812 protein-coding genes, 9 tRNA genes, 2 other RNA genes, 13 pseudogenes, 3 riboswitches and 2 other annotated features (2 of these 841 only partly in view) are annotated in these 922,746 nt (G+C 55.8%); of the genes and pseudogenes, 465 read left to right on the forward strand and 371 right to left on the reverse strand.

Translation table 11 applies throughout. The features are described 5' to 3' along the window. From nuoM to K6L24_RS06825, 3 genes are all read left to right on the forward strand, one after another. Nucleotides 1-171, forward strand: partial view of an NADH-quinone oxidoreductase subunit M gene (nuoM, locus tag K6L24_RS06815; RefSeq protein WP_062742947.1) — the 3' end only. 1,350 nt of this gene lie to the left of the window's left edge; 171 of the gene's 1,521 nt are visible here — the last part of the coding sequence; the start codon falls outside the window, past its left edge; the stop codon is at nucleotides 169-171. 6 nt (nucleotides 172-177) lie between these two features. After that, entirely contained in the window at nucleotides 178-1,635 is a 1,458-nt protein-coding gene (gene nuoN, locus K6L24_RS06820) for an NADH-quinone oxidoreductase subunit NuoN (RefSeq protein ID WP_062742946.1), read from the forward strand. A 73-nt stretch (nucleotides 1,636-1,708) separates the two neighbouring features. Beyond that, nucleotides 1,709-2,170: a GNAT family N-acetyltransferase gene (locus tag K6L24_RS06825; protein WP_222682088.1), complete on the forward strand. Its 462-nt coding sequence runs from the start codon at nucleotides 1,709-1,711 to the stop codon at nucleotides 2,168-2,170. 62 nt (nucleotides 2,171-2,232) lie between these two features. Here K6L24_RS06825 and K6L24_RS06830 read toward each other — a convergent pair whose 3' ends face one another. Beyond that, nucleotides 2,233-3,891, reverse strand: coding sequence for a glucan biosynthesis protein D (locus K6L24_RS06830; protein WP_062742944.1), 1,659 nt, complete (start codon nucleotides 3,889-3,891; stop codon nucleotides 2,233-2,235). Between the two features lie 333 nt (nucleotides 3,892-4,224). On the opposite strand from K6L24_RS06830, the gene elaB reads away from it, so the two are divergent. The 8 genes from elaB (at nucleotide 4,225) to K6L24_RS06870 (ending at nucleotide 12,898) form a co-directional block, all read left to right on the forward strand. After that, nucleotides 4,225-4,536: a stress response protein ElaB gene (gene elaB / locus K6L24_RS06835; protein ID WP_062742943.1), complete on the forward strand. Its 312-nt coding sequence runs from the start codon at nucleotides 4,225-4,227 to the stop codon at nucleotides 4,534-4,536. Nucleotides 4,537-4,672: 136 nt separating this feature from the next. Beyond that, nucleotides 4,673-5,929 (forward strand): isochorismate synthase, encoded by a 1,257-nt coding sequence (locus K6L24_RS06840; protein WP_222682089.1) that lies wholly within the window; start codon nucleotides 4,673-4,675, stop codon nucleotides 5,927-5,929. An 85-nt stretch (nucleotides 5,930-6,014) separates the two neighbouring features. Further along, nucleotides 6,015-7,682 carry a 2-succinyl-5-enolpyruvyl-6-hydroxy-3-cyclohexene-1-carboxylic-acid synthase gene (gene menD / locus K6L24_RS06845; protein ID WP_222682301.1) on the forward strand — a complete coding sequence of 556 codons (1,668 nt, stop codon included), beginning with the start codon at nucleotides 6,015-6,017 and terminating at the stop codon, nucleotides 7,680-7,682. Further along, nucleotides 7,679-8,446: a 2-succinyl-6-hydroxy-2,4-cyclohexadiene-1-carboxylate synthase gene (menH, locus tag K6L24_RS06850; protein ID WP_222682090.1), complete on the forward strand. Its 768-nt coding sequence runs from the start codon at nucleotides 7,679-7,681 to the stop codon at nucleotides 8,444-8,446. The genes menD and menH overlap by 4 nt, the downstream gene beginning before the upstream one ends. A 9-nt stretch (nucleotides 8,447-8,455) precedes the next feature. Continuing rightward, nucleotides 8,456-9,313 carry a 1,4-dihydroxy-2-naphthoyl-CoA synthase gene (gene menB, locus K6L24_RS06855; RefSeq protein ID WP_062742941.1) on the forward strand — a complete coding sequence of 286 codons (858 nt, stop codon included), beginning with the start codon at nucleotides 8,456-8,458 and terminating at the stop codon, nucleotides 9,311-9,313. After that, a complete protein-coding gene (menC, locus tag K6L24_RS06860; protein WP_222682091.1) occupies nucleotides 9,313-10,281 on the forward strand; it encodes an o-succinylbenzoate synthase in 969 nt (322 codons plus the stop codon). The genes menB and menC overlap by 1 nt, the downstream gene beginning before the upstream one ends. Then, nucleotides 10,269-11,627 (forward strand): o-succinylbenzoate--CoA ligase, encoded by a 1,359-nt coding sequence (menE, locus tag K6L24_RS06865; RefSeq protein WP_222682302.1) that lies wholly within the window; start codon nucleotides 10,269-10,271, stop codon nucleotides 11,625-11,627. Before menC ends, menE begins: the two co-directional genes overlap by 13 nt. A gap of 80 nt (nucleotides 11,628-11,707) precedes the next feature. Next, nucleotides 11,708-12,898 carry a nicotinamide mononucleotide deamidase-related protein YfaY gene (locus tag K6L24_RS06870; protein ID WP_137269768.1) on the forward strand — a complete coding sequence of 397 codons (1,191 nt, stop codon included), beginning with the start codon at nucleotides 11,708-11,710 and terminating at the stop codon, nucleotides 12,896-12,898. Between the two features lie 104 nt (nucleotides 12,899-13,002). On the opposite strand, the gene yfaE is transcribed toward K6L24_RS06870, so the two are convergent. From yfaE to ubiG, 4 genes are all read right to left on the reverse strand, one after another. Continuing rightward, a complete protein-coding gene (gene yfaE / locus K6L24_RS06875) occupies nucleotides 13,003-13,257 on the reverse strand; it encodes a class I ribonucleotide reductase maintenance protein YfaE (protein WP_118663702.1) in 255 nt (84 codons plus the stop codon). A gap of 1 nt (nucleotide 13,258) precedes the next feature. After that, complete coding sequence (gene nrdB, locus K6L24_RS06880) at nucleotides 13,259-14,389, reverse strand: class Ia ribonucleoside-diphosphate reductase subunit beta (protein WP_062742936.1); 1,131 nt, start codon at nucleotides 14,387-14,389, stop codon at nucleotides 13,259-13,261. An 82-nt stretch (nucleotides 14,390-14,471) separates the two neighbouring features. Beyond that, complete coding sequence (gene nrdA, locus K6L24_RS06885; RefSeq protein WP_062742935.1) at nucleotides 14,472-16,757, reverse strand: class 1a ribonucleoside-diphosphate reductase subunit alpha; 2,286 nt, start codon at nucleotides 16,755-16,757, stop codon at nucleotides 14,472-14,474. Between the two features lie 483 nt (nucleotides 16,758-17,240). Beyond that, a complete protein-coding gene (gene ubiG, locus K6L24_RS06890; RefSeq protein ID WP_062742934.1) occupies nucleotides 17,241-17,972 on the reverse strand; it encodes a bifunctional 2-polyprenyl-6-hydroxyphenol methylase/3-demethylubiquinol 3-O-methyltransferase UbiG in 732 nt (243 codons plus the stop codon). A gap of 226 nt (nucleotides 17,973-18,198) precedes the next feature. Between ubiG and gyrA the strand changes: the two genes are divergently transcribed. After that, nucleotides 18,199-20,835, forward strand: a complete 2,637-nt coding sequence (gene gyrA / locus K6L24_RS06895) for a DNA topoisomerase (ATP-hydrolyzing) subunit A (protein WP_118663703.1) — start codon at nucleotides 18,199-18,201, stop codon at nucleotides 20,833-20,835. A 62-nt stretch (nucleotides 20,836-20,897) separates the two neighbouring features. Here gyrA and K6L24_RS06900 read toward each other — a convergent pair whose 3' ends face one another. Then, nucleotides 20,898-21,908, reverse strand: a complete 1,011-nt coding sequence (locus K6L24_RS06900) for an alpha/beta hydrolase family protein (RefSeq protein WP_062742932.1) — start codon at nucleotides 21,906-21,908, stop codon at nucleotides 20,898-20,900. A gap of 76 nt (nucleotides 21,909-21,984) precedes the next feature. Between K6L24_RS06900 and K6L24_RS06905 the strand changes: the two genes are divergently transcribed. Then, the gene (locus K6L24_RS06905; RefSeq protein ID WP_222682092.1) at nucleotides 21,985-22,956 is read left to right on the forward strand and encodes a helix-turn-helix domain-containing protein; all 972 of its coding nucleotides are present in this window, start codon (nucleotides 21,985-21,987) and stop codon (nucleotides 22,954-22,956) included. Between the two features lie 105 nt (nucleotides 22,957-23,061). Next, the gene (gene rcsC / locus K6L24_RS06910; RefSeq protein ID WP_062743103.1) at nucleotides 23,062-25,917 is read left to right on the forward strand and encodes a two-component system sensor histidine kinase RcsC; all 2,856 of its coding nucleotides are present in this window, start codon (nucleotides 23,062-23,064) and stop codon (nucleotides 25,915-25,917) included. A gap of 68 nt (nucleotides 25,918-25,985) precedes the next feature. Here the strand turns inward: rcsC and rcsB are convergent, their stop codons facing one another. From rcsB to K6L24_RS06925, 3 genes are read right to left on the reverse strand one after another with little or no spacing between them, the layout of a single operon-like run. Then, nucleotides 25,986-26,633 carry a response regulator transcription factor RcsB gene (gene rcsB, locus K6L24_RS06915; protein WP_062742930.1) on the reverse strand — a complete coding sequence of 216 codons (648 nt, stop codon included), beginning with the start codon at nucleotides 26,631-26,633 and terminating at the stop codon, nucleotides 25,986-25,988. Nucleotide 26,634: 1 nt separating this feature from the next. Beyond that, a complete protein-coding gene (gene rcsD / locus K6L24_RS06920) occupies nucleotides 26,635-29,295 on the reverse strand; it encodes a phosphotransferase RcsD (protein WP_118663705.1) in 2,661 nt (886 codons plus the stop codon). A 15-nt stretch (nucleotides 29,296-29,310) separates the two neighbouring features. Next, nucleotides 29,311-30,465, reverse strand: a complete 1,155-nt coding sequence (locus K6L24_RS06925; protein ID WP_062743102.1) for an MFS transporter — start codon at nucleotides 30,463-30,465, stop codon at nucleotides 29,311-29,313. 797 nt (nucleotides 30,466-31,262) lie between these two features. Here K6L24_RS06925 and K6L24_RS06930 point away from each other — a divergent pair. From K6L24_RS06930 to ompC, 6 genes are all read left to right on the forward strand, one after another. Next, nucleotides 31,263-46,814 (forward strand): Ig-like domain-containing protein, encoded by a 15,552-nt coding sequence (locus tag K6L24_RS06930; RefSeq protein WP_222682093.1) that lies wholly within the window; start codon nucleotides 31,263-31,265, stop codon nucleotides 46,812-46,814. A 312-nt stretch (nucleotides 46,815-47,126) separates the two neighbouring features. Further along, nucleotides 47,127-47,327: a hypothetical protein gene (locus tag K6L24_RS06935; RefSeq protein WP_062742927.1), complete on the forward strand. Its 201-nt coding sequence runs from the start codon at nucleotides 47,127-47,129 to the stop codon at nucleotides 47,325-47,327. Nucleotides 47,328-47,394: 67 nt separating this feature from the next. After that, nucleotides 47,395-48,744, forward strand: coding sequence for a TolC family outer membrane protein (locus tag K6L24_RS06940; RefSeq protein ID WP_084344125.1), 1,350 nt, complete (start codon nucleotides 47,395-47,397; stop codon nucleotides 48,742-48,744). A gap of 38 nt (nucleotides 48,745-48,782) precedes the next feature. Next, entirely contained in the window at nucleotides 48,783-50,939 is a 2,157-nt protein-coding gene (locus K6L24_RS06945; RefSeq protein WP_118663706.1) for a type I secretion system permease/ATPase, read from the forward strand. Further along, nucleotides 50,936-52,105, forward strand: coding sequence for a beta-barrel domain-containing protein (locus K6L24_RS06950; RefSeq protein ID WP_062742925.1), 1,170 nt, complete (start codon nucleotides 50,936-50,938; stop codon nucleotides 52,103-52,105). Before K6L24_RS06945 ends, K6L24_RS06950 begins: the two co-directional genes overlap by 4 nt. 581 nt (nucleotides 52,106-52,686) lie before the next feature. Further along, nucleotides 52,687-53,793 (forward strand): porin OmpC, encoded by a 1,107-nt coding sequence (gene ompC, locus K6L24_RS06955; RefSeq protein ID WP_062742924.1) that lies wholly within the window; start codon nucleotides 52,687-52,689, stop codon nucleotides 53,791-53,793. Between the two features lie 98 nt (nucleotides 53,794-53,891). On the opposite strand, the gene K6L24_RS06960 is transcribed toward ompC, so the two are convergent. Further along, a complete protein-coding gene (locus K6L24_RS06960; RefSeq protein WP_222682094.1) occupies nucleotides 53,892-54,041 on the reverse strand; it encodes a hypothetical protein in 150 nt (49 codons plus the stop codon). Nucleotides 54,042-54,489: 448 nt separating this feature from the next. Between K6L24_RS06960 and apbE the strand changes: the two genes are divergently transcribed. The 3 genes from apbE (at nucleotide 54,490) to K6L24_RS06975 (ending at nucleotide 57,946) form a co-directional block, all read left to right on the forward strand. Next, nucleotides 54,490-55,539: an FAD:protein FMN transferase ApbE gene (gene apbE, locus K6L24_RS06965; RefSeq protein WP_222682095.1), complete on the forward strand. Its 1,050-nt coding sequence runs from the start codon at nucleotides 54,490-54,492 to the stop codon at nucleotides 55,537-55,539. A 17-nt stretch (nucleotides 55,540-55,556) separates the two neighbouring features. Next, nucleotides 55,557-56,198 carry a DNA oxidative demethylase AlkB gene (gene alkB, locus K6L24_RS06970; RefSeq protein ID WP_222682096.1) on the forward strand — a complete coding sequence of 214 codons (642 nt, stop codon included), beginning with the start codon at nucleotides 55,557-55,559 and terminating at the stop codon, nucleotides 56,196-56,198. A 95-nt stretch (nucleotides 56,199-56,293) separates the two neighbouring features. Continuing rightward, on the forward strand, nucleotides 56,294-57,946 hold the full coding sequence (locus K6L24_RS06975; RefSeq protein WP_222682097.1) for a multidrug ABC transporter permease/ATP-binding protein: 1,653 nt from the start codon (nucleotides 56,294-56,296) through the stop codon (nucleotides 57,944-57,946). 135 nt (nucleotides 57,947-58,081) lie between these two features. Here K6L24_RS06975 and K6L24_RS06980 read toward each other — a convergent pair whose 3' ends face one another. The 6 genes and pseudogenes from K6L24_RS06980 to K6L24_RS07005 form a co-directional block, all read right to left on the reverse strand. Beyond that, nucleotides 58,082-58,876 carry an amino acid ABC transporter ATP-binding protein gene (locus tag K6L24_RS06980; protein WP_062742920.1) on the reverse strand — a complete coding sequence of 265 codons (795 nt, stop codon included), beginning with the start codon at nucleotides 58,874-58,876 and terminating at the stop codon, nucleotides 58,082-58,084. Further along, on the reverse strand, nucleotides 58,876-59,778 hold the full coding sequence (locus K6L24_RS06985; RefSeq protein WP_062742919.1) for an amino acid ABC transporter permease: 903 nt from the start codon (nucleotides 59,776-59,778) through the stop codon (nucleotides 58,876-58,878). The genes K6L24_RS06980 and K6L24_RS06985 overlap by 1 nt, the downstream gene beginning before the upstream one ends. Continuing rightward, nucleotides 59,765-60,289, reverse strand: coding sequence for a GNAT family N-acetyltransferase (locus tag K6L24_RS06990; protein ID WP_062742918.1), 525 nt, complete (start codon nucleotides 60,287-60,289; stop codon nucleotides 59,765-59,767). The genes K6L24_RS06985 and K6L24_RS06990 overlap by 14 nt, the downstream gene beginning before the upstream one ends. An 11-nt stretch (nucleotides 60,290-60,300) precedes the next feature. Continuing rightward, a pseudogene (locus K6L24_RS06995) lies at nucleotides 60,301-61,254 on the reverse strand (ABC transporter substrate-binding protein); the annotation flags it as partial. A 44-nt stretch (nucleotides 61,255-61,298) separates the two neighbouring features. Further along, a complete protein-coding gene (locus tag K6L24_RS07000) occupies nucleotides 61,299-62,429 on the reverse strand; it encodes a M20 peptidase aminoacylase family protein (RefSeq protein WP_062742916.1) in 1,131 nt (376 codons plus the stop codon). Nucleotides 62,430-62,440: 11 nt separating this feature from the next. Next, on the reverse strand, nucleotides 62,441-63,439 hold the full coding sequence (locus K6L24_RS07005) for an LLM class flavin-dependent oxidoreductase (protein WP_222682098.1): 999 nt from the start codon (nucleotides 63,437-63,439) through the stop codon (nucleotides 62,441-62,443). Nucleotides 63,440-63,640: 201 nt separating this feature from the next. Here K6L24_RS07005 and K6L24_RS07010 point away from each other — a divergent pair, with 201 nt between their 5' ends. Beyond that, on the forward strand, nucleotides 63,641-63,808 hold the full coding sequence (locus K6L24_RS07010) for a hypothetical protein (protein ID WP_162900955.1): 168 nt from the start codon (nucleotides 63,641-63,643) through the stop codon (nucleotides 63,806-63,808). Here the strand turns inward: K6L24_RS07010 and K6L24_RS07015 are convergent. The 3 genes from K6L24_RS07015 to K6L24_RS07025 all read right to left on the reverse strand — a co-directional run bounded on the left by K6L24_RS07015 (nucleotide 63,805) and on the right by K6L24_RS07025 (nucleotide 65,701). Continuing rightward, nucleotides 63,805-64,539 (reverse strand): 4'-phosphopantetheinyl transferase family protein, encoded by a 735-nt coding sequence (locus tag K6L24_RS07015; protein WP_222682099.1) that lies wholly within the window; start codon nucleotides 64,537-64,539, stop codon nucleotides 63,805-63,807. The genes K6L24_RS07010 and K6L24_RS07015 overlap by 4 nt on opposite strands. A 72-nt stretch (nucleotides 64,540-64,611) precedes the next feature. Then, nucleotides 64,612-64,818, reverse strand: coding sequence for a hypothetical protein (locus K6L24_RS07020; RefSeq protein WP_137269784.1), 207 nt, complete (start codon nucleotides 64,816-64,818; stop codon nucleotides 64,612-64,614). A 196-nt stretch (nucleotides 64,819-65,014) separates the two neighbouring features. Next, nucleotides 65,015-65,701, reverse strand: coding sequence for a B3/B4 domain-containing protein (locus K6L24_RS07025; protein ID WP_222682100.1), 687 nt, complete (start codon nucleotides 65,699-65,701; stop codon nucleotides 65,015-65,017). Between the two features lie 43 nt (nucleotides 65,702-65,744). Between K6L24_RS07025 and K6L24_RS07030 the strand changes: the two genes are divergently transcribed. Together K6L24_RS07030 and K6L24_RS07035 are read left to right on the forward strand one after the other, a co-directional pair. Then, nucleotides 65,745-66,344: a helix-turn-helix domain-containing protein gene (locus tag K6L24_RS07030; protein WP_137269786.1), complete on the forward strand. Its 600-nt coding sequence runs from the start codon at nucleotides 65,745-65,747 to the stop codon at nucleotides 66,342-66,344. 329 nt (nucleotides 66,345-66,673) lie between these two features. Next, on the forward strand, nucleotides 66,674-67,441 hold the full coding sequence (locus tag K6L24_RS07035; RefSeq protein WP_137269787.1) for a hypothetical protein: 768 nt from the start codon (nucleotides 66,674-66,676) through the stop codon (nucleotides 67,439-67,441). A 189-nt stretch (nucleotides 67,442-67,630) separates the two neighbouring features. Here the strand turns inward: K6L24_RS07035 and K6L24_RS07040 are convergent. The 3 genes from K6L24_RS07040 to K6L24_RS07050 all read right to left on the reverse strand — a co-directional run bounded on the left by K6L24_RS07040 (nucleotide 67,631) and on the right by K6L24_RS07050 (nucleotide 69,782). Further along, nucleotides 67,631-67,707: transfer RNA gene (locus K6L24_RS07040), tRNA-Pro, on the reverse strand. A gap of 74 nt (nucleotides 67,708-67,781) precedes the next feature. Beyond that, nucleotides 67,782-69,533, reverse strand: coding sequence for an LPS biosynthesis-modulating metalloenzyme YejM (gene yejM / locus K6L24_RS07045; protein WP_118663714.1), 1,752 nt, complete (start codon nucleotides 69,531-69,533; stop codon nucleotides 67,782-67,784). 21 nt (nucleotides 69,534-69,554) lie between these two features. Beyond that, nucleotides 69,555-69,782, reverse strand: coding sequence for a YejL family protein (locus K6L24_RS07050; RefSeq protein WP_062742909.1), 228 nt, complete (start codon nucleotides 69,780-69,782; stop codon nucleotides 69,555-69,557). Between the two features lie 170 nt (nucleotides 69,783-69,952). Between K6L24_RS07050 and yejK the strand changes: the two genes are divergently transcribed. Next, entirely contained in the window at nucleotides 69,953-70,957 is a 1,005-nt protein-coding gene (yejK, locus tag K6L24_RS07055; RefSeq protein ID WP_062742908.1) for a nucleoid-associated protein YejK, read from the forward strand. A gap of 182 nt (nucleotides 70,958-71,139) precedes the next feature. Here yejK and rplY read toward each other — a convergent pair whose 3' ends face one another. Together rplY and radD are read right to left on the reverse strand one after the other, a co-directional pair. Beyond that, complete coding sequence (gene rplY, locus K6L24_RS07060; RefSeq protein ID WP_062742907.1) at nucleotides 71,140-71,424, reverse strand: 50S ribosomal protein L25; 285 nt, start codon at nucleotides 71,422-71,424, stop codon at nucleotides 71,140-71,142. 170 nt (nucleotides 71,425-71,594) lie between these two features. Next, nucleotides 71,595-73,349, reverse strand: coding sequence for a DNA repair helicase RadD (gene radD / locus K6L24_RS07065; RefSeq protein WP_137269788.1), 1,755 nt, complete (start codon nucleotides 73,347-73,349; stop codon nucleotides 71,595-71,597). Between the two features lie 204 nt (nucleotides 73,350-73,553). On the opposite strand from radD, the gene rsuA reads away from it, so the two are divergent. The 3 genes from rsuA to K6L24_RS07080 all read left to right on the forward strand — a co-directional run bounded on the left by rsuA (nucleotide 73,554) and on the right by K6L24_RS07080 (nucleotide 76,178). Next, nucleotides 73,554-74,258 (forward strand): 16S rRNA pseudouridine(516) synthase RsuA, encoded by a 705-nt coding sequence (rsuA, locus tag K6L24_RS07070; protein WP_062742905.1) that lies wholly within the window; start codon nucleotides 73,554-73,556, stop codon nucleotides 74,256-74,258. 29 nt (nucleotides 74,259-74,287) lie between these two features. Continuing rightward, complete coding sequence (locus K6L24_RS07075; protein WP_222682101.1) at nucleotides 74,288-75,490, forward strand: Bcr/CflA family multidrug efflux MFS transporter; 1,203 nt, start codon at nucleotides 74,288-74,290, stop codon at nucleotides 75,488-75,490. Between the two features lie 340 nt (nucleotides 75,491-75,830). Beyond that, on the forward strand, nucleotides 75,831-76,178 hold the full coding sequence (locus K6L24_RS07080; protein ID WP_084344124.1) for a YejG family protein: 348 nt from the start codon (nucleotides 75,831-75,833) through the stop codon (nucleotides 76,176-76,178). A gap of 11 nt (nucleotides 76,179-76,189) precedes the next feature. Here K6L24_RS07080 and yejF read toward each other — a convergent pair whose 3' ends face one another. From yejF to K6L24_RS07120, 8 genes are all read right to left on the reverse strand, one after another. Then, nucleotides 76,190-77,773 carry a microcin C ABC transporter ATP-binding protein YejF gene (gene yejF, locus K6L24_RS07085; RefSeq protein ID WP_062742902.1) on the reverse strand — a complete coding sequence of 528 codons (1,584 nt, stop codon included), beginning with the start codon at nucleotides 77,771-77,773 and terminating at the stop codon, nucleotides 76,190-76,192. A gap of 1 nt (nucleotide 77,774) precedes the next feature. Further along, nucleotides 77,775-78,800 (reverse strand): microcin C ABC transporter permease, encoded by a 1,026-nt coding sequence (locus tag K6L24_RS07090; protein WP_222682102.1) that lies wholly within the window; start codon nucleotides 78,798-78,800, stop codon nucleotides 77,775-77,777. Beyond that, nucleotides 78,797-79,891, reverse strand: coding sequence for a microcin C ABC transporter permease YejB (locus K6L24_RS07095; RefSeq protein ID WP_062742900.1), 1,095 nt, complete (start codon nucleotides 79,889-79,891; stop codon nucleotides 78,797-78,799). Before K6L24_RS07095 ends, K6L24_RS07090 begins: the two co-directional genes overlap by 4 nt. Before the next feature lie 11 nt (nucleotides 79,892-79,902). Then, the gene (locus K6L24_RS07100; protein WP_062742899.1) at nucleotides 79,903-81,711 is read right to left on the reverse strand and encodes an extracellular solute-binding protein; all 1,809 of its coding nucleotides are present in this window, start codon (nucleotides 81,709-81,711) and stop codon (nucleotides 79,903-79,905) included. Between the two features lie 96 nt (nucleotides 81,712-81,807). After that, nucleotides 81,808-83,394 carry a cyclic di-GMP phosphodiesterase gene (locus K6L24_RS07105; protein ID WP_062742898.1) on the reverse strand — a complete coding sequence of 529 codons (1,587 nt, stop codon included), beginning with the start codon at nucleotides 83,392-83,394 and terminating at the stop codon, nucleotides 81,808-81,810. A gap of 227 nt (nucleotides 83,395-83,621) precedes the next feature. After that, on the reverse strand, nucleotides 83,622-84,194 hold the full coding sequence (gene mepS / locus K6L24_RS07110; RefSeq protein WP_062742897.1) for a bifunctional murein DD-endopeptidase/murein LD-carboxypeptidase: 573 nt from the start codon (nucleotides 84,192-84,194) through the stop codon (nucleotides 83,622-83,624). 508 nt (nucleotides 84,195-84,702) lie between these two features. Further along, nucleotides 84,703-85,410, reverse strand: a complete 708-nt coding sequence (locus K6L24_RS07115) for a phosphatase PAP2 family protein (protein ID WP_222682103.1) — start codon at nucleotides 85,408-85,410, stop codon at nucleotides 84,703-84,705. Between the two features lie 51 nt (nucleotides 85,411-85,461). Next, nucleotides 85,462-86,430, reverse strand: a complete 969-nt coding sequence (locus K6L24_RS07120) for a CobW family GTP-binding protein (RefSeq protein WP_062742895.1) — start codon at nucleotides 86,428-86,430, stop codon at nucleotides 85,462-85,464. Between the two features lie 126 nt (nucleotides 86,431-86,556). Between K6L24_RS07120 and K6L24_RS07125 the strand changes: the two genes are divergently transcribed. Beyond that, on the forward strand, nucleotides 86,557-86,874 hold the full coding sequence (locus tag K6L24_RS07125; RefSeq protein ID WP_062742894.1) for a type 1 fimbrial protein: 318 nt from the start codon (nucleotides 86,557-86,559) through the stop codon (nucleotides 86,872-86,874). Nucleotides 86,875-86,928: 54 nt separating this feature from the next. Here the strand turns inward: K6L24_RS07125 and yeiP are convergent, their stop codons facing one another. Continuing rightward, entirely contained in the window at nucleotides 86,929-87,501 is a 573-nt protein-coding gene (yeiP, locus tag K6L24_RS07130; RefSeq protein ID WP_062742893.1) for an elongation factor P-like protein YeiP, read from the reverse strand. A gap of 203 nt (nucleotides 87,502-87,704) precedes the next feature. Between yeiP and K6L24_RS07135 the strand changes: the two genes are divergently transcribed. After that, nucleotides 87,705-87,959: a YkgJ family cysteine cluster protein gene (locus tag K6L24_RS07135; RefSeq protein WP_062742892.1), complete on the forward strand. Its 255-nt coding sequence runs from the start codon at nucleotides 87,705-87,707 to the stop codon at nucleotides 87,957-87,959. A 1-nt stretch (nucleotide 87,960) separates the two neighbouring features. Here K6L24_RS07135 and K6L24_RS07140 read toward each other — a convergent pair whose 3' ends face one another. Further along, the gene (locus K6L24_RS07140) at nucleotides 87,961-89,166 is read right to left on the reverse strand and encodes a sugar efflux transporter (protein WP_062742891.1); all 1,206 of its coding nucleotides are present in this window, start codon (nucleotides 89,164-89,166) and stop codon (nucleotides 87,961-87,963) included. Nucleotides 89,167-89,540: 374 nt separating this feature from the next. Between K6L24_RS07140 and fruB the strand changes: the two genes are divergently transcribed. Genes fruB through fruA form a run of 3 tightly spaced genes read left to right on the forward strand, consistent with a single transcriptional unit; the run spans nucleotide 89,541 to nucleotide 93,326 of the window. Beyond that, a complete protein-coding gene (gene fruB / locus K6L24_RS07145) occupies nucleotides 89,541-90,674 on the forward strand; it encodes a fused PTS fructose transporter subunit IIA/HPr protein (RefSeq protein ID WP_062742890.1) in 1,134 nt (377 codons plus the stop codon). Beyond that, nucleotides 90,671-91,612 carry a 1-phosphofructokinase gene (gene fruK, locus K6L24_RS07150; protein ID WP_062742889.1) on the forward strand — a complete coding sequence of 314 codons (942 nt, stop codon included), beginning with the start codon at nucleotides 90,671-90,673 and terminating at the stop codon, nucleotides 91,610-91,612. Before fruB ends, fruK begins: the two co-directional genes overlap by 4 nt. Before the next feature lie 16 nt (nucleotides 91,613-91,628). Further along, a complete protein-coding gene (fruA, locus tag K6L24_RS07155; RefSeq protein WP_062742888.1) occupies nucleotides 91,629-93,326 on the forward strand; it encodes a PTS fructose transporter subunit IIBC in 1,698 nt (565 codons plus the stop codon). A 69-nt stretch (nucleotides 93,327-93,395) separates the two neighbouring features. On the opposite strand, the gene nfo is transcribed toward fruA, so the two are convergent. Then, nucleotides 93,396-94,244 carry a deoxyribonuclease IV gene (gene nfo / locus K6L24_RS07160; protein WP_137269796.1) on the reverse strand — a complete coding sequence of 283 codons (849 nt, stop codon included), beginning with the start codon at nucleotides 94,242-94,244 and terminating at the stop codon, nucleotides 93,396-93,398. 65 nt (nucleotides 94,245-94,309) lie between these two features. Beyond that, nucleotides 94,310-95,371: a YeiH family putative sulfate export transporter gene (locus K6L24_RS07165; RefSeq protein ID WP_062742886.1), complete on the reverse strand. Its 1,062-nt coding sequence runs from the start codon at nucleotides 95,369-95,371 to the stop codon at nucleotides 94,310-94,312. A 158-nt stretch (nucleotides 95,372-95,529) separates the two neighbouring features. On the opposite strand from K6L24_RS07165, the gene yieE reads away from it, so the two are divergent. The 4 genes from yieE (at nucleotide 95,530) to K6L24_RS07185 (ending at nucleotide 100,091) form a co-directional block, all read left to right on the forward strand. After that, on the forward strand, nucleotides 95,530-96,396 hold the full coding sequence (gene yieE, locus K6L24_RS07170; RefSeq protein ID WP_062742885.1) for a DNA-binding transcriptional regulator YeiE: 867 nt from the start codon (nucleotides 95,530-95,532) through the stop codon (nucleotides 96,394-96,396). A 224-nt stretch (nucleotides 96,397-96,620) separates the two neighbouring features. Then, complete coding sequence (locus K6L24_RS07175) at nucleotides 96,621-98,087, forward strand: amino acid permease (protein ID WP_062742884.1); 1,467 nt, start codon at nucleotides 96,621-96,623, stop codon at nucleotides 98,085-98,087. 136 nt (nucleotides 98,088-98,223) lie between these two features. Further along, nucleotides 98,224-99,306 (forward strand): FecCD family ABC transporter permease, encoded by a 1,083-nt coding sequence (locus tag K6L24_RS07180; protein ID WP_062742883.1) that lies wholly within the window; start codon nucleotides 98,224-98,226, stop codon nucleotides 99,304-99,306. Next, nucleotides 99,306-100,091 carry an ABC transporter ATP-binding protein gene (locus K6L24_RS07185; RefSeq protein ID WP_161975963.1) on the forward strand — a complete coding sequence of 262 codons (786 nt, stop codon included), beginning with the start codon at nucleotides 99,306-99,308 and terminating at the stop codon, nucleotides 100,089-100,091. Before K6L24_RS07180 ends, K6L24_RS07185 begins: the two co-directional genes overlap by 1 nt. A gap of 76 nt (nucleotides 100,092-100,167) precedes the next feature. On the opposite strand, the gene fghA is transcribed toward K6L24_RS07185, so the two are convergent. The 3 genes from fghA to ptrR all read right to left on the reverse strand — a co-directional run bounded on the left by fghA (nucleotide 100,168) and on the right by ptrR (nucleotide 103,089). Next, a complete protein-coding gene (gene fghA / locus K6L24_RS07190) occupies nucleotides 100,168-101,010 on the reverse strand; it encodes an S-formylglutathione hydrolase (protein WP_222682104.1) in 843 nt (280 codons plus the stop codon). Nucleotides 101,011-101,021: 11 nt separating this feature from the next. Next, a complete protein-coding gene (locus K6L24_RS07195; protein ID WP_062742880.1) occupies nucleotides 101,022-102,149 on the reverse strand; it encodes an S-(hydroxymethyl)glutathione dehydrogenase/class III alcohol dehydrogenase in 1,128 nt (375 codons plus the stop codon). Nucleotides 102,150-102,210: 61 nt separating this feature from the next. After that, nucleotides 102,211-103,089 (reverse strand): putrescine utilization regulator PtrR, encoded by an 879-nt coding sequence (ptrR, locus tag K6L24_RS07200; RefSeq protein WP_062742879.1) that lies wholly within the window; start codon nucleotides 103,087-103,089, stop codon nucleotides 102,211-102,213. Nucleotides 103,090-103,189: 100 nt separating this feature from the next. On the opposite strand from ptrR, the gene K6L24_RS07205 reads away from it, so the two are divergent. The 8 genes from K6L24_RS07205 to K6L24_RS22375 all read left to right on the forward strand — a co-directional run bounded on the left by K6L24_RS07205 (nucleotide 103,190) and on the right by K6L24_RS22375 (nucleotide 113,373). Continuing rightward, nucleotides 103,190-104,323: a YbfB/YjiJ family MFS transporter gene (locus tag K6L24_RS07205; protein WP_062742878.1), complete on the forward strand. Its 1,134-nt coding sequence runs from the start codon at nucleotides 103,190-103,192 to the stop codon at nucleotides 104,321-104,323. A gap of 127 nt (nucleotides 104,324-104,450) precedes the next feature. Beyond that, nucleotides 104,451-105,116, forward strand: coding sequence for a GTP cyclohydrolase I FolE (gene folE, locus K6L24_RS07210; protein WP_062742877.1), 666 nt, complete (start codon nucleotides 104,451-104,453; stop codon nucleotides 105,114-105,116). Nucleotides 105,117-105,233: 117 nt separating this feature from the next. Continuing rightward, on the forward strand, nucleotides 105,234-106,412 hold the full coding sequence (gene yeiB / locus K6L24_RS07215; protein WP_062742876.1) for a DUF418 domain-containing protein YeiB: 1,179 nt from the start codon (nucleotides 105,234-105,236) through the stop codon (nucleotides 106,410-106,412). Nucleotides 106,413-106,547: 135 nt separating this feature from the next. Further along, nucleotides 106,548-107,588: an HTH-type transcriptional regulator GalS gene (gene galS, locus K6L24_RS07220; protein WP_062743100.1), complete on the forward strand. Its 1,041-nt coding sequence runs from the start codon at nucleotides 106,548-106,550 to the stop codon at nucleotides 107,586-107,588. A 319-nt stretch (nucleotides 107,589-107,907) separates the two neighbouring features. Then, complete coding sequence (mglB, locus tag K6L24_RS07225; RefSeq protein WP_062742875.1) at nucleotides 107,908-108,903, forward strand: galactose/glucose ABC transporter substrate-binding protein MglB; 996 nt, start codon at nucleotides 107,908-107,910, stop codon at nucleotides 108,901-108,903. A 91-nt stretch (nucleotides 108,904-108,994) separates the two neighbouring features. Beyond that, on the forward strand, nucleotides 108,995-110,515 hold the full coding sequence (gene mglA, locus K6L24_RS07230) for a galactose/methyl galactoside ABC transporter ATP-binding protein MglA (RefSeq protein WP_062742874.1): 1,521 nt from the start codon (nucleotides 108,995-108,997) through the stop codon (nucleotides 110,513-110,515). 19 nt (nucleotides 110,516-110,534) lie between these two features. Further along, nucleotides 110,535-111,545 (forward strand): galactose/methyl galactoside ABC transporter permease MglC, encoded by a 1,011-nt coding sequence (mglC, locus tag K6L24_RS07235; protein WP_062742873.1) that lies wholly within the window; start codon nucleotides 110,535-110,537, stop codon nucleotides 111,543-111,545. 682 nt (nucleotides 111,546-112,227) lie between these two features. Then, nucleotides 112,228-113,373, forward strand: coding sequence for a colicin-like pore-forming protein (locus tag K6L24_RS22375; protein ID WP_222682105.1), 1,146 nt, complete (start codon nucleotides 112,228-112,230; stop codon nucleotides 113,371-113,373). A 14-nt stretch (nucleotides 113,374-113,387) separates the two neighbouring features. On the opposite strand, the gene cui is transcribed toward K6L24_RS22375, so the two are convergent. The 7 genes and pseudogenes from cui to metG all read right to left on the reverse strand — a co-directional run. Continuing rightward, nucleotides 113,388-113,924, reverse strand: a complete 537-nt coding sequence (cui, locus tag K6L24_RS07245; protein WP_222682106.1) for a colicin immunity protein Cui — start codon at nucleotides 113,922-113,924, stop codon at nucleotides 113,388-113,390. Between the two features lie 472 nt (nucleotides 113,925-114,396). Then, complete coding sequence (gene sanA, locus K6L24_RS07250) at nucleotides 114,397-115,110, reverse strand: outer membrane permeability protein SanA (protein WP_062742872.1); 714 nt, start codon at nucleotides 115,108-115,110, stop codon at nucleotides 114,397-114,399. 144 nt (nucleotides 115,111-115,254) lie between these two features. After that, on the reverse strand, nucleotides 115,255-116,952 hold the full coding sequence (locus tag K6L24_RS07255; protein ID WP_062742871.1) for an NAD-dependent malic enzyme: 1,698 nt from the start codon (nucleotides 116,950-116,952) through the stop codon (nucleotides 115,255-115,257). A 127-nt stretch (nucleotides 116,953-117,079) separates the two neighbouring features. Continuing rightward, nucleotides 117,080-117,970 (reverse strand): cytidine deaminase, encoded by an 891-nt coding sequence (gene cdd / locus K6L24_RS07260; protein WP_062742870.1) that lies wholly within the window; start codon nucleotides 117,968-117,970, stop codon nucleotides 117,080-117,082. A 126-nt stretch (nucleotides 117,971-118,096) separates the two neighbouring features. Further along, nucleotides 118,097-118,789, reverse strand: coding sequence for a CidB/LrgB family autolysis modulator (locus K6L24_RS07265; RefSeq protein ID WP_062742869.1), 693 nt, complete (start codon nucleotides 118,787-118,789; stop codon nucleotides 118,097-118,099). Next, a complete protein-coding gene (locus K6L24_RS07270; protein ID WP_118663725.1) occupies nucleotides 118,782-119,177 on the reverse strand; it encodes a CidA/LrgA family protein in 396 nt (131 codons plus the stop codon). Before K6L24_RS07270 ends, K6L24_RS07265 begins: the two co-directional genes overlap by 8 nt. Before the next feature lie 114 nt (nucleotides 119,178-119,291). Then, nucleotides 119,292-121,331: pseudogene (gene metG, locus K6L24_RS07275) on the reverse strand (methionine--tRNA ligase); the annotation flags it as partial. 168 nt (nucleotides 121,332-121,499) lie between these two features. On the opposite strand from metG, the gene apbC reads away from it, so the two are divergent. Continuing rightward, nucleotides 121,500-122,612, forward strand: a complete 1,113-nt coding sequence (apbC, locus tag K6L24_RS07280) for an iron-sulfur cluster carrier protein ApbC (protein WP_118663727.1) — start codon at nucleotides 121,500-121,502, stop codon at nucleotides 122,610-122,612. 42 nt (nucleotides 122,613-122,654) lie between these two features. Here the strand turns inward: apbC and K6L24_RS07285 are convergent, their stop codons facing one another. The 5 genes from K6L24_RS07285 to K6L24_RS07305 all read right to left on the reverse strand — a co-directional run bounded on the left by K6L24_RS07285 (nucleotide 122,655) and on the right by K6L24_RS07305 (nucleotide 125,783). Then, entirely contained in the window at nucleotides 122,655-122,903 is a 249-nt protein-coding gene (locus K6L24_RS07285; protein ID WP_240343580.1) for a hypothetical protein, read from the reverse strand. Nucleotides 122,904-122,935: 32 nt separating this feature from the next. Continuing rightward, complete coding sequence (locus K6L24_RS07290) at nucleotides 122,936-123,553, reverse strand: trimeric intracellular cation channel family protein (protein ID WP_118663728.1); 618 nt, start codon at nucleotides 123,551-123,553, stop codon at nucleotides 122,936-122,938. Nucleotides 123,554-123,659: 106 nt separating this feature from the next. Continuing rightward, a complete protein-coding gene (locus tag K6L24_RS07295; protein WP_062742864.1) occupies nucleotides 123,660-124,082 on the reverse strand; it encodes a GNAT family N-acetyltransferase in 423 nt (140 codons plus the stop codon). 105 nt (nucleotides 124,083-124,187) lie between these two features. Beyond that, on the reverse strand, nucleotides 124,188-124,784 hold the full coding sequence (gene wrbA, locus K6L24_RS07300) for an NAD(P)H:quinone oxidoreductase (RefSeq protein ID WP_062742863.1): 597 nt from the start codon (nucleotides 124,782-124,784) through the stop codon (nucleotides 124,188-124,190). Nucleotides 124,785-124,898: 114 nt separating this feature from the next. Then, nucleotides 124,899-125,783, reverse strand: a complete 885-nt coding sequence (locus K6L24_RS07305; RefSeq protein WP_222682108.1) for a pirin family protein — start codon at nucleotides 125,781-125,783, stop codon at nucleotides 124,899-124,901. Nucleotides 125,784-125,927: 144 nt separating this feature from the next. On the opposite strand from K6L24_RS07305, the gene K6L24_RS07310 reads away from it, so the two are divergent. After that, nucleotides 125,928-126,854 carry a LysR family transcriptional regulator gene (locus K6L24_RS07310; RefSeq protein ID WP_222682109.1) on the forward strand — a complete coding sequence of 309 codons (927 nt, stop codon included), beginning with the start codon at nucleotides 125,928-125,930 and terminating at the stop codon, nucleotides 126,852-126,854. Here K6L24_RS07310 and K6L24_RS07315 read toward each other — a convergent pair. Together K6L24_RS07315 and K6L24_RS07320 are read right to left on the reverse strand one after the other, a co-directional pair. After that, on the reverse strand, nucleotides 126,851-127,174 hold the full coding sequence (locus tag K6L24_RS07315) for an AzlD domain-containing protein (protein ID WP_062742860.1): 324 nt from the start codon (nucleotides 127,172-127,174) through the stop codon (nucleotides 126,851-126,853). The two genes, K6L24_RS07310 and K6L24_RS07315, sit on opposite strands and share 4 nt — an antisense overlap. Continuing rightward, nucleotides 127,174-127,833, reverse strand: a complete 660-nt coding sequence (locus K6L24_RS07320) for an AzlC family ABC transporter permease (RefSeq protein WP_062743098.1) — start codon at nucleotides 127,831-127,833, stop codon at nucleotides 127,174-127,176. The genes K6L24_RS07315 and K6L24_RS07320 overlap by 1 nt, the downstream gene beginning before the upstream one ends. 105 nt (nucleotides 127,834-127,938) lie before the next feature. On the opposite strand from K6L24_RS07320, the gene K6L24_RS07325 reads away from it, so the two are divergent. Continuing rightward, nucleotides 127,939-128,487 (forward strand): helix-turn-helix domain-containing protein, encoded by a 549-nt coding sequence (locus K6L24_RS07325; protein ID WP_062742859.1) that lies wholly within the window; start codon nucleotides 127,939-127,941, stop codon nucleotides 128,485-128,487. Nucleotides 128,488-128,692: 205 nt separating this feature from the next. Here K6L24_RS07325 and K6L24_RS07330 read toward each other — a convergent pair whose 3' ends face one another. Continuing rightward, nucleotides 128,693-129,571, reverse strand: coding sequence for an aldo/keto reductase family oxidoreductase (locus K6L24_RS07330; RefSeq protein WP_222682110.1), 879 nt, complete (start codon nucleotides 129,569-129,571; stop codon nucleotides 128,693-128,695). A gap of 122 nt (nucleotides 129,572-129,693) precedes the next feature. Here K6L24_RS07330 and K6L24_RS07335 point away from each other — a divergent pair, with 122 nt between their 5' ends. The 5 genes from K6L24_RS07335 to fbaB all read left to right on the forward strand — a co-directional run bounded on the left by K6L24_RS07335 (nucleotide 129,694) and on the right by fbaB (nucleotide 135,438). After that, nucleotides 129,694-130,626: an AraC family transcriptional regulator gene (locus K6L24_RS07335; protein WP_222682111.1), complete on the forward strand. Its 933-nt coding sequence runs from the start codon at nucleotides 129,694-129,696 to the stop codon at nucleotides 130,624-130,626. Between the two features lie 91 nt (nucleotides 130,627-130,717). Further along, nucleotides 130,718-130,814: riboswitch (TPP riboswitch) on the forward strand. 35 nt (nucleotides 130,815-130,849) lie between these two features. Then, complete coding sequence (gene thiM, locus K6L24_RS07340; RefSeq protein WP_222682112.1) at nucleotides 130,850-131,638, forward strand: hydroxyethylthiazole kinase; 789 nt, start codon at nucleotides 130,850-130,852, stop codon at nucleotides 131,636-131,638. Beyond that, the gene (thiD, locus tag K6L24_RS07345; RefSeq protein WP_137269472.1) at nucleotides 131,638-132,438 is read left to right on the forward strand and encodes a bifunctional hydroxymethylpyrimidine kinase/phosphomethylpyrimidine kinase; all 801 of its coding nucleotides are present in this window, start codon (nucleotides 131,638-131,640) and stop codon (nucleotides 132,436-132,438) included. Before thiM ends, thiD begins: the two co-directional genes overlap by 1 nt. Nucleotides 132,439-132,764: 326 nt before the next feature. Continuing rightward, nucleotides 132,765-134,180, forward strand: a complete 1,416-nt coding sequence (locus tag K6L24_RS07350) for a hypothetical protein (protein ID WP_222682113.1) — start codon at nucleotides 132,765-132,767, stop codon at nucleotides 134,178-134,180. A gap of 205 nt (nucleotides 134,181-134,385) precedes the next feature. Then, nucleotides 134,386-135,438 carry a class I fructose-bisphosphate aldolase gene (gene fbaB, locus K6L24_RS07355; RefSeq protein WP_062742853.1) on the forward strand — a complete coding sequence of 351 codons (1,053 nt, stop codon included), beginning with the start codon at nucleotides 134,386-134,388 and terminating at the stop codon, nucleotides 135,436-135,438. A 126-nt stretch (nucleotides 135,439-135,564) separates the two neighbouring features. On the opposite strand, the gene K6L24_RS07360 is transcribed toward fbaB, so the two are convergent. From K6L24_RS07360 to K6L24_RS07420, 13 genes are all read right to left on the reverse strand, one after another. After that, the gene (locus K6L24_RS07360; protein WP_062742852.1) at nucleotides 135,565-136,251 is read right to left on the reverse strand and encodes a GntR family transcriptional regulator; all 687 of its coding nucleotides are present in this window, start codon (nucleotides 136,249-136,251) and stop codon (nucleotides 135,565-135,567) included. Nucleotides 136,252-136,343: 92 nt separating this feature from the next. Continuing rightward, nucleotides 136,344-137,807: a mannitol dehydrogenase family protein gene (locus K6L24_RS07365; RefSeq protein ID WP_222682114.1), complete on the reverse strand. Its 1,464-nt coding sequence runs from the start codon at nucleotides 137,805-137,807 to the stop codon at nucleotides 136,344-136,346. A gap of 48 nt (nucleotides 137,808-137,855) precedes the next feature. Next, nucleotides 137,856-139,139, reverse strand: coding sequence for an MFS transporter (locus K6L24_RS07370; RefSeq protein ID WP_062742850.1), 1,284 nt, complete (start codon nucleotides 139,137-139,139; stop codon nucleotides 137,856-137,858). A gap of 92 nt (nucleotides 139,140-139,231) precedes the next feature. Further along, nucleotides 139,232-140,242 carry a Zn-dependent oxidoreductase gene (locus K6L24_RS07375; protein WP_062742849.1) on the reverse strand — a complete coding sequence of 337 codons (1,011 nt, stop codon included), beginning with the start codon at nucleotides 140,240-140,242 and terminating at the stop codon, nucleotides 139,232-139,234. Between the two features lie 10 nt (nucleotides 140,243-140,252). Beyond that, nucleotides 140,253-141,467, reverse strand: a complete 1,215-nt coding sequence (gene manD / locus K6L24_RS07380) for a D-mannonate dehydratase ManD (RefSeq protein WP_062742848.1) — start codon at nucleotides 141,465-141,467, stop codon at nucleotides 140,253-140,255. Nucleotides 141,468-141,643: 176 nt separating this feature from the next. Next, nucleotides 141,644-142,543 carry a lipid kinase YegS gene (gene yegS / locus K6L24_RS07385; RefSeq protein ID WP_062742847.1) on the reverse strand — a complete coding sequence of 300 codons (900 nt, stop codon included), beginning with the start codon at nucleotides 142,541-142,543 and terminating at the stop codon, nucleotides 141,644-141,646. A gap of 299 nt (nucleotides 142,544-142,842) precedes the next feature. After that, a complete protein-coding gene (trhP, locus tag K6L24_RS07390; RefSeq protein WP_222682115.1) occupies nucleotides 142,843-144,225 on the reverse strand; it encodes a prephenate-dependent tRNA uridine(34) hydroxylase TrhP in 1,383 nt (460 codons plus the stop codon). A gap of 224 nt (nucleotides 144,226-144,449) precedes the next feature. Next, nucleotides 144,450-145,151 (reverse strand): envelope stress response regulator BaeR, encoded by a 702-nt coding sequence (gene baeR / locus K6L24_RS07395; protein ID WP_222682303.1) that lies wholly within the window; start codon nucleotides 145,149-145,151, stop codon nucleotides 144,450-144,452. Between the two features lie 27 nt (nucleotides 145,152-145,178). Beyond that, nucleotides 145,179-146,564 (reverse strand): envelope stress sensor histidine kinase BaeS, encoded by a 1,386-nt coding sequence (gene baeS / locus K6L24_RS07400; RefSeq protein ID WP_062742845.1) that lies wholly within the window; start codon nucleotides 146,562-146,564, stop codon nucleotides 145,179-145,181. Then, nucleotides 146,564-147,970 carry a multidrug transporter subunit MdtD gene (gene mdtD, locus K6L24_RS07405; RefSeq protein ID WP_137269468.1) on the reverse strand — a complete coding sequence of 469 codons (1,407 nt, stop codon included), beginning with the start codon at nucleotides 147,968-147,970 and terminating at the stop codon, nucleotides 146,564-146,566. The genes baeS and mdtD overlap by 1 nt, the downstream gene beginning before the upstream one ends. 4 nt (nucleotides 147,971-147,974) lie before the next feature. Continuing rightward, complete coding sequence (gene mdtC / locus K6L24_RS07410) at nucleotides 147,975-151,049, reverse strand: multidrug efflux RND transporter permease subunit MdtC (RefSeq protein WP_118663738.1); 3,075 nt, start codon at nucleotides 151,047-151,049, stop codon at nucleotides 147,975-147,977. After that, complete coding sequence (locus tag K6L24_RS07415) at nucleotides 151,046-154,162, reverse strand: MdtB/MuxB family multidrug efflux RND transporter permease subunit (RefSeq protein WP_187510074.1); 3,117 nt, start codon at nucleotides 154,160-154,162, stop codon at nucleotides 151,046-151,048. Before K6L24_RS07415 ends, mdtC begins: the two co-directional genes overlap by 4 nt. Then, entirely contained in the window at nucleotides 154,162-155,406 is a 1,245-nt protein-coding gene (locus K6L24_RS07420) for an MdtA/MuxA family multidrug efflux RND transporter periplasmic adaptor subunit (RefSeq protein WP_222682116.1), read from the reverse strand. The genes K6L24_RS07415 and K6L24_RS07420 overlap by 1 nt, the downstream gene beginning before the upstream one ends. Nucleotides 155,407-155,661: 255 nt before the next feature. Here K6L24_RS07420 and K6L24_RS07425 point away from each other — a divergent pair, with 255 nt between their 5' ends. Next, a complete protein-coding gene (locus tag K6L24_RS07425) occupies nucleotides 155,662-156,624 on the forward strand; it encodes an aldo/keto reductase (protein WP_118663740.1) in 963 nt (320 codons plus the stop codon). 217 nt (nucleotides 156,625-156,841) lie between these two features. Beyond that, nucleotides 156,842-158,038, forward strand: a complete 1,197-nt coding sequence (locus K6L24_RS07430; protein WP_222682117.1) for an MFS transporter — start codon at nucleotides 156,842-156,844, stop codon at nucleotides 158,036-158,038. Nucleotides 158,039-158,066: 28 nt separating this feature from the next. On the opposite strand, the gene yegD is transcribed toward K6L24_RS07430, so the two are convergent. Continuing rightward, nucleotides 158,067-159,419, reverse strand: coding sequence for a molecular chaperone (gene yegD, locus K6L24_RS07435; RefSeq protein WP_118663742.1), 1,353 nt, complete (start codon nucleotides 159,417-159,419; stop codon nucleotides 158,067-158,069). Nucleotides 159,420-159,601: 182 nt separating this feature from the next. On the opposite strand from yegD, the gene K6L24_RS07440 reads away from it, so the two are divergent. Further along, a complete protein-coding gene (locus K6L24_RS07440) occupies nucleotides 159,602-161,005 on the forward strand; it encodes a hypothetical protein (RefSeq protein WP_222682118.1) in 1,404 nt (467 codons plus the stop codon). 7 nt (nucleotides 161,006-161,012) lie between these two features. On the opposite strand, the gene K6L24_RS07445 is transcribed toward K6L24_RS07440, so the two are convergent. Further along, a complete protein-coding gene (locus tag K6L24_RS07445) occupies nucleotides 161,013-164,348 on the reverse strand; it encodes a diguanylate cyclase (RefSeq protein WP_187510078.1) in 3,336 nt (1,111 codons plus the stop codon). 154 nt (nucleotides 164,349-164,502) lie between these two features. Continuing rightward, nucleotides 164,503-165,132 (reverse strand): phosphatase PAP2 family protein, encoded by a 630-nt coding sequence (locus K6L24_RS07450; protein ID WP_245006724.1) that lies wholly within the window; start codon nucleotides 165,130-165,132, stop codon nucleotides 164,503-164,505. A gap of 247 nt (nucleotides 165,133-165,379) precedes the next feature. Here K6L24_RS07450 and udk point away from each other — a divergent pair, with 247 nt between their 5' ends. The 3 genes from udk to asmA all read left to right on the forward strand — a co-directional run bounded on the left by udk (nucleotide 165,380) and on the right by asmA (nucleotide 168,536). Further along, entirely contained in the window at nucleotides 165,380-166,021 is a 642-nt protein-coding gene (gene udk / locus K6L24_RS07455; protein WP_062742835.1) for a uridine kinase, read from the forward strand. A 24-nt stretch (nucleotides 166,022-166,045) separates the two neighbouring features. Further along, entirely contained in the window at nucleotides 166,046-166,627 is a 582-nt protein-coding gene (gene dcd / locus K6L24_RS07460) for a dCTP deaminase (RefSeq protein WP_062742834.1), read from the forward strand. Between the two features lie 61 nt (nucleotides 166,628-166,688). After that, the gene (gene asmA, locus K6L24_RS07465; protein ID WP_137269462.1) at nucleotides 166,689-168,536 is read left to right on the forward strand and encodes an outer membrane assembly protein AsmA; all 1,848 of its coding nucleotides are present in this window, start codon (nucleotides 166,689-166,691) and stop codon (nucleotides 168,534-168,536) included. 62 nt (nucleotides 168,537-168,598) lie between these two features. On the opposite strand, the gene K6L24_RS07470 is transcribed toward asmA, so the two are convergent. Beyond that, nucleotides 168,599-170,164 (reverse strand): TerC family protein, encoded by a 1,566-nt coding sequence (locus K6L24_RS07470; protein WP_062742832.1) that lies wholly within the window; start codon nucleotides 170,162-170,164, stop codon nucleotides 168,599-168,601. A gap of 812 nt (nucleotides 170,165-170,976) precedes the next feature. On the opposite strand from K6L24_RS07470, the gene wbaP (K6L24_RS07475) reads away from it, so the two are divergent. The 27 genes from wbaP (K6L24_RS07475) to wzzB all read left to right on the forward strand — a co-directional run bounded on the left by wbaP (K6L24_RS07475) (nucleotide 170,977) and on the right by wzzB (nucleotide 203,835). Next, nucleotides 170,977-172,410, forward strand: coding sequence for an undecaprenyl-phosphate galactose phosphotransferase WbaP (wbaP, locus tag K6L24_RS07475; RefSeq protein ID WP_062742831.1), 1,434 nt, complete (start codon nucleotides 170,977-170,979; stop codon nucleotides 172,408-172,410). Between the two features lie 130 nt (nucleotides 172,411-172,540). Next, entirely contained in the window at nucleotides 172,541-173,674 is a 1,134-nt protein-coding gene (locus K6L24_RS07480; protein ID WP_062742830.1) for a polysaccharide export protein, read from the forward strand. 15 nt (nucleotides 173,675-173,689) lie between these two features. Beyond that, the gene (locus tag K6L24_RS07485) at nucleotides 173,690-174,124 is read left to right on the forward strand and encodes an arsenate reductase/protein-tyrosine-phosphatase family protein (RefSeq protein WP_062742829.1); all 435 of its coding nucleotides are present in this window, start codon (nucleotides 173,690-173,692) and stop codon (nucleotides 174,122-174,124) included. A gap of 12 nt (nucleotides 174,125-174,136) precedes the next feature. After that, entirely contained in the window at nucleotides 174,137-176,317 is a 2,181-nt protein-coding gene (wzc, locus tag K6L24_RS07490; protein ID WP_062742828.1) for a tyrosine-protein kinase Wzc, read from the forward strand. Between the two features lie 90 nt (nucleotides 176,318-176,407). Then, nucleotides 176,408-177,313 carry a glycosyltransferase family 2 protein gene (locus tag K6L24_RS07495; protein ID WP_062742827.1) on the forward strand — a complete coding sequence of 302 codons (906 nt, stop codon included), beginning with the start codon at nucleotides 176,408-176,410 and terminating at the stop codon, nucleotides 177,311-177,313. A 36-nt stretch (nucleotides 177,314-177,349) separates the two neighbouring features. Continuing rightward, entirely contained in the window at nucleotides 177,350-178,474 is a 1,125-nt protein-coding gene (locus tag K6L24_RS07500) for an EpsG family protein (protein ID WP_062742826.1), read from the forward strand. Nucleotides 178,475-178,543: 69 nt separating this feature from the next. Beyond that, entirely contained in the window at nucleotides 178,544-179,296 is a 753-nt protein-coding gene (locus tag K6L24_RS07505; protein ID WP_062743095.1) for a glycosyltransferase family 2 protein, read from the forward strand. 18 nt (nucleotides 179,297-179,314) lie between these two features. Beyond that, nucleotides 179,315-180,349 carry a glycosyltransferase family 4 protein gene (locus K6L24_RS07510; protein ID WP_222682119.1) on the forward strand — a complete coding sequence of 345 codons (1,035 nt, stop codon included), beginning with the start codon at nucleotides 179,315-179,317 and terminating at the stop codon, nucleotides 180,347-180,349. 89 nt (nucleotides 180,350-180,438) lie between these two features. Then, a complete protein-coding gene (locus tag K6L24_RS07515) occupies nucleotides 180,439-182,652 on the forward strand; it encodes a phage tailspike protein (RefSeq protein WP_062742824.1) in 2,214 nt (737 codons plus the stop codon). 197 nt (nucleotides 182,653-182,849) lie between these two features. Next, complete coding sequence (gene wcaK / locus K6L24_RS07520; protein WP_062742823.1) at nucleotides 182,850-184,100, forward strand: colanic acid biosynthesis pyruvyl transferase WcaK; 1,251 nt, start codon at nucleotides 182,850-182,852, stop codon at nucleotides 184,098-184,100. Between the two features lie 4 nt (nucleotides 184,101-184,104). Then, nucleotides 184,105-185,328 carry a glycosyltransferase gene (locus K6L24_RS07525; protein ID WP_222682120.1) on the forward strand — a complete coding sequence of 408 codons (1,224 nt, stop codon included), beginning with the start codon at nucleotides 184,105-184,107 and terminating at the stop codon, nucleotides 185,326-185,328. Next, nucleotides 185,325-186,665 carry a lipopolysaccharide biosynthesis protein gene (locus tag K6L24_RS07530; protein WP_062742821.1) on the forward strand — a complete coding sequence of 447 codons (1,341 nt, stop codon included), beginning with the start codon at nucleotides 185,325-185,327 and terminating at the stop codon, nucleotides 186,663-186,665. Before K6L24_RS07525 ends, K6L24_RS07530 begins: the two co-directional genes overlap by 4 nt. 147 nt (nucleotides 186,666-186,812) lie before the next feature. After that, nucleotides 186,813-187,709, forward strand: a complete 897-nt coding sequence (galF, locus tag K6L24_RS07535) for a UTP--glucose-1-phosphate uridylyltransferase GalF (protein ID WP_062742820.1) — start codon at nucleotides 186,813-186,815, stop codon at nucleotides 187,707-187,709. A 46-nt stretch (nucleotides 187,710-187,755) separates the two neighbouring features. Next, entirely contained in the window at nucleotides 187,756-188,769 is a 1,014-nt protein-coding gene (gene galE, locus K6L24_RS07540) for a UDP-glucose 4-epimerase GalE (RefSeq protein ID WP_062742819.1), read from the forward strand. Nucleotides 188,770-189,219: 450 nt separating this feature from the next. Continuing rightward, on the forward strand, nucleotides 189,220-190,296 hold the full coding sequence (wecA, locus tag K6L24_RS07545) for a UDP-N-acetylglucosamine--undecaprenyl-phosphate N-acetylglucosaminephosphotransferase (protein WP_222682121.1): 1,077 nt from the start codon (nucleotides 189,220-189,222) through the stop codon (nucleotides 190,294-190,296). A 23-nt stretch (nucleotides 190,297-190,319) separates the two neighbouring features. Beyond that, complete coding sequence (gene rfbB, locus K6L24_RS07550; protein ID WP_191927493.1) at nucleotides 190,320-191,405, forward strand: dTDP-glucose 4,6-dehydratase; 1,086 nt, start codon at nucleotides 190,320-190,322, stop codon at nucleotides 191,403-191,405. Further along, the gene (gene rfbA / locus K6L24_RS07555) at nucleotides 191,405-192,271 is read left to right on the forward strand and encodes a glucose-1-phosphate thymidylyltransferase RfbA (protein WP_191927492.1); all 867 of its coding nucleotides are present in this window, start codon (nucleotides 191,405-191,407) and stop codon (nucleotides 192,269-192,271) included. The genes rfbB and rfbA (K6L24_RS07555) overlap by 1 nt, the downstream gene beginning before the upstream one ends. A 4-nt stretch (nucleotides 192,272-192,275) precedes the next feature. Further along, nucleotides 192,276-193,706 (forward strand): lipopolysaccharide biosynthesis protein, encoded by a 1,431-nt coding sequence (locus K6L24_RS07560; RefSeq protein ID WP_191927491.1) that lies wholly within the window; start codon nucleotides 192,276-192,278, stop codon nucleotides 193,704-193,706. Further along, complete coding sequence (locus tag K6L24_RS07565; RefSeq protein WP_274603492.1) at nucleotides 193,703-194,839, forward strand: DegT/DnrJ/EryC1/StrS family aminotransferase; 1,137 nt, start codon at nucleotides 193,703-193,705, stop codon at nucleotides 194,837-194,839. The genes K6L24_RS07560 and K6L24_RS07565 overlap by 4 nt, the downstream gene beginning before the upstream one ends. A 1-nt stretch (nucleotide 194,840) precedes the next feature. Beyond that, complete coding sequence (locus K6L24_RS07570; protein WP_191927490.1) at nucleotides 194,841-195,419, forward strand: acyltransferase; 579 nt, start codon at nucleotides 194,841-194,843, stop codon at nucleotides 195,417-195,419. Next, nucleotides 195,416-196,417 (forward strand): glycosyltransferase family 2 protein, encoded by a 1,002-nt coding sequence (locus tag K6L24_RS07575; protein ID WP_191927489.1) that lies wholly within the window; start codon nucleotides 195,416-195,418, stop codon nucleotides 196,415-196,417. The genes K6L24_RS07570 and K6L24_RS07575 overlap by 4 nt, the downstream gene beginning before the upstream one ends. Before the next feature lie 18 nt (nucleotides 196,418-196,435). Then, on the forward strand, nucleotides 196,436-197,599 hold the full coding sequence (locus tag K6L24_RS07580) for an EpsG family protein (RefSeq protein WP_191927488.1): 1,164 nt from the start codon (nucleotides 196,436-196,438) through the stop codon (nucleotides 197,597-197,599). 3 nt (nucleotides 197,600-197,602) lie between these two features. Next, the gene (locus K6L24_RS07585) at nucleotides 197,603-198,697 is read left to right on the forward strand and encodes a glycosyltransferase family 4 protein (RefSeq protein ID WP_191927487.1); all 1,095 of its coding nucleotides are present in this window, start codon (nucleotides 197,603-197,605) and stop codon (nucleotides 198,695-198,697) included. Between the two features lie 9 nt (nucleotides 198,698-198,706). Continuing rightward, nucleotides 198,707-199,792, forward strand: a complete 1,086-nt coding sequence (locus K6L24_RS07590) for a glycosyltransferase (protein ID WP_191927486.1) — start codon at nucleotides 198,707-198,709, stop codon at nucleotides 199,790-199,792. 7 nt (nucleotides 199,793-199,799) lie between these two features. Next, complete coding sequence (locus K6L24_RS07595; protein WP_222682122.1) at nucleotides 199,800-200,918, forward strand: glycosyltransferase family 4 protein; 1,119 nt, start codon at nucleotides 199,800-199,802, stop codon at nucleotides 200,916-200,918. 348 nt (nucleotides 200,919-201,266) lie between these two features. Further along, the gene (gene gndA, locus K6L24_RS07600) at nucleotides 201,267-202,673 is read left to right on the forward strand and encodes an NADP-dependent phosphogluconate dehydrogenase (RefSeq protein WP_118663760.1); all 1,407 of its coding nucleotides are present in this window, start codon (nucleotides 201,267-201,269) and stop codon (nucleotides 202,671-202,673) included. Between the two features lie 190 nt (nucleotides 202,674-202,863). After that, nucleotides 202,864-203,835 (forward strand): LPS O-antigen chain length determinant protein WzzB, encoded by a 972-nt coding sequence (gene wzzB / locus K6L24_RS07605; RefSeq protein ID WP_245006725.1) that lies wholly within the window; start codon nucleotides 202,864-202,866, stop codon nucleotides 203,833-203,835. Nucleotides 203,836-203,928: 93 nt separating this feature from the next. Here wzzB and hisIE read toward each other — a convergent pair whose 3' ends face one another. The 9 genes from hisIE to hisL all read right to left on the reverse strand — a co-directional run bounded on the left by hisIE (nucleotide 203,929) and on the right by hisL (nucleotide 211,188). Next, complete coding sequence (gene hisIE, locus K6L24_RS07610) at nucleotides 203,929-204,540, reverse strand: bifunctional phosphoribosyl-AMP cyclohydrolase/phosphoribosyl-ATP diphosphatase HisIE (protein ID WP_062742801.1); 612 nt, start codon at nucleotides 204,538-204,540, stop codon at nucleotides 203,929-203,931. Further along, the gene (gene hisF / locus K6L24_RS07615) at nucleotides 204,534-205,310 is read right to left on the reverse strand and encodes an imidazole glycerol phosphate synthase subunit HisF (RefSeq protein ID WP_062742800.1); all 777 of its coding nucleotides are present in this window, start codon (nucleotides 205,308-205,310) and stop codon (nucleotides 204,534-204,536) included. The genes hisIE and hisF overlap by 7 nt, the downstream gene beginning before the upstream one ends. After that, complete coding sequence (gene hisA / locus K6L24_RS07620) at nucleotides 205,292-206,026, reverse strand: 1-(5-phosphoribosyl)-5-[(5-phosphoribosylamino)methylideneamino]imidazole-4-carboxamide isomerase (RefSeq protein ID WP_062742799.1); 735 nt, start codon at nucleotides 206,024-206,026, stop codon at nucleotides 205,292-205,294. Before hisA ends, hisF begins: the two co-directional genes overlap by 19 nt. A 5-nt stretch (nucleotides 206,027-206,031) precedes the next feature. Next, nucleotides 206,032-206,622, reverse strand: coding sequence for an imidazole glycerol phosphate synthase subunit HisH (hisH, locus tag K6L24_RS07625; protein ID WP_187510088.1), 591 nt, complete (start codon nucleotides 206,620-206,622; stop codon nucleotides 206,032-206,034). Continuing rightward, the gene (gene hisB, locus K6L24_RS07630; RefSeq protein WP_062742797.1) at nucleotides 206,622-207,686 is read right to left on the reverse strand and encodes a bifunctional histidinol-phosphatase/imidazoleglycerol-phosphate dehydratase HisB; all 1,065 of its coding nucleotides are present in this window, start codon (nucleotides 207,684-207,686) and stop codon (nucleotides 206,622-206,624) included. Before hisB ends, hisH begins: the two co-directional genes overlap by 1 nt. Then, complete coding sequence (gene hisC, locus K6L24_RS07635; protein ID WP_222682124.1) at nucleotides 207,683-208,774, reverse strand: histidinol-phosphate transaminase; 1,092 nt, start codon at nucleotides 208,772-208,774, stop codon at nucleotides 207,683-207,685. The genes hisB and hisC overlap by 4 nt, the downstream gene beginning before the upstream one ends. Further along, on the reverse strand, nucleotides 208,771-210,081 hold the full coding sequence (gene hisD, locus K6L24_RS07640) for a histidinol dehydrogenase (protein WP_222682125.1): 1,311 nt from the start codon (nucleotides 210,079-210,081) through the stop codon (nucleotides 208,771-208,773). The genes hisC and hisD overlap by 4 nt, the downstream gene beginning before the upstream one ends. Before the next feature lie 4 nt (nucleotides 210,082-210,085). Beyond that, the gene (gene hisG, locus K6L24_RS07645) at nucleotides 210,086-210,985 is read right to left on the reverse strand and encodes an ATP phosphoribosyltransferase (protein WP_062742794.1); all 900 of its coding nucleotides are present in this window, start codon (nucleotides 210,983-210,985) and stop codon (nucleotides 210,086-210,088) included. Between the two features lie 57 nt (nucleotides 210,986-211,042). Beyond that, nucleotides 211,043-211,165: a sequence feature (His leader region), on the reverse strand. Continuing rightward, nucleotides 211,141-211,188 (reverse strand): his operon leader peptide, encoded by a 48-nt coding sequence (gene hisL / locus K6L24_RS07650; protein WP_118665699.1) that lies wholly within the window; start codon nucleotides 211,186-211,188, stop codon nucleotides 211,141-211,143. Its footprint overlaps the feature before it by 25 nt. Nucleotides 211,189-211,366: 178 nt before the next feature. Between hisL and K6L24_RS07655 the strand changes: the two genes are divergently transcribed. Beyond that, entirely contained in the window at nucleotides 211,367-212,194 is an 828-nt protein-coding gene (locus K6L24_RS07655; protein WP_062742793.1) for an SDR family oxidoreductase, read from the forward strand. A gap of 87 nt (nucleotides 212,195-212,281) precedes the next feature. Here the strand turns inward: K6L24_RS07655 and K6L24_RS07660 are convergent, their stop codons facing one another. From K6L24_RS07660 to puuD, 3 genes are read right to left on the reverse strand one after another with little or no spacing between them, the layout of a single operon-like run. Next, nucleotides 212,282-213,559, reverse strand: a complete 1,278-nt coding sequence (locus K6L24_RS07660; RefSeq protein WP_118663765.1) for an NAD(P)/FAD-dependent oxidoreductase — start codon at nucleotides 213,557-213,559, stop codon at nucleotides 212,282-212,284. Between the two features lie 26 nt (nucleotides 213,560-213,585). Continuing rightward, nucleotides 213,586-214,143: an HTH-type transcriptional regulator PuuR gene (puuR, locus tag K6L24_RS07665; RefSeq protein ID WP_062742791.1), complete on the reverse strand. Its 558-nt coding sequence runs from the start codon at nucleotides 214,141-214,143 to the stop codon at nucleotides 213,586-213,588. Further along, nucleotides 214,140-214,904, reverse strand: coding sequence for a gamma-glutamyl-gamma-aminobutyrate hydrolase (gene puuD, locus K6L24_RS07670; RefSeq protein ID WP_222682126.1), 765 nt, complete (start codon nucleotides 214,902-214,904; stop codon nucleotides 214,140-214,142). Before puuD ends, puuR begins: the two co-directional genes overlap by 4 nt. A 219-nt stretch (nucleotides 214,905-215,123) precedes the next feature. On the opposite strand from puuD, the gene K6L24_RS07675 reads away from it, so the two are divergent. Both K6L24_RS07675 and K6L24_RS07680 read left to right on the forward strand, forming a co-directional pair. Beyond that, the gene (locus tag K6L24_RS07675) at nucleotides 215,124-216,542 is read left to right on the forward strand and encodes a glutamine synthetase family protein (protein ID WP_174522403.1); all 1,419 of its coding nucleotides are present in this window, start codon (nucleotides 215,124-215,126) and stop codon (nucleotides 216,540-216,542) included. A 468-nt stretch (nucleotides 216,543-217,010) separates the two neighbouring features. Beyond that, nucleotides 217,011-218,378, forward strand: a complete 1,368-nt coding sequence (locus K6L24_RS07680) for an APC family permease (RefSeq protein WP_222682127.1) — start codon at nucleotides 217,011-217,013, stop codon at nucleotides 218,376-218,378. 62 nt (nucleotides 218,379-218,440) lie between these two features. Here K6L24_RS07680 and sbcB read toward each other — a convergent pair whose 3' ends face one another. Then, a complete protein-coding gene (gene sbcB / locus K6L24_RS07685) occupies nucleotides 218,441-219,868 on the reverse strand; it encodes an exodeoxyribonuclease I (RefSeq protein ID WP_222682128.1) in 1,428 nt (475 codons plus the stop codon). Nucleotides 219,869-220,194: 326 nt separating this feature from the next. On the opposite strand from sbcB, the gene dacD reads away from it, so the two are divergent. The 3 genes from dacD to K6L24_RS07700 all read left to right on the forward strand — a co-directional run bounded on the left by dacD (nucleotide 220,195) and on the right by K6L24_RS07700 (nucleotide 223,113). After that, nucleotides 220,195-221,367 carry a serine-type D-Ala-D-Ala carboxypeptidase DacD gene (gene dacD / locus K6L24_RS07690; RefSeq protein WP_187510095.1) on the forward strand — a complete coding sequence of 391 codons (1,173 nt, stop codon included), beginning with the start codon at nucleotides 220,195-220,197 and terminating at the stop codon, nucleotides 221,365-221,367. Between the two features lie 208 nt (nucleotides 221,368-221,575). Then, entirely contained in the window at nucleotides 221,576-222,634 is a 1,059-nt protein-coding gene (locus K6L24_RS07695; RefSeq protein ID WP_222682129.1) for an FUSC family protein, read from the forward strand. Between the two features lie 161 nt (nucleotides 222,635-222,795). Further along, entirely contained in the window at nucleotides 222,796-223,113 is a 318-nt protein-coding gene (locus K6L24_RS07700) for a DUF496 family protein (protein ID WP_062742786.1), read from the forward strand. 59 nt (nucleotides 223,114-223,172) lie between these two features. Here K6L24_RS07700 and K6L24_RS07705 read toward each other — a convergent pair whose 3' ends face one another. Continuing rightward, the gene (locus tag K6L24_RS07705) at nucleotides 223,173-224,246 is read right to left on the reverse strand and encodes a LacI family DNA-binding transcriptional regulator (protein ID WP_222682130.1); all 1,074 of its coding nucleotides are present in this window, start codon (nucleotides 224,244-224,246) and stop codon (nucleotides 223,173-223,175) included. A gap of 176 nt (nucleotides 224,247-224,422) precedes the next feature. On the opposite strand from K6L24_RS07705, the gene kdoO reads away from it, so the two are divergent. The 4 genes from kdoO to K6L24_RS07725 all read left to right on the forward strand — a co-directional run bounded on the left by kdoO (nucleotide 224,423) and on the right by K6L24_RS07725 (nucleotide 228,325). Then, complete coding sequence (gene kdoO, locus K6L24_RS07710; RefSeq protein ID WP_118663772.1) at nucleotides 224,423-225,319, forward strand: Kdo hydroxylase KdoO; 897 nt, start codon at nucleotides 224,423-224,425, stop codon at nucleotides 225,317-225,319. Between the two features lie 135 nt (nucleotides 225,320-225,454). Further along, nucleotides 225,455-226,885, forward strand: a complete 1,431-nt coding sequence (locus tag K6L24_RS07715) for an EmmdR/YeeO family multidrug/toxin efflux MATE transporter (protein ID WP_118663773.1) — start codon at nucleotides 225,455-225,457, stop codon at nucleotides 226,883-226,885. A gap of 125 nt (nucleotides 226,886-227,010) precedes the next feature. Continuing rightward, nucleotides 227,011-227,799 (forward strand): siderophore-interacting protein, encoded by a 789-nt coding sequence (locus tag K6L24_RS07720; RefSeq protein ID WP_187510098.1) that lies wholly within the window; start codon nucleotides 227,011-227,013, stop codon nucleotides 227,797-227,799. Nucleotide 227,800: 1 nt separating this feature from the next. Continuing rightward, the gene (locus K6L24_RS07725; RefSeq protein ID WP_062742781.1) at nucleotides 227,801-228,325 is read left to right on the forward strand and encodes a PadR family transcriptional regulator; all 525 of its coding nucleotides are present in this window, start codon (nucleotides 227,801-227,803) and stop codon (nucleotides 228,323-228,325) included. Nucleotides 228,326-228,454: 129 nt separating this feature from the next. Here K6L24_RS07725 and K6L24_RS07730 read toward each other — a convergent pair. After that, nucleotides 228,455-229,471: pseudogene (locus tag K6L24_RS07730) on the reverse strand (NADH:flavin oxidoreductase/NADH oxidase); the annotation flags it as partial. Between the two features lie 86 nt (nucleotides 229,472-229,557). Then, nucleotides 229,558-230,460, reverse strand: coding sequence for a LysR family transcriptional regulator (locus K6L24_RS07735; RefSeq protein WP_222682305.1), 903 nt, complete (start codon nucleotides 230,458-230,460; stop codon nucleotides 229,558-229,560). Nucleotides 230,461-230,581: 121 nt separating this feature from the next. On the opposite strand from K6L24_RS07735, the gene K6L24_RS07740 reads away from it, so the two are divergent. The 4 genes from K6L24_RS07740 to licT (K6L24_RS07755) all read left to right on the forward strand — a co-directional run bounded on the left by K6L24_RS07740 (nucleotide 230,582) and on the right by licT (K6L24_RS07755) (nucleotide 235,588). Continuing rightward, complete coding sequence (locus K6L24_RS07740; protein WP_062742778.1) at nucleotides 230,582-231,088, forward strand: SRPBCC family protein; 507 nt, start codon at nucleotides 230,582-230,584, stop codon at nucleotides 231,086-231,088. Nucleotides 231,089-231,378: 290 nt separating this feature from the next. Then, nucleotides 231,379-233,268 (forward strand): beta-glucoside-specific PTS transporter subunit IIABC, encoded by a 1,890-nt coding sequence (locus tag K6L24_RS07745; protein ID WP_191927475.1) that lies wholly within the window; start codon nucleotides 231,379-231,381, stop codon nucleotides 233,266-233,268. Next, the gene (locus K6L24_RS07750; RefSeq protein WP_187510101.1) at nucleotides 233,265-234,677 is read left to right on the forward strand and encodes a glycoside hydrolase family 1 protein; all 1,413 of its coding nucleotides are present in this window, start codon (nucleotides 233,265-233,267) and stop codon (nucleotides 234,675-234,677) included. The genes K6L24_RS07745 and K6L24_RS07750 overlap by 4 nt, the downstream gene beginning before the upstream one ends. Before the next feature lie 53 nt (nucleotides 234,678-234,730). Continuing rightward, nucleotides 234,731-235,588, forward strand: a complete 858-nt coding sequence (licT, locus tag K6L24_RS07755) for a BglG family transcription antiterminator LicT (protein ID WP_062743092.1) — start codon at nucleotides 234,731-234,733, stop codon at nucleotides 235,586-235,588. Nucleotides 235,589-235,599: 11 nt separating this feature from the next. Here the strand turns inward: licT (K6L24_RS07755) and K6L24_RS07760 are convergent, their stop codons facing one another. The 6 genes from K6L24_RS07760 to K6L24_RS07785 all read right to left on the reverse strand — a co-directional run bounded on the left by K6L24_RS07760 (nucleotide 235,600) and on the right by K6L24_RS07785 (nucleotide 242,626). Then, nucleotides 235,600-236,460: a MurR/RpiR family transcriptional regulator gene (locus K6L24_RS07760; protein WP_062742775.1), complete on the reverse strand. Its 861-nt coding sequence runs from the start codon at nucleotides 236,458-236,460 to the stop codon at nucleotides 235,600-235,602. 119 nt (nucleotides 236,461-236,579) lie between these two features. Further along, the gene (locus K6L24_RS07765; protein ID WP_062742774.1) at nucleotides 236,580-237,629 is read right to left on the reverse strand and encodes an ABC transporter permease; all 1,050 of its coding nucleotides are present in this window, start codon (nucleotides 237,627-237,629) and stop codon (nucleotides 236,580-236,582) included. Next, complete coding sequence (locus tag K6L24_RS07770; RefSeq protein WP_062742773.1) at nucleotides 237,626-238,627, reverse strand: ABC transporter permease; 1,002 nt, start codon at nucleotides 238,625-238,627, stop codon at nucleotides 237,626-237,628. Before K6L24_RS07770 ends, K6L24_RS07765 begins: the two co-directional genes overlap by 4 nt. After that, a complete protein-coding gene (locus tag K6L24_RS07775) occupies nucleotides 238,620-240,104 on the reverse strand; it encodes a sugar ABC transporter ATP-binding protein (protein WP_062742772.1) in 1,485 nt (494 codons plus the stop codon). Before K6L24_RS07775 ends, K6L24_RS07770 begins: the two co-directional genes overlap by 8 nt. An 82-nt stretch (nucleotides 240,105-240,186) precedes the next feature. Then, nucleotides 240,187-241,197 (reverse strand): substrate-binding domain-containing protein, encoded by a 1,011-nt coding sequence (locus K6L24_RS07780; RefSeq protein ID WP_222682131.1) that lies wholly within the window; start codon nucleotides 241,195-241,197, stop codon nucleotides 240,187-240,189. 343 nt (nucleotides 241,198-241,540) lie between these two features. Beyond that, nucleotides 241,541-242,626, reverse strand: coding sequence for an aldose 1-epimerase family protein (locus K6L24_RS07785; RefSeq protein ID WP_118663778.1), 1,086 nt, complete (start codon nucleotides 242,624-242,626; stop codon nucleotides 241,541-241,543). Here K6L24_RS07785 and K6L24_RS07790 point away from each other — a divergent pair. The 7 genes from K6L24_RS07790 to K6L24_RS07820 all read left to right on the forward strand — a co-directional run bounded on the left by K6L24_RS07790 (nucleotide 242,620) and on the right by K6L24_RS07820 (nucleotide 249,240). Beyond that, on the forward strand, nucleotides 242,620-242,871 hold the full coding sequence (locus K6L24_RS07790) for a hypothetical protein (RefSeq protein WP_137269417.1): 252 nt from the start codon (nucleotides 242,620-242,622) through the stop codon (nucleotides 242,869-242,871). The two genes, K6L24_RS07785 and K6L24_RS07790, sit on opposite strands and share 7 nt — an antisense overlap. Before the next feature lie 73 nt (nucleotides 242,872-242,944). Further along, entirely contained in the window at nucleotides 242,945-243,925 is a 981-nt protein-coding gene (locus tag K6L24_RS07795) for a sugar phosphate isomerase/epimerase family protein (RefSeq protein WP_062742769.1), read from the forward strand. A 49-nt stretch (nucleotides 243,926-243,974) separates the two neighbouring features. Continuing rightward, nucleotides 243,975-245,015: a sugar ABC transporter substrate-binding protein gene (locus tag K6L24_RS07800; RefSeq protein WP_062742768.1), complete on the forward strand. Its 1,041-nt coding sequence runs from the start codon at nucleotides 243,975-243,977 to the stop codon at nucleotides 245,013-245,015. A gap of 16 nt (nucleotides 245,016-245,031) precedes the next feature. After that, the gene (locus tag K6L24_RS07805) at nucleotides 245,032-246,525 is read left to right on the forward strand and encodes a sugar ABC transporter ATP-binding protein (protein WP_137269416.1); all 1,494 of its coding nucleotides are present in this window, start codon (nucleotides 245,032-245,034) and stop codon (nucleotides 246,523-246,525) included. A 21-nt stretch (nucleotides 246,526-246,546) separates the two neighbouring features. Further along, nucleotides 246,547-247,518, forward strand: a complete 972-nt coding sequence (locus tag K6L24_RS07810; protein WP_062742766.1) for an ABC transporter permease — start codon at nucleotides 246,547-246,549, stop codon at nucleotides 247,516-247,518. Further along, nucleotides 247,518-248,375 carry a MurR/RpiR family transcriptional regulator gene (locus K6L24_RS07815; protein ID WP_062742765.1) on the forward strand — a complete coding sequence of 286 codons (858 nt, stop codon included), beginning with the start codon at nucleotides 247,518-247,520 and terminating at the stop codon, nucleotides 248,373-248,375. The genes K6L24_RS07810 and K6L24_RS07815 overlap by 1 nt, the downstream gene beginning before the upstream one ends. A gap of 1 nt (nucleotide 248,376) precedes the next feature. Next, on the forward strand, nucleotides 248,377-249,240 hold the full coding sequence (locus K6L24_RS07820; protein ID WP_137269414.1) for a ribokinase: 864 nt from the start codon (nucleotides 248,377-248,379) through the stop codon (nucleotides 249,238-249,240). 122 nt (nucleotides 249,241-249,362) lie between these two features. Here K6L24_RS07820 and K6L24_RS07825 read toward each other — a convergent pair whose 3' ends face one another. Then, on the reverse strand, nucleotides 249,363-250,868 hold the full coding sequence (locus K6L24_RS07825; RefSeq protein WP_222682132.1) for a hypothetical protein: 1,506 nt from the start codon (nucleotides 250,866-250,868) through the stop codon (nucleotides 249,363-249,365). Between the two features lie 288 nt (nucleotides 250,869-251,156). Between K6L24_RS07825 and katG the strand changes: the two genes are divergently transcribed. Then, nucleotides 251,157-253,370: a catalase/peroxidase HPI gene (gene katG / locus K6L24_RS07830; RefSeq protein WP_222682133.1), complete on the forward strand. Its 2,214-nt coding sequence runs from the start codon at nucleotides 251,157-251,159 to the stop codon at nucleotides 253,368-253,370. Nucleotides 253,371-253,557: 187 nt separating this feature from the next. On the opposite strand, the gene K6L24_RS07835 is transcribed toward katG, so the two are convergent. After that, complete coding sequence (locus K6L24_RS07835; protein WP_222682134.1) at nucleotides 253,558-253,854, reverse strand: chorismate mutase; 297 nt, start codon at nucleotides 253,852-253,854, stop codon at nucleotides 253,558-253,560. Nucleotides 253,855-254,017: 163 nt separating this feature from the next. Between K6L24_RS07835 and K6L24_RS07840 the strand changes: the two genes are divergently transcribed. Beyond that, the gene (locus K6L24_RS07840) at nucleotides 254,018-254,833 is read left to right on the forward strand and encodes an ankyrin repeat domain-containing protein (protein WP_187510108.1); all 816 of its coding nucleotides are present in this window, start codon (nucleotides 254,018-254,020) and stop codon (nucleotides 254,831-254,833) included. A gap of 146 nt (nucleotides 254,834-254,979) precedes the next feature. Beyond that, complete coding sequence (locus K6L24_RS07845) at nucleotides 254,980-255,519, forward strand: DUF2058 domain-containing protein (protein ID WP_062742759.1); 540 nt, start codon at nucleotides 254,980-254,982, stop codon at nucleotides 255,517-255,519. A gap of 49 nt (nucleotides 255,520-255,568) precedes the next feature. Here K6L24_RS07845 and K6L24_RS07850 read toward each other — a convergent pair whose 3' ends face one another. Continuing rightward, the gene (locus K6L24_RS07850; RefSeq protein WP_137269409.1) at nucleotides 255,569-256,465 is read right to left on the reverse strand and encodes a LysR family transcriptional regulator; all 897 of its coding nucleotides are present in this window, start codon (nucleotides 256,463-256,465) and stop codon (nucleotides 255,569-255,571) included. Nucleotides 256,466-256,572: 107 nt separating this feature from the next. Between K6L24_RS07850 and K6L24_RS07855 the strand changes: the two genes are divergently transcribed. Both K6L24_RS07855 and K6L24_RS07860 read left to right on the forward strand, forming a co-directional pair. Then, nucleotides 256,573-257,424 (forward strand): alpha/beta fold hydrolase, encoded by an 852-nt coding sequence (locus tag K6L24_RS07855; RefSeq protein WP_162900960.1) that lies wholly within the window; start codon nucleotides 256,573-256,575, stop codon nucleotides 257,422-257,424. A 3-nt stretch (nucleotides 257,425-257,427) separates the two neighbouring features. Beyond that, the gene (locus K6L24_RS07860) at nucleotides 257,428-258,030 is read left to right on the forward strand and encodes a glutathione S-transferase (RefSeq protein ID WP_062742756.1); all 603 of its coding nucleotides are present in this window, start codon (nucleotides 257,428-257,430) and stop codon (nucleotides 258,028-258,030) included. Nucleotides 258,031-258,064: 34 nt separating this feature from the next. Here the strand turns inward: K6L24_RS07860 and K6L24_RS07865 are convergent, their stop codons facing one another. Both K6L24_RS07865 and K6L24_RS07870 read right to left on the reverse strand, forming a co-directional pair. After that, complete coding sequence (locus K6L24_RS07865) at nucleotides 258,065-258,763, reverse strand: RluA family pseudouridine synthase (protein WP_222682135.1); 699 nt, start codon at nucleotides 258,761-258,763, stop codon at nucleotides 258,065-258,067. A gap of 97 nt (nucleotides 258,764-258,860) precedes the next feature. Next, nucleotides 258,861-258,936: transfer RNA gene (locus tag K6L24_RS07870), tRNA-Asn, on the reverse strand. 302 nt (nucleotides 258,937-259,238) lie between these two features. On the opposite strand from K6L24_RS07870, the gene K6L24_RS07875 reads away from it, so the two are divergent. Both K6L24_RS07875 and fepB read left to right on the forward strand, forming a co-directional pair. Beyond that, a complete protein-coding gene (locus tag K6L24_RS07875; RefSeq protein WP_062742754.1) occupies nucleotides 259,239-260,360 on the forward strand; it encodes a Gfo/Idh/MocA family protein in 1,122 nt (373 codons plus the stop codon). Between the two features lie 127 nt (nucleotides 260,361-260,487). Next, the gene (fepB, locus tag K6L24_RS07880; protein ID WP_245006726.1) at nucleotides 260,488-261,546 is read left to right on the forward strand and encodes a Fe2+-enterobactin ABC transporter substrate-binding protein; all 1,059 of its coding nucleotides are present in this window, start codon (nucleotides 260,488-260,490) and stop codon (nucleotides 261,544-261,546) included. A 61-nt stretch (nucleotides 261,547-261,607) separates the two neighbouring features. On the opposite strand, the gene entS is transcribed toward fepB, so the two are convergent. Further along, complete coding sequence (entS, locus tag K6L24_RS07885) at nucleotides 261,608-262,879, reverse strand: enterobactin transporter EntS (RefSeq protein ID WP_222682307.1); 1,272 nt, start codon at nucleotides 262,877-262,879, stop codon at nucleotides 261,608-261,610. 170 nt (nucleotides 262,880-263,049) lie between these two features. Between entS and fepD the strand changes: the two genes are divergently transcribed. The 3 genes from fepD (at nucleotide 263,050) to K6L24_RS07900 (ending at nucleotide 265,981) form a co-directional block, all read left to right on the forward strand. Next, entirely contained in the window at nucleotides 263,050-264,075 is a 1,026-nt protein-coding gene (gene fepD, locus K6L24_RS07890; protein WP_245006727.1) for a Fe(3+)-siderophore ABC transporter permease, read from the forward strand. A 62-nt stretch (nucleotides 264,076-264,137) separates the two neighbouring features. After that, a complete protein-coding gene (gene fepG, locus K6L24_RS07895; protein ID WP_062742751.1) occupies nucleotides 264,138-265,172 on the forward strand; it encodes an iron-enterobactin ABC transporter permease in 1,035 nt (344 codons plus the stop codon). Between the two features lie 2 nt (nucleotides 265,173-265,174). Beyond that, nucleotides 265,175-265,981, forward strand: a complete 807-nt coding sequence (locus K6L24_RS07900) for an ABC transporter ATP-binding protein (protein WP_118663791.1) — start codon at nucleotides 265,175-265,177, stop codon at nucleotides 265,979-265,981. A gap of 79 nt (nucleotides 265,982-266,060) precedes the next feature. Here K6L24_RS07900 and K6L24_RS07905 read toward each other — a convergent pair whose 3' ends face one another. The 3 genes from K6L24_RS07905 to fes all read right to left on the reverse strand — a co-directional run bounded on the left by K6L24_RS07905 (nucleotide 266,061) and on the right by fes (nucleotide 276,301). Then, nucleotides 266,061-274,604 carry an amino acid adenylation domain-containing protein gene (locus tag K6L24_RS07905; RefSeq protein WP_222682137.1) on the reverse strand — a complete coding sequence of 2,848 codons (8,544 nt, stop codon included), beginning with the start codon at nucleotides 274,602-274,604 and terminating at the stop codon, nucleotides 266,061-266,063. Nucleotides 274,605-274,737: 133 nt separating this feature from the next. Further along, the gene (locus tag K6L24_RS07910; protein ID WP_062742748.1) at nucleotides 274,738-274,950 is read right to left on the reverse strand and encodes an MbtH family protein; all 213 of its coding nucleotides are present in this window, start codon (nucleotides 274,948-274,950) and stop codon (nucleotides 274,738-274,740) included. Then, on the reverse strand, nucleotides 274,943-276,301 hold the full coding sequence (fes, locus tag K6L24_RS07915) for an enterochelin esterase (RefSeq protein WP_222682138.1): 1,359 nt from the start codon (nucleotides 276,299-276,301) through the stop codon (nucleotides 274,943-274,945). Before fes ends, K6L24_RS07910 begins: the two co-directional genes overlap by 8 nt. Nucleotides 276,302-276,606: 305 nt before the next feature. On the opposite strand from fes, the gene K6L24_RS07920 reads away from it, so the two are divergent. The 8 genes and pseudogenes from K6L24_RS07920 (at nucleotide 276,607) to K6L24_RS07955 (ending at nucleotide 287,153) form a co-directional block, all read left to right on the forward strand. Next, nucleotides 276,607-278,796 (forward strand): TonB-dependent siderophore receptor, encoded by a 2,190-nt coding sequence (locus tag K6L24_RS07920; RefSeq protein WP_062742746.1) that lies wholly within the window; start codon nucleotides 276,607-276,609, stop codon nucleotides 278,794-278,796. Nucleotides 278,797-279,248: 452 nt separating this feature from the next. After that, a complete protein-coding gene (locus tag K6L24_RS07925) occupies nucleotides 279,249-281,426 on the forward strand; it encodes a TonB-dependent siderophore receptor (RefSeq protein WP_425333070.1) in 2,178 nt (725 codons plus the stop codon). A 134-nt stretch (nucleotides 281,427-281,560) separates the two neighbouring features. Beyond that, entirely contained in the window at nucleotides 281,561-282,196 is a 636-nt protein-coding gene (locus tag K6L24_RS07930; RefSeq protein WP_222682139.1) for a DUF998 domain-containing protein, read from the forward strand. A 62-nt stretch (nucleotides 282,197-282,258) separates the two neighbouring features. After that, nucleotides 282,259-284,205: pseudogene (locus tag K6L24_RS07935) on the forward strand (sigma-54-dependent Fis family transcriptional regulator). After that, nucleotides 284,205-284,957 (forward strand): lipoyl protein ligase domain-containing protein, encoded by a 753-nt coding sequence (locus K6L24_RS07940; RefSeq protein ID WP_244634648.1) that lies wholly within the window; start codon nucleotides 284,205-284,207, stop codon nucleotides 284,955-284,957. The pseudogene K6L24_RS07935 and the gene K6L24_RS07940 overlap by 1 nt, the downstream one beginning before the upstream one ends. Before the next feature lie 220 nt (nucleotides 284,958-285,177). Further along, entirely contained in the window at nucleotides 285,178-285,606 is a 429-nt protein-coding gene (locus K6L24_RS07945; protein WP_240043896.1) for a MarR family winged helix-turn-helix transcriptional regulator, read from the forward strand. Nucleotides 285,607-285,637: 31 nt separating this feature from the next. Further along, nucleotides 285,638-286,372: an NADPH-dependent F420 reductase gene (locus K6L24_RS07950; protein WP_222682140.1), complete on the forward strand. Its 735-nt coding sequence runs from the start codon at nucleotides 285,638-285,640 to the stop codon at nucleotides 286,370-286,372. Then, nucleotides 286,332-287,153 (forward strand): NADPH-dependent F420 reductase, encoded by an 822-nt coding sequence (locus K6L24_RS07955; RefSeq protein ID WP_222682141.1) that lies wholly within the window; start codon nucleotides 286,332-286,334, stop codon nucleotides 287,151-287,153. The genes K6L24_RS07950 and K6L24_RS07955 overlap by 41 nt, the downstream gene beginning before the upstream one ends. Before the next feature lie 30 nt (nucleotides 287,154-287,183). Here the strand turns inward: K6L24_RS07955 and K6L24_RS07960 are convergent, their stop codons facing one another. Beyond that, complete coding sequence (locus K6L24_RS07960; RefSeq protein WP_062742742.1) at nucleotides 287,184-288,086, reverse strand: LysR family transcriptional regulator; 903 nt, start codon at nucleotides 288,084-288,086, stop codon at nucleotides 287,184-287,186. A gap of 127 nt (nucleotides 288,087-288,213) precedes the next feature. On the opposite strand from K6L24_RS07960, the gene K6L24_RS07965 reads away from it, so the two are divergent. Then, entirely contained in the window at nucleotides 288,214-288,477 is a 264-nt protein-coding gene (locus tag K6L24_RS07965; protein ID WP_062742741.1) for a DUF2798 domain-containing protein, read from the forward strand. 138 nt (nucleotides 288,478-288,615) lie between these two features. Here the strand turns inward: K6L24_RS07965 and K6L24_RS07970 are convergent, their stop codons facing one another. Then, complete coding sequence (locus K6L24_RS07970) at nucleotides 288,616-289,671, reverse strand: 2,3-butanediol dehydrogenase (protein WP_191932812.1); 1,056 nt, start codon at nucleotides 289,669-289,671, stop codon at nucleotides 288,616-288,618. A gap of 369 nt (nucleotides 289,672-290,040) precedes the next feature. Between K6L24_RS07970 and K6L24_RS07975 the strand changes: the two genes are divergently transcribed. Next, nucleotides 290,041-290,442 (forward strand): VOC family protein, encoded by a 402-nt coding sequence (locus K6L24_RS07975; protein WP_062742739.1) that lies wholly within the window; start codon nucleotides 290,041-290,043, stop codon nucleotides 290,440-290,442. 189 nt (nucleotides 290,443-290,631) lie between these two features. On the opposite strand, the gene K6L24_RS07980 is transcribed toward K6L24_RS07975, so the two are convergent. Together K6L24_RS07980 and K6L24_RS07985 are read right to left on the reverse strand one after the other, a co-directional pair. Beyond that, entirely contained in the window at nucleotides 290,632-292,089 is a 1,458-nt protein-coding gene (locus K6L24_RS07980; protein ID WP_187510121.1) for an AMP nucleosidase, read from the reverse strand. Between the two features lie 79 nt (nucleotides 292,090-292,168). Then, nucleotides 292,169-293,359 carry a LacI family DNA-binding transcriptional regulator gene (locus K6L24_RS07985; protein WP_118663799.1) on the reverse strand — a complete coding sequence of 397 codons (1,191 nt, stop codon included), beginning with the start codon at nucleotides 293,357-293,359 and terminating at the stop codon, nucleotides 292,169-292,171. A gap of 208 nt (nucleotides 293,360-293,567) precedes the next feature. Here K6L24_RS07985 and K6L24_RS07990 point away from each other — a divergent pair, with 208 nt between their 5' ends. The 4 genes from K6L24_RS07990 (at nucleotide 293,568) to K6L24_RS08005 (ending at nucleotide 298,287) form a co-directional block, all read left to right on the forward strand. After that, nucleotides 293,568-294,011 (forward strand): PTS sugar transporter subunit IIA, encoded by a 444-nt coding sequence (locus K6L24_RS07990; RefSeq protein WP_062742736.1) that lies wholly within the window; start codon nucleotides 293,568-293,570, stop codon nucleotides 294,009-294,011. A gap of 18 nt (nucleotides 294,012-294,029) precedes the next feature. Beyond that, nucleotides 294,030-294,317 (forward strand): PTS sugar transporter subunit IIB, encoded by a 288-nt coding sequence (locus K6L24_RS07995; RefSeq protein ID WP_062742735.1) that lies wholly within the window; start codon nucleotides 294,030-294,032, stop codon nucleotides 294,315-294,317. A gap of 13 nt (nucleotides 294,318-294,330) precedes the next feature. Then, nucleotides 294,331-295,590, forward strand: coding sequence for a PTS ascorbate transporter subunit IIC (locus tag K6L24_RS08000; RefSeq protein ID WP_062742734.1), 1,260 nt, complete (start codon nucleotides 294,331-294,333; stop codon nucleotides 295,588-295,590). Nucleotides 295,591-295,923: 333 nt separating this feature from the next. Continuing rightward, the gene (locus K6L24_RS08005) at nucleotides 295,924-298,287 is read left to right on the forward strand and encodes a membrane-bound PQQ-dependent dehydrogenase, glucose/quinate/shikimate family (protein ID WP_222682142.1); all 2,364 of its coding nucleotides are present in this window, start codon (nucleotides 295,924-295,926) and stop codon (nucleotides 298,285-298,287) included. An 85-nt stretch (nucleotides 298,288-298,372) separates the two neighbouring features. On the opposite strand, the gene pyk (K6L24_RS08010) is transcribed toward K6L24_RS08005, so the two are convergent. The 5 genes from pyk (K6L24_RS08010) to K6L24_RS08030 form a co-directional block, all read right to left on the reverse strand. Beyond that, nucleotides 298,373-299,815 (reverse strand): pyruvate kinase, encoded by a 1,443-nt coding sequence (pyk, locus tag K6L24_RS08010; protein ID WP_062742732.1) that lies wholly within the window; start codon nucleotides 299,813-299,815, stop codon nucleotides 298,373-298,375. Nucleotides 299,816-299,887: 72 nt separating this feature from the next. Next, entirely contained in the window at nucleotides 299,888-301,033 is a 1,146-nt protein-coding gene (locus K6L24_RS08015) for a glycerate kinase family protein (RefSeq protein WP_222682143.1), read from the reverse strand. A 198-nt stretch (nucleotides 301,034-301,231) separates the two neighbouring features. Beyond that, a complete protein-coding gene (locus K6L24_RS08020; RefSeq protein WP_222682144.1) occupies nucleotides 301,232-301,933 on the reverse strand; it encodes an ArsR/SmtB family transcription factor in 702 nt (233 codons plus the stop codon). Nucleotides 301,934-301,935: 2 nt separating this feature from the next. Continuing rightward, nucleotides 301,936-302,328, reverse strand: a complete 393-nt coding sequence (locus K6L24_RS08025; RefSeq protein WP_222682145.1) for an amino acid-binding protein — start codon at nucleotides 302,326-302,328, stop codon at nucleotides 301,936-301,938. After that, on the reverse strand, nucleotides 302,321-302,644 hold the full coding sequence (locus K6L24_RS08030; protein ID WP_137269337.1) for an antibiotic biosynthesis monooxygenase family protein: 324 nt from the start codon (nucleotides 302,642-302,644) through the stop codon (nucleotides 302,321-302,323). The genes K6L24_RS08025 and K6L24_RS08030 overlap by 8 nt, the downstream gene beginning before the upstream one ends. Nucleotides 302,645-303,171: 527 nt before the next feature. Here K6L24_RS08030 and K6L24_RS22465 point away from each other — a divergent pair. Next, nucleotides 303,172-303,283: pseudogene (locus K6L24_RS22465) on the forward strand (IS630 family transposase); the annotation flags it as partial. A gap of 173 nt (nucleotides 303,284-303,456) precedes the next feature. After that, on the forward strand, nucleotides 303,457-303,840 hold the full coding sequence (locus K6L24_RS08035; protein ID WP_062742727.1) for a hypothetical protein: 384 nt from the start codon (nucleotides 303,457-303,459) through the stop codon (nucleotides 303,838-303,840). Here the strand turns inward: K6L24_RS08035 and K6L24_RS08040 are convergent. From K6L24_RS08040 to K6L24_RS08065, 6 genes are all read right to left on the reverse strand, one after another. After that, on the reverse strand, nucleotides 303,830-304,210 hold the full coding sequence (locus K6L24_RS08040; protein ID WP_222682146.1) for a DUF6402 family protein: 381 nt from the start codon (nucleotides 304,208-304,210) through the stop codon (nucleotides 303,830-303,832). The two genes, K6L24_RS08035 and K6L24_RS08040, sit on opposite strands and share 11 nt — an antisense overlap. After that, on the reverse strand, nucleotides 304,186-304,815 hold the full coding sequence (locus tag K6L24_RS08045; RefSeq protein ID WP_222682147.1) for a DUF6402 family protein: 630 nt from the start codon (nucleotides 304,813-304,815) through the stop codon (nucleotides 304,186-304,188). Before K6L24_RS08045 ends, K6L24_RS08040 begins: the two co-directional genes overlap by 25 nt. 1,042 nt (nucleotides 304,816-305,857) lie before the next feature. Continuing rightward, nucleotides 305,858-306,646, reverse strand: coding sequence for an inositol monophosphatase family protein (locus K6L24_RS08050; protein WP_222682148.1), 789 nt, complete (start codon nucleotides 306,644-306,646; stop codon nucleotides 305,858-305,860). A gap of 23 nt (nucleotides 306,647-306,669) precedes the next feature. Continuing rightward, a complete protein-coding gene (locus tag K6L24_RS08055; protein ID WP_062742724.1) occupies nucleotides 306,670-307,731 on the reverse strand; it encodes an ABC transporter ATP-binding protein in 1,062 nt (353 codons plus the stop codon). Next, on the reverse strand, nucleotides 307,728-309,959 hold the full coding sequence (locus tag K6L24_RS08060) for an ABC transporter permease (protein ID WP_222682309.1): 2,232 nt from the start codon (nucleotides 309,957-309,959) through the stop codon (nucleotides 307,728-307,730). The genes K6L24_RS08055 and K6L24_RS08060 overlap by 4 nt, the downstream gene beginning before the upstream one ends. A 60-nt stretch (nucleotides 309,960-310,019) precedes the next feature. After that, entirely contained in the window at nucleotides 310,020-311,048 is a 1,029-nt protein-coding gene (locus tag K6L24_RS08065) for an ABC transporter substrate-binding protein (RefSeq protein WP_118663804.1), read from the reverse strand. A 234-nt stretch (nucleotides 311,049-311,282) separates the two neighbouring features. On the opposite strand from K6L24_RS08065, the gene K6L24_RS08070 reads away from it, so the two are divergent. The 10 genes from K6L24_RS08070 to K6L24_RS08115 all read left to right on the forward strand — a co-directional run bounded on the left by K6L24_RS08070 (nucleotide 311,283) and on the right by K6L24_RS08115 (nucleotide 323,288). Next, a complete protein-coding gene (locus K6L24_RS08070) occupies nucleotides 311,283-312,317 on the forward strand; it encodes a LacI family DNA-binding transcriptional regulator (RefSeq protein WP_118663805.1) in 1,035 nt (344 codons plus the stop codon). 459 nt (nucleotides 312,318-312,776) lie between these two features. Continuing rightward, on the forward strand, nucleotides 312,777-313,385 hold the full coding sequence (locus tag K6L24_RS08075) for a TetR/AcrR family transcriptional regulator (protein ID WP_118663806.1): 609 nt from the start codon (nucleotides 312,777-312,779) through the stop codon (nucleotides 313,383-313,385). Between the two features lie 208 nt (nucleotides 313,386-313,593). After that, nucleotides 313,594-313,839: a hypothetical protein gene (locus tag K6L24_RS08080; RefSeq protein WP_062742720.1), complete on the forward strand. Its 246-nt coding sequence runs from the start codon at nucleotides 313,594-313,596 to the stop codon at nucleotides 313,837-313,839. 277 nt (nucleotides 313,840-314,116) lie between these two features. Beyond that, nucleotides 314,117-315,727: an AMP-binding protein gene (locus K6L24_RS08085; protein ID WP_118663807.1), complete on the forward strand. Its 1,611-nt coding sequence runs from the start codon at nucleotides 314,117-314,119 to the stop codon at nucleotides 315,725-315,727. Then, nucleotides 315,724-316,458, forward strand: coding sequence for a thioesterase II family protein (locus K6L24_RS08090; RefSeq protein ID WP_194716103.1), 735 nt, complete (start codon nucleotides 315,724-315,726; stop codon nucleotides 316,456-316,458). The genes K6L24_RS08085 and K6L24_RS08090 overlap by 4 nt, the downstream gene beginning before the upstream one ends. A gap of 46 nt (nucleotides 316,459-316,504) precedes the next feature. Then, nucleotides 316,505-317,533 (forward strand): PLP-dependent cysteine synthase family protein, encoded by a 1,029-nt coding sequence (locus K6L24_RS08095; RefSeq protein ID WP_062742717.1) that lies wholly within the window; start codon nucleotides 316,505-316,507, stop codon nucleotides 317,531-317,533. Nucleotides 317,534-317,608: 75 nt separating this feature from the next. Further along, a complete protein-coding gene (locus K6L24_RS08100) occupies nucleotides 317,609-318,118 on the forward strand; it encodes an allene oxide cyclase barrel-like domain-containing protein (protein WP_222682149.1) in 510 nt (169 codons plus the stop codon). 40 nt (nucleotides 318,119-318,158) lie between these two features. Continuing rightward, the gene (locus tag K6L24_RS08105; protein ID WP_062742715.1) at nucleotides 318,159-319,334 is read left to right on the forward strand and encodes an NAD(P)/FAD-dependent oxidoreductase; all 1,176 of its coding nucleotides are present in this window, start codon (nucleotides 318,159-318,161) and stop codon (nucleotides 319,332-319,334) included. A gap of 14 nt (nucleotides 319,335-319,348) precedes the next feature. Then, nucleotides 319,349-322,240, forward strand: coding sequence for a type I polyketide synthase (locus K6L24_RS08110; RefSeq protein WP_222682150.1), 2,892 nt, complete (start codon nucleotides 319,349-319,351; stop codon nucleotides 322,238-322,240). 13 nt (nucleotides 322,241-322,253) lie between these two features. Continuing rightward, nucleotides 322,254-323,288: a Glu/Leu/Phe/Val dehydrogenase dimerization domain-containing protein gene (locus tag K6L24_RS08115; protein ID WP_222682151.1), complete on the forward strand. Its 1,035-nt coding sequence runs from the start codon at nucleotides 322,254-322,256 to the stop codon at nucleotides 323,286-323,288. A 35-nt stretch (nucleotides 323,289-323,323) separates the two neighbouring features. On the opposite strand, the gene K6L24_RS08120 is transcribed toward K6L24_RS08115, so the two are convergent. Next, nucleotides 323,324-325,567 (reverse strand): TonB-dependent siderophore receptor, encoded by a 2,244-nt coding sequence (locus K6L24_RS08120; protein WP_222682152.1) that lies wholly within the window; start codon nucleotides 325,565-325,567, stop codon nucleotides 323,324-323,326. 201 nt (nucleotides 325,568-325,768) lie between these two features. Between K6L24_RS08120 and K6L24_RS08125 the strand changes: the two genes are divergently transcribed. The 4 genes from K6L24_RS08125 (at nucleotide 325,769) to K6L24_RS08140 (ending at nucleotide 331,002) form a co-directional block, all read left to right on the forward strand. Next, nucleotides 325,769-326,965 (forward strand): ABC transporter substrate-binding protein, encoded by a 1,197-nt coding sequence (locus tag K6L24_RS08125; protein ID WP_191927447.1) that lies wholly within the window; start codon nucleotides 325,769-325,771, stop codon nucleotides 326,963-326,965. Further along, nucleotides 326,965-328,251, forward strand: coding sequence for an LLM class flavin-dependent oxidoreductase (locus K6L24_RS08130; protein ID WP_191927446.1), 1,287 nt, complete (start codon nucleotides 326,965-326,967; stop codon nucleotides 328,249-328,251). Before K6L24_RS08125 ends, K6L24_RS08130 begins: the two co-directional genes overlap by 1 nt. Nucleotides 328,252-328,396: 145 nt before the next feature. Then, complete coding sequence (locus K6L24_RS08135; protein ID WP_222682153.1) at nucleotides 328,397-329,902, forward strand: MFS transporter; 1,506 nt, start codon at nucleotides 328,397-328,399, stop codon at nucleotides 329,900-329,902. Between the two features lie 86 nt (nucleotides 329,903-329,988). After that, nucleotides 329,989-331,002, forward strand: coding sequence for a zinc-dependent alcohol dehydrogenase family protein (locus tag K6L24_RS08140; protein WP_118663812.1), 1,014 nt, complete (start codon nucleotides 329,989-329,991; stop codon nucleotides 331,000-331,002). 77 nt (nucleotides 331,003-331,079) lie between these two features. On the opposite strand, the gene K6L24_RS08145 is transcribed toward K6L24_RS08140, so the two are convergent. After that, on the reverse strand, nucleotides 331,080-331,952 hold the full coding sequence (locus K6L24_RS08145; protein ID WP_062742710.1) for a LysR family transcriptional regulator: 873 nt from the start codon (nucleotides 331,950-331,952) through the stop codon (nucleotides 331,080-331,082). A gap of 100 nt (nucleotides 331,953-332,052) precedes the next feature. On the opposite strand from K6L24_RS08145, the gene K6L24_RS08150 reads away from it, so the two are divergent. Beyond that, a complete protein-coding gene (locus tag K6L24_RS08150) occupies nucleotides 332,053-333,042 on the forward strand; it encodes a nitrilase family protein (protein ID WP_062742709.1) in 990 nt (329 codons plus the stop codon). Nucleotides 333,043-333,135: 93 nt separating this feature from the next. On the opposite strand, the gene K6L24_RS08155 is transcribed toward K6L24_RS08150, so the two are convergent. Beyond that, nucleotides 333,136-334,137 carry an aldo/keto reductase gene (locus tag K6L24_RS08155; protein ID WP_137269326.1) on the reverse strand — a complete coding sequence of 334 codons (1,002 nt, stop codon included), beginning with the start codon at nucleotides 334,135-334,137 and terminating at the stop codon, nucleotides 333,136-333,138. 18 nt (nucleotides 334,138-334,155) lie between these two features. Further along, nucleotides 334,156-335,640 (reverse strand): MocR-like pyridoxine biosynthesis transcription factor PdxR, encoded by a 1,485-nt coding sequence (gene pdxR / locus K6L24_RS08160; RefSeq protein WP_222682154.1) that lies wholly within the window; start codon nucleotides 335,638-335,640, stop codon nucleotides 334,156-334,158. 91 nt (nucleotides 335,641-335,731) lie between these two features. On the opposite strand from pdxR, the gene K6L24_RS08165 reads away from it, so the two are divergent. Continuing rightward, nucleotides 335,732-336,199: a GNAT family N-acetyltransferase gene (locus tag K6L24_RS08165; protein ID WP_222682155.1), complete on the forward strand. Its 468-nt coding sequence runs from the start codon at nucleotides 335,732-335,734 to the stop codon at nucleotides 336,197-336,199. 191 nt (nucleotides 336,200-336,390) lie between these two features. Then, entirely contained in the window at nucleotides 336,391-337,290 is a 900-nt protein-coding gene (gene psrA / locus K6L24_RS08170) for an L-proline-binding transcription factor PsrA (protein WP_062742705.1), read from the forward strand. On the opposite strand, the gene K6L24_RS08175 is transcribed toward psrA, so the two are convergent. From K6L24_RS08175 to K6L24_RS08195, 5 genes are all read right to left on the reverse strand, one after another. Beyond that, on the reverse strand, nucleotides 337,265-338,071 hold the full coding sequence (locus K6L24_RS08175) for a substrate-binding domain-containing protein (protein ID WP_222682156.1): 807 nt from the start codon (nucleotides 338,069-338,071) through the stop codon (nucleotides 337,265-337,267). The genes psrA and K6L24_RS08175 overlap by 26 nt on opposite strands. Before the next feature lie 15 nt (nucleotides 338,072-338,086). Beyond that, nucleotides 338,087-339,382: an MFS transporter gene (gene tcuC, locus K6L24_RS08180; RefSeq protein WP_118663819.1), complete on the reverse strand. Its 1,296-nt coding sequence runs from the start codon at nucleotides 339,380-339,382 to the stop codon at nucleotides 338,087-338,089. Nucleotides 339,383-339,753: 371 nt separating this feature from the next. Continuing rightward, complete coding sequence (locus K6L24_RS08185) at nucleotides 339,754-340,080, reverse strand: hypothetical protein (RefSeq protein WP_222682157.1); 327 nt, start codon at nucleotides 340,078-340,080, stop codon at nucleotides 339,754-339,756. A 239-nt stretch (nucleotides 340,081-340,319) separates the two neighbouring features. Next, nucleotides 340,320-340,865, reverse strand: coding sequence for a hypothetical protein (locus K6L24_RS08190; protein WP_222682158.1), 546 nt, complete (start codon nucleotides 340,863-340,865; stop codon nucleotides 340,320-340,322). Nucleotides 340,866-341,511: 646 nt separating this feature from the next. Then, complete coding sequence (locus K6L24_RS08195) at nucleotides 341,512-342,348, reverse strand: MipA/OmpV family protein (RefSeq protein WP_222682159.1); 837 nt, start codon at nucleotides 342,346-342,348, stop codon at nucleotides 341,512-341,514. A 205-nt stretch (nucleotides 342,349-342,553) separates the two neighbouring features. On the opposite strand from K6L24_RS08195, the gene K6L24_RS08200 reads away from it, so the two are divergent. The 3 genes from K6L24_RS08200 to K6L24_RS08210 are packed head-to-tail and all read left to right on the forward strand — an operon-like array spanning nucleotide 342,554 to nucleotide 345,107. Continuing rightward, entirely contained in the window at nucleotides 342,554-343,231 is a 678-nt protein-coding gene (locus K6L24_RS08200; RefSeq protein ID WP_062742699.1) for a response regulator, read from the forward strand. Then, entirely contained in the window at nucleotides 343,231-344,619 is a 1,389-nt protein-coding gene (locus tag K6L24_RS08205) for a sensor histidine kinase (protein WP_222682160.1), read from the forward strand. The genes K6L24_RS08200 and K6L24_RS08205 overlap by 1 nt, the downstream gene beginning before the upstream one ends. Before the next feature lie 50 nt (nucleotides 344,620-344,669). Next, the gene (locus tag K6L24_RS08210; RefSeq protein WP_222682161.1) at nucleotides 344,670-345,107 is read left to right on the forward strand and encodes a hypothetical protein; all 438 of its coding nucleotides are present in this window, start codon (nucleotides 344,670-344,672) and stop codon (nucleotides 345,105-345,107) included. 105 nt (nucleotides 345,108-345,212) lie between these two features. Here the strand turns inward: K6L24_RS08210 and K6L24_RS22290 are convergent. The 3 genes and pseudogenes from K6L24_RS22290 to K6L24_RS08225 all read right to left on the reverse strand — a co-directional run. Continuing rightward, nucleotides 345,213-345,423: pseudogene (locus K6L24_RS22290) on the reverse strand (integrase); the annotation flags it as partial. A 394-nt stretch (nucleotides 345,424-345,817) separates the two neighbouring features. Next, complete coding sequence (locus K6L24_RS08220; RefSeq protein ID WP_222682162.1) at nucleotides 345,818-347,428, reverse strand: LA2681 family HEPN domain-containing protein; 1,611 nt, start codon at nucleotides 347,426-347,428, stop codon at nucleotides 345,818-345,820. A gap of 12 nt (nucleotides 347,429-347,440) precedes the next feature. Beyond that, nucleotides 347,441-351,511, reverse strand: coding sequence for an NACHT domain-containing protein (locus K6L24_RS08225; protein ID WP_222682163.1), 4,071 nt, complete (start codon nucleotides 351,509-351,511; stop codon nucleotides 347,441-347,443). Between the two features lie 424 nt (nucleotides 351,512-351,935). Between K6L24_RS08225 and K6L24_RS08230 the strand changes: the two genes are divergently transcribed. Together K6L24_RS08230 and K6L24_RS08235 are read left to right on the forward strand one after the other, a co-directional pair. Further along, nucleotides 351,936-352,496 carry a hypothetical protein gene (locus tag K6L24_RS08230; RefSeq protein ID WP_222682164.1) on the forward strand — a complete coding sequence of 187 codons (561 nt, stop codon included), beginning with the start codon at nucleotides 351,936-351,938 and terminating at the stop codon, nucleotides 352,494-352,496. Between the two features lie 39 nt (nucleotides 352,497-352,535). Beyond that, complete coding sequence (locus tag K6L24_RS08235) at nucleotides 352,536-352,826, forward strand: hypothetical protein (RefSeq protein WP_223564350.1); 291 nt, start codon at nucleotides 352,536-352,538, stop codon at nucleotides 352,824-352,826. 220 nt (nucleotides 352,827-353,046) lie between these two features. Here K6L24_RS08235 and K6L24_RS08240 read toward each other — a convergent pair whose 3' ends face one another. Continuing rightward, nucleotides 353,047-354,297, reverse strand: coding sequence for an MFS transporter (locus tag K6L24_RS08240; RefSeq protein ID WP_222682165.1), 1,251 nt, complete (start codon nucleotides 354,295-354,297; stop codon nucleotides 353,047-353,049). Between the two features lie 251 nt (nucleotides 354,298-354,548). On the opposite strand from K6L24_RS08240, the pseudogene K6L24_RS22295 reads away from it, so the two are divergent. Further along, nucleotides 354,549-354,635, forward strand: a pseudogene (locus K6L24_RS22295) (hypothetical protein); the annotation flags it as partial. Between the two features lie 71 nt (nucleotides 354,636-354,706). Here the strand turns inward: K6L24_RS22295 and K6L24_RS08245 are convergent. Beyond that, a tRNA-Asn gene (locus tag K6L24_RS08245) sits at nucleotides 354,707-354,782 on the reverse strand. A 512-nt stretch (nucleotides 354,783-355,294) separates the two neighbouring features. On the opposite strand from K6L24_RS08245, the gene K6L24_RS08250 reads away from it, so the two are divergent. From K6L24_RS08250 to K6L24_RS08365, 24 genes are all read left to right on the forward strand, one after another. Beyond that, nucleotides 355,295-356,218 (forward strand): sugar ABC transporter substrate-binding protein, encoded by a 924-nt coding sequence (locus tag K6L24_RS08250; protein WP_118665712.1) that lies wholly within the window; start codon nucleotides 355,295-355,297, stop codon nucleotides 356,216-356,218. 33 nt (nucleotides 356,219-356,251) lie between these two features. Continuing rightward, nucleotides 356,252-357,736 (forward strand): sugar ABC transporter ATP-binding protein, encoded by a 1,485-nt coding sequence (locus tag K6L24_RS08255; RefSeq protein WP_222682166.1) that lies wholly within the window; start codon nucleotides 356,252-356,254, stop codon nucleotides 357,734-357,736. 19 nt (nucleotides 357,737-357,755) lie between these two features. After that, nucleotides 357,756-358,787 carry an ABC transporter permease gene (locus K6L24_RS08260; RefSeq protein WP_062742693.1) on the forward strand — a complete coding sequence of 344 codons (1,032 nt, stop codon included), beginning with the start codon at nucleotides 357,756-357,758 and terminating at the stop codon, nucleotides 358,785-358,787. Between the two features lie 312 nt (nucleotides 358,788-359,099). After that, entirely contained in the window at nucleotides 359,100-360,017 is a 918-nt protein-coding gene (gene nac / locus K6L24_RS08265) for a nitrogen assimilation transcriptional regulator NAC (protein WP_062743082.1), read from the forward strand. Between the two features lie 150 nt (nucleotides 360,018-360,167). Then, nucleotides 360,168-361,124: an HTH-type transcriptional regulator Cbl gene (gene cbl / locus K6L24_RS08270; protein ID WP_062742692.1), complete on the forward strand. Its 957-nt coding sequence runs from the start codon at nucleotides 360,168-360,170 to the stop codon at nucleotides 361,122-361,124. A 104-nt stretch (nucleotides 361,125-361,228) separates the two neighbouring features. Further along, nucleotides 361,229-362,437 (forward strand): MFS transporter, encoded by a 1,209-nt coding sequence (locus K6L24_RS08275; protein ID WP_222682167.1) that lies wholly within the window; start codon nucleotides 361,229-361,231, stop codon nucleotides 362,435-362,437. 177 nt (nucleotides 362,438-362,614) lie between these two features. After that, nucleotides 362,615-364,072: an NAD-dependent succinate-semialdehyde dehydrogenase gene (locus tag K6L24_RS08280; RefSeq protein ID WP_222682168.1), complete on the forward strand. Its 1,458-nt coding sequence runs from the start codon at nucleotides 362,615-362,617 to the stop codon at nucleotides 364,070-364,072. Between the two features lie 467 nt (nucleotides 364,073-364,539). Then, a complete protein-coding gene (locus tag K6L24_RS08285; RefSeq protein WP_118663831.1) occupies nucleotides 364,540-366,009 on the forward strand; it encodes an aldehyde dehydrogenase family protein in 1,470 nt (489 codons plus the stop codon). A gap of 42 nt (nucleotides 366,010-366,051) precedes the next feature. Beyond that, nucleotides 366,052-366,720: a haloacid dehalogenase type II gene (locus tag K6L24_RS08290; RefSeq protein WP_062742688.1), complete on the forward strand. Its 669-nt coding sequence runs from the start codon at nucleotides 366,052-366,054 to the stop codon at nucleotides 366,718-366,720. Nucleotides 366,721-366,738: 18 nt separating this feature from the next. After that, nucleotides 366,739-368,016, forward strand: a complete 1,278-nt coding sequence (locus tag K6L24_RS08295) for an NAD(P)/FAD-dependent oxidoreductase (protein WP_062742687.1) — start codon at nucleotides 366,739-366,741, stop codon at nucleotides 368,014-368,016. A 139-nt stretch (nucleotides 368,017-368,155) separates the two neighbouring features. Next, on the forward strand, nucleotides 368,156-369,760 hold the full coding sequence (locus K6L24_RS08300; protein ID WP_062743081.1) for an ABC transporter substrate-binding protein: 1,605 nt from the start codon (nucleotides 368,156-368,158) through the stop codon (nucleotides 369,758-369,760). 29 nt (nucleotides 369,761-369,789) lie between these two features. Next, nucleotides 369,790-370,743, forward strand: coding sequence for an ABC transporter permease (locus K6L24_RS08305; protein ID WP_062742686.1), 954 nt, complete (start codon nucleotides 369,790-369,792; stop codon nucleotides 370,741-370,743). Next, entirely contained in the window at nucleotides 370,743-371,597 is an 855-nt protein-coding gene (locus K6L24_RS08310; protein WP_062742685.1) for an ABC transporter permease, read from the forward strand. The genes K6L24_RS08305 and K6L24_RS08310 overlap by 1 nt, the downstream gene beginning before the upstream one ends. Next, the gene (locus K6L24_RS08315; protein ID WP_187510149.1) at nucleotides 371,594-373,258 is read left to right on the forward strand and encodes an ABC transporter ATP-binding protein; all 1,665 of its coding nucleotides are present in this window, start codon (nucleotides 371,594-371,596) and stop codon (nucleotides 373,256-373,258) included. The genes K6L24_RS08310 and K6L24_RS08315 overlap by 4 nt, the downstream gene beginning before the upstream one ends. Nucleotides 373,259-373,354: 96 nt before the next feature. Further along, a complete protein-coding gene (locus tag K6L24_RS08320; protein WP_137269313.1) occupies nucleotides 373,355-374,686 on the forward strand; it encodes an NAD(P)/FAD-dependent oxidoreductase in 1,332 nt (443 codons plus the stop codon). Between the two features lie 9 nt (nucleotides 374,687-374,695). After that, nucleotides 374,696-375,544, forward strand: coding sequence for a GNAT family N-acetyltransferase (locus K6L24_RS08325; RefSeq protein ID WP_187510151.1), 849 nt, complete (start codon nucleotides 374,696-374,698; stop codon nucleotides 375,542-375,544). Next, nucleotides 375,544-376,470, forward strand: coding sequence for a 2-hydroxyacid dehydrogenase (locus tag K6L24_RS08330; RefSeq protein WP_222682169.1), 927 nt, complete (start codon nucleotides 375,544-375,546; stop codon nucleotides 376,468-376,470). Before K6L24_RS08325 ends, K6L24_RS08330 begins: the two co-directional genes overlap by 1 nt. Before the next feature lies 1 nt (nucleotide 376,471). Beyond that, on the forward strand, nucleotides 376,472-377,605 hold the full coding sequence (locus K6L24_RS08335) for a M20 aminoacylase family protein (protein WP_222682170.1): 1,134 nt from the start codon (nucleotides 376,472-376,474) through the stop codon (nucleotides 377,603-377,605). A 138-nt stretch (nucleotides 377,606-377,743) separates the two neighbouring features. Continuing rightward, a complete protein-coding gene (gene gabT / locus K6L24_RS08340) occupies nucleotides 377,744-379,060 on the forward strand; it encodes a 4-aminobutyrate--2-oxoglutarate transaminase (protein WP_062742679.1) in 1,317 nt (438 codons plus the stop codon). Between the two features lie 131 nt (nucleotides 379,061-379,191). Then, complete coding sequence (locus tag K6L24_RS08345; RefSeq protein ID WP_062742678.1) at nucleotides 379,192-379,698, forward strand: Lrp/AsnC family transcriptional regulator; 507 nt, start codon at nucleotides 379,192-379,194, stop codon at nucleotides 379,696-379,698. Between the two features lie 264 nt (nucleotides 379,699-379,962). Further along, complete coding sequence (locus K6L24_RS08350; protein WP_222682171.1) at nucleotides 379,963-380,433, forward strand: GNAT family N-acetyltransferase; 471 nt, start codon at nucleotides 379,963-379,965, stop codon at nucleotides 380,431-380,433. Then, complete coding sequence (locus tag K6L24_RS08355; RefSeq protein WP_222682172.1) at nucleotides 380,430-382,490, forward strand: hydantoinase/oxoprolinase family protein; 2,061 nt, start codon at nucleotides 380,430-380,432, stop codon at nucleotides 382,488-382,490. Before K6L24_RS08350 ends, K6L24_RS08355 begins: the two co-directional genes overlap by 4 nt. After that, on the forward strand, nucleotides 382,480-384,459 hold the full coding sequence (locus tag K6L24_RS08360; RefSeq protein WP_222682173.1) for a hydantoinase B/oxoprolinase family protein: 1,980 nt from the start codon (nucleotides 382,480-382,482) through the stop codon (nucleotides 384,457-384,459). The genes K6L24_RS08355 and K6L24_RS08360 overlap by 11 nt, the downstream gene beginning before the upstream one ends. Before the next feature lie 157 nt (nucleotides 384,460-384,616). Then, entirely contained in the window at nucleotides 384,617-384,808 is a 192-nt protein-coding gene (locus K6L24_RS08365) for a hypothetical protein (protein WP_222682174.1), read from the forward strand. A gap of 334 nt (nucleotides 384,809-385,142) precedes the next feature. Here K6L24_RS08365 and K6L24_RS08370 read toward each other — a convergent pair whose 3' ends face one another. The 3 genes from K6L24_RS08370 to K6L24_RS08380 form a co-directional block, all read right to left on the reverse strand. Next, a complete protein-coding gene (locus tag K6L24_RS08370) occupies nucleotides 385,143-385,802 on the reverse strand; it encodes an O-methyltransferase (RefSeq protein WP_222682175.1) in 660 nt (219 codons plus the stop codon). A gap of 83 nt (nucleotides 385,803-385,885) precedes the next feature. Then, nucleotides 385,886-387,061 (reverse strand): MFS transporter, encoded by a 1,176-nt coding sequence (locus K6L24_RS08375; RefSeq protein ID WP_222682176.1) that lies wholly within the window; start codon nucleotides 387,059-387,061, stop codon nucleotides 385,886-385,888. Between the two features lie 68 nt (nucleotides 387,062-387,129). Further along, the gene (locus tag K6L24_RS08380; RefSeq protein WP_162900961.1) at nucleotides 387,130-387,807 is read right to left on the reverse strand and encodes a LuxR family transcriptional regulator; all 678 of its coding nucleotides are present in this window, start codon (nucleotides 387,805-387,807) and stop codon (nucleotides 387,130-387,132) included. Nucleotides 387,808-387,989: 182 nt separating this feature from the next. Here K6L24_RS08380 and phnF point away from each other — a divergent pair, with 182 nt between their 5' ends. From phnF to K6L24_RS08430, 10 genes are all read left to right on the forward strand, one after another. Further along, nucleotides 387,990-388,709, forward strand: coding sequence for a phosphonate metabolism transcriptional regulator PhnF (phnF, locus tag K6L24_RS08385; protein WP_118663839.1), 720 nt, complete (start codon nucleotides 387,990-387,992; stop codon nucleotides 388,707-388,709). Further along, nucleotides 388,710-389,153: a phosphonate C-P lyase system protein PhnG gene (phnG, locus tag K6L24_RS08390; RefSeq protein ID WP_062742670.1), complete on the forward strand. Its 444-nt coding sequence runs from the start codon at nucleotides 388,710-388,712 to the stop codon at nucleotides 389,151-389,153. Further along, complete coding sequence (phnH, locus tag K6L24_RS08395; protein ID WP_062742669.1) at nucleotides 389,150-389,725, forward strand: phosphonate C-P lyase system protein PhnH; 576 nt, start codon at nucleotides 389,150-389,152, stop codon at nucleotides 389,723-389,725. The genes phnG and phnH overlap by 4 nt, the downstream gene beginning before the upstream one ends. Then, nucleotides 389,725-390,801, forward strand: a complete 1,077-nt coding sequence (locus K6L24_RS08400) for a carbon-phosphorus lyase complex subunit (protein WP_062742668.1) — start codon at nucleotides 389,725-389,727, stop codon at nucleotides 390,799-390,801. Before phnH ends, K6L24_RS08400 begins: the two co-directional genes overlap by 1 nt. Further along, entirely contained in the window at nucleotides 390,794-391,636 is an 843-nt protein-coding gene (locus K6L24_RS08405) for an alpha-D-ribose 1-methylphosphonate 5-phosphate C-P-lyase PhnJ (protein ID WP_062742667.1), read from the forward strand. Before K6L24_RS08400 ends, K6L24_RS08405 begins: the two co-directional genes overlap by 8 nt. Continuing rightward, nucleotides 391,633-392,391, forward strand: a complete 759-nt coding sequence (gene phnK / locus K6L24_RS08410) for a phosphonate C-P lyase system protein PhnK (protein ID WP_187510157.1) — start codon at nucleotides 391,633-391,635, stop codon at nucleotides 392,389-392,391. The genes K6L24_RS08405 and phnK overlap by 4 nt, the downstream gene beginning before the upstream one ends. A 107-nt stretch (nucleotides 392,392-392,498) precedes the next feature. Next, on the forward strand, nucleotides 392,499-393,203 hold the full coding sequence (phnL, locus tag K6L24_RS08415; protein WP_062742665.1) for a phosphonate C-P lyase system protein PhnL: 705 nt from the start codon (nucleotides 392,499-392,501) through the stop codon (nucleotides 393,201-393,203). After that, a complete protein-coding gene (phnM, locus tag K6L24_RS08420; RefSeq protein ID WP_222682177.1) occupies nucleotides 393,200-394,336 on the forward strand; it encodes an alpha-D-ribose 1-methylphosphonate 5-triphosphate diphosphatase in 1,137 nt (378 codons plus the stop codon). Before phnL ends, phnM begins: the two co-directional genes overlap by 4 nt. Next, on the forward strand, nucleotides 394,336-394,875 hold the full coding sequence (phnN, locus tag K6L24_RS08425; RefSeq protein ID WP_191927430.1) for a ribose 1,5-bisphosphokinase: 540 nt from the start codon (nucleotides 394,336-394,338) through the stop codon (nucleotides 394,873-394,875). Before phnM ends, phnN begins: the two co-directional genes overlap by 1 nt. 93 nt (nucleotides 394,876-394,968) lie before the next feature. Beyond that, nucleotides 394,969-395,084: riboswitch (TPP riboswitch) on the forward strand. Between the two features lie 35 nt (nucleotides 395,085-395,119). Continuing rightward, nucleotides 395,120-395,758, forward strand: a complete 639-nt coding sequence (locus K6L24_RS08430) for a TenA family protein (protein WP_062742662.1) — start codon at nucleotides 395,120-395,122, stop codon at nucleotides 395,756-395,758. 175 nt (nucleotides 395,759-395,933) lie between these two features. On the opposite strand, the gene K6L24_RS08435 is transcribed toward K6L24_RS08430, so the two are convergent. Further along, nucleotides 395,934-396,437 (reverse strand): DUF4334 domain-containing protein, encoded by a 504-nt coding sequence (locus K6L24_RS08435; protein ID WP_222682178.1) that lies wholly within the window; start codon nucleotides 396,435-396,437, stop codon nucleotides 395,934-395,936. Between the two features lie 346 nt (nucleotides 396,438-396,783). Beyond that, entirely contained in the window at nucleotides 396,784-397,611 is an 828-nt protein-coding gene (locus tag K6L24_RS08440; RefSeq protein WP_191927428.1) for an oxidoreductase, read from the reverse strand. A gap of 785 nt (nucleotides 397,612-398,396) precedes the next feature. Here K6L24_RS08440 and phnC point away from each other — a divergent pair. The 4 genes from phnC to phnE (K6L24_RS08460) all read left to right on the forward strand — a co-directional run bounded on the left by phnC (nucleotide 398,397) and on the right by phnE (K6L24_RS08460) (nucleotide 402,030). Further along, entirely contained in the window at nucleotides 398,397-399,245 is an 849-nt protein-coding gene (gene phnC / locus K6L24_RS08445; RefSeq protein ID WP_118663845.1) for a phosphonate ABC transporter ATP-binding protein, read from the forward strand. 38 nt (nucleotides 399,246-399,283) lie between these two features. Then, nucleotides 399,284-400,207, forward strand: coding sequence for a phosphonate ABC transporter substrate-binding protein (gene phnD, locus K6L24_RS08450; RefSeq protein WP_062742658.1), 924 nt, complete (start codon nucleotides 399,284-399,286; stop codon nucleotides 400,205-400,207). Between the two features lie 63 nt (nucleotides 400,208-400,270). Further along, the gene (phnE, locus tag K6L24_RS08455) at nucleotides 400,271-401,140 is read left to right on the forward strand and encodes a phosphonate ABC transporter, permease protein PhnE (protein ID WP_062742657.1); all 870 of its coding nucleotides are present in this window, start codon (nucleotides 400,271-400,273) and stop codon (nucleotides 401,138-401,140) included. Further along, nucleotides 401,137-402,030, forward strand: a complete 894-nt coding sequence (gene phnE, locus K6L24_RS08460; RefSeq protein ID WP_062742656.1) for a phosphonate ABC transporter, permease protein PhnE — start codon at nucleotides 401,137-401,139, stop codon at nucleotides 402,028-402,030. The genes phnE (K6L24_RS08455) and phnE (K6L24_RS08460) overlap by 4 nt, the downstream gene beginning before the upstream one ends. A gap of 40 nt (nucleotides 402,031-402,070) precedes the next feature. Here phnE (K6L24_RS08460) and K6L24_RS08465 read toward each other — a convergent pair whose 3' ends face one another. From K6L24_RS08465 to K6L24_RS08475, 3 genes are all read right to left on the reverse strand, one after another. After that, on the reverse strand, nucleotides 402,071-402,709 hold the full coding sequence (locus tag K6L24_RS08465) for a TetR/AcrR family transcriptional regulator (protein ID WP_118663848.1): 639 nt from the start codon (nucleotides 402,707-402,709) through the stop codon (nucleotides 402,071-402,073). A gap of 127 nt (nucleotides 402,710-402,836) precedes the next feature. Beyond that, the gene (locus tag K6L24_RS08470) at nucleotides 402,837-403,601 is read right to left on the reverse strand and encodes a hypothetical protein (protein WP_118663849.1); all 765 of its coding nucleotides are present in this window, start codon (nucleotides 403,599-403,601) and stop codon (nucleotides 402,837-402,839) included. A gap of 75 nt (nucleotides 403,602-403,676) precedes the next feature. Further along, entirely contained in the window at nucleotides 403,677-404,504 is an 828-nt protein-coding gene (locus K6L24_RS08475) for an AraC family transcriptional regulator (protein ID WP_222682179.1), read from the reverse strand. Nucleotides 404,505-404,749: 245 nt separating this feature from the next. On the opposite strand from K6L24_RS08475, the gene melA reads away from it, so the two are divergent. The 7 genes from melA (at nucleotide 404,750) to yajD (ending at nucleotide 413,054) form a co-directional block, all read left to right on the forward strand. Beyond that, nucleotides 404,750-406,054: an alpha-glucosidase/alpha-galactosidase gene (gene melA / locus K6L24_RS08480; protein ID WP_187510168.1), complete on the forward strand. Its 1,305-nt coding sequence runs from the start codon at nucleotides 404,750-404,752 to the stop codon at nucleotides 406,052-406,054. A gap of 65 nt (nucleotides 406,055-406,119) precedes the next feature. After that, a complete protein-coding gene (melB, locus tag K6L24_RS08485) occupies nucleotides 406,120-407,574 on the forward strand; it encodes a melibiose:sodium transporter MelB (protein WP_062742651.1) in 1,455 nt (484 codons plus the stop codon). Nucleotides 407,575-407,874: 300 nt separating this feature from the next. Then, the gene (locus tag K6L24_RS08490) at nucleotides 407,875-409,398 is read left to right on the forward strand and encodes an ABC transporter substrate-binding protein (protein ID WP_191927424.1); all 1,524 of its coding nucleotides are present in this window, start codon (nucleotides 407,875-407,877) and stop codon (nucleotides 409,396-409,398) included. After that, nucleotides 409,395-410,330 (forward strand): ABC transporter permease, encoded by a 936-nt coding sequence (locus tag K6L24_RS08495; RefSeq protein ID WP_062742649.1) that lies wholly within the window; start codon nucleotides 409,395-409,397, stop codon nucleotides 410,328-410,330. Before K6L24_RS08490 ends, K6L24_RS08495 begins: the two co-directional genes overlap by 4 nt. After that, nucleotides 410,330-411,130 (forward strand): ABC transporter permease, encoded by an 801-nt coding sequence (locus K6L24_RS08500; RefSeq protein ID WP_062743078.1) that lies wholly within the window; start codon nucleotides 410,330-410,332, stop codon nucleotides 411,128-411,130. The genes K6L24_RS08495 and K6L24_RS08500 overlap by 1 nt, the downstream gene beginning before the upstream one ends. Beyond that, nucleotides 411,127-412,557, forward strand: coding sequence for an ABC transporter ATP-binding protein (locus tag K6L24_RS08505; protein WP_222682180.1), 1,431 nt, complete (start codon nucleotides 411,127-411,129; stop codon nucleotides 412,555-412,557). Before K6L24_RS08500 ends, K6L24_RS08505 begins: the two co-directional genes overlap by 4 nt. A gap of 149 nt (nucleotides 412,558-412,706) precedes the next feature. Beyond that, nucleotides 412,707-413,054 carry an HNH nuclease YajD gene (gene yajD, locus K6L24_RS08510; protein WP_062742647.1) on the forward strand — a complete coding sequence of 116 codons (348 nt, stop codon included), beginning with the start codon at nucleotides 412,707-412,709 and terminating at the stop codon, nucleotides 413,052-413,054. Between the two features lie 64 nt (nucleotides 413,055-413,118). Here the strand turns inward: yajD and K6L24_RS08515 are convergent, their stop codons facing one another. Then, complete coding sequence (locus K6L24_RS08515; protein ID WP_187510171.1) at nucleotides 413,119-413,604, reverse strand: GNAT family N-acetyltransferase; 486 nt, start codon at nucleotides 413,602-413,604, stop codon at nucleotides 413,119-413,121. A 249-nt stretch (nucleotides 413,605-413,853) separates the two neighbouring features. Between K6L24_RS08515 and K6L24_RS08520 the strand changes: the two genes are divergently transcribed. Next, nucleotides 413,854-414,273 (forward strand): ASCH domain-containing protein, encoded by a 420-nt coding sequence (locus K6L24_RS08520; RefSeq protein WP_118663854.1) that lies wholly within the window; start codon nucleotides 413,854-413,856, stop codon nucleotides 414,271-414,273. A gap of 551 nt (nucleotides 414,274-414,824) precedes the next feature. Here K6L24_RS08520 and K6L24_RS08525 read toward each other — a convergent pair. Further along, nucleotides 414,825-415,034, reverse strand: a complete 210-nt coding sequence (locus tag K6L24_RS08525) for a DUF6434 domain-containing protein (protein ID WP_118665718.1) — start codon at nucleotides 415,032-415,034, stop codon at nucleotides 414,825-414,827. Nucleotides 415,035-415,357: 323 nt separating this feature from the next. On the opposite strand from K6L24_RS08525, the gene K6L24_RS08530 reads away from it, so the two are divergent. Both K6L24_RS08530 and K6L24_RS08535 read left to right on the forward strand, forming a co-directional pair. Further along, nucleotides 415,358-416,335 (forward strand): DUF1852 domain-containing protein, encoded by a 978-nt coding sequence (locus K6L24_RS08530; protein WP_062742643.1) that lies wholly within the window; start codon nucleotides 415,358-415,360, stop codon nucleotides 416,333-416,335. A gap of 27 nt (nucleotides 416,336-416,362) precedes the next feature. Continuing rightward, on the forward strand, nucleotides 416,363-417,394 hold the full coding sequence (locus K6L24_RS08535; RefSeq protein ID WP_222682181.1) for a methionine synthase: 1,032 nt from the start codon (nucleotides 416,363-416,365) through the stop codon (nucleotides 417,392-417,394). Between the two features lie 151 nt (nucleotides 417,395-417,545). On the opposite strand, the gene K6L24_RS08540 is transcribed toward K6L24_RS08535, so the two are convergent. The 6 genes from K6L24_RS08540 to K6L24_RS08565 all read right to left on the reverse strand — a co-directional run bounded on the left by K6L24_RS08540 (nucleotide 417,546) and on the right by K6L24_RS08565 (nucleotide 423,362). Further along, nucleotides 417,546-418,667, reverse strand: a complete 1,122-nt coding sequence (locus K6L24_RS08540) for an ABC transporter substrate-binding protein (protein WP_062743076.1) — start codon at nucleotides 418,665-418,667, stop codon at nucleotides 417,546-417,548. Between the two features lie 117 nt (nucleotides 418,668-418,784). Further along, a complete protein-coding gene (locus tag K6L24_RS08545; protein WP_118663856.1) occupies nucleotides 418,785-419,999 on the reverse strand; it encodes an FAD-dependent oxidoreductase in 1,215 nt (404 codons plus the stop codon). A 220-nt stretch (nucleotides 420,000-420,219) separates the two neighbouring features. Beyond that, entirely contained in the window at nucleotides 420,220-421,155 is a 936-nt protein-coding gene (locus tag K6L24_RS08550; RefSeq protein WP_222682182.1) for an ABC transporter substrate-binding protein, read from the reverse strand. 25 nt (nucleotides 421,156-421,180) lie between these two features. Then, nucleotides 421,181-421,933, reverse strand: coding sequence for an ABC transporter permease (locus K6L24_RS08555; RefSeq protein ID WP_222682183.1), 753 nt, complete (start codon nucleotides 421,931-421,933; stop codon nucleotides 421,181-421,183). Continuing rightward, nucleotides 421,930-422,676 (reverse strand): ABC transporter ATP-binding protein, encoded by a 747-nt coding sequence (locus tag K6L24_RS08560; RefSeq protein WP_222682184.1) that lies wholly within the window; start codon nucleotides 422,674-422,676, stop codon nucleotides 421,930-421,932. Before K6L24_RS08560 ends, K6L24_RS08555 begins: the two co-directional genes overlap by 4 nt. Further along, on the reverse strand, nucleotides 422,673-423,362 hold the full coding sequence (locus K6L24_RS08565; protein WP_222682310.1) for a TenA family protein: 690 nt from the start codon (nucleotides 423,360-423,362) through the stop codon (nucleotides 422,673-422,675). Before K6L24_RS08565 ends, K6L24_RS08560 begins: the two co-directional genes overlap by 4 nt. A 64-nt stretch (nucleotides 423,363-423,426) precedes the next feature. Next, a riboswitch (TPP riboswitch) is annotated at nucleotides 423,427-423,531 on the reverse strand. Between the two features lie 99 nt (nucleotides 423,532-423,630). On the opposite strand from K6L24_RS08565, the gene K6L24_RS08570 reads away from it, so the two are divergent. Continuing rightward, nucleotides 423,631-424,656: an LLM class flavin-dependent oxidoreductase gene (locus K6L24_RS08570; protein WP_062742637.1), complete on the forward strand. Its 1,026-nt coding sequence runs from the start codon at nucleotides 423,631-423,633 to the stop codon at nucleotides 424,654-424,656. A gap of 46 nt (nucleotides 424,657-424,702) precedes the next feature. Here the strand turns inward: K6L24_RS08570 and K6L24_RS08575 are convergent, their stop codons facing one another. From K6L24_RS08575 to K6L24_RS08585, 3 genes are all read right to left on the reverse strand, one after another. Then, a complete protein-coding gene (locus tag K6L24_RS08575) occupies nucleotides 424,703-426,055 on the reverse strand; it encodes a carbohydrate porin (RefSeq protein ID WP_222682185.1) in 1,353 nt (450 codons plus the stop codon). Nucleotides 426,056-426,133: 78 nt separating this feature from the next. Beyond that, nucleotides 426,134-427,561, reverse strand: coding sequence for a glycoside hydrolase family 32 protein (locus tag K6L24_RS08580; protein ID WP_245006728.1), 1,428 nt, complete (start codon nucleotides 427,559-427,561; stop codon nucleotides 426,134-426,136). Then, nucleotides 427,561-428,823 carry an MFS transporter gene (locus K6L24_RS08585; RefSeq protein WP_222682187.1) on the reverse strand — a complete coding sequence of 421 codons (1,263 nt, stop codon included), beginning with the start codon at nucleotides 428,821-428,823 and terminating at the stop codon, nucleotides 427,561-427,563. The genes K6L24_RS08580 and K6L24_RS08585 overlap by 1 nt, the downstream gene beginning before the upstream one ends. Before the next feature lie 263 nt (nucleotides 428,824-429,086). On the opposite strand from K6L24_RS08585, the gene K6L24_RS08590 reads away from it, so the two are divergent. Continuing rightward, entirely contained in the window at nucleotides 429,087-430,097 is a 1,011-nt protein-coding gene (locus K6L24_RS08590; RefSeq protein ID WP_062742633.1) for a LacI family DNA-binding transcriptional regulator, read from the forward strand. Between the two features lie 51 nt (nucleotides 430,098-430,148). Here the strand turns inward: K6L24_RS08590 and K6L24_RS08595 are convergent, their stop codons facing one another. Next, entirely contained in the window at nucleotides 430,149-432,086 is a 1,938-nt protein-coding gene (locus K6L24_RS08595) for a methyl-accepting chemotaxis protein (RefSeq protein ID WP_222682188.1), read from the reverse strand. Between the two features lie 355 nt (nucleotides 432,087-432,441). Further along, on the reverse strand, nucleotides 432,442-433,395 hold the full coding sequence (locus tag K6L24_RS08600; protein WP_222682189.1) for a LacI family DNA-binding transcriptional regulator: 954 nt from the start codon (nucleotides 433,393-433,395) through the stop codon (nucleotides 432,442-432,444). A gap of 295 nt (nucleotides 433,396-433,690) precedes the next feature. Between K6L24_RS08600 and K6L24_RS08605 the strand changes: the two genes are divergently transcribed. The 5 genes from K6L24_RS08605 to K6L24_RS08625 all read left to right on the forward strand — a co-directional run bounded on the left by K6L24_RS08605 (nucleotide 433,691) and on the right by K6L24_RS08625 (nucleotide 438,649). Further along, the gene (locus K6L24_RS08605; RefSeq protein WP_062742630.1) at nucleotides 433,691-434,005 is read left to right on the forward strand and encodes a PTS sugar transporter subunit IIB; all 315 of its coding nucleotides are present in this window, start codon (nucleotides 433,691-433,693) and stop codon (nucleotides 434,003-434,005) included. Between the two features lie 11 nt (nucleotides 434,006-434,016). Further along, on the forward strand, nucleotides 434,017-435,348 hold the full coding sequence (locus K6L24_RS08610) for a PTS sugar transporter subunit IIC (RefSeq protein WP_222682190.1): 1,332 nt from the start codon (nucleotides 434,017-434,019) through the stop codon (nucleotides 435,346-435,348). Nucleotides 435,349-435,368: 20 nt separating this feature from the next. Further along, the gene (locus K6L24_RS08615) at nucleotides 435,369-436,769 is read left to right on the forward strand and encodes a glycoside hydrolase family 1 protein (protein ID WP_187510177.1); all 1,401 of its coding nucleotides are present in this window, start codon (nucleotides 435,369-435,371) and stop codon (nucleotides 436,767-436,769) included. Then, the gene (locus K6L24_RS08620) at nucleotides 436,762-437,064 is read left to right on the forward strand and encodes a PTS lactose/cellobiose transporter subunit IIA (protein WP_062742627.1); all 303 of its coding nucleotides are present in this window, start codon (nucleotides 436,762-436,764) and stop codon (nucleotides 437,062-437,064) included. The genes K6L24_RS08615 and K6L24_RS08620 overlap by 8 nt, the downstream gene beginning before the upstream one ends. A 157-nt stretch (nucleotides 437,065-437,221) precedes the next feature. After that, the gene (locus K6L24_RS08625; RefSeq protein ID WP_062742626.1) at nucleotides 437,222-438,649 is read left to right on the forward strand and encodes a carbohydrate porin; all 1,428 of its coding nucleotides are present in this window, start codon (nucleotides 437,222-437,224) and stop codon (nucleotides 438,647-438,649) included. Nucleotides 438,650-438,847: 198 nt separating this feature from the next. Here the strand turns inward: K6L24_RS08625 and K6L24_RS08630 are convergent, their stop codons facing one another. Further along, nucleotides 438,848-439,969, reverse strand: coding sequence for an ABC transporter ATP-binding protein (locus K6L24_RS08630; protein ID WP_222682191.1), 1,122 nt, complete (start codon nucleotides 439,967-439,969; stop codon nucleotides 438,848-438,850). 328 nt (nucleotides 439,970-440,297) lie between these two features. Here K6L24_RS08630 and K6L24_RS08635 point away from each other — a divergent pair, with 328 nt between their 5' ends. The 6 genes from K6L24_RS08635 to K6L24_RS08660 all read left to right on the forward strand — a co-directional run bounded on the left by K6L24_RS08635 (nucleotide 440,298) and on the right by K6L24_RS08660 (nucleotide 447,406). After that, complete coding sequence (locus K6L24_RS08635) at nucleotides 440,298-441,518, forward strand: extracellular solute-binding protein (protein WP_062742624.1); 1,221 nt, start codon at nucleotides 440,298-440,300, stop codon at nucleotides 441,516-441,518. Nucleotides 441,519-441,559: 41 nt separating this feature from the next. Then, a complete protein-coding gene (locus K6L24_RS08640) occupies nucleotides 441,560-442,867 on the forward strand; it encodes a carbohydrate ABC transporter permease (RefSeq protein WP_062742623.1) in 1,308 nt (435 codons plus the stop codon). 9 nt (nucleotides 442,868-442,876) lie between these two features. Next, nucleotides 442,877-443,728 (forward strand): sugar ABC transporter permease, encoded by an 852-nt coding sequence (locus K6L24_RS08645; protein ID WP_062742622.1) that lies wholly within the window; start codon nucleotides 442,877-442,879, stop codon nucleotides 443,726-443,728. Nucleotides 443,729-443,764: 36 nt separating this feature from the next. Next, nucleotides 443,765-444,925, forward strand: coding sequence for a glycoside hydrolase family 53 protein (locus K6L24_RS08650; RefSeq protein ID WP_392389206.1), 1,161 nt, complete (start codon nucleotides 443,765-443,767; stop codon nucleotides 444,923-444,925). 47 nt (nucleotides 444,926-444,972) lie between these two features. Then, nucleotides 444,973-447,030, forward strand: a complete 2,058-nt coding sequence (locus K6L24_RS08655; RefSeq protein ID WP_222682192.1) for a beta-galactosidase — start codon at nucleotides 444,973-444,975, stop codon at nucleotides 447,028-447,030. Nucleotides 447,031-447,091: 61 nt separating this feature from the next. Beyond that, a complete protein-coding gene (locus K6L24_RS08660) occupies nucleotides 447,092-447,406 on the forward strand; it encodes a PTS sugar transporter subunit IIB (RefSeq protein ID WP_062742620.1) in 315 nt (104 codons plus the stop codon). Between the two features lie 84 nt (nucleotides 447,407-447,490). Here the strand turns inward: K6L24_RS08660 and K6L24_RS08665 are convergent, their stop codons facing one another. Beyond that, nucleotides 447,491-448,750: a maltoporin gene (locus K6L24_RS08665; protein ID WP_062742619.1), complete on the reverse strand. Its 1,260-nt coding sequence runs from the start codon at nucleotides 448,748-448,750 to the stop codon at nucleotides 447,491-447,493. Between the two features lie 265 nt (nucleotides 448,751-449,015). Here K6L24_RS08665 and K6L24_RS08670 point away from each other — a divergent pair, with 265 nt between their 5' ends. Next, on the forward strand, nucleotides 449,016-450,086 hold the full coding sequence (locus tag K6L24_RS08670) for a LacI family DNA-binding transcriptional regulator (RefSeq protein WP_062742618.1): 1,071 nt from the start codon (nucleotides 449,016-449,018) through the stop codon (nucleotides 450,084-450,086). A 164-nt stretch (nucleotides 450,087-450,250) separates the two neighbouring features. Here K6L24_RS08670 and K6L24_RS08675 read toward each other — a convergent pair whose 3' ends face one another. After that, nucleotides 450,251-451,258, reverse strand: coding sequence for a substrate-binding domain-containing protein (locus K6L24_RS08675; protein WP_118663869.1), 1,008 nt, complete (start codon nucleotides 451,256-451,258; stop codon nucleotides 450,251-450,253). Between the two features lie 9 nt (nucleotides 451,259-451,267). Next, nucleotides 451,268-452,875 carry a methyl-accepting chemotaxis protein gene (locus tag K6L24_RS08680; protein WP_118663870.1) on the reverse strand — a complete coding sequence of 536 codons (1,608 nt, stop codon included), beginning with the start codon at nucleotides 452,873-452,875 and terminating at the stop codon, nucleotides 451,268-451,270. 424 nt (nucleotides 452,876-453,299) lie between these two features. On the opposite strand from K6L24_RS08680, the gene K6L24_RS08685 reads away from it, so the two are divergent. Together K6L24_RS08685 and K6L24_RS08690 are read left to right on the forward strand one after the other, a co-directional pair. Continuing rightward, nucleotides 453,300-454,217 (forward strand): GGDEF domain-containing protein, encoded by a 918-nt coding sequence (locus K6L24_RS08685; protein ID WP_222682193.1) that lies wholly within the window; start codon nucleotides 453,300-453,302, stop codon nucleotides 454,215-454,217. Between the two features lie 198 nt (nucleotides 454,218-454,415). After that, on the forward strand, nucleotides 454,416-456,029 hold the full coding sequence (locus K6L24_RS08690) for an FAD-NAD(P)-binding protein (RefSeq protein WP_222682194.1): 1,614 nt from the start codon (nucleotides 454,416-454,418) through the stop codon (nucleotides 456,027-456,029). Between the two features lie 58 nt (nucleotides 456,030-456,087). Here the strand turns inward: K6L24_RS08690 and K6L24_RS08695 are convergent, their stop codons facing one another. Further along, a complete protein-coding gene (locus tag K6L24_RS08695) occupies nucleotides 456,088-456,447 on the reverse strand; it encodes a hypothetical protein (protein WP_222682195.1) in 360 nt (119 codons plus the stop codon). Between the two features lie 604 nt (nucleotides 456,448-457,051). Further along, nucleotides 457,052-457,942, reverse strand: coding sequence for a LysR family transcriptional regulator (locus K6L24_RS08700; RefSeq protein ID WP_118663873.1), 891 nt, complete (start codon nucleotides 457,940-457,942; stop codon nucleotides 457,052-457,054). Nucleotides 457,943-458,189: 247 nt separating this feature from the next. Here K6L24_RS08700 and K6L24_RS08705 point away from each other — a divergent pair, with 247 nt between their 5' ends. Further along, on the forward strand, nucleotides 458,190-459,218 hold the full coding sequence (locus tag K6L24_RS08705; protein WP_187510183.1) for an alpha/beta hydrolase: 1,029 nt from the start codon (nucleotides 458,190-458,192) through the stop codon (nucleotides 459,216-459,218). Nucleotides 459,219-459,267: 49 nt separating this feature from the next. After that, the gene (locus K6L24_RS08710; protein WP_240343585.1) at nucleotides 459,268-459,705 is read left to right on the forward strand and encodes a cyclophilin-like fold protein; all 438 of its coding nucleotides are present in this window, start codon (nucleotides 459,268-459,270) and stop codon (nucleotides 459,703-459,705) included. A gap of 11 nt (nucleotides 459,706-459,716) precedes the next feature. Here the strand turns inward: K6L24_RS08710 and K6L24_RS08715 are convergent, their stop codons facing one another. Beyond that, on the reverse strand, nucleotides 459,717-460,271 hold the full coding sequence (locus tag K6L24_RS08715) for a TetR/AcrR family transcriptional regulator (RefSeq protein ID WP_062742610.1): 555 nt from the start codon (nucleotides 460,269-460,271) through the stop codon (nucleotides 459,717-459,719). A 137-nt stretch (nucleotides 460,272-460,408) separates the two neighbouring features. On the opposite strand from K6L24_RS08715, the gene K6L24_RS08720 reads away from it, so the two are divergent. The 7 genes from K6L24_RS08720 (at nucleotide 460,409) to K6L24_RS08750 (ending at nucleotide 466,749) form a co-directional block, all read left to right on the forward strand. After that, entirely contained in the window at nucleotides 460,409-461,500 is a 1,092-nt protein-coding gene (locus tag K6L24_RS08720; RefSeq protein ID WP_222682196.1) for an alkene reductase, read from the forward strand. Nucleotides 461,501-461,574: 74 nt separating this feature from the next. After that, a complete protein-coding gene (locus K6L24_RS08725) occupies nucleotides 461,575-462,357 on the forward strand; it encodes an SDR family NAD(P)-dependent oxidoreductase (RefSeq protein ID WP_222682197.1) in 783 nt (260 codons plus the stop codon). 131 nt (nucleotides 462,358-462,488) lie between these two features. Beyond that, a complete protein-coding gene (locus K6L24_RS08730) occupies nucleotides 462,489-463,283 on the forward strand; it encodes an alpha/beta fold hydrolase (RefSeq protein WP_062742607.1) in 795 nt (264 codons plus the stop codon). Nucleotides 463,284-463,362: 79 nt separating this feature from the next. Further along, complete coding sequence (locus K6L24_RS08735) at nucleotides 463,363-463,968, forward strand: hypothetical protein (RefSeq protein ID WP_062742606.1); 606 nt, start codon at nucleotides 463,363-463,365, stop codon at nucleotides 463,966-463,968. A gap of 141 nt (nucleotides 463,969-464,109) precedes the next feature. After that, a complete protein-coding gene (locus tag K6L24_RS08740) occupies nucleotides 464,110-464,598 on the forward strand; it encodes an isochorismatase family protein (RefSeq protein WP_062742605.1) in 489 nt (162 codons plus the stop codon). 280 nt (nucleotides 464,599-464,878) lie between these two features. Continuing rightward, nucleotides 464,879-465,658 (forward strand): MBL fold metallo-hydrolase, encoded by a 780-nt coding sequence (locus K6L24_RS08745; RefSeq protein WP_222682198.1) that lies wholly within the window; start codon nucleotides 464,879-464,881, stop codon nucleotides 465,656-465,658. A gap of 116 nt (nucleotides 465,659-465,774) precedes the next feature. Beyond that, nucleotides 465,775-466,749, forward strand: coding sequence for a GlxA family transcriptional regulator (locus K6L24_RS08750; protein ID WP_137269273.1), 975 nt, complete (start codon nucleotides 465,775-465,777; stop codon nucleotides 466,747-466,749). Nucleotides 466,750-466,788: 39 nt separating this feature from the next. Here the strand turns inward: K6L24_RS08750 and K6L24_RS08755 are convergent, their stop codons facing one another. Next, on the reverse strand, nucleotides 466,789-467,730 hold the full coding sequence (locus K6L24_RS08755; RefSeq protein ID WP_062742603.1) for an SDR family oxidoreductase: 942 nt from the start codon (nucleotides 467,728-467,730) through the stop codon (nucleotides 466,789-466,791). Between the two features lie 173 nt (nucleotides 467,731-467,903). On the opposite strand from K6L24_RS08755, the gene K6L24_RS08760 reads away from it, so the two are divergent. The 5 genes from K6L24_RS08760 (at nucleotide 467,904) to K6L24_RS08780 (ending at nucleotide 471,364) form a co-directional block, all read left to right on the forward strand. Beyond that, a complete protein-coding gene (locus K6L24_RS08760) occupies nucleotides 467,904-468,785 on the forward strand; it encodes a LysR family transcriptional regulator (protein WP_062742602.1) in 882 nt (293 codons plus the stop codon). Between the two features lie 55 nt (nucleotides 468,786-468,840). Then, on the forward strand, nucleotides 468,841-469,323 hold the full coding sequence (locus K6L24_RS08765) for a glutathione peroxidase (RefSeq protein ID WP_222682199.1): 483 nt from the start codon (nucleotides 468,841-468,843) through the stop codon (nucleotides 469,321-469,323). A 155-nt stretch (nucleotides 469,324-469,478) separates the two neighbouring features. Continuing rightward, the gene (locus K6L24_RS08770) at nucleotides 469,479-469,937 is read left to right on the forward strand and encodes a MarR family winged helix-turn-helix transcriptional regulator (protein ID WP_062742600.1); all 459 of its coding nucleotides are present in this window, start codon (nucleotides 469,479-469,481) and stop codon (nucleotides 469,935-469,937) included. Continuing rightward, the gene (locus K6L24_RS08775; RefSeq protein ID WP_222682200.1) at nucleotides 469,934-470,407 is read left to right on the forward strand and encodes a hypothetical protein; all 474 of its coding nucleotides are present in this window, start codon (nucleotides 469,934-469,936) and stop codon (nucleotides 470,405-470,407) included. Before K6L24_RS08770 ends, K6L24_RS08775 begins: the two co-directional genes overlap by 4 nt. A gap of 9 nt (nucleotides 470,408-470,416) precedes the next feature. After that, nucleotides 470,417-471,364, forward strand: coding sequence for a quinone oxidoreductase family protein (locus K6L24_RS08780; RefSeq protein WP_222682201.1), 948 nt, complete (start codon nucleotides 470,417-470,419; stop codon nucleotides 471,362-471,364). A 96-nt stretch (nucleotides 471,365-471,460) separates the two neighbouring features. Here K6L24_RS08780 and K6L24_RS08785 read toward each other — a convergent pair whose 3' ends face one another. From K6L24_RS08785 to K6L24_RS08795, 3 genes are read right to left on the reverse strand one after another with little or no spacing between them, the layout of a single operon-like run. Further along, complete coding sequence (locus K6L24_RS08785; RefSeq protein ID WP_062742598.1) at nucleotides 471,461-472,204, reverse strand: SDR family oxidoreductase; 744 nt, start codon at nucleotides 472,202-472,204, stop codon at nucleotides 471,461-471,463. A 58-nt stretch (nucleotides 472,205-472,262) separates the two neighbouring features. Beyond that, a complete protein-coding gene (locus tag K6L24_RS08790; RefSeq protein WP_062742597.1) occupies nucleotides 472,263-473,366 on the reverse strand; it encodes an alkene reductase in 1,104 nt (367 codons plus the stop codon). Between the two features lie 52 nt (nucleotides 473,367-473,418). After that, complete coding sequence (locus K6L24_RS08795; protein ID WP_062742596.1) at nucleotides 473,419-474,000, reverse strand: TetR/AcrR family transcriptional regulator; 582 nt, start codon at nucleotides 473,998-474,000, stop codon at nucleotides 473,419-473,421. A gap of 348 nt (nucleotides 474,001-474,348) precedes the next feature. Here K6L24_RS08795 and K6L24_RS08800 point away from each other — a divergent pair, with 348 nt between their 5' ends. Then, nucleotides 474,349-474,735, forward strand: coding sequence for a nuclear transport factor 2 family protein (locus K6L24_RS08800; protein WP_062742595.1), 387 nt, complete (start codon nucleotides 474,349-474,351; stop codon nucleotides 474,733-474,735). 617 nt (nucleotides 474,736-475,352) lie between these two features. Here K6L24_RS08800 and K6L24_RS08805 read toward each other — a convergent pair. The 6 genes from K6L24_RS08805 to K6L24_RS08830 are packed head-to-tail and all read right to left on the reverse strand — an operon-like array spanning nucleotide 475,353 to nucleotide 480,530. Next, complete coding sequence (locus K6L24_RS08805; protein ID WP_222682202.1) at nucleotides 475,353-476,561, reverse strand: MFS transporter; 1,209 nt, start codon at nucleotides 476,559-476,561, stop codon at nucleotides 475,353-475,355. After that, a complete protein-coding gene (gene purN / locus K6L24_RS08810; protein WP_222682203.1) occupies nucleotides 476,554-477,171 on the reverse strand; it encodes a phosphoribosylglycinamide formyltransferase in 618 nt (205 codons plus the stop codon). Before purN ends, K6L24_RS08805 begins: the two co-directional genes overlap by 8 nt. Further along, nucleotides 477,168-478,454: an amidohydrolase family protein gene (locus K6L24_RS08815; protein WP_118663887.1), complete on the reverse strand. Its 1,287-nt coding sequence runs from the start codon at nucleotides 478,452-478,454 to the stop codon at nucleotides 477,168-477,170. Before K6L24_RS08815 ends, purN begins: the two co-directional genes overlap by 4 nt. Continuing rightward, a complete protein-coding gene (locus K6L24_RS08820) occupies nucleotides 478,432-479,121 on the reverse strand; it encodes an HAD family hydrolase (RefSeq protein ID WP_062742591.1) in 690 nt (229 codons plus the stop codon). Before K6L24_RS08820 ends, K6L24_RS08815 begins: the two co-directional genes overlap by 23 nt. Continuing rightward, on the reverse strand, nucleotides 479,099-479,674 hold the full coding sequence (locus K6L24_RS08825; RefSeq protein WP_118663889.1) for an inosine/xanthosine triphosphatase: 576 nt from the start codon (nucleotides 479,672-479,674) through the stop codon (nucleotides 479,099-479,101). Before K6L24_RS08825 ends, K6L24_RS08820 begins: the two co-directional genes overlap by 23 nt. Beyond that, nucleotides 479,664-480,530, reverse strand: coding sequence for a thymidylate synthase (locus tag K6L24_RS08830; RefSeq protein WP_118663890.1), 867 nt, complete (start codon nucleotides 480,528-480,530; stop codon nucleotides 479,664-479,666). The genes K6L24_RS08825 and K6L24_RS08830 overlap by 11 nt, the downstream gene beginning before the upstream one ends. 636 nt (nucleotides 480,531-481,166) lie before the next feature. Between K6L24_RS08830 and K6L24_RS22470 the strand changes: the two are divergent. Both K6L24_RS22470 and K6L24_RS08840 read left to right on the forward strand, forming a co-directional pair. Next, a pseudogene (locus K6L24_RS22470) lies at nucleotides 481,167-481,274 on the forward strand (helix-turn-helix domain-containing protein); the annotation flags it as partial. 69 nt (nucleotides 481,275-481,343) lie between these two features. Beyond that, nucleotides 481,344-482,015, forward strand: a complete 672-nt coding sequence (locus K6L24_RS08840; protein ID WP_222682204.1) for a substrate binding domain-containing protein — start codon at nucleotides 481,344-481,346, stop codon at nucleotides 482,013-482,015. A gap of 257 nt (nucleotides 482,016-482,272) precedes the next feature. Here K6L24_RS08840 and K6L24_RS08845 read toward each other — a convergent pair. Beyond that, a tRNA-Asn gene (locus tag K6L24_RS08845) sits at nucleotides 482,273-482,348 on the reverse strand. Between the two features lie 362 nt (nucleotides 482,349-482,710). Between K6L24_RS08845 and K6L24_RS08850 the strand changes: the two genes are divergently transcribed. Beyond that, entirely contained in the window at nucleotides 482,711-484,147 is a 1,437-nt protein-coding gene (locus K6L24_RS08850) for a glycoside hydrolase family 1 protein (protein ID WP_187510193.1), read from the forward strand. 46 nt (nucleotides 484,148-484,193) lie between these two features. Here the strand turns inward: K6L24_RS08850 and K6L24_RS08855 are convergent, their stop codons facing one another. From K6L24_RS08855 to K6L24_RS08870, 4 genes are read right to left on the reverse strand one after another with little or no spacing between them, the layout of a single operon-like run. Then, nucleotides 484,194-485,030, reverse strand: a complete 837-nt coding sequence (locus tag K6L24_RS08855; RefSeq protein WP_062742586.1) for a metal ABC transporter permease — start codon at nucleotides 485,028-485,030, stop codon at nucleotides 484,194-484,196. After that, nucleotides 485,027-485,884: an iron/manganese ABC transporter permease subunit SitC gene (sitC, locus tag K6L24_RS08860; RefSeq protein ID WP_062742585.1), complete on the reverse strand. Its 858-nt coding sequence runs from the start codon at nucleotides 485,882-485,884 to the stop codon at nucleotides 485,027-485,029. Before sitC ends, K6L24_RS08855 begins: the two co-directional genes overlap by 4 nt. Further along, complete coding sequence (locus K6L24_RS08865; RefSeq protein WP_187510194.1) at nucleotides 485,884-486,687, reverse strand: manganese/iron ABC transporter ATP-binding protein; 804 nt, start codon at nucleotides 486,685-486,687, stop codon at nucleotides 485,884-485,886. Before K6L24_RS08865 ends, sitC begins: the two co-directional genes overlap by 1 nt. Then, the gene (locus K6L24_RS08870; RefSeq protein WP_118663893.1) at nucleotides 486,684-487,595 is read right to left on the reverse strand and encodes a metal ABC transporter substrate-binding protein; all 912 of its coding nucleotides are present in this window, start codon (nucleotides 487,593-487,595) and stop codon (nucleotides 486,684-486,686) included. The genes K6L24_RS08865 and K6L24_RS08870 overlap by 4 nt, the downstream gene beginning before the upstream one ends. Nucleotides 487,596-487,925: 330 nt before the next feature. On the opposite strand from K6L24_RS08870, the gene K6L24_RS08875 reads away from it, so the two are divergent. Then, nucleotides 487,926-488,408, forward strand: a complete 483-nt coding sequence (locus K6L24_RS08875; protein ID WP_062742582.1) for a cold-shock protein — start codon at nucleotides 487,926-487,928, stop codon at nucleotides 488,406-488,408. 186 nt (nucleotides 488,409-488,594) lie between these two features. Here K6L24_RS08875 and K6L24_RS08880 read toward each other — a convergent pair whose 3' ends face one another. Continuing rightward, nucleotides 488,595-488,993 (reverse strand): MerR family transcriptional regulator, encoded by a 399-nt coding sequence (locus K6L24_RS08880; protein WP_072277385.1) that lies wholly within the window; start codon nucleotides 488,991-488,993, stop codon nucleotides 488,595-488,597. Nucleotides 488,994-489,066: 73 nt separating this feature from the next. On the opposite strand from K6L24_RS08880, the gene K6L24_RS08885 reads away from it, so the two are divergent. Further along, nucleotides 489,067-489,552: a DUF2938 domain-containing protein gene (locus K6L24_RS08885; RefSeq protein WP_118663895.1), complete on the forward strand. Its 486-nt coding sequence runs from the start codon at nucleotides 489,067-489,069 to the stop codon at nucleotides 489,550-489,552. Nucleotides 489,553-489,897: 345 nt separating this feature from the next. Continuing rightward, on the forward strand, nucleotides 489,898-490,560 hold the full coding sequence (locus K6L24_RS08890; RefSeq protein WP_222682205.1) for a dTMP kinase: 663 nt from the start codon (nucleotides 489,898-489,900) through the stop codon (nucleotides 490,558-490,560). Nucleotides 490,561-490,729: 169 nt separating this feature from the next. On the opposite strand, the gene K6L24_RS08895 is transcribed toward K6L24_RS08890, so the two are convergent. The 3 genes from K6L24_RS08895 to K6L24_RS08905 all read right to left on the reverse strand — a co-directional run bounded on the left by K6L24_RS08895 (nucleotide 490,730) and on the right by K6L24_RS08905 (nucleotide 492,566). Continuing rightward, nucleotides 490,730-490,805, reverse strand: a tRNA-Asn gene (locus K6L24_RS08895). A 99-nt stretch (nucleotides 490,806-490,904) separates the two neighbouring features. Further along, a complete protein-coding gene (gene mtfA, locus K6L24_RS08900; protein WP_222682206.1) occupies nucleotides 490,905-491,699 on the reverse strand; it encodes a DgsA anti-repressor MtfA in 795 nt (264 codons plus the stop codon). 210 nt (nucleotides 491,700-491,909) lie between these two features. After that, on the reverse strand, nucleotides 491,910-492,566 hold the full coding sequence (locus tag K6L24_RS08905; protein ID WP_062742571.1) for a hypothetical protein: 657 nt from the start codon (nucleotides 492,564-492,566) through the stop codon (nucleotides 491,910-491,912). A gap of 597 nt (nucleotides 492,567-493,163) precedes the next feature. Here K6L24_RS08905 and K6L24_RS08910 point away from each other — a divergent pair. Next, nucleotides 493,164-493,868: a phosphohydrolase gene (locus tag K6L24_RS08910; RefSeq protein ID WP_062742570.1), complete on the forward strand. Its 705-nt coding sequence runs from the start codon at nucleotides 493,164-493,166 to the stop codon at nucleotides 493,866-493,868. Between the two features lie 73 nt (nucleotides 493,869-493,941). Beyond that, complete coding sequence (locus K6L24_RS08915; RefSeq protein WP_062742569.1) at nucleotides 493,942-494,190, forward strand: hypothetical protein; 249 nt, start codon at nucleotides 493,942-493,944, stop codon at nucleotides 494,188-494,190. 38 nt (nucleotides 494,191-494,228) lie between these two features. Here the strand turns inward: K6L24_RS08915 and K6L24_RS08920 are convergent, their stop codons facing one another. Further along, nucleotides 494,229-494,888 carry an epoxyqueuosine reductase QueH gene (locus tag K6L24_RS08920; RefSeq protein ID WP_118663974.1) on the reverse strand — a complete coding sequence of 220 codons (660 nt, stop codon included), beginning with the start codon at nucleotides 494,886-494,888 and terminating at the stop codon, nucleotides 494,229-494,231. 159 nt (nucleotides 494,889-495,047) lie between these two features. Between K6L24_RS08920 and K6L24_RS08925 the strand changes: the two genes are divergently transcribed. Both K6L24_RS08925 and K6L24_RS08930 read left to right on the forward strand, forming a co-directional pair. Continuing rightward, a complete protein-coding gene (locus tag K6L24_RS08925; protein WP_222682207.1) occupies nucleotides 495,048-496,457 on the forward strand; it encodes a DNA cytosine methyltransferase in 1,410 nt (469 codons plus the stop codon). Nucleotides 496,458-496,529: 72 nt separating this feature from the next. Continuing rightward, complete coding sequence (locus K6L24_RS08930) at nucleotides 496,530-497,000, forward strand: very short patch repair endonuclease (RefSeq protein ID WP_222682208.1); 471 nt, start codon at nucleotides 496,530-496,532, stop codon at nucleotides 496,998-497,000. Nucleotides 497,001-497,038: 38 nt separating this feature from the next. Here K6L24_RS08930 and yedA read toward each other — a convergent pair whose 3' ends face one another. Further along, nucleotides 497,039-497,956, reverse strand: coding sequence for a drug/metabolite exporter YedA (gene yedA / locus K6L24_RS08935; protein ID WP_062742565.1), 918 nt, complete (start codon nucleotides 497,954-497,956; stop codon nucleotides 497,039-497,041). A 163-nt stretch (nucleotides 497,957-498,119) separates the two neighbouring features. Here yedA and K6L24_RS08940 point away from each other — a divergent pair, with 163 nt between their 5' ends. The 4 genes from K6L24_RS08940 (at nucleotide 498,120) to K6L24_RS08950 (ending at nucleotide 499,849) form a co-directional block, all read left to right on the forward strand. After that, nucleotides 498,120-498,395 carry a hypothetical protein gene (locus tag K6L24_RS08940; RefSeq protein WP_062742564.1) on the forward strand — a complete coding sequence of 92 codons (276 nt, stop codon included), beginning with the start codon at nucleotides 498,120-498,122 and terminating at the stop codon, nucleotides 498,393-498,395. An 11-nt stretch (nucleotides 498,396-498,406) separates the two neighbouring features. Then, nucleotides 498,407-499,318 (forward strand): DUF808 domain-containing protein, encoded by a 912-nt coding sequence (locus K6L24_RS08945; RefSeq protein ID WP_137269853.1) that lies wholly within the window; start codon nucleotides 498,407-498,409, stop codon nucleotides 499,316-499,318. Nucleotides 499,319-499,355: 37 nt separating this feature from the next. Then, nucleotides 499,356-499,487 carry a hypothetical protein gene (locus K6L24_RS22385; protein WP_255210125.1) on the forward strand — a complete coding sequence of 44 codons (132 nt, stop codon included), beginning with the start codon at nucleotides 499,356-499,358 and terminating at the stop codon, nucleotides 499,485-499,487. 182 nt (nucleotides 499,488-499,669) lie between these two features. Beyond that, nucleotides 499,670-499,849, forward strand: a complete 180-nt coding sequence (locus K6L24_RS08950) for a YodC family protein (RefSeq protein WP_062742562.1) — start codon at nucleotides 499,670-499,672, stop codon at nucleotides 499,847-499,849. A 56-nt stretch (nucleotides 499,850-499,905) separates the two neighbouring features. Here K6L24_RS08950 and K6L24_RS08955 read toward each other — a convergent pair whose 3' ends face one another. Next, nucleotides 499,906-500,229 (reverse strand): DUF6388 family protein, encoded by a 324-nt coding sequence (locus tag K6L24_RS08955; protein WP_062742561.1) that lies wholly within the window; start codon nucleotides 500,227-500,229, stop codon nucleotides 499,906-499,908. A gap of 156 nt (nucleotides 500,230-500,385) precedes the next feature. Here K6L24_RS08955 and yedD point away from each other — a divergent pair, with 156 nt between their 5' ends. Further along, entirely contained in the window at nucleotides 500,386-500,871 is a 486-nt protein-coding gene (yedD, locus tag K6L24_RS08960; RefSeq protein ID WP_222682209.1) for a lipoprotein YedD, read from the forward strand. A gap of 38 nt (nucleotides 500,872-500,909) precedes the next feature. Here yedD and amyA read toward each other — a convergent pair whose 3' ends face one another. The 4 genes from amyA to fliD form a co-directional block, all read right to left on the reverse strand. Beyond that, on the reverse strand, nucleotides 500,910-502,388 hold the full coding sequence (gene amyA / locus K6L24_RS08965) for an alpha-amylase (RefSeq protein WP_062742559.1): 1,479 nt from the start codon (nucleotides 502,386-502,388) through the stop codon (nucleotides 500,910-500,912). Between the two features lie 139 nt (nucleotides 502,389-502,527). Further along, a complete protein-coding gene (gene fliT / locus K6L24_RS08970) occupies nucleotides 502,528-502,893 on the reverse strand; it encodes a flagella biosynthesis regulatory protein FliT (RefSeq protein ID WP_062742558.1) in 366 nt (121 codons plus the stop codon). A 12-nt stretch (nucleotides 502,894-502,905) separates the two neighbouring features. Further along, the gene (fliS, locus tag K6L24_RS08975) at nucleotides 502,906-503,304 is read right to left on the reverse strand and encodes a flagellar export chaperone FliS (RefSeq protein ID WP_062742557.1); all 399 of its coding nucleotides are present in this window, start codon (nucleotides 503,302-503,304) and stop codon (nucleotides 502,906-502,908) included. Nucleotides 503,305-503,313: 9 nt separating this feature from the next. After that, complete coding sequence (gene fliD, locus K6L24_RS08980) at nucleotides 503,314-504,717, reverse strand: flagellar filament capping protein FliD (protein WP_062742556.1); 1,404 nt, start codon at nucleotides 504,715-504,717, stop codon at nucleotides 503,314-503,316. Between the two features lie 279 nt (nucleotides 504,718-504,996). On the opposite strand from fliD, the gene K6L24_RS08985 reads away from it, so the two are divergent. From K6L24_RS08985 to K6L24_RS09000, 4 genes are all read left to right on the forward strand, one after another. Further along, entirely contained in the window at nucleotides 504,997-506,199 is a 1,203-nt protein-coding gene (locus tag K6L24_RS08985) for a FliC/FljB family flagellin (protein WP_062742555.1), read from the forward strand. Between the two features lie 204 nt (nucleotides 506,200-506,403). Next, the gene (locus K6L24_RS08990; protein WP_222682210.1) at nucleotides 506,404-509,919 is read left to right on the forward strand and encodes a glycosyltransferase; all 3,516 of its coding nucleotides are present in this window, start codon (nucleotides 506,404-506,406) and stop codon (nucleotides 509,917-509,919) included. 3 nt (nucleotides 509,920-509,922) lie between these two features. Continuing rightward, nucleotides 509,923-513,384, forward strand: coding sequence for a glycosyltransferase (locus tag K6L24_RS08995; protein ID WP_222682211.1), 3,462 nt, complete (start codon nucleotides 509,923-509,925; stop codon nucleotides 513,382-513,384). Nucleotides 513,385-513,413: 29 nt separating this feature from the next. Beyond that, entirely contained in the window at nucleotides 513,414-514,541 is a 1,128-nt protein-coding gene (locus K6L24_RS09000; RefSeq protein ID WP_062742552.1) for a DegT/DnrJ/EryC1/StrS family aminotransferase, read from the forward strand. 81 nt (nucleotides 514,542-514,622) lie between these two features. Here K6L24_RS09000 and K6L24_RS09005 read toward each other — a convergent pair whose 3' ends face one another. The 4 genes from K6L24_RS09005 to rfbA (K6L24_RS09020) form a co-directional block, all read right to left on the reverse strand. Beyond that, complete coding sequence (locus tag K6L24_RS09005) at nucleotides 514,623-515,216, reverse strand: acyltransferase (RefSeq protein ID WP_062742551.1); 594 nt, start codon at nucleotides 515,214-515,216, stop codon at nucleotides 514,623-514,625. A gap of 118 nt (nucleotides 515,217-515,334) precedes the next feature. Then, nucleotides 515,335-516,195 (reverse strand): dTDP-4-dehydrorhamnose reductase, encoded by an 861-nt coding sequence (rfbD, locus tag K6L24_RS09010; RefSeq protein WP_137269848.1) that lies wholly within the window; start codon nucleotides 516,193-516,195, stop codon nucleotides 515,335-515,337. Then, complete coding sequence (rfbC, locus tag K6L24_RS09015) at nucleotides 516,183-516,728, reverse strand: dTDP-4-dehydrorhamnose 3,5-epimerase (RefSeq protein WP_062742549.1); 546 nt, start codon at nucleotides 516,726-516,728, stop codon at nucleotides 516,183-516,185. Before rfbC ends, rfbD begins: the two co-directional genes overlap by 13 nt. After that, nucleotides 516,729-517,598, reverse strand: coding sequence for a glucose-1-phosphate thymidylyltransferase RfbA (rfbA, locus tag K6L24_RS09020; RefSeq protein ID WP_137269846.1), 870 nt, complete (start codon nucleotides 517,596-517,598; stop codon nucleotides 516,729-516,731). It abuts the gene before it with no gap. Nucleotides 517,599-517,869: 271 nt separating this feature from the next. Here rfbA (K6L24_RS09020) and K6L24_RS09025 point away from each other — a divergent pair, with 271 nt between their 5' ends. From K6L24_RS09025 to K6L24_RS09050, 6 genes are all read left to right on the forward strand, one after another. Beyond that, nucleotides 517,870-518,838 (forward strand): HNH endonuclease signature motif containing protein, encoded by a 969-nt coding sequence (locus tag K6L24_RS09025; protein ID WP_062742547.1) that lies wholly within the window; start codon nucleotides 517,870-517,872, stop codon nucleotides 518,836-518,838. Nucleotides 518,839-519,005: 167 nt separating this feature from the next. Continuing rightward, on the forward strand, nucleotides 519,006-519,728 hold the full coding sequence (locus K6L24_RS09030; protein WP_062742546.1) for an RNA polymerase sigma factor FliA: 723 nt from the start codon (nucleotides 519,006-519,008) through the stop codon (nucleotides 519,726-519,728). A 43-nt stretch (nucleotides 519,729-519,771) separates the two neighbouring features. Beyond that, nucleotides 519,772-520,275, forward strand: coding sequence for a flagella biosynthesis regulatory protein FliZ (gene fliZ, locus K6L24_RS09035; protein WP_062742545.1), 504 nt, complete (start codon nucleotides 519,772-519,774; stop codon nucleotides 520,273-520,275). 142 nt (nucleotides 520,276-520,417) lie between these two features. Further along, entirely contained in the window at nucleotides 520,418-521,395 is a 978-nt protein-coding gene (locus K6L24_RS09040; RefSeq protein ID WP_222682212.1) for a D-cysteine desulfhydrase, read from the forward strand. Nucleotides 521,396-521,599: 204 nt separating this feature from the next. Then, a complete protein-coding gene (locus K6L24_RS09045) occupies nucleotides 521,600-522,694 on the forward strand; it encodes an acyltransferase family protein (protein WP_118663982.1) in 1,095 nt (364 codons plus the stop codon). Between the two features lie 175 nt (nucleotides 522,695-522,869). Further along, nucleotides 522,870-523,946 carry an acyltransferase family protein gene (locus tag K6L24_RS09050; protein WP_222682213.1) on the forward strand — a complete coding sequence of 359 codons (1,077 nt, stop codon included), beginning with the start codon at nucleotides 522,870-522,872 and terminating at the stop codon, nucleotides 523,944-523,946. On the opposite strand, the gene pcaD is transcribed toward K6L24_RS09050, so the two are convergent. The 5 genes from pcaD to K6L24_RS09075 all read right to left on the reverse strand — a co-directional run bounded on the left by pcaD (nucleotide 523,943) and on the right by K6L24_RS09075 (nucleotide 528,313). After that, nucleotides 523,943-524,719 (reverse strand): 3-oxoadipate enol-lactonase, encoded by a 777-nt coding sequence (gene pcaD / locus K6L24_RS09055; protein WP_118663983.1) that lies wholly within the window; start codon nucleotides 524,717-524,719, stop codon nucleotides 523,943-523,945. The two genes, K6L24_RS09050 and pcaD, sit on opposite strands and share 4 nt — an antisense overlap. A gap of 1 nt (nucleotide 524,720) precedes the next feature. Next, nucleotides 524,721-525,923, reverse strand: coding sequence for a 3-oxoadipyl-CoA thiolase (gene pcaF, locus K6L24_RS09060; RefSeq protein ID WP_062742540.1), 1,203 nt, complete (start codon nucleotides 525,921-525,923; stop codon nucleotides 524,721-524,723). Beyond that, nucleotides 525,920-526,585: a 3-oxoacid CoA-transferase subunit B gene (locus K6L24_RS09065; RefSeq protein WP_222682214.1), complete on the reverse strand. Its 666-nt coding sequence runs from the start codon at nucleotides 526,583-526,585 to the stop codon at nucleotides 525,920-525,922. Before K6L24_RS09065 ends, pcaF begins: the two co-directional genes overlap by 4 nt. A gap of 1 nt (nucleotide 526,586) precedes the next feature. Further along, nucleotides 526,587-527,282, reverse strand: coding sequence for a 3-oxoacid CoA-transferase subunit A (locus K6L24_RS09070; RefSeq protein ID WP_062742539.1), 696 nt, complete (start codon nucleotides 527,280-527,282; stop codon nucleotides 526,587-526,589). 116 nt (nucleotides 527,283-527,398) lie between these two features. Beyond that, nucleotides 527,399-528,313, reverse strand: a complete 915-nt coding sequence (locus tag K6L24_RS09075) for a LysR family transcriptional regulator (protein WP_118663985.1) — start codon at nucleotides 528,311-528,313, stop codon at nucleotides 527,399-527,401. Between the two features lie 111 nt (nucleotides 528,314-528,424). On the opposite strand from K6L24_RS09075, the gene K6L24_RS09080 reads away from it, so the two are divergent. The 3 genes from K6L24_RS09080 (at nucleotide 528,425) to catA (ending at nucleotide 530,868) form a co-directional block, all read left to right on the forward strand. Further along, nucleotides 528,425-529,537, forward strand: a complete 1,113-nt coding sequence (locus K6L24_RS09080) for a muconate/chloromuconate family cycloisomerase (protein WP_193556633.1) — start codon at nucleotides 528,425-528,427, stop codon at nucleotides 529,535-529,537. 15 nt (nucleotides 529,538-529,552) lie between these two features. Further along, nucleotides 529,553-529,843: a muconolactone Delta-isomerase gene (catC, locus tag K6L24_RS09085; RefSeq protein ID WP_062742537.1), complete on the forward strand. Its 291-nt coding sequence runs from the start codon at nucleotides 529,553-529,555 to the stop codon at nucleotides 529,841-529,843. A 104-nt stretch (nucleotides 529,844-529,947) separates the two neighbouring features. Continuing rightward, nucleotides 529,948-530,868: a catechol 1,2-dioxygenase gene (catA, locus tag K6L24_RS09090; RefSeq protein ID WP_137269839.1), complete on the forward strand. Its 921-nt coding sequence runs from the start codon at nucleotides 529,948-529,950 to the stop codon at nucleotides 530,866-530,868. A gap of 90 nt (nucleotides 530,869-530,958) precedes the next feature. On the opposite strand, the gene putA is transcribed toward catA, so the two are convergent. Next, a complete protein-coding gene (gene putA / locus K6L24_RS09095; protein ID WP_222682215.1) occupies nucleotides 530,959-534,906 on the reverse strand; it encodes a trifunctional transcriptional regulator/proline dehydrogenase/L-glutamate gamma-semialdehyde dehydrogenase in 3,948 nt (1,315 codons plus the stop codon). A 440-nt stretch (nucleotides 534,907-535,346) separates the two neighbouring features. Here putA and putP point away from each other — a divergent pair, with 440 nt between their 5' ends. From putP to phoH, 5 genes are all read left to right on the forward strand, one after another. Then, entirely contained in the window at nucleotides 535,347-536,831 is a 1,485-nt protein-coding gene (gene putP, locus K6L24_RS09100) for a sodium/proline symporter PutP (RefSeq protein WP_062742534.1), read from the forward strand. 238 nt (nucleotides 536,832-537,069) lie between these two features. After that, nucleotides 537,070-537,903 (forward strand): iron uptake transporter permease EfeU, encoded by an 834-nt coding sequence (gene efeU / locus K6L24_RS09105; RefSeq protein WP_062742532.1) that lies wholly within the window; start codon nucleotides 537,070-537,072, stop codon nucleotides 537,901-537,903. Between the two features lie 57 nt (nucleotides 537,904-537,960). After that, nucleotides 537,961-539,088: an iron uptake system protein EfeO gene (gene efeO / locus K6L24_RS09110; protein ID WP_118663987.1), complete on the forward strand. Its 1,128-nt coding sequence runs from the start codon at nucleotides 537,961-537,963 to the stop codon at nucleotides 539,086-539,088. Between the two features lie 6 nt (nucleotides 539,089-539,094). Next, a complete protein-coding gene (gene efeB / locus K6L24_RS09115) occupies nucleotides 539,095-540,378 on the forward strand; it encodes an iron uptake transporter deferrochelatase/peroxidase subunit (protein ID WP_222682216.1) in 1,284 nt (427 codons plus the stop codon). A 548-nt stretch (nucleotides 540,379-540,926) separates the two neighbouring features. Next, nucleotides 540,927-541,715, forward strand: a complete 789-nt coding sequence (gene phoH, locus K6L24_RS09120) for a phosphate starvation-inducible protein PhoH (RefSeq protein ID WP_062742529.1) — start codon at nucleotides 540,927-540,929, stop codon at nucleotides 541,713-541,715. Nucleotides 541,716-541,763: 48 nt separating this feature from the next. Here the strand turns inward: phoH and K6L24_RS09125 are convergent, their stop codons facing one another. Beyond that, nucleotides 541,764-542,504 (reverse strand): NADPH-dependent oxidoreductase, encoded by a 741-nt coding sequence (locus tag K6L24_RS09125; protein ID WP_062742528.1) that lies wholly within the window; start codon nucleotides 542,502-542,504, stop codon nucleotides 541,764-541,766. Nucleotides 542,505-543,119: 615 nt separating this feature from the next. Further along, nucleotides 543,120-543,207: transfer RNA gene (locus tag K6L24_RS09130), tRNA-Ser, on the reverse strand. A gap of 248 nt (nucleotides 543,208-543,455) precedes the next feature. Between K6L24_RS09130 and phoA the strand changes: the two genes are divergently transcribed. After that, the gene (gene phoA / locus K6L24_RS09135; protein WP_062749671.1) at nucleotides 543,456-544,859 is read left to right on the forward strand and encodes an alkaline phosphatase; all 1,404 of its coding nucleotides are present in this window, start codon (nucleotides 543,456-543,458) and stop codon (nucleotides 544,857-544,859) included. A 517-nt stretch (nucleotides 544,860-545,376) separates the two neighbouring features. On the opposite strand, the gene K6L24_RS09140 is transcribed toward phoA, so the two are convergent. Next, nucleotides 545,377-545,464 (reverse strand) — tRNA-Ser (locus K6L24_RS09140). Between the two features lie 195 nt (nucleotides 545,465-545,659). On the opposite strand from K6L24_RS09140, the gene K6L24_RS09145 reads away from it, so the two are divergent. From K6L24_RS09145 to K6L24_RS09160, 4 genes are all read left to right on the forward strand, one after another. Then, on the forward strand, nucleotides 545,660-547,165 hold the full coding sequence (locus K6L24_RS09145; protein WP_084344209.1) for a peptide MFS transporter: 1,506 nt from the start codon (nucleotides 545,660-545,662) through the stop codon (nucleotides 547,163-547,165). An 84-nt stretch (nucleotides 547,166-547,249) separates the two neighbouring features. Beyond that, nucleotides 547,250-548,188, forward strand: a complete 939-nt coding sequence (gene ghrA, locus K6L24_RS09150; protein WP_118663990.1) for a glyoxylate/hydroxypyruvate reductase GhrA — start codon at nucleotides 547,250-547,252, stop codon at nucleotides 548,186-548,188. A 17-nt stretch (nucleotides 548,189-548,205) separates the two neighbouring features. Continuing rightward, nucleotides 548,206-548,943: a phosphatase gene (locus K6L24_RS09155; RefSeq protein WP_187509017.1), complete on the forward strand. Its 738-nt coding sequence runs from the start codon at nucleotides 548,206-548,208 to the stop codon at nucleotides 548,941-548,943. A gap of 36 nt (nucleotides 548,944-548,979) precedes the next feature. Continuing rightward, nucleotides 548,980-549,543 (forward strand): TorD/DmsD family molecular chaperone, encoded by a 564-nt coding sequence (locus K6L24_RS09160; RefSeq protein ID WP_062746397.1) that lies wholly within the window; start codon nucleotides 548,980-548,982, stop codon nucleotides 549,541-549,543. A 72-nt stretch (nucleotides 549,544-549,615) separates the two neighbouring features. On the opposite strand, the gene K6L24_RS09165 is transcribed toward K6L24_RS09160, so the two are convergent. Next, the gene (locus K6L24_RS09165) at nucleotides 549,616-550,986 is read right to left on the reverse strand and encodes a CoA transferase (protein WP_118663991.1); all 1,371 of its coding nucleotides are present in this window, start codon (nucleotides 550,984-550,986) and stop codon (nucleotides 549,616-549,618) included. A gap of 21 nt (nucleotides 550,987-551,007) precedes the next feature. After that, a complete protein-coding gene (locus K6L24_RS09170; RefSeq protein ID WP_062746432.1) occupies nucleotides 551,008-551,919 on the reverse strand; it encodes a DMT family transporter in 912 nt (303 codons plus the stop codon). Nucleotides 551,920-552,145: 226 nt separating this feature from the next. On the opposite strand from K6L24_RS09170, the gene K6L24_RS09175 reads away from it, so the two are divergent. From K6L24_RS09175 to K6L24_RS09190, 4 genes are all read left to right on the forward strand, one after another. Continuing rightward, nucleotides 552,146-552,868: a glutamine amidotransferase gene (locus K6L24_RS09175; RefSeq protein WP_062746392.1), complete on the forward strand. Its 723-nt coding sequence runs from the start codon at nucleotides 552,146-552,148 to the stop codon at nucleotides 552,866-552,868. A gap of 206 nt (nucleotides 552,869-553,074) precedes the next feature. Next, nucleotides 553,075-554,595, forward strand: a complete 1,521-nt coding sequence (exaC, locus tag K6L24_RS09180) for an acetaldehyde dehydrogenase ExaC (protein WP_062746389.1) — start codon at nucleotides 553,075-553,077, stop codon at nucleotides 554,593-554,595. A 1,043-nt stretch (nucleotides 554,596-555,638) separates the two neighbouring features. Further along, a complete protein-coding gene (locus tag K6L24_RS09185; protein ID WP_222682217.1) occupies nucleotides 555,639-556,610 on the forward strand; it encodes a glycosyltransferase family 2 protein in 972 nt (323 codons plus the stop codon). Nucleotides 556,611-556,638: 28 nt separating this feature from the next. Further along, entirely contained in the window at nucleotides 556,639-557,937 is a 1,299-nt protein-coding gene (locus tag K6L24_RS09190) for a flippase (protein ID WP_118663994.1), read from the forward strand. Nucleotides 557,938-557,946: 9 nt separating this feature from the next. On the opposite strand, the gene K6L24_RS09195 is transcribed toward K6L24_RS09190, so the two are convergent. Together K6L24_RS09195 and K6L24_RS09200 are read right to left on the reverse strand one after the other, a co-directional pair. Continuing rightward, entirely contained in the window at nucleotides 557,947-559,281 is a 1,335-nt protein-coding gene (locus tag K6L24_RS09195) for a cation:proton antiporter (protein WP_137270068.1), read from the reverse strand. Nucleotides 559,282-559,450: 169 nt separating this feature from the next. Continuing rightward, entirely contained in the window at nucleotides 559,451-560,011 is a 561-nt protein-coding gene (locus tag K6L24_RS09200) for an NADPH-dependent FMN reductase (RefSeq protein WP_062746380.1), read from the reverse strand. Nucleotides 560,012-560,244: 233 nt separating this feature from the next. On the opposite strand from K6L24_RS09200, the gene hemB reads away from it, so the two are divergent. Continuing rightward, nucleotides 560,245-561,225 carry a porphobilinogen synthase gene (gene hemB, locus K6L24_RS09205; RefSeq protein ID WP_062746377.1) on the forward strand — a complete coding sequence of 327 codons (981 nt, stop codon included), beginning with the start codon at nucleotides 560,245-560,247 and terminating at the stop codon, nucleotides 561,223-561,225. An 83-nt stretch (nucleotides 561,226-561,308) separates the two neighbouring features. On the opposite strand, the gene K6L24_RS09210 is transcribed toward hemB, so the two are convergent. Together K6L24_RS09210 and K6L24_RS09215 are read right to left on the reverse strand one after the other, a co-directional pair. Further along, complete coding sequence (locus K6L24_RS09210) at nucleotides 561,309-561,611, reverse strand: EthD family reductase (protein ID WP_118663995.1); 303 nt, start codon at nucleotides 561,609-561,611, stop codon at nucleotides 561,309-561,311. Between the two features lie 76 nt (nucleotides 561,612-561,687). Further along, nucleotides 561,688-562,278 (reverse strand): TetR/AcrR family transcriptional regulator, encoded by a 591-nt coding sequence (locus K6L24_RS09215; RefSeq protein WP_062746372.1) that lies wholly within the window; start codon nucleotides 562,276-562,278, stop codon nucleotides 561,688-561,690. A gap of 96 nt (nucleotides 562,279-562,374) precedes the next feature. Here K6L24_RS09215 and K6L24_RS09220 point away from each other — a divergent pair, with 96 nt between their 5' ends. Continuing rightward, nucleotides 562,375-563,268, forward strand: a complete 894-nt coding sequence (locus tag K6L24_RS09220; protein WP_222682218.1) for an ABC transporter six-transmembrane domain-containing protein — start codon at nucleotides 562,375-562,377, stop codon at nucleotides 563,266-563,268. 4 nt (nucleotides 563,269-563,272) lie between these two features. On the opposite strand, the gene malI is transcribed toward K6L24_RS09220, so the two are convergent. The 3 genes from malI to K6L24_RS09235 all read right to left on the reverse strand — a co-directional run bounded on the left by malI (nucleotide 563,273) and on the right by K6L24_RS09235 (nucleotide 566,783). Further along, nucleotides 563,273-564,289, reverse strand: a complete 1,017-nt coding sequence (gene malI, locus K6L24_RS09225) for a Mal regulon transcriptional regulator MalI (RefSeq protein WP_062746367.1) — start codon at nucleotides 564,287-564,289, stop codon at nucleotides 563,273-563,275. A 59-nt stretch (nucleotides 564,290-564,348) separates the two neighbouring features. Continuing rightward, on the reverse strand, nucleotides 564,349-565,848 hold the full coding sequence (locus tag K6L24_RS09230; RefSeq protein ID WP_191927372.1) for a PTS transporter subunit EIIC: 1,500 nt from the start codon (nucleotides 565,846-565,848) through the stop codon (nucleotides 564,349-564,351). Between the two features lie 203 nt (nucleotides 565,849-566,051). Beyond that, nucleotides 566,052-566,783 (reverse strand): YoaK family protein, encoded by a 732-nt coding sequence (locus K6L24_RS09235; protein ID WP_062746362.1) that lies wholly within the window; start codon nucleotides 566,781-566,783, stop codon nucleotides 566,052-566,054. 368 nt (nucleotides 566,784-567,151) lie between these two features. Here K6L24_RS09235 and K6L24_RS09240 point away from each other — a divergent pair, with 368 nt between their 5' ends. The 20 genes from K6L24_RS09240 to flhE all read left to right on the forward strand — a co-directional run bounded on the left by K6L24_RS09240 (nucleotide 567,152) and on the right by flhE (nucleotide 591,590). Beyond that, nucleotides 567,152-568,375 carry a cyclic di-GMP phosphodiesterase gene (locus K6L24_RS09240; RefSeq protein ID WP_191931124.1) on the forward strand — a complete coding sequence of 408 codons (1,224 nt, stop codon included), beginning with the start codon at nucleotides 567,152-567,154 and terminating at the stop codon, nucleotides 568,373-568,375. A 187-nt stretch (nucleotides 568,376-568,562) separates the two neighbouring features. Next, nucleotides 568,563-569,342, forward strand: coding sequence for a trehalose-phosphatase (gene otsB, locus K6L24_RS09245; RefSeq protein WP_062746358.1), 780 nt, complete (start codon nucleotides 568,563-568,565; stop codon nucleotides 569,340-569,342). 4 nt (nucleotides 569,343-569,346) lie between these two features. Further along, nucleotides 569,347-570,777, forward strand: a complete 1,431-nt coding sequence (gene otsA / locus K6L24_RS09250) for an alpha,alpha-trehalose-phosphate synthase (RefSeq protein ID WP_062746355.1) — start codon at nucleotides 569,347-569,349, stop codon at nucleotides 570,775-570,777. Nucleotides 570,778-571,742: 965 nt separating this feature from the next. Next, nucleotides 571,743-572,096 carry a flagellar transcriptional regulator FlhD gene (gene flhD / locus K6L24_RS09255; RefSeq protein WP_062746350.1) on the forward strand — a complete coding sequence of 118 codons (354 nt, stop codon included), beginning with the start codon at nucleotides 571,743-571,745 and terminating at the stop codon, nucleotides 572,094-572,096. Then, entirely contained in the window at nucleotides 572,096-572,674 is a 579-nt protein-coding gene (gene flhC / locus K6L24_RS09260; protein ID WP_062746347.1) for a flagellar transcriptional regulator FlhC, read from the forward strand. The genes flhD and flhC overlap by 1 nt, the downstream gene beginning before the upstream one ends. Before the next feature lie 129 nt (nucleotides 572,675-572,803). Next, the gene (gene motA, locus K6L24_RS09265) at nucleotides 572,804-573,688 is read left to right on the forward strand and encodes a flagellar motor stator protein MotA (RefSeq protein WP_062746345.1); all 885 of its coding nucleotides are present in this window, start codon (nucleotides 572,804-572,806) and stop codon (nucleotides 573,686-573,688) included. Further along, nucleotides 573,685-574,716, forward strand: a complete 1,032-nt coding sequence (gene motB, locus K6L24_RS09270) for a flagellar motor protein MotB (RefSeq protein WP_062746343.1) — start codon at nucleotides 573,685-573,687, stop codon at nucleotides 574,714-574,716. The genes motA and motB overlap by 4 nt, the downstream gene beginning before the upstream one ends. A 10-nt stretch (nucleotides 574,717-574,726) precedes the next feature. Next, entirely contained in the window at nucleotides 574,727-576,727 is a 2,001-nt protein-coding gene (cheA, locus tag K6L24_RS09275; RefSeq protein ID WP_062746341.1) for a chemotaxis protein CheA, read from the forward strand. Nucleotides 576,728-576,751: 24 nt separating this feature from the next. Beyond that, nucleotides 576,752-577,249: a chemotaxis protein CheW gene (cheW, locus tag K6L24_RS09280; RefSeq protein ID WP_062746338.1), complete on the forward strand. Its 498-nt coding sequence runs from the start codon at nucleotides 576,752-576,754 to the stop codon at nucleotides 577,247-577,249. 369 nt (nucleotides 577,250-577,618) lie between these two features. Continuing rightward, nucleotides 577,619-579,289, forward strand: a complete 1,671-nt coding sequence (locus K6L24_RS09285) for a methyl-accepting chemotaxis protein (protein ID WP_062746336.1) — start codon at nucleotides 577,619-577,621, stop codon at nucleotides 579,287-579,289. A 215-nt stretch (nucleotides 579,290-579,504) separates the two neighbouring features. Beyond that, nucleotides 579,505-581,169 carry a methyl-accepting chemotaxis protein gene (locus K6L24_RS09290; RefSeq protein ID WP_062746334.1) on the forward strand — a complete coding sequence of 555 codons (1,665 nt, stop codon included), beginning with the start codon at nucleotides 579,505-579,507 and terminating at the stop codon, nucleotides 581,167-581,169. Nucleotides 581,170-581,322: 153 nt separating this feature from the next. Further along, complete coding sequence (locus K6L24_RS09295; RefSeq protein ID WP_222682219.1) at nucleotides 581,323-583,002, forward strand: methyl-accepting chemotaxis protein; 1,680 nt, start codon at nucleotides 581,323-581,325, stop codon at nucleotides 583,000-583,002. A 110-nt stretch (nucleotides 583,003-583,112) separates the two neighbouring features. Then, on the forward strand, nucleotides 583,113-584,669 hold the full coding sequence (locus tag K6L24_RS09300; RefSeq protein ID WP_187509023.1) for a methyl-accepting chemotaxis protein: 1,557 nt from the start codon (nucleotides 583,113-583,115) through the stop codon (nucleotides 584,667-584,669). A gap of 81 nt (nucleotides 584,670-584,750) precedes the next feature. Continuing rightward, a complete protein-coding gene (cheR, locus tag K6L24_RS09305) occupies nucleotides 584,751-585,623 on the forward strand; it encodes a protein-glutamate O-methyltransferase CheR (RefSeq protein ID WP_118664003.1) in 873 nt (290 codons plus the stop codon). Further along, entirely contained in the window at nucleotides 585,623-586,672 is a 1,050-nt protein-coding gene (locus K6L24_RS09310) for a protein-glutamate methylesterase/protein-glutamine glutaminase (protein ID WP_062746328.1), read from the forward strand. The genes cheR and K6L24_RS09310 overlap by 1 nt, the downstream gene beginning before the upstream one ends. 36 nt (nucleotides 586,673-586,708) lie before the next feature. Next, entirely contained in the window at nucleotides 586,709-587,098 is a 390-nt protein-coding gene (gene cheY / locus K6L24_RS09315; protein ID WP_062746326.1) for a chemotaxis response regulator CheY, read from the forward strand. A gap of 9 nt (nucleotides 587,099-587,107) precedes the next feature. Continuing rightward, nucleotides 587,108-587,752, forward strand: a complete 645-nt coding sequence (cheZ, locus tag K6L24_RS09320; protein ID WP_062746324.1) for a protein phosphatase CheZ — start codon at nucleotides 587,108-587,110, stop codon at nucleotides 587,750-587,752. Nucleotides 587,753-587,927: 175 nt separating this feature from the next. After that, nucleotides 587,928-589,079 (forward strand): flagellar biosynthesis protein FlhB, encoded by a 1,152-nt coding sequence (flhB, locus tag K6L24_RS09325; protein WP_062746430.1) that lies wholly within the window; start codon nucleotides 587,928-587,930, stop codon nucleotides 589,077-589,079. Further along, nucleotides 589,072-591,162, forward strand: coding sequence for a flagellar biosynthesis protein FlhA (gene flhA, locus K6L24_RS09330; protein ID WP_062746322.1), 2,091 nt, complete (start codon nucleotides 589,072-589,074; stop codon nucleotides 591,160-591,162). Before flhB ends, flhA begins: the two co-directional genes overlap by 8 nt. After that, a complete protein-coding gene (gene flhE, locus K6L24_RS09335; RefSeq protein WP_062746319.1) occupies nucleotides 591,162-591,590 on the forward strand; it encodes a flagellar protein FlhE in 429 nt (142 codons plus the stop codon). Before flhA ends, flhE begins: the two co-directional genes overlap by 1 nt. Before the next feature lie 184 nt (nucleotides 591,591-591,774). On the opposite strand, the gene argS is transcribed toward flhE, so the two are convergent. After that, nucleotides 591,775-593,505 (reverse strand): arginine--tRNA ligase, encoded by a 1,731-nt coding sequence (gene argS, locus K6L24_RS09340; RefSeq protein ID WP_062746316.1) that lies wholly within the window; start codon nucleotides 593,503-593,505, stop codon nucleotides 591,775-591,777. Between the two features lie 657 nt (nucleotides 593,506-594,162). Between argS and K6L24_RS09345 the strand changes: the two genes are divergently transcribed. Continuing rightward, nucleotides 594,163-594,732 carry a VOC family protein gene (locus tag K6L24_RS09345; RefSeq protein WP_392389192.1) on the forward strand — a complete coding sequence of 190 codons (570 nt, stop codon included), beginning with the start codon at nucleotides 594,163-594,165 and terminating at the stop codon, nucleotides 594,730-594,732. Here K6L24_RS09345 and K6L24_RS09350 read toward each other — a convergent pair. Next, entirely contained in the window at nucleotides 594,729-595,874 is a 1,146-nt protein-coding gene (locus K6L24_RS09350; RefSeq protein ID WP_222682220.1) for a MalY/PatB family protein, read from the reverse strand. The genes K6L24_RS09345 and K6L24_RS09350 overlap by 4 nt on opposite strands. A 100-nt stretch (nucleotides 595,875-595,974) precedes the next feature. On the opposite strand from K6L24_RS09350, the gene cutC reads away from it, so the two are divergent. Beyond that, on the forward strand, nucleotides 595,975-596,730 hold the full coding sequence (gene cutC / locus K6L24_RS09355) for a copper homeostasis protein CutC (protein WP_062746427.1): 756 nt from the start codon (nucleotides 595,975-595,977) through the stop codon (nucleotides 596,728-596,730). Nucleotides 596,731-596,948: 218 nt separating this feature from the next. Next, nucleotides 596,949-597,788 carry a hypothetical protein gene (locus K6L24_RS09360; RefSeq protein ID WP_062746308.1) on the forward strand — a complete coding sequence of 280 codons (840 nt, stop codon included), beginning with the start codon at nucleotides 596,949-596,951 and terminating at the stop codon, nucleotides 597,786-597,788. A gap of 42 nt (nucleotides 597,789-597,830) precedes the next feature. Here K6L24_RS09360 and K6L24_RS09365 read toward each other — a convergent pair whose 3' ends face one another. From K6L24_RS09365 to K6L24_RS09390, 6 genes are all read right to left on the reverse strand, one after another. Next, complete coding sequence (locus K6L24_RS09365) at nucleotides 597,831-598,928, reverse strand: glycerol dehydrogenase (RefSeq protein WP_222682221.1); 1,098 nt, start codon at nucleotides 598,926-598,928, stop codon at nucleotides 597,831-597,833. Between the two features lie 179 nt (nucleotides 598,929-599,107). Next, on the reverse strand, nucleotides 599,108-600,076 hold the full coding sequence (cmoB, locus tag K6L24_RS09370) for a tRNA 5-methoxyuridine(34)/uridine 5-oxyacetic acid(34) synthase CmoB (RefSeq protein ID WP_062746425.1): 969 nt from the start codon (nucleotides 600,074-600,076) through the stop codon (nucleotides 599,108-599,110). Next, entirely contained in the window at nucleotides 600,073-600,813 is a 741-nt protein-coding gene (cmoA, locus tag K6L24_RS09375; protein WP_222682222.1) for a carboxy-S-adenosyl-L-methionine synthase CmoA, read from the reverse strand. The genes cmoB and cmoA overlap by 4 nt, the downstream gene beginning before the upstream one ends. Before the next feature lie 84 nt (nucleotides 600,814-600,897). Beyond that, the gene (locus K6L24_RS09380) at nucleotides 600,898-601,293 is read right to left on the reverse strand and encodes an MAPEG family protein (protein WP_062746301.1); all 396 of its coding nucleotides are present in this window, start codon (nucleotides 601,291-601,293) and stop codon (nucleotides 600,898-600,900) included. 76 nt (nucleotides 601,294-601,369) lie between these two features. Further along, nucleotides 601,370-602,194 (reverse strand): DUF72 domain-containing protein, encoded by an 825-nt coding sequence (locus K6L24_RS09385; RefSeq protein WP_062746299.1) that lies wholly within the window; start codon nucleotides 602,192-602,194, stop codon nucleotides 601,370-601,372. A gap of 114 nt (nucleotides 602,195-602,308) precedes the next feature. Continuing rightward, nucleotides 602,309-602,878, reverse strand: coding sequence for a hydrolase (locus K6L24_RS09390; RefSeq protein ID WP_062746423.1), 570 nt, complete (start codon nucleotides 602,876-602,878; stop codon nucleotides 602,309-602,311). Nucleotides 602,879-603,189: 311 nt separating this feature from the next. Here K6L24_RS09390 and aspS point away from each other — a divergent pair, with 311 nt between their 5' ends. The 6 genes from aspS (at nucleotide 603,190) to ruvB (ending at nucleotide 608,549) form a co-directional block, all read left to right on the forward strand. Further along, the gene (gene aspS, locus K6L24_RS09395; RefSeq protein ID WP_118664007.1) at nucleotides 603,190-604,977 is read left to right on the forward strand and encodes an aspartate--tRNA ligase; all 1,788 of its coding nucleotides are present in this window, start codon (nucleotides 603,190-603,192) and stop codon (nucleotides 604,975-604,977) included. Further along, nucleotides 604,977-605,411, forward strand: coding sequence for a dihydroneopterin triphosphate diphosphatase (gene nudB / locus K6L24_RS09400; RefSeq protein ID WP_062746294.1), 435 nt, complete (start codon nucleotides 604,977-604,979; stop codon nucleotides 605,409-605,411). Before aspS ends, nudB begins: the two co-directional genes overlap by 1 nt. Nucleotides 605,412-605,521: 110 nt before the next feature. Further along, the gene (locus K6L24_RS09405; RefSeq protein WP_062746291.1) at nucleotides 605,522-606,265 is read left to right on the forward strand and encodes a YebC/PmpR family DNA-binding transcriptional regulator; all 744 of its coding nucleotides are present in this window, start codon (nucleotides 605,522-605,524) and stop codon (nucleotides 606,263-606,265) included. A gap of 31 nt (nucleotides 606,266-606,296) precedes the next feature. Further along, on the forward strand, nucleotides 606,297-606,818 hold the full coding sequence (gene ruvC / locus K6L24_RS09410) for a crossover junction endodeoxyribonuclease RuvC (RefSeq protein WP_118664008.1): 522 nt from the start codon (nucleotides 606,297-606,299) through the stop codon (nucleotides 606,816-606,818). Between the two features lie 96 nt (nucleotides 606,819-606,914). Beyond that, complete coding sequence (gene ruvA, locus K6L24_RS09415; RefSeq protein WP_137269676.1) at nucleotides 606,915-607,529, forward strand: Holliday junction branch migration protein RuvA; 615 nt, start codon at nucleotides 606,915-606,917, stop codon at nucleotides 607,527-607,529. A gap of 12 nt (nucleotides 607,530-607,541) precedes the next feature. Beyond that, nucleotides 607,542-608,549: a Holliday junction branch migration DNA helicase RuvB gene (gene ruvB, locus K6L24_RS09420; RefSeq protein ID WP_062746282.1), complete on the forward strand. Its 1,008-nt coding sequence runs from the start codon at nucleotides 607,542-607,544 to the stop codon at nucleotides 608,547-608,549. 92 nt (nucleotides 608,550-608,641) lie between these two features. Here the strand turns inward: ruvB and znuB are convergent, their stop codons facing one another. Then, nucleotides 608,642-609,427 (reverse strand): zinc ABC transporter permease subunit ZnuB, encoded by a 786-nt coding sequence (gene znuB / locus K6L24_RS09425; RefSeq protein WP_062746280.1) that lies wholly within the window; start codon nucleotides 609,425-609,427, stop codon nucleotides 608,642-608,644. Continuing rightward, a complete protein-coding gene (gene znuC / locus K6L24_RS09430) occupies nucleotides 609,420-610,178 on the reverse strand; it encodes a zinc ABC transporter ATP-binding protein ZnuC (protein WP_118665750.1) in 759 nt (252 codons plus the stop codon). The genes znuB and znuC overlap by 8 nt, the downstream gene beginning before the upstream one ends. 77 nt (nucleotides 610,179-610,255) lie before the next feature. Between znuC and znuA the strand changes: the two genes are divergently transcribed. From znuA to lpxM, 3 genes are all read left to right on the forward strand, one after another. Then, nucleotides 610,256-611,215, forward strand: coding sequence for a zinc ABC transporter substrate-binding protein ZnuA (gene znuA / locus K6L24_RS09435; RefSeq protein ID WP_222682223.1), 960 nt, complete (start codon nucleotides 610,256-610,258; stop codon nucleotides 611,213-611,215). A 12-nt stretch (nucleotides 611,216-611,227) separates the two neighbouring features. Then, a complete protein-coding gene (gene mepM, locus K6L24_RS09440) occupies nucleotides 611,228-612,553 on the forward strand; it encodes a murein DD-endopeptidase MepM (protein WP_062746277.1) in 1,326 nt (441 codons plus the stop codon). Between the two features lie 135 nt (nucleotides 612,554-612,688). Beyond that, complete coding sequence (gene lpxM / locus K6L24_RS09445) at nucleotides 612,689-613,660, forward strand: lauroyl-Kdo(2)-lipid IV(A) myristoyltransferase (RefSeq protein ID WP_118664010.1); 972 nt, start codon at nucleotides 612,689-612,691, stop codon at nucleotides 613,658-613,660. A gap of 45 nt (nucleotides 613,661-613,705) precedes the next feature. Here lpxM and K6L24_RS09450 read toward each other — a convergent pair whose 3' ends face one another. From K6L24_RS09450 to K6L24_RS09460, 3 genes are all read right to left on the reverse strand, one after another. Then, complete coding sequence (locus tag K6L24_RS09450; RefSeq protein WP_062746273.1) at nucleotides 613,706-614,932, reverse strand: MFS transporter; 1,227 nt, start codon at nucleotides 614,930-614,932, stop codon at nucleotides 613,706-613,708. A 207-nt stretch (nucleotides 614,933-615,139) separates the two neighbouring features. Further along, nucleotides 615,140-616,582, reverse strand: a complete 1,443-nt coding sequence (gene pyk, locus K6L24_RS09455; protein ID WP_062746271.1) for a pyruvate kinase — start codon at nucleotides 616,580-616,582, stop codon at nucleotides 615,140-615,142. Nucleotides 616,583-616,712: 130 nt separating this feature from the next. Continuing rightward, a complete protein-coding gene (locus tag K6L24_RS09460; protein ID WP_222682224.1) occupies nucleotides 616,713-617,585 on the reverse strand; it encodes a MurR/RpiR family transcriptional regulator in 873 nt (290 codons plus the stop codon). Between the two features lie 386 nt (nucleotides 617,586-617,971). Here K6L24_RS09460 and zwf point away from each other — a divergent pair, with 386 nt between their 5' ends. The 3 genes from zwf (at nucleotide 617,972) to K6L24_RS09475 (ending at nucleotide 621,189) form a co-directional block, all read left to right on the forward strand. Then, entirely contained in the window at nucleotides 617,972-619,447 is a 1,476-nt protein-coding gene (gene zwf, locus K6L24_RS09465; RefSeq protein WP_062746267.1) for a glucose-6-phosphate dehydrogenase, read from the forward strand. 224 nt (nucleotides 619,448-619,671) lie between these two features. Continuing rightward, nucleotides 619,672-620,076 (forward strand): hypothetical protein, encoded by a 405-nt coding sequence (locus K6L24_RS09470; protein WP_062746265.1) that lies wholly within the window; start codon nucleotides 619,672-619,674, stop codon nucleotides 620,074-620,076. 471 nt (nucleotides 620,077-620,547) lie between these two features. Beyond that, nucleotides 620,548-621,189 (forward strand): bifunctional 4-hydroxy-2-oxoglutarate aldolase/2-dehydro-3-deoxy-phosphogluconate aldolase, encoded by a 642-nt coding sequence (locus K6L24_RS09475; RefSeq protein ID WP_191927364.1) that lies wholly within the window; start codon nucleotides 620,548-620,550, stop codon nucleotides 621,187-621,189. Between the two features lie 41 nt (nucleotides 621,190-621,230). On the opposite strand, the gene purT is transcribed toward K6L24_RS09475, so the two are convergent. After that, entirely contained in the window at nucleotides 621,231-622,409 is a 1,179-nt protein-coding gene (gene purT / locus K6L24_RS09480) for a formate-dependent phosphoribosylglycinamide formyltransferase (RefSeq protein ID WP_222682225.1), read from the reverse strand. A gap of 139 nt (nucleotides 622,410-622,548) precedes the next feature. On the opposite strand from purT, the gene K6L24_RS09485 reads away from it, so the two are divergent. After that, nucleotides 622,549-622,854, forward strand: coding sequence for a YebG family protein (locus K6L24_RS09485; protein WP_118664018.1), 306 nt, complete (start codon nucleotides 622,549-622,551; stop codon nucleotides 622,852-622,854). 104 nt (nucleotides 622,855-622,958) lie between these two features. Here K6L24_RS09485 and K6L24_RS09490 read toward each other — a convergent pair whose 3' ends face one another. After that, on the reverse strand, nucleotides 622,959-623,780 hold the full coding sequence (locus K6L24_RS09490; RefSeq protein ID WP_118664019.1) for a sugar phosphate isomerase/epimerase family protein: 822 nt from the start codon (nucleotides 623,778-623,780) through the stop codon (nucleotides 622,959-622,961). Between the two features lie 200 nt (nucleotides 623,781-623,980). On the opposite strand from K6L24_RS09490, the gene K6L24_RS09495 reads away from it, so the two are divergent. Together K6L24_RS09495 and K6L24_RS09500 are read left to right on the forward strand one after the other, a co-directional pair. Next, on the forward strand, nucleotides 623,981-624,634 hold the full coding sequence (locus K6L24_RS09495; RefSeq protein ID WP_062746254.1) for a tellurite resistance TerB family protein: 654 nt from the start codon (nucleotides 623,981-623,983) through the stop codon (nucleotides 624,632-624,634). 128 nt (nucleotides 624,635-624,762) lie between these two features. After that, nucleotides 624,763-626,820 (forward strand): S9 family peptidase, encoded by a 2,058-nt coding sequence (locus K6L24_RS09500; protein WP_118664020.1) that lies wholly within the window; start codon nucleotides 624,763-624,765, stop codon nucleotides 626,818-626,820. Here K6L24_RS09500 and exoX read toward each other — a convergent pair. From exoX to K6L24_RS09515, 3 genes are all read right to left on the reverse strand, one after another. Beyond that, the gene (gene exoX, locus K6L24_RS09505; protein ID WP_062746249.1) at nucleotides 626,817-627,482 is read right to left on the reverse strand and encodes an exodeoxyribonuclease X; all 666 of its coding nucleotides are present in this window, start codon (nucleotides 627,480-627,482) and stop codon (nucleotides 626,817-626,819) included. The two genes, K6L24_RS09500 and exoX, sit on opposite strands and share 4 nt — an antisense overlap. Nucleotides 627,483-627,494: 12 nt before the next feature. Further along, a complete protein-coding gene (locus tag K6L24_RS09510) occupies nucleotides 627,495-628,253 on the reverse strand; it encodes a carbon-nitrogen hydrolase family protein (protein WP_062746246.1) in 759 nt (252 codons plus the stop codon). A 67-nt stretch (nucleotides 628,254-628,320) separates the two neighbouring features. Beyond that, nucleotides 628,321-628,551, reverse strand: a complete 231-nt coding sequence (locus tag K6L24_RS09515) for a DNA polymerase III subunit theta (RefSeq protein ID WP_062746245.1) — start codon at nucleotides 628,549-628,551, stop codon at nucleotides 628,321-628,323. A gap of 165 nt (nucleotides 628,552-628,716) precedes the next feature. Here K6L24_RS09515 and copC point away from each other — a divergent pair, with 165 nt between their 5' ends. The 3 genes from copC to K6L24_RS09530 all read left to right on the forward strand — a co-directional run bounded on the left by copC (nucleotide 628,717) and on the right by K6L24_RS09530 (nucleotide 630,363). Next, complete coding sequence (gene copC / locus K6L24_RS09520) at nucleotides 628,717-629,079, forward strand: copper homeostasis periplasmic binding protein CopC (RefSeq protein ID WP_062746242.1); 363 nt, start codon at nucleotides 628,717-628,719, stop codon at nucleotides 629,077-629,079. A gap of 1 nt (nucleotide 629,080) precedes the next feature. Beyond that, a complete protein-coding gene (gene copD, locus K6L24_RS09525; protein ID WP_118664021.1) occupies nucleotides 629,081-629,959 on the forward strand; it encodes a copper homeostasis membrane protein CopD in 879 nt (292 codons plus the stop codon). 65 nt (nucleotides 629,960-630,024) lie between these two features. Continuing rightward, nucleotides 630,025-630,363: a YebY family protein gene (locus K6L24_RS09530; protein WP_118664022.1), complete on the forward strand. Its 339-nt coding sequence runs from the start codon at nucleotides 630,025-630,027 to the stop codon at nucleotides 630,361-630,363. 375 nt (nucleotides 630,364-630,738) lie between these two features. Here K6L24_RS09530 and K6L24_RS09535 read toward each other — a convergent pair whose 3' ends face one another. From K6L24_RS09535 to K6L24_RS09605, 15 genes are all read right to left on the reverse strand, one after another. Further along, entirely contained in the window at nucleotides 630,739-631,764 is a 1,026-nt protein-coding gene (locus K6L24_RS09535; protein WP_222682226.1) for a phage integrase, read from the reverse strand. Between the two features lie 104 nt (nucleotides 631,765-631,868). Further along, nucleotides 631,869-632,087, reverse strand: coding sequence for an ogr/Delta-like zinc finger family protein (locus tag K6L24_RS09540; protein ID WP_187509036.1), 219 nt, complete (start codon nucleotides 632,085-632,087; stop codon nucleotides 631,869-631,871). A gap of 102 nt (nucleotides 632,088-632,189) precedes the next feature. Further along, nucleotides 632,190-633,371: a phage late control D family protein gene (locus K6L24_RS09545; protein ID WP_222682227.1), complete on the reverse strand. Its 1,182-nt coding sequence runs from the start codon at nucleotides 633,369-633,371 to the stop codon at nucleotides 632,190-632,192. Continuing rightward, a complete protein-coding gene (locus K6L24_RS09550) occupies nucleotides 633,368-633,895 on the reverse strand; it encodes a phage tail protein (RefSeq protein WP_222682228.1) in 528 nt (175 codons plus the stop codon). Before K6L24_RS09550 ends, K6L24_RS09545 begins: the two co-directional genes overlap by 4 nt. Before the next feature lie 7 nt (nucleotides 633,896-633,902). Continuing rightward, entirely contained in the window at nucleotides 633,903-636,356 is a 2,454-nt protein-coding gene (locus K6L24_RS09555) for a phage tail tape measure protein (protein WP_222682229.1), read from the reverse strand. Continuing rightward, entirely contained in the window at nucleotides 636,349-636,471 is a 123-nt protein-coding gene (locus tag K6L24_RS09560) for a GpE family phage tail protein (RefSeq protein WP_187509040.1), read from the reverse strand. Before K6L24_RS09560 ends, K6L24_RS09555 begins: the two co-directional genes overlap by 8 nt. Nucleotides 636,472-636,503: 32 nt before the next feature. Beyond that, complete coding sequence (locus tag K6L24_RS09565; protein WP_222682230.1) at nucleotides 636,504-636,782, reverse strand: phage tail assembly protein; 279 nt, start codon at nucleotides 636,780-636,782, stop codon at nucleotides 636,504-636,506. Between the two features lie 56 nt (nucleotides 636,783-636,838). Further along, on the reverse strand, nucleotides 636,839-637,348 hold the full coding sequence (locus tag K6L24_RS09570) for a phage major tail tube protein (protein ID WP_222682231.1): 510 nt from the start codon (nucleotides 637,346-637,348) through the stop codon (nucleotides 636,839-636,841). 12 nt (nucleotides 637,349-637,360) lie between these two features. Continuing rightward, nucleotides 637,361-638,530 (reverse strand): phage tail sheath protein, encoded by a 1,170-nt coding sequence (locus K6L24_RS09575; RefSeq protein WP_222682232.1) that lies wholly within the window; start codon nucleotides 638,528-638,530, stop codon nucleotides 637,361-637,363. Between the two features lie 99 nt (nucleotides 638,531-638,629). Then, nucleotides 638,630-639,055, reverse strand: a complete 426-nt coding sequence (locus K6L24_RS09580; RefSeq protein ID WP_187509044.1) for a tail fiber assembly protein — start codon at nucleotides 639,053-639,055, stop codon at nucleotides 638,630-638,632. Nucleotide 639,056: 1 nt separating this feature from the next. After that, on the reverse strand, nucleotides 639,057-640,949 hold the full coding sequence (locus K6L24_RS22300) for a phage tail-collar fiber domain-containing protein (protein WP_245006730.1): 1,893 nt from the start codon (nucleotides 640,947-640,949) through the stop codon (nucleotides 639,057-639,059). A gap of 2 nt (nucleotides 640,950-640,951) precedes the next feature. Continuing rightward, the gene (locus K6L24_RS09590) at nucleotides 640,952-641,479 is read right to left on the reverse strand and encodes a phage tail protein I (protein WP_222682233.1); all 528 of its coding nucleotides are present in this window, start codon (nucleotides 641,477-641,479) and stop codon (nucleotides 640,952-640,954) included. Further along, nucleotides 641,472-642,380 (reverse strand): baseplate assembly protein, encoded by a 909-nt coding sequence (locus tag K6L24_RS09595; protein ID WP_222682234.1) that lies wholly within the window; start codon nucleotides 642,378-642,380, stop codon nucleotides 641,472-641,474. Before K6L24_RS09595 ends, K6L24_RS09590 begins: the two co-directional genes overlap by 8 nt. Before the next feature lie 4 nt (nucleotides 642,381-642,384). Then, on the reverse strand, nucleotides 642,385-642,735 hold the full coding sequence (locus tag K6L24_RS09600; protein ID WP_222682235.1) for a GPW/gp25 family protein: 351 nt from the start codon (nucleotides 642,733-642,735) through the stop codon (nucleotides 642,385-642,387). After that, nucleotides 642,732-643,367 carry a phage baseplate assembly protein V gene (locus tag K6L24_RS09605; protein WP_222682236.1) on the reverse strand — a complete coding sequence of 212 codons (636 nt, stop codon included), beginning with the start codon at nucleotides 643,365-643,367 and terminating at the stop codon, nucleotides 642,732-642,734. The genes K6L24_RS09600 and K6L24_RS09605 overlap by 4 nt, the downstream gene beginning before the upstream one ends. A 90-nt stretch (nucleotides 643,368-643,457) precedes the next feature. Between K6L24_RS09605 and K6L24_RS09610 the strand changes: the two genes are divergently transcribed. Next, nucleotides 643,458-644,525, forward strand: a complete 1,068-nt coding sequence (locus K6L24_RS09610) for a hypothetical protein (protein WP_222682237.1) — start codon at nucleotides 643,458-643,460, stop codon at nucleotides 644,523-644,525. 11 nt (nucleotides 644,526-644,536) lie between these two features. Here K6L24_RS09610 and K6L24_RS09615 read toward each other — a convergent pair whose 3' ends face one another. From K6L24_RS09615 to K6L24_RS09660, 11 genes and pseudogenes are all read right to left on the reverse strand, one after another. Next, the gene (locus K6L24_RS09615; RefSeq protein WP_222682238.1) at nucleotides 644,537-644,986 is read right to left on the reverse strand and encodes a phage virion morphogenesis protein; all 450 of its coding nucleotides are present in this window, start codon (nucleotides 644,984-644,986) and stop codon (nucleotides 644,537-644,539) included. Further along, a complete protein-coding gene (locus K6L24_RS09620; RefSeq protein ID WP_222682239.1) occupies nucleotides 644,983-645,450 on the reverse strand; it encodes a phage tail protein in 468 nt (155 codons plus the stop codon). The genes K6L24_RS09615 and K6L24_RS09620 overlap by 4 nt, the downstream gene beginning before the upstream one ends. Beyond that, nucleotides 645,383-645,703, reverse strand: coding sequence for an Rz1-like lysis system protein LysC (gene lysC, locus K6L24_RS09625; protein WP_222682240.1), 321 nt, complete (start codon nucleotides 645,701-645,703; stop codon nucleotides 645,383-645,385). Before lysC ends, K6L24_RS09620 begins: the two co-directional genes overlap by 68 nt. After that, nucleotides 645,627-645,974 (reverse strand): annotated as a pseudogene (locus K6L24_RS22305) (Rz-like lysis system protein LysB); the annotation flags it as partial. The pseudogene K6L24_RS22305 and the gene lysC, both read right to left, overlap by 77 nt. After that, complete coding sequence (locus K6L24_RS09630; protein ID WP_222682241.1) at nucleotides 645,971-646,480, reverse strand: lysozyme; 510 nt, start codon at nucleotides 646,478-646,480, stop codon at nucleotides 645,971-645,973. The pseudogene K6L24_RS22305 and the gene K6L24_RS09630, both read right to left, overlap by 4 nt. Next, nucleotides 646,464-646,688: a phage holin family protein gene (locus K6L24_RS09635; protein WP_187509053.1), complete on the reverse strand. Its 225-nt coding sequence runs from the start codon at nucleotides 646,686-646,688 to the stop codon at nucleotides 646,464-646,466. Before K6L24_RS09635 ends, K6L24_RS09630 begins: the two co-directional genes overlap by 17 nt. Before the next feature lie 2 nt (nucleotides 646,689-646,690). After that, nucleotides 646,691-646,897, reverse strand: a complete 207-nt coding sequence (locus K6L24_RS09640) for a tail protein X (RefSeq protein ID WP_222682242.1) — start codon at nucleotides 646,895-646,897, stop codon at nucleotides 646,691-646,693. Continuing rightward, nucleotides 646,897-647,364: a head completion/stabilization protein gene (locus K6L24_RS09645; RefSeq protein WP_222682243.1), complete on the reverse strand. Its 468-nt coding sequence runs from the start codon at nucleotides 647,362-647,364 to the stop codon at nucleotides 646,897-646,899. Before K6L24_RS09645 ends, K6L24_RS09640 begins: the two co-directional genes overlap by 1 nt. 90 nt (nucleotides 647,365-647,454) lie before the next feature. Next, a complete protein-coding gene (locus K6L24_RS09650) occupies nucleotides 647,455-648,123 on the reverse strand; it encodes a phage terminase small subunit (protein ID WP_222682244.1) in 669 nt (222 codons plus the stop codon). A 3-nt stretch (nucleotides 648,124-648,126) separates the two neighbouring features. After that, nucleotides 648,127-649,218 carry a phage major capsid protein, P2 family gene (locus tag K6L24_RS09655; RefSeq protein WP_222682245.1) on the reverse strand — a complete coding sequence of 364 codons (1,092 nt, stop codon included), beginning with the start codon at nucleotides 649,216-649,218 and terminating at the stop codon, nucleotides 648,127-648,129. 59 nt (nucleotides 649,219-649,277) lie between these two features. Further along, nucleotides 649,278-650,120 (reverse strand): GPO family capsid scaffolding protein, encoded by an 843-nt coding sequence (locus K6L24_RS09660; RefSeq protein ID WP_222682246.1) that lies wholly within the window; start codon nucleotides 650,118-650,120, stop codon nucleotides 649,278-649,280. Between the two features lie 146 nt (nucleotides 650,121-650,266). Between K6L24_RS09660 and K6L24_RS09665 the strand changes: the two genes are divergently transcribed. Both K6L24_RS09665 and K6L24_RS09670 read left to right on the forward strand, forming a co-directional pair. After that, the gene (locus K6L24_RS09665; protein WP_222682247.1) at nucleotides 650,267-652,030 is read left to right on the forward strand and encodes a terminase ATPase subunit family protein; all 1,764 of its coding nucleotides are present in this window, start codon (nucleotides 650,267-650,269) and stop codon (nucleotides 652,028-652,030) included. Continuing rightward, nucleotides 652,030-653,073, forward strand: a complete 1,044-nt coding sequence (locus K6L24_RS09670) for a phage portal protein (protein WP_222682248.1) — start codon at nucleotides 652,030-652,032, stop codon at nucleotides 653,071-653,073. The genes K6L24_RS09665 and K6L24_RS09670 overlap by 1 nt, the downstream gene beginning before the upstream one ends. A 71-nt stretch (nucleotides 653,074-653,144) precedes the next feature. Here the strand turns inward: K6L24_RS09670 and K6L24_RS09675 are convergent, their stop codons facing one another. From K6L24_RS09675 to K6L24_RS09700, 6 genes are all read right to left on the reverse strand, one after another. Further along, complete coding sequence (locus K6L24_RS09675) at nucleotides 653,145-653,684, reverse strand: hypothetical protein (protein WP_222682249.1); 540 nt, start codon at nucleotides 653,682-653,684, stop codon at nucleotides 653,145-653,147. 1 nt (nucleotide 653,685) lies between these two features. Next, on the reverse strand, nucleotides 653,686-654,864 hold the full coding sequence (locus K6L24_RS09680) for a hypothetical protein (RefSeq protein WP_222682250.1): 1,179 nt from the start codon (nucleotides 654,862-654,864) through the stop codon (nucleotides 653,686-653,688). A gap of 318 nt (nucleotides 654,865-655,182) precedes the next feature. Then, nucleotides 655,183-655,407: a hypothetical protein gene (locus K6L24_RS09685; RefSeq protein WP_118664025.1), complete on the reverse strand. Its 225-nt coding sequence runs from the start codon at nucleotides 655,405-655,407 to the stop codon at nucleotides 655,183-655,185. Continuing rightward, nucleotides 655,397-655,639 (reverse strand): DinI-like family protein, encoded by a 243-nt coding sequence (locus tag K6L24_RS09690; protein WP_222682251.1) that lies wholly within the window; start codon nucleotides 655,637-655,639, stop codon nucleotides 655,397-655,399. The genes K6L24_RS09685 and K6L24_RS09690 overlap by 11 nt, the downstream gene beginning before the upstream one ends. A 17-nt stretch (nucleotides 655,640-655,656) precedes the next feature. Further along, nucleotides 655,657-655,842: a hypothetical protein gene (locus K6L24_RS09695; RefSeq protein WP_118664027.1), complete on the reverse strand. Its 186-nt coding sequence runs from the start codon at nucleotides 655,840-655,842 to the stop codon at nucleotides 655,657-655,659. 133 nt (nucleotides 655,843-655,975) lie between these two features. Then, a complete protein-coding gene (locus K6L24_RS09700; RefSeq protein ID WP_222682311.1) occupies nucleotides 655,976-658,324 on the reverse strand; it encodes a replication endonuclease in 2,349 nt (782 codons plus the stop codon). 50 nt (nucleotides 658,325-658,374) lie between these two features. Here K6L24_RS09700 and K6L24_RS09705 point away from each other — a divergent pair, with 50 nt between their 5' ends. Further along, nucleotides 658,375-658,965, forward strand: coding sequence for a hypothetical protein (locus K6L24_RS09705; protein WP_162900968.1), 591 nt, complete (start codon nucleotides 658,375-658,377; stop codon nucleotides 658,963-658,965). Between the two features lie 16 nt (nucleotides 658,966-658,981). Here K6L24_RS09705 and K6L24_RS09710 read toward each other — a convergent pair whose 3' ends face one another. From K6L24_RS09710 to K6L24_RS09735, 6 genes are all read right to left on the reverse strand, one after another. Further along, a complete protein-coding gene (locus tag K6L24_RS09710) occupies nucleotides 658,982-659,230 on the reverse strand; it encodes a TraR/DksA family transcriptional regulator (RefSeq protein ID WP_338121344.1) in 249 nt (82 codons plus the stop codon). Beyond that, nucleotides 659,209-659,436, reverse strand: coding sequence for a DUF2732 family protein (locus tag K6L24_RS09715; RefSeq protein WP_118664030.1), 228 nt, complete (start codon nucleotides 659,434-659,436; stop codon nucleotides 659,209-659,211). The genes K6L24_RS09710 and K6L24_RS09715 overlap by 22 nt, the downstream gene beginning before the upstream one ends. A gap of 67 nt (nucleotides 659,437-659,503) precedes the next feature. After that, a complete protein-coding gene (locus K6L24_RS09720) occupies nucleotides 659,504-659,833 on the reverse strand; it encodes a hypothetical protein (protein WP_245006731.1) in 330 nt (109 codons plus the stop codon). Next, nucleotides 659,833-660,018: a phage filamentation protein Fil family protein gene (locus K6L24_RS09725; protein WP_222682252.1), complete on the reverse strand. Its 186-nt coding sequence runs from the start codon at nucleotides 660,016-660,018 to the stop codon at nucleotides 659,833-659,835. The genes K6L24_RS09720 and K6L24_RS09725 overlap by 1 nt, the downstream gene beginning before the upstream one ends. Before the next feature lie 7 nt (nucleotides 660,019-660,025). Beyond that, nucleotides 660,026-660,535: a phage regulatory CII family protein gene (locus tag K6L24_RS09730; protein WP_187509068.1), complete on the reverse strand. Its 510-nt coding sequence runs from the start codon at nucleotides 660,533-660,535 to the stop codon at nucleotides 660,026-660,028. Nucleotides 660,536-660,566: 31 nt separating this feature from the next. Next, complete coding sequence (locus K6L24_RS09735) at nucleotides 660,567-660,968, reverse strand: hypothetical protein (RefSeq protein ID WP_222682253.1); 402 nt, start codon at nucleotides 660,966-660,968, stop codon at nucleotides 660,567-660,569. Nucleotides 660,969-661,082: 114 nt separating this feature from the next. Between K6L24_RS09735 and K6L24_RS09740 the strand changes: the two genes are divergently transcribed. From K6L24_RS09740 to K6L24_RS09765, 6 genes and pseudogenes are all read left to right on the forward strand, one after another. Next, nucleotides 661,083-661,925 carry a phage repressor protein CI gene (locus tag K6L24_RS09740; protein WP_222682254.1) on the forward strand — a complete coding sequence of 281 codons (843 nt, stop codon included), beginning with the start codon at nucleotides 661,083-661,085 and terminating at the stop codon, nucleotides 661,923-661,925. Between the two features lie 70 nt (nucleotides 661,926-661,995). Then, nucleotides 661,996-662,676 (forward strand): DUF6610 family protein, encoded by a 681-nt coding sequence (locus K6L24_RS09745; RefSeq protein ID WP_222682255.1) that lies wholly within the window; start codon nucleotides 661,996-661,998, stop codon nucleotides 662,674-662,676. Next, the gene (locus K6L24_RS09750) at nucleotides 662,673-663,308 is read left to right on the forward strand and encodes a hypothetical protein (RefSeq protein ID WP_222682256.1); all 636 of its coding nucleotides are present in this window, start codon (nucleotides 662,673-662,675) and stop codon (nucleotides 663,306-663,308) included. Before K6L24_RS09745 ends, K6L24_RS09750 begins: the two co-directional genes overlap by 4 nt. Before the next feature lie 424 nt (nucleotides 663,309-663,732). Beyond that, nucleotides 663,733-664,773: a TIGR04086 family membrane protein gene (locus K6L24_RS09755; protein ID WP_222682257.1), complete on the forward strand. Its 1,041-nt coding sequence runs from the start codon at nucleotides 663,733-663,735 to the stop codon at nucleotides 664,771-664,773. A gap of 390 nt (nucleotides 664,774-665,163) precedes the next feature. Then, the gene (locus tag K6L24_RS09760; RefSeq protein ID WP_222682258.1) at nucleotides 665,164-665,448 is read left to right on the forward strand and encodes a hypothetical protein; all 285 of its coding nucleotides are present in this window, start codon (nucleotides 665,164-665,166) and stop codon (nucleotides 665,446-665,448) included. Then, nucleotides 665,426-665,785: pseudogene (locus tag K6L24_RS09765) on the forward strand (bleomycin resistance protein). The gene K6L24_RS09760 and the pseudogene K6L24_RS09765 overlap by 23 nt, the downstream one beginning before the upstream one ends. Nucleotides 665,786-665,843: 58 nt before the next feature. On the opposite strand, the gene K6L24_RS09770 reads toward K6L24_RS09765, so the two are convergent. Together K6L24_RS09770 and K6L24_RS09775 are read right to left on the reverse strand one after the other, a co-directional pair. Beyond that, complete coding sequence (locus K6L24_RS09770; RefSeq protein ID WP_137269686.1) at nucleotides 665,844-667,022, reverse strand: AI-2E family transporter; 1,179 nt, start codon at nucleotides 667,020-667,022, stop codon at nucleotides 665,844-665,846. A gap of 115 nt (nucleotides 667,023-667,137) precedes the next feature. Then, on the reverse strand, nucleotides 667,138-667,926 hold the full coding sequence (locus K6L24_RS09775) for a spermidine synthase (RefSeq protein WP_222682259.1): 789 nt from the start codon (nucleotides 667,924-667,926) through the stop codon (nucleotides 667,138-667,140). A gap of 303 nt (nucleotides 667,927-668,229) precedes the next feature. On the opposite strand from K6L24_RS09775, the gene K6L24_RS09780 reads away from it, so the two are divergent. Next, nucleotides 668,230-668,523, forward strand: a complete 294-nt coding sequence (locus K6L24_RS09780; RefSeq protein ID WP_062746228.1) for a hypothetical protein — start codon at nucleotides 668,230-668,232, stop codon at nucleotides 668,521-668,523. A 285-nt stretch (nucleotides 668,524-668,808) separates the two neighbouring features. Here the strand turns inward: K6L24_RS09780 and rsmF are convergent, their stop codons facing one another. The 3 genes from rsmF to yebS form a co-directional block, all read right to left on the reverse strand. Further along, on the reverse strand, nucleotides 668,809-670,248 hold the full coding sequence (gene rsmF / locus K6L24_RS09785) for a 16S rRNA (cytosine(1407)-C(5))-methyltransferase RsmF (protein WP_072277464.1): 1,440 nt from the start codon (nucleotides 670,246-670,248) through the stop codon (nucleotides 668,809-668,811). 158 nt (nucleotides 670,249-670,406) lie between these two features. After that, nucleotides 670,407-673,040, reverse strand: coding sequence for a PqiB family protein (locus K6L24_RS09790; RefSeq protein ID WP_062746226.1), 2,634 nt, complete (start codon nucleotides 673,038-673,040; stop codon nucleotides 670,407-670,409). After that, nucleotides 673,009-674,253 carry a membrane integrity lipid transport subunit YebS gene (yebS, locus tag K6L24_RS09795; protein WP_062746224.1) on the reverse strand — a complete coding sequence of 415 codons (1,245 nt, stop codon included), beginning with the start codon at nucleotides 674,251-674,253 and terminating at the stop codon, nucleotides 673,009-673,011. The genes K6L24_RS09790 and yebS overlap by 32 nt, the downstream gene beginning before the upstream one ends. Before the next feature lie 222 nt (nucleotides 674,254-674,475). On the opposite strand from yebS, the gene K6L24_RS09800 reads away from it, so the two are divergent. The 4 genes from K6L24_RS09800 to htpX all read left to right on the forward strand — a co-directional run bounded on the left by K6L24_RS09800 (nucleotide 674,476) and on the right by htpX (nucleotide 678,896). Next, nucleotides 674,476-674,976: a GAF domain-containing protein gene (locus K6L24_RS09800; protein WP_062746222.1), complete on the forward strand. Its 501-nt coding sequence runs from the start codon at nucleotides 674,476-674,478 to the stop codon at nucleotides 674,974-674,976. Between the two features lie 96 nt (nucleotides 674,977-675,072). Continuing rightward, nucleotides 675,073-675,765 (forward strand): RNA chaperone ProQ, encoded by a 693-nt coding sequence (proQ, locus tag K6L24_RS09805; RefSeq protein WP_062746221.1) that lies wholly within the window; start codon nucleotides 675,073-675,075, stop codon nucleotides 675,763-675,765. 19 nt (nucleotides 675,766-675,784) lie between these two features. Beyond that, complete coding sequence (gene prc / locus K6L24_RS09810; RefSeq protein WP_222682260.1) at nucleotides 675,785-677,830, forward strand: carboxy terminal-processing peptidase; 2,046 nt, start codon at nucleotides 675,785-675,787, stop codon at nucleotides 677,828-677,830. A gap of 184 nt (nucleotides 677,831-678,014) precedes the next feature. Further along, nucleotides 678,015-678,896, forward strand: a complete 882-nt coding sequence (gene htpX / locus K6L24_RS09815) for a protease HtpX (protein WP_062746218.1) — start codon at nucleotides 678,015-678,017, stop codon at nucleotides 678,894-678,896. Nucleotides 678,897-678,944: 48 nt separating this feature from the next. Here htpX and K6L24_RS09820 read toward each other — a convergent pair whose 3' ends face one another. Continuing rightward, complete coding sequence (locus K6L24_RS09820; protein WP_222682313.1) at nucleotides 678,945-680,318, reverse strand: MFS transporter; 1,374 nt, start codon at nucleotides 680,316-680,318, stop codon at nucleotides 678,945-678,947. Between the two features lie 187 nt (nucleotides 680,319-680,505). Here K6L24_RS09820 and kdgR point away from each other — a divergent pair, with 187 nt between their 5' ends. After that, a complete protein-coding gene (gene kdgR / locus K6L24_RS09825; RefSeq protein ID WP_062746214.1) occupies nucleotides 680,506-681,297 on the forward strand; it encodes a DNA-binding transcriptional regulator KdgR in 792 nt (263 codons plus the stop codon). Between the two features lie 38 nt (nucleotides 681,298-681,335). Here the strand turns inward: kdgR and K6L24_RS09830 are convergent, their stop codons facing one another. Continuing rightward, nucleotides 681,336-681,572 (reverse strand): YobH family protein, encoded by a 237-nt coding sequence (locus K6L24_RS09830; RefSeq protein WP_062746211.1) that lies wholly within the window; start codon nucleotides 681,570-681,572, stop codon nucleotides 681,336-681,338. 226 nt (nucleotides 681,573-681,798) lie between these two features. Here K6L24_RS09830 and K6L24_RS09835 point away from each other — a divergent pair, with 226 nt between their 5' ends. The 5 genes and pseudogenes from K6L24_RS09835 to rlmA all read left to right on the forward strand — a co-directional run bounded on the left by K6L24_RS09835 (nucleotide 681,799) and on the right by rlmA (nucleotide 685,041). Then, nucleotides 681,799-682,074 (forward strand): YebO family protein, encoded by a 276-nt coding sequence (locus tag K6L24_RS09835; RefSeq protein ID WP_062746412.1) that lies wholly within the window; start codon nucleotides 681,799-681,801, stop codon nucleotides 682,072-682,074. Between the two features lie 18 nt (nucleotides 682,075-682,092). Further along, a complete protein-coding gene (locus tag K6L24_RS09840) occupies nucleotides 682,093-683,091 on the forward strand; it encodes an MBL fold metallo-hydrolase (protein ID WP_062746209.1) in 999 nt (332 codons plus the stop codon). A 551-nt stretch (nucleotides 683,092-683,642) separates the two neighbouring features. After that, nucleotides 683,643-683,714 (forward strand): annotated as a pseudogene (locus K6L24_RS09845) (DUF2627 domain-containing protein); the annotation flags it as partial. Nucleotides 683,715-683,799: 85 nt separating this feature from the next. Then, nucleotides 683,800-684,009: a transcription antiterminator/RNA stability regulator CspE gene (gene cspE, locus K6L24_RS09850; RefSeq protein WP_001062678.1), complete on the forward strand. Its 210-nt coding sequence runs from the start codon at nucleotides 683,800-683,802 to the stop codon at nucleotides 684,007-684,009. Between the two features lie 174 nt (nucleotides 684,010-684,183). Next, a complete protein-coding gene (gene rlmA, locus K6L24_RS09855; RefSeq protein WP_062746206.1) occupies nucleotides 684,184-685,041 on the forward strand; it encodes a 23S rRNA (guanine(745)-N(1))-methyltransferase in 858 nt (285 codons plus the stop codon). On the opposite strand, the gene K6L24_RS09860 is transcribed toward rlmA, so the two are convergent. From K6L24_RS09860 to manX, 4 genes are all read right to left on the reverse strand, one after another. Next, nucleotides 685,022-685,480, reverse strand: coding sequence for a DUF986 family protein (locus tag K6L24_RS09860; RefSeq protein ID WP_062746410.1), 459 nt, complete (start codon nucleotides 685,478-685,480; stop codon nucleotides 685,022-685,024). The two genes, rlmA and K6L24_RS09860, sit on opposite strands and share 20 nt — an antisense overlap. Before the next feature lie 64 nt (nucleotides 685,481-685,544). Further along, a complete protein-coding gene (locus K6L24_RS09865; RefSeq protein ID WP_062746204.1) occupies nucleotides 685,545-686,396 on the reverse strand; it encodes a PTS mannose transporter subunit IID in 852 nt (283 codons plus the stop codon). A gap of 15 nt (nucleotides 686,397-686,411) precedes the next feature. Further along, complete coding sequence (locus K6L24_RS09870; RefSeq protein WP_062746202.1) at nucleotides 686,412-687,212, reverse strand: PTS mannose/fructose/sorbose transporter subunit IIC; 801 nt, start codon at nucleotides 687,210-687,212, stop codon at nucleotides 686,412-686,414. Nucleotides 687,213-687,269: 57 nt separating this feature from the next. Next, nucleotides 687,270-688,232, reverse strand: a complete 963-nt coding sequence (gene manX / locus K6L24_RS09875; protein ID WP_062746200.1) for a PTS mannose transporter subunit IIAB — start codon at nucleotides 688,230-688,232, stop codon at nucleotides 687,270-687,272. 516 nt (nucleotides 688,233-688,748) lie between these two features. Here manX and K6L24_RS09880 point away from each other — a divergent pair. After that, entirely contained in the window at nucleotides 688,749-690,311 is a 1,563-nt protein-coding gene (locus K6L24_RS09880; RefSeq protein WP_222682261.1) for a TerC family protein, read from the forward strand. A gap of 68 nt (nucleotides 690,312-690,379) precedes the next feature. Here the strand turns inward: K6L24_RS09880 and K6L24_RS09885 are convergent, their stop codons facing one another. The 4 genes from K6L24_RS09885 to pabB form a co-directional block, all read right to left on the reverse strand. Next, entirely contained in the window at nucleotides 690,380-691,942 is a 1,563-nt protein-coding gene (locus K6L24_RS09885) for an EAL domain-containing protein (protein ID WP_062746196.1), read from the reverse strand. Between the two features lie 241 nt (nucleotides 691,943-692,183). Next, entirely contained in the window at nucleotides 692,184-693,548 is a 1,365-nt protein-coding gene (locus K6L24_RS09890; protein ID WP_062746194.1) for an L-serine ammonia-lyase, read from the reverse strand. A gap of 191 nt (nucleotides 693,549-693,739) precedes the next feature. Then, entirely contained in the window at nucleotides 693,740-694,315 is a 576-nt protein-coding gene (locus K6L24_RS09895; RefSeq protein ID WP_062746408.1) for a CoA pyrophosphatase, read from the reverse strand. Further along, nucleotides 694,305-695,672 (reverse strand): aminodeoxychorismate synthase component 1, encoded by a 1,368-nt coding sequence (pabB, locus tag K6L24_RS09900; RefSeq protein ID WP_222682262.1) that lies wholly within the window; start codon nucleotides 695,670-695,672, stop codon nucleotides 694,305-694,307. Before pabB ends, K6L24_RS09895 begins: the two co-directional genes overlap by 11 nt. A 115-nt stretch (nucleotides 695,673-695,787) precedes the next feature. Between pabB and K6L24_RS09905 the strand changes: the two genes are divergently transcribed. Further along, a complete protein-coding gene (locus tag K6L24_RS09905; protein ID WP_137269691.1) occupies nucleotides 695,788-696,018 on the forward strand; it encodes a YoaH family protein in 231 nt (76 codons plus the stop codon). A gap of 35 nt (nucleotides 696,019-696,053) precedes the next feature. On the opposite strand, the gene K6L24_RS09910 is transcribed toward K6L24_RS09905, so the two are convergent. Continuing rightward, entirely contained in the window at nucleotides 696,054-696,398 is a 345-nt protein-coding gene (locus K6L24_RS09910; protein WP_118664049.1) for a RidA family protein, read from the reverse strand. Between the two features lie 133 nt (nucleotides 696,399-696,531). On the opposite strand from K6L24_RS09910, the gene yoaA reads away from it, so the two are divergent. The 5 genes from yoaA (at nucleotide 696,532) to rnd (ending at nucleotide 702,984) form a co-directional block, all read left to right on the forward strand. Continuing rightward, nucleotides 696,532-698,466 (forward strand): DNA repair helicase YoaA, encoded by a 1,935-nt coding sequence (gene yoaA, locus K6L24_RS09915; protein ID WP_062746184.1) that lies wholly within the window; start codon nucleotides 696,532-696,534, stop codon nucleotides 698,464-698,466. A gap of 33 nt (nucleotides 698,467-698,499) precedes the next feature. Further along, nucleotides 698,500-699,201, forward strand: coding sequence for a tRNA (adenosine(37)-N6)-threonylcarbamoyltransferase complex dimerization subunit type 1 TsaB (gene tsaB, locus K6L24_RS09920; RefSeq protein ID WP_222682263.1), 702 nt, complete (start codon nucleotides 698,500-698,502; stop codon nucleotides 699,199-699,201). Nucleotides 699,202-699,260: 59 nt separating this feature from the next. After that, a complete protein-coding gene (locus K6L24_RS09925; RefSeq protein ID WP_062746179.1) occupies nucleotides 699,261-699,857 on the forward strand; it encodes a Slp family lipoprotein in 597 nt (198 codons plus the stop codon). Between the two features lie 213 nt (nucleotides 699,858-700,070). Next, a complete protein-coding gene (gene fadD, locus K6L24_RS09930; RefSeq protein WP_137269693.1) occupies nucleotides 700,071-701,756 on the forward strand; it encodes a long-chain-fatty-acid--CoA ligase FadD in 1,686 nt (561 codons plus the stop codon). 118 nt (nucleotides 701,757-701,874) lie between these two features. Continuing rightward, nucleotides 701,875-702,984 carry a ribonuclease D gene (gene rnd / locus K6L24_RS09935; protein ID WP_062746406.1) on the forward strand — a complete coding sequence of 370 codons (1,110 nt, stop codon included), beginning with the start codon at nucleotides 701,875-701,877 and terminating at the stop codon, nucleotides 702,982-702,984. A 51-nt stretch (nucleotides 702,985-703,035) separates the two neighbouring features. Here the strand turns inward: rnd and minE are convergent, their stop codons facing one another. From minE to minC, 3 genes are read right to left on the reverse strand one after another with little or no spacing between them, the layout of a single operon-like run. Then, nucleotides 703,036-703,311 (reverse strand): cell division topological specificity factor MinE, encoded by a 276-nt coding sequence (gene minE / locus K6L24_RS09940; RefSeq protein ID WP_062746175.1) that lies wholly within the window; start codon nucleotides 703,309-703,311, stop codon nucleotides 703,036-703,038. Nucleotides 703,312-703,314: 3 nt separating this feature from the next. Continuing rightward, complete coding sequence (gene minD / locus K6L24_RS09945; protein ID WP_062746173.1) at nucleotides 703,315-704,127, reverse strand: septum site-determining protein MinD; 813 nt, start codon at nucleotides 704,125-704,127, stop codon at nucleotides 703,315-703,317. A gap of 42 nt (nucleotides 704,128-704,169) precedes the next feature. After that, nucleotides 704,170-704,862: a septum site-determining protein MinC gene (gene minC / locus K6L24_RS09950; RefSeq protein WP_062746171.1), complete on the reverse strand. Its 693-nt coding sequence runs from the start codon at nucleotides 704,860-704,862 to the stop codon at nucleotides 704,170-704,172. A 156-nt stretch (nucleotides 704,863-705,018) separates the two neighbouring features. Between minC and K6L24_RS09955 the strand changes: the two genes are divergently transcribed. The 4 genes from K6L24_RS09955 to K6L24_RS09970 all read left to right on the forward strand — a co-directional run bounded on the left by K6L24_RS09955 (nucleotide 705,019) and on the right by K6L24_RS09970 (nucleotide 707,681). After that, on the forward strand, nucleotides 705,019-705,294 hold the full coding sequence (locus tag K6L24_RS09955; protein ID WP_062746169.1) for a YcgL domain-containing protein: 276 nt from the start codon (nucleotides 705,019-705,021) through the stop codon (nucleotides 705,292-705,294). A 127-nt stretch (nucleotides 705,295-705,421) separates the two neighbouring features. Beyond that, nucleotides 705,422-706,426 (forward strand): lytic murein transglycosylase, encoded by a 1,005-nt coding sequence (locus tag K6L24_RS09960; RefSeq protein WP_245006736.1) that lies wholly within the window; start codon nucleotides 705,422-705,424, stop codon nucleotides 706,424-706,426. Nucleotides 706,427-706,495: 69 nt separating this feature from the next. Beyond that, nucleotides 706,496-707,155, forward strand: coding sequence for a fumarylacetoacetate hydrolase family protein (locus K6L24_RS09965; protein ID WP_118664053.1), 660 nt, complete (start codon nucleotides 706,496-706,498; stop codon nucleotides 707,153-707,155). 76 nt (nucleotides 707,156-707,231) lie between these two features. Next, nucleotides 707,232-707,681 carry a YcgN family cysteine cluster protein gene (locus tag K6L24_RS09970; RefSeq protein WP_048915888.1) on the forward strand — a complete coding sequence of 150 codons (450 nt, stop codon included), beginning with the start codon at nucleotides 707,232-707,234 and terminating at the stop codon, nucleotides 707,679-707,681. A 104-nt stretch (nucleotides 707,682-707,785) separates the two neighbouring features. Here K6L24_RS09970 and dsbB read toward each other — a convergent pair whose 3' ends face one another. Then, nucleotides 707,786-708,316, reverse strand: coding sequence for a disulfide bond formation protein DsbB (dsbB, locus tag K6L24_RS09975; RefSeq protein ID WP_222682264.1), 531 nt, complete (start codon nucleotides 708,314-708,316; stop codon nucleotides 707,786-707,788). 308 nt (nucleotides 708,317-708,624) lie between these two features. Between dsbB and fadR the strand changes: the two genes are divergently transcribed. Then, the gene (gene fadR / locus K6L24_RS09980; RefSeq protein ID WP_222682314.1) at nucleotides 708,625-709,344 is read left to right on the forward strand and encodes a fatty acid metabolism transcriptional regulator FadR; all 720 of its coding nucleotides are present in this window, start codon (nucleotides 708,625-708,627) and stop codon (nucleotides 709,342-709,344) included. Between the two features lie 89 nt (nucleotides 709,345-709,433). Here the strand turns inward: fadR and K6L24_RS09985 are convergent, their stop codons facing one another. Further along, entirely contained in the window at nucleotides 709,434-710,972 is a 1,539-nt protein-coding gene (locus K6L24_RS09985) for a SpoVR family protein (RefSeq protein ID WP_062746159.1), read from the reverse strand. 510 nt (nucleotides 710,973-711,482) lie between these two features. Between K6L24_RS09985 and K6L24_RS09990 the strand changes: the two genes are divergently transcribed. Beyond that, a complete protein-coding gene (locus K6L24_RS09990; protein ID WP_118664054.1) occupies nucleotides 711,483-712,784 on the forward strand; it encodes a D-amino acid dehydrogenase in 1,302 nt (433 codons plus the stop codon). A gap of 29 nt (nucleotides 712,785-712,813) precedes the next feature. After that, a complete protein-coding gene (dadX, locus tag K6L24_RS09995; RefSeq protein WP_062746154.1) occupies nucleotides 712,814-713,884 on the forward strand; it encodes a catabolic alanine racemase DadX in 1,071 nt (356 codons plus the stop codon). Between the two features lie 2 nt (nucleotides 713,885-713,886). Here dadX and K6L24_RS10000 read toward each other — a convergent pair whose 3' ends face one another. The 5 genes from K6L24_RS10000 to yeaG form a co-directional block, all read right to left on the reverse strand. Continuing rightward, nucleotides 713,887-715,077, reverse strand: coding sequence for a multidrug effflux MFS transporter (locus K6L24_RS10000; RefSeq protein ID WP_062746151.1), 1,191 nt, complete (start codon nucleotides 715,075-715,077; stop codon nucleotides 713,887-713,889). Between the two features lie 158 nt (nucleotides 715,078-715,235). Beyond that, nucleotides 715,236-716,705, reverse strand: coding sequence for an undecaprenyl-phosphate galactose phosphotransferase WbaP (wbaP, locus tag K6L24_RS10005; protein ID WP_062746149.1), 1,470 nt, complete (start codon nucleotides 716,703-716,705; stop codon nucleotides 715,236-715,238). Nucleotides 716,706-717,130: 425 nt separating this feature from the next. Next, a complete protein-coding gene (locus K6L24_RS10010; protein ID WP_062746147.1) occupies nucleotides 717,131-718,858 on the reverse strand; it encodes a potassium/proton antiporter in 1,728 nt (575 codons plus the stop codon). Nucleotides 718,859-719,192: 334 nt separating this feature from the next. Further along, the gene (locus K6L24_RS10015) at nucleotides 719,193-720,473 is read right to left on the reverse strand and encodes a YeaH/YhbH family protein (protein ID WP_062746145.1); all 1,281 of its coding nucleotides are present in this window, start codon (nucleotides 720,471-720,473) and stop codon (nucleotides 719,193-719,195) included. A gap of 70 nt (nucleotides 720,474-720,543) precedes the next feature. After that, on the reverse strand, nucleotides 720,544-722,478 hold the full coding sequence (yeaG, locus tag K6L24_RS10020; RefSeq protein WP_062746143.1) for a protein kinase YeaG: 1,935 nt from the start codon (nucleotides 722,476-722,478) through the stop codon (nucleotides 720,544-720,546). Nucleotides 722,479-722,908: 430 nt separating this feature from the next. Between yeaG and K6L24_RS10025 the strand changes: the two genes are divergently transcribed. Together K6L24_RS10025 and K6L24_RS10030 are read left to right on the forward strand one after the other, a co-directional pair. Next, nucleotides 722,909-723,658, forward strand: coding sequence for a MipA/OmpV family protein (locus K6L24_RS10025; RefSeq protein WP_062746141.1), 750 nt, complete (start codon nucleotides 722,909-722,911; stop codon nucleotides 723,656-723,658). Between the two features lie 83 nt (nucleotides 723,659-723,741). Then, nucleotides 723,742-724,593, forward strand: a complete 852-nt coding sequence (locus K6L24_RS10030; RefSeq protein WP_222682265.1) for an aldo/keto reductase — start codon at nucleotides 723,742-723,744, stop codon at nucleotides 724,591-724,593. A 27-nt stretch (nucleotides 724,594-724,620) separates the two neighbouring features. On the opposite strand, the gene K6L24_RS10035 is transcribed toward K6L24_RS10030, so the two are convergent. Together K6L24_RS10035 and gapA are read right to left on the reverse strand one after the other, a co-directional pair. Beyond that, on the reverse strand, nucleotides 724,621-725,499 hold the full coding sequence (locus K6L24_RS10035) for a D-hexose-6-phosphate mutarotase (protein WP_222682315.1): 879 nt from the start codon (nucleotides 725,497-725,499) through the stop codon (nucleotides 724,621-724,623). A 70-nt stretch (nucleotides 725,500-725,569) separates the two neighbouring features. Then, nucleotides 725,570-726,565 (reverse strand): glyceraldehyde-3-phosphate dehydrogenase, encoded by a 996-nt coding sequence (gapA, locus tag K6L24_RS10040; RefSeq protein WP_062746136.1) that lies wholly within the window; start codon nucleotides 726,563-726,565, stop codon nucleotides 725,570-725,572. 341 nt (nucleotides 726,566-726,906) lie between these two features. Here gapA and msrB point away from each other — a divergent pair, with 341 nt between their 5' ends. Both msrB and K6L24_RS10050 read left to right on the forward strand, forming a co-directional pair. Next, nucleotides 726,907-727,317: a peptide-methionine (R)-S-oxide reductase MsrB gene (gene msrB, locus K6L24_RS10045; protein ID WP_118664058.1), complete on the forward strand. Its 411-nt coding sequence runs from the start codon at nucleotides 726,907-726,909 to the stop codon at nucleotides 727,315-727,317. Nucleotides 727,318-727,325: 8 nt separating this feature from the next. Continuing rightward, nucleotides 727,326-727,604 (forward strand): YeaC family protein, encoded by a 279-nt coding sequence (locus tag K6L24_RS10050; protein ID WP_062746132.1) that lies wholly within the window; start codon nucleotides 727,326-727,328, stop codon nucleotides 727,602-727,604. A gap of 74 nt (nucleotides 727,605-727,678) precedes the next feature. On the opposite strand, the gene pncA is transcribed toward K6L24_RS10050, so the two are convergent. From pncA to sppA, 3 genes are all read right to left on the reverse strand, one after another. Beyond that, nucleotides 727,679-728,293, reverse strand: a complete 615-nt coding sequence (gene pncA, locus K6L24_RS10055) for a bifunctional nicotinamidase/pyrazinamidase (protein ID WP_118664059.1) — start codon at nucleotides 728,291-728,293, stop codon at nucleotides 727,679-727,681. A gap of 2 nt (nucleotides 728,294-728,295) precedes the next feature. Further along, entirely contained in the window at nucleotides 728,296-729,309 is a 1,014-nt protein-coding gene (ansA, locus tag K6L24_RS10060) for an asparaginase (RefSeq protein ID WP_062746127.1), read from the reverse strand. A gap of 102 nt (nucleotides 729,310-729,411) precedes the next feature. After that, the gene (gene sppA, locus K6L24_RS10065) at nucleotides 729,412-731,268 is read right to left on the reverse strand and encodes a signal peptide peptidase SppA (protein WP_062746125.1); all 1,857 of its coding nucleotides are present in this window, start codon (nucleotides 731,266-731,268) and stop codon (nucleotides 729,412-729,414) included. A 193-nt stretch (nucleotides 731,269-731,461) separates the two neighbouring features. Here sppA and K6L24_RS10070 point away from each other — a divergent pair, with 193 nt between their 5' ends. Genes K6L24_RS10070 through K6L24_RS10085 form a run of 4 tightly spaced genes read left to right on the forward strand, consistent with a single transcriptional unit; the run spans nucleotide 731,462 to nucleotide 735,329 of the window. Next, on the forward strand, nucleotides 731,462-732,013 hold the full coding sequence (locus tag K6L24_RS10070; RefSeq protein WP_062746123.1) for an NAD(P)H nitroreductase: 552 nt from the start codon (nucleotides 731,462-731,464) through the stop codon (nucleotides 732,011-732,013). Between the two features lie 11 nt (nucleotides 732,014-732,024). Next, a complete protein-coding gene (gene selD / locus K6L24_RS10075) occupies nucleotides 732,025-733,071 on the forward strand; it encodes a selenide, water dikinase SelD (RefSeq protein ID WP_062746121.1) in 1,047 nt (348 codons plus the stop codon). 18 nt (nucleotides 733,072-733,089) lie between these two features. Continuing rightward, nucleotides 733,090-735,012 carry a DNA topoisomerase III gene (locus tag K6L24_RS10080; RefSeq protein ID WP_222682266.1) on the forward strand — a complete coding sequence of 641 codons (1,923 nt, stop codon included), beginning with the start codon at nucleotides 733,090-733,092 and terminating at the stop codon, nucleotides 735,010-735,012. Beyond that, entirely contained in the window at nucleotides 735,012-735,329 is a 318-nt protein-coding gene (locus tag K6L24_RS10085) for a YnjH family protein (protein ID WP_222682316.1), read from the forward strand. The genes K6L24_RS10080 and K6L24_RS10085 overlap by 1 nt, the downstream gene beginning before the upstream one ends. A gap of 52 nt (nucleotides 735,330-735,381) precedes the next feature. Here K6L24_RS10085 and xthA read toward each other — a convergent pair whose 3' ends face one another. From xthA to K6L24_RS10120, 7 genes are all read right to left on the reverse strand, one after another. Then, nucleotides 735,382-736,194 (reverse strand): exodeoxyribonuclease III, encoded by an 813-nt coding sequence (xthA, locus tag K6L24_RS10090; protein ID WP_062746115.1) that lies wholly within the window; start codon nucleotides 736,192-736,194, stop codon nucleotides 735,382-735,384. Nucleotides 736,195-736,384: 190 nt separating this feature from the next. Continuing rightward, nucleotides 736,385-736,515, reverse strand: a non-coding RNA gene (locus K6L24_RS10095) — RtT sRNA. 38 nt (nucleotides 736,516-736,553) lie between these two features. Continuing rightward, nucleotides 736,554-736,684: non-coding RNA, RtT sRNA (locus K6L24_RS10100), on the reverse strand. A gap of 38 nt (nucleotides 736,685-736,722) precedes the next feature. Next, nucleotides 736,723-736,807 (reverse strand) — tRNA-Tyr (locus K6L24_RS10105). A gap of 78 nt (nucleotides 736,808-736,885) precedes the next feature. Further along, nucleotides 736,886-736,970, reverse strand: a tRNA-Tyr gene (locus tag K6L24_RS10110). A gap of 145 nt (nucleotides 736,971-737,115) precedes the next feature. Beyond that, nucleotides 737,116-737,964 (reverse strand): formyltetrahydrofolate deformylase, encoded by an 849-nt coding sequence (gene purU / locus K6L24_RS10115; RefSeq protein ID WP_062743110.1) that lies wholly within the window; start codon nucleotides 737,962-737,964, stop codon nucleotides 737,116-737,118. Between the two features lie 42 nt (nucleotides 737,965-738,006). Then, nucleotides 738,007-738,465 carry a YchJ family protein gene (locus K6L24_RS10120; RefSeq protein ID WP_062743111.1) on the reverse strand — a complete coding sequence of 153 codons (459 nt, stop codon included), beginning with the start codon at nucleotides 738,463-738,465 and terminating at the stop codon, nucleotides 738,007-738,009. Between the two features lie 106 nt (nucleotides 738,466-738,571). Here K6L24_RS10120 and rssA point away from each other — a divergent pair, with 106 nt between their 5' ends. From rssA to K6L24_RS10145, 5 genes are all read left to right on the forward strand, one after another. Then, nucleotides 738,572-739,480 carry a patatin-like phospholipase RssA gene (gene rssA / locus K6L24_RS10125; RefSeq protein ID WP_062743112.1) on the forward strand — a complete coding sequence of 303 codons (909 nt, stop codon included), beginning with the start codon at nucleotides 738,572-738,574 and terminating at the stop codon, nucleotides 739,478-739,480. A 95-nt stretch (nucleotides 739,481-739,575) separates the two neighbouring features. Continuing rightward, complete coding sequence (gene rssB / locus K6L24_RS10130) at nucleotides 739,576-740,589, forward strand: two-component system response regulator RssB (RefSeq protein ID WP_062743113.1); 1,014 nt, start codon at nucleotides 739,576-739,578, stop codon at nucleotides 740,587-740,589. Nucleotides 740,590-740,784: 195 nt separating this feature from the next. Continuing rightward, the gene (gene galU / locus K6L24_RS10135; RefSeq protein WP_062743114.1) at nucleotides 740,785-741,693 is read left to right on the forward strand and encodes a UTP--glucose-1-phosphate uridylyltransferase GalU; all 909 of its coding nucleotides are present in this window, start codon (nucleotides 740,785-740,787) and stop codon (nucleotides 741,691-741,693) included. A 26-nt stretch (nucleotides 741,694-741,719) separates the two neighbouring features. Beyond that, nucleotides 741,720-743,060 (forward strand): UDP-glucose dehydrogenase family protein, encoded by a 1,341-nt coding sequence (locus tag K6L24_RS10140; protein ID WP_062743115.1) that lies wholly within the window; start codon nucleotides 741,720-741,722, stop codon nucleotides 743,058-743,060. Between the two features lie 14 nt (nucleotides 743,061-743,074). Beyond that, entirely contained in the window at nucleotides 743,075-744,082 is a 1,008-nt protein-coding gene (locus K6L24_RS10145; RefSeq protein ID WP_062743116.1) for an NAD-dependent epimerase, read from the forward strand. Between the two features lie 133 nt (nucleotides 744,083-744,215). On the opposite strand, the gene hns is transcribed toward K6L24_RS10145, so the two are convergent. Further along, nucleotides 744,216-744,623, reverse strand: coding sequence for a histone-like nucleoid-structuring protein H-NS (hns, locus tag K6L24_RS10150; protein ID WP_062743117.1), 408 nt, complete (start codon nucleotides 744,621-744,623; stop codon nucleotides 744,216-744,218). A 362-nt stretch (nucleotides 744,624-744,985) separates the two neighbouring features. Here hns and tdk point away from each other — a divergent pair, with 362 nt between their 5' ends. Further along, on the forward strand, nucleotides 744,986-745,612 hold the full coding sequence (tdk, locus tag K6L24_RS10155) for a thymidine kinase (RefSeq protein ID WP_062743118.1): 627 nt from the start codon (nucleotides 744,986-744,988) through the stop codon (nucleotides 745,610-745,612). Between the two features lie 118 nt (nucleotides 745,613-745,730). Here the strand turns inward: tdk and adhE are convergent, their stop codons facing one another. Continuing rightward, complete coding sequence (gene adhE / locus K6L24_RS10160; RefSeq protein ID WP_062743119.1) at nucleotides 745,731-748,421, reverse strand: bifunctional acetaldehyde-CoA/alcohol dehydrogenase; 2,691 nt, start codon at nucleotides 748,419-748,421, stop codon at nucleotides 745,731-745,733. A gap of 479 nt (nucleotides 748,422-748,900) precedes the next feature. Between adhE and K6L24_RS10165 the strand changes: the two genes are divergently transcribed. The 7 genes from K6L24_RS10165 (at nucleotide 748,901) to K6L24_RS10195 (ending at nucleotide 756,945) form a co-directional block, all read left to right on the forward strand. Further along, nucleotides 748,901-749,548: a YchE family NAAT transporter gene (locus K6L24_RS10165; RefSeq protein WP_062743120.1), complete on the forward strand. Its 648-nt coding sequence runs from the start codon at nucleotides 748,901-748,903 to the stop codon at nucleotides 749,546-749,548. An 812-nt stretch (nucleotides 749,549-750,360) separates the two neighbouring features. Next, a complete protein-coding gene (gene oppA / locus K6L24_RS10170) occupies nucleotides 750,361-751,998 on the forward strand; it encodes an oligopeptide ABC transporter substrate-binding protein OppA (RefSeq protein WP_062743121.1) in 1,638 nt (545 codons plus the stop codon). Between the two features lie 83 nt (nucleotides 751,999-752,081). Next, complete coding sequence (oppB, locus tag K6L24_RS10175) at nucleotides 752,082-753,002, forward strand: oligopeptide ABC transporter permease OppB (protein ID WP_062743122.1); 921 nt, start codon at nucleotides 752,082-752,084, stop codon at nucleotides 753,000-753,002. A 14-nt stretch (nucleotides 753,003-753,016) separates the two neighbouring features. Next, nucleotides 753,017-753,925: an oligopeptide ABC transporter permease OppC gene (gene oppC, locus K6L24_RS10180; protein WP_062743123.1), complete on the forward strand. Its 909-nt coding sequence runs from the start codon at nucleotides 753,017-753,019 to the stop codon at nucleotides 753,923-753,925. A gap of 11 nt (nucleotides 753,926-753,936) precedes the next feature. Beyond that, nucleotides 753,937-754,953, forward strand: coding sequence for an ABC transporter ATP-binding protein (gene oppD, locus K6L24_RS10185; RefSeq protein WP_062743124.1), 1,017 nt, complete (start codon nucleotides 753,937-753,939; stop codon nucleotides 754,951-754,953). Further along, on the forward strand, nucleotides 754,950-755,951 hold the full coding sequence (gene oppF, locus K6L24_RS10190; RefSeq protein WP_062743125.1) for a murein tripeptide/oligopeptide ABC transporter ATP binding protein OppF: 1,002 nt from the start codon (nucleotides 754,950-754,952) through the stop codon (nucleotides 755,949-755,951). Before oppD ends, oppF begins: the two co-directional genes overlap by 4 nt. A 136-nt stretch (nucleotides 755,952-756,087) precedes the next feature. Continuing rightward, entirely contained in the window at nucleotides 756,088-756,945 is an 858-nt protein-coding gene (locus tag K6L24_RS10195; RefSeq protein ID WP_062743126.1) for an ion transporter, read from the forward strand. Between the two features lie 21 nt (nucleotides 756,946-756,966). Here the strand turns inward: K6L24_RS10195 and K6L24_RS10200 are convergent, their stop codons facing one another. Beyond that, a complete protein-coding gene (locus tag K6L24_RS10200; RefSeq protein ID WP_048915935.1) occupies nucleotides 756,967-757,290 on the reverse strand; it encodes an HI1450 family dsDNA-mimic protein in 324 nt (107 codons plus the stop codon). A gap of 45 nt (nucleotides 757,291-757,335) precedes the next feature. Then, nucleotides 757,336-758,796 carry a cardiolipin synthase gene (cls, locus tag K6L24_RS10205; protein WP_062743127.1) on the reverse strand — a complete coding sequence of 487 codons (1,461 nt, stop codon included), beginning with the start codon at nucleotides 758,794-758,796 and terminating at the stop codon, nucleotides 757,336-757,338. Between the two features lie 170 nt (nucleotides 758,797-758,966). Between cls and K6L24_RS10210 the strand changes: the two genes are divergently transcribed. Further along, on the forward strand, nucleotides 758,967-759,140 hold the full coding sequence (locus tag K6L24_RS10210) for a YciY family protein (protein ID WP_137269397.1): 174 nt from the start codon (nucleotides 758,967-758,969) through the stop codon (nucleotides 759,138-759,140). Between the two features lie 44 nt (nucleotides 759,141-759,184). Here the strand turns inward: K6L24_RS10210 and K6L24_RS10215 are convergent, their stop codons facing one another. Continuing rightward, nucleotides 759,185-759,481 carry a YciI family protein gene (locus tag K6L24_RS10215; RefSeq protein ID WP_062743128.1) on the reverse strand — a complete coding sequence of 99 codons (297 nt, stop codon included), beginning with the start codon at nucleotides 759,479-759,481 and terminating at the stop codon, nucleotides 759,185-759,187. Between the two features lie 202 nt (nucleotides 759,482-759,683). Between K6L24_RS10215 and tonB the strand changes: the two genes are divergently transcribed. Beyond that, a complete protein-coding gene (tonB, locus tag K6L24_RS10220) occupies nucleotides 759,684-760,409 on the forward strand; it encodes a TonB system transport protein TonB (RefSeq protein WP_222682267.1) in 726 nt (241 codons plus the stop codon). Nucleotides 760,410-760,513: 104 nt separating this feature from the next. On the opposite strand, the gene yciA is transcribed toward tonB, so the two are convergent. From yciA to K6L24_RS10235, 3 genes are all read right to left on the reverse strand, one after another. Next, nucleotides 760,514-760,939 (reverse strand): acyl-CoA thioester hydrolase YciA, encoded by a 426-nt coding sequence (yciA, locus tag K6L24_RS10225; protein ID WP_062743130.1) that lies wholly within the window; start codon nucleotides 760,937-760,939, stop codon nucleotides 760,514-760,516. Between the two features lie 71 nt (nucleotides 760,940-761,010). Continuing rightward, entirely contained in the window at nucleotides 761,011-761,547 is a 537-nt protein-coding gene (locus K6L24_RS10230; protein ID WP_062743131.1) for a septation protein A, read from the reverse strand. A 75-nt stretch (nucleotides 761,548-761,622) separates the two neighbouring features. Then, nucleotides 761,623-762,360: a YciC family protein gene (locus K6L24_RS10235; protein ID WP_062743132.1), complete on the reverse strand. Its 738-nt coding sequence runs from the start codon at nucleotides 762,358-762,360 to the stop codon at nucleotides 761,623-761,625. A 375-nt stretch (nucleotides 762,361-762,735) separates the two neighbouring features. Here K6L24_RS10235 and ompW point away from each other — a divergent pair, with 375 nt between their 5' ends. Continuing rightward, nucleotides 762,736-763,371: an outer membrane protein OmpW gene (gene ompW, locus K6L24_RS10240; RefSeq protein WP_062743133.1), complete on the forward strand. Its 636-nt coding sequence runs from the start codon at nucleotides 762,736-762,738 to the stop codon at nucleotides 763,369-763,371. A 58-nt stretch (nucleotides 763,372-763,429) separates the two neighbouring features. Here ompW and K6L24_RS10245 read toward each other — a convergent pair whose 3' ends face one another. The 6 genes and pseudogenes from K6L24_RS10245 to K6L24_RS10275 form a co-directional block, all read right to left on the reverse strand. Then, the gene (locus tag K6L24_RS10245; protein ID WP_062743134.1) at nucleotides 763,430-763,744 is read right to left on the reverse strand and encodes a BON domain-containing protein; all 315 of its coding nucleotides are present in this window, start codon (nucleotides 763,742-763,744) and stop codon (nucleotides 763,430-763,432) included. A gap of 151 nt (nucleotides 763,745-763,895) precedes the next feature. Further along, nucleotides 763,896-764,702 (reverse strand): tryptophan synthase subunit alpha, encoded by an 807-nt coding sequence (trpA, locus tag K6L24_RS10250; RefSeq protein WP_062743135.1) that lies wholly within the window; start codon nucleotides 764,700-764,702, stop codon nucleotides 763,896-763,898. Continuing rightward, entirely contained in the window at nucleotides 764,702-765,892 is a 1,191-nt protein-coding gene (gene trpB / locus K6L24_RS10255) for a tryptophan synthase subunit beta (protein ID WP_062743136.1), read from the reverse strand. The genes trpA and trpB overlap by 1 nt, the downstream gene beginning before the upstream one ends. A gap of 14 nt (nucleotides 765,893-765,906) precedes the next feature. After that, nucleotides 765,907-767,268: a bifunctional indole-3-glycerol-phosphate synthase TrpC/phosphoribosylanthranilate isomerase TrpF gene (gene trpCF, locus K6L24_RS10260; RefSeq protein WP_062743137.1), complete on the reverse strand. Its 1,362-nt coding sequence runs from the start codon at nucleotides 767,266-767,268 to the stop codon at nucleotides 765,907-765,909. Between the two features lie 2 nt (nucleotides 767,269-767,270). Continuing rightward, nucleotides 767,271-768,862 (reverse strand): annotated as a pseudogene (gene trpD, locus K6L24_RS22310) (bifunctional anthranilate synthase glutamate amidotransferase component TrpG/anthranilate phosphoribosyltransferase TrpD). Then, nucleotides 768,862-770,424: an anthranilate synthase component 1 gene (locus tag K6L24_RS10275; RefSeq protein ID WP_222682268.1), complete on the reverse strand. Its 1,563-nt coding sequence runs from the start codon at nucleotides 770,422-770,424 to the stop codon at nucleotides 768,862-768,864. The pseudogene trpD and the gene K6L24_RS10275 overlap by 1 nt, the downstream one beginning before the upstream one ends. A gap of 23 nt (nucleotides 770,425-770,447) precedes the next feature. Beyond that, nucleotides 770,448-770,546 (reverse strand) — a sequence feature (Trp leader region). 155 nt (nucleotides 770,547-770,701) lie between these two features. On the opposite strand from K6L24_RS10275, the gene rnm reads away from it, so the two are divergent. Both rnm and K6L24_RS10285 read left to right on the forward strand, forming a co-directional pair. Then, entirely contained in the window at nucleotides 770,702-771,577 is an 876-nt protein-coding gene (gene rnm, locus K6L24_RS10280) for an RNase RNM (RefSeq protein WP_062743418.1), read from the forward strand. A 36-nt stretch (nucleotides 771,578-771,613) separates the two neighbouring features. After that, entirely contained in the window at nucleotides 771,614-772,234 is a 621-nt protein-coding gene (locus tag K6L24_RS10285; protein WP_062743141.1) for an L-threonylcarbamoyladenylate synthase, read from the forward strand. Between the two features lie 56 nt (nucleotides 772,235-772,290). Here K6L24_RS10285 and K6L24_RS10290 read toward each other — a convergent pair whose 3' ends face one another. Beyond that, on the reverse strand, nucleotides 772,291-772,917 hold the full coding sequence (locus K6L24_RS10290) for a S1 family serine peptidase (RefSeq protein WP_062743142.1): 627 nt from the start codon (nucleotides 772,915-772,917) through the stop codon (nucleotides 772,291-772,293). Between the two features lie 853 nt (nucleotides 772,918-773,770). Here K6L24_RS10290 and rluB point away from each other — a divergent pair. Then, nucleotides 773,771-774,664: a 23S rRNA pseudouridine(2605) synthase RluB gene (gene rluB, locus K6L24_RS10295; protein WP_118664066.1), complete on the forward strand. Its 894-nt coding sequence runs from the start codon at nucleotides 773,771-773,773 to the stop codon at nucleotides 774,662-774,664. Between the two features lie 55 nt (nucleotides 774,665-774,719). Here rluB and cobO read toward each other — a convergent pair whose 3' ends face one another. Together cobO and K6L24_RS10305 are read right to left on the reverse strand one after the other, a co-directional pair. After that, a complete protein-coding gene (gene cobO / locus K6L24_RS10300) occupies nucleotides 774,720-775,310 on the reverse strand; it encodes a cob(I)yrinic acid a,c-diamide adenosyltransferase (protein ID WP_062743144.1) in 591 nt (196 codons plus the stop codon). Continuing rightward, on the reverse strand, nucleotides 775,310-776,071 hold the full coding sequence (locus K6L24_RS10305; protein WP_118664067.1) for a YciK family oxidoreductase: 762 nt from the start codon (nucleotides 776,069-776,071) through the stop codon (nucleotides 775,310-775,312). Before K6L24_RS10305 ends, cobO begins: the two co-directional genes overlap by 1 nt. A 223-nt stretch (nucleotides 776,072-776,294) precedes the next feature. On the opposite strand from K6L24_RS10305, the gene sohB reads away from it, so the two are divergent. Next, the gene (gene sohB, locus K6L24_RS10310; RefSeq protein WP_062743146.1) at nucleotides 776,295-777,344 is read left to right on the forward strand and encodes a protease SohB; all 1,050 of its coding nucleotides are present in this window, start codon (nucleotides 776,295-776,297) and stop codon (nucleotides 777,342-777,344) included. A 37-nt stretch (nucleotides 777,345-777,381) separates the two neighbouring features. On the opposite strand, the gene K6L24_RS10315 is transcribed toward sohB, so the two are convergent. From K6L24_RS10315 to K6L24_RS10335, 5 genes are read right to left on the reverse strand one after another with little or no spacing between them, the layout of a single operon-like run. Then, on the reverse strand, nucleotides 777,382-779,394 hold the full coding sequence (locus tag K6L24_RS10315; protein WP_222682269.1) for an SWIM zinc finger family protein: 2,013 nt from the start codon (nucleotides 779,392-779,394) through the stop codon (nucleotides 777,382-777,384). After that, a complete protein-coding gene (locus K6L24_RS10320; protein ID WP_222682270.1) occupies nucleotides 779,391-780,527 on the reverse strand; it encodes a vWA domain-containing protein in 1,137 nt (378 codons plus the stop codon). Before K6L24_RS10320 ends, K6L24_RS10315 begins: the two co-directional genes overlap by 4 nt. Before the next feature lie 10 nt (nucleotides 780,528-780,537). Then, nucleotides 780,538-782,838 (reverse strand): DUF5682 family protein, encoded by a 2,301-nt coding sequence (locus K6L24_RS10325; RefSeq protein WP_118664068.1) that lies wholly within the window; start codon nucleotides 782,836-782,838, stop codon nucleotides 780,538-780,540. Then, nucleotides 782,835-783,914: an ATP-binding protein gene (locus K6L24_RS10330; RefSeq protein ID WP_137269390.1), complete on the reverse strand. Its 1,080-nt coding sequence runs from the start codon at nucleotides 783,912-783,914 to the stop codon at nucleotides 782,835-782,837. Before K6L24_RS10330 ends, K6L24_RS10325 begins: the two co-directional genes overlap by 4 nt. Before the next feature lie 29 nt (nucleotides 783,915-783,943). Beyond that, complete coding sequence (locus K6L24_RS10335) at nucleotides 783,944-787,741, reverse strand: DUF4132 domain-containing protein (RefSeq protein ID WP_222682271.1); 3,798 nt, start codon at nucleotides 787,739-787,741, stop codon at nucleotides 783,944-783,946. A 616-nt stretch (nucleotides 787,742-788,357) separates the two neighbouring features. On the opposite strand from K6L24_RS10335, the gene topA reads away from it, so the two are divergent. The 5 genes from topA (at nucleotide 788,358) to acnA (ending at nucleotide 796,295) form a co-directional block, all read left to right on the forward strand. Then, entirely contained in the window at nucleotides 788,358-790,958 is a 2,601-nt protein-coding gene (topA, locus tag K6L24_RS10340) for a type I DNA topoisomerase (RefSeq protein ID WP_062743152.1), read from the forward strand. Between the two features lie 298 nt (nucleotides 790,959-791,256). After that, nucleotides 791,257-792,231, forward strand: coding sequence for an HTH-type transcriptional regulator CysB (gene cysB / locus K6L24_RS10345; protein WP_062743153.1), 975 nt, complete (start codon nucleotides 791,257-791,259; stop codon nucleotides 792,229-792,231). Nucleotides 792,232-792,732: 501 nt separating this feature from the next. Beyond that, nucleotides 792,733-792,891 (forward strand): YmiA family putative membrane protein, encoded by a 159-nt coding sequence (locus K6L24_RS10350; protein ID WP_072277393.1) that lies wholly within the window; start codon nucleotides 792,733-792,735, stop codon nucleotides 792,889-792,891. Between the two features lie 52 nt (nucleotides 792,892-792,943). Then, complete coding sequence (locus tag K6L24_RS10355; RefSeq protein WP_222682272.1) at nucleotides 792,944-793,060, forward strand: AraC family transcriptional regulator; 117 nt, start codon at nucleotides 792,944-792,946, stop codon at nucleotides 793,058-793,060. A 553-nt stretch (nucleotides 793,061-793,613) separates the two neighbouring features. Then, nucleotides 793,614-796,295, forward strand: coding sequence for an aconitate hydratase AcnA (gene acnA / locus K6L24_RS10360; RefSeq protein WP_118664071.1), 2,682 nt, complete (start codon nucleotides 793,614-793,616; stop codon nucleotides 796,293-796,295). Between the two features lie 80 nt (nucleotides 796,296-796,375). Here acnA and ribA read toward each other — a convergent pair whose 3' ends face one another. Then, complete coding sequence (ribA, locus tag K6L24_RS10365; protein ID WP_062743155.1) at nucleotides 796,376-796,966, reverse strand: GTP cyclohydrolase II; 591 nt, start codon at nucleotides 796,964-796,966, stop codon at nucleotides 796,376-796,378. A gap of 228 nt (nucleotides 796,967-797,194) precedes the next feature. Between ribA and pgpB the strand changes: the two genes are divergently transcribed. The 5 genes from pgpB (at nucleotide 797,195) to yciH (ending at nucleotide 800,867) form a co-directional block, all read left to right on the forward strand. Next, nucleotides 797,195-797,959, forward strand: coding sequence for a phosphatidylglycerophosphatase B (gene pgpB, locus K6L24_RS10370; RefSeq protein WP_062743156.1), 765 nt, complete (start codon nucleotides 797,195-797,197; stop codon nucleotides 797,957-797,959). A gap of 174 nt (nucleotides 797,960-798,133) precedes the next feature. Continuing rightward, nucleotides 798,134-798,442, forward strand: coding sequence for a LapA family protein (locus tag K6L24_RS10375; RefSeq protein WP_062743157.1), 309 nt, complete (start codon nucleotides 798,134-798,136; stop codon nucleotides 798,440-798,442). Between the two features lie 6 nt (nucleotides 798,443-798,448). Next, complete coding sequence (gene lapB, locus K6L24_RS10380) at nucleotides 798,449-799,618, forward strand: lipopolysaccharide assembly protein LapB (RefSeq protein WP_062743158.1); 1,170 nt, start codon at nucleotides 798,449-798,451, stop codon at nucleotides 799,616-799,618. 206 nt (nucleotides 799,619-799,824) lie between these two features. After that, nucleotides 799,825-800,541, forward strand: a complete 717-nt coding sequence (pyrF, locus tag K6L24_RS10385) for an orotidine-5'-phosphate decarboxylase (RefSeq protein ID WP_062743159.1) — start codon at nucleotides 799,825-799,827, stop codon at nucleotides 800,539-800,541. Continuing rightward, nucleotides 800,541-800,867, forward strand: a complete 327-nt coding sequence (yciH, locus tag K6L24_RS10390) for a stress response translation initiation inhibitor YciH (protein ID WP_062743160.1) — start codon at nucleotides 800,541-800,543, stop codon at nucleotides 800,865-800,867. The genes pyrF and yciH overlap by 1 nt, the downstream gene beginning before the upstream one ends. Before the next feature lie 53 nt (nucleotides 800,868-800,920). Here yciH and osmB read toward each other — a convergent pair whose 3' ends face one another. Further along, complete coding sequence (osmB, locus tag K6L24_RS10395; RefSeq protein WP_062743161.1) at nucleotides 800,921-801,139, reverse strand: osmotically-inducible lipoprotein OsmB; 219 nt, start codon at nucleotides 801,137-801,139, stop codon at nucleotides 800,921-800,923. A gap of 404 nt (nucleotides 801,140-801,543) precedes the next feature. Between osmB and araD the strand changes: the two genes are divergently transcribed. Continuing rightward, the gene (araD, locus tag K6L24_RS10400; protein ID WP_062743162.1) at nucleotides 801,544-802,242 is read left to right on the forward strand and encodes an L-ribulose-5-phosphate 4-epimerase; all 699 of its coding nucleotides are present in this window, start codon (nucleotides 801,544-801,546) and stop codon (nucleotides 802,240-802,242) included. A gap of 253 nt (nucleotides 802,243-802,495) precedes the next feature. Then, nucleotides 802,496-803,365, forward strand: coding sequence for a crotonase/enoyl-CoA hydratase family protein (locus K6L24_RS10405; protein WP_062743163.1), 870 nt, complete (start codon nucleotides 802,496-802,498; stop codon nucleotides 803,363-803,365). Between the two features lie 10 nt (nucleotides 803,366-803,375). Here the strand turns inward: K6L24_RS10405 and pdeR are convergent, their stop codons facing one another. The 4 genes from pdeR to K6L24_RS10425 form a co-directional block, all read right to left on the reverse strand. Beyond that, nucleotides 803,376-805,367, reverse strand: a complete 1,992-nt coding sequence (pdeR, locus tag K6L24_RS10410; protein ID WP_222682273.1) for a cyclic di-GMP phosphodiesterase — start codon at nucleotides 805,365-805,367, stop codon at nucleotides 803,376-803,378. Between the two features lie 252 nt (nucleotides 805,368-805,619). Next, nucleotides 805,620-807,686: a carbon starvation CstA family protein gene (locus tag K6L24_RS10415; protein WP_222682274.1), complete on the reverse strand. Its 2,067-nt coding sequence runs from the start codon at nucleotides 807,684-807,686 to the stop codon at nucleotides 805,620-805,622. Nucleotides 807,687-807,868: 182 nt separating this feature from the next. Further along, complete coding sequence (locus tag K6L24_RS10420) at nucleotides 807,869-809,812, reverse strand: exoribonuclease II (protein ID WP_062743166.1); 1,944 nt, start codon at nucleotides 809,810-809,812, stop codon at nucleotides 807,869-807,871. 128 nt (nucleotides 809,813-809,940) lie between these two features. Next, complete coding sequence (locus K6L24_RS10425; RefSeq protein WP_137269382.1) at nucleotides 809,941-812,247, reverse strand: FdhF/YdeP family oxidoreductase; 2,307 nt, start codon at nucleotides 812,245-812,247, stop codon at nucleotides 809,941-809,943. A 242-nt stretch (nucleotides 812,248-812,489) separates the two neighbouring features. Here K6L24_RS10425 and K6L24_RS10430 point away from each other — a divergent pair, with 242 nt between their 5' ends. The 4 genes from K6L24_RS10430 to K6L24_RS10445 all read left to right on the forward strand — a co-directional run bounded on the left by K6L24_RS10430 (nucleotide 812,490) and on the right by K6L24_RS10445 (nucleotide 816,705). Continuing rightward, nucleotides 812,490-814,079 carry a PTS transporter subunit EIIC gene (locus K6L24_RS10430; RefSeq protein WP_062743168.1) on the forward strand — a complete coding sequence of 530 codons (1,590 nt, stop codon included), beginning with the start codon at nucleotides 812,490-812,492 and terminating at the stop codon, nucleotides 814,077-814,079. A gap of 88 nt (nucleotides 814,080-814,167) precedes the next feature. Further along, on the forward strand, nucleotides 814,168-814,890 hold the full coding sequence (locus K6L24_RS10435; protein ID WP_137269381.1) for a YnfC family lipoprotein: 723 nt from the start codon (nucleotides 814,168-814,170) through the stop codon (nucleotides 814,888-814,890). 120 nt (nucleotides 814,891-815,010) lie between these two features. Continuing rightward, the gene (locus K6L24_RS10440) at nucleotides 815,011-815,754 is read left to right on the forward strand and encodes a YnfC family lipoprotein (protein WP_222682275.1); all 744 of its coding nucleotides are present in this window, start codon (nucleotides 815,011-815,013) and stop codon (nucleotides 815,752-815,754) included. A 54-nt stretch (nucleotides 815,755-815,808) separates the two neighbouring features. Beyond that, nucleotides 815,809-816,705, forward strand: a complete 897-nt coding sequence (locus tag K6L24_RS10445; protein ID WP_062743171.1) for a LysR family transcriptional regulator — start codon at nucleotides 815,809-815,811, stop codon at nucleotides 816,703-816,705. Here the strand turns inward: K6L24_RS10445 and K6L24_RS10450 are convergent. From K6L24_RS10450 to pspF, 7 genes are all read right to left on the reverse strand, one after another. Continuing rightward, a complete protein-coding gene (locus K6L24_RS10450) occupies nucleotides 816,683-817,840 on the reverse strand; it encodes a CMD domain-containing protein (protein WP_062743172.1) in 1,158 nt (385 codons plus the stop codon). The genes K6L24_RS10445 and K6L24_RS10450 overlap by 23 nt on opposite strands. A 144-nt stretch (nucleotides 817,841-817,984) precedes the next feature. Beyond that, nucleotides 817,985-818,791, reverse strand: a complete 807-nt coding sequence (gene sapF, locus K6L24_RS10455) for a putrescine export ABC transporter ATP-binding protein SapF (protein ID WP_222682276.1) — start codon at nucleotides 818,789-818,791, stop codon at nucleotides 817,985-817,987. Beyond that, a complete protein-coding gene (gene sapD / locus K6L24_RS10460; RefSeq protein WP_222682277.1) occupies nucleotides 818,788-819,783 on the reverse strand; it encodes a putrescine export ABC transporter ATP-binding protein SapD in 996 nt (331 codons plus the stop codon). Before sapD ends, sapF begins: the two co-directional genes overlap by 4 nt. Continuing rightward, nucleotides 819,783-820,673, reverse strand: coding sequence for a putrescine export ABC transporter permease SapC (sapC, locus tag K6L24_RS10465; RefSeq protein ID WP_062743175.1), 891 nt, complete (start codon nucleotides 820,671-820,673; stop codon nucleotides 819,783-819,785). The genes sapD and sapC overlap by 1 nt, the downstream gene beginning before the upstream one ends. Continuing rightward, nucleotides 820,660-821,625, reverse strand: coding sequence for a putrescine export ABC transporter permease SapB (sapB, locus tag K6L24_RS10470; RefSeq protein ID WP_062743176.1), 966 nt, complete (start codon nucleotides 821,623-821,625; stop codon nucleotides 820,660-820,662). Before sapB ends, sapC begins: the two co-directional genes overlap by 14 nt. Further along, nucleotides 821,622-823,250 carry an ABC transporter substrate-binding protein SapA gene (gene sapA / locus K6L24_RS10475; RefSeq protein WP_222682278.1) on the reverse strand — a complete coding sequence of 543 codons (1,629 nt, stop codon included), beginning with the start codon at nucleotides 823,248-823,250 and terminating at the stop codon, nucleotides 821,622-821,624. The genes sapB and sapA overlap by 4 nt, the downstream gene beginning before the upstream one ends. A 316-nt stretch (nucleotides 823,251-823,566) precedes the next feature. Next, nucleotides 823,567-824,562: a phage shock protein operon transcriptional activator gene (pspF, locus tag K6L24_RS10480; protein ID WP_062743178.1), complete on the reverse strand. Its 996-nt coding sequence runs from the start codon at nucleotides 824,560-824,562 to the stop codon at nucleotides 823,567-823,569. A gap of 185 nt (nucleotides 824,563-824,747) precedes the next feature. On the opposite strand from pspF, the gene pspA reads away from it, so the two are divergent. From pspA to tyrR, 7 genes are all read left to right on the forward strand, one after another. Beyond that, nucleotides 824,748-825,413 (forward strand): phage shock protein PspA, encoded by a 666-nt coding sequence (gene pspA, locus K6L24_RS10485; protein ID WP_062743179.1) that lies wholly within the window; start codon nucleotides 824,748-824,750, stop codon nucleotides 825,411-825,413. A 56-nt stretch (nucleotides 825,414-825,469) separates the two neighbouring features. Then, on the forward strand, nucleotides 825,470-825,697 hold the full coding sequence (pspB, locus tag K6L24_RS10490) for an envelope stress response membrane protein PspB (protein WP_062743180.1): 228 nt from the start codon (nucleotides 825,470-825,472) through the stop codon (nucleotides 825,695-825,697). Continuing rightward, on the forward strand, nucleotides 825,694-826,041 hold the full coding sequence (pspC, locus tag K6L24_RS10495) for an envelope stress response membrane protein PspC (RefSeq protein WP_062743181.1): 348 nt from the start codon (nucleotides 825,694-825,696) through the stop codon (nucleotides 826,039-826,041). The genes pspB and pspC overlap by 4 nt, the downstream gene beginning before the upstream one ends. A 28-nt stretch (nucleotides 826,042-826,069) precedes the next feature. Then, complete coding sequence (gene pspD, locus K6L24_RS10500; RefSeq protein ID WP_062743182.1) at nucleotides 826,070-826,282, forward strand: phage shock protein PspD; 213 nt, start codon at nucleotides 826,070-826,072, stop codon at nucleotides 826,280-826,282. Between the two features lie 70 nt (nucleotides 826,283-826,352). Then, complete coding sequence (locus K6L24_RS10505; protein ID WP_062743419.1) at nucleotides 826,353-827,750, forward strand: YcjX family GTP-binding protein; 1,398 nt, start codon at nucleotides 826,353-826,355, stop codon at nucleotides 827,748-827,750. Continuing rightward, nucleotides 827,747-828,802 (forward strand): YcjF family protein, encoded by a 1,056-nt coding sequence (locus K6L24_RS10510; RefSeq protein WP_062743183.1) that lies wholly within the window; start codon nucleotides 827,747-827,749, stop codon nucleotides 828,800-828,802. Before K6L24_RS10505 ends, K6L24_RS10510 begins: the two co-directional genes overlap by 4 nt. 102 nt (nucleotides 828,803-828,904) lie before the next feature. After that, complete coding sequence (gene tyrR, locus K6L24_RS10515) at nucleotides 828,905-830,470, forward strand: transcriptional regulator TyrR (protein WP_062743184.1); 1,566 nt, start codon at nucleotides 828,905-828,907, stop codon at nucleotides 830,468-830,470. Nucleotides 830,471-830,533: 63 nt separating this feature from the next. Here the strand turns inward: tyrR and tpx are convergent, their stop codons facing one another. Continuing rightward, the gene (tpx, locus tag K6L24_RS10520) at nucleotides 830,534-831,037 is read right to left on the reverse strand and encodes a thiol peroxidase (RefSeq protein ID WP_062743185.1); all 504 of its coding nucleotides are present in this window, start codon (nucleotides 831,035-831,037) and stop codon (nucleotides 830,534-830,536) included. A gap of 119 nt (nucleotides 831,038-831,156) precedes the next feature. On the opposite strand from tpx, the gene ycjG reads away from it, so the two are divergent. Continuing rightward, nucleotides 831,157-832,140, forward strand: a complete 984-nt coding sequence (gene ycjG / locus K6L24_RS10525) for an L-Ala-D/L-Glu epimerase (RefSeq protein WP_062743186.1) — start codon at nucleotides 831,157-831,159, stop codon at nucleotides 832,138-832,140. Here the strand turns inward: ycjG and mpaA are convergent. Next, entirely contained in the window at nucleotides 832,120-832,827 is a 708-nt protein-coding gene (gene mpaA / locus K6L24_RS10530; RefSeq protein ID WP_062743187.1) for a murein tripeptide amidase MpaA, read from the reverse strand. The two genes, ycjG and mpaA, sit on opposite strands and share 21 nt — an antisense overlap. Nucleotides 832,828-832,992: 165 nt before the next feature. Between mpaA and K6L24_RS10535 the strand changes: the two genes are divergently transcribed. From K6L24_RS10535 to licT (K6L24_RS10545), 3 genes are all read left to right on the forward strand, one after another. Beyond that, a complete protein-coding gene (locus K6L24_RS10535; protein ID WP_187509118.1) occupies nucleotides 832,993-834,609 on the forward strand; it encodes a peptide ABC transporter substrate-binding protein in 1,617 nt (538 codons plus the stop codon). An 81-nt stretch (nucleotides 834,610-834,690) separates the two neighbouring features. Beyond that, nucleotides 834,691-835,041 (forward strand): YdgH/BhsA/McbA family protein, encoded by a 351-nt coding sequence (locus tag K6L24_RS10540; RefSeq protein ID WP_240343595.1) that lies wholly within the window; start codon nucleotides 834,691-834,693, stop codon nucleotides 835,039-835,041. A gap of 172 nt (nucleotides 835,042-835,213) precedes the next feature. Next, a complete protein-coding gene (licT, locus tag K6L24_RS10545; RefSeq protein ID WP_137269376.1) occupies nucleotides 835,214-836,077 on the forward strand; it encodes a BglG family transcription antiterminator LicT in 864 nt (287 codons plus the stop codon). Nucleotides 836,078-836,127: 50 nt separating this feature from the next. Here the strand turns inward: licT (K6L24_RS10545) and osmV are convergent, their stop codons facing one another. Genes osmV through K6L24_RS10565 form a run of 4 tightly spaced genes read right to left on the reverse strand, consistent with a single transcriptional unit; the run spans nucleotide 836,128 to nucleotide 839,582 of the window. Beyond that, nucleotides 836,128-837,267 carry an osmoprotectant ABC transporter ATP-binding protein OsmV gene (osmV, locus tag K6L24_RS10550; protein WP_062743191.1) on the reverse strand — a complete coding sequence of 380 codons (1,140 nt, stop codon included), beginning with the start codon at nucleotides 837,265-837,267 and terminating at the stop codon, nucleotides 836,128-836,130. Continuing rightward, nucleotides 837,267-837,914: an osmoprotectant ABC transporter permease OsmW gene (gene osmW, locus K6L24_RS10555; protein ID WP_062743192.1), complete on the reverse strand. Its 648-nt coding sequence runs from the start codon at nucleotides 837,912-837,914 to the stop codon at nucleotides 837,267-837,269. The genes osmV and osmW overlap by 1 nt, the downstream gene beginning before the upstream one ends. Nucleotides 837,915-837,923: 9 nt before the next feature. After that, nucleotides 837,924-838,847, reverse strand: coding sequence for a glycine betaine ABC transporter substrate-binding protein (locus K6L24_RS10560; protein WP_062743193.1), 924 nt, complete (start codon nucleotides 838,845-838,847; stop codon nucleotides 837,924-837,926). Nucleotides 838,848-838,868: 21 nt separating this feature from the next. Continuing rightward, nucleotides 838,869-839,582 carry an ABC transporter permease gene (locus K6L24_RS10565; protein WP_062743194.1) on the reverse strand — a complete coding sequence of 238 codons (714 nt, stop codon included), beginning with the start codon at nucleotides 839,580-839,582 and terminating at the stop codon, nucleotides 838,869-838,871. A gap of 311 nt (nucleotides 839,583-839,893) precedes the next feature. On the opposite strand from K6L24_RS10565, the gene K6L24_RS10570 reads away from it, so the two are divergent. Next, nucleotides 839,894-841,351, forward strand: a complete 1,458-nt coding sequence (locus K6L24_RS10570) for an MDR family MFS transporter (RefSeq protein WP_222681428.1) — start codon at nucleotides 839,894-839,896, stop codon at nucleotides 841,349-841,351. Between the two features lie 51 nt (nucleotides 841,352-841,402). Here the strand turns inward: K6L24_RS10570 and K6L24_RS10575 are convergent, their stop codons facing one another. Both K6L24_RS10575 and K6L24_RS10580 read right to left on the reverse strand, forming a co-directional pair. Continuing rightward, complete coding sequence (locus tag K6L24_RS10575) at nucleotides 841,403-841,699, reverse strand: DUF1161 domain-containing protein (protein ID WP_062743196.1); 297 nt, start codon at nucleotides 841,697-841,699, stop codon at nucleotides 841,403-841,405. A 52-nt stretch (nucleotides 841,700-841,751) separates the two neighbouring features. Then, on the reverse strand, nucleotides 841,752-842,099 hold the full coding sequence (locus K6L24_RS10580; RefSeq protein ID WP_062743420.1) for a DUF1283 family protein: 348 nt from the start codon (nucleotides 842,097-842,099) through the stop codon (nucleotides 841,752-841,754). A 139-nt stretch (nucleotides 842,100-842,238) separates the two neighbouring features. On the opposite strand from K6L24_RS10580, the gene K6L24_RS10585 reads away from it, so the two are divergent. Next, nucleotides 842,239-842,565, forward strand: a complete 327-nt coding sequence (locus tag K6L24_RS10585; protein WP_062743197.1) for a YnfA family protein — start codon at nucleotides 842,239-842,241, stop codon at nucleotides 842,563-842,565. Nucleotides 842,566-842,587: 22 nt separating this feature from the next. On the opposite strand, the gene ydfG is transcribed toward K6L24_RS10585, so the two are convergent. Then, entirely contained in the window at nucleotides 842,588-843,334 is a 747-nt protein-coding gene (ydfG, locus tag K6L24_RS10590) for a bifunctional NADP-dependent 3-hydroxy acid dehydrogenase/3-hydroxypropionate dehydrogenase YdfG (protein WP_062743198.1), read from the reverse strand. Nucleotides 843,335-843,721: 387 nt separating this feature from the next. Here ydfG and guaD point away from each other — a divergent pair, with 387 nt between their 5' ends. The 6 genes from guaD (at nucleotide 843,722) to K6L24_RS10620 (ending at nucleotide 852,727) form a co-directional block, all read left to right on the forward strand. Next, nucleotides 843,722-845,053, forward strand: a complete 1,332-nt coding sequence (gene guaD, locus K6L24_RS10595; RefSeq protein WP_062743199.1) for a guanine deaminase — start codon at nucleotides 843,722-843,724, stop codon at nucleotides 845,051-845,053. Next, entirely contained in the window at nucleotides 845,050-846,495 is a 1,446-nt protein-coding gene (gene xdhA / locus K6L24_RS10600) for a xanthine dehydrogenase small subunit (RefSeq protein ID WP_187509123.1), read from the forward strand. The genes guaD and xdhA overlap by 4 nt, the downstream gene beginning before the upstream one ends. Next, on the forward strand, nucleotides 846,485-848,848 hold the full coding sequence (xdhB, locus tag K6L24_RS10605) for a xanthine dehydrogenase molybdopterin binding subunit (protein ID WP_222681429.1): 2,364 nt from the start codon (nucleotides 846,485-846,487) through the stop codon (nucleotides 848,846-848,848). Before xdhA ends, xdhB begins: the two co-directional genes overlap by 11 nt. Then, the gene (gene xdhC / locus K6L24_RS10610) at nucleotides 848,841-849,614 is read left to right on the forward strand and encodes a xanthine dehydrogenase accessory protein XdhC (RefSeq protein WP_222681430.1); all 774 of its coding nucleotides are present in this window, start codon (nucleotides 848,841-848,843) and stop codon (nucleotides 849,612-849,614) included. Before xdhB ends, xdhC begins: the two co-directional genes overlap by 8 nt. Before the next feature lie 64 nt (nucleotides 849,615-849,678). Further along, nucleotides 849,679-851,823, forward strand: coding sequence for a peptidyl-dipeptidase Dcp (dcp, locus tag K6L24_RS10615; RefSeq protein ID WP_137269368.1), 2,145 nt, complete (start codon nucleotides 849,679-849,681; stop codon nucleotides 851,821-851,823). A gap of 22 nt (nucleotides 851,824-851,845) precedes the next feature. Further along, nucleotides 851,846-852,727: an extended-spectrum class A beta-lactamase ERP-1 gene (locus K6L24_RS10620; protein ID WP_062743204.1), complete on the forward strand. Its 882-nt coding sequence runs from the start codon at nucleotides 851,846-851,848 to the stop codon at nucleotides 852,725-852,727. 38 nt (nucleotides 852,728-852,765) lie between these two features. Here K6L24_RS10620 and K6L24_RS10625 read toward each other — a convergent pair whose 3' ends face one another. After that, complete coding sequence (locus K6L24_RS10625) at nucleotides 852,766-853,719, reverse strand: sulfonate ABC transporter substrate-binding protein (protein WP_137269367.1); 954 nt, start codon at nucleotides 853,717-853,719, stop codon at nucleotides 852,766-852,768. A 151-nt stretch (nucleotides 853,720-853,870) separates the two neighbouring features. After that, nucleotides 853,871-855,310 carry an aldehyde dehydrogenase gene (aldA, locus tag K6L24_RS10630; RefSeq protein WP_062743206.1) on the reverse strand — a complete coding sequence of 480 codons (1,440 nt, stop codon included), beginning with the start codon at nucleotides 855,308-855,310 and terminating at the stop codon, nucleotides 853,871-853,873. Between the two features lie 381 nt (nucleotides 855,311-855,691). Between aldA and rhaT the strand changes: the two genes are divergently transcribed. Next, the gene (gene rhaT, locus K6L24_RS10635) at nucleotides 855,692-856,726 is read left to right on the forward strand and encodes an L-rhamnose/proton symporter RhaT (protein WP_062743207.1); all 1,035 of its coding nucleotides are present in this window, start codon (nucleotides 855,692-855,694) and stop codon (nucleotides 856,724-856,726) included. A gap of 62 nt (nucleotides 856,727-856,788) precedes the next feature. On the opposite strand, the gene rhaR is transcribed toward rhaT, so the two are convergent. Together rhaR and rhaS are read right to left on the reverse strand one after the other, a co-directional pair. Continuing rightward, nucleotides 856,789-857,649, reverse strand: coding sequence for an HTH-type transcriptional activator RhaR (rhaR, locus tag K6L24_RS10640; RefSeq protein ID WP_187509128.1), 861 nt, complete (start codon nucleotides 857,647-857,649; stop codon nucleotides 856,789-856,791). A gap of 11 nt (nucleotides 857,650-857,660) precedes the next feature. Beyond that, on the reverse strand, nucleotides 857,661-858,485 hold the full coding sequence (gene rhaS, locus K6L24_RS10645; RefSeq protein WP_118664091.1) for an HTH-type transcriptional activator RhaS: 825 nt from the start codon (nucleotides 858,483-858,485) through the stop codon (nucleotides 857,661-857,663). A gap of 298 nt (nucleotides 858,486-858,783) precedes the next feature. On the opposite strand from rhaS, the gene rhaB reads away from it, so the two are divergent. Genes rhaB through rhaM form a run of 4 tightly spaced genes read left to right on the forward strand, consistent with a single transcriptional unit; the run spans nucleotide 858,784 to nucleotide 862,665 of the window. Continuing rightward, nucleotides 858,784-860,256 carry a rhamnulokinase gene (gene rhaB / locus K6L24_RS10650; RefSeq protein ID WP_118664092.1) on the forward strand — a complete coding sequence of 491 codons (1,473 nt, stop codon included), beginning with the start codon at nucleotides 858,784-858,786 and terminating at the stop codon, nucleotides 860,254-860,256. Then, a complete protein-coding gene (locus tag K6L24_RS10655; RefSeq protein WP_137269365.1) occupies nucleotides 860,253-861,509 on the forward strand; it encodes an L-rhamnose isomerase in 1,257 nt (418 codons plus the stop codon). The genes rhaB and K6L24_RS10655 overlap by 4 nt, the downstream gene beginning before the upstream one ends. Before the next feature lie 9 nt (nucleotides 861,510-861,518). Then, the gene (gene rhaD / locus K6L24_RS10660; protein ID WP_191928091.1) at nucleotides 861,519-862,361 is read left to right on the forward strand and encodes a rhamnulose-1-phosphate aldolase; all 843 of its coding nucleotides are present in this window, start codon (nucleotides 861,519-861,521) and stop codon (nucleotides 862,359-862,361) included. After that, complete coding sequence (gene rhaM, locus K6L24_RS10665; protein WP_222681431.1) at nucleotides 862,351-862,665, forward strand: L-rhamnose mutarotase; 315 nt, start codon at nucleotides 862,351-862,353, stop codon at nucleotides 862,663-862,665. The genes rhaD and rhaM overlap by 11 nt, the downstream gene beginning before the upstream one ends. Before the next feature lie 48 nt (nucleotides 862,666-862,713). Here the strand turns inward: rhaM and K6L24_RS10670 are convergent, their stop codons facing one another. Beyond that, on the reverse strand, nucleotides 862,714-863,898 hold the full coding sequence (locus tag K6L24_RS10670) for a sugar transporter (RefSeq protein ID WP_222681432.1): 1,185 nt from the start codon (nucleotides 863,896-863,898) through the stop codon (nucleotides 862,714-862,716). Nucleotides 863,899-864,182: 284 nt separating this feature from the next. Between K6L24_RS10670 and glsB the strand changes: the two genes are divergently transcribed. The 12 genes from glsB to K6L24_RS10725 all read left to right on the forward strand — a co-directional run bounded on the left by glsB (nucleotide 864,183) and on the right by K6L24_RS10725 (nucleotide 873,516). Next, the gene (gene glsB / locus K6L24_RS10675) at nucleotides 864,183-865,106 is read left to right on the forward strand and encodes a glutaminase B (protein WP_222681433.1); all 924 of its coding nucleotides are present in this window, start codon (nucleotides 864,183-864,185) and stop codon (nucleotides 865,104-865,106) included. A gap of 146 nt (nucleotides 865,107-865,252) precedes the next feature. Further along, entirely contained in the window at nucleotides 865,253-865,426 is a 174-nt protein-coding gene (locus K6L24_RS10680; RefSeq protein ID WP_157075987.1) for a hypothetical protein, read from the forward strand. Next, nucleotides 865,423-865,545, forward strand: coding sequence for a hypothetical protein (locus K6L24_RS22390; protein WP_255210130.1), 123 nt, complete (start codon nucleotides 865,423-865,425; stop codon nucleotides 865,543-865,545). Before K6L24_RS10680 ends, K6L24_RS22390 begins: the two co-directional genes overlap by 4 nt. Before the next feature lie 107 nt (nucleotides 865,546-865,652). After that, the gene (locus tag K6L24_RS10685) at nucleotides 865,653-866,531 is read left to right on the forward strand and encodes an NAD(P)-dependent oxidoreductase (RefSeq protein ID WP_222681434.1); all 879 of its coding nucleotides are present in this window, start codon (nucleotides 865,653-865,655) and stop codon (nucleotides 866,529-866,531) included. Nucleotides 866,532-866,735: 204 nt separating this feature from the next. Beyond that, nucleotides 866,736-867,191 carry an RrF2 family transcriptional regulator gene (locus K6L24_RS10690; RefSeq protein WP_062743217.1) on the forward strand — a complete coding sequence of 152 codons (456 nt, stop codon included), beginning with the start codon at nucleotides 866,736-866,738 and terminating at the stop codon, nucleotides 867,189-867,191. A 255-nt stretch (nucleotides 867,192-867,446) separates the two neighbouring features. Beyond that, a complete protein-coding gene (locus K6L24_RS10695) occupies nucleotides 867,447-867,791 on the forward strand; it encodes a helix-turn-helix domain-containing protein (RefSeq protein ID WP_062743218.1) in 345 nt (114 codons plus the stop codon). A 331-nt stretch (nucleotides 867,792-868,122) separates the two neighbouring features. Beyond that, entirely contained in the window at nucleotides 868,123-869,151 is a 1,029-nt protein-coding gene (locus tag K6L24_RS10700; protein ID WP_222681435.1) for an isopenicillin N synthase family dioxygenase, read from the forward strand. Nucleotides 869,152-869,164: 13 nt separating this feature from the next. After that, on the forward strand, nucleotides 869,165-869,971 hold the full coding sequence (locus K6L24_RS10705) for a MetQ/NlpA family ABC transporter substrate-binding protein (RefSeq protein WP_222681436.1): 807 nt from the start codon (nucleotides 869,165-869,167) through the stop codon (nucleotides 869,969-869,971). 1 nt (nucleotide 869,972) lies between these two features. Then, entirely contained in the window at nucleotides 869,973-870,764 is a 792-nt protein-coding gene (locus K6L24_RS10710) for a methionine ABC transporter ATP-binding protein (protein WP_072277395.1), read from the forward strand. Between the two features lie 23 nt (nucleotides 870,765-870,787). Then, complete coding sequence (locus tag K6L24_RS10715; protein ID WP_222939969.1) at nucleotides 870,788-871,420, forward strand: methionine ABC transporter permease; 633 nt, start codon at nucleotides 870,788-870,790, stop codon at nucleotides 871,418-871,420. Between the two features lie 75 nt (nucleotides 871,421-871,495). Further along, entirely contained in the window at nucleotides 871,496-872,515 is a 1,020-nt protein-coding gene (locus K6L24_RS10720; RefSeq protein ID WP_062743222.1) for an AI-2E family transporter, read from the forward strand. 44 nt (nucleotides 872,516-872,559) lie between these two features. Beyond that, complete coding sequence (locus K6L24_RS10725) at nucleotides 872,560-873,516, forward strand: AEC family transporter (protein WP_137269360.1); 957 nt, start codon at nucleotides 872,560-872,562, stop codon at nucleotides 873,514-873,516. A 315-nt stretch (nucleotides 873,517-873,831) separates the two neighbouring features. Here the strand turns inward: K6L24_RS10725 and K6L24_RS10730 are convergent, their stop codons facing one another. The 3 genes from K6L24_RS10730 to K6L24_RS10740 all read right to left on the reverse strand — a co-directional run bounded on the left by K6L24_RS10730 (nucleotide 873,832) and on the right by K6L24_RS10740 (nucleotide 876,358). Next, a complete protein-coding gene (locus K6L24_RS10730) occupies nucleotides 873,832-874,128 on the reverse strand; it encodes a hypothetical protein (protein WP_137269359.1) in 297 nt (98 codons plus the stop codon). A 1,432-nt stretch (nucleotides 874,129-875,560) separates the two neighbouring features. Next, a complete protein-coding gene (locus K6L24_RS10735; protein WP_062743224.1) occupies nucleotides 875,561-876,061 on the reverse strand; it encodes a CinA family protein in 501 nt (166 codons plus the stop codon). A gap of 84 nt (nucleotides 876,062-876,145) precedes the next feature. Then, nucleotides 876,146-876,358 carry a DUF2767 family protein gene (locus K6L24_RS10740; protein WP_062743225.1) on the reverse strand — a complete coding sequence of 71 codons (213 nt, stop codon included), beginning with the start codon at nucleotides 876,356-876,358 and terminating at the stop codon, nucleotides 876,146-876,148. 295 nt (nucleotides 876,359-876,653) lie between these two features. Here K6L24_RS10740 and K6L24_RS10745 point away from each other — a divergent pair, with 295 nt between their 5' ends. The 6 genes from K6L24_RS10745 to K6L24_RS10770 all read left to right on the forward strand — a co-directional run bounded on the left by K6L24_RS10745 (nucleotide 876,654) and on the right by K6L24_RS10770 (nucleotide 880,228). Then, on the forward strand, nucleotides 876,654-877,046 hold the full coding sequence (locus K6L24_RS10745; protein WP_222681437.1) for a YgiW/YdeI family stress tolerance OB fold protein: 393 nt from the start codon (nucleotides 876,654-876,656) through the stop codon (nucleotides 877,044-877,046). 61 nt (nucleotides 877,047-877,107) lie between these two features. Next, the gene (locus K6L24_RS10750) at nucleotides 877,108-877,617 is read left to right on the forward strand and encodes a hypothetical protein (RefSeq protein WP_062743227.1); all 510 of its coding nucleotides are present in this window, start codon (nucleotides 877,108-877,110) and stop codon (nucleotides 877,615-877,617) included. A 12-nt stretch (nucleotides 877,618-877,629) separates the two neighbouring features. Then, on the forward strand, nucleotides 877,630-878,076 hold the full coding sequence (locus K6L24_RS10755) for a DUF421 domain-containing protein (RefSeq protein ID WP_222681438.1): 447 nt from the start codon (nucleotides 877,630-877,632) through the stop codon (nucleotides 878,074-878,076). Between the two features lie 395 nt (nucleotides 878,077-878,471). Then, the gene (locus K6L24_RS10760; protein WP_137269357.1) at nucleotides 878,472-879,389 is read left to right on the forward strand and encodes a sugar ABC transporter substrate-binding protein; all 918 of its coding nucleotides are present in this window, start codon (nucleotides 878,472-878,474) and stop codon (nucleotides 879,387-879,389) included. Nucleotides 879,390-879,471: 82 nt separating this feature from the next. Continuing rightward, nucleotides 879,472-879,942, forward strand: a complete 471-nt coding sequence (locus K6L24_RS10765) for a ribonuclease domain-containing protein (protein ID WP_062743230.1) — start codon at nucleotides 879,472-879,474, stop codon at nucleotides 879,940-879,942. A 1-nt stretch (nucleotide 879,943) separates the two neighbouring features. Continuing rightward, complete coding sequence (locus K6L24_RS10770) at nucleotides 879,944-880,228, forward strand: barstar family protein (protein ID WP_062743231.1); 285 nt, start codon at nucleotides 879,944-879,946, stop codon at nucleotides 880,226-880,228. On the opposite strand, the gene K6L24_RS10775 is transcribed toward K6L24_RS10770, so the two are convergent. The 4 genes from K6L24_RS10775 to K6L24_RS10790 form a co-directional block, all read right to left on the reverse strand. Further along, complete coding sequence (locus K6L24_RS10775; protein ID WP_222681439.1) at nucleotides 880,225-882,615, reverse strand: virulence factor SrfC family protein; 2,391 nt, start codon at nucleotides 882,613-882,615, stop codon at nucleotides 880,225-880,227. The genes K6L24_RS10770 and K6L24_RS10775 overlap by 4 nt on opposite strands. Then, nucleotides 882,612-885,596: a virulence factor SrfB gene (locus K6L24_RS10780; protein ID WP_187509136.1), complete on the reverse strand. Its 2,985-nt coding sequence runs from the start codon at nucleotides 885,594-885,596 to the stop codon at nucleotides 882,612-882,614. Before K6L24_RS10780 ends, K6L24_RS10775 begins: the two co-directional genes overlap by 4 nt. Next, a complete protein-coding gene (locus K6L24_RS10785) occupies nucleotides 885,596-887,029 on the reverse strand; it encodes an SrfA family protein (protein WP_118664106.1) in 1,434 nt (477 codons plus the stop codon). Before K6L24_RS10785 ends, K6L24_RS10780 begins: the two co-directional genes overlap by 1 nt. Before the next feature lie 185 nt (nucleotides 887,030-887,214). After that, nucleotides 887,215-887,856 (reverse strand): Vat family streptogramin A O-acetyltransferase, encoded by a 642-nt coding sequence (locus K6L24_RS10790; protein WP_062743235.1) that lies wholly within the window; start codon nucleotides 887,854-887,856, stop codon nucleotides 887,215-887,217. Nucleotides 887,857-887,984: 128 nt separating this feature from the next. Between K6L24_RS10790 and K6L24_RS22420 the strand changes: the two genes are divergently transcribed. Beyond that, nucleotides 887,985-888,785, forward strand: a complete 801-nt coding sequence (locus K6L24_RS22420; RefSeq protein ID WP_118664107.1) for a hypothetical protein — start codon at nucleotides 887,985-887,987, stop codon at nucleotides 888,783-888,785. A gap of 71 nt (nucleotides 888,786-888,856) precedes the next feature. On the opposite strand, the gene mqo is transcribed toward K6L24_RS22420, so the two are convergent. Further along, the gene (mqo, locus tag K6L24_RS10800; RefSeq protein ID WP_222681440.1) at nucleotides 888,857-890,509 is read right to left on the reverse strand and encodes a malate dehydrogenase (quinone); all 1,653 of its coding nucleotides are present in this window, start codon (nucleotides 890,507-890,509) and stop codon (nucleotides 888,857-888,859) included. Nucleotides 890,510-890,892: 383 nt separating this feature from the next. On the opposite strand from mqo, the gene K6L24_RS10805 reads away from it, so the two are divergent. The 5 genes from K6L24_RS10805 (at nucleotide 890,893) to K6L24_RS10825 (ending at nucleotide 893,849) form a co-directional block, all read left to right on the forward strand. Further along, the gene (locus tag K6L24_RS10805; RefSeq protein WP_118664108.1) at nucleotides 890,893-891,477 is read left to right on the forward strand and encodes a cytochrome b; all 585 of its coding nucleotides are present in this window, start codon (nucleotides 890,893-890,895) and stop codon (nucleotides 891,475-891,477) included. Nucleotides 891,478-891,490: 13 nt separating this feature from the next. Further along, a complete protein-coding gene (locus K6L24_RS10810; protein ID WP_062743237.1) occupies nucleotides 891,491-892,021 on the forward strand; it encodes a tetratricopeptide repeat protein in 531 nt (176 codons plus the stop codon). Between the two features lie 26 nt (nucleotides 892,022-892,047). Then, on the forward strand, nucleotides 892,048-892,563 hold the full coding sequence (locus K6L24_RS10815; RefSeq protein ID WP_062743238.1) for a sigma-70 family RNA polymerase sigma factor: 516 nt from the start codon (nucleotides 892,048-892,050) through the stop codon (nucleotides 892,561-892,563). Beyond that, nucleotides 892,560-893,357, forward strand: coding sequence for an anti-sigma factor family protein (locus K6L24_RS10820; RefSeq protein WP_222681441.1), 798 nt, complete (start codon nucleotides 892,560-892,562; stop codon nucleotides 893,355-893,357). The genes K6L24_RS10815 and K6L24_RS10820 overlap by 4 nt, the downstream gene beginning before the upstream one ends. Nucleotides 893,358-893,453: 96 nt before the next feature. After that, nucleotides 893,454-893,849 (forward strand): YybH family protein, encoded by a 396-nt coding sequence (locus K6L24_RS10825; protein ID WP_062743240.1) that lies wholly within the window; start codon nucleotides 893,454-893,456, stop codon nucleotides 893,847-893,849. Here K6L24_RS10825 and K6L24_RS10830 read toward each other — a convergent pair. Continuing rightward, a complete protein-coding gene (locus K6L24_RS10830) occupies nucleotides 893,846-895,633 on the reverse strand; it encodes a sigma-54-dependent Fis family transcriptional regulator (protein WP_222682317.1) in 1,788 nt (595 codons plus the stop codon). The two genes, K6L24_RS10825 and K6L24_RS10830, sit on opposite strands and share 4 nt — an antisense overlap. Nucleotides 895,634-895,915: 282 nt before the next feature. Between K6L24_RS10830 and exaC (K6L24_RS10835) the strand changes: the two genes are divergently transcribed. The 4 genes from exaC (K6L24_RS10835) to K6L24_RS10850 all read left to right on the forward strand — a co-directional run bounded on the left by exaC (K6L24_RS10835) (nucleotide 895,916) and on the right by K6L24_RS10850 (nucleotide 900,281). Then, the gene (gene exaC / locus K6L24_RS10835; RefSeq protein ID WP_062743242.1) at nucleotides 895,916-897,436 is read left to right on the forward strand and encodes an acetaldehyde dehydrogenase ExaC; all 1,521 of its coding nucleotides are present in this window, start codon (nucleotides 895,916-895,918) and stop codon (nucleotides 897,434-897,436) included. Nucleotides 897,437-897,462: 26 nt separating this feature from the next. Next, the gene (gene adhP, locus K6L24_RS10840; protein ID WP_062743243.1) at nucleotides 897,463-898,488 is read left to right on the forward strand and encodes an alcohol dehydrogenase AdhP; all 1,026 of its coding nucleotides are present in this window, start codon (nucleotides 897,463-897,465) and stop codon (nucleotides 898,486-898,488) included. A 121-nt stretch (nucleotides 898,489-898,609) separates the two neighbouring features. Continuing rightward, a complete protein-coding gene (locus tag K6L24_RS10845) occupies nucleotides 898,610-899,371 on the forward strand; it encodes a YdcF family protein (RefSeq protein WP_062743244.1) in 762 nt (253 codons plus the stop codon). Nucleotide 899,372: 1 nt separating this feature from the next. Further along, nucleotides 899,373-900,281: a LysR family transcriptional regulator gene (locus K6L24_RS10850; RefSeq protein ID WP_062743245.1), complete on the forward strand. Its 909-nt coding sequence runs from the start codon at nucleotides 899,373-899,375 to the stop codon at nucleotides 900,279-900,281. Nucleotides 900,282-900,322: 41 nt separating this feature from the next. Here K6L24_RS10850 and K6L24_RS10855 read toward each other — a convergent pair whose 3' ends face one another. After that, nucleotides 900,323-900,496 (reverse strand): YnfU family zinc-binding protein, encoded by a 174-nt coding sequence (locus K6L24_RS10855; RefSeq protein ID WP_218007816.1) that lies wholly within the window; start codon nucleotides 900,494-900,496, stop codon nucleotides 900,323-900,325. A gap of 402 nt (nucleotides 900,497-900,898) precedes the next feature. On the opposite strand from K6L24_RS10855, the gene K6L24_RS10860 reads away from it, so the two are divergent. Then, nucleotides 900,899-901,348 (forward strand): DUF4385 domain-containing protein, encoded by a 450-nt coding sequence (locus tag K6L24_RS10860; RefSeq protein ID WP_062743246.1) that lies wholly within the window; start codon nucleotides 900,899-900,901, stop codon nucleotides 901,346-901,348. 11 nt (nucleotides 901,349-901,359) lie between these two features. Here the strand turns inward: K6L24_RS10860 and K6L24_RS10865 are convergent, their stop codons facing one another. Further along, complete coding sequence (locus K6L24_RS10865; protein ID WP_137269351.1) at nucleotides 901,360-901,779, reverse strand: GNAT family N-acetyltransferase; 420 nt, start codon at nucleotides 901,777-901,779, stop codon at nucleotides 901,360-901,362. Between the two features lie 231 nt (nucleotides 901,780-902,010). Between K6L24_RS10865 and K6L24_RS10870 the strand changes: the two genes are divergently transcribed. Further along, entirely contained in the window at nucleotides 902,011-903,843 is a 1,833-nt protein-coding gene (locus K6L24_RS10870) for a methyl-accepting chemotaxis protein (RefSeq protein ID WP_222681442.1), read from the forward strand. 48 nt (nucleotides 903,844-903,891) lie between these two features. Here the strand turns inward: K6L24_RS10870 and K6L24_RS10875 are convergent, their stop codons facing one another. Both K6L24_RS10875 and K6L24_RS10880 read right to left on the reverse strand, forming a co-directional pair. Next, entirely contained in the window at nucleotides 903,892-905,100 is a 1,209-nt protein-coding gene (locus K6L24_RS10875; protein ID WP_062743249.1) for a diguanylate phosphodiesterase, read from the reverse strand. A 211-nt stretch (nucleotides 905,101-905,311) separates the two neighbouring features. Further along, nucleotides 905,312-906,460: a Gfo/Idh/MocA family protein gene (locus tag K6L24_RS10880; protein WP_222681443.1), complete on the reverse strand. Its 1,149-nt coding sequence runs from the start codon at nucleotides 906,458-906,460 to the stop codon at nucleotides 905,312-905,314. Nucleotides 906,461-906,749: 289 nt separating this feature from the next. Here K6L24_RS10880 and K6L24_RS10885 point away from each other — a divergent pair, with 289 nt between their 5' ends. Together K6L24_RS10885 and K6L24_RS10890 are read left to right on the forward strand one after the other, a co-directional pair. Continuing rightward, nucleotides 906,750-907,640 carry a glucosamine kinase nucleotide-binding domain-containing protein gene (locus tag K6L24_RS10885; protein WP_222681444.1) on the forward strand — a complete coding sequence of 297 codons (891 nt, stop codon included), beginning with the start codon at nucleotides 906,750-906,752 and terminating at the stop codon, nucleotides 907,638-907,640. Further along, entirely contained in the window at nucleotides 907,637-908,758 is a 1,122-nt protein-coding gene (locus K6L24_RS10890; protein WP_062743252.1) for an ROK family transcriptional regulator, read from the forward strand. The genes K6L24_RS10885 and K6L24_RS10890 overlap by 4 nt, the downstream gene beginning before the upstream one ends. A gap of 70 nt (nucleotides 908,759-908,828) precedes the next feature. Here the strand turns inward: K6L24_RS10890 and K6L24_RS10895 are convergent, their stop codons facing one another. Together K6L24_RS10895 and K6L24_RS10900 are read right to left on the reverse strand one after the other, a co-directional pair. Beyond that, complete coding sequence (locus K6L24_RS10895; RefSeq protein ID WP_191928104.1) at nucleotides 908,829-909,920, reverse strand: ABC transporter ATP-binding protein; 1,092 nt, start codon at nucleotides 909,918-909,920, stop codon at nucleotides 908,829-908,831. A 12-nt stretch (nucleotides 909,921-909,932) separates the two neighbouring features. Further along, on the reverse strand, nucleotides 909,933-910,532 hold the full coding sequence (locus K6L24_RS10900) for a GNAT family N-acetyltransferase (protein ID WP_222682318.1): 600 nt from the start codon (nucleotides 910,530-910,532) through the stop codon (nucleotides 909,933-909,935). 530 nt (nucleotides 910,533-911,062) lie between these two features. Here K6L24_RS10900 and K6L24_RS10905 point away from each other — a divergent pair. The 4 genes and pseudogenes from K6L24_RS10905 to K6L24_RS10920 all read left to right on the forward strand — a co-directional run bounded on the left by K6L24_RS10905 (nucleotide 911,063) and on the right by K6L24_RS10920 (nucleotide 913,928). Continuing rightward, complete coding sequence (locus K6L24_RS10905) at nucleotides 911,063-912,406, forward strand: ABC transporter substrate-binding protein (RefSeq protein WP_191928105.1); 1,344 nt, start codon at nucleotides 911,063-911,065, stop codon at nucleotides 912,404-912,406. 61 nt (nucleotides 912,407-912,467) lie between these two features. Beyond that, a pseudogene (locus K6L24_RS10910) lies at nucleotides 912,468-912,752 on the forward strand (sugar ABC transporter permease); the annotation flags it as partial. Nucleotides 912,753-912,899: 147 nt separating this feature from the next. Then, a complete protein-coding gene (locus tag K6L24_RS10915; RefSeq protein WP_062743258.1) occupies nucleotides 912,900-913,436 on the forward strand; it encodes a cytochrome b/b6 domain-containing protein in 537 nt (178 codons plus the stop codon). Between the two features lie 72 nt (nucleotides 913,437-913,508). Further along, a complete protein-coding gene (locus K6L24_RS10920; RefSeq protein WP_118664120.1) occupies nucleotides 913,509-913,928 on the forward strand; it encodes a GFA family protein in 420 nt (139 codons plus the stop codon). Between the two features lie 16 nt (nucleotides 913,929-913,944). Here K6L24_RS10920 and K6L24_RS10925 read toward each other — a convergent pair whose 3' ends face one another. Beyond that, nucleotides 913,945-914,934, reverse strand: a complete 990-nt coding sequence (locus tag K6L24_RS10925) for an aldo/keto reductase (RefSeq protein WP_245006681.1) — start codon at nucleotides 914,932-914,934, stop codon at nucleotides 913,945-913,947. A gap of 158 nt (nucleotides 914,935-915,092) precedes the next feature. On the opposite strand from K6L24_RS10925, the gene K6L24_RS10930 reads away from it, so the two are divergent. Beyond that, nucleotides 915,093-916,028 carry a LysR family transcriptional regulator gene (locus K6L24_RS10930; RefSeq protein WP_187509149.1) on the forward strand — a complete coding sequence of 312 codons (936 nt, stop codon included), beginning with the start codon at nucleotides 915,093-915,095 and terminating at the stop codon, nucleotides 916,026-916,028. Nucleotides 916,029-916,083: 55 nt separating this feature from the next. Beyond that, nucleotides 916,084-916,833: a hypothetical protein gene (locus tag K6L24_RS10935; RefSeq protein WP_062743262.1), complete on the forward strand. Its 750-nt coding sequence runs from the start codon at nucleotides 916,084-916,086 to the stop codon at nucleotides 916,831-916,833. A 22-nt stretch (nucleotides 916,834-916,855) separates the two neighbouring features. On the opposite strand, the gene K6L24_RS10940 is transcribed toward K6L24_RS10935, so the two are convergent. The 3 genes from K6L24_RS10940 to K6L24_RS10950 all read right to left on the reverse strand — a co-directional run bounded on the left by K6L24_RS10940 (nucleotide 916,856) and on the right by K6L24_RS10950 (nucleotide 920,663). After that, complete coding sequence (locus tag K6L24_RS10940) at nucleotides 916,856-917,968, reverse strand: glycosyltransferase family 9 protein (protein ID WP_222681445.1); 1,113 nt, start codon at nucleotides 917,966-917,968, stop codon at nucleotides 916,856-916,858. A gap of 171 nt (nucleotides 917,969-918,139) precedes the next feature. Further along, nucleotides 918,140-919,345: an MFS transporter gene (locus K6L24_RS10945; protein ID WP_118664124.1), complete on the reverse strand. Its 1,206-nt coding sequence runs from the start codon at nucleotides 919,343-919,345 to the stop codon at nucleotides 918,140-918,142. A gap of 202 nt (nucleotides 919,346-919,547) precedes the next feature. Continuing rightward, entirely contained in the window at nucleotides 919,548-920,663 is a 1,116-nt protein-coding gene (locus tag K6L24_RS10950) for a metallophosphoesterase (RefSeq protein ID WP_187509152.1), read from the reverse strand. Between the two features lie 170 nt (nucleotides 920,664-920,833). Between K6L24_RS10950 and K6L24_RS10955 the strand changes: the two genes are divergently transcribed. Then, nucleotides 920,834-921,079, forward strand: coding sequence for a DUF2543 family protein (locus tag K6L24_RS10955; protein WP_222681446.1), 246 nt, complete (start codon nucleotides 920,834-920,836; stop codon nucleotides 921,077-921,079). Nucleotides 921,080-921,190: 111 nt separating this feature from the next. Here the strand turns inward: K6L24_RS10955 and K6L24_RS10960 are convergent, their stop codons facing one another. Beyond that, nucleotides 921,191-921,721, reverse strand: a complete 531-nt coding sequence (locus K6L24_RS10960) for a hypothetical protein (protein ID WP_137268624.1) — start codon at nucleotides 921,719-921,721, stop codon at nucleotides 921,191-921,193. A 169-nt stretch (nucleotides 921,722-921,890) separates the two neighbouring features. Between K6L24_RS10960 and K6L24_RS10965 the strand changes: the two genes are divergently transcribed. Then, the gene (locus K6L24_RS10965; protein ID WP_222681447.1) at nucleotides 921,891-922,319 is read left to right on the forward strand and encodes a hypothetical protein; all 429 of its coding nucleotides are present in this window, start codon (nucleotides 921,891-921,893) and stop codon (nucleotides 922,317-922,319) included. A 148-nt stretch (nucleotides 922,320-922,467) separates the two neighbouring features. On the opposite strand, the gene arsC is transcribed toward K6L24_RS10965, so the two are convergent. Next, a protein-coding gene (gene arsC, locus K6L24_RS10970; RefSeq protein WP_118664128.1) for a glutaredoxin-dependent arsenate reductase crosses the window boundary here: on the reverse strand, nucleotides 922,468-922,746 show its 3' portion. It continues 147 nt past the right edge of the window; only the last 279 of its 426 coding nucleotides appear in the window; its start codon lies off the right edge, out of view — the gene reads right to left on this strand; it ends in the stop codon at nucleotides 922,468-922,470.

Raw genomic sequence — 922,746 nt, forward strand, 5'->3', positions numbered from 1 at the left:
GAAACACCGCTGCGCGGCATGTCTGCGCGTGAGTTCCTGATGATTATGGTGCTGGTGGTACTGCTGGTGTTGCTGGGTGTTTATCCGCAGCCGATTCTGGATACCTCGCACGCTGCGATGAGCAACATTCAGCAGTGGTTTACTGCTTCAATTTCAACTACAAGGCCGTAATTCGCCATGACAATAACTCCTCAACAATTGATCGCGCTTCTGCCGCTGCTGATCGTCGGATTGACGGTGGTAGTTGTGATGCTGTCCATTGCGTGGCGACGCAACCACTTCGTGAATGCGACGCTGGCCGTGGTCGGTCTGAACCTGGCGCTGTTTTCTCTGTACTTTGTCGGCCAGGCAGGGCCAATGGACGTTACCCCGCTGATGCGGGTGGACGGTTATTCAATGCTGTATACCGGGCTGGTGATCCTGGCCAGCCTGGCCACCTGTACCTTCGCCTACCCGTGGCTGGCAACCTATCCGGATAATCGCGAAGAGTTCTATCTGCTGGTGCTGATTGCTGCCCTGGGTGGTGTGGTTCTGGCCAGTGCGAACCATCTTGCTTCGCTGTTTATTGGCATCGAGCTGATCTCACTGCCGCTGTTTGGCCTGGTGGGGTACGCTTTCCAGCAAAAACGCTCGCTGGAAGCCGCCATTAAATACACCATTCTGTCGGCGGCCGCCTCGTCGTTCCTGCTGTTCGGTATGGCGCTGGTCTATGCCGATTCGGGTAGCCTGAGCTTTGCCTCACTGGGCAAAAGTCTGAACGACGGTGTTATCAATGAACCGCTGTTGCTGGCCGGTCTGGGTATGATGATCGTCGGCTTTGGCTTTAAACTGTCGCTGGTGCCATTCCACCTGTGGACGCCGGATGTTTACCAGGGCGCGCCAGCTCCGGTATCGACCTTCCTGGCGACTGCCAGCAAGATCGCCATTTTTGGCGTGCTGATGCGTCTGTTTATGTATGCGCCAATGGCCGACAACGAGGGGGTGCGCATCGTTCTCAGTCTGATTGCGGTCGCCTCGATGTTGTTCGGTAACCTGATGGCCATCTCGCAGAGTAACATTAAGCGTCTGCTGGGTTACTCCTCGATCGCTCACCTGGGCTACCTGCTGGTGGCACTGATCGCCGTGCAGACTCATCAGCTGTCAATGGAAACGGTGGGCGTTTACCTGGCCGGTTATCTGTTCAGCAGCCTGGGTGCTTTCGGTGTGGTCAGCCTGATGTCCAGCCCGTACCGTGGCCCGGATGCGGATTCCATGTACTCTTACCGTGGTCTGTTCTGGCACCGTCCGATCCTCGCGTCAGTCATGACCGTGATGATGCTGTCGCTGGCGGGTATCCCGATGACGCTGGGCTTTATCGGTAAGTTCTATGTGATTGCCGTGGGCGTCAGTGCGCAGCTGTGGTGGCTGACCGGTGCGGTGGTACTGGGCAGTGCCATTGGTCTGTACTACTACCTGCGTATGACCGTCAGCCTGTATCTGTCTCCGCCTGAGTTATCTCAGCGTGACGCGCCGGCCAACTGGGCATTTACCGCCGGTGGAGTGGTAGTGCTGATCTCTGCGATTCTGGTGTTGATACTGGGTATCTTCCCGCAGCCGCTGATTTCGCTGGTGAAACTGGCGCAACCACTGATGTAATCTGATGCATTACAGGTAATAATCGGGCCCACAGTGGCCCGATTTTTTTTGCTTCAGCGGAGGAGCTAAGTTAATGGATATTATCTGGCAGGACCTGCACCACAGCGAACTCACAGCCTCTCAGCTCTACCGGCTGCTGGCATTGCGTAACGCGGTATTTATCGTTGAGCAGCAGTGCCCTTATCTCGATATTGATGGTGCGGATTTGATGGGTGAAAATCGCCATCTGCTGGGGATGCTGAAGGATAAACTGGTGGCGTATCTGCGCATTCTGGGCCCGGACTGCGTCGGTAAGCCGGTGAAGATTGGTCGGGTGATTGTATCCGGCGATATACGCGGACTGAATCTGGGCAGCCGGCTGATGGCGCAGGCGATAAATAGCTGCGAACAGCACTGGCCCGGGCAGCCAATTTTTCTTTCAGCACAGGCGCATTTGCAGGGGTTTTATGGTCGTCAGGGATTTGTGGCGGTCAGTGAAGTGTATCTGGAAGACGGTATTCCGCATATTGATATGCAGCGTACGCAGGGCATGTAATCCTGCGTACGCCACAGGAGGGCGACTTTTCGGTCGCCCCACATCATTTGCTTTACGCGCTCTTAACCGGCGGTCATGACCCGGTCATCCACGTATTTACGCTTATCCGGCGGCGGTGGGACATACTGATACAGCCAGGTTTCACTCAGCGTCTCATCTTTGGTCCGCAGGAACAGACGCATATTCACCGGATCGGTGGCGTCGCTGTCAGGGTACCAGTCGAAGAGAATACGATAACCGTTGATCGGTTCAACGTAGAGGATTTCAACCTGCTTCAGCGTGCCGGAAGAGATGTTAATCACCGGCTCAATACCTTTCGGCGCAGCGGCTTTCAGATCCCCCCCTACAAAATCGACGGCAAAACGGCGAGCCCAGACGTTCGGGTAGTGTTCACCCGGTGCCCAGCCTTCCGGGAAGCCGCCCATACCGGTGCGGGTGGCATTCACGCGTGCCAGCCCGCTGCGTACCGGCGGCAGACCGCTCCAGTAAAGCTTGTAGGAGAAGCTGTGCTCGCTCCCGGCTTTAATGGCGTCGGCTGGCTGCCAGAAGCAGACGATATTATCCAGTGTCTCCCCGGTGGTCGGGATCTCCATCAGGTTAATCGCCCCTTTGCCCCATTTGCCGACCGGCTCCACCCACAGGCTTGGGCGCTTGTTATACCAGCCAATTACATCCTGGTAGCTGTCAAAGTCATGGTTCAGCTGCAACATACCAAAACCGCGCGGATTTTCATCCTGATAGGCATTGAACGTCAGACGCTGGGGGTTGTTCAACGGGCGACAGATCCACTCACCTGAACCGGTCCACATCGCCAGGCGATCGGAGTCGTGGATCTGCGGGTGGATAGTGTCGCACATGCGGCGTTCGTTATTGCCGCAGCTGAACATGGTGGTCATCGGGGAGATACCCAGCTGCTGGATATCCTTGCGCGCGTAAATGTGGTTTTCCACTTCCATCACCACGCGTTTGTCTTCACAGTGAATGGTAAATTTAAACGCGCCGGTGCAGCTTGGCCCATCCAGCAGGGTATAGACCACAAAGGTGGTGTCATCGGCTTTTGGCGTTTCAAACCAGAAGGCGGTGAAGTCCGGGAACTCTTCCTTACCGTTGCTGAAGGTGTCGATCGCCACGCCGCGGGCGGACAGGCCGTACTGGAAGGTCTCATCTACCGCGCGGAAGTAGCTGGCCCCGAGGAAGGAAACGATATCCCGTTTTGCCAGCTCTGGTTTTTTAAACGCGCGAAAACCGGCGAAGCCGAGATCGGTTTTACCTTCCAGCTGTTTGGTGTCAACGTGTGCATCGTTGTAATTGAACAGCTCAGGGCGGAAGTGGATTTCACGGGCCTCACGACTCGCACCATCAACCGAGAACATGCGGATACGGCGTTTAAAGCCCATCCCCACGTGGAAGAACTGAACATCAAGCTGGCGATTATCGATGCCGTTCCACAGCGAGTGGTTAGCATCATACTGGATTTCGTTATAGGCCTGCGGAGTCAGCGTTGCCAGCGTTTCGGGCAACGGTGCCGGAGCGCCACCATAGGCCTGTTTTGCCATATCGGCGGCCATTTTTTTAAGCACATCAAAATCAAATCGCTTGGCGGAACCATCGGCAATCCCGTCTTCAGCCCAGGCAGCCTGGGAGAACAACGTGGATAAACCCGACATCCCACTGAGGGTTGCGAATGCCATTGACGCTTTCATAAACATTCTTCGATTCATGCCGGAAATAATTTCCTCAGGTGAACGGAGTTTGTAGTGACTGTCGTGCGTTTGCACGCATTCGCTCGGCCGGATTGTGTCCGGCTACAGGGAGTTACGACAGCCTGCCAGGGTAATGATTCAGTTCACGCAAAATTTATCAGATAAATCTAAATACCGCAGTGCTTTCGCATGTGAATTAACGTAAATATCGGAATTTACAGCACTGTCCGCACACCGCCCGCAACAGGCCGTTCGCTATTCTCAGTTAATTCCTGGTAGTTTTCGTCAAACAAAGCGGTGGAAACTGTCTATAGTTATCTGACGACGTTTACTCGCCCAAGGAGAATGGAAATGACTACTACGACTGAACCACATGAAACTCGCCTCGATGATGATCTGGCGCTGCTCACTGAAACACTGGAAGAAGTGCTGAAGTCGTCGGGCGATCCGGCCGATCAGAAATACGTAGAGCTGAAAGCCAAAGCAGAAAAATCGCTGCATCAGGTGAAATCCCGCATCAGTAACGCGTCGGATACCTACTACGTTCGTGCCCGTCAGGCAGTGACGCGCGCAGACGACTATGTCCATGATAAACCGTGGCAGGGTATTGGCGTCGGTGCGACCGTCGGCCTGGTGATCGGCCTGCTGCTGGCACGTCGCTAACAGATACGTTTGCTAACAGACGCCTCCTGGCGTCTGTTTCATTGACCTCTCCGCTGTTCCCCCTTGTCCGGATCAATATTTCCTGTTTTCTCTGCCGCTACGATAGACCTCCCTTTGTTTTATCGCTGAGGTCAGCATGCAACTTGCCCGGGCTATAGACCAGCTTATTCACCAGCTCCTGCAGGTCAGGGTCTCTGCACCCGGTCAGCAGCAGCTTTGCGTCCCGTTGTCACCTGATACTGATGCCCTGAACTGGCTGGATGCCCAGACCTGCTGGCCACAGTTTTACTGGCAGGATCGTAGCGGTGAGGCATTTATGGCCGCCTGCGGGGCGCTGGAGGAGTTTGACTCCACCCTGTCTGCGACGCGGCGCCTTGCGTCACTCCCGGCGGGCTGGCGACTGCCGGGAGCAAACCGTTTTGACGGTAGCAGCTTCTTCTTCCTGCCCGCGCTGCTCTGGCAGCAGGATGCTACCGGCCAGCGGTTAATGCTCAATCTGGTCAGTGACGGTTCCCTGCAGCAGGAAGCCCAGCGGATGGCATGCTGGCTCAGGGCCCTGCGTCCGGCCAGCCCTGCGCTGCCGTTACCTCATGCCGTAGCAGTACATCAGTGGCCGGATAAACCCGGCTGGCTGCGGCGGGTCAGCCTGGCCCTGGCGGCGATTACGGCAGGAGAGCTGGATAAAGTCGTGCTGGCGCGTGCCAGCGATGTCACCCTGTCCGGCCCGCTGTCAGCGGCTGCGCTGCTGGCCGCCAGCCGGCGAATTAATCCCCGCTGCTACCACTTTATGCTGGCGACCGGCGCAGGGCAGGCGCTGATCGGGTCGAGCCCTGAGCGGTTGTATGCGCGGCAGGGGAGTCAGCTGGAGAGTGAAGCGCTGGCCGGAACCGCCAGGCTGGAACAGGCGGGGCTGCTGGAGGACAGAAAAAATCAGTGGGAAAACGGCCTGGTGGTCGACGATATTCGCCAGCGCCTGGAGGGCGCTGTCACCGGGCTGGAGGTGATGCCGGCAGAGCTGCTTCCCCTCCGGCACCTGCAGCATTTGCGGCGACGTATCCGCGCCCGGCTGTTGCAGCCTGATGATGCCGACTGTGTGGCGCGTCTGCAGCCGACGGCAGCGGTGGCAGGACTGCCGCGCGCGGAGGCACTGGCCTTTATCCGCCAGCATGAACCTTTCGCACGCGGCTGGTACAGCGGATCGATCGGCTATCTGTCGCAATCACAGAGCGAGTTCTCCGTCGTTCTGCGCTGTGCCCTGGTGGCGGAAAGTCGGGTGCGTCTCTATGCCGGGGCGGGGATCGTCAGCGGCTCCGATCCGGAGCAGGAATGGCACGAGGTCGAGAGTAAAGCCGCGACCCTCGGCGCGTTACTGGCGGTGGGAAAGCGGGGGTAAAGCTGGCCCAAATCAAAAAGACGACGAAAGCGGCTGATTATAATAGCGCGAGGATTTTTGATCGGGAGTGGCTATGCAGCAAGACCTGTCGCACGCAACGTTCAATCGCCGCTGGGCTAACGTACTGCTGGAAACGCTGACGCGCCACGGCGTGCGTCACATCTGCATTGCCCCGGGCTCCCGATCGGCTCCGCTGGCGCTGGCAGCCGCGGCCTGTGAAAACGTGTTATGTCATACGCATTTTGACGAACGGGGCCTGGGTTTTCTGGCCCTGGGGCTGGCAAAAGCCACCGGACAGCCTGTCGCGATGATCGTCACCTCCGGGACGGCCGTGGCGAATCTGCATCCGGCGCTGGTAGAGGCGCAGCTCACCGGTGAAAAGCTGGTGGCCATCAGTGCCGATCGCCCCCCTGAACTGATCCACTGCGGTGCGAATCAGGCGATTGACCAGATCGGCATCTTTGCACCTCACGTTAGCGCATCCCTCAATCTTCCCCGTCCCACGCCTTCCGTTCCGGCGCGCTGGCTGGTATCAGCGGTGGACACCCTGCTGGCACAGCAGCAACACGGCGGCGTGCATATTAACTGCCCGTTTGCAGAACCCCTGTATGGCCCCGACAGCGACGACTTCCACGCGTGGCAGGATGAACTCGGGAGCTGGTGGCACAGCCGGGAGCCCTGGCTACATTACCCGCAACAGCATGCCACTCCCGTCGAAAATGACTGGCCACAGTGGCGGAATAAACGCGGGGTAGTGATTGCCGGACGCATCAGCGCACAGGAGGGCAGTCTGCTGGCCGTGTGGGCCAGTGAGCTGGGCTGGCCACTGCTGGGTGACGTGGTGTCGCAGACCGGGCAGCCTCTGCCCTGTGCCGCCCTGTGGCTGGCGCATCCGGCGGCACGGCAGGCGCTGGCGGGGGCGGAAATCGTGGTGCAGTTTGGCGGCAGTCTGACCGGCAAAAATCTGCTGGATTACCAGAACAGCTGCCGCCCGGATACCTACTGGCTGGTCGATCCCCTGCCAGGTCAGCGCCACCCTGGCAGCGTGCGTGGCCGGCGAATCCAGGCAGAGATGACTGACTGGCTGCAACGCCATCCTGCCGCCGCGCATCGTCCCTGGTGCCCGGAACTGGCCCGGCTGGCCGGACGTACCGTGCAGTACCTGGCACAGCATCTGCAGTCGTTTGGCGAGGCGCAACTGGCCCACCGTCTGAGCGGGCTGCTGCCCGAAAACGGGGCGCTGTTCATCGGCAACAGCCTTTCGGTTCGTCTGGTCGATGCTTTTGCGCAGCTTCCTGCGGGTTATCCGCTCTACTGTAATCGCGGTGCCAGCGGCATTGACGGTCTGCTGGCGACGGCCGCGGGTGTCCAGCGGGGCACGGCACGGCCGCTGCTGATCCTGCTGGGCGATCTGTCCGCGCTGTACGATCTCAACAGTCTGGCGCTGCTGCAACAGGCTTCTGCCCCGGTCGTGGTGATCGTCATCAATAATCAGGGCGGTCAGATCTTTTCCATGCTGCCCACGCCTTCCGCTGAACGGGAACGCTTCTTCACCTTACCCCCCAGGGTCGACTTCTGCCACGCAGCGGCGCTGTTTGGCTTGCAGTTTGCCCGCCCCACCCGTTGGGAGGCGCTCCGGCAGTCGGTCGCGCAGGGCTTTCAGGGCGGCGTGACGCTGATCGAAGTTGTGACCCACGGGGACGAAGGTGCCCAAACCCTGGCGCGCTGTGCCAGTGAGGTAATCCATTTATGATGCTTCATGCACACTGGCAGGGGCACCACCAGAGTACGCGTCCGGTGCTGGTCTGGCTGCACGGCTTTCTCGGCAGCGCGGCGGACTGGCAGCCGGTACAGCGCTATTTCAGCCACTGGCCGCTGCTGAGTGTTGACCTGCCCGGCCACGGTGGATCCCAGGCGCAGACCGTCACGGATTTCGACGATCTGTCACAGCGGCTTAACGCCACGCTGCACTTCCATCAGGTCGATCGCTACTGGCTTATAGGCTACTCGCTGGGCGGCCGGCTGGCGTTGTATCACGCCTGTCGTCATGCCGGAAGCGGCCTGGCGGGGCTGCTGGTGGAGGCGGGGCATTTTGGCCTCAGTAACCCCGTCGAACGCCGCCACCGCCGCGATCACGATCTTAGTTGGGCAGCGCGGTTCCGCCAGCAGCCGCTCGGCCAGGTACTGGATTTGTGGTATCAGCAGCCGGTTTTTGCCGAACTGACGGCTGTCGAGCGACAGCGTCTGGTGGCCCGGCGGCTGAATAATCGTGGCGAAGACCTGGCGGCGATGCTCCAGGCTACCTCACTGTCGGCGCAGCCGGATCTGTTGCCCGAACTGCGGGAGAAAAATTTTCCGTTTCGCTATCTGTGCGGTGAGTGGGATCAGAAATTTTTACAGCTGGCCCGACAGGCGGCGCTTCCCCCAGCGGTCATTCCTGCTGCGGGTCATAACACACACCTGGCGAACCCCCTGGCGTTTGCCCATCAGCTTGCCCGTGTGCTCAACCATAATTAAGGAGCCCTGATGTTGTATCCCGATGAAAAACAGCTTTATGCCCCGGTGCAGTGGCAGGATTGCGGTGCTGACTACGGCGATATTCGCTATCACAAAACTGCCGATGGTATTGCGAAAATCACCCTCAACCGCCCGCAGGTGCGCAATGCTTTTCGCCCGCAGACCATCGTGGAAATCCAGCAGGCACTGGATAACGCCCGGCGGGATCCGGCAGTGGGGGTCATCGTGCTGACCGGAGAAGGCGATCTGGCCTTTTGCTCCGGCGGGGATCAGAAAGTGCGTGGCGATTACGGCGGCTATCAGGATGACGCTGGTGTTCATCATCTGAATGTCCTCGATCTGCAGCGGCAGATCCGCACCTGCCCGAAGCCAGTGGTGGCGATGGTGGCGGGTTACGCCGTGGGCGGCGGGCACGTACTGCACATGATGTGTGACCTGACAATTGCTGCTGATAACGCGCAGTTTGGTCAGACGGGGCCGAAAGTCGGCTCGTTTGACGGCGGCTGGGGGGCGGCCTATATGGCGCGCATCGTCGGTCAGAAAAAGGCGCGCGAGATATGGTTCCTCTGCCGGATGTACGATGCCCGGCAGGCGCTGGATATGGGGCTGGTGAATACGGTGGTTCCGCTGGCTGAACTGGAAAAAGAGACGGTACGCTGGTGCCGCGAGATGCTGCAAAACAGCCCGATGGCGCTGCGCTGTCTGAAGGCGGCCCTCAATGCCGACTGCGACGGGCAGGCCGGGCTGCAGGAGCTGGCCGGTAATGCCACCATGCTGTTCTATATGACCGAAGAGGGGCAGGAAGGGCGCAATGCCTTTAACCAGAAACGGCAGCCTGACTTCAGTCCGTTCCGGCGTAATCCCTGATGCGTCGCGCCGCGCTGTACGAATATCAAATCGCGCTGGAGGCCGGGGTGGTACTGCGCCATCAGCGGTTAAAAGTGCGACAGGGGATGCTGGTGAGGCTGTGGGACGGGCAGGCGGAGGGCTGGGGCGAGATTGCGCCACTGCCGGAGTTCAGTCATGAAACGCCGGAACAGGCACGGGAGCAGGCCACCGGCTGGCTGTCACAGTGGTGTGATGGCGTGGTGCCCGCGGAAAGTCATCTCCCTTCTGTCGCGTTTGGCATCAGCTGTGCGCTGGCCGGGTTGGGCAATACGCTGCCCGTAGAGGGAGAGTACCGTCTGGCGCAGCTGTGCAGCGGTGACCCCGATGCGCTGTTTCAGCGTCTGTGTCAGCAGCCGCAGCCGCTGGCGAAAATGAAGGTGGGCTTGTACGAGGCGGTACGTGACGGGATGCAGGCCAGCCTGCTGCTTGAAGCACTGCCGCAACTGACCCTGCGGCTGGATGCTAACCGCAGCTGGACGCTGGAAAAAGCGCTGAGTTTCGCCCGCCATGTCCCACCCGCGCTGCGTTCACGCATCGCGTTCATCGAGGAGCCGTGCAGGGATCGGCAGCAAAGCCTGGCCTTCGCCGCCGCGACCGGCATTAATATTGCCTGGGACGAAACCCTGCGTGAGGAGCCAGACGCCCTGAGCGCAGCGCCCGGCGTAGTCGCGGTAGTGATCAAACCCATGCTGACCGGCAGCATTGAGAGGGTGCAGCACCAGGTGAGACAGGCGCAGGCGCATGGGCTGACCCCGGTGATCAGCAGTGCGCTGGAGTCCAGCTTTGGACTGACTCTGCTGGCGAGGCTGGCACACTGGCTGACGCCGGGAGTGCTGCCGGGGCTGGACACGCTGCAGCTGATGCAGCAGCAGGTGCTCAGGGCGTGGCCGGGCAGTGCGCTCCCCGTTCAGGGCAGCGAAGCGTTGTCATGTCTCTGGCAGCGATAACCGACTGGCCGTGGCGCGGCTGGCAGCTCCGTTGCCCGGATGCACTGGCCATTGATACCGGCCAGCAGCGTCTGAGCTGGCAGCAGCTGGGGCAGGCCATCAGCGAACAGGCCGCCGGTTTTCGCCAGCAGGGGGTCAATGCGGGAGACCTGGTAACCCTGCGCAGCGGTAACAGTCTTGATGCCCTGCTGGCCTGGCTCGGGCTGCTGACCTCCGGCGCGCGGGTGCTGGGGCTCAACCCCGGGTTGCCTGGCGACCAGCTGGATGCGCTGCTGCCGGGGCTGTCAGCCGATTTTATGCTGAACCTGGCGGAGACTGTGGCAGTGCCGCTTCCGGCGCTGGCGCTGACCCGGGGGAGGGGGGAGAGCAGCCTCCCGTGGCAGCCGGAGCGGATCGCCACGCTGACGCTGACATCCGGCTCCACCGGGCTTCCCAAAGCCGCCGCACACACTTTTGCTGCTCATCTTTACAGCGCGGCAGCGGTAGCCACACTGATGGACGCTCAGAGGCATGACCGCTGGCTGCTGTCCCTGCCACTGTATCACGTCTCCGGTCAGGGGATCCTCTGGCGCTGGCTACGGGTGGGGGCGACCCTGGTGATCCCTGATGCCCAGGGTTTTCATGCCGCCCTGGCACGGAGTACGCTGGCCTCCCTGGTTCCAACCCAACTCTGGCGTCTGCTGCAACAACCTGCACTGCCCGGCAGCCTGCGTGCGGTGCTGCTCGGTGGCGCACAGATCCCGGGGGCGCTGACCCGTAAGGCTGAAGAGGCCGGGCTGCGCTGCTACTGCGGCTATGGTATGACTGAAACTGCCTCGACCGTTTGCGCCCGGCGGGCAGATCACCGTTCCGGCGTCGGGGCGCCTTTACCCGGCTATCAGGTTCGTCTGGTGGAGGGCGAAGTGTGGGTTCGTTCGCCGGCGCTGGCATCGGGGTACTGGTCGGCGGGTGCGCTACGGCCGCTGGCTGACGCTGACGGCTGGTTACACACCGGCGACCGTGGCCGCTGGCTGCAGGGTGAGCTGGTGATTGACGGGCGACGCGATAATCTCTTTTTCTCCGGTGGCGAAGGCGTGCAGCCCGAACAGATCGAAAAAATCGTGCAGGCACATCCAGCGGTCACGCAGGTGTTTATCGTGCCGCAGGCGAGTGCCGAGTACGGTCAGCGGCCGGTGGCGCTGGTCGAAGGCGGGATCGCTCTGGACCACCTTGCAGCCTGGGCTGCCCCGCGGCTCGCCGGCTATCAGCGCCCGGTGGCATGGTATCCGCTGCCGGCGGCAGAGGGGGGATCCCTTAAACGTTCCCGCCAGCAGCTGAAGGCGTGGGTCGCGCAGCAGCAGAAATAACCGGGTGTTGTCGAAAAGGACATTGTGTTTCCCCGAAGGGCTTCCTACAGTGTCATGACATAAGTACACCGGAGAACAACATGATAAGAGTGGAAATGCTCGCGACGGGCGACGAAGTCCTGCACGGACAGATCGTCGACACCAATGCGGCCTGGCTGGCTGGCGTACTGTTTGAACACGGCTTGCCGATGACCAGCCGTCAGACGGTGGGTGACAGCCTGCAGGAGCTGGTCACCGTACTGACTGAACGCAGCAAGGTGGCCGATGTGCTGATCGTCAACGGCGGGCTGGGCCCGACCAGTGATGACTTAAGCGCGCTGGCAGCGGCCACTGCCGCCGGGGTCGGGCTGGAGCTCCACCCTGAGTGGCTGGTGAAAATGGAAGCCTTCTTTGCCAGCCGCGGTAAGGCAATGGCCCCCAGCAACCGCAAGCAGGCGGAGATCCCACAGGGTGCTGAGATGATCGATAATCCGGTGGGGACGGCCTGCGGTTTTGCCATGCAGCTCAACCGTTGCTGGATTTTCTTCACGCCCGGCGTGCCCTCCGAATACAAAGTGATGGTGATGGATCAAATCCTGCCGCGCCTCAAGGCGCGCTTCCAACTGCCGGAGCCGCCGTTATGCCTGCGCATGACGACCTTTGGCCGCGGGGAAAGCGATCTGGCGTCCGATATTGAACCCCTGACGCTGCCGGAAGGTGTGGTGATGGGCTATCGTGCCTCCATGCCGATCATTGAACTGAAGCTGAACGGTCCGGCGTCAAAAAGAGCAGAGATGGAGCTGTTCTGGCAGCAGGTACGTGAAATTGCCGGGGACAGCGTGATCTTCGAAGGGTTTGAAACTCTGCCTGAACAACTGGCGCGTCGCCTGAAGGAACACAAACTGTCGCTGAGCATCAGCGAACAGTTCAGCGCCGGGCTGTTGCAGTGGCAGCTGATCTCTGCGGGGGCCTCGCTGGCCGCGGGTAACGTGTTACCTAATCAGAGTGAGTCGCTGGGGGTGCTGGCGGCGCGCAGTCAGCAGCTGGCCAGGCAGAATCACGCCAGGCTGGCGCTGGTGGTGGGCGGGCTGGAGGACGACCGTCTGGGCTTCGCGCTGCATACCCCGGACGGTACCTTTGCCCAAAAGGTGAAATTTAACGTCAGCCGTCACGGCCTGAAAGCCCGGCAGGATATGGTCGCCATGCTGGCAATGAATATGCTGCGCCGCTGGCTGAACGGGCAGAAAGTCACCACCGGCCATGGCTGGATTGACGTCGTGGAAACGTTATAAGCATTAAAAAGGGCTGCCCCTAAAGAAGGTCAGCCCTGGGGGATGTGTTGCCGTGCGTGGAGGGGGCCTTTTTTTCCGGTCGTGCCGGTGGCGGGCACCGCCGTCTACAACTCGATCTCTATATCCCCGTCGGCCTTGCAGCAGCAGGGCAGAATTTCACCCTGATTGACAAAGGCCAGCGGCGTCGCGCTGTAACTGACTTCTCCCTTCAGCAAACGGGTACGGCATGAGCCGCAGTAGCCTTCACGGCACTGATACTCCACACATACCCGGTGCGACTCCAGCGCGGCCAGCAGGGAAGGGTGCTCATCATCACACTCAAGCTGCATACCGGAGGTACGCAGTGTAATGCTCGCCATCTTACAGCTCGAAGTCGCTGAGGTCGTCGGCATTCACTTCAGAGTCAATCTGACCGACCAGATAAGAGCTGACTTCCACTTCCTGCGGTGCCACCTGAACGTTATCGGACACCAGCCAGGAGTTGATCCACGGAATTGGGTTTGAGCGGGTTTTAAACGGCAGATCCAGGCCGACGGCGTTCATGCGGATGTTGGTGATGTACTCAATGTACTGCCAGAGAATGTCTTTGTTCAGGCCGATCATCGAACCGCCGCTGAACAGATATTCCGCCCACTCTTTCTCCTGCTCGGCTGCCAGCACAAACAGGTCGTAGCACTCCTGGCGACACTCTTTAGCAATCTCCGCCATTTCCGGGTCGTCTTCGCCGCTGCGCAGCAGGTTCAGCATATGCTGCGTGCCGGTCAGGTGCAGCGCTTCATCACGGGCAATCAGCTTGATGATTTTAGCGTTGCCTTCCATCAGTTCACGTTCGGCGAACGCGAAGGAACAGGCAAAGCTGACGTAAAAGCGAATGGCTTCTAGTGCGTTAACGCTCATCAGGCAGATATACAGCTGTTTTTTCAGTGCGCGCAGGCTGACGGTCACGGATTTACCGTTGACCTCGTGCGTGCCTTCGCCCAGCAGATGCCAGTAGCTGGTCATCTCGATCAGATCGTCGTAGTAGCCAGAGATGTCTTTAGCACGTGACAGGATCTGCTCGTTGGTAACAATATCGTCGAATACCAGCGCCGGATCGTTGACGATATTACGAATGATATGGGTGTATGAGCGCGAGTGGATTGTCTCTGAGAACGCCCAGGTTTCAATCCAGGTTTCCAGCTCAGGAATCGAGATCAGCGGCAGCAGCGCGACGTTCGGGCTGCGTCCCTGAATGGAGTCCAGCAGGGTCTGATATTTCAGGTTGCTGATAAAAATGTGCTTCTCGTGATCCGGCAGCGCCTGGTAGTCGATACGATCGCGGGAGACGTCAACTTCCTCCGGACGCCAGAAGAAAGAGAGCTGCTTTTCGATCAGTTTTTCAAAGATATCGTATTTCTGCTGGTCGAAGCGCGCCACGTTCACCGGCTGACCGAAGAACATCGGTTCCAACAGCTGGTTGTTTTTATTCTGCGAAAACGTTGTGTAAGCCATGATTCAATCCAAATGAGTCAGGGCCAGCATGCTGGCCCCGTAGGGAAATCGTAAAAGGGGCGGCGCTGACCGCCCCTGCCGGTTAGATTTTGCAGGCACCGCTTTCGCAGCCGTCATCCTGAATGGAGGGCACCAGGTCTTCCTGCGTATCTTCCGCACCGTCGCGGGTGTTCTGGTAGTACAGCGTTTTCACGCCGAACTTGTAGGCGGTCAGCAGATCTTTCAGCAGCTGCTTCATCGGTACTTTACCGTTGGCGAAGCGCGTCGGGTCGTAGTTGGTGTTCGATGAAATCGCCTGGTCGATAAATTTCTGCATCAGGCCGACCAGCTGCAGATAGCCGTCGTTATTCGGCATATCCCACAGCAGTTCATAGTTATCCTTCAGGCGCTCATACTCTGGCACCACCTGACGCAGGATACCGTCTTTCGACGCTTTAATGCTGATATGGCCGCGCGGCGGTTCAATACCGTTGGTGGCGTTAGAAATCTGCGAAGAGGTTTCTGACGGCATCAGCGCAGACAGGGTGGAGTTACGCAGGCCGTGTTTTTTCACCGACTCGCGCAGCGCATCCCAGTCCAGCAGCAGCGGGGTATTACAGATCGCATCCAGGTCTTTCTTGTAGGTGTCGATCGGCATAATGCCCTGGGAATAGGTGGTTTCGTTAAACCACGGGCAGGCACCCTGCTCAATCGCCAGATCATTAGAGGCTTTCAGCAGCCAGTACTGAATAGCCTCGAAGGTCTGGTGCGTCAGTTCGTTTGCACTGCCGTCGGAGTAACGAACGCCGTTCTTCGCCAGGTAGTAAGCATAGTTAATGACGCCAATACCCAGCGTACGGCGGCCCATCGCGCCACGTTTTGCGGCCGGGATAGGGTAGTCCTGGTAGTCCAGCAGGGCATCCAGCGCACGCACAGCCAGCGTTGCCAGCTCCTGCAGGTCGTCCAGGCTTTCAATCGCCCCCAGGTTAAATGCCGACAGCGTACAAAGGGCAATTTCGCCATTTTCGTCGTTGACGTCCATCATCGGCTTGGTCGGCAGGGCAATTTCCAGGCACAGATTTGACTGGCGCACTGGAGCAATTGCCGGGTCAAACGGGCTGTGGGTGTTGCAGTGGTCAACGTTCTGAATGTAGATACGGCCTGTAGAGGCGCGCTCCTGCATCATCAGTGAGAACAGATCCACGGCTTTAATACGCTGCTTGCGGATGCTGCTGTCCTGTTCATATTTGGTGTACAGACGCTCAAACTCTTCCTGATTCGCGAAGAAGGCATCGTACAGGCCAGGCACGTCAGACGGGCTGAACAGGGTGATATCTTCGCCTTTCAGCAGGCGCTGATACATCAGCTTGTTGATCTGAACGCCGTAGTCCATGTGGCGCACGCGGTTACCTTCCACACCACGGTTGTTTTTCAGTACCAGCAGGCTTTCGACTTCCAGGTGCCACATCGGGTAGAACAACGTTGCGGCACCACCGCGCACGCCGCCCTGAGAGCAGGACTTCACTGCGGTCTGGAAATGTTTGTAGAAGGGAATACAGCCGGTATGGAACGCTTCACCGCCGCGGATCGGGCTGCCCAGCGCGCGGATACGTCCGGCATTGATGCCGATACCGGCACGCTGAGACACATACTTCACGATGGCGCTGGAGGTGGCGTTGATAGAGTCCAGACTGTCACCGCACTCGATCAGCACACAGGAGCTGAACTGGCGGGTAGGGGTGCGTACGCCCGACATAATCGGCGTCGGCAGTGAGATCTTAAAGGTGGAGATCGCATCATAGAAACGCTTCACGTAGTCCAGACGGGTCTCACGCGGGTAGCCAGAGAACAGGCAGGCCGCCACCAGAATGTAGAGGAACTGGGCGCTTTCATAGATATCACCGCTGACGCGGTTCTGCACCAGATACTTGCCTTCCAGCTGCTTGACGGCAGCGTAGGAGAAGTTCATATCGCGCCAGTGGTCGATAAAGCCGTCCATCAGCTCAAACTCTTCCGCGCTGTAGTCTTCCAGCAGGTGATGGTCATATTTACCCATCTCAACCATGCGTTTCACCTGGTCGATCAGTTTCGGTGGCTCAAACTGGCCGTATGCTTTTTTACGCAGGTGGAAGATAGCCAGACGGGCGGCCATGTACTGATAGTCAGGGGCATCGCGGGAGATCAGGTCAGCTGCGGACTTGATGACGGTTTCATGGATATCAGAAGTGCGGATACCTTCGTAGAACTGGATGTGGGATCGCAGCTCAACCTGGGAGACGGAGACGTTTTGCAGTCCTTCGGCAGCCCAGTCGAGAACACGGTGGATTTTATCGAGATCGATACGCTCGGTGCGGCCATCGCGTTTGGTTACAAGCAGACTCTGATTCATGTCGCGTTTTACCTGTCCTTAACAAATAATCCCCACGCTTATACACAGATTTCTCATTGTGAGTAACTCTGTGGATAAACACTATATATAGGGGTTGAGGGAAATCTTGATAACAATATGGTGAGTATTCTAGTAATTTCCGCGTGCTTAACAAGGCTTGATTTTCAGGGAAAACTACGGTTGTGGGGGGCGCATTTTTCCTAAGTCCACGTTTCTCAAGGCCCTGGGTCATTGTCAATGGGTTGAGAAATTTTTTAGAATTTTGATCGAGCGCGGGTTTCTTGTTCAGCCTGAAAATTTCCAGCATTTTGTTGCTGCAAAAGTACACATGATAGCGCGCCTCACAGCCAAACTGGCATGATGGTCACAGCGTACTCTGATCCCAAAGCGAGAGGTAAGACGAAAACGATCTTATCCCTGTCCGGCAATGAAAGGCAAAACCCTGCGGTATGGGCGGAATGTTCTCCGCCCGTAAGTTCGTCTTTACGTGTCGGGCGCGCGATGTGCGTGCACCATATAGTTAACATCGACACCCGGGGCCAGCTTAAAGTGATTGGTCACGGGATTGTAGTGCAGGCCAATGATATGACGTTCACGCAGGGGCGTTTCATCCACCCAGTTCAGCAGTTCCGCCGGGCGAATAAACTTTTTAATATCGTGCGTGCCGCGTGGCACCATACGCAGGACGTATTCCGCACCGATAATCGCCATCAGCCAGGATTTGCTGTTGCGGTTAAGAGTGGAGAAAAAGACTTCCCCCCCCGGCTTCACCAGACGCGCGCAGGCGTGAACCACGGAACGCGGGTCCGGCACGTGCTCCAGCATCTCCATGCAGGTCACCACGTCGTACTGACCGGCGAACTGCTCCGCGTGTTCTTCCACGGTCTGCTGGACGTAATCAATGGTGACACCGCTCTCCAGCGCATGCAGGCGTGCCACTTCCAGCGGTTCCGCCCCCATATCCAGGCCGGTGACGTTTGCGCCTTCGCGTGCCATGCTTTCAGCGAGAATACCGCCGCCGCAGCCGACATCCAGCACCTTTTTGCCAAACAGGCCATCCGCGTGTTGAGCAATCCAGCCAAGGCGCAGCGGATTGATGCGGTGCAGGGGTTTGAACTCCCCTTCCAGGTCCCACCAGCGTGATGCGACGGCTTCGAATTTGGCGATCTCACCGTGGTCAACGTTCTGTGTGCCTGTGTTTTGTTCTGCATTCATTGGGTTAATACTCCAGCCAAAGTTTGACGCAGTATATACCCCTCATCGTTCAAGTTGCATCTTTGTAGGGGGCGCATGTTGACGGGGGGCTGTCAGGGTAGCGGATCCACAAAGAGACAGAATGCAATAAAGCGGCCAAAGCGATGCTTTCCATTCAACACCTGGACGCAATGTGATATACTTTCGCACCTTTGAATCCGGGAATAACAGTAAGGAAAGCGCGTCCATGAGCGACCTCGCCCGCGAAATTACACCGGTCAATATCGAAGAAGAGTTAAAGAACTCCTATCTGGATTACGCAATGTCGGTCATCGTTGGCCGTGCGCTGCCAGATGTCCGTGATGGCTTAAAGCCGGTTCACCGCCGCGTGCTTTACGCTATGAACGTGCTCGGTAATGACTGGAACAAAGCTTATAAAAAATCCGCCCGTGTCGTCGGCGACGTTATCGGTAAATATCACCCTCATGGCGACACCGCCGTGTATGACACCATCGTGCGTATGGCACAGCCGTTCTCGCTGCGTTATATGCTGGTTGATGGCCAGGGTAACTTCGGTTCCGTGGACGGCGACTCCGCTGCGGCAATGCGTTATACCGAAGTCCGTATGTCCAAAATCGCTCACGAATTGTTAGCGGATCTGGAAAAAGACACCGTCGACTTTGTGCCAAACTATGATGGCACTGAGCAGATCCCGGAAGTGATGCCAACGCGGGTACCCAACCTGCTGATTAACGGCTCCTCAGGGATTGCAGTCGGTATGGCGACCAATATTCCACCGCACAACCTGATTGAAGTGATTAACGGCTGTCTGGCGTATATCGAAGACGAGAATATTACCGTTGAAGGCCTGATGGAGCACATCCCTGGCCCGGACTTCCCGACAGCCGCGATCATCAACGGTCGCCGTGGAATCGAAGAAGCCTATCGCACCGGCCGGGGTAAAATTTACATCCGCGCCCGTGGCGAAGTGGAAGTCGACGCAAAAACCGGTCGCGAAACCATTATCGTGCATGAAATCCCTTATCAGGTGAACAAAGCGCGCCTGATTGAGAAGATTGCTGAACTGGTTAAAGAGAAACGTCTTGAAGGCATCAGCGCGCTGCGCGATGAGTCTGATAAAGACGGTATGCGTATCGTGATCGAAGTGAAACGCGATGCGGTAGGCGAAGTGGTGCTGAATAACCTTTATTCGCTGACCCAGCTTCAGACGTCCTTTGGCATCAACATGGTGGCACTGCATCAGGGCCAGCCTAAGATTATGCCGCTGAAGGATATTCTGGAAGCCTTCGTGCGTCACCGTCGTGAAGTGATCACCCGCCGTACCATCTTTGAACTGCGCAAAGCGCGCGATCGTGCCCATATCCTCGAAGCCCTTGCCGTGGCACTGGCCAATATTGACCCGATTATCGAGTTAATCCGCCGTGCAGCATCCCCGTCGGAAGCGAAAGCGGGTCTGATTGCACAGCCATGGGCGCTGGGAAATGTCTCGGCGATGCTGGAACGTGCCGGTGACGATGCTGCCCGCCCTGAGTGGCTGGAAGATGAGTTCGGTATTCGCGATGGCCAGTACTATCTGACCGAGCAGCAGGCTCAGGCGATCCTGGATTTACGCCTGCAGAAACTGACGGGTCTTGAGCATGAAAAACTGCTCGACGAATATAAAGAGCTGCTGGAGCAGATTGCCGAACTGCTGCGTATTCTGGGCAGCTCCGAGCGCCTGATGGAAGTGATCCGCGAAGAGCTGGAGCTGATCCGCGATCAGTTCGGCGACAAGCGTCGCACCGAAATTACCGCCAACAGTGCCGACATCAACATCGAAGACCTGATTAACCAGGAAGATGTTGTTGTGACCCTGTCGCACCAGGGCTACGTCAAGTATCAGCCTCTGACGGATTACGAAGCGCAGCGCCGCGGTGGTAAAGGCAAGTCAGCCGCACGTATCAAAGAAGAAGACTTTATTGACCGCCTGCTGGTGGCCAACACCCATGACACCATTCTCTGCTTCTCAAGCCGGGGCCGTCTGTACTGGATGAAGGTTTATCAGCTGCCGGAAGCCAGCCGTGGTGCGCGTGGACGTCCTATCGTCAACCTGCTGCCGCTGGAAGCCAACGAACGTATTACGGCGATCCTGCCGGTACGCGAGTATGCTGAAGGCTTCAATATCTTTATGGCTACCGCCAGCGGTACCGTGAAGAAAACCGCGCTGAAAGAGTTCAGCCGTCCGCGCAGCGCCGGTATTATTGCCGTCAACCTGCGTGATGATGATGAGCTGATCGGCGTGGCACTGACCAACGGCAGCGATGAAGCGATGCTGTTCTCCGCCGCTGGTAAAGTGGTTCGCTTCGCAGAAAGTGCAGTGCGTGCTATGGGCCGTACGGCTTCCGGCGTGCGCGGTATCAAGCTGGCGGAAGGCGACCGTGTTGTGTCACTGATTGTACCGCGTGATGATGGTGCGATCATGACCGTCACGCAGAACGGCTACGGCAAGCGTACTGCTAACAGCGAGTATCCGACCAAGTCGCGTGCAACCCAGGGCGTCATCTCCATCAAAGTGACTGAGCGTAACGGGCCGGTCATCGGGGCAGTACAGGTTGTTGACAGCGATCAGATCATGATGATCACCGATGCTGGCACGCTGGTACGTACCCGTGTTTCTGAAGTGAGTGTGGTGGGGCGTAACACCCAGGGTGTTATCCTGATCCGTACCGCAGAAGATGAGAACGTGGTTGGCCTGCAGCGCGTGGCTGAACCGGTAGCAGAAGATGAACTGGATGCTATCGATGGCAGCGTTGCGGAAGGGGATGATGATATCGCCCCGGAAGTGGAAAACGACGACGATGCCCCGGAGGCTGATGAGGAGTAATCCTTAGCCCCTGGAGAAAGCCGGTTCACTGCGAACCGGCTTTTTTTTGCCTGCGATTCAGGCTAGCGTGGTACGTTGAGAAAGCCGTTATGCTGCATAAACTGGCTGATGGCCGCCAGCGTCTGCTGATGGATCGCCTCCCTCTGTGCGCGAGGCGTTTCGCAGAGGAAAGCCTCGCCTTCCTCCGCCAGAATCGCCGTTGCTGACGGCTGACATACCGGCAGGAAGTCGAAATGCCCCGCGTCCTGCAGCTTCACCTGCGGCAGCGACAGACCATCGACGCCCAGCGTCAGACTGCCGGTGGCGCGAATATAATACCCGGCGGCTATCGCCAGAACCGGCACGTTGATGGTGCGGAGGCTGTCCGGGATCAGGACGTAGCTCATCGCCGGGTCAAGAGCGACGACAAACCGGAAGCGGCGGTCGCGATAGCTGGCCGCCAGTCGGGTATCATCGGTTTTTTCCAGCCGGACACCGTCACGGTAGTAAAACTGGCAGTCTGGCATCTGCGGCATTGTCTGGCAGTAGTGGTTCAGCCGCTGACGGTTTATACGGCCACCGGCCAGTGCCAGCACGCTGTAACCCCCTTTTGAGTGTCCCACTGCACCGATTTTTTGCCGGTCTATGGCCTGCTGCCAGACCGGACTCGCCAGGTAGTGAGTCAGCAGAGCGGAGAGATCGGCTGTTTGCAGGGTCAGGTCGGTAGCAGGCCGCGAGTCACCCGTGGTGCTGCCGGGATGGCTGGCGGCAATCACCACAATCCCCCGCGCCGCCAGCGGCACGGCCAGCCAGGCGAGGCTGGTATTATTACCGCCGCTACCGTGGCTGAGAATAATCAGTGGAAAACGTCCTGCCGCCAGCGGTGCGTGAGGGATGGCCGTGAAGCCGGAGAAGACGCCGCTTTCTGCCTGCAGCTCCGCCTGCTGCTGAGTGTGGCTGGGGTAGAAGAGACGAACACTGAGGCTGCGCTGAGTGTGGGGATCCACGACGATATCCTGCTGAGTGCCAACGGAAAAGCTCCATACGGGGTAACTGAGAACCAGCAGTATGGCGGAAATAATAGTGCGCATCATATTCACTCCTGAGCTAGAAAAGGCGTATTATCAGAACTTTACAGGCGCGTGGCGTCCTCGATCGCGATAGAGTCCTATGCTGATACCGGTTAATTTTCTGCTCAGTCTGATCTGCATTCTGCTGTTGTTGCAGCGCCGCGATCGCGGGCATCTTTTCCAGCTGCTGCTTGGTCTGTGTCTGGTACACAGCCTGATTGCCGGGCTGGCCGTGCTGCTACCGCAGGAGTTTTTCTGGCGCAGGCTGCAGCCGGTGACCGCTGCGGCTCTGCCTTTGCTGTGTCATCTGGCACTGCTGCAGGCGACAGGGGGGCCGCTGAGGACTGGCTACAGCGCGCTGGTTCTGGCGATGATGGTCGCCTGCGTGCTGTTCTTCCCCCAGGGTATTGACGTTCTGATGACCATAGTCTGGCTGGGCTGTGCCGGCCTGATGTTTTGGCGGCTCCGGCGGGGCAGTGTGGTGCCGGGCAATGACGGTGCGCTGACGTTGCGCGGCTGGCAGGCACTGGCGCTGCTGCTGATCGCCGTGGCGTGGCTGGATGTCATTATTTCAGGCTCTGCGGTCTTTGCCGCCGGAAAGGGAAGCGATGGCTCAAGGTTGGTAGGCAATCTGTTGATGGTGGGCGTGATGTCGCTGCTGCTGCTGCTCGCCCGGCAAAGCTCCCCGCAGGTCACCCCCCGGATCGCCAGACTGGCCAGTCCTGAGGACGGGGCGGTGATGACGCGGATTGAGGCCCTGATGCAGGACGGGCTGTACCGGGAACCCCAGCTGAGCCTGACGCGGCTGGCACGCAAGGCCGGCATCCCGTCGCGGCAGGTGTCGGCGGCGATAAACGCCCTGCATCAGCAGAGCGTGTCACACTACATCAATGGCTGGCGCATTCGTGAAGCGGGCGATCGGCTGAAGGGCAGTGGTGAGACCGTTATTGAGGTAATGGAACACGTCGGTTTTCAGACTAAATCCAACTTTAATCGTGAGTTTCGACGCATCACCGGAAAAACACCGACGCAGTGGCGAAAAGAGGCCTGGGAACAGGCTGAAAATCACTGAAATAGCGTGCGGCGTCGGCGGGGATAACTGGCTTTTTTACCATGCTGACGCTACTGTATCGGCAATCATTTTCTTTTGTCCGTTATGGCTGCCAGTGGGTTACGCTTGAAATATCTTGTCTCTTTCCGAACGACGTTAAAGATCTCCCGCTATCTGTTCCGCGCCCTGGCGCTGATGCTGTGGACGCTGGGCGCACTACTGACGACGTTCTATATTATTAATGTCGTTCACGAAAGAGAATCCCAGGTCCGCCAGGAGTTTAATACCAGCTACGATCAGGCCCAGTGGTACATACGCCATTCCGCAGACGTGGCGCGCGAACTGAAGTTTATTGCTGAAAACCGCCTGAACAACGCCGCTAACGGGGCGGATGCGATGAACGGTTCGTTGTCGATTAAAGCGACGCCGCCTCAGTTCTATCCGCTTTATGCGGATTCAGACTGTAGCGCCATGAGTCATACCTGGAATAACTCCCTGCAACCGCTCAGCTACTTCCTGAATTACTGGAAAGAAAACTTTGCTTCCTCCTATGAGCTGAACCGGGTCTTTTTTATCGGTAATGACAGCACCTGTCTGGCTGATTTTGGCCCCGCCACCGAGCCTGCGGAACGGGAACGCGTGTTGAAGTCTCTGCGCGAGCGCATTCTGAAATATCGCAGCGGGGATGCCGAGGAGCGCAAAAGCAGTCTGTTCTGGGTGTATCCCGGTTCGCAGCCTGGGGTTGGCTATTACTACATGATCACGCCGGTCTATGTGGCAAATAAAGTAGCCGCTTTACTGGGCATAGAGCAGAGCATCCGCATGGATGATCTTATTATGCCGGGCAGTATGCCGGTCACGGCCACGCTGGTGGATGAGAATAACCAGCGGCTGCTCTCTTCGGCCCGCAATGGCCCGGAATTCTCTGCGGATGACCTGCCTGACGAGGCCGGATGGTTCGGCTACGTGTCCGACTATGACCAGTTAATTATGAAGAAGAGTCTGCTGCCGTCATCGCTCAGTATTGTCTACTCTGTGCCGACCAATGTGATGATCGAACGGCTCAAAATTCTGATTATTAATGCCCTGTTGCTGAATCTGGTCAGTGCGATCGTTCTGTTTACCCTGGCCTGGTTGTTTGAACGCAGAATGTTTCTCCCGGCCGAAGATAATGCCCACCGGCTGGAGGAGCATGAGCAGTTTAACCGTAAGATTGTCGCCTCAGCGCCGGTCGGGATCTGCATCCTGCGCACCAGCGACGGAACCAATATTCTCAGTAATGAACTGGCGCACAACTACCTGACGATGCTGACGCAGGAAGATCGGCTGCGCTTAACCGAGATCATCTGCGGGCAGCAGGTTAACTTTGTCGATGTGCTGACCGGCAGTAATACCAACCTGCAAATCAGTTTTGTGCACTCACGCTATCGCAATGAAAATGTAGCGATTTGTGTACTGGTGGACGTCAGCGCGCGCGTGAAAATGGAAGAGTCACTGCAGGAGATGGCTCAGGCCGCCGAGCAGGCCAGTCAGTCCAAGTCGATGTTCCTGGCCACCGTCAGCCACGAGCTGCGCACGCCGTTATACGGGATTATCGGCAATCTTGATCTGCTGCAAACCAAGTCACTGCCGCCAGGCGTTGAGTCGCTGGTAACGGCGATGAACAACTCCTCCAGCCTGCTGCTGAAAATCATCAGTGATATTCTCGACTTCTCCAAAATCGAATCGGAGCAGCTGAAGATTGAACCTGCGGAATTCTCCCCGCGTGAAGTGGTGGCGCATATCACCTCCAACTATCTGGCGATGGTGGTCAAAAAGCGCCTGACGCTGTGGTGCTTTATTGAAAGCGATGTTCCGGCCACCCTTGACGGTGACCCGATGCGCCTGCAGCAGGTTATCTCTAACCTGCTGAATAATGCCATTAAATTTACCCATACCGGCGGCATTAATCTGCATGTCTACGTCAAAGATGGCTACCTGGCCTTCCGCGTGCGGGACACGGGTGTCGGGATCCCGGCGAAGGAGCTGACACGGTTGTTTGATCCGTTCTTCCAGGTCGGCAGCGGCGTGCAGCGTAATTTCCAGGGAACCGGGTTGGGGCTGGCGATTTGCGAAAAGCTGATCAACATGATGGATGGCGACATCGAGGTAGACTCTGAGCCTGGCATGGGCAGCCAGTTTATTATTCGAATTCCGCTCTACAATAGCCGGGTAGTGGTACCCGAGTTGAACAGCAGCCTGAACGAGAAGCAGTGCTGGCTGGCGCTGCGTAACGAACAGCTGGAAAAATTCCTGATGCGGTTACTGGGCAATCACGGCATTCAGGTAAAACATTACGCTGGCCAGGCCGCAGCGGATGATGTGATTATCACCGACTACGATTTACAGCCGGAGCAGGGGGTTCGGGCGACCATCCGGTTTGATAATCGCCATAATGATGCTCCGCAACAAACGGTGTCCGGTCACTGGGTCTGCGCGACCACGACGCCACACGAACTGCCTTCCCTGCTGGCCCGTATCTACCGGGTAGAGACGGGGTTACCGGAAGGTCTGCCTGCGGCTCTCGCAAGAGAGGAACAGCACGCCAGCCACGATGATATTCTTATCCTGGTGGTAGACGATCATCCTATTAACCGTATGCTGCTCTCTGACCAGCTCGGATCGCTGGGCTACCGGGTGAAAACCGCGCGGGATGGCCTTGACGCACTGAATGTTATTGCTCGTAACGAGATTGATATCGTACTGACCGACGTTAATATGCCGAACCTGGATGGCTACGGCCTGACGCGGCGTCTGCGTGAACTGGGGAAAACATTCCCGGTGGTAGGGGTGACGGCAAATGCGTTAGCGGAAGAAAAGCAGCGCTGTCTTGATGCGGGGATGGACAACTGTCTGTCAAAACCGGTGACTATGGATACGTTACAGCAGGCGTTAACGTTATATGCAGAACAGGCGCGGAAAGGCAGAAAAGAGGGGGGCTGACCGGAGAGTAAAATTAAAGATAAGGGCTGACCAGAGAGAGAAGGCCAGCCCCTACGTTCCGCAGGAACTTAATCTTTAACCGGCGACATGCTCACCGATGACAGATAGTTGAGTAGCGCAATATCGTTATCCACGCCCAGCTTCATCATTGCTGATTTCTTCTGGCTACTGATGGTTTTAATACTACGGTTTAGCTTCTTGGCAATTTCAGTCACCAGGAAGCCTTCTGCGAACAGACGCAGAACTTCGCTTTCCTTCGGTGACAGACGTTTATCGCCGTAACCACCCGCGCTGATTTTCTCCAGCAGTTTTGCCACGCTGTCCGGCGTATATTTCTTGCCTTTCTGCAGGGCAGCCAGTGCTTTTGGCAGGTCGGTTGGTGCGCCCTGTTTCAGCACGATCCCTTCAATATCCAGATCCAGCACGGCGCTGAGGATAGCCGGGTTATTGTTCATGGTCAGAACAATGATCGACAGATCCGGGTAATGACGCTTGATGTATTTAATCAGCGTAATACCATCGCCATATTTTTCGCCAGGCATCGACAGGTCGGTGACCAGTACGTTGGCATCAAGCTTGGACAGGCTGTTAATTAAGGCTGTGGAATCTTCGAACTCACCGACAACATTGACCCACTCAATTTGTTCCAGTGACTTACGAATACCGAACAGAACAATAGGATGATCGTCGGCAATAATGACATTCAGGTTATTCATATTATTGGTTACCTTGCTGCAGCAGTTCGTTGACGTAATTGTCAACTTCACTGGTGGTATTTTTAATGTTTGAATCGTCACACTGTTGAATGTGATGTTCTAACGTTTCACAAAGCTGCTTGCCGGGTAGCAAATTTAACATGGCAAACACGCCTTTCAGCCGATGCGCAGTCTGAGCAAGCGCATTAAAGTCCCTGTTTGCGGCCTCATTATACAGTCTCTTTACATCATCGGGTACTGTATCGACGAAAAGCTGAAAGTAGCCACTGGCGAACAGTTGAGCGGTGTCCGGCTGTTCAGCATTTTCGTCGTCCTGCCCGTCCTGGGCCAGCTGTTGTTCAATCAATGTCAGCAGCGCATCCTGCATCGCGCTACTGATGTTGAAGTTTACCCGGTACTGGTGGGGGGAAATCTGGCAGAAGCCCGGTTCATCATCCGTCAGCAGTAATGCCCACGGGGTTAAGTGTTCGGGGTCATCTGTGATCAGCACATCGTGCTCCTGACCGGAGAAGCGCTCATCAGGAGTGATACAGTTGGCCCCCCAGTCTTCCAACTGGTGAACCACGATTTTCCGCACGTCATCCACGGTAATATCAATCAGGACATTAACGTCCTCCAGCAGTTTTTCTTCCTGAAGCAGCTGCGGTTCCAGTGGAACCTGCAGCTGAATATTGTAGCGCGTACCGATATCCGGACTGGCGCTGATCTCCAGGTGCCCCCCCAAGTGTTTACACAGCTGTTTGCACAGGAAGAAGGCCATGCCGGACGCCTGACCGTAGCGATCCTCATGGGTTTCGCCCAGATAAGGGAAGTCGGTGTTCGACATTTCGTCCGCGGTGAGACCGGCTCCGGTATCCACGATCTCTATAATCAGGCGATCCTGACGCTCCTCCTGCGCGCTGACGGTGACACTGACCCGGCCCCAGGTTGTGGTGGTCACGGCATAGTGCAGCAGCGTGGAGAGAATTTTACGGATAGCCCGGCGATCGCCTAAGCGCGTCTCATCGCTGCTGCGCTGATTGGCGATCATGAGCGTCAGCCCTTTGCGACGCATCACCGGCAGGAGCTCGCTGACCAGGTCATCCAGTAGCGATTGCAGATTGAAACTGCCTGCATCCGGTGCCCAGTCGAGGGTTTCCAACTGATTGAGCAGGACAATATCATCGACCAGACGGCTCAGGGCCTGCGAAGCCTCCAGCGAAACTTCGACCTGTTCTGTTGGCTCGGTGTCGGCCAGTGCCTCTAAGCGCGTAATCACGTCGGTCAGCGGGCGCTGCAGGGCATGGCCAAGATTTTGTAACAGCTGCTGACGCGACTGATGGTTTTTATCCAGCACCTGCTGGGCTTTTTGCAGTTTCTTGTTCACCAGCAGCTCACGATCCTGATCGCGCATCATGAACATCTGGGTGTGCGGAGAGATCATGCTGCGGGCATGGCGAATCTCATACACCTCGTTGTTCACCGTAGCCTGTAAAACGCCCTGATGCTGATCGGACATATTGATAATTTTTTGCAGGTTAAGATGTGGCAACAGATGCTCGGCAATTTTATTGCTGATGATGGTTCGGTTATTGGCAAAATCGTACACCAGCAGCCCCACTGGAAGCGTACCGACAATCTCTTCATTGAGAAGCCGCAAGGATTCAAGTTCGGCACTCTGATTTTCGCTCGGACGCAGCGACTGCTGGCGCAGCATCAACAGCCCGGCGAGCGACATCAGCAGCAGAGCCAGGTTTGCCAGCAATGGCCAAAGCAGGTTACGCAGCGTGTCAACGATCAGCCCGGTAACGGGCACCCGGTAGACCAGCTGTAACGGTGTGCTGGCCAGTGAACTGGTGATTTCAATATTGGGATTGACCCAATTGATGCGGGTACTGCCGCCGCTGTCCTGGTTATCGTCCCCTTCAGCGACTGGCGTGGTGTCCTGTTTTAACTGGAAATTCTCCAGTGGCATATTCACCGGAATAATGTCGTTGACCGGCAGGTCAAAGGCGACCACTGTCGCCAGGTGCCCCGGCTGATTAAAGGTGGTACGAACGGTGAAGTAGTGGTCATTCTGCCAGGTAAAACGGCGCAACGGGGAGAAGCTTTCCCGTTCATCCAGCGCATTCGCCTGCTGCAACATCTCTGCCCGGCGAGCCTCAACGATATTACTGATGGCACTCTCTTTATAACGCGATGCCATGTCTTTCAACGGCAGGGTAGAGACCAGTATCAGGCTGTTGTCCTGGCCGTTGAGGAAATACATTGACCAGGTGCTGTTTTCTGCGCCCCACAGCGTATCAAGGTAATTAGACATACGCAGTGTCATGTCCAGCGTGCCGCTGTCATGCGAACCAAAAATCAGTGCTTCGGTTTTCCGCCGGGTTTTTTCCAGATAATACACATCCTGACGCAGGCGGGTTTCCTGCAGACTGTTACTGGCGGTGCCGGTGGCGCTGGCGGCCAGATTTTCATAAATTTGCCAGGTGGCGAAACGATAGGTATCGACACGCTTTTGCATGGCGTGCGTAATATCGGCCATGGCGTAGCGTTTTTCCGTCAGCCAGGCGTTAACTGCGTTGTGGATCATAAATCCTGATGCCAGCAGCAAGACCAGGATAAATAACACAAAAAAGCGCGTAACATTGCCGGAAGTGAGTGGGAATTTATATGGCAACATGCAGTGAAACCCCGGTTAGCGAGTAATCTGTCGGGCGCTGGCCGCGACGACCAGCAGTAGCGCAGCGATACCGCTGAACGCCACGGACAGGCTGGACCATTGTGCGATAAACCCGACCAGGGCAGGGCCAGCCAGAATCCCGGCATAGCCAATGGTGGTCATGGCGGCGATGGCCAGATTCGCTGGCATCACCTGTTGTTTTCCCGCTGCGCTGAACATAATAGGCACCGCATTGGATGCGCCGAAACCCACCAGCAAGAACCCCGTCAGCGTCCAGAAGGCATCCGGCACGGCTACCGCCAGTACTAAGCCGGCTGCGGCGCAGAGTGTTCCGCAGAACAGCGTCGCTGTGCGCCCAAAAATCTGCACAACGCGGTCACCGAACAGACGGCCAATGGTCATGGCGACGGAAAAGACGGCATATCCCAACCCGGCCTGTGATGCCGCCAGGTCGCGGGTATGAGTCAGAAACAGCGCGCCCCAGTCAAGAATAGCGCCTTCGGTTAAAAACAGGATAAAGCACAGCACGCCAAGAAATAGCACCCAACCGCGCGGCATGACAAAAAGCGGCGTGTCGGGCTGATGCAGACGCTGATTGAAAATATGACGCTGGCAGTAAATCCACAGCAGTATCAGCAGGAGATTGATCATCAGTATCGACATCAGCGGTGAGGCACCCAGCGCCAGCGCCACACTGACCAGACCCGCGCCGATAATCCCGCCCGCGCTGAAGAAACCGTGAAAACCCGACATCATGGCTTTACTGGCGCTTTTCTCGACCTCAACGGCCTGAATGTTCATCGCCACGTCGATGAGGCCGATGGCAGCCCCGAAAACCATTAACGTCAGCGCCAGCGCCAGGGGCGTGGCGAGCGTCGCCAGCAAGGGTAAGACGCACAGCAGCAGCAGGCTACCGGCAGCAATGACCCGTTTGCAGCCCACCCGGCCTACCAGCATCCCGGACAGAGGCATGGCTATCAGCGATCCCAGCCCAAGAAAAAGCAGCAGCGTGCCGAGAGAAGCGTCGCTTAGCAGCGCGCGCTCTTTGGCATAAGGAACCAGAGGAGCCCAGGCCGCCATACCGATGCCGGCGATCAAAAATACCGCACGCGTGGCACGCTGGGTAGCCAGCGCGTTCTTCTGTGTGGCAGGGTCTTCCTGAATCGTCATTTTATCCATTTTGCCTGTCGGGTAATCAACCTCATTTTTTACCATATTTAGTGCCAGTTATGAAGCTAAAACCCGGGCGGTGCGGTGACTTTTCACCTCATGATTCAGTTCACTTATGCGGTAAAGGCAACGTTAATAACCTGAAAAAATACGATGGTTAATCAGAATTATCCCTTAAAGCCAAATTTTAAGACAACTCCTGGCTTTTAGCCTGGAGTCGCGAGCTTAAATCAAATTATTGGTGAAAAAGATAAAAATCCATTTTTCACCCTCATCATGCGCTGCGCCCCATGATGTTTTTTTAAGCGGGCGAGCTGTGCGGGTCATCACGATTCAACATGAAATTTTCGCGTCATTAACCCTACGTTATTACCAAGTTATTGATGTTTTTTGGCAAGAAATTACAAAACGTAACGTTAAGTAAAATTTTTTTCTGCGAGTTAAATCAAATCATTAATTCAGAATCCCTTTGTTTATGGGCATTTTCTGACAACGCTTCGGATTTTGTACTAAGCGGTCTTATTAATATTTTTTATCTTATCGATAAATTTTAATCAGATAAAACATTCAGTTTATTAATTATATCTGTGTGAGGTAATAAACAAAAAAAATGCAGTTTAAGCCATTTTTAGTTTTTTTTATCGGGGAGAGGCCCTCTCTGACTGTACATCAGGTGAAAAGTAGCGTCGGTCACGGCGTGAACAAAATTTATTCGGCGCCAGGAAAAGTGAAATTTTTTTTCACTTTCATCGCGTTGAATTTTAATCCTGTTATCTGGTGTACATGAGGTTACTAAAATGGCACAGCTCAATGATGGCCGCGTAAGCATTCTCTCACGCGACGACGGAACACTCCTTTCCCAGGCCAGTGCGGGCTCGTCTAAATCCGTTCTTCTCAGCCAACCCAGCATCGTTAAAATTAATGGCACACGTGACATGGTGGCCGAATTCGAACGCCAGGGTAATGACCTCATTCTGCACATGAAAGATGGCACCACCGTGCGCTATCAGCAGTTCTTCTTCGATGATGTCGATGGTGATCACAGTGAGCTGGTTTTTGATGACGGGGTAAACCCGCCTGAACATGCGTTGTTCCCACTCACCAGTGAGGCGGCCGATGCCCAGACTGCAATGGTTCTTACTCCTCAGTACGAATCACTGGGCAGCATTGAACCCCTGCTGCTGGCGGATACGGGTGCCGGTAACGGCGTCATCACCGCCGCCGGTCTCGGTGCGCTCGGGCTGGTGGGCTTAGGCGCGGCTGCATTAGGGGGTGGCGGAGGTGGTGGTGGCGGTGATGATGGTAACAATGGAGGCGTGACGCCTCCTCCGGCGACCACGCCGACCCTGACCATCACGACCTTTGCCGGAAATAACGTATTAAGCGCCGGCGAAAAAGACAGCAACCAACTGTTGAGTGGTACCACGACCAACGTGCAGGCCGGGCAGATCGTGACCGTCGTGCTGAACGGTGTCACCTACACCGCCACCGTGCAGGCGAACGGCAGCTGGAGCGTGTCTGTGCCGTCCAGCGCTCTGCTGGCGCTGGCGAATGGCACCACCACTATCACGGCCAGCGTCGCCAACAGTGCCGGACAGACAGCCACGGACAGCCAGGCCATCACCGTTGAACCCACCCAGACCGCGAACGAGCCGCAGATTGTGATTGGCACCTTTGCCGGCGATAACGTTCTGAGCGCCGGCGAAAAAGACAGCAGCCAGCCGCTGAGCGGCACCACCACCAACGTGCAGACCGGGCAGATCGTGACCGTTGTGCTGAACGGCGTCACCTACACCGCCACCGTGCAGGCGAACGGCAGCTGGAGCGTGTCTGTGCCGTCCAGCGCCCTGCTGGCACTGGCGAACGGTGCTACGACCATTACCGCCAGCGTCGCCAACAGCGCCGGGCAGACCGCCACCGACAGCCAGACCATCACCGTTGAACCCACCCAGACTCCGAACGAGCCGCAGATCGCCATTAGCGCCTTTGCCGGCAATGACGTGCTCGATGGCGCGGAAAAACTGGTGACGCAGAGCGTGAGCGGTACCACCCTCAACGTTCAGCAGGGGCAGACGGTCACCGTCACCCTGAACGGGAAAACCTACACCACGGTCGTCGGCGCGGATGGCACATGGAGCGTACCGGTGCCTGCTGCCGATCTCGCAGCACTGGCCACCGGGAATGCCTCGCTTTCAGCCAGCGTCAGTAATACCAGCGGCGTCTCCACCAGCGCCAGCCATGATTTCAGCGTGCAGGCCAGTACCACACCTGCCGTCAGCATCATTTCACCGGTCAGTGGTGATGGCTATCTCAATGCTGGCGAAGCTCAGACCACGCTGACCCTGACCGGGACTGCCAGCGGCGTCGCCCCGGGAACCCTGATATCCGTCACGCTTGGCGGACAAAGCTACACCGCGACCACTCAGGCAAACGGCAGCTGGTCGGTGCAGGTTCCTTCTGCCGATCTGCTGCAGCTCCCTCAGGGATCGAATCTGATTGTCGCCACCCTGACCCTGCCAGATGGCAGCACGCTGACCAACAGCACCACCGTCACCGTTGACGTGATCACCACGCTGCCCAGCCCGGTCATTGATCTGCCATTTGGCGATGGCGTCTTAGGCGGTCAGGAAGCGGCCCAGCCGCAGACGATCACCGGGAATACCGGCGTCATCGGGGCGGGGCAGACCGTTTCTGTGGTGTTCAACGGCAACACGTACACCGGTACGGTCAGTAACAACGGCACCTGGAGCGTGACGCTGCCGGCGGGCGCCGTCGCTGGCCAGCTTGATGCCACGCTGCCAATGGTGGTGAACGTCACCGACCCGGCGGGGAATACCGGCAGCACAACCCTGCAGGTCAGGGTGGACAGCACGCCGCCGCTGGTAAGCAATATTCTCTTTGATACCACGCTGAATGCGGCCGACATCAGTCAGCCACTGACGGTGACGGGGATCAGTGCGGGGGGGCAGTCGGTGACGATTACCCTGGAGGGGAAAACCTATACCACTACGGTGAATCCCGACGGCAGCTGGATCGTCAATATTCCCGCCTCGGCATTACAGCAGTTGGGTGAGGGTGGGCATAACCTGGTGGTCACCTCCACCGATCAGTATGGCAACGTCTCGACCGGCATCGGCAATAATCTGAACGTGGATACGCAGCCTCCGGCCGTCACGCTGGACGCCGTTACCGGGGATAACTATGTCTCGGTCAATGAGTCAGGCACCCTGAGCGTCAGCGGGACAGCCGAATCGGGCAGCATTATCCGCGTCTTTATTGGCGATCGCGAACTGAGTCTGACGGCCACTGCAAACGGCAGTAACGCCTGGAGCATCGTGTTGTCAGATGCGGATAAAGCCGCACTGGCCGACGGCAGCTATCCCATCCGAGTAGTGGCGACAGATGCGGCAGGCAATGAGGGAACGGCATTTGGTAATGTCGTTCTGGCCGTTGAGCCTGGCAGCCAGCCTGCGATCAGCGTCAATCCGTTTGCGGGTGATAATATTCTGCAAGACGGGGAGCTGCTGGTCGCTCAGGAGCTGAGTGGTACGGTGCTGAACATTGCCCCGGGGCAGGTCGTCACTGTCGTCTTTAATGGTAAAACCTACGATAATATCGTGGTTCAGCCCGGTGGGATCTGGCATGTCAGCATTCCGGCCAGTGAGTTTACAAACCTGGTGAACGGGGCAACAATTCCTTACAGCGCTTCGGTGACGGATCCCCGCGGCGGCACCATCACTCAGCCAGGTAACGTCAGCGTGGTTCGCGATCCGCTGGTTCCGGCACTGGGTATTGCTCCGGTCAGCGATAATAACTGGATCAATGCGGCGGAAGCGAAACTGCCGGTCACCCTCAGCGGCAGCAGCCAGAATCTGGCTGCGGGCACTGAGTTAACCGTCACCTTTAACAACAAAACCTACAGCGCCACGGTGGATGCCAACGGTAACTGGAGCACGACCATCCCGCCGGCCGATCTGCTGGGCGTGGCCAACGGCACCTATGCCATCGTGGTCACCGACCCGGGGAATACCAGCGTGACCGCCACGTTGAATATCGGTGTTCAGGCCAACTTCCCGGATAATGTCACGGTGAATGCCGCCTTTGGTGGCGACAACGTGCTGAATCTGACCGAGTCGGATACGCCGCAAACCCTCAGCGGCAATACCGGACTGACGCTGCCGGATCAGGTGGTGACCGTCCAGCTTAATGGCAAAACCTATACGGCGACGGTGAATACCGCCACGGGGGCGTGGAGCGTCAGCCTGTCGCCAGAGGATCTGAGCAACCTGCCGCAGGGAGGCAATAATCTGGTGGTGGTGGTGCGCGATGCCGCCGGTAACCAGGTGACCCACACCGCCAGCGTCAGCGTGGACACCGAGAGTCCTGAGCTGTCCGTCGGCCAGGTGGCCGGTGATGGCATCGTCAGCCGCGCGGAGCAGGGCCAGCCGCTGCCTGTTACCGGTACGGCAGAGGCCAACAGCACCATTTCCGTGGTGCTGAACGGCGTGACTTACCAGACCACCGCAAACGGTAACGGCAGCTGGAGCCTGAATATTGCACCTTCAGCACTGCAAACGCTGGCCGACGGCCAGTACGATATCCGCGTGACCGCCCGCGACAGCAGCGGCAACGAAACCACCACGCTGATACCGGTGACCATCGATACAGCCTCCCCGTCTGTGACGGTCGCACCGATATCTGGCGACGGTTATCTCAATGCGTTGGAACATGGCCAGGCACTGGCGATTGACGGCACCACCGAGCCGGGGGCGGGCGTGATCGTTCGCGTGAATAACGTCAACTACACCGCGACGGTGGATCCTCAGGGTAACTGGACGGTCACGCTGCCTGCCAATGTGGTCTCTGGCCTGGCGGACGGCACTTATACCGTCAGCGTGACGGCCACCGATACCATTGGTAACACCGGCAGCAGCAGCCAGCCGCTAACGGTGATTGCCGGCAGTGGTTCCCTGCCGCAGATCGCCGTTGGCGCGTTTGCCGGTGACGATATTCTCGACGGGGCGGAAAAGGGCCTGTCCCAGCTGATGACCGGGACGACCAGCAATGTGCAGGCCGGGCAGGTGGTCACCGTCACGCTGAACGGCAATCAGTACACCGGTCTGGTTCAGGGCGATGGCAGCTGGAGCGTTCTGGTTCCGGCGGCGGCACTGATTAACCTCGCCAACGGCACTGATAATTACACCGTCAGCGTCAACGATGTTGCCGGAAACCCGGCCAGCAGTAACGGCAGCTTTACCGTGGATAACAGCTTCAGCGCCATCGCCATTGGGGTGATCAGCGATGACAATACCCTGAACGCCTCGGAGGCGCTGTTGCCGCTGTCGATCCACGGCTTCAGCCGTTTTGTCACCTTTGGCAGTACGGTGACGGTCTCTTTCCGCGGCAAATCTTACGTGACCACCACCAACAGCGATGGCAGCTGGGCGGTGAATGTCCCGGCAGCCGATTTAGTGGGACTGCTGAACGGCAATCAGCCGGTGACGGCCAGTACCGTGGATGTCAATGGCAACACCATCACCGTGGTACAGACGCTGAACAGCGAGGTCAACCCAGGCTTCCAGCCAGTGATCGATCCGCTGTTTGGTGATGATTCTCTCAACGCGATCGAAGCAAACAGCACACAGACCATCAGCGGTTCTTCGGGCGTTGACGGAGCAGGCCAGACGGTCAAAGTCGTGGTCGGTGGGATTACGTATACTGGCATCGTGGATGCGCAGGGTAACTGGAGCGTATCCCTGCCATCTTCTGCACTACAAAGCCTGCCTCAGGGGGACAACGACCTGTCGGTGACGCTGGGAGACAATGCGGGCAATAGCGTCAAAATCGATACCACGTTTGTGGTGGATACCGTTGCCCCTGAGGTGTCACTGGACGCCGTCGCCACGGATAACCGTATCAACCTGGCTGAACAGAATGAGGTACAGATTATCGGTGGCTCCGGTGACGTGGGCGACCGCATCACCGTGACGCTCAATGGTCAAACCTATCTAACCATGGTGGACGGTACGGGTAACTGGCAGATTGAACTGCCGGTCAGTGCGCTGAAAGCACTGCCTGCCGGCAGCAGCAACCTTCAGGTCACCAGCACCGACGATGCCGGCAACACCAGCACCGTCATTCGCACCGTTGAGGTGGACATAACGCCGCCGCCGGTCAGCGTCAACCCGGTATCGGGGGGGTATATCAATGCCGCCGAAGCGGGGCAGCCACTGACCATCACCGGTACCGGTGAAGCGGGTGACCTGGTCCGGGTTGAGCTCGGTAATATCAGCGTCACCGTTGTGGTCGGCAGCAATGGCCAGTGGTCAGCGCTGATCCCGGGCACAGCGCTGTCCGGTGTGGCCGACGGCAGCTACAGCCTGACGGTCACCGCCACCGATCCGGCAGGGAACACCACCACCACCAGCACCCCGCTGGCGATAGATACCGGCGTACCGTCGATCTTCGTCAACAACGTCACGGCAAATAATGTGCTGGATGGTGCTGAACAGCAGGTCGATCAGCTGATCAGCGGCACGGCTTCCAACGTGGAAGCCGGACAGACGCTGACGCTGGTTCTGACCGGTAACGGGAGCAGCTTCAGCACTACCACGACCATCCAGTCCGGCGGTGCCTGGCAGACCAGCCTGCCTGCCAGCGTGCTGGAAGGGCTGGCGAACGGCACCTATACGCTGACCGCCACCGTGACGGATAAAGCGGGGAATACCGGGACGACGGACAAGGTGTTCAGCGTTAATGATGCGGAGGTGGCCATTGCGGTTAGTCCGATCAGTGAAGATGGCTACCTCAACTTTACCGAATCGCAGGCGGCAGGTGGGCTGGATGTTACGCTTACCACCTCGAACGTGCCGGCAGGCAGCCGGGTCACCTTTGAGCTGAACAACAATACCTATAATGGCGTGCAGCAGCCTGACGGTTCCTGGACTGTCAATATTCCGCGCAGCGATGTGATCCAACTGGTTAATGGCACGCTGACCGGCACCGCGACGGTGCTTGATGCCGATGATGCTGTCCTCGCCACCAGCGAGGCTCCGCTGATCGTTCGCGTCTCCGACCTGCCGCAACCGATCCTGGATACACCGGTCTTTGGTGACGGCACGCTGGACAATGCAGAAGCGGCGGCTTCGCAGATCCTGCAGGGCGTCACCGGGGTGTCCGGTAACGGCCAGACGGTAGAAGTGAACATTGGCGGTACTATTTTTAATGCCATCGTTAACAGCTCCGGCGCGTGGAGCCTGACGTTAACCTCCGCCGATCTTCAGGCGCTGCCTCCGGGCACGCAACTCATCATCGTGACGGCGACGGACGCGGCGGGCAATACCGCATCGACAGCGCCAGCCCCGGTGAATATCGCCACGGTTCTGCCTGAGCTGACGCTGGAAACCATCGCTGCGGACGGCATCATTAACGCCACCGAACAGACCCTGCCGCTGGATATCAACGGCACCACGACGGCGGGGAATACCGTGGTGGTCACGCTGGACGGTAAAACCTATAACGCTGTGGTTGACGCCAACGGGAACTGGACCGCCACCATCCCGGCAGGGGATCTGGCCCTGCTGGATGACGGAGGCTATGACGTCACCGTTACGGTAACCGACCCTGTGGGCAACAAAACGGTCGATACGGCGCTGGTTCAGGTTAACACCGCGGCACCGGCTTATACCCTGGATCCGCTTGCGGGTGACGGCATTATTGACAGCGCCGAAGTCGCGCAGCCGCTGAAAATCAGCGGGACAGGGACAGTGGGCGATACCGTCAGTGTGACCCTGGGCGGAGAGACGCTGACCACAACGGTAGGCAACGACGGCAAGTGGTCGGTCACCGCGCCAATCAGCACCCTCAATAATCTCGATGAGGGAACCAATCCGGTCACCGTCGTGGTCACCAGCCCGGCAGGTAACAGCGTGACGCAAAACGCGACGGTTGAGCTGGATACCACGATCGTCAATCCACTGCTGGTGAACCCGGTGACGGGTGACGATGTGGTCAATGCGCTTGAAGCAGGCGCAGGGATCACCGTGACGGGCAGCGTACCTGAAGGAACCACGACGGTTGTGGTCACCTTTAACAATCAGTCTTACACCGCAACGGTCGGCAGCGATGGTCAGTGGAGTGCCGCTATTCCGGCGGGCGCGTTTACCGGCCTGGCTGATAACGGCTATACCCTGACGGTGGTGGCCACGCCTCAGGGGGGAGACAGTGTGACGGTCAACCGGCCTGTCGTGCTGGATACCACGCCGTCACAGCCAACCATTAACACCCCGTTTGGCGATGGTTACCTTAATCTGGCCGAAGCCAGTGCCGCCGGTGGACAGACCCTGAGCGGGACGACCGGGGCAACCGGAGCCGGGCAGATCGTCACCGTCACGGTTGGCGGGCAGGATTATGCCATCACCGCTGACAGCAACGGTAACTGGACGCTGCCGCTCAGCAGCGCGACGCTACTCAATCTGGGTCAGGGCGAACTGCAAATCGAGGTGAAGGTCACGGACGCCAGTGGCAATGTGGGTACGGTGACGTCCACGGCAGAAGTGGATCGCACCCCGCCAGCGCTGGAACTGAACCCGGTGGCCACCGACAACGTCATTAATGCAACTGAAATTCTGCAGACGGTCACGGTGAGTGGCAGCACCACGCCGGATCAGGCGGGTCAGCAGGTCAGTATTACCTTTAACGGTAATCAGCCTGCTTATCTGGCCACGGTGCAGGAAGACGGCACCTGGCGCTTTGACCTGCCGGGTAACGCCACGCAGAACCTGGCCGACGGCAGTTATGTCGTGACCGCCACGCTGACTGACAAGGCAGGAAACACGTCACAGCCGCTGACGGAAACCGTTGAGGTACGGGCCGCTGCTGGCGACCTGCCGACGATTACCATCGCTACCGTATCGGGTGATGATTATCTTAATGCCAGCGAACTGGGCCAGCCGCTCAATCTGAGTGGCACCACCACCAATGTCGCCAATGGCCAGGTGGTGACGATTACCCTAAACGGACAGACCTATGAGGCCGTGGTACAGAACGGGACGTGGAGTTACGCCGTACCGGCTCAGGCGGTGAGTGATATTGCCGATGGCGCGCAGCAGGTCAGCGTGACAGTGAAAGACCGCTATGACAACGTGGCCGACGACAGTCGTGATTTTACCGTTATTGCACGGGGTGCCGATCTGCCCACCATCACCATCAATCCGGTCACCAGTGATGACATGATTGATTACAACGAGTCGCGTAATCCAGACGGGGTGACGATCACTGGCAGCAGTCAGAATATCCCTGCCGGTGGGACGATTACCGTCACGGTTAATAATACGCCTTACACCGCCACCGTTGACGCGAATGGAAACTGGACGGCAACTATTCCACAGAGCGATGCGCAGGCATTGCCGCAGAACAACAATACCGTCACCGCCACCGGCAATGATGTGGCAGGAAACGTGGCTACAGCCAGTGATAACTTCACGGTTCACACGCAGCCACCGCTACTGGTCGTTGATGCCAATCTGGCGACGGACGGTATTCTCAGCCTGGCAGATGCCCTGACCGGCCTGCTGTTGGGGGGAACCACCGGGCCGAATCTTAACGTTGAGATCACTATTGGTACCAAAGTCTACAGCGTGCTGGCCGATGGCCTGGGTAACTGGAGTACCACCATCCCCAGCGCCGATCTGCTGGCGCTGGCTAACGGTGAACTGGATATCGGTGTCACCGTTAAGGATGCTTACGGCAATACCACCAGCGAGGTTATTGAGGCGACGGTCGATGTTCAGGCTACCGTACTGACGCTGGATACGCCGTTTGCTGACGGCCTGCTGAACGGCGCGGAAGCGACGGTGGCACAGGTGATTAGCGGGACGGTAGCGAACCTTCCGGCTGGCGCCAGCCTGGTGGTCAGCGTCGGTACGCTGACCAATATTCCGGCGGAGCTGGATGGTCAGGGGGGCTGGACGGTGACGCTCCCGGCAGGAGCGCTGGTGGGACAGGACAACGGTACCATCCAGGTCAGCGTCTCCACCGTGGATGCGGTGAACCCGGTCAGCGTCTCGGTCGATGCCGAGCTGGTGCTGACCACGACGCTCGATCCGGTCATTGACCAGCCGTTTGGCGATGGCCTGCTGAACGTGGCCGAAGCGGCGCTGACGCAGACGCTGACCGGTACGACAGGCGCGACGGGCGCAGGACAGACGATTGTGCTGACCATTAACGGGACGCCTTATGACGCCACCGTCGATGCTAACGGGGTCTGGACGGCCACATTAACGCCGCAGCAGTTGCTTGACCTTGGCAACAGTGCCAACCACGAAATTGTGATTGTGGTCCGGGATGCGGCGGGTAACGAGGCAGATGCCTCACTGGAGTTTGGTGCAATTGTCACCGGCCTGCCGACGGTGACCCTCGATGGATTGCCGCTGGCGGGTGACGGCATTCTGACGCTGAATGAAGTGGCTGGTGGCATTACGCTGGGGGGCAGTGTGACTTACAGCGGTGATGTGGCAGGTACCCGGGTGATTGTTAACGTCAACGGTACACCGATTGAAGCCATCATTACCGGCAATACCTGGAGCCTGACGTTGCCCGCAGGCACACTGACCACGCTGCCGGACGGAAACTGGCCGGTGTCCGTCACGGTGACCGATGGTGCCGGTAACGTCGGAGCGCCTGAAACGACCTCGCTCACGGTGGCGATTAACGATGTGCCAGACCCTGTCATTAATACCCCGTTTGTTGACGGCTTACTGAGCCTTGCTGAGGCCACAGCGGGTCAGGTGCTGCGCGGATCGACCGGTATTACCGGTACCGGGCAGAAAGTGACGGTCAGTATTGACGGCGGCACGCCGGTGAATGCGACGGTCAATGCAGACGGAAGCTGGTCACTGAATCTTGACCCGGCGACGCTGACCGGGCTGGCGAATACCACCCATACGATCAGCGTCGTTGCAACGGATAGCTACGGTAACAGTGTACCGGTCAGCGGTAGCTTCGATGCCATACTGAATCTGCCGGATCCGACCATTGTGAACCCGTTTGGCCCGGGCCTCGGCATCAGCGAGGCGGCGGGAGCGGTAATTATCACCGGTACCACCGGTATTCCGGTCGTGGCCGGTCAGGATCAGACCGTCACGCTGAAGGTGGACATCAACGGGGTGGTCTACGACGGCGTGGTGGATGCCAGCGGAACATGGACGGTCACGCTGCCGCAGGGCGCGTTAAGTGGTCTGAGCAATGGGGCACACCAGATTACCGTGACGGTGATTGATGCTGCCGGCAACCCGGCGACGGAAACGCTGGAGTTCAATGCCTATCTGACGCTGCCGCAGCCCACGCTGGCCGTGCCGTTTGATAATGGCTATCTCAATGAAGACACGCTGGCGGGAGCCGTGCTGACGGGTACAACGGGGGCGGTCGGCGCAGGACAGAGTGTCAGCGTCTCCTTTGGCGGTCTGGCGGGGCTGCCTGCCGTGGTGAATGACGACGGCACCTGGTCGCTGACGTTAACCGCCGGTGAGATGGGTGATATTCGTGGGCTGGGAGAAAGTCAGCAGAATGTGGTGATCACCGTCACCGACCCGGGGGGGAACACCAATACCCTGACGGAAGGCTTTATTATCGATACGCTGCCACCGGCGATCACTGCGCTCTCCTTTGCCGGCGACAACATCCTGGATTACGTGGAAAGTCTGAATACGCAGACGCTGACCGGGACATCAGGTGTAAATGACGCGGGTGCCACGGTCACGCTGACCATCGGCACGCGCACCCTGACCGGCGTGGTGGGCGCGGATGGCAAGTGGACAATTAACGTGGGGGCTGAGGCGCTGACCGAGCTGATCGCCGTTAACGGAAACTACAGCGTGGCCATCACCGACGCGGCGGGTAACACCACCACCCTGAACGAAACGGTGACCTTGAATATCAATCCAACCCAGGATGCCTTTATCACCCTGGTGCCGGTTAACGGGGACAATATCGTCAATGCCCTCGACCCGGTCACCACCACGCTGTCCGGTGCACTGAATAACGTGCCTCTGACGGTGTCTGGTGTGATCACCATTACGGTGGGGGGCGTAGAGGTCGCCACCATCCCGGTTGATGCGCTGCGTGCGAACAATAACTTCAGCAGCGAGCCGCTGGCAAACGCGCTGCTTGGAACGGGTTCGCAAACCGTGGTCGTCACCTTTACCCCGGATGGTGGGGCCAGCGTTTCCGCCACCAGCACCCTGCTGATCGATGTCGTGTCGCCGACGGTAGCGATTACGCAGTTTGCCGGGGATAACACCCTGACCGCCGCAGAAGCGGCGGTGTCGCAGACCATCACCGGTACGGCATCGGATATCGGCAGCACGGTTTCCGTTACGCTGGGCAGCAAAACTTACACCGCTGTGGTGCAGGCCGGCGGCACCTGGACGGTGAACGTACCTTCGGCTGACCTGCAGGCGCTGGGCCAGGGGGAAGGCACCATTACGGCCAGCGTGAAAGACGCCGCAGGTAACACAGGCGAGGCAACACGGCTGGTCGTCATTGATACGGTAGCACCGCTGCTGGATGTGGATGCCCTGCTGGGGAATAACGTTCTCAACTCGGTAGAGGCGGTACTGACGCAGACGCTGACCGGGAAAGTGGAAGGGGCCGACGGACAGACAATTTCTGTCTATCTGGGCAACAGCGGCACGCCGCTGGCACAGGGAACCGTCCTGAACGGTGCCTTCAGCCTTGCCCTGACGCCGACGGCGCTGGCCGGTCTGCTGCAGGGTGGTAACCTGCTGACGGTGAGAGTCCAGGACGAAAACGGTAACCAGACCAGCGCTTCGATCACCGTCAACAAGGTGTTCAACAGCCTGCTGGCACTGAACGTGGATACGGTGTTTGGGGAAACCGGCCTGTCCGGTTATCTGGGGGCCGCCGAAGCGGGGCTCGACCAGTTGATCACCGGAACCGCCGTGTCGGCTATCGGCGGCTTAGTGTCACTGACGCTGGGTAACGGTGAGATCGTCACCGCCACGGTTGGCCAGGGCGGTCGCTGGACGCTGGTGGTACCGACCGATGCGTTGGCGGCATTAGGGGACGGGACAGTACCGCTGGACCTGGTACTGACGGATGTGGTGGGTAACGTGGCCACCGCAACGGCATCGGTCACCAACATCATCAATAACCTTCCGGTTGTCGGTACGCTGACCAACCTGTTCGGCACGGATAACCTGATTAACGTGCTGGAAGCTCAGGCCGGGCAGACCATCGGCGGAACGCTGAATGCGGTGGCGGGATCGACCGTAACCGTGACGCTGGGAGCGAAAGCCTACACCACAACCGTTCAGGCGGGGGGCGCATGGAGCGTGAATCTCTCGCCTCTCGATCTGCTGGCGCTGGGCACCGGTAATCTCTCGCTGGGGGTCAAAGTGGTGGATCCGGCGGGGAATACCGCCAGCAATGCTGTCACTGTCGGTGTGTTTAACAAGCAGCCTGAAATCACCCTGAACACCATCTTTGGTGATGGCGTGCTGAATCTTGCTGATATCACCAATTTTGCCAGCCAGCTGATTACCGGTACGGTGAAAAACGTCGCGGCAGGATCCCTCGTGACGGTGAATCTGGGCGGGCTGGTGGATGTTCAGGCCACGGTCGATGCCAGCGGTAAGTTCAGTACCAGCCTGTCGCTGGGACAGCTGCAGCTGCTGACAGGCAATGCGCTGACCGTTTCTGCACAGGTGACGGATATTGCCGGCAACACGGCGACAGCCACAGGCGGGTTGCAGTTAAGCCTGACGCCGCCATCGCTGACCATTAACCAGACACAGCTGTTTGGTGATGGACTGCTGAATGCGGCCGATGCGCTGACCACTCAGCTGATCAGCGGGGTGACGAGCGGAGGGGCCCGCGTGGTGGTCACGGTGGGGAACAGTACCACGCCGCTGGTCGCGGCCACGGCGGACGCGAACGGCGTCTTCAGCCTGGGACTGACGCCGTCCATGCTGGCCAGCCTGGGGGACGGTAGTCTGGCACTGAAGGTCACCGTCACTGATACGGCGGGGAATACCACCACCAGCAATCCACTGAATGCCATTGTCGGCATCCACTCGCTGCCATCAGTGACGATCAATCCGCTGTTTGGTGACGGTATTTTGAGTGTTTCAGAAGCGCTCTCCTCACTGGGGCAACTGCTCAGTGGTCGCGTGAATAACGTGGCGGCGGGTACGCGGGTCGATATCAAGCTTGGCGCTCTCTCGCTGGAAGCGGTAACTGATGCCAGCGGTAACTTCAGCGTACCGCTCAGCTCACTGCAACTGTTGTCACTGGCAACGGGTAACCTGACGGTGTCGGCCACGGTCACTGATGTGGTCGGTAATACGGCGAACAGCAGCCTGGGGGTGACCATTGGGGTGACCACGCAGCCAACGCTCACCGTGAACACGCTGTTCGGTGACGGCATACTGAGCGCATCTGAGCTGGCGGTAGCGCAGACCATCAGCGGGACCACCACCAATGCCGTGGCGGGGTCGACGGTCACCTTCAGCATCAACGGTAAATCCTACAGCACCACCGTCGGCAGCAGCGGCAACTGGAGCGTCAGCGTTCCGAAAGCCGACCTCAGTGCGTTGCCAAACGGCCCGCTGACTGTGAACGCCACGCTGGCCGATCCGTACGGCAACACCGCCACGGGCAGCAGCACCGCGTCGGTCATTGCGCAGACACCGCCATCGATCAGTATCGGTACCCTGTTTGGTGATGGTGGTCTGAATGCGGTAGAAGCCCTGACCGCCCAGACCATATCCGGCACGGCCACCAATGCGGAAGGGTCGACCATCTCGGTGCACGTGGGGGCAGCCACCTTAACGGCTATCGTGGCGGCCAACGGCACCTGGAGCGTGTCGGTACCGTCTTCGACCCTGCTGGCGCTGGCAGATGCCACGCAGTCCATCACGGCGGAACTGACTAACGGCGCGGGCAAGTCGGCCAGCGGATCGGCATCGGTGATTGTTGGCACGCACAGTACGCCTACCGTCACTCTGGGCAGCACCGCTGGCTTCAGCGATGGCTACCTCAACCTGGCGGAATCGGGTACGGCGCAGACCCTTACCGGTACCGCCACCAATGCCGCTGGCGGTACGGTCAGGGTGGTGATTGAAGGCAATGTCTACAGCGCCACCGTCGCCAGCAACGGGAGCTGGAGTGTGACGGTACCGCCTGCCGGGCTGTCCGGCCTGAGCGACGGCGTTCATTCGGCGGCCATTTCGGTTACCGACCGGGCGGGTAACGTTGCCAATACCAGCGCCAGCTTTACCAGCGTCACGCAGAACCTGCCGGTTATCGGGGTCGACCCGGTTGCCAGCCTGTTGAGTGTGCTGTTGACCGGCCTGACGATTTCTGGCGGTACCCTGCGGCTGGCCACCGGAACAACGGTGAATATCACGCTGTCTCAGAGCGGGCAGTCGCAGTCGATGACGGCGACGGTGGGCGCTAACGGTCGCTACAGTGCCAAGTTCGTCGGTGGGCTGCTGAGTTCGCTGAACCTGAGTTCGGTGGTCACCGTCACGGCGGTGGACACCGCAGGTAACCCGGCCTCGACGGTGACCACGCTGCTGCTGGGCTCCCTGATCCCGCTGGCCAGCACCTCGTCAGTCATGATGGCCGCGGCATCTGACGATTCCCTGGCCGTGGTGTCAAACCATACGTCTTCAACAACGACAGAGGAGAGCAGTACGGCCACGACCGTGCATACGGCGGCGAAAGTGGCGTCAACGCTGGTAACTGACAGTGATACCAGCAGTACCGACAGTGCCACTACCAGCGCAGTCGCCAGTACGGCGGCGGTGGCGGACACGGCGGCGCTGGATGACGGCAGCTACACCATCGGCGGGGTGACCATTCTGCTGGCAGACGGTCAGACAGTGCACGGTGAAGCCGTCACCGGTAGTGAAGGCAGCGACACGATCAGTGCGACCACGCTGGACTTCACGCATATCGACGGCGGGGCCGGTATCGATACGCTGGTATTGAACGGCGAGCATATGTCGCTGGATCTCACCGCGCTCGGACTGAAAATCGAGAACGTGGAGATTATTGACCTGGGCCTCTCGGGCAGTAACAGCATCAAGCTGGATCTGAACGAAGCGCTGAACATCACCGATAAACCGACCGATGACCTGTTCATCAAAGGGACACTGGGTGATCAGGTGACGCTGGCCAATACCGAGGGCGGCGTCTGGGCCACCACCGGACAACGCACGGTCGAAGGGCAGACCTTTGACGTTTACCACAACTCGGCGCTGTCATCGGACAACACCCTTGGTGATGTTCTGATCCAGCAGAATCTGCAGGTCCATGTCGTATAAAGAAAAAATAACGCCCGGGCGGGTCGCATTCCCGCTCAGGGTGTCTAAAGTTAAGAAGAAGTGATAGATTGTTAACGAGACAATCCAGCAGCGGCTTCGGCCGCTGTTGTTCGTTGTGTGATTGAAAAAATAAAAGAAAAGCAGTTTTCCATCCTTTTTCCTTGTTATGGATTACGTTGTGATCCGTTGTTCACCGGGTAAAGCTCGGCGCTATTTTTGTGGCGCTGGCTAATGTTTTGCGTGGAAAAATAGCCCTCAGCGGTTATTCCCCGCAGACGTTGACTGATTGACCGGTGCACAAGGGGATACACCATGACTCAGCGTTATCTGGCCTGTTATTGCGGCCTGAACACCATCGTTGCTGGCGTCTGCCGGCAGCGCTACCGCAGCGCATCTGCGCGTGACGGTGCCTTATCCTTCAGAAAATTTCCGCGTCTCCACCTCCTGGCCCCTGAAAAAAGTCCGCATCGGGACATGCTTGCCCGGCTTCATCTATTGAAACAAAACGCGTAATGGTGGGGCAGAAGCGTCGGATGATTTCCGGCTCTGGCCCGGAATTTCAGGATCACAGGTGTCCAAAATGAAAAATAGGGTGATATTACTTTGCGTTACAACCTGCCTGTTCACCTCCGCCTTGCAGGCGGCGAAACAGGAGCCGGTGGCCGAATTTAACTGGCGCGCGGCACCCACGGAAGAACAGATTGGCAGTCTGACGCTGCGGGATGCCATCCTGCGCGCCTTTGCCCGTAATCCCAAAATTTCTGAAGCGGCGGCCCAGATCCGCGTGGGGGAAGCCGATCTGGATGCCGCAAAAAGTGCGTGGTACCCGCAGGTGTCACTGGTGGCGAGTGGCGGGCGTTCTCAGCAGACCGACTCTGCGGGCAGCCTGAATAACAGCGGCTCCGGCGGGATCACCCTCAGCCAGCTGCTGTACGACTTCGGGCGCACCGGGGGGGCTATCGACGAGCAGCATAAACTGTCCGATGCCTATCGCTACGCGCTGTATGACACCATGACCGTTGTGGCACAGGATACGCTACAGGCCTATCTGTCCGTAAAACGCTATCAGGCGCTGGTGGACGCCGCCCGGCTGAACATTGCTTCATTACAGCGGGTCAGGGATATGGCCAGACTGCGGGCCGATGCCGGATTAAGCTCACAGTCTGACGTGTTGCAGGCGCAGACCCGAATCGCCGGCATGAATGCCAGCATGGAGCAGTATCGTGCGCAGGCGCGGTCAGCCCGGGCGCAGCTGACGGTGCTGACGGGGGTGGTCTCCGAAAACCTGCCGGAACTGCCGCAGGCGTTGCTTAACCAGCAGGTCACGCTGGATAAAATTGCGTATGAAAAGAGCGCCGCCGTTCGCAGTGCGCAGGCCAGACAGGAGGCCGCGCTGGAGCGGGTACGCCAGGCCCAGTCGAATCACTGGCCGACCATCAAAGTGCAGGCGGGGCGCACCCGCTATGAGAACGAAAGCCGTTCCTACTGGGACGACGAACTGCAATTACAGGTAGAAGCACCGCTCTATCAGGGCGGGCTGGTCAATGCCAGAACCCGGGCCGCCGAGGGCGACCGCGCCGCCGCAGAAGCCGCCATTCAGCAGTCAAAACTGCAAATTAACCAGAATGCCTCCACCGCCTATGCCGACATGATCGGAGCGCAGCAGCGTAAAGAGGCGGGGGAGGAGCAGCTACGCAGTGCCGACCATACGCGGGATGTGTACGCCGATGAATACAAACTGAATAAGCGCAGCCTTAATGACCTGCTGAGTGTTGAGCAGGACGTCTTTCAGGCTGACAGCAGCCGCCTGACGGCGCTGTACGACGGCTGGGATGCCACGGTTCGCTACGCCGCAGCCGTGGATAATCTGCTGGATATTTTAGGCGTGGACCGGGAAGCAAACAGCGGACAGACGCTGCCCTCCCTGTGATGACGCTGTGCGAATGACAACCCGATAAGGCTGTTTTTATGACGAACAAAACCGCAACAACGGAAAACTGGATCGATGCCATGCTGCGCGTGGCGGCCCGCTTCGGTAAACCGGCGGATGGTAAAACCCTGCGCCAGCAGATGCGCTGGTTCGAGCATCTGACGCCGCAGCAGCAACTGGAGCGTCTGGCAGGGCTGCTGGGTCTGCACCTCACCATGTCCCCGCGTGACAAAATACGCTGGCGGCAGGAGGTAACGCCTGTAGTGCTGATTATGGACAGCGGCAGCGTGGTGGTAATTGAAGCCATCGACGGAGAAGGCAATGCCCGCTACTGGCTCAGCGACGGCGGTGATGTGGTGCGTGAAAGCGAACTGGCGTCACTGCTGGAGCAGAGCCAGCCGGAGGTCGGCATCATCGGGGTTGCTGCTCGCGGTCGAGATGCGCGCATCGATGAGTTTGTTCAGCCCTATAAGAAACACTGGTTCTGGCAAAACTTTAAAGGCATGGGGCACAAGATTGGTGAAATCTCGCTGGCGTCGATTGTCGGTAACGTGCTGGCGCTGGCGGGCATCCTGTTCTCGATGCAGATTTATGACCGGGTGATCCCGGCGCAGTCAGAGGCCACACTTTGGGTGCTGTTCGGCGGCGTGCTGATCGCCGCGGTGGTGGAATACCTGATCCGCCTGATGCGTACCCAGGTCTCGGATATGATGGGAAAACGCATCGACCTGAAAGTCTCCTCCATGCTGTTTGCGCGGGCGATGAATATCCGCAACGAGGCGCGACCGAAATCAACCGGTTCGTTTATCTCCCAGCTGCGTGAAATCGATCAGGTGCGTGAGCTGCTGACCTCCACCACCGTCGGGGCAGCGGCCGATATGCCGTTTGTCATCCTGTTCCTGTTTATTATGGCGTTTATTGGCGGGCCGCTGGTGATCGTGCCGCTGCTGGCGATCCCGCTGATCGTCATCCCCGGCCTGCTGATCCAGATCCCGATGGCAAAGCTGGCGAAAGAAGGCCTGCGTGAAGGGGCGCTGCGTAACGCTATTCTGGTGGAAACCATTGAAGGTATTGAAGATATCAAATCACTGCAGGCCGAACCCTATTTCCAGCGCCAGTGGGAACAGACCCATGAAGTGAGTGCGGCGATTGGGATGAAGCAGCGCCTGTGGGGCGCGCGTCTGACCGGCTGGGCCTCCAGCGTTCAGCAGCTGACCTATGCCAGTATGCTGGTCTTCGGGGTCTATCTGGTGCTTGACGGGCAGATCACCACCGGGACGCTGGTGGCCAGCAGTATGCTCTCTTCGCGCACCATTGCCCCGCTGATGCAGCTGACCATGGTCTTCTCACGCTGGCAGCACGCCAAAAGCGCGATGACCGGGCTGGATGAACTGCTGAAGAAACCACTCGACCAGCCGGAAGAGGGCGAAATGGCCCACTGCCCGACGCTGACCGGGCACTATGACCTGCGTGGCGTGCAGTACAGCTACGATGAGGAAAATGTCAAAAACGTTATTGCTATCAACCAACTGCAAATTAAACCCGGTGAGCGTATCGCGATACTGGGCCGGGTCGGGGCCGGGAAATCCACGCTGCTGAAACTGCTGGCCGGACAGGCGCTGGCCTCTCAGGGAAAAGTGATTGTCGACGGCGTCGACCTGCGGCGCATTGACCCGGTGGATCTGCGGCGTCAGCTTGGCTGGCTGTCGCAGGACTCCCGCCTGTTCTTTGGCACGCTGCGTCAGAACCTGATGCTGGGGAATCCCCATGCCAGCGAGCAGGATATGCTGAATGCGCTGCGTATCAGCGGGGCGCTGGGCCTGGTTCAGCAGGATGCCGCCAGCCTTGACCGCATCATTAATGAGGGCGGGCGCGGTCTGTCCGGCGGGCAGCGGCAGATGGTGATGCTCAGCCGTATGATCCTGCGCCAGCCGCAGGTGGTGCTGATGGATGAACCGACCGCGTCGATGGATGAGCAGCTGGAGGAGCACGTCATCCGCCAGATGCAGGGCTGGCTGAGTGGCCGTACCCTGGTGCTGGTCACGCACCGCCCGGCGCTGCTGAAAATGGTCGACCGCATTATCGTTATGGATAACGGGCGGGTGATCGCTGATGGCCCGAAAGATGACATTCTGAAACGGGCTGCCTCCCAGACCGCCCAGGCGGCGGCCAGTGCGAAAGGAGATGCAGCATGAGCCTTGTACTGATGGATCGCAGCATGAAACAGAATGAGCGGCGCACCTCTGCCATCATCTGGGTTTGTACTGCGGCGCTGGTGCTGTTCTGCATCTGGGCACATTTCGCCATCCTGGATGAGGTGACCGTCGGAACGGGCAAAGTCACGCCGCTCAGCCGTGCGCAGGTGATAGAGAGCCTGGACGGCGGCATCGTCGATGAACTCAACGTGCATGAAGGTAATATTGTGGAAAAGGGTCAGATACTGGCCAAACTTGATCCGACCCGCTTCCAGTCAAACTTTGGTGAAGCGGCGGCACGGGCACGCACGCTGCGGGCATCGGCGGAGCGACTGCGGGCCGAACTGACCGGCGCGCCGTTAAAATTCAGTGCGGAAACCCTGAAAGAACCTGATCTGGTGGCACGTGAAACGCAGCTGTTCCAGTCCCGCCGGCGTAACCTGCAGGAGACGGTCAGTAACCTGGAGCAGTCGAAGAAACTGGTACAGGATGAGCTGCGGATGACGCAGCCGCTGGTGGCTAAAGGGGCGGCAGGGGAGGTGGAAGTGATCCGCCTGCGCCGTCAGGTGGCCGAGCTGCAGGGGAAAATTGATGAAGCGCGCAACGACTATGCCGTGCGGGCGCGCGAAGAGCAGGTCAAAAACAATGCGGATCTGGACGCGCAGCTTCAGGTGATGACCGGGAAAGAGGATCAGCTGACCCGCGCCACGATTTATTCGCCGGTGCGCGGGATTGTGAAGGATATCCAGGTAACGACCGTCGGCGGCGTGCTGCAACCGGGGGGCAAGCTGATGGAGATTGTCCCTCTTGAGGATCAGCTGCTGATTGAAACGCGCATTAACCCGCGTGATATTGCCTATATCCGTCCGGGGCTGGCGGCCACGGTTAAAGTCACCGCTTATGACTCGTCGATTTATGGCGATCTGCGGGGAGAGGTGGAAACCGTCTCCCCCGATACCCTGCAGGATGAGGTTAAACGGGACCAGTACTATTACCGGGTCTACGTGCGCACCGACAGGGCGGAGCTGACCAATAAGGCCGGGCGAAAGTTTCCCATCGTGCCGGGCATGGTGGCCAACGTGGAAATCAAAACCGGTCAGAAATCCGTGATGGACTATCTGATCAAACCGCTGAATAAGGTTAAAGAGTCGATGCGCGAGCGGTAATCCCCTTGCCGGAGAGGGCGTGAAGTCGCACCGTGCTGCGGGGCCGTATTCCCGCAGAGCAGGTTAAACGGGGCGCAATTACGCGGATAATATTCCAGTCTCACAGAGGTCTATTCTGCCGGGCCCGCGCAGGCGGGTGCACCTGAAATTGTCAGAAAAAAAGCAAAAAAATGCCAGGCACAAGGCCTGGCAACAATAATATTAGATGGTACAGCTCATTCGGGGTGAATGAAGATAATAATTCAATAAATGATGATAGCGGGATAATAATAGCCGTTCGCCACGGGAAATTTTTATCATTCAGTGCCTAATATTACAGATTGCTGTAATGCGATGAATAACAAGAATTATCTTATTTCTTGTCTTTAGGTGCGCTATTTTTTATCTGTTTGTGCTGTTGAAAAGTTCCCCGATATTTACATTTAGAGATATGTTTGAATCTCAATGAAACATTTTCGGAAGTTTAGTATCATTTTCTTGATAGATATTTACCCTACCCGCCTTAAGATGACACGAAGTGCTTAAAATGATTGATCGGCACGCAGTGGCAAAATAAATCTTATAATCGAGAGGGTATTAAAATGAAACTTCGCGTTCTTTCCCTGATGGTTCCAGCACTGCTGGTTGCCGGTACAGCAGGTGCAGCAGAAATCTACAACAAAGACGGTAACAAGCTGGATCTTTTCGGTAAAGTTGACGGTCTGCACTACTTCTCTGACGACGCCGGTTCAGATGGCGACCAGTCTTATGTGCGCTTTGGCTTCAAAGGCGAAACCCAGATTTCCGATCAGCTGACCGGTTACGGTCAGTGGGAATATCAGGCCGCGCTGAACAACGCCGAAAGCCAGGGAACCGCTGACAGCTATACCCGCGTGGGTTTCGCCGGTCTGAAATTCGGTGATGCCGGCTCTCTCGATTACGGTCGTAACTACGGCGTGCTGTATGACATCGGCGCATGGACCGACGTCCTGCCTGAGTTCGGTGGGGATACCTACGGTGCGGATAACTTTATGTTCCAGCGTGCCACGGGCGTCGCGACCTACCGTAACAATAACTTCTTTGGCCTGGTGGACGGTCTTAACTTCGCCATCCAGTATCAGGGTAAAAATGACAGCAATGCTGAAGTGGCGGGTAACCGCAGCGCGACTGCCCAGAACGGCGACGGCTATGGTCTTTCTGCGACCTATGAGTTCGCTCCTGGTTTGAGCGCCGGTGCTGCCATGTTCTCTTCCGACCGTACCGATACCCAGAACAGCAACGCGCTACTGGGTAACGGAGATAAAGCCGAGGCTTACTCCGGCGGTCTGAAATATGACGCAAATAACGTCTACCTGGCCGCGATGTACACCCGTTCGTATAACGCCACTCGCTTCGGCAGCACTGACAACCGTGCGGCTTACGGTTTTGCGGATAAAGCCGATAACTGGGAGCTGGTGGCCCAGTACCAGTTCGACTTCGGCCTGCGTCCGTCTCTGGCTTACGTGACCTCGCGCGCGACCGATATTCAGAACTGGGGCACCCAGAATCTGAAACAGTACATCGACGTGGGCGCGACTTACTTCTTTAACAAGAACATGTCGACCTATGTTGATTACCAGATCAACCTGCTGGACGACAACAACTTCACTCAGGCCGCCGGTATCAACACCGACAACGTGGTGGGGTTAGGCCTCGTTTACCAGTTCTGATCCCGCACGGGTTAACACCCGGAACCGATCGCTAAAGCCGGTCAGTTCTGCGGCAGGGGCCGATCGTCTTAGGCGATCGGCCCTTTTTATTGGCCAGTTTACAGGCTCACGTCCGGCTTCTTTCCGCCCGTCTCTTCATTAGTCTGCAGATAACGGCCTTCCAGCCCGATCCCACCCAGCGTAAACAGTGAAAAGCGCAGCAGGCGTTGCCTGGCCTGGTTCTCTTTGACCGCGTGTTTTTGACTCATTTATTATCCCCACAGTGAACGTCCTCTTCACGCTGCAGAAAACGTGCCAGTTCACTTCAACGCTGTTGTCTGGCGGTTCAGGGGGAATAAGGCAGGATAAACGGTGCAATCAGGCGCAGGCTGCACCATATCAGTGCCGGTGATCTCACCCCGGTGGAGCCGGGGGAGGTCACCGAAGCCTTAACGATGACGTGGGCGATGAAGCTGTCGGGTATGGGTGTGCTTGTAATGCTTAAAGCCTGCAAAGATAATCAAAGCAATTGAAACCATGAGAAGCGCGTAATAGATCATTATGGCTCTCCTTATCATAGTGAATGAAGGGCGCCGGAGTGCCCTGGACAGCCCCCATCCTGGTGACCTATGACGGTAAGATCAAGGTGTCGAATCTGAGTTTTCTCTGCGGCAATGTCCGGTTCGGGCCAGTTTTTAATTAAGATTACAGGCGGATATGAAGAGTAATTGGCGGTATTTTTTAGGTTTAATGGTGGTTTGCTTGCTGGCAGGCTGTGACAACGCTAAGCCTTCAGCGGGATCTGAAGGAATGGTGCTGGAAGGGCGAACAATGGGAACATTCTGGAGGGTAAGTCTGGCGGGTGTGGCACCTGAACGTCGGGAAGCGCTGCAAAATGCCATCCAGCAGCAGCTTGACCAGGACGATCGCGAACTCTCCACCTGGAAAAGTGACTCGGTGCTGTCACGTTTTAACCAGTATCGGGGCAGTGCGCCGCAGCCGGTGAGTCATGATATGGCCGATATCGTCACGCTGTCGCTGCGCATTGGCCAGCAGACGGCAGGGGCGATGGACATCACCATCGGGCCGCTGGTCAATTTGTGGGGTTTTGGCCCCGATAAACAGCCGGTAAAAACGCCCACGCAGCAGGAGATTGATGCCGCCCGGGCGCAGACCGGGCTGGCACATTTGCAGGTGATTAACGCTGCCGGGCAGTCCTGGCTGAAGAAAGATCTGCCCGAACTCTACGTTGATCTGTCTACCGTCGGAGAAGGGTTTGCCACCGACCATCTTGCCCGCCTGATGGAGCAGGAGGGGATTAACCAGTATCTGGTCTCTGTGGGCGGTGCCGTGCTGACACGCGGTAAAAATGCCCAGGGCAATGCCTGGCAGGTGGCGATCCAGAAACCCACCGACCAGGAAAATGCGGTGCAGGCGATAGTCGATCTGCAGGGGCACGGCATCAGTACCTCCGGCAGCTATCGCAACTATTATGAACTGGACGGAAAGCGTATTTCGCACGTCATTGATCCAGCCACCGGCCGGCCAATCCAGCACCGGCTGGTGTCTGCTACGGTGATCGCCACTACTGCGCTGGAAGCGGATGGCTGGGATACCGGGCTGATGGTGCTCGGCACGGAAAAAGCCAAAGCGCTGGCGCTGCGTGAAAAGCTGGCGGTCTATCTGATTTTTAAACAGGGTGATCATTTCACCAGCTGGATGTCGCCGCAGTTTGCCGCCTTTATTCAGCTGTCACCCGCACACTGACAGCCTGAGGAGTTCTGATGTTCGATCTGTTTGCTGACGATGCCCCGTGGCAGGAACCGCTCACCGAAGGCGCCGTGATCCTGCGCCGTCGCGCTCGGGAGAGCGCCGGGGAACTGATGGCGCAGGTGCAGGCGATCGCCGCGTGCAATCCTTTTGAACACCGTATTACGCCAGGCGGGCACCGGATGTCGGTCGCCATGACCAACTGCGGCGATCTCGGCTGGTCCACCGATTCCCGCGGGTATCAGTACAGCGCGCAGGATGAGGCCAGCGGCCAGCGCTGGCCAGCCATGCCGCCGGCCTTCCGCGAACTGGCCGTCGCCTGCGCCGCCGAAGCCGGTTTTAGCGCTTTCAACCCGGACGCCTGTCTGATTAATCGCTATGAGCCCGGTGCAAAGCTGACGCTGCATCAGGATAAAGATGAACGCGATCTGCGCCAGCCGATTGTCTCGGTGTCGCTGGGGCTTCCGGCGGTGTTTTTATTTGGCGGGTTCGATCGTGCGGATGCCTGCCAGCGGGTATTGCTGGAGCAGGGCGACGTGGTGGTGTGGGGAGGGCCCTCACGCCTGCGCTACCACGGCATCCTGCCGCTAAAACCGGGTATTCATCCGCTGACCGGCCCTTTTCGTTATAACCTGACTTTCCGCCGCGCACGCTAGCGCGCGGCCTGAATACGCCCGAATGAGAATTGTTATTGATCTCGTCTTGCTTCTCATTAAACTGCAAGCTGCTTTTTACCTGCCGGGACGTTTTCATGGAGTTGCTTCACGTTGTTTATAAGCAGTATCGCTGGCCGTTTATTCTGGTTATTGCCCTCAGTCTTCTCAGCGCTGCACTGGGAATTGGTCTGATTGCGTTTATTAACCGCGAACTGATCGTGACGCTAAACTCTTCGGTGATGGTGTTACCGCAGTTTCTCGGATTGCTGCTGCTGCTGATGGCGGTGACCCTGGGCTCACAGCTGGCGCTGACCCTGCTCGGCCATCATTTTGTCTATCGCCTGCGCGGCGAGTTTATCAAACGGATCCTCGACACCCGGGTGGAACGCATTGAGCAGATTGGTAATGCCCAGCTGCTGGCCAGCCTTACCAGCGACGTGCGTAATATCACCATTGCCTTTGTACGCCTGCCGGAACTGATTCAGGGTATCATTCTGACGCTGGGGTCGGCCGCCTATCTGGCCTGGCTGTCGCCGAAAATGCTGGTCGTCACCTCTGTCTGGGTAGCGGTCACCATTATTGGTGGCTGGCTGCTGGTCGCGCGGGTGTATCAGCACATGGCGGTGCTGCGTGAGACGGAAGACCGTCTCTACCACGACTTTCAGATCATTATCGAGGGACGCAAAGAGCTGGCGCTGAACCGCCAGCGAGCACAGCAGATCTTTGAAAACGTCTACGGTGAAGATGCCCGGACCTATCGCCACCATATTGTGCGGGCCGATACTTACCATCTCAGCGCCGTGAACTGGTCGAATATTATGATGCTGGGGGCCATTGGCCTCGCGTTCTGGCTGGCCAACAGCCTGGGCTGGGCAGATACGGCCGTCGCCGCGACCTATTCCCTGACCCTGCTGTTCCTGCGTACGCCCATGCTGTCGGCAGTGGGTGCACTGCCCACGCTGCTGACGGCGCAGGTGGCATTTAACAAGCTGAATACCTTCAATCTGGCACCTTATGAGGCCGACTTTCCGCAGCTTCCGGTGGCACAAAACTGGCAGACGCTGGAGCTGCGCAACCTGGTGTTCCACTATGGCGACAAGGGTTTTCACGTTGGCCCGGTGAATATGACCCTGAAGCGCGGCGAACTGGTATTCCTGATCGGCGGCAACGGCAGCGGTAAATCCACGCTGGCGATGCTGCTGACCGGGCTGTATCAGCCGGTATCCGGTGAAATCCTGCTGGACGGGCAGAGGGTGGACCCTGAATCAATGGAGAGCTATCGCCGTCTGTTCTCGGCGGTATTCACCGACGTGCATCTGTTTGATCGTCTGATTGACGATCGCGGGCAGGCCGTTGATCCGGCGCTGGTACAAAGCTGGCTGGAACGGCTGAAAATGCAGGATAAGATCAAACTGGAAGGCAATCGGGTACTGAACCTGCAGCTGTCGAAAGGGCAGACCAAGCGCCTGGCGCTGCTGCTGGCGACCGCCGAGCAGCGCGACATTCTGCTGCTCGATGAGTGGGCCGCCGATCAGGATCCGCATTTCCGTCGAATCTTCTACCGCGAGCTGCTGCCGTGGCTGCAGTCACTGGGGAAAACGGTGTTTGCCATCAGTCATGACGATCACTATTTCCTGCACGCTGACCGTCTGCTGGAAATGCGCGACGGCACGCTGACCGAGCTGACGGGCACCGAGCGCGATGCCGCTACCCTCGATGCCGTCAGGCGCACCGAGACGCTGGGCTGATTTCAGATAACGTCCGTGTTGCTGGCCGACCGGGGCAGAGGGGCGGCCACGCCGGCAGTCACTATTGCCCGGCACGGGACGACCCTTTCCCCGGTCGTCCCGTGCTGATGGCGGGAATTGTGGCTCAGGCTGGCCTCACAATACCTTCGCCAGAAAACGCCGCGTCCTTGGATGCTGCGGCTGGTTCAGTACCTGCCAGGCGCTGCCCTGTTCGACGATCTTTCCTTCGACCATAAACACCACGTTATCCGCAACTTCACGGGCAAAACCGATCTCATGGGTCACCACGACCAGCGTCCTCCCGGAGCGAGCCAGCTGCTTAATGGTGTCCAGCACCTCTCCGACCAGCTCCGGATCAAGAGCCGATGTCGGTTCATCAAACAGGATGACCTTCGGATTTAACGCCAGCGCCCGGGCAATCGCCACGCGCTGTTGCTGACCGCCGGAAAGATGGCGCGGCCATGCCCCGGCTTTATGCCGCAGGCCAACGGTGTCGAGCAGCTGTAACGCCCGTTCTTCTGCTGCCGCCCGCGTTAATTGCTTATGGGCCAGCGGCGCTTCGATAATATTTTCCAGCACCGTAAGATGAGGGAACAAATTGAAATTCTGAAACACATAGCCTACCCCGATACGCTGCCGGAGGATCGCCTTCTCCTTCAGCTCATACAGCTTATTTCCTTTGCGCTGGTAACCAATGTAGTCACCATCAATACGGATCAGCCCCTCATCCACCCGCTCGAGATGGTTGATGGCGCGCAGCAGCGTGGACTTCCCTGAACCTGACGGGCCGAGGATCACCGTCACTGAACCCGGGAGCAATTCCAGCGATACCTCGTCCAGCGCCTTAAAACGGCCATAGCTTTTACTGACCCCGGCAATGGAAATATGACCCAGCGTGGCGTCGCTGTGCAGATCGATAGCTTCAGACATTATGAGCTCCTGACGGGGGTGATGGCGGCATGCAGCCGGGTTGATGAGAGACGGCTGACCGGCTCACGGGTCGCACCGCGTGCCAGCCAGCGTTCCACGTAGTATTGCAAAACCGACAGCACGGTAGTGATCAGCAGATACCAGACCGCCGCCACCATCAGCAGCGGGATCACCTGTTGCGTGCGGTTATAAACCATCTGGATGGTGTAAAACAGCTCCGGCATCGCCAGTACGTATACCATCGCGGTCCCTTTGGCGAGGCTGATAATTTCGTTAAAGCCGGTTGGAATAATGGATCGCAGCGCCTGCGGCAGAATAATGCGCAGCGTGCGGCGCGAAGAGGGCAGACCCAGCGCGGCGGCGGCTTCAAACTGCCCCTGATCCACGCCGGTAATGCCGCCACGAATGATTTCGGCAGTATAGGCCGCCTGCACCAGCGTCAGCCCGATCACCGCCGTACTGAACTGCCCCAGGACATCAATGGTTTTGTACTCCACCAGTGTTAACGGGGTAAAGGGAACGCCCAGCGATAAGGTGTCGTAAAGGTAGGAGAAGTTATAGAGAATAATCAGCACCACGATCAGCGGCAGCGAACGGAACAGCCAGATATAGCCGAACGCCAGACCGGAGAGTAACCAGGACGAGGAGAGGCGGGCCAGCGCCAGCCCCACGCCCAGCAGAATACTCAGCAGGCTGGCGATCAGCGTCAGCAGCAGCGTCTGCCCGAGGCCGCTGAGGATGGCGGGTGCAAAGAACCAGTGGGCGAATACCGACCACTCCCAGCGTGGATTAAACGCGATCGACTGGATCACTACGGCCAGAATAAACAGGGCAACGACCGCCCCAACCAGCCGCAGCGGATAGCGGGCAGGCACCACGCGCAGGGTTTCATTCGGTTTCATGGGCGGCTCCTGACTCGGCGTGATGGTGAAGTGCTTTGGTGAAACGCAGGCGGCCATCGTAAGGCGGCAGGCTGTACTCTTCCGGGTCACGCTGCGTGTCGAACTGTGGTTGATAGCCATGTGATAAATAGAGGCGTACCGCTTCCGGCTGACGAAAGCCGGTGGTCAGATAAACCTGTCGGTAACCCGCCAGTCGGGCGCGTCGCTCCAGCTCAACCAGTACTTTCAGCGCCAGTCCCTGACGGCGCAGATCGCTGCGCGTCCAGATGCGCTTTAATTCGGCCGTCTCTACGTCGAAAGCCTTATAAGCCCCCATCGCAATAATGACCCCGTCGCGCTCCAGTACCACAAACATCCCCTGCGGGGGCAGATACCATTCGGTCAGTTCGACTTCGGCATCCCGGGCAAAAAAGTCACCATAGCGGGCGCTGTATTCTCCGAAGAGTCCGTCAATAATTGATGTCAGCTCCGGTGCCTCCGGTGACAGCTGGCGAAATTGTTCATGGCTCATACTGACCTCCGTTAGTCACCCAGCCCCGGCGGGTTGATTTCAGAACGATCGAGGCGCTCAATGCTTTCGCCCCAGCGGTTGAGGACCTTGTCGTACTCGCCGCCTTTGATCACGCCATTCAGCGCAGCGTTAACGGCGGCCACCAGCCCGTTGCCTTTCTTCAGCGTCACCGCGATATGGGCCGCTTTCGGCCAGCCGCCATCCACGGTGCCCACCCGTTTTGTTTTACCGGTCAGTGCGGCTTTCCAGGCACCAATGACGTTCGGCCCGAAATAGGCATCGGCACGACCGGACTGTAATGCCAGCGTCTGGGCCGCATCATCTTTTACATAGTTAGGCGTAAACGGCTTCAGCCCTTTTTTCTGATTCTCTTCATCCCAGGCCAGCAGGATCGCTTCCTGATTAGTGCCGGAACCAACAATAATGCGCAGTCCGGCAATGTCTTCGGCTTTGGTCAGTGAAGTGATTTTGCTGTCCGATTTCACGTAGAAGCCGAGGGAATCTTTACGGTAGGTCGCGAAATCGAATTTTTCTTTGCGCGCTTTGGTGACGGTGACATTGGTGATGGCGGCATCATATTTGCCGGAGCTGACGCCCAGCGGCCAGTCTTCCCAGGAGGTCGGCACCACGTTCAGCTCCAGTCCGAGGCTGTCGGCGACCAGGCGGGCGATATCCACTTCACTGCCCTGCAGGGTTTTGTTGTCATCAGAAAAGAGCGTCAGCGGTGGGGAGTTCAGCGCGGCAACCGCCACGGTAAACTTGCCCGGCACGGCCAGTTTCAGGTCCTTTGGCAGCAGAGCAACGGCCTCGGGATTCACCGGCGCATGCACGGGGGCTGCATTCGCCTCGACGCTGATGCCGGTGCCATTAATGTTGACGGTTTCTGCCTTTGCCGTGGTGCCAAGCCACAGGGAGGCACTGAGCAGGCCCAGTAATACGGATGTTTTTTTCATAGTGACTGACTCTTATTATGATGAAACTGCAGATGAAAAGGGCCGGTTCCTGCCCGTTAAGCGATCTCGTTCAGGGCCGCTTCCGCCAGCTGGCTGAAGTATTCTGCGGCGGGGTACAGCAGGGCTTCATCCGGATTAAAACCTGGATGGTGCAGACCAAATTCACTGTCGCTGCCGATGCTGACGAAGGTGCCCGGCGTGTTATGCAGATAGAAGGCAAAATCTTCGCCCCCCATCTGCAGCTCGGCCTCCTGCACGTCGTAACCCTGGCGGGCAGCCACCTGTTTACTGAACTCAGCCCAGTGCCCGGTATTAATTAATGCAGGCGGGCCAGGATGCCAGTTCAGTTCTGCCCGGCCACCCAACCCCGCGGCAATACCGGCTATCAGCTGACGCAGCCGCTGCGGCAGTTCACTGCGGATGTCATCGTTATGGGTGCGCACCGTGCCTTCCAGCACCACCTGCTGCGGTAAGACGTTCCAGGTGTTGCCGCCTTCAATGCGAGTGACGCTGACCACCACTGATTCCAGCGGGCTGTAACTGCGGCTGACCAGGGTCTGTAAGGCACTGACGATCTGGCTGGCGATCACAATCGCATCCACGCCTTCCTGCGGGCGGGCCGCATGGGCACCTTTGCCGTACACATCGATATCAAAACGGTCGACATTGGCATAAAACGGGCCGCCGCGCGTGGCAAAGGTGCCCACTGGCAGCTCCGGCGCGTTGTGCATACCGAAGATCGCTGCAACATCCTGTAATGCCCCCGCTTTTATCAACGTCCTTGCGCCGCCGAAACGCTCCTCTGCCGGCTGGAACAGCAGGCGTACACGGCCAGGGAGATCTGTTTCGCGCGCTTTCAGCAGTCTGGCCGCCCCCAGTATCACTGAGGTGTGCACATCATGCCCGCAGGCGTGCATCACACCCGCGTGTTGCGAACGGAACGGCACCGGGACGATCTCGTCAATCGGCAGGGCATCAATGTCGGCACGCAGGGCAATCAGGGGGGCGCCCTGGCCGATCTCCGCCACTACGCCGGTGTCCAGTCCGTAGGGCAGTAGCCGGATATCGGCATCTTTCAGCCAGCCGGTGATGCGTTCCGTGGTGGCAAACTCCTCGTTCGACAACTCAGGATACTGATGCAGTTCCCGACGCCAGGCGACGAGCTGTTGTGCAAGAGATGGGCTCATGGTCCGGTTCCTTATGCGGCAACCAGCTGGTGGGTGGCCAGCAGTTGCAGGGATTTCAGGCGTGGAGCACCGGCAGTGATCGGGGTATCAATAATGAATTCTTCCACTCCGAAACGCTGATGCAAAGCGTCCAGCTGGGCGTGAACCTGTGCGGCAGTGCCCTTCAGTACGGCGGATTCACGGGGTTCAATCCGGTGCTGCTTTGCACCTGACTGACGAATAAAGGCTTCGGCCTGGGCGAGATTGCCCACGGTGACGCTTTGGCCGTTATCCACATGCACGCGGAATTGTTGTAAATCAGCTGCCAGCAGATCGGCTTCGGCTTCGTTATCGGCAACAATGGCCTGTACGGCCAGCAGCGGGGATTGTCCTTTGCTGTGCGTGCGGTAAGTGGTCAGGGCGCGGTCCAGTTCCTGCCTGTCGCCATTCAGGTGGGCAGCAAACACAAACTGCCAGTTCAGCTCTGCGGCCAGTTGAGCACTGGCTTCGCTGGCACCCAGCAGAAAGCGGGTCGCCGGGCGGGGTGGCAGCGGCGTCGCCAGCAACGGATCTTCACCTTCAGTGGCAGGGGAAGCCGTCAGCCACTGATCCAGCGCGCGCAGCTGGCTGATAAAGTCGCCTTTTACCTCAGGGTTTATGCCCTGCTGTAAGGCTTTTGTGGAAAGCGGGAGCCCGCCAGGGGCTTTACCGACACCCAGATCGACGCGGCCAGGGGCCAGCGAGGCCAGCAGATTAAAATTCTCCGCGACTTTGTACGGGCTGTAGTGCTGCAACATCACGCCGCCGGAGCCGACACGGATGTGGCGGGTGTGCGCCAGAATCCAGGCGATCAGTATCTCGGGTGACGGGCTGGCCAGCGCCGGCGTATTGTGATGCTCTGCCAGCCAGAATCGGTGGTATCCCAGCGCTTCTGCGCGCTGTGCCAGCGTCAGGGTGCGTGCCAGTGCCGTGGTTGCGGTTTCGCCTTCGGCCAGCGGGCTTTTATCCAGTAAGCTCAGTCGGTAAGCCATAATGCATCCTTGAACGGTATCAGTTGCCGGCAATTATTGAAGCGGTGACCGCCGCTGTAAAACAACAATTCTGGCTAATATCAGTCCTGAAATGGGATAGGGGGCTTATGCCGGGAACTGGCAAAGGCTGTGCAAAATGGGTATTTTGCCAGGCAGAAAGCGTCAGGTTTAATAAAGGTTCACTTGAAAGAGGAACAGACGATGAATGGTCTCTGGCTGCACTTCACACGATTTTTTCAGGCACCCTCGGGGATGGCAACACTGGACAGCTGTCGGGTGATCGAAGCAATGATGCCGATGGGCGAACTGTATGGCGTTCATCTGTACGATCTTCCTCCGCTGCAGCAGCGACCGGACGAATCGCGTTAATTTTCCGTCGACGACGAGGCGGTAACCCAGGTCATTACGCGATCGGCGTGCAGCAGGGCTCTGCCTTCGAAGATGCGCCCGACGGTCATTATCGGGGAAAATGTTTGTGTCAGGCGCAGACGGAGTGATTGCAGATCTGCACTGCAGGCGACGATCTCCGCTGCGTTGAAATCCATAAACTGCTTTATCTGCGGATAGAGCGCCTTGTACAGACTCTCTTTGACAGAGAATGCCACCGTCAGCGCGGTGGCGAAGGGCACCTCAGACTGTGCCAGCCGCTGTTTTTCCCCGACACCGATCAGCATTTTCCATGTCTCGCTGGCCATCTCTTCCGACATGATCGTTTCACAATCGACGCCCGGTATCACATCCTGACGCTGCGTCAGCAAAGCACATATTTGCTGATGGGTGTGAGACAGAGAGCCGTTAATACCCTCTGGCCATAGTGGGGCGCGATCCGGCCCGTTACTCAGGACAAAATCCGTAATACCCCAGTTGGCCAGCGCCTGTTGCAGGCAGTAACGGCTGGCGAGGTATTCCGCACGACGCTTTTTAACCGCCCGCTGCAGGTGAACAGGTATCGGAATATTCAGCCGGTTAAACAGAGATTCACTAAAATGAGCGACGTCATAACGCACGTCCAGCAGGCTGATATCAGGGGCGTCAGGCAGAGGTTGCAGCGAACAGTCAGTAATAAAGGGTGAAGAAGGCGAAATATTCAGTGCAGACATAGCCACTAACCTGTGCAAAAACGATAAATTATTTAAACAGGTTAGTGGCTGGATATCAAAAAACGCCTGGAATTAATGATTCGGTGGGATCGCGAAGCTTTTCAGCGAAACGACAAAATGGTCATGCCCTTTGGAGATTTTGGCACCGCGATCGCACCACTGGCTGGCAAGCCGGAAAAAATCGTCACTGTCGATATCATAAGCCAGCTCCACCTTACTGATACCTGAGTGAAGCAGCTCTTCCGCATCTTTGAAGCTCTTAGCTTTAATCATTGCCATTTGAGTTATCTCTGTCTACACAATGCCATAAAAGTGTAACGACAGCGTATGATATTATTGTGACAGTATTGTTGCAGAGACGGAGATTGAGAGTTTCGCCACGTTTTACGGCGGGGATTTACTACCCGATGACGAATAATCACCTGTAAAAACAGCAGGGAAGCTCTCCGGTGGCGAAACGCTGACGGTAAAACAGTCAGTCAAGGGTGATTAACCGTTGCCCGATTTTTGCTTCGGGCATCATCTGTTGCAGGCCGTCAACCAGTTCATCGCCGGCGCGGTGCAGTGCCTCCAGCGGCATCTCCGGCAGACTTTCCAGAATAAACCACATTTGCCGGGCGCTGGCATCTAACCGCGTGCGAACGCCCTGGCGCCAGTTCCAGCGGCGGCAGGTCACGCCGACGTCATCACACCAGATCACTTCCCCGGCTTCTGCCGTTTCATACACCGGCTCACCGTCTTTTAGGGTGTCAAACTGCTCTGTCCCTTCCGCCACGATCAGTCTGGGCTGGCCGACATAGGCGGCACTGTTTTCCCCGCCCACCGGCAGCGCATATTTAATGCTGATCGCATTATACAGATCCACGACCGGGTCGATGGCGGGTAGGGTGCCGTCTTTCAGAACGCGCTTGCGTAATGCTTCAGCAGAACAGGGCGTCCGTTTCGGTTTAGCACCGAAGGCTTTAAAGACCTCCGACCAGGCGCTGAGGTGAGCCTCAGCCCAGGGGGCATCGACCAGCACGCCCTGACAGGCGGCGGCCAGGGCCTGCTGGCCGATGGCCGCATTCACCAGCGGGGCGGCCTCAACCACAATACTCAGCGCTCTGAAGTGGGGGGCGATGATGGCAATGTCGGGATGGATTGACGGGTGGACGTTATGCATCAGATAATCCTGTAATGACTATTTTATTCCATGGTAATGACTAATGACGGAAAAAGTCAATATATCGACTGATTTGGGTGCTGATGTGAACTCGGTAAGCCACGCGCTGGCCGCCAGAATAAAAGATTTCCGTAAGCAGCAAAAATTCACCCTTGATGAATTATCACGCCGGGCAGGCGTCAGCAAAGGGATGCTGGTTGAAATAGAAAAGGGCACGGCCAATCCCAGTATTGCGATCTTATGCAAAATCTCTGCTGCGATGGGGGTATCGGTGGCGGATATTGTCGATGTCGCGGGTAAACCCGCCGCTCATCTGGTCGGGGAGGCAGACATTCCCGTTCTGTGGCGAGGGGAGCAGGGCGGAACGGCCCGTTTGCTGGCAGGCACCAGTGGGCCAGATATGGTCGAACTCTGGCGCTGGGAGATGGCCCCGGGCGAACGTTTCTCTTCTGCCGGTCATCCGGCGGGTACCTGTGAACTGTTTCATACCGACGAGGGAGTGTTAAGCCTGCAGGTGGATGGCTGCGTGCTGACCGTGCCGAAAGGGTGTTCGGCGGTGGCGAGAACCGATGTGCCACATCATTATGCCAATGAGGGAACAGGCTGGCTGATCTTTACCATGACGGTGGCAGAGCGCCATTAATGCAGTACTAGTGACTTTAATATGGCTTGGCTTTGTTGAGTCAATCGAACTTTTGACTGTCATCAGGATCAGGCCACTCCCTTCCCGATCCTGTAAGAGTGTCACGTGGCAAAACAAACCATGGGCAACGGGGGGTAATATATGACTTGTCACGTCATATCTCAGTGACTCTATAACTTTTGCGTAAAATTTAAAATTTTTTGCAATTTTGATTCCTACCTAAAACAGTTACTTCCCTAAACTCTCCAATATTCGTTGATCTAAATCAATTTCAGTTTGTTTGGTAAGTGTATAAATACGTCAACTTAATTTGCTTTGGAAATTAACAAATGAAAATGAAATTGATTGTAATTCTCATGTCTTCTGCTTGTTCTTTCTCAATTTTTGCTGCCGATATCCATCAGGGAGAACAGGCACTCTCACATGCAAGCCGTATGAGTTCTGCGGCTGAAAGCCGTGTAAATGCCGCCGCTTCTTCATATGGAAGTGGTTCTCCTTCTTCATGGGCTGATGCTTCTGAAAGTGCAGCAAGAGAACAGACTAATGCTAATGCACAAATGAGAGGTGCAATCAGCACACTGGCTAATGCTACAGCAACTCAGCGTGGCCCAATTGCTTCACCGCAGGTACAGCATCCACAGGCCACACCTACAATTAACGCACCTCAAGCAGTACCACATAAAACACCTTCTTACAGCGTGCCTGCTGTGCAGAGGAAACAGCTCACCCCCACTAAGCAGCCTCAGATTACTGGTGCTACTTACCGTTCCTATGTCACCCAATTACAGGTGGCTACAATTAACGTTGCAGCTAGCAGCCTGAAGCCAAACACACCTGTTAATGTCACAGTGAACGGTGTGACTCATACGGTACCTGCTTCTACTCTTGCACCTTCTACCCAGGTATCTGTTCCTCATGTACCGGCTTTCGTTAATGTGACTAACAGTAATACACACGATAAAGCCGCTCAGCATTCTGTACATACCAATGATAATCGTGGCAGTGACAACGCTCACAGTCACGCTTTCGGCGGGCACGGTTACGGTGCTGATAACAGCCGCTCAGAGGGGTTCGGTGGGCATTCACATTTCCACTGATCAAGGTGTTTTCTACGGATAAAAAGGGTTTGATTCGGAGGGGCGGGTAAACAGACAAGGGTTTGGGATCAGTCGCCGGACGGGATATGACGCTGAATGAACCCTGTCACGGTAGTGGCTTGTGCCACGATGCGAACCCGGGTCGGGGAAGAAGTGAAACAGGGATGTTGCTGTGGGGAGAGTAAAAATTGGTCGGCACGGAGAGATTTGAACTCTCGACCCTCGCCACCCCATGACGATGCGCTACCAGGCTGCGCTACGCGCCGACGTTGAGACTATATTACTGAACTTCTTCCTGAATGCAAGATGCTAACGTCTTGACTGCTTTAGATTTATACAGTTAGTCGGCAATAAAGCGTTTTTCATCCGTCAAAACCTGCAACAGCAAGGCCAGCTGAGGTTTGTGGTTTTTCAGCTTCTGCCCCTGCAGATCCCACGCGGCATAGTTTCCGTTGTTATCCAGCACCAGCGTCTCCTGAGGGGTCGTTATCAGCAGTTGATGGTTGGTGCTGCTGGCCACCCAGTTGTGGCGGCGCTGAGCGGCAAACAAATCTTCGCCCTGTGAATAGTCTTGAGCTGGCGTGCTCACGTGCAGCAGGCGTTGCATCAGGGTGGTCATAATATCCTGATGGTCGGTCAGCTTATTGATGGTCTGCGCCGGCGTCTGTGGCCAGTGAACGACCAGGGGCACCTGCAGCATTTCCCGGTTTCCCTGACCCGATTCACCATTCAGCACAACGCCGTGCTGGGCAGTGATCACCACCACGGTATTGGCCAGTAATCCCTTCTGCTCCAGGGTGGTCAGCACGTTCTGGATCTGCTGGTCGACGCCGGCTGCTGCGCGGTTATAACGTCGTGCACTAAACTTCTCCGTCGCATCGCTGCTGTCAGAAGTCGACAGAGACAGGTAGGAAAACCACGGCATATCTTCGCTTTTATGGCCTTCCAGCCAGCGCTGCCACTGACGGGTTGTTTCTGCATTCGACTGGCTTTGCGTCGCCGGTAATGAGAAGTCAGTGAGCAAAGCCTGACGATAAAGCGGCGAGTTAAAGCCGTCGCTGGCAAACAGGCCGAACTGATAACCCTGCTGCCCCAGCGCATTAATCAGCGTGGAAGGGATACGCGACGACAGTACGCCATCCATATAGCTTGGCGAAATACCGTAAAACAGACCAAACAACCCGGTATCTTCATGGGTGCCCGAGCTGAAATGCTGGCTGAAGCGCACGTTACTTTCGGCAAAACGTGTCAGATTAGGCAGCGACTTCGCCATGGAGGCTTCATTCAGCCCATCAACGGTTATCACCAGCAGGTTATTGCGCGTGCCCCTGTCCCGGAAAGTAATATCGTTGAGCGGATAGGCAACGGAAACCGCTTCAGGATTCCCCTGTTGCACCAGCCGGCGCTGATACTCCTGTGCATCCAGCAGGCCGTGTTTTTCCAGAAACCGCCGGGCGGTCATCGGATAGGAGAGAGGCAGGTTAGAGCGCTGCATGGTCACAGGGCGATAGAAATTGGCATCAGCCCAGATGTACATCAGGTGACTGGCAAAAAAGGCGCTGATAAACAGCCCTGCCAGCGGTTTACCAAAGCTGCGGCGGTTCAGACTGCGCAGCTTTTGCCAGCTCCAGGTGGCAAACAACATCTCCACCAGAAAAATGGCCGGCACGCTAATAAACATCAACTGCCAGTCGCGCGCCATCTCACTTTGATCGGGATTCACCACCAGTTCCCAGACTACCGGGTTAAGGTGCAGGTGGAAGCGCGCGAACACGGCGCTGTCGACCAGAATCAATGTCATTCCGGCGGTGGCAATAATCGCCGAGAGAAAACGCAGCAACCGCTGGGACATCACCACAAAGGTGAGCGGGAACACAATCAGCAGGTAGGCGGCAAAGACGATAAAACTGAAATGGCCGATCCAACTGCTAAACGCGTAAATACGGCCGGCCAGCGAGGCTGGCCAGTCGGAGACAAGCAGGTAACGGCTGCCAAGAATGAAGGCAAAAATGATGTTAAACAGGGCGAACCAATGCCCCCAGCTAATCATCTGGGAGACTTTTTCACGGTAGCGCTGCCGATTTGTTACCATATTGGGGTCAGGATCGTCTCATTAATGGGCTTTTTCATCGCGTACCGAAGCCTGCAGGGCCTCGGCAAACGAACGTGCCATCGCTTGGCGCTGTGCCGGTGCCACGCTGGTATTCAGTAAGTTGGTCACCATATTTCCCAAAACCATCAGGGAAAGATCGGTTGGGGTCTGGTTAGTTTCCAGTACCTGGACCATTTCTGCGAGGATCTTCTCCACGCGCTCGTTGCTGTAGCGGGATGATTGTGCCATAACGTCTATTTTATTACTGAGGTTTAAAAAGCGCTATCTTACCGTAAGGACGCGCTTTTTTCTGCTTTTTTATCGCAAAGAAACGCGAATGAACTGTGCATGATTCTGGCAGTTGATCGAAAGGGCGCACAGTGATTGAATACGCGCCTGTGTCTAAAGGAGAGTTTACCATGAGTCTGGATATCGCTCAGATTGCCCTTCACCAGATGATCAAGCGTGACGAACAGACGCTGGAACTGGTTCTGCGTGATTCACTGTTACCGTCCACTGCGACGGTGACGGCAATGATGGAAGAGCTGCATCGGGTTTACAGCGCCAAGAGCAAAGCCTATGGCCTGTTCAATGAAGAGAGCGAGCTGGCCGATGCGCTGCGCAACTGCCGCAAGGGGGAAAATGATTTTCTTGCTTTCAGCCGTGCCGCCAGTGCGCGCCTGCGCGACGAGTTAAGTAAATATCCGTTTGCAGAAGGGGGCGTGGTGCTGTTTGGCCACTATCGCTATCTTGCGGTGGAGTACCTGCTGATTGCCGTACTGAGCAGCCAGAACAGCATGCGTGTTAACGAAGAGCTGGATATCAGCAGCACCCATTATCTGGATATTAACCATGCCGATATTGTGGCACGCATCGATCTGACCGAGTGGGAAACCAACCCGGAGTCAACGCGCTATCTGACCTTCCTGCGCGGACGGGTAGGACGCAAGGTCGCCGACTTCTTTATGGACTTTCTCGGTGCCAGCGTCGGGCTGGATACGAAAGCGCAAAACCGTGGCCTGCTCCAGGCCGTTGATGACTATTGCGCCGAGGCCAGCCTGGATAAAAACGAGCGGCAGAATTATCGTCAGCAGGTGTCGGCCTACTGCAACGAGCAGCTTAAATCCGGTGAGGAGATCGCGCTGCAAGGGGTGTCTGACGAGCTGCCCCCATGGGGAGAGAAAACCTTCCAGGCCTTTACTCAGGAGCAGGGCTATGAACTGGAAGAGAGCTTTCCGGCCGACCGCAGTACACTGCGTCAGTTGACCAAATTTGCCGGTAGCGGTGGCGGGCTGACGATCAATTTTGATGCGATGCTGCTGGGTGAGCGTATCTTCTGGGATCCGGCGACGGATACCCTGACTATCAAAGGCACGCCGCCAAATCTGCGTGACCAGTTACAGCGCCGTACCAGCGGCAAATAACGCTCTCATTTTCCCGGTGGCGAACCTTCTTTTGCCGTTCGCTACCCATGCGACTGGCCAGACGGGGCATCCGGGAAAAAGGGCATTCCCGACAGCGGTGGATGGCAAGTCGGGCTGCCGGATTCAGACGAAAAAAAACGCCGCATTAAGCGGCGTTTTTTTCACATCAAACGGACGGGCGATTAAGCGCGAACGAAGTCGATGTGGTGCAGTTTTGGCTTGAACGGGTGACGCTGTACAGCCTGCACTTTTACTTTAGTTTCTTTGCCATCGACAACCAGAGTCAGAACTTCGTCGTAGAAACCAGGCTTTGCCTGCATGTTCAGTACGGAGTCATGGTCCAGTTCGATAGCAACAGCTGCTTCATTTCCGCCATAGATGATGGCCGGGAATTTGTTAGCTAAACGCAGGCGGCGGCTCGCACCCTTGCCCTGCTCTTTACGAGCTTCAACATTAATAGTGAACATTTTTAAGTCTCTTCAAGTTTTATTCCTGCTACAGGCGACCCAGCAACAGGTGGAGTGTTCAGCTTTTACCCGACAGAGCCAGGCAAAAGCGGGCGGAATTATACCCGGCTTTGCCCGTACAGGCAATGTAATAAGTCGTGGGGCAGGGCGCACCGTACCGGAGGCCCGTTTTAGCGCAGTTCGTTCGCCCGGCGAAAACGGCCTTCATAATCGAATATTTTCTCCCGAATCTGCCAGAAATGGCGCTGCTTACGGGCGACGACAAAATCGGGATGGCGCAGCAGCGGCTGCAGGGCAAGAATATCAGCGGCGTTCTTCCAACCCAGCGGAACGCCGGGGGCGCGTTGATGAGGGCGCAGGAACAGCTGCTCGAAGGCGGTTCGCTGGGCCGGGGTTTTCAGCCGGAAACGTTCGCTGACTTCCGTGGCGTCTTCATCAAAGTAGCGCGCTTTTAGCCATTCTCCCTGCTCATCGCTGCCGCTTTCCAGCACCATCGCGGCGCAGCGCAGCACCAGAGCGTCCTTCAGCTTTAGCGCGGCTTTCAGCATATCATCCGGGTCGACCAGAATGGCATCACACTCCCGGCAGCGCCGTGCGGCAATATCATTTTCAGCGTGACAGTGCGGACAGTTTTTAAAGCGAAAACGGTAGTCACACTGTTCACGCTGCCCGTCATCGTCTTCCAGCACTCCCTGACAGCGACGGCCAAAATGTTCGATAATCGTGCCATCTTCCGTCGCCTTTCCCCAGAAGGTATTGGCAAAGCCACAGCCCGGACAGAAGACCTGTACCGGCTGGTTGTCGCTTTTTCCCTTCGGTGCGCCCACTTCAGGCGTAAAAAGATCGTGAGGGTTACCGGCATAATCGAGGATCAGACAGTCGGTCTTACCCGGGCTCAGGCGCAGCCCCCGCCCGACAATTTGCTGATACAGGCTGACCGATTCGGTCGGACGCAGAATCGCGATCAGATCGACATGCGGGGCATCAAATCCGGTGGTCAGCACGGCAACGTTCACCATGTAGCGCAGTTCGCGGGCTTTAAATGCGGTAATCATGGCATCACGCTCTGCGGCAGGCGTACCGGCGCTGATCAGTGCTTTGCTGCCGGGCAGCAGGCCGAGCACTTCGCGGGCATGTTCGACCGTCGCGGCGAAAATCATTACCCCTTCGCGCTGTTGGGCGAATTCCACAATCTGCTGGATGATATGGGGGGTGATACGCTGTTGCTGCCTGAGCTCTCGATTCAGGTCAGCCTCACTGAACAGGCCATTTTCCTGCGCCTGCAAACGGCTGAAATCGTACTGTACCACCGGCATATCCAGCCGCTCGGGCGGAACCAGGAAGCCGTGCTTAATCATATAGCGCAGCGGCAGCTCATAAATGCAGTCACGGAAGAAAGCGCGTTCGTTGCCTCTGACCATACCGTGGTAATGAAACTGATAAATCCAGCCTTTACCCAGTCGGTAAGGGGTGGCGGTCAGTCCCAGCAGCCGCAGTTGCGGGTTATGCTGACGCAGCTGATTGATGATTTGCTGATACTGGCTGTCCTCCGCATCGCTGATACGATGGCACTCATCGATGATCAGCAGAGAGAACTCTGCGCTAAACTGCGCCAGATTTCGGGCGACGGATTGCACGCTGCCAAAGACCACTTTGGCCTGGCTCTCTTTACGCTGTAAACCAGCGGCAAAGATATCGGCCTCCAGTCCGTAAGCCTGATATTTCGCATGGTTCTGAGCAACCAGCTCTTTGACATGAGCCAGCACCAGAACGCGTCCACGCGCCACGCGCGCCAGCTCTGCAATTACCAGGCTTTTGCCCGCCCCGGTCGGCAGGACGATCGCCGCAGGCTGAGAGGAGTGACGGAAGTAGCTGATGGTGGCATCAACGGCTTCCTGCTGGTAGGGGCGTAAGGTAAACGACATGAAGACCTGTAAAGCAGCAACAAAGGGACATTATGCCATGAAAGCGCCATAAGAATACGATACCCTCTGTGCCTCAGTGGCTTCTGCCGCTATACTTGTGGCTTATCTGTTGACGTCTCCATTCCCGATGAGCGCCCTGCGCCACATCATAAGACGATTTTCGTCCGTTTCCATTCCAAACCAATTACAGGCAGTGCAGAGTTAATGCGACTTGATAAATTTATATCCCAGCAACTGGAAGTCAGCCGTGCCATCGCCGCGCGTGAGCTGCGTGCAAAGAAAGTCACCGTCGACGGTGAAGTGGTACGCGACGGCTCATTTAAACTGAGCCCTGAAAGCGAGGTTGAATATGATGGCAATCCGCTGCAGCAGCAGCTCGGTCCGCGCTATTTTATGCTGAACAAGCCGGTGGGTTATGTCTGCTCAACGGAAGATCCGGATCATCCTACAGTGCTGTTCTTCCTTGAGGAGCCCTCGGCCTACAAGCTTCATGCCGCCGGACGCCTGGATATCGACACCACCGGCCTGGTCCTGATGACCGATGACGGTCAGTGGTCACACCGCATCACCTCCCCGCGCCACCATTGTGAGAAAACCTATCTGGTGACGCTGGAATCGCCGCTCAGTGACGATACCGCGCAGCAATTTGCTGACGGGGTCCAACTGCATAATGAAAAAACACTGACTAAACCCGCGACGCTGGAGGTGATCGACCCGCACCAGGTTCGTCTGACGATCAGTGAAGGGCGCTATCACCAGGTCAAACGGATGTTTGCTGCGGTCGGCAATCACGTTGTCGGACTGCATCGTGAGCGTATCGGTGCCATTCAGCTCGATGCTGATATGGCGCCCGGTGACTACCGGCCGCTGACGGAAGAAGAAATTGCCAGCGTCGGACTGACGCGTTAGTTAAATTGGGTCGATCAAAGGGGCAGTGTGTGGCAAAAGATAAAAACTCGTCCATCGGGTTAGTGGTGATCCTCGGCCTGCTGGCCATGCTGATGCCGCTGTCGATCGATATGTATCTTCCTGCCTTACCGCAGATTGCACGTGAGTTCTCGGTATCGGCGGGCAGCGTACAGATGACGCTGAATGCCTATATCCTTGGCTTTGCGCTGGGCCAGTTAATTTACGGGCCGCTGGCGGACAGTTTTGGCCGCAAGCCGGTGATCGCGGCGGGAACGCTGATCTTTGCCATTGCGGCGGCTGCCTGTGCGCTGGCACAAACCATTGACCAACTGATCACGCTGCGTTTCCTGCACGGCCTGTCGGCCGCTGCGGGCAGTGTGGTGATCAGCGCCCTGATGCGTGACAGCTACTCGAGAGAGGAGTTTTCGCGGATGATGTCCTTTGTCATGCTGGTGACGACCATTGCGCCGCTGCTGGCGCCGATCGTTGGCGGCTGGATGCTGCTGATCTGGAGCTGGCACGCCATTTTCTGGACGATCTCAGCCGCCGCAGTGGTCACCACGCTGCTGGTCGTGACCCAGATAAAAGAGACGCTGCCAAAAGAGAAGCGGCAGCCCTTCAGCCTGCGAACCACGCTGCGCAACTTCCTGTCACTTTTCCGCCATAAACGGGTATTCAGCTATATGCTGGCAAGCGGATTTTCATTCGCCGGGCTGTTTTCATTCCTGAATGTCGGGCCATTTGTCTACATTGAGCTGAACCATATCTCGCCGCAGGATTTTGGCTATTATTTTGCGCTGAACGTGGTCTTCCTGTTCCTGATGACGCTGCTGAACAGCCGCTGCGTACGCCGTTTTGGCCCGCTGGTGATGTTCCGTTTTGGCCTGCTGATCCAGTTCTCAATGGGGGGCTGGCTGGTAGTGGTCAGCGCGCTTAACCTTGGCTTTTTACCGCTGGTGTTTGGCGTGGCGATGTTTATCGGCTGCGTGGCGATGGTCTCCTCCAACGCGATGGCGGTGATACTGGAAGAGTTTCCTCATATGGCCGGAACGGCATCCTCGCTGGCAGGGACGTTACGCTTTGGCGTCGGGGCGCTGGCAGGCGCGCTGTTGTCGACCTTTACTTTCACCAGCGCCTGGCCAATGGTGGGGGCGATCTTTATCTGCGCCACGGTTTCTATCCTGCTGTTTATCTACGCCTCACGCCCACGCCATACCCCGACCGCAGGTTGATTTCGTATCGGGACGATAGCGTATTATCGTCCCGCATCCGACAGTACGACTTGTCCTGCACCGCCCTCTCATGTTGCCTTTTTGTAAAAACCTTCCCTGAAAAAAGTAACAACATCGGTTTAAAAACGATTGTTATCAGATGATGAACGCGGTAAAAGTATCGAATAAATGGGATCTTGCTCCCAAAAAAAGGCCGGAGACGTGTTTTATTTCGTCACCCGGTAACTGTGTTCAGGGTAAATAGTGCCAGTTATTAATAGCTTGAACGGCTGGCAAGAAATGATGATTTACCTTGTGAATTATTTGTGAAAATATTGTTTAAAAATCGCTCTGGGGAACCCTGTTGAATACGCTACAACATTCGGTGGTACATCGTTTGCCGCAACGCTATCGCTGGTGCGCCAGTCCACGTGGGCAGGTGATCGAAGCGCAGGCGCTGAACGGACTACATAATGAAGATGATCTGATCGGGCTTCGGCTGCTGAGTCACGATGGTGCCTGTGCCTGGGAGATCATGCAAAAAATTGAAGCTGCGCTGGCTGAAATTCAACTGGCCTGTACCGTCGTGGAATGGGAAGGGGAACCCTGCCTGTTTGTGCATCGCGACGATGAGTCCGCCACCACCTGCCGCCTGAAAAGCTTCGGGGTGGGGATTGCCGAACCTTTTCTCATTGACCGCCGTGCCTGAACCACTGACGATCAGGCCAGGGCCAGCAGCTGCTGTGTATAACTCTGCTGCGGGGCGCTGAAGACGGCTTCACACCCACCCTGTTCCACCACCTCTCCCTGACGCAGCACCACTACCTGATGGCACAGCGAACGTACCACGCGCAGATCGTGGCTGATAAAAATGTAGGCCAGACGGTGCTGCTGCTGAAGTTTTTTCAGCAGGGCGAGGATCTGCTTCTGCACCGACCGGTCAAGGGAAGAGGTCGGCTCATCAAGAATGATCAGCTGTGGCTGCAGGATCAGCGCGCGGGCAATCGCGATGCGCTGGCGCTGTCCGCCGGAGAACTCTGACGGATAACGCTGACGCGTATCAGGATCCAGACCCACCTCCTGCATGGCGGTGATCACCCGTGCTTCGCGTTCGGCTGCGTTCAGCTCAGGGTGATGTACCTGCAGGCCTTCGGCGATGATCTGTAATACGTTCAGCCGGGGATTCAGGGACGAGTTGGGATCCTGAAATACGACCTGGATCTGACGGCGCACCGGCAGCATTTCCCGGCGATTCCAACGGTGCAGCGGCTGCTGGTTAAACCAGATTTCCCCCTCCGAGTGCAGCAGGCGCAGCAGGGCCAGCCCGGTCGTACTTTTACCGGAGCCTGACTCGCCCACCAGGCCGAGGCTTTCGCCCGGACGCAGGGTAAAACTGAGGGATTTGAGCGCGTGATGATAGCCTACCGTGCGTCTCATCAACCCCTGTTTAATCGGGAACGCAACGGCCAGGTTTTCCACGCGCAATAGCGGCTCTGCGTGTGCATCGGCCGGGTCAGGCTGGCCTTCGGGTTCGGCATTCAATAACTGCTGTGTATAGGCGTGCTGCGGGGTGCTGAACAGCTGGCGTGTGCTGTTGTGTTCAACCGCCTGACCCTGACGCATTACGGTGACGTTATCCGCCAGGCGCTGGACAATATTCAGGTTGTGCGTAATAAACAGCAGCCCCATATTGAGCTCCTGCTTCAGCTCTTTCAGCAGCGTGAGGATTTGCGCCTGTACGGTGACATCCAGCGCGGTGGTGGGTTCATCTGCGATCAGCAGTTCGGGCTGGGTCAGCAGCGCCATCGCAATCATCACGCGCTGGCGTTCACCGCCGGAAAGCTGATGTGGGAAATCGTTCAGGCGGCTGGCTGGCTGACGGATGCCGACGCGGTCAAGACAGGTCAGCATTTCGGCCCGCGCCGCCTCACGGCGCATTCCGCGATGCAGCGACAGCACCTCGTACAGCTGTTTTTCAATGTTATGCAGCGGGTTAAGCGATACCATCGGCTCCTGGAAGATCATCGCGATGCGATTCCCCCGCAGTCCGCGCAGCGTGCGCTCATCGGCACGCAGCACGCTTTGTCCGTCAAAGAGAATATCACCCTGCGGATAGACCACCGGCGGGGTGGGCAGCAGGCGCATGACTGACAGCGCGGTGACGCTTTTCCCTGAGCCGGACTCACCCACCAACGCCAGCGTCTCGCCGGCGTCGACGGAGAGTGACAGCCCGTCAACCACCTGCCGTTCTTCACCGCCCTGGCGAAAAGCGATACTGAGATCCTGAATGGTTAGCAGTGCCATATCAATACACCTTGCTCGGGTCAAAGGCGTCGCGTACCGCTTCACCGATAAAGATTAACAGCGACAGCAGGATCGCCAGTGAGAAAAAGGCGGTGAGGCCAAGCCACGGCGCCTGCAGGTTATTTTTGCCCTGTAACAGCAGTTCGCCCAGCGAAGGCGAGCCCAGCGGCAGGCCAAAACCGAGAAAATCCAGTGAGGTCAGGGTCGTGATCGATCCGCAGAGAATAAAGGGCAGATAAGTGAGAGTCGCCACCATAGCGTTTGGCAGCATATGCCGTGACATGATGCGCCAGTCGCTGACACCCATCGCCTGCGCAGCACGGATATAGTCAAAGTTACGGGTGCGCAGGAACTCTGCGCGCACCACGCCCACCAGTCCCATCCAGCCAAAGAGCACGGTAATGCCCAGCAGCCACCAGAACCCCGGCTGTATCACGCTGGAGAGCAGGATAATCAGAAACAGGGTGGGCATCCCGGACCAGACTTCAATAAAACGCTGCCCCCACAGATCGACCCGGCCACCGAAGTAACCCTGCACGGCACCGGCAAAAATGCCTATCACGCTGGAAGCTACTGTCAGCATCAGCCCAAACAGCAGAGAAATACGCGTGCCATACAGAATGCGTGACAGCACGTCGCCGCCGTTAGCATCCGTTCCTAACCAGTTTTGCGCTGACGGTGGCGAAGGGAAGGGCACCGTGCTGGCAAAATTAATCGTATCATCACCAAAGCGGATCGGGGCCCAGAGTGCCCAGCCACTTTGGTCCAGGCGGGATTTAAGCCACGGGTCCTGGTAGTCGGCCGGGGTCGCCAGCGGGCCACCGAAATCGCTCTCCTGATAATTTACCAGCAGCGGGAAGTAGGTGCGGTCCTGGTAATGCACGATGAGCGGCTTATCATTGGCCAGCAGCTCTGCGCCCAGGCAGAGAATAAACAGCACAGCGAAGATCCACAGTGACCAGTAGCCCCGGCGGTTATGGCGAAAGCGCGCCCAGCGTGCCTGATTAATGGGGTTTAAACGGCTCATGAGCGCCCCTCAAAATCAATGCGCGGATCAACCAGCGTATAGGTAATATCGCTGAGAATATTCAGCAACAGCCCAATCAGCGTAAAAATATACAGCGTGCCGAACATGACCGGGTAGTCACGCTGAATAGTAGCATCGTAGCCCAGTAAGCCCAGGCCGTTGAGGGAGAACATCACTTCGATCAACAGTGAACCGGTGAAGAACATACTGATAAAGGTCGCCGGGAACCCGGCAATGACTAACAGCATGGCATTTCGGAAAACATGGCGGTAGAGGATTTTTTTCTCGTCCAGCCCCTTGGCACGGGCGGTCACTACGTACTGTTTGCGGATCTCATCCATAAAGGAGTTCTTCGTCAGCATGGTGAGGGTGGCGAAGCCGCCGATGACCGTCGCCAGCACCGGCAGGCAGATGTGCCAGAGATAATCGGTCACTTTGCCATACCACGGCAGGGTATCAAACTGTGGGGAAACCAGTCCGCGCAGCGGGAACCAGTCGAAGTAGCTGCCTCCGGCAAAGACCACAATCAATATAATACCGAACAGGAAGGACGGGATGGCATAGCCGATGATGATCAGCGTGCTGCTCCAGATATCAAAGGCGCTGCCGTTGCGTACTGCTTTTTTAATCCCTAGCGGGATCGACACCAGGTAGATAATGAGTGTGCTCCATAACCCGAGCGTCACCGAGACCGGCAGGCTCTCTTTGATCAGCTGGATCACCGAACTGCTGCGGAACAAACTGTCGCCAAAATCAAAGCGCACGTAGTTCCACAGCATGGTGAAATAACGCTCATGCAGCGGTTTGTCAAAGCCGTAACGACGGGTGATTTCTGCGATCACTTCCGGATCAAGGCCGCGTGAACCACGATACTCTCCCTCCCCCGGGGATGCATTGAGGGCGCTGCGGCCGTGGGCCGATCCTTCCCCGGCAGCACCCGGCATGCCGGTGGTCTGGCCGAATTCAATATTGGCAATCGCCTGATCCACCGGGCCGCCCGGCGCAATCTGCACGATAAAAAAATTGATGGTGATAATCGCCCACAGCGTGGGGACGATCAGCAGTAAACGACGAAGTAAATAAGCACCCACAGTCTGACTCCTTAGCGACGTTGCGCCGGCAACTGTGCGGCTTTGTTAACATCGTACCACCAGTTATCGAAACCCTGCGCATAGGTTGGACGCGTCGTTGGCATCGAAAACTTATTCCAGTAGGCATAACGGTCGTTGGCGGTGTACCACATCGGTATCATGTAATAGTTCCACAGCAGGACGCGATCCAGTACCCGACCCAGCGTCAGCAGCGCCGGGGCATCGCCCTGATGCTGGTTAATGCGGGCGATCAGATCGTCAATCAGCGGGCTGCTGACGCCTGGCGTGTTATAGCTGGAATCCATATAGGCGGTCGCCCAGTAAAACTGCAGGCCGGTATCCGGGGTCGGGAAAGCGGAGTAAACGGTTGGCAGCATATCAAAGTCACGCTTGCGCAGGCGTGCCAGATACTGCGAACTGTCCACCTGGCGTACCTTCATGGTGATCCCGACGCGGGAAAGATTATGCTGGAAAGGCAGCACCCACTGGTCATTACCGCCGCTGCGCAGCAGCAGTTCAAACGCAAAAGGCCTGCCGGTTTTGACGTTCACCAGTTGCTGGTTTTTCAGCTCCCAGCCCGCCTGCTTCAGCAGTGACAGTGCCTGGAGTAATTTGGGGCGGTCGTAGCCGGAACCGTCAGAGGTTGGTGGCTGATAGATCTGATCGATCACCTCTGGTGGATACTGCCCCTTCAGCGGACCGAGTATCTCCAGTTCTTTGGCATCCGGGTAGTGACGTGCCGCGTAATCTGTATTCTGGAAATAGCTGTCCACGCGCTTGTAGGCATTATAAAACAGCGCTTTGTTCATCCATTCAAAATCAAACAGCAGCGAGAGGGCTTCCCGTACCCGCCGGTCGGCAAACTGAGGTTTCTGCGTATTAAACGCCAGCCACTGGGTATTGGTTGCTACGGTGTTGGGCACCTCTTCTTTGCGGATATAACCCCGATCGAAGTTAGTGCCGTTGTACTGCGTGGCCCACTTTTTCGCCGCCCCTTCGGTGCGGAAATCAAACGCACCGGCTTTGAATGCCTCAAATGCCACATTATCGTCCAGATAATAGTCGTAGCGGATGGTATCGAAGTTATAGCGGCCTTTATTGACCGGCAGATCTGCCGCCCAGTAGTTTTTTACCCGGGAATAGGTGATCGACTGGCCCACTTTATAGGCGCTGATCCGATAGGGGCCGCTGGATAACGGTGGCGCGGGCAGCGGTTCTCCCAGTTTATGATCCTTCCAGTATTTTTCCGGAAATACCGGAGAGGCGAGCAGAGACAGCATCTTATCGCGGTCGCTTTTCGGCAGATCAAAGCGGACAGTAAAGCGTGACAGGGCTTTTGCCGTCACGCCTTTATAAAACACGCGATACTGCGGTACGCCCTGGGTCATAAACAGGTTGAATGTAAAGGCAGCATCCGCAGCGGTAATGGGTGAACCATCCTGAAAACGCGCCCGCGGATTGATGGTCACTTCCACCCAGCGGTAATCATCGGGATAGCGGGCAAACTCCGCAATCAGTGGATACAGGCTGCCCACTTCATCATCGGAAGAGGTAAACAGGCGGTCATAGAGTGATTCTGTTCCCACCCCTGGGCTGCCGCGCATCGCAAAGCGATTAAAATTATCAAAGGTGCCTATTGCCGACAGTGTCACACTGCCGCCTTTCGGTGCGGCAGGATTGGCATAATCAAAATGGGTAAACCCACCGGCATACTTCGCCACACCAAGCTGGGCGAAGCTGTCACTTTGATTGATTTTCTCAGCCTGGACGCAGGCCGTATACAGGCTGAAGATGACTAAGGCAATACCACGCATAATCATGGTTCAACAGACTCCCACCGGAAACACATTGGTTAATTTCGCCAGCCTGGCAGTAAAACCACGATGACACAATGATATTAAAAGGTTTTCCCCCGTTCAAACCCGTATGTTGCTCAGGGCCGGCGCGTGTTGCTGCCGATAGTAGCCGATAAGCTGTGGGACGGTACAGGGGGGGCTGAACAGGTAGCCCTGCAGGTGCGTCACGCCACGGTTAATTAACCACAATGCCTGCTCTGCGGTTTCGACGCCCTCTGCCACCGTCTTCAGGTTGAGTTTTTTCGCCAGCGCCAGCACGGCATCCAGTACGGGGGTGTTGACCGTTTCCATGCCGATACTCTGCACAAAGCCGCGGTCAATTTTAAGGTAATCAAACTGGAATTTCTCAAGGTAGATTAACGCGCTGTGGCCGGTGCCAAAGTCATCAATGGCGATACGGATATTCTGCTGACGGATCCAGTCAAATATTTTATCAGCGTTATTATCATTGACCATCGCACTTTCTGTGATTTCAAAAACATATTCAAAATGCCCGGTTGGCATCTTGGCTATCCAGTCCAGCACATCCTGGCAGAAACTGGGGTGTGCAAGATGATGAGAGGACAAATTGACGCCCATCCGCGTCCCGACGGGGGCGACTTTGCACAAACGATGGGCATCCTGAGCCACCAGTGTAAACAGATGCCGGGTCAGGGGCACAATCAGATTCTGGCCTTCGGCGTAGCGGATAAATGAATCCGGTGGAATACGCCCTTCCGTCGGGTGTGTCCAGCGTAAAAGCGCCTCCAGACCGTAAGGTTTTCCACTGGCTGTTTCGATGACAGGCTGATATTCCACATGAAACTCCCCGCGCTTAATGCCCAGCATAATCTCTTTGCCCGCTCTCAGCCGCAGCGTAAACATCAGGAAACATCCGCAGGTAATCAGCATTCCCATCAACAGCCCCGACAAAAGAATGAGATGGATATCACGCTGCGGCAGGGCTTCTCCGTAGAGATTCAGCGTCAGGGGATATCCCGGGATCGCGATGGTACGCAAGGCATGCCCAGGCAGTGCGCTGCGTTTGATCACGCGCTCATTCCAGGTGGTCATCGCACTCTCTCCGGCCACTATCGCTATGCCGCTAATTTGCTGATCGCGGGAGGCCAGTAAAAGATAAGGCGTGAGGTTGATATTGAGGGTAGTGAAAACGCCGCTGCCCGGATAAGCAGGATTTTTCAGCCATAAAACGATGGCGGGTTTGCCACGCATCATTGGCGTCCCGGGGATCAGCCGGATATCTGTAGTGTTGCTGACCTCGGTGAGGGGGGATATCTGTTGGACATCCATTTGCATAGGGCCGGTGGCAGATGAGCAAAAAGCACGGCGGTTATTGACTAACAATATCGCCCGCACGTTGGGCGCAAAGGCTGAACGCTGCGTGAGATCGTTGCGCACCTGTTCACAGGAGGAGTGGATATTTGCCTGAAGGGGTTGCAGGGTCGTACGCAGATCCGAGAAGACGCTGGCCACATAACGCTGCGTATAGCTGGCGAGGCGGTCATGCTCTGCAGAGCGGCGGTTCCAGGTCAGCGTCAGCATAATGATGAGAAACAGCAGAAAAAAAATAAAACCGATGGTCGCACTGAGAATTACTATCTTACGCGGCTGAGTCACCTGCCGCCTGACGGGGGTAGATAGTGGCATTCGGTTATTTCTCCCGTATTCGCCGATTTTATTATTGTTGATAACGAGCAAATTTCTTCTGGCGTCAGCCAGTGAGAATATAACGGGGGAGGGGAGTCTGTCTCTATCTTATTGTTGATAATCAATCCCTCAACTGGGCAGGTGAGAGGTGGGGAATAAAAGGCAAAAAAAACGCTGCCATAAGCAGCGTTTTTTATCTCGTGTTCGCAGACTTCAAGGGAATGAGGTCAGCTCTGCGTTCGGCTCAGTACCCGACGAGCGTCGCGATAACGGTTTTTCCAGTAAGATTCATTCAGGTTCGAAATCATCACACCGCTGCTCGTAGAGGCATGAACGAAGTTGTCATTACCGATATAAATACCGACATGACGACCCGTGGAACCTGCACGGAACAACACCAGATCACCGGGGCGCAGTTTCGCGCGCTGGATACTTTTTCCGGTATCTTCCTGCTCGTAGGTTGAGCGCGGAAGATCCATACCAAACTGTTCACGGAATGTGGTCTGGACAAACGCAGAGCAATCGATGCCACGTTTGCTGGTACCGCCAAGGCGGTAACGTACCCCTTTCCAGTCCGCATACTGGTCCATCAGGCGGGATTTAATATCCACATTCTGAACCATCTGTTCGAATTCATCCTGAGACGCTTGAAGTAAAAAACCATTCTGATTTTTAACTGCATGAGTATCAGTTTGTACATTGTGTCCGCTGTTCGAACTACAGGCTGACAACAGTGTCGCGAGCGCGACGGCGGGAAGAACCCGCAAGATATATCTCAGTATAGGTTGAGACTTGACCATTATTTTTGTGATCCCTTGAAGTCCTTAACGACGAAGTCGTTAGCAGAATTGCGAAACGAGACGAGATTAATTAGTGCCGGAGGGTAAGACAATTCGGAAAACGTTAAAATGTGTAATTGAGCACAATTTAAAATGTAACTTACCGAAATACTTTAGCCATTTCGCCTAATCGAAGACGAGGTTACCCCATTACATAGCCCATGGCGAGGGCTTTTAAGCACTTTTTTGTCGGTTTTTGTGATATGAAATCATTAAGTAACGAATTGATTACATTATCGTCAATTATCAGCTGATCCGTTTGTGCTTAAGGCCAACTTTGCTGCGACATGCCGTGGGTCAAGTGAAAATCAGAATAATCTCACTGGACAGGCGTGGGTTTCAGGGGTTTGCGCTGAGGGAAAGGGGGGAGGTGGCAGAACGAATCTCCCTGTTTTGCCGCCAGAAGTCTTCTCTGACGGCAGGGTGACGGTCGCCCTATTCTTTTCCGCGCGTACGGAGAAATACGGGTTTATTTAACCGGTTTGTATTTTCCCGGAAGATTACGATACAGCCAGTTCACCAGATAATCACTGGCGGGTGTCAGTAACCACCAGCTCATACCTACCAGCACAATGGAAAGGGAACCCACCGCAATATCGGTAAACCAGTGTGCCCCAATCATTACGCGCGGCAGGGCAAAGACCAGCACAATTATGACTGCCAGGGCAAAGGCGCGACGGGTGAAATAACGCAGCATAAAGCAGGCGAATATCATCAGCATCATACCGTGATCACCGGGGAAACTGTCCGCGGAAGAGTCCTTAGTCGGAATGCCGGTGAGCTGTGTCACATGATTGACATCCGGGAAGAACTTTGTCGGACTGGCGTGAGATACCGGGATCTGATGACCAAGCTGATTCAGACACACTGCGGTAATTAACATGGTGATGCCAATGGCAAACATGCGGCGACGGCCCTGAGGTGTCTCCTGACGCCAGAAGTGCAGATACAGGGCGCCCATCGCCAGGAGGGATACGGCATCAAACGCGCGGAAGTTGGTGATCGCCACCAGCCACAGCAATGCCTGGTTCGTTACCAGACGCTGGTTGAACCAGTAAAAAATAGTTTTATCCAGCGTGAACCACTGCCCGTGATCCACTGGCAGGTACCAGGAGAAAAACAGCGCCAGGCCGAGAGCATTCAGCAACAGAATAAGCAGCAATCGTTTAATATTCATATCAGAATTAAGGTTTTTTTAAGAAAGTTCGCGCGTAGAGTATGCCTGATATTATAAACGAAGATTCAACAGAGCCGTTTGTAAAATATTCCAGTTTGCCTGCTCATCGTGGATCAGCTCGATCCGGCTGTCAGGCGGTGCTGATGGCCGCGTTTCAATATGAAAATCTGCCCCCTGGCGATTAATGCTCACCAGCCCTTCGGCAATACGCAGTACGCCTTTCACCCGTGACACCGGAGCCTGCCTCGCCCACTCCAGCAGACCAATGGTATCAAAGACGGTATCACTGTCGAAAATCCAGCCGCAGGCGTAGTAGCCCTGACCCTGATTGAGTGCCCGTCGCCAGCGTGCACTGTCGTTCAGCTTCAGGGCTGCCAGGCCATGCTGAGACGGCGAGTGATGGTGCGACGGTGCAGGCAGCACCGCCTGATGGGTCCGTGGCAGGTCAAGCAGCGCCGGATCAATCTGACCGTGAGTGGTGACGATCAGCTGGCGCGACGGCGATGATTGCTGATGCCAGCTCTGCAGGGCTTCCCGGTCAGCCTCTGCCCAGCGGTCCTGCTTATTGGCAATAATAATGTCGGCAGCGGCCAGCTGGTCGCGAAAGTTTTCATTCCGGATGACCCGTTCATCCGCCAGCTGTCGTGGATCCAGCAGGCACAGCGTGGCGCGGAGGTCTATCCAGGGTTGATAAACTGCAGCAGACAGCATATCGAGGATCTGTTTAGGATGCCCGAGCCCGGTAGGTTCAATCAGCAGGCGGTCTGGTTTAGCCTGCTTCAGCAAGGTATTCAGCCCGACCTGCATCGGCAGACCATTTACGCAGCACATGCAGCCGCCAGGGATCTCCTTCAGTACCGCGCCCGTCTCTGCCAGCAGGGCGCCGTCTATGCCAATTTCACCAAACTCGTTGACCAGTATGGCCCACCGTTCGCCTGCAGGTTTAGTCGCCAGCAGATGGCGCAGGGTCGTGGTTTTGCCGCTCCCGAGGAAGCCGGTGATCAGATTGACGCGGGTCATGTGCACTCCTGAGTAAAACTTTAATGATATTTACTGTTCTTCAGCGCTATTTGTTTTCATCACGAGATGGCGCGTTGTTGACTAAGGTAAGGGGGAGTAATAACACAACAGAGTACGAGGTAAAAAATGCACAGCATTCTTGCGGCCGCTGCCGTGATGCTTTTTGCCTCATGGACGAGCAATGCATTGGCAGGGAATAGTCAGGAAGCAGCAAATTCGGGCACTATTCTTTTTACGGGCAGCATTGTTGAATCCCCCTGTCAATCTGAAATCAATCAGAGATCTGTTCAGGTCGCCTGCCTGCGCGATGGGCAGACACAGGCGATAACACTGGCGCTAAACACCCGCGCTTCACAGCCTATGCCTTATAATATCGGCCATAGCCAACTTCAGTGGCTGGATGCTGAACACCGGCTGGGCATACTCACGATGGAGTATCGTTAATTGTTATAATATAACATTAAGGGCGGTCAGCTGACAGCCCCTTTTTGCAAGTTTCTAGTCGGCGCGGCTCATGTAGCGACGCTCAGGGATATGAATGCGGATTTTATCGCCATTACTGAGGTACTCAGGCACCTGAACAATCAGACCTGTCGCCATTTTTGCCGGTTTGGTTCGTGCACTGGCTGAAGCGCCTTTAATGCCCGGCGTTGTTTCAACAATTTCCATATCCACCGTCTGCGGCAGCTCCAGCGCCAGGATCTGGCCATCCATTGTCAGTACCTGAATGCCAGGAATACCGCCTTCCGGCAGGAACAGCAGCTCATCTTCAATCTGCTCCTGCTTGAAGTTATAAGGCGTATAGTCTTCGTCATCCATAAACACATATTCATCCCCGTCAATATAGGAGAAGGTGACCTGACGGCGACTGAGAGAAATGGTGTCGATGATGTCATCGCCTTTAAAGCGCTCTTCCACTTTCATTCCGCTGCGGATATCGGTGAAACGCATTTTATACAGTGTGGAGGCCCCGCGTGCGCTCGGGCTTTGAACATCAATATCTTTCACTAACAGCAGCTTGCCGTTAAAACTCACGGCCATGCCTTTTTTGATTTCGTTAGCTCTTGGCATAAAACAGATCTCGTATGAATAAGGAGGGGAAAATTATCGCGACACGTTACTCGCGCCTGCGTCACCAGGCAAGATGGCCCGGAGAAAATATCTGCCTGGCGGAATGCGCAGCAGACGTTGGCCGCAAGGGCGCCGTCATAAAACAAGCATAGTATTCGTACCGGCAGGCTGCTATTGTCGCGCTTTCCCTTCGGAGGTCAGTCATGGAGTGTCGCGCCGCCTGTGGTGCCTGCTGTACGGCCCCTTCCATTTCATCGCCGATTCCCGGGCATCCGAATGGAAAACCAGCGAATACGCCCTGCGTGCAACTCGACGCGCAGATGCGCTGCAAAATCTTCGGTTCGCCGCTGCGACCCGCAGTCTGTGCAAGTTTACAGCCTGAGGCCGAAATGTGCGGACACAGTCGCGCCCAGTCGCTGGTCTATTTACTGAATCTGGAAGCGCAGACTGCGCCCTGATTCAGGCGGCAGTAGCCGTTTCTGCCACCTCCGGCTCCGGCACCCGTAACAGACAGAGCAGGGACGCCGCCATCATCACCACGGCAAACCAGAAAACGGCATGGAAACTCCATACCTCTGCCACCATCCCGGCCAGCGAACCGCCAACAATCCACCCCATACGGGTTGAGTTGGTGAACAGCGTGGTAGCAGCGCCGGCCTGACCTGGCATCATATCCTGGAAATAGATCATGCCGATGGCCGCCACTACCCCGATAAACATCGCATTCAGACCCTGAAGCAGCAGCATTGCCGTTTGTCCATTGAACAGCAGCGTGCCGCTGTAAAACAGGAATCCGCAGAAAGCCGCGCCGCACATTAACCGCCGCTTACCGCAGCGCCTGGCAAAATAACCGGCCAGCAGCATCACCGGGATCTCCAGTCCGGCGGCTAACCCCATCATCAGGCCCGCCAGTTTTTCCGGCAGATGCAGTTCATTCACCACATACAGCGGCATCGTGATCAGATACAGGCCGTTGCTTGACCACATCAGAGTACAGGCAATAAACAGCATCAGCGTGGCACGTCGGTGACGGCGCGGCGCCTGTAAAGGCTGGCTCAGGATCACCGTGGTTTTACGCATCGAAGGCAGCAGATAACGCACGATAACGGCACAGAGCACAAAGGCGATAGCGGCGCAAAGGTACATGGTGCGAAAGCCGTAGCCCAGCGCGAGGGCAAAGGCCAGCGGTGGGCCGACCATCCACGCCAGCGAGATCTGGGCGCGCATTATCGAGCTGAACATCACATTCTCCCGCCCGGTCTTATCGGAGTGCTCACGCGCCAGCGCAAACATCTGCGATGTGGCGCTACTGCCAAAGCTGGAGAGCAGAACGCCGACGAACAGCAGGATAAAATAGTTGCGGTTCCAGGCAAAAAGCAGAGAGGCCATGGCACCCAGCAGGCAGCAGTAGAGGATCAGCGTTTTACGGTCACCACGGCGATCGGAGTAGCGCGCCAGCAGCTGGCTGACGACGATGCCAATCACGGCGCTGAGGGTGAAGAACAGGCCGACCATAAACGGGCGCACCTGCACTTCCGTACTCAGGAACAGGCTGAGCGTCGGGGTTTGCAGCGCCCCCGCCAGCCCGGAAATAAACGCCACGATGAGAAAGGCCAGTGACTGGCTGTCGGGCAGGGTGCGTGCGGGCGCAGCGGGAAGTGACATGTTTTCATTGGCCTGAAGAAGGAAAAAACGGCGAGATCTTACGCCGTATTGCAAAAAGCGGAAATGCTTTTTCAAAGGGAGACGAAGCAAATCTTAGATTGCGCACTTTTTGCACCCTTTACACCGCACAGCGCCGGTCAGCACCCCGTCAGCTTTTCCTCTTTCCGCCACGCTTTTTTCTGAAAAGAAAGGATGAAATGTGCGGGACGTCAAAAATCTGCTACGCCGTTCACAGTAAAACTTGCAACAAATCTACGAAAGGCACCACACTCATTGAAACGTTTCAGCGTTGTCTCGTCAGCTTGTTAGTCCCGGGATGGCGCTTTTTTTCTCAAATTAGCTGAAACGATTCAAATTCAGCAGCGAGGAGAACCATGTTCCAGTTAGAACTCAATGCCATCAAGCCTGGAGCCCAGGCTGGCGACAAACACGATGCAATTCGTCAGGTGGCCGCCGCGCTCACCGCCGCCGGTAACGTTGGCGAAGGCTATGTCGACGGGATGCTCGCGCGTGAGCAGCAGACCTCCACCTACCTTGGCAATGGCATTGCCATTCCACACGGCACCACCGATACCCGCGATCTGGTGTTAAAAACCGGCGTGCAGGTCTTCCAGTTCCCGCAGGGCATTGCCTGGGGTGAAGATCAGACCGCGTATGTGGTGATCGGCATCGCAGCGAAGTCAGACGAGCATCTGGCGCTGTTGCGTCAGCTGACGCACGTGTTGAGCGATGACAGCGTGGCCGCGCAGTTGCGTACCACCGACTCTGCTGAAACCCTGCGCAGCATCCTGATGGGAGAAAAGCTGGCGGCAGAATTCAAATTTGATACCTCGCTGATCAGCACCGACGTCGCTGCCAGCGACCTGATGACGCTGCAGGCCCTGAACGCCGGACGTCTGCAGCAGGCGGGTGCGGTAGACGCGTCATTTGTCAGCGATGTGATTGCCGGAAAACCCCTGAACCTCGGGCAGGGTATCTGGCTCAGTGACAGCACGAACGGCAACCTTGCCAGCGCGGTGGCCATCAGCCGTGCGGCGGCACCATTCAGTGTTAACGGTGAAACGGCGTCCATGCTGATCACCGTGTCTGTTACCGACGATCAGCCGCTGCACGTGCTGAACTATTTAAGCGATCTGCTGATTAAGCAGAAAGCCGACCGCCTGCTGAGTGCGGATGCAGCCGGTATCCTGGCGCTGCTGACCAGTGAAGTTTCCGAGCAGGCTGATGTCCTGACCGAAGAGTTTACTATCCGCAATGAACATGGCTTACATGCCCGTCCGGGTACGGCGCTGGTCAGCGTGATTAAACAGTTTAACTGTGATGTGACCGTCACCAACCTTGATGGCAGCGGAAAACCGGCAAACGGTCGCAGCCTGATGAAAGTGGTCGCTCTGGGCGTGAAAAAAGGCCATCGTCTGCGCTTCACCGCCAGCGGTGAAGATGCCCGTGCGGCGCTGGATGCCGTTGGAGAAGCGATCGCTGCCGGTCTGGGCGAGGGTGCGTCATGAGCAGACGTGTCGCCACCATTACCCTGAATCCGGCTTACGACCTGGTGGGGTATACCCCGGAAATTGAACACGGCGAAGTTAACCTGGTGAAAACCACCGGGCTGCACGCGGCGGGAAAAGGCATCAACGTTGCCAAGGTACTGAAAGACCTGGGCATTGATGTCACCGTCGGTGGCTTCCTTGGCAAAGAGAACCAGGACGGCTTCCAGCACCTGTTCAGCGAACTGGGCATTGCTAACCGCTTCCAGGTCGTTGAGGGACGTACCCGTATCAACGTTAAACTCACCGAGAAAGACGGCGATGTGACCGATCTTAACTTCTCTGGTTTTGACGTGACCGCGCAGGACTGGGACCGCTTTACCGCCGACTCGCTGACCTGGCTGGGCCAGTTTGATATGGTCTGCGTCAGCGGCAGTCTGCCGGCGGGCGTGGATCCGGATGCCTTCACCGAGTGGATGACGCAGCTGCGTACCCACTGTCCGTGCATTATTTTCGACAGCAGCCGTGAGGCGCTGGTCGCGGGCCTGAAGGCCGCGCCGTGGCTGGTGAAACCTAACCGCCGTGAGCTGGAAATCTGGGCGGGCCGCAAATTACCGACATTACAAGATGTGATTGAAGCAGCACATGCGCTGCGTGAGCAGGGTATCGCTCACGTGGTGATCTCTCTTGGTGCCGAAGGGGCGCTGTGGGTGAATGCTTCAGGCGAATGGATTGCAAAACCACCTGCCTGTGAAGTTGTAAGCACCGTGGGTGCTGGCGATTCGATGGTCGGCGGGCTGATTTACGGCCTGCTGATGCGTGAATCCAGCGAGCACACGCTGCGCCTTGCAACTGCTGTTGCGGCCATGGCCGTCAGCCAGAGCAATGTGGGTGTTACCGATCGTACCCAGTTGGCCGCAATGATGGCGCGTGTCGACCTACAACCTTTCATTAACTAACAGCAGGAGACGCATAATGAAAACGCTGCTGATAATCGATTCCTCTCTTGGGCTGGCAACGGGCTACCTGGCTAAAAATATAACCACTGCGGCTGCGGCAAGCGCAGGACTGACGCTGACCGATAATCCGGCAGAAGCGGATCAGGTTATTGTCGCGGGCAAGAACATTCCGGCTGACAGCAACCTGAACGGCAAGGCCATTTACCTGGCGGATATTGAGCAGTTACTGCGTCAGCCGGCAGAGGTGCTGGCAAAAGCGCAAACGGAGGCCCGTCCTTATCAGGCACCGGCAGCCGCCGCCCAGCCGGCAGTCGCGGCACCGGCAGCCGCAACCGGACCTAAACGCGTTGTGGCCATTACCGCCTGTCCAACCGGCGTGGCGCATACCTTTATGGCTGCTGAGGCCATCGATACCGAAGCGAAAAAACGCGGCTGGTGGGTGAAGGTGGAAACCCGGGGTTCAGTGGGTGCAGGCAATGCCATCACCCCTGAAGAAGTTGCGGCGGCCGATCTGGTGATTGTGGCCGCAGACATTGAAGTCGATCTGGCGAAATTTGCCGGCAAGCCGATGTACCGCACCTCGACCGGACTGGCGCTGAAGAAAACGGCCCAGGAACTGGATAAAGCCGTGGCAGAAGCCCGGGTTTACCAGCCTCAGGGCGGTCAGTCTTCCGCCCCGGATGAGAAAAAAGAGAAAGCAGGCGCTTATCGTCACCTGTTGACCGGCGTGTCTTACATGCTGCCGATGGTGGTGGCCGGTGGTCTGAGTATCGCACTCTCCTTCGCCTTTGGTATTACCGCGTTTAAAGAGCAGGGTACGCTGGCCGCTGCGCTGATGCAGATTGGTGGCAGCAGTGCGTTTGCACTGATGGTACCGGTGCTGGCAGGCTTTATTGCCTTCTCCATTGCCGACCGTCCAGGTCTGACCCCGGGGCTGATTGGCGGGATGCTGGCAACCAGTATCAATGCCGGTTTCCTGGGCGGTATTATCGCTGGTTTTATTGCCGGTTATGCGGCGAAATTCCTCAGTTCTAAGGTTAAACTGCCGACCAGTATGGAGGCGCTGAAGCCGATTCTGATCATTCCGCTGGTGGCGAGCCTGATTACCGGTCTGCTGATGATCTATGTGGTCGGTAAGCCGGTCGCGGGTATCATGTCGGGTCTGACCGCGTGGCTGGCAAACATGGGTACGGCTAACGCGGTGGTGCTGGGCGCGATCCTCGGTGGCATGATGTGTACCGACATGGGTGGCCCGGTGAACAAAGTGGCCTATGCGTTCGGTGTGGGGCTGCTCAGTTCGCAAACCTATGCCCCGATGGCAGCGATTATGGCGGCCGGTATGGTGCCACCGCTGGCAATGGGTCTGGCAACGCTGGTTGCCCGTCGGAAATTTAACAAAGGTCAGCAGGAAGGCGGCAAAGCTGCGCTGGTACTGGGCCTGTGCTTTATCTCCGAAGGGGCTATCCCGTTTGCGGCCCGCGATCCGATGCGTGTTCTGCCTTGCTGCATTATCGGCGGCGCAGTGACCGGTGCGATGTCGATGGCGATTGGTGCCAAACTGATGGCCCCTCACGGCGGTCTGTTTGTTCTGCTGATCCCTGGCGCAATCACCCCAGTCGTGGGTTACCTGGCGGCGATTATTATCGGTACGCTGGTGGCGGGTCTGTCTTACGCGGTGTTGAAACGCCCGGAAGCGGAAGCGCTTAAGGTCTAATCCTGGCAACGGGATAACAAAAAAGGGGCTGACCTTCTTCTCTGGTCAGCCCCTTTTTCATTTCTTCATTCAGGCAAATTGTTGCTCTGACTTCAGCCAGGCAATCTCATCTTTCCAGATATCCGGATTGACCGTCTCCAGAATCATCGGGATACCGTCAAAACGCGCATCCTTCATCAGCCAGCTGAACACGGTTTTACCGATATTGCCCTCACCCAGGCTGTGGTGGCGATCGACCCGGCTGTTAAACTCGCTTTTCGCATCGTTCAGATGCATGCCGCGCAGGTACTGAAAGCCAACAATACGCTCAAATTCAGCGAAGGTGTTCACGCACTCTTCATCGGTACGCAGATCGTAACCACCGGCAAAGGCGTGGCAGGTATCAATGCAAACCCCAACGCGGGATTTATCTTCCACGCCATCGATAATGGCCGCCAGATGTTCAAAGCGGAACCCGAGGTTGCTGCCCTGGCCGGCGGTATTTTCAATTACCGCCGTCACGCCTTCGGTTTTATCCAGCACGATATTGATCGACTCAGCGATGCGCTGCAGACATGCTTCTTCACTGATCTGATGCAGATGGCTGCCAGGGTGGAAGTTAAGCAGTGTCAGCCCCAGCTGCATGCAGCGCGTCACCTCATCATGGAAAGCTTCCCGTGACTTCTCCAGCGCTTCCGAAACCGGATGACCAAGGTTAATCAGATAGCTGTCGTGAGGCAGGATCTGCTCCGGTTTGAAGTGATGTTTTTCACAGGCGGTACGAAAGGCCGAAATCACTTCATCAGTCAGCGGGGCCGCGCGCCACTGGCGCTGGTTTTTGGTAAAGAGCGCGAAGGCCGTGGCTTCCAGCTCTACAGCGCGTAGTACCGCCTGATCCACACCGCCAGCCGCGCTGACGTGGGCACCGATATATTTCATGCCGTTCTCCTGTTGATGATCTGCTCAATGGCAGGCGGATCATCATAACCGGAAACGGACGGAAATCATGCCATCAAATGCGCAACCAGCAGGTTGATCGCACCGCCACCGACAATCAGCCAGATAAACAGAATCAGTCCCAGCAGGATTGGACGCAGGCCCGCGCGCTTCAGCTGGCTGAAATGGGTGGTCAGGCCAAGCGCTGCCATTGCCATCGCCAGTAGGAGGTTATCCAGTTGATTAATCATGTTGACCGCGTGCGCAGGCAGCAGATGCAGGGAATTAAACAGTGCCACGATAATGAACAGCAGGGCAAACCATGGGAACGAAAGGGCGCTTTTCGTCTGCCCGTCTGCCAGCGGCTGGCGGCGTTTTACCCACCAGCCGAGGGTCACCAGAAACGGAGCCAGCATCATTACGCGCAGCATTTTTGCAATGACCGCTGCATTCTCAGCCTCCGGGCTGATGGCATGCCCGGCGGCCACCACCTGGGCAACTTCATGCATGGTTGAACCGGTGTAGACACCATAATTTTCCGCCGTCACCCACGGGAACCAGTGAACAGCCAGCGGGTAGAGCAGGGGATAGAGAAATATTGCCAGGGTACCAAAGATCACCACGGTGGCAATCGCCACGGCTACCTTCGAGGCTTCTGCCTTGAGTACCGGCTCGGTCGCCAGCACGGCGGCAGCACCACAGATACTGCTGCCCGCGCCAATCAGCCAGGCGGTATCACGATCCAGCCCGAATAGTTTGCGACCAAGCCAGCAGGCCAGCATAAACGTTGAGCAGAGCGTCAGGGCATCGATAATGACCCCACTCACTCCCACATCGGCAATCTGCTGAAAAGTTAAACGGAAGCCATAAAGAATAATGCCCAGCCTTAGCAGCTTCTGTTTAGCAAAGATAATGCCCTCATCGCAATACTGATAGATTCGTGGATACAGCGTATTGCCCACTATGATGCCTGCCACGATGGCCAGGGTGAGCGCCCCCAGCCCCAGTGACGCAATCTCAGGGATGCCCCCCGCCCAGATAGCCAGTGCAGCAATCCCTGCGGCCAGCGCGACCCCCGGAATGAAATGCGTAAGCGGATGATGATGTTTATTGAGCACGATGTCAGCCATATCTCTCCCTCCATAAATGACAGGGATATGATGAAAGCAGTTTGCTTAAAAGTGAAATTGATTATATTTTTATAATTAACAACTATAAGTGTTAAGGGAAGGCCGCTGCGTAGCATCATGACGGGCCACATGAAGAATGTTCAGGTTGAGGAAGGATCATGCATATAACGTTGCGACAGCTGGAAGTGTTTACAGAGGTGCTAAAGAGCGGTTCAACCACTCAGGCATCTCAGGTACTGTCGTTATCACAGTCAGCGGTCAGCGCGGCACTGGCCGATCTGGAAGGTCAGCTTGGCGTGCAGTTATTTGACCGGGTAGGCAAGCGTCTGGTGATCAATGAGCACGGGCGACTGCTGTATCCGCGGGCTGTCGGGCTGCTTGAGCAGGCACTGGAAATTGAACAACTGTTCCGTGAGGACAACGGCGCGCTGCGCATCTCTGCCAGCAGCACCATCGGCAATTACCTGCTGCCGGGCATGATTGCCCGCTATCGCCGTGATTACCCGCAGTTGCCGCTGGAACTGAGTGTGGGTAACAGTCAGGATGTCATCACGGCGGTGGCCGACTTTCGCGTCGACATCGGCCTGATTGAAGGTCCCTGCCACAGGGCCGATCTGGTCACCGAGCCCTGGCTGGAAGATGAACTGGTGGTGTTCGCCGCCCCGGGGGCAGAGATCCTCAGCAAACCGGTGTCGTTACAGAGCCTGGCGGGCGCGCCCTGGATCCTGCGTGAGCATGGTTCGGGCACCCGTGAAATCGTCGATTATCTGCTGATCTCACATCTGCCGCAGTTCGATCTGGCGCTGGAACTCGGGAATTCAGAGGCGATTAAAAACGCGGTACGACACGGTATGGGGATCAGCTGTCTGTCCCGCCGAGTGATTGCCGAACAGCTGGAAATGGGCACGCTGGTCGAAGTGGCGATCCCTCTCCCTGCGCTGAAGCGCACACTGTACCGGATTCACCACCGCCAGAAGCACCTCTCTAAGGCGTTAAGTCGCTTCCTCAGTTACTGCACGGAATAAAGAGGCAGGATCGCCAGGCAGGGATAAATCCGGGGCCGCACGGGCGAGCCTTTTTCCGATTGTCCCGGGCGACTGGGGGGCTCCAGCTTCGTCAGCCTGACAACGCTGCGCTAATAATTCCCCGCCAGTTATGAAGCTAACTTATAACGTGGTGTTATCGCTATACGACCCCGGGCAGGTTGCTATAATCGCGCCTTATTTTTTGCAAGGCGCAGCGTTTAAACATGGATCATGACACAAAAACAACACAACCCCCTGGGTTAAGACGGGCTCTGAAAGCACGTCACCTGACGATGATCGCCATAGGCGGATCGATTGGTACCGGCTTATTTGTCGCTTCTGGTGCCACCATTTCACAGGCCGGCCCCGGCGGAGCACTGCTCTCGTACATGCTGATCGGCCTGATGGTGTACTTCCTGATGACCAGCCTCGGTGAACTGGCGGCATTTATGCCTGTTTCAGGCTCATTCTCTACCTACGGCGCGAAATACGTCGAAGAAGGCTTTGGTTTCGCCCTGGGCTGGAACTACTGGTACAACTGGGCGGTGACCATCGCCGTTGACCTGGTGGCGTCCCAGCTGGTGATGACCTGGTGGTTCCCGGATACCCCGGGCTGGATCTGGAGCGCGCTGTTCCTCTGCCTGATCTTCCTGCTCAACTACATCTCGGTAAAAGGCTTTGGTGAGGCAGAATACTGGTTCTCCCTGATCAAAGTCGCGACCGTGATCATCTTTATTATCGTCGGCGTCGCGATGATCGCCGGCATTATGCGCGGTGCAGAAAGTGCGGGCTGGCATAACTGGGAAATCGGCGATGCCCCCTTCTCCGGAGGCTTTGCGGCAATGATTGGCGTGGCGATGATCGTCGGCTTCTCGTTCCAGGGCACCGAACTGATTGGTATTGCGGCCGGTGAGTCCGAAGATCCGGCGAAAAATATTCCGCGTGCGGTGCGTCAGGTATTCTGGCGTATCCTGCTGTTCTATGTGTTTGCCATCCTGGTGATCAGTCTGATCATCCCATATACCGACCCCAGCCTGCTGCGCAACGATGTCAAAGACATCAGCGTCAGCCCGTTCACGCTGGTATTCCAGCATGCCGGTCTGCTGTCGGCGGCGGCAGTGATGAATGCCGTGATCCTGACGGCAGTGCTGTCAGCGGGGAACTCCGGTATGTACGCCTCAACCCGTATGCTTTATACCCTGGCATCGGAAGGGAAAGCGCCGCGCATCTTCGCCAGACTGTCGAAGGGCGGAGTGCCGCGTAACGCGTTGTATGCCACCACGGTAGTGGCCGGGCTGTGCTTCCTGACCTCGATGTTCGGCAATCAGACCGTGTATCTTTGGCTGCTGAATACCTCCGGGATGACCGGCTTTATCGCCTGGCTGGGCATTGCCATCAGCCATTACCGCTTCCGTAAAGGTTATATGGCACAGGGACGCGACCTGGCAGACCTGCCGTACCGTTCAGGTTTCTTCCCGCTGGGGCCGATTTTTGCCTTCGTGCTCTGCCTGATCATCACGCTGGGCCAGAACTATCAGGCATTCCTGTCGGATACCATTGACTGGGGCGGCGTGGCGGCGACCTACATCGGTATTCCGCTGTTCCTGCTCATCTGGTTTGGCTTTAAACTGACGCGTAAAACGCGCTTTGTGAAGTACAGCGAAATGGAGTTCCCGACGTTCGATAAGTAACGTTCAACGGGGTAAAAGAGAGGCGCGTATCCTGCGCCTTTTTTTATGTTACGAAAACAGACTCAAAATATTACTGATAAGTATTATCATTTGCTTTATTTTAAGCGGCATTAATGACAATGAACAGGTATTGAGTATGAGCTTAACCCAGGAACCCGTGCAGCATACGGGTAAGACAGCGCCTGAGGGCGTGATGGGCCGTTATCATCAGCTACTGCGCCATCGTCTGTTGATTATGGCCGTACTGGTGGTAGCGATTATTGCCTCGCTGGTGCTGGACTTTACCCTCGGTCCGTCAGGGCTGTCGTTACCGGTGCTGTGGCAAACCCTGCTGTCGCCGGAGTCGGTGGATGCCGGCACACGGGTCATTGTCTGGGACATCCGGCTACCCTATGCGCTGATGGCGGTGATTGTCGGCCTGGGGCTGGGGCTGGCCGGCGCTGAGATGCAGACCATCCTCAATAACCCCCTTGCCAGTCCGTTTACGCTGGGTGTTTCCTCTGCGGCCGCCTTTGGCGCGGCGCTGGCGATCGTGCTGGGTATCGGTATTCCCGGCATTCCCGACCAGTGGTTTATCTCGGCCAACGCCTTTGTGTTTGCGCTGATTGCCGCTCTGATGCTGGATGCGGTCACGCGCTGGACCCAGGTGTCAACCTCCGGGGTGGTGCTGTTTGGTATCGCGCTGGTCTTCACCTTCAATGCGCTGGTTTCCATGATGCAGTTTATTGCCAGTGAAGATACCCTGCAGGGCCTGGTGTTCTGGACGATGGGCAGCCTGGCGCGCGCCTCGTGGGAAAAACTCGGCGTGCTGTGCGTTGCCCTGCTGGTTCTGGTGCCGTTCTCCATGTTAAGCGCGTGGAAGCTTACCGCGCTGCGTCTGGGCGAAGATCGTGCGGTCAGCTTTGGGATTGACGTGCGTCGTCTGCGTCTGATGACCCTGCTGCGCATCAGCGTGATCTCTGCGCTGGCGGTAGCTTTTGTCGGCCCGATAGGCTTTATCGGCCTGGTTGCACCGCATATTGCGCGAATGATTTTTGGTGAAGATCACCGCTTCTACCTGCCGGCCAGCGCACTGACCGGGGCGCTGGTGCTGTCGATGGCGTCAGTGGTGTCGAAGAATCTGATCCCGGGCGTGATCATTCCCGTCGGCATTGTCACCTCGCTGGTGGGCGTGCCGTTCTTCCTGAGTATTATTCTGCGCCATCGGGGGAGTGTCTGATGCAGGGGCTGAAAATAAGCGGCTTTCATGCCGGGTATCCAAAACGTCAGGTCATCAGCAATCTCAATGTACCGCTGCTGCCGCAGGGAAAAATCACTGTCCTGCTGGGGCCTAATGGCTGCGGGAAGTCGACGCTGCTGCGTTCGATGGCCGGGCTTAACCGTGCCAGCGGCGAGCTGTGGCTGAACGGAGAAGACCTGATGGCGCTGCCGTTCGCCCGGCGCGCGTCACGCGTGGTGTATCTGCCACAGTCGCTGCCTGCGGGGGTGCACCTGCACGTGCTGGAATCGATCATCGTGGCACAGCGGGCCAGCGGCGGGCGCAGCAATGCCAGCAGCGAAGCCGAAGTGATGGCCCTGCTCGAACAGTTGGGTATTGCGCATCTGGCCCTGAGCTATCTTGATCAGCTCTCCGGCGGGCAGAAGCAGCTGGTCGGTCTGGCACAGTCGCTGATCCGCCGCCCGGAGCTGTTACTGCTGGATGAACCGTTAAGCGCCCTGGATCTGAACTATCAGTTCCACGTGATGGATTTAGTACGCCGCGAGACCCGCCTGCGCAACATCGTCACGGTAGTCGTCGTGCATGATATCAATATCGCGCTGCGCCACAGTGAACATGTCCTGATGCTGCAAAACGGGGAGCTGGTTGCTGACGGTCTGCCGGAAGCGGTGATTACGCCGGACAGTCTGGCGCGGGTCTACGGGGTGAAAGGGCGGATTGAGCGCTGTTCGCAGGGCGTACCGCAGGTACTGATTGACGGCCTGGTGGAAGCACCGGCATTTTGATAGAGGAGCGACCGAAACAGAAGGTCGCTCCTGCAGATAGCCGGATGTAAGGGCCGACCTTTTTGGGTCGGCTTTTTTACACCAGCAGGTGCTGCGCGTGGAAGCGCAGATGATCTTCCACAAAGCTGGCGATAAAGAAGTAGCTGTGGTCGTAACCGGGCTGAATACGCACGGTTAACGGGTAATTCAGCTCTGCCGCGAGGGTTTCCAGCCGTTCCGGACGTAACTGATCGGCCAGGAACTGATCGCTGTCACCCTGATCGACCAGCATCGGCAGCACCGCGCCGCCGTTACGCATCAGCCAGCAGCTGTCATACTGCTTCCACGTGCTGACATCCTCTCCCAGATAGGCGCGGAAAGCTTTCTGTCCCCAGGCCACTTCCAGCGGGTTAACGATCGGCGCGAATGCCGAGGCGGAACTGAATTTTCCCGGGTTGCGCAGGGCAATCATCAGTGCCCCGTGGCCGCCCATGGAGTGTCCCATGATTGCCTGACGATCGCTGACGTTGAAATTACCGGCGATCAGCGCGGGCAGTTCGCTGTTGATGTAATCATACATGCGAAAATGGTCTGCCCACGGCGCTTCGGTGGCATTGAGGTAGAATCCGGCTCCCTGACCCAGGTCATAGCTGTCATCGTTTGCCACGTCATCGCCGCGCGGGCTGGTGTCCGGCATCACCAGCACCAGCCCCAGTTCGGCAGCGACGCGCTGCGCACCGGATTTGACGCTGAAATTTTCGTCACTACAGGTCAGGCCTGCCAGGAAGTACACCACCGGAGGGGGCATGCTGCCCTTAGGCCCGGGTAAAAAAATACTGAAGGTCATCGCGCAGTTGAGGCTGGCAGACTGATGGCGATAGCGCTGCTGCCAGCCGCCAAACAGCCGATGTTCTTCAAGCAGTTCCAGAGTTGATGGCATCCTTTCCTCTCTTATTTTTTTGCGAAATGCACCACGGAACGGATCGACTTCCCTTCGTGCATCAGGTCGAACGCCTCGTTAATCTCTTCCAGCGGCATGGTGTGGGTAATAAAGTCATTAAGCTGGAACTCACCGTTCATATAGCGATCGACAATACCCGGCAGCTGTGAGCGGCCTTTTACGCCACCGAAGGCGGAACCCCGCCATACGCGGCCGGTGACCAGCTGGAACGGACGGGTGGCAATCTCTTCACCGGCACCGGCCACGCCAATAATCACGGATTCGCCCCAGCCTTTATGGCAGCATTCCAGCGCGGAACGCATCACGTTCACGTTACCGATGCACTCGAAGGAAAAGTCCACGCCGCCGTCGGTCATCTCCACGATCACATCCTGAATCGGCTTATCATAATCTTTCGGGTTGATCAGGTCGGTCGCGCCCAGCTTACGGGCCAGGTCGTATTTGCTGGTATTGATATCAATCCCGATGATACGGCCCGCTTTCGCCAGTTTTGCCCCAATGATCGCCGACAGCCCAATACCGCCCAGGCCGAAGATCGCCACGGTATCGCCTTCTTTTACTTTCGCCGTATTGGTCACTGCCCCCATGCCGGTGGTAACACCGCAGCCCAGCAGGCAGACTTCTTCCAGCGGCGCTTCTTTGCTGATTTTTGCCAGCGAAATTTCCGGGATCACGGTGTATTCAGAGAACGTTGATGTGCCCATATAGTGGAAAATCGGCTGGCCGTCTTTGAAGAAACGGGTGGTGCCGTCCGGCATCAGGCCTTTTCCCTGGGTAGAACGAATGGCCTGGCACAGGTTTGTTTTGCCGGACAGACAGAATTTACACTGGCCGCATTCCGGGGTGTACAGCGGGATCACATGGTCTCCGACGGCGACGCTGGTGACGCCTTCGCCCACGGCTTCTACTACACCACCGCCTTCATGGCCCAGTACCGCCGGGAACACACCTTCGGGGTCTTTACCTGAAAGGGTATAAGCATCGGTGTGGCAAACGCCGGTGGCCACGATACGGACCAGCACTTCTCCCTTCTGCGGAGGCATCAGGTCCAGCTCTTCAATTTTTAGGGGTTCACCGGCGGCCCAGGCGACGGCGGCACGGGTTTTAATCATCTGCATGTGTTGCTCCTGTCATTTTGAATAGTGTAATAAGCGTAACCAGGCTTGACGAAAACAGCTGTTAATCGCTGGACTTCTCATCAAATTGTTCAATAATCAGGTACTTCAGCGCCTCGACATTCGGTGTGAAGGCATCGCGACGCCACACCAGTCGGGTCTCGGTATCGCGCAGGTCGGGCGGCAGGGGATGCTGACGCACGCGAACATGGCCGGGCATCTGCGCCAGCAGCGCCGCCGGCAGTAAGGCCACTCCGCCCCCGCTGGCGACGCAGGCCAGCATGGCGTGGTAAGACTGGATTTCCATCACGTTACCCGGCTGGACGCCCGCAGCACGGAACCAGTTCTCAAAACGCAGGCGGTAGGAGCAGCCGGGACGAAAGGCAAACAGCGTACAGCCTGCGGCATCGCCTGGCGTCACAATCGGCGGATGCTCCAGGCTGGAGATCAGTATCATCTCTTCCCGAAACGCCACGCAGCTGTTCAGTTCGTCGCCGTTAACCGGGCCATCAGCGAGCGCAGCGGCCAGGGTGCCGATGCGCACTCTTTCCATCAGTTCGGCGGAGGTGCCGGTGCTGAGTGCCAGGTTCACGGCAGGGTAGCGCTGGTGAAACTCCGCCAGCAGAGACGGCAGCCGTGTTGCAGCGGTGCTCTCCATTGAGCCCAGCGCAAAGTTGCCTGCGGGTTTCCCCCCGTGCGCCATATTCATTGCCTCTTCACTCAGCGTAAGAATGCGCTGGGCATAGCAGAGAAAATTATGGCCCATCGGTGACAGCCGCAGACGCTGCTTCTCGCGGATAAACAGATCGGTACCCAGCTCTTCTTCGAGCTGACGCAGGCGCGTTGTGAGGTTTGACGGCACCCGGTGCAGCTGCTCGGCAGCCCGCACCAGCGAACCGCTGTCGGCAACGGCGCAGAACATTTTTAGCTGAGTCAGATCCATTTATTCTCTTATCGTAAGCAACTTAGTTAATATTATTCACTTTTCGTGATTCTAACCATCACGCATGCTGATGGCAACTAAAATGGGGCAGGAGTTAAAAATGGCGGTTCGTGTTGCTTTGTGCGCTTTTCTGACGCTGGTCGTGGCCATGGGAATAGGGCGCTTTGCCTTTACGCCGCAGGTGCCGTTAATGATAGCTGAACATCAGCTGTCGCTGACCAGCGCTGCCGTAGTGGCCGCATTCAACTACCTCGGCTACCTGTGCGGATCCTTTGATGCGATGCGGGCGACGCGGCGGGTGGAGTGGCGTCTGCAGGCGGGCGTCTGGGGGGCGGTGATACTGACGCTGATGTCTGCGTGGGCCTCCGGCCCGTGGCAGCACGGGCTGGTTCGCTTTCTGGTGGGCTGGGCCAGCGGCTGGGCGATGGTGCTGATTGCGGCGTGGAGTAACGAACAGCTGCATCGCTACCAGCGCCCCGGATTGAGTGCCGCGGTGTTTGCCGGCCCGGGTACCGGGATTTTCATCAGCGGGATGCTGGCGGTGGGGCTGCACAGCCATCAGGTCAGCGCCGCCTGGGCCTGGCTCGCCTATGGCGTTCTGGCACTGGTGCTGGTGGTGCTGATAGCGCGAACACTGCCGCGTACCGGTCAGCTGCATCGCCCGGAAACCGCCCCGGAACCGCTGCGTCTGACCCCCGGCCTCCGGCGGCTGGTGTGGAGCTACAGCCTGGCCGGGTTTGGCTATATCCTGCCCGCGACGTTCCTGGCGCAAATGGCGACCACGCGCTTTCCCGGGTTGATTAGCCAGTTTGTCTGGCCGGTGTTTGGCGGGGCAGCGGTGGTGGGCATCGTCATCGGTATCCTGACCCGCCACCTCGGCAGCAGCCACCGTCGTCTGGCGCTGGTGCTGTGGGTGCAGGCGGTCGGGGTATTTGCCTCTGATATGATCCCCGGACTGGGTGGGCTGGCGCTGGGATCGGCACTGGTCGGCGGCGGGTTCCTCTGCGTGGTGCAGCTTTCCCTGCAGTACGCCCGCGAACTGGCCCCGCTGCATACGCGCTATCTGGCCGGATTACTGACCACTGGCTATGCGGTAGGGCAACTGGTGGGGCCGCTGCTGTCGGCGCTGTCCACTCTGCTGACGCACCGGCTGGAACCGGCGCTGTATGTGGCGGGGGCCGCCCTGCTGGTCGCGGGTGCGCTGGTGTGGCGACGTGAGCCTGCGGCCGAGTGACAGGGTTTCAGTGACAAATACGCTGATTCACTGGATCGGACACCAAATGTGTACCAAAATAGCGCCTCAGAAATTCCACCGGGTTGCGTTAACCTGGTCAGTCACACCAGCCGGAGAAGAGAAAAACATGGCGACGTTAAGTCAGGAAGCCACACAGGTTCATGAGGCACTGGTTGCCCGTGGCCTGGAAACCCCGCTGCGCGCACCCGCACGTGAAATGGACGATGACACTCGCAGGCAGCTGATCGCGGGTCATATGACCGAAATTATGCAGCTGCTCAATCTTGATCTGGAAGACGACAGCCTGGCGGAAACGCCGCAGCGTATTGCTAAAATGTATGTGAATGAGGTCTTTTCCGGACTGGATTATGCCAACTTCCCGAAAATCACGCTGATTGAAAATAAAATGAAAGTGGACGAGATGGTCACCGTGCGGGATATCACGCTGACCAGTACCTGCGAACACCATTTTGTGATTATCGACGGCCGGGCGACCGTGGCCTATATTCCGAAAGATAAAGTCATTGGCCTGTCGAAAATTAACCGTATCGTGCAGTTCTTCTCTTCGCGCCCGCAGGTGCAGGAGCGTCTCACTCAACAGATCCTGCTGGCGTTGCAGACCCTGCTCGGCACCAATAACGTCGCGGTTTCCATCGATGCCGTTCACTACTGCGTGAAGGCCCGCGGTATTCGTGATGCGACCAGCGCCACCACCACGACGTCGCTCGGCGGGCTGTTTAAGTCCAGCCAGAATACGCGCCAGGAATTTCTGCGCTCGGTTCGCCATCGTTAACAGGGCCTGACGCGGGCGGGTCCTTCGGGGGCGGCCTGCGCCAGCCTTTATCCCCTGTCGGGGCGGATTCTTTTTCGGTCCGCCTTCTTGCCACAGCGTCGTTGTGGGGAACCTTTTATGTCCCGTATTCTTCCTCTGGATTTTATTCGCGGGCTGGCCATTCTCGGCATTCTGCTGCTGAACATTACCGCCTTTGGTCTGCCGAAAGCGGCCTATCTTAATCCTGCCTGGCAGGGGTTGCCCTCGCTGTCTGATTTCGTTGTATGGGCGGCAATGGATCTCTTCGCTCAGGCAAAATTCCTGACGCTGTTTGCCATTCTTTTTGGCGGCGGGCTGCAACTGCTGCTGCCGCGCGGCAAGCGCTGGATACAGTCACGCCTCTCCTGGCTGGTGATCCTGGGCTTTTTGCACGCGCTGCTGCTCTGGGAGGGGGATATTCTGCTGGCGTACGGCCTGACCGGACTGATTGCCTGGCGCATGATCCGCGACGTGCCCGGCACGCGGCAGCTGTTTAATACCGGCGTGATGCTCTATCTGATTGGCAGTGGGGTGCTGGTGGTGCTGGGCATGGCCTCCGGACACACGCCCAACAACTCGTGGCTGCCGGGAGCCGCCGACGTTCAGTATGAAACGTTCTGGCGCACGCACGGCGGCTGGGAGGCGGTGGCTAATCGTCTGGATATGCTGGGTTCATCGCTGATGGCACTGGCAGCGCAGTATGGCTGGCAGCTGGCCGGACTGATGATGCTGGGGGCGGCATTAATGCGTTCGGGCTGGCTGCGCGGCAGCTGGAGTCTGCAACACTACCGCCGTACCGGGGCACGATTGGTGATCTTCGGGATGCTGATTGAGGCCGCGTCAATTGCGTTACAGTGGTACGTCAAATGGGACTTCCGCTGGGCCGGGTTCTTCCTGCAGGTGCCGCGAGAAATCAGTGCTCCCCTGCAGTCGCTGGGCTATGCCGCGCTCTGCTTTGGCTGGTGGCCACAGCTGCAGCGCTGGCGTCTGACGCTGATGGTCAGTGCCGTCGGCCGAATGGCGCTGAGCAATTATCTGTTACAGACGCTGATCTGCACCACGCTGTTTAACCACTTTGCCTTGTTTAACCACTTCAACCGCCTGCAGTTATTGCTGATCGTGCCGCTGGTGTGGGGCGTTAACCTGTTGTTTTCCCACTACTGGTTACGGACTTTCCGGCAGGGGCCGGTGGAGTGGCTATGGCGGCGTCTGACCGCTGCCGGACTCTCTGCGGAACAGAAACCCCCGGCGGAAGATGATATGCATCACAAAGGTTAAAAAATTGTATGTAACCGTTTTCAAGCCTGTGACGGAATTCACGTAGCATGGGGCTCCCGCCTGACAGAATAGACGCCAGAATGCGTTTGGGTCAGGAAGAGCTATGCAAAAAATATGCTTCTGTGGTGATTGCTTATGATTACCATACGTGATGTCGCCCGTGAAGCGGGTGTTTCGGTTGCCACCGTCTCCCGGGTGCTGAATAACAGTGCGGCGGTCACCGGCGACACCCGTGAAACGGTGCTGAAAACGGTTGCACGCCTTGGTTACCGCCCCAATGCCAATGCTCAGGCACTGGCCACTCAGGTCAGCGATACCATCGGTGTGGTAGTCATGGACGTGTCCGATCCCTTCTTTGGCGCACTGGTGAAAGCGGTAGACACCGTGGCCCAGCGCCTGCAAAAACATGTGTTAATCAATAACTCCTATCATCAGGCTGAAAAAGAGCGTCACGCCATTGAGGTGCTGATACGTCAACGCTGTAATGCCCTGATTGTGCATGCAAAAGCGCTGGGAGATCAAGAGCTTGCCTCGCTGATGCAGCAGGTACCCGGCATGGTGCTGGTCAACCGTATTATCCCCGGTTTCGCCCACCGTTGCGTCTGTCTTGACAACGTGAGCGGGGCGCTGATGGCGATGCGTATGCTGCAGCAGCACGGGCATCAGCGTATCGGCTATCTTGGCTCGGTTCACCCCATCGAAGATAACGACCAGCGGCGCGATGGCTGGTCACAGGCGTTGAGCGAGCAGGGCGTCACCCCCGTGGAGAGCTGGTGTGCGTCAGGCGAGCCGGATCTGCAGGGCGGTGAGGCGGCCATGGTCGAGCTGTTAGGCCGTAACCTGCATCTGACGGCGGTGTTTGCCTATAACGACAGTATGGCTGCAGGCGCGCTGGCCGCGTTGAAAGATAACGGTATTGCCGTGCCACAGCAGCTTTCGGTGGTGGGGTTCGACGATATACCGATCTCGCGTTATACCGACCCGCAGCTGAGCACAGTCCGCTACCCGATTGTTTCTATGGCAAAACTGGCCACCGAACTGGCGCTGAAAGGGGCTGCGGGAGAGCTGGACAGCAGCGCCCGACACTGCTTTATGCCGACCCTGGTGCGGCGGCATTCAGTAGCAACCCGGCAAAATGTGGTGGCCGTCACTAACTCAGGCGAATCTGAGATGTAACCGTTTCCAATCTGTGAGTAAATTCACAGTTAATTAACAACGCCTTCTCTATGATGACAGCGTCCTGCAGGGTTTGAAACATTATGTAACGGCAACCAGACCCCATCTGATGGTGACGTTGCCCCCCTGTGAAACAGTTTTACACACAGCATTCAGGAAGCATTCCGTACAGGGAAGTCGGGCTTAACGTGAGCCATTGTCGGTGAGGCAGATCGTAAAATTAACATTTACGCCTCGCGGTCACCTAACTGATCGCCCCGTACCCGGTCATCTGCCGGTACGCGGCGTTGAGTACTACCCTATAAAAACCGGAGATACCATGAATAAGAAGGTTTTCACTCTCAGCGCCCTGGTTGCCACCATGCTGTTTGGCGCAACTGCTCAGGCAGCAGATACCCGTATCGGCGTCACCATTTATAAATACGACGACAACTTTATGTCGGTTGTGCGCAAGGATATTGAGAAAGAAGCCAAGAACAACCCGGGCGTGCAGTTGCTGATGAATGACTCGCAGAACAGCCAGTCTACTCAGAACGACCAGGTTGATGTACTGGTCGCGAAAGGTGTGAAAGCCCTGGCTATTAATCTGGTTGACCCGGCAGCGGCAGCCGTCGTTATCAGCAAAGCCAAAGCGAACGATATCCCGGTAGTGTTCTTCAACAAAGAGCCAACGGCAAAAGCCCTGGCCAGCTACGACAAAGCTTACTATGTCGGCACCGACTCGAAAGAGTCTGGCGTGAAGCAGGGTGAGCTGATTGAGAAACACTGGAAAGCTAATGCCGCGTGGGATCTGAACAAAGATGGTCAGATTCAGTTCGTGCTGCTGAAAGGCGAGCCAGGACACCCGGATGCAGAAGCCCGTACTAAATACGTGATCGACACGCTGAACAAAGACGGTATCAAAACGCAGCAGCTGCATCTGGATACCGCGATGTGGGACACCGCACAGGCTAAAGATAAGATGGACGCCTGGCTGTCGGGCCCGAATGGTAACAAAATTGAAGTCGTTATCGCCAACAACGATGCGATGGCGATGGGCGCTGTCGAAGCCCTGAAAGCCCACAACAAATCCTCGGTACCGGTATTTGGTGTTGATGCCCTGCCAGAAGCGCTGGCGATGGTGAAATCTGGCGCGATGGCCGGCACCGTGCTGAATGATGCGAAAAATCAGGCCAAAGCCACGCTGGACATGGCGATTAACCTGGCGGCGGGCAAACCTGCCACCGAAGGCACCGACTATAAACTGGACGGTAAAGTTGTCCGTGTTGCCTATGTACCGGTAGATAAAGACAATCTGGCAGACCTGCCTAAATAAGTACAACCTGATACGGGTGCTGACTGTCAGCACCCGTATCAGGTGTTGAGTCAGGGTGACCTGACTCCACACCACTCAGCCGGGTAGAGATATGGGCAGCGATAACGTGCAAACACAGCGCGAATTTTTACTGGAGATGACCGACGTCAGTAAGTCATTCCCCGGGGTTAAAGCGCTCGATAATGTTAATTTAAAAGTTCGTCCACATTCAATTCACGCCCTGATGGGGGAGAATGGTGCTGGAAAATCAACACTCTTAAAGTGCCTTTTTGGCATTTACAGTAAAGATACGGGGAGCATTCTTTTTCAGGGCGAGGAAGTTAATTACAAGAGCTCTAAAGAGGCGCTGGAAAATGGCGTGTCGATGGTGCATCAGGAATTAAACCTGGTTCTGCAACGTACCGTAATGGATAACATGTGGCTTGGTCGTTATCCGAAGAAAGGCTTTTTCGTCGATCAGGAGAAAATGTATCGCGATACCAAAGCGATCTTCGACGAGCTGGATATTGATATTGATCCACGAGATAAAGTGATTTCACTGTCTGTTTCTCAAATGCAGATGATTGAAATTGCCAAAGCGTTTTCTTATAACGCAAAAATCGTGATTATGGATGAGCCGACTTCCTCCCTGACAGAAAAAGAAGTCAACCATCTGTTTACGATTATTCGTAAGCTGAAGGATCGCGGCTGCGGGATTATTTATATTTCGCATAAAATGGAAGAGATTTTCCAGCTGTGTGATGAAATTACTATCCTGCGCGACGGTCAGTGGATTGCCACTCAGCCCCTGGAAGGGCTGGATATGGACAAGATCATTGCCATGATGGTAGGGCGTTCGCTGAACCAGCGCTTCCCGGATAAGAGCAACGTGCCGGGCGAGACGATCCTGGAAGTGCGTAATCTCACCTCCCTGCGTCAGCCTTCTATCCGCGATATTTCCTTCGATCTGCGCAAGGGTGAAATTCTCGGGATTGCAGGCCTGGTCGGTGCCAAGCGTACTGATATTGTGGAAACCTTATTTGGTATTCGCGAAAAGTCAGGGGGCACCATTAAGCTGCACGGCAAGGCGATTAATAACCACAGCGCTAATGAAGCAATAAACCACGGTTTTGCGCTGGTGACGGAAGAGCGTCGTTCCACCGGGATTTATGCCTACCTGGATATTGGTTTCAATTCACTGATTTCCAATATCAGTAAATATAAGAACAGCATTGGCCTGCTGGATAACAGCCGGATGAAGAGTGATACCCAGTGGGTAATTGACTCTATGCGGGTTAAAACGCCGGGACATCATACGTCGATTGGTTCCTTATCCGGCGGTAACCAGCAGAAGGTGATTATCGGTCGCTGGTTATTAACTCAGCCAGAAATATTGATGCTCGACGAACCGACGCGCGGTATTGACGTTGGGGCGAAATTTGAAATCTATCAGTTGATTTCAGAACTGGCGAAGAAGGGTAAGGGCATTATTATTATCTCTTCTGAAATGCCAGAGTTATTGGGCGTTACCGATCGTATTCTGGTAATGAGTAATGGCCTGGTAGCAGGCATTGTCGAAACGAAGACAACCACGCAAAACGAAATATTGCGTTTGGCATCGTTGCACCTTTAATGATGTAAGGGCTGTTACTATGAAAGCAGTGAATAAGAAAAGTGCACTCACCTGGCTGAAAGAGGGTGGGATTTATGTGGTGCTGATGGTATTACTGGCCATCATTATTATCCAGGATCCGACGTTCTTAAGTTTAATGAACCTGAGTAATATCCTGACGCAATCCTCGGTGCGTGTGATTATCGCCCTGGGCGTTGCCGGTCTGATTGTCACCCAGGGAACCGACCTGTCAGCCGGACGTCAGGTTGGTCTGGCTGCGGTGGTCGCCGCGACGCTGTTGCAGGCGATGGATAATGCTAACAAGGTGTTCCCACACCTGGAAACGCTGCCCATTGCGGTGGTTATCGGCATTGTCTGCGCCATCGGTGCGCTGATTGGCTTGATCAACGGTGTGATTATTGCCTACCTGAAGGTGACGCCGTTTATCACCACGCTGGGCACCATGATCATCGTTTACGGCGTTAACTCACTGTATTACGACTTCGTTGGGGCTTCCCCGGTGGCAGGCTTCGATGAGAAGTTTTCTACCTTTGCTCAGGGCTTCCTGCGTCTGGGTGATTTCAAACTGTCGTACATTACTTTTTACGCGATTATCGCCATCTTTGTGGTGTGGATCCTGTGGAATAAAACCCGCTTCGGTAAGAACATTTTTGCCATCGGCGGCAACCCGGAAGCCGCGCGCGTGTCTGGCGTTAACGTGCCGTGGAACCTGATTCTGGTCTATGCCCTGTCCGGCGTGTTCTACGCCTTCGGCGGCATGCTGGAAGCCGGACGCATCGGTTCTGCTACCAACAACCTTGGCTTTATGTATGAGCTGGATGCGATTGCGGCCTGTGTCGTCGGCGGTGTGTCGTTCGCCGGTGGAGTAGGAACGGTGGCAGGCGTGGTGACCGGGGTGATTATCTTCACCGTCATCAACTACGGTCTGACCTATATCGGCGTGAACCCTTACTGGCAGTACATTATCAAGGGCGGCATCATCATCTTCGCCGTGGCGCTGGACTCCCTGAAGTACGCGCGTAAGAAGTAATGTGCGAAAGACGTGGGCGATTCCTGGCGAATTGCCTGCGTTTTTTCACTACTGGCTGCTGGAATATGCCACGGCTTATCGAACTATCCAGACCGCGGACTCGCCGTAAATACATCCCTGTAGGCTCGTGTTTGCGCATCCCTGCGCTCAACGGTCCGCTAACCTGGATAGTCCCGATTGCCTGCAGGCTACTTTATGGCTGCAAGATAAAATAACGCGCCTATAGGGGCAAAGATCGTGTAGGGGCCGGCCGCTTTTTGGGTCGGCCCTTTTTATTTCAGTGACAGGCTCACAATCCATACACCGGATTTAACGATTCTTCCCCCGTAATTAACAGGAACATCAGGGCTTAATGTCGCTTTATTTATTTTAACAATACTAATCAGGATATGTGTTGGGTTTTTAGAGCACTATGGATGCATTACAAAATATTGAGTCCGGAAAATACCCAATAAGTTGGTTAAAAGACATGTTGTTATGGGGGAGCTGAATTTCGCTAATCCGTCCTCACCTGATATCGTCAAATAAACATATGTTCCTTCCTTCCAGATTGACGTTTTTATAATTAATTTGTAGCATGCAAATACTGTATGTCCATACAGTTTCACTGGTGATGAATATTGATTAAAAACGGTGAGCTTTCATTATCGCTATCAAAGCGCAAGGAAATAAGGAACATATCATGGCGGGATTTAATTATGGTGGCCAGGGCGATGGGACGGGATGGAGTTCTGAAAAAGGTAGCGGCCCAGCGCCGGGTGGCGGTGGCAGTGGCAATGGGGGCAGTGGTTCAACAGGAGGTAACAATGGCGCTAATGGCTCATATGGCCCGGCGGTATCTAAAGCCGTGGGGAACTCATTAGCACGATCGCTGGGTCTTAACCCCGGCGATTTCACCGGGTATTATACGGATGAAAGGGGCTATGTTATGGGTATAACCCCGCTTGTCGGTGGTGATGCCTTTGGCGTTAATCTTGGACCAGCACCCACGGATGCCCCTAAAGCGAATGGTATTCCAAATGGTTTTATCCCTAAGGGTAAGAACTTCGGTGGTTTTGTCACTTTTAAAGGCGATCTGTCAGATGCACGTATCGCTGAGCTGAATAAGATTATTCAGCAGAATGCGCACTTTGCTAATATGAACCAGTCCGGAGAACGTATTTCTCATGCGCGCCTTGTCACCCGGCAGGCAAAGGCTGAGATCGAGTTAATCAATAAAGCGCGTAATAACCAGGCGAGCGATGCGTTAACCAAAGCCAGCGAGCTAATCTCTGATATGGGGGAGAAGCTTAGCGCATTCGCAGGCGCTAAGTATAAAACTGTGGCGGATGATATTGCCAACAGCATCAAGAATTTCCAGGGCAAAAATATCCGTGGCTATAACGATGCGATGAATTCGCTCAACAAAGTGTTAAGCAATCCCTCGTTAAAAATCAGCGCCGGGGATAAAGCAGCGCTATCCAACGCAATGGCACAGGTCAATGCCAACGACATGGCCAGTAAGTTGGGTAATCTGTCTAAGGGATTTAAGGTGGCTGGTTTGGCGCAAAAGGTCAGCAGCGCCTTAGAAAAGGGAGCTTATGGCTTTAAAACCGGTGACTGGGGGCCGCTGATGCTGGAGGTGGAGTCATGGGTGGTCAGTGGTTTGGTGGCTTCTCTGGCAGCGCCACTGATTGGCGCTATCTTAACCCTTTTCTTCGCCAGTGCGGGTCTTCCGACCACCGCCATTGTCGCCGGTTCCATACTGGCGGCAGGTATCATCGCCGCCGCCATTGATGGTGCGCTGGTTGATAAACTTAACAATGCTATCATCAGTCCTGCTCATTAAATAATACGCGGGCGCTAACTGCGCCCTTTTAACATTGCGCGTAAAATGCCAATCCATCCTATTAGTGATAATGATCCAACTAAAAATAGCCCGGAAAAAACCAGCATAAAATACAGCATCATAAAAAAGTCGCTGTGAGATATTAATTTTTGGAATTTGAATTCTTTTGTTAATTCATGGTTGCAGTAGGATTGGTAATATGTTATTGACGCAATTAAAGCAAGCATAAAGAGACCGGCAAAAATAGATTTTAAGATATGAGGATTATCTTTTGGGATGGTGTATTTGAATGTTATGATAATGCTAATAAAGGAAAAGAATGGATAAAATTTCAAGTAAATATCCATTACTTTACTCATCAGCGGGTTGTGTGCTGATGTCATTCCTGGCCAGTCACGCGTCAAATCTGCGATAGTGATAAAAATTTTCATATCAGGATTTAACGTTAACAGGATAAAGATAACGATAAACGGGATTAATCCAATAAATAAAATTAAAAAAATATATTTTGAGATTTGCTGTCCGTTTCTGATGCTTTCATCTTGGGTCATATAGCCTCCTGCTAATGGTAATTTCCAGTCTTTTTTTACAGTATACTCACGATCGGTCCTTGTTCAAGGATGATGATGTCGCGATTGACCGCAAGCTACATCATGGCCATTGAATCAAAAAATCCCGTCCTGTTTGCTATAGGTTAATTTTCTAATAAAAAACTTTACGCAGTTCTTTATTTGGAAAGACGATCTGAAAATAAATGAAAGTTGCTGCAACGGGCGACCGAAAAAGAAGGTCAACCCCGGGAAGGGTGCAGAAGATCATGTTGGGGCCGACCGCTTTTTGGGTCGGCCCTTTTTATTGCTTTAAACTCACCGCAACGGTAATGCTGAAGGGCGAACGGGGATATCAGGATAAGCGGACCGTCGAGCACAGGGATGTGCGAGCACGAGCCTACAGGGAAGTATTTACGGCGAGTCCGCGTTACGGATATCCCTGAAAGCCATATACCGACCTGAAGCCACAATTTTATTTCTTCTGCTGGATCTCCAGCAGCTGCTCTGGCGTCACGGCCGGGTAACTCTGTGCATCTTCAGGCACTTCATATCGGGCCGGAATAGGCACCAGCGGGCCGAGAAAACGGGGTTCCCGTTTCATGATATACAGATCGGCCAGCGCACCCAGCCGGGCACCCACCTCACGCATCCGTACGCTCCACATATTTTTGGGCGAAGGCACCGCGTAACACTGGGCCTGGATGCCCATATGCAGAGCAATAAACAGCGCGCGTTCACAGTGGAAGCGTTGGGTGATAATAATGAAATCATTGGTATCAAATACCTTGCGGGTGCGCACTATCGAGTCGAGGGTACGGAACCCGGCATAATCGAGCACGATATCCGACGGGTCGACCCCGGCGGCGATCAGGTCGCGGCGCATAGTCATCGGTTCGTTATAGCTTTGTTGGGCGTTATCGCCAGACAGCAGCAGATAATTGACCTTACCGCTGTTGTAAGCGTTAATCGCACCCTGCATCCGGTAGAGGTAATACTGGTTAATCACACCGGTACGGTAATACTTAGCCGTACCCAGCACTACGCCAACCTGACGGTGGGGCAGCGCCTTCATATCATCGTAAATATAGGGGGCCGTTTTCCAGCTGATCCAGCGGTCAAGCCCAAGCGCGGTCAGAACCACCAGGGTGATGATGATAATCAGACCATAAGTCAGGCGTTTCAACATGCTGAACGGTGCTCGGGTTGCCAGGGAGAAGTGGTTTCAAGGCTACTTGAGCCGGAGGAGTGAAGCAAGTAACAGTGTGTTGAATGGGCTTTTTTCACCCAAAACCTGCCCGACGCCCAGTGATGGGCGCCGGGAGGCCAGCCGTCAGATGGAAGTGCGACGGTAGTTACGATACTGTGGCAGCCAGAAGTTAGCGGCGATGGCTTTAGAGAGCACATCTTCGGACGTGACGACCGCGACGCCAGCCAGCTGGGCCGCCTTACCAACCGCCATGGCGATCAGTTTTGACACGCCCTGAATATCTTTCACTTCAGGCAGTACCGGGCCGGTACCGTCATTGGCCAGTGGTGAGCAGTCTGCCAGCGCACGACTGGCGGCCATCAGCATACTGTCCGTCACGCGGGTTGCGCCGGAGGCAATAACCCCAAGGCCAATGCCCGGGAAGATATAGGAGTTGTTGCACTGGGCAATTGGATAGATTTTGTCTTTCCAGCTGACCGGAGAGAACGGGCTGCCCGTGGCGACCAGTGCATTACCATCGGTCCACGCCATGATGTCCTGTGGGGTCGCTTCCACACGGGAGGTTGGGTTTGACAGCGGCATGATGATCGGGCGCGCACAGTGCTTATGCATTTCACGGACGATCTCTTCGCTGAACAGGCCCGGCTGCCCCGATACGCCGATCATGATGTTTGGCTGCACATTGCGCACCACATCGAGCAGCGAGAGGGAATCACTGCTGCTGTCCCAACCGGCCAGGCTTTCGCTTTTCTGCACCAGTCGGCTCTGGAAATTCAGCAGGTTGGGCAGCTTGTCCGTCAGCAGGCCGAAACGGTCAACCATGAAGACGCGCGCACGGGCTTCTTCGTCGCTCAGGCCTTCTGATTTCATCTGGGCGATGATTTGTTCGGCAATTCCACACCCGGCAGAACCCGCCCCGAGGAAGACCACTTTCTGCTCGCACAGCTTGCTGCCGGCAGCGCGGCTGGCGGCAATCAGCGTACCCAGCGTCACCGCCGCCGTACCCTGAATATCGTCGTTAAAGCAGCAGACTTCATCACGGTAGCGCTCTAGCAGGGGCATCGCATTTTTCTGGGCGAAGTCTTCGAACTGCAGCAGCACGTTAGGCCAGCGGCTCTTGACGGCGTGGATAAAGTCATTGACGAAGCTGTCGTACTCTTCGCCAGTGATACGCGGATGACGCCAGCCCATATACAGCGGGTCATTCAGCAACTGCTGGTTATTGGTGCCCACGTCCAGCACCACCGGCAGGGTGTATGCCGGGCTGATGCCGCCACAGGCGGTGTAAAGAGACAGTTTACCGATGGGGATACCCATACCGCCGATCCCCTGGTCTCCCAGACCGAGGATGCGCTCACCGTCGGTGACCACAATCACCTTCACATTCTGTTTGGTGGCGTTCTGCAGCATGTCTTCAATGTTGGCGCGGTTCGGATAAGAGATAAACAGGCCGCGCGCGCGACGATAAATTTCTGAGAAGTGCTCACAGGCGGCACCCACCGTTGGGGTGTAGATGATCGGCATCATCTCTTCCAGATGATTGTCGAGCAGGCGGTAAAACAGCGTTTCGTTGGTGTCCTGGATGTTGCGCAGGTAAACGTGCTTGTCGTTATTGTTTTTGAAGTCCTGGAACTGACGCCACGCCCGCTCTGCCTGCTCCTCAATGCTCTCGACGGTTTCCGGCAGCAGACCATTCAGGTTGAAGTCGTTACGCTCTTCAATGGAGAACGCGCTGCCTTTATTCAGAAGGGGAAATTCCAGCAAGATGGGCCCAGCATAAGGGATGTATAGCGGTCGTTTACTTTCGTATTCGAGTTCCATGCAATTCATACTCTATTAGGATCGGGATGGTGTGGGGCCAATCCTAAAATAATTCATCTGAAAGTACAGCTTTTGTTAACACGCAATAACAAAAGCTGCGATCTTTCTCGAATTACAACGGCTTTTCTTACGACTTCACCAGGGGGAGGGTGCTGAATTGCGTGCATCCCAGCGCGGCCAGCGTGGCAGCGGTGGCGCTTTGCTGACTCAGTAAGGCATCCGGCGCTTCGGCCAGAACGGCACGCTGAATAGTGCTTAATGGGCGGCCACTAAGATTAAGCAGGTTCAGCGCCCCCTGCAACGGCGGCAGGCTCGGGTTGAAGGCGGCATTTTCTGCATAGCTCCCGGCAAAGAGGGCACCGTCAGTGGTTTGCAGCGCCACACCGCTCCACGCTTTACTGTAGGGCGCGTGGCTACGGCTGGCAGCAGCCACAGCAGCCTGATCGACGGCATCTCCGCTGGCGACAAAGCCGTGGTCAATCTTATCCATCAGCAGGGTGGTGATCGCCAGGTCGCGCGGTCCGAAGGAGTCAGGCAGATAGTGACCTAACGTGGCCGCTGCGCGGCCGGGCAGTTCAATGGTCAGCCCGGTGCCGCTGTTCAGCTCATTCATAAACTGACGGCAGTGGCCGCATGGCGTGTAGTTAACGGTAATACTTTCCAGCGCGCTTTCCCCCCTGAGCCAGGCGTGCGTCACGGCGCTCTGCTCGGCGTGCACGGTCTGCTGCATGGTCGCCCCGGCAAACTCCATGTTGGCACCAAACCACAGCGTGCCACTTTTGCCGCGTGCTATCGCGCCCACTTTAAAGTCGGATAGCGTCGCTACCGCACAGGCGGCCGCCAGCGGTAGCAGGGCGAAGGCCAGTTCGCTGTCGCTGTAATTGCAGTGGTTTTTCAGCGCCTGTGCCTGGCTGGCGGTGATAAATCCGGCAAAATCGTCTGCGGATAAAACCGGCTGCAACGCGCTCTGTAACAGGGTAGGTAGGGTGGCAAATGCCTGCTGATAACGTGGGTGCATAGTGGGGCCTCTTTCGCTGGATGCAGCCCATGGTAGCGGGCCGGCAGCCAGTTATATGTGATCTGTGTCTCTCTATCAATGTAATAAATGAAATTGATCAGCAAAATGCGAGACTTATCGCAAGTTTTAGCCCCAGAGCGCCATCAGCAACGGAAAAATGAACGGTGCCAGCAGTGAGGTAATGATGCCGCACAGCACCAGCGCCAGCGAGCTGAATGCTCCCTCCTGATAGTCGATTTCAGCAGCGCGCGCGGTGCCCAGCGCATGAGAGGCATTACCGATGGCCAGGCCGCGTGCCGATTTACTGCGCACCCGTAACAGGTTGAGCAGCATATGGCCAAACACCGCACCCAGCACGCCCGCCAGCAGCACGCAAATGGCGCTGATGGCCGGAATCCCCCCCAGCGTGCCTGAGACCGCCATGGCAATCGGCGTGGTCACCGACTTGGGCAGCAGGGTGGCGGCAATCTGCGGCGTGGCACCCAGCCACAGCGCAATGGCCGTACCCGACACCATCGCCGTTATGCTGCCAACGAAGCAGACGCTGATAATGGACCGCCAGCGTGAACGGATCTGATGCATCTGCTCGTACAGCGGCAACGCCAGCGCCACCACCGCCGGTTGCAGCAGATCGTTCAGCAGGGCGCTGCCCTGGAAATAGCGGGTGTAGGGCATCTGTAACAGCAGCAGAAGCGGAATGATCACCGCCATGGCAATCAGCAGTGGGTTAACAATCGACATTTTTACCCTGGCCGCCAGTTTACGCGCGCCCAGAAACACCAGTACGGTCAGCGGCAGCGACCACCAGATATCACTCATCCTGTGCTCCTGTACGCCGCTGGTGGCGGTCGTTAAGACGCTGCGACATCAGCCCGATGGTCACCAGTACGATCAGCGTGCTGACGACGCAGGAGATAACAATCGGGCCAAACTGGGCGGTGAGAATATCCATGTCGTTCATCACGCCAACGCTAATCGGCACGAACAGCAGCGCCATATAGCGGATCAGCAGGTGACAACCGGGCTTGACCCAGTGAACCGGCAGCAGCTGCGAGGCCAGGAGAGCAAACAACATCAGCATGCCGAGAATACTGCCGGGGATGGCCACCGGTAGCAGGGCAGAAAGTCCGCGCCCGGCATACAGGCACAGATAGATAATGAGAAAAGCGCGGAGATAGTGCCATAGCGTAACGAGGGCGGTATGCATTCAGTGTCCTGAACAGTAGGGGGCGACCCTTTTACCGGCCGCCCCGTGCAGATGACTGACATCTTAACAACGGGTTGACCGGTACAGAAGGTCAACCCCTACACAGCATGAGGGTTACTTCACTTGCTGGCCCGGCTGGGCGCCGCTGTCAGGGCTGAGCAGGAAGATATCTGTTCCGCCGGGACCGGCTGCCATGACCATACCTTCGGAGAGGCCAAAGCGCATTTTACGCGGAGCCAGGTTGGCGACCATCACCGTCAGGCGGCCCACCAGCACGGCCGGATCCGGATAGGCAGCCCGGATGCCGGAGAAGACATTGCGCTTTTCTCCCCCCAGATCCAGTGAGAGGCGCAGCAGCTTGTCAGATCCTTCAACATATTCTGCGTTCTCAATCAGCGCAATACGCATGTCGACTTTAGCAAAATCGTCAAAGCTGATGGTGTCCTGAATCGGATCGTCCGCCAGCGGGCCGCTGGCCGGGGCTTTCGCCGCCGCCGCATCTTCTTTTGACGCTTCGATCAGTCCGTTCACTTTATCCATCTCAATGCGGCCATACAGGGCTTTGAACGGCGCAATGTTGTGGTTCAGCAACGGCTGCTGGATGCCGTCCCAGGTCAGATCCTGATTGAGGAACGCTTCGGTACGCGCGGTAAGCGAAGGCAGCACCGGCTTCAGCCAGGTCATCAGCACGCGGAACAGGTTGATGCCCATGGAGCAGATCGCCTGCAGGTCGGCATCCCGGCCTTCCTGCTTCGCGACGACCCACGGAGCCTGCTCGTCAACATAGCGGTTGGCGACGTCGGCCAGTGCCATAATTTCACGCACCGCGCGGCTGAACTCACGGCTGGCCCAGGCTTCCCCGATGCTGGCAGACGCATCGGTAAAGGTCTTGTACAGCGCAGGATCGGCCAGTTCAGCGGAGAGCTGTCCGTTGAAACGCTTGGTGATAAAGCCGGCATTGCGCGATGCCAGGTTAACCACTTTGTTGACGATGTCAGCGTTTACGCGCTGCACGAAATCTTCCAGATTCAGGTCGATGTCATCAATGCGCGAGGAGAGCTTCGCCGCGTAGTAGTAGCGCAGGCTGTCGGCATCCAGGTGCTGCAGCCAGGTGCTGGCTTTAATGAACGTGCCGCGCGATTTAGACATTTTCGCGCCGTTCACCGTGACATAACCATGCACAAACAGGTTGGTCGGTTTACGGAAATTGCTGCCTTCCAGCATCGCCGGCCAGAACAGGCTGTGGAAATAAACGATGTCTTTACCAATAAAGTGATAGAGATCGGCATCAGAATCTTTCTGCCAGAAGGCATCAAAGTCGATATCGCCACGCTTGTCGCACAGGTTTTTGAACGAGCCCATGTAGCCGATCGGCGCATCCAGCCAGACGTAGAAATATTTGCCCGGGGCGTCAGGGATCTCAAAGCCGAAGTACGGGGCATCGCGGGAGATATCCCACTGCTGCAGGCCGGATTCGAACCATTCCTGCATTTTGTTTGCCACCTGCTCCTGCAACGCTCCGGAGCGGGTCCAGGCTTGCAGCATGGCGCTGAACTCTGGCAGATCGAAGAAGAAGTGCTCAGAGTCACGCATCACGGGCGTCGCCCCGGATACCACGGACTTAGGATCGATCAGTTCGGTCGGGCTGTAGGTGGCCGAACAGACTTCACAGTTATCACCGTACTGATCCGGCGCCTTACATTTCGGGCAGGTGCCTTTGACAAAACGGTCGGGCAGAAACATGCCTTTTTCCGGATCGTAGAGCTGAGAAATGGTGCGGTTCTTGATAAAACCGTTCTCTTTCAGTCGGGTATAGATCAGTGCAGACAGCTCACGGTTCTCTTCGCTGTGCGTTGAGTGATAATTGTCGTAGCTGATATCAAAACCGGCAAAGTCGGTCTGATGTTCCTGACTCATATCGGCAATCATCTGCTCAGGCGCAATGCCCATCTGCTGGGCTTTCAGCATGATCGGCGTCCCGTGTGCGTCATCGGCACAGATGAAGTAAACCTGGTTGCCGCGCATTCGCTGGTAACGGACCCAAATATCTGCCTGGATATGCTCGAGCATGTGGCCGAGATGAATGGAGCCATTAGCGTACGGCAGTGCGCACGTTACCAAAATTTTTTTCGCGACTTGAGTCATAGTAAGACTTAGCTCATACCTGTTGAAAAAGGGGGTTTAGATGGTAACCGATTGCCTGTCCCTGCGTAAACAAGGGGTTCAACTCCCTGCGGTTTTTTCCCGGGCGATAAGTTACCCCCGAACAGATCTGATATGCTTAAAGGCATAAATACAGAGTCGCCATATCAAGGAACCCAGATGACTTCACAATCCCAGGGGCATCACTCCCCCGAAGCGCTGCGCGCTATCGTGACGGGCGTGCTGACCACGTTTGAACATCCTACGTTGCACCATAACCTCACCGTCCTGAAGGCGCTGCACCACTGTGCGCTGATGGACAATACGCTGCATATTGAACTCAGTATGCCGTTTGTCTGGCAAAGTCCGTTCGAGACACTGAAAGCCACGGTTAGCGCAGATCTGTTGCGCCTGACCGGGGCGGCGGCCATCGCCTGGCGATTAACGCTGAACGTGGCCACGCTTCAGCGCGTGAAAAACCGTCCGGGCGTGAACGGGGTGAAAAACATTATCGCCATCAGCTCCGGCAAGGGCGGGGTGGGGAAATCCACGACGGCGGTGAACCTGGCGCTGGCGCTGGCCGCAGAAGGGGCGAAAGTGGGCCTGCTGGATGCTGACATTTATGGACCGTCAATCCCGGATATGCTGGGGGTTCAGGATCAGCGCCCGACCTCTCCGGACGGCACCCATATGGCCCCCATTATGGCGCACGGCCTGGCGACGAACTCTATTGGCTATCTGGTCACGGAGGATAATGCGATGGTCTGGCGCGGCCCGATGGCCAGCAAGGCGCTGATGCAGTTGCTGAACGAGACGCTGTGGCCGGAGCTGGATTATCTGGTGCTGGATATGCCACCGGGGACCGGCGATATTCAGCTCACGCTGGCGCAGAACGTGCCGGTGACCGGTGCCGTTGTGGTCACTACCCCGCAGGATATTGCGCTGATCGATGCGCGTAAAGGCATCGTGATGTTTGAAAAAGTGAATGTGCCGGTGCTGGGGGTGGTCGAGAACATGAGTATGCATATCTGCAGCCAGTGCGGACACCACGAGCCGATCTTCGGCACGGGAGGGGCGGCAAAACTGGCGGAACAGTACCACACGCACCTGCTGAGTCAGCTGCCGCTGCACATCAGCCTGCGGGAAGATCTGGATAACGGGGAGCCCACCGTTATCCGCCGGCCCGGGAGTGAGTTTACCGGGCTGTATCGCCAGCTGGCGACCCAGGTTGCCGCCCGGCTTTACTGGCAGGGCGAGGTCATCCCGGAGGATATCGCCTTCCGCGCGGTGTAATGCTGGCGGGCCGGCCCGCGACGGGGCCGGCCGTGATTAGCCTCATGTCAACCGGACATGCCTTTGCTGAAAACCATCCACCATCGAATAATCAAAATCAATTTTACCGGCATCAAACAACTGGAGGATCAGGGTAAAGTCATTATCGGGTGTGACGTTACAGCGGTGGTTAAGCAGCGTGTCCAGAATCGTGAACGCCCGATCGCCACGGGCGATGCGGTTCAGGTACTGCAGCATCTCGTAGGCACGGGCGCTGACGCCAGCTTGTTCATGTGGGGATCTGCTTATCATCGGGAAAGGCCATTCTCTGTGCTAAAACGTTATTATAATCCGTTGTGTTTAATCAACGGCAAGCCGATTTTATATTTTAGTGCCATCAGGCGCAGCAACGTGCAGACCGTAATGGCCAGCCAGGCACTCCACATCTGCGGAATAACCCCGGCCGATCCGGTCAGTTCAATGGCTGCCCCCACCAGCGCTGCACTGGCATAAATATCCTTGCTGAAGATGGCCGGGGGCCTGCCGGTTAACAGGTCGCGCAGACAGCCACCCCCCACCGCACTGATGCATCCCAGCAGTATCGCCAGCTCAATACTGTGGGTGTGCTGCCAGGTTTTATTGGCCCCAAACGCGGCAAAAAAGCCCAGCCCCAGCGCATCAAAAAACAGCGTGGCTTTCTCGAAAGAGAGGATCAGGCGCTGGAAGAAGGCGACGCACAGGACGGCCACCAGAATGATGACCAGATAGGCCAGGCTGACCAGCCCCGCCGGGGGCAGGCTGGCAATACATATATCGCGGATAATGCCGCCCCCCACCGCCGTTGTGGCAGCCAGCACAAACACGCCGAAGACATCGAAATCCTCCCGCACCCCGGCCGTGGCACCGCTGAGGGCAAAGGCCAGCGTGCCGGCGAGGTCAACCAGATGAAATACATTCCACATGCCACAGTCCCTGGTGAGCGTGAAAAGGATTTTTCAGCGCACGTCAACGGCTACAGATAGCCCGTCCCGGGCACGCGCGTCGTGAGCAGATAATGCGCGGAAAGCGTTACAGCACGTAGTGCATCAGCAGGTATTCCCCCTGATCGCTGTCACCTTCAGCCACTACGCGCCAGCCGTGCTTTTTGTAAAAACGCTGCGCCTGCACATTTTCCGCCAGGCACTTCAGCGCCCCGGTTGAGGTGAAGCTTTTCTGCACCGCCTGTAGTAAGGCACTGCCGGCACCGCTGCCCTGGCAGGCCGGGTCGATAAACAGACTGTGCAGGAAGTTATCGTTATCCAGTACGGCGGCAAAACCGACACGATGACCGTCTTCCTCGGCAACAAGTACCCGCTCGCCCAGCGTGATCCTGTCGAAATCTTCCAGCTGCCACTGGCTGTCATCCAGCCAGGTCCAGTTTGCCTTACGGGAGGCAAGAAACAGCGTGCGTAAAAACGGCCGGTCGGCTTCGGTAAAGGGACGGATTGTCATCGTTAAACTCCTGCTACAGATACGCCGGGTGGCTATGGCGCAGAGTGTAGCGCAAAAAAAAAGAGATGAAGGCATCATCTCTTTTTTCTCATAGCGTCAGGCCTGTTACTGCATTTTGCGAGCGATCTCCGCTACGTATTTACCCTGATGTCTGGCAATAGCCCGCTCACGTTCGTCCGGCTGACGTGAGCCGTCGCCGCCTGCCAGCGTTGACGCACCGTAGGGTGTTCCCCCACTGACCTGAGAGATATCGAACAGCTCGGGGGTGCTGTAGCCGATAGGGACAATGATCATCCCGTGGTGAGCCAGCGTGGTCCAGGTAGAGGTAATGGTCATCTCCTGACCGCCGCCGGTCCCGGTAGAGGTAAAGACGCTGGCAATTTTGCCGACGAGTGCGCCTTTCGCCCACAGGCCGCCGGTTTGATCAAGGAAGTTACGCATCTGGCCCGACATATTACCAAAGCGGGTCGGTGTGCCAATAATAATGGCATCATAGTCCGCCAGCTCGGCCGGGCTGGCAATGGCGGCTTTCTGATCGGTTTTACCGCCATAGGTTTTGAACGCTTCGCTATCCATCGTTTCAGGCACGCGTTTGACCGTCACTTCTGCACCCTCAACGCTGGCGGCGCCTTCAGCAACGTTTTGGGCCAGCGTTTCAATATGACCGTACATTGAATGATAAAGCACTAAAATCTTTGGCATTTTATTTTCCTTTTCGGGATGAATGGCATTCTCTTTTGGTGTAAAAAAGCGTGTAAAAAGACGACGTAACACAGTCACAGAACAGAACTCCGCTGAGGGCCAGAATAAGCCACGTTATTGATAAACCGGCAGGGAGCCGGACTGAGGCTTGCCCCGCATTTCTTCGCGCAGCCGGTGACCGATCTCTTTAATTTTAGCTTCGCCTGCGCGTAATGCTGCTTCACTGGTGTGAACGGAGTAGTTACCCAGCGAAAGCGGCCAGGGATGATCAACGGCCGAGCCGATGACAAACCGTGTTTCTTCCTCTCCGGCCTGCAGTGTCACGGGCTCTGTGCCGGCGCTGAAAATAACCATCTCACCTTTGGCTACCGCATCAGGCGTATGCAGCGTTCCCTGACTGAGACTCAGCCACAGGCAGGTATGATTTTCGGGAAGGATATAGTGCCAGACGGTGCGGGCGGGAAGCGTCACCAGCAGATAGTTGATCCCCTCGGGGGAACGAACCGGACTTTTGACGCCGTTATATTCGCCAAGGATGACCCGGGCCGGGCCGGTTTGCGGCACCGACGGCGCCTCAAGATACTGGCTGTCGACAGGGCCATTTTCCAGCGCCGGGGGCAGGGCCAGCCAGAGCTGAAACCCTTCCACGCGGGCAGAGTCCCCTGCCGACATCTCTTTACCGTGCCAGACGCCGCCGCCGGCACGCATCCATTCGACGCCGCCGTAGCCAATGGTGCCCTGTCCCGCGTCCGGGTCGTCAAAGCGCAGATCGCCGGCGGTGAGCACGGTGACCGTGGCGATACCGGAGTGAGGGTGCAGGGGCATATGTTCGATCATCGTGCTGTCGCCGCTGAAACGATCGAGAAAAACGAACGGTTTGACGAGAGCGCCATAGTCAGAGGGACTCATCAGGCGAATGATTGGCCCTGTTCCCCGGCCGCTTGTCCGGTAGGCAATCTGGCGTGTCGCGGCATGTTCATCGGCAGATAACGAAGACATCTCACTTCCTCATAATGTGGGGAACACAGGCAACGACGGATCATTCCCGGGCTGCCTGTCACAGTGGAATATCTTAATCCTCCGGACACGGCATGATTAGGGGGTGTAATATCATTGCACTCATCCATTTTTGGACGTAATAACATGCTCGATCTCAATGACGTTGCGATCTTTGTCCATATCGTTGAAACGGGGAGTTTTGCCGGGGCCGCGCGGCGGCTGGGGATGCCAGCGAATACCCTGAGCCGGCGAATCAAACTGCTGGAGGCAAGCCTCTCCGTGCGGTTATTCCATCGCTCAACCCGCAAGCTGACGCTGACCGGAGCAGGGGAGCAGCTGTATGCGCACAGTGCGCAAAAAATCAGTGAACTGAACGCCATCAGCACGCAGCTGGCCGGCGAAAATCAGGCCCCGGCAGGGCGTATAAAAGTGGCGGCACCGGCTGACTTTTTTGATCTGTTTTTAATGGAGTGGGTGGCAGAATTTCTCGCGTTATATCCCGGTGTGCATCTGGATTTTGTCCTCAGCGACACGCATGCGGATATGATTGGCGAGGGGATTGATGTGGCCTTTCGTGGCGGGGAGCTGAAGGATTCCAGCCTGGTGGCGCGCAAAATCAGCACCGGCCGCCGCCTGCTGGCAGCCAGTCAGGTTTACCTCGATGCCGCTGGCATGCCTGACGATATCCTCGCGCTGCAGCATCACACCTGTATTACTCACTGTCATGCTGCCGCGCGCACGGTCTGGCATCTGAGGGGGCCAGAGGGCGAGGTTCAGGTTGACGTTAGCGGACGTTTTTCAGCCAATACCGCACAGGCGCAGCTGAAAGCGGCGCAAAACGGGCTGGGGATCTGTTTTTTACCGGAGTCGCTGTTATATGACAGCATAACGCGTCAGCAGTTGATTGCGGTCCTGCCGGATTACGGGCAGATGAATAACGATCTGTCGATTGTCTACCCCAGCCGTCACCATATCCCGCTGGCCGTGGCGACCTTTGTGGAGCATACCGCTGCACTGTTGAAAAAAACGATCCTGCAAAAACACGGCCAGCCCACCGCCGGCAAAGACTAGGGGATACCGATAAAACGCAGCAGGGCCGTCACCGCTGCCGCCGCAAGGATCACCACAATCAGCGGCATTTTACGCCAGGCCAGTATGACGGCCACCGCGACGCCGGTGACGCGTGCGATCCCGGAAAAATGGGTGCCTTCGTAGAAGGTACTGGCCAGCGCAACCGCAAACAGCAGGGTTGTGGCCGCGTCAGACAGCAGCCTGCGGGCATCCTCCGACAGCGCCATCCTGTTGCCCAGTTGAGCGCCCGCAAAGCGCATCAGCCATGTGCCCAGCGCCAGAACGGCGATACCGCCAATTAACAGAGTGTTATCTGCCATTATTTTTTCCTCGCCAGCAGGCCGATCATAGAGAGCAGTACAGGCAGCCCGGTCGGGGTAAAGGGTACTGCCAGCAGAGAGATTGCCGCCCCGCTGGAGGCGCGCAGCAGCGTCGTGCGTGATTTCAGCGCAGGAATGACCAGCGCCAGTAAGATCGCCGGAAAGACGGCATCCAGACCAATCATCTGCGTATCAGGCAGCAGCCTGCCAACCACGCTGCCCAGCACTGTCCCCAGCGGCCAGACCAGTGCCACGCCCAGGCCACATAGCCAGAAGGCGGCTTTACGCTGCGCGTGTGTGGTCTGCGACAGCCCAAACACCACGCTTTCATCGTTCATGATATGGCAACCCAGAACGGCAGAGAGGCGCGAACCCACGAGGTCGCGCACGGCAATGCCAAAGGGAAAGTGGCGCGCATTGACCAGCAGGCCGGCGACGGCTGCCGCCAGGGGATTACCGCCTCCCGCGACAATAGCAATAAACATAAACTCCGAGGCGCCGGCCAGCACAAACAGGCTGGAGAACAGCGGAACCCAGAGCGGGAAACCATAGGCGGTGGCCAGCGAGCCATACGAAATACCCACCACCCCGACCGCCAGGCAGATCAGATAGATGCCTTTACGTGTGTCCGGGCTGAGTGAAGAAAAATGACGGGTCATCATAAACTTTTACCATAACGAACGAAGTTTCCATTATAATGAACGCAGTGCAGAAAGAGATCAACCCGAACGTAACGTTCGATTTAGCGAACGATAAGGCAAAAAATGACCCAGCCCATTGCAGTAATTGCAGAAAGTTTGATCCGGGAGCGTACGCTGACCGGGCTGTCCCTGGCGGAAGTCGCCAGACGGGCAGGTATTGCAAAATCAACGCTGTCCCAGTTAGAGGCGGGGAACGGTAATCCCAGCATTGAAACGCTCTGGGCGCTGTGCGTGGCGCTGAATATCCCTTTTGCCAGACTGCTGGAGCCTGAGCTGCCTAAAACCCAGGTGATCCGGCGCGGTGAAGGACCGAAAGTCGTCGCCGGGGAAGCGAACTATCAGGCGATCCTGCTGGCCAGCTGCCCGCCGGGTGCGCGGCGTGATATCTACCTGCTGATGGCCCAGCCCGGCGCTGACCGCCTTTCACAGCCGCATCCGCCAGGTTCGGTGGAGCATATTATTGTCACGCAGGGACGGGCGCTGGTGGGGCTGAAGGAGGAAGCTGAAGAACTGGCTCCGGGAGATTACATCTGCTATCCGGCCGATCGCGAGCATATCTTCAGGGCGCTGGAGCCCGACACGCTGGCGCTGCTGGTGGCCGAGCAGGGATAGTGGCCTTTTTATGCAGCGGTAATACTTATTATTTCCATGTCCTGAAACAGCGCGTCCCTCCCGCCTTCTGCGTGTTGAGGGGAAATAACGAATGACAGCGCTACGTCCGCTGTTCACTCGCTACTGAGCGTGAGTCCTGCCTCCTTTGCCTGCCCTCATTGTCTGTCCTGTTCCTGATCAGGCCGCCCCGAAAGAGGGTGAGGCTTTATAATGTATTGCTTCCGGTAATGCCGTTCAGTGCATTCAGGGCGTCATCCGGCAGGTGGAGTGACGCCGCTGCCAGGTTTTCCTGCAGGTGGGCAACGGATGATGTGCCCGGGATCAGCAGGATGTTAGGTGAACGGTGAAGAAGCCAGGCCAGGGCGATCTGCATGGGGGTGGCGTTGAGCTGTTCGGCAACGCGGGTCAGCGTAGCAGACTGAAGCGGATTAAACCCGTTAAGCGGGAAGAACGGCACATAGGCAATCCCTTCCCGGGCCAGCGCATCAATCAGCGCATCATCGGTGCGGTGTGCCAGGTTGTAATGATTCTGAACGCAGACGATTTCGCAGATTGCGCGTCCTTCGGCAATCTGCGCCGGGGTGACGTTGCTCAGACCAATATGCTTAATCAGCCCCTGCTGCTGCAGGGCGGCCAGCGCCGTCAGCGGTGCTTCAATGGAACCTTCCTGTGGCTGGGCGGTATTAAACATGATCCTGAGGTTCACCACATCCAGCTGTGCCAGCCCCAGGTTTCGCAGGTTGTCATGGACGGCATTGACCAGCTCCCCGGGGGACATGGCCGGGATCCAGCCGCCTTTTTTATCTCTCAGCGCCCCAATTTTGGTCACCAGCGTGAGGTCGTCAGGATAGGGCGCGAGTGCCTCGTTGATCAGTTTGTTGGTGATATGCGGGCCGTAAAAATCACTGGTATCAATATGATTGACGCCGGCCGCCACTGCCGCCCTGAGAACCGCCAGCGCGCGGTCAGGATCGTTGGGCGGGCCAAAAACGCCGGGGCCTGCCAGCTGCATTGCGCCATAGCCCAGTCGTTTTACCTGACGCGAACCCAGAGAGAAGAGGCCGGATGTACGGATGTTGTGCATAGTTATTTCCTGAAGGAGAGGTGGGATAACACGGAACAGCGAGGTTTTATCTTAAGCCCGCGCATCACGTCCTATCCATGCTATAAAGTCCGTATTATCTTTTTAATCGTCCAAAATTAATCATGGATCCTCTTTCTGATATTCTCGCGTTACTCAAGCCACAGCAGTATGTTTCCGGCGTCCTCGACGTGGGCGGTGACTGGGCGGTGCGTTTTCCACCTAACGCGGGCATCAAATGTTATTCAATGGTGTCGGGCGGCTGCTGGCTGTCCGTCGAAGGGGAGACTGACCCGGTACGATTGTCGGCGGGGGACTGCTTCCTGCTTCCTACCGGACGTCCCTTTGTTATGGCCAGCGACCTGTCACACCCGGCGACAGACTGGGCGGTGGTGTTTGCCGGCCCGCGCGCCGGCGGGGTGATCCGTCACAACGGCGGGGGAGACTGCCTGATGACCGGCAGCCGCTTCTTCCTGGACGACCCCCACGCCACGATTCTGCTGACCATGCTGCCTGCGGTGATCCATCTGCGGGCGGAAAATGACCAGGCGACCCTGCGCTGGCTGGTTGCGCAGATGATGGCCGAGCTGGATGAACAGCGTCCGGGACATGCCCTGATCGCTGAACATCTGGCGCATATGATACTGATACAGGCGCTGCGGCAGCATATGGAGTCGGGTGGTAAAGGGGACGCCGTGGGCTGGCTGTATGCCCTGGCCGATCACCAGCTGGGTGCGGCGCTGCAGGCCATGCACGCCGATCCGGCTTATCGCTGGACGTTACCATCGCTGGCACAGCGTGCCGGTATGTCCCGCTCGGCCTTTGCGCTGAAGTTTAAAACTAAGGTCGGGTCGTCAACGATGGATTATCTGACCCGCTGGCGCATGCTGCTGGCCGGAGACAAACTGCTGAACACCGACCTGCCCATTTCTGCGCTTGCGCCCTCGCTGGGCTATGAGTCCGAAAGTGCCTTCAGTACCGCCTTTAAACGCACGATGGGCTGTTCGCCGCGTGACTATGTGCGGCGTCATTCCCCGCCGGGGGGCCGATCGCGCTGAAGATACCCTGATGACCGACGGCAGGGCAGCACGGCCCGGGGCTTGCCAATACTCTGCCACTTCCTTATGCTGGCACCGACTGTAAAAAATCATCACTGACTCGGGGTGCCCTTCTGCGTGAAGGCTGAGAAATACCCGTATAACCTGATCTGGATAATGCCAGCGTAGGGAAGTCAGATGCCCGACCGGCATCGCCTTCTTGATCGCCGGTTGGGAGCGAAGAATGATCCAACCTCAAGACCTCAGCCATGCCGATATGGCGCATTCCCTGCGGCTGTATCGTCAGCATTCCCCTCTGACCCACTGTATGACCAATGATGTGGTACAGGCCTTTACGGCTAACGTGCTGCTGGCGCTGGGGGCTTCCCCGGCAATGGTGATCGATCCGCAGGAGGCGGCACAGTTCAGCCCTGTTGCCGATGCCCTGCTGGTGAATGTCGGTACGCTGACCCGCAGCCGCAGCGAAGCGATGCTGGCGGCCATTAATGCCGCCAGGCAGGTCGGGCGTCCCTGGACGTTAGATCCGGTAGCCGTTGGCGCACTGGACTTCCGCACGGCCTTCTGCCAGCAGACGCTGGGACTGAAACCGGCCGCTGTCCGGGGTAACGCTTCCGAAATCATGGCGCTGGCCAGGCAGAGCGTCAGCGGCCGGGGCGTCGACAGCCGGCACGCCTCCACGGCGGCGCTGCAGGCGGCTGTTTCGCTGGCGCAGGAGACAGGCGCGATTGTGGCCGTCACCGGTGAAACCGATTTTATTACCGACGGCCTCCGTACCCTGAGCGTGGGCGGCGGCGACCCGCTGATGACGCGGGTGGTAGGGACCGGCTGTGCGCTGTCGGCGGTCGTGGCCGGCTTTGCCGCACTGCCGGGCGACCGCCTCACACATGTGGCCAGCGCCTGCCGCGTGGTGTCGCTGGCCGGCGAGCGTGCGGCTGCAGCGGTGGACGGGCCAGGCAGTTTCATTCCGGCCTTTCTTGATGCCCTGTACCGGCTGAACCCGGAGGTGCAGTGATGAAAAGGATTAACGCGCTGACAATTGCCGGTACCGACCCCAGCGGTGGGGCAGGGATCCAGGCTGATCTGAAAGCATTCTCCGCGCTGGGTGCGTATGGCACCAGCGTGATCACCGCGCTGGTGGCGCAGAACACCACCGGCGTGCAGTCGATCTGCCGCGTTGAGCCGGCGTTTGTTGCCGCGCAGCTGGATTCCGTTTTGTCGGACGTGCGCATCGATACGATTAAAATTGGCATGCTGTCAGAAAGTGCCATCGTTGAGGTGGTGTCCGGGCGGCTGAAACAGACCCGCGTTCCCTGGGTGGTGCTGGATACGGTGATGCTGGCCAAAAGCGGCGATCCGCTGCTGTCGCCCGAGGCGGTGAGTACGCTACGGGATCGACTGCTGCCGCAGGTTTCACTGATTACACCTAACCTGCCGGAGGCCGCCGCACTGCTGGGATGTGCGCAGGCGCGCAACGAGGAGGAGATGCGCGAGCAGGGACGGGCGCTGCTGGCCCTCGGCTGCCAGGCTGTGCTGATGAAAGGCGGTCATCTCAGCGAGTCGGAAAGCCCGGACTGGCTGTTCACCCGTGAGGGAGAACAGCGCTTTACTGCGCCACGGGTGAACACCCGTAACACGCATGGCACCGGCTGTTCACTCTCGGCGGCGCTGGCCGCGCTGCGCCCGCGCCACGATGACTGGCCCACGACCGTTCAGGCGGCCCGGCACTGGCTGCAGGGCGCACTGGAGCAGGCGGACTCGCTGGAAGTGGGACACGGGCAGGGGCCGGTACATCATTTTCATCAGTGGTGGTAAGCGGTAAAACCCGGGTTCCAGGGGAAGATTTGTTGAAAACAGATCTTTCCCCTTCATCGGTTGGCGAAGGCAGGGCAGTTTTCAGTCCACAGCGGGTATCAGGACCGTGATGACGAGGCCTGCGCGAGGCCTCTTTGGCCGGTCTGGTTTGCTCAGACGTGACCGATGAAAAAACTGATAATTCATCCGAGGGCTTGCTTCCTCTTCGGCTACTAATACCATCGCCAGAGGAAGGGGGAGAAAAGCCCTTTACATTCACCATTCAGCCGCGAGCATTGTGATAGATTTGGCAAACGCATAATCAGTTCTTACCGCAGAGGTGTGCTTTGCATCCTGAATCCGTGTTCCTTAGCCAGTTTAAAGCGATCTCACAGCAACTGATGATCGATCCTCGTGAGAAAATTAATCAACTGGCTCTTCTTTTATCAGAGAATAGTATATTTCTGGATGAAAGTAGCGAAACGATTGATATGATTAACGCCATTTCTCATTCGATTGAGAGTGACTTCACAATAGCTTCTTTACAGGCGATTGAAAAAAGTAACTTCTGTTTCTGGCAAAAGCTATTACTCAATAAGAAGATGGATATTTTCTTTTTCGGTGATGAACGTCATGCTGCTTTCTTTTTTGACATTCTTGATAAAGAAAAGGTCGGCAACCTTTTTTATATCAACGTGACTGCCGGAGGGGAGATGGATACCGAAGCCTTCCTGTCCCCGTTACAAGAAAGCTGTCATCCGGTAATCATTTATGACCATGGGGCTGATGCGGTAAAGAGTCTCCCTGAAACCCAGGGGGTAATGTTGATGGCTGATTTTCAGCAGGTGATGGTATTAAAGGCACTGCCTTTCTCTGTTGAGCATGATCCCTTCATCGCTTTTCTGCAGCATAAACATAATATGATGCTGGCAAAGAAGCCGCCTACGCTCGTGTTGGGGAACTCTTATGGCTATTATGCTTTACCAGCAAACTGTCTGAACAAGGCGGTTAACCTGTCAATGCATAGTCTGGATCTTCGACAAGCACACACCATGATTCAACATTATTCTGAAAGTAAAAAAATCAAATCAATCGTGCTGGCCTGTGGTTATTTCGATCTTTTTTACGAGTTATATAAAACGCGTGAGAAAGAAAACGTGCGCGTGGTACATATCATGAGTCATTATAATCATAAAAATAATATTATCCCTGATAATGATATTTCAACTAAATACCTGCATCATTCTGATGAAAGTCTGCTGGCTCATTTTTTACCCGTGCTGAAGTCCAGCGATCGCCTGACGGAATTTAATTACGCACTGGATGATGCAGTCAGTCTCGCCAGCACCAGTGAGAACCTCGAAAAGCAGATTAATCAGGCATCTTCTATTGCCTGTGAATTGTATGAAACCACGTCTGAAACTCGTGCGGCCTTGCACAGTAAGCTTTATAAATACAAGGAAAGTAAAAATATTAATTCAAGATTGATCGCAGAGATGCGTGATCTGGCGAAAGATAAAGGTATTCGCATTCACTATGTTATTCCTCCTTTTCCAGAAAAGTACGTTGAATCTGTTCAACCCGCGATGATCGCTGAAACCCGGGCTTTCCTGAAAAGTATGGAAACTTATCATTTCAGCTATCATGATTTTAATGAGGATAAAAGCTTTATCCGCACGGATTTTCGTGATGGCGATCACCTTAATTATCATGGGGCGGTTAAATTTGTAAAAGCGCTGAAGAAGAAAGGGCTGGTGTTGTAAACCTCACGACGTTAGCTCAACGATGTCCCGGACAGCTTACCCCGATGCACGCTCATGACACCCGCGCTTTTTTGTGCGGATCGTTCTGAAAAATGGAGTCAGCAATTTGCCTTAGTGCCGGTTTTGGGTTCACCCTGTTGAGGTCAGAAAAACTGACCCGCGGGCCGTGGCAGCATGGCCCCGACACCACTTAACAGGAGTTATCATGACGGACATCGTTCAGTTATTGGGCAAAGAAGCGGATTCTCTTTTGCAACATCGCTGCATGACTATTCCAGCGGACAACCTCTACCTGCCGGGAGCGGATTATGTCGATCGGGTGATGGTCGATAACAATCGTCCCCCGGCCGTACTGCGCAATATGCAAACCCTGTACAACACCGGACGTTTAGCCGGGACAGGTTACCTCTCTATCCTTCCGGTCGATCAGGGTGTTGAGCATTCCGCCGGCGCCTCCTTTGCGGCGAATCCGCTCTACTTCGATCCGAAAAACATCGTCGAACTGGCCATTGAGGCAGGCTGTAACTGTGTTGCGTCGACTTATGGCGTGCTGGCCTCAGTGTCGCGGCGCTACGCACATCGCATTCCTTTTATGGTCAAACTCAACCATAACGAAACCCTCAGCTATCCGACCCAGTATGACCAGACGCTGTATACCAGCGTGGAGCAGGCCTTTAATCTGGGAGCGGTCGCCGTCGGGGCCACCATCTATTTTGGCTCTGAGCAGTCGCGCCGGCAGATCGAAGAGATCTCGGCAGCGTTTGAACGGGCGCATGAACTGGGGATGGTCACGGTGCTGTGGGCCTATCTGCGTAACGATGCCTTTAAAAAAGAGGGCGTGGACTATCATGCCAGTGCGGATTTGACCGGGCAGGCCAACCACCTCGCTGCGACCATTGGTGCGGATATCGTTAAACAAAAGATGGCTGAAAATAATGGCGGCTATCAGGCGCTGAAATTTGGCCATACCGATGCGCGGGTGTACAGCACGCTGACCAGTGAAAATCCGATCGATCTGGTGCGTTACCAGCTGGCGAACTGTTATATGGGCCGTGCGGGGCTAATTAACTCCGGCGGAGCAGCAGCGGGCGAGACCGATACGGCAGAATCAGTGCGGACGGCGGTGATCAATAAACGGGCCGGCGGCATGGGGTTGATCCTCGGGCGCAAGGCGTTTAAAAAATCGATGAAGGACGGGGTGGCGCTGATCAATTCAGTGCAGGATGTCTATCTGGCGAAAAACGTCACTATCGCCTGACGGTAAACAGGGCTGACCAAAAAAGAAGGTCAGCCCGTGCATGATACGGTTAAGCATGCATTGTCGCGGTGAAACGGGAATCCATGTTCTCTCGGGGCGGCCTTTTTCCGGTCGCCCCGCTATCGTTTAAAGCGTTTCAAACCATTCGCTGTTCTGCTCGGCAATCGGGGTAATGGAAAAAATCATCTCCTGCAGATGACGTTGCAGCGCCAGCCCGGCGGCATCGGCATCTTTTGCGCACAGCGCCTGATAAATCTGCTGGTGCTGCTCAATCAGGCTCTCCGGGGGAGAAACCTTACTCAGCGTCAGAAAGCGCACGCGGTCCATCGTCGCCTTGATATTCTCCACGGTCTGCCACGCCAGCTCGCAGTCAATACTCTGCGCAATCAGCCGGTGAAATTCATCGTCCAGCAGCAGGAACGCCTGGCTGTCGTGGCGGTCGGCAGCCAGCCTCTGTAACTGCAGATTATGTTCCAGAGCCGCCAGCCCTTCAGGCGTGGCCTCTGTCGCCGCCCGACGCACCACGGCAGCCTCCACGGCTTCCCGAATAAACCGACCGTCAGCCACCCGCCGGGCAGAAATTTTACGCACAAAGGTGCCACGCTGAGGCAGGATCTGCACCAGGCCCGCCTCTGCCAGCTTGATAAAGGCTTCACGTACCGGCTGGCGGGAAACATCAAAGCGCGTGGAAACCTCTTTCTCGGAAAGAAACGCGCCAGGGGGGATGACACAGGTGACGATATCCTGGCGCAGAAAACGGTAAATCTGCTGGTTGACCGGCTCACTGGCGGTAATGGTATAGACAGTCGACATTCGGCAACTTCCCTTTAGCGGCGGGGTGACAGCCCGCCCGCACGTGGCGTGAAAGCCTTCAGTCTAATCAGGCTGGCGCATCAGCGCCAGAGTTAAACGCGGGCAACCAGTTGATGCACGGTTTGTTTTGCGCCCCGGGTTAACAGCAGCTGGTAATAATGGTTCACCTGGCGCACAAAGGTGTCGTTGCCGGGCAGGTCGTCGCCGAAGATATTCTTTAACCCAAGCAGCGCCGCCACGCGCGGTTCTCCCTCTTCTGTCTCCGCTACGCGCTTCGCCAGCTCGTCACGGAGGGGATCGTTGATGGTAACCGGCTGCCCCTGCTCGTCGCAGCCGCTGACGTAGCGGATCCAGCCTGCCACTCCCAGCGCCAGCAGATCGAAGCGGCTGCCGTGGGCCAGATGCCAGCGAATACTGTCCAGCCAGCGCTGCGGCAACTTCTGGCTGCCGTCATTGGCGATCTGCGCGGTGCGGTGCTTAATGGCGCGGTTGTCGTAGCGGGCGATCAGTGAATCCGCATAGGCCGTCAGATCAACGCCGGTGGCACGCAGAGTGGGGGCCTGCTGATCGAGCATCAGCTGACGCGCTGCGTTTTTAAAGTGCGCATCGGCCATACAGTCGCTGATGTGCTCATAGCCAGCCAGGCTACCCAGATAGGCGAGGAACGAGTGGCTGCCGTTCAGCATGCGCAGCTTCATCTCTTCAAATAGCAGCACGTCGTCCACCAGCTCCGCCCCGGCTTTTTCCCAGGCCGGGCGACCGCTGACAAAGTTATCCTCGATCACCCACTGGAAGAAGGGTTCGCAGGCGACAGCAACCGGATCGTCACAGCCCAGCTTTTCAGTCAGTGCCCGATGAGTCTCACTGGTCATCGCCGGGACAATGCGGTCAACCATGGTTGACGGGAAAGTCACGTGCTGACCGATCCATTCCGCCAGCTCAGGGGCCTGCTGGCGAGCCAGCCCGGTGACCACGTTGCGGGTGACATGGCCGTTTTCCGGCATATTATCGCAGGACATCACGCTGAACGGTGGCAGTCCCCGTTCTCTGCGGCGAAGAATGGCGGCCAGAATAATGCCCGGCAGGGACTGCGGCGCCGCCGGATGGGCCAGATCGTGGCGGATAGCAGGGTGCTGTAGATTTAATTCACCGCTGGCCGGATGGTGGCAGTAGCCTTTCTCCGTCACCGTCATGGAAACAATCGCCACGTCCGGCTGACACAGCGCCTCCAGCACCGCTTCAATACCGTCGCTCTGGCCGTGCAGCGCGTCGGTGACGACCCCGATAACGCGCAGATTGAGCTGGTCATCGGCCATTTCGGCCACGGTGTAGCACAGCTGCTGCTGACGCAGGGCGGTAATAAGCTCCCCGCTGTTCAGGTTGATTTCGCAGTAGCCCCAGTCACTGCCCTGTTCTGCGGCGAGTCGATCGCTGCAGACGGCCTGATGGGCGCGGTGGAAGGCGCCAAAACCAATATGAACCATGCGGGTGCGCAGTGCCTGGCGGTTGTACAGCGGGCGCTGCACGTCGGGGGGCAGTGAATTGGTAGATAACATAACCCATCCTCGGGAAAAAGCGGGCAGGGCGGACCCCACCCGCAATGATCAGACGGACACCGGAGTATCCAGTTTTTTCGGCGGCTTGATCACGAACAGCACCAGGAAGGCCCCCAGCGCGGCGACGACGCCGGCCAGGATAAAGGCACTGTCGAACTTGCCGGTATGCTGAACGATATAGCCGGTCACAATCGGGCCGATAATCCCCGAAAGGCTGCCGACCAGATGGATAAATCCGCTGATGCTGCCGACCCGACTCTTGTGAACCACATCCTGAATAATCGCCCAGTAAATCGCCCCGGTGATATACAGGAAGAAGATAGAGATCGACATCAGACCGACGGCCGAAGTGACTTCTTTTACCGTACCGGCAAAGGCGACACAAACCGCCGCCGCCATTAACGAGACCACCAGCACAATTTTGCGCGACAGCAGCAGCTTACCGGTTATTTTAAAGATTTTATCTGAGATGAATCCACCCAGTGCCAGGCCCACGAAGCCGACAATCCACGGGATCATGGTGGTGATACTCATCGCCTTAATATCCAGCCCGTGCGCCTGTACCAGGTAGGCCGGGAACCAGCTCAGGAAGAAGAACAGAATGTAGTTGTAGCAGAAGAAGGCGAAGGCGGTGACCAGAATAATCGGCTGGCGCAGGTAGTAGCCCAGGCCATGCTGCGACTGTGACAGCTCCTCTTCCGGGCTGAGCTGCTCGTCTTTCAACTGGGCAATCAGGGCGCGTTCACGTTCACTAATTAACTTACTTTTCAGCGGGTTGTCGGCGGCAATAAAGAACCAGATCACCATCCAGACAATACCAATCGAACAGATAATGGCGAACGCCGGACGCCAGCCGAAGGCGAGGGCCAGATAACCAATAATCGGACCGGCTACCGCGCCGCCGAGCGGTGACCCGGCGCTCAACAGCCCCATTGCCGTGGCCGCCTGCTTTTTAGGGAACCAGCCGTTAATGGCTTTGTTCGCCGAGGCGCAGATTGGCCCCTCTGCCATCCCGAACAGCACGCGCAGGATGAGCATCGACCAGAAGCCGGTGGCCAGCGCGGTAAAGCCGCAGAAAATCGACCACATGCCGACGGCAACGCCCAGGGTGATCGTCGGGCCGAATCTGTCGGTGGCGAGTCCGCCGACAAAGTTGAAGATCGCATAGCCAAAGAAGAAGCTGCCGAAGATCAGGCCAAACTCTTCTGCGTTCAGCATCAGGTCTTTTTCGATCATCGGCACGGTCAGGGACAGCGCTACCCGGTCAAGGTAGTTAATCATGTAAACAAGGAACAGAAGCAGGACGATCGTCCAGCGCAGGTTTTTAAACATGGGAGTGACTCCTTCCCCTTATAGCGGGGATTATAGGTAGAGGTATTAGGGTTGACCGCAGGGCAGGGTCATTCCCCTGCGGCGTTCTGGTGTCAGTTAACCTGTAAAATCACTTTGCAGCAGCTGCGCGGATCCTTCTCAAACAGCGTCATTGCCTGTTCAATCTGCGCCAGCGGCAGCGTATGGGTCACCAGCTTTTCTGGCTGAATCAGGCCCTGTTCCATCCAGTCGATCACCTGCGGGAAGCGGTGGCTGTTCAGGCGCGAGGTAAACAGCGACAGCTCTTTACTGGTCAGGCTCTGCTGCGTCACGGTGCAGGGCTCGCTGGAGAAGCCCAGCAGACCGATACGTCCGGCCGGGGAGGCCAGCGCCGCGGCTTCTGACAGAATCGCCGGGTGGCAGGCTGCATCAATAATCAGTGTCGGCTGTACGCCATTAAGCTGTTCAGCCAGCGGCGTGGTGCTGTTGTTCAGCGCCTGGTCCGCTCCGTTGGCCAGCGCCATGGTCAGGCGCTCTTCCAGGCGGTCAGCCACGATCACCGTTTTCACCTTATAGACCCCTTTCAGCACCTGAATGGCCGTCAGACCCATCGGCCCGGCACCATAAATCAGGGCGATATCCTCAGGCTGTGGCCTGAGAAATGCGCTGATATTGGCCGCGATGGTAAATGGCTCCACCAGGCTGGCCAGGCTGTCCGGGATCGCCTCCGGCAGGAGATAGGCATTGGCAGCAGGGGCCAGCGTGTATTCACTGAAACCGCCATCAAGATGAACGCCTATCACCTGCAGGGTGCTACAGACGTTGGGGCGACCCACAGAGCAGGGGTAACAGTGGCCGCAGCTGACGACCGGGTCTACGGCAACGCGCTCACCAACCCGCCGGCTGTCCACGCCGCTGCCCACCGCATCGATCAGGCCAAAAAACTCATGGCCGATCACGCGTGGATAGCGCGCAAAGGGGTTGTGCCCGTGCCAGATATGCACGTCAGATCCGCAGATACTGGCGTATTTCACTTTGATCCTGACTTCGCCGGCCGCCGGCTCAGGCAAAGGACGCTGCTGTAAAAACAGCTCACCCGGACGTTCAATCACCACGCTTTTCATGTTGTGCTCCTCACCAGTTCCACAGGGTGCCGTCTTCCAGACGGGCGACCGGAAGATAAGCCGGTTCATAGGGGTATTTCGCCGCCAGCTTTTCATCGAACTCAATGCCCAGACCGGGTTTATCGCCCGGGTGCATATAGCCATTATCGAAGCGCCAGCTGTTCGGGAACACTTCCAGCATCTGCTCGGAATAGCCCATATATTCCTGCACACCGAAGTTCGGTACCCACAGGTCAAAGTGCAGCGCGGCCGCCATACAGATCGGTGACAGGTCTGACGGACCGTGGGATCCGGTACGTACCTGGTACAGCGAGGCGAAGTCCGCGATGCGGCGCATGCCGGTAATGCCGCCGGCGTGGGTGATGGTGGTGCGGATATAGTCGATGAGCTGTTCTTCGATCAGCTGCTTACAGTCCCAGATGCTGTTAAACACTTCTCCTACCGCAATCGGTGTCACGGTGTGCTGGCGGATCAGGCGGAAACTCTCCTGGTTTTCTGCTGGTGTCGGATCTTCCATCCAGAACAGGCGGTAATCTTCCACGCTTTTCCCGAAGCGGGCGGCTTCAATCGGCGTCAGGCGATGATGCATATCGTGCAGCAGATGCTCGTTAAAGCCGAACTTATCGCGAATGGCGGCAAACAGCGTCGGGGTGAAATCGAGATATTTTTCGGTTGACCACAGCTGCTCTTCCGGACGGGCACCTTTGGTCGCCGGCTCGTAGGCTTCGCCTTTGCCTTTGGCCATCCCGTAGGTGGTTTTCATGCCCGGCACGCCGCACTGCGCGCGAATAGCTTTAAAGCCCAGCTCTTTGTGCTTTGCGTAGTCGTCCATCACTTCGTCAATACTGTGGCCGGTGGTGTGGCAGTAGACCATCACGCCCGTGCGTGAAGCGCCGCCCAGCAGCTGGTAGACCGGCATATTCGCCGCTTTGCCCTTAATGTCCCACAGCGCCTGATCCACGGCGGAAATGGCTGACATGGTGACCGGGCCGCGACGCCAGTAGGCACCTTTGTAGAAGAACTGCCAGATATCTTCAATCTGATGGGCATCGCGCCCGATAAGCTGCGGACAGACATGATCTTTCAGATAAGACGCCACTGGCAGTTCGCGCCCGTTGAGCGTGGCGTCGCCCACGCCGGTCAGGCCCTGATCGGTGGTGATTTTTACCGTGACAAAGTTTCTTCCGGGGCAGGTCACGAATACTTCTGCTTTTACAATTTTCATTCTGAATCGCCTTGTGCGCCAACAATGATGAAAAAATACGCTGATAACGTACTACCATACAAGTTGCATGTGCAGGATTCGCGAGAGGGATCACATTAGTATGGGCAGAGGCGGGACGGGATGAAGACGAATCCTGGCGTTCAATAGCCAGGATTTACGGGGTTGTTATCGAGGGATTACGCCAGCAGTTCACAGGAGGGCGGCAGACGGCACTCCAGTGCAGAGGGCATCACTTCAATACGAAATTCGGTGCCCGTTAACGGTTCGCCGTCAAGGTTGAACGTCATTTCATTGGGTGCCCGGATTGTCAGCCACGGCAGGGAGGCGGTGATCAGATTCGGGTTCTCTTCGTCACTGGTGAGTTTATGCACCAGCGTCTGGAGCAGCTCCTGTGAGGTGGCGATACTGAGTTCCAGCTTGCCGTCATTAATCAGCGCGGTCGGGCAGAGGCGTTGTCCGCCGCCCGCCTGGCGGCCATTGCCGATGCCGATCACCAGCGCATCACCCTGCCAGTGAAAATCCGGGCCTTCCAGCGTGCAGCTGTCGGCTTTCAGCGTATCCATCCTCATCAGGCCGTGGATAAAGTAGGAGACGCCACCCAGTGCTGACTTCAGTTTTTCCGGCGTTTCGGTGGTAATTCGCGTGCCAAAGCCGCCGGTAGCCATATTGATAAAGTAACGGTCGTTATTCACCCGCGCGAGGTCAATGGCGCTGGCTTTACCCTGAATAGCCAGACGCAATGCGTTGTCCATCTCCAGCGGGATGCCCGCGCTGGTGGCAAAATCATTGGCGGTACCGAGTGGCACAATGCCCAGTACCGGCCGACGTTCGGGAGATAACCGCGCCAGAGCAGTCGCCACTTCGTTGATGGTACCGTCACCGCCGGCGGCAATCACCGTTTGCGCCTGCAGTTCAACCGCCTCCCGCACATAGCGCTCGCCGTCACCGTATTCCCAGGTAACGCGGATTTCCAGCGGGAAACCTTCCTCGCGTAGCGCCGCAACAGCTTCACGCAGCGCCTCATTGCCGGCGCTTTTACCATTCAAAATGGCCAGCGTAAGTGAATGTTTTTCCATTTTTAATTCCTGAAAGCCTGTGTGATTTGCATCAAGATATAGCATACCCTGGGTAAGAAGGTGAGCCACGGGTGAAAAAGCGGAAAGTTTTCTGAAAAGCGCCCGGAAGGGAACCGATAAAAAAAGAAATGGCCCGCACGGGGGAGCCGTGAGAGCCAAATGAGGTGATACAGATCATTCATCATTCAGGCAGAAAGTTGAATGGATCATAACGCTATTTGGATTTATTCGTTAGGAGCGCGGGCATCATAGCGAGGAATCCCACACGGTAATGTGATCGCATTCTAAAATCAGTTACATCAAGTAACTTCTTTTGCCCGGACCGCTGCATGAGGATCCCGCGTGGTGGTACCCGGCAGGTTGCGCATCAACAGGGCATACTGCACATCCATCTCTTCCTGCAGGGGGAGCCAGACCAGATGGCCGTTGCCGGGCGCAACGTCAACCGGTTGCGCTTTGCCATTTTCCATCTGCGTCAGGGTAAAGTTGATATTGCCGGAAGGGGACATCAGTTCCAGGCTGTCCCCGACGCTGAATTTGTTCTTCACATCCACCTGCGCCAGCGATCCCCGCCGTTTACCGGTAAACTCGCCCACAAACTGCTGGCGGTCGGAGACCGAGTAGCCGGCATCATAGCTCTGATAACTGTCGTGCGTATGGCGGCGCAGAAAACCTTCGGTATAGCCCCGATGCGCCAGCCCTTCCAGCGTTTCCAGCAGCGCGGGATCGAAAGGCTTGCCGGCGGCGGCATCGTCAATCGCCCGGCGATAGACCTGGGCGGTACGGGCGCAATAGTAAAATGACTTCGTACGCCCTTCGATTTTCAGGGAGTGGATACCCATCTGCGTCAGGCGTTCAACGTGGGCCACGGCCCGCAAATCCTTCGAGTTCATAATGTAGGTGCCGTGCTCATCCTCAAAGGCGGTCATATACTCGCCGGGGCGCATCGCTTCCTCAATCATAAACACTTTGTCCGTCGGCTGTCCTTCACCCAGCGTGGGTTCCACATTCTGCACGGCAATCGGGGCCTGGCGGTGCACAATATTGCCGACCGCGTCCTCTTTGCCTTCCTGCACGTTATATTCCCAGCGGCAGGCGTTAGTACAGGTCCCCTGATTCGGGTCACGCTTATTGATGTAACCGGACAGGAGACAGCGCCCGGAGTAGGCCATGCACAGCGCACCGTGAACAAAAATCTCCAGCTCCATCTCCGGCACCTGCTGGCGTATTTCACCGATCTCTTCCAGCGACAGCTCGCGTGACAGGATCACCCGCGTCAGGCCCATCTGCTGCCAGAATTTCACCGTCGCCCAGTTCACGGCATTGGCCTGCACCGACAGGTGAATATCCATCTGTGGGAAGGCCTCACGCACCAGCATAATCAGCCCGGGGTCGGACATGATCAGCGCATCCGGCTGCATATCCACCACGGGTTTCAGGTCGCGAATAAAGGTTTTCAGTTTGGCGTTATGCGGGGCGATATTGACCACAACATAGAATTTTTTACCGAGCGCATGGGCTTCATTGATGCCCGTCGCCAGATTCTCATGGTTAAATTCATTATTGCGAACGCGCAGGCTGTAACGAGGCTGACCGGCATACACAGCGTCTGCGCCATACGCAAAAGCGTAACGCATATTTTTCAGTGTCCCGGCCGGAGAAAGCAGTTCCGGTTTGTTCATGGTGTCTCAGTCTGATGTCAGGTCAGACCCGTCTTATTTCACGCGGCAACTGCATGGGCGGCACTTGTTCACCCTGGTCACAGCGCTCTCTCTGCTTCCAGGGCGATGAGCCTCATCCGGGAGGCTCATCCTGCGGGCCTGCCGCTCGCCTGCAACGTGAATTAATCAGGGTTAATTCGGTTTTGCGGGGGATTGTAAGGCGGCGGCAGGTTGGGGAAATTGATCTAAATCAAACGACAGATATCTGCTTCCCAGCGATAACCCATGCCGTACACGGCGCGGATAAACGGCTGGTCGGCATCCAGTGATTCCAGTTTGCGGCGCAGGTTTTTTATATGGCTGTCGATGGTTCTGTCGGTGACGACCCGGTAGTCGTCATAGAGATGATTCAGCAACTGCTCGCGAGAGAACACCTTGCCCGGTTCCTGCGCCAGGGTTTTCAGCAGGCGAAACTCTGCCGGAGTCAGGTCAAGGGGCTTCTCATCCCAGCTGGCGTGGAAGCGCTTTTCATCCACTTTAAGCAGGGAGATCTGCTGGGCTTCCTCGGGGGGGCGCTGGCAGCGCTTGAGAATAGTTTTTACCCGGGCAACCACTTCGCGCGGACTGAACGGTTTGCAGATGTAATCGTCCGCGCCGATCTCCAGCCCCAGCAGGCGATCAATCTCTTCAATTTTTGCCGTGACCATCACTACCGGCAGATCGGAAAAGCTGCGCAGCTCACGGCAGACGGAGAGTCCGTCCAGCCCGGGCAGCATCAGATCCAGCAGCACCAGGTCCGGGGAGTGCTGTTTCACCCACGGCAGCACTTCATTACCGCGCAGCAGATGATGCGTGCGGAAGTTCGCCGCCTGCAGATAATCGATCATCAGCTGACCCAGCTTGGGTTCATCTTCAACGATTAAAATCAGTGGAGCGGGCGTATCCATATCCAGAGTCATCGTATACAACCATTGTCAGTGAGTCTTATAGGGTAAGTGTACCGTAATTCTCACGCCTCCTGCATCGGAGTGCTCCGCAACGATAGTACCATCGTGGGCTTCAACGATGTTCTGACAGATAGCCAGACCCAGCCCGGATCCCCCACTGGCGCGATTGCGCGAACCCTCCGCCCGATAAAAGCGCTCAAAAATTTGCTGCCGCTGCTCGTTGCTGACGCCAGGTGCACTGTCATCAAAGTGCAGTATGTTCCCGCTGGCAGTGGGGCGCAGGATAATATGCAGGGTGCCGCCAGGGTCGGTATAACGCAGGCTGTTTTCTAACAGATTAGTAAACAGCTGCATCAGGCGGTCAGGGTCGCCAAACTGCGGGGCCTGATCCGGCAAGGTCAGCGTCAGGGATAAGGGATGCTGTTCGAAACGGTGGCGGAAGTTACCGGAAACCAGCTCCAGCAGCGGGACGAGGTCAGTCTGGCTTTTGCGATAGGCCAGCGCGCCCTCGTCGGACAGGGACAGCTGGTGGACGTCATCAACCAGTTTCGTCAGTGTGGTCACTTCCCCCTGCAGGGAGAGGATCGACTCCGGGGTCAGCTTGCGTACGCCGTCCTGTATCGCTTCCAGCTCACCGCGCAGTATCGCCAGCGGCGTGCGCAGCTCATGAGAAATATCGGCCATAAAGGCGCGGCGCATTTTCTCATTTTTTTCCAGCGTGCTGGCCAGGCGGTTAAAATCCTGTGCAAGCCGGCCAAGTTCGTCACGGCTTGAGGCCTGTACCCGACTGGTAAAGTGCCCGGCCGCCAGGTGATGCGTGCCTTCGACCAGTCGCTTAACCGGAGCCAGCAGCCCGCGGGACAGCAGCCAGGTGACCGCAGCGGCCAGCAGCATGGTCAGGCCAACAATCATCCAGCTGGTACGCTTCTGCTGCTGATCAAAATTAATATCGGCGCTGCGCGTGAGCCGCTCAGACGGTGAGCCAATCACCCAACCGACGACTTTGCCGTTACTGGTGGTGATACTGCGTCGGGATCCCTCCTGCGGGACGGGGGCACGCGGGCCGATCATCACGCGATACTGTTGATCAATAATCCAGAACTGGGTGCGCCAGCCGTGCGGTGGCAGCTGGTTACTGGCATCCGGATTCTGCTCCAGCGAACGCAGGATATTGAACACCAGCTTGTTATTGTTACGCAGGAAATCCCAGTTGCCGTGCTGTTCGTACTGGTCAGCCAGCGCATCCCCCAGCATCATCAGCCGCTGCTCGTTGCCGCGTTTGATGTAGTCAATAAAACCGTGCTCAAAGCTGAGCCGCACCCCCCAGTGCATGGTAATCAGCACCAGCATGCAGGTGGAAAAAATCGCCGCGAACAGCTTGGCGGTGATGCCAATACGTAATTTTGCCAACATTAAGGCTTTCTCCTGCGCGCGGAAAGCGCATTGGGTTGAGTCTCATCGGGGACGCGCCAGAATACGAAGACGGGCAGGGCAATCACCAGCGCCATACACAGCCAGGTATAGATAAAGGCCTCGCTCATCTGCGGGCTGCCGGTCAGCGCCGGGTGGGCGAAGGTACCCAGCAGCAGCCCGGCTACGGTAACGCCGATGCTCATCGACAGCTGCATAACCATCGACAGCAGGCTGTTGCCGCTGCTGGCCAGCTCGTCCGACAGGGTTTTCAGTGTCAGGGTATTCATGGCGGAGAAACGGATAGCATTGACCATTCCCTGCAGGAACAGCACCACTGGCAGCAGAGCAAACCAGCCCATCATCGCCACGGCGGGGAACAGCAGCACCACCAGCGCCAGCGCCAGGGTCGAACCCACCAGCACGTTGCGGTAGCCGAAACGGTTAACGATCTGCACCACAACGCGCTTCATGCCCATATTGCCCAGCACCATCGGGATCATCATCAGTCCGGCATGGAACGGGCTGTAACCCATGCCGATTTGCAGAAAAATAGGGGTCATAAACGGCAGCATCCCGCTGCCGATGCGTCCGGTCAGGCTGCCCACCAGGCCAATGGCGTAAATACGGTTATCGAAAAGCTTCAGGCTGAACAGGGCGCGCTCATTATGCCGGGCGTGCAGCAGATAGAATAACAGGCTGAAGACGCCACAGAGGATCAGCAGACACAGCAGCAGGGGAGACATACCGCTTCCGCGCTGCCCGTCCAGTGCCAGAGTCAGGGTGGCCATGCCGGCGGCCAGCAACAGATAGCCGGTAAAGTCAAAGCGACGGGTTTGCAGGGTAAAATTCGACATCAGGGTCAGGGTGGCGATGGCCCCGACGATCCCGACCGGGATGTTGATCAGGAAAATCCAGTGCCAGCTGGCGTACTCCACCAGCACGCCGCCCAGCGCCGGGCCGAGCAGCGGGCCAATCTGGCCCGGCAGGGTCACAAAGGTCATTGCCGCCATGTATTCTGCCCGCGGCACCAGCTTCATCACCGTTAAGCGGCCCACCGGCACCATCATCGCCCCGCCAATTCCCTGCAATACGCGTGAGAGGATCAACTGGTCCAGCGTGGAGGAGAGTGCACAACAGAGTGATCCGGCGCTGAACAGCACAATGGCGCTGAAAAACACGTTGCGCACCCCGAAGCGGTCTGCCAGCCAGCCGCTGATCGGCAGCATAATGGCGACAGTCAGCACGTAGGAGACGATCACCGAATGCATATTCAGCGGGCTTTGCCCCAGGCTGGCCGCCATTGAGGGCAGGGCCGTATTGACGATGGTGGTGTCCAGCGTCTGCATAAAAAAGCCGAAGGCAACGATCCACAGTTGCCAGCGTACCGAGGCAGGGGAGGCGGTCATGGCATCAGCGTTCCTCTGTGGCGACCGGTAAGCGCGGTTTACGCCGCAGTTTATCCATATACAGATAGACCACCGGGGTGGTGTACAGCGTCAGCAGCTGGCTCATCACCAGACCGCCAACGATGGTGATCCCCAGCGGCTGGCGCAGCTCCGCCCCGTCACCGCTGGTCAGCACCAGCGGCAGTGCGCCAAACAGTGCGGCGAGCGTGGTCATCATAATCGGGCGGAAACGCAGCAGGCTGGCCTGGAATATGGCGTCGCGCGCCGTCATCCCCCCGTTACGCTGGGCATCGAGTGCGAAGTCGACCATCATAATGGCGTTTTTCTTCACGATGCCGATCAGCAGCATAATGCCTATCAGGGCGATCAGGCTGAACGGCGCACTGAACAGCTCCAGCGCCAGCAGCGCGCCTACCCCGGCGGAAGGCAGGGTCGAGAGAATGGTCAGGGGATGAACATAACTTTCATAGAGGATCCCCAGGACGATATACACCGTGGCGATGGCGGCGACGATCAGCCACAGCTGGCTGCTCTGCGTCTGCTCAAACACAGCGGCGGTTCCGGAGAAACTGCCGCGTACGCTGGACGGCACGCCCAGCGACGTGATGCTGCGATCAATGGCGGCCGAGGCCTGCGACAGCGACACCCCTTCCGGCAGGTTAAACGAGACGGTAGAGGCCGCAGACAGGCCCTGATGGTTCACCGACAGCGGTGAGTTCGCCGGCTGCCAGCGGGCAAACGACGACAGCGGAATGGACTTACCCTCGCTGTTGATCACGAACATCTGCTTCAGGGCGCTGATATCCTGGGTGTAGCGTGGGTCCACCTCCATTACCACTTTGTACTGGTTCAGCGGCTGATAGATGGTGGAAATCTGGCGCTGGCCGAAGGCGTTATTCAGCAGATTATTGGCATCGGCAACGTCAATTCCCAGCCGTGACATGGTGGCGCGATCGTAGGTCAGCGCCATCTCCGCCCCCTTATCTTCCTGGTCAGAGTTGACGTCCGCCAGCTCCGGCAGGGCGGCAAAGGCGCGACGGATTTTCGGCTCCCATTCGCGCAGATCGTCAAGACTGTCTGACAGCAGCGTGTACTGATAGCCGGCATTGGATTCACGTCCGCCGACGCGGATGTCCTGTACCGCCATCAGGAACAGGTTCGCGCCTGGTTCTTTCGCCAGTTTACCGCGCAGACGGGCAATCACCTGCTGGGCCGTATCGCTACGCTGGTTCAGCGGTTTGAGCGAGATAAACATCGAGCCGCTGTTAGTGCGCGACCCGCCGGTAAAACCGACCACGCTGTCGACCGCCGGGTCAGCATGGACAATGCGCATAAAGTCTTCCAGCTTACCGCGCATGGACTGGAACGAGATGCTCTGGTCGGCCTGGATAAAGCCCATCAGTCGCCCGGTGTCCTGTTCCGGCATAAAGGTTTTAGGAATGGAAATATAGAGGTAAACGGTCAGACCGATGGTGGCCAGGAACACCAGCAGCGTCCAGCGCGCATGCTCCATCACCCGGTGCAGCGTGCGGCCATATCCCTGCTGAACGGCCAGCAGTACCCGGCCAAACCCGCGAATACGCGGCTGGGTGTGTTTGGGCTTATTGCGCAGCAGCAGCGCGCACATCATGGGCGTGAGAGTAATGGAGATCACCAGCGAAATAGCGATCGCCACCGACAGCGTGACGGCAAACTCCTTGAAGAAACGACCGATGATGCCGCCGAGCATCAGCAGGGGGATAAACACCGCGATCAGCGAGACGCTCATCGAGACGACGGTGAAGCCGACTTCGCGTACCCCCTGCAGTGCGGCCTGCAGCGGCTTCATCCCGGCTTCGACATGACGCGAAATATTTTCCAGTACGACGATGGCATCATCGACCACAAAGCCGGTCGCCACGGTCAGTGCCATCAGCGACAGGTTGTTCAGACTGAAACCACACAGGTACATCGCGGCAAAGGTGCCGATCAGCGACACCGGCACAGCCACTGCCGGGATCAGCGTGGCACGGCCGGAGCGCAGGAAGACGAACACCACCAGGATCACCAGACCGACGGAGATAGCCAGCGACTGTTCCACCTCATGCAGCGAGGCGCGAATGGTCGGTGAGCGATCCTGGGCGACCTCCAGGTGAATCGACGCGGGGATAATGTTGCTCAGTTCAGGCAGCTCACCCCGGATGCGATCAACCGTATCAATGATGTTGGCTTCGGGTGCTTTGCGGATCAGCAGCAGGATCGCCGGGCGGGCGTTGGACATCCCGGCATTCCGCACGTCCTGCACCGAGTCGGTCACGCTCGCCACATCCTGCAGGCGCACCGCCGCGCCATTATGGTAATGCACGATCAGCGGCTGATATTCAGCGGCGGTCTTCAGTTCATCGTTGGTCTTCAGCCACCAGCGCTGGTGGCGATCTTCAATGGCCCCCTGCGGCTTACGCACGTTGGCGCTGGCGATGGCGGTACGTACCGCATCCAGCGACACCCCCTGATTAAACAGGGCCTGCGGATTGAGCGCCACGCGCACCGCCGGCAGTGAGCTGCCGCCGATGCTGACGTCCCCGACGCCCTCAATCTGCGACAGTTTCTGCGCCAGCTGCGTTGAGGCATAGTCATACAGCTGGCCCGGCGAGTAGGTGTCTGATGTCAGCGTCATGATCATAATCGGCGCATCTGACGGGTTTGCTTTACGGTAGGTGGGGCGGCTGGGCATCCCGGTGGGGAGCAGGCTCTGTGCGGCGTTAATGGCCCCCTGTACATCGCGCGCGGCACCGTTAATATCACGCTCAAAATCAAACACGAGGATGATGCGTGTGCTGCCGAGCGAGCTGGTCGAGGTCATTTCGGTGATCCCGGCGACGCGGCCCAGCGCACGCTCCAGCGGTGTCGCCACCGAGGAGGCCATGGTCTCTGGTGAGGCACCCGGCAGCGAGGCACTGACCATGATCACCGGGAAATCGACCTGCGGCAGTGGGGCAACCGGCAGGAGCCGGAAGCCCAGAATACCGGCCAGCAGGATCGCCACGGTCAGCAGTGTGGTGGCGATGGGGCGGTGAATGAACAGGGCGAAGAATTTCACTCGGCCTCCCGCTTCACCAGGCGACGGGTCGCCCGGGACAGACGGTCAAACAGCAGGTAGATCACCGGGGTGGTAAACAGCGTCAGCACCTGGCTGACCACCAGGCCCCCGACCATTGCCGTCCCCAGCGGGCGGCGCAGCTCCGCGCCGACGCCGGTACTGAGCATCAGCGGCAGAGCGCCGAACAGCGCCGCCAGAGTGGTCATCAGGATCGGACGGAAGCGCAGCAGGCACGCCTGGTAAATGGCCTCGTACGGGGTCATCCCTTTTTCGCGCTCGGCCGCCAGGGCAAAATCGATCATCATGATGGCGTTCTTTTTCACGATACCGATCAGCAGAATAATGCCGATGATGGCAATCACATCCAGCTCGCTGCCACTGATCAGCAGCGCCAGCAGAGCACCCACCCCGGCGGTAGGCAGCGTCGACAGGATGGTGACCGGATGAATAAAGCTCTCGTAGAGCACGCCCAGCACGATATACATCGCTACCACGGCGGCGACAATCAGCCACACGGTACTGGACAGCGCAGCCTGGAAGGCGAGCGTGCTGCCCTGGAACTGCGTCATGATCTCCGACGGCATGGCAAGGGATTGTTCCGTCTGGCTGATGGCGTTGACCGCCTGCTCCAGTGAGTATCCCTTATTCACATCAAACGAGAAGGTGGTGGAAGGGAACTGGTCAAGGTGATTAATCGTCAGCGCCGTGTGGCGCTGCTCCACGCGGGCAATCGCACTGAGCGGCACGCTGCCACCGTCCGTACTCTTCAGCCGGATGCTCTGAAGCGCGGCCAGGCCCGGGGTACTGGCCGTGTCATGCTCCAGCACCACCCGGTACTGATTGGCCTGGGTATAAATCGTTGACACCAGACGCTGGCCGAAAGCGTTATACAGGGCATTATCCACATCTGAAAGAGAGATGCCCAGGCGGCTGGCGACATCACGATCGACGCGGATATAGGCTTCCAGCCCCTGATCCTGCCAGTCGCTGCTCACCCCTTTCAGCTCGGGGCGGGTGGCCAGTTTCGCCTGTAATTTGGGGACCCATAGGCTGAGCGACTCCAGTGAACCGGCCTGTAGCGTGAACTGATACTGCGTCCGGCTGGCCTGGGTATCAATCGTCAGGTCCTGCACCGGCTGCAGCCAGAGGGTAATACCGGGCAGGTTGTCGATCTGCGCCTGCAGACGGGCAATGACCGCCGGAATGCGGTCAGCCCGTTCATCCAGCGGTTTAAGGTTAATCTGCAGTCGCCCGCTGTTCAGCGCGGCATTGGTGCCATCCACGCCAACAAAGGAGGTCAGGCTCTGTACCGCCGGATCTTTCATAATGATCGAGGCCACTTCCTGCTGGCGCTGTGCCATATTGCTGTAAGAAACCGACTGCGGGGCCTGTAAGGTTCCCTGAATAATGCCGTTATCCTGTACCGGGAAGAAACCTTTCGGGATCACCAGCCACAGCAGCACCGTCAGCGCCATGGCGCCGATGGCCACGCCCAGCGTCAGCCACGGATGGCGGAGGACTTTTTGCAACATGCGGCCATAGCGGGCAATCACCCGTTCAAACACCGCTTCGCTGGCGCGCGAGAAACGGTTCTGTTTACGCAGTGATTCCGCGCTTAACATGCGTGCGCACATCATCGGCGTCAGCGTGAGCGACACAATCGCGGAGATCAAAATGGCCACCGCCAGCGTGATGGCAAACTCGCGGAACAAACGGCCGACGATGTCACCCATAAACAGCAGCGGGATCAGGACTGCGATCAGCGAGAAGGTGAGGGAAATAATGGTAAAGCCAATCTCTCCCGCCCCTTTCAGCGCGGCAGTCAGCGGCTTTTCGCCTTTTTCGATGTAGCGCGAAATATTTTCAATGACCACGATGGCATCATCGACCACGAAGCCGGTGGCAATGGTCAGCGCCATCAGGGTCAGGTTGTTCACCGAGAAGCCAAAGAAATACATTGCCGCGAAGGTGCCGATTAATGACAGCGGCACAGCGACAGCCGGAATAATCGTGGCCGCCACGTTGCGCAGGAACAGATAAATAATCATCACCACCAGCGCCAGAGCAAGCAGCAGCTCAAACTGCACATCATGGACGGATGCGCGGATATTGGTGGTACGGTCGGTCAGCAGTCTGACGTCCACCGACTTAGGCAGTGAAGCGGTCAGGGCAGGCAGCATCTGGCGAATATTATCGGCGGTGGCAATGATGTTCGCCCCGGGCTGACGCTGAACATTCAGCACAATCGCCTGCTGCCGGTTGGCCCAGGCCCCGAGCCAGCTGTTTTCCGCGCCCTGTTCCACGCTGGCGACATCGCCCAGCCGCACCGGCGCGCCGTTCTGGAACGCGACGATCAGCTGCCGGTAACCCTCGGCGGTTTTAATCTGGTCATTGGCCGACAGGGTGATGGATCGTTCCGGCCCGTCCAGGCTGCCTTTGGCCGAGTTCACGTTGGCGTTGCTGATGGCGGTACGTACGGTTTCGCTGGTGATATTCATCGCCGCCAGCGCCTGAGCATTGAGTTTCACCCTGACAGCCGGACGCTGCCCGCCGGACAGCGTGACCAGGCCCACGCCGGAAACCTGGGAAATTTTTTGCGCCACGCGGGTTTCCACCATATCAGCGACCTGAGTCATCGGCAGGCTGGTGGTGGTGACGGCCAGGGTCATAATGGGCGGATCCGCCGGATTCACCTTGCTGTAAACCGGTGGGTTAGGCAGGTCAGACGGAAGCAGGTTGGTGGCGGCATTGATCGCGGCCTGCACCTCCTGTTCGGCCACGTCCAGCGGCAGCTCCAGCTGGAACTGCAGGGTGACGACCGAAGCGCCGCCAGCGCTTTGCGACGCCATCTGTTTCAGGCCGGACATCTGGCCGAACTGCCGTTCCAGTGGCGCAGTGATCGCCGAGGTGATCACGTCCGGGCTGGCCCCGGGATACAGGGTGACGACCTGAATTGTCGGATAGTCGACTTCCGGCAGGGCAGAGACGGGCAGGGCGCGATAGCCGATAATCCCTGCCAGCAAAATAGCAATCATCAGCAGCGTGGTGGCTACCGGACGCAGAATAAACTGGCGGGATGGCCCGCCGCCGGGCGTTGGGGGCATCACCTGCATCAGTCGCTGGCTCCCCTGGCGGGCTGGGCACTTTTACCCGAGGTCAGCGGTGTGGCCTGTGGGGCAACCACCTCGACTTTCGCCCCTTCTGTCAGGCGATCAATGCCATCGGTGACCACCTTTTCCCCGGCCTCCAGCCCGGCTTTGATCACCACTTTTTCACTGTCCTGGAATTCGATGGTGACGATTTTTTTACTCACCTTATCGTCACTGTTGACCACCCAGACAAAGCTGCCCTCATTGCCCATCTGCAGCGCTGCGGCCGGAATAACAATCGCATCCTGCAGCGTGCTGACTTTCAGTCGGGCGTTGACAAATTGATTCGGGAACAGGCGGTCGTCCTGATTGGTAAAGCGGGCTTTCAGCTTCACCGTACCGGTGGTGGTATCGATCTGATTATCCATACTCAGTAACGTTCCCTGGGTCAGCAGCGTGGTGTTGCCGCGATCCCAGGCTTCGACCGGTACGGGCCCGCTTTTTTGCGCGCTGAGGATCGCAGAGATATCATTTTCCGGCAGGCTGAAAACCAGGTCGATCGGGTGAGTCTGGGTGATCACCACAATGCCGTTGGTGTCGCCACTGGAAATATAGTTGCCGACGTCGACCTGCTTCAGGCCCACGCGACCGTCGATAGGGGCAGTGACCCGGCTGTAGGTGAGGTTGAGCTTCGCACTGGCGACGCTGCCCTCATCGGCTTTCAGCGTGCCCTGGCTTTCACTGACCAGTGAACGCTGGGTATCCAGCTCCTGCTGTGACACCAGACTGGTTTTTGCCAGTTTTTCATAGCGGGCGAGGTCGCGCCGGGCGTTGGCCAGCGTGGCCTGACTTTTCGCCAGTTGCCCTTCGGCCTGCATCAGTGCCACCTGATAAGGACGGGGATCGATCTCTGCCAGCAGCTGTCCGGCTTTCACTTCCTGGCCTTCTGTAAAGTGCAGCGCCATCAGGTCGCCATCGACCCGGCTGCGCAGCGTGACGGTATTGGCCGCCGTGACCGTACCCAGCCCGGAGAGATATTGCGGCACGCTCTGCCGCACCGCTTCAGCCGCCTGTACCGGCGAGGCCATGCCACCCGCTGCCCCTGTCCGTCCCGCGCCGCGAGGGCCTTTGCCCCGCGCCGGTTGCGTCCCCTCTGCGGGCTGTGCCTGCGGGCTGGCACTGTGGCTGTACCACCAGTAACCGCCTCCGGCTATCAGCGCAACGGCTATCACCAGTGGGATCAGGGGGAAACGACGCGGTGTATTCATGTTGTTGGCTCTCAGTGGATCAGGCTCATGCCCAGGCAGGACAAAAAGGTGTCCCGAATTTTGTCAGGATAGCGAATTTCAACCGCTGAAAAATGAAGGAATTAAGGATAACTGTATCCTTTACCACTGTCGCGGCGGCATCGTTTCTTTTTTATCTTTTCTGTTAAATACATTGCCACAAATGGACGAAGCAGGATCCGGGTTCTTTGTTAGACTTACGGGCTGCGTTACTGGCTTCTAATCAGGAGGATCATTATGAGTACTTTAGAACATCGCCAACTGGGCCGCTCCGGTATCCAGGTTCCGGTGCTGACCTTTGGTGGTAATGTGTTCGGCTGGACCATCGATGAACAGACCTCGTTTTCTCTGCTGGATGCGCTGGTGGAGAAGGGGCTTAACTTTATTGATACGGCGGATGTCTACTCTCGCTGGGCACCGGGTAATAAAGGTGGTGAATCAGAAGTCATTATTGGTAACTGGCTGAAAAAAAGCGGTAAACGTGACCAGATAGTGCTGGCGACCAAAGTGGGGATGGATCTCGGAGATGGCAAAACCGGGCTGGCACCTGCCTATATTCGCCAGGCGGTGGACGCCTCGCTGAAACGTCTGCAAACCGACTACATTGATCTGTATCAGGCTCACCGTGATGATGCCGATACGCCGCTGCAGGAGACCCTGGCCGCGTTCGATGCGTTAATCAAAGAAGGTAAGGTGCGTGCTATCGGTGCCTCTAACTATGCTGATGACCGCCTGCGTGAGGCGCTGAAAATCAGTGCTGACAACGGGCTGGCGCGGTATGAAACGCTGCAGCCGGAATATAACCTCTACGATCGTGCCGGTTATGAGAGCGGGCTGGAGCAGGTGGCGGTGGAACACGGCCTCGGCGTCATTAACTACTACTCCCTTGCCAGCGGCTTCCTCAGTGGCAAATACCGCAGTAAAGAGGATGCGGCGAAAAGCGCCCGCGGCCAGGGCGTCGTCGAGAAGTATCTGAACGATCGCGGCCTGAAAATCGTCAATGCGCTGGTGCAGATAGCGGATGCCCGTCATGCCTCGCCTGCGCAGGTGGCACTGGCCTGGCAGATTGCCCGTCCGTCGGTCACCGCGCCGATTGTCAGCGCCACGTCGCTGACGCAGGTCGACGAACTGGCGAAAGCCGCCGTTCTCAAACTGAAAGATGAGGATCTTCGTCTGCTGTCGGAAGTCAGTAGCTACTAAACGTCGCTGAATATTACGCACATCAGGCCCGCCTTCGCGGGCCTTTTTTTCGCCCGGCCGTCACCCCGGGTCTGGCCGATATTTTTTCACCCGGTTTCAATTCGTTACTCTCCTGCCCGGTGACTTATTGCCGTTTTCAGGCATGATAGGCGGAATCTTATATTTAACTTTTCGTGCCATTTTTGGTCTCACTGACCTTTCTGCCAGGGGAAATATCATGTCCCAACGATCGCTTCAGGCGTTGTGCCTGATGAGCTTTTTTCTTGCCGATGTGCGTGATGGTCTTGGGCCTTTTTTAGGCATTTTTCTCACCGACAGGCAGTGGACGCCGGATGATATTGGCCTGGTGATGACCGCCGGCGGCCTGGCCGGTCTGCTGGTCACTATTCCCGCCGGGATGATGATCGATGCCACCACCCGCAAACGTCTGTGGTTGCTGGTCTGCTGTGCCCTGATAACGGCGGCTACGCTGTGGCTGTGGTATCGCCCTGAGCCGGTTGCCGTTACGCTATCGCAGATAGCCACCGGCGTCGCCGCCGCCTTTATCGGCCCGGCGCTGGCGGGTATCACTCTGGGGATTACCGGGGAGGCCGGTTTTAACCGCCAGATGGGACGAAATGAAGCGTTTAATCATGGCGGGAATATGACGGCGGCGGTGCTGGCAGGCGTCGCCAGCTGGTACAGTGGCATTGGGGCCGTTTTTGTGTTGATGACCGGCATGGCGGTGCTGACCTCCGTTGCGGTTCTTGCCATTCGTGAACAGGATATCGATCATGCCGTTGCCCGTGGACTGACCTCTGCGCAGGAGGCCACGTCGGTACCACGCCTGTCGGTACTGGTAAAAAATCCGCTGTTGTTGATTACCGGGCTGACCCTGCTGCTTTTCCATCTTTCCAATGCCGCGCTGCTGCCAATGTTAAGTATGCGCGTCGCCTCGGCAACCGGTCCCGGGGCCATTAACCCCGGGCTGTATGCAGCGGCGACGGTGGTGATTTCGCAGTGCGTGATGATCCCGGTGGCGCTGTTTACCGCCGCGCGCATCGAGCAATATGGCTACCGGCGGCTGATTATGGTGGCGCTGATGGTGCTGCCTTTCCGTGCAGCGATTGCCGCCGGATTTGCCGAGCCACTGGCGATGATCCCGGTACAGATTATGGACGGGCTGGCGGCGGGCATTCTCGGCGTGGCGCTGCCGGGATACGTGGTCAGCGTGCTGAAAGGCACAGGGCATGTTAATGCGGGGCAGAGCATTATTATGTTTATGCAGGGGGCCGGGGCGGCGTTCAGTCCGGCGCTGGCCGGATTTATTGCCACGCGCTACTCGTTCAGCGCGGCGTTCAGCGTGCTGGGCGGGGTGGCCCTGTTGTCGCTGCTCCTCTGGTGGCGGGCGGGACGGGCGCATTCAGCGATCTGACCGGGCAGCCCGGTCAGATCGCGAACGGTTAACGGAACATCACCTGCGCCCAGCGTGCGAGGCCCGCGGTAACGGAGCCGAAGTCATCGCCGCTGGCCAGCGGAATATCCGGCAGCTGCTGCTGTAATGCCGCACGCAGCACCGGCGATTTCGCACTGCCGCCCGTCAGATAAATCACGTCAGGGCGCGTGCCGCTGGTATTTAAGGCCAGGGTGACCTGCTCCTGAATGCGCTCAAGCGGCTGGCTGATGGCCGCTTCCAGTGCGGCAACGCTGATGCCCGTTTCCAGTCCGGCATCGATAAAGTCCAGCGCGGTCTGAACCTCGTCACGCTGCGACAGAATGATCTTGCTCTCTTCGGCGGCGCGCACCAGACGATAGCCCAGCCGCTGCTGCCAGACTTTAAGCAGTCGCTGTACTTTAGCCGGTTCGGCAGCATCGCGGATCAGATCCTGCAACTGTTTGCGTGAGGCGGCGGCATAGAAGTCACTCTGCGCCGGGACATCATTAATCGCGACGGCATTCCACCACGGCAGGGCCGGCAGCCCGGTGCCTTTCACGGTTTCACCGCCCAGCCCCAGCAGTGGCATCAGTTCTTTAAACGCCAGCATGATATCGAGGTCGTTTCCCCCCACGCGACAGCCGCTGTGACCCAGCAGACTGTCGCCGCGATCCGCTTTATCGTGCCACTGCGGCCCCATCAGCAGCATGGAGCAGTCGGTGGTTCCCCCGCCGATATCCACCACCAGCACCCGCGTTTCTTTCGTCAGCGTCGCTTCAAAATCCAGCCCGGCTGCCACGGGTTCAAACTGGAAAACCACCTCCTGGAAACCGGCGCGGCTGGCCGCGCGCGCAAGGATACCTTCCGCCTGCTGGTTGGCGTCATCACCGCCCAGCCCCTGGAAGTTGACGGGACGACCGATCACCGCCTGAGTGACGCGCTCATTCAGGTGGCTTTCCGCCGTCTGGCGGATGTGCAGCATCATGGCGCAGACCAGATCTTCGAAGAAAGCGACCTGCTGTGGTTTCAGCCCGCTGGCCCCGAGGAACGATTTCGGGGATTTCACAAACCACACGTCCTCCGGGTCATCCATATACTGTGCCAGTGACGCGAGGCCGAACTTAACGCTGCCCGGCAGGACGTCGATATCCTCTTCGCGGTTAAACGCCAGCGCACGGCGCAGCAGCGCCTGGTTTTCTGCCTGTGGAGTAGGGACCTGATGATGACGGAACAGCCATTCGCTGACGGCATCACGGGTGGGCGCACACAGCATTGAGGGTAAATAAGGCGAGTCCTGCTCTAACGGCAGCAGCTTAGGGGCACCGTTTTCCATGATGGCAATCGAGCAGTTTGCCGTACCGTAGTCGAAACCGATAAACATCGTTTCCTCCGCTGAGTGGGAAAAAAGGGGGCGACTTTAGCCTGAGTGCGCTGGCGGCGCAAGCGGCAAGAGAAGGTTTACGACGTCGTCTTTTATTTATCGCTCGGCTTTGTATAGAATCGCGTCCACAAAATGGAATAACCGCCCTGCCATCCGGCAGAGGGCAGGGAGTGGATGTGAGCTTGTCTGTATTTTTAATCCTGGTGTCACTGACGATTGCCCCTCTGGTCCTTGGGATCACGGCGCTGGTGCTGGCCCTGCGCTGGCGTCATACCCGCTCCCGCTGGGTGCTGCTGGCGTCGCTGCTACCGCAGTCGCTGATCATTGCGCTGTTACTCTGGCCGGGTGGGCTGAGGGTCGTGGAGTTTGCGCATGAGATACTGCTGTTACTGGTGAGCCTGCTGACCTGGCTTACGCTGCTGATGGCACGCTGGCAGCGACGTGATGCCCCGCCGGTGCGCGCGCTGGTCACCGGATGGCTACTGTTTACCGTCCTGACCGCCGCCTTCTGGTTTAACCCGGGCCATCAGAGCACCATGGCATGGACGCAGCACGAGCGGCAGATGCAACATAACCTGACGTTGCTGGAGCAGGGGGCCATCACGCAGCTGAACCGACTCCCTGATGACAGTGCCCGCGAGCTGTTTTACCGCGCAGCGGCAAAAGTGTATCCCGAACAGACCCTGCGTTATTTTATCCGGCGCGGACTTTCGCCGCTGGATAAGGGGGAAAATGGCTACTCTGTCCTCAGCAATGCGATTGAAAGCCACAATGCGGTCGCCCTGAGGCTGTTTTTCTCGGTGATGACCCCGGCTCAGATCCAGTCCCTGACCTTTGATTACGATCCGCTGCGCGATTTGCGTCACGAGCCGCCTGCGGGCGAGGCGCGGCAGCAGCGTTTTTATGCGACGATGGCCCAACTGCTGGCGGCGCGCCCTGACTGGATAAAGCCCCGTCTCCCGGACGCCCCCTCCTACATGACCACCGCCCTGTTTACAGGTATGGGCAGCACGGCGAATTTCCTGCTGGCGTATGAGCCTTCCCCGCAGGGCCTCTGGCGGCTGATGCTGCTGGCGCTGAATGACGACACCGCAACGCTGATGGCGGCAGTGCGTCAGCAGCCGTTGCTGCTTGAGCAAACGCTGTCCGACGGCAGCGGGCGCGATCTGACACTGATGGCCTGGATGATTAAGTATGCTCCACCTCAGACCCGGGCGGCGTTACTCAACAGCGGGCTGATTGTCTGGGATCATTACCTTGAGCCGGAAAGGCAATTCGGTCAGAAAGGGATGACCAATGCCCTGATTGATGAAGCCCGGGGGAACTGGCGCTACCGCGACGAAACCACCAGCGTGCTCCAGCAGGTGCTGGCCAGCGCCATTGCTCAGGGGGTGACCCTGACGCCGAAGCAGATGCTGGCGGTCTTTCGCTATGAAGATGATCCGCACACCCTGCATATCATGCTGAAAGCCGGGCTGCGCTGTGCGCCGCTGCTGTCGGCCAGCGCGCAACTGCTGACCGACGCGGAGCAGGATGCGAAGGTGCGGGGCTGGATCAGTAAGGCCTGTCAGCGCGAGCCGCAGTAAGGGGAAATTATTTGATGGCGAAGTAGCTGTTCATCAGCATCGATGACAGCGACTGACGGGGCGCGATGGTGTCGCCCCACACCATGTCGATGCCAATGGAGGAGAGGGTGTTAAGGGCCACCGGCAGCTCTACGGGCCCGGCCAGAGTAGCAATACCCAGCCGCCTGGCGTGGCCGTGAATGATCGACACCATCATCTCATCCATCAGGTTGCAGTGGACGTTGGCCACCAGCTCGCTGGCGAGGTAAAGATAGTCAATCTCGTCGGCGGGTAGCTGGTTAAACGCATCCAGATTGCGGCCAAAGTCGCGCAGGACAATCCGGCTGCCGGCGGCGCGAAGGCGGGCAATGTTGCGGTGCAGTGCCTCATCAGGCTGGCTGAGAACATCGGCATTGATGGCAAACCAGAGGGTATTGGCCGGTACGCGGTAGCGTGCAAACTGGTCCAGCGTATCATTAATGAAACGGTCATCGCACAGCCCAAAGCCGGAGACCGGCAGTGTCAGGGTCAGGCCTTTACTGATGGTCCCCTGCGCATAGTTCTGGAAGAACTCCCTGATCAGCTTCCGGTCCAGTTCGACAAAAAGATCGCTGTCCTGCAACCCGGCGCGGAAGCTGGTCTCTTCAATTTCATCTCCCTCTGGCGTAAACAGCTGCATTTCTGCCAGCCAGAAACTAGTGGCATGGATTTTTCCTGGCGGAGAGGCGGCCCAGACCTGCAGACGCATAGGTTGCTGAGCAATAATCTGTTCATTTTGCACGCGGCTCATTTCCGGCTTCAGCCGTTTCAGCAGGTGGCTTTCGTAGACGGACAGTCGGCCGCGCCCGTTATGCTTGGCGTGGTAACAGGCCAAATCGGCCTGTGCCATCAGTTCACTGGCGCTGACACTGTCCGCGCTGACGGGGGTGAGACCGGCGCTGGCGCCGACGTGATGTACCCGGCCTTCCCACAGGAAACCATAATCGTTAACGGCGCTGATAATCCGACCCACTGTCTCGCCAGCCTGCTTCAGCGTACAGTCCGGCAGCAGGACGCCAAACTCATCACCGCCGAGGCGGGCGAGGAAATCGCCCGTTCCCAGATGGCGCTGCATCACGCCAGCAATGTCCCGCAGCAGGGCATCTCCGGCCGCATGGCCCGCGGTATCGTTGACGGATTTAAAGCGATCGAGGTCGAGAAACACCAGCACGTGCTGCTGCTCTGTGCCGGAGAGGGTCAGGCGTTTAAGCTGATGTTCGAAGCTGACGCGATTAGGCAGGCGCGTCAGCATATCATGGGAGGCACTGTAACTAAGTCGTTTCAGCATTTCACGGGATTCGCTGACGTCCTGGATAACCATCACGCTGCCGATGTTTTCACCGGCCAGGGTTTTCAGCGGTGACAGGCTGTAATGGACAGCGAACTGCTCACCGGAGCGGTTATGCAGCACCAGCTCCGCATCGGGCTCTCCCGGGGTTTTCTGCTGTGGCAGGTCGCACAGCAGCAGATTTTTACGCTCCGGCCCCTGGCTGCCCTGGGTCAGGTGCAGGATTTCACTCAGGGGGATACCTGATGCCTGATGCTGGAGCCAGCCACTCATTTTTTCCGCCACCGGGTTCATAAAGATCACCCGCATCTCTTCATCGGTGCTGATCACCGCTTCACCGATGGCATCCAGGGTGATATGCATACGCTCTTTCTCTTCGTAAAGGGCGTTGGTAAGCAGACGCAGGGCGGTAATGTCCTGATTTATACCGAGCATACGCTCGACGTTGCCATTCCGGTCCAGCAAAATATTGCACTGAGCACGGATATGACGCACGCCGGTATCCGTATTAATACGAAATTCAACATCAACCGGTGTGGCATTTTTAGCCGCGTTATCAAACATGCGGATAGCGCCCTCGCGGTCGGCCGGATGCAACCTTTTGACCCAGTCCTGATAGGAGGCCTGTGCATTGGCTGGCATCTGATAGAGCTGAAACATACGCTTATCCCAGCTCATCACCCCGTTTTGTAAGTCCCACTCCCAGACGCCAATCCCGCCGGCTTCATTCGCCAGGGTAATGCGTTCCATCAGCCGCTGGTTCACCTCTTCGGTCTTTTTCAGATCGGAAATATCTTCAATCTGCGCAATAAAATAGAGGGGCTGTTGTTCGCTATCACGCACCAGTGACATGGCCAGCAGGACCCAGAGGATCTGGCCATTTTTGTGGATGTAGCGCTTCTCCAGACTGTAGCTTTTAATCTCGCCTGCCAGCAGAGCCTGCATCTGTTCCAGATCGGCGTCGAGATCGGCGGGGTGGGTCAGCGCCTGGAAATTATGGGTGCTCAGCTCAGCTCTGTTGTAACCCAGTATTTTGCACAGGGACGGATTGACCTGCATCCAGTCGCCGCGAGTCGATACCAGCGCCATACCAATGGCTGAATACTCCATGGCGTGACGAAAGCGCGTTTCGCTTTCAGAGATATGCTTACGCTCCTCGCGAAACGAGTGCATCACCAGCGTCATGATATGGCTGGGGATCAGCGCCAGCAGGAACGGAACCCAGGGCATGGACACCAGCATTCTGGCATTGGTGATGTCGTCAGGGATCAACTGCAGGGCCAGCATCAGCGACATCATTGAGATGGTCGCCAGGTAGATCACAAAGGCTTCAAAACGGGGCAGACGGACCGCGCTGTAAAACAGGATCACAATGACAAAGGTAAATGGCCAGGGGATATAGCGCAGTGAGAACCAGCACAGCGCCAGCGTTACCATCAGGGTGAGCAGGGTTTCAAACAGCACGTTCTGGCGCAGATGACGGCGCAGATAATCCGGCTGCCACAGCAGACAAACCGGGCCCAGTGCCAGCATGCCTATCACCTCAGAGATGGTCCAGGTGGTGAAGAACCGCAGCGTCGAGTGGCCGTTAAAGTGCAGCAGCCAGCTGGCCAGCAGCCCGCCGATCAGCGGCGTCATAACACCGACGGCAACCATCATTTTGCACCAGCTGAACAGTGAGTTCAGCGGTTTGTCACGATCCAGCAGCAGGCGCAGCAGGGCGCCTCCCAGCAGTGCCTGGAGCAGATTGACCAGCGGGAACTTCAGGTTGGCCAGCGAAGGGCCGATGACCATAGCGTTCGCCAGCGATACGCCCAGAACGCAGCCCAGCAGCAGCAGGGGCAGGCGGTGTAGCGGATGACGGAACACCACAATAGTCATCAGCGCCGTGGAAAACCACAGCGGCGAGATCTGACCGCTGACCTTGATCAGCTCAAGGCAGTAAAAAGTGACGACAAAACTTAACAACCCCAGCAACAGGGCGTTAACCCATTGCGAATGCGGGGATGTTACAGATGATACATTTTTTGTCGTCATTACATATCCAGCATGGCGCCGATATAGGCATAATCTTAATATCTTATGCTCTTGCTGGCATAACAAATAAGCACTATTTTCGCCAAAACCAAAAGATCGCGTTATTCGGACGATTGAACCGCGCGCTGTCCGGAAAAAGCCGGCTTAAGCGCCATCACTGGCGCAGTTTAAGTAGCTCCTCGCGGGTCCAGGCATGGTCGATACCCGCAATCTGCACAGACAGCCGCTGCAGGAACTGCTGGGTGGTGGCGATGCGACCGTGGCCGATCAGTAATAACGGCAGCAGCAGGGCGATCGCCAGCTGTAAGGGGGAAAACCCCCGTGGCCGGATATGACGCTGGCTGAACAGAAAGACGCTGCTGAGGGTAAACCCCAGCGTCAGTCCGGCGATCACTTCACTGACGGAGTGATAGTTCAATACCAGCCGGGAAAGGCCCACCATCAGGGGGATGAGATAACCACAGGCCACCGCCACGCCGCGCCAGACGTTCGCCAGGCGGCCACTCAGCAGCCAGAGCATCACCGGCCACAGCGTGGCGGACATAGCGCTGTGGCCACTGAAACCGGTAAAGTTGAAGCGCGCGCTGCCAATACCAAACCCCAGAAAAGCAATTTTAGACAGGCTGACCACGGCCCCGGACGTGCAGAACGCGAGCACCCAGTACCAGGCAGTACGTTTATCATCGCTTTTATAGTGGAGCAATAACGCCATAATGGCAGCGGTAGGGATCAGCAACATGCTGTCACCGAAATAGGTTAAAATATGGACGAGATGCCAGGACACACGCTTTCCTTTTTACTGTTTTTCTGCCGGCCAGTTTATCGATGAAAGTGATTGTCGCCTAACGGGAAAGTCTGAAAAGGTCTCAGGCGCTTTTTTCTGGCATCAGCAGGGCTAACTCCCTATAATTGCGCCCGCTATACCCTTCAAATTCATGCTGCAGGTGTGTTGGCAGCCACTGTCTGCCTGTAGCGCTAAATCTGCCGGGTGTGCTCACCCTTATATTGTCTCAGAATCAGGTCTTTAATATATGACTGACAAGTCACATCAGTGCGTCATCGTAGGTATCGCAGGTGCTTCTGCCTCGGGAAAAAGTCTTATTGCCAGTACGCTGTATCGTGAAGTCCGCGATCGTGTCGGTGATGAAAATATTGGTGTCATCCCCGAGGATGCCTACTATAAAGACCAGAGTCATCTCACCATGGAGGAGCGGGTCAAGACCAACTATGATCATCCCAGCGCCATGGATCATAACCTTCTCTTACAGCATTTACAGATGCTGAAAGCCGGGCAACCGATCGATTTGCCGGTATACAGCTACGTTGAGCACACGCGAACCGCACAGACGCTCTGCCTGAAACCCAAGAAAGTGATTATCCTTGAGGGCATCCTGCTGCTGACCGACGCGCGCCTGCGCCAGGAAATGAACTTCTCTATTTTCGTTGATACCCCCCTGGACATCTGCCTGATGCGGCGCATGAAGCGCGATGTTAATGAGCGCGGGCGTTCAATGGACTCGGTGATGGCACAGTATCAGAAGACGGTGCGGCCGATGTTCCTGCAATTTATCGAACCGTCAAAGCAATACGCCGATATTATCGTGCCGCGCGGCGGGAAAAACCGCATTGCCATTGATATCCTGAAAGCGAAAATTAATCAGTTCTTCGAATAATCGAAGCGCCCGCTGGAGACCCTCATGAGATTATGTGACCGCGATATCGAAGCCTGGCTCGATAACGGCAAACTGGGTATCGATCCCCGCCCACCGGTAGAACGTATTAACGGTGCCACTGTTGATGTGCGCCTTGGCAATCAGTTCCGCACGTTTCGCGGTCACACGGCACCCTTTATTGATCTGAGTGGTCCGAAAGACGAAGTGAGTGCGGCGCTGGATCGCGTGATGAGCGATGAGATTGTGCTGCCGGAAGGGGATGCCTTTTATCTGCACCCTGGCGAGCTGGCACTGGCCGTGACGCTGGAGTCCGTGACGCTGCCGGACGATCTGGTCGGCTGGCTCGACGGACGCTCTTCCCTGGCACGACTCGGGCTGATGGTGCACGTTACCGCACACCGTATCGATCCGGGCTGGCAGGGCCGGATCGTGCTGGAGTTCTATAATTCAGGTAAACTCCCCCTGGCGCTGCGTCCTGGGATGCTGATTGGTGCGCTCAGTTTTGAACCGTTGTCCGGCCCCGCGGCAAGACCTTATAACAGTCGGCAGGACGCGAAGTACAAAGGTCAGCAGGGCGCAGACGCCAGCCGTATTGATAAAGACTAAGCTTAACAGCAACGCGGCCAACGTCTCTGCGGGTTGAAAGAGTGGGGTTTAAGGAGAAGGCATGAAAAGATTTATTACCACCCTTGCCATCTTACTGGTGGTGATGGTGGCTGGCATGACCGCGCTGGTCGTGCTGGTTAATCCTAATGATTTTCGCGCCTATATGGTTCGCCAGGTTGAACAGCACAGTGGCTACCAACTGGCACTGAATGGCGAGCTGCGCTGGCACGTCTGGCCGCAGCTCAGTATTCTTTCCGGCCCGATCACCCTGACGGCGCCGGGTGCCACCCAGCCTGTTGTCAGTGCGCAAAATATGCGGCTGGATGTTAATCTTTTACCGCTGCTTTCACACCAGCTTTCCGTTAAACAAGTGATGCTCAAAGGTGCCGTGGTGCGGCTGATGCCGGACAGTGAGCGCCAGCGACCGTCAGATGCCCCGATAGGCCCTGATGATAACGACGACGCCTCACCGGTCAGTGATATCACCCATGGCTGGAAATTTGATATTGCTCATCTGCGTATTGCCGACAGCTTACTGGTCTGGCAGCAGAGCAACGGCGAACAGCTTAATGTGCGTGATTTTAACCTCTCCCTGGATCAGACGCAGCCGCGCCTGGCGCATCTGGCCCTGAGTAGCCGCATTAACCGTGACCAGCGTGAACTGCAGATCAGTATGGAGAGCGATCTGGATATTACCGATTACCCACGGCGTCTTGATGCCGTGATTAATCAGCTTGATTACCAGATGAAAGGCGCTGATCTTCCTCGTGAAGGGGTAAAAGGCAGCGCTCAAATGAAAGCGACATGGTTGTTGCCGAAACAGCAGTTCAGTCTGGCCGATATTCAGTTCAGCGCTAATGACAGTCAGCTTACCGGTAATCTCTCGGGTTTCATGAGCCCACGTCTTCAGATCAGCGCAGATCTTCACGCTGCCACTCTTAACCTTGATGCTTTACTCGGTCTGAATGAGGTCTCATCCGGGAGCTCCACCGGTGCAGACCAGCGTTCCGGACCTGCGCCGGTGGTGGCGGCCTTGCCCGAGTATGACAATGCCAACTCTCCGCTGAATGCCATAGACGGTAAGGTCGGGCTGAGTGTTGATGCGTTACACTGGCGTGGCGTGCAGATGAAAAATGTTCAGCTGGCGGCAGTGAATAAAGCCGGATTGATGACGATCAATACCTTCAGGGGGAATATCCCTGGCGGCAGTTTCTCGCTTCCCGGCACCATCGATGTGCGCAGCGCACAAACTAAAGTGACCGTGCAACCGGATCTGAAACAGTTCGCCCTCACTCCTCTGTTAAAGAGCCTGGAACTGCCGGATAAAGTGAGCGGTGCGATCTCCCTGACCGGCAACTTTGCGGGAGAAGGTTTGTCCGTTGACGACGTTAAGCGTCACTGGCAGGGTAGGGCCGATCTGACGGTTAAAGATGCGCAGTTTGCCGGCCTGAACCTTCAGGAGCTGGTTCAGCGCGCGGTAGAAAATAATAACAATAATGTGGAAGGAAAGCGGAGCGACGGTCAGGCCAACCTTCAGCAAATTACGGGATCAATGGCCCTGAAAAATGGGGCATTCACTTTCAGTCGTCTGGATGCCCATTCCGGCACGCTCAACTATACCGGTCAGGGGACGATTGATGTGGTTAACCGGGCGCTGGATTTCCGCTTTGGCGTAACCGTGACGGAAGGGTGGATGGGTGACAGTACGTTGATAAAGCGTTTACAGGTGACGCCCGTGCCGCTTCGTATTTACGGGCCGTGGTCGGGTATCAATTACAACCTGACCGTAGACCAGGTACTGCGCGGTCAGTTACGTGACGAAGCGCGAGAACGGCTGAAAAAGTGGATAGATCGTAACCCGGAAAGCGATAAAAATAATGATGCGAAAAAGGTGCTGAAGGATCTGTGATTCACTGTCGGGGCTGACCAGTTTACCGGGTCGGCCCCAACAGTGAGTTGCTCCGGTCAAGATTATCCTTCGTTGTTATTCGGGATAATCTGGACTTTTTGTACCCGGTGGTTTTCAACCTGTAAGGTGCGGAAAAGATAGTCCCCGACCTGCACCTCTTCCCCTTGCTGCGGTACATGCTGCAAATGCTCCATTAACAGTCCCGCCAGTGTATTGTATTCACGCTTCTCATCCAGCGGCAGCGGCAGATGCATAGCCAGGTCATCCAGCGGCATATGGCCGTTGGCCGTCCAGCTGCCGTCAGCATTTTGCTGAATGTCATGGCGGGGGTCGAGCTTTTCCCCCTCATTCGGCAGATTACCGGCAATGGTTTCCATCACGTCACTCAGCGTGACAATCCCCTCGACGGAGCCAAACTCATCCACCACAAAGGCGAAGTGGGTTCGCGCGGTGCGGAACTGTTCAAGCGCAGGGAGCAGTGTCAATTGTTCAGGGAAGACCAGCGGCTGGCGGATGAGCCCGCGAAGGTCAAGGTCATTGCCATGCAGTGCCTGTTTAAGCAGGTCAATCACATGAACGACACCGAGAGGTTCATCGCTGTTCTCGGTGATGATCAGACGGGTATGTTGATTGTGATCGAGCCGGGCCATGATAGTTTCCGGGGATTCTGCCAGATCTATATGCTCTATATCATGCCGGGAGGTCATAATGCTGCTGACGCTGCGCTGACCCATGGCCAGCACGCGTGCAATCATCATGCGTTCCTGCTTGTTAAAGATAGCCTTGCGTCCGCTGCTGTCTGCCACCAGCGAAGAGGTTTCCGTATCCAGTTCCGCCAGCTCATGATGGCCCCGCAGTAGCCTGAGCACGGCTTCTGCCGTTCGCTTACGCAGTGGGGAACGGGCGGAGAGAAAACGGCGGCGGTTAAACTGTGCCAGCTGGTTCAGCGCTTCGATCACCACCGAGAAACCAATCGCCGCGTACAGATAGCCTTTGGGAATGGAATAGCCAAAGCCGTCGGCCACCAGGCTGAAACCGATCATCAGCAGGAAACTGAGACAGAGAATAATGATGGTCGGGTGACCATTCACAAAACGGGTGAGGGGCTTACTGGCCAGCAGCATCAGCAGGATGGCGATAATCACCGCGGCCATCATGACGGCCAGATGGTCAACCATACCGACGGCAGTAATCACTGAATCAAGGGAAAATACCGCATCCAGCACCACAATTTGCGCCACCACCGGCCAGAACCGTGCCCCCCGTTTTTGCGGCCCCTCTTCTTCATCTTTCCCTTCCAGCCGTTCATTCAGTTCCATTGTCGCTTTAAACAACAGAAAAACACCGCCAACCAGCATGAGCAGATCACGGGCGCTGAATGCGTGTCCGCTGAGGTTAAACAGCGGGGTAGTCAGCGACGACAACCACGAAATGGATGCCAGCAGCGCCAGCCGCATCAGTAACGCCAGCAGCAGGCCCGTGACGCGCGCACGGTCGCGCAGTGTGGGAGGGAGCTTCTCCGCCAGGATGGCAATAAATACCAGGTTATCAATACCCAGAACCAGTTCCAGCAGGACTAACGTGACCAGGCCGGCCCAGATTGACGGGTCGGCGATCCATTCGAACATTATTTTCACCTGAAAAGCATAAGTAATGATCAATGATGAGTCGGAATCGACACCATTTCAACCGCTAATCTGGGCATATAGCCTCATGGCTGGCCGCAGGGTAGAGGAAAACATCAGGAGTGACGGATAAATAACCGCAGGTGCCGAAATTCTTAAACTGTTTCTTTTCAGGAATAATCGTATAGGGCCAGATTGATTAAAGAGTAATACTTATCACCGGAATACAGCGACGTAAGATTAATCTTATTTTTAGGCAGGGAATTAATCTTGAATTTACTTTATGAGGAGTATGGGAATGAGCGGTACTGACGCAGCATTAACGTAGTCTTAATCCTAAAAGAAGGTACGGGCGCGGGGAGCCTCTTGTAAACAGGCCAGTTATAACTAGTATAGCAACGTGTTACTGAATGTCTGCGTGGATGTTGAATTTAGCGCAGTGCAGGCGGGTCCAATGTTGATTTATGTGAATGAAGACACATTTCCGCTGAATGAACGCTAAAGCCTGCCGTGTGAGATGGCAGGTAAACAACATGAAACGGCAACATTTTACAGCGCATTGGCAGCTACAAGCCAGGGGCGGTAGCGTGTCCTGACGAGTCTTGAGACTGTTCAGGAAGCGCCGCGGAACAGTAAACGTTCATGTTGATTTTCTTGCCAAAATCTCTAGCCGCTATGCCAGCTACGATGACCTTTTTGTCAGACTCCCTAAATAAGTTTCCTGTGTAATAACTGATGGGTTGACTAAATACTCATCTCACCAGGTCAGAGACCAATAAAACACAGGCTTTCTAAGATAAAATTAAGAGTTAACTATGCGCGATATTGAATTTACCTTTAAAGGGTTGTTAATAAAACTGTCATTAGCTCTCTCAGATCTCATCTGTTTTAATGCAGCACTGGCCGTGGCCATTTTGCTGATTAATAGTTTCCCTGGTGATATTCTGTCAGAAATTCCTTCTGTTGATCTCAAATTGACGATAGCCACACATATTATGCTCTCCATTGTTTGTGTTGGCTGGTTCTGGGTGAGATTACGTCATTATACTTACCGCAAGCCTTTCTGGTTTGAATTAAAAGAAGCATTGAGAACGGTTCTGGTATTTTCCGTCATTGCTTTATCCATTAGCGCATTATCCAAATGGGAACTCTCCCGCTGGATTTGGGCATTAACCTGGCTGCTGGCCATGGTGATGATACCCGTCGGTCGCGCCGTGGTGAAACGGGTGCTTAACCGTAAGAACCTGTGGAAGAAGCAATCCATTATTCTCGGCAGCGGTAAGAATGCGGAAGAAGCCTGGCAGGCGCTGCAGAGCGAAGAAGTCATGGGTTTTGATGTCGTGGCTTTCTTCGACGTTGACGGCAGCCAGCCAGCGCATGAGCTATTTGGTGTGCCGGTCATTAAAGATGAACAGGCACTCTGGGCGCTGGTGAACAGTGAGACACAGTTCATTGTGGCGGTGGAATATGAACAGAGTCAGTCACGCGACCTGTGGCTGAAAAACCTGGCCAAACATAACTGTCGTTCGGTCTCGGTTATTCCTTCATTACGTGGTGTGCCGCTTTACGGTACGGACATGGCCTATATCTTCAGCCATGAAGTGATGATCCTGCGTGTGAATAATAACCTCGCCAAGCGAACGTCACGTTTCCTGAAGCGTACTTTCGATCTCGTGGGTGCCCTGAGCATTATTACCATGCTGCTGCCGGCATTAGCCGCCCTGATCTTTATGGTCTCCCGCGATGGTGGTGCGCCAATTTATGGCCACGAACGCGTTGGCTTAAATGGCCGCAAATTTAAATGTCTGAAGTTCCGCTCAATGGTGGTGAACTCGAAAGAGGTGCTGGAAGAGGTGCTGCGCACCGATCCGGCCGCTCGTGAAGAGTGGGATAAAGACTTTAAGCTGAAAAATGACCCCCGTATTACACGCGTAGGGCATTTTATCCGCAAGACCAGCCTGGATGAATTACCGCAGCTCTGGAACGTGGTTCGCGGTGAGATGAGTCTGGTGGGGCCACGTCCGGTGATTGAAGCCGAACTGGAACGCTATGCGGGTGATGTTGATTATTACTTTATGGCCAAACCCGGCATGACGGGTTTGTGGCAGGTGAGTGGACGTAACGACGTGGATTATGAAACCCGTGTCTACTTCGACTCATGGTACGTCAAGAACTGGTCACTGTGGAACGATATCGCCATCCTGTTCAAAACCGTTGGTGTGGTGCTGAAACGCGATGGGGCTTATTAAAACGGAGCCAGGGGGCTGACAGATAATGACCAACAGATACAGTGCCTGATTTGAGCAATGAGCAATTCTTAGACGCTACACAGCGGCGGTCTCGCCACTATCATTCACATTACTGATAGCGATGAACTAGATGATTACAATCAAAACTAAATTGATTCCCCTGCTGGTTTCAGCAGCGTTCCTTTCCGGTTGTACTATCGAACCGGGTAGCCACCTTTCCACTTCGGGTAAAGATGTTGTCAAACAGCAGGACAGTGATTTTGACATTGATAAATACGTCAATGTCTTCCCGCTGACACCGAGCCTGGTTGAGCGTATGCGGCCAAAACCGGTTGTTGCTCAGGCAAATGACGCTCTGCAGCGTGAACTGCAGTCGTATGAGTACCGCGTTGGCGTGGGCGATGTCCTGACCGTCACCGTCTGGGATCACCCGGAGCTGACGACGCCATCCGGCCAGTACCGTAGCGCCAGTGACACCGGTAACTGGGTTCATTCTGACGGCACTATCTTCTATCCGTATATCGGACGGGTGAAAGTGGCCGGGCGGACGGTACAGGAGATCCGCGACGAGATCGCCCGTCGCCTGGCCCAGTACATTGAAAGCCCGCAGGTTGATGTCAGCATCGCCTCGTTTAAATCACAAAAAACCTACGTAACGGGTGAGGTGACCACCTCCGGCCAGCAGCCGATTACTAACGTGCCGCTGACCATTCTTGATGCCATCAATGCCGCCGGTGGCTTAACCGCGACCGCTGACTGGCGCAACGTGGTGCTGACGCACAACGGACGCGAGCAGCCGATCTCCCTGCAGGCACTGATGCAGAACGGCGACCTGTCGCAAAACCATCTGCTTTACCCGGGTGACATTCTGTATGTACCGCGTAACGACGACCTTAAAGTCTTCGTGATGGGTGAAGTGAAACAGCAGGCCACCCTGAAAATGGATCGCAGCGGCATGACGCTGTCCGAAGCGCTGGGCAATGCACAGGGCATGGATCAGACCGTCGCCGATGCAACGGGCGTGTTCGTTATCCGTCCGACCAAAGGGCCTAACCGCAGCAAGATCGCCAACATCTATCAGCTCAATACGAAAGATGCCGCCGCGATGGTAATGGGAACCGAATTCCAGTTAGAACCGTATGACATTGTTTACGTCACCTCGACGCCTCTGGCACGTTGGAACCGCGTAATTTCGCAGCTCGTTCCGACCATAAGCGGTGTTTACGATGCGACACGTACCGTGCAGACGCTTCATAACTGGTAACCGCCGGGAAACATTATGATTAATTCAATCTTAGTTGTTTGTATCGGAAACATCTGCCGTTCCCCCACCGGGGAACGGCTGCTGAAATCCGCACTCCCTGAGAAGAATATCGCATCCGCGGGACTGGGGGCCATGGTAGGCCAGGCTGCTGACGAGACTGCCAGCAGTGTGGCCGCAGAACGTGGGGTGTCACTGCAGGGGCATGTGGCACAGCAGCTCACTTCTGGCATGTGCCGGGATTACGATTTAATCCTGGTGATGGAAAAAAAACATGTCGACCAGGTCTGCCGCATCAACCCTTCCGTACGAGGCAAAACCATGCTGTTTGGTCACTGGATCAACCAGCAGGAAATTGCCGACCCGTATAAAAAAAGCCGCGATGCCTTTGAGGCCGTGTACGGAATCCTTGAAAACGCTGCCCAGAAATGGGTCAACGCATTAAGCCGATAGTTGGGATGATCCATGAAAATAAAAAGTAAGGCACCGTCAGCGCCGCAAGACGATTCGAACGGGTTCGATCTGGCGCATCTTGTGGGGCAACTTATTGACCATCGCTGGATAATTGTTGCGGTTACCGCACTGTTTATGCTGATGGGTACGCTGTACAGCCTGTTTGCCACACCTATATACAGTGCGGACGCGATGGTGCAGGTTGAGCAGAAGAATGCCAACACCGTACTGAATGACCTGACGCAGATGATGCCGAACGCGCAGCCCGCGTCAGCGACTGAAGTTCAGATTGTGACGTCACGTATGGTGCTGGGTAAAACCGTGACCGACCTCGGTCTGGATGTGCTGGTGCAGCAGGATTACTTCCCGCTTATCGGTAAAGGCCTGTCGCGCATGATGGGCGGAAAGCCGGAGCAGATTGCCGTTTCGCGCCTGAAAGTACCGGCCGTATGGGATAAGCGCCAGTTGACGATCGAAGTCAACGGACCGGACAGCTACACCGTGAGCAAAGACGGTGATGAGCTGTTTAAAGGCAAAGTGGGTCAGTTCGAGCAGCACGGTGATGTCACTATGCTGGTCAGCGACATTAAAGCGGATGAAGGTACCAGCTTCACCGTGACAAAACTGAGCGACCTGCAGGCCATCAAACTGATTTATAACAATCTGACCGTTGCCGATATGGGCAAAGACACCGGCGTGCTGGGCCTGACCTATACCGGGGAAGATCCGGTATTGATCAGCCAGGTGCTGAACCAGATTATCAATAACTATCTGTACCAGAACGTTGAGCGTAAGTCTGAAGAAGCGGAGAAGAGTCTGGCCTTCCTGAAAAATCAGCTGCCGGAAGTGCGCGGTAAACTGGATCAGGCAGAAGACAAATTGAACGTCTTCCGCCGCCAGAATGACTCAGTGGATATGTCGCTGGAAGCGAAGTCGGCCCTCGACTCTTCCGTCAGCATCCAGAGCCAGCTGAACGAACTGACTTTCCGTGAAGCTGAAGTGTCGCAGCTGTTTACCAAAGACCACCCGACCTACCGCGCGCTGCTGGAAAAACGTCAGACGCTGGAAAACGAGCAGAAAAAGCTGAACGGTAAAATCAGTCAGATGCCGCAGACTCAGCAGGAAATTGTGCGTTTAACGCGTGATGTGCAGGCCGGGCAGGAAATCTACATGCAGCTGCTGAACCGTCAGCAGGAGCTGAGTATCAGCAAGGCCAGCACCGTGGGTGATGTCCGCATCATCGATCATGCGGAAACGGCCGGGACACCGGTGGCACCGAAGAAACTGATGCTGATTGTCGCCAGCCTGCTGGCCGGTCTGGTGGTTTCCGTCGGTCTGGTGCTGCTGAAAGCGCTGTTCCATCACGGTATCGACAATCCGGAGCAGCTGGAAGAACTGGGCCTGAGCGTTTATGCCAGCGTTCCGCTCTCCGAGTGGCAGCGTAAGAAAGATGCGGAGGCCCTGGCCAAACGTAATCTGAAAGGGAAAACCGACCCGCATAACAGCCTGCTGGCGTTGGGTAACCCGACAGACCTTTCTATTGAAGCGATCCGCAGCCTGCGTACCAGCCTGCACTTCGCCATGATGGAAGCGAAAAACAACATTCTGATGATCACCGGTGCCAGTCCGGGAATAGGTAAAACCTTTATCTGTTCTAACCTGGCGACGCTGGTGGCGAAAGCCGGTCAGAAAGTGCTGTTTATCGATGGTGATATGCGCCGCGGCTATACGCACGAACTGCTGGGTGCCGAGAGTAAAACGGGCCTGTCCAATATCCTGTCAGGTAAGACGCCGTTCACACCGGATTTAATCCAGCACGGCGACTTCGGTTTTGACTTCATTGCGCGTGGACAGGTGCCACCGAATCCGTCAGAACTGCTGATGCACAGCCGCATGAACGAGCTGCTCGAGTGGGCCAGCAAGAATTATGACCTGGTGCTGATTGATACACCGCCGATTCTGGCCGTCACCGACGCCTCGATTATCGGTAAGCTGGCCGGAACCTCGCTGATGGTGGCACGTTTCGAAACCAACACCCTCAAGGAAGTGGAAATCAGCTACAAGCGCTTTGCCCAGAACGGTATCGATATAAAAGGGGTTATCCTCAACGCCGTCGTCCGTAAGTCAGCCAATGCCTATGGTTACGGCTATGACTACTACGACTACAGCTACAAGCAGGATGCGAAAAGCTAATAACCCTGAGGAACCTTTATACCCCGTGGGTAAAGGTTCCTTTTTTTCTGGTGAATCTCTGTTTGTGACCGTTTATAAAGGTGCCTGGCAATGAAGGATATTTTCTTCTCGATCGTCATTCCTGCATATAATGCATCCGAATCTATCGTGACGACGCTGGACTGCGTGGCAGCCCAGAGTTATCAGCATTTCGAAGTGATCATCATTGATGATAAGTCTGCTGACGCAGAGCAGTTGGCCGCGGTGGTGCAGTCAGAACGATACCGCCATCTCAACATCAACCTGGTGCTGTCGCAGGAGAAGCTGAACGGTTCCGGCGCGCGTAATAAAGGCATTGAGCTGGCGACCGGGGACTATATCAGCTTCCTCGACGCGGACGATGAGTGGCATAAAGATAAGCTGGCAGAAAGCCTGAAGCTGATCCATCAGCTGGAAGGGCAGGGGAAGCAGCGGTTTATTATTTACAGCCAGGTGAACATTATTCAGGACGGTGAATTCCTGAAAGTGCTGCCGTTACAGCAGGTCGGGCGTAACGAAACCGTCGCCGAGTATCTGTTTGGCTGCTACGGCTTTATACAGACCAGCACCATTGTGCTGAAGCGCGAGTACGCGCAGGAAATTCGTTTTGATCAGAAGTATATCCGCCATCAGGATTACGACTTCTGCATTCGCGCCGACAAACTCGGCTATGCGTTCTTTATGATTGATCAGCCGCTGGCTAACTATCACCTGGTGACAAAGTTTGGCTCAAAGCATAAAGGCGAGTCGGTAAAATACTCGTTCTTCTGGCTTGAAAACATGAAGCCGTATCTGACCCGGCGGGATATTCACACCTATAAAGCGTATAAGCTGCCGCTGCGTTACAAGATGGACGGGAAATCCCTCCAGGCCAGCCTGAGCTTTGCCCGCTACTTTTTCTTAACCAATAAAGATAACCGCACCTACTTCCTCAACCGCGTAAAAGACAAATTACGGGCGCGGCTTGGCGGAAAGTAACGTGACCAGAAGAATAATAATTGGGTGGGAAACTCTATGGCAATATATTGGATAGTCAGTTACAGCATACTGATTTTATGCTTCTTTGAACTGGCGACCATCAACCAGGCGAATGAGCCAAAAATGAAGCGCGTGACCACCTACTTCTTCTTTATTGCGGTGGTGGCGTTGATCATGTTTGCGGGTTTCAGGGGCCCGAACTCCGGTATTGATGACTGGCAGTATCTCGGCTTCTTTAATGATTTCTCCCGTCAGACCAGTATCAGTGGTTACGAAACCGTAGCGGATATTTACCGCTATGAGAACCTGTTTATGCTGCTGGCGTGGGTGCTGTCGTGGTTTACCCATGAAAGCTACTTTTTCCTGCTGTTTATCGCGTTTATTGCGGTGTCGACTAACGCCTGGCTTTTTAAAAAGTACTCACCGCTGATCCTGTGTTCGCTGTGTCTTTACTCCGCGCACCTGTTTATCAATAAGGATATGAATCAGATCCGCTTCGGCCTCTCCAGCGCCTTTGCGGTTGCCTGTCTTTGCTCGGCGGCAGGGCGAAAGTATTTCGTGGCGTTGGTCTTCCTGGTGTTAAGTACCCAGTCCCACTCCACGGGTTACGCTGTGCTGATGGTGGCGCCGTTCCTGTTCCTGCGTGAGCGTAAATACTTTGGTATTGCGATGGTGCTGGCGGCGATCCCGCTGGGGCTTATCGGCGGGAAAAAACTGTTCCTCGATTCTCTGGGTATTGTGCCCGTTATCGGTGACCGTGCGATGGGCTATAGCGGGACGGTGTTTGATGCCGCCTCGCCGGTGTTTGGCCTGGCGAACTTAAAAAATATTGCGTTTATCGCTTTCTTTACCGTGGTCTATTTTAACCGGCCAATTAAACCGGAAGACCGGGTCGCCTATATCCTGTTTATCGCCTATTCAGCCGGGGCGGCCGTGCGCATTATCTTCTCCGATTTCTCTATTATCGGAGGGCGCGTCGGTAACCTGTTCCTGCACTGTGAGCCCTTGTTGCTGGCGTTCCTGATGACGCGCATACGAAATCCGCTGCTGAACTTTGGACTGTTGTTTGCCATGACCTCTTATTATCTGGCGTATAACACCATCCTCTCCGTGCAGTCGATTAATGGCTACAGCATTGCACCGTTGTTCCGTCTCTTTTAACGTCCGGGCCGGATTACCGGCCCGGAGGATCACTATCACTTAATGAATGACTCAGATTCAGGGTATCAGATGAATAATCAAATCGGCACGGTAGGGATTATTATCCCGATGTACAATGCGCGCGCGACCATTTTGCGGGCGGTACAGTCGGTGATTGATCAAACCTATACCGACTGGCGGATTTATCTTATTAACGATAAATCTACCGATGACTCACTGGAATTTGTGCAGCAGCACTGTACCGATCCACGTATTACCATCCTCAGCAATGAGGTGAATCGTGGCGCAGCGGAAACGCGCAATGTCGGATTGATCGCAGCGACCGAGCCGTTTATTGCTTTCCTTGACAGCGATGACGAATGGGCTCGCGACAAACTGATGTTGCAGACCGCCCAGCTTAACGCCGGGCATGACCTGGTGATCAGCGATTATCGCTACCAGTCGCGCAGCAAAGCCTATGATGTTCGTTACGGAAAGTCACTGTTGATGAAAGATAATTTCGTTAAAAAGCAGTTCCGTATCTGTTTCTCTTCCGTCTGTTACCGACGCCCGGCGAAGCCCGTGCTGTTTAAGAAAAAAGGGCATGAGGATTTCCTCTTCCTGTACGAACTGTTTGACCAGTATAAGCAGGCGCGGGTGATTGATAAGAATCTGGTGACCTATTATGAAATGGGGAATTCCCTGTCGCGCAATAAAAATAAAGCGGCAAAGTGGCACCTGGACTTACTGAAATACATCTATAAAAATAATCCGCTTAAAGTTTATTACTACTACGTCTGGTACATGGTTAACGGCGTGTTATTTACCCTGAAGCATCGTTAATCTGAGGTGATGAAGACAATGAAAAAAATCGTACTGGTCATCAAGGATGCTTATTCCTATGCCGGAACTGAGAATATCTGCAACTTCATGTCAGAATGCTTTGGTGAGCAGCATGAAGTGACCATCTATTCGCTGGAAGGGTCAGGGAAACCGTTTTATCCTTTCAACCAGGTACAGCAAATTGTCAGCTTCAACGGTGAAAAAAATCCCCTGAAGGCGGCGGTGAACAAGATCCATCAGCAGCAGTTTGATGCGGTGTTTCTGATCAGTATGGGCCGCCTGAGCGTGATGTTTGCGCTCTACAGCATGATGTCGATGAAAAAGAAGCCTGCCCGCGTTTACGCCTGCGAGCACGTGGCGATTAACTCCTTCAGCAAACCGATCAAACTCCTCAAATACCTGGCGCTGCGTTACTACGATCGCGTGATCGTGCTGACCGATAAAGACCATCACGTATTTAACGGCTGGAATATTCCCAGCAAAACCATCCCCAATCCTGTGGTGTACAAAAATCTTCAGCGCACGCAGCGTCACTATCAGGCGCTGGCGGTGGGCCGTCTTGATCACCAGAAAGGGTTCGATCTGCTGCTGGACGTCTGGCAGGGGTTTGTGGCAACCCACCCTGACTGGAAGCTGGTCATTGCCGGCGACGGTGAGCTGAAGGAGGCGCTGGTGGCCCAGGCTGCCCGGCTGAATATCAGCGACAGCGTCAACTTCGTTGGCCGCGTCAGCAATATCAATGATTACTACCGCGACAGCGACATGGCACTGATGACCTCGCGTTACGAAGGGCTGCCGCTGGTGCTGCTGGAAGCCAAGTCATGGTCGTTGCCGGTGGTTGCCTATGACTGTCCGACCGGACCGCAGGAAATCATTAACCATGAGAAAGATGGCTTCCTGGTGGCGATGAACGACAGGGCGCGCTTTATCGACTGTATGAACCAGCTCGCTCATGACGACGCCCTGTTCTATGCCATGAGCGCGGCAACCCAGACCACGTCGCGCAAATTCGACGGCAAAGTGATTAAAGAGAGCTGGCTGTCCCTGCTTTAAGGACAGCACAGGTTCCGCAGTGAGTATCTCTGGACATCTGTTCCATGCCTGCTTTGCAGGCCCAAAAAATTGACCACGGGATAACACCAATGAAAAGAAGAGAATTACTGACGGCGTTCTCGTCGATTCTTGCCGGGCTGTCTGTCAGCTCGTTTTCCAGCGCCGCAGCGAAAAGCGAGCCTTCCCTGGCGCTGAAAGGGATCGGACCCGGCGAACTGCCTAAGGGCGATGTACCGATCCTGACGCCGGAAAATGTCTATACCATGCCGGATCAGTTCTGGAAGAATTTTAACGGTAAGCTCTGGATCGGTAAGGCGGGGGCAGACCCGACTCAGCCAGGCAACCTGATTAACCTCTATCTGCGCGATGCCTCCGGCAAACTGTCGCAGGTACAGCAGCCGGTGGCGCTGAATAAAGGCAGCTTTGAGCAGTTTATTGCCGACAATGCCGCCCTGATCGCTGACCCTTCCCACTCGATGGCGGTCGTGGACGATGCGGGCAACACGCTGTTTAACATCCCGGATGTGACCCGGGGGGCGAATAATTTCAGCCAGCGCCTGGCGCAGCCTGCGGGCTATCAGCTGATTGGTGAAATTGCCTCGGTCGACGATCTGCGGAAAACGCGCCCGCTGTTCAGCGGCGCTAAAATCAAGCTGAAAAGCTGGCATGAAGGGCTGGAAGTGGGCGGCGGCGAATTTGTTGGCACGCTGGAAGCCGCGAAGGACGACGGCGGCGTGACAATCTCCTCCGGAGCGGATTACCACTGGCGTCGCGTGGTGGAAGATTTTAACCGGCTGACCCTGTTTGATTTCGGTGCCATTGCCGACGGTAAAACGGATGCTGCCCCGGCGATAAAAGCCATGTACCAGTGGGCGCAGGACGCCAGCCAGCAGATCTGCCTGCAGTTCCCGGCGGGGACGTTCTTTGTCAGCGGCTGTGATTTTTCCCGCGAGCAGACCCGCTTCTTCCGCGTCTCCGGGGCAATGGTCAACTTTGGCTATTTCCCGGCGACCACCATTGTCTCCGACGGCGAGTCTGACTTTGTCTTTAAGGTTAACACCCGCTGGGTAGAGGTCAGTAACCTGCAGTTTAATGGCCGTACGGATACGCAGGCGAATAAACAGGGCTTCTTCGACAACAAATGTGAAGGCGGCCAGTATTTCCGTGGAGCCTGTCTGCGCTTTGTACGCGTCGGCGGCACGGCGATCAGTCTGATGGATACCCTCGACTGTAAAATTGACCAGTGGTATGCCCTGCGCTGCAGCGGCGATGTCATTAAGTCGGTCTGGTCGAATGCGCCGAAGGGCAAATGGGACCACAGCACCGCCATCGAACTGTCCAACTTTAACGCCCAGTACTGTACCGACGGCAAGGTGCTGAACCTGCAACGCTGCGGGCAGTCGCTGATCCACAACGGCTGGATTGAACATACCGAATTCCCCGGGGATATCTCCAACGGACAGTGGATTATCGATGCCCTGAGCCTGGAAACCTGTAAAAACCCGCTGATTGCGCATAATTCGCGCCTCAACATGCGTCAGACCAATCTGCAGGCCGGAAGCTGGATCGATAACTCGCTGGCGGAAGGCGAGTGGCTGGGCGCCTGGGAGCGGGGATCAACGCGCGTTGAGTCTTACGGTATCGCCGTTGATGGCAGTATGAAATACAACTACCTGACTTCGCGTTTCCGTATTGAAAACAACACGGCGCAACAGAAGTGGGTTGAACTCGGCAACATTTATACGCCGGACGTGGGTGATGCGTGGGAGATCGAAATCTTTGGTCAGTCTTCCTTCAGCAATGGCAGCGGCAGCACCCCGCTGAATAAAGTGGTGGGCGACAAAACAACCGGCGGCAGGGCGGTGATCAGCCTGCAGCGTAAAACGCACAAATTTGAAGCCGCCTGGCATGCCGAAGGTGCCAGTCCGGTGCTGGACGTGATGATTGAAACCCCGCATGACACGGATGTGCGCGTGTTTGTCAAAATCGACGGCTGGGTGGCCTCTGCCGGCGTGCTGATTAAGACCACGGCGAAAGACCGTTTTAAAACCGGTCGCTGCGCCCGTTTCGACAGCAGCATGGCCTTCGGTCAGCCGCCCTCAGGGAAAGACGTCAGCCGCGCCAGCCAGCGTTTCAGTCTGCACAACGGTAAGGCTGGCATCGGGGCGAATGAAGCAGGGGATCTGCTGATGGCCTCTCGACCGCTTACCGCAGACCAGGTGAATACCGATCGCCCGGAAGGGTATGTCTCTGTCGTGCTGAATGGCCGTCAGGTTGCCATCCCTTACTTTTCGCTGAAATAAGCGTCAGCTTGGCGTTAATACCAGGGATTTTCAGAGTTATCAGGCTGTTTTTCCAGGGCAAGGACAGGCAGCCTGTTTTACATGATTAGAGTGAATCGAACGCATTTTGGCATTTTATAAACAATAAGACTTATTAATTAATCACTTATTGGCTAATTAGGCCTGTAAAAAATTACAAAAATTTTTCTGGAGTAGTTATGAAGATTTTATTAGTTGGCAATCATACATGCGGAAATCGCGGGGATGGCGCAATTTTACGCGGAATTATTGATTCGTTAAATCTGGCAAGGAACGATCTCGATATTGATGTGATTAGCCGTTATCCAACCAGTTCTGGTTATCTGCTCCAGCAAGATATTCTGCCTGATGCCCTTTTTCTGGAAACTAAAAAGGGAAAAAATAAGCTGGTCGATAAGATTAAGCGTCGACTGATGCCAAAGATCATGATGGCCCACATTGCCAATCGGGGGATTTTCAAGCTTTTCCCGGTGCCGGATTATCTCCAGGCTTTCAGTGATAACCTGAAGCAATACGATGCGATTATCCAGGTCGGCGGCTCGTTCTTTGTCGATCTGTACGGTCCACTGCAGTTCGAACATTCACTCTGCGCGTTGCTGGCAAAAAAACCGATCCACCTGATTGGCCACAGTGTCGGGCCGTTCCAGAAGCCGCGTTTTAATGAGATTGCGAATTTCGTGTTCGACCGCGTCGACAGTCTGGTGCTACGTGAGAGCGTCAGCCTGGAGATGATGAAGCAGGGCGGTATCACCACCGGGAAAGTGGTAAAAGGTGCTGATACCGCCTTCCTCGTGCGGGCACGTGAGGTGGCGGAGCCGGGGCATAACCTGGTGCACTGGCAGCAGGTGATTGGCCAGCAGAAGACCATCGCGATCACCGTGCGCGAGCTGGCTCCGTTTGATAAGCGTCTGGGCGTGACTCAGCAGCAGTACGAGGCGGCATTTGGTCGCGTGATTAACGCGATGATCGCCCGTGGCTACCAGGTGGTGGCGTTCTCTACCTGTACCGGCATCGACAGCTACAACAAAGATGACCGCATGGTGGCGATGACCCTCAGCGATCACATTGATGAGAAAGATAAATATCATGTGATCATGGACGAGTTTAATGACCTTGAGCTGGGCATTCTGCTGGGCCAGTGTCACCTCACCATTGGCACCCGTCTGCACTCCGCGATCATCTCCATGAACTTTGGTACGCCTGCCGTGGCGATTAACTACGAGCACAAATCTCTCGGCGTGATGAACCAGCTGGGCCTGCCGGATATGGCCAGCGATGTGAAAAGTCTGATGGATGGCAGCATTATCACCCGCGTGAATAATGTGCTGGATAACTACGATGCGGTGAAACAGCAGGTTGACCTCGCTGTGGAACAGGAACGGATTCTGGGTAACCGTATTACCGACGACGTGGTTAAACGCTTAGGGTGAACCCATGAAACTGACATTCTTCACAATGCGATTTCCGGTTTCCTCTGAAACCTTTGTACTGAATCAGGTCACGCATTTTATTGATATTGGCTACGACGTCGAGATTATCTCGGTGTTTCCTGGCGATCTGGTTAACCGTCACGGGGCGTTCGATCACTACAACCTGGCAGAGAAGACTCACTATCTGCTGCCCGAGGAGAAGGTCAGTAATGCCGATAAGCTGAAACAGCGTCTGCAGATTGTCCTGCCAAAGATCCTCAATACGGCCACCTTAAAATCCTTCAACATCGGGCGCTACGGCGCCCAGTCCAGCAAGCTGCTGTTGCCGGCTATTGTTGCCGCTAACAAAAAGCCGTTCGTGGCGGATGTGTTCCTCGTGCACTTCGGCTACGCCGGCGCGCTGGCCAACAAACTGCGCGAGCTGAATGTGCTGCAGGGCAAGCAGGCCACGGTATTCCACGGGGCGGATATCTCCCGCCGTCATATCCTCGACGAGCATAAAGAGGACTATGCGCGCCTGTTTACCCAGACTGAACTGCTGCTGCCGATCAGTCATCTGTGGGAAAACAAGCTGATTGCTATGGGCTGTCCCCCGGAGAAAATTCACGTTACGCGGATGGGCATCGAGCCGGAGAAGTTTAATCTCAAAATCCGTGACGCGCTGCACCAGCCGTTACGCATACTTTCCGTGGCGCGCCTGACCGAAAAGAAAGGGCTGGGGGTGGCGATTGATGCCTGCAAACTGCTTAAAGCCCAGGGCGGCAAGTTTGAATTCACCATCGTCGGCAACGGCGATCTGGAAGCATCGCTGCAGTCAATGATCGAGGCCGCTGACCTGAATGACTGTGTGAAAATGGTCGGGTTCAAGCCGCAGGAAGAGATCAAACGCTATCTGGATGAAGCCGATATCTTCCTCCTGCCTTCCCTGACCGCAGCTGACGGCGATATGGAGGGTATCCCGGTGGCGCTGATGGAAGCGATGGCGGTGGGATTACCGGTCGTCTCCAGCGAGCACAGCGGTATTCCCGAGCTGATTGAGCACAATGTTTCCGGCTGGCTGGCCCCGGAAGGGGATGCGGAGGCGCTGGCGGCGATCCTGCTGAAGCTGTCACGCGGTGAGGCGGATGTGGCGCCCGTGGTTATCGCTGCCCGTCAGCGGGTGGAAACCGAATTTAACCAGCATATTGCCTACCGTGAGCTGGCAGAAATTCTGGAGCAATTAGCGTGAGTAGTTTAAAAAATCAGGCCGTATGGCTGTTTGGCGGTACCTGTTTCGCTGCGGTGTTACAGGTCGTACAGCTGGGGGTGCTGGCACGCAAGCTGGAAACGCATGAACTGGGTATCCTGGCGATTATCAATGCTATCCTCGCGGTGGCAATGGTCCTGCAGGATATGGGCATGAGCAGCTACATCGTGCATCGCCAGAATATTACCCGCAAAGAACAGAGCACCATCTACTGGGTGAACGTTCTGCTCAGTCTGCTGACCGGGCTGCTGCTGATAGCGATTGCCTGGCCGATTGCCCATTTCTATCATATTCCGGAGCTGACCGGGCTGATCATGCTGACCAGCATCAACTTCCTGGTGCTGGGCTCACTTTCGCAGTATCAGGCCCACTTTGTTAAAGCCAAACGTATGGTGCTGCTGGCTAAGATAGAGATGGTCACCAAGTTCCTGGCATTTGCGCTGACGGTTGGGCTGCTTTATTACTCGCCACTGAACGTGTCGGCGGTGATCCTCGGTCTGTTTGCTAATGCCGCCATGCGTATTCTGTGCATGATCTGGTTTGGTGAGAAGTCCTGGCGGCCTACCTTTGAATTTGATAAATCCACCTTTTTCAGCTCGATGAAATATGGCGTTTATCAACTGGGTTCGCAGACCATTAACCAGCTGCGTACTCAGGCTGACTCGCTGATTGTCGGTAAAGTGATGGGGGCCGAGATGCTGGGCGTCTACTCGCTGGCCAAGGAACTGGTGCTGCAGCCGCTGAAGCTGGTGACGCCGGTGATTAACCGCCTGGCGCTGCCGCGCTTTGCCGAGAAACAGCATGAGCCTGCCCAGCTGCAGAAACTGTTTCTGAAGGGCACGTTCATGATTATGCTGTTCAGCAGCCTGATGTATCTGGCTATCGGCATTCTCTCACCCGTCGTGGTACGCCTGCTTTACGGTCCGGCGCATGAGGCGGTGGGGCATCTCATCCCGCTGATGCTGCTGTTCGGTATGCTGCGTCCGATGGGGGGGCTGACAGGGGCGATTTCTCAGGCAAACGGCCGGACCAATGTCGAGTTCTGGTGGAATGTCGTGGCGAGTATCATTGTCGTTATGGTGCTGGCAACCACCTGGATCTGGCCAAATGTCTGGTACGTGGCGCTGACGCTGTCGATTTCACAGGTGCTGATCTCGGCCTTTGCTCATCCGTTCTTCATTAAGCCGGTGATTGGCATTCCGTTTATCCCCTACGCACGTCAGTGGATGTCGGTAGCGCTGGTATTTACCGGCATCATGGCACTGGTCAGTTATTTTAATCTGTTCATCAGGCCGGAATGGTTCACACAATGGCTGTAACCCGGTAATAAATATAAGGTCACCCAGCGGGTGGCCTTTTTTATTGCTGGCCCTGGCAGATAATTTTTCAGATAAAGATTATACTTGTGAATCATCTCTTTATTGCATAATCAGTCAACGTTTTTACTTCATTTATATGGAAACACTATGACCAAGCTTAAAGCAGTTATCCCGGTTGCGGGTCTCGGTATGCATATGCTCCCTGCTACAAAAGCCATTCCTAAAGAGATGTTGCCTGTTGTCGACAAGCCGATGATTCAGTACATCATCGATGAGTGTGTGGCGGCGGGTATCAAGGAAATTGTTCTGGTCACCCATGCCTCCAAGAATGCGGTTGAAAACCATTTTGATACGTCTTACGAGCTGGAAGCCCTGCTTGAAGCGCGTGTAAAACGTCAGCTGCTGAGCGAAGTGCAGTCTATCTGCCCGCCGGGTGTGACGATCATGAACGTTCGTCAGCCGCAGCCGCTGGGCCTGGCCAACTCCCTGCTTTGCGCCCGCCCGATGCTGCACGATCAGGCCTTCGTGGTGGTGCTGCCGGACGTGCTGCTGGACAACGCCAGCGCCGATCCGCTCCGTTACAACCTGGCCGCGATGGTGGCCCGTTTTGAAGAGACCGGACGCAGCCAGGTACTGGCGCACCACATGCCGGATGACGATCTGTCTGAATATTCTGTGATTACTACCCAGGAGCCGCTGGACTTCCCGGGCAAAGTCAGCTCTATTGTTGACTTCGTGGAGAAACCAGAGAACCCACAGACGCTGAACTCCGATCTGGCTGCGGTAGGGCGCTACGTCCTGTCTGCGGACATCTGGGCGGAACTGGAGAATCTGGAACCCGGGGCGTGGGGCCGCTACCAGCTGACCGATGCTATCGCTAACCTGAACAAGAAACAGCCGGTTGATGCGCACCTGCTGAGTGGCGACAGCTTCGACTGCGGGCGTAAACTGGGCTACATGAAAGCCTTCGTCACCTGGGGCCTGCGTAATCATGCTCAGGGCCGTGAGTTCCGCGAAGAAATTCAGAAAATCCTGGCAAAATAAACGTAATCGATGAGGGCCGCGTCCGACGTGGTCTGAAGGAGTCAAGATGGCTATTTTAGTAACGGGTGGGGCAGGTTACATCGGTTCTCATACGGTATTGTCATTACTGCAGCGCGGTGATGACGTGGTGGTACTGGACAACCTGAGTAACGCCTCTCGTGAGTCGATTCGCCGCGTTGAACAGCTGACCGGCAAGACCGCGACCTTCTGTGAAGGCGATATCCTTGACCGGGCCTGTCTGCGCGATATTTTTGCCAGCAACCCCATCACTGCAGTGATCCACTTTGCCGGCCTGAAGGCGGTAGGGGAGTCCACCCGTAAGCCGCTGGAATACTACCAGAACAATGTCACCGGTACGCTGGTGCTGCTGGAAGAGATGCGCAGCGCCGGGGTCAATCAGTTTATCTTCAGCTCTTCGGCTACCGTATACGGTGCTGATGCCCCGGTTCCCTATGTGGAAACCACGCCGATTGGCGGTACCACCAGCCCTTATGGCACGTCTAAGCTGATGGTTGAGCAGATCCTGCGGGATTACGCCAGGGCGAACCCGGAATTTAAAACTATCGCGCTGCGCTACTTTAACCCGGTGGGCGCACACGAGTCGGGTCAGATTGGTGAAGATCCAAACGGCATCCCGAACAACCTGCTGCCCTATATTGCCCAGGTTGCCATCGGCCGTCTTGAAAAGCTCGGCATCTTCGGCGGGGACTATCCGACCAAAGACGGTACCGGTGAGCGTGATTACATTCATGTGATGGACCTGGCGGAAGGCCATCTGAAAGCGCTTGACCACATTGCTTCCGTTGAGGGTTATAAAGCCTACAACTTGGGGGCAGGGGTAGGTTACTCCGTGCTGGAGATGGTCAAGGCGTTTGAGAAAGCGGCCGGCAAAGCCATCCCTTATCAGATCCTGCCGCGCCGTGATGGCGATTTACCGGCCTTCTGGGCGGACGCATCGCTGGCAGACAAAGAGCTGGACTGGCGCGTGTCACGCGGTATTGACGAGATGATGCGTGATACCTGGCACTGGCAGTCTAATAACCCTAATGGGTATCGTTGATCGCCTGATTTTTTAACGTTAATCACAAAACTCCCGCATCAGGGAGTTTTTTGTTTTATCCACTTTAAGTGTTTTAGTTATTTTGATAATGCTCACATATACATAGACTACCGTAAAGGCGTGATTTATCAGCTTCTGCTTAAAAAGCGTGCACTTTTAAAAAGTAATCTGTTTAAGAGCTGTGCAATTGAAATGTTAAGTCAAAATCCTGACAGATTATGCTTGAACCGCCGCGGGTGAAGTATGAGAATTGCGACTGTTTGTGTCAGGACATGTGTGAAACTGTTTCTGGGAATTTTCCTGGTAAAAATGGACAAGTCTCCTAACATAGTCAGACTATGCTTATTGAGGACGACTGCGAATGGAGCGATCTGGCAGCTATAGTCAGGGGCGGTAGCGTGGGGGTCCGTAAAAAACACACACTTATACTTCGTGAGCGCGGGTACAGATATGGAAGATATCGTTCTCCTTTTTGTCGGGGCAATGACGCTGCTGTTTATCGCGCGTAAAGTGGCCCGACGTGTTGGTTTAGTGGATAAACCTAATGCCCGTAAGCATCATCATGGGAATATTCCCCTGGTGGGCGGCGTGTCGGTCTATTTTTCGCTGTGGCTGATCTATGCCCTGCAGCCCGGATGGCTGCCTGAATTCCCTGCTTATATGTGCTGCATCACGCTGCTGCTGATCGTGGGGGTGCTGGACGACCGCTTTGACCTTCCCGTGGTTCCCCGCATGATCCTGCAGGTTGGCGTGGCCGTTATTATGATATGCCAGGGGCTGTATCTGTCCTCACTGGGTAATGTCCTGTTCGGCTATCCGCTGGTAATGGGAACGGCAGGGTATCTGGTCACCATTTTCGCGGTTATTGGTGCTATCAATGCTTATAACATGGTGGATGGCATAGACGGCCTGCTGGGCATGCTGGCCAGTATTACCTTCTGCTTTCTCAGTATTATCTTCTTTATGGGCGATCGCGAAGACCTGGCGATGTGGTGCCTGGCGCTGGTGGTGGCCTGCCTGCCGTATATCCTGCTTAACCTGGGGATCCCGTGGGGGAGAAAGTTTAAGGTCTTTATGGGCGATGCCGGCAGCATGCTGATCGGCTTTACCGTGATCTGGCTTCTGATTATTGCCTCCCAGGGGCAGGACGCCGTGATGCGTCCGGTGACGGCGCTGTGGATCATTGCGCTGCCGCTGATGGACATGATGCGGGTGATGATCTCCCGGCTGCGTCGCGGCTACAGCCCGTTCCGCCCCGACCGTGAGCATTTACACCATATTCTGTGCCGTACCGGGTTTAGCGGGCGCGGCACTCTGGCCATCATGACGGCCGGACAGGTACTGACAGGCATGGCCGGTATCATCCTGGAAGGCTGCCATGTTTCTGATAACTGGCAATTTATGCTGTTTATTTCCACCTTTCTTTTCTTCCTATACGCGGTGAGGTCTGTTGAAAAAGTAAAGCACCCCGCCGAATGCAGGGAAGGCAGTGAAATCAGCGTACAGGTCGGTAATCCCCGCCAGTGATAAATTAAAGAGAGAATTCCAGCGTGAAAATTTTAGTGACCGGCGGTGCCGGATTTATCGGCTCTGCCGTTGTTCGCCATATCATTACTCACACGTCTGACAGCGTCATCAATGTGGATAAATTAACCTATGCGGGCAATCTGGAATCCCTTGCCAGCGTCAGCGATGATCAACGCTATACCTTTGTTCAGGCTGATATCTGCGACGGTGCTGCGCTTAACGCCATCTTCAAGACCCATCAGCCCGACCGGGTGATGCACCTGGCGGCTGAAAGCCATGTTGACCGGTCAATTACTGGCCCCGCTGAGTTTATTGAAACGAATATCGTAGGTACCTATGTGCTGCTTGAGGCAGCACGTAGCTACTGGAATGGTCTGGATGATGAACGCAAGTCAGCCTTCCGTTTCCACCATATTTCTACCGACGAAGTGTATGGTGATCTGCCCCATCCGGATGAAGCTGGTGAGAGCGCTGATGCTCTGCCACTGTTCACCGAGACCACGCCGTATGCGCCAAGCAGCCCTTACTCAGCTTCTAAGGCTTCCAGCGACCATCTGGTTCGGGCCTGGCTACGTACCTATGGATTCCCCACCATAGTGACTAATTGTTCCAATAATTATGGTCCTTACCACTTCCCGGAGAAACTGATCCCACTGGTGATCCTTAACGCGCTGGAAGGCAAAGCATTGCCTGTATACGGCAAGGGTGATCAGATCCGCGACTGGCTCTATGTGGAAGACCACGCTCGTGCGTTATACACCGTGGTGACTGCTGGCAAGGTAGGGGAGACCTATAATATCGGCGGCCATAACGAGAAGCAGAACCTGCAGGTGGTAGAAACTATCTGTGACCTGCTGGATGAAATGGTGCCGAAGTCAGATAGCTACCGCCAGCAGATAAGCTACGTTGCCGACCGTCCTGGTCATGACCGCCGTTATGCCATTGATGCCACGAAAATCAGTACAGAACTCCAATGGCAGCCAGAGGAAACCTTTGAGAGCGGCATTCGTAAAACGGTGCAGTGGTACCTGGACAATGCGCAGTGGTGTAGAAATATTCAAACGGGAAATTACCGTAGAGACAGGTTAGGCTTGGAGAATAAGGCATAATGAAAGGAATTATATTAGCGGGTGGGTCAGGAACACGTCTTTACCCAATCACTATGGGGGTATCAAAACAGTTACTTCCAGTTTATGACAAACCCATGATTTATTATCCTTTATCAGTTTTAATGCTTACTGGTATTAGAGATATATTAGTTATAACAACCCCGGAAGATCAGCCTGGCTTTCAAAGATTATTAGGTAATGGAGAACAGTTCGGTATTAATATTAGTTACGCCGTACAACCATCGCCTGATGGATTAGCTCAAGCGTTCATCATTGGCGAAGAATTTATTGGTGATGAATCTGTATGTCTGGTGCTGGGCGATAACATTTTCTATGGGCATGGTTTTTCTCCTCAATTGAAAAACGCCGCAAAGAATAGCCGACATGGAGCAACTGTTTTCGGCTATCAAGTGAAAGATCCTGAGCGATTTGGTGTTGTAGAGTTCGATCAAAATAAACGTGTTATTTCATTAGAAGAAAAACCGTTAAAGCCAAGAAGCAATTTTGCGGTTACGGGGCTCTATTTCTACGACAATCAGGTGGTTGAATTTGCGAAGCAAGTGAAACCCTCTCATCGTGGAGAGCTTGAAATTACGGCTCTTAACCAAATGTATTTGGATAAAGGTTTGTTGAGTGTTGAGATGCTAGGCAGGGGATTCGCATGGCTGGACACGGGGACGCATGAAAGTCTTCTCCAGGCGGCTCAGTTTGTTGAGACAATTGAGACAAGACAAGGTTATAAAATAGCATGTCTTGAGGAGATTGCATTTAATCAGGGATGGTTAAGCAAAGAGAAGTTACAGTCTCAAGCAAATAACATGGCCAAAAATAGCTATGGCCAATATTTACTGGCTCTGATGAAATAATATCGTGAATGACCTCAAGAAAAAAACAATATCAGGTTTGAAATGGAGTGCTCTGGAACGGTTGTTATCCCAAGGCATACAGTTGGTCATTATGATGGTTTTGGCACGCCTTTTAGGTCCTGCAAGTTTCGGACTGATAGGCATGCTGACGATTTTTCTGGCTCTATCTCAGGTGCTTATAGATAGCGGGTTCAGTTCTGCTCTGATAAGAAAAGAGCAATGTACAGAAAAAGACTTTTCTACAGCATTCTGTTTTAACATATCCCTTGCATTTTTATGCTATACAGCTTTATATTTTTTTGCACCTAAGATTTCTGAATTTTATAACCAGCCTGCGTTGATCGAACTGGCGAGAGTTTTGGGTTTAGTTATCCTTATTAATGGCTTTGGGATTGTGCCCAGAACTATTCTGACCATAAATATGGATTTCAAAAAACAAGCTAAAATATCAATTGTTAGTATTCTTGTTAGTGGAATGATTTCAGTATTTCTTGCATTTCATGAATATGGTGCCTGGGTTCTTGTTATTCAAACTCTTCTTAATGCTCTGATTAATACCTTACTCCTGAATCTCTTTACTCGTTGGAAACCCACCTTTAAACCCTCACGGCAATCATTTAATTACCTCTTTGGTTTTGGGGGAAAGTTACTTATCGCAGGTTTGTTGGACGCATTTTATAATAACCTTTATCAGATAGTAATAGGCAAGAAATTTGATGCCTATCAATTAGGTCATTATACGCAGGCTAATCAGTTGTCGAGCGTACCAGCTATGACCTTAACAAATGTAATTCAGCGAGTTACATATCCCATGTTTAGCCACATCCAAAAAGAAAAAGAAAGAATGGATAGAGCTTATATTTTAACTATGAAAATAGCTGCTCTATTCATTTTTCCGCTCATGGTAGGTTTGGCAATAATAGCGACTCCATTGTTGACTCTGGTTCTTGGTAACGATTGGAAACCCGCTGGAATACTGGTTTCTATTCTCTCAATAGGTTATATGCTCTATCCTATCCATGCTATAAATTTAAATCTTCTCCAGGTAAAAGGACGCTCTGATTTATTTCTTAAATTAGAAGTCATAAAGAAAATATTGGCAACTTTACTACTTGTTATTACTATCCCATACGGTATTAAAGTTATGTGTGCGGGCTTGGTGATGCATTCCTATTTATCATTGCTTATTAATTCATACTATACAGGAAAACTGTCATCACTTAGCGGTATCGCACAGTTGAAAGCAATTCTTCCTGTGTGGATTATAACGATATGTAGTGCCGTGATAGCGTTTGCTACAATGTCAACGCTGACAAAAAATGATATATATCAGGTGGCTGGTATGCTAGTAATCAGTCCAATTCTCTACATTTTGTTTATTTTTCTGTTTCAGAAAGAACTTTTTATGATCGTTCTTAAGATAAAGAAAAAATGAAACTAAAATTAAATGGCATGAACACTATGAAAAAAGATATACCTGTAACTCAGCCTTATCTACCTGATTTAAAAGAGTTTATTCCTTATCTTGAAAAGATTTGGGATAATCGCTGGTTAACTAATAATGGACCATTTCATCAGCAACTTGAAGCCGAGTTATGTGCCTATCTGGGTGTTAAATATATATCGCTGTTTAACAATGCAACGATTGCACTGATAACTGCATTGCAGGCGCTTAAAATCTCTGGTGAGGTGATCACAACACCTTATTCTTTTGTTGCAACCAGTCATTCGATCATTTGGAATGGTTTGAAACCAGTATTTGTAGATATTGAGCCCGATTCATTCAACATTGATCCGAAGAAAATTGAGGCTGCAATAACATCACATACAACAGCCATAATGCCAGTACATTGTTATTCTAATCCTTGCGACGTGGAAGAAATACAACGCATTGCTGATAATCATGGACTTCGAGTGATTTATGATGCTGCGCATGCGTTTAGCATAAACTACAAAGGGGAAAGCATCCTTAATTTTGGTGATATGTCAGTACTTAGCTTCCATGCTACAAAAGTATTTAATACTTTTGAAGGAGGAGCTATTATTTGTCACGATGAGAAAACTAAACTCCGAATTGATCGTTTGAAAAACTTCGGTATTGCAGATGAAACTACAGTGACTGCACCTGGTATTAACGGTAAAATGAGCGAGGTCAACGCTGCATTCGGTCTGGTTCAGTTAAAACACATTGATGCGGCAATCGAGCAGCGTAAGAAGATAAATGCCCGCTACAATGCAGTGTTAATAGATATTCCAGGTATTACTATTCCAAAGAACAACGAATATGCTAATGGTAATTACTCATATTATCCTGTGTTAATAGAAAGGGAATTCCCATTAACGCGTGATGAACTGTATACACTTCTGAAACACGAAGGTATAATTTCGCGTCGTTATTTTTATCCGCTGATAAGTAATATTCCAATGTATAGTGGTTCTGAATCAGCTGGTAAAGAAAACTTACCTGTAGCCAATGCAACATCTGATAAAGTCTTATGCCTTCCTATATTTAATGAAATGACTGATGAAGAATTTGAAAGAATAATCTCTGTTTTTAAGGGGCTATAAAATGGGGCTATTATCTCAGCAACAGTTAAATGAAATGGGTTTCAATACTATCGGGAATAATGTACGTATTTCTGACAAAGCTAGCATTTATGGTGCTGATAAAATAAATATCGGTAACAATGTTAGAATTGATGATTTTTGTGTCCTTTCAGCAGGTTTTGGCGGAATTATAATAGGTGATTTCGTACATATTGCCGTATATAGTTCCATAATAGGTGCCGGTGAAATTTCTATTGATGATTTTTCTAATATTTCATCTCGCGTTTCAATATATTCCAGTAATGATGATTACTCCGGTGCTTTTATGACAAATCCAATGGTTCCAGAAAACTATACCAATGTCACATCCCTTCCTGTTCATCTCGGGAAGCATGTGATTATTGGTTCAGGATCTGTAGTGCTACCGGGCGTTAATATAGAAACAGGTGCTGCGATCGGTGCATTATCCCTGGTGAAAAATAGTTGTTCTTCATTTAATATTTATGCTGGTAATCCTGCAATAAAGATAAAGGAAAGGAAAAGAGATTTGTTAATAATAGAAGGTGAATTAAAGTCAACATTGGGATTGGCTAAGAGATGAAACTAGATTTCTCTGATGGAAATGAATCAAATGTTGTCGTTCCGCGTCCTCTTAAAGTTTCTATATGCTGCATCACTTATAATCAAGAAAAATACCTAGAAGCAGCAATAGAAAGTTTTCTTTCTCAGAAGGCAAATTTTGATATTGAAATTATCATTGGTAATGATGCCAGTACTGATAACACTGCTGACATAATAAGAACGTATCAGGAAAAATATCCTAATACTATAAAAAGTATAATACATAAAGAAAATGTAGGTGCTAACTCTAATATATTGTCTGTTCTATCTGTGGCAAGTGGGGAGTGGATTGCTTTCTGCGAAGGTGATGATTTTTGGATAGATGACTATAAACTTCAAAAGCAGGTAGACGCCATAAGAATTTACAACGATGTTGATTTCTGTGTTCATAAATCATACATAGAGATCAATGGAAATAGGACGGAACACTTTGATTATGGCTCAGAGAGTAAGTTGATATTTCTGGATGATGTTTTATCCATAACAGGGCAGTTTGCTCCTACAAGTTCATATTTTTTTAGATCCACATTAAAAGATAAATTCCCTTCTTGGTTTAATGAGGCACCGGTTGGTGATCTTTTTATGGAAATTTATGGTATGCAGCATTGTGGTCTTTACATGCCCGATATTATGTCTGTGTACCGGGCTGATAGTTCTGGTTCTTGGTCAGAGACAATTAAAAATGATCTTAATAAATTTACTGACAGGCATTTAAAAATAGCGGAACTTTTAATAAAAACTAAAGCTGAAATCCGTGGTTACGATAGCTATTTTGATAAGAAAATTACTGCTGTTTATCTCAATATGGCCACGAGATATATATTTGAAGGTGATAATATTATGTTTAGATGGGCTTTAAAAAAAGCTCAAGATTCAAATTCTGCACCTAGTCTTAAACAAAAATTTTATAATGCGTTCAGGTTTTTTCCTAGAGTTATATTCTATGTCCATTATATTAAATCTATTATTTCGAGATAGCAATTTTAAGGGTGGGTTATGTATTGGTTTTACTCCGCTACCATTATGCTAATATTATCATTAATAGAGAAAGGAGCTTATAAAAAAGTAGTTTATAAGTTATCTCTTTTTGTGTTTTTTATTATAATATCCGGTTCGTATTATAATGGTATTGATTGGATAAACTATGTAAAACATTATGAAGAAATATATAATAATGGCTTCCCTACTGATTATTTTCCTTATGAGCCTGGTTTCGTTTTTTTGATGTATTTTTTTGCAAGCATAATAAAAGTCAGCAATTTTCAAATAATCGTACTTTCAGTATCATTGGCTTTTACATACACCTTGCATCTCTTCATAAAAAAAATCGATTGGGAATTCAATCGAAGTGCACTACTTCTTTTGATACTGCTTTTCCTTCTTCCTCTTTTTAATGATGCAGTTAGACAATTAGCTGCAATGGCGGTTATCTTACCATTTCTGCCCAGAATAAATTCTATTTCCTTGAAAAAGCTAATAGTGATTGTTTTATTAAGTTCGTTATTTCACGCTTCCAGTATTTTACTAATTCCAATATTTTTACTAATTCGATACCCACTAAGTAAGAGAAGAATTATCTACTATGTATTGGCTTCAGTTTGTTTTATTATTCTGTTTGTTTCATTACCTTTTGTTATCTCCATTATAAGTTCTTTTATTCCTGCTATTTTCTATGCGAAATTAACTGGATATGTTTCCAAACTAGATGGTGGATTCAAGTTTGGTTTATTTATGATCATCGACCTGGTTGGTATAATAATTACATTGTTGCTTTCAGAAAAATTTAAAAACGATAAGCAGATGGTTTTATCAACTACAGCTTCATTTATTTTCTTTTTGTTACATCTTCTCTTCTATATGACACCATTCTTACAAAGGTTACTTTACTATATATTTCCTTTAGTTGGTGTATACTCTTTGGTTTCGTTTAGAGTGGGGAGGTTTAGTCATTTAAATAGAATGACATTTCCTATTGTGGCTATAATGTGTCTGGGTGTATTTTATAGAAACGTGACTAATCCCTATTATTCTTATGATTTTGATAAGCCGAAGTTTTTCTATTTTGAATTACTTAATAATGACTATCCAAATTTAAATGATTTGAAATCTGGTAAGTGTTCTGTTATTGATCAGTTTGATCCCACTTTTTGTCCGATATAAATCATGAAAATACTTATTATTACTGATGAATTTTATCCTTATCACTTAGGTGGTGCTGGCGTTGTCGCCCAACAAATTTATGAGGAAAGCCTTTCTCAAGGCTATGAGTGTGATGTTCTATGCTCAAACCCTAAATTCAGGATACTTAGAAAAATATATAATGCAGTGTGGCCTTTTTTTTATCTTAAACTTATATTAAAGACTGCACTTAATCGCTATGATAAAATTATTGTTAATGATTTGAGGTCAGCATATATTCTTTCTTTGCTTGGTTTAAAGCATATCATCCAAAAAAGCGTATATGTAATCCATGGCACTGAAGTAGATATTGTTTTTAATAATTGTTCTAATAAAAACAAGTTTATAAAATTACCACGATATTATTCTTGTTTTTTAAAGCAAGTTCCGAAAGTCGTATTTGTTAGTGATTATGTAAAAAATAGAAATTTAACTGCCCTTAAGAAGGAGGGGATCTTTTTAAATAAATATGTTGTAAAATATGCTGGTCTGAGCAGTGCATTACTTTTAAGCGCAAGAAAAAAAGTTAACTCTTTAGTTAATTATAATTTCAGCGATGAACGTGAATTGATAAGAATAGTATCCTTTTCTCGTATTGAAAAAAGAAAAGGCTATCTTGAAATGCTGAACATATTTAAAGAAATTGATGAAAAAATGAGTTTTGTCAGATGGGACATCTTTGGCGAGGGAAGTTTCAAAGCAGAGCTTGATGAGTTGATTTCTTCATCAGGTTTAAGAAAAATCATTACTCTCCATGAGAAAATTGACAGGAAGATGATTTTTGAAACGATTAACCCTTCATATTATGATGTTTTTTGGCTACTTCCAAATGAACCTGAAGCCTTCGGTTTAACTTACCTTGAAAGTTCAGCTGTAGGCGTACCGGTTATAGGGCCAAATAAATATGGTATCAAAGAAGCAATTAACCAGAATGTTAACGGTTTCTTTTATGACGATGTCAATGCAATGCTAGATTCATTACTATATATAAAGAATAATAAATATAAACTGATGAATAGTAGTGCCGAATGGGCTATTTCATTTAGCTCAAAAGATTTCTTTTCAGAACTAATTAATTAAGGTTTAATCGTGAACATTGTATATGTAATAACTGGCTTAACAATGGGAGGGGCGGAAAAACAAGTGTGCCTCTTGGCTTCGAAAATGTCTGAGCGCGGTCACAATGTTACATTGATTTCTCTGCAAGGTTGTTCTGTTGTATTACCTGAGTCAGGTAATGTAACAGTTATAGAATTGAAAATGAACAAAAAACCACTTTCATTCATCAAATCATATCTAAATTTATGTCGTATATTAAAATCAATCGACCCTGATGTAGTTCACAGTCATCTTTTTCATGCGAATATTATGTGCAGATTATCCCGGGTAGCTGTCAGCTATAAAAAATTGATTAGCTCTGCTCATAGTCGAAATGAAGGAGGGGTAATAAGAATGTTTTTATACCGGCTGACAGATCGTTTCGCTGATTTAACTACTAATGTTAGCCAAGATGCTGTTAATGAAAGTTTAAGAAGAGGTGCTGTTCCTGAAAGTAAAATAAAACTGGTTTTCAATGGTCTTGATCTTCATTCTATTAATGAAAGGAAAACTAGTAACAAAGATTTAAAAGAAGAGTTGAATATCAATCGTGGATGCAAATTATTACTATCTGTGGGACGATTCACAAAAGCCAAAGACTATCCAAACTTACTTAACGCATTCAAAATACTGTATTCTGAAAACAAATTTATCCATATGGCAGTTGCTGGGCACGGGGAACTTTATGAGGACATAAAGCAACTTGCATTGGATCTTGATATTAGTTCAAATGTTCATTTTCTTGGTGTTCGTAATGACATCCCAGCATTGATGAATGCTTCTGATATCTATGTTATGTCATCTGAATGGGAGGGGTTGCCACTCGTTGTTGGAGAAGCGATGGCTTGTGAAAAAATAGTTGTAACCACTAACTGCGGTGGTGTTAAGGAGATACTTGGTGATGAGGAGTTCATTGTCCCTGTCAAATCACCTCAACTCCTTGCAGACGCGATATCACAAGCTATACAGTTGTCTGATGACGAAATTCGCATTAGAACAAATAAAGCAAAGGCAAGGCTCGAAAACTATTTTTCTATCGAAAGTATCGTTAATACTTGGTTAAACTTATACCATTGAGAGTGTTATGAATAATAAAATTGTTGCAATAACTGCCAACACCAGCTGGTATATTTTTAATTTTAGAAAAAATACGATACTCGAACTCATAAATAATCATTATACAGTGGTTGTTTTAGCACCAAGAGATGATTATACAGAGCGCCTGATAGGCTTAGGATGCCATTTCAATGAGGTAAAAATAGACAGAGGAGGCGTAAACCCCCTGAAGGATCTTTCTACACTTTACCAATTTTATAATTTTTATAAAAAAAATAATGTTTCTGTGGTTTTGAATTTTACTCCAAAAAATAATATTTATAGCACAATTGCTGCCTATTTTAACAACCTTAAGGTTGTAAATAATATTGCTGGATTAGGTACTGTTTTCACAAAAAACAATCTTCTAACTAAATTAGTCAAACAACTTTATAAGTATAGTCAGTCTAAAGCCGATTTTATATTTTTCCAAAATAAAGAAGATTGCCATTTATTCACTAATCTAGGTATTGATTCGATTGATTCAGATGTGTTACCTGGGTCAGGTGTTGATCTTTTAAAATTTAAGTATGAAGATATTCCAGATGATGGATTGGTTACTTTTTCTCTTGTTGCTAGATTATTAATTGATAAAGGCATTATCGAATATGCTGAAGCAGCAAAAAAATTGAAATTGATCTATGGTGATAAGGTTTGTTTCCAATTGATTGGTTTTTTAGAAAAAAACAACCCAAGATCAGTCACTAGCGATCAAATCAATGAGTGGGTTAACGCTGGATATATTGATTATCTGGGAAAAACGGATGATATTGCTACTACATTGAAAAATGTTGATTGTGTTGTTCTTCCTTCTTTTTATCGTGAAGGTGTTCCAAAATCTCTTTTAGAAGCAGCAGCTTTGGGTAAGCCGATTGTTACTACAGATAATGTAGGTTGCAGGGATACAGTTGATGATGGCGTAAATGGATATATTTGCATGCCAGGTTCTTCGGATGATTTAGCTCTTAAAATGGAGCTGATAATTAACAAAACTCATCTCGAAAGAGTGGGTATGGGCCGTAAAGGGCGGGACAAAATAGTTAAATTCTATGATGAGAGAATTGTAATTAATAAATATTTGGCTGTTATTGACAGTATTGTAACTTAAGGCGTTAAAGTTCTGTCTAAAAAACTGTTTTTTAATATTGCCATGGTGTTTGTTTTTTCTGCTAGCGTATTAGAAGTTAAGTGTATTCATTTTTTATGTGGTTAAATTATTCTGCTGAATAATGTTGTCGTTATTTATTATGTTATAAATCCTATGTAGTTCAAACAGAATACACATTATCCTTGTGTTCTGTGCTGTTATTCTTGGTGCAATTTAGCATCATTTCGTAAGTAATTTTTTCTCTATCGCATCAATCGCTATCATCTTACTTATTATCTGAGTTAATATTATCTGACGATTATATGGCAGATTTGCACTGCCCATGCTTTCCAAATGACAGGAGTAGGTATGTCCAAGCAACAGATCGGCGTTGTAGGTATGGCTGTGATGGGCCGTAATCTGGCACTCAACATTGAGAGCCGTGGCTACACAGTTTCTATCTTTAACCGCTCGCGTGAAAAAACCGATGAAGTCGTGGCAGAGAACCCGGGCAAGAAACTGGTTCCGCATTACAGCATCGAAGAGTTTGTTGACTCTCTGGAAAAACCTCGTCGTATCCTTCTGATGGTGCAGGCCGGTGAAGCCACCGACAAGACCATCGCCTCGCTGACCCCACACCTCGACAAGGGTGATATCCTTATCGACGGGGGCAACACCTTCTACAAAGACACCATTCGTCGTAATCGCGAACTGTCTGAGCAGGGCTTCAACTTTATCGGCACCGGTGTTTCCGGCGGTGAAGAGGGCGCCCTGAAAGGCCCGTCCATCATGCCTGGCGGTCAGAAAGAAGCTTACGAACTGGTGGCACCAATCTTAACCGAGATCGCGGCTGTCGCCGAAGGCGAAGCCTGTGTGGCCTATATGGGGCCGGACGGTGCGGGTCACTACGTCAAGATGGTGCACAACGGCATCGAATATGGCGATATGCAGCTGATTGCAGAGGCTTATGCCCTGCTGAAAGGCGCGCTGAACCTGAGCAACGATGACCTGGCGAAGACCTTCAGCGAGTGGAACGAAGGCGAGCTGAGCAGCTATCTGATCGACATCACCAAAGATATCTTCACCAAGAAAGATGAAGAGGGTAACTACCTGGTCGATGTGATCCTGGATGAAGCCGCCAACAAAGGCACCGGTAAATGGACCAGCCAGAGCTCGCTGGATCTCGGCGAACCGCTGTCTCTGATCACTGAATCAGTGTTCGCACGCTACCTGTCCTCGCTGAAAACTCAGCGCGTGGCGGCCTCTAAGGTGTTGAGCGGCCCGACCGTGCAGACCGTGAGCGGTGATAAAGCCGAATTTGTTGAGAAAGTGCGTCGTGCACTGTACCTGGGCAAGATTGTTTCTTACGCACAGGGCTTCTCCCAGCTGAAAGCGGCCTCTACCGAAAACAACTGGAACCTGCACTATGGTGAGATTGCTAAGATCTTCCGTGCGGGCTGCATCATCCGCGCCCAGTTCCTGCAGAAAATTACCGATGCCTATGCGGACAACGCTGACATCGCCAACCTGCTGCTGGCACCGTACTTCAAAAACATCGCGGATGAATACCAGCAGGCACTGCGTGACGTGGTGGCTTATGCTGTGCAGAACGGTATCCCGACGCCGACTTTCTCTGCGGCTATCGCTTACTACGACAGCTACCGTTCCGCGGTACTGCCGGCAAACCTGATCCAGGCCCAGCGTGACTACTTCGGTGCGCATACCTACAAGCGTACTGATAAAGACGGCGTGTTCCACACCGAGTGGTTGGACTAAACTGTTCTTCAACCTCCCGCATGGCGGGAGGTTACTTTACCGCATTTTAAGACAATCCCTCTGGCGCTTCGCTCGCTACTCAACTATCTTTACTCGAACTAATATAAAAACTGTGTTTTTAACCTGTTTCTTTTTGAGCCGAGTAATAATGACTCCAAAAAATTCTGTCACATCCCCTTCCAGAGAATCCATGCCAGCCCTTAAAAACGATGACGAACTCGACATGCTTGATGTCATTGCCCAGCTCTGGCGGGGTAAAATTACCATCATTGTTACAGTTGTTCTCTTTGTTATTTTAGCCGGAGTGTATCTGGCATTTGCTAAAGAAACCTGGACTTCAAAGACCATTGTTTCCCAGCCAGCTTCCGGGATGATTGCTAACTACAATGCCTCTCTAAGTGTTCTCTATACGCAAAGCCCGGCAGATAAACCCTCTCTGCCCGACCTGCAGCAGCAGTTTTTTACCCGCTTTACCGCCACGATGAGCGCGCTGGCTCTGGCTCTTCAGAACCAGGAAATTCCACAGGTTTTAAAAGTCGAGCAGGTGAATAAAGGAAGCAACGATCAGTTCAGCATCGCCTTCAGCGCGCACACCGCAAAGGATGCGCAAGCGCAGCTGGCAAAGTATGTTGAGCAGGTGAACGATAAAATCGTCGACAGCTATGCGGCTGACTTAAGGCGTACGGTTGGGGTGAAAACCCGCGAACTGACCAGCTCCCTGGAGGCACAGAAGCAGGTAGCCATTGATAAGCAGCAGCAGCGGCTGAAAGCTATCAGGCAGGCGCTGCTGGTCGCTCAGGCTTCCGATGTGAAAAGTTCCGGGCTCAACCAGGCAGAGTACCTGTCGGATGATACGCTCTATCTGCTGGGTACCAGCGCACTGCAGTCGATGATTCAGAATGAGTCCACCAGACCGCTGGTTTTTGAGCAGTCATATTACGATACCCAGAGTGCATTGCTTGAGGTGACCCACCTTAAAATCGATTTGGCGCATCTGCAGTCGTATCGTTATATCGCTGAACCGGATCTGCCCGTCCGCCGTGACAGTCCAAAAAGGACTCTGGTCATGCTGCTGGCGATTATTCTTGGTGGCATCGCCGGCTCTGCCCTGGTCATCGGGCGGAATGCAATGGCCAGCTACAGCTTGCGGAAAAACAGTTAACTTAAAAGCATCTAACAAAAGGCCGGGATCTCCGGCCTTTTTTATGTATAACGAAAAAGGCCGGTTAAGCGGCCTTTGCTGTTTCTGCTGTCGTTACTTATGACGCTGACGCAGATTCTCAATGACCGCTGACAGGTTCAGATCCTGATCCTGAAGCAGTACCAGCAGATGATAAACCAGATCGGAGGCTTCATTGGTCAGTTCATGGCGGTCGTTGACTGTCGCGGCCAGTGCCACTTCCACGCCTTCTTCACCCACTTTCTGTGCGATGCGCTTGGTGCCGCTGGCATACAGGCTGGCAGTATAGGAACTTTTCGGATCGGCATGCTTGCGCTCTGCCAGCAGCTGTTCCAGCTGGTACAGGAACGTCCAGTCACTGGCGGCCGGGGAGAAGCAGCTGGAGGTTCCCAGGTGGCAGGTAGGCCCGACCGGGTTGACCAGCAGCAGCAACGTATCGTTATCGCAGTCCTGGGTGATGCTGACCACGTTCAGGAAGTGCTCAGAGGTTTCACCTTTGGTCCACAGGCGCTGTTTAGTGCGCGACCAGAAGGTGACTTTGCCGGTTTCCAGCGTTTTGGCCAGCGCTTCCTGATTCATGTAACCATGCATCAGCACTTCGCCAGAGACAGCGTGCTGGACGATAGCAGGCATCATGCCGTCAGTTTTCACCCAGTCGAGCCGGGACAGTTGTTCTTCAGTTAACACGCGCGAATCTCCACACCTTTTTCAATCAGGAACGCCTTCAGCTCCCCGATATTAATAATCTGTTTATGGAACACGGAAGCGGCCAGTGCGCCATCAACATTGGCATCACGGAAGGCTTCATAGAAATGTTCCGGGGTACCGGCACCGCCGGAGGCAATCAGTGGGACGTTGCAGACGGCACGCACCTTCTGCAGCTGGACCAGGTCATAACCGTTGCGCACGCCGTCCTGGTTCATCATGTTCAGCACGATTTCACCTGCACCGCGCTTCTGCACTTCCTGCACCCAGTCGAGGGTTTCCCATGTGGTAACTTTCGTTCGGCTTTCGTCACCGGTGTACTGATTGACGTGATACTTGCCGCTTTCGCTGTCGTACCAGGTATCAATGCCGACCACGATGCACTGCACGCCGAAGCGGTCAGCCAGGCGAGTGATCAGTTCAGGATCGGCCAGTGCCGGGGAGTTAATCGAAATTTTATCTGCGCCGAAAGAGAGCAGCAGGGCGGCATCTTCCACCGACTTAATCCCGCCCGCCACGCAGAAGGGAATATCAATCACCTCTGCCACGCGCGAGATCCAGCTCTTATCGACGACGCGTCCGTCGCTGGAGGCCGTAATATCATAAAAGACCAGTTCGTCCGCGCCTTCCTGCGCATAGCGCTGTGCCAGCGGCACGATATCACCGATGATCTCGTGGTTGCGGAACTGCACGCCTTTCACCACCTGGCCATCACGTACGTCCAGGCAGGGGATTATCCGTTTTGCCAGCATGAAATTGCCTCCGATACGGTAAATTTATCTTCCAGCAGGGCGCGACCGACGATCACACCCTGTGCGCCACAGCCGCGCAGGGCGGCAATGTCCTCCAGTGAGCCGATGCCACCAGAAGACTGGAAAGCAATGGTCGGGTAGCGCGTGGAAACTTCGCGATACAGCTCAACGTTAGACCCGCTCAGCGTGCCGTCACGAGAAATATCGGTACAGAGCACGTGTTTCAGCCCGAAGGGTAAGAACTGGTCAATGACATCTTCCAGTGTAATACCACTGGCTTCCTGCCAGCCGCTGATGGCCACGTCTTTACGGCCGCCGTTAATGCGTACGTCAAGGGCCAGCACAATGGCTTCTGCGCCATACTGCCGGAACCAGGCCTGCACGTCCTCCGGCTGTTTCACCGCTGTGGAGCCGACCACTACGCGCGTAGCGCCGGCATTCAGCAGGGCCTCTACATCCTCTTTCGTGCGGATGCCGCCTCCTACCTGCACCGGTACGCTGACGCCCGCCAGCAGTTTGGTCAGCAGCGGGATCTGACGCGCTGCCGGATTTTTCGCCCCGGTCAGGTCCACCAGGTGCAGCAGCTGCGCACCCTGTGCTTCATAATCCTGTAAGCGCGGCAGCGGGTCGCTGCCGTAGTCACGCTGCTGGCCGTAATCGCCCTGATGCAGACGTACCACGTTGCCATCAATTAAATCTAATGCCGGGATAATCATGCCGGTTACATCTCCAGGAAGTTTTTCAGCAGCTGCGCGCCGGCGGCACCGGAACGTTCCGGGTGGAACTGCACGCCAAAGAAGTTATCTTTCTGCACCGCGGCGGTAAAGGCTTCGCCGTAATGGCACTGGGCAATGGTGTACGCATTCACCGGCATGGCGTAGCCGTGGACAAAGTAGAAATACGCACCGTCATCAATGCCGCGAAACAGGTGATTACCCGCCTGGGCGGTGATCTGGTTCCAGCCCATATGCGGCAGTGGCAGGCCATGGTCGGTCATCCGCTGCACCGGATGCTCAATAATATTCAGCGTGTTAATACCGCCGCTCTCATCGCTGCCGCTTCCCAGTAGCTGCATGCCCAGGCAGATGCCCAGCACCGGTTGGGTACAGGCTTTGATCAGGTCAATCAGGTCGCGTTCGCGCAACTGATCCATTGCGGCCTGGGCCGTGCCCACGCCGGGCAGGAACAGCTTATCCGCGTTGAGTACCACATCGGCTTCTTTGCTGACGACGGGCTCATAGCCCAGTCTCTGCACCGCCCATTTAACGGAGGAGAGGTTGGCACAGCCGGTATCCAGGATCACCACATCCATCACAGCACTCCTTTTGAGCTGGGCAAGGTATTACCCTCTACACGGATCGCCTGACGCAGTGTGCGGCCAAAGGCTTTAAACAGGCTTTCGACACGGTGATGATCGTTTTTGCCTTTAGTCCGCAGGTGCAGGGTACTGGCCATGGTGTAAGAGAGTGAGCGGAAGAAGTGTTCGACCATCTCGGTACTCAGGTCACCGACACGCTGATAGCTGAACTCGGCTTTATATTCGAGGTGCGGGCGGCCGGAGATATCCAGTGCACAGCGTGCCAGACATTCGTCCATCGGCAGGACAAAGCCGAAGCGGCCAATGCCGCGTTTGTCGCCCAGCGCCTTCAGCAGCGCCTCACCCAGCGCAAGGCCGGTGTCCTCGACCGTGTGGTGATCGTCGATATACAGATCGCCTTTCACATCGATGTTCATGCGGAAACCGCCGTGAGTGCAGATCTGGTCAAGCATGTGATCAAAGAAGCCCACGCCGGTATTAATTTTGCTGTCACCTTCACGATCCAGCCACACTTCGACTTTAATCTGTGTCTCTTTGGTGTTGCGCTGTACCAGTGCATAGCGGTCGCGCTTTGTCAGCTGCTGTTCAATAGCGTTCCAGTTAAGATCTTTGCCGTACAGCAGGCCGGTAATGCCCATGTTCTGCGCCAGCTGCACGTCGGTGGCACGGTCGCCAATCACATAGCTGTTGGCGGTATCGATCGCGCCTTCTGCCAGCCAGGCGTCGACCATTTTGGTTTTTGGCTTGCGGCAGTCGCAGTTATCTTCCGGCAGGTGAGGGCAGATCAGCACATCGCTAAAATTGACCCCCTGCGAGCGGAGGATCTGCATCATCAGATTGTGCGGACCGTCGAAGTCACTTTGCGGGAAACTGCGGGTGCCCAGACCATCCTGATTAGTGATCATCACCAGCTGGTAGCCTGCTTTCTGCAGGGACAGCAGGGCCGGGATCACGTCCGGCTCAAAGGCCAGTTTGTCCATACGGTCGACCTGATAATCTTCCGGTGGCTCAGAAATAAGGGTGCCATCGCGATCGATAAAAAGGACTTTCTGACTCATGCTTGCTCCTGAGAAACGGGGGGGCCGGGTAATAATTTTAGTGCAGCAACGGCGCGTTCGCACTCTGTGGGTGTACCGATTGAGATGCGCAGGCATCCGGCCAGACCTGGCTGCTTATTCTGGTCGCGCAGGATAATACCCTGGTTCCAGAGCGTCTTAAACACGCCAGCTGAGTCAGCGAAACGCGCCAGGATATAGTTGGTGTCGCTCTCAAACACCTGTTCAACACAAGGTAAGGTGCGCAGGTCGGCAATCATCCGCTCACGGGTGGCAATCAGCTCGCTGACATGCTGGCGCATCAGGGTAATCCCCTCGTCACTCAGCGCCTGACCCGCAATATCTGCGACCGGTGTAGAGAGCGGATAAGGAGCAATCACCTTCATCAGCAGCGCAATCACGTCCGCATTCGCCAGGGTGAAGCCACAGCGCAGGCCCGCCAGGGCAAAGGCCTTGGACAGCGTACGCAGGATCACCAGGTGTGGGTAATCCTTCAGCCAGCCGGCGAGAGACGCCTGCGGACAGAACTCAATGTAGGCCTCGTCGGCCACGACCAGGGCCTGACCTCGCGTCATTTCCAGCAACTGACGGAGATCGTCCGGGTTAATCAGGTTACCGGTCGGATTGTTCGGGCTGCAGACATACACCAGCTTTACGCCATCCAGCTGCCCGGCAATGGCCGGCAGGTTGAGCTGCCAGCCTTCACCGGCTTCCACCGTGCGGTATTCAATGCCTATGGTTTCGGCGCTGACGCTGTACATACCGTAAGTCGGCGGGCAGAACAGCACGGCATCGCGGCCGGGCTCACAGAAGGCGCGCATCAACAGTTCGATGCCTTCATCGGCCCCACGGCTGACCAGCACCTGCTGTGGCGTCAGGCCGGCGTAGGCGGCATACCGTTCGATCACCCGCTTTGGCTGACATTCCGGATAACGGTTAAGCGTCTGCTGACTGAGCTCAAACGGCACCGCCAGCGGATATTCGTTGGCATTCAGCCAGACGTCACCGTTACCGCCCAGGCGGCGTGCCGACTGATAGGGCGTCAGTGCGCGCACGTTAGCACGCGCCAGGTCTTCTATGCTGTTGCTCATGATGGCTCCCTGTTCAGTGCGGCCACCCGCAGGGTGACGGCGTTTTTGTGGGCGGTCAGCTGTTCGGCCGCCGCCAGGATCTCAATGGTCGCAGCCAGACCCATAAAGCCCTCGCGGGTCAGCTCCTGTACGGTCATCCGCTTCTGGAAATCCGCCAGCCCCAGGCTGGAGCAGGTCGCGGTATAACCGTAGGTCGGCAGCACGTGGTTGGTGCCTGATGCGTAATCCCCGGCAGATTCCGGTGACCAGTCACCGAGAAACACGGAGCCGGCGCTGGTGATGCTGTCCACCAGGTCGCGCGCCTGGCGCGTCTGGATAATCAGGTGCTCCGGCCCGTAGCGGTTGCTGATCTCGACGCACTGCGGCAGATCACGCGTCACGATCAGGCGGCTGCTCTGCAGCGCTTTCGCCGCCGTCGCGGCACGTGGCAGTTCAGCCAGCTGACGCTCAACGGCGTCTGCCACTCTTTCGGCCATCTTCTGTGACGGCGTCAGCAGGATCACCTGTGAGTCAGGGCCATGTTCTGCCTGCGATAGCAGGTCGGAGGCAACAAAGTCCGGCGTGGCACCGTCATCGGCAATCACCAGAACTTCAGAAGGCCCGGCTGGCATATCGATGGCGGCGCCATCCATACGCTGGCTCACCTGGCGTTTTGCTTCTGTGACCCAGGCATTGCCCGGGCCGAAGATTTTATCCACTTTCGGCACGGATTCGGTACCGAAGGCGAGAGCGGCAATAGCCTGGGCACCGCCCACCTGGAAGACTTCCGTCACGCCGCACAGCTGCGCCGCGTACAGAATTTCATCGGCTACCGGCGGCGGGGAGCAGAGCACCACGCGGCCGCAGCCGGCGATACGCGCCGGGGTAGCCAGCATTAATACCGTGGAGAACAGTGGCGCTGATCCCCCCGGAATATAAAGGCCAACGGAGGCAACCGGGCGGGTCACCTGCTGACAGCGCACCCCGGGCTGCGTTTCGACATCCACCGCGGGCAGCTGCTGCGCAAGATGGAAGGTCGTGATGTTGGCGACCGCAACGGCCATCGCCTGTTTGATCTCGTCACCCAGTCGTGCACAGGCATCGGCGATCTGCTGTTCGCTGACGCGCAGCACATCGACCCGGGTTTTGTCGAAGGTCGCACTGTATTCACGCAGTGCGTCATCACCTTCCGTTGATACTCTGTCCAGGATGCCACGGACGGTAGCACTGATGCTGTCAGAGGCTTCCAGCGCCGGACGGCGCAGCAGCGCCTGCTGCTGTTCCGTACTGCAATCCTGCCAGGAAATCGGGGTCATCAGGGTCGCCATCGGGTTACTCCATCATCTTCTCAATCGGCAGTACCAGAATGGAACTGGCACCGAGCGCTTTCAGTTTTTCCATGGTTTCCCAGAACAGCGTTTCGCTGCTCACCATGTGCATGGCCACGCGACTCTTGTCACCGGCCAGCGGCAATACGGTCGGGCGCTCGGCACCGGGCAGCAGGGCGATGATATCGTCCAGACGCTCGCTGGGAGCGTGCAGCATGATGTATTTGGACTCACGCGCCTGGATCACGCCCTGGATGCGGGTCATCAGCTTATCAATCAGCTCCTGCTTGGCCGCCGGCATTTCACCGTCGCGCTGAATAAGGCAGGCTTTTGAACGGTAGATCACTTCCACTTCACGCAGGCCGTTGGCTTCCAGTGTGGCACCGGTGGACACCAGGTCACAGATCGCATCGGCCAGACCGGCACGCGGCGCGACTTCCACCGAACCGTTCAGCAGGCAGGATTTGAAGTTGACGCCCTGCTTATCCAGGTACTTTTTCAGCAGGTGAGGGTATGAGGTGGCGATGCGGGTATTTTGTAAGCACTGTGGGCCGGTATACTCATCGTCTACGTTCATTGCCAGCGACAGGCGGCAGCCGCCAAAATCAAGGCGGCGCAGCGTAAAGTAACGCGGATCGTCACCCTGGGCGCGGCGGGTCAGCAGCTCTTCTTCCAGCACGTTTTCCCCGATAATGCCCAGGTCAACCACACCGTCCATCACCAGACCCGGAATATCGTCATCACGCACCCGCAGAATATCGATGGGCATGTTTTCTGCGAAGGCAATCAGGCGCTGCTGCTGCAGGTTAATTTTGATACCGCAGCGGGCGAGCAATTCGCGTGATTCATCGCTTAAACGGCCAGATTTCTGCATAGCTATGCGTAAACGGGTGTTATCTAACATGGGTTATTATCCTTTTCCTGTCTGATGTTGTATCCGCGTTCTGCTTATCTCAGGGCATAAAAAAAGCCCCCGGAAGGCGATCTTCCGGGGGCTGAGTTTGCGTTCTGCACCACTGGAAGATCCTGATCGTCTTCCAGCACACATCGCCTGAAAGACTAGTCAGGGTGATGGTGATGATGGTGATTGAACTGAACGCGTTTCATAAAATTCTCTTGGATGAATGGATATTCATTTCGTGACAATTAACCTAACGAGATTAGGCGCGTGGCGCAACCCTTTTTTATGAATGTTGAAAAATTCTCTTATCATCTGTGGGTTGTCACCCGGGAAGGGCTGGCGTAGCCTGAGGGAATTACCGTCTGTATAAACAGGAGCTGAGGGATGAAACGAGTCGCAATAGTGGGGCTGGGATGGCTGGGAATGCCGCTGGCCATGTCGCTGACGGCCGCAGGCTGGCAGGTGACGGGGACGAAAACCACCCTTGACGGGGTGAATGCCGCCCGTAACAGCGGTATTGACAGCTACCAGCTGGAGTTGACGCCGGAGCTACACTGCGAGGCCGATGACCTTGACGCGCTTCTTGACGTGGATGCGCTGGTGATCACCCTGCCTGCCAGCCGGACCGCCGCCGGGGGTGAAAATTATCTGCTGGCGGTGCAGCAGCTGGTGGACAGCGCGCTGGCCTATAGCGTGCCACGCATTATTTTCACCAGTTCGACCTCGGTCTACGGCGATGGCCAGGGGCTGACGAAAGAGAGTCATGCGCTGGAGCCGGTCAGCGTGGCTGGGCAGACGCTGAGGACGCTGGAAAGCTGGCTGCATCAGCTGCCGAATACCTCTGTTGATATCCTCCGGCTGTCGGGACTGGTGGGGCCAGGGCGTCATCCCGGTCGTTTCCTGGCAGGGAAGACCGATCTGAACAATGGTTCGCAGGGGGTTAACCTCGTGCATCTGGACGATGTGATAGAGGCGATAACCCTGCTGCTGCAAACGCCCAAAGGCGGTCATATTTATAACCTCAGTGCACCCGCCCATCCGGCGCGTAAAGCATTTTATCCGCAGGTTGCCCGTCAGCTGGGCCTCGAGCCGCCTACCTTTGTTGACGACAGCGACAGCAACACCGGCAAGCTGATTGATGGCAGTAAAATCTGTCGCGAGCTGGGGTTTGAATATCAGTATCCTGACCCGAACCGAATGCCGCTGTCGTAATGAATGACGGCTGACCCAAACAGCAGGTCAGCCGGTACAACGGGGGAGGCCAGCCGCGCCATTGTCCGACCTTTTTTACGATCCCCCTTACACCCCCAACCTGTCTCTTAACGCATACCACGCCGCGCCGATAGCCGTTAACGGCACCCGCAGGCGGCGTCCCCCCGGGAAAGGCAGATGGGGAAGTTTTGCAAAGGCATCAAAGCGTTCCGCATCACCTCGCAGTGCTTCAGCAATCAGTTTGCCTGACAGGTGAGTGCTGGTGACTCCATGCCCGCTGTCCCCCTGCATATAATAGACGCCATTTTCCAGCCGCCCGAACTGCGGCATGCGCGACAGGGTCAGCAGAAAGTTGCCGCTCCAGGCATAGTCAAACTTTATTCCGGCCAGCTGCGGGAAGGTTTTCAGCAGCTTGGGGCGGATCAGGGCATCGATATCCCCCGGGTCGCGCGCGCCGTAGATCACGCCACCGCCGTAAAGCAGTCGGTTATCGGCGGTCAGGCGAAAATAATCCAGCAGATAGTTGCAGTCTTCTACGCAGCGGTGATTGGGCAGCAGTGCCAGGGCCTGGTCAGCTGACAGCGGCTCGGTGGCGACAATCTGCGAGCCACAGGGCAGGCTTTTTTTCGCCAGGCGCGGCTCAAGATGCGGGGCAAGATAGGCATTGCCGGCAAAGATCACAAAGCGTGCGCTGACGCTTCCGCGTTCAGTACGGAGGCGGTGGGGAGAACCATAGTGCACTGCCGTGACTGCGGAGTGTTCATAAATACGCCCGCCGTGACGCCGCACCGCCTCCGCTTCACCCAGCGCCAGATTCAGCGGATGAATATGCCCGCCGCGCTTGTCCAGTAGCCCGCCGACGTAGCGTTCTGATCCCACTTCCCGGCGAATACCGCTCTGGTCAAGCAGCTCAATGTCATGATTACCATAGCGCTGCCACAGCTGATGCTGGGTCGTGAGATGCTGCATCTGACGGTTATTCAGCGCGGCAAATATCCCCCCGGGGCGATAGTCACAGTCAATGGCATAGCGATCGATACGATCGCGGATAATCGCCGCCCCCTCGAACATCATGCTACCCAGCAGGCGCGCTGTTTCTTTACCGTAGCGCTGCTCAATCACATCAACATCGCGGCTGTAAGAATTGACTACCTGACCGCCGTTGCGTCCGCTGGCACCGAAGCCTACGCGCGCGGCCTCCAGCAGGACCACATCGTAACCCGCTTCGGTCAGGAACAACGCGGATGACAGCCCGGTAAATCCGCCGCCAATGATGCAGACATCACACTGAATATCCTCTTCCAGCTGCGGCCAGGGAGCGTGTGCGTTGGCGGTGGCGGCATAGTAGCTGTGAATATGTTCCATGCGCTCTCCTTGATTCCGTAAATAAGTCAGAGTGTGGCCGGAGTATGTGCGCTGATAATGCGGCACGGCCGGGTGGACGAATTGGTAAAACTGTGGGGTTGACCGGTGTCGATGACATAGCTCTGACCGGTATGCAGCCTGTAGTTCTGGCCGCTGAGGGTCAGCACGATCTCGCCTTCCAGCACGGTACCGGTCTCTTCACCCTGATGGCGGATCCGCTCACCGGTGGTCGCCCCCGGCTCATACGTTTCCAGCAGCATCGCCAGCGTGCGCTGTGGATCCCCGTTATGGATCAGGCGCAGTGAGACGCCCTGACTGCCAATCTCAACCAGCTCGTGGGCATCAATGACCACTTTTGGCGCTGCATCGATGACCTTTTCGGCAAAAAACGCCGACAGCGACAGGCCATAGACCTTCAGGAGTTTTTGCAGGGTACTGACGGCCGGACTGACTTTGTCCTGTTCGATGGTGCTGATGGCGCTGTGCGTCAGCCCGGACAGCTCGGCCACGCGCCGCTGCGACAGCCCCATCTGCTGGCGAATTTCTGCCAGTCGCCGTCCGGGGGCGAGAGAGGTTTCGCTCATTGTCGTGCATCCGCTCTGGCCTGCTGACAGGCCGCAATAAAGCCCGCAAACAGCGGGCGGGAGAGGGGCGATGAGTCGCTATGCCATTCCGGATGCCACTGGACGGCGAGGGCAAACGGGTGCTGACGATGGCTGACCGCTTCAATCAGGCCGTCTGCGGCGCGGGCCTCAACGCGCAGGCAGTCACCCAACGTGCGGATACCCTGCTGATGTAATGAGTTGACCCGGAATGTCTCTCCGTCACCGGCCAGCGAAGCCAGCAGGCCACCGGGCGCAAGCCAGACTTCATGGGCCGGGGCATACTGCTGGTCAAGAGGGAGCGCTTCATCCTCGCGGTGTTCCTGCAGGCCCGGCACCTCGTGCAGCTGACGGTGCAGCGTGCCGCCGGTGGCCACCACCAGTTCCTGCAACCCCCGGCAGATCGCCAGCAGCGGCATGCGATGTTCAAGCGCGAAGCGGATCAGGGCAAAGGCGAGGCGGTCGCGCCCGGGGTCAGCCAGCGACTCCACACCACTTTCACCGTAGTGCCGGGGTTCAATGTTGCTTGGACTGCCGGTCAGCAGGATGCCATCCAGAACGGTCATCGCGTTTTCTAATAGATCAGGAGACGACATCAGCCCGTGGGGAAGGGCCAGCGGAACGCCGCCGTGCATCAGGATCGCGTCGAGATATTTGTTATGCACCATCTGCGTGGGATGGCCGCCTTTGTCAATCTGGCACATCACCACGCCAATCAATGGCTTGTCAAAAATAATGCCCATTACTCCCCCTGTCTGGCTGGTCAATATATCAACCACGCAGGCCCCGAAAGGCCGGAAACTGTGCAATATATTTTCAATCTAGCAATCACCTGCTTAATATTCAAACGCAATAAGGCCAGAAATAAAGCGCCCTGTAACATTTGCACACTTTTTCTGTTAGCGCTATGTTAATAGAGTGGCTGTTATTTTGAGCAGTTTTCAACAACCTGAAAGGGTGACGTGATGACCAATATTGTCGAAGTAGAAGACTTCACGCGGCACAGTGAAGAGAAACGAACCAGCGCGTTCCGGAATGAGGTGAAGGCCTATCTGGAACGCTATCCTGACACGCAGTATGCCGATATTCTCCTCAACGATTTAAACGGCGTTTTTCGTGGAAAACGCATCCCCATCGCCAGCCTGAGCAAGCTTGATAAGGGCTGCTACTTCCCCGCCTCGGTTTACGCCATGGACATTCTGGGCAATACCGTAGAAGAAGCCGGACTCGGTCAGGCAATGGGGGAGCCCGACAATATTTGTATGCCGGTTGAAGGCTCGCTCACCCCCTCTGCCGCCGACCCGCAGCATCTTGCACAGGTCCTGCTGACCATGTGCAATCAAGATGGCACTCCCTTTGACGTTGAACCCCGAAATGTCCTCAATCACCTCTGGCAGCGCCTGCGCAACCGGGGACTGTTTCCGGTGGTAGCGGTAGAGCTGGAGTTCTATCTGGTCGATAAGCAGCGCGATGCGGAAGGGGATATTCAGCCGCCGTGTGCGCCGGGCAGCGACGAACGTAATATGCAGAACCAGGTTTACTCGGTCGATAATCTTGATCATTTCTCTGCGGTGCTCAGTGATATTGACGCGCTGGCGCATTTACAGGGGATCCCGGCCGAGGGGGCGCTGGCGGAGGCCTCGCCCGGGCAGTTTGAAATCAACCTGCACCACACGCGCAATGTGCTTAATGCCTGCGACCATGCCGTACAGCTGAAAAGGCTGGTGCGTCAGGTGGCCGAGCAGCACGGCATGAACGCCACCTTTATGGCGAAACCTTATGAAGCCTATGCGGGTAGCGGAATGCATGTGCATATCAGCATGCTGGACGCGGCAGATCATAATGCCTTTGCCGGGGATGACGGCAGTGATTCACCGCTTCTCAGGCGCGCGCTGGCCGGGATGATCGATTTGATGCCCGCCTCCATGGCGCTGCTGGCCCCCAATGTAAATGCTTATCGCCGTTTTCTGCCGGATGCGTTTGTACCGCTGCAGGCCTCATGGGGCCACAATAACCGCACCGTGGCGCTACGCATCCCCTGCGGGGATCGTGACAACCACCGCGTCGAGTACCGGGTGGCCGGAGCGGATGCCAATCCTTATCTGGTGATGGCGGCGATACTGGCCGGCATTCTGCACGGTCTGGATAATCAGCTGCCGTTGCCCCCTGCGGTAAAAGGCAACGGGCATGAAGCGGAGGGGAACCCGCTGCCCATTCGTCAGAGCGATGCGCTGGTAGCCTTTGAGCAAAGCCATGCGATGCAGGCGCTGCTGGGCACGCGTTTTGGTTTTGTCTGGCATCAATGCAAACACCATGAACTGATGCAGTTTGAACGGCTGATTACGGCGACAGAAATTGACTGGATGCTGAAAAATGCCTGAGGTTTCCCCCCTGCGGGCGTGCCTGTCACGCCTGGCTTACTGTTGAGATAACAATTAATTGTAAGTGAAGCTCTCGGGGGGTTGTCTTCGTGCCTTAATCTGGTGCAAAATACGCGCCCTGCAAAACGATACCTGTAAACCGACGCTGATTTACCCGGCGGCGGTATTTTTTTATTCGTCGCTTAAGCAGGAACTTTTTTCGCCTTTAAAGAGGCCGGTCCAGAACCGGATAGATATTCGCTTTTAAATACACTTTGACGTGTCTTATTGAGGAAACAACCATGGGGCTTCACCTTCTTACTCCAGCGTTTGCTGGGATCCGCCAGCGCGATGACTACGGCGCCACAGCAGGTAATACCTTCACGCCTGCCTGTTATTCCCAGAATCCTCTTTTGAAAAGCTATCGCACCCTGCGTAGCTCCCCTGTGGTTCAACCCAGAACGGTTGATGCTATGGGGAGATTGAATCATGTCGCTTGATCACCTGAATCCCGCCGCCCAGCCGCGTGCAAAACTGAAAAAAACGCTGACGTTACTGCCTGTTGTCATGATGGGTCTGGCTTATATGCAGCCAATGACCTTGTTTGATACGTTTGGCATCGTTTCTGGCCTGACGGATGGCCACGTCGCGACCGCATACGCATTCGCGCTGATTGCTATTCTTTTTACCGCACTGAGCTACGGCCAGTTGGTACGTCGTTTCCCTTCTGCGGGTTCGGCTTATACCTATGCGCAGAAAGCGATCAGCCCGCACGTCGGCTTTATGGTCGGCTGGTCTTCGCTGCTTGATTATCTGTTTATGCCGATGATCAATATTTTACTGGCGAAAATTTACTGGGAAGCGCTGGTTCCCGGGGTTCCCTCGTGGATCTTTGTGGTGCTGCTGGTGGGCTTTATGACCCTCTCGAACCTCAAAGGCATTAAAACCGTTGCCAACTTCAACAGCGTGATTGTGGTGCTGCAGGTGGTGGTGATGGTCGCGATCATGGCGATGGTGGTCTGGGGTGTGGCGCACGGTGAAGGCGCAGGCACGCTGGTCAGCAGCAGGCCATTCTGGTCGGAAAACGCCAACGTGGTGCCGATGATCACCGGGGCGACCATACTCTGCTTCTCGTTCCTCGGTTTTGATGGCATCAGCTCGCTGTCCGAAGAGACGAAAGACGCAGAGCGCGTGATCCCAAAAGCGATCTTCCTGACCGCGCTGATCGGGGGCGTCATCTTTATCGTGGTGTCCTACTTCCTGCAGCTGTACTTCCCGGATATCTCGCGCTTTAAGGATCCGGACGCGTCACAGCCGGAAATCATGCTCTACGTGGCGGGCAAGGCCTTCCAGTTCGGCATTCTGATCTTCTCCTGTGTCACGGTGCTGGCTTCCGGTATGGCTGCGCATGCGGGCGTTTCGCGTCTGATGTATGTGATGGGGCGTGACGGGGTCTTCCCGGTCAGCTTCTTCGGCTACGTTCATCCGAAATGGCGTACGCCAGCGCTGAACGTGCTGTTGGTCGGCGTGATCGCGCTGTCCTCCATCACCTTCGATCTGGTGACCGCAACGGCGCTGATTAACTTTGGTGCGCTGGTGGCCTTCACCTTCGTTAACCTGTCGGTGATTTCACAGTTCTGGATCCGTGAGAAGCGCAACAAGACCTTTAAAGACAACATCAAGTTCCTGGTGCTGCCGCTGATGGGGGCGCTGACCGTCGGGGCACTGTGGGTTAACCTGGAAGAGAGCTCAATGATTCTTGGCCTGGTGTGGGGGGCGATTGGCCTGCTGTATCTGGCAGTTGTTACCCGCAGCTTCCGTAACCCGGTGCCGCAGTGCAGTGAAGATCTGATGTAATCCTGCGGGGTCATCAATCTGTTTTAAGGGCGGGCCGCCTGTTGCGGTCCGCCTTTTTCATATCAGGACACCAGTTCCCTTGCATACTCAAACAGCGCCTTCAGCTGGCCGAGCTTCACCTGATCCCCTTCGTACTGATTAAATAGCATTTCCAGCTCCTGGACGTAGCGCTGTACCCGTTCCGGGTTCAGCATCTCGCGGCGATGCTGTAACCAGCGTTTCTGTTCCGCGTCGTCCAGCGTGCCGGGGAAGTTGCGTGCGCGGAAGCGGAACAGCAGCTTCTCAATACGCCCGTCATTAAAGGCTAAATCCAGTGCCGGCAGGTTTTCCGGGGCGGTCTGCCGAATGATATTCATCGCATTCCGGTCGGCGTCGCTGAAGAAACCGTTATAGAGCTGGGCATCTACGTCGTCCGACGGCGTAAAGGGTTCCGCTTCGGCAAACAGGGCCACCACTTTTTCGCGAATTTCCGGATGCTGGCGCACCAGGGCAAGGTTGTCCAGGCAGCGCTGGCGGTCAATGCCGATGCGTTCGGCATCTTCCGGACGCAGCGTATTCGCCGGGGCCACCACCGGGCACTTATTGATATGCACCAGCTTTAACGGCACCGCAGAGGCACCATCCAGCTCGCTGCGCGGGGTATACAGCCGTTCGCGCAGCGCGTCGGCATCCAGCTCAAGCAGGGGGGCCATATCGCCGCCGAGATCGCAGGTAATCAGGGCATTGCGGTTATCCGGGTGCCAGGCCAGTGGCGCTATCCAGCTGGTGTTGCCGCGTGCGGCACCAAACATGCCCGAAATGTGCACCAGTGGCTTCATCTGGGGAATATCCACCAGTGCGCTGATCTTCTGTTTGTTGCGGTGGCTGAACAGGAAGTCATACAGGCGTGGCTGCTTCTCTTTAACCAGCTTCGCCATGGCAATAGTGGCGTAGACGTCCGACATGGCATCATGGGCGTTTTCGTGGGCGACGCCATTGGCTTTGGTCAGATGTTCCAGGCGGAAGCTGGGTAAACCGTCGTCATTTTCCGGCCATTCAATGCCGTCCGGGCGCAGAGCATAGCAGGCCCGCATCACGTCCAGCAGATCCCAGCGGCTGTTGCCGTACTGCCAGCTCCAGGCATAGGGATCGTAAAAATTGCGGTAGAGCAGATTACGGGTGACTTCATCGTCAAAACGCACGTTGTTATAGCCGACCACGCAGGTATTGGGCTCGCTGAACAACTGATGAATACGGCGGGTAAACTCCACTTCACTGACGCCGCGTTCGCGGGCAATCTGCGGAGTAATGCCGGTGATCATCACGGCTTCGGGCTGCGGCAGGTAATCATCCGCAGGCTGACAGTAGAACACCTCCGGCTCACCGATAATATTAAAATCCATATCGGTACGGATACCGGCGAACTGCGCAGGGCGGTCCAGCGACGGGCTTTTACCGAAGGTTTCGTAATCATGGAAAAGGAAGGTCGGTTGGTTCGCTGTGTCTTTCACTGTTTCGCTGTCCACTTCTGTTTGTTAACTGTTGAAAACGCAGTGCCTGATTCCCTGTGTGAACCTTCCCGCATTGACATAGGCTGTCAGTGTAAACCATATCTGAAGATGCACGAAATGGGTCAGCGGCTGACCGCTCTGGTTCCCTGGCATTGCCTCGCGGCAGGACGGAAACATCCCGCAGGCAGGAGAGGGAGAGCCAGAAAAAAAATTTCCGCTAATCCCCTGATTTATTCATATTTTCTTGCAATTTAGTCACGCAAAGACATGGCGGATGCCGTACAACAGGCGCAGTTTTTTATTCTGGATATGTTGAGGATTGATCGTTGAAAAAGCATCAGCTTGTAAGTTTCTGTCTGGCCATGGCGCTGAGTCGTGTCGCCGTTGCTGAAGTCCAGCCCGCCCTGGCATTCCCGCTCACGTCCCCGGCGATTGATGCCGCCTCCTGGGTGCTGATGGATGCGACCACAGGCCAGATCCTGACCTCAGGCAACCCGGATGAACGCCGCAACCCGGCCAGCCTGACGAAGCTGATGACCGGCTATGTTGTGGATCGCGCCATTGATAAAAAGCGCATCACCCGTGACGATATTGTTACCGTTGGTAAGGACGCCTGGGCCGGGGGCAATCCGGTGTTTAAAGGCTCTTCGCTGATGTTCCTTAAGCCGGGTGATAAAGTGTCCGTTCGCGACCTCAGCCGGGGGGTAATTATTGATTCCGGCAATGATGCCTGTGTTGCACTGGCCGATTATGTTGCCGGCAGCCAGGCGAGTTTTGTCACGCTGATGAACCAGTACGTTGAAAAGCTGGGTTTGAGTAATACCCACTTTGAAACCGTACACGGGCTGGATGCGCCCGGACAGTTTACGACGGCTCGTGACCTCGCCATTCTCTCCCGGGCCATTATCAGCGGGGAACCGGATTTTTATCAGATGTACAGTGAAAAGTCGCTCACCTGGAACGGTATCACCCAGCAGAACCGCAACGGGCTGCTGTGGGACAAAACGCTGCACGTCGACGGCCTGAAAACCGGGCATACCGAAAGTGCCGGCTTTAATATCATCGCCTCCAGCGTCGACGGCCAGCGCCGCCTGATTGCGGTGATCATGGGCGGGAAAAGCTCAAAAGGGCGGGAAGAGCAGGCGCGTAAGCTGCTGACCTGGGGCCAGAATAACTTTGATACGGTACAGCTGTTCCACGCCGGCAAAGAGATTGGTCATGAAACCGTGTGGTACGGCAACCCGCACCGTATTTCTCTGGGCAGTGAAAATGACGTTTTCCTGGCGCTGCCACGTGAAGAGGTGCAAAAGGTGAAAGCGAAATATGTCATTGACCGTAAGGATCTGGAAGCGCCAATCAAACTGCATGAGCAGGTGGGCACCATCCAGCTGGTAGAAGGTGACAAAACGCTGGCCAGCTATCCGCTGGTGGCGCTGCAGCCGGTTGAGGAGGCGGGGATCGTGACCCGCATCAGCGACTGGATCAAGCTGAAGCTATGATCCTCGTTGTGATAAAAGTGTGAATGTCATCCGTCAGAAGAAAATGGTTGATTAATGCTATGTTTCCGCAGGGTAAGTTAAGTGTTTTCTGCTGCTTACCCTGATTAAATGAGAGGAAAAACAGCCGTAAAACGACGATTCTCCGTCTGCTCCCGTCCCCCGCTTCAGGTATGATGTCCCGCTCATTCTTCTTCTTTCGGAGCCACCTTTGCGACCGGACAAGCCGCTGACGGCCTTTGAATTCAGCCTGTATCGTAATTATCGCATCGTGCACGGCGTGCGTATCGCGCTGGCTTTCATTCTGACGTTCCTGCTGGTCAGGGTGATGGCGATCCCGGAAGGCAGCTGGCCGCTGATCACCCTGGTGGTGGTGATGGGGCCGATCTCCTCGTGGGGCAATGTTTTCCCCCGCGCGGTGCAGCGTATTGGCGGCACGATCTTTGGTTCTATCTCCGGACTGATTGCGCTCAAACTGGAGCTGATCTCCCTGCCGGTGATGCTGTTATGGTGTGCAGCGGTGATGTTTATCAGTGGTTTTCTGACGCTGGGTAAGCACCCGTATATGGCGCTGCTGATTGGTATCACGCTGGCGGTGATCTGCGGCGGGGTGCCGGGCGATATGACCACCGCACTGTGGCGCGGGGGCGATGTGATCCTCGGGTCGCTGCTGGCGCTGCTGTTTACCAGTATCTATTCACAAAAGGCCTATACCCACTGGCGCATTCAGCTCTCCGACCTGCTGCTGGAAACCGCCCGCGTCTATCATGCCGGATTTTCGCCTAACCTGGTGGAGAAACCGCGCCTGACGCGTCCGCTGCAGCGCCTGCTGAGTAATGTGATCAAAATGCGGGCGCTGATTGAGCCCTCCAGCAAAGAGACGCGCACGCCGCGCTCGGTGTTTGAGGGGATCCAGACCCTGAACCGCAACCTGGTCTGTACGCTCGAGCTTCAGCTGAATGCCTGGTGGGCATCGCGTCAGAGTCATCTGATTATGCTCAATGCCCCGGCGCTGCGCAGAACCCAGCAGATGACGGAAAATACCCTGCGCGCGCTGTCACGTGTCATCGTTGAAGGTGATACGGGTAAAATGGCGGCTAACAGCGAGGAACTGGCAGAGATCACCCGTGAATTGCGCCAGCTGATCGCGGAATCGGACAGCGATGAACTGGTTGAAACGCCCATCCACGGCTATGTCTGGCTGAGCCTGGAAATGGCCAGTCAGTTAGAAAGACTGACCGAGTTGATCCGCCTGACGTTGCGAAAATAGAATGTTCCAGCAACAACTTACTGCGAGCTGACTCGCTTCAGGGTAAGATAGGGGGAATCCGGTTCAGTAAGTTTAAAATTGCCATCGGCAGCGGCCCGCCGTTAAGCTGATAGCCACGATAATGATGCCTGTATGCGCAGGCCCAAATGAAAGGTGTCTTCATGGAAAATGCAAAACAATCATTTCAGGACGTACTGGAGTTCGTGCGTATGTTCCGTCGTAAAAACAAGCTTCAACGTGAAATTACCGACAATGAAAAGAAAATCCGTGATAACCAGAAGCGTGTGCTGCTGCTGGACAACCTCGGCGAATACATCAAGCCAGGCATGAGCGTAGAAGCTATCCAGGAAATCATCGCCAGCATGCGCAGCGATTATGAAGATCGCGTTGATGACTACATCATCAAAAATGCTGACCTGTCGAAAGAGCGTCGTGACCTGTCCAAGAAACTGAAATCTCTGGGCGAGCCGAAAGCGTAACAACGCACGGTCAGAGCAGAGCAGTACGATAAAGCCGGGCTTCAGCAGCCCGGCTTTTTTTATGGCACGTCATTGTCCAGCTGCTGCGCCAGTCGTCGCAGCTCAGTCGCAATCGGATGCGCGAGGCGTTTTGCCGCGCGCGGTGCGGCCGTGCTGGCGCGCACCACCAGATCGGTGGCAAAGGGCGGCAGCGGCGCCTGTCTGCCGGGTTGTTCAAGCTGCCCGGTCAGCCACTGAACGCTTCTTTCACCCAGATGGCGCATATCCTGGCGCACAGTGGTCAGGGGCGGCTGATACCAGGCACTGTCGGCCGTATCATCGTATCCCACCACGGATACCTCCGCAGGGACGGCCACGCCCATCTGATGCAGCGCCTGCATCGCCCCTAATGCCATCTGATCATTTGCCACCAGCAGGCCAGTCGGTAACGCCTGCCCTGTCAGCTGTATCACGGCCAGATAGCCCGACTGCGCGCTCCAGTCACCTTCTAACTGCCGGAATGGCGTCAGATGATGCTCCTCCAGCACCTGACGCCAGACTGCGGTGCGTGCGCGTGCCGCCACGGAATCTGCCGGACCGTTGAGCAGTGCAATACGCTGGTGCCCGAGCTGCAACAGATGCTCCGCGCCCTGGCGCGCACCGGTATGGGCGCTGAAGCTACAGCTGGCCACATTGGCATCGTCAGCGACATCCAGAAACAGACAGGGCAGGGAGGCCGCCATTCGTTCTATCTGCTGCGCCGCCAGGGCATCCAGCGGCACATTGATTAACAGCGCATCCACGCGCTGAGAGAGCAAATCGCTGACCGCCTGCTGTGGGCCACCCTCGTCGGCCATGGCAATCACCAGATGATAGCCCAGCTGGCTGGTTCGCTGCTGGATGGCTGACGCGATCTGCGCCGGGGCCAGCAGCGCCAGATCGCTGGTGGCGAGACCGAGCGTACGGGTGTTTTTCCCGGCCAGCTGCTGCGCCACCCGGTTGGGCACATAATTCAGCGCCTGCATGGCCGCTTCCACCCGTTTGCGGGTCTGTTCTGCAACCTGGTCTGAATGGTTCAGTACCCGGGAAACGGTCTGATAAGACACACCGGCGGCGCTGGCGACATCTTCCAGCGTCACAGAGCGGGATCTCATGGTTAACTCCTGTTTTTAATCGCGCAGTTTAGCAATAAAAGTGATCCGCATTCGGTGCTGTGTAGCGGCACCGATTCTGTCCATCCGGTTGAACTCTGGTTTAATTTTGATTTAACCCCGGGAATATACTGTTCGCTAATCTCACAGGATCTTACCGCAGTCTATAAGGATATAATATGGCAGAACAATCGTTATCCCGGGAGCAGGTCATCTGTACGCTGCCCCTGACCCGCTGGGATGAGTTACTCCCAGATACCCACGCACTGGAGTCGCTGGAGCAGGGTAAAGTCCTGTTTCTACCCCGCCTGACGTTTTCCCTGCTGCCGGAGGAACAGGCGTTACTTACCCCCGCACTGACCGATCCTAAGCGTAAAAACATCAGCTTTAATGCCGAAAAAGGGCAGCTGCGCGGTCTTGCCCGTCCGGAAAATGCGCCTCAGGTCAGCCAGCTGCTGGCACGTTATTATCAGCACTGCCTGCAACTGGTGGATGCGCTTCTGCCCGAATACCGGCATGCGCTGCACTCGCCGGTCAATACGCTGCGCCTGCACCCGGTCACGGCATGGCGGGAAAAGAGCTCATGGCGCAAAGATGACAGCCGCCTGCATGTTGATGCGTTTCCTTCCCGGCCCATTCAGGGGGAGCGCATCCTGCGCATTTTTACCAATATCAATCCCGCAGGTGAGAGCCGCGAGTGGCGCGTCGGTGAGCCGTTCCCGGTGCTGGCGCAGCGCTTTATGCCGCATATGAAAGGCTATTCTCCCCTGAACAGCTGGCTGCAACACCGTCTGGGCATGACCAAATCCTACCGTACGCGCTATGACCATATGATGCTGCGGCTGCATGATGCGATGAAAGCTGACCAGGGCTATCAGGAGCAGGGGCCTCAGGTCGCTCTGACCTTACCTGCCGGCAGCAGTTGGGTCTGTTTTGCTGACCAGACGCCCCATGCCGCCATGCGCGGTCAGTTTATGCTGGAGCAGACGTTTTTACTGCCGCTTACCGGTATGAAACATCCTGAACAGGCCCCCGTCGCGGTGCTGGAAAAACTGTTGCACCGACGGCTGCTGTAAAGGGACCGGGCGGCCCCGGGTCGCCACCTTTTTTTGCCGTATTTTGAAACATAAAAAGACTTTGCATATTGACCGGTCTTTTACCATCATCTGGTTAGCGTAGGCTCATTTCTCCTGTGAAAAACTGGATCAATCTTGCAAAACCTCAGCGTTTCTCTGCAGCAGGCGATAAAGCGTACTGCATGGTATCCGAAAAGACGTTCTTCGCGGGTACTGTTCTGGCGTGAAATAACCCCTCTGGCCGTGCCTATCTTTTTTGAGAATCTTTGCGTCCTGCTGATGGGGGTACTCAGTACCTTCCTGGTAAGCTGGCTGGGCAAAGAAGCGATGGCCGGGGTCGGTCTGGCCGACAGCTTCAACATGGTGGTTATCTCCTTTTTTGCCGCTATCGACCTCGGTACCACGGTAGTCGTGGCGTTCAGCCTCGGTAAACTTAACCGGGAAAGAGCGGTCGCCGCAGCCCGACAGTCGCTGATTATTATGACGGTGTTTGCCGTCCTGCTGGCGCTGACGATTGAGTTTGCAGGCCCACAGATCATCGATCTGATTGCCGGTGAAGCCGAGCCGCAGGTGAAAGCGCTGGCGCTCTCCTATTTGCAAACCACGGCCTGGAGCTACCCGGCTGCCGCCATTGCGCTGATCGGCTGCGGGGCTCTGCGCGGGGCGGGAAATACTAAAATTCCGATGCTGATCAACGGCGGGATGAATATCCTCAACATCATCATCAGTAGCATTCTTATCTACGGTTGTTTCTCATGGCACGGGCTGGGATTTGTCGGCGCGGGGTTAGGGCTGACCATCTCGCGCTATATCGGTGCGGCGGCAGTGATTTACGTGCTGGTGATTGGTTTTGTCCCGGCGCTGAAAATCTCGCTGAAAAGCTATTTCACCCGTCTGAATATGAGCATCCTGCGGGAAGTCCTCGGGATTGGTATTCCGGCCAGTATCGAATCCGTGCTGTTTAACGGCGGCAAGCTGTTAACCCAGATTTTTGTCGCCGGGATGGGCACGGATGTCATTGCCGGTAACTTCATTGCTTTCTCCATCGTGTCGCTGATTAACCTGCCGGGCAATGCGCTCGGTTCGGCCTCCACGATTATTGTCGGCACGCGCCTCGGACGCGGGCAGCTAGGCCAGCCGGAGCGCCAGCTGCGCTATATCTTCTGGATGTCGACCTTCTTTCTCTGCGCGCTGGCGCTGCTGACCGTGCCGTTTGCCGGACTGCTGGCGCAGTTCTACACCCGCGATGAAGAGGTCATCCATGTGGTGAAACTGCTGGTGTGGCTTAATGCCGCCTTTATGCCGCTGTGGGCGGCATCGTGGGTGCTTCCCGCCGGGTTGAAGGGCGCGCGGGATGCGCGCTATACCATGTGGGTATCCCTGCTGAGTATGTGGGGCGGACGGATTGTGGCTGGCTATCTGCTGGGCGTCGTGCTGGGCTTTGGCGTGGTGGGCATCTGGATGGGGATGTTCCTCGACTGGATGATCCGGGGCGCGTGTTTCTACCGCCGGATGAACAGCGGACGCTGGCTGTGGAAATACCGGCCACTCCCTGAAAAGCAATAGCGCACAGATTGCACCCTTTTCCCCCCGGAAACCGGCAGCCCGGGGTTGCTATCAAGATATATCATAGATATATTTTACCCTTAAATGAGAATGATTCCTGATTTCAACAAACACTAAGGGTAAACATGTCCACTGATTCTGTGAAAGCAAGCCGTGCGCCGCAGCGCGTGCGAAATGAGCTGCGTTTCCGCCAGCTGACTGTCACCGGTAAAACCCGGGTGGCCGAAAGCTTCTGGCGCATCGACTTTGGCGGTGAGGATCTGTCGGGCTTCACCTCGCCCGGTTTTGATGACCACATCAAAGTGTTCTTCCCGGACGCCAGCGGCACGCTGAACCTGCCCGAGGTCACGGAGGAAGGCGTGGTGTGGAAGGAGGGACAGCGTCCAATTTCCCGTGACTATACGCCGCTGTTTTTTGACGGGGTGGCGAACACCCTGACGCTGGATTTCTTTATTCATGACGGCGGCGTGGCCAGCGACTGGGCGGCACAGGCACAGCCTGGCGACAGGCTGGCCATTGGCGGGCCGCGCGGTTCGCTGGTGGTGCCGGATGATTATGCGTTCCAGCTGTATGTCTGTGATGAAAGCGGGCTGCCCGCCTTTAAACGCCGCCAGGAAACCGTCAGCGGTCAGCAGCATAAGCTGTTCGCGTGGGTGGATGAAGCCGTCGGTCAGGCTTACCTGGAAAAGCTGAACGGCGTTGATGTCACCTGGATGGGCAGCGGCAATATGCAGCCAGAAAATCTGGCTGCACTGATTGATACCTTCAATACGCTGCCGCTGCCGGCCGGGGATTACTTTATCTGGCTGACGGGTGAGGGTGAGTTTGTCAAAAAACTCAGTGACTACTTTATTGAACAGCGCGGCTGCGATGCGACCTATGTGCGTGCCGTCGCCTACTGGCACGACAAGTAAGATGCGGTCGGGATCCTCCGCCTGCCAGGCAGACAGCACAGCCCGCGTGGGCCGCAGGAAGCGTCGGGAAAAAATAGTGGATGCCAGCGATATCCGGCTGCTGCTGCTGCATTTTCTTCGTCAGCGGCCCGCGCACGGCTACGAGCTGATCAAAGCCATTGAGGAGCTGTCGAAGGGGGAATATACCCCCAGCCCGGGGATTATTTATCCTAACCTGACGCTGCTGGAGGAGATGGAGTGCATTGCCGTCGTCGATCCGCTGGCGGCACGTAAAGCCTACCGTCTGGAAGCGGCGGGACAGGCGCAGCTGGCGCAGCATCAGCCTGCCGTCACGGCGATCGTCCAGCGCCTTTCCACGCTGGCCGTACTGGTCAATAACCGCAGCCTGCCGGATGTGGAGCGCGCTATCCACAATATGAAGACGGCGCTCAACGTGCGCCTGTCGCAGGACGGGCTGTCACAGCAGACGCTGTTTGCCATTATTGATGCGCTGGATGAGGCCGCAAAGAAGATTGAACGTAGCTGAAGCAGATCGGGGCGGTCGGGGATGAACGCCCCGGTCTTCAGTGAACTACTCTTCTAAACGATAGCGTTGCAGCCAGTGCGCATAGGTCACAGGCAGAACCCCGGAAGGCTGCTCAACGTTAAGTTTTTTTGCCATGTAGTACGGATAGTGGGGGTTGGCGAGATGGGCGCGGCCAATCATCACCAGGTCCATCTGCTGTTCCGCAATGACCCGCTCGGCCACCTCTGGCACCTCAATGCCCCACGACGACGCCACGGGCAGATCCGCTTCACGACGCACGCGCGCTGCCACCGGAGCCAGGAAAGCAGACCCCCACGGGATCTCAGTTTCCGCAATCGAGAAACCGACGCTGACGTTAAGCATATCCAGGCCACCCTGCTTCATCAGCCGGGTCAGTTCAATGGATTCTGCCAGCGTCTGCTCGTCACGTCCGTCATATTCAATCACGCCAAAACGTGCCGTCAGCGGCAGGTTTTCCGGCCATACTTCACGGACGGCAGCCAGGGTTTCCAGCAGGAAGCGGCTACGTCCGGCGAAGTCACCGCCGTACTCGTCGGTGCGCTGGTTAGCGTGAACGGAGAAGAAGCTCTGAGCCAGATAACCGTGGGCGAAGTGCAGCTCCAGCCACTCAAACCCGGCATCACGCGCGCGGCGCGCAGCAGCGACAAAATCCCTTTTCACCCGGGCAATATCCTCCAGGGTCATCGCCTTTGGCACCTGCGGCAGATGATGGCCGAACGCCACGGCGGAAGGGGCGAGAGTCTGCCAGCTGCGCGGATCTCCGGCGGCGATATGATCGTCGCCTTCCCACGGACGATTGGCACTGGCTTTACGCCCGGCGTGCCCAATCTGGATACCCGGTACGGCACCTGCGGCTTTAATCGATGCGGCAATCCGGGCCATGCCCTCTGCCTGCTGGTCATTCCACAGTCCGGTACATCCCGGGGTGATACGCCCTTCCGGTGATACTGCGGTCGCTTCCACGATCACCAGAGCGGCACCGCCGCGTGCCATGGCCGGATAGTGAACCTGGTGCCAGTCAGTGGTCAGGCCCTCTTCGGCGCTGTACTGGCACATAGGGGGGACGGCAATGCGGTTACGTAACGTGACATCTTTCAGGGTAAACGGCGTAAACAGTGCGGACATAATCAACCTGTAATATTAATGGGTTAGAGAGACAGTCAATAACATTACGCCACGAAGCACGCGGGCTGATAAGCGTCGCGTGCTAATCACGCCGACAGCGTAGCGAACAGCAGCGCCCGCAGCCAGCGGTGTCCCGCATCGCGGTGGCTGCGCTCATGCCAGGCTAGGGTTTTACTGAATCCGCTAAGGGTGACGGGCGGGACCATCTGCACCAGATCGGGAGCGCTGGCTGCCAGACGCTGCGGCACAACGGCGATCAGGTCACTGCTGCGCAGGATCTCCGGCAATACCAGAAAGCTGCTGACCGCCAGCGTCACCCGGCGCTGCCGGCCGACAGCCGCCAGCGCCTCATCGGTGACGCCACGAAACTGCGTTCCGCTGTGTGAGACCAGCGCATGATCGAGCGCGCAAAAACGATCTAAGGGCAGGGTGCCTGCTGCCGCATCCGGGTGCCCGGAGCGCAGCAGGCAGACGTACTGCTCGTCAAACAGGTGGCGGGCATGCAGCTCCGGCGGCGTGGTGTCCGGAGTGACCAGTGCCAGGTCGGTTTCACCCCGGGCCATCTGCTCTGCCAGCCGCCCGTCGATCACCGGCTGCACGCTGACGCGCACGCCGGGTGCCTGCTGGCGCAGCGCGGCAATAAAGGGGACGACAACGGCACTGAGCGCATAGTCGGTAGCGGCAATGTGCAGTGACATCTGTGCGCTGGCAGGCTGGAAAACCGTCGGCTGCAGCAGCAGGCTGACTTCGCCGAGGATCTGTTTCACCGGCGTAGCCAGTTCCAGCGCACGCAGGGTAGGGGTGATGCCGTGACGGGTACGGGTAAACAGCGGGTCATCAAAACACTCGCGCAGCCGGGTCAGCATCCCGCTGACCGCCGGCTGCGTCAGGGCCAGCCGCTGCGCGGCGCGGGTCACGCTACGTTCATCCAGCAGCGCGTCCAGAGTTTTCAGCAGGTTAAGATCCAGCGTGCGGATATCGGTCATGATGGCAGGCTCACAGATTAAGATATTTGTTTTGATGATATCTTAAATACAAGATGGCGATTGGTTTTATGTCTCAGGCGGGCGCAGCATAGCCTCAACTTCACAACGAAAAGGCATCTTCCTGATGAACAGCATTATCTGGCCACAAGGCTATATTCCCGGTTTTAGCGATAACTTTGCCTCCAATGAAATGATCATCACCGGGGTCAGCGTTGAGGCGCTGTGGGACAAGCTGACCGATACGGCGGCATGGCCGGGTTACTACAGCAATGCCAGTGATATACGTTTCTACGATGGCACTGGCCCACGTCTGACGGATGGCGCACGCTTTCGCTTCACCACCTTTGGTTTCCAGGTTGAGGCCGAAGTAAACGAATTTGAGCCGCCGCTGGCGGGGCGGGCAGGACGCATCGCCTGGCATGGCTGGTGCGGAGACGACAGCGAAAGCCGCCTGGATGTGCATCATGCCTGGCTGATTGAAGCACTGCCGGGCGCCCGCGTCCGCTTGCTGACGCAGGAAACACAGAACGGTAAACCTGCCCGCGATCTGGCGTCTGTACGCCCCAATCCGATGACCAATGGTCATCAGGCGTGGCTGGACGGCATGATTGCAGCAGCCCGCGCGGTCTGAAACGGACCGGACGCGGCTGCGGAAAACCGCAGTCTGATCCTTGCCGGGGGGCCGCCACGCGGTTTATTCACCAAAACATGAGAGCCAGATCCCAATCTGTTATGGGAGTCATTGCCAGTTAACGCCGGAAATGATGATAATCGCGGCGCAACGGTTTGACAGGTTGCGCCCTTTTTTATTGCGGCATGTCACTGGTAAAGCAGGCAAGACCAAAATGAAAATGCACGTCCTCTTTGATGAGGCGCATTTTTATTTTGGTCTTTTTTTTTGGTTTTTTTTGAGGGAATACCGTGGATTACAAACAACTCGGCCATGAGATCCTGGCGCTCACCGGCGGTAAAAATAATATCAGCAGGCTGACGCACTGCGCCACGCGCCTGCGCCTGGAGTTCAGTGACCCCCGTCTCGTACAGAAGGAGAAGATCGAAAAACTCCCCGGCGTGATCGGTGTGGTGGAGAGTGGCGGTCAGTTCCAGATTGTCATCGGCAACCAGGTGCAGCAAACCTATCGAACGCTGCTGGATGCCCTCGGCACGGCAGCCCCGGCGGGCAAACCGGCAGCGGCAAAGGGCGGTATTTTTAGCCAGATCATCAGCGTGATATCCACCACCTTCACGCCCGTTATTCCGGCCATCACCGGGGCCGGGATGATAAAGGCGCTGCTGGCCATTCTCAAACTCAGCGGTGCGATCGAAGCCAGCAGCACTACCTATCAGCTGCTGGACACCATTGCCGATGCGGCCTTTTTCTTCCTGCCGGTGCTGCTGGCCTACGGGGCGGCGATCAAGTTCGCCTGTAACCCCATCCTCGCCATGACCATTGCCGGCGCGCTGCTGCACCCGAATCTGGCCCAGATGCTGGCAAAAGGCGGGGAGATCACCTTTATCGGCATTGACGTTCGCCTGGCTGATTATGCCGGCTCGGTTCTGCCGATCATCTTTACCGTGTGGATCATGTCGTGGGTGGAGCGCTTCGCAGAGCGTGTATCCCCCCCGATGATCACCTTCTTTACCAAGCCGATGATTGTGCTGCTGGTTACGGCACCGCTGGCGCTGGTGGCGATCGGGCCCTTCGGTATTCTTCTCAATGACCTTGTTGCCAGCGGCGCAGCGGCGATCAACGTCAAGGCCAGCTGGCTGATCCCGATGCTGATGGGCGGCCTGCAACCCTTCCTGGTGATCACCGGCACGGCCTGGGCGATGACCCCGATTGCCACCATGCAGTTAACCCGTCAGGGATTTGAAACCATTAACGGCCCGGGCATGCTGGCGTCCAATATCGCTCAGGGCGCTGCCACCCTCTGCGTTGCACTGAAAACGAAAAATAAAGATCTGAAGCAGCTGGCCTCTTCCGCCGGTTTTACCGCGCTGCTGGGCATTACCGAGCCCTCCCTGTACGGTGTGACGCTGAAGCTTAAACGCCCGCTGATTGCCGCGATGATTGGTGGCGGCTGCGCCGGGATTTACGCGGGACTGAGTGGCGTGGTGCGCTATGCCTTTGTCTCGCCGGGACTGGCCGCGCTGCCGGCGTTTATTGGCGAAAACCCGATGAATATCGTTCATGCGCTGGTGACCTGCCTGATAGCGATTGTGGTCACCTTTGCCCTGACCTGGGTGCTGGGTTTTGACGATCCGGTTAACCCTGATGAAGTGGTACACCCGGATGCGGCAGCCACACCGGCTGTTCCGGTGGCCGTGGCTCAGGTAAGCGAAACGCTACTCAGTCCGTTAAGCGGGCGCGTGTTGCCGCTGTCGGCGGTGCCGGATGACGTCTTTTCGAAGGGGCTGCTGGGGCAGGGTATCGCGATCCTCCCGGATCTCGGTGAGCTGCGCTCGCCGGTTAACGGCGTGGTGGTCACCTTCCTGCCGTCGAAACATGCCGTCGGGATCCTGTCAGACAGCGGTGCAGAAGTGCTGATCCATATCGGCATCGACACCGTTAACCTCAATGGCACCCATTTCACCTCCTCACTGCAGGTGGGCGATCGGGTACGCAGCGGCGAGGTACTGGTCACCTTTGACGCTGAGGCCGTGATCGCCGCCGGATATGCGCTGATCACCCCGGTGTTGATCGTCAACAGCGATGACTACTCGTCCGTGCAGGTGCTGGCCGGAGAGACGGCAGCGATGGGGACACCTTTATTAGCCCTGACAACCACAAAACAGGCGGATACCTTATGATTTATCAGCAGTCAGCGCCTTTCCCTGACGGGTTTTTATGGGGGGCATCGACCTCTGCGTATCAGGTCGAGGGCGCGTGGAATGAGGACGGAAAAAGCCCGTCGATCATTGATATGTGCCAGCACCCGCAGGAAACGGCCGACTTTACCGTCGCCAGCGATCATTATCATCACTGCCTGGAGGATGTGCAGCTGTTTGCGGAGCTGGGCCTGAAGGCCTACCGTTTCTCCATTGCCTGGACGCGGATCCTTCCCGACGGCGTTGGCGAGGTCAATCCCGCCGGTCTGGCCTTCTACGATCGTCTGATTGATGAGCTGAACCGCCACGGTATTGAGCCGGTAGCGACCCTCTATCACTTCGACCTGCCCTGGTGCCTGGAGCAGCAGGGCGGCTGGGAAGATCGCGCGACCATCGATGCCTTTGTGGCCTATGCGCGCACGCTGTTCAGCCACTTTGGTGGTAAGGTCAGACACTGGCTGACCATCAACGAACAGAACACGATGATCCTGCATCCTGGCGCTATCGGTCTGCCGCCGGGGGGCGAGCTGCCCTCAGCGGCCTCGCTGTGGCAGCAGAACCATCATATGATGCTGGCCCAGGCACGGGTGATGGCGCTGTGCCATCAGATGCTGCCCGGCAGCAAAATTGGTCCGGCTATCAATACTACCTCAATGTATCAGGCAACCTGCCGCCCTGAGGATGCGATTGCCGCTCACAACTGGGAAACCCTGCGCTGCTGGAGCTTTCTCGATGTGGCGGCACACGGGCGCTATAACTCGCTGGCCTGGCGTTATCTGCAGGATCGCGGCATCGCGCCACAGATGGCCGCAGGCGATGCCGAGATCCTGCTGGCCGGGAAACCGGATTTTCTGGCGATCAATTACTACTCGACGGCGACCATTGCCGCCAGCCGGGGCGATGCATCGGACGTCAGTGCCCGGGCGGGTGATCAGCAAATCATGCTCGGTGAGCCCGGTGTCTATCGCGCAGCCGATAATCCATGGGTGGAGAAAACGCCTTATGGCTGGGTTGTTGACCCGGTGGGGCTGCGCCTGACGCTGCGGAAAACCTGGGAGCGCTATCATTTGCCGATTCTGATCACAGAAAACGGCATGGGCGCGCCGGATGTGCTGGAGGAGGGGGATATCATTGCCGATGATTACCGCATTGATTTCCTGCGTCGGCATATTGAGCAGATGCAGCTGGCAATAGACGATGGCGTGTCGCTGATGGGTTACTGCCCGTGGTCTGCCATTGACGTGGTCAGTACCCATCAGGGGTATGGCAAACGTTACGGGTTTATTTATGTCGATCGTGACGAGCAGGATCTGAAAGCATTACGGCGCATCCGCAAGGCCAGTTTCAGCTGGTATCAGCGGGTGATCGCCAGCAATGGTACGGTCCGTTAAGCACGGGCGCACAGCAAGCCGCACAGGGGCCGGGTGGCAGTACGATGAACAATATGACCGTAGAAAAGGTGCTTAACAACAGCCTGGTGTTATCCCGCAGCGCGCAGCATGGCGAAGTGATTGTCATGGGCAAGGGCATCGGCTTTAACAGCAAGGTGGGGGATACGCTGGACGCAGCGCAGATTGAAAAAATCTTCGTGGTGCAGGGTAGCCAGACCCGCCGCGATTATCTGCGGGTGATAGAAAACGCCCCGGAATCGCTGTTGCCGCTGGTGCAGAACCTCATTGACCGCGCCAGCGTGGCGCTGAACGCCACGCTGAGTGAGCAGCTGTTTTTTACGCTGGTGGATCACATCAGCTTTGCTATCGAACGTTTTGCCAGAGGAATCGCCATCCAGAACCGGCTGCTTTTCGAGGTGAAGCGCTTCTACCCGCGTGAATTCGCGGTGGCGCAGGCGGCGGTGCAGGAGATTAACCGGCAGCTGAAGATCGCGCTGCCGGAAGAAGAAGCCGGCAATATCGCCTTTCACCTGGTTAACGGACAGACCGATGTGCAAAACATGGAAACCACGCTGCAGTCGGTGAAGATGCTGAAGGATATTTTTACCCTGATAAAGTATCACTTTCGTACGGAAATTGATCAGGACTCACTGAACTATCAGCGTTTTGTCACCCATCTGCAGTTTTTTATTCAGCGGTTGATGGAGGGGCGGCAAATGGTCGCCACAGACGACTTTATTTTTACCCAGGTCAAAAGTCAGTATCCCGACCACTTCCGCGCCAGTCAGCTGATTGCCGGGTACGTCCATAACCAGCTGCAGGTGACGCTGACCCATGATGAACTGCTCTATCTGATGATCCATCTGGTGCGGATCGTCGGGCCGGATGACGATGAGCCGGACGCCGGATAAGGCCGGATGGCCTATTTTCTTTTATGGGCGACGGCCATCATGGTGCGGTTGAGCTGTTGCTCGGCGTGGGCATAGTCACTCTGGGCGACGACAACGAACAGGGCATCCAGAATGTTAAGCTGCGCCACGCGTGCGGCGGCATTTTCGCCGGTGAGGGGCGATCCCTGCGCGGTGGAGCAGAGCACGGTATCGGCCAGATTGGCGAGGGGAGAGCCGGAGTAGTTAGTGATGGCAATCACCGGCACGTGGTTCGCCTGGGCCGCCCTGACCGCCTCAAGGATATCTTTGGTCTGACCCGAGTGCGAGATCGCCAGCACCACATCATTTTTTCCCAGCAGTGAGGCCGACATCAGCATCATATGGGGATCGTCCCAGGCGGTGGCGCGCGCGCCAATGCGCAAAAACTTATGTACCGCATCGCGGGCAATCTGCGCTGACCCGCCAAAGCCGTAAAAATCCCGCTGCTGCGCTTTAGCCAGCAGCTCTGCGGCGCGTTCAAACGCTTTCATATCGAGGATCGCCAGCGTCTCCTCCAGCGCCTGGGCGGAGGTGCGGAACACTTTGGTGACAATTTCGGCCGCCGTATCTGTTGGCGAGAGTTCCTGATGCATCTCATTGATGGGCAGCCGGTTATATTCTGCTGCCTTACTGCGCAGCTCGCGGAAACCGCTAAAGCCCAGCTTTTTCGCCGTCTTGACCACCATCGCTTCCGACATCTCACACCGGGCGGCCACCTCTTTCAGGGCCACGCGTTCGTCGAAGTCGTTCGCCAGTACCGCGTTAACCAGCCGGGTCTCCAGGGGGGTCAGCACCGAGACCATCATCCGTAACCGGGGGCCAATCGAACTTGTATCATCGGCAATATTGACCATGAGATGACTTATTCCCTGACTAAGTGATTGTTAATTCATAAAGATATCATGCCATACCGGGAGGGGCTATTGATTTCCCGCACGGCTCCGTTGCCAGCCGTGCGGGAAAAATCAGCGCCTCAGACCGTCCGGGTACGCGTGGCGGTTTTCGCTTTTGACCGCTCTGACATCCACTCTCTCAGCACCAGCCCGCCCGAGGCCAGCAGCAGGATCGCCCCCCACAGGGCCAGGGTGATAAACTGGCTGAGGTCGAGCAGTATCGAGGCCGTAGACATCAGCTGCAGGATCAGCAGCGACAGGATCACGCCGCTCACCCGGCCAAACCCACCCAGCGGATCGACCCCGCCAAGCACGGCGGCAAGGATAGCGACCAGCAGATAGCTCTCCCCGTAGGCGGCATTGGCCGAGTCGAAGCGGGCCATCATGATAATCCCCGCCACTCCGGCCAGCAGAGCCGAAATCAGGTAGACCCACACCAGGCTGCGGCGCGTATTCACGCCGGAGTATTCTGCCGCGCGCTCGTTCGAGCCGATCATGGCGATGGCGCTGCCCAGCGGCGTTTTATTGACAAAAACGCTCAGGGGGAACACCACCGCTGCAAAGATGATCAGCGCCACCGGGATACCGAGCAGTGTTCCGTTGCCGATAAACACGATGGGTGCCGGGAAACCGGAGATCACATTACCGTGGCTGAAGCCAATGGCCAGGCCTTTGGCGGCAGTCATGGTGCCGAGCGTGGCCAGCATCGGCGGTACCCGTAGATAAGCCACCAGCACACCGTTAAGCAGGCCGACCAGCGCGGCCACCAGCAGACCGGCCACCAGCGCACCCACCTGCAACATTCCCCAGCTGACACCGTGGCTGTCCGGCATCAGCGGCATCAGCGCCGTCAGCGTCCAGGCCACGGTCAGGGCACACAGGTTAGCGGTGGCGATAATTGACAGATCGATGCCGCCGGACAGCATCGGGATCATCATTGCCAGCGCAAGGAAACCCAGTTCAGGCAGCTGAAAACCCATCGACTGCAGTCCGGCCACGCCAAACAGTTTGCTGCCTTCCAGCAGACCAAGGCCGGTGATCATCAGCGCCAGCATCACCAGCAGACGCGCATTGGTGGTACCGACGCGCCGCTGGATGCGGTCGGAGAGACGGTTAACGTTATGCTTCATGGCACCACTCCTGCTTCAGCCTGCTTATGACGTTGACGGGTTTCTCTGGCCATCATGATCATGGCAGCAATAATTACCAGCCCGGTGCTGAACAGAGACCAGTACGACGAGACCCCGAGAAGGATCAGCCCGTTTTGTAAGATGGCGATAAGCGCCAGGCCGAGCACAGTGCCGAGCACAGTGCCGGAACCGCCGGTCAGGCTGGCCCCGCCGATCACCACCGCCGCCACCACATCCAGCTCGCGCCCGACCAGGGCCGTGGGGGAGACCGACTGCACCAGCTGCGCCTGTACCAGCGAAGCGATCCCGGCCAGCGCACCCATGTAGCCGTATACCAGCATATTCAGGCGATAGACGTTGAAGCCCACGCGCTGGGCCGCATCGGGGTTGCCGCCCATGGCGTAAATCTGGCGGCCGACATTGCTGCGGTTAAGTAGCAGCCAGGTCAGCAGAAACACCAGGAACAGCGCCATAATCTGGAAGTTAATGGTATAGGGGATGCCCTGGGCGTCGGTATAAAAGACAAATTCAAAGCCGGCGGTAAACCAGTCCGGCAGGGCGAAGATATCCGCGCCACCGGTCACGGTGAGCAGAATGCCAAAGAAGACGTTCAGCGTGGCAATGGTGATAATCAGCGCTGAGGTTCTCAGTGCGTTCACCAGCAGGCCATTAATCAAGCCCAGCACCACGCCGAGGCCGACCGCAATAGCAAACACCCCGACCCAGCCGATGCCAAAATGGTTAGCCACCGTCAGCGCAACAAACTGAGTAATCGAGGCCACGGCGGCAAAGGAGAGATCGATGCCGCCAGTGATGATCACTACCAGCAGACCGGCGGCGAGAATACCGGTGAAGGCCGTGGCACCCAGCACATCCACCAGGTTTTGCAGAGAGGCAAACTCCGGCGTAGAGAAAGCCAGCAACAGCACCATCAGAGTGATGACAATCAGCAGCCGGCACTCATGCGTCGGGATAAAACGCTGGAAAAAATCACGCATTGACCGCCTCCTTCAGCTCGTCTTCAGAGCAGCGCCCTGGGATGTATTCGCCGTTTAAGCGACCGGCACGCATGACCAGCACGCGGTCACTGTGGTAGTAAATTTCCGGAATTTCGTCGGAGATCATGATGATGGCCATACCGCTGGCGGCCAGGCTCCTGATGATGGCGTAAATGCCGTCTTTGGCATGAATGTCGACCCCCACGGTCGGACTGTCGAGGATCAGCAGGCAGGGATTGGTGGCCAGCCATTTGGCCAGCACCACGCGCTGCTGGTTTCCCCCGGACAGCGTTTTCACTTTATTGTCGGGGTTACCGGCTTTAATGGTCAGCGACTCGATGCCGTGACGCACAGTGCTCTCATACCAGTCATCGCGGATCAGGCCGCCTTTACCGACCAGTTGCTCCATCACGGACAGGGTGATATTGGCGCTGATCGACTGTTCCAGCACCAGACCCAGCGCCAGACGATCTTCGGATAAATAGGCGACCCCGCGCCGGATGGCATCGCGGTTTGACCGCAGTCGGGTGACCTCGCCGTTCAGCACAATCTCGCCCTGTTCAGGGCGGGTGAGGCCAAACAGCGACAGCGCCAGCTCCGTGCGTCCTGACCCAAGCAGCCCGGTCAGGCCTAAGATCTCCCCACGCCGCACATCGAAGTGAATATCCTGATATTCGCCGGAGCGCGACAGCCCGCGCACCTCCAGCACCGTTGCCGTTTCAGGACGATCTTTGGCCGCGCACTGATAGCTGAACTCTTTGCCGGTCATCAGGGTCGCCAGCTTGCGGTCCGACATGTCACGGGCATCGTAAGTGCCGAGCATCTTTCCGTCACGCATTACGGTGACCCGGTCGGCAATTTCCAGCACCTCATCCAGACGATGGCTGACAAAAACAATGGTGATCCCGCTGGCCTTCAGCTGCAGGGTCAGTTTCAGCAGCGCGTCCACCTCATAGCGGGTTAAGGAGGAGGTGGGTTCATCCATGATCACCAGGCGCGCGTCGGCGGCCATGGCACGGCAGATCGCGACCAGCTGACGCTGGGCGATCGAGATATCCGCCACCTTATCGTTCAGCGGCAGCGATACGCCGATGCGCTGCATGGCATCGCTGGCCAGCTGCTGTACTTTTTTCCAGTTCACCCGGCGCAGCCCACCCACGTGCAGGCCGATGGCAATATTTTCCGCCACGGTCAGATTGGGAAACAGCGACAGATCCTGATAAATCACCTGCACGCCGAGGCGGGTGCTTTCGACCGGCGTCAGATGGGCGATCGGCTCCCCGGCGATAGTAATTTTGCCACCAGGTTCAGGCTGGTGGACGCCGGACATGATTTTGATCAGCGTGGATTTACCGCAGCCGTTCTGGCCGCACAGGCAGTGAACCTCGCCGGTTCTGAGCTGGAGCTCCACGTCAGACAGCGCATGGACGCCACCAAATATTTTCGAAATTCCATTTAGCTGTAAGAAAACGGACATCACGCGGCCCCTTGCAATAAGTGAGGGTACAGGGAGGCCGTCCCGGCGGGTCGCCGGGACGGTATCAGGCAAATGGAGTGGTTCAGAGGCCCAGTTTGATGAGCCCGGCGATGTTAGATTTGTTGATGGTCAGGATACGATCGACCATGACCACGTTGTTTTCGCTGTCGACGGCCGCTTTCCCCAGGCCGGGGATGGTCATACCGTTTTCAAATTTGGCATTATCCAGTGCCAGACGGGCAACGGAGGTCATGGCCAGACCGGCTTCTTTCGGGTTCCACAGGAAGCCTTCACGGATTACGCCAGACATAATGTAAGCCCGGGCTTGCGAAGGGATGGTGGTGCCGACCAGCGCAATCTTTTTCTCCAGATGGCGTTTTTTCAGCACGTTACCCGCGCCGATAGGCCCGTTAGATCCCATCGACATGATGCCGGTCACTTTCGGATAGGCTTTCAGGATATCCTGGGTGACGCGCTCGGATTCATCAATAAAGTCCGCTCCGGGGAAGCGGTCGGCCGCCAGTCGCATGTCAGGGTAGTGTGCTTTCTGATAGGCAATCGCCGCATCTGCCCACTGATTGTGTCCGGTGGTGGTCAGCGTGCCGACCAGTATCACGTAGTCACCCTTTTCACCCATCTCACGGGCCAGCGCCTTCATCTGCGCTTCCCCGTAGGCCTGCGCGCTCATCAACTCCACGTCCCAGGTTTTGCCCGGCTGATTGGGGCCTTCCTGGGTGATCACCATGATCCCGGCGTCACGCGCACGTTTCACCACCTGCGCCGTGACTTTGGTGTCCAGCGGCACCAGGCCAATCACGTCCACTTTCTTGGCAATCAAATCTTCAATCAGCTTAACCTGCTGCGCGGGGTCGGCGCGGGTTGGCCCGACCATAGAGGTTTTCAGGTTAAACTGCTTACCGCCTTCTTCCAGCCCCTGATTGAGGATGTTAAACCACGGCACGCCGACGGCTTTCACCACGGTGACCATGGTTTTGGTTTCCGCGGCAGCGGCGATAGTTGACCAGCCGAGACCGGCGCTCATCGAGATAAGCACGGATAAACTCATTGCTTTAACAAAAATGCGGCGATTCATGGTGTTACCTCTTCATTATCATAGTTATCTTCGCGCATCGTTCTCTGGCAATACGCCGCAGAGGAGTAGGGTGACAGGCTGGCCTGTCGCCCCGGATCCCGTCGGGACAGTGAACGTGGCTAAACGGTAAAAAAGGGAGAAGGTAAGAAGAGGAAGTCCCGTCTTCAGCACCCCTGGAAAACTGTCTCGTCTTCTCTCAGTGCCTGGAACAAACCGCATTAAATGTCCCGCTGGCAAAATTGACTTTACTCAAAAAAGTTTCAAAGTAAATTTTATTGCGTAACCAAAGTGTCCTTATTTGATTCAGCTCACAACTCGGATTTCCCAGAGTGATAAAAGCGCGCTAGCGCGACGCCTGCACCATTGCTGCTTCCAGAACGGCCTCCTGCGCGTTGAGATAGCCGAGCGTCAGGGTGAAGCTGGCCGACTCTCCCCCCCTGAGCGTGCGGACGTTGCCGCGCTGTTTTTCAGCCTGGTAACCTTCCACTCCACAGGTGGCGGGCATGGCAAAAGCGCACACTTTCTGCCGGTTATTGGCGAGGATCCAGCGCACCAGATGGGAAAACTCTTCCGGGTGGTAACACATTGAAAAGGCGTCACCCTCTGGCCGGCGCAGCATCACATGCACCCGGCCGTCCGGCGCGGTCTTCAGGTTTTTCAGATAGAAAACCAGCTCGGGATCCACGCCGAGGCGGGCGCTGATGGTGCGGGTGACGGAGGGATCTTCCTGCAGCGTTTGCAGGTGGGCCAGGTAGCTGTCGCTGGCCCTGACGAGGGCGGGAACCGAGGTGCGGACCACCATGTCGGCGCTGCTGAAGCCGGTGGGCTGCAGGATTTCCCCCCCTTCAACAAAGGCAAAGTTGGCGTGGCACATGTACATCAGGTCCATGTCATCCGCCGAGAGGTTTTCCACCGCCATGCGCAGCTCAAAGGTGGCCGCCGCCGGGCGCAGCACCACGCGCGGGCGGGCCATATAGTGATCGCCAAAGCCCATCAGGTACTCCCGTTCGCCGGCCAGCGCCATCCACGGCCCGTGCTCATCCTCTCCGGTTTCAATGCTGGCGCTATCCATGGCCGCCAGCGGCATCTCACCGTGCAGTGCGTGACTATCCTGCGGGCCGGGATTGCCATTGCGCAGCAGGCCGGAGTGATACATAAAGCAGCCGTAGGTGCCGACAATGTCCGCTGCGGGCCGGGGTTCTTTGAAGGCACTCTGCATGGTCAGGTCAACGCCATCAAACGTCGCCTGCCAGATCATCTGACCGTACCAGGGCAGGATCACCAGGTGCCCGCGGCGGTTACTCAGACGGACGGCCTCAATGCCGGACGTCGTGCGGTAGATTTCAGCGCGGCAGTCGCCTGACCGCACAATCTCACGCGGTGTGCTGCTGAAAAAGGACTTTTTAAGGGTGATTATGGTGTGTGACATCGCTTTCCCCGCGTGGTTTGAATACGTTAAAATTTACTGATGAGATTGAAACAGTAAATCTTTCCTCCCGGGCGCACAACGGCCAACGCTCCGCTCACGCCTTCCCCGATGTTCAAAATGCGACCTGCAACACAGTTACGCAGATTTTTGCCGTGGCCGGATTTCTGCCGCGCAGATTTCGTGAGGCAGCGCCCAAATTGCTGATGAAAACAGCGGCCGTGGTTGCGGGGAATTTTTGTTGGTGATAGTAATGCACTTGTTCACAAATAAATGTAAAGTTGTAAAGTAATTCACAACTCAACAACCAGGGACACCGATATGTCAGAACTGAAATTTGCTACCCGCCTCAACTCCTTTGCGTCCGGCGCGTGGCGCTACTGGCCAGAGCTGAAAGGCAAGCCTTCCGTGTTGCAGATGATTGAGCGTGCTGCTACGGCGAAAGGCCTGACCCATCTGGATCTGAACTATCCGCAGCACATCACCGATGATGTCAAAACCATGCGTCAGAAAATTGAAGACGTGGGGCTGGCGGTGAACGGCATGCAGATGCGCTGGGATGCACCGGAATTTAAAATCGGCGCGTATACCAACCCGGATGCCAAAATCCGTCGTCAGGCGATCGAACTGACCAAGCGCGGTATTGATGCCGGACGCGAATTTGGTGCCAGCATCATGACGCTGTGGATGGGGCAGGACGGTTTTGATTACTGCTTCCAGGTCGACTACAAAAAAGTCTGGGAAGATGCGGTCAGCGCGGTGCGTGAAGTGGCGGAATATGCCGGGGATATGGACGTCAGTATTGAGTACAAGCCCAACGAACCGCGGGCTTTCGCCATTTTCCCGAACGTCACCACCTGCCTGCTGGCGGTGGAAGAAGCCGGCTGCCCGAATCTGGGTATCACGCTCGACTTTGCCCACGTGCTGTATGCGAATGAGATCCCGGCCTATGCCGCCGCCATGGTGGCCCGCCGTTCACGCCTGCTCGGCCTCGATCTGAACGACGGCTGGGGCAAACGCGATGATGGTCTGATGGCCGCTTCCGTTAACCCGCGCGCTACGCTGGAGTTCCTCTGGCAGATGAAGCGCGACGGTTATAACGGCGCTTACTATTTTGACACCTTCCCGGATGCCAGCGGTCTTGACCCGGTGCGTGAAGCGGAAACCAACATTGCCACCGTTACCCGTTTACTGCGGCTCTGCGACAAGCTGGATAATAACCCGGCCCTGCTGGACGCCATCAGCCGCCAGGATGCCGTTACCTCTCAGCAGATTGTTAACGACATTATGCTGGCACCTTAATACGTCTCTCCCCCGGGTTATAAACCCTATAAAAATAACAGGATAGATTATGAAAAAGCACTTACTCTCTGTACTCACCGCGACACTGTTCTGCTCGACCGTTTATGCAGCGGATCTGCCGCCACTGCAGTCCGATACCGAAGCTGACCGCACCGACTGGACGCAGCTCACTGAAAAATACGGGCCGTTGCCGGCACCGGACAAAAAACTGAAAATCGGTGGCGTATCAAAAACGCTGACCAACGAATACTGGCGCTCGCTGGGTGAAGGCTACAAAGCCGCAGGCGCAAAATACGGCATCACCGTCGAATATCAGGCGGCCGCTAACGAAGACGATCAGCTGGGCCAGCTGTCGATCGCCGAAACCCTGATCTCACAGGGCTTTAACGGCCTGCTGGTCTCCCCGCAGACCGATGCCAACCTGCAACCGGCCTATGAAGAAGCGAAAAGCAAAAACATCCCGGTGGTCAACGTTAACGATGCGGTGATGCCGAATGCGGCCCACTACGTCGGCAACGTGCAGAAAGACAACGGCGTACGGGTGGCCAACTGGTTTATCCAGCACTATCCGAAGGGCGGCAAGGTCGCCGTCATTGAAGGGCAGCCGGGCGTTTACGCCGCCGCACAGCGGACGAAAGGCTTCCGTGAAACCATCACTAAAAACGGTAAGTTCACGCTGGTGGCCAGCGTGCCGGCCAACTGGAGCCGCGAAAATGCCTACAACGCCGCCTCGACCATTCTGCAGCAGCACCCGGATCTGATTGGCTTCTATGCCAACAATGACGGCATGGCGCTGGGCGTGGTAGAAGCCGTGCGCTCACAGGGTAAATCGGCGCAGACTGCCGTCTTCGGCACGGACGGTATTTCCGATGCCTACGCCTCGATCAAACGCGGTGAGCTGACCGGTACCGTTGACAGCTTCCCGGTGCTGACGGGCGAAGTGGCGATGGACGTGATGCTGCGCCTGGTCGCTGGCCAGAAACTGTCGCGCGTCGTCTCCACGCCGCAGGCGTTGATCACCAAAGACAATGCCGATGCCTTCTCGACCAAAGATAATAACAAGCTGCGTCAGCTTTTAGCACAGCAGTAATCACGGCGGAGGGTGTATGGAACAGTTTTGTCTGACGATGCGTGGCATCAGTAAAACCTACGGCAGTGCGGCAGCGTTACAGACGGTGGATTTCTCCGTCAGACCGGGTGAGGTGCATGCCTTAATCGGTGAGAACGGCGCTGGCAAGTCGACGCTACTGAATATTCTCTCCGGCGTGCGCCCCGCCGATGCCGGTGAGATCGCCGTCAACGGCGTGGTGGTGCAGATGAAAAATCCCCTGTCCGCGCGCCAGGCCGGGATTGCGATGATCCATCAGGAGTTGCAGCACGTTCCTGAGCTCTCCGTGGCTCAAAATATGTTTCTTGGCCGGCCACTGACGCGCTTTAAAGGCTGCTTTGTTGACCGTAAGGCACAGCGTAAGCGGGCAATCGCCATCCTGCGGCGTCTTGATCCGAGCATTGACCCGGACGAGCCGATTAAGAATCTGAAAGTGTCGCAGCAGCAGATAGTGGAAATCGCGCGTGCGCTGCTGGATGAGGCCAAAATCATTGCGATGGATGAGCCGACCTCCAGCCTGACGCCGCGCGAGTTCGACCGGCTGGCCGAGCTGATCTCCGATCTGAAGTCGATGAACGTGGCGCTGATCTACGTCTCGCACAAGATGAACGAGATCTTCAAGGTCTGCGACCGCGCCACTATTCTGCGCGATGGCCGACAGGTCGGGGTGGTGAACATCGGCGATGAAACCGAAGAAACCATCGTCACCAAAATGGTCGGACGCAAAATTGAAAAGGTACAGCATCAGTCTTACATCACCGGGAAAGAGGTGCTGCGGGTTGACGGACTGGGGCGCGATAAAGCGGTACAGTCCGCCAGCTTCAGCGTTAACGCGGGTGAAGTGCTGGGCATTGCCGGGCTGGTTGGGGCAGGGCGTACGGAACTGCTGAAGCTGATTGCCGGTATTGATACCTGCACCAGCGGCAGCGTACGGGTGGACGGCGTGGTGGTGAAAACGCTTAACGTCAGCACCGCCATCAAAGCCGGCATTGGCCTGGTGCCGGAGGATCGTAAAAAAGAGGGCATCATCAAACAGCGTGCGGTGAAAATGAATATGGCGCTGCCGTCGATGATGAAATTTACCCGAGCCGGACTGTTACGCCAGCGGCAGCTCGATAAAGTGGCGCTGGAAGTGATGAGCGATCTGAATCTGCGCCCGTTAAATATTGAAAAGCCGATTGGCACGTTAAGCGGCGGTAATCAGCAGAAAGTGATTATCGGCCGCTGGGTGGCAGCGGATAATAAAGTGTTTCTTTTTGATGAGCCAACCCGGGGAATTGATATTGGTGCCAAATCAGAAATTTATAATCTGATAGAGAAATTAGCCCGCCAGGGCAAAGCGATTGTGGTGGTGTCTTCTGAAATGCCGGAAATTATGCGTATTTCAGATCGGGTGCTGGTCATGCGTGAAGGGAAGATCACCAAAGAACTGAGCGGTGAGGCTATCACCGAAGAAAACATCGCCCGTTACGCGATTAACGATCTGGCTTAAGACCGAATAAAGGTAATGATCATGATGACTCAAGAGAAAACTCAGCCAAAAGTGCCGGCTCCGGCGCTGTTTAAATTTAATTTGCGCGACGCAGGAACGCTGATTGGTTTATTAATTATTGTGGTGACATTTTCATTTCTGTCACCGGTATTCTGGACGCTGCCAAACCTGCTGAATATTCTGCAGCAGTCATCCATTAATGCCATTATCGCGCTGGGCATGACATTGGTGATTATTTCCGGCGGTATTGACCTCTCTGTCGGGCCGACGGCGGCATTATCAGCTGTACTGGGTGCCACGCTGATGGTGGCTGGCGTGCCGGTGCCGCTGGCGGTGATGGCGACGCTGGGCGTTGGTGCACTTTGCGGCGTGTTCAGCGGTACGCTGGTGGCCTATGCCGGACTGCAACCCTTTATCGTCACCCTGGGCGGGCTGTCGCTGTTCCGTGCGCTGGCCCTGATTTTTACCAACGGCAACCCTGTTTTCGGCATTCCGATGGCGTTCCGTAACCTGATCAACAGCACGGTGTTTGGCATACCGACGCCGATTATCGTGGTGGTGGTGATTGCCCTGTTCCTGTGGGTGGTGATGAACAAAACTCCGCTGGGCGAATACATTCTCGCCGTCGGGGGCAATGAAGAAGCTGCGCGCGTGGCAGGTGTCCCGGTTAAGCGCACCAAAGTGACGGTGTTTGTCATTTCCGGCGTACTTGCCTCGCTGGCGGCACTGATTCTGATTGCCCGCCTGGGGGCGGCAGAACCCACCATCGGTAACCTCTGGGAGCTGGATGCGATTGCCGCGGCAGCCATCGGCGGTGCCTCGCTGATGGGTGGTAAAGGCAGTATTGTCGGCACGCTGATCGGCGCAGTTATTCTCGGCGCGTTACGTAACGGTCTGACACTTCTGAATATTCAGGCGTTTTATCAATTGCTTGCTACTGGCCTTATAATTATCATAGCGATGTTGATTGACAGAGCGACACGAGGCAAGTAATGAAGCAGGACCCGCGAGCCATAGGCGCTCAAATACGTATGCGATTACCCAGCCTGACCCCTCTGGAAAGAAAGGTGGTTGACTCCGTTACGTCGAAAACGGATTTGTCTGAGCAGACGTCAATTAAAGAAATTGCCCAGATGAATAATGTTTCTGAAGCCATGGTGGTCAAAATTGCCAAAAAGTTAAATTTTTCAGGGTTCAGGGATTTCAGAAGTAGTCTGATTTATTATAACTATTCTGAAGTGGCCGGGATGCATGCGGAAATTGAAGCGGATGACTCGTCGGAGCAATTACTGGCAAAAGTCTTCAGGACGTCAATTCAGGCAATAGAAGAAACACTGACTATTCTTGATGTCTCTGAATTTAACCGGGCAGCGGATATTCTGTTTAAAGCGCGTCACATTGATTTATATGCCGTCGGCGGTTCCGCGACGGTCGCGCGGGATTTATCCCATAAGATGTTAAAGATTGGGATTAAAACCACGGTGTACGATGATGCGCATATTATGCTGATGTCTGCGGCAGTGTTATCGGATGACGATGCAGTGATCGCCATCAGTCATTCCGGCGCGACGCGCGCGGTAAATGACCCGATAAAGCTGGCGGCGCGTAACGGGGCCAAAGTCATTGCAATTACGAACTATGCCGAGTCGCCCATTGCGCGCAGCGCGCATGTGGTGCTCAATTCAACCTCTCAGGGCTCGCATTTGTTGGGGGAAAACGCCGCGTCACGCATTGCCCAGTTGAACATACTGGATGCACTGTTTGTGGCGATTGCGCAGAAGGATCTGAAGACGGCGGAGAAGAACCTGAAGAAAACCCAACAGGCAGTCCAGGATCTCAGAGAATACTAGTATGAGCCACATCTTAGTCATCGGCAGTCTTCATTACGATATTCTGCTGCAGGCCGACCATCGCCCGGAAAAAGGGGAAACGGTGATTGGCAGCGGCTGTGCCTATAAGTTTGGCGGCAAGGGTGGTAATCAGGCCGTGTCGGCGGCGCTGGCCGGTGCCCGGGTGCGCTTTGCCGGTGCCGTAGGCGACGATGTGCAGGGGGCGTTTTTACTCGACGTGCTGCAACAACACGGCGTGGATACCACGCATGTCGCGATCGGCGCGGGTCTCCCCTCCGGGATGAGCGTCGCCATTCAGGATGCGGAAGGCGATTATGGCGCGGTGGTGGTGTCGAATGCCAACAATCACATAACCCTGGCGTCCCTCAGCGATGATGCTCTCTGGCAGCAGGTGAGTATGCTGCTGCTGCAGAATGAGGTGCCGGAGGCGGTAAACCATCATGCCGCCGCCGAAGCGAAAAAGCGCGGCATCCGCGTGTGTCTGAATGCTGCCCCGGCGCGCCCGCTGACCCCGGAAATGCTGGCCGGTGTGGATCTGCTGGTGGTCAATGCGGTGGAGGCCCGCGATCTCAGCCAGATTACCGTGGCCGATTTAAGCGCCGCCTGCCTGGCCGCAGAGAGCCTGGGGCGTGATTTCCCGGCGGTGGTGGTGACGGCGGGGGAACACGGTGTGGCGTTCTGCGAGCAGGGGGCAGACAGCCAGTCGCTGCCTGCCCGCAAAGTGCAGCTGGTCAGCACCCACGGGGCAGGCGACTGCTTTATGGGCATGCTCTGCACCACGTTGCTGAACGGTGAGCCGCTGGCGGTGGCGGTGGATAAAGCCAACCAGGCGGCCGCCGAACACGTATCGCGCCCGTTGCTGTAAAACGGGCTGACCGAAACAGAAAGTCAGCCCCTGCGGGAGATATCTCTGGCTGTATGAGGGATAATGTCCACCTGCCGGGGGCGACCTTTTTTCCGGTCGACCCGTCTACTCGTTCCGGCGGCTTAAAAATCCCGCAACCGATCGAACAGATCCATCATGGCGTGTCTGTCGAACCGTTCAGACGCGTCTTGCCCCAGCTGCTGCTCCATCTGGCACAGCAGCCCGTAAATCACGTCGGCAATCTCTTCCCGCTCAATGGTTTCAATACTACTGCTGCGTCGATCCATCGCGTTGAAGGCCTCTGCCCAGCTGCGTACTAAGGTCTCCGCCGTGGCGTTAACGCTCGCGGCATCGCTGGAACCGTTGATCTCACGCAGGGAGATGCACGCCTGCTTATACAGCGCGGCGGCCTTTTTCGCATGGGCCGGGCTGATATTTTCGCGGCCGTCCCAGTCGCGAAAGGGATTGTTCAGATTTTCTGCCAGCCACTCTGGCTTGCGCGGTTTAGTGATGGACAGATCGACGCCATCCACCTTTTTCCAGCGCTTCTTCACCGACGTCGCCACATCAGCGGGCAGGCTGGTCATCCACAGCATCGCCATGTGGGGCAACGCCTCCGGTGACGGGACATCCTCAGAAGCGAAGCCGAACAGATCGACCGTGGTGAACATCTGCAGCGCAGACAGGCGCGCCAGGCTGTCCATATGGATCAGAACACCCGGTTTACCCCACAGCCTTAATTGCGCCAGCGCCGGGAAGCGGTCAGCAATGGCGGCGATATCGGCCTGAGCCACCTGGGTAAGATGCAGTCCGCGCAGCGCGTCCAGGCCCTGCAGTGAGGGCAGCGTCTGGCCGTGCATCAGCGTCAGATCCCGGCCCTGATGGCGGCTGTGGATCGTCAGATCGGGGGCCGGTGTAGCGCTCAGCGAGAGCAGGTTAAGCCCGTCGTTTACCCTGAGCGAGGTCAGCCCCGTCGGGTCAATAATCAGCCGCTTCAGCGGGCTGCCGCTCAGATCCAGCGCGGTCATACCGGCTGAAGAAGCCCAGTGCAGCTCCATGATAAACGGGTGCTGACGAAGATACGCGGCCAGCCCCTCGCTGCCCTGTGCTGTTTCGACCGTCGTCAGGCAGGGCAGCTGGTCCAGCAGCGCGTAATCCGTCAGGCCTGCCAGATGGGTATCGGTGATCTTTGTCGTATTCTCGGGCAGTACGCCAGCGGGCAGCGTCACCTGACGGTCGCGCGAGGCGGCTTTAAACCGGGCGCGCTTATCCGCATCAATGGCGTTCCAGTGCCGCTGATTATACAGACTGTTGCCGACGTTCCAGCCGCCTGCATAGCTGTTAACTTCTTCATGGACCAGCGGCGGGACATTCCCGACCAGTGTGTAATGGGGCGGTATGCTGGCCGGCAGGAACGAATGATCGTAGCGACCGCGCCAGAAATAGTAATCGCAGACCAGGGGCCGCATGGCCGCCAGCGCTGCCGCATCCGGCAGGGACGCGCCGCACCAGTCGAGATCGAGCACGGCGACCATATTCTTGTCTTTCAGCGCTGTGATCTGACAGGCGACATACTGTTGAAGGAGGGGATGATAAACACAATAAATATCGCCTGGGGTGGGTTTCATACCGGCTCTGAGTTGTTGTTAATGTTGTGAAACTATAGCCAAAAACACCCTCTGCTGATAGCGAAAATCCTGGCTGGCGGAGCCAGACCGTTAACCGATAATCAGATAAAACCTTTCTTATTGTAGGGGGACGCTTTACTCCGGGCGAAAACGCCGTCATTGTCGTTATTCGCAGGGTGATGGCAAAAAACTCACATTCAGAGCTATCGAATACATAGGGTAATACTGGTGTGACCTGGTGAGCTCTGCGTATAAAGTAGCCATGACAATAAATAAGGGAGTGTGAGCATGAGCCATTCATTTGATGAAAAACCCGAAGAAGAAGCGAAGCCGATCGTTGAGGCTGACCGCGAAGCCCCGGCCGGGAAATGCCCTTTCCATGAAGGAAAGAGTAATAAAGCCTCCGGCGGCGGCACAACCAGCCGTGACTGGTGGCCTAATCAGCTTCGGGTCGACCTGCTAAATCAGCATTCCAGCCGCTCTAACCCGCTCGATGAAGGGTTTGACTACCGTAAAGAATTCGCCAAATTAGATTATTCTGCGCTTAAAGCCGATATTAAAGCACTGCTCACTGACTCACAGTCCTGGTGGCCTGCCGACTGGGGCAGCTACATCGGCCTGTTCATCCGCATGGCCTGGCACAGCGCCGGCACCTACCGCTCGGTTGACGGGCGTGGCGGTTCCGGGCGTGGCCAGCAGCGTTTCTCCCCGCTGAACGCCTGGCCAGATAATGTCAGCCTGGATAAGGCGCGCCGCCTGCTGTGGCCGGTGAAGCAAAAATACGGTCAGAAAATTTCCTGGGCCGATCTCTATATTCTGGCGGGTAACGTCGCGCTGGAAAACTCCGGTTTCCGCACCTTTGGCTTCGGTGCCGGGCGTGAAGACGTCTGGGAACCGGATCAGGACGTGAACTGGGGGGATGAAACCACCTGGCTTGAACACCGTCACCCGGAATCTTTAGCGGCTTCCCCGCTCGGTGCTACCGAAATGGGGCTGATTTACGTCAACCCTGAAGGCCCGGAGCACAGCGGCGACCCGGCGTCGGCCGCCCCGGCGATCCGCGCCACCTTCGGTAACATGGGGATGAACGATGAAGAGATCGTCGCCCTGATTGCCGGGGGACACACGCTGGGTAAAACGCACGGTGCCGGCGATGCCAAACACGTCGGTGACGACCCGGAAGCTGCGCCAATTGAAGCGCAGGGCCTCGGCTGGGCCAGCACCCACGGCAGCGGTGTCGGAGCCGATGCCATCACCTCCGGTCTGGAAGTGATCTGGTCGCAGACGCCAACGCAGTGGAGCAACTACTTCTTTGAGAACCTGTTCAAATATGACTGGGTGCAGACGCGCAGCCCGGCGGGTGCCATTCAGTTTGAAGCCGCTAACGCAGCGGATATTATTCCTGATGCGTTCGATAGTGGCAAAAAACACAAACCCACCATGCTGGTAACCGATCTGACGCTGCGTTTCGACCCGGAGTTTGAGAAAATTTCCCGTCGTTTCCACGGCGATCCGCAGGCGTTTAACGAAGCCTTTGCCCGCGCATGGTATAAGCTGACCCACCGCGATATGGGGCCAAAAGCCCGCTATATCGGCCCTGAAGTGCCGAAAGAGGATCTGATCTGGCAGGATCCGCTGCCGGTACCGGTGTATCACCCGACGGTGGCGGATATTGCGCTGCTGAAAGAGAACATTGCTGCTTCCGGTCTGACCGTCAGTGAACTGGTCTCGGTTGCCTGGGCGTCGGCCTCAACCTTCCGTGGCGGTGACAAGCGCGGCGGGGCTAACGGCGCCCGTCTGGCCCTGCTGCCGCAAAGGGAGTGGGAGGTGAACGCCACGGCGGCCCGCGTCCTGCCGGTGCTGGAGGCGATCCAGCAGTCAACGCAGAAAGCCTCGCTGGCCGACATTATCGTGCTGGCGGGTGTGGTCGGTGTGGAACAGGCGGCGAAAGCCGTTGGCGTGACGATCGAAGTGCCGTTCATCCCGGGCCGCGTGGATGCGCGTCAGGAACAGACAGACATTGAGTCGTTTGAACTGTTGAAGCCGAAAGCCGACGGCTTCCGCAACTATCGCGGCGTTCACGGCCGCACGTCGACGGAAAATCTGCTGATCGACAAAGCGCAGCAGCTGACGCTGACCGTACCGGAGTTAACGGTGCTGATCGGCGGCATGCGTGCGCTGGGGGCCAACGCTGACGGCAGTCAGCACGGTATTTTCACCCAACGTGTCGGTGAGCTGAATACTGACTTCTTCGTCAATCTGCTGGATATGCGTACCGAATGGAAGGCGGCCGACGGCAGCGGAGAGCGCTTTGAAGAGCGTGACCGACAGAGCGGCGAGGTGAAGTTCACCGCGACCCGCGCCGATCTGGTGTTTGGCTCCAATGCGGTACTGCGTGCCTCTGCTGAGGTGTACGCCAGCAGCGACGCGAAAGAGAAGTTTGTAAAAGACTTCGTGGCTGCCTGGACGAAGGTCATGAATCTGGACCGTTTCGATATCTGAGCACGCTGACCCTGAAGGCCCGCTGGAGGAAACTCGGGCGGGCTTTTTTTGCGTTGGGCTTTTTGTCTGGCGTGGTGTAAAGCGTTATCTCAGAGAGCGCAGTCGCTGAGGGGAAAACCTGTCAACGATAAGAATCAGCGCTAACTTCCGCTTTTTGCTCTGCGTTTCACCAGATCCCACTTCTCTGTCAGATTTTTTCCTTACTTAACTGCCCGTGTTGCTCAAGCTCATAGTCGATAAACGCGCCGATCATGGTTCGGTAGACTTTTTCGATAATGACGACGGGAAGGCCTTCCTCAAGGGCTGTCTTACACACCTTATCAATAACCTGCTGGACGCGGTCCGGAGCGCGAACAGCCGAGGGGTCTTTTTTAAAAGACGCTGCCGCTTTCACACATTCGGCGCGTTGAGCGATGATGTGAACCAGTTCGCTATCAATCTGGTCAATACGATGTCTGACCTCTTCGATGGTGGTAAAATTCACTGTTGATCTCCATAGCTAGTACATAAGTACATAAGTACATAAGCATACACCAAACTCTGATTTGTTCTATGACTTCATCGCCGTCATGTTCAGACCCCCTTAATCTGCCGATGCCTGTAGAATACCGCCATACTCTCCTGTCTTTTTAACAAGGAACGCCTGTATGAATGCCCGGAATATTTTCGATGCGATAAAGAGGGGGGATGCCGGAGAGGTCAGCGCGTGCATTGCTGCAGGTGCCAATCTTGCGGCAGTGAACGATTGGGGGTTCACCGCGCTTCAGGCGGCGGCGATGGGCACTCACAACCTGACGGCGACTCAGCACACCGCGATGCTGGACATCCTGCGTATGCTTATTGATGCCGGCAGCCCGCTGGAGGCCAGGGGCCCCTCCGGAGGCACGGCGCTTTACTATGCAGCCGAATTCGCCAGTGACGTTGCACATGTCCAAATACTCCTCGACGCGGGGGCTGAGGCGGATATCTGCGATGTGTGTGGTAATCACATCATGACGAACGCTTTCTCTGATGAGGTCATCGCGCTGCTTGCTCATGTGACAGGCAGGTCCGTCCCCGTTAAACAGCCCGACCCGGACCCTGTCAGGATGACCGCCGGGCAGTGGCGAGCCGCTAAAGCGCGCCTTGATACCCTCTTTGCCACCCTTGAGCAGGAAGGACTTATCGCGCTGCAGGATGCGGGTGACACCCAGAGTGACGCCTTTACGTCCTGTAGTGAGCGGTTCCACCAGCGTAATGGTGAAAAAACCGGCATACAGGGGTTCTGTTTCTACACCCGGCAAGATCAAAACCGTGCTAAACGCACAAGCTATCTTTCGCTGGGGTTTTGGGGCGCGCCAGAAGGCGCCGAGGTGGATTTACTGCGCGTTGGCACACTTATCACCGACTGCTGCAACAAGTGCGGCTTTGAGGTGCGCTGGAACGGATCGGCCTCCACGCGACCGGAAGTCAGTCTGTTATGACGGTGTGACGGGCTTTTCAGGCCGTGCTGAGTGCGAGGGGGGCTGTCGGGAGATGTGCCCCTCAAAGCTCAGTCCCCTTCACCTGGCACAGCCCCGGCAATTACAGGTATAATCCCGGCAAATTTACAGCGGATTCAGAAATCACCATGACAAAACTGACCTTACAAGAACAGATGCTGAAAGCAGGGCTCGTCAGCAGCAAAAAGATGGCCAAAGTGCAGAGAACGGTCAAAAAATCCAAAGCGCAGGCCCGTGAGGCCAGAGAAGCGGTGGAAGAGAATAAAAAAGCCCAGATCGAGCGTGATAAGCAGCTGAGCGAACAGCAGAAACAGGCTGCGTTATCCAAAGAGTACAAAGCACAGGTGAAGCAGCTGATCGAAATGAACAGGGTGGATATCTCAAGAGGCGATATCGGCTTTAACTTTACCGATGGCAACCTGATCAAAAAAATATCCGTTGATAAGCTCACCCAGTCCCAGCTGATCAGCGGCCGACTGGCCATTGCGCGTCTGGTGGCCGATAACAGCGGCGAGAGCCAGTACGCCATTATCCCGGCCAGCGTTGCCGACAAAATTGCCCAGCGGGATGCCAGCAGCATTGTCCTGAACAGCGCACTGAGTCAGGAAGAGCAGGACGAAGAAGATCCGTACGCTGACTTTAAGGTGCCGGACGACCTGATGTGGTAAATGGCGCTGGCAGTTAACGGCCGGCGGCTGATAGGGCATTCACGCCGTATCAGCCCGTCACCGTCCTGTTATCGCCCGCTTGCGCCGGATGCTGCAGCTGTTTTCTCAGCATCAGGCAGAAAGCCTCACTGGCCGGATTATGACGGTGTTCATTGACCCGCAGCAGGGCGTCTACCGCCGGCAGCGGCATCCTCTGTTCCAGCTCTGCAACCGGCTGGACGCCGCGATCCGCGCTGGCTTCATTCAGGATGCCGACGCCCAGACCGGCATGGATCGCCGCCAGCATCCCGGCGATGGAAGGGCACGCCAGCATCACCCTGTAAGGCAGGCCAGCCTGGTGCAGCTGTTCCTCCGCCAGGCGGCGGTAAAAACAGTCCGGCCCCCAGCTGATAAGCGGCAGGGGCCGTGCGGATGCATAGCGCCAGGTCGCTGGCGCGCACCAGTACAGCTTCTCACTCCACAGCACGCGGTCTTCCGCTGAACGAACGCCGGTGAAATCCTGATGCAGGATCAGGTCCCGCTCTCCCGCGTCATAACGCTGCCGCAGCACATGGCTTTGTTCCACCTCCAGCTGAATCTCTACCTCCGGATGATGGTGGGTGAAACGTGCAATCGTCGCACATACCGCGGGTAGCGAGATCTGCTCCGTCACCCCAACGTGCAGCCTGCCCCGCAGCGCAGACGGGGAAAAAAAGGCCACGGCGTTGTCGTGTTCATGGAGTATTTTCTCCGCATGCTGCAACAGCACGCTGCCTTTTTCCGTCGGCGCGGCTTTGCCGGCGACCCGCGTCAGCAGCGGGCAGTGCAGCTGATCTTCAAGCCGCCGCAGCTTCCAGCTCACCGCCGACTGGCTCAGGTTGAGGAGCGAGGCGGCTTTGGTCATGCTGCCGGTTTGCACTACGGTTCTGAATACCCTGAGCGCATCCACTGAAAGACGTTTATTCATTTAAGTATGACAAAAGTGAGTTTTCATCGGTAAACAATGTCACTGGTGTCATACCCCGTCAAGCCGTAGCCTGCTGAGACCACGTTAATGTGACTCAGGAGCAGACAATGCCTCGCGAACATTCATTACTGAACCAGCACGTTGTGATTAATGGCTGCCGCATTGCGGCGGGCGTTCACGGTTCCGGTATCCCTCTGGTGCTGGTTCACGGCACCCCAGCCCATACGGTTATCTGGCAGGCGCTTGTGCCACTATGGGTAGACGCCGGTTTTCAGGTACACCTGTATGACCTGCCCGGGTATGGCGCATCCGAGCGCCCATTGCAGGCCGATACCTCAGTGGCGGCGCAGGTCGCGTTCCTGCATGATCTGCTGGATCACTGGCAGCTGGAAAAAACGCATCTTTTTGGTCACGATATCGGCGGGGCGATTGCCCTCCGGCTGGCACTGGACGAACCGCAGCGTCTGCTGACCCTGACGGTTGCCGATGCGCCGTGCTACGACTCGTGGCCGTCGCCCACGTGGCGGGATATGCGGGATCGCTATGCAGAGTATGCGCTGACACCGGCCAGTGAGCATCGCAGCACGATGACGCGTCAGCTGAAGATGGCGGTTTTTAATAAGCCGTTGATGGCCGGTGAGCGGCTGGAACAGTTCCTCGCCCCCCTCTGTGGCACGCTGGGGCAGGCCTCCTTTTATCAGCACCAGGTGGCCCATTATAATGCCTGCTACACGGCAGACTTCGCGGAAAGGCTCCCGCAGCTCCGGCTGCCCGTGCAGATCCTATGGGGTGCAGACGATGAATGGCAGCCCGTCCACTATGCCCGACGCCTGCAGCACGATATTCCCGGTTCCACCCTGCATATTTATCAGCACGCCGGACACTTTTTGATGGAAGATATCCCCCAGCCTGTCGCTGCACAGGTTATAGCGTTCGTTAATCAATCTACCCGGAGGTAAGCCATGGTTTTGATCGGTATGCTGGATTCGCCCTATGTCAGACGCGTTGCCGTCTGTATGAATGTGCTCGGCCTGCAGTACGAACACCGCCCCCTGTCGGTATTTGGTGATTTTGAGGCGTTCGCTAAAATCAATCCGGCGGTCAAAGCCCCGACGCTGATAACGGATGACCAGCAGATCCTGATGGAATCTTCACTGATTATCCGTTATCTGCAGGATCTGTCGCCGCACACCTCTGCGCTGGTGCCTGAATCCGCAGAGGACAGGGTGAGGGATGTGAGCCTGACCGGCCTGGCACTGGCGGCCTGTGAAAAAGCGGTACAGATCGTTTATGAACGGCGTCTGCGGCCGGAGGAAAAACAGCATCAGCCCTGGGTCGACAGGGTGACCCGACAGCTTCATGGCGTATGGCAGGCGCTGGAAGAGCAAGTGCAGGCACACCCCCCCGCGATCCTCACCGTCGGGGGGATCAGTATCGCCGTGGCGTGGCGTTTTACCTGCCTGATGCTGCCGGATGTGGTCAGCCGTGCGGATTACCCCGGGGTGGACAGCTTCAGTCAACAGGCCGAACAGCGACCGGCGTTTCTGGCTGCCCCGGCAAACTGAAACGGCAGGCCCGCCGGATGCTTTCCGGGCAGGATCAGAACGGGCTGGAGTGGCGGGCGGTCACCCGCTCTCCGCTGACGGGGTGAACAAAATCCAGCTCGCTGGCGTGCAGCATCAGCCGCGTGGTCTGCTCCGTTCCCGGCAGCAGAAGGCCGCCGTACAGGTCACATCCCAGGATGGGGTGACCAAGCTGCTGGCAGTGAATACGCAGCTGATGGGTTCGCCCGGTCTCCGGCATCAGCTGCGCCCGCGTTAACGGCAGGAAGAAACCTTCCTGCGGCGCAGGGGACAGGCGCTCAATCACCCGATAGCGCGAGCGGGCGGGTTTGCCGTTAAGCGGGCAAATCGACATCCGGGGAAACAGCGCCGGATCTTTGGCAATCGCCGCGTCTATCACCCCTTCATTGTCCGCCAGATGTCCGCAGAGCAGGGCGCTGTAAACCTTGCTCACGGTGCGCTGGCTGAACTGATGGCAGAGGGCGGCATTCACTGCCTTATTGCGCGCCACGACCATCAGCCCGGAGGTCCCGAAATCCAGACGATGGACCAGAGTACAGCCGGGGAAGATCTTCACCAGACGGTGGTGCACCGAATCGAGATTGTGCGCATTTTTCCCCGACAGGCTCAGCAGGCCGGCAGGCTTATTGATCAGCACCAGATGGTCATCCTGAAAGAGGATCTCAATGTCGTCATGGCAGGGTGGAGCAATAAAGTCATCAATAATGGCAGACATCAGGCGGCCCGGAGCGAGAGTGGGGGCAGGGATCACCCCGGCTGAAAGCGTAAATGAAAAAGCCCGCTTAAGTTTCCTTAAGCGGGCTTCTCGAATTTGGCTCCTCTGACTGGACTCGAACCAGTGACATACGGATTAACAGTCCGCCGTTCTACCGACTGAACTACAGAGGAATTGTTGGAACGGGGCGCATCATATCCAGCGGGGCAGGGGATGTCAAAGCCTGATTTCACGCTTTTGGTTCAACTGCTGAATAAAGCAGCATCTTCCTGACAGCGGTGTGAGTTTCCCCACAATAATGTTGCTTTTGCGGCGTGCCTTGCAGGGTGTGACGGGGCTTGCAGCCGTGTTGCACTGATTTTCGTCAGGGTGATCACGTTTATTTCATTTTGACGTTGATACGCTAAGTTTCGGTATATACATTCCATGCGTGTTGAATGTTTGTTTCATTTTTCTCCCACCCTAAGGACCCACCATGAAAAAAGTCAGAATCGGGCTGATCGGTACCGGTTATATCGGACGCTGCCACGCAATCGCTTATGCTCAGGCCCCGACGGTCTTTAACCTGAAAGGGGAGCTGGTGCGTGAGATGCTGGCAGAGGTCAATCCGGAGCTGGCGAGCGCGCAGGCAGCAACGCTGGGGTTTAACCGGTCGACCGGTGACTGGCGGGAGCTGGTGGCAGATGAGAATATTGATGTGGTCGATATCTGCGCGCCTAACTTCCTGCACAAAGAGATGGCGCTGGAGGCAATCCGGCACGGTAAGCATGTTTATTCTGAAAAACCGCTGGCGCTGGACGCAGCCGATGCTGAAGAAATGGTGCGGGCGGCGGAAAAAGCCGGTGTGAAAACGCTGGTCGGCTTCAACTATATGAAAAACCCGACCAGTCAGCTGGCGAAAGAGATCATTGCCCGGGGGGAAATTGGCGAGGTGGTGCATTTTTACGGCACCCACAACGAGGACTATCTGGCTGACCCGATGACGCCGCTGGACTGGCACTGCCAGAAAGCACTGGCCGGTCTGGGGGCGCTGGGCGACCTGGCGGCGCATATCGTGAATATGGCGCACTATCTGGTGGGCAATATTGATGAAGTCAGCGGCGATATGATGACGGTGATCAAACAGCGTCCGGACCCGAAAAATCGCTCCCTGATGCGCGATGTGGAAAACGAAGACCAGGCCAGTGCACTGCTGCGCTTTGCTAACGGTGCGCACGGGGTGATTGAAACCTCGCGCATTGCCTGCGGCAGCAAAATGGGCCTGACCTACGTGGTGACGGGCACCAAAGGCAGCCTTCGTTATACTCAGGAGCGCATGGCGGAACTGGCGCTGTATAGCCATGACGATCCGGCAGGCCGCCAGGGCTTCAAAACCATCCTCACCGGCCCGGCACACCCTGACTATGCGGCATTCTGCATCTCTGCCGGGCACGGCATCGGCTTTAACGACCAGAAAACCGTTGAAGTCCGCGATCTGATTAACGGTATTGCCGCCGGGGATCGCATGTGGCCTGATTTTGCAGAAGGCCTGCAGGTATCGAAAGTGCTGGAAGCGATAGCGGTTTCAGCCGCGGAGCGGCGCTGGATGAAAGTCTGAGGCGCTGTCAGGCCGGGGGGACCCGGCCTTTTTCATTTCTCTTCCTGCCCGCCCGCACTGCACCCGCGATAAGCCGTTTAATTTGTTCGCCATTAAATGTATGATAATAAGACTCATTTGCAACGTAATGGCCAAGATGAAAAAACCCTTCTCCTTCCCGGTACTGTGCGCAGTACTGGTTGCCGCCGCCCTGATCTTTGTGGTGTCTGTCCGTAGCTGTTCAACACAGCATATCGCCGATCGGCCGGACGCTTCGCAGGCGTCTGCGGTGCCTGCTCCAGCCTCAGCGGAGGCACAGCAAGGCTGGCCGCGCACCCTGCAAACCCCCAAAGGGCCTCTGACCCTGAAGCAGGCCCCTGAGCGTATCGTCTCTACCAGCGTGACCATCACCGGCACCCTGCTGGCCATTCACGCGCCGCTGGTCGGGTCGGGCGGCACCAGCCGTAACAGCACGGTGTCTGACGATCGCGGTTTTTTTAAGCAGTGGAGCGCCGAGGCCGCTCAGATCGGGCTGAAGCCGCTGTATATCACGGAACCCAACGCAGAGGCGATTGCTGCGGCTGCACCGGACCTGATCGTAATTTCCGCTACCGGGGGGGACTCGGCGCTGAAGCTGTACGATCAGCTCTCCGCTATCGCCCCGACGCTGGTGATCGACTACGGTGATAAAAGCTGGCAGCAGCTGGCGGTACAGCTGGGGGAGATCACCGGGCATGAGAAGGACGCCAGTGCGGTGATTGACCGTTTCGAACAGCGGGTGCAGGCGGTCAAACAGTCGATTGCGTTACCGCCGCAGCCGGTCTCGGCGCTGGTTTACTACGAAGACGGCCGCGGCCTGAACCTGTGGACGGAGGCGTCTGCGCAGGGCAAGCTGCTGTCGGCGCTGGGCTTTACGCTGGCGATGCCACCCGCAGACGTACACGGTGGCACCAGCATGGGCAAGCGTAACGATATTATTCAGCTGTCAGGCGAAAATATGGCGGCAGGACTGACCGGGAAAAGTCTGCTGCTGTTTGCCGCAGATGATGCCACGGTAGGCAGGGTACGGGCGAATCCGTTCCTGGAGCATCTTACCGCAGTAAAAAATAACCAGGTGTATGCGATGGGGCCGGATACCTTCCGCCTCGATTACTTCAGTGCCAGCAATATGCTGGACAGTATTGAACGGCACTTTAAAGCCCGCTAAGCGGGCCGTTTGACAGAAGGCCCGCCTGTTTGCCCGGCCGGCCCCTGTCAGATGATGCCGGTTACGAATGGGTTACCGGCTCTGACGCCTCCGACGGGGCAGAGGGCTCTGACGTCAGCGTTGCCCGCCGCAGTGTCCCTACCAGGCCGGCCAGCACCAGCGCGACCCCGGCCGCTGCCGCACCGAACGACAGCACGCTCACCACCGGCGTAAACAGCTTACCTAATACGCCCAGGCCCAGCGCCCCCACGGAATCTCCCGTCACATCCTGAGCGGTACCCAGACTGTTGACGCGCCCCAGCAGGTGGTCAGGCGTATGGTGCTGAATCAGCATATATTGCAGCAGCGAAGCAATGGCATTGCAGTAGCCGTATACCACCAGGGCCAGCAGGGCAGGAATAAAGTGGCTGTAAAGCCCCAGTGAAGCAATCGCCAGGAACGCGCAGGTGGCGCTGACCAGCACCAGAATCCCCGGCCGTCCGTGACGCGGTACCCAGCCGCTGGTAAAGGCACCGATCATCGCCCCCAGCGGGACGGCGGAGTACATCAGCCCAATGGCGGAGGCATCCGCGTGATAGCTGATGGCCAGCGCCGGAAAGAGGATGCGCACCGCGCCAACAATGCTGACCAGCATGCCCAACAGCACCACGGAACCCACCACTTTCTGCCGGCAGACAAACTGAATGCCGCTGGCCAGCGCGCGCAGCGGGTGTTCCGGCTCCTGCGCGTCCGGTTTCATCGTCGGCAGGCGTACCAGGGGGATCAGCGTGGCCAGCGTGCCGACGGCAGCAACGGCAAACGCCCAGCCGACGCCACCGGCGACAATGATCACCCCGCCAATCGCCGGGGAGAGGATCGCCCCGAGGCGCACGGTCACCATACTCAGCGCCCCTGCCGCACCGAGGTTTTCCCGGCCAACCAGCAGCGGGATCACCGCCATCAGTGCCGTCATCCCCAGCGCACCAAAGAAGCCATCCCACGCCGCCAGCACATACAGCGCCCACAGCGACGGTGCGGGAAGAAACGCATTGAGGCTCAGGGCGGCAAAGCCAATACCGCAGGTACCGCGGGCAAACAGGATCAGCTTACGCCGGTCAAGGCGGTCCGCAAGGATACCGCCGAGCATTAAGCCAATAAACATACCGACCCCATCCAGCATCACCGCGACCCCCACCTGCAGGGTGGAGCCGGTCATTGCCTGGATCTGGATCGGCACGCCGACGGCCAGCATGCCCAGCGAGAAGACGGACAGCATGCGGGCACAAAAGATGGCGCGGAAAGGGGCGTTATTTTTCAGCAGACTGAAATCAAGCAGGATGGAGGGCTTAGCCATGAGTGTCCATGTGTGTTGATGGGCCGGTGCCTGGCGACCGGAACGCTGTCCGGTGCGGCGCGTAAGGATGCCGATGTTTTTCTGGCGGTGCGCATGGTAACATATTTGGTTAGTAACGTTAATGATAATAATACTCATATTCATTTGCATGTATGGAGGATCTGTCAGGGATGTCATTGCAGCACGCTTCCCCTCGTACCACTCCACTGCCGGCAGGCATTTCACGCGCCGGGGGTGTCATTATCTGCCTGGGCCTGCTGGCGGCCGTCAGCCTGGCAAGCCTGATGCTGGGGGCCAAATCCATTGCACCAGCGGTGGTGTGGCAGAGCCTGTCCGGTCAGCTGACCAGTGCTGACAGCATCATCATTCTCAATGCCCGCCTGCCGCGCACGCTGGCCGGGATCCTGGTCGGCCTGGCGCTGGGCGGTGCCGGGGCGGTGATCCAGGCGCTGACGCGCAATCCGCTGGCCGACCCCGGCATACTGGGTGTTAATGCCGGAGCCAGCTTTGCCATGGCCGTGGGCATCACCCTGTTTGGCGTCAGCGGTATGGCCGGCTGGCTGGGGTTTGCCTGGGGCGGCGCGCTGATTGCCAGTGTTGCCGTCTGGGCTATTGGTACCCTCAGCGGGGGACGGGTGAATCCGGTCCGCCTGACGCTGGCAGGGGTAGCGCTGAGTGCGGTACTGGGCGGACTGACCTCCTCACTGTCGCTGCTGAATCCGCAAACCTTTGATCAGCTGCGCTTCTGGCAGGCGGGAACCCTGGATATCCGCACAATGGATAATCTGCTTATTGTTGCTCCGGCGATTGTAGCGGGAGCGGTGCTGGCGCTGGCAGTATCGCGTTCGCTGAACAGCCTGAGCATGGGCGAGGACATTGCCGCCGCGCTGGGCACAAGGGTGGTGCTGATCCGCCTGCTGGCGCTGCTGGCGGTGATGCTGCTCTGCGGATCGTCTACCGCGCTGGTGGGGCCGATTGGTTTTGTCGGCCTGATGGTGCCTCATGTGGCGCGCTGGTGGGTGGGGGCCGACCAGCGCTGGATACTGATCTATTCATTTTTAATGGCCCCGGTGCTGCTGCTCACCGCCGATATTGCCGGGCGGTTTATGGCGCAGGGCGAATTACGGGTGTCGATTGTCACCGCCCTGATTGGGGCACCTGTCCTGATCTGGCTGGTCCGTCAGCGCAGGCATTAGGCTTTGTTACCTGCCATTTTGCAGCCTGGTTGAGTTGAACCCGGGCTTTAAGGGAGATCTGCATGCACAGCAGAACGTTAATAATAGGGCGCCCGGACGGCTGGCTGAATCTGCGCCTGTCATCCCGGGTGATGTGGGTTAACCTGACGCTGCTGCTGCTGGCCGTCGCGCTGGCGCTGTTTGCCCTGTGCTACGGCACGCTCAGTATTCGCCCCGGGCAGGTGTGGCAGGCGCTGCAGGGAGAGGGGCCGCGCGGTATTATCACCGTCATCCGGCAGTGGCGTGCGCCACGCGCAATGTTGGCACTGGTGCTGGGGGCCGGCCTCGGCGTCAGCGGCGCAATCTTCCAGTCAGCCATTCGTAACCCGCTGGGCAGTCCGGACGTGGTCGGTTTTAATACCGGCGCTTTTACCGGCGCACTGGTGATGATTATCGCGTTTGGCGGCGGCTATTATCAGATTGCGGCAGGGGCACTGGTCGGCGGCATCGGTGCGGCGGCGCTGGTCTATCTGCTGGCCTGGCGTCAGGGGATTGTGGGTTTCCGCCTGATTATCGTCGGCATTGGCGTCGGCGCGGTGCTTTCCGCGCTGAATACCTGGCTGATTATCAGCGCTTCGCTGGAAAGTGCCATGAGTGCGGCGCTGTGGGGGGCCGGATCGCTGAACGGTATCACCTGGGCGAAAGGTCAGCCTGCGCTGCTGCTGGTGCCGCTGACGATTCTGGTCGCGCTGCTGCTCAGCCGCCGTCTGCAACTGATGGAGATGGGCGATGACAGTGCGCGGGCGCTGGGGATCAGTGCGGAATCCAGCCGCCTCTGGCTGATGCTGTGCGGCATTATCCTCACGGCGATTGCCACCGCCAGCGCCGGGCCCATCGCCTTTATCTCTCTGGCCGCACCGCAGATCGCCAAGCGGCTGACCGGCGCACATGCTGTGCCGCTGTTCTCTGCCGCCACAACCGGGGCGCTGCTGCTGCTGCTGGCAGACGTCGTCGCGCAACATGCTTTTAACGGGATACAGCTGCCGGTGGGGGCCGTCACGGTCAGCATCGGCGGGCTGTATCTCATCGGGTTACTTATCAGGGAGTCACGTCGTTAACCATGGAACTTTCTTCCCCCTCACGCCTTCAGGCCAGCGGAGTGACGCTGGCCTACGACCAGAAGGTGATCGCCCGCGAACTCAGCGTGCAGATCCCCGACCGCCGGTTCACGGTGATCATTGGCCCGAACGCCTGTGGCAAATCAACGTTATTGCGCGCCCTGTGTCGTCTGCTGAAGCCGCGCAGCGGCCAGGTACTGCTTGATGGCGAGGATATTCACCAGATGGGCACCAAAGCGCTGGCGCGCCAGCTGGGTCTGCTGCCACAGCATGCCATTGTGCCGGAGGGGATCAGCGTGGCCGATCTGGTGGCGCGCGGGCGCTATCCACACCAGAGCCTGCTGAAGCAGTGGAGCGAAGCCGATCGTCAGGCGGTGGCCAGCGCGATGCAGGCGACCAACGTCAGTGAACTGGCAGAGCGCAGCGTCGATGAGCTCTCCGGCGGACAGCGTCAGCGCGTATGGGTAGCGATGGTGCTGGCACAGCAAACGCCCCTGCTGTTACTGGACGAGCCGACCACCTGGCTGGATATCGCCCATCAGATCGAACTGCTGGATCTGTTCCGTCAGTTAAATCAGGAACACGGGCATACGCTGGTGGCCGTGCTGCATGATTTGAATCAGGCCTGTCGCTATGCCGACCATCTGGTGGTGATGCAGGAAGGGCAGATCGTGGCCCAGGGCCAGCCGGCAGAGATCGTTGATGCGTCGCTGGTCCGGCAGGTCTTTGGCATGGCGTGCGTGGTGATTGACGATCCGGTATCGCATACGCCGATGATCGTCCCGTGCGGGCGTTATCACCGGCCATAAAAAAAGGCCGACCGTCATAAAAGGTCGACCTTCATACGATGATCCCAGTGGCGGACCGGATTTCCGGGCCGCCTCTGTTTTACGCCAGGTCTTTACAGGCCGCCATCAGCTGCGCCAGCAGGGGCCCCAGTGTGACCAGGGATGCCGGGGACAGGATATCCATATGCTCGCAGTCCAGCTCGTGCACCCGTAACTGCTGCAGGTAAGGTGCCCAGCTTTTCTGCACATCCATCCCGGCGGGCAGCGTCTTTTTCGCCACAAACAGCGTGGCCTGTCCGGCAAAGCGCGGGGTAGAGGCAGTGCTCAGACGCTGGACCGCATCCGCGTAGTTCGCCACGATGGTACTGAACATCGCCGCTTTTTCCGCCTGTAACAGCGCATCGTCACTGTCGGTCGCGGCCATAAACTCCGCTTCCTCACGTTCGACTTCCGCACGGGCCTCCTCTTCTGACGGCCGTGTCCAGTCCTGACCCTCAGGCGGATAGGTATCCAGCAGACCCAGGAAGCTTACCGTCTCCCCCTGCTGCTGCAGGCGGGCCGCTATCCCGTGGGCAAGGGTGCCGCCCAGCGAGTAACCCAGCAGATGGTACGGCCCCTGCGGCTGAATGCTGCGCAGTGTCGCCAGATGGCGATCGCACATTTCATCCACGCTGGCACAGGCGGCAATCACCCCGTCAGGACGCGGCGACTGCAGGCCAACAATCGGGAAGTGACCGCCAAGATGACGCAGCATACCGGAATACTGCCACGCAAAGCCGGATGCCGGATGAATACAGAACAGCACCGGCCCGGTCCCGCTGCGGAAGGGCAGGCTTTCACCGTTGGCACGCGTCCCGGCGTTGATGCCGCGGGCACCCTCATCCAGCAGACGGGCCATGTTCTCCACGCTGCGCGCAGCCATGATCTGCCCGATAGTGAGCGGCGTTGCCAGGCGACGACGCAGTTCGGCAGCCAGGCGCATCGCCAGCAGCGAGTGCCCGCCCAGCGCGAAGAAATCATCATCGGCATACACGGTTTCACGCGCCAGCAGGCGGGCGAAAAGTTCCGCCAGCAGCTGCTCATACTCACCGCGCGGCAGGCGGCCAGCCGACTGCGGGGCCTGCGGGGATGGCAGGGCCTTGCGGTCCAGCTTGCCGTTGGCGCTCAGTGGGAAACGGTCGGTCAGCACGTAGCTGACCGGCAGCATATGCGCCGGCAGGCGCTGCGCCAGCTGCTGGTGCACGACCTGGGTATCCAGTGCCAGCCCCGGTTGGGCAATCAGCCAGGCCACCAGCTGACGGGCATCGGCCCCGACGGCGGCCGCGCTGCCCAGTTCGCGCGCGCCAACTACCGCCTGCGCCACGCCGTCCAGGGCGAGCAGCGCCTGCTCAATTTCGCCCAGCTCAATGCGCTGACCGCGAATTTTAAGCTGATCGTCGCTGCGGCCGAGGTATTCCACGGCTCCGCTGTCCAGCCAGCGGGCGATGTCGCCGGTGCGGTACATGCGCTCACCGTCGGCAAACGGATCGGCGACAAAGCGCTGGGCGGTCAGATCGGCACGGTAAAGATACCCCTCGGCCAGCTGCACACCGCACAGATACAGGTCGCCCGCCACGCCGACGGGCACCGGGCGCAGCAGGGCATCAAGGATGCGCAGTTCAGTGTTCCACACCGGGTAGCCAATCGGCACGCCCGCGCCGCTGCACTGTTTCAGACTTTCACCGCTGGCCGGATGCCAGGTCACATCAACGGCGGCTTCGGTCGGGCCATACAGGTTATGCAGCGGGGCGGCGATCAGGGCTTCATAGCTGGCGGCCAGCTCGCAGGAAAGGGCTTCCCCGCTGCAGAACACGCGGCGCAGGCTGTGACAGCCTTTATCCTCGCCATCGCGGCTTTCCAGCGCCGTCACCCACGCCGCCAGCATCGATGGCACGAAGTGCATCGTGGTCACGCCGTAGTCTTCAATCAGCTGTACCAGCGCCTCCGGGTCGCGATGGGCTTCCGGCGGGGCCATCAGCAGCGGCGATCCGACCATCAGCGGCCAGAAGAACTCCCACACCGAGACGTCAAAACTGCACGGGGTTTTCTGTAACACCACATCGCTGGCGTCCAGCGGGTATTCGTCCTGCATCCACCACAGGCGGTTAACGATAGCCTGCTGGCCCACCACCACGCCTTTCGGTCGCCCGGTGGAGCCGGAGGTGTAGAGGACATAGGCCGGGCGGGTGCTGTCTGCCGGTGGCAGCGGGTGCCGTGGCGGATGCGGTTCCTCTTCCAACTGGTCAAAGGTCAGGATCGGCCCCATCACGGCAAAGCGCGCGGCTAAGGCGCTTTCGCTGATAATCAGACGCGGCCGCGCATCGGCCACCATATAACCCAGACGGTCATCCGGGTAGCCGGTATCCAGCGGCAGCCAGGCAGCGCCGGCCTGCAGAATAGCGGTCAGTGCCAGGCTCAGGCGTACCGAGCGCGGCAGGGCGACGGCAACGATATCCCCGGGTTTTACCCCGGCATCAATCAGGCGGTCAGCCAGCCGCCGCGCCTGCTGCTGCATCTGGCGATAGGTCAGACGATGTTCGCCGTCCAGCAGCGCCAGCGCATCCGGCGTACGGTTCACCTGCTGCTCAATGGCCCCCTGCAGCGTGCCGGGGGCGACCGGGTAAGCGGTGTTATTGATGCTGGTGATCAGCGCCCGTTCATCCGGCGTCTGCAGCTGCCAGCGCGCCAGCGGCAGGTCAGGCTGTGCCACCAGTTGGGCAATCAGCATCAGCAGGCGGTCAGCGAAGCGCTGCGGGTGCGGCACCGCATCGCGATACTCCATCAGCAGGTGCAGACGCTCGCCCGGAAGCACCAGCAGGGTGAGTGGGTAGTGGGTGTAGCCCCGGTTGCTGATGTGGTCGCAGCGCAGGCCGTTGTGCCCCTGCAACAGGTCGGTGTTATCCGGATAGTTCTCCACCACCAGCAGAGTGTCAAACAGCGTGCCGCTGCCGGCCAGTTGCTGGATCTCGCCCAGGCCCAGATCGTCATGCTCAATCAGCTGGATCTGCTGTGCCTGATGATCGGCCAGCTGATCCAGCAGCGGTCGCTGGCTGTCAAAGCGAACCCGCACCGGCAGGGTGTTACTGAACAGCCCAACATGCTGATCCTGGCCGTCAATCTGACCGAAGCGGCCGGACACCGGGGAGCCGAACACCACGTCCTGATGACCGCTTTCAATCGCCAGCTGCATGCCCCAGAGGCCCTGCATAACGCTGTTCAGGGTCAGGCCACGGCGCCGGCACAGCGCCAGCAGGCCGCGTTCCAGCTCAGGCTCCAGCACCAGATCAAGGTCATGCACCGGGCCGGTGTGGGCCTCACTGCCGAACAGCAGCGTCGGGCGTACGTCCTGTAATACCTGCTGCCACCGCTGACGCGAGGCCGCCGCGTCGCGCCCGGCAAGCTGACGGACGATATCCGCGTAGCTGAAGCGGTGCGGCGTCAGCGCCTGCGGGCCGTGCCACAGAGCGGTAAACAGGTCGGCTAAAATCACCGGCGTTGACCAGCCATCCACCACCAGGTGGTGGGCGTTCAGCATCAGGGTAAAGCGGTCGCCTCCGGCGTGCTCCACCAGCAGCGCGTGCAGCATCACCGGCTGGCTGAACAGGTCCCGCGCCAGCTCGCGTTTTTCCAGCGCCAGCAGGGCGTTTGCTTCGTCCTGCGGGGAGAGCACCGGCAGGGTATGGCGGTCGAGCGTCCAGACGGACTGGCCGACCGGCAACACCGGGATCAGCTGCAGCGGCTGAAGTGTCTGCTCGCTGTCAAAACGTGCTGCCAGCTGCGGATGGTGGCGCACCACGGCATCCAGCGCCGCACGCAGGCGGTCCTCCTCCAGCATGCCGCTAAAGGTCAGCCGCGTCAGGGAGTTATAGCTGCCGCTGTTATCGGCGGTGGCCGCATGGAACAGCAGCCCCTTCTGCAGCGGCAGCAACGGCAGCACAGCGGCCAGCGGGCCGTGACGGTCACCCAGCGCCACCAGATCCTGCTGGCTGACGTCGTCCATCGCGACCTCGGCGGCCACTAAGGTATCGCATGCCTGCTGAGGATGGCGGCGGGCAAACCCGGCCAGCGCATCGCAGGCGTCTGCCATGGCCTGATGCAGGGCATCAATATCCTCTTCGCTGAATACGCCGCTGAGCCAGCCCCAGTTGATCGCCAGCTGCGGCATCGCGCCGTTTTCATCCACAAAGATATTCACCTCCAGTCCGTGCAGCTGCGGCATCGCCGGGGACTGATACACGGCAAAGGCGTCGCGGAACTGCCTGCGCGTGCGCTGAGGTGTCCAGAGTTCGTCCCCGGCGCTGAAGCGCCCGAGGTAGTTAAACAGCACTTCCGGTGCGTGCTGCTGCGCCAGCGTCTTAAGCTCTGGCCCACGGACGGCATCGAGGTAGCGCAGCTGACCGTAGCCAATGCCGCGATCCGGTACGGCCCGCAGCACATGCTTGACCGCGCGGATGGCGTCGCGCAGCGTGCCGTTATCGCTATTTCCCAGCGTGATCAGCAGCGGGTATTCGGCGGTCAGCCAGCCGACAGTGCGGGCCAGGTCACGATCGCCTTCCAGCTCAGCGCGGCCATGTGACTCCAGGGTATAGCGCAGCTGGCGGACCTTAAAGCGATCGGCCAGCGCCAGCGACAGGGTGCAAAGCAGTGTCTCCTCCACGCTGGCGCGGAACTGTTGCGGCAGCGTGGAGAGCAGGGCCTGCGTCTGACTGCCGTTCAGCAGCGTGCGCTTCTCTTTCATCTCACCGTGGGTATCCTGTTCGTGCACAGCGCGCTGGCCGAGCAGCGGAACAGGATCCTGCAACATGCTCTGCCAGAAGGGCAGCTCAGACACCCGGTGGGCGGTATCGCGCAACAGCGCCGCTGACCAGTCGTGCAGTGAGGTTTCTTCTGCCGGCAGGGTTACTGGCGTGCCGTTGATGGCCGCTTCGGCCGCTTCGCGCAGATCTTCCAGCAGGACGCGCCACGAGACACCGTCCACGACCAGATGGTGGATCACCAGCACCAGACCGAATGTCTGTCCCTTATGCTGCAGGAGCGTCGCCTGTATCATCACGCCGTTCGCCGGATCAAGGCGGTGCACGGCCGCGTCAAACGCATCCTCAGCGCAGGCTTCCGGTGCATCATTCAGCCTCAGCGTACTGACCCGGGGGGGCGATCCGGCTGGAGGCGTTTCGCCGACCACCAGTTGGCCGTCGCGGGTAAAGGCGGCGAGTGCCGGATGCGCCTGGCTGAGGGTGGTCAGTGCCTGTTCAAGCTGCGCAGGCTGCAGCGCCGACGGCACCTGTAACCAGACGCCATGGGCAAAGCGTTGGTCAATACCGCCGTGTTCGTTAAACCAGTGCAGGATCGGCAGGCCAGCGATCGCCCCCTGCTGTTTCACCTGACTGACCGCCGTGCGGGTCGCCAGTGGCGGCATACTCTGCGCCATGCGCGCCGGGGTGCGCTGGGCAAAAATATCACGCGGGCGCAGCAGATAGCCTGCGCGGCGGGCGGCGGTGCCGAGCCCCATTGCAGATATGCTGTCGCCGCCGAGGGCGAAGAAATCATCGTCAGCGCCGACGCGCTCCATGCCCAGCAGGTCGGCCACCGCTTTGCAGATCAGCGTTTCTTCCGCTCCCTGCGGTTCGCGGCCGGGAGTAAAGGCCATCTGTTGCGGTTCAGGCAGCGCCTGACGGTCAATTTTGCCGTTGACGTTAAGCGGCAGCTCATCCATCACCATCAGAATGGCCGGCACCATATAGTCGGGCAGGGTCACGGCCAGCTTCGCCAGCAGCTTCGCTGAGAGCTGCGCGTCGGCGCGCAGGGCATCGTCAGACACCGAGCAGTAACCGATCAGCCGGTTTGTGGCGCCGACAGGCTGGGCGATCACCACGGCGGTACTGACTTCTTCCAGCGCCACCAGGGCATTTTCCACTTCCCCCAGCTCGATGCGGAACCCCCGCACTTTGATCTGATGATCGACGCGGCCAATAAACGCCAGCTGCCCGTCGCTGCGCCAGCGCATCAGATCGCCGCTGCGGTACATCACCTCGCCCTCAAGGAACGGGTTGGCGACGAAGCGGGCAGCAGTCAGATCCGGACGGCGGAGATAGCCACGCGCAATCCCGGTGCCGGAAATGTAAAGTTCACCGACACAGCCCACCGGGACGGGGCGCAGCCTGCTGTCCAGCAGCCAGACCCGGGTGTTACCCACCGGACGGCCGATCACCGGCTGGTCAGAAACCATCACGCTGGCACCCAGCGTATCGATGGTGTATTCGGACGGGCCGTAGTAGTTATGGATCTCCAGTTCCGGGTGCTGCTGCATCAGCTTCCACAGGGTCGGCGTGGCGGCTTCACCGCCGATCATCACAAACGCCGGACGGTGGCTGTCGGCCTCGAACAGACCGGCATCAATCATCTGCGAGAAGAACGACGGGGTGATATCCAGCAGGTCGACCGGCACCTGTTTCATTTTCTGTAACAGGCCCCACGCATCACGGCGCAGCTCTTCATCAAAAATGTTCAGCTCACAGCCCATCATCATGCAGAACAGCGGCTCCCATGACGAGTCGAAGGAGAACGAGGCGGTGTGGCCGGTGCGCATGCGGCGCGGCTGGCTGCGATGGAAGCGCTCAATGGCCGGGCCGAACAGGTTGGCCTGGTGCGACAGGAAGAGGTTCAGCAGGCCGGCGTGGGTGCTCATTACCCCTTTCGGGCGTCCGGTAGAGCCGGAGGTGTAGATCATATAGGCGAGGTGCTCACCCTGCTGGGCGACGCGGCGTTCGCTGTCGCTGACCGGGGTGGCGGCGCGGGCATCACAGCGGGCGCGCACGTCGGCGTCATCAATACACAGACAGACCCCTTCCGGCATGCGAGCCGCCAGGCTGCTGTGCGTCAACAGCAGCTGTGGCTGCGCATCGTCACACATCAGCGCCAGACGCTCGCGCGGATAGTCGAGATCCAGCGGCATATAGGCGGCCCCGCTGGCCAGTACGCCAAAAATGGCCACCAGCGAATCCACCGAGCGCGGGAGGCCAATCGCCACAACATCATCCGCACCCAGACCGCGGGCCATCAGCTCACGTGCCAGCTGCATTGCCCGGGCAGAAAGCTGTCCGTAGGTCAGGCTGATATCACCGCAGACGACGGCGGTGGCATTGGGCTGTGCTTCCACCTGGCGCTGCAGCATGGCCAGTATCGACACCACACCCTCCGGCGGCGTCACGGCGATCCCCTGCGACCACTCATCAATCTGCTGCTGCTCGTGCCCGGCAACCAGCGCCAGTCTGGCCAGCGGCAGACGCGGTTGCTGCGCCAGCTGTCTTGCCAGACAGACGATCCGTTCGCCGTGCCAGGCCAGCATCTGCGCGTCATATTTATCGGGATTGGCGACCAGCGTGACCTGAAGCTGGCCAAGCTGGAAGCCGATCTCAAACTCCAGATCGTCCACCGGCCCCATCGCCAGGGTGTGGCTGACGGCATCAATACCGTCAAATGCCAGGCTGTCGTGATAAATCTTGAGGTTAATAACCGGGCCATACAGGGGCTGGCCGCTACCGACCAGGCCGAGATCGCGACGCAGCTGCTCTGCTTCATAACGCTGGTGACGGCGCACCTGTTTGATTTCACTCTGCAGGGCCTGGCTGACATCGGCCAGCGTCATGCTGTCATCAATGTCAGGCAGCAGCGGCAGGACGTTGACCACCGGCCCCGTAGCGGCCAGCGCGGCCGAACCGATCCGGCGCATAAACGGGAAGCCGATGCTCAGACGGGATTCACCGCTGATGCGTGCCAGATAGGCAACCAGCAGGGCGCTGGCAATCTCCGCCGGCGCGGATTCCCGCAGGCCTGGCTGCTGGGCCAGGGCCGCCAGCAGGGCGGGCGGCAGGGTGACCTGCTGTTTCAGCGGTGACGTGCGCCCGTGGTGGCTGAAGGTTTCACCCGACAGGGAGATCGCCGTCGGAAAGTCTTTACCGTGCTGCTGCCAGAACAACGCCGCACGCTCACAGGCCGGTGAGTGCTGCCAGGCCTGATATTCGGCAACCACTTCACCAAAGGAGATAAACGGCGAGGGCGACGGCGTCTGGCCCGCGCGCAGGGACTGATAGACTGCCGCCACGCGCCGGGTCAGCGCCTCGAAGCTGAAGCCGTCCAGCATCAGATGGTGATAACGCTGATACCAGAACCAGCGGTCAGCGCTGACGCGGATCATCAGCTGGCGGTACAGCGGACGGTCACCGTCAGCAGGGAGGTCGGCAGCCAGGTCGGCCTGCATCAGATCCTGCGCCGCCTGCGCGGCATCGCTGTGCTGGCTGACATCTACCCATTCAACAGGCTGTACCTGCTCGGGAGTACGCGCATGAGGAAGGCGCTGAACGACACTGCCGTCTTCCGCCAGGCAGAAAACCGCCTGCACGGTATCAGCTTCGGACATCGCCTGGCGGATCGCGGCGTCGAGGCAGGGACGGTCAATGTCGCCGTGCAGCTCACTGTAGTGGGCGACGGCATAGCTGTTTCCTGTCGGGGCGATCTGATCGGCGATCCAGATCCCCGGCTGCGCGGCAACCAGCGGATATTCGGTAAATTCAGCCTGTATTTCAGGCGCGATCTGAGCTTCTGACACGGTGGCAATTCCTGTCGATAGAAAAATGAAAATCCAGTGTGAAAGCGGCGGGGCCGGGGCTGACTGAAACAGCCGGTCAGCCTCTACGCGGTGGAAATATCTCCGGCTGCCCCGCCGGGCAACGACTGCACCATTAACCCGCCGTATTCAACCCGGCCGGGCGCATGTCCTGCCAGTGTTCTTCGATATAGGCGATACAGGCCACACGCGTCGTCGGGCCGGCCACGGTCTGCCAGCCGGCAGGCACATCGGAAAAAGCAGGCCACAGGCTGTACTGCTGGCGCGCATTCAGCAGCACCAGGAAGTCGAGGCTCTCATCATCGAAGGGATTGAGTTGTTCAGTCATGGTTGTTACCTGTTCCTGCCATAAATTGTGGAGAGTTTAAGTCGGCCAGCAGCCAGCGTAAGCCGTCAAGCAGCCCGCCGCGCCAGCACAGGGCATCATGCCCGCCGGAGAAAATACGGAAGTTAATGTCATGTCCGGCCGCCAGCAGCGCCTTGCGCATCTGCTGGTTGACCCAGGCCATATCGCCTTCGCGATCGCCCGCTTCCTGAAAGATTTTTAAGTGGCTGTCAGGCAGGGCCCCGTTGATCGCCTGTTCAGTCAGCCAGCCCATGTCGTGTTCCTGAGCGTCCGCAAAATGAGTTACCAGACGAACGTTGGGCCACCAGAACGATCCGGACTGACTGAGGATGCGGCCAAAGCGTTCAGGCCAGTGCAGCCCGGCATACATCGCGGCCAGCCCGCCATAGCTCTGGCCGGCCACCACCGTGCGGTCGCCCCGTTCGCTGAAGGTCGCGTGACTGCGTGCCAGCGGCAGCAGCTCCTCCTGTACTGCCTGCCAGAACGCGGCATTGCAGGGCAGCTCTTTTTCCCGCCAGTCACCGTTGATCACATCGATAAACAGCCAGCAGGCGGCGGGCAGCTGGCCACTGCCGGTGGCGGCCTGCAGGGCAGAAAACAGCGGCTGTCCCTCTACCCAGTTCTGGCCATCCAGCAGGATCACCAGCGGGCGATCTTCCGCGACCGGGGACGTGCCGGTAGTAAAGAGCCAGATACGGCGCTGGTTGCCGAGCAGGATGCTGTTCCAGGTGAAGGTGTGCAGGCTCTCTGCCTCTGGCTGCAGCGGATGACCGGCATCCAGCGCATGCCACAGCGACTGGTCAGGTGCCGCAGGCATATGGGCTGCGGACAGGGCCTGCCCGCGACTGTTGAAATGGGGAGCGCAGGGGTTAAGCGGGTCAGCGATCGCGTGCGGGAAAAGGGAGATCCACCACGCGCGCTGCTGTTTTCGCCGCGTGTCGTCGTCATCACTGAAGGCCGGAGGAAGCCGGGCGGCCTCTACCGGGATCAGGCTGTAGCTGCCGCGCCAGTGCTCATCAATCTCCGTTGACCAGTGCCAGACATCGGTGCCGGGTAAACGCTGCAAACTCTGTGGCTGCGGGCTGTGGTGATCGGTCACGCAGTTAATATCGATGTAGACCTGACGTGTGGCTGACCGGCTTTCGTCGCCGGCCGGATCGCGCCAGAAAAAGGTCATTCTGACGCATCCTTCATTCGCCGCTTCCACCAGTGGCGTACCGTGCGCGGCGATTTCCTGCCACCAGCGGTCTTCACCGGCATCAACGGCGGCCAGCCACTTTGCAGCGCGGCCTGCGGGCTGACTCTGCGGCCCGGGTCTGTGCCGTGTTGTCACGATAATTATCCTTGTTTTACATTTAATGACTTAAACCGAGAGACTTTAATCGCTCTTACAGTAAATGACGCTAATGCAAATACTATTGAGAATAGTTTGCATTTGCAATAAGATGCGTCGCAACTTTCTAAAGAGCCTGATATTTGTACGTCATTACGGGTTTTCTTAAGAAGGGAAGAGGAACTGACGCCAGGAGTGGCAAAGGGGGTGCTTTCTGACCGCCGCAGCCAATCAGCGCAACTAATGAATTGGCGGGGTTTAACGTTTTTTTTATCGGCAAGTCTGTTCAGACGGGATAACAGAACATGTTTAATAAAATTAAAAAGCAGGCAACACCAGGCATTGCAGCATTCTCTGACAAATACAGCACGCGTTTATTACTGGCATCGGCACTGCTTATGGCCCCTGCCGTGCAGGCCGCCACCGGGGCCGACAGTACGATGACGGTCACGGCGGAAAGCCAGGAAAGTGTCACTGCGCCCAACAAAGGAATTGTGGCGAAAGCGAGCGCGTCCGGCACCAAGACCGCCACGGCACTGCGCAAAACCCCGCAGTCGATCTCCGTGGTGACGCGCGATCAAATGGACGACCAGGATGCACGCTCCGTGGCTGATGCATTGAGCTACACCAGCGGCGTGGTCGCCACCTATCGCGGTAACTCCAACCGTAATGACGAAGTGATCAGCCGCGGGTTTCGCTATGCTCCCAAGCTGCTGGATGGTCTGCACTTCGGTCTCTCTTCAGAAAACGGCGGGGCGGGGCAGCTCGATCCCTGGCTGTTAGAGCGCGTGGAACTGGTTCACGGCCCGGCCTCGGTGTTGTATGGCCAGGTCAGCCCGGGCGGCCTGGTGCTGATGACCAGCAAGCGCCCCACGGCAGAAAGCATTCATGAAGTTCAGCTCAGTACCGGTAACCGCCACTATGGCGAAGCGGCCTTTGATTTTGGTGGCAAGCTGAATGATGACAATACGCTGTTTTACCGCCTGAACGGCATTGGCAGTACCCAGAACGAGTTTGTGAAAAACAGCAAACAGCAGCGTATGGCGATTGCTCCGGCACTGACCTGGCTGCCAAACGAAGACACCAGCTTCACCCTGTTAACCAGCTACCAGGACGATCCGAAAGCGGGGTCACGTAACTTTCTGCCGCGTGCGGGGACGCTGTATCCCACTGCAGCGGGCTATGTTCCTTACGATCTGAACGTCAGCGATTCCGACTTTGCCAAATCGAAGCGCCAGCAGACCTCCATCGGTTACAGCCTGGAGCACAGTTTTAATGAGGCGGTGTCATTTACCCAGAACCTGCGTTACACCCACCGTAACGAAGATTACAAATATCTGGTGTACAACGTCGACGACGGCGACCATACCCTGACGCGTATGGCCCAGCATGAAACGGAGATGACCAACGAGTTCAATGTCGATAACCAGCTGAAAGCCGTGTTCGACACCGGCGAGGTGCAGCATACGGTGCTGACCGGTTTTGATTATCGTTACTCGCATATCAACAGCAAGATGTACCGGGACTACGGCAGCAGCTACCCGATGGACTGGAGGACCCAGAGCCGCGTGGACGTGGATGAAAGTCTGTTAGCGCTGGCGACCAATAACAAAAAGACCCTGAATCAGTACGGCGTGTATCTGCAGGATCAGCTGGAATGGAATAACTGGAACCTGCTGCTGTCCGGTCGTAACGACTGGTCTCAGGTGCGCAATCAGGATCTGACCACCGGCGGATCGGATATCACCTATAACGACAGCGCCTTTACCGGTCGTGCAGGTCTGCTGTACGCCTTCGATAACGGCATCTCCCCTTATGTCAGCTACAGCACTTCGTTTGAGCCGGTGCTGGAACAGGCCGCACCGGGGGCTGACCCACTGAAGCCGACGACCGGGGAACAGACCGAAGTCGGGGTGAAATTCCAGCCGAAAGGCGTCGATGCCATGATGACCGTTTCCTGGTTTGATATTAACCAGAAGAACGTCTCCTCTTACAACCGTCTGACTAACGCCTATGAGCAGATTGGTAAGGTGAATTCTCAGGGGGTGGAAACCGAACTGCATATCCAGCCCACCCCGGAAATTAAGCTGATCGCGGCGTATACCTACACCGACGTGGTGACCAAAAGGTCCACTGACCCGGATGAAGTGGGCCACAGCCCGAACGCCATTCCACGCCATGCAGCGTCGGCCTGGGGCAGCTACAGCTTCCTGAACGGCGCACTGAATGGCCTGACTGTCGGCACCGGGGTTCGCTATGTCGGGAAAGCACCTGGGGATGACATTGGCGAGTACACTGTGCCGCATTACACGCTGTATGACGCGATGGTGAAGTATGATCTGGGCCAGGCCGTTACGGCGCTGAAAGGTACTACGCTGCAGTTTAATGCGCAAAACCTGACGGATAAGCACTACGTTTCATCCTGTGCCGGTCAGTATGCCTGCTTCTATGGGGCAGGGCGGACGTTTGTCGCCTCCGTTAACTACCGCTGGTAATCCCCGCTCAGACCAGCGTTTAGCCTCCTCATTCAGCCATCCCAACGGGGTGGCTTTTTTTTACCTGTCCTCTGTCTGTTGCCCCGCAGTTTTCGCATTCCGGCGCGCGCAAAGATCATCTCTCTTTTGACACGTTAATTTTCTTTATTTTACATGTCGTTGCATTTACCGGTGAGGACGGGGGCGGTGCGAAGGTAAGCAAAGCTAATGCAAATGCTATTGAGAGTGATTTACATTTGCATTACTATGCATCGCAACTTCGCTTAATGCCGCGATAACGCTGTATTTTGTCAGGTTTTTTACCCTGATCGCGGGGTGAGTGCGGGCAGGCATGACTCGCGCCACGCTGGGATTCAGCCCTCGCCAGTCAGAAATATTAATGGATGGGTGGGCTTTACCGGTGCTTTTCGCAGACAAGGCTGTTTCAGACGAGATGACAATTCATGACTAAAATGATGAAAGCCCAGGTACGACCTGGTGTGGCAGTAACCTCCGGCAAGGCCAGTTTGCGCCTGTTAGTGGCTTCAGCGCTGGTGGGCGTACCGGTGTCTCAGGCCGCCACAGAAAATACCCTGACCGTGACGGCAGAAACCCGTGAAAGCGTCACCGGACGTAGCAGCGGGCTGGTGGCAAAGGAGAGTGCGGCAGGCACCAAAACGGCCACGCCGCTGCGCAAAACGCCGCAGTCGATCTCTGTCGTGACGCGCGAACAGATGGATGACCAGGCGGCCGCTTCGGTGTCTGATGCACTGAGCTACACCAGCGGCGTGGTCACTAATTACCGCGGTAACTCCAATCGTAACGACGAAATTATCAGCCGGGGCTTTCGCTATGCGCCGAAACTGCTGGATGGCCTGCACTACGGCCTCTCCAGCTCCAGCGGTGGCGCAGGGCAAATCGACCCGTGGCTGTTAGAGCGCGTGGAGATGGTCCATGGCCCGGCAGGCGTGTTATACGGACAGGTCAGCCCCGGCGGGCTGGTGGTGATGACCAGCAAGCGGCCAACCGCGGAAACCGTGCGTGAAGTGCAGCTCAGTAGCGGTAATCATCATCAGGGGGAAGCTGCCTTTGACTTCGGCGGTCAGCTGGACGACGACAGCACGCTGTACTATCGCCTGAACGGCATCGCCAGCACCCGGCATGAAGACGTCAAAAACAATAAGCAGGAGCGCGTAGCCATTGCCCCTGCCATCACCTGGCTGCCGGATGCCGACACCAGTTTCACCCTGCTCGCCAGCTACCAGAACGATCCGAAAGCCGGTTCGCGCAACTTCCTGCCGATGGCCGGGACGCTGAAAGCGGCCAGCACCGGCTATATTCCGTATGATTTCAATATCAACGACCCGAATTACTACGGCAACCGGCGGGAGCAGGCGTCCGTGGGCTATGAATTTGACCACAGTTTCAATGAGGCCGTGTCGTTCACCCAGAACCTCCGTTACACCCATCGTGATGAAGACTATAAATATATGGTCTACACCACCAGTTCTCCGGTGAACGATCACACTATTGAGCGTCGCCCCCAGCACGAAACGGTGATGACCAACGAAGTGGGGGTGGATAACCACCTGAAAGGGCTGTTTGCGACCGGTGACGTCGGGCATACGCTGCTGGGCGGGCTGGATTATCGCTGGAGCCGTGTTGCCAGCACTCTGTCCCGTCACACCTCCAGCCAGTATCAGCTTGACTGGGCGAACCCGACCCGGGTGGACGTGGACGAGGGTGATATGAGCGTCAGCAGTAATACGCTGAAGCAGCTACACCAGGTGGGCGTTTATCTGCAGGATCAGATGGAGTGGAATCACTGGAACCTGGTGCTCTCCGGCCGGAATGACTGGTCCCAGATCCGCACGGTTAACCGTCTGTCCGCCACCGATGAGAAGCAGAACGACAATAAGCTGACCGGTCGCGCCGGGTTGCTGTATGCCTTTGATAACGGGCTGTCGCCTTACGTCAGTTACAGCACCTCGTTTGAGCCGAACCTCAGCACCGGAGAGCCGGGAAGCGATCCGTTCAAACCGACGACCGGTGAGCAGACCGAGCTGGGGGTGAAGTTCCAGCCTGTGGGCTCGAATACGGTGATGACCGTCTCCGTGTTTGATATTACGCAGAAAAATATCACCTCCGTTAACCCGGTAACCAAGTATAACGAGCAGATTGGTAAGGTTAAATCGAAGGGCCTCGAGGCTGAAATTCATGCGCAGCCGACGCCGGAAGTGAAGCTGATTGCCGCCTACACTTATACGGATGCAGTCACCAAAGAGACGTACAACGCTACGCAGCTGGGGCACAGCCCTGCCAGCATTCCGCGCCATGCGGCCTCAGCATGGGGCAGCTACAGCTTCCAGGATGGCGTGTTAAGCGGTCTGACCGTGGGGACGGGCGTGCGCTACACGGGCGATGCCCCTGCCGACAGTACCGGGACTGACGAGGTGCCGCACTTCACACTGTACGACGCCATGGCAAAGTATGAACTGGGCGAGGCGGTGGCCAGCCTGAAAGGCACCACGGTTCAGCTGAACGTGCAGAACCTGACCGATAAGCACTACGTCGCCTCCTGTAGCGGCAGTGAGGCCTGCTTCTATGGTACCGGTCGCAACATTGTCGCCTCAGTGAATTATCGCTGGTAATGGCCGCGACAGCGCTTACCGCTGTATGACGGCGAGACGCTGCAGTGCAGAATGATTGCCCGTTAACCACCCCGTTGGGGTGGTTTTTTTTGGGCGCTCTGTCAGACTGAGTGCAGCCGAAACAGGAGAAGACTATGTCGTCATTAACGGGCCGTCAGCGTGCTGGCGCACTCTGTTTTGCTGCGGGTGGGCTGCTGTATTTGCTGGCAGAACGCCTCAGCGCGCTGGCCTGGCATTACCCGGCCTATCGTTACAGCCACAACTATATCAGCGACCTGGGGATCCCGGGCTGCGGGCCACAAATCTGTTCTCCGCTGCACGACGTAATGAATGCTGGCTTTGCGGCGGAAGGGCTGCTGTTTATACTGGCCTGCGGGCTGCTGCGCCGGGAGGTCCCTGGTCTGACCGGTGGGGCCGCGCTGCTGGCAGGGGGTCTTCACGGCACCGGCGGAGTGTTAATTGCGCTATTCCACAGCGGCGGCCCGGCAGCAGGCATCACGCTGCATCAGATCGGCGCAGTCATGGCGATTGGCGGCGGTAACCTCTGCCTGATCGCCGTGGGCCTGGCAGGGCGGCGAGTATCCGGTGTTTATGCGTCTTTCAGCCTGATACTGGGGGGCTGTGGCCTGGTCTGTATGCTGGCGATCCCCTGGGTTCCCGTGCCCGTCGGCCTGATTGAGCGGGCCGCTGTCTATCCCATCACCCTGTGGCAGATCGTTACCGGAGTGTCGTTGCTGCTGGCGGGGTCCCGTTATCGTGTCGTTAAATAACGCTGGCAGAGGTATCCCTGCCACCCCACTGCGCCTCCGCGCAGGTTCCTGAGGAGAGTGTCTTGAATCATAGCCAGCGTGAACATATCGCCGCCGTGGCCGCCACCGTCAGCCAGCACGCCTCTTCCCTGGCGCTGCGCCAGCACGATAGAACGATCCTTGACTCGTGGCAGCGCTGTGTCGACCATCACGGGCTGGATCCCAGCCGGATGCAGGCGGCGCGGATCCTGCCGTGGCATGAGCTGCGTGAGCACCGCCAGCAGCTGGAGGAGTTTCGCCATATTGCCCGTCACGGCCTGGAGGCGCTCTACCGGCAGATTGCGCCGGCGGGCTATGTCCTGCTGCTGACGGATGCCACGGGGGTCACGGTCGACTATTACGGTGATGACAGTGCAGAAATCAGCCTGCGTCGCGCCGGGCTGTTTCTGGGCGCACACTGGTCGGAGGCCTGGGCGGGCACCTGTGCGGTCGGCACGGCGCTGGCAACCGGAAAAGCGCTGACCGTCCATCATAATGACCATTTCGATGCCACCCACATCGCGCTCTCCTGTTCGGCGGTGCCGCTGTTCGATCCCCAGGGACAGCTTTACGCCATCCTCGACGTCTCTGCGCTGACCTCGCCGCAGCCAAAAGCCGGTCAGCAGCTGGCGTTGCAGCTCGCCAGGCTCTGTGCGCAGCGGATAGAAAATGCGTGGTTTGAGTACCGGCACCGTCACGACTGGATACTGAAGCTCAGTGCGGAAACGCCGTTTGTGGAGGTCAGCCCGGATTATCTGATTGCCATCGACGCAGGCGGCCGGCTGGTGGGGCACAATCACCGTGCGCAGCGGATGCTGGAACAGGAGCTGGGCCTGACCGCGCCATCCCCCCACAGCCGCAGTGTGCTGCCGGGCATGCCAATCGAACAGCTGTTTCACACCTCGGTTGACCGCCTGCCGGACTGGCTGGCCAGCGCCAGCGGACGTCACGGCCAGCTGCAGCGGATCAACAGCGGGGAGCGACTGTACGTGACGGCGGTACAACCGGCAACGCGGCCTCAGCGGCAGGCTGTTAGCGTCCCTGCGCCGCTACCCGCCCCGCTGGCGTCACTGACCGGGGGCGATCCGGCTTTTCAACAGCAGTTACAGCGTGCGTCACGCCTGCTGAACGCGTCCCTGCACCTGGTGGTACACGGTGAAACCGGCTGTGGCAAAGAGTATTTTGCCCGGGCGTTTCACCAGGCCAGCGCGCGCCGGTCGCAGCCGTTTATTGCGGTGAACTGTGCTGCGATCGCCCCGACGCTGATTGAAAGTGAGCTGTTTGGCCACCTGCCGGGCAGTTTTTCAGGTGCCGGCAGCCGGGGCCGACGCGGGCTGATCCAGGAGGCCGATGGCGGCACGCTGTTCCTCGATGAAATCGGTGATATGCCGCTGGAGATGCAGACGCGTCTGCTGCGCGTGGTGGCCGAACAGGAGGTGCTGCCGGTCGGGGCATCGCGTCCGGTGCCGGTCAATATCCGCATTATCTCCGCATCCCACCACGCGCTTGAGCAGCGGGTTGAGCAGGGGCGTTTCCGTGCCGATCTGTTCTATCGTTTACAGGGGGCGCGGATCTCCCTGCCGGCGCTGCGTCACCGCGACGATCTCGACTGGCTGATTGATAAGCTGCTGGGCAACCGGGCTTCGCTGACGGTCGCAGCCCGCCAGTGTCTGCATCAGCATGAGTGACCGGGCAACCTGCGCGAGCTCAGTAATGCGCTGGAGTATGCGGTTGCCATGAGCGACGGCGGTGAGATAACGGCGCAGGATCTGCCGGAAACCCTGACCGGCCCTGCTGAACCGGCGTCGCTCCTGACGGATATCCCACCGGAGGCCGCGCTTCTGCTGCAGTCCCTGCGGGCCGCACGCTGGAACCACAGCGCGGTCGCGCGTCAGATGGGCATCAGCCGCATGACGCTCTACCGCCGGATGCAGCGCTACGGCATTCAGTCGCCGAATACCGCCCCGGATCGCGGCGCAGAAGGAGAATGATGAAAGCATTTTCTCCTGTTACAGGTGAGGGGCCGTTTTCACTTCCTGAAGGGGGACGGCAGCACTGTGCGGACCCGACTCAGGCTGAGAGTGGGCTGTTTGAGTTAGCCGCCGCCGGTCAGAAAGTCGCCCGCATCTGGTCCGGGCCAAAGTCACTGGTGGTGCCCGCCAGCTACCGGCGTTTTGCGCGGCTGGAGGCGGTGCGTGACGCCTTCGCGGCTGACGGCTGTCCGGTATTTTTACGTAAGTCCGGCGGCGGTCTGGTGCCGCAGGGGCCGGGGATCCTCAACCTCAGCCTGGCGTACCCGACGGCGCTCACGCTCGGCGAAGCCGCCGAAGGGGTGTATCACCATTTGTGTGGTATTTTGCGCGCCGCGCTGGCAGAGACAGGGGTGGCCACCCAGTGGCAGGCGGTGGAAGGATCGTTCTGCGACGGGCGGTTTAACCTTGCCTGCGGGGAGGGCACGGCGGCACGTAAAATTGCCGGCACTGCGCAGTACTGGCAGGCGATACCCGGCCAGTCCTTCGACGGGCCGCGTCGCCATGTAGTGCTGGCGCACGCGGTGCTGCTGGTGGACTGCGATCTGACGGCGGCGCATCGTCTGGCGAATCAGTTTGAAGCGGCACTCGGCAGTGGGCGCTTTTATCAGGCAGCGAAAACCGTCAGCGTGGCGCAGAGGCTGCCAGCGCCGTCTCCGCATCTGCGGGATGACGTCACGGAGGCGATCATCGCACAACTCGCGCAGGGATGACCCGGCTCATCCCGCACGGTCATTATCTGAACGACCGGAGGCCTGAGCGGGCGGGATGCCTGCGACAATAGCCCCCGGTTTACCGCTTTACCTGCCGGACACCGGCTTCTCATACCGCACAAAATACCCATACCTGACCCTTTATCCGGGGAAAAAGCTGCGCTACTCTTTTATCTAGCGCGCTAGATAATCAAGCAACAGATAAAAACCGGAAATGAAGATGCAGACACCACAGCAAATCGGTACCCAACTCTCCTTCGCGTTATACGGCGCGGCGAACCGCATGAACCGGCTGCATAAGCCTTTTCTCGATCCGCTGGGCCTCACGTTCCCTCAGTATCTGGTGATGCTTGAACTGTTTAACGGCACGCCGCGCACGGTGGGGGACATCGGAACCCAGCTCGGTATGGACACTGGCACCATCACGCCCGTTCTCAAACGGCTGGAGGCCGCCGGGCACATCTGCCGCACGCGGGACCGCAGCGATGAACGGCGAGTGCTGATTACCCTGACGGAGGCGGGGAGTGCCCTGCAAACCGAACTGTGGCGCATTACCGACCGCATTAAATCAGCCTGTCAGTTATCAGAGACAGAGCTGGTGGCGCTGCGCGACACCCTGAACAATTTCGCGCATCCTGCTGAAAAATAATATCTTTCCACTCAGACCAAAAGGTGTACTTATGAACATAGGCATTATTGGCGCGGGAAATATTGGCTCAACGCTGGCGCATAAACTCGCCGGGTGTGGTCACACCGTTAAGCTGGCGAATTCGAGAAGCCCGGATACCATCGCGGAACTGGCGCGTCAGCTGGGGGTAACGGCGGTAGAACGTCAGGAGGCCGTTCGCGATGTTGAGGTGATCATTCTCTCTACGCCTTTTGATAAACATGCTGAACTGGCCACCCTGTTGCGTGACGTGCCGCCAGCGGTGATTGTCATTGATACTGCCAACTACTATCCCTTCCGCGATGGCGACATTGAGGCGCTCCGCCAGGGCACCCCTGAGAGTGTTTACGCCAGTGGCCTCCTGCAGCGTCCCGTGGTGAAGGCGTGGAATGCTGTCCTTGCCGCGACGCTGAAGGAAAAAGGCGTGGCTGCCGGTTCTGCAACGCGTATCGCCATCCCGGTAGCTGGCGACAGTCCTGCAGCAAAATCCGTGGTGATGTCGCTGGTCAGTGACACCGGTTTTGATGCCGTTGACGGCGGCACGCTCAGTGAATCGTGGCGGCAGCAGCCCGGTACGCCCGCTTACTGCACGGAACTGGACAGTGACGGGCTGCGTGCGGCGCTTCAGGTGGCCGATAAAGAACGTGCCCCGCTGAACAGAGAGGCGTTGCTGCAGGAATTTATGTCAGCGGGCGACAGGCTCACGCATGAGGCCATTGTTGAACGTAACCGGGCGGTCACGGCCTGAGCATGAGGAACACAATATGAAACACACAGAAAATCTGCGTATCGGCATCCTCGGCACCGGTCACATCGGCAAAACGCTGGCGCGCACACTGGCCTCCGCCGGTCATCGCGTCAGGGTGGCCAATTCCCGCGGGCCAGAAACGATCGCCGCAGAGGTGCTTGCCACGGGCGCGGTTGCCACGGACGCCGCCGCTGCGCTGGCAGAGGTGCAGGTGGTGATCCTGTCGGTGCCGCTGACCCGGCTCAGCGATCTCGTCCCGCTTATTCAACAGTTGCCTGAAGACGTGATTATTGCCGATACCTCGAACTATTACCCGCATCGGGACGGCATCATCAGCGCGATCGTTAACGGGCAGGTTGAAAGCCTGTGGGTTGCCGGGCTGCTGGGGCGACCAATCGTCAAGGCGTGGAACGCAATCGGTTCGGACTCGTTGGTGAAGAAAGGCCTGCCTGGCAAAAGCGCGGCACGGCTGGCCATTCCCGTGGCGGGCGATACCCTGCAGCGCCGCACGGTGATTATGGATCTGGTGAATGACACCGGTTTCGATCCCTTCGATGCAGGAACGCTGGCCGAATCCTGGCGACAGCAGCCCGGTGCGCCCTGCTACTGTACCGATCTCACCCGGGAAGAGATGGGACCCGCACTGGCCTCTGCGGAGATAGCGCGTTTACCGGCCCGACGGGATCTGGCGGTGGCGGCGATTCAGGAGCGGATGGGGGACAACAAAACCAACCCAGATGCGGATTATCTCGTTCGCCTGCACCGGGCACTGTTCATGTAGCGCAGTCCGGCGGCCCGCCAGCGCATCGTCTTACATCTTGTCTTCTAAAAATGTCATAAAGGCCCTGACTTTTGAGTTCAGGGCCGAACGTTCATTGACGCAGGCATAAATATTCATGGGTGAAGACTCGGTGTAACGCCCGTCACGGTTGTCTGCGCTGAATAACGCTGTGAGCTGGCCGTTAGCGATCAGCGGCCGGGCAATAAAACTGGCCAGCCGGGCAATTCCCCCGCCGTTAACGGCTATATTGGCAATAATATCAATATCATCGCTGATGAATTCCGGATTAAGCTTCGCGTTAACAGGCTGGCCGTCGACGGTAAAATGCCAGGGAAGAAAACGCCCGTCTGTCGGATAGCGGAACACCAGACAGGCGTGGCGGCTGAGGTCTTCGGGTGAGCGGGGAAGGCCGGCGCGCGCCAGATAAGCGGGGGCCGCACAAACGATAAACGGCAGCGAGGCGATTTTCCTGGCGATCAGCTGATCGTTCAGCTGTGCCTCGATGCGGATACTGACGTCAACGCCTTCCAGCCGGTGATCGACGTTGCGATCGGTACTGATAAGCTCAATATCAATATCGGGAAAAGAGGCTTTAAATTCGGGCATCAGTGGCGCGATAACGTAGCGGCCAAACGCCGCTGTGGTCGCGATGCAAAGGGGGCCCTGCGGCCGGGACTCCATCGATGCTGCCTGCGAGGCCAGGTCGATATCATGCGGAATATGGCGCACTTTCTCAAAATAACGCTGCCCGCTTTCGGTCAATGTCATGCTGCGGGTGGTGCGCGACAGCAGACGCACGCCCAGATGGGTTTCCAGCCGGGAAAGACTCTGGCTTACCGCCGCCGGGCTCATCCCCCTGGCTCGGGCGGCTGCGGCAATACTGCCGTTTTCCACCACGCGGATAAAATTGCCGATCAGCCCCAATACGTCCATCGATCCCTTCCTCTCTGATTCGTCACGTTTGCTTAATAATGAATAAAGCATAACGGCTCTACCGCCGCCCGGGCCGGCTTGTTAGGTTAGTCGCTGTTTTTCACTCACCCACCAAAGGGACCCGATGATGACCCCTGTTATTGCGAAAAATAGTGCCCGCACCCGCCTGCCAAAACCGGCTTCACCCTATATATTTGCGCTGTATATGGCAACGATTATGGCGTTTTTAATGAGCCTGGTGATCACGCTGGCGGAATCGGGCCTCGGGCCACATTATATGGAAAATGTGATGAATGCTTATAAAGTCGCCATGCCGTCGGCTTTTGTCTGCATCCTTGTTGTACGTCCGATGGTGATGCGGCTGGTAGGGCTGACGGTGCACGGTCACTGAGTCAGCCTGAGCTTCTGTTTGTTTGCGGCACGCTGTGAGCGTCGCGCACGTTAATGGCGCGGTAGATGAATGTCGTTGTGGACGGGGCCGGGCGGGAGAGTGGGGCAATCCCAGCGGGGGATTGCCCTGAGCAGTCAGTTACTGCGGTGGACGGACCAGGATTTTCACCTGGTTTTTCTCTTTCACCAGCGCGTCGAACCCTTCGGTCACCAAATCGTTCAGTTCAATGCGTTTGGTGACCAGCTTGTCGGCCTGGAAATACCCCTGGGTCATCAGCTCCATCACCGCCGGGAAAATATGGCGATAGGCGATGATGCCTTTCACACTGCGTTCGGCCAGTACCACCCTGTTCGGGTGGAACGAGGCTTCGCCCTCCCAGATGGAAACGATGATGGTTTCGCCTTCGTAGCGGGTGGCATCAATACACTGCTTCAGCACCACCGGCACGCCGGTCACTTCGAACGACACGTCAACGCCGCCTTTGCTCAGTTCACGAATGGTGGCTACCGCATCCTGCTTGCCCGGGTCGATGACCACGTTAGCCCCCAGCTCGCGGGCTTTTTCGGCGCGCTGCGGCGACAGCTCGACGACGTAAATCTCCGAGGCACCCGCCGCACGCAGGGCTTCGATCACCAGCAGACCAATCGGGCCGGCACCAAATACCGCCGCTTTATCCCCGGCTTTCAGTTTGCTCATGCGCACGGCATGCAGGGCCACGGCGGCAGGTTCCACCAGCGCGCCCTGTTCGTAAGAGAGGCCGTCCGGCATGCGGTGCACCATATGCTCATCGACCATGGTAAATGACGAGAATCCGCCACCGCCGCCGGACAGACCGTGGAAGCCCAGGTCGCCGCACAGATTGTATTTGCCCTCGCGGCAGGCTTCGCATTCGCGGCACGCAAGGATTGGCTCGACCACCACACGGTCGCCCGCTTTAAATTTACTGACGCCAGCACCAACCTCAACCACTTCGCCCGAGAACTCGTGGCCCATCACGATAGGAGCAATGTCGTGGCTGATTTTGTGCGGCTTGCCGACCGGAACAAAGATCGGGCCGGCGAGGTATTCATGCAGATCGCTGCCGCAGATGCCGGTCCAGGCCACTTTGATTTTCACCTTACCGGCTGAAACCTCAGGCTCTTCGATATCGTCAATGCGGATGTCATGTGCTTTATACCAACGTGCTGCTTTCATCTTCTTTTCCCTTGAGATTGGTCTACAACCTGTCCACTGCCACTGATGGGGCCGGATCAGGAACTCAGGGCTGCATAGTGCGAAAAGCGTGCCAGAAGTGAGGGCTTGGGTAACCTTTTGATTTATTTGAGAAGGGACTGGCGTAGAAGCAGGAAAAGGCGTAAGGGTGTGACAGGTGTAACGGGGTGCGGGTGTAACAGGTGAGAGGCGGGGGAGGGGGAGATTGAGAGTGTTCGGGAAAAGTGCGGGTGTCTTCTTTGTGCCAGGAGCGGAAATTGTCATTTTGGAATCATCAATACTGCTAATAGCTTTCGGTTGTGTTAAAAAATTACTTCAAGTCAGTAGTGTCTGAAATCTTATGGAGCAGAAATGAGAACGCAAAAGCGATGCATGGGGTATGTGGCTATCGTGGTCGACGACTATGACCGTGCAATTGATTACTACACCGACAAGCTGGGCTTTACGCTGGTAGAAGACACGCCCCAACCGGGTAAACGATGGGTCGTTGTGACGCCCAATCCCGAAAGCCACTGTAATCTTCTCCTGGCCCGTGCTTCAAACGAGCGTCAAGAAGGTTTTATCGGCAACCAGTGCGGCGGGCGGGTATTTCTGTTCCTGCAGACTGACGACTTCTGGCGCGACTATAACGCCATGAAGGAAAAGGGTGTTCACTTCTGCCAGGAACCGCGGGAGGAGGAGTACGGGATAGTCGTTGTGTTTGAGGACATCTACGGCAATCGCTGGGATCTTTACCAGAACAAGCAAAATTAAAGCTCTTTTACAGTTGGGGCGTCACGACTTTTCCGGCCCCACTACAATGTCCGCTTTTCGCTCTTACCCGCCATTCATCCCCTAACACCCACACAAAAAAATGCCATCCCTCAACGGGATAGCATCCTGAATTTATCCAAACAGCGCTTACCTCAAAGGCATAAGCGGTTTTACCCTAAATATCGATCATCACCGGAACGGCGGTTCGTTGAACGTCCGCAGCTTGCGTGAATGCAGGCGGTCGCCCTCGGCACGCAGCAGGTCGATGGCGCGGATACCAATCTGCAGGTGCTCGGAGATCGCGCCTTCATAGAAGCGGTTGGCCTGACCCGGCAGCTTGATCTCGCCGTGCAGCGGTTTGTCAGAGACGCAGAGCAGGGTGCCGTAAGGCACGCGGAAGCGGTAGCCCTGGGCAGCAATGGTGGCGCTTTCCATATCGACCGCCACGGCGCGGCTGAGGTTGAAACGCAGCGCGGAAGCGGAATAGCGCAGCTCCCAGTTGCGATCGTCGGTGGTGACGACCGTGCCGGTGCGCAGCCGCTCTTTCACCGCTTCACCCGGCATGCCGCTCACCTGTTTGGTGGCGTCGTACAGCGCGCGCTGCACTTCGGCAATGCTCGGAATAGGGATATCCGGCGGCAGCACGGCGTCCAGAACGTGGTCGTCGCGCAGATAAGCATGTGCCAGTACGTAATCACCAATGGTCTGGCTTTCCCGCAGCCCGCCGCAGTGGCCAATCATCAGCCAGGCGTGCGGGCGCAGCACGGCGAGATGGTCACAGATGGTTTTGGCATTGGACGGACCCACGCCAATATTCACCAGCGTGATCCCCTGGCCGTCTTTGGCGATCAGATGCCAGGCCGGCATCTGGTGCTTTTTCCACGCCAGGTCGGAGATCGTTTGCTCCGGGTGCGGCGTGTCGTGAGTCAGGGTGGTGCCTCCGGCGCAGGAGAGGGCCAGATAAGGAGAGTCCGGATCCGCGATCTGTTGGCAGGCCCAGGAGACAAACTCATCCACATAGCGCGTGTAGTTGGTAAACAGCACGTAGGGCTGGAAATCTTCCACCGGGGTGCCGGTGTAGTGGCGCAGGCGGGCCAGCGAGAAGTCGGTACGCAGCGCGTCGAAGTGGGACAGCGGAAACGTTTCGCCCGGCACCAGCAGCCCGTCGGCGTTCTCATCACCAATCTGCGACAGTTCGGTGGTGGGGAAATGCTGGGCGATGCCTGCGCTCATACTGCGATCCAGCGCCAGCCCGGACCCGTCAATCACATAGGGGAACGGGATCTCCTGCTGCGACGGCAGCACGTCGATCTGCACCTGATATTCACCGGTCAGCATGGTCAGCTGTTCGCTGAGGTAGTGGCGCAGCAGCGCCGGGCGGGTAATGGTGGTGCTGTAGCTTCCGGCGCGGGTAAAGCGGCCGAAGGCACGGGTCAGACGCTGCGAGGGTGCCACGCCATCCCAGGTGACGCGCAGCTGCGGGTAAACAAACAGCCCGGCGGCGCGCCGGGTCGCATCGGGCAGGCTGCCGTCAGCGACAAAAGCGGTGATCGCCTCGCGCAGGGCCTCAACGGCGGCGTTGTAATGGTTTTCCAGGCTATCCAGCGCTTCAGTGACCGTCAGGGATCGCGCTACGGGGTAAGTCATGGTATCTCCTTGAATCGTTTGCACGTTTGTCTCACAGACTACCTGAAGATAACAGCAAAAGGATAGCGCATGAAACCCCTCAGCTGCTGGCCCCGGGTTCCAGGCTGAATCTGACCTGTTCTTCCTGCGGCGACGGGGCATCATCCAGCATCGCCATCAGCTGCTGTCCCACCTGGTGTCCCAGCTTTTCGTAATTGAGGCGCATGGAGGTGAGGGCGGGGAAGGTGTGATCGCAGTTGTCAGAACCATCCAGACACGCCACGGCCAGGTCATAAGGCACCTTCAGCAGCCGGCGCTGGCACTCAGACAGCACGCCGAAGGCGATCTCCTCATGGCTGCAAATAATCGCGTCCAGATCCGGCTGGCTTTGCAACAGCTGACCCAGCGCATAGCGGCCAAACTGCAGGCTTGGCGCATCCGGAACGGTGATCATCAGATCCGCATTCTGATAGTGCATCAGCATCGCTTTGTGCCAGCCATTAAGCTGCTGTTTGTGCAGGCGGTTATCTGTCTGCGCACCGATAAACCCGATACGGCGATAGCCTTTATCCAGCAGATGGGCGGTCAGACGTTCAGCGGCATCGCTGATGGCAATATCGAGGGTGATGTCGGCGGAAAACCGTTCCGCGCCGCAGACGTTTACCGTCACCAGTTCGGCGGATTCAATCAGCTCACAGGTCTTTTTCGACAGCTGCGCGCCAAACAGGACGAGGGCAGAGGGGCGGTTTTGCAGCAGTTTTTCCACCAGCGGCGTTTCGCCATACTGATGATATTCGTGGCAGGCCATAATCAGCTGGAAGGGCTGCTTACTCAGCGTCTGCTGCAGGGCCTGAACAAAGCGGGTGCTGGCGCGGTCGTGCTGAAAAGGGTACAGCACCGCGACGGTGTGCAGCTGCGAGGAGGCCAGACTGCTCGCGGCCTGATTGGGCACATAGCCCAGCTCCCCCACGGCCTGGCGGATTTTCTCAAGCGAGGCCGCAGAGACCTGGCCTGGATCGCGCAGCGCACGGGAGACGGTCATCGGGCCGACGCCGGCATGGCGCGCGACATCCTGTAGGGTCACGCGGTTTACCCCCTGCGCTGACAGCGCGCTGGCTTCCGTATTGGCTTCGTAGCCGAGCACGCTGACGGCCTGTTCTACTTTATTGCGGACTTTTTCAGAAACCAGCTCCGGCGTCCGCATGACGCGCGACACAGTCATGGCCCCGACACCGACATAATCGGCGATATCCTGCAACGTTACCCGGCCACTGCCGCGACGCTTGCGCATCCTGGTTTCTCCTTTACAACCCTGTTTATGGCACCTTCGCAGTGTGCCGATACCGACATCCGGCAACAACTTATTCTCCGGCAGATGATAGGCCGGTCACAATTAATGATAGTTATAACAGTTAGCGTTATCTTTTTAGATGCCCGTCACATTATTCCCTTTGCTCTGGCACTACTCTGCTCCTGCGATTAGAGAGAGGTGACAAACAATGCTTAAAGAATTACTGACAGCCGATGTTGTTCAGATTATCCCTGCCTGTGCTGACTGGCGTCAGGCTGTCTCACTTTCCTGCCAGCCGCTGCGTGATAACGGCACCATTGAAGCCCGCTATGTCGAAGCGATTTACCGCTCACATGAGGCCATTGGTCCATATTACGTGGTTGGCCCCGGCATCGCTATGCCTCATGCGCGTCCGGAAGACGGCGCGAACAAAATGGGCGTCAGCCTGACGGTGATCCGCGAGGGCGTTAACTTCGACTCAGAGGGTAACGACCCGGTGCATCTGCTGATCGTGCTGGCCGCGACCGACAGTAACAGCCATATCGGCATTATTACGGCGCTGGCCCATCTGTTCGATACCCCTGAGGACACCGCGTCGCTGATGGCGGCGACGCAGCCAGAGCAGATTTTATCCATTATTTCACGTTATTAATAATCTCCAGAGGACAATATGAAAATTACCGTGGTATGTGGCAATGGTTTAGGTACCAGCCTGATGATGGAAATGAGTATTAAGAGCATCGTTAAAGAACTGGGCGTGAATGCAGAAGTCGACCATGTTGACCTCGGTTCCGCCAAAGGGACCGCCAGCGACATCTTCGTCGGTACCTCCGACATTGCCGAGCAGCTGGTCGCCCAGCAGGTGGGCGGTAAGATTGTCTCCCTGAAAAACATGGTCGACAAAGTGGCAATGAAAGAGCGTATTTCAGCGGCTCTGACAGAGCTCGGCGCGTTATAACAGGGAGCCAAAAATGGAATTTTTCCGTTTTTTAATGAGTGATGTGTTATCGGAGCCGTCGATTCTGGTCGGCCTGATCGCGCTGATTGGCCTGGTGGCGCAAAAGAAACCGGCGACGGAAGTGATCAAAGGGACGGTGAAAACCGTCATGGGCTTCCTGATCCTCGGTGCCGGTGCGGGCCTGATTGTGTCATCGCTGGGTGACTTTGCGGCTATCTTCCATCATGCTTTTGGCATTCCGGGCGTTGTGCCGAACAACGAAGCGATTGTGGCGGTGGCGCAGAAGAGCTTCGGTACCGAAATGGCAATGATCATGTTCTTCGCCATGGTCATCAACATTGCGATTGCCCGTTTCACCCCGTGGAAATATATCTTCCTGACCGGTCACCACACGCTGTTTATGTCAATGATGGTGGCGGTGATCCTGGCCACGGCAGGTATGAAGGGCGTTCCGCTGATTGCCGTGGGTTCGCTGGTGGTGGGGGTCTCAATGGTCTTCTTCCCGGCGATTGTTCATCCGTACATGAAGAAGGTCACCGGCTCAGACGATGTCGCCTTCGGCCACTTCTCGGCCATTTCTCAGCTGCTTTCCGCCTGGATCGGCAGCAAGTTTGGTAACAAAGAGAAATCGACCGAAGATATGGAAGTGCCGAAAAGCCTGCTGTTCCTGCGTGATACGCCGGTGGCCATCGCCTTTACCATGTTCTTCATCTTTATCTTTACCTGCCTGGTCGCGGGCCCGTCAACGGTCAAGGAGATGAATGCCGGTGGTAAGAACTGGTTTATGTTCTCACTGATGCAGTCCATCACCTTTGCAGCCGGTGTTTATATCGTCCTGCAGGGCGTGCGCATGGTGATTGCAGAAATCGTCCCGGCGTTTAAGGGGATCTCTGACCGGCTGGTGCCGAATGCCAAACCGGCGCTCGACTGCCCGGTGGTGTTCCCGTACGCCCCGAATGCGGTACTGGTGGGCTTCCTCAGCAGCTTTGTGGCCGGTGTACTGGGCATGTTCCTGCTGTATGCGCTGAACATGACGGTGATTATTCCGGGCGTGGTACCACACTTCTTTGTTGGTGCTGCCGCCGGGGTGTTTGGTAATGCTACGGGGGGCCGCCGGGGAGCGATTCTCGGTGCCTTCACCAACGGTCTGCTGATCACCTTTATCCCGGTGTTCCTGCTGCCGGTACTGGGCAGTATTGGCCTGGCGAACACCACCTTCAGTGACTCTGACTTCGGTGCCGTCGGCATCCTGTTAGGCCTGATTGTGCGTTAATCTTCCCGCAAAGCCGGTCATCTGATGACCGGCTTTTTTTCACTCTTCACTGCCGTTCCCGCCTTTCGTACTTTCAAATGCCCGTAAAAGCACATGCATCGGGATCCTACGTTTTCTCTGGCTGAAACGGGGCGCAAGGCGGCCTGGGAAGGGGAGATTTTCTACGCTTTTCGGCAGGGCTCGCAGAAAAATGCCGCCAGAAGCGGAGAAGGGTTACCGATAACATTTCAAATAAAGTTGTGTTTATATCGGAATTTTTTAGTTAAATTAGTGTAAGTACGTTGTAATTATATGTCAGTTAATAATTACGCACTTTAACACTAAGGGATACCAATGCTTAACAAGATAACCGGTATAGTCATCGCAATCGTTGGGATTGCGCTGCTCTATATGGGGACAAAACTGCTGCTGGTCGGCGGAACACCTTTTTATGTGCTGATGGGTCTTGGCCTGTTAGTCACGGCCATCCTGCTGTTGATGAGAAAGAGAATCGCGCTGTCTCTGTACGCTCTTCTGATGTGGGCGGTACTGGCATGGATGATTTATGAAGTCGGTTTCGATAAATGGCAGTGGATCCCCCGAGGCGATATCATCGGGGTCATCGGCCTGTGGCTGGCGCTTCCCTGGGTGGTTCGTCCGCTATACCCCCAGCAGGGACGCCGTTTTCATCCGTTCCTCGGCACTACGGTTATCCTGATCGTGGCGCTGGTGGTGGGAATGATGTTTTACGATCCGCTGCCGCAGGCAGGTACCATCACCACCCAGCGTCAGAGCAGCGATACTGAGGTGGCGGGCAGGGACTGGACGGCCTACGGCGGCACCAGCAATGGTCTGCGTTTCTCCGACCTGAAGCAGATCACCAAAGACAACGTCAGCCAGCTGGACGTCGCCTGGACGTACCATACTGGTGACGTGCGTGACGCGGCCAAAGATGCCACTGAGTACACCTTTGAAGCGACGCCGCTCAAGGTGAACAACACGGTCTATTTCTGTACCCCGCACAATGAGGTTCACGCGCTGAACCCGGAAACGGGCGCGCTGAAGTGGAAATATCAGCCAGCGAAAGAGGCCTCGTACCTGCAGCAGCATCAGACCTGCCGTGGCGTGAGCTATTATGACGGCAGCAGTGTGCAGGCAGAGGCGACGGCAGCCCAGCCTGCGATATGTCGCAAGCGTATCTACAATGCCAGCAACGATGCCCATCTGATCGCCCTGGATGCGGATACCGGCAAGCTGTGTGCCGACTTTGGCGATAACGGCGTGGTGGATCTGCACGCCAATATGGGTAAAGTCCGCCCTCATGCGCTGATGCAGACTGCGGCCCCGCTGGTGGCGGGTAACCTGGTGATTGTGGGCGGCTCAGTGATGGACAACGGCTTCAACAGGGGCAATCCGTCCGGCGTGATCCGCGCGTATGATGCGATAACCGGTAAGCTGGTATGGAACTTCGACCCGGCCAACCCGGAAAATACGCAGCCGATTGCCGCTGGCCAGGACTACCCGCAGGACACGCCTGTGGCCTGGGGAACGCTGAGTGCCGACCTGAAAAATGGCCTGGTGTATGTGCCTTTTGGCAATGCCTCGCCGGATGAAGTCGGTATCGGTCGTGATACTAACAGTAACACCGAGAAATTCCGCGATACGCTGGTGGCGCTGGATCTGCAAACCGGCCGCTTTAAATGGCGCTTCCAGTCATCGAAAAATGATCTGTGGGATCGCGATAATCCGTCGCAGCCTTCGCTGCTGGATATCGACTATCGGGGCCAGAAACAGCCCGTGGTGATCCTGCCGACCAAAACCGGCAACCTGTTTGTGCTGAACCGTCTTACCGGGCAGGCCGTCTATCCGGTTAACCAGGTGGACGTCTCTACGCAGGGTATCAGCGGTGAGCAATACGCCCCGACGCAGCCGGTCTCCGCGCTGAACTTTATCCCGGCACCGCTGACCGAAAAAGCGATGTGGGGGCTGACCCCGTTTGACCAGATGGCCTGCCGCATCGACTTTAAGTCACTGCGTTATGACGGCAATCCGTGGACGCCAGCAACGGAAGCCGGGTCGATTATCTTCCCGGGTAACATTGGCGTGTTCAACTGGGGCTCGGTGGCGGTCGACCCTGAGCGTCAGATCCTCATCGCCTCGCCGGTGCGTCTGGCGTACAAATATAATCTGATCAAACGCACCCCGGCCAATGCGGATCAGCGCCTGTTCACCAAAGACGGTACGCCGTACTGGAATGAGAACTTTGACGGGGATTACGCGATCCACATTCAGCAGCTCTCCTCCAGCCTGGGCATTCCGTGCATTGCACCGCCGTGGGGTCGGATGGTTGGCGTGGATCTGAAAACCGGTAAAACCGAGTGGCTGCGCCGCGTGGGCACCACGAAGAACCTCAACACCAGTTTCCTGCCGGGCCGCTTCCCGATAGGCTTCCCGATGGGGATGGTGGCACACGGTGGACCGTTAACCACAGCGGGTGACGTGGTGTTCCACGGTGCAACGGCAGATAACTTCTTCCGCGCCTACGATGTCAGCACCGGTGAACTGCTGTGGCAGACTGAACTGCCTGCGGGTGGCCAGGCAACGCCAGCCACCTACATGGGCAGTGATAACAAACAGTACGTGGTGATTGCTGCGGGGGGACACGGTTCACTCGGAACCAAAGCGGGTGATGCCGTGGTGGCTTACCGTCTGAAGTAAACGTTGTTTCACGCGGGCTGACCGAAACAGCCGGCCAGCCTGAACCTGAAGGGCCGATCTTATTTTTCGATCGGCCCTTATCTTTTCAGTCAACAAGACAGATGCGGCAGGTATTCGCGCTGCCAACCTGCCCGACGCTGTCACCCTGCGACAGCACGACCAGATCCCCCGAATTCAGATAGCCTGCCTCACGCAGCACGGCAATCGCGTCCTGCGCCGACTGCACCCCTTCGGCATGACCGTTAAATAACACCGGCGTCACGCCACGGTACATCGCGGTAAGATTCAGCGTGGCCTGATGGCGGGAGAGGGCGAAGATCGGTAGAGGCGAGGTGATACGTGACATCATCCTTGCCGTCCGTCCGGATTCGGTCATGGCAATCACCGCTTTAACGCCGGTCAGGTGGTTAGCGGCGTACATGGCGGACATCGCCGTCATCTCTTCGATATTGCTGAACTCAACCTCCAGACGGTGTTTAGAGGTTGTCGTGCCGGGCACCCGTTCTGCCCCCAGGCAGACGTTATGCATGGCGGTTACCGCCTCTACCGGGAAGCTGCCTGCGGCGCTTTCCGCTGAGAGCATAACGGCATCGGTGCCGTCGAGAACGGCGTTCGCCACGTCCATCACCTCTGCGCGGGTGGGCATCGGATTGGTGATCATCGACTCCATCATCTGGGTCGCGGTGATCACCACGCGGTTAAGCTGACGGGAGCGGGCAATCAGGCGTTTCTGCACCGCGACCAGTGCGGCATCGCCAATTTCGACGCCCAGATCGCCGCGCGCCACCATAATCACGTCCGAGGCGAGGATCATATCATCCATGCTTTCCTCGCTGGCGACCACTTCGGCGCGCTCCACTTTCGCCACAATCAGCGCCTTACAGCCCGCTTCCCGCGCCAGCCGACGGGTGAGGCGAAGGTCTTCCCCGCTGCGTGGAAACGACACGGCCAGATAGTCGACGTTCATTCTGGCGGCAGTGAGAATATCGGCTTTGTCCTTTTCGGTCAGGGCATCGGCGGACAGCCCACCGCCCAGCTTATTCACCCCTTTGTTATTGGATAACACTCCGCCGACGGTAATCACGGTGAAAATTTCGCTACCCGCCACGCGCTGCACGCGCAGCTGAATGCGGCCGTCGTCCAGCAGTAAGATATCGCCGGGCACCACGTCGCCCGGCAGGGATTTATAGTCGATGCCGACGCGCTGGTTATCACCCAGCCCTTTTTCCAGCTGTGCATCGAGGATAAACACCTCGCCCACCGTCAGCATCGCCTTACCTTCTTTAAAGGTCGAAACGCGGATCTTCGGCCCCTGAAGATCGCCTAAAATCGCCACCTGACGGCCAAGGCGGTGGGCGACATCGCGGACCTGCTGTGCGCGGGCAATATGGTCATCGGCGGAGCCGTGAGAGAAATTCAGCCTGACGACGTTGGCCCCGGCCTGGATTATTTTCTCGAGGTTATTGTTACGATCGGTCGCGGGGCCTAAGGTGGCAACAATTTTCGTGCGTCTTAATACTTCAGACATGATCACATCCTTGGTTAAATTTCATGTTAGCGCCCCGGCTCGCTGACGGATCAGGCGGCGCGGGGTGTGAAGTCAGCTTGCAGTGGTTTTTTTAATTAAACGGCCAATGTTTTCACAGGTGCGCGCCATATTTTGCTGGCCTTCCTGCATCAGCGAATGAATATCCGCCGCGTGCGGAATAATACCGAAAATCGCATCAATACCTGTGTCATAGAGTGACGCCACATCATCGCCAATACTGCCTGCCACGGCAATCACCGGCACATTATGCTGGCTGGCAATCCGGGCCACGCCGTAAGGCGTTTTGCCAAAACGGGTCTGGCTGTCAATACGGCCCTCACCGGTGAAGCAAAAATCGGCGCCGGCCATTTTGTCGCTCAGGCCACTGTACTCGACAACAATGTCAATTCCTTTACGCAGCGTGCAGGGGGTAAACGCCATCAGTCCGGCCCCCAGGCCGCCAGCGGCACCTGCGCCGGGCAGGGTGGCCACGTCCTTACCCAACTGCTGTGACACAACTGCCGCGTAGTGTGCCAGGTTGCGATCCAGCAGGGCGACCATCTCCGGGGTGGCTCCTTTTTGCGGCCCGAAGACGGCGGATGCGCCTTCGGGGCCGCACAGCGGGCTGGTCACATCGCAGGCCACCTGAATGTCGACACCGGCCAGCCTGCTGTCCAGCGCGGTGATATCAATATGATGCAGCGCGCCCAGCGCGCCGCCTCCCGCTGGCAGCCGGTTGCCCTGGCGATCGAAAAAGCCGACACCCAGCGCCTCCGCCATCCCCGCACCGCCGTCGTTGGTGGCGCTGCCGCCCAGCCCGAGAATGATTTTTTTAATGCCGCGATCGAGGCAGGCCAGGATCAGCTCTCCGGTGCCCCGGCTGGTGGTCAGCAGCGGATTGCGGGTGTGCTGATCCACATAATGAATGCCGCTGGCCGAGGCCATCTCAATCACCGCGGTATCCCCCCGGCCCATGATGCCGAAGCAGGCGGTGACCGGGGTCCCGAGCGGGCCGGTCACCGAAAGCGAAATCAGCTGTCCGCCGGTGGCATCAATCAGCGACTGGGTGGTGCCTTCGCCGCCGTCTGCCATGGGAACGTGAAGATAGCGGGCATCAGGGAAGACGCGTCTGAGTCCGGTTTCCATCGCGATGCAGACCTGCTTTGCGGTCATGCTCTCTTTAAAGGAGTCAGGGGCTAATACAAAGGTCTTTTTCATCCGGGAGCCTTATTTTAATCTGCAAATCGTGGGGAGGATGATGATCAGCGTCATACGTTGCCGGAGGAATGTCAATAAACGCCCCGGTGGCTGCCCGTGGGATCATACGGCAGGATAGGGTCAGGCGGGCGCAGGGAGCCGCAGACGACAGCCCGTTTACCCGGCGTGGAGGGCTGTCAGAACAGAAAAGAGAATAAATTACAGGGAAAGAGAAAAGTGTTTATTCAGCTGTAAGCGGCCTTTTGCCGTCAGCGTCACCACCCGATAGCCAGGTGTTCGCGTCAGCCAGCCCTGTTTTTCGCCGTGCTGAAACAGTGCGGCCCCCACGTAGCCGCCCACGTGAAAGCATCGCTCACTCCAGTCCAGACAGGCGCAGCAGTTTTTACGCCGCGTGGCCGCCTCTGGTGGGATCCCCATGTCCGCCAGTTTCACTCTGCCAGCGGCGGTCAGCGCCTCGCCATCATCGCTCAGCCACTGTTCCCTGAGCATGGCATCATAAATCTGTACTGCCACTTCTCCCGCCAGATGGTCGTAACAGGTCCGGGCAAAACGCATATCAAGTGGGGTACGGTATACCGGGCCGGGGACGCGCCGCCATGAGACACCCATCATGGTTTCAATCAGCTGCGCAATATCACTGCCCGCCAGCCGGTAGTAGCGGTGCCGCCCCTGGGACAGGCAGACGATCAGCTGACTCTGTACCAGTCGCGCCAGGTGGGCGCTGGCGGTGGACGAGGCGACACCGGCCGCCGCGCTTAACTCGGTAGCCGTCCACGCCCGCCCGTCCATTAAGGCACAGAGCATTCTGACCCGGGATGTCTCGGCCAGTGCCGCCGCCACGGCGACCATAGCCGACTCCAGCAGGGGTTCATCATCGGTGACTACCGTCAGTTTCTGCATATTCACTCTGCTGTTACGGCCCAGGGTCGGGTCACGCGTTCGGCGACGGCGGGGTTATCCGTCACCAGGATTAACTGATTAGCATGATCGCTGTACTGCGTACAAACGGAGACTCCGGCCCCGGCCAGCGCGGCGGCGATCTCGCCCAGTTCCCCCGGGCGAAGCTGCGGCAGCTTGCGGATCAGCGGCTGGCAGACATTCTCTACCTGAAATCCCGCCGCCTCAAGCACCTGACGCGCACGTGGGCCTTCTTCCACCAGAAAATGGGCATGGCTGACCTCGCCGGCGCTGAACACACCGCCGCCTTCCAGCCCGATGCCGTTGCGCCCCAGCAGTCCAGCCAGGGCGGCGAGGGTCCCGGGAGTATTGGGTAACAGGATATGGAGATCAAACATGCTGTAGTCCTTGCGTATCAGAGGCGTAGTCGCGCACTACCTGAGCAATGCGGATGCGGTAATAAGAGAAGATCGACTCGCGACCTTCACGCTGTGCGGCCTGGTGGAAAATATTCTGTTTCCAGGCCAGTACGGCGGCTTCATCCCGCCACCAGGACAGTGACAGGATCCGGTCTTCGCAGGCCAGGCTGCGAAAACGTTCGATGGCGATAAACCCGTCAATCTCCTCCAGCAGCGGTTTCAGTTCTGCGGCCAGATGCAGGTAACGTGTTTGCCCGTCAGGGCTTATTTCGGCTTCAAAAAGGACGGCGATCATCAGTACGCTCTCGTAGGAGGGGAGAGGCCACTTTACTACGTTTAAATATGAATACTTCGGTGAGGAACGAAACGTGGATGGAGGGGACGCTGCGTTTTACTGCAAGGGTGTGTTCAGGGAGTAAAATGGAGTTTCAGAGGGAGAAGCGAATCACGGATTATTAACGTTTATCGAGCCTGAGTTCTTGTCTTTTTTCACCAAACAACGATTGCTCTACAAAATGAAAAATCATGGGTCCAAACTTTATCAGCATGTTGATCATGATCTCTCCAGAATATTGATGAAGTTATCAAGAACAGCATCAAATGATTTTTTGTTAGAATTAAAAATGCTCTCATAAATGGTTTAATGGTGTTTTTACTAAAAAGTAGAAAAGGTTCAGGTTTCCTAAATGACTCATTATCCAATAAATTACAGGGAACTCTACCATCAATACTCTTGAGGGGTAAACGACTCTTGATACCATAGATCCTAATCCTAAACATGAGGTGATAACAAAGCCACTTGCTATTTTAAATTTTATTCTGGAAGAAAAAATGGCGTCAATCACTGATGCATAAGAAAAAATTCAGCCTGCAACCCCGTTTTCATGAGAATGAGGTGGATATCGATTGGAATCCAAAAATCGGTGCAGACTGGAAAAAAACTCCGTCAGCAAGACCGGGAATTGATTTTGGAATAAGCTGAACGGTTACTATTAAATAAACCCAAAGCCGTAGTTGGTTTTAATGGGAAGTTACAGCATACATTTTCCAATCTAAATGATATGCTCAACCACTAAGGATATAACAGTTTATACAGGAGGTAATGTTATGTTTTTTGACTCTTTTGTTGCAATTTTTTTTGGCTGCATGTTCGCCATTACGCTAAGTGAAGTAACGCGATTTTTTTTCAGGATAAAACGGTGGGGTCATGCTCAAATGCTCCTGATCTCTCCGTTGCTATTAGCAATGCCAGTCTTGTTCTATGGAGTGATGGATTCCTATGAAGGTACTTTGAGTGGACTAGGGAGTATTACCCCTTTAACAGGCGCTATCTATGGAACAGGAATGTTTCTGATTGGCTGGTTGTTCAGTGCTATTGCAAATATAGGGGACAAGAAAAGATTTTTTTGCTGCCTTTTTCTTTACCTGTCCACCGCAACATATATGGTCTATCACTCGCTGATGGACGTCGCACGACCTGTTATTGGTTAAGGGCGTCTTCCCACGGTAACAGATGAGTTGATTTTATTTTTACCCAATCTACATCGGAGAACACGACAAAATCCCCTCCTAATCCAGTCGTTTCTCTGAAGGCAAGAAAATCTGAATTACGCACATCAGCGACTTTGAGCACATTCTTACTGCTGTATACGTTCATACCATTTATAGCCGCAGCGGCTGACCCGCCTCGCGTGAGGATACTGTCTTTTGTCCAAAAACCCAGACGCTGATCTGAGCCATCATCGTTGTTAAAATCATAAAAATCTTTGACATATACTCCAACATATTCTGATTCAATGTAAACTTTTCCGTCAGAATCACGAAATGCGGTACCTATTACGGCACATTTATTACGGCACATTTCATGTTGTACGTACCAAGTGAGCCGAATACATCGTCAATCGTATCAAACAGTACGTGGGTGACGGCATTATCTCCGACCGCAAGGTAATTGTTTTGATAATATTGCTCCAGTTCTCTTGCTGACATGCCTGGGCGATCAAGAATATTGCGTCTTCCAAAGATGTATGAATTTTGCCCATCCCATCCAAGAAGTTTCAATCTGTCAGCGATCATACGCAAGCCAGCAGGTGAGAAAGCTCGCTTTCGTATCAGTTCTTCAGCTGATTTCTTTGCGTAAGGATATTGCATAAGCCATGACATTTTTATTGTCATGTCATCACAGTGCTCATCCGGTAGATAAAGACCCTTTGGCAATGTCTGCCCACTTTTCCACGCTTCAGGACATTTCCATGCCGGGGACTTAAGCCAGCGTGTCATGAGCGCTGCTGACTTACTCCATCCCATCTTCCTCATAGCTGCCGGAATATCAGTAATCTTCAATGGTTCGATATTAACCTCGGAAGACGAACTCCGGCCGTTGGGTCTGGTTTTTTGCGACTCAATCAAAAAGAATGTATCTTTTTCGAGTGCGTTGTATGGGCCAAGATTGATCCTGACAGTCATATAACACTCCTTATTTTAAGGCTGGGCGAGGGGCTTTGATCGCCAGGTGTATTTTTTTAGATTCAGATAAATTAACCACTGAGGAAGTTCGGCAACTGAACTTGCTTTTTGTCGCTGTGCCAATATCAAGTAGATTCCCGTCACTGTATATAAGATATTCTACGGGGTGGTGGGAGTGATTGTTAATGGTGAAGCGATGGGAATATCCACCGTCAGTCTGTTGGTTTTTTCGAGCCTGCACCCTTAATTGATTTCTTCTTCGAATTTTCGATGCTGCAAAACTTTCAGTGGTTTCTTCTATCCGATAGCTAAATCCAAGCCGATGAATGGCGACAGCGCCACAGGATGTTGAATGTCCCTCAAGTACACGTTGTTTACCCTGGACTCGATAACGGTTCGTTCCTTCAATAAATTTTGACCAGCATTGACATGTAGGGCATCAAAATTTATGACCGACTAATACTGCATTGTGTGATGAATTTTTTTCTCCCCAGGTGTTAGTGGGTTCCCCCTCAGTGAGGATCCCGCCGTGTGTGGTTGTGTCACCCGTCCAGATAGCATAGCGCATCATGTCATAAGCCTCTCGATGGGAGTCTGGTAAGTGATTCCTTATTTTTGATTAGCTTAGTGGTGGGTTTAGATGAAGAGATAATGTCCACTTCTACACTCCTTTGAGTTGTATTCAATTATCACTGGTGCAAGGTGTTTATAATCTTATAAAGGATGGATGGTAAGGTGATGTGGTAATTCCAACGCAAAACAGAGTTATCACTACGGGATGAATGTCATTGAAAGTGGATTTAATAATAATTTTGTTCATGAAGGTCTGCTTTGTGAGGGGAAGTGATTCTGTAAATTATATCGTTACAATGAAGTTAATTTAACATTGTGATATATAAGGCAGTATCAATATAAAGTCCATTTTAAAACTAATGTGATGAATGTCTTATTTTTTATTTCAAACTCTGGGCTTGTTAAATATTAGCGTTATTAGAATAGACAACCGCAGCGCTATCGCGCTGATAGCGCTGCGGGAAAAATATTAAAGCCGGGCAATCCTCATCAGATCGTCTCTGGCTCCCGGTGCCACCGCCAGCACCGGCGCTCCGCGCAGCAGGTGGTCACCCTCGGTGTTGAACGGGTGCGTCCAGCCGCCAGCCTCACTGACCAGGCAGTAACCCGCCAGGCAGTCCCAGGCGTGCATATAAGGTTCGTAATAGCCGACCAGACGCCCGGCAGCGACATACGCCAGCATCATCGCTCCTGACCCGTTACGGAAGAAATTACCGCCGACAGCGATAATCCCGGCGGCAATTTCACCCACCCGCTCCGGGGTGACATAGCTGTTGGCACCAAAACCGGTGACGTGGTTCTGCATGGTACGCGCCGGGTCCACGCGCAGCGGCCTGCCGTTGAGCGTTGCGCCCTGGCCACGGGCAGCGACAAAGCACTCCTGCTGACACGGGGCCATAATCACCCCAATCACCGGCTCACCGCCGGCAATCACCGCAATCGATACGCACCAGTTCGGCATGCCGTTAACAAACGGGCTGGTGCCGTCAATCGGATCCACCACCCAGGTGAAACCCGACTGACCCGCCTTTAAGCCGAACTCTTCACCGAGAAAACCGTCTTCCGGGAAGGCGGCGGCAATCTGTCCGCTGATCAGCTGTTCAACGTCGCGATCGGCAATCGACACCACATCCTGGGCATCGCGTTTTGTTTCAATCACCAGTTGGTCGCGACGGTTAAAAAAGTCCAGCGCTTTAGCGCCAGCCTCGCGTGCCACCCGTTCGGCCAGCGCCAGGCGGCGGGAAATATCGTCACTCATATGCAGTCCTTATTAAAGAGGGTTCACTGGGCAATCAGCGCCAGACCCTGAGGTTTGAAATCCACGGCGACACCGGTGCCCGGTGCCAGCTGGCCTTCCATCTGTACATCGATAATAAACAGTGCGCCCAGCGCGGTCTGAACTTCATATTCAATATGATCCCCCAGCCAGGTGCTGTGGGTGACTTCGCCGTTAAGCGCCCCGGTCGGATCGGTACGCAGCGTAATAAACTGCGGCCGCACCGACAGCTGCGCCGATCCTGGGCGGGCGTGAGCACCGGGAACGCGGTACTCGCGGTTGCCCAGAGCCACTACGGCTTCATTGCCTTCTATCCGGCGAATATCGCAGGGCAGGATATTGGCTTCGCCCATAAAATCAGCGATAAACACCGAGGCGGGCGACTGATACAGCTCCTGCGGCGCACCCTGTTGGGCAATATGCCCCTCTTTCATGACAATTATCTTATCGGAAACCGCCAGTGCCTCTTCCTGATCGTGGGTAACGTACACCGCCGTAAAGCCCAGGCGCTGCTGCAGGTCGCGGATCTCGGTGCGCACGCGGCGGCGCAGGCGTTCATCCAGGTTAGAAAGCGGTTCGTCCAGCAGCAGCACCTGCGGCTCCAGCACCAGCGCACGCGCCACGGCGATACGCTGCTGCTGGCCACCCGACAGCTCCGCCGGTAAGCGCTGGCCCATGCTCTCCAGCCCGACCAGCTTCAGCCCTTCACGGGCGCGATCCTGCGCCTCTTTTTTGGACAGCCCGCCGGACAGCAGGCCGTACATCACGTTATCCAGCGCGTTCATGTGCGGGAAGAGGGCATAAGACTGAAACACCATCGCCACGTCGCGCTCGTTGGCGGGCAGATGGGTGACATCCTTACCGCCAATCAGAATCCGCCCGGAGGTGGGGTGCTCCAGCCCGGCCAGCAGGCGCAGCGTGGTGGTTTTGCCGCAGCCGCTGGGCCCGAGCAGCGTCACCAGCGTGCCCGGCTCCACGGTCATCGACAGGCCGGGCAGGGCGTTAAAATCGGCAAACTGTTTGGTGACATTGTCAAATACCACCGAGCCTGAGCGAATGGTCGTCATACGGCACTCTCCTGATGTAAAGCCGGGGGCGTGGCCACCGGGGCTGCAGCAATGCGGGTGGCGCGGCGCAGGCGGCGTTCACCGACCAGCAGCTGGAAAGTGATAATCACCGCCAGCATCACCACAATAAGAACGGAGGAGTAGGCGATAGCTACGCCGTATTCTCCGTTTTCGACCAGGCCTACGATGTACGAGGTGGCCATGTTGTACTGCGCGCTGACAAGGAAAATCACTGCGCTGATGGAGGTGATCGCGCGGACGAAGGCATACACCAGCGCGGCGCTGATCGCCGGTTTCAGCAGCGGCAGGATCACCTTCCGCAGCGTGCGGAAGCTGCTGGCCCCCAGCGTCAGCGAGGCTTCATCCAGGCTGCGGTCGAGCTGGCTCATCGCGGCAATCCCGCCGCGCACGCCCACCGGCATGTTACGGAAGACAAAGCACGCCACGAGGATCAGCGCGGTTCCGGTGATCTCCAGCGGCGGCAGGTTGTAGGCCATGATGTAGCTGACGCCAATGACCGTGCCGGGAATGGCAAAACTGAGCATCAGCATAAACTCGAAGGTCTGACGTCCGGCAAACTTCTGCCGCACGATCAGCCAGGCAGTCAGCAGGCCAACGATGGCAGTCAGTGGCGCGGCGATCAGGGCAATCTCCATCGTGGTCCAGAACGAGTTCCAGGCCACGCCGGTCCAGACCATTTGCCCTTCGCCCCAGTGGAAGCCAAAGGCCCGGGCGTAGTGCGCCAGCGTCAGGCTGCTGTCCAGGCCCCACGACTGCACAAAGCCGCCAATCAGGATCATGCCGTAGATCACCAGGGTAAACAGGCCCCACGGGATCACCAGCGCATAGACGCCGTAGCGCAGCGCGCGCGGCAGCCCGCAGTGCTGGCCGGAGTCTCCTTTGCCGGTGACGGTGGCAAAGTTTTTACCCGACAGCCACAGGCGCTGGAGAATAAAGGCGCTGAGGGTGAAGCACAGCAGGATCATTGCCAGCACCGCCGCCCGGCTCGGGTCGTTCTGCGCCCCGACCACCGAGAAGAAGATCTCCGTCGACAGTACGCCGTGGCTGCCGCCCAGCACCATTGGATTGCCGAAGTCGGCCATACTCTCGATAAAGCTGATCAGGAACGCATTGGCCAGCCCCGGGGCCATCAGCGGCAGGGACACATAGCGGAAGGTGCGCCAGCGGTTAGCGCGCAGCGTCTGGGAGGCTTCTTCCAGCGACGGGCTGACGCCTTCGACCACGCCAATCAGCACCAGGAAGGCGATGGGCGTAAACGACAGCACCTGGGCTATCCAGATGCCGGTCAGCCCGTACAGCCAGCGACCCGGTTCGATGCCAAACAGCGTTGCCAGCAGCTCGGTGACCACGCCAGCGCGACCGAACAGCAGCATCAGCGCGAGGCCAATAACAAACGGCGGCGTGATAATGGGCAGCACGGTCAGCATGCGCAGCGCTTTTTTAAACGGCAGCGGCGTACGGGTTGCCGCCAGTGCAAAGGCCAGACCGAGCAGCGTTGAGCCTCCGGCGGTCATCAGCGCCAGCCACAGCGTGCGCCAGGCGGTGCCACAGCCGCCGCTGCCGGTCAGGCAGCCGAGGCTCCAGATCGCCGGATCCTGAATACTGGCGATCATCCCGTCCGGTTTAAAGGAACCGTCCACGTCCTGTACTGAGGCGACAAACATGCTCAGTACCGGATACAGCACGAAGGTGGTAACCAGCGCCACCAGCAGCACGATGGCCGCCACCACAAAGGCGTCACCGCGCAGCACGCCGCGCTCTGCCAGCGCAAATGAGAACAGCAGCAAAAAAGTGGTCAGCAGCAGGATTGCCCCGGCACCAAAGGCGGGCTGCCCGTCGCTGAGTGCGCCAAACAGCTGTTCGCTCCACAGCCAGTTCCAGCCGGTATAGCCGATAGCATGGCCTTCAAACAGCAGGAACAGGACGCCAGCGGTGGCGGCCCCCAGGATCAGCACGCTGCGCTTATTGCCGACGGGCAGCAGGCGGCCCAGCCCGGCAGTCAGCAGCATCAGCACGGCGACAGCCAGCCACGGACGCTGGAACAGCGCAATCTGCCACAGGGCCGGTGCGCTGTCGCGATCCATCCAGAGGGTTGTCACCCAGCTAAAATCGAAAAAACCGGCTTCCAGGCTGTACCAGGGCAACAGCAGGATGGCAAATGCGCCCAGCGCTAAAGCCCCGTTCAGGCGGCGGTTTTGAGCATTCATCATGACCTCGATCGTTCATTGCTCTGCCTCCCGCCAGGGCGGGAGGGGGAGGGGGCGGGATTATTGTGCGCTGGCACCGATCTCTTTGTCCCAGCGGCTGAGCAGGGCTTTGCGTTTAGCCGAGTCGCCATAGGTTTTAAAGTCGTAGTCGATCAGTTTGATGTTTTCGAAGCGCGGGGCATATTCAGAGATGGCCGCATTTTTATTCGACGGCAGCTGGAAGGATTTGGCGTCTTTCATATGGGACTGCGCGTCAGCACTCAGCGCCCAGTCGTACCACACTTTGGCGGTCTTCAGGTTTCGCGCGCCTTTCACGATTGACATCGAGCCGATCTCATAGCCGGTGCCTTCACAGGGGGCGACGGCTTTGATCGGGAAGCCATCCACCTGCATAGCGACGGCATCATGCATAAAGACGATGCCGATGGTGGTTTCGCCGCGTGCGGCCGCTTTCACCGGAGCCGAGCCGGATTTCGTGTACTGAGAGATATTGGCGTTGAGTTTTTTCAGATAGTCGAAGGCTTTCTCTTCGCCCATGATCTGCACCAGCGTGGCCAGCGTATTGTAGGCCGTACCGGAGGAGTTCGGATTAGCCATCTGGATTTCCCCTTTCCACGACGGGTCCAGCAGGTCGGCCCAGCATGCCGGGGCTTTGTGTTTTTTCTCTGCGACCAGTTTGGTGTTGTAACCCCAGCCCAGCGCCCCGGCATACACGCCGACGGTACGGTACTGTGCGCTTTCCGCCTGCTTGCGCGCCCAGTCCTGCTGCTGGTCGAGCAGCGGGGACTGATAGGCCTGAGTGAGGCCTTCATCGGCGGCCTGCATATGCGGGTCACCGGTGCCTGCCCACCAGATATCGGTGCGCGGGTTGCGGGCTTCGGTGCGGATACGGGCGTAGGCTTCCCCTGCGGAGAGGCGCACCATACTGACTTTGATATCCGGGTGCTGTTTTTCGAACAGGTTGGTCATCTGTTCACAGACAACCACATCGGCGGAGCAGATCATATTCAGCTTTTCTGCGGCCTGAGCCGGCAGGGCGGTGAGCGCAGAGCCGGCGGCGATGACCGCCATCAGAGTGATGCGATGCATGGTGTTCTCCTTCGGTGTAGGGTCGGCGATACGTTGTCGCCGGTTTTTATGTGCATATGTTTTGCACGTGTGTGCAATTAATTAATGGTTAATAATTACCCTGTCAATCGTGCTGTGATGCAATTCAGTTGCTGCGTCACAAAAATGAAACAATTACACAACATAAATAATTGCACAGCCGTGCAAAGTGCGACAGACTCACATCAGGTCAATTGAGGCGGGCAAAATAACACCATGGAAAAAGCAGTCGTCAGTGCGAAAGACGTTGCCGAGCGGGCGGGGGTATCCCGTTCGGCGGTATCCCGGACGTTCACACCGGGAGCCAGCGTGTCGGCAGCCACGCGTAAAAGGGTGATGCAGGCGGCCGAAGCCCTGGGCTATCACGTTAATCATCTGGCGCGAGGTCTGGTAAGTAACCGCAGTGGTATCGTCTGCCTGATTGTCTCGGATCTGGCGACCCCGTATCGTGCCAGCCTGGTACGGCTGGTCACCCAGCACCTGCAGGAAGCGGGGAAAATTGCCATGCTCATCAATACTGACCGCTCCGATGACAGCGTGTCTCAGGCGTTGCAGCAGGCGATTAACTTCCGCGCAGACGCCTCGTTTGTGCTCTCCGGGATGCCGGAAAGCGCCATCGCACGGCTGTGTCATAAGCACGGGCAGCGTCTGGTACTGATTAACCGTGACGACGTGCTGCCGGGATCACTGAGTATCAATCTTGATAACGGAGAGGCAGCCAGCCGGGTGGTGATGGCCTTTGCCCGGGCGGGCTGCCAGCACGTGGCCTTTGCCAACTCGCTGGCGGGAACGCCCAGCCTGATGGCGCGTGAAAATGGATTTATCCAGGCCGCCGTTGCCGCGGGTATGAAGGTGAGCGTGGAACGTTTCGGTACCACCTCGTACGAGAGCGGGCAGATCCTCGCACATCGTCTGCTGACCCGCCGCGACCGCCCGCAGGCGGTATTCTGCGTCACCGATCTGCTGGCGTGCGGGTTTATGGATGAGGCGCGTCACCGCTTCTCGCTGCGTATTCCCGACGATCTCTGCGTGGCGGGTTACGATGATATTCCCCAGGCGGCCTGGTCCTCCTATCATCTGACCACCTTTACGCAGCCGGTCGAACAGTTTGCCCGCGACTCGGTTGCCTGGCTGGTGAGTGAGGAGCGGCGTGAAGACAGCCAGCCCCCGGCGCTGGAGCAGGAGATGCCGGGTGAAACGCGGATGTATCACGCGGACTTTATCTGGCGTGGGACGATACGCGGCGGGTAACCGGACAACACACGGACATTCCGTGTGGGCATCTCCCGCTCCCCACTCTCCGCGTGCCGCTGTGTTTTACCCCCCGCAGAACGTGCTGCTGACGCCCGCTACCTTCAGTCGTTAACCGGTCTGTAGGTTATTATTCTCCTTTTCTCCCGGGCAATGAAACATCAACTTTAATATTATTTAAGAAAACGAAGATGCACGGTTTTTTATTTTTCTCTTTTTTTCGTGCTTTATTATTCGTGGTTTATTTATTATTTTTTTGACTGTCCTTATGCGGGATGGTTTTTTTATCTGTCGGTGAAATATAAGGTTTTTTATCAAAAGATATTTCCCACTCCAGACAGGTAACGGTGCCGGGAGGCATGAATAGAAAAGGCTTCTGTATTATGAAACAACCCCTCGCCAAGCAGGTCATTATTGTCTACTATCTAACTCAAGTCCTTACCTGATGAAGTTATTAAAATGGAAATAAAGAAAACAGACCCCAAGCCACGCACCAAACCGGCAGAAGTCCGTCTTGATGAACTGATGGATGCCGCACAGCATCTGTTTATCACCAAGGGATTTGAAGCAACGACCATCAGCGAGATCGTACGCGATGCGCAGGTGGCAAAGGGAACCTTCTATCATTACTTTCCGTCGAAAAATGAGATGCTCTCCGCACTGCGCGAGCGGTTTACCCGACACTTTATCGGGCAGATCCAGCAGGCAGTGGACGCCTGTCCAGCCCGGGACAGCATAGCGCGGCTGCGCGCCTGGTGTGATGCCGGTATCACCGCCTATTTTGACGGCATGGCGCTGCATGACGCGTTGTATCACGACCACCATTATCACACGCGTGGCAATCAGGATCGGGATGCGGTGCTGGATCAGATACTGACGATTCTGAATGAGGGCAGCGCCTGTGGGGCATGGCAGCTGGATAATCCACGCCTGACCGCCATTCTGATGTATCACGGCATGCACGGGGCCGTTGATGACGCGGTCGTCAGCGTGGAAAGCGATAAAACCCGTCTGGGCCAGCAGCTGGCAGAGGAGTTTCTGCGCCTGTTGGGCCATCGTCCGTCCTAATCAGTCAAAGGGACGTCACCGCTACGTCTCTTTGCCCCTTCAGTGATTTCCCTCCCTCCTGTTCTGTGCCTTATACCCTTACAAGCATAAGTTTTATTAATTAATTCATTTTACATTGTGCCCCGCTTCCGTCATAAAAAAGGTGTTGACCGACTGGCGGTCAGTGATAATAATAATCACTTTCATTAACCTGTGAGGTGTATTGATTATGGATTTTAACGGTATCTTGGCCCTTCTTACTGACATTGGCATTCCGGAAGAGGTGCTGGGAGATGCTGACGGGAGCTGGCATCTGCGCAGCGATCTGGCGCTTTCCTCGGCAGAAACGGTCGCCTTGCAGGCACAGTTACAGCCGCTGGTGGGGGGGCCGGTTTCGTTGTGGGGTGGTCAGGATTTTACGCTGGATGATCTGGTGGCGCTGGTGAATGGCACGGAAAAAGCGGGGGTGAGCTAACTCCCTGAATCCTGAAGGCCAGGGGGCCGCAGTGCAAGGGGATTCAGGAAAATACATATAAAATTAATATATTTGATTGACTGACGGTCGGTCGTGGTGTTTAGTGTTGTCCATAAAATAATTAATAAAGACCAGTAAGTAAATTTGCCCTTCCATGTGAGTAAGCACAGCAGTGAGATCGACGTTCAGGCACGCCCGGAGAAGGTTGGATTCATGCATGATTGCCGTTGAAAAATATTTCAAAACAATCAATTAGTTCGCACATCATGGAGTTAAAATGGTCAATTTTAGCGGTTCACTGAATCAGCGCCTGCTGGCTGCGCTGAGGGCAAACACACACCGTCCAGCGCTGTTTGAAGACGGCGGCATCATCACCCACGGCGAATTAGCCGATCGCGTTGCCTCCTGCAGCTTCCGCCTGCAGCAGCGCGGGGTGAAAAAGGCCGACCGGGTAGCGATGCAACTGGGCAATACCCATCAGGCCGTGGTGCTGATGCTGGCCACGCTGATGATCGGCGCGATACCTGTTCCCGTTCTTCCCTCATACCGTGAAAAAGAGCTGCGCCACATTCTGCAGATCACCCGGCCAAAAGTCGTGGCCCTGCAGCGCAGCACCCGCCGTTATCATCCGCTCTCCTGCCTGCAAACGTTACAGCAGGAAGGGATCAATGTTGATGTGGTGCTGGTGGGGGACGATAACGACAGCCAGCACGATACGCGTTACCTCAATCTCGGGGAATTTTGTTCGCGACTGACCCCCGTCCCGCCCCAAATCCTGACCCCACTGACGCCTGACGACACCGCGATGATGCTGTTGTCCAGCGGTACCACCGGCCTGCCAAAAGCGATTGCCCGTAAAAACGGCGGTTACAGTCATATGATTGACTGCGGATGTGACGTCTTTGGCCTGACCGAAAGCGCCGTGTATCTGGCCGTCATGCCCGTCTCTCATGGCTTTGTCATTAACTGCCCCGGTCTGCTTGGCACCCTGTCGCGCGGCGGTGCCGTGGCGCTGGCCGATGTGTCGTCTGCGGCACAGGCGCTGGATATTATCGCCCGGTGCGGCGTCACACATACCACCCTCGTGCCTGCGCTGCTGTCGCAGTGGGCGGAGACACAGCGTGAAAACCCGCGCGCGATTGACTCACTCTGGCATGTCCAGGTGGGCGGCGCTCGCGTCAGTCCGGAACTGGCGGCCTCGGCCTCTGCCGCACTGGGGATTACCCTTCAGCAGTGTTATGGCATGAGCGAAGGACTGCTCTGTTTCAACCACATCAGCGACGACGATCGCCTCCGCTTCCATTCTCAGGGGCGTCCGCTGTGTGCAGAGGATGAGGTGCGTATTGTTGACGGGCGGGGCGACGACCTGCCGGTAGGGCAGACCGGCGAACTGATCACCCGTGGGCCCTATACCATCACCGGTTACTACCAGAATCCTCAGGCGGACAGCCTGGCATTTACCGCTGACGGCTTCTACCGGACCGGCGATCTGGCCCATGTCGACCCGCAGGGCAACGTGTTTATTGACGGGCGGGTGAACGATGCCATTAACCGTGGCGGGGAGAAATTTTCCCCCCATGAAATTGAAGAGCTGGCGCTGCAGCACCCGGCGATCCGGCAGGCGGCCTGTGTCGGGATGGCAGATGCCCTGTATGGCGAAGTTCCCTGTCTGTTTGTCACCACGGCGGATGCCACCCTGACGCTGGGTGCGGTGCGACGGTTCTTTGAACAGCAGGGGCTGGCCTCGTTTAAAGCGCCGGAGAAGTTGGTTTTGCTGGAACACATTCCAATGAAGGGGATCGGTAAAATTGACCGGCTGGCCCTGCGGGCGCTGGTGGCTGACAACGATCGTCCCCGCTTACCGGTGACCAGCGGGAGGGCATCATGATACTGACCGCTGTCAGTCATAACCGCACGGTGATGCGCTTCAGTCAGCGGCGCACGGCACCGGTAGCGCAGCAACTGGTGGTGTTTCCTCACGCCGGGGGCGGTGCCGCGTTTTATCAGCCGTGGCGCGAAAGGCTGCCGGCAGAGTGCGACCTGCTGGTGGTGCAGTATCCGGGAAGGGAAGAGCGGCAGGGTGAGGCGCCATGGCAGAGTGCACAACAGGCCGTCACCGCCTGCTGTCACGGCCTCACGGAATTGCTGGGCGTCGCACCGGTGACTTTTTTTGGCCACAGTATGGGGGCCCTGCTGGCGCTGCAGGTAGCGTCGGCACTGTGGGCGTCACGCTTTTCCTGCCGTCGTGTGGTTCTCTCGTCACAGCATCCGCCTGAAGCCTTACTGATGCTGCAGCAGCCAGCGGCACGCCAGGATCTGCTCGCCTCCATCCTCAGCGACAGTGAACAAAGCGGGGTGATGCCGCTGGATACGCTGACGCGTCCGGCAGTGGCGGCGCTCATTTTGCAGGATCTGACCCTGCTCGGACAGCTGGCGGCGCTGCCGGTGGCTGACCTCCCGTTGGCCATCACTGGCGGAGACGACGACCCGCTGGTCGGACGGGCGGCGCGTGAAGGCTGGTCAGCCCTCGTCACCCGGAGTGAGCAGCGCAGCTGGCCGGGCGGTCATTTCTACTTCCGGGAGGATCCGGATGCCTTTCTACACCAGCTTTTGCAGTAAACAGAAGGCTGGCTCACTCAACTGATGGTCAGATAAGGAATATGTGATGAACTTTGAGCTGTTTAATCCCCAACATGCTGCACCCGATACCGATAAGGCCTTTACCTTATTCCCGGTATTGAAAAAGTTTTATGCCTCGCTGGGTAAAACTCCGCTGATCCCCGTACCGGGCCCGCAGGGACAGGCGACGATCCTGGCCAAGTACGAATTTACTAATCCTTTTGGATCAGTCAAAGACCGGACGGCCTTTGGCCTGTTTTGTGATGCCATCAACCAGCATGATTTTTCCCGTGGTGAGCTGAAACTGCTCGATTCATCCGGTGGCAATATGGCCAAAGCGCTGGCGAAGCTGGGCAATATGTGTGGCATCACCGTGCAGGTGGTGATCCCGGACTCCTCCTCTGAACAGTTAATTGCCACCCTGAAAGCCGATAACGCGCTGGTGACGCTGGTGGACAAAAGCCAGTTTTTACTCGGCGTGATTGCCCGCAGCCAGCAGATTGCCCGCGACGATCCCAGCTGGACGCTGCTTTCCCAGCAGCTGAACCTGGTGAATACCGCCGTTCATCAGTATCAGACCGGGGCGGAAATCCTCCATCAGCTGAATGGCACCCGCGCCGACGGCTGGGTTTCGGCCGTGGGGACGGGCGGTACGATAACCGGCGTCTATGCTGCCCTGCGTCGCCACAATCCGGAGATTATCGCCTGGGGAACCACACCCGCTGAATTGCCGTATGGCACGCTGAATGCCCCTAATGGCGACGCTAAATTTGCCGGGGCGGGAGGGCTTGGTTTCGGCTTCCGTCAGCCTTTTATCAGCCAGATGATGCCGAAAAACCTGCCGTTTAATGAGGTCAGCTATCGGGAAGCGCTGGCCGCCATGTACGAGTTCTGGCATCTCACCGGGGTCAAAATTGGCGCCTCCTCTGCCGCCAACTGGAAAACCGCATGGAAGCTGGCCGCGACGCTGGCGAAAGGCCAGCAGGTGATCACGCTGTTTGCCGATGCCGGCAGCGATGTGGAAAGAGAAAAGGGTGAAGTCTGGTTTAAACAGTCGGAAATTGTCGTGGCATAACCGCACTTAATTTATAAAAAGGTCATTAAAATGGAAATAATACAAGGCAATAATAATGTATTGTCAGAGTTGATAATGCTCGCAAACTGGGTTCGTGCAGAGCTGGATAAAGGACTTGCGGTCAGTGATATTGAAAAAACACTGGCGTCAAATAAAGGGTATAAAAATGCCACGGTTATTTCTGTTACAGAAATGGCCAATATTAATTTCAACGCGAAAACGCAAAACGGACCCACCGTCGGCGATGCAAATTCTCATGTCGATCAGTTTATTGATGACCAGGGAAAACCGGCGGGAACCATGACCGGCAGTGGCTGGAAAATTGCCGCCCTGGCCGATGACAGCGTGGTGTCTTACTACCATGAAACGGCAGAGACACCGCAGGGCCGCATCGAAACCTCAGGTATCTGGAATTCCAGCGCCATCTGGGCTTCACAGTGGCAATCGCTGCTGGCCGTGGGGGTCAGCGGGGATGTGATGGGGAAGGTGGGGGTGCGCCAGCTTTATCAGGAAATCCCCAGGGAGAAATACCGGACGCTACTGGTGCTGGTGCCGCTCGACCAGATTAAAACACTGACATCCTGATTTCCTGTTAAATAAGACATCAACCTGATAAGGGGTAGGTATGCGCACGTCTGAAGAGTGGGATGTTATTATTATTGGTGCCGGCCCGATAGGATTATCCAGTGCCTGGAATTACGCCCGAAATAATAAACAACATAACGTTTTGGTGCTGGATAAATATAGCCTGATGACGCAGCTCGCCGGAACCAGCGGCGAAGAGCGCCACTGGCGATTGCAGTATTCTGAAATTGATATTTTCCGCCTGACGCTGGCGGCCGATACATTGTGGCAGGCGCTGGAAAAAGAGGCCGATCGTCGGCTGATACATCGCACCGGCAGCCTGTGGTTCGGCGATGCCGATGTCTGGACCAATGAAGGGCAGATTACGCAGACCATGGCCTCCATGGATGAGATGGGCCTGCCGTATGAACGTCTGGGCATACGCGCTATTGAGCAGCGTTACGGCTTTTCGCATTTTGATGCGAACTACGAAGGCTTTCTGCAGCAGGATGGCGGCGTCATTGATGTCAGGGGGACGCTGTCTACGCTGTATGCGCTGGCCTCGGAACTTAATGTCAGCTTCGGTTTTGGCCAGGACGTGCTGGCGCTGGAACCGGACAGCCGGGGCGTCACGGTGATCGGCGCAAACCAGCGGTTCAGGGCGCGGAAAGTGCTGGTCGCCAGCGGGCCGGGGAGCAAAAAACTGCTGCGCGGTCTGGATATTGACCTGGAGCTGGCCACCTATGAGATGGCCTGCATCAGTATGCTGCGCAGTCAGCGTACCCGGGCGAATGATCCGTTCTGGTTTGCCTTTCAGCAGCCGGTAGAAAGCGACAGCAATCTGTTTTATGGCTTCCCTCCTAATCCCTGGTCGGTGAACGGTTTTGATCGTCTGGGCACCGATTTCGAAGTGGACCCGATCGCCGGGAATCAGGAGCCAGCGTACCGGGCCAACCCACAGCACGTCGCGCGCGCGCTGGAGTTTGCCCGTCGTCATATGCCTTTCCTCGCCCCGGATCGTCAACATTCTTCCTCCAGTTGCCTTGCGGTGTTACCCACTAACCCGCAGCGGCAGTTCTATCTGGACAGCGCCCGTGGGCGCTGCCACGGCGGTGAAAACGTGGTGGTCTCTGCCGGGGGCTGGGCGTTCAAATTTACCCCCCTGATGGGGCAGGTCTGCGCGGATCTGTTAAGTGATCACGCGCCCCGCTGGGATATCAGCGCCTTACGCTTCTGAAACCGGAGGGCAGTATGCAAGAGCAAAACGGCGTGAACCACAAAATAGCGCTGGTGGGAATGGCCTGCCGCTTCCCCGGTGCCGGTGATATCGAAACCTGGTGGCATAACCTGATTAATGGCGTTGAGTCGCTGGTGACAACGGATGAGCGTGCAGCGGACGAACCCGGTTTTGTCGGGGTTGCAGCGCCTCTGGCGCAGGACATTGCCCGCTTTGATGCCGGATTTTTCGGTCTCAGCGCCCGGGAAGCGGCGCTGATGGATCCGCAACATCGTCTGTTTCTGGAGTGTGCCTGGCACGCGCTGGAAAGTGCAGGGATTGTGCCCGGCGCTCTGCCGGAGGCGGCTCTGTTCGCCGGCTGCAGCAGTTCGGCGTATTTAAGAGAAAACGGCAGGGCACAGCGTTTTGCCGCGCTGGCACCGTCGGCCTTTGAACAGCAGATCACCAATGATAACGACTACCTCAGTACGCGTGCGGCATGGCATCTGGGGATCGGTGGCCCGGTAGTGAATGTTCAGGCCGCCTGTGCCACCTCGCTGGTGGCGGTGTGTGAGGCGGTGTACGCCCTGCGCAACAGACGCTGTGACCTGGCGCTGGCCGGTGCCTGTACGTTACGCATCCCGGAGCTGGCGGGCTACGTCAGCCAGCAGGGGATGATCTTTGCGACAGACGGACACTGCCGGCCATTTTCCGCGGATGCCAGCGGCACGGTATTTGGCAGCGGGGTTGGGGTAGTGGTGATGAAACGCCTGGAGGATGCGCTGGCGGCCGGTGATGAGGTGATCGCAGTGATTGACGGCGTGGCAATGAATAATGACGGCGCGGAAAAAGTCAGCTTTACCACCACCAGCCTGGCGGGTCAGCAGCGCCTGTTGCGTCAGGCTCTGCAGGATGCGCACCGGCACCCGGAGACCTTTCGGGCGATGGAAGCGCACGGCACGGGCACGTTGGCCGGAGATCCGATTGAATTCTCCGCGCTCAGTTCCGTGTTTCGCGAGTTTACCGGGCGTGAAAATTTCTGTGCGCTGGGGGCCGTGAAAGCCAATGTTGGTCACCTTGAAACGGCCGCCGGAATGGCCGGACTCATCAAGGCGGCCCTGCAAATCAGGCACGGCTGGCTGACGCCGCAGATCAACTTTACGGCGGCAAATCCGACCTGCGAGCTGGCACACAGTCCGTTTACCGTCCTGCGTGCCGCCGAACGCTGGCCGCAGGATGATACCCGCTGTGCCATAGGTGTCAGTGCCTTTGGCATCGGCGGCAGTAATGCTCACGTGGTGTTAAGCCGGCCGCAAGGGGCAGACGCAGCGCCGGACGTCACTCCGGCGTCTCTGGCCGATCGGGTCATTCCGCTGTCTGCCCGTTCTGAACAGGCCTGGTATCAGCTGGCGAAGCACTACCGGCAGCACGCCGTCGGGACAGATGTGGCGGCCATGGCCTGGAGCGCACAGACCGGCAGGCAGGGAATGCGCTATCGCGGCACGCTGGGGCCGGATGAAGAGGGCCAACTGGTGATCAAAGAGGGGATGGTCGACAGCGGTAAAGGTCGCCTGAGTGTCATTTTCCAGTTCCCTGGTCAGGGCAGCCAGTTTATCGGCATGGCGCGGGAGCTGATGGCCCGCGACAGCCACTTTGCGCGGCTGATGAAGGAGAAAATGGCGCTGCTGCACCGGCGGGAGCAACTGGATATCTCCCCGCTGTTCAGTCCCGGGGGCGACAGCACCATGCTGAATAACACCGCCCTGACGCAGCCGACGCTGGTGGCTGTAGAGATATCGCTGGCCGAACTGCTGATGTATTACGGCGTGGTGCCCGATCGGGTGATGGGCCATAGCGTTGGTGAAATTGCCGCGGCCTGGGCCGCCGGTGCTTTTACCGTCGAACAGGCCCTGGTCTTTGCCGCGCAGCGCGGCAGGCTGATGGCCTCGCTGGAGGGTGGCGCCATGCTGGCCGTTGAGCTGAGTGACAGCGATTGTCAGCCCTGGCTGGGGGGCGGGGTTTCGCTGGCTGCGGTGAACGGTGAAAACAGTTGTGTCCTGTCGGGTAACCGGTCTGCACTGGCTGACTGCGAGCAGCGTCTGCGCAGAGAGGGCATTCGCTGCAAGGCACTCAGTGTGTCTCACGCCTTTCACTCGGCAATGATGGAACCGATCCTCAGCGATCTGCGCCATGTCGTGCCCGCCGTCAGCGCGGCACATCACGGGGTACGGTATTACTCCGCGCTGCAGGCACAGGAGATCAGCGATCTGCGTCAGCTGGATGCGGACTACTGGAGCCGTCACGCCCGTGAGGCGGTGCAATATCACCAGACACTGCAGCAGATACCGGATCGGGGCAGGACGCTGTTTATCGAAGTCGGGCCGGGTTCGACCCTGACCGCGCTGGTGGCCCGCTTACGCCAGCGCAGCGGTAAGACGTCTGCGGTGCGCACGCTGCGCCGCCGCGATGATGCCCTCACCGAGGAGGCGCTGTGGATCCAGGCCCTGCAAAAAATCTGGCGCGCCGGGGTCGCGGTCTGCTGGTCACGCCTGTGGGCCTCTCCGGGCCGGCGTGTAGCCCTGCCGCTTTATCCCTTCGACCCCCAGTTCTGGTGGATGGGCGACCGGGAACTCCCGGCCAGCCAGCAGGCTGATGTTGCCGCCCGCGATCCCCGGGAGCAGGACGCGCTGATGGCGCGTATTCGTCCGTTGTGGCAGGAAGTCACCGGGGCGTTACCGGCATCGGCCTATGAGGATTTTTATGACGCCGGAGGACAGTCTCTGATGGCTTTACGCCTGATGGCCCGGCTGGAACAGGAGTTTGGCGTGGCGATCAGTATGGCTGATTTTTTACACCAGCCGACGCCGTCGGGTATCCGCCAATGTTTGCAAAAATCTGGCGTTGTTGAGCAACATCTCACTCATTAACAGGATGAATATCATGTCTGCATTGAATGCAACACTGAACACGACACAGTATCAGATTGAAACCGTACAGGTTGACAGCGAGACGTCCTTTACGCTGGCTTACTCGCCGCACATCAAACGCCTTCCGGCTAACGGGGGTATCCGCTGGCGGCAGTACAGTTCACGGCAGCAGCAAGAGAGTGAGGCGGTGATGCTGGCGCAGCGTATGTCCCTGAAACACGGACTGTATAATACCGGGTTCAGCGGCGGCAAAATTGTCGTCAACAGCCCGCATCTGCCGGCACAACAGCCGGAGGTGATGGCGGAGATCGGGGCGCTGCTGAACCGTTATAATGGCGCCATGTTTACCGGGTGTGACATCAACACCAGTAATCAGGATATGGACTATCTGCGTCGTTTCACCCCGTGGATACTCAATGCCATGGACAGCCCGCAGATTGATACCTCTGTCGCCACCGGGTACGGCGTCTGGAGCTCCGTTCATAAAATTATCACCCTGCGGCTGTCCGGGGTTGCGCAGCCAGTGGTGGCCATTCACGGTATGGGCAAAGTCGGGGCTGAGGTGGCCAGACAGTCTCTGCTGCACGGGTGCGACGTCGTGGGGTACGACATCAATCCGCAGGCGGTCTTCCCTGAGGGGGTGCGCCGGGTTAACGAAGCGCAGCTGTTCGGTGAGAAAAGTCATGTGCTGTGCATTGCCTCGCTGTCCGGTATTTTAACCAGTGAAAATGTGCCACAGATCAATACCAGCTGGGTGGTCAGCAGCGCCAATTCCCCGTTCAGCAACCCACTGGCAGAAGCGGTGCTGGTTGCACGCGGCATTCATTACCTGCCTGATTATGTCAGCAATGCCGGAGCGGTAATCTGCGACAGCATTGAAATGGCCTTTACCGAGCGTTACAACCAGATGAGCCAGGAGCAGGTGAACGCTTATGTCTGTTCGCTGATTGGGGCCAAAACGGAAGAGTTACTGCGGCGTTCAGCCCTGCTGGACTGCGAGGTAGGCAGACTGCTGCAGCCGGTTAAATCCGCGCTGATGGTGGCCTGAAGCCAGAGGGATGGCCCTGCGCCATCCCTTATTTATTACCAGCGATAATCCACGGTGGCGGTGACCGTTCTGTCCTGACCCACAAAGCAGTACATCGCCGATGTACAGCTGGCAACATAGCGCTTGTTGGTCAGGTTGTTGACGTTAATCGCCAGGGTGGTGCCTTTAAGAGAGGAAGAGAGCTGCCCCAAATCATAACGGCCCGCTACATCTACCAGCGTGGCTACCGGTACTTTGAAGGTGTTCGCCGGGTCGCCGTAGCTGGTGCCGAGGTAGCGCACACCGCTTCCCAGCTGCAGTCCTGACAGCACACCTGAATCAAAGCGATAGTCGAGCCAGGCGGCGGCGCTGTTGGCCGGAACCTGGGTTAACGTTTTACCGCGATTTGTCGCATCCTGGGTTAACTCATTATCCAGCCAGGTATAGCTGGCTATCAGATTGAGATCAGGCACAATTTCCGTTGTGGCCTGCAGATCGATCCCCCGGGTGCGCGCCTTCCCGGCCTGGGTATTAAAGCCCAGATGTTCGGCGTCACTGGTTTTGACATCAGACTGGGTCAGCTGGAACAGGGCGGCACTGAGCAGGGTTTTCGAGCCTTCGGGGTGGAACTTGATCCCCAGTTCGCTCTGCTTCGTTTCCACGGGCCGGAAGGCTTTGCCATCATATCCGCTGCCCAGCAGCGGATCGAAGGAGGTGGCGTAGCTGATATAGGGCGCCAGCCCGCTATCAAACTGATAGCTCAGTCCGGCGCGCCCCGTCCATTTCTCATCCGTCTGGCGGGTTTTTACCGTTACCGGCGAGTAGCTGTTGGTATCATGGTCGGTATCCGACCAGTCATGGCGACCGCTCAGCGTCAGACGCCAGCGGTTCCAGGCAATCTGATCCTGCAGGTAGACGCCGGTACGGGTAAATTGCTGTTTTTCCCGCCACGGCGCGGCCCGGCTGGCGGTGAAATCGGGATGCAGATCCGGCCGGTAGTCAGGGCCGTACGGATCAGTCAGCACCGGGCCCACGCTGTAGAGCGCATTGTTCAGACGCCCAAGCGAAAAGTCGACGCCGGCCAGCAGCGTGTGGCGGGTTGGCCCGGCATCAATATCCCCGCTGATATGATTATCCATTGAAAAGGTGCTGACCGTCGCCGGGGTCAGTTCGTCATACGCTTTCAGCCACGGCTGCGCATTCACCAACTGATAACCATAAATCACCCCGCGCTGAATATCGGAACGAACATTCATATAACGGGCATTGCTGTTAAAGGTCCAGCCGTTATCAAACTGATACTCAAAGAGTGAGCTGACGGTCTGCTGGCGGCGGGTGGAGTCCGCGAAATGCCCGTCGGTATAGTTTTTATGACGGTCAAGGGGGGCATAAGGACTGTTGTTCAGCCCCAGCAGGTCGGCGGGCAGGCTGTTGTAGTTCGCGATATCCGGCTCCCATGAATATGTCGCCATTAAGGTCCAGGTCGCCTTATCCGTGGGCCGCCAGGTCACAGACGGGGCGAGGTAGAGGCGACGGTGGCGGCTGTCTTCGATCTGCCCCCGCGTATCCAGGCCGCTGGCGGTAAACCGGTAAAGCAGGCTGTTATCGTCTGTTACCGGGCCGGTGGAGTCGACGCCAAACTGCTGATGGTGGAAGCTGCCGTAAGACAGACTGATATGGTGCGAGGCGATATCCTGCGGTTTAAGGCTGACCTGATTGACAATGCCCCCGCCGGTTCCCTGGCCGTAAAGGGCCGCTGCCGGTCCGCGCAGGACTTCAATCCGCTCCAGCGACCAGGGATCGATCTGGGGCAGCCAGCTTCCCGGGTTACTGATGATGCGCAGCCCATCCAGATAGTAATCGGCGTCGACACCGCGTATGCGGGTCATGTCGAGATAGTCACCAAAACCGCCATAGCGTTCACTGGTCGCGCCAGCGGTATAACGCAGCGCAGCACTACTGGATGACGGCTGCATTATCTCCATCTGCCTGCGGGTCACCACAGACACGGACTGCGGGATCTCCAGCACCGGGGTGCGGGTCTTCGTCCCGACCCCGGACTCTTCCGCGACATAACCGTTTTCCGGGCCTTCCGTTTTGTCCGGAGCGGCTGCCGTCACCGTCAGCGTTATCGGTTCAGCCGCGCTGTCGCTCTTTTTCCTGTCTGCCGTTCCCTCAGCGGCGGAGGCGGGGGCGGTCAGGTAAAGAGAGAGCATCAGCGACAGGGTTAACCTGTTCAGTACAGACGGCAGCAAGGGCAGGGGTAAAACGCGTACAGCGACAGCGTGATTTATCAGCATAAAGAGTCCTGGAACGAGCGAAATGTGGGGGGCTGTGCGCACATGCTTGCTATTAACGTGATGAAAATAATCACTTTCTATAAAGTTTCTTAACGCCTGTAAATGCGAATGATAATTATAATGAAGGCATATTATACATTGACCGTCAGTCGGTCAATGATATGATGGCTTATCCTATCGCCAGCCGACAGACCTTGCTCTATGCCAGCACCTTTAGTTTCAGCCAGACAAAAAGCAGCCAGCCATTACGGCCCGGACTCGGTAACCCGTCGCTCGCTGCTCTGTGGCTTGCTGGCGGCAGGGGTATTGATCACCACGCAGCCGCTGGCCGCCATGGGCAGGGCAAAAACCCTGACCGATATCGCCGGACGTAGCGTGACCCTGCGCCACCCGGTCAGCCGGATCCTGTTGGGTGACGGTACGCTGGCCTATGCGCTGGCGCTGCTGCGCCCGGAAGATCCCTTCCGTGGCGTGGTCGCCTGGGGAGATAACTTTCGCGCTGCCGATCTCGACGGATACCGGGCTTATCAGCAACGCTTTCCGCAAATCGACCGCATACCGCGTTTTTCCGGTAAAACCGTCGATGCCATTGGCGGAGAACAGGCCATTGCGTTGCAGCCCGATATTGTGGTGCTGAACCTGAGTTCGATGACCGCAGCGACCGCCTCAGGACTGCTGCCCCTGCTGAAGCAGGCGGGTATCCCGGTGCTGTTCGTGGATTTTCGTACCAGAATGTTTGCCAACGCGGTGCGCAGCATGCAAATTCTCGGCGAGCTGTTTGGACGGGAGGCGCGGGCAGCCCGTTTCCTGGACTTTCGCCAGCAGCAGATCGACCGGGTGACCGGCCCGCTGAAGCAGGTCAGGACGCGACCGCTGGTGATGGTTGAACGTGCTGCGGGGCTGTATGACGACTGCTGTCTGACCTACGGTGACGGCAACTTTGGCGAGCTGGTGGCGGTGGCCGGAGGGGAGAATCTGGGGACACGACTGCTGCAGGGAACCTTCGGCACACTCAGTCAGGAAAAGGTCATTACGTCCGATCCCGACATGGTCCTGGTCACCGGGGCGAACTGGTCGCTCTATTCCCCCGGGGGGAACTGGGTCAATCTGGGGCCAGGGGCTGACCCCGCTGAAGGTCGCGCCCGTCTGCAGCGGCTGATGCAGCGGCCTGCCTACCGCACGCTGCGCGCTGTCAGAGAACAACAGGTTTATGCCATCTGGCATCCCTTTTACGACAATCCCTACTATTTTATCGCCCTGCAGCGCGTGGCCAAATGGCTGCATCCCGATCTGTTTTCTTCACTCGACCCCGAAGCGACGTTCCGCGAACTGCACGAGCGTTTTCTCCCTGTCCCGTACCAGCCCGGTTACTGGCTCAGCCTGAAGGAGGCCACCTGATGACCCGCACTTCTCAACTTATCCTGCTGGCAATGCCCAGCATCCATGCCGGCGCATGGCGTTATCCTGGTGCTGTCGCCGATTTTCAGTGCCGCTTTGAGCAGATGAAGTGGTTTGCACAGACCCTGGAGCAGGGACGGTTCGACGGCCTGTTTCTGCCCGATACGCTGGCGTTACGTGCGGTTGGCCCGGCGGCGCTGGCTCGCGGGCACAGCACGGTGACGCTGGATCCGCTGACGCTGCTGCCTGCGTTGGCTGCGGTTACCCGGCACCTCGGGCTGATTGGCACGGCGAGTACCACTTATAACGATCCCTATATGCTGGCACGCCGTCTGGCATCCCTTGACCACATCAGCGCAGGCCGCGCCGGGTGGAATCTGGTGACCTCCAGCAATGCCAGCGAAGCCGGTAATTTCGGCCAGAAAACGCATATGGAGCACAGCCAGCGCTATGCGCGGGCGCGGGAGTTTACGGCGGTGATGAACGGTCTGTGGGACAGCTGGGAGCAGGATGCGTTTTGCCGTGATGCTGACAGCGGCGTATTTCTGCAGGTTGAAAAAATGCACCGGCTCGACCATCACGGGGACTATTTTTCGGTGCAGGGCCCGCTGAATATTGAACGCTCTCCCCAGGGGCGGCCGGTTATCGTGCAGGCCGGGGCGTCAGAAGCCGGCAGGCAGGTTGCGGCCGAAACCGCCGAAGTGATATTTACCTACCAGACTGACCTGGATTCCGCCCGTGAGTTTTATGACGATATGCAGGGCCGGGCGCAGGCTGCCGGCCGCCGTAAACCGCTGAAAATCATTCCTGCTGTCTTTGTGGTTCTCGGCGCGACCGAAGAAGAGGCCCGTCAGAAACGTGCCATGCTGGACAGCCTGGTGGACGAGCAGAGCAGTCTTGCCACTCTCTCGGTGGCGCTCGGGCACGATATATCAGCGTATGATATCCACGGCCCGTTGCCGGAAATCCCCGCCAGTAATGCCAGTAAAAGCGGGCGCGAGCGGGTGGTGCAACTGGCGCGACGGGAAAACCTCACTATTCTGGCGCTGGCACGACGCATTTGCGGTTATCAGGGGCTGGAAATGGTGGGGACGGCCTCCAGCGTGGCAGAGACAATGCAGCAGTGGTCAGAGCAGGGCGCGGCCGACGGTTTTAACGTGATGTTCTCGCATTTCCCGGGTGGGGTCAGCGAATTTGTCAGTCAGGTGATCCCGGCGTTACAGCATCGTGGTCTGCTGCGGAAACACTATACGGCGTCGACGCTGCGGGGGAATCTGGGGTTGTAACCGCGTACGGGGCGGCGGTTTGCCCGCCCCGTAAAGTGGCGCTTCGCTGAAAAAATATCACCGGTATGCTGCGTTGTTTTTCATTGACCGTCGGTCAGTCAATTGCTACGGTTACGATAACCAGCCCATCATATAAGGGATTTTTATGCGTCTCAGCCGTCATCACGCCGCACTCGCTGCGGCTTATCTTGGTACTTTTCTTGCCTCGCTGGATATCAGCATCGTCAACGTTGCCCTGCCGACCATGCAGAGTGCACTGCGAACGGACATTGCCGGATTACAGTGGGTGGTTAATGCCTACGCCGTCTGTCTGTCTGCTTTTATGCTGTCCGCCGGACCGCTTGCGGATCGTTACGGACATAAACGCGCCTGGGTGAGTGGCGTAGTGCTGTTCACCTGCGGGTCATTACTGTGCGGTATCGCCCCTGACCTGGCGGTGCTGCTGACCGGGCGGGCCATTCAGGGGGTATCGGCAGCGTTACTGATTTCCGGGGCCATGCCGATTCTGACCCATGCTTTTCCCGATCCCCGCCAGCGGGCCCATGCTATCGGGGGCTGGTCAGCGTTCAGCGCGCTGGCGCTGATCCTCGGGCCGCTGCTCGGCGGCGTACTGCTGCAGTGGCTGGGCTGGCAGAGTATTTTTCTGGTGAATATCCCACTGTGCCTGGTGGCTGTCGCTGCAGGGCTGTGGGGCATACCGGAGCGTAAATTTCCTGACCATGCGGCGCTGGACACCACCGGACAGCTGTTGGGCATTTTATCACTGGGGGCACTGGCCTGGGGGATGATTGAGGCGGGTAAATACGGCTTTAGCGGCCGCCTTCCCCTGATGATCCTCGCTGTTGCTGCGGTGGGTTTTATCCTGTTTGCGCTGGTGGAGAAACGGACGCCACGACCGTTACTGCCGCTGGCACTGCTGCGCGAGCCAGCGTTTGTCTGCGTCAATCTGGCCTCCTTTATTCTCGGGTTTTCTTATTACAGCTGCCTGTTCTTTTTTTCGATTTTTCTGCAGCAGATTCAGGGCTGGGCCCCGGCGGAAGCCGGGCTGCGTATGCTGCCGCTGTTCGCCGTCACCGGACTGGTCTCGCTGCTGTTTGGCCGAATCAGTGCCCGCCTGCCGATGCGCGGACTGATGGTCGCCGGTTATGGCATCGCCGGCCTGTCGATGGTGGCGATGGCACTGCTGCATGCGCAGTCTGCTTACTGGCTGGTCGGGACGCTGTTCGCGCTGCTGGGGGCCGGTGCCGGACTGGCGGTGCCGGGGATTGGTATGCTGGTGATGGGCATGGCGCCCACTGAACAGGCCGGATCCGTTTCAGCGATGATGAATGCGCTGCGTCAGGCGGGAATGACCATTGGCATTGCCTTACTCGGCACGCTGATGAGTGGACAGGCGATACGCACGCTGACGGCTTCGCTGAACGGCAGCGGCATTGATGATGCGGCACAGATTGCGCATCAGGCTGTCACGCGTCATCTGACCTCCCCGGCGGTGACGGACTTCAGCGCCCGCTATACGACGGCGATGGAAAGCGGGTTTCATCTCGCCATGCTCTGTGCCGGTGCGGCCTGCTTTGTGGCGATGGCGTTACTGTTTCGCCTGCAGCCCGTCACGGAGGGCAGGGCATCAATTTCGCGTGACAGCGCATAGTGCGTATCCGATGAGCGTCAGTGGCGTGTAAGCTGGTACTTTCATTCGCTGGCATCAGCCAGAAACAGATCTATCAGGAGAAGATGATGAAAGCAGTAGTGATTAATACCCCCTTTAATCTCGACAGCGTGACGCTCACCGAACGCAAGGATCCGGGACAGCCGGGCAAAGGAGAGATCAGAGTGGCAATTAAAGCCAGCTCGCTTAATTTCCATGATCTGATGGTGGCCACAGGCGGCATGGCCGTTGACGATGGCCGTATCCTGCTGTCTGACGGTGCCGGTATTGTTGAGGCGATAGGCGAAGGCGTAACCGATTTCCGCGTGGGTGATGCCGTGGTTTCCACCTTCTTCCCGGTATGGGCGGCAGGTAAAGCGACCCCGGCCGTGGGCGGATTTGCCCATACGCCTGGCGATGGCGTCGATGGCCTGGCCTGTGAAAGTGTTGTGCGCGCGGAAAGCGCCTTTACCCACGCACCGGCAGGCTGGTCGCACGTGGAAGCCGCCACCATCACCACCTCCGGCCTGACCGCGTGGCGGGCCTTAGTGGTCAATGGCCGCTTAAAAGCGGGTGAAACCGTACTGGTGCAGGGCACCGGCGGGGTTTCCATTGCCGCGCTGCAGCTGGCCAAAGCGATGGGCGCACGGGTCATTGCCACCTCGTCTTCTGATGAGAAACTGGCGAGAGTGCGCGAACTGGGCGCAGATGACACCATTAACTACCGCACGACGCCAGAGTGGGGCGACAAAGTCCTTGAACTGACCGGCGGCATCGGTGTTGATCACGTGGTTGAAGTGGGCGGCCCCGCCACGCTGAATGAATCCCTGAAAGCGGTGAAGGTTGGCGGCCATATTGCCGTGATCGGCGTGTTGTCCGGCACGGATGCGGCATTGTCCGTCTTCAGCGTGCTGGCTAAACAGGTGCGCATTGAGGGGCTGATTGTCGGCAGCCGCCAGGATCAGATTGACTATGTCAACGCGCTGGCGCTGATGGCGCAGAAACCGATCATCGATCGGGTCTTTACCTACGATCGCTTAAGCGAGGCCTTTGCCCATCTGCAAAGCGGCAAACACCTGGGTAAGGTGTGTGTCAGCTGGTGATGGCATAAATAACAGCCCGCCCGGAGACCCACCGGGCGGGTTTTTTAATGCCTGACAGGCGGAAGCGTCAGCGTGAATTAACGCGCTGAAACCCGCTGCCTTGTCTTCACCCCGGCGATAAAATGATCCCTGAGCCGATCCTCCGTTCTGCCGTCCCATGCGATACCCACCTGCCAGCTTACTGACGCTCCCGTTAACGGCATCATCGCTAACGCCGGAGGGGCGATATGCATCACGCTCTCCGGTAACAGTGCTGCCCCGGTGCCGGCCATCACCAGTGCGACGATGGTATGAATATCCTCAGCCAGCTGAGTGGCAGAGGCCATCAGCCCGTTGTCCTGCATATAGCGATCAATCTGGGTATTCAGACCGCGGCCACGTTCTGTGCGCAGCCGCAGCAGAGGCCACTTTTTTAAACACCCGGCCACGCTGACCGACGAGGCATCCGCCGCGACCAGCACCAGACGGTCAGTAAACAGCGGCAGATAATCCAGCGGTACAGGCGGTGGCACCCGAACAAATCCCACCTGGAGTTCGTTGTTTTGCAGCTGGGCATACTGCTGCGCGGAGGGCAGGTCAGTTAAAGAAACCTCCACGCCGGGGAAACGCTGGCGAAATTCGGCCAGACACTGCGGGGCCAGGTAAAAGCTGGAGAGGCCGAATCCCACCGCCAGAGTGCCCTCATGGCCTTTTGCCACCTGCCCGGCATGGTGCAGGAATGAGCGTGCCTGCCCGAGCACTTTCTGCGCCTCCGGCAGCAGGCGACGACCGCCGGATGTCAGCGCCGTACCGTGCCGGCCGCGTGAAAAAAGAGCGACGTTGAGCTGCGATTCCAGCAGGTTTATCTGTTTGGTTAATGCCGGTTGCGAGATAAACAGGGCCCGCGCGGCTTCGGCATAGTTTCCTTTTTCTGCCAGCATCACAAAGGCGTTCAGCAACCGAAGATTCATCATGACATTCCAGAAAGTTATCAGAATTGAAAATAGTTTGATTATACCGTTATCAGTGAGCCTGCTGTAATGCCTTTCCGATCACTTCTGGAGTTTCATCATGTCAGAGAGAACCGCCCTCAGGGCCGCCACCGTACAGTTTCAGCATCAGGCCGGAAATAAGCAGTACAACCTGCTGATCATGGAGAAGTTTATTCAGCAGGCCGCCCTGCAACAGGTAAAGATTCTGACCTTCCCGGAAATGTGTATCACCGGTTACTGGCATGTGCCACGGCTTTCCGCCAGTGAGGTGTCTGCGCTGGCTGAACCGCTGAACAACAGCCCCTCGCTGGCGCTGATCCGTGCGCTGGCGGTAAAACATCAGATGCTGATCGGTGCCGGGCTGATTGAACGTGCCGATGACGGGCGTCTCTATAACGCCTATGTGGCCTGTATGCCCGATGGTTCAGTGCATACGCATCGCAAGCTTCACGCTTTTGAGCACCCGGCCATCAGCAGCGGCGACAGATTCACTGTGTTTGATACTCCCTGGGGCGTGAAAGTGGGGATCCTCATCTGCTGGGATAATAACCTCGTTGAGAACGTGCGCGCCACGGCGCTGCTCGGTGCCGATATCCTGCTTGCCCCGCACCAGACCGGGGGAACACAGTCGCGCAGTCCCTGTGCCATGAAGCCGATCCCGCTGGCGCTCTGGGCGCAACGGGCGACGCGCAAAGAAGAAATCACGGCGGCATTTAAAGGGGCCAGTGGCCGGGAATGGCTGATGCGCTGGCTACCCGCGCGTGCCCATGACAACGGGCTGTTCGTGTTATTCAGTAACGGCGTGGGCGCAGACCAGGACGAAGTGCGCACCGGCAATGCGATGATCCTGGATCCCTATGGCCGGATAGTGGCAGAAACCTGGGTGGCAGAGGATGCGATGGTCAGTGCCGAACTTGATTTAACCCTGCTGGCGATGAGTACGGGGCGGCGGTGGATCCATGGTCGTCGTCCGGACTTATACCACATCCTGACCGAACCGCAGGGCTATGAGCGCGATGCGATCAGCGCCAGATTCTCAACGGATATCCCCCGCCAGCAGGATCGGTAACGGCCCTGTCGCCGGGCCGGGCCAGCCCTTCATCCCCGGCGAAAGGGGCGGATCATCAGTGCTGCAAGGCCGGCAGGGGATAACCGTCGCCGGTTAACCTGTCGCCGGTGGCCGGTTTTCGGCCATCATCCCGGTGAGGTGATGCGGCTGGTAACAGGCTTCAAGAGAGTGAATCTCCTCCACACTCAGCTTCAGGTCAACTGCCTTAACCGCACCGTCAACGTGGTGTCGGCGGGTGGCGCCGACCACCGGTGACGTCACTCGGGTCAGTAACCAGGCCAGCGACACTTCGGTCATCGACACGCCCCGGCGCGAAGCCAGCTCACTGACACGGTTGATGATCGCCTGGTCCGCCCCGGCGGTGCTGTCGTATTTGCCTTTTGCGTAACTGTCCTCACGGGAACGCCGGGTCTGCGGGTCTGCCACCCGCGACAGCCTGCCGCTGGCCAGGGCGCTGTAAGGCGTCATGGCAATGTTATCTTCCGCGCATAGCCCGGCCAGCTCCCGCTCGTCTTCGCGCATGATCAGGTTGTAGTGGCTCTGCACCGACACAAACGGCGTCAGGGCTTCCTGCCGGGCAAGGGCATTGGCTTTGGCCAGCTGCCAGGCAAAGCAGTTGGAAAGCCCAATCGCACGGACTTTACCGGCGGTCACGGCCTGATGCAGCGTTTGCAGAATCTCGAGGATCGGCGTGTGGTAATCCCACCGGTGGCAGATATAGAGGTCAATATAATCCATGCCCAGGTTCTGCAGGCTCTGCGTCAGCGAGAGGGTAATGGCCTCTTTAGCCGTCACCCCCGCTGCCATTTGCTGCGCGGTACGCGGCAGAAATTTCGTCGCCAGCACCACCTCATCCCGTTTTGCCATATCGCGTAATGCCCTGCCGACATAGCGCTCGCTGGAGCCGTTCTGATAGGCAATGGCGGTATCAAAAAAATTGATGCCGTTTTCCAGCCCGTAGCGGATGATGTCGCGACTTTCCGCTTCGTCCAGCGTCCAGCTGTGTGGCCCGGTGGTCGGGTCGCCAAAGCCCATGCAGCCCATACAGATGCGTGAAACGTTCAGGTCGCTGTTGCCGAGGGGGGTGTACTGCATGCTGCCTCCTTGTGGGGGTTATTTTCTGGCCAGCTGCCGGGCCAGTTTCCTGATCCCGTCAACGATCTCCGCCGGTGTATGTGCGGCAAAGCCGAACAGGATCGCCTGCTTTTCCGGTCGGGTCTGGCAGTAGCGTGCAAGGGGTTGCGCGCCCAAACCCGCCTGACGACAGTGCGCAAGGATAACGGCTTCGTCAAGGTGCTCCGCCAGCCAGCAGACAAGATGAATGCCGGAATCCGCAGGTTCTACGCTGAAAATGTCGGGAAGATATAAGCGGATGGCTTCTGTCATCACCCTCTGGCGTTCATGGCAGGCTTTCCTTACGCGCCTGACGTGGCGGGCATAATGCCCCTCAGCGATAAAGGTGGCGAGAAGGGTTTGATCCAGATAAGCCGTCCGCGTGTCCGCATAGTACTTCGCGATTTTAAAGGGCTCCACCAGGTGTTCAGGCACCACCAGGAAACCCAGATGAAACCCCGGGAACATCATTTTGGAGAAGGTTCCGGCGTAGATCACCCGCTGGTGCTGATCCAGCCCCTGCAGGGCCTGGATTGGCTGGGCGGCATAGCGAAACTCACTGTTGTAATCATCCTCGAAGATCCACGCGTCACGCTCTGCGGCCCACTCCAGCAGCGCCATTCTTCGTGACAGACTCAGGGTTCCGCCCAGCGGAAACTGATGGGAAGGGGAGGTGAAAATCATTTTCGCCCCCGGCCACTGGCGGATGCCGCTGGCGATGTCCATTCCCTGTTTATCGCCGCTCACCGGGCGGATGACCGCCCCCATGGAGGTAAACGCCCCCAGGGCACCGTCGTATCCCGGTTCATCGAGCCAGACTTCATCGCCCTTCTGTAACAGCACCTGCGCGGCCAGATTCATCGCCTGCTGGGTTCCACTGACAATCAGGATCTGTTCCTCTGTGCAGTTCAGGCCCCGCGTGGTGCGGACATAGTCGCAGAGGGCCCGTCTCAACGGTCGGTAGCCCATCACCTCATTGTGGCGGCCGTCCAGCTGGCGATACTGCCGCCAGAGGCGGCCGGACAGCCGCCCCCACAGCGCATAAGGGAATAAGTCCGTGCAGCCGATACCGATATTAAACGTCAGGTTTTGTCCGGAGTGGGGCAGCGTCGCGTCCCACAGCTGCTTCATCACCTGCGTCTGCGGATCCAGCCGGGGGCGACTTTTTTCCCGCGCCGCCTGGGGGGAGGGGGCCACAGCCGCCGTGTGGATCATCTCATCAGGAATGACCGGCGCAACAAAGGTGCCCGCGCCCTGCCGGGTTGTCAGATAGCCCTCATCGCTGAGGCGTTCCAGACCCGACAGCACGGAGTTCCTTGAAATGGCCATCATTTCAGAAAACGTTCTGCTGGAGGGCAGCTTCCGCCCGGCTTTAAGCTCGCCGGTCAGGATCATCTCTTTAATCACCTGATAGAACTGTTCTTTAATTTTCCCTTTTTTAAGCAACAGGCCCGGGAAGCTGGCAACGTTCTTTTCTGGGCGCAAAGTGGATCCATAATATTTCAACAAAGTGTATCTTACAGGATACCACTGGGCGCGTTACTCTTGCATCTTCTTAACGATGAGGGGTAATTAAATGATTGATAAAAATAGAGAAAGTGCAGCGGTGAACGTTATGCCTGTTCAACAGAAGGATTACGCACAGTGGCTGCCGTACTGGCTGAGTTATCAGGCTTTCTACGAAGTTCAGTTATCTGAAGACGCCACGGCGGCTGCCTGGCAGCGTTTTTTTGACGCCGACAGCGCCATTTTTTGTGCCGTTGCCCGGGAGGGGGAAACCGTTATCGGGTTTGCTCACTACCTGTTTCATCCCTCCACCTGGGCGGTCAGCGAGTACTGCTATCTTGAAGACCTGTTTGTTGCGCCCCACTGTCGCGGCAGAGAGACGGGAAAACAGCTGATTGAATATGTTCAGCAACAGGCCCGTGCGCGGCAGTGCGACAGGTTTTACTGGCACACCCAGGAAAAGAACGCCACGGCCCAGCGGCTGTACGACCGGGTGGCAGAGAAACCCGGCGTGATCCAGTACAGAATGCCGCTGTAAGGCGCGGTCTCCGTCGCGGGATTTTTCCTTAAACAGGCCGTGGCGATCAGGACAGGGCAAGGAGCTGCAGGTGCAGGCCATTTCGCGCCGTCTGCCGGGATGGCCTTTACCCGTCGCGGGCTAATCGGTAAGCTCAGGCAGCGTGTCTTTTTGTTTACCCTCTGCCGACGCTGAAAGGATTATCTGTCGCTATGCCCGTCAATTTTGATCTCAACGATCTCTACGCCTTCCGCGCACTGGTTGAATACGGTAATTTTCGCCTTGCAGCCGAGTCCATCTGCCTGTCTCAGTCGGCACTGAGCCGCAGGATTGAGAAGCTGGAGTCTGCGCTGGGCATCCGGCTGTTCGACAGAACCACCCGGCGCGTGACGCTGACGCTCTACGGCCAGACCTTCGCGGCGCGTTCCGATCAGCTGCTGTTCAATGTGGAGTCGCTATTAGGGGATATCACTAAGGTCAGTCAGGAACGCGTCGGGCTGGTTACCGTCGCCACGGTGCCCTCGGCGGCGTACTATTTTATGCCCGATGTGATCCGCCGTTTTCAGGCGCGCTACCCGCAGGTACGCGTCAGGATTATTGACAGCAGCGCAGGGAATGTTATCGAAGCCGTTGCCAGCGGAGAGGCGGACTTCGGCCTCTGTTTTGCGCGCAGTCTGCAACCCAATATCGACTTTCTGCCGCTGGTGGGGGATGTCTACGTGGCGGCCTGCCGGCGCGATGGTCCCATCGCCAGCAGAAAAAGCCTGACGTGGCGGGAATTCTATCAGCAGGATTATGTGGGGCTGGATAAGTCCTCCGGCAACCGTAACCTGCTCGATCAGATGCTGGAACACATCATCCCTGAGCGTCCCAGTATCTGCGAAACCCGCCACGTCACCACCATGCTGGGCATGGTTGAAGCGGGGGTCGGTATTGCTGCCGTCCCGGCGATGTCGATGCCCTCGTCAGAATATTCGCTCCTGACATCCGTACCGCTGACTGACCCGGTGGTCAGGCGGACGGTGGGGCTGATCAGACGCAGCGGACGGATGCAGTCTTACCTTGCTGCCGAACTGGAAAAGTTGATCACCGAACAGTATCACGCGGCGTAACAGGCTGTTCAGCGCTGACCGTGACCATGCCGGTGGCCTGTATAACGTTTTGTGCCGAAGCAGAAGATAAAAAAGCCAGTAGCGCTTTTCCTTCCCGCGGGTGATCTGCTTTCGCGGTGACCGCACCGGCAAAGCGGGTCACGTACTGCAGATCGGCCGGCAGCTTGCCAATAAAGGTGACGCCCGCAACAGGGAGCAGCTCACTGACCTGCTGAAAACCGAGCGTATATTTCCCTCTGGCCACTTCGGACGCTACCGGAATGCGCTCAATCATCTGCGCTTTGTGCTTCATTTCGTCTTCAATACCCAGTTTTTTAAACAGCTGGCCGCTGACATAGCGGCCGCTGGCGCTGTCTGAATACGCCACCGACCTGGCCTGCAACAGGGTATGACGAAGTGCCGCCGCGTTGTTGATATCAGGTTCAGGGTCCCCCTGTCTGACGACCATGCCAACCGGTGAGTCAGCCAGCTCTACGCGGGAACCGGGTTGCAGCCGGTTATCCTGTGCCAGATGAGTCAGCGCGTCACCGACCATGATCACCACGTCGGCCTTTTCCCCCCGCGCCAGCCGCGACGGGATCGCCTGTGGGCTGTTCCCCATCGAGGGGCCGGGAACCAGCCTGATCGTGTCGCCGCTGCTGGCTTCATACTGCGGGGCCAGTTTTTCCAGTGCTGCTTTAAAACCCCCTGAAATCATCACGGTCACTTCTTCGGCCGGTACGCGCGGGCTGACGGAAAACAGCAGCAGCGTAGCCGGGAGTAAACAATAAAATTTTTGCATGATAGCGTCCCTGTTTTAACCTGCGGTTTGCAGTGATAACCCGATGCGGCGGTACAGATAAAGCGTTGCCAGTAAGGCACAGACGGCGGCAAAGCTCATCCAGTAGCCCGGTGAGGCCTTATCGCCGGTGTACTCAATCAGCGCGGTGGAGATGACCGGGGTAAATCCGCCAAACACGGCGGTGGCCAGACTGTAAGCCAGTGAGAAACCGGCCACTCGCACTTCCACCGGCATAATTTCCGTCAGCGCCGGGATCATGGCACCGTTATACAGACCATAAAGGAAGGAGAGCCAGAGCAGCACCGCCAGCATCATCGAAAAACTGGGGGCCTGAGCAAGCAGGTGAAGCGCCGGATAGGCGGTAACCAGGGCCAGCAGCGCCATGGTCACCAGCACCGGTTTGCGGCCAAAGCGGTCTGACAGAGCGCCCCCGACCGGCAGCCAGAGGAAGTTCGATACTGCCACCAGCAGCGTGACCAGCAGGCTGTCCGGGGCGCTGAGCATCAGGACCTTCTTACCGAAGGTGGGGGCATAAACGGTGATCAGATAGAACGCGGTGGTGGTCATGGCGACCATCAGCATACCGGCTATTACCACCTGCCAGTTCGCTAACAGGGTGGTAAACACCTCGCGCATTGCCAGAGGGTTGCGGCGGCGGGTGAACTCTTCGGTCTCTTCCAGCTTACGGCGCAGGATAAAGATAAAGGGCACAATCAGGCAGCCAAACAGGAAAGGCAGACGCCAGCCCCAATCGCGAATGGCACTCTCTTCCATCAGCATATTGAGGCCAAAGCCCATGGCCGCGGCGACCATAATCGCCACCTGCTGACTGCCGGATTGCCAGCTGGTGTAAAAGCCCTTGCGGCCCGGCGTGGCAATTTCCGCCAGGTAGACGGAGACGCCCCCCAGCTCTGCGCCCGCCGAGAAGCCCTGCAGCAGGCGGCCCGCCAGCACCAGCAGCGGTGCCCAGAGCCCAATCGCCTGATAGGAAGGAATGAGCACAATCAGGAAGGTGCCTGCGGCCATAATCGACAGGGTCACAATCAGTCCTTTACGCCTGCCGACTTTATCGATGTAGGCCCCCAGCACGATGGCGCCAATCGGACGCATCAGAAAGCCTGCCCCAAAGACCGCGAAGGTCATCATTAATGAGGCAAACTCACTGCTGGCCGGAAAGAAGGTATGGGCAATGTAGGTGGCATAAAATCCGAACAGGAAAAAATCGAACTGCTCAAGAAAATTGCCAGAGGTCACGCGCAAGATGGCGCTAATTCTTGCCCCGGTGGTCATGGGGGCGTGAGAGGAATGCATGGTTATCTCCAGTTTGTCGTTGACGCTTTTACCGCGCCTGTTGCTGCAGACTGGATCAGAAAAATAGCGTAAATAAGCGCAATAAACTCATCGATTCATGCGTCTGGCGCATCAATGGGTTTTAACCATCATGCCAGACAAGCTTTAACAGGCCATTAACAGGGGGGAAGCTGTTCACCCGGTTCGTTACAGACGAAAACATGGATTACCGGTTTTGTGACGGGGCGCATGCGGGGCAGGTGGGACGAAAGGCTGAGGGGGGGATAAAAGGAGGGACGACGTTTGTGACGCGTCCCTGAAAAAAGTAGCCGCGCCTGGTGTCAGCAGCATGCCGGTGTTAAAACCGTTTCGGCATCTGCCACCGGGCTATTTCAGGCGGGATTTCTGATTTTCTCCAGGCCTTTTTCCAGGCGGGACAGGTTATCAACGGTTCCCCCTTTGTCTAAATAAGTAAACCAGCCCGGGACGACCTTCCTGAACATTTCCACGCCCTCCGGGGTGACTTCAGATTGTTTTAACTCAAACGCTTTATTTAAACTTCCGTCTTCATTGAAAGGATCTTTCGCGAACAGCTCGTTAGCTTTCATGAACGTCAGCAGCGCGGTCAGCGAGCAGGTTATTCGTTCGTGGTACGTCCTGTTTTTATTGCGCGAGTAAAGCATAGGAAGACTGCATAAGGTAAAGTCTGTCTCATTCACGATAGTGCCCTGCCATATCCAGACGGTGTCTGTATCTGAAGTCAACTATGCCCGCGGGCATCCGTATTGTTGCCGGGTATCAACCCCGGCACCGAGTTTAGCATTTCCGTTAATCCATAAACAGGCAGCAAGCGGAAGACAGTCATCGCCGTGGCTTAACGGGGGGGAAGACAACAGAGGCATAAATAAGACGGCCCTTACAGGCAGACTTTCGTGATATCCGATGGGGGAAATGTCTGTTAAAAAATCACGCCGCTATCGCTGGCCGATTTTAATCTTTCGCCGTAAGGGCTTTTATTAAACTCTTTGACTTTTTTATAATTAAATAATTTATCTTTTTCCTTATAGTCATCTACGCTTGAAAAAGCCTGAAACGTATTATCGTTGAGCACTCTGATGTGTAACTGGAGTTCGGGAGAGTCGTAACCATAAAGTTCGACAAACCCAGCAATTTCACTTTGACGTGCAACCATAATCGCTTCTTTACTGACAGATTGATGAGTGTAAAAAATAGCTTTGACCATGATGGAACTACCGGAAATCTGATCGTTTTTACCGAAGTCAGGATTGTCGTAAGCTTCAAAAACCACCCCGCCATTCATTTCAGGTGTTTGACCAAGCCACTTATAACCCTCAATAACTTTAGCGACCGACTTGATCTGACTGGCATACTGAAGGCTGGTTCTGTCTTTATTGAGATCTAAGCGTTCAAAGGTTTCTGCATTCGCAATAAAAGATGAAGTGACCAATATGACAGCGAACCACAATCCGAGGTTTTTTTTCATTTATTGTCTTTACCAGATATAAAGGATAATAGGAATCGATATATCAGCACGGGCTGATATTAAAAGGCCAGTATGCACAATTTTACGCTCTACAGAAAGCAATGAAAGTTAAAAAAGGCTACCGGATACGATAGCGTTATAACGGTGAAAAAAATAAAAATCAAACTTAATTTGATGATGTTAGTAATTAACCACATCTGTTTTTAACACGGGAGTTGAGCCTTCGACATGCCGGTGAAACATGATTCGTCGTTATCCGTTCCCCATTTTTCGCTGTCACCCGTTTCTTTGCTATCGGCCTGCCCGAATCAGAGAACTGGAGGAGGTCAGCACGCTACCTGAGTCGTCAATGACAGGGCAGGCGATCGCCGAACCGGGAAGCGCGTAATTCAGCAGACCGATGTCGGTTACAAGGCCACTTGGATAAGCCTCTGTTAAGATTTTCCTTGTGCTTTACTTTACTCAGAATCATTGGCAGGAGCAGGCAGCCTTTACCGGCCTTCCGGGATTAAAAGGTATGCCGGATGAAAATAGGGGCTGACGCTGAGTTGAGTAGTGCCCCATCATCTGAACTGGGGCGGGGCAGATTTGTATTTATTGACAGTGCATAGCCACAAGCTAACCAGAAGCACGCGCCGAACCACGATCAGAAGCTATATGTCACCTTCAGGCTGCCAGTGGGCGACGTTTTTCGTTGAACAATGGGACTATTTCGCGCATCACCAGCCAACTGCGTAAAACCTGCTGCGGCAATGACGCTCCAGTCTTGATTAAGCTTGTGCGTCCAGTCCATATTCAGTGAATAAGCATAAATTCCAGACCTGGCATCATAGCGGGTAAACCCCGATGCGGCCGACTGTGATGCACTTACCCCGTAGTAGGTCTGCATGTACTTGCTGGTCCCCCAGCTACTGGTCAGCGCCAGCGTCACAGCGTTTTCCGATGACGTATAGAGCGGGCTGATAATGCTGAAATGCAGTGCCTCACCATTGCTTCGCTGAGAAACCGGCACCTCAGCCTGCAATTGCACATTAAGCCAGTCGGTCACCTCGTATCCCAGGCCAGGCAAACCGATAGCTGAGCCCTTAACGTCACCCATACCTCGCAAGTCGTCGCTACCGTAGCTGAGCGAGTCGCTGTCCACGTCACGATCCTTTCTGCCTGCGCGATAACTCAGCGCAGCGCTGTAATCAAACTTGCCGATGTTGTTACCGTAACCGATACCCCGCGTGGAGCTGACAAAAAAACCATTTTCCATAGCGTAATCAATCACCAGGGCCGTCGTGACCCGGCTTTCATCCGAACCAGAATAACGTGGCGCAACATCCACGCCTCCTCCCAGGGTCAACTCGTTGCCCTGGTTCTGTTCTGCAGCCAGTATGGGGGTTGCCAGTAACGCGAGGACCAATCCTGACAGTAATTTTTTCAGGGTATGCCGCGAGAGTGAATAAGGGAACTTATGACTCAGTTCGATGTTTTTCATTAAGGAAGTCCTTGTGGGTTCAACTGACTACGATACAAGCGGTTTTAAACGCCAGAACGCTCAGTCTGAATGCTGACCCTGAAGTTCTCATGAGCCAAAAATGAAGAAACACTGAAGTACGTACCCGTTCTGCAAAGCTGATAGATTTACTGACACCGTTTATTTCTTCAGACGTTCTTCATTCACTGTTGATAAAGTAACTATTGTGAAAATTCTCCTCATCGAAGACGACATCGATCTGGGTAATGGCGTACGTATTGCCCTTACAGACCAGGGATTAGATGTCATATGGGTTCGCCGTAAAGTGGATGCTCTGCATCAACTCGATCTGTGCGTGCCAGAACTTGTATTGCTCGACCTCGGCCTGCCCGATGGTGATGGCATGAGCCTGATGGCGCGTCTGCGTCAGCAGCTCAAGGGGATCCCCGTCATCATCCTGACTGCCCGGGGCACTCTGCAAGATCGCCTGACCGGGCTGGATGCCGGTGCAGATGACTATCTCGTCAAACCTTTTGTTCTCGCTGAGTTATTGGCCAGGGTGAGAGCACTTGTGCGGCGCAGTTACGGTTTTCAGAATGAGGTCATAGAGATTCGAGGACTGTCTCTCCATGTGCCGACTCGTCGCGTGACAGTGCGCGAAGGTCATGTTGATTTAACGGCAAGTGAATACGCGCTGCTTGAAACGTTAATGTTGCGTTCTGACCGTGTTCTGACCCGTCGTTTTCTGGAAGAAAGGATCTTCGGTGCAAAAGAAAATATGAGTAATGCGCTCGATGTCCATATGGGAAATTTGCGTCGCAAAATCGGTGACGGCTATGTGCGAACAGTGAGAGGGGTGGGGTTTGTCATTGACACCGTATCCCTTCAGAAGGGGGCAGGGTGATGCGTAATTTTTGGCGCTATCTGCGAGTTCCAACGCTCGTACGGCGAATGATGATCGCCCAGATGCTCTTACTCACGCTGCTGTGGTGTGTTTTTCTCACCTACATTTTATGGGACAACCTGCGCAGCCCTCCAATGCTATCAGGCAACAAAACCTATGAAACCATTCTGACACTGGTGGATCGTATGGCGGATCGCCCGCACGATCTCACCGCTGTGCTGGAAACGTTCAGCAAGGCATTACGGGAAGGCTATGGCGGAGGTGAAGACCCCAAAATGTCGATCAGCCTAATCGTCCGGAAGAATAAAGAGATCATTTATTCCTCTGCCGGCGCTCCATCAGGAGTGACAAACACCGCTTATGGGATGATTCAGCGTGTGCAGAGTAACGGCCGCACCTGGACTAGCCGTACTCTGAAGTCCGGGAACGCCGACACAGAGGTGACACTGCTCACTCCTGCTGGCGGTTGGAATTTCTTCATATATTTGAACTCGCGCGGATACTACATATTACCGTTGCTGGTCTGCATCCCTTTTCTTCTGTTTCCAGCGTGGCTGTCAATCCGTATTGCAATGCGTCCCTGGAACAAGGTGGCAAATGAAGTTTCCTTACGAACACCCGACGATCTTTCTCCCTTAAAAGCCGTGCCAAAGCACAAGGAGCTTCGCCAGATAGTGGACGCGATTAATATCTTCCTTGCCAGGGTACGAGAAAGCACTGAACGGGAACGGACTTTCATTGCCGATGCCGCTCACGAGTTGCGTACTCCCCTGGCTGCCATGCGAGTCAACGTTGAGGCTTTGCAGTCCGATGTCAGCAACGTCAGGCAACAGGAATTGCTTGCAGGGATTATTCGTAGCAACAGCCGTGCTGCTCGCCTCGTCAATCAGTTGCTGCTGCTGATGCACAGTGAAGCGCGCATTGACACTGTGATGGAGCCTGTGGCGCTGACGACGCTGATACAAGAGCGAATGGCTGAGTTGGCACCGCTGGCTGCAGAGAGCCGTGTTGAGCTTGAATTCTATTCTCATGATGAAGTCTGGATGACAGGTGTCAGGGAACGCCTGATGTCGCTGATCGACAACTTAATTGAAAATGCTGTGAAGTACAGCCCTGAGGGCGGGCGGGTTGAAGTAGAGGTACGATCGTTAGAAAAATCCATTCAATTGCGTATCTCAGATGCGGGGCCCGGGATCCTGGTTGAACTGAGGGAGCGGGTGTTCGACAGATTTTTTCGTGATCCCAATCAGATACAAAGCGGGAGTGGATTGGGGCTTGCCATAGTCAAAGCGGTTGCGCAGCAACATCACAGCAGTGTTTTACTCAGTACGTCTGCAGAAGGTGGGCTGATGGTGATTGTTGATATCCCCAATCACCATTCCGTCTGAAAGATAACGCAATATTAGTCCCAATCATGCTCAGGACATTGACCAGAATAATGGAGCATAAATTGAAATATTTAGCCCTGGCTACACTATTATTTTCTCTGTCACTTAGTGGATGCGCCATAACCGTCAGCGATTTGAAAAACAGCAAATCCTCCTTAGACGGCAGTTTCATTAGCAAGACGGGGTCCTCCGATACTTATCGAACCCTGAGGCACATGGCAAGGCAGTGTCTGGAATATGAGTCATATTCAGGAAACCCGGTCATCGTATTAAGCGAGTTTGACGGTGAGAGTAAAGAAGGTGAGATCACTCAAAAGCTGCTTTCAGAAGGACTGTTGATCAACAACATGCTCATTCAGATAGAAAGTGATGATGGTGATAAAGCTAAGATCAGCCTGTACACAACCAAGAATATCTTGAGTACGGGCATCAGGTCGCCAAAAGTGAGTGATATCAAGCGCTGGGCTGAGGGCGACAGAACGTGCTGACGCGACACTCTCATACAACTCAGCAATACCGTGAAGCCTCCTGGCCTGAAAATTAGCCATTTCCCTGGAACTAAATTTTCCCACGCGCCAATTACTGATTTAAGGTTTAGCAATCACTTCAAGTAAACCTTTTTTCCCGATACCTTTCAGCAGGTCGATAACGTGACGGGTTTTCAGTTCTGTGACTATTTTTTATTACTTTTATGCCACTCCAGCGTCCCTGTTTTCAACATGGTCTCCGCGTGCGTGAGCCACGTGCAGCGGCTCGCTGCTGTGCCGGGTTGATGTTCAGCGCCAGCATTTTACGGATACTTTTTTATGAAAAGCAAAAAGCCCGCTCAGGTTTCCCTGAGCGGGCTTTTCTGAATGTGGCTCCTCTGACTGGGATCGCCTTTGCCAATAACTGGCTAATAAGTAAGCTAAACCTGAATTCCTTTTGTGTCAAGACCACCAGAATGACCACCAATAGTTGCTCGTTACGTAAAACAGGTTTAAAAACTTCGCTTCAAGCGCTGATCGTGCCACGAGGTTCCCTGCAAAAGACGGGTATCCAGAACAAGCATCTAAAAGTCGGCTCGAAGCGAGATGGTGTCCAAAGAGTTCTGACGGTCTGCTCTGTGCAAGGAGCGGAAGTTGGAGTGTCAAAGACTCTCTAATAGTGGATGGGTAGTTTTTGAGGGGTGTTTACATAGCGCTTCGTTTGCTGCCTTTTACTTAGGTTCTGAAGAATACCTTTTCATATGGAGTTTATTGGTAATATAAGGAATATTCTCTTTTTTTTGTTTCTTACCTTCATGTCTAACCATAAAAGCAAATGAAAATATTGCTGAACGGGTTATCTGAATTAGCTGACCGAAATGGTGAATAAACTCATCCTCTTTGATAAAAAGAATATCTTTAATCAATTTATAAGACTGGTAAAGATCTTCTGCTTTATCACTTTTGTGTACCACCAAAAATTTATGTTCTAGACCATTGCGCCACTCTTTATAAAAAGACAATTCGCCACCTTTATTTTTATTCAGGTCAGTAGCAATGCTATACAATGCTAAAAGTCCAGGTGACTTTATATCTTCAAACCGTTGTCTTCTGTTATCAACATCTAACTGCCAGAAGCTTTGAAAATAGATATTTTTCTGTAACCCGCCCTTCTTTGCAGGTGGATAAACTTTGTGAAGTTCACAGATACATACCGCAATCTTATCGAGAATACCAAAGCAGAGACGAAATGCCGTTCTGATCTTCTCAATATCAATGCCTAAGATCTCGTCATTATGTAACTCTAAAAAATGACATTCTTCTTTAATTTCATCCGTATCCTGAGGATAAAGGTATTCAAAATAGAGATGGCGGGCAAGTGAAAACTCCGATTTAAAGCGGTTTAATGCCATCTCCATTGGAATGATAAAATCACCGGTTACACCAGAAGAAGAGATGACAAGATTATCGGTGGCACTCCCCACACAGGGGCAATAAAGACCGTGCTCGGACAGCGTCAGATGATTTATTAGGCAGAATTGCCTGTATGCACCCAATGCGTCAAACTCCTGTTGCGTGAGCATGTCATCATGCTCGTCCGTTTCGCCGTCTGCTGATACACATTTTTCTATTTTATCGTTCGTTTGTGCTATACGCCCAAGATAAAATGATTCCCATTGTGGAGGGATTTTTTTGGAAATAGATGCATTAATATACCCTTTTCGTATCTCCTTTAATTGCTTAATGGAGTATGAAGATGAAACAAGGTTTAGCTCAATGAGCGCAGCAGAACGATTAACCCAGGACTGTGGTATATCTAATCCCTTGCGATTAGTGAGGTCATAATATCTCAGTGCTTCACTGATCCTAAATTGACTTCTTAGTGAATTGGCCAGATTAACTGACAGTTCTGCCTGGAATTCTTCGCTCTCCTGTGAAGAGAGGTTGAAGGCTCGCCAATAGATGTTTTTTAACGAAACGAGTTCTTCTATTGATTGAAAGGTATGATCATGAGGGTTATTGACAGTTATCAAATTAGACAAAGAATTAGCATAATTATAATAAAAATGGCTCTCTCCTTGTACATGTGCTAATGCTTCCTTGTTATCATCCATCAGCTTAAAACCAAGCTCTGCTGCATTTTTGTGGTTGCTCATTTGGCCAATATCAACAAGACCGCCAGCCACATTCCCCAGCACTATAAAATAATTTTCACCCTTGACCGTTATTTTTCTCAGTTTTTCCAGGAATACAACAGATTGCTGGTATGCCAGGTCAAAATCACCACAGTCAACCAGTCGGTGAATATTGAGACTTTCATCTACAAGTTCTTTTGTAATCATGATTCACTTTCCTTACTTAGATGATTTGTGCGTTACAACAGTCGAATTAGCCTCACCTGATACGTCAATTACTATCGCAGACAGGCGGTCTCGCTTAACCATTGGCACAGCTTCATTAAGAATCTCCTCCATTGTCGTGCCGTTTACTGGGGGTGGCGTGTCTTTCGCCGGGCGAGGGATAGCGTTTGGTCGAGAAGCACCAAACCAGAAGACCAGATAGATGCCGTAGCCTGCGGCATCGGGATTGGTAGTATAAAGTTGGTCCAGCTGCTCGTTAAGCGCGCTCCAGACGTCGCGGTGATAATCACGCTTTATCTCAATGGGGATCTTTATTCCTGGAAGTGAGATGATGATATCAGCCCTTTTACCCGAAACCATGTGGCCTTCAGGCTCACAGGTTATTTGTAACGGATGGAGTCGTGCTCTAAGCAGCTCCAGAAAAAAATTCCGACAGCTCTCTTCAGGCTTAGGCACTAAAATTTGACCATTGCCATTCTCATTCCAGAACTGTTTATAAATATCGGTATTTTCAAAAGTAATTCGGTTAGCGATATCCCGCAAATGATCTAACAATAGCGCATAGAGATCCATTACATTAGCTGGGGACTGATTTTTCAGCGTATTCAACGCTTGCTTCCAGTTAGTGTGTTGAAACTGTGATTCCCGATACCGCACCTTCTGGTTGCTTTGAGCGTGCAAGAGATAATCCCGATAACTTGTACATTCTGGTAGTAATAATAAACGTTTAAATACTTCACCAGCATCGTATGAGGAAAAAGAAGATACGTCATCAATCAATCTTTTGATAAAATCAGCATACTCCCAATTGTTTGCTGAGTTAGAGTCGTTACTTGCAACTCGATCTGCATTAGGAAAATGAGTAGCAGAGACAGTGATGATCGCTTCCAATTGTGTTAGTGATAAACGCTGCTCACTACTCCCACGGCCTCTTTTCGCCTTACCAGATAGTTGACGAATAATCGCTATCATTTCCGGCGCGGATTTTGATTCAGATGAAAATAGATCCTGACACTGGTCTGGAGCGAATAAATAAGCATATACCAGCCAGATTTGATAACTTGTCTTATTAAGTTTTGAGGGTTGCGCTATCATCAACTCAGATAGCTGCAACAACTCTGCATGACTTTCAGGATACGCTAACAACCACTCAACCAGGTTTTGTAAATGGAGAACATCATCAGGGTGCTCTTTAGCTAGTCTCATAACTAAAGGGACGGCATATTCGATTCGAATGCAGGTATCATTTAACAGATAGTTAAGTGCACGGATATCTTGCAGCTGATTATTCATGCAGAAATTGATAATGTGGTAATAGGTTTTGATGAAAAATGCTGTTTTGTAAAGTATTACATCCTTTTTCCACGGTAATGAATAATTACTTATAACATTATTGTCTTTAGTGAAAAGTGCTAATATCACATCCAGCGCCAATAGCGTTGTTAACAAATCTTCGTTCCATTGTGTAACATCAGGATTTTTTTTAAATAACTCATCGCTTCCTGCCAGTACCGCATACCACCATTCGTAATACTCCCTCTTCAACAAAGCACAATTCACCTCGTCAATTGTGGGCAGATCTGAACGATTTAAAATCGCTAAAAGACCGGATATCGAATCAGTGACGTTTTCGGCACCTAATATGTCTGCACAGCGCTGCACTGGCGTCAATTTGTCATCAACATCGCTGTATTTAGAATAGTAAATATAGGAAATATGTTTGAGCCACTCCAAATGTTGGCCCGACACAATTTCTTGACGACATAACTCAAAATTGAGTCTATCTTCACAACGAACCTTTTCCTGTTTTTTCTTATTTTCTATTCGGCTGAGGTTCTGCTTTATTCGCCAATCGTCAATTTCGCAGATGATGGAAGTGTCAAACACAGTAAGTAACTGCTCATTTGAATGGCAATACGCAGAAAGTAAATCAAACGTATCTTTGGGGGGCGTGTCACAACGATAAAGAGTTGCAAATGCAAGTCGATAAATACATTCGACTTTTTCTGAATCACTTTGGGCATGGGATAAATAGTGGATAAAACGAGCCAGCAAAAGCTCATCAGGAACAAGATGGAAGGTGCTTGCAGAAAATTCATGTAAGAACAAGTATCGAGTATCATAGCGTGTAAATGAGATAATGGCGGCGTCTATAATATCTTCATATTGCCAGCTACGATTTTTTATCTCTTGAACGATAGATTTCTGCACATTATCATAACTGCGATAGCGGTGATTATGGGAGTAGCTATAGAACACTTTTAGGCACAACCATATCTGAGATGCGCTGTAACCACTCTTCTTGCTTAGTATCTGCAATAATCCAGCTTCCAGAAAATGTACAATCTCAGAGTGATTTTTAGCTGAAGAATACCAGTCATTACTGTGAGCGGTGTGGTACCGATCGAGATGCTCAAAGATAGCGAGCAGATCAGCTGTCGGTACAATATCATTCAGTCGCCATAATGATCCTATCGGTAATCGTTCGTTGGTTATATTTAATGTATCAACCAGCAATTGTGCTATATCCTGCGGTGCAAAGTAATCTTGATAGAGCAACTGAATAATATGGTTACGCAACCGAATGCTATCGTGATTTTTGTCTTTTAATTCCGCAAAAAAGCGTACCGAAGATTTCTGACCTGACACTCCAAAATGGATTAATGCCGTTATTGCTTCCTCTTTTTCCGCATACGAGGAATCCTTCGATTTTGCAATATTAATTAAGTCATCACTCAGTGCGACTATCGGTGTTGTTACCGATAAGGATTCCAAAACGATCATACGCAGAGAAAATGACGAATGAGGATCACGGACTATCTGTCGCAACAGAGTTTCCATTTCTACTGTCACAAAGCCATTCAGATATGAATTGAGACCGTGATTTCTAAACCAGGGATCACGTTCTGAAAGTTTTGACAACGCCACCAGTAAATTTTGTTTTTCCACTGTCGGTAATGAAGCTGCATCGCCATAGGTCAGAACGCCGTAAGGATCAGCTTCAATGAAGACTGGGGCGTATTGTGGTAAAAAGACCGCTAGCCATGCGTGTAAACCTCTCAATTCTGAAGACGGATATCCCTCAAATCCCAGCATACTTCTCAAACGTCCCATGGGTAGCCCTTTGTCAACGATCCCGGCTAACCATTTTGCCGCTAAATACTCAGCAATTGTCCTGTGGCTGTACCCAACAGTCTCAAGCTCATCTTCGGCAGAAAAAACCCGCCTCGATAACGCCGCTCTAATTATTTCATGTGAGTAGAACGAGATGGTTCTGTAACTGGGGTATTCTGGTCGGATATCGTTCGGAAGCAGAGAAACCCCGGAAACATCACTCAATATGCACAACGCGCAAATTGATCCAGCAGGATACTCTAATTCGTCGCAGGTATAACTTCCTGAAGTTAGCCGCGTATGCTCTTGGCTATGTTCAGTTAAAAGGAACTGTGTCGCAGAGTGGAAAAGTTCAGACCTTGTACGGGGCCAATTTCCTTTTTTAACTGCTTCAGCCAGCATTAGCAGATTTTGTGGGTTGTAAAGAAATTCGCTGGCGGCATGTTTTTCTGCTTCAGCCAGAAACGCTTCAGGGTGTTCTACACCATTAGCTTGTAGAATCACAGTCTGCTCTTCTTTTGAGAGCGACTGCAAATGTAAAACAACATAGCCTCCCGTCTGCTCAAAATAGGGTAAAAATGCTGACAAGTCTGATTCGCCTAACCAATCCTGAGAGCGACAAGAAATTCTGACATTTTGTGGAGCTTGGGAAAAAAGCCTACGGACGATGTCATCTACAACATCACTACTGCTACTGGCACTCCTTTTCTCATCTAATGCATCGATGAATAACGTTTTCTGATTATCAATCGGAACGCCACTTAAAAAATGACGTACTGTCAGATATTTTGCCTCTTGTAATGTCGCAAACTGTTTGAAGAGGTGTGTTTTTCCAGCACCAGGATCACCCAGCAGAACAATGTTCGGAAAGTGAGAATAATCACTAAATACCACCGTTTGGGTATCTTTATCCTGTTGAGGATAGATTTGCCTGACTTGCCTGTTTAGCATTCTATAGGCTCCTGAGTATCTATTTTTGTTCTACCAAATTTGCACGGCAGTTTTTACTCCAAATTTACCATAGACTTTCAGCCGATACAGTAAACCATCTAACGCACCATGGTTGCTATGATGTCACGTTTTGGTTTACATGACAGACTCATAGTGAGCAGAACTGGCTGCTTGGACGTCGAGTGGTGATACCATTCAAACATTGATGGAATCCGGGATGACGCTGGCTCCGTTGCATGGGCTGCATGTCGTTCATAGCAGACGACTTGTCCCACTCCGCCAGGTGCCAGGAGCGGAAGTTGCTTACATCGGAATGTACTAATCTGCGGGGGCTGGTCAGTGCAATATGGCAACATACGGTGCTGTCGTGACATTAGCTTGTAAAGTAGTATGAGTTCTTCTCCTGTCACACTTTGGATGCTCAATGACATTACAAGCGACCTATGTTGAACAAAATATGTCCGGTGATGAAACGGAAGTTTTATCAATCATCGACGTCAATCCTTTTGGCACTAATGGAGAAATGGATCGGCGACTGCTAATCAGTAAGGACGCTGAGCCCATTCTGATTTTACAATTGTATGTACGTGTAGATGAGGACGGTTGGCTGATTTCCAGCGCCTTTTCTGAGTTTCTTCTGAATGAATCCCACGTGGCGATCATTTGTGGCGATCACTTATATGTTTTTGACATGGCCACACACTCGTTCAGAAGCCATCGACTAGGTGATTACGTCGCCCATATTTATTCAGTCCCTGACATCCACTCTGACAGGTTACAGGGCCGGATTCTGGTTACCACTTACGCCCATGTTTTTCTGATTGATATACTAGTGGGCATTCTCTGGAAATCGATTCGGTGCGCCATTGATGGCGTGATCATTACATCTATAGAGAATGAGACGGTGCTTGGCCTGGGAGAGTGGGATCCGCCAGGAGGCTGGGAACCCTTTAAGCTCGATCTCAAAACGGGTATCCCGATTTGAAAAAGGGTCTACCCTCACAGTCATTGCTAGGAGGGGATATTGCTAACATTGGAATATCTTAAATTATGGGGAGCAGTTCATGGAAGCAATATTATGAAGCATGAGCTATGGACAAACGAAGGTGGTTTGGATTTGTTTTGTCTTGCTGGTCCACGGGGAGACTCTGCTCGTAAAATGCTGGAGCCGGACTACAGATTAGTGTGGATATGTGACGCAGATTCCCACTTTGAAGCGATGAAAGAATATTACGCGTTCCGTAACTGGGGAGAATATCAAACTGATTTTCCTGCACAGGATAGTAAGACTTACAAAGAATTGGGATGGGAGTAAAAAGCACAACATTTATATAATCGTCGCTCGGTATTCTAATAGCTCCGTGACGTCCGCTCCTCGCTCACAGCGGACCTTCCGATTCGTTAGCTCATCCGCTGTGTGCCAAAAACGGAGATTTAAGCGTTCAGGGAAGACTAATCCCTTAGGAATTTTCCATCGTTTTATCTGGTCGCAAGCAATAATTTACATTTCAGATTTTTTAATTTTTTGAATATTGTCATGAGGAGCTCGTGGCCTTTTTCGAAGTCACCTGAGAGAAATTGTCGAGCTGTCTAATCCCAGGGACCAGGCAGGTTGCTAAAGTTGCTATCACTACTGCTATCGCTGAAACCAGAAGCACATTACTACTACCATAATGAATTGCCAGCGGCCCAGCGACCAGTTCACCTAAGGGAATAGCCACAAACGAACCTACAGCGTCATAGGCGTACACGCGAGCCAATTTTTCCTGAGGAATATGAGTTTGTAGTGAATGAGCCCAGGAGACTCCGAATAGACCGAACGTTACGCCAGCAATAAAAAAAGCTGCAATAAGCCACGTTGCAGAAGCAGGTTGACTAAGCATAAAAATGGGCACTGAGCATAATGCTACTAGCATTACACCAATAAAAAGATCGCGTCGTGGACGCCATCTTAGGGCGAAGAACGAACCTGTCATAAGGCCAACGCTTTGCGCAGCAACCATAATTCCCCAATTAGCTCGCCCAAAAGAAGCATCAGCAATCACAGGGCCAAGTACCATCATTACGCCACTAAATGCTGCATTGATAATGGTGAATTGGACCACAATTGCCCATACCCAAGCTCGGCTTGTGAATTCGTCCCATCCTTCTTTTAAGTCCTGCAGGATATTACCTGATGGTGGGCATGCTTTGATTGATGTAATACGAATTAAGAAATAAAGCGGTGCAGAGGCTGCGAAACCTACCGCATCAATTGCCAGTCCCCAACCGGGTCCGACAGAACTGATTAGGATCCCACCAAGCGAAGTGCCGATAATCGTACCGCCATAAATACCAAGCTGAATTAATGCATTCGCTGCTCGCAAATTCTGCACTGGAACAGTTTGGGGGACCAGCGCTGAGGATGCAGGTAACGCGATGCCAGCTGCTGCTCCATTCAACGTTCCTAGTAATGCCAGACTCATCACAGTTGCTGAACCGTCCAACACTGACCATGCGACAATAGCTTGTGAAACTGCCGCAATAACAGAAGAGGATACCAATACCTGGTTACGAGAGTAGCGGTCCGCTAATACGCCCCCGATCAACAAGAATAAAACGTTAAAGATGGAGCGGGACGCAACAACGAGACCTAAATCAGATACCGAACCGCCAATATCAAGCACTGCGAACGCTAATGCAATCGGTGCAATACCATTGCCCAGAACGGTAAGAAGGCGAGCAGCAAACAGATAACGAAAAGGACTGAAGTGGAAAACGCTAACTTTTTTAGTAAATGTTTTCATTATGAAAATGGCTTCTGGATAAGAGGATTTATTTTAGAACGCCTGTATTTTGCTAATACTTTAGCATGATCTGATTGTTACACTGCATTATGTCGTTTAGGTAAGCAGAGAAATAACTTCCGCTCCTCACTCCTCAAGGACATTGGCCTGCATGTCAGTCCGCCTCGTGCCAAGAGCTGACTTCGCGAACATCACGACACGTTAAGGAAAGATATCTAAAATCACGTAGCCGGGTTTTACGGGATGTTGACAAAACACTGAAGAACGACAAAAGCTATATTTTCAAGGCCGCCAGCGCGGCGTCCAAAGCGCATCGTTATGTGATGGATAAAATCTGAGTCTGTTAGCGATTTATAATCACATAAAGCAAAAAGCCCGCTCAGGTTTCCCTGAGCGGGCTTTTCTAATTTGGCTCCTCTGACTGGACTCGAACCAGTGACATACGGATTAACAGTCCGCCGTTCTACCGACTGAACTACAGAGGAATCGTGTGAACGGGGCGCATGTTAACGGCGTGTCTGCGAAATGTCAAAGCCCGAATTGACCCCTGCGGTGCGTTTGCTGGCAAAAGCAGCAGGATGCGGGTTTTTTATCTTGATTGGACAATCTTCAATCTCTGCGCCAGATCTCACTTTGTTGTCTTTCGCTGGCCGATGTTAGAGGTGTGTCAAATTTTTGTTATTTGCTGATTTTAAAACATGCGTTTCGATGCTTTCATGATGAAAGTTTCAATTGACGTTATTATGAAACAAAAAAACTGCTCTGCGGCAACGCAGGTGGGGATGACAGAAAGAGAAACAGCAGAATGGCATTTAACTTACTGTTTTTAAATTTAAAATAAGCACCCGATACCCAGTAAAAAGAGCGATAGTTTTACCCAAAATAGTTACCTCCTACACTTTAATAACGCCGTGGGTGAGGTGAGGTGAATGTAAAAGAAATTTTTCATTCGCAGGATCCGACACCTTCGCATGCTAATGATAAAAAGGGCCTGGACATGAACGTGAAAAAAACAATTTTAGCGTCACTGTTAGTCTGCATGTTACCCGTTACCAGCTTTGCCAAAGACCTGCAGGTAGGCGTCTCTATGGCACTGTTTGATGACAACTTCTTAACGATTGTCCGTAACTCCATTACTAACGAAATGAAAACGGAAAACGTGAAAGGCCAAATTGAAGACGCCAAAGGTGACGTCGCACAGCAGCTGCAACAGGTTCAGAACTTTATCGGGCAGGGCGTTGACGCCATCATTATCAACCCGGTGGATACCAATGCGGTAAAACCGATTGTTGATCTGACCAGCAAAGCCGGCATCCCGCTGGTGTTTGTTAACCGTAAACCGGCAACCGAACTGACCGGCAAAATGGCCTATGTGGGTTCCGACTCCGAACTGGCGGGTCGCCTGCAGATGGAAGCCCTGGCAAAACGTATGGACTACAAAGGTAACGTTGCCATCCTGCTGGGTGACCTGGCAAACGAAGCTACCCGCGACCGTACTAAAGGTGTTGAAGCGGTAGTGGCGAAGTACCCAGGCCTGAAAGTGGTACAGAAACAGACCGCGAAATTTACCCGTAATGACGCGGTAGACGTGGTGAGCAACTGGATGACCGCCGGCGATGATATCCAGGCCATCGCGTCAAACAACGACGAAATGGCTATCGGTGCCCTGCAGGCGTTGGGGAAAAACGATCAGAAAATCCTGATCGCGGGCGTGGATGGTACACCGGACGCGCTGCAGATGATTAAAAACGGAAAAATGGTCGCTACTGTCTTCCAGGACGCGAAAGGTCAGGGTGCCGGTGCCGTACAGACAGCCGTGAAACTGGCGAAAGGTGAGCAGGTGCAGAAAAACGTCTTTATCCCTTATCAGCTGATTACCAAAGATAACTACACCAACTTCACCAGTAAAAACCTGAAATAACTTTCGCTGAACTCGTAGTACGGAGGGTGTTAAATGACCGCATATGCGCTTGAAGCCGAAGGCATCAGCAAGTTTTTCCCGGGCGTGAAGGCGTTAAGCAACGTCTCATTCCGTATCAAGCCGGGAACGGTGCATGCTCTGATGGGTGAGAATGGCGCAGGTAAATCCACGTTAATGAAGTGCCTCATCGGGATTTATCGTCCCGATGAGGGACAAATTCGCATTAAAGGACAACCTGTGCAGTTTACCGATACGCTGGACGCGCTGCGTTCAGGTATTTCCATGATTCACCAGGAGCTTAATCTGGTACCGCATATGACGGTCGCCGAAAATATCTGGCTGGGTCGCGAGCCGATGAGGCTCGGCTTTGTTGACCACGGTAAATTAAACCGTTTAACCCGGGACCTGCTGACTAAGCTGAATATTCGTCTGCGTCCTGAGCAAATGGTGGGCGATCTCAGCATCGCCTCCCAGCAGATGGTGGAGATCGCCAAGGCGGTTTCCTGGAACTCCGATATCGTGATTATGGATGAACCGACCTCGGCACTGACGGAAACCGAAGTGGCGCATCTGTTCACCATCATTCGCGACCTGCGGTCGCAGGGTAAAGCCATCATCTATATCAGTCACAAAATGGATGAGATCTTTGCCATTACCGATGAAGTCAGCGTGTTCCGTGACGGCACCTGGGTGGCCAGCAACGAAACGGCGAGCTACACCCGCCAGTCGCTGATCACCCAGATGGTGGGGCGTGAACTGACCCAGCTGTTCCCGAAAACGGACAGTAATATCGGTGAAGACGTTCTGACGGTGCGTAACCTGACGCGTAAGGGTGTGTTCCACGACGTGAGCTTTAACGTTCGTCGCGGGGAGATCCTTGGGGTGGCGGGTCTGGTGGGTGCCGGACGCAGTGAGGTGATGGAAAGTCTGTTTGGCATGACCTCCATCGACAGTGGCGAGATCCTGATTGAGGGTGTACCGACCACGATTGACTCACCAGCCAGCGCCATTGAAAAGGGGCTGGCGTTCCTGACCGAAGACCGTAAAAAGTCAGGCCTGTTCCTGGTGCTGTCGGTCATGGAAAACATGAGTATCGTCAAAATGACGGACTACAGCGCCAATGGCGGGTTCGTTAATCATGGCAACATGGCCAAAGACTGTCTGGAACAGATCAAGCGTCTGAATATCAAGACGCCGACCATGGACCAGATCATCAATAACCTTAGCGGCGGTAACCAGCAGAAGGTACTGATTGCCCGCTGGCTGCTGGCCCAACCGAAAATCCTTATCCTTGATGAACCTACCCGTGGTATCGACGTCGGCGCAAAGGCGGAAATCTACCGTCTGATCAGCGAACTGGCGAGCCGTGGCGTCGCCATCATTATGGTCTCCTCAGAACTGCCGGAAATTATCGGTATGAGTGACCGCGTGATGGTCATGCACGGGGGACGTATTACCGGCATCCTCAATAAAGAAGAAGCCGACCAGGAAACCATATTGTCGTTGGCGTCCGAGTAAGGGCGTAAGGTAAACAAACATGAGTGATGTGAAAATGACAACGCAACAGTCCGCTGAAACCCCGTCGTTCTTCAGCAACCTGAAAGGCAAACTGCCTAAAGATACCGGTATTTTCGTGGTCATGGTCGGCATCGCGCTGATTTTTGAAGCCTTCGGCTGGTATGTCCGCGATCAGTCATTCCTGATGAACCCGAACCGCCTGGTGCTGATCGTGCTGCAGGTCGCTATCATCGGTATTATCGCCGTGGGCGTGACCCAAGTGATCATCACCACGGGCATCGACCTGTCATCCGGGTCAGTGATAGCACTGACGGCGGTGGTGGCGGCCAGCCTGGCGCAAACCTCTGAAAGCCTGTCACCGATGTTTCCTTCGCTGGTCGACATGCCTGCCGTGCTGCCCATCGGGGCGGGGATCGGGGTCGGTATTCTGTGCGGTATCGTTAACGGCGTATTGATTACCAAAACCGGCATTCCTCCCTTTATCGCCACGCTGGGGATGATGGTGTCGGCACGCGGTCTGGCACAGTACTACACCCAGGGTAACCCGATCAGCTTCCTCTCCGACGGCTTCACCGCCATCGGGCAGGGCGCAATGCCGGTGATCATCTTCCTGGTGGTGGCGGTGATCTTCCATATCGCACTGAAACACACCCGCTACGGGAAGTACGTTTACGCCATCGGCGGCAACATGGTGTCGGCGAAAGTCTCCGGTATCAACGTTAATAAATACCTGATCATCGTCTATACCATTGCGGGCGGGCTGTCCGGCCTGGCAGGTGTGGTACTGGCAGCGCGCGTCAGCAGCGGTCAGTCAAGCATGGGTCTGGGCTACGAGCTGGATGCGATTGCCGCAGCGGTGATCGGCGGCTCCAGCCTGATGGGTGGCGTCGGGCGCATTACCGGTACGCTGATTGGTGCGGTGATCCTCGGCCTGATTAAAAGCGGCTTCACCTTTGTTGGTGTTGACGCCTACATTCAGGACATCATCAAAGGGATGATTATTGTCGCAGCGGTCTCGATTGATATGTACCGCAACCGCAGCAAGCGTTAATCCCCCTGTCGGGGCTGACCGAAGTACGGGTCAGCCCCCGACAACAAAGCCTGCACACCCTCAACGCATATTCTGCACCATCCCTGTGCAATAGCCGGAAAGGGATCTGACCTGTCAGATATTCCACGCCCTTATTATTCCTGCGTCCGTAATCAGATTCTCTTATTTTACGGCCTGTTAGCCTGCATCCCGCCTGCCTTGTCGCCTTTAGGATAAATCTGGCACGTCCCTTGCAAAACCTGTTCTGTCAGAATGAAAACTTATTATAACGGCCAGCATCGCTGGCACCCGGGGAACCGTGACGGAGGCAACATGAATTTAAGACGACTGAAGTATTTCGTGAAAATCGTCGATATTGGCAGCCTGACGCAGGCGGCAGAAGTGCTGCATATTGCACAGCCGGCTCTCAGCCAGCAGGTGGCGACGCTGGAAAATGAACTTGACCAGCAGCTGCTGATCCGCACCAAACGCGGCGTGACGCCGACCGACGCGGGCAAAATCCTCTATTCCCACGCCCGCACTATCCTTCGGCAGTGCGAGCAGGCCCAGTCGGCGGTCATTAATGCCGGGCAGGCGCTGTCAGGCCAGGTTTCTATCGGGCTGGCACCGGGAACGGCGGCGTCGTCACTGACCATGCCGCTGCTGCAAACCGTGCGTGAGCAGTTTCCCGACGTGCTGGTTTACCTGCATGAGAACAGCGGCGCGCTGTTAAACGAAAAAGTGATGAATGGCCAGCTGGATATGGCGGTGCTGTACGATCGCTCCCCGGCCGCCGGTATCACCAGCATTCCGCTGATGAAAGAAGAACTTTATCTGGTTGGAGCCAGCACCTGCCCGGGTCAGAGCGTCGACCTGACCGACGTCGCCGGGATGAACCTGTTCCTGCCGCGTGACTACAGCGCCGTGCGCAAGCGCGTTGATGAGGCTTTCTCCCTGCGTCGCCTCAGTGCCCGCATTATCGGTGAGATTGAATCCATCGCCACGCTCACCGCCGCGGTATCCAGTGGCATGGGCGCGACAGTACTGCCGGAGTCGGCCGCCCGCGCGCTGGTCAACGCCACCGATGCGTGGATGGCACGTATTACCAGCCCGACGCTGAACCTGCCGCTGTCGCTGAATATTTCTGCCAGAGGCCCGCTGTCACCTTCCGCTCAGGCGGTAAAAAATATTTTGCTGTCACTGCTCAACACCCCCGTAGCGGAAGATCGCGAGCTGATGCTGGTCAGCTAATTTCCCCTCTTGTGCCGGGCGCGCCATCGCGCGCCTCACTTTTATCCCTTATCGCTAAAAAGCATATAAAACCTCTTTTTATTATTTGTTGCTATCAATGTGCATCCTTAACATGAAGGAAACCAACAGATAACAGAGGGAGGAGCGCGCGTGAATTTTCAGCAACTTAAAATCATCAAGGAAGCAGCACGCTGCGAGTTTAATCTTACCGAAGTGGCCAATGCGCTGTTTACCTCCCAGTCCGGCGTCAGCCGCCATATTCGCGATCTGGAAGATGAACTCGGGGTCGAGATCTTTATCCGCCGGGGAAAACGCCTGCTGGGCATGACCGAACCCGGCAAAGCGCTACTGACCATTGCCGAACGCATTCTCGATGAAGCGGGTAAAGTGCGTCGCCTGGCGGACGTCTTTACCAACGAATCCAGCGGCGTGCTGACCATCGCCACCACCCACACTCAGGCGCGTTACAGCCTGCCGAGAGTGATTAAAGCCTTCCGTGCGCTGTATCCCAACGTGCGCCTTGAGCTGAATCAGGGGTCGCCGCAGGAGATTGTTTCCATGCTGGTGGCGGGCGAAGCGGATATCGGCATTGCCAGTGAGCAGGTGGTGAATAACCCGGCGCTGGCCGCTTTCCCGTGGTTCAGCTGGCATCATGCGCTGCTGGTGCCGAAGGGGCACGATCTGGAACAGCAGCAGCCGCTGACGCTGGCGGCCCTCAGCCGCTATCCGCTGATCACCTACCGTCAGGGGATCACCGGGCGGTCGAAGGTCGATCGTGCCTTCCATGCTGCCAGCCTGCAGCCGGATATCGTGCTCAGTGCGCAGGATTCTGACGTGGTGAAAACTTACGTTGAGCTGGGCCTGGGCGTCGGGGTGCTGGCCGATCAGGCCTGCCAGCTGGATGAACATTCCCCGCTGACGCGGCTGGAGGCCCGCCATCTGTTCGAGTCCAATACCGTCTGGCTGGGGCTGAAGCGCGGTCAGCTACAGCGTAATTTTGTCTGGCAGTTCCTTGAGCTCTGCAATGCCAACCTGTCGCTGGAAGAGATTAAACGCCAGGCACTGTCGCTGAACGATGAAGAGCCGGTGATCGACTTCCAGATCTGAGCCTGACATGGCGTCCGGTGCAGCTATATACTGACACGCGTGCGTCTTCCGCCTTATTCGTTAACGGCATAAGCTCCGGGTACCTTTATCCGGGAGCTTAAGCCATGACTTCATCTCTTCCCCGTTCTTCCTCCGGCCCGCTGTGGGCGCTGGCCTTCAGTATGCTGATCTCCTCAATGGGCAGCAGTATTGCCAATGTCGGCCTGCCGACGCTGGCAACGGCGTTTAACGCCTCTTTTTCGCAGATGCAGTGGGTGGTGCTGGCGTATCTGCTGGCCGTCACTGCCTCAGTGCTGGCGATGGGCTGGCTGGGCGACCGGTTCGGACGACAGCGGCTGCTCGGCTATGGCGTGCTGCTGTTCAGTGTGGCATCGCTGGGCTGCGGCCTGGCCACCCACATCGGCTGGCTGATTGCGGCGCGGGTTGTGCAGGGCCTGGGCGGCGCGATGATGATGGCGAATACCCTGGCGCTGGCGATCCAGGTATTGCCTGCCGACCGGACCGGGCGCGCCATGGGGCTGCTGGGCACCGTCTCAGCCATCGGCACGGCGCTGGGCCCCGCGCTGGGCGGCCTGCTGATTGCCGCTGCGGGCTGGCAGGCGCTGTTTCTGATTAACCTGCCGCTTGGGCTGCTGGCCTGGGGGCTGATCCAGCATTCTCTGCCGCCAGCCGTTACCAGCGTAACGGCTGCCCCTCGCGGTTCGCTGCGGGCGTTGCTGCGTCACGGGGGTCTGACGCACGGGCTGCTGATGAGCATGGCGGTAACGATGGTGATGATGACCACTTTCATCGTCGGGCCGTTTTATCTGAGTCACGGGCTGCACCTCACCCCGCGCCACACCGGCCTGGTGATGGCCGTGGGCCCGCTGGTTGCGGCACTGAGCGGTCTGCCCGCCGGGCGGCTGGTGGACGGCCTGGGCGCTCGCTTTACAACCTCAGCCGGATTAGCGGCCGTGGCGGCGGGGTGCCTGCTGCTGACCGTTCTGCCGCCCGCCGCCGCAACGGCGGGTTATATGGCCGGGCTGATGCTGCTGACGGCGGGCTATGCGCTGTTTCAGGCAGCGAATAATACCGCTTTGCTGAAAGGGGCCGATCCGGCGCGGCGCGGTCTGGTCTCGGGGCTGATGAATCTGGCACGTAATCTGGGCTTTATTGCCGGTGCCGCACTGATGGCGGCCGTCTATGCCGCCGGGGTGCGCTACGGGCATTATGCGGCGGATCTGGCATCGTCTCATGGCATGCGGGTGACGTTTGGCCTGGCGGCAGGGATGGTGATGATGGCATTTCTCCTTTCGCGCAGGGTCGGGCGCTGACCGCCGGGGCTCTGTTTTTGCCCCTGGATGCAGCGCAAACCCGTCCTCATCACCCCGACGGCATAAAATTTCGTATCCTGCCGCAATTCACGCGCCGCCGCGCATCGGCCTGAGCGATAACGCAGCATTGCCTGCGCCTCCTCCGCTACAGTGAAATGAATCGATTAAGGAGACGCTATGCTCGCAAAACGTTTACAGGATGCCACTCTGCTGCGCCAGCAGGCCTATTTTAACGGGCAGTGGCAGGAGGCTTTTAACGGTGAAACCCTGCCGGTGATTAACCCCTCTACCGGCGAGGTGCTGTGTACCATTCCCTCGCTCGGTGCGGCAGAAACAGAACAGGCGATTGCCTTTGCCGATGCCGCCCGCCAAAGCTGGGCGAAAATGCCTAACGCCGGGCGCGCGCAGTTGCTGGAAAAGTGGCACCAGCTGATCCAGGACAACGCGGAGGATCTGGCGATTATCATGACTGCCGAGCAGGGCAAACCGCTGGCGGAAGCCCGTGGAGAGGTGCTGTACGGTGCAGGGTTCGTCAAATGGTTTGCGGAAGAAGCCCGGCGCATCTACGGCGATACCATTCCGGCCCCCAGCGACGACCGCCGCATTCTGGTGCTGAAACAGCCGGTGGGCGTGGCGGCGGCGATTACCCCGTGGAACTTCCCGATTGCGATGATCACCCGCAAAGTCGCCCCGGCGCTGGCGGCGGGCTGTCCGATCATTGTTAAACCCTCAGAGCTGACGCCGCTGTCGGCGCTGGCGCTGGTGGAGCTGGCCCGGCGGGCGGGCATCCCGGCGGGCGTACTGCAGGTGGTGACCGGGTTGCCGAAGGCCATCGGGGAAACCCTGACCGCCAGCCGCACGGTGCGCAAAATCTCCTTTACCGGCTCAACGCGTATTGGCCAGCTGCTGATGCAGCAGAGCGCCGACAGCATTAAGCGCCTCAGCCTGGAGCTGGGCGGGAATGCGCCGCTGATTGTCTTTGATGATGCCGACCTGGAGATTGCCATCAGCGGAGTGATGATGAGCAAGTTCCGCAACGCCGGGCAGACCTGCGTCTGCGCCAACCGCATCCTGGTGCAGCGCAACATCTACCCGCGCTTTGCCGAACGCCTGCTGGCGGAAGTGGCAAAGCTGAAGGTTGGCGACGGCTTTACGGAGGGCAGCACCATCGGGCCGCTGATCAACCAGGCGGCGGTGACTAAGGTGAATAGTCATATAGAAGACGCGCTCAGCCACGGCGCGGAGCTGCTGGCGGGCGGTATCAGCAGCGGCAACGGCACCTTTGTTGCGCCAACGGTACTGGGCGGCGTCACCCGCGCGATGCGCATTGCCCACGAAGAGACATTCGGGCCGGTGGCACCGCTGTTTATCTTCGATACCGAAGAGGAAGCCATCGCCATGGCCAATGACACCCCGTTTGGCCTGGGGGCGTATTTCTTCACCGAAAATATCCGTCGTGCGTGGCGGGTGGGCGAGGCGCTGGAGTTTGGCATGGTTGGCTTTAATACCGGGTCGGTTTCGCTGGAAGTGGCGCCTTTCGGTGGGATTAAATTATCCGGCGTCGGGCGGGAAGGTTCGCGCTACGGCATCGAAGAGTATCTGGAATCAAAAGCCTTCCATTTCGGCAGTCTTTAACCTGTCCGTTTTCGTTCCGGCCGCAGGCGCACTGCCTGCATTTATTCACCCGGTCACTGAGTTGAGTTATCTGCGTGTCCGGGGAGCCTTTCCCTTACCGCCATGCGAATTATTTTGAGTAAGAATGACCGTTAATCGTTAAAAAAGGCCCGCGACCTGAAAAGGTGCGGGCCTTTTTTTATCCGTAATACCGACACTTAACGCAAAGTGAATACCGTCACCGCGCTTATTTGGTGCAAGTTTAGTACCGGATTCACCGCTGTGGTGCGTTTATTTTGTGATGAAAATCATCTATTTACTCAGTCGGTTTATCTGTCATAAAACACTCGCCATTACGGCAGAAAATTTTTTTGCACCCGCTTTTACGCATTATTATTTTTTTGCACGGGTGGCATACTTTCTGCATTGCTTAATACAAATGAAATAACTCAGACCAAATAGTTCTGGTCAACATTAAGGGTCCGTACATGCTCAGTTTCGATCCCGATAAAATAGTGTTACCGGCAGGACATTTCATTAATGGTCAGCATCTGACCGGCAATGGAACGGTATTAACCGTTAACCGTCCGTCCGACGGCCAGCGTGCCGCCGACCTGTTTGAAGCGGATGCCGCGCTGGTGGATGATGCCGTGACCCGTGCCGATCTGGCGGTGCGCGACAGCGGCTGGGCATCGTGCCCGCCGCGCCAGCGTGGCGCGGTACTGCATCGCTGGGCCGACCTGATTGCCGCCGACCCCTTACTGGCGCAGCTGGAGTCACTGGGCTCAACCCGACCGATTTACGACGTGGTCAACCACGAGATCCCCTTTACCGCTGAAGCCATCCGCTTCTATGCCGAGTGCGCTGACAAATACAGTGGCGATGTATTACCGACCCGCGATGCCAGCCTGGGAATGCTGGTGCCGGAGCCATATGGCGTGATCGGGGCTATCACGCCGTGGAATTTCCCGCTGTCGATGGCGTCGTGGAAATGTGGCCCGGCGCTGGCAGCCGGTAATGCCGTGGTGCTGAAACCTTCGGAGCTGACGCCGTTTTCTACCGTGCGGATGGCCGAGCTGGCAATCCAGGCCGGCCTGCCCGCCGGGGTACTGAATATTATCCAGGGGAGCGGGGCGGTCACCGGCAGTGCGCTGGTGGCACATCCGCTGGTGCGCAAAGTCTCTTTCACCGGGTCCACCGCCACCGGGGCACGCATTATGAGCGACGCCGCCTTCAACGGCATGAAGCCGGTGACGCTGGAACTGGGCGGTAAAAGCCCGCAGCTGGTGTTTGATGACTGCGGTGATATTGATGACGTCGCCGGGCGGATCCTGCGCGGCTTCACCGCCAACGGCGGCCAGGCCTGCGTCGCCGGCACCCGTCTGATTGTTCAGCGTGGCATTCACGACGCGCTGATGAGCAAACTGATTGAACTGTGCCAGGGGTTCCGTGCTGGCGTGACCTGGGACGAAGCCAGCCGCTATGCGCCGATGATTGACCGCCGGCAGGCGGAAAAAGTGGCCTCGGTGGTCTCCAGCGCCCGTCAGCAGGGGGCAGAAGTGCTGGTCGGCGGCGAGCGCTTTGCGGATACCGGGGAGGGCTACTTCTGGCAGCCGACACTGCTGGCGGTGAGCGGCCATGACAATCCGGCAGTGCAGGAAGAGATCTTCGGCCCGGTGCTCACCGTACAGATTTTTGACGAAGAGGCTGAAGGGCTGGCGCTGGCTTCCCACCCGACCTACGGCCTGTGCGCCGGGGTGCATACCAAAAATATCGACCGCGCCCTGCGCGCGATGCGCGGCATTGCGGCCGGGACGGTGTGGATCAACCGTTACGGGCGCTCCGGCGACTTTATTATCCCCACCGGGGGCTTCCACGGCTCCGGCATCGGCAAAGATCTGGGTCGTCAGGCTTTCGAGGCCTGCCAGCGCTACAAAAGCGTGCTGATCGACTTCTGAACCCCGTTTCATCCTTAAACCGAACTCTGTAGAGGTAGCGCAATGGCTGTGTTTAAACCGAAATACATCACCTTCGACTGTTACGGCACGCTGATCAACTTCGACATGGCCGGTGCTGCTGCCGCCATCTTCGCTGACCGCGTCAGTCCGGCGCAGATGCTGGCGTTCACCAATGACTTTTCAAGCTATCGCCTGGACGAAGTGCTGGGGGCATTCAAGCTTTATCCGCAGGTGGTGGCCAGTGCGCTGTACCGCACCTGTAACAAATGGGGCGTGGAGTGTACGGAGGCCGACTGCGCGGCGGTGATGACCGCCTGCGCCACCTGGGGCCCGCACCCTGATGTGCCTGCCGGCCTGGCGGTGGTGGCCAGAGAATTTCCCCTGGTGCTGCTGACTAACTCGACCGATGAGCTGATCAAAAACCATGTTCCGCGCCTGGGCGCACCGATCCATATGACCATTACGGCGGAAGAGGTGGGGGCCTACAAGCCGCAGATGAAGGGCTTCGAGTACATGCTCAACAAGCTGAACTGTGGCCCGGAGGAGATCCTGCACGTCTCCAGCAGCCTGCGATACGACCTGATGACCGCCTATGACCTGGGCATCAAAAACAAGGTCTACGTTAACCGTGGTCACGGTCCGGGCAACCCGGCCTATGAGTATACCGAGATCAGCGGTATCGGTGGTCTTCCGGGCGTTGTCGGGCTGTAAGCCGCAGAGGAGCAGGGCATGAAACTGGAATCATTCTGGCAGGCAACGGCCCCGGTATTCACCGGGGCAACCCCCGGAGACCTGCCAGCCACCGCAGATGTGGTGGTGATTGGCGGCGGCTTTACCGGCATCTCTGCCGCACTCAGTCTTGCCCGCAGCGGCGTCAACGTGGTGGTGCTGGAAGCGGGTGAGGTCATGAGCCAGGCCTCCGGGCGCAACGGCGGTCACTGTAATACCGGGGTGGCACAGAACTTCGCCGCGATGGTGGAGTCCCAGGGCGTCGAACAGGCTACCCGCTACTACCGGGCCTTTGCCGATGCGGTGGACTACGTGCAGGGCGTGGTCGCCAGCGAGCAGATCGACTGTGATTTCCGCCGCTGCGGCAAGCTGAAACTGGCCAGCAAGGCGTCACATCTGCCGTCGCTGGTGGCGGCATGCGAGATGATGAAACGCCACGTTGACCCGGACGTGGAAATCCTTAGCGCGGATGAAGTGAAACGTGAGATTGACTCGCCGCAGTTCCACGGTGCGCTGTTACAGCATCACGGCGGTCAGATGCACATGGGTAAGTTTGGCGTCGGCCTGGCGGAAGCCGCAGCCCGTGCCGGTGCGGCCATCTATCCGCACCGGGCAGTCACCGGTCTGACGCGGCTTAACGGCTACCGCCACCGGGTCAGCACCGCGAAGGGCGATATCGTCGCCGAAAAAGTGCTGATGGCCACCGGCTGCTCGAATAGCGGCCCGTTTGAGTGGTTCCAGCGGCGCATTATCCCGGTGGGCAGCTTTGTGGTGGTGACGGAACCGCTGGAAGCCGGTCTGCTCAACCGTTTACTGCCGGGTGACCGCACCTATGTCACCTCGCTGAACCTGGGCAACTATCTGCGCACCACCGCCGACCGTCGTCTGGTGTTTGGCGGCCGCGCCCGCTTTGCCATCAGCAACCCGACGTCGGATGCGAAAAGTGGCGAAGTACTGAAGGCGGGGATGCAGGCCATGTTCCCGGCGCTGGGTAACGTTGCCATCGATTACTGCTGGGGGGGACTGGTGGATATGACCGCTGACCGACTGCCCCATGCCGGTGAACAGGACGGGGTGTTTTACTCGCTGGGCTACAGCGGGCACGGCACCCAGATGTCCGTGTGGATGGGCCGGGTGATGGCCGATCTGATAGCAGAAAAAAGTAACGACAACCCGTGGCAGCGCAACAGCTGGCCAGCGGTTCCCGGCTACTTCGGTAAGCCCTGGTTCCTGCCGGTAGCGGGGCTTTACTACAAAGCCAAAGATAAATTTTCCTGATCCCCGCCATTCTTCGGGCCACCGACACGCTGGCTTTCACCACGGGCTGGCAACGGCTCGCGGGGATCCGCTACGTTGCCGTTCTGCGGCGGCCCCAATGATTCAGGGGATCGCTGATTTCAACATCGAGGGTATGCAAATGAGTAAATTTCGCAAAGAATTTAGCCGTGTTAACCCGAATTTGACCCAGGCGATAACGGATGTTGCCATTTCCCGACGCGGCATGATGAAGCTGCTGTCCGCCGGCGCGGTAATGAGCACCGGCCTGATTGGTTTCCCGGAGTTCAGCTTCGCTGCGGAAACGCCGGTCAAGGGGGGCAAACTGCGTGCTGCGGTCGCCAACGCCTCGGCCAGTGATACCCTCGACCCGGCGAAAGGCAGCAACAGTGGCGACTACTGCCGTCAGTTTATGTTCTACAGCGGCCTGATGGAGCTGGATAAAGACCTGAAGGCGCAGCCCGCGCTGGCAGAATCGATGACCAGCAGCGACGGTCTGGTCTGGCAGGTGAAGCTGCGTCCCGGCGTCACCTTCCACGACGGTAAAGCACTGACTGCCGCCGACGTGGTCTACTCCCTCAGCCGCCACAAAGACCCGGCGGTGGCCTCAACGGTCATCACCCTCGCCAGCCAGATGAAAGAGATCAAGGCGGTGAGCCCGGGGGAAGTGCAGATCACGTTAGATCAGCCTAACGTCGACCTGCCGTCGATTCTGGCCACCAGCTCTTTCCTGATCGTGCAGGACGGCACCAAAGACTTCAGTAAAGCGATTGGCACCGGGCCGTTTGTGCTGACCTCATTCCAGCCGGGCGTACGCACCGTCGGCAGCAAAAACAAAAATTACTACAAACCGGGCCTGCCTCACCTTGATGAAGTGGAGCTGATGGGGGTGACGGATCCTGCGGCACGCGTCAACGCCCTGATGTCCGGCGACCTGCATATGGTGTCCACGCTCTCCGCCAATGACGTTAAACGCCTGCGGCAGAACGGCAAATTTACCATCATGGAGAGCAAATCAGGCATGTACAGCGACCTGATTATCCGTACTGACCGTGCGCCGGGTAACCACCCGGACTTCGTGCTGGCAATGAAATATCTGCAGCCGCGCGAGATGATCGTCAAGACCGTGCTGCAGGGCTTCGGGGATATCGGTAACGACACGCCGGTGCCGCCGTGGCATCCGATGTTTAACAAGGATCTGCCGCAGCGTCCGCTGGATCTCGATAAGGCGAAGTTTCACCTGAAGAAGGCCAATATGGTCGGCGCGAAAATAGAAGTGATCACCACGCCGAACATCGAAGGGGCCGTTGAGGGCGGCCAGCTGCTACAGCAGATTGCCCGCTCTGCCGGTCTTAACGTGGCGGTACGCCGCGTGCCGTATGACGGTTACTGGTCGGCCCACTGGATGAAAGATCCCATCGGTTACGGTTCGGTCAACCCGCGTCCGACGCTGGATATGCTGTTCTCCCAGTTCTATTACTCCACCGCATCCTGGAACGAATCGGGATGGAAAAATGCCCAGTTCGACCAGCTGGTCACCGCCGCCCGGGGTGAAAGCGACCAGGCAAAACGCAAGCAGATGTATGGCGACATGCAGAAGCTGGTGTACGACAACTGCGGCACGCTGATCCCGGCCTTTATCAGTACGATGGATGGCTGCAGTAACAAAGTGAAAGGGGTAGAAGCGATGCCATCAGGCATGATGATGGGCTATCGCTTCCACGAGTATGCCTGGCTGACGTCGTAAATTTTTAAACTTTCACCAGGAGAATGGCGATGAACAGGTACCTTTTGACACTGATATTCCGGCGCATCGGGTCGGGCATACTGACGCTGCTGATTGTCTCGGCGCTGGTGTTCTTTATCACCAGTATGCTGCCGGGGGACGCCGCACAGATGATCCTCGGCCAGTCCGCGACGCCGGAAACGGTCGCGGCACTGCGCCAGCAGCTCGGCCTCGATCAGCCGCTGGTGATGCGTTACTTCAGCTGGCTGGCCGGCATGTTTCAGGGCGACTTTGGCACCTCGTTCGCCAGTAATCTTCCGGTGACTCAGCTGGTGGCACAGCGTATACCGGCCACCTTCCAGCTCGCCGTCACTACCACCCTGGTGTCGGTGCCGCTGGCGCTGTTTATTGGCATTACCGCGGCCATGAAGCGCGGATCCTTGCTCGATCGTGCGCTGGTGGTCAGCACCATGGCCGTGGTGGCGGTACCGGAGTTTCTCGTTGCCACCGTGGCGGTGATTATCTTCGCGGTCAAACTGCAGTGGGTGCCGGCGATGTCGCTGGGCTCCACCCATCAGGACTTCCTCGGCTTTCTGCGCACCTTTGCCCTGCCGGTGATGACGCTGTGCTGCGTGGTGGTAGCGCAGATGGCAAGGATGACCCGGGCAGCCATCGTCAATCAGATGGACAGCCCGTATCTGGAAATGACCCTGTTAAAAGGCGTCTCGCCGCTGCGTGCCATGCTGCGCCACGCGTTGCCGAATGCCGTGGGGCCGATTGCCAATGCCATCTCACTCAGCCTCTCGTACCTGTTTGGCGGCGTGATCATTATCGAAAGTATCTTCAGTTACCCGGGGCTGGCCAGCCAGATGGTGGATGCGGTCAGCAACCGCGACCTGCCGGTGGTGCAGCTGTGCGTCATGTTCTTCGCCGTCTGCTATCTGGTGCTGCTGCTGGCCGCTGACATTCTGACTATCGCATTCAATCCTAAGTGGAGGGGCTGATGAATCTGTTGACGCTGCCGTGGCGCTTCTTTCAATCGCTCACCATCAGCGGCCGTATCGGCCTGCTGATCACCCTGTTCTGGATCTTTATGGCGGTGTTTGGCACTGCCCTCGCGCCGCACAACCTGGAGGATATCGGCGGCGGTCCGCTGTTTGGTGACTTCAGCCGCGAGTTCTGGTTCGGCACCGACTACCTCGGGCGCGATATTTTCAGCCGTATCCTGTTCGGCGCACGCTACTCCATCGGTCTGGCGCTCACTGCAGCCGTGCTGGCCAGCCTGGTCGGTACGCTGCTGGCGCTGCTGGCGGCCGTCGCCGGGCGCTGGCTGGAAGAGGTGCTGGGGCGCATCAACGACGCCATGCTGGTGCTGCCGGGCAAAATCCTTGCGCTGATGATCGTCGCGGTGTTTGGCTCGTCGCTGCCGATGCTGATTATTACCGCCGTGTTTACCTACTGGCCGGGGGCGTACCGCATTGCCTATGCCATGGCCTCCAGCCTGCGTTCGATGGATTATGTCCAGGCCTCCCGCCTGCGCGGAGAGAGCCGTCTGTACGTGGCGATCCACGATATTCTGCCGAATATGCTGCACCCGATGCTGACCGACTTCGGTCTGCGCTTTGTCTATATCGTGCTGCTGCTCAGTGGTCTGAGCTTCCTCGGGCTGGGCGTGCAGCCGCCTTATGCCGACTGGGGCACCCTGGTGCGCGAAAACTTACAGGGATTATTTGATGGCTCCCCGGCGGTGCTGATGCCGGCGCTGGCGATTGCCAGTCTGACCATCGGGGCCAACCTGTTTATTGACAGCCTGCAGTCGATGCGTTCCTTAACCGTGGTTGCTAAGGGGGTTGCATGAATATTACGCCACATGCGTCTACGCCGGTGGTCTCCGTCGATGGCCTGCGGGTCACTGCGCAGGCCGATGACGGGCGCGAAATTGCGCTGGTCTCCGACATTCACTTCACCGTGCAGAAGGGGGAAGTGCTGGCCCTGATTGGCGAGTCCGGTTCCGGCAAAACCACCATCGCCCTGGCGCTGATGGGCTATGCCCGCCACGGCTGTCAGATTGCCGGGGGCACCGTCCACCTTGCCGGAACGGACGTCACCTCGCTGACGCCGTCACAGCTGTGTCAGTTCCGCGGCAATAAAGTGGCCTATATCGCCCAGAGTGCCGCGGCCTCTTTCAACCCGGCGATGAAGATCATGGACCAGGTGGTGGAGCCGGTGGTGATCCACGGCGTGATGAACCGCGCCGATGCGGAAACCAAGGCCATTGAGCTGTTCCGCGAGCTGGCGCTGCCCAACCCGGAAACCATCGGTGACCGCTATCCGCACCAGGTGTCCGGCGGCCAGCTCCAGCGTCTGATGACCGCCATGGCGCTGATCAGCGACCCGGAGGTGGTGATCCTCGATGAACCGACCACTGCCCTGGATGTCACCACCCAGGTCGAAGTGCTGAAAGCCTTTCGCCGCGTGGTACGCCAGCGCGGCACCACCGCCATCTACGTCAGCCATGACCTGGCGGTAGTGGCGCAGATGGCGGATAAAATCCTCGTGCTGCTGAAGGGGGCCATTGCGGAATACGGCACCACCGAACAGCTGCTGCGCGCACCGAAAGCGGAGTACAGCCATCTGCTGCTGGAAGCGGCCAGGCAGAAACCGCGACCGAGTCCGTGGCAGGCTCCGGATGACAGCGTGCAGCCGCTGCTGCAGGTGCGCGACCTGTCGGCCGGTTACGGCCCGCTGGACAGTGACGGCCAGCCGAAAATTAAGATCCTGCAGGATATTAACTTCAGCCTGTATCGCGGCCAGGCCATTGGTATTATCGGGGAGTCCGGCTCGGGTAAAACCACGCTGGCCCACGCCATCGCCGGGATGAACAAACCGTGCAGCGGCCATCTTCTGTTTAACGGTCACTACATTGCCGGGGATATGCATCAACGCCCGGAAAACGAACTGCGCCGCATCCAGTATGTGTTCCAGATGGCGGATACCGCCCTGAACCCGGCGCACAGTATTGAAACCATTCTTAAGCGTCCGCTGAAGCTGTTTCACGGTCTGCGCGGTCAGGCGCTGGAGCGGCGCATGCTGCAACTGCTCGATCTGGTGCGCCTGCCGCGCAGCGTGCTGTGGCGTAAGCCCTGGTCGCTGTCCGGGGGGCAGAAGCAGCGCGTCAATCTGGCCCGTGCGCTGGCGGCCGAGCCGGACCTGATCCTCTGTGATGAGGTGACTTCGGCGCTGGATACCGTGGTGGCGGCGGCGGTGCTGGATCTGATCACCGAACTGCGCCGCGAGCTGGGCCTGTCGGTGCTGTTTATCAGCCATGACCTGCATGCGGTGCGTTCGGTGTGTGACGAGATTATTGTGGTGAAAAATGGCCGGATGGTCACCCAGGTCGCGCGCGCCGACTACGACAAGCCTTCCACCGAGCTGTACTATGAGCGGCTGAAACGCGCCGTGCCGGAGCTGCGTCAGGGCTGGCTGGATGAACACGAAGAGAGCGATATCGCCTTGTAAGACGGGGCGACCGGCAGTGCCGCAGTCGCTGATTGATGAAGGGGCGGACGCTTTTTTCCGGTCTGCCCGTCACACTATTTTCAGGTAAGGAACAACATGCCCGCACCCATTCGATATGTACAGGACAGCCCGCATTTTCCGCCTGCGGCCGATGTGGTGGTCATTGGCGCCGGCATTGCCGGGGCCGCTGCTGCCTATGAACTGGCGAAAAAAGGCGTCAGCGTGGTGCTGATTGAAAAGGGCCTGGTCAGCGGCGAACAGTCAAGCCGCAACTGGGGCTGGTGCCGTCAGCAGAATCGCGACGAGCGCGAGCTGCCGTTAATCAAATACGCGCTGCAACGCTGGGGGGAACTGGGGGCGGAAACCGGGGAAGAGCTGGGCTTCCGCCGCAGCGGCCTGGTGTACGCCACCCAGAACCAGGACGACATCAACGCCTGGGAAGCCTGGAATAAGATGGCCAGAGGCTATGACTTCCACAGTGAGATCCTCACGGCGGAGCGGGCCAGGGCGATGACGCCGGGCAGCACCAGCGCATGGCTGGGGGGCGTATCCTCGCCGACTGACGGACACGCCGAGCCTTCACTGGCGGCACCGGGCCTGGCGATTGCCGCCCAGCGGCTGGGCGCGATGGTGTTTCAGCAGTGCGCGGTGCGCGGGCTGGATATTTCCGCCGGCCGCGTCAGCGGCGTGCTCACCGAACGGGGGCTAATCAAAACCAGCAGTGTGATCTGCGCAGGCGGCACCTGGACCTCCATGTTTTGCCGCCGTCACGGTATCGATCTGCCTCTCGGCAACGTCATTGGCACGGCGTTCCGCACCGCGCCCATCGAACAAAAAATTGCTCTGCCGCTGTATACGCCGGGCTTCGCCTGCCGCCCGCAGCTGGACGGCAGTTACACCGTGTCTGTCTCCGGACGGGGCCGCCTGGAACCTGGCCTGCAGGGCCTGCGCTATGCCCGTCAGTTCTGGCCGACTTTTAAGGCGCGGCGTAAAAACCTGAAGATCAACCTCGGCATTGGTCCGTTTATCACCGGGCCGGAAGCATACGCCCACTGGCGTATGGACGGCATCTCACCGTTTGAAAAAGTGCGCATTCTCGACCCGTCGCCGGATATGGCGATGGTGGAGGAGGGGCTGAGTGCCATGCGTAAAGAGTTCCCGTCGATGGAGAAGGTGCGTCTGGAGCAGGCCTGGGGCGGAATGATCGACAGCACCGCCGATGCCGTGCCGGTGATCTCCCCGGTCGGCAAACTGCCCGGCCTGGTGCTGTCCGCTGGTTACAGCGCCCACGGTTTTGGCATTGGCCCCGGAGCCGGGCGGCTGGCCGCTGATCTTGCCACGAAAGATACCCCGATTGTTGATCCGACGCCGTTCCGCTACGAACGGCTGATCGACGGTTCCGGCCTTGATGCGCCGGGAATGATGTAAGGAGCCGAAATGACGATTGAATTTGTTGCGATGAACGAAACCCATCTGGATGCCGCCTTTGCCCTGACGCAGCAGGTGAAATGGCCGCACCGCCGTGCCGACTGGCAGCAGGCGCTGCGGCTGGGCGAAGGCCTGGTGGCCGTGGAGAAGGGCGAGGTGATTGGCACCGCGCTACGCTGGCGCTGGGGGCGTGATTACGCCACCCTCGGGCTGGTGATTGTCAGCGGGGACCAGCAGGGGCGCGGCATTGGCAGAGATCTGATGCAGCAGACGCTGGCGAAGCTGGAGGGGAGCCACGTGCGGCTGCACGCGACGGAGGCGGGTAAACCGCTGTATGAAAAGCTGGGCTTTGTCGCCACCGGCCACGTTGAGCAGCATCAGTGCCGGGAGCTGGCGGCGGTCTCCGCCATTGCCTGTGGGCCGCAGCAACAGCTGCGCAGCGCCAGCGTGCAGGATGCCGCGCTGCTGACCGCGCTGGATCGTCAGGCGCTGGGGCAGCACCGCCCGCTGCTGATCGCCAACCTGCTCGACAGCGCAGAGCGTTTTCTGGTGCTGGAAGAGAACGGTACGGCCGCCGGCTTTGCCTGCCTGCGCCGCTTCGGTCACGGCTATGCGATTGGCCCGGTCATCGCACGCAGCCCGGGAAATGCGAAGCTTCTGGTCAGCCAGCTGTTAAGTGAGGTCAGCGGTCAGTTTGTGCGCATCGACACCGATCGCTCGGCGGGGATGGGGCCGTGGCTCACCGGGCTGGGCCTGGTGGAAGTGGATACCCCGGTCACCATGTACAAAGGCGAGCCGTGGCAGCCTGAAACCGGCGGAATGCAGGCATTCGCCCTGATGAGCCAGGCGCTGGCCTGATGAACATTGTCTATAAGTCTGAGCCCGAACGTGGGAAAAAATGGGCCGCGCTGGTGGCGGAACGGGCACCCGCTACCCGCTTTCATCTGTGGCCGGACACCGGCAATCCGGAAGAGGTCGGGTACCTGGTGGCGTGGATACCGCCAGATGACATTATGCAGCGGTTTCCCAACCTGAAAGTGCTGTTTTCGGTGGGAGCAGGGGCCGATCAGTTTGACTATGCCAGCCTGCCACCGACGCTGCCGGTGGTGCGGATGATCGAACCGGGCCTGACCCGCGGGATGGTGGAATATGTCACCTTTGCCGTGCTGGGCCTGCACCGTGATATGCCGCGCTATCTGCAACAGCAGCGGGAGGGCCTCTGGCAGGCGCACAGCGTACACACCGCTGCCAGCCGCCGCATAGGCGTGATGGGGCTGGGCACGCTGGGCGAAGCAGTGCTACAGCCGCTGGTGGCCCTGGGCTTTGACTGCGCAGGCTGGAGCCGGTCGCCGCGCGACCTGCCGGGCGTACAGTGCTATGCGGGCCGTGACCGCCTGGGCGAGTTCCTTGCCCGCACCGACATTCTGATTTGCCTGCTGCCGCTCACCGCCAGCACCGAAGGGATGCTCAATGCGGATCTGTTCAGCCAGTTACCCCGTGGGGCGGCGCTGGTGCAGGTCGGGCGCGGCGCGCAGCTGGATCATGACGATTTAATCCGCGCCCTCGACAGCCAGCAGCTGCGGGCAGCGGTGGTGGATGTCACGGCACCGGAACCGCTGCCGCCCGGTCATGCCTTCTGGCAGCATCCGGCCGTCTGGCTGACGCCTCATATCGCCAGCCAGACGCAGCCCGAGAGTGCGGTGGAAGCGCTGCTGGACAATATTCGTCGCTTTGAGCGTGGTGAACCGATGATCGGCGTGGTCGATCGTGAAAAAGGATACTGATATGGATCTTGCCGCATTAGTGGCGCTCCGGCGCGATATTCATCAGCACCCCGAACTGGGTTATCAGGAGCACCGCACCAGCGCGCTGGTGGTTGAGTTTCTCACCCGCCTGGGGCTGGAGGTTCATCAGGGCATCGGTAAAACCGGCGTGGTCGGCGTCCTGAAGCGCGGCAGCAGCACGCGCACGGTTGGCCTGCGCGCCGATATGGACGCGTTGCCGATGGCCGATAACGGCAGTCAGCCGTGGAAGAGCCGTCAGCCCGATGTCTGCCACGCCTGCGGGCATGACGGCCACACCGTTATGCTGCTGGGGGCCGCTCAGGCGCTGGCGGCGGAGAGCCATTTTGACGGAACGGTCTGTTTTATCTTCCAGCCGGCGGAGGAGGGGCTGGCCGGGGCGCAGGCGATGATCGACGACGGCCTGTTTACCCGCTTTCCCTGTGACGCGGTCTATGCCATTCATAACTGGCCGCAGCTGCCGCTGGGCACGGTACAGACCCGGCCAGGGCCGATTATGGCCGCTGGCGATGCCTTCAGTATCACCGTGGAGGGCGGCGGCGGCCATGCTGCCCAGCCGCAGCTGACCGCCGATACGCTGCTGGCCACCAGTGAACTGGTGGTGGCGCTGCATACGATTGTCAGCCGCGATCTGGACCCGTGCGATCCCGCCGTACTGACGGTGACGCGCATTAACGGCGGCTTCTCCCATAATATGATCCCGGCGCAGGCGAGCCTGAGCGGGACGGTACGCACGTTTGATGCTGGCGTGCAGGATCGGATTGAACAGCGCATGCGCGAACTGGCGCAGCATGTCACGGCGTCGCACGGGCTGACGGCGCGGGTGACCTACGATCGTTACTATCCGGCGACCATCAACGGTCAGCATGAAGCCCGGGTGGCGCTGAACGCCGCGCGCCGCGCCGGACTGGAGCATGGCCCCGCGCCCAAACCGGCAATGACCTCGGAAGACTTCTCCTTTATGTTGCAGGCCACACCCGGGGCCTATGTCTGGCTGGGGTCGGCGGAAAGTCGTCCGCTGCATCACTCGGAATATGACTTTAACGATGCGCTGATCCCCTACGGCATCCGCTGGTTCTGCGCGGTGGTGCAGGAATCCCTGCCGGTAAAAATTTAATTCAACGTTTGGGACGAATTACGAAAGTTAATGCTGCCGCCGCCCGTCGAACGGCAGCTTTCCCTGACGGCTTATTGCGATACTTGACCCATGCCCGCTCAGGGCAACTATTCATCTTGACGTCAATGAGGCAAATCAATGCACAATTTACTGGCTGAACAGCAGACATTCTCTGATAACGCCCTGTTTCTGGACGCGCGTGCAGAAAATGTTCCCCGTGGCGTAGTCACCGCACACCCGATTGTGATTGCCAAAGGCAAAGGTTCTGAAGTCTGGGATGTGGAAGGGAATCGTTATTTAGATTTTGTCGGCGGCATTGGCGTATTAAACGTGGGCCATAACCATCCTGCCGTGGTGAATGCTGTCACCGCGCAGCTGCAGCGGGTATCCCATGCCTGTTTTCAGGTAGCCGCTTATCCGGGTTATATCGAGCTGGCCCGGCGTCTGAACGCGCTGATTGGTGCCGGTGAAGAATTTAAAAGTGTGTTTTTCACCAGCGGGGCTGAAGCGGTAGAAAATGCGGTGAAAATTGCCCGCGCACACACCGGTCGTCCTGGCATCATCGCTTTTGACGGTGCGTTTCACGGGCGTACCCTATTAGGCGTGACCTTAACCGGAATGAGCCAGCCCTATAAGCAGAACTTTGGGCCGTTCCCGGGGGATATTTACCGCGTCCCGTTCCCTAACGCCTTCCATCACGTGTCCGAACAGGACTGCCTCAACGCGCTGGAGACGCTGTTCGCCGTGCAGATCCTGCCGGAGCGTGTCGCGGCGATCATCATCGAGCCGGTACAGGGTGACGGTGGCTTCCTGGCGGCGTCGCCGGCCTTTATGCAGGCGCTGCGCGAGATCACCCAGCGTCACGGTATTCTGCTGATCTGCGACGAAGTGCAGACCGGCTTTGGCCGTACCGGCAGGATGTTTGGCTTCCAGCACAGCGGCATCGTGCCGGATCTGGTCACCGTGGCAAAAAGCCTCGGCGGCGGCCTGCCGATTTCTGGCGTGGTCGGCAAAGCAGCAATTATGGATGCGCCAGCGCCGGGCGGGCTGGGCGGCACCTATGGCGGTAACGCACTGGGCTGTGCGGCGGCGCTGGCGGTACTCGATCTGTTTGAGCAGGGCGATCTGCTGGCGCGGTCGAATCAGCTCGGCCAGCAGATGAATGCGCGTCTGCATCAGCTGGCAGAAAAATATGCCTGCATTGGGGAAGTGCGTGGCATTGGCTTTATGCAGGCGGTGGAGATAATCGATTTTGAAAGCAAAAAGCCCGATGCCGCGCTGACGCAGAAGATCCTCGACAGCGCCTGCCAGGAAGGACTGTTGCTGATCAAGTGTGGCCTGCACCGCAATACCGTGCGCTTCCTGGCACCGCTGGTGACCAGTGATTCGCAGCTGGAAGAGGCTCTGCATATCTTTGATATCGCCCTGGCACGCGCCACGGGGCGTTTAGGCTGATAATTCTTCCTCATTGATATTATTACATTTATTGATAATTACGCCCGGATAGCACGCGATGTTAAAATACTGGCGTCTCAGTGATTAAGCGTGCTATACCAGTTGGGTGACGTGAACCAATGAGGGGTCTTATGAACGGCTTAATGAAACTGGACCGTATCGACATTAACATTCTGGTTCAGCTCCAGAAAGATGGCCGTATCAGCAATGTGAACCTGGCCGATGCCGTTGGGCTTTCGCCCAGCCCCTGTCTGCAACGCGTCAAGCGCCTGGAAACCGCGGGTTTTATCACCGGTTATGAGGCGCATATCAATCTGACGAAAATCACCGATTCCGTCACGGTGTTCACCGAAGTGACCCTGTCCGGGCATCGCCGCGAAGATTTCCTGAAGTTTGAGAATGCGATCCGCGAAGTGGATGAGCTGATGGAGTGCCATCTGATCACCGGGGGTTATGACTATCTGCTGCGCTTTATTACCCGCAGTATTGAACACTATCAGGAAGTGATTGAAGGGCTGCTCGATGCCAAAGTGGGCATTGATAAGTACTTCAGTTATATCGTGATCAAGTCCCCCATCATGAAAAGCAGTGTGCCGCTGAGGTCGCTGATTACCCGCCACACCCAGGTCGAGTTTTAATCCCATTTCACGCCCGGGCTGGCCCTTTTTTTCGGTCAACCCGTGGCGAGGATTTGTACGATTGTCCGGGTTAACGTCAGGGGCGCGCCGCGCGCCCGCGACAGCACCATGCCTGGCTCGCGGGCTTCCCGCTTCCGGCAGAATATTTTCCCGCCCGCCCGCAATTCCCCACAAAACGCCGTACTGACCCCGAACAACCAAAAAACTGCGCCTGCTAAAGGGCTTACACTCTTTTTATCCGCTAAAAAAGAGCCAGGAGTTCCTATGCTCAAGCCGGTTGTCCCCGTGGTTGCCGAATGGCAGCGCGATGAATATCTGTTAAGCAGCGATACCCACAAACTGGATATCGCGTGGGTGCATGCCCAGCTGTCTGAAAAAAGCTACTGGGCTGCCGGGCAGTCGCTGGCAACCACCGAACGATCTCTCGCCGCATCCATGCCCTTCGGTCTTTATTACCGCCAGCAGCAGGTCGGATTTGGTCGCCTGATCACCGATTACAGCCGCTTTGCTTACCTCAGCGACGTGATGATTGATGATGCCCATCGCGGCAAAGGGCTCGGCCGCTGGTTTGCCGCCACCGTGCTCACCCATCCCGAACTGCACACGATAAAACGCTGGATGCTGGCCACCGACGATGCTCACGACGTCTACCGTCGGGCGGGCTGGCAGCCCCTGGCACAGCCACAGCGATTGATGGAATTTATTCCCACCCCACCAGAGGACAACACCCCATGAGCTACCGCGTTGGCGTCGATATTGGCGGATCGTTCACGGATTTTGCGCTGCTGGACGAGCGTGATAACAGCATCCGTACCCTGAAAGTCCTGTCACGCCCGGACAGCCCCGGCAGCGAGATCACCACCGGGCTGGCGCAGTTTGCGCAGCGCGATGGGATTGATCCTGCCGACATCCATTACTTTACCCACGGCACGACGGTCGGCGTTAATGCAGTGATCCAGCGCAAGGGGGTAAAGCTGGCGCTGTTTGCCACGGAAGGGTTCTGTGATGTGCTGGAACTGGCGCGGCTCAAAATTCCGCATATTCACGATCTGTTTTCACGCCGCCCGGCTCCGCTGATCGCCCGCGACCGCGTTTTCGCCATCAGGGAGCGCAGCGACCGCGACGGCAACGTGCTGCAGGCGGTCGATCGCCAGAGCGTCATTGATGCGGTGGAGGCGGCGCGCGCGGCGGGCTGCGAGGGCATTGTCGTCTCACTTCTGCACAGCTATCGCAACGGCAGCAATGAAGCGCAGGTGCGCGAGATCGTCGCTGAAATCGCCCCTGACCTGCTGACCTCCTGTTCGGCGGAGATCTGGCCGATCATCCGCGAATATGAACGCACCATCACCGCGGTGATCAACGCTTACGTGCAGCCGAAGGTGATCCAGTACCTGGATGCCTTCGAGCAGGCGCTGAAAGCGATGGGGGTACCGGTACCGCCGCGTATCACCAAATCTAACGGCGGGGTGATGGGTCTGGCGCAGGCAAAAGCCGAGTGTGTGCAGATGGTGCTGTCCGGCACGGCGTCCGGGGTGATGGGTGCCAGCTATATCGCTGAAAGCTGCGGTTTTGACCGCCTGCTCAGTCTGGATATCGGCGGCACCAGCGCGGATGTGGCGGTGATCATCGACGGTCGTCCGGAATACGGTAACGGCGAAATTATCGGTGATTTCCCGATCTATATTCCGTCCGTCTCTGTCACCTCGGTGGGACAGGGCGGCGGATCGATTGCCTGGATAGACAGTCTGGGGGTGTTGCAGGTCGGCCCGGACAGCGCCGGATCGCTGCCGGGGCCGGTCTGCTTCCGCCGTGGCGGCACCGAAGCGACCGCCACGGATGCCTTTGCGGCCTGTGGTCTGATCGGGCATGGCGACCTGGGTTACAACGCGGTGCAGGTGGACGTCGCCGGGGCGCGTGCGGCGGTCGGGAAACTGGCTGGCCCGCTGGGGATCAGCATTGAGGAAACGGCCGAAAATATTATCGCGCTGGCGATCTCCAGCATGTACAGCGACACCAGCGGGCTGATCTCGCGCTTTGGTCTGGATCCGCGCGAATTTTACTTCCTGGCGTTCGGCGGTGCCGGGCCCATGATGGGCTGCTTCCTGGCGCGTGAGCTGAAGCTGAAAGGCGTGGTGGTGCCCCCCACGCCAGGCGTGCTTTCGGCGCTGGGTGGCCTGGTGGCCGATATCAAAAATGACTTTATCCGCACGCTCTACTGCGACCTGACCCCGGTGGTCAGCGACCGCCTGCAGCAGAGTGCGCAGCAGCTCAGTGATGAAGCGGAAGGCTGGCTGGCACGGGAATATGGTGCCGATCTGCCGTACGAACTCAGTTTCTCGGCAGATATGCGCTATCGCGGACAGTCGTTTGAAATCGATGTTGTCCTGCAGCGATGCTGGCTGCTCGAAGGGGACCTGCAGGCAATCCGCAGCGCCTTCGATGCTCATCACACCCGTCTGTTTGGCCATCACGATGCGCAGGCACCGGTACAACTTATCAACCTGCGGCTGGTGCTCTCCTCCCCGACGCCAAAACCACGCCTGACCACGCTGCCTGAGGCAGACGGACCGGTTCCGGTGCAGCAACAGGTTGAAGCCTGGATTGACGGGCGCTGGTGGCAGCTGGATGTTGTTGCCCGCAGTGCGCTGCGCGCCGGACACCAGCTGACCGGGCCGGTGATTATTGCCCAGGATGACTGCACCACCTGCGTTCCGCCGCAGATGCAGGTCGATGTTGACCACTACGGCAACCTGATTATTACCCCGCTAACCGGAGCACATCATGGCCATTGATGGACGTAACCTGCAAATTCTCGCCAACTACTGCGCGGCCGCCGCCGATGCCATGGCATTTACGCTGATGCGTACCGCGCACTCCACCTTTGTCAAAGAGACGGAAGATTTTTCCTGTCAGATTGTCAGCCGTGACGGGATGGCCTTTGCGTCGCCGCGCAGCTTTGGTGCGCCCTGGTACAGCGGCATTGATTATGGCCCGGTGCTGGCGCTGATTGATGGCTATAAGGAAGGCGATATCTGCATCACCAACGATTCGTATGCAGGTAACGTGGCCACCCATTCACCGGATATTCATATCTGGAAACCGGTGTTCCACGACGGCGAAATCACCTGTTTTGTGGTGGGGCACATCCATAACACCGACGTGGGGGGAGCGGTACCGGCCTCGCTGTCGCGCTCGCTGACGGAGATCGTGCAGGAAGGCATCCGCATCCCGCCGCTGAAGATCATCAGCGGAGGCGTGCTGAACGAAGAGGTGGCGCGCATTATGCGGCTGAACGTTCGTGCGCCCGATCAGAACTGGGGAGACTTTAATGCCCAGATTGCGTCGGTAAATATTGGCGAACGCAAAGTGCAGGAGATTATCGCCCGCTTTGGTATTGAGGACTTCCTGACCGGGGTTGAGAGGATCCTCGACTACGCCGAGCAGCAGGCGCGCGGCATTATCAGCACCATTCCTGACGGGGAGTATTTCTACGCCGATTACGCGGACGAAGATGGCGAGGGCGGTTATCCCTGCCGTATCGCCGTCATGCTGCGGGTGAAAGGCGACAGCCTGGTGCTGGACTATACCGGCAGCGATCCGCAGCTGATGTCCTCCCTCAATATGCCGACCGGGGGGCGGGAACGTCACCCGCTGGCGCTGGTGGGGGTGACGTACGTCCTGTCGACGCTGGATCGTTCCCTGCTGCTGAACGCCGGGACGCTGCGCCCGACGCGGGCGATTTTGCCGCCGGGCACCATTATGAACTGTGAAGCGCCAGCGGCCGTAGGCATGCGCTCCCTGACCTGTGCCATGTCGCAGATTGCCACCGTAGGCGCGTTTTCCCTGGCCATGCCGGATCGGCTGCCGGCCAACTCCCCGGGGGGGAATTCCATCATCAATATCCGCACCGTTGACGGCCAGAACCGCAGCGTGGTGGCCTCCCTCGGCCCGGTAGGGGGCGGGGCGGGCGGTACGCCGAAACACGACGGCCCGGACGGTTCCGGCGGCCTGTCGGCGTTCCTGAAGAATACGCCAATAGAGATCAACGAAGCGGAGGTCCCGGTGCGGTTCCTGCGCTATGGTCTGGCGACCGACAGCGCAGGTGCCGGGGAGTATCGCGGCGGGCTGGCCACCGAAATGGCGTTTGAGGTGTTTGCCCCCAATACCACCATTACAGCCCGCAACCGCAATCGCTCGGTCTTCTCCTCCGCCGGGGCGGCGGGCGGGCAGGCGGGCAGCACCTCGTGGTTTCGCACCGAACATGCCGATGGCCGCGTGACGGAGCACGGGAACACCGATGTGATCCACTGCGGGCCGGGTGACGTGGTGGCAATCAAAGGCCCGGGTGCCGGCGGCTACGGGCTGGCGAAAAACCGCCGCGCGCAGGCGGTACTGCAGGATGTACAGTGCGGCTTCCTGACGGAGCAGGCGGCTCGTGAGCAGTACGGCGTGGCGCTGCAGTGCGGAGAGATTGACGACGTCGGGACGGCGCGCCTGCGTGCGGCAATGCCGGCGGGGACTGGCGAGCACTTCGACGTAGGGGACGCCCGGCGCACCTTTGAAGCCCTGTGGACACCGGAACGCTATCAGCTGTTAACGGTGTTTCTCGCCCGACAGCCGGTAGTCTGGCGTCATTTTCTCAAGCACCAGGTGTTTGCGGCGGTAAACGCGGGCGAGGGGGCGGACCTGCCGCTGGAAGCGCAGATGTCCGCTCTGTTTAGCGGGCTGAAACAGCGTTTTCCGGCACTGAGCGGGGGATAAGTCCTGCCCCTTGAATTCTGCGATCCATCCCGAAAAACGGGATTTAAGGGCGGCTGCTTTATTATTTTGTGATGATCTTTGTTTTTATTTTCGGTAATATTTTTGGCGTGCTCAGGAGGTTTTTCTTTATTAATGGAATAAGTTATGGAGGTGGGAAATGGATTTCAGTCTTAAAACGTTAATGCATGCGATAATAGGTGGGGGTGGCTGGGGATTGGCACTTTCGGGATTTGTTCTCCTGTTATTTCCGGCTATTACCCTCACGCCTTATGTCATCAACTGTGGTGTGGTGACAGGAGGAACCCTGCTCAGTGCTTTGTACCTGTTCGCCGTCTGGCGCGCAAGTTGATGCGATTCAGTTCGTTCTTCCCACAGGATAGTCAGCAGCTGGTCTATTTCTATTTTTCTGTTTGTACCCTCTATCTGATGATTCACCTTATCTGGGACTGGCGGTCAACGCATACGCCGCCATTTTCATTACACAAGCTGCAATATAAATTACATCAGGTATTTTCTGGCGCCACCTTTGCATCGGGTTTGTTTTTTTTGGTTGTGGCGCTGGACCTGAATAATCCCTTGCGTCACTCTGAGGCGTTTATTTTCCCCCTTATTTGTACTTCCCTGTGTGGCATTATGGTTTCACTGGCCAATATCGCCCCCGGCCCTCACGAGCCAGGGTGAAATTATTTCACCAGCGCCAGCGAGAAGCCGTCCCAGCCTTTTGCCCCCACGGTTTGAATCGCGGTCGCGTCAAGGCGGGGATCGCTGCCCATCATGGTCAGAAAGTCACGTATCCCCTGAATATTCCAGTCGCTGGTATCGCCGTCAGCGACGTGACCATTGCGCACCACGTTATCGCCAATAATCAGCGTACCCGGGCGCGAATAGCGGATCGCCCACTCCAGGTAGGCCGGGTTATTACGTTTATCAGCATCAATAAAGATCATATCAAATGGCGCGGCGTCAGCCAGCGTCGGCAGGGTATCCAGTGCGGCGCCGACGCGCAGGGTGACCTTGTGTTCCAGCCCGGCGCGGCGGATATTCTGTGCGGCGATCTCCGCGTGGCGGGGTTCATATTCCAGGGTGATCACTTTGCCGCCTTCGGGCAGCGCACGCGCCAGCCACAGCGTGCTGTAGCCGCCAAGCGTGCCGATTTCCAGTATGCTTTTCGCCCCGGTCATTTTTGCCAGCAGGTTGAGCAATTTGCCCTGATTCGGAGCCACATCAATGGCCGGTAAGCCCGCGGCCTGATTGTTTTCCAGCGCGGCCAGCAGTGCCTCATCCTGTGGCACCAGCTGTTCTGTCAGATAATTATCGACCTCTGTCCAGCGTTGTTGATTCATGATTTTTCCTTGCTAAGGGGGAGTGGGCTGACCTGAAAAGAAGGTCAGCCCCTGGGGTTAAAGAAGCGGTATCAGCACAGGGTTTACTCTGTACAGGCCTGTGACCGGGTGGTTTTCAGATCCGGGATCAGCGTTAACAGCCCGCACAGCGCCATACCTGCTCCGATCCACAGCGGCGCGCTCAGCCCGAAACCGTACTCAATACCCAGCCCGCCCAGCAGCGACCCGAGCATCAGCCCGAAAGTGATCATCGAGGTGTGCAGCGTGTTCACCAGCTGTCGGTTACCGGCAGCGGCCATCACGCGCGTCACCATCGCCGGATTCATCGTCACGCCAAACAGCCCGACGCCGACAACCGATGCAATGGCGACCGGCGGCAGATGAATAAAGCGGGCAAACAGCGCAAAACAGCAGGCCAGCGCCAGCAGACCCGTGGCGATCGCCGGCAGTGCATAACGCCCGGCAAGCCTTCCCACCACGGCATTGCCCAGTACGGTGGCCATGCCGTATACCAGCAGCAGCACGGTCACTTCGCCGTGGCTGAAACCGGTCTGCGAGCTGAGGATAGGGGTAAAGTAGCTGAAACCGGCGAAGGTCGCGCCAATAATCAGCAGGCTGGTGCTGTAGGCACGCCACAGCGTCGGGTTTTTTAACGCCCGCAGTTCATCAGCCAGATTGATGTCGTCCGGTTTCAGCGTGGCAGGCACGGTTCTGGCGGTCAGCCACAGGGCGAGCAGGGCAATGACCACCACTGACCAGAAGCTGACGCGCCAGCCTGCCAGATTGCCGATAAAACTGGCCAGCGGCAGGCCAAGCACGGTGCCGATCATCAGCCCTCCCAGCACGACGGTGATGGCACCGGAGATCTGCTGTTGCGGTACCAGCCTGACGCCGGTGCTCACCGCGCAGCCGATAAAGGCACCCGCCACCGCCCCGGTCAGGATACGGGCAATCACCAGCGGCAGATAGCTGCCCGCTACCGCTCCCAGCGCCTGGCTGGCAACAAACAGCGCCAGCAGGATCAGCAGGCTGCGGCGCGGCGGATGCTTCAGTAACACCAGCGCGATCAGCGGCCCGCCTATCGCCATCGCCAGCGCGTACAGGGTAATCAGATAACCGGTCATCGGCAGGCTGATATGCAGATCGGCGCTCATGATATTCATCAGTGCGGCAACCTGGAATTCGCTGGTCACCAGCGCAAAAACACCAAACCCCAGCGTATACACGGCTGCGGGGAGACGGACGGAAGACGACGACATAACGTTTCCTGATAATCGATAAGTGAAGAACAAGTGTAGAGGCTGAGGCCGCTGCGTCCAGCTAGCCTTTAGTAGAGGGGGGGCGGCAGAGAGTTGAGCTCCAGCGCGCGCCGGATGGCATGTTTACCGTTGCTGACGCCCAGTTTTCGCGTGGCGTTAGCCATATGAAATTTCACCGTACTGAGCTGAATACCAAGGATGACAGCAATCTCGCCGTAGGTTTTCCCCCGGCTGCTCCACAGCAACACTTCCTGTTCACGCCCCGAAAGCGCCGGATGATGGCTGGAGCAGAGGGCTGTTTTTTCATGCAGGGCCACTAACAGCATCTGCAGGTCAGCCAGCCGGGAAATCACCTCATGGGAAAACGTCAGATTATCGCGGCGGCGGATGACGCTGAGCAGTGACATCTGCTGCTGCGGGTCGTGCACGGTGAAGGTGTAGCCTTTGACCCGCTGGCACCGGTTACCCGCCTCACACAGCCCGGCGTTGGGCCGTGCGCAGTCCTGCCAGTTAAACGGAGAAATGCGCTGCTGTGCCGCCAGCACCACCGGGTCTTTCAGATAACGGCGACGTTCGCTGTAGTCACTCACCCAGTCTGCCGCGTGGCTCGATACGACCAGTGCGTCACCGGGGGCATGCCGGTTCTGACGCAGATAAAGAAAATCAACGTCTCCCAGCGGGGCCAGGCGCTGACGGAGTACGGCTTCTGTCTGTGCAATGATGGTACGTTCGCTGGCGTGCTCCACGCTGACTCTCCGGCAGACAGGGATAAGGCCGTCCATCCTCGCACATTATCAGCGCGTTTTAAAAACCTTCATCTGGCCTTAACCCCACTGTCACACAATCCCTTCAATGTTACTGCCATCAGTCACCGGGAACTTAACGCAAATTTCCCTGCTATCCGGCCTTGTCCCGTGGAGATTTTTTTATGCTCAACTTATCCAGACATCCGACCACTTTGTATCAGGCGATAGCGGCCCAGCTGGAAGACGAGCTGCGCAGCCGCTACCGCAGCGGCGAGTACCTGCCGTCTGAAAAACAGCTGGCGGCGAACTATGCCGTTAACCGCCACACCCTGCGCCGGGCGGTGGATGAGCTGGTGGACAAGGGGCTGGTGCAGCGCCGCCAGGGGGTGGGCATCCTGGTGCTGATGCGGCCCTATAACTATCCCCTGCACGCGCAGGCACGCTTCAGCCAGAACCTGATGGAGCAGGGGAGCCACCCGACCAGTGAACGCCTGCTGGCGGTGCTGCGCCCCTGTAATGCTGAAGTGGCGACGGCGCTGGGCATTCACGAGGGCGATACGGTGATCCATCTGCGCACCCTGCGCCGGGTGAATGGCGTGCCGGTCTGCGTGATTAACCACTATCTGCCGGACCTGAGCTGGTGGCCGCAGCTGCAGCAGTTCAGTCACGGCTCGCTGCATGACTTTATCCGCCTGCATCTCACCGCCGGGCTGACGCGTAAGCAGACGCGGATCACCGCGCGCCGGGCGCAGGCAAAAGAGAGCAGCCTGCTACAGGTTTCCCTGCACGCGCCGCTGCTCTCTGTTCGCACTCTGAACACCTGTACCGACAGCGGCAGCATGGCGGAGTACTCCGTCAGCCTGACGCGTGCCGACATGATTGAACTGACGCTGGAGCATTAAATGGAAGCACATAAGGCACGTCAGCACTGGCTATCGGTGCTGGCCCACAGTCAGCCGCAGCAGCTGCTGGCGCACTGGCCTGCGGATTTACAGCCGGCGTACCAGCTACTGCGCGCGCCGGAAACGGGCCTCACCCGCCTGCAGGCGCGCATGGGCGGCACCGGTCGCCGCTTTATCCTTGGGGATACCACTGTCACGCGCGCCGTGGTTCGCCTTGAAAACGGCGTGTGCGGTTACAGCTATCTTCTCGGGCGGGATAAAGCCCACGCCGAACGCTGTGCGCTGCTCGACGCCCTGTTGCAGGACGACAGCACACAGCACTTACATCAGCAGATCATCGTGCCGCTGGCGGCGCTGCGTGACGAGCAGCGTGCGCTGCGCTCACGGGAAGTTGCCAGCAGCCGGGTCGATTTCTTTACCCTTGTCCGGGGAGACAACGCATGACATTACTGGCCAGTTTTAGCCATCCCGTGGCGGATGCGCAGCGTGCCTTTCGCCGTATTCTGAAAGCAATGAGTGAGCCGGGTGTGATGGTGTCCCTGCCTGCGCTGCCCGCCTGGGGCAACGCCTCCTGTGCGGCTACCGCAGTGATGATGACCCTGGTGGATCGTGAAACCCCGCTGTGGATTGACGCTGCCCTGCGTGACGATGCGCTGTTGAGCAACCTGCGTTTTCATACCGGCGCGCCGGTGACCGACAGCCCGGATGCACCGTTTGCCCTGCTGCACGCCCGATCCGGCATCAGCATCGATCGTTTTTCCCCCGGTGACAATGTGTCACCGGAAAAAAGCAGCACGCTGATTATTGATGTACCGGCCCTCAGCGGCGGCCTGACGCTGCGCCTGCGCGGTCCGGGCCTGCAGGAGCGTCGGGCCATCGCTCCACAGCTCCCCGACAGCGTGCTCCACTACCTGCGCGAACGGCACCACCGTTTCCCGCAGGGTATTGATCTGATCTTTACCTGTGGTGAAAACATGATGGCGCTGCCGCGCAGCACTGATGTGGAGGTCTGCTGATGTATGTCGCCGTGAAAGGGGGCGAGAAGGCCATTGCCGCCGCCCATCAGCTGCAGGAGAGCCTGCGCCGGGGAGACAGCGATCAGCCGGAGCTGTCCTGTACGCAGATTGAACAGCAGCTGGGGCTGGCGGTGGATCGCGTGATGACCGAAGGCGGCATTCATGACCGCGAACTGGCAGCGCTGGCGATCAAACAGGCCGCCGGCGACCTGGTCGAAGCGATTTTTCTCCTGCGCGCCTACCGCACCACGCTGCCGCGTCTGGCTGACAGCCTGCCGCTGGACAGCGGGGCGATGCGCGTCGAGCGCCGTATCTCGGCGGTGTATAAAGATCTGCCCGGCGGACAGCTGCTCGGGCCGACCTTTGACTACACGCACCGCCTGCTGGACTTCACCCTGCTGGCGGAAGGCAAGACCCCGGTGACGCCGCGTGCGGAGCAGCCGCTGGCGGCAGAGTGCCCGCATATGTTTGATCTGATGACACGGGAAGGGCTGGCCCGGCGTGAAGAAGATGACGGCAGTGAGCCGCTGGATATCACCCGCGATGCACCCGCCTACCCGATGCCGCGATCGGCGCGTCTGCAGCAGCTGGTGCGCGGCGATGAAGGCTTTCTGCTGGCGCTGGGGTACTCCACGCAGCGCGGATACGGGCGCACCCATCCCTTTGCCGGGGAGATCCGCACCGGATGGGTCACGGTCGACATTGTCCCGGAAGAGCTGGGCTTTCCGCTGGACATTGGTGAAGTGATGCTGACCGAGTGCGAAATGGTCAACGGCTTTACCACGCCGGAAGAGGATGCGCCGCACTTTACCCGTGGTTACGGGCTGGTGTTTGGCCGTGCGGAACGGAAAGCGATGGCGATGGCGCTGGTGGATCGGGCCCTGCAGACGGAGGAGCACGGTGAACGGATAACCAGCCCGGCGCAGGACGAAGAGTTTGTCCTCTCGCATGCGGATAACGTGGAAGCGGCGGGATTTGTCTCACACCTGAAGCTGCCCCATTACGTGGATTTCCAGGCTGAACTGGAGCTGCTGAAACGCCTGCGGGCGGAATACCAGGAGGCGCACCGTGACTGAACTGAGCGGTTATAACCCCGGCTATCTTGATGAACAGAGTAAACGCACCATCCGTCGCGCCATCCTGAAAGCCGTCGCCATTCCCGGCTATCAGGTACCCTTTGGCGGCCGCGAGATGCCGATGCCCTACGGCTGGGGCACCGGCGGTATTCAGCTGACGGCCAGCGTGATCGGTGAACATGACGTGCTGAAGGTGATCGACCAGGGGGCGGATGACACCACCAATGCGGTCTCTATCCGCCGCTTCTTCCAGCGCGTCAGCGGGGCGGCCACCACCGAGCGGACGGTGGATGCCACGCTGATCCAGACCCGGCACCGCATTCCTGAAACGCCGCTGAGTGAAGACCAGATCCTGATTTACCAGGTGCCGATCCCGGAACCGCTGCGCTTTATTGAGCCGCGGGAAACCGAAACCCGCACCATGCACGCGCTGGAGGAGTACGGCATCATGCAGGTCAAACTGTATGAAGATATTGCCCGCTACGGCCATATCGCCACCACTTATGCCTACCCGGTAAAGGTCAACGACCGTTACGTGATGGACCCGTCGCCGATCCCAAAATTTGATAATCCGAAAATGGACATGATGCCCGCGTTGCAGCTGTTTGGTGCCGGGCGCGAAAAGCGGATTTACGCGCTGCCGCCTTATACCAAAGTGGAAAGTCTCGACTTTGACGACCATCCCTTCACGGTACAGCAGTGGGATCACCCCTGTGCGCTGTGCGGGTCACGCGACAGCTATCTGGATGAAGTGGTGCTCGATGACGCCGGTTCCCGCCTGTTTGTCTGTTCCGACACCGACTACTGCCATCAGCAACAAGAGACACTATCATGAAGCGCGAGTCCCCCCTGCTGGCGGTCAGTCAGTTAACCCATCTTTATGCCCCGGGCAAAGGGTTCAGCGATGTCTCTTTCGAGCTGTATCCCGGCGAGGTGCTGGGCATTGTCGGCGAGTCCGGCTCCGGTAAAACCACGCTGCTGAAGTCGATCTCTGCCCGCCTGGCCCCGCAGCACGGCGAGATTATCTATCAGGGGCAGGCCCTTTATGCCCTTAGCGAAAGCGACCGCCGCCGCCTGCTGCGCACCGAGTGGGGCGTGGTGCATCAGTATCCCATGGACGGCCTGCGGGCGCAGGTGTCTGCCGGGGGCAACATCGGTGAGCGACTGATGGCGGTCGGCCAGCGGCATTACGGGCAGATCCGCGAAACCGCCGGCCAGTGGCTACAGGACGTGGAGATCCCGCTGGCGCGCATTGACGACCTGCCGGGCACCTTCTCCGGCGGTATGCAGCAGCGGCTGCAAATTGCCCGCAATCTGGTGACTCACCCCACACTGGTGTTTATGGATGAGCCCACCGGCGGGCTGGACGTGTCGGTACAGGCACGCCTGCTGGACCTGCTGCGCAGCCTGGTGCGCGACCTGAATCTGGCGGTGGTGATTGTCACCCACGATCTCGGCGTCGCCCGCCTGCTGGCCCACCGGCTGCTGGTAATGAAAGAGGGCAGGGTGGTCGAGAGCGGACTCACCGACCGGGTGCTGGACGACCCGCACCATCCGTACACCCAGCTGCTGGTGTCATCGATTGTCTGAATCCGGTGTTGCTGGCCGACCGGAAAAGCGGGTCGGCCACGACGGAGACGAGGTGACCTTTTTGTGGTCGTCCCGTTGGGGGATTAACCTTTTTGCAGGGAATGAAAATGAATCTGAAACTGCGCGTCGAAAATCTGTCAAAAACTTTTGTGATGCACAATCAGCACGGCGCAGAGCTGCCGGTTCTGCGTAACGCCTCGCTGCAGGTGTCGGCGGGAGAGTGTGTGGTGCTGCACGGTCATTCGGGCAGCGGTAAGTCCACGCTGCTGCGGTCGCTGTATGCCAACTATCTGCCGGACAGCGGGCATATCTGGGTGGCGCATCAGCAGGAGTGGGTCGATCTGGTGACTGCCCCGGCGCGGCAGATCCTCGCTATCCGCCGCGAGACGATCGGCTGGGTCAGCCAGTTCCTGCGGGTGATCCCACGGATTTCCACCCTTGAGGTGGTGATGCAGCCGCTGCTGGAGCGCGGCGTGGCCCGTGATGAGAGCGAGGCGCGGGCAAAATCCCTGCTTTCGCGTCTTAACGTGCCGCCGCGACTGTGGGCGCTGGCACCCTCAACCTTCTCCGGCGGTGAGCAGCAGCGCGTTAATATCGCGCGGGGGTTTATTGCCGACTCACCGATCCTGCTGCTGGATGAGCCAACGGCTTCGCTGGATGCCATTAACAGTGCCGCCGTGGTGGCGCTGATTGAAGAGGCCCGCCAGCGCGGTGCGGCCATTGTGGGCATTTTTCATGATAATGCGGTGCGTGAGCGCATCGCTGACCGTCTGCATGTGATGCAGCCCGCTGCACTGGAGCACGCCGAATGATCATCAATAACGTCAGACTGATTCTGGAAAATGAAGTAGTGGCGGGGTCACTGGCCTGTGAAAACGGCGTGATCCGGGCGTTCTCCGATACGCAGAGCCAACTGCCGGCGGCCATCGACGGCGAAGGCGGCTGGCTGATGCCGGGCATGGTGGAGCTGCATACCGATAATCTGGATAAATTTTTCACCCCGCGGCCGAAGGTGGACTGGCCTGCGCACTCTGCCATGAGCAGCCATGATGCGCTGATTGTCGCCAGCGGTATCACCACGGTGCTGGATGCCATCAGCGTCGGCGACGTGCGCGACGGCGGTCACCGCATGGAGAATCTGAACAAGATGATCGATGCGATCCGCCACAGCCAGAAGCACGGCCTGAACCGCGCAGAACATCGCCTGCACCTGCGCTGTGAGCTGCCGAATGATTCCACGCTGCCGCTGTTTGAACAGCTGATGTGCAATCCGGTGCTGTCGCTGGTGTCGCTGATGGATCACTCTCCGGGCCAGCGTCAGTACGTGTCGCTGGCGGCATGGCGCACCTATTTTGGCGGCAAGTATCAGCTCAGCGATCTCCAGCTTGATGCCTATGAGGCCGATCAGCTGCGGCTGGCCGCCCGCTGGTCAGCCCCGAACCGCGAGGCCATATCCGCCTGGTGCCGTCAGTATCATATTCCACTGGCCAGCCATGATGATGCGACGTATGAGCACGTCGTGGAGTCGAAAGGGGTCGGTAGTGTGATCGCGGAGTTCCCGACCACCGAAGAAGCCGCACGCGCTTCGCGCGAGCTGGGCCTGCAGGTACTGATGGGTGCGCCAAATATTGTGCGTGGCGGCTCGCACTCTGGCAACGTGGCGGCCAGCGCGCTGGCGCAGATCGATCTGCTGGATATCCTCTCCTCTGACTACTATCCGGCCAGCCTGCTGGATGCGGCATTCCGTCTGGCCCGTGATGAAAACAACAGCATGACGCTCCCTCAGGCCGTGGCGCTGGTCACGCGTAATCCTGCCCGCGCCATCGGCCTTGACGATCGCGGCACGATCGGTGAGGGCAAACGTGCCGATCTGGTGCTGGTGCGTCAGCACCGTGAACAGGTGTACGTTTCCCGCGTCTGGGCGCAGGGCAGGCCGGTGTTCTGATGGGGCGGCTGATCTGGCTGATGGGGCCTTCGGGCTCCGGTAAAGACAGCCTGCTGCTGGCCCTGCGCGAGTGCGCACCGGAGCGGGTCATTGTCGCGCATCGCTATATTACCCGCAGTGCCAGCGCCGGGGGGGAGAATCACGTCGCCCTCAGCGAGCAGGAGTTCCGGCGGCGGCGTGCGCATGGCCTGTTTGCTCTCGACTGGCAGGCGCATCAGTACTCCTATGCGCTCGGCATTGAAATCGACCGCTGGCTGGCGGCCGGGCTGGACGTCGTGGTCAACGGTTCACGCCTGCATCTTCAGGCTGCGCGGCAGCGCTACGGTGAACAGCTGCTGGCAGTCTGTTTGCAGGTATCGCCTGAGGTGCTGGCCAGCCGCCTGCGCCAGCGCGGGCGCGAGGATGAGGCCGCCATTGAACAGCGGCTGAAACGTGCAGCGGAACCGGTGGCAGCAGGGTGTATCACGCTGAATAATGACGGGCCGCTGGGCGAGACATTACAGGGTTTTTCGGCATTATTAGCCGAGCACATTGCGTAGGGGCGACGTTTTCGGTCGACCCGCGATCCGGCGCTGGCTCTCACTTTAAGCGTCATCAGCAATATTGACGGCCCCATAATTTCCTGACTTAATTGAGTCTCCAGGGGGAGCCAGGCACAGCTGGCTGAGAAATCGTTAATGCTACAGCACGATGACCCTTAATACCTGATCCGGATCATACCGGCGGAGGGATGGGGCAGCTTACCTGACTTTTGCCGGTAGTCTCTGCTAAAAGGACTACCCAATGACCAGCCGATTTACCGATACCCTCCGTACCCTGAGTCAGTCACAATGGTCACAGGCCGTCACGCATCGTTTTGTCCGGGAGCTGTATGACGGCAGCATTAACCACCAGGTGATGATCAACTACCTGGTGCAGGATTATCGTTTTCTCGACAGTTTTTTGACCTTAGTCGGATCTGCTATTGCCTGCGCCGACACGCCTGCCGCGCGCCTGTGTTTTGGCCGCTGCGCCGGTATGGTGTCATCCGAAGAGAATACCTATTTTCTTCGCGCATTTGCGGCATTGGGCGTCAGTGAGCAGCAGCGCAATGTGCAGTCTGACACGGCACCGACGGTAGGATTCAAAGCGATTATGCTTGAAGCTGCCGCCACCCGTTCCTATGCTGCCATCCTGACGGTTCTGAATGTAGCCGAGTGGTTGTATCTTGACTGGGCGTCACAGGCACCAGAAATGCTGCCTGCCAGTTTCGTTCATGCTGAGTGGATTACCCTGCACAATAACCCTGATTTTTGCGAATTTGTCGCCTTTTTACGCCACGAACTGGATCGCGTCGGGCCTGAACAACGGTCGTTGTGCGAGGATTTTTTCCAGCGTGCAGTCAGGCTGGAACTGGCATTTTTTGATGCAGTGTATCAATAAGATTAAATCTGCTGAAAAGAGAATGTGGCAGGACAGGAGGGAACGATTCTGCTGTTATGGCAGGAAAAATCAGAAAAAACGGGGGTGCTCTTTCCCCCATTCACTACGGTAAGCCACAGACTGAGAAATTATTATGTATCGCTCAGTGCTGTATCAACGGACAGGTTGAATCGTTTTAAGCGTCAATAAATGGGGCGGGCATTTTGTCAATTCTTTCTAAATAGAAGAAATAATAATGGCCATCCTGAACAATGTCTGGTGCTCCTTCGAAGGATTTACCATCCATGATCCCCAATAATGTGTCATCATCCACTTTACGGAAGTGGTCAAAGATTGGTACGCCATCGTAGACCATCGTTGCTGAGATTTTCCCACGAAAGTCAATTTGCCAGAGAGAAGCCTCTCCCTTCATCATTTTATTAGAGTACAGATTGCCTTTGTCATCATAGCAGACCAGGGGCATGGCATCTGAAGCACTACGGAACCATTTCCCGAACCATTTTACTTCATCAAGGGAGCGGGTGGCCCAGTGACCGGTATCAAAGTCTCCTCCGGCCCATATTGATTGAATTTCATCAACACTGACGGGGGGTAATGAGTCAAAAAAATCCAACAATACCTGATCTGAGCTGAATACTCTTTGTGCTTTAAAAGCGTCAAATTTTACTTTTGCGTTCATAATTTAATCCTGTTTGTATTGTAGAGATAGCAACAGATATACCGATGAAAGAACGTAATATGTAATATATATTGTCACATGATATAACAATTAGTGAATTATTAATGTCGGTACAAGCCTATGCCAGGTTTGAGTGCTTATCAGGTGCAGGCGAAAAATAAGTACCCTGTTGGGGACAGTTTTAAGTGCCTTGCATAATCTGCATTAATAAATAAAACTAACAATTCAATATAGTCACTGATCTCCGGAGTAATCACTGCCAGTGATATTCCGAGTGGTCATCGTTAAGTTACCCGCAGTGATAAAAATAATATTATATAAGTGGTTGTGAAACAAAACGCATCATTTAAAAAGCAAGTGAATCAGAAAGTGTCCGCCACAAATCAAGTTCATGCTTTTTTTCCACCAGGACACGATCATATATCTCGGTTGCATCAGCACCCGCGGTGAAACGCAATGGTGGTTGCTGTTCATTAGCTAGTCTGAGTAAAGCTTGCGCCAGCTTCTTAGGGTCGTTAGCCTGTTTGCCGTCAACGGCTCTGGTTGCCCGACGGGTTTCACCAGACGTTGCATCATACGCAGCAATAATATTATCTGTGTAAACGACAGAGTTCTCAGTCAAAAACTCGGTTCGGAAATAACCCGGTTCAACAATGGTTACATGAATCCCCAGTGGCGCAACCTCTTTCGCCAGGCTTTCGGATATGCCCTCAACGGCAAATTTAGTGCCACAATAGCTTGAAACTCCGGCATCACCATAAAAACCTGCCAGTGATGAAAGGTTAAAAATATGGCCACTTTTTCGGGCACGCATCACGGGCAAAACGGCGCGGGTTACGTTTAACAGGCCAAATACATTAGTATCAAACTGACGACGAACTTCCGCATTTGTCGTCTCTTCCAGCGCACCCAGAACGGCAAACCCGGCATTATTAACCACGATATCAATCTGCTTAAAATGGCTGATTGCCGCCTGTACAGTAGCCTGTGCCTGTTGCTCATCAGTTACGTCAAGGCTGAGTGCCAGTAAATGTTCTGATGAACCAAGAGCTCGGGTTACGCTTTCTTTCTGGCGACCAGTGGCAACGACTTTGTCACCCGCAGCCAGGGCGGCTTTGGCAATATCGGCGCCAATTCCGCGTGTTGCTCCGGTGATAAACCAAACTTTGCTCATAGACAGCACCTTTTAACTATTCATGGAATACAGACATAGGGAAATCGTGCAGACAATATATCTATGTCTCTCTGCAATATCGCATGAAAAGCATAAGGTTATATACTGCTGACGATTCGGCTTCAGTCTATTATAATAGGCTTTAAACAGCGTCAGATAGCCTGATTCTGTTTAATTATTGCCTGATAATCCGGGATCTGAATGCCGGATGATTCATGCGTAACGAAAAGTGGAATAAAAGGAGGGTGAAAAAGATGCAGGTCTTTTTTATTGGCCCTTGTAGTCGCAAGGTCAGGCTGTATCAGAACAATGATGAGCTTCTTCCCAGTGGAAACATACGGGAGGTCAAAAACACATTCACTGACATACTGATAAGTTCAAAATCTGAATTAAACCTTTATCGGTAGAACTCGCGCTGCCGCATTCGCTCTGAGTATCCACTACCTGTTCCTCCTGATTTAATGTGGCTTTCGGGGCGCGTGTTTAGTTTGTAGTGACAGTTGCGGAAATAGTGTTACTAAAAGCTTATTTTAACCGGTTTAAGTCGTTCCCATTTTGTTGAGAGTATGGTGATATTTATCTGGAATGCCAGTAGTGAAACTCTTTACTTTCCTTTATTAATGATTAAACCTGACTTCTGCTTTCGCGTGCAGGACGCAACACATCATAGTGAAAGTGATAAGAAGCCTGTCATTTTTCCATCACCCCCCTGTCATTAAAGTTTCACCGTCAGCATAGTTAATAGGGCCACAGCGAATCACGCGCAACCTGACGACGGTAGACATATGGCACAGGCATTATTGAAGATTGCTTCCGAGCAGCAGACGGTGCCGCAGGCTGCTCTGCGCCCGAAAGTGCTGGCGGTAAAGGGATTAGGCAAATCTTACGGCACGCAGAGTCGCGTCCTGCAGGATATTAATTTTGACCTGCATGGCGGGGAACTGGTGGCCGTCATTGGCCGCAGCGGCGCAGGCAAATCGACCCTTTTGCACGTGCTCAATGGCACCATCCCGGCCAGCGAAGGCGAGATCCTCAACTTCCATGAAAATGGGCAGCAGCAGAACATCGTTGAGCTGAATACCCGGCAGATGCGCCAGTGGCGCAGCGAATGCGGCATGATTTTCCAGGACTTCTGCCTGGTACCGCGGCTGGATGTGCTGACCAATGTTCTGCTGGGCCGCCTGAGCCAGACGTCGACCCTGAAATCCTTCTTTAAAATCTTCCCCGACGCAGACCGCGCCCGCGCCATTGGCCTGCTGGAGTGGCTGAATATGCTGCCCCAGGCGTTACAGCGTGCGGAAAATCTCTCCGGCGGGCAGATGCAGCGGGTGGCTATCTGCCGTGCGCTGATGCAGAACCCAAAAATTTTACTGGCCGATGAGCCGGTGGCCTCCCTCGACCCGAAAAACACCCGACGCATTATGGATGTGCTGCGCCAGGTGAGTCACAACGGGATCAGCGTGATGGTCAACCTGCACTCGGTAGAGCTGGTGAAGGAGTACTGCACGCGCGCCATCGGCATTGCTAAGGGCCGTATTGTGTTTGACGGGCACCCCGCGGAGCTGACGGACGATCTGCTGCACGTGCTTTACGGCGACGACATTTCTCAACGTAACGAAGACCTCCAGGCCTGACCGGGCAATACTACTTTTATGGGACACGGAACTCAGCAATGAAAAAAATCATTCTCGCAGCGGTAATCAGTAGTGTTATGGCAGCCAGCGTTAACGCCGCCGATGCACCAAAAGAACTGAACTTAGGTATCCTCGGCGGTCAGAATGCCACGCAGCAGATTGGTGATAACCAGTGCGTGAAAGACTTCTTCGACAAAGAGCTGAACGTGGATACCAAACTGCGTAACTCGTCTGATTACTCAGGCGTGATCCAGGGGTTGATTGGCGGCAAGGTCGATATGGTGCTGAGTATGTCACCCTCGTCTTATGCCTCGGTGTACATTAACGATCCTAAGGCGGTCGACGTGGTCGGCATCGTCGTGGATGACGCGGATAAATCACGCGGCTACCACTCGGTGGTGGTGGTCAAAGCCGACAGCCCGTACAAAACGCTGGCTGACCTGAAAGGCAAATCCTTCGGTATGGCGGATCCGGATTCCACTTCCGGCTTCCTGATCCCCAATGAAAGCTTTAAGAAAGAGTTCGGCGGCACGGTGGACGATAAATATAACGGCCACTTCTCCAGCGTCACCTTCTCCGGCGGCCATGAGCAGGATGTGCTGGGCGTGCTGAACGGCCAGTTTGACGGGGCTGTGACCTGGGCTTCGATGATCGGGGATTACAACACCGGTTACACCAGCGGCGCGTTCACCCGCATGATCCGCGCCGGTAACCCGGACCTGATGAAGAAAATTCGTATTATCTGGCAGTCACCGCTGATCCCGAACGGGCCGATACTGGTCAGCAACAAACTGCCGGCTGATTTCAAGGCGAAGCTGATCACCGCCATCAAAAAGCTGGATACCGAACACCACAGCTGCTTTGTTAAAGCCGTTGGCGGTGCGCAGCATATCGGCCCGGCCACCGTCGCCGACTATCAGGCGATTATTGATATGAAACGTGCGCTGACCAAAGCCCGTTAATCCTCTGCTTATTTCTCCACTGATCAGGGCCGTCGTCTGACGGCCCTTGACGCCGGTATCCGCATGACACATCCCGATTTTGAACGCTATTACCAGCAGGTTCGCGGCAGGCAAAAGCGCGATACGCTGCTGTGGTCACTGACGCTGCTGGTGCTGTATCTCGCCTCCGGCCATCTGGCTGAATTTAATCTGCACACCATCTGGGTGTCGCTGCCGAACTTCTTTGATTATCTGGCTGAAACCGTGCCGGTGCTGCACGTTTCCCAGCTGTTTGCCGACAGTCATACGGAAGGTTCATTTGCCTACTGGGGCTACCGCCTGCATATCCAGCTGCCGCTGATCTGGGAAACGCTGCAGCTGGCGCTGGCCGCCACGCTGGTGTCGGTGATGATTGCCGGCGTGCTGGCCTTTTTTGCTGCCAGCAACACGCAAACGCCGCGGGGCGTCAGTTTCGCCATACGCACCGCCGTGGCTTTTCTGCGCACCATGCCGGAGCTGGCGTGGGCGGTGATGTTTGTGATGGCGTTTGGCATTGGGGTCATCCCCGGTTTCCTGGCGCTGGCGCTGCACACCGTAGGCAGCCTGACCAAGCTGTTTTATGAAGCTATTGAAAGCGCCTCCGACAGGCCGGTGCGCGGGCTGGCATCGTGCGGGGCGTCGTCGCTCCAGCGTATGCGCTTTGCCCTGTGGCCGCAGGTGAAGCCGGTCTTTCTCTCGTATGGTTTTATGCGCTTCGAGGTGAATTTCCGTCAGTCGACCATTCTCGGGCTGGTGGGGGCCGGGGGCATCGGCCAGGAACTGATGACCAACATTAAACTCGACCGCTATGACCAGGTCAGCATGACGCTGATCCTGATTATCCTGGTGGTCTCGCTGCTGGATATGGTTTCCGGCCGGGTGCGTCGACGTGTGGTGGAAGGGAACCGGCTATGATGGGATTGATCGGCAGTGAAAAACTGGCAGGAATGAAACAGCAGCATCAGGCGCTGTTTGCCATTCAGCGGGCTTACCTGCGCCGCACCGGGCTGATTGCCGGGGCGATTGTGCTTTATTACGTGTTTTTCTTTACCCAGTTCGGTATCAGCTGGCAGCAGCTGACGATTGGCCTGGGCCAGCTGGCACACTATTTTATGCGCATGTTTGTCTGGCATGACGTGGCGAACTGGCCGTTTGCGTACTATTTCAGCCAGATTTTTATCACCATTGCGATTGTCTTCGCCGGGACACTCACCGCGACGCTGCTGGCACTGCCGCTCTCGTTCCTGGCGGCGCGTAACGTGATGTCATCACCGCTGCTGCGGCCTGTCGCGCTGGTGGTGCGCCGTCTGCTGGATATCCTGCGCGGCATTGATATGGCGATCTGGGGACTGATTTTCGTCCGTGCGGTCGGCATGGGGCCGCTGGCCGGGGTACTGGCGATTATCATGCAGGACATCGGGCTGCTGGGTAAGCTCTATGCCGAAAGTCACGAGGCGGTGGAGCGTTCACCGGGTCGCGGGCTGAATGCGGTGGGGGCGAACAGCCTGCAAAAACACCGCTACGGTATTTTCACCCAGTCCTTCCCCAGTTTCCTTGCCCTCAGCCTGTATCAGATTGAATCGAACACGCGTTCGGCTGCGGTTCTGGGCTTCGTGGGGGCGGGCGGCATCGGGCTGGTCTATGCTGAAAATATGCGGCTGTGGAACTGGGATGTGGTGATGTTCATCACCCTGATCATGGTGGTGATTGTGATGATGATGGATTATATTTCCGCGAAGCTGCGTAAGCGCTATATCAGCGGGCAGCCGGTGCCGCTGTTTGGCCAGCAAACGAATCCGCCGTAAGCCCGCCCGGTGGCCAAGGCGGGCCCGTCAACGCCATACGTTAACCGGTGGCGCGCAGATAGCGCAGGGTGGCATCAACCACCAGCTTCCGGTTACGCGCCAGGCTCTGCTGCCCGGTTTCACTGCCACCGAACAGCGCATTGAAGGTGTAGTGATTGGCGACGTTATGAAAGCTGATACTGCTGATCAGGCGATGGACGTCGACGGTGGTGATGGCGGCATCAAACTCCCCGCTCTGCTTCCCTCTGATCAGCACGGCATCCAGCACCTCCAGCGCACTTTGGTTGAGCGCTTTAATCGTCTCTGACTGACTGATATAGCGCCCGCGCATCAGGTTTTCACTACAGATCAGCCGCATAAAGTCAGGATGAGTAACGTGATAGTCGAAGCTGGCCTCAGCCAGCCGCGCGATGGCCAGGGTCGGAGACATATCGGCCAGATTCAGTCCGCTCTCATGCTGGCGGATCTCGCGATACACCAGGTGCAGAACCTCGATATACAGCTGTTCTTTATTACTGAAGTGGTAGACCACCATACGTTTAGTGGTCTGTGCCTCTTCAGCGATTTGTTCCATGCGCGCACCCTGCAGGCCGAACGCGGCAAAAGTGGTCAGGGCGCTGGCGAGGATGCGTTTCTTTAATCCTTCCGGATCGTTCTTACGTCTGGCGGGGGCTGGCATAGTGACTGAATACCCGTAATGCTGAGTGAAAACCGTCGCCAGAGTAGCGCCTGAAGCGCAGATTTACAAACAGCGCCGGGCAAAAAAACGCGCCTGTCACTGGCGCGAAAAGGCTTAAAACAGAGGGTTACAGGGTGGCAAACCAGGGATGGGTGCGGTCGGTTACGCTGGCGTGGTGCTGCTTTATGCGTGCTGCCAGCTGGGCTTCTGTTGGCAGCGCCCGGCCGCGCAGTACCGCTTCTGCGGTGGCACCGAAAGTGATAATACCCTGCGTCGCGATGTCAGCGGCTGCCACGTAGCCTACCAGCCCGGTCTGTTCAGCACCGTGTTCTTCCGCCTTCTGGCGACAGCGGATCAGTAACCCTTCCAGCGCCCGGTAAAGTTCACGCGCCTCGCCCAGTACCGGGATTTTCCCACTTGAATCATGCAAAACCTGCTCCAGGCGTTGAAAGACGATGGCGTGATCACCGGTGCTGAACAGGGTTTCTAAGGTCTGCTGCCAGTGTTGCCAGGTACGAACGAACAGGGCGTTCTGCACCAGCACCAGGCTGGCATGCTGCCAGTGAAAATGCTCACTGAGCTGGTTGACGCGCTGCTGGAGCGTACAAAACTCGGCTTCTCCGGACAGGTGGTCAGGGATCACCGGCGTGAGTTCTGCAATAAACCGCGCGATTTCACTGGCGGTTTCAGGGCTTGTCAGCGGCATAATTTTGCGCTGTTGCAGGAGCTTAAGCAGGCTGAGGTCATAAAACGCCGCACTCACACGTTCTCCGGCCAGTAACGCGCGATTAACGGTATGAATCGCCTCCGCAGACGCTGCGCGGGAGCGTTGTTCGAGCAGGGCGGCATGCAGCTGGCCGTAGGCAGGGGATGGGCTGAGTTCAGTATTCATCGTGCGCCTCACGGTAAAGAGGGTCAGGCCAGAGCCTGGCAGTGCCAGAGAGTATGGCAGAATCTCAGCCACTCATCAGGTCATTCGGGCCTTCTCACGCCGCCACTGGGTGGGGGAGCAGTGAAAATGCTGTTGAAAGACTTTGGCAAACTGCATCTGGCTGGTGTAACCCAATGAGTAAGCGATAATTTTTACCGGAAGGCTGTGATCGGACAGTAGGGATGTCGCCACGTCCATACGCAGCAGGAGCAGATACTGTTTTGGTCCGTAGCCAAACTGCTGCTGAAACAGCCGGCTGAGATAGCTGCGGTCAATGTTGCAGTATTCCGCGACCTCGCCAATGCTGACGCTGCGGTGGTAGTGGCGTTCCATAAACTGGACGGCATTATCCAGATGCTTGTTGCCGCTGCCCGCTTCTTCCTTCTGCTCGTGATGGACGTTGGCGATTAAGGCATCGAGGAACAGGCAGGTCAGCCCGGCAATTCTCAGCGAATGCACCGGGTCCTGTGCCACCAGCTGTTGCAGGCACTGCGCGGCGTCGTTAGCAGAAAGCGTATCTTTTGGCCGCCAGATCGGCATATCACGACGTAAACCGCATTTTTCCAGGCTTCTTATGGCAATCAGCCCGTCCAGTTCCAGCCACATATATTCCCAGGGCTGCTGCTTATCCGCCTTATAGGTGGTGATCTCGTGTGGATGGATAAGGAAGGCTTCCCCCTGGCGCACCGGCCAGCGCCGGTCACCCGCGAACAGTGTTCCGCCACCGCTTATCACATAATGAATAAGATAATGCTGGCGTACCGCCGGGCCATAGCTGTGCTGACTGGCACAGACCTCGTGACCATACTGATAAATGTTCAGTCCGAACTGGGCGATGTCGTGGGGGGGAATATCTTTCTGCATCACTTTTTCCTGTTTTTTATCAGATTATTACAGCATTTATTTTCTTTTAGTCTCAGCGCGGCAACATCATTTTGTGATATTGAACGGCAATCAGGACGGCCAGCGGCAGTATTTAGCGAGCCAGATCACAGTTCGATTCCGGCGTCATTTTTCACCATATCAATGTCAAAAAATGACATAGGCAGCAGGCCGCCGGCTGCCTAGAGTGAGGGCAACTTCACTTCACTGGTTAAAAGGGCACAACGATGAAAATTACCTTTCTTGGGGCGGGCAGTACGGTATTTGCGAAAAACGTGCTGGGAGATATTCTGGCCACGCCGGCATTACAGCAGGTTGATATTGCCCTGTATGACATCGATGCCGAACGGCTAAACGACTCGTGGCTGATGCTGAATAACCTCAACGCGAATCTGTGTCAGGGCAAAGCGAAAATTGAAAAGTTTGCCGGCGTTGAGCAGCGCCGCCGTGCGCTGGCGGGGGCCAGCTATGTGATTAATGCCGTTCAGGTCGGCGGTTACGATCCCTGCACCATCACCGATTTTGAGATTGCTAAAAAATATGGCCTGCGCCAGACCATCGCCGACACCCTCGGTATTGGGGGCATCTTCCGTGCGCTGCGCACCATCCCGGTGATGATGGACTTTGCCCGTGATATGGAAGCGGTCTGCCCGGACGCGTGGCTGCTGAACTACACCAACCCGATGGCCTCACTGACCGGCGCCATGCTGCAACATACCGGTATAAAAACCGTCGGCCTGTGTCACAGCGTGCAGGTGTGTGCCGAAACGCTGCTGAAGTCCGTGGATATGCCGACGGACGGAGTGAAGTGGCAGATTGCCGGGATTAACCATATGGCGTGGCTGCTGAATATCACCCGCAATGGGGAAGATATCTACCCGGAGATCAAACGTCGCGCGCTGGCGCTGACCGATAAGCATGACGATATGGTACGGCATGAAATCATGCGCGTGTTTGGCTATTACGTCACCGAGTCCTCAGAGCACAATGCGGAATATATGCCGTACTGGATCAAGCGCAACTACCCTGAGCTGATCGAGCGATTTAATATTCCGCTGGATGAGTATCCGCGCCGCTGTATCGAACAGATTGATCGCTGGCACCAGCAGCGTGACAAGCTGACGCAGAACGAGAACCTGACCCACACCCGCAGCCATGAATATGCTTCGTGGATGATTGAAGCGATGGAGACCGACGTTCCCTACAAAATTGGCGGTAACGTGCTGAATCACGGGCTGATCACCAACCTGCCGACCGAAGCCTGTGTGGAAGTGCCGTGCCTAGTGGACGGGCAGGGCGTGACGCCGTGCTTCGTGGGCGACCTGCCGCCGCAGCTGGCCGCGCTGAACCGCACCAATATCAATACTCAGCTGCTGACCATTGAGGCGGCCGTCACCGGCAGAAAGGATCATATCTATCACGCAGCGCTGCTTGATCCACATACCTCCGCTGAACTGTCGATTGATGACACGGTGAAACTCTGTGATGAGCTGATCGCCGCCCACGGCGACTGGCTCCCGGCTTACCGCTAACGCTCTCTGGCGCAGGGCACCTTTGTGGGGGCCCTGCATGATGACACTGGCAGGGACAGACAACGATGACAGTTTCAGTAAAAACAAAAATCAGCTACGGGCTGGGCGCATTCGGTAAGGATTTTGCCATCGGCATTATCTATATGTATCTGATGTACTACTACACCGACGTGGTGGGTGTATCGGTGAGCATGGTGGCTTCGCTGTTCCTGGTCGCCCGTATTCTGGATGCTTTTTTTGACCCGGTCATGGGCTGGATTGTCGAGCGTACCCAGACGCGCTGGGGCAAGTTTAAGCCCTGGATCCTGATCGGTACGCTGACGAACTCGGTGGTGCTGGTGTCGGTATTCTGTGCCCATCACTTTGAGGGCGGCGCGCTGATTGCCTGGATCTGGGCCACTTATCTGCTGTGGGGCTTTACCTATACCCTGATGGATGTGCCGTTCTGGTCGCTGGTGCCCTGCATTACCCTTGACAAGCGCGAACGTGAAGCGCTGATCCCGTGGCCGCGTTTCTTTGCCAGCCTGGCCGGCTATACCACCGGCGTCATCGGTCTGCCGCTGGTTAACTACCTGGGGGACGGCAATAAAGGGCAGGGATTTATGCTGTTCTCGCTGATCCTCGTGGTGTTCTTCATCCTGTCGGCCCTCATTACCCTGCGCAATATTGAAGAGAAATATTCCTCGTCTGCCGTGCCGAATGCGCCAGAGCACACCACGATTAAAGCGGTGGTCAGTATGATTTTCCGCAACCGTCCGCTTTTTGCCCTGCTGCTGATGGCCCTGGCGTGGAACCTTGCGCACAACGTCATTACGGCGTTTGCCATCTATTACTTCACCTATGTGGTGGGCCGGGCGGAGCTGTTCCCCTGGTACATGATGTACGCCGGGATTGCCAACCTGATTGCCATTCTCTGCTTCCCGAAACTGGTTGCACGCTTCTCCCGCCGGGCGATCTGGATCAGCGCGTCGGTGCTACCGGTGATGAGCTGCCTGCTGCTGCTGGCGGTGGGGATGTACGCACCGCAGAGCGCCACGCTGATCTCCCTGTCCGGGATCCTGGTGAATATTGGCGGCGCGTTCTTCTGGGTAATGCTGGTCATTATGGTCGCGGACACCGTCGACTACGGGGATTATGCGCTGGGCGTGCGCATCGAAAGTATCGCCTTCTCGGTGCAGACGATGGTGGTCAAAGCCGGCGCGGCCTTTGCCGGGCTGCTGATCGGCGTCATGCTGGGGGTGGTGGGCTATGTGCCGGGCGTGCAGCAGTCGGCCAGCACTATCGTGGGAATGCAGGGGATCATGATCGGCGTACCGCTGCTGTTCTTTGTCCTGACGCTGTGGATCTATCTGCGCCACTACAAGCTGGATGGCGAAATCCTGCATGAGATGCAGCGGGCCTTACAGCATAAATACGGCGAAGGTGAGGGGGTGATGACGGCGCAGGTCAGGCCGCTGGAGAGTGACGCTGAGGGCAGATATGCATCTGAGACGTTGAATCCGGGTCACCTCAAACCGTAGTGGACGTGTTTGAGGTAAGCCGGACGTCACGCGGGAGGTCGTCGCGTGCCGAGGCCCGCAGGGAGGCGGGCTTTGCCGATCCGGCGTGCTTAACTGGCCTCAGACCTGAAGCCAGACTGTCAGCGACAAAAAAGACTGACACACCCAGGCGGTATCCCAATGCACACAGAATCCCCGTTAAATACGGGGAACTGTAACCATCGATTGCCAATTGTAATGTTATAAAGTAACAGTTATCATCCGCAGCGCGGGCTTCAGCCTGCGCTGTTCCGTTTCTCTGGATAAAGGATTGATAATCTGATGCACACTTTTTTACGCTCGCCGCTGCTGGCCCTGATGCTGGCAGCCATAGCCGCCCCGGCCAGCGCAGCCCCTGAGCGGGTTGCCGCGCTGGTGGCCCCCTTCGAAATCAAAGGGACTGACCCGACGCTCTCCGGCGATATCTTTCTGAAAATGTCGATTGTTGAAACCCTCGTCAGTGCTGATACCGCCGGGCAACCGCTGCCGGGTCTGGCGACAAGCTGGACAGTGTCTGACGACGGCCTGCTGTGGCGCTTTACGCTACGTCCTGACGTAAAGTTCCATGATGGCAGCGCGCTGACGGCAGAGAGCGTCGTCCATGCGCTGGACGTTTCGCGCAGCAAGCCTGGCCTGCTGGATAAAGCCCCGATTACCGCCATTCGTGCCGAAGAGGGAAAAGTGGTTATTGCCCTCAGCCAGCCGTTTACCCCATTGCTGAGTATGCTGGCGGAAAACCGCGCCCAGATCCTCGCCCCGGCTGCTTACGATGCGAAAAATAAAGTGGTACAGATTGTCGGCAGCGGCCCGTATCGCCTGACCTCACTGCAGGCACCGCAGAAACTGACGGTCACCCGTTTTCACGACTACTGGGGCAAAGCGCCCGCTATTGAGCAGGCCAGCTATATGGCCGTAGGACGTGCGGAAACGCGGGCGCTGCTTGCGGAAAGCGGCAATGCCGATATGGTGCTGAACCTCGATCCTGCCAGCCGCAGCCGCCTGAAAAATAACCGCAACGTGCAGCTGCTGGCCGTCTCCATTCCGCGCAGCGTGCTGCTGAAGGTCAATGCGGGCCATCCGCTGCTGAATGACGTGCGCGTTCGTCAGGCGCTGAGTATGGCGCTGGATCGTGAAGGTATCGCCCGGGCGATCCTGCGTTACCCGGCGGCGGCCAGCCAGCTGTTTCCCCCGTCGGTGGCACAGTGGCATAACACCAGCCTGAAACCACTCACGAGTCAGCCACAGCAGGCGAAGGCGCTGCTGGCAGAACTGGGCTGGACGCCGGGAGCCGGTGGCACGCTGCAGCGTAACGGCAAGCCGTTTTCCCTGACGCTGACCACCTATCCCGATCGCCCGGAGCTGCCGCTGATTGCCGCAGCCATCCAGCAGCAGCTGCGTGAGGTGGGCATAGAGGTTGCGATCAACGCCACTAACTCCGGGGAAATTGCGGCTAAACATCATGACGGCACGCTGGAACTGGCCCTGGTGGCCCGTAACTTCGCGCTGACCCCGGATCCGCTGGGGACGTTGCTGCAGGACTATGCCCCACAGGGCGGGGACTGGGGGGCGATGAACTGGCACAACGCCACTTTTAACCAGACGCTGGCCGATCTGGTACAGGGCCGCGACCCGGCAAAAAGCCAGGCCGAACGCCAGCAGCTGACGCATATTCTGCAAACCGACCTGCCGGTTATTCCGGTGGCCTGGTATCAGCAGACCGCCGCGGTATCCCCACGCCTGAGCGGGGCCACCCTCGATCCGTTCGAACGTACCTTTGGGCTGGAAAAGATGGGGTGGGCTGAATGATACGGATACTGGGCTACCGCCTGCTGCAGGCCGGACTGGTGGCGCTGCTGGTCGGCGGCCTGACGTTTGTCCTGATGCGCTCGCTGCCGGGGGATATGGCTTACCGCATCGCCGCCGGGCGCTACGGCTACGATCGGGTGGATGCTGCCGCCGCCAGTGCGGTTCAGCAGGAGCTGGGGCTGGACCGCCCGGCCTGGCAGGCGCTGGCCGACTGGTTTGTGCAGCTGCTGCACTTCAACCCCGGTAACTCGCTGGTTTCCGGTGCGCCGGTGATGGAAGAGGTGGGTCATCAGCTGGGGCAGACCCTGCTGCTGGCGGCGGTGGCGCTGCTGCTGTCGCTGCTGCTCGGTCCGCCGCTGGGCATCCTCGCCGGACTGTCCCCCGGCGGGCGGCTTGACCGGATGCTGCTGGCCTTGTCCACCACGCTGCGCGCGCTGCCGCACTTTGTGCTTGGTCTGATTCTGGTACTGATTTTCGCCCTCGGCCTGCGCTGGCTGCCTGCGGCCGGGTATGGCGACGTGCAGCACGTGCTGCTGCCGGCGCTGACGCTGGCGCTCGGGCTGGCGGCGGTGTCCAGCCGGGTGGCGCGCAATGCCATGCGCCAGGTCACGGACGCGGCCTGGTATACGTTTGGCCGCACCAAAGGGCTGAATGAACGCACGCTGTTCTGGCGTCACGGACTGCGCAACGTCAGCGTGCCGCTGGTGACCTACCTCAGCGTGCAGTTTATTTACCTGATCGAAGGGGTGATCGTGGTGGAAACCCTGTTTGCCTGGCCGGGCATTGGCCATGCGCTGGTGCACGCCATTTTTGCCCGTGACGTACCGATGATCCAGGGAACAGCCCTGGTGATGGGGCTGATGTTTGTCCTGCTCAATGCCCTGAGTGACGGGCTGTGTTACTGGCTGGATCCGCGAAGGAAGAACGCATGATGATGACGATAGTGCGCCGCAGTTCGCTGGCGCAACGCACCGGTGCGGCGCTGCTGCTGCTGCTGGTGATCTTTGCTTTTGTACTGCCGCTGCTGTGGCCGCAGGATCCGGTGCGCCAGAAGCTGATGCTGGCGCTGCAGTGGCCCAACCTCAGCGCGCCGTTTGGCTATGACCACCTGGGACGTTCGCTGTTTGCCCGCCTGACGGCGGCCATCCGCCTGTCGCTGGGGCTGGCGCTGGTTAGCGTGCTGAGTGCGATGATCCCCGGCATCCTGCTTGGAGTACTCGCCGCCTGGCGGGGAGGCGTGGTTGACCGCGGCGTGTCGCTGCTGGCCGATGCTTTTCTCGCGCTGCCGGGGCTGCTGCTGGTGCTGCTGCTCACCGCGCTGGTGCCGGACTCCGCCGTGATGCTGTATGTCGGTATTTCGCTGCTGCTGTGGGTTGAGTACTTCCGCATCAGCCGCGCCATAGCCCGGCCGGTGCTGAGTTCACCCGCCGTTCAGGCCTCGCGGCTGCTGGGACTCAGTCCGTGGCTGATCTTTCGCCGCCATCTGTGGCCGGAGATGGCCCCGGTGGTGCTGACCGTCGCGGCGTTTGGTGCGGCCAGTGCCGTGATGGCGATCGCCGCGCTCGGCTTTGTCAGCGTTGGCGTACGTCCACCCACCCCGGAGCTGGGGCTGATGATGACCGAACTGCTGCCGTACTACGAAGAGGCGCCTTATGCGCTGTTGCAGCCGGTGGCCGTGGTCTTTTTACTGGTGTTAAGTCTGCTGCTGCTGGCAGGGAGGGAGAAATCATGATCCTGATGGATATTGACCAGGCGACGGTGACCGGCGGCGACCTGCCGGTGCAGCCGATCTCCTTCACCCTACGGGCCGGACAGCCATTTACGCTGCTGGGAGAGACCGGGTCCGGTAAAAGCCTGCTGGCTCAGGCGGTGATCGGCACGCTGCCGCCGGGGCTGGAAGCCGGGGGCACCCTGCACTTTGCTGGCAGGGCGCACCCGCTGGCCAGCCGCCCGGCACGCGCACTCTGGGGCCATACCCTGGGGATCCTGCCGCAGGAACCCTGGCTGGCGCTGGATCCGACTATGCGTGCGGGGGAACAGGTGGCAGAGAGCTACCGTTTTCTGCGCGGCATGAAGAAGGGACCGGCGCGGGAAGCGGCGCGGGACGATCTGGCGGCGCTGGGCGTGGCCGGAGCGGCAGATCGCCTGCCACAGGCGCTGTCCGGCGGGATGGCCCAGCGCGTGGCCTTTGCCGCTGCACGTGCGGGGGGAGCGAACATTATCGTCGCCGATGAGCCAACTAAAGGGCTGGACGTGGCGCGGCGCGATGAGGTGATCGCGCTGCTGTTACAGGAAGTGCAGGCGGGCGGCGGGCTGCTGACCATTACTCATGATATTGAACTGGCGCGGCAGATTGGCGGCGAGGTGGCGGTGATGCTGCGCGGCGAGATTATCGAGCGGGGGAGTGCAGAGCAGGTACTGACGCAACCGCAGCATCCTTACACCCGGGCGCTGCTGGCGGCCGATCCGTCCCGCTGGCCCGCTCACCGGCGGGCGGTGCCCAAGCGGGAGGTGGTGCTGGAAGCCCATAATCTGAGCCTGCATCGCGGCGGACGTCAGCTGTTCAGCAATCAGTCACTGCGTATCCATGCGGGTGAGGTTATCGGTATTACCGGACCCAGCGGCTGCGGCAAGAGCAGCTTTGGCGATATCCTGCTCGGCCTGCTTTCCGCCGACAGCGGGACGGTGGTGCGCGACCGCCAGATAGCGGCAGTGCGCTATCAGAAGATTTTTCAGGATCCGCCTTCTTCCTTTGCTCCGCGCGTGACGCTACGTCAGGCGCTGGGCGACGTGGTGAAACGGCATCAGCTGAATGGCGACCGCATTGCGCCGCTGATGGCGCGTCTGAAGCTGCGGCCACTGCTGCTCGATCGCCATCCCGGTGAGATCTCCGGCGGTGAGCTGCAGCGTTTTGCCCTGCTGCGCGTGCTGTTGCTGGATCCGGTGTTCCTGTTTGCCGATGAGCCGACGTCACGCCTCGATCTGCTGACCCAGCAGCAAACCATTGAACTGCTGGTGGAAGTGGCCGCGGGGCAAAACTGTGCGCTGCTGGTGGTCAGCCATGATGAGGCGCTGATTGACCACATCAGCCACCGGCGTATTCGCTTTGGTGAGGAGCATGCCCATTCCATGCTGAATCAGGAGGCCGCGATCGTATAATATCAGGCAGACACCCCCCACCGCGGGTGCGGGGGGGGGCTGTCACCCCGAAGTTAAAACCGGGTTCTCTTTCATTTTTCCTTCCGTTCATTGTGGGCTATATTGGCAGCCAATCGACAATTATCCCTCTGTGACAGGTAACACCGGCAATGGCTCTGATCCCCAAAAACTACGCGCGGCTGGAAAGCGGCTACCGTGAAAAAGCCCTGAAAATTTATCCGTGGGTCTGCGGACGCTGCGCCCGCGAATTTGTTTATTCCAACCTGCGTGAATTGACGGTTCACCATATCGATCACGATCATACCAATAACCCGGAAGACGGCAGCAACTGGGAGCTGCTGTGCCTGTACTGCCACGATCACGAACACTCCAAGTACACGGAAGCTGACCAGTACGGCACCCGCGTGGTGGCGGGAGAGGACGCGCAGAACGACGTGGCAGCGGCAACCTACAATCCTTTTGCTGACTTACAGTCGCTGCTGAATAAGAAGAAATAGGCTGTCGGTGGAACCGGACCGTGGCAAACGCGACGGGCCGGTTCTTTCAGGCCGGGACAGAGTTTTACAGCGCCCGGGCCAGAATCTCGCCAGGCAGACCGTCGAACTCCCTGAACTCCTGCGACGTGAAATGGTGATTGATGAGTATTTTTCTTGAGGCCAGATTCGCAGGATCGATGATGGCTATCAGGTGGGTTAACGCTGTAGCGTGGTGCGCCCGATCCATCAGCCACGCGGCAACCTGGCTGGCAATGCCTTTGCCCCAGTAATCCGGTAGCAGCATATACCCCAGCTCCGCGGTCCCGGGCGGGTCAGCAAGCGGCAACAGTTTACCCAGTCCGATGAAGTGGCCATCCTGCGCATCTGAAATCCTGAAATGCCCCAGCTCTGCGGATTCCGCATTGTCTTTTAACAGCTGGTCATAATCGCGGCGGGCTTCATCATGGGGGACAGCACGCTCGGTGATCATCGCCATCACCTGTGCATTGCTGACCAGCTTAAAATAGTCAGCAAAGTCCTGTTGACTGAATTTTTCTAAGACAATATTCAACGTTAGCCTCTTGTTTTTACAAAGCGTGAACGACAGGTAAAAGAGTATATCGGGTGAGCAGCGGTGTTTGAAGTCAACCAGGAAAGGGACTGGATAATTGCGCAGCGGCGGTAAACCCAGGGTTTACGCTATGAGCGGGGAGCGGAAGTTCGCAGTGGCGCCAGACAGATATAGATTTGGCTTAAATAGTTCATAGTAATCGGAAAGAGGTTACTTCCTACAAAAAAATGAAATTAACCAAGGCTGACAATGACAAAGCTCGATGAATTAAAAAGCATTTATCCTGGTGCACTTGCATGGCATTTTGGCGACAGCCCTGAACTTGCTGACGAACTCGTTCAACTGGTTTTGAGTGGGATTAAAACAGCAACATGCTGTTCGGCAGCTTCTTTTCAGCGTGAATATGAACGAGGCGAAGCTCCCAGCGTTGGAAGTTACAATATCATTCTGGACGGAACCGGACAGCCTGTTTGCGTGATCCAGACTATCAGGATGCAGGTCATTCGCTTCTGTGAAATGACGAGCGAGCTGGCCAGCAAAGAAGGTGAAGGTGATTTAAGTCTGGAGTATTGGAAGGAAGGGCACAAACGTTATTTTGAACGTGAAGGCACTTATTCTGAGGAAATGGAACTTGTCTTTGAGGAATTTGAGCTTACCGATATTTTGTAAAGGTCCGCAGTGAGCGAATAGCGGACTTCTAAACAAAGCCTGTAGAGCTGCTGTCCTGAAGCGTTTTGGTCATGTGCTTTGCCATTCTGCCAGGTTGGCCGTGATAAATAACCTCTGCATCAGGCACGGCGATGTTTACCCCACAGGAGAAGGTTACAGTGGTGAGTATGAAAAAAAGGATGGTCATCGTGGGGGCCTGAGAAGCAGGTTCAGAGGCGCAGAAGTGGCTTCTGTCACCCAATACTCAACAGGTGAGTGCCCTGTTCTGCAGGATGGGGACCCCGTTCCTGGCTTTACTGATGAGAGCGAGAGCGTCTACGTCGCAGTTATGCACCCAGCTGTTACATGCGCCGCTGCAATCGGCAGGCGGGTTTCTGAAGAATTACGCAGCGGTAAGAACGATGAGATCCCGGAGAGCTACCGTCTCTCTCACTTCACCGTCAGCGGCACCTCACAAACGTTGGCAGAATTCTCAAAATGACAGGTGCCGGAACATCCGCTGATACATACGTCAAAGCGGTACCTGGCTATATCTGCACCCATAATGACTTTCATGCCGGATGTCTGCGCTTCCACTCGGCGACAACCTCCGCCAGGGTTTTGGGAGTATCATTTCGTATCCAGGCCATAAAGTCGCGGTCGAAGCGAAAGCGTTCACCGCACTGTGCGATCATAAAGCGGCGGACGTTTTGCGTATTTTTATAGCCGGCATCCACCAGGGTTTCAGGGGTGAGCGCGGCGCTGTGCCAGTCAGTTTTCATGTTTGCCTGTTCCTGATAACGCGTCATCGTTATGACGTCACCGGCCCTGATCTCTTCCGCGTCCAGCAGAGGCCCCGCTCAGTCAGCGCTTCAGCCATGATGCCAGAACCGCTCCTGCCCATCGATCATGAAGATGACTCATGCAGCGGTGAAATTAAATCACTTTTACTCATTCAGCTACTCTGTCATAAATAAGCCATGCAATAAGCTCTGGCCAGTATGAAGATGACTGAATAAGAAAACCAGAAAAATTAAAGTAAAAAACACTGAAAAAGCAAGAAATACCTTCAGGTTTTTATATCAGAAATCAGGACAAGCTAACGATGAATAATCAATTAAAATTTACGATTAAAAGCCTTACTTTTGACGAAAATTATAATCCCTCTGAAAATACGCGCATTACGACCAACTTTGCTAATTTGGCCAGAGGGGAGAAGCGTCAGGATAATCTGCGCAATGCGCTGAAAATGATCGACGACCGTTTTAATACACTCGCCTGTCAGGATAATCCACAGGGCGATCGTTATTCCGTTGAACTGGAAATTATTTCTGTAGCCATGGATGTTGAAGGGAAAGGTATTCCCTTTCCGGTGATCGAAATACTGAAAAACCATATTGTGGACCATAAAACGGGCGAGCGTATTGAGGGTATCACCGGCAATAATTTCTCCTCTTACGTGCGTGATTATGATTTTAGCGTCGTTCTGTTAGAGCATAACAGGAACAGCACTAAATTCAGTACGCCCGACAATTTCGGTGACCTGCACGGTAACTTATTTAAAAGCTTCGTCAATTCGGAAACCTATAAAAGCCATTTTTCTAAAGCACCGGTGATCTGCCTGAGTGTGTCGAGTAAAAATACTTATCACCGGACTGACTATCGCCATCCGGTACTGGGTGTGGAATATCAGCAAAATGCCCTGTCAATGACTGACCATTACTTCAATAAAATGGGTCTGCAGGCGCGTTATTTTATGCCGTCAGGTAGCGTTGCGCCGCTGGCCTTTTATTTTACCGGCGATTTGACCGGCGACTACACGGATCTGGAGCTGATCGGCACCATCAGCACGATGGAAACGTTCCAGAAGATCTACCGCCCGGAAATTTATAATGCGAATGCGGTGGCCGGGCAGGAATATCAGCCTGACCTGAATCAACAGGATTATGCATTAACGAAAATTGTTTACGATCGCGAAGAACGCAGCCAGCTGGCTATTGAGCAGGGTAAATATACTGAAGAACATTTTATCAAACCTTACCGTGCGCTTCTTGAGCAATGGTCTGCCCATTACGTTCTTTGATTAACCAAAAAATTAAGGTCACCTGTTATGAAAATTTTGTTACCGACATCGACGTCAGGCAGTCTGCCGAAACCCTCCTGGCTTGCACAGCCTGAGACACTCTGGTCACCCTGGAAACTGGAAGGGGACGAGTTGATCGACGGTAAATATGACGCGCTGCGCCTGTGCCTGGAAGATCAGCGTCAGGCGGGTATCGATATCGTCAGTGAAGGCGAACAGACGCGCCAGCATTTTGTGACCACCTTTATTGAGCACCTCAGCGGCGTAGATTTTGCGAAACGTGAAATCGTCAAAATTCGTAATCGCTATGATGCGAGCGTGCCGACCGTGGTCGGTGCCGTCAGCCGCCAGAAGCCGGTGTTCGTGGAAGACGCGAAATTTTTACGCCAGCAAACCAGCAAACCGATCAAGTGGGCACTGCCTGGCCCGATGACCATGATCGACACGCTGTACGACAGCCACTACAAAAGCCGTGAAAAACTGGCCTGGGAATTCGCTAAAATTCTCAATCAGGAAGCCAGAGAATTAGAGGCGGCCGGTGTCGATATTATTCAGTTTGATGAGCCGGCGTTTAATGTGTTCTTTGACGAGGTGAATGACTGGGGTATTGCTGCCCTGGAACGGGCCATTGAAGGGCTTAAGTGTGAAACGGCGGTGCATATCTGCTACGGCTATGGCATCAAAGCCAATACCGACTGGAAAAAAACGCTGGGGTCAGAATGGCGGCAATATGAAGAAATTTTCCCTAAGCTGCAGACGTCTAACATCGATATCGTTTCTCTGGAGTGCCAGAACTCTCGCGTGCCGATGGATCTGATTGAACTGATCCGCGGTAAAAAAGTGATGGTCGGGGCGATTGATGTGGCAACCAATACCATTGAGACCCCGGAGGAAGTCGCGGAGACGCTGCGTAAGGCCCTGCAGTTTGTTGATGCCGACAAGCTTTATCCTTCGACCAACTGCGGAATGACCCCGTTATCCCGTCAGGTTGCCAGAGGTAAGTTGCAGGCGTTAAGCGCCGGCGCAGAGATCGTGCGCCGGGAACTGACGGCGAAATAACGCCATCAGATCGTCGCCATTCTGCATAACGATGTTGTCGCGCAGACGGTCAGCCGCCTCGCAGAGGAGGCACGCGGCTCACTTGGTTATGCAGCAGGGAAAGACCAATCGCGCTGATATTCAGCGCGATTGGTCAGCGATCTGGAAAAGATTATTGCGGGTGATATTCGATATTAATCGGTTCATCCGGCAGCTGGGTGAACGTGCGGATAATATGATGATAGTCCGCGGTAGGGTTGGTCTGGCTGAACTGCTGCGGGTAGAAGTCCTTCGCCAGCATCTCAATGCCAATAATGTTATACGGATGGTTATAGAAGTGGTGGTAAACCGCGGCGACTCTGCCCGCTTTCACCGCCGGGATATCTTTCACACCGGTACGATCGCGCAGATGGTCGAAGCTGGCTTTGATCTCGCTGATATCAGTATTGTAACCCAGAGGGATCACCGGGCTGGCTTTACCGCCGCGCTTCGAGCCGCTCATCACATAGTAGTCCGGGTTCAGGCTGATCACTTTCTCCACTGCGATGGTGCCGCTGGTGCCCGGCAGCAGGTCAGAACCTATATTTTTTGCCCCCGTCGCTTCAATTAACGCGCCCCAGCCGTTATGGCCGTGGGTGAAGCAGCAGGCCCCGCCGCCGCCGATGCCGGCAATCGGCTCAACAAACACCCGCGGTTTTGGCGACACGTCTTTGACCGCAGCCTGAACGGCATTGAGCTTCTGCGTGTAATAATCCGTGTAGGCCTTCGCGCGCGCTTCCTGATCCAGCACCGTGCCCAGCAGAGTGACGCTGGCCGCAGTATTCTTAACCGGGTGCAGTTCATCATCAACAAACAGCACCGGGATCTTCAGCGCACTGAGCTGATCCAGGACGCCGGTCTGTTGCAGGGCGGGTTTGGCGCGCAGCTGGGCGATCATCAGGTCAGGCTTTCTGGCGATGACGGTTTCAAGGTTCACTTCCCCCTGGTCAGAAAAGCCCATGTCGAGGATCTTGTCTGCCTCGGGCCAGCGTTTTTTCAGCATCTCCCAGCTGCCGGTATCCTGCTTTTTCAGCAGGTTATTCCAGGCAACCACCCGCTTAAACGGGTCTTCACGGTCTAGCAATGCCAGGTTCAGAATGTCGCGGCCATCCTGCAGGATCACCCGCTGCGGTGGGTGCTGTATCACCAGCTTCTGCCCGTCCATATCAGTGACGGTCACAGGATAGGTGGTGGCAAATGCCAGGCATGGCATCGCGGCGAGCAGCAGCGCGGGTAAGGTTTTCAACGGGCTCATGGTATCGGTATTCCTGCCAGAAAAGAGATGATAATTATTATCATTTTTATTCATCGGTTGTTAAACGAAAGCTAAACAACCTCTGAACGATAAATGCTGTTGTTGCAAGAGACTGTTTCAGGACCGTGCCCTGAAACGACGCGGCTTCTCGCGGCGAAAGCCCAGACCGATAATCCAGCCAAAGACATACGGCAGAAACGGGAAACGTTTAATGATGCGCGGCAGCGGGCTGCTTTCCCCCTCTTTACGCTTTTTGCCACTCATCTTTATCTGGATAAACTGCGTGGCGCGGGTAGGGAACTGACGCCGCTGCTGCACTTTTTTTAGCAGACGCAGGGGAACGCTGCCGCTGCGCAGGGCGGGCGTGAGAATATTGGCTGCGGCCACCGCATCCTGGATGGCGAGGTTCACCCCGACACCGCCGATAGGCGACATGGCGTGAGCCGCATCCCCGATGCAGAGCACCCCGGGTTTCATCCACGCATCCAGCCGGTCGATACGAATATCCAGCAGTTTGACCGGCTGCCAGTCCGTCAGCTCCGCCATGCGTTCAACCGGGAACGGGGCGACGGCAGCAACCTGCTGTTTAAACGCCTCAATCCCGTTCTCCTTTATCGGTTCGTAATCCCCTTTGGTGATGGAGTAACCGCACTGCCAGTAGCTGCCGCGATCGAGCATGATAAAGTTCTGCTTCGGTCCTTTATGACCGGTGTTCCATTCCGGGTCATCATCACGCTTGTTGAGTGGGAACCACAGCACATCCCGTGGCGAACCGAACGATTGCCCGGTCAGTCCGGCCTGCTGTCGGACCCTGGAGTGCCGCCCGTCGCAGCCCACCACCAGCGCTGCGCGGATCTCGCTGCTGCCGCTGGCATGGGTGGCACGCACGCCGGCGACGCGGTCAGCGTCATGCAGCAGTTCGCTGAAGGCCGTGGCGGGATAGAACGAAAACGTCGGCAGGGCGGCGGCTTTTTCTTTCAGAAAGTTGAGGAAATCCCACTGCGGCATAAACGCCATAAAGCGGCATTTGACCGGCAGGCGGGAAAAATCCGCCAGCGTCACCTCTTCACCGCCAATCTCTGCCTCCAGGCGCGGCGCACGCTGGTGCGGTAGCTGCAGCAGTTCGTCGAGCAGGCCAAGGTGGTGCATGATTTGCAGCGTGGAGGGATGGATGGTGTCGCCGCGGAAGTCGCGCAGAAAGTCGTCGTGTTTTTCAATCACCACCACCTGCACACCGGCGCGGGCCAGCAGGTAGCCGAGCATCAGTCCGGCCGGGCCGCCGCCTGCGATGCAGCAGTCGGTGGTAAGGCGTTCAGGAGGGAAGGGGGACATAGTGACTCCGGGGAGGTGGGTGTGGCTTTTATGATAATAGTTATCATTATCTATGGCGAATTTTTATCGCCGGGGCGGTCGGGCCGATCATTACAGCAGCCCACCCCCGGCAAGCGGATAGTGCTGTTGCAGCAGGGGGCAGCTTAATGTACGGACGCCCGAGACGATGATTTGCACGGGGCGTCCTGAAGCCCTTTTTTCCGGTCGCCCGCAGGGAGGATTAGTGCAGTTCCACCGCGTAGTCTGCAACCGGGGTGATCTTTTTCAGCAGCTTATTGTTAAACAGGAACTGCTCGTAGTCGGTGTAGCGCTTCACGTCGAGCCAGGCCGGATCGCGGGCAAACAGCGGCAGGGTTTTCTGCCAGGCAACGCGGTTCAGCTCCGTGTTCAGTTCCGGGTGCGCTTTAGCAAAGGCCAGCCAGCTCTCCTGCGGGTGTTTCTGCAGATAGTCGTTGCCTTTTTTCAGCGCCGCGAGGAATTTCTTCACCTTCGGTTCGTTCACGCTGTCGCGGTTGGCGACAATCACCAGCTCGTCATAAGCCGGTACGCCGTAATCCTCGACGTTGAGCACCACCGGATCTTTACCCTGTAATCTCAGCTCCTCCGCTTCAATATTGCGGTAACCGCCGATCACCGCATCCACCTGCCCGGCCAGCAGGGCGCTGGTCAGCTGGAAGTTAACGTTAATCATCTTTATCTCTTTCAGACTGAGTTTCTGATGCTTCATCATGGTGCTCAGCGTCACCTGTTCAATACCACTGACCGAATAACCGACGGTCTTGCCTTTCAGCCCTGACGGGGAGGTAATGCGCTTATCCAGGGTGATAACGGTATTCAGCGGCGTATTAATCAGCGTTCCCACGCGGACCAGCGGCAGGCCATCATCGGCGAAGAAATGCAGCTGGGGCTGATAGGTGATGGCAAGGTCCGCCTGTCTGGCGGCCACCATGCGTGGCGGCAGCGACGGATCGGAAGGCGGGATAATCGTCACATCCAGTCCCTCGGCCTTAAAGGCCCCGATCTGCTCTGCCACCATAATCGGCGCATGATCCGGATTAATATACCAGTCGAGCACCAGCGTCAGTTTCTCGCCAGCCATTGACGCACTGCTGCAGACCCCGCTTAACAGCAGTCCGGCGCAGATGTTCTTGATCATTTTATCTTCCTTCCAGAGGTTATCATCATGATTCAGGTGCCCAGTTAATCAGGCGGTGGAGCAGGGTGTCGACGGCCATCCAGAGTAAGACGGTCATCAGCACCAGAATAAACAATGCGGCAAAACACTGGTCCGTCTGCATGCGCGCGTTGGCGTTCAGCATAACGAAGCCCAGCCCTCCGGCGGACCCGACCCATTCCCCGATAATTGCGCCAATCGGTGCCACGGCGGCGGCCATCCGCAGGCCGGAACCGAATGCCGGTAACGCCGCCATCAGGCGGACGTGGCGCAGCTGGGCCCAGCCAGAGGCCCCCATGGTGCGGGCCAGGTCGAGATAGTCCTGATTGACCCGCCTGAGCCCGTCAAACAGGGTCGACGTGACCGGGAAAAAAATCACCAGCACCGCCATCGCCACTTTGGCGCTGATGCCAAAGCCAAACCACAGAACCAGCAGCGGGGCCAGTGCAAATACCGGAATGGCCTGGCTGGTCAGCACCACCGGCATCAGCCAGCGCTGCAGACGGGGGGAGACGATCATCAGGATGGCCAGCAGTGACCCCAGCAACACGCCCAGCACCAGCCCGGCCAGCACTTCCGATGCGGTGATCAGGCTGTGATAAGCGAGAAAGGCGCCCCCCTGCCACAGCGCACTGGCTACCGCGATGGGTGAGGGCAGCAAAAACGCGGGAATGGCACTCAGGGTGAACAGCCACCACAGCAGGATCAGCCCCACAAAAATCATCAGCCCGCGAGCGTGACCTGCCAGGCTGGCCCTCATCCTGCCGCCCTCAGCAACTGTTGTAACAGCGCCCCCTGGCTTTTCAGCAGGTGAGCATCATCCGGCGCGCGCGGCGGCAGACCGCCAATGGTATGAGTGTCGTCGATGGCCGCAGGGTGCCCGAAGAGCACCAGCAGATGGTGGCTCAGGCGGCAGGCTTCCATCGGGTCGTGGGTGATCAGCAGTACGGTGCGGTCCGCCAGCACCTCAGCGGCCAGCGTCTGGATCTTCGCCCGCGTCAGCGTGTCGAGCGCAGAGAAGGGTTCGTCCATCAGCACAACGGGGCGGTTCTCATACAGGGTGCGGGCGATGGCCGCACGCTGGCGCATGCCGCCGGAGAGGGCGGCGGGACGAAGGCCGGCATAGTCGTGCAGTCCGACGCGCGCCAGCAGGTGGTCAGCCCGGTCAGTATCGGCGGGCTCCCGGCGCAGCCGCGCGCCGAGGGTGACGTTGTCGCGGATCGACAGCCACGGATAAAGCAGATCTTTCTGACCCATCCAGGCGATGCGCCCGGCCAGCGGCAGGCCGTCGCTGCCGCAGACCGAACCGGCGTCGGGCGGAAGCAGCCCGGCAATGATCTTCAGCAGGCTGGTTTTGCCGCAGCCGCTGGCCCCCAGCAGCGCGACAAAACGCCCGGCGGGAATATCCACGCTGAGATCGCTGAAGAGCGGGCGCGGGCCGAAGCGCAGCGTCAGATGGCGAACCGCGATGCCCGGCGGTGGCGAAGCGGAATGGGCGGTCATGGGGTCGCTACCGCGTTGAGTCCCATCTGCCAGAAAGCCGACTCCAGGCGGGTAGCGGTGGTAAAAATCTCGGACAGGGCAGGGAAGCGGCTTTCGGCTCCCCGCTGCTGGCCGACCGTTTCCAGCAGTGCAAGGGCGGCACGCACCCCGGTGAGGTAGTCCGGGTCCGCATAGTTGCGGATCCAGGAAGCGTAAGGGCTGCCAGCCAGCACCGTCCTGGGAGAGGCCAGCAGGCCCAGGCCGATTTCGGCATACCCTGCCACACAGGGGAGCAGGGCGGCCAGCAGATCCAGCGCGTCCCCTGAGTGACCGATATCCAGCACGTAGCGGGTGTAATTCATGGTTTCTGCCGCCTCCGGTTCAGCAGCCATCTGTGCCTCGTTCAGCCCCCAGCTCTCGCAGTAGCGGACGTGCAGCGGCAGTTCGCTGACAATGGCATTGAGCGAAGCGGTAGCGGCACGCATCTCCGGCAGCGTGCGCAGCTTGCTGACCAGCAGCGCCCAGGCACGGGCAAAGTGGATCAGAAACAGGTAATCCTGGGTCAGATAGCGGCGAAAGGCGGTTTCGGGCAGCGTACCGCGTGAAAGTTGCTGAATAAACGGATGCGCCACATAGTCCTGCCAGTCGTTCCCCGCCTGCTGGCGTAAACGTCCGTACAGGCCGTGGCTGAAATCGACAGGCTCAATGGTGTTCGACACAGAATCCCCTCATTTAAGTGGCGATCCAGGTGCGCGGAGGTGTGATCAGGCGAGAATAATGCCTACCCGTCCCTTCGCTGGCATGACCCAGATCAGGTTCAAAGGGTTCGGCTTATTACGCCATCTCAGCCCATACAGGACACCCCTCGGAGTGAATTGTTATACGATAATTCATTTTGGATAGCAATCCTTGCCAGGTGGCGAGATAGCGCGTACTTATACTGAATTGATTCGTTTTATCCTGTTGAGAAACCCTATGAAAAGTATTGGATTCCTGTCATTCGGTCACTGGACACCGTCCCCGCAGTCCGGCACCCGTTCAGCCGCTGACGCCCTGTTACAGTCTATCGACCTGGCCGTGGCGGCGGAAGAGCTCGGTGCAGACGGCGCGTATTTTCGCGTCCACCACTTCGCCCGTCAGTTAAGTTCCCCCTTCCCGCTGCTGGCCGCCGTCGGGGCGAAAACCCGGCGCATTGAGATTGGCACCGGGGTGATCGATATGCGCTATGAAAACCCGATGTATATGGCGGAAGACGCCGGTTCCGCTGACCTGATCTCCGGGGGGCGTCTGCAGCTCGGCATCAGCCGTGGCTCGCCGGAGCAGGTGATCGACGGCTGGCGCTATTTCGGCTATCAGCCCGCAGAAGGGGAAAATGAATCGGATATGGCGCGTCATCACACCGAGGTGCTGCTGGATGTGCTGCGCGGCGAAGGCTTTGCCAGACCAAACCCGCAGCCGATGTTCCCCAATCCCCCTGGGATGCTGCGCGTGGAGCCGTTCTCTGAAGGGCTGCGTGACCGTATCTGGTGGGGGGCCGGTTCCAATGCCACGGCGGTGTGGGCGGCAAAGCTGGGCATGAACCTGCAAAGCTCAACGCTGAAAGACGATGAGACGGGTGAACCCTTCCACATTCAGCAGGCGGCTCAGATCCGCGCCTACCGGGATGCCTGGAAAGCCGCCGGACACCTGCGCACGCCACGTGTCTCGGTGAGCCGCAGTATCTTTGCGCTGGTGAATGACAGGGACCGTGCCTACTTTGGCAACAGCGGCAAAGAGGGGGACAAGGTGGGCTATCTTGATGAGAAAACCCGGGCGATTTTTGGCCGCAGCTACGCCGCAGAACCGGACCGGCTGATTGAACAGCTGGCGCAGGATGAAGCGATTGCCGAAGCCGACACGCTGCTGCTCACCGTGCCGAATCAGCTGGGGGTGGATTACTGCGCGCACACCATTGAAGCGATCCTTAAGCATGTGGCGCCAGGGCTGGGATGGCGTAACTAACCGGGGGCTGGGGAACCGCCAGGCCTGCCTGGCGGTGACGTCAGTGTTAAAAGAGGTATTTCGCCCGCACGCGTGCGCCATAACGTGGCTGATGATTTCCCCGATCGTCATCGGCGGCATTCAGCCATGACGCGTAACCGCCAAGATAGACCGTGAAGTTGGGCATATCGAGGATATCGGGAAGCTGCCAGGAGGTATGCAGGGTATGAATGTCGTAGCGCCCCGGCTGGAAGATAGCGCAGTCAGCGGTACACTCCTCACTGACACCGGACGCTGAGAATTCCGCGATATTATTATGGGCGTAGATATAGCCCAGTTCGACACGATGCCAGAGAGCATTAATCCCGGCGCTAAAATCGGTTTCCTCCCGGGCATCCATATAGGCCGTATTCACGTTCACCACGGTGCCATTCTGCGGGTTGTTCTTTAACGTATTCCACGTCATGGTCAGCCCGTAGCCGGTGCGCTCCGACTGATCGCGCCAGCGGCCTTCGCGGTCGGTATAGCCATAGGCGTTATTCACGATATTGCTTTCCATGGCGGCGGCGACGGACCAGATATCGGATCGCCATGCCACAACCGGGCGCACGTACATCACATTTTTCTGGTTTTCCATCGTGCGGCCGTGATAACGCTGATCCACATACAGCGCGCTGCCATCCTCAATCAGGGTGTTCACTTCAACGTACCACTTATCCCAGGTTTGACTCAGCAGCAGGTTACCGCCGCTGTTACTGCGGCCGCGCGCCTCCTTCATCATATAGATATAGCCGTAGCCGTCGCTGTACAGATCGTTAGCGGTATTGCCCGAGTATTCGATAAAGGTGTCCTGATTGAGGGGAAACATATCCCAGGCTTCAAACCGCCCGGTCTTCACCTGCCAGCTGTCTTTCTGACCGAAAAAGAAAGCCGCATCGTCCAGATTCATTTTCCCGCGAATATCGGCCAGCGGCTGAACGTTGAATCCGGCATATTTCCCTGCAGAACCCTGGCGGATCCCCTCCACGCCTAATAATATGCGGCCGTTAATATCCCAGCGTTCTTTACTGCCGGGAGCCCAGCTTTTATTGCTGCTGGTTTTTAACGATGTCAGGCTGCCCGTGCGGCTGGCCGCGTCGGCATTAAATTCCACATCGCCATAAAAACGCAGTTCCGTCGGGGTGTTCAGGCTCACGGCGAGGGGAGGCGTGGTGGCCGCGTGGGGAGTGGTGGCGTTATCCCCCCGGGTGTTCTGTTTTAATTTCACCATTTCCGCTTCTGCCCGGTCGGCGCGTTTTTCTGCATTTTTCAAACGCGCTTCGAGTAATAGAAAACGCTGTTCAACGCTTAAGGTACTTTCAGCAAACAGGGTGACCGGAAAGATCCCGGCGCACAGCATCATCCCGACGGCTATTTTCATCGATAAATTCCTTGCACATTATTTTGTAGGGAGGCAAAAGGCTCACCCGCGGTCACGGGTGAGCCGCAGGGCAGTGCGTCAGGCTAAGTCCCAGGCTCCGCACGCGGTGACGTCCGCGCTGCCGGACCAGGCAAACAGCGACAGCTGACGCTGCCCGGGGAAAATACGGCTGGTCAGGCAGGCTTCGCCATCGTTGACAAACACTTCCACCGAGGAGCGGTCAAAGAAGATGCGCAGGGAGAGCGTATCCCCGGCAGGGAGCGCGACGCTGCGTTCGCCACTCAGACCGCAGAGCGGATAGTGACGTGCCAGCACCAGGCGCTGGGACTGGTTGTCAACATACAGGCGCAGACCGTCTGACAGGCTGATGCCGTACTGTTCCGCATCGCTGGTGGCCCGGTTCCAGCTGACGAGCACCTCACTGGTTTCACAATTTTCCATGACGCACTGCTGCTGGTTTTTCAGCCTCCCGGCAGGCCACGGATGCCAGCTCTGGCGCAGGCATTCCACCTCTCGCGCCGGGGTCATCTGCAGACGATGATCGGCCGTCAGGGTGAGCTCCCGGGGCAGGGTAAGCATGCCGCACCAGCCGTCCTGCTGCTCTGGCATCGCTGATTCCCAGGTGTTCATCCACGCCATCACCATCCGGCGGCCGTCCGGTGTGACAAAGGTCTGCGGGGCATAAAAATCATGGCCGCGATCCAGTTCGGTGAAGTCACCCTCTTGGGTAAAGTCGGTCCCTGGCTGCCAGTGGCCGACAATATAGCCACTCTGGAACAGGTTGCGGTGGTCATAGCCCCGGGCCTGGATGCCCTGGGGAGACATCAGCAGGATCTGTTTGCCTGCCAGAGTGAAGAAGTCCGGGCACTCCCACATAAAGCCGAGGTGCGGCGGGGCCTCAGCCAGTATCCCGGCATCTTCCCAGCGGTGCAGATCGTCAGAGCGGTAAAGCCTGACCTGCCCGGTATGCGCTTCACGGGCACCGACCACCATGTACCAGTGCCGTCCTTCCCGCCACACTTTAGGATCGCGGAAGTGATGCAGCCCGGCAGGGGTGTCCAGCACCTGACCCTGTCGGCTGAAATGGATGCCATCCCGGCTGGTGGCGAGACACTGCACCTGGTAAAGGTTATCGTCACTGGACGGGTCGCCGTGAAATTTATGGCCGGTGTAAACCAGCGCCAGCTCATCCCCGTTGACCACTGCTGAACCAGAAAAACAGCCGTCTTTATCTTCCGGCCCTTCTGGTGCCAGGGCGACGGGCAGGTGCTCCCAGTTGACCATATCAAGGCTGCGGGCGTGACCCCAGTGCATCGGCCCCCACTGCGTGGAGTAGGGATGATGCTGATAAAAGGCGTGATACCAGCCGTCAAACCACACCAGCCCGTTCGGGTCGTTCATCCATCCCGCCTGGGGAGCAAGATGATAGCGGGGATACCAGCGGAGGGTAATCTGGTCGCGCTGGCGGATCAGCGCCTGTTCAGCATCTTCAAGTCGAAATGTCATCACTGTTCACTCTTGAGTGGTGAGAGGGAAGAAGGGGCCGGAGGCGCGCCTTCTGATAAGGATTTCTGATTACGCAGCAGAAAGACGGAGAAAAAGGTGGTGCAGAACACCATCAGCCCCATGATCAGGTAGGACTGAGCAAAGCCATATTTCTCGTAGCTGTAGCCCGCCAGCGGGGACAATACCGTTGCAATCACCGAGCTGGTGCAGGCAAAGCCCACCAGGTACAGGGTTGAGGAGAGGCGTTTGTCAAAATGCAGGCTGTTGTATTTAAAAATGGACACCAGCAGCACCGGCAGTTCCAGCGCGTGCAGCAGTTTGGTGATGGAAATCAGCAGCGGGCCTTCCACCATGCCTGACGCCACCATGCGCAGCGCCATCACCATCCCGGCAAAGATCAGCCCGTTTTTTGCGCCGATACGGTTTACCATCCACGGGGCGCAGAACATGCCGGCGGCTTCCAGAAAGACCTGGAAGGAGTTCAGGTAGCCGAACATGGCATTGCCTTCGCGCAGGGTGGGGAACTGGGAAGCGAAGTAGACCGGGAACTGCTGATCGTACACCCCATAAATACAGGTGCCGACCACGAAGAACACCAGTGCCCAGAAGCGGGGCAGCGTCAGTAAGCGCAGGGCATCTTCCAGGGTCACTTTACTGATGCCGGTTTCCAGCTTTTCCAGGCTGGCGGGGGTGCTGACGTTAAGCCGCGCCAGCAGGATAAAGAACACCACGCCAGAGCAGGAGGCCACCAGGAAGTTAAGTTTCGGGTTGAGATTAAACAGCAGTCCGGCGAAGAAGGTCGCCACCGCCCAGCCCAGCGAGCCCCACATGCGGGCTTTACCAAACTCAAAGGTACTCTGTCGTGCCACGCGCTCGGTATAAGACTCCAGCACGCCGATGCCGCCGTTAAAGGTCATGCCCACAAACAGTCCGCCGAAGATGCTGCCGACTAAGATATTGATTTTCAGCAGGTAGCCGAACAGTAAGAAAGCCGGGCCGGAGAGGATCAACAGGGCGGTCATGTACCACAACAGGTTTTTCCGTAAGCCCAGCCGATCCTGAATAAAGCCGTAGCAGACCTGCGCGCACAGCGCCGACACCGACAGCACAGAGAAAATAATCCCGGTGTCCGAGGCCCGCATCCCCACTTCCTGATGCAGCCAGATGGAAAACAGCGAACTGGAGGAGGACCAGCTTACAAAGAAGAAGAACAGCAGGGCGCTCAACAGCGGATAACTACGAGAATGATGTTTTTTCATCATTATGGTCTCAGTAAGGAAGATGGCGCATGATAACGTTAACATTCTGGGGTTGAGCAGCATATTGGCGGCGATATATGATGTTAATCACAGAGGTTAACGTTAACATTATCAAACTGAGACGGCGATCAACTTTTTTGACGGTGTGAGAGTGGTTTCGGCGGCGGGAGTCAAAATATCGCAGGCTCCTTTTTACTTCATAAAGGGAGTTGTATAGCCTTACGCACAGTCGTGGACGGCGATGGCTTAAATCAGGACAGAAGGTTATGGCGTCATTAAAAGATGTGGCACAGCGTGCAGAAGTTTCCCTGATGACCGTTTCACGGGCACTCAACGCCCCTGAGCGGTTAAAGCCTGAAACGCTGATCCGGGTGCAGGCGGCGATCCGGGAGCTGAATTACGTGCCCGATCTGTCAGCCAAAAAGATCCGTGGCGCACGTGCAACCCCCAGAACCATCGGCGTGCTGGCGCTGGATACCGTGACCACGCCTTTTTCGGTGGAGATCACCCTGTCGATTGAGGAGACGGCGCGGGCGCACGGCTGGAACAGTTTTGTGGTGAATATGTTTTCGGACGACAGCCCGGAAACCATGGTCGATCTGCTGCTTTCCCACCGGCCGGGCGGCATTATTTACACGACAATGGGCCTGCGGCAGGTGCCGGTCCCGGAAAAGCTGCTGACGCTTCCCTGTGTGCTGGCCAACTGCGAAAGCCTGCACCAGCCGGTAGCCAGCTATATTCCGGACGACGAGCAGGGGCAGTATGCCGGGGCAAAAGGGCTCTTCGCCGCCGGGTATCGCCGTCCCCTATGCCTGCATCTGCCGTCGCAGCATCTGGCCACGCGCCGGCGTCGTCAGGGGCTGGATCGTGCCTGCCATGAAGCCGGTATTGACCCGGAGAGTCTGACCCACCGCTATATGACCTATGGCGATGAGCATTACCGCGATATCCCGGCCAGCGTCCTGTCGCAGTTTTCCCGGGGGAAACCCGTTTTTGATTCGGTGATCTGCGGCAATGACCGGGTGGCGTTTATGGTTTATCAGACCCTGTTGGCGCACGGCGTTCGTATTCCCGAAGAGGTGGCCGTGCTGGGGTATGACAATATGGTGGGTATTGGCGATCTGTTCCTGCCGCCGCTGTCGACGGTGCAGCTTCCGCACTATGATATTGGCCGCCTCAGTGCGCTGCATATCATCAACGGTCAGACGCATCAGAACACGGTCCGCGTTCCCAGCCCGTGGCTGGAGAGAGCGTCGATTGCCCGCAGGCCAGCCTGATGGCGATGGCCTGCGCCTGCCCGCCAGACGTTCAGCGGGCAGATACTGGCGTTAAAACGAGGTCCACTCCTCTTCTGCCGCTTTAGCCGGTCGGGACGGCACGGCCAGCGCTGGCGTCTGCGCCGCGCCGCTTACCCACTCACCTTCGTGCACCTGGCCGGCGGAGGTTTTAAAGATAGCGACCATCTCACTGAGTTTTTTCGCCTGCTGTTCCAGCGAAATGGCGGCAGCCGAAGACTCCTGAACCAGCGTGGCGTTCTGCTGGGTGGTGGAGTCCATCTCGGTGACGGCTTTACCGATTTGCTCAATCCCCTGACGCTGCTCACTGGAAGAGCTGGAAATTTCGTCAATGATCTGGCTGACGTGGGTCACCGAACTGACGATATCCTCCATGCTGGCTCCGGCGCGGTTGACCAGCTCCGTCCCGGTACCAATGCGTGCTACGGAATCATTGATCAGCGATTCAATTTCTTTCGCGGCATCCGCGCTGCGCTGCGCCAGCGTTCTGACTTCGCCCGCGACCACGGCAAACCCGCGTCCCTGTTCACCCGCTCTGGCGGCTTCTACCGCCGCGTTTAGCGCCAGAATATTGGTCTGGAAAGCAATGCCGTTGATCACGCTGATAATTTCGGTGATCTTCTTCGAACTGGTCGCAATACCGTTCATGGTACTGACCACTTCACCCACAATCTGACCGCCTTTGCGTGCATCGGCACTGGCGCTGGCAGCCAGTTTGCTGGCCTGCTGGGCATTATCGGCGTTTAACCGTACTGTCGAAGTCAGCTCCTCCATGCTGGAGGCGGTTTGTACCACTGCCGCTGACTGCTGTTCGGTGCGGGAAGCTAAGTCCGTATTTCCGGCGGCAATCTGTGACGAGGCGCTGGCAAGGTGGCTGACGCTTTCACGGATCCCCGAGATCATATCGCGCAACCGCGTATTCATCGCCCCCATGGTTTGCGTCAGTCTGCCAAGCTCATCCGTTGAGGACGCCGTGATCTGTGCCGTCAGGTCGCCTGCGGAAATACGCTGGGCCAGCGCCAGGTTTTCACCAACGGGACGGGTGATCTTACGGGTGATGACCCAGGCCGTCAGCAGTCCGGCAACCACGCCCGCCAGCGACAGGGCGCTGATAATCATAATCGTGCTGACAATCAGCTGATTATTGAAGTCTGCCTGGGCTTTGATCAGCTCCTGGGTCGACCGGTTCAGCGACTCTGCGCCGGTGCCCATGGCGTCGGCAGCTTTCTGCGTGGCGGCGATGGCGGGCAGGAAGGTGTCAACGGCGCTTTTCAGCGCCTGATAGCGTTCCCATGCCGGGGTCAGCACAGCGCGGGTGCTGTCGGAGGCGCTGGTCTGGGCATCACTGTACAGTGACTCCGCGTGGGTATAGGCCTGTTCGAAGCGGGATAAGGCGTCCGGGGTATGCTGGACCACTAAGTTATCTGCCGCTTCACTGAGCAGGGTTAAGGCAAACAGCAGGTCATAGAGTCTGGCACTGACGTCAGCCTCGGGCGCGGTATTCTGAATCTGGCTTCGCAGGTCAGCGATGGTGCGTTTATCGCTGTACTGGTGGACTTTCTGTGACAGCTGATTGCTCTGAACACTTTTCTCATGGAAGGTGGTACGCAGCTGGCTGTAAGTGCGGATCAGGCCACCAAGCTGCTCGAAGTGGGCCTTAGTGTCCCCGCGCCAGTTATACCTGCCGGCCTCGCTGTGCAGTGCCTGCATGGACTGGATGGCTTCACCGTTTTCTTTCATTTTCTGTTCGTCACCGGTGTGCATATAGAGCAGGCGGTTTCTTCTGGCGGTATCCAGCAGATTGCCAATGTCGTTGGTGATCTGGGTTTTTATCGAGTTACGTTCAATGGATTTTAAAGATGAAATACTGTATCCGGATATGCCAATAATGATGGCAATCAACAGAATAAAACCTGAAAACAGTTTTTTTCCTATTGAGTAATTATTGAAATCAAATGCGCGCGTAATCATATTAAATCCCTTATAAACATAATTAATGGTCTTGGAGGTATCTCTTCCCCAGGCGTATTTTTTAAGACATTGCTTCGAAGAACCTATCGGCCTGATGAAAGCGATCATTAATGTTTATTTACAATTTAGCGCTAAATGTTTTTATCCTGCTGAATTTAAACCAATGATTTTAATTGTGATGGATTGATAGCCAGGCCGGGGATAAAGCGAAGCGGCGGACGAGGATGCGCGAAAAGAATAAACAGCCAGGGAGGTGGTTATTCGCCGGCGCAGGGTTGGAAGGTCGCGGGAGGTTTTGGGCGCAGACAGCGAGCCTGCACCCGGGTGTTTTCGCTCAGTTCAGTGCGGCAAACACCTAACGTTTACGGCTATCCGGAATAATCAAATCGCCCCTCAGCACGCAGGCACCGAGCATATCCTGGGTTTTTTGCGTCAGCCAGCTGACGATGCGCGCGGCCATGGCGTCCATTGAATATTCAATGGAGGGAATGGTCGGGATGCCCGGCAAATCCAGCGAGCCCGCCAGGCTGAAGATCATAATATCGCCGGGTACCGCCTTATTAAATGCCTGAAGCTGGCTGATGACCCGCTGCGCCTCCTGCTCGTCTGCCACCAGCAGGGCATTGAAGTTGACGGTAGTGGCATTGTTCAGCAGTACCTGCACCGCCACAGAGGAGGTGGTGGAATCCATAAACACCAGATTACGGTTAAATGGCAAAAAATTGTTCTCCAGCGCCAGCTTATAGCCGAGCAAAACCTGCTCGGCGTGGCCCCGGGTATCCGGGTGGATCAGGGCAATCTGGCGTCGTCCCTGGCTGATCAGATAATTGCAGGCAGTTTCCGCAGCGAAGGCGTGATCAAACTGGATGCTGTTCGGCGTGTCAGCATCGACACAGTCGATCAGGATCACGTGGTCATCGGCAATATCCAGCGGGAAGCGGGCACCGATAATCAGGATGTCGTCACACAGCCCGCAGGACAGTTCATCCAGCGCATTCATCACCCCGGCTTTGCTGTTAGCAAAGCGCAGCAGCAGATGTTTCTGGTGCTGACTGAGCTGTTTTTCCAGCGCGTAGAGGTAGCCGGTGGTCTGATTAATGTTTTCCTGGGCGCAAATCACGCCAATACAGCCGGTGGACTGGGAGAGTAAAGACTGGGCAATGACATTCGGCCGGTAGTTGAGCTCTTCAGCAGCCTGTAACACCGCCAGGCGGCTGGCTTCTTTCACCCCGCGCGACCCGCTCAACACCCGTGATACGGTGGCTTTGGACACCCCAGCCAGACGCGATACATCGTTGATTGTTGACATTTATCTCCCCTGAACGCCGCAATATCAAGCCGGCCAGGCTGGCCGCAATAATGGCGCAAAATTCGCCACCGCCAGTATAGCGTCTTCCTCAAATCATGGAAACCGATTTTCCATATCATCTCAAAAGTGTCCATATGGGCGGTAATTCTGTGATGTGAATCGCGGAAAAATCGCTTTTCAGTAGGGGTTTATGATGAGGTTCACAGTTCTGTTTTCGCTTGATGGAAAACGGTTTCCGTATGGTGTCCAATCGTTTCCACATTTACGTTCCATTACATTTTGAGGTGAAGGATTTATGGTCAGGATTATGCTGTGCTGCTCTGCCGGGATGTCGACCAGTATGCTGGTCAGGAAAATGGTCGAGGCGGCGAAGGAAAGGGAGCTGGAGGTGGATATTGAAGCCTATGGCGTTGCCGAGTTCGATAACCAGTTCCCACACTATCAGGTCGTACTGCTGGGGCCTCAGGTCAAATATATGTTGAAAACCCTGTCAGAAAAGGCGGCCGCGCAGGGCATTCCCGTTCAGCCCATCGATCCGATGGACTACGGCATGCAGCGCGGGGATAAGGTGCTGGACTTCGCGCTGTCTTTGATTAACGCGGTTCACTAAAAGGTGTTCATATGAGTTCGTTATATCAGTCAATGATTGCCGTTATCGAGCAATCGATTACCCCGCTGGCGGGGCGTCTCGGTCAGCAGAAGTATGTCATTGCCATCCGCGACGGCTTTACCGCCGCGCTGCCGTTTATGATCATCGGCTCGTTTATGCTGGTGTTTATCTTTCCGCCGTTCTCGGCGGAGACCACCAACAGCTTTGCCCGCGGCTGGCTGGACTTCTCACTGACTTACCGTGAACAGCTGATGCTGCCGTTTAATCTCAGCATGGGAGTCATGACCTTCTTTATCTCGGTGGGGATTGGTGCCAGCCTCGGGCGCCAGTTTAATCTGGATCCGGTGATGGCCGGCCTGCTGGCCTTTATGGCGTTTCTTCTGGTTGCCGCCCCTTATTCTGACGGACATATTTCGACGCAGTATCTCTCCGGACAGGGGATTTTCACCGCGCTGATCACCGCCATCTACTCCACGCGGGTTTACGCCTGGCTGAAACAGAACAACATCACTATCCGCCTGCCGAAAGAAGTACCGACCGGGGTGGCGCGTTCCTTTGAAATCCTGATCCCGGTGGTGGTGGTGATGGGGACGCTGCATCCGCTGAATCTGTTTATTGAAGCGCAGACCGGCATGATTATGCCGCAGGCAATCATGCATCTGCTGGAACCGCTGGTGTCGGCATCAGATTCCCTGCCGGCTATTCTGCTGTCCGTGCTGCTGTGCCAGATCTTCTGGTTCGCCGGCATTCACGGTGCGCTGATTGTGACCGGGATTATGAACCCGTTCTGGATGGCCAACCTGTCGGCTAACCAGGCGGCACTGGCGGCGGGTTCAGCCTTACCGCACATCTATTTACAGGGCTTCTGGGATCACTACCTGCTGATCGGCGGGGTGGGTTCCACGCTGCCGCTGGCCTTCCTGCTGTTGCGCAGCCGCGTCACCCATCTGCGAACCATCGGCAAAATGGGCGTGGTGCCGAGCTTCTTTAATATCAATGAGCCGATCCTGTTTGGCGCGCCGATCATCATGAACCCGATGCTGTTTCTGCCGTTTATCTGCGTACCGATGGTTAACGCCTGTCTGGCCTATGGCGCAACGAAACTGGGCTGGCTGGCACAGGTGGTATCCCTTACGCCGTGGACCACACCTGCACCGATAGGGGCGTCCTGGGCGGCGAACTGGGCCTTAAGTCCGGTAATAATGTGCCTGATCTGTATGGTGATGTCGGCGCTGATGTACCTGCCGTTCCTGCGTGCCTACGAGCGCTCGTTAATGAAAGCCGAAGAGCAGAAAGTACAAAGTGCTGCCGCGCCCTCAGGCGAAACGGTTCGCACCAACTGATAATCATGGAGAGTAAAACGATGAAATACAGATTTCCCGACAATTTCTGGTGGGGCAGCGCCAGCTCCGCGCTGCAAACCGAAGGGGAGAGCCAGCCGGGAGCCCGTGGCGAAACCACCTGGGATGCCTGGTACGCCAGCCAGCCGGGGCGTTTCCACCAGCAGGTGGGGCCGCAGGATACGTCGACTTTTTACCAGCACTGGCGTGACGACATTGCGTTGCTGAAACAGCTTAACCACAACAGTTACCGTACTTCGCTGAGCTGGTCGCGGCTGATCCCGGACGGTACGGGCGAGGTGAACCCGCAGGCCGTGGCATTCTACAACCACGTGATTGATGAACTGCTGGCGCAGGGGATCCAGCCGTTTATTACCCTGTTCCACTTCGACATGCCGATGGCGATGCAGAGGCTGGGCGGCTGGGAGAATCGTGACGTGGTGGCGGCGTTCAGTCGCTATGCAAAAATCTGCTTTGAGCTGTTTGGTGACCGCGTGCTGCACTGGTTTACCTTCAATGAGCCGATTGTCCCGGTGGAAGGCGGATATCTGTATGACTTCCACTATCCCAACGTGGTGGATTTCAAACGGGCGGCAACGGTGGCCTACCACACGGTGCTGGCCCATGCGCAGGCGGTACGTGCGTTCCGGACAGGATCGTTCCCCGGGGAAATTGGCATAGTGCTCAATCTCACCCCGTCCTATCCGCGCTCCCAGAATCCGGCGGATGTGACAGCAGCACACCACGCCGACCTGTTGTTTAACCGCAGTTTCCTCGACCCGGTGTTGCGCGGCGAATATCCGGTGGATCTGATGACGCTGCTGCAACGTTACGATCAGCTACCGGCCTGCCAGCCGGGGGATCGGGCATTAATCGCGGAGGGCAAAATCGATTTGCTGGGGATTAACTATTACCAGCCGCGTCGCGTGAAGTGCCGTGACAGTGCGGTGAATTTACACTCGCCGTTTATGCCAGAATGGTTATTCGATAATTACGAGATGCCCGGCAGGAAAATGAATCCGTACCGTGGCTGGGAAATATACGAGCCGGGCATATATGACATCCTGACTAATTTACGTCTTAATTATGATAATCCGCGCTGCTTTATTTCTGAGAACGGGATGGGCGTGGAAAATGAGCAGCGCTTCACAGAGAACGGCCAGATTCAGGACGATTACCGTATTGAATTTGTCACCGGACATCTTAAATGGCTGCATAAAGGGATCGCTGAAGGCAGCCACTGCCTGGGCTATCACATGTGGACGTTTATTGATAACTGGTCATGGTGTAACGGTTATAAAAACCGCTACGGCTTTGTGCAACTCGATTTAGCCACGCAGCAGCGCACGGTGAAGAAAAGCGGAGAGTGGTTTGCCCGCACTGCCGCAGATAACGGATTCGGTGAAGGAGACAACAATGATTGATTTAGAAGAGGCGGTGATGGAGATCATCGTCAACGCCGGGCAGTCGCGAAGCCTGTGCTTTGAAGCCCTGCACGCGGCGCGCAGCGGCGATATCACACACGCGAAAGCGTTGCTGACTGAAGCTGATGGTTTCTCACGTCTGGCCCATCAGATGCAGACAAAGCTGATTGAACAGGATGCCGGAGAAGGGCGTCAGCCGATGACCTTAATAATGGTTCATGCACAGGATCATTTAATGACCTCGCTGCTGGCACGCGAATTATCAGAAGAAATTATTCACTTATATCAGCGTTAATAGTGATTCCTCAACCACAGGAGAAACGTGAAATAGCCCAAAATAATTCAATCTGACGATAGCCTGATACCTTACTTTCAAAATAACAGCACTCACGCTGCTTTATCAGCGCGGCCTCGTGCCGGCTGATAAAAGGCAGAGTCATAATGAGAATATTATGAAACTAGTTAATCAATTGCCGGTTACCCTGGCGGTGATGGCCGCCCTTTGCTCTGGAAACGTCGTTGCACAAGAATTTACGCAGGAACAGATAGACGCCATCGTGGCAAAGGCGGTGGATAAAGCCTTAGCCGAACGTCAGGCTAAAATTGACGGGGCCGTTGATAAGGCCCTGGCCGATCGCCAGGCGAAAATCGATAAGGCCGTGGCGAAAAAAGCTGATGTGATCACCGAACCGCAAACCCCGGCGCAGTCACCGGATATGGCGATCCCGTTTGGCGTGCAGTTTACCGGGTATGCCCGCTACGGGGCGCAGTTCCAGGGCGGTGACCAGAAATTTGTCGGGGTGGATGGCTCCTATAACGGCTCCTCCGCCATCGGTCGCCTGGGCAACGAAGGCAACGGCGGCGAGTTCCAGCTTTCAAAAGCGTTTAAGGGGGATAACGGCGCCATCTGGGACGTCAACGTGATGATCGACCACTGGGGCGATGAGGTGAACCTCAAGAAGGCTTACGCGGGCGTCACCAACCTGTTTGACTCGAATCCCAACGCCTACCTGTGGGCCGGGCGCGACTTCCATCAGCGTCCACAGCAGGGGATTAACGACTACTTCTGGATGAACCACGACGGCCAGGGGGCCGGGGTGAAAAACTTCGAACTGGGTGGTGTGAAGTTTGACGTGGCGACGGTGGCTGCCGTTGAGGCCTGTAACCCGGAAATCATGGACGAAGAGGGCAACCCGTCACGCATCAACTGTACCGGCGGATCGGGGACCGGTGATAAAGGCAATTATGCGCTGACCTCGAAAATACACGGCATGAAGGTGGGCCCGCTGGATCTGGAGCTGTATGCCAATTACGGCTTTGACTCTAAGGCTGTCGAAAGCGAGGAGCGGCTGAAGGCCTGGCAGGGCGGTGCGGTACTGAGTCACACCGGCGAAAACGGCGTGAATAAAGTGATCACCCGTTACTCGAATAACGCCGACAACAGCGTGTTCAACAAAACCGATGAGCTGACCACCGTCTACGCCAGCTTTGAAGGTAACTATAAGTTTACCCAACAGGCGCAGGTGGAGTATCTGCTGGCCTTCCACGATTATTCCAATAAAGCGGATAACACCGACGACCGCCGCAACTACGGCGCGATTGTCCGGCCGATGTACTGGTGGAACGACGTGCATTCGACGTGGCTGGAAGCTGGCTATCAGCGGGTGGATTACGACCAGGGCGGCGATAACCACGGCTGGAAGCTGACGCTGTCGCAGAACGTATCGATTGCCATGGGGCCGGAATTCCGTCCGATGCTGCGCTTCTATGTGACTGGCGGCGAGGTGGATAACAAGCGCACCGCACGGATTAACGGCAATGATGACGATACCCAGCTGGATTCGTTCAACGTCGGCGCGATGTGGGAAGCCTGGTTCTGATCAGGATGTAAGACCAGGCCGTTTTTGAGCAGCACGTGATACGGTGGCGCTTCTCCCCCTGGCGTGAACACCGGAGGCAGCGCCTCAGCCTGCGGTAAGCCGGATGTCACGCGCCACGGATGGCGCATGTTGAGGGGCATCAGGGGGCCTCTCCGGCTCTGCCAGGGCTGAGCGCAGACGGTGGTTTGTCTTTCCGCCTCAGGCCGCAGCCTGGTCCTGCGGCAGGGGGATATCCGCGCTGATGCGAAGCCCGTCCCGATCAAACACCATGCACTGGTGAGGATAGAAGGCGGGACGCAGCATTTGGTAGGGCCGGAAATGGACATCGCCCGGCAGCAGCATTTTAAAGCCGTCCTGGCCATATACCTGACCGAACAGATAAGTGTTATTACCCAGCCTTTCCACCACTTCACAGTGGAAGTCGAGATGCAGCGGGGCCTCGCTGTTGACCCGCAGATGTTCCGGACGGATGCCCAGCATCAGCTCCTCTCCTGGCTGCAGTAAGCGTGCCGGGGCGGGCAGCAGCAGCCTGTTGGCCCCTTCATTCACGGTGACGGTCAGCGCCTCTGCGCTACAGTGCTCAACCTGTGCGGGCAGGAAATTCATCTTTGGCGAACCAATAAACCCGGCTACAAAGCGGTTGACCGGGTTGTAATAGAGTTCCATCGGTGAGCCGACCTGTTCCACCTTGCCATAGTTCATCACCACGATTTTATCGGCCAGCGTCATGGCCTCAATCTGATCGTGCGTGACATACACCATGGTGGTTTTCAGCTCCTGGTGCAGTTTCGCGATGTGCAACCGCATATCCACGCGCAGTTCCGCATCCAGATTCGATAGAGGCTCATCAAACATAAACACCCGAGGGTTACGCACGATCGCCCGGCCAATCGCCACACGCTGACGCTGGCCGCCGGAAAGCTCTTTCGGCTTGCGCTCCAGCAGGTGAGAAAGTTGCAGCGTCTTGGACACCATCTCCACCTGATGGCGAATTTTGTCTTTCGGCACGCCGTTGACCTTCAGACCGTAACCCATATTGTCGGCCACCGTCATATGCGGATAGAGCGCGTAGGACTGGAACACCATCGCGACACCCCGGTGGGCGGGGGCCACGTCATTCATTAGCTCATCTCCGATCAGGATCTCGCCGTCACTGACCTCTTCCAGCCCGGCAATCAGCCGCAGCAGGGTCGATTTGCCACAGCCTGAGGGGCCGACAAACACGGTGAATTCACCGTCTTCAATATCCAGTTGAATATTATTGAGCGTTTCTGTTTTGCCAAAACGCTTACACACGTTTCTCAGTCTGATGCTGGACATGCGGATCCTCATCGAAAAGGGGAATGTAGGGAAAGATGTATTACGTATTACAATTTAGTGGTGTGACACGCGAACCCTTGTGGCATCTGGCTTGACTATAAACCCCTGCTGCAGTGCACCCTAGAGTCGATTTTGATTTCTGTAATACCGATCACATATTAGCGAGAACGGAGTGGAGGCCGCGCCTTGTTCCGCGTAGCGTATGACATCAACACGCTGTAACACTTTTCCTTCTGCAAGTCCCATTTATCGGGCGCTGCGCTGTAGCGATAAGAATCACAGCGACATGAAAAACGGATAAATGTTATACCTTCACATGAGGTCAGCAATGAAAGTCAAAACCCGCATCACTCTGCTCCTGTCAGCCCTGGTACTGGGACAGGCTGCCCACGCCGCACAGCAACTGACTGTCTGGGAAGATATTAAGAAGTCGGACGGTATTAAAACGGCCATCGCTGATTTTCAGAAGCAGTTCAACGTCGAGGTCAAGGTGCAGGAAATGCCCTTTGCCCAGCAGATTGAAAAGCTGCGTCTGGATGGCCCGGCCGGTATCGGCCCTGATGTGCTGGTGATCCCGAACGACCAACTGGGCAGCGCAGTGGTGCAGGGCCTGCTGTCACCGATCAGCGTCGATGCGGCGCATCAGGCGGCCTACACCCCGTCAGCAATGGCGGCCTTCATCCAGAATAATGTCGTCTACGGGGTGCCGAAGGCGGTGGAAACGCTGGTGCTGATCTACAACAAAGACCTGTTGCCGGCCCCGCTGAAAACCCTGGATGAATACCGTGAATTTTCTAAAAAGCAGCGCGAAGCGAAGCAGTACGGCCTGCTGGCGAAATTTGACCAGATTTACTACAGCTGGGGAGCCATCGCGCCGATGGGCGGCTACATCTTCGGTAAGGACGGGAAGGGCGGGCTGAACACCCAGGACATCGGGCTGAACACCGCAGGCAGCGTCGACGCCGTCACCTACCTCAAGAGTTTCTTCACTCAGGGCCTGCTGCCGTCCGGCATTCTCGGTGATAACGGCCTGAATGCCATCGACTCGCTGTTTACAGAGAAAAAAGCCGCCGCGGTGATCAACGGCCCGTGGGCGTTCCAGCCTTACCAGTCAGCGGGCATTAATTATGGCGTGGCACCGCTGCCTTTGCTGCCTAACGGTAAACCAATGAGTTCGTTCCTTGGCGTGAAGGGCTATGTGGTTTCCACCTGGAGTCAGGACAAAGCGCTGGCGCAGCAGTTTATCCAGTTTATTAACCAGCCGCAGTACGTCAAAGAACGCTTCCAGAAGACCCAGGAGATCCCGCCGGTGGTCGCGCTGATGAACGATCCGCTGATTAAAAACGATGAAAAAGCCAATGCCGTGGCCGTGCAGGCGGAACGCGCCGTTGCCATGCCGGGTGTGCCTGAGATGCAGGAAGTGTGGGGCCCGGCGAATACCGCGCTGGAACTGAGCGTGACCGGTAAGCAGGAGCCAAAAGTGGCGCTGGATAACGCGGTGAAGCAGATCACCATGCAGATTGAAGCGATGCAGGCCAGCAACCAGTAAGCCGGGCTCACCAAACGGCACGAATGAAGAAGGATAATGCTGTGATGATTTCCCCCAGTGAAAAACTGATGCTCAACAAGCGCACCCGGCAGCACGCGCTGACGGGCGCACTGCTGGCGCTGTTACCGGGTTTCGGCCAGTTTTACCACCGCCAGTGGGCGAAGGGGATCTGTTTTCTGATCCTGCTGACCAGCTTTTACGGTGTGTTTCATAACTTTCTGCAGCAGGGGCTGTGGGGGCTGGCGACGCTGGGGGAACAGGTCCCCCGCGATAACTCCATCTTTCTGCTGGCAGAGGGGATCATCAGCGTACTGATCATCGCCTTCGGCATTACGATTTGGGGGCTGTCGGTGCGCGACGCATGGCTGAACGGCTGTCGTCGCGATGAGGGAAAACCGCTGCACGGCGTGCGCAAACAGTATCAGCTCCTGCTGCGCGAGGGCTTCCCTTACCTGATGATCACCCCGGGGTTTATTCTGCTGGTGTTTGTGGTGGTGTTCCCGATCCTGTTTGGCTTCGCCATCGCCTTTACCAATTACAACCTCTATCACACGCCGCCGGCCAAGCTGGTGGACTGGGTAGGGCTGAAAAACTTCGTCAACATTTTCACCCTGTCTATCTGGCGATCAACCTTCTTCGACGTGCTGCAGTGGACGGTCGTCTGGACGCTGCTGGCCACCACGTTGCAGTGCTCGGTGGGGGTGATGCTGGCGATCCTGGTTAACCAGAAAGACCTGCGTTTTAAACCGCTGATCCGCACTATTTTTATTCTGCCCTGGGCGGTGCCCGGCTTCGTGACCATCCTGGTATTTGCCGGCATGTTTAACGACAGTTTTGGCGTGATTAATAACGCGATCCTCGACTTCTTTGGGATTGCGCCAAAGGCGTGGATGACCGACCCGTTCTGGACCAAAACCGCGCTGATCATGATGCAGACCTGGCTGGGCTTTCCGTTTGTCTTTGCCATGACGACCGGCGTGTTGCAGGCCATCCCGGATGATCTGTATGAAGCCGCAATGATGGACGGTGCCGGCCCATGGACGCGCCTGCGCACCATCACGCTGCCGCTGGTGATGTACGCCATTGCACCGATCATCATCACCCAGTACACCTTCAACTTTAATAATTTCAACATTATCTACCTGTTTAACAACGGCGGGCCGGCAGTGGCGGGATCGAACGCGGGCGGTACCGATATTCTGGTGTCGTGGATCTACAAACTCACCATGTCGTCGTCGCAGTACGCGATTGCCGCCACCATTACGATTCTGCTGTCGATCTTTGTGGTCGGTCTGGCGCTGTGGCAGTTCCGCGCCACCAAATCGTTTAAACAAGATGAGATGGCATAAGGGAGCATCATGGCTAAGTCAGTGAGTATCAAACGCGAAAAGTGGCTGCGCCTGTCGCTTACCTGGCTGGTGGTACTGATGGTGTCGGCCATCATTATCTACCCGCTGGTGTGGACGGTAGGGGCATCGCTGAATGCCGGTAACAGCCTGCTGAGCAGCTCCATCATTCCGGAGAACGCCTCGCTACAGCACTACCGCGACCTGTTCAACGGCACGGTGCCGTACCTGACGTGGTACTGGAATTCGATGAAAATCAGCTTCTTCACCATGGTGCTGACCTTAATCAGCGTCAGCTGCACGGCCTACGCCTTCTCGCGCTTTCGCTTTAAAGGCCGGCAGAACGGTCTGATGCTGTTTCTGCTGTTGCAGATGATCCCGCAGTTTTCAGCACTGATTGCCATCTTTGTGCTGTCGCAGCTGCTGGGATTAATCAACAGCCACCTGGCGCTGGTGCTGATCTACGTCGGCGGCATGATCCCGATGAATACCTACCTGATGAAGGGCTACCTCGACGCCATTCCGAAGGATCTGGATGAGTCTGCGCGCATGGATGGCGCCGGGAATTTCCGCGTCTTTATTGAAATTATCATGCCGCTGTCAAAGCCCATCCTCGCGGTGGTGGCGCTGTTCTCCTTTACCGGGCCGCTGGGGGATTTCATCCTCTCCAGCACCATCCTGCGCAGCCCGGATCAGTTCACGCTGCCTATCGGTTTATACAATCTGGTTTCGCAAAAAATGGGGGCCAGTTACACCACTTACGCGGCGGGGGCCGTGCTGATTGCCGTTCCGGTCGCCATCCTCTACCTGGCGCTGCAGAAATACTTCGTTTCAGGCCTGACTTCAGGAAGTACAAAGGGATAAATCATGACACCAAAAACGCTGTTTCTCGCCCTGGCCATGGTCTGGGCTGTGCCTCTCTTCGCCGCGAATACGCCGGCAATCCCTGCCCTCGGGCCGGTGCCAGCAGACTTTGTTAAGGGCGCGGATATCTCCACACTGCCCGAACTGGAGAAGCTGGGCGTTAAATTTTACAACGCTGACAATCAGTTACAGGATCCGATTGCCATTCTGAAGGCGAACGGTATCAACACGCTTCGCCTGCGGCTGTGGGTGGACCCTTATGATGCCAGCGGTAAAGCGTACGGCGGCGGGACCAACGATCTGCCCACCACGCTGGCGCTGGCGAAGCGCGCAAAAGCGGCAGGTATGCAGATCCTGCTGGACTTCCATTACAGCGATTTCTGGACCGATCCGGGCAAGCAGTTCAAGCCAAAGGCCTGGGAAAAACTCACCTTCCCGCAGCTGGAAACGCGCATTCATGACTATACCCGCGACACCATTGCGCGCTTCAAAGCCGAAGGGGTGCTGCCGGATATCGTGCAGATCGGTAACGAACTGAACGGCGGCATGCTGTGGCCGGAGGGCAAAAGCTGGGGGCAGAACGGCGGCGAATTTGACCGTCTGGCCGGGCTGCTGAAAGCGGCGATTAGCGGCCTGCGGGAAAACCTCAGCGATCCGTCTCAGGTCAAAATCATGCTGCATCTGGCGGAAGGGACGAAAAATGACATGTTCCGCTGGTGGTTCGACGAAATTACCCGCCGTCAGGTGCCGTTCGATGTCATTGGCCTGTCGATGTACACCTACTGGAACGGCCCGATCAGCGCGCTGAAAGCCAATATGGATGATATCAGCCAGCGCTATCAGAAAGACGTGATGGTGGTGGAGGCCGCCTACGGCTACACGCTGAAAAACTGCGACAGCGCGGAGAACAGTTTCCAGGCGAAAGAAGAAAAAGACGGGGGGTATCCGGCTACCGTTGCGGGTCAGGCCGCCTATCTGCACGACCTGATGCAGGCGGTGCTCAGCGTGCCGAATCACCGTGGCAAGGGCGTGGTTTACTGGGAGCCGATGTGGATAGCCGCACCGGGCAATACCTGGGCCACGCCAGAAGGGATGAAGTACATCCACGACGAGTGGAAACAGGGCAACGCCCGTGAGAACCAGGCGCTGTTTGACTGTCAGGGCAAAGTACTGCCGTCAATTCAGGCTTTCCATTAATTTACAGGCCTGAGGGCCGGTGTCGCTGACACCTCTGAGGAACCGTTATGTCTAAATTCCCCCCGCTTTCTGCCGGCGTTAACGCGCTGCTGCACGGTGCGGATTACAATCCCGAACAGTGGGAGAACTCGCCGGGCATTATTGATGACGATGTTGTGATGATGCAGCAGGCACACTGTAATGTCATGTCGGTCGGGATCTTCAGCTGGGCCAAACTTGAGCCGGAAGAAGGCCGCTATGACTTTGGCTGGCTGGATAACGTACTGGAAAAGTTGCACCAGAAGTCGATTCGGGTGTTCCTGGCCACGCCAAGCGGCGCACGCCCGGCGTGGATGTCGCAAAAATACCCTGAGGTGCTGCGCACCGGTCGCGACCGCGTGCCCGCGCTGCACGGTGGGCGACACAATCACTGCATGACCTCGCCAGTGTACCGGCAAAAAGTGCAGGCGATGAACGTGCAGCTGGCCACGCGCTATGCGCATCATCCGGCGGTGATTGGCTGGCATATTTCCAATGAGTACGGCGGCGAGTGCCACTGCGATTTCTGCCAGCAGGCTTTTCGCGGCTGGCTGCAGCGCCGCTATGGCACCCTGGAACAGCTCAATCATGCCTGGTGGAGCGACTTCTGGAGCCACACCTACACCGACTGGTCGCAGATTGTCTCGCCCTCGCCGCAGGGGGAGTCATCGATTCACGGCCTGAACCTTGACTGGCGGCGCTTTATGACCGACCAGGTGACTGACTTCTGTGCGGAAGAGATCAAACCGCTGAAAGCGGCCAACCCGTCGCTGCCTGCGACCACCAACTTTATGGAGTATTTCTACGACTACGACTACTGGAAGCTGTCGCAGCCGCTGGATTTTATCTCCTGGGACAGTTACCCGACGTGGCATAACGAGAAGGATGAAACCACGCTGGCCTGCTACACCGCCATGTATCACGACCTGATGCGCACGCTGAAACAGGGTAAACCGTTTGTCCTGATGGAGTCGACGCCGGGTGCCACTAACTGGCAGCCGACCAGCAAGCTGAAAAAACCGGGAATGCATATCCTGTCGTCACTGCAGGCCGTGGCTCACGGGGCGGATGCCGTGCAGTACTTCCAGTGGCGTAAAAGCCGCGGGTCGGTGGAAAAATTCCACGGTGCGGTGGTGGATCACGTCGGTCACCTGGACACGCGCATCGGCCGGGAGGTGACGGAACTGGGCCGGATGCTGGCGGCGATGACCCCCGTGCAGGGCACCCGTGTGGACGCGAAAGTGGCGATTATTTTTGACTGGGAAAGCCGCTGGGCGATGGACAATGCTCAGGGGCCGCGCAATATCGGCCTGCACTATGAGCGCACGGTGACAGAACATTACCGCACCTTCTGGGAGCAGGGCGTGGCGGTAGACGTGATCAATGCTGACGCGGATCTGAGCGGCTATACGCTGGTCATCGCGCCGATGCTGTATATGGTCCGCGACGGCTTTGCCACCCGGGTAGAGCAGCTTCTGCATCGGGGCGGGCAGTTTGTTGCCAGCTACTGGACGGGCGTGGTGAATGAAAGCGATCTCTGCCATCTCGGTGGGTTCCCGGGGCCACTGCGACCGCTACTGGGGATTTGGTCAGAGGAGATTGACAGTCTGACGGATGAAGAGAGCAATGGCGTACGTGCCCTTGCCGGTAACGAGCTGGGTTTACAGGGCACGTATCAGGCACGTGAGCTTTGTGAGCATATTCACCTGGAAGGGGCGACGGCGCTGGCGGTCTATGAAAGTGATTTTTATGCCGGTAAACCGGCGGTCACCGTCAATCGCGTGGGCGAAGGGCAGGCGTGGTACATCGCTTCGCGTAACGATCGGGCGTTTCACCGTGATTTCTACGGTGCGCTGATCACCCGGCTGGCTCTGCCGCGTGCGCTGGCGGTCGACTTCCCGCCGGGCGTTACCGCGCACCGACGTACCGATGGCGAGCACAGCTTTGTCTTCCTGCAGAACTATACGGCGCAGACACACGCCGTCACGCTGCCTGCGCATATCTCCGACCTGATCGACGGTGCGCCGCTGACCGGCACGCTGAGTATTCCCCCCTGGGGCTGCCGCGTGCTGCGCGCCCCGCTGTAACTGTTCTTTCACTGGCGGGCCACGGGCCCGCTTTTTTTTTGCGACACGTAAGGAGAAGATGATGGTCAGTCTGAAATTATTTAAGCACTACTTCAGCCGGGAGAAGGTGGCGACGGAGGCGACGGCCGAAGACGGCGTGCTGCTGGACCGGCTGATGGTCTGTTTTGGCGGCAGGGACAATATTGTCCAGGTCGATGCCTGCCTGACCCGGCTTCGGGTCACGGTGAAATCCCTGTCTGCGGTGGATAATGAGGGTCTGCAGCAGGCTGGCGCACTCGGCGTGGTGATTCTGGGGCACGAGGTTCATGCGATCTTTGGCACGCAGTCAGACCGCCTGCGCGAGCTGATGGAAGCCCGCTTCTCCCGCCAGCACTGAGCAAAAAAAAGGATAACCGGTGACGGTTATCCCAATAAGCTATCCAGTGCTTATCCAATGATGATGAAGGCGTTTAGTCGGGCATTACCACCAGGCTTCAACCTGCACACCGAAGTTCCAGGTGTTGCTGGCGGTACCGTCCTGGAAGCTGTTTCCCTGTTCGGAGTCGTTCAGGTACGAGGTAAAGATACGCAGCTCCGGGCGTGACATAAATTCCGGGCCGGCGGCAAGACCAAGGGCCAGGGTGTATTTCTGCCCGGCCTGTTTGTAGTCACTGCCGTCTTTATTCTGATCTTTCTGCATGAACGTACCGGCTTCACCGATACCGCGCACATAGTCGGTGAACTGATACTGTGCACGACCGACGAGAGAGAGCAGGGTGCTCTTATCCGTAAACGCGGTGACGTGATCCGCCGCACCCCAGGTGATAACCTGATTCAGCGACAGCCGGTCGGTAATCGGCAGCAGGCCGGTGTTGATGATGCGGTACCCGGTGGCATCACGCGTGTCGTTATACATGTCATACCAGCCGCCGCCCTGGGAGATCATGTTCTGTGCCAGCCCCTTGTTGGCATATTGCAGCACCAGCTTCTGATAGCCGCCCCACATGTCCTGGCTGATCTCGCCGGTCAGCATCACGCCGTTTTCTGCGTCGTACAGCTCGCCGTACTCTTTCTGCTTATTGGTTGGGTTCGGCATGGCGTAATCGATGCCAAACTCCGTCCATGCCCCGCTCCATGGCTTCAGGCCGGCGTAGCGTACGTCCAGATAGTTAATATTGACGTCGTTATCCCCGTCAGCACGGTAGTCAACGTCATTGGCATCACCACGGATCCACGCGACGGAAACCGCCCCCGGACCTAAGGTGTAGTTTTCAATACCAGCACCTGAGCCGGAGATGTTCCAGTATTTGGTATCGATGATATGCAGGTCATGCCGCTGGTAGTAACGCTTACCGCCCCAGATCACCGCGTTTTTATCACCGGGGATCAGCCCTTTGATCTGCAGGTTAAGCTGACGCAGGCCGAATTGCGCATCGTCACCTAACGTGGTTTCATTGTCGTTGGATCCGTCGGAAAACATGCTGACCATCGAGTCGACATAAAAACTGACGTCGTCCTTTTTGTACACTTCACTGCCTAATTCAATCTCACCGTAGGTATCGGCTTCGTTACCCAGACGACCAATTTTATTTTTCTGCCACTCCTCCATGCCGCCGTCACGCGAGACGCCCACGCCGCCGCGCAGATAGCCGTGGAAATCAATATTGTCGATGGCTGCGAAGGCAGGGGAAGTCAGTGTGGCAGCCAGTGCCACCGCGGTCGCCGTTAGTCTTGTGTTCATGTCACCCTCTGTTTATATTTGTCATACGTTCACACGTTGGCGACAGTAAACGCCCGCTGACGAGAGGTGTGCAAATGGAGTGTCGAAATTGTGTGATTTACTGCAAGTATTTAGGCGTAAATTGTAACGATTGGTGAGATTGATCACCAAATATCAGATGTGAACGTCATACTTTTTTGCCATTTTCTGACAGTGTGACCGGGTTAACCTGAGCGTTATTAGCCTTGTGATACAATTTGTCTATCGGTTAACAGGGAAGAGAAACATGAAATCAAAGAGCGCCACTCTGGAGGATGTCGCCCGTCACGCAGGGGTGTCCTACCAAACGGTTTCCAGAGTGCTGAATAAGTCGGCGAATGTCTCGGAAGGGACGCGCAGCAAGGTAACAAAGGCAATAGAGGCGCTGCGCTATGTGCCCAATCGCCTGGCACAGCAGCTGGTCGGAAAACAGAGCACGACACTGGGTCTGGTAACCACTTCCCTGGCGCTTCATGCCCCTTCTCAGGTGGCGGCGGCGATCAAGCGTTATGCCAATGCATCCGGATACCAGGTGTTGATTGCCATGATTGATGAGAACGTCAATCAAAGTTTGCAGGAGTCGATCAATGAACTGAAGTCGCAGCTGGTGGATAAGGTGATTATCAACGTCCCGCTGGATACCGCCTGCGCAGAACGTATCGTGGAGGAGAACCAGGACATCCTCTGTCTGTTTCTTGACGTCGACCCGTACTGCTCGGTATTTAATGTGTCCTTCAATCCGGCGGACGGCACCCGCGCCAGCGTGAAATATCTCTATGAACAGGGGCACCGCGCGTTTGCGCTGCTGGCAGGGCCGGAACAGTCGGTGTCTGCCCGGCTGCGGCTGAAGAGCTGGCTGGACACGCTGGAGAGCTACCGGCTGGAGCCCGTCAGCCTGATCCACGGCAACTGGGATGCTCAGAGTGGTTACAGCGGCATTTTACAGCTGATGCGGGAAAATCCGCACTTCAGCGCGCTGCTGGTGGGCAACGATCAGATGGCACTCGGCGCACTCAGCGCGCTGCATCAGCAGGGCATTGCGGTGCCGGGGCAGGTGTCGGTAGTGGGGTACGATGACACCTACGAAAGCGCCTTTTTCCACCCGGCGCTGACCACGGTGTCGCTGGATCTGGACTTACAGGGAAAAGAGGCCGTGCAGCGTATCCTGCAGGCCAGCGATGACGACCACAGCCGTTCCTCCTCGATCCTGCCTGCCCGTCTGGTGGTGCGTAACTCGACGACAGCAGCCGGACAGCAGCAGCAGGATCTGAAGCAGATTGCCGAACAGCTGCGGTTGATTGCCAGCCGCCTGGGGTAGCGGCAGCGTGAGGAAAGGGGGCATTGGGGCTCTGAGAGTCAGCGGCGACCATCAGGCCGACCGGAACAGAAGGTTGGTCCCTTCAATACAACGGGAGGTCGGGCCCGAAACCCCTGACGGATGGTCGGGCCCTGCCAGTGAAGCGGTGGGGGACTGATACGGAGTTATTTCGCCCCAAAGCAGGCGTTCAGCCCGGCCTGGGTGTCTTTACTGGCCAGACCCGGCATGGGTTTATCCGCGATCAGCGTCACGCCGGTATCCACATAGCCAGAGGTCTTTTTACCGTGACGGGCCCAGGCCACCGCGGCGTCAACGCCCATCGCCGCCATGGTCAGCGGGTACTGCTGCGCGGTGGCGGCAATTTTCCCGGCCCGCACGTTGTTCACCCCGGCACAGCCGCCGTCCACGGAGACGATCATCGCGCTTTTCTCTTTGCCCGCTTCCAGCAGCGCCTTGTAAGCCCCGGCTGCCGCCGGTTCGTTAATGGTATACACCAGGTTGATGTCAGGATGACTTTTCAGACAGCTGGCCATCACTTCATAACCCTGCTGTTCTGCCCCCTGCGAGAACCCGGCACACACCGTTTCGGGCGTCACCGACAGCTCGCTGGAATCCGCCCCTACCGCCGGTAACCCCAGCCCGGTCATAAACCCGTTGTGGCGTCTTGCCCCGACTAAGTGACCGGGAGAGAGATCCAGCATGGCGATTTTCAGCGGCTGACCGGCATATTTCAGCGGCATGGCGGCTTTGGCATACTGGCCGATTAGCTCACCCGCTTTATAGTTGTCGGTAGCAAACAGGGCATCCACCGCCGATATCGGATCGGTCGGGGAGTCCAGCGCGATCACCTGAACCCCTCTGGCACGCACCTCGTCCAGCGCCGGGACAATCGCCTTTGCATCACTCGGCGTAATCAGCAGAGTGGTGGCCCCGGCGGCCACCATTTCCTGGATCGCCAGGATTTGTGCCGGATAATCGCCATCTTCTTTACCCGCTGCCGTCAGTAGTTTGACGCCATGCACCGTCGCCCCCAGCATTGCCCCTTCTTTCATTTTCAGAAAGAACGGGTTGGTATCTGTTTTCGTAATCAGCCCGATGGTAATGGTGTCATTGCTGGCCACTGCCGTGGAGGTCACCACGGCGGCCAGTGTTAAAGCCCAGGAGAGTTTCATCGCAATTCCTTAGCGCAGGGTCGCTGTTGTGTCGCTGAGACGACCGGCACGGGAGATATCGAACGCAGAGATCCCCTCCAGCAGTAAATACGCCTGCTGTTTCAGGCTGGCTGCCGCTGCGGCGCTCTCTTCAACCAGTGCGGCGTTCTGCTGCGTGGCCTCATCCATATTGACCACGGCTTTGTTCACCTGGTCGATGCCGGTATGCTGCTCGCTGGACGCCAGGGTGATCTCCGCCATCAGGCTGTTAACGCCTTTCACCGCGTTCACCACTTCCTGCATGGTGCTGCCGGCTTCGTCAACCAGCTTAGAACCGGTATTGATGCGATCCACCGATTCGTCGATCAGATTTTTAATCTCCCGGGCGGCCGTGGCGCTGCGCTGGGCGAGGATGCGGACTTCGCCCGCGACCACGGCAAACCCGCGACCCTGTTCCCCGGCGCGAGCGGCTTCCACCGCGGCGTTTAGTGCCAGAATGTTGGTCTGGAAGGCAATGCTCTCAATCACGGTGATAATCTGCGTGACTTTGCCGGAGCTACTGGCGATGTCATGCATGGTGGTGACCACGCGCTCGACCACGTTACCGCCGCGCTGCGCGACGTCGGAGGCGTTGGTTGCCATCAGGTTACCCTGATGGGCATTATCGGCGTTGTGTTTAACGGTGGCGGTCAGCTGCTCCATACTGGCGGAGGTCTGCTCCAGCGACGAGGCCTGGGCCTCCGTGCGGCGGCTTAAGTCCTCATTGCCCAGGGTAATTTCACTGGAGGCGGAAACAATACTTTCGGCAGAGTTAGCAACCTGACTGATAAGCTGATGCAGCTTCTCCTGCATCTCACCGATAGCCGCCAGCACGCTGCCGGAGGGCGCCGTACTGGCCCCGTTTACCTGGCTGAGGTCGCCCTGCGCAATGCGCTGCACCACCTGGCCTAATACCGCGGGCTCTTCACCCAGTGCACGGAACAGCGAACGGATGATCATCGCCCCGAGGATCACCGCCAGCGTCAGCGCCAACAGGCTGATGGCAATAAAGATGATCCGGGTCTGCTGGTAAGCCGCCTCAGCGGTATTCAGACTGGCGTCCGCGCGTTCAGTGCTGTATTGCAGATACTGGTTGGCTGAAGTGAGTAACTGGGTTAACTGCGGGCGCAGTTCCCGGTTCATGCGGTCAATGGCTTCTGCCTTCTTTTCCGCCAGCGCCAGCTCAACGATGTTATGAGCAACAGGGCGATATGCCTCTTCGGCACGGGCAATGGCGGCCACAAACTGCCGGTCCTGATCGGTAACGTCAGTATGCCGTGTCACCGCCGCCTGCAGCTGTTTCAGTGCCGTGGCCGTTTTGTCTTCTGCTGCCGCGACCTGTTTTTTACCGGCCTCAATATCTGCGGCTTCGCTGACCAGCACCAGGCCGTAAAGACTCAGCGAGCTGTCTTTTACGCCGCTGAGGATCAGGTTGACGGAGGACTCACGTGCTGCGACCTGTTGTACATGCGTTTTAAAGCGGTCATTGGCGTTACTGAGCGAGTTCATCGAGAGAATGACGACGGCAAGCACAATCACCACTAACACGCCGAAACCCAGGGTCAGTTGGGTCCGGACGGTTGTATTTTTGAATTGCATAAATTGACACCCCTGAAAAATCGACGAAAAGTTAAGCGTTCGGCCTTGATATGAGCAGTAATGAACGTAATTTGTTAAGCTGAATGGATTCAGTCAGCAGCCCTGACTACAGTAGCCAAACAGGGTTCATGGGGATCTCATTCGGGCTGGCGGCATAAACTCATAAAAAGAGCCTGATCGTTTTAACGGCAGGCATGCCACGAACTTGACAGGGTAAAGGGGAAGGGAGGCGCTCTTTTTTAAAAGTGTGACGGATATCTACTTATTAAGCGATGTGACCCGGCAACCCGCCAGTCCTGGCTCACCAGGTGACAGAAAAAATGAAGCTCGCGATCGGCATGACTAATGTGTAATTTAATCCCTGCGTCGGTATTCAATTTCAAATGGTAATGATGGTTATTTTAGTTATTTTTCAGGAGTGAACATGCCATTCGCGAAATATGAAGACGGACTTTTCACCAAAAGCGCTTCACGAAAAACCCTGTTGGTGCCGGTACTGTTATCCGGCGCGCTGAGTATTCTGGTGATCATCATAAACCTGTCTCTTTTCCTGCCCAAGTCAGGTGAAATACACTGGGTTCATCGGCCAGGATGGTTATTTGACGGAATGCAGTTTGCTATCCTGAATTTTATTTTGTACTGCTTCAACCGGCTATCGGTCCAGGCGTATTTACGCCGCTGGATGAATACGGGACTGATTGTCTGGATTATTTCAGCGGCCTTTGATTTGATGGATGAAGTCATTATTCAGCCCGCCTGGGTGGGCTATTATATTGAGGATGTTACCCAACTGAGTGGAATGCTCTGCGTCTCTGTCGGTGTCTATCACATTGTTCATTATATCAACGACCGTTACGCTGACGTCAGCATTGATTCGTTCCGTGACGAGCTGACGCTCTTGCCCAACCGCCGCTATTTTTCCAATGTGCTGCTGGATTTGAGGGCGGTCGATTACTACCTGTTTTTTGTTGATATTGATTATTTCAAAAAGATTAATGACCGCTATGGCCATGACCGGGGGGACGAGGTGCTGCGGCAGTTCGGTGCGATGCTGGGCGAGTTGTACGATGACGAGATCATGGCCGCCAGAATCGGCGGCGAAGAGTTTGCGGTTATCCTGCAGATGGCCTCACAGGACCAGGCGGATGCGCTGGCCCGTCATATTCTAAAGCGTACGCAGGCGCTGGTTATCGACGACGATATCCGCATTACGGTCAGTATCGGGGTGGCAAAGAAAAGAGAGAATGAGCGGCTGGAAAAACTGCTTAAGCGCGTCGATATCGCCCTTTATCAGGCCAAACGGATGGGGCGAAACCGGGTGGAGTGGGCGCCACGCCAGTGAACGGGAGGTGCGCGCTGTCAGGGGGGGCCTTCATTTAAGCGCAGCGGACGGGCGAATCTGCCATTCTTGAGTAAACTTGTTGAAGAGCATGGGCGGACTTTTCCGCCACGTCACCCTTCCGGAACGCGGCGGGGTGAGGCTAATGCATCATCACGTTGATGAAATGGATAAGACAACCCTGACGAGGTAGCGGTATTAATGAAAAAGGTCGCAATAATCGGCGCCGGACCCACGGGGATTTATACGTTATTTTCGCTGTTGAAACAGGCTGTTCCCCTGTCTGTTACGGTGTACGAGCAGGCGGATGAGGCCGGGGTGGGGATGCCTTACAGCGATGAAGAGAACTCGCGAATGATGCTGGCCAATATCGCCAGTATTGAAATCCCCCCGTTGTTTATGACTTACCTTGACTGGTTACGTACGCAGAGCGACAGCGCGCTGACCCGCTACGGTGTTAATCCCGATACGCTGCATGTCAGACAGTTTCTGCCGCGTATTTTGCTCGGTGAGTACTTCCGTGCGCAATTTCTGGCCATTGTGGCCGCTGCCAGCGAGCAGGGCTTTGAGGTGAAGGTGCTGGAACGCTGTCCGGTCACCGATCTGCAGGCGATACCTGAAGGCGTGCAGATCTGGGTCGGGGAGCAAGCCAGCCCGGAACAGTTTGACCTGGCCGTGGTGGCCACCGGCCACGTCTGGCCGGATAACAGTGAGGCGACGCGCACCTTCTTCCCCAGCCCGTGGTCAGGTCTGATGGATGCGGCCATTCCCGCCTGCCACATCGGCATCATGGGTGCGTCGTTAAGCGGTATTGACGCGGCGATGGCGGTGGCGGTTCAGCACGGAGACTTTGCTGAACCGGAGGGGGGCAAGACCACCTTCACGTTGAATAAGGGGAGTGAGGCGCTAAAAATGGTGCTGATGTCCCGGTCGGGCATCCTGCCGGAAGCCGACTTTTACTGCCCCATTCCGTATGAACCTCTGACGGTTGTCACGCCCGACGCGATTAAACAGGCGGTGGCGGCCGGATCGACAGGGCTGCTCGATCGCATTTTCGGGCTGATGGTGGCAGAGATTGAAGCCGCCGATCCGGACTGGAGCCAGGCGATCGCCCTGCGGTCACTGGACGCGGACAGCTTTGCTGACGCCTGGTTTGCCGTGCGGCATCAGCATCATCCTTTCCAGTGGGCGCAGGCCAATCTGGAGGAGGTTGAGCGCAACAAGCGCGACAGACGCACTGTCGCCTGGCGCTATGCCCTCTTACGTCTGCATGAAGCGGTGGAGGAGATTGTGCCGCATCTTGATGAACAGGATGCCAGTCGATTCAGCCAGGGTCTGGCACGAGTGTTTATCGATAACTACGCCGCTATTCCTTCGGAGTCGGTCCGCCGGCTGCTGGCGCTGCGTGAGCGCGGGATCATCAGCATTCGCGCGCTGGGGGAAGACTATCAGCTCAGTGCGACCGGGGATAAAACTGCGATCCTGACCGCAGGAGAAACGGTCACGTTCGACGTGTTTATTGATGCCCGGGGGCAAAAATCCATGAAGACTAAGGATCTGCCGTTTCCCAGGCTGCGCGTCCAGCTTGAGTCCTGTGGTGATGAAATCCCCGAGGTGGGTGACGATTACACGCTGCTCTCGCCAGAGAGTGCCCGTGGCCGTATTGCGTTTGCCGCGTTGCCCTGGTTGATGCACGATCGCCCCTTTGTACAGGGGATTACCGCCAGTGCAGAGATTGGCGAAGCGATTGCCAGAGCGGTGTGCACGCCGTCAACCCGGACGCGTAAACGTTTAATGCCCACAGAGAGTGAGTAGGGGACTGGCGACGGCCGGGGATAGCCACCTCTGCACGTCGTGAGGGCTGAATGCCGGTTCAGGGAGCCCCTCTCCCCGCGGTATTATGATGAACATCATAGTCTACCGGATGCTCCGCTGGACCCTGGCAATCCCTGCCGCCCTCCGGGGGAACCGGCATTTCCACCTTCTCCGCCGGCTCCGCCCGCGGCGTTATCAGATGCGCCGCCATTACCCCCGTTCCCGCCATTACCTCCGTTCCCGCCATTACCTCCGTTCCCGCCATTACCTCCGTTCCCGCCATTACCTCCGTTCCCGCCATTACCTCCGTTCCCGCCATTACCTCCGTTCCCGCCATTACCCCCGTCTCCGCCATTGCCGCCATTACCCCCGTTACCCCCTTGCAAACAGCCGTTGATGGCTGAGCCATCTTGGCCATTCTGCCCATTCTGCCCATTCTGCCCATTTTCCCCATTCTGGCCCTGAAGGCTGTCGCAGCCCGATGGTTGCGAGGTCACAGAGAGGGTTGGCCGTGCTGGAGTCGCTGTCGCTGTCATTACACAGGACAATAAAAGGGTGCTCAACGCCAGTGTGAGTTTTTGATGTGGCATTTTCCGTCCTCTGACAGGTATCGATAAAGTAAGCCCGGTGGCTGACTGTAAAACCGTTGATTCCATTTAAGAGAAGCGCAGTGAAATATCAAAATGGCTTAATGTAAGTGACTGTGAAGGGCGGTAATATTTTATTTTTTCGTAAAAAATGCACCCTGAGGAAAACGTATTAAAACGATAATACGACGTTACGTAATAATACGTTAGCCAGTGAAAAAGGAGTCTGAGAGTCAGTGCCATTGTTACCGGTTGATACGTATTACAGCATGATGACACAGTAAGACGAAAACAGTTTGTCAGGTGCCTGATATCAGGATGCTGGCCCTGGGTAAAAAGATTTCAGCGTATCGTTTGGCTACGCCACCCGGCCATCGTGCGATGACCGGTTTCAGTTTTTAACCTTTGCGCTTTTGCCTTTCGATACGGCAGGCGTTAACGTTGTCCCCTTAAGGCATCGAGCACCAGCGAAAAGGCCGGAGAAGGCTGCTTACGGCTGGGGTAATAGAGGTAATAACCGGGAAAGGGCTGACACCAGGGCTGTAAAATACGTATCAGGCGACCCTCTGCAATATGCGCACCAAACTCTTCCTCCGGTAAGAAAGCAATGCCCAGGCCTGCCAGCGCCGCATCAATAATATGCTCAGAGGTGTTGAAGGTGAGCTGACCGCGCACGCGCACGTTCAAATCGCCGTCCTCCTGATCGAAATCCCAGACATAAAGTCCCCCCGATTTGACCATGCGCTGGTTAATACACTGGTGCTGCGTGAGATCATGCGGGGTTTGCGGTATCGGATAACGGGCAAAATAATCCGGTGAGGCCACGGCCGCCATACGTAGTTCCGGGCCAATCGGCAGGGCGATCATATCTTTATCAATGGTATTACCAAGGCGAACGCCGGCATCAAACCGGTCGGCGACGATATCGCGGAAGCCGTGGTTAGCATCAAACTCGATATGAATATCCGGGTATTCATGCAGCAGTGGCGTCAGTCTGGGAAGCAGCGTCGTGCGCAACACATCAGGCCCGCAGGTAATGCGCACCGTACCCGCCGGCTTATCGCGCAGCTCGGTGAGCATATCCAGTTCAGACTCAATTTCATCAAGGCGGTGCCCGACGGCCTGCAGCAGGCGCTCACCGGCGGCGGTGGGCGAGACGCTGCGGGTGGTACGTGTGAGCAGACGGATTTGCATCCGCGCTTCCAGTGCGGAGATCGCCTGACTGAGTGCCGGCTGAGTAACACCCAGCTTTGCCGCTGCCCGGGTGAAGCTGCCTTCACGCGCTACGGCGGTGAAGTAGAGGAGGTCATTAAGGTTGCGTTTCATCCACCGGAGCCTTTAATTAATAAGCAGGGGTGATAAGCCCATTAAGTATTCATTAGCTAGTTACCCTACACCCGTCGTGTAAAATTTTCAGCAAGAGATGACCTCGCGCGAAGGATACCTTCTCTTCTCACCCTCAACGCCTGTTTTAATGATGTTATTCCGTGGAATAGCGTCCGGCCCCGGCTGGTCTGTCATCGTCTGGCAGGGGACTGACAGGCAAAACATTCCTTACCTGAAGGTACACACGATGAAGCGATTTTTTTTGGCGCTGGGCATGATCCTCAGCTCGGCAGTGGCAACGGCCGCCGATCTGTCCCACGGGGCGGATAACTTTTACACCAGTGATAAGGTCACCCGGCAGAAAGTGACGTTTAAAAATCAGTATCAGATGAATGTGGTCGGTAACCTGTTTGTCCCAAGAGGACAGGGGCAGAATGACAGACGTCCGGCGATTGTAGTCGGGCATCCGATGGGGGCGGTGAAAGAGCAAAGCGCCAGTCTGTACGCACAAAAGCTGGCGGAGCAGGGGTTTGTCACCCTGGCGATTGACCTCTCATTCTGGGGCGAGAGCGACGGTAAACCGGGCCACCTTATTTCACCGGAAATCTATTCCGATGATTTCAGCGCCGCCGTGGACTACCTGAGCACCCGGACCTTTGTTGATCCGGATAACATAGGTGTGCTGGGGATTTGCGGCAGCGGCAGCTTTGTCATCAGCGCGGCAAAAATTGATCCGCGTATGAAGGCGATCGCCACGGTCAGCATGTACGATATGGGCTCGGTATTCCGTCAGGGTCTGAAGCATTCTCAAACTGCAGCACAGCGTCAGGCCGTGATTGCCTCGGCCACAGAACAGCGCTTTGCCGAGTTTACAGGCGGAGAGACGGTCTATATTCCCGGCACGGTGAATAAGCTTGATGAGGCGACGCCTGCCATCCAGCGCGAGTTCTTCGATTTCTACCGCACGGCACGCGGGGGCTTCACGCCGGAGGGACAGCAGGAGGCGCTGACGACAAAACCGATGTTAAGCAGCGTCGGCAAATTTATGAATTTCTATCCGTTTAATGATATTGAGACGATCTCGCCCCGTCCGATGCTGTTTATCACTGGCGATCGCGCCCATTCGAAAGAGTTCAGCGAAGATGCCTGGCAACGCGCCGGCCAGCCGAAAGAGCTGTATATCGTTCCGGGCGCAGGTCATGTGGATTTATACGACCGCACGGATCTGATCCCCTTCGCTAAACTGACCGCGTTCTTTAACGATCATCTGAAATAATCGGGTTGGCCGCATCCTCCCGGATGCGGTCTGCCTCACCGGGGGGGACATGACATATTGGGGACTGTTAATCGGTTACCTGCTGGCAGCCAGTGCGACTGGCGTGCCGGCCAGCGCCACGCCTTACGCGGAAAAAGGAACCACCATGAAAGTGAATATGAAGGTTAATCAACAGGTTTACCGCATTGAACTGAGCGACACACCGGCGGCACGGGCCTTTGCGCAGACGCTGCCGGTGACGCTGAAAATGGACGATCTGAACAGGAATGAAAAATTCGCCGAACTGGCACAGGCGCTGCCAACCCGCGAGGCGCGGGCCGGGACGATCCACGCCGGGGATATTATGCTTTACGGTACGCAGACCCTCGTCGTCTTTTACCAGACCTTCTCCTCAGACTACCGCTATACCCCGCTGGGGAAGATCGTGGCACCCGACGGGCTGGAAGCGGGGCTGGGTGAGGGGACGGCAGAAGTGACCTTTGACTGAGCGCCCCCCGCTCACTCTGGTTCCTGAGCCAGCAGGCGGGCCTGACACACGGCCAGGATCTCATCGGCCAGCGGGGAATCATCCGGGCAGGCGCGGGACAGCACCATGGCCCCGACCAGTTGGGCAAGGGTGGCGATTGTCCCGGCACGCGTGGCGTTTTCCGCCCCATTTTCACCGGTTAACTGCGCCAGCTGATGTTCAAGTCCGGCGGCAAAGCTGGCCTTAATGGGTGCGGACTGGCGGGCCGTATCGCTACTGAGGGCCGACATGACACAGCCTTTCCCCATCCCGTCGCGATGTTGCCGTGACAGGTAGTATTTAACGAAAGTTTCCCGGTCTGATCCCGCCACGCTTTCCGCGGAACGTGAGAAGCCGCAGCGCATGGCTTCCGCCATCAGATCGGCTTTTGACCCAAAGTGTTTGTAAAAACCGCCGTGGGTCAGTCCTGCTGCCGACATCAGCTCTGCCACGCCCACGCCATCGAAGCCCCGCTCCCGGAACAGTTCAGAGGCGGTTTCAACTATGCGTCGCCGGTTTTCGCGAACCTGGTCTTTCGACACCTTCATCGTTTCACATCCTTTCTCAAAAAAGCATCCTGCCATTATACATTGATGATGGTCGTAATCAAAAAGTTTGACATTTTAGATGATGATCATCATCATTGCGTTCAGACCCTCACTCACCCTTTGTCCCGGAGAGCATCATGAGCCACCAACCGATTTTTCAGCCTTATCCTCTTGGGCCTGTCACGCTGACGAACCATATTGTGATGGCACCCTTAACCCGTAACCGCGCCGGTAAGGGCCTGGTACCTTCTGAGCTGGCCGCGACGTATTACGCCCAGCGGGCCACGGCAGGGCTGCTGATCACCGAAGCCACGCAGATTTCGGCCCAGGCGCAGGGCTACCAGGATACCCCCGGTATCTACACGCCAGCGCAGATTGCCGGGTGGCGTAAGGTCACTGACGCGGTTCATGCCGCGGGCGGGCATATCTTCGTGCAGCTCTGGCACGTGGGGCGCATCTCGCACGTTGACTTACAACCAGGGGGCGCGGCACCCGTCGCGCCTTCAGCCCTGCGAGCGGAAACCAAAACCTTTGTTAACAACGGCTTCTATGACGTGTCTGAACCCCGCGCGCTGGAACAGGACGAGATTCAGCAGATCGTGGAAGATTTCCGCACCGCGTCTGCCAGCGCCATGGCCGCCGGGTTTGATGGCGTGGAGATCCACGGGGCCAATGGCTACCTGCTGGAGCAGTTCCTTAAAGACGGGGCCAATCAGCGTACGGATGAGTATGGCGGTTCAGTGGAAACCCGGGCCCGCCTGCTGTTAGAGGTCGCCGCCGCCGTGAGTCAGGAGATCGGTGCCGGACGTACCGGCGTGAGGATTTCACCCGTTTCTCCGGCGAATGCGATTTCCTGCAGCGATCCGCAGCCGCAGTACAACTATCTCGCCGAAAAGCTTGATGCCCTCGGTATCGTTTACCTGCACGTGGTGGAGGGCGCGACGGGTGGGCCACGCGATAACGCTCCCTTTGATTACGCCGCACTTCGCCAGCGTTTTACCCGGACCTTTATTAGTAACAACGGCTATGACCTGGCGCTGGCTGCTGCTCACCTGGCAGAAGGCAAGGCCGACCTGTTCGCCTTCGGACGTCCGTTTATTGCTAACCCGGATCTGGTGGCCAGGCTGAAGTCCGGCGCGCCGCTGGCAGCGCTTAACCCGGCAACCCTGTACGGCGGAGGGGCTGAAGGTTATACCGACTATCCCGCCCTGAACGACGGTGGCCGTTAAGCCCCGATCCTGTTTCGCCGTTCTCCCCTGACCGGGAGCGGCCTTGTTTCCTCCTTTAACCAGAGAATAAAACCATGACACAGTCCTCAGTTCTTATTACCGGCGCATCCACGGGTATCGGTGCGGTTTACGCAGAACGCTTTGCCCGCCGTGGCCATGACCTTGTGCTGGTGGCCCGCGATCAGGCTAAGCTGGAACAGCTTGCCGCGCGCCTGCGCCAGGAAACCGGCGTATCGGTTGACGTACTGCCGGCGGATCTGACCCGGGCGGATGACCTGGCCAGCGTTGAAGCCCGCCTGCGTGACGACGCGCGGATAGGGACGTTGATCAATAACGCCGGCGTTGCCCAGTCAGGTGCATTCAGCGAACAGACGGCGGCGTCTGTTGACTCGCTTATTGCTCTGAATATCACTGCGCTGACGCGACTGTCCGCCGCAGTGACGCCGCGTTTTCTGCAGGCAGGTGAGGGCGCCATCGTTAACATCAGTTCCGTGGTTGGCCTGGCCCCGGAGTTTTTGATGTCAGTATATGGGGCCACCAAGGCGTTTGTTCTGTTCCTGTCCCAGGGGATGAGCCTGGAACTGGCACCGAAAGGGATTTATGTGCAGGCCGTACTGCCTGCCGGAACCTATACTGAGATTTGGGCGCGCGCCGGGATTGATATCAGCAATGCGCCTGCCATGATGGAGGTCGGTGAAATGGTGGATGCCGCGCTGGCGGGCTTTGACCGCCGTGAGCTGGTGACCATCCCCCCGCTGCACAACGCGGCCCGCTGGGACACGCTGGACGGTGCAAGACAGGCCCTGCTCTCCGATATCAAACAGGATGAAGCAGCGGCGCGCTATAAAACGCGATAATCAGGGTAAAACAAGGGGAATGTTGTCGATGAAGGCCTGCACCCGGGCTTTCATAATATTACAAGTAAAGTCTTGTTTTATTGCCATGCGATCGGATAACGTAGAGGTTCTCTGATCAACAGGACGATGACATGCCTCTTTTACATACGGCACAGGGCGATATTGACTATCAGGACAGGGGGGCGGGCGAGGTCACGCTGTTCCTTATGCCGGGCTGGTGCCAGCCGAAAACCGTCTTCGACGCTTTTGCAGGACAGGCGGCTGCTTACTATCGAGTGGTCACTCTCGACTGGCGGGGTCACGGAAAATCATCGACAGACGGTGAGGATTTTGATGGCGCTGCATTAGTATCAGATGCTCTGACACTGATTGAATATCTGGGCCTTACGCAACTGATACCGGTATCCGTTGCCCATGCCAGCTGGGTTGCCGTTGATCTGGCAGAGCGTTTGCCAGAACGTATCCCTGCGGTGGTCTTTCTGGACTGGATTATGAATTCGCCCGAGCCGATGTTTTTTACCTCGATCGATGCGATGCAGCATGAAGATCGCTGGCAGGCCGCCCGCGATGAGCTGTGTCAATGCTGGCTGGCTAACAGCGACTCTCCGACCATGATCCATCATCTGCAAACCGAGATGGCCCAATCCAGCTATCAGCTCTGGCGACTGGCAGGGCAGACCATCACCGGTGTCTATCGTCAGTACGGCTCGCCGCTGCAGCGCCTCGATATGCTCCCTCACCCCCCTCAGACGCTGCATCTCTATTCTCTCGACAGAAATGACGAATACCTGGCTTTGCAGCAGCGGTTCGCGAAGACGCATGATTTTTTTCAGGTTAAACGACTGAAACAGGCCAGAACGCACCTGGCCGTGCTTGAAAGCCCGGAGACGGTACTGACGGAGATCCTGCTCTTCCTTCAGCGCTGATACACCGGCGGTTTAAGTTCGTTAACAATAAATGGTAGGGTGAACTTCGGCACACAGAGATTAACTTTCGGGGAAGGGCATGACCAATATCGCAACCATTAGAGAACTGGCGGGCAAAAGAGGTTACCGGGATAATCCTGTTTATCGTCAGGCGATGATCAACATGCGGTTGGATGCCTTCACCGATGAGGATGTGCAGTATCTGCAGGCGCTTTATCAGGCATCGAAAGACGCGTTCAGCCGCAACCAGATTATATGCGCTTTCGCTTTAACCCCGCCGGATCGGAACCTGAAGACATTTTTGCTGGCCGCTTTCAAAAAGGAGCGCATGGTTGATATGCGCCTCGCCGCCCTGCGCGGCTTCGCCCATTATGCCACGGAGGAGGAGGTGTCGCCGCTGATGGATAAGCTGACAGAGGTCATCAGGAAACTTCCGCAGCAGGCACGTTATCCCTATCAGGAATATGAACTGTTACGGTCGCCCTTTGGGCTGCCTTATCTGGTTGAAAAATATGGCTACCCCTGCTTTACACGGGCCTCTGAGCAACTGCATACCCAGTATCAGGCGCTGCCGGCATTATGCAAAGGCTTCTTCACGCTGGATGCGCAGGGAAGGCATATTGCCCTGCTTCCCCCGGAGGAGACGAAAGCCAGGCTGGCTCAGTTGTTAAGTCAGTCGGTGTGAACGCCAGGCGGGGATGTCTGCCGTTAATGCAGAATGACCCGTTTCCATTGATTATTGGCTTCATGGCACCTTTCTGCGGCGTCAGTGAACGGGTAATGTTAACGCCACGCTGTGACTCTTCCCGAAACCAGGAACCGAAAAATGAAAAATGCCCTGATTGTTATCGATATTCAAAACGATTATTTCCCCGGCGGCGCTTTTCCGCTTGAGGGCGCTGACACCGCCTGTCAGGCTGCGGTGAGCGCGATTGAAAAAGCCCGTGGCGAGGGCTGGCTGATCGTGGCTATCCAGCATATCGCCACTGCGGATGCGCCATTCTTCAAACCAGACAGTGAAGGGGCGAACATCCATCCGTCGATTGTGGCGGCGCTGGGTGATGCGCCTGTGGTGGTAAAGAAAGAGGCAGACAGCTTTTACCAGACCCGCCTTGAGTCGCTGTTACGCGACAGTGGCATCACCGATCTTTATCTTACCGGTATGATGACGCAGCACTGTGTTACGCATACCGCGCTGTCACCGCAGGGGCAGGGGATGAACGTCCATATTATCGCGGCAGGCTGTGCGGCACCTTCGAAAGCGTTAAGCGACCTTGCCCTGTCCGGACTGGCTGTTCGTTGCCGTATTCAGTAATCCACAGCGATCGCGCCCCATCTGAACAGGAGGGCGGTGTTACCCGCTAACACCGCCCTTTTTATTGATTATCCTCCCTCTGCCCCTTTCTTCGTCCCTGTGCGTGGTCACCGCCATTTTCTGCAGGGTGATTGACCCGATTTCATCGACTAATGACCTGTGAGTCTGTCACGTCGCTTCTCCGTCTCATCCTATAGTAGGACCACTGGCCGCTACCCTGTACAGACACCACTGACAGGGCTGATGGGCCGAAAAATCTGACGAATGAAGGGAACAGGTTATGAAACTCACACAAATCCGTAATGCCACGCTGGTGCTGGAGTATGCCGGTAAAAAATTTCTTATTGACCCGATGCTGGCAGAAAAAGAAGCCTGGGAGGGGTTTGTCGGTAATGCCCGCCCGCACCTGCGTAATCCGATGGTGGCGCTGCCGGTACCCGTCGAAGAATTACTGGCGGTGGATGCCGTTATCCTGACGCATACGCATACCGATCACTGGGATGAAGCGGCACAGCAGGCGGTTCCCAAAGATATGCTGATCTACACCCAGGACGAGCACGACGCGGCGCTGGTCCGTTCTCAGGGCTTCGTTAACATCCGCGTTATGCAGGATGAAAATTCATTCGCTGACGGGCTGACTATCTACAAAACGGACGGTCAGCATGGCAGTAACGAGCTCTACGCCGATGCGCGGATGGGGGAATTACTGGGGGATGCCTGTGGGCTGGTGTTCACCCACCACCATGAAAAAACGCTCTATATCGCCGGGGATACCGTCTGGGTGAAGCCTTATGCAAAAAACCTGCAGCGTTTCCAGCCGGAGATTGTGGTGTTAAACATCGGCTATGCCGTTAACGACCTTTACGGCCCGATTATCATGGGCAAAGAGGACACGCTGCGCACGCTGAAAATGCTGCCAACGGCCACGCTCATTGCTTCACATATGGAATCGGTTAACCACTGCCTGTTGACCCGTGCCGAGCTGCGGGAATACACCCTGGAGCACGGCATCGGGGATAAGGTTCTGATCCCCGCTGACGGTGAGACGCTGGTTTTCTGATAAGCTGCATCCCCTGACGGCGGGGAACCGATCAGACCGGTTGCCCCTCCGTTATCCCCGGGCCGGCGTGTGTCAGCGGCCTTTCGGTGGTGATGATTTACAGTGAGGTTAACGTTATGTCTGCACTGACGGTCGCCGTGATGGCCACGGCCGGATTCAGTCCGTTTCACTTTTCCGTCCCCTGTATTATTTTTGGCCAGTCCATGCCGCAGCCGGATCTGTTTCGCGTGGCGATCTGCGCTGAAAAACCGGGTGTGGTCCTGTCTGATATCGGGCTGTCCATCAACGTGGAACAGGGTCTGGCGTTGCTTGACCAGGCGGACATTATTATTATTCCCTACTGGAATAACCCGGACGAAAGGCCCTCGCAGGCATTGCTGGAGGCGTTGAGAAAGGCCTGGCAACGGGGCGCTGAGGTGGTCGGTCTGTGTTTAGGGACCTATGTTCTGGCCTATGCCGGTCTGCTTGATGGTCATCGTGCGGCAACACACTGGGAATTCGAAAAGGACTTTACTGAACGATTTCCTGCCGTCCATCTGGACAGTAATTCGCTGTATACCAGCGATGAACGCCTGATCACTTCCGCCGGGACCGCCGCCGGTATTGACTGCTGCCTGAATATCATTCGCGATCATTACGGCTCGGCGGTGGCTAACCGGGTGGCAAGGAGGATGGTCGTTCCCCCATACCGTGAAGGCGGACAGGCGCAGTTTATTGAGCGCCCGGTGCCGGTGTCGACGCGGGACAGCAAAATCAACGAACTGATTGAGTACCTGCGCCGCAATCTGGATAAGCCGCACGATCTCGACTCTCTGGCCGGATTTGTCAGTATGAGCAGACGCACGCTGACGCGTCATTTTTCCCGCGCCACCGGCACGACGCCGGGAGAATGGCTGAATGCGGAGCGCCTGCAACGGAGCCAGGAATTACTGGAAACCACGAACAGGAGCATTGAAAGTGTCTCGGCGCTGTCGGGTTTTCAGTCTCCCATCTCGTTTCGCCAGAGTTTTAAAGCGAAGTTTAGCGTCAGCCCCAGCGAGTGGCGACGGGCCTTTCGCGGCCCCGAGCCTGTTGACCGTGAAAGCCTGTGACCACATCGCCTCATCACGGCAATGCCTGCCCTCTGCGACTCAGGGAATAAGCTGCTGCTGACGCGCCCATCGCGTAATCGCCTCGCGCGCTGTCGGAGCGGCTCCGAAGAACGCCTCCTGCCTGGATATGTCAGAGACATAGCGCCCCGTTCTGAAGAACAGGAACATCTGGATCAGGTCATACCCGAGTTCGGAAAACAGCCTGACAGGCCGGGCGGCCATCCGAAGCGTCCACCAGGGAATGATCTGCATCTTCAGCGGTTTGTTAATAACATCAGCGATGATAGCGGCCAGCTCCTGCTGGCTCTTCGGGCCATCACGCCAGCCGACATCGATCGTCAGGTTGACGATGTCGCTGCCCGGACAGGTCGCGGCCTTCGCCAGACAGGAGGCAAGATCATCCGTCAGCACGTAGGACCAGCTTGTGGTCTTATCGCCAACCCCCTGGAATTTCCCGGCTTTCACGGCCCTGGCAATATAGTCCGGGCTCTGGTCGAGAAATGAGGGCGCTCGCACAATCACGTATGGCACACCGGACTGTTTGATCAGATCTTCCGCCACTTTCTTGGCGTGGAAATGAGGCACTGCGGATGCAGCTTCGCAGCTCACGATGCTGAGAAAAACCAGTCTGCTGACTTTTGCCCGTGCCGCGGCCTCAATGAGGTTTTTGTTGCCCTGAAAATCGGTATCAAGGCTGCCCTTCATGTAACTGTTTGCCGAGCTGACCACGACGTCAACATCCTGCAATGCCCGGTCCAGCGAAGCCGGATCCATCATATCGCCGCGAACCCATTCGATGTTGGCATCCCCGCCTGCGGGGGGGCCTTTTCGCGACAGGGCAACGACGGCCGCGCTTTTCTCAGCCGCGAGGTGGTGCAGCACCTTTGCACCGAGGAAGCCTGTTGCACCTACGACCAGAATTTTATTTCTCAGCGGGGCGATGGTATCCGCAGCAGCCGCACGTTGAGGCGATTGAACCATTATGTAATATCCTTTGTCGGCCGATTAGAGTGTGGCTTCCCCCATGCACCGGTATGAATCCTGAATTCATTTAGGGATTCCATGGCTTGAAAGCGCCATCTACTATTCATCATTCCGCTTGAGGGATAAATACTCTCTATTTGAAATCACTATTCCATTTATGGAGCAATCACATGGATCCGCTGAATGACATGGCGCTGTTTGTGGAGGTCGCGAGGGCCAGGAGTTTTCGTAAGGCAGCGGAAGCCGTGGGTATGCCTAACTCCACCCTGTCACGGCGTATCAGTGAATTGGAAAAGGCCATTGGTTTGAGACTCCTGCATCGCACCACGCGCAAGCTTGAACTGACCGAGGCGGGACAGCTTTACTATGCGCGAAGCAAACCTATCGTCGACGAGGCCCGGCTGGTGCATGAGCAGCTGGGCGAGATGCTTGAACAGCCGGGCGGGGTTCTGCGGGTTTCGCTGCCTGTCGATTTCGCCACGCTTTATCTCACACCGCTCATCGTTGATTTCGCCGCACAGTATCCCGGCATCAGGTTTGAATTCGACCTGACTCCACGCCGTGTCGACCTGGTGACCGAACCGTACGATGTCGCGATCCGCATGGGCGAACTGACAGACTCGGGGCTGATCGCTCGCCTGATCGGGCGGCACTCGCGCTATCTTTATGCGTCTCCCGGCTATATCAGAGCGTCTGGCGCGCCTGCCACACCGGCGGATCTGGCCGCGCATGAATGCCTCTGCATGACGAAGGTTCCGACCTGGAAAGTGCAGCAAAGAAGTAGCAGGGCAGAGGTGGAGGTGGACGTTCGTGGCAGGTTTACGCTCAACAGCGTCGGGATGATCCGTAATCTCGCCCTGAAACATCAGGGTATTGCACTGCTTCCCGGGAAGATTGTCGCGGAGGATCTGGCTTCCGGCCAACTGATGCGTGTGCTTCCTGAGTGGGAAGGGACAGCCGTCAGCATTTATGCCGTCACCGAAACGCGACTGACGCCTGCCAGGACTCAGCGCTTTATTGAATTCTTGTCTTCCAGACTGATGGAAGCCTGAAAATGGGTGACAGGCTATTCGTTCAACTTAGTAAATCTGCTCTGAGGATCCCGACATGATCACCTTTCATCAATTTGCTGCCACCAGTCTGGATGGTCAGCTTATCTCTCTGGCTGACTATGCTGGCAAGCTGGTTCTGGTGGTGAATACCGCCAGCCATTGTGGTTTCACACCACAATACGCAGGTCTGGAAGCGCTCTACAACAAGTACGCTGCCCAGGGGCTTGTGGTGCTAGGTTTTCCCTGCAACCAGTTTGGTAAGCAGGAACCCGGCGGCACCGACGCAATCGCCCAGACCTGTCATATAAACTATGGGGTGAGCTTTCCGATGTTTGAGAAAGTAGAGGTCAACGGCGCCGCGGCGCACCCGGTGTTTCGTTATCTTAAGAACGCATTGCCCGGCGTGCTGGGTGGACGGATCAAGTGGAACTTCACTAAGTTTCTGATGGGACGTGACGGCAAACCACTCAGGCGATTTGCACCGTTCACCACGCCAGAGAAAATGGAAGCCGTCATTCTTGCTGCACTTGAACGGTAAGTTTTCCTGTAACCAGCACCGTACCCGTATGGTTAACGTCCTGTTGCCACTGCGGGTTCAACGGGCCGATGTCACCTCTCTGCTGCGGATCCTGGATATAATATATTGACAACAAGTTACCGATATGAAAACTTGTTGTCATGGAAGGGGGTTCTATGGCACACACTAAAGCTGACCAACTGACTCAGGTCATTCTCAATGTTTTCCGGCTTAATGGCGTCCTGACGGAGTGGGGTGACAGGTTTGTTCTGCCTGCGGGGCTGACCAGTACCCGCTGGCGGATGCTTGGTGCGGTGGTTCTGGCACAACGGCCCGTCACCGCGCCTCACATTGCATTAACGATGGGGGTAACCCGTCAGGGGGCACAGAAGCAGCTGAATCTGCTGGTTGAGTCCGGCCTGATGAAAACGCAGGCTAATCCCATGCATAAACGATCGCCTCTTTATGCCCTGACGGCGCAAGGCCAGTCGGTTTATGACACCGTTAATGTACGCTGGCAGCATCAGGCAACAGAAATGGCGGCCGGATTCGGCACGGCTGAGTTGGAAACGGCATTCCATGTGCTGAAGAAACTGTCAGACATTCACGAAAAATCTCTGGTGGAGCACAAATGATGAAGCGTCAGATCCATGCTACTGCGTCGGTGCTTGCAGCCTTTTTTCTGGCCACGTTCTGGACTTCGACGCTGGTCACCGAACTGTTCCTGTCGGCCGCTGCGGTGACAGAAGTGAAACAGCTCATCGCCTACGCCCTGATGGTGTTCGTACCTCTGATGGGGATCACTGCGGGAACCGGGTTTTCTATGGGAGGGAAGGGGCGCCATCCGCTTTTGGTTTCCAAACGCCGCCGGATGCCATTCATCGGTATTAACGGGCTGTTGATTCTTGTGCCTTCAGCCCTGTTTTTGGCACTGCGTGCAAAAGCGGGTCTGTTAGACGACGTCTTTTACAGCGTCCAGGCGCTTGAGCTCATCGCTGGCGCAGTAAATCTGACCTTGATCGGATTAAACATACGCGATGGTTTTAAGCTCAGCGGCCTTCGCCACACGGGTCAAACGCTTCCTCAGCGTAAATCGATCACCTAAGGAGTCCCTGTGCGTGCTGCCGTTGTTTCACGTTTTGATGTTCCCCCCTCGTATGGCGACTTTCCTGAACCGGTAGCCGGTGAAGGTGAAAGGGTGCTGCGCGTGCTGGCCGCCCCGCTGAGTCCTGTTGTGAAAAGCCTCGCCGCCGGGAGACACTATTCGGGCACCCGTGACGTAAATTTCGTGCCGGGTATTGACGGTGTGGGGATGAGTCCGGACGGCAAACGGGTCTACTTTCTGTTTCCCAAACCCCCGTTTGGCTCAATGGCCGCGCAGGTCCTGGTGTCGGCTGATTTAACCGTGCCGGTACCGGCGGGTGTCGGTGATGCACGGGCAGCTGCGGTGGTGACGGCGGGGCTTTCCTCCTGGGTCGCACTGACGCAGAGGGCAAAATTTATACGCGGTGAATCGGTACTCATCAATGGTGCTACCGGATCTGCAGGCGGACTGGCCGTGCAGATAGCAGTCTGGCTTGGTGCGGGCAGGATCATCGCCACCGGACGCAACCGGGAGAAGCTGGCACAGTTGCCGCCGGATGTTGAAAAAATCATGCTGGATGATTCTGCAGACGAGGCGCTGAAGCAGGCTTTTTCAGGGCAGGTTAACGTTGTTCTGGATTATCTCTGGGGAGAGCCGGCAAGCCGGATTATCAGACAGGCCACGGCGGATCGCGGTTCACGGCTTGGAGAGCCACGCCTGCGGTTCGTGCAGCTGGGTTCTGTTGCCGGGGAAACCATTAGCGTCTCTGCCGCGTCGCTCCGTAGCTCAGGTCTTGAAATTTTGGGCAGCGGCATCGGCAGTCTTTCCGTTCATGAGCTGATAGCCGGTGCAGGTCAGCTGCTGGCTGCGATCCCGGAAGGGGGCTTTGATACGCCGGTAACAACCTGCGCACTCTCAGATGTCAGTCAGATTTGGAATGAGGATACGGGGGAGGAGAGGGTAGTGCTGATCCCCTGACGTTTCAGGGCAGGAAAGAGCTATGTTTGTTCTGCAAACGAGCCGGTGATAAATCGTTAAAACCCGATGGCAGCCTCTCAGACTGCCATCGCTTTATTACCAGTTCTGTCGGGTGGGTGAAATAATCAGGTCATTGACCGTCACGTTTTGCGGCTGATTTAGCGCATACACCACAGCACTGGCCACATCCTGCGGGCTGATAGCAATTTTAGTCAGTTCCTGAGCGATCTTGCGGCCTTCAGGATCGCTTACCTTATCCGCCCAGCCCGTATTAATGACACCCGGGCTGATGGTGTTCACGCGAATACCTTTATTCACGCCTAAATCTTTGCGCATCGACTCGGTCATCGCATGCACAAAAAACTTGGTCGCGCTGTAAACGCCCGCGCCTGCATCCACCTGATGGCCCGCCACGGACGCCATATTCAGGATTTGTCCGTCTTTTTTCTCCAGCATTCCGGGAAGCACGGCCGCAATGGCGTTCAGATAACCCTTAATGTTGACGTCCACCATTTTATTCCAGTCTTCCCACACTACATCGCTCCAGCTGGAGAAAAGCATCAGGCCGGCATTGTTGATCAGGATATCGACCGAACCGAAGGTCTCAGTGGTGTATTTTGCCAGCGCTTGTGTGTCTTCCAGACGAGTTACGTCGGTCACCAGGCCAACTGCCTCACCGCCTTCTGCTTTGATGCTCTTCACTAACCTGTCGAGGCCGTCCTGATCCAGCGCCGCCGCCACGATATTCACGCCGTGCCGTGCAAGTTCCAGAGCGGTTGCTGCGCCAATGCCCGATGACGCGCCGGTAATAACAGCCGTTTTTTCCTGCAGGTGATTCATTTTATTGTCCTTCTTTATCAGGTACAGGAGGCGGGGGGAACCCCGCCCGTGTGATATATCAGTAATGGCCTTCCGGCCAGTCGGTGTAGCCTTTCGCCCCGCCGCCGTAATACGCCTCTTTCGGCGCAATCGTCAGTCCGGCACCGTAACGCAGACGTTTCACCAGGTCCGGGTTGGAGATAAACAGGCGACCAAAGGCAACGGCATCAATAATCCCGGCGTTCCGGCGGCTGATGGCCATCTCAAGGTCATAGTTGTTGTTGCCGATAAACGGCCCGTCGAACTGCGCGCTTAGCGCATCCATATCCACACCGGCAGGCACGTCGCGGGAAGTGGCCGTCGCCCCCTCAACAAAGTGCAGGTACGCCAGGTTAAACCGGTTCAGTTGCTGAATGAGGTAACCGTACATCGCCATGACGTTGCTGTCCGGCGGGGTATTACCGGCATCCGGGGTCACCGGCGAGAGGCGAATGCCCACTCTGTCATTGCCCCAGATGCCGACGATGGCTTCTGTCACTTCAATCGTGAGGCGGGCCCGGTTTTCAATTGAGCCGCCATAGGCGTCAGTGCGGTGATTGGTGGAGTCACGCAGGAACTGATCGAGCAGATAGCTGTTTGCTGAGTGCACTTCCACGCCATCAAAGCCGGCACGCAGGGCGTTTTCTGCCGCACGTTTGTACTGCGCAATGATGCCGGGGATTTCCTCTGTTTCGAGCGCACGCGGGGTGGAAACCGGCACGAAACCGTTGACGGTATAGGTCTGTCCCTCGGCTTTGATTGCGGAAGGTGCCACCGGGCGTTCTCCGTTGGGCTGCAGCTCAACGCTTGAAAAACGGCCCACGTGCCAGAGCTGGCAGACGATTTTTCCGCCCTCAGCGTGGACGGCGTCAGTGACTTTTTTCCAGCCAGTCACCTGCTCTTCGCTCCAGATCCCCGGGGTAGCCGCATAGCCGCGGCCCTGCGCTGAGATGTTGGTGGCTTCTGAAATAATCAGGCCCGCACCGGCGCGCTGTGCGTAATAGGTGGCATGCAGTTCATCAGGCACGCCGTCCTCACCGTAACGGCTGCGGGTCACCGGGGCCATCACAATGCGGTTAGCCAGCTGAAGCGTCCCCATCGTAACAGGGGAAAATAAATCGGTACGGATACTGTTGTCAGTCATAAACACTCCAAAATAGTTGACCGGTCGTCTAGTAATAAGATAAAAAAAACGGCTACCCGAGCAGCCGCAGAGTGGCGTTCAGCGCTTTGCCAAATGCCTTATCAGGATCATGAATTTTTGCCATCAGGGAGGCGCCCAGCCAGAGTTGATAGAGTTCTTCAGCAAGCTCCCCGGCATCCGCAACCGCCGGAAGAGAGCGGTCTTGCTGACCCTCACGGATACACTGAGCAATTTTCTGCACGATATCCTGTGTCCCTTTTGCCAGCACGTATCGCATGCTGTCGTACTGATCGCAGACTTCTGCGCCCAGCTTGACGACGAGGCATTTACTTTCAGGCAGGTCTGCGCCCTGGGTCGTTTTCCAGAAAGTGAAGTAGCGCAGCAAGCGCTCACGGGCTGGCCCGCTGCCATTTAGCTGAATGTCTACCTCACTCAGATAGTGGCTGAAATAGTGCTCCAGCAGCGCTTCGGCAAACTCTTCTTTAGACTTAAAGTAATAATAAAACGAGCCTTTAGGGATGCCGGCGGCCTGCACAATCTCAGCAATCCCGACGGCGCTGTAACCTTTGTGCGTAATAATTGCCCTTGCTACATCAATAATGTGCTGGCGTATGTCTGTCGTGTGTTTTTTCATAGTCCGGGTACTCTAGTGAAAAACTGACCGGTCGTCTATTTTTTTGAGTGACATTTCGTGCGTTCAGGTTTTGCGCAATGGGGGCCGCCTGATAGTGTCCTGTCGACACGGTCGAAGCTGCGCGGTCTCTCTTCACGTTCTTCAGGATTGCGTGGCATTCGCGATTTTCATGCGCGGGTTCAATGATTGTCTTGACGGATTACATAGTGATCACTATACAATGGTGGCATTACTTAGTGAGTACTACGTAATTAGGCGGGTAATGACGAACCTTTTCTCTTCGTCTTTATCTTCAGGCTGTAGCGGGCATCTGAACGGATACCCGATTTACGATAACGGAGACAAAAAATGAGCGACACAACCTACGTGCAGGACTATAACGCCATCGTGAACGTGCTTAATCAGTACAACGAAGGCGGTAAGCAGGCGAAGAGTGAACTGATGAAGCCCGCTTTCAGCGATAAAGCGACTATTTTCGGTGTTGACGGGGACGGCAATCTCAGCGGAGGCCCGATTCAGGGACTGTTTGACACCATCGACACCGCCTTCCGTCCTTCACCGGAGGCTAAAGCGGCCATTGTACGTGTGGATATCGTAGGTACCGCTGCCAGTGCCCGCATCGACACTGATGACATTTCAGGCTTTCGCTTCACTGACTTTTTCAATCTTCTGAAGGTGAACGGTCGCTGGATCGTGGTCAGTAAGATTTACCATACCCACGTCATGCCCGAATAACGGCCCGGCCCGCGAGCTGATGCAGCGTGCATTTTTTTCATGCTGCAAAAGAGCAAAGAGGGCCCAGTAAAATATCAAATCGGTACCCACTGTCGTTGACCGTCTGTCAGGGCAACGGCTGAGAGCGGGTGACGCGTGTCATTATCCTCACATGAGGGCACAACATCGCGTCATCCTGCCTCTGCGTCTAAGGGAATAAGCTGCTGATGACGCATCCATCGCGTGATTTAGTGTGCGCAAAGCAAACCTGTCGTCGATGAGACCCGGCTGGTGCTGAGTAGCTGGGCGAGATGCCTGAACAGCCGGGCGGGGTGCTGCGGGGTTCACTGTCTGTCGATTTCGCGATCCGCATAGGCGAACTGGCAGACTGATGGAAGCCTGAAATGGGTGACAGGATATTTTAGCCGCCGCACGGTACAGCAATGATCACCCTCAACGAGCAGTCACAGGATTGACCGCAATAACGCTTCCTCTGGTCATTTAACCGTCCAGAAAACAGAATTATATCAAATCAACTTTATGCGTAGATCGCCTTGAGTCAATGCAGTCGAGGCCTTACGCTCGGGTCAATCATCCTGCAGACCCGCGTCATGCTGAACTGAGCAATCCCTCTGTTTTCAGTTAAGAGAGGCCTTTTCACGCATAAGTTTGGGATCGCCGTTGGATATTTGCTTGTAAGCTAATATCGATGAAATAGAAGCTAACAAACAGCATAAAAATGCAAAGATGAAAACGGCGGGATATCCAAATAGCGAAACGATCCCACCCCCTGCCAGACCTGCAACCAATAGTCCTATATCAAAGCAAGACTCATAGGTACTCAGCGCCAGACCAATATTCTCATCTGGCATACTTTTTAATGCCGGAAGGGCAAGCAAAGGATAAATCATTGAAAGACCGAATCCTGTCAGGAACGAGCCCATCATGGCTACGTACGGATGAGACGAAAAAGCAATTAATAGCAATCCGCTGGCTTCAATAGCTATTGAAAATAGTGTTAATTTTAAACCTGAGCTATCCGCTTTCCAACCCAGCGTCAGCCTTGAAACAACATATCCCACGCCAAATAAGGACAAGGCTAAAGCTGCCTGTCCTCCCCAGTTATTCTGATTAAAATACAGGACCAGAAACGTCGTAATAGTGGCATAACCTATATTAGCCAGTGAAAAGCCCGACCCTGCTTTCCATATTCTGTGGATCGCATAGGAAAGTTTCGCTTTGTTTTTTTCTGGATGAATAGCAACAGGTTTAACGATAGCTACCAGCAAAAAACCCAGCGCAGGGAGAGCAGCCATAGCAGTAGCAGAGATGATAATTCCGGAATGATAATATGACCATGTTCCCGCGTAATTACCTAACGCTAAACCCAGGAACATGGCAATTCCCACCCAGGACATAATTTTCCCGGCATGCTCTCGGCCGACGAGTCCAATAGGCCATGTACCACTGCAAGTAAAAATCAAACTCTCGCCAATGCCCATTAACACTCGCGAAAAGATAATGACGGAGTATGCCACTATAGCGGAGTCGATAAAACTGAAAGAAAATAAACAAAAGAGTCCCGCGAGCAAAGTGAGTGACAGTCCCAATACCATACCTTTTTGTGGGCCATGATTGTCAGAATATCTTCCTGCGGCTGCTCGTGAAAATAAGGTGGACAATGATTCAGCGGCGACAACAAGCCCAACATAAAAAGCTGAATAGCCCAGGGATTCGCTAATATACAAAGGTAATGTCGCTAAGGATAACCCAAGCGTTGTTATGGCGATAAAAAGGATGCTCGCAACGCAGCTTGCAGCAAAAATATTATTTTTTATCTTATACATAGATATCCTCCTCATAAATGACCTTATCACCGTCAAGCGTTATTCGCCCTTCAATAAATGCACGAACTGCACGATAGATCATCTTTTTCTCTGCCAGTAAAATAGCTTCTTTCAGCGCGTTTTCAGTCATGCCGTTTGCGATCCTTACGGGTTCCTGATCTATAATAGGCCCTGCATCAACCTCATCATTTATGAAGTGCAATGTTGCCCCTGAAATTTTCACACCTTGGGTAATTGCCCTTAATTGAGCTTTATCCCCAGGGAACGCAGGGAGTATTGACGGATGTGTATTCATTGTTTTATGGCCGAACAGGTGAACAAAGCTGGATGAGAAAATCCGCCTGAACCCGCCTAAGATGACCAAATCAACTTTAATTTCATTTAGATAGGTGGCTATTTTTTTCTCAAAAGAGTCTCTGTCCTCATAGTCCTGATGATTTACTTTTATGACTGAAATCCCGGAAAAAGCAGGGTTTTTGCCGGCTTCAAAATCACGGTTATTGGTCAGAACAAGGCTCAACTGTGCAGGTTCGCAAGCATCGGCAACAGCATCTTGCACTGCTGTTATTAAGGTGCCACGACCTGAAAATAAGAAAGCAACTTTTTTCATACGTTAATCATCTCTCTCATGGCAGAATACTGACTATCATTATCAAGTAATGTTGAATCTAAGAGTTTTTTACCATCGATAATGGTTTTTCCATTAATCATAACCTTGCAGGGTGATTCCTGATTTAACATTTTCAATATTGATACAGGGGTATTTATATATCCTGAATCTATTGATTTCTTATCATAGAATATTAGGTCAGCTTTAAATCCCCTTTCTATCCTACCGGTTTGAGAGAGCCCTAACGAATGTGCGCCACCTTCGGTAAGTGATTTTAAAATATAAGTAGCGCTGACCTTTTTAGCAAAGTTGTTGTCGCCATGATGATAAAGGGACATAAGCGCATCAAAAGTTATATCATTGACTGGATTCACCATTGCGGCATCAGTCCCTAATCCAACCGTCATTGATGAGAGATCTTTCAATGGTAGTGTTCCTGCACCAACAAAACTATTGCTGACGGGGCAATGAATGATATTACAACCACCAAGGAGGAGTAAGTTTTTATCCTTTTCTGATAAATGGCAGCTATGAATAAGCGTCGTGTGATTATCTAATATGTTGAGTTTCGCCAGTCGTTCTATACCACTCATGCCATATACTTTATGATGTGAGATGACTTGATGCTCACCTTCATGCATGTGAACAAAAAATTTAGTATTAAATTGTTTGGCGATATGATGTAATTTTATCAACAGATCATTATCAGCAGATAATTCAGATGCCGTCGCCGGGCAAACAACAATAAGATTTGATTTGTATTTTTCCTCTATCTCAAAAAAATGATGAATAACCTCATCACTACTTTTACTTTCAGGACTTTGACCACTACCTATCCATTGGTTATTCTGACAGTAGTTGACGACGGCACGCACCCCAATTTTTTGAGCAGCCCGGACATCACTCTCAATTCTGCTGGTGAATAAACCAAATGTTGTCACCCCTTTTTGTAAGGCTGACATCATTGACTTCAGCGATGCGACATATTGCCCCTCTGCATCTTCAAGACTGTTATTTTTGTGCACGGAGTCAAGCACAACATCAATCGGTGAACAGTCCAGCATGCCACCATATATCTCTTTACTTGGATGGAGATGGGCATTAATCATTCCAGGTAAAACGATGAAATCACAGGATGGTATGATTATTTCATCATTTTTTTCTGCAATTTCATTATCGAGTTCAGTGATATAACCCGCAGAGACTCGCATATCACCTTTGACTAGACGCATAGAATTGGAATCAAGATAGGTGATGTTTTTAAATAAAATATTTTGATCCATTTTTTAACTCCATCAATTCTTTATATATTACCTGGAATGACGCTTCCCCATCATACTTTAAGGTATTTATTCCCAGTTTCTGACAGGGAAGAACATCATTCATTAAACTATCTCCCACCATGATGGCGTGTTCCGGCTTAAGCTGAAAGTCTTCAAGTATCCTCCCGAAAAAATCAGTGTTCGGCTTACAGTTTGGATGTGCATCACCAAAATAGAATCTATCAAAAAATGGTGATATTTTATTTTTTTCAAGTTTTTTTAGCTGAATTTCTTTCATTCCATTGCTGCAAATGATTAAATGAAAATCAGAATGAAGTTGTTGTAATAGAGAAATCCAGTCATGTGTTAAATGACAATTAGATATGTAATTTTCCCAAAAGATCTCTTTAAAGGCTATCTTATGATGCCTCCTGATTTCAAACCAATCAAATACATAATCAAACCTTTTTTTCATTATATCGGCTATCGCTATCTTGCCGATTTCAAATTGAGACCATAGCGTATGGTTACGCTTCTCGTAGCCATTAAGGAATATGCTAAAATCATATTCCTCATCGATATAATTAAGCTGAACTAATTGTTGCTTTAACGCAGACATCGCTTCCCTGGCCCCGGTGCGGTGATCCAGAAGAGTGTCATCAATGTCAAAAATTATCAGCTTGACCATATTGCTCCCCTCTTTGTACAACAAGAGAACCAAATGCGCATTTCAGTGCAGTCTCAAACTCTTGAACTCGTGTATAAAGACCGCGAGTCAGTACCCCGTTCGTGCCCATCTTTTTCAAATCATCATCACTGTATTGTGGATATAAATCCAGAACCAGGTCTGACAGTTTTACGCTTTTTAAGAGTTTCGAGGTAATATCAGAAGGAAGCATCACTTTCCCGCTGCAGCCATAATGATATTTGTTTGCCGCTGTCTCTTTTATAACGGCCCATCCATAAACAAAAGCACCAAATTTACTTTTATTAACAAGGCCTTCAAGGGCTATGATATAATCAGCATGTATTGAGGATATTTCTTTTTCTAACTTTTCAATGCGGTTATGGCATCCTTTTATTGCTTCATCATCATCTTCAGGTGTTTCACTTATCCCCGATGTGACATTGTAATGATATAGACTGAAATTCGGGAAGAGCTCAGTGCAGACTTTCCTTACAGAAGAAATCTTTGCTTCATTTTCAGAACTGAGTAATATCGTTACACATTTATTGCGCATGCTGATAGATCCATTGAAGAAGATAAGTATTTTTACTTCCGTTTAGAATGTCGGCTAATGTTTCTCGTGCTGACTCAATAGTCGGCATCTCGCTGTGCCTGTCAGACAGGGTGCTTTCAGCCACGATGTTAGCTTTAGATAACGATTTGTCATAAATTTGCGTAAAAGTCGTTTTCATAACCGTATTGCCTAACATGAGGTTTGGAATGCCACTTTCAGTCAAATCTTTCCACATTAATTCATGCAGGAAGGAAAAGAACCCCATGTCATAAGGAAGCCCTGTAATCACATCAGTGCTTCTTGACATAACCTCGCAAAATAGATGATTGTCTTTGATATAAAATTGTATCCCTACCGTACACGGAAAATCTTTAGTCTCAGATTTATGATAATTTTGGTTTATATTGATTATCGCTCTTCTCGAATCATTGTTGTTTATTAATACAGTTTTAACCCAGTTATACTGGTTGCCATAATTTTCAACCGGTTCATAGAAAACGTAATATCCATAATTTGAATTTACATTCCCATCTTCATCAGTGAGCGTCATCCAGAATTTTGATGCTTTTGCCAGTCCTTCCTCAGCCTTTAATTTTCCGCTAAAATAGGCTAGCAACTCTCTGGTGAGATACTTTACTGCCCCATCCCTAAGATGATGTAAGCGATTTCGTGGGTTCTTCAGAACATAGTTTACGCCATATGCCTGAAGTGCGCTCCCAGCCCTGGAAGAGATTTTTTCTCCAGTCGTAAGAATGTGATACACACCATTTTTAACTAACTCATCGACCGAGTTTCCAATAATTGTAGAAAATTCATCGGTCAACGTCATTTTATGTTCTTCAATAAAAGAAGTCATACTATCTCCTTATATGAAAGTTTTAACAAAGAGTCATGGGTATGGTTATGACAATGAATAATGCGCTTAAGAAAAGTTAAGCCCTTTATCTGCATCATCTATATTAACGATTGTTCAATTCTTATTAAAATACTGTATAATCCTTTTCCAACTTTGGTTCTCCCAGGTGAGAATTTCACTGTTGGCACGCTCTTTCACTTGTTGAGAAAATACCCGGCTAACAAACAGAGAAATGGATCATGGGAACCCCTATCTGGAACAGACATGTTTTTATCAATGACCATGTTAAATAATTTAAGATGACAGTATTTATCACTTCAACGTGATGAAACAGGTGCAGTGAATACCTTATTTCCTGTTATGCTCGCAATAATTGCATTAACATAATAATTTTTTATGTTGTTGGAAATTCATTTCTGTGAATATGAATTACATTTTTTGCATATTCAAATCAATACTCCTCTCATTAATCAATTTAAGTTGAAGAATAAATTCAACGTAATGATTTGTAAATCCCTCTTTTGAAACTTATACTAAAGACAAAATGTCTTTAATGCGCGTAAGGTGGTCTATGGAAAGCCTTAAAGGGATGACTGCGTTTGTTGCTGCTGCTGAACTTCTCAGTTATCCCAGTGCGGGACGGTCCTGGGGGTCTCTTCCTCTGCCATTGCCAAAAGCATAGCCAGGCTTGAGAATGAATTAGGGGTCAGACTTTTTCACAGAACAACCCGGAGTATTGGGCTGACAGAAGAAGGGGCGGTCTTTTACGACCGTTGCAAGCATATTCTTGATGATATATACGACGCACAAGCCATGATTTCGTCTACCAGGTCGCGCCCTAAAGGTAGACTTCGTGTAAGCGTACCACAGATTTTCGGCCACAGTCTGCTGATGCCATTGTTGCCTGGCTTCCTTAAAGAGTATCCAGAAATCGAACTTGATATCGATTTCGAGGACCGTGTTATTGATATCATTGGCGAAGGAATAGATGTTGCTGTCAGAAGTGGCGAGCTCAGAGATACACGATTGATTGGTCATCGGCTTGGAGAACAGCATTTTGTTGTTTGTGGTTCTCCTGATTATTTAAAAAAACAGGGCTGCCCGCAAACGCCCAGCGACCTCCTCAGACATAGTTGTATCCATTTTAAATATCCCTCAAATGGTCTTCTTGCCCAATGGTCGTTTTCATCGCCGGATACAAACCTGAATCTCCCCCGTAATCTTATCTTTAACAATACGGATGCTGGACTGCGTGCTGCGATTGATGGCCTGGGTCTTGCTCATTTGCCTGTATATGTATCTGAACCCGCGATTAAAAAAAAGTTACTCCAACCCATACTTACCGAATTCATGGTACCACTTGGTTCATTATCTCTTATCTGGCCATCTAACCGACATCTGTCCCCTAAAGTCCGGGCTTTTGTCGATTTCGTCATTGATGCCGTGCGTTCCAATCCGTCAATTTTAGAGCCAAAATGGCTTTAACACATACCAGGCGCTGTATCTTCGCCACACAGCAGCGGGTGGTCTTTGGGGGTGTTCACAGATACCGGGTGGTCACGCCCTAATCGAACTGAAAGACATCAAATCAGACCACCCATTTTGCCCGATGCAGAGGCAATAAAAATGCATCCGGACGATTATTCAGGCTGGCTCGGTGAATCTGAATTGAATAAAGATTCGCCTGGACGCATGAAAACAAAAAGCCCGCTCAGGTTTCCCTGAGCGGGCTTCTCTAAATATGGCTCCTCTGACTGGACTCGAACCAGTGACATACGGATTAACAGTCCGCCGTTCTACCGACTGAACTACAGAGGAATCGTTTGAACGAGGCGCATAGTAATCATCGCGGCAGGGGGTGTCAACGCGAAATATCATCGCAGGCACTCAACTGTCGATGTTTGCACCAATATGCTGATTTCCTCAACATTTTTTCCGTTTTTACGCGGGTTAACCCTGGCCGGTATTGTGCGGTAAACACCGGAAGGGTGGCATAACCCGCCCAGGCGATGCCGTACTTGTGCAGCCAGTCCCTTTTCTGCAATCGGTTTCATAGTGCTGTTATCCCCGTCATTTTTGCTCTACTATTTCTGCCGTTCGGGCGGCGCAGAGGTCGGGTCATCGCAGGGCGGCCGGGCTGCGGCTCCGCTAACTATCGGTATCATTTAAGGAAAAGTGGCATGAAAGAAAGGTTTCCGCAGGGCTTTATGTGGGGCGGCGCAACGGCGGCCAATCAGGTTGAAGGGGCTTATGATGTGGATGGCAAGGGCCTGTCGATTGTCGATGCCATTCCGGGCGGCAAGCAGCGCCTGAGCATTGTAGCCGCACCGGAGTTTGACTTCACGCTGGATGAAGCCCGCTACACCTATCCCAACCACAAAGGCATCGACCATTATCACCGCTTCCGCGAAGATATTGCCCTGTTTGCCGGGATGGGTTTCAAATGTTATCGCTTTTCCATTGCCTGGACGCGCATCTATCCGAACGGTATCGAGCAGCAGCCGAACGAGGCGGGCCTCAGTCACTATGCTGAAGTCATTGATACCTGTATCGCCCACGGCATTGAACCGGTGATCACCCTTTCCCACTATGAAATGCCGCTGCATCTGGCGACCGCGTTCGGCGGCTGGAAGAACCGTGAGCTGATTGGTCACTTCGAGCGTTTTGCCCGCACGGTGCTGGAACGGTTTGGCCACAAGGTGAAGTACTGGATGACCTTTAACGAGATCAACAGTGCGGCGCATTTCCCGATGATGAGCCAGGGTCTGACGGTAAAAACCGGTGCGCTGGAAGCGCAGGCGAAATTCCAGGGCTGGCATAACCAGTTTGTCGCCAGCGCGCTGGCGGTGAAAATCGCCCATGACACTGACGCGCAGATCCAGATGGGCTGCATGATCCTGTTTGCCACCAACTACGCTTATGACTGCAATCCGCTGAACCAGCTGGCAGCAATGCAGGAAAACCAGTCGTTCAACTACTACTGTGCTGACGTGCAGGCGGGCGGTAAATATCCGTATTATGCCCGCAAGCTGTGGCAGTCGCTCGGCGTCACGCTGGATATTCAGCCGGGCGACCTTGAGCTGATCAAAGCGCACACCGTCGACTACATCGGTTTCAGCTACTACATGTCTTCCACCACCTGTGCCACTGACCCGGATGCGGCGGCAGCCAGCGGCAACCTGCTGGGCGGGGCGCGTAACCCGTTCCTTGAAGCCAGCGACTGGGGCTGGGAGATCGATCCGGTGGGGCTGCGTATCGCGTTAAACCAGCTGTATGACCGCTATGAAAAACCGCTGTTTATTGTGGAAAACGGTCTGGGCGCGGTGGACAAGCCGGATGCCGACTTCACCATTGCCGATGACTACCGCATTAACTACCTGCGTAAGCACATTGATGCGATGGCAGAAGCGATAGACGACGGCGTGGAGCTGATGGGATATACCCCGTGGGGCTGCATCGATCTGGTCAGCATGTCGACCGGGGAGATGAGTAAACGCTACGGCTTTATCTACGTCGATCTGGATGACAGCATCAGCGGCACCGGTAATCGCTACAAGAAGAAATCCTACCACTGGTATCAGAAGGTGATCGCCAGCAACGGTCAGGACATCAGCTAACACAGACAGAAACGGCGTCCATTGCAGACGCCGTTTTTTTTAGTCGTTACGACAGTACCCTGCGCCGATCGCGCCGCACCGAGTAGATAAAGGCGGCGATAAACAGCAGGGCGAACAGCACCACGATCGTCGGGCCGGGCGCACTGTCCAGAAAGAATGACAGGTAAGTACCGCTGAAGCACACCACCACCGACAGCACGACGGCGAAAATCATCACGCTGGAGAAGCGGCGCATCAGCAGCACGGCGATCGCCCCCGGCGCAATCAGTAGCGCAATCGACAGCACAATGCCCACTGCCTTCAGGGTGGCAACGATAGTCAGGGCAATCATACTCAGCAGGCCGTAATGCAGCAGCGTGGTGTTCAGCCCGCTGGCTTTCGCCTGGTGCGGATCGAACGCGTGCAGCACCAGGTCGCGCCACTTGACGCCGATAATCAGCGCAATCAGGCAGGCAATGCCGCCGCTTTGCAGCAGGTCGCTGGTGGAAATACCGAGCATATCGCCAAACAGGATATGGTCGAGGTGAACCTCTGATTTGACCGAGATATAGAGGATCAGCCCGGCGGCAAACATCCCGGAGAAGACGATGCCCATCACCGTATCCTGCTTGATACGGCTGTTCTCTTTCAGGTAGCCGGTGGCCAGCGCGCAGAACAGCCCGGCGCAGAACGCCCCGACAGCAAGGGGGATGCCAATAATCCAGGCGATCACCACGCCGGGAAAGACCGCATGGCTCATTGCATCACCCATCAGCGACCAGCCCTTGATCACCATAAAGCTGGAGAGCAGGGCGCAGGGGATCGCCACAATCACCGAAATGGCCAGCGCAGTGTGCATAAAATCAAACTCAAGCGGGCTTAACAGCAGTTCGGTCATAGTCATATCGCCTCCTGCTGCGGGCTGGCCGCGCGTCGGCGTCGGGCCAGCAGCCCGTGTTTAGGCGCAAAAACAAAGGCGGTGAGGAAGACCAGCGTCTGCGCCACGACGATGATGCCGCCGGTGGCACCGTCCAGGTAGTAACTGACCCACGCGCCGAAGAAGCTGGTGGTGCTGCCAATCAGTACGGCAATCACCAGCAGCCGCTGGAAGCGGTCGGTCAGCAGATAGGCCGTGGCTCCGGGGGTGACCACCAGACAGATCACCAGGAACGCGCCGACGGTCTGCAGGGCCGCAATGGTACAGGCCGCCAGCAGGGTGAAGAACAGCAGCTTGAGGCGCGTCGGATTCAGGCCGACGGAACGCGCATGATTCTCGTCGAAGAAGGTCACCATCAGATCTTTCCACTTCACCAGCAGGATCAGCAGGGAGACGAAGCCGATGACCGCCAGCTGAATAATATCCTCCGGGGCTATTGCCAGGATATTGCCCAGCACGATGGTCTGAATATTCACCGAGGTGGGGTTAAGCGACACCATAAACAGGCCAAGGCCAAAGAAGGAGGAGAAGATCAGCCCGATAATCGCGTCCTCCTTCAGCCGGGTACGCTGGTTGAGAAACAGCATACTGCCCGCGGCCAGCCCGCCGGAAAGAAACGCACCGAGAGCAAAGGGCAGGCCGAGCATATAGGCTCCGGCCACGCCGGGGACAATCGAGTGGGAGAGGGCATCGCCAATCAGCGACCAGCCCTTCAGCATCAGATAGCAGGAGAGAAACGCGCACACGCCGCCCACCAGCGCCGACACCCACATGGCGTTAAGCATGTACTGATAGTGAAAAGGTTCAGCCAGCCACGCCATCAGCCATTCCCCCGCACCACCGACAGCGCCGGCTGGGTGTGACCATCGCCAAACACCACATCGCGCAGCGCACCGCTAAAGGCATTTTCCAGATTTTCCCGGGTGAAGGTGGTGGCGGTCGGCCCGCAGGCCAGCACCGTGCCTTTCACGATCACCGTGTGGTCACAGTATTCGCTGACCGAGGCCAGGTTGTGGGTGGAAACCAGCAGGGTGCGGCCCTCATCGCGCAGTTCGTGCAGCAGGCTGATAATCTGACGTTCAGTGTTGACGTCCACGCCGGTAAAGGGTTCATCCAGCAGGATCACCTGGCCGCGCTGGGCGATGGCGCGCGCAAGGAACACGCGTTTTTTCTGGCCGCCGGAGAGTTCGCCAATCTGCCGCTGGCGAAACTCTGCCATACCGACGCGCTCCAGCGCCTCGGTGACCAGGCGCTTATCCTCTGCGCGGGCGATGCGCAGCATGCCCATATGGCCGTAGCGGCCCATCATCACCACATCTTCCACCAGCACCGGGAAAGACCAGTCAACGTCCTCCGACTGCGGCACATACGACACCATATTCTGTTTCAGTGCGCGGTGTGCGGGCTGGTCCAGCAGGGTAATCGCCCCCTTCGAGAGGGGGACAAACCCCATAATGGCTTTAAACAGTGTCGATTTACCGGAGCCGTTGATCCCCACCAGCGCGGCGATGCTGGCACCGGGCACCTGTAAGGTGGCATCACGCAGGGCGGTGTGCCCGTTGCGGTAGGTGACCGTCAGATCGTTAACCCGAATGCCGTCGGGCGCCGTCTGTGTGTTGTTCATTTTGCCAGCCCCTGCTGAATGCCGTTAACAATGGTATCGCTGGTAACGCGCAGTAAGTCGAGATAGGTCGGTACCGGCCCATCGGCAGCGCTGAGGGAGTCAACGTACAGCACGCCGCCGTAGTGGCTGCCGGTTTCGCGCGCCACCTGGCGGGCGGCCTTATCGGAAACCGTGCTTTCGCTGAACACGGCGGGGATCTTCTCCTGCTTCACTTTATCGATGACTTTACGTACCTGCTGCGGGGTGCCCTGCTGATCGGCGTTGATCGGCCACAGGTAGAGCTCTTTCAGCCCGAAGTCGCGCGTCAGGTAGGAGAACGCGCCCTCGCTGGTAACCAGCCAGCGCTTGTCCGCCGGGATCTGCGCCAGCGCCTGCTGCACCGGCGCCACGGTAGCGTTGATTTTTTCTTTATAGGCGGCCGCATTTTTGCGGTAAGTGTCGGCATTGGCCGGGTCATACTTCACCAGCGCATCGCGGATATTATCCACGTAGATCAGCGCATTTTTCGGTGACATCCAGGCATGGGGATTCGGTTTACCACTGTAGGGGCCGTCGCTGATCCCCATCGGGACAATGCCGTCAGACACCACCACTTCCGGCACCCCGGGAAGATGTTGATAAAAGCGCTGGAACCACAGTTCCAGGTTCAGGCCGTTGGCGAGGATAAGCTGGGCACCCCGGGCGCGTTTGATATCACCCGGTGTGGGCTGATATTCATGGATTTCTGCTCCGGCTTTGGTGATCGACGCGACGTCGGCAGCGTCACCCGCTACGTTTTTCGCCATATCCGCAATCACGGTGAACGTGGTGATCACTTTGAATTTTTCCTGTGCCACTGCCGGTGCCAGCGGCAGCGAGGCGAGCAGAGCAGCACAGATCCATCCTTTTAACCGGAACAGTAAACACATAGAAATCCCCCAGAAAGCGCTTAAAAATAGAACGTAATTAGCAGTTGCTATAAGGTATAGCACAGGCTATATCGCCATGTGAATGTTTTTTGTGTGGGATTACGCAGATTGACAAATGACCGTCTGAGAAATAAAACCGCGGGTATCGCTTGCGATGAGCGGGACAAATGTTATCCCGGCGGCCGACAGTCCCGCGCCCGATGGCGATTATTCCCACGCAGGCGGCAAATTTATCGTCCAGACTTAAACCAAAGGCATAGTCTGCGTCCGCATTGTGCTTTACACTGCGCGCTGCAAAAACTCAGTAGATAAATGACAGAACAGGCGGAAATGGCGATGAACGGAACAATCACAACCTGGTTTAAAGATAAAGGTTTTGGTTTTATCAAAGACGAAAACGGCGATAACCGTTATTTTCATGTGATTAAGGTCGCCAACCCGGATTTGATTAAAAAAGACGCGGCAGTGACATTTGAGCCCACCACCAACTCCCGGGGCTTATCGGCCTTTGAAGTGAAAGTGCTGCCGGAAAGTAACTATATTTATATCGCCGGCGAGCGCCTTAAGCTGACGTCGATCAAGTCTTACCTGGTGTACAGCGAAGAAGTCCCTGCCGATACCCGTATTGATAAAGAAAATACGGTGCTCTCCGTGGGTATTCTGATGAGCAGTATCCGGCCGAAAACGGCCACCGCGCCGGGTGAAATGCGCACGCTGAAAAAGCTGGCGATCACCACCTTCCAGGGGACGACATTAATTTTCTCGGAAGATGAAATTGACGTGGACAGCACGGTAAAAATGCTCAAGATCTGACGGTTGACGCAACACCGGCAGTGAAATAAAAACCCGCTCAGGGAAACCTGAGCGGGTTTTTTACAGGCGCCAATGTGATAACGCCGCAAAAAAACAACGCTGTGCTGTCAGGGTAGCGGAATGATCATCCGGGCGCTGACAGACCGCCCTGTGACAGAAGCGGATTAAGCGTGAAAAAAAGGTGCATTACCTGATGAGCCGTAGTCCTCTGGCCACCAGATTGCTGAACCCTTCACAATGGGCATGATCCTCTGCGGTACAGCGGGCAGCATGCTTCAACCCCCGGCTTAATCGTTGCAATCTGCGGACAGTGGCGTCAATTTCCCTGGCACGACCAGCAAGGCGCTCCCGGTCAATGACAGTTCCACCTTGCGTATTGAACATGCCGGCCATTTCATCCAGGGTAAATCCGGCAGCCTGCCCCAGGGCGATCAGCTGCAGTTTATTCAGCACATTTTTGTGATACTGCCTTCTCAGGCCGTTACGGCCAATGGGATGAATGAGTCCTTTCGTTTCGTAAAACCGTAACGCCGAGGGCAGCACGCCGGAAAGATGAGCCACTTCCCTGATATCTAGTTCTTCCATCATTGACTTCAACCTGACTTTAAGTTGCACACTGGCGACCAGCTTACCATTATCATTAAATAAGGACGAAAAAATGGACAGTGTGACGCTGTTTCAGGCGGTCATAACAGGTATTTGCGCCACTCTGGTGATGGATTGCTGGTCACTGATCCAGAAGCCCATCTTCGGCGTTCCGCCGTTGAATTATGCCCTGGTCGGACGCTGGGTTTTATGGCTGACCAGAGGAAAAATGCGTCATAACACCATCGCTTCCACCTCATCTGTGCATAACGAACTGCTAGTCGGGTGGGGTGTTCATTACCTGACCGGGATCCTGTTTGCCTTTATACCGCTTTTGCTGGACGGGCCGGACTGGTTCCGTGCACCTTCTGTTACCACGGCTATGCTGGCAGGCCTGCTAACACTCATTGCGCCTTTCCTGATCCTGCAGCCCGCCCTGGGTTTTGGCATTGCGGCTTCCCGCACGCCCCGCCCATGGCGGGCCCGACTGCTGAGTGTGATCACCCATCTGGTGTACGGGTCAGGACTGTATATCGCGGCTCTGGTTATAAACTCATAAAGGTAAAGCCGTTGAGCCAGGCGTTCGACGGTCAGTCCCTTTACCGTTCAACGCGGCCTGCCAGCGGCATCCGCTTAAAAGCAGGTGCCATCGGGGAGGCTTTCCGTTTGCTAAGGGGATGCCTTAAACTACGCTGCGCAGGTCACCACCGCTGGACAATGCCCCTGGCTGGCTGTCATTCCGGGTCTTCAGACCGGTGAAAGAAGGGCCATCGGTGTCTGCTTACAATCCACTCCCATTCAGTTCCGGTTAACGATGGGGGATCCGCTATTCATACTGAGGAAGTAAGATGCGTTTGCAAGAAACCCGCCTGACTCAAACCCTCGACCCATCGTCGTTTAAAGAATGAGTCAGCCGCTGTTTGTTTCTCTGGATGGCCCTAAGGGGGCCGGCAAAACCACCCTGCTGGAGGCCATGACAAAAGTGCTGAGGGCTGACAATAAGAAGGTGATCCGACTTTGCGAGAGAAAAAGCGATCCCTTCAGGGCGGAAACCATGGCCCTCGTTAACCGGCTCGCCAGAAACCCCGCTCTGGATGTAGAACGGGAGGTGTGTCAGCGCCTGGCTGACAGCCGTGCCTGGATTTCCCGGCATGTGCTGACGAAACAGCCGGCGGACAGCATTATCCTGATGGATCGCTGGTACCCGTCAGATGCCGCGTTTCGCCGGATGGTTCCCTTTGCCGAAATTTTACAGCTGAACACGGAACGACAGGTGCGAGCGCCTGACCTGCATGTCGGGGTTGTGACTGCGCCTGATATTTCATGGGCCAGGGCCACGTCCCGGCCGCGCGGGCTGAGCAGTACGGTGATGTCTTCCCTGGAAGAGCATGCTGCCTGTACCCGGGCATTTGAGCGGGAAATGGCAAATTACGGCTGGGTATTGTGCCGTAATGAAGGAACGCTCGAAGACGCAACCATGCAGATTATCGCTGAGATCTACAAACTGCCCGGTTGCCCCGCAGGTGCCGTTATCAAGGACAGCGCCTCCGGCCCAGGCCGCCAGTAATCAGGGCAACTCTTTGCGTATGCACGACAGGGCAGGATCGTTCAGCGGGCAGGGGCAGTCAGGCATGCTTGTGTGCGACGACGTCGTTTTTCCGGCAGATGCGGTATGAGAGTAATAATCACAACAGCAAAAAGCCCGCTCAGGTTTCCCTGAGCGGGCTTCTCTAATATGGCTCCTCTGACTGGACTCGAACCAGTGACATACGGATTAACAGTCCGCCGTTCTACCGACTGAACTACAGAGGAATTGTGGAACGAGGCGAATAGTAGCGATACGCCTCCGGCCTGTCAACAGCAAAAAACAGTTTAGCTTTCAACTGACTGCGTTTGAATCAACCCGGCTGATTAGTGAACAATTCCGCCCTCGTTGTGGTGTAACTGCTGGTGCGCCAGCCGCTGATGCGGATCCTGGCGGTAAAACTGGCGAAAACGCGAGTAGAGGGTTGGAAAGCGGGTGAGTAAAAGCTCCGGCGCGCTGAAAAAGTATTCGGACAGAACGGCAAAACATTCGGCCGGTTCGCTGGCGGCATAGGCATCAATGCTGGCGGTATTTTCCCCGACCAGGTCTATCTCATCCTGGATATCGTTCATCGCGGCGCGCAGCTCGCGCTCCCAGCTCACCACATCACGCAGTGCCATGGAAGGAACGCCATTAGCTTCACCGCTGCCGCGCGAGTCCAGCTTATGAGCGACCTCATGGATCACGAGGTTATAACCGGACAGGTCGAACGAATCCTGCACATCCAGCCAGTTGAGCACAATCGGGCCCTGCTGCCAGCTTTGTCCGGCATGGACGGCCTGCTCGCGGTGGACCAGACCGAATTCATCCTGCCACTCATCGTCAACCATAAACGGGGAAGGGTAGATCAGTACCTCATGAAAACCATCCAGCCAGTCATAGCCGAGACTGAGTACGGGCAGGCAGAACAGCAGCGCCAGACGGCAGCTTTTCAGTTCATCCAACTCAAATTCCTGCAACGGAACCAGACGTTTCTGACGTAAAAAGCGGGTAGCAAGCTGACAGAGTGCCTGACGCTCACCTTCATTCAGGCTCGCCAGCAGGGGAATGTCCAGTGCCTGCTGCCAGGGCAGCCCGCTTTCCACGGCGTCATCACCACCTTTCCACGGCCATTTGATCATGCTGTTGTGACTCCCGCCTGAGAAGAAACCAATCCGTAAGCAATCCCTTCATCACTGAAGCTGCCTGCGTCTTTCCCGGACAGGTTGAATTCGGGAGAAGAGAGTGGCTGGAGCGCAGGTGAATGAGGGGAATATTCAATCAGTTATATTGAAGGCTGTCTGTGACAAAACGCAAGCAGCGCTGAAAAAAATCAGCGCTGCTATCGGGCCTTAAAGGCGATCAAATTCGATGACCCAGACCCAGGGATTGACTTCCCAGCTGGTGCCACCGTACTGCAGAGCCCACTGCTTGCGGTAGGCATCTTTTGCGGACACCGCTTCACTGTGCATGGTGAAGAAGTTATTAAGGAAGTGAGAGTCGACCTGCACCCCTTCGGCCATCACATCGTCATCACTGATATCCTGAATACGCTCCACACGAATGGCTGTGATAGTCAGGTCGATACGACTCGCCCAACGCGGCATATGAATGCCTGCCTGCCAGCCGAAATTTTCGTCATTTTCTTCGGTGCTGTAGATGCTGGAATCGGCACGATACTGGCAGTAGTCGATGTTTTTAAACTGCGCGGGGGCCTGCTGATATTGCGCCATTTCGCCGGGGGGCACCACGGGGCCACGCCAGGTTTCACGCACCCAAAGGCGGTCGCCCGGCTGTCCATAGGGGCAGTGGTAGCTCAGGTTTTCCATCCCCAGAACCCGGTTACCTTGTAAATTATTGCTCAAAACATCAATGCCATAACAACCCTCATGATTGTCCTGGCCGGGCCCAAAAAGTTGGGACTTCATGATGCGCCGTGTCTGCTTTTGCTGGCCTGATAGCAGGGCGCGCACCCGTTGATCACTAAATAGAATCGGGCGTTCTTTCATGGTTTAACCTCTAATAAGACTTTCTTAACCAGTTCCTGGTTCATAAGCAAAGTAAAAATACAATACAGATAACTCCTAACATTAGCTCAAAAAAAAGAAATGCATTATTTTTTTCTGTAATCATCAGAGTATCTTATAAAAAAACACCAGGACTGCACGGTTGTTGATGTAATAACGGCCATGTCACCAGGGTTCATTTAGTGTGCACTACAGGTGCGGTGCTAAACGTCATTAATGTGACATTTTACCATATTACAATACGTTAGTGTGATGAAAGCGGCCTGCCCGATTGCACTAAAATCGGTGCCGATCATGGCAGTATTTTCCTTCCGGCGGTGGCACTTTTAACATGCCCTTGGCGCGTTTTGACAATTTATTCTCCTCATTTGCATAACGTTTATTTATCAATATGGTCACAAACCAGGCATCAAAAGAGAAGGAGAAAAGACTGAAAATGGAAAAAATACTGTAACAAGCGCAAGACAGCGGCTATAAGTTTGATGTAGATCGCATTTTTATGCCGAAACGGGAGATCCGTCCCGTCGGCGTGACTCCACTGACTTCTCGACAAGTTCAAACAATATTAAGGAGACGTCTATGACGCTGACCCACTGGCAATCACGTTTTGAACACTGGCTGCATGAGACCTGGCAGAAGGAAGATAAAGCCCACGATGTGGCGCACCTGACGCGCGTCTGGCAATCGGCACAGCGCATCATGGCAGGTACTGATGCCGATGCACTGGTCGTGCTGGCTGGCTGTTACTTCCACGATATTGTTAACCTGCCGAAAAATCACCCCGAGCGCCATCTGGCCTCCGCACAGGCCGCTGATGAAACCCGTCGTGTATTGCGGCAGGTGTTTACGGACTTTCCGCCGGAAAAAATTGAAGCGGTGGCGCATGCTGTCCATGCCCACAGTTTCAGTGCCGGCGTCGCCGCAGAGACGCTTGAAGCAAAAATTGTGCAGGATGCTGACCGGCTCGAATCGCTGGGCGCTATCGGGCTGGCGAGGGTATTTTATGTTTCGGGGGCGCTAGGGCGCTCTCTGTTTGACAGCCTGGACCCGCTGGGGCGCGAGCGGCCGCTGGATGATGCCGAATGGGCACTGGATCACTTCCAGAAAAAACTGCTCAAACTGCCTGAAACGATGCAAACGGCACAGGGGAAAAAGCTGGCTGAATATAATGCCGGTTTCCTGGTGACTTACATGGCAAAACTGTGCGCCGAGCTGAAAGGTGATTTTTGCGCGCTGGATCAGGATGTTCTGGCGGAATTTACCCCGGACGGGGTGAAATATTAAATTTTTGTGACAGTATGGTTAAACCGAACATTACAGGTTACGTTGTTGGGACAATTATCAGGAGAATCAGGCAATGACCGACAAAGTAAGCTTAACCATCAAGATCGATCCCGCTTTAAAAGAAACGATTAAAACGCTCGCTCTGGACAGTCAGCTTTCTTTAAGCGATCTGGTGACCCAGCATCTGGTGAAGAGCTTTTCCGCTCAGGCACCGGATGCGGTAGACAGCACTCATACAGAAGAAGAGACTTCAGAGCAACTCAGTCAGAACGAGCTGAAACAGGTTCGCGCGCTGCTGAAAAAATCGAAAAAGAAAAAGTAACCCTCGCCTCTGTGCGTCTCTCCGTCGGAGAGACGCGTTTATGACGGTTCGTCATCACCGTAATACAGCACGCCCAGCTTGATTAATGGCCGTCCCTGGCTTTTGCGGTGCAGATTGCTGTCCCGCAGGGAATAGACACAACCGCAATACTCCTGCTGATAAAAACGCTCGCGCTTGCTGATCTCGATCATCCGCGATGATCCCCCTTTTTTACGCCAGTTATAGTCCCAGTAGCGAAGACCGGGGTAGGGTTCGGCTGCCCGTGCGCCGCAGTCGTTAATTTGCTGCATGTTTTTCCAGCGTGAGATCCCCAGCGAGCTGGAAATGACCGGAAAACCGTGTTCAAAGGCATAGAGGGCGGTACGCTCGAAGCGCATATCAAAACACATGGTGCAGCGCACGCCGCGTTCGGGCTCCCACTCCATCCCTTTGGCCCGTTCAAACCAGTTGTCAGTGTCGTAGTCGGCGTCCACAAAGGGGATGCCGTGCTGTTCAGCAAAGCGGATGTTCTCTTCTTTTCGCAGCAGATATTCTTTCTGTGGGTGAATATTCGGATTGTAGAAAAAGATGGTGTAATCAATGCCCGATGCCTGTAGTGCTTCCATGACCTCGCCGGAGCAGGGGGCACAGCAGGAGTGCAGCAGCAGCTTTTTGGCGCCATCGGGCAGGGTCAGCAGGTCGCGTTGGGGTGCGCTCATCGGTATTGTCTCCATGTTTAAATCCGTTAACCGCGCAAGTGTAGTCGCCTCTTTTCGCACTGTCACCCGTTGGAGGAGCGTTGCGGGGCTAATTTCCGCCTGGCGCTGGGTCAGTGAAGTGATAGACTGACACCCGTTTATCCCATTTATTGAGTAATTATGAGCGATTTTGACCGCGTGGCCGCCGGGCTGGCAGAGCAGGCACGAGTGCAATCCCAGCATAAAGAAGAGCAGGACCGTCAGCTGTTGCTGCGCGTGCTGGAGATCTATGACCAGAAAACCGTGGCGGCTACCCTGCGTAAGGTCAGCCAGCAGGAGTGGACCCGGGAGTCTGTTAACCGCTGGGTAAAAGGGTACAGTCGTAAAACGCTGAATGAGGCCGAAGTCAGCTTGTTGCGCAAAATGCTTCCAGCGCCGCCGTCGCATCATCCTCACTACGCCTTTCGCTTTATTGACCTGTTTGCCGGCATTGGTGGCATACGCAGCGGTTTTGAAGCGATTGGCGGGCAGTGTGTGTTCACCAGTGAGTGGAACAAACACGCGGTACGTACCTATAAAGCTAACTGGTACTGTGACGAGCACCAGCACCGCTTTAACCAGGACATCCGCGATGTCACGCTGAGCGGCGACGCGCAGGTGAATGAAGAGCAGGCCTATCAGCACATTCGCCAGCAGATACCGGATCACGACGTGCTGCTGGCCGGGTTTCCCTGTCAGCCTTTCTCCCTGGCCGGGGTGTCGAAGAAAAATGCGCTGGGGCGTAAGCATGGATTTGAAGATGAAGCGCAGGGCACGCTGTTCTTTGACGTGGCGCGCATCATCACCGCCAGAAAGCCGGCGATCTTCGTGCTGGAAAATGTGAAGAACCTGAAGAGCCACGACAAGGGCAATACCTTCCGCATCATTATGTCGACCCTGGATGAGCTGGGCTACGACGTGGCGGATGCCGCCGTGACCGGCTCACCGGATCCGAAAATTGTCGACGGCAAACACTTCCTGCCGCAGCACCGTGAGCGCATTGTGCTGGTGGGGTTCCGTCGTGACCTGGCGCTGCCGGCCTTTACACTGAGTGCCTTACCCTCCCTCTATCCGCAGCAGCGCACGCCGCTGAAGGCGTTGCTTGATCCGGTCGTGGACGAGAAATATATCCTGACGCCGACCCTGTGGAAGTATCTCTATCAGTATGCGAAAAAACACCAGGCACGCGGCAACGGATTCGGCTATGGACTGGTGGATCCGACGGTGGAGCAGGGCGTGGTGCGCACGCTGTCGGCCCGGTATTACAAAGACGGTTCGGAGATCCTTATCGATCGCGGCTGGAACAAAGCGCTGGGCGAAGAGGATTTTGACCATGCTGACAATCAGCAGCGTCGCCCGCGCCGGCTGACGCCGCGTGAGTGCGCCCGACTGATGGGGTTCGAGCAGCCGGGGGAACAGCGCTTCCACATTCCCGTCTCGGATACTCAGGCCTACCGGCAGTTCGGCAATTCGGTGGTGGTGCCGGCCTTTGCCGCGGTGGCCCGGCTGCTGCTGCCCTGGATTGAGCAGGCCGTTAAGCAACGCCAGTGAAATGTGGTTCGCCGCTACGACGACAGTGCCGCTTTTAGCTACACTTAAGGTCTTCTTTAAAGGGATATCAAGATGGCCGACGTTCACTCTTCAGACGTGCGTAGCAAGAACATGCGAGCCATTCGCACCCGCGATACGGCAATTGAAAAAAAGCTGGCAGAACTGCTGGCTGAGCTTGGCCTGAGTTACCGGGTGCAGGATAAATCCCTGCCCGGGCGTCCTGACTTTGTGCTGGGTGACTATCAGGCCATCATTTTTGTGCACGGCTGTTTCTGGCACCGGCATCACTGCCATCTGTTTAAGATGCCCGCTACCCGCACGGCATTCTGGCAGGGAAAAATAGACAGCAACGTGGCGCGCGATAAACGCTATATCGAAGAACTGAGCGCCAGCGGCTGGCGGGTTATGCTGGTCTGGGAATGTGCACTGCGGGGTAAGACACGCTTAGAAGAAGAGGCGCTGCGCTCGCGCCTGGAGGAGTGGCTGTGCGCCGCGACGGGCAACGGCGAGATCGATGCCCGGGGGATTCGCTCCCTGTCATAGCGGCGGACAGTCTCTTGCAGTCTGCCCGCCCGTCACCCTTATTTTTCCGTGCAGGGCCTGATAATCGGTTTGGCCGGGAACAGATATTTTCCCAGCGTCACCAGTACCACGGCCAGGATGATAATCCCCAGCGCCAGCCATTCGCGACCGGACAGGCTTTCCCCCGCAAAGGCAATACCCAACAGCACGGCGACCACCGGGTTGACATAGGCGTAGCTGGTCGCAATTGCCGGGGTGACGTTACGGATCAGGAACATATAGGCATTGATGGCAATCACTGAACCAAACAGGCTGAGGTAACCGAGGGAAAAGAAACCGGCCAGCGATGGCTTCTGCACCAGGTGCTCGCCACTTAACTGACTGGCGATCAGCAGCACCACGGCGGCGGCCAGCATCTCGATGGCCCCGGCCATCATCCCGTGCGGCAGGGCAATGCGGGAACCCCACACAGAGCCGAATGCCCAGGTCAGTGAACCGCCCAGAATCATCAGTGCGCCCCAGGGATTACCCGCCAGGTGTCCGCCGCTGTTAAGCAGAATAATCCCTACCAGGCCGACGGCGATCCCCACCCATTCGATCCAGCGGGTGGCAATGCCAAACAGACGACTGAAACACATGGCAAACAGCGGCACCGTAGCAACCATTACGGCTGCCAGTCCGGAAGGCACGTGCTGGTGTTCAGCGACGGTGACCGCGCCGTTCCCCATCGCCAGCAGCAACACGCCGATAATGGCGGCATTACCGGCTTCACGCCACGAGGGCAGCTTATGCCCTTTAAGCAGCAAAAACGTCAGCAGCACGACACCTGCCATTAAAAATCGCAGTCCGGCCAGCATCATCGGTGGCCAGCTTTCGACACCAATGCGGATCACCAGATAGGTGGAACCCCAGATGAAATAAAGTGTAAACAGGGCAGCCAGCAGGGGCAGCAGGGCGGGGGCACGGCGTAACGTCATGTCAGGATCGTCCTTGTTATAGCAAATTATAAAAGTGTTATGTAGGGCTGATTCTGCCACTAATTATCACCCCCGGAAGGATTTTTTTTACAAAATTTGCACTCCCTGGCCATAATTGCTTAGATCAGTGCCCTCTATCAATACAGCCAGCCAGGGGTAAGCCATGGCCAGTGTCAAACTGACGGTAAGACGTTTGTACAAACTCAGCGGCGAACGCATGGTCAATACCCAGGCGACGGCGCGTATTTACGTGGGCGACTGCCTGATAGCGACAGAAGAAATTAGCGGGATGACGGAAAGCCCGGTGAGCAAATATCTGCACCATACGGAAACGGCGGGGCAGAGCGTGCGCGTTGAGTGGGACTGCGATGGCATCGCTGATATGGCGGTGGCAGAAATTGAGCGGTGCCCCTGTTGTCAACATGATGAAATTGAATAAGGAATCTGATTTTGGCCGGAAGCAGTTTACTGACCTTACTGGATGATATTGCCACCCTGCTGGATGACGTCGCAGTGATGGGCAAAGTGGCGGCAAAGAAAACCGCCGGAGTACTGGGGGACGATCTCTCGCTGAATGCCCAGCAGGTCAGCGGAGTGAAAGCGAACCGTGAGCTGCCGGTGGTATGGAGCGTGGCAAAAGGGTCATTTCTTAATAAGCTGATCCTGGTGCCGCTGGCGCTGCTGATCAGCGCCTTTGCCCCCTGGGCGATCACTCCCTTACTGATGGTGGGCGGTGCCTATCTGTGCTACGAGGGCGTAGAGAAGGTGCTGCACAGTCTGCATAAAGACAAAAGTCAGGAGACGCCGGAAGCCCGCGAGCAGCGTCTGCTGAAAGCCGCACAGCAGGACCCGGCAGAATTTGAAAAGAAGAAAGTCAAAGGTGCGGTACGCACTGACTTTATTCTTTCTGCTGAGATCGTGGCGATTACACTCGGCATTGTGTCAGAAGCGCCATTGCTCAACCAGGTGATCATCCTCGCCGGCGTGGCGATTCTGGTCACCGTCGGCGTGTACGGCATTGTGGCGGGGATTGTCAAAATTGACGATCTGGGGATGTGGCTGCAGAAGAAAACCTCGGCGGCCGCGAAAGCCATCGGTGGTGTACTGCTGGTCGCCGCTCCCTGGCTGATGAAGATCCTGACGGTGGTCGGCACGCTGGCGATGTTCCTGGTCGGTGGTGGCATTATCGTGCACGGCCTGCCGTGGCTGCATCATCATATCGAAGGCTTCAGCGCAGGTATGCACGGTCTGCTGGCGATGCTGGTCAGCAACCTGGCCAACCTGATCATCGGCTTCATTGTGGGGTCGATTGTGCTGTGTTCGGTAAATTTGATTGCCAGAATGCGCCAGAAATCAGTATAAAGACGGGCTTAAACGAGTAAACAGGCAGGAGAGAAAGATGAACGACGATATGTTTGAATTCGATATTGATGCGCAGCTTGAGCAGGCAGAAGCTAACGCGCAAAAGAAAGCGGCCGAAGTGCCGGCGGATTTAGGTGATGAAGCCGACTGCGAAGGCTGCAAAATCTAAGCGCAAATTGCGACAGGTTTCACATAAAAAGCGTGTAGTAAAACTACACGCTTTTTTTATATTCAGCGTTTTTAACTGCTTATTTAGATTTAACATATATTTTACCTGTCGTTAACAGCGCAGATTATATTCAGATGCTATAACTGATTAACGATTGATAACCAAAAAGGGAGGTGCTTTATATGAGCTTTACGATCAGTGATGAAGTGCAACATAAGGAAGGTGGCCCCGCAATGATTGTGACCGGGGTGGCCAGTGGCATGGTGGAGTGTCGCTGGTACGATGGCTTTAGCGTGCAGCGGGAGGCGTTCCGCGAAGAGGAACTCTTTTCACTGTCATCCGCTACCCGTCTGGCCGGGTAGTCCGGCCTGTCTTTTGCGGCAGGGCGGAGCGAAATAAGGCGCCGCCCTGCCTGTTCTTACAATTCGTTTTTAATACAGAACGCTTCCCACGTCATGCCCAGCGCCTCTGCCTGCGAACGCAGGTAGGTTTCAATCGCTTCCACCATCACCGCTTTATCCGGCTCTGCCAGCTGAATGGCAAACAGCATCCCGTCGAGTTTTTTCTCACGCACGTAAGCCGCATAGGCCCGGTCTTTCTGCATGGACTGCAGCTGTTCAACGCTCATACCGAGCGTGGCCGCCTGTTCTGCGGTCAGATTTTCAATACCGGCTTTCAGCGTCGGGTGTGCCTCAAGAAACATATCTTTGGCAATGGCGTAATATTCTTCAACGGTTTTCATAGCAATGTGCCCGGGTAAGTGCGTGGAAATATGCAGGCGCTAGTGTACACGGCGGGGTGGAACGGGGAAAGTCAGCGCAACAGGGCGCATCGGGCTTGCGGCGGGGCAGGTAAAAATTATAACGTATCGCCTAATTGAACAATCAGGATGAGAAAAATGAAAAAGTGGATGTTTGCAGCCGCCGCCGCGGTGACGCTGAGTGGCTGTGCGCAGTTAGCCGATTATGCCAGCGCGGTGAAAACGCCACCGCCCGCGACGCTGGTGGGCAACTGGCAGACTTTTGGCCCGCAGAGTGGGCTGGTGAGCGATCAGGCAAAAGCCAGCCTGATTATCACCGCTGAAGGCGATACCCTCGACTGCCGCCAGTGGCAGCGGGTGATCGCCAAACCGGGTAAAGTGACCTTTTTTGACGGAGAGTGGGTGAATGTTAACGAGCAGCTGCGCGTTATGCCGCTGGAGCTGGAAGGCACCGAACTTCACTACGACAAGCTGGTGATGCAGAAAGTCGCCCAGCCTACCGCTGAATGCCAGAAGGCGCTGGACGACAGGGCGAAAGCGCAGGCTGCGGCCCAGCAACCGACAGCCGGGAGTGCCACGCAGCAGCCTGAGCAAAACGTTACGACGCCGCCTGCCCAACCCTGATCGGGTCTGTCGTGGCCGTCCTGGCCACGACAGGGGGATCAGCTGATCACCCAGACACTGACGCTGCCTGCCGCGCAGCGAAACACGGCATTGCCCTGATCATCGGTGTTGACGGGTTCAGCGATCTGCTCCAGCAGATCGTGCCAGCGTTTCCCGGCGTAATTTTCCCCGAGCTCCAGCGTTTTTTCGCCCGCCTCGCCGTTTGACATGATCACCACGCAGCCCGGCAGTTCCTCGGTGCCACTGCGGGCGAAGGCAATGCAGTTGGGATGGTCAAACCACTCTCGCTGTTCACCGTGGGCGTACTGCTGGCGCGCGCGTATCAGGGTTTCCAGCCCGGGAATAACGGGCATATCAATCTGATGTTGCTGTCCGTCCCCCCCTTCATCTTCATAGCTGGCCCCAAACAGGTCGGGATAGAACAGCGCCGGAACGCCGTTTTCCCGCATCAGGATCAGCGCATAGGCCAGCGGTTTAAACCAGGACTCAACCGGGGCTTCCAGCGCCTGTAGCGGCTGCGTATCGTGATTGGCGACAATAGTCACTGCATGCCAGGGGTCGGTGGCGACCAGCGTATCGTTGAAGATCTGACTCAGGTCATAATCGGCACCCTGCTTAGAGGCGGTATGAAAATTCATCTGCAGCGGGGCGTCGAACAGCATGGTCTTGCCCTCGACCTGATGAATATACTGCTGCAGCTTATCCACCTCGTGTGACCAGTACTCCGCCACGATAAACAGCGGCTGCTCTGCCACCTCCTGAACGTGTTCAATCCACTCCTTGTAAAACCAGGCGGGAATATGTTTAACCGCATCCAGGCGGAAACCGCTGCAGTGCACTTCCTCCATGACCCAGCGTGCCCAGTACTTCAGCTCTTCGGTGACCGCACGGTTGCGGAAATCAATATTGGCTCCCATCAGGTAGTCAAAATTGCCCAGCTCGTCATCCACCTGATCGTTCCAGCCTTCACCGGTATAGTCGTTAACGATCTTGAACACGCCGTTCTCATTGGGGTTTTCGATGTGATCGACGCCGCTAAAGCACTTATAGTCCCAGACGAACTTTGAATACTGTCCGGCACGAACGGGGAAGGTAAAGCGCGTCCAGGCTTCGGCCTGGATCACTTCCGGGTCAATTTCATCCCGGTTATCCGGGTTAACACGGTTAATCTGCACCTGCTCTTTCTCATCGGCACCCATCTTGTGGTTGAGAACCACGTCAAGGATCACGCCGAGACCGTGAGATTTTAGTGTGTCGACGGCGGTCAGCAACTGCTCTTTATCGCCGTACTTGGTGGCGCGGGAGCCTTTCTGCCCGAATTCCCCCAGGTCAAACAGGTCATAGCTGTCATAGCCCACGGAATAACCGCCGGATTCCCCTTTATAAATGGGCGGCAGCCAGACGTCGGTAATCCCCATCTCTGCCAGCCTGGGGGCACGTTCTGCCGCTTCCGGCCAGAGTTTGCCGCCTGTGGGGTAATACCAGTGAAAAAACTGTAACAGCGTGGGATTGCGCATTTAGGTGATCCATTTTCGGCAGACGGGAAAATGAAGTATGAGCGAGACGGGGAGAAAAGGGCGGGCCAGCGTGGAAATATTTATTTCACTCTGGCCCACTGGAGAAAACAAGCCGGGACGGGCGGTTTAAAAATCAGGTTTATCCGTTGGCCCCGGTGGGGAACAGCACCACGCCAGCACTCTTGGTGTAGGCATTATTCACTGACTTCTGACGTCCTGCCTGCTGGATCAAACCTGAGATTTCATCCTGGCGCAGCTTGAGCAGCTTTTTCAGTTCTGACTCGTTATCAAGAATATGACGCAGCACGGGACGCAGCTGTTCCTGCGTGTGTGCAGGTACCGGCTGGTGCTGGGTTGTTTTCGCCAGTTTTTCCACGGCGCTGAGGTAGTTCACTTCCATATCAATCAGTTCGTCCCACTGTCCTTCTCCAGCCAGACGCAGCATGGACTGACTATGAGTCAAAATTTCCTGATAAATCGCGAGCAGATGTGGGGCAATGTTCATGTCTACAGAGTCCTAAACCAGAGCGGTTGTGCCAGAAACCTCTTTCCAGGCATCGGCGATATTGCGCAACAGCGCTTCGACTTCTTCAATGGCGTGTACATCATTGTCGATATTAGCGCGCAGCAGGCGATTGACCATATAGCGGTACAATCCCAGCAGATTCTGCGTTAACTCGTCCTCACTGGACTCATCCAGACCCAGCTTCAATCCGTTATCAATAATATTGATCGCTTTAGAGAGTGATGCCCCTTTCATGATCGTATTACCGTCCTGCAAAAAAAGACGGGCGCGAACCAGGGCACTGAGTGCCCCATCGAACAGCAGAGTGATCAGCTGGTCATTGCTGGCACTCATTACTGCACTTTCCACACCCACTTTTGCATAGGCTTTAGTACCGCTTGCGCTATACATGATGGTCCCTTACTTGGTGGTACTGTTAGTTGTCGCAAACTGCTGTGTCAGATAGCTGCTGGTATTGTTCAGTTTGCTGATCATCACGTCGAGCGCGGTAAACTGGGTTTTCAGTCGTGCGATGGTGTCATCGATGCGATCGCTAATCTTGTTGTACTGCGCTGTCAGGTTGTTCAGTGTTTTGCTGACGCCATCTGTCGCCGCCTGAATAACCCCTTTGGTGGATAACCAACTGGTCAGGTTTGAGTCCAGCTTGGTGGTAATCCCGGTGGTTTTACCGTCACCCATAAACATCGCTTTGATCCCTTCCGAATCTTTTGCCAGCGCGGCATCCAGCTTAGTCTGATCGGTGATCAGCTTGCCGTTGGTAGGATCAGTAGTGATACCAATCTGCGAAAGGGTTTTATAAGTGGACGTGCTGGCGGTATTGGTCAGCATGTCTTTCATCTGCGATTGAATGGTACGCAGGGTGCTGTCACCGAGCAGGGCGCCGTTGCTGGTATCCTGTGCAGTAGTACCCGCATCAACGGCGGTATATTTGGTCAGCGCGCTTAAGCTGTCCTGCAGCGTGTTATAGGCAGTCGCCCAGGCTGCAATAATATTAGATGCACTGCTGGTATCTTTAGTGATGGTCAGCGACTGTGTGCCGGTGGTTTCCGCCGTCAGATTCAGCGTAATCCCTTCCAGCGCATCACTGATGGTATTGCTGCTACTTTCGATATCCACGTTGTTGACTTTAAGCATCGCGTTTTGCGCGGCAACGCTCTGGGTCATATTGCTGCTGTTAGTGCCATCGTAATTCAGCATACCTTGCAGCGTGCTGTCGCCCGTCACGCTAATGGTCGCTGCGTTATCCGTACCGGTTTTATCTGAGGTCAGCGACAGACGATAGCTGCCGTCACCGGTTTTGATAATGCTGGCGGTCATACCGGTATCGGCGGCGTTGATCGCATCACGGATGCCGGTCATCGAAGAGTTTGCCGCCGTCACTTTAACGTCAACGGCCTTATCGCTGCCCGCCAGTTTAATCGAAATGGTACTGTCAGACGTGGCCAGCGCAGTAGAGTTGCTGGTCTGAACGCCGGAGGTCAGGGTCTGAGACGAGGCTAACTGGGACACGGCAATCGTATATTTACCCGCGACGGCACCTGTCGTTGTCGTGGCACTGAACGCGGTGCTGGTGCTGCTGGTCTTGGTTGAACTGAACAGATTGGCACTGTTCAGCTTGGTATTGGCTGCCTGAAACGTGGTTAAGGCACTTTTCATGGTGCTGTAGGCGCTGAGTTTGGCGGTATAAGCCGTCTGCTGCTTAGAGATAGGCGTCAGTGCTGCTTTCTCTGCGCTTTCAGTCTGCGCAAGGATAGTGCTTAATTCGAGGCCGGAGCCGATACCTAAGGTAGAGATACTAGCCATGATGTTTCCTTTATTTAATCAGGACGGAGTATGAATACCGAGGTTATCGGCTATTGATGCACAAAGTTTACGATTATTTCTTCAGCGGCAATAAAGCGAATAGCGGCAATAAGGAGGCGTATTTCATCGGGTAGGGTAAAACGAAAAAAAAACGCGGTGAGGCTAAAAAAATTCTAAAGGTTACTGAGGGGCAGACGATAACAACTTTGACGGCGATGAAGCCGGGGGGCAAACAAGCCCAACCACTTAACCCGAAATGATTTAACAGGAATCTTAATCATGGCACAAGTAATCAATACCAACAGCCTCTCGCTGATCACTCAGAACAACATCAACAAAAACCAGTCTGCTCTGTCTACTTCTATTGAGCGCCTGTCTTCTGGCCTGCGTATCAACAGCGCTAAAGACGATGCAGCGGGTCAGGCAATTGCCAACCGCTTCACTTCTAACATCAAGGGCCTGACTCAGGCTGCCCGTAACGCAAACGACGGTATCTCTGTTGCACAGACCACTGAAGGCGCACTGTCAGAAATCAACAACAACTTACAGCGCGTTCGTGAACTGACTGTACAGGCTTCAACCGGTACTAACTCAGATTCTGACCTGTCTTCAATCCAGGACGAAATCAAATCCCGTCTGTCTGAAATCGACCGCGTATCTGGTCAGACTCAGTTCAACGGCGTGAACGTTCTGGCTAAAGACGGTAAAATGTCTATCCAGGTTGGCGCTAACGATGGTGAAACCATCGATATCGACCTGAAAAAAATCGACTCTAAAACTCTGGGTCTGGACAGCTTCAACGTTAACGGTCCTAAAGGGACTCTGACTGCGGCTTCAGGTACTGCTGCTTTCAGCGGTTACTATGGTGCTACCACCAGCGTTTCTGGTGCGACTGTAGCAGAATCTGGCGCAGCAGACGACCTGTCTACTCGTCTGGGTCTGGCATCTGGCGGCGCAGAAGTAGATGGCACTAACGTTTATAAAGACGAAAGCGGCAACCTGTACGCTAAAGTGACCATCAAATCAACTTCAGCTGCTGAAACTAACAACCTGAAAGCGAACGGCTTCGACATCGCCAGCGGCGCAAGCGAAGAGTTCTATGTGGCTGTTGATCCACAGTCTGCTGATACGACCACTGCCGGAACCGCAGCGTTCAAAATTGACACCAAAGCACTGAGCCTGTCTAACCTGACCCAGGGTTCTACCTCTGGTCCACTGGATAAACTGGACAAAGCCATTGCTTCTGTTGATGAATTCCGTTCATCACTGGGTGCGATTCAGAACCGTCTGGGTTCAGCGGTAACTAACCTGAACAACACCACCACTAACCTGTCTGAAGCACAGTCCCGTATTCAGGATGCTGACTACGCGGTTGAAGTTTCTAACCTGTCTAAAGCACAGATCATTCAGCAGGCGGGTAACTCAGTGTTGGCGAAAGCTAACCAGGTTCCACAGCAGGTTCTGTCTCTGCTGCAGGGCTAATTACCCCCGCGATAATCTTGCTCTCAAACCCCGCTTCGGCGGGGTTTTTTCGTTTTTGAGGGTGAAAAGCATTAACGCTCAGATTAGCCCTGTATTCCCTTTCTTTTTTGGCGATTGATTCTTGCGGTGCTGGCTATCATAGCCAGAATCATTTTCCCTGCGTCGACGTTTAATGGACTGCGGGGGCCGGGAGAGCCATTATTCATGACCCAGACAGCACGTGTTAGCATTATTATTCTTGCTCAGTATCCCATCTGGTTTAACGATGCGCTTAGTAGTGCACTAGCCCAGGATTATCCCCACTGTGACATTCTGATCGCTGACTGCAGTGGCGATAAGTTTATCGGAAACATGCTGACAGCCCGGACGGGGAGAGACCGCTTCCCTGTCACGCATACTATTTTTGACCGACATCAGCAGGATATTTGCGACGCGTCTGTCCGGCTCGTGGAGGGGGAATATATTAAATTCCTCAGCCATGCGGAACGATTAGAACCAAATTGTATCAGTCAGTTAGTCGCAGGTTTACAGGCCAGGCCTGAGTGTCGTATTGCTGCATCGAAACGTCAGCGGCTCGATCCGCACGGCAAAATACTGCCCGATGTGCTTAACACGGCCCCGTTGCATAACGCGGACTGCATCATTGATGGCCGTGATTTTCTTCGTTGCCAGACACGCGCTCATCACAGTCTGGCGGGTGAACTTTCTGCATCAATGTTTTATCGCGATGATCTTCTCGCCCTGACTGCCAGTCAGCACCCTCTCTTTGCGATTAATGATCAATCACTGCCGGATTTAGCTGGGTTGGTGGTTTACAGTAAGTTGCTGCCCAAGACTAACCTGCTGTGGTTTGTGCAGCCCTTGCACGGCATACGTTTCTCGATGATGTACAAACAGCCGCATCAGAATGAAAACGATGAAGAAGTTATTAAAGTTATTGAATCGATTAAGGCGCAGCCCTGGTATTCAGATGGCGCTGCCCGCGATAACGTGCGGCTTGCCGAACTCGATCGTCCAGACTGTTTCGAAGCAAAAGACATCCTGAGTACACAACATCAATATGTCGTGCAGACGGCGCTGAAAGCGTGGAACGGTGTGCGCAGCCTGCAGCCCTTCCAGCAAAAAAGATTACAGCAGATGGTCGCCGAGTTTCCATCCTCCGTGAATGTCGCCGTGGTGATCTCTGTCACCGCCGAAAACCGTGAAAAACTGTCCTTAACACTGGATTCACTGGCGCATCAGGGTATTTCGACGTTGAAACTCCATCCACTATTAGTCGGTGAGGTGGATAGCGCTTTCAATGGGTTACCCTGCTATCCGTCAGTAGCGGAAGATCGCATCGCCACCTTTAACAAAATCATTGAACAGCATGATGCTGGCTGGTTTATCTTTGTAGAGGCCGGCACCTGTTTCCAGCCATCGGGTCTGATCGCTCTGTCTACAACCCTCCCGCAGGCCGATGGATTATTAGCGATTTATGCCGATGAGTATTTCTATCTGGGTGACGAACCCTCTGGTATGTTTTTCAGGCCGGATTTCAATCTTGATCTGTTCCTGAGCTCCCCCAAAATGATGGCGCAGCACTGGCTGTTCCGCCGTGAACTTCTGATCGCAGCAGAAGGTTTTGACCCGAACTATCCCCGGGCGGCAGAATTTGATTTGATCGTTAAGTTGATTGAGTCACAGGGGCTGAATGTGGCTGGTCATCTTGCCGAACCCCTGCTGACGGCACCGTTAATCAATCGGGCGATAGTGGAGGATGCGGCCGTCATTGAACGCCATCTTAATAACAGAGGCTATCCTCAGGCGCAGATTGCGTTAGACAATCACTATAATTACCGGCTGCGTTATGAGCATCCTGGACAGCCCAAAGTCTCCATCATCATTCTGGCGAACTGGCATTTACCGTCGCTGATCAGCTGTGTGACCACGCTGCTGGAGAAAACACGTTACCTGAATTATGAGCTGTTAATCGTTGCTGATAGTCAGGGAACGACGGAACGTGACAGCTGGCTGGCGACCATAGCGGGGGTCGACCCCCAGCGTATACGCGTCATGCATCACAGCGGCAGTTATCATCATGCCAGCATGGTCAACCTGGCCGCAGAGAAAGCCACAGGAGAATACCTGATGCTGATGCACTGTGAACTGGCTGTCATTGATGGCGAGTGGCTGGACAACCTGCTGAATCACGGACAGCGTCCCGAGGTCGCTATCGTCGGTGGTAAGCAGTTAACTTCAGAGAATAAAGTGCGTCATGCCGGTTATATCCTCGGGATAAACGGTGCGGCAGGTGATGCTTTCCGGGGGATGGATGACAGTCATCCCAGCCAGCAGGGGCGTCTCCATCTCGATCAGAATTACAGTGCGGTATCGGGCGACTTTATGCTGGTTCGAACGGCGGTATTTTTCGAGCTGGGCGGATTTGACAGTGACAGCCAGCTTTACGATGACGTCGACCTTTGCCTGCGCGCCCGCAACGCGGGGTATATGACCGTATGGACGCCTTACGCACGCATACTTCGCCCGGCGGCCCGCAGCAATCCTTTTCCCGGGGAGACGGTGCACACTTCCAGCAAGCTTAAGCAGCTGGAAGAGGACAAGCTCTTTGCCCGCTGGATGCCGGTGATCGCCAACGATCCGGCATTTAATGCCAATCTGTCGCTAAGAAGTCGCCACTTCGATATTGAAGGTGACAGCCTGTTGAGCTGGCGTCCCGCACCCCGCGAAAATTTACCTGTTTTCCTTGTCCATAATGCGGACATGACGGGCTGCGGTCATTACCGCATGATGAAACCCTTTGAAGCCATGCAGAACGACGGACTGGCAGAGGGTAAAGCCGGCATGACGCTGCTGAATATCAGTGAAATTGGCCGGTTTAAGCCCGATAGCCTGATTATACAGCGCCGCTACTCACCGGCTTTCCATAACTGGATTGAACGGACCGGAAAACTGCACAACGTGTTTAAAGTGTTTGAACTGGATGATTACCTGCTCAACGTGCCGATGAAACACAACAATCGCCAGCATTTTAAGCAGGAAATTACCGGACAACTTCGTAAAAGTCTGACTTTCTTTGACCGTTTCGTGGTTTCAACAGCACCACTGGCCGATGCGATGAGCAACATGCATCCGAATATTCTGGTGGTTAAAAACCGGCTTCCGGCAGACATATGGGCACCGTTGTACAGCCTGCGCAATCAGGGGCGTAAGCCACGCGTCGGCTGGGCTGGTGGTTCCAGCCATCGCGGTGATCTTGAAATGATCGTCGATATTATTAAAGAATTTGCTAACGATGTGGAGTGGGTATTTCTGGGGATGTGCCCGGACAAGCTCAGACCGTATATCCATGAGTATCATCAGGGCGTTGATATCGTTCTCTATCCTGAAAAACTGGCTTCTCTGAATCTTGACCTCGCCCTGGCGCCGGTTGAAGACAATATCTTTAATGCCTGTAAGAGTAACCTGCGTCTGCTGGAATATGGTGTCTGCGGCATCCCGGTGATTTGCAGTAATGTGGCCTGCTATACCGATGATGACCTGCCGGTGACTCGTGTCAGTAACCGTTTTATTGAATGGCGTGATGCGATTCGTATGCATCTGGCTGACCCGGATGCCAGCGCGCGAATGGGCGCAGAGTTGCAAACGGCGGTGCGGCGCGACTGGATGCTAACCGGAGATAACGTAGTCGAGTGGGCTAATGCATGGAGCGCAAACTAAACCATGGATAAAAAAAGCATCACTTCTCCGACGCCATATATCCTGCTGGCACCAGGCTACAAAGAGTCTTCGCTGGGGATCCAGGTGGTGCACCGGCTGTGTCATTTGCTGAATGAAGCTGGCCACGATGCACGACTGATTGAGTGCGAGGTTAACCCGGCATGGAATACGCCCGTTATCTCGTTTGAAGACCACCTGGCCTATTCAGAGGGCGGTGAACCCTTTATCGCCATTTATCCTGAAGTGGTTGAAGGAAATCCCCTGAATGCCCCCGTTGTCGTGCGTTATATGCTTAACCGCGAAGGGGTGATTGAGAAAAATAGCATGGAGGCCAGAGCGGAAGATCTCTACTTCTGGTACCGAAGTGAATTTGCAGGTAAGGCATTCCAGCCTGATTTACTGACCCTGGAAGCCTATGACACCTCTTTATTCTGTGATGATGCCCCCGTCAAAGACCTTGATCTGCTCTATTTGAACCGTGTTCCGGCAGCAAAGATAGATTTCAGTACGTTGCCTGCCGGTATTCGCGTGCTCTCTATGCAAAATCCGCTGACGCTGGCAGAGCTGGCTGCCATACTTAAACGGGGCCGGGTCATGTATTCCTATGAATCCTCAGGCACCTGCTTCCTCGCCAACCTCTGTGGATGCCCGGTTGTGGCCCGCACGCTTCCGGGTTATGAAAAATTTGCTATCACTGACAGTACGTTGACCGACAATGCCGGTGGTATTGCCTGGCACGATAGTCCTGACGAAATTGAGCGTGTACGGCTGACACTGCCAGAGGTGCGACAATGGCTTTATAAGCGTCGCGAAGACGTCGATCGTCAGCTTCAGACCTTCATTTCGGTGACGCAACAGCGTGCGGCAGAAAAACGGCAACATTTGCCGGGTTACTCCACGCAGAACTGGTTAAAACTGCGCGGGATGACGCCAGATCAGCAACGTCAGATGGCGCAACACGTCGCCGGTTTACAGGAGCCGCAATCTCTGTTGATTGTGGTGCGTAACGACAGTCACGACAGCCACGCTGTTGAACTGACGCTGAACAGCCTCGCCACCTGCCGGGAAACTTACCCCTATTTTCGCGTGGTATTGACCCATAACGCTGGCAGTATCAATGTCCTGCCAGACTGGGTAAGTGTCAGCACCAGCCTGTTAAGCCATGCTCAGGAGCAGTGGATGCAGGTGGTCGCTGCCGGTACGCTTTACCTCAGCGACAGCTTCAGCACAGTGGGATTGAGTCTCAATCAGGGCTCTGACTGTTTTGCCATTTACACGGATGAGCTGATACAAGAAGAAAAGGGGGAGTACACCAGCGCGCTGAGACCGGACTTTAATCTCGACCTGATATTAAGTATGCCGTGGCTCTATGCCCGTCGCTGGCTTTTCCGTGTTGATGTCTTGAACACTGTTCCTGTGGAGTTGCCTGTGCATTCCCCGGGTTGGGAATTGGAGGCCATCACGCGTTTAATTGAACAGGAGGGCATTTCCGGTATCGGCCATATCAGTGAACCCCAACTGGTGGTTCCCCGGACGTTATTGCATCCCGAGCCCATTGATATCGCCATCATTCAGCGACACCTCCAGCAACGCGGATATCCGGCAGCCGAGGTCCGTGTTAACGGCAATCATTCCTGGCATCTCTGCTATGGTGAAACACCATCCTGTTTTGTCTCCGTCATCATGCCTGCCAGTCAGGATTTGAAGAACATGCAGGTTGGCATTAACCAGATGTTGTCGAACACGTCTCATGAACACTATGAAATTATTATCGTAAGAGATCGTGCGATGAATTCCGCCGTTAATCAATGGCTCGATACTATTGATGAGGCAAAAATAAACAAGATTCAAATTATTACTGTTGCTGAAACAGCCAATGATGCTGCGCGCTATAACGCCGGAGCAGCAGCGGCGCGTGGTGATTATATTCTGCTGGTCAACCCCTACGTTATTGTCATTGAGAAAGACTGGCTGACGCACCTCCTTAATCATGCACAGCGGCCTGAAATTGGCAGCGTTGGTAGCAAGATTATTTCGCTTAACCGGCACCTGGTTTTATCTGCGGGAGAGATGCTGGGCGGGGAGGATCTTTGTGCGCCAGTCGGCTATGGTGCCGCCGCTAATGAAGGCGGTTATATGGGGCGGCTGCAAAGCGATCAAAATTATACGGTGCTCAATTATTCCAGCCTGATGATAAAAAAAGAAGCCTGGGATAATGTTGCCGGGATGGACGACAGTTTGCCTTCCCTGCAACAACAGAATATTGATTTGTGTCTGAAATTGCGCCATGCCGGCTATATGTCAGTATGGACCCCCCACTCAGTGATCGCCTGTGATGTTTATCATCTCTATCCGCAAACCAAACGGATGACCCTTGAGGAGGAGCAGGGGAGATCCAGGCTCTATGCCAACTGGCTTTCTCAACTGCTTCGCGACCCCTCTTATAACGATAATTTTTCCTCGTTGCGGCGTTTGTTTAAACCAGAGTGTCGTCCTGCCTTCATTCGTCATCCCTTTGCCGATCGTCAGCGGCCTGTTGTGCTGGGGATTGCATTACCCTGTCAGGCCGGTCAACCAGCGACACTGACCGCCATCACAGACAGCCTGACGCGCAGACAATACATCAACGGCCTGGTGACTGAAAATGCACAAGATTATTCGCTTATCCATCGTATCGATGCCGATGCGATTGTCATTGAAGATACGTTAAGCGCCGAAACATACAGCGTGATTAGCCAACTGAGGAAGCGCCATAGCTGCGTCATTTCTCAGATCATTTCACCTTCCTGGATTATTGCACAGGGCCGACATCTGCCCGAGTTCAAGGGTATTGATCGCCTGATTGTGCAAAACCACGCCCAGGCTGAAGCTTTACGCCACTCCGACCGGCCTGTGGCTATCCTGTCACGCGCCCTGATCCCCTTTACCCCTTTGCAAAAAGTGACCCGTCGTGAAGGAGAAAAACTGCGTGTGCTGTGTAATACCTGCGAGCTCAACGATGCTGATATCGAACTGATTCATAATCTGGTGCGTGAACTCGCCAGTGAAGTGACCTGGCAGGTGCTGGGGCCGTTGCCTGCCGGCTGGGAACCCTGGATAGAAGAACACTACCGTTATCCGGGGCACGAATATTATCTGCCTTTTTTAGCCAGCATTGATACCGATCTGGCCATCGTCCCGCGTGCTGATACTAAATTCAATCGCCTTAAAGATAACTTTTGCCTGCTGGAAACGGCTGCCTGCGCTATTCCTGCGCTGGTCAGTGATGTTGGCAGCTTGCAGAGTCATATTCCTGCTATTCGCGTGCGTAACCGTAAGGTTGACTGGCTGGCGGCTATCCGCCTTGCGGCCAGTGAACGCTCAGACTTAGCGAATTTTGCACACAGTGCCCGGCACGCTCTCCAGGATTCGGACTGGCTGACTGGCGAAATTATCAACCAACACCTGCATGCCTGGCTGCCGTAAACAGTGTGAGCTAAATAAGGGTTAAGACAATGAAAGATAATATTTTTGTAACCAGTCCGTTGATGCCTCCCTTAGAGGAGTTTATCCCCTATCTGGAACAAATCTGGGATAACAAGCAACTGACCAACGGCGGTCCATTTCACCAGGCCCTGGAGCAGGCGCTGGCGGAATACCTTGGCGTTGAGCATATTTGCCTGTTTGCTAACGGTACGCTGGCGCTGGTGACGGCACTGCAGGCGCTGCGCGTCACCGGTGAAGTGATTACCACGCCATACTCCTTTGTTGCCACATCGCACTCGCTGTTATGGAACGGTATTAAACCCGTGTTTGTTGATATTGACCCGGTGAGTTGTAACCTGGATCCAGCGAAAATTGAGGCGGCGATCACCCCGCAGACCAGCGCAATAATGCCGGTGCACTGTTATGGTATCCCGTGCGACGTCGATAGCATTCAGCATATTGCTGATAACTACGGTCTTAAGGTGATCTATGACGCTGCGCACTGTTTTGCGGTGAAGCAGGAAGGCGTCAGCATCCTCAATCACGGCGACCTGTCCATACTCAGTTTCCACGCCACAAAAGTGTTTAACACCTTTGAGGGCGGGGCGATTATCTGTCCTGATGCTAAAATTAAACGCCGCATTGATTACCTGAAAAACTTTGGTTTTGCGGATGAAACCACCGTGGTGGCGCCGGGTATTAATGGCAAAATGAATGAGTTTCAGGCCGCGTTTGGCATGTTGCAGCTAAAGCACATTGATGCCGCGCTGGCGGTGCGTAAGACTATTTATGATACCTACCGCCAGGCGCTGGCACATGTGCATGGCCTGACGTTTCTTGAAGCAGAGGAAAATACCCAGTGGAACTATGCCTACTGTCCGGTGTTTATTCATGATGCGCTGTTCCCGATGAGCCGCGATCGGCTGTACCAGGAACTCAAAGATCAGGGGGTATTTGTCCGCCGCTATTTCTATCCGCTCATTTCCGAATTCCCGATGTATAAAGGCTATGCCTCTTCGGCTGCGGAGAATCTGCCTGTCGCCAGCAGGATGGCACAGAGCGTACTTTGTCTGCCCATACACCCCTCTCTTTCTGCTATCGAACAGACGAAGATTATCGATATTATTATGCGGGCAAGTGCTGTCAATGCTGCCTGATATCAGACGGGAGACCGCTATAACGGTGCTCCCGATCACGCCAGCCTGGATCGGGTGAGAGTCCGCAGATAGCTTTACTTTTTACTTTATCGCGCCACGATGTGCCAGGAACCTCTGTTCCACTTCAAGGAGCTTTTTTTTCCTGTCTTTGATTTTTTTTGCCGGCGCACCAAAATACATACCCCATTCAGGAAGGCTTTTGGTCACCAGCGAGAGTGCCCCAACGCTGGCACCTTCACCTATGGTGACCTTCGGCAGGATCACTGTGCCTGAGCCAATGATGACATGACGTCCTAATGTCACTTCGCCTGAACTGACCCCGGTATAGTCTGCATCAACAGTAGGGTTGGTTAAGTAATTTCCTGAGTAATCATCGGTTTTACTGTAAATTTTAACCCCCTGCGAAAGCCCGCTAAAGTCGTGCAGGGTGATACCGGCACCGGCCGAGAGCAGAGAGTAACCACCGATATGTATAAACGAACCCAGGGTTAGAAATCCCTCACCGCTTGCGACGATAGTGGTGTAGCCGTCTATTCTGACATTGTCACCAATAGCGATGTTTTCCAGCCCGACAATGGTGCAATTTTTTGCAATGGATACGTTTTTACCTAACCGTTTAAAACCACATTCTCTCAGTTCATTTTCTGAGTAATAACCCACGTCAAAAGGATTCATAAGTCACCTGCATGCTCAGTGGAAGGTCGGGCTAAAAATCGCAGAGCGAATCAGCCCATGTGTACAGCGATGACGCCCGACACACTTCCAGCGGATAATATTGCTGGAATTCACTCTGTCAGAAGTGGGGGGGATCGACAACCTGGCGCAGGGCACGCTGCCAGTCAGAGCGAACAATTCCCAGATTCTCAATACGCTGGCAGTCCAGCACTGACATCGCCGGGCGCTGCACCGCTGAAGAATACTCTGCCGCGCTGATGGCGTTGACCTGCGGGGTTGTCGCCTCGGGACGGTGGCTTTTCATCAGTGCAAATATGGCTTCTGAAAACTCAAACCAGCTAACCGCGCTGTCTCCGCAGTAGTGATAGATGCCGTGAGCGTCCGGATGCTGCGCCAGTGCGATCAGGCATTCGGCCAGATCGCCTGCATAGGTCGGGCAACCTACCTGATCTGCAATGACGCTCAGGCAGTCATGGCTTTGTGCCAGACGCATCATGGTTTTAACAAAGTTTTGACCATACTCGCTAAAGACCCATGAGGTACGGACGATAATCGCCTGCGGCAACAGCGCCTGAATGTTTTTTTCCCCTTGCCATTTCGTCATCCCATAGACGTTTAACGGGGCGGGAATATCGTCCTCCCGCCAGGGGGTGGTGCGATTGCCATCAAAAACGTAATCTGTCGAAATGTGGAGCAGTCGTGCACCGGACTCAGAGGCAGCTGCAGCCAGGTTGGCGGCACCGGTGGCGTTGACGGCCATCGCCTGTTGGGGATCGGTTTCAGCCTTATCAACTGCGGTCCATGCCGCGCAGTTGATGATCACTGTCGGTTGAAATTCAGTGACCATGGCACTGACCATGCTGGCGCGGGTGATATCAAGCTGTTGTGAGTTGCAGGCGCGAACCACCCACCAGGCCGGCAAACGCTCACTCAGGCAGCGCCCGAGTTGCCCGTCTGCGCCGGTCATCAGAACCCGCATAGTTGAAGTTCTCCCAGGCGTAAGCCCTGCTGATCTTTAGCAGACAGCAGCGGAGTGCTGACGGGCCAGTCGATGGCGATCGTCTCGTCCTTCCACAGCAGGCAGGCTTCGTCATCAGGTTGATAATAATCGGTGCATTTATACTCAAAGTCAGCCACGTCTGACAGAACAACAAAACCATGTGCCAGGCCGGGTGGGATCCAGAGCTGTTGCTTATTCTCTTCAGAGAGGATTAAGGCATCCCACTGACCAAATGTCGGTGACGCAGGGCGGATATCCACCGCAACATCAAACACTTCACCGCGAACGACGCGGACCAGTTTGCCCTGCGGGCGTGTTCGCTGATAATGCAGTCCACGCAGAACATGCCTGCCGGATCGCGAGTAGTTGTCCTGGACAAAATCCAGCTGGATATCCAGCATTTCGCTGTAGCGCTGTTTTTCGAATGTTTCAAGGAAAAACCCGCGGGCGTCGCCAAATATACGAGGTTTGATGATCTTCACATCATGAATCCGGGTATTTAATACCTCCACTTATATCTCCTCGGCCAGTTGACGAAGATAACTGCCGTACTGAGTTTTACCCAGCCATGTTGCCCGTTCCAGCATCTGGTCTGTGCTTATCCAGCCTTTACGCCAGGCTATCTCTTCTAGACACGCCACTTTGAAACCCTGACGTTTTTCGATGGTATGAATAAAGGTAGAGGCTTCCAGTAAACTATCGTGCGTTCCGGTATCCAGCCAGGCAAAGCCACGCCCCAGCACTTCAACATTCAGCAGGCCATCATTGAGGTACATCTGATTCAGCGTGGTTATTTCCAGCTCTCCACGTGAAGAAGGCTGAACCCGTTTTGCCATCTCTACGACATGATGGTCATAGAAATAGAGTCCGGTGACGGCATAGTTCGACCTGGGTTTTAGCGGTTTTTCTTCTATCGACAGTGCCTTGAATTCTTTATCGAACTCCACGACGCCAAAACGTTCCGGATCCATCACCTGATAACCGAAAACCGTCGCTCCCTGCGAACGGGCAGCCACGTCCTCCAGCTTTTTCGCAAAACTTTGTCCGAAGAAGATGTTGTCACCCAGCACCAGCGCACAGCCTTCTCCCGCGAGAAAACTTTCACCAATAGTGAAGGCCTGCGCCAGGCCATCGGGTGTGGGCTGAACGGCATAGGTCAGTGTAATGCCCAGATGGCGGCCATCTTTCAGCAGGCGCTGAAAGGCCTGCAGATCTTCCGGAGTGGTAATCAGGAGAATATCGCGGATCCCTGCCAGCATCAGCACTGACAAGGGATAGTAAACCATGGGTTTGTCGTAGACCGGCAGCAGTTGTTTAGAGACGCCGCAGGTCACAGGATGAAGGCGGGAACCTGTGCCTCCTGCAAGAACAATACCTTTCATAGAGTGTCTTCTTTTTTATCAGAATGTGGGCAGGCGGGCATTCGCCCATCACTTACTGAAATTGTAAAAGGATGGCAGCGGATCAATGGCTGAAATAACGGGAACAAAGAGGGGTATTCAAACCTATAGCGGCAGAAAAAACGCGCCGAAAAAGGAAACAACCTTACAGATCCTTAACATTCTGCCGATAACACGTTATTGCGATTTTTAACTTTTCGCCTGCGTGCAGACACTGTACGGGGTACTTATCGGTCTGCTGGGGTAGGGTGCTATGCGCTTCAATTATGACTTGTTACCTGGGGAACTGCTGCCGTTTGAGGAGATCAACGACCGCTACAGCAAAAAGTATCCCGACGATAAATCGCTAACGACCCGGGGTTTGCTGAGTCCGTCGACGTCCAGCAAAAACTGGACGATACGCGCTATCTTTGCCAGCAAGGACAGCCATATTCCGCTGGAAGACCTGCTGTTTATTACTAACGACAACGAACGGAAAAATTATCTGCAGCGCTTCGAGCACTATCTGCAGCGTCAGGAGAGTTTTCTCTATTTTCGTCGTCCGCTGGAGCCCACGCCCTGGAATACCTGGAAGGTGATGGGCGATAGCAAGGTTCTTGCTATGCTCGATCCGGCCTCGATCATGGCGCAGAGCCTGCTGCAACAGCGTGGATTCACCCTCACAATGCTGCGCAACGACGAGGATGACGAATACTGGCAGCTGTATGACCGGCAGTCTCAGCCGTGCTTTGAGTACTCTCGCCAGCTGCAGTTTATTGTGGTACTGACATCTCCGTTGCTGCCGCCGCCCGCCGGGGTGATCCCGGGCACACAGGTGGGACGTCGGGTCAAGGCCAGGCTGTGGCACCGTGCCAGTCAGCATGAGTTTAGTCATCTGGTCCGCGAGCGCTACGGTGCCTGTGTGATCACCGGAACGCTGCTGACCGACGAGCACGCGTGGCCGTGGGTCGAGGCCTGTCACATCGATGTGCGGGAAAATGAACAGGGCTTCCTGCTGGACAACAGTGCGGACAACGGCCTGTTTCTGCGCAGCGATCTGCAACGTCTGTTCACCAGCCGCCGTATGACTATCGATCCGCTGCACGGGACGGTGCATTTTCGCCGCACGTTGCAGGAAGATCAGACGCTGATACCGTTTTATCAGGAGCTGGAAGGCAAAGTCTGTGCCCTGTGGCAGCAGGTGCCGGAAAACACCCGACAGCGGTTGCTGCGCAAAAACTGAACGCGTTAACGCTGAGGGATCCCCACGCCTGAAAATCAGGTGTCGGGGATCGTTCAGGTCCACAAAAATGAAATAACCCGCCTTTATGACCGCTATTCCCCCAATCAACTTGCCCTACAGAAACAGATAATCGTGCCGATAACTTAATTACTGCAGGGTAGGTCAGAGTGAACGATCTATATACCGCCGATGGCGTGATGGACAAACATTCGCTGTGGCAGCGATACATACCGCTGGTTCGCCATGAGGCACTGCGCTTACAGGTTCGCCTGCCAGCCAGTGTGGAACTGGATGACCTGTTACAGGCCGGTGGGATAGGGCTGCTGAATGCCGTAGAGCGTTACGACGCACTGCAGGGCACAGCATTCACTACCTATGCCGTACAGCGTATTCGGGGAGCCATGCTTGATGAACTTCGAAGCCGTGACTGGGCACCACGCAGCGTGCGCCGCAATGCACGCGAAGTGGCGGGGGCCATGCATCAGGTGGAACAGGCGCTGGGTCGCTCTGCCACCGAGCAGGAAGTGGCTTCGCAGCTGGATGTATCGCTGGAAGAGTACCGGCAGATCCTGCTGGATACGAACAACAGCCAGCTGTTCTCTTACGACGAATATCGTGAAGAACACGGTGACAGCGCAGAGCTGGTGACGGACGGCCATGAAGAAGCCAATCCCCTGCATCAGCTTATGGAAGGGAGTCTGCGTGAGCGAGTCATTGAAGCCATTGAGGCCTTGCCCGATCGCGAAAAAATGGTGCTGACGCTCTATTACCAGGAAGAACTGAACTTAAAAGAGATTGGCGCAGTGCTGGAGGTGGGCGAGTCCCGTGTCAGCCAGCTGCACAGTCAGGCGATAAAACGCCTGCGCGCCCGGTTAACGGGAGCGCGCTGACCAGGTCAGTTTTGCACTCTCAACACCAACCGGGGAATCTCGAATGGGATCCAAAACTAAAATGAGGCCGTTGAGCCGTTATTTGAAAGACTACAAACACAGCCAGAGCAATTGCTCCCACTGCGGAAAAGTATTGGATCGCATGGCACTGGTTTTTCGTGGTCAGATCATTAACAAAGAGGCCATCGCCCGGATGGATCAGCTGATCGACGATCAGGTCTGGTTAAAATTACAGAATGAGCTGACGGCACTGTGCCGTTTTTGTAGCGACATTTATTGCAACACCCATCCGACTTACTTTGACATCATGGCGTTCAAACAGTATCTGTTTGAGCAGACCGAAATGAGCCACAGCACGATTCGCGAATATGTTGTTCGCCTGCGTCGTCTTGACGATATGCTGTCAGCAAGGGGCTTTCCGGCAGAGCGCCTGAGCGGGCCGAGCTGGCACGAATGCCTGGAAAACGATCTGCCCGATGCGGGAAATAATAACTATCGCATAGCGCTGCGCAAATATGATCAATTCCTTGGCTGGCAGCGCAATTAAATAGCCTTCACGTGGACGCGGCAGCTGCACTGGCTGCAGCCCCCATCACCGGGTTATTTCACCGCTTCAATTGGAAGGTGACCATCCGGTCATCTTCTGCAACACTGTAAGGATAACCTGAACGCCTGCTCTGGAGGCCGCGTTGTCCTTATACCATATTGCTAATTTCCCCCGCGTAGAACTGCTGGGTTCGCCCACGCCCTTAGAACACCTGCCGCGTTTGTCCGATTACCTCGGCCGCGATATTTTTATTAAACGTGACGATGTCACGCCCGTCGCCATGGGCGGCAATAAACTGAGGAAGCTGGAGTTTCTGGCGGCCGATGCGCTGCGTGCCGGAGCGGATGTCCTGGTGACGGCGGGTGCCATTCAGTCCAATCACGTGCGTCAGACGGCGGCGGTGGCGGCGAAGCTGGGGCTAAAGTGTGTTGCGCTACTGGAAAACCCGATGAACAGCAGTGCTGAAAACTACCTGAATAACGGTAACCGACTGTTGCTGGAGCTGATGAGCACCGAGGTCGTGATGGTGGAATCGCTCCATGCGCCTGATGAACAGCTGGAGAAGCAGGCCACCCTGCTGGAAGCCCAGGGTTTTCGTCCTTACATCCTTCCGGTGGGGGGATCCAATGCGCTGGGCGCTCTGGGCTACGTTGACTGCGCTCAGGAGATTGCACACCAGTCTGAGGGCGTGGTCGATTTTGCGGCGGTGGTGGTGGCCTCTGGCAGTGCAGGCACACACGCCGGGCTGGCGGTGGGGCTGGAGCATCTGCTGCCGGATACCGAGCTGGTGGGCGTCACCGTTTCGCGTCGGGCAGCCGACCAGTTGCCGAAGGTGGAGCGCATCCGCCAGGCCCTGGCGCAGTCGCTGGAGATGACCAGTACCGCCCCCCTTACCCTGTGGGATGACTACTTTGCCCCGGGATACGGCGTGCCGAATGAAGAGGGCATGGAAGCGGTGAAGCTGCTGGCAAGGCTGGAAGGCATTTTCCTTGATCCGGTCTACACCGGTAAGGCGATGGCCGGGCTGATTGACGGCATCAGTCAGCAGCGTTTCCGCCGAGAGGGACCCATTGTCTTTATTCACACCGGCGGGGCTCCGGCATTGTTTGCCTACTGCTGACAACATGCGCCCTGATACCAGGGCGTTTTTTTAATAAGGATAATCTTAAATAAATACACTACCTGATTGTAATCTGGCGGGAATACTGAAGAGATTTTATACAAAGGGAAATATTAAGAAATCTTTCAGATGATCCTCATAGTGATCCGCCGGGGTAAAGGAGATACTCCCGGGATAATATGATGAAATCAGGTTTGCATTTATATGTCTGTCGCTGGCAAGCAAGAAGTCCTCTGGATTAATACCCTCAAGGGGGGCTGTATATTACTGGTGGTACTGCACCACACTATTATCACCACCTTTATTCCTTCCCTGCCTTATCTGACGGCCGGAATGATACCGGCAGAAATGTGGGTGATCTTTAATAAATATCTTTCGCCGCTACGGATGCCGGCCTTCTTTTTTGTCTCCGGTTTACTGGCGGCCAGTGCCATTAGTAAAAAGAGCTGGAATGAAGTATTTACTAAAAAATTCACTAATATTCTCTATCTGTATATCCTCTGGGGCGTCATCCAGTGGGCCAGTATTTATAATATATCGGCCAATCTGATTGGACAAAAACTCTCGACCTCGGTCAATGCTGCTTATGCCAGTACGCCGCTGGAGTTTGTTAAGCTGCTGACGCTGTCAATGACCAGCCTGTGGTATCTGTACGCGCTGGCAGGCTATTTTATCGCCGCGAAACTGTTCCACCGCCAGAAGACGTTACTGCTGGTGGGGGCGATCCTCCTCAACTACGCTACCCAGTTTCATCTGGTGCCGGGCTGGGGACCAAATGGTGTGGTACAGAACTTCGTCTATTTTGTGCTGGGAGCCTTCTTCAGCCATACGCTGGTGGAGATCAGCCAACTGTCACGCCGCCATCTGGCACTGCTGGCGGCCATGGTGCTGGTTGGGGTTGCGCATCATGCGGCAGGCATGATGAAAAATCCGTTCTACTGCATCGTGGCGATCGTGGCCGGTATTGTGCTCTGCCGGGCGTTAAATAACCGTTTCAATATGGCCTGGCTGAACTGGATTGGCCGCAACACGCTGCAAATTTACGTGCTGCACCGTATCTTTATTGAACTGCTGGGCCTGACCATGCTGACCCTGGCAGTGAAATACAGCCTGTTCGACAGTCAAGCCTTCTCGCTCAGCTGGGCACTGTTGCTGCCGGTAGCCGCGGTGGCGGTGACCACCTGTATTTCGCTGATTGCCTGGAATCTGTTAAATCGCGGGCCCGGCAAAGCGCTGTTTATCTATCCGCGACTGTTACGCAAGCGGCAGCCTGCAGAAAAAGCCGTCAGCAACGGCTGAGAACCAGACCCTTATGGCCGGTAATCTTTATCGGCCTTTTTTATACCCGTCTGGCCCGGCAACGGAACAGGGCGGGTCGGCAGTTTAAGAAGACCAATAAATATAATAAACCGTGAATAACGGAGGCAGACTTTCTCTTTTTTACACACCAGATCATCACAGCAGGAGTCCCGATATGCCATCGACTCAAAAAAAAGATATCGCCTGGGTCAATACCCTGAAAGGCGGATGTATTCTACTCGTTGTTCTCTACCACGTTGTCCTTCCCGGCTATGCGGATGTGGTTCCTCATCTTACCGCAGGGCAGTTACCCGCCCGACTCTGGCTGGCCTTTAATCATTATCTTTCCCCGCTGCGGATGCCGGCATTTTTCTTTGTCTCGGGTCTGCTGGCGGCAAATGCCATTCTCAACCGGCCCTGGAAACAGGTGTTCACCAGCCGAGTCACTAATCTGTTCTACCTCTATTTTCTCTGGGGGGCTATCCAGTGGCTGATGATTAACGGCGTGTCGCAGGGAATGATGGGCGAGCGCCTCTCCGGTAATCTCAATGCCGCCTGGGCGGACTCGCCGTGGCAGTTCCTTAAGCTGATGCTACTGGCGATGAGTGCCTCCTGGTATCTCTATGCTCTGGGCCTGTTTTTCCTGTTTGCCCGGGTGTTCCGTGACCTGAAGCTGCCGCTCCTGCTGGTGGCCGTGGCCCTGAATTACGCCGCGGTGGCGAATATCATCCCTGACTGGGGACCGGAGAGTCTCTCGCAGTATTTTATCTTCTTCCTGCTGGGATCATTTTACAGTGAGATCCTGATCCGCTGGAGTGAATGGCGGCAAGGTAATCTGCTGCCGTGGACGTTGCTGCTGCTGCTGACGGTCGGGCACAGCCTGCTGGGGCTGGAACAGAGCCTGTTTCTCTGCGTGGTGGCGATCCTCGGCTGTATTGCCGCCTGTCGCGGGCTGAACCAGCTGTTTTCCCTGCGCTGGTTAAACTGGGTGGGCAAAAATACGCTACAGATCTACGTGCTGCACCGTATTTTTATCGAGTTTTTTGGTCTGTCAGCGATCCTGTTTGCCGTGGGTCACCAGCTCTTCGCCAGCCCGGCATTTTCCCTGCTGTGGGCGGTGGCATTCCCACCGGTGATGACAGCGCTGTGCGTCGGCTGTTCGGTGGCCGTATGGACGCTGCTTAACCGGGGCTGGGGTCAGTCACTGTTTATTTACCCTAAGCTGCTGCGGATGAAGTTTGACCCCCGCTAGCCCGGTGGATTTGTGCTTCCGCGCAGCAGGAACTCGCTGACGGCCTCGCTGAACGCTGCGGGACAGGCAATGCAGGAGAGGTGAGAGGACGGTAGACTGAGCAGCGAAGCGGCGGGAATATGGCTGGTCAGCCAGCGGGCATCCTCCACCGTGGTGACCGCATCCTGCTCACCGGCTATCACCAGCAGGGGAACCGTCATCCGCCGGACATCGGCACGCAGGTCTGCGGCCGCCAGCACTTCACAGCATGCGGCATAGCCGGCCGGATCGGCATGTGCCAGCTGCATGATCAGTCGGGTGACCTGGGGATGGGCTGCACGCACAAACTCCGGCGTGAACCAGCGCGATGAACAGGTGGCGGCCACCGTGCTGAGACCGTCCCGGCGTATCTGCGTTGCACGGTTTAGCCAGCTTTCCGGTGTGCCAATACGGGCCGCGGTGTTGGCCACCACCATGCGGTGAAAACGCTGCGGATAAAACCGGCTTAACCACAGGCCAGTCATGCCTCCGAGCGAAATACCGCAAAACAGCGCCTGCTCCACCCGCAGCTTATCCAGCAGGTCGATCACATCAAGGCCCAAACGTTCCAGGGTCAGCGACGAGGCGGGCAAAGGTGTTGAACCGTGGCCGCGTGCGTTATAACGCAGCACGTGGAAGTGTCGGGTCAGCGCCGCCATCAGCGGTTGCCACAGGTCAAGAGTGGTGCCTAACGAGTTTGATAGCACCAGCAACGGTGCATCTTCAGGGCCATCCAGCCGGAAATCCATCTTCATCTTATGTCCTCTCGATAATCAGGGCGATACCCTGACCCACGCCAATACACATGGCACAAAGCCCGTATCGGCCGCCGTTTTCCTGCAACGCCCAGGCGGCATTCATCACCAGTCTGGCTCCCGAGGCACCCAGCGGGTGGCCAAGGGCGATGGCACCGCCGTTAGGATTGACATGGCCGGCATCGTCCGGCAGCCCGAGCGCGCGGGTCACGGCCAGGGCCTGGGCGGCAAAGGCTTCATTCAGTTCGAATACGTCAATCTGCCCGAGGCTGAGTCCCGCACGCGCCAGCACCTTGCGCACCGCCTGCACCGGGGCAAAGCCCATGATTGTCGGTTCAATACCGGTGACCGCGCTGGCCACGATGCGGGCCAGCGGTTGCAGGCCGGACTGTCTGAGGCCGGTATCACTGGCCAGCAGCAGTGCACAGGCACCGTCGTTCAGACCCGAGGCATTGCCCGCTGTCACGCTGCCCTGCGGGTTGACCACCGGCGGCAACATGGCCAGTGCCCGCAGGGAGGTGGTGCGGGGGTGTTCATCCCGGGTAACGCAGTGGGGTTCACCTTTCGGTTGCGAGACGCAGACGTTCATTATCTGACGAGTGTAAAAACCACGCTCCCGCGCCGCGGCAGTACGGAGCTGACTACGCAGGGCGAACGCGTCCTGATCTGCCCGACTGATGCTAAAGCGCAGTGCAACGTTCTCTGCCGTCTGCGGCATCGACTCTACGCCGTACAGTGCCTTCATTTGCGGGTTAATCAGCCGCCATCCCATGGTGGTATCTTCCAGCTGCATCTGCCGGCTGAAGGGCTGCCCGGCCTTGGCCATCACATAGGGTGCCCGTGACATACTTTCCACGCCGCCTGCGATCATCAGGTCAGCGTCGCCGGCGCGCAGGGCTCTGGCCGCCGTGGCCACCGCATCCAGACTGGAGCCACACAGGCGGTTCAGGGTGCAGCCGGGGACGGAGGTCGGCAACCCGGCCAGCAGCAGTGCCATGCGGGCGACGTTACGATTATCTTCTCCGGCCTGATTGCTGCATCCCAGCAGCACATCGTCAAGCAGGCCCCAGTCCAGCGCCGGGTAACGTTCCATCAGGCGGGTGATCGGCAGGGCGGCCAGGTTATCGGTACGCACCGTGGCCAGACAACCATTCAGTTTGCCGAACGGGGTCCGGACAGCATCACAGAGCCAGGCGGCGTTCATTGTGCAGCCCCCGGCGACAAATCAAACGTCAGCGCGACCGGCGTCAGCGCCTGTAACTGTTCAGGAGTCATACCACAGTGAATTTCACGAACCACCAGACCCGCAGCGGTGATGTCCATCACCGCCATATCACTGTAAATCCGGCGGATACAGGCGACACCGGTCAGGGGATAGCTGCACTGCTGGACGATTTTACAAACGCCATTTTTGGTCAGATGTTCGGTCATCACAAAGACCTGGCGCGCACCGATAGCCAGATCCATGGCCCCGCCCACCGCCGGGATCGCCTCCGCCTTGCCCGTGCTCCAGTTAGCCAGATCCCCGCTGGCTGACACCTGATAAGCGCCCAGTACGCAGATATCCAGATGCCCCCCGCGGATCATGGCGAACGAATCGGCGTGGTGGAAAAAACATCCGCCGGGAAGCAGCGTGACTGCCTGTTTACCGGCGTTGATCAGCTCGGGATCGTCGTGACCGGAGGCCGGGGACGGGCCCATACCGAGGATGCCATTTTCGCTGTGCAGAAAAATGTCTTTACCGTGTGGAAGAAAATCCGCGATGCGGGTCGGCAGGCCGATGCCCAGATTAACGTATGAACCTTCCGGTATATCCCGGGCGATGCGGGCGGCCAGCCCGTCATGACTGAGTCTGGCAATATCCATATCAGGGGTGTCCTTCAGTGTCAGTGGGCAGTGACCGGGGGGCGGCCACTACACGTTGTACAAAAATGCCGGGGGTGACGACGGCCTCCGGATCCAGCGACCCCAGCGGCACCTGATGGCGGGTTTCCGCGATGGTGCAGTCGGCAGCCATCGCCATAATGGGATTAAAATTACGCGCGGCTTTACTGAAGACCAGGTTTCCCCAGCGGTCAGCGCGCTCGGCGTGGATCAGCGCATAGTCAGCGCGCAGCGGCATTTCAAAGATGTACTGACGTCCGGCAATGTCGCGCACCTCCTTGCCCGCAGCCAGCGCGGTTCCCGCGCCGGTGGGGGTGAAGATGCCACCCAGACCCGCGCCACCCGCCTGAATTCGGGCAACAAGCGTTCCCTGGGGCACCAGTTCCAGATCGATATCGCCCTGGCGATACAGCCCGTCAAACACCCAGGAGTCAGGCTGGCGCGGGAAAGAGCAGACCATTTTTTTCACGCAGCCCGCTTTGAGCAGGGCGGCCAGACCGTGGTCGCCGTTGCCCGCGTTATTACTGATCAGCGTCAGCCCGCGGGGACGACGCCGGACAAGCGCCTCCAGCAGGACACAGGGCTGGCCCGCCGGGCCAAAACCGCCGATCATTATGGTGGCGTTATCAGCAATATCTGCGACGGCAGCATCAGCAGAAAAGCATCTTTTGTCGATCATGTTGACTCCTGTACAGGCAGGTAATGTTGACAGGGGCAAACTTATGAGATGAAAAATTTGCCAGCAAGGGCGAAAAGAGCGATGTGTCGCGAATGGCACGGGTGGCCAGGCGGGTCTTACTCTGCCGCGGGTTTGATATGAGGAATATTTCGCTCGTCATACAGCTGATAAATCAGGGTAAGCAGCAGCCGGATATCATCCGAAGGATCCAGCCGCCGCGTGCTCATCACCACCGGAGAAAACAGATGTGCCTCGCCGAGGGGCCGGTAGATCACCTCATCACGCTGCAGACACTGCAGGCATTCAGGTATCAACGTTATCCCCTCGCCAGCAGCAACCAGCGCGAGGGCAAGCTGAAACCCGCCCACCTCAACAATGTGACGGGGTGTCACCACGCTGGTGGGGCTGGCCTGCCGCTGGGGGCCGGTAAACGCCGGACAGGGGGCCTGGGGGTAGACCAGCAGCGTTTCCGTCTGCAGATCGTGCAGCGTTAACGTCGCCGCGCCGGCCAGCGGGTGGTGGGCTGTCATGGCCACCATCAGGGGTTCCTGGCGCAGGGTACGTTGCTGCAGCCGGACATTGCCGTCACTGAGGCGGCCAAATCCGACGTCAATGATGCCGTCTGTCAGTGCCTGTCCCTGTTCAGCCGGGGTCATCTCCTGCAGACGAATGGCCACCTGCGGCAGGGCGGCACGAAAGCGCCGCAGGATCAGCGGTAACAGGCCGTACAGCGTCGAGGTGACTAACCCCACGCTGAGCGTGCGCCCGGGCTGCCCGATGCGGCGGGTCAGGGTCTTCAGCTCCAGAGCACTGGCCAGCAACTGGACGGCGTGATGATAGAAAAAGCGTCCGGCGCGGGTCAGCGCCAGCGGACGCGATGCCCGGACAAACAGAACCATCCCCAGATCCTCTTCCAGCTGGCGTATCTGGCGGCTTAACGGCGGCTGGCTGATATGCAGGCGCAGAGCCGCCCGGCTGAAGCTTTTCTCTTCCGCAACGGCAACAAAATAGCGTAAGTGGCGCAGTTCCATAGCGATACCTTCCGGGCATAAAGATCAGATGAAATGGGTATTGGACGCCTTTTTACAGGTCGTTATAGGGTCATCTTCATCGCAAACTGAGCGGGCTGTTGGACAAAAAATATGATTATCGACACTGTGGAAACCCTGTTGTTAGACGTTCCTGCCATTCGCCCGCATCGCCTGTCGATGACCACGATGAAGGTGCAGACGCTGGTTCTGGTGCGCATTGCCTGCGAGGACGGTGTTGAAGGCTGGGGGGAGGCAACCACCATCGGCGGACTGAGCTATGGCGAAGAGAGTCCGGAAAGTATCAAAGCCAATATTGACGGCTGGCTCGCCCCGCTGTTGATTGGCCAGGATGCGAGCCGGATCGCCCCCCTGATGGCCCGACTGGCGAAGGCGGTGAAGGGCAATCGCTTTGCCAAATGTGCGCTGGAAACGGCACTGATGGATGCGCAGGCGCGGCGGTTAAATATCCCGCTCAGCGAGTTGCTGGGGGGGCGAATGCACGATGCGCTGCCGGTGGCCTGGACACTGGCCAGCGGCGATACCGGCAAAGATATCGCGGAGGCGCAGAAAATGCTGGATCTGCGACGGCACCGCATCTTTAAGCTCAAAATCGGTCGGCGCAACGTCAGCACCGACGTTGCCCATGTACTGGCCGTCCGGCGGGCGCTGGGAGATCAGGCCTGTCTCCGCGTGGATGTCAATCAGGCCTGGGACGAGCGTGAAGCGGAGCAGGGGATGGCCGCGCTGGAGGCCGGAGGCATTGCCGCCGTCGAACAGCCTGTCCGGGCGGAAAATCATGCCGGACTGGCGCGGCTGTCCCGGCGCTTCAGCATACCGATCATTGCTGATGAGGCCCTGAATGGCCCGCAGACTGCGCTGACCCTCGCCAGCCAGGCGGCGGCGGACGTATTTTCTGTAAAAATCAGCCAGTCCGGTGGGCTCACGGCCGCCCGGCAAGTCGCTGATATCGCCCGCCTGCACGATATTGCCCTGTATGGCGGCACCATGCTGGAGGGGGCTCCGGGGACGGCCGCTTCAGCCCATCTGTTCTCCACCTTCAGCGAAATGAAGTTTGGCACTGAGCTTTTCGGGCCGCTGCTGCTGACCGCGGACATTCTGACTACGCCCCTGGTCTGGCGCGACTTTATGCTGCAGGTTCCCACCGGCCCCGGACTGGGCATTGCTATTGATACCGACAAAGTGGCGGCGCTGCGTCGCCGCTGACAACAGGAGTTTTCTATGCTGTTTCACGTCAGAATGGACGTCTGCCTGCCTCACTCGCTGCCGCAGCAGGACGTTCAATCCCTCAAAGCGGAAGAAAAAAGGCGGGCGCAGGTTTTGCAGGCCAGCGGCAAATGGCGTCATCTGTGGCGCATTGCCGGGCACTATTCCAATATCAGCCTGTTTGATGTGGCGTCCGTGGAGGAGCTGCATCAGTTACTCTCCACGCTGCCGCTGTTTCCCTGGATGCAGATTCAGGTGATGCCGCTGTGTCGTCATCCGTCTTCGGTTCACGAAGACGACCGTTAGAACACCCGCTTACTGTACCCTACAGCCACCTGTCCTGCGGCCGCAGAGCCGTGCCCTGCTTTACCGGCAACAGGGGGCGTTACAACCTGAAAGGGAGTTGCACTATGGACAAGCACGAAATCGATAGTCTGGTTCAGCATTTTATTGTCAAAACGGCCAGAGGAGAGGTCAATCCCCGCGTGCAGCAGGTGACGGTCCGTCTGCTCACCGACCTGTTCACGGCCATAGAGGATCTGGATCTGCAGCCTGGTGAAGTGTGGAAAGGGCTGGAGTATCTGGCCGACTGCGGTATGGCGCACGAGATGGGGCTGCTGGCCGCCGGACTGGGACTGGAGCGTTTTATCGATATCCGGTCGGATGAGGCAGAAGTCCGGGCCGGGTTGCAGGGGGGAACGCCGCGTACCATCGAAGGCCCGCTGTATGTTTCCGGCGCACCGGTTTACCACGGCTTTGCACGTCTGGACGACGGTACGGAGGAGGAGGAGGGCGAGGTGCTGTTTATGCAGGGCACCGTGCGTGATGAAGCGGGAAATCCGCTGCCGCGGGCCAGCGTTGAGGTCTGGCATGCCAATACCCTGGGTAACTACTCCTTTTTTGATAAGAGCCAGCCGGCATTCAACCTGCGGCGCACCATCATGACCGACGATCGGGGCCGCTATCAGCTGCGCACTATCATGCCATCCGGGTACGGCTGTCCGCCTGACGGCCCCACCCAGCAGCTGTTAAACCTGCTGGGGCGTCACGGCCGTCGTCCCGCCCATATTCATTTTTTTATCCGGGCTCAGGGCTGCCGGATGCTGACCACCCAGATCAATATTGATGGCGATGAGTATCTGTGGGATGACTTTGCCTTTGCCAGCCGTGACGGGCTGGTGCCTGAGGTGCATAAAATCACGGCGGACACGGCGCTGGCCGCAAAAAAACTGCCCCGGCCATACTCATCAATCGATTTCGACTTCACCCTTTATCTGGAACGCGACAGCATGCCAGGAACGGAGGTCGACCGCCAGCGGGCACATGCCTGAGGGCAAAAAAAAGGCTGTCCTCCACGGGACAGCCCAGTTATGACACCTACCTTTCGCCAGAGGACGGCCCTGACGGGCCGTTTTGCTGTCTTAACCGATGGTCATCAGGCTCGCGTTTCCACCTGCTGCTGCGGTGTTGACGCTCAGAGAACGCTCCAGCAGCAGACGTTCCAGCAGCAGATTGGTTTCGCCGCGGGCAAAACCCTGCACGGAGATAATCGCCCCGTCACGGGCGGCCACGGCCTGACAGAGATCGCGCAGCTGGTCAGCATCGCCATGGTAAATCACCGCATCCACGGTGCGGTTCTCCAGCGGCTGTGCGGCAAAGGCAATACGCTGCTGAACCAGCGGAGGCAACTGCTGCCACAGGCTGCGGTGCAACTCATCGTCTGGCCATAGCGCGTGGCTGCCCACCGCCGTGACCGCGGCCAGCTGCACCAGTGCATCCTGCTCGTTATCGGCCAGGCAGAGGACCCGTTCACGCGGCAGCAGAGCGAAGGTGTTGCGTTCGCCTGTCGGGCCGGGCAGTTGGCGCAGAGTGCCCCCCTGGCCCAGTTCCGCAAAGCGCGCGCAGCAGACCGCCAGCGCCGGACGGTCGGCGGCCCAGTCGCTCAGCGCCTGATGCGCCGCCAGCAGGGCAGGTCGTAGTGCGGCATCCACCGGGCGCGCTTTATCATGGCGGTTAAGGGTGATGCTCAGCGCGTTGTCCGGACGGTGTGACAGCAGACGATACAGGTAGAGTGGCCCACCGGCTTTCGGCCCGGTACCCGACAGACCTTCCCCGCCAAACGGCTGCACGCCGACCACGGCCCCCACCATATTACGGTTCACGTAGAGGTTGCCGACGTGGGCTTTCTGCACCACCTGATGGATGGTTTCATCAATACGGGTATGCACCCCCAGCGTCAGGCCGTAGCCGGAGGCATTGATCTGATCGATGACCTGCGGCAGCGTGTTACGGGCATAGCGCACCACATGCAGCACCGGCCCGAAAATTTCTTTGTCCAGATCGGTCACTTTATTCAGCTCAATCAGCGTTGGCATCACAAAGGTGCCGGTCTGCCACTCGCGGCGGCCCGGGGCCTGCGGCTGTGCTGCCTGGAAGACGGTAAAGCCCTTACTGCGCATCGACTCAATATGCTGCTCAATGCCTTCTCTGGCCTCGGCATCGATTACCGGGCCAATATCGGTAGAGAAGCGCTCCGGGTTGCCCATGCGGCACTCGGCCATGGCACCGCGCAGCATCTTCAGTGTGTGTTCGGCCACGTCGTCCTGCACGCACAACAGGCGCAGGGCAGAGCAACGCTGGCCGGCACTGTCGAAGGCGGAGGCCACGATATCCGTCACCACCTGTTCAGTCAGCGCTGAGGAGTCAACAATCATGGCATTCATGCCGCCGGTTTCTGCCACCAGTGGCGTCGGGCGGCCCTGCGGATCGAGGCGTCCGGCCAGGTTGCGCTGTAGCAGCGTGGCGACGGCCGTGGAGCCCGTGAACATCACGCCGCGCACGCGCTCATCCTGAACCAGCTGCGCCCCCACGGTTTCACCCGTCCCCGGCAGCAGCTGCAGAGCCCCCACGGGAACGCCCGCTTCATGCAGGATAGCCACGGCCTGGGCAGCAATCAGTGGCGTCTGTTCTGCCGGTTTGGCCAGTACGCTGTTACCGGCGGCCAGGGCGGCCGCAATCTGGCCGCTAAAGATCGCCAGCGGGAAGTTCCACGGGCTGATACAGACCACCGGGCCTAACGGACGGTGAGTTTCATTGTCAAAATCATCGCGTACCTGGCCCGCGTAATAGTGCAGGAAGTCCACCGCTTCGCGCACTTCTGCAATGGCGTTACTGAAGGTCTTTCCGGCTTCACGCACCAGAATACCAATCAGACGCTGCATCTGGCCCTCCATCATTACCGCCGCGCGCTCGAGAATGGCGGCGCGCTCCTGCGGCGGGGTGGCAAACCAGATCGGGCCAACGCTGGCCGACGCGTCCAGCGCGGCCGACACCTCATCGGCGGTGGCGTTGCGAACGTAGCCGACCACATCGGTCGGCTCTGCCGGGTTGAGAACCGGACTGCTTTCCCCGGAAGCCAGCGGGGCATCAATCACCGGCTGCACCTGCCAGGTCTGGCTGGCGCTGTTAAGCAGGGCGCTGGACAGGGACGCCAGACGATGTTCGTTCGCCAGGTCCAGCCCGGCGGAGTTCTGACGGTCTTCGCCATACAGCGCGCGAGGTAAGGGGATCTTCGGATGCGGCAAACCGACCGCACCTTCACTGCGGGCCAGGGCTTCCACGGCGGTCACCGGATCGGCGACCAGCTCGTCCAGCGGCAGAGTGGCATCGGCAATGCGGTTAACGAACGAGGTGTTCGCGCCGTTTTCCAGCAGGCGGCGAACCAGATAAGCCAGCAGTGTTTCATGCGTGCCCACCGGGGCATAGATACGGCACGGACGATTCAGCTTGCCGTCGGCGACTTTGCCCACCACCTGTTCGTACAGCGGCTCACCCATTCCGTGCAGGCACTGGAACTCATACTGGCCCGGGTAGTAGTTATTGCCCGCCAGCTGATAAATCGCCGCGAGGGTATGCGCGTTATGCGTGGCGAACTGCGGATAAATCAGGTTCGGTACCGCCAGCAGCTTGCGGGCGCAGGCGAGGTAGGAGATATCGGTATACACCTTGCGGGTGTAAACCGGATAGCCTTCCAGTCCTTCGGTCTGGGCGCGTTTGATCTCGCTGTCCCAGTACGCGCCTTTGACCAGGCGGATCATCAGCCGGCGACGGCTGCGCTGTGCAAGATCGGTCAGATAGTCGATGACCATCGGGCAGCGTTTCATATAGGCCTGGATGACGAAGCCGATGCCGTTCCAGCCTTCCAGTTCCGGCTCGAAGCAGAGTTTTTCCAGCAGATCCAGCGACAGCTCCAGGCGGTCGGCTTCTTCGGCATCAATATTAATACCGATGTCATAGCTGCGCGCCAGCAGCGTCAGGGATTTCAGGATCGGATACAGTTCTTCCATCACACGTTCGTACTGCGCGCGGCTGTAGCGGGGGTGCAGGGCGGACAGCTTGATGGAGATGCCCGGGCCTTCATAAATACCGCGTCCGTTTGAGGCTTTACCAATGGCGTGGATCGCCTGCTGGTAGGAGACCAGGTAGGCTTTGGCATCCTGCGCGGTCAGCGCGGCTTCCCCGAGCATATCGTAAGAGTAACGGAAACCGGTCTCTTCCAGCTTGCGGGCATTGTCCAGCGCTTCGGCAATGGTTTCCCCGGTGACGAACTGCTCGCCCATCAGCCGCATCGCCATATCCACCCCTTTGCGGATCAGCGGTTCGCCACTCTTACCGATAATGCGGTTAAGTGAGCGTGTCAGGCTGGCTTCGTTATGCGTGGCGACCAGCCGACCGGTGAACAGCAGTCCCCAGGTGGCGGCATTAACAAACATCGACGGGCTGCGGCCGAGGTGGGAGTGCCAGTTACCGTTGCTGATCTTATCGCGGATCAGCGCATCGCGGGTTGGCTTGTCAGGAATACGCAGCAGGGCTTCGGCCAGACACATTAACGCCACGCCTTCCTGTGAGGAAAGTGAGAACTCCTGTAGCAGGCTTTGCACCATACCGGCGCGCCCGCCTGCCCCTTTCTGGTGCCGTAGCTTATCGGCAAGTTGCCAGGCCAGACGATGCGTTGACTCTGCCAGCGCCTGCGGTAAGCGGGCCTGCTCCAGCAGCATCGGCACCGCTTCGGGCTCCGGGCGGCGCCAGGCAGAGGTGATGGCGGCACGGGCAACGGACTGCGGCAGGATCTGCTCGGCAAAGTCGAGGAACGGCTGGTGCGCTTCGTCCTGCGGGCGTTCATCGCTTTCAACCGTGGCGGTGCCGGCCGGAATTTCTGCCAGCGTGGCCCCCTGCTCAATCTGTTGCAGGTAGTTGAAAATCGCCTGTTTGATCAGCCAGTGTGGCGTGCGGTCAATCTGAAGCGCGGCCTGTTTAATCCGGTCACGCGTTGCGTCGTCCAGTTTCACGCCCATGGTAGTTGTGCCCATGCTTTACAGCTCCTGAGTCAATAGATAGCAAATGATAGAGTGCAATATCACTGATGTTGCAACTTTGTGCAACCTCGTTAAATGTGACACTCACCTCAAACTTAAAATATCGCTTTTTGTTAACAGATAAAAAGCGGCATGGATATTGCTGCAAGAAACTGGCCAGGTCTGTAAAGGCAGGTAAACCCTGGCTTTCATAAGGTTGTCGTGCGGGTGCAACCCGATTAAATGTGATGCAGTGCAACCTGCCAGCAATTAGTCGTAACAACCTGGTGAAATGAATGTGCAAGCTGTGTTAAATCGTTTGTGCCACACAGCCGTTTACGGCAGGATACCGCCCCCGGCTGGATGCCATACCCACGCGTGCCTTTGCTACGTTCCGGCAATCGACGCCTGTGCAGCCTCCCGCTGTGGAAACTAATAATAAGTGGAGAACCTGAATGACTCTAAGTACGCCAATGATGGTGACATTCTGTATTTACATTCTCGGCATGGTGTTGATTGGTTTCATCGCTTACCGTTCAACGAAAAACTTTGACGACTATATTCTGGGGGGCCGCAGTCTGGGGAGTTTTGTTACCGCGCTCTCCGCGGGAGCCTCGGATATGAGCGGCTGGCTGCTGATGGGCCTGCCCGGTGCCATCTTCCTCTCCGGTATCTCCGAAAGCTGGATTGCCATCGGCCTGACCCTGGGAGCCTACCTGAACTGGAAAATTGTCGCGGGCCGTTTGCGCGTGCAGACCGAGCATCACGACAATGCCCTGACGCTGCCGGACTATTTCTCCAGCCGCTTTGAGGACACCAGCAAACTGCTGCGGGTGATCTCTGCGCTGGTGATCCTGGTGTTCTTCACTATCTACTGTGCCTCCGGTGTGGTGGCCGGTGCCCGTCTGTTCGAAAGCACCTTCGGGATGAGCTATGAAACCGCCCTGTGGGCCGGTGCGGCGGCTACCATCGTCTATACCTTTGTTGGCGGTTTCCTGGCAGTCAGCTGGACCGATACGGTGCAGGCGACGCTGATGATTTTCGCCCTGATCCTGACGCCGGTGATGGTTATTCTGGCCGTCGGTGGCCTGGATGATGCGATGGCCGTCATCAGAGCGAAAAGCATTGAGAACGTTGATATGCTGAAAAACCTCAACTTTGTGGCCATTATTTCCCTGCTGGGCTGGGGGCTGGGCTATTTCGGTCAGCCGCATATTCTGGCGCGCTTTATGGCGGCAGACTCTCACCGCTCAATTCGTACCGCACGTCGTATCGGCATGATCTGGATGATCCTGTGTCTGGCTGGTGCCGTGGCGGTAGGCTTCTTTGGTATCGCCTATTTCCAGAACCATCCGGAACAGGCGGGTGAGGTGTCACAGAACGGCGAGCGTATCTTTATTGAGCTGACCCGCATTCTGTTTAACCCGTGGATTGCTGGTGTGTTGCTGTCGGCCATTCTGGCCGCGGTGATGTCCACCCTGAGCTGCCAGCTGCTGGTGTGCTCCAGCGCGCTGACAGAAGATCTGTATAAGAACTTCCTGCGCAAAGGGGCCAGCCAGCGCGAACTGGTGTGGGTAGGGCGCATGATGGTGCTGCTGGTGGCCGCCATCGCCATCGGTCTGGCGGCGAATCCGGATAACCGCGTGCTGGGTCTGGTGAGCTACGCCTGGGCCGGTTTCGGTGCGGCATTTGGCCCTGTGGTCTTGCTCTCACTGGTGTGGAAGCGCATGACGCGCAACGGGGCACTGGCAGGTATGATCGTGGGTGCCGTGACGGTGCTGGTCTGGAAGCAGTGGGGCTGGCTGGATCTCTACGAGATCATCCCGGGCTTCCTCTTCGCCAGCATTGCCATTGTGGTATTCAGCCTGTTCGGTAAAGCGCCATCGGCCGCCGCGCAGCAGCGTTTTGATGCCGCTGAAGCGGAATACCAGGCCGACTAACGGCTTCTCTGTCCGCTGGTACCGCCAGGCGCCAGCGGATCTTTCCCGCACTTCTTCTGCTGTTTTCCGCTCCCTTCCTGCCGTTAGCGTTACATTTGCTTAAATTTTACCCCCCGCAAAACGCGAAAATAAGCCCGCGCCATCTTGTATTTCCTTAGCCGATAATGATAATCGATATCGTTCTTATTTTACTTATCTTTACTGAATTTGACCGGATTTCACATTTGAGGTGTCAGGCATGTTTGTCCCGTTTCTGATTATGTTACGTGAAGGGCTGGAGGCGGCGCTGATTGTCAGCCTGATTGCCAGCTATCTGAAGCGGACGCAGCGAAGCCAGTGGTTTCCTGCCATGTGGGCGGGCGTGTTTGTGGCGGCTGCCCTGTGCCTTGCTCTCGGCTGGTTTATCAATGAAACCACCGGTGAATTCCCGCAGAAACAGCAGGAGCTGTTTGAAGGGCTGGTGGCCGTCATTGCCGTGGTGATCCTGACCTGGATGGTATTCTGGATGCGCAAAGTGTCGCGTAACGTCAAAGCCCAACTCGAAGATGCCGTCGACAGCGCGTTACAGAAGGGCAACAGCAGCGGCTGGGCGCTGGTGATGATGGTATTCCTCGCCGTCGCGCGCGAAGGCCTGGAATCCGTATTCTTTCTGCTGGCGGCCTTTCAACAGGACGTGGGCTATGCGCCGCCGCTGGGCGCGATGCTGGGTCTCGCCACGGCGGTGGTACTGGGCATGCTGATTTACTGGGGCGGCGTGCGCCTGAACCTCGCCAGCTTCTTTAAATGGACCAGCCTGTTTATCATTTTTGTCGCCGCCGGGCTGGCTGCGGGGGCAATACGCGCCTTCCATGAGGCCGGCCTGTGGAATCATTTTCAGGCGGTGGCGTTTGATTTCAGCCAGACCCTGACAACGCACAGCGTCTTCGGCACCCTGCTGGAAGGACTGCTGGGCTATCAGGAAGCCCCAAGCGTGAGCGAAGTGGCCGTCTGGTTTATCTATCTCGTTCCCGCGCTGCTGCTGTTTATGATGCCTGCGCGAACGGTTGCACCCTCTGCGCGCATCACGCGCTGAATCTGGCCGGACAGGTCACCGACCTGCCGCTTATAACACTTAGACTGGGAAGACCCTATGACCACTCATTTTCGCCGTCAGGCCCTGAATGTTGCCCTGCTGGCGGCGCTGACCTCGTCGGGCGCTGCACTGGCTGCGGATATTCCGCAGGTGAATGTCAGCGTGAACGACAAACAGTGTGAACCCATGTCCCTGACGGTTGATGCGGGAAAAACGCAGTTCATCATCAAAAACAACAGCCAGAAAGGGCTTGAGTGGGAGATCCTGAAAGGGGTGATGGTGGTGGAAGAGCGTGAAAATATCGCGCCGGGCTTTACGCAGAAGATGACGGCAAACCTGGAAGCGGGTGAATACGACATGACCTGTGGTCTGCTGAGTAATCCGAAAGGCAAGCTGATTGTCAAAGCCAGCGGCAGTAAGGTCAATGACGGCAAGCCGGATGTCTTACAACTGGTGGGGCCGATTGCCGATTATAAGCTGTATGTCACTAAAGAAGTGGAGCAACTGGTTGCCGGAACGAAAGCCTTTACCGATGCGGTAAAAGCGGGCGATCTGCAGAAGGCCAAAGCCCTGTTTGCCCCGACCCGTCAGCACTATGAGCGTATCGAACCGATTGCCGAGCTGTTCTCCGACCTGGATGGCGCGATTGATGCCCGTGAGGATGATTTTGAGAAGAAAGCCGAAGATCCTAATTTCACCGGTTTCCACCGCTTAGAAAAAGTGCTGTTTGCTGATAACACCACTCAAGGTCTGGATAAGTTTGCTGACCAGCTGTACAAAAATGTGCTGGATCTGCAAACCCGTATCAGCGAGCTGGCGTTCCCGCCGGGTAAAGTGGTGGGCGGTGCTGCCGGTCTGATTGAGGAAGTCGCGTCCAGTAAGATCTCGGGTGAGGAAGACCGCTACAGCCGCACTGACCTGTGGGATTTCCAGGCCAACGTTGATGGCGCGCAGAAAATTGTTAATCTGCTGCGTCCGCTGGTGCAGAAAGCCAATCCACAGCTGCTGGCGAAAGTGGACGGTAACTTCAAAAAGGTGGATACCATTCTGGCGAAATACCGTACCAAAGATGGCTATGAGTCTTACGATAAATTAACCGATGCTGACCGTACGGCACTAAAGGGTCCGATCACGGCATTAGCCGAAGATCTGGCGCTGCTGCGCGGCACGCTGGGTCTGGATTAAGCACAAATGGCAAAACCTGTTGATGACGTGGCACTGACGTCACGCCGTCGTTTACTGAAAGGGATGGGCATCCTCAGCGGTGCCCTTGCGCTGGCGGGCGGATGCCCGGCTCATGCAGCGGTCGATGAGAAAACTTCTTCCCCGGGCACCCTGTCTCCGGGGGCCCGCCAGGAGCGTCAGCCATTTTATGGCGCGCACCAGGCGGGGATCACCACCCCGCAGCAGGCGGCAATGATGCTGGTCGCCTTTGATGTGCTGGCCAGTGACAAAGCCGATCTGGTGCGGCTGTTTACGCTGTTAACCGACCGCATTGCGTTTCTGACCACCGGCGGTAAAGCCCCGCAGGTGACCAATCCGCAGCTGCCGCCGATGGATTCAGGCATTCTGGGCGATGATATTTACCCGGATAATCTGACAATTACCGTATCGGTGGGAAGCTCACTGTTTGACGAACGTTTCGGTCTGGCCGCCCTTAAGCCGCTGAAGCTGCAAAGGATGACACGCTTTCCTAACGATTCGCTGGATGCCAGCCTGTGTCACGGCGATTTGCTGCTGCAGATCTGCGCCAACACCAATGACACGGTGATCCACGCGCTGCGCGACATTATCAAGCATTCACCGGATCTGCTCAGTGTGCGCTGGCGGCGGGAAGGCTTTATCTCTGACCATGCTGCACGCAGTCGGGGCAAAGAAACGCCGATCAATCTGTTGGGCTTTAAGGACGGCACGGCTAATCCGGACAGTACCGATGGTCACCTGATGGACAACATCCTGTGGGTCAGCAGGGAGCAGGGCGAACCGGCATGGGCGGTGGGCGGCAGCTATCAGGCGACGCGCATCATTCAGTTCCACGTCGAGTTCTGGGATCGCACGCCGCTGCGTGAGCAGCAGACAATATTTGGCCGTGAAAAACACAGCGGTGCGCCGCTGGGCATGCATCATGAGCACGATGTCCCGGACTATGCCCGCGATCCCGACGGCGACGTCATTCCCATGGATGCCCATATCCGTCTGGCGAACCCACGCACGCCGGAAACACAAAGCAGCCTGATGTTGCGCCGGGGGTACAGCTACTCACTGGGGGTGTCTAATGCCGGACAACTGGAAATGGGGCTGCTGTTTGTCTGTTACCAGCACGATTTGGAGAAAGGTTTTCTCACCGTGCAGAAACGTCTTAACGGCGAAGCGCTGGAAGAATATATAAAGCCGATTGGCGGTGGTTATTTCTTTGTGCTACCTGGCGTACCGAATGCACAGCACTTCCTGGCCCAGGGATTGCTTGAAGCCTGATCTTATTTAGCGGATTGTTCTTAATCCGCTAACCTTCCTCTGGCCTGCCCGTTCGGTGGCCATCATCAATAAACGGCAGTGGCTTAAATGCACTACGTTTGCTCGTTTTTTAACCACCCGTTTTAATAATCAATAGATTTTAACGCATTGATTTAAATCATTTTAATGTGATTGTAATAATAAGGTTAAAAAAAGTGTTGCATTTTTTCACTAATATGAAGAATATGAAATTGCTGTTGATTTTCGCATATAGTTTTCCACTCTGGAGATAGCGAATGCAGAAAACCGTTACCCGGTCAGTCGTCAAAAAGTCTCATTTCGCAAAATTTTGCGGGGAATTTATTTCCTCTTCAGCTTTCTCTTCTTTTACAACTCAACGGCGTTTCCATTCCTTTAACTCTTTACGATGTTCAACAGAAACTTATTCTGTCGTTCATTTGTGCTGATGGCCAGACAAGGCTTAAAAGGAAGCCACGACCTCTAAAGCGTTCACGTAATCGCATCGATATGACGGATGCGGGAAATGAAACCAACTGTAAGGTGCCACTATGGGAAGACAGAAAGCAGTGATCAAAGCGCGTCGTGAAGCAAAACGTGTGCTTCGTAGCGATTCACGCAGTCATCGTCAGCGTGAAGAAGAGTCGGTCACCTCGCTGGTGCAGATGGGTGGGCTGGATTCAATTGGCATGGCACGCGACACCCGCGATCATTCCGCCATTGAAGCCAGAAATGAAGCTCAGGCGCACTATCTCCATGCCATAGAAAATAAAAAACTGATCTTCGCTACCGGCGAAGCAGGGTGCGGTAAGACCTGGATCAGTGCGGCGAAAGCCGCCGAGGCCCTGATACATAAGGATGTCGACAGGATTATTGTTACACGCCCGGTCTTGCAGGCGGATGAGGATCTCGGGTTCCTCCCCGGCGATATCTCAGAGAAATTTGCGCCATACTTCCGGCCGGTCTATGACGTTCTGGTTAAACGTCTGGGTTCATCCTTTATGCAGTACTGTCTGCGTCCTGAAATTGGCAAAGTAGAAATTGCCCCCTTTGCCTATATGCGCGGTCGTACCTTCGAGAATGCGGTGGTGATTCTGGATGAGGCGCAGAATGTGACCGCCGCCCAAATGAAGATGTTCTTAACCCGCCTTGGGGAAAACGTCACGGTGATCGTCAATGGCGATATCACGCAGTGTGATTTGCCTGCCCATGTGAAGTCCGGCCTCAGCGACGCGATGGCGCGCTTCGAGGAAGATGAGATGATTGGCGTGGTGCGTTTCGATAAAGAGGATTGCGTGCGTTCTGAACTCTGCCAGCGCGCACTGCAGGCCTACAGCTAACCTGACTTATGCAGACAAAAGCCCGGCTCTGGCCGGGCTTTTTTATGGTTATTTGTCGATGCCAAAGCCCTGCTGCAGGATCGCGGGCTGAACGTCCGGGAAATAAATATTCTGGTAATAGCTGGCGGTGTTATTACCCCAGTTATCGCCATCCTCGCGCCCGGTGCTCTGCCAGTGAGCCACCAGCACCCGGTTATAGGCCTTAATCACGTCCGGCAGGATCGCGGCATCATAACGCTCGTTGTGACGGAAGCCCGCCAGTGACATACGTGGCTTCTGCACGGCCGGCTGGTCGATATAACCCAGCACCACACCGGCAACCGGGAACGTCAGCTCGGGCAGGTTGAGCAGTTCGACCATGGCCTGCGGCTGACGACGGATACCGCCGATAGGCACCACGCCAAGGCCGTGAGAGCGGGCCGCTGTCATCACCGCACCCAGGGCAATACCGATGTCGGTGGCCCCGGAAATCAGGCTCTCCAGGCTTTCATGAGCAATCTGCGATTTCCCTTCTGCTTCAATACCCAGCTGGCTTTTATGCATATCCAGTACGAAGGTGATAAACACCGGTGCCTGGGCGATCCACGGCTGGCCGCCGGCAATTTCAGCAATGCGGGCGCGTGTGGCGGCGTCACGGACGACCACCAGCGAGACCTGCTGAGAGTTAACGGAGGTTGGCGCACGCCAGGCCGTTTCGATGATGTCATCCAGCACGGCATCGTCAATAGGTTTATCAAGGTAGCTGCGATCGCTGCGATGGCTTTTCAGCAGTTGAGTGACTTCATTCATGGGATAACCTGGTTAGGATTGAGAAAGTGGCGCAAGCTGCTAAGAATAGTGAAGGTGGGGACAATCCAGTAACCCGTTTGTGCGGCCGATCACATTTTGTACGGCACGACATCGCAGGCCTGCGGCTGTGCAAAACGGCGGTCCTGCCGTTTTGTCGACCCCTTACGAGGGTTCTTCACGCCCTCTCTGACGGTGCAACAGGCAAAAAAAATGCCTGAACTTTCGCTCAGGCATTCTCTTGAAATAGGGTGGTGAGAGAGGGGGCTCACGCGCGCCATCCCTGGCGCTCGCCCTGCGGGCAGCCTGCGGCTGTGCAAAACGGCGGTCCTGCCGTTTTGTCGACCCCTTGCGAGGGTTCTTCACGCCCTCTCTGACGGTGCAACAGGCAAAAAAAAATGCCTGAACTTTCGCTCAGGCATTCTCTTGAAATAGGGTGGTGAGAGAGGGGGCTCACGCGCGCCATCCCTGGCGCTCGCCCTGCGGGCAGCCTGCGGCTGTGCAAAACGGCGGTCCTGCCGTTTTGTCGACCCCTTGCGAGGGTTCTTCACGCCCTCTCTGACGGTGCAACAGGCAAAAAAAATGCCTGAACTTTCGCTCAGGCATTCTCTTGAAATATGGTGGTGAGAGAGGGGTTCGAACCCTCGATACGTTGCCGTATACACACTTTCCAGGCGTGCTCCTTCAGCCACTCGGACACCTCACCATATTTTTACTGCCGTTACCCGCAGGGGGCAACGGGGCGCTACTATAGGCAGTCGCGGTTATTGGGTCAAGCAGTATTTTCCCCTGTGCTTCTATTCGCTTAACTCATGAGCAGCGGGAAAAACACACCGTCATTGCGCGCAGGAGTGAAATCTTATTGTCACCGCCCTGACACGTAAATGAAATAGTTGTATCGCAAACTGACCCCCTGAAATATTAAGTAAAATTTATTCATGGAGATCGCCACTAATGAAACATAAAGCCTTCGCTCTATCCCTGCTGACTTCACTGATCTGCGCTTCGGCCATGGCGGATATGGCCACCTACCAGCGTGCCGCCCAGGGCGATATTACCCAGCCTGGCGGGGCAAGACGCCTTACCGAAGATCAGACCGAAGCACTGAAGGCATCCCTGAGCAATACCACCGCGAAAAACGTCATTTTGCTGATTGGTGATGGCATGGGCGACTCTGAAATTACCGCAGCACGTAACTATGCTGAAGGCGCGGGCGGTTTCTTTAAAGGGATTGATGCCTTGCCATTGACCGGGCAGTACACCCACTATTCACTGGACAAGAAAACACATAAACCCGACTACGTCACCGATTCAGCCGCCTCTGCGACCGCATGGGCAACGGGCGTGAAGTCTTACAACGGTGCAATTGGCGTGGACGTTAACGGAAAGGATTATCCAACGCTGCTGGAGCTGGCGAAAGCCGCCGGTAAAGCCACGGGCAACGTGTCTACCGCCGAGCTCGAAGATGCCACACCGGCTGCGCAGATTGCCCATGTCACCTCACGTAAGTGCTACGGCCCGGTAAAAACCAGTGAACTCTGTGCCAGCAACGCGCTGGAAAAAGGCGGAAAGGGCTCCATTGCCGAGCAACTGCTGAACGCCCGCGCCGATGTGACGCTGGGCGGCGGTGGCAAAACCTTTGCAGAGACGGCAAAAGCAGGGGAGTGGCAGGGTAAAACGCTGGAAGAGCAGGCAAAACTGCGTGGCTATCAGTGGGTGAACGATCTGGACGGCATGAACGCGCTGACAGAAGCCAGTGACGCTAAGCCGGTACTGGGCCTGTTTGCCGACGGCAATATGCCGGTACGCTGGAAAGGGCCGAAAGCCACTTATCACGGCAACCTCGACGGTAAACCCATTACCTGTGAAGTGAACGCAGAACGTCCGGCCTCAACCCCGACACTGGCGCAGATGACGGAGAAAGCGATTTCCCTGTTGGACCGTCAGAAGAAAGGCTTCTTCCTGCAGGTGGAAGGAGCCTCTATCGATAAGCAGGACCATGCTGCCAACCCGTGTGGTCAGATTGGTGAAACCGTCGATCTGGATGAAGCGGTGCAGAAAGCACTGGCGTTTGCACGCAAAGATGGCAATACGCTGGTGATTGTGACGGCTGACCATGCGCATTCCAGCCAGATTATTGCCAATGACAGCAAAGCACCCGGCCTGACGCAGACGCTGATCACCAAAGATGGCAGCCCGATGACCATCAGCTACGGCAATTCTGAAGAAGATTCCCAGGGACACACCGGGACGCAGCTGCGCATTGCGGCTTACGGCCCGCATGCGGCCAACGTGGTGGGCCTGACCGATCAGACCGATCTGTTCTATACCATCAAAGCGGCACTGGCTATCAAATAAAGGGTTTTCCGGGCGTTTACCGCCCGGTTCCTGCGGTCCTGCGGTCCTGCCGTTTTGTCGACCCCTTGCGAGGGTCCTTCACGCCCTCTCTGACGGTGCAACAGGCAAAAAAAATGCCTGAACTTTCGCTCAGGCATTCTCTTGAAATAGGGTGGTGAGAGAGGGGGCTCACGCGCGCCATCCCTGGCGCTCGCCCTGCGGGCATCCTGCGGCTGTGCAAAACGGCGGCCCTGCCGTTTTGTCGACCCCTGGCGAGGGTTCTTCACGCCCTCTCTTACTGTGCAACAGGCAAAAAAAATGCCTGAACTTTCGCTCAGGCATTCTCTTGAAATAGGGTGGTGAGAGAGGGGGCTCACGCGCGCCATCCCTGGCGCTCGCCCTGCGGGCAGCCTGCGGCTGTGCAAAACGGCGGTCCTGCCGTTTTGTCGACCCCTTGCGAGGGTTCTTCACGCCCTCTCTGACGGTGCAACAGGCAAAAAAAATGCCTGAACTTTCGCTCAGGCATTCTCTTGAAATATGGTGGTGAGAGAGGGGTTCGAACCCTCGATACGTTGCCGTATACACACTTTCCAGGCGTGCTCCTTCAGCCACTCGGACACCTCACCATATTGTTGCCGCAGCCGGGGCTGCTGACCGGCGCTAATGTAGGGGAAAACGCCCGCTGCGGTCAACCGTCATTCCAGAAAAATGCGTGCGTTTAGTCAGTTTTACACCACTTTGCTGCTTTAAACGGCAGTAGCACCGTTCTCTCGTCACTTTCCCCCCTATCTGTGCCGCCGCTGCCGGTGAAAAGGTGCATAATGATCCGCTTCATTTGGCAGGAAATACTGAGGTTAGTTGTGGAGCAGTCCAACCCTATACCCCAACAGCGCGTGCCGGGCGGTACCGGCGCGCTGTTCTTTATTCAAATCTTCGCCACCATGGGCTTTGCTGTGCTGTACTCCAGCCTGGTGCTGTACGCTACCAAGCGTTTAGGGTTCAGTGAAGGGCAGGCCAATACCATGATGGGCGTATTTGGCGCCTTTAATTACGGCTTGCATCTGTTTGGTGGCTATCTGGGCGGGCGTTTCCTCAGCAACCGCAATCTGTTTGTGCTGGGCATGGCCCTGCAGGTGGCAGGATGCTGGACGCTTTCAGGACAGAGTGCGGAAGGGCTGTACTGGGGGCTGGCGATGTTCCTCACCGGCAGCGGTCTGAATGTCACCTGCATCAATATGATGCTGACCCAGCGCTTCAGACCGGAGGATAACCGCCGTGAGAGCGCCTTCCTGTGGAACTACGCCGGGATGAACCTCGGCTTCTTTCTTGGTTTCACCGGTGCGGGCTATTTCCAGCTGAGTGAGCACTATGAGGCGTTGTTCCTGTTCGCCACCGTCGGTAATGCTGTTGCCATTGTGATCTCGCTGCTGTGCTGGAAGATCCTTGCCGATATCAATACCCCCTTGCTACAGGCCAGCCCGCGTCAGTTCCGCTGGCGAATGTTTGGCGGGCTGGCGGTGCTGCTCCTGCTGGTGCCGACGATTCGACTGATGCTTAACCATGCGGGCTTTACCGGGACCTTTGTTCTCGTGCTGGGGGCGGCGATTTTCCTGCTGTTGTGCCTGACTACGCTGCGCCACCGTCCCCGCGACGAGCAGCGCCGGATGGGGGCTTATCTGATTCTGGCGCTCGGTTCACTGGTGTTCTGGACCCTGTATCAGCTGGCGCCGATGGGACTGATGCTGTTCACCGAACACAACATCAACCTCAACGTCTGGGGAATCCGCGTGGCTCCGCAGTGGGTGCAGAATATCAATACGCTGGTGATTGTTATCGGTGGGCCGCTGCTGGCGCTGCTGTTCCGTAACCTGCGTGAGCGCGCATGGCGCATTGATATTCCGCTACAGTTCTCTGCTTCTTTATTCTTCATTGGTCTTGGTATGCTGGTTCTGCCGCTGGGTATTGCGCTGGCGGGGGGCGATGGCATTGTGGCGTTCAAATGGATCGTCATCAGTTACATCCTGCAGAGCATCGGTGAGCTGCTGATTTCCCCCATCGGTTACGCGATGATCGGCAGACTGGCTCCGGCACGCTACCAGGGGGTGATGATGGGCTGCTGGATGATGGTCACCGGCGTCGCATCGGTACTGTCGGGTCACGTCTCTGCACTGATGCCAGAAAACAGCGGCAGCACGCCACTGCTGACCAATCCGGGCTACAGCCATATCTTCAGTCTGCTGGGCTGGGGCAGTGCCGGGACAGGGCTGCTGCTGGTGTGTCTGATCCCGTTCTTACGCCGACTGATCCAACAGGTTGAACATCGCTAACCAGACCGGGGCAGACCGCTGCCCCAGATTTCACTTGCCAGCCGCGCGATTTTCTACCATAAACAGAAAAACAGGAGAAAAAACGTGGATATCATTTTTTATCATCCGTTCTTTAAGGCAGAAACCTGGATCAACGGCTTGCAGCAGCGTTTACCCCAGGCCCGCATTCGCCAGTGGCAGCCCGGTGACAACGGCCCGGCGGATTTTGCACTGGTACGCCAGCCGCCGGTGGAGATGCTGGCGGGGCGCGAGCTGAAAGCCGTGTTTGCACTGGGTGCCGGGGTGGACGATATCCTCAGCCAGTTGCGGGACAATCCCGGAATGCTGTCGCCCGGTGTGCCCCTTTTTCGCCTTGAGGATACCGGCATGGGCCGTCAGATGCAGGAGTACGCCGTGTATCACGTGCTCGGCTGGTTCCGCCGCTTTCCTGAATATCAGAAACAAAAAATCGAAACGCTCTGGCATCACCTGCCCAACCGCGCCCGCAGTGATTTCTCCATCGGCATTCTGGGGGCCGGGGTGCTGGGCCGCAGCGTGGCACAAAGCCTGCTGGCGTGGGACTTTCCGGTCAGTTGCTGGAGTCGCTCACCTAAGCAGATCGATGGCGTGACCAGCTTTCACGGGGAGGCGGGGCTGGGCGCGTTTCTTTCTTCCACCCGCGTGCTGATTAACCTGCTGCCGAATACGCCGCAGACGGAAGGCATTCTGAACCGGGCGCTCCTCAGCCAGCTTAAACCCGGCGCTTTCCTGCTGAACCTGGCGCGTGGGGCGCATCTGGTGGAAGCCGATCTGCTGGCAGCGATGGAGGCCGGAGAAGTCAGCGCCGCCGCGCTGGACGTGTTTAACCATGAGCCGCTCCCGGCGGAACATGCGTTCTGGTCGCATCCGGATATCGCTATCACGCCGCATAATGCGGCTGTAACCTTACCCGACGAAGCTATGGACTATATTGCTCAGGCGGTACTGCGATGTGAGCGTGGCGAAATGCCGCCAGGACGCGTGGATATCAGCCGTGGCTATTAACGAAAAGGAGAGAACTCATGTACCCCGTTGACCTGCATATGCATACCGTCGCCAGTACCCATGCCTACAGTACGCTACGTGACTACGTTTTACAGGCGCAGACCTGTGGCGTAAAGCTGCTGGCGATAACCGACCATGGTCCGGATATGGCCGATGCCCCGCACTACTGGCACTTCGTTAATATGAAAGTCTGGCCGCGCCTGGTGGACGGCGTTGGCATCCTGCGCGGCATTGAGGCGAATATAAAAAATGTTCAGGGCGAGATAGACTGCAGCGGCCCGATGCTGGACTCGATTGATATTATCGTCGCCGGCTTCCACGAACCGGTATTGCCCCCGCAGGATAAGGCGACCAATACCGAAGCGATGATCGCCACGATGGCGAACGGGCTGGTGCATATCATCAGCCACCCGGGCAACCCGAAATACCCGATCGACATTCAGGCGGTGGCCGAAGCCGCCGCGAAGTACGACGTGGCGCTGGAGCTGAATAACTCCTCCTTTACCACCTCCCGCCTCGGGAGCGAACCGAACTGCCGCGCGGTGGCCGCTGCGGTGCGCGATGCCGGTGGCCGTCTGGCCCTGGGCTCGGATTCGCACACGGCCTTTACCCTCGGCAACTTCGATCACTGCCTGCGCATTATGCGCGAGGTGGATTTTCCTGAAGATCGCGTGTTAAATGTCACGCCGCGCCGCCTGCTGGACTTTTTAACGCTGCGCACCGGCAGAGAAATTACCGAATTCGCTGATATGTGACACTGTCACACATAACCCCTAACGGAACTGAAAGACATGAATGAGTTTTCCATCATCTGCCGCATTCTGGGCTCGCTGTATAATCGCCAGCCTCAGGACCCGCTGCTGGTGCCGCTGTTTACCCTTCTGCGCGAAGGCAAGTTACAGCAGAACTGGCCGCTGGAGCAGGATGAGCTGTTAACCCGCCTGCAGCAGAACAGCGATCCCGCTCTGCTTGCTGCTGATTACAATGCGCTGTTTGTCGGGCCGGAATGTAAGGTGTCGCCGTATGCATCGCAGTGGGAGAATGGCCCACAGGAAGCCGATGTCCGTGCTTTTCTCGGCCCGCGTGGGATGCCGTTGACCGATGCGCCTGCCGATCATATCGGCGCGCTGTTACTGGCCGCATCCTGGCTGGAAGATCAGTCAGAAGAGGATGAGAGCCAGGCGCAAATCCAGCTGTTTGATGATTTCCTGATGCCGTGGGTCGGTGCCTTCCTCGGCAAGGTTGAGGCGCATGCGGAAACGGCGTTTTACCGTACGCTGGCCGCCATCAGCCGTGAGGCCATCCAGGCAATGCGTGACGAGCTGGAAGATGAAGCACAGGGCACGCCGGAATAACGGCTGTCCTGCGCATTAAACGGGCCGCTCCTCACCGGGGCGGCCTTTTTTTATCCGTCAGCCGGTCAGGCGTCAGCGCCAGACCGGTGGGGCGGAGCCGAACGGGGAAGGGGCGCGGGACCAGGCCAGCGGAGTACCGGGCAGCCAGAACGGCGACCGCAGCCGGTAACTGATGCCCCATGGAGAGATCAGCGCCTCCGGATCGTCATCCTGCGGCCGACGCGGTCCCAGACCCGCGGGCTGTGCGTCCTGCGGATAAGGTGCATCGGTCAGCAGACAGGCGGTGCGCGCCAGTGACAGGCGGGCGGTAAAGCCGGTGCCGTGCAGCAGACGCTGGCGTAATCCCTCCAGCACGGCGGCGGCCATCATATAACCTGTTGCGTGATCCAGCGCCTGTACCGGCAGCGGCACCGGGGCGTCACTGCCCTGCCACAGGCGGCCGCGCTCGGCGATGCCGCAGGCCATCTGCACCAGGCTGTCAAACCCGCGCCGGTTGCGCCAGGGGCCGGTCCAGCCCCAGGCATTCAGGCTGACCTCCACCAGCCCGGGCTTGTGCTGCTGCAGTGACTCGCTGTCATAACCCAACTGGCTCAGTGCATCGGCGCGGTAGCCGTGCACCAGCACATCGCTCTGGCTGAGTAACTGCTCAAACTGCTGGCGGCCACCGGCGGTCTTCAGATCGAGGCGCGCGCAGCGTTTTCCGGGGGTGATCTCTTCTTCCAGCGAAGGCTCCTGCCAGCCGGGTGGATCGATGCGCAGTACTTCTGCTCCCAGTCCGGCCAGAAATCGCGTGGCCACCGGCCCGGCAATAATGCGCGTCAGATCAAGCACGCGCACGCCGAGCAGTGGTCGCGCCGCAGGCAGACGCCATGCCGGCATCGGGCCGCAGGCCTGCAGTGTCTGTTCGATCAGTGACTCCCGGCTGACGCTCTGTCCCTGCGGATGCTGCTGCCATTCGCTGTGACTGCGCAGCGCGGCAGCGCAGCCGCCTGCGTCCACGACAGCCTGTTCCAGATCGCTTTTACGCCATGCCGCCACGGCGGCGGCCAGCTGCTGACGGCTGGCGTGTCGGCCCAGCACCTGCTCCATGGCTGCACGGTGATGCGGGGCGTTAGTGTGCAGGCGCAACCAGCCGTCCGCCGTGGCGTAGTCCCCGGCAAAGGCATCCCACAGGGGAGGCGTCGGGCGGTTAACCGGACGCAGCACCTGTTGAAACCAGCGCGAGGCCAGCGTGCCGTCAACTGTCACGGTAGCCGCCGCCCCAGTCAGGCTGGCGGTGGCCTGCGCGGCCAGAGCGAAGCTGGTCGCTGCCAGTTCACTGACCGGATAAGCAGAGACCAGTGCCTGCTCGCCGGTGATGCGAAGTTCAGGCAGGGGCGTGCTGCTGTTGCGCAGCCCGTGCCACAGCTGTTGCCACAGGGCAGTGCTCAGGCGATGATCCATTCGGCTCTCCTTGATCGTTGCTCAGGAACGGGGGCGATTTTTCCGCTGGCGGTCATAGCGAAAGCGCGACAGGCGGGCGTGCATCTTCAGATTACGCAGGTTAATTACCGCGATGGCCGTCCCGACAATCACCAGCAACGCCCCGATAGCCTTGTAGCTGTTCATACTGTCCCCCAGTACCACAACGCCCATAATGACGGCCAGCACCGGGGTAAGCAGCGAGTAAGGCATAATCAGATTGACGTTGTAATGTTTCAGCAGGCTGTACCACAGGGAGTACGCCACGATGGATGAACCAATAGCGCTGAACAGAATGCCAAACCAGCCCCGCCATGATGAGTGTAGCAGCAGATGAAGCTGATCAGACTCCGTCATCCACGAAGCCAGTGCCACCAGCGGAATGGCAAAAAAGGACAGCCAGCCGGTAAGGGTTAACGGGCTGATGGGCGGTGATTTTTTTACAATCAGATTACTGATCGCCCAGCCAAAGGCGCTGAGGATCAGCATCAGGAATATCCAGAAATTGGGGATGGTCGGGCTGCCAGCCAGCACCACCACGCCGCTCAGGGACAGGGCGATGCCCACCAGCTGGATCAGGCGGAGTTTCTCTTTCAGGATCACCATGGCCAGCAGCATGGCGATCGGGGTTCCCAGTTGAACGATCACCGCCGCGGTTCCGGCATCGGTATACTTCAGGCTGACAAACAGCAGAGAAAAGTGCATAAAACCGAAAGTAAAGCCAAGCGGTATCAGATACCAGAGTTGCTGACGGGTGACGCGGGTAAAGGGCACCAGGATCAGAGCCACAACGACAAAGCGCAGGGTGATCATCAGCAGGGGGGGCAGGTCGAGCAACCCCCATTTAATGGCGATGTTATTAAACGCCCAGATAGACACCACCAGCAAAATCAGTAAAAAATGACGCAAAGCCACCGCAAAGTCCTTAGCAAACGAAGTAGTCCTGATAATCATGGCATGAAAACCGCCGCTTGAGGCGCTGATCTGCGCAGTTTTTTTTCGCAACCGGTAGCGCAGAGGGGGACGGGAACCCGGTGCGTTATCAATACAATACAAGAAAATGTTATGAGACAGCGCGCCGGCGAGCTGCCATGATAATTGCCGGGGTAACGGCCCCGCAGCGATCTGAGGATGAAGAACGATGACAGTGAGACTTCCTTTAGCGATTATCCAGCTTGAATCACCGCCCGCGGCAGTCAGTGCGCGCGTCGGCGAACAGACGCAGTGGTTTGTGGACGCCCTGGATCTGTCAGGGAGTGACTATATTGTCGTCCGCCCGGATCGGGGGGAGGCGCTGCCCGATGTGCGTGCGCTCTCTGCCGCCCTCCTCAGCGGCTCCTGGGCAATGGTGACCGACCGTGCCGACTGGAGCGAACGCACCGCCGCCTGGGTGCGCGGGGCAGTGGCCGATGGTTTGCCGTTACTGGGCGTCTGCTACGGACACCAGCTGATGTCTTATGCCCTGGGGGGCAACGTCGGAGATAACCCGGCGGGATGGGAGCGGGGTCTGATCGCCGTGACGGGCGGTGAGGCAATGCGGCAGGACCCGCTGCTGTCGGCACTTCCCGATCGGTTCACCGCCTGGCTTTCACACCGCCAGTCGGTACTGACGCCACCGCCGGGCGCGCAGGTGCTGGCCCACTCGGCGCAGGAGGGTTGTCAGATTATCCGCTACAGTGCACAGGCGCTGTCGGTGCAGTTTCATCCTGAATTCACCCCTGCGATTATGACCGCCTGCCTGCAGAACAGCCTGAGCGAGGGAGAGGTTGCCCGCCTGATGACGGCGCAGCCGACCCCGCAGTGGCCACGCCAGTTACTGCGCGCTTTCTGGCAGCAGGTGCAGCCCGTCGCTATACGGGCGTAACACTGGCGGCCCGGCCGCACGCTTCTCGCTGCGGCCCTGTGCGCTGCCTCACAGCGCAAGGCTAAAATCCTTATTTCCTTTCGATACCGTCACAGTTTACGGCCCGGCAATCTGACATGCTCACCGTTATTGATAATGTTAATAATGGGTTGTTTTATTGTTAACGTTAAGTTCGCCACGGCGATGTCTTTAACAGGAGAGCGACGATGCGCTATGCATATCCGGGCAGTAACGAGTCTCTGATTACCCTGCAATCGCAGTATGGTAACTACATCAACGGGGAATTTACCCCGCCGGTTAACGGTACCTGGTTTACCAATACCTCTCCGATCAATGGATCGGTGATTGGCGACTTTCCTCGCTCCGACAAAGACGACGTGGAAAAGGCGCTGGATGCCGCGCACGCCGCCGCTGACGCGTGGGGCAAAACGTCGGTGCAGTCCCGCTCTCTTACGCTGCTGAACATTGCTGACCGTCTGGAGCAGCACCTGGAGATGCTGGCGGTCAATGAGACCTGGGATAACGGCAAGCCGGTGCGTGAAACGCTGGCGGCCGATCTGCCGCTGGCCGTGGATCACTTCCGCTATTTTGCCGGCTGTCTGCGTGCCCAGGAGGGCACGGCGGCGGAAATTGATGAGTTCACTGCGGCCTATCATTTCCATGAACCGCTGGGGGTGGTGGCACAGATTATTCCCTGGAACTTCCCGCTGCTGATGGCCGCGTGGAAGCTGGCTCCGGCGCTGGCCGCGGGCAACTGCGTGGTGCTGAAACCGGCCGAGCAGACCCCGCTGTCGATCACGCTGTTCGTCGGGCTGATCGGCGACCTGCTGCCTGAAGGCGTGCTGAATGTCATCCATGGCTTCGGGCGTGAAGCCGGGGAGGCGCTGGCCTCCCACCCGCGCATTGCCAAAGTGGCCTTTACCGGTTCCACCGCGACCGGCGGGCATATCCTTGAGCTGGCGGCAAAAAATCTGATCCCTTCAACCGTGGAGCTGGGCGGGAAGTCACCGAACATTTTCTTTGAAGATATTATGCAGGCGGAGCCGTCATTTATTGAGAAAGCGGCAGAAGGCGTGGTGCTGGGCTTCCTTAACCAGGGGGAAGTCTGTACCTGTCCGTCACGCGCGCTGGTGCAGGAGTCGATTTATGAACCCTTTATGGCTGCGGTGATGAAGCGGGTCAAAACCATCAGGCGCGGTGACCCGATGGATACCGATACCATGGTGGGCGCGCAGGCCTCGCAGCAGCAGTTTGACAAAATCCTCTCTTATCTGGACATTGCGCAGAAGGAGGGGGCGGAAATCCTCACCGGCGGCGGCGTGGAAAAACTGCAAGGAGAGCTGGCCACCGGATATTATATTCAGCCGACCCTGCTGAAGGGTAACAACAGCATGCGCGTGTTTCAGGAAGAGATCTTCGGGCCGGTGGTGGGGATTACCACCTTTAAAGATGAAGCGGAAGCCATCGCCATGGCCAACGACACCATCTACGGCCTGGGGGCCGGAGTGTGGACGCGCGATATTAACCGCGCTTATCGGGTCGGCCGCGCCATAAAGGCGGGGCGGGTGTGGACTAACTGTTATCACCTTTATCCGGCGCATGCCGCCTTTGGTGGCTATAAAAAATCAGGGATTGGCCGCGAAACGCATAAAATGATGCTCGATCACTATCAGCAGACCAAAAACCTGCTGATCAGCTACAGCATAGAACCTCTGGGCTTTTTCTGAATGCACTGGCCGGGCTCCCCCGGCCAGTTTTTCTCCCTCTGCCGGCTTCAGCGGTGTGACCACCGATCGTCCGCGCATGCCCGGGTGTGCCTGACGGACGCCGTCGGTGATCCCGGCTGCTCTCTTTTATCACCAATCATTACCTCTCCTGTTATTTTCCGTTTAGTGTGCGCCGGGCGAAAGCGTCTGCAGACCCTGATCTGTAGAGGTTCAGGCTTTGAGGGCGTGCTCAGGGTTGAGGTTTTTTGATAAGACATGCTTAATCTATCAGGCGGATTTATCACTCAGACCCGAAAGTGCCACAGAATGTTACGGCGGGTAATCAAAAGGGCCTGGTGTGGCGACATCCACAGCGGAAAGATGAAAAAATGACTGGGTAGCCCTTCGCAGGGAGAGCGTGGGAGAGAGGCAGTCAAGGATCTGCTGGCAGGGAGAGAGGAAGATCCGTCACCGGTTACCACAACAATTTCAATCAGCCTGTTCTGTTTTTTCATCCCGATGGGCCATGCTTCCGGTTACCGCGGCGCGGTCTCGTCACCAGAAAACGTAACCAGCTATTTCTGTACTATTCAGCCCGTCCCTCGTGCTACCCGAAAGTGATTTCATTAACACCACGATTTTAATCGTTATTCTCCTTCAGAACGCTAAATACCGTGACCGTTCTTTTCGTCAAGCCCTGAGGGCAGGTTACAGGCTGACATCTCTTTGACTGGGATTTTTCCCGAACGTGCCGTTCGTTGACGCTTTGTTAATCTCAGTGCGCGGCGAAAATTAAACGCAGGTGAGAGAAAAAGAAACATTAAGATTAAATTAAGGCAGGAAGAATATTCGAAAATTAATAATGAAGCGTTTAAGTTTTGTTTAATTTTAATTTACCTGCAGATTTTCATATTTCAATTTATGTCTCATTTTAATTTTTCTTATGGAATTTATTTTAAGAACTAAGTTTTATCCTAAACACATACATGGGGCGTATGCAGCGTTGTCTTTTTTATTGTTCTGGTGTTAATTAAAAACAAATCCGAACAGGTGAGAGTAATGTGATGACGCAAAAATTGCTGTCAGTGGTCATCCCTGCGTATAACGTAGAGAATTATATTGTTGAATGTGTTGATTCACTGCTGTCGCAAATACCGGCACCGAATGAATTAATTATCGTTAATGACGGTTCAACCGATAATACACTGGCCCGGATCGAGGCTCGCTTCGGTAATGATGCACGGGTCAGGGTCGTCAGCGTGGAAAATGGCGGGGCGGGACGGGCGCGTGACCACGGCATTCAGCTTGCCAGTGGTGAGTATGTGTTCTGTTGTGACCCGGATGATGTTGTTTGTGAAGGGTTTTACGCTGAATTCTCTGCACGGGTGGTACAGTATCCTGCGCTGGAGTTGTTCTGTTTTAACTCGGAGATTTTCTCCGACGGTAACCCGGCAGACAGCTGGCCGAAGGTGCAGCATACGCTGTCCGGGTTGTCCTCTTCGCAAACCGTTTTTCGCCATCTGCTGCGCAAGGGCGCCTACACCTCAGCCAGCTGGAATTATGTTCTGAAAAAAGAAATCATAGACAGATTTAATTTGAAATATATTGATCGGGTTCATGAAGATCATTGTTACACGCTCGATGCTTTCCTGCGAACCCGTGTCGCCTTTGTCAGCGAGAACGTTTATTACCGGCAGCGATTACGTCGCGGGTCGTTAACTAATGGCGTTAAAGCAGAAGGATATTTCCGTCAGCGTTACGATGCCTTTGTTCAGTCTTATGAAAAAATGATCAGGCTGACCGCCGACCTCGACGACCGCAGTGAGTTACGACGCTTATATCTTATTCACTCATTTAAACTGATGATCCATCTGTCGCTGTCCAGTGGAAAGTCCGTGCCGGAATATGTGCATCATGCGATTGAATATTTCGGGAAAAATCTGAAACCAGGGGGCGCGGCTAACTGGCTGCTGTTAAGACAGCCGGAATTGTACTCTAATCTGCTCAGGATAAAGCGGAGTCTTCGCAAAGCATGAAGGGATTTTTTTTAAAGGTCAGGGGCTGATGGCTAAAGTTATCGATAAAACGCTGTTAATTAATGTGCTGTCGCTACTGGCGTATCGCGGTGCTTCATTTATCATTCCACTGGCAACGCTGCCTTATCTGGCACGTGTCCTCGGTGTTGAACATATGGGGCTGCTGGCGCTGGGCCTGGCCTGCGTGATGTACTGCAGCACCATCTCGGATTGGGGGTTTAACGTTTATACCACCAAAGACATTGCCCAGCACCGGGATGACAAGCAACGCGTCACCCAGCTATTCTGGTCGACGTTTAATGCCAAACTCCTGCTGGGTACCGCCTCGCTGGCGGTGCTGCTGGTCGTCACCTGGCTCAATCCCGCCTGGCACGCGCTGTTCTTTATTGCGCTGGCCAACTCAACGGTATTATACGGGCAACTGCTCTCTTTTGGCTGGCTGATGCAGGGCTTCGAGAAGCTCGGTAAAACGGCGGTCATTTCCACCGTGGGTCAGCTGACGTCTATTCCGCTAACCTTCCTGCTGGTCAAGACACCGGAAGATACGTGGCTGGCCGCGCTGGTGCCCGGGGTAGTGGCGTTTGTCACCGCCATCATTACGCTGACTTTTGTGGTTAAAATGCGTGTCATTGGCGCTTACCGCTTCGAGCCGGGCGAGATCCTGCAGCGCACGAAAGACAGCCTGCACGTCTTTATGTCCATTCTGGGGGCCAACCTCTTCAACAACATTAATGTGCTCATTCTGGCAAGTATGACCAATACCTACATGGTGGGTCTGTATAACGGCTCTGACCGTCTGAAGAAGGCCGCTAACTCGGTGCCGGAACAGATCGGTAACGCTTTTTTCCCGCGAGTCAGTCACCTTTTCCATAAGGATCGCGCTGCCGCGGTGGCGGCGACGCGTAAAAGCATCAGCCTGTCGTTTGGCCTCAGCGTGTTTATCGTGATCTTCACCTTCTTTTTTGCGGATTTTGTTGTACGACTGCTGCTGGGCCCGGCATTTCACGCATCGGCTGACGTCCTGCGTATTGCCGTATGCGGCTTTATCTTTGGTAACATCAGCTACCCGGCAGGCCTGCAAATCCTTATTCCACATGGCCTGGCGAAGCAGCGGATGTACCTGATGTTTATCGTCGGTGCGGCGAACATTCCGTTCTGTTGCCTGATGGCGTGGAAGTTTGGTGCCCTCGGGGCGGCCTGTGCGCTGGTGTTCTCAGAGGTGCTGGTGTTTATCGGCATCATTTATCTGCTGGTGAAACACAACATCCTGAAAACCTACCTGGCCCGGCCCGCGGCATATCAGCGTCCGGGCAACGAACAGGCTTGATCGGCGGCGTCACTTCCGCTCCAGGCGGGACTGACGCCAGTTCATTAACGGCGTGACGGAAATGCCGTGCACCACCACGCTGGCCACGATCAGTGTAAAAGCCATATCGGCCATGCGCGCGGCGTCGGCACCCGCCAGACCGTGCGTATAGGCCCAGGCGATGTAGTTAATGCTGCCGATGCCGCGGATCCCCAGCCAGCCAATGGTGGCGCGCTGCAGACCCGGGGCGGGCGTCCCGACAGTGGCCAGCCACACTGACAGGGGGCGAATGGCGAAAAACAGCAGCGCGGCCAGCCACAGCCCGGTGGTATTCCAGTGCTGCGCCAGCGTTACCCCCAGAACGATAATAATCGCTGCAGCAAACAGACGCTCAATGGTGTCGCCAAAGGAGAGCGCATCGCTGACCACCAGCCCCGCCGATCGTGCCGGATGGGTCTGGTCGGTCTGATGGCGCGCATTAGGGTTTACCAGCTCCTCCGCAGGCGGATGGTATTCACTCTCCCGGAACTCTTCCGTCGGGAAATGGCGCACCACGCGCATCTCGGCGCGGCGCAGGCCGACGCCTGCCGCAAAGGCCGACAGAAAACCGGAGGCATCCAGCGACTGCGCAAGGGCGTAGCTGAGAGCGATCAGCGCCAGCGCCAGGAAGTCATTGGGGGCGACATCCTGATGCGTGTGTCTCAGATGTGAGGCGTACTGGCCAATCAGCCTGCCCAGCCCAAAACCGATAGCGCTGCCGCCTGCTACCGCCCACAGGACATCCTTCAGCGCCCAGTGCGTGATAAACGACCAGGACATCTCACCGCCGCCGGCGATCAGCGCGACCGCCAGCATCAGCAGCGGCAGGGCGGTGCCGTCGTTCAGCCCCGCCTCGCTGGAAAGCGAGACGCGCAGATTATCGTCGTCGCGGGCGTCGTTAACCGAGATCAGACTGGCCAGCACCGGGTCAGTTGGCGCAACGATGGCACCGAACGCCAGCGACAGCGGCCAGGAAAAGCCAACCAGAAAGTGCGCGGCCAGCGTCACGCCCGCTACCGTCAGCAGCATGGCGGGAAACGCCAGCCGCAGCCCCATTCGCCAGCCCGGGCTGTTCAGCGGCAGACGCAGCTTGAGGCCAGTGATAAACAGTGAGGCCGCCATGGCAATTTCGGTCAGATTTTTTGCCAGAGGCGCGTGGGCGGCAATATCGATCCGCAGCAGATCCAGTACCCAGGGTCCGCAGAGGATCCCGGCAATCAGGTAAAGTGCGAACGAAGTGACCGGGCCACGGCTTATCCAGCCTGAGGCCAGCGACATCAGTAACAGCAGCCCTCCTGTGGCCGCCATCCAGCCAAGAAATCCCATTTTGTCTCCCGTTGTGATTCAGCCGTGTTTAATTTTGTCCTGTAGAGGATAGATAACTTATCGCCAGTCATGGGGAGATATGTGCGCGAGGGCAGCGGCATGCAGGAAAAAAAAGGGCGGGAGGCGATATTCGCTCCGACAGACGGTGAGCTGTCTGTCGGAGGGGGCTTTAGCGCCGGGCTTCCTGAGCCAGAGCCACCAGCTGCGCCGTCAGGTGCTGTCGGGTGCTTTCATCGGTCACGGTGGCACTGTCAGCGTCGATCCTGCTGGCGGCCTGGCCAATCATGATCTCCGGCTTGTTCAGCACCCGGGCATTCAGGAAAACCATACTCTGGCGCAGGTGATACTGGGCGCGAGCGCCGCCAATCATCCCCGGGGAGGCGCTCTGAATCGCGACAGGTTTATCAGCAAACGGGTTGTCCGGCAGGCGCGACAGCCAGTCGATGGCATTTTTCAGTGCGCCGGGCACGGAGTAATTATATTCCGGCGTGACGATAATCACCCCATCGGCCGCCGCAATCGCTTTACCCATCGCCAGCACGGCAGGGGGGAAGCCTTCGGCCTGGATATCCGCATCGTAATGGGGGAAGTCGGCAATCGACCCCAGGGCGTGGATCTCAACCCCTTCGGGGGCCAGCGCGGGGAGGTTACTGGCAACAACAGCATTCAGGGAGGCTTTGCGCAGGCTGCCCAGCAGGGTGACGAAGGTTAACGTGGCGTGTTCAGTCATGGGGATTTCCTAATAGAGAAAAAGTCTCCTTTATAAAGCGCTATCTGCGTTGCGCTTTCAAGTCACTCCTGTGCGTGCAACCCCTAAAAATGAATCATTCTGTGCCGGGGAGCGCTACCGGTTTCGCACAGGCATTGTCATCCTGCGCCCGGAGGTATACTGTTATCGCACTATTCATGTTTATCATCACCGGTGCCGTTGACCAGTGTATGACCCGCTAAACAGAGGTTGTTTTGTCCAGCTATTCTCCAGTCCAGCGCCCACGACGCCTGCGTCAGTCTGCATCTCTTCGTTCCCTGTTTCAGGAAAGTACCCTCAGCCTGAACGATCTGGCTCTGCCGATCTTTGTTGAGGAAGGGCTTGATGACTATAAGCCTATCGCCGCCATGCCGGGCGTGATGCGTATTCCTGAAAAACGCCTGGCGTATGAAATTGAGCGCATTGCCAGGGCGGGCGTGCGGTCGGTGATGACCTTTGGGATATCGCACCATACCGATGCGGACGGCAGTGATACCTGGAACGAGAACGGCCTGGTGGCGCGCATGTCGCGTATCTGCAAAGAAACCGTGCCGGAAATGATTGTGATGTCCGATACCTGTTTCTGTGAATATACCAGCCACGGCCACTGTGGCGTGCTGCACGACCACGGCGTGGACAATGATGCCACGCTGATTAACCTTGGTCGTCAGGCCGTGGTGGCCGCTGCCGCAGGGGCAGACTTTATTGCGCCATCAGCGGCGATGGATGGTCAGGTCGCGGCGATCCGTCACGCTCTCGATGGCGCAGGGTTTACCGATACGGCGATCATGTCGTATTCCACCAAGTTTGCCTCCTCTTTCTATGGCCCGTTCCGTGAAGCGGCTGGCACCTCGCTGAAGGGCGATCGTAAAACGTACCAGATGAACCCGATGAACCGCCGCGAAGCCATTCGTGAGTCGCTGATCGACGAAGCGGAAGGCGCTGATGCGCTGATGGTGAAACCGGCGGGAGCCTATCTGGACATTCTCCGTGACGTGCGTGAGCGCACCCAGCTGCCGCTGGCGGCCTATCAGGTGAGCGGGGAGTATGCGATGATTAAATTTGGCGCGCAGGCGGGAGCCATCAGCGAGATCGACGTCGCGCTGGAAAGTCTGGGGTCGATTAAACGGGCCGGAGCCGATATCATTTTCAGCTATTTCGCTCTGGATCTGGCCGAGAAAAACATCCTTTCCTGACCGTTGCAGGCGGGTCGGTGTTCCCGGCCAGCCTGCAGACATTCCGACGGGTCGCTGCGGTTAACAGCGCGCTGCCCGTCCGGTTAATTGACGCGTAACACCTCAGATACCAGCTTCTGCGACTCCACGTTAGTAAAGTTAGCCACATCCGCCGTAAACTCTGCGCCATGTTCTGCTATCACTTTGTCAAATGTCGCCTTGTCCGGGCAGTAAATATGGCAGGCGGCGATAAACGGCATATTGCTGTCGAGCGGCGTATCAATTTCATACTGCAGGCAGGCGGAACCCATACGCGCTTTGATCAGTGGCAGGTGAACGTCGCGATAATAATCATGGTCGAAATGGGCACCCGGCTGACGCGGGTAAAGTACGCTGAATTTGATCACAGTTTTTCCTCAAATGGGGAGTGGCAACAACGCGAGTATAGCGAACGGCACGCGGAGCGGGTTAGCGCATTGAGCGCTAACGGCTAGGTTCCGTTCTGAGGGCCAGAGTGATAAAGGCTTCAATATCCTGCATCACCGCCTGATGTGCCTCTTGGTTGGGGGAGACAATCAGCTGATCGGCATAGCCATTTAGCATGGCGCTCAACTGGCGTGTCACCCGTTCTGGTGCCGGGCTGAAAAAGGCCTGATCCGCAATGCCCTGACGAATAATGCTACCCAGCAGGCGGTGCCATTGTTCCATCATTGACTGGGCGATCGCGGCCCACTCCTCATCGTGAATGGCCAACTGCCACAGCGAACTGTAAAGCTGCCAGGCGGCATCGGCTGCGGCAGGCAGATAGCCGGCGACAAAGGCGGTCAGCCGCTGTTCAGCCGTCAGGCCGGTGATGCCGGCGGCAAAATCCTCCCGATCCTGCTGTAGGTAGAGCGTCATTGCTTCTTTACACAGCATTTCCCAGTCGCGGAAATAGTGATAAATGTGGCTGCGTGAGATGCCGACGTGTTCGGTCAGTTCGCGCGTGGTCACTTTTTCAATGCCTTTTTCCATAAACAGCGCAATCGCACCCTGCAGAATTCGGGCTTTCAGTGCTTCCCGGGACTCTTTCATCATTGACCCTGCATTGACTTTGAGCAAGCGCTCAAATAGACTTGATTTCAGTTTTGAGCAACCGCTCAAACATAATCCTACCCAGAAATGAGCTCCATGCAAACCTGTAAATTACCGGAAACCGTCGCGGTTTCCGGCAGCGCCGCTGCTACCCTGAAAAGGCTGGGTCGCCGCCACAGTCGAAAACTGATGATCACCTTACTGCTGGTGGTGGCCGAGAATGTGACCTATCTGCTTTATCCGCTGCTGGCGGGTTTTGCCATCAATGCCACGCTGAATGCCCAGCCACTGCACGCGCTGCTTTATGCCGTGATGGTGATGGTGATGTGGAGCATCGGGGCGGCCAGGCGCAGTGTGGATACCCGAACCTTTGCGCGGATCTATGCTGAACTGGCGGTGCCGGTGATCCTGCAGCAGCGTGAAGATCGGCACACCCATTCCACTATTGCGGCGCGCGTGGCGCTGTCGCGTGAATTCGTCGACTTCTTTGAAAAACACCTGCCGGTACTGATCACCAGCGTGGCGTCAATCAGCGGGGCGGCGGTGATGCTGCTGGTGATTGAATTCTGGACGGGGGTGGCCTGCCTGGTCATTCTGCTGTTTTTCTCATTTTTCCTGCGCAGTTATACGGATAAAAATGAGCGCCTGTTTGGACGGCTGAATAACCGCCTGGAGCGGGAAGTGCGTTTTGTCAGCCATGCCAACACCCCTTCACTGATCCGACACTACCGCGTGCTGGCAGGGCTGCGCATCCGTTTGTCCGATCGCGAAGCGCTGGGCTATCTGTCTATTGGCGTGATGGTGGCACTGCTGTTTGGTCTTACCCTGATGCATATGGCCCGTAGCGGCGGGACCGACGCGGGTCATATCTATTCGGTAATGACCTATATGTGGATGTTTGCCATGAGTCTGGACGATGGCCCGCAGCTGCTGGAGAAGTACTCTCAGCTGAAGGATATTGGCAAACGGGTGAATACCGGGCGGCTGTAAGCCACTAGCCGGACTCCCTCAGCACCAGTTCACCGGACACCACAATGCGTTGAGGCGGCAGCGTGTTCTGCCCGATTTTTCGCAGGATCAGGGCGGCAGCCTGGCGGCCGGTTTCATCACTGGCTGACGAAACATAGGTAAAGGAAGGGGAGCTGAGGTTGATCTGTAACATATCTTCGAAGCCCAGCAGGGAGACCTGCTGCGTCAGAAACACATCTTTCCCCACGGTACGGCCTACCTGATGAATACCGTTCAGGCAGCCAATGATCGCATGGGAAGAGTGGCACAGCAGGGCGGTGATCTTGTTATTGCTTTCCAGCAGTCGCCGGGTCGCCAGGCGTGCTGCGTCCGTCTCCTCCAGGCAGGCGGGCGTGAACTCTTCCTTATAGACCAGACCATAATGCTGCAGGGCCATACGATAGCCCGCCAGCCGCTGGTCGCGGATCAGACCGTTTTCCTCACCGCCGATATAAGCAATATTACGGTGGCCACGTTCGATCAGGTAGCGGGTCGCCTGCGCAGCGGCCTGCCGGTTGTCGCGCATCACCAGATCATACTGCCCTTCGATCATCGCCTGCGAAACGGTTACCAGCGGCAGCGTGCAGTGTCTAACCGCTCCAGGTAGCGTTTGCCGGGTGGTGCTGCTGGTCAGGTAGATCACCCCGGCCACCCCCTGGCGGGTAAAAGAGAGCAGACACTGTTCCAGCCGCGCCTCATCATCCTGGGGATGGGCCAGAAACACCATATAACCCTGCTGCTCCAGCGCCTGCACAATGCTGGTGATCACTCTCAGGTTAAAGGTGTCGCTGAAGTCACGGACAATCAGACCGATCAGATTAGAAGTGCTTGCGCGCAGATTAGCCGCGGCCACGTTATGCACGTAGCCGAGTTCAGTGATGGCGGCCTGGACCTTTTCAATGGTCTGCGTTGAGATCTTCCCTTTTTGACGCAGCACCAGCGAGACGGTAGAAACGGAAACGCCGGCGAGTTTTGCCACATCAACAATACTGACCTTCTTCATTGTATTCCCTGTAAAAAAATCGTCTCCCGTAGCATACAGGAGACGATAATTTGTGCCAGTTAACGCCCGGTCACGGGGGCCATCTGTTGCGCAATAAACTGTGCCCGGGCACCGAAGATAATCTGGATGCCGTTATCCCCGACAAAGACCACTCCGCGTGCGCCGAGATGGTAAAGCCCGTCTTTATCTACCAGCTCGCTGTCTTCCACTTCCAGACGCAGGCGGGTGATGCAGGCTCCGACGCTGCTGATATTTTTACTGCCCCCCAGCAGGCCGGTGATCTCAGTGGCCAGCTCCGCATCACTTTTGTCGCCGGCATTCGCCGTGATGTCCGTCCGCCCCGGTGTTTTGACGTCAAAGCGGCGGATCACAAAGCGAAACACCACGTAGTAGATGGCTGCCATCGGAACGCCGACGATCACCGCGCTGAGATAGTGAGTCTGGAAGCCATTAAAGGACGGCAGGATGCCGAATGAAATGTAGTCGATCAGACCGGCAGAGAATGACTTGGCAATATGTGCGTCCAGCAGGTACATGCACATATAGGAGAGGCCCGCCATAATGGCGTTGAAGACATACAGTATCGGTGCCACAAAGATAAAGGTGAACTCTACCGGCTCCGTGATCCCGGTCAGGAAGCAGGTCAGCGCCGCCGAAAACAGGATACCTGAAGCGATTTTTTTGTTTTTGGTGTTGGCTTCATGGTACATCGCCAGACAGGCGGCTGGCAGGGCGAAGAGCATCAGCGGGAACTCCCCCTGCATAAACTTACCGGCGTTCTGATAGGTATTGCTGCTAAAGGATTTGGTCCCTTCTTCCAGCATTTTGAACCAGATGGTCTGATCGCCGTGAATAACCTGTCCGGCCTGGGTGGTGTAGTCGCCGAAGGAGTACCAGAAAGAGGGATACCAGATGTGATGCAGTCCAAGAGGGATCAGCGCACGCTCGACCAGACCAAAAATAAAGGTCGACAGCGCCTGGTTATCCCCGTTAACCACCACGGACAGCGCATCAATGCCAGCCTGAATATGCTGCCAGATGTGCGGCAGCACCAGCCCAAGCAGGAAAGAAAGGAAGGCGGTGGCAATGGCGACGAAGCGTTTACCGGAAAAGAAACCGAGAAACTCAGGCAGTTGCAGCGTATGGAAACGGTTATAGCACCAGGCCGCCAGCACCCCGCAAATCAGCCCGCCGAACACGCCCATCTGTAAGGTGGGAATGCCGATGACCATCGCGTATTTCCCACCGCTGGCGGCCATTTCCGGGGTGATTTGCATCACGGTGCCGATGGTCATATTGGTGATCAGGACGGACACGGTAGCGGCCAGGGCCGCAATCCCGGATTCAGACGCCAGACCGACGGCAGAGCCAACGGCAAAAAGCAGCGGCAGGTTATCAAAGATCACCCCCCCTGCATTCATCATCAGGGGCAGATGAAACTTATCCCCGAACGCCAATAGCAGCCCGGCCGCAGGCAGCAGTGAGATGGGCAACATCAGCGCACGGCCTATCATTGATAATCTGGAAAGCGATTTAAAGAACCCGGTAAAAAAACGCATAGTGTCTCCCGCTGGGACAGAGTTTTAAGAGTAATGGGGCAGGTATTATTTAAGTAGAACGTTTTAGTAGAACGTTCTACCTATAGTTATTGAGCGGGTTTGCTGACGCAACGAAAATATCACGCCGGGTCAGATCAAATTGTTATTTTATGACGCAGCTCTGAAAAGAGCCGCGCCAGAAGGGGGGAATGTAAATGGCAGGACTAGCTGCGTGCCAGGTTCACGGTAAGCACCACGGCACCGATGGCGATGATCGCCAGAAAGGCGCCGACGGCAATCATCGACCCGAAACCAAACTGGTTAAACAGCAGCAAACCCGCGATGCCTCCTGTCAGGAAGGAAAAGAGGGTGACCAGGTGGGTGATAAACTGTTTACGCTGGGCGGTGACCTGCTTCGACGGATCGTGGCGGAAGAGGACGGCCAGTAAAGAACCAAGTGCAATGCCTGCATCCGTCAGCGTGCCGGTAATATGGGTGGAACGCACGCGGCCATTAGAAAGTTGCGTGGAGGTGGCGTTATGGATCCCCATTAAAAATCCGAGAAAAACGAGGGCCTCACGGTTATTGGCCGAGGAGTAGTAGAGCAGCTCAAAGGCCGCCATGGCCATTAGCAGCATACCTTCCATCAGCAGGATCAGGCTGAAGATGGTGCGGATATTATTGCGAATACCGACAATCACCAGCAGGCGCGCGCTGATACAGCCGATAACAAACGCGACGATCATTGCCAGCAGAAACGTCATATCACGGATATCCACGCTGGAGACTTCCGAGGAGAGCTGCGACGTGTTTCCTGACATATGTGACGGAAAGATGCCGAATGCCCCCAGCGCCATCGCATTAAGAAGTCCTGCGCTGGTGGCCAGCACCAGCGCCAGGTAGCGATCTTCCGTGTGCCGGCGTTCGCGTTTTCTTTTTATCATCATGTCTAACATTATTATCAGCTCCCCTGAGTAAAAACGGTGCGGCAGTGAGACCGCAGCGCAGGTAAGGAGGCAATGTAGCGCATCGGCGCGTCGCCTGTTGCTTTCGCCAGAGATTTTTCCACTATTCCAGACAGCTCCTATCGTGACGGTGAGTTTTCGTCTTTTTTATTCAATTCCTGTCAGTAAATCCTGCTACCCCGGGCGGCGTTGCTGTGACTGACGGGGGGATTGCAGAACAGACTGCAGGTGTGATCCTGAGCACAAATGCCAGCAAGACTGCGATATTTCATCGCTGTTTACGCCGCCGCGCCGCATGTTTTTTAATCATCTGCCGATAGTAAGAAGGAATGGAATGCATACTGTCAGGGGGAGACCGGATGATTATCAGTATTGCAGTGCAAGAGCTGCAAACCGGGATGTTTTTACACAAGCTGGACGTGTTCTGGCTTAAGCACCCGTTAGTCCATAATGAGATGCTGCTGACTGAGGCGCGCCAGATCCAGGCCATTCAGGAGAGTGGCGTGCGTGAGGTGTGGATTGATCTGTCCCGCGGGCGGGCTGCCGAGCGGTGCATCACCGCAGAAGAGCCGGTGCCAGCGGCAGAAACTGAACCGGTTGCAGTGTATATGCCGCCGCCTGTAGCGGCGGACAGCGCGGTGACCATGCAAAGCGAAATGGCGCAGGCACAAAAAATTTGTGTCGCGGCAAAAGGCCCGGTGATGGCCATGTTTGGCGATGCACGTCTGGGTAAGACGATTGATGCACAAAGTACGATCCCGCTGGTCAATGATATTGCCGGTTCGCTTAACCGTCATCCGGCAGCGTTACTCAGCGTCGCCCGTCTCAAGTCCCATGATGATTACACCTATCTTCACTCAGTGGCGGTATGTGCGCTGATGCTGTCGCTGGCCGATCAGCTGGAGCTGGACGAAGCACAGAAGAAAAGGGCAGGGATGGCAGGGCTGCTGCATGACGTCGGTAAAGCGGCCATTCCGCTGGCCATCCTGAATAAGCCCGGCAAACTGACGGAAGAAGAGTTCGATCTGATGAAGCATCACCCGGTGGCCGGTGCTGAGATCCTGCGGCTGAGTGGCGCCGGTGATGATCTGCAGGATGTGGCGATGCATCATCATGAAAAGGTCAACGGCAGCGGTTATCCCCATGGGCTTCGTGCTAATGCGATTTCCCTGTTGTCACGCATGGCTGCTATCTGTGATGTCTACGACGCCGTGACCTCCGACCGGCCCTATAAAGCGGGCTGGAATCCGGCCAGCGCCATGCACCAGATGGCCAGCTGGCCCGGGCATTTCGACCGTAAACTGCTTTACGCCTTTGTAAAGGCCGTTGGGATCTATCCGGTTGGATCGCTGGTACGTCTCTCTTCCGGGCGGCTCGGCGTGGTAACGGAACCCGGCAAGCACTCCTTACTGCAACCCAAAATCTGCGTATTCTTCTCCCTGAACAGCGGAAAGCGGCTGACGCCGCATATTATCGATCTCGCCAGTCTCTACTGTGAAGATAATATTGTCGGCCCGGAAGAGGCCAACGGCTGGCCGGACATTGATGTGAATTCTTTGTGGCAGCAGCCAGTTAGCGCATGATTTCTGGCAGGTTCTGGAAACCCCGCTATACTTTACGATGATGTTGTCTGCACTGAGGGCCGATGCCGCGATACTGCTGCCCTCGACTACGTCTGACGACAGGCCTGACACCACCGCCGCTCGTCAGACGACCGCTGTCCCCCTCATTGTCAGCAGCATCTCCCGATCGTTTACTCAGGAGGAATGTGTGACAACCCAAACAGATTTCGTTCCCCCCCTGCTGGCGGCAACCCGTTATGCCTTTTTCTTCGACGTGGACGGCACCCTGGCAGCGATAAAGCCACGCCCTGACGAGGTTTCTATTCCGGCGCAGGTGCTGGATAACCTCAACCGGCTGGCACAGCGCTGCGAGGGGGCCGTGGCACTGATCTCCGGTCGTCCGATAGAACAACTGGATGCGCTGGCGTCTCCGCTGGTATTGCCCATGGCCGGTGTACACGGCGCGGAGCGACGCAACAGCGAAGGGCACATATCGCGTCTTCGCCTGCAGCCCGCCACCGTGACCGCGCTCAGCCAGGCGCTGAACACCGCCATGGCGGTACTGCCGGGTACTCAACTCGAAAGTAAAGGCATGGCCTTTGCCCTGCATTACCGACAGGCCCCCCAGCACCAGCAGGCCGTAGAGCAGCTGGCCGACTCGCTGGTGGCGCGTTTCCCTGAACTGGTACAGCAGCCGGGTAAATGCGTGGTCGAACTGAAGCCGCGAGGCGTTAATAAAGGCGCGGCTATTGAAGAATTTATGCAGCACCCTCCTTTTGCCGGACGAGTTCCGGTCTTTCTGGGAGATGATTTGACCGACGAGGCAGGGTTTAACGTGGTCAATGCCATGGAGGGCATCTCAATTAAAGTCGGTGCCGGAACCAGCGCAGCGCAGGGCCATCTCAGCGATGTTGCCGCGGTGTATCACTGGCTGGAACAGGCACGAATAAAACTAGATGAAGACGTTACAACGTCAGTAAGGAGTTAAGGTTATGAGTCGCTTAGTTGTCGTATCTAACCGTATTGCTATCCCGGATGGCAGTAAGGCCAGTGCAGGAGGGCTCACCGTCGGGATCGTCGACGCGTTGAAGACCACGGGAGGCGTGTGGTACGGCTGGAATGGAGATATCACTGAAATTGGTGAGGATGAAGAAGAGCTCAGTATGCTGGAGCAGGACGGCATCACTTATGCCTCTTTCGGTCTGAACCAGAATGATTATGATCTCTATTATCTGCAGTTCTCCAATGCCGTGCTGTGGCCTGCCTTCCATTACCGTCTGGATCTGGTGAATTTCCAGCGCGAGGCATGGGACGGCTATCAGCGGGTGAATACCCAGCTGGCGCAGCGTCTGGTGCCGCTGCTGCAGGAAGATGACGTGCTGTGGATCCACGATTATCATTTGCTGCCCTTTGCCGCCGAGCTGCGCAAACTGGGGGTAAATAACCGTATTGGGTTCTTCCTGCATATTCCGTTCCCGACGCCGGAGATTTTCAACGCGCTGCCGCCTCATGCCGATCTGCTGCAGATGATGTGTGATTACGATCTGCTGGGATTCCAGACCGAAAGCGACCGTATCGCCTTCCTGGAGTGCGTGGCGCTGCAGACCACACTGAACAGCGACGGCAAACAGCACCGGGCATTCGGCAATCGCTTCACTACCGAGGTCTATCCGATTGGCATCGAGCCGGACAGCATCAAAGAGATGGCAGAAGGACCGCTGCCGCCGAAGATGGTGGCGATGAAAAAAGATTTGGGTGATGCAAAAAACATTATCGCCTGTGAGCGTCTGGATTACTCCAAAGGATTGCCTGAGCGCTTTCTTGCCTACGAGGCCTTGCTGGAGAACTACCCGGAACATCGCGGCAAGATTCGCTACTCACAGATTGCCCCGACGTCGCGCGGTGACGTGCAGGCCTACCAGGATATTCGTCATCAGCTGGAAACCGAAGCCGGGCGTATCAACGGTAAGTACGGTACGCTGGGCTGGACGCCCCTCTATTACCTCAATCAGCATTTCGATCGCCGCCTGCTGATGAAAATATTCCGGCTGACCGATATCGGCCTGGTCACCCCGCTGCGTGATGGTATGAATCTGGTGGCAAAAGAGTACGTGGCTGCACAGGACCCGGATGACCCGGGGGTGCTGGTGCTGTCGCGCTTCGCCGGGGCGGCCAACGAGCTGACATCGGCGCTGATTGTTAACCCTTACGATCGCGACGAGGTCGCCGCTGCACTGAATCAGGCGCTGACCATGTCACGCACGGAGCGTATCTCACGCTATAACGATATGATGAACGTGCTGCGTCAGAATGATATCGCCCACTGGCGGGAAAGCTATCTACAGGACCTGCAGGCGCTGCCGATTCAGGGGAGGGCCATTGAAAAGGAGAATAATGTGGCCGCTTTCCCGAAACTTGCCTGATCAGGCGGACCAGTATAAATAAGAAAGGTAACTGAAAGGGGGCGTTGCCCCCTGTTTTTTTCGCTCTCCGCTTAACCATCCATCACCGCTGCTACGTAATTTATGCGGATAATTGTTGAAAAAACAGCCGCCCAGCCCACAAAAAATCGAATAAATCCACTTTTCCCTAAAGATTCCGCGCGGGTTGTCGATAATCATAAGGATATTCTTAGAGTTTTCGCTTAAACATTCATGTCTCTTATGTAACTCCTGTTTACATCTTCTGGCAGACCCTAAACATTAGGGGCTAACTGCTTACATTCCGTTATCACTTCCTTTAAAAAACCTGAGCTGTGTCACATTTCTGCCTTCATATGGCGTGCAAATATTCACCGTAAGTAACTATCTCATCCTGCCCTCAAAGCATCATTGTTCAGGATAAAATCCTGTTAAGTTGCGCTTAAGTGACTATTATTCTCTATCAACTCGTAAGACATCCAGCCCGCTTCGCTTTAATGTTCCACAGATGCCTGTTTCACCTGGCTAATGGTTGCTCATGAGCTGAAATTTACAAAAAATGACCATAATGGTTAGTTAGTGAGCTAATCAACAGCGTTACTGATGGGTTTTTAGGAAGTATTTGCCTTAAAAGTGTGACCTGCGTCACACTTTATCTAAAATTTGGCTTGGCTCTCGTTGTATGTCGCGATCAGAGGGGATAGAGTTGCGTTGTTTTAGGAATAGTCCTAAAAGAATGTAACAAGAAGTCACGGAAGAAGTCAGGGATGAGATGGCTCAGGAATGGCCACTGGCAAAATGAATTCATGATTATTTCCTGGCTTGGTTCACCGAAAACAAGACAGCTTTTTTATACGTTTGGCGTTTGCCACTAATTTTTTGCCATCTTTAGATTTACCAACCAGCAACCATGGTAGCGGCTTAAGCCGCACACGTTAAAAGTAGTGTCAGTCAGGATGGAAAAAAAAATGGGTACATCAGAATTACTCAAACATATTTACGACATCAATTTGTCTTATTTATTACTCGCACAACGTTTAATTAACCAGGAAAAAGCCTCTGCAATGTTCCGCTTAGGTATTGATGAGCCAATGGCCGATGCCCTTGCCGGTCTGACGTTGCCTGAGATGGTTAAGCTGGCAGAAACCAATCAACTGGTGTGCCAGTTCCGTTTCAACGACCACAAGTCAATTAGTCGTTTAACTCAGGAATCACGCGTGGACGACCTGCAGCAGATCCATACGGGTATCCTGCTCTCCAGCCGTTTATTACGAGATGTATCGAAAGATACAGAAACCCCGAAAAAGAGGGCAGCGAGCTGATGAGCGAAAAAAGTATTGTTCAGGAAGCACGTGATATTCAGCTGGCAATGGAACTCATTACTCTGGGTGCCCGTCTGCAGATGCTGGAAAGCGAAACGCAGTTAAGCCGTGGTCGTTTAATTAAACTGTATAAAGAGTTGCGCGGTAGCCCGCCCCCTAAAGGAATGCTGCCGTTCTCTACCGACTGGTTTATGACGTGGGAGCAAAATATCCATGCTTCTATGTTCTGTAATGCCTGGCAGTTCCTGGTGAAAACCGGGTTATGCACCGGAGTTGAGGCCGTTATTAAAGCGTATCGCCTCTACCTGGAGCAGTGCCCACAACAGGACGAGGGCCCGCTGTTGGCGCTGACACGCGCCTGGACCCTGGTCCGGTTTGTCGAAAGTGGAATGCTGGAATTAATCGGCTGCAAGTGCTGTGGCGGAAGCTTTATTAATCATGCGCATCAGCCCATTGGTAGCTTTACCTGCAGTCTTTGCCAGCCACCTTCCAGGGCGGTAAAAAGACGTAAACTTATCGCAGAAACTGCCGATAACAATTCACAACTGCTGGATGAACAGGTTAAACAAGCCGTTTAATAGTGTTCGCCACGTGGAGTGAATCCAGCAGCGGTCTTTGACCGCTGCTTTTTTTTTGCCCACGTCTGGTGTCCCTGCCTGAATAATCTGGTTCCACCCACCCACACGTTTACAGCGTAAGGATTTTTCGTGCTGATTATATTGGGTTATATCCTTGTCCTCGGGTCGGTGTTAGGCGGCTTCGCAATGGTCGGCGGCCACCTGGGCGCGTTATACCAACCCTCAGAAGTCCTGATCATTGTCGGATCGGGCATTGGTGCCTTTATTGTCGGTAATAACGGCAAAGCGATTAAAGCGACGGTCAAAGCATTACCTCTGTTGATGCGCGGTTCGAAATATAACAAGGCCGTGTACATGGATCTGATGGCGCTGCTATATCGCCTGATGGCCAAGTCCCGTCAGCAGGGGATGCTGTCGCTGGAGCGGGATATCGAAAATCCGCAGGAAAGTGAGATTTTCGCTAATTACCCGCGCATTCTTGCCGATAAAAGATTAGTGGACTTTATTACCGACTATTTACGCCTGATGGTCAGCGGCAATATGAATGCCTTTGAGATTGAAGCGTTGATGGATGAAGAGATCGAAACCTACGAGCACGAGTGTGATGTGCCAGCGACGGCACTGGCCACCATGGGGGATTCCCTGCCCGCGTTCGGTATTGTTGCTGCCGTGATGGGCGTTATCCATACCCTGGCGTCTGCAGACCGACCGGCAGCAGAGCTGGGTGCGTTGATTGCTAACGCCATGGTGGGAACCTTCCTCGGGATTTTGCTGGCGTACGGTTTTATCTCTCCACTGGCGGGGGTATTACGCCAGAAGTGTGCAGAGAACACCAAGATGATGCAGTGCATTAAGGTCACGCTGCTCTCCAGCCTCAACGGTTATGCCCCGCAGATTGCGGTGGAGTTTGGTCGCAAGACGTTGTACTCAACCGACCGACCGTCGTTTACCGAGCTGGAGGAGCATGTCCGTAATGCAAAATCCACTAAGCAGACTTCGGACCAAGACGCATGAAGCATAACAATCACCCCATTGTGCTGGTAAAGCGGAAAAAGTCGAATAAACATGCCGGCTCGCACGGTTCATGGAAAATCGCCTACGCCGACTTTATGACGGCAATGATGGCTTTTTTTATGGTGATGTGGCTGATTTCAATCTCAAGTCCTCAACAATTGATTCAGATTGCCGATTACTTTAAGACGCCGCTGAAAGTGGCGTTAACCGGCGGTCAGCGCAGCAGTGACAGTTCAAGCCCTATTCCTGGCGGTGGCCAGGACCCGACGGAAAAGAGCGGTGAGGTGCATAAAGTTGTCGATATGGATGCGCAGAAACGCAAGCTGGAGGAGATTCGTCTGAACCGCCTGCGTGAGAAGCTGGATCAGCTGATTGAAGCCGATCCCCGTCTGCGGGCCCTGCGTCCCCATTTGATTATTAACATGGTGGAAGAGGGGCTGCGTATTCAGATTATTGACAGCCAGAACCGTCCGATGTTTAAAACCGGTAGCGCAGAGGTTGAACCCTATATGCGCGACATATTGCGTGCCATTGCCCCGATTCTGAATGATATTCCGAACCGAATCAGCCTGGCGGGCCATACCGATGATTTTCAGTATGCCGGGGGCGACCGTGGCTACAGTAACTGGGAACTCTCTGCGGACCGCGCCAATGCGTCGCGGCGCGAGCTGGTTCTCGGAGGTCTGGACGGTGGCAAGATGCTGCGCGTGGTGGGCATGTCTGACACCATGAAACTGAAAAATCGTGGCGGAAACGACTCGGTAAATCGACGCATCAGTCTGCTGGTGTTGAACCACGACACTGAAGCTCAGATTGAGCGGGAAAATGCTGAAAGTGATGCGGTACAGATTAATGATGCAAGTAGCCTTAAACAGATAGCGGCGCCGGAAGTTCCTTCCACAGCCACAACAAACCAAGACCCTCAACAATCACAGGCTGAGTCTGTCAGTACCGCTGCACCGGTAACCTCGTTACCGGCCGCACCGGCACCGACGACCCAGACCGATCGCGACTCACAGCCGAGGTGATACCGTGAGCATGGATATCAGCGATTTTTACCAGACGTTCTTTGATGAAGCCGATGAATTGTTGGCGGACATGGAACAACACCTGTTGGGTTTAGACCCACAGGAACCAGATTCGGAGCAGCTTAACGCTATCTTCCGTGCGGCCCACTCGATTAAAGGCGGGGCGGGTACCTTTGGTTTTACTGTATTACAGGAAACCACGCATATTCTGGAAAACATTCTTGACGGTGCGCGCCGCGGCGAAATGCAGCTCAGTACCGATATCATCAACCTGTTTTTGGAAACCAAAGATATTATGCAGGAACAGCTGGATGCGTATAAAACCGCCTCGGAGCCCGATGCCGCTACGTTCGCCTACATTTGTCAGGCTCTGCGCCAGCTGGCACTGGAAGCGAAGGGCGAAGCCCCGGTCTCTGACATTTCTGCGGCGCCTGCGGGAGGAGCGACGTCTGTTTCTTCCAGCGGTCTGCGTATTAAGCTGACAGCGCTGAAGGCCAATGAAGCCGATCTGATGCTGGAAGAACTGGGCAATCTGGGTACGGTTTCTGATGCGGTGAAAGGCGCCAACTTCCTGGAAGCCACGCTGGACTCCTCCGTGGGTAAAGACGACATCGTTGCGGTACTGTGCTTTGTGATTGATGAGTCACAGATCCACTTCCCGCAGGCCGATGTGGTCGATATTGCCACCGCGATGACCGATGCGCCGGCTGTCGAGGCTGAGGCTGAGATGGAAGCCGTGGCTGAACCTGAGCTGGCTGCCGTCAGTGATGTGGTCCAGCTGAAGCGTGAACCCGCGAAGAAAGCGGCGAACCCTAAAGTCAGTGAATCTACCAGTATCCGCGTGGCGGTAGAGAAAGTTGACCAGCTGATTAACCTGGTTGGTGAGCTGGTGATCACCCAGTCGATGCTGGCGCAGCGTTCGGGAGAGCTTGACCCGGTTAACCACGGTGACCTGCTGAACAGCATGGGACAGCTGGAGCGTAATGCCCGCGATCTGCAGGAATCGGTTATGTCGATTCGTATGATGCCGATGGAATACGTTTTCAGCCGCTTCCCGCGTCTGGTACGTGACCTGGCCAGCAAGCTGGGTAAAGAAGTGGAACTGACCCTGATGGGCAGCTCGACCGAACTGGATAAGAGCCTGATCGAACGCATTATTGACCCGTTAACGCACCTCGTGCGTAACAGCCTTGATCACGGGATTGAAACCCCGGAAAAACGTCAGGCAGCAGGCAAACATGCGGTCGGGAATCTGACCCTGTCTGCGGAACATCAGGGCGGCAATATCTGCATCGAAGTCACTGATGACGGTGCCGGCCTGAACCGTGAACGTATTCTGGCGAAAGCCCTCTCTTCCGGACTGCCGGTCAGCGAATCGATGAGCGATGAAGAAGTCGGCATGTTGATCTTCGCGCCGGGCTTCTCGACCGCCGAGCAGGTCACGGACGTTTCCGGCCGTGGCGTCGGGATGGACGTGGTGAAACGTAATATCCAGGAGATGGGCGGACACGTTGAAATCGCCTCTAAACAGGGTAAAGGCACCACGATCCGCATCCTGCTCCCGCTGACGCTGGCCATCCTTGATGGCATGTCCGTCCGCGTGGCAAATGAAGTGTTTATCCTGCCACTGAATGCGGTGATGGAATCCCTGCAGCCGCTGGCGGATGACCTGAAAGCGCTGGCAGGCGGTGAACGCGTGCTGGAAGTTCGCGGAGAATATTTGCCGCTGGTTGAGCTGTGGAACGTCTTTGAGGTCCAGGGGGCCAAAACCGAAGCCACGCAGGGGATTGTCGTTATCCTGCAAAGTGCCGGGAAACGCTATGCGCTGCTGGTCGATCAGTTGATTGGTCAGCACCAGGTGGTGGTGAAAAACCTGGAAAGCAACTATCGCAAAGTGCCGGGCATCTCCGCCGCCACCATCCTTGGGGATGGCAGCGTAGCGCTGATTGTCGATGTCTCTGCACTGCAGTCTCTGAACCGTGAAAAGCGTGTGGCGGGAGCCGCAGCCTGACAATAACTGATTAAGGGTAGAATTATGACTGGAATGGCCACTGTCACTAAACTCGCCGGCGAAACCGTGGGTCAGGAGTTCCTGGTGTTTACGCTGGGTGACGAAGAGTACGGAATCGATATCCTGAAAGTTCAGGAAATCCGCGGGTATGATCAGGTGACGCGTATCGCGAACACCCCGGCGTTTATTAAGGGCGTGACTAACCTGCGCGGTGTGATCGTGCCGATTATTGACCTGCGCATCAAGTTCGCACAGCCGGGTGTGGTCTATAACGACAATACCGTGGTCATAGTGCTGAATCTGGAACAGCGCGTGGTCGGTATCGTTGTGGATGGCGTGTCTGACGTGCTGTCCCTGACGCAGGATCAGATCCGGCCTTCCCCGGAGTTCGCCGTCACCATGTCGACCGAATATCTGACCGGTCTGGGGGCGCTCGGTGAGCGTATGCTGATCCTCGTCGACATCGAGAAGCTGTTAAGCAGCGAAGAGATGGCGCTGATGGATACGCTGCGTAGCGCATAATCGTCAACAGAGCGGATCGTCGATCCGCTCTGTTATTACCCTCATCCCGTTCTGCCACTGATGTTAACCGCGAAAAGTTTTACCTCGCTCATTGCCCCTCGCTTTATTTGCATTCTCTTGCCTGACGCCGTGAGTGTAGCGGTGCTGTATGACACTTCACGAAACGGCTAACCAAGATGCTCTGTCGTCAGCTTTATTGTCCTTCCTTACCCCTGTAAAGAGCAGGGTTACACCCCGGGTCAGTCCCAAAAAAGGAGGAAAATCGGCACCTCTGCCTCTTTTAGTTATTTAACTCTTCACAGCATAAAGATTGCCGTCTCCCGACCGATACCCCCAGTGTTATTCCATAAATTACACCAAAGGTTACCTATGTTTTCGCGTATTAAAGTCGTTACCAGTCTGATTCTGGTGCTGTTGATTTTCGGCATTTTACAGCTGGCCGCGGGCGGCCTGTTTATCAACGCGCTTACCCACGACAAAAACAGTTTTGCCGTTTCCAAAACAGCCAATGATAACGTCTCGCTGTTTACCGATGCGTGGGTCACGCTCAACCAGACCCGTATCACGCTGAACCGTGGCATGTTGCGCATCCAGAGTGAAGCCGCCAACAGCGGTAGCAGCGCCTCACTCGACACGCTGAGTGCACAGGCCAAACAGCAGCTGGTGACCGCGCAGAAGTCCTATGAGGCTTTTCAGGCTACCCCAGCGACCCCCGGCATCGATCCCCAACTGACCGAACGCCTTCAGCAGCGCTATGGCGATTACGTTCAGGCGCTGGAAGCGATGACCGGACAGATGGAGAACAAGCAGCTGGATGCGATGTTCAAGCAGAACATTGAAAAGAAACAGATTGCTATGCAGGAGGTGTACACAGAATGGCGCACGCTGCAGAATCAGTTAAGTGCAAAAGGAGCCGTGCAGAACCAGAAAGCCTATATCAATATGCTGTGGACTATTGCGGGTGTGATGGCCCTGGTGGTTGCGCTGATTATCCTTTGCTGGTTTGGACTGCGTAACATTCTGATCCGTCCTCTGCAGTCGACCATTACCCATATTCGTTCCATCGCAGAAGGCGACCTGACGCAAAATATTGCCGTGACAGGTCGTAATGAAATGACTCAGCTGGCCTCCAGCCTGCAGGATATGCAGCAGTCACTGGTAAAAACGGTCAGTGTTGTCCGTGACGGATCTGATGCGATCTATACCGGTGCCAGTGAAATTGCTGCGGGTAACAACGATCTCTCTGCGCGTACCGAAGAGCAGGCAGCTTCGCTGGAGCAGACGGCTGCCAGCATGGAACAGCTGACCGCGACGGTAAAACAGAATGCGGAGAATGCCCGTCAGGCCTCGCAGCTGGCGCTGAATGCGTCGGTAACCGCCCGTAAAGGGGGACAGGTGGTGGATGGCGTGGTGAAAACCATGAATGATATCGCCGGCAGTTCGAAGAAAATTGCCGATATCACCAGCGTGATTGACGGCATTGCCTTCCAGACCAATATCCTGGCACTGAATGCAGCGGTAGAAGCCGCCCGTGCCGGCGAACAGGGCCGTGGATTTGCGGTGGTGGCCGGGGAAGTACGTAACCTCGCCCAGCGCAGTGCTCAGGCAGCGAAAGAGATCAAGAGCCTGATTGAAGACTCCGTGGCGCGTGTTGACAGCGGGTCAGTACTGGTAGGAACTGCCGGCGAAACCATGACGGATATCGTTAATGCCGTCAGCCGCGTCACCGATATCATGGGGGAGATTGCCTCCGCCAGTGACGAGCAGAGCCGGGGTATTGACCAGGTGGGCACGGCGGTGACCGAAATGGATCGCGTGACCCAGCAGAACGCCTCTCTGGTTGAAGAGTCTGCTTCGGCAGCGGCCTCTCTGGAAGATCAGGCCAGCCGACTGACTCAGGCGGTCGCCGTCTTCCGCATTGCCCGTCAGGGAAGCGTCGCCCCGGCACCGCTGAAGCGTCCGGTACTGAAGCCGGCGGCACTCAGCAAGCCACAGGCTGCCTCCGCAACGGCCTCAGACAGCCACTGGGAAACGTTCTGACCGTGCGTTGAACGGCAGAGGGCGGCCTTAACGTCGGCCGCCCGTACGGAAGATTAACCTGATAATAGTGCTGTAATGAAATAATAACGGAATGTTTCATGGTGCTCATTCCGCTCAGCGCCAGATAACTGACTACCTTAACCGCAACGCGACCACATAAAGATCCGCAGCCGCCTGCCGATAACAGCAGCGTCAACTGTTTAATAAGGAACATTATGTTTACGCGTATGAAGGTCGTCACCAGTTTGATCCTGGTGCTGGTGTTTTTTGGTTCATTACAGCTCATCACAGGGGGCTTATTCTTCCAGGCCCTGAAAGGCGATAAAGACAACTTCGCCGTCTCCCAGCAGCTTCGTCTGCAACAGTCCGCACTCAACCAGTCCTGGATCGCGCTGATTCAGGCGCGTAACACGCTCAATCGCTCGGGTATCCGCTACACCCTGGATGCTAACCGTGAAGGGATCAGCGAAGCAGTGAAGCAGCTGCTGGCCGACGCGCAGGGGCAGTTAACCCTGGCAGAAAAAAATTATGCGCTGTGGAATTCCCGCCTGACAGAACAGGGAAAGACGGCCGACAACGTACTGGCTATCCAGAAAAATTATGACATCCTCCACTCGGCGCTGAGTGAGCTTATCCAGCTCATGAATGCCGGGAAAATTAATGAATTCTTTGATCAACCTACCCAGGGCTATCAGGATGGTTTTGCCCATGCCTACGACGCCTGGCTGACGAATAATGATGCTCAGGCCGCTGCGGGTGCGGAAGAAAACCTGCGGTCTTACGGGCAGGCGATCTGGATCCTCGGTATTGCACTGGTGGTCTCGCTGATGGTCATTTCCGGAGTCTGGACAGGAATTCGCCATATCCTGCTGCGTCCGCTGCAAACCAGCATTGAACATATTCGCCGTATCGCCAGCGGCGATCTGACACAGCCGATTACCGTGGAAGGGCGTAATGAAATGGCGCAGCTGGCAGCCAGCCTGCAGCATATGCAGGATGAACTGATCCGCACGGTGAGCGTGGTGCGCGACGGTTCTGACGCCATTTATACCGGAGCCAGCGAAATCTCCGCCGGGAATAACGATCTTTCCTCGCGCACTGAGCAGCAGGCCTCGGCGCTGCAGGAAACGGCTGCCAGCATGGAGCAGCTGACCGCGACGGTGAAACAGAACGCTGAAAACGCCCGCCAGGCGTCCCAGCTGGCGCTCAGCGCCTCGGAAACCGCGCAGAAGGGCGGCAAAGTGGTGGATGGCGTGGTGAAAACCATGAATGACATCGCCGGCAGTTCGAAGAAAATTGCCGACATTATCAGCGTGATCGACGGCATTGCTTTCCAGACCAATATTCTGGCGCTGAACGCGGCGGTGGAAGCCGCCCGTGCCGGCGAGCAGGGCCGTGGTTTTGCGGTGGTAGCCGGGGAAGTGCGCAATCTCGCTCAGCGCAGCGCGCAGGCGGCAAAAGAGATTAAGGGGCTGATTGAGGATTCCGTGTCGCGCGTGGATACCGGTTCTGTGCTGGTGGAAAGCGCCGGGGAAACCATGAATGATATTGTCAGCGCGGTCACCCGCGTCACCGATATCATGGGTGAGATCGCCTCTGCCAGCGACGAGCAGAGCAGGGGGATTGACCAGGTGGGCACCGCCGTTAATGAAATGGATCGCGTGACCCAGCAGAATGCCTCGCTGGTGGAGGAGTCGGCTTCAGCCGCCGCCTCGCTGGAGGATCAGGCCAGTCGTCTGACTCAGGCTGTTGCGGTGTTCCGCCTCAGCCAACAGAAAACGGCACCGGCTGCAGTGCTGAAACGGCCCGCTCTGAGCGCCGCCGCGGCGCCGAAGCTGGCGGCACCTGCCGCCACCGGGGATCACTGGGAAACCTTCTAGCCATGCTGACGGGGCGGTTCTCAGCCCCGATATGCTTAAAAAAAAGACGAACTGACTCCCCAGCCCGCTATTCTGCGGGCTTTGTGCATAACCCGGTAAAGATCCCGCTATGACTGCCGATAAATCACAGTAGCTATCCAACTGGGGAAAGGTATGTTCAAGCGTATGAAAGTGGTGACCAGCCTGATGCTGGTCCTGGTAATATTTGGTTCTTTGCAGTTAATTTCCGGGGGATTGTTTTTCCAGTCTCTGAAAGGCGATAAGGAAAACTTTAGTCTCACCCAACAGATTCGTCGCGAGCAGGCCAATCTGACCTCTGCATGGATAGCACTGGTACAAACACGCAACACGCTGAACCGTGCGGCAACGCGTTATCTGCTGGATGAAAAAGGCCAGGGAACGGGATCGACGGTGGCCGAACTGGTGGCGCTGGCGAAATCGCAGCTGGCGACGGCAGAGCAGGAATTCGCTGAGTTCAACAAAGAACTGCCACCTGACGTGCTCAGCCTGCCGCACGTGCAGAGTGTGAATGAAAACTACAAGATTTTGCACGGTGCGTTAATCGAGCTGATTCAGATGCTGACCAGCGGTGATTTTAAAGGCTTCGTGGATCAGCCAACGACCGGTTTCCAGAACGGGTTTGAGCAGGCTTATACCGTCTGGCTGAAAAATACCGATGGCATGCTGGCAGCCGGTTCGGCGCAGAATGAGAGCGCCTATCAGCGTGCCATCTGGGTCCTGCTGACCATTCTGCTGGTGTCGGTGATCATCATTGCCACCGTCTGGACGGGGATCCACCAGATCCTATTACGTCCGCTGAAAGCCAGCATTGACCATATTCGTCATATTGCCAGTGGCGACCTGACACAGCAGATCGACACGGAAGGGCGCAATGAAATGGCCCAGCTGGCAGCCAGCCTGCAGCATATGCAGCAGGAACTGGTGAAGACGGTGAGCGTGGTACGCGATGGCTCTGATGCCATTTACACCGGAGCCAGTGAAATTGCAGCCGGCAATAACGATCTCTCTTCACGCACGGAAGAGCAGGCCTCCGCGCTGCAGGAAACCGCAGCCAGCATGGAGCAGCTGACCTCAACGGTGAAACAGAACGCTGAAAACGCCCGCCAGGCGTCCCAGCTGGCCCTCAGCGCCTCGGAAACCGCGCAGAAGGGCGGCAAAGTGGTGGATGGCGTGGTGAAAACCATGAATGACATCGCCGGCAGTTCGAAGAAAATCGCCGATATTATCAGCGTGATCGACGGCATTGCCTTCCAGACTAATATCCTGGCGCTGAACGCGGCGGTGGAAGCCGCCCGTGCCGGCGAGCAGGGCCGTGGTTTTGCGGTGGTGGCCGGAGAAGTACGCAACCTTGCCCAGCGCAGCGCGCAGGCGGCAAAAGAGATTAAGGGTCTGATTGAAGATTCCGTGTCGCGCGTGGATACCGGCTCGGTGCTGGTGGAAAGCGCCGGGGAAACCATGAAAGACATCGTCAGCGCGGTCACCCGCGTCACCGATATCATGGGTGAGATCGCCTCTGCCAGCGACGAACAGAGCCGGGGTATTGACCAGGTGGGCACCGCCGTTAACGAGATGGATCGCGTGACTCAGCAGAATGCCTCACTGGTGGAGGAGTCTGCTTCTGCTGCCGCCTCGCTGGAAGATCAGGCCAGCCGTCTGACTCAGGCTGTCGCTGTTTTCCGAATTCGTAAAGAAAATGTCATCGCGGCCGTTAATAACAACAGGGCGCAGGTTTCTCCGTTGCTGTCACCTCCGTCTGCTGCGCGTAAAGCGCTGCCGGCCAGCAAATCAGATGATAACTGGGAAACGTTTTAATTTCTGAACCCACTATAACGCTACAAGAGGCCAGCCCGGTAAACGGGCGGCCCGATGAAAAAGAATCTTTTTTGTTGCCTGTGTCAGGTGACATTTCCGGGGAGTGCGCAATGTTAGGTCGTTTACGTATATCTGGCACCATCATCGCCCTGCTTGGCGTGTTTTGCCTGATGCAGATCGCCGCCAGCGGACTGTCATTTAACTCTTTCCGCCTGGATGCAGACAATATTCATCAGGTTGAAATCAGCGGTGACCAGCGCGACGCGCTGGGTGAAAGCTGGGCTGCGCTTCTCAGCACCCGTGTGACACTGAGTCGTGCCGGCACCCGTGCGGCACTGAATGTCCCGCGTGAGCAGGTGGTCAGCCTGATGACCAAAGCGCAGAGCGACCTCGATCGGGCCGATAAAGCGTTTAAAGCATTTAAAGCGATCCCTGTCGTCACCCCCGAAGGGATGGCACTGGAAAAAGATATTGTGGCGGCCTATGACGTCTACTACAGCGAGTTGTCACAGCTGATCGCCTGGCTGCAGAACAATCAGCTGCAGGCGTTTCTTGACTCTCCGACGCAGGGCAAGCAGGACAAGTTCCAGGTGCAGTACCAGCGCTGGATGAAACACATCGATGAACTGCGTGATCACGCCGGGACCGCCAGCAAAGGTTTCTACTTCCAGTCGAAGGTAATTTTTGCGGTCTCAGTGACCCTGTCACTTCTGGTGACCCTGGCCGCGCTGTGGTGGGTGAAGCAGGCGCTGATTGCGCCACTGGCGCGGATGCGCAGCCATTTTGAGCGCATTGCCTCCGGTAACCTGAACGGCGAAGTGGAAGCGGGAAGCCGCAACGAGCTGGGCCAGCTGTTCACCAGCCTGCAGCATATGCAGCAGGCACTGTCTTCGACCGTGCGTGATGTGCGTGACGGCAGTCGCGCCATGCAGACAGGGATTGGCGAGATCGCCGCCGGTAACAACGATCTTTCCGCCCGCACCGAGCAGCAGGCGGCGTCGCTGGCGCAGACGGCCGCCAGTATGGAGCAGCTGACGGCCACGGTGTCTGCCAACGCCGATAACGCCCGTCAGGCTTCTGATCTGGCGCGGGAGGCATCGGGTACGGCGCACAAAGGCGGCGCACTGACCGGTAATGTGGTCACCACCATGAACGCGATTGCCAGCAGTTCAAAACGGATTGCCGACATTACCAGCGTCATTGACGGTATTGCCTTCCAGACCAATATTCTGGCGCTGAATGCGGCGGTAGAGGCGGCCCGCGCTGGTGAGCAGGGACGCGGGTTTGCCGTGGTCGCGGGAGAAGTGCGTAACCTTGCCCAGCGCAGCGCACAGGCGGCGAAAGAGATTAAATCCCTGATTGAAGAGTCGGTCAGCCGGGTCGATCAGGGGGCGAAGCAGGTCGCGTCTGCCGGGGAAACGATGGATGAGATTCTCCAGTCGGTCAACCGGGTGAACGACATCATGGGCGAAATTGCCGCCGCCAGCGACGAGCAGCGACGCGGTATTGAACAGGTTGCACTGGCGGTAGGCCAGATGGACCAGGTGACCCAGCAGAACGCCGCCCTGGTGGAAGAGGGCGCGGCCGCCACGGGGGCACTGGAAGCACAGGCAGAATATCTGACAGCGGCGGTCAGCCGCTTCGCACTGGATGAGCGTGCAGACTAAATAGCGATCCCGTCGGTCTGAAGACCGGCGGGAACGAGACACCCTAATAATACCCTTATCCGCGCTTTGCAGGATGGCTACATGAAGAAATCGACGTTGTTAGCTCCACCGGAAAACGCAACGCTGCTGTCGCAGATGGTACAGCGCCTGCCGTTATCCGATACGCATTTTAAGCGTATCAGTCAGTTGATTTATCAGCGAGCTGGCATCGTTCTCGCCGATCACAAGCGAGAAATGGTCTACAACCGCCTGGTCCGCCGGCTGCGGATGTTAAATATCGACGATTTTGGTCGCTATATGGCGCTGCTGGAAAACGACCCTAACAGCGCAGAGTGGCAGGCGTTTGTGAATGCCCTGACCACCAACCTGACGGCCTTTTTTCGCGAAGCCCACCACTTTCCGATCCTGGCGGAGCATGCGAAACGTCGCCAGGGGAACTACAGCGTGTGGTGCGCAGCGGCCTCTACCGGCGAAGAGCCTTACTCCATTGCGATGACCCTGGCGGAAACGCTGGGCACCGGCCCGGGTAAGTTTCAGATCCACGCCAGTGATATCGATACCCAGGTGCTGGAAAAAGCGCTGGCGGGCGTCTATCGCCAGGAGGAGCTGCGTACGCTCTCACCGCAGCAGCTGCAACGCTTTTTCCTGCGGGGAACCGGGCCGCATGAAGGCATGGTGCGTGCCCGTCCTGAGCTGGCCAATATGGTGACGTTTGCTCAACTGAATCTGCTGGCTAATGACTGGGCGCTGCCCGGACAGTTTGATGTGATTTTCTGCCGTAATGTCATGATCTATTTCGACAAAGAAACACAGGAAAAGATTTTACGACGTTTTGTTCCGTTACTGAAACCCGGCGGTTTGCTGTTTGCCGGTCACTCGGAAAACTTCAGCCAGATTAGTAAAGAATTTTATCTGCGTGGCCAGACGGTCTATGGACTGACTAAGGAAAGATAATGAGTAAAATCAGAGTGTTGTGCGTCGATGATTCGGCGTTGATGCGCCAGTTGATGACCGAAATTATCAACAGCCATTCCGATATGGAGATGGTCGCGTCTGCACCGGACCCGTTGGTGGCACGGGATTTGATTAAGCAGTTTAACCCGGATGTCCTGACCCTGGATGTAGAGATGCCGCGCATGGACGGTCTCGATTTTCTGGAAAAGCTGATGCGTCTGCGCCCGATGCCTGTGGTGATGGTTTCATCACTGACGGGCAAAGGGTCTGAAATTACCCTGCGTGCCCTGGAGCTGGGAGCCGTCGACTTTGTCACGAAACCGTCGCTGGGAATTCGGGAAGGGATGCTGGCCTACAGTCAGATGATTGCCGATAAAGTGCGTGCGGCGTCACGCGCCCGTCTGCACACCCGTGGGCCACAGCCTGCGCCGGTGATGCTGAAAGCCGGGCCGCTGCTGAGTAGTGAAAAACTGATTGCCATTGGCGCCTCTACCGGCGGCACCGAAGCGATTCGTCATGTGCTGCAGCCGTTACCGGCCACCAGCCCGGCGCTGTTAATCACCCAGCATATGCCCCCGGGCTTCACTAAATCGTTTGCCGAACGTCTGAACAAGCTGTGCCAGATTACGGTGAAAGAAGCGGAAGACGGTGAACGTATTCTGCCGGGACATGCGTATATCGCACCGGGTGCGATGCATATGGAACTGACGCGCAGTGGCGCGAACTATCAGGTCAAACTGAATGACGGACCGCCGGTGAATCGTCATAAACCGTCGGTCGATGTGTTGTTTAACTCAGTGGCGCAGTTTGCCGGTCGTAACGCCGTTGGCGTGATCCTGACCGGCATGGGGAACGATGGCGCTGCCGGGCTACTGGCGATGAATAAAGCCGGTGCCTGGACCATTGCCCAGAACGAAGCGAGCTGTGTGGTATTTGGCATGCCCCGGGAGGCAATCGCCCTCGGGGGAGCCAGTGAGGTGGTGGATCTCCACCAAATCAGCCAGCACATGCTGGCAAAAATTAGCGCCGGACAGGCGTTGCGTATCTAACGCGGTCCTCGCGGGCTACATATTACGGGAGTAGGTATGGTTGATAAAAATATGCGGTTTCTGGTGGTCGACGACTTCAACACGATGCGTCGTATCGTCCGTAACCTGTTAAAAGAGCTGGGCTTCAACAATGTTGAAGAAGCAGAAGACGGTGTGGATGCGCTGAACAAACTGCGTGCAGGGGGTTTCGACTTCGTGGTGTCTGACTGGAACATGCCGAATATGGATGGCCTGCAGCTGCTGCAAACCATTCGTGCGGACGCCGCGCTGAGTAAGCTGCCGGTGCTGATGGTTACGGCAGAAGCCAAGAAAGAGAATATCATTGCGGCTGCACAGGCGGGTGCCAGCGGCTACGTTGTTAAACCATTCACAGCGGCTACCCTGGAAGAGAAGTTAGGTAAGATCTTCGAAAAACTGGGTATGTAAGGAGCTGAGATGAACACTATTCCGAAACCAAATGTTGATGCAGCTTCGGCGCAGGACATAATCTCTAAAATTGGTTCACTGACGCGTATGCTGCGCGACAGTCTGCGTGAGTTAGGTCTTGATCAGGCTATCGCAGAAGCCGCAGAGGCGATCCCGGATGCCCGCGATCGTCTTGATTATGTGATTCAAATGACCGGCCAGGCGGCCGAGCGTGCACTAAACTGCGTCGAGGCCGCGCAGCCCCGTCAGACAGTGATGGAGAATGGAGCGAAAGCACTGAAAGTTCGCTGGGATGAGTGGTTCGAGAACCCTATCGAACTGTCAGATGCCCGCTCTCTGGTTTCGGATACTCGTGGTTATCTGGACGAAGTACCGGGGCATACAGGCTTCACCAATGCCCAGCTGATGGAAATCATGATGGCTCAGGATTTCCAGGATCTGACCGGGCAGGTGATCAAACGTATGATGGATGTTATCCAGGAAATTGAGCGTCAACTGTTGACGGTCCTCATGGAAAACATCCCGGACCAGAGCGCCCGTGTGAAGAAAGATACCGACAGCCTGTTGAATGGCCCGCAGATCAATGCGGCTGCCCCGAATGTGGTGGCAAGCCAGGATCAGGTTGACGATCTGCTGGACAGCCTCGGCTTCTGATAACAGAGGCGGAGCCATTCCGCCTCTGCTGATGTCAGTGCCCGCGCCATTGCGCGGGCACTGTCCTTCGCCCATTCCTTAAATAACCCCCTTTTTACCCGTTTACTCGTGGCATTACCCCTGCGCGAATTTGGCATTCTACCCTCAGTCATTCCGTATTGAAGGTTTTGCTACCGTGTCTCAGGATAGCGATCAGGAAAAAACAGAGTCCCCCACGGCCCATCGACTTGAAAAAGCACGAGAAGAAGGGCAAATCCCGCGATCGCGCGAGCTGACATCGATTCTGATGCTGGTGACCGGCCTGAGTATTCTGTGGGTCGGCGGCGAGTGGATGGGGCGAAAACTGGGTGCGCTGGTGGCCGATGGTCTGGTCTTCAATCATTCCGTGGTCAGCGATACCAGTCAGATGCTTCATCAGATAGCCAATCTGCTAATGCAGGCCGTGCTGGCCATTCTGCCAATGATGTTCGGCCTGGTGGTGATGGCAATTGCGGCACCAATGCTGCTGGGTGGGCTGGTGATCAGCGGCAAGTCGATTAAATTCGACTTCGGCAAAATGAACCCGATAAAAGGCCTGGCGAAACTGGTGTCCGCGCAATCCGCGGCCGAACTGCTCAAAGCCGTGCTGAAAGCGACGCTGGTGGGCGTGGTGACCTGGCTGTATATCTGGCATCACTGGGCGGAAATGTTACGCCTGATCAGCGAATCGCCGGTGACGGCTCTGGCCAGCGCACTGAATATGATTGCCATGTGCAGCATTCTGGTGGTGCTGGGGCTCTCCCCGATGGTGGGTTTCGACGTCTTCTTCCAGGTGTACAGTTACTTCAAAAATTTACGCATGTCTCGTCAGGATATTATGGACGAGCATAAGCAGCAGGAAGGCGACCCGCATGTGAAAGGGCGTATCCGTCAGCAAATGCGGGCGGCCGCCAGGCGCCGCATGATGCAGGATGTGCCGAAGGCGGACGTGATAGTCACTAACCCGACCCACTATTCGGTCGCGTTGCAGTACGACGAAAAGAAAATGAGCGCACCAAAAGTGCTGGCGAAGGGCGCAGGAGAAATTGCTCTGCGCATTCGTGAACTGGGCAAGGAGCACCGTATCCCGATTCTTGAAGCACCGCCGCTGGCACGTGCGCTGTATCGTCATAGTGAAATTGGTCAGCATATTCCCGGGACGTTGTACGCAGCCGTGGCTGAAGTGCTCGCCTGGGTGTGGCAACTCCGCCGCTGGAAAGTGGAAGGGGGGCTGATCCCGAAGAGACCTGTTAAATTGCCGGTGCCGGATGGGCTGGACTTTGTTGGAGAACAAAAATCTGATGGCTAATCTGGCCGCATTACTTCGCTTACCCGCTAACATGAAAGACACGCAGTGGAAGGTGCTGGCCGGGCCGATCCTGATCCTGCTGATCCTGTCGATGATGGTGCTGCCGCTGCCGCCGTTTATCCTCGATCTGTTGTTCACCTTCAACATTGCCCTGTCGATCATGGTGCTGCTGGTGGCGATGTTCACCCAGCGCACGCTGGATTTCGCTGCCTTCCCGACCATCCTGCTGTTTTCCACCTTATTACGCCTGGCACTGAACGTGGCCTCAACGCGTATTATTCTGATGGAAGGCCATACCGGGGCCGCCGCCGCCGGTCAGGTGGTGGAAGCCTTTGGCCACTTCCTGGTCGGTGGCAACTTTGCCATCGGTATTGTGGTGTTTGTTATCCTGGTGATCATCAACTTTATGGTTATCACCAAAGGGGCCGGGCGTATTGCTGAAGTGGGCGCGCGTTTTGTCCTTGACGGGATGCCGGGTAAGCAGATGGCGATCGATGCCGACCTCAATGCCGGGCTGATTGGCGAAGAGGAGGCGAAAAAACGCCGCTCTGACGTGACCCAGGAAGCGGACTTCTACGGTTCGATGGACGGGGCCAGTAAATTTGTTCGCGGTGATGCCGTCGCCGGTATCATGATTATGATTATCAACGTCATCGGCGGTCTGCTGGTGGGCGTGGTACAGCATGGGATGGACGCCGGACATGCGGCAGAAACCTATACGCTGCTGACCATTGGTGATGGTCTGGTCGCGCAGATCCCGGCGCTGGTGATCTCGACCGCCGCCGGGGTTATCGTTACCCGCGTTGGTACCGATCAGGACGTCGGTGAGCAGATGGTGGGCCAGCTGTTTAATAACCCACGCGTGATGATGCTCAGTGCGGGCGTCCTCGGCCTGCTTGGCCTGGTGCCGGGAATGCCAAACCTGGTCTTCCTGCTGTTTACCGCCGCCTTACTGGGTCTGGCCTGGTGGATACGCGGCAAGGAGATGAAGCCGAAAACCAGCGACGCCCCGGCTCTGTCAATGGCCCGCCAGCCGGAGAGTGCCGCCAGCGTTGAAGCCACCTGGGGCGATGTCCAGTTGGAAGATTCTCTGGGGATGGAAGTGGGTTACCGGCTGATCCCGATGGTCGACAGCGCTCAGGACGGCGAACTGCTGGGACGTATCCGCAGCATCCGTAAGAAATTTGCGCAGGAGATGGGCTTCCTGCCGCCGGTGGTGCATATCCGTGACAATATGGATCTGACGCCGGCCCGCTACCGTATTCTGATGAAAGGGGTGGAGATCGGCAGCGGTGACGCCTATCCGGGGCGCTGGATGGCGATTAACCCCGGCACGGCGGCAGGGACACTTCCGGGAGAAGTGACCGTTGACCCGGCCTTTGGTCTGGAGGCGATCTGGATCGACAGCGCGCTGAAAGAGCAGGCACAGATTCAGGGCTTCACCGTGGTGGAAGCCAGTACCGTAGTGGCCACGCATCTTAACCATCTGATCGGCCAGTATGCCAGCGAGCTGTTCGGTCGTCAGGAAGCGCAGCAGCTACTGGATCGCGTCACCCAGGAAATGCCGAAGCTGACGGAAGATCTGATCCCTGGCGTGATCACCCTGACCACGCTGCACAAGGTGCTGCAGAATCTGCTGGCAGAGCGTGTTTCTATCCGCGATATGCGCACCATTATTGAAACGCTGGCGGAACATGCTGCGGTGCAGACCGATCCCCAGGAGCTGACCTCGGTGGTACGTGTGGCACTGGGCCGCGCCATTACCCAGCAGTGGTTCCCGGGCAACGGAGAAGTGCAGGTGATTGGCCTGGATACCACGCTTGAACGTCTGCTGCTGCAGGCGCTGCAGGGCGGTGGTGGCCTGGAACCGGGGCTGGCGGATCGCCTGCTGGCACAGGCGCAAACGGCGCTGCAGCATCAGGAAGGGCTGGGTGCACCGCCGGTGCTGCTGGTGAATCATCCGCTGCGTGCGTTACTGGCCCGCTTCCTGCGCCGCTCGCTGCCACAGCTGATGGTCATTTCGAATATGGAACTGACTGACAACCGCAATATCCGTATGACGTCCACCATTGGAGGCCACTGATGAAGGCGCTGGCAGGAGTGTTGCTGCTGATGCTGCCGGGCCTGAGTCTGGCGGCTGATGGTGGCTGGCAGGCGAGCGCAACGGGCCCGGCACTCTCCAACCGGGGCGTGCAGGCATCATCGCGCCCTCTCAGCCCGCCTGAAGCGCTGCCCGGGACGATGACCGATGTGGTGTGGCGCTATACGCTCAGCGCGCCTGCCCCTGCCGGATTGCAGGTTCGCTTATGCTCAGAGAGTCGCTGTGTACCAATTGAGGGAGCCAGCGGTTCAACGCGTGGGCTGACCAACGTGGCGGCCGGTGAGACGCTACGCTTTATCTATCAGGTAGAGGGAAAAGGGCGGGTGTTTCCGGTGTTGCGGGTGGTCAGTAATGAGGTGATGGTGAATTACCGCCAGGCATCGGCGCTTCCTGCGGTTGATCTGCACTGATCAGTAAGGCCTGATGTCAGATTTCCCCCCTTCACCTGTTGGCGGAGTTGTCGCTGTTTTCAGCTGAAAGCCAGCACAACGCCCGTGGGATGAAGCCAGACTCAGACTTACCGCTGAACGTTTAGCGAGGAAAAGCTGAGGGCATCCCTCAGGGGCGACCCGTGTTCCGGCCGCCCCTGAGCGCTTACATCCGTTCTACGGTTTCAATACCCAGCGTATCCAGACCCTGCTTCAGGGTTTTCGCCGTCAGCAGCGCCAGGCGCAGGCGGCTCTGCTTTGTCGCCTCATCTTCTGCGGTCAGGATCGGGCAGTGCTCGTAAAAGCCGGAGAACAGCCCGGCAAGATCGTACAGATAGCTACACATCACGTGCGGCATCCCGTCGCGGGCAACCTGAGTAATCGTTTCTTCGAACTGCAACAGCCGGACGGCCAGCGCCGCTTCACGATCTTCGGCGATGGCGGTTGCACCCGTAACGCCGTGCTCATCAATGCCGGCCTTACGGAACACGGACAGCACACGCGTATAGGCGTACTGCATATAGGGCGCTGTGTTACCTTCAAACGCCAGCATGTTATCCCAGTCGAAGATGTAGTCAGTGGTGCGGCTTTTCGACAGGTCAGCATATTTGACGGCACCGATACCGACAATATTCGCCAGCGCTTTCAGCTCATCTGCGGGCATATCCGGGTTCTTTTCAGAGACCAGTTTTGTTGCACGCTCAATGGCCTCATCCAGCAGGTCGGAAAGCTTGATTGTGCCCCCGGCGCGGGTTTTAAACGGCTTGCCATCTTTGCCCAGCATCATGCCGAACATATGGTGTTCTAAAGGAACAGAGGCCGGAACATAGCCAGCTTTGCGTACGATAGTCCATGCCTGCATCAGATGCTGGTGCTGACGTGAATCGATGTAGTACAGCACGCGATCTGCTTTCAGGGTTTCATAGCGGTATTTAGCGCAGGCAATATCCGTGGTGGTGTAGAGATAGCCGCCATCCTTTTTCTGGATGATCACCCCCATCGGCTCGCCTTCCTTGTTCTTATACTCATCAAGGAATACGACCGTCGCGCCTTCACTCTCGACGGCCAGGCCTTTGGCTTTCAGGTCGGCAACGATACCCGGCAGCATGTCGTTGTACAGGCTCTCGCCCATCACATCGTTACGCGTCAGGGTCACGTTCATACGGTCATAGATCAGCTGATTCTGCGCCATCGTGATATCCACCAGGCGCTTCCACATCTTACGGCAGTACTCGTCGCCGCCCTGCAGTTTCACCACATAACCACGCGCCCGCTCGGCAAAAGCGGGATCTTCGTCGTAGGTACGTTTCGCTTCGCGGTAGAACACTTCCAGATCCGCCAGGGCGATCTCTTCATGCTGCTCGTTCTGCTGTTTCTCAAGGAAAGCAATCAGCATTCCGAACTGGGTACCCCAGTCGCCGACATGGTTTGCCCGGATCACATTGTGGCCGAGAAACTCCAGCGTACGCACCGCGGCATCGCCAATAATCGTTGAGCGAACGTGGCCGACGTGCATCTCTTTCGCGACGTTCGGCGCAGAGTAGTCAATCACCACTGTCTGAGGATTAACGGGGGCCACACCCAGTTTGGGGGCAGCCAGCACGCTGTCGATCTGGGTGGACAGCCACTCGGGTGCCAGGAAAATATTGATAAATCCGGGACCGGCGATTTCAACCTTTTTGGCAATACCCGTGAGATCCAACTGCTCCAGCACTTTTTCAGCCAGTTGTCGCGGCGGCATTCCCAGGCTTTTGGCGACGGCCATCATGCCGTTAGCCTGGTAATCACCAAACTGTGCTTTTGCCGACTGGCGCACCTGAGGTTCACAATCCAGGGGAGCACCCACTGCGATCATCGCCTGACTGACTTTTTCTGAGAGAAGAGCCTGAATATTCACCGAGTTACCTTAATTTTTCTGAAAGCCTGTGAGCAGGCCGTTGTCACCGCGCCGCCGTCATCAGGGTGTAAGTCACTCATGGCGTCAGCGCTTAAAAAAGAAGGGGAAAAGTATACTGCATTTAGGAACAAGTTATCCAGGAACCTGCATGCCTGGATAACTTGCTGAATGAGCATGGAGATAGCGTACTGCGGGGCTGTTTTCCGCGAGGCGGGATTAACGTCGGCGTTGAGGGCGGTGGGGACTGGCAACAGTCGTTTTCCCGCTTCGAACCCGCCAGTGGCGTACAATCGCCAACGCCATCATCGCGATCAGGACGGCGACAAGCAGTATCATCAGCATTGGGCTTTTCCTCGTGTGGATGGTCGGGACAAATCTATAAGAAAGCAGAATAGCCTACAATGCACCCTGTGCGATTTAGGAATTGTCGCATTGTATAAATTTAACTAAACTAAAACATAAACTTAAAGGCTGTTTTCTAAAAAAAAAGCTGGTACTGAACCAGTGAGGGCTGGATGTCTGTCTGAGTAAGCAGGCAATTAATATGAATAATTCCGATAATTACGGCTTATTCTATTCAATCTACTGGTCTTTAAAGTCGCTCACAGGCGTTGATATTAATAAGAGAAATTACTGTAAATGAAGGATTTGAGCATGATGATCATCGAAAACGCCGAGGAACTAAGCGATCTGGCTAATGATTTACCCCGTTTTTTACAATGCCTTAACCACCTTTCTCAGCGTTTAGGGCTAAAGCTTGATGATTTAGAGGTCGACCATATCGCTGTCAGATGCCATCAAAACACCACGGCAGAACGATGGAAGCAGGGATTACTCCGCTGCGGCACCCTTTTTTCTGAAAAAGAGATTGGGGGACGTCCTGTTGCGCTGTTTGATTTAGCCACCCCACTGCAGGTGGGGCCGTGGCAGATTAACGTGGTTGAACTTCCCTGGCCGGGGGAGCGGCGCTATCGCCATGAAGGCTGGGAACATGTGGAAGTGGTTCTGCGAGGCGATGAGCAGACGCTGGGGGCTCGTGCACTCGCCCTGATGAGCGACGAAGGGCTGATACAGCAGGGGATTTCCGTTAAAAACAGTGCACCTAAAGGGGAAGGGGAACGCCTGCCTAACCCGACACTGGCCGTCAGTGACGGGCTGGTGACCATCAAATTCCATCCCTGGAGTCTGAAAGAGATTGTCGGGAGTGAAAGAGCGCGTCAGCGTTAGTGCCCGATCGCCAGCGCCAGCGTCATGCGACGTAATGCTTCATCTAACATTGCGCGCTGGCAGCCAAAATTGAAGCGAATAAACTTATCGTCACCAAAGTCACGTCCCGGTGAGAAACCCAGCCCGTGTTTTTCAAAGAACAGCGCCGGGCTGGCGACTTTCAGTTTGCTGGCATCAATCCAGGCCAGATAGCTGGCTTCCGGTGCGGCCACACTCAGGCCAGGCAACTTATTGATATGTTGAGTCAGGCAGTCACGGTTGCCACGCAGATAGTCCAGCTGTGCCTCCAGCCAGGGCTGACCGTCACGCCAGGCGGCGGTAGCCGCCACAAATGACAGCACATCCACATCCGGCACCAGGCCTTTACGCTCGCGATTAAACCGGTCACGCAGGTCCCGATTGGGAATAATCGCCAGCGATGCGCCCAGACCGGCAATGTTGAAACTTTTTGACGGTGACAGCAGGGTAATGGATCGTTGCGCGGCATCCTCGCTCAGGCTGGCAAAGGGGATATGCCTGACGCCGGGTTCCAGCAGCAGGTCGCAGTGGATTTCATCGGAGCACACCACCAGGTTATGGCGTTGGGCGAAACGGAGCTGGGCCTCCAGCTCATCACGCCGATAGACCGTACCGCCCGGGTTTTGCGGGTTGCACAGTAATAACAGTTTTTCGTTGCCGGTCATCTGGTCGTTCAGGTCATCAAAATCCACCACCCAGCGCTGATCCTTAAGCTGCAGCGGGGCACTAAGCTGGGTACGACTGGCGAGTCTGGCGGCCTGACGGAAAGGCGGATAAATCGGGGTGGGCGCGACAGTACCCTGGTGGGGTTCGGTAAAGGCGCGTACGCTCAGATTCAGACCGGTCACCACGCCGGGTAAAAATACCAGCCATTCCGGCTGAATATGCCAGCCGTAGCGCGTACTCATGCGGTCGACGACAAGATGAATCAGCTCATCGGGCTGCACACCATAACCAAAGATCCCTTGTGAGATACGTGTCTGTAATGCTTCGGTAATACAGTCTGCTACGCGAAAATCGGTGTCGGCGACCCACAGTGGAAGGATATCCCGATCACCATATTTTCGCCATTTCAGGCTATCGCTGTGACGGCGGTCTATCCGTTGGTCAAAATTGAATGCCATGATGCTGATTCCCGTTAAAATAAATACCTGTAATACCGATCAGACTAATCATCGGCATCGAAATAAACAACCAGCCAGCAGTGATAAACCGGAGGATGGGATGCGAAAACTGGAAATATGCTGCTATGGAGTGGAATGTGCAGTCACGGCAGAGAAGGCAGGGGCGGACAGGGTGGAGCTCTGTGCTGCTCCGGCAGAGGGGGGGCTGACGCCATCGGCGGGAACGCTGATGTCAGCTCGACAGCGTGTGTCCATACCGGTACATCCTATCGTCCGGCCGCGCGGCGGCGATTTCTGTTACAGCGAGATTGAATTTGAGCAGATGAAGTCAGATATCGACTTTATCCGCGAGCTGGGTTTCCCCGGACTGGTGGTGGGCCTGCTGGACATTGATGGCCATATTGATCTGCCACGCATGCAGCAAGTGATGAAGCACTGTCAGGGGATGGCGGTGACGTTTCATCGCGCTTTCGATCTGTGCCACAGCCCGTTGCTGGCGATGACCCAACTGACTGACTTAGGCGTGGCGCGTATTCTCACCTCCGGCCAGCAGCAGAGTGCGGAGAGTGGTTTACCTCTTTTACGGGAACTTACCCATAAGGCCCGGGGTCTGAAAGTCATGGCCGGTGCGGGTGTCCGTCTGAGCAACGTTCAAAAATTTATCGATGCCGGCGTTATTGAGCTTCACAGCTCCGCCAGCCAGCGAACTGCGTCCCCCATGCGTTACCGCAAAGCCGGTGTCTCCATGTGTTCTGAGGCGGAAAACGATGAATTTACCCGCACCAGTGTGGATGGTGATGTGGTGGCCGCGATGAAGAGTGTGATGTCATTCGGGGCTCCGGTGAAAGTGGCCTGATGCGGTTCTCCTTTTACACCGATACTGGCGGTTCTCATTCACAGTAACCTACTGATTTTGCCGCGCAGCACGCCGAAACGTGACGTGATGTTTGCAAGTACCAGACCCCAGCTACCTTTGTTGGGGTTTTTTTTGACTCAGACGCGTGTTACAGGTGCGCCAGGGGGCAAAAAAACTCTACACTGCATGCTTCTCTTTACTCTGTCATGGAAGCCGTGATGAAGATTCAGTTTTTGAGTTATTCCCTGATGGCATCGCTGGCGTTGCTGCTGGCCCCGGCGGCACAGGCCTGCCAGCCCGGCTATCAGCAGATCAACAGTAATAACAGCATCGTCATGCTGGGCGGAACGGCACAAGGACCGATTAAACAGTTTGTGCTTGGCGAATTTGGTAAGGATGTTAATCAGCAAAAGCGCATGATCGGTGAATTTGACCCCTGTGGCGTTCTGCAACGTGCCGATATTCGTTACGACAAACAGGAAGGCCGCCTGCAGATTGAACTGGTGCAAAATTTTGAGCGCGTCAGTGATGGCTGGCTTTCCAGCTATACGATGACGGTGTCAGAACTGGGAAGCGGAGCGGCCACGGTCATCAACGACAAACGTGGCACGACGCACTACCGTACTAACAATCGCGGGATGATTGTCAGTTCTGCCGACGCATTTATGCTTAAGGGTGAGAGCGGGTTTACTGAAACCACGCACTTTTTCGACCGGAAGTCGCGACTGATCCGCAGCACCTCCCGCGGAACTGACGCCAACAGTAACGGCGTCCTGACGTACCGCTGGAATAAAAAGAATCAGCTGGTGGCGTCAGACTCTGAGCGACAGAAAATGACCTGGGACTATGACAGGGAAGGGCGTGAACTCCGTCTGAATACGCGGTCTGACAGTCCGATAAGCAGTATGACGACGCAGGACGAGTGCCAGCTCTGGGACGATCGTGACAACTGTACGTTAAGTTATGCCCGTGAGATGGAAGTGTTTCCCGGAGGAATTGTCCGGCGAAATATCACGGCAGCTTACCGCTATGAGTACTGGAAATCGCCCGGTCGCTGACTGAGAAGGCCGGCCTGAGTGGCCGGCCTGTCGGGGGCGTGCTTACTTCACCGACTGACTGAAGGCGTCCACGGCCAGAATGGCCTGAGCGACATCCTCCGCGCTCAGTCCCGGATTGAGGTTTTTCAGCGTGTCACCCTCGTTACCGGCCAGCGCGCCAATTTTCACCAGGTTTTCCCAGCTCTCTTTATCCAGATGCATCTCTTTGAGCGTGGTTGGCATGTTTATCGCGCGGTAAAAACGGACGTAACGGGCAATTTCTTCGTCCGGGCGCTGCTCAAGGATCATCTGCGTCAGCGTGCCGTAGGCGACTTTTTCTCCGTGCGTCAGGTGATGGATATCGCCTTCAATCGCCGTAAACCCGTTATGAATAGCGTGCGCACCAGCCAGGCCAGCATTTTCGAAGCCAAGGCCAGAAAGCAGCGTGTTGGCCTCCACTACCGCTTCCACTGCCGGTGTCACCAGCTGTTTTTCCACTGCCTGACAGGCGCTCAGCCCCCAGGTGAGCAGGGTTTTCTCACAGGCTTCCGCAATCGCTATCCCGGCAATCGTCGGATCACCATTGACCATTGATTTGCTGTGAGAACGCTTCACCGCCTGGGCTTCAACGTAAGTGGCCAGTCCGTCAGCGATGCCGGAGGCAAACAGACGCACCGGTGCCCGGACGCAGACCTGCGTATCCACCAGCACCAGATCCGGGTTTTTGCTGTAAAAACGGTAGCTTTCGAAGACGCCGCTGTCGGAATAGATGACGGACAGTGCGCTACAGGGGGCATCGGTGGAGGCGATGGTCGGCACGACGGCAACCGGCTGCTTCAGTTCGTCGGCAACCGCCTTCACCGTGTCAAGGGTTTTACCGCCGCCCAGACCGACCACGATGTGGGTGCCTTTCTCTTTTGCCAGATTAGCCAGACGGGTAATTTCATTGCTGGAAGCTTCGCCATTAAACGCTGCGTAGTGGCAGCCAATATTGCTGGCTGCCAGTGATGCCTCGACCTCTTTGCCAGTCAGGCCCCAGACGATATCGTCGGCCACCACGAAGGCACTGCTTCCCAGCTCTGCCAGATATTCGCCCAGGTGAGCGAGCTGCCCGGCGCCCTGAATGTATTTCCGTGGTGATGAAAAAACAAATTTACTCATACCAGTTACTCCTTTCAGGTGAAATGAACGCATAACTGACTGTAGACTAATTCCTTAGTATTAAGCTTGTTACCCAAAACGAGGTATTGAAGAATAAAAGGGCAGGTTGCTTGACGGGGATCAGAAAAGGGGCGCAAGGGAAACGCAGGGCCGTCATGTGACGATCGGCCCTGGCGTGGTCAGGGTTTGGTCGCGACCAGCACCGCACGCAGCGGAGCAGGGTAACCCTCAACGGTTTTCGTCGGGTCATTCGGGTCGAGGAATTCGGCCAGCGACTCGCTGGTCATCCAGCTGGTGCGACGCTGTTCCTCCGTGCTGGTCAGCGAGTAATCGGCGATGCGCACATCGACGAAACCGCATTTTTCCAGCCAGTTTTTTAGCGCCCCGGTGGAGGGAATAAAGTAAACGTTACGCATCTGGGCGTATCGTTCACCCGGCACCAGCACCTGCTGGTCATCACCTTCCACCACCAGCGTCTCCAGCACCAGCTCACCGCCGCTGACCAGCTGATTTTTTAGCTGGAACAGATGATCGAGCGGAGAGCGACGATGGTACAGCACGCCCATGGAGAAAACGGTATCGAACGCTTTCAGCTCCGGTAACTGCTCAATGCCCAGCGGCAGCAGGTGTGCACGCTGATCGTTGCCCAGGAGTTTACGCACCGCCTCAAACTGGCAGAGGAACAGCTGCATGGGATCGATACCCACCACCAGTTGCGCGCCTGCCCCCAGCATTCGCCACATGTGATAACCACTGCCGCAACCGACATCCAGCACTGTGCGTCCGGCCAGCGGGGAAATATGCGGTAAAACACGCTCCCATTTCCAGTCAGAACGCCACTCGGTATCAATGCTGACCCCGTAAAGTGAAAACGGCCCTTTACGCCATGGCATCAGGTTCCGCAGCAGTTTTTCAATTCCCTCGCGCTGGCGGGCCGACAGCTGGCTGCTGTCAGCGGTCACGCTGTGGAGCAGATCCAGTGTTTCGGGCGTGAGTGCAGGCAGATGTTCAACCGAGCGATCCCAGTTTTTAAAGTGCCCGTGCAGGGCTTCCCGCTGCCAGGCCGCGATCTGCGCGGGCAGGGTTTCCAGCCAGTGTGAGAGGGGGCTTTTAGCAATAAGTTGGTAAAAATTTCCAAAATCCATCAGGCGTGACCTGCTTTTAAGGCCACCAGAGAGCCAAAGTTGAAACACTGGAACCACAGTTCGGCGTGCTGGAAACCGGCCGTATGCAGGCGCTGTTTATGGGTTTCCACACTGTCCGTCAGCATTACATTTTCCAGCATGCTGCGCTTCTGACTGATCTCCAGTTCGCTGTAGCCGTTGGCCCGTTTAAAATCGTGGTGCATGTTAAACAGCAGCTCACCCATCTCAGGGTCGGCAAAGCTGAATTTTTCTGACAGCACCAGCGCCCCACCGGGGCGCAGGCCCTTATAAATCGTGTTCAGCAGCTGCTGACGCTCTTCAGGGGCAAGAAACTGCAGGGTGAAGTTCAGTACGACCAGGGACGCATTCTCTATCGGGATCTGGCGAATATCGTCCTCGATCACCTCCACCGGGGTGTCGGCGCGGAACGCATCTATATGGCGCCGGCAGCGCTCAACCATTGCCGGGGAGTTATCCACGGCAATGATCTGACAGCCAGGTGCCTGAATATGACGACGCACCGACAGGGTGGCCGCGCCCAGCGAACACCCAAGGTCATAAACCCGGGAGTCGGGCTGAACAAAGCGCTCGGCTAACATACCAATCATTGAAATAATATTGGAATAGCCGGGCACGGAGCGCTGAATCATGTCGGGAAACACTTCAGCAACGCGCTCATCAAACGTCCAGTCGCCCAGTTTGGCAATTGGCGCGGAGAACAGCGTATCGCGGTTAGACATAGTGGTAAGTCCGGGGAAGCTAACGGAAAGGGCATATTCTGGCAGAAAGTGATGGGGGCTGCACCTTTTCTGCCAGCCTGGCCGTCAGGAAAGGCCAAACACAAGGTCCCAGGGCAGGAACAACAGATTCACCAGCACCATCCCCGCCAGGGAAAGAAGGGTCAGCAGCATGCCATTTCGTCGCCACAGCACGGTACGACTGCGCAGGCCCCACGCATGCATCATGCGACCAAAGAAGAAAAACAGGCCCAGCAGGTGCAGCATCCAGATATCGGCGCCGTTCATCTCCATCATCACCAGCAAAAACATCGCGATGGGAATATTTTCTACCGCATTGCCGTGGATGCGAATGGCCAGTTGCAGATCGGAAACGCCGCCGTCGCCAATCGAAACCCTGTACTGCCGACGTAAACGCACGACGTCGAGTAAAAACTTCAGAATAAACAGCGAACCAACTACCACGTAAAGTGCACTGACCATCTCTCACTCCATGATGTAAGAATTATCTTGCCGAACAGGGTAGCGAAGAAAACTCAGGCTGTCGCCTGCCCGCCGATCAAAACAGCATCTCCTGCTGTGGCCAGTTGGGGACTTCACCGATGCCGGGCACGGCCTGCTGCAGGCCAGGCCAGAGTGCGCGAACCAGCTCGGGAGCAAACCCGACATCCGGAGTGTGAATAAACAGCCAGGGCTGGCCTGCGGCGCACCACTGCGGCAGGCGCTGTCGCCAGGCGTCAAACCACTTTGCATTGGCCGAGAGATCATCGCCCCCGATAAAGCGGATCATTGGGGCATCTGCCGTCATCACGGCGTGAACGGGCAATTTGGGTTTTTTACGCTGTGCTTCGATAATCGCCGGAGAGGAGGGGATGGCGCTGTGAACCCCACGCGTATCCAGGATCACCCGATTGACGCCACGCTGGTGCAGTCCACGGTTCAGCGCCTGTTCAGCCTCGCCCTTGGCGAAAAACTCCGGGTGCCGTACCTCTACCCCGTAGCGAAACGCCGTCGGCAAACCGTCCAGAAACTGCCAGAGTGCGGGCAGGTCAGCGGGTGAAAACGCTGACGGCATCTGCAGCCAGAACTGTCCCATTCGATCGGCCAGCGGGGAGAGCAGATCAAAAAATTCTGCGGTCAGATCGCCGCACTGTCGCAGCGATGCCTGATGGCTGATAGTGGCGGGGAATTTAAAACAGAAGCGGAAGTCATCATGGGTCATGGCCCGCCAGCGTTGAACCACTTCCGGGCGCGGCAGCGCGTACAGCGTGGTGTTGCCTTCGACACAGTTAAAGTAGCGGGCATAATCTTCCAGGGTGGTCATTCCCAGTTTTTTCCATTGTGGGTGCTGCCACTGCGGCAGGCCAAGGTACAACGGCGTCATCGCATTTCCTGTTTAGGTGAACTGCGGGCGACTGTAACGTGGGGAGAGGGAGGAGCGCAACACAGATTGCGGAGGAGGAAAATGTACGACCGGTTCCCTCCGGTCGTTGACGCACTACTGCAATGCCGCCAGGATCTCATCGCTCTGACGAACGCGGGCAATGCGGGGGAAGATCCATTCGACGCTGGCCTGATGCTGTTCCGCCGTCGCGGTGCTGCAGATGTCTTCGGCAATCACCAGATTGAAGCCCAGCTCCCAGGCATTGCGTGCGGTCGACTCCACGCCAATATTGGTGGCAATGCCGCCCAGGACAAGGGTGTCAATGCCGCGTCGGCGTAGCTGTAACTCCAGGTCCGTGCCGTAAAAGGCCCCCCACTGGCGTTTGATAACGGACAAATCGGTGGCCCGGGCATTCAGTGCCTCAGGGTAGTCCCACCAGTTGTCCGGCAGCGCACCGCCGGCATGGGCGGCATCCACCGGCTGTCTCAGTGCCTCTGCAAAATCGGCGGACCAGCCAACGCGCACCAGCACCACAGGGGCATTAACAGCGCGAAAATGCGCGGCCAGCGTGGCCGATCGGCGGACGACGTCATCGGCGGAATGCGGAGCATGGCCGAAGGGCAAAATGCCTTCCTGCAGATCGATCAGAACCAAAGCAGTGGTGTTGGGGTTAAGTTTCACTATCAGAATCTCCGCGAGAAGGTAGGAAACCGTCAAGAATACAAAGGAAAGGCCTCAGGCGGCGATGAAAATGATGTCGGTAAAGCGCAGTGTTTTGTTAGCGGTTATGTCGAGGTGATGATGTTTTGTTAACCATCTGCTCCAGTGAGAGGGGATATCGGGGTTTTTCTGCCCCTTTCCCGCGCCGACAGCACTTATCCTGTGAGCCATTTTCCATTATAATGGCAGCCATTTTTCGCGGCAGCAGCGCTCCTCAGAGCAGGATATTGACCATAAAGCTGTGCCAGCAGCGCTGAAGTTAAAAGGATATCATTATGCGTACTGAGTATTGTGGGCAGATCAATCTGTCTCATGTAGGCCAGCAAGTGACACTGTGCGGTTGGGTTAACCGTCGCCGCGATCTCGGCAGCCTGATCTTTATTGATATGCGTGACCGTGAAGGCATCGTGCAGGTGTTCTTTGACCCGGATCGCCAGGAGGCCTTCAAACTGGCCTCTGAACTGCGTAACGAGTTCTGCATCCAGTTAACCGGCACCGTCCGCGCGCGTGATGAGAAGAACAAAAACAGCGATATGGCGACCGGTGAGATCGAAGTATTCGCCACCGATCTGACCATCATCAACCGCTCTGAACCGCTGCCATTAGACTCCAATATGGCCAACAGTGAAGAAGCGCGTCTCAAGTATCGCTATCTTGACCTGCGTCGTCCGGACATGGCGAACCGCCTGAAAGCCCGTGCGAAAATCACCAGCTTCGTGCGCCGCTTTATGGACGAGCACGGTTTCCTGGATATCGAAACCCCGATGCTGACCAAGGCGACGCCGGAAGGTGCCCGTGACTATCTGGTGCCCAGCCGCGTGCATAAAGGCAAGTTCTATGCCCTGCCACAGTCACCTCAGCTGTTTAAACAGCTGCTGATGATGTCCGGCTTTGACCGTTACTATCAGATTGTAAAATGCTTCCGTGACGAAGATTTACGTGCGGATCGTCAGCCTGAATTTACCCAGATCGATGTGGAAACCTCCTTTATGACCGCACCGCAGGTGCGTGACATCATGGAGCGTCTGGTGCGCAATCTGTGGGTCGACGTGAAGTCGGTTGAGCTGGGTGATTTCCCGACCATGACCTTCGCAGAAGCCATGCGTCGCTACGGTTCTGATAAGCCCGATCTGCGCAACCCGATGGAGCTGGTGGACGTGGCCGATCTGGTGAAAAACGTGGAGTTCAGCGTTTTCTCCGGCCCCGCCAATGATGCCAAAGGCCGTGTGGCGACACTGCGTGTACCGGGTGGCGCACAGCTGAGCCGCAAGCAGATTGACGACTATACCAAGTTTATCGAAATCTACGGGGCTAAAGGCCTGGCGTGGATGAAGGTCAACGAACGCGCTAAAGGTCTGGAAGGGGTTGCCAGTCCGGTCGCCAAGTTCCTTGATGCCAGTATTGTTGAAGAGATCCTGGCGCGTAACGGCGCGGCCGACGGGGATATCATCTTCTTCGGCGCGGGCAGTGCGAAAGTGGTGGCTGATGCGCTGGGCGCGCTGCGTCTGAAGCTGGGTCGTGACCTGAAAATCACCGACGAAGCCGCCTGGGCTCCGCTGTGGGTGGTTGACTTCCCGATGTTTGAAGAAGACGGTGAAGGCGGCCTGACGGCCATGCACCACCCGTTCACCGCGCCAAAAGATATGTCCCCTGGTGAGCTCGCATTACAGCCTGAACTGGCGATTGCCAACGCTTACGACATGGTGATCAACGGTTATGAAGTGGGCGGTGGTTCCGTGCGTATTCATAACGGCCAGATGCAACAGACCGTGTTCGGTATTCTGGGGATCACCGAGCAGGAGCAGCGCGAGAAGTTTGGCTTCCTGCTGGATGCGCTGAAGTTCGGTACGCCACCGCACGCCGGTCTGGCCTTTGGTCTGGATCGTCTGGTGATGCTGCTGACCGGCACCGATAATATTCGCGACGTGATTGCCTTCCCGAAAACCACGGCGGCGGCCTGCCTGATGACCGAAGCGCCAAACTTTGCTAACCCGGCTTCGCTGGCTGAACTGGGCATTGAAGTGGTTAAGAAAGTGAAAGATCAGCCGTCAGAGAACGAATAATGGCGTTTAAGCATCCGGTTTCGGTTCTGGTGGTGATTTATGCCCTGGACACCCGGCGGGTGCTGATGTTGCAGCGACGTGATGATGTGGATTTCTGGCAGTCGGTCACCGGCAGCCAGGAGCCCGGCGAAAGTTTGCTACAGACCGCGCAGCGGGAAGTGCAGGAAGAGGTCGGGATTGATATTAACGCCGGGCAGCTCACATTCGTGGACTGCCAGCGTCATATAGAATTCGAAATCTTTGCGCACTTTCGCCACCGCTATGCGCCGGACATTACCCACAACCGGGAGCACTGGTTTACGCTGGCGCTCCCTGCGGAATGCAACATCACATTGAGCGAACATCTGGCTTTTCAGTGGCTGGATGCCCCGGCCGCCGCCGCGCTCACCAAGTCCTGGAGTAACCGCCAGGCAATTGAAGAATTTGTAGTGTAATTTTTGTTTTTTATCTTTTGAACTTAGCCAAACGTTCAGGCGTCTGTCGGCGCAGCGAGATGGCAGCCGGCAAGATAACCTGTTCAGCGTTGATTTGGAGACAAGAGTAAATGGCAGGACATAGTAAATGGGCGAACACCAAGCACCGCAAGGCGGCCCAGGATTCTAAACGCGGTAAAATTTTCACCAAAATCATTCGTGAACTGGTGACCGCTGCCAAACTGGGCGGCGGTGATGCGAACTCTAACCCGCGCCTGCGTGCGGCGATGGACAAAGCGCTGTCAAACAACATGACCCGTGACACCATGAACCGTGCTATTGCACGCGGCGTGGGCGGTGACGATGACAGCAACATGGAAACCATTATCTATGAAGGTTATGGCCCCGGCGGTACGGCGGTCATGGTCGAGTGCCTGAGCGACAACCGCAACCGTACCGTGTCTGAAGTCCGTCATGCCTTCACCAAAACCGGCGGCAATCTCGGCACCGATGGTTCCGTGGCGTATCTCTTCACCAAAAAGGGTGTGATCACTTTTGCACCGGGCCTGGAGGAAGATACGGTGATGGACGCGGCGCTGGAAGCCGGCGCAGACGACGTGATGACCTATGATGACGGGACGATTGACGTGTTTACCGCCTGGGAAAATCTAGGCGCAGTGAAAGAGGCGCTGGAAGCGGCAGGTCTGAAGGCAGACAGCGCCGAAGTCACCATGATCCCGTCTACTAAAGCGGATATGGATGCCGAAACAGCGCCTAAGCTGCTGCGTCTGATTGATATGCTGGAAGACTGCGACGACGTGCAGGAGGTTTACCATAACGGTGAAATTTCTGACGAGGTAGCGGAAACCCTGTGATACACCGACCATCACATCTGGTGAGCGCGTAATGGCTATTATTTTGGGGATCGACCCCGGTTCGCGCATCACCGGTTACGGTGTGATCCGGCAGGTGGGGCGGCAGTTAACCTATCTGGGTAGCGGCTGTATTCGAACCAGTGTGACTGATTTGCCGACGCGGCTGAAACTGATTTATGCCGGGGTGAGCGAAATCATCACCCAGTTTCAGCCGGAGTTCTTCGCGATAGAACAGGTCTTTATGGCGAAGAATGCAGACTCCGCGCTGAAGCTGGGTCAGGCACGCGGGGCGGCGATCGTGGCCGCCGTCAATCAGGATTTGCCGGTGTTCGAGTATGCCGCGCGCCAGGTAAAGCAGACCGTGGTGGGCATCGGCAGCGCCGAGAAAAGCCAGGTGCAGCATATGGTGCGGACGCTGCTCAAACTGCCTGCGAATCCGCAGGCGGATGCGGCCGATGCGCTGGCAATTGCCATCACGCACTGCCACCTGAGCCAGAACGTTAACCGTATTGGTGAGGGAAAACTGAACCTTGCACGCGGGCGTCTCAGTTAACTCGGGAAGTCCGCGAATCATATTCAGGCTGGATATTCATCCAGCCTTTTTTATGCTATAAACACCACTCTGAATAGTTATCTGAAGGAAGCGAATGTGATAGGTCGTCTGAGAGGCATTATCCTGGAAAAACAGCCGCCTGTGGTGTTGCTGGAGGTCGGCGGCGTGGGTTATGAGGTGCAGATGCCAATGACCTGTTTTTATGAGCTTCCCGACCTCAATCAAGAAGCGATTATCTTCACCCACTTTGTGGTGCGTGAAGATGCGCAGCTGCTGTTTGGCTTTAACAGTAAACCGGCGCGTGCGCTGTTCCGTGAACTGATTAAGGTCAATGGCGTCGGGCCGAAGCTGGCGCTGGCGATCCTCTCCGGCATGTCTTCCCAGCAGTTCGTCACCGCCGTTGAGCGCGAAGAGATTGCCGCACTGGTCAAACTGCCCGGCGTGGGCAAGAAAACTGCCGAGCGCTTAGTCGTGGAGATGAAAGACCGCTTCAAAGGGATGCACGGCGATCTGTTTGCCACCGATGCGCCGTTTGCACTGACCAGCGAAATGCCGGCCGAAGCTGCCAATGATGCTGAAAGCGAAGCCGTCTCTGCGCTGGTGGCCCTGGGCTATAAGCCTCAGGAAGCCAGCCGTATGATCAGTAAGGTAGGAAAACCGACCGCAGACTGCGAAACGCTGATCCGCGAAGCCCTGCGCGCTGCTATTTGACTGAGGTAGAGCATGATTGAAGCCGATCGCCTCGTTTCCGCCGGGGTTGTTACCGAAGAAGAAGTCATTGACCGCGCGATCCGACCGAAAATGCTGGCGGAGTATGTCGGCCAGCCGGTGGTGCGCGAACAGATGGAAATCTTCATTGAAGCCGCCAAAAATCGCGGTGATGCCCTCGACCATCTGCTGATTTTCGGCCCGCCAGGCTTAGGGAAAACCACGCTGGCGAACATTGTCGCCAACGAGATGGGTGTGAATCTGCGGACTACCTCCGGGCCGGTGCTGGAAAAAGCCGGCGATCTGGCGGCCATGCTCACCAACCTCGAACCGCACGACGTGCTGTTTATCGATGAGATCCACCGTCTTTCACCGGTGGTGGAAGAAGTCCTTTATCCGGCCATGGAAGATTATCAGCTGGATATTATGATTGGCGAAGGGCCGGGCGCCCGGTCAATCAAACTTGACCTGCCACCGTTCACCCTGATTGGGGCCACCACGCGCGCCGGGTCCCTGACCTCACCGCTGCGTGACCGCTTTGGCATCGTGCAGCGCCTGGAGTTTTACCGGGTGGAAGACCTGCAGCATATCGTCGGCCGCAGCGCTGCCTGTCTGGGCCTGCCGCTGAGCGATGACGGCGCGCTGGAAATCGCCCGCCGGGCACGGGGAACTCCGCGTATTGCTAACCGTCTGCTGCGGCGGGTGCGCGACTTTGCCGAGGTTCGTGCAGCCGGCAATATGAGCGGTGACGTCACCTCAAAGGCGCTGGATATGCTGAGTGTTGATACCGAAGGCTTTGACTATATGGACCGTAAGCTGCTGCTGGCGATCATCGATAAGTTTATGGGGGGGCCGGTAGGGCTGGATAACCTGGCGGCAGCAATAGGTGAAGAGCGCGAAACCATCGAGGACGTGCTGGAGCCGTATCTGATCCAGCAGGGGTTTATTCAACGCACCCCACGTGGCCGTATGGCGACCGGACACGCGTATAAACATTTCGGCATCACCCGCGAAGAGCAGTAGGTAGCAAACCCCGGGGACGAGGCGACCGGAAAGGTCTCCTCCCGGGTGGGCGAGGGGCTGCCCCTTTTCCGGTCAGCCCGTCACCATCATGATTACACAGCCGGCTTCTTCACCATACTGATGATAAACATCACTGCCGCGCCCAGTACCACGGACGGGCCGGCGGGCGTATCGTAAAACGCAGAGAACGTCAGGCCCGCCGTCACCGCCAGAATACCGAACACCACGGCCAGTCCAGCCATCTGCTCGGGTGAGCGGGCAAAGCGCCTTGCGGTCGCCGCCGGAATAATCAGCAGGGAGGTGATTATCAGCGCCCCGACAAACTTCATGGCAACGCCGATAGTCAGGGCGGTGATCAGCATCAGGATCATTTTCGTGCGCTGAATATTGACGCCGTCAACCTGTGCCAGCTCAGGACTGATGGTCAGCGACAGCAGCGCGCGCCATTGCCAGGCCAGCAGCAGCAGCACCACGACCACCCCGGCCACAATCGTCCACAGGTCGGTGGGGGTCACTGCCAGCAGATCGCCAAACAGATACGCCATCAGATCAACCCGCACGTCAGACATCAGGCTGACGACTACCATACCCAGCGACAGCGCGCTGTGCGCCATAATCCCCAGCAGGGTATCAATAGCCAGGTGCGGGCGCCGCTCCAGCCAGACAAGCACCAGCGACAGCAGCAGCGTCACGGCGATCACCGCGTAAAAAGGACTGACGTTCAGCAGCAGACCAAAGGCCACCCCCAGCAGTGAGGCATGCGCCAGCGTATCGCCAAAATAGGACATCCTGCGCCAGACAACAAACGAGCCCAGCGGCCCGGCGGCCAGAGCCAGCAGTACGCCCGCCAGCCAGCCCGGTAATAACAGTTCAATCATGACGGCCGGTTCCTTTGCGCAGGATAATTCGTCCCTGGAGATCGTGACGGTGGTTGTGATGGTGGCGATAAATGGCCAGCTGTTCCGCACCGCGCGGACCAAACATCGAAATAAACTCCGGATGTTTAGATACGGCCTCCGGGGTACCCGAACAGCAGATATGATGATTGAGACAGAGTACCTCGTCGGTTTTGGCCATCACCAGGTGCAGGTCATGGGAAACCATCAGGACGCCGCAGTTCAGCTCACGACGCAACTGGTCAATAAGGTCATACAGCGCGACCTGGCCATTCACATCCACGCCCTGGGTGGGTTCGTCCAGCACCAGTAGCTGCGGCTGATTAAGCAATGCACGCGCCAGCAGGACGCGCTGCATCTCTCCGCCTGACAGTTTCTGCAGCGGATACTCCAGCAGCTGGGCTGCCTGGACTCGTTTCAGCGCAGGCAGAATGTCCCCCCGTTTCACGCCGGGACGCAGGCGCATAAAGCGGTCTACGGTCAGGGGCAGGGTGACATCAAGATGAATTTTTTGCGGTACGTAGCCGATGCGCAGCTGTGCCGGACGCAACAGCGTGCCTGAGGTCGGCGCAATCAGCCCAAGCACGACGCGCACCAGCGTCGATTTACCGGCACCGTTCGGCCCCAGCAGGGTCAGGATCCGACCGGGCTGCAGCGAGAGTGAGACATCGGACAACACACGGCGTTGACCAAAGCTCACAGAAATTTTATCAAGGGCAATCAAAGATGACATGTTCATTACGGGTTGCAGAAATTTACGGATGTTATAATATCACAATCCATCGACACTCCACGATGGATTGAATCATTATGTTACATAAAAAAACGCGTGTATTTTCAACGCTGGCCGGCCTGAGTATCGCCGCTTCGCTTGCGCTTCCTGCCCAGGCCGATGTGGTCGCCTCCGTTAAGCCTGTCGGTTTTATCGCGGCAGCCATTGCTGATGGCGTCACGCCCGTTCAGGTTTTGCTTCCGGACGGTGCTTCCGAACATGATTACGCCTTACGTCCATCTGACATTAAACGCTTGAAGAGCGCGGATTTAGTCGTCTGGGTCGGCCCGGAAATGGAAGCGTTCATGACCAAATCTGCTGCCGCCTTACCTGCGGCTAAGAACGTCCAGATGAGCGATCTTCCCGGGGTGAAACCCCTGTTACTGAAGGGTGGAGAAGACGAAGAAGAAGAACAGCATGAGGCGCATTCAGGGCACTCACACGGGACGACTGACAGCCATGATCACCACCATCATGGTGAATATAATATGCATCTGTGGATGTCGCCGGAAATTTCCAAGAAAACTGCGATTGCAATCCATGCAAAATTATTGGAACTTATGCCGCAAAGCAAGGCCAAACTAGACGCAAACCTGCAGCACTTTGAGGCAGAACTGGCGTCAGCCGATGCGAAAATCAGTAATCAGTTAGCCCCGGTCAAAGGAAAAGGGTATTTCGTTTTTCATGATGCATACACATACTTTGAAAAACACTTCGGTCTGACGCCATTAGGTCATTTTACCGTCAACCCTGAGATCCAGCCCGGCGCACAACGTTTACATCAAATACGAACACAGTTGGTTGAGCAAAAAGCGACCTGCGTTTTTGCTGAGCCACAATTCAGGCCGGCCGTGATTGAAGCCGTTGCCAGAGGGACCACCGTGCGTTCGGGCACACTGGATCCACTCGGGACGGACATCACCCCAGGTAAAGACAGCTATGTGACATTCCTCTCACAGCTGTCCAGCCAGTATGCGAGCTGCCTGAAAGGAGAATAGAGGATCATTTAAGTGCAGCAGATATCCCGCGCTGTCGCCCTGGCGTTTAACAACCTTCCGCGGCCCCATCGTATTATGTTGGGGTCTTTGACCGTGGTGACGCTGGCCGTCACCCTGTGGCGGCCTTACGTTTATCATCCAGGCAATGAAAGTCCGATTGTTAAAACGGTCGAACTTGAGAAAAACCAGCTTCGAACCCTTCTTCCGGAAGCCAGCGAACCCATCGATCAGGATACGCCGTCTCCCGCTGACGATCTGCCAAAAGATGAAATTGATGAGGATGTCGCGGATGAAAGCGGCACGCACGATTACGTTATCTCCACCGGTGATACCCTCAGTAGCGTGCTTAACCAGTACGGCATTGATATGTCTGATATCAGCCAGCTGGCAAAGAGCGATAAAGATCTGCGTAACCTGCAAATTGGTCAGCAGCTTTCGTGGACGCTGAATGATAACGGTGAACTGCAACGCGTGAGCTGGGAAGTGTCCCGCCGTGAAACCCGAACTTACGATCGTTCGGGCAATGGTTTCAAATCCTCTTCGGTGATGCAACAGGGCGAGTGGCAGAACAATGTTCTGAAAGGCGTCGTCAACGGCAGTTTTGTCAGCAGCGCCAAAAAAGCGGGGCTCACCAGTAGTGAAATCAGTGCGGTGATCAAATCACTGCAGTGGCAGATGGATTTTCGTAAGCTGCGTAATGGCGACCAGTTCTCCGTGCTGATGTCCCGTGAAGTGTTGGACGGCAAGAGTGAACAGAGTGAACTGGTTGGCGTGCGGCTGAACAGCGGTGGTAAGGATTACTATGCTATTCGCGCAGAGGACGGGAAATTTTATGACCGCAACGGCTCCGGGCTGGCGCAAGGGTTTATGCGTTTCCCGACGGTTAAACAGTATCGCGTGTCATCAAACTTTAATCCGCGTCGTGTGAACCCGGTTACCGGGCGTGTTGCCCCTCATAAAGGCGTTGATTTCGCCATTCCTGTCGGCACGCCGGTGCTGGCTGTCGGTGATGGTGAAGTGATCGTGGCGAAACGCAGCGGTGGGGCAGGTAACTACGTTGCTGTTCGTCATGGCCGTCAGTATATGACGCGTTACATGCACCTGAAAAAACTGCTGGTGAAACCGGGGCAGAAGGTCAAACGTGGCGATCGAATTGCGCTTTCCGGTAACACCGGTCGGTCTACAGGGCCACACCTGCACTTTGAAATCTGGATCAATAACCAGGCCGTGAACCCGCTTACGGCGAAAATGCCGCGTATGGAAGGCTTGTCGGGTAAAGATCGCCGCGATTACATCGCTAAAGTACGTGAGGTTGTGCCACAGTTACGTTTTAAGTAATCCTGCTGCACAATAAAAAAGCCGATGGGTGATTCCATCGGCTTTTTTTTAGTAAAGAATGAGCATTCTTGTCAATAACTTTGCAAAATGCCATGTCAGCACTATCATATGCCGGTTATTGTCCGAGGCGAGTGCATGGAAAACCCAAAAAAAAGTCAGATCGAATTTATTCCCACTTTTAAACGAAGCTTTTTATTACCGCGATACTGGGGAAGCTGGTTAGGAGTAGGCGCGTTTGTTGGCCTCGCCCTGTTGACGCCACGTCTGCGTGACCCACTGTTGGGTTCACTTGGCCGACTGGCGGGGAAGTTCGCCCGCAGCGCGCGCCGTCGTGCGCAGATTAATCTGCTGTATTGCATGACCGATAAATCAGAAAGCGAGCGTGAAGCGATCATCGACGAGATGTTTGCTGTTGCACCGCAGTCGATGGCGATGATGGCCGAACTTGCGCTTCGCCCGCAACACGCCAAAAAGCGTATCCGCTGGCACGGCAGAGAAATTATCGAAGAATTACAGCGTGACGGGAAGAATGTGATTTTCCTCGTGCCGCATGCCTGGGCCGTTGACCTGCCTGCGATGGTGCTGGCCTCGGAGGGGCAGCCAATGGCGGCCATGTTCCACAACCAGAGTAACCCGGTGATGGATTATGTCTGGAACCGCGTACGCCGCCGTTTTGGCGGACGTATGCATGCACGTAACGATGGGATAAAACCCTTTATCATGTCTATCCGCCAGGGATACTGGGGCTATTACCTGCCTGACCAGGATCACGGCGCGGAGCAGAGTGAGTTTGTTGACTTCTTCGATACCTATAAGGCCACACTGCCTGCGGTAGGAAGAATGATGAAAGTCTGTCGCGCCAAGGTGGTGCCGTTATTCCCGTCCTATGACAGTAAAACTCATTGTCTGGATATCTATCTGCGCCCGCCGATGGACGATTTACCTGATTCTGATGATGCTTCTCAGGCCCGGCGTCTGAATGAAGAGGTGGAAGTCTTTGTCCGTCCTCACCCAGAACAGTACACCTGGATACTGAAGCTGCTGAAAACCCGTAAACCCGGCGAGAAAGAGCCTTACGATCGCCAGGAGCTTTATCCAAAGAAGTGACATGCGGTACAGGGGGCAACACATCTGCCCGTTACCCCCTGCTTTTTAGTTGAGTGCCGACCGGCGCTGCCACTCTCTCAGAAAGGCCCTCACCAGAACAAACCACACCACGCCAAAGGCCAGGTTGACCAGGCTGAAAGCGCGGGATCCGTCGCTGAAATAGGCAAATTTCGCCAGTTCTATTCCCAGGGCAAACACCAGAATGCTGATCATGCCGAGCATGGCAGCCACGCTGCCTTTTCCTGCCTCGCTGGAAAACAGCGTCAGGCGATAGAGCCCGGCGTTGACCAGCCCGGTGCCAAAGCCATACAGGCTGAGACCGGCCGTCAGCCACAGGTAGCTGTGATTATCGATCACCGAAGCCAGCGCAGCGATGCCCAGACCCAGCAAAATCGGCCAGGCACCAAAACGTAGCGGGCGATCAATGGGTAAGCGTGATGCCAGCTTGCCCAGCGTCAGGTTACCGGCGATCATGGCAACAAACACCGGCAGTTGCAGCAGGGCATAATCAAGGCGGGACAGCCCTTCATCATGGATCAGGATCACCGGTGAGAGCGCCACCCAGGCGAGGCAGGGGATGCTCACCAGGCCGATAGCCAGCGAACCGCTCATTACCTGACGGTCTTTAAACAGCGCGAGATAGCCTTTACCCAGGGATGACAGGGAGATCGAAACCTGCTTATCCCCGGCGGTTTCCGGCATGGTGCGCCACAGTCCAATCAGCGCGACAGCGGTGACGATACCGAAAAGCCAGAACATGGTGCGCCAGTCGCTGACCTCCAGAAAAGCGGCTCCTGCCAGCGGGCCCGCCAGTGGAGCCAGCAGGGCAACGTTGGCCATCAGCGCCATCATTCGTACGCTCAGAGCTTCATTGAAGGCTTCCTGAATGGCGGCATAGCCTACCGCGCCGATAAAGCACAGGCTGATCCCCTGCAGAAAGCGCAGCAGAATGAATTGTTCAATGCTCTGTACCCAGTGGGTGGCCATGCAGGTGAGCATAAAGAAGGTGACGCCAGCCAGCATCACCGGCCGCCGGCCCAGCTTGTCCGACAGCGGCCCCAACAGCCACTGTAAAACAATGCCACCGACCAGATAGGCGGTCAGCGAGGCTGACACCCATTCCGGCCCTACGCCGAACTCACTGGTCACCAGCAGCATTCCCGGCTGGATCATATCGTGAGCAATATAGGTCGCAAATTCGAACAAAACTAATGACAGGGGAAAAATAAGGTGTCGACGGGTTAGGGTCGACACGGGGACATATGACGCCATTCTGGCTCCCTCCAGGGTGTTCAAAACATTCAAAACGTGCAGTCGCCTGAACAGGCTCGCTAACATACCGCATTTTCACCTGTGCAGACTGCACTAATGTGAATAAAAGCGTGGTGACAGCGCACGGACAGGGCGATAGAAAAACGAGGGGGAAAGAGGAGGACACTTCCTGCCCGGGCTGACAGTGCCCGGGCAGGTCAGATCGTATTACTCAACGCGCAGCACGCGGCTGGTGTTGGTTGTACCCGTGGTGCTCATCACATCGCCCTGAGTGACGATAACCAGATCGCCTGACATCAGGAATCCTTTCTCACGCAGCAGATTGACCGCATCGTGCGCCGCCGCCACGCCGTCGCTGTTGCTGTCGAAAAATACCGGCGTCACACCGCGATACAGCGCAGTGAGGTTCAGCGTGCGCTCGTGGCGAGACATGGCAAAAATCGGCAGACCAGAGGTAATGCGTGAGGTCATCAGCGCGGTACGGCCGGATTCGGTCATAGTAATAATCGCGGTCACGCCCTGCAGATGGTTCGCCGCATACATGGCCGACATGGCAATTGCTTCCTCAATATTATCGAACTGCACGTCAAGGCGGTGCTTGGAAACGTTGATACTGGGGATCTTCTCCGCGCCCAGGCAGACCTTCGCCATGGCAGAAACGGTTTCGGCGGGATACTGGCCTGCTGCGGTTTCTGCTGACAGCATCACCGCATCGGTGCCATCGAGCACGGCGTTGGCCACGTCCATCACTTCCGCACGGGTCGGCATCGGGTTGGTGATCATCGACTCCATCATCTGAGTGGCGGTGATCACGGAACGGTTTAACTGGCGGGCGCGGCGGATAAGGGCTTTCTGGATGCCGACCAGCTCAGGATCGCCAATTTCAACACCCAGGTCGCCCCTGGCGACCATCACCACATCAGAGGCCAGGATAATGTCATCCATCGCTTCCTGGCTGGCTACGGCTTCTGCGCGCTCTACCTTGGAGACAATCATAGCCTCACAGCCAGCTTCGCGCGCCAGACGGCGGGCATAGTGCAGGTCTTCACCACAGCGCGGGAATGATACCGCCAGATAGTCGACGCCAATTTTAGCGGCGGTCAGAATATCCGCTTTGTCTTTTTCCGTCAGGGCTTCTGCCGACAGGCCGCCGCCCAGTTTGTTAATCCCTTTGTTATTGGACAGTGGGCCACCGACGGTCACTTCGGTAAAGACTTTCATGCCCTGAACTTCCAGCACTTTCAGCTGTACGCGGCCGTCGTCGAGCAGCAGAATATCGCCAGGAACCACGTCAGCAGGCAGACCTTTATAGTCGATACCGACTTTCTCACGATCGCCTTCCCCTTTGCCCAGGCTGGCATCCAGCAGGAAACGCTCACCGATATTGAGGAAAACTTTGCCCTCTTTAAAGGTTGAAACACGAATTTTGGGGCCCTGTAAGTCACCGAGGATGGCCACATGGCGACCCAGTTTAGCGGCAATTTCACGCACTTTATCTGCGCGCATTTGGTGATCTTCAGCGGTGCCATGTGAGAAGTTCAGACGAACAACGTTGGCGCCGGCAGCGATGACTTTTTCAAGGTTATTATCGCGATCGGTGGCGGGGCCTAACGTGGTTACAATCTTGGTTCTTCTGAGACGTCGTGACATGTATGACTCCATTGACTTTGAGAGTGGTGTTGCAGGAGCAAGCACTACTAAGGCTGTAAATCTGGTTAGAAGACAGAGAGGGGATGCAAACACCCCTCACGTCGGTAAGACCCATTTAAAAATCACGTTGTTACTGGCCGGAAAGAAGTGAGAGAGCGCTGTCTTTATCAAACCTGGACTCTCGCAGTGCCTCTTTGACTCGTTTGAGATTATCGCGAAATTTCGTGCCGCGACGCAGAGTAAAGCCGGTGGCCAGGACATCAATTAATGTTAACTGCGCCAGGCGGGAAACCATCGGCATATAAATATCGGTATCTTCGGGAACGTCCAGCATCAGGGCTAACGTTGCCTCTCGGGCCAGCGGTGAGTCAGGCGAGGTGATGGCCAGTACGGTAGCATCATTTTCCCGCGCGATCATCGCCAGTTCAACCATGCTTTTGGTGCGTCCGGTATGGGAAATCAGCACCATCACGTCGCCTTCCCCACTATTCATACAGCTCATGCGCTGCATTACAATATCATCGGAATAGATCACCGGCACATTGAAACGAAAAAATTTATTCATCGCATCATGGGCCACGGCGGCGGAGGCCCCCAGGCCAAAGAAGGCAATTTTTTTTGACTGGGTCAGCAAATCAACAGCGCGATTGACGGCCCCCATATCCAGACCCTGTTTCACCCGATCGAGCCCGGCCATCGCTGATTCGAAAATTTTCCCGGAATAGGCCTCCACGCTGTCATCCTGTTCGACGTGACGGCTGACATAGGGCGTTCCGCTGGCCAGACTCTGCGCCAGCTGTAATTTGAAGTCCGGGAATCCTTTCGTTTTCAGCCGGTGGCAGAAGCGGTTTACCGTCGGTTCGCTGACGGCCGCTGCCCGGGCCAGCAGGGCAATGCTGGAGTGCATCGCTGTGGCAGGAGAATCGATGATTACCTCGGCCACTTTCCGTTCTGACTTGCTCAGATTTTCCAGCTCGGCATGGATTTTTTCCAGCATATTCATAGTGCTACCTGTTCATACATTCTGACGATTTCAATCAAAGGAGAAATCGATGTCATTTTGTAGAGAATATACAATGCACGGCAGCCCGGGTGGCAGTAGCATAACGACATTCATTGACATTTATTGCCAGAGTTTGAGCTGTGTCTGATTTTCAGAATGGTAAGAACAGTAACAAAAATGACGAAAAATTACGCATAAACTGCTGGCCGACCGGGGAAGATTGCCTCTAAATTAAGCACTGACTGAATACATTGTGCCGCAGCGGCTTCGTCTGGTTTACGCGGAGCAGGCAAAAGCAGTACATTGTATTGAAACAAAATTACAATAAGAGTCTGTCCGACTACGGAATTTCAGGGACAGGCTAATCCTGCAACGAGGAGAATGAAATGGCGGTTACACAAACAGCCCAGGCATGCGATCTGGTGATTTTCGGTGCCAAAGGCGATCTTGCGCGCCGGAAACTGTTGCCCTCACTGTACCAACTGGAAAAAGCCGGTCAGATTCATGAAGACTCCCGCATTATCGGCGTAGGTCGTGCCGAGTGGGATAAGGCTGCCTATACCAAAGTGGTACGCGAGGCACTGGAAACCTTTATGAAGGAGAAAATCGACGAAGCGCTGTGGGACAAACTCAGCAACCGCCTCGATTTCTGCAACCTGGATGTCAATGACAGCGGTCATTTCCCCCGCCTTGGTAAGATGCTGGACCAGAAAAAACGCGTCACCATTAACTACTTCGCGATGCCGCCAAGCACCTTTGGTGCAATCTGTAAAGGCCTGGGCCAGGCAAAACTGAATGCCAGTCCGGCGCGTGTCGTGATGGAAAAACCACTGGGTACCTCGCTGGCCACCTCACAGGAAATCAACGATCAGGTGGGTGAATACTTCGAAGAGAACCAGGTGTTCCGTATTGACCATTATCTGGGTAAAGAGACGGTGCTCAACCTGCTGGCACTGCGCTTTGCCAACTCCCTGTTTGCCTCCAACTGGGATAACCGCACGATTGACCACGTGCAGATCACCGTGGCGGAAGAAGTGGGCATCGAAGGCCGTTGGGGTTACTTTGACCAGGCCGGTCAGATGCGCGATATGATCCAGAACCACCTGTTACAGGTGCTGACCATGGTCGCCATGTCGCCACCGGCCGACCTGTCTGCGGATCGTATTCGTGACGAGAAGGTGAAAGTGCTGCGCTCCCTGCGCCGCATTGACCACACTAATGTGCGTGAAAAAACGGTGCGTGGTCAGTACACCTCAGGTTTTGTGCAGGGCAAAAAAGTGCCGGGCTATCTGGAAGAAGAGGGCGCGAATAAATCCAGCACCACGGAAAGCTTCGTCTCTATCCGCGTGGACATCGACGACTGGCGCTGGGCGGGAGTTCCTTTCTATCTGCGTACCGGTAAACGTCTGCCGGCTAAGTGCTCAGAAGTCGTGGTTTATTTCAAGAATCCGGCGCTGAACCTGTTTAAAGAAACCTGGCAGGAACTGCCGCAGAACAAACTGACTATTCGTCTGCAGCCGGACGAAGGTATGGACATTCAGATCCTCAACAAAGTGCCGGGGCTGGATCATAAACACAATCTGCAAACGACTAAGCTGGATCTGAGCTTCTCCGAAACCTTCAACCAGTCACATCTGGCCGATGCCTACGAGCGACTGTTGCTGGAAACGATGCGCGGTATTCAGGCGCTGTTCGTGCGTCGTGATGAAGTGGAAGAAGCCTGGAAGTGGGTCGACTCCATTATGGATGCGTGGGCATCGGATAAAGAGCCACCGAAGCCTTATCAGGCGGGCACCTGGGGGCCGGTGGCCTCCGTGGCCATGATCACCCGGGACGGTCGCTCCTGGAATGAAATCGAGTAATTGCCTCTGCGGCTGAAATAAGCGCGTGGCTCTGCCTTGTCCAGGCAGGGCCATTTTTTTCCGCCAGTCACTCTGCGATGATCCGCTGGCTTCACTGTTCACTTTTCGCCTGCTTCTCTCTGTTACTCTCCTGCTTAACTCTTCTTTTGGCACGTAATGCCTACGCCGGTCATTATACCAGTGCTAGTTTCTGCCCTGGACTGCCGTTTTTAACAGGACATAACATGTCTGTGAATGTGGATAAGTATGTGGCTTTCACCGTGGTGAATTTTTTTACGGCCAGCTTCATCATGCTAATCGTCTGTATGATATTTGCCTCCCTGAAGTTTTTCGTCTGTTCTTTGATCAGCATCCTCATCGTGGTGGTATTGCAATATCCTGCCCTTAACCGATGCAAAGGGTGGCTATCCCGGAGTGTGGTCTTTTTCCTGTCGATGAACGTATTTTTGTTTATCTTAGGGGTTGTGGCCAGCTTAACCCTGGGCATATCGTTGGATAATGTTGATGCGGGATTGAAGATGATATATATCGGCAATGTTTTCGGCGTTTTTTTTGCCGGTATTGGTCCGATTGGCTATCTTTTGATACTGCTGGTCAATATCAGTTTGCGGAAACATTTTTTTGATTAGGCGGAACGCTCTCAGTCTCCTCCCGGTCAGTGTTGCAGGCACCCGAGCCGATCCCTTACCCAGGCTGGCTGATAGCGGGGAACCGCCATACGGAGCGTCACCACCGGGTGCCGATGGTCTGCTGGCCTGGCGCGGCGTTAACGGCTACCCTGAACCTGCGTCACCTGTCAGTTTACCTTCATCGTAGTATCGCGCGACTAACAACATCGCACGGCACGCAGGCATAATTTCCCTGCTGGCGCTGATCTTCACGATGCTGTTGCCGCAGCACTCCGGCCTGTTGTCTTTAATAAAATAATAGTTCATAAAAAATGAACCTGCATTTTAGGAAAATACATCGCGGCGTAGACGCCTGCGGCCTTTCTGCTGTAAGGTAACGGACACAGCGATAGTCTTGACGCAAGATGTGTCACTTTTTTCCTGCAGCGCACCATCCTGGCGGCGGGCAGGTCAGACAGGAGAAGGTCACCGATGAGTTACTGGAAAACAAGTGCAGAACAGATCCTCACCACCGGGCCGGTCGTTCCGGTGATAGTGGTGAACAAGCTTGAGCATGCGGTGCCGATGGCAAAAGCGCTGGTAGCCGGTGGGGTGCGGGTGCTGGAAGTGACGTTGCGTACTCCCTGTGCGATGGATGCACTGAGAGCGATGGTCAGAGAAGTTCCGGAAGCGATTGTCGGTGCAGGTACGGTGCTTAACGCGCAGCAGCTGAAAGAAGTGACCGACGCCGGGGCGCAGTTTATTATCAGTCCGGGCCTGACGGAGCCGCTGCTCCGGGCCGCTTTAGACGGTTCTGTTCCGCTGATCCCCGGCATCAGTACCGTATCTGAACTGATGACCGGTCTTGATTACGGTCTGCGTGAGTTTAAATTCTTCCCGGCGGAAGCCAACGGCGGAGTGAAAGCCTTGCAGGCTATTGGCGGTCCGTTCCCGCAGGTGCGTTTCTGCCCGACGGGCGGCATCTCACCGGCCAACTACCGTGACTATCTGGCGCTGAACAGCGTGCTGTGTATTGGCGGATCCTGGCTGGTGCCCGCCGATGCGCTGGAAGCCGGCGACTATGACCGCATTACCCGCCTGGCGCAGGAAGCGGTGGCAGGCGCCACGCGTTGAGTCAGCAGGGGCGGTTAATCCGCCCCTGAAGCGTGTGCGGATTAACCGATGACGTTGACGCTGGCAGCGGCACGAATGGCGCGCTGTATTGCATCATCAATGTCGCTGCCGGTTGCCAGCGCCACGCCCATCCGACGCTTACCCTGAATCTCTGGCTTACCGAACAGGCGCAGCTGTAACCCTGCACCCAGTGCGGCAGAGAGATTGGCAAACTGCACGTTGCTGCTGTTCAGTTCTGGCAGGATCACCGCAGAGGCCGCCGGGCCGTACTGGCGAATACCGCCGATGGGCAGGCCGAGGAAGGCGCGCACGTGCAGGGCAAATTCGGACACGTCCTGCGAGATCAGTGTCACCATGCCGGTATCGTGCGGGCGGGGCGACACTTCACTGAACACCACGTCATCACCGCAGACAAAAAGCTCAACGCCAAACAGACCGCGTCCGCCCAGGGCATCCACCACCTTGCGCGCAATATCCTGTGCGCGCTGCAGGGCGAGATCGCTCATCTGCTGGGGCTGCCAGGACTCCCGGTAGTCACCGTCTTCCTGGCGATGGCCGATGGGCGCACAGAAATGGATGCCGTCCACCGCGCTGATAGTCAGCAGAGTAATTTCAAAATCAAACTTCACCACGCCCTCGACGATCACGCGTCCGGCACCGGCACGGCCACCCTGTTGGGCATAATCCCAGGCGGCATCCAGCTGGGAAGCGTCACGAATAAAGCTCTGACCTTTGCCGGACGAACTCATTACCGGTTTAACGATGCACGGCAGGCCAATTTCTTCTGCTGCCGTCAGGAAGGCCTCGCGGCTGTCGGCGAAACGGTAGCTGGAGGTCGGTAGCGCCAGCTCTTCCGCTGCCAGACGGCGGATGCCTTCACGGTTCATGGTCAGCTTAGCCGCACGGGCGGTGGGCACAACGTGTTGACCCTGCTTTTCCAGTTCAACCAGCATATCGGTAGCGATAGCCTCAATCTCCGGCACCACGAAGTGGGGTTTTTCCCGGGCGATAAGTGCGGCCAGCGCGGCACCATCCAGCATATTGATCACATGGCTGCGGTGGGCAACGTGCATGGCCGGAGCGTCGGCATAGCGATCCACGGCAATCACTTCCACACCCAGACGCTGGCATTCCAGCGCCACTTCTTTCCCCAGCTCACCCGATCCTAACAGCATTACACGTGTGGCTTCAGGGCGTAGCGCCGTTCCAAGAGTTGTCATAATCGATACCTGAATGGATTGAAAAAATCGGCCGCAGTATAAACGAAAACGTTTGCGTACGCATCCCGCAGTTTAGGGTTGAGTCAGAAAAGCGGCGCTGATATACTGTATAAAAATACAGTTAAACAGGACGGAAATCATGGCTGTTGAAATCAAGTACGTTGTCGTCAGAAAAGGTGAGGAAAAGATGACATTTGCCAGCAAAAAAGAAGCGGATGCTTACGACAAGATGCTCGACCTGGCAGAAGTCTTCGCCGACTGGCTAATCGCCAGCAAGCTGGAAATGGAAGAGCAGCAGGGCGAAGCGCTGGGCCTGTTTATGGCAGAAAACAAAGATGCCCTGCAGCAAATATTGCGTAGCGGAAAGCTGCCGGAAGACAATTCCGTTGCCGGTGACAGTGAAGAGAATGCCGAAGGCAAGCTGCGGGCGGTTAAATCGGCCTGATTCGCCCATGACATCAAATCTATCCCTGTACAGTGGCTGACTTTATTTCGGTCAGCCTCCCTGACGTTATTTTCCGCTGCCCGCCAGTGCCGAACGAAAGCCCGTTACCCTTCCTGCAGTAAATTCTGTAACGATGCCATCGCCGCGTCTGCCGTCTGCGCCGGACAGGCCGCCTGACGGGCATCGTTAAACACCTCCAGCCCCAGCGGCCCCTGATAGCCGATCTGCTGCAAATGCTGCAATAACGCCTTCAGGGGGTAGTGTCCTTCACCGGGTAACAGGCGCTGATGACGGGCGGTATCGACCAGCTGTTGCGCATCCGGCTGCCAGTCCAGGTCTGAGAGCTGCACCAGAAAGATCCTGTCTGCCGGAATTCCCGCAAGATCTGCCAGAGTTCTCTGCCGCACAAACAGGTGAAACGCATCCACCACCAGCCCCAGATTCTCGGCGTCAATCTGCCGCACGCGCTGCCATGCTTCGGCGGGATTAGTGACGTGACGACTCCAGGCCATCGCTTCATAGGCGATACGCAGGTCATGCTCCGCCGCCTGCCGGACCAGCCAGCGCAAATCCTCGTCAATGCGCTCTTCGCAACTCAGTGGGTGTGTCGAGGCGGGGACCAGCAGCGTCGTGGCACCGAGATGCTGCGCCGTCTTCATCATCGTCAGTGCTTCCCGACGCTTATCATCGCGCAGGCCGTCAGGGGCACCGTCAAAATCCAGGAGGACCTGATAGTCTGTCAGCCCCAGCGACAGCGCCTGGCACAAATCAGCCAGTGCAGGGGTCCCTCCGGCCGCATGGTCCACGTCCTGTTGCCACAGTTCCACCTGGTCAAAGCCGGCCAGGGCCGCCGCCCGCAGTTTCTCTTCGCTGCTGCCACCAAGCAGGATGGTATTAATAAATAACGGGTTTGCTGTAAATGCCATGGTTACCGTTTCTCCTCTGCGGTTGATGCCGTTTCAGGGTAGGTGCATTCGACTGTTTTAACAAACCTTACGCCTGCCAGGGGACAGACGTGGCGGAATGAGTCCGTAATAACCGGAAATTTTACAGCCTTTGCATCGTTTGACGTTTCCTGACGTGGGCTGTTCTATTGTGGTGTTTTAGGGCAAAAAAGGACTGACTTATGAGTAACTGGCTGCAACAGATTCAGACGGTATTAGGTAAAACAGGCAAATCTTCCGGCGGCGGCGAAGGGCTGAGTAAAATGCTGGCACCCGGAGCGCTAGGGGGGCTGGCTGGTTTGTTGATTGCCAGCAAATCCTCACGCAACCTGCTGATGAAGTATGGCAAAAATGCCGTCATCATCGGTGGCGGCGCTGCTGCAGGTGCACTGCTGTGGAATAAGTACAAGCAGCGCGTCAGTGAAACGCATCAGGATCAGCCTGGTTTCGGCCAGCAGAGTTCTCCCGTTGATCGCCGGGCTGAGCGACTGATCGAGGCGCTGGTGTTCGCCGCCAAAAGCGATGGGCATATCGACAGCGATGAACGTAAAGCCATTGATGAACATATCCATCAGTCCGGGCTGGGGGCGCAGGGTGAACAGCTGGTGCAGCGCGCCATCGATTCTCCGCTCGATCCACAGAAGCTGGCCGTGGACGTGAAAAATGAAGAAGAGGCGCTCGAGGTCTATTTCCTCAGCAATCTGGTGATCGACGTTGACCATTTTATGGAGCGCAGCTATCTGCAGGCGCTGGGTGATGCGTTGAAAATTCCACAGGATGTGCGTGAGTCGATTGAAACTGACATTCGCGCCGAGAAACAAAAACTCCCCGCCTGATCCGGACGCGGACGGTTAACGTCGTCCGCGTAGCCCCGTTAAAAATTGCGGCCAGTCTCGATAACTGCTTGGCAATCAGCGCGCTTGCTGCCAACCTTACAGACAGGCACAGCAACAGCGAAGAGACCATGACACCTCCAAAAGCGAAAAAAATCCCCCATACCCTGTCGTTGCACGGCGATACACGAACTGACCACTACTACTGGCTGCGCGACGACGAGCGTGAAGATCCTGAGGTGCTGGCCTACCTGCGTGAAGAGAACGCCTTCTGCGAGCAGCAGTTGCAGCCGCAGAAGACGCTACAGGCTGAGTTGCTGCAGGAGATTATCGATCGCATTCCGGCGCGTGACCACTCGGTGCCTTACGTTAAGCGTGGCTACCGCTATCAGAGCCGCTATGAAGAGGGGAACGAGTACACTATTTACGCCCGCCAGCCTGCCGGGACGACGACGCCTGAGCAGTGGGATACGCTGCTGGATGGCAACCTGCGGGCAGAGGGACACGAGTTCTATACGCTCGGCGGTGTGGCCATCAGCCCGGATAATCAGATCATGGCGGTGGCGGAAGATTTTCTCTCGCGTCGGGTATACGGCATTCGGCTGTGTCATCTGCAGAGCGGGGAGTGGTATCCGGAGGTGCTGGAAGGGGTATCCTCCGCAATGGCGTGGGCCAGTGATTCACAAACTCTCTACTATGTACTGAAGGACAAACAGACGCTGCTGCCTTACCAGGTCTGGCGGCATACACTGGGTACGCCGCAGCAGCAGGACCAGCTGGTCTATGAAGAGCAGGATGACACCTTTTATGTCAGCGTCTATAAAACCACGTCAGAAGCGTACGTGGCGATTGCCCTTGGCAGCAGCACCACCAGCGAGATCCTGCTGCTGGATGCGGCACAGGCCGATGCCCAACCCCGTCTGTTCTGTGCGCGCCGTAAAGATCACGAGTACAGCGTTGACCACTACCAGGACCACTTTTACGTGCGCTCCAACCGTGAGGGCAAGAACTTCGGGCTGTACCGCACCGACAAGGTGGAAGAGCAGGAGTGGCAGGCCCTGATAGCCCCGCGTGACGCGGTGGTGCTGGAAGGCTATACGCTGTTCCGCGACTGGCTGGTGGTGGAAGAGCGTGAGCAGGGGCTGACCCGTCTGCGCCAGATCCACTGGGCGAGTAAAGAAAGCCGCAGTATCGCCTTTGACGACCCGGCCTACGTGACCTGGATTGGCCATAATCCGACGCCCGACAGTAGCAAGGTACGTTACGGCTACTCTTCCATGACCACCCCGGATACGCTGTTTGAACTGGATCTGGACAGCGGTGAACGTGAGGTGCTGAAGCAGACCGAGGTTAAAGGCTTTGATGCCAGTAGCTATCGCAGTGAACGCCACTGGATCACCATGCGTGACGGCGTGGACGTACCGGTATCACTGGTTTACCGTAAGGATCGCTATCTGCCGGGGACGAACCCGCTGCTGGTCTATGGTTATGGCTCGTACGGCAGCAGTATGGATGCCGATTTTAGCGCCAGCCGCCTCAGCCTGCTGGATCGTGGCTTTGTTTTCGCACTGACCCATATCCGCGGCGGCGGTGAGATGGGACAGCAGTGGTACGATGATGGCCGCCTGCTGAACAAGATGAACACTTTCCACGACTTTATCGATATCACCGATGCATTGATCGAAAGACAGTACGGTGACCCGGAAAAACTGTACGCGATGGGCGGAAGCGCGGGTGGCCTGCTGATGGGTGCGGTGCTGAATATGGCCCCGGCGCGTTTTCGCGGCGTCGTCGCTCAGGTGCCGTTTGTTGACGTGGTCACCACGATGCTGGATGAAAGTATTCCGCTCACCACCGGCGAATATGACGAGTGGGGCAACCCGGCGGAAGAGCAGTATTATCACTACATTAAGCAGTACAGCCCCTATGACAACGTCACGGCGCAGGACTACCCGCATCTGCTGATAACCACCGGCCTGCATGACTCACAGGTGCAGTACTGGGAACCGGCAAAATGGGTGGCAAAGCTGCGGGAACTGAAAACCGATGACCATCTGCTGCTGTTGCATACCGATATGGATGCCGGCCACGGCGGTAAATCAGGGCGTTTCAAAGCCTATGAAGGGGTGGCGCTGGAATATGCGTTTCTGATCGCGCTGGCAACCGGCCTGCTGCCGGCAACCGCTTAATCTACCGCGCTTAACGCCCGCTGCATCGCGCTGCGTAAGTCGGGTTTCAGATCCGGGATGTTTTTTAACATCCACTTTAGATATCCCGGGTCTGACTTCGCTACATCATCCACTTTCTGCCCACGATATTTCCCGAATGGGAACGTATTGAACGACCCCTTGACGTTTATCCGGCGGATCATTTCCGGCGCATCCCAGCCGCTGAACGACATAATACGGATCAGCAGCGCGGCGGTGACATAACAGTCGTACAGGGCGCGGTGTGCGTGCAGGTCGGCAGGCGGGGTAACCTCCAGCTGCAGGGCCTCGCGCAGTGCCTGGTTACTGTATTTCAGACCCGGCCACAGGCGGCGGGAGAGGGCCATGGTGCAGATCCATTCCCCGTGCATTTCCGGCAGCATACGCCGGTCGAAGCTGGCATTATGTGCGACGTAATAGGGGCTGCCGTGATAACGGCTGATGGCCTGTTCAATCGTCGGTTTGCCCCGCACCATCGCTTCCGTAATCTTATGTACCGCCATCGCCTGATGACTGATAGGCCGGTCGGGTGAGATCAGATCGCTCATCGGATTGACGATCTGCCCGGCAATCACGTCCACCGACGCCACCTCGACAATCCCCCCCTGCAGGCCGCAGGTTTCCGTGTCTATCACGCGTAACATAATTTCTCCCGTTTACAGAACCGACGGGCAGGGTAACGAATGCGCCTCCCCTTGCCAATGATTACCGTCACGGCGGGCGATAATCAGCTGCTCTCCCTCGCCACCCCGGATCACCTGGTGGCCCTGCGCATCCCAGAAGGCACTTTTTCCGGCGCACTGATAACCACCTGTAGGCCAGGCGTGGTTTGCCATCAGTACCGCCATTTTATACTCCCGTGACCAGCGGGCCAGATGACCGCAGTCGGTGTCATACCCTTTCTCCGAGACCAGCACGCTGGTGGCATAGAGGTCGGCTCCACGAACTGAAGCATCCCGGGCAAACTCTTCAACGCTGATATCGGCACAGATGGCCATGGCGACCTGATGATGCTGATAGCCAAAAATCGGCACCGTATTGCCGGGGGTGAAAATCTCTTTCTCCGGACCAAAAAGGTTACGTTTGCTGTAGGCAATGCGGGTACCATCCGGCAGGAAAGTCAGGGCGGAAAGACGAACGTTATCGTCTGCTTTTAACGGCAGTCCGATGCTGATCCCCATCTGATGCTCCTGCGCCGCCACAGCAAAAGGGTGCAGCAGCGCATCGTCTACCGAGAGGGCCAGATCGGCCACCAGCGGGAGCTCGTAGCCCGTCAGGGACAGTTCGGGAAACATCAGCAGATCCACCCCCTGGGTGGCAGCCTGTTCTACAAAATCAAGATGGTGCTGGATATTCCAGGAAAGGTCACCCGGACGCGAACCTGACTGTGCTGCTGCGATAGTCCACTGGGACATAAAAGCTCACCGTTAAAGGGATGTTTAATGTCTTATCTCAACCGAAGCGGTAATAAAATACAAGCCACTATTTTGGCTTCGGTTCATACGGCAGACGTGAGAGAGACAGCGAAGCCTGGCGATAGTGGGTTAACCGTTCACGAAACCAGTCATGCAGCGCTTCGGGCTGCTCACGCAGCACCATTTCCGCGATAACCGGCATATTGTAGCGCTCTTTAAATGCGACCCCAGCGGCCGCCAGATCGACATTGACCTTGTCTTTTTCGTCCTGCGGCAGCGTGGCCAGATTGTAGCTCATGGTTTTCTCCCCCTGTTAAGGGGCAAAAAATAATGCAGAAGACACGGATTAGCAAGCCCGGTGAGCCATTGATCGTCGCTCTTACCTCGACACCTGTTTTTAAGCGGGGTATCCTTTCGGCCTCAGCAGCCAGGGGCTGCGTCCCGCTAAGGAACATTGCGACATATGCGACACTTCTTCAGGGTTTCCGGCGTACTGATCGCCGCTCTTTTTGCCCAGCAGGCTTCCGCCCACGCCCATCTGAAAAGCCAGTATACGGCGGTGAATCCGGCCGGCAGCGAATGGCCTGAATCGCTGACCATCACCTTCAGCGAAGATATTGAACCCGCGTTCAGTGGCGTAGAGATCAGTCGTACGGACAAACAGCCCGTCGAGCAGCTCAAAGCCGCGCGCGACCCGCAACAGCACAACACGCTGCGCGTGCAGTTTAAGCAGCCGCTTTCCCGTGGGGAGTATGCGGTGAAATGGCACGTGCTGTCGGTGGACGGCCATAAGACGAAAGGGAATTACACCTTTAGCGTGAAATAAGATGGCGCTGACCAGCTTCTATATTCTGTGCCGCTGGCTGCATTTTGCTGCACTGATGTCGCTGGCCGGAGCAGCGATATATATCGCGTGGCTGGCCCCGGAGCGTTACCGGACCCACCTTGCGCAGCGGCTGATGCCGTCAGCCATCGTCGCCTGCTGGCTGGCGCTGCTGAGTGCGGTGCTGCTGCTGGCAGCACAGACCGGTCAGATGGGCGACGGCTGGCAGGATACGCTGGATCCCGACGTCTGGCTGGCCGTCCTGCAGACGCAGTTTGGCCGCATCTGGCAAGGGCAGCTGGCCCTGGCGCTGCTTGGCTGCCTGAGCCTGACGTTACAGGGGGAGCCACGCCAGCGTACGCTGCTGATCTGCGCGCTGTTTCAGCTTGCCGGGCTGGCTTTTACCGGTCACGCGGCGATGCTGGATGGCTGGGTTGGCCTGTTTCAGCGCGTGAATCAGATGGTGCATCTGCTCAGTGCCGCCTTCTGGGCGGGCGGGTTGCTGCCGCTGATTATCCTGATGCGCGACGCCCGAAGCCCGGGGCTGCGTCACGATGCCGTGGTGACCATGATGCGCTTTTCGCGTTACGGGCACCTGGCCGTCACGCTGGTGGTGGTCAGCGGCGCGATCAACGCGCTGCTGCTGTTAGGCTGGCCGCCTGCCAGCTTCCGGCTTTACAGCCAACTGCTGGTGGTAAAAACGCTGCTGGTCGGCGCGATGGTCGCGATTGCCCTTTATAACCGCTACTGCCTGGTGCCGCGCTTTCAGCGCAGTGCGGGTGGGGCGGAGCAGCGGTTTATCACCAGCACGCTGGTGGAGGTTGGCCTGGCGGCGGCGGTACTGCTGGTGGTCGGAGTGTTCGCCACGCTGGAGCCTGCCTGAGCGGGCAATGGCCCGACAGGTTATTCCTGTTCAGTAAGTGTTTTATCGTTTGAGGTATTAACTAAATGAAAAAGTTGGCATTTTTATGCATCGCTCTTGGCATCAGCGGCAGTGCCGCAGCCGGTATTGAAACCGTTAGCCGGTTCGATATGGGCAAAGATAACTGGCCGTTCGTGCGTGAAGAGATGATGCTGAGCTGTGAAAAAGGGAACGTGCTGCTGGCGATTAATGACGGCACGCTGGTGCAGTATCCGCTCAACGCCGCCGCGGAAGAGAAGGTGAAATCCGGGCAGATTAAAGCGGGATTCCCGATTGAAAAAATCCTTGCGGATGATCCGGCCAACCCGGGACATAAAAAGAGCCTTGCCCCGATCGTGGCCCGTGCGGAAAAGCTCTGTCGCTGACCGCCCTGAGCAGGCATCTCCCACAGGAGGTGCCTGCAACCCGTTGGCCTTCCCTACGCTGACCCCCCTGACCGTTTCTGCCGCCGCGATCACAACGCTGATAATCCGTCCCCCGGTTGGGCTGCCTGCCGCTGGAAAACCCCTGCGTCTGGTCTATCTTTTAAAGTGCAAGGCGAATCGCCTGCAATAATGCCAACTTTTAGCGCACGGCTCTGAAAAGAGCCATTTCCCTGGACCAAAGACAGGAATCGTCTTTGGTCTTTTTTTGGAAGGTGCGCTAAAACAATCACTTAGCGTTAAATCAATAAGTTACATCCCACCCTGTTGCACTCCATTACACCCTGTAAGAATCCCTGTAGACAATTTGTAGTCATTTTATCGGGCCATTCTTGCTAATGGATTATTGCTCACAGCCTCTTCCAGATGGTCGGGTGCAAAGTGCGCATAGCGCATCGTAACGCGGATATCAGAGTGCCCAAGAATCCGTTGCAGTACGATGATATTCCCCCCGGCCATCATAAAATGGCTGGCGAAGCTGTGGCGTAAAACGTGGCTCATTTGACCTTCTGGCAGTGTTATCTCTGCAAGCCGTATTACGCGATAAAACTGGCGGTAGCATTCAGAAAAGAATGGGCCTTCTTTATCCTTCAGATCGTTATAAAGTTCATCACCGATCGGCACAGTACGATTACGTTTTCCCTTCGTGTTGATAAAGGTGATTTTGTTCGGGGATATCTGACTGGATTTCAGCCCGGCCGCTTCACTCCAACGCGACCCGGTGGAAAGGCATATCCGCACTATTAATGTTAGTTCTGGATTGCCGTGGAGGTCGCATGCAGCTAATAAACGTTTAATTTGTACTTCGGTTAGCCAGGCCATTTCCTTTTCAGGCTCTTCGAATTCGCGAATATTTTTGAGAGGGTTGGGGTAGGTGATCTCGCCCAGGCGATCCAGTTCATTAAACACCGCTCTTAAGAAACAGTGTTCACGATTAACGGTTCCAACGCTAACCTTGAGAGATTTTTCACTGGTTTTATAGCCATTTTCAATCAGTCCGCTTAAGCGACGTTCGCGGTAGTGCGCCCAATCTTTTGCAGTAATTGCAGAGGCTATCGGATCGTTTAAGCCACGACAGATGATGTGCAGCTTACCTAGCCGTCCTTTCTTGTCACCTAATGCGCAGCCATGAAGTCTGTACCAAAGGTCGATAATTTCACTAAGTTTACGCCGATCCTCTTTCTCTCCCAGCCAGGGCTTTGCTTTCGCTTCTTCTACTTGGTAGCGTTCAAATGAGAGTGCTTCGGCACGGGTTTTGAAACTTTTTCTGATTCGTTTTCCTTCGCGACCGTTTGGATAAAAATCGCATAACCATTTCCCGTCCGTTTGCTTTCTGACAGCCATCTTGTTGCCTCAAGAAAAAGCGACAAAATACTGTATATAAAAACAGTATTCAATGTTTGTTTCTTCGGAAGCATACATAAAAAAACCCGCATTCGCGGGTTTTATCAATGGAGTAGAGAGGGCTGGCTTTCATGGCTGGTGTAAAGCGGTACCTTGTTAATAACGCCAGGCGAAACAATCACCCCCGCTATGGATTCATGGGTTTTAAAAGTACAACTGCAATTGATGTTTTGACACTGGTGATAACGTTCTTTTGTCTCGCGTGAAAGATAACGGCTGCTCTTAGCGTGGGCCGCTGTCTGGCAAAGAGGGCAATGCATCATGATAAAACCTACCGTAAGCATGAATGGGGGAGGGGATGTATGGATATTGCATAATCAAACCTTAATTTGCAAATACAAGTTATGCTTAATTTTGCAAACATCTTATTCACCTCCTTTCCCTGCAACCTCATAACCCACATCAGATAGCAACACTTCGAATTCCAGCGTCGTCGTAAAGCCGCTTCCGCTCAGGCTGTGCGTTACCTTGCTGATGATCCACGGTTGCTGGTCGATCACCGATTTAAACCCGCTCACCTTTACCGGGGTTTCCGGGAACAGGTCGGCGCGCCCCATCGCCATGGTAACTGAGAATTCAGCAACGCCGCGCTGCAGCTTCGACCACTTAGCCTGTGCGGCGCGCATTGCTGCGGCTTTTGTCGCATAGACCGTCGTGATGGCAAAAACGTTATCCTCACTCCCGGCCATATACTCACCCTCTTTGGCCTCGACGGGCTTTGCCGCTGTCGTGGCTTTAGCTTTGGGTTTCTTCGCCGCCGGATGCTGTAGCGCCCTCATATGCTTCACCTTCGGCTTTCGCTGGATCTTAATCTTATTGGTTTTCGGCTTCGGGTCTTTGGTATGCAGCCAGCTTGCGGTAACCCCGGTATACGCACCGCGATCCGCAATGCTGAAACTGTGTCGATCACCATCCTGACGGGTAATGGTCATCTGAGGGATAGGCTTACCGGCGGCGGTAACCCCGCCACCCGGTTTGATGAACAGCAACCGCCCGGCCTTAATGGCGGCCACGGCACCGTTTAACGTGGCGATGCGCGTCAGGAAAGCGGCATCCGTCTCCTGCGTCTGGTCGATGTGGCTGACCTTCACCGCCGCCAGCCCGTCACCCATCATCGGTTTGAGGTCATTACGCGTGGCAACCTGGGTGATTACCTCACCCAGGGTTGTGTCGTGATAGGACACTTCACGCCGGGAATTGAGTGAGCCGCGAAAATCCGCACTGCGCGCCCGGATGGTCATTGCATCCGGCGCGCCGTGATGCTCAATCTCGTCAACCGTAAAGTCGCCTTTACCAATCAGCGGCTGGCCTTTCCAGCCGAGAAACAGTGAGATCACCGCGCCGCGTGGCGGCATGGCCAGTTGCCCGTCGGTATCATCCAGCTCGATATCAAGCTGATCCGCATCAAAGCCCCGGTTATCGGTCATCGTCAGTGATATCAGTCGCGGGCTGATATCAGCGGTCACGTCCTCTGAATTGACCTTAACCATAAATGCCGGACTGAGCACGGCACCGGCAGGCATGGCAAGACTGCTGATCCCGGTCATCCGATTAACCCCCCGGCCTGACTGATAAGGTTGCCCGCCGCCGTTTTGACGCTCGCCATTGCCGATGTGACCTGGCCCGGCAGCGAACCTGCCCCGCTCATCAGCCCGTCAGCCTGCTTTTTCAGGTCGCCAAACATCGCCGTCAGCGACTCATCAACGCGCAGCATATTCAGTGAGAACATGATTTTGCTGGCCGAGCCATCAGAATAAAACTCACTACTGGTCGATGAGTAATTTTCAATCACATACATCCCGTAAATTGTCCCGTTCCCGCCAATCAGCGGCCAGGCGCGACCTTCGTCAGCAATCAGCTTGATGGTCAGCATGGAGATAGCCCCGCCGGTGATTTCCGGGCGCAGCTCACCCGACAGCGTAATCTTCTCATCACCCACGCCGATAAACTGCGCCGAGGCGCGCTGACCGACGCGGCTGTTTGTCGGCCAGCGGTAATCGACGGTCTGCTGCAGCTCGTTGTACGGCAGCGTTTGGCGCATAAACGGGATCAGCCCGTAAATCATCATCATCGGTTAATCACTCCCATCCCATTTTGGTTTTCTGCGCCGCACGCTGATTGCGATCGTCACGTTGTTTTTGCTGCGCTATCAGCGCCAGCGCATCATCTTTGCTGATACCCGGCGGCATGTTGATGTTGTAGGTATCATTGCTTGTGCTGTTGTTCGTGTAACCGCCGCCTGCAGGTGCGGTAACGGGCCGGTATCCTGCGCCCCCGCTGGCAAGGTTGTACTGCATCCCGGGATACTGAAACCCGACGTCACCGCCGGTGGGGGCATCGGTCGGAATGTTGTCTTTAAGTTTTTTCGACTTATCGTCAACCATACCGAGCTTTTCCAGTACCCAGTCAATGCCGTTCTGCAACTCCGTCAGCGGTGACAGTACGAACTTGATCCCGGCGGCCAGCAGCTCACCAAACTGTTTGCCCATATCACCCGCCGCTTTCAGTTCATCCTGGGTTAACTTGACCGGCTCCAGCAGCCCCTTGAACTTGTCCCATACCCAGCCGAGCTTATCCCCCAGCCAGTCAAACACCGGCTTGAGCGGTGCAAAGGCGTCAGCTATTGGCCCCATTGCGGCGGTGAATCCGGCGGCCATCCCTTTCAGAAACTCGCTGATAGGCTCCCAGTATTTACGGATAAGCAACGCGCCCGCGACGATGGCGGCGGCCACCAGAACAACCGGAAGAGAGATAGCGCCGAGCGCGGCAACAATCATTTCCCCGGCAACGCTGAAGGCAACGCCCATTTTGCCGCCGATTGAGATGATCGTATTGATACCCGAAATCACCGGCCACGACGCAAGGCCAATCGAACCCAGCGCCCCCAGCAGCGCCACCCCGGCAACGGCGGCTTTTGCCATGCCACCCGCCAGTTTAGGGTTGTCCTTAATCCACCCATCTACGGTAAGCAGAAACTTTGTTGCGCTCTGCGTCAGCGACCGCAGCGAGCTGTCCAGCCCGTCGAACAGGTCAGTACCGACAGCCTCCCACGCCGACTGAAGTTCCTTAAAGTCGCCGCCGAGGTTGTCCTGCTGGATTTTGACAAGCGCCGACGTGCTGCCGTCAGACTTCTGAAAAGTACTTGTCAGCTCGTCAAGCAGCCCGTTTGAGGCGGCTTTCATCAGCGTCACTGCAGACGATGCCGCCTCTTCGCCGAAGATGGTCTTCATGTACTCAGCCTGCTGCGACGAGCCGAGGCGGTTCTTTTCAAATGACCGCTGCATCTCTTTCAGGATGGTGAAGAAGGGCCGCATGTTGCCCTTGCTGTCGGAGGTTTTAACGCCCAGTTCCTGAATAGCCGTTCCCGCCTGCCCGGTCGGAGCCTGCAGGCGCAGCAGCATAGCGCGCACCCCGGTTCCCGCCATGCTTCCGGTTGTGCCCGCTTTCGCCAGCGCGCCGATCATGGCGGTGGTCTGCTCGACGCTGACGCCTGCGTTTTTCGCCACCGGTGCGATGTAGGTCAGTGCATCGCTCAGGCCGTCAAAGTTGGCGGCGGTTTTGTTCAGCGTTGCGCTGATCACGTCGCCGAGGTGGGCCACTTCGCTGTTAGCCAGGCCAAAGGCGTTTTTGGTACTCATCAACAGCGAGGCACTTTCTTCCATGCTGCGGTTGTTTGCCAGCGACATATCCAGCGTGACCGGCGTCGCCGCCTTGATGTCATCCACGCTGCCGCCTGATTTGGCGATAATGATCTGCGCCTGCGCGGCATCGTTGGCCGATGCGGCGGTGTTATCACCGATGCTGCGCGCCTGCGTGCGCAGGGACTGAAACTCTGCCGAGTCTTTATCAAGGCCGAGCGTTGCCTGCAGCGTGGAGTTAGCCAGCGCGAAGTCGTATCCCGGCCTGAGTACCGCAGCACCGGCCACCGCGCCCACCGTGGCGGCACCCAGCGCGGCGGCACTGCCGTTGCGCACCTTTGAGGACAGCTCCTGCCCCTTGCGGTAGCGCTCGCTGACGCGGTTGAGCTGTTCCTGCTTCTGACTGAGGCGCTGCAGCTCCTGCTTTTGACGGCTCAGGCTTACTGTGGCCTGCCCCGAGCTGCTTTTCAGCCGCTGCTGCTCGCTGCTCAGGCTTTTGGTTGAAATCCCTGCGGCGTTGAGCGCTTCGCGCTGCTGCTGCACAGACAGGCGCAGGGCGTTGCTTTTGGTCTGCAGCTCCGACGCGGCCCTGCGCGCCGCGTCCAGCGCACGGGCCTGCTGCGTGGTCGGACGTTCAGTGTTGCGGAACTGCACGGCCAGTGCGGCGGCTTCTTCCTTCGCGCCTTTCAGCGACTGCTGTGTGACGGCCAGCTGGCTTCTGGTCTTGCGGAAACCGTCAATCTTCGCCGCCTGCGCATCCAGCGCTTTAATGTTGGCCTGCGTTTCGCGGATGCTGCCCGAGAGCTGTTTGGTTTCGGCATGGATGGCTTTGAAGGGGCGGGATGCCTGATCAACGGCTTTCAGCATCACCTGCAGCTTGAGGTTGTTACTCATCGGGGTTTACTCCGCTGCGGATCATGGCCTGATGCCGCCAGTCGAGCAACTCGGCCAGCGGCATGACGTACATTTCAGATGGGGGCCAGTGAAAAATCGTGGCAATGTCGGCCATCAGGTCATTGACGGTCAGCTTTGCGGGCCAGTCTACTCGTCCGATTTCGGTGACAAAAAACCAATCACCGTCCCGGCCATTGAGATCAGGTCTTCCGGGGCCAGATTCAGGCACTCCGCTTTCGTCAGTGCTGGCTGGCTAATGCGGGGCAGCACCAGCAACAGCGCATCCACGTCCGATCCGGCAAGGTCTGACAGACGGACGCCACGCAGCGCGCCCGCGTTAGGCTTAATCAGTTCCACCTGGCTGATTTCGGTTTCACCGCGCTTAACGGGTGAGGCAAGTACAACAACGTTTTCTCTCTGTTCCATTTAATTTATCTCTGCTCATAAGGGGTAAGGGCCAGCGCCGGGCGCTGGCGTCAGGATTAAATCAGGCCGAGGTTTTTGCGGCGCTGCTCAAGCCGGTCAACGCCGTTCACCTTTTCAACCATGTTCACGGTGTCGATCTCGATCAGCTCTTTACCGTTCCAGGTGAGTTTGAAATAGGTGTTTTTGGTGGTGATTTTGGTTTCGGTATCTTCGCCCTGCTTGGCTTCGCCAAAGTCAAACGCCTGATGACGACCGCGCACCTCAATCTCGACCGCAATTTCCTCCTCGGTATCGTCGCGCTGGTAAGAGCCGGTAAAGCGCAGCGGTACTGCGCTGCCGCCCCACTGTGACAGCACCAGATCGTCAACGCCGCCGATAGTCCACTCCATATCCAGCGCGTCATCGTCCAGGCCGTTATCGATAAAGCCCGCGCCGTTCATGCCGCCGCCGCGATAGGTGTCCAGCTTGCGCGACAGCTTAGGCAGCGTGACGGCGGTGACGACGCCCTGATAGCTGTTGGAATCATTGAAGAGGTTCAGCCCCTTCAGCTTGCGAGGTAATGCCATTTATCCGGCTCCTTAGCTGTTGACGGATGCGGCGAAGTTCGCCAGATAGGTGTCGGTGATGCGCTGGCGCAGTGTTAAATCTTCCAGCGGTGGCACCGGCGTATAGTCGTAATCAATAAAGAGTTTGCCTGCTTTCAGTGTTTCCTTATCGTTCGCGGCATCGTCATACCAGCAGCTGGCCCCCAGCAGATAACCGGCGCTGACCATTTCGCGGAATTTGGCATTGATGCCCGCAATAATGTCCTTCACCAGCACCGGGGTCAGAGGCTTATCATTGGCCCACATATGCGCCTCGGCCATCGTATCGGCCAGCACCTGCGCGGTGCGGGTGTAGTTTTCAAAGGCGAACAGCGGATCGTCACTGCAGGTGCGGTTACCCCAGAAGCGAAAGCCATCTTTGCGGATAAGCGTTGTGACACACGCCTGGTTAAGCAGGTCAGCATCAGTGCCGACCTGCTGCAGATCCCAGAACACTGACGCGGAAACCCCGGTCACGCCATTGACGCCGACGTTTGACAGGGTTTTATGCCAGCCGGTGTCGTTGTCGATTTTGGCACGCAGGCCCAGCGCCCGCGCCGTGGCGTAAGCGATATCTGACGCGTTGGCGGTGGTGTTCCAGGCGATAAAGTCAGGCCAGATAACCATCAGCTCACGCTGGCTGAAGTTCTCGCGATAGAGCATCGCCTCTGAGATGGTTTTGCAGCCGTGCGCGGATACGTAGCCAAAGGCCCGGAGCTGCTGACAGACACTGGCAAGCGCCGTTGCCACCTCCAGCGAGTCGAGGCCCGGCACGCCCAGGATGCGCGGCTTAACGTCAAGCTGCGTCTGCGCACTCAGCAGCGCTTTCATCCCGGTGTATTTTCCGTTCTCATCGGTGCCGCCGATGATGTTAGAAATGGTTTCGGCTTCCGTTTCACCGGCGGCCACGCGCACAACTACCGTCACGGGTTTTGACTGATCGGCAATCGCCTGCAGTGACGCCGCGAGAGTGCCTTTTTTTCCTGCTTTGGCGACAGCGGCCTGCACGTTTGTCAGCAGAACGGGTGTATTGAGGGGGAATGTGGCGGCGTCGGCATCTTCTGCAGTGCAGACCATGCCGACAATCGCGGTTGAAACGGTGGAGATGGTGCGCGTGCCGTCGTTGATTTCGACGACACGGACACCGTGGTGATAATCTGCCATCTGTAGCACTCCAAATAAAAGGTGTGCTCAGATTGTCAGCTCACGCGGAGTGTTGCATGTTGTTGCGGCTTGCTGGTCAGTGAACAAGCATTGTGGCATCTATCGTGAAACTACGGGTATTTCTGGCCAGCTTATCTTTGCATCTTCATGCGTGACGCGGTTAAGCAGGACGCGGTAATTTTTCCAGGCTTTCAACATGGCGGCTTCGTCGTCAGTCTGTATTCCGAGATCTTCAGCATCCTGCAATGGCGCGATAGCCGTAGTTGCCTGAGCCATTAACGATTTAATGCGGGAATTCGTTTGCGCTATTAACTGTTCATCCGTGGGCGGTGGTGGGTCCGTCAGCACTGGATGCCCATCACCACCGGGCGTAATGACCTTGCCAGCTGACTGCCCGGCAAACAGAGCATTGTAGGCTTCATCACTGATTTCCACTAAATCATCCGGCCAGCTGCCCGCCTGTTCGTATTCATCCCGCAGGATAGCAGGATAAAAAGCATTATTTTTTGCGCTATAAAAATACATATTAATATCCTATTGCCATCCAGCAGCCGCCCATAGACCAGCCGCCAGTCGTGTTTCCAAGCATGAACCTTACGCTGGCTCTGTTATTCAGATCTGTGTATTCAAGAAAAGCATCCAGATCCACATTCTCGGAAGCGTTAGAAATAATCCCGCTCACGCTGCGAACCGCATTGGGAAAAGCGACCGGAAATGTGACGGGTACAACCCTTTCACCGTTGCCTGCCGGAATCTGCCCCCACTGGATGATTAAGCCCGTGCTTCCGCACTTCCACCACCCATTTACCGCTTTAGAGGCTGTATTCATCGGTGCTTTTGCGTTAACGCGGGAATCTACTTCTGCTTTCGTATAAGCCCCAACATTTGAGGCAGGAATGGCAATATTAGACTGTCCGTCAAACGCGACACCTGCAATTGAGCGAGCTGTAGCCAACTTAGTTGCTGCAACAGCGGTGCCGCCAGCTGGCAGCGCACCGATCTCTCCCGGCGAAGGCTTATTCGCCGTATCATAAACCTTCGTCCAGGCAGTCCATGATCCAGCGTAATAGGTTCTGATATATTGCCGGGAACTGTTATAAATTCTGTATACCTGAGTTATCCCAGCGTGCTTGTATACCTCCATAGATCCCGCCTGAGCTTCTGGATAATTAGCACCACTTGAGGCCTGTGTGTTTGCAGGTTGAAAATATAAGCCGGGAACTGTGTAGTTGTTTAGATTTTGTGCATCATCAATAAGTACAGAGAGTGGAAAAATCACTCCCGGAGTGGGTTTATTGCCCGTGTGATAAAATTCATTCCATGTATTCCACGTTTTAGAGTCCCCGTTGCGAGTCCTGAAAGCAGCCCTTGCGCCATCGCCGTTATATTCCGCGACAATCTGGGTATTGTAACCGTTGCCCAGCCCTGAAAAATCTAACAGTGAACCCGTAAATGGCGGAGAATTGGGCACGTTGTTGTAAACGAAACTGGTTGCGTTTGGTGGGAGGTCATTGGCATTGCCTACGTTACCAACTGAGGGGTTGCCTTGCGCGCGTACTGTAGTTACTGCCAGGGCCTTAACATCTGTTGCAGTGAGGGTGACATCCGACGCCAGCGACAGCCCGTTGACCTTGCGTAAGGATGGTACGCGTCCGTTGGCGTTATTGTTGGCGTTGTCCGCTGCAGTCATTGCTGCAGCGACCTGTTTATCCGTCTCCGCTCTGGTGTACGCCCCGACGCTCGCCGCCCCGAGGGTAATATCCGACGTCAGTGCCATCCCGTTAACTTTGCGTGAGGCAGGCACGCGGCCATTGGCATTATCGTTCGCGGCCTTTACTGCTTTTGGCGTGGCGGCGCGGGTTTCATCTTCGCTGATGGTGCTGCTGAGGAGGGCAAACCCTCTCTCACTCAGCGTCGCATCGGGGTGGTTACGCGACTGCTCATGCTCATCCAGTCGGTCGTTAACATACTCCTCTGTTGCAAGCGAAATGCTGTCATCAATCAGCAGCGTGACAGCGCTGGTATCAGTGACGCTCAACACCATGCGCAGCGTCTGGGTGCGCCCCGATCCCTGCTCAAGCGACGGCTTATAGGTTTCTGCCATGTTACACACGGCCATCAGCGAACCGTCTGAGGCCAACAGCCCAAGCTCACGCATCCAGAAGCCACCGACGCTGGCCGGAGCTATGGCTTCGGCGATTAGCCAGTTCTTGTTTTTTGCATCAACCTTTAGCGAATTGAGCCTTACCCGCCAGACTTCATTAACAAGGTGGGTCTGCGAGGCGTCGGGGACAGTTGGCTCGCCGTTACCGTCACCGACAACCATAGTGATAATGTCTGCTTTATTGCTTCCCTGAACGGCAGCGGCGATACGCGCCTGACCGGTCAGGGTGACGATTGACTGGAATTTCTGCGCCATAATTAACCCGGATAGATAGTGGTTGTCTCAGCGTCACATTGCGCAGCGCCGATATAAATCACGCCCTGAATATCCTGCGTGATGGTAAGGCCGATAAGATGACGGCTGACGGGCCTGGCATCAGCAATCATGCGCTCCATTTCGAGATACATCTTTTCGTCAATGCCCGATTCAAGCACGCCAATCTCAAGCCTGAACGTGCCCGGCGCGTCGCCGGTCTGCCACCATTCAGTGACGGTGATCAGGTAGCCCAGCGGCTCGACCACCCGACGTACTGCGCCGAGGGTGCCCTTGTGGCGGTGCAGGGCCGCAGATGACGCAACCACGCTGCGCTTGGTCGCCTCACTCCAGTTGGTATCCCATCGGTCAACCGACCACGCCCAGGCGAGATAGGGCAGCAGTTCCACCGGGCAGGTCACCGGGTTCCACAGCTTGCGCAGTGGTACGGGCGTTTTTTCAATCACGGCGCAGGCTTCAGCCGCTGCCACCTCCAGCGCTGTCGAACCGGTTGGCAACAGGCGATCACTCATCAGAACCCCCGACGGTGATGCTGTACCCGCTGCAGTAACCGGCCTGGGTTTTATCCAGCACCACATCCTCAGCGGGTGCGTTCAGCTGCACCCGCTGCACACCCTCAACGTGAAGCGCGGCATACAGGGCTGACTGGCGAATATCACGCCCGAGGCGGCGCTGCGCGGAGACAAACGCCTGCAGCTTAGCCTCGGCGGCGGCGCGCACCGGCTCGGCTTCCGGCCCCGGATAGATGTACAGCACGGCGTCCACGCTGTAGTTAACGATCGCAGCTGACTGCACGGTTAAGCGGTCGGCCACCGGGCGCACGTTCTCGTCATTCAGCGCGGCATCCACCACGGCCAGCAGGTCAGCAGCAGCCACGCCGTCAGCCTCGCGGGAAAGCACAGTGACGGTGACGCACGCGGGCGACGGGCTGATCGCCGTGGCATCTGATACGCGCCCGTCAGCGCTTTTGGCGTGGAACTCATACGCTCCGGTTGGCCCGGCCACGCTCAGCCCTTCAAACGCCGAAGCTACGCGCAGGCGGAAATCATCGTCACTTTCCATGACGGCGGCGACCGGCGGGATCGCGCTTTTGTCTGCCGCCGTCAGCATCAGGCGTGCAACGCCGTTATTCGCGCCGAGCTGGTCAAGGTCCGCACCGGTTGCCCAGGCGACCATGTTTGCTTCTGCCGCCTCGTTGACGCGCTGGCGCAGAATGACCTCGCGATAGGCGTTCTCCTGCAGCAGCTTAACGATGGGTTCCGATTCAAGCGTCAGGGTGCGGGCGATAGCCTGCTGCTGATCTGGCGGGTAAAGCGAAATCAGCGTGGCCTTGCGCTCGGCCAGCAGGGTTTCATAATCCAGCGTTTCCACCACGTCGGGCGCGGGGAGCTGGCTCAGGTCAATGGTTGCCATAGGGTTAGCTCACGGGAACGGTTAGGGAAAAATTCTGCAGCGAGTCGGTACGGGCGCCGGTGATCTCCACGACCATCCTGCCGTTGAAATCCGGGTCAAAGCTGATGGCGGTGAGTTTTACCCGCGGCTCCCATTGCAGGATCGCCATATAACACGCCGACATAATTTGCAGGCGCAGCGCGTTGTTGTTGGGCTGGTCAATCAGCGCGGACAACAGCGAGCCATAGCTGCGGCGCATTACCCTGGAGCCAATCGGCGTGATCAGAATGTCACGCACCGACTGCCGGATATGTTCGATATCTGCCGCCTGCAAGCCCGTATCCCGGTTCATGCCGCTGTATTTTGGCGCAGTCATTTTGGCCCGTCCGTACTGCTGCTGCCGCGCTCGATGCCGCCGTGTGTGTGGCTGTGTGACACAACACCATTGGATGTGAAGCTGCCGCCGCTGTGCGTAACATTGCCTTTCATGGTGCCGCCCCCGGTAAGTTCAAAACTGGCCGCTTTGAGCTTTTGGGTGCATTCAACCAGCGGGCTGTCGAGGGTGATTTTTTCGCTGGCGTTGACCAGTACCGTGGAGGTTTTCACCGTGACCGACTCTGCAGCCTCAACCGTGGCGGTTTTCATCCCGGTAGCAATCAGTGCGCCGGTGGCGGGTTCGTATTCGATCACCGCACCGTCAGGGAATGACCAGTGAAGCGCGTCAGCCGAGGCGGCCGGGGCCGGGTTGTCATCGGAGAAAACAGCGGGCATGACAAAGCCGGTATCAAGCTCGCCGCCGAGACATAAAATCAGCACCTGCTCGCCCACCGACGGGGCATTCCAGGAGCGTGTTTTACCGGCACGGGCGGTCAGCCAGTGCAGCCAGTCAGTTGAGTTGTTTCCGGTATCCACACGACAGGTGCCGTCGTCGAGATTGACGGCGGATACAGTGCCGAGGCGGATCAGGTTGCGCAGCAGGCGCAGAATTTCGGGAGTTTGTGAGTTCATCTAAGCATAATGCTTTTCAAAAATGCTTAAATGAAATTATGATTGTGCGCTGGTGAACTATCAAACGTGCTTTGCTCAATTGGATGAATAATGGATAATAAAATTTTTATGGATAGTGCGGTAAGGAAGCTGGTAGAAAATTATCTACAGAGAATTGATTCTCTTAAAAGTGTCGATGAGTTTTCAGATAAAAGAAATTATCATATTTCAGCTATGCTCTCATGGTTTACAAAAAACTCTATTGTTGTTGATGCTAATTTGAAAGTTAGCGCCAAACATTATAAAGAACCTTTTGCTAAAGAGTTAAATTCTCATAGCATGCTTGATGATGAGTTAAATCTTGTTTTTGCTTACTGCATGTGCTTTGGAATGGAGTATTATATAAACTCTCCGTATTCAATGGATGAATTCATTCAAATGGCTAAGGAATTTTCAGAGGATAATATCGAGAAGTTTGATTTTTTCTCAGGGAGTATAATAACTAAGGCTCTAAATTATACATCGAGTGCCGTTATTAAGGATTTGTTGAACGATGAAGATTTCAAAGTTATAAAGGAGTTCGCTTCTAAAACTCAGTATGCAGAACAGCTTAAGAAAGCATGGGATAGAGAAATAAAAGAGAAAGAAGGAAAAGTTGACAATCTAAAAAACACACTTGATAAGTATGAAAATGCCTTTAATTTCATTGGTCTCCATGAGGGGTTCGTTGAGTTGGGGAACATCAAGAAAAAAGAGCTTTTTTGGTCGAGGGTAGCACTGTTTTCACTTGGCGCTTTCATTCCATTATCAATTACTTTGATCTCTTGGTTGTTTTTCCATTACGATATTAAATTGGAGAAAACTTTAGATTTGGTTAAGCTTATTCCTGGTGCATCAATTACGATCTTTCTGTTTTATTTCTTTAGAACATCCTTGATGAATTACAATTCTATTAAGGCACAAATTATTCAAATTGAACTTAGAAAGAATCTCTGTCGATTCATCCAAAGTTATGCTGAACACTCACTAAAACTTAAGACTGAAAAAATAAACCATTTGGAGAAGTTCGAGGATATTGTATTTTCTAATATAATGACCAGTGGTGATAAAATGCCATCAACTTTCGATGGCTTGGAACAAATATCAACGTTTGTTAGTAGTCTTAAAGACAAGAAATGATTTGATGCTGCTCATTTTTCGATTGCCGATATGAGTTCATTTTCAATGTAAGTGATCAAATTTTCATTGAATCCTAATAAAGGTCTTTGCTCATACGTTATCTCTTGGCCGCCCTTAACTGGGCGGTCGCGCAGGCCATAGTGATGCACCCTGGCCATGCGCTGCACACGCCCGGTAAATTCCACCACAGCATTGTCGCCCGAGCCTTTCGCCTTCATGTATTTTGCAGTGCGGAGTTTCGCAAACATCTCTCGCTTAACACGGCCTTTCTTGCCCCGCAGCGGCTGTGCCTTTCGTGGTTTAAACGGCGTACCATCAGGTGCCTGCTGGCGCTTGATGTTGTGTTGCTGGCTTGCACGCAGCTTGCGCGCAATATTCGTTGCCATCTTTTTGCGCGCAGCTGGTGACAGATTAGCGAGTAGGGCAGTGAGCTTTGTTTCCAGCGGTTCAAGTTCATTCATAGCTGCCACTCGCTAACCAGTTCGTTTTTAACGTACAGCTGCCACGGGCGATCGTTAATCTCTGGCAGTGGTGGCTCACCAACGTGGTTAACATGCAGCGCCCCCTCCTGCTCTTTAACAATCACCCGCTCGGTCAGCTGCAGGTTAATGCTGATATCTACCGCTGCGTCGCTGATGATATCGGCGTTAAAGGTAAATCCTGTGCGTCGCTTTTCTTCGGTTGCCATGATGTCGGGCTGGTTCTCACGCAGCCAGGCCAGCACCGGCACAACCAGCAAATCCAGATCGCCGTCATAGTCGGTTACCACCAGGTTAAGCTGATACTGATATTCAAACGACAGCGAACTGGCGAGCGTGGAAACCATGCGCCCGTTATCAATAAACATATTCAGGCTGTCAGGGTTTCGCTGCAGCAGTGGCACGCACTTTGTCAGCACTTCGCGGAGTTGCTTCGGTTTCAGCATCGTGCTGCTCCTGGCATTCTTTGATGATTTCCACCTGCAGCCCGCACGACGCGAGCGCAGCCTCTAACTGCCGGTTGTCAGCCGCCAGATCGCCCTGGGTCAGCAGGCTGTTTGACGGGAACGGGCAGCTTGTCACGCGTGGACAGCCAATCCAGATAATCTCTGGCGCTGGCAAAGGCGGGGCGACTGTGCAGCCGGATAACGTCGTCAGGCAAAGCAGCAGCAGACCAGCCGCGTAATGTCGGGTTAGCATCGGTTTCTCTCTGGATGGTTAGCTCACGATTTAGCGCGCCGGTACTGGCCCGCCCCTGAAGCAGGCGCAGCGCCGCCTCGCGTATCTGGCCGTCACGCGCTTCGGCATTCAGCCGCGTGATGGCCTTATCCCGGCTCTCAATGCCCGCCGACAGGGTGCCAATGATGCGCTGCGCATCCCCCAAATCAGCCCTAGCCCCTGAAAGCTGCCAGCAGGTGAAAGCCAGCGCCGTCAGTAACACGGCCAGCAGTGCCGACAAAATACGCGTCATGCGGTCCCCTTTAAGCACCAGGCGATTTCACGCGCCCGGCGGTTCTCGATGCCTTTATTTTTAACGCCTTTCACGTATACCCATCGCTGCAACTGCTGGCAGGCGCTGCGCCACTCCCCGCGATTGATAAACCCGGCAAGGGTGGACGTGCAGGCGGCGCGCACGCCGACATTGAAGGTGAACGACACCACGGCGTCATAAACCTGCGGCGGCATGGCAACCGGCATACAGGCTGCAATGCCGCGTTCAATGCGCATCACGTCGTACACCAGGTTAACAGCGACCTGCCGCTCGCTGACAACGCTTTGCGGTGTTACCCCCTCGGTATGTCCGACGCCGTTAGTCCAGACGTTCGCGCTGCACTGATACGGCGTTGTGCGGCAACCTTCCGCATCGGCAATCAGCCGCAGCCCTTCTTCTGATGTTTTCAGCGTGCTGAACTGCGGCAGCAGCGCGGCGATAGCCAGTACGGCAACCACGGCGCAGCGTTTAGCGATCTGGCTCAAAGGTCACCCCCTGCAAAGATTGGCGCGCCAGCTCATACGTTTTGCGGCGGTAGTGCCAGTTAATGAAAAAGTTAGCGACGTTGATAATCAGCGTGACCACCGCAACAAAAGCCCCGACCATAAAGGCGATGTCCTGCACCGTATGGCGGCTGAACCACATCATAAAAAGCCCGACCAGATAGCTGATAATTGAGCTGCTTTTCTCCATGATTAACTCCAGAGGTTCACGGTTTCACCCGCTGCCGGTGAGTCGGGCAGATCGGGCAATGTGACCTCGCACCCGTGCGGCAGTACCGGCCCGCTTTCGGCAAGGCCGGGATTGGCGGCATAGACCAGCTCAACGACCCGCTCCGTGCGCCCGTAATGGCGATAGCAGATGTCGTCAACGGTATCGCCCTGTTGCGCTAAGACGTTCATCACAGCAGTCCGATTATGCAGGCGCGTTTTCCCGCAATTTTGCTGATGCTGAAACGGGCGTCGCGCCAGTATTCATCTGCGCTGGCTTTGATTTCATCGGCTTTTTTTGTGCCGCTAGCGTCATAGCCACGATAGCGCTCAACGATGGTTGCCGCCGTCAGGTGGCTGACTGCATCAAAGTAGTTCGACAGTTTTTCACTCTCGCCGTCGAGCTGGTCGGCGGGAACATCGGCCAGGACTTTAAACCCTGCCGCCATCTTTTCGGCCCGGTAGTCATACAGCTCTGCGTTCACCTCAGAGATCGCCGTTTTTACTGCCTGACGGAGCCGGGCCGCTGGCACGGTTCCCTCATATCGCAGGGTTTCGCGCAGCCGCTGCATGTCCACGTTCGGCCAGAAAAAGGTATTAACAATCGGCGGCTCGGCAGCGTCTGCCGGTCGCGGTGCAGGGATTACCAGCGTGCTCATAATGGCCTCTGAATAGGTGGGCGGTGGAGGGCGGCGCAGAAACCTGAAAGGCTCATTACCACCCTGCCGCCCGGCGCGGGGCGCGTTCTGTTAACGGCTGGCCAGAGCCTGCTTTTTCAGCTCAGTTCCCAGCCGTTCAATGTCCTTTTTAACGCCGCTGCCCTGAAAAAGCTGCAGCGCGCGTTTGAGGTGTTCCATCGCTTCCAAAGCCCTGCCCATATCGCGAAGAACGTACCCGGTGATTTTGTGCAGCTTGGCGCGCACCTGATCAGGCATGTCTTCGGATTTCGTCAGTTCCAGCGTTGCCAGCAGCGGGTCAATATCGACCGGCTCTTTAGCTGTCCACGTCCGGGTCGCCGCATCGGCAACCTCTTCGGTGAGAAGATAAGCCGTGCTGTTGCGCTTATACGTATCAGGCGGCACCAGCCCGTACTGCAGGGCATAGCGGGCAATCTCCAGCGCGCCGGGAATATCCCCGGCATCCAGCCGCCAGATCATAACGGTCATCAGGATGGCATCCTGTGCGCCTTTGCCCTGGCTCAGTACGCCAGCCACCCACGGTAAATAGCCGGGCAGCATGTCGCGCTTCATCTGAGCCTTACTTTCCACTGAGCGCACCTTTTTCAGGCGGCGCTTATCTTCATTCAGCTTCATGAGCATTCGCTCATAGCCGTTGGCATGGCGCAGCGGGCCCTCAGCCTGCTGCGATGCTTCGACGGCCTGCTGACGCATAACGTGACGCTGGGCAGGGCTTGTCATGCGTTACTCTCCCGCTTCGGGCGCAGGCTCTGATACAGCGGCAGCAGAGGCATTAACGGTGAAATCACCCAGCTCGATATTTTCCACCAAGCAACCGGCCGCATAATCTTCAACCACAAAATCCTCGTTGATGGATTCATAGTTTTCGATGCGGTCGCGCTTCGCCACTTCAACAATCAGGCGGCGGTGCGTTCCTTCCTGCCAGTAAATCGACAGGTTATCGAGACGGGTGATAAACAGGGCGTTGGCCGGGAAGTACGGCACGCGGATCGCTGGCAGGTTACCGATGCGCTTCTGACTGACGATGACGTCGGCAGCGAGCTGATCGGTGGTCGACTGTGACTGATTGACCAGCGGGAAGTATTTATCAGCCAGCAGCTGACGCCCGCAGATAACGACCAGCTCCGGGTCTTCCTGATACCAGGGCTCGATCATGGTGTTGGTGGCATCCATCACCACGGCGTCCAGATTGGCATAATCACCGCCTTTACCGACGCGGATTTTTGCTGAAATAACCGCCCCCTCTTCACCGATAATTTTGCTCATGACGCGCTTAGGCGCATGGTTGCGGTACTTCTGTAGCCAGCCGACCGCGACATCCTGCAACAACGGATTTTTTTGACGGTCCGAGGTTTTCGCCCGGGCGATACCGTTAAAGCCGGCCATGATGCGATCCAGCCCCTGGCGCTTGATAATCGCGTCGCGTAAACGGGTCTGGAAATCTTCATAACGCGCCCACAAATCCAGCTGGTTATAGCGGATGTGAAAATCGTAGTTGGTCTGGGCGCACTCATAGCCGTCAGCGCTCAGGTCAGAGAAATCAGCAGTTTCGCGCTCGTCACCGCCTGCTGTATCGGTGGTGCTGGCAATCGAACCGGTCACGCCGATCCCGATTTTCTCGCCCTTCATATCCACCACGGGGGTGATATTGATACGGGTCAGAAAGTCAGATGACTCCTGCACGCGGGTCATCAGGCTCTGGCTTACCGATGGCTCTACGGAGAATTTCTTATCCATATCACCGGTTTCTACGCCGTTCAGTTCCGCAAGGCGGGTGAGGTAGGCGTTAAATTTAAAGCGGGTTGTCTGGCGCATTAGTCTTCCTGTAATCAGTGTTAAATTTTTCAGTGGCGCTGTGCCGTTCAGGACTGCCGTTAACAGTCGGTTTGCACGGAGGTTTTATCGCCGCCGTTTGCACGTGGACGCTGGTTGAAATTGCCGTCAGTTTTTTCCAGCTTGCTGGTGAGGCTTTCCAGCTCACTGCGCCCGGTGGTGGTTTCCAACTGCAGCGCATCAAGGCGCTCAGAGAATTTTCTGTCCAGCGCGGACAATGCGTCTGCGGCTTCCTGACCAGTGGCTGTCAGTTGCTCGGCAACAAGGGTTACGGCGGCGTGCACGTCAGCGCTCTGCACGTCATCCGCTTTCTTTTTCGCGGAGAACAGTGCAGCGATACGGTCACGTAATGACGGTCCAGGATCGGCTTCTTCATAAAATTCGATCAGGGTTTCTTCTGCAGCGGTAAACAGGTTGTCTTTGTCCAGCTTGCGGGACGCCAGCGGATTCGCTTTTGCAGTGGCGCTAAAGCTCAGGTATTCCGTGCCGAGGCTGGCCGGGTCATCGGTAACAGCCAGGCCGACAAGGTAGGCTTCGCCGGTGTCAGCAAATTTCGGGTTCACTTCAACAGATGTGTAAATTTTCTGGCGCGCCCTGGTCAGCTCGACCAGCTCAGGGGTGGGATCGATGTAGCCAAACAGGGCGAGCTTGCCTTTCAGCTTGCCGTCAGTGATTTCCTCGGCCTCAGCCTTCGTTACGTCCCCAAAGCGACGGAACGTACTGTCAGCGGCATAACCCTTGATGTGTTCCATGTTGATGCGCGCACCGAACACGGTCGGGTCATAGTTTTTCGCCATCTGCGAAATCCAGTCGCGGGAAATCACGCGGCCGTCGGTGGTAGCGCCCTCAACTGCGATACGAAAACGCTTTGCTTTAGTTGCCATTAATCAGGCTCCGGTCAGTGGGTTGGTTCAGGTCACGGCCAGTTTCACCACGATCACAACCCCGCTCAACGAAACCCGGCTTGCTGGCTTATGAGCAAGCAGGGACAACGGGCGCGAATCGCTGCTGCCCCGGTAGCCTTGTTGCCATGAATATGACACCCAGCACCATCATCAGCGATCCCCGCCGTCAGGCCGCTCTGCTTTACTGGCAGGGTTTCTCCGTACGCCAGATTGCGGAAACGCTCAGCATCAAAACGCCGACCGTGCAGAGCTGGAAACTCCGCGACGAATGGGAAAGCATTGCGCCCATCAGCCGCGTTGAGGCCAGCATGGAAGCGCGGTTAATTCAGATCATCATGAAGGAGGTAAAGGGGAATGCTGATTACAAGGAGATAGAGGCGTTAGGACGTCAGATTGAGCGCCTGGCACGCGTTGAACGCTACCGCAGCACGGGCAATGAGGCCGATCTCAATCCTAACGTGCGCAACCGCAACAGGGGCGAACGGCAACCCGCATCTAAGAACGTATTCAGCGAAGAGGCCACGGAGAAACTGACGTCGCTGTTTACTGATGGCTGCTTTGAGTATCAGCTTGGCTGGCATAAAGCCGGGCTGACACACCGAATCCGCAACATCCTTAAATCACGCCAGATCGGCGCGACGTTCTATTTTGCCCGCGAAGCCCTGATCGATGCCCTCGTGACCGGGCGTAATCAGATTTTCCTTTCGGCCAGCAAGGCACAGGCACACGTCTTTAAAAACTACATCATCGACTTTGCCCGCGAGGTTGATGTGGACCTTAAGGGCGATCCCATCGTGCTGCCGAACGGCGCACGCCTTATTTTCCTGGGGACCAACGTCAGGACCGCGCAGAGCTACACGGGCAATCTCTATCTCGATGAATATTTCTGGATACCGAAATTCCAGGAGCTGCGCAAAGTCGCCAGCGGCATGTCGCTGCATAAAAAATGGCGCACCACCTATTTTTCCACGCCGTCGAGCCTGTCGCACAGCGCCTATCCGTTCTGGTCAGGCGAGCTGTTTAACAAGGGCCGACGCAACCGCGCCGACCGCATCGAGCTGGATCTCAGTCATTCACACCTGGCCAACGGCTCGCTGTGTGCAGACGGCCAGTGGCGGCAGATAGTCACAGTCGAAGATGCACTGACCGGGGGCTGCAACCTGTTCGACCTGGATCAGCTGTCGCTGGAATACAGCCCGTCTGAGTACCAGAACCTGCTGATGTGTGAGTTTGTCGATGACGAGGCAAGCGTATTCCCGTTTGCCGAGCTGCAGACCTGCATGATCGACAGCATGGAAGAGTGGAATGACTTTAACGTGTTCCTGCTGCGTCCCTTCGACTATCGCCCCGTTTGGATTGGTTACGACCCGTCACACACGGGCGACAGCGCAGGCTGTGCCGTCATCGCGCCGCCTCTGGTTCCCGGTGGTAAGTTCCGCGTGCTGGAGCGCCATCAGTGGCGCGGGATGGATTTTGCCGCGCAGGCAGCATCCATCAAGGAGCTGACGGAGAAATATAACGTCGAGTACATCGGGATTGATGCCACCGGTATCGGCCAGGGTGTTTTCCAGCTTGTGCGCCAGTTCTTCCCCGCAGCCCGTGAAATCCGTTACACGCCAGAGGTGAAAACCGCGATGGTCCTGAAAGCGAAGGACACGATCACCAGCGGGCGCCTTGAGTACGACGCAGGGCATACGGATATCACGCAGTCCTTTATGGCTATCCGCAAAACGATGACCGCCAGCGGGAACCGATCAACCTATGAAGCCAGCCGCAGCGAAGAGGCCAGCCACGCCGATGTCGCCTGGGCAATCATGCACGCACTTTTAAACGAACCGCTTACCGCCGCCGCCGGTGGTCAGAGTCAAAACTTTGTGGAGTTTTATTAATGAGCAAGCGTAAAGGCCGCAAGTCTTTTCAGGAAAAATACACGCCAGCAATGGCGGCTACATCCAACCAGCAGGCCGAGGCGTTCAGCTTCGGTGAGCCGATCCCGGTACTTGATAAGCGGGATATTCTGGATTACGCCGAGTGCATCAGTAACGGGCGCTGGTACGAACCGCCAGTGAGCTTCCACGGTCTGGCGAAAAGCCTGCGCGCTGCCGTACACCACAGCTCACCGATTTACGTTAAGCGCAATATTTTGCTGTCTACTTACATCCCGCACCCGATGCTCAGTCAGCAGGATTTCAGCCGCATCGTGCTGGACTATCTGACCTTCGGTAACGGCTTCGCGGAGCTGCGCAAAAATGCGTTAGGGAAGGGGTTCCGCGTGGAGTGTTCACCGGCGAAATATACCCGGCGCGGCGTTGAGGATGACACGTTCTGGTTTATCAATGACTGGAAAGATGCGCATCGTTTCGAGACGGGCAGCGTATTCCAGCTACTGGAGCCGGATGTTAACCAGGAGATTTACGGTCTGCCGGAATACCTTAGCGCGCTTAACTCGGCCTGGCTGAATGAAGCGGCCACCTTGTACCGGCGCAAGTATTACCAGAACGGCGCGCACGCGGGTTACATCCTGTATATGACGGACGCAGCGCAGAGCAGCAGCGATATAGAGCAGATGCGAAAAGCAATGCGTGACACTAAAGGCGTGGGCAATTTCCGCAACCTGTTTATGTATGCGCCGAATGGCAAGCCGGACGGGATTAAGATCCTGCCGCTGAGTGAAGTCGCCACGAAGGATGACTTTTTCAATATCAAAAAGGCCAGCCGTGACGACCTGCTAGCCGCGCACCGGGTGCCGCCTCAGATGATGGGTATTATCCCGGATAATGCGGGCGGGTTTGGTGATGTGGTTAAGGCGGCACAGGTGTTCGTGAGGAATGAGTTGACGCCGCTGCAAGAGAGGATAAAAGAAATTAACAATTGGATTGGTGATGAGGTTATTTTGTTTAAAAATTACAGTTTGGAAGGGGAAGGGGAGTAGTTTAATAAATACTATATAAAAAAGCCTGCGGGTGCAGGCTTTTTTGCTTCATAGATAATAAGCATTAAAGCTTAGTCATCAGTATGTTCTAATTTGGCTTTATTTAACTTGCCATGTAAGCTGTTCACAAAGTGTAAGTTGCTTAAGATGATGCTAAATACACACTTAGATTGCATCCAGCACATAAAAAAAATCAATGTCAAGCAGGCTATTTTGAAGGTTTTTATGTTGTTAAAGTATAAAGGGAATGTTGGGATTACGACTCTCAGCAAGAAAATAACAAGTGTTCCAAGCATCACTAAAGCAGATATTATTATGACATATACTAGCTTTTCAATGCGAGGAGCATCTTTCTGGTTTTTTATGTAGCTTATATCATCTTTAATAATGCTATTAATTGCATTCGGATAAAGAAACCCCACCCATAACCCTACAATTGTAAAAATTGCGGCTGAGAGGTTAAGCAATGTAGAAAGTATGTCTTTTAAATCATTGAAGATAATTTTCTTGTAAATTAGTATGCTAACAAAGACACATGCAGCAAAAATTAATATGTTAAATATTTGCTGCTTTATTACAATATAAGTAAGCCTCTTTGTTTGCTCTTTCATCTTATCCTTCCGCAGTCTGTTCGTTTTTATCTTCTTCGGGTATATTATCCGCTTCTTTTTGGTTTTCTTCAAGTTGTTGCTTAACTTGATGCAGTAAGTCGCCACGTATTAAATTAATATTAGAAAGCAAGAATTCAGGTGAGTAATGTTCCTTCCCTTCGGAACCATCAATCGGTAACTTTGTTCTTGCTACATAGCTTGTAAGCCAAATAGGATTGTCGTCATTGACAAGTTTGAAGCCAACATCAACCCAGTCAGAATCCTCTTCCCTCATTTTGAATAGCGTGTTGAGCTCCTCTAAAGAAGGTGCGCCATCAACAGTGACTTGGATTTTTTTTGGTTGTACTAATTGGGGAGGCTCGCCTATTACTGCATTCCGAACACTGGCTCCAAACAAAGAGGCTAAAGCCGTGCTGGAAAGTTGAAGTATTGGCTCGCGTGGATCTTCTAATCTGGTTGCAGTTGTGTCGCGAATTATAGTTTGTGTTATTTTTGCACGTAAGGCTGCCAAATTTTCTTTGGCAGCCTTTAATTTGGTCTCTTCAGCTGTAAACTTAAATACGCAATTACATTTTTCTTTTCCATTCCCAAATGGGAATGTAACGTTGTAAATTGGCACGACCCTACCCGGATTATTTTTGGATTCAACCTCTCGCTTCGATTTTTTTCGCTCGCCGAATCTACTATTGTTGTTGACGTGCTGAGAAAAGTAGTTGCAAAAAAGATAAGTGTCTGCAAATGAATGAGGGAATCTAATTGAGGCTATTTTATTGAGTTCGGGAATTATCCAATAATATAATGCTTCCCCCCAAATTACTTCATCCTTACCGACTTTACTACCGGCTTTAACCGTACCTGTGACATTTGAACCAATTTTAGACCCCACTTTAATACCATGAATTCCATTGCCATCACCTACACCACGATAAAGTACAATGATAGAGTCTTTAGTTTCAGGATCAGTAACTATTCCGCGACAATAAACTTTTTGCTTTAAAGGCTGCTCATCTGCAGACCATGGCAGTGTGTCCTCAAAATTTTTATCCTTCAACCATTCAGTAAGATCATGAATAACTTCAGTTAATGTTCCAAATTTATAGTCAAGATTTTTTGAGTCGCGTTTTAGCCTATAAAAACCAAAGGCATTAATATCAAAAAAAGTAACCGAACCAACGTCCATAATGAATTCCTTTTGAATTATTAGCTTGCTAAGATATTGCTATGGTTAATTATATTAAGCAAATTTTACATTTGTCACAATATGCTTATGGACGTTCAGTAGAAAAATATCACTGGTGTACAACAGGCTCAGCGCGCAATGCTATCCCCGCCACGCCTGCCCGCTTTAGTGACCTCATTTCATGCAACTGCACGATCCTCACGAAGCCGCGCCACAACTGGTGTGGTGAGGAGTGTAGGGCAGGGGATCCTACATGCGGATCCATGCACTCTGTGCATGCATGGCTACAGGCCACCGATGTGGGGGCCTGAAAGGGCATTAATGAGTGAAGGCGTAGATGTGAAAACCGTGCAGACCTTCAGTGACTATCTTCACGTTCTGCCGCTGGGAGGTGATGTAGTTATTCGCTTCAGCAGGAGTAATCGCGTAGCCGGCTGCACTAACCAGCCTCACCATATCAGAGGTAGCAATCTCCCTGAAGTTTCCACGGTGTGTGACTGCATTTCGATATGCAGTGAACATCGCATAGTCTTTACGCGCCATAGTCAGCCTCTGGATCCAACTTCAAAACTTCCTGCAGTATCTGGTTAAGTGTTTCTCGGTCAGACGCGAGATTGAAGCCGGCCATTTCAATAGCTGGCACGGCGGCGCTGCGGAGAATGACTTTCGTTGCAGGAAATACTGTCAACACGCGGCGGTGTAACTCGGCGCGCAAATCGTCTAATGCTTCTTGGCTAAAGTTATGTTTTCGATCCAGAGTGATATCAACTCGCATTGCAACCTCCATCCAGGCTAATCAGCAGAGTAAAAAAAGCCATCACTACCATCGTTACATGGCTCGGAATTAGCCAGGTCAGCAATGATGGTCAGCGCCAGCTCAAAATCGGTTGGTTTGCAGTTCGCTATTAACGAAACCTCGGCGATAAAACGTACGCACGCCATTTTTTTATGCATGGCGTTCAGTTCGTCCAGCTGCATATTCCCTCCCTATAAAAATACTGTGTTTATATACAGTATCATGGTGATTAAGTGGATTGAAAGGATTTTGTTAAGCGCTGCCTTAACGCGCACCTCAATGATTACCTTGATAAAAACACGTTGGTACAATGTGTTAGTTGTCATGGTCTGCGGTTAGAGGGCTTACAGCAGCTGATGCCGCACTGTTTTTTGCTGCGGCCAACTGACGCAGATGATTAAGCCTGGCTGACAGGTCTGCAGCCAAAACAGGTTTTGGTGCGCGGAAAAGCTCCCCGCTACTGGCGCTGCGGCACCATTCACCAGCTATTTCAGTGTCGGCGCCGCGTATTAGACGTGTAGCTAACCCGCGAGTGATTGTTTCCCCGGTCAGCTCTCTGATTTCTTCGATGACACTGGCGCATGCGGCTTCAACTTTGTCAGATCGCCTGAAGGTTTTTGCTGCTCTTTTAGACCTTTCGCTGGTCAATCTCTTCAAAAGTCGGCGCCGTTCCAGCCGGGGCATACTGTCAAAGTCCATCTCTGCCACTACATCCGGCGGCAACGGATCCTCAGATCCCGAACTCCCCGTACAGTTATTGACAGAACTCCGAGAGGACGCAGGCGCGCCCTCAAGGTCAAAAACAAAATCAAAGGCAGATTCAACTGACAAAACCGAAAGCGGGGCATCTGATGCGTCAGCCTGCTGAGTGGCTTTTTTAGGCACGATCTTCCACTGCACAAGGCGAGTCAGGATAGGTGTATCTTCGCCAACGGCGGTGGAATATACCCCTTTGATGCGTACCGTTTCTTCGCCGTACTCATTCAGCTCGTCACCTGATTGGTACCATGTGCGCACGGCTAATTCATCACGCCGAACAAACGGCCCGCCCTGGGCGTTAACATACTCTGCCCATTCACCCTGATCGGCAGCATCGTGAACAGCAGCAAACTCTACACTTAGGCCGTGTGCTGTTTCACTGTCGGCCATGCGGCGCAGCTCGCGATAAACCGTAACAGGTGCGCCACCGACAAATTGAAACTGTCTGATGTGCCAACGTGCCGCCCAGGCAGAGACAGCCGGGGCTGTTTGCTTTAACTCTTTCCCGCTCTCGTCGTCCAGCTCACCATCAAGGGCATAACCATCAATATTTTTTGAGATGTATTTCGCAACGTATCCGGTGGCGCTCCCTTTTTCAGGGTCGATCGCTTCGGCATGAAAGCGGGCTTTCCTGGCTTTTTCGGTGGTCAGCTCGCGGCTGTCTTCCTGGTAGGCGTAGTCACGTATTATCTGACGAACGCGATCAACATTTTCGGGCAGCATGAACATCAACATGTGCCAGTGCGGAGTCGCGTCATGATGTGGCTCCGCAACACGAATACCGAAAATGCGGATATCTTCGCGATGGAGTTTTGCTCGAACCTTCTGCCACAGGTTGCACAGGTAACGCTGTGTTTCAGCAGGGTTGGCACCGTTCCATTTGCGGTTACGGTGACCGGTCTTAATCGTTGCGTGATAACGTGATGGGGCAGTGATGGTGTAGAACTCACCTACAAATCCCATCTCATTACAGATATCTTCAAAGCCACGGATACGGGTCATAAGCTCACAGCGACGAATTGCAGGATTAGCCACGCTGCCATCATATTTGTCTATCAGGCTTATACGATTCCCGTCATCGTCTTGTAGATCCATCCCTTTCAGGAATTCACGAGTTCGGCGCTTCTGCTCACGCCATTCGATCACGTTCATCGTGCTGGCGTAAGGCGTGTGTTTTTTGCTGACGTTAGCAAGGGCAATTTGAAGATGTTCGCGCCATGAAGCAGCAATGCGGCGCAGGCGGTTCTTCCACCACCTCTCGGCACTCATGCGCGAAAGTGCAGAGGCGACGTCCTCCGGTCCAAAGAATTTTGAGGTTACTTTGTCCCACAACGGAGGTGTCTGCTTTAACTGGCGGGTGATAGCTGCAGCAACGGTGTAGAGTAAGTGCGCATACTTGTAATCTGACTCATCAATGACAACGGTATGAGCCTGTGCCATTTCAGCAGAGATGAAACTTGCGATATCACCGGCCAGCATATCTACATCGGCACGGGACATATCTGCCAGGCGGTTAAACCGGCCGTTCAGCGCCCATAAAGTAGAGGCAGCAGACACGCCGCGATCACCTGCGGGCGCGTGAGCTGCAAGCATTGCAAACATATCAGGGTGCATATCAGCAGTTTTATATTGGGCATTGACGCGCTCAACGCGTGGCAATGTGCGCTCGACAAATGTTTTCGTTAAGTACGCATTGGCACGGGCTAAACCTTCTGTTTTTTCCAAATCATTCAAACGGCGCTTAACATCCATCTGAATAATGATCGGTTGTTCCTGGAGAAGGTCACGCGCACGCAAAAGCGCCGCGAACATCTGTGCGCGGCGTTGGATATTGGTTGTTGCGAGGTAAGGCTTACTTATTGCATCCCGTGGTGCGTTCCACGGGTATGCATAGGCTTGTTGAATTCCAGTAACAGCATTACAGTTGCCACTATTTCCAAAGGAAGGAGTCTCCGATGTTGTCTTATCCACCGCTCAATCGTCCTTATTATGACGAGATGATGAATATGCATGCGGCCGCATCTGCACCTCAAGGCGCTGTAAGGATTTTATCATCGAGCGAAATGTATGCTGCATGTGACGCGTTTTTGAGTCACACGAAAAATTACGAATTAGAACGTTGGCTTCCCTCAAAACCCTGTCGAAATGAGATTGCTCGTCGGCTCCAATGGGCCGTTGAAGCAAAGTGGAGACCTCGCGAAGAATGGACAGGAGCAGTGCAGCGCGCATTGAATATCGTGCTCCAACCGACCCCGCACACCCATACACAAGGATTTCCTGAGTGGGTGAATGAGGGATCTCTAGAGTCAGATATTCACATTTCTGTTCATGCGACTCGCCAAACAGTTGAGCTTTTTGCACTTGGCGATCGACGATTTGTGCCAACGCAGACAGAACTTTTTCTGGTTCCCTCTCATTTTGGTGAATTTCTTGCTTCGCTGGCCGCTGGCAATGTATATCCGCTGTGGCTTGCGCAGGTTGATAGCAAAGACACTCCAGGGTGCCGTGATGGTCAGTACCCGATATATACCCAGCGTGAAGTTTAATCATCTGAATATGGCGTTAAACCGCCATCCTCTTGTAGTGAGAGTTCTTGTGCTCTTCTATCTCTTTGCAATTCACACACAGGGTTACCCCATCCAGCGCTTTACGGCGCTCTGCAGGGATAGGTGACTCACAGCATTCACAGAAGAAAGCGCTCGGAGCTGTTGAACGCTTGAGGGTATTAGCCAGAGCGTGTGCGAGATTCTCCTCAACGCGCTGCTGTACCAGATCCATTGAGTCGGCCATTAGTGCAGCTCCTGTGAGCATGCCTCAAAGCGGCCAGCTTCCTGCCGCAATAATTCGATTATCTCGACGGCAGACAATTCGCTGCGCTGTGCATAGATAGCAATTGCTTCAAGACGGATTGAAACGGCCAGCGCCTGGTCTTTCTTCTGTTCAGTGCGCGCTTTATTCAGCAGTACCAATACGGCATCTGCTGCAGCAACCATTTTTTTGTTATCAATATTCTGCATAGTTAATCTCATATTCAGGCAAAAGAATGCCCGGCGTGTTTACGCCTTTAACTTAATTTGGGGGTTATTAGGAAAGTGCGCAGTCGGCGAATGACAGATAGCGCGGTAGCATTTTTCCCCAGCGGGAAATCTTGTTCATTGCCTCGATAATGTAGAGGCGGCGAGCCTCGTCAAATTCTTCAAAATTTTTACCGACTTCATCAGCCTTGAATGCGGCTGTGTGATCACGATTGGCCAGAGTTAAAACCACAAACTTAAAGTCATGATCCAGTCGATTAAAATACCGTAGTGCTGGATTGTCATTTTTCTGGCGAAGCTGACGACGACGCGCCTGGAACTGCTCAAACGGCATCGGCTCTTTAACCGCCTCAAGGTGAGAGTGAACATTAAAAGTCATTACTTACCCCATAATGTTGAGAGACGTTGAATAAAACTGGGCTTCACAGATGACAGCTCACGCAAAAGTACTTTCTGATCGTTGCTTGGATGCCAGCGCTTACCTTCACATCCCATAATCCAGCCGTGGCCAAACGAAAGGGAAGGAGACTGTCGCTTTAGCAATGGCGCGATAGATATAGGCATAACTACCTCAGCTCAGGCCGATTGATGCGCTGATACCACCAATAACATCAGCAGTAGAAGCCATCGCAGGATTGCTGTGAATGCGTGTATGTACAGCCATTGCCGCCAGTGTCAGGCAGCGAATACCCGAATTGACGCTATTCACAAAAGCATTTTTGCGTGATTGCGTCATATGCTCACCAGACACAGCGCCGGCGGCCATTTGCCCGACAGCAGCTGTGGCGTGCAAAACGTAGTTCGGCAGGTTATCTGCTGATAGTTCATTTACCGGCACCGAGGGCAGGCAGTTCAATTGCGCCAGCAATCCATCAACCAATGAAGCGTCTTCTGTGAGATCCGTAAGTGCCAGCACATCAGCCAGTGTTAACTGGTGAGGCTGTTCCGGATTTAATTTGTTGCGAAGCACCTGTGACCGCATACCGACCTTTTCAGCCAGCTCTGACAGGTTGTGATTTTGAGCAAACTGGCGACAGGCCGAATCGAGAAGCTGCTGTTTAGATACCTGGTAATCAAACATGGCTCGTTCCTGAGAAACTTGCATAATCAAGTTATGGCTTGATGTAGCGGCATTTGAGGGCATGCTGACGGTTCTTTTCCCGCCATGCGGCTACGTTGACCAGGGCATTACCATGTTTTTCCATTACGTCAGTACGCGTCTGTCCGGTCTTTTTGCACTCAATGGTACGCTTGACGGTGCTGGTTGGGGTAGGAGCGAGAAGTACAACGCCGTTAGCAATCCACTTCTCTAACACTGACTTACTGATACCGTTAGCGGCGGCGAAGTCTTCTTTGGACATGGTGGCGGAGGTGTTTACCGCCAGTGCTTTTTCAACGGCGGTGTTAACCACGGCGCTAAGCGCAGGCATTAGCGCTATAGCGAGACTGGCGATCAGATCTTGTGACGGCAGTAAGTCAAATGCGTTTTCACTGTTTGCATTTTCAGTATGCATAACGCAGTATCTCCCTTGGGTCGTTTTGTTCTACGGTGTTTCATGTGGTGTGATACATCCTAGATCATCAAATGGCGTTTAGTAAACAACAAATGTTTATTTATTTGGTGGCTTATGGATTTTAGCGAAGGAACGGCGCTGGAAATTGTCGAGCGTCTGTCGTCTGCCTATGGTGTTGCGACGCAGAAAGCTTTGGCTGAATGCCTTGGCGTGCCTGCTGCGAATGTCAGTAATTGGGTGCAGCGTGACAGCGTTCCCGGCAGCGCGTTTGTGAAGTGTGCATTAGATACCGGCAGTGATCTCCATTGGCTCACAAGCGGTAAACTTGCAAATGCAAATTTAGACGCCTCTCCAAATTCCCCAAAAGGTGAAGCCCTCTACACTGAGATCACTTCAAACGGCGGCAAGCCAGTTTTGCGCCGCATCATGGACGCCTACGGCTTTACTCTGCAAAAACAACTCTGTGAGCTGCTGGGTATCTCATCTGGTACGGTCAGTACCTGGGTGCGCAGAAATTACTTTCCTGGCGACGTGGTGGTGACATGTGCACTTGATACCGGCGCATCTTTACAGTGGCTGGCGACAGGGAAGGGCGTACAAGCAGGCGATAGCGCCAAAGAAAGCACAGCTACGGTAATCCCACGCAAGAATCTGACGGCAGGTGTGCTGCATGGTGCAGGAAGCTGGGCGGTCGATTTAAGCTTTATCCCGCACGCTCTTAATGAGCCGGTTTTTATTTCAAGTAATACCGGGTCGTGGATTGTTGACGAGAGCGTATACGGCATCAGCAATGGTCGCTGGTTGCTCGGTATCGATGATAAATACGACGTCTATGATATTGCCCTTTTACCGGGGCGTAAGATTAGCGTGACGAGCAAGGGAACAAACTTCATTTGTGGCGCTGATGAGGTAAATAGTGCAGGAAAAGTGATATTAACAATGGATTATAGTTCATAAAAATAAATTATTAGCTTTGTTTTTGGTGCTACGTTAAATAGCGTTACTAAAATAAGATATAAGGATATGTATGGGGGTGTTGAAGTTTGTAGCGCATAGCCAAAGGGTAATTAACATCTCAGAATCTTATGGTTGGCTTCCGGGTGCAAAATATACCAACCTAAGAGATTTGAAAGGGATAGATTTTGAAGCTAAAGGGTTTATGGATGTTGACTGGAAAAAATACAATTTTTCTCGACATTTAGCTGCTGTTCAGGAAAAAAAACCTTTTATAACTATGGCTAGAGATGTTGAGTCTATCGATGAGCTAGACGCAATATTGTATGAGGCTGAAGCCCTAAGTAAATTTAGCATCCATGTTGCTATAATCCCTAAAGATACTCGACTAAATAATCGCTTGCATGAACTTATACCAAAGCAATTCATTTTAGCTTACAGCGTGCCTACGAGATATGGTGGCACAGAAGTTTCAATTGAAAGCTTTGATAGAAAAGTCCATCTTCTGGGGGGGAGGCCTGATGTGCAAAGGAAATTAGCTGATAAATTAGATGTAATGTCATTTGACTGTAATCGATTTACACTAGACGCGAAGTATGGGTATTACTTCAATGGTGAACGATTTGTTAAGGATTCAAATGGAACATATGAAAAATGTTTAAAAAAATCCTTATTTAATATCAACAGGATTTGGGATGGATACCTGAATTCAATCAATTTATCTAATGTGCTATCTCAGGAGGTACTTGTATGAGTAACAGTAAAAGAGATGATTTACTTATAAAAATGTATGAGACTTTGAATAATGAGATTAGCAGGCATATAACTATTGTTTGGCAAAGTATAAGTGTGGTTATTGGTGCTTTTACATTACTCTCATTAGCTGAGAAAAATCTTCTAAATGTTGATTTAGCTATGGGGATAATAATTCTTTTGATTATCTGGCTGTTTGATCACTTAATTGATTCTGGTTATTGGTATAACAGGAATCTAGTTATAATAGCTAATATTGAAAGACAGTTTCTAAAAGTAACAGATTTGAAAGATATTCATTTTTATTTTGGTAGTCACCGCACCGATAATAAAATGCTCACTCATTTAAAAATTCAAAGAAATCTAGGGGCGATTTTAGGTGTTTTAATTATTGGTTATCATTTTTATACCAGAATTGTGCCGGGTTTTTCCGTTGAATTAAAGCTAGAAAACATAGATTTTATTCGCACCATACCATATGTTATTGCAATATATGGGGCGTTCTATATATTGAAGCAATACAGGAACGCAAACAGAAAATATGCTGAGTTTGTAGGCAATTCCCCCGGTATATCTATAGATAGATCCTCTGTCAAACCAAGTATTGGTCATCCAGATAAAACTAGTAACTGATAATAAAATTTGCTAACGAAGTCTGTAGCCATCTTGTCGCCATTTATTAATTTAAATGATTGATTTAAAAGACCGAAAATCGTATTTGGTCTTTTTTTATATCATTTCCACCCGAAATAGTTTTACTCATTTCTGAATGCATCATTTTTATTAATATGGCGTAATGCGGGTTTCTGCTCTATGGAATAGCGGTATTTAAAACGCGGCTTTAACTTACCCGAGAGATAATACACGCGTCTTTTCAGGGGTGTTGTTTTTGTTGTAAATGAAAAGGGAAGGGGTGTTACAAATATCTTCCTGCTAACTGACTGATGCCTATAACTTTGCTTATTTATTTTATTAATATCGCCAATAGTCTGAACTGCCACCTATACTCAAAACGCAAACGGCAATAATTCCTGTAATTTCAGACTGGAGTCTAAAAATGGAACTGAGAAATGAGCTGGCGCTCACCAAACGTGTTTCGTGGGGAAGTATTATTGCCGGTGTGGTAACGGCGATGGCGATCTCTCTTCTTTTAACCATGCTGGGCACCAGCCTGGGTTTATCCATGCTGTCGCCCAAGTCGGATGACATCGTCAATGGGGCCGACACGGCGGTATTAGCCTGGTCCGTTATCGGGGGGGTGATCAGTCTGGCGTGCGGTGGCTTTATTACCGGCCGTCTGGCCGGCACGGACGGGGCCATTCACGGCTTCCTTATCTGGGCTACGTCCCTGCTGGTGGCCACGGTACTGGGCTTTGCCGCCGTAGGCGGGATCCTGAATACGGCCGGAAGCGCTGTGGGCAGCGTGGCGTCAGCCACCGGCAGCCTGGCCAGTGGAATGGGCAGCGTGGCCGGTCATGCCGCACAGGGGGCCGCCAGCATCGGCCAGAATATCTATGGTGATCTTGGCCTTGATACCAAACTCAATCCGGATAATGCCGACGATCAGGTTGTTCAGGCCCTGAAAAAAAGCGGTATTAAAGAGCTGCAGCCGGAATATCTGCAGACCCAGCTGGAAGAAGCGGGTAAAGATGTTGCCAGCGCGGTGAAAAACCTGGCGGTAAATCCTGATAACAGTGATGCCGTTATTAAGGGATTAACAGATAAACTTAAAAGCCGGGCGGAAGCCCTTAGCCAGGCGATTGATAAAAATGAGGTGAAGCAGGCGCTGGTGCAGAATACCAGCATGACGCCTGAAGAAGCGGACAAAGCGGTCGAAAACTTTATTCAGACTCGCGATAAAACTGTACAGGAAGTGAATCAGCGTCTGTCGCAGTTAGAAAAGAATGTGAACGAAGCGAAAGTGAAATATGCAGAGTTTAAAGAAAAAGCCAAAGAGAAAGCTGATGCCGCCGCTAAGGCAGGCGCGAAAATTGCTCTCTGGTCCTTCATCGGATTATTAATTGGCGCGATTGTCAGTACGCTGAGTGGTTTCTGGGGCGTCAATACGCATCCTGAATACCGTAAAGTCAGAGCCTGATCGTTCAGTGCTATCAGGGCCCCTTTGGGGCCTTTTTTTCGTCTGGCGGTGCTGACACCGTGCTGCCTGCGGTCGTCAGCGGTCGGTTCCCGGTTGCCCTCCAGGGTAACGCTGGGTCAGCCATCCCGCCCGGATATCTTTGCCGGCAACCCACTCCGGTAGGCAGGTTGTGTGCAACTTGTCGATAAGGCGCTGGGCGGCGACCCCATTGTCCTTATTCGCCACAGCACAGAAACGCCACCCAGATTAAACTTGTGTAAACCCGGGGCCAGCGTTTGCTTTTACCGGTTCCTTATCGCACTATCTTCAACGTCTTACTGCATCCGGTGTAAGCTGCTGCGGGCACCGTTGCCCGGTATGGACTGGGCCTCGACTGAAAAAGGTGTTGTGATGGGAACCATGTTAGGGCTGCTGGGCTTAATGCTCGGGGCGTGGGCGGTACGCAGTATCTGTATGAAGCCGATGGGTAACATTAAAAAAGTGACCCTGTCACTTATCGCCGGGCTGTTCTTTTTATCTGCCGGCGGGATCGGCGGCACAGAAGAAGATAAGATGCCTTACGCTATCGTAGCCATGCTGATGGGCGCGGCGGCTGTGTGGTACGGAAACCGCCTGTATAACGAGGCTGCAGCCCGGGAAGAGAGAAACCATAATGACCGATCGCGCTACCCCTAATCTGCCTTCGCGCAATTTTACTGATACAGAAACCTTTTATTGCCGGGCGGGCTTCACCACCACCTTTAAAGACGCCCACTGATTAATCATGGTTCGGGGAGACCTGACGCTGGAGTTTTTCCCACATCCCGGGCTTGACCCTTACACCAGTTGGTTTAGCTGCTGTCTGCGGCTTGATGATGTCGATGCGTTTTATGCCATCTTGCTGGCGGCAGGAATAGAGGAGAAGAGGGCTGGTCTGCCTCGTCTTCATCCACCTGAAGTCCAATCCTCTGGCATGAAGATCGGCGCGCTGCTGGATGGTGACGGTACGCTGATACGCTTAATCGGCAACTGAAACGGTGGGCGTCATCTGTGGGAAAATAAAAACGGGGCTCAGTGAGCCCCGCTGAGGGTTACGACTGGCTCTCTTTCTGCAGTGCTGCTTCTTTCTGCAGAGTTTCTTTCTCCAGCTGTTCCCGCTCCTGGTTTTCCTGATGCGTCTGACCTTCCTCAATAAAGTCAGGATCAATCTCGTCGGTATTCCCCTTGTGATCTTTACCGGACAACAGGTTCCAGCAGGAGATAAACAGGGCGGCGATCAGCGGCCCGATGACAAAGCCGTTCAGACCGTAGATTTCCATCCCGCCCAGGGTGGTGATGAGGATCAGGTAATCCGGCATCTTGGTGTCTTTGCCCACCAGCAGCGGGCGCAGGATATTGTCGATCAGACCAATCACCACGACGAAGAAGAAGGTCAGCGCCAGCGCTTTCACCAACGCGCCGGAGAAGAAGAAGTACAGCACTACCGGCAGCCAGATGATCGCTGATCCCACTGCCGGGATCAGGGACAGAAAGGCCATCAGCGACCCCCATAAAATGCTGCCCTGAATATCCGCGAACCAGAAGGCAATCCCTCCAAGCGCACCCTGTACGGCGGCGACCACGACCGTGCCTTTCACCGTCGCGCGGGAAACAGCCGCGAATTTGACGAACAGATGCTGTTTTACAAACTGCGACAATGGGATCGCGTCCAGCGTCAGGCCGACCAGGTAGGCACCGTCCTTCAGCAGGAAGAACAGCAGATAAAGCATGACGCCAAAACCGATGGTGAAGCTGAAAGTGCTTTTACCAATCATCATCAGGCTGCCGGCGAAGAACTGGCCGCCTTTCATGGCCACGCCGGAGAGTTTCTCCTGAATGGCCCCGGCATCGTTCATGTTGTTTTCTGCCAGGAAGTGACGCAGCCAGTCCGGCAGGTGGTTAACAATACTTGCCGCGACCGTGGTCAGCTCGGTCTGGTTGCCCTGCAGCCGGTTGTACAGCGCGTTGAACTCTACCGCCAGTGAGGAGGCGACGATAGCCAGCGGAATAAACACAATCAGGCAGATGACCAGCAGCGTCAGCAGCGAGGAGAGCCCGTTTCTGTCGCCGAGGTGTTTTCTGATTTTAGTTTTCAGCGGATGGAAAATAATCGCCAGGATAGCAGCCCAGAGGATGGCGGAAAAATACGGTCCCAGGATGTGAAAAAAAGCCAGCGTGGTGACGGCCAGTATAAAAATAAAGAATCCCTTACTAATGCCCTTAATAATCATTTTATTGTCTCGGTAATTAACTTATTCCTTGCCCGCGCTAAAAATAGACCACGTCTGGGTTAGCAGCAATGGTTATGCGTCATTTAGCCGTAAGAAAGTCAAATGGTGGCCGCCGCTAAGGGCCAGGCCAGAAAGTCAGCTTTTGCGCCAGCGGGCTCATATCGGTGGCAAAGTCGCTGCCCGTCTCTTTCATTTGCTGTTGCCAGCCAGCAAGCGGATGGGATGATTGCGACGAGCTGGCATAAATCACGACGTTACCGGTCGGTGTAGTGCAATAGAGCACGGTCGTGAAAAGCGCGGTCAGGGCACAGGAAAAGGGGGAGTTCGCCTCCGGCTTATGGGCATGATTCAGCACCAGCCACCCTCCGTCTTCCAGTTTAGCGGCGCAGTGACGAAGAAAGCTCTCTGATGTCTGTAGCGGCGCAATCGCATTGGCGGAATAGAGATCGGAAAAGATCAGCGAGTAACGGCGACCGGTTTCACGTGCTATGGCTTCACCCGCATCCGCCACCTGATAGTGAATATGCTCGCTGACTGGCAGATGGAAGTAGTCCTGCGCCACGGCCAGCACAGCGTGCCGGAGTTCGACCACGTCTATTACGATATCCGGGTCGCGGGCAAAGAGCGCCCGCACCAGGCTGCCGCCGCCCAGCCCAAGCAGCAATACCCGTTTAGCCGGCGTCAGTGCCACTGCCATCAGCATCGCCCGGATATAAAAATGGACCGGCAGAGCGGAATGGTTCTTCTGCATTTTGCTTTGTTCGAATATGCGGTCAAAACTCATAATGCGGAACGTTTTATTATCGATGACGATCACTTCGCCATGATCATCTTTCACCGTAGTAACGATGTCGCCACGGATACGAAAGAGGGGGGAAGAGGTGTACAGATCGATATCGGACATAGTGATAACTCCGTGACCTTCAGCCTGAGCTGAGTTCCTTAATTTATCCAGGTGCCATGTTTGCATTTTACCGCCGTGCAGAGCAATGGTCGTGCGGTGCAGGTCGGATCGGCAGGAAATTTTTGCCACGGATGCATTTTTCAGCAACCTGCCTCTATTTTACCCGTAAGTGAAGTCAGCGACGTAAACATATCTCAAATTCTTCCATCGAGTCTTGTTTACAAGCGCCCGGCACTTTACGATGGCAGGTGGCCCAGTGTTTCGGATACCCGTGGCACTGCTAACTGGCCAGGAGCCTGTTGCATGAAAAGCGAGAAAGAAATTTCCATCGACCAGTTTACGGATGAAGAAAAAGTATTGGTGGAGCAGCGGGTTAAGACGTTGACCGATAAACTGAGTCACGTTGCCAGTAAGAAAGAAGAGAAAGAGATCCTGAAAGAAGCTAAGCGACTGGTGATGAAAGAGCGTGTGGTGCGTGAAAGCAGCAAAGTCGTGCTGGCGAAAAAACCGCGTAAACCCTCTGCGGCGAAAGAGAGTGAAATTAAAGATTTTAACTGGAGTGCCTCGCTGCGTAAGAACCCGCGCGCGTTGAAATAATTCAGTTACCGGGGCTGTGGTGGCCCTGGCACTTACTGTCGGCTTCCTTTGTGCTATCCCACGATGATCAAATGTACCAGCCTGGCCAGCACTTCAATGATTAACAGACTGCCTGCCGTTATCAGCGCCAGCGTAAAGTAAAACTGCGTGCGGTTGTTCATGGCTTTCGAATCCGTGAAGGTCAGAAAAGGACCAGTTTAACCCTCTGGCATTAAACCGGGCGTCAATACGTGCGGTAAAATTCAGATAATAGCAGGGGAACGGCTCCGAAAAGCCGCCCGGCATTTACAGACTGAATAATTTCCCGTCACGAACCAGATCGCGGGGATAGTTATTTTTGATGCGGTTACCCACCTTTTTGGCCAGGCCAATCGGCTGCTGCTGATAACAGATGATCAATTCATTTCCCGGCAGGTCACGGTCCGGGTAAATATCCCGACCGCGATACCACTCCTCCGCCTCGCTGGCGGTCAGTTCAATGGCATGGGCGACCGTAATATCAGCCAGCGCAATCGCCGCTTCATGCTGCCAGCGGTAGCCTTTCGGGAAGGTTTCGGCCAGTTTCAGTCCGATTCGTGAAAAACGGACCCGTCCCAGCAGAGACTCCATCGCGCGCGGGAAGAGCCAGAGTTCTTTATCACGCTGCCATAAGGCCAGTTCCGCCTCGTCCCAGCGCAGGCCCGAGCGTGCAGCGGCAGCCGTCACTTCCTGCTGTTCCTTACGGTTAAGCGGCGTAAATGGCGGCTTACCGACCTTGTAGCCGGGCACCGGTAGCGGCGGCACGCTGGCTGTTTTGCGCAGTCTGGCGACAAAAAAACCTTCGCTGTCGAAAAGCTGCGGGAATACATGGAGGAAGCCCTCCGGTGTCACGGCCCGGTCTGCGCCGTCAAACAATCCGCCCAGAGGCTCAATTTCTACGGCGTCCGGGTACTGCGCCATCAGCCAGGCAATGACCGCCTGATTTTCAGTGCGGTTCAGGGTGCAGGTCGAATAAATCAGTGTGCCACCCGGACGCAGAGCGTGAAATGCGCTGTTGATTAAATCCTGCTGGGTAGCCGCAATCTCTGCGGTGCTGGCTTCAGACCAGTTGCGCAGGGCGTCGGCATCTTTACGAATGACGCCTTCGCCCGAGCAGGGCGCATCCAGCAGAACCGCATCGAAACACTCTGGCAGCGCCGGGCCAAAAACACGGCCATCGAAGTGGGTCATTGCCGTATTGCTGACACCGCAGCGGCTGAGATTCGCATGCAGTACCTTAACGCGGCTGGCGGAGAACTCATTGGCAAGGATCGTGCCCCGGTTATGCATACAGGCCGCCATCTGGGTGGTTTTCGAACCAGGGGCCGCGGCCATGTCCATGACGCGCTCCGGCGAGGCATTCCCGCTGAACAGTGCGGTGACCGGCAGCATGGAGCTGGCCTCCTGAATATAGAACAGTCCGGCAAGATGTTCGGCGGTACTGCCCAGCGGCAGCGTATCGGCGTCGTCACGGCTGATCCAGAAACCTTCTTCACACCAGGGAATGGGCGTCAGCGTCCACTGACAGGGGGCGACCAGGGCGAGAAAGTCCCCGACGCTAATCCTCAGCGTGTTGACGCGTATACTGCGGCGCAGCGGGGTCTGGCTGCTGGCAATAAAACGTTCAAATTCGACGCTGTCAGGAAGTAACTGCTGCATTTGATCGAGAAAGGCTTGCGGAAAAAAGACGCGGGAAGAGTGAGACACAGGCTGGATCCAGGAGGAAAAAGTTCGGCCAGTTTAGCATGCTCAGGGCGGGTGGAAAAAGCAGAGTCCAAAAAAGTAGTCTGTTCCTGTCAATCATTGCAGAGAAAGAACGGAGCCTTATGCGGCAACATAAGGCTCCGGGACAGCGGTATCAGCGATTATTGCGGCAGGGCGGTGCCCCATTTACGCCAGTCTTTTGGTTCTTCATCTTCCAGCAGGAAGTGTTTACCGGATGATGCCTGTGGTGCCAGCGGTACCGTAGGCGGTGTGGCGAAGGCGATGCCGCCCTGAATAAACTGCTGGAAGGTGCCGGTTTTCACGACCCCACCGATCAGGCCAAACTTCAGGTTATAGCCGGAAGCCAGCCAGAACACCGAGTTATTACGAACCAGATGCTGATACTTCTTGCTGATCCGCAGCGTGATCTGCACGCGATCGGCCATGGCACCGAGTGACGTTCCGGTGATCGTCCCGACTTCCACACCACGGAATAATACCGGTGTGCCTACCGAGAGCGAACCGCCTTCCGGTGCATCGACCACCACATTCAGACCGTCAAGGTAGCGGGCATCGGTGATGGTTGACTCCTGCAGTTCAAAGCTACGCTGACCGCGCCCCTTACCGGGATCGACATTAATGTACGGCTGCAGCAGGGTTTCAAGATGGTTTACCCCGGCAGCAGAAATTTGCGGAGAAACGACTGAGAAACGCGTACCCAGACGGGCGAAATCCTGCACGTATTCCGGATAGAGCACCGCTTTCGCAATGACCTGCTTATTCCCTTCGCCTAAGGCCAGTGATTCCAGTTGTCCGATGGTGATGCCCAGATAGCGGATTGGCATTCCCGGCGATAGCTTGCTGGCATCATAGGTGCGCAACGTAATCTGACTGCCGACAGCGCGCGCGGCCGTTTCAGAGTCATACAGCATACGTTTATCTTTGCGGGTTAAGCCTACCCCAGCACCGGACAGATTATCAAAGCTGATCGCCCCTTTCAGGGCCCGATTCAGCGGTGACGCCTGCACCGTTAACCCACTTCCATTCAGCTGCACTTTTGCACCACCTTCGGCCCAAAAGACGCTGCTCTGTGTCAGCAGGCGGCGATACTCAGGTTTAATATGAACGTTCACATCAAACGAATCGGCTAGCGGTTTCACGCTGACAATCTCACCCACCTGGTATTTGCGGAACAGCACCACCGATCCGGCCTGAATATCGGGCAGGCTGCTGGCAGTGAGCGTCAGCGTGGTAGGCAGTGTATCGCCAGTGATGCCTTCCTGCGCTTTTTCACTGTTGGCATAAAGGGGGTAATCGGTTTTGGGTTCGCCCTTTTTACCGGGATCGAGGCGGATACCGCCGTCTACCCATTCACGTGCGCTGGCTCCAAGGACTTCCATGCCGTCAATGCCCAGCTTAACGTCAAGACGACTGTTAATAATAAATTTACTGTCCGCATGCACCAGATCGCGATATTCCGCGGCCACGGCCACCTTGAAATTCACCCCTTTCTCGGTCAGCGTACGTTTCACCACCTGACCGATGCGCATTCCGTGCAGCATCAGCGGCTGGCCGGCATCAATGCCATAGCTCTCCGGGGCGGTCAGTGTCAGCTCCAGCACATTGGGCTGTTGCAGAGGGGCCTCATTGTCTGGCAGAACCACAAAATGAGTCTGCGGCGCGCCTTCGCCCGGGATCAGCTCCAGCGTATTACCGGTCAGCAGGCTGCTCAGGCTGGTGTCGCTCAGGCTGACTTTCGGGCTGCGCATTTCAATACGCGTACCGGTGCGCATCAGACCGGTCACCGAAGGATCAAGCGTCAGTTCGCCGCTGACTTTGCCATTGTCCAGTAGCGTCATTTTGGTCAGCGTACCCACCTCAAGCCCCTGGTACATCAGCGGGGTACTGTCTTCTTTCAGGTTTTTGCCGTCAGGCAGGTCGAGTGAAATCATCACGCCGCGCTGGCTCTGGGCCAGATCGGGATAAAGGGAATAACTGTCATCCGATTTAGCCGCCTGCGAGGTTTCCGGCGAATCGAAGGCAATCGCCCCGTTGACCAGGGCCGCCAGACTCTCCAGCTGGACTTTTGCCCCGCTCAGACCAACATCGGCCTTTACGCCGGAGACATTCCAGAATCGGCTCTCTTTTTTCACCAGATTGGTGAAGCGGCGTTCAATCAGGACGTCGATGGTGACGCCCTGATTGCCGGAATTCAGGCTGTAATCATAGACACGACCCACCGGGATTTTACGGAAGTAGACCAGCGATCCGCTGTTCAGCGCACCCAGATCGGGGGCATGGAGGTGGATCATCATTTCGCCGGTATTCACACGATACTTAGGCTGGGTATCAAGGGCGACAAAGTTTTCACTCGGTTCCCCTTTGCCCGGCATCATGCCGATGTAATTACCGCCGACCAGCGCATCAAGTCCAGAAACACCGGCCAGAGAGGCTTTCGGCGTGACCAGCCAGAATTGTGTATCTTTGCGCAGGGCATCACGCATATCGCTCTTGATACTGGCTTTGATCTTAATGGTGCGCAGGTCATCGGTCATGCTGATGCCCTGTACCAGACCCACTTCCACCCCCTGATAGCGAACCGGGGTGCGGCCGGGCACAATGCCGTCCGCCGTCGCGAAGTCGATGGTGACCGTTGTGCCACGCTCCTGATAGTTCGTCCAGATTAGCCAGCCGGCAATCAGCAAAGCGATAAACGGCAGCAACCAGAACGGCGATATTTTGCGCCGGTTTTTGATGCGTGCGCTAGTCGGTGTAGTCGGCGTTTCCTGTTGCATGTGCATCCCAAAGTAAACGGCTATCCAGCCACTCAACGGCAAGGATAGTGAGTATGACTGCTGACCCAAAATAGAAGGCAGCCGGTCCCATAGTAAAAGCCAGTAACTGGTCGCGATTGACCAGCGACATCGTTAATGAAATGACAAACAGATCGAGCATCGACCAGCGGCCCACCCATTTCACCACGCGCAAAAGGCGGATGCGGGTTTTCAGACCCTGTTCACACTTGAAGTGGATGCTGACAAGCAGCGTCAGCAGCACGATAACTTTCGTAAAAGGTACTAATATACTGGCAATAAACACCACGATAGCCACAGGAATATTACCGGAGGCCAGAGAAAGTATTCCAGAGAGGATAGTATCCTCCTGACGGGCACCGTTCAGATAGATAATCGAAATCGGTAACAGATTCGCCGGGATCAATAAAATAATCGAGGCTATCAGGGATGACCAAGATTTTTGCAGACTGAAGCGGCGGCGATAGCGCAGGGGCGTATGGCAGCGTGGGCAGCGTCCCCGATCGTCAGCCAGACCCGTGTGGTGACAACTCAGACAGACCCGCAGCTTGTCAGGGGCGACGTGAGGATGGGGCTGCGGATAGAAGCGATGCCACAGCTGCTCCACATTAAGATGAATCAGCGTCACCAGGCTCAGCACTGTCAGCAGGACGAAGGCCACCAGCCCAATCCCGGGGGTAATATCCGCATATTCCTGAACCTTAATTGATGCGATGGCAACACCCACCAGATAAATATCCAGCATGACCCACTCTTTTAACCTGTCCAGCATCAGCAGCACCGGGCGCAGGTTCATGCCCAGTTTATGACCAAAATAGAGGTAGGCAATCGACGCCACCAGGGTCACCGGGGCACCGATGGTACAGAAGGCGACCATCGAGGCGGTGATCACGTCCCCTTGCTGGGTCATTTGCACGATCCCCCCCAGCAGGCTGGCGTAAATATTGGTGCCCAGCAGTCGGATCGACATCAGCGATTCATTAAATGCAAAGGGCATCAGCAGCAACATGGTGACGGCCATCGCTGTCAGACGTGTCATTGACCAGTCGCGCCCGTTAAGGATAAGCGCGTTGCAACGAGGGCAGTGCGCTGACTGGCGTGATTTCACATCTGGTAAGGAAAAAAGGGTATCACATTGGGGACATCGCTGATAACGTGCCTGTGGCAGAGCATGACTAATGGCGTTTATTTTCATATTCCCGATCGTGCTTTAGCCCAGACAGTGCAGGTACAGGGCAGGTTAGGCTGGTTAACGCCAGGAGAGCTAGACTCAGTATAGCCATGCTTTAGTGTTCGGATAATTCTAAGGTTATAGCAACTAAAAGAATGATTCACCTCGCCGACTGGTTTTTTAATGCTTAATTTTATCAGGCGAAGCGCCACTGCGCTTCGTTTCAGTTTCTACAATGGTTAAACAATGACAAAAGCAGAATTTTATACCGACCTCAATCGTGACATGCGTGCTCTTCTGAGCGGTGAAACCAGTTTCCTGGCAGTGATGGGCAATTGTAGCGCGCTTTTATATGAACGTCTTGATGGGGTTAACTGGGCGGGTTTTTATCTGTTAACGGAAGAGAATACGCTGGTCCTCGGGCCGTTCCAGGGGAAAATCGCCTGTGTGCGCATTCCTGTCGGGCGCGGCGTTTGCGGTACGGCGGTGGCTGAAAAGACCGTGCAGCGTGTGGCTGATGTTCACGCTTTCGCCGGACACATTGCCTGTGATGCGGCCAGCAACGCTGAAATTGTGCTGCCGCTGGTGGTTAATGGCAGCGTTATCGGTGTTCTGGATATTGATAGTGTTGAATATAACCGCTTTGATAGTGAGGATGAAGCGGGGCTGAAAGCGTTAACGGACGGGCTTTGCGAGGTGCTTGCCGGATCGGATGTGGAAAAATTTATTCACATGAAACGCACCTAAAGCGCTGGATCACGTAGCAATTGCTGATGGGGTCATTATAATGTCGCCTGTTCATGCCTGCGCTGATTGGCAAACCCGTTGTAATCAGGAAATTTCATGGAAAATCAACCTAAGTTGAATAGCACCAAAGAAGTCATCGCCTTTCTGGCGGAGCGTTTCCCACAATGCTTTAGCGCCGAAGGCGAAGCACGACCACTGAAAATCGGAATATTTCAGGATCTCGTCGACCGCGTGCAGGGCGAAATGAGCCTGAGTAAAACTCAGCTTCGTTCTGCACTGCGTCTTTACACTTCCAGTTGGCGCTATCTGTATGGCATCAAAGCGGGCGCAACGCGCGTCGATCTTGATGGCAATGCGTGTGGTCAACTGGACGAACAGCATGTTGAACATGCGCGCAAGCAGCTTGAAGAAGCGAAAGCGCGCGTGCAGGCACAGCGCGAACAGCAGCAGGCGAAAAAGCGTGAAGCGGGTGAAGAAACCACCCCGCGTCGTCCGCGTAAACCTGTTCGTAAACCTGCGGCAGAAGGTGAGCAGCCACGTAAAGTGCGCAGCAAACCTGCACGTCCACAGGCAGAACAGACTGCTTCCGCTCCTCGTACCGAGACCCAGCCGGAACCGCGTAAGCCGGTTACCGACACCTCAGCATTGCAAGTCGGCCAAAATATTAAAGTCACCGCAGGTAAAAGTGCGATGGATGCCACCATTCTGGAAATTTCCAAAGATGGCGTTCGGGTACAGTTAGCTTCCGGCCTGGCAATGATAGTACGCGCAGAACACTTGCAGTTCTGATACGGAGGCTAATCAGGGCATGAACACTCTTTTTAAAAGCACTATCGTTGCGGGCCTGCTGATAGCGGGCAACGTTTTTGCGGCGGATAATATTACGCGCGCCGATCAAATCCCGCAGTTACATCAGGAAGCACAGCATGCCACTGTCAGTGAGCGTGTCACCTCCCGTTTTACCCGCTCCCACTATCGCCAGTTCGATCTCAACAAAGATTTTTCCGTTAAAATCTTTGAGCGTTATCTGAACCTGCTCGACTACAGCCACAATGTGTTGCTGGCGTCGGATATTGCGCAATATGCGGACAAAAAAACCACGCTGGGCGAAGAATTTAAAAGCGGCCAGCTTTCGGCGTTTTACGATCTCTATAATCTGACGCAAAAACGCCGTTTCGAACGTTATCAGTACGCTCTTTCCGTACTGAATAAGCCGATGAATTTCTCCGGCAATGACACCATTGATATCGACCGTAGCAAAGCGCCATGGCCCAAAAGTACCTCAGAGCTGAATGACCTGTGGGATGCCAAGGTTAAATATGATGAGCTGAGCCTCAAGCTTGCCGGTAAAGATGAGAAAGAGATCCGTGAGGTTCTGACCAAACGTTATCAATTTGCCGTGCGTCGCCTGGCGCAGAGCAACAGCGAGGATGTGTTCCAGCTGGCGATGACGGCGTTTGCCCACGAAATCGATCCCCACACTAACTACCTGTCACCACGTAATACTGAACAGTTCAATACCGAAATGAGCCTGTCGCTTGAAGGTATTGGTGCGGTCCTGCAGATGGATGATGACTATACGGTCATCAATTCCATGGTCGCCGGAGGCCCGGCGGCGAAGAGTAAAACGATCACCGTCGGTGACCGCATTGTCGGTGTCGGCCAGCCGGGTAAACCTGTCGTTGATGTCATTGGCTGGCGTCTGGATGATGTGGTTGCCCAAATCAAAGGACCGAAGGGCAGTAAAGTCCGCCTTGAGATCCTTCCGGCCGGAAAAGGCACAAAAACCCGCACCGTAACGCTGACGCGTGAAAAAATTCGCCTGGAAGACCGCGCGGTGAAAATGACTGTGCACAACGTCGGCAAGCAGAAGGTTGGCGTGCTGGACATTCCTGGTTTCTACGTGGGACTGACCGACGACGTTAAAGTGCAGTTGCAGAAGCTGCAGAAGCAGAATATTGACAGCATTGTTATCGACCTGCGCACCAACGGCGGTGGGGCACTGACGGAAGCGGTATCGCTTTCCGGCCTGTTTATCCCAAGTGGCCCGGTAGTACAGGTTCGTGACAACAATGGCAAAATTCGTCAGGACAGCGACACCGATGGTGTCACTTACTACAAAGGGCCGCTGGTGGTGCTGGTTGACCGCTTCAGCGCGTCGGCATCAGAGATCTTTGCTGCGGCCATGCAGGACTATGGCCGTGCGCTGATTGTCGGTGAGCCGACCTTTGGTAAAGGTACTGTGCAGCAGTACCGTTCGCTGAACCGCATCTACGATCAGATGCTGCGCCCTGAGTGGCCGGCCCTGGGGTCTGTACAGTACACCATTCAGAAATTCTACCGCATCAACGGCGGCAGCACTCAGCGCAAAGGGGTGACCCCGGATCTGCTGATGCCTACCGGCGTGGAAGCGGTCGAAACCGGTGAGAAGTTTGAGGATAACGCCCTGCCGTGGGACAGCGTGAATGCGGCAAGCTACGTTAAAACAGGTGACCTCAAGCCCTTTGAACCGCAGCTGATCAAAGCGCATCAGGATCGTATCGCGAAAGATGCTGAGTTCCAGTACATCATTAAAGATATCGCCCGCTTTAATGCCAACAAAGACAAGCGCAATATCATTTCACTTAATCTTGCTGAACGCGAGAAAGAGAATCGGGAAGATGATGCCCTGCGTCTGGAACGCATCAATGCCCGCCTGAAAGCGGAAGGGAAAAAACCGCTGGCGAAGGTGGACGATCTGCCAAAAGATTATAAAGAGCCGGATCCGTATCTTGATGAAACGGTGAAAATTGCCAATGACCTGGCGCAGCTGGAAAAACAGCAGCCGCCGGCCTCTCCGGCAGCGGCCAAATAAACGCCACAGGCACAGCAATCGCTGTGCCTTTTTTTTATCTCCTTCTGTGCGGCCCAAAAAGTAAGACAAAGTGTAAAGTTATGTCTTTTTAAACACTTAAAGATTAAGAGTGCTTGAAAAGCGCAGTATTGACCTTACGATAGTGTTACGCGAAAAGCGGAATAACTGAGGAAGAATAAATTTTATGATGCGTATTGCTCTTTTCCTGTTAACCAACCTTGGGGTAATGGTGGTTTTCGGGCTGATCCTCAGCCTGACAGGGATCCAGTCAAGCAGTGTTATGGGCCTGATGATCATGGCGGGTCTGTTTGGCTTTGGCGGTGCGTTTGTTTCACTGCTGATGTCGAAATGGATGGCGCTACGCTCCGTTGGCGGTGAAGTGATTGAACAGCCGCGCAACGAAACCGAACGCTGGCTGATGGAAACCGTGGGACGTCAGGCGCAGCAGGCGGGTATCGCCATGCCGCAGGTCGCCATTTACCATGCCCCGGACATCAATGCTTTTGCTACCGGCGCGCGCCGCGATGCGTCACTGGTTGCGGTGTCTACCGGGCTGCTGCAGAACATGAGCCGTGATGAAGCTGAGGCCGTGCTGGCGCATGAAGTCAGTCACATTGCTAACGGCGATATGGTGACCATGACCCTGATTCAGGGGATTGTGAACACCTTCGTGATCTTTATCTCGCGTATCCTGGCGCAGCTGGCCGCAGGCTTTATGTCCGGCAACCGCGATGAAGAGGGGAGCAGCAACGGTAATCCGATGGTTTATTTCGCGGTGTCCATGGTGCTGGAACTGGTCTTCGGTATTGTCGCCAGTATCATCACCATGTGGTTCTCTCGTCACCGTGAATTCCATGCGGATGCAGGCGCAGCGCGTCTGGCTGGGCGTGAGAAGATGATTGCTGCACTGCAACGTCTGAAAACCAGCTATGAGCCGCAGGAAGCCAGCAGCATGATGGCATTCTGCATCAATGGTAAGTCCAAATCGATGAGCGAGCTGTTTATGTCGCATCCACCGCTGGACAAACGTATTGAAGCGCTGCGCAGCGGTGAGTACCTGAAATAGCCGTGACCGCTGTTCTGTAAAAACCCGCCGCTGGCGGGTTTTTTTATGTCAGGCGTTTCCTGGCTGCGTCATTCTCAGGGCGCTGACCAGTGCAGCCAGGGCGGCAAAGCAGCCTGCCAGCAGCAGAGAGAGGTGGGTGCCCTGGGTGGAAAACAGATTAAACATCAGCGCCACCAGTGCAGCACCGCTCGACTGACCAAACAGGCGTGCTGTTCCCAGCATCCCACTGGCACCGCCGCTGCGATGGCGCGGGGCCGAGGAAATAATCGTGTGATTATTTGGCGACTGAAACAGTCCGAACCCGGCACCACACAGCACCATACGCCAGATAATATCAGCATCTGTGGGGGTCGCAGGCAACAGCGCCAGGGCAAAAAGCCCGGTGGCAAACAGGGCCAGCCCGACAGCACCCAGCAGCCCCGCGTGGAAACGCTCAATCAGCCTGCCGGCAACCGGGGCCATCACCATCGTCGCCAGTGGCCATGGGGTCAGTAACAGGCCGGTGACGACTTCGCTGCGGCCCAGCACGCCCTGCAGAAAGAAGGGCAGAGAGACCATCGCCAGCATCTGGGCGCAGAAAGAACAGATCGACGTGCCGATGGAAAGTGCAAACACTGGTATGCGGAACAGATCCACCGGCAGGAGCGGGAACGTCATCCTCAACTGACGGCGGATAAACAGGGTGCCGACAACGGGCAGCAGCAGCAGTTGTACCAGCAGCAGCGAGCCGTTAACGCCCTGCGCAAAGCCACTCAGCAGCGAAATCAGCAGGCCGAAGGTAAGGGCGTTCATCACCGCGCTGGTCACATCAAAACGTTGCCCCTGGGCCTTCTGCTGATTGTCGGGCAGGAAGCGCAGCGCCAGAAAGAGCGCGACAATGCCCACCGGGATATTGATCAGGAACAACCACTCCCAGGAGGCCACGGAAAGGATGGCGGCAGCCACCGTAGGCCCGGCAGCGCTGGAGACGGCCACAATCAGCGAGTTGATCCCCATCCCCCGGCCCAGCAGGCGTTGTGGGTAGATAATGCGTATCAGCGCCGTGTTCACACTCATCAGCGCCGCTCCCCCGAAACCCTGCAAAATGCGGGCCACGGTCAGCATCGTCAGCGAGTCTGAAAGCGCGCAGAACAGTGACGTGCAGGTAAACAGCACCAGTCCGGCCTGGTAAATACGACGATAACCAATCATATCGCCGAGGAAGGACAGTGACAGCAGTGACATTATGATCGCCAACTGATAGGCGTTCACAATCCAGATAGACTGCGCCGGGCTGGCCCGGAGTTCACGGGCAATGGTGGGCAGGGCGACATTGGCAATCGCACCATCCAGCACGGCGACCGTAATACCCAGCGCAATGGCCATGATCGCACCGTAGCGCTGGGGTAAAGGTAAGCCGTCGTTCGGGGAATCAGGAGGCATGTTCATGAAATAATCAGGGGAGCGAATATCATCATGCTAATGGATTTTACGGAATTTTCCAGTCTGTAAATGACTGAAAACTATCAATGGATGTGTCGGCCTGTGTGCCGTCAGCATTGCACCCGGATAGCCTCAACCGTATACTGGAAATAGCGTTCCACTTTTTATAAAACAACAAAGGATAAACATGACCAGTGCCGATACTGATAAGCAACCCGATTCCGTCTCTTCGGTAATGAAAGTGTTCGGCATTTTGCAGGCACTGGGTGAAGAGCGTGAAAATGGTATTACCGAACTGTCGCAGCGGGTGATGATGTCGAAAAGCACCGTTTACCGTTTTCTGCAAACCATGAAAAGTCTTGGCTACGTGTCGCAAGAGGGGGAGTCCGAGAAGTATGCGCTAACCCTCAAGCTGTTTGAACTGGGTGCGAAGGCGCTGGAAAATGTGGATTTGATCCGCAGTGCGGACGTGCAGATGCGCGATATTTCCCGTCAGACCAAAGAGACCATTCACCTCGGCGCGCTGGAAGAAGACAGCATTGTCTACATTCATAAGGTCGATTCGTTGTATAACCTGCGTATGTATTCACGTATAGGTCGTCGTAACCCGCTACACAGTACAGCAATAGGCAAAGTCCTGCTGGCCTGGCGCGATCGTGCCGAGGTTGAAGCGATCCTGAGTGGCGTGGAGTTTACCCGCAGCACCTCTAAAACGCTGGAGAGCAGTGCGGCATTGCTACCGGTGCTCGACAGGGTGCGTTCTCAGGGTTTCGGCGAAGATAATGAAGAGCAGGAAGAGGGGTTACGCTGTATTGCTGTCCCCGTGTTTGACCGTTTTGGTGTGGTGATTGCCGGCCTGAGCATCTCCTTCCCGACGATCCGTTTTTCCGAAGAACACAAAAAAGATTATGTGGCGATGCTGCATCAGGCAGCAAAAAACATTTCTGAGCAGATGGGTTTTCACAACTACCCCTTCTGAGTGAAACGGGCCGGCAGCAAGCCGGCCCGTGCCATCACTCAGTTATCAACCACTTCCGTACTTTTTCTCAGCAGGGGGCAGTCGGTCACACCGACGATTCCGCTGTCGGTATGCAGATACTGTGCAATAACCATCCCGCGCGCCGTCAGATACTGGCACTGCAGACCCATTCCTGCGACATTTTTAGTGCTGCCCGTCAGGACGCCATAGCCTGTCAACAGCATAGCCAGCCAGATAATGACCAGCAGGGCAACGATGCGTAGCAAGAACTTCATTTATATCCCCTTATTATTTTTTTCAGGCGGTGTTCTCACCGTCCGCGTTCATCATAACAGCATGATACGCACTGTCGTTAAAATCGATAAGAGGATGCTGAATCCGCGTCCGGCCGGCGCAATAAGATTTGTGTGATGCCGCTATCAATTATCCTTCGGGCAGGTAAAATCATGCCTGCGGCGCGGCCATCATTTGGCCGCCCATTTTTCAGCTTTTGAGGCAGGTATGAACGAGATGACAACGGGTACGATGGATGTCGTATCGATGGGTATGGGAGCGGTACTGGTGCTGGCCGGTCTGCTGGTCTGGTTTTTTGTTAATCGCGCCAGCGTCAGAGCGAATCAGCAGATACAGCTGCTGGAATCGCTGCTGGAGGAGCAGAAACGGCAGAATGTGATGCTGCTGCGGCTGACCAATGCGGTGGCCGGAAAAGAGCAGGCTGAAAAAGCCAGCGATGCAGGCGATAACAAAGACTTCACCCGCCTGATCCCTGAGCGCTGAGTCAAAAAAGGAGCCGTCATGGCCTGGCAGAACCCCTGGTATAATCCGTCCCTCCCGCACCATACGCGTGAGGGATTCCGCAACGCCGAAGCGGATATGCGTCAGGACGGTGACCTGAGGCGCTGGCGGCGGGAACGTAAACAGCAGGGGCTGCCGCTGCCGCCGTCCGGAGGGTATAAGCAGTTTATCCACCAGTGGTGGCAGCCTGCCAGCCTGAGCGGCGAAGCAGACGCCGTCTGGTGGCTCGGTCACGCCTGCCTGATGTTGCGCACCGCAGGGCGCTACACGCTGATTGACCCGGTGCTTTCCAACAGGGCATCACCGCTGAGTTTCATCGGGCCTGCGCGTAAAACCCCGCCAGCGCTCGCCGTGGAAGATCTGCCCGCCCTGGATGTGGTACTGATTTCGCACAATCATTACGATCATCTTGACCGCGAAACCATAAAGAAAATCCTGCGTCGTTTTCCGCAGGTCACTTTTGTGGTGCCGCTGGGGCTGCAGGCGTGGTTTCAGCGGCTCGGTGCCCGTCAGGTCGTGCCACTGGACTGGTGGCAGCAGACAGAGGTTGCCGGACTGACAATACATGCCGTGCCCGCCCGGCACTGGAGTATGCGTACCCTGTGGGACCGTAACCGTTCCCTGTGGTGCGGCTGGGTTATCCAGCATGTCGCTCTGAATTTCTGGTTTAGCGGTGACAGTGGATATTCAGAAAATCTGTTGGAGATCGCGCGTCGTTTAGGGCCATTCAACCTTGCGGCCTTACCGGTAGGAGCCTATGCACCTAAATGGTTCATGGCAGGGCAGCATATGGATCCTGACCAGGCCGTGTCCCTGCATCATGCGATTGGACAACCTTATACGATCCCCATCCACTGGGGCGTGTTTGAGCTTGCTGACGAGTCACTGGACGAGCCGCCGCAGGCGCTGGAAACGGCCATGCAGTCAGCCGGTCTTGATACAACCCGCTTTAACGCCTTGAGGATAGGGGCTCATATCCTTCTCGATAATATAAATTAAGAATTATCCTAATGTTAAATTCCGAATCAAAGCAGAAATAACAAGTTAAGAGAACGGTGTCTAATTATTCAATCCCCATGAACATAATATTGATAATACCCATATTCAGATCAATGCATTTAAATGGGGCATTGTGTTTTTCATTTTCCTGATTTTGGTGCAACGCTATTATTCAGTGGTGCTAATGTCTGATTTTCATACAACCAGAAGCGGTATTAGTGTGAGAACCTTGCCTGACCATCGATAAGAACTGAAAAAGCTTTGCCATAATTATGCAATAATTTCAGCAGTAAATATTCTTTTTACGCAGTATCGGCATAGACTTCATACTGTGTGCGGTCTAAGATATCAGCAGACTGTGCAGGTGGTGAAAGGGTTCTGTGTGGCAAAGAAGTGTTCGTTGCTGATGTTGCATCATGCATGAAAGTGCATTCTGTGCCGGGTATCGATTTAAATGTGTGCGACATCTCTATCCCCGTTTAAAAATGACTTGCCATTAATTAACGGATATGTGATAAAACATTCGGGTAAAACGAGGTACAGTTCTGTTTATGTATGGCATCTTCAGTAAAGAAGTTCTGAGTAAAGACGTTGACGTTGAATACCGCTTCCTTGCCGAGCCTTAATTTAGTGCCTCATGCAGTAATGTCTCTGGTTTTTCTGTACGTAAAGCCCACGGGCGAATAAACACTCTAAGGAATTTGCAAAATGGCAAAGATTAAAGGTCAGGTTAAGTGGTTCAACGAGTCTAAAGGTTTTGGCTTCATCACCCCAGCAGACGGCAGCAAAGATGTATTCGTACACTTCTCTGCAATCCAGGGTAATGGCTTCAAAACTCTGGCTGAAGGCCAGAACGTTGAGTTCGAAATTCAGGACGGCCAGAAAGGCCCTGCTGCTGTGAACGTCACCGCTATCTAATTTTCGATCTGAGCCTGTCAATGACGCCCTGTGCGTAATCCAGGCTGAAATCTGAATACTGAGCCTCGTCAGAAATGACGGGGCTTTTTTGTCTGCGTTAAGCGGCGTGACAGCGGGATTTTAGCTGGCGTTTACAGTACACTGCTGCGTCGTCAGATTTATGGAGTGTTGTCTATGTCGTACCAGTGTCCTCTCTGCCAGCAGCCACTGTCATTAACTCAGCGTACCTGGCGCTGTGAAAATCAGCATCAATTTGATCAGGCCAAAGAGGGGTATGTGAATCTGTTGCCGGTACAGCATAAGCGTTCAAAGCAACCTGGTGACAGTGCCGATATGATGCAGGCGAGGCGTATTTTCCTTGATGCCGGTCACTATCAGCCGTTACAGGAGCGGGTCAGTGAGCTGCTGGCGGGCGTGCTGCCAGAGGACGGGGTAAACGTTCTGGATATTGGCTGCGGGGAAGGGTATTACACCCACCATGTCGCCCAACGTCTGGCAGAGAAAGGTGATGCCAGAGTGTACGGACTGGACGTCGCTAAAATTGCCGTTCGCGCCGGGGCGAAGCGTTACCACAACGTGGCGTTTTGCGTCGCCTCCAGTCATCGCCTGCCCTTCAGCGATAGCCTGTTTGATGCGGTTCTGCGTATCTATGCTCCCTGTAAGGCTCAGGAACTGGCCCGGGTGGTGAAATCCCAGGGTTATGTTCTGACGGTGACGCCAGGCCCGCGCCATCTGATGCAGTATAAAGCGCTGATTTACCAGGATGTCCAACTGCACGACACCACGCCGGAAAAGATGCCGGGCTTTACGCTGGTGCAGCAGGAGCAGCTCACCTATCCCATGGTGCTGAACAGTGAAGAGTCCGGGGCGTTGCTGCAGATGACGCCTTTTGCCTGGCGCGCCCGTCCGGAAGTGTGGGGCATTCTGGCCACCACAGAACAGTTTTCTTGTGAAACCGACTTCACGCTTCGCCTGTGGCAGCGCGATAATGACATGGCCACCACCCCGATAATTAACGACTTTCCAGCATAACCTGATAAATTTTTTCAAGGTCATCCAACTGGCGAACGTGGATCAGTAACCGGCGGTTTTCCAGGGCAATCACCAGCACGCCATCCTCCGAAAGATTGATGGCGCTGATACGTTCCCAGCGGATAAAAACATTGGCGTAGAAGAAGCCAGCCTGCTTGAGCAACAGCTTGGGGGCACGTATCCAGAATAACCATACCGCCAGGGCACTCAGCGCCATCAACAGCAGGGTGGTGAGTTGCGGGCCGCTATCACTGACGTTCTTATAGATGAGGATAACCAGCAAGCCAATAAAAATAAGGCTGTCGATCTTATTACGGCGCTGCAAGCGAATTTTCAGCCGCGTCGGGCCGTGAAGGCGGTCCATAATCCATTCATCGTAGATGGCATAAAGCAGAATTAATGCAATAAATAGCACAATACAATAATCAGTCAAAAACATATCAGGGCCCATAAAAAGGGGCCAGACTGTGCTGGCCCCGGAGTGAAAACAAAACTAATTAACTTCAGACACCGAGCAGACCAATCCAGTATCCGAAGATACCAATCGCAAAGAAGCCCATGATAATCCACAGCGCGTTAACTTTACGGCGCAGCAGCCACATACAGCCGAAGGTAAGCAGCAGAGGGATTAAACCCGGCATCAGCTGGTCAAGAATCGACTGAACGGTGGTGACGGTGGTTTTACCCGTCTGGTCGGTGATCCTGGACACCACCAGCGGAACGTTAACATGCGTCCACTTGTTCACCAGCGCGCCCATAACAAAGAGGCCGAGAATGGACGCCCCCTCAGTCAGTTTCTGCAGGAAGCCGCCGCCCATATCGCTGACGATATCCACCCCTTTACGGTAGCCGTAAGCCACACCGTAATAACGCACCAGTAAACGTACCAGATTAAACAGCACAAAGAACAGCAACGGGCCGAGCAGGCTGCCGCTCATGGCAATGCCGGCACCCAGTGCGGCAAAGACCGGACGCACGGTCCCCCAGAAGATCGGGTCACCGACACCCGCCAGCGGCCCCATCAGGCCCACCTTGATGCCGTTAATTGCCGCGTCATCAATGGCTGCGCCGTTAGCGCGCTGCTCTTCCATCGCCATCGTCACGCCCAGCACCGGGGCCGCAACGTAAGGGTGGGTATTAAAGAACTCCAGATGGCGCTTAATGGCCTGTTTGCGATCGTCATTATTCTCAGGATACAGGCGGCGGATCACCGGCACCATGGAATAACAGAACCCCAGTGCCTGCATACGTTCGAAGTTCCACGAACCCTGGAACAGGTTAGAGCGTAAGAACACACCGCGAATATCGCCTGGCGTCAGTTTCTTTTGCGTAGCGGTAGCTGTTGTATCAACCATTTCTCTCACCTTTCCTTAATCGAGTTCGTTATCAAGGTCGTTATGTGCCGGCCCTGACGCCTGTGCACCCGCAACACGGTTATATTTTGGTGCCAGCTGGATATACAGGATAGCCATCACCACGCCAATCACGCCCAGCGCGACCAGGTTGAAGCTGGTAAATGCCGCGGTCACGAAACCCAGATAGAAGAACGGCATCAGATATCCGGCACGCATCATGTTGATCACCATTGCGTAACCGACGACCACGATCATGCCACCGGCAATATTCAGACCGTTGGTGACCACATCCGGGATCGAGTTAAGCAGTTCCTGCACCACATGCGTACCGACCGAGACAGCCACAATCAGTGCGGGGATAGCAATACGCATCGCCTGCAGAACCAGTGCTGAAACGTGGATCCACGAGATCGCGGTCAGGTTGCCTTTTTCGGCGGCTTTATCGGCCGCATGCTGGAAGGCCACGGTGATGGTACGCACGATAATGGTCAGCACCTGGCCTGCAGCAGCAAGCGGAATAGCCAGTGCGATACCGGCACCGACGCTTTGTCCGCCAGCAATAACCAGAATGGTGGAAATGATGGAGGCCAGGGCCGCATCGGGGGCCACGGCGGCCCCGATATTCATCCATCCGAGGGCGATCATTTCCAGCGTACCGCCGATGATGATCCCGGTTTTCATGTCGCCCAGTACGGCACCTATCAACGTACAGGCCACTAAGGGCCGGTGAAACTGAAACTCATCGAGGATGGAACCCATGCCTGCGATACAGGCGACGATAAATATCAGTACAATTTGTAGCGTGGTAATCTCCATTACACTTTTCCTCTTTCATGCCAGAACGGAGTTCAACCTGAGTTTTCAGGCCACGGTCTATTGCGTCATTTTGTCGATCAGATCCATCATTTTCAGTCGCTGGTCGCTGGAGACTTTACGGACTTCCAGTTCGATACCACGCTCGTTCAGTTTTTTAAACGCCTCAATATCCTTAGCGTCGACCGATACCGCGTTATTAACCTGCGTTTTTCCCTGACGGAATGCCATGCCGCCGATATTGACGGTGGTGATGTTGACGCCTTCCTCGACCAGACGCAGGACATCAGTCGGGTTGGTGAATAACAGCATGACTTTATCTTTTCCGTACTTAGGGTTATTCCATACGCGTACCATTTTCGCGACGTCGACAACGTGCGCGGTGACACCCGGAGGGGCAACCTGAGTGAGCAGCGTTTTGCGCACGTTATCGGCGGCGACCTCATCGCTCACGACGATAATGCGCGTGACGTTGGTCTCTTTGGTCCAGCGGGTAGCCACCTGACCATGGATCAGACGGTCATCGATGCGGGCAAGCCCAATTTTCATATGATCGCCGGGCTGCATAGGGGCCTGGGGAGGGGCGGGCGCTTTGACGGCGGCGGCGACAGGCGTGGCCTCGGGCAGCTTCGCTTTCAGTGCCTTCACGCCTTCACGTCCGGTTTCAACCGCCAGAGCAACCAGCTCATCAAAGGTAGGATTATCGTCGCGCGCCATCAGTACTTCGACCAGCATCGGGATATTGACCCCGGCGACTACGTCGTAATTCTCTTTATCGACGACCAGGCGACTGGCCGCATTGAACGGGCTGCCTCCCCAGGTATCGACGAGGAACAGCACGCCCTGTGCACTGTCCATTTCTGCCAGCCGCGTCTGGTATTTCTCCATCAGCGTTTCGGCATTTTCCCCGGGGACAAAGTCGATCCAGCCGACATTTTCCTGCTCCCCTAACAGCATTTCGGCAGTCTTCAGTAGTTGTTCTGCCGCCCAGCCGTGTGTGCCGATCATAATAGCAATAGTCACTTGCTACCTCCTTTATACGTTGGCAACGGCTACAGCCAGCTAGCCGCGCAAGGGTCATCTGAATCAACAGGCATTCAGTATGATTAAAGTCCAACTTTTACTGCGACGTGCTCAAAACGGATCAGTAGTTCTAAACACACAGCCATAAACGGGATTTATTTTAGTATGCGAAAAAATAAATATTGTGACGGTGCTCAGTTATTTAGACGTTAACCTGGATTTCAGGAACCCTGATGAAACATTATCCAGAAAGTGGCAAAACATGCCCGAGTGTAAGAAATTATTTTGACGCTACTGTTTCAACTGCTAAAGTAATGATCCTTTTTCAATACAGGAGTAACGGGCCTCAGCCCTCCCTATGGACTGTCACCGAAGTCGCTTAATCATGCCGCCGGGCTACCCGGTCTTGTTTTCAACGTCGCCAGACGTCACCTTACATTCCACTCGTTGTTATCCCTGCTGCACGCTCATCCGAACGTTTGCTGCCTGTTCCCGTTCCTTTTTTCGGAGTCTGTCATGGAATTTCTCTTAGACCCCTCAATCTGGGCAGGTCTCTTTACGCTCATCGTTCTTGAGATCGTGCTGGGTATCGATAACCTGGTATTTATTGCCATTCTTGCCGATAAGCTGCCGCCAAAACAGCGTGACAAAGCCCGGCTGATTGGCCTGTCTCTGGCCCTGATTATGCGTCTGGGCCTGCTGTCGCTGATCTCATGGATGGTGACATTAACCCGTCCTTTGTTCAGCGTAGGAGACTTCAGCTTCTCGGGCCGTGACCTGATCCTGTTGGTGGGTGGACTGTTCCTGCTGTTCAAAGCCACCATGGAGCTGCACGAACGGCTGGAAAACCGCGATATGAACGCCGGCGGTAATAAAGGATATGCCAGTTTCTGGGCCGTGGTGGTACAGATTGTCATTCTTGACGCCGTGTTCTCCCTGGATGCGGTAATTACGGCCGTTGGAATGGTTAACAACCTGGCCATCATGATGACCGCGGTGATCATTGCGATGGGGGTCATGCTGCTGGCGTCCAAGCCGCTGACGAACTTTGTTAACGCGCATCCGACTGTGGTGGTGCTGTGTCTGAGCTTCCTGCTGATGATTGGTCTCAGCCTGGTGGCGGAAGGCTTTGGCTTCCATATTCCGAAAGGCTACCTGTACGCCGCCATTGGCTTCTCAATCCTGATTGAGCTGTTCAACCAGATCGCCCGTCACAACTTTATGCGTCATCAGGAACGGCGTCCGATGCGTGAACGCACCGCAGAGGCTATCCAGCGACTGATGGGCGGACGTCGCCAGAACGAAAGCCATAGCAGTGAAAGCAGTGAAGTTGCCGCTATCATGCCGCAGCAGGCGTTTAAGGACGAAGAGCGCTACATGATCAACGGCGTCCTGACGCTGGCCTCCCGTTCGGTGCGCAGCATCATGACCCCGCGCGGTGAAATCTCGTGGGTAGATTCGTTGCGTCCGGTGGATGAGATCCGCATCCAGCTGCTGGACACCCCGCACAGCCTGTTCCCGGTATGCCGGGGCGAACTGGATGAGATTATCGGCGTGGTGCGTGCTAAGGAGCTACTGGTAGCCCTGGAGCACGGGATTGACGTGGTGACCTTTGCTGCGGCCACACCACCGATTATCGTGCCGGAAACGCTGGATCCGCTGAACCTGCTGGGTGTCCTGCGGCGTGCAAAAGGCAGCTTTGTTGTGGTAACCAATGAATTTGGCGTTGTGCAGGGGCTGATCACGCCGCTGGACGTACTGGAAGCTATTGCCGGGGAATTCCCGGACGAAGACGAAACCCCGGATATCATTGCTGACGGTGACGGCTGGCTGGTGAAAGGCGGAACCGATCTCCACTCGCTGCAGCAGTTGCTGGATACGCAGGATCTGGTTCGACCGGAAGACGACCACGCTTCCCTGGCCGGTCTGCTGATTGAGCAGAAAGGGCAGTTGCCTAAGCCGGGTGAAGTGATAGAGATGTTGCCGCTGCGTTTTCAGATTATCGAAGCCACTGACTATCGCATTGATCTGGTGCGCGTAACCAAAGAGCGCGATGAGCATGATGAAGACGATCAGTAATCCTTACTGACGTGCAGGTAATAAAAAGCCGGGGATATCCCCGGCTTTTTTTATGCTGAGTACCGTACTTAAGCGTCCAGCGACTCGTCATGATTAATCAGCCAGTCCGGGAAATCCCCTAATGGCATCGGTCGGGCATAGAAATACCCCTGCAGGACATCCACGCCTTTCTCGCGCAGATAGGCTGCCTGTTCTGCCGTTTCCACCCCTTCGGCCACCAGGCTGATATTCAGCCGCTGTGCCAGGGAGATCACCATATCGGTCACCGTCGCATTAATGGCATCCGTACCGATAGCCGCGGTAAAGACTTTATCGATTTTCAGCACGTCCGGACTGAGTGTTTTGAGGTAGGAGAGCGAACTGTGTCCGGTACCAAAGTCATCGATCGCCAGCTTGACGCCAATTTTATGCAGATGGGACACCACACGCTGATCCACCACTGGCAGAGAGTCGCGCTCTGTCAGTTCAACGATTAGTTGAGGCTTAGGGTTTGCGGGCCACCACAGACGCTGCAGATCATCAATAATCGCCCGCTCATGGAAGTGGCTGGCTGCCACGTTAATGGCAATGTGAAACGAATTGCAGCCGGGCAGATTGGGCAACTGCCGGACCGCCTCACTGATAACAAAGCGTGTGAGGGGAGCAATCAGATTCTGCCGCTCAGCCAGCGGGATAAAGACATCGGGTGGTATCCAGCCCTGTCTGGGATTGTGCCAGCGCAGCAGCAGCTCAATGCCGTCACAGGCGCCGGTACGGGCATTAATTAGCGGCTGACAGTAGACCATAAACTCGCGTGCGGTAATGCCATAGCTGATTTGCCAGGAGAGGCTCATGCGGTTGGCCGTGGCAAGCCAGACGATATAGCCCATCAGTAAACTGAGCAGCAGCGCCAGCGGCAGTTGAGACGGTACGGTCAGTAAAGAAAGACGGGCGGGTGAAGGGCCGAACAGCGTGATAGAGAAAGGGTAACGCAGCGAAGACTCTTCGTAACTGACTTCGTCAGGCGAGGGCACCGCTGGCTCAATCATCGGATTACCGTATTCAAGACTTTTCCCCCCGACGTTGAAGATTGCCCGCTCGACCCAGGGGAGGGTGGGTTCCAGCAGATAATTGGTCATCAGTTCAATATTAATGACCTGGATAATCCCTGAACGGTTATCCAGCGAGCGCGGCGTCCATAACAACAGAACCGGCGAACCTTTAATCAGGTGTTCATCCACCGCCAGCATCATTCGCTGATTATTCACTGCCAGTTCAGGGTAGCTGTCAGTAAAAGGGATATCTGAACTGCCGTAAATGCTTGAACAGTAAATCCGGTCTTCGTCGACCAGAAGAATCGAACGCACTGTCTGTAATGAAGCGAGTTTTTCAATCAAAGGAAAACGGATTTCACTACAGGTCAGGCCTACCAATCCAATGGTGTTATTGGCGGCCACGTCCAGGGGTGAGAACATGCGATCAAAGCGCTGGATGGCGTTATTGGCAAAGGTACGCGACTGTTGCTCTATTCGGTTTTTTTCTTCCACAAAGCGGAAAGTTAATGTGAGAATGAGCACCAATGCGGCAACAACCGCAGCGATTAGCAATCGCTTACGACGAAACTGTCCGAATACTTCCTGGGACATTTGCATCAGTAACCACCCTTTAGAACAAGACGCGTATATAGAGACCGAATACTAATTATCGGCAACTGATGCATTTAGTTTAGTTGCGCTGAAGAGAAAAGCTGAATGGCTTAAAAACAGAGAGTTACTCTCAGAAACTGCGCCCAAAACACTTTAGCGACTTCTTGATGTCGACGATAGCGGGGCGCTGAATTATTTTTACTGCGGTGAAATGAGAAACGCCACCCGGGAGGGGGGCGTTAAGATATCAGTCACACTGGACTTTAATTGCCAGACCACCCCGTGACGTTTCACGGTACTTGGCATTCATATCTTTGCCGGTCTCGTACATCGTTTCAATGACCTTATCCAGTGACACGCGGGCCTCACTGGTGCGGCGCATCGCCATGCGGGCCGAGTTGATGGCTTTTACCGAGGCAATGGCATTGCGCTCAATGCAGGGCACCTGCACCTGACCCGCGACCGGATCACAGGTCAAGCCAAGGTTGTGCTCCATCCCGATCTCGGCGGCAACGGCAACCTGTTCCGGGCTGGCGCCCAGCAGCTCTGCAAGGCCAGCGGCTGCCATTGAGCACGCCACGCCCACTTCACCCTGACAGCCCACTTCTGCACCTGAAATCGATGCATTCATTTTATACAGAATGCCAATCGCCCCTGAGGCCATAAAGTAGCGGGTGAAAATTTCCGGGGTAACAGGTTCTATAAAGTGATCGTAGTACGCCAGCACGGCAGGGACGATACCACAGGCACCGTTCGTTGGCGCAGTGACAACACGGCCACCGGCTGCATTCTCTTCGTTCACTGCCAGCGCAAACATATTCACCCAGTCGATGACGATCATCGGGTCGCTGGACATTTTATCGGATGACACCAGCAGACGGCGCAGGGCAGAAGCACGGCGCGGAACCCGCAGCGGCCCGGGCAGTACGCCTTCGGTATTCAGACCGCGATCGATACACTCACGCATGGTTCGCCAGATATCGGTGAAGTAGCGTTCAATATCGGCGCGACTGTGCACCGCAAGCTCATTTTTCATGACCATGCCCGACAGGGACAGCCCGGTCATCTGACAGTGGGCCAGCATCTCTTTTGCGGAATTAAACGGGTAAGGGACGGACACTTCATTGACGACTGACTTACCAAAATTCTCTTCGTCGACAATAAATCCGCCACCCACGGAATAATAGGTTTTGCTGTAAATGCGCAGTTCACCGGCAAAGGCATGGATAGTCATGCCGTTTTCATGCAGGGAGAGATTGTCGCTGCGGAACACCATACCGCCTTCACGCGGGAAATCCACTTCGTGAACCCCGTTAGCCAGTAACAGGCGCTGACGTTGTTCCACATCGCGAATGAAGGCAGGAATGCCGTCGATATCCACGCTTTCCGGTGAGGCACCGGAAAGACCCATAATAATGGCGATATCGGTATGGTGCCCTTTGCCGGTAAGGGAAAGAGATCCGTAGACATCGACAGCAATACGCGTCACCGAAGAGAGCTGGCGATTGTTCACCAGATCGTCGACGAACTGTTTGCCGGCTTTCATTGGGCCAACCGTATGAGAACTCGACGGGCCAATGCCGATCTTAAACATGTCGAAAACGCTAATCACGTTGTACGCTCCTGTAAGGATTTTAATCACGCTGTGGGAGAGGTAAGAACGGGTGCCCACATATTTGCGAGAAATATAAATGAAAAAGCACCGTATTGCAGTGATTTGGATCGCCCGTTGGCAATAATCTGGTGAAAAATAATGTAAAGACGGATTTTGATGCAACTAATGCCTGTATTTTAGTCGATCTCTCAGGATTTTGCCACTTGCAGGCTCAACTGACGGATGATCCCGCCAGTCATTCCCCAGATAAAGTAGTCATCGAACCAGGACAGCCAGACGCGATGTGTCTGGCCGGCGCGATGAATATCCAGAGCGGAATAACGCCCGGGGCGAAGCGCTTCCTCCAGCGGCATTTCAAAGATAGATTCGACTTCCCCCTCATTAGCCTGCCAGCGCAGGCCAGCGGGCAGGATGCCTACCACCGGCGTGACCTGAAAACCGGTGCTGCTGGTCACCGGAGGCAGTACGCCAATGACGTTAACCGCATCGGGTGGGATCGCCACCTCTTCCCAGGCTTCGCGCAGCGCAGTGGCCACCAGGGAGGTATCGCTACTGTCCATCATGCCCCCGGGGAAGGCGACCTGACCCGCATGTTTGCGCAGCGTGGCGGCACGGCGGGTCAGGAGCAGCGTCGGTTCAGGATGGGCAATAATCGGCACCAGCACTGCCGCCTGACGGCGCGGTAAATTAGGCTGTCCTGCTGACGGAGGTTGTAAGAGAAAACGCGTCAGGAAGTGCGACAGCACGGAGGGTTCAGAACGTATCAAGCGGCGACTCCAGGCACGGCAGAATGCGGTTTACTTTATCAAACGTTTCCTGATATTCCGACGCTTCGTCGCTGTCGGCAACGATGCCTCCCCCGGCCGCGCAGTAGAGCGTACCCTGTTCGGCGATCAGGGTGCGGATAGTTATACTGGTATCCATCCGACCGCAGACACTGAGATAACCAATGCTACCGCACCAGGCATTCCGCCGCTGGGGCTCCAGCGTTTCAATGATTTCCATCGCCCGGACTTTCGGCGCGCCGGTAATGGATCCGCCGGGAAAACAGGCGCGGAGAAGGTCACAGGCGGTCAGGTCTGACTTCAGTTCGGCCGTAATGGTACTGACCAGGTGATGTACTGCCGGAAAGGGTTCGACGACAAACAGCTGGGGAACCTTCACGCTGCCCGCCACGGCGACCCGGCCAATATCATTGCGCAGCAGGTCGACAATCATCAGATTTTCACTGCGGTCTTTCGGTGACTGTGCCAACCTCTCTCCCTGCAGCCGGTCGGCCTCGGGATCGGCCAGCCGTGGCAGGGTGCCTTTAATGGGCCGGGTTTCAATCTGCTGCCCGGTGAGTTTAATAAAACGCTCCGGCGACAGGCTGAGGATCACGCTGTCCGGCAGGCGAATAAAGGCGCTGAACGGTGCGCGATTTTGCCGGCACAGACGCAAAAAGGCCTGCCATTCATCGCCCTGATAGCCCGCGGCAAAACGCTGAGCCAGATTAACCTGATAACAGTCGCCTGAAAGTAACCATTGCTGGATCTGGCGAAACTTCTCACCGTACTCTTCCCGTGACATATTTGCGCGCCAGGGGTGGGTCAGATGGAAAGCGGAAACCGTTGCGGGCTGCTGTGCTTCAAGCCACTGAAGGCGGGCCGTGAGGTCGCCATGTACCACCAGCGTCAGCGTCTGTTGGTGATGGTCAGCAATCAGCGCCCAGTCATAAATCCCGACAGCCATATCTGGCGTGGTCAGCTGCGCTTCTGCCGTGGATGGGAGCTTCTCAAAACGCCGGCCGAGGTCATAGCCAAACAGACCCAGCGCGCCACCCTGAAACGGCAGATCCTGATGCTGTTCTGCCTGCAAGCCACAGGCAGCTAACTGCTGTTGCAGCAGCGTCAGCGGATCGTCGCCTGAGCGCTGTTGCGCACCATCCGCATCAATGGTGGTCACTTTGCCGCGGGTGGTCAGCGTGGCGCGGGGGTCGGCCACCAGGATATCAAAGCGATTATCGCTGTGATCGGCAAATCCGGAATGCAGCAGCATCGCCCAGGGGTGGTGGGCGAGGCGGGCAAAATGATGCTCAATGGCATCTGGCGTATAATGGAGACGGTGATAAACAGGTGACATGGTTCTTCAGCAGTGAAATTTCATTCATACGCCAAGCGTGACATATTTTTATGTCGCTGGCATCTCTTTGTCGCCCGTGGAATAATCCGCACCGCAAACTACCTCAGGAGTCACTATGTTTACAGGATTACCCGCGCTGTCATATGAGCAGCAGCAGGACGCGGTAGAACGCATCCAGAAGTTGATGTCAGAGGGCATGAGCAGCGGCGAGGCGATAACGCTGGTTGCTGCTGAAATCCGTGAGAACCACACCGGTGGACACGTCCCGGTGATGTTCGATGAGGATGAAGAAGATTATATGGGTGACAATAACCACGACGAAGAAGAAGAAGAGTACGACGAATAAGTGGTTAACCCCTGCCAGATCGGCAGGGGAACGTATTATCTGGCGGCAACAATTTTAATTTCTACCCGATATTTCGGGTTCATCAGGTTGGCCTGCACCGTACAGCGCACCGGCGCGTTACCCGGCGACACCCACGCATCCCACGCACGATTCATTGCTGCGAAATCGTTTTTATCCACCAGAAAAATGGTGGCATCCAGAATTTTGCTTTTATCTGAACCGACGCGGGTCAGCAGGTTATCGATCACCGCCAGAGCATTGGCCGTCTGAGCTTCTGCATCCTCATCCAGATTTTCCGGCACGCTGGTGTAATACACCGTATCGTTATGGATCACGGCTTCTGACATCCTGTGTTCAGGATCGATACGTTCGATGGTCATATTTGCTCCTTTTTCAATGCGCTTAAAACCGCGACAGACTGGCACAGATTACCGCTCTCTGTCACCTAAAGGGTGGAGTGCGCAGGCGGATACTGACATAATTACAGTAGTATTGACCAGGTGGTGAGGGTATGTGGTAGACGATTTTGCAGCAGAAGGCGCACTGGCGCAGGCGATCCCCGGTTTCCGGCCGCGTGAACCTCAGCGCGAGATGGCAGCGGCAGTGGCGCATGCCATTGACAGTAAAAGTGAGCTGGTGGTCGAGGCGGGCACCGGCACGGGGAAAACCTACGCCTACCTTGCTCCGGCGCTGCGTTCCGGTAAAAAAGTCATTGTGTCAACCGGGTCCAAAGCCCTGCAGGATCAGCTCTACAGCCGCGATCTGCCGACGGTGGCGAAGGCGCTGAAATTCAAAGGCAGTATGGCCCTGCTGAAAGGGCGATCAAACTACCTTTGCCTTGAGCGGCTTGAACAGCAGTCGATGGCCGGTGGCGAACTGGCGGTACAGGCGATGAGCGATCTGGTTCATCTGCGTGGCTGGTCGAATGAAACGGTCGATGGCGATATCAGCACCTGCGGTGGGGTGGCTGAAGACAGTCCGATCTGGCCGCTGGTGACCAGCACCAATGATAACTGTCTGGGTAGCGACTGCCCGCTGTACAAAGACTGTTTTGTGGTGAAGGCACGGCGTAAAGCAATGGATGCCGACGTGGTGGTGGTGAACCATCATCTCTTTCTTGCTGATATGGTCGTTAAAGAGAGCGGCTTTGCTGAGCTGATCCCCGACGCTGACGTGATGATCTTCGATGAAGCGCATCAGGTTCCGGATATTGCCAGCCAGTATTTTGGCCAGCAGCTCTCCAGCAGACAACTGCTCGACCTGGCGAAAGATATCACCATTGCTTACCGCACCGAGGTGCGTGATATGCAGCAACTGCAAAAATCGGCGGATCGGCTGGCGCAAAGCGCCCAGGATTTCCGCCTGTCGTTAGGGGATCCCGGTTTTCGCGGCAATCTGCGTGAGCTGTTGAGTAACCCGCAGATCCAGCGCGCACTGCTGCTGCTCGATGACGCACTGGAGCTGTGCTATGACGTGGCGAAACTCTCGCTGGGCCGTTCTGCGCTGCTGGATGCGGCTTTTGAGCGGGCGGCCCTGTATCGCGGACGGCTTAAGCGGCTGAAAGACACGACCCAGCCAGGTTTCAGCTACTGGTATGAGTGCAACGCCCGCAACTTTGTGCTGGCACTGACGCCGCTGTCCGTCTCCGATCGTTTTCGCGAGGTGATGGATGAGCGCCCGGCGAGCTGGATCTTTACCTCCGCCACCCTCGCGGTCAACGAACAGATGACGCACTTTGTGGAGCGCCTGGGGGTGAATAAAGCGGAAACGCTGATCCTCAACAGCCCCTTTGACTTTGCCCGTCAGGCTCTGCTGTGTGTGCCAAGGAATCTGCCGTCACCTAACCAGCCGGGGGGCGCCCGACAGCTGGCCAGAATGATGCGTCCGCTGATTGAAGCCAATAACGGCGGCTGTTTCTTCCTGTGCACCTCCCATCAGGTGATGCGTGAACTGGCCGCTGAGTTCAGGGCCACGATGACACTGCCGGTGCTGCTACAGGGAGAAACCAGCAAGGGACAAATCCTGAAACAATTCGTGGCGGCGGGTAATGCGCTGCTGGTAGCGACTAACAGTTTTTGGGAAGGGGTGGACGTGCGCGGTGATGCGCTGTCGCTGGTTATCATTGATAAACTGCCGTTCACATCGCCCGAGGATCCGCTGCTGAAAGCCCGTATGGAAGACTGTAAGGTTCGCGGCGGTGAACCTTTTGATGACGTCCAACTGCCCGATGCGGTCATTGCGCTCAAGCAGGGCGTCGGACGTCTGATCCGTGACGTGGACGATCGCGGCGTGCTGGTCATCTGTGATAACCGGCTGGTGATGCGACCCTACGGCGCGGTGTTTGTTAACAGCCTGCCGCCCACGCCCCGCACGCGTGACCTGCAGAAGGCAATAGACTTTCTGCAAAATACCGGCGGCAGTAATCATTCCGACGGTGATGTGCTATGATGCGCGCCGAAAATTTTCTCCCCTGAGGTTGTTATGTCCACGCGAATTTTAGCCATTGATACGGCCACGGAAGCCTGCTCGGTTGCCCTCCTGAATGACCAGCGCCAGCTGGCACATTTTGAACTCTGTGCGCGTGAACATACGCAACGTATTTTGCCGATGGTGCAGCAGATTTTACAGGAAGGCGACGTCACCCTGAACGATCTGGATGCGCTGGCCTTTGGCCGGGGGCCGGGAAGTTTTACCGGGGTCCGCATCGGCATTGGCATTGCGCAGGGCCTTTCACTGGGAGCCGGGTTACCGCTAATTGGCCTCTCCACACTGATGACCATGGCGCAAAGCGCGTGGCGACTGCACGGGGCGACCCGGGTGCTGGCTGCCATTGATGCGCGGATGGGCGAGGTTTACTGGGCCGAATATCAGCGCGACGGGCAGGGGAACTGGGTGGGTGAGGCGAGCGAAGCCGTGCTGAAACCCGAAGCGGCAGCCGCGCGGATGGCAGTCCTGAGCGAGGAGTGGACCTGCGTGGGGACGGGCTGGCAGGCCTGGCCGCTCATGGGGGAAAACAGTGGCCTGGTACTGACGCCTTCGGACGTGACGTTGCCCTGTGCGGAAGATATGCTGCCGCTGGCGCAGCAGGCGCTGGCCGCTGGCATGACCGTTGCGCCGGAACATGCGGAGCCAACCTACCTTCGTAACGAAGTGACATGGAAAAAATTACCCGGACGTGAGTAGTACAGAGCAACTATTTGAACCGGCAACAGTCGAAGTAGGATAACAACGTGGGAGCGTCTATGCGTCAATCCAGTGTCTGGCAGTGCAGCATTCTGTTTTTAGCGTCGCTGGTGTTAAGCGGCTGCGTCACCGTGCCCGACTCCATCAAGGGGCACTCGGAGACACCACAGCAGGATCTGGTGCGGGTGCTCAGTGCGCCTGAGGTGTTTACCGGCCAGGAGTCACGCTTTGGCGGTAAAGTGATCAAGGTGGATAATCGCAACGGGATGACCCGTCTGGAAATCGCCGCGATGCCGCTGGACGACGGGGCCAGGCCCATTCTGGGCTCACCGTCCATGGGCCGCATTTTTGCCGATGTGAATGGCTTTATCGACCCGGTCGACTTTAACCAGCAGATGGTCACTGTTGTTGGCACCATCAAAGGGACGGAAAAGGGTAAAATCGGTGAAGCCCGGTATCAGTTCCTGGTGATTAGCGTAACGGGTTATCAGCGCTGGCACATGACGCAGCAGATTGTGACCCCGCCTCAGCCTATCGATCCGTGGATCTGGTATGGCCCGGGATACGGACGTCACCGCGGCGGCTATTGGGGGCCGGCCCCCTGGGGCTTCTACAATACCGGCCCGGCACAGGTACAGACCATCCTTACCCAGTAAATCAAAAGTCAGACATTAATCGGCGGGTCCGCTGGATTTCAGCGGATCGGCCTTTTTTTTTGATCCTCTCCGGACGAGAGAAATTTAGTGATGGACTTCGCAACCTCAAAACAGAGACCTGAGCAAACTGGTACGCTGAGTTAAAATAATGTTAACAGATGCCGACTGGTCGAGGCTGCGATGACAACAAATAATAATTTTCGAGGTGATTCCTTGCATAAGGTTTGGTTAAACCGCTACCCCGCCGATGTTCCGGCTGAGATTAATCCCGATCGTTACGGCTCCTTAATTGACCTTTTCGAGCATGCAGCGCTCCGTTACGCGGCGCAAACCGCCTTTATTAACATGGGACAAAGCCTTTCCTTTCGCCAGCTGGACGAGCGCAGCCGGGCATTTGCTGCTTATCTGCAACAGGGCCTCGGGCTGAAGAAAGGCGACCGTGTGGCGCTGATGATGCCCAATCTGCTGCAATATCCCATCGCGCTGTTTGGCGTGCTTCGTGCCGGTATGATTGTGGTGAACGTCAATCCGCTCTATACACCACGCGAACTTGAGCATCAGCTAAACGACAGCGGGGCCAGTGCGATTGTCATTGTCTCCAACTTTGCCCATACGCTGGAAAAAGTGGTGGCTAAAACTGCAGTAAAACACGTTGTCCTGACCCGCCTTGGCGACCAGCTCTCTCCCGCGAAGGGCACGCTGGTGAACTTCGTGGTGAAATATATTAAGAAGATGGTACCGAAATATTATCTGCCCGGTGCCATTTCCTTTCGTCAGGTGCTGCAAAACGGCGCGCAGATGACCTACACCCGACCGGAGATCCTGAACGAGGATGTCGCTTTTCTGCAATATACCGGCGGCACCACTGGCGTTGCGAAAGGCGCCATGCTTACCCACCGTAATATGCAGGCGAATCTTGAACAGACCAAAGCCACCTACGGCTCTCTGTTAAAGGCGGGAGAAGAGACCGTGGTGACGGCACTGCCGCTTTACCATATTTTTGCCCTGACCGTGAACTGCCTGCTGTTTATTGAGCTGGGCGGCGCGAATCTGTTGATCACTAATCCGCGTGATATTCCAGGCCTGGTCAAAGAGTTGAGCAAGTATCCCTTTACCGCGATTACCGGCGTTAACACGTTGTTTAACGCGCTGCTGAATGATGAGGGGTTCAACAAGCTGGATTTCTCAACGCTGACGCTGTCAGCCGGGGGGGGAATGGCGGTGCAAAAAGCCGTGGCGGAACGCTGGGAAAAACTTACCGGCCATTATCTACTGGAAGGCTACGGCCTGACCGAGTGCTCGCCGCTGGTATCGGTCAACCCTTATGATATTCAGTGCCACAACGGCAGCATCGGGCTGCCGGTACCTTCGACGGATATTATGCTGGTCGATGATGAAGGTAATGAGATGCCTGAGGGAGAACCCGGTGAACTCTGTATTAAAGGGCCACAGGTGATGGCGGGTTACTGGCAACGACAGGATGCGACGGAGGAAGTTTTAAAAAATGGATGGCTTCGTAGCGGTGATATTGTTACCGTTGACCACGAAGGTTTCCTGCGCATTATCGATCGCAAAAAAGATATGATTCTGGTCTCCGGGTTTAATGTTTATCCTAACGAGATTGAAGATGTCCTGATGCTGCATCCGAAAGTCCGTGAAGCCGCCGCGATCGGCGTGCCGAATGACGCGGCGGGTGAGACAGTGAAGATTTGTGTCGTGAAGAAAGACGACTCACTGACCAAAGACGAGCTGATCGCCCACTGTAAACGTCATCTGACAGGGTATAAAATCCCCCGAATTGTTGAATTTCGGGACGAGCTGCCGAAGACGAACGTCGGTAAAATCCTGCGCCGCGAACTGCGCGAGGAAGCGATGAAAACACCACAGCCGTCCGTCTGACAACGGCTGTTTTACCGATAACGAATCATGCCGGGCTACCCGGCATTTTTATTGCGCACTGACCACTGACCGCAGGCCTGTCTGCCCGCGGCGAGAGAACGCTATTTTGAATTACATGATGATCACCACCAATGAAGCGCTGGCCGACGTGTGCCAGCGTGCCCGTCAGGTTTCCGCGCTGGCGCTGGACACTGAATTTGTTCGTACCCGCACCTATTATCCTCGCCTGGGCCTGATCCAGCTGTTTGACGGGGAAACCATCTCTCTGATTGACCCGCTGCCGATCACAGACTGGACGCCTTTTCGCGATCTTTTGCTGGATCAGCAAATCGTCAAGTATCTTCATGCGGGAAGCGAAGACCTGGAAGTGTTCCAGCACGAGTTTGGCGTCCTGCCGCAGCCGATGATTGATACCCAGATCCTTGCGGCGTTCAGCGGTCGTCCGCTGTCCTGTGGCTTTGCGACCATCGTTGAGTCTTTTACCGGCATCGCACTGGATAAGAGCGAGTCACGCACGGACTGGCTGGCGCGTCCGTTAACGGAAAAGCAGTGCGTCTATGCGGCCGCAGATGTGTTCTATTTGCTGCCCGTAGCGGAAAAGCTGATGGCGGAAACCGAAGCGGCAGGGCAGATGGCCGCCGCACTTGATGAGTGCCGACTGCTGTGCCAGCGTCGTACCACGGTGACAGACCCGCAGGAGGCGTATCGCGATATTACCAATGCCTGGCAACTGCGTCCCCGTCAGCTTGCCGCACTGCGCCTGCTGGCGGCCTGGCGTCTGACGCTGGCCCGTGAGAAGGACATGGCGGTTAATTTTGTCGTACGTGAAGAAAACCTATGGAAGGTGGCACGCTATATGCCGGGTTCTCTGGGTGAACTGGACCACCTGGGTCTGCCAGGGCAGGAGATTCGTTTCCATGGTAAAGCGATGGTGGCCATGGTGGCCGAAGCCAGTGCAATGGCTGAGGATCGGCTGCCCGAGCCGGTGCCAAACCTGATCGATTATCCCCATTACAAACAGGTTTTCAAAAGTCTGAAGGCGCTGGTGGCAGAAACGGCAGAAAAGCACGGCGTCAGCCAGGAACTGCTGGCATCACGTCGTCAGATTAATCAGTTGCTGAACTGGCACTGGAAGCTGAAGCCACAAGCGGGTAAACCGGAACTGGTAGATGGCTGGCGTGGGGCACTCTTGGGAGAGGGCATCGCTGCACTGTTAGCGGCGGAGTAGGCCTGCAATTTTCCCCTGCAATAGCAGGGGAAAATCATGAGCAGGAGAAGATCATTTCGGTGTTTCTTCCGTTTCCGTTTCCGGCAACGTCACGTTCAGTTCGAGAATAGAAATATCGTCATCTTTTTGATCCAGCTTAACGCTCAGCATCTCCGGATCAATTTTCACGTATTTACAGATTACTTCCAGAATGTCCCTTTTCAACTGTGGCAGATAGTGGGGCTCGCTATCGCCCCTCCTGCGTTCCGCCACGATAATCTGTAGCCGTTCCTTGGCAATGTTGGCTGTGCTCTTTTTTCGGGATAAAAAGAAATCGAGTAAGGCCATGGTTTATCCCCCAAACAGGCGTTTCAGGAAACCCTTCTTCTCTTCTTCAATGAAGCGGAAGGGGCGTTCTTCACCGAGCAGACGGTCAACGGTATCAGCATAGGCTTTACCAGCGTCAGATTCGGCATCCAGGATCACAGGCTCACCCTGGTTCGAGGCACGTAATACTGACTGGTCTTCCGGGATCACGCCTGCCAGAGGGATACGCAGAATTTCCAGTACGTCCTCCATGCTTAACATGTCACCACGGTTAACGCGGCCCGGGTTGTAGCGGGTCAGCAGCAGGTGTTCTTTAATTGCATCCTGGCCTCGTTCCGCGCGGCGTGACTTGGAAGAGAGAATGCCAAGGATACGGTCGGAGTCACGTACGGAGGAGACTTCCGGGTTGGTGGTAATGATCGCTTCATCGGCAAAATACAGCGCCATCAGCGCGCCCGTTTCGATCCCGGCCGGGGAGTCACAGACGATGAACTCAAAATCCATGGTCGCCAGATCATCCAGCACTTTTTCAACGCCCTCACGGGTCAGCGCATCTTTATCCCGAGTCTGGGAAGCCGGAAGGATAAACAGGTTCTCCGTACGCTTATCTTTAATCAGCGCCTGATTCAGCGTGGCATCACCCTGAATGACGTTAACGAAGTCATACACTACGCGGCGTTCACAACCCATAATCAGGTCAAGATTACGCAGGCCGATATCAAAGTCGATAACGACGGTTTTTTTACCTTTCTGCGCTAAGCCGGTAGCGATGGCCGCGCTGGACGTGGTTTTCCCAACGCCTCCCTTACCCGATGTAACAACAATAATGCGTGCCATATAATAATTTCCTTAAGAAAAGAAAGGGCTCGAGAGCCTGGCTCAGTTCAGTGTTTGTATAGTCAATGCGCCGTCTTTGAGACAAAGACGCGACGCTTTTCCAAAAAATTCAGCAGGAATCTGATCCATCAGCCAGTAGTTTCCGGCAATGGAGACCAACTCTGCAGATAAACTGGTGCAAAATATCTGGCAGTTTTTATCGCCTGAAGCACCCGCCAGAGCGCGACCGCGCATCATGCCATAGATGTGGATGTTACCGTCTGCAATCAGTTCGGCACCTGCGCTCACGCTGCTGGTGACAATCAGATCGCAGTTTTTTGCATAAATTTGCTGTCCGGAACGGACCGGGGAAGCGATAAGCCGGGTTTTCGTAGCGGGCTGTTCAAAGGGAATAGCCACGGGCTTTAACTCGGCGTTGCGCTTTTGTTCTTTTCCTTCATTTAAAACGGGCAGCCCGGAGCGCGAAATCATCCGCTTTAACTGTTCATCTTTGCAGCCGCTGATGCCAACAATGTGCAAACCCGCTGAGACTATCGCCTGCTGCATCTGGCGCCAGTTAACATCGCTGGTTAACGAGGAAACGTTGATCACCACCGGGGCATTTTTCAAAAATGCCGGGGCCTGACTGACCTTTTCCTCGATAGCTTTACGCACGATTTCAGGATCGGTGTGATGCAAATGAACGACCGACAGCGTAAAACTGCTGCCCTTTAACTCGATTGGCGATTGTGACATCTGTCCCGCTCAGTCCTGTTATTTCCTGTCCCGGCTAAATCAGCACCACTTTCAGGTGCTTAATCAAGACAGGCAATATTCCGAAGTTCTGCAAGCATGTTATAGTTACTGTAATATTCAGGCAAGTGACCATCCCTGTTAATTCGAGTAAAAAATATGTTTTGTGTGATCTACAGAAGTCCCCAGCGCGACCAGACTTATCTCTATGTTGAAAAAAAAGACGATTTCTCTCGCGTGCCGGAGGCGCTGCTCAAGGGCTTTGGTAAACCTAAGCTTGCTATGGTGTTGCCACTGGACGGGAGTAAGAAGCTGGTAGGGGCAGATATTGAGAAAGTGAAAACAGCGCTGCGTGAAGACGGTTTTTATTTACAACTTCCGCCTCCACTCGAAAGTCTGCTTAAGACACATCTTAACGATGTAAAAAAAGATTAATTCGGAATCATCTGCAAATATATCTCCACGCGTCAGCATTCGTTTTTATTATAAATGCCGGTGGAGATAGCGATAAAAGGATGCCCGCATGAAGCCGTTAGCCCTGAAGTTCCTCGTATGTTCTGTGATGGTGGCAGTCAGCCCTTTCAGCCAAGCCAGTTTTCTCAACCCGCCCGGCAGTACCGCCTCTTCTGGCACTACGCTGGCAGAGCAGGGGCGCGATCCCGCTCAGTTTCCTGCCTATGTGCTACAGCTCAAAGAGCAGGCCCGGCAGCAGGGTTTCGATCAGGCGACCATCGACACGGCGTTTGACGGCATACATTTTGTCGACCGGGTGATTAAATCAGACCGTGGCCAGCTTGAGAATAAGGTGACACTGGATGATTATCTTGCCAGGGTGCTGACCCCGGAAAAAATTGCCCAGGGCCGGGAGTACCGGCAACAGTATCAGAATGCCCTGCAGCCTATCGCTTCTGCATCAGGGGTACAGTCGCAGTATATCGTTGCCCTGTGGGCGCTGGAGAGCCACTTCGGCAAGATACAGGGTAAAGAAGAGGTCGTGTCTGCGCTGGCCACGCTGGCGTTTGAAGGGCGGCGTGAAGCGTTTTTCACTAAAGAATTAATGGCCGCCGTGCGTATTATTCAACGTCAGCAGATCACCGCCGCTGATCTGAAAGGATCCTGGGCTGGCGCTATGGGGCAAAGCCAGTTCATGCCGAGCTCCTTCCTTAACTACGGTAAAGATGGCGATGGTGATGGCAAAATTGATATCTGGAACAACCTGGATGATGTTTTTGCTTCCATAGCTAACTATCTGCAACGGGAAGGCTGGCGTGCCGGGCAGGGTTGGGGGACTGAAGTCACGCTACCCGCAGAATTTGATACGCAGCAGACCGGGTTGAAAACCGGACAGGCGAAAACCCCGGGCCAGTGGCAGCAGAGGGGGATTCAGGTCATCGATCCTGCAAAGAATAGGGCGCCAGGCGAACGGGCCTGGATTATCACCCCTCAGGATGGCGGCGGGCGTTCGTTCATGGTTTATGACAATTTCCGTACATTGATGCACTGGAATCGCTCATACTATTTCGCTATCAGTATTGGCATGATGGCAGACGCCATTGCCGCGCAGTAACATGACAATCAGCCATCGCTGCGATGGCATAATGCCAGCGCAGCCACGCTCACTCAGCAGAGGTAAAGCATGTATCAGCATCATAACTGGCAGGGTGCACTGTTAGATTTTCCGGTAAGTAAAGTGGTGTGTGTGGGCAGCAACTATGCTAACCATATCAAAGAAATGGGCAGCGCTACGCCGACAGAGCCGGTATTATTTATCAAGCCAGAGAGTGCCATCTGTGATATCCGCCAGCCACTCTCCATCCCTAAACATCTGGGTGCAGTACACCATGAAATTGAACTGGCGGTGCTGATCGGCTCCACGCTGAAACAGGCCACAGAGCAGCATGTCGCTCAGGCGATTGCTGGCTATGGTGTAGCGCTGGACTTAACCTTGCGCGATGTTCAGGCGGGTTGTAAAAAAGCCGGGCAGCCGTGGGAAAAAGCGAAAGCCTTTGATAACTCCTGCCCACTGTCAGGGTTTATTCCGCTCAGCGAATTTAAACAGGATCCGCAGAATGTGGAACTGAAACTGACGGTGAATGGAGAAGTACGCCAGCAGGGTTCAACGGCGGATATGATCCATAAAATTCTGCCACTCATCGCTTATATGAGCCAGTTCTTTACCCTGCGCGCGGGCGATGTGATCCTTACCGGCACCCCGGAAGGGGTGGGGCCAATGGTCTCAGGCGATCGCCTCGAAGTGTCGCTGGGCGGCCACGGTGTTGCGACCCGCGTACTATAAAGACCGCTGAAAACTTGCAACTGAAGCCCAAACCCTCTATAAGGGCGGGGCTTTTTACTTTTACCGGACACCCAACATGACTGAAACCCCTTTCTGGCAGCGGAAAACGCTGGAACAAATGAGCGACGAGGAATGGGAGTCCTTATGTGATGGCTGTGGCCAGTGTTGCCTGAATAAACTGCAGGATGCCGACACCGATGAGATCTACTTTACCAATGTCGCCTGCAATCAGCTGAATATTAAGACCTGTCAGTGCCGCAACTACGAAACCCGCTTCGAACTGGAAGAGGATTGCATCAAGCTGACGCGCGATAATTTGCCGACATTCCAGTGGCTACCGCCGAGCTGTGCTTATCGCGTGCTGGCTGAAGGGAAAACGCTACCGCCGTGGCACCCTCTGCGCAGCGGATCGCGTGCCGCGATGCATGCCGCACGTATCTCGGTGCGTCATATCGCCGTGCATGAAAGTGAAGTGGTTGACTGGGAGGAACACATTATTAACCGGCCACGCTGGTACGGTAAATAACCAGGCAGGACTGGAACTGGATGGGAAAGCTCCGCTGAGTCGGGGCTTTTTTTGTGCCCTTCATCGAAGGGCACAACAGGTGGGCTACCGCCCGTTTGCAGTGATTAACGAGAGAACAGATCGCGTCGTTTCGGCTTAAAGGGCTGACTGATCAGCACCAGTATCCCGATAACCAGATAGGCAGCCAGGATCCCCACCAGCCATTGCGGCATTCCCAGCGTCAGGAATGACCAGGACTTTTCAGCACAGTCACCACTGGCAACAAAGACCGATGGAAGCCATTTATCCAGAGGAAGCCAGGTCGGGAAGCGGGCGGCAAAATCACACGTGGCGAACGGTGACGGATGCAGCTGGATCATGGTGTGCTCCCATGCCAGCCGTACGCCTTGCCAGGCGCTGTAGAGCCAGATGAGGATAGCCAACCAACGAAGCGGCGTCCTGGGGGCGATAGCACCCACAATGCCAGCACCCATAATGCCAAACAGGGCACAACGTTCATAAATACACATGACACAGGGTTTCAGCATCATGACATGCTGAAAGTAGAGCGCCGTCATCTCAAGTGCGAAGGCGGTCAGTGCCATCAGCAGCCATGCACCCCGGCCGCGAGAGCAGCTATTCAGATATCTCAACATTCGTCTGTCCGTCTAAAATAGAATAAACGGCAGTGTAAACGAAAAGCCGCCGCAATCCAGCCAGCGCAGATAAAAAATTTAAGCAGGAAAATGACTTAAAATAATTCTGGTGAGAATAAATGTCGCTTTTCTTTGCTGTGACGGATGCCACAGAGGGGAGGGAAGAAAGGATCGTCCGAAGGGCAGTAGAGATAGTCAGTTTTTTGCAGACGATCGGCTTTTCCCTCCCGGGTGAGCTAGGTGATGCCTGGGGCGTCTGGTATGATGAGCTGAATATTGAAGAAATGAACGCAACGGAAAAGAACGCTATGGTCATTAAGGCGCAGAGCCCGGCGGGTTTCGCTGAAGAGTACATTATTGAAAGTATCTGGAACAGCCGTTTCCCTCCGGGGTCAATCTTACCTGCTGAACGTGAACTCTCCGAGCTGATAGGCGTCACCCGAACGACATTACGCGAAGTCTTACAGAGACTGGCACGTGACGGCTGGCTGACAATACAACACGGCAAGCCGACCCGGGTGAATAACTTCTGGGAAACTTCCGGGCTCAGTATTCTGGAAACCCTGGCCCGTCTCGATCATGATAGTGTGCCGCAACTGGTGGACAATCTGCTCTCAGTACGTACCAACATTTCCTCAATTTTTATCCGTCGTGCAATACGAAATTACCCGGATAAAGCGCGTGAGGTGCTGGAAACTGCCAATCACGTTGAAGATCATGCAGAAGCCTACACCCATCTGGATTACAACATTTTTCGTGGTCTGGCGTTCGCTTCAGGTAACCCCATTTACGGTTTGATCATTAACGGGCTAAAAGGGTTGTATACGCGCGTGGGCCGCCACTACTTCTCTAATCCGGAAGCACGCTCTCTGGCACAGGCTTTTTATCAGCAGCTTCTTTCTATCCTGCAGACGCAACAGCACGATAAAATTCTGGACAGTGTCCGCGATTATGGCCGCCGCAGCGGTGAAATCTGGCATTCCATGCAAACCAGTATGCCTACCGATCTCCCCCCTGCACGGCGTTAATTCGCGTCAGCGTTAACAGGGCCGCTCGTTATGACGACCGGCCCTTTTTTTACATCCCTCTGAACGGTATACGTCCCCGTCAATGACGATCAGATTGGCGTACCCGGACGAGGGGGGCAGCGATCAAGGATCTCAACGGTGCCATCATCATTCTGCTGTTCCAGAGTGATATCAAAACCCCACAACCGGTGCACATGCTTGAGGACTTCGCGGCGGCTCTTGTCCAGAGGCGCACGATGATGTGGCACGTAGCGAAGCGTCAGGGAACGATCGCCGCGCAGGTCGACATCATAAACCTGAATATTGGGTTCCAGATTGCTCAGATTATACTGGGCGGAAAGCTGCTGGCGTATCGCCCGGTATCCCGCCTCATCATGGATAGCGGCAATTTCCAGGAAGTTATTGCGGTCATCATCCAGCACGGTAAAGAGACGGAAGTCCCGCATCACTTTGGGGGACAGGAACTGGCTGATAAAGCTCTCGTCCTTGAACTCCTTCATGGCAAAATGCAGCGTATCCAGCCAGTCTGAACCGGCAATATCCGGGAACCAGTGGCGGTCTTCTTCCGTTGGCGCTTCGCAGATACGCTTGATATCCTGGAACATCGCAAAGCCGAGTGCATAAGGGTTAATACCGTTATACCACTGGCTGTTGTACGGCGGCTGAAATACCACATTGGTATGACTGTGCAGGAACTCCAGCATAAAGCGTTCAGACACTTTACCTTCATCGTAAAGATGATTCAGGATAGTGTAGTGCCAGAAAGTGGCCCAGCCTTCATTCATCACCTGGGTCTGTTTCTGCGGGTAAAAATACTGGCTGACCTTCCTGACAATACGGAGGCACTCACGCTGCCAGGGCTCCAGCAACGGGGCATTTTTTTCCATAAAATACAGCAAATTCTCCTGCGGTTCGGCAGGATAGCGCGCGCTGGCAGAGTGAATCTCCTCGCGCTCACGGCGCGGCAGGGTGCGCCACAACATATTGACCTGGCTTTGCAGGTACTCCTCGCGGCTCTTCTGCCGGGCTTTCTCTTCCTGCAGAGAGATTTTCTGTGGACGTTTGTAGCGGTCAACGCCGTAGTTCATTAACGCATGGCAGGAGTCCAGCAGACGCTCGACATTCTCCACGCCGTAACGCTCTTCACACTCGGTGATGTAATTGCGCGCAAAAATCAGATAATCAACAATAGAGCTGGCGTCTGTCCAGCTGCGAAACAGATAATTATTTTTGAAAAACGAGTTGTGACCGTAGCAGGCGTGGGCCATCACCAGCGCCTGCATGGTCATCGTGTTTTCTTCCATGAGATAGGCGATACAGGGATTGGAGTTAATGACAATTTCATATGCCAGCCCCTGCTGACCATGCTTGTAACGCTGTTCGGTTTCGATAAATTTCTTACCAAACGACCAGTGTGCATAGTTGATGGGCATCCCTACACTGGAGTAGGCATCCATCATTTGTTCAGAGGTAATGACCTCTATCTGATGAGGATAGGTATCCAGTCGGTAAGATTTTGCGACGCGGTCAATCTCGCTGAGATATACGTCAAGCAGGTCGAAGGTCCAGTCTGGTCCATCATCGAGGCGTTTGCTGTCCTTAATCGGAACGTCAAAGATCGTGGTCATAGCGCACTCCTTTTTATAAAACCGGATTATCCTGCTGCAGAATGTCCGTTTTCATCTCGACCTGTCCGTACGCCAGCGGCGCGGATAAGCCTGGAATTAAAGCCAATATCTCAATGATAGTTCACTGTCTCTTATCCCTCTCGTTAAAACAATTGAATTTTTCGGTATAAAATTCAGACGTGTTTAAAAAAATAATTTTACGTAATGATAAATTCAACCAGACGGCCTTTTTACAGCATAATATTCTGTTTATAATCTAATGTTATGGCAGGGCGCGTTTGTGCTGGTGCTTGATGGATTATGCTATTTAAAAAAAATTATCTGCTTTTAAAGGGCTAAAATCAGTTTCATCAGCTGAAGTGGGAGCGACATCTTGTTTTTAATCGGCTTTAAGGTGAAGAATGTGTGAAATTTGTCAGCGTAATGTGAAAAGATGATGGCGGTCTTTTACTCCGCTTGCGTGCGTAAAATCCAGTGAATAATTCTATAATGGCTCCCTGAGAGGTGGTTATGAAAGTGGTGATTTTGGGTAGTGGGGTCGTGGGCGTGGCTAGCGCCTGGTATCTGGCGCAGGCGGGACATGAAGTGACAGTTATCGATCGCCAGCCCGCCGCTGCGCTGGAAACCAGCGCGGCCAACGCCGGACAAATCTCACCAGGGTATGCCGCCCCTTGGGCGGCCCCGGGTGTGCCATTGAAAGCCGTAAAATGGATGTTTCAGCGTCATGCTCCCCTCGCCATCCGCCTGGACGGCAGCCGATTCCAGCTGGCGTGGATGTGGCAGATGTTGCGCAACTGCGATATGTCCCATTACCAGTTAAATAAAAGCCGTATGGTGCGCATTGCAGAATACAGCCGCGACTGCCTGAAAACACTGCGTCAGGAAACCGGCATCGCCTATGAGGGGCGGCAGGGCGGCACGCTGCAACTGTTCCGCACTGCCCAGCAGTATGAGAGTGCGGCGAAGGATATCGCCGTACTGAAAGAGGCAGGAGTGCCCTATGAACTGCTGGAGGCGGCACAGTTGCGACAGGCCGAACCGGCGCTGGCGACCACTCAGCATAAGCTGACCGGCGGCCTGCGATTACCGAATGATGAAACCGGAGACTGCCAGCTCTTCACCCAGCGTCTGGCAGCCATGGCGGCGGAGGCGGGAGTGACTTTCCGTTACAACACTACAGTGGATGCTCTGGAACAGGAGGGGAATCGTATCACCGGCGTCAGATGTGGCAGCGAACGGATCACTGCTGACGCCTACGTTGTGGCCTTTGGTTCATTTTCGACGGCGCTGCTCGACGGGATAGTGAACGTGCCGGTTTATCCTTTAAAAGGGTACTCTTTGACGATCCCAATAAAGGATGCCGATGCTGCACCGGTTTCTACCGTGCTGGATGAAACCTACAAAGTCGCCATCACCCGATTTGATGACCGTATCCGCGTGGGGGGTATGGCCGAAATCGTCGGTTTTAATACCCGGCTGTTACCTGCACGGCGTCAGACACTGGAGATGGTGGTCGGCGATCTTTTTCCCCAGGGCGGCAGCATTGAGCAGGCGACGTTCTGGAGCGGTTTACGTCCTATGACGCCGGATGGGACCCCTGTTGTAGGGCGTACCCCATTGAAAAACCTGTTCCTTAATACCGGTCATGGTACTCTTGGCTGGACGATGGCCTGCGGTTCAGGGCAGCTTCTGGCGGATATTATTTCCGGTGTGACTCCGGCGATTTCTGCTGATGATTTGTCCGTGATGCGCTACCTGCCCGGGTTTATTCCAACCCCGGCGCGCACGCTGCACAGTGCCAACGTTCGTTAACCTATTGCATTGTTATACAAGGAGAGGGTATGGCTCGTCCGATTGTCGCAACGATTAACCGCGCCGCGTTGCGGCAAAATCTGTCAGTAGCGCGTCAGGCTGCGGGCCGTTCACGCCTGTGGTCAGTCGTGAAAGCCAATGCCTATGGGCATGGAATTGACCGCGTCTGGCAGAGTCTGGCGGAAACGGATGGTTTCGCCCTGTTAAATCTTGAAGAGGCGATCCTGCTGCGGGAGGGCGGCTGGAAAAAGCCGATCCTCCTGCTGGAGGGATTCTTCCATCCTGAAGACCTGACGATTATCGATCGCTACCGCCTGACCACCAGTGTGCACAGTAACTGGCAGATTCAGGCACTGGCGAAAGCCAGCCTCTCTGCCCCTGTGGATATCTATCTGAAAATGAACAGTGGGATGAACCGACTGGGCTTTCAGCCCGGCCAGGTACACAACGCCTGGCAGAAGCTGCATTCGCTCGATAACGTCGGTGAGATGACGCTGATGGCCCATTTTGCAGAAGCAGAAACGGCGGAAGGCATTGCCGAACCGGTCAGGCGTATTAATGAGGCGTCCGAAGGCCTGAACTGTCCACGTTCACTGGCCAATTCTGCCGCCACGCTGTGGCATCCTCACACCCACCACGACTGGGTTCGTCCGGGTATTATTCTTTATGGTGCCTCCCCAAGTGGGCAGTGGCAGGACATTGCCAGCAGCGGTCTGCAGCCGGTGATGACGTTGACGTCTGAGATCATCGGCATCCAGCAACTGACGGCCGGTAGTGGCGTCGGTTACGGTAGCCGCTATCGGGCAACGGCTGAGCAGCGTATCGGTGTGGTGGCCTGTGGTTATGCAGACGGATATCCCCGGCATGCCCCCACCGGCACGCCAGTTTGGGTGGATGGGGTGCGAACACAGGTTGTGGGTGCCATTTCGATGGATATGATCACCGTTGACTTAACGCCATGCCCACAGGCGGGCATCGGCAGTCAGGTAGAGCTGTGGGGGCATAACGTGAAGATTGATGAGGTGGCTGCGGCATCCGGCACCGTAGGGTATGAGCTCATGTGCGCGCTCGCCCCCCGAGTGCCGGTGAAGGTTGTCTGATCTCAGAGCGCGGTCAGTGTACCGCGCACTTTTTTACTCATCCGCCATGCGGTCAGTGCCAGCAGGGCACCGGCCACCATCATCAGAGCCAGCGCAGATTTTTCTGCTATGGGCAGCGCCATAACCAGCAGCCCGGCGGCCGAACCGCCCGCCATTTGAATAAAGCCTGCCAGCGCCGAGGCGACGCCCGCCTGCTGCTGGTAAGGCTCCAGCGCATAGCTGGTCGCCGGCCCTACGGTAAAGGCCAGCCCCGCAACGGAGATGGCGACGGGCAGCATATACAGCGCCCAGTGCGTCTGTGCGGCGACAGGGAACAGCATCACTCCTGCCATTAATGTCACAGCCCCCAGCGTCATCGCCAGCGCACCTGTTGCCAGGCAGACAGGACGACCGAGTTTGCGGATCATCTTATTCACCAGTACGCTCACCAGCATGATCCAGAACCCGTTGGCCCCGAAGGCAATAGAGAACTGCAGTGCGCTGAGTTTCCCTTCGGTCATCAGCACCTGCGGGGCCAGGGAAACATAGGTCAGCACCATTCCGAGTGCCCCGGCGTTAGCAAAGGCGAAGGCAAGGAAGCGCGGCTGACGCAGGATCTGCCAGTACTGCCGAACCGGCAGGCTTTTCACCTTCTGTGTATCGGCAGGACGGGTTTCCGGCAGGAAAACGATCACCAGCAGGGTGATGAACAGCGCATAACCGGTCAGAAACCAGAAATTCGCCCGCCAGCCGAACGCGCCGGCCAGCACGCCACCCAGTAAAGGGGCCAGCGCCGGAACGATATTCAGAGCACCGTTTAAAAAGCCATAGGCCCGTGCAGCTTCATCGCCATTAAGACGGTCGCGTACGCCGCTGAACGCCACGACGGCGGTACAGCATACGGCACAACCCTGAATGACGCGGGCGCTGAGGAACTGGGGCCAGCCGCTGGCCGTGGCCGCCAGCACGCTGCCCACGACGTACAGCAGCAGCCCCGTCAGCGCGACAGGTTTACGGCCAAGATTATCGACCAGCGGACCGGCAATAATCTGACCCAGACCCATCACCAGTAAAAACAGCGGGATGGTGGTCTGGATAGCAGAAACCGGCGTGTTCAGACCGACAGCGATATCGGGCAGCGTGGGCAGATAGAGATCAATACCCAGTGGCGCAAGCAGCACCAGGCTGAGGAGTAATAGTGTAAATTTTTGCATGGCAGGTGAGGCGTCCAGAGTAAAGCAAGCCGGACAGGGTAAAGATAACCGGCAGAAAAGAAAAGGGGAAAGTGATAAACGCGGGAGGGAAGGGTGTCAATCGTCATTGCCAGTGAAGGGCAATGACGATCGCAGAAGGAAAGTCGGTTGGTCGCCGGTTAATAGGCACCATCGCGGCGAAGCACCACCCCGGCGGTTTTAAACAGAATGGCAATATCTGTCCATAGCGCCCAGTTTTTGACATACCAGGAGTCGAAGTAAACCCGGGTATCATAATCGATATCATTGCGGCCACTGACCTGCCACAGTCCGGTCATGCCAGGTTTTGCCATCAGATAGTAATCAACATCCCCGGCGTACCGTTCCAGCTCCGCCTCAATCACCGGACGCGGCCCCACCAGACTCATTTCTCCGCGGATCACATTCCACAGCTGTGGCAGCTCGTCCAGGCTGGTCTTGCGCATAAACGAACCGATCTTTGTTACGCGGGGATCGTTCTTCAGTTTGAAGTCCTTATCCCATTCGGCCCGCGCCTCTTCGCTGGTGGCCAGCAGCGTTTCCAGCACTTCTTTGGAGTTCATCACCATCGATCGGAATTTAAGGCATTTAAACTTTTTACCGTCCTGGCCGACGCGCTCATGGCCGTAAATCGGGCTGCCGCCATCACGGCTGACCATCCAGCAGATCAGGCCAAAGGCCGGTGCCAGAAACAGCAGCAGTAAAGAGGCCACGATGACATCAAAGGTACGCTTGAGGAATCGCGACGAGCGTTTCGCCAGATTGTTGCTGACGCGCAGCAGCATCACTTCATGGCTGAAGATAAAGGACATGTCGGTGCCATACAGGGGAACGCCACGCAGGGTAGGCACTACTGAGACAGAACGACATTTTTTCTTCGACAGCAGCTTCAGCCATTTATCCCTACTGGCGCGCTGGTCGTTCTCCATGGCAACGATGAACTGGGTGTTATCCAGGTCGACGCTGTCCCAGACGATATCCTTATGGGTGATTACGGGAATGCCGTTGAACGACTCCGCGCTGTCCTTCTCCCCGGAAGCGGCGACAAACGCTTTAACGTCGTAGCCCAGCAGCTCTTCACTTTGCAGCGCCGCATAGGCTTCACGGGCATTTTTACCGGAACCAATGATAATCGTGTGTTTCTGCCACTGCCCGGCTTTCAGGATGGCATTCTTGACGCAGGAGCGCAGGAGGGGGACCAGGATTAAGGCATACAGCCAGGTGAAGCTCCATAACATGCGGGAAAAATCCCATTTGGAAAACGCAATCAGTGCCAGATCTAACAGTGAAAAAATGACCAGCGTTTTAATAATTTCTTTTAATTCAAACCAGAAAGGTTTGCGGTAAGTATAATGTCGCAGACGCATCCAGAACCAGGCGGTACATAATACCGACATCACGAACTGCGCAATAAAACGAATATCGACTTCCTGGGGCGGGATAAAAATATCCAGAGTGCCCCAAATACCCTGAAGTGTTGCAGCGGATAAAAACAGGGCCAGATTGATTGAGAGTAAATCTGAAAAACTTAACGCAACTTTCGCAATAACATTCTTACGTGTACCGCTAAACGTACGGCGGCTGTCGTTGAGTACCAGAGTACTTGCCATAATGCCTGCTCTCTTTTAATGAGAAATCAATAACCTGTCGAGGGCAATCCCCGTATCAAGGCGTCTCTACATTAACCCCTGTGGGTTTATCAGACTGACGTGATGTGGCCATTATCGTTACGGTTTCGGGGCAGCGAAGTGGTGGTTAAAGAGGGTGCCACGCTATTCCGCCGCATAATCAAGATTCGAGTATGCCGGAGTTATTTGTTTTAGGTAATACAGGATAATCCTAAAAGCAGGTGAAAAATCAAACAGCAGATTAATCTTAACCAGAACGTAATAAATAAAAATTATGACAGCGTGATAAATGAATAAAGGCGGATTGATGAATCTGATAAAAACATTGATAAATAGTCGGCTTTTAAGACTTTTTCTAAAGACCAGGCACCTCTGCCCGCTCACAGCGGGCAGAGGTGCGGAGGGGGTTATTCTTTCTCTTCCTGAACCTTGACGCCAATCTTCACAATTTCATTGGCTTCTTTTTCTGCCACCGTCCAGATCATGTTTTTCCACTCCACCTGGTCACCCACGACAGGCGCGCCACCAATCAGGCCCAGCACCAGCTGGCCCAGCGTCTGATGCGTGTCGGCGTCTTCATCCAGCTCAATACCGTAAATCTCTGAGACATCATGCAGGCGGGCATCGGCCTGCAAAATAAAGTCACCAAAGAAGCGCTGATCGAGTGAAACTGGCGGCAATTGACTGAAGAGCTTACCCAGCGCCGGGAGATCGCGCTCACGACCAATGACGCAAAGTACATCGTTCTCTCTCAGGCGTGTGCTGCCCGTTGGGTGCAACAGCAGGTTGTCACGGAACAGGGCAGCAATGCGCGTTTCCCGCGGCATCACGAGGTCGCGCAGCGCGGCACCCACACACCACTTATCCGCGCTGAGTTGATAAACAAACTGCTCCCACGGGTTTTCCGGGTGGATATCAAGGCCCACGCGTGAAATGGGCGAGGCCATCGGCGGCACCACCACGCGCGCCTTGCGCGCCGCCCAGCCCAATGAGGTTCCCTGTACCATCAGCGACACCAGCACAACGAAGAACGCGATATTAAAGAACAGTGAAGCATGGGGCAGCCCCGCCATCATCGGGAAGACCGCGAGGATGATCGGCACTGCACCACGAAGCCCGACCCAGCTGATGAATACCCTCTCGCGGATATTGAAGCCGCGAAACGGCAGCAGTCCGATCATCACGGACAGCGGGCGGGCAACCAGAATCAGGCAGAGCGACAGGAGGGTGGCAGGGATGGCGATATGCCAGAGGTCCGTCGGATTGACCAGCAGACCAAGAACCAGGAACATGCCAATCTGGCTCAGCCAGGCCATACCATCGAAGGTTTGCAGAATGCCATGCCGGTTGCGGATCGGCCGGTTGCCCAGTACGTAACCACAGAGATAAACGGCCAGGATACCGCTGCCTTCCAGTACGGTAGTCAGCGCAAACACCAGAATACCGCCGCTGACGGCGAGCAGAGGATAGAGGCCGCTCGCCAGAGAGACGCGGTTAATCAGCTGCAACAGGGCCCAGCCGCCGCCCAGACCGAGCACGATGCCCAGGCCAAACTGCTGCACCAGATGCACGACAAACATCCAGCTTAAGCCGCTTTCACCATTCTGAATCATCTCAATCAGGGTGATGGTGAGGAAGACAGCCATCGGGTCGTTGCTGCCGGACTCAATTTCCAGCGTGGCACTGACGCGCTCGTTCAGTCCTTTACCACCCAGCAGAGAAAATACCGCAGCGGCATCCGTGGAGCCGATAATGGCGCCAACCAGAAAACCGTTCATCAGATTGAGATCGAACAGCCAGGCCGCGGCCAGCCCGGTCAGACCGGCGGTGATCAGCACGCCCACCGTAGCCAGCGACAGTGCAGGACCTAACGCCACTTTGAAGGAGCTGGCCTGAGTACGCATCCCTCCATCCAGCAGGATCACGGCCAGCGCAAGGTTACTGATCAGATAGGCGGCGGGATAGTTATCAAATGCAATCCCGCCGATGCCATCAACACCGGCCAGCATGCCCAGCACCAGGAAGATCACCAGAATCGGAATACCCAGCCGGGAGGAAAAGGAACTCAGGAGAATGCTCGACGCAACCAGCACAGAACCAATAATAAACAGACTATAAATCGCGCTGGCTTCCAAAAGGCACCTCTCCTGTGACGTGTAAAAAAACCGGTTTCACCAGGGCGGGGAACGCCCCGGTAAAGGGTCAAAATCTGAACGCACGTCGTGTGCAGACAGAAAAAATATCAGTGTGGATAAAATATCGTAAAACAGACAGAAGTAAATGCCGCTGAGTGTCACCAAAATGGCCTTTAATTAACGAATTAGCGCTGGGCCATTGAGGAAACGGGGTTAAAACGCGATAACACTGCTGACAATAGACATTATGCCACGTGTCAGCTGCTGGTCAGCTATTAATGCGAAGCGAGGGGAGAAATAGCTCAGCCGACAGGGACGCCGGCTGAGGACAGGATCAGTATTTTTCTTCGACCTGTTTATGGAACAGGGCACGGAACACCGGATAGATATCTTCCGGCTCACGAATATGCTGTATGGCAAAGTTGTCAAAGGTGGATTGCAGATGTTCATATTCGCGCCACAGCGTCTGATGGGCGCGCCGGGTGATTTCTATGTAGCTGTAGTAACGCACCACCGGCAGGATACTCTTCGCCAGAATTTCATGGCACAGAGGAGAATCGTCTGCCCAGTTGTCGCCATCCGATGCCTGCGCCGCATAGATGTTCCACTGGGCCGGATCGTAACGTTCCTTCACCACTTCATCCATCAGTTTGAGTGCGCTGGAGACAATCGTCCCGCCGGTTTCCTGCGAGTAGAAAAACTCCTGTTCGTCGACCTCTTTTGCCTGCGTATGGTGGCGAATATACACCACATCAACGTTCTTATACGTTCGGCTGAGGAACAAATACAGCAGAATATAAAAGCGCTTAGCCATATCCTTAGTGGCCTGATCCATCGAGCCTGAAACATCCATCAGGCAGAACATCACCGCCTGGCTGGAAGGTTCCGGTCGTTTTTCAAAGTTCTTATAGCGCAGATCAAACGTATCAATGAAGGGGACGCGTTTGATGCGGGCGCGCAGTTCCTCAATTTCCTGCCTGAGCCGTTCCTCTTCCAGCAGTTGCGCCGGTTCACTGTTTTCCACCCGTAGCAGTGAAGCTTCAAGCTCAGCCAGCAGACGACGTTTACCCGCCGTCATCGCGGTACGGCGCGCCAGCGAATTCTGTAGTGAGCGTACCACGCTGATATTGGCAGGCACGCCATTCGCTGTATATCCGGCCCGGTGGGTCTTATACTCATTGAGCTGGCGGTGCTGGTTCTTTTTCAGATTTGGCAGGGCCAGATCCTCGAACAGGAGATCCAGGTATTCATCTTTGGAAATATTAAAAACAAATTCATCCTGACCTTCACCATCTTTTCCGGCATTGCCCTGGCCGCTTCCGCTCCCGCCGCCACCGCCCTGAGGGCGTTCAACACGGTCATTTTGTACAAAATGGTCATTACCGGGATGAACACGATGGCGCTCGCCGCCCCGGCCCTGATGAAATCCCGGTTCGTTGATATCTTCCACAGGAATAGAGACGGATTCACCGCTGTCTACGTCAGTCACCGAACGCTTGTTGATGGCCTCGGAAATCGACTGTTTGATTTGCGATTTATAGCGGCGCAAAAAGCGCTGTCGGTTCACTGCGCTTTTGTTTTTACCGTTAAGACGCCGATCGATAAAATAGGCCATAGCTCCCCCAAACAGTGTTGCCGTCCGGCCCCCCTGTGCTGCCCGGGCCCGGACGGGTGCGACTTCCGAATCAGGATGATTTTCTCACGCGCAAATACCATTCACACAGCAAGCGAACCTGTTTACGTGTGTAGCCTTTCTCCATCATACGGTCGACAAAATCGTCGTGTTTTTTCTGCTCATCGGTGGATGTTTTCGCGTTAAAGGAGATAACCGGCAGCAGCTCCTCGGTGTTCGAGAACATTTTCTTCTCAATAACGGTGCGGAGTTTCTCATAGCTGGTCCAGTTCGGATTCCGGCCATTATTATGCGCCCGGGCACGCAGCACGAAGTTGACGATCTCATTACGGAAATCTTTCGGGTTACTGATCCCCGCTGGCTTCTCGATTTTTTCCAGCTCCGCGTTCAGGGACTCACGGTCAAACAGCTGGCCGGTATCCGGGTCGCGGTACTCCTGATCCTGGATCCAGAAATCCGCGTAAGTGACGTAGCGATCGAAGATATTCTGGCCGTACTCGGAATAAGACTCCAGGTAAGCCGTCTGGATCTCCTTACCAATAAACTCGGCGTATTTTGGGATCAGGTAACCTTTCAGATGCTCAAGATATTTTTCAGCCTGTTCCTGTGGGAACTGTTCGCGATCGATTTGCTGTTCGAGAACATAAAACAGGTGGACCGGGTTTGCCGCTACCTCAGCGTGGTCAAAGTTAAACACACGGGAAAGAATTTTAAAGGCAAAGCGCGTGGATAAACCGTTCATCCCCTCGTCCACGCCCGCATAATCGCGGTACTCCTGATAAGATTTCGACTTAGGATCGGTATCTTTCAGGCTTTCCCCGTCATACACGCGCATCTTCGAATAGGTGCTGGAGTTTTCAGGTTCTTTCAGGCGCGACAGAATCGAGAAACGGGCCAGGGTTTCCAGCGTGCCCGGCGCGCACGGTGCGTGGGTCAGTTCGCTGTTCACCAGCAGTTTGTCGTAAATCTTAATCTCTTCCGATACCCGCAGGCAGTAAGGGACTTTGACAATGTAAACACGGTCAAGGAAGGCCTCATTGTTTTTATTATTACGGAAAGTCACCCATTCTGATTCATTGGAGTGTGCCAGAATAATCCCGTTAAACGGCAGGGCTGAGATCCCCTCTGTTCCGTTGTAATTCCCTTCCTGCGTTGCCGTCAGCAGGGGATGCAGCACCTTAATCGGCGCTTTAAACATCTCCACGAATTCCATGATGCCCTGATTGGCCCGGCACAGCGCCCCGGAGTAGCCGTAAGCATCCGGATCGTTCTGCGCGTGATTTTCCAGCTTACGGATATCCACTTTACCCACCAGGGCAGAGATGTCCTGGTTGTTCTCATCTCCGGGCTCTGTTTTTGCTATTGCAACCTGTTCCAGAATGGATGGCCACACTTTGACGACTTTAAAGCGGGTGATATCGCCGCCGAAATCGTGCAGGCGTTTTGCCGCCCACGGCGACATAATTGTGCCAAGGTAGCGGCGCGGTACGCCGTACTCTTTTTCCAGAATATTGGCGTCCTCCTGCGGATTGAACAGGCAGAGCGGATGGTCATTCACCGGACTGCGTTCCCCGTCCGCTGTCAGCACATAAATTGGCACGCGCTGCATCAGAGATTTCAGACGTTCAGCGAGGGAAGATTTCCCTCCGCCGACGGGCCCCAGCAGGTAGAGGATCTGTTTCTTCTCTTCCAGCCCCTGTGCCGCGTGTTTCAGGTAGGAAACGATCTGTTCAATGGCATCTTCCATGCCATAAAACTCTTCAAACGCTGGATAACGGGCCACTACACGGTTTGAGAACAGCCGGGAAAGCCGGGGCTCCAGCGCGGTATCAACCATCACTGGCTCTCCAATGGCCATCAACAGTCGCTCTGCCGCGTTGGCGTAGGCACTGCGATCCTGGCGACAGATGGTCAGAAACTCCTGCAGTGTGAACTCTTCGTCCTTGGCAGCTTCATAACGCTGACGATAGTGATCGAATATATTCATGGGATGCCCGTCCTTTCTTTTTTAGCACAGGTACCAGGAGCCTAAGAAGAGCGAGCTCCTGAAGGAACTTAAGTGAGTACAGCAACCCTTATGCCAACCTGACTTGCTATCGGGCTACACAACATTGCCGCTCACTCTACTCGTTGGAATTTAGCGTCTTATAATTAAGCGTAGATCGCATTCAGGAAATTTCCTGACCTGCCAGCCATTTTCGATGAAATTTCAATAACAAAGTCATAAATCAGCAAAACAAATGCCTTGTGTGATGCGGCCTGACAGGGCTTTATAAAAAAATAACAACAACTCCAGACGTCAGGCATGGCGTCGGTAATTGATTATATGTGCTACGAATGATGTGAATTTATGACTCATTTCGCCCATACTGTTTAAAATGTTTAGTTGATTGTTATATTAATGGAATGAATAAATTGTGAACCAATTCAAACTTACAGCGCTAACTGTTCTGATACCTGTCTGTTTTGCTGCACCCCTCGCACAAGCTAACCCGCTGACGCTGGGCGCATCACTTCTTTATAGCCAGAGCCCCTATAAAAGTGGGCAGGATCGTTACTACCCTGTACCGATCATTAACTACGAAGGGGACAGCTTCTATATTCGCAGTCTTCAGGCGGGTTACTATCTGTGGAAAGACCAGCAGGATCAGCTTTCTCTGACCGTGCTGGGCTCACCGCAAAATTACGATCCTGATGACGCCGATGACGGTGACATGAAGTCATTGAGTAAGCGTCATATGACTCTGATGGGCGGTGTGGCTTACCGTCACAGCGCTGACTGGGGTATTGTCCGCACCACGCTGGTGGGGGATATGCTCGATAACAGCAACGGCATTATCTGGGATCTGACCTACCTTTATCGCTTCGAGTTCGGCCAGTTCAGCCTGACACCAGGGATTGGCGCATTGTGGAGCAGCGCCAATCAGAACAACTATTATTACGGTATCTCGTCTGCGGAATCACGACGCAGCGGTCTGGATCGCTACGATCCGGACAGCAGCTGGAGCCCGTACGTTGAGCTAACCGCCGGCTGGAACATCAGTGAACACTGGAATGCCACGCTGGCTGGCCGTTACAGCCGCCTGGGTGACGAGATCAAAGACAGCCCGATGGTCGATACCAGCTCACAAATGCTGTTGTGGACCGGCGTAAGCTATACCTTCTGAGGTTGATCGGTCTGCACCAAAAAAGGGCGCTCTGCGCCCTTTTTGTCAGATGAACTGCGCTAAAACCGTGCACGGAGAGTCGAATGAACCGGAAAATTACTTTTGCCGATGGTACCGTTTTGCCTGCGATAGGCCAGGGCACCTGGTTTATGGGAGAAGACGCGGGTCAGCAAGGTCAGGAAGTGGCCGCGCTGCAGGCCGGCCTTGAACGCGGGCTGACGCTGATTGACACGGCGGAAATGTACGCTGATGGCGGGGCCGAACGGGTGGTGGGGAAGGCCCTTGAAGGGCGTCGCGATCGCGCGTTTGTGGTGTCAAAAGTCTATCCGTGGAATGCCAGTGTGGTTGATGCGGTTGAAGCCTGTGAACGCAGTCTGACACGCTTAAATACCGACTATCTCGATCTTTATCTGCTGCACTGGCGCGGTAACATTACCCTGGAAGAGACAATACGCGCCATGATAGCCCTGCAGCAGCAGGGTAAGATCCGTCGCTGGGGCGTGTCGAATTTTGATACGGACGATCTGCAGGAGTTACTGGCCGAGGACGGGGGCGGGCGCTGTGCGACCAATCAGGTGCTTTACCATCTTGGCTCGCGGGGGATTGAGTATGATTTGCTGCCAGAGTGCCAGCAACTGGCAATGCCGGTGATGGCTTACTGCCCACTGGCGCAGGCGGGACGACTGCGCAGTGAACTGATGAACCATCCCCTGCTTCTCGACATGGCCCGGCAGAAGGGCATCAGCGTCGTCCGTCTGCTGCTGGCATGGGTGATCCGTAAAGAAGGGGTGATGGCTATCCCGAAAGCAGGCACTGTCGCGCACGTGGACGACAATGCCGCTGCGCTGGACGTCTCACTCAGCAGTGAGGAGCTGGCGCTGATGAATCAGGCTTTTCCACCCCCCACTTCAAAGCTGCCACTGGACGTTGTCTGAAGCACCATGACCGGGCAGCGATAATGCTCAACGCCTGTTACGCACGCGGAAGGTGGTGGCCAGGCGGGCGGGTTGCTCACCCGCGCTGATCATGGGTTTGCTGACATGTGCCGTTTCAACGCAGACCATCGTTTTAAAGCCCTCATTCGCCATGTCTCCCATGCTACAGGAGAGTTCAGCTCCGGGGTTCCATGTGACAACGTCACTTTGATAGTGATGATGTACTTCAATGACCCGCTGCCCGGTCTTATCCTCAATCACGCTGCAGTCTGAAGGTTGAGTATAGATACGGTCGATGCGCTGAGGGTAGGTCTGCTTACCGTCCGCAGAGGTGCCGGTAACGCCGTTATTCACCTTGTCGATATAACTCTGCCCCAGGCCGCTGACTTCCACGCCGTCTATATCTGCCACGGCAAAATAGCTGTGCAGGGCGGCGGTGGCTTCAAAGTCTCCGTGGGCTTCAAGCTCAATTTCACAGCGGTCACCCAGGCGGAAGCGGGCAAGAAGCGTAAAGTCGTGCGGCCACAGTTTCCTGCTTTGTTCGCTGCTCTTTAATTCAAAGGTCAGCATCACGCTGCTCTCATTTTCATCATGCGCCGTTAAGTTCCACGTGAGCGTGCGGGCAAAGCCGTGTGCCGGTTCACCGGCGGGACCGAACCATGGCCAGCAGATCGGCACGCCGCCGCGAATCGCCTTGCCCGGTGTCCACGCCGTTTTATCGCTTAACCAGATGACGGGTTTTTCACCGGCAGGCTGCCAGGCAATAAGTTGCGCGCCCTGTAGCGTCACCGCGGCACGCACTTTAGGATGTGCCACCACCACCACGGGCAGGTCGCCCATCTGTCGCTGGGAGAGATAAGGAGTAATCTGGTTAATCACCGGCAGTGAAAAAATTTTTTCGTTCATCATTCAGCCTTCTGAAATTTAACCATAAAAAAAGGGCGACATCGTCGCCCTCATCATCATTTCACGTCGCTTATTTAGCGATGTGAGCAACCAGGTCCAGGACCTTGTTGGAGTAGCCAGTTTCGTTATCGTACCAGGAAACCAGTTTAACGAAGGTGTCGCTCAGGGCAATACCGGCTTTAGCATCGAAGATTGAAGTCAGTGTTTCACCGTTGAAATCGGTAGAAACCACTTCGTCTTCGGTGTAACCCAGAACGCCTTTCATTTCGCCTTCAGCAGCGGCTTTAATTGCAGCACAAATTTCTTTGTAAGAAGCAGGTTTAGCCAGACGTGCAGTCAGGTCAACAACGGAAACGTTAGGGGTAGGAACGCGGAACGCCATACCGGTCAGTTTACCGTTCAGTTCAGGGATCACTTTACCTACCGCTTTAGCTGCACCGGTAGAAGAAGGGATGATGTTCTGAGATGCGCCGCGGCCGCCGCGCCAGTCTTTGTGAGACGGGCCATCAACGGTTTTCTGAGTCGCAGTTGTTGCGTGTACAGTGGTCATCAGTGCTTCAACGATACCGAAGTTGTCGTTGATCACTTTTGCCAGCGGTGCCAGGCAGTTGGTGGTACAGGAAGCATTTGAAACGATATCCTGGCCAGCGTAAGACTTGTGGTTTACACCCATAACGAACATTGGGGTGTCATCTTTAGATGGACCGGTCAGAACAACTTTCTTCGCGCCCGCTTCGATGTGTTTACGTGCAGTTTCGTCGGTCAGGAAGATACCGGTCGCTTCTGCAACCACATCCACGCCTACTGCATCCCACTTCAGGTTAGCCGGGTCGCGCTCAGCGGTAACACGGATGGTTTTGCCGTTAACAACCAGATGGCCGTCTTTGACTTCCACGGTGCCATTGAAACGGCCGTGAGTTGAGTCGTATTTCAGCATGTAAGCCATGTACTCTGCGTCCAGCAGATCGTTGATTGCAACGATTTCTACATCAGAACGTTCCTGAGCAGCACGGAAAACGATGCGACCGATACGGCCAAAACCGTTGATACCTACTTTGATAGTCATATATTCCACCAGCTTGTTGATAGTGAATAAAAGGTTGGCTGTAAAATTACAAAAACCATACCAGGCGTCAAGCGGAATCGTGTCAATTGTTGCGACAAATCAAACTGTCGAACAGGAATTATTCAACACAAAACCTTATTCTTGACGCACGAACAACATTGATCTTGGGGCATGTTGCCTGAATATAAAGGGGTCAGCACCTTAAAGGGTGATCTGCGTCACAAAATCAGAGTGGACTGGATCACGATGTGCTGACGATGAGAAAAAATCACCTGATCTTGTTAAGTATTTGTTAGAATACTAACCGATATTTTCAGAATAACACTGCCAGAGAGTCTAGCATGGCTAAAGATAATACACCTTTCTCACCCGAAAATGAGTTAACCGAGATGCAGCGCTATGTCACCCAGCAGCGCGGCACAGAACCACCATACTCGGGAAAACTGCTGCACAACAAAAACGAAGGCATCTATCACTGCCTGGTGTGTCAGGCGCCGTTGTTCCTTTCCGAAACGAAATATGACTCAGGCTGTGGCTGGCCGAGCTTTTATCAGCCTTATAACGATGAGGCAATCCGCTACGTGGAAGATAACACCCACGGTATGCAACGTATTGAAATTCGTTGCGGAAGCTGCGATTCGCACCTTGGCCACGTCTTTCCGGACGGTCCCCAGCCGACCGGTGAGCGCTTCTGCGTCAATTCCGCCTCGTTGAGTTTCACCGACGACGACGGCCACAGCACTCAGGGTTAGGAGTCACGATGGAACTGGAAGAGATGATCGCCAGCATGACGCCGGAAGTGTACCAGCGACTGGTGACGGCCGTGGAAACGGGCAAGTGGGGCGATGGTGTGGCGCTGACGCCGGAACAGAAAGAGAACAGCCTGCAACTGGTGTTACTCTGGCAGGCACGTCACAACGACAATCCGCAACATATGACCATCGCCAGGGGGGGAGAGATAGTGACGAAAAGTAAAAAACAGCTGAAAGAAGAGTTTGGCATCCCCGACGATGCCGTGACGCGCATTAAACTGCAATAAATTATTCCTGCAGGAATAAACGGCGCTAATATTTCACCGGGACGCACGTTATTGCGTGCCGGTTTAGTCACGTGCTAGACGATCCTGGCCCCGGCCATCGCCATGTCTGCCAGCGCCCGCTCACTGTCATTTTCCCGAAGATTGACCCCGCGACAGCCTGCGCTGATCACCTCAACCTGATAGCCAAGCGTCAGAGCGTCCAGGACGCTGAATTTTACGCAGTAGTCAGTGGCCAGACCCATGACAGTCAGGGCGGTGATCCCCCGCGCCTGTAGCCATCCGTGCAGCAGCGTCTGCTGACGCTGGCCGTTATCGTAAAAGGCGCTGTAGCTGTCGATATCCGGATCCTCGCCTTTGCGCACCTGGAGTGTCAACAGTGAACGATCGAGCCCGGGGTGCAGTTCAGCCCCCGGGCTGAGCTGCACGCAGTGGTCCGGCCACCACACCTGAGGCAGGCCGTTCAGCTCGCCCCACGTTCCCGGCTGTGTACCGGCATTGCTGGCAAAACTGCCGTGTTCTGCGGGGTGCCAGTCGAGCGTGGCAATGACCGGCTGCCCGCGCTGGTGGAAGGTTGCAGCCAGCCTATTAGCGAGAGCAATCGTTTGATCACCCTCGCTGACCGCCAGTGCACCGCCGGGGCAAAAATCATTTTGTAAATCGATTAATAACAGTGCCTGGCGGTCACGCATGATCAGTCCTGGGTCAGTTCGCCGCGCAGATTCTGCATCATCAATCGGCGAATGTCATCGCTGGAGAGATCCTGACTGAGCAGAAAGTGCAGTTTGGTCAGCGTTGCCTCTACAGTCAGGTCAGCCCCGCTCACCACCCCGGCATGTGCCAGTGCGTTCCCCGTGGCATAGCCGCCCATATTGACCTTACCCGACATGCACTGGGTAAGATTGACGACGACAATGCCGCGATCGGATGCCTCTTTCAGCTCCCGCAGGAACTCCTTATTCTGTGGCGCATTGCCCACGCCATAAGAGCGCAGGATCAGGGCCTTAACCGGTTGTTGCAGGAAATTACGCACCACCTCAGCCGAAATGCCCGGGTAAATCGTCACCACACCAATCGGCTGCGGCGTGATCGGATGAACGATCAACTCCCCCTGGCCTGCCGGGGCCGGCGGCGTATTCAGGCGACGAATATGGATACCTGCTTCCAGCAGGGGTGCAAGGTTAGGGGAAGCAAAGGCGTTGAAACCATCGGCATGAGCCTTGGTGGTGCGGTTACCGCGATACAGGGTATTGTTGAAGAATAACGTGACTTCATTGATCGGATAGTTCGCCGCAACGAAAAGGGCGTTCAGCAGATTTTGCTGACCGTCGGAGCGCAACTGCTCCAGCGGGATCTGAGAGCCGGTGACGATGACCGGCTTGGCCAGGTTTTCCAGCATGAACGACAGCGCTGAGGCGGTAAAGGCCATGGTGTCGGTGCCGTGTAAAATGACAAAGCCGTCGTAGTGGTCATAATTCAGGCGAATATCATCAGCAATCGATTGCCAGTCCTGCGGCGTCATATCCGATGAGTCAATCAGCGGCTGGTACTCATGGATGGTGAAATCTGGCATCTCGGGTCGGTGAAATTCGGGCATGTTCGCCAGCTGGCGCTGCAGGTGGCCTGACACAGGAACAAAGCCGTGTTCGGAGCGTTGCATACCGATCGTCCCGCCGGTATAGGCGACATAAATGGATTTCTTTTGCATTAGTAAACTCAGGACTTGCCAAAAAAGCGCAGTATAAGGGGAAACGGGAGGAAAAACAGCCCGACCAGATGGCGTCGGGCTGATTAGTGAACCGGGTCACATCTACTTGACGTTACCGCAGGTCAGACAGAAAGCGTAGCGGTTCTGCGGGTCATTTAACTCTCCCATCAATCCTGGCTGCGCTTTCATAGCCTTCATGACGTCCAGCATCGGGGCGGGAAGGTACGCTTTCAGCGCCTCTGGCAGCGCCGCATGTGCGGAAGCATCCACCTGGCTGAACAACGCTTCCAGCAGCCCCGGTTCGCTCTGATACCAGTCAAGTTGCACCTCGTTCAGCTTCGCCAGCTCTTTGGCTTTCGCCACGGCATCGTCGAAGTCTCCCAGTGCATCCACCAGACCATTCGCTTTCGCATCACTGCCGGTCCAGACATGTCCCTGAGCGATCTGATCAATCTGTTCCGGCGTTTTATTGCGTGACTTCGCCACTAAGCCGATGAAGTTTTTGTAACCATTTTCGATGGTTAACTGCATCAGCTGCTGGACTTCTGGCGGCAGTGCCTTGGTACTGGCAACGTCTGCCAGCGGGGAGGTGGCCACGCCATCGGTATGGACGCCAATCGCATCCAGCGAATTTTCCACGGTGTTAATCACGCCAAAGATACCGATAGATCCGGTCAGGGTGTTCGGGCTGGCAATGATGTAGTTAGCCGGGGTAGAAACCCAGTAGCCGCCTGATGCTGCCATTCCCCCCATAGAGACGACCACCGGCTTACCAGCGGCTTTCGCTGCGGCAAGTTCTTCCCGTATCATCTCTGATGCCGTCACGCTGCCACCCGGGCTGTTGACGCGGAAAATAATGGCTTTGATTTTCGGATCAAGGCGGGCGTCACGGATCTCAAGTGCGGTGGTATCGCTTCCGACACTACCCGGTGTTTCTTCGCCATCCATAATGGCACCGTTTGCCGTGATCACTGCAATGTTGCCATCGGTGGTGGGGGCATTTTTCAGCGGATAATCATAAATACTGGTGCCGTTATAATCTTTTGCCTGCTTGTCCCAGCCGAAGGTTTTCACCAGTTGCTGATCGACAAGGGATGGGGAAGCCAGCTCGTCCACCAGTTTGCTGTCCTTCGCATACTGCGCTGTATCGCCGCCGACTTTATTCAGACCATCAAGAACCCCCTGGGCGCCCGGGAAGACCTGATCGGCGGTGATCTGACGGTTTGCCGCCAGCGTATTAACATAGTTCTGCCACAGTTCACCGACCCAGCGGCTGTCTGCATCACGCGCTGCCGGTGACATATCGTCACGCAGGAACGGCTCTACGGCGGACTTATACGTGCCAACGCGGAACACGTGCGAGCTGACCTTAAGTTTGTCCAGCAGCGTTTTATAGTAAAGACCGTTGGTCGCAAAACCGTGCAGGTCTACCGTACCCTGAGGCGAAAGGTAGATCTTACTGGCATAGCTGGCGAGATAATATTGCGCCTGCGTGTAACTGTCGCCCGTCGCATAGATGGGTTTACCGCTGTCGCGGAATTCGCGTAACGCCTTGCCAATGTATTGCAGTGAGGGTTGGTCAGCACCGGCAAAATTACGTAAATCCAGCACCATACCGGTAATTTTCGCATCACCCTTCGCCTGGCGAATGGCATCGACCACGTCAAACAGGGAATTTTCTTTCAGACGATCGCTGCTGGAGCCCAGAAGCTCGCGGCCCAGTTTACTCATGGTGCTACTGACGGAGGGTTTGTCCACCACGACACCACTGAGGTCAACGGTTAGCGCTCCTTTCTGCACGTCGGCCGGGGTGTTTGCACTGTTAAACTGGAACCAGACACCGGCCCCGACCAGTATCAGCAGGACAAGGAAAAGGTTAAGAATAAATTCGCGTACAAAATTCAGCACCCGCCATGTCCACCTGAAAATATTAGCGATAATTCGCCACAAGACGCGCATACACTCTCCATAATCGCAATGAAATGCCCGGTGCGGCACGTGTTGGTGACAACGTAACCGCTAAACCGGGCAGTAATAGACCACATCCTAATTAGCAGTGGCGTAATTGTCAGCAGGAAAAAGTGCAATGCTGTAACAAAACATCATCCTGTGCTAGTTTCAGCGGGATACCAATCATTATCAGGAGGAAGTAATGGACGCTCTGGAATTGCTGGTTAACCGTCGTTCTGCATCCCGTCTGGCCGCGCCCGCCCCGGCGGGTGAGGTACTGGAAAATATTCTGCGCGCCGGAATGCGTGCTCCCGACCATGGCACACTGCAGCCGTGGCGCTTTATTATTATCGAAGAGGAAGGGCGCGATCGCTTTAGCGCACTGCTGGAAAAGGTGTCCCGTGAGGGGCAACTTGACGATAAGGCCATCGAGAAAGCCCGGCAGGCACCGTTCCGCGCGCCGATGATCATTACGGTGGTGGCGCACTGCGAAGAACATCACAAGGTGCCCCGTTGGGAACAGGTCGTTTCTGCCGGCTGTGCCGTGATGGCGATGCAGATGGCGGCAGCCGCACAGGGGTTTAACGGCATCTGGCGAACAGGGGCATGGACAGAAAACGACGCCGTGCGTCAGGCCTTCCACTGCCGCCCACAGGACGCCATCGTGGGCTTCCTTTACCTCGGCACACCGCAGCTTAAATCTTCGACAAATGTATTGCCGTCCGACACTGCGCCGTTTGTCAGCTATTTCTGAGTAATGGAAAGATGAACGAAACCCCCCTTCGTCTGACGCAGTACAGCCATGGAGCCGGCTGCGGTTGTAAAATATCCCCCCGGGTGCTGGATACAATTCTGCACAGCGATCACCCTCTGCGCCACGATCCTCACCTGCTGGTGGGGAACGAGACCCGTGACGATGCTGCCGTTTACGACCTCGGTAACGGAACAGCGGTGATCAGTACCACCGACTTTTTTATGCCGATCGTCGATGATCCTTTCGACTTTGGCCGTATTGCTGCCACCAACGCTATCAGTGATATCTGGGCGATGGGCGGCAAACCGATTATGGCCATTGCTATTCTCGGCTGGCCGGTCAACGTTCTGGCCCCGGAGATTGCCCGCCGGGTGATTGAGGGAGGCCGAAGTGTCTGCGAGCAGGCGGGTATCAGCCTGGCGGGCGGGCACTCCATTGACGCCCCGGAACCGATTTTCGGGCTGGCAGTGACGGGCATCGTGGCCACTGACCAGGTCAAGCGCAACAGCGAGGCACGCCCGGGATGCCGCCTGTATCTCACCAAACCGCTCGGCATCGGCGTGCTGACTACCGCCGAGAAAAAAGCGTTGCTGCGGCCTGAACATACCGGGGTGGCGACAGAAACCATGTGCCAGCTCAATCAGGTTGGGGCAGCATTTGCCCCGGCTGCGGGCGTCAGCGCGATGACCGACGTGACCGGCTTCGGACTGCTGGGGCATCTGAGCGAGATGTGCCAGGGCGCGGGTCTGCACGCCGACCTCTGGTTCAGCGCCATTCCACGCCTGTCGGGGGTGGACGAGTATATTGCCCTCGGTTGCGTCCCGGGCGGGACAGAACGCAATTTTGCCAGCTACGGGCATCTGGTGGGTACGATGAGCGACGCTCAACGTCAGCTGCTGTGTGACCCGCAAACCTCCGGCGGCCTGTTGCTGGCGGTGCTGCCCGGTTCAGAGGCAGAGGTCGAGGCTATTGCCGCTGCGCACGCTATTTCGCTAACACCTATTGGCGAACTCCTGACGGCGCAGGCCGGCAGGGCCGTTATTGAAGTCAAACCCTGAGCAGGAATTCACCCCCGGATGCGTTTGTTTATTGCCGAGAAACCCAGTCTTGCCCGTGCTATTGCGGATGTCCTGCCAAAACCCCACCGTCGGGGCGACGGTTACATTGCCTGTGGCCAGGACCAGGTGGTGACCTGGTGCGTAGGGCACCTGCTGGAGCAGGCACAGCCTGACAGTTATAACAGCCGCTACGCCCGCTGGTCGCTGGCCGACCTGCCGATTGTGCCGGAAAAATGGCAGTTACAGCCGCGGCCTTCCGTAGCGAAGCAGCTCAACGTCATCAAAGGGTTGCTGGCACAGGCGAGCGTGGTGGTCCATGCCGGTGACCCGGATCGTGAAGGGCAGCTGCTGGTCGATGAAGTGCTGGACTACCTGACTCTGCCCGCCGAAAAGCGGGCGCAGGTGCAGCGCTGTCTGATCAACGATCTTAACCCGCAGGCCGTCGAGCGTGCGATCGATCGCCTGCGTGAAAACCGCGAATTTATTCCGCTCTGTGTCTCTGCCCTGGCCAGATCCCGCGCTGACTGGCTGTACGGCATTAATATGACCCGTGCCTATACGCTGCTGGGCCGCAATGCGGGTTATGATGGCGTGCTCTCGGTCGGCCGCGTGCAAACGCCGGTGCTCGGGCTGGTCGTGCGTCGTGATGAAGAGATCGAAAATTTTGTTGCCAAAGATTTTTTTGAAGTTAAAGCGCACATTATCACCCCGAAGGATGAGCGTTTTGTGGCGTTGTGGCAGCCCAGTGATGCCTGTGAGCCTTATCAGGATGAAGAAGGACGCCTGCTACATCGTACTCTTGCTGACCATGTAGTGGGGCGCATTGGCGGGCAGCCCGCCCACGTGACCAGCTATAACGATAAGCGGGAAAATGACACGGCACCGCTGCCTTTTTCCCTGTCGGCTTTACAGATTGAGGCGGGGAAGCGTTTCGGCCTGAGCGCCCAGACGGTGCTGGACACCTGCCAGCGACTTTATGAAACTCACAAACTGATCACTTATCCGCGTTCTGACAGCCGCTATTTGCCAGATGAGCACTTTGCTGGACGTCAGGCAGTACTGAATGCAATCAAGGTACATCAGCCGGATTTAGCGCCACCGGCAGATTTCAACAGTGACCAGAAGAACCGCTGCTGGGATGATAAAAAGGTCGATGCCCACCATGCGATTGTACCCACTGCCCGCAGCAGCCGGGTGAATCTGAGCGATAATGAGCAGCAGATTTATCGGTTGATCGCCACGCAGTATCTGATGCAGTTCTGCCCGGACGCGGTGTACCGCAAATGTATTATTGAACTGGATATTGCTGGCGGTAAATTTGTCGCAAAGGCACGCTTTCTTGCCGAAGCCGGATGGCGTGCGCTGCTGGGCAGCAAAGAGCGCGATGAAGAGAATGACGGCACGCCGCTGCCGGTGGTAAAGAAAAATGATGAGCTGCTGTGCGAGCGGGGGGAAGTGGTGGAAAAGCAAACACAGCCGCCGCGACCGTTCACTGATGCCACGCTGCTGTCAGCCATGACGGGGATTGCACGCTTTGTTCAGGATAAAGATCTAAAGAAAGTGCTGCGTGCGACCGATGGTTTAGGAACTGAAGCGACGCGTGCCGGGATCATCGAGCTGCTGTTTAAACGCACCTTCCTGTATAAAAAGGGGCGCTATATTCACTCCAGCCCGGCGGGGCGCGCGTTGATTCATTCACTGCCGGAGATGGCCGCGCGGCCAGATATGACGGCGCAGTGGGAGTCTACCCTGACCAAAATCAGTGAAAAGCAGTGCCGCTATCAGGACTTTATGTTCCCGATGGTGGAAACCCTGCACAGTCTGATCCACCAGGCGCGGCAGCAGCCGGCTGCGCACGCATTCCGGGGCCTGCCTGCTCCGGCAACGAACAAAGCGAAAAAGCCGCGACGCAAGGCGGCGAAAGAAAAGGAAAGTGAGTGATGAAAGTGCATCTGGCTATGCTGCTGCTGTGTGCCATCAGCGCCCCGTCGCTGGCAGAGCGTTACATCAGTAACGGTCACGGCGACAGTGGTCAATACGGTGGCGGCGGTAATGCTGACGTGGTGGTGGATATGCCGCCAGAAGTCTGGACGCAGGGCGGTCGTGACAGTGCACCCCCGTGTCAGCGCTGCTGTACCTTTGAGAACCGCAGCTATACCGAAGGCGCGGTATTGAAAAGTGAGGGTGTCCTGCTGCAGTGCGTGCGCGACGAAAAGTCACTGGGCACCAATAATCTTATCTGGCGGATTGTAAAATAGCGTGGAGTGCGTCGGGAAGGGTGGCGTTGCTCCCCGTCCCGACGCTGACCCGTCAGGATGACAGGTTGAATTCTGCCCAGATCGGCGCATGGTCAGAGGGTTTTTCCATGCTGCGGATCGCATAGTCAATCCCGGTGGCCACACAGCGCTCTGCAAGCGGTCGGCTGGCCAGCACCAGGTCAATACGCAGCCCGCGGTTGTCATCAAAGCCTTTTGAACGATAGTCAAACCATGAGAAGCGGTCGTTGACGTCCGGGTTCTGGGCGCGCCAGGTATCGACCAGGCCCCAGTTCATCAGGCGATCCATCCACTCGCGCTCTTCCGGCAGGAAAGAACACTTCCCGGTACGCAGCCAGCGCTTACGGCTGTCTTCGCCGATACCAATATCCAGGTCGGTGCTGCTGATATTCATATCACCCATGATCAATACTTTATTGTCGGCAGTCTGCTGCTGCTCAAGGTAGTTTTGCAGATCGCGATAAAATTTCTCTTTCGCCGGGAATTTCGTCGGGTGGTCGCGGCTTTCTCCCTGCGGGAAATAGCCATTGAGCACGGTGACAATCCCCGATGGGGTCTGGATGTCTGCCATAATCATCCGGCGCTGGGCCTCTTCATCATCGCCATCAAAGCCACGGCGGACGGCGACAGGCTCTGCTTTCGTCATCAGGGCGACGCCGTAGTGGCCTTTCTGCCCGTGATAAAACACGTGATAGCCGAGTTTAGCCACGTCCTCAAGCGGGAACATATCGTCGTGTACTTTTGTTTCCTGCAGACCGATGACGTCCGGCTGATGCTGCTCAACAATCGCTTCAAGCTGATGAGGTCGAGCACGCAGCCCATTGATATTAAAAGAAAGAAATTTCATAGCGCAGGCCATTTTGCGTGAATTAAGAGGGCGGAATGGTAGCAGGTTTCAGGCAGAGAAAGAAATATTGCTGTGAGACATGGCGTGGTCTTACTGCGCTCGACATAAACCTTCGGGGCGACGCTTCTCATCCTTCCCATCGAGAAAATGAAGGGGCAGCAAAATCAGTATGTTCAGAAGATAATGAAGATGGTGGTGGGGGAAGGATGACTGCGCCGCTGCGCGCCTTGCCCTGCGGGCCGCCACGACTGGCGTTGTCTCACTGCGCTCGACACAAACCTTCGGGTCGAAGCTTCTCATCCTTCCCATCGGGAAAATGAAGGGGCAGCAAAATCAGTATGTTCAGAAGATAATGCAGATGGTGGTGGGGGAAGGAAGACAGCGTCGCTGCGCGCCTTGCCCTGTGGGCCGCCATGACTGGCGTTGTCTCACTGCGCTCGACACAAACCTTCGGGTCGAAGCTTATCATCCTTCCCATCGGGAAAATGAAGGGGCAGCAAAATCAGTATGTTCAGAAGATAATGAAGATGGTGGTGGGGGAAGGATTCGAACCTTCGAAGTCGATGACGGCAGATTTACAGTCTGCTCCCTTTGGCCGCTCGGGAACCCCACCAGGGGAAGCGTGATAACAAGTATGAAGTGTGAAGTGTGAAGTGTGAGGCATATTTTCAAATAAATAACAGTCTGAAAATGGTGGTGGGGGAAGGATTCGAACCTTCGAAGTCGATGACGGCAGATTTACAGTCTGCTCCCTTTGGCCGCTCGGGAACCCCACCACTGGCCTTACTCACTCTGCTTGTTAAGCGGGGCGCATCATATCAAATGAAGTGACGCTGTAAAGCCCCGTTTTGTATAAAGCGGCGTGTTTGCCGTTTTTTTGCCCGGGATGCTGTTTTGTCAGACAAAACAGCATCATCCGGCTTACAGAATGATGGTGCGGTTACCATAAACAAAGACGCGCTGCGCCAGTACCTGATAGAGCGCACGGCTAAGAGCATTCTTCTCAACATCGCGACCGGCACGCATCATATCTTCAGCGGTGTAGGTGTGATCGACGTGGATCACGTCCTGCATAATAATCGGGCCTTCGTCCAGATTATCATTCACATAGTGCGCGGTTGCGCCAATGATCTTCACGCCACGCTCATACGCCTGATGGTAAGGGCGTGCGCCGATAAAGGCCGGCAGGAACGAGTGGTGAATATTGATGATCTGATTGGGATAACGCTGCACGAATCCCGGCGTCAACACGCGCATGTATTTTGCCAGCACCACGTAATCAGGCTGATAGCGGTCAATTTCTGCCGCCATATTGGTATCATGTTCTTCGCGGGTTAATCCTTCGTGGCTGACCAGAACGAAGGGGATGTCGAAGCGCTCGACCAGGGTACGCAGGGTATCGTGGTTACCAATGACCGCCGCAATTTCAACATCCAGGCCGCCATAGGCACTCTTCATCAGCAAATCACCCAGGCAGTGTGCCTCTTTGGTGACCAGAATAACAATCCTGCGACGGCCAGCCGGTTGCAACTCACGTACAGAGCCCACTGGTAGTGCACTGTCAAGGTCGGCAAGCAGCGTACTGTCGTTGAATATGCCTTCCAGCTCGGTACGCATGAAAAAACGCCCGGTACGGTGATCAACGAACTCATTGTTTTGCACAATATTCAGTTCGTGTTTGTAGCAAATATTGGTAATTTTAGCGATCAGCCCTTTAGCATCCGGGCAGATGGTGCGTAGAACTTTACGTTGCAGTGTTTGCGCTTGCATTGCGATGGTAATCCTGTCGATACAGATGGGAAATCCAGGTCACTACTGACCACAGCATTTCTTGTATTTTTTACCGGAGCCACAGGGGCACTGGTCATTACGCCCGATTGGCGGGAAGGTTCCGTCAATATAGTACCAGCGTTGCTCCTCCCGAAGAAAGCGCGAACGTTCATGAATAAAACTTTCGCGGCCATTTTCCGTAAAACGCGCAAAAAAGGTCACATATCCCATAGCCTTTTCGGGCAAGGTTTCCATACTGATTAGCGTTAAGCCACGCCAGTGAGTATGGGCATAACTCTCCTCAATACTGGTCGCAAAATGCTGCGCGTTACAGGAGGGGTGCCAGGTGGCGACCAGATAGGGTGTATCCTGCTTCACGTAAGCACTGTAACGTGACCGCATTAAGGCTTCTGGGGTGGCCGGGAGTGTGCTCCCGTTTAGATACGGCTCGCAACATAGGCTATACTGCAATCCGCTACCGCACGGACAATGTTCAGACACGTTGACTCCGGAAGTTTTTATAACAGGTAAAATGAGATTCAGGCGTCATGATAACCGGGGAGACGCGGTGATGCCATTTGATCGTTGAGTACTGGCCAGAGGTGGAATGAGACAGGTAAAGATCGGGCTTGCGTTGGGATCGGGAGCGGCCAAAGGATGGGCCCATATCGGGGTGATTAATGCGCTGGAGCGCGCTGGCATACGTATTGACGTCGTGGCGGGGTGCTCGGTGGGCGCGCTGGTGGGTGCCGCCTATGCGAATCAGCGCTTGCCGTTAATGGAACGCTGGGTCCGATCTTTCAGCTACTGGCAGGTGATCCGCCTGATGGACTTTTCCTGGCAGCGGGGTGGCTTAATCCGCGGTGAAAGAGTATTCAGCCATGTCCGCCGTTTGATGGACTGCGACACTATTCAGCAGTGCTCTCTCCCTTTTGGGGCCGTCGCCACCAACCTCAGCACGGGGCGTGAACTGTGGCTGACGGAAGGGGATATTCATCAGGCAGTGCGTGCTTCCTGCAGTATGCCAGGCTTACTGGCACCAGTAAGCTGGAATGGATACTGGCTGGTGGACGGTGCCGTCGTCAATCCTGTTCCTGTCTCACTGACGCGTGCGCTGGGCGCGGACATCGTGATTGCTGTCGACCTGCAACATGATGCTCACCTTATGCAACAAGACTTGTTTTCCGTAACGCCGGAGCCTGAAGGGCCGGACATGCCGCTATCCGTTGACAGCTGGAGTGGCCGACTGCGGCAGCGTATCGGGCGTTTTAAATCGCGCAGAATGAATTACACGCCCGGTGCCATGGAAATCATGTCTACATCCATCCAGGTCCTGGAAAACCGGCTTAAGCGTAATCGCATGGCGGGTGACCCTCCTGATGTTCTGATACAGCCATTCTGCCCGCAAATTTCCACCCTGGATTTTCATCGGGCAGAGGAAGCGATTGAAGCGGGGAGACTATCCGTTGAGAAAAAAATGGACGAACTGTTACCGCTGGTGCGTGACAGACAATAGCGTGGTCAATTAAGCATGCTACTTCAGGAAATTCTGAGAGGCGCAAAGGCCGTTTATAGACCACTATTGAGGTATCTGTTATGCAGGGGGACACAATGGAAAAACCATTAAGCGGAAAACATATTCTCATCGTTGAGGACGAAGTCGTTTTCCGTTCCCTGCTGGACAACTTCCTTACCGGGCTTGGCGCCGTCGTCACGTTGGCTGATGACGGTGTTCACGCGCTTGAACAAATGAGCCGGACTCAACCCGATCTGATGATTTGTGATCTGGCCATGCCACGAATGGGCGGCATTCAACTGGTCGAGCATATTCGCAGTCGTGGCGGTGCGCTGCCAATTCTGGTGATTTCAGCGACTGAAAACATGTCGGATATTGCGAATGTGCTGCGCATTGGCGTGCAGGATGTGCTGCTGAAGCCGGTGAAAGATCTTGGCAGGCTGCGTGAAGCGGTCTTCGAATGTCTTTATCCCTCAATGTTTACTTCGAAGGTGGAGGAGGACGAGCAATTATTCCAGGACTGGGATGCGCTGGTCAATGACCCTCAGTCTGCGGCAAAACTGCTGAAAGAGCTGCAGCCCCCTGTGCAGCAGACTATCGCCCATTGTCGGGTGAACTACCGTCAACTGACCATGGCAGAACAGCCGGGTCTGGTCTTAGACGTGGCGGCACTCTCTGAAAAAGATCTCGCCTTCTACTGCCTCGATGTGACGCGTGCAGGAGATAACGGGGTACTGGCTGCGCTGTTGTTGCGCGCCCTGTTTAATGGCCTGCTGCAAGAGCAGCTTTCCGGTCAGGGGCCAAGGCTACCTGAACTGGGCGCACTGCTGAAACAGGTTAATCTGTTACTCCGCCAGGCCAATTTAAAAGGGCAGTTCCCATTGCTGGTGGGTTATTATCATCAGGGTTTAAAAAATCTTATCCTGGTTTCTGCTGGTTTAAACGCCACTCTCAATATCCATACCCACCAAATTCAATTAAGCAATGGTGTTCCGTTGGGCACATTTGGCAGCACACATCTTAACCAAATTAGCCAGCGTTGTGATGCCTGGCAATGTCAGGTGTGGGGGGCCGGAGGGCGACTGCGCCTGATGTTATCGGCCGAATGACCGCCACCCAACGCTTTTCAACTGGCCCTGGCAGACAGGGCCAGTGATAACCTTTACAATTGGGTAATTATCTTAATTTATGCAGAAAAGGTTTATCCAGGATAAATCCGCGTGGGTTCCACTGGTATACTCACTTCGTTATTTTAACTCGACATATCAAGTAATAACTTGAACGGCCTAAAGAGAGGTACTTTGATGTCTGCCTATAAGTCCAAAGTAAAAAAAGCGGTAATCCCTGTTGCTGGTTTGGGAACGCGTATGTTACCTGCCACCAAGGCGATTCCAAAAGAGATGCTGCCGCTGGTTGATAAGCCGCTGATTCAGTATGTCGTAAACGAGTGTATCGCAGCAGGGATCAATGAAATTGTGCTGGTTACGCACTCTTCTAAAAACTCCATTGAAAACCACTTCGATACCAGTTTTGAGCTGGAAGCCATGCTGGAAAAACGCGTTAAGCGCCAGTTGCTGGAAGAGATCCAGTCAATCTGCCCACCGCATGTGACCATCATGCAGGTGCGTCAGGGCCTGGCGAAAGGCCTTGGCCACGCAGTCATGTGTGCCTGGCCGGTGATTGGCAATGAACCCGTTGCCGTTATCCTGCCCGATGTCATCATCGACGAATACGAATCGGATCTGTCGAAAGACAACCTGGCAGAAATGATGAAGCGTTTCGACGAAACCGGTCACAGCCAGATCATGGTAGAGCCTGTTGCCGATGTAACGGCCTATGGCGTGGTTGACTGCCAGGGTGCCGAGCTGAAGCCTGGCGACAGCGCACCGATGGTCGGAGTGGTAGAAAAACCTAAAGCAGACAAAGCGCCTTCTAACCTTGCGGTGGTTGGTCGTTACATTCTGTCTGCCGATATCTGGCCACTGCTGGCGAAAACGCCTCCAGGTGCCGGTGACGAAATTCAGCTGACCGACTCCATTGCGATGCTGATGGAAAAAGAGACAGTAGAAGCTTATCACCTCAAAGGGATCAGCCACGACTGCGGTAACAAACTGGGCTATATGCAGGCCTTCGTTGAGTACGGTGTGCGTCATAACACGCTGGGCAGCGATTTCAAAGCCTGGCTTGAAAGCACCGTTAATAATAAAAAGTAAGTTTAATTTCTAACCGGGACAATTCAATGAAAGTCACCGTATTTGGTATCGGCTATGTTGGTCTGGTTCAGGCTGCGGTTCTGGCCGAAGTCGGACATGACGTTCTTTGCATCGATGTCGACGAGAACAAAGTCGAGAATCTGAAGAAAGGGATCATTCCTATTTTTGAACCGGGCCTGACGCCGCTGGTGATGCAAAACTATGAGGCAGGTCGCCTCAAGTTTTCTACCAACGCCGAAGATGGCGTTAACCATGGTGTAATGCAGTTTATTGCTGTAGGCACGCCACCGGATGAAGATGGTTCCGCTGACCTGAAATATGTTACAGCGGTTGCGCGTACCATTGCGCAGCACATGAAAGACCACAAAGTGGTGCTGGACAAGTCTACTGTTCCTGTTGGCACAGCCGATCGGGTTCGCAAGGTAATGGAAGAAACGCTGAAGGAGCGCGGTGAAGCGCTGACTTTTGATGTGGTTTCTAATCCGGAATTCCTCAAAGAGGGGGCTGCGGTCAGCGACTGTATGCGTCCTGAGCGTATCGTTATCGGCACTGATAACGACGAGGTGGTTGAACTGCTGCGTGAGCTGTATGAGCCGTTCAACCGCAATCACGACCGTATGATCCTGATGGATATTCGTAGTGCTGAACTGACCAAGTATGCGGCCAACTGCATGCTGGCGACGAAGATCAGCTTTATGAACGAAATCTCCAACCTGGCCGAGCGCCTGGGGGCAGACGTCGAAAAAGTTCGTCAGGGTATTGGGTCTGATTCGCGCATTGGTTACTCGTTTATCTACCCTGGCTGCGGCTATGGTGGTTCCTGCTTCCCGAAAGATGTGCAGGCGCTGATCCGTACGGCTGAGCAGATTGGCTATAAGCCACGTCTGCTGCAGGCGGTGGAAGACGTTAACGACTCGCAGAAGAACAAGCTGCCGACCTTTATCAAACGTCATTTTGGCGACAACCTGCAGGGCAAAACCTTTGCCGTATGGGGCCTGTCCTTTAAGCCAAACACCGATGATATGCGTGAAGCCTCCAGCCGTGTGCTGATGGAAGCACTATGGCAGGCAGGCGCAACGGTTCAGGCGTTTGATCCGGAAGCGATGGACGAAGCACAGCGCATCTATGGCCACCGCAGCGACCTTAAGCTGATGGGAACCAAAGAGGCGGCGCTTCAGGGTGCTGATGGTCTGGTCATTTGTACTGAATGGCAGAATTTCCGCGCGCCTGATTTTGACGTGATTAAAAATGCACTCAAAGAACCCGTGATTTTTGATGGTCGTAACCTGTATGATCCAGAAAGAATCAGCAAACGCGGTTTTGTTTATTATGCAATCGGCCGCGGAGCATCTCTTAACATTGCATAATTAACGAGGGTAGTATGAAATATCTGGTCACCGGCGCAGCAGGATTTATTGGCTTTCATGTCACTCAACGTCTGCTTGCCGCCGGTCACCAGGTTGTCGGTCTCGACAACCTGAATGATTATTACGATGTTAACCTTAAGACGGCACGTCTTGATCTGATTAACACCCACCCGAATTTTACCTTTATGAAAGGCGACCTGGCCGATCGTGAAGGCATCGCTGAGCTGTTTCGCTCTCAGCGCTTCCAACGTGTTATCCACCTTGCTGCTCAGGCGGGGGTGCGTTATTCACTGGAAAACCCCCTGGCTTATGCTGATGCCAACCTGATTGGCCACCTTAATATCCTGGAAGGGTGCCGGCATAATCAGGTGGAACATTTGCTGTATGCTTCTTCCAGCTCGGTATATGGGCTGAACCGTAAAATGCCATTCTCAACGGACGACTCAGTTGACCATCCGGTATCCCTTTACGCGGCGACGAAGAAAGCCAATGAGCTGATGTCACATACCTATTCTCATCTGTATGGTATTCCCACCACCGGCTTACGTTTCTTTACCGTCTATGGCCCGTGGGGGCGTCCGGATATGGCACTGTTTAAATTCACCCGAGCGATTATCGCGGGTGAAAAAATTGATGTGTATAACCATGGTCAGATGCGACGCGACTTTACCTATATCGATGATATTGCCGAAGCTATTCTTCGTTTGCAGGATGTTATCCCACAGGCGGATATAAACTGGACGGTTGAAAGTGGCAGTCCGGCCACCAGCTCTGCGCCTTATCGCGTTTATAATATCGGTAATAGTCAACCGGTCACGCTGATGAAGTATATTGAGGCGCTCGAAAGCGCTCTGGGACAGGTTGCTGAAAAGAATATGCTGCCTATGCAGCCGGGTGACGTGATGGAAACCAGTGCGGATACGACAGCGCTTTACAAAGTCATTGGTTTCAAACCTCAAACCTCAGTAGAAGAGGGTGTGGCCCGCTTTGTAGAGTGGTACAAAGATTTTTATCAGAAATAAGCCTGTCAGGCTGATGCAATGAAAAAGGGAGCCTGATGGCTCCCTTGTTTTATCTTAACCTGATGAAAAAATTAAAATATGACCCAAAACCCCATTTTAACTATGGAATATTAGAGAAGGACCCTGAGCAGTATTACAGCAGAAAATCATCCAGATTCTTGCCTTGCTCTTCAATTGCTTTTTTAATCACAGCAGGCGTACGGCCCTGACCCGTCCAGGTTTTGCTTTCGCCGTTTTCATCAATGTAAGAGTATTTAGCAGGACGTGCTGCACGTTTGGCTTTACCCGGCGCTTTAGCCGCAGCCAGCGTGGAGAGTAATTCATTAGGATCAATGCCATCAGCAATAAGCATGTCGCGATACTGCTGTAGTTTGCGCGTGCGCTCTTCAACTTCTGCCTGAGCCTGACTGTCTTCTTCACGGCGTTCGTTGACGACAACTTCCAGTTTTTCCAGCATTTCTTCCAGCGTCTCCAGGCTACATTCTCTTGCCTGCGCACGCAGTGTACGGATATTGTTCAGAATTTTAAGTGCTTCGCTCATTGTCCAATTCTCTAATTTTAATTGATGGGGATATTTCTGCCTGATAATAATAGTGTTCGCCATTACGAACTGCAATAGTTAATTTTGTAAGAAAATAGATTGTGGTAATAGAAAGTAAAAACGGGGGGAGGTTGAGCGGTTAATAGGATATTTCACAGAAATTAATGGCCAGCATTCAACAGGTATAGCCGCAGTGATGTCGCCGATAACGGCCATTCATTAATAGTAAAAAGCGGTTGGTTTATGCTGAAAATGCCTGTTCTTCTTCTTTTTCGCTGTGATATTTCCGCTGGCAGGAAAGCTTTCATTCCCTTACTTTATGATACACTGCGGCCTTCCTTGATCACTTTGGAGTAGGGTGGGTGGCTCAACTTTATTTCTATTACTCTGCCATGAATGCCGGTAAGTCTACGGCGTTGTTGCAATCTTCTTATAATTATCATGAGCGCGGAATGCGTACGCTGGTGTATACCGCTGAAATCGATAACCGCTTTGGTGCAGGCAAAGTCAGCTCACGAATTGGCCTTTCATCTCCAGCAAAATTGTATAATAACGCGACGTCATTGTATGGCGAGATTAACGCAGAACATCAGTTGGAACCGGTTCACTGTGTCCTGGTTGATGAAAGCCAGTTTTTAACGCGCGATCAGGTTCGGGCACTTTCAGAAGTGGTCGATCATTTAGATATACCCGTACTCTGCTATGGGTTGCGTACGGATTTTCGCGGTGAGTTGTTTATCGGCAGTCAGTATCTGCTGGCATGGTCCGATAAGCTGGTGGAATTAAAAACTATCTGCCACTGCGGCAGAAAGGCCAGCATGGTATTACGGCTGGATGAAAGCGGAAAACCCTTCGAAGAAGGGGAGCAGGTGCAAATTGGCGGCAATGAGCGCTACGTATCGGTGTGCCGTAAACATTATTACGAAGCGTTAAACAGTGGCTCGATGGAGGCTATATTCGGCCATCGCCACCTGACCTCCGGCAACTGACAATATTTTTCAGCAGGGGACTAAGCCAGCCGCTCGTTTCTCCGGTCCGTAAGCGTGGCTTACGGATGATGGAATAAAAAAACCCGCCATCAGGCGGGTTTTTTACGTCACGGGAGGCTTAGCGTTTTACTTTACGTTCACTTTTTTTCGTTTCTGCAGCCACTACCGGCGCGGTTACCGCTTCTGCCACATTAGCGAAGGGTTCGACAAAGTCACGGCCGTAGAAGCTGTCCAGCATAATCTGTTTCAGTTCCGCAATCAGCGGATAACGCGGGTTAGCGCCGGTACACTGGTCATCAAAGGCATCGTCGGCCAGTTTATCAACCTTCGCCAGGAAGTCCGCTTCCTGCACCCCGGCTTCACGGATAGACTTAGGAATGCCCAGTTCTGCTTTCATTCCGTCCAGCCATACCAGCAGTTTTTCAATTTTCTGTGCGGTACGGTCACCGGGCGCGCTGAGACGCAGGTGATCGGCAATTTCGGCGTAGCGGCGACGCGCCTGAGGACGGTCATACTGGCTGAAGGCCGTCTGTTTCGTCGGGTTGTCGTTCGCGTTGTAGCGGATAACGTTACAAATCAGCAGGGAGTTAGCCAGTCCGTGTGGAATATGGAACTCTGAACCCAGTTTGTGGGCCATTGAGTGACACACCCCAAGGAAGGCGTTAGCAAACGCGATACCGGCAATGGTAGCCGCGTTGTGCACACGTTCACGCGCTACCGGGTTTTTCGCCCCTTCATTGTAACTGGCAGGCAGGTTTTCCTGCAGCAGTTTCAGAGCCTGCAGAGCCTGTCCGTCTGAATACTCATTCGCCAGCACGGAGACATAGGCTTCCAGCGCATGGGTAACCGCATCCAGCCCGCCAAAGGCGCACAGAGATTTAGGCATATCCATCACCAGGTTAGCATCCACAATGGCCATGTCCGGGGTCAGGGCATAGTCTGCCAGCGGATATTTCTGACCGGTCGCATCATCAGTCACTACCGCAAACGGGGTGACTTCTGAACCCGTGCCCGACGTCGTGGTCACAGCGATCATTTTGGCTTTCACGCCCATTTTCGGGAACTTGTAGATGCGTTTACGGATATCCATAAAGCGCAGCGCCAGCTCTTCGAAGTGGGTTTCAGGATGTTCATACATCACCCACATAATTTTCGCTGCATCCATTGGTGACCCGCCGCCCAGTGCGATAATCACGTCAGGCTTGAAGGAGTGCATCTGTTCGGCACCCTTGCGGACGATACTCAGTGTCGGGTCAGCTTCCACTTCAAAGAACACTTCCGTTTCTACACCACGCGCTTTCAGCACGTTAACGATTTGGTCAGCATAGCCGTTGTTAAACAGGAAACGGTCAGTCACGATAAAGGCGCGTTTGGCCCCGTCTGTTGCCACCTCGTCAAGCGCGATAGGCAGTGAGCCACGGCGGAAGTAAATAGACTTAGGAAGTTTGTGCCACAACATATTCTCTGCTCGCTTGGCCACGGTTTTCGTGTTGATCAGATGTTTAGGACCCACGTTCTCAGAAATTGAGTTACCGCCCCATGAGCCACAGCCCAGTGTCAGGGAAGGGGCGAGTTTAAAGTTATACAGGTCACCGATGCCGCCCTGCGAAGCCGGGGTATTGATCAGGATGCGTGCTGTCTTCATCTTGTCGCCAAACAGATTGACGCGTTCACGCTGGTTGTCCTGGTCAGTGTACAGGCAGGAGGTGTGACCGATACCGCCCATGGCCACCAGTTTTTCCGCCTTGCTGACGGCGTCATTGAAGTCTTTCGCACGGTACATAGCGAGGGTCGGAGACAATTTTTCATGAGCGAAAGGTTCTGACTCATCGACCAGCTTCACTTCGCCAATTAGAATTTTGGTGTTACCCGGCACGCTGATGCCCGCCATTTCTGCAATTTTTACCGCTGGCTGTCCGACAATCGCGGCATTGAGCGCGCCATTTTTCAGGATGATATCCTGAACCGCTTTGAGCTCCTGCCCCTGCAGCATGTAACCGCCGTGGCTGGCAAAACGTTCACGGACGGCGTCATAAGCGCTGTCAACGACAATCACTGACTGTTCAGAGGCGCAGATAACGCCGTTATCAAAGGTTTTTGACATCAGGATGGAAGCCACCGCGCGTTTAATATCGGCAGTCTCATCAATCACCACCGGGGTGTTACCGGCCCCAACGCCGATTGCGGGTTTACCTGAGCTGTAAGCGGCTTTGACCATACCCGGGCCGCCGGTGGCCAGAATCAGGTTAATATCCGGGTGATGCATCAACTGGTTGGACAGTTCAACGGAAGGGACATCGATCCAGCCAATGATATCTTTGGGGGCACCGGCAGCAATGGCGGCCTGCAGAACGATATCGGCGGCTTTGTTAGTGGCATTTTTCGCGCGGGGATGGGGCGAGAAGATAATCCCGTTACGCGTCTTCAGGCTGATCAGGGCTTTGAAGATAGCGGTAGAAGTGGGGTTAGTGGTCGGTACAATTCCACAGATGAGGCCGATAGGCTCTGCGATAGTGATCGTGCCGAAGGTATCATCAGTGGCGAGGATACCGCAGGTTTTTTCGTCTTTATAAGCGTTATAAATATATTCGGAGGCGAAGTGGTTTTTGATGACTTTGTCTTCGACAATACCCATACCGGACTCAGCGACGGCCATTTTGGCCAGAGGAATACGGGCATCGGCGGCGGCCAGAGCGGCGGCACGGAAGATTTTGTCTACCTGTTCCTGACTGAAGTTAGCGAATTCACGCTGGGCTTGTTTAACACGTTCAACAAGGGCATTTAGTTCAGTGATATTAGTAACGGCCATGAGGCTCTCCTGAAAGTTAAACTCTATTAGTAAACAAGTCAGAACTAGAAATTATAGTCATCCTGCCTGTCACTGCCCGCTAAGGGTTTGTCAGAAGACTAAAAACATTCTAATAGGTTTACTAAAAGAGTCTGCCACAGCGCCCGGCTACGGCTCCCTTTAGGTACTTTATCAACTCCTTTTGATGTCACTGAGCATAGCGGTTGTCCTGGGGTGAAAAGATGATTTGGATCATTAATTATGCAAGCTGATACCTTTCAGCCTGGCGAAAAATCTGACATGTGACCGGTAATTTCCACTGGCCGAGGGCATTACACCCTTTGCCTTTTCATTATGCTGAATTTTGATATGTTTTTAGTGAAAAAATCTGGGTATAAGCCATTAATATAGGGTGATATTCCATGTCTGAAGGGATAGTCAACCTGGCGGATTTCCATTACATTAGCCGCCATGAATCCGTCCCCCTACAGGAGCGCAGTGTGAATCCTGCATTATTAGATCTTTCAGGCTATATCAAGTTTTTCGTGGGCCTGTTTGCTCTGGTCAACCCCATCGGGATTATCCCGGTATTTATCAGTATGACCAGTTATCAGGTCCCGGCGGCAAGGAATAAAACGAATCTGACCGCCAACCTGTCGGTGGCGATCATCCTTTGGACCGCGCTATTCCTGGGTGACGGTATTCTGCATATTTTTGGTATCTCCATTGACTCTTTCCGAATTGCCGGCGGTATTCTGGTTGTGACCATAGCCATGTCGATGATCAGCGGGAAGCTGGGGGAAGATAAGCAGAATAAGCAGGAAAAATCAGAGAGTGCCATTCGGGAAAGTATTGGCGTTGTACCGCTGGCGCTGCCGCTGATGGCCGGACCGGGTGCAATCAGCTCAACGATTGTGTGGAGCACGCGCTATCACAGCTGGCAAAACCTGCTTGGTTTTACCGTGGCGATAGCCCTCTTTGCGTTTTGCTGCTGGTTGCTGTTCCGTGCAGCCCCCCTGATGGTGAGAGTGTTAGGCCAGACCGGAATCAACGTGGTGACCCGTATCATGGGCTTATTATTGATGGCCCTGGGAATTGAATTTGTTGTCACCGGCATCAGAGCTCTCTTTCCCGGGTTAACACATTAACCCGGTTTAAATTCTGCAATGGGTCAGCTAAAGCGCATTTAATGCGCTTTTTTTTTCGCACCCCTCGCTTCATTGCACTATTTAAGTGCAAATTGCGCATTGTGTGTTCTTTTTTGGTGCATTAATTCATTTCACTTACTTTACCGCCGCCATTATTAATGTAATTACTGCAAACGAAAAATAAATCCATTCGTTTGTAGTGGGTGTGATTTTTTTAACATTACAACGTAGCGTGTATTTGCTAATTAGCTAGTTTTATATGCTGCTAATCTTGCAAATATTAGTGTTGTGATGACTATTCTTCGTTTTCAGACGATATTTGCTTAAAATTCAGGCGAAAAATTGTTTTTTTTCGATCCTTTTATCGTTAAAAATCCTTTTTATGCTTATTTTTCATAATCTTAACCGTTATTTTTCAATAATAAATAACACTTTTCCCCTGCTTTTTATCATGATAAAAGAGAAATGGTTAACATTTTTGCTATTTAGCTTTAGCGGAAATGAGCCCCTTCTGATAATTTTTTAGTGGCCTTGATAAAAAGTGGCACTGGAAATGCAATCCACAAGGGCCGTGACCAGTGATGATCGACATCATCCTGCGTCAGCACAGATAATCCTTATCTGATCCGACACGACAGCGTGCGGCATGGCCGGGCGCTGGAAGGTGATAGCAGGCAGTCCTCAGCAGTTATGAGTATAAAAAAACAAACCGGACGGCCTCGTTCCGCCGTCCGGTGAAGTTTTCCCTAAAAATGGGGTAACCACGGTGCCCGGCACACGTCGGTATTAATAAAAACAGGAGTAGGTAAAAAATGATCAACATCACGAAGAAAAGTCTGATCGCCGCCGGCGTGATGGCCGCACTGGGGTCAATGACTGCGCATCAGGCGCTGGCCGCTGAGGTGCCTGCGGGCGTCGAACTGGCCGCCAAACAGGAGCTGGTGAAAGGGAACGGTGCTGAACTGCAGTCGCTGGATCCCCATAAAATTGAAGGTGTACCTGAATCTAACGTGAACCGTGACCTGCTGGAAGGCCTGGTGATCAGCGATACCAAAGGGCATCCTATTCCTGGCGTGGCCGAAAGCTGGGACAATAAAGACGGCAAGGTGTGGACCTTCCACCTGCGCAAAGATGCCAAGTGGTCAAACGGTGAGCCCGTCACTGCCCAGGATTTCGTCTACAGCTGGCAGCGCCTGTCCGATCCTAAAACGGCGTCACCCTACGCAAGCTATCTGCAATACGGCCATCTTGAGAATATCGATGATATTATCGCCGGCAAAAAAAGCCCCGATACGCTGGGCGTGAAGGCCGTCGATGCGCATACACTGGAAGTCACGCTGAGTGAGCCAGTGCCGTATTTCTTCAAGCTGCTGATCCATCCTTCCATGTCCCCGGTGTATAAACCGGCTGTCGACAAATTTGGGGAAAAATGGACCCAGCCTGCCAACTGGGTAGGCAATGGCGCCTTTAAACTGTCCGAGTGGGTGGTCAACGAACGTATCGTTCTGGTGCGTAATACCGACTACTGGGATAACAAAGACACTAAGCTGGATAAAGTAACCTTCCTGCCGATCTCGTCTGAAGTCACCGACGTCAACCGCTACCGCAGCGGCGGCAGCGACATGACCTATAACAACATGCCTATCGAGCTGTTCCAGAAGCTGAAAAAAGACATCCCGGGTGAGGTTCACGTTGATCCTTATCTCTGCACCTATTACTACGAAATTAATAACCAGAAGCCTCCATTCAACGATCCGCGCGTGCGCGCCGCACTGAAACTTGGCATTGATCGCGACATCATTGTCACCAAGGTGAAAGGTCAGGGCGATCTTCCGGCCTACAGCTACACTCCGCCATACACCGAAGGCATTAAACTGACCCCGCCGGAGTGGTTTGGCTGGACGCAGGAAAAACGTAATGAAGAGGCGAAAAAACTGCTGGCAGAAGCCGGTTATACGGCCGACAAACCGCTGACGTTTAGCCTGCTGTATAACACCTCCGATCTGCATAAAAAGCTGGCCATCGCCGCCTCGTCCATCTGGAAGAAAAACCTGGGTGTGAACGTTAAGCTTGAAAACCAGGAGTGGAAAACCTTCCTGGATACCCGCCATCAGGGCAATTATGATGTCGCCCGTGCGGGCTGGTGTGCCGACTACAACGAACCGACCACGTTCCTGGGCACCATGCAGTCCAACAGCAGTAACAACACCTCGCACTATAAGAGCGAAGCCTTCGATAAAGCGATGGATGCCGCGCTGTCCTCTCCGGATGAAGCCACTCGCGCGACACGTTATGCCGACGCTGAAAAAATCCTCGATAAGGATTCAGTGATCGTACCGGTCTATTACTACGTCAATGCCCGTCTGGTGAAACCTTACGTTGGCGGTTACACCGGCAAAGATCCGCTGGATAACGTTTACGATAAAAACTTGTATATCATCAAACATTAATGACCGGCGTCGGAGAGGAGAAATCCTCTCCGACAGGCCTTTTTTAGAGCAGCGCTGAGGCAGTAAGCCGGGCAGGTAGGGCAATGTTAAAATTTATCTTTCGTCGTTTTCTTGAAGCGATCCCGACGCTATTTATTCTGATTACCATCTCCTTCTTTATGATGCGACTGGCACCGGGGAGTCCGTTTACCGGTGAGCGTACGCTGTCGCCAGAAGTCATGGCCAATATCGAAGCCAAATATCATTTAAATGATCCGATCCTGACACAGTATTTCAGCTATCTGAAACAACTGGCACACGGGGATTTTGGCCCGTCGTTTAAATATAAAGATTATACCGTCAATGACCTCGTGGCCGGTTCTTTCCCCGTTTCCGCGAAGTTAGGCGCGGCCGCCTTCCTGTTTGCCCTGGTACTCGGGGTGAGTGCAGGGGTTATCGCGGCACTCAAGCAGAATACCAAATGGGACTATGCGGTAATGGGGGTGGCAATGACCGGGATAGTGATACCCAGTTTTGTGGTTGCGCCACTGCTGGTACTGCTGTTCTCGATCACGCTGAAGTGGCTGCCCGGAGGCGGGTGGAACGGCGGGGCGCTGAAATTTATGATCCTGCCGATGGTGGCGCTGTCTCTGGCCTATATTGCCAGCATCGCGCGTATTACCCGTGGATCAATGATTGAAGTGCTGCACTCCAACTTTATCCGCACCGCACGCGCCAAAGGGCTGCCGATGCACCGCATCGTACTGCGTCATGCCCTGAAGCCTGCGCTGCTGCCGGTGCTGTCCTACCTTGGGCCGGCATTTGTCGGCATCATTACCGGCTCAATGGTCATTGAAACTATTTATGGCCTGCCTGGTATTGGCCAGCTGTTTGTGAATGGTGCGCTGAACCGCGATTATTCGCTGGTGTTAAGCCTGACCATTCTGGTCGGTGCGCTGACCATCCTTTTTAATGCGATTGTGGACGTGTTGTATGCGGTCATCGATCCGAAAATTCGTTACTGATCCTGGAGCCGGGAATGATGTTTGCTAAGAAAAACAGCGAAGCTCTGGATAACTTCACTGAAAAGTTAGAAATCGAAGGCCGCAGCCTGTGGCAGGACGCGCGCCGACGCTTTATCCATAACCGCGCGGCAGTCGCCAGTCTGTTTGTCCTGCTGCTGGTGGCTTTGTTTGTGATATTTGCCCCCATGCTGTCTGCATTTACTTATGACGACACTGACTGGGCAATGATGTCGGCGGCACCGGATATGACGTCGGGCCACTATATGGGGACGGACTCCTCCGGGCGCGACCTGCTGGTCCGTGTGGCGATTGGGGGGCGTATCTCCCTGATGGTCGGTATTGCCGCCGCGCTGGTAGCGGTGGTGCTGGGGACGTTGTATGGCACGCTGGCAGGCTATCTGGGGGGACGGGTTGACTCCGTGATGATGCGTCTGCTGGAGATCCTCAACTCTTTCCCGTTTATGTTCTTCGTTATCCTGTTGGTTACCTTCTTTGGCCAAAATATTCTGCTTATCTTCGTGGCTATCGGTATGGTTTCCTGGCTGGATATGGCACGTATCGTGCGTGGTCAGACTCTGAGCCTGAAGCGTAAAGAGTTTATCGAAGCGGCCGAGGTGGGGGGTGTTTCCACCCTGAATATCGTCCTGCGCCATATCGTGCCAAACGTGCTTGGGGTGGTAGTGGTGTACGCCTCGCTGCTGGTGCCGAGCATGATCCTGTTTGAATCTTTCCTCAGCTTCCTCGGGCTGGGGACGCAGGAACCGTTAAGCAGTTGGGGAGCCCTGCTCAGTGACGGTGCTAATTCGATGGAGGTCTCACCCTGGCTGCTGCTGTATCCGGCTGGTTTCCTCGTGATTACCCTGTTCTGTTTCAACTTTATCGGCGATGGCCTGCGTGATGCCCTCGACCCGAAAGACCGTTAAGGAGTTTCCCGATGAGCGTAATTGAACTACAGCCTGCGAAGGCAAAAACCCAGGGAAGCGAACGGCTGCTGGAAGTGAAAGATTTACGGGTGACGTTTTCCACCCCTGATGGCGATGTGACAGCGGTCAATGACCTGAACTTCAGCCTCAGCGCCGGGGAAACACTCGGCATCGTCGGTGAGTCCGGCTCGGGTAAATCACAGACGGCGTTTGCCCTGATGGGGCTGCTGGCCAGCAACGGACGTATTGGTGGTTCGGCACGTTTCAACGGCAGTGAGATCCTCAACCTGCCGGAAAAACAGCTTAACCGGCTGCGTGCAGAACAGATTGCGATGATTTTTCAGGACCCGATGACGTCGCTTAATCCGTACATGCGGGTGGGCGAGCAGTTGATGGAAGTGTTGCAGCTGCATAAAGGCATGAGTGGGGCGCAGGCGTTTGAAGAGTCAGTGCGGATGCTTGACGCGGTAAAAATGCCGGAAGCCCGCAAGCGAATGAAGATGTTTCCCCACGAGTTCTCCGGGGGGATGCGGCAGCGCGTAATGATCGCAATGGCCTTGCTCTGCCGCCCGAAACTGTTGATTGCCGACGAACCGACCACGGCGCTTGATGTGACGGTACAGGCGCAGATCATGACGTTGCTGAACGAGCTGAAGCGCGAATTTAATACCGCCATTATTATGATCACCCATGATCTGGGTGTTGTCGCCGGTATCTGCGACCAGGTGATGGTGATGTACGCAGGGCGCACCATGGAATACGGTAAAGCGCGGGACGTCTTCTACCACCCCTCACATCCATATTCTATTGGCCTGCTGAATGCGGTGCCGCGTCTGGACGCTGATGAAGGTGAAACGCTGATGACCATCCCCGGCAATCCCCCCAATCTCTCACGGCTGCCGAAAGGGTGTCCTTTCCAGCCACGATGCCCGTATGCAATGGATATCTGTTCCAGCGCACCGCCGCTGGAGGCGTTCGGAGAAGGGCGCCTGCGAGCCTGCTTTAAGCCCGTGGAGGAACTGGTATGACAGAGGTTGCAGAAAAGAAAGTCTTACTCGAAATTGCCGACCTCAAAGTGCATTTCGATATCAAAGACGGGCGTCAGTGGTTCTGGCAGCCGCCGAAAACCCTGAAAGCGGTTGATGGTGTCAGCCTGCGCCTGTACGAAGGGGAAACCCTGGGCGTGGTCGGTGAGTCTGGCTGTGGTAAATCGACGCTGGCACGGGCCATCATCGGTCTGGTGAAAGCGACGGATGGCCGGGTTGCCTGGCTGGGGCGTGACCTGCTGGGGCAGAGTGCCGAAGAGTGGCGCGCCGCGCGTAGCGATATCCAGATGATCTTCCAGGACCCGCTTGCCTCCCTCAATCCGCGTATGAATATCGGTGAGATCATTGCAGAGCCGCTGCGCACCTATCATCCGCAGATGCCGCGTCAGGAAGTGAAAGACCGCGTGAAGGAGATGATGATGAAGGTGGGCCTGCTGCCTAACCTGATCAACCGCTACCCTCACGAGTTTTCCGGTGGCCAGTGTCAGCGTATCGGTATTGCGCGTGCGCTGATCCTCGAACCCAAGCTGATTATTTGTGATGAGCCGGTGTCGGCGCTGGACGTGTCAATTCAGGCGCAGGTGGTCAATCTTTTACAGAAACTTCAGCGAGAGATGGGGTTATCGCTGATCTTTATCGCCCACGATCTGGCGGTAGTGAAACACATTTCTGACCGCGTGCTGGTGATGTATCTGGGGCATGCCGTGGAGCTGGGCACCTATAAAGAGGTGTATCAGAATCCGCAGCATCCTTATACCCGGGCACTGATGTCGGCAGTACCGATCCCGGACCCTGACCTCGAAAAGCAGAAAGTCATACAGCTGCTTGAGGGAGAGCTCCCTTCACCGATTAACCCGCCATCGGGCTGTGTGTTCCGTACGCGCTGCCCCATTGCCGGGCCTGAGTGTGCCAAAACCCGGCCTCTGCTGGAGGGCAGCTTCCGCCACGCTGTTTCCTGTCTGAAAGTCGACCCGCTCTAATTTCTCTATCAACGCTATCGTTATCTTCCCGCATTGAACATTCAATGCGGGTTTTTTTTCTGCGTCTGCATAGTGCTTGATCTTCCGGCTGCTGCCTCTTAGTAATACTCCATTGCAAAGGAGTGCCGGAGGGCATATGACCGAACACGATCGGGACTGGCGTCACCGTCTGTATGTTTTTTTATTTGATGTGGGAAGCCCGGCCGGGCGTCGATTCGAACTTTTCTGGATCGTTACTACGCTGGTCAGCGTGATAACGTTGTTTATTGAGTCATCAGAACCCGACAATATTACGCTGCAATTTAAAGAAGCCTCCGTATTCCTGCTGATGGAATATGTTTTTACGCTGCTGTTCAGTCTGGAATATCTTCTGCGGGTAATCACCACCGAGCGCCCGCTGCAGTACATGCTCAGTTTTTTTGGCATCATTGACCTTATCACTACGCTCCCCCTGTACATTTTCTGGCTCTGGCCTGATATCGCGTTGCAATACATGATGGCGATACGTTTGCTACGGGTACTGCGCCTGCTGCGCCTGATGAAATTACTGCGCTATATGGGGTCGGCCAGCGTGCTCTGGGAAAGCCTGATTAGCGCGCGGAAAAAACTGTCGTTATTCTTCGGTGGGGTGATGATATTGCTCTGTATATTCGGCGGACTGATGTACGTGATTGAAGGGCCTGAACACGGTTTTACCAGCCTTCCGGTATCCGTCTACTGGGCCGTGGTCACGATGACGACAGTCGGTTATGGCGATATCACGCCCCATACCCCGCTGGGGCGGATGATTTCGTCGGTGCTCATCCTGCTGGGCTACTCACTGATTGCCATTCCGACCGGTGTAATGAGTTCGTATATGACAGAAGTGATGCAGCGCAACCGCCACCGTCGTCAGTGCAGCGACTGCAAGCAAACCGGTCATGATGATGATGCGCACTACTGCAAAAGTTGTGGGGGGGCGCTGGGGGATAAAAATGGAAAAGGCCCGCTTTAGGCGGGCCTTTGAAGCGGTGACTTACTCTTTCCACAGAATATGGCAGAGTTTGTGATCTTTTTCGCGGCACAGAAGCACGCGGGCAAAGACATCGGTAATCGGCTCGCCGTCTTCTTCTCCCAGGCCAATCACGACCTCGGCAAAGAAATCAGGGTTAAGGTCGAAATCAACGTGTTCCGCCCAGTCTTCAGCCGGATCATAAAGCTCTGCGCCGCCGCGCTCCTCAAACTGAAGGTTAAACAGAATAACGTCGGCAGGATCAAGGTTATCCACCGCCAGCTCAAGAAAAATATCGTAAGCCTGTTCGAGGGTTTCATCTTCGGTAAGGCGGTTATTCAAATCCATAGTCTTTCCTGTCATGCCCGTGGGCGCTGTGCATTTTCGCTCGTTTTACAGCAATGGACTGAAGAAGTAAAACAGTCGTTCAACGATACGCTGCCAGTAAGCACGGTGCGCCCAGCGTTTACCGTCTACCAGGCGTGAGCGGGCAATATAATCCTCCTGCACCCGCGCCAGATCGCTGCCAAAACCGTCATCATCAATCACCAGGGTTATCTCGAAATTGAGCCAAAGGCTGCGCATATCCAGATTCACCGTTCCTACCAGGCTCAACTGACCGTCTACCAGGATACTCTTGGTATGTAACAGGCCTCCTTCAAACTGGTAGATTTTTACCCCTGCTTCCAGCAGCTCGCCAAAGAAGGCCCGGCTTGCCCAGCCAACCAGCACAGAGTCATTGTGCCTTGGCACGATAATGATCACCTCCACTCCCCGGTATGCCGCCGTACAGATGGCGTGCAGCAGGTCATCGCTCGGAACAAAATAGGGTGTGGTCATGATCAACTGCTCACGGGCAGCATAGACTGCAGTGAGCAAAGCCTGGTGGATCATATCTTCCGGGAAGCCCGGGCCGGAGGCGATCACCTGAATCGTATGACCGCTCTCTGCCTCGAAGGGCATGATGTTGTCATCCGGCGGCGGAGGCAGAATGCGCTTGCCGGTTTCTATTTCCCAGTCACAGGAGTAGATGATGCCCATGGTGGTGGCTACCGGGCCCTCCATACGCGCCATCAAATCCACCCACTGGCCGACGCCAGCATCCTGTTTAAAGAAGCGGGGATCCACCAGGTTCATGCTGCCGGTATACGCGATGTAGTTGTCTATCAGCACCACCTTGCGATGCTGACGCAGATCCATACGCCGGAGAAAGACACGCAGCAGGTTGACCTTGAGCGCCTCGATCACGTCGACGCCTGCATTGCGCAGCATTGCCGCCCATGGGCTGCGGAAAAAGTCGACGCTCCCGGCGGAGTCCAGCATCAGCCGGCAGTGAACCCCGCGACGTGCCGCCGCCATCAGCGCTTCTGCCACCTCATCGGCCTGACCGCCAGGCTGCCAGATATAGAACACCATTTCGATATTGTGACGCGCCAGCTGGATATCGCGCACCAGCGTGCGCAGCGTATCGTCGGTGCTGGTCAGCAGCTGAAGCTGATTCCCTTTGACCCCGGCGATCCCCTGACGGTTCTCACACAGCTGAAACAGCGAGCGGGCAACGTCACTGTTGCTCTCAGCAAAAATATGATGGCTGGATTTCAATTCACTCAGCCAGCGTGCGGTTGAAGGCCACATGGTACGGGCCCGCTCTGCGCGACGTTTCCCCAGATGCAGCTCACCGAAGGAGAGATAGGCGATAATCCCCACCAGCGGCAGGATATAGATAATCAACAGCCAGGCCATGGCCGAAGGCACCGCGCGACGTTTCATCAGGATGCGCAGGGTTACACTGGCGATCAATAGCCAGTAGCCAAAGACCAGCAGCCAGCTCATCACGGTGTAAAAAGTGGTCATTAAGTGAAAATCCTGTTCACACGGAAGTCTTAGGAGTTTACGTGCAGATGAGAGCGCTGGGAACCTTTAAACCATAATCGTTTTAAAGACATCGGACCTGGTGTGAAGGAAGAAAGGTTTATACTGCGCCGCGAGTTTTAACGTATGCAGAAGTGAAGAGTGAGAGAGTCATGAGACGAAGCAGAAATGAAGTTGCACGCTGGCGTATGAGCCGCCAGGTTCAGCGTCGCCGCGCGCGCTGGTTAGAAGGGCAGTCACGTCGTTATGGCCGTATGCACTCTTTCCGACACATGGTCAGCCAGCAGCAGCGCCGTTCTATTCTGTTTATCACTCAGCATCACTGATGCGCGGGGCTCATCCGGCGGTTCACTGAACCGCCGGAATGCGTTTAAAAGGCCCGTTTAAAGGGTTTAATATCGACATGTTTATACACGCCTGCGGCGATATAAGGGTCGTCCTGCGCCCATGACTGTGCTGATTCCAGTGATGGGAACTCGGCAATAATCGTCGACCCACTAAATCCTGCCACTCCGGGTTCGTTGCTGTCCACCGCAGGCATCGGGCCGGCAATAATCAGACGACCTTCATCACGCAGTAACTGCAGGCGCGCCAGGTGAGCGGGGCGCACGGCGGTGCGTTTTTCCAGTGAGTCACTATTATCTTCAGCGTAAATTACGTAGAGCACCTTCTGAACTCCTGTCGGGGATGAGATTCGGCATCACGTTAAGTGATCGTTAACATTTGTGCAAACGAAAGATAATTTGAGCTTGATAAAGGTCAGGCTGTCACGCTTTAAAGCGCAAAATGGCGATTCATTGTGAGAGGTTATTGAAATTGATTGCTATTTGCATTTAAAATCACCCCCTCACATTTTGACCAGAAAGATTATGACGACGCTAATAACCGATCTACCTCGCCGCTCACCTCTGCCCCTGCTGATTTCGGTCGTCCTGCATGGATCGGTGATCGGGGCGCTGCTGTATGCCTCTTTTCATCAGGCGGTCGAAATGCCCAAAGCGTCTGAACCCATCAGCGTCTCGCTGGTGGCGCCTGAAGTGCAACCTGAACCTCAACCGGCACCGCCAGTTGTTGAGCCTGCACCCGAACCAGAGCCGGAACCGGAACCTGTCCCGGAACCTCCTAAGCCGGAACCCGTACCGATCCCTAAACCGCAGCCAAAGCCGAAACCCAAACCCAAACCGAAACCGGTGAAGAAAGAGGTGGTCAAGCCGAAGCAGGAAGTGAAGCCACGTCCGGCCGCCCCGGCAGAGACCCGGCCGACAGAGCAGACCCGGCCGTCTACGGCACCGAAAACCTCACAGGCCCCGTCAACGGCCGTATCAACTGGTCCGCGCGCGCTGACGATCGGCAAGCCCGGCTATCCGGCGCGTGCCTTTGCATTGCGTGTGGAGGGGCGTGTGCGCGTACAGTTTGATGTTAACAGTGCCGGTCAGGTTGAGAACCTGCGTATTCTGTCGGCAGAGCCGCGCAATATGTTTGAGCGTGAAGTGAAGCAGGCTGCTCGCAAGTGGCGTTATGAAGCCGGGAAACCGGGCAAGGATGTGACGATGAATATCGTCTTTAAGATTAACGGTGGCAGCAGCATCGAATAACACCGCCCTGTCGGGCTGATCCCGGGTGCTTACGTCTGTAAGCGCCCGGGACGGGCAACATGCTGCTGATGGTGGGGCGCAGCAGATGGATAAACAGGGTGAGGTTAGTCTGTTTCTAACGAGAAATGACTTTTATCTTCTGGCAGCGGGCGCGGTTTCCCTTCGGGATCCACGGCCACGTAGATAAACACCGCCTCGGTCGTGCAGTAGCGTTGCCCGATAGGTTCAGACGACACTTTTTTAATCCACACTTCAATATTAATGGTAATAGAGCTGGTCCCGGTGCGGATACAGCGGGCATGGCACGTGACGACATCCCCCACGGCCACCGGCTTCAGGAATGTCATGCCGTCGGCACGCACAGTAACCACGCGGCCTTCGGCAATCTCTTTCGCCAGTATGGCCCCACCCATATCCATCTGCGACATCAGCCAGCCACCGAAAATATCGCCATTAGCGTTAGTATCAGCGGGCATGGCAAGGGTACGCAGCACCATTTCACCCTGCGGTGTTCTTTGTTCTTCACTCATCGTTGTGTTCCTGACATGGCTGACAGCGTCAATACGCTATCACCCGGCATTATTCTGCCGGGCAGCGCGGGTTATTTTTCTTCTTGTGGCATCAGGCGATAAATATAGACGCCGCTTAACAGGGTAAAGATCAGGGTCAACGCACTTAACCCAAACACCTTAAAGTTCATCCAGATATCCTGAGAAAGCCAGAATGCCACATAGATATTGGCCAGGCCACAGCTGAGGAAGAACAGGGCCCAGGCAATATTCAGACGCCGCCAGGCAAACTGAGGCAGCTGGATCTCTTTACCTAACATTTTTTGAATCAGCGGCTGCTGCATGAAGAAGTGGCTGAACAGCAGGGCAAGGGTGAACAGACCGTAAATAATGCTCACCTTCCACTTTATAAAGTCCGGGTTGTGCAGGGCAATCGTCAGGGTACCGAATACGGCAACCAGCGCAAAGGTGACCAGGGACATCTTCTCCAGCTTGCGATACAGAAACCAGCTGATCACCAGCGCCAGCGCGGAGGCGACAATCAGCGCCCCTGAGGCGACAAAAATGTCGTACAACTTATAAAAAATAAAAAACACCACGAGGGGGAGAAAATCGAGTAACTGCTTCATAGCGCTTCCAGATGACAGAATAAACCGAAATATCATTAACCAGCGGAATGCCTCTGTCGAGGCATTCCTGATGAATTAACGTAACAGCATATACAGCCGGGACAAATAGATTATCAGTATGGCTGACACCAGATTACTGAGTCCATTGATCACGACTGAGGCGACATCCGGCGGCAGACGCAGCATGGATGAGGCCAGCAGTAACAAAATAAGTTTGGCAACTATCCACAAGATAACGGCCGGTGCAATCAGGCGCATATGACCCCATCCGAGGCGTACGCTTGAACGCATGGCGGCGAACACACCTACTTTTTCAGTGGTCATGATCATCGGCGACAGCGCCAGCGTAACCGCCAGCAGTACCCCCGGGACGACCAGCACCATAAAGCCCAGCTGAATCACCAGCGTCATCAAAAACGTCAGCAGCAGCAGGCGGGGCAGATAAGGCGCAGAAGCACCGATGGCACGCAGGGCGCTGACGCGCTGACCGGAAGAAACCATCGGAATAAGGCATAACATTCCCCCCAGTAACAGCACATTACCGACCAGTGAGGCGAATGTACCTGCCGCAGAGGCGCGAAGCAGCACCGCCTGTTGCTCCGGTGACATGTTCTGCACCATCTCCATCAGGCTGCTGGCGGAACCGGCTGCGCCATCGCCGAGGATCTGCATCTGGTCGGCATCCGGCGTGAAGGCCTTACCGATCAGCATGGTAATAAATGAAGTCAGTAAAGCCATCAGCACAATGGTGACCAACTGATGGCGGAAGAAATTTCCCGTGTCACGGTATAGCGAACCCGCCGTGATAGACATGTACTCTCCTTGAAAGATCGGTGTTATCGATCCGGCGATTGTACATGTTCAGATGGGGTGCTGGCACCCAGATTGACATAACTTTCGATTTAAGAAGGGATTAACCCTTTTTTACCCCCGCGTGATGATCTCACCTTTCCTGCAGATGACGTCCTGGCGGTCTTACGCCCATTTACCTCAGCGGATCAATAAGAATCCTACTAGGGCAGAGGGGTGAAAATTGATCTAAATCAACCCACTGTTTTTTATCAAGTTTATTGGTATTGATTTGAATGATTTTTGGCATGGAACAGCGTAGAAATATGTCGTGAATTTGCACTAAGGCCTCGAAGCAGGTCACATGCTGACAATAATTTTGAAGAAAAGGAGTGGTCTATGAAACTGAAAGCACTGGCACTGGCCGTTGTTACCTTACTACCGGCCGTCGCTTCCGCGCATGAAGCGGGCGATTTCTTTATGCGTGCCGGATCGGCTACCGTTCGCCCTACAGGGGGATCGGATAATGTTATGGGACTGGGCGAATTTAATGTTGATAACAACACCCAGCTTGGTCTGACGTTTACTTATATGGCTACCGACCATATTGGTGTGGAACTGCTGGGCGCGACACCGTTCAGGCACCATGTTGGCCTGCGTGCTACCGGAACGCTGGCGACCGTGCACCAGCTGCCGCCAACCCTGATGGCACAGTGGTATTTTATGGGGAACACCAGTAAATGGCAGCCTTATGCCGGGATTGGCGTTAACTACACCATGTTCTATAACACCGACTTCAATCAGACCGGGCGCGATGCCGGCCTGAGCAATCTGAGTGTGAAAAACAGCTGGGGTGTGGCAGGGCAGCTGGGCCTGGATTACCAGTTAACACCAGACTGGATGCTGAACGCCTCCCTGTGGTACATGGACATCAACACAAAAGTCCGCTTCGACTCGGCAGCCGCGGGTCGTCAGAGTATTGAAACCCACATCAACCCGTTCGTCTTCTTCTTTGGCGCGGGATACCGTTTTTAAGTTTTTGTAGCAGAAAAAAAGGCGCGAAATTCGCGCCTTTTTGATTGGGAAGGTCAAATTACTTAATCTGCATATTGTTCACAACAGACTTCACACCCGGTACGCCACGCGTCACCTGTACGGCACGGTTAGCCGCCTGCGGTGAGCTGACAAAACCACTCAGCTGTACGCGACCTTTAAAGGTCTCGACGTTGATTTCCGTCGACTTCAGCGATTTATCACCCAGCAGCTCCGCTTTTACCTTGGTCGTCACCACGGTGTCGTCAATGTATCCACCAGTGCCTTCTTTGGTAGACGTTGGCGCACAGGCGCTGACGGACAGTGCAACCACCGCAGCAATAACCACACCCGATAAGACTTTAAACAATTTCATTGCATCTCTCCCTGTCATCATCAATAGGCTGTAACCAGCATAATTGCGGTTCACAGTAATAGTTGTTCAGAGAAGGGAAGAAAGCAAATGAGAAGTGTGAGAAATGGAAAGAAAATAATGCCTTATCGCCGGGATAAGGCATTAAGTGAAATTAACGGCGTGTCGCTGCTTTCAGGGTAGCGGCAAAGGCGGTTAGTTCTTTCAGCATCACATCGGGATGTGACACATTGCGCTCAATGATTTTGACAATCGCTGACCCTGAGATCGCACCCGCAGCGCCGGAATCAATCGCTTCCCTGACCTGTGATGCTTCAGAGATGCCGAAGCCCTGCAGCGCCGGAGCGGCGTGATACTCACGCAGTTTATCAACCAGATGCTTCAGCGGCAGATTCGCGCGGGTTTCTGAACCCGTGACCCCGGCGCGAGACAGCAGGTAGGTGTACCCCCGGCCGTGCGAGGCGATTTCGCGCAACAGATCGTCACTGGCATTCGGCGGACAGATAAAGATCGGCGCGACATTATGGCGCATGGCTGACTGGCGGAAAGGGGCAGATTCTTCAACGGGGACATCGGCAATCAGTACCGAATCCACGCCTGCCTGCTGGCAGCGGGCATAAAATTCATCGATGCCGTTAGAAAATACCAGGTTGGCGTACATCAGCAGGCCAATCGGCAGGTCAGGGTATTTCTGACGAATGGTCGCCAGCATTTCAAAACATTGTGACGGTGTCACGCCTGCGGCAAAAGCGCGCAGGTTCGCGTTCTGAATCGTCGGGCCATCTGCCAGCGGATCGGAGAAAGGAATACCCAGCTCCAGCGCATCCGCGCCCCCGGCCACCAACGCATCGATAATCTGTAATGACAGCTCCGGCCCCGGATCGCCCAGCGTGACGAAAGGCACAAACGCCCCTTCATGACGTTCAGCAAGACGTTTAAAACAGCGGTCGTAACGTTCCATCAGATCTCTCCCTTTGCAGTCAAAATGTCATGCACGGTGAAAATGTCTTTATCGCCACGGCCGGAGAGATTAACCACCAGCAGTTGCTCTTTCTCCGGGTTTTCACGCATCATTTTCAGCGCATGGGCCAGGGCGTGGGAGGATTCCAGTGCGGGGATAATCCCTTCACTGCGGCACAGGATTTTAAAGGCCTCCATGGCTTCATCATCGGTGATAGAGACATAGTCGGCACGTCCGATGCTGTTCAGGTGGGCATGCTGTGGTCCCACGGACGGGAAGTCGAGCCCGGCAGAAATGGAGTAAGACTCTTCAATCTGGCCGTCGGTGGTCTGCATCATTGGGGATTTCATGCCGAAATAGATGCCGACGCGGCCATGTTTTAGCGGTGCGCCGTGCTCCCCGCTGTCAATCCCGTGCCCGGCCGGTTCAACGCCGATCAGGCCAACGCTGCTCTCATCAATAAAGTCGGCAAACATGCCAATGGCATTGGAGCCACCGCCTACGCAGGCAATCAGCGCATCCGGCAGGCGGCCTTCTTTTTCCATGATCTGGGCTTTTGTCTCTTCACCGATCATGCGCTGAAATTCACGCACAATGGTCGGGAACGGGTGCGGACCGGCGGCGGTTCCCAGCATGTAGTGGGCCGTGTCATAGCTGCCAGACCAGTCACGCAGGGCCTCATTACAGGCATCTTTTAGCGTGGCGGAGCCGCTGTGCACCGGGATGACCTCTGCGCCCATCAGCTTCATACGGAAGACGTTTGGCGACTGGCGCTCAATATCTTTGGCCCCCATATAAATGCGGCACTTCAGACCCAGCAGAGCGCTGGCGAGGGCGGAAGCCACGCCATGCTGCCCGGCACCCGTCTCGGCAATGATTTCATTTTTACCCATGCGTTTTGCCAGCAAAGCCTGGCCCAGCACCTGATTGGTTTTGTGCGCGCCGCCGTGCAGCAGATCTTCACGCTTGAGATACAGACGGGTTTTTGTGCCTGCCGTCAGATTTTTGCACAGTGTCAGGGCGGTCGGACGGCCAGCATAGTTTTTCAGCAGGTCGGTGAATTCCGCCTGGAACGCAGGATCACTCTGTGCACTGATAAAAGCCTCTTCCAGTTGAAGAAGGGCGGGCATCAGGATCTGCGGCACATACATGCCGCCAAACTCACCAAAATATGGATTTAATCGGGTCATGTCGTTTCTCTTTATCAGTAGGCTTTCAGTGTCTGAAACACTGAAGCAATTTTACCGGCATCTTTCACTCCGGGGGCGCTTTCCACGCCGGAGTTGAAGTCAAGACCTGCGCAGCCGAGCTGTGCGGCCTGTACGCAATTATCCGCGCTGAGGCCCCCAGCCAGCAGCACGTTGTCCAGCGTTTCACCCTGCAGGAGCGACCAGTCAAAAGGCTGACCGCTGCCGCCCTGACCGTGATCGAATACGTAGCGATCAACGCCGTCCCAGTCGCGGGCGGGCAGGTTGCCATTGATGCTGAACGCCTTCCAGATCTGCACGCTTTCCGGCAGCTGGCTGCGTAATGCGCTGACGAAATCGCGGTCTTCATCACCGTGTAACTGGACGGCAGAAAGCGAAAGCTGTCGGGCAAAGGTGACAATGTCACTCATTTTATTGTTGCGGAACACGCCGACATATTTCAGCGTGGCCACCGGAATAATCTGCTGTGCCTGTTCGATGCTGATCTGGCGGGGTGAACCTTCTGCAAAGATCAGACCGCCATACAATGCTCCGGCTTCATGGGCGCTGCGGGCATCTTCGGCACGCGTCAGGCCGCATACTTTATTATCACCCATAATCACCCGACGCACGGCGGCAGCCAGGTCATCCTCGGACATCAGGGCGGAACCGATAAGGAAGCCGTTCGCGAAGTGGCTCAGTTCCCGAACCTGAGCATAGCTGTTGATACCAGATTCACTGATCACCGTCACGCCGTGGGCGACTTTGGGTGCCAGGCGACGGGTGCGGTCAAGGTCAATAGAAAGATCGCGCAGATCGCGATTGTTAATTCCAACCACTTTCGCCCCCAGTGCGGTGGCGCGCTCCAGCTCTTCATCGCTGATCACCTCTGTCAGCACACCCATATTCAGACTGTGGGCAACGGCGGCCAGCTGGCGGTACTGTTCATCGTTCAGCACGGACAACATCAGCAGAATGGCGTCGGCCTGATAATAGCGTGCCAGATAGATCTGATAGGGATCGATAATAAAATCTTTGCACAGCACCGGCTGCGTCACGATGCTGCTGACAATGGGCAGAAAATCAAAACTTCCCTGGAAGTACTTCTCATCCGTCAGTACGGAAATAGCGGAAGCATAGTGTTTGTATACCCCGGCGATGACCGCCGGGTCGAAGTCCTCGCGGATCAGTCCCTTAGACGGGGAGGCTTTCTTACACTCCAGAATAAAGACGGTGCGTGCGCCGCGCAGCGCATCATAGAAGCTGCGCGTTGAGGGGATCACGTCATTCTGGAAGTTGGCCAGCGGCTGCTGCTGCTGACGATCTGCCAGCCACAGCGCTTTATCCTGGACGATTTTAGTGAGTACGGTTTCCTGCATGATTATCCTCTTGCTGCCAGTGCGGCCACATGCTCATAGGCTTTGCCGCTGCGAATGGTTTTCAGCGCCTGCCGGGCATTGTGCCGTAAGTCTTCATGACCAAAAATTTTCAGCAACAGGGCGACGTTTGCCGCCACGGCTTCTTCGTGCGCCAGCTCGCCATTACCCTGAAGTAAACGGGTCAGAATGTCACGATTTTCTTCCGGGGATCCCCCGGCCAGCGCCTCCTGCGGATGATAGCTCAGGCCAAAATCTTCGGCAGTCAGCTGGTAACTGGTTATCTCACCGTCGCGCAGTTCTGCCACGTGTGTGGCACTGTGTAACGCCACTTCATCCATGCCGCCGCCGTGAACCACGGCCGCACGCTGATAACCCAGGACTTTCAGTGTCTGGGCGATCGGCAGTACCAGCTCCGGGCTGTACACACCAATCACCGCCAGCGGCGGGCGTGCGGGGTTAATCAGTGGGCCAAGCACATTAAAAATCGTTCGGGTCTTCAGCGCCTTACGCACCGGCATCGCATGGCGAAAGCCGCTGTGGTACTGCGGGGCGAACAGGAAGCAGACATTAAGCTCATCCAGTGCCTCACGTGCCTGTTCGGCTGGTAAATCGAGGCTGATGCCGAAGGCGGCCAGCAGATCGGACGAGCCTGACTTGCTGGAGACGCTGCGGTTACCGTGTTTTGCCACTTTCAGGCCACAGGCCGCGGCCACAAAGGCACTGGCGGTGGAGATATTGATACTGTTACTGCCATCCCCGCCGGTGCCGACGATATCGGCAAACGGATAGTCAGGGCGCGGAAAGGGTTTGGCATCTTCCAGCAGGGCAGTTGCTGCTCCGGCGATTTCCTGCGGTTGCTCACCGCGAACCTTCATGGCGATCAGCGCTGCCGCCAGCTGTGTTGGCTCCAGTTGACCGGTAATAATGGCGGAAAACAGCTGGTGGCTCTCTGCCTGCGTCAGGATCTCTGCCTGGTATAATTTTTCCAGAATCGTGTTCATCGCTATCTCCATGATTACGCCAGCGCCCAGGCAAGGGTTTGTTCCAGCAGGCGTGCGCCCTGACTGGTCAGAATGGATTCCGGATGGAACTGGAAGCCGCAGACGCGGCGGGCGTCATCACGGACCGCCATGACCATCCCGTTATAGGTCGCGTTCACTGTCAGACCGGCAGGGATATTGCTGCCCACCAGCGAGTGATAGCGTGCTACTGGCAGTGGGTTGCTTAATCCGGCAAACATGCCCTGATCATCATGAACAATCGCCGATGCTTTCCCGTGAAGAATTTCGCCGGCCTGACCGACGTGGCCACCATAGGCTTCAACAATGGCCTGATGACCCAGGCAGATACCGATAATTGGGAGCTGGCCGCGTAACGTTTGCAGCAGCTCAGGCATACAACCTGCTTCGGAGGGCGCACCCGGGCCAGGCGACAGCATCAGCACGGGGTTTTCCATTTGCTGCAGGCGCGCCGTCAGTTGCTCTGCCGGGACGTTATTACGGTAAATCACCACGTTGTGGCCAAAGGTACGTAACTGGTCGACGAGGTTATAGGTAAATGAGTCGAAGTTATCGAGCAGCAGAATATCGGCCATCAGAACATCTCCTTACTGTGGTGCGCAGTAGCAATGGCACGCAGAACGGCACGCGCCTTATTGCGGCTTTCATCTGCCTCCGCCTGCGGATGGGAATCCAGCACCACTCCGGCGCCGGCCTGAACCGTCGCCACGCCGTCTTCGACGTAGGCTGAACGGATAACAATGCAGGTATCGAGGTCCCCGCTGGCGGTGAAGTAACCCACGGCACCGCCGTAGCTGCCGCGGCGCGTACCTTCCGCTTTAGCAATCAGCTGCATGGCACGTACCTTTGGCGCGCCGCTCAGGGTGCCCATATTCATACAGGCCCGGTAGGCGTGCAGGACGTCAATATCGGCACGCAGCTGGCCGACCACACGGGAAACCAGATGCATGACGAAGGTGTAGCGATCGACTTTAGTCAGGTCGGCCACATAGCGCGTGCCGGGCTGGCAGATACGTGCAAGATCGTTGCGGGCCAGGTCGACCAGCATCAGGTGCTCGGCCATCTCTTTATGGTCAGTACGCATCTCCAGCTCAATACGGCTGTCCAGGTCGCGATCCAGCGTGCCGTCGGCATGGCGACCGCGCGGACGTGTACCGGCAATGGGATAGATCTCAATCTGATTGCTGAGGGCGTCATATTTCAGCGAACTTTCAGGCGAAGCACCAAACAGGCTGAAATCGCGATCCTGCATGAAGAACATATATGGACTGGGATTGCTGTTTTTCAGCGTGTCATAGGCCGCCAGCGGTGACGGGCAGGGGAGCGAGAAACGACGTGACGGCACTACCTGGAAAATCTCACCAATGCGGATCGCCTCCTGCATCTGGCGGACCACCTGGCAGTAATCCTCATCACTCTGGCTGATGCTCAGGGTCATCTTATCCACCGTCTGTACCGGCAGCGCGGTGGCCGGCTGCAACATCTGGCCACGCAGCTGTTCAATACGGCTTTGCAGGCGTAAAAACTCAGAGGGTGTGGAAGTGAACAGGCTGGCCTGCAGGCGCGCACTCTGCGTCTGGTGGTCGATCACCAGCAGCGTCTCAGCCAGGTAGAAACAGTAGTCCGGGCAGCGCTGCTCATTTTTAAGCTCAGGAAGGGACTCGAAACCGGCCACCAGGTCATAGGCAAACAGCCCGCCCAACAGAACCGCTTCGCGCTCCTCAGCGGGTGAACTGACCAACTGGGGGATGAGCCGCAGCGCATCAAACACCGACAGCGCGCGCAGGTTGGCGTCTTCATCAAGAAATTCATGGTTAACCGGGAATACCAGCTCACGGCCATCCGGACGCACGCTGTTGTTCACAGAAGCGGGCAGAGCGGCATCCAGCAGCGGCAGCAAGGCTCGACCATTTTCTGACAGGGCCTGCACCTGTACGCGATTATCCAGTGCAGTGATGCGCAGAGCGCTGTCGACAATCAGCAGACTCTTCAGGTTACGCTTACTGTCAACGTCAGCGGACTCCAGCAGCAGCGTTTCAGAACGTGCAGCGCAGAGCTGATGAAAAACCGCTGCCGGATCTTCACGGTAAGGGGCGTTGCCGGTGATCAACTTCACTCCAGGTCTGGCATTTTGCATGTGATGTTCTCTGTTTTTTGCTCAAAAAAAAGCCCGCGTCATGCGGGCCTGAGTATCTGCACTCTGTCTTAAGCGTGCATGACCACCTCGCCCGTTCAGGGAGAAGGACGCCACCAACCAGTCATTAGAGAGAATGAATATGTCATGATACAGATACCCTTGCTTGTGAACTTGCGTACTAGTTAACTGGTTCATAGGGAAAAAGTCAATACTCTTTTTGCCTCAGGATCAAATGTCGGTATCATGCTGCGATGTTTTTCTGTTTGCCGGAGTCCTTTTGACCGCAGTAGCCACCCCATTAAGCGCTTTCCCCATATATGACCTGCACAGCCACACGCGCGCCTCCGACGGTCTGCTGACCCCGGAGCAGCTGGTGCTGCGAGCGGTTGAGCATCGCGTAGGCGTGCTGGCTATCACCGATCACGACACCACGGAGGGCATCAAGCCTGCCCGGGAGGCGATAGCCCGCCATGCGCTGCCGCTGCAGCTCATTAACGGCGTGGAGATTTCTACGCTGTGGGAAAACCATGAGATCCATATCGTCGGGCTGGGGATTGATATCGACCATCCGGCGATGATCGCTTTCCTCGCGGAACAGAGCGCGCGACGGATGGCGCGAGCAGAGCTGATGGCCGCACGGCTGGAAAAAGCGCACATTCCCGGTGCGCTGGCGGGCGCGCTGGCCCTGGCCGAAGGCGGTGCCGTGACGCGTGGGCATTTTGCCCGTTTTCTGATTAACGCCGGAAAGGCGGATACCATGCAGCAGGTATTCAAAAATTACCTGGCGCGGGGCAAAACCGGTTATGTCCCGCCACAGTGGTGTACAATTAAACAAGCTATTGATGCCATTCATCATTCTGGTGGCAGGGCCGTGGTGGCCCACCCGGGCCGCTACGGCCTGTCGGCTAAATGGCTGAAGCGCCTGCTGGCTCACTTTAGTGAGCAGGGTGGCGAGGCGATGGAAGTGGCGCAGTGCCAGCAGGCACCGAATGAGCGTCAGCAGCTGGCACGCTATGCGCAGGACTACCAGCTGGCGGCCTCGCAGGGGTCTGACTTCCATCAGGCCTGTCCCTGGATTGAACTGGGGAAAAAATTATGGCTGCCGGGCGGCGTAGAAGCGGTATGGCACCGGTTTCCTGAAATTGCTGAATAAGTCTGTAGCGATGACGCGCAGAGAAAGAGGTGTGTAATGAGTCAATTTTTCTATATTCACCCGGACAATCCTCAGCCACGTCTGATTAAACAGGCGGTTGAAATGCTCAACAAGGGCAGTGTGATTGTTTATCCGACCGATTCGGGCTATGCCCTGGGCTGTAAGCTGGAAGATAAAAATGCGATGGAGCGAATCTGTCGTATCCGCCAGCTCGACGGCAACCATAATTTCACCCTGATGTGCCGGGATTTGTCGGAGCTGTCGACTTACGCCCATGTTGATAATACCGCGTTTCGCCTGATCAAGAATAATACGCCGGGCAACTACACATTTATCCTGAAAGCGACAAAAGAAGTCCCGCGCCGCCTGATGAGCGAGAAGCGTAAAACCATCGGGCTGCGGGTGCCGTCGAACCCGATTGCACTGGCCCTGCTGGAGGCGCTTAATGAGCCGATGATGTCGACGTCGCTGATGTTACCGGGCAATGACTTTACTGAGTCCGATCCCGAAGCTATTCAGGACGAAATTGGCAAGCTGGTCGATTTGATTATTCACGGCGGTTATCTTGGGCAGCAGCCGACCACCGTTATTGATTTAACGGAAAATACGCCGGAAGTGATCCGCGAAGGCGTGGGCGATATTCAACCCTTCCTGTAATTAATAATTAACAGGCCGCTGAGAATGGGCCTGTTAATTATTCTCATTCATTGTTGTCAGGATGTAGATTTTTCCAGCCACTCTTTAAAATCCTTATAGGGGATGTATAAAGAAACATCCTTAAGCGGAACTGGAGATTTGCGCGGTCTCTTTATTTCGTCGGTAAAACCTACAATGACGCCGCCAATCGTGTCATCGCTATTATATACGGCTCCCCCGGACATCCCTTTCACCACACCTGCATTTGAAGCCATCGCGACGCACGGGCGCTTATTCCACTCATTACGGATCCCCGTCAGCGCAAGGTTAACCCCCGCTGATTCCACTGGCATGGCGGAAATAAAGCTGTAGCCGTACATTTTTATCGGATCGCCGACCGCCCCGCTGCGGAATTTCGGCAGCGTTTTCAGATCATTTTTGTGGTAGATAATGGCGAGGTCACAGTAGGGATGATAAGCCTTTACTTTCTGAACAGAAAGTCTGGCGACATGCGCTGCGGTGAGGCTGTATTCAGGGGTGACAGGAATACTCGAGCCCAGTGCGCCGATGCCCAGAATGGTCGGAATACCGGTAAAATTCATGTCCACGCGTTTCATAGCTTCGCTGCTGTAGTCATATTTGCCTACAGAGCAGCCGGTCAGCATTAGCAATGCCAATGCCGGCAGGGTATTTTTAATTTTCATTATGATCACACTTTGTCGGACACGTCGGTAAAATCCCTGGTGAGGAGTTATGACGTGTAATGCCGATGCTGAGGATTACTCAGCGTTTTTTTTGGCGCTCTCGCGCCTGTTTTTTACTGCCTACAACGAAAAGAAAAACAAAAAGATTATGTGTCACGTTTAACGTGTACTTGTAATATATATTTATGTATCTATTTATGCGGCGCTCTTTTGCCTGAATGAATTGTACACAATCTAATTAGCAGAGCAAATTAATATGACGACGATCACTATAAAAGCCGGGATAATCCAGAATTAACTCAACCTGCAATATTAAAGAACTGATTATTTGATGTTTACACTCCGCTATTAACGTCTGATAGGGCTTATGTCAGCATAAAGTAGCGTTAAAATGAACTCACCCGGTGTTTGGAACCAGAAAAATAAAGAAAATTGGGGTGACGGTCTGATTAGTGTGATTTTTGAAGAGGATTCAGGCCGACAGTCGCGTGGGCCGGGGCTGGCAGCTAAGTGACTCATCGGGAATTATCGTAAAGCAAGTGGCTGTTATTACAGTTAATTCAATTTGGAATGAATTCCCGACACCCGGCCAAATGATAAGTGATTATCATTTCATCACTTATCTTTACTGTTAAGTCTTATCAATGTGTATCGTCAGCGGCTTTGCAGCACGAGACATCCGTGTCGGGTTATACGCCAGTCCGATTGGAAGCGGTCAGCACCGGTAACAAACAGGGTTACAGCACAGTAAAAAGTCTGTATAATGGCACGTGATATACAACTTAAGTTATTGAAAACAAAAGAAATTATGTTTTCACCATGACGCCTGGGAAGGCGACACAGAGGGTGCTCCATGAGCGAGAAGTTACAAAAAGTTTTAGCACGCGCCGGGCATGGTTCCCGTCGTGAAATCGAAACCCTGATCTCTGCCGGACGCGTCAGCGTCGATGGCAAGCTGGCCACACTGGGCGACCGTGTTGAACCCAGCGCATCAATGAAAATTCGTGTAGACGGCCATATTGTGCCCGTCAGTGAATCCATTACAGAAGTTTGTCGCGTTCTGGCGTATTACAAGCCGGAAGGTGAACTCTGTACCCGTAACGACCCGGAAGGGCGGCCAACGGTGTTTGACCGTCTGCCAAAGTTGCGCGGTGCCCGCTGGGTTGCCGTCGGCCGTCTGGACGTCAATACCTGCGGTCTGCTGCTGTTCACGACTGATGGTGAACTGGCTAACCGTCTGATGCACCCAAGCCGCGAAGTCGAGCGTGAATACGCCGTGCGCGTGTTTGGTGCCGTGGATGATGAGAAGATCAAACTGTTAAGCCGTGGCGTGCAGTTAGAAGATGGCCCGGCAGCCTTTAAGACCCTGAAGTTTACCGGGGGCGAAGGGATCAACCAGTGGTATAACGTCACGCTGACCGAAGGCCGTAACCGTGAAGTGCGCCGCCTGTGGGAAGCCGTAGGCGTGCAGGTCAGTCGACTGATCCGCGTCCGCTACGGCGATATCGATCTGCCTAAAGGTCTGCCGCGTGGCGGCTGGACGGAGCTGGATCTGGAGCCGACTAACTACCTGCGTGAGCTGGTCGGTCTGGCACCGGAAACGGTCAGCAAAGTGCCGGTAGAAAAGGATCGTCGTCGTACCAAGGCGAATCAGATCCGCCGTGCGGTGAAGCGCCATACCACCACCACAACCAAAACCAGTAAGCCGGGCAGCAACCGCCGCTCATCGAAACGCCAGCAGGGCTAGCGCCCACGCTGAGACAAAAAAGGGACCTCCGGGTCCCTTTTTTTATGGGCGCGGGTTACCAGTCAATCCCCTGCTGCGCCTGGATCCCGGCATCGAAGGCGTGTTTTACCGGACGCATTTCACTGACGGTATCTGCCAGCGCCAGAATATCCCGGTGACAGCCGCGCCCGGTGATAATCACACTCTGCCCGGCAGGGCGCTGCCGCAGTGCCTCAAGGACCTCCTCCAGCGGCAGATAGTCAAAACTCACCATATACGTCAGCTCATCCAGCACCACCAGGTCCAGCGTCGGGTCCTGCAGCATCCGTCTGCCGTGCTGCCACACTGCCAGGCAGGCGGCGGTATCGGTTTCACGATTCTGTGTGTCCCAGGTAAAGCCGGTGGACATCACCTGAAACTCCACGCCGTGGGGCTCCAGCAAATTACGCTCGCCGTTCGGCCACTCGCCTTTGATAAACTGGATCACCCCTACGCGTTTCTGATGGCCAACGGCGCGGCTGGCGGTACCAAACGCGGCAGTGGTTTTCCCTTTGCCGTTGCCGGTAAAGACCATCAGGATGCCGCGCACGTCGGTGGCTGCCGCAATGCGCGCATCGACCTGCTCTTTAAGACGCTGCTGGCGCTGCTGATGACGATCGGTGGCCATTATTCTGCCGCTCCCGCTTTGCGCCCGGGTTGCGCGTCAAAAGTCTGCCCGGTTTTGCGCCTGCTGTCATCGCCCATCAGCCAGAGATAAAGCGGCATAATTTCGGCCGGGGTTTTCAGCTTGCGGGCGTCTTCCTGCGGGAAAGCGCTGGCGCGCATTTTGGTTCGGGTGCCCCCCGGGTTAATGCAGTTTACCCGCAGTTGCCGCGCATCGTACTCTTCGGCCAGCACCTGCATCATGCCTTCGGTGGCAAATTTCGATACGGAGTAGGCCCCCCATCCCGCGCGACCCTGGCGGCCGACGCTCGACGAGGTGAAGACCAGTGACGCTGCATCGGATTTAAGCAGCAGAGGAAGTAGTGCCTGGGTGAGGAAAAACGTGCCGTCAATATTGACGCGCATCACCCGTTGCCAGGTGGCCGGATCCTGCTGATCCATGGGGATGACATCGCCCAGAAGCCCGGCGTTATGCAGCACACCGTCAAGGCGCGACACCTGAGTGGCCAGTGTCTCTGCCAGCGCACGGCAGCTTTCTGCGGTCGCTGTTTCCAGATCCAGGGTAAACCACAGCGCGGGAACCTGACTGTGCGCGTTCACTTCATCACAGACGCGTTGCAGCTTTTCCGCATTCCGGCCAAGCAACACCACCTGTGCGCCGTAGCGGGCATAGGAGAGTGCCGCTTCCCGACCTATACCATCGCTGGCACCGGTCACAAGAATAATGCGGTTATTGAGTAGATCGCTTTTCGGTTGATAGTACACGGGATGATCCTCTGGCGATGGGGGATATCAGGGGCAGACTGCGATTTTCGCCTGATGTAAGCCCTTGCACGGATTGAATAAAGTGTTTTATGCCTGAAAACGGCGCTGAGTTCAATCGTGCACCCGGGTTATTGGGACGCAGAAACGGGTTGCAGGCGACTCCTGAGCGTGACTCAGCTACACTAAGGCTGTCTCTAACACAATGTAAATCAAGGCGGATTGAGTGGATCTACTCTCTTATTATGGACTTTTCCTGGCGAAGACCGTCACCGTAGTGGTGGCGATCGTGGCAATTGCCATCACCATCGCCACCCTTGCCATGCGTAAACGTGCTCAGGGTGGGCAGCTAAAACTGACGCACCTCGACGAACGTTACCGCGAGATGCAGGACACGATGCGGCTGACGAAGATGAAGCCGCTCCAGCAAAAACTGTGGCATAAAGCGCAGAAGAAAAAAGATAAGCAGGAAGCAAAGACGGCAAAGCAGCAGGCGAAGCTGGGCCATGCGCCGGTGCAGGAAAAACCAACGATCTACGTGCTGGATTTCAAAGGCAGCATGGATGCCGGGGAAGTCTCTTCACTGCGTGAGGAGGTGTCGGCGGTGCTGGCGGTGGCGGCCGCAGGGGATGAGGTTCTCCTGCGCCTGGAGAGTCCGGGCGGCGTGGTGCACGGTTATGGCCTGGCTGCATCACAGCTTCAGCGTCTGCGGGACAAAAAAATCCCACTGACCGTGGCCGTGGACAAAGTCGCGGCCAGTGGGGGTTACATGATGGCCTGTGTGGCCGACCGGATTGTTGCTGCGCCATTCTCTATCATCGGCTCCATTGGCGTCGTGGCGCAAATCCCCAACTTCAATCGCCTGCTTAAGCGTAATGAAATTGACGTTGAGCTGCACACGGCCGGTGAATACAAGCGGACGCTGACGCTGTTTGGTGAGAATACCGAAGAGGGGCGTGAGAAATTTCGCGAAGATCTGAACGAAACGCACGTGCTGTTTAAGCAGTTCGTGCATCAGATGCGGCCCTCGCTGGACATTGACCGCGTGGCGACCGGTGAACACTGGTACGGAACGCAGGCGCTGGAAAATGGTCTGGTGGACGCCATCAGCACCAGCGACGACCTGATCATCGAACGCATGAACGCACACCAGGTGATCGGCGTGCGCTATGCCCGTCGTAAAAGCGTGATGAGCCGTTTCACTGACAGTGCCTCTGCCAGCGTTGAACGTCTGCTGCTGCGCCTCTGGCAGCGTGGCGATAAACCGCTGCTCTGAGCCTGAGTTAACGCCCGCTTCTGCGGGCGTTATGCCGTTAAGACGCCGCCGGCGTCAGCAGGGACTCCTGCTCCAGCCTGTCACGCAGCAGCACAAAGGCGGTCAGCGTCTTCACCAGCTCATCAGCATCGGCACCCCGCAGGCACGCAGGGATCTGACCCGCCAGCCTCGCCAGTCTTTCAAATCCACAGCGCTGAAGCTCGGCTGCCAGGGCTTCGGCCTCCCGGCACGCACGCTGTTCCTGATGATGCAAGCCGTTATGCAGCCAGTCGACCAGCATCTGCTGGCAGCGCTGAAGCAGTTGCAGCGAGAGCGGCAGGGGGCTTTCAACGGCACCCGACGGCAGTGCCTGCGGCGGATGTTCGCCAGCATGCAGCACCCAGGCCCGTTTCGCGGTCATGACCACCAGAGGTTCCAGTATCAGTTTCCCCCCGGCCAGAGAAACCAGTCCGGAAACCTGACAGATTGGATCATCCGGCTGTTGCAGTACGTTGATGAAGCAGTCAATGGCACCCGGTGCGGCCGGGGTGACACTCAGCGACAGACACAGCACGTTATCTTCGCCGGGGCCGCTGATGACTTCGGCTTCCAGCGTCTGACGCCCGGCATCCCAGCGGAGGCTCAGGCACTCACCCAGCGGCAGGATAAACAGGTTGTCGCTGTCACTCAGCGGGCGGGTAAAGGCGGGGGGACGATGCAGCAGATGCTCACGCAGCGCCACCACCCCGGGCTGACTGAGGGGGGAGTCCGTCATGGCCCAGGCGGCGGGCGTCAGGGGCGCAACGGCATTGAGGCGATCGCGCGCGCTGAGGTGCAGTTCACCCCGGGCATCACGCTGCGCCGCCTGGGAAATAATCTGACCGCCCGCCAGCATATCAGCCTGAAAGCCGGCAATGCGCCGCTGCCAGCCCGGGGCGTTCTCCTGTTCCGCCAGAGGCCACTGCCGGGAGAGATGTAACACACTGCCGGTATCAGGGTCGGTAAACCAGATGCGCACGCCATAATGCAGCGCGTTCTGCCAGCACTGCATACCCAGCGACACCAGGCGCAGATGATCGAGCCTGACCTGATCCTGCACCCCAAGCCCAACCAGGCTGCGCCAGGGTTGCGCGGGCGTCCGATCGTCAGCGGCAATGCCTGCCATCTCCCGGGCAGCGCGCAGACGGGCCGTCAGTGCGGCGAACTGGCTGAGAAACGCTCCTGCACGATAGTGGGAAGCGCGTTGATGAAAGTCATTAATGCCTTCCGATACCTGTTGCAGTGCCAGGGTGACCCAGCGCCAGTCCGCCTGTTTTGCCTGGCGCCGGGCGCGAATAAGAAGAGGCGTAAACGTGACGGCGGGCTGGCTGATGCCGCCGCTCCACAGGGCATAACTCAGGTCATTCAGCTGCGCCAGACCGTCCTCCTCCGGCATCTGTATCGCGGTTGCCCCCGGCTGCCCGGCTGCGGTCTGCCAGGTAAGATGGTCGAAACCAGGATGACGGGCTTCGGCCGCGGCGAAGGCCTGTACCGCAAGAATAATATGTTCACACAGCGTGCCTTCAATACAGTCACAGCGGGCAAAACGCATACTGCTGCGTGAGAAAAACCGCACGTCGCTCATTGGCAGCCTGGCGGCAGGCACCTGGCCGGGAGCACAGTGAAGCTCAATGATCAGGCCTTTATCCGCCAGCAGCTGCGCCCGCTGGCGCGTCGCCGCAGGCAGGGAGGTGAGTTCGGCCAGCCAGTCTCCTGGCTGCCAGCGTGTGTCTGGCAGCGCTGCTGCCGGAGCATGGCTGTGCTGATACCCCAGCACCAGCATTACCCGATGACGACACATACCGCTGGCATTGCAGGTGCAGCTCGCCTCTTTCAGCGCCTGGCCTTCGTTTAACCGGGTCAAGGTACCATCGCTGAACTGTGCGGTCAGCACACCTCCTGCATCGCTGAACAGCGGCAGGTTTCCGGCGGCGATCTCCTTCTGGCTGCGTTTAACAAAACCTGCGTTGCTTAGCGCGGTCAGTGCCTGGGGCGTCAGTTCGAGCAGTTCATTGCGCACGGGAGCACTCATGATTGTAAATTCTCTGCCAGCCACGCTGCCAGTTCTCCCGGCGTCATCGCGGCAATCTGTGCACCGGCATTAACCAGCCGCTGGGCCATTTCCCGGTCATAGCTCGGCGCGGCTTTATTGTCCAGTGCGGCCAGTCCAAGGACTTTGCTGCCATCCTGCACACACTGTCTGACCTGGTTGACCAGCAGGGAGGGAGAACCGCCCTCGAAGAAATCGCTGACCAGCACAATGGCGCTTTTTTCCGGCTGTGTAATGAGTTGCCGGGCGTACTGCACGGCTTTACCGATATCCGTGCCGCCGCCCAGTTGCACTTTCATCAGCAGCTCAACCGGGTCCTGCACGTCGTCCGTCAGGTCAACCACACTGGTATCAAACGCCACCAGATGAGTACGAATGCCCGGAAGCTGCCACAGACAGGCGGCCATCACCGCTGAGTGGATCACCGAATCCACCATCGATCCGCTCTGATCGACCAGCAACACCAACTGCCATTTTTCACTGTGACGTTTAACCCGGCTGAGAAACACCGGGGATTCAATATACAGACGACGGCGATCCGGATCCCAGCGATGCAGGTTATCTCGCAGCGTACTTTTAAAATCGAAGTTACGGGCGATAGCGACCGGTGACCGTCGCCGCCGGTCGCGGGTGCCGGAAAAGGCCTGGCGGACGTCGGTCGCCAGCCGCGCCATAATCTGTTCCACGACCTGGCGCACCAGGCGACGTGCGGCCTGTAATACCTGCGGATTCATCAGGTGCTTGGTATGCAGAACGGCGCGCAGCAGGCCTTCAGAGGGGGCGATGCGTTCCAGTACATCCAGATTGGTGACCACGTCATCAATGCCAAAGCGCAGCACGGCGTCACTTTCCAGACGCTCAATCACCTCCGCGGGGAATAGCTGGTGGATGGCATTAATCCATTCTGGCGTGCTGAGCTGTGAACCCTCCATCCCGCCGTGACGTTCACCACGCTGGATCCGCTGCGGATCGCGCCCGTACAGCCACTCCAGGGCATTATCAATGGCGCGGGCCTGTCCATCCAGCCCACTGAGGCTGTTTTCTGCCGCCTCTCCGAGCAGCAGACGCCAGCGCTGCAGCTCAGGGCTGGATAAAATATCAGAGAGTTCAGGCATCAGTGTTCCTTTACAATATGCCCCAGGCGCGCAGCTGATCGGCTGCGCGTTGATCCTGCTGCTGGTGACGGAAAAGTTCGGCGGGTGAGCAGGACACCACCTGCGGGGTCTGTAACAGATGTTCAGGCAGGTGTGGCAGCTGATAATGCGCCAGCACCTGACGCGCCAGCGCTGCCCGTTCACGCGGTGGCAGCCAGGCGAGCGCCGCCCGCATATCGGGCAGGGCGCGAATGAACTGACCATCGTCCAGCTGCATCAACTGCTGATTGAATCCCCCGACAAACGCGGGATGCGAGGCCAACTGATGACGGGCAAGCGCAATCAGGCCATGCAGTGCTTCCCCCAGGCGATCGGGGGGAAGATCGTTCAGCAGCGCCAGCGCCGCCTGGGTATCCGCATCGGGATGCTCCAGCCGGATGAGCGCGCCCAGCGCCGCTCCCCGACTGAGGGCACAGGCGTCTTTCGCCCGGTACCGGCGGGTCAGCACGGCCAGTGCGCGCGGCAGAGGCACAAGTTCGCCCGCAGGCTGGCGGTTCTGTTCATCGCGCAGAATATGGCACAGCGCCTGCCAGCTGTGAAGATGGGAACTGACCTGAGGGGGGCCTATCAGCCCGGTAGACTCCGCCAGCCACAGGGTACGATCAATCGCCGCCCGCAGGGTGGTTTGCAGAACAGCCGCGTCGCGCATGCCGTTGAGGGGATCGTGACGCCACAGGGCGTAAAGCACCTCCAGCGGCGGACCCATGGCTTCAAAATCACACTCGACCGCAATCTGCTGCTCCAGCCGGGTCAGTAACACCTGGCTGAACGATGACAGTCCGGCGAGGGTTGCGCGCTGCAGCCAGCCCGCCAGCAGGGCAATGCCCTCTGACTCCGCCATGGCAGATGACAGCCGGTGACGGGCCGCTTCCTCCAGCGTTGCGCCATAGCGTGCGGCTTCGATCAGGGCGGCGTGCTGCGCTAACGGCCGCGTCAGCGCCCACTGCTCGTCGCCGTCGCCGGACAGCGCCAGGGTGCTGCCGGACAGGCAGATTATTCCCGGGATCTCCAGAACGGCAAGGCGGTGCAGAACCTGACTTTGCTGCAGACCTGTCGCGTCGTAACGGTTAAGCGACAGCGTGGCGGGCAGGGTGATGTTAACCCGCGCCAGTTCGTGGCTGACATCCTGCGGCAGCGGCGGCTGCGGGGTGACGGCCGCCAGAACACCAAACCGCTGGCCTGCGAGTATATCAACCAGCACGATAAGAATAGGATCGGTTCCGGCCTGCAGCGTACCGCGATAGCTCCATGGCAGCGGCGCATTGAGGGCTTCTTTAATCAGGCTACCGGCGAGCGCATCCAGCCAGTCGTTACGCAGAGGAAGGCGGTGTCCACGCAGGGCCGCCAGCGCCAGCGCCTGGCTCAGGACATTGGCCATATCCGCCGTCGATGCCGGCAGATGACGCTGACGCAGCGCAGCCAGCACTGCTTCGAGCAGTTGCAGTCCGGCCTGTCGCTGGCCAACCCGCCAGCACCAGTCCTGCCAGATCGGGGCGGGCATTCCCGACAGGTAGCCCGCCAGGACATCCAGTCGCTTTTCACTGTAAGGCGTCAGATAGCTGCCGCTGACGGCACCCGGCTCCGCCGGTTCAGGGGCTGGAGGCCGTTCCGTGGGGTCAGCATCCCGCCACAGACGGCTGAGGGCCGGGGCGTGCCAGCCTCCGCAGACCACCAGCACCGGACCGCTGTTCTGCGCAACCGCCCAGGCGATCCAGCTTGCCATGTAGGCTTCCCGTTGCCGATCCTGTTCGCTGCCGCAGCTGCCCTCACGCAGCTGTTCAAACCACAGCGCCAGGGCCTCCGGCAGGCAGGCCTGTTGCGCCTCATCTTCGAAAAGATGATCCCACAGCGCATCACTGCTCTCCATACCACAGGCGTCGAGCATGGCCTGCTGGCGCTGATGATAGTGTGTGTCTGCGTCGTCAGTGTCATCGGCAGACAGGGCCCAGACGGGCAAATCGATAAAGCAGGCCTGTGCGCCGACCACTTCTGCGGCCTGCAGGGCCTGCCACTCCGGGGACCACTCGGCAAAAGGGGTCCAGGCACCCGTTCCGGGCCTCTGATGATCCTGAAACTGACAATAGCTGTAGATGGCGACCGGCAGGGTATGCGGCAGCCGCAGCTCACCGAGGCGGGGCGTAAAATCGGCAGGCCCTTCAATCAGCACCCAGGCCGGGCGGAGCTGTTCGACACTGTCACGCACCAGCCGGGCGCAGGCGGGGCTGTGATGGCGAATGCCGATAATCAGCGGGGCTATGGAGGCGACGGTCATGGCAGGCGGTGGCGAGCCTGATAGTAGGCCTGCCAGTGTGCCCCCGGACGGCTGCCGACCCGCTGTTCAAAATAGCGTCGCAAACGCGCCCGGTCATCCTCATTATCTTTAACGATAGTGCCTCCGATACAGTCCACCAGATCGGCTGGCTGGCTGGCGCGTTGTTCAAGAAACCAGGCGCGCACTCCGACCGCATGGGCCACGTTAACCGCTTCAGCGGTAGACATAATCGCGTTCAGACTGTCCATCGCACTTTTTTTCTCTCCGCCACTGCGCAGGTCACGAAAGGTATGAACCAGCAGTTCCAGCACGTCGTCCGGTACTTTGTGCGGAATGCCGCTATGCGCCAGCAGGCGGGTCGACGCGGTGGACACTAAATCCAGCTCCTGCTGGAAATTCATAATCGGGAATACGGTTTCGAAATCAAAACGTCGCTTTAGCGCTGCGCTCATCTCATTCACTCCCCGGTCGCGGGTGTTGGCCGTGGCAATGATATTAAAGCCTTCCCGTGCATACAGCTGGCTCTCTTCGCCACTGAGCTCCGGCACTGCCATCACGCGATCGGACAGCATACCCAGCAGACAATCCTGCACCTCCAGTGGGGCACGGGTAATCTCTTCGAAGCGCACAATCTTACCGTCACGCATTCCCTGATAGAGTGGCGCCGGGACCAGGGCGGCAGTCGAGGGTCCCTGGTTGATTAACAGGGCATAGTTCCAGGCATATTTGATTTGATCTTCAGTGACTGAAGCTCCGCCCTGGATGGTCAGCCCCGCATCGCCGCTGATGGCCGTGGCCAGCAGCTCTGATAACAGCGACTTTGCCGTACCGGGCTCGCCAACCAGCATCAGGCCACGTCCGGTGGCCAGCGTGACCAGCATCCGCTCCACGCTGGCCACCGAGGTTACCACCTTGGAGGTGATGCCGCGTTCGCTGTCGCCGAGAATAAAGGCGCGGGCGGCGGGCAGGCTCAGCTGCCAGCCCGGCGGCCTTGGCCCGCTGTCATCCTGCTTTAGCCGCGCCAGTTCCGCGGCGTAGAGTACGGCGGCCGGGGGCCGCTGTAACATGTCAGACATGGTCTTTCCTCATACCCGGGGGCCGGGGCTTAATCAAAAAGCGCATCAATATCGCTGAGCATTTCGCTGGCGGTAATAGGGTGCAGGCACGAAAAAGGATGTTTCTGGGGGTGCTGTTCCCCCCAACCATACTGGTGCGCATCCCCCTCCCACAGCCAGATACTGGCCAGCGTCTGTTCTTTATTAAACTCATCCGGCGCCATGCCGACCCCCAGGCCTTCGCCCATTTCCAGCACCAGCGTCATATCGCCCAGCGGTTTCAGCATCCAGCAGATCCAGCCGGCATCCTGTGGAACGCCGCGCAGCCAGCCTTTCGCCGTCAGACCGGCCAGGCGGCCGCTCGGGCAAAGACGACCCTGCCAGCGCTGCAGGTCAACAGATTCTGCCTCCTCTGCGGTCAGCAGATAGCGGTTGCGATCTAACTGACGAAACGGCGGTAACAGCTCATAATCGGCAAATAACTGGCCAAAAGCCGCCGCTTCAGCCGGCGGGATCTCCAGAACGTGCGGGATACCTGTGTGCGTCGCATTCTGTGGCAGGACATAGAGATCATCATCGGCGGTGCTGTAGCTGTTGTCCTCCGCCACGCGGAAGCAGCTGATAAGCTGATTATCCGCATCATAAGCGCCCCACACCAGGCGGCGGGTGAGGTGGCCTGTCAGCGGATGCCCGACCAGGAACTCCCTGAACTGCTGTTCCGTCCAGCGACGGCGCTGGCACATGGCGGTTTCCAGACGGGCAATCTGCTGACTGGCGACGGTGCGTGCGTCTTTTTTAAGCAGCTTGAAACGATTTACCGCATCAGCTGACAGCCCGGCATCATCACTTTTATTCGGCTTAGGCAGGTCCTTCAGGCGGCTGCCGCTGCTGTCGCGAACATAAGGCTTAAGGGTTTCATCGAAACTGACGGTGAACTGGCGTGGACCAAAATCAAGCAGCAGTGAACCGTTATCGTCCAGCCCCAGATCGGGCGCCAGGCGGTCTTCCAGCTCTGCGACAGTGAGCTCTCGCTTTTCGGCGATTTGGGTGATTTTTTCCCGGGCCCGCTCCTGAAGCGCTTTAAATTTCAGCTTCTGCGCGATGCCGTTAAGCTGCATCAGCGCGATATCGGTACCAATATCGGCCAGGATTTCCAGGCCGGCAACGGCCCGCTTATGCTGCGATTCACCCGGCCAGCTGCGGATTAACGGGGTCAACCGCCGCGCAATATCATCATTTCCAAACAGCCCCAGCGTGCTGAAGGCCCATCCCTCTTTCGGCGGTGCCGAGGCGGCCATCCAGGCGTTATACAGGTCCCAGGCGAAATCAGCCAGTGAGGCCGGGGTACAGGCCTCTTTTACCTGTTCCAGCCCCGGGTAACGACCATTTTCTGTCGGGAAGCGCAGCATGGTGCCCAGATGAGTCAGCGCCTCTTCAGGCAGCGCCTTGCCGTTGTGCAACTGCGGACGTGCCCACAGTACCGGCTGCCAGAAGGCTGGCAGGGCCGGACGCTTCGCCGGGAAATCGTTCAGCGGGTCGAGTTCTACCAGTGCACTGACTGCCGTCAGCACCTCCGGCTGCTGATAGCGTCCGGCGACCTCTTCAATCAGCGCCTGGTGGCCGTTGTCCAACAGCAGGCGCAATGCCAGACGTGCATTATCCTGCGCTTCACCTGCTTTGCCGAACGCGACCGGCAGCAGTCCCGCCACGGCATGTTCAGGGTATTTAAGCAGCCAGCGGCGGGCCTCTTCGCGCAGGGTTTTCAGTTTAGAGAAGGCGCGGGCGACAGGGACAGCCAGCTCGGTACTGCCGACGCAGATGGCCACGGTCAGGGCTTCCTGCGGCTGGCGTCCTATGCTGTTGATAAAACCGGGCAGCCCATCCAGACCAAAGTGGGCCATGACCAGGGCGATGCCGGTGTGATGTTCGCTGCTGAGAACGTTCCACAGGCCAAGCGCTTTTTCACGCGGTAGTGCGGGAAGAATATAAAGGTTCCAGTCGCTGGCATAATGCGAGTGGTTGGCTGCCCAGTCGGCGAGCAGCTGAGGGTAATCGTCCTCCTCATAAGCTTTCACCGCGGTGGCAGGCAGCGACTGATTCCAGCTGGTGAACCCGAGGCGGGCCAGAACCTGATCGGACGGCAAACCGGCGATCTGCAGCTTACTGTGATTAGACCAGCTTGACAGGATATCTTCCGGTACGCCGTCGAAGACCGGCTCGACCGGCTGTACTGCCAGTGCCAGAAGCGGAATGCTGTTGGCCTGCTTTTTATTCAACCACGGGGGCGACACCAGGATAGCGGGCAGCATATCTGCGCTGGCGCAGTCGGTTTTGACATTCAGGCGCTGCTGGCTGTGAGCCACCAGTGCGGTCTCTTGTTCAGAAAGCCACGGCGCGACGTCAATCGCCAGCTGCGGCTGATTATGCAGCAGGGCATGCAGTTGGGTGCGCCAGAGCGCCTCTTCTTTACCGTTCAGCAGGCGAACCAGTGCGGTGAAAGCGGCATGAGGAAAACGCTGGCTGGCTTTAGCCGCACGTTCGTAGCTGCGCTTACCCTGGCCTGCGGCACGGATTAACATCTCCAGCGCCAGCGGATGATTGACGTGCATCAGCACTTCACCGCAGCGATCGCCGTGGGCATAGGGGGCAAAGCGCGGCAGGGCACGCACGCCCTGTTCCAGCAGAACCGTGGTGGTCAGTAGCTCGCCGTAATACCAGCTGTCGAAGACGTCCAGGCTTTTAAAATCGTGCAGCGCACGGAGCGTGCTGTCATCGGTAGCGGTGATCTTCAACAGTTCCAGTGCACCGATATCCGCATCGGGCCCGGTCTGGCGGAGGATCTCATCGGCCAGCTCAGGTATTTCCGGCAGCAGGAGTGCTATCAGTGGCCGGCGCCAGGCAGGGGTATGGGGCAGGGCAGCAATAAGACGTTCAGCACATGCCTGCCAGATTTCCTCTTTGGCAGCTGAAAGGTGCCAGCGCAGACGCATTTCGTGCTCGGCAACGTTCTGCTGATAACCTGCGGGGGCATTATCGGCGGGATAAAACGAAATGTGACGGGTGCGGTAATCACGATCAAGACCGATCTGCAGGCTGGCGATAATCATCTCGGTCGCATAGATCAGGCCATAATGAGCAACGATGGCATCAATAAGCAGCGTGGCTTCTTTGCCCGCGTAGGTCTGGTTAATTTTTATCAGTGCTGCACCCGCCATCGGGGAGTTCTGCGGGATGGCTTTGCCCTCTGCCAGGCACTGCTGCGCCAGGGCAATTGCCTGCTGCCAGTCGCTTTCACAGCGGCTGCCCTCCAGCGGCACAGGACCGTTCTTACGGACCTCCTGACTTAATATTTTCATCCGCCGCAGTTGCTCTGCCGGCTCCTCCACTTTACCCGGCGAAGGAAGTGGCCGGTGACGATGGCTCAGGGCCAGTACCGATAATTTGACCGGGAGATCAATCTTCTCATCCTCTGTCAGCCAAAGGGGCGCGGCATCGCCAGCGACAGCGGTGGCCTGCGGGGGAGCCGGATGCGCAGCGGCCGGTGTCGAAACGGGGGCGGAGAGGGCGGTTTTTTCCTCGCGGGAAGACGGCTTAACGATGGTGTCCGAACTGACGCTGGATGCCGTGCTGACCCGGGTTTCTCCCTCCGCTGCCTGGTAACCTTTACGCGTCTTTTCTTTTATTAACTTTTCACACGCGTTTCTGGCCTGTTCTTCATCGTCAAAGCTTTTAATCTGGCTTTGTCCCTGAGTTCCCACGCGTCCCCAGTTGAGATGGAGTTCCTGCTGTTGCTGTACAACGGTCCAGAATTTATGGGATTTTTCATCCTGATAGATCAAGGTGGTCATGAGGATTCCATTTACGTTAATGCGGTGTCCGCCATCAGGGCGAACACCGTCAAAAAGAGAAGCGATTCTCCGGGCACCCGCTGCTTTTTTAGCCGCTGCGGTAACAGGCCGTCGGGTCAATGTAATCAACGGCAGTGGGGGGTTCAAGTGGAAAAATTCAGATGTTATCAACCAATTGTTGCTTATCTGGCTATGCTGAATCACAGATTCTGCTTTTTCCTCCTTTATAGTATTGCCGTCAGGTTAACTAAGCGTTACGTAAAATCGCTAATGCGCGTGATGCAAACTGAACAAATTTTTTTGTTTTCGCTGCCATTCCTGGCGGAAATGTGGGCATGGTGCTAATTAAGTTGCGTAACAGATTTTATCAGGTAGAGTGTGGGCGTTTCGGGTTCCGGGCGTAAAACAGACTTTACGCTATGTTAGAGATTCGCTTAACAGGTGGTAAAAGGTACCGTTTATCAATTGGTTGCAACGAGCACTATTATGACTGAATTGATGAAAAGTTAGCCGGGTTGGATCTTTTTAATCCCGATAACCTTAACGTTAGTGCACGATGTGATAAGCATAAACGGCACAAATTACTCTCGGATGTTTTAATCAGGTAAAGGTAACTATGGGAAAAGCTCTCGTAATAGTTGAGTCCCCGGCAAAAGCCAAAACGATCAATAAATATCTCGGTAATGACTACGTGGTTAAATCCAGTGTGGGCCATATCCGCGATTTGCCGACCAGTGGATCAACAGTTAAAAAGAGCGCTGACTCTACAACCAGTAAAACAACCAAAAAGGTCAAAAAAGACGAAAAGACGGCCCTGGTCAACCGTATGGGCGTCGATCCTTATCATGGCTGGGATGCTAATTACCAGATCCTGCCAGGTAAGGAAAAAGTTGTCGCTGAGCTGAAGGCACTGGCTGAGAAAGCTGACCACATCTATCTCGCAACGGACCTTGACCGCGAAGGGGAAGCCATTGCATGGCACCTGCGGGAAGTGATCGGTGGCGATGAGTCGCGGTACAGTCGCGTCGTGTTTAACGAAATCACCAAAAATGCGATTCGACAGGCGTTTGAAAAGCCGGGCGAACTGAATATAGACCGTGTTAATGCCCAGCAGGCGCGCCGATTTATGGACCGTGTTGTGGGCTACATGGTATCGCCGCTGCTGTGGAAAAAAGTGGCGCGTGGGCTGTCCGCTGGCCGCGTCCAGTCGGTCGCGGTGCGGCTGGTGGTGGAGCGTGAGCGCGAAATCAAAGCGTTTGTTCCGGAAGAGTACTGGGATCTGAACGCTGAGCTGACCACGCCGAAAGGGGTTGATCTGCCGATGCAGGTCACCCACCAGGGTGATAAGCCTTTCCGTCCGGTGAACCGTGAGCAGACTCACGCCGCCGTCAGCCTGCTGGAAAAAGCACGCTATGTGGTGGCCGATCGTGAAGATAAGCCGACCAGCAGTAAGCCAGGCGCTCCGTTCATTACGTCCACGCTTCAGCAGGCAGCCAGCACCCGCCTGGGCTTTGGCGTGAAGAAAACCATGATGATGGCCCAGCGTCTGTATGAGGCCGGCCATATTACTTATATGCGTACCGACTCAACCAACCTGAGCCAGGATGCCGTCAGCATGGTTCGCGGCTACATCGAAGATGAATTCGGCGCGAAATATCTGCCGAAAGCCGCCAATGTCTACAGCAGCAAAGAGAACTCTCAGGAAGCGCATGAAGCCATCCGTCCCTCAGATGTCAAAGTGCAGTCCGAGCAGCTGAAAGATATGGAAAACGACGCGCAGAAGCTGTATCAGTTGATCTGGCGTCAGTTCGTCGCCTGTCAGATGATGCCCGCGCAGTACGACTCCACCACGCTGACCGTTGAAGCCGCAGACTTCAAACTCAAGGCAAAAGGGCGCACGCTGCGCTTTGATGGCTGGACACGAGTGATGGCTGCACTGCGTAAGGGTGATGAAGATCGCGTGTTGCCAGACGTTGCGGTTGGCAGTGAACTCAGCCTGCAGCAGTTGGTGCCGAGCCAGCACTTCACCAAGCCCCCGGCTCGCTTCAGCGAAGCCTCGCTGGTGCGTGAGCTGGAAAAACGCGGTATCGGTCGTCCTTCAACCTACGCTTCGATTATTTCGACCATTCAGGATCGCGGATATGTGAAGGTTGAAAGCCGCCGCTTCTATGCAGAAAAAATGGGCGAGATTGTCACAGACCGTCTGGAAGAAAGCTTCCGCGATCTGATGAATTATGACTTCACTGCCCACATGGAAGACAATCTCGACAAGGTCGCGAAAAACGAAGCGCAGTGGAAAGCGGTGCTGGATCAGTTCTTTGCCGAGTTCAGCGACCAGCTGGCGCAGGCAGAAAAGGATCCGGAAGAAGGCGGTATGCAGCCTAATCAGATGATCCTGACCTCGATCGACTGCCCGACCTGTAGCCGTCAGATGGGTATTCGCACGGCGAGCACCGGCGTGTTCCTCGGCTGCTCTGGCTATGCGCTACCGCCGAAAGAGCGCTGCAAGCAGACGATTAACCTGATCCCCGAGAATGAAGTGCTGAATATTCTCGAAGGGGACGATGCGGAAACCAATGCGCTGCGTGCCCGTCGCCGCTGCCAGAAATGCGGCACGGCGATGGACAGCTACTTAATCGACCCTCAGCGCAAGCTACACGTCTGCGGTAATAATCCGGAGTGTGATGGCTACGAGATCGAACAGGGCGAGTTCCGTATCAAGGGGTATGACGGTCCGATCGTAGAGTGCGAGAAATGTGGTTCTGAAATGCACCTGAAAATGGGGCGCTTTGGTAAGTACATGTCCTGTACCAATGACGAATGCAAAAATACGCGTAAAATTCTGCGCAGCGGCGAAGTGGCACCACCGAAAGAAGATCCGGTCCCACTGCCTGAACTGCCGTGTGAGAAGTCAGATGCGTATTTTGTCCTGCGTGACGGGGCTGCCGGTGTGTTCCTGGCCGCTAATACCTTCCCTAAATCGCGTGAAACCCGCGCGCCGCAGGTAGAGGAGTTGCAGCGCTTCCGCGATCGCTTACCGGAGAAACTGCGCTATCTGGCCGATGCCCCGGCGACCGATCCGGACGGCAATAAAGCCGTGGTGCGGTTCAGCCGCAAAACGAAACAGCAGTACGTCAGCACAGAAAAAGACGGAAAAGCCACTGGCTGGTCTGCCTTCTTCGTTGACGGCAAATGGGAAGTCACCGCGAAGAAGTAACGTCGCGCTTCCCGTCAGTGAGCGGGCCGCCCCGTGCGGCTCGCTCCTGCTTATCTTCTCTGCGGCTTTGCTCTGCCGCCACTATACATCTCCCTCATTTTTGATATAGTTGTTATAGATAATCCCTTTCTTATTATTTATTCGTATTATAACCTTCGGACCTGAAGCTGCCGCTGCATGAGCCCTGTCGCTTTGCTGCATCGACAGCGATTACGGTTACAGATCGATTACCTGAGTCCGGCTCTCATTTGCTACCGGGTTGTCGGCGCATTGTTTCAAACCCTGGATGGAATGAAAAATGAAATTGCAGCAGCTGCGTTACATCGTTGAAGTGGTGAATCACAATCTCAACGTCTCTTCAACGGCCGAAGGACTCTACACCTCGCAGCCCGGGATCAGTAAGCAAGTCCGTATGCTGGAAGACGAGCTGGGCATTCAGATTTTCGCCCGTAGCGGCAAACATTTAACCCAGGTCACGCCAGCAGGGCAGGAAATCATCCGCATCGCACGCGAAGTCCTGTCAAAAGTGGACGCCATTAAATCGGTCGCCGGTGAACATACCTGGCCTGATAAAGGGTCGCTTTATGTTGCAACCACGCACACCCAGGCCCGCTATGCGCTGCCGAATGTGATTAAAGGGTTTATAGAACGTTACCCGCGTGTTTCCCTCCATATGCATCAGGGCTCTCCGACGCAGATTGCTGAAGCAGTCTCGAAAGGTAATGCGGACTTTGCCATTGCCACTGAAGCACTGCATCTCTACGACGACCTGATCATGCTGCCGTGTTATCACTGGAATCGCGCCATCGTTGTCACGCCTGATCATCCTCTGGCAGCGAAAAGCAAAGTGTCAATTGAGGAGCTGGCGGAGTATCCGTTAGTGACCTATACCTTCGGTTTTACGGGCCGTTCAGAACTGGACACTGCCTTCAATCGTGCCGGCCTGACTCCCCGTATTGTCTTTACCGCTACAGATGCTGATGTGATTAAAACCTATGTCAGACTGGGCCTGGGTGTGGGGGTGATTGCCAGCATGGCTGTAGATCCGGTCTCTGATCCCGACCTGGTCCGGATTGAAGCCACTGACGTTTTCAGCTTCAGCACAACGAAAATCGGCTTCCGCCGGAGCACCTTCCTGCGCAGCTATATGTATGATTTTATCCAGCGTTTCGCGCCACACCTGACAAGGGATGTGGTGGATACCGCCGTCGGGCTACGTTCTAACGAAGATATCGAAGCGATGTTCAAAGACATCAAACTTCCGGCAAAATAAACTCAGCTGTGATGATGAGTGACATTGAGAGCCGCAGCGCGGCTCTTTTTTTATCTTCTGATGCGCCTCGCTCCTCCATTCTTTAACGTCCTTTCATTATTTTTTCGTAAATGAAACATGTATCACATGTTTATTGATTGTTATTTCTTAAATGAGAAACAGTACACAATTTTCAATCCACCTCTTTGCGCTACCTTAAGATGATTCTCATACTCTAGTTATAAGTTGTCAGTATCGCCCGCAACCAAAGGCTTTTACTGGAAAACTCTAGTTTAGAATGGAACTACTGCAGAAAGCGCCGGGTTGAGTTTGTGTTAAGTCTTATTTATTCCGGCGAAGTTGAGTTAGTACTTTTAATTAATCTTATTCATGGTTGATTAAACCTCTTTATCGTTTTGTACAATAAAAATTACTGGATTTTGCAACAGAGAATGTTTAGGATTCATCCTAATTTCTGATTGGTTCAAACAATCGTTTTAATGAGAGTGATTATCAAAAACTATGGCGACGAGATTATCTGTACAACCCGGCTTCGGGGATAAAACCATCAAGGTTGAGCGTAACAGCAATCTGAGACGCAAAGCCTGGCTGACGGTTTTCGCTGTTTCATCACTGTTTTGGGTGGTCGTGGGCTTATCCGTTTGGCGTATGTGGGGGTAACTAATGTACCTGAGACAGCCAGAGCAGAAACCGCAACAGTTACGCAAAACCAATGAGCGTCTCTAAGGGTAAGAATGATCCTCAGCAGGCCATCCCGGCATCCTGGGAAATGAACGACCTGCAGCGTCATTTTATTGAGTCAATGTTCGAAGATACGAAAGCCAAATAATTTAGTCAGTAATTACTCAGTTTTTTTCTGAGACTTATAAATAAAATAGCTCTTATTACCATTCAGGCTGCTTCACTGGTCAGGGCACTTTAACGCCCATTTTTGATGCTAACCCATCACTTAACGGTAAAACTCGCGGTGTAAATGACGTGAGTTTAATGACGTACGTTACGGTCACCGATGGCCGGAAGGAGTATGACGATGAACTTAACTCAAATTACCTAGTTCAGCACGTGGACATTTTCTGCTCTGTTCTGGACCAGCGCGCTATGGCTTGCAATGATGGTGCGTTAATACCCATTATTAATAAACTTCTCGCGTAGTAACAATAACGCTCTGCCGATGACTGTCGCAGGGCGTTTTTGTTTTTTAATTTTCAGTTTGTTTCAGTACTTGTCAATTAGTGTTGTTATCAAAACGTTGCGTCTTGATTGTGCTATGTTTATACAGACCTTGTTATTAATAAGGTTTTACCCGGCATCTGCATTTGTGGGTTCGCTGCCTCTGCGATGGTTTGGGTTGAATGTATAAAAGAACACGCAATGGAGGAGCAATGTCAACGACCCTACGCCAACTCACTCATGACACCCTGTCTGTCCACGACCAGCAGTATCACTATTACAGCCTGTCAAAAGCCGCTGCTGAACTGGGTGATATCTCACGCCTGCCAAAATCCATGAAGGTGCTGCTGGAAAATCTGCTGCGCTGGCAGGATAACGAATCGGTTACCGCAGAAGATATCCATGCCCTGGCCGGCTGGCTGAAAGATGCCCATGCCGAGCGCGAGATAGCCTATCGGCCCGCGCGCGTGCTGATGCAGGACTTTACCGGTGTACCGGCGGTGGTGGATCTGGCGGCGATGCGTGAAGCGGTAAACCGTCTTGGTGGCGATGTGGCCAAAGTGAACCCCCTTTCTCCCGTTGACCTGGTGATTGACCACTCGGTCACAGTTGACCACTTCGGCGATGACGATGCATTTGAAGAAAACGTCCGCCTGGAGATGGAGCGTAACCACGAACGTTACGTGTTTCTGCGCTGGGGGCAAAAAGCTTTTAACCGTTTCAGCGTGGTGCCCCCCGGAACCGGCATTTGTCATCAGGTCAATCTGGAATATCTGGGTAAGGCCGTCTGGCACGAGCAGCAAGATGGACAGGAAGTGGCTTACCCCGACACGCTGGTCGGCACGGATTCACACACGACCATGATCAATGCGCTGGGCGTGTTGGGGTGGGGAGTGGGGGGCATCGAGGCCGAAGCCGCGATGCTGGGCCAGCCGGTTTCGATGCTGATCCCGGATGTCGTCGGTTTTAAGCTGACCGGAAAGCTCCAGCCTGGGATTACCGCCACTGACCTGGTGCTGACGGTCACGCAAATGCTACGTAAACATGGTGTGGTGGGTAAATTCGTCGAATTCTACGGTGACGGTCTTGACGATCTCCCGCTAGCTGACCGCGCCACCATTGCCAATATGGCACCGGAATATGGTGCTACCTGTGGTTTCTTCCCTGTTGATGCCGTAACGCTGAGCTACATGAAGCTCACCGGGCGCAGTACGGAACAGGTGGCACTGGTGGAGGCGTACAGTAAAGCGCAAGGGCTGTGGCGTGAAACGGGCGATGAACCGGTGTTTACCAGTACGCTGGCGCTGGATATGGGGCAGGTTGAGTCCAGCCTTGCCGGACCGAAACGGCCGCAGGATCGCGTGGCACTCGGTGATGTGCCCGCTGCATTCCGTGCCAGCAATGAACTGGAAGTCAATCAGGCCCAAAAAGCGCATAAGGCGGTGCAGTACCAGGACAGTAAAACCCGTCAGCAGCATCAGCTGGAGGACGGCGCGGTGGTAATTGCCGCGATCACTTCCTGTACGAACACCTCCAATCCCAGCGTGCTGATGGCAGCCGGTTTGTTGGCGAAAAAAGCTGTCTCTCTGGGGTTACACCGTAAACCCTGGGTGAAAGCCTCACTCGCTCCCGGTTCAAAAGTTGTTTCTGATTATCTTGCTGCGGCCCGTCTGACACCCTACCTCGACAAGCTGGGCTTCAACCTGGTGGGTTACGGTTGCACCACCTGTATCGGTAACTCCGGCCCGCTTCCTGATGAAGTTGAAAATGCCATTAAAGAAGGTGATCTGACGGTGGGTGCCGTCCTGTCTGGTAACCGTAATTTCGAAGGGCGTATCCACCCCTTTGTTAAAACTAACTGGCTGGCATCGCCGCCGCTGGTTGTGGCGTATGCCCTGGCGGGCAATATGACGTTAAACCTGCAGACTGACCCGCTTGGCGAAGATATGGCCGGTAATCCTGTCTATCTCAAAGACATCTGGCCTTCTCCGGAGGAGATTGCTGAAGCTGTCCAGATGGTTTCCACCGATATGTTCCATAAAGAATATGCCGAAGTGTTTGAAGGCACGCCGGAATGGCAGCAAATCGAAGTCAGTGAAGCGGCGACTTATGACTGGGATGAAGGCTCAACCTATATTCGCCTGTCACCTTTCTTTGATGATATGGAAAAGGAACCTAAGCCCGTTAAGGATATTCAGGGTGCACGAATCCTGGCGATGCTCGGTGATTCTGTGACCACTGACCATATCTCTCCGGCAGGAAGCATTAAAGCTGACAGTCCGGCGGGACGTTACCTGCTTGCGCACGGTGTTGAGCGTGCAGACTTTAACTCCTATGGATCACGTCGTGGTAACCATGAAGTGATGATGCGCGGTACCTTTGCCAATATCCGTATCCGTAACGAAATGGTCCCGGGTGTGGAAGGCGGGATGACACGCTTTATTCCCGGAAATGAACAGATGGCGATCTATGATGCCGCTATGCGCTATCAGCAGGCGGGTATTCCGCTGGCCGTGATTGCCGGTAAAGAGTATGGCTCTGGTTCCAGCCGCGACTGGGCGGCAAAAGGCCCACGTTTGCAGGGGGTGAGGGTGGTGATTGCCGAGTCGTTTGAACGTATTCACCGTTCTAACCTGATCGGTATGGGCATCTTACCGCTGGAATTCCCAACGGGGGTGACGCGTAAAACACTGGGGCTGACCGGCGATGAACTGATTGATGTGCAGGATCTTCAGCAATTGACGCCCGGCGGTGTGGTCAAAGTGACGCTGACGCGGACGGACGGAAGCAAGAATGTGCTGGATACGCGCTGTCGTATCGATACCGGCAACGAACTGACCTATTATCAGAATGACGGCATTCTGCATTACGTGATCCGTAACATGCTGCAGTAAACGCTTTTACCGCCCTCAGAGCACAAAAAACCGGCCATCAGGCCGGTTTTTTTTATCACCTAAGGGGACCGCATGAGGGATTACTTTGACAGCAGGTGACCCATCTTCGCCGCTTTGGTATCCAGATAATGCGCGTTGTTAGGGTTTCTTCCCACAATAAGTGGAACGCGCTCGGTGATATTAATCCCGGCTTCCGTCAGAATCTCTACCTTTCTTGGATTATTGGTCAGCAGCCGGACTTCATGCACGCCCAACAGTTTGAACATATCCGCACAAATCGTAAAATCGCGCTCGTCGGCAGCAAAGCCCAACTGATTGTTCGCCTCTACCGTGTCGTAGCCTTTATCCTGCAGGGCATAGGCCCGGATTTTGTTCAGCAGACCGATATTGCGTCCTTCCTGACGATGGTAAAGCAGGATCCCACGCCCCTGTTCCGCGATCTGCGTCAGCGCGGCTTCCAGCTGAAAACCGCAGTCGCAGCGCAGGCTGAAGAGAGCATCGCCTGTCAGACACTCGGAATGGACGCGTGACAGCACTGGCTTACTATCGGAAATATCGCCGTAAACCAGGGCAACATGGTCATGCCCGGTTGCCAGTTCTTCAAAACCTACCATAAGGAAATCTCCCCATGGTGTGGGCAGATTCGCTTCTGCTACCCGTTTAAGCTGCATGTGACTCTCCAGAAACTTCAGGTGTTGCGCTATGATCTGATAGCGCAGTGTCAGTGACCTGACGCCAACAATTGAGGCTATTTTGCCACAACACGGCGCGCGCAGGTTAACACGTTAGAGCGATTGATTTAATAGCGCACAATTATCGCTATCACAATCCTTATGTTATTATTTTTAAAGCCAATCTTATAACAAGGTTGTGATATCAACGGCGCTAAGGAAAAACACATGGCAGATATCCTTAAACGTACCACCCTTGGCATGCTGTTACTCCTGATTATGCCTGTTGGGGTGATGCTGTCAGGCTGGCAGTGGCAGCCTGGAGAGATGGGGTGGGGCCATAAAGTCCTCTTCTGGTTTACCGAAACGGTCACCAGCCCGTGGGGAATACTGACCAGTGCCATTCTTTGCGGCTGGTTTCTCTGGTGCCTCCGCTTTCGCTGGAAACCGGCGGTCTTCCTGCTGGGGATAATTATTGGCGCCTTGCTGACCGGACAGTACACCAAAAGCCTGATTAAAGAAGAGGTGCAGGAGCCGCGTCCCTATGTGCTCTGGCTGGAAAAAACCTACGGTATTAATGGGCAGGTATTCTATGAGCAGAAACGTAAACAGCGCAGTATCACTGTGCGTGATGCCGTCGCGGACAATCCGCAACTGCCTGGCTGGTTAAAAAAGCACTGGGCATTTGAAACAGGCTTTGCTTTCCCTTCGGGCCATACGATGTTTGCCGCCAGCTGGGCGCTGCTGGGTGTCGGCCTGCTGTGGCCGCGTCGCCGCTACGTTACCCTTATCCTGCTGATGGGGTGGGCTACTGCAGTAATGGGCAGTCGCCTGATGCTGGGTATGCACTGGCCGCGTGATTTAATTGTGGCCACGCTGATTAGCTGGTTATTCATTACCCTGGCGACCTGGCTGGCCCAGCGTTTCTGCGGTCCGTTAACCGTACCGCCGCAGGAACAGCAGGAGATCGCGGAACGGGAAAATGACGCCTGATGATTGTAAAGACGCCTTTCTGCCCCCACTTAGTTCAGTCAGCTTGTTATGCGCAGTTGGAGTGACATGAGGGAGGCAGGAGGGCAATCTGGGGGCATCCTCATATCTGTGCAAGCATAAGCGCGTTTTTTTTGGCATAATTCATCTGGTTAACACCAGGTTATGGGATGAACTGTGAAATATTTGCTGATTTTTTTAGTGGTTCTGGCGATTTTCGTCATTTCTGTCACGCTGGGCGCGCACAACGATCAGGTGGTGACGTTCAACTATCTGCTGGCGCAGGGTGAGTTCCGTGTTTCAACGTTGTTGGCTTCACTTTTTGCTGCCGGCTTCCTGTTAGGCTGGGCAATCTGTGGGCTGTTCTGGCTGCGTGTTCGTGTTTCACTGGCGCATGCTCAACGCAAAATTAAACGTCTTCAGCAGCAACTGGGGCAGACAGAAGAAACTGTGACAACGTCACAGGTTACTGTCGTCAAGGAATAATCACCTATGTTAGAACTGCTGTTTCTGTTACTCCCCGTCGCCGCCGCCTATGGCTGGTATATGGGGCGCAGAAGTGCGCAACAGGATAAGCAACAGGAGGCCAGCCGCCTGTCACGTGACTACGTGACCGGGGTGAACTTCCTGCTTTCTAATCAGCAGGATAAAGCCGTCGATCTTTTCCTCGATATGTTGAAAGAGGATAGCGGCACGGTCGAAGCGCATCTTACGCTGGGTAACCTGTTCCGCTCTCGCGGTGAGGTCGATCGCGCAATACGCATTCACCAGGCTCTGATGGAAAGTTCTTCTCTTACCTATGACCAGCGGCTGTTGGCTATCCAGCAATTGGGACGTGACTACATGGCGGCCGGATTTTACGATCGTGCTGAACAGATGTTTGGCCAACTGGTGGATGAAACTGATTTTCGCATCAGCGCCCTGCAGCAGTTGCTGGTGATCCACCAGGCGACCAGTGACTGGCCAAATGCGATTGAAGTCGCCGAACGGCTGGTTAAACAGGGTAAAGATCGCCTGAAAATGGAAATTGCTCACTTTTACTGTGAGCTGGCGCTTCAGGCCATCAGCAGCGACGATCTTGACCGCGCGATGAGTCTTCTGAAAAAAGGAGAGTCCGCCGACCGAAGCAGTGCCCGGGTTTCGATTATGATGGGCCGTATTCATATGGCTAAGAATGAATATCAGAAAGCGGTAGGGCATTTACAGCGGGTCATTGAGCAGGATAAAGAACTGGTCAGCGAAACCCTTGAGATGCTGGAAGGATGCTACGAACACCTGGGGCAACCTCAGGCCTGGGCGGAGTATCTTAAACGTTGTGTCGAAGAAAATACCGGTGCAGCGGCCGAGCTTTATCTGGCGGGTATTCTCGATCGTGAAGAGGGCCCGGAAGTCGCGCAAACCTACATTACACGTCAGCTTCAGCGGCATCCTACTATGCGTGTTTTCCATCGTCTGATGGATTTCAACTTGCAGGAGGCGGAAGAGGGCCGGGCTAAGGACAGTCTGATGGTGCTGCGTGATATGGTCGGTGAACAAATCCGCACCAAACCGCGCTACCGCTGCCATAAATGTGGGTTTACGGCCCATGCTCTTTACTGGCACTGCCCGTCATGCCGTGCCTGGTCATCCGTTAAACCGATCAGAGGCCTCGACGGCCAGTAAACAGAACCCGCCTGTGGTGGGGGAATTACCCACTTTAGTTACAACATACCAACGAGGTTTTTTAATAAAGGTGCCAGTAACATCAGCGTTGTCTTCGGTCATACAGGAAGAGAGTTGATTCGCTGTGCATTTTCCTGTGTCACAGGTAGAATGCATCCCGTTTATCGTTTGCGCCACGCGGTGCTCCACTTTAAGAGGGGATTCCCATGCTATTACCTCAGATAACCGGCTCACCGATTGTGGTGGCGTTAGATTATGCCGACCGCAATAACGCCCTGGCGTTTATTGACCAGATTGAACCCGGCAGCTGCCGCCTCAAGATTGGCAAAGAAATGTTTACGCGCTTCGGGCCTCAGTGGGTGCGCGATGTGCAACAGCGTGGCTTTGAGGTTTTCCTTGATTTGAAATTCCATGATATTCCCAATACTACGGCCCATGCCGTGGCGGCAGCGGCAGACCTCGGTGTATGGATGGTCAATGTCCACGCCAGCGGCGGGGCACGAATGATGACGGCAGCACGAGAAGCCCTGGTCCCTTTTGGCAAGGATGCGCCACTGCTGATTGCGGTCACGGTGCTGACCAGCATGGACGCTGATGACTTACGCGGTCTTGGTATTGAACTCTCCCCGGCAGAGCAGGCCGGGCGCCTGGCGCGCCTGACCCAACAGTGCGGGCTTGATGGCGTGGTGTGTTCTGCTCAGGAAGCCCGGCATTTCAAACAGGCTATCGGGCAGACGTTCCGGCTGGTCACACCCGGCATTCGCCCGGCAGGCAGCGATGCGGGCGATCAACGGCGGATTATGACACCCCGGCAGGCGCAGCAGGCAGGGGTTGATTATATGGTGATCGGTCGTCCGATTACACAATCCGCCGATCCGGCCAGTACACTGCGTAGCATCCTGAACGATTTACAGGAGGCATAATGGCCGATGACAACAGCCGGCTGGTTTACTCAACGGAAACCGGACGAATTGACGAACCTAAAGCAGTAGTGCAGCGGGCGAAGGGCGATGGCATAGTGCGTATACAGCGCCAGACCAGCGGCCGAAAGGGTAAAGGTGTCTGCCTGATTAGCGGTATTGATCTTGATGATGCGGAATTAACGAAACTGACGGCTGAACTTAAAAAGAAATGTGGCTGCGGCGGAGCACTGAAAGAGGGAGTCATCGAAATTCAGGGCGATAAACGCGACCTGTTAAAAACACTACTGGAAGCTAAAGGGTTTAAAGTAAAACTGGCCGGGGGGTAAGTTTTACCGCTTAACAGGGCCGAACAGCGTTCGGCCCGCGATACGCTGCTTTATTATTTGTCGATTTGATGTCCGATGATCCCACCTACTGCGGCGCCACCCAGGGTACCCAGTCCACTTCCGTTTGTCAGAACAGAACCACCAATAGCGCCAGCACCTGCGCCGATTGCTGTATTACGATCGCGTTTAGACCAGTTTGAGCATGCGCTCAGGGAAAGAACTAATGTAGCGGCCAGCAAGCCGGCGGTAATGCGTTTTGCAGTGATTGACATATTTACTACTCCTTAATTGCAGCACCAGAGATACTCATCAAGTATAGAAGAGGCTCTGCGTTATCGAGCCTGCACCGGCTTGTTTTCTGGTGATTTATGTCACCGAACGCGTAAAATTCGCGTAAATAATTGTCTGTGTGTGAATCCGCCGGCTCAGGACTCCCTCACCTTAACCGGATAGTAAGACTTCTAACTATCACTGGGGTAAAGGCAATAACTTATTTTGAAATATTGCTGGACGTCTTTACAGGTAAAAAATCTTAATTTCCCCGGCTATTTTTTTCGAACCGCCCCGCAAAATTTTGTGTCCAGCCGGATCCTGCCGCTGATACAGCCATTGCCTCCATACCCGTCTTCATCTGTGGCGCAGACAATAAATGCCCGGCCACAGTGGAGAAAACGACATGCTGGAACATCTCAAGCAGCAGGTGCTGGACGCTAACCTTGCGCTACCGCGCTATGGACTGGTGACTTTTACCTGGGGCAACGTAAGCGCCATTGACCGTGAGCAGGGCGTTATTGTCATCAAACCCTCCGGCGTCAGCTATGACGACATGAAGCGGGACGATATGGTCGTCGTAGACCTGTCCACGGGGCAGGTGATTGAAGGCGATAAACGGCCCTCATCTGACACCGATACGCATCGTGCGCTCTATCTCGCCTGGCCTCATATTGGGGGGATTGTCCATACACATTCGCGTCATGCCACCATCTGGGCGCAGGCAGGAAAAGATCTGCCCGCATGGGGCACCACCCATGCCGATGATTTCTACGGGGCCATTCCCTGTACCCGACAGATGCGCGACGACGAAATCCGCGATCGCTATGAATGGCAAACCGGGCAGGTGATCATTGAAACGCTGCAACAGCGCAGTATCGATCCCTTAGCGATCCCCGCTGTGCTGGTTAACTCACACGGGCCTTTTGCCTGGGGTCGCAGCGCCGAAGACGCCGTCCACAGCGCGGTGGTGCTGGAAGAGGTGGCCTATATGGGCATTTTCAGTCAACAACTGACCCCGCAGCTGCCGGCGGTACAGCAGGTCTTGCTGGATAAACACTATCTGCGCAAGCACGGTAAAAATGCCTATTACGGACAGAAATAACCGATATACCCGCGGCTGACCGCTATCCTGCCTGCATGACACATCACTTAGCGGCATACCGTCAGCGTGGCGGGCTGCCGCCGTTTGCGTCCTTCGCCCGTTTTTCCTCCCTCCTGCCCGCAGGCGCTGTCGCGCATATTTCCGACGGCTTTATCTGTTATTTTTCTTAAAAATCAAACACCCATTTAGCACGGACAGACTCTGGATTAGGCTGGGGCTGCGTATAACGCATAACTAAACAGAGGATATTTTTATGACTGTTGTAAATCAGACTACCTGCAGGCTGTTTAACGAAGCGGGACAAATGACCCAGCTGTCCGCTTATTACGAGGAAGAGCGCCGCACGATGTGGATGATGCTGCGGGCGCAGCCACGTCCGAGTTTTAACCATCAACTGATCGAAGAGATCATGAACCTCAGCTATGCCGCCCAGCGCTCAGGATTGCAGATCGACTTCTGGGTAACGGGCTCACTGGTTCCCACCATGTTTAACGCGGGGGGAGATCTGCGCTTTTTTGTGGAGTCTATCAAGAACGGACGGCGGGAGGCGCTGAGGGCTTACGCCCGCGCGTGCGTTGACTGTATCCATGCCGCTGCACGCGGGTTCGATACGGGAGCCGTCAGTATTGCGATGGTGGAAGGAAGCGCACTGGGTGGTGGCTTCGAGGCGGCGCTGGCGCACCATTTTATCCTCGCACAAAACACCGCCCGCATGGGATTTCCGGAGATCGCATTTAACCTGTTTCCGGGAATGGGTGGATACTCGCTGGTCGCGCGTCGTTCCGGGATGAAGCTGGCGGAGGAGCTGATCTGTGAGGGTGAATCGCATACGGCAGAGTGGTTCGAAACCCGGGGCCTGGTCGATCGGCTATTCCAGCCGGGAGACGGTTACCGCTGTACGCGCACCTTTATCGATACGTTAAGACCGAAACTTAATGGGGTAAGGGCGATGCTGAAAGCGCGTCAGCGCGTACTGCAACTCTCCCGGGCTGAGCTGATGGATATCACGGAGGACTGGGTCGATTTCGCCTTTACCATGGAGCCAAAGGATATTGCCTATATGGAGCGTTTAGTCCAACTGCAAAACCGTCACAGCGCGCAGACGTTACTGAAAGCGGGCTGATTCCCCTCCCTCACGGACGATTAGTGGCATGATGCCGTAGAAGCCAGTGCTCGAGTTCGTCAGCGGGCATTGGCTTCGCATACAAAAAGCCCTGACGGGTGTGCACACCGCTTGCTCTGACAAACTCAGCCTCTTCTTCAGTTTCAATCCCCTCCGCAATCACTTCTAAGTTAAGCGCTCTGGCAACGGCAACGATGGCCCTGACCAGGGATTGCGAAACTTCGCGATGATCGACGCCACGGATAAAGCTCTGATCCAGTTTAATGGCATTTATCGGTACGCGGGCCAGCTGTGACAGCGAGGAATATCCGGTGCCGAAATCGTCAAGATGAACGGCCGCACCCAGTTGTTGAAACTGATTCATCAGCATCAGTGCCTGTTGCTCATTCTCAATCAGGCAGCTTTCCGTCAGCTCGATATCAATGGGGCAGTGGGTCAGACCGGCCTGATCAAGCGCCAGTTTCAGGTCGGTATAAATATTCTGATCGACCAGCTGACGGGGCGAAACATTGACCGCGACGCGCAGAAATATTCCCTGTTTCCGCCAGAGCAGGATTTGTTCCAGCACGGCCAGCATCACCCAGCGTCCCAGCGGAATAATCAAACCGGACTCTTCGGCATAGGAGATGAAACTGTCCGGGGGGATCAGGCCACGCTCAGGCGACATCCAGCGCACCAGTGCTTCAACGCTGGTCACCGCGCCATCCGCATTCAGTTTCGGCTGATAGTGCAGCACCAGTTGATGCTGTTCCAGTGCTTTACGCAGGTTAGTGTCGAGCCACAGATATTCAAAGACGCGTTGATTCATCTCGGCAGAAAAAATACAGAATTTGCCGCGCCCGTTTTCTTTCGCCGTGTACATTGCCGTATCGGCATTACGGATCAGGCTCTCACGATCTTCGCCATGCTGCGGGGCGAGGGCAATCCCGATAGAGCAGCCAGAATAGACTTCGATCAGGCCTATGCGAAAAGGCTGTTTAAGCCGCTCAAGAATACGCGAAGACATCGCTTCTAATGCAGCCTGGCTGGTGTCTTCGGCAAGCACAATAAATTCATCGCCGCCCAGACGCGCCAGTGTCTGAGTTTTATCCAGACAGCTGAGGATCGCCAGGGAAACAGCCTGAAGGAGCTGGTCGCCAAACATATGCCCGTAGGCATCGTTCACTTTTTTAAAATTATCAAGATCCAGATAGACCACACCCATCTGCTGGGTGGTGCGTTTTTCCAGCGTTTCTGTAATTTGGTGATTAATGGCATTACGGTTGGGCAGACCCGTGATGGTATCCGTATTTGCCAGTACCCGCAGACGCTCCTGTGCACGACGTTCTTCAGTGATATCCATTCCGGAACAGATGAGATAAATTTCGTTTTTACCACTGCCGCTGTGAACAAATTTATTGCGGAACAGGAAGAGGCGCTGACCTTTTTTCGTCTTGATCCAGCGTTCAACTTCATACGAGCTGCCTTCACGGAAAAATGTGCTGATATTGCGTCGCGAGGCGGCCGCCTCCTGACGGGACATAAACAGCTGGAAGACATTGCGGCCAATCACGTCCTGTTCTTTAAGGCCGGTATACTCTTCACACAACCGATTAAAACGCTGAATATTTCCCTGATGATCAACAATAACAATTACCGAATTCGCTTCCGAAACCACCTGCTCTGCAAACGACAGGCCCAACACCAGGTCACGGGCTACGGAAGAGGTATCCCCCCAGGCTGAGGCGGTACCGGCCCAGGTAATCTGTGACACTTTTCGGCCGACCAGGTGCATGGAGAGCTCAGTGCCATAAAGCGTAATGGTGAGATTCACACTGGAGGTGATGACCGTCATATTGCGCAGCATACTGGCCTGGGAGGCCGTCAGGTTAACGGCAATATTGGTGATGCCACCTTCATCTTCAGCAAAAAGCAGTGCATCGCTGTCGGAAGATAAACGCCAATGAGGGCTGCTGGTGCCAAAATACGCATACAGAAGCGTTTGCCCTTGTTCATCGGTCATTTTGTTTCCCTCGATGCGACTTAGCAGATGGTATCTTCTTATTTTAGCAACAGTATTCGGCAACCAGCTGGATCACAAGTGACCCGGGGAATATATTTTTTTGCTGAAAATTACCGGGTAGCATAAGAGCCCCCGATCAGGCGATCGGGGGAGCATATTAGCAGGATAATTTGACTAAGTTGATCACTTTGTCGGTCATATTTGCCTTACGGCAGAGGTATTTGAAATCCTTCTCAATTGACGGAAAATTCATCACATATTGACTTTCTCGTCGCGAAGCACTATCGGACTTTCACGCACGGTCGGGGTATCACTGTGCAGGGCACGGCGAATAGCGAAAAATGCGGCGACAAGCATCGTCACGGCAACCAGCATAAAGAAGGCGCAGAGTCCGGCATTGATCTGATTGCTGATAACAATGGTCTGCATATCTGCCACTGTTTTTGCCGGGGCGATCACGATGCCCTGGTCAATACCCTTGCCAAATTTCTTCGCCTGCGCGAGGAAACCAATAGAGGGCTTCTCGTGGAAAATTTTCTGCCATCCGGCGGTCATTGAGGTGATAAACAGCCACACTGTCGGGATAATTGTGACCCAGGCATAGCGCTGTTTTTTCATTTTAAACAACACCACGGTACCGAGGATCAGCGCCATTGAAGCCAGCATCTGGTTACCGATACCAAATAACGGCCAGAGGGTATTAATGCCGCCGAGCGGGTCGATAACCCCCTGATAAACAAAGAAACCCCATCCTGAAACTGCCACGGCAGTGCCGATAATATTGCCTGCCCAGGAGCGGTTATTGGCCAGCGCCGGCACCATGGTCCCGGCCAGGTCCTGCACCATAAAACGACAGGCACGTGTCCCGGCGTCGACAGCGGTCAGAATAAACAGTGCTTCAAACAAAATGGCGAAGTGATACCAGAACGCCATCATCGCCCGGCTGTTAAACACGTCGGTAATAATGTGCGCCATTCCGACGGCAAAGGTGGGTGCGCCACCGGCACGCGAAAGCACCGAGGTTTCCCCCACATCGCGGGCAATGGCGCTTAACATTTCCGGTGTCACCACAAATCCCCAGCCGTTGATCGCCTGGCTGGCGCTTTCCACCGTGGTACCTATCAGCGCTGCAGGCGCATTCATGGCGAAGTAAACCCCGGGGTCGATCACTGAGGCGCAAATCAGCGCCATGATAGCCACGAATGACTCCATCAGCATCGCGCCATAGCCGATCATGCGAATATGGCTTTCACGTTCAATCAGCTTCGGCGTAGTGCCGCTGGACACCAGCGCATGGAAGCCGGAGATGGCGCCGCAGGCGATAGTGATAAACAGGAACGGGAACAGGCCGCCGGAAAATACCGGGCCGCTGCCATCGATAAATTGGGTGACTGCCGGCATTTTCATTTCCGGCATGGCAAAGACGATGCCAATGGCCAGGCCAACGATCACGCCGATTTTCAGGAATGTTGACAGATAATCACGCGGTGCCAGCAGCAGCCAGACGGGCAGCACCGAGGCCACGAAGCCATAAATCACCAGCACCAGCGTCAGGGTGGTGCCCTTAAGGGTAAAGAACGGGCCCCAGTAAGGGTGCAGGGCAATATCGCCCCCATAGACAATCGCCGCCATCATAAGCACAAAACCGATCAGGGACACTTCGGCAATGTGACCCGGCCGCAGAAAACGCATATATACGCCCATAAAAAGGGCAATCGGCAGGGTCGCTGCCAGGGTAAATAATCCCCACGGGCTGTTGGTCAGTGCCTTCACCACCACCAGCGCCAGCGCGGAGAGAATAATAATCATCACCCCCAGCGCCCCCAGCATGGTGATCACGCCGGCGAAAGCCCCTAACTCCTGTTTTGCCATCTCGCCCAGCGAACGGCCATCGCGGCGCGTGGAAATAAACAGGATGAGGAAGTCCTGCACCGCACCGGCCATCATCACCCCAATCAGGATCCACAGCGTACCGGGCAGGAACCCCATTTGCGCGGCAAGGACCGGGCCGACAAGGGGGCCGGCACCGGCGATAGCGGCAAAATGATGGCCAAACAGCACCCACTTATTGGTCGGCACATAATCGAGCCCATCATTATTGCGTTCTGCCGGTGTCAGACGACGGTCATCGAGTTCGAAGATGCGGCGGGCAATAAACAGACTGTAAAAACGATAAGCGATGCTGTAGCAGGCGACGGCAGCCACTACCAGCCACAGTGCGTTAACGGGCTCGCCGCGGTTGAGCGCCAGCATGGCAAAGGCGCAGGCACCGGCTAACGCCACCAGTAACCAGACCAGCCCGGTTTTGACGTTTTTCATTACAGTACTCCTTGTCAGATCCGTAAGAGGGGGGACAAGTTAAACGTAATGTAAAAGAATGTTTATGAAAGTAAATGGAATGAGAAATGTGAGGCGCAGAGAGTTTTTTCTTATTCGCGGAACGCGACAGGCAGGGAGGGAATGAAAAACGGGACAGCGCTCAGGCTGTCCCGTTAGGGATATCAAACAACCGGGCGGGCGACGACGCTGCGGGTTTCCATACGCACTTCGGCGATGGTCACTTCAATCAGGTCAGTGACGCGGTACACCACTTCACCTTTGATCTGCACAGTGCCATTTTCATTACTGCATACCAGCTCATCGCGCACGGCATGAATGAATGGCGCAGGAATAAAGGCTACCGCACCGTTATCCTGCAGGCGAACGCGCATGCCACCGCGGGAAACGTCGATCACTTCCGCGCTGAAGCGCTGGTCGGTGCCAACCGCCTTCTGCAGGAAGCGGGAGTAGAGCCAGTCACCCACATCACGCTCTGCCATACGATTCTGACGACGGCGCTCGGCCATTTTCACCGTCAGTTCATCAGCAGGACGGTGTGCCGTTTCGCCCTTAATGATCGCTTTCAGCAGGCGATGGTTAACCATGTCGCCAAACTTACGGATCGGTGAGGTCCAGGTGGCATACGCCTCCAGACCCAGGCCAAAGTGCGGCCCCGGCGTGATGCTGACCTCGGCAAACGACTGGAAGCGGCGAATACGGCTGTCGAGGAACTGCGTCGGCAGGGTATCCAGCTCACGACGCAGCGTGCGGAAGCCTTCCAGCGTGGCGATTGCCAGCGGATCGGCGACCACCCCGTGATTTGCCAGAACAGCAGCAGCCTGCTCGGCATTCACTTCGTCGAAGCCCAGGTGAACGTTATAAATACCAAAACCAAGCTTATCGCGCAGTACACTGGCCGCGCAGATGTTGGCGAGGATCATTGACTCTTCAACAATGCGATTGGCGATGCGGCGGTGTTCAGCAATGATATCCAGCACCTCGCCTTTCTCGCCCAGCAGGAAGCGGAAGTCAGGGCGATCTTTAAACACCAGCGCATGACGCTGACGCCATACGCTGCGCGCCAGACACAGGCGGTGCAGCAGGCGGATCTGTTCAGCAATATCTTCGCTTTCCGGCTGCCAGTCACTGGCACCGTCAGTTTCCAGCCAGTCGGAGACGTTGTCGTACACCAGCTTAGACTTGGATTCAATCCAGGCTGCAAAGAACTGAATGTCATCGCCCGGCGTACCATCAGCCGCCACCGTGACGCGGCACGCCAGCACCGGACGGCGCACGTTGGGGCGCAGAGAACAGATATCATCAGACAGCTGGCGTGGCAGCATCGGGATATTAAAACCCGGCAGGTAGTTGGTGAACGAGCGCTCGGCGGCAATCGCATCGAGCTGGCTGCCCGCCGGCACATAGGCTGTCGGATCGGCAATGGCGATCGTCAGCTTCAGCGCACCATCGGCGGCTTCTTCCACGTACAGCGCATCGTCCATATCTTCGGTACTGGCGCTGTCGATCGTCACGAAGGTGAGGGCGGTGAGGTCTTCACGCTCAAGCTGTTCGTCCAGCATCTCTTCCGGCGTGGCCACGTCCGGCGCTTCACGCTCCAGATTATGGCGTGAAAGAGTGACCCACCACGGCGCTAAATGGTCATCAGCCGTGGTAATAAATTCTGTGAGTTCAGCATAAAAACCGCGATCGCCTTTCAGGGGATGGCGACGCATTTCCGCAACGGCCCAGTCACCGGCCTGGAAGTCATGCTTCACATTTCGGTCAGGACGGCACTGAATGGCGTCTCTCAGCAGCGGATGGTCAGGAATAATCGACAGGCGGTCGTCTTTCTTCTGCACACGGCCGACAAAGCGGGTCAGGAACGGTTCTATCAGCGTTTCAGGATCGGCAACTTCACGATCTTTATCAGTCTGAATAACCGCACTCACGCGGTCACCGTGCATGACTTTTTTCATGAACGGCGGGGGAATAAAGTAGCTTTTCTGGGCATCGACTTCCAGGAAGCCAAAACCTTTTTCAGTGCCTTTTACCACACCTTCAACACGCGGCGTCTGGGAGTGGAGTTTCTCTTTAAGCTGCGCGAGCAGCGGGTTATCCTGGAACATAATTTCAACAGTTTTCGTGGCCTAAGAGCGGCAGACAGTTTTACGCGATTAACCGCGTCACGGCAAGTAAAAAGCCGTTACATCTACAGACACAGGGCGGCCGTTTTGTGCCAGCCGCCCTGTGATAATCAGGCGATGCGTAAGCCGGTTGTCGCCGGTGACAGGCTGATTTTCACCGGCACTGACTTAGACGTCGGCGTGCCGCTGCCGTCACCAAAACTGGAGAGCGGAACCAGTGGATTGGTTTCGGGATAATAGGCCGCAAGGTTACCGCGAGGGATCGCATAGGGCACCAGCTTGAACCCGCTGACTTTGCGGGTGATACCGTCGTTCCACAGGGTTTCAATGTCCACATTATCCCCGGCGGCGAAGCCCATTCTTTCCATATCTTGCTGGTTGATAAACAGCACTTCACGCTGACCGTAAACACCACGATAGCGGTCATCGAGCCCGTAGATTGTGGTGTTGTACTGGTCATGCGAGCGCAGCGTTTGCAGTGTGAAAGGCACCTCAACATCCAGCTGCGGGAACAGGGACGCGGGCAGGCTAGCGGCGCTGAACTGGGCTTTGTTGTGCAACGTGTTGAAACGCAGTTCGGCAGCAGCGTTGCCCAAATAGAACCCGCCTTTCAGGTCACATTTGGCATTAAAATCGCTGAATCCAGGCAAAGTAGCGGCAATATGATCGCGGATTTTGTTGTAATCACCGGCCAGCGACAGCCAGTCCACTTTCTCACTGCCAAGCACCGCATGGGCAATCCCGGCGACGATCCAGGTTTCAGAACGCTGGGTAGTAGCAATCGGTTTACCCACGCCTTCAGAGGCATGCACCATGCTGAAGGAGTCTTCCACGGTAATAAACTGCGGGCCGCTCGCCTGAATATCCTGCTCCGTGCGGCCCAGGGTGGGCAGGATCAGGGCATCAACCGCCCCCGGGCACAGGTGGCTGCGGTTGAGCTTGGTGCTGATCTGCACGGTCAGATCGCAGCGTTTCAATGCCTCTTCGGTGCGCGGGCTGTCCGGTGCAGCAGCGGCCAGATTGCCTCCCAGGGCGATCAGCACTTTTATCTCATCACGCAGCATCGCTTCCAGCGCTTCAACGGTGTTGTGGCCGCTCTCACGGGGTGGCTCAAAGTCAAAATGCTGCCCCAGACTGTCGAGAAACACCTGAGAGGGTTTTTCATCAATGCCCATCGTGCGGTTACCCTGCACGTTGCTGTGTCCACGCACCGGGCACAGGCCCGCGCCTTTCTTACCTAACTGGCCGAAAAGCAGTTGCAGATTGACAATTTCGCGTACGGTATCCACCGAGTGCTTATGCTGGGTGATGCCCATTGCCCACGTGCAGATCACCCGTTCTGAACTCTGATAAATCGCCGCCGCTTCACGGATCTGCTGTTCGCTCAGGCCCGACTGGCTGACAATATGTGACCATTCAGTGGCATCAACGGCGGCAAGGTACGCTTCCAGCCCCTCGGTTCTGGCATTGATAAATATCTCATCAAACAAACCTTTCTCACCGGCCGCCACCCGTGCACGGTGGTTTTCGGCCAGCACTTTCACCATACCGCGAACCGCCGCCATATCACCGCCGAGATTAGGCTGGTAATAAGTCGAGCTGATTTTGCCTGCCATGCTGGTGACGACTTCCAGCGGTTTCTGCGGATCGGCAAAGCGCTCCAGTCCCCGCTCGCGCAGTGTGTTAAACGTGACAATTTTCGCACCGTTATCGGCAGCATGGCGCAGGCTGTGCAGCATCCGCGGGTGGTTAGTGCCCGGGTTCTGCCCGAAGACAAAGATCGCATCTGCATGGTCAAAGTCGTCCAGGCGAATGGTGCCTTTCCCTACGCCAATACTGCGCTTCAGGCCGGTACCGCTGGCTTCATGGCACATATTTGAGCAGTCAGGGAAGTTGTTACTGCCGTTCATGCGGCCAAAGAGTTGATACAGCCATGAGGCTTCATTACTGGCACGCCCGGAGGTGTACAGCTCCATGCGATTCGGGTTATCCATCGCCTTAATATGGCGGGCGATCAGGGCGAAGGCATCGTCCCAGCTAATGGGCTCGTAGCGATCGGTGGCGCGGTTATAGCGCAGCGGTTCGGTCAGTCGGCCCTGATATTCAAGGAAATAATCACTCTGCTGACGCAGGGCGGACACGCTGTACTGGGCGAAGAAGTCTGCCCCGATATGGCGGCGGGTGGCTTCCCATGTGACGGCTTTAGCGCCATTTTCACAGAAGCTGAAGGTACTCTTGTTATCATCCCCCCAGGCACAGCCCGGGCAGTCAAAGCCTTTCGCCTTGTTCATACGCATCAGATTGCGCATGTTTTTTAACACCTGTTTGCTGTCGAAAACAAAACGGGTGGTCGCTTCCAGTGAACCCCAGCCGCCGGCGGCAGCGTCGTATGGCTTGATGGCTTCTTTAAATTTCATTTTTTCGCAGGCTTATGTTGATTAATTGTTAAGAAGTTATGACTTCTTTTTGGCGATTTTGCTATCCGAACGCGCCGTTGTCTAATTGATTGCAGAGATGGTGCGATAGGTGGCATTTATCGCGAAAAATGCGAAAGTGTGAAGTTGGTCAAAAAATATTCGCTTAAACGTCTGCGTGGCGCGGGCATCGTGGTTGATGCGACGCATACTTAGCCGGTTGTCATTACAGCGGGAGAGTCCTGATGAAAGAGTTTGCCAGTAAGATCCATGCCTTCGGCAAAGCCCTGATGATGCCGATTTCCGTCATTGCCGCCGCCGGTATTTTTCTGGGCGTGGCGGCGGCGCTGCAGAACCCGGTGATCACCGGGGAGACGTTTGCCAGTATGCAGGTACCCCAACTGGTGATTGGGTTTATCCGCAAAGTGGCCGGTGCGCTGTTTGCTAACCTGCCGCTGTTCTTCGCCGTTGCCAGTGCCATTGGTCTGGCGAAGGCGGAAAAGCCCACGGCGGCGTTTGCGTCGGTGATAGGCTTTATTGCTCTGCATGTCGGTATCAGCGCCACGCTGGGTGCCCGCGGGCTGACCGCGGCCACCACCACCGCCGCCGCGCTGCAACAGCAGGGGATGGATCAGACCGCCGCAATGATGACCTCGGCGGAATATATCCAGATGCTGGGGATTTTCACTTACAACATGAGCGTGCTTGGCGGGGTAATCGCCGGCCTGGTGACGGTCATGATCCACAATCGCTGTTATACGATCCAACTGCCGGCAGCGATTGCTTTCTTCGGCGGGCGGCGGTTTGTGCCGATCGTTACCGTGCTGGTGCTGCCCCTGATCGGCGTGCTGCTGGCCCTGATCTGGCCCACCATTGGCGCCGGCATTGCCTGGGTGGGAGAGCTGATCGGCAAAAGCGGCCAGTACGGCGCCTTTCTCTATGGCACCAGTGAACGGCTACTGATCCCGACCGGTCTGCACCATATTTTGAATGAAACGGTGCGCTTTACCCCCATCGGCGGTATTGCAACGGTAGACGGGCAGACCATTGTGGGCGCGCTGAATATTTTCAATACTTCACTCACCCATCCCGGATCGGTGCCGGATGCGACGGTGCAGGAAGCCACGCGTTTTCTGGCCCAGGGGAAAATCCCGGTAATGATGTTTGGCCTGCCTGCGGCCGCGCTGGCGATGTACCACTGCGCCCGGCCGGAACATAAGCAGCGAGTCAAGGCACTGGTGCTGGCCGGGGCGCTGACCTCTTTTACTACCGGCATTACTGAGCCACTGGAATTCTGCTTTATTTTCGTGTCGCCGGTGCTCTATCTCTTCCATGCCCTGTTGAGCGGGCTGTCGTTTATGCTCATGTCGCTGATGCACCTGATGATTGGCAATGTCCAGGGGGGGGCGATTGACCTGGTGGTGTTCGGGATCCTCGGCGGCAGTAAAACGGCGTGGTGGTGGAGCGTCGGGCTGGGGCTGATTTATGTGCCGATTTACTATTATGGTTTCCGCTTTATCATTCTGCGCATGAGGGTGGAGACGCCGGGCCGCGAGTCGGATGAGGCCCTACCGCAGGTTAGCGTCACGGCGGATGAACGTACCCGGGTGATCATCAGCGGACTGGGCGGCGAGGGCAATATCGAGGACGTTGACTGCTGCTTTACGCGTCTGCGGGTGAAGGTAAAACAGATGAATGAAGTCGTCGATCAGACGCTGATGACGACCGGTGCCAACGGTGTTAATCGCGTCAGCGACCACGACGTGCAGGTGATTTATGGGCCGCAGGTAGAAAAAATCGCGAATGACGTCAAAAGTGCGTTAGGGATGTCCTGAGCAGCCGGGTATGATGTCCGCTGAAGAATGGCGCTAACCTGCCGATAATATTGCGTAAATCTGATTACGCGGACAGGATACGGGTGACATGGACACGATGAAAACGACGGCGGTACTGCTGTTGCCGCTGCTGCTACTTGCTGGCTGTCAGCAAGAGGAAGATGAAGGCATTGCCAGGAAAATCAGGAATCTGTCTTATCTTTATCAGTTTGAGGCCATCCCCGGAAAACTGAAGAGCACCCATCAGACGATTTTCGAAGATAACGGTGAAAAGCGTTATGACGGGGTGTTTAATTTCGATAAAAACGGCTGCGTGACGGATTTTGAGGTCACTAATCTCGATATCGGCAGTATCAGCGCACGGCGGGAGAAAGACCAGCTCGTCGGAGAAGAAAATGGTAAACCCCTGGTGCTTAAACTGGACAGCGAGTGCAACGTGCTGTCCAAAACCAGCGGAAATTTTACCATTGATATCGCCTACAATAAGCAGGGCCTGATTTCCGGGCTCTCCTCCCACCAGTCCGATTTCCGCGTCGAACTGACCTATGATGCACAGGGCCGCCCGACAGGACAGAAAGCGTTCAGCGGCGATCGTCAGATTTCAGAAGGCGTACAAAAATACGCGTCAGACGCCGGTGATAAACCTTCTGATGCCGTCACGAAAAGCACAACGCCAGACGGCACCCGGCAGACCACCACCCGCTGTGAGTATCAGCAGGCCGTGCCTGTCAGCTGCATGTTCACGGTGAAAACGTCCACAAGTGACACGGTGACGGAACGCCATGCAAAGCTGGCCAGTGAGTTTTATTAACAGCAGCCCGCTCATCGGGATACGGTTTCGCACACAAATACGGGCTAAGATATCATCATAGTGGGCATCAAAAGGCATCATTATGAATAAAAATGACTAAACTGACAGGACTCACACTGCATGGATACGATGAAGACAACGCTGGCGCTGCTGTTGCCTGTGCTGCTGCTTACCGGCTGTAAGCATGAAGAACCCCGAGGCGTATCGACAACGGTCAGAAATATGTCGACGCTTTTTCTCTTCGAACCCATCCCCGGAAAGCTGAAAAGCACCCATCAGACGTTGTCCGGTGCCAGCGGTGAGAAAGAGCACGAAGTCACGGCCCGCTTCGACCAGCAGGGCTGTCTCACCGATGTTGACGTGACCAGCCTCTACTTAATTAACGACCGCAAAATCCACTCGAACACCAGCCTGCGCCGGGACAAAGATACGCTGGTCGGTGAGGAGAACGGTAAACCGGTATTGATGAAACTGGACGACAAGTGCAACGTTGTATCAAAAACCCGCGGCGATTCTACGCTGGACATCCGTTACAACGACCGTGGGCTGATTTCAGCTTTCTCGTCCACCCCGGATCCTCTGCGCATTGACATCACCTACGACGAGCAGGGGCGAATGGCCAGGCGGAATATGAGGGAAGGGGCTCGTCTGATCAGCGATGACAAACAGACATTTGCTCAGGCACAGGCGGATAAACTGCTGGATGGGGTGTTGATCACCACCTACCCGGCCTCGACCAGAGAAATCACCACGCGCTGTGAGTATCAGCAGGGCGTTCCCACTTCCTGCCGCTATACGATTAAAACCACGCCCGGTGATACCATCATTGAACGCCGGTCGACGCTGGTCAGTGAATTTTATTAGCAGCAGCCCGGCCGGCGGCGCACGCGTTCGCACACTAACGAAGACATCATCATAATGGACATTAAACAGCTCATCTATTTATGCAACCTGGAGCGTGAGCGCCACTTTGGCCGCGCCGCTGAGGCCAGCTTTGTCAGCCAGCCCACGCTTTCCATGCGTCTGAAAAATCTGGAGCGTGAGCTGGGGCTGTCGCTGATCAACCGCAGTAATAACTTTGATGGCTTCACGCCGGAAGGCGAGCGAGTACTCTCCTGGGCGCGGGAAATTGTCTCGGTCTATCAGGGACTAAAGCTGGAAGTCGAGTCTCTGAAGCACGGCGTGACCGGTACGTTGCGTCTCGGCGTGGTGCCCCAGTGCAGTATGTCACTGGCCGTGATGCTGAAAGCCATCAGCGATCGCTATCCCCAGCTCGACTACCGGGTCGCGGTGCTGAGTGCCGACCAGCTGCTGGAGGCACTGAACAGTCATACGGTGGATGTCGGCATCGGCTTCTTCGAGCTGGCGACGCTGCGTGAGTTGCATTTCCAGGCCGAGACACTGGCGGATAACGGCGTGGAGCTGCTTTATCATCCTCAGCATTTTCCGCAACTGGAAGGCGACAGTCTGCTGGCGCTGCACGATGTCGCGGCACTGCCGCTGTGCCTGGCAGAACAGACGCGCTATTTTCGTCGTTACGTTGACGGCCACTTCCGGGAGGCCGGGCTGTCGATGCGCGTTGTTCTGGAAACCACCTCGGTGTTCCAGCTGTTGCAGGGCGTTCAGGTAGGATTAGGGTGTATGGTATCGCCGGTCGGGCACCTGATCGACGGGATGACCAGCGGGCTGCAACGCCGCAAAATGGCGCTACCGCCCATGTCCCGCCAGGGGGCTGTGGTGATCGCGGAGCCGGGCCGCGCCACGCCCTTGGCGCAGCACTTTTTTGATGAGGTCAGGCGCTGGCTAATGAACTGATACCCAGCCCCTGCATCAGGCGGTTACCCCAACTGGTGGCGGCAACGCTGAGGATCACATCAAAGACCTGGCCGCTGCTCAACCCGGCATCTTTCAGCGGTTGAATATGCGCGGCGTTGACCCGCTCCGGGGATCGGGTCAGCTGTGCCGCAAGAGCGATTAACACCTGCTGCTGACTGTCTGCGGCTTTCAGCCCCTGTTCCACGCCCTCATGCAAGGCTGTAAAGAGGTCACTGTCTGCGGTGTAGCGTACGAAACAAGAGGCACTGCCGTTGATACGCGAGGTGACAGCAGCGGCCAGCCGCGACGCGCTGTGACTGCGCGCTGTTTTCAGGGTATCCAACAGACGTCCCCAGCCGTACAACACCTTACCGTCGTGCGCGAACAGCCAGGCAGCATCTTGCAGCTCCGACAGCGGCTGGCAAAAGGTTAACGCCTCAAGCTGGTCCGGTGCGGCATAGCGCAATTCCAGGGGGGGCAGCGCAGGACGCCACTGGCTGCCTGCCAGCAGCGTCTCAGAACAGGCATCAGGCGGGATGGTCACGCCGGGCATCCAGCGTACCGGCAGCGCCAGCATGGCGTGGATGCCTGCAACGACGCGGGCCTGATAGCTGACAAAGCCAACAATCTGACCGAGGCTGATGATATCGGGCGCACTTAAACCCACCTCGTCAAGACGCTGCACGGACACGGCGTCAATCAGCGTGGGCTGGCTGGCGAGCTGGCGAGCGTACTCGGTAATCTGCGTCAGACGATGATTACTCTCCCTTGATGAGTCCGGCCCCGGCAGCGGGTTCAGACGGGCAGCATAGTGGTTGCACAGTCGCTGCACACCGGTCACCTGGGCCACCGTCAGGGCGACGCTAAGACGATCGTAGAGCGTCAGAGTGTGGGTGAGTGTGGTGGTGAGTTCGGCCGGGAAAAGCAGCTGATAGAGATCGCGGGAAGCCAGCAGGATTGGCTGTCTTTCCTGCAAAATGGTGTTCAGTTCTCCTTCCAACTGCTGCGCCAGACCCAACAGAAAACGGTCTTCAACAGTGGCAGCTTCAGGCATCAGCGGCGCGCGCTGGGCGGGCAGGCTGGACTGGGTTTCATGATACCAGTGGTTATTGCCGGTAAAGCGGCGCTGTTCCATGATCATTCCTTTTCAATGACGGCACAGTTATCCTGGCGTAACCCGCAGCGCGAAAGAAATAATGATCCGTACTATCAAATAGCTGGAAAGCATAAGGAGGGGAAAGGGAGCCGGGCGACCCTGAATAGCCGCCCTCTGTGAATATTAACGATCTTTACGCCAGGCATCGGCAGTCAGTGCCTCACCAAAGTGGCTGGAGATCAGACGTCGGGTTAAATCATGTAGCGGGCAGGCCAGCACGTCAGCCGTACTGCCGCGTTCGACCACTTCGCCCTGGTGCATCACCAGCACCTTGTCACTGATGTGTTTCATCATGCCCAGATGCTGAGTCACGTAGATATAGGAAATTCCGTGTTTCGCCTGCAGCTCCAGCATCAGATTAATCAGCTGCGAACGCATCGACATATCCAGCGCAGCCAGCGCCTCATCGGCCACAATCACCTTGGGTTGGAGGATCAGGGCGCGCGCCAGTCCGATGCGCTGTTTCTGACCGGGCGCGAGCATGTGCGGATAATAGGAGGCGTGATCGCGTAACAGCCCCACCTGACGCAGCGTGGCGATGATACGCTTTTCCCGTTCCTCCGTGTTCAGCTCGGTATTCAGCCTCAACGGGAAATCCAGGATCTGACTGATACGCTGACGGGGATTAAGGGACGTCGAAGGGTCCTGAAATATCATACGGATACGCTGGCTGCGATAGCCATAATCGCCGTACTCCAGCGGATGATCGTCAATGACAATTTCACCGGCAGATGGGGCAATCATGCCGCTGAGCATGCGGGCAAGCGTTGACTTCCCGGAACCGTTTTCTCCGATGATCGCCAGCGTCTGGCGCTCCTGCAGAGTAAAACTGACGTCTTTGACGGCCTCAACGTGCTGTCGTCGGAACAGCCCGGTACGGTAACGGAACGTTTTACTCAGGTTGCGCACTTCCAGCAGCGTTTCAATCATGACTGACTCTCCATATTCAGTGGGAAGTGGCAGGCAAACAGGTGACTTTTCGATCCGGAGAGGCGCGGTGTTTCAATGCAGGTCTTCTGCGCGTAGGGACAGCGCGGGCCCAGGCGGCAGCCAATCGGTAAATGCTCCAGCGACGGGATCGCCCCCGGCAGTGTATTCAGGCGGCTTTTATGCGGCAGCGATCGGCCAAAATCGGGCATGGCGCGGATCAGGGCCTGGGTATAAGGATGGTGAGGCGCGGTGATCAGGTCTTCACTGAGCGCCGTTTCTACCGTTTGCCCGCAGTACATAACATTAATCCGGTCTGCCCAGTGACTGAGCATCTGCAGATCGTGACTGATCAACAGTATCGTGGTGTTATTATTCTGGTTCAGACGCGACAGCAGGCGGAAAATCTGCGCCTGGGTAGTCGGCTCCATGGCATTCGTCGGCTCATCCGCAATCAGCAGGCGTGGCTGATTCGCCAGCGCGATAGCAATCATGACCTTCTGACACTCCCCGTCAGTCAGCTCGTAGGGGAAGCTGCTCATAATGTCTTTGTGATCTTTGATACCCACGCGGTGCAGCAGCTCAATTGCCCGGCTGTGACGCCAGCCGAAGCGCTGATACCAGCGGCCTTTCCACGTCCAGCGAGGGATGGCCTGTTTGAGCTGAGTACCAATACTTTCCGATGGATCGAGGCACGACTGGGGTTCCTGAAAAATCATCGATACGTTATGGCCGACGATTTTACGTCGTTCACGTGGCGACAGATGGAGCAGGTCAATATCATCAAAGCGCATCCGGTCTGCGGTGATGCGCCAGTTATCCTTGGTCACGCCGCAGATAGCTTTGGCAATCAGGCTTTTACCTGAACCGGATTCACCGACCAGGCCACGCACTTCGCCTTCGGTCAGCGTCATACTGACCCGATCCACTGCTTTCACCGGCCCGTCGGCCGTCATAAATTCAATGGTCAGGTTACGAATATCGAGCAGCGGCATTATTCAACTCCCGCATCGATGGCCCGGCGAACGCCGTCACCCAACAGGTTAACAATCAAGACACTCAGCATAATCGCCGCGCCGGGTAACATCACGGTCCAGGGGGCAACATATATCAGCTCTAACGAATCACCCAGCATCGCACCCCATTCCGGTGAGGGAAGCTGGGCGCCTAAATCGAGAAAACCCAGCGCAGCGATATCGAGGATCGCCATGGACAGGGCACGGGTAAACTCCGTGACCAGCAGCGCCAGAATATTCGGCAGGATCGCATACCAAAGGATATCCAGACTGCTGGCGCCATCCAGACGGGCGGCTACCACATACTCTTTTTCCAGCTCTTCATGTACCGCACTGTAAATGGCGCGCACCAGTCGGGGAAGAATAGCCAGATAGACTGCCAGCATGGCGTGTTCCAGCCGGGGCCCGAGAAAAGCCACGACAATAATGGCCAGCAGCAGAGAAGGAATCGACAGCAGCGTGTCGAGAATATGATTCATTACCGCTGAACGCAGTCCGTGGGTCAGCCCGGCCATCACCCCAAGCACCATCGCACACAGCGAGGCTAAGAGCGTCACCACAATCGCTGAACCCACCGTCGGAGCGGCGCCGCTCAACAACCGGCTCAACAGGTCCCGCCCCAGATCGTCGGTGCCCAGGAAGAACGAGACGTCGCCATAATGTGACCACGAAGGGGGCAGAAGCTGATAGCCCAGAAACTGTTGATCCAGCCCATATGGCGCCAGCAGCCCGCCAAAAATACACAGCAGCAGCACGGCAATAAACGCGTAAAAACCGATCATCGCCGTGGTATCGCGATAGAACAGCCCCCACGTATGACGCAGTGGGCTGGGTGGCCGCTTTTCAGCGTAAATATTATCGGAGGGCATACCACTCCTTGTGTTTCAGCGGATTTGTCATAGCACCTAAAATATCTGAGAGCACGTTCACGGCAATCACCAGTCCACCCACGACCATCACCCCGGCGGAGATCGCCGCATAGTCCTGCTGGCGGATAGCATTAATCAGCCAGCGACCCAGCCCTGGCCAGCTGAAGACCATCTCCGTGATCATCGCCAGCGTCAGCATCGTCGAAAACTGCAGCCCCAGGCGGGGGATCACCGGCGGCAGCGCGTTATGCAGCACGTGGCGACGAATGATGGTCAACAGAGACAGCCCGCGCGTCGCCGCGGCCTTAACATAGTTCTGCTCCATGACTTCACGGGTGCTGATACGCAGCAGGCGGATCACCTCCGTGGTGGGGGCGACGGCCAGTGCGGTTACCGGCAGCACCATATGCTTCAGGGCGCTGATAATCATTTCATGGCGCCATGGTGAGTCGGTCAGCCAGGCGTCAATCAGCGCAAATCCGGTGAGCTGCTGTACGGGATAAAGCAGGTCTAAACGTCCGGAAACCGGCAGCCAGCCGAGATTGAGCGAGAAAAACAGCGTCAGTAGCAGTGCCAGCCAGAATACCGGCAGCGAAAAGCCCAACAGCGCCACTGCGCTGATCGCCTTATCCTGCCACTTGTTACGCATGACCCCGGCGGCGATACCCAGCGGGATGCCGACCATCAGCGCGAGGGAGAAGGCCATGAAGCAGAGCTCCAGCGTGGCCGGAAATACCTCCCGCAACTGCAGATTGATGGACTGACCGTTAATGCTGGATACGCCGAAATCCAGCTGCAGGATGCCCTTAAACCAGAACCACCAGGCATCCAGCAGTGAGGCCCCCTGCAGAGGGGCGTGAGGGGTAAAGTAGCTGAGGCTGAATCCAAGCAGCGTCAGCATAAACAGCGTGACAATAAACAGCACCAGCCTGCGAAGCGTATAGATAATCACGGTGACTTCTCCTTGCCGTCATCACGGTGGACACCCGCAAATGAAGCATTACCGAATGGGCTCAGTACCAGACCTTTAATGTCGTAGCGATAAGCCTGCAACCGAAGGGAATAGGCCAGCGGCAGAACGGGCAGTTCCTGAGACAGCATCGCCTGAGCGCGATCGTAATAGTCGATGCGTTTCGCCAGCTGTTGCGACAGCAGCGCTTTGTGCAGTAATTCATCAAAGCCAGAATTACACCAGTGAGCATAATTTGTTTGTGACGCAATGGCTGCACAGCTGAGGAGAGGGCGGAAGAAGCTGTCCGGGTCATTACTGTCCGTTGCCCACCCCGTCAGCGTCAGGTCGTGATTCATCTCCATCAGCCGTGCCTCCTGGAAGCGGCCTTCAACCTGCACGATGGTGACTTTCACGCCCACCTGCGCCAGGTCCGCCTGGATTAACTCTGCTGTTTTCATCGGGCTTGGGTTCCACGACTGCGAGGCAGAAGGGACCCACAGGTTCAGATGCAGATCTTCAATGCCCAGCGCCTTCAATGCCTCGCGTGCCTTCTGCGGGTTATACGGCGTCACCCGCGCATCGGTGTCGTAGGCCCAGGAGGCACGAGGCAGAATAGAGGCGGCAGTTTCTGCCGTGCCGTAATAAATAGACTCCATCAGGCGTTCATTGTTGATCGCCAGCGCCAGTGCCTGACGCACTTCGGGGCGGTCAAGCGGCGCTTTGCGGGTATTGAATGCCAGATAGGCAATATTCATCCCGGGCCGCAGTGTCAGGCGCAGACGAGGGTCGTCGCGTAAAACTGACAGCTGACTGGCTGCAGGGTAGGCCAGCACATCACACTCGCCCGTCAGCAGCTTAGACATGCGGCCGGTGCCACCTGCGCCCATATCAATCACCACCTGTGACATACGCGGCTTACCTTTCCAGTAGGCATCGTTTCGCTGCAGACGAACGTACTGGCCGGCGCGGTAGTCATTGAGCATAAAAGGCCCGGTACCTACCGGTTCCCGATCCAGCTGTTCCTGGCGATCGACCCGGGTCAACTGGTCGGCATACTCCGCTGACAGTACGGGCGCATAGTGGGTGGCCAGGTGCCAGAGAAATGAGGCATCGGGACTGTTAAGACGGATCTCTACCGTATTTTTGTCCAGTTTCCTCACGCTCTGTACCGCGTCTGAAAACTGCAGGCTGTCAAAATAGGGGTAGCTGCCGCCGTTCACATTATGCCAGGGATGCTTGCGGTTAAATATCCGTTCAAAGCTGAACACGACGTCATCGGCGTTCATCGTCCGGGTGGGGGTAAACCACGCGGTCTTCTGGAAGGGAACCTTCTGCCTGAGATGGAAACGATAGGTCGCGCCGTCATCCATCACCTCCCAACTTTCAGCCAGTTCGGGGATCAGCCGGTAGGTATAAGGGTCAACGTCAAGCAACCGATCATAAAGCTGCGCAGCGAGGGTATCAACCACCAGTCCACTGCTGGCCAGCTGAGGGTTAAAGGTATTCATCACGCCATTAACGCAATACACGAAGCCGCTCTGGCGAATATCGCCAGGCGTTGATGACCAGACCGGAGCACTCAGCGTACTCAGGCTGAGAAGCAGAGTAGAGATTAGTTTGCGCATAACTCTTCTGAAAATTCAGGCAATAAACACAGTGTACCGCACTCTCAGGCTGCACCCAAAGTTTGCAGCGGGTCGTCACCGTTTTTCGGCAGAAAGATCGCCAGAGAGAAAGTGGGGGAGGCGAATACGCCTGATCTTGCTGTGGTAATGAGAAAAATTCTCAACAAAATGCTTTACAGATAAGATTGAGAATGATTATTATTCACCTGCGCTTTAACGGTGGCTCTGCCGTTAAGGAGCACGACATTGCTCACATTGCTTCCAGTATTATTTAGCCCGCTTAATGCGGGCTTTTTTTTGCCCGCCACCCACGACATCAGGCTTCATCAAAATTAATATCATGCTTTTTCAGCATGGCCCGTAACTGGTGATAAGTGACACCCAGCAGTTCAGCGGCCCGGCGCTGATTAAAACGGGCCTGGCTCAGCGCTTTTTCGACCAGCGCTTTTTCCTGGCGACTCTGCCAGTGACGCAAATCGAAAGGCAGCGCCGGCAGAACCTCCCCTGCGGGCGCTGACCGCGTGTTTTCAGGTTCCGCACGCTGGAAAGGGTTCACAATAATGTTATCCAGGGGGATTTCGCTGCTGGCGTGACGGTAAACCGAGCGCTCAACCACGTTTTTCAATTCACGCACGTTGCCCGGCCAGGCGTAATCCAGCAGACGCTGTTCTGCCCCGGCGGTGAAACCGGGAAACAGCGTCAGTCCCAGCTCACGGCACATCTGAATAGCAAAATGCTGCGCCATCACCAGAATGTCGCTTCGACGTTCGCGCAGCGGGGGCAGTTGCACCACATCAAATGCCAGCCTGTCCAGCAGGTCGGCGCGGAACTTACCCTCCCGCGCCAGCAGCGGCAGATCGGCATTGGTGGCGCAAACCAGCCGCACGCTGACCTGCAGCGGCTGACTGCCGCCGACGCGCTCCAGCTGACCGTATTCAATCACCCGCAGTAGTTTTTCCTGAACCAGCATCGGCGCCGTCGCCAGCTCATCAAGAAAAAGCGTCCCGCCATCGGCACGCTCAAAGCGCCCGAGATGGCGCTTCTGCGCGCCGGTAAACGCCCCGGCCTCATGGCCAAAAAGTTCTGAATCCAGCAGGTTTTCATTCAGCGCCGCGCAGTTAAGCGAGATAAACGGCCCCTGCCAGCGCTCAGACAGATAGTGCAGTCGACTGGCAATCAGCTCTTTCCCGGTGCCGCGCTCACCGATCACCAGCACCGGCTTATTCAGTGGTGCCAGACGTGAAACCTGTTCCAGAACGTCGATAAAATTGTTGGACTCGCCAAGCAGGGTATCTGGGTTTTCGTTCATCATTAATTTCACCAGGTGTTAGTGATAAAAACCACTTTAGTCTCACCCCATACCGGTGTAAAGGGAGCAGGTCATTTAAAATCAATAAGATAAAAACTGGCACGGCTTTTGAATAGTGTTATGCAGCTTAACCGTATTATTCGACAACCGGCGTAATGCCAGACTATGACTGAAAGAGGATTTTGATTATGGGTATTTTTTCCCGCTTTGCCGACATCGTGAACGCCAATATTAACTCCCTGCTGGAGAAAGCAGAAGATCCGCAGAAGCTGGTGCGCCTGATGATCCAGGAGATGGAAGATACGCTGGTTGAAGTGCGTTCCACCTCAGCCCGGGCCCTGGCCGAGAAGAAACAGTTACAGCGCCGTATCGAGCAGGCAGAAACGCAGCAGGCCGAATGGCAGGAAAAAGCCGAACTGGCCCTGCGTAAAGAAAAAGACGATCTGGCACGCGCAGCGCTGATGGAAAAACAGAAACTCACCGACCTGACGGCATCGCTGCAGCAGGAAGCCGGCCAGGTGGAAGAGAGCCTGACGCGGATGAAAGGTGAAATTGGTGAGCTGGAAAGTAAACTGAGCGAAACCCGTGCCCGTCAGCAGGCGCTGACGCTGCGCCATCAGGCGGCATCCTCATCACGCGATGTGCGTCGCCAGCTCGACAGCGGCAAAATTGATGACGCCATGGCCCGTTTTGAATCCTTCGAGCGCCGTATCGACCACATGGAAGCGGAAGCCGAAAGCCACAGCTTTGGCAAAAAGAAATCGCTCGATCAGGAGTTCGCTGAGTTACAGGCTGACGATGAAATCAGCCAGCAGCTGGCGGCGCTGAAAGCAAAAATGAACCGCAGTGAGTAACGGAGCTGGCCACGGCGGTGGCCGGCATCGCTAAGATTAACTATCAAGGAACGTGAATGAGTGTCTTCATTATTGCCATACCCCTGACGTTGTTTCTGCTGTTTGTCGCGCCGATCTGGCTCTGGCTGCATTACACAAAACGCCAGAATGGTGGGGCGGAACTGACGCAGAATGAACTGCAGCGTCTGCAACAGCTGACCCAGGACGCACGTAAAATGCGTGAACGTATCCAGGCGCTGGAAGCCATCCTCGATGCCGAGCATCCTCACTGGAGGCAGCCATGATTCAGAAGAAACTGTACTGCATCCCGGAACAGGGAAAGCTGAAAGGCGTCTGCGCCGGGATTGCCGAATACCTGGGCGTGCCGGTTTTGCTGGTCCGCGTTATCGTGGTGATGTCGTTGTTTTTCGGCCTCTTTGTCCTGACTATCGTCGGCTACTTCCTGCTGGCAACGCTACTGCCGGACCTGCCGGCCAGCGAGCAGGGGCGAGATAAACCGCTCAGTGCGCGACAGTTGCTGGATGAATTAAGCGCAGAGCTGAACGGCGGGGAACGGGAGTTACGTGAGGTGGAGCGTTATGTCACCTCAGAAACCTTTAGCGTGCGCAGCCGGTTCAGCCAGCTGTAATCTACGGTTCTTTTTCAGGAGTGTATTAATGAGAAACTGGCAGCCCCACCCGCGCCTGAAAAAGGCCGGTAAATTTGTGCTGATCAACGCGCTGACTTATGGCCCGGCAGGGTTAAGCGGCTGGGCGGTGAAGTCCGTCGCCCGCAGGCCATTAAAAATCCTGCTGGCCTGGGCGCTTGAGCCGCTGTTTAAACGCGTGCTGCGCCGGGTCACCGCACGCTGGGTGAAACCCACCCCCTGAGTCAGAGAAGCGGCAATGGCAGGAGGATGTTACGATAAGGAATATTAACGATAAGGTGCCAATGCCACAGATGAAACGACTACAACATGAATTGCTGTCGCTGGTGAACCGCGGCGCGGATCGCCATCTTCGCCTGGCGGTGACCGGATTAAGCCGCAGCGGCAAGACCGCTTTTATCACCTCCCTGGTTAACCAACTGCTTAACGTCAATTCCGGTGCGCGTCTGCCGATGTTCTCTGCGGTGCGCGAGCAGCGCCTGCTGGGCGTTAAACGCGTGCCACAGCGCGACCTTGGCATCCCGCGTTTTACCTATGATGAAGGTGTGGCGCAACTGTACGGCACGCCGCCAGACTGGCCAACCCCCACCCGGGGCGTGAGTGAAATGCGACTGGCGTTACGCTACCGTTCGCAGGCCTCCCTGCTGCGCCATTTTAAAGAAACCTCCACGCTTTATCTGGAAATTGTCGATTATCCCGGTGAATGGCTGCTCGACCTGCCGATGCTGGAACAGGATTACCTGAGCTGGTCACGACAGATGACTGGCCTGCTGCAGGGCGATCGCGCGGTATGGGCACAGCGCTGGCGTCAGTTGTGTGAAGGCCTTGACCCGCTGGCACCCGCCGATGAAAACCGCCTGGCTGCGATCGCCGCCGCCTGGACCGATTACCTGCAGCGCTGTAAACAGGAAGGACTGCACTTTATCCAGCCCGGCCGCTTTGTGCTGCCCGGCGAAATGGCCGGTGCCCCGGCGCTGCAATTTTTCCCGTGGCCCGAGGTGGTGGAAGGGGGCGAAACCCGCCTGGCGCAGGGGGATGCCGCCAGCAATATCGGCATGCTGCGTGCCCGCTATCAGTATTACTGCCAGCACGTGGTGAAGGACTTTTATAAGAATCACTTTCTGCGCTTCGACCGGCAGATTGTTCTGGTGGATTGCCTGCAGCCGCTCAACAGCGGGCCGCAGGCGTTTAACGACATGCGCCTGGCGCTGACGCAGCTGATGCAGAGTTTTTCGTACGGCCAGCGCACCCTGTTTCGCCGGCTGTTTTCTCCGGTCATCGACAAGCTGCTGTTTGCGGCGACCAAATCCGATCATGTTACCGCCGATCAGCACGCCAATCTGGTGTCGCTGCTCCAGCAGCTGGTACAGGACGCCTGGCAGAACGCCGCGTTTGAAGGCATCAGGATGGACTGCATCGGTCTGGCCTCGGTACAGGCCACACAGAGCGGCCACGTCGATCATCAGGGCGAGAGTATCCCGGCCCTGCGTGGCCACCGTCTGGCCGACAACACTCCGCTGACCGTCTATCCGGGCGAAGTCCCGCCGCGTCTGCCGGGCAATGCATTCTGGCAGGATCAGGGTTTTCATTTTGAACAGTTCCGCCCGCAGGATCTGGATGTTGACCGGCCGCTGCCGCATATCCGGATGGACGCGGCGCTGGAATTTCTTCTGGGAGATAAACTGCGATGACCGCACCGATTAAACCGCGTATCGATTTTGCCCAGCCGCTAAGTGATGAACCGGCCCCCATCCTGCGCCCGTCAAAGGCATTTGCCGCGCAGCAGGATCAGTTTGTCGCTGTTGACCCGCAGCCGGACGTCGAACCTGAAGGCCCGGGAGAGCTGGCGGTCGAAGCCGCGCTGCGCCCCAAACGCAGCCTGTGGCGCAAGATGGTGATCACCGGTCTGAGTCTGTTTGGCGTCAGCGTGGTGGCGCAGGGCGTTCAGTGGACGCATCAGGCCTGGGTGGCTCAGGACTGGATTGGTCTGGGCGGGGGCATTGCCGGAGGGCTGATCGTAGCGGCGGGGGCCGGATCGCTGATCGGTGAATGGCGACGTCTGTATCGACTGCGCGAACGTGCGGAAGAACGCGATGTTGCGCGCGAGCTACTGGCCAGCCACGGTAGCGGTCAGGGCCGGGCATTTTGTGAAAAACTGGCAGAGCAGGCGGGGCTGGCGTCCGGGCATCCGGCCCTGCAACGCTGGCACGCCTCACTGCATGAAACCCAAAACGATCGCGAGGTCGTCGAGCTGTACGCCCAGCTGGTGCAGCCGGTACTGGATCGGCAGGCCCGCCGCGAAATCAGCCGCTATGCCGCTGAATCGACGCTGATGATCGCCGTCAGCCCGCTGGCGCTGGTCGATATGGCCTTTATAGCCTGGCGTAACCTGCGCCTGGTGAACCGTATCGCCGCCCTCTACGGCATTGAACTGGGCTATTTCAGCCGCCTGCGGCTGTTCCGTCTGGTTCTGCTGAACATCGCGTTTGCCGGGGCATCAGAGCTGATCCGTGAAGTGGGTATGGACTGGATGTCACAGGATCTTGCCGCCCGACTTTCCACCCGCGCCGCCCAGGGGATCGGTGCCGGTCTGCTGACCGCCCGGCTGGGAATTAAAGCCATGGAACTGTGCCGTCCGCTGCCGTGGCTGGAAGGGGATAAGCCGCGCCTTGGGGACTTCCGTCGTGAACTGATCGGCCAGTTAAAAGAGAGCCTGCAGCGCAGTGGCAAGAACGAGAAGTGAACAGACTGTCAACTTTTCATGACAGAACACTTCTGGCGTGGCAAGGGATAGCGTATTATCCATGAATACGCTCCGCACGGTTGATAACAAAGGTTAAAACGCATGCGTCTTGAAGTCTTTTGCCAGGACCGAATCGGCCTGACCCGCGAACTGCTGGATCTGCTGGTTGAACGCCGTATCGATCTGCGCGGCATCGAAATTGCCGCCATTGGCCGCATCTATCTTAATTTCTCCACCATCAGCTTTGAGCAGTTCAGCCAACTGATGGCCGAGATCCGCCGTATCCCTGGCGTGACCGACGTACGTACCGTCTCCTTCCTGCCCTCCGAGCGCGAACACCGCGCCCTGAGCGCGCTGCTGGTGGCGCTGCCGGATCCGGTCTTTTCCATTGATTTGAAAGGCAAAGTGGAGCTGGCTAATCCGGCGGCAGAAAGTCTGTTTTCATTTAATGAAGAAAAGATGCGTAATTACGGTGTCGCATCGCTCATTACCGGGTTTAATTTTCAACGCTGGCTGGAGAGCGAGCGAATTGAGTCTGAGGCGCACCACGTGGTACTGCAGGGGCGCGACTTCCTGATGGAAGTCACGCCGATCTACGCTCAGGAAGAAGAAAGCGGGACACCCAGTCCCGTCGGTGGCGTGGTGTTACTGAAGTCCACCGCCCGCATGGGGCAGCAGTTGCAGAATCTGGCGGTCAACGATGACAGCGAATTTCAGCATATTGTGGCCGTCAGCGGCAAAATGCGCCAGGTTGTGGATCAGGCGAGAAAACTGGCGATGCTGGATGCCCCCCTGCTGATCGTAGGCGATACTGGCACCGGCAAAGATATGCTGGCACGCGCCTGTCACCTGCGCAGTGCGCGGGGTAAAAAGCCGTTCCTTGCGCTGAACTGTGCCTCACTGCCGGATGATGTCGCGGAAAGTGAGCTGTTCGGCCATGCCGCAGGAGCATACCCCAACGCGCTGGAAGGCAAAAAAGGGTTCTTCGAGCAGGCCAGCGGTGGGTCAGTACTGCTGGATGAGATCGGTGAAATGTCACCGCGCATGCAAACCAAATTGCTACGTTTTCTTAACGACGGTACCTTCCGCCGCGTGGGTGAAGAGCATGAGGTGCATGTTAACGTCAGGGTCATCTGCGCCACACAAAAAAACCTTATGGAGCTGGTGCAGCGCGGCGAGTTCCGCGAAGATCTCTTCTACCGGCTCAATGTGCTGACGCTGAATCTGCCGCCGCTGCGCGAACGTCCACAGGATATCCTGCCGCTGACCGAAATGTTCGTGGCACGCTTTGCTGATGAGCAGGGGGTCGCTCGGCCAAAACTCTCCTCCCAGCTAAACGCCTTCCTCACGCGGTACACGTGGCCGGGCAATGTTCGTCAGCTGAAAAATGCCCTGTATCGGGCGCTGACGCAGCTGGAGGGCAACGAGTTACGTCCTCAGGATATTGTCCTGCCGGAGTATGCGATGGAGATGCCGCTGGCCGATGACGCCATTGAGGGGTCGCTGGACGACATTACCAGCCGTTTCGAGCGTTCGGTGCTGACCCGGCTCTATCTTTCTTATCCGAGCACGCGCAAGCTGGCAAAACGCCTTGGCGTATCCCATACGGCGATTGCCAATAAGCTGCGTGAATACGGATTGAGTCAGAAAAAAGCGGATACAGAGTAATCGCAGGGTTGGCGGAAGAGTACTGGCAGGAGGGCAGACTGCGTGAGCAGTCTGCCCTGAGAATTACTTCAGCGATGCCAGAGCGGCGTCGTAATCCGGTTCAGTGGTAATTTCACTGACCAGCTGGCTGTAGATGACTTTATCCTGCTCATCCAGCACCACCACGGCACGAGCCGTCAGTCCGTTCAGTGGCCCATCAACAATGGCAACACCGTAGTCTTTTTTGAACTCACTGCCGCGCAGGGTAGAGAGTGTTACGACGTTGCTCAGGCCATCAGAGCCACAGAAGCGTGACTGGGCAAAGGGCAGATCGGCAGAAATACAGAGCACCACGGCATTATCAACTTCACCCGCCAGTTGATTAAACTTGCGCACGGATGTTGCGCAGACGCCGGTATCAATACTTGGGAAGATGTTCAGAACTTTGCGTTTGCCCGCATAGTGGGACAGAGAGACATCGGAGAGATCTTTGGCCACCAGGGTGAACGGTTTTGCCGCCTGGCCCGGCGCTGGCAGTTGCCCGTCAACGGAAACCGGGTTGCCCTGGAAATGTACGGTCTGAGACATAATCTATCCTTTTAATGTTAATGGTGTTTAACCTGCTTCAGTGTATGCCATGCTGAAGCAGTGAGACAGTATAAATACGACATAATATGCGCCCGCCAAACCAATTGAAGGATTTGAGCATGAGATCGGTAAAAGCCTGGCCGGAAAACTGGCCGTTACATTCGCCCTTTGTCATCGCACGTGGTGCCCGCAGTGATGCGGGTGTGGTGGTGGTGGAGCTGGAGGAAAACGGCATTAAAGCGGTGGGTGAGTGTACCCCCTATCCGCGCTATGGTGAGAGTGAGGAGTCGGTGCTGGCGCAAATCACTACTCTGCTGCCGGCATTGCAGCAGGGGCTGACGCGGGCAGAACTCCAGCAGCGACTTCCTGCGGGAGCCGCACGCAATGCGATCGACAGCGCGTTGTGGGATCTGGAAGTCGCGCGTGATGGCCAGAGCCTGTGGCAGTTAACATCGCAGCCGTCACCGGCGCTGATTGAGATAGCGCAAACCGTCAGCATCGACGGGCCTGAGATGATGGCCAGCAGCGCGCTGGCGCTGTGGGAAAACGGGGCGAAACTGCTGAAAATAAAACTGGACCATCATTTGATCACCGAACGTCTGGTGGCCATCCGCAGCGCGGTGCCTCAGGCCACGCTGATCGTCGATGCCAACGAATCCTGGCAGAGCGAAGGGCTGGCGGCACGCTGCCAGCTGCTGGCCGATCTTGGCGTCGCGATGCTGGAACAGCCGCTTCCTGCCGGGGATGATGCTGCCCTTGAAAATTTCATTCACCCGTTGCCGATTTGTGCGGATGAAAGCTGCCACACCGTTGAAAGCCTGCCTTCGCTGCACGGGCGCTATGAGATGGTGAATATCAAACTGGACAAAACCGGGGGTCTGACGGCCGCACTGGCGCTGGCCCGGGCGGCGGCAGATCAGGGCTTTGGCATCATGCTTGGCTGTATGCTGTGTACCTCACGCGCCATTCGCGCAGCGTTACCGCTGGTACCGCAGGCGCGTTTTGTCGATCTGGATGGCCCCACCTGGCTGGCGGTAGATGCGGAACCCGCACTGCCGTTCAGCTGCGGGCGTATCGACCTGTCACGGCTGCCAGTAGAGTAAATCGACCAGCGCCCCCAGATAGCGTTCGCTGGCCTCATCGGCGGCCACCGGTGGGAATTCTGCCGTAATACAGGGCAGGCTGATATCCGCACACCAGCTGCCGAAAGAACCCGGCGTGGCATAGCCGACGCTGCTGACCAGCGGCAGGCCGGTTTTTGCCGCCAGCCAGTGACCCAGCGGACTGCTATCGGGGTCTTCGATACAGGCCAGCGGCTCATGAAAAGTGACAATCCAGGCGGGGGAGAGCCGGTGAATCAACTGGCACAGCGCTGCGGTTTCCGGCTCTGAACCGGCATGTTCTCCGGTAGAGAGCAGGACATCGCGCTCATCGGCCACGCTGTTCCAGCGATAAACCGTTTCACCGTGCTGCCAGTTGGCGGCTGGGAAATTACGGTTAAGGTCTACGCCGTTTGCGTTAGCGCGCAGCCCAAGCTGACAGCCGTCGGGGTTCACCGCCAGCACCACGTGATGGCGACGATGGCTGTCCTGAAGCGTGCGCATGGCGCAGGAGAGGGTGACGACCGCAGCGGTTTCATCCCCGTGCGTTCCGGCCAGGATCAACCCACTGTCCTCACTGGCCAGCGGGGCCGGAAACCAGAGCAGCGGTGCACCCAGCACCGATTGCCCGTACGACTGCGGGCGGGCATCAAGGCGACCACGCAGCGGGCGGGGGTGGAATAACGACATAGGCAGGGCTCCGGATAGACGGTTCTGTGCTAAAACTAGCATATTGCCCGGGAAGGTACATCGCCTGGGTGTTGAATAAAAACACTATTTCAGCGCATGTCATTTGCGTTACAGTGCCAGCAGTAAGAAATTCCCGCAGTTTTGCTGACAGGTAAGGATCCCGGAATGAGAAAATCCCCCTCTTTTGCGCTGGCCGCTCTGGCGCTGTGTATTGTCTCCACCTCTCGTGCTGCCGATGTCCCGGCGGGCACCGCGCTGGCCGCGCGCCAGGAAATTGTTCGTCATATTAAAGATGAACCTGCCTCGCTCGACCCGGTGAAAGCGGTGGGGCTGCCGGAAATTCCGGTAATCCGTGACCTGTTTGAAGGGTTAACCAATCAGGATGCCAGCGGGAAAATTGTTCCGGGCGTGGCCATCGACTGGCAGACCAATGACAATAAAACCTGGATCTTCACGCTGCGCAAAGATGCACGCTGGTCAAACGGTGACACTGTCACCGCTGCGGACTTTGTTTACAGCTGGCGGCGGCTGGTCGATCCGAAAAACACGTCCACTTTTGCCTGGTTTGCTGAACTGGCGGGTATTCAAAATGCCGGTGCCATCGTTAAAGGGGAAATGAGTCCGGATAAGCTGGGGGTCAGTGCCATAGATGATACCCACCTGCAGGTCACACTCGACAGGCCGGTGCCGTATTTTGTCAGCCTGACCGCCAACTTCAGCCTGTTCCCGGTGCCGGAAAAGGTTATCGCCACCTACGGCGACCAGTGGACACGTCCGGGTAATCTGGTGGGTAACGGGGCCTACCAGCTGAACAGCCGGGTGGTGAATGAGAAAGTCGTGCTGGTTCGCAATCCGCACTACTGGGATAACGCGCATACGGTGCTGAACAAAGTGACCTATGTGCCGATCAGTGAAGAGTCCAGTGCCACCAAGCGCTATCGCGCGGGGGATATTGATATCACGGAATCGTTCCCAAAAGAGCTGTATGCCCTGCTGAAAAAACAGATCCCCGGTGAGGTTTACACCCCTGACCAACTGGGCACTTACTACTATGCGTTTAATACCCGCAAGGGGCCTACGGCTGACGTGCGTGTGCGGCAGGCGCTCTCCTGGTCCATTGACCGCAAAATTATTGCCGAAAAAGTGTTGGGAACCGGAGAAAAACCGGCCTGGCACTTCACGCCTGACGTCACAGCGGGCTTTACGCCGAAAGCCAGCTTTATGCAGCAGCACAGTCAGGAGGAGCTGAACGCTCAGGCGAAAGCCCTGCTGGCCGCGGCGGGCTACGGGCCGACCCATCCGCTTAACCTCACCCTGCTGTATAACACCTCAGAGACGCACAAGAAGATTGCGATTGCCGTGGCCTCGATGTGGAAGAAAAACCTCGGGGTGGACGTGAAACTGCAAAACCAGGAGTGGAAAACCTATATCGACAACCGCAACAGCGGCAACTTTGATGTGATCCGCGCGTCCTGGGTCGGGGATTACAATGAGCCGTCCACCTTCCTCAGTTTGCTGTCCTCCACTCACAGCGGCAATATCGCCGGCTTTAAGAGTGCAGAATACGATGCCGTGCTGGCCCAGGCCAGCCGTCAGACGAATGACAAGGCGCGTAACGATGACTATAACCGGGCAGAGCAGATTATCGCCGGACAGGCCCCGATCGCGCCGATTTATCAGTACACTAACGGACGGTTGATCAAGCCGTATGTAAAAGGCTATCCGATCACCAATCCGGAAGATGTGGCCTACAGCCGTACTCTGTATATTTTAAAACACTGATTGTCGTACGGCGTCATCGCCAGGATAAGCCGCGGCACCGGTTGCTGCTTATGCCATTGAGCCGCGGGGATGTGGTGCATAATGCAGCAACTCAGTCTGACGGTGATGATGATGAAACGGTTTCCTCTGCTTATGTTTGTTGTGATCCTCAGTGGCTGCGCACTAAAACAGTATCCTGCCTCGCCGCCGATCAGTGCGGTTCAGGCCGATCAGCTTGACTGCCAGGGCGTGCAGCAGCAGATCGCTGAACAGAAAAAAGTGCAGCAGGATATTGATAAGAAAGGGGAGTTTGATGCCCTGACCGTAGTGGGTGCCGCAATGGACTTTGGCATTGGTAACGGTATTGCCAAACAGCAGGCGCAAAAACACGCTACCGAGCGTGAACGACAGCTGAACGCACTCGCCACACAGAAGTGTTCCCGGGGCGTTTAGGAAACAAATCGTAACAAAGCGCGAGCTCTATCACAGAACGGCAGCCCGGTGCTTGAGACCCGCGTATAATGCCTTATCGTGTGAACACTGGATTGTTACTGCATTTTAGCAGGCAAAACCTGACCGCCGGAGCTCCTCCGGCGGTCAGGTTTTTTTGTTTTCAGGCCGGGAAATGAAAATAGCAAAAGTTTTAAATAATAATGTGGTCATTGTCCATGATGAACAGGGGCATGAACTGGTGGTGATGGGGCGCGGGCTGGCGTTTAAAAAGCGCAGCGGGGACGAACTTGACCCGGTGCTGGTTGAAAAAACCTTTGCCCTGAAAAGTCAGGAGCTGACCGGGCGCCTGGGCGAACTGCTGTCTGAAATCCCGCTGGAGGTGGTGATCGCCACAGAATGCATCATTGCGCTGGCGCGCGAGCAACTCAGTAGTCAGCTGCATGACAGTCTGGCCATTGCGCTGACCGATCATGTAAATTTTGCCCTGACCCGGCATCAGCAAAACCTGCCCATCCGTAACGTGCTGCAGTGGGAGATCCGCAGCCTCTATCCGCAGGAGTATGCCATCGGGCTGGCGGCGCTGAATATTATCGACAAACGCCTTAACGTGCGGCTACCGGAGGATGAAGCCGGATTTATTGCCCTGCATCTGGTGAATGCGCAACTGGGCAGCGAGATGCCTGCTGTGATGCATATCACTAAATTTATGCAGGAAATCCTGCATCTGGTGAAGTACCAGCTACAGCTTGATTATCAGCCCGATTCGCTGAGTTATAACCGCTTTGTCACCCATCTTAAGTTTTTCTCACAGCGGATGCTGGGGAAACGCGGCGTCTACAGTGATGACGAATCGCTGCACGATGTGGTACGCGACCGCTATCCCGCCGCCTACAAATGCGTGGACAAAATCGATCGCCACGTGAGGAAGAATTATGACTATACCCTGGGGAGTGAGGAACGGATGTTTCTGACGATCCACATAGAGCGGGTCAGAAAGGAGACGCTGGCCCTGGATGATGATAAAGATGAGGCCTGAGGGCCTCATCTCCGTATTCCCGCGTGCCCTGTGAAAGTTGAGGGCCGGGTTTACGCCGGATTCAGCACCCGACGCGTGCGGCCTGAGCTCAGATAATCCGCAATATAGTCCTGGGAAATCTCACCACTGTAGCGACCGTCCTCGTCGACAATCGGCATCCACACCATATTGTGTTCATACAGCTTGGAGAGCACCACGCGCAGGTTCTCTTCGGCTTTACCGGTGACGGTAAAGTGATGCAGCCTCTCGGCACAGAGGCCACTTGCACCGCGTGCCTCGCGCCGTTTAACAAAGCCCAGTGGTCGGCCATCCTCATCAACCACCGTAATCGAACGCAGGTCGTTATCGTCCATCACGCCGAAGGCTTCCGCCAGCGGAGTGGATTTCTGCACGGTATGGGTCGGCTGCTGGTCGGTGACATCGCCCGCCTGCACCAGTAACAGACGCTTCAGCGTACGGTCCTGACCGACGAACGATCCGACAAACTCATTGGCCGGCTTCGCCAGCAGTTCGTCCGGGCTGGCGCACTGCACAATTTTTCCCTGACCGAACACGGCAATACGGTCACCCAGTTTCAGCGCTTCATCAATATCATGGCTGACCAGCATCACGGTCTTTTTCAGCTGCCGCTGCATATCGAGAAACTCATTCTGGATCACCTCACGGTTAATCGGGTCGACGGCCCCGAACGGCTCATCCATCAGCAGCACCGGTGGATCCGCCGCCAGGGCACGAATAACGCCGATGCGCTGCTGCTGACCGCCCGACATCTCACGCGGATAGCGCTGCAGGAATTTGTTCGCATCCAGCGCCATCATGCTCATCAGCTCGCTGGCACGCGCCTTACAGCGCTGCTTATCCCAGCCCAGCATACGGGGCACCACGGTGATATTCTCTTCAATGGTCATATTCGGGAACAGGCCAATCTGCTGGATGACGTAGCCTATATTGCGCCGCAGCGTAACGGTATCCAGCCCGCTGGTGTCTTCGCCGTTGATCAGAATTTTTCCACTGCTGGATGGGATCAACCGGTTGATCATTTTCAGGGTGGTCGTTTTACCGCAGCCGGAAGGGCCGAGCAGGACACACATTTCGCCTTCGGGTACATTGAGGCTGACGTTGTCGACGGCATTAAAGCTTTTACCGTTCTTCTGTGTGAAGGTTTTGGTGAGATTTTCCAGTTTTATCATTATCGGATCCCCTTAGGTGTCAGTGCTACCTGCAAACGGTGCAGCAGCCAGTCAAGCACGATCGCCAGTAAGCAGATCATTAATGCGCCAGCAATCAACATGCGGATATCACTTCCGCTAATGCCATCCAGCAGCAGCAGGCCAAGACCGCCTGCGCCAATCACCGCTGCAATGGCCATCACGCCGACGTTCATCACTACCGCCGTACGGATGCCGCCAAAAATCACCGGCAGGGCCATCGGAATTTCGACCCAGCGCAGACGCTGCCAGAAGGTCATACCAATCCCGCGTCCCGCTTCACGCAGGCCGTCAGGCAGATTTTCCAGTGCCGTATGGGTGTTGCGCACAATGGGTAACAGAGAATAGAGAAACACCGCCGTCACGGCGGGCAGGACGCCAATGCCCTGACCGATGAGTGAAAAAAGCGGGATCATCAGGCCAAACAGGGCGATAGAGGGAATGGTCAGCACAATAGTGGCCAGTCCGAGTACTGGCGTGGCCAGCCACTTAAAGCGCACAATCAGAATACCGAGCGGCACACCAATCACAATGGCGAAACCGACTGCCAGCGCCACCAGCCACAGGTGCTGAAAGGTGAGGGTGCCGAGATAGCCGGCATTATCAATCATGTAATGGATCGTCTCCATGAAGCCTCCTTACAGCATGTTATGGGATGTCAGGAAATCGCGGGCCACCTGCTGAGGTGACTGGTGATCGATATCCACACGCTTATTCATTTCGGTGATGGCTTCGTCGGTGATCAGTGGCGACAGCTTATTAAGCGCCGCTTCCAGACCCGGATGATCCCGCAGTGCTTTCTCGGTCACCACCGGTGTCACCGCATAGCTGGGGAAGAAACCCTTATCATCTTTCAGCACTTTCAGTTCGAAGCCCTTTACCCGGCCGTCGGTGGTATACACCAGCCCGGCGTCGACAAAACCGTCACGAATGGCGTTATACACCAGTCCCGGATCCATCTGACGGATCTGCGGGCGATCCAGCGGCATATTGTAGGCCTTCTGCAGGGGTTTAAGCCCATCGGAACGCCCGGCAAACTCCAGATCCAGCCCCAGCATCCAGTTGTGGTCAGGGTCGTCTTTACGCACCTGCTCGATTTTTGCCACCAGCTGCGACAGGGTCTCAATGTTTTCCGCTTTCGCCCGTTCGGCGGACATCGCAAAGGCGTAGGTATTATTCATCGGGGCAGGTTTCAGCCATACCAGCCCCAGCTTTGCATCCAGCTTTTTCACCGTCTGATAAGCTTCTTCAGACGACATGCGCTGGGTGATGTTATTGAAAATAATCAGCGAGGTACCGGTGTATTCCCAGGCCATATCCACCTGCTTATTGATCATCGCGTTACGGGCAATCACGGTAGCAATGTTGGTCTTGGGTTCGATATCAAAGCCCTGCTTGCGCAGATAAAGCGTGGTGAGCGCAGACAAAATATGCTGCTCGGTAAAACTCTTGGTGGTCATCACAATTGGCGCGGCAGCGGCCATACCGCTGAATGCCAGCGATGCCGCCAGAGCAAGCGCGCCCGCCCGAAGCCAGCGGGGGAAAAGGGGGGTACCAGCCATAGTCAGCTCCCTGTTATTTTTTTAAGCCGTATGCGGGCTGAGAAGACGGCCGAGACCGGCCAGTAACAAATCGAGGATCAGGGCAAAAAGCGCGGTCGCCGCCGCTCCCAGGATCAACGTGGGGAAATCATTGAGGTAGATACCGGGAAAAATCAATTCCCCGTAACTGCTGGCCCCAATCAGAAACGCCAGCGGTGCGGTGCCCACGTTGATCGCCATCGCCACGCGAATACCGGATAGCATCACCGGCATGGCGTTAGGGAGTTCGACCTGGCGCAGACGCTGTCCCCGGGTCATGCCGATACCGTCCGCCGCTTCCAGCAGAGGGGCCGGGACGGAACAGAGTCCCGCATAGGTATTACGCACGACAGGCAGCAGTGAGGCGAGGAACAGGGCAATGATTGCCGGGCGGTCACCGATACCGATGACCACCATTGCCAGCGCCAGCACGGCCAGCGGGGGGAGCGTGTTGCCGATGTTGAAGATCTGCATCACGTACTCTGCCCAACGGCGCGCGCCCGGACGGCTGAGGGCGATACCGCTGGGAATACCCACCAGAAGAGCAAACAGCATAGACCAGAACACCAGCGTCATATGCTGCTGCCCCAGATAGATCAAATCGACGCGCTTTGCCTTAATGGTTTCAATCCCCAGTCCCCAGACCAGCAGGGCGACGATCGCGGCAATAAACAGCGCCGCCAGTAAGGCACGCTGTAACAGCGTGGTATGTTGCATATCAGTGTTCTCCCTGGAACGCGGGTAAGCATTAAAAGTGTTGATCTCATGGGTGATTATCACTTTACCCGGTAAACTAACCCTAAAACCTATAGCAGCGGAACGGCAAATTTGGCAAATTTTTCGCTGAAAATCAGCAGGATACTTTTTGGCAAAATTCGGTTGTAGCCCTTGATAGCACTGGGAAAACTGACGATGAAAAAAATTCATCGTCAAAAAGTGACGCCGTCACAAAAAAAATAAGCACAATTCGGAAACTGTCGTGCGAAATATCATCCACACTTTCAGGCTCTACTTGAGAAAGGGACACCATGTCGGAATCAATTGCTACGCCCGTTAAGTCACGCCACTGGATACTGATTGCCTCGATGCTGGCCATGTTTATGGCGGCGATTGAAGTGACCATCGTGGCCACCGCGATGCCGACCATCATTGCTGAGCTGGGCGGTTTCTCGCAGTTTGGCTGGGTTTTCTCTATCTATCTGCTGACGCAGGCGGTCAGCGTGCCGATTTACGGTCGACTGGCCGATCTCTGGGGCCGGAAGCGCATGTTCTTTATCGGTACCGGACTGTTTCTGGTCGGGTCGGTGCTGTGCGGTTTTGCCAGCAATATGGGCTGGCTGATCCTGTTCCGCGCCTTTCAGGGGCTGGGGGCCGGAGCGATTATGCCGCTGACGTCTACCATCATCGCGGATGTCTATCCGCCGAAAGAGCGGGCAGGCGTACAGGGATGGCTATCGAGCGTCTGGGGCGTTGCCGCCATCGTCGGGCCGCTGACTGGTGCCTGGCTGGTACAGCATTTTAACTGGGCGCTCATATTCTGGGTCAACGTGCCCATTGGCATCCTGTCAATGCTGCTGCTGGCGCGCTTTTTCCCGGAGTCAAAAGCGCGCAGCCCGCACCGGCTTAACCTGGCGGGCAGTGCATGGCTGATGCTTACCGTCAGTGCACTGCTGGTCGCTTTGTTACAGGCTGAAGCCCTTGGCACGACGCTGGTAGTGGGCCTGTTGCTACTGGCCGTAATGGCCGGCATGGCGCTGGTGCGACACGAACGCAGCGCCCGCGAACCGCTGTTCCCGGCGGCGATCTGGCGCAGCCGCACGCTGCTGGCCGGTAATGCCGGCAATCTGATGATTGGGGCCGCCATGATGGGCATCAGTGCCTTTCTGCCGACGTGGATCCAGGGGGTTAACGGCGGAACGCCGCTGCAGGCGGGGAGTGCGCTGGCAATGATGTCGATCGGCTGGCCGCTGGCCAGTACGCTCAGTGGCCGGCTGATGCAGCGCACCTCTTACCGTTTCACCGCGCTGCTGGGCTCGGTGCTGCTGATCGCCGGAACCGGTCTGCTGCTGACGCTGCATCGTGAAAGTCCGGTGTGGCACGCCGGGCTGTTTGCTTTTGTGATCGGAACGGGAATGGGCATGACCAGCACCACCTTCCTTATCGCCGTGCAAAACACCGCAGATTTCGCCATCCGCGGCATATGTACCGCGTCGATTATGTTCAGCCGGATGCTGGGGTCGGCGCTCGGCACCGCCGTCATGGGGGCGGTGCTGAACTACAATCTGCTGTTGCGCCTGCCTGACGACACCGATCCGGTACAGCAGGTGATGTCACATGGCCAGCGGCAGCAGATTGACCCGTCAACGCTGGCAGTCATGCTCAACGAGATCGCGCATTCTCTCCACTGGGTGTTTGCCGTTTCGGCCGTGATTGCAGGGATGAGTCTGGTCATTTCGCGTTTTGTTCCGGCAGAGAAGCCGATCTGAGAAAGGACAGGGGGTGCGCCGGCTAACCGCTCACCCCGCTGGGATCATACGCTACTGCGCCGGGGCATCCTGAGAGGTGCCTGCGCTGGCAGGAACGCTGTTATCGGCATCGCTACCGTTGCGTTTATAAACAATTTTCTGCGTATCATTTTCGCAGTGACCGACGACCTGCCCACCGGCCTGTTCCGCCTGGTCGTTCGGCACTACGTCCAGCGTAAAGCCTGAGGCAGGAACCCCATTGTTAATAATTTTCTGATTAATATCCGCTTTCACCGTTTCGCACGAGGCTTGTACCGCCAGAGGTGCAGCAACGAGCAGTGCGGTTAACACCCAATTAATGCCTTTCATTTGTTCATCCTTTTTGCATGAAATCTGCGCTAACTATAGCAGGAAAGTCAGCTTATGGCGTAACGGCACGTCCGGTGCGGCGATCGAGGCAGCGCAGCGTATTGGGCTCCCAGTACGCGTTCAGGTTCATGCTTTTTTCACAGCCTTCCTGGGTATCAAAAGCCTGATCCACCCGGTCAAACTCTTTTTCCACGCGGTTATTCACTTTGCCACGCAGGCGATGGGTCGCATCCCACTGCTCTTTCTGTTCGCGGGCCTGCTCTTTAGTCAGCGCGTTATCACCATCCTGAATAATCAGGTGGTCAGTGCGCGCCTGGGCGGCGTGTTGAACGGAAAACAGCGCGGTCAGCAGCAGCAACGGCAACGAAGCCTTAGCCAGACGTTGTTTCAGCGTTTTCATCATGTTCGGTTCCTTATGGGTGAGCATTCAGCCACGTCATCTGCGACTGAGCAGATCATGTGTTGTAGTATATCACCAGCTTTCGGCCACCCACCAGTCGCGCGGTGTTACCGTTGAACATTGAGAGAGAAAAGTCCCTATGCTGACGACGACATTACTGTTCTTTGCCACGGCCCTGGCCGAAATTATTGGCTGCTTTCTGCCGTACCTGTGGCTGAAAAAGAACGCCTCTGCCTGGCTGCTGCTGCCTGCAGGATTCAGCCTGATGATTTTCGTCTGGCTACTGACCCTGCACCCGGCCGCCAGCGGCCGCGTGTATGCGGCCTACGGCGGCGTATACGTGGTGACCGCGCTGCTGTGGTTACGTATTGTTGATGGGGTAAAACTGAGTAGCACCGACTGGGTCGGTGCTGCCGTGGCGTTTTGCGGGATGCTGATTATTGTGGCCGGATGGGGACGGGCCTGAAAGCAGACCCGAAGAGGCTGAATTACGCTTTGTGTACGCGCAGACCCGCCTGGCTCTGACCGACCGGCATCATCTCCAGCGCGCTGATGTTGACATGTTTCGGCAGGGTGGCCACCCACCACACGGCCTCGGTCACATCTTCCGGCGTCAGCGGCTCGGTGCCGTCATACACGCTGTCAGCACGGCTGTCATCGCCTTTAAAACGGACGTTCGAAAACTCCGTACCGCCAACCAGGCCCGGTTCAATGTCGGTCACTCGCAGGGCGGTGCCGTGCAGATCGGTGCGCAGGTTGAAACTGAACTGGCGAACAAACGCCTTAGTGGCACCATAAACATTGCCGCCCGGATACGGCCAGCTGCCGGCGATAGAACCAATATTAATAATATGCCCGACATTGCGCTCCACCATCGCAGGCAGCAGCGCGCGTGTCATATACACCAGGCCTTTGTTGTTGGTGTCGATCATATCTTCCCAGTCTTCCAGGCTGGCACGCTGCGCAGGTTCAATGCCCAGCGCCAGTCCGGCGTTGTTGACCAGAATATCGATGTTGCGCCATTCAGCAGGCAGTGAGGCCACAGCCGCGTCGATGCCCGCACGGTCGCGGACGTCCAGCACCAGCGTATAAATCCTGTCGCCAAATTCCTTTTTCAGGGCATCCAGACGTTCCTGACGGCGGCCGGTAGCAATGACCTGATGGCCCTGGCTGATAAAGCGGCGGGTAATGCTCTGACCAAATCCGGCGGTCGCCCCGGTAACAAATACAATCATCTCGCTGTTCCTTAACCCGTTTTAGATTTTTCCCACCTTATCATTTCAGGGCAGAGCTGATAAGGCGCTCATGATGATGACGAACAAGAAAAACTGCACCAACAGCGTGCAGCCGTGGTCTGGACTGCCTTATGGCAGTGCGCTACGGGCAGGCAGAATGCCCGGGTCGGGTCTTTTTGACTTCATAGCAATCGGTTGCCTTTTTAGCAACCGGTTGCGCAACCGTTTTACTGTTTTAAAAAACGTCGTTACCGACTATTTTCTTCGTAACTCACTGAATAAAAGAGTAAAAGTGAAAACTGGACGAATGGCATAACTCTTGCAAATCTTAAGCGATACGATCCCGCACTGCCGACCCGCATCGCGGCCTGCTTTTAAGGAACAGCTATGACACAGCACTATACCCAGGCCATTCGCGCCCGATTTTTTGATATCACCCGAACGGTGGATGAACCGCAGCAGTTGCCCGAGGCGGCACGCTATCTTGATAACGGCCTGCTACTGCTGGACGGCGGTACGGTCGTCGGGTTGTGGGACTGGGAGGAGGGCCGTCATCTGCTACAGGACGGCAGGACATTGCTGGACTGCCGTGACCGGCTGATTGTGCCGGGCTTTGTCGACACGCACATCCATTATCCGCAAACCGAAATGATCGGTGCCTTTGGCGAACAGTTGCTGGAGTGGCTGGATCAGTACACCTTCCCGGTGGAAAGCCAGTATCACTGTCCGCAGCACGCCGCCCGCATGTCAGACTTCTTTCTGCAGCAGCTACTGAGTAACGGCACCACGACCGCACTGGTCTTTGGCACCGTCCATCCGCAGTCTGTCGACGCCCTGTTTACCGCCGCATCGGCGCTGGAAATGCGGCTGATTGCCGGGAAAGTGATGATGGATCGCAATGGCCCGGATGCCCTGATGGAAACGCCGGAGCAGAGCTACCGGCAGACCCGGGAACTGATTGAGCGCTGGCACCGCCACGGACGTTTAGGCTATGCACTGACGCCGCGTTTTGCTCCGACGTCCTCACCGGCCCTGCTGGCCAAAGTGCAGCAGCTTCGCCAGGAATTCCCGGACACCTGGCTGCATACGCATCTCAGCGAAAATCCCCAGGAGGTGGCGTGGGTAAAAACCCTGTTTCCCGACAACAGCAGTTACCTGGATGTGTATCATCAGTATCAGCTGACCGGAGACCGCAGCGTGTTCGCCCACTGCCTGCATCTGGATGACAGCGAGTGGGACTGTCTGCACCAGACCGGATCGGCGGTGGCTTTCTGTCCGACGTCGAACCTGTTTCTCGGCAGCGGCCTGTTCGACCTGAATACCTGCTGGCATAAAGGGGTCAAAATGGGGATCGGCACCGACGTCGGGGCAGGCACGACGTTTAATCTGCTGCAGACAATGGGCGAGGCGTACAAAGTGGGCCAGCTTCAGCGCTATAAGCTCTCCGCGTGTGAGGCGTTTTACCATGCCACGCTGGGGGGGGCGAGAGCCCTGGATCTGGATAGAAAGATTGGTAATTTCATGCCGGGTAAAGAGGCGGATTTTGTGATGCTCGATCCGGCGGTCTCGCCGCTGCAGCAGATGCGTCACGCCAACAGCCGCGATATCTGGGAGCAACTGTTTGTGCTGATGACCCTGGGCGATGATCGCAATATTGCCGCCACCTGGGTCAACGGTCGCTGCGTATGGCAGCGTGACGAAAAGGAGCAGGCCGCATGATCCAGTTCTTACTTAACCAGCGCCTGGTCAGCGAGCACGATATCGACCCGAATACGACGGTGCTGAACTATCTGCGTCAGCATCAGCGACGCTGTGGCACGAAAGAGGGCTGTGCCTCCGGCGACTGCGGAGCCTGCACCGTGACGCTGGGTCACGTGGAGGCGGGGCAGATGCGCTACCAGACGGTTAACAGCTGCCTGACTTTTGTCAGCCATTTGCAGGGAAAGCAGCTAATCAGCGTGGAAGATCTGCGCCAGCCGGCGGGGCTGCACAGCGCACAGCAGGCGATGGTGGACTGCCATGCCTCACAGTGTGGCTTCTGTACTCCCGGATTCGTGATGTCGATTTTTACCCTGCAAAAAAACGGCGGCGGGGCGGAACCCCGTCAAATCGAGCAGGCACTGGCCGGTAACCTCTGTCGCTGTACCGGCTATCGGCCGATTGTCGACGCCGCCCGTCAGGCCTGCGCTGCAGCGGGGACGGACAGTTTTCAGCAGCAGGAGGCGGCCACCGTGGCGCAACTGCTGCAACTGCAGACCCCGGAGATGCAGGAACTCCGCTGGCAGGGCAATCGCTGCCTGCTGCCGAAAACCATCAAACAGCTCAGTGAGGCGTTGCTCGCGCACCCCGGGGCTACGCTGCTGGCTGGCGGCACCGACCTCGCGCTGCAGGTTACACAACGCGGCGAAACCCTGCCGCTGTTGATCGCTGTTGACCAGATCGATGAACTGAAGCAGTGCGTCATCCATGATGACGAGAGGGTAATCGGCGCGGGGGTGTCCCTGAGCGCATGCTGGCAGTGGTTGGGCGAAGCGATCCCGGCGCTGACGCAGATCCTGGCGCGGTTTGCCTCGCAGCAGATCCGTAACCTCGGCACGCTGGGGGGCAACATCGGTAACGCCTCCCCGATTGGTGATATGCCGCCGATGCTGCTGGCGCTGGATGCCTCCCTGATCCTGCAGCAGGGCGACCAGCAGCGTCGCCTGCCGCTGGCGGATTTTTTCCTCAGCTACCGCAAAACGGCACTGCGTGAGGGCGAGTTTATCCGGGCGGTGGCGATCCCCCATAGCGCAACGGAAGAGCATTTCCGCGCCTGGAAGGTATCAAAACGACGGGAGGATGATATCTCAGCGGTCTTTGCCGCCTTTACGCTGGCCACCGATGACAGCGGCTGTGTGAGCCGCGTGCGTATCGCTTTTGGCGGTATGGCGGAAACTCCCCGGCGCGCCTTTCACTGTGAACAGCAACTGCTGGGGCAGCCGCTGACCGCCGCGACGGTTGAGAACGCCTGCCGCGCCCTGTCAGAGGATTTCCAGCCCCTGAGTGATTTTCGCGCCAGTGCAGCCTATCGACTGCAGCTGGCAAAAAACCTGCTGCGGCGTTATCACGCCTCACTGAGCGGTGAACTGATCCTGACGGAGGTCTCTGACTATGTCCCATAAACCCCCGGCCGTCATGCCGGACGCACTGGCGCACCAGTTTCACCAGCACGCTCACGACGGCGTGGGCAAAAGTCTCCGTCACGACAGCGCTGCGATGCACGTTAGCGGCGAGGCCCGCTATATTGATGACCGTTTTGAGATGCCGGGGATGCTGCACCTCTGGCCCCGGCTCAGCGAACATGCCCATGCGCGCATTCTCAGCATTGACGTTGCGCCCTGTTATCGCGTTCCGGGCGTGGTTCAGGTGCTGACCTGGCAGGACGTGCCCGGCGAGCTGGATATCGGGCCGCTGGAACCTGGCGATCCGCTGATGGCAAAAGAGATCGTGGAATACGTCGGGCAGATGGTGCTGGTGGTGGCGGCAGAGAGTGAACAGGCGGCCCGTAAGGCCGCCGCACTGGCAGTGATAACCTTTCAGCCGCTGACCCCGATCCTGGATGTGGAGCAGGCTCTGGCTCAGGGCAGCTTTGTTCAGCAACCGCACGTGCACCAGCGTGGAGATGTGGATGCGGCGTTAAACAGGGCACGGCACCGCCTGCGCGGGCAGTTTCATATCGGCGGTCAGGAACACTTCTATCTGGAAACACAGGTGGCGCTGGTGGTGCCGGGAGAGGATCGCGCTCTCCAGGTATACTCGTCCACGCAAAATCCGACCGAGGTGCAAAAGCTGGTGGCGTCGGTGATGGGCCTGACGATGAACAAGGTCACCATTGATATGCGCCGTATGGGCGGAGGATTTGGCGGTAAAGAAACCCAGGCGGCAGGGGTCGCCTGTCTGTGCGCACTGGCGGCACGCCTGACCGGCCGCCCGGCTAAAATGCGTCTGTCACGGCGCGATGACATGCTGACCACCGGTAAGCGGCATCCCTTTTTTGTCCGTTATGACGTCGGCGTGGATGACGACGGACGTTTTAGCGGGGTCAGGATTGACCTGGCGGGTAACTGCGGCTATTCACTGGATCTTTCCGGATCGATTGTCGATCGCGCGATGTTCCACGCCGATAATGCCTATTATCTTGGTGATGCGCTGATCACGGGCTACCGCTGTCGCACCAATACGGCCTCCAATACTGCCTATCGCGGCTTTGGTGGCCCGCAGGGCATGGTGGCGATAGAGCAGATTATGGATCATATCGCCCGCGAACTGGGCCTTGACCCGCTGACGGTGCGCAAACGTAATTACTACGGCAAAGAGACGCGCAACGTCACCCATTATCATCAGAGGGTACAGGATAACCTGCTGGATGAGATGACCGCACAGCTTGAGCAGAGCGCAGACTATGCCGCACGACGGGCGGAGATCACCGCGTTTAACGCGGCCAGCCCGGTAATGAAACGCGGCCTGGCACTGACCCCGGTAAAATTTGGCATCTCTTTTACCTCCAGTTTTCTCAACCAGGCGGGCGCGCTGATCCTGATTTACACCGATGGCACGGTACAGTTAAACCACGGTGGTACGGAGATGGGCCAGGGGCTGAATACCAAAGTGGCGCAGATTGTGGCGGAAGTGCTGCAAATTGACATCGGCAGTATTCAGATCACCGCCACTGATACCGGCAAAGTGCCCAATACTTCTCCGACGGCGGCCTCCAGCGGCACCGATCTCAACGGTAAAGCGGCACAGAACGCGGCAGAGATCCTGCGCGACCGTCTGGTCGCGATGCTGTGCAGGCTGCACGGCTGCGAAGCGGAACAGGTTCGCTTCAGCAACGGGGTGATACAGGCTGGCGAAAACTATTTCAGCTTTGCGGAGGTGGCGCAGCTGGCCTGGCTGAATCAGGTACCGCTGTCGGCCACCGGATATTACCGCGTGCCGGGCATCCACTATGACCGCCTGGCCGGTCGCGGCGAACCGTTCTATTACTTTGCCTTTGGCGCGGCCTGCGCGGAGGTGCTGATCGACAGCCTGACCGGCGAGTATCGCCTGCTGCGCGCGGACATCCTGCACGACGTCGGCGCGTCTCTCAACCCGGCGATTGATACCGGACAGGTGGAGGGGGGCTTTGTGCAGGGCATGGGCTGGCTGACCACGGAAGAACTGGTATGGAATGGTCAGGGACGGCTGCTGACCGACGGCCCGGCCAGCTATAAAATCCCGGCCATTGGGGATGTGCCGCACGATCTGCGGGTCACGCTGGTCGAAAATCGAAAAAATCCAAAGGACACGGTGTTCCATTCCAAGGCGGTGGGTGAACCACCATTTATGCTGGGCATTTCAGTCTGGTGTGCGTTACAGGATGCGGTGGCCAGCGTTGGCGGCTATCGTCAGCACCCGCTGCTGGATGCGCCCGCTACGCCGGAGCGGGTGTTCTGGGGCGCAGAGAAACAGCGTGCGGGAGGCGGTCATGCGTAGCGATGACTGGATCACTATTCTGGCCAACCTGCGCGATCGTGGCGAGCCCTGCGTGCTGCTGACGGTGCTGGACGATCGCGGATCCGTGCCGCGCGATCGCGGCAGCAAGATGGTGGTGGCGGCCACTACGACCTGGCTGACCATCGGCGGCGGCCATCTGGAGCATCAGTCGGTGGCCATTGCGCGCGACATGTTACTTAACGGTCAGTCACAGACGCGCTGCGAACAGTTCAACCTGGGTGCCCGCCTCGGGCAGTGCTGCGGCGGGGTGTGCAGCGTCCTGTTCGAACCACTAATCCAGCCGCAGCCCCAGATCGCCGTCTTTGGTGCCGGACATGTCGGGCAGGCGCTGGTGAACATTCTGGCTACGTTACCCTGTCACGTATTCTGGGTCGATGAGCGGCCGGAACAGTTTTCACACGTGCCGGAGGGCGTCACTGTCTGCTGCCTGGAGGATCCGACAGACCAGGTGAGGCAGATGCCGGCAGGCAGTTACTATGTGGTGATGACGCATCACCATCCGCGTGACCAGCAGCTGTGCGAGGCCATTCTGCGCCGTGACGATGCGGTTTATGTCGGCATGATCGGTTCGGCGACCAAGCGCCAGCGCTTTGAATACCGTCTGGAGGGGAAAGGCTTCAGCCGCGGGCAGATGGATCGCCTGCACTGCCCGATTGGTCTGGCGGAAGTGAAGGGCAAACTGCCCGCTGAAATCGCCGTCGCGGTCGCCGGGGAGATCGTGGCCTGTTATCAACGGCGGCAATGATTTTGCACGACCGTGCTCTGACGATTATGCTGAGAGTTCAGCTACATGGAATGGGAGCAAAGAAATGAGGATCGCACCGTTAGTCTGGGCTATCAGTCTGGCTCTGACCGCCAGCGCACAAACCGCGCTGGCGGCAGAGTCGCAAAAGGAGAGTCGCCACATGGCATCGCAGCAGAGTAATCCCTTCAGTCACGCCAGTTCACTGCCTTTCCAGGCTCCGCCTTTCGACCGTATCTCTGCCGGGGATTATCGTCCGGCACTGATGGCGGCTATGGCGCAGAAGCGAGAAGAAATTGCCCGCATCGCGGATAACCCCGCCGCGCCGACCTTTGAAAACACCTTCCAGGCGCTGGAGCAGAGCGGACAGAGCCTGCGGCGGGTGAATAACGTCTTCAGCGCCATGACCGCGGCCAACACCAGCGATGAACTGCAGGCGCTGGATGAGGAGATGTCACCGAAGCTGGCCGCGCTGGACGATGATATTAAACTGAACGGCAGGCTGTTTGCCCGGCTGGATAAGGTATATCAGCAGCGTCAGCAGTCAGGCCTCGACGCGGAGTCGCTGCGCCTGGTGGAAGTGACCTGGCAGGCGTTTGTCCTCGACGGTGCGCGCCTGAGTGAGACAGAGAAAACCGAGCTGAAAGCCCTGAACCAGGAGTCAGCCACGCTCGGCACCCGCTTTACCAATCGCCTGCTGGCCGCCACCAAAGCCGGCGGCGTGCTGTTTACCGATGCGCAGGCGCTGGCCGGTCTGAGCGAGGCGGATATCGCCGCCGCTGCCGGGGCGGCTGAGGCACGCGGCCTGAAAAATCAGTGGCTGCTGGCCTTGCAGAACACCACCCAGCAACCCGATCTGCAGACAATGAGCGACCGCAGCGCGCGTGAAAAACTGTTCACCGCCAGCTGGACCCGTGCCGAAAAAGGGGACGGTAATGATACCCGGGAACTGATTGCGCGACTGGCGCAGGTGCGCGCCAGACAGGCAAAACTGCTGGGCTTTGACAGTTACGCCGCCTGGAAATTGCAGGATCAGATGGCGAAAACCCCCCAGGCCGCCCTTGATTTTATGCGCCAGATTGTGCCGGCGGCTACCGCCCGGGCAGAGCGTGAAGCGGGGGATATTCAGGGGGTGATTGACCAGCAAAAGGGCGGTTTTACGCTGCAACCCTGGGACTGGCTTTTCTATGCTGAACAGGTGCGACGGGCGAAGTACGATCTGGATGAATCGCAGATCAAACCCTTCTTTGAGCTGAATAACGTGCTGGAAAACGGCGTGTTTTATGCGGCTACACAGCTGTACGGTATTACCTTTAAACCGCGGCCGGATCTGCCGGTATATCACCCGGATGTGAAGGTGTATGAAGTGCTGGATAAGGACGGCAGCCCGCTGGCGCTGTTCTACGCCGACTGGTTTAAGCGTGATAACAAAGGCGGCGGGGCCTGGATGGGCAATTTTGTTGAACAGTCAACGCTGCTGGGCACCCGGCCGGTGATCTACAACGTGGCCAACTTCAGCAAACCCGTCGCCGGGCAGCCTGCGCTGCTCTCCTGGGACGATGTGATCACCATGTTCCATGAGTTCGGCCATGCGCTGCACGGTATGTTCGCCGACCAGCGCTATCCGAGTCTCTCCGGCACCGAAACCCCACGCGACTTTGTCGAATTCCCGTCACAGTTTAACGAGCACTGGGCCAGTTATCCTCAGGTGTTCAACCATTTTGCCCGTCATTACCAGAGCGGGGAGCCGATGCCTGCGGCACTGCGCGATAAAATGCTGCGTGCCAGCACCTTTAACAAAGGCTATGACATGAGCGAACTGCTGGCGGCAGCACTGCTCGATATGCACTGGCACAGCCTGCGCGAGGGAGAGCCGCTGCAGCAGGTGGATGCCTTTGAGCAGAGCGCGCTGGAAAAAGAGCACATCCGTCTGGCGGCCGTACCGCCGCGCTACCGCTCCAGCTATTTTCAGCATATCTGGGGGAACGGCTATGCCGCCGGGTATTACGCCTATCTGTGGACCGAGATGCTGGCTGACGACGGCTTTACCTGGTTTGAGGAGCACGGCGGCCTGACGCGGGAAAACGGTCAGCGTTTTCGTGATAATATTCTGTCGCGCGGTAACAGTGAAGATCTGCAGCAGCTCTATCACGACTGGCGCGGTCACGACCCGGTGATTGAACCGATGCTGCACAACCGTGGCCTGAAATAAATTTTTCGCTGAAAGGAATTCTATGACGATTTTACTGCAACGCCGCCAGCTTCTGGTGGCGGGCGCGGCGCTGGCGCTGACCGCCTCGCTGACACCACTGAACGTATTTGCAGCAGGTGACTCGCTGCAGCGGCAGCTTGCCGCACTGGAAACGGAGGTGAATGGCCGTATCGGGCTGTCTCTGATCGACAGCGCCAGCCAGCAGGCGTGGAGCTATCGCGGTGACGAACGCTTTCCGCTGTGCAGCACCTTTAAACTGCTGCTGGTCGCTGCCGTTTTAAAACGCAGCGAGTCACAGCCCGCCCTGATGCAACAAACCCTGCACTGGACACCTGCGGATCACCTGAGCTATATGCCGGTAACGGCGAAGCATCCGCAGGGGATGACCGTCAGCGATCTGTGTGCAGCCGCGCTGCAGTACAGTGATAACCTGGCGGCCAACGTACTACTGACACTGCTGGGGGGACCCGCGTCGGTGACCCGGCTGGCCCGCTCTTTAGGTGACAGTGTCACGCAGCTCGATCGTAATGAACCGACACTGAATACCGCGATCCCGGGCGATCCGCGTGACACCACCACGCCGCTGCACATGTCGCACAGCGTGCAGCAGTTGCTGGTGAAGTCGGGATTACAGACAGCACAGCAGCAGCAGCTGATCGCCTGGCTGAAGGGGAACACCACAGGGAAAAACGCCATTGCCGCAGCGCTGCCTGCGGGCTGGGAAATCGGGGATAAGACCGGCAGCGGGGGCTATGGCACAACCAACGATGTCGCCATCCTCTGGCCTCCGGGCAAGGCTCCGCTGATCCTGGCCATCTATTTTACCCAGCATGCCCCGGAGGCGAAGAGTCGTCAGGACGTGCTGGCGAAAGCGGCCGCCATTGCACTGAAATCTGTTATCTGATCGATAAGGGTCGCTCGCTTCAGCCGGGCGGCCCGCCATCAGTGTGATTTATCCAGTGACCAGGTCGCTGAACTGACATTCACTTTCACCGGCAGCAGCCCAATCTGGGTAAATTTATCGGCCAGTGCCTGCTGCTGCTTGAATACTTCCGGCGTCATCCGCTCCGCACCATAGGGCATTCTGGCCAGCGCCCGCTGCCAGATGGGCTGTGGCAGGCCGGTGGATGCAGACAGGATCCCGGCCGCCTGCGCCGGGTGAGTATTGGCCCAGTCGCTCAGGGTACCCAACTCATCCACCACCTGCTTTGCCGTCTGCGGCCAGCTGTCGGCAAACTTGCGGCTGGCAAGATAGAACGTGTAGTGCGGTACCAGGCCTTCCGCATTCCTGACCAGGCGCGCGCTGGCGCGAGTTTCCACCTCGGCGTAATACGGGTCCCAGATCACCCACGCATCCACCGCACCGCGCTGAAACGCCGCGCGGGCATCCGCCGGCGGAAGGTATACCGGCGTAATATCCCTGTAGCTCAGTCCGGCATCTTCCAGCGCGCTGACCAGCAGGTAGTTCACGTCAGAACCTTTATTCAGCGCTACGCGCTTCCCTTTCAGGTCGGCCACGGTTTTAACGGGCGAGTTTTCCGGCACCACAATGGCCTCAGTCTTCGGGTTGGCCGGGGAGTGTGCCAGATAGACCAGATCAGCCTGTGCGGCCTGGGCAAAGACCGGCGGCGCATCTCCGGTCGCCGCCAGATCGATGCTACCCACATTCAGGCCCTCCAGCATTTGTGGCCCGGCGGGAAATTCTACCCAGCGCACAGCGATACCCTGTTTTTTAAACTTTTCGTCCAGGGTGCCACGGTATTTCAGCAGGGCGAAAATATTGGCCTTTTGATAGCCGATGTTAATGGTTTTTGGCACAGATTCTGCGGCCACAGCCGACAGGGTGGTCGTAGTAACGATGGCGGCGATCAGACCGCTTAAGCGTGCTTTTTTCATGTTATTTCCCGGGAGATAAGAGCGATGGGAAAACATAACAAAATGCCCGGAAGAGGCTTAACGAGGAGTTCTGATAACGATATGCGCAGAGCGGATAACGCGCTTGTCTGTCGCACGGAGTGAGGAAAGCCTCACTCCGTGCGACAGGTGTTTACTGATACTGCAGATAGGCGACGTGAGTCTGCAAATACTCTTCCAGCCCGTGCCGGCCGTCAGCGCCGCCAATGCCGGACTTACGCCAGCCCGCATGGAACCCCTGCATCGCCTCGAAATGTTCGCGGTTGACGTAGGTTTCCCCAAACTTTAGTCGTTTCAGCGCCAGCATGGCCGTGTTGAGGTTACAGGTGAATATGGATGAGGTCAGACCGTAGTCGCTGTCGTTGGCCAGCGCGATGGCTTCATCCAGGGTACTGAATTTCATCACCGGAAGAACCGGGCCAAATGTCTCGTGCTGCATAATATCCATTTGCTGCGTTACGTTGGTGAGCAGCGTCGGTTCGAAGAAGAAACCGGTGGTGCCGGCCCGTCTGCCGCCGGTGACGATGGTCGCCCCCGCAGCCACCGCATCTGCCACTTTCTGCTCTACACGCTGCAGGGCGGACGCCGTGATCAGCGGGCCCATATCCAGCCCTTTCTGCGTCGCCGGGTCACCCCAGGTGACGTTTTTAAAGGCCGCGCTCAGGCGTTCAACCACGTCGTCATACACCCCCTCCTGAACATACAGACGTTCGGCGCAGTTACACACCTGTCCGGTGTTGATCATGCGCGAGGCAACAATCGCCCTGACGGCGAGGTCGAGGTCAGCGTCGTTCATAATAATTGCCGGGGCTTTACCCCCCAGCTCCAGCGAGACTTTAGTGATGTTGTTTGCCGCCGCCTGCATGGTGGCAACACCGGCACCCACGCTGCCAGTCAGGCTGACCATGCCGACGTTTGGGTTGGCCGCCAGTTCATGGCCGACCACCGGGCCATAGCCCGTCACGAGGTTGAATACCCCCGCAGGCAGGCCGACATCATGCACAATCTGTGCGAATATCATCGCGTTGTTCGGCGTCAGTTCACTGGGTTTTATCACAATGGTATTGCCGGTCAGCAGGGCCGGGGCGGCCTTACGGGCGATCAGGAAAAACGGGAAGTTCCACGGCAGGATACCGGTGGTCACGCCGATGGCTTTCTTAAAGACCAGGATGTTTTCCTGCGGGCGGTCGCTCTGGACAATTTCACCCTCGTAGCGGCGCGCCCATCCTGCCATATAGTCCAGGTAGTCAGCGGTGAAAAAAACCTCAGTTTCGGCCAGCTCCTGCGTTTTACCGCCTTCCGCCACAATGACTGCCGTCAGTTCGGCGGCGCGCTGGCGCACGCCCTGAGCGATTTTTTGCAGCCAGTGACCGCGCTCAATGGCCGGCAGCGCTTCCCAGCCGGGCTGGGCAGCCGCGGCAGCATCAATCGCCCGCTGTGCATCTTCGGCACTGCCTTCGGGAATACGCGACAGCAGGGCTTCCGTCGCCGGGTTGATCACCTCGATCCAGCGATCGGCGCGGTTTTCGACAAATTCACCGTTGATGTACATCTGTTGCTGAACTGGGTTCATGGCAGCTTCTCCGTGACACGATTTTTACAGGGTTGTTAACGAACAGCATAAAGGCTGTTGCAGGCCTGAAACGGTGCAACAGTCGGGCCGCCATCACCTTGATCTGGCTGCCATCAATGAGAGCTGGCTGGCAAAATCCGCAAGAACCCCGTGCCGCATCTGGCATTTTTAAGATTTAGTGTTGAATATGAGCGGCTTAGCGAAAATCAGCGCAAGGCGGGTGGTCAGCGCTGAAATCGGTGATTTGTGATCGTGGTCGGTGGAAGGCGCTGAATTTTGCCAGGTTTACGGCCAGTGGGGCAGCCAGCGTAAGGTTGAACGGTACGCATTCTCCGTAGACTCCTTCGTCATCAGGGCAAACAACAACGAAGGAAAACAAAAATGAATGAAGCCATCGTCTCCGGTATTTTGTGGCATCTGGTCGGGGCCGCCAGTGCCGCCTGCTTTTACGCACCCTTTAAAAAAGTTCGCCACTGGTCGTGGGAAACCATGTGGTCAGTGGGGGGGATCATGTCGTGGATCGTGCTCCCCTGGGCGGTCAGCGCGATCCTGCTGCCCAACTTCTGGGCCTATTACAGTTCATTCACCCTTGCCCAGCTGATGCCGGTCTTCCTGTTTGGCGCAATGTGGGGGATCGGGAATATCAACTATGGCCTGACCATGCGTTATCTCGGTATGTCGATGGGCATTGGTATTGCCATCGGTATCACGCTGGTGGTAGGGACGCTGATGACCCCGCTTTTGCAGGGGCGTTTCGTCGAGCTGTTCAGCTCTGCCGGGGGCCGGATGACCCTGCTGGGGGTGCTGGTCGCTCTGGCGGGCGTGGCGATTGTCTCGCGTGCCGGGCTGTTAAAAGAGCGGGCCATGGGTATCACCGCAGAAGAGTTCAATCTGAAAAAAGGGCTGGTGCTGGCGGTGATGTGTGGGATCTTCTCAGCCGGCATGTCATTCGCCATGGACGCGGCCAAACCCATGCATGAGGCCGCTGCGGCACTGGGTATCGACCCGTTGTACGTCGCTCTGCCAAGTTATGTCGTGATCATGGGCGGGGGTGCGCTGGTCAACCTCGGCTTCTGTATTGTCCGCCTGGCCACCCGGTCAGACCTGTCCGTTAAGGCCGACTTCTCCGTGGTGAAGTCGGTACTGATGGCTAACATCGCGCTCTCCCTGCTGGGCGGAACCATGTGGTATCTGCAGTTCTTCTTCTATGCCTGGGGCCATGCACGTATTCCGGCACAGTACGACTTCGTCAGCTGGATGCTGCATATGAGCTTCTACGTGCTGTGTGGCGGGCTGGTCGGGTTGATACTGAAAGAGTGGAACAACGTCGGGCGTCAGCCGGTACGCGTGCTGAGCGTCGGCTGCTTTGTCATTATCCTGGCGGCAAATATTGTCGGGCTGGGTATGGTTTCCTGACGCCGACATCAGGGTAATCGTCAGGGGCTGGCCAGGTGGTCAGCCCTTTTGCATGCAGGGTGTCAGGCTTTTTCGTGGCGGACAGGGGATGGCGGGCGAACAAACTGCTGGCGCCATGCGCTGGGGGTCATCCCGGTCTCGCGGGTGAACACCACCGAAAAATAGTTGCTGTCATCAAAGCCGCAGCGGGACGCCACTTCGCCAATCAGATCGTCACTGGTTCGCAGCAGGTGCTTTGCCTGGCACAGCTGCAGCTGGCGGAGATAATGCCCCACGGTCATCCCGGTTTGCTGACGAAACAGCTGCTTTAGCGCCCGCTCGGCCAACTGATGCTGCTTGCAGAAGGTAGCGAGGTCAAAAGGCACCGCTATCTGCCCCTGAATGGCCGCCATCAGCAGATCGAGCTGTTCCCCCTCCGGCATCTGCCAGGCGCGATCGGACGCATAACGATGCCGCTGCAACACCAGCGCCAGCTGTAAAAACAGCGCTTCCGTCAGTTGACGCGACAGCACGTCACTTTTGCGACTTTCCTGTTCCAGCTGCTGGATCACGCCGCGTGCCAGCGCCATGCCCCGCGTGGTTAACCGCCATGCGGCGGACTCGGGCGGGGGCAGCAGTTGTTGCCAGTCCAGACTCAGCTGGAAGCGCTCCGGGCAGTAAATAATATTATCCAGCGCCAGCTCATTGACTGACTCATAGCTGTGGCAGTCATCGGCATTCAGATAGAAGATGTCGCCGCAGGTGACCAGCCAGGGGCGGTCATTCATCACATGCAGGCCATTCCCGCGCCATACCAGCACAATTTCATTGAATTCGTGAACGTGAGGCGGGAAGGAGGGTTGAGAGGTGCGTTCAGCCACGGCAACCGGCATCTGTTCAGACGGAAGATAGTCAGCTTTTGCCAGCCGAAGGAGAGCAGTCACGGATCACCTCATCAGTCATTTTGTCGCAGTGTACGGGGAGAACAGCCAAATTCACGCTTGAACAGCGTAGAAAAGTGATTGCTGTCACCAAAACCACAGTGAAACGCAATATCAGTGACGCGCATTTCACTGTGGCGCAGCAGATGGCGGGCTTCCAGCAGCCGCAGGCGATTTAGATAGCGCTGAGGCGTGCTGCCGGTCTGCTGTTTTAACTGACGGTGCAACGTGCGCAGTGAAAGCGAAAAGCGGTCAGCCAGGCCTTCCCAGTCAACGTCCTCACTGTAGTGATCCGCCAGCCAGTCCAGCAGGCCACGCAGGCGACTGTCCTGATCGTCACTGTCCGCCGCGCTGCATCCCTGACGCAGCAGAACCAGCAGGCGCATGAAATGCATCTCCTGTTCCGCCTGGCTTCCCAGGCTGTCATTCAGTGGCGGCTGCACGAGCTGATCGATCAGTTGCCTGGCCTGGGCCAACACCTTATTGCCGATGCGCCAGTGGGAAGGGTAGTGGCCGTCCTGCTCCTGCGGCAGCAGATGCTGAAGCCCCGCCAGAAAGCGGAACGACTCCGGCCCGCGATACAGCACGTTTGTCAGGCACAGATTCTCTGTTTGCTCATACAGATGACGGTCATGGCTGCGAACAAAACAGACACAGCCGCTGCATAAAGGCTGCGACTGCCCGTTAAAGACATGAATGCCTGCCCCCTGCTCAACGATGACGATTTCATGGAAGTCATCATGATAGTGTTCAGGAAAAACGCCCTGAGGCGCGCGGGGTTCAATAGCGACCGGGAAATGCCCTGTCGGGAAGAAATCAACGCTGTGCAGCACGGTCATGATCGTTTCCTCTTTAACATTCAGGTAACAGAGTCTACGCAGCACCGAAAAGCGACACCTTGAATTTTTGACCGGGAAATGCGCTATCCCGGTGAATTTTTCAAGAAAAGGGCGGAAAGCGTCAGAAATGCGGGCAGCATCACATCGATGTCGCCGGCGTTGCAGATGCCAAACTGTGATTCACTTCACGTTCATCTTTGCCATCCTGCCAGCCCACCTGTCCCGCTGGCAGTAGTAAGAAGGTAGCGAAAACAGGCTCTTTTACACTGGTGACATCGAATCATCAGGAAGCCACTACATGAGCCTTCGTCACTTTGTTGCCATCGATCTTGGCGCGTCCAGCGGCCGCGTTATGCTGGTGCAGCACGACTCAACAAGCGGGTCTGTCGTCCTCAGCGAAGTCAGTCGTTGCGTCAATCAGTTGGTCACTGTCGGGCATCGCCAGTGCTGGGATATTGATGCCCTGGAAGGGTTTATCGTCGCCGCGCTGGAAAACATTGACGCGCAGGGCATCGTGCCGGAAAGCATCGGTATTGATACCTGGGCGGTGGATTTTGTGCTGCTGGATGCAGAAGGAAACCGGGTGGGGCTGCCGGTCGCATACCGTGACGATCGCACTCACGGGCTGATGGCGCAGGCCTGCCGTGAACTGGGTCAGGCGCAGATTTATCAGCGCACCGGCATTCAGTTTCTGCCGTTTAATACGCTGTATCAGCTGCGGGCGCTGTGCCGTGATGCTTCGACCGATACAGACCGGGTCGCCCACGCACTGATGATCCCGGATTATCTTCATTACCGGCTAACCGGCGTGCTCAACTGGGAATACACCAACGCCACCACGACGCAGATGCTGAACATCAGCAGCGGCGAATGGGATGCGGAGCTGCTGCGCTGGAGCGGGGCGGATCCAGCCTGGTTTGGTCAGCCCTCGCAACCCGGCCGGCGCGTAGGCGTCTGGAAAAGTCCGGCGGGCAGGGCCATCCCGGTGGTGGCCGTCGCCACCCATGATACCGCCAGTGCCGTGCTGGCCACGCCGCTGACCAGCGATAATGCGGTCTATCTCAGTTCCGGTACCTGGTCATTAATGGGCTTTGAGAGCCTGAAGCCGTATACCGGCCAGACGGCACTGGAAGCCAATATCACCAACGAAGGCGGGGCTGAAGGGCGCTTTCGGGTGCTGAAGAATATTATGGGCCTGTGGCTGCTGCAGCGCGTGTGTGACGAACTGGCGGTCAGCGACCTCTGCCTGCTGATCGCAGAAGCACAGCAGCAACCCGCCTGCCGCTGGCTGATCAATCCCAACGACGATCGCTTTATTAATCCCGCCAGCATGGTGCGTGAGATCCAGGACGCCTGTGCCGGGCAGCGTATGCCGGTGCCCTTAACGCCGGCAGAGCTGGCCCGCTGCATCTTCGACAGTCTGGCCTTCTGTTACCGCCAGGTATTGCAGGAGCTGGAACAGGTACGGGGCGCAGGTTTCAGCCAACTGCATATTGTCGGTGGCGGCTGCCAGAACCCGTTTCTTAACCAGCTGTGCGCCGACGCCTGTGGTATCCCGGTGTTTGCCGGACCGGTTGAAGCGTCCACGCTCGGTAACGTTGGCAGCCAGATGATCGCCGCCGGTGCTGTGGCCGATGTCTCGGCTTTCCGCCAGCAGCTGGCACAGCATTTCCCGCTGATCCGTTATGACTCTCACGGCAGTGACGTGTTTCGCCGCAATCTGCCGCGTTTTCAGTCACTGACCCATTCTGTAAAGGAGCTTTGTATATGACTCAGGCCATTGAACAGGCTTTCGCCCTGGCGAAACAGCGCTTTGCCGATATCGGTGTAGACGTGGACGCCGCGCTGGCACAACTCGACCAGCTACCAGTGTCGATGCACTGCTGGCAGGGCGATGACGTGCGCGGTTTTGAAAATCCGCAGGGGGCGCTCACCGGCGGGATTCAGGCCACCGGTAACTATCCCGGTCGCGCGCGCAATGTGGCAGAGCTGCGCGCCGATCTCGATCTGGCGATGTCGCTGATCCCGGGGCCAAAACGGCTGAACCTGCACGCTATCTATCTGGAAAGCGAGCAGGCGGTAAAACGCAATGAAATCAAGCCGCATCATTTTGCTGGCTGGGTGGCGTGGGCTCGCGACCGGCAGTTGGGTCTGGACTTTAACCCCAGCTGTTTTTCCCATGAGCTGAGTGCTGACGGTTTTACCCTTGCCCACAGTAATGCGGAGATCCGCCAGTTCTGGATCGAACACTGTCAGGCAAGCCGAAAGGTATCTGCCTGGTTTGGTGAACAGCTCGGATCGCCCTCGGTGATGAATATCTGGGTGCCGGACGGTATGAAAGATGTGACCGTCGATCGTCTGGCCCCACGTCAGCGCCTGATGGACTCTCTGGATGAGGTGATCCGCGAAAAACTGGATCCGGCACACCATATCGATGCGGTAGAGAGCAAGCTGTTCGGCATCGGCGCGGAAAGCTATACCGTCGGCTCCAACGAATTTTGCTTAGGTTATGCCGCCAGCCGCCAGACGGCGCTGACGCTGGACGCCGGGCATTTCCATCCAACCGAAGTGATCTCCGATAAGATCTCCACCGCCATGCTCTACGTGCCGCGTCTGCTGCTGCACGTCAGCCGCCCGGTGCGCTGGGACAGTGATCATGTCGTGCTGCTCGATGATGAAACGCAGGCGATTGCCAGCGAAATCGTGCGTCAGCGCCTGTTCGATAAAGTACATATTGGTCTCGACTTCTTCGATGCTTCAATCAACCGCATTGCGGCCTGGGTGATCGGCACGCGTAACGCCAAAAAAGCCCTGCTGCGCGCACTGCTTGAACCGGTTGATACGCTGAAAGCGCTGGAAAATGACGGCGACTACACCGCACGTCTGGCACTGCTGGAAGAGCAAAAGTCCCTGCCGTGGCAGGCCGTGTGGGAGGCCTGGTGCCTGCGCCACGACGTGCCCGCCGGGGCCAGCTGGTTAGGCGACGTCCGCCAGTATGAACAACAGATCCTCAGCCAACGTTAAGGTAACCCTATGCATCAGATTCTCAACGCCTGGTTTGTCCAGGGAATGGTAAAAGCCACCACCGATATGTGGCTGAAGGGCTGGGACGAACGCAATGGCGGTAATGTCTCACTGCGCCTGCTGGACGAAGAAGTCCAGCCGTTTGCCGCCGATTTTGACCGCAATCCGCGTACCCTGGAGCTGAGTCAGCCGGCGCCCCTGCTGGCCAATGACTGGTTCCTGGTCACCGGCTCAGGGAAATTTTTCCGTAACGTGCAGTTGGACCCGGCTGACAGCCTCGTGTTGCTGCGCGTCAGTGAAGACGGGCGGGCGTTCACCATTCACTGGGGCCTGACCAACGGCGGCGTACCGACGTCGGAACTGGCCTCACACTTCCAGTCGCACAGCGTGCGTAAGCAACTGACCGACGGCGCAGACCGCGTGATTATGCATTGCCATGCCACGAACTTTATGGCACTGAGCTACGTGGTCGAGCTGGACTCTGCCCGTTTCACCCGACTGCTGTGGGAGGGCAGTACCGAGTGTCTGGTGGTGTTCCCGGACGGCGTCGGCATTGTGCCGTGGATGGTACCGGGCACTGACGGTATCGGCCGCGCGACCGCGGAAAAAATGCAGTCACACTCGCTGGTGATGTGGCCGTTCCACGGCATTTTCGGCGCAGGGCCGACGCTCGATGAAACCTTTGGCCTGATTGATACTGCTGAGAAGTCCTCTGAAGTGGTGGTAAAAGTGCTGTCGATGGGGGGCATGAGGCAGAGTATTACCACGGATGAACTGATCGCGCTAGGCGAGCGCTTTGCTGTGAAACCCTGGCGCGCCGCGCTGGAAGCGAAGCATAACCATGCTGCGTAAGGCTTTTGTGATGCAGGTTCATCCTGATAAGCATCAGGCGTATCAGCAGCGGCACAATCCGATCTGGCCTGAGCTGGCAGAGACGCTGAAAGCGCACGGCGCGCACCACTACAGCATTTTTCTGGATGCATCACGCAGTCTGCTGTTTGCCGTCGTGGAAATCGAGTCAGAAGCGCGCTGGAATGCGGTGGCGAATACAGAGGTGTGCCAGCGATGGTGGCAATCAATGAGCGAGCTGATGCCATCGAATGCGGACCACAGCCCGGTGAGTGAGGCGATGACCCCGGTATTTTATCTGGACTGAAGTGACAGCAGGGGGCCGATCGCATTACCGATCGGCCCTTTCCGGTCGTTAACCATTTAACCGCAGCTGCGGATACCGCTTCATACTCCACGCACACCACAGCAACGCCAGAGTGCCGATGGCACCGCCGACATAGCCTACGCTGGCCATATTCAGATGCAGACTCACCTGGTTACCTAACAGCGCGCCTGCGCCGATACCAATATTATAAATCCCCGACAGCAGCGACATCGCCACATCCGTCGCATCCGGCGCCAGCGCCAGCACGCGTACCTGCACCGCCAGGCCAATGATCATCATCGCCATTCCCCAGATAATGCACAGGGTGGAAATCGCCAGCGTATGGGTAGCGGATAAATACAGCGACAGCATCGACAGGGTAATCAGCGCAATCGCCCCGAGTAAAAAGATCGCCGGATATTTATTGCCGTAAATACTGAACAGCACGCTGCCGACAATCCCTGCCGCGCCGAATATGAGCAGCAGGAACGTGGTGAAGCCACCGCTCAGGGCGGCGACGCTCTGAATAAACGGCTCAATATAGCTGTAAGCGGTGTAGTGCGCGGTCACGGTCACGGCAATCAATATATACAGCGCGACCAGGGCTGGGCGACGGAACAGCATCGGCACGCTTTTCAGTGAGCCGGTATGTTCGCTGGGCAACTTAGGCAGCAGCTTTACCAGCAGCAGCATGGTGACCAGCGCCACGGCGCCAATAACGGCAAAGGTGATGCGCCAGCCAAGCAGCTGGCCGATCATACGACCAATCGGCAGGCCGAGCACCATCGCCAGCGCAGTGCCGGTCGCCAGCATACTCAGCGCCTGGGTCTTTTTCCCCGGCGGGGCGACACGGATTGCCAGTGATGCCGTAATCGACCAGAAAACAGCATGAGAAAAGGCGATGCCGATGCGCGACACCACTAATGTGGTGAAGTCCCAGGCGACGGAAGAGAGTGCGTGGCTGGCAATAAACAGCACAAAGATCACAATCAACAATAGCCGGCGTTCAATATTACGCGTCAGCAGCATCATCGGCAGCGACATTAATGCCACCACCCACGCATAAATGGTCAGCATCAGGCCAACCTGTGCCGTGGGCATGGAAAAACTGCTGCCGATATCGGAAAGCAGGCCGACCGGAACAAACTCCGTGGTATTAAAAATAAACGCACCAATAGCGAGCATTACCACGCGTAGCCATGCGGTCTTACGGGAAACAGTAGTTGATTGCATTGAAGTTAACGACGTGTTGAGGGAATGTTAACCTGAAAATCAGGTAAAAGAATAACGCCGGATATTGTCTTTTATTTATCCGCCAGATGAAATAAAAAAATCCACAAAATTGTAAATCAGAATTTTTATTTAAGCGGGTGTGATGCTGCCGCTATATTTCAGTCGTTAACATAATGTAAAAATTCCCACCGCTTCTCCGTTTCAATAATTGACGCCGCTGCGGTCAGGCCGCAGAATCGCGCTGGAAATGAAACCATCAGGCCAGCGGCAGAGGAAAAGTGAACGTGAGTGTTCTGGACAATGCGTTGTTGAGTGAGATCCTCGATCAGGTACGCCCCTTAATCGGTAAGGGGAAGGTGGCTGATTACATCCCGGCGCTGGCAGATGTCCCCGCTGAGCGGCTTGGCATCGCAGTCTGTATGCTCGACGGCACCGTTTATCAGGCGGGGGACGCAGAGGAACGCTTTTCTATTCAGTCCATTTCCAAGGTGCTGTCGCTAACGCTGGCCCTGACGCGTTATCAGGACAGTGAAATCTGGCAGCGGGTGGGCAAAGAGCCGTCCGGCCAGCCGTTCAACTCTCTGGTCCAGCTGGAGCTGGAACAGGGGAAACCGCGCAACCCGTTTATCAACGCCGGGGCCCTGGTGGTGTGCGATATGCTGGAAACGCGACTGACGGCACCCCGGCAGCGCATGCTGGAAGTGGTCAGAGGCCTGGTTCAGGAACCTGAAATTGCCTATGACCGCCATGTGGCGCGTTCCGAGTTTGATCATTCAGCGCGCAATGCCTCTATCGCCTGGCTGATGAAATCCTTCGGTAATTTTGATAACGATGTTCCGACGGTGCTGCAAACCTATTTCCATTACTGCTCCCTGACACTGAGCTGCGTCGAGCTGGCGCGCTGTTTCCTCTATCTTGCCAACCACGGTAAAGGACCCGGTCAGGATGAAGCGATGCTGACGCCTAAGCAGACCCGCCAGATCAATGCCCTGATGGTCACCAGCGGCATGTATGACGGCGCGGGGGAGTTCGCGTGGCGCGTTGGGATGCCGGGCAAGTCTGGGGTAGGGGGAGGGATCATCGCCGTGATCCCGGGAGAGATGAGCATTGCCGTCTGGTCACCAGAGCTGGCTCCGTCAGGCAATTCTTTAGCCGGTACCGCGGCGCTGGAACTGCTGGCAGAACGTATCGGAAGGTCAATTTTCTGAGAGTTGGCCCTCCGGGTAACGGCCTTTTATAGTCAACTAACGTTATTAATTAGTGATCTTGATCAAATATTCTGTCAGCACATACTGCTAATATTTCGCGGAGAAAAATAACTTTTTCGCACAGCAGAATAATCTGAGAGGGTAAAATGACTATTCAGGCACGGCAACTCACTCTGAATCACCAACTGCGTCAGTTTGGCATGCTGGTTAAACTGGCGATGATACGCTCCACACCCCAGTGCATCGAAGTCTGGACCATGAGCGGTAACCGGCTGCGTTTTACTCCGGCCCAGCAGATTGAGGCTTTATTAGTAGTATGATGAACCTGCGAATTCTGGTGATTGCTGCGGCCATACTGGCCGCTGTCACAGCGATGAGCATCATTACCCAGCCCCTTCCCGCGCTTTACACTTACGATGACACGCCGTCGACAAAATAGTCCCCTTGCAGGGTAAGCTGTTATCACCCTTCATATTAGGCTACCCTGGTGAAGCGATGCCGACGCTTTGTGCGTTGTGTTTATAAACCTTCATCAGGAGACCACCCATGACTTCACTTCCTACCGTCGCCGTGCTCGGTCTGGGCGCGATGGGACACGCCTTTGCCGCCAATCTTCTCAAAAATAACTTCCGGGTTTACGGCTGGAACCGCACGCGTCAGCGCGGCGAAGATCTGCTCCCTGATGGCCTGATATTGTGTGACACCGCCGGAGAGGCCGTAGCCGATGCCGGGGTGATTCTGGTCATGCTCTCCGACGGGCCGATCACCTTATCCACCTGCGCGCATGTTCTGCCTTATCTTAAGCCCTCGGCCGTACTGTGCCAGATGGGAACCATCGGCGTTGATGCCACGCAACAGCTTATCGACAGCGTGCAGGAGAAACGTCCGGACGTGGTGCTGCTGGATGCGCCTGTTTCCGGCACCAAAGCCCCGGCTGAACAGGCACAGATCCTCGTGCTGGCCAGCGGCGATCGTCAGCGTGCGACCGCCATTGACCCCGTGTTTGCTGCCATCGCCAAAAGAGCAATGTGGCTGGGTGCGGCCGGGGCGGGGTCGAAGATGAAACTGGTGGCTAACGCCTGGCTGGTTTCGGTGATGCAGGGGGTGGCGGAAAGTACCCGGCTGGCGCAGCAGTTAGGATTTACCCCCGATGATTTCTGGCAGGTGCTGGAGGGCGGGCCGCTGGCTGCACCTTATGTGAAAGGTAAACTGGCCATGATCGCCAGCGGGGAGTACCCGCCGCAAATGCAGCTGACCTGGGCGTTGAAAGATGCGCGGCTGGCACTGGACGCTGCGGGTGCCAGTACCCTGCCGGTTCTGCAGACCATCGCTACGCAATGGCAGGGGGCGGTTGATGCCGGATACGGCAGCAAGGATCTGTCGGTTGTCTATCGCTATCTGCACGATCAGCATAAAAAAGCGTAAAAGAAAGCGGGCAGGGAGGGTTTATAATTCCCTGCAAATCATCATGATATCCTCAATAGCCCGTACTGCTTAGTGCATGGCTTCAAAATGGTCTCTAAGTTTGTTATATTATCAAACTCATGTATTTTATAGTTGACTGATTTTTAATGCTTTTTATTGTAGTGATTCGTTCTCTGATGAGCCGAAAAAAGCAAGGATCACATCATGCTTGATATTCGTTTTCCTACCGCCATGCAAATGGTGCTGTGTATCGCTAAGGCGGATAGCGAGGGACGGCGCTGCACCAGTAAAATTCTCGCCGATGGGCTGGATGCTAACCCCAGTTTCGTGCGCAAGATGATGGTGCCACTGACACGTGACGGGATTATTGTCTCAACGCTCGGCCGCTGCGGGACAACGCGCCTTGGCCGTCCGGCAGACCAGATAACGCTCTGCGATATCTACACCTCAGTGATAGAAGATAAACCACTGATGGCCGGTCGCCCGGACGTTCCGGCACTCTGTGTCGTCAGCGCCAATGCCTGCTGGTACTTCAAACAGCTGGCCAAAGAAGCCGAACAGGCTTCCCTTGATGTGCTCGCTCGCCGTACCGTTGCCGACGCACTGCGTGAGATAATGCAGCGTAACGAAGTTCATCCCGATCAGCGCTGCGCCTCCTGAGTGTTGCCTGATTTCCCCTGTGCGTGTTGCGCGCAGGGGAAATAGTCCCCCTTAATCTTTCCCGCCAGTCATGTCCACCGATGCCCTGAATCGCCCGCCGATCGCACTTAATGCAACAATAAAACTTGCATTAAAACGATGCCTGCCTTACCGTTATTAAGTGCATTCGTCAAAGTTACTCTTTAGGGGCGTACCTGGTCAGAACAACAGGCACGCTAGTGACATTATTGCCTTAATCCATTCAGGGGAAGTCCGATGAGCCATGATGATTTTATTAACGATCTCGTAATGTGGATCGATACGCACATTGAAGGGAAGATGGACTTAGACACCGTGTCCGCACGCGCTGGCTACTCCAAGTGGCACCTGCAACGTATGTTTAAACAGCACACCGGCTACGCGCTGGGTGAGTATATTCGTGAACGCCGTCTGAAAAAATCCGCTGAACGCCTCGCCCGGGGCGGTGAGCCGATTCTGGATGTGGCGATCAGCTTTGGTTTTGACTCACAGCAGTCCTTCAACCGCAGCTTCAAACGTCAGTTTGGCCAGTCGCCGGGGGCATGGCGCCGTCAGGTTCAGATCGCCGCGCACGCGGCCTGACCATTGCATTCCCCTGCGACGCAGGCGGATATTCACCTATCCGCCTGCGCCAGCCACACGTCCCAAACACTCTCAATCCCCCGCAGCCAGTCATTACTACGTTCAGTACCTCTTCACACTGTGCGCGCTTCCCGCGCCAAAAGAAAATAACATTCCTGCATTTCGAATTGCAGACAGACGTTATCTGCGATTGTGCCAACCTTTGCCACTATTGATATTTTACCTGCCGCGCAAAAAAGGGAATATTCCCTCTGTCAGCCGGAGCGCCTGCCGCTCGCCCTTGACCGCCCGACCTTTCGCCGCGTGTCATAAACCCTGTTACGGAGTTTCCATGAGCCAGATTACCTCATTACCGATCCTTGATTTCGCCCAGCTCGACGGTGATGCCGCACAGCAGAAAGCCTTTTTGCAAAAGCTCAGCCGCTCGGCGCGCGAGGTGGGCTTTTTCTATCTGATCAATCACGGGGTAGATGAACAGCTGTCGGCACGCGTACAGCAGCTGTCCCGGCAGTTTTTTGCACTACCGGAGGAAGACAAAGAGCGGGTATCGATGATCCACTCGCCGCATTTTCGCGGTTATAACCGGGCAGGTTCGGAGGTCACGCGCAGTCAGCCAGACTGGCGTGAACAGTTTGATATTGGTGCAGAACGTCCCGCACTGCCGCTGCAAAAGGGGGAGGCGGGCTGGAAACGCCTGCAGGGGCCGAATCTGTGGCCAGAGGCTTTGCCCGAACTCAAACCGACGCTGCTGCACTGGCAACAGGAAATGACCACCATGTCCCAGCGGCTGCTGCGTGCTTTTGCTCAGGCGCTGGAACTGTCGCCGGATGCCTTTGATGCGCTTTACGGTGAAAAGCCCAACGAGCATATCAAGCTGATCCGCTATCCCGGGCAGACCACAGAAACGACCCGTCAGGGCGTCGGCGCTCACAAAGACTCCGGCTTCCTCAGCTTCCTGTTACAGGATCAGCAGCGCGGATTACAGGTGGAGGTCGAGCCGGATCGCTGGGTGGATGCGCTGCCTCTGCAGGGCGCATTTGTGGTGAATATTGGTGAGCTGCTGGAACTGGCCAGCAATGGTTACCTGCGCGCTACCGTGCACCGTGTGGTATCACCGCCCAACGACCAGGATCGCCTGTCCATTGCGTTTTTCCTTGGCGCACAGCTGGATGCCGTCGTGCCGGTCTTTACGCTGCCGGAAGAAATTGCCCGGCTGGCACAGGGCCCGGCCAGCGACCCGCTCAATCCGCTGCTGCGTGATGTCGGCTGGAACTACCTGAAAGGCCGGTTGCGCTCCCATCCTGACGTGGCAGCCCGCTGGTATCAGGAATTACAACAACAACCTCAATATACGGCTTAAACAAGGAAACACCATGACACCTCAGGCTTCATTTTCTCTGGCAGGGATCGCGTTATCGCTGACACTGGCTTTTTCTGCTCAGGCGGCTGAACCGCTACGCGTGGCGGCCGACGCCGTCCCGCACGCTGAAATTCTTAATTACGTGAAAAAAATCGACCCGACTCTGGATATCAAAGTCATTGAGCTGACCAGCGGTATCAACGCCAATGAACTGCTGGCACACGGAGACGTGGACGCCAACTATTTCCAGCATGTGCCTTACCTGCGCGATCAGGAAAAGGCCCTGGGGCAGACGTTTACCGTCGCGGCCACGGTGCACATTGAACCGCTGGGAATCTATTCGCGTAAAGTGAAAAGCCTGAAAGATGTGCCTGAGAAGGGCACCGTGGCGGTGCCAAACAATGTCACCAACCTCAGCCGCGCCCTCTATCTGCTGCAAAGCCAGGGGCTGATCACGCTGAAACCGGGGTTCAGTGGCCCGGCAAAAGACCAGGCCACGCCGAAAGATATTGCCACCAATCCTAAGCAGCTGAAAATCCTGGAAGTGGAATCCCCGCAGATCCCCCGGGCGCTGGACGATGTCGATCTGGCCGTTATTAACGGTAACTATGCGCTGGAGGCGGGGCTGACACCGGCGAAAGACGCGCTGGGGCTGGAATCAGCGAAGAATAATCCGTACGCCAATATCCTGGTCACCACGCCGAAGCTGGCGAACGACCCGCGCATCCGGCAACTGGCTAAAGATCTCCAGTCGAAGCAGGTCGCTGATTACATACAGCAGACCTACAAAGGCTCGGTGATCCCGGTGGCGGGGCAATAAGATGATTGAGATTGAGAATGTCACCCGCCGCTATCATCCGGACCATCCTCCGGCGCTGGATAATGTTTCGCTGACCATACCGGACGGCTCGATTTTTGGCATTCTCGGCCGCAGCGGGGCGGGAAAGAGCACCCTGATCCGCTGCCTTAATCTGCTTGAACGGCCGGACGCCGGGCAGGTCCGTGTCGACGGTCTGGATATTACCGGGTTGAGTCAGTCTGCGCTGCGCCGGCAGCGGCTGCGCAGCGGTATGATCTTCCAGCATTTTAATCTGCTGCATTCGCGCAGTGTGGCGGGTAACGTGGCCGTACCGCTGGAAATAGCCGGGATGAAATCCGCCGGGCGGCGGGCGCGCGTGGCAGAGTTACTGGCCCTGGTGGGGCTGAGTGATAAAGCTGAGGCGTTTCCCTCCCAGCTTTCCGGTGGACAGCAGCAGCGCGTAGGCATTGCCCGTGCGCTGGCGGCCAGGCCGGACTACCTGCTGTGCGATGAGGCAACCAGTGCGCTGGATGTTGAAACCACTGCCTCGGTGCTGGCGCTGTTGCAGGAGATTAATCAGCAGTTCGGACTGACCATCGTGATGATCACCCATCAGTTGGACGTGGTGAAGGCGATCTGCGATCGCGCTGCGCTGCTGGAGGGGGGCAGGATCGTCGAGAGCGGGGCGCTGAGTACACTGCTGCGTCAGCCGGACTCGGTATTGCGCAACGCGCTGCTTCACGACCCTGCCGCTGAACGGCATTTCCTGCAGCGTCACGGTATTCACGGAGGTGAACTGTGCGCGGTAGCCTGAATCTGGATGAACTCTGGTCGCTGATGTCGGCGGCCACGCTGGAAACCCTGTATATGGTTTCACTGGCCGGTCTGTTTACGCTGCTTATTGGCCTGCCGTTAGGGGTGCTGCTGAAAGTGGCCCGTCACGACGGCATTTTACCGTTACCGCGCCTTAATGCCGTGCTGGGAACTGTCGTCAATATCGGACGCTCACTGCCGTTTGTGGTGCTACTTATCGCCCTGATCCCGTTAACCCGCCTGATTGTCGGTACGACGCTCGGCAGCAGTGCTGCCGTGGTGCCGATCGCGCTGGGGGCTATCCCGTTTTTTGCCCGTATCGTTGAAAATGCACTGGATGAGGTGCCCAAGGGCCGCATTGAAGCGATGGCGTCCATGGGTGGCAGCGGCTGGCATGTGGTCAGTAAGGTGCTGCTGCCGGAAGCACTGCCGGCGCTGCTGGCCGGGATGACGCTGACGCTGGTGATGCTGATTGGCTTTTCATCCATGGCCGGAGTGATCGGCGGCGGTGGGTTGGGGGATCTGGCGATCCGCTACGGCTATCAACGCTTTAATCAGCCGGTCATGATCGCGACCGTGGTGATGCTGGTGCTGATGGTGCAGGGGGTTCAGATGGCCGGTGACTGGCTCGTTCGGCGTCTGGCTCATCGCCGTTAATTCAGCAAAAATCCCTGTCCGCATAGTATACTGTCTGAATTCGCTTCACTTTTTTCCTTTCGGACAGGACAGGTCATGGAAATACGGAACGTTAATCGGGCGCAGTTATGTCAGGCAACCAGCTATGGGCTGATTTTTATTGCGCTGTTTGCCATCTTCCCGCTGCGTTTGTTGCCCTGCTTTCTGGCAGGTTTTATCGTTTATGAAACCATCCTGGCACTGACGCCACTGGTGGAGCGGCTGGTAAAGGGGCCGATCGCCCGCTGGATCAGCATTATGTTCCTCAGCGTGGTAATTATTCTGTCGCTGGTGACCGGCATCACCAAACTGATCGGCTTCCTGCTACATGACTTCCAGAATCCCGCCGCGTTTCACGCCACGGCCAGCAAACTGCTTGAAGATGCCCAGCACACGCTGTCACCGGTGATAACCCGCTATCTGCCTTCCGATATCGACGAGTTACAAAATCAGGTCGTCGCGTGGCTGCGCGAACATCTGGTGGTGGTGCAAACCTTCGGCCGCAGTGCCGCCCACACCTTTGCCACCATGCTGATCGGCATGCTTCTGGGGGCGATCATTTCGCTACGCATCAGCAGCGGCGTGCGCCCGGAAGCGCCGTTAAAGCAGGCCATGTTAGACCGCCTGACCACCCTGGCGGCGGCGTTCCATAACGTGGTGTTTGCCCAGATCAAGGTCTCGCTGGTCAACACGGTTCTCACCTGCGGTTTTCTGTTTGGCGTGCTGCCGCTGTTTGGTCTGCATTTCCCGTTTGCCAAAACCGTAGTGGTACTGACCTTTATCGCCGGACTGTTGCCCATCATTGGTAATCTGATCTCGAATACGGTGATTGTGCTGATCGGTCTCTCCATCTCGCTGGAGGCGGCGCTGATTGCCCTGATCTATCTGGTGCTGATCCACAAGCTGGAATACTTCATTAATGCGCGTATCTTCGGCAGCCGCATCAGCGCCAAAACCTGGGAGATCCTGCTGGCAATGCTGGTGTTTGAATCGGCCTTTGGCCTCGCCGGTGTCGTAGCGGCACCGGTGTATTACGCCTATCTGAAGGCGGAACTGCGCGCGTCGAGACTGATTTAACGCGATTTCTGGCCGGCTGATACCGGCCCTGACGGAAAACTCCCATGTCTTTGCTGGCCACGCTGTTCCATCAAATCCTGATTGCTCTGCCGCTGTTCGTGCTGATTGGGCTGGGCTGGCTGCTGGTGCGCTGGCGTCAGTGGCCGGAAAGCATCACCAGCGCCATCAACCGCCTGGTGTTCCGCGTGGCTCTGCCCGCTATGCTTTTCCGACTGATGTGTAACTTTTCCGCCGGGCCGCCAGTTGATGCCCGCTTGCTTATTGCTTTCTTTGGCGGCTGCCTGCTGGTGTTTGCCTTTGGCAGGCTGGTGGCATCACGGCTGTTTAAGCTGGATGGCGTATCCGGGTCGGTTTTTGCGCTGGGCGGTATCTTTTCGAATAATGTGCTGCTTGGCCTGCCGATTGCGCGGGTGATGCTGGGCGATGCCGCCATCCCGTCCGTGGCCCTGGTGCTGGTCTTTAACGGACTGATCCTCTGGACGCTGGCGACGGTATCGGTGGAATGGTTCCGGCATGGCGCCCTAAATCTGCGCGGCTTTGGCCAGACGGCCATCAGCGTACTGAAAAATCCGCTAATTATCGGCATCCTTTCCGGCACGCTGTTCAGTCTGACCGGTCTGCCATTACCTGAATTTATCGACCAGCCGCTCAGCATGCTGGGGCAGATTGCCGTCCCGCTGGCGCTGGTCGCGCTGGGGATGAGCCTGGCGGGGTATCGCATTAAAGAGGGGCTGGCCATCAGCTACGCGCTGAGCGCCATCAAACTGATTGTGCAGCCGCTGGTAGTGTGGGGACTGGCGTGGATCATTGGGCTGCCCCCTCTGGAGAGTAAAGTGGTGGTTCTGCTGGCCTCTATGTCCGTGGGCGTGAACGTCTATCTGATGTCGCAGCAGTTTAATGCGCTGACCGGGCCTGCGGCGACCAGCATGCTGCTGACTACGCTTTTTTCGGCAATAACCACCCCAGTGCTGATGATGACGATGGACTGGGTGTATGGGTAAGTGAGGATAACCTGACGGTCAGAAAGCGCTTCTGCAAAACTCCACTGCAAGACCCCGATTTCCGTGATTATCTTAGAAAAAATAGAGATATTGCCGGGGAATATGCTGAGATAAAACACTCGGCAGCGTTACTCAGTCAGAACGATGTTCATCGCTCTTAAAACGGACTTTATAGATCACCATCTACGGCTGGCGCTGACTGCCTGAGAACCACCGGAATTGAAAAAGAGTAAATTTTATTTTTTCCGTTCTTAAGTCGATAAAAGTCTCTTACCTAAGAATCGTTTCAGAGAAAAAATGTTATCTCTTGTAGGGTCAAACAATGTTTCCTGTTTTGTATCCAATGCTTTCAAGATTGAAGCGCGCATTTTCTGCGATCTCCCATGAAGAGTTAACTGCTATCCAGATGTGAGAATGAGATTCTGTTTGCCCCTCTGAGTAAGAAGAGACGTAGACCTGAACGGGATTGATCAAAGGTCTGGGGTCAGCAGAGTTACGTAATCGATTATTAATACTTTCACTTACGATTTTGCACGCAGACGCTAACTGTTCCATCTCTTTCTTACCACTACTCATATATAAGCGAAATTTTTCATCGTTCCCGTTGTTCATTATGCAACCTTTTATATAGGGGGCAGTTTACAGAAGATGATTCAGTAGGCTAATTGCAAAAAAGATATTCAGTGTCAACCTCACTTTTTAAACCGCTTTCAGAGTCACAACTAAAAGCGGTTTAATAATCCCAGGTTCACTCACTCCGATGTGAACTTTTCTTCCTACCCATCAGCTAAGAACAGTAGCCACCCTTATGATGTGAACCTGTTCCTCCGTGAGGATGTTGGCCTTTAGGGCATGCGAATGCTGATGCAGACATGATACCGAGAACTGTGACCAAAAGGATTGCTGTGATTTTTTTCATTGAAATTCCGTTTTATCTTGCCATGTGGGAAACCCCAATAGTTAATATACACTTATGAATTAAAATAGGAATCCTGATAAATAATCAGTAGTAACGCATGAGGACTGGTTTTCTTGCTACTTGATCAATAAGTCATGCTACAGGACTGTCACCACACTGAGGTAAGGGGATAGGGTTATGAAAATCTCAATGTTTTACTGTTGGCACTGAGTGCTGCCTGTAATGAGCAGAGGTCCGCGAAATGAGTTAATCACTACATTGTAAGCCTCTCAGCTTTGGTGACTGATACATTATGAGATTACCGCTTTCGCCATCATTAGCCGATGGTTTTCCTGCATCAGTCAGCCTCTTCATGCATCTGTCGCTTATCAGTCTTTATTGTGAATAAATCCTCACTTTATTTATAACGGTGATTATCTATATATTTGCAATTAAAGAAATTGATACCTTTGTCTCTTTTTTTTCGTTTAAGTTGCATTGAAAAAGACTATTTACATGAAACGTTGAGTAACATTTCTTTCAGAGATAATGCGGTTTAGTGCTTGCTGCTTTACCGGTAACATATTATTTTTGTTTCACGCAACCAGTATTTCTAAGGGGATTTTATGCGATTAATGAGATATTCAAAATTGCTTGAATATACAGCAATAGGTCTGTTCGGCTCAATATTATTATACTTTATAGTGACTTGTGCAATGTCCTACTTTGGCCTGGATGCGGGCTGGCCATACCCTCAACACTGAAGCCAGCCTGACCAGGGAAACTATACCTATTATTTATCCAACGTTAAGTTGTATAACGCTACAAACTTTAATTATAAGAGTAACCTGTTACGCATATCAGCAACCCAGTTAAATATATGCATAATAGAAATAATCATACATCAATTACACATTATATCATCAGCCCCTGTTCTCAGAAGGATCCGGCCAGTGTGTCTTCCTCTTTTTATGCCGGGCTGACAGCTTAACCATAAAGCGTTATATCCCGAAAGAGATGCACCCGGGCGAGCCGGGCGGCTAAGCGTCAGAGAGCGGGTAGAGAAGGGGGGATCAGGGAGAAACTGACGACCTTATTTTCAGTCATTGCCACATCGTTATTAATGCGGCTGTCAGGAACAGCCCGTCACTGAGGCGGATCGGCACTCAGCAGTGCCGTCAGTCTGCGCAGCGCATATAACGCGGCGGTATGGATCACTGTTTCAGGTGGCCCCGCGATCGCCTGAACCTCGGCGACGGTCCGCTCACCGGGTAACCCCCATGCAAACCACACCGTGCCGGCGGGGGTGCCATCGTCTCCGCCGTCCGGGCCTGCATAACCACTGATAGCCAGACTCACGGCTTCGCCCGACAAATGCTGTGCGCCCACAACCATCTCCCTGACAGTTTCTTCACTCACGGCACTGTGCTTTTTCAGGGTGTCTTCACGGACGTTGAGGATGCGGTGTTTAGCAGAATCACAATAAGTGACAAACCCCGAGGTAAAAAACGCACTGCTGCCAGATGCTGCGCCGAGTGACATGGCGACCAGACCGGCAGTGCAGGACTCCGCCGTCGCCAGCCGCAATTCTTTTTTCTTCAACAGGGAGCCTAACGTGTCGGCAGCCTGTAACAGTTGTTGATCCATAGGACTCCTTATAAACAATCAAGGCCACTCTGATGCTGGCTGGTGAGTAGCCCGGTCTTATAAATGGAAGGGTTAATTGTCCTGTTAAGGCGTCGGTTTGATAAGGCGGATGGCATGTTCCAGCACCTTTTGCTCTTCGCGGTCAGCATCCGACCTTAACTGGCGGGTCTGCTGTAACAGGTCGGTGATTGTGCTGCGCTGGGTATTTCTCCCGTCTTCCGCCAGCACAATCACAGCGTCACCAATCACGCGACACACCTCATCATAATATTCTTCACTAAGCACATCTCTTTTCATCGGGCTTCCTCATTGAGACCGTTTTCATACCTTTTTCATTGTAGACAACGGCGGTGGCCTTGCAGAAATAAATGCGTTCAGGGCGAAATAAAATAAACAGCGTAACCGAACGGTAGCGAAGCGCTAAATAAACCTTATTGTGGATTCAGCCATTACGCCGGCGGCGTAATTTTTCCGCGTAAAATAAATTAAGATTTTTCTTAAATCAGTAAGAGCAGAGCAAATATCCCTGCCGGATGCATTTCAGTTTCGCTTGCCTGTGCCAGGCTTAATTCTCAAATACCAAGGAGGAACAATGAAATCAGTTATCTTAGCGGCAGTGTTATTAGCGATAACCGGTTCCGCAATGGCAGAAAAAGGCGGCTTTGAGTCGGGCGAGAAAGCACCGCCGGCTCACAAGCAGGATGCCGGCTACAAGGGCACGGAGGATACGACTGAAAGTCAGGTTAAAACCCTGCGCGATCTGAAAGAAGGCAGTTGGGTCACGCTGGAAGGCAACATCGTTGAAAAACATTCAGGCGATCGCTACACCTTCAGAGATAAATCCGGATCGCTTCCGGTGACCATCGACCAGAAAGTGTGGAAAGAGAGGACGTATAATGCGTCCGATTTAGTCAGGATCAGCGGCCGGACTGAGGGGCAGGGCAAAAACACCGCCCTCAAGGTAGAGCGCCTGGATGAACCCTGATATAGCGGCTGGTAGGGCCAACACTGCCGGCTGATGCGCAGCTCCCCTGACAGGTGATGACATGACAGACAAAAATGCCCCCGTCACACCACGCGGCGTTGATGAACGTCCACGCTGGATAGCTGTTGAGCAAAAAATCAGGGCCTGGGGCACCCTGTTCCTTTTCATCTTTACCTTCGCAGGTACGCTCGGCGTTTTTTCTAAAGGCTATCTTAGCGACGGTGTGGCGCAGGATCGCGCCGGCAATCTTAGCGTCGAATATGAACGCTTTGGCCGGATCATCAGCGATATGGATATGAAAATCACCTGGCAGGGAAGCGGCGCTTCCGTCTCTACCCTGACGCTGGGCGGTGATTTTATGGATCGCTATGAAGTGCTTACGCTGAATCCCCGCCCGCAGCGTGCTTACAGCCGTGACAACCAGCTTATTCTCGAATATCCCGCCACCGATGCGCAACATCCCCATACGCTGTGGATCGGTTTGCAGCCCCGTCAGGCCGGAGTGGGCCGCGCAACCTTTCGCGTTGATCGCAATGACCCCGTGACCCTGTTTCAGCTGATCTATCCGTAACAGGAGCAGAATATGGAAACCGTACTTCGTGCCGTGGGGATCTACTTTATCCTGCTGATTGTCTTCAGAATCGCCGGCAGGCGGGCGCTGCTGCAGATGACATCATTCGACCTGATCCTGCTGCTGATTATCAGCGAGGCGACACAGCAGGCGCTACTGGGCGATGACTTTTCGGTTACCGGAGCAGCCCTGACCATTATTACCCTGGTGGTGTTGGACATCACGCTGGGCTATATCAAGAAAAAGACCGGATGGTTTGATTATCTGCTCGACGGTTCTCCGGTTATTCTGGTGGAAAATGGCAGAGTGCTGGACAATAAGTTGAAAAAGTCCGGAATAACGCTGGATGATATTTTAGTGTCTGCCCGGACGAATCAGGGGGTATATGAAATAGCCAAAATTAAATTCGCCATCCTGGAGAAGAACGGCCATATATCCATCATCCCCTTTGACCAGTAAGGCCTTTGTAGGACGGTTAACGTTCACCTGCCTGTAAAGACGGCGGATCGACAGGCGGTTTTCCGTTTATTAAGCCTGGCAGCATGCAGTCAACGGCAGAGAGGGAGGAGAGGGGAAGGTGAAAAAAATACCCGGTATACACCGGGTGGTATAATCTGCACCATTAACGGAACCAGCAACGATCCCGGGCGTAAGAATAGTCTCAGGTAGCAAAAGCGCCAGTCCGCTCGCAATAAATATTTTCACCGTCTTTTTCCCTTTCACAAAGCGTGACGAATGTTACGATTCCGTTAAATTTCGATTGCTGAAAAATCATTTATTTCATTATTCTCGACAGGCGGTTGTAGCATTTCATTTTTCCAGCCGCAGATACGTTGCTGCTTCTGGAGATAATCATGAAAACGATAAAAAAACTGCTGCTTGTCGCGGCGCTAAGCTGCTCACCGTCCGTCATGGCGGAAACCATAGGTGTGTCGATGGCCTATTTCGATCAGAACTTCCTGACGATTATCCGCCAGGCTATCGATAAAGAAGCCCAGGCGCGTGGCATCACCGTGCAGTTCGAAGATGCGCGCGGGGATGTGGGCCGCCAGACGGATCAGGTACAGGCCTTTATCAGCGCCGGGGTGGATGCCATTATTGTCGATCCGGTGAACTCTGCCGGAACACCGGCCATGACAAAACTGGTCAGTCAGGCAAAGATTCCGCTGGTGTATGTTAACCGCACGCCTGGTGATAAGACGCTACCGCCGGGCGTGGTGTTTGTCGGCTCCGATGAAAAACAGTCGGGTACCCTGCAAATGGAAGCGCTGGCGCGTCTGGCCAATTATCAGGGCAATGTCGGCGTGATGATTGGTAACCTCAGCGACGCGGGCGCACTGCAGCGCACCCGTGATGTGGAGCAGGTGGTGGCCAAATACCCGAAAATGAAAGTGGTACAGAAACAGACGGCGAATTACTCCCGCAGCGAGGGTATGGATCTGATGTTGAGCTGGATCACCAACGGTGAAGCAATCGACATCGTCGCGGCTAACAATGATGAGATGGCGATCGGGGCCATCATGGCGCTCGACCAGTCGGGTAAGAAAAAGGGCAGCGTGCTGGTTGGTGGCATCGATGCGACACCGGATGGCCTGAAAGCCATGGCCTCCGGCAAAATGCAGGTGACGGTTTTCCAGGATGCCGTTGGTCAGGGTAAAGCCTCGGTGGCGGTGGCCCAGCGCATGATAAAAGGGGAGAAGGTGGAATCCTATCACTGGATCCCGTTCGAACTGGTGACGCCGCAAAACATGAAGCAGTACGCGGACAAATAATCCCTTCCTGACGGGCGGCCTCCCGACGAGGCCGCTGCGTTTAGCTCTACGCCTGCCGTCCAGCATTTGCTAAACTGCGCCCATGAACAAAAAATTAATAATTGCCGCCCTCCTGGCGCTGGTCGCCAGCTATGCCGGGCTGCGCGAACATGGGCAGTCGGAGAAGCCCGCCGTCCGGCCTTCAGCGTCGGTTTCTGCGCCACAGCGCGATAGCAATGACATCGACGTGCTGACGCAACAGCAGCGTGTGGCCGACTATCTGCGTCAGCATCAGCAACTTCCTGGTTACTACATCCGTAAAGGCGAAGCGCGTCAGCAGGGCTGGGATCCGTCGAAAGGCAATCTGTGTCAGGTGCTGCCGGGGCGGGCGATCGGCGGCGATCGCTTCAGCAATCGGGAAGGGGGGCTGCCACAGAAAAACGGGCGTCGCTGGTTCGAGGCGGACGTTAACTACGCCTGCGGGCGACGCGGTACGGATCGCCTGCTCTACTCCAGCGACGGTCTGATTTACCTGACCCGCGATCACTATCGTCACTTTCAACAGGTGAACTGAGATGCAAATGGTGACGTTTGATTTACAACATATCGGCAGTGCCGGTGAGTTTTACCGACAGTTCGCGCGCAAGTTTGACCTGTGTTATTTCGGTGACAATCTGGATGCGCTGTGGGATATGTTAACGGCAGGCATTCCATTACCGGTGCGTATTACACTGCGCCACCTCGACGCTCATCCGCAGCAGACAGCGCTGCTGCGGATCCTGCAGGTGATGCAGGAGGCCGAAGAGGAAACCGGTGGTGCCTTCAGCGTTCGCGTCAGCACCCCGGCCTGCGGGGATTAACGACGGATCAGTTTTAATATCTGCGCCAGTTTCTCGCGCTGTTCCTGACTGATTTCGCGCGACGCCGCATATCCGGCATTCTGCACAATCATCTCATTGAGCCCCACCAGCCAGTCGTAAATGTAAAAAGCGGCATGGTTGTTGGGCTTCAACGCCAGGCGCGTCAGGCGCTGTCCCGGGCCAAGGTTAACGGTCTGCGCCTCCGGCTTGGCAAAGATCTTCTGCCCGCGATTGATACGGCTGTCCGGACGCTGGGCCTCCGGCAACTGCTGGAAGCCCAGCCAGGCGACAAAATCCCCCAGCACACTGAGCGCCCGTGAAACCTGACGGTCGGCGATCTGTTCGGCAGGCAGCCCCTGAGCATCGCTGTCTGCCAGCACCCGCACCAGCGCGCCTTCCAGCTCCTGACGGACGCTGGCGGTGATCAGCTCCTCGGTCAGCATCTCCAGCGTGGGTTTGCTGACGCCCAGCAACTCCAGCAGCGGTGCGTTGTCCGGCAGCAGGCGCAACTGATTAACCCAGTGACGATAGACACTCTGCGCGAATTCCGCCTCCTGGTCGACGGCCGGCACGCTGTGATAGCTGGTCTGTACGGCCGTCAGCGGCTCGTCGCTCAACAGATCAATGGTCATGCCGATGCCGAAAGGATCGTCTTCGCTGATGCTGTATTCATCGGCGGCCGTCCGTTCGGTACGGAGCTGGCGCTGCAGGAACAGGTGACGCAGAGTATCGCGAACCGGCACCAGCCGCTCCAACAACTCACCATGAACCCCGGTGCGGGTTTGCAGGGCTTTCAGCAGCGTTTCGGCGATGCGCAGACGCTCCGCCGGATCTTCACCTTCGGCCGCCTGATACCAGCGCCCAAGCAGGTTGTCACACAGCTCACGCTGGATCTCCACGCGCTGGGCCGCAATACGGCCAAGCTTGCTGTCAGCACGCACCTCATTGACCAGATACCCGGCCATGCGCTGAACGCCTTTTTCATCCATCGCCAGCATCGCTCCCCAGGCATCGCCAGGGTTACCCACGAAGCGCTGAACTGCCGCATCATGATTATGACCATGGGTGATCCGCTGATCGAACGGTGTCATGGCCCAGATCAACCCCGGTTTACGCCCGCTGCGCAGCGCGGTGGTTTCCCCCTGAGTCTGTTTTACCCAGAAGTCGAGCAGGCGGCCAGTGCGGCGGGTTTCATTGCGGTGCGCCGAGGCGCTGCACACCAGCAGATGGGTGACATCCTGTTCAACAGCGGCACGCTGCAACAGGAAGGGACGCCGGGCCTGTAAAAACTCCAGCGCCAGTTCATGCTGCTCATCATCTGGCAGCACGGTTAAATCAATAAAGCCCGGGAAGTCGAGCAGATCGACCTCACTGAACAACGCCTCACGCGGCGCGCTGTACAGGGGCAGCAGGACTTCCCGGCTTAACAGGGTCAGTTCCGCCAGCGCCACGCTGACGGGGGCCAGGCTGCGGCCGGCATGACGCGGTACGACCTGCAATGTCAGGTCGGCTGTGGCGTTAAACTGGCTGACACCCGTGCTGTTCAGCAGGCTGTAGGAGGGCTCATCCAGCACGCTTAACGGCGCCAGCACCTGCGTCACGCAGGAAAGATGATGCAGGACGTGCGCCAGCTGACGGTAAAGGGCGGTGAGCTGGCGATCTTCCCCCCATAACAGAGAGAACAGGCGGGCGCGATCGTCCACGCCCAGCATCGGTGCCAGTTCGACGGCTTGCGGCCAGAAGTGGCTGTCCAGCGCACTGCTGCGTGCCAGGCTGATATTCAGGCCGTCCCACAGCGCGACCATCTGATGCCGGTTGATACCGTCCACCGGGTCTGGCTGGCGGTACATGGCCACGTTCTGCACCCGGTCTCCCAACTGAGATTCGTCCAGCGGCGCGGCAACATCCCCACCGCGCTGCGCGTACTGCAGCGTCAGCACCGCGACCAGTTCACATTCGGTCATTAGATCCAGCTGAACCGGCCAGCTGCTGTCGCTGCTCTGCTGCTGCCCGCTGAAACGCTGTACCAGGTTGGCAGTATGCTGCTGAGGATTAAGCTGGCTGGTGTAATCCAGCACGCTGTTGCCCAGCGCGCATTCCATACGGCCCTTTTCACTGGCGGCAAGCGCATTGATCAGATAAGACTTGCCCGCCTGCGCCAGGCCAAACAGCCCGATGGCGCAGTTCTGTGGCGTAATGCGTGCGAGTACACTGGCGTGATTGTGCTGGCGAAGCAGTTTGATCGCCAGACGGTCGGCTTCCATATTCAGACGCGGGGCCTGCTGACGGTTGACGTCCAGCCAGGTCAGCGCCTGCTCAATGCCCTGCGTCAGGGCATCACGTTTTTTATTGGCCTGTGCGGTCAGGATTTTATTGAGAGATTTCATTTCTTAAAGACGCTCCCGCTGTCAATCCAGTAATGCGCCATTCCCGAGGCCCCGCTGGCCAGCGTATTCAGGCGCAGGCGCAGGTGCTCGAGTGGCACCTGGCTGCCATCATCCAGGATGGCATCGGCGATATCAAATCGTTCCGGGCCAAACTCGCCAAACGGACGACTGACCGCCAGTTTGATGCGTAACACTTTATCGCCGGCGACACTGCGCGCCAGCTGTGGGTCTACGATGGTCAGCGTATAGAGCGGCGAGGCGGGCCAGCGGTCGTTGTCCAGCTGACGGAAACCGAGGGTAATCGCCCCCCGCACCTGAAAGCGGCTGCGTACATCGAGGGTAAAACTCTGCTGATCCAGGTCGATATCGCTGTACCAGACGTTGTCAGCCGTCAGCGCGCCCGTACCGTCCAGCATTCCCAGATAACGAATGGTGGAGTAGGGCTGGAAATCACCGGCCTTAAACCAGAAGTTGGCAAGACGCAGATCGAGCGACAGCAGGCAGAGCATCGCACCCACTGCCGCCGTGGATTTCGGGTTCTCGATTTTTCCCTGCTTATTAAACGGGTACCAGTCATTGGTGTGATAACCATCCAGCGACAGAATACGGCTTACCGGTAGCGGCTGCAGGTGGCGGAACAGCGCCTGCACGCCGGGGAAGCGTGACGGGCGACCGGTCAGCAGCAGCACGTCGCAGTCGTATACCGCCACCACCTCTGACATGGACCGCAGGCTGTGGGTGATATTCATGCGCGGCGACAGGAACTCGGCGTGCAGCTTGCTGAGGCGAACAATCAGCGGCACTGTCAGGATATCAAAGCCTTTCGCTTCACCCGGCAGTTCGCGCTGGATCTCCCGGTTGATGTAGTCGAGCAGTTTTTCTGTGGGTGCCTGTGCCAGCAGCTCACCGAAACGGGCATCAATTTCAGCAGTCAAATCAAGCGGGTCGAACGTTTCATAAGCTTCGAGAATCGCCTGACCTAACGGAATAAAGATCTGTAACGTCACCTGCTGCCGCAGCGTGGAGTGCCCGTCAAGACGGCCTTCGTGTCCAAACAGCCGGGTCATCACCGCTTCCGGGTTGACCATGCCTGCCTGTTTAAAGGCGGCCTGTAAAGCAGGCAGCACATACAGCTGGATCACATCCAGCAGAATATCGTCACCCGCCAGCTTGAAGCCTTCGCGGAACAGCAGGCGGGGCATGATTTTTACGTTATTGCCCACGCCATCGTCCAGGCGGTACTGCGTGATCGCCAGGTCAGTGGTGCCGCCACCAATATCAATCGACGCGATACGCAGGGTTTTACCTGCCGGTTCATCGGCAGCGCGGGCGCGATCCGGGCGCGCCATGCTGGCAAAGAAGGCTTCAGCACGGCCACCAAAGTTAACCTGCGTTTCGTTATACAGGTAGACCATCTGGCCGCAGGTGGCTTCATCCCACTCCATCTGCACATCGGGAACCGGCACGCTGCTTTTCGCTTTATCTTCCGCGCGGGTGAAGTCGTCATCCATCGGGTGCCAGCCCATTGATTTCCACACCAGGGCGATGGCCTCCAGCATCCTGCGACGGAAGATCTCCCGCTCCGGCTTCGGCATGGCTGACGGCAGGGTAAGGATAATATTGCGCAGCTGGCGCGGCGCGCTGCTGTGCAGCATCTTCTGCCGCTGTAACGGGCTGTTCATCTGCAGCAGCGCCTGCGCCAGCAGTTCTGAAAGCATCAGGCTCATCACCGAGCTGCGGCTGTAATGCGGGGCAAACACCGGCAGGCGTTCTTCCAGCGGAATGGTGTACAGAGGCTGGCCTTCATCATTGATCAGATAGGTCAGCGGCAGCGCGGTGGCCAGCGGTTCCTGCATCAGATTGCCAGGGGTGCGGCTGAAACGCCACCCGGGGGTATAACTTTCTTCATCCCACAGATAGCGGCGCGGACTGGAAAGGCCGGTGGCCCCTTCGGTTCCCAGCCGCTGGAGAGCCAGCTGGCCCGCTTCACGTCCTACCCGGGTGATCGACGGCCAGATGAAGGCATCATCGCGGCCGCTTTCCAGCGAAAAGTTTTGCTTACCGAAGGTGGCCTGGGCGAATTCCACGCGGCTTTCAAACAGTTCGTTATACAGCTGATGCGGCTCACTGAGATTCCGCATCTGTAATTCGTAGGTGTGTTTCAGGCCCTGATGATCGTCGACATGATCTTCCACCATAATGCCGCAGGTGTGGGAGTTACCCACATCGAGGATCAGGTCGACCGCAATCGCGGGTTCCTGCAGCGTCGCTGCACTGATTTTGAGCTCAGGCACCAAAAGCTGCTGCCCCAGCAGGTGCAGAATATTCAGATAGTGCGCCTGATATTCAAACTCACGCAGGGCGGCTTTAATATTGGTCTGTGGGCGCAGTTCCAGCGCCGACGCCGCCTGAGTAAAGGCCTCACGCAGCCAGCCGTCCACCCAGGTGTGGTCGAGGAATTCTCCCAGCTCATCGCTGCGGTGCGCCAGCGCGAAGCTGACACCATTTTTCACATCATTTTCATTCAGGGCCAGCGACTCATCTTCGCCATCCGCCCAGACTTTGGTATCGAATGCCAGCACCACACGGTGGCTGTTACCGCTGGCGTCCGGTTTATCCAGCGCCACCACGCGCACGCGCGCCCAGTTATCCGGGCCGCCGATAAACGTTCGCGGCGGGTTAAAGCGGAAAAACGGCAGTGGCAGCCACTGGCCGTTCAGCAGCGTCAGTGACTGAGCCAGTGGGAAGCTGAACTCGGGCTTCACCACTTCTGGCGTGCTGCCCGCAGCCTGCGGCAGCAGGTATTTCCCTGTCTGCGCATGATAATTCAGGCGCAGCAGGGGGCCGTTGGCCGTCTGCCGGACAAATTTGCCCGGCCAGTCAGCATTGAGATCCGGTATCAGGGCAAAGTCGAGGAACTGGACGCCGCTGTTCTGCACCAGCGTCATGTTTGGTTTAAAATCCGCAATTGTCGCCAGCATTATGATTTACTCTCACGCTTCATGGTCATCGGCAGCACCGTATCGGCGTTATAGCTGCCGCTGCACTCGGCAGGGCCGGTCAGACCCTGTTTACATACCAGCTCCGGCATCTGATAGCGGGAGCCATCGCTGCAGCGCGCTTTAGTACGGCTGTTAATTACCAGGTTACCGGAAGACATCAGTCCGGCGAAGACCTCGACCTTACAGCTGACGCCGTCTCCCTGGGTAATGCGCGCGGTGCCTTTACCATTCTTCAGCTGATATTTCAGCATTGGCGGGGTGCCGGTCGGCAGGTTTTTCTGCACCAGCACGCGCCAGCTGCCGTTAAGGAATTTGGTTGAACCCAGTTTGACTGCATCGCCCGGCAGTACCAGATCGTCACGGGCAACGGGACGTGCCTCCGCGACGGTTTCTTCGGCGGGTGCAGGCGCAGGTGCCGCCGCAGGGGCGACCGGAGCAATCACCGCTGCGGCCAGCGGTAAGGTTGTTGGTTTAACCTCTGCGGCCGGGGCAGGCTGGGCGACCGCCGGGGTAACAGCCGGCGTGACCGCCGCTACCGCCGGGGTGACAGACTGTGGTGCGCGGGCCACCGGCGCATCCGGTGCCACTTCTGCCGGTTTGTCGCTGCCTTTTTTCAGCTGCAAACCAAAGATCACCAGCAGGGCTACCGCCGGCACTACCCAGCCATAGCGCAGCCAGATATTCACCTTGGGCTTCACGGGCACCGACGCGGGGGCCGGGTCATTCACCGTTTCATCTTCTGGCTCATCGATAATGTTCAGCGCAGGCATCGGCGTAACAATCACCGGCGGGGGAACAGGGATCGTCGCCGCTGCGACGGGTTCAGGCGTAATCAGCGGCGCAATGACCGGGGAGACGGAAGCGGCAACCGACAACGGTGTGGCCACGGGGGCAGGGGCCAGCAGGGACAGACCCGGTTTGGGCTCGTCTTCTTCAATCTGCAGGCAGTCGAACACGTCCTGGCGGAACTTTTTATCCAGGCTGACAAAGCCCCAGAAAGTGATCACCGGTTGGCCGCCCACCAGATACACGTAGTTCTGGTCAGGGAACTGCAGGGCTTTATTCAGCAGCGCACCAAACAGTTTCTGACTGGGTTTGTCGGACTGCTGGGCGCGTTCACCCATTTCCGCAATGGCGGTCTGGCAGGCCTGCAGCTGACTGAGCGCGGCAGTGCGGGCGCTGTTGCTGGCGGCGGCCCAGGAGGTCACCTTACCGGTCACCGGGGAGTACCAGTCCAGGCGGTTGCCTGCGTCGTTAGGCTGCGGGATCGCCAGGCAGTCGGCAACCTGCGACTGTTTTCTCAGGCGCAGGGTTTCGCGCAGTTGCAAAGCCGAAAGATATACCGGCTGTCCGTTCTCACCCAGAGCGAGAACAGCGTCAAGATTACCGCTGCGTAAGAAGATTTTTGCCACGCAAAGAGACCTTATAGTCAGAGTTCGGGAGTAAAAAGCGTGTGTAATCAGACTATTTTAGTGGTACGTGACTTAAATCAAATGCGCAAATAAGCAATAAAACAGGTGAGTACTTAGGGCTTAGGCTGGCCGCAAGGTCAGCACGGAAGGGCCGACCAATGAAAAAGGACGACCCGCGAAACGTTCTAAGAGGCGCTCTGAAGCGCCTTTAAGCGCGCAATATCCCCGGACGTTATCGCCGCCAGATTCTGCGTGATCTTCTCTGGCGGCCAGTCCCACCAGGCAATGTTTTCCAGCTCAGCAATCACTTCATCGCTGAAACGCTGACGGATCACCTTTGCCGGATTTCCTCCCACGATGCTGTAGGCAGGAACATCAGACACCACCACTGAACGTGACGAAATAATCGCGCCGTTACCGATGGTGACGCCGGGCATAATCAGGCAGTCATAACCCATCCATACGTCATTACCCACGCGGGTGTCGCCTTTATAGGGCAGGTCGCCAGGCTCGGGCGCAGCACTTTCCCAGCCGTTGCCGAAGATAAAGAAAGGGAAGGTAGAGAGGCCGGAGGTCTTATGATTGGCCCCATTCATGATAAATCTCACCCCGCGCGCCAGGGCGCAAAACTTACCAATAATCAGCTTATCGCCGATGAACGGGTAGTGATAGAGCACGTTGCGCTCAAAGTTTTCAGCCCCTTCCGGGTCGTCGTAATAGGTGTAATCACCAATGATGATATTGGGACAGGTGACGCTGTTTTTAATAAAACAGACCTGAGGGAAGTCAGGTAAGGGATGTTTCTCGTCCGGATGGGGTCCGTACATAAAGTCCTCCTGTAGTCATAGCGTAAAGAGAGTGTAATTCAGAGGATACCGATCCGCCTAAGCTGTATTCAGGCGCAGAGGGGCGTTATGATAGCTGCGCCAAATTCGGCCGAGGAGAATTCGCCATAATGTTGTATCGTTTTACGCTGGCAGCCGTCGTTGCCGCCACCACGCTGACCGGATGTGCCGCCTTCAAACCGGCGTCCACGCAGGCCCCCGTGAGGGAGGCCGCTCATGCCACCGATGCGCCCGTTGCCGCCGCACAACCGGCAGAATCTGCACAGCCGGTAGAGGCAGCACAACCTGTCCCGTCTGCCCAGCCGGCAGAATCGACGCCGTCTGCAGATACCGCGCAGCCAACACCTGTCGAACAGCCGGTGCAGACGCAGCCGATCACCGCACCGGGTGCTGTCACAGAGCCCGTCACGCCAGCGGCGGCGAGCGCAGAGACACCGGCCAGCACGGCCGAAGCGCCGGCCACCTCACCGTCAGCCGACGTCCCCGCTGCGACGGCCAGCGCGCCTGCCCCCGTCGAAAACACGACGCCTGCGGCAGCAGCACCGGTGAAGGACGAGAAAATTTCAGCGTCAGAAAGCACTCAGGCCGTGGCACCGTTCAGCAGCGGCCCGACGCAGATTGATGTTTCGCATATCGTGACCCGCGCAGATGACGGTTCATCCATTACGCTGACCATTGACGGCACGGAAGCGGGGATCCTCAAGCGGGGAGAGAAACGGGCGGTATTTGTCGAGCCCGGCAAGCATCAGGTGGGCGGTTATGTACAGACCCTGTTCGGCCTGGGCCGTGTGACCATCCCGCCGGTGGAAATCACCACCGTACCCGGTAAAGTCAAAAAGGTGGACTACTCGGTGACCCGCACCAAGCCCGCTTTTACGGAAGCAACGGACAGTCAGAATAGCGCTGGCTGATCGGCCTCCCCGTATTCAGTCCATAAAAAAAGGCCGATCCTGAGGATCGGCCTTTTTCACGTCAGAAGGGCTTACAGTGCCATGTCGTGCTGCGGGCTGTCGGCGCGTTTCTCTGGCTGAGAAGGGGCGTCTGCCTGCTTGTGATCCATATCGATTACCGGTGGCTTCACCAGCTGCAGGGTGGCGGCAGTATCGTCCCACACCTGCTGAGTCAGCGCGCTGTTGCCGTTTAACTGCTGGCCATAGCTCGGCACGATAGTGCGGATCTTGCTCTGCCATTCCGGAGAGTTAAACTGCTCAGGGAACAGCTTTTTCATCACGTTCAGCGCAATAGGGGCCGCCGTGGACGCACCCGGGGAAGCACCCAGCAGGGCCGCCAGGGTTTTCTGCTGATCGGTCACAATTTCTGTACCCAGTTTCAGCACACCGCCTTTTTCTTCATCTTTTTTGATGATCTGGACGCGCTGGCCTGCCTGAATTAACTTCCAGTCTTCTTTACGTGCAGCGGGGTAGTACTCTTTCAGCGCTTCAAAACGGTCATTGTCATCCAGCATCACCTGGCCAATCAGGTATTTCACCAGATCGAAGTTATCCATGCCGACATGAGTCATTGGCATAAAGTTGCTGGTGGTGGTGGTGCTTAACAGATCGAACAGCGAACCATTTTTCAGGAACTTGGTGGAGAAGGTCGCGAACGGCCCAAACAGCACCACGCGCTTGCCGTCGAGGAAGCGGGCGTCCAGGTGCGGTACGGACATCGGCGGCGCGCCCACGGAAGCCTGACCGTACACTTTTTCAGTGTGCAGTTTGGTGATTTCCGGGTTCTCAGTCACCAGGAAGGAACCGCCCACCGGGAAGCCTGCATAGTTATCCGCTTCAGGAATGCCGGTTTTCTGCAGCAGCTTCAGCGCGCCGCCGCCTGCACCGATGAAGACATATTTGGCATCGACCGCGTGCTCTTCACCGGTTTTCACATCGGTGATGGTCACATGCCAGGAGTTATCCGGGTTACGTTTGAAATCGGTCGCTTCAGCGGAGGTTTCCAGCTGGAAGTTTTTATCTTTCTTCAGGCTGCCGATCAGCTGACGGGTAATTTCACCGTAGTTGACGTCGGTGCCGACCGGGGTCCAGGTTGCCGCCACTTTCTGCTGCGGATCGCGGCCTTCCATGGTCAGCGGTGCCCACTGTTTGATCTGGTTCTGATCGGTGGAGAACTTCATGCCCTGGAACAGGGTGGTCTGCTGCAGCGCTTCATAACGCTTGGTCAGATAGTTAACGTTGGTGTCACCCCAGACCAGACTCATATGTGGCGTAGAGTTAATAAAAGAGTGCGGATTGTTCAGGATGCCGCGCTTAACCTGGGCAGTCCAGAACTGGCGGGAAATCATAAACTGTTCGTTAATGTCCAGGGCCTTAGACACATCAATAGAACCATCCGGACGCTCGGGCGTATAGTTCAGCTCCATATTGGCGGAGTGACCTGTACCGGCATTATTCCAGCCGTTAGAGGATTCCAGCGCCACGCCGTCCAGCTTCTCGACCATCAGCTGTTTCCAGCCTGGCTGAAGTTCCTGTAACCAGGTGCCCAGAGAGGCACTCATAATACCGCCGCCGATCAGCAGGACATCGGTTTTTTCCGTGGCAGGAGTTTCAGCCCAGGTACTGGTGCACACCAGCACTGCTGACAGAGAAAGCAGGGGGATCATTCTTTTAAAGTTAGACATATTAAATAAGGCATCAATATAGGTTAACAAATTGAGCGCATATTTTAGGCTTAATTTAACGAAAAGTTAATAACTATTTATTATATTTAAATCAAATCACCAAATTAATTTACTTACTTAACGTTTAATTTAATTACCCTCTGAGTTTATTTACTTATAAATAGGCGGGGTTTTGTTATTAAATAAACCGAAGGGATGAAAAAATAACGACCCATTTCCTTTCCGGGGAAAGGACGCGTAGCAGCCTTTTACTGTCCGTGCCGCGTTCAATGCTGCCCCCCCTGGCCCCACGCTGTCGGTCGAAAAGGTGATATTTTTTCGAATAGAAAACCCTCCTCAGGTGTTAACTGAACATCTCTCACTGCGACAGGAAACCCCTCGCGATGTCATTACCTTCCTCACGGCCCCTGCGTCAGCGCTATGACGCCCTGACTCTGACGCTGCACTGGCTGACCGCCGGCAGCGTTATCTTTCTGTTTGCATCGGCGCATATCTGGGCGCTGCTGGAGCGCGGGACACCGCTGCGTAAAGGCTTACAGTCCGTGCATATCTCCTGCGGCATACTGCTGGCGGTTGTGATGATTATCCGCCCACTGTGGCGCATCTTCAGCCAGCAGCGGGCGCGCTTTGCCCTGCCACCTGCAGCAGGATCGCGCCTTTCCCGTATTGCCGCGCACAGCGTACACGGGGCGCTGTATCTCCTGCTGTTCACGCAGACAGGCCTCGGCTTTATGTTCCGCTGGGCGCAGCAGGAGCCTTTTACCTTCTTCGGTCTGTTTCATATTCCTGCGTGGATCGCCGTCGATCCCGGCCGACGTCATCAGCTGGCCGGCTGGCACGACAATGTGGCCTGGGCGCTGATTATTCTGGCCGGTGTCCACGCGCTTGCTGCACTGTTCCATCACTATGTTCTGCGCGACAGCGTCCTGCGCAGAATGCTGCCCGCTCGCAATACTTCCGCTTCCTGACAGGATAACGACCATGAAAAAAATGACGTTACTGATGGCACTTCCGGCACTGCTGTTTAGTCTGCACGCGCCGCTGGCGCAGGCGATGGGCGATGACAACAGCGAGAGCAAAACCCCGGACTGCCCGAAAGGTCAGGTCTATGACAGCACCCGCAGGCAGTGCGTCGTGGAAAAAACCAGCCGTCTCAGCGATGAGGATAAAACCCGCTACGCCTACCACCTGGCGAAGAAGGGTGACTATCAGGCTGCACTGAATCTGCTGGACAGGTTAGATAATCCGGATACCCGCGAGGCATGGAATTATCGTGGCTACGCCACGCGGAAATCAGGGCGCACGGATGAGGGGATAGGCTATTATCAGCGCTCTATAGCGCTCGATCCACGCTATGCCCGGGTACGCGAATACCTCGGGGAGGCGTGGATGATTAAAGGGCGACCTGACCTGGCCCGCGAGCAGCTGGCGGTCATTCGCTCCCTGTGCGGGGTGAACTGTGAAGAGTACCGGGATTTACAGGCGGCGATAAACGGCCACCCTGAGTCCTGAACGGCCGGCGGCCTGGAGAAGAAAACATGACGAGCAGCGAAGTCCGCCATCATCTGGCCGACCATCTTACGCGCCTGTGGCGCTACGGGATGGTGCTGTCCCGTAACAACGAGGTCGCCCGTGAGCTGGTGCAGACCACCTGTGTCCGGGCGCTTGAGCGCAGCGCACAGTTCACCCCCGGCACGCGCATTGACCGCTGGTTATTTACGCTGCTGCATTCGGTGTGGATCAACGATCTGCGTGCGCAGCGCGTCCGCCAGGGGCAGGGGTTTGTCGACAGCGACGAACTTTATGCCCCGGACACCCGCCAGCATGACGATAACCATCTGCACTATCAGCAGGTGATGCAGCGCGTGGCCAGACTGCCGGAGGCACAACGGAACGCCGTATTCCTGGTCTATGTTGAAGGTTTTACCTATCAGGAAGCGGCTGACACGCTGATCGTGCCAATTGGCACCATTATGAGCCGTCTGGCGGCGGCAAGGACTACGCTGGCACGAGCCGAAACCGGCTCAGCGACCGTAAAGGAGAAACGCCTGTGAACAGAGAACGGTTAAGCGCCCCCTGGAGCGATGAAGCAATCACCGCGTGGCTCGACGGTGAGATGAGCGCAGACGAGATGCAGGACTTTGAACAGCAGCTGAAGCGTGATCAGACGCTGTCTGCCCGCACCGCTGCACTGATGAAAAGCAACCAGCCGTTTGAAGCGGCCTTTGAACCGCTGCTGGCGGCGGCACCGGCGGCGCAGATGAAGGACGACCTCAATCGCCTGCTGGCGCAAGCGCCCGCGCCGGCCGCGACCCGCCAGGTCAGCCGCCGGGCGCTCATTGCCGCCTCGCTGAGTTTCCTCGCCATCGGCTCCAGCCTCGGCTATTTTGTCCGGCCCGATACCGCGCAGCGTGAAAGCGAGAAGATCCGCGACCTGGAAGCCGGGTATATGTCCCTCTACAGCCGGCAGACGCTGGCCGACGTGGACAGCTCCGCGCCGCTGATTGCGCGGGCGCTGCAACGGACCTCGCAGCAGATGGGCCTGCAGCTCAGCGCGGAACAGCTGGCATTACACAATGCCGCGCTGAAAAGCGTGCGCCTGCTGCGCTATGACGATACCAGCATCGTGCAGATCGCCTGGGAACACGCCCAGTGGGGGCCGGTAGCACTCTGCGTCTCGCGTGAAAAGCATGAAAATGAAACCGGGATACAGGCGGAGCGGCGTCACGGGATGAGTCTCGCCTGGTGGCACGCCGGGGGCTATCAGTTTGTGCTGATTGGCCGCACTCCGGCACAACAGCTGCAACAGAGCGCCGGGAGGCTGAGGCAGGGGTTAAGCGCAGCCTGAGACAAACAGATAAGGAGATAAGGAGATAAAAGCTTTGTTTCCTGGCACCGTTATGACAGGGTAAAAAACCAACCTTATCAGTCAGGAGCCATTAACGTGAATTCACACCCGATACGACGCATCATAGAAGCCTGTGACCGGGCGATCACCGCCCGGGATTTTGACAGCCTGATGGGCTGGTATGCCGCTGATGCCAGCCTGGTGGTGAAACCCGGGATGATTGTGCAGGGGCACGATGCCATTCGCCGGGCCTTTGTAGCGATTGCCGACCACTTTCAGGGCCAGCTCAGGGTAGAGCAGGGCGAGATGCAGGTCATCGAAGGCAGCGGAAACGCCCTGGTGATTATGGAAACGGTCCTGCACTATCCGGACGGCGCGGGAGGCAGCGTCACCACCACACGCCGGGCCACCTATGTCTTTCGTCAGGAGCCGGACGGCGGCTGGCTTTGCACTATCGATAACTCTTACGGCACCACGCTGCTGGACGGTTAATCTCCGCAAGACTGGCGCGCCGCCCGCCGGTAGAGCGTGCTGCGCGCCACCCCCAGTGCCTCCGCCGTTTTACTGACGTTGCCGTTAAAGCGTTGCAGCGTTGCCGCAATCAGGGCGTCGTCATGCTGTTGCAGTGCGGGGCGCAGGGGTGGTGAACAATGCCGATACTCCGGCGGCAGGCTGTCCGCATCCAGCTGGGTATCATCGTCTGCCAGCGCCAGTAACACCTTCAGCACGCTGCGCAGCTGCCGGACATTGCCCGGCCATGTCTGCTGTGTCAGGGTAGCCAGCAGCCGCGGCGACAGACCGATGCCCCGCTGTTCCCCTCCCATTTCCTGCCAGAGCTGCAGAATAAAGGCAGGCAGTTCCGGCCACTCGCGCAGGGGCGGCAGAGTCAGTGAAAACTCCTGCAGACGGTAGAGCAGGTCTTCGCGGAACTCACCGCTGGCGACCCGCGCGGGCAGGTTGCGGTGCGTTGCGCAGATCACGGCAAAATTCACCGGCCAGCTGCGGCTCGAACCCAGCGGGGCGACCTCTTTTTCCTGTAAAACACGCAGAAGACGGGTCTGTAGTGCCAGCGGCATATCGCCAATTTCATCCAGAAACAGCACCCCGCCGTCGGCTTCGCGAATTTTACCGATATAGCCGTTCTTGCTGGCACCGGTAAAGGCCCCCGGTTGATAGCCAAACAGTTCCGATTCGATCAGCGACTCGGGGATCGCCGCGCAGTTAATGGCGACAAAATTCCCCTGACGCCAGCGGCTCTGCTGATGCAGCGCACGGCTGACATACTCTTTGCCACTGCCGGTATCGCCCTGTACGCAGAGTGATACCCCGGCATTCAGCAGGCGCACCAGCTTGTCCCCGCCGTCACGCAGCGGCACCGGCAGAAGGGAGGATCCGGTCTGCCGGGCAGCAACGTGGCGACGGGCCGGGGCACGCAGGCGGAAAAAATAGTGCTGCGCATCACAGGTTGTCAGGGACTGCGGGACCTGATTAGCGTGCTGTTGCAAATGAGGAAAGAGCTGCTGAAAGGTCAGACTGCCCATCTGCTCACTGCGTAACGTCAGCTCACGCATCGCAACGCGGTTGGCTGCCATCAGTACATTGTCAGAAAACACCAGTAACAGCTCTTCAGCCCGGTCAAGTCCCTCCAGCCCTTGATGCAGACTCATCAGCCACTGGTCAGGATGCAGGGTCTGCTTCACCCAAAGATACTCAATCTGTCTGGCTGCCTCATTGATCCATGCCAGCGTATGCGGATGGGCAAAATGCGCCGGACCGGAAATATCCAGCACGCCGGCAATCTGACCGCCGGGGGTTTGCAGCGGAATGGCCGCACAGTACAGGCCCTGGTTACGGGTGAGAAAATGCTGCTGACCGTCGATCTCACAGCAGTCATCAATGGCCAGCGCCGTGCCGATAGCATTGGTGCCGCGCCCGCACTCGCTCCACAAATTTCCAGGCGCCAGTGCAAAGCGTTCGGCTTTTTTCAGCGCCTGCATGTCGCCAAAGGTATTCAGGACCAGACCACTGGCGTCGGAGAGGATCACCACGGCCTGCTTGTCGGCCACTTTTTCGGCCAGGGCGTGGATGGCAGGCCGGGCAAACTGCTGCAGCGTGGCGTGGTGAGCCAGCACATCTGCCAGTTCTCCCTGGCGCAGTCGGGGAAAATCATCGGAAAGGCGATCCAGACCGTATAACTGGCTGCGAAACCAGGAGTCGCTCAGAAGGGGATCGGGCGCGATCGCGGCGGGAATGGCCGGTGACGAAAATCCCTGCATTGATAACCTCATACCGTCGTCAGAGTGTTGCGACATTGTAGCCATCTGGTATTCAGGGTGTTGCGATTTGCAACACAGTTGCAGAATTTTTCCTTCAGGCTTCCCGTTACAGATAAACCTCAAAGCCTATCCATCTGATTCTTATGATGATTATAAACCGCGATACCTCATCCTGAAACTGGCACGCCGCGTGCAACAGGGATCGTTCAACCGTGACAACGTATGAAAAGCAGTACGGCGCGGTTGAATCTCTCTGAGAACCCCCTACAAGAGGATTTTGCGATGCGTTATTCCCATCCCGGTACCCCCGGAGCCCTGGTTTCCTTTAAGGCCGCCTATGGCAACTTCATTGATGGCCAATTCGTCGAACCGCTGAGCGGCCAGTATTTTATGAATACCTCCCCGGTGAACGGCAGTGACATTGCGCAGTTTCCGCGCTCCGATGCGCGTGATATCGACGCCGCGCTGGATGCGGCGCACCGCGCCGCAGACGCCTGGGGAAAAACCAGCGTTCAGCACCGTAGCAACCTGCTGTTGCAGCTGGCAGACCGGATTGAAGCGAACCTGGAATATCTGGCCGTGGCAGAGAGCTGGGATAACGGCAAACCGATCCGTGAAACCCTTAATGCGGATCTGCCGCTGGCCGTGGATCACTTCCGCTACTTCGCCGGGTGCCTGCGGGCGCAGGAAGGCAGCGCGGCCGAGATTGATGAGAAAACCGTTGCTTATCACTTCCACGAGCCGCTGGGCGTGGTCGGGCAGATTATCCCGTGGAACTTCCCGCTGCTGATGGCGGCCTGGAAGCTGGCCCCGGCGCTGGCAGCCGGTAACTGCGTGGTGCTGAAGCCCGCTGAACAGACGCCGCTGGCGATCACACTGCTGCTGGAACTGGCCGGGGATCTCTTCCCGCCGGGGGTGCTCAATGTCGTGCAGGGCTTTGGCCGGGAAGCCGGAGAAGCCCTGGCCACCAGCCGCCGTATCGCCAAGATTGCCTTTACCGGTTCAACCCCGGTAGGCCGCCACATTATGGCCTGTGCGGCAGAAAACATTATTCCCTGCACCGTGGAGCTGGGCGGTAAGTCACCGAACATCTATTTTGCTGATGTGATGAACGGCGAGCCTGATTTCATTGATAAAGCCGTAGAAGGGCTGGTGCTGGGCTTCTTCAACCAGGGCGAAGTCTGTACCTGCCCGTCACGCGCACTGATCCATGAAGCGATCTATGCGCCGTTTATGGAAAAAGTGATGGCAAAAGTCGCCACCATCAAACGTGGTGACCCGCTGGATACGGAGACGATGATCGGTGCGCAGGCATCGCGGCAGCAGTTCGACAAAATCCTCTCCTACATCGATATCGCCCGTCTGGAAGGCGGAAAAATTCTCACGGGCGGTGAACGCGCCAGCCTGGGCCCGGAGCTGGACAGCGGCTACTACATCCAGCCAACCCTTATCCAGGGAGATAACCAGATGCGCTGTTTCCAGGAGGAAATTTTCGGGCCGGTGATTGGCGTGACCAGCTTCCGGGATGAAGCGGAGGCGCTGGCGATTGCCAACGAAACCCAGTTTGGCCTGGGGGCGGGCATCTGGACGCGCGACTCGAACCTTGCCTATCGCATGGGCCGCAGCATCAAGGCCGGACGCGTGTGGACTAACTGTTATCACATTTATCCGGCCCACGCCGCTTTTGGCGGTTACAAGCAGTCGGGCGTCGGGCGCGAGACGCACAAGATGGCACTGAACGCCTATCAGCAAACCAAAAACCTGCTGGTCAGCTATGACACAGCACCGTTAGGGCTGTTTTAAGCCTGTTTTCCCGTAAGGAGTGCATAATGAAAACCATGAAAGCTGCCGTCGTGAAAGCCTTTGGTCAACCGTTAGTGATTGAACAGGTGCCGATCCCCGAGGTGGGACCGGGTCAGCTGCTGGTGAAAGTCATCGCCACCGGTGTCTGCCATACCGACCTGCACGCCGCCGAAGGTGACTGGCCGGTCAAGCCGCAACCGCCGTTTATTCCGGGCCATGAGGGCGTCGGTTATGTGGTGGCGGTCGGCGAGGGCGTCAAACATATTCAGGAGGGCGACCGCGTGGGCGTGCCGTGGCTGTATTCTGCCTGCGGCCACTGCGAACACTGCCTGGACAGCTGGGAAACCCTCTGCCATTCGCAGCAAAACGCCGGTTATTCGGTGAACGGCAGCTTTGCCGAGTACTGCCTGGCCGATGCGAACTATGTCGGTATTCTGCCGGACAATATCGATTTTAATGAAATTGCCCCCATTCTGTGCGCCGGTGTCACGGTCTATAAGGGACTGAAAATGACCGAAGCCAAAGCCGGGGACTGGGTGGTGGTGTCCGGGATCGGCGGGCTGGGCCATATGGCGGTCCAGTACGCGGTGGCCATGGGCTTTAACGTGGCGGCAGTGGATATTGATGATGACAAACTGGCCTTTGCCAGACGACTGGGGGCCAGCGTCACGGCCAACGCCCGCAACGTTGACCCGGCGAAGGTGTTTAAAGAGTCGTTCGGCGGCGCACACGGCGTGCTGGTCACCGCCGTCTCGCCCAAAGCCTTTGAACAGGCCATTGGTACGCTGCGTCGCGGCGGAACGATGGTGCTGAACGGGCTGCCGCCGGGGAAATTTGACCTGTCGATTTTCGATATGGTGCTGGATGGCATTACCGTACGCGGATCGATTGTCGGCACGCGCAAGGATCTGCAGGAAGCCCTGGATTTTGCCGGCCGCCATAAGGTGGCAGCGAACATCGCCGTCGAGCCGCTGGCCAATATCAACGATATTTTTGCCCGTATGCATGCCGGTAAAATTGAGGGGCGTATCGTTATCGATCTGTCCCTCTAAACCTGTCGGCCAGGTCAACACTGGCCTTCCTCACAGGCACCGCAGCGCGCTGTGCCTGTTCGCAAACCACCCACTTTCAGTGATATCATCGGACGGATGTTTCCCTGGTAAAAGCCCGCTTATGACGCTGACCCCGCAGGATATTGCGCACCTTAATACTCTCACCCACTGGCTGGCCGTGAATGATGCGGTCAGCGAACAGGATCGCCGTGCTGACCTCATGATCCTCGCCGGCCATGCCATCCTGCCGACCATTGACGGAGCCTTTGCCTGGCTGACGCAGGCGTCCATGCCGGTGGTTCTGAGCGGTGGCGTCGGCCATTCAACCGGGCTGTTAACCTCGGTGCTGCAGGCGGTAAAGGTCGACAGTCAGGCCGCCAGCGAGGCCCGGTTACTGGCGGATGCGGCGATGCAGCGTTTTCACCTGCCTGCCGATCGCCTGATCCTGGAGGATCAGTCGCGTAACTGCGGTGAAAATGCCGCGTTCAGCCGCCGTATACTGGCCGCCCGCGGGCTTGAACCCCAACGCATTCTGCTGGTTCAGGACCCACTGATGCAGCGCAGAACCGCCGAAACCTTCCGGCATGAATGGCGACGCCAGGGGATACAGGCCGACTTCATCAGCTGGCCGGTGTTTGTCCCTCAGCTGGCATTAGAGGAGGGGCAGCCGGTGATCACCGGCACCAGCCCGGCTGACGGACTGTGGGCGCTGGACCGTTATCTTTCGATGGCGCTGGGCGAAGTCCGCCGGCTGCGTGACGATCATCAGGGCTATGGCCCGCAGGGCCTCGGCTTTATCGGCCATGTTGACGTTCCCCATGCGGTGGAACAGGCCTGGCAGCGTCTGATGGCCCAGCCAGATTTTGCAGCGAGCGTGCGCTGAAATGACTGAACCTGATTTGAATTTGCTGATCGCGCTGGACGTGCTGCTGGCGGAAGTCAGCGTGGCGGCGGCCGCGCGTCGTCTGGGGCTCAGTGCCTCGGCCATGAGCCGTACCCTGAGCCGTCTGCGTAGCGTGACCGGCGATGCGCTGCTGGTGCGGGCAGGGCGGCAGATGGTGCTGACGCCCCGGGCCGAAGCCCTGCGTGAAAGCAGCCGGCGAGCCGTAACTGAAGCCCGTGCCGTGCTGCGGCCCGCCATCACCACGCTGGAACCGGCCACACTCGATCGCGATTTCACGCTGCGCGCCAACGACGGCTTTGTGGAAGCTTTTGGCCCGGCGCTAATCGCCGCTGCTGCCAGCGAAGCCCCACTGGTGCGGCTGCGATTTGCCCCGAAGCCGCAAAAGAGCGCGAAGCCGCTGCGTGAAGGTCTGGTGGATATTGAAATTGGTGTGGCCGGGGAGATGGGGCCGGAAATTCGCCTTCAGGCACTGTTTCGCGATCGTTTCGTCGGCGTGGTCCGCCGGGATCATCCGCTGGCGCAGCAGGCGGGCGTCAGTGTTGAGCAGTATACGGCTTATGGCCACGTTGTGGCCTCACGCAGCGGCCGCCGCACGGGGCCGGTAGATGACGCGCTGGCGGAACTGGGCCTGCAGCGCAAAGTGCAGGCCGTGGTGCCGGGTTTTCCCGCCGCGCTGGCGGTAGCCCGGGCCTCTGACCTGGTGGCGCTGGTACCGGCGTCGTTTTTAATTAACCAGCCAGAGGGCTGGCTGACGATGTTTGAACTGCCGGTGAAAACCGCGCCGATTACCGTGTCGCAGATGTGGCATCCGCGATCGGAGGCCGATCCCGCTCACCGCTGGCTACGGCAGCTGCTGCTCACCGTTTGCCGTCAGCAGGTACCTTTGTGACAGTGTCACGAAAAACCTTCTGAGGAGTCAAATCGGCATCTTCATGAATGAGGCACAACGAAAAGGGATTTACAGGACGGGCAGAGCAGCGTTTTTTGCTGGCGAATTTTGATGGCAGCATGGGATGAGCGATGCCCGCAAACCGGGCATACGGCCTGAGTAGTTGACGCCGTGGCGCTGGATAAGCGCTTCATAACATCATTGATAAATGACATAAAACCTCACTGACTGGCGGCGAATATGATGACTGCGTGAACGTCGTTTTCATCTTCCCTGACCGGGATGAACAGCATCCTGCAACGCCAGAGAATGGCTGGGGCCGGGAACCCGCCAGCAACGCGCCCGGCATAAGTGCCGCCACTGTATACCGCCTGATGATCACTGTCCGGTTAAACGTGCCAAAAAATGCACAACGCCGCAATGTCTGTTTTATTTACTCCCTGCATCTTAAGCACGCCTTTCTCAGCAGGTTATCGGCAGATAACACTGATGCTGCTTTCAGGGTCTGTATTAGCGGCGAGCTTATTCCACGCAGGGCAAGCGGCAAAGCCGTTCAGCCTGTGCCAGGCTGGATAAACGAACGAAGCTCATTCAGGTAAGGAACGGAGAGAACGGAGATGAAGGCGTTTGACTACCAGAAGGACTACACACAGCTCGACTGCCGGTTGCATCCGGAACACTATCAGGTCGGGCGCGGGGAGCAGGGTGTGCTGATGGTGGAACCCTATAAATCAGAGATCCTGCCGCACTGGCGTTTTAAAACGGTGGCGATAGCAGAAACGTCCGCTAAAAAGATTATGGCGATGTTTGAGGACTACCGGAATAACGACGATTTTGTTGGCATGGATATGGCCCGCAAATTTATTCAGATGGGGTACACGCGGGCCCGTCGCTATGCCAACCACAAGGGCGGTAAAAAATACGATGCTGACGGAAATATCCTTCCTTATACCCTGAATGAAGAGAAAGCCGCCGCGGCCGCCGTATTTAAAGCCTGCTGGGATAACATTCGCGCCGATAAGGATTATCTGGCGCGCAGGAAAAAACATCAGCAACAATATGGATAAAGCTGGCGAGGCTACACCAGATGTTTAGTCAGATAATAGCGCTGTATGCCCGGGTCAGGAAAATCCGCTAAGGTCATCTGCAACTGGTAACCCTGTTTCTGATAAAAGGGCAGCGCCTGAAAGCTGAAGGTATCCACCAGCGCCTGACGCGTCCCCTTTTTAACGCCTTCGCGCTCCGCCGTCTGGATCAATCTGGCTCCCAGCCCGCTGCCTCTCGCCGCTTCACTGACCCACAGATACTCAATATTCAGCCACAGCCCGACTCTGGAAGCGATCAGTCCCCCCAGAAGGACACCGTCCTCATTGCGGCTAAACAGGCCGAGATCGCCCCAGTCTTTTTTACTGATGAACTGACGGTTATAGCTTCTTAACCCCGCCAGCAGATCCTCTTTGTCCGACTCTGAAATATGTTCAACAACGGTTACATCCATGAGTCACCTTATACGCGGTAATAAAAAGGCAGAGCAGTGGCCGGTAACCATAGTCGAGAATTCACCCTCTGAACAGCTCAACACCCCCTTTTTTTGCTGTTGCGTGTGAATAACAAATTGTTACCAAGAGGTGATAGTAAAGTAACTAAATAAACTATTTCTCGCCCCTGCGCTGCCGATAACTGAGCGATTTACTAAAACAAGCGTCGTTCAACAAAGGAAGTTTATTTAATGAAAAAGTTGTTTGTGTACTTTGAGAATATGGCCGTTGGAAAAAAGTTAATGTCAGGTTTTGGCCTGGTTTTGATCCTGAGTATTGCCGTGGCACTCTGCGGGATTAAAAGTCTGGATGATATTGGCGACCGCGCAGGAAAAGTGCGGATGTTAAAAATCCTGACTGACCAGTTTGCCTTAGCGAAAGATGCACGCCTGCAGTATATCAAAACACACGATGAACAATTTATCACCGCCAATGACCGGCACCTGCAGGAGGTCGAGGCGCAGATTAATGAACTGAAACAGCGCCACTGGAGTGCAGATAAACGATCGCAGCTCGACAGCCTGACTGGCTATATCGCGACCTATCGCGATAAACGCGCGGAAACCGTGCTGGAAACCCAGAAGCGCAGCCAGATCGCCTCTGCACTGTCGGTCAGCAAAGAAAGAGAGGCGGTCGCCGGTCTTTCTGCCGCGTATGCCGGTCAGCCCGAATTTGCCGCGCCTGCTGCGGCACTGGCAGAGTCAGTTAAACACCTTGATGGCGTCGCGATCCGTCTGACGCTGCTGGAACTGCAGAACAGTGAAGCGGCGCAGGATGCGTTGGCAGGCTTTATAACTGAATCGATTCAGTTACTACAGTCAGTAGCACCTCAGATGCGGCCCGTAGAGCGTGAGCGTCTCCAGTCCGTCGTCGCTACGCTGAATGTGAAAGAACAGCAGGTGAGCAGTTATCGCACTTCATTCCTCGCCGAGCAGGAAGCCACCCGATCGCTGGCGGCCGCCGGCCTCAAACTCACTTCGATTAGCGGGCAGCTGTTCGAACAGGAAATTGATGCCACCCAGGAAGATATCCGGCAGGCGATTGTCTGGATGGTGGCGATCCTGCTGACCGCCGTGGTCACCGGTATCGCGATCGCGATGGTGATCACCCGCCTGATTACCCGTCCGCTGTCATCCATTCTGACGTTTACCCGGCGCATTGCCTCCGGCGATCTCAGTATGCATATGGCGACCCCGCGACGTGACGAGATGGGTAAACTGATGAACGCGGTCGGTGGCATGAATGACGACCTGCGCCGCATTATCAGTGATATCCGCAACGGCGTCTCGCAGGTCAATCTGGCCTCTGCTGAGATTGCAGCGGGTAATGAGGATCTCTCGTCAAGGACGGAACAGCAGGCCGCAGCGCTGGAGCAAACGGCCGCCAGCATGGAACAGCTGACCGCCACGGTCAAAAATAACGTACAGAATATCCATCACTCCACCAGCCTGGCCCAGACGACTGCCTCTATCGCCAATAAAGGGGGCAGTATCGTCACTCAGGTGACGGAAACGATGCGCGCCATTACCGCCAGCTCAGTGAAAATTAATGACATCACTACCGTCATTAACAGTATTGCGTTCCAGACCAATATTCTGGCGCTGAATGCTGCCGTGGAAGCGGCGCGGGCGGGCGAGCAGGGACGGGGCTTTGCCGTCGTCGCAACGGAAGTCAGAAACCTGGCCCAGCGCAGCGCAGAGGCCGCCAAAGAGATTGGCACGCTGATAGCGGCGTCGGTGAAGCAGATTGACTCCGGGGCGGTGCTGGTGGAGCAGGCCGGGGGAACAATGCGTGACATTGTCACTTCAGCAGAGAGCGTTACCGGCATTCTTAACGAGATCGCGCAGGCTTCTGACGAACAGAACAGCGGTATTTCACAGGTCGGCGTCGCCATCACGGAAATGGACAACGTCACGCAGCAAAATGCTGCTCTGGTGGAGCAGTCCTCATCAGCGGCAAACGCCCTGCGCGACCAGGCTGAAAGTCTGTTGAATTCTGTATCACGCTTTACCACCCACGCCTGACAGGGGATTTCGTAAGGGTCCGGTGCGTTGGCACCGGGCCTGACCGAATCAGTTAAGATGGGGCCAGGCCACCGCCGGAATGCCGTTCAGCAGTGGTCTGGCAAACAGATATCCCTGAAAATGATGAATCCCTGCCGCTTCCAGCCAGCGCCACTCGGCGGCCGTTTCAACGCCTTCTGCCACCACGGTGATCTCCAGCGATGCGCAGCAGTTGACGATGGCTCTGACGATCGCCTGTTTCGGCCCGTTAGTCTGAATCGACTCAATCAGACTGCGATCAATTTTCAGTTTTTCAGGCTGCAGCCTGGCCAGCAGAGAAAGTCCGGCAAAGCCCGCGCCAAAGTCATCAATCGCCAGGCCAATACCGGCATAGCGCAGCTGGTGGATAGCCTTTTCAAACTCATCAAAACGCGAAATAAACTCATCTTCCGTCACTTCCACGATCACCTGTTCCGGCTCCAGCCCGTGACGCGTAATCTGCTCCAGCAATATATCCACGGCTGAAGGCACCAGCACCAGCGACATGGGCCGCAGGTTCACTGCGATCTGCGCGTGGCCAATGTCCAGCTGGCTGGCGAGGGCAAACGCCGCATTCTTGGCATGCAGATCCGCTTCATACAGCTTATCGGCGGGGATCGCCGCAAAAAAATCCGCCGGTGAACCGCCAGACGGGCTGCGGATCAGGGCTTCCAGATAGCCGATGCTGCGGGCACCGGGATTCACCACCGGCTGCAGAGCAAACTGACAGGGTTCGCCGTCAGGAGCGCAAGTCCGCATCTGCATTGCGTCCGCTTCAGCGGTGAAACGCCACTCAGCACTGTCATCGGGCAGCGACAGATGATTCTTTCGCGGTCCGGTGACAAAGGTTTTGATAAATTTGAACACCCGGTCGCCATAATTCAGCGGATATTTTGCGGTGCCACGGCTGAGAACTTTTTCGAGGATCTGCTCAGAGGAGAGATTGCGCATATCGATCACCTCCATGCCCAGCTTGCCGAACCGCCGCTCAGGGGCGTAATCGCGCATCAGCTGCACTATCTGCGTGTGTCGCGGATCGTGGCGCACCCGGTTATATACCCTGTCGATGGCCTCAGCCGGGCCTTCGAGGATCTGAAAAAAGTAGTCGCCATCAAACAGCAAGATGCCGGTGACGCTGACCGTCTCATTAAAGCGCTGCGCTTTTCCCGCCAGCTGTGCCAGAAAATGTACGCTGACGCTTCTGCACAGGCGGCTACGGTAAATAAGCGTCGTTAACATGCGTTCCTGACCTGGTTGACGTGGGAAGGGCGTTATTACAGATGAATTTATCGCAGAGTGATTGCCGGTCGCAAGAAAACACTGGGTAATACAGAAAGTAAAAAACCGGCCCGGGGGCCGGCTGAGACAACGAGCCAGTCTGTAGTGCTATGACAGCCTGCACGGCGAGGGGGACACGCCGGATCAGGGGAGGTGTAAACTCACCTCCTGGTTACCCCTGGTGGTGGGCATCGAATTGTTTCCAGGTCTCCGTCAGGTCGATCACCTGCCGGGTTTTACGGGCTTCATCAATTTTAATCGCCGTCAGGCCCGCTTCCAGTGCATCCACCACCGAGACTTTGAGCGGCGTGCCCCGGGTGATGTGTTTCACAATCTCTTCTGCCATCAGCGCGTCGGCGCCGTAATGGCCGTCATAGGCATTCCCACTGTAGGCGGTATCCACTTCTTTTTCGCCGGTGCGGGCATTGTGGACGCGGAAATAGTTGCGGACGAAGTCCCCCTCGGCCATTCCGTCAGTGCCGATAACGCAAAAGCGGCGAAACTCATCGGGGACGTTGAGATTCGCGTGGAACGACAGGGCAGCCCCGCTGGCATACTCAATCATCGCCGTCTGGTAGTCGACGATATCCGCATCACTGTCAAACACCGCATCGGTCGATGACCAGCCGCTGGGTTTCACATGGTAGACCTCTGAGTCCGCCGTCACAGCCCCCTGGGGGGCGTGCTGCGGAGTGAATGACTTCCGGCCGCCGAAGCTGGCCACGCGCACCGGACGTTCGCCAATCAGCCCCTGATAGAGGTCAATATCGTGGCAGCATTTTTCCAGAATATAGGGACCGGCATATTTCTCCAGCCGACGCCAGTCGCGCTGAAAGAATGCCCCGTGATAGGGCTTGATATGCTCGGTGGCTTCGATCGAGGTGATTTCCCCCAGTTGGCCGGCATCGCGGGCGGCCAGCAGATCGTGATAGAGGGGGGAGTAACGCAGCACCAGCCCGACCAGGATCCGGTCCTGACCGTATTCGCGCACCAGCTTCGCCATTTCCATTGTCTGCGCTTCGTTAATTACCACCGGTTTTTCGGTAAACACCCGATAACCCGCCGTCAGCGCCTGACGAATATGCTCAAGGTGCATGAAGTTGGGTGACCCCACCAGGATCAGATCGAGGTCGCCGTGCTGTAACAGCGCGTCCGTTGAGTCATAAGCCGTCCCGGCAGCAATACCAAAGCTCTGGAGGTTCGCCAGGCCCGCCGGGGCCGGATCGTAATAGCCAGCCAGTTCAAACGCCGCATCGGCTTTACTGAACTCGTGAACGACATGGGACAGGCGGAAACCCAGACCGATAATGCCTACTTTCATGTTAAAACCCCTGACGGAAATGCCGAAGCATGAGGTAACGGTAAGCCAACCCGAACGGGGGAGGTCAGCTGGAGATTATCTGACCACCAACTTATTACGACAGAAAAACTAATGTCAATATCGGTGACATCACACTTACGGGGTTTAAAAGTTATCTTTCTGATTATAATCAATTTTACTTTACGTAAATTTCGTCATATTTATTTGTTATTGCGATTTAAGTTTTTTTCACCTATCGTTCGGACACTACTGTCACCTCTGTTCACCTGGCTTAATTGGGAGGAAACGCGTGCACCCAGACTATCTCCTCGGTATTGACGGCGGAGGCACGCGCAGCCGCGCGCGGCTAACTGATTACAGCGGTACCGTCCTGGCCGAAACCACCGGCGGCCCGGCCAATGTCTGGTCCGATTACACGCAGGCCATCCAGGGTACAGAGCAGCTGATCGCCCGGACCATCGCGGAAGCCGGGCTGCCGGCCGACGCGCTGTCAAGAACGGCGCTGGTCGCGGGGCTGGCCGGGGCGAATGTGGCTTCGGTGCAGGCACGCCTCGCCAGCTGGCGACCCGCCTGTGCCGCTGTGCGGGCCATCACCGATGTTGAAATTGCCTGTGCCGGGGCCCACCACGGGCAGCCGGGTGCCGTGCTGATTGTCGGCACCGGCAGCCAGGGCGCGGCCTGGAACGGGGAGCGCTTTACGCTGCTCGGCGGCTGGGGCTTTGCGCTGTCAGATCAGGGGGCGGGTGCCGACCTCGGCCGCCGGACCCTGCGGCTGGCGCTGCTGGCCCATGAAGAGATCATTGCCAAAACGGACTTGACTCACAGCGTGATGGCACGCTTTCACCACAGTGCCGAGTCAATGCTACTCTGGACGCGCACCGCCACGCCGGGCGACTGGGCCAGCGTCGTGCCCGAGGTGTTTGCCGCGGCCGATGCCGGCGATCCCCATGCCGTGGCGCTGATCCAACAGACCGCTGACGATATCACTCTGCTGGTGCGTCGTCTGCACCGTCTCAGCAACGGGCGCATTGCCCTGATGGGCGGGCTGGCTTCACCTGTTGAACACTGGCTGCCTGAGGCGATCCGCACGCTGCTGGTCGCTCCCCGACAGGATGCCCTGGCGGGCGCACTTTATCTGGCCCGCCATAACGCCTCACTGGCTGAAACAAGGGAAATATGACCGCGCCAAACGTGACCGCGCGCATTCTGCGCCTGATTGTTGAAAATGCCCCCATCAGCCAGTCCGACCTGAAAGTGCGGACCGGCTTAAGTATGTCGACCGTTTCTCAGGCCACTAACCGCCTGCTGGCGCATGAGGTGATCCAGGAGCTGGGCCTGCGGCGCGTATCGATGGGGCGACCCAAAACGCTGCTGGGCCTCAACCCCGATCGCGCCAGCGTGGTAGGTATTCAGCTCAATGCAGAACGTAACCTGATCGTGATGACCGATCTGAACGGTAATCTGCTCAGTGAACAGCAGATCCCGTCGGGGGCGATGACCCCCCGTCAGCTCAGTGATGCGCTGGCAAAATTTTTGCGCGGCGTGGAAGGGAAGCGCGTCGGTGCCATCGGCCTGGCGCTGTCCGGCCTGGTGGACGCAGAGCAGGGCGTCTGCATCCGTTCCAACGTGCTGGACTGGGATAACGTGCCGATAGCACAGCTGCTCGAAGCGCGTTTTGACCTGCCGGTGTTTATCGAAAATGACGCCAACGCGATGGCCCTGGCCGCGATGGTGTTTGGTCAACTGGGGAACGTACAGTCGGCGGTGATCGCGACCTACGGCAAAGGTATTGGTGCGGGTATTCTGCTGGATCGTCAGCTCTATCGCGGGCGTCACGGTAAAGCCGGAGAGATTGGTCATGCATTACTGGGGGACGGTTCATTACGTCTGCTGGAAGAAGTGGCCTCTTCAAGGGCGGTGCTTCAGCGGGTCTGCGGGCCGGAAGCCACGTCGGCCACGCTGAAGTCGCTGGACAGCAATCCCACACCGGAAGCGCTTGAAGCGCTGGAAGAAGCGGGGCGGCACCTGGGGATCTCCCTGGCCAACCTCTCTATTGCCTACGATCCGGATGTGGTCTATCTGGCGATGGAACCGCAGATGGCATCCCGTATTCTGCTCGACCATATAACGCTTAACTTCCAGGCCTATCGGCTGAAGCTGACGCCGCAGACCACGCCGCTGCAGTTCCTCACCGAGTCGAGCCGCATGTGGGCGCTGGGGGCCGCCGGGTTTGCCATTAATAAGCTGCTGGATCTGCTGGCCGCCCGGGCCAATGACGAGGCAGAATCGCCGGTATAACCGGCGGATGCCTCCGATGCGGTGGCGTCCCCTTTGTAAGCGGTCCGCCCGGTGTCTTACCCCGGCCCGACTAGCGGATCCGCTGCCCCTGCTCATCAAACAGCAGGCAGTGTGCGGGGGGAATAGCCCACGTCACCTGTGTCCCCATCTCCCGCTCATGTACCTCGCGCTCTTCCACCACCAGCATGGCGTCGCTGCCGGTCTTCAGATACAGGTAATTGGTGTGCCCCAGCAGCTCACTGTAGGTCAGCTCCGCGCTGAAACGTGCGGCCGGGCCCTCCCCGCTGAACGGCTGGAAATGCTCGGGGCGGATGCCCAGCGTCACCCGCTGCCCCTCCTGGCAGTCTGAATGCAGAGGCAGCGTCAGCATAGCGATGCCTAATGACGGCAGGCGCAGCTGCACTTCTCCGGCCCGACAGGCCAGCACCTCCCCGGCAATAAAGTTCATTTTTGGCGAACCAATAAACCCCGCCACGAACAGATTATCCGGATCGTGATACAGGGAGAGCGGAGACCCGACCTGCTCAATGCGCCCCTGGCGCAGCACCACGATGCGGTCGGCCAGCGTCATCGCCTCCAGCTGGTCATGGGTCACATAAATCATCGTGTTCCCGAGCGAAGCGTGAAGGCGGGCAATCTCAATACGCATCTGCAGGCGCAGCTCCGCATCCAGATTGGAGAGCGGCTCGTCAAAGAGAAAGATACGTGGATGACGAATAATGGCGCGACCAATCGCCACCCGCTGTCGCTGGCCCCCCGAGAGGGCGCGCGGATGACGATCCAGTAACTCCGTCAGATGCAGTTTGTCAGCGGTTTCTGCAATGGCCCGGGCAATCTCCGCCTTCGGTTTTTTCGCCACCTCCAGCGGGTAGGCGAGGTTGCCGCGCACCGTCATATTGGGATAGAGCGCGTAGGACTGGAAAACCATCGCCACGCCGCGTTCGGTGGCCGGGCGCTGGGTCATGTCCTCTTCATCAATCAGCAGTTGCCCACCGCTGATCTCCTCCAGCCCGGCAATCATCCTCAGCAGGGTCGACTTCCCGCAGCCGGAAGGCCCGACAAAGACCACAAACTCCCCGCTATTAATGGTCAGATCAATGCCTTTGATCACACTGATATGGTCGTAAGACTTTTCAACGTTCTGCAATCGCAAACTGGTCATCGGCTGCCTCACTCAGAGTAACTGGCCCATATAAATAGCGTTGCTGCGCAGCAGGGGCCGGAAGCCCATCCGCTCGTAGAAAGCACACACCTGCTCGTTTTGCAGACTGACGCCCAGATGAACCCCGCGTACTCCCGCGGCCCGCAGCGCATTCAGCTGATGCTCAATCATCTTGCGGCCCCAGCCGCCTTTCTGCTGCGCCGGTAACAGGTTGATATGCAGATGGGCAGGCCAGTTGCTGACCAGTTCTTCCGCAGCCGTGTCAGGATGGCGGATACTGTTCAGCAGATTACCATCGAGCGGGGCTTCCGGCTGGCGCTGGCGGTACTGCTCCTGCAAGGCTGGCCACCATGATTCATTCAGACGGGCTTCAAACGCCCGCGTATCCGGTGCGGCCACGACGTAGCCCATCACTTCGCCGCCCACATCGAGCACAAAGGCGAAATCCGGCGCAAAGCGGGCATAGGGGACAGCAAAACGCTGCCCGGGGTATTCCGGATCAGAGTAGAGCGCCGTCGCATCCTGACCGGCATGGGCGGTTTGCACACAGATGCGATAGAGCGCCGGATAGTCTGCGGGGGTGGCCGCACGGATCGTACTGGGATTATTCATCTTCTCTTCTCGTTGGTCAGCCATTGAGCCATTTCAACGTTAATGAATGCAGACTTAGTTTTCAAGATGAAATAATTGCGTCACTTCACAAAGCGGGGCGTTGGTTCGCCATCAGCAGGGCCGCTAGCGGCATCTGTGATCGTCCGCACACCCGTTACACAGCGGCTTTGGTTATTTTACTGGCTTCATCGGTTATTCCCGCAGGAAGAAACATATGATTTTCATATGGTAATACAGAGGGTTAGTTTTTACTTCGGTGAATCAGCGTATTGTACTGGCAGAGCGTGATAAGGACGGATTGATCGGCCGATGTTGACCTTTATGGCACGACGACCTGCTGGCAGGGGGCGCAACCTGCTGATTTCTCGCCCCGGATCACAGTGCGGAAATTCCCCTGCGCAGAGGTTTGACTTTGTTTTCTTATTAAAGTAAGTATTGAGAGGTGCGATAATTATCGTGGCGTCAGTCTGCGGGATGAGCAGATGTCGAGATGAAAGGATGCCCATTCCGTGATGGAGAAACCGAGCATTATGTCTAATTCATCCGTTCGTTCGTTCCCGTTTCGCGCTTCCGTGCGTCTGCTCTCTCGTCTGATCGCAGCGGGCACGCTGGTGGGATGCCTGGCGCAAAGCGCCCATGCCGCCGTCACGCTTAATGAATGGGATATCTATAACTACCCGCAGCAGACCGCCGCCGTGGATGAAGGAATCAAAGCCTTTTCCCAGGAAAACCCGGGCATCATTATTAACCGCTCCGTGCACTCTTTTGAAGACACCCGCATTCCGCTGAAGCTGGCGTTAACCGCGGGCGATGGCCCGCAGATTGCTCAGGTCAATCAGGGCGGTGGGGATATGGGCTCGCTGGTCAAAGATAAGCTGCTGATCCCGCTGGACGGTTATGCCAGCACTTACGGCTGGACGCAGCGCTTCCCGGACTCCATCCTCAAGCGTAACCGCTGGTCTGATAAAGGTGACTTCGGCAGCGGTAAGCTGTACGGCGTGGCCAGTCTTGGCGAGATGGTCGGGCTCTACTACAACAAAGCCCTGCTGGATAAAGCCGGGATTGCCGTGCCGAAGACACTGCCAGAACTGGAAAATGCCATGGCGAAGCTAAAAGAGCAGGGGGTGGCTCCGATGATGCTGGGCCTGCTGGACGGCAATATGGGCCAGCAGATGCTGAGTACCCTCTGGCAGGCACAAATCGACAGTAAAGACCGTAAAACGCTTGATGATCTGATCTATGACGTCGGCGGTACCTTCAAGGATCCGAAACTGACCAAAGCCGGAGAGATGCTGAAAAGCTGGAATGATAAAGGCTGGTTCTTCCCAGGCTTCCAGGGCATTGGTAACGATGATGCGGCCACCCTGTTCCAGAACGGCCAGTCAGCCTTCCTGATCAGCGGTACCTGGTACCTTGGCCAGTTTAAAGATAATAAAGATATCCACTTTGCCGCCATGCCGGCAGGTGCCGGGGTCACGCATCCTTTGATGGTCGGCGGTACGGATCTGGCCTTTTCGGTGACCAGTACGGCAAAAGACAAAACCCAGCAGGATGCAGCGGCGAAATTCATCGACTATATGGTGTCAGATGCCATGGCTGACCGCTGGTTGAAAGCCGGTTTCCTGCCAGCCAGCTCGAATAAAAATGCGCAGGTGCCTGCCGATAACGTGCTGCTGAAAGAGGCGTGGCAGGTGTGGTTAACCCTTAATGAGCATGACGGACTGGGCCACTACGTTGACTGGGCCACGCCGACCATGAACGCCGAACTGAATCAGAACGTCCAGCTGCTGCTCGGTGGCCGCCAGACGGTCGATAAGATGGTGACGAACTTTGACGACAACTATCAGCGCTACCTGAAAAGCATGAAGCGTTAAGCCCCATGGCCCGGTGGCATCACTGCCGGGCCTACAGACGTTCTGGCCTGTGAGTACGTTTATGTTGAATCTGAGTCCCTGGCGTAACTTTCTTTATCTTCTGCCCGCCGTGCTGGTGTACGGCGTGTTTTTACTGCTGCCGCTGCTGGCCTCACTGGGCATCAGCTTTACTGAATGGGATGGCACCTCGTCACCACTGTTTGTCGGTTTCAGTAACTATCTGCGTATGTTCAGCGACCCGGTGTTCTGGATAGCGCTGGGTAATAACGCGCTGCTGATGCTGTTCTATACGCTGCTGCCCATCGGCATCGGCCTGCTGCTGTGCAGTTTCCTGAATGATGATAGGTTGGCGCATCCGGGTTCTTGCAGGGACAGTCTGACTGGCAGGCCATGATGTTGCCTCACAGAAGGGGTAAGGGGTGTTGTGACGACGCCTATTCTGCCACAATGCGCCGCAGAATAGGGCTGTTCATTTCGCGGGTGAATTAAAAAAATGAAGTTTTCATTTCCTCTGATCCTTCTGCACTGGCTGACCGTCATTTTGCTGCTGCTGGCCTATGGATCCATTCTGATTAGCGACTTCGCCCGGCCAGGCACCTGGCACGGTTATGCCATCGCCGTCACCCATGTCACGGCCGGGGCCACCGTCTTACTGACGATGGTGGCGCGACTGATGATTCGGCTGCATCAGCGGTCCCCGGCCATCATTCCGCCTCCGAAGCGCTGGCACACCGCGCTGAGTCATCTTACCCATGCCTGCATCTATGCGTTATTCATTTCCCTGCCAGCCCTGGCGCTGGCGTCACGCTACTTCTGGGGAAGTGACTGGAGCCTTTACGGTCTGGCCATGCCCTTTAGTCAGACCGCCCGTCCGGCGCTTTCCGCCAGCCTGAACCACTGGCATACCGTACTGGCACCGGTGGGCTACTGGCTGATTGGCATCCATGCGCTGGCGGCGCTGGTTCACCATTATATTTTCCGCGATAACACGCTGGTCAGGATGATGCCGTCACGGCAAAAAACGGGCTGAAGATCACACTTTTGTCACCCGCGTGGCTGATAATATGCAGCCCTGATAAGCGAAAACCTAGGGGGAATTGCCATGCCAGATATCATGCCCGCCCGCTGCCACTGCGGTTCGGTGATGTTTAACGTCACCCTGGTCGACGGGCTGAACACCGCCCGGCGCTGTAACTGCTCCTTTTGCCGGATGCGCGGTGCCGTGGTGGTCTTTGCCTCAGCGCTGGATATCACCAAAGGCCAGGAGAGCCTGACCGAGTACCGCTTTAACAGCCGGGAGGTGGCACACTATTTCTGCGCTGTGTGCGGTATCTATACCTTCCATCAGAGCCGATCAAATCCGCAGCAGTACGGGGTTAATGCCGCGTGCCTGGCCGGGGTTTCCCCCTTTGACTTTGCCTCGGTTAACGTCACGGATGGCATCAACCACCCGAAAGATGGCGGTGCAGGCGGCGTTGCCGGCACGTTGTCCTTCACCCCCACACCGCCCGATGATCACTGAGCATCACTGAACACGGCTACCAGCGCTGATGCACCCAGGGGGCAATTTTATCGTCATACAGGCGTTTCAGCGCGGCCAGCGTCTCGTCCGGCAGGGCGCTCATCGCGCTGGCACGGGCGTTACCTGCCGACTGGACGGCATTTTTTGCACCGGGGATCACCACGCTGACGCAGTCATTCATTAAGATCCAGCGCAGGGCGAACATGGCCATCGTGTCATCCCCCTTCACGTACTGACGGATCGCCTCCACCGCCTCAAGGGCGACATCCCACGGGACGCCGGAGAAGGTTTCGCCTTTATCGAAGGCTTCACCGTTGCGGTTAAAAGTACGGTGATCGTCGGCAGAGAAGGTGGTGGCCGCCGTCATCTTGCCGGTCAGCAGACCAGAGGCGAGCGGCACCCGGGCAATAATACCGACGTCGCGACGCTTCGCCTCGCGCAGCAGCAGTTCGGCCGGGCGCTGGCGGAAAATGTTATAAATCAGCTGGATGGAGGCGACATTGGGGTATTCCAGTGCCTTCAGGCCTTCCTCGACCTTTTCCACCGACACGCCGTAATGGCGAATTTTCCCGGCCGCCACCATCTCATCCATGACCGCAAACACCTCCGGGGTGTAATAGATCTCGATTGGCGGACAGTGCAACTGCACCAGGTCCAGGGTTTCCATTTGCAGGTTGTCGCGTGAGCGATCGATAAAAGCATTCAGATTTTGGGCAGTGTAACCCTGTGCCTCATGGGGGGAGAGGCGGCGGCCCAGCTTGGTGGCGACGAACGGACGCTCTCCTCCGCGCTGGTTCAGCACCTCAGCAATGATCTTCTCTGAGCGGCCGTCACCATACACATCAGCGGTATCAATAAAGGTCATACCGGCATCCAGCGCGGCATTTAAGGCTTCCCGGGCATCGTCCAGGCTCACTTCACCCCAGGTGCCGCCAATTGCCCATGCACCGAATCCGATCTCCCCGACCCGCTGGCCTGTTCTGCCAAACATTCTCTGTTTCATCATCGCTTCCTTCATACGGTTAGGTAACGCGGGTGAGCGCGTGCGTACGTGCGCGCGTCGCCGCCTGAATCATTTCATCAGCTTAACGTTTACGTCGGGGGATAACCCGTGCTAAAAGATGAATGCCATTCATCCTGACAGTTAACCTGGTTCACCTTTCTATGGAACGTGTTGATTTTGCCGACCTGCAAATTTTTCTGACGGTGCTGCGCTGCCGCAGCTTTAAGCTGGCCGGTATTGAGCGCGGGTTATCATCATCAGCGGTGAGCCATGCGATACGACGGCTGGAGACCCGCTTAGGCGCACGCCTGCTGAACAGAACCAGCAGAGCGGTCTCTTCTACTGCGCTGGGCCAGGATCTGGCCGAAAAACTGGCAGGGGGGTTTGACGCCATCGCCGCCGCGCTGGAAACCCTGAATGCCCCAGGCCGGGGCAGCTTTGGTGTGCTGCGATTGAATGTCTTTGCAGATGCGGCGCATCAGCTTATTGCCCCTGCGCTGCCTGAATTTGCCACGCAGTGCCCGCAGGTGCGCTTAACCATCGTCGTGGAAGACCGGCCGGTGGATATCACCGCCGGAGGATTTGACGCAGGCATGCGCTACGGCCATCTGGTGCCGGAGGATATGGTTGCCGTGCCGCTAACCGGGGCGCAGCGGTGGATAGTGGCCGGTTCCCCTGATTACCTCCGACGCCGCGGAACGCCACAGACGCCTGCCGACCTGGCCGGCCATCACTGTATTCAGCTCCTGCTGGGCGATAACGCTCACTTTCGCTGGGAGTTTGCTGGCCCGGACGGCACTTACAGCCTCAGTGTGCCCGGCTTAATCACACTGAAGGATACCGCCACCTCGATATCGGCGGCAAAGGCAGGTATTGGCTTAACTTACGTGCTCGAGTCCCGTATAAAGCAGGAGCTGGCAGAAGGGACGCTGGTCAGTACCTTGCCGGCACACGCTGCGCACGGTGACCCCTTTAACATTTATTACAGCAGCCGCCGGTATGTGCATCCGGCGCTGAGAGAACTGGTGAATATCATTCGTACCGGCAACGGCCTGCAGCCCTTGCCCGCGATTCCGAGCGTCACGCTGCAGGAATAGTATCGGTCCGATACCCGTTTTTGTCTTTAACCCTATGACTATCAGGCAGATAACAATGAAAAATATCCTGGCCGTGCTTCTCACCCTGACATCGTTTTCCGCTATGGCCACCGCGACATCTGCCGTGCTGAAACCGGTTCCTCTGAGTGCCATAAAAAAACAGAGTGAGCAGTATCATGCGATCTGTCAGGCGATAAAGAGCGGATGTCCGGCTGACTCAACGCTCTGGCGGGAAAAAGGGGCCGGGCGCGCCGTTTACTTAACCAGCCCGGGGCCCACATTAATCAGAATGAACAGGTCGAATGGCGAATGGGTGATGGATGGCCGCTGGGACTTTAGCCACCACGAAAGCCGCGATAACAGCGATGACGGCGAGCTGACCCGCAGTGAGGTTACTCTGTTTCCGGCACTCTATCCTCTGAGCCAGACAAAGCAGGCGGTGGCGCTGGTGTCCACCTGGTCTACGGGGTACTCCGGCGGCGGGCGGGAAGAAGCGTATGCCGACTTTCTGATGCTGAAGGCTGACGGGGAGTATCAGACCGCATTCAGTAATGTTCCTTTTTCCTCACGGGAGATGATCCGGGCCTGTTTTTCTGAGCAAGATTATGCCAAAAAATCGCACTGTCATGATGAAAGCTGGCGCATTCTTACCCTGCAGTTTACAGACGAGGGCAGGGAGTATTACAGCTGGAAATTTATCACCAAAGCGTCGGACTGGCCTTCCTTTACCGATAAATCGGCCATTACCGTCGGCATAACGGAGAAGACAGCCTATCCTTTCCAACCCGATACGTCAGCGCAGTAATCATGGCCCGAAAAACATCGCGTTAACGCGCGTGTGGCAGGGGCCGCGCCACCGTATCCTGATGCTCCAGGGGACGGTGACGTCCGGCTCTGACTATCAGTCGCCTTAATACCGTCCGGAATTCATCAAGATCAATATTATCAATCTGGCTGCCGACCACAATAGCTTCTGAAATATCCTGCATCGCAGGCCAGCGCGTCTTGTAATTGGCATAAATGGCGATAGCCGGAATATTATAGGCGCTGGCCATATGCAGAACCGACGTGTCCGGGGTGATAGCAAGGGTCGCGTTTTTTATCACTGCCGCCGAGCGCGCAATCGACGGCGGGAGTGAAATGCGGTGTACACGGTCATAAAGGCGGGTTAATGCGGTCGCTTTATCGCGGCCGTCAGGGCCGTGAACGATCACCACAGGCAGGCTGGTTTCAGAGGTAATCCGCGCAATAAGCTTTGATGCGGTGGCCAGCGAGAAGGTGCGCTCCGCTACGCTTCCGTCCAGGTTAAGGGCAATATAGGGCCCAAACTGCCGCGTTTCCTGACCCACTTCCTCCAGCACACGATCACTGAGGGGAAATTCAAACGCGGGTCTGACTGGCGGGAAACCCGCTTCTCTCATCAGCACTGACCAGGTCATGGGCACGGGCGCACGAAAAACTTGATCCATTCGGGAGGCTGTCTGACACAAGGGGGAATAACACTTCATCGTTAAGCCGACAGCCTGTAAATTCGTTTTTGCCCTTAACCGGCTGATAAAGAGCATGGTTTTGAAGTTTTTTTTACGCATTGCCTCAATGCAGAGATCCGGTACGCCATATTCCTTTCTTATTTTCCCGGCCACCGCTTTAATTTCCTGATATGTTGCCCCGTCCTGACAGGGCATACTGATAACGGTCAGCGTTGTCTGCCTCAGTGAGAGGGCGTCGAAGACGGGTCTGTTGAGTTGCGAAGCCACGATGATCAGGCGATCGATGCGGTGATATTCCAGCGAACGGATAAGTGGGAATACGGACATCGCATCCCCGATCTGGTCGGGAATATGAATAACGGCAAGGGAAACGGTGGCAGTATTGATTGCGGCTGCGCGGTAGTCGTAAAAAGAATAGGCAAAGTGCCTCACCCTCGACAGTAATGACATATTACAACACGCTCCCTGCGAAAATAATCATCCCTTATGACCAAACAGGACACTGATTATAACGGCCCAGAAGGAGGGCCTGTAGTGTAATATTGCGCCGTCCACCCCTTCAACACGTCCAGCCCCTTCCCGCACGTTGTGTTTGTTGCGGTGTCAGCAGGGGCGGCCCCTTCAGACTGCCGTACCGCGCACTGCACGGCGGTGTCCCATACGGAAGAACACCAGACCGGCAACAGAAAAACCAATCAGGGCAATAAACATCACCGGCGGCGGCGTGAAGCTGAGTAAAAAACCGCACAGTACGGGATTAATCGCGCCGCCGATATTACTCAGGTTCTGCATCCCGTAGTAACTGCCTTTCATATGGTCGGGCGCAATAAAATCGATAAACATATACTCCACCGGGATGACGATCAGTTCGCCAAAGCTGAAAATGACCATCGCCAGCATCCACAGCAGCACCGACGGGCCGGCCAGCATAAATCCGGCCAGACCGAGAATAAAGAACAGCGTGCCGAAAAATAGCCATTTGAACAGGTTATCCTGCTTCATGCCGCTGCTCATCACGTACTGAAAGGCAATCACAATCGTCGCGTTAGTGATCATGATGGCACCAATCACTTTATAGGCATAAGCGGCATCGGCGATGATGATCAGGTACTGCGACAGATAACCGGTGAACTGCCCGAAGACAATCGACCCGCAGGTGCTGCCCAGCGTAAACCAGACCAGGCAGCGGTCTTTAAGCAGGATAGAAAACGTCTGGCGCAGACCGGGTTTTTCCAGCGGCTTCAGCTCGATATCATGACGTTCTGGCCGGTCAGGAATATGGCGTAATCCCACCATCAGGGTGATAACCGTTCCCAGCGCCAGCGTGCCGGAAATCATAAACGGCAGACGGGGATCAAAACCAGCCAGCCAGACGCCAAGCGACGACCCCACGGCCCAGCCGACGTTGATCAGCGTGTAGTTCATTGAAAAGGCTTTGACCCGCTTTTCCACCGGCAGCCAGGCGGCAATACAGGCCTTAATGGTAATACTGAGAAGGGCGTATGAGGCGTTGAGCAGGGCGATGACCATCACCACGCTGCCTACGCCTGGCAACAGCGGCAGTAAAAAAAAGCTGAGTGCGAACAGACTGACGGAAAAACCAATCAGCGTACGGTGACTGAATCTGTCAACCAGATAGCCGCCGTAGAGGCTGCTGAAGATGCCGATGGCGAGGCTTGCGCCCATTATAAGACCGACACTTTCTGGCAGCAGATGATAGTGCTCAGTCAGATAAATGGTCAGGAATGGCAGCGTGACACCACGACCGATGGTCAGCACCAGGGAACCTGCAAGCAGGGCAAGAATAAGCGGCGGCATTCCTTTCATTTAGTTCACAATCTTCCATCAAAACATTAACAACAAGACCTCTTACTCTACGCGGTTACGCAGGATTTTTTGTGTCGTTAAAGCAACGTTTATCAAGGTGTTAATAAGACAAAATGCTACAGAAACTTCTTATTATGGTGGGGAATAGGGACGCCGCGATCCGCTGTTTCTGCCCACGCCGCTGGCGTGGGCAGAAGCGCCATTATTTTTTGCGCGTCAGGGTGATTCGGGTCAGTTCTGAGGGGCGTCCTAACCGTACCGCCATCCCCGGCCAGAGCCCGGTTCCGTTGTTCACGTACAGCTGCATGCCGTCGACGTCGTACAGACCGGAGACAAAACCGCCGTTGGGCGCAGCAAACAGGCGGTCAAACCCCAGGATCAAACCGCCGTGCGTATGCCCGGAAAGCTGAATATCCACCCCCTGCGTTGCATTCTGGCGGGCATTTCGCGGCTGATGGTCGAGTAACACCACCGGCGCGTTGTCCGGGGCACCGGCCAGTGCCTTGCTCAGATCGGATCCCTCAGCCCCCCGCGCGGAGGCAGAGGCGTCCGTCAGCCCGGCGATCACCAGCCTGGCGCTGCCGCGAGAAATAACAGTATGGCGGTTGAGCAGAGGATGCAGCCCCAGCGTGGCCAGATGCGCCGTCCAGGCTTCCTGTTCAAAAAAATACTCATGGTTGCCGGTGATCGCCAGGACACCATCCGGGGCCTGTAACCCCCGCAATGGCGCCACGTCCTGCCTGCGGTTTTCCAGGGTGCCGTCAATCACATCCCCGGTCACCACAATCAGATCCACGTTCAGTGCCGTGGCCCGCTTCACCAATTCCGCAGTCCAGCGGGCATTAAACAGCCGGGTGATATGTAAATCCGTTAACTGCAGAAGCTGATAACCTTCAAACTCCTCGGGCAGCTCGGCAACCGGGATGGTGACATCCTTCAGGGCCGGCACGCGGATGGCCTGCTGCACGCCGTAGGTGGCCAGGCCGATGGCCAGTAGGGCGGCCAGGTAGCGCACGCCTGGGACGATGGTCAGCGGATGTCTGACCAGCATTGAGATCAGCGTCACGACATCAATCACGATCTGTGTGAACGCAAGCAACAGCACGACACTGAAAGCCCAGTTAAACAGGATAATCAGCGCTCGCGGCATCTCCGGCGCAAAAACACTGCCAGAGGTAAAACGGCTGACTAACAGGTACTGGGTGGCCAGCAGGGCCAGCAGCGACAGGATGATTTTTAACGCCAGGGGCAGGGAAAGCGGAACGATAAACCGCCCAATAACATACCAGGCAGGAAGACTGAAAATAAGGTGAAACATGATTATTTCCCTAACAAAAGTGCGTATTTACGCAAAAAATAAGAAGAACAGCGGATTTTATCGACTGACAGTCAACCTGTGGCGATGAAAACGTGAAAAAGGTGTCAGACCAGAGGCCATTACACAGTACACTTCTTACTGAATCAGAGATTAACCCTGGAGAGCGACTGATGAGTAATGACGTACCCCTGAAATTTTATGACATCGTGGATGAGTACTCGACGGAAACCACCCAGCCGGTGCAGGAAGCCGATCGCATGCCGCTGGCACACTATTTCCAGCTGCTGATCACCCGCCTGATGGACGGCGAAGAAATTGGTGAGGATACACAGAAAGAGATCGCCAGTGAAGCCGGTATTGACGCGGAACGGATTGATGAAATCGCCACCTTCCTGAATCAGTGGGGCAATGAGTAGCCGCTGACGCCGGTGATGTGAATTTCACTCGGGCATTCACATCACCTTCATCACGTGGCACGTTTCTCTGCCCGCTATCATCGGGTCACCGGCAGAGCAGGGAATAAGGGCTCAGTAAAAATCCTCCCATTCGCCACGAGAAGGCATCGGGGTCGTGCAGGGCTTATATTGAATGACAGATCCCATTTGGGCATTATCAATGGGTTTCACCGTGATCGTCTGACCGTCCATCAGCGACCCCGTATCTAACGTCAGTTTAAAATAGCGCCGCCGGGCGTTGGGGACCGTGTTATCACAGGTTTCGGCAACTTCAATATACAGCCCGGTCAGATACAACGCGGTAAAGCCGAGTGAGCCGCTGGCGGGGAATTCGCCCTTATAAATAGACACTTTATTCGAGGTGCCACAATTCTTACCACCGCCCCCCAGTGACGGAATGCTGAGGCAGAAAAACCGGTCGGGGCCAGGTACGAGCTGGTAAACTTTTATCGCCGTAGGGGTCAGCGGCCCGCCGTTCTCATCCTCTACGCGCACGGTGAGGTGCAGCGGTTTGCGTAAAAGATGATCTTCCTTGTGCGTCATGCAGGTAGTCAGGGACAGTGTTATAACGGCCAGCGTGGCCAGGAGAGGCAGTAATTTCATCGGTGATGTGATTCTCTGTGATTCAGTCCCGGAAAACCGTCCCGTGCTGACTGCCACACAGGGGGAAACGTACAGGATTGTAGCACGTTATGTCAGACTGACACGGGTGCTTCAGTAAATAGCCCCTGGCGCTGCATCACCGAATAGTACTGATAACAGGGATATTTACATGAGACTTACTGCTGCCATTATCGTTTTAACGGCATTCACCTCTTCTGCTCAATCTCATGCCATCGAATGGAAAACACGCTGTGATGACGAGGCATTTTCACTGCCCGTTGATCAGCAAAGCCATCCGTTAGTGGTCAATGAAAATCAGATAGTAATATCGGTTCATACGAAAAGTGTTGCCGGTAATAAGATGGGGATCTTCCTGGATAAGACGCTCGATCTTGGCACGGGAGGCATGATGCTTAACTGGGACAACTTTAGTAAAACGGCAAAAATAGCGGATATGACCTTTAAGGGCAGGGAAGCCGTATTTCGCTGGTATGGTTTCTTTGATAATGTTCAGCAGAAACGCGTCTGGGTGGCGCAACCTGACTTTGTGGAAACCTATGCCCAAAATGGCCAGATTAAACTGATCGCCTGTGATTAATTTTCCCCATTACCCAGTAGGCGAAATACCCGCGCGAACGGCGATAGCGATAAATATAGTCCTGCGAAAACCGCAGGATGCTTTGTTAACACGGATTTTATTAGATATAAAAGGGCGGGTTCTCTCACCCTTCGTCACCAGAACGCGTTTAGTTCAGCCGCTGACCTTGTTCATCAACCACTCTCTCACCGTCCTCTTTCGTGAACGCGCCTTTCTGTGCATCAGGAAGAATATTCAGCACGACGTCAGAAGGGCGGCATAGCCGGGTACCCAGCGGCGTCACCACGATGGGGCGATTGATCAGAACAGGATGCTGCAACATAAAGTCGATTAACTGATCGTCAGTAAAGCGATCTTCCGCCAGCCCTAACGCTTCAAAAGGGTCGACATTCTGACGCAGCAGCGCCCGTACCGAAATGCCCATATC

The organism is Erwinia persicina (assembly GCF_019844095.1).
Classification (GTDB): domain Bacteria; phylum Pseudomonadota; class Gammaproteobacteria; order Enterobacterales; family Enterobacteriaceae; genus Erwinia; species Erwinia persicina.

Bases quoted from the DNA above. Each gene is read 5' to 3' on its own strand.
- nuoN (WP_062742946.1), top strand. From the start codon at position 178: ATGACAATAACTCCTCAACAATTGATCGCGCTTCTGCCGCTGCTGATC.
- K6L24_RS06825 (WP_222682088.1), top strand. From the start codon at position 1,709: ATGGATATTATCTGGCAGGACCTGCACCACAGCGAACTCACAGCCTCT.
- K6L24_RS06830 (WP_062742944.1), bottom strand. From the start codon at position 3,891: ATGAATCGAAGAATGTTTATGAAAGCGTCAATGGCATTCGCAACCCTC.
- elaB (WP_062742943.1), top strand. From the start codon at position 4,225: ATGACTACTACGACTGAACCACATGAAACTCGCCTCGATGATGATCTG.
- K6L24_RS06840 (WP_222682089.1), top strand. From the start codon at position 4,673: ATGCAACTTGCCCGGGCTATAGACCAGCTTATTCACCAGCTCCTGCAG.
- menH (WP_222682090.1), top strand. From the start codon at position 7,679: ATGATGCTTCATGCACACTGGCAGGGGCACCACCAGAGTACGCGTCCG.
- menB (WP_062742941.1), top strand. From the start codon at position 8,456: ATGTTGTATCCCGATGAAAAACAGCTTTATGCCCCGGTGCAGTGGCAG.
- menC (WP_222682091.1), top strand. From the start codon at position 9,313: ATGCGTCGCGCCGCGCTGTACGAATATCAAATCGCGCTGGAGGCCGGG.
- K6L24_RS06870 (WP_137269768.1), top strand. From the start codon at position 11,708: ATGATAAGAGTGGAAATGCTCGCGACGGGCGACGAAGTCCTGCACGGA.
- yfaE (WP_118663702.1), bottom strand. From the start codon at position 13,257: ATGGCGAGCATTACACTGCGTACCTCCGGTATGCAGCTTGAGTGTGAT.
- nrdB (WP_062742936.1), bottom strand. From the start codon at position 14,389: ATGGCTTACACAACGTTTTCGCAGAATAAAAACAACCAGCTGTTGGAA.
- nrdA (WP_062742935.1), bottom strand. From the start codon at position 16,757: ATGAATCAGAGTCTGCTTGTAACCAAACGCGATGGCCGCACCGAGCGT.
- ubiG (WP_062742934.1), bottom strand. From the start codon at position 17,972: ATGAATGCAGAACAAAACACAGGCACACAGAACGTTGACCACGGTGAG.
- gyrA (WP_118663703.1), top strand. From the start codon at position 18,199: ATGAGCGACCTCGCCCGCGAAATTACACCGGTCAATATCGAAGAAGAG.
- K6L24_RS06900 (WP_062742932.1), bottom strand. From the start codon at position 21,908: ATGATGCGCACTATTATTTCCGCCATACTGCTGGTTCTCAGTTACCCC.
- K6L24_RS06905 (WP_222682092.1), top strand. From the start codon at position 21,985: ATGCTGATACCGGTTAATTTTCTGCTCAGTCTGATCTGCATTCTGCTG.
- rcsB (WP_062742930.1), bottom strand. From the start codon at position 26,633: ATGAATAACCTGAATGTCATTATTGCCGACGATCATCCTATTGTTCTG.
- rcsD (WP_118663705.1), bottom strand. From the start codon at position 29,295: ATGTTGCCATATAAATTCCCACTCACTTCCGGCAATGTTACGCGCTTT.
- K6L24_RS06925 (WP_062743102.1), bottom strand. From the start codon at position 30,465: ATGACGATTCAGGAAGACCCTGCCACACAGAAGAACGCGCTGGCTACC.
- K6L24_RS06930 (WP_222682093.1), top strand. From the start codon at position 31,263: ATGGCACAGCTCAATGATGGCCGCGTAAGCATTCTCTCACGCGACGAC.
- K6L24_RS06935 (WP_062742927.1), top strand. From the start codon at position 47,127: ATGACTCAGCGTTATCTGGCCTGTTATTGCGGCCTGAACACCATCGTT.
- K6L24_RS06940 (WP_084344125.1), top strand. From the start codon at position 47,395: ATGAAAAATAGGGTGATATTACTTTGCGTTACAACCTGCCTGTTCACC.
- K6L24_RS06945 (WP_118663706.1), top strand. From the start codon at position 48,783: ATGACGAACAAAACCGCAACAACGGAAAACTGGATCGATGCCATGCTG.
- K6L24_RS06950 (WP_062742925.1), top strand. From the start codon at position 50,936: ATGAGCCTTGTACTGATGGATCGCAGCATGAAACAGAATGAGCGGCGC.
- ompC (WP_062742924.1), top strand. From the start codon at position 52,687: ATGAAACTTCGCGTTCTTTCCCTGATGGTTCCAGCACTGCTGGTTGCC.
- K6L24_RS06960 (WP_222682094.1), bottom strand. From the start codon at position 54,041: ATGAGTCAAAAACACGCGGTCAAAGAGAACCAGGCCAGGCAACGCCTG.
- apbE (WP_222682095.1), top strand. From the start codon at position 54,490: ATGAAGAGTAATTGGCGGTATTTTTTAGGTTTAATGGTGGTTTGCTTG.
- alkB (WP_222682096.1), top strand. From the start codon at position 55,557: ATGTTCGATCTGTTTGCTGACGATGCCCCGTGGCAGGAACCGCTCACC.
- K6L24_RS06975 (WP_222682097.1), top strand. From the start codon at position 56,294: ATGGAGTTGCTTCACGTTGTTTATAAGCAGTATCGCTGGCCGTTTATT.
- K6L24_RS06980 (WP_062742920.1), bottom strand. From the start codon at position 58,876: ATGTCTGAAGCTATCGATCTGCACAGCGACGCCACGCTGGGTCATATT.
- K6L24_RS06985 (WP_062742919.1), bottom strand. From the start codon at position 59,778: ATGAAACCGAATGAAACCCTGCGCGTGGTGCCTGCCCGCTATCCGCTG.
- K6L24_RS06990 (WP_062742918.1), bottom strand. From the start codon at position 60,289: ATGAGCCATGAACAATTTCGCCAGCTGTCACCGGAGGCACCGGAGCTG.
- K6L24_RS07000 (WP_062742916.1), bottom strand. From the start codon at position 62,429: ATGAGCCCATCTCTTGCACAACAGCTCGTCGCCTGGCGTCGGGAACTG.
- K6L24_RS07005 (WP_222682098.1), bottom strand. From the start codon at position 63,439: ATGGCTTACCGACTGAGCTTACTGGATAAAAGCCCGCTGGCCGAAGGC.
- K6L24_RS07010 (WP_162900955.1), top strand. From the start codon at position 63,641: ATGAATGGTCTCTGGCTGCACTTCACACGATTTTTTCAGGCACCCTCG.
- K6L24_RS07015 (WP_222682099.1), bottom strand. From the start codon at position 64,539: ATGTCTGCACTGAATATTTCGCCTTCTTCACCCTTTATTACTGACTGT.
- K6L24_RS07020 (WP_137269784.1), bottom strand. From the start codon at position 64,818: ATGGCAATGATTAAAGCTAAGAGCTTCAAAGATGCGGAAGAGCTGCTT.
- K6L24_RS07025 (WP_222682100.1), bottom strand. From the start codon at position 65,701: ATGCATAACGTCCACCCGTCAATCCATCCCGACATTGCCATCATCGCC.
- K6L24_RS07030 (WP_137269786.1), top strand. From the start codon at position 65,745: ATGACGGAAAAAGTCAATATATCGACTGATTTGGGTGCTGATGTGAAC.
- K6L24_RS07035 (WP_137269787.1), top strand. From the start codon at position 66,674: ATGAAAATGAAATTGATTGTAATTCTCATGTCTTCTGCTTGTTCTTTC.
- yejM (WP_118663714.1), bottom strand. From the start codon at position 69,533: ATGGTAACAAATCGGCAGCGCTACCGTGAAAAAGTCTCCCAGATGATT.
- K6L24_RS07050 (WP_062742909.1), bottom strand. From the start codon at position 69,782: ATGGCACAATCATCCCGCTACAGCAACGAGCGCGTGGAGAAGATCCTC.
- yejK (WP_062742908.1), top strand. From the start codon at position 69,953: ATGAGTCTGGATATCGCTCAGATTGCCCTTCACCAGATGATCAAGCGT.
- rplY (WP_062742907.1), bottom strand. From the start codon at position 71,424: ATGTTCACTATTAATGTTGAAGCTCGTAAAGAGCAGGGCAAGGGTGCG.
- radD (WP_137269788.1), bottom strand. From the start codon at position 73,349: ATGTCGTTTACCTTACGCCCCTACCAGCAGGAAGCCGTTGATGCCACC.
- rsuA (WP_062742905.1), top strand. From the start codon at position 73,554: ATGCGACTTGATAAATTTATATCCCAGCAACTGGAAGTCAGCCGTGCC.
- yejF (WP_062742902.1), bottom strand. From the start codon at position 77,773: ATGGCACTGCTAACCATTCAGGATCTCAGTATCGCTTTTCGCCAGGGC.
- K6L24_RS07090 (WP_222682102.1), bottom strand. From the start codon at position 78,800: ATGAGCCGTTTAAACCCCATTAATCAGGCACGCTGGGCGCGCTTTCGC.
- K6L24_RS07100 (WP_062742899.1), bottom strand. From the start codon at position 81,711: ATGATTATGCGTGGTATTGCCTTAGTCATCTTCAGCCTGTATACGGCC.
- K6L24_RS07105 (WP_062742898.1), bottom strand. From the start codon at position 83,394: ATGCCACTATCTACCCCCGTCAGGCGGCAGGTGACTCAGCCGCGTAAG.
- mepS (WP_062742897.1), bottom strand. From the start codon at position 84,194: ATGGTCAAGTCTCAACCTATACTGAGATATATCTTGCGGGTTCTTCCC.
- K6L24_RS07115 (WP_222682103.1), bottom strand. From the start codon at position 85,410: ATGAATATTAAACGATTGCTGCTTATTCTGTTGCTGAATGCTCTCGGC.
- K6L24_RS07120 (WP_062742895.1), bottom strand. From the start codon at position 86,430: ATGACCCGCGTCAATCTGATCACCGGCTTCCTCGGGAGCGGCAAAACC.
- K6L24_RS07125 (WP_062742894.1), top strand. From the start codon at position 86,557: ATGCACAGCATTCTTGCGGCCGCTGCCGTGATGCTTTTTGCCTCATGG.
- yeiP (WP_062742893.1), bottom strand. From the start codon at position 87,501: ATGCCAAGAGCTAACGAAATCAAAAAAGGCATGGCCGTGAGTTTTAAC.
- K6L24_RS07135 (WP_062742892.1), top strand. From the start codon at position 87,705: ATGGAGTGTCGCGCCGCCTGTGGTGCCTGCTGTACGGCCCCTTCCATT.
- K6L24_RS07140 (WP_062742891.1), bottom strand. From the start codon at position 89,166: ATGTCACTTCCCGCTGCGCCCGCACGCACCCTGCCCGACAGCCAGTCA.
- fruB (WP_062742890.1), top strand. From the start codon at position 89,541: ATGTTCCAGTTAGAACTCAATGCCATCAAGCCTGGAGCCCAGGCTGGC.
- fruK (WP_062742889.1), top strand. From the start codon at position 90,671: ATGAGCAGACGTGTCGCCACCATTACCCTGAATCCGGCTTACGACCTG.
- fruA (WP_062742888.1), top strand. From the start codon at position 91,629: ATGAAAACGCTGCTGATAATCGATTCCTCTCTTGGGCTGGCAACGGGC.
- nfo (WP_137269796.1), bottom strand. From the start codon at position 94,244: ATGAAATATATCGGTGCCCACGTCAGCGCGGCTGGCGGTGTGGATCAG.
- K6L24_RS07165 (WP_062742886.1), bottom strand. From the start codon at position 95,371: ATGGCTGACATCGTGCTCAATAAACATCATCATCCGCTTACGCATTTC.
- yieE (WP_062742885.1), top strand. From the start codon at position 95,530: ATGCATATAACGTTGCGACAGCTGGAAGTGTTTACAGAGGTGCTAAAG.
- K6L24_RS07175 (WP_062742884.1), top strand. From the start codon at position 96,621: ATGGATCATGACACAAAAACAACACAACCCCCTGGGTTAAGACGGGCT.
- K6L24_RS07180 (WP_062742883.1), top strand. From the start codon at position 98,224: ATGAGCTTAACCCAGGAACCCGTGCAGCATACGGGTAAGACAGCGCCT.
- K6L24_RS07185 (WP_161975963.1), top strand. From the start codon at position 99,306: ATGCAGGGGCTGAAAATAAGCGGCTTTCATGCCGGGTATCCAAAACGT.
- fghA (WP_222682104.1), bottom strand. From the start codon at position 101,010: ATGCCATCAACTCTGGAACTGCTTGAAGAACATCGGCTGTTTGGCGGC.
- K6L24_RS07195 (WP_062742880.1), bottom strand. From the start codon at position 102,149: ATGCAGATGATTAAAACCCGTGCCGCCGTCGCCTGGGCCGCCGGTGAA.
- ptrR (WP_062742879.1), bottom strand. From the start codon at position 103,089: ATGGATCTGACTCAGCTAAAAATGTTCTGCGCCGTTGCCGACAGCGGT.
- K6L24_RS07205 (WP_062742878.1), top strand. From the start codon at position 103,190: ATGGCGGTTCGTGTTGCTTTGTGCGCTTTTCTGACGCTGGTCGTGGCC.
- folE (WP_062742877.1), top strand. From the start codon at position 104,451: ATGGCGACGTTAAGTCAGGAAGCCACACAGGTTCATGAGGCACTGGTT.
- yeiB (WP_062742876.1), top strand. From the start codon at position 105,234: ATGTCCCGTATTCTTCCTCTGGATTTTATTCGCGGGCTGGCCATTCTC.
- galS (WP_062743100.1), top strand. From the start codon at position 106,548: ATGATTACCATACGTGATGTCGCCCGTGAAGCGGGTGTTTCGGTTGCC.
- mglB (WP_062742875.1), top strand. From the start codon at position 107,908: ATGAATAAGAAGGTTTTCACTCTCAGCGCCCTGGTTGCCACCATGCTG.
- mglA (WP_062742874.1), top strand. From the start codon at position 108,995: ATGGGCAGCGATAACGTGCAAACACAGCGCGAATTTTTACTGGAGATG.
- mglC (WP_062742873.1), top strand. From the start codon at position 110,535: ATGAAAGCAGTGAATAAGAAAAGTGCACTCACCTGGCTGAAAGAGGGT.
- K6L24_RS22375 (WP_222682105.1), top strand. From the start codon at position 112,228: ATGGCGGGATTTAATTATGGTGGCCAGGGCGATGGGACGGGATGGAGT.
- cui (WP_222682106.1), bottom strand. From the start codon at position 113,924: ATGACCCAAGATGAAAGCATCAGAAACGGACAGCAAATCTCAAAATAT.
- sanA (WP_062742872.1), bottom strand. From the start codon at position 115,110: ATGTTGAAACGCCTGACTTATGGTCTGATTATCATCATCACCCTGGTG.
- K6L24_RS07255 (WP_062742871.1), bottom strand. From the start codon at position 116,952: ATGGAACTCGAATACGAAAGTAAACGACCGCTATACATCCCTTATGCT.
- cdd (WP_062742870.1), bottom strand. From the start codon at position 117,970: ATGCACCCACGTTATCAGCAGGCATTTGCCACCCTACCTACCCTGTTA.
- K6L24_RS07265 (WP_062742869.1), bottom strand. From the start codon at position 118,789: ATGAGTGATATCTGGTGGTCGCTGCCGCTGACCGTACTGGTGTTTCTG.
- K6L24_RS07270 (WP_118663725.1), bottom strand. From the start codon at position 119,177: ATGCATACCGCCCTCGTTACGCTATGGCACTATCTCCGCGCTTTTCTC.
- apbC (WP_118663727.1), top strand. From the start codon at position 121,500: ATGACTTCACAATCCCAGGGGCATCACTCCCCCGAAGCGCTGCGCGCT.
- K6L24_RS07285 (WP_240343580.1), bottom strand. From the start codon at position 122,903: ATGATAAGCAGATCCCCACATGAACAAGCTGGCGTCAGCGCCCGTGCC.
- K6L24_RS07290 (WP_118663728.1), bottom strand. From the start codon at position 123,553: ATGTGGAATGTATTTCATCTGGTTGACCTCGCCGGCACGCTGGCCTTT.
- K6L24_RS07295 (WP_062742864.1), bottom strand. From the start codon at position 124,082: ATGACAATCCGTCCCTTTACCGAAGCCGACCGGCCGTTTTTACGCACG.
- wrbA (WP_062742863.1), bottom strand. From the start codon at position 124,784: ATGCCAAAGATTTTAGTGCTTTATCATTCAATGTACGGTCATATTGAA.
- K6L24_RS07305 (WP_222682108.1), bottom strand. From the start codon at position 125,783: ATGTCTTCGTTATCTGCCGATGAACATGCCGCGACACGCCAGATTGCC.
- K6L24_RS07310 (WP_222682109.1), top strand. From the start codon at position 125,928: ATGCTCGATCTCAATGACGTTGCGATCTTTGTCCATATCGTTGAAACG.
- K6L24_RS07315 (WP_062742860.1), bottom strand. From the start codon at position 127,174: ATGGCAGATAACACTCTGTTAATTGGCGGTATCGCCGTTCTGGCGCTG.
- K6L24_RS07320 (WP_062743098.1), bottom strand. From the start codon at position 127,833: ATGACCCGTCATTTTTCTTCACTCAGCCCGGACACACGTAAAGGCATC.
- K6L24_RS07325 (WP_062742859.1), top strand. From the start codon at position 127,939: ATGACCCAGCCCATTGCAGTAATTGCAGAAAGTTTGATCCGGGAGCGT.
- K6L24_RS07330 (WP_222682110.1), bottom strand. From the start codon at position 129,571: ATGCACAACATCCGTACATCCGGCCTCTTCTCTCTGGGTTCGCGTCAG.
- K6L24_RS07335 (WP_222682111.1), top strand. From the start codon at position 129,694: ATGGATCCTCTTTCTGATATTCTCGCGTTACTCAAGCCACAGCAGTAT.
- thiM (WP_222682112.1), top strand. From the start codon at position 130,850: ATGATCCAACCTCAAGACCTCAGCCATGCCGATATGGCGCATTCCCTG.
- thiD (WP_137269472.1), top strand. From the start codon at position 131,638: ATGAAAAGGATTAACGCGCTGACAATTGCCGGTACCGACCCCAGCGGT.
- fbaB (WP_062742853.1), top strand. From the start codon at position 134,386: ATGACGGACATCGTTCAGTTATTGGGCAAAGAAGCGGATTCTCTTTTG.
- K6L24_RS07360 (WP_062742852.1), bottom strand. From the start codon at position 136,251: ATGTCGACTGTCTATACCATTACCGCCAGTGAGCCGGTCAACCAGCAG.
- K6L24_RS07365 (WP_222682114.1), bottom strand. From the start codon at position 137,807: ATGTTATCTACCAATTCACTGCCCCCCGACGTGCAGCGCCCGCTGTAC.
- K6L24_RS07370 (WP_062742850.1), bottom strand. From the start codon at position 139,139: ATGTTTAAAAACCTGCGCTGGACGATCGTCCTGCTTCTGTTCCTTGTT.
- K6L24_RS07375 (WP_062742849.1), bottom strand. From the start codon at position 140,242: ATGAAAAGCGTGGTGATTGAACGTCCGGGTGAGCTGTTTTTACAGCAG.
- manD (WP_062742848.1), bottom strand. From the start codon at position 141,467: ATGAAAATTGTAAAAGCAGAAGTATTCGTGACCTGCCCCGGAAGAAAC.
- yegS (WP_062742847.1), bottom strand. From the start codon at position 142,543: ATGGAAAAACATTCACTTACGCTGGCCATTTTGAATGGTAAAAGCGCC.
- trhP (WP_222682115.1), bottom strand. From the start codon at position 144,225: ATGAACAAACCGGAACTGCTTTCTCCGGCCGGGACACTGAAAAATATG.
- baeR (WP_222682303.1), bottom strand. From the start codon at position 145,151: ATGGATACGCCCGCTCCACTGATTTTAATCGTTGAAGATGAACCCAAG.
- baeS (WP_062742845.1), bottom strand. From the start codon at position 146,564: ATGTTGGCAAAATTACGTATTGGCATCACCGCCAAGCTGTTCGCGGCG.
- mdtD (WP_137269468.1), bottom strand. From the start codon at position 147,970: ATGACCGCCTCCCCTGCCTCGGTACGCTGGCAACTGTGGATCGTTGCC.
- K6L24_RS07415 (WP_187510074.1), bottom strand. From the start codon at position 154,162: ATGCAGGTGATGCCCCCAACGCCCGGCGGCGGGCCATCCCGCCAGTTT.
- K6L24_RS07420 (WP_222682116.1), bottom strand. From the start codon at position 155,406: ATGAATACACCGCGTCGTTTCCCCCTGATCCCACTGGTGATAGCCGTT.
- K6L24_RS07425 (WP_118663740.1), top strand. From the start codon at position 155,662: ATGAGTACTTTAGAACATCGCCAACTGGGCCGCTCCGGTATCCAGGTT.
- K6L24_RS07430 (WP_222682117.1), top strand. From the start codon at position 156,842: ATGTCCCAACGATCGCTTCAGGCGTTGTGCCTGATGAGCTTTTTTCTT.
- yegD (WP_118663742.1), bottom strand. From the start codon at position 159,419: ATGTTTATCGGTTTCGACTACGGTACGGCAAACTGCTCGATTGCCATC.
- K6L24_RS07445 (WP_187510078.1), bottom strand. From the start codon at position 164,348: ATGACGACAAAAAATGTATCATCTGTAACATCCCCGCATTCGCAATGG.
- udk (WP_062742835.1), top strand. From the start codon at position 165,380: ATGACTGACAAGTCACATCAGTGCGTCATCGTAGGTATCGCAGGTGCT.
- dcd (WP_062742834.1), top strand. From the start codon at position 166,046: ATGAGATTATGTGACCGCGATATCGAAGCCTGGCTCGATAACGGCAAA.
- asmA (WP_137269462.1), top strand. From the start codon at position 166,689: ATGAAAAGATTTATTACCACCCTTGCCATCTTACTGGTGGTGATGGTG.
- K6L24_RS07470 (WP_062742832.1), bottom strand. From the start codon at position 170,164: ATGTTCGAATGGATCGCCGACCCGTCAATCTGGGCCGGCCTGGTCACG.
- wbaP (WP_062742831.1), top strand. From the start codon at position 170,977: ATGCGCGATATTGAATTTACCTTTAAAGGGTTGTTAATAAAACTGTCA.
- K6L24_RS07480 (WP_062742830.1), top strand. From the start codon at position 172,541: ATGATTACAATCAAAACTAAATTGATTCCCCTGCTGGTTTCAGCAGCG.
- K6L24_RS07485 (WP_062742829.1), top strand. From the start codon at position 173,690: ATGATTAATTCAATCTTAGTTGTTTGTATCGGAAACATCTGCCGTTCC.
- wzc (WP_062742828.1), top strand. From the start codon at position 174,137: ATGAAAATAAAAAGTAAGGCACCGTCAGCGCCGCAAGACGATTCGAAC.
- K6L24_RS07495 (WP_062742827.1), top strand. From the start codon at position 176,408: ATGAAGGATATTTTCTTCTCGATCGTCATTCCTGCATATAATGCATCC.
- K6L24_RS07500 (WP_062742826.1), top strand. From the start codon at position 177,350: ATGGCAATATATTGGATAGTCAGTTACAGCATACTGATTTTATGCTTC.
- K6L24_RS07505 (WP_062743095.1), top strand. From the start codon at position 178,544: ATGAATAATCAAATCGGCACGGTAGGGATTATTATCCCGATGTACAAT.
- K6L24_RS07510 (WP_222682119.1), top strand. From the start codon at position 179,315: ATGAAAAAAATCGTACTGGTCATCAAGGATGCTTATTCCTATGCCGGA.
- K6L24_RS07515 (WP_062742824.1), top strand. From the start codon at position 180,439: ATGAAAAGAAGAGAATTACTGACGGCGTTCTCGTCGATTCTTGCCGGG.
- wcaK (WP_062742823.1), top strand. From the start codon at position 182,850: ATGAAGATTTTATTAGTTGGCAATCATACATGCGGAAATCGCGGGGAT.
- K6L24_RS07525 (WP_222682120.1), top strand. From the start codon at position 184,105: ATGAAACTGACATTCTTCACAATGCGATTTCCGGTTTCCTCTGAAACC.
- galF (WP_062742820.1), top strand. From the start codon at position 186,813: ATGACCAAGCTTAAAGCAGTTATCCCGGTTGCGGGTCTCGGTATGCAT.
- galE (WP_062742819.1), top strand. From the start codon at position 187,756: ATGGCTATTTTAGTAACGGGTGGGGCAGGTTACATCGGTTCTCATACG.
- wecA (WP_222682121.1), top strand. From the start codon at position 189,220: ATGGAAGATATCGTTCTCCTTTTTGTCGGGGCAATGACGCTGCTGTTT.
- rfbA (WP_191927492.1), top strand. From the start codon at position 191,405: ATGAAAGGAATTATATTAGCGGGTGGGTCAGGAACACGTCTTTACCCA.
- K6L24_RS07565 (WP_274603492.1), top strand. From the start codon at position 193,703: ATGAAACTAAAATTAAATGGCATGAACACTATGAAAAAAGATATACCT.
- K6L24_RS07570 (WP_191927490.1), top strand. From the start codon at position 194,841: ATGGGGCTATTATCTCAGCAACAGTTAAATGAAATGGGTTTCAATACT.
- K6L24_RS07575 (WP_191927489.1), top strand. From the start codon at position 195,416: ATGAAACTAGATTTCTCTGATGGAAATGAATCAAATGTTGTCGTTCCG.
- K6L24_RS07580 (WP_191927488.1), top strand. From the start codon at position 196,436: ATGTATTGGTTTTACTCCGCTACCATTATGCTAATATTATCATTAATA.
- K6L24_RS07585 (WP_191927487.1), top strand. From the start codon at position 197,603: ATGAAAATACTTATTATTACTGATGAATTTTATCCTTATCACTTAGGT.
- K6L24_RS07595 (WP_222682122.1), top strand. From the start codon at position 199,800: ATGAATAATAAAATTGTTGCAATAACTGCCAACACCAGCTGGTATATT.
- gndA (WP_118663760.1), top strand. From the start codon at position 201,267: ATGTCCAAGCAACAGATCGGCGTTGTAGGTATGGCTGTGATGGGCCGT.
- wzzB (WP_245006725.1), top strand. From the start codon at position 202,864: ATGCCAGCCCTTAAAAACGATGACGAACTCGACATGCTTGATGTCATT.
- hisF (WP_062742800.1), bottom strand. From the start codon at position 205,310: ATGCTGGCAAAACGGATAATCCCCTGCCTGGACGTACGTGATGGCCAG.
- hisA (WP_062742799.1), bottom strand. From the start codon at position 206,026: ATGATTATCCCGGCATTAGATTTAATTGATGGCAACGTGGTACGTCTG.
- hisH (WP_187510088.1), bottom strand. From the start codon at position 206,622: ATGGATGTGGTGATCCTGGATACCGGCTGTGCCAACCTCTCCTCCGTT.
- hisB (WP_062742797.1), bottom strand. From the start codon at position 207,686: ATGAGTCAGAAAGTCCTTTTTATCGATCGCGATGGCACCCTTATTTCT.
- hisC (WP_222682124.1), bottom strand. From the start codon at position 208,774: ATGAGCAACAGCATAGAAGACCTGGCGCGTGCTAACGTGCGCGCACTG.
- hisD (WP_222682125.1), bottom strand. From the start codon at position 210,081: ATGGCGACCCTGATGACCCCGATTTCCTGGCAGGATTGCAGTACGGAA.
- hisG (WP_062742794.1), bottom strand. From the start codon at position 210,985: ATGTTAGATAACACCCGTTTACGCATAGCTATGCAGAAATCTGGCCGT.
- K6L24_RS07655 (WP_062742793.1), top strand. From the start codon at position 211,367: ATGAAACGAGTCGCAATAGTGGGGCTGGGATGGCTGGGAATGCCGCTG.
- K6L24_RS07660 (WP_118663765.1), bottom strand. From the start codon at position 213,559: ATGGAACATATTCACAGCTACTATGCCGCCACCGCCAACGCACACGCT.
- puuR (WP_062742791.1), bottom strand. From the start codon at position 214,143: ATGAGCGAAACCTCTCTCGCCCCCGGACGGCGACTGGCAGAAATTCGC.
- puuD (WP_222682126.1), bottom strand. From the start codon at position 214,904: ATGGGCATTATTTTTGACAAGCCATTGATTGGCGTGGTGATGTGCCAG.
- K6L24_RS07680 (WP_222682127.1), top strand. From the start codon at position 217,011: ATGTCGCTTGATCACCTGAATCCCGCCGCCCAGCCGCGTGCAAAACTG.
- K6L24_RS07700 (WP_062742786.1), top strand. From the start codon at position 222,796: ATGGAAAATGCAAAACAATCATTTCAGGACGTACTGGAGTTCGTGCGT.
- K6L24_RS07705 (WP_222682130.1), bottom strand. From the start codon at position 224,246: ATGAGATCCCGCTCTGTGACGCTGGAAGATGTCGCCAGCGCCGCCGGT.
- kdoO (WP_118663772.1), top strand. From the start codon at position 224,423: ATGGCAGAACAATCGTTATCCCGGGAGCAGGTCATCTGTACGCTGCCC.
- K6L24_RS07720 (WP_187510098.1), top strand. From the start codon at position 227,011: ATGTCCACTGATTCTGTGAAAGCAAGCCGTGCGCCGCAGCGCGTGCGA.
- K6L24_RS07725 (WP_062742781.1), top strand. From the start codon at position 227,801: ATGCGGTCGGGATCCTCCGCCTGCCAGGCAGACAGCACAGCCCGCGTG.
- K6L24_RS07740 (WP_062742778.1), top strand. From the start codon at position 230,582: ATGAACAGCATTATCTGGCCACAAGGCTATATTCCCGGTTTTAGCGAT.
- K6L24_RS07750 (WP_187510101.1), top strand. From the start codon at position 233,265: ATGATTTATCAGCAGTCAGCGCCTTTCCCTGACGGGTTTTTATGGGGG.
- licT (WP_062743092.1), top strand. From the start codon at position 234,731: ATGACCGTAGAAAAGGTGCTTAACAACAGCCTGGTGTTATCCCGCAGC.
- K6L24_RS07760 (WP_062742775.1), bottom strand. From the start codon at position 236,460: ATGGTCAATATTGCCGATGATACAAGTTCGATTGGCCCCCGGTTACGG.
- K6L24_RS07765 (WP_062742774.1), bottom strand. From the start codon at position 237,629: ATGAAGCATAACGTTAACCGTCTCTCCGACCGCATCCAGCGGCGCGTC.
- K6L24_RS07770 (WP_062742773.1), bottom strand. From the start codon at position 238,627: ATGCGTGATTTTTTCCAGCGTTTTATCCCGACGCATGAGTGCCGGCTG.
- K6L24_RS07775 (WP_062742772.1), bottom strand. From the start codon at position 240,104: ATGTCCGTTTTCTTACAGCTAAATGGAATTTCGAAAATATTTGGTGGC.
- K6L24_RS07780 (WP_222682131.1), bottom strand. From the start codon at position 241,197: ATGAATCGCCGCATTTTTGTTAAAGCAATGAGTTTATCCGTGCTTATC.
- K6L24_RS07785 (WP_118663778.1), bottom strand. From the start codon at position 242,626: ATGTCACACACCATAATCACCCTTAAAAAGTCCTTTTTCAGCAGCACA.
- K6L24_RS07795 (WP_062742769.1), top strand. From the start codon at position 242,945: ATGTCAGAACTGAAATTTGCTACCCGCCTCAACTCCTTTGCGTCCGGC.
- K6L24_RS07800 (WP_062742768.1), top strand. From the start codon at position 243,975: ATGAAAAAGCACTTACTCTCTGTACTCACCGCGACACTGTTCTGCTCG.
- K6L24_RS07805 (WP_137269416.1), top strand. From the start codon at position 245,032: ATGGAACAGTTTTGTCTGACGATGCGTGGCATCAGTAAAACCTACGGC.
- K6L24_RS07810 (WP_062742766.1), top strand. From the start codon at position 246,547: ATGATGACTCAAGAGAAAACTCAGCCAAAAGTGCCGGCTCCGGCGCTG.
- K6L24_RS07815 (WP_062742765.1), top strand. From the start codon at position 247,518: ATGAAGCAGGACCCGCGAGCCATAGGCGCTCAAATACGTATGCGATTA.
- K6L24_RS07820 (WP_137269414.1), top strand. From the start codon at position 248,377: ATGAGCCACATCTTAGTCATCGGCAGTCTTCATTACGATATTCTGCTG.
- K6L24_RS07825 (WP_222682132.1), bottom strand. From the start codon at position 250,868: ATGAAACCCACCCCAGGCGATATTTATTGTGTTTATCATCCCCTCCTT.
- katG (WP_222682133.1), top strand. From the start codon at position 251,157: ATGAGCCATTCATTTGATGAAAAACCCGAAGAAGAAGCGAAGCCGATC.
- K6L24_RS07840 (WP_187510108.1), top strand. From the start codon at position 254,018: ATGAATGCCCGGAATATTTTCGATGCGATAAAGAGGGGGGATGCCGGA.
- K6L24_RS07845 (WP_062742759.1), top strand. From the start codon at position 254,980: ATGACAAAACTGACCTTACAAGAACAGATGCTGAAAGCAGGGCTCGTC.
- K6L24_RS07850 (WP_137269409.1), bottom strand. From the start codon at position 256,465: ATGAATAAACGTCTTTCAGTGGATGCGCTCAGGGTATTCAGAACCGTA.
- K6L24_RS07855 (WP_162900960.1), top strand. From the start codon at position 256,573: ATGCCTCGCGAACATTCATTACTGAACCAGCACGTTGTGATTAATGGC.
- K6L24_RS07860 (WP_062742756.1), top strand. From the start codon at position 257,428: ATGGTTTTGATCGGTATGCTGGATTCGCCCTATGTCAGACGCGTTGCC.
- K6L24_RS07865 (WP_222682135.1), bottom strand. From the start codon at position 258,763: ATGTCTGCCATTATTGATGACTTTATTGCTCCACCCTGCCATGACGAC.
- K6L24_RS07875 (WP_062742754.1), top strand. From the start codon at position 259,239: ATGAAAAAAGTCAGAATCGGGCTGATCGGTACCGGTTATATCGGACGC.
- fepB (WP_245006726.1), top strand. From the start codon at position 260,488: ATGGCCAAGATGAAAAAACCCTTCTCCTTCCCGGTACTGTGCGCAGTA.
- entS (WP_222682307.1), bottom strand. From the start codon at position 262,879: ATGGCTAAGCCCTCCATCCTGCTTGATTTCAGTCTGCTGAAAAATAAC.
- fepD (WP_245006727.1), top strand. From the start codon at position 263,050: ATGTCATTGCAGCACGCTTCCCCTCGTACCACTCCACTGCCGGCAGGC.
- fepG (WP_062742751.1), top strand. From the start codon at position 264,138: ATGCACAGCAGAACGTTAATAATAGGGCGCCCGGACGGCTGGCTGAAT.
- K6L24_RS07900 (WP_118663791.1), top strand. From the start codon at position 265,175: ATGGAACTTTCTTCCCCCTCACGCCTTCAGGCCAGCGGAGTGACGCTG.
- K6L24_RS07910 (WP_062742748.1), bottom strand. From the start codon at position 274,950: ATGACTGAACAACTCAATCCCTTCGATGATGAGAGCCTCGACTTCCTG.
- K6L24_RS07920 (WP_062742746.1), top strand. From the start codon at position 276,607: ATGTTTAATAAAATTAAAAAGCAGGCAACACCAGGCATTGCAGCATTC.
- K6L24_RS07925 (WP_425333070.1), top strand. From the start codon at position 279,249: ATGATGAAAGCCCAGGTACGACCTGGTGTGGCAGTAACCTCCGGCAAG.
- K6L24_RS07930 (WP_222682139.1), top strand. From the start codon at position 281,561: ATGTCGTCATTAACGGGCCGTCAGCGTGCTGGCGCACTCTGTTTTGCT.
- K6L24_RS07940 (WP_244634648.1), top strand. From the start codon at position 284,205: ATGAAAGCATTTTCTCCTGTTACAGGTGAGGGGCCGTTTTCACTTCCT.
- K6L24_RS07945 (WP_240043896.1), top strand. From the start codon at position 285,178: ATGCAGACACCACAGCAAATCGGTACCCAACTCTCCTTCGCGTTATAC.
- K6L24_RS07950 (WP_222682140.1), top strand. From the start codon at position 285,638: ATGAACATAGGCATTATTGGCGCGGGAAATATTGGCTCAACGCTGGCG.
- K6L24_RS07955 (WP_222682141.1), top strand. From the start codon at position 286,332: ATGAGGCCATTGTTGAACGTAACCGGGCGGTCACGGCCTGAGCATGAG.
- K6L24_RS07960 (WP_062742742.1), bottom strand. From the start codon at position 288,086: ATGGACGTATTGGGGCTGATCGGCAATTTTATCCGCGTGGTGGAAAAC.
- K6L24_RS07965 (WP_062742741.1), top strand. From the start codon at position 288,214: ATGACCCCTGTTATTGCGAAAAATAGTGCCCGCACCCGCCTGCCAAAA.
- K6L24_RS07970 (WP_191932812.1), bottom strand. From the start codon at position 289,671: ATGAAAGCAGCACGTTGGTATAAAGCACATGACATCCGCATTGACGAT.
- K6L24_RS07975 (WP_062742739.1), top strand. From the start codon at position 290,041: ATGAGAACGCAAAAGCGATGCATGGGGTATGTGGCTATCGTGGTCGAC.
- K6L24_RS07980 (WP_187510121.1), bottom strand. From the start codon at position 292,089: ATGACTTACCCCGTAGCGCGATCCCTGACGGTCACTGAAGCGCTGGAT.
- K6L24_RS07985 (WP_118663799.1), bottom strand. From the start codon at position 293,359: ATGCGCAAGCGTCGCGGCAGTGGCCGGGTAACGTTGCAGGATATCGCC.
- K6L24_RS07990 (WP_062742736.1), top strand. From the start codon at position 293,568: ATGCTTAAAGAATTACTGACAGCCGATGTTGTTCAGATTATCCCTGCC.
- K6L24_RS07995 (WP_062742735.1), top strand. From the start codon at position 294,030: ATGAAAATTACCGTGGTATGTGGCAATGGTTTAGGTACCAGCCTGATG.
- K6L24_RS08000 (WP_062742734.1), top strand. From the start codon at position 294,331: ATGGAATTTTTCCGTTTTTTAATGAGTGATGTGTTATCGGAGCCGTCG.
- K6L24_RS08005 (WP_222682142.1), top strand. From the start codon at position 295,924: ATGCTTAACAAGATAACCGGTATAGTCATCGCAATCGTTGGGATTGCG.
- pyk (WP_062742732.1), bottom strand. From the start codon at position 299,815: ATGTCTGAAGTATTAAGACGCACGAAAATTGTTGCCACCTTAGGCCCC.
- K6L24_RS08015 (WP_222682143.1), bottom strand. From the start codon at position 301,033: ATGAAAAAGACCTTTGTATTAGCCCCTGACTCCTTTAAAGAGAGCATG.
- K6L24_RS08020 (WP_222682144.1), bottom strand. From the start codon at position 301,933: ATGCAGAAACTGACGGTAGTCACCGATGATGAACCCCTGCTGGAGTCG.
- K6L24_RS08025 (WP_222682145.1), bottom strand. From the start codon at position 302,328: ATGTTTGATCTCCATATCCTGTTACCCAATACTCCCGGGACCCTCGCC.
- K6L24_RS08030 (WP_137269337.1), bottom strand. From the start codon at position 302,644: ATGATCGCCGTCCTTTTTGAAGCCGAAATAAGCCCTGACGGGCAAACA.
- K6L24_RS08035 (WP_062742727.1), top strand. From the start codon at position 303,457: ATGTTTTTTGACTCTTTTGTTGCAATTTTTTTTGGCTGCATGTTCGCC.
- K6L24_RS08040 (WP_222682146.1), bottom strand. From the start codon at position 304,210: ATGTGCCGTAATAAATGTGCCGTAATAGGTACCGCATTTCGTGATTCT.
- K6L24_RS08045 (WP_222682147.1), bottom strand. From the start codon at position 304,815: ATGACTGTCAGGATCAATCTTGGCCCATACAACGCACTCGAAAAAGAT.
- K6L24_RS08050 (WP_222682148.1), bottom strand. From the start codon at position 306,646: ATGAGTGACGATATTTCCCGCCGCCTGGCGCTGGCCGAACGGGTGGCA.
- K6L24_RS08055 (WP_062742724.1), bottom strand. From the start codon at position 307,731: ATGACGACCATTCGCTCAGGCTCGGTGGTATTTGACAATGTCACCAAA.
- K6L24_RS08060 (WP_222682309.1), bottom strand. From the start codon at position 309,959: ATGAATGCTCAAAACCGCCGCCTGAACGGGGCTTTAGCGCTGGGCGCA.
- K6L24_RS08065 (WP_118663804.1), bottom strand. From the start codon at position 311,048: ATGCATCGCATCACTCTGATGGCGGTCATCGCCGCCGGCTCTGCGCTC.
- K6L24_RS08070 (WP_118663805.1), top strand. From the start codon at position 311,283: ATGGAAAAAGCAGTCGTCAGTGCGAAAGACGTTGCCGAGCGGGCGGGG.
- K6L24_RS08075 (WP_118663806.1), top strand. From the start codon at position 312,777: ATGGAAATAAAGAAAACAGACCCCAAGCCACGCACCAAACCGGCAGAA.
- K6L24_RS08080 (WP_062742720.1), top strand. From the start codon at position 313,594: ATGGATTTTAACGGTATCTTGGCCCTTCTTACTGACATTGGCATTCCG.
- K6L24_RS08085 (WP_118663807.1), top strand. From the start codon at position 314,117: ATGGTCAATTTTAGCGGTTCACTGAATCAGCGCCTGCTGGCTGCGCTG.
- K6L24_RS08090 (WP_194716103.1), top strand. From the start codon at position 315,724: ATGATACTGACCGCTGTCAGTCATAACCGCACGGTGATGCGCTTCAGT.
- K6L24_RS08095 (WP_062742717.1), top strand. From the start codon at position 316,505: ATGAACTTTGAGCTGTTTAATCCCCAACATGCTGCACCCGATACCGAT.
- K6L24_RS08100 (WP_222682149.1), top strand. From the start codon at position 317,609: ATGCTCGCAAACTGGGTTCGTGCAGAGCTGGATAAAGGACTTGCGGTC.
- K6L24_RS08105 (WP_062742715.1), top strand. From the start codon at position 318,159: ATGCGCACGTCTGAAGAGTGGGATGTTATTATTATTGGTGCCGGCCCG.
- K6L24_RS08110 (WP_222682150.1), top strand. From the start codon at position 319,349: ATGCAAGAGCAAAACGGCGTGAACCACAAAATAGCGCTGGTGGGAATG.
- K6L24_RS08115 (WP_222682151.1), top strand. From the start codon at position 322,254: ATGTCTGCATTGAATGCAACACTGAACACGACACAGTATCAGATTGAA.
- K6L24_RS08120 (WP_222682152.1), bottom strand. From the start codon at position 325,567: ATGCTGATAAATCACGCTGTCGCTGTACGCGTTTTACCCCTGCCCTTG.
- K6L24_RS08125 (WP_191927447.1), top strand. From the start codon at position 325,769: ATGCCAGCACCTTTAGTTTCAGCCAGACAAAAAGCAGCCAGCCATTAC.
- K6L24_RS08130 (WP_191927446.1), top strand. From the start codon at position 326,965: ATGACCCGCACTTCTCAACTTATCCTGCTGGCAATGCCCAGCATCCAT.
- K6L24_RS08135 (WP_222682153.1), top strand. From the start codon at position 328,397: ATGCGTCTCAGCCGTCATCACGCCGCACTCGCTGCGGCTTATCTTGGT.
- K6L24_RS08140 (WP_118663812.1), top strand. From the start codon at position 329,989: ATGAAAGCAGTAGTGATTAATACCCCCTTTAATCTCGACAGCGTGACG.
- K6L24_RS08145 (WP_062742710.1), bottom strand. From the start codon at position 331,952: ATGAATCTTCGGTTGCTGAACGCCTTTGTGATGCTGGCAGAAAAAGGA.
- K6L24_RS08150 (WP_062742709.1), top strand. From the start codon at position 332,053: ATGTCAGAGAGAACCGCCCTCAGGGCCGCCACCGTACAGTTTCAGCAT.
- K6L24_RS08155 (WP_137269326.1), bottom strand. From the start codon at position 334,137: ATGCAGTACACCCCCCTCGGCAACAGCGACCTGAACGTTTCACGCATC.
- K6L24_RS08165 (WP_222682155.1), top strand. From the start codon at position 335,732: ATGATTGATAAAAATAGAGAAAGTGCAGCGGTGAACGTTATGCCTGTT.
- psrA (WP_062742705.1), top strand. From the start codon at position 336,391: ATGCCCGTCAATTTTGATCTCAACGATCTCTACGCCTTCCGCGCACTG.
- K6L24_RS08175 (WP_222682156.1), bottom strand. From the start codon at position 338,071: ATGCAAAAATTTTATTGTTTACTCCCGGCTACGCTGCTGCTGTTTTCC.
- tcuC (WP_118663819.1), bottom strand. From the start codon at position 339,382: ATGCATTCCTCTCACGCCCCCATGACCACCGGGGCAAGAATTAGCGCC.
- K6L24_RS08190 (WP_222682158.1), bottom strand. From the start codon at position 340,865: ATGAAAAAAAACCTCGGATTGTGGTTCGCTGTCATATTGGTCACTTCA.
- K6L24_RS08195 (WP_222682159.1), bottom strand. From the start codon at position 342,348: ATGAAAAACATCGAACTGAGTCATAAGTTCCCTTATTCACTCTCGCGG.
- K6L24_RS08205 (WP_222682160.1), top strand. From the start codon at position 343,231: ATGCGTAATTTTTGGCGCTATCTGCGAGTTCCAACGCTCGTACGGCGA.
- K6L24_RS08210 (WP_222682161.1), top strand. From the start codon at position 344,670: ATGGAGCATAAATTGAAATATTTAGCCCTGGCTACACTATTATTTTCT.
- K6L24_RS08220 (WP_222682162.1), bottom strand. From the start codon at position 347,428: ATGATTACAAAAGAACTTGTAGATGAAAGTCTCAATATTCACCGACTG.
- K6L24_RS08225 (WP_222682163.1), bottom strand. From the start codon at position 351,511: ATGCTAAACAGGCAAGTCAGGCAAATCTATCCTCAACAGGATAAAGAT.
- K6L24_RS08230 (WP_222682164.1), top strand. From the start codon at position 351,936: ATGACATTACAAGCGACCTATGTTGAACAAAATATGTCCGGTGATGAA.
- K6L24_RS08240 (WP_222682165.1), bottom strand. From the start codon at position 354,297: ATGAAAACATTTACTAAAAAAGTTAGCGTTTTCCACTTCAGTCCTTTT.
- K6L24_RS08250 (WP_118665712.1), top strand. From the start codon at position 355,295: ATGAACGTGAAAAAAACAATTTTAGCGTCACTGTTAGTCTGCATGTTA.
- K6L24_RS08255 (WP_222682166.1), top strand. From the start codon at position 356,252: ATGACCGCATATGCGCTTGAAGCCGAAGGCATCAGCAAGTTTTTCCCG.
- K6L24_RS08260 (WP_062742693.1), top strand. From the start codon at position 357,756: ATGAGTGATGTGAAAATGACAACGCAACAGTCCGCTGAAACCCCGTCG.
- nac (WP_062743082.1), top strand. From the start codon at position 359,100: ATGAATTTAAGACGACTGAAGTATTTCGTGAAAATCGTCGATATTGGC.
- K6L24_RS08275 (WP_222682167.1), top strand. From the start codon at position 361,229: ATGACTTCATCTCTTCCCCGTTCTTCCTCCGGCCCGCTGTGGGCGCTG.
- K6L24_RS08280 (WP_222682168.1), top strand. From the start codon at position 362,615: ATGCTCGCAAAACGTTTACAGGATGCCACTCTGCTGCGCCAGCAGGCC.
- K6L24_RS08285 (WP_118663831.1), top strand. From the start codon at position 364,540: ATGCTCAGTTTCGATCCCGATAAAATAGTGTTACCGGCAGGACATTTC.
- K6L24_RS08290 (WP_062742688.1), top strand. From the start codon at position 366,052: ATGGCTGTGTTTAAACCGAAATACATCACCTTCGACTGTTACGGCACG.
- K6L24_RS08295 (WP_062742687.1), top strand. From the start codon at position 366,739: ATGAAACTGGAATCATTCTGGCAGGCAACGGCCCCGGTATTCACCGGG.
- K6L24_RS08300 (WP_062743081.1), top strand. From the start codon at position 368,156: ATGAGTAAATTTCGCAAAGAATTTAGCCGTGTTAACCCGAATTTGACC.
- K6L24_RS08305 (WP_062742686.1), top strand. From the start codon at position 369,790: ATGAACAGGTACCTTTTGACACTGATATTCCGGCGCATCGGGTCGGGC.
- K6L24_RS08310 (WP_062742685.1), top strand. From the start codon at position 370,743: ATGAATCTGTTGACGCTGCCGTGGCGCTTCTTTCAATCGCTCACCATC.
- K6L24_RS08315 (WP_187510149.1), top strand. From the start codon at position 371,594: ATGAATATTACGCCACATGCGTCTACGCCGGTGGTCTCCGTCGATGGC.
- K6L24_RS08320 (WP_137269313.1), top strand. From the start codon at position 373,355: ATGCCCGCACCCATTCGATATGTACAGGACAGCCCGCATTTTCCGCCT.
- K6L24_RS08325 (WP_187510151.1), top strand. From the start codon at position 374,696: ATGACGATTGAATTTGTTGCGATGAACGAAACCCATCTGGATGCCGCC.
- K6L24_RS08330 (WP_222682169.1), top strand. From the start codon at position 375,544: ATGAACATTGTCTATAAGTCTGAGCCCGAACGTGGGAAAAAATGGGCC.
- K6L24_RS08335 (WP_222682170.1), top strand. From the start codon at position 376,472: ATGGATCTTGCCGCATTAGTGGCGCTCCGGCGCGATATTCATCAGCAC.
- gabT (WP_062742679.1), top strand. From the start codon at position 377,744: ATGCACAATTTACTGGCTGAACAGCAGACATTCTCTGATAACGCCCTG.
- K6L24_RS08345 (WP_062742678.1), top strand. From the start codon at position 379,192: ATGAACGGCTTAATGAAACTGGACCGTATCGACATTAACATTCTGGTT.
- K6L24_RS08350 (WP_222682171.1), top strand. From the start codon at position 379,963: ATGCTCAAGCCGGTTGTCCCCGTGGTTGCCGAATGGCAGCGCGATGAA.
- K6L24_RS08355 (WP_222682172.1), top strand. From the start codon at position 380,430: ATGAGCTACCGCGTTGGCGTCGATATTGGCGGATCGTTCACGGATTTT.
- K6L24_RS08360 (WP_222682173.1), top strand. From the start codon at position 382,480: ATGGCCATTGATGGACGTAACCTGCAAATTCTCGCCAACTACTGCGCG.
- K6L24_RS08365 (WP_222682174.1), top strand. From the start codon at position 384,617: ATGGATTTCAGTCTTAAAACGTTAATGCATGCGATAATAGGTGGGGGT.
- K6L24_RS08370 (WP_222682175.1), bottom strand. From the start codon at position 385,802: ATGAATCAACAACGCTGGACAGAGGTCGATAATTATCTGACAGAACAG.
- K6L24_RS08375 (WP_222682176.1), bottom strand. From the start codon at position 387,061: ATGTCGTCGTCTTCCGTCCGTCTCCCCGCAGCCGTGTATACGCTGGGG.
- phnF (WP_118663839.1), top strand. From the start codon at position 387,990: ATGCTCAACTTATCCAGACATCCGACCACTTTGTATCAGGCGATAGCG.
- phnG (WP_062742670.1), top strand. From the start codon at position 388,710: ATGGAAGCACATAAGGCACGTCAGCACTGGCTATCGGTGCTGGCCCAC.
- phnH (WP_062742669.1), top strand. From the start codon at position 389,150: ATGACATTACTGGCCAGTTTTAGCCATCCCGTGGCGGATGCGCAGCGT.
- K6L24_RS08400 (WP_062742668.1), top strand. From the start codon at position 389,725: ATGTATGTCGCCGTGAAAGGGGGCGAGAAGGCCATTGCCGCCGCCCAT.
- phnK (WP_187510157.1), top strand. From the start codon at position 391,633: ATGAAGCGCGAGTCCCCCCTGCTGGCGGTCAGTCAGTTAACCCATCTT.
- phnL (WP_062742665.1), top strand. From the start codon at position 392,499: ATGAATCTGAAACTGCGCGTCGAAAATCTGTCAAAAACTTTTGTGATG.
- phnM (WP_222682177.1), top strand. From the start codon at position 393,200: ATGATCATCAATAACGTCAGACTGATTCTGGAAAATGAAGTAGTGGCG.
- phnN (WP_191927430.1), top strand. From the start codon at position 394,336: ATGGGGCGGCTGATCTGGCTGATGGGGCCTTCGGGCTCCGGTAAAGAC.
- K6L24_RS08430 (WP_062742662.1), top strand. From the start codon at position 395,120: ATGACCAGCCGATTTACCGATACCCTCCGTACCCTGAGTCAGTCACAA.
- K6L24_RS08435 (WP_222682178.1), bottom strand. From the start codon at position 396,437: ATGAACGCAAAAGTAAAATTTGACGCTTTTAAAGCACAAAGAGTATTC.
- K6L24_RS08440 (WP_191927428.1), bottom strand. From the start codon at position 397,611: ATGAGCAAAGTTTGGTTTATCACCGGAGCAACACGCGGAATTGGCGCC.
- phnC (WP_118663845.1), top strand. From the start codon at position 398,397: ATGGCACAGGCATTATTGAAGATTGCTTCCGAGCAGCAGACGGTGCCG.
- phnD (WP_062742658.1), top strand. From the start codon at position 399,284: ATGAAAAAAATCATTCTCGCAGCGGTAATCAGTAGTGTTATGGCAGCC.
- phnE (WP_062742657.1), top strand. From the start codon at position 400,271: ATGACACATCCCGATTTTGAACGCTATTACCAGCAGGTTCGCGGCAGG.
- phnE (WP_062742656.1), top strand. From the start codon at position 401,137: ATGATGGGATTGATCGGCAGTGAAAAACTGGCAGGAATGAAACAGCAG.
- K6L24_RS08465 (WP_118663848.1), bottom strand. From the start codon at position 402,709: ATGCCAGCCCCCGCCAGACGTAAGAACGATCCGGAAGGATTAAAGAAA.
- K6L24_RS08470 (WP_118663849.1), bottom strand. From the start codon at position 403,601: ATGAATACTGAACTCAGCCCATCCCCTGCCTACGGCCAGCTGCATGCC.
- K6L24_RS08475 (WP_222682179.1), bottom strand. From the start codon at position 404,504: ATGCAGAAAGATATTCCCCCCCACGACATCGCCCAGTTCGGACTGAAC.
- melA (WP_187510168.1), top strand. From the start codon at position 404,750: ATGAAAATTACCTTTCTTGGGGCGGGCAGTACGGTATTTGCGAAAAAC.
- melB (WP_062742651.1), top strand. From the start codon at position 406,120: ATGACAGTTTCAGTAAAAACAAAAATCAGCTACGGGCTGGGCGCATTC.
- K6L24_RS08490 (WP_191927424.1), top strand. From the start codon at position 407,875: ATGCACACTTTTTTACGCTCGCCGCTGCTGGCCCTGATGCTGGCAGCC.
- K6L24_RS08495 (WP_062742649.1), top strand. From the start codon at position 409,395: ATGATACGGATACTGGGCTACCGCCTGCTGCAGGCCGGACTGGTGGCG.
- K6L24_RS08500 (WP_062743078.1), top strand. From the start codon at position 410,330: ATGATGACGATAGTGCGCCGCAGTTCGCTGGCGCAACGCACCGGTGCG.
- K6L24_RS08505 (WP_222682180.1), top strand. From the start codon at position 411,127: ATGATCCTGATGGATATTGACCAGGCGACGGTGACCGGCGGCGACCTG.
- yajD (WP_062742647.1), top strand. From the start codon at position 412,707: ATGGCTCTGATCCCCAAAAACTACGCGCGGCTGGAAAGCGGCTACCGT.
- K6L24_RS08520 (WP_118663854.1), top strand. From the start codon at position 413,854: ATGACAAAGCTCGATGAATTAAAAAGCATTTATCCTGGTGCACTTGCA.
- K6L24_RS08525 (WP_118665718.1), bottom strand. From the start codon at position 415,034: ATGAAAACTGACTGGCACAGCGCCGCGCTCACCCCTGAAACCCTGGTG.
- K6L24_RS08530 (WP_062742643.1), top strand. From the start codon at position 415,358: ATGAATAATCAATTAAAATTTACGATTAAAAGCCTTACTTTTGACGAA.
- K6L24_RS08535 (WP_222682181.1), top strand. From the start codon at position 416,363: ATGAAAATTTTGTTACCGACATCGACGTCAGGCAGTCTGCCGAAACCC.
- K6L24_RS08540 (WP_062743076.1), bottom strand. From the start codon at position 418,667: ATGAGCCCGTTGAAAACCTTACCCGCGCTGCTGCTCGCCGCGATGCCA.
- K6L24_RS08545 (WP_118663856.1), bottom strand. From the start codon at position 419,999: ATGTCCCCCTTCCCTCCTGAACGCCTTACCACCGACTGCTGCATCGCA.
- K6L24_RS08550 (WP_222682182.1), bottom strand. From the start codon at position 421,155: ATGATCAAGAACATCTGCGCCGGACTGCTGTTAAGCGGGGTCTGCAGC.
- K6L24_RS08555 (WP_222682183.1), bottom strand. From the start codon at position 421,933: ATGAGGGCCAGCCTGGCAGGTCACGCTCGCGGGCTGATGATTTTTGTG.
- K6L24_RS08560 (WP_222682184.1), bottom strand. From the start codon at position 422,676: ATGACCGCCCATTCCGCTTCGCCACCGCCGGGCATCGCGGTTCGCCAT.
- K6L24_RS08570 (WP_062742637.1), top strand. From the start codon at position 423,631: ATGAAAAGTATTGGATTCCTGTCATTCGGTCACTGGACACCGTCCCCG.
- K6L24_RS08575 (WP_222682185.1), bottom strand. From the start codon at position 426,055: ATGAAAATAGCCGTCGGGATGATGCTGTGCGCCGGGATCTTTCCGGTC.
- K6L24_RS08580 (WP_245006728.1), bottom strand. From the start codon at position 427,561: ATGACATTTCGACTTGAAGATGCTGAACAGGCGCTGATCCGCCAGCGC.
- K6L24_RS08585 (WP_222682187.1), bottom strand. From the start codon at position 428,823: ATGATGAAAAAACATCATTCTCGTAGTTATCCGCTGTTGAGCGCCCTG.
- K6L24_RS08590 (WP_062742633.1), top strand. From the start codon at position 429,087: ATGGCGTCATTAAAAGATGTGGCACAGCGTGCAGAAGTTTCCCTGATG.
- K6L24_RS08595 (WP_222682188.1), bottom strand. From the start codon at position 432,086: ATGATTACGCGCGCATTTGATTTCAATAATTACTCAATAGGAAAAAAA.
- K6L24_RS08600 (WP_222682189.1), bottom strand. From the start codon at position 433,395: ATGTCAACAATCAACGATGTATCGCGTCTGGCTGGGGTGTCCAAAGCC.
- K6L24_RS08605 (WP_062742630.1), top strand. From the start codon at position 433,691: ATGGTCAGGATTATGCTGTGCTGCTCTGCCGGGATGTCGACCAGTATG.
- K6L24_RS08610 (WP_222682190.1), top strand. From the start codon at position 434,017: ATGAGTTCGTTATATCAGTCAATGATTGCCGTTATCGAGCAATCGATT.
- K6L24_RS08615 (WP_187510177.1), top strand. From the start codon at position 435,369: ATGAAATACAGATTTCCCGACAATTTCTGGTGGGGCAGCGCCAGCTCC.
- K6L24_RS08620 (WP_062742627.1), top strand. From the start codon at position 436,762: ATGATTGATTTAGAAGAGGCGGTGATGGAGATCATCGTCAACGCCGGG.
- K6L24_RS08625 (WP_062742626.1), top strand. From the start codon at position 437,222: ATGAAACTAGTTAATCAATTGCCGGTTACCCTGGCGGTGATGGCCGCC.
- K6L24_RS08630 (WP_222682191.1), bottom strand. From the start codon at position 439,969: ATGTCCAGCATCAGACTGAGAAACGTGTGTAAGCGTTTTGGCAAAACA.
- K6L24_RS08635 (WP_062742624.1), top strand. From the start codon at position 440,298: ATGAAAGTCAAAACCCGCATCACTCTGCTCCTGTCAGCCCTGGTACTG.
- K6L24_RS08645 (WP_062742622.1), top strand. From the start codon at position 442,877: ATGGCTAAGTCAGTGAGTATCAAACGCGAAAAGTGGCTGCGCCTGTCG.
- K6L24_RS08650 (WP_392389206.1), top strand. From the start codon at position 443,765: ATGGTCTGGGCTGTGCCTCTCTTCGCCGCGAATACGCCGGCAATCCCT.
- K6L24_RS08655 (WP_222682192.1), top strand. From the start codon at position 444,973: ATGTCTAAATTCCCCCCGCTTTCTGCCGGCGTTAACGCGCTGCTGCAC.
- K6L24_RS08660 (WP_062742620.1), top strand. From the start codon at position 447,092: ATGGTCAGTCTGAAATTATTTAAGCACTACTTCAGCCGGGAGAAGGTG.
- K6L24_RS08665 (WP_062742619.1), bottom strand. From the start codon at position 448,750: ATGAACACAAGACTAACGGCGACCGCGGTGGCACTGGCTGCCACACTG.
- K6L24_RS08670 (WP_062742618.1), top strand. From the start codon at position 449,016: ATGAAATCAAAGAGCGCCACTCTGGAGGATGTCGCCCGTCACGCAGGG.
- K6L24_RS08675 (WP_118663869.1), bottom strand. From the start codon at position 451,258: ATGAAACTCTCCTGGGCTTTAACACTGGCCGCCGTGGTGACCTCCACG.
- K6L24_RS08680 (WP_118663870.1), bottom strand. From the start codon at position 452,875: ATGCAATTCAAAAATACAACCGTCCGGACCCAACTGACCCTGGGTTTC.
- K6L24_RS08685 (WP_222682193.1), top strand. From the start codon at position 453,300: ATGCCATTCGCGAAATATGAAGACGGACTTTTCACCAAAAGCGCTTCA.
- K6L24_RS08690 (WP_222682194.1), top strand. From the start codon at position 454,416: ATGAAAAAGGTCGCAATAATCGGCGCCGGACCCACGGGGATTTATACG.
- K6L24_RS08695 (WP_222682195.1), bottom strand. From the start codon at position 456,447: ATGGCCAAGATGGCTCAGCCATCAACGGCTGTTTGCAAGGGGGTAACG.
- K6L24_RS08700 (WP_118663873.1), bottom strand. From the start codon at position 457,942: ATGAAACGCAACCTTAATGACCTCCTCTACTTCACCGCCGTAGCGCGT.
- K6L24_RS08705 (WP_187510183.1), top strand. From the start codon at position 458,190: ATGAAGCGATTTTTTTTGGCGCTGGGCATGATCCTCAGCTCGGCAGTG.
- K6L24_RS08710 (WP_240343585.1), top strand. From the start codon at position 459,268: ATGACATATTGGGGACTGTTAATCGGTTACCTGCTGGCAGCCAGTGCG.
- K6L24_RS08715 (WP_062742610.1), bottom strand. From the start codon at position 460,271: ATGAAGGTGTCGAAAGACCAGGTTCGCGAAAACCGGCGACGCATAGTT.
- K6L24_RS08720 (WP_222682196.1), top strand. From the start codon at position 460,409: ATGAGCCACCAACCGATTTTTCAGCCTTATCCTCTTGGGCCTGTCACG.
- K6L24_RS08725 (WP_222682197.1), top strand. From the start codon at position 461,575: ATGACACAGTCCTCAGTTCTTATTACCGGCGCATCCACGGGTATCGGT.
- K6L24_RS08730 (WP_062742607.1), top strand. From the start codon at position 462,489: ATGCCTCTTTTACATACGGCACAGGGCGATATTGACTATCAGGACAGG.
- K6L24_RS08735 (WP_062742606.1), top strand. From the start codon at position 463,363: ATGACCAATATCGCAACCATTAGAGAACTGGCGGGCAAAAGAGGTTAC.
- K6L24_RS08740 (WP_062742605.1), top strand. From the start codon at position 464,110: ATGAAAAATGCCCTGATTGTTATCGATATTCAAAACGATTATTTCCCC.
- K6L24_RS08745 (WP_222682198.1), top strand. From the start codon at position 464,879: ATGAAACTCACACAAATCCGTAATGCCACGCTGGTGCTGGAGTATGCC.
- K6L24_RS08750 (WP_137269273.1), top strand. From the start codon at position 465,775: ATGTCTGCACTGACGGTCGCCGTGATGGCCACGGCCGGATTCAGTCCG.
- K6L24_RS08755 (WP_062742603.1), bottom strand. From the start codon at position 467,730: ATGGTTCAATCGCCTCAACGTGCGGCTGCTGCGGATACCATCGCCCCG.
- K6L24_RS08760 (WP_062742602.1), top strand. From the start codon at position 467,904: ATGGATCCGCTGAATGACATGGCGCTGTTTGTGGAGGTCGCGAGGGCC.
- K6L24_RS08765 (WP_222682199.1), top strand. From the start codon at position 468,841: ATGATCACCTTTCATCAATTTGCTGCCACCAGTCTGGATGGTCAGCTT.
- K6L24_RS08770 (WP_062742600.1), top strand. From the start codon at position 469,479: ATGGCACACACTAAAGCTGACCAACTGACTCAGGTCATTCTCAATGTT.
- K6L24_RS08775 (WP_222682200.1), top strand. From the start codon at position 469,934: ATGATGAAGCGTCAGATCCATGCTACTGCGTCGGTGCTTGCAGCCTTT.
- K6L24_RS08785 (WP_062742598.1), bottom strand. From the start codon at position 472,204: ATGAATCACCTGCAGGAAAAAACGGCTGTTATTACCGGCGCGTCATCG.
- K6L24_RS08790 (WP_062742597.1), bottom strand. From the start codon at position 473,366: ATGACTGACAACAGTATCCGTACCGATTTATTTTCCCCTGTTACGATG.
- K6L24_RS08795 (WP_062742596.1), bottom strand. From the start codon at position 474,000: ATGAAAAAACACACGACAGACATACGCCAGCACATTATTGATGTAGCA.
- K6L24_RS08800 (WP_062742595.1), top strand. From the start codon at position 474,349: ATGAGCGACACAACCTACGTGCAGGACTATAACGCCATCGTGAACGTG.
- K6L24_RS08805 (WP_222682202.1), bottom strand. From the start codon at position 476,561: ATGTATAAGATAAAAAATAATATTTTTGCTGCAAGCTGCGTTGCGAGC.
- purN (WP_222682203.1), bottom strand. From the start codon at position 477,171: ATGAAAAAAGTTGCTTTCTTATTTTCAGGTCGTGGCACCTTAATAACA.
- K6L24_RS08815 (WP_118663887.1), bottom strand. From the start codon at position 478,454: ATGGATCAAAATATTTTATTTAAAAACATCACCTATCTTGATTCCAAT.
- K6L24_RS08820 (WP_062742591.1), bottom strand. From the start codon at position 479,121: ATGGTCAAGCTGATAATTTTTGACATTGATGACACTCTTCTGGATCAC.
- K6L24_RS08825 (WP_118663889.1), bottom strand. From the start codon at position 479,674: ATGCGCAATAAATGTGTAACGATATTACTCAGTTCTGAAAATGAAGCA.
- K6L24_RS08830 (WP_118663890.1), bottom strand. From the start codon at position 480,530: ATGACTTCTTTTATTGAAGAACATAAAATGACGTTGACCGATGAATTT.
- K6L24_RS08840 (WP_222682204.1), top strand. From the start codon at position 481,344: ATGATTTCGTCTACCAGGTCGCGCCCTAAAGGTAGACTTCGTGTAAGC.
- K6L24_RS08850 (WP_187510193.1), top strand. From the start codon at position 482,711: ATGAAAGAAAGGTTTCCGCAGGGCTTTATGTGGGGCGGCGCAACGGCG.
- K6L24_RS08855 (WP_062742586.1), bottom strand. From the start codon at position 485,030: ATGACTATGACCGAACTGCTGTTAAGCCCGCTTGAGTTTGATTTTATG.
- sitC (WP_062742585.1), bottom strand. From the start codon at position 485,884: ATGGCGTGGCTGGCTGAACCTTTTCACTATCAGTACATGCTTAACGCC.
- K6L24_RS08865 (WP_187510194.1), bottom strand. From the start codon at position 486,687: ATGAACAACACACAGACGGCGCCCGACGGCATTCGGGTTAACGATCTG.
- K6L24_RS08870 (WP_118663893.1), bottom strand. From the start codon at position 487,595: ATGTGTTTACTGTTCCGGTTAAAAGGATGGATCTGTGCTGCTCTGCTC.
- K6L24_RS08875 (WP_062742582.1), top strand. From the start codon at position 487,926: ATGGCGATGAACGGAACAATCACAACCTGGTTTAAAGATAAAGGTTTT.
- K6L24_RS08880 (WP_072277385.1), bottom strand. From the start codon at position 488,993: ATGGAAGAACTAGATATCAGGGAAGTGGCTCATCTTTCCGGCGTGCTG.
- K6L24_RS08885 (WP_118663895.1), top strand. From the start codon at position 489,067: ATGGACAGTGTGACGCTGTTTCAGGCGGTCATAACAGGTATTTGCGCC.
- K6L24_RS08890 (WP_222682205.1), top strand. From the start codon at position 489,898: ATGAGTCAGCCGCTGTTTGTTTCTCTGGATGGCCCTAAGGGGGCCGGC.
- mtfA (WP_222682206.1), bottom strand. From the start codon at position 491,699: ATGATCAAATGGCCGTGGAAAGGTGGTGATGACGCCGTGGAAAGCGGG.
- K6L24_RS08905 (WP_062742571.1), bottom strand. From the start codon at position 492,566: ATGAAAGAACGCCCGATTCTATTTAGTGATCAACGGGTGCGCGCCCTG.
- K6L24_RS08910 (WP_062742570.1), top strand. From the start codon at position 493,164: ATGACGCTGACCCACTGGCAATCACGTTTTGAACACTGGCTGCATGAG.
- K6L24_RS08915 (WP_062742569.1), top strand. From the start codon at position 493,942: ATGACCGACAAAGTAAGCTTAACCATCAAGATCGATCCCGCTTTAAAA.
- K6L24_RS08920 (WP_118663974.1), bottom strand. From the start codon at position 494,888: ATGAGCGCACCCCAACGCGACCTGCTGACCCTGCCCGATGGCGCCAAA.
- K6L24_RS08925 (WP_222682207.1), top strand. From the start codon at position 495,048: ATGAGCGATTTTGACCGCGTGGCCGCCGGGCTGGCAGAGCAGGCACGA.
- K6L24_RS08930 (WP_222682208.1), top strand. From the start codon at position 496,530: ATGGCCGACGTTCACTCTTCAGACGTGCGTAGCAAGAACATGCGAGCC.
- yedA (WP_062742565.1), bottom strand. From the start codon at position 497,956: ATGACGTTACGCCGTGCCCCCGCCCTGCTGCCCCTGCTGGCTGCCCTG.
- K6L24_RS08940 (WP_062742564.1), top strand. From the start codon at position 498,120: ATGGCCAGTGTCAAACTGACGGTAAGACGTTTGTACAAACTCAGCGGC.
- K6L24_RS22385 (WP_255210125.1), top strand. From the start codon at position 499,356: ATGAACGACGATATGTTTGAATTCGATATTGATGCGCAGCTTGAGCAG.
- K6L24_RS08950 (WP_062742562.1), top strand. From the start codon at position 499,670: ATGAGCTTTACGATCAGTGATGAAGTGCAACATAAGGAAGGTGGCCCC.
- K6L24_RS08955 (WP_062742561.1), bottom strand. From the start codon at position 500,229: ATGAAAACCGTTGAAGAATATTACGCCATTGCCAAAGATATGTTTCTT.
- yedD (WP_222682209.1), top strand. From the start codon at position 500,386: ATGAAAAAGTGGATGTTTGCAGCCGCCGCCGCGGTGACGCTGAGTGGC.
- amyA (WP_062742559.1), bottom strand. From the start codon at position 502,388: ATGCGCAATCCCACGCTGTTACAGTTTTTTCACTGGTATTACCCCACA.
- fliT (WP_062742558.1), bottom strand. From the start codon at position 502,893: ATGAACATTGCCCCACATCTGCTCGCGATTTATCAGGAAATTTTGACT.
- fliS (WP_062742557.1), bottom strand. From the start codon at position 503,304: ATGTATAGCGCAAGCGGTACTAAAGCCTATGCAAAAGTGGGTGTGGAA.
- fliD (WP_062742556.1), bottom strand. From the start codon at position 504,717: ATGGCTAGTATCTCTACCTTAGGTATCGGCTCCGGCCTCGAATTAAGC.
- K6L24_RS08985 (WP_062742555.1), top strand. From the start codon at position 504,997: ATGGCACAAGTAATCAATACCAACAGCCTCTCGCTGATCACTCAGAAC.
- K6L24_RS08990 (WP_222682210.1), top strand. From the start codon at position 506,404: ATGACCCAGACAGCACGTGTTAGCATTATTATTCTTGCTCAGTATCCC.
- K6L24_RS08995 (WP_222682211.1), top strand. From the start codon at position 509,923: ATGGATAAAAAAAGCATCACTTCTCCGACGCCATATATCCTGCTGGCA.
- K6L24_RS09000 (WP_062742552.1), top strand. From the start codon at position 513,414: ATGAAAGATAATATTTTTGTAACCAGTCCGTTGATGCCTCCCTTAGAG.
- K6L24_RS09005 (WP_062742551.1), bottom strand. From the start codon at position 515,216: ATGAATCCTTTTGACGTGGGTTATTACTCAGAAAATGAACTGAGAGAA.
- rfbD (WP_137269848.1), bottom strand. From the start codon at position 516,195: ATGCGGGTTCTGATGACCGGCGCAGACGGGCAACTCGGGCGCTGCCTG.
- rfbA (WP_137269846.1), bottom strand. From the start codon at position 517,598: ATGAAAGGTATTGTTCTTGCAGGAGGCACAGGTTCCCGCCTTCATCCT.
- K6L24_RS09025 (WP_062742547.1), top strand. From the start codon at position 517,870: ATGCGCTTCAATTATGACTTGTTACCTGGGGAACTGCTGCCGTTTGAG.
- fliZ (WP_062742545.1), top strand. From the start codon at position 519,772: ATGGGATCCAAAACTAAAATGAGGCCGTTGAGCCGTTATTTGAAAGAC.
- K6L24_RS09045 (WP_118663982.1), top strand. From the start codon at position 521,600: ATGTCTGTCGCTGGCAAGCAAGAAGTCCTCTGGATTAATACCCTCAAG.
- K6L24_RS09050 (WP_222682213.1), top strand. From the start codon at position 522,870: ATGCCATCGACTCAAAAAAAAGATATCGCCTGGGTCAATACCCTGAAA.
- pcaD (WP_118663983.1), bottom strand. From the start codon at position 524,719: ATGAAGATGGATTTCCGGCTGGATGGCCCTGAAGATGCACCGTTGCTG.
- pcaF (WP_062742540.1), bottom strand. From the start codon at position 525,923: ATGAACGCCGCCTGGCTCTGTGATGCTGTCCGGACCCCGTTCGGCAAA.
- K6L24_RS09065 (WP_222682214.1), bottom strand. From the start codon at position 526,585: ATGGATATTGCCAGACTCAGTCATGACGGGCTGGCCGCCCGCATCGCC.
- K6L24_RS09070 (WP_062742539.1), bottom strand. From the start codon at position 527,282: ATGATCGACAAAAGATGCTTTTCTGCTGATGCTGCCGTCGCAGATATT.
- K6L24_RS09075 (WP_118663985.1), bottom strand. From the start codon at position 528,313: ATGGAACTGCGCCACTTACGCTATTTTGTTGCCGTTGCGGAAGAGAAA.
- K6L24_RS09080 (WP_193556633.1), top strand. From the start codon at position 528,425: ATGATTATCGACACTGTGGAAACCCTGTTGTTAGACGTTCCTGCCATT.
- catC (WP_062742537.1), top strand. From the start codon at position 529,553: ATGCTGTTTCACGTCAGAATGGACGTCTGCCTGCCTCACTCGCTGCCG.
- catA (WP_137269839.1), top strand. From the start codon at position 529,948: ATGGACAAGCACGAAATCGATAGTCTGGTTCAGCATTTTATTGTCAAA.
- putA (WP_222682215.1), bottom strand. From the start codon at position 534,906: ATGGGCACAACTACCATGGGCGTGAAACTGGACGACGCAACGCGTGAC.
- putP (WP_062742534.1), top strand. From the start codon at position 535,347: ATGACTCTAAGTACGCCAATGATGGTGACATTCTGTATTTACATTCTC.
- efeU (WP_062742532.1), top strand. From the start codon at position 537,070: ATGTTTGTCCCGTTTCTGATTATGTTACGTGAAGGGCTGGAGGCGGCG.
- efeO (WP_118663987.1), top strand. From the start codon at position 537,961: ATGACCACTCATTTTCGCCGTCAGGCCCTGAATGTTGCCCTGCTGGCG.
- efeB (WP_222682216.1), top strand. From the start codon at position 539,095: ATGGCAAAACCTGTTGATGACGTGGCACTGACGTCACGCCGTCGTTTA.
- phoH (WP_062742529.1), top strand. From the start codon at position 540,927: ATGGGAAGACAGAAAGCAGTGATCAAAGCGCGTCGTGAAGCAAAACGT.
- K6L24_RS09125 (WP_062742528.1), bottom strand. From the start codon at position 542,504: ATGAATGAAGTCACTCAACTGCTGAAAAGCCATCGCAGCGATCGCAGC.
- phoA (WP_062749671.1), top strand. From the start codon at position 543,456: ATGAAACATAAAGCCTTCGCTCTATCCCTGCTGACTTCACTGATCTGC.
- K6L24_RS09145 (WP_084344209.1), top strand. From the start codon at position 545,660: ATGATCCGCTTCATTTGGCAGGAAATACTGAGGTTAGTTGTGGAGCAG.
- K6L24_RS09155 (WP_187509017.1), top strand. From the start codon at position 548,206: ATGTACCCCGTTGACCTGCATATGCATACCGTCGCCAGTACCCATGCC.
- K6L24_RS09160 (WP_062746397.1), top strand. From the start codon at position 548,980: ATGAATGAGTTTTCCATCATCTGCCGCATTCTGGGCTCGCTGTATAAT.
- K6L24_RS09165 (WP_118663991.1), bottom strand. From the start codon at position 550,986: ATGGATCATCGCCTGAGCACTGCCCTGTGGCAACAGCTGTGGCACGGG.
- K6L24_RS09175 (WP_062746392.1), top strand. From the start codon at position 552,146: ATGACAGTGAGACTTCCTTTAGCGATTATCCAGCTTGAATCACCGCCC.
- exaC (WP_062746389.1), top strand. From the start codon at position 553,075: ATGCGCTATGCATATCCGGGCAGTAACGAGTCTCTGATTACCCTGCAA.
- K6L24_RS09185 (WP_222682217.1), top strand. From the start codon at position 555,639: ATGACGCAAAAATTGCTGTCAGTGGTCATCCCTGCGTATAACGTAGAG.
- K6L24_RS09190 (WP_118663994.1), top strand. From the start codon at position 556,639: ATGGCTAAAGTTATCGATAAAACGCTGTTAATTAATGTGCTGTCGCTA.
- K6L24_RS09195 (WP_137270068.1), bottom strand. From the start codon at position 559,281: ATGGGATTTCTTGGCTGGATGGCGGCCACAGGAGGGCTGCTGTTACTG.
- K6L24_RS09200 (WP_062746380.1), bottom strand. From the start codon at position 560,011: ATGACTGAACACGCCACGTTAACCTTCGTCACCCTGCTGGGCAGCCTG.
- K6L24_RS09215 (WP_062746372.1), bottom strand. From the start codon at position 562,278: ATGAAAGAGTCCCGGGAAGCACTGAAAGCCCGAATTCTGCAGGGTGCG.
- K6L24_RS09220 (WP_222682218.1), top strand. From the start codon at position 562,375: ATGCAAACCTGTAAATTACCGGAAACCGTCGCGGTTTCCGGCAGCGCC.
- malI (WP_062746367.1), bottom strand. From the start codon at position 564,289: ATGAAGAAGGTCAGTATTGTTGATGTGGCAAAACTCGCCGGCGTTTCC.
- K6L24_RS09230 (WP_191927372.1), bottom strand. From the start codon at position 565,848: ATGCGTTTTTTTACCGGGTTCTTTAAATCGCTTTCCAGATTATCAATG.
- K6L24_RS09235 (WP_062746362.1), bottom strand. From the start codon at position 566,783: ATGTTAGACATGATGATAAAAAGAAAACGCGAACGCCGGCACACGGAA.
- K6L24_RS09240 (WP_191931124.1), top strand. From the start codon at position 567,152: ATGATTATCAGTATTGCAGTGCAAGAGCTGCAAACCGGGATGTTTTTA.
- otsA (WP_062746355.1), top strand. From the start codon at position 569,347: ATGAGTCGCTTAGTTGTCGTATCTAACCGTATTGCTATCCCGGATGGC.
- flhD (WP_062746350.1), top strand. From the start codon at position 571,743: ATGGGTACATCAGAATTACTCAAACATATTTACGACATCAATTTGTCT.
- flhC (WP_062746347.1), top strand. From the start codon at position 572,096: ATGAGCGAAAAAAGTATTGTTCAGGAAGCACGTGATATTCAGCTGGCA.
- motB (WP_062746343.1), top strand. From the start codon at position 573,685: ATGAAGCATAACAATCACCCCATTGTGCTGGTAAAGCGGAAAAAGTCG.
- cheA (WP_062746341.1), top strand. From the start codon at position 574,727: ATGGATATCAGCGATTTTTACCAGACGTTCTTTGATGAAGCCGATGAA.
- cheW (WP_062746338.1), top strand. From the start codon at position 576,752: ATGACTGGAATGGCCACTGTCACTAAACTCGCCGGCGAAACCGTGGGT.
- K6L24_RS09285 (WP_062746336.1), top strand. From the start codon at position 577,619: ATGTTTTCGCGTATTAAAGTCGTTACCAGTCTGATTCTGGTGCTGTTG.
- K6L24_RS09290 (WP_062746334.1), top strand. From the start codon at position 579,505: ATGTTTACGCGTATGAAGGTCGTCACCAGTTTGATCCTGGTGCTGGTG.
- K6L24_RS09295 (WP_222682219.1), top strand. From the start codon at position 581,323: ATGTTCAAGCGTATGAAAGTGGTGACCAGCCTGATGCTGGTCCTGGTA.
- K6L24_RS09300 (WP_187509023.1), top strand. From the start codon at position 583,113: ATGTTAGGTCGTTTACGTATATCTGGCACCATCATCGCCCTGCTTGGC.
- cheR (WP_118664003.1), top strand. From the start codon at position 584,751: ATGAAGAAATCGACGTTGTTAGCTCCACCGGAAAACGCAACGCTGCTG.
- K6L24_RS09310 (WP_062746328.1), top strand. From the start codon at position 585,623: ATGAGTAAAATCAGAGTGTTGTGCGTCGATGATTCGGCGTTGATGCGC.
- cheY (WP_062746326.1), top strand. From the start codon at position 586,709: ATGGTTGATAAAAATATGCGGTTTCTGGTGGTCGACGACTTCAACACG.
- cheZ (WP_062746324.1), top strand. From the start codon at position 587,108: ATGAACACTATTCCGAAACCAAATGTTGATGCAGCTTCGGCGCAGGAC.
- flhA (WP_062746322.1), top strand. From the start codon at position 589,072: ATGGCTAATCTGGCCGCATTACTTCGCTTACCCGCTAACATGAAAGAC.
- flhE (WP_062746319.1), top strand. From the start codon at position 591,162: ATGAAGGCGCTGGCAGGAGTGTTGCTGCTGATGCTGCCGGGCCTGAGT.
- K6L24_RS09345 (WP_392389192.1), top strand. From the start codon at position 594,163: ATGATCATCGAAAACGCCGAGGAACTAAGCGATCTGGCTAATGATTTA.
- K6L24_RS09350 (WP_222682220.1), bottom strand. From the start codon at position 595,874: ATGGCATTCAATTTTGACCAACGGATAGACCGCCGTCACAGCGATAGC.
- cutC (WP_062746427.1), top strand. From the start codon at position 595,975: ATGCGAAAACTGGAAATATGCTGCTATGGAGTGGAATGTGCAGTCACG.
- K6L24_RS09360 (WP_062746308.1), top strand. From the start codon at position 596,949: ATGAAGATTCAGTTTTTGAGTTATTCCCTGATGGCATCGCTGGCGTTG.
- K6L24_RS09365 (WP_222682221.1), bottom strand. From the start codon at position 598,928: ATGAGTAAATTTGTTTTTTCATCACCACGGAAATACATTCAGGGCGCC.
- cmoA (WP_222682222.1), bottom strand. From the start codon at position 600,813: ATGTCTAACCGCGATACGCTGTTCTCCGCGCCAATTGCCAAACTGGGC.
- K6L24_RS09380 (WP_062746301.1), bottom strand. From the start codon at position 601,293: ATGGTCAGTGCACTTTACGTGGTAGTTGGTTCGCTGTTTATTCTGAAG.
- K6L24_RS09385 (WP_062746299.1), bottom strand. From the start codon at position 602,194: ATGACGCCGTTGTACCTTGGCCTGCCGCAGTGGCAGCACCCACAATGG.
- aspS (WP_118664007.1), top strand. From the start codon at position 603,190: ATGCGTACTGAGTATTGTGGGCAGATCAATCTGTCTCATGTAGGCCAG.
- nudB (WP_062746294.1), top strand. From the start codon at position 604,977: ATGGCGTTTAAGCATCCGGTTTCGGTTCTGGTGGTGATTTATGCCCTG.
- K6L24_RS09405 (WP_062746291.1), top strand. From the start codon at position 605,522: ATGGCAGGACATAGTAAATGGGCGAACACCAAGCACCGCAAGGCGGCC.
- ruvC (WP_118664008.1), top strand. From the start codon at position 606,297: ATGGCTATTATTTTGGGGATCGACCCCGGTTCGCGCATCACCGGTTAC.
- ruvB (WP_062746282.1), top strand. From the start codon at position 607,542: ATGATTGAAGCCGATCGCCTCGTTTCCGCCGGGGTTGTTACCGAAGAA.
- znuB (WP_062746280.1), bottom strand. From the start codon at position 609,427: ATGATTGAACTGTTATTACCGGGCTGGCTGGCGGGCGTACTGCTGGCT.
- znuC (WP_118665750.1), bottom strand. From the start codon at position 610,178: ATGTCATCTTTGATTGCCCTTGATAAAATTTCTGTGAGCTTTGGTCAA.
- znuA (WP_222682223.1), top strand. From the start codon at position 610,256: ATGTTACATAAAAAAACGCGTGTATTTTCAACGCTGGCCGGCCTGAGT.
- lpxM (WP_118664010.1), top strand. From the start codon at position 612,689: ATGGAAAACCCAAAAAAAAGTCAGATCGAATTTATTCCCACTTTTAAA.
- K6L24_RS09450 (WP_062746273.1), bottom strand. From the start codon at position 614,932: ATGGCGTCATATGTCCCCGTGTCGACCCTAACCCGTCGACACCTTATT.
- pyk (WP_062746271.1), bottom strand. From the start codon at position 616,582: ATGTCACGACGTCTCAGAAGAACCAAGATTGTAACCACGTTAGGCCCC.
- K6L24_RS09460 (WP_222682224.1), bottom strand. From the start codon at position 617,585: ATGAATATGCTGGAAAAAATCCATGCCGAGCTGGAAAATCTGAGCAAG.
- zwf (WP_062746267.1), top strand. From the start codon at position 617,972: ATGGCGGTTACACAAACAGCCCAGGCATGCGATCTGGTGATTTTCGGT.
- K6L24_RS09470 (WP_062746265.1), top strand. From the start codon at position 619,672: ATGTCTGTGAATGTGGATAAGTATGTGGCTTTCACCGTGGTGAATTTT.
- K6L24_RS09475 (WP_191927364.1), top strand. From the start codon at position 620,548: ATGAGTTACTGGAAAACAAGTGCAGAACAGATCCTCACCACCGGGCCG.
- purT (WP_222682225.1), bottom strand. From the start codon at position 622,409: ATGACAACTCTTGGAACGGCGCTACGCCCTGAAGCCACACGTGTAATG.
- K6L24_RS09485 (WP_118664018.1), top strand. From the start codon at position 622,549: ATGGCTGTTGAAATCAAGTACGTTGTCGTCAGAAAAGGTGAGGAAAAG.
- K6L24_RS09490 (WP_118664019.1), bottom strand. From the start codon at position 623,780: ATGGCATTTACAGCAAACCCGTTATTTATTAATACCATCCTGCTTGGT.
- K6L24_RS09495 (WP_062746254.1), top strand. From the start codon at position 623,981: ATGAGTAACTGGCTGCAACAGATTCAGACGGTATTAGGTAAAACAGGC.
- K6L24_RS09500 (WP_118664020.1), top strand. From the start codon at position 624,763: ATGACACCTCCAAAAGCGAAAAAAATCCCCCATACCCTGTCGTTGCAC.
- exoX (WP_062746249.1), bottom strand. From the start codon at position 627,482: ATGTTACGCGTGATAGACACGGAAACCTGCGGCCTGCAGGGGGGGATT.
- K6L24_RS09510 (WP_062746246.1), bottom strand. From the start codon at position 628,253: ATGTCCCAGTGGACTATCGCAGCAGCACAGTCAGGTTCGCGTCCGGGT.
- K6L24_RS09515 (WP_062746245.1), bottom strand. From the start codon at position 628,551: ATGAGCTACAATCTGGCCACGCTGCCGCAGGACGAAAAAGACAAGGTC.
- copC (WP_062746242.1), top strand. From the start codon at position 628,717: ATGCGACACTTCTTCAGGGTTTCCGGCGTACTGATCGCCGCTCTTTTT.
- copD (WP_118664021.1), top strand. From the start codon at position 629,081: ATGGCGCTGACCAGCTTCTATATTCTGTGCCGCTGGCTGCATTTTGCT.
- K6L24_RS09530 (WP_118664022.1), top strand. From the start codon at position 630,025: ATGAAAAAGTTGGCATTTTTATGCATCGCTCTTGGCATCAGCGGCAGT.
- K6L24_RS09535 (WP_222682226.1), bottom strand. From the start codon at position 631,764: ATGGCTGTCAGAAAGCAAACGGACGGGAAATGGTTATGCGATTTTTAT.
- K6L24_RS09540 (WP_187509036.1), bottom strand. From the start codon at position 632,087: ATGATGCATTGCCCTCTTTGCCAGACAGCGGCCCACGCTAAGAGCAGC.
- K6L24_RS09545 (WP_222682227.1), bottom strand. From the start codon at position 633,371: ATGACCGGGATCAGCAGTCTTGCCATGCCTGCCGGTGCCGTGCTCAGT.
- K6L24_RS09550 (WP_222682228.1), bottom strand. From the start codon at position 633,895: ATGATGATGATTTACGGGCTGATCCCGTTTATGCGCCAAACGCTGCCG.
- K6L24_RS09555 (WP_222682229.1), bottom strand. From the start codon at position 636,356: ATGAGTAACAACCTCAAGCTGCAGGTGATGCTGAAAGCCGTTGATCAG.
- K6L24_RS09560 (WP_187509040.1), bottom strand. From the start codon at position 636,471: ATGGCCGACATTGCCACGATTTTTCACTGGCCCCCATCTGAAATGTAC.
- K6L24_RS09565 (WP_222682230.1), bottom strand. From the start codon at position 636,782: ATGGAACAGAGAGAAAACGTTGTTGTACTTGCCTCACCCGTTAAGCGC.
- K6L24_RS09570 (WP_222682231.1), bottom strand. From the start codon at position 637,348: ATGGCATTACCTCGCAAGCTGAAGGGGCTGAACCTCTTCAATGATTCC.
- K6L24_RS09575 (WP_222682232.1), bottom strand. From the start codon at position 638,530: ATGGCAGATTATCACCACGGTGTCCGTGTCGTCGAAATCAACGACGGC.
- K6L24_RS09580 (WP_187509044.1), bottom strand. From the start codon at position 639,055: ATGTATTTTTATAGCGCAAAAAATAATGCTTTTTATCCTGCTATCCTG.
- K6L24_RS22300 (WP_245006730.1), bottom strand. From the start codon at position 640,949: ATGGCGCAGAAATTCCAGTCAATCGTCACCCTGACCGGTCAGGCGCGT.
- K6L24_RS09590 (WP_222682233.1), bottom strand. From the start codon at position 641,479: ATGAGTGATCGCCTGTTGCCAACCGGTTCGACAGCGCTGGAGGTGGCA.
- K6L24_RS09595 (WP_222682234.1), bottom strand. From the start codon at position 642,380: ATGGCAACCATTGACCTGAGCCAGCTCCCCGCGCCCGACGTGGTGGAA.
- K6L24_RS09600 (WP_222682235.1), bottom strand. From the start codon at position 642,735: ATGACTGCGCCAAAATACAGCGGCATGAACCGGGATACGGGCTTGCAG.
- K6L24_RS09605 (WP_222682236.1), bottom strand. From the start codon at position 643,367: ATGAACTCACAAACTCCCGAAATTCTGCGCCTGCTGCGCAACCTGATC.
- K6L24_RS09610 (WP_222682237.1), top strand. From the start codon at position 643,458: ATGGATAATAAAATTTTTATGGATAGTGCGGTAAGGAAGCTGGTAGAA.
- K6L24_RS09615 (WP_222682238.1), bottom strand. From the start codon at position 644,986: ATGAATGAACTTGAACCGCTGGAAACAAAGCTCACTGCCCTACTCGCT.
- K6L24_RS09620 (WP_222682239.1), bottom strand. From the start codon at position 645,450: ATGCTGAAACCGAAGCAACTCCGCGAAGTGCTGACAAAGTGCGTGCCA.
- lysC (WP_222682240.1), bottom strand. From the start codon at position 645,703: ATGCTAACCCGACATTACGCGGCTGGTCTGCTGCTGCTTTGCCTGACG.
- K6L24_RS09635 (WP_187509053.1), bottom strand. From the start codon at position 646,688: ATGGAGAAAAGCAGCTCAATTATCAGCTATCTGGTCGGGCTTTTTATG.
- K6L24_RS09640 (WP_222682242.1), bottom strand. From the start codon at position 646,897: ATGAACGTCTTAGCGCAACAGGGCGATACCGTTGACGACATCTGCTAT.
- K6L24_RS09645 (WP_222682243.1), bottom strand. From the start codon at position 647,364: ATGAGCACGCTGGTAATCCCTGCACCGCGACCGGCAGACGCTGCCGAG.
- K6L24_RS09650 (WP_222682244.1), bottom strand. From the start codon at position 648,123: ATGACAAGCCCTGCCCAGCGTCACGTTATGCGTCAGCAGGCCGTCGAA.
- K6L24_RS09655 (WP_222682245.1), bottom strand. From the start codon at position 649,218: ATGCGCCAGACAACCCGCTTTAAATTTAACGCCTACCTCACCCGCCTT.
- K6L24_RS09660 (WP_222682246.1), bottom strand. From the start codon at position 650,120: ATGGCAACTAAAGCAAAGCGTTTTCGTATCGCAGTTGAGGGCGCTACC.
- K6L24_RS09665 (WP_222682247.1), top strand. From the start codon at position 650,267: ATGAATATGACACCCAGCACCATCATCAGCGATCCCCGCCGTCAGGCC.
- K6L24_RS09670 (WP_222682248.1), top strand. From the start codon at position 652,030: ATGAGCAAGCGTAAAGGCCGCAAGTCTTTTCAGGAAAAATACACGCCA.
- K6L24_RS09675 (WP_222682249.1), bottom strand. From the start codon at position 653,684: ATGAAAGAGCAAACAAAGAGGCTTACTTATATTGTAATAAAGCAGCAA.
- K6L24_RS09680 (WP_222682250.1), bottom strand. From the start codon at position 654,864: ATGGACGTTGGTTCGGTTACTTTTTTTGATATTAATGCCTTTGGTTTT.
- K6L24_RS09685 (WP_118664025.1), bottom strand. From the start codon at position 655,407: ATGGCGCGTAAAGACTATGCGATGTTCACTGCATATCGAAATGCAGTC.
- K6L24_RS09690 (WP_222682251.1), bottom strand. From the start codon at position 655,639: ATGCGAGTTGATATCACTCTGGATCGAAAACATAACTTTAGCCAAGAA.
- K6L24_RS09695 (WP_118664027.1), bottom strand. From the start codon at position 655,842: ATGCAGCTGGACGAACTGAACGCCATGCATAAAAAAATGGCGTGCGTA.
- K6L24_RS09705 (WP_162900968.1), top strand. From the start codon at position 658,375: ATGTTGTCTTATCCACCGCTCAATCGTCCTTATTATGACGAGATGATG.
- K6L24_RS09710 (WP_338121344.1), bottom strand. From the start codon at position 659,230: ATGCTCACAGGAGCTGCACTAATGGCCGACTCAATGGATCTGGTACAG.
- K6L24_RS09715 (WP_118664030.1), bottom strand. From the start codon at position 659,436: ATGCAGAATATTGATAACAAAAAAATGGTTGCTGCAGCAGATGCCGTA.
- K6L24_RS09720 (WP_245006731.1), bottom strand. From the start codon at position 659,833: ATGACTTTTAATGTTCACTCTCACCTTGAGGCGGTTAAAGAGCCGATG.
- K6L24_RS09725 (WP_222682252.1), bottom strand. From the start codon at position 660,018: ATGCCTATATCTATCGCGCCATTGCTAAAGCGACAGTCTCCTTCCCTT.
- K6L24_RS09730 (WP_187509068.1), bottom strand. From the start codon at position 660,535: ATGTTTGATTACCAGGTATCTAAACAGCAGCTTCTCGATTCGGCCTGT.
- K6L24_RS09735 (WP_222682253.1), bottom strand. From the start codon at position 660,968: ATGCATACTGAAAATGCAAACAGTGAAAACGCATTTGACTTACTGCCG.
- K6L24_RS09740 (WP_222682254.1), top strand. From the start codon at position 661,083: ATGGATTTTAGCGAAGGAACGGCGCTGGAAATTGTCGAGCGTCTGTCG.
- K6L24_RS09745 (WP_222682255.1), top strand. From the start codon at position 661,996: ATGGGGGTGTTGAAGTTTGTAGCGCATAGCCAAAGGGTAATTAACATC.
- K6L24_RS09750 (WP_222682256.1), top strand. From the start codon at position 662,673: ATGAGTAACAGTAAAAGAGATGATTTACTTATAAAAATGTATGAGACT.
- K6L24_RS09755 (WP_222682257.1), top strand. From the start codon at position 663,733: ATGGAACTGAGAAATGAGCTGGCGCTCACCAAACGTGTTTCGTGGGGA.
- K6L24_RS09760 (WP_222682258.1), top strand. From the start codon at position 665,164: ATGGGAACCATGTTAGGGCTGCTGGGCTTAATGCTCGGGGCGTGGGCG.
- K6L24_RS09770 (WP_137269686.1), bottom strand. From the start codon at position 667,022: ATGATTATTAAGGGCATTAGTAAGGGATTCTTTATTTTTATACTGGCC.
- K6L24_RS09775 (WP_222682259.1), bottom strand. From the start codon at position 667,926: ATGTCCGATATCGATCTGTACACCTCTTCCCCCCTCTTTCGTATCCGT.
- K6L24_RS09780 (WP_062746228.1), top strand. From the start codon at position 668,230: ATGAAAAGCGAGAAAGAAATTTCCATCGACCAGTTTACGGATGAAGAA.
- K6L24_RS09790 (WP_062746226.1), bottom strand. From the start codon at position 673,040: ATGCAACAGGAAACGCCGACTACACCGACTAGCGCACGCATCAAAAAC.
- yebS (WP_062746224.1), bottom strand. From the start codon at position 674,253: ATGAAAATAAACGCCATTAGTCATGCTCTGCCACAGGCACGTTATCAG.
- K6L24_RS09800 (WP_062746222.1), top strand. From the start codon at position 674,476: ATGACAAAAGCAGAATTTTATACCGACCTCAATCGTGACATGCGTGCT.
- proQ (WP_062746221.1), top strand. From the start codon at position 675,073: ATGGAAAATCAACCTAAGTTGAATAGCACCAAAGAAGTCATCGCCTTT.
- prc (WP_222682260.1), top strand. From the start codon at position 675,785: ATGAACACTCTTTTTAAAAGCACTATCGTTGCGGGCCTGCTGATAGCG.
- htpX (WP_062746218.1), top strand. From the start codon at position 678,015: ATGATGCGTATTGCTCTTTTCCTGTTAACCAACCTTGGGGTAATGGTG.
- K6L24_RS09820 (WP_222682313.1), bottom strand. From the start codon at position 680,318: ATGCCTCCTGATTCCCCGAACGACGGCTTACCTTTACCCCAGCGCTAC.
- kdgR (WP_062746214.1), top strand. From the start codon at position 680,506: ATGACCAGTGCCGATACTGATAAGCAACCCGATTCCGTCTCTTCGGTA.
- K6L24_RS09830 (WP_062746211.1), bottom strand. From the start codon at position 681,572: ATGAAGTTCTTGCTACGCATCGTTGCCCTGCTGGTCATTATCTGGCTG.
- K6L24_RS09835 (WP_062746412.1), top strand. From the start codon at position 681,799: ATGAACGAGATGACAACGGGTACGATGGATGTCGTATCGATGGGTATG.
- K6L24_RS09840 (WP_062746209.1), top strand. From the start codon at position 682,093: ATGGCCTGGCAGAACCCCTGGTATAATCCGTCCCTCCCGCACCATACG.
- cspE (WP_001062678.1), top strand. From the start codon at position 683,800: ATGGCAAAGATTAAAGGTCAGGTTAAGTGGTTCAACGAGTCTAAAGGT.
- rlmA (WP_062746206.1), top strand. From the start codon at position 684,184: ATGTCGTACCAGTGTCCTCTCTGCCAGCAGCCACTGTCATTAACTCAG.
- K6L24_RS09860 (WP_062746410.1), bottom strand. From the start codon at position 685,480: ATGTTTTTGACTGATTATTGTATTGTGCTATTTATTGCATTAATTCTG.
- K6L24_RS09865 (WP_062746204.1), bottom strand. From the start codon at position 686,396: ATGGTTGATACAACAGCTACCGCTACGCAAAAGAAACTGACGCCAGGC.
- K6L24_RS09870 (WP_062746202.1), bottom strand. From the start codon at position 687,212: ATGGAGATTACCACGCTACAAATTGTACTGATATTTATCGTCGCCTGT.
- K6L24_RS09880 (WP_222682261.1), top strand. From the start codon at position 688,749: ATGGAATTTCTCTTAGACCCCTCAATCTGGGCAGGTCTCTTTACGCTC.
- K6L24_RS09885 (WP_062746196.1), bottom strand. From the start codon at position 691,942: ATGCAAATGTCCCAGGAAGTATTCGGACAGTTTCGTCGTAAGCGATTG.
- pabB (WP_222682262.1), bottom strand. From the start codon at position 695,672: ATGTCACCTGTTTATCACCGTCTCCATTATACGCCAGATGCCATTGAG.
- K6L24_RS09905 (WP_137269691.1), top strand. From the start codon at position 695,788: ATGTTTACAGGATTACCCGCGCTGTCATATGAGCAGCAGCAGGACGCG.
- K6L24_RS09910 (WP_118664049.1), bottom strand. From the start codon at position 696,398: ATGACCATCGAACGTATCGATCCTGAACACAGGATGTCAGAAGCCGTG.
- tsaB (WP_222682263.1), top strand. From the start codon at position 698,500: ATGTCCACGCGAATTTTAGCCATTGATACGGCCACGGAAGCCTGCTCG.
- K6L24_RS09925 (WP_062746179.1), top strand. From the start codon at position 699,261: ATGCGTCAATCCAGTGTCTGGCAGTGCAGCATTCTGTTTTTAGCGTCG.
- rnd (WP_062746406.1), top strand. From the start codon at position 701,875: ATGATCACCACCAATGAAGCGCTGGCCGACGTGTGCCAGCGTGCCCGT.
- minE (WP_062746175.1), bottom strand. From the start codon at position 703,311: ATGGCCTTACTCGATTTCTTTTTATCCCGAAAAAAGAGCACAGCCAAC.
- minD (WP_062746173.1), bottom strand. From the start codon at position 704,127: ATGGCACGCATTATTGTTGTTACATCGGGTAAGGGAGGCGTTGGGAAA.
- minC (WP_062746171.1), bottom strand. From the start codon at position 704,862: ATGTCACAATCGCCAATCGAGTTAAAGGGCAGCAGTTTTACGCTGTCG.
- K6L24_RS09955 (WP_062746169.1), top strand. From the start codon at position 705,019: ATGTTTTGTGTGATCTACAGAAGTCCCCAGCGCGACCAGACTTATCTC.
- K6L24_RS09960 (WP_245006736.1), top strand. From the start codon at position 705,422: ATGGTGGCAGTCAGCCCTTTCAGCCAAGCCAGTTTTCTCAACCCGCCC.
- K6L24_RS09965 (WP_118664053.1), top strand. From the start codon at position 706,496: ATGTATCAGCATCATAACTGGCAGGGTGCACTGTTAGATTTTCCGGTA.
- K6L24_RS09970 (WP_048915888.1), top strand. From the start codon at position 707,232: ATGACTGAAACCCCTTTCTGGCAGCGGAAAACGCTGGAACAAATGAGC.
- dsbB (WP_222682264.1), bottom strand. From the start codon at position 708,316: ATGTTGAGATATCTGAATAGCTGCTCTCGCGGCCGGGGTGCATGGCTG.
- fadR (WP_222682314.1), top strand. From the start codon at position 708,625: ATGGTCATTAAGGCGCAGAGCCCGGCGGGTTTCGCTGAAGAGTACATT.
- K6L24_RS09985 (WP_062746159.1), bottom strand. From the start codon at position 710,972: ATGACCACGATCTTTGACGTTCCGATTAAGGACAGCAAACGCCTCGAT.
- K6L24_RS09990 (WP_118664054.1), top strand. From the start codon at position 711,483: ATGAAAGTGGTGATTTTGGGTAGTGGGGTCGTGGGCGTGGCTAGCGCC.
- dadX (WP_062746154.1), top strand. From the start codon at position 712,814: ATGGCTCGTCCGATTGTCGCAACGATTAACCGCGCCGCGTTGCGGCAA.
- K6L24_RS10000 (WP_062746151.1), bottom strand. From the start codon at position 715,077: ATGCAAAAATTTACACTATTACTCCTCAGCCTGGTGCTGCTTGCGCCA.
- wbaP (WP_062746149.1), bottom strand. From the start codon at position 716,705: ATGGCAAGTACTCTGGTACTCAACGACAGCCGCCGTACGTTTAGCGGT.
- K6L24_RS10015 (WP_062746145.1), bottom strand. From the start codon at position 720,473: ATGGCCTATTTTATCGATCGGCGTCTTAACGGTAAAAACAAAAGCGCA.
- yeaG (WP_062746143.1), bottom strand. From the start codon at position 722,478: ATGAATATATTCGATCACTATCGTCAGCGTTATGAAGCTGCCAAGGAC.
- K6L24_RS10030 (WP_222682265.1), top strand. From the start codon at position 723,742: ATGAACCGGAAAATTACTTTTGCCGATGGTACCGTTTTGCCTGCGATA.
- K6L24_RS10035 (WP_222682315.1), bottom strand. From the start codon at position 725,499: ATGAACGAAAAAATTTTTTCACTGCCGGTGATTAACCAGATTACTCCT.
- gapA (WP_062746136.1), bottom strand. From the start codon at position 726,565: ATGACTATCAAAGTAGGTATCAACGGTTTTGGCCGTATCGGTCGCATC.
- msrB (WP_118664058.1), top strand. From the start codon at position 726,907: ATGGCTAAAGATAATACACCTTTCTCACCCGAAAATGAGTTAACCGAG.
- K6L24_RS10050 (WP_062746132.1), top strand. From the start codon at position 727,326: ATGGAACTGGAAGAGATGATCGCCAGCATGACGCCGGAAGTGTACCAG.
- pncA (WP_118664059.1), bottom strand. From the start codon at position 728,293: ATGCGTGACCGCCAGGCACTGTTATTAATCGATTTACAAAATGATTTT.
- ansA (WP_062746127.1), bottom strand. From the start codon at position 729,309: ATGCAAAAGAAATCCATTTATGTCGCCTATACCGGCGGGACGATCGGT.
- sppA (WP_062746125.1), bottom strand. From the start codon at position 731,268: ATGCGCGTCTTGTGGCGAATTATCGCTAATATTTTCAGGTGGACATGG.
- K6L24_RS10070 (WP_062746123.1), top strand. From the start codon at position 731,462: ATGGACGCTCTGGAATTGCTGGTTAACCGTCGTTCTGCATCCCGTCTG.
- selD (WP_062746121.1), top strand. From the start codon at position 732,025: ATGAACGAAACCCCCCTTCGTCTGACGCAGTACAGCCATGGAGCCGGC.
- K6L24_RS10080 (WP_222682266.1), top strand. From the start codon at position 733,090: ATGCGTTTGTTTATTGCCGAGAAACCCAGTCTTGCCCGTGCTATTGCG.
- K6L24_RS10085 (WP_222682316.1), top strand. From the start codon at position 735,012: ATGAAAGTGCATCTGGCTATGCTGCTGCTGTGTGCCATCAGCGCCCCG.
- xthA (WP_062746115.1), bottom strand. From the start codon at position 736,194: ATGAAATTTCTTTCTTTTAATATCAATGGGCTGCGTGCTCGACCTCAT.
- purU (WP_062743110.1), bottom strand. From the start codon at position 737,964: ATGCAAGCGCAAACACTGCAACGTAAAGTTCTACGCACCATCTGCCCG.
- rssA (WP_062743112.1), top strand. From the start codon at position 738,572: ATGAGACAGGTAAAGATCGGGCTTGCGTTGGGATCGGGAGCGGCCAAA.
- rssB (WP_062743113.1), top strand. From the start codon at position 739,576: ATGGAAAAACCATTAAGCGGAAAACATATTCTCATCGTTGAGGACGAA.
- galU (WP_062743114.1), top strand. From the start codon at position 740,785: ATGTCTGCCTATAAGTCCAAAGTAAAAAAAGCGGTAATCCCTGTTGCT.
- K6L24_RS10140 (WP_062743115.1), top strand. From the start codon at position 741,720: ATGAAAGTCACCGTATTTGGTATCGGCTATGTTGGTCTGGTTCAGGCT.
- K6L24_RS10145 (WP_062743116.1), top strand. From the start codon at position 743,075: ATGAAATATCTGGTCACCGGCGCAGCAGGATTTATTGGCTTTCATGTC.
- hns (WP_062743117.1), bottom strand. From the start codon at position 744,623: ATGAGCGAAGCACTTAAAATTCTGAACAATATCCGTACACTGCGTGCG.
- adhE (WP_062743119.1), bottom strand. From the start codon at position 748,421: ATGGCCGTTACTAATATCACTGAACTAAATGCCCTTGTTGAACGTGTT.
- oppA (WP_062743121.1), top strand. From the start codon at position 750,361: ATGATCAACATCACGAAGAAAAGTCTGATCGCCGCCGGCGTGATGGCC.
- oppB (WP_062743122.1), top strand. From the start codon at position 752,082: ATGTTAAAATTTATCTTTCGTCGTTTTCTTGAAGCGATCCCGACGCTA.
- oppC (WP_062743123.1), top strand. From the start codon at position 753,017: ATGATGTTTGCTAAGAAAAACAGCGAAGCTCTGGATAACTTCACTGAA.
- oppD (WP_062743124.1), top strand. From the start codon at position 753,937: ATGAGCGTAATTGAACTACAGCCTGCGAAGGCAAAAACCCAGGGAAGC.
- oppF (WP_062743125.1), top strand. From the start codon at position 754,950: ATGACAGAGGTTGCAGAAAAGAAAGTCTTACTCGAAATTGCCGACCTC.
- K6L24_RS10195 (WP_062743126.1), top strand. From the start codon at position 756,088: ATGACCGAACACGATCGGGACTGGCGTCACCGTCTGTATGTTTTTTTA.
- K6L24_RS10200 (WP_048915935.1), bottom strand. From the start codon at position 757,290: ATGGATTTGAATAACCGCCTTACCGAAGATGAAACCCTCGAACAGGCT.
- cls (WP_062743127.1), bottom strand. From the start codon at position 758,796: ATGACCACTTTTTACACCGTGATGAGCTGGCTGCTGGTCTTTGGCTAC.
- K6L24_RS10210 (WP_137269397.1), top strand. From the start codon at position 758,967: ATGAGACGAAGCAGAAATGAAGTTGCACGCTGGCGTATGAGCCGCCAG.
- tonB (WP_222682267.1), top strand. From the start codon at position 759,684: ATGACGACGCTAATAACCGATCTACCTCGCCGCTCACCTCTGCCCCTG.
- yciA (WP_062743130.1), bottom strand. From the start codon at position 760,939: ATGAGTGAAGAACAAAGAACACCGCAGGGTGAAATGGTGCTGCGTACC.
- K6L24_RS10230 (WP_062743131.1), bottom strand. From the start codon at position 761,547: ATGAAGCAGTTACTCGATTTTCTCCCCCTCGTGGTGTTTTTTATTTTT.
- K6L24_RS10235 (WP_062743132.1), bottom strand. From the start codon at position 762,360: ATGTCTATCACGGCGGGTTCGCTATACCGTGACACGGGAAATTTCTTC.
- ompW (WP_062743133.1), top strand. From the start codon at position 762,736: ATGAAACTGAAAGCACTGGCACTGGCCGTTGTTACCTTACTACCGGCC.
- K6L24_RS10245 (WP_062743134.1), bottom strand. From the start codon at position 763,744: ATGAAATTGTTTAAAGTCTTATCGGGTGTGGTTATTGCTGCGGTGGTT.
- trpA (WP_062743135.1), bottom strand. From the start codon at position 764,702: ATGGAACGTTACGACCGCTGTTTTAAACGTCTTGCTGAACGTCATGAA.
- trpB (WP_062743136.1), bottom strand. From the start codon at position 765,892: ATGACCCGATTAAATCCATATTTTGGTGAGTTTGGCGGCATGTATGTG.
- trpCF (WP_062743137.1), bottom strand. From the start codon at position 767,268: ATGCAGGAAACCGTACTCACTAAAATCGTCCAGGATAAAGCGCTGTGG.
- K6L24_RS10275 (WP_222682268.1), bottom strand. From the start codon at position 770,424: ATGCAAAATGCCAGACCTGGAGTGAAGTTGATCACCGGCAACGCCCCT.
- K6L24_RS10285 (WP_062743141.1), top strand. From the start codon at position 771,614: ATGAGTCAATTTTTCTATATTCACCCGGACAATCCTCAGCCACGTCTG.
- K6L24_RS10290 (WP_062743142.1), bottom strand. From the start codon at position 772,917: ATGAAAATTAAAAATACCCTGCCGGCATTGGCATTGCTAATGCTGACC.
- rluB (WP_118664066.1), top strand. From the start codon at position 773,771: ATGAGCGAGAAGTTACAAAAAGTTTTAGCACGCGCCGGGCATGGTTCC.
- cobO (WP_062743144.1), bottom strand. From the start codon at position 775,310: ATGGCCACCGATCGTCATCAGCAGCGCCAGCAGCGTCTTAAAGAGCAG.
- K6L24_RS10315 (WP_222682269.1), bottom strand. From the start codon at position 779,394: ATGAGTGCTCCCGTGCGCAATGAACTGCTCGAACTGACGCCCCAGGCA.
- K6L24_RS10320 (WP_222682270.1), bottom strand. From the start codon at position 780,527: ATGCCTGAACTCTCTGATATTTTATCCAGCCCTGAGCTGCAGCGCTGG.
- K6L24_RS10325 (WP_118664068.1), bottom strand. From the start codon at position 782,838: ATGACCGTCGCCTCCATAGCCCCGCTGATTATCGGCATTCGCCATCAC.
- K6L24_RS10330 (WP_137269390.1), bottom strand. From the start codon at position 783,914: ATGTCTGACATGTTACAGCGGCCCCCGGCCGCCGTACTCTACGCCGCG.
- K6L24_RS10335 (WP_222682271.1), bottom strand. From the start codon at position 787,741: ATGACCACCTTGATCTATCAGGATGAAAAATCCCATAAATTCTGGACC.
- topA (WP_062743152.1), top strand. From the start codon at position 788,358: ATGGGAAAAGCTCTCGTAATAGTTGAGTCCCCGGCAAAAGCCAAAACG.
- cysB (WP_062743153.1), top strand. From the start codon at position 791,257: ATGAAATTGCAGCAGCTGCGTTACATCGTTGAAGTGGTGAATCACAAT.
- K6L24_RS10350 (WP_072277393.1), top strand. From the start codon at position 792,733: ATGGCGACGAGATTATCTGTACAACCCGGCTTCGGGGATAAAACCATC.
- K6L24_RS10355 (WP_222682272.1), top strand. From the start codon at position 792,944: ATGAGCGTCTCTAAGGGTAAGAATGATCCTCAGCAGGCCATCCCGGCA.
- acnA (WP_118664071.1), top strand. From the start codon at position 793,614: ATGTCAACGACCCTACGCCAACTCACTCATGACACCCTGTCTGTCCAC.
- ribA (WP_062743155.1), bottom strand. From the start codon at position 796,966: ATGCAGCTTAAACGGGTAGCAGAAGCGAATCTGCCCACACCATGGGGA.
- pgpB (WP_062743156.1), top strand. From the start codon at position 797,195: ATGGCAGATATCCTTAAACGTACCACCCTTGGCATGCTGTTACTCCTG.
- lapB (WP_062743158.1), top strand. From the start codon at position 798,449: ATGTTAGAACTGCTGTTTCTGTTACTCCCCGTCGCCGCCGCCTATGGC.
- pyrF (WP_062743159.1), top strand. From the start codon at position 799,825: ATGCTATTACCTCAGATAACCGGCTCACCGATTGTGGTGGCGTTAGAT.
- yciH (WP_062743160.1), top strand. From the start codon at position 800,541: ATGGCCGATGACAACAGCCGGCTGGTTTACTCAACGGAAACCGGACGA.
- osmB (WP_062743161.1), bottom strand. From the start codon at position 801,139: ATGTCAATCACTGCAAAACGCATTACCGCCGGCTTGCTGGCCGCTACA.
- araD (WP_062743162.1), top strand. From the start codon at position 801,544: ATGCTGGAACATCTCAAGCAGCAGGTGCTGGACGCTAACCTTGCGCTA.
- K6L24_RS10405 (WP_062743163.1), top strand. From the start codon at position 802,496: ATGACTGTTGTAAATCAGACTACCTGCAGGCTGTTTAACGAAGCGGGA.
- pdeR (WP_222682273.1), bottom strand. From the start codon at position 805,367: ATGACCGATGAACAAGGGCAAACGCTTCTGTATGCGTATTTTGGCACC.
- K6L24_RS10415 (WP_222682274.1), bottom strand. From the start codon at position 807,686: ATGAAAAACGTCAAAACCGGGCTGGTCTGGTTACTGGTGGCGTTAGCC.
- K6L24_RS10420 (WP_062743166.1), bottom strand. From the start codon at position 809,812: ATGTTCCAGGATAACCCGCTGCTCGCGCAGCTTAAAGAGAAACTCCAC.
- K6L24_RS10425 (WP_137269382.1), bottom strand. From the start codon at position 812,247: ATGAAATTTAAAGAAGCCATCAAGCCATACGACGCTGCCGCCGGCGGC.
- K6L24_RS10430 (WP_062743168.1), top strand. From the start codon at position 812,490: ATGAAAGAGTTTGCCAGTAAGATCCATGCCTTCGGCAAAGCCCTGATG.
- K6L24_RS10435 (WP_137269381.1), top strand. From the start codon at position 814,168: ATGGACACGATGAAAACGACGGCGGTACTGCTGTTGCCGCTGCTGCTA.
- K6L24_RS10440 (WP_222682275.1), top strand. From the start codon at position 815,011: ATGGATACGATGAAGACAACGCTGGCGCTGCTGTTGCCTGTGCTGCTG.
- K6L24_RS10445 (WP_062743171.1), top strand. From the start codon at position 815,809: ATGGACATTAAACAGCTCATCTATTTATGCAACCTGGAGCGTGAGCGC.
- K6L24_RS10450 (WP_062743172.1), bottom strand. From the start codon at position 817,840: ATGGAACAGCGCCGCTTTACCGGCAATAACCACTGGTATCATGAAACC.
- sapF (WP_222682276.1), bottom strand. From the start codon at position 818,791: ATGATTGAAACGCTGCTGGAAGTGCGCAACCTGAGTAAAACGTTCCGT.
- sapD (WP_222682277.1), bottom strand. From the start codon at position 819,783: ATGCCGCTGCTCGATATTCGTAACCTGACCATTGAATTTATGACGGCC.
- sapC (WP_062743175.1), bottom strand. From the start codon at position 820,673: ATGCCCTCCGATAATATTTACGCTGAAAAGCGGCCACCCAGCCCACTG.
- sapA (WP_222682278.1), bottom strand. From the start codon at position 823,250: ATGCGCAAACTAATCTCTACTCTGCTTCTCAGCCTGAGTACGCTGAGT.
- pspF (WP_062743178.1), bottom strand. From the start codon at position 824,562: ATGATGAACGAAAACCCAGATACCCTGCTTGGCGAGTCCAACAATTTT.
- pspA (WP_062743179.1), top strand. From the start codon at position 824,748: ATGGGTATTTTTTCCCGCTTTGCCGACATCGTGAACGCCAATATTAAC.
- pspB (WP_062743180.1), top strand. From the start codon at position 825,470: ATGAGTGTCTTCATTATTGCCATACCCCTGACGTTGTTTCTGCTGTTT.
- pspC (WP_062743181.1), top strand. From the start codon at position 825,694: ATGATTCAGAAGAAACTGTACTGCATCCCGGAACAGGGAAAGCTGAAA.
- pspD (WP_062743182.1), top strand. From the start codon at position 826,070: ATGAGAAACTGGCAGCCCCACCCGCGCCTGAAAAAGGCCGGTAAATTT.
- K6L24_RS10505 (WP_062743419.1), top strand. From the start codon at position 826,353: ATGAAACGACTACAACATGAATTGCTGTCGCTGGTGAACCGCGGCGCG.
- K6L24_RS10510 (WP_062743183.1), top strand. From the start codon at position 827,747: ATGACCGCACCGATTAAACCGCGTATCGATTTTGCCCAGCCGCTAAGT.
- tyrR (WP_062743184.1), top strand. From the start codon at position 828,905: ATGCGTCTTGAAGTCTTTTGCCAGGACCGAATCGGCCTGACCCGCGAA.
- tpx (WP_062743185.1), bottom strand. From the start codon at position 831,037: ATGTCTCAGACCGTACATTTCCAGGGCAACCCGGTTTCCGTTGACGGG.
- ycjG (WP_062743186.1), top strand. From the start codon at position 831,157: ATGAGATCGGTAAAAGCCTGGCCGGAAAACTGGCCGTTACATTCGCCC.
- mpaA (WP_062743187.1), bottom strand. From the start codon at position 832,827: ATGTCGTTATTCCACCCCCGCCCGCTGCGTGGTCGCCTTGATGCCCGC.
- K6L24_RS10535 (WP_187509118.1), top strand. From the start codon at position 832,993: ATGAGAAAATCCCCCTCTTTTGCGCTGGCCGCTCTGGCGCTGTGTATT.
- K6L24_RS10540 (WP_240343595.1), top strand. From the start codon at position 834,691: ATGCAGCAACTCAGTCTGACGGTGATGATGATGAAACGGTTTCCTCTG.
- licT (WP_137269376.1), top strand. From the start codon at position 835,214: ATGAAAATAGCAAAAGTTTTAAATAATAATGTGGTCATTGTCCATGAT.
- osmV (WP_062743191.1), bottom strand. From the start codon at position 837,267: ATGATAAAACTGGAAAATCTCACCAAAACCTTCACACAGAAGAACGGT.
- osmW (WP_062743192.1), bottom strand. From the start codon at position 837,914: ATGGAGACGATCCATTACATGATTGATAATGCCGGCTATCTCGGCACC.
- K6L24_RS10560 (WP_062743193.1), bottom strand. From the start codon at position 838,847: ATGGCTGGTACCCCCCTTTTCCCCCGCTGGCTTCGGGCGGGCGCGCTT.
- K6L24_RS10565 (WP_062743194.1), bottom strand. From the start codon at position 839,582: ATGCAACATACCACGCTGTTACAGCGTGCCTTACTGGCGGCGCTGTTT.
- K6L24_RS10570 (WP_222681428.1), top strand. From the start codon at position 839,894: ATGTCGGAATCAATTGCTACGCCCGTTAAGTCACGCCACTGGATACTG.
- K6L24_RS10575 (WP_062743196.1), bottom strand. From the start codon at position 841,699: ATGAAAGGCATTAATTGGGTGTTAACCGCACTGCTCGTTGCTGCACCT.
- K6L24_RS10580 (WP_062743420.1), bottom strand. From the start codon at position 842,099: ATGAAAACGCTGAAACAACGTCTGGCTAAGGCTTCGTTGCCGTTGCTG.
- K6L24_RS10585 (WP_062743197.1), top strand. From the start codon at position 842,239: ATGCTGACGACGACATTACTGTTCTTTGCCACGGCCCTGGCCGAAATT.
- ydfG (WP_062743198.1), bottom strand. From the start codon at position 843,334: ATGATTGTATTTGTTACCGGGGCGACCGCCGGATTTGGTCAGAGCATT.
- guaD (WP_062743199.1), top strand. From the start codon at position 843,722: ATGACACAGCACTATACCCAGGCCATTCGCGCCCGATTTTTTGATATC.
- xdhA (WP_187509123.1), top strand. From the start codon at position 845,050: ATGATCCAGTTCTTACTTAACCAGCGCCTGGTCAGCGAGCACGATATC.
- xdhB (WP_222681429.1), top strand. From the start codon at position 846,485: ATGTCCCATAAACCCCCGGCCGTCATGCCGGACGCACTGGCGCACCAG.
- xdhC (WP_222681430.1), top strand. From the start codon at position 848,841: ATGCGTAGCGATGACTGGATCACTATTCTGGCCAACCTGCGCGATCGT.
- dcp (WP_137269368.1), top strand. From the start codon at position 849,679: ATGAGGATCGCACCGTTAGTCTGGGCTATCAGTCTGGCTCTGACCGCC.
- K6L24_RS10620 (WP_062743204.1), top strand. From the start codon at position 851,846: ATGACGATTTTACTGCAACGCCGCCAGCTTCTGGTGGCGGGCGCGGCG.
- K6L24_RS10625 (WP_137269367.1), bottom strand. From the start codon at position 853,719: ATGAAAAAAGCACGCTTAAGCGGTCTGATCGCCGCCATCGTTACTACG.
- aldA (WP_062743206.1), bottom strand. From the start codon at position 855,310: ATGAACCCAGTTCAGCAACAGATGTACATCAACGGTGAATTTGTCGAA.
- rhaT (WP_062743207.1), top strand. From the start codon at position 855,692: ATGAATGAAGCCATCGTCTCCGGTATTTTGTGGCATCTGGTCGGGGCC.
- rhaS (WP_118664091.1), bottom strand. From the start codon at position 858,485: ATGACCGTGCTGCACAGCGTTGATTTCTTCCCGACAGGGCATTTCCCG.
- rhaB (WP_118664092.1), top strand. From the start codon at position 858,784: ATGAGCCTTCGTCACTTTGTTGCCATCGATCTTGGCGCGTCCAGCGGC.
- K6L24_RS10655 (WP_137269365.1), top strand. From the start codon at position 860,253: ATGACTCAGGCCATTGAACAGGCTTTCGCCCTGGCGAAACAGCGCTTT.
- rhaD (WP_191928091.1), top strand. From the start codon at position 861,519: ATGCATCAGATTCTCAACGCCTGGTTTGTCCAGGGAATGGTAAAAGCC.
- rhaM (WP_222681431.1), top strand. From the start codon at position 862,351: ATGCTGCGTAAGGCTTTTGTGATGCAGGTTCATCCTGATAAGCATCAG.
- K6L24_RS10670 (WP_222681432.1), bottom strand. From the start codon at position 863,898: ATGCAATCAACTACTGTTTCCCGTAAGACCGCATGGCTACGCGTGGTA.
- K6L24_RS10680 (WP_157075987.1), top strand. From the start codon at position 865,253: ATGACTATTCAGGCACGGCAACTCACTCTGAATCACCAACTGCGTCAG.
- K6L24_RS22390 (WP_255210130.1), top strand. From the start codon at position 865,423: ATGATGAACCTGCGAATTCTGGTGATTGCTGCGGCCATACTGGCCGCT.
- K6L24_RS10685 (WP_222681434.1), top strand. From the start codon at position 865,653: ATGACTTCACTTCCTACCGTCGCCGTGCTCGGTCTGGGCGCGATGGGA.
- K6L24_RS10690 (WP_062743217.1), top strand. From the start codon at position 866,736: ATGCTTGATATTCGTTTTCCTACCGCCATGCAAATGGTGCTGTGTATC.
- K6L24_RS10695 (WP_062743218.1), top strand. From the start codon at position 867,447: ATGAGCCATGATGATTTTATTAACGATCTCGTAATGTGGATCGATACG.
- K6L24_RS10700 (WP_222681435.1), top strand. From the start codon at position 868,123: ATGAGCCAGATTACCTCATTACCGATCCTTGATTTCGCCCAGCTCGAC.
- K6L24_RS10705 (WP_222681436.1), top strand. From the start codon at position 869,165: ATGACACCTCAGGCTTCATTTTCTCTGGCAGGGATCGCGTTATCGCTG.
- K6L24_RS10710 (WP_072277395.1), top strand. From the start codon at position 869,973: ATGATTGAGATTGAGAATGTCACCCGCCGCTATCATCCGGACCATCCT.
- K6L24_RS10715 (WP_222939969.1), top strand. From the start codon at position 870,788: ATGTCGGCGGCCACGCTGGAAACCCTGTATATGGTTTCACTGGCCGGT.
- K6L24_RS10720 (WP_062743222.1), top strand. From the start codon at position 871,496: ATGGAAATACGGAACGTTAATCGGGCGCAGTTATGTCAGGCAACCAGC.
- K6L24_RS10725 (WP_137269360.1), top strand. From the start codon at position 872,560: ATGTCTTTGCTGGCCACGCTGTTCCATCAAATCCTGATTGCTCTGCCG.
- K6L24_RS10730 (WP_137269359.1), bottom strand. From the start codon at position 874,128: ATGAACAACGGGAACGATGAAAAATTTCGCTTATATATGAGTAGTGGT.
- K6L24_RS10735 (WP_062743224.1), bottom strand. From the start codon at position 876,061: ATGGATCAACAACTGTTACAGGCTGCCGACACGTTAGGCTCCCTGTTG.
- K6L24_RS10740 (WP_062743225.1), bottom strand. From the start codon at position 876,358: ATGAAAAGAGATGTGCTTAGTGAAGAATATTATGATGAGGTGTGTCGC.
- K6L24_RS10745 (WP_222681437.1), top strand. From the start codon at position 876,654: ATGAAATCAGTTATCTTAGCGGCAGTGTTATTAGCGATAACCGGTTCC.
- K6L24_RS10750 (WP_062743227.1), top strand. From the start codon at position 877,108: ATGACAGACAAAAATGCCCCCGTCACACCACGCGGCGTTGATGAACGT.
- K6L24_RS10755 (WP_222681438.1), top strand. From the start codon at position 877,630: ATGGAAACCGTACTTCGTGCCGTGGGGATCTACTTTATCCTGCTGATT.
- K6L24_RS10760 (WP_137269357.1), top strand. From the start codon at position 878,472: ATGAAAACGATAAAAAAACTGCTGCTTGTCGCGGCGCTAAGCTGCTCA.
- K6L24_RS10765 (WP_062743230.1), top strand. From the start codon at position 879,472: ATGAACAAAAAATTAATAATTGCCGCCCTCCTGGCGCTGGTCGCCAGC.
- K6L24_RS10770 (WP_062743231.1), top strand. From the start codon at position 879,944: ATGCAAATGGTGACGTTTGATTTACAACATATCGGCAGTGCCGGTGAG.
- K6L24_RS10775 (WP_222681439.1), bottom strand. From the start codon at position 882,615: ATGAAATCTCTCAATAAAATCCTGACCGCACAGGCCAATAAAAAACGT.
- K6L24_RS10780 (WP_187509136.1), bottom strand. From the start codon at position 885,596: ATGCTGGCGACAATTGCGGATTTTAAACCAAACATGACGCTGGTGCAG.
- K6L24_RS10790 (WP_062743235.1), bottom strand. From the start codon at position 887,856: ATGTACGGACCCCATCCGGACGAGAAACATCCCTTACCTGACTTCCCT.
- K6L24_RS22420 (WP_118664107.1), top strand. From the start codon at position 887,985: ATGTTGTATCGTTTTACGCTGGCAGCCGTCGTTGCCGCCACCACGCTG.
- mqo (WP_222681440.1), bottom strand. From the start codon at position 890,509: ATGTCTAACTTTAAAAGAATGATCCCCCTGCTTTCTCTGTCAGCAGTG.
- K6L24_RS10805 (WP_118664108.1), top strand. From the start codon at position 890,893: ATGTCATTACCTTCCTCACGGCCCCTGCGTCAGCGCTATGACGCCCTG.
- K6L24_RS10810 (WP_062743237.1), top strand. From the start codon at position 891,491: ATGAAAAAAATGACGTTACTGATGGCACTTCCGGCACTGCTGTTTAGT.
- K6L24_RS10815 (WP_062743238.1), top strand. From the start codon at position 892,048: ATGACGAGCAGCGAAGTCCGCCATCATCTGGCCGACCATCTTACGCGC.
- K6L24_RS10830 (WP_222682317.1), bottom strand. From the start codon at position 895,633: ATGCAGGGATTTTCGTCACCGGCCATTCCCGCCGCGATCGCGCCCGAT.
- exaC (WP_062743242.1), top strand. From the start codon at position 895,916: ATGCGTTATTCCCATCCCGGTACCCCCGGAGCCCTGGTTTCCTTTAAG.
- adhP (WP_062743243.1), top strand. From the start codon at position 897,463: ATGAAAACCATGAAAGCTGCCGTCGTGAAAGCCTTTGGTCAACCGTTA.
- K6L24_RS10845 (WP_062743244.1), top strand. From the start codon at position 898,610: ATGACGCTGACCCCGCAGGATATTGCGCACCTTAATACTCTCACCCAC.
- K6L24_RS10850 (WP_062743245.1), top strand. From the start codon at position 899,373: ATGACTGAACCTGATTTGAATTTGCTGATCGCGCTGGACGTGCTGCTG.
- K6L24_RS10855 (WP_218007816.1), bottom strand. From the start codon at position 900,496: ATGTCATTTATCAATGATGTTATGAAGCGCTTATCCAGCGCCACGGCG.
- K6L24_RS10860 (WP_062743246.1), top strand. From the start codon at position 900,899: ATGAAGGCGTTTGACTACCAGAAGGACTACACACAGCTCGACTGCCGG.
- K6L24_RS10865 (WP_137269351.1), bottom strand. From the start codon at position 901,779: ATGGATGTAACCGTTGTTGAACATATTTCAGAGTCGGACAAAGAGGAT.
- K6L24_RS10870 (WP_222681442.1), top strand. From the start codon at position 902,011: ATGAAAAAGTTGTTTGTGTACTTTGAGAATATGGCCGTTGGAAAAAAG.
- K6L24_RS10875 (WP_062743249.1), bottom strand. From the start codon at position 905,100: ATGTTAACGACGCTTATTTACCGTAGCCGCCTGTGCAGAAGCGTCAGC.
- K6L24_RS10880 (WP_222681443.1), bottom strand. From the start codon at position 906,460: ATGAAAGTAGGCATTATCGGTCTGGGTTTCCGCCTGTCCCATGTCGTT.
- K6L24_RS10890 (WP_062743252.1), top strand. From the start codon at position 907,637: ATGACCGCGCCAAACGTGACCGCGCGCATTCTGCGCCTGATTGTTGAA.
- K6L24_RS10895 (WP_191928104.1), bottom strand. From the start codon at position 909,920: ATGACCAGTTTGCGATTGCAGAACGTTGAAAAGTCTTACGACCATATC.
- K6L24_RS10900 (WP_222682318.1), bottom strand. From the start codon at position 910,532: ATGAATAATCCCAGTACGATCCGTGCGGCCACCCCCGCAGACTATCCG.
- K6L24_RS10905 (WP_191928105.1), top strand. From the start codon at position 911,063: ATGTCTAATTCATCCGTTCGTTCGTTCCCGTTTCGCGCTTCCGTGCGT.
- K6L24_RS10915 (WP_062743258.1), top strand. From the start codon at position 912,900: ATGAAGTTTTCATTTCCTCTGATCCTTCTGCACTGGCTGACCGTCATT.
- K6L24_RS10920 (WP_118664120.1), top strand. From the start codon at position 913,509: ATGCCAGATATCATGCCCGCCCGCTGCCACTGCGGTTCGGTGATGTTT.
- K6L24_RS10925 (WP_245006681.1), bottom strand. From the start codon at position 914,934: ATGATGAAACAGAGAATGTTTGGCAGAACAGGCCAGCGGGTCGGGGAG.
- K6L24_RS10930 (WP_187509149.1), top strand. From the start codon at position 915,093: ATGGAACGTGTTGATTTTGCCGACCTGCAAATTTTTCTGACGGTGCTG.
- K6L24_RS10935 (WP_062743262.1), top strand. From the start codon at position 916,084: ATGAAAAATATCCTGGCCGTGCTTCTCACCCTGACATCGTTTTCCGCT.
- K6L24_RS10940 (WP_222681445.1), bottom strand. From the start codon at position 917,968: ATGTCATTACTGTCGAGGGTGAGGCACTTTGCCTATTCTTTTTACGAC.
- K6L24_RS10945 (WP_118664124.1), bottom strand. From the start codon at position 919,345: ATGAAAGGAATGCCGCCGCTTATTCTTGCCCTGCTTGCAGGTTCCCTG.
- K6L24_RS10950 (WP_187509152.1), bottom strand. From the start codon at position 920,663: ATGTTTCACCTTATTTTCAGTCTTCCTGCCTGGTATGTTATTGGGCGG.
- K6L24_RS10955 (WP_222681446.1), top strand. From the start codon at position 920,834: ATGAGTAATGACGTACCCCTGAAATTTTATGACATCGTGGATGAGTAC.
- K6L24_RS10960 (WP_137268624.1), bottom strand. From the start codon at position 921,721: ATGAAATTACTGCCTCTCCTGGCCACGCTGGCCGTTATAACACTGTCC.
- K6L24_RS10965 (WP_222681447.1), top strand. From the start codon at position 921,891: ATGAGACTTACTGCTGCCATTATCGTTTTAACGGCATTCACCTCTTCT.